This is a genomic window from Corallincola luteus (assembly GCF_004336975.1).
GTDB classification, from domain to species: domain Bacteria; phylum Pseudomonadota; class Gammaproteobacteria; order Enterobacterales; family Neiellaceae; genus Corallincola; species Corallincola holothuriorum.
Map to the genome: position 1 here is coordinate 230,078 of NZ_SJXE01000001.1, position 922,746 is coordinate 1,152,823.

General features: G+C 49.4%; 811 protein-coding genes, 8 tRNA genes, 2 pseudogenes, 5 riboswitches and 1 other annotated feature (2 of these 827 only partly in view). Of the genes and pseudogenes, 471 read left to right on the top strand and 350 right to left on the bottom strand.

What is annotated here, in order from left to right:
* Positions 1-313, top strand: the final stretch of a protein-coding gene (locus EZV61_RS01000) for a S46 family peptidase (RefSeq protein WP_131414031.1). Its footprint begins 1,862 nt before the window's first position; 313 of the gene's 2,175 nt are visible here — the last part of the coding sequence; its start codon lies beyond the left edge, outside the window; the stop codon is at positions 311-313.
* Positions 314-389: 76 nt separating this feature from the next.
* Positions 390-1,691 carry a DKNYY domain-containing protein gene (locus EZV61_RS01005; protein WP_131414032.1) on the top strand — a complete coding sequence of 434 codons (1,302 nt, stop codon included), beginning with the start codon at positions 390-392 and terminating at the stop codon, positions 1,689-1,691.
* 318 nt (positions 1,692-2,009) lie between these two features.
* Here EZV61_RS01005 and EZV61_RS01010 read toward each other — a convergent pair whose 3' ends face one another.
* A complete protein-coding gene (locus EZV61_RS01010) occupies positions 2,010-3,206 on the bottom strand; it encodes a S8 family peptidase (protein WP_131414033.1) in 1,197 nt (398 codons plus the stop codon).
* A gap of 225 nt (positions 3,207-3,431) precedes the next feature.
* On the opposite strand from EZV61_RS01010, the gene EZV61_RS01015 reads away from it, so the two are divergent.
* Positions 3,432-4,967 carry a glycoside hydrolase family 13 protein gene (locus EZV61_RS01015; protein WP_205695290.1) on the top strand — a complete coding sequence of 512 codons (1,536 nt, stop codon included), beginning with the start codon at positions 3,432-3,434 and terminating at the stop codon, positions 4,965-4,967.
* Here the strand turns inward: EZV61_RS01015 and EZV61_RS01020 are convergent.
* Positions 4,875-5,750, bottom strand: coding sequence for a LysR substrate-binding domain-containing protein (locus EZV61_RS01020; RefSeq protein WP_131414034.1), 876 nt, complete (start codon positions 5,748-5,750; stop codon positions 4,875-4,877). The two genes, EZV61_RS01015 and EZV61_RS01020, sit on opposite strands and share 93 nt — an antisense overlap.
* A gap of 51 nt (positions 5,751-5,801) precedes the next feature.
* Here EZV61_RS01020 and EZV61_RS01025 point away from each other — a divergent pair, with 51 nt between their 5' ends.
* Positions 5,802-6,914, top strand: coding sequence for a TDT family transporter (locus EZV61_RS01025; RefSeq protein WP_205695291.1), 1,113 nt, complete (start codon positions 5,802-5,804; stop codon positions 6,912-6,914).
* A 211-nt stretch (positions 6,915-7,125) separates the two neighbouring features.
* Here EZV61_RS01025 and EZV61_RS01030 read toward each other — a convergent pair whose 3' ends face one another.
* A complete protein-coding gene (locus EZV61_RS01030; RefSeq protein ID WP_131414035.1) occupies positions 7,126-7,698 on the bottom strand; it encodes a DUF922 domain-containing protein in 573 nt (190 codons plus the stop codon).
* A 172-nt stretch (positions 7,699-7,870) separates the two neighbouring features.
* Between EZV61_RS01030 and epmA the strand changes: the two genes are divergently transcribed.
* Together epmA and EZV61_RS01040 are read left to right on the top strand one after the other, a co-directional pair.
* Entirely contained in the window at positions 7,871-8,833 is a 963-nt protein-coding gene (gene epmA, locus EZV61_RS01035; protein WP_131414036.1) for an elongation factor P--(R)-beta-lysine ligase, read from the top strand.
* 94 nt (positions 8,834-8,927) lie between these two features.
* Positions 8,928-9,512, top strand: a complete 585-nt coding sequence (locus EZV61_RS01040; protein WP_131414037.1) for a hypothetical protein — start codon at positions 8,928-8,930, stop codon at positions 9,510-9,512.
* A 52-nt stretch (positions 9,513-9,564) separates the two neighbouring features.
* Here the strand turns inward: EZV61_RS01040 and EZV61_RS01045 are convergent, their stop codons facing one another.
* The 5 genes from EZV61_RS01045 to EZV61_RS01065 all read right to left on the bottom strand — a co-directional run bounded on the left by EZV61_RS01045 (position 9,565) and on the right by EZV61_RS01065 (position 13,829).
* Entirely contained in the window at positions 9,565-10,113 is a 549-nt protein-coding gene (locus EZV61_RS01045; RefSeq protein WP_131414038.1) for a DUF6436 domain-containing protein, read from the bottom strand.
* A gap of 49 nt (positions 10,114-10,162) precedes the next feature.
* Positions 10,163-11,674, bottom strand: a complete 1,512-nt coding sequence (locus EZV61_RS01050) for a methyl-accepting chemotaxis protein (RefSeq protein ID WP_131414039.1) — start codon at positions 11,672-11,674, stop codon at positions 10,163-10,165.
* A gap of 412 nt (positions 11,675-12,086) precedes the next feature.
* Entirely contained in the window at positions 12,087-12,479 is a 393-nt protein-coding gene (locus EZV61_RS01055) for a GlcG/HbpS family heme-binding protein (RefSeq protein ID WP_131414040.1), read from the bottom strand.
* A gap of 17 nt (positions 12,480-12,496) precedes the next feature.
* Positions 12,497-13,468: an aldo/keto reductase gene (locus tag EZV61_RS01060; RefSeq protein ID WP_165569493.1), complete on the bottom strand. Its 972-nt coding sequence runs from the start codon at positions 13,466-13,468 to the stop codon at positions 12,497-12,499.
* A gap of 169 nt (positions 13,469-13,637) precedes the next feature.
* Positions 13,638-13,829, bottom strand: coding sequence for a hypothetical protein (locus tag EZV61_RS01065; protein WP_114336878.1), 192 nt, complete (start codon positions 13,827-13,829; stop codon positions 13,638-13,640).
* A 176-nt stretch (positions 13,830-14,005) separates the two neighbouring features.
* On the opposite strand from EZV61_RS01065, the gene EZV61_RS01070 reads away from it, so the two are divergent.
* Positions 14,006-14,914, top strand: a complete 909-nt coding sequence (locus EZV61_RS01070; RefSeq protein ID WP_131414042.1) for a LysR family transcriptional regulator — start codon at positions 14,006-14,008, stop codon at positions 14,912-14,914.
* Positions 14,915-14,999: 85 nt separating this feature from the next.
* Here EZV61_RS01070 and EZV61_RS01075 read toward each other — a convergent pair whose 3' ends face one another.
* Positions 15,000-16,166 carry a DUF3179 domain-containing (seleno)protein gene (locus EZV61_RS01075; protein WP_131414043.1) on the bottom strand — a complete coding sequence of 389 codons (1,167 nt, stop codon included), beginning with the start codon at positions 16,164-16,166 and terminating at the stop codon, positions 15,000-15,002.
* A 200-nt stretch (positions 16,167-16,366) separates the two neighbouring features.
* Positions 16,367-16,924: a PhnA domain-containing protein gene (locus EZV61_RS01080; RefSeq protein WP_130566202.1), complete on the bottom strand. Its 558-nt coding sequence runs from the start codon at positions 16,922-16,924 to the stop codon at positions 16,367-16,369.
* A 162-nt stretch (positions 16,925-17,086) separates the two neighbouring features.
* Here EZV61_RS01080 and EZV61_RS01085 point away from each other — a divergent pair, with 162 nt between their 5' ends.
* From EZV61_RS01085 to EZV61_RS01095, 3 genes are read left to right on the top strand one after another with little or no spacing between them, the layout of a single operon-like run.
* Complete coding sequence (locus tag EZV61_RS01085) at positions 17,087-17,662, top strand: DUF2878 domain-containing protein (protein WP_131414044.1); 576 nt, start codon at positions 17,087-17,089, stop codon at positions 17,660-17,662.
* Positions 17,659-18,174: a chalcone isomerase family protein gene (locus EZV61_RS01090; protein WP_131414045.1), complete on the top strand. Its 516-nt coding sequence runs from the start codon at positions 17,659-17,661 to the stop codon at positions 18,172-18,174. The genes EZV61_RS01085 and EZV61_RS01090 overlap by 4 nt, the downstream gene beginning before the upstream one ends.
* On the top strand, positions 18,174-18,767 hold the full coding sequence (locus tag EZV61_RS01095) for a DUF3833 domain-containing protein (protein ID WP_131414046.1): 594 nt from the start codon (positions 18,174-18,176) through the stop codon (positions 18,765-18,767). The genes EZV61_RS01090 and EZV61_RS01095 overlap by 1 nt, the downstream gene beginning before the upstream one ends.
* Before the next feature lie 48 nt (positions 18,768-18,815).
* Here EZV61_RS01095 and EZV61_RS01100 read toward each other — a convergent pair whose 3' ends face one another.
* Both EZV61_RS01100 and EZV61_RS01105 read right to left on the bottom strand, forming a co-directional pair.
* A complete protein-coding gene (locus tag EZV61_RS01100; RefSeq protein ID WP_131414047.1) occupies positions 18,816-19,415 on the bottom strand; it encodes a hypothetical protein in 600 nt (199 codons plus the stop codon).
* A gap of 220 nt (positions 19,416-19,635) precedes the next feature.
* Entirely contained in the window at positions 19,636-20,226 is a 591-nt protein-coding gene (locus EZV61_RS01105; RefSeq protein ID WP_131414048.1) for a TetR/AcrR family transcriptional regulator, read from the bottom strand.
* A 148-nt stretch (positions 20,227-20,374) separates the two neighbouring features.
* On the opposite strand from EZV61_RS01105, the gene EZV61_RS01110 reads away from it, so the two are divergent.
* The 3 genes from EZV61_RS01110 (at position 20,375) to EZV61_RS01120 (ending at position 23,763) form a co-directional block, all read left to right on the top strand.
* On the top strand, positions 20,375-22,423 hold the full coding sequence (locus EZV61_RS01110) for a VIT and vWA domain-containing protein (protein ID WP_205695292.1): 2,049 nt from the start codon (positions 20,375-20,377) through the stop codon (positions 22,421-22,423).
* 135 nt (positions 22,424-22,558) lie between these two features.
* A complete protein-coding gene (locus EZV61_RS01115) occupies positions 22,559-23,239 on the top strand; it encodes an esterase/lipase family protein (RefSeq protein ID WP_240695128.1) in 681 nt (226 codons plus the stop codon).
* Between the two features lie 179 nt (positions 23,240-23,418).
* A complete protein-coding gene (locus tag EZV61_RS01120; RefSeq protein WP_131414050.1) occupies positions 23,419-23,763 on the top strand; it encodes a hypothetical protein in 345 nt (114 codons plus the stop codon).
* Positions 23,764-23,849: 86 nt separating this feature from the next.
* Here EZV61_RS01120 and EZV61_RS01125 read toward each other — a convergent pair whose 3' ends face one another.
* Positions 23,850-24,941: a hypothetical protein gene (locus tag EZV61_RS01125; protein ID WP_130566209.1), complete on the bottom strand. Its 1,092-nt coding sequence runs from the start codon at positions 24,939-24,941 to the stop codon at positions 23,850-23,852.
* Positions 24,942-25,417: 476 nt separating this feature from the next.
* On the opposite strand from EZV61_RS01125, the gene EZV61_RS01130 reads away from it, so the two are divergent.
* The 3 genes from EZV61_RS01130 to EZV61_RS01140 all read left to right on the top strand — a co-directional run bounded on the left by EZV61_RS01130 (position 25,418) and on the right by EZV61_RS01140 (position 28,020).
* Positions 25,418-25,969: a GNAT family N-acetyltransferase gene (locus EZV61_RS01130; RefSeq protein WP_131414051.1), complete on the top strand. Its 552-nt coding sequence runs from the start codon at positions 25,418-25,420 to the stop codon at positions 25,967-25,969.
* Complete coding sequence (arfB, locus tag EZV61_RS01135) at positions 25,969-26,382, top strand: alternative ribosome rescue aminoacyl-tRNA hydrolase ArfB (RefSeq protein WP_131414052.1); 414 nt, start codon at positions 25,969-25,971, stop codon at positions 26,380-26,382. Before EZV61_RS01130 ends, arfB begins: the two co-directional genes overlap by 1 nt.
* Before the next feature lie 147 nt (positions 26,383-26,529).
* Positions 26,530-28,020, top strand: coding sequence for an MAC/perforin domain-containing protein (locus EZV61_RS01140; RefSeq protein ID WP_131414053.1), 1,491 nt, complete (start codon positions 26,530-26,532; stop codon positions 28,018-28,020).
* A 66-nt stretch (positions 28,021-28,086) separates the two neighbouring features.
* Here the strand turns inward: EZV61_RS01140 and EZV61_RS01145 are convergent, their stop codons facing one another.
* A complete protein-coding gene (locus EZV61_RS01145) occupies positions 28,087-29,367 on the bottom strand; it encodes a glycosyltransferase (protein WP_240695129.1) in 1,281 nt (426 codons plus the stop codon).
* Positions 29,368-29,573: 206 nt separating this feature from the next.
* Between EZV61_RS01145 and EZV61_RS01150 the strand changes: the two genes are divergently transcribed.
* Entirely contained in the window at positions 29,574-30,134 is a 561-nt protein-coding gene (locus EZV61_RS01150) for an NnrU family protein (protein WP_131414054.1), read from the top strand.
* Positions 30,135-30,200: 66 nt separating this feature from the next.
* Here EZV61_RS01150 and EZV61_RS01155 read toward each other — a convergent pair whose 3' ends face one another.
* The 9 genes from EZV61_RS01155 to frdA form a co-directional block, all read right to left on the bottom strand.
* A complete protein-coding gene (locus EZV61_RS01155; RefSeq protein WP_131414055.1) occupies positions 30,201-31,610 on the bottom strand; it encodes an MATE family efflux transporter in 1,410 nt (469 codons plus the stop codon).
* Positions 31,611-31,624: 14 nt separating this feature from the next.
* On the bottom strand, positions 31,625-33,613 hold the full coding sequence (locus EZV61_RS01160; RefSeq protein WP_165569494.1) for an alpha-amylase family glycosyl hydrolase: 1,989 nt from the start codon (positions 33,611-33,613) through the stop codon (positions 31,625-31,627).
* 17 nt (positions 33,614-33,630) lie between these two features.
* Positions 33,631-34,944: a class-III pyridoxal-phosphate-dependent aminotransferase gene (locus EZV61_RS01165; protein ID WP_165569495.1), complete on the bottom strand. Its 1,314-nt coding sequence runs from the start codon at positions 34,942-34,944 to the stop codon at positions 33,631-33,633.
* Positions 34,937-35,641 carry a phytanoyl-CoA dioxygenase family protein gene (locus EZV61_RS01170; protein WP_165569496.1) on the bottom strand — a complete coding sequence of 235 codons (705 nt, stop codon included), beginning with the start codon at positions 35,639-35,641 and terminating at the stop codon, positions 34,937-34,939. The genes EZV61_RS01165 and EZV61_RS01170 overlap by 8 nt, the downstream gene beginning before the upstream one ends.
* Before the next feature lie 299 nt (positions 35,642-35,940).
* Complete coding sequence (locus EZV61_RS01175; protein WP_131414059.1) at positions 35,941-36,714, bottom strand: hypothetical protein; 774 nt, start codon at positions 36,712-36,714, stop codon at positions 35,941-35,943.
* Between the two features lie 242 nt (positions 36,715-36,956).
* On the bottom strand, positions 36,957-37,310 hold the full coding sequence (frdD, locus tag EZV61_RS01180) for a fumarate reductase subunit FrdD (RefSeq protein ID WP_131414060.1): 354 nt from the start codon (positions 37,308-37,310) through the stop codon (positions 36,957-36,959).
* The gene (locus EZV61_RS01185) at positions 37,307-37,702 is read right to left on the bottom strand and encodes a fumarate reductase subunit C (protein ID WP_130566214.1); all 396 of its coding nucleotides are present in this window, start codon (positions 37,700-37,702) and stop codon (positions 37,307-37,309) included. The genes frdD and EZV61_RS01185 overlap by 4 nt, the downstream gene beginning before the upstream one ends.
* A complete protein-coding gene (locus EZV61_RS01190; RefSeq protein ID WP_130566215.1) occupies positions 37,699-38,538 on the bottom strand; it encodes a succinate dehydrogenase/fumarate reductase iron-sulfur subunit in 840 nt (279 codons plus the stop codon). Before EZV61_RS01190 ends, EZV61_RS01185 begins: the two co-directional genes overlap by 4 nt.
* Positions 38,535-40,313 carry a fumarate reductase (quinol) flavoprotein subunit gene (gene frdA, locus EZV61_RS01195; protein WP_131414061.1) on the bottom strand — a complete coding sequence of 593 codons (1,779 nt, stop codon included), beginning with the start codon at positions 40,311-40,313 and terminating at the stop codon, positions 38,535-38,537. The genes EZV61_RS01190 and frdA overlap by 4 nt, the downstream gene beginning before the upstream one ends.
* A 378-nt stretch (positions 40,314-40,691) precedes the next feature.
* Between frdA and EZV61_RS01200 the strand changes: the two genes are divergently transcribed.
* From EZV61_RS01200 to EZV61_RS01250, 11 genes are all read left to right on the top strand, one after another.
* The gene (locus EZV61_RS01200; protein ID WP_114336898.1) at positions 40,692-40,916 is read left to right on the top strand and encodes a DUF2375 family protein; all 225 of its coding nucleotides are present in this window, start codon (positions 40,692-40,694) and stop codon (positions 40,914-40,916) included.
* A gap of 145 nt (positions 40,917-41,061) precedes the next feature.
* Entirely contained in the window at positions 41,062-41,376 is a 315-nt protein-coding gene (locus EZV61_RS01205; protein WP_131414062.1) for a hypothetical protein, read from the top strand.
* A gap of 58 nt (positions 41,377-41,434) precedes the next feature.
* Complete coding sequence (locus tag EZV61_RS01210; protein ID WP_240695130.1) at positions 41,435-42,667, top strand: hypothetical protein; 1,233 nt, start codon at positions 41,435-41,437, stop codon at positions 42,665-42,667.
* Positions 42,606-43,556 carry a metal ABC transporter solute-binding protein, Zn/Mn family gene (locus EZV61_RS01215; protein ID WP_131414685.1) on the top strand — a complete coding sequence of 317 codons (951 nt, stop codon included), beginning with the start codon at positions 42,606-42,608 and terminating at the stop codon, positions 43,554-43,556. The genes EZV61_RS01210 and EZV61_RS01215 overlap by 62 nt, the downstream gene beginning before the upstream one ends.
* Positions 43,556-44,344, top strand: coding sequence for a metal ABC transporter permease (locus tag EZV61_RS01220; RefSeq protein ID WP_114336900.1), 789 nt, complete (start codon positions 43,556-43,558; stop codon positions 44,342-44,344). The genes EZV61_RS01215 and EZV61_RS01220 overlap by 1 nt, the downstream gene beginning before the upstream one ends.
* A 575-nt stretch (positions 44,345-44,919) precedes the next feature.
* Positions 44,920-48,552 carry an alpha-amylase family glycosyl hydrolase gene (locus tag EZV61_RS01225; RefSeq protein WP_165569497.1) on the top strand — a complete coding sequence of 1,211 codons (3,633 nt, stop codon included), beginning with the start codon at positions 44,920-44,922 and terminating at the stop codon, positions 48,550-48,552.
* Between the two features lie 305 nt (positions 48,553-48,857).
* A complete protein-coding gene (locus tag EZV61_RS01230; protein ID WP_114336902.1) occupies positions 48,858-49,550 on the top strand; it encodes an iron-sulfur cluster assembly scaffold protein in 693 nt (230 codons plus the stop codon).
* A gap of 10 nt (positions 49,551-49,560) precedes the next feature.
* Positions 49,561-50,559 carry a GGGtGRT protein gene (locus EZV61_RS01235; RefSeq protein ID WP_131414064.1) on the top strand — a complete coding sequence of 333 codons (999 nt, stop codon included), beginning with the start codon at positions 49,561-49,563 and terminating at the stop codon, positions 50,557-50,559.
* Positions 50,560-50,807: 248 nt separating this feature from the next.
* Complete coding sequence (locus EZV61_RS01240) at positions 50,808-51,173, top strand: hypothetical protein (protein WP_131414065.1); 366 nt, start codon at positions 50,808-50,810, stop codon at positions 51,171-51,173.
* 207 nt (positions 51,174-51,380) lie between these two features.
* Positions 51,381-51,938, top strand: coding sequence for a sugar O-acetyltransferase (locus EZV61_RS01245; protein WP_114336905.1), 558 nt, complete (start codon positions 51,381-51,383; stop codon positions 51,936-51,938).
* A gap of 165 nt (positions 51,939-52,103) precedes the next feature.
* Positions 52,104-52,982 (top strand): DUF1444 family protein, encoded by an 879-nt coding sequence (locus EZV61_RS01250; protein WP_131414066.1) that lies wholly within the window; start codon positions 52,104-52,106, stop codon positions 52,980-52,982.
* 242 nt (positions 52,983-53,224) lie between these two features.
* Here EZV61_RS01250 and EZV61_RS01255 read toward each other — a convergent pair whose 3' ends face one another.
* The 4 genes from EZV61_RS01255 to EZV61_RS01270 form a co-directional block, all read right to left on the bottom strand.
* A complete protein-coding gene (locus tag EZV61_RS01255) occupies positions 53,225-53,710 on the bottom strand; it encodes a hypothetical protein (RefSeq protein WP_131414067.1) in 486 nt (161 codons plus the stop codon).
* 103 nt (positions 53,711-53,813) lie between these two features.
* Positions 53,814-56,573, bottom strand: coding sequence for a DEAD/DEAH box helicase (locus EZV61_RS01260; protein WP_131414068.1), 2,760 nt, complete (start codon positions 56,571-56,573; stop codon positions 53,814-53,816).
* 35 nt (positions 56,574-56,608) lie between these two features.
* Positions 56,609-58,126: a carboxypeptidase M32 gene (locus tag EZV61_RS01265; RefSeq protein WP_131414069.1), complete on the bottom strand. Its 1,518-nt coding sequence runs from the start codon at positions 58,124-58,126 to the stop codon at positions 56,609-56,611.
* Positions 58,127-58,197: 71 nt separating this feature from the next.
* Positions 58,198-58,941, bottom strand: a complete 744-nt coding sequence (locus EZV61_RS01270; protein ID WP_131414070.1) for a glycerophosphodiester phosphodiesterase — start codon at positions 58,939-58,941, stop codon at positions 58,198-58,200.
* A 287-nt stretch (positions 58,942-59,228) separates the two neighbouring features.
* Between EZV61_RS01270 and EZV61_RS01275 the strand changes: the two genes are divergently transcribed.
* Positions 59,229-59,699 (top strand): thioredoxin family protein, encoded by a 471-nt coding sequence (locus tag EZV61_RS01275; protein ID WP_131414071.1) that lies wholly within the window; start codon positions 59,229-59,231, stop codon positions 59,697-59,699.
* Between the two features lie 104 nt (positions 59,700-59,803).
* Here the strand turns inward: EZV61_RS01275 and EZV61_RS01280 are convergent, their stop codons facing one another.
* The gene (locus EZV61_RS01280) at positions 59,804-60,292 is read right to left on the bottom strand and encodes an SH3 domain-containing protein (protein WP_131414072.1); all 489 of its coding nucleotides are present in this window, start codon (positions 60,290-60,292) and stop codon (positions 59,804-59,806) included.
* 335 nt (positions 60,293-60,627) lie between these two features.
* On the opposite strand from EZV61_RS01280, the gene EZV61_RS01285 reads away from it, so the two are divergent.
* From EZV61_RS01285 to efpL, 4 genes are all read left to right on the top strand, one after another.
* Entirely contained in the window at positions 60,628-62,043 is a 1,416-nt protein-coding gene (locus tag EZV61_RS01285; protein ID WP_114336911.1) for an SLC13 family permease, read from the top strand.
* Between the two features lie 10 nt (positions 62,044-62,053).
* Positions 62,054-63,427: an ATP-binding protein gene (locus tag EZV61_RS01290; protein ID WP_131414073.1), complete on the top strand. Its 1,374-nt coding sequence runs from the start codon at positions 62,054-62,056 to the stop codon at positions 63,425-63,427.
* The gene (locus EZV61_RS01295) at positions 63,414-63,890 is read left to right on the top strand and encodes a response regulator (RefSeq protein ID WP_131414074.1); all 477 of its coding nucleotides are present in this window, start codon (positions 63,414-63,416) and stop codon (positions 63,888-63,890) included. Before EZV61_RS01290 ends, EZV61_RS01295 begins: the two co-directional genes overlap by 14 nt.
* A gap of 208 nt (positions 63,891-64,098) precedes the next feature.
* Positions 64,099-64,665: an elongation factor P-like protein EfpL gene (gene efpL, locus EZV61_RS01300; protein ID WP_114336914.1), complete on the top strand. Its 567-nt coding sequence runs from the start codon at positions 64,099-64,101 to the stop codon at positions 64,663-64,665.
* Between the two features lie 228 nt (positions 64,666-64,893).
* Here efpL and EZV61_RS01305 read toward each other — a convergent pair whose 3' ends face one another.
* The 7 genes from EZV61_RS01305 to rsgA all read right to left on the bottom strand — a co-directional run bounded on the left by EZV61_RS01305 (position 64,894) and on the right by rsgA (position 75,449).
* The gene (locus EZV61_RS01305) at positions 64,894-66,924 is read right to left on the bottom strand and encodes a carbohydrate-binding protein (protein ID WP_131414075.1); all 2,031 of its coding nucleotides are present in this window, start codon (positions 66,922-66,924) and stop codon (positions 64,894-64,896) included.
* Positions 66,921-67,127: a hypothetical protein gene (locus EZV61_RS01310; RefSeq protein ID WP_131414076.1), complete on the bottom strand. Its 207-nt coding sequence runs from the start codon at positions 67,125-67,127 to the stop codon at positions 66,921-66,923. Before EZV61_RS01310 ends, EZV61_RS01305 begins: the two co-directional genes overlap by 4 nt.
* A gap of 516 nt (positions 67,128-67,643) precedes the next feature.
* Positions 67,644-69,044 carry an SLC13 family permease gene (locus EZV61_RS01315; RefSeq protein ID WP_131414077.1) on the bottom strand — a complete coding sequence of 467 codons (1,401 nt, stop codon included), beginning with the start codon at positions 69,042-69,044 and terminating at the stop codon, positions 67,644-67,646.
* Positions 69,045-69,200: 156 nt separating this feature from the next.
* Positions 69,201-72,461: a mechanosensitive ion channel domain-containing protein gene (locus tag EZV61_RS01320; RefSeq protein ID WP_131414078.1), complete on the bottom strand. Its 3,261-nt coding sequence runs from the start codon at positions 72,459-72,461 to the stop codon at positions 69,201-69,203.
* Positions 72,462-72,582: 121 nt separating this feature from the next.
* Positions 72,583-73,440, bottom strand: a complete 858-nt coding sequence (locus EZV61_RS01325) for a DMT family transporter (RefSeq protein ID WP_131414079.1) — start codon at positions 73,438-73,440, stop codon at positions 72,583-72,585.
* The gene (gene asd / locus EZV61_RS01330) at positions 73,437-74,297 is read right to left on the bottom strand and encodes an archaetidylserine decarboxylase (protein WP_131414080.1); all 861 of its coding nucleotides are present in this window, start codon (positions 74,295-74,297) and stop codon (positions 73,437-73,439) included. Before asd ends, EZV61_RS01325 begins: the two co-directional genes overlap by 4 nt.
* Positions 74,298-74,396: 99 nt before the next feature.
* The gene (gene rsgA / locus EZV61_RS01335; RefSeq protein ID WP_131414688.1) at positions 74,397-75,449 is read right to left on the bottom strand and encodes a small ribosomal subunit biogenesis GTPase RsgA; all 1,053 of its coding nucleotides are present in this window, start codon (positions 75,447-75,449) and stop codon (positions 74,397-74,399) included.
* A 111-nt stretch (positions 75,450-75,560) separates the two neighbouring features.
* On the opposite strand from rsgA, the gene orn reads away from it, so the two are divergent.
* From orn to EZV61_RS01370, 7 genes are all read left to right on the top strand, one after another.
* Positions 75,561-76,103 (top strand): oligoribonuclease, encoded by a 543-nt coding sequence (orn, locus tag EZV61_RS01340; RefSeq protein ID WP_114336920.1) that lies wholly within the window; start codon positions 75,561-75,563, stop codon positions 76,101-76,103.
* 88 nt (positions 76,104-76,191) lie between these two features.
* Positions 76,192-76,267 (top strand) — tRNA-Gly (locus tag EZV61_RS01345).
* Between the two features lie 437 nt (positions 76,268-76,704).
* The gene (glgC, locus tag EZV61_RS01350; protein ID WP_325048489.1) at positions 76,705-78,000 is read left to right on the top strand and encodes a glucose-1-phosphate adenylyltransferase; all 1,296 of its coding nucleotides are present in this window, start codon (positions 76,705-76,707) and stop codon (positions 77,998-78,000) included.
* A 129-nt stretch (positions 78,001-78,129) separates the two neighbouring features.
* Positions 78,130-78,606 (top strand): Hsp20/alpha crystallin family protein, encoded by a 477-nt coding sequence (locus EZV61_RS01355; RefSeq protein WP_131414081.1) that lies wholly within the window; start codon positions 78,130-78,132, stop codon positions 78,604-78,606.
* A 77-nt stretch (positions 78,607-78,683) separates the two neighbouring features.
* A complete protein-coding gene (locus EZV61_RS01360; protein WP_114336923.1) occupies positions 78,684-79,139 on the top strand; it encodes a hypothetical protein in 456 nt (151 codons plus the stop codon).
* A 13-nt stretch (positions 79,140-79,152) separates the two neighbouring features.
* Positions 79,153-79,650 carry a GNAT family N-acetyltransferase gene (locus EZV61_RS01365; RefSeq protein ID WP_165569498.1) on the top strand — a complete coding sequence of 166 codons (498 nt, stop codon included), beginning with the start codon at positions 79,153-79,155 and terminating at the stop codon, positions 79,648-79,650.
* A 42-nt stretch (positions 79,651-79,692) separates the two neighbouring features.
* Positions 79,693-80,388, top strand: a complete 696-nt coding sequence (locus EZV61_RS01370) for an aspartate/glutamate racemase family protein (protein ID WP_114336925.1) — start codon at positions 79,693-79,695, stop codon at positions 80,386-80,388.
* Here the strand turns inward: EZV61_RS01370 and amrS are convergent.
* A complete protein-coding gene (gene amrS, locus EZV61_RS01375; RefSeq protein ID WP_131414083.1) occupies positions 80,378-81,466 on the bottom strand; it encodes an AmmeMemoRadiSam system radical SAM enzyme in 1,089 nt (362 codons plus the stop codon). The genes EZV61_RS01370 and amrS overlap by 11 nt on opposite strands.
* A gap of 53 nt (positions 81,467-81,519) precedes the next feature.
* On the opposite strand from amrS, the gene amrB reads away from it, so the two are divergent.
* Both amrB and amrA read left to right on the top strand, forming a co-directional pair.
* The gene (gene amrB, locus EZV61_RS01380; RefSeq protein ID WP_131414084.1) at positions 81,520-82,308 is read left to right on the top strand and encodes an AmmeMemoRadiSam system protein B; all 789 of its coding nucleotides are present in this window, start codon (positions 81,520-81,522) and stop codon (positions 82,306-82,308) included.
* On the top strand, positions 82,280-82,900 hold the full coding sequence (amrA, locus tag EZV61_RS01385) for an AmmeMemoRadiSam system protein A (protein WP_131414085.1): 621 nt from the start codon (positions 82,280-82,282) through the stop codon (positions 82,898-82,900). The genes amrB and amrA overlap by 29 nt, the downstream gene beginning before the upstream one ends.
* On the opposite strand, the gene ppgK is transcribed toward amrA, so the two are convergent.
* Positions 82,897-83,667: a polyphosphate--glucose phosphotransferase gene (ppgK, locus tag EZV61_RS01390; protein WP_130566239.1), complete on the bottom strand. Its 771-nt coding sequence runs from the start codon at positions 83,665-83,667 to the stop codon at positions 82,897-82,899. The genes amrA and ppgK overlap by 4 nt on opposite strands.
* 113 nt (positions 83,668-83,780) lie before the next feature.
* On the opposite strand from ppgK, the gene EZV61_RS01395 reads away from it, so the two are divergent.
* Entirely contained in the window at positions 83,781-84,929 is a 1,149-nt protein-coding gene (locus EZV61_RS01395; RefSeq protein WP_130566240.1) for an HIT family protein, read from the top strand.
* On the opposite strand, the gene EZV61_RS01400 is transcribed toward EZV61_RS01395, so the two are convergent.
* From EZV61_RS01400 to queG, 3 genes are all read right to left on the bottom strand, one after another.
* Entirely contained in the window at positions 84,918-85,385 is a 468-nt protein-coding gene (locus EZV61_RS01400; protein ID WP_114336931.1) for an NfeD family protein, read from the bottom strand. The two genes, EZV61_RS01395 and EZV61_RS01400, sit on opposite strands and share 12 nt — an antisense overlap.
* Positions 85,386-85,387: 2 nt before the next feature.
* A complete protein-coding gene (locus EZV61_RS01405; protein WP_130566241.1) occupies positions 85,388-86,299 on the bottom strand; it encodes an SPFH domain-containing protein in 912 nt (303 codons plus the stop codon).
* A 120-nt stretch (positions 86,300-86,419) separates the two neighbouring features.
* Complete coding sequence (gene queG / locus EZV61_RS01410; protein ID WP_170308589.1) at positions 86,420-87,568, bottom strand: tRNA epoxyqueuosine(34) reductase QueG; 1,149 nt, start codon at positions 87,566-87,568, stop codon at positions 86,420-86,422.
* A 4-nt stretch (positions 87,569-87,572) separates the two neighbouring features.
* On the opposite strand from queG, the gene EZV61_RS01415 reads away from it, so the two are divergent.
* The 11 genes from EZV61_RS01415 to EZV61_RS01465 all read left to right on the top strand — a co-directional run bounded on the left by EZV61_RS01415 (position 87,573) and on the right by EZV61_RS01465 (position 99,124).
* Entirely contained in the window at positions 87,573-89,078 is a 1,506-nt protein-coding gene (locus tag EZV61_RS01415; protein ID WP_158537948.1) for an NAD(P)H-hydrate dehydratase, read from the top strand.
* A 1-nt stretch (position 89,079) separates the two neighbouring features.
* Positions 89,080-89,592: a tRNA (adenosine(37)-N6)-threonylcarbamoyltransferase complex ATPase subunit type 1 TsaE gene (tsaE, locus tag EZV61_RS01420; protein ID WP_131414086.1), complete on the top strand. Its 513-nt coding sequence runs from the start codon at positions 89,080-89,082 to the stop codon at positions 89,590-89,592.
* 1 nt (position 89,593) lies between these two features.
* On the top strand, positions 89,594-90,922 hold the full coding sequence (locus tag EZV61_RS01425; RefSeq protein WP_233496405.1) for an N-acetylmuramoyl-L-alanine amidase: 1,329 nt from the start codon (positions 89,594-89,596) through the stop codon (positions 90,920-90,922).
* Positions 90,923-90,926: 4 nt separating this feature from the next.
* Positions 90,927-92,801 carry a DNA mismatch repair endonuclease MutL gene (gene mutL, locus EZV61_RS01430; protein ID WP_131414087.1) on the top strand — a complete coding sequence of 625 codons (1,875 nt, stop codon included), beginning with the start codon at positions 90,927-90,929 and terminating at the stop codon, positions 92,799-92,801.
* Positions 92,791-93,729, top strand: a complete 939-nt coding sequence (gene miaA, locus EZV61_RS01435; protein WP_131414088.1) for a tRNA (adenosine(37)-N6)-dimethylallyltransferase MiaA — start codon at positions 92,791-92,793, stop codon at positions 93,727-93,729. Before mutL ends, miaA begins: the two co-directional genes overlap by 11 nt.
* 88 nt (positions 93,730-93,817) lie before the next feature.
* Entirely contained in the window at positions 93,818-94,075 is a 258-nt protein-coding gene (hfq, locus tag EZV61_RS01440; RefSeq protein ID WP_114336938.1) for an RNA chaperone Hfq, read from the top strand.
* Between the two features lie 20 nt (positions 94,076-94,095).
* Positions 94,096-95,382 (top strand): ribosome rescue GTPase HflX, encoded by a 1,287-nt coding sequence (gene hflX, locus EZV61_RS01445; protein WP_114336939.1) that lies wholly within the window; start codon positions 94,096-94,098, stop codon positions 95,380-95,382.
* Positions 95,383-95,453: 71 nt separating this feature from the next.
* A complete protein-coding gene (gene hflK / locus EZV61_RS01450) occupies positions 95,454-96,614 on the top strand; it encodes an FtsH protease activity modulator HflK (protein WP_131414089.1) in 1,161 nt (386 codons plus the stop codon).
* A 2-nt stretch (positions 96,615-96,616) separates the two neighbouring features.
* The gene (hflC, locus tag EZV61_RS01455) at positions 96,617-97,495 is read left to right on the top strand and encodes a protease modulator HflC (RefSeq protein WP_114337370.1); all 879 of its coding nucleotides are present in this window, start codon (positions 96,617-96,619) and stop codon (positions 97,493-97,495) included.
* A 62-nt stretch (positions 97,496-97,557) separates the two neighbouring features.
* Positions 97,558-97,758 (top strand): DUF2065 domain-containing protein, encoded by a 201-nt coding sequence (locus tag EZV61_RS01460; RefSeq protein WP_114336941.1) that lies wholly within the window; start codon positions 97,558-97,560, stop codon positions 97,756-97,758.
* Between the two features lie 67 nt (positions 97,759-97,825).
* The gene (locus EZV61_RS01465) at positions 97,826-99,124 is read left to right on the top strand and encodes an adenylosuccinate synthase (RefSeq protein WP_131414090.1); all 1,299 of its coding nucleotides are present in this window, start codon (positions 97,826-97,828) and stop codon (positions 99,122-99,124) included.
* A 74-nt stretch (positions 99,125-99,198) separates the two neighbouring features.
* Here the strand turns inward: EZV61_RS01465 and EZV61_RS01470 are convergent, their stop codons facing one another.
* Positions 99,199-99,702 (bottom strand): hypothetical protein, encoded by a 504-nt coding sequence (locus EZV61_RS01470; protein WP_131414091.1) that lies wholly within the window; start codon positions 99,700-99,702, stop codon positions 99,199-99,201.
* 226 nt (positions 99,703-99,928) lie between these two features.
* Between EZV61_RS01470 and EZV61_RS01475 the strand changes: the two genes are divergently transcribed.
* The 3 genes from EZV61_RS01475 (at position 99,929) to rlmB (ending at position 103,989) form a co-directional block, all read left to right on the top strand.
* A complete protein-coding gene (locus tag EZV61_RS01475; RefSeq protein WP_131414092.1) occupies positions 99,929-100,624 on the top strand; it encodes a tetratricopeptide repeat protein in 696 nt (231 codons plus the stop codon).
* 85 nt (positions 100,625-100,709) lie between these two features.
* A complete protein-coding gene (gene rnr / locus EZV61_RS01480) occupies positions 100,710-103,217 on the top strand; it encodes a ribonuclease R (RefSeq protein ID WP_131414093.1) in 2,508 nt (835 codons plus the stop codon).
* A 31-nt stretch (positions 103,218-103,248) separates the two neighbouring features.
* Positions 103,249-103,989, top strand: coding sequence for a 23S rRNA (guanosine(2251)-2'-O)-methyltransferase RlmB (gene rlmB / locus EZV61_RS01485; RefSeq protein ID WP_114336946.1), 741 nt, complete (start codon positions 103,249-103,251; stop codon positions 103,987-103,989).
* A gap of 8 nt (positions 103,990-103,997) precedes the next feature.
* On the opposite strand, the gene EZV61_RS01490 is transcribed toward rlmB, so the two are convergent.
* Positions 103,998-104,411 (bottom strand): HIT domain-containing protein, encoded by a 414-nt coding sequence (locus EZV61_RS01490; protein WP_131414094.1) that lies wholly within the window; start codon positions 104,409-104,411, stop codon positions 103,998-104,000.
* Between the two features lie 137 nt (positions 104,412-104,548).
* Positions 104,549-105,799 (bottom strand): cation:proton antiporter, encoded by a 1,251-nt coding sequence (locus EZV61_RS01495; RefSeq protein WP_131414095.1) that lies wholly within the window; start codon positions 105,797-105,799, stop codon positions 104,549-104,551.
* A gap of 221 nt (positions 105,800-106,020) precedes the next feature.
* Here EZV61_RS01495 and rpsF point away from each other — a divergent pair, with 221 nt between their 5' ends.
* The 5 genes from rpsF (at position 106,021) to EZV61_RS01520 (ending at position 108,157) form a co-directional block, all read left to right on the top strand.
* Positions 106,021-106,473, top strand: a complete 453-nt coding sequence (rpsF, locus tag EZV61_RS01500; RefSeq protein ID WP_114336948.1) for a 30S ribosomal protein S6 — start codon at positions 106,021-106,023, stop codon at positions 106,471-106,473.
* On the top strand, positions 106,473-106,784 hold the full coding sequence (gene priB, locus EZV61_RS01505) for a primosomal replication protein N (RefSeq protein ID WP_114336949.1): 312 nt from the start codon (positions 106,473-106,475) through the stop codon (positions 106,782-106,784). Before rpsF ends, priB begins: the two co-directional genes overlap by 1 nt.
* 11 nt (positions 106,785-106,795) lie before the next feature.
* Complete coding sequence (gene rpsR / locus EZV61_RS01510) at positions 106,796-107,023, top strand: 30S ribosomal protein S18 (protein ID WP_114336950.1); 228 nt, start codon at positions 106,796-106,798, stop codon at positions 107,021-107,023.
* Positions 107,024-107,061: 38 nt separating this feature from the next.
* The gene (gene rplI, locus EZV61_RS01515) at positions 107,062-107,514 is read left to right on the top strand and encodes a 50S ribosomal protein L9 (protein WP_114336951.1); all 453 of its coding nucleotides are present in this window, start codon (positions 107,062-107,064) and stop codon (positions 107,512-107,514) included.
* A 244-nt stretch (positions 107,515-107,758) separates the two neighbouring features.
* On the top strand, positions 107,759-108,157 hold the full coding sequence (locus EZV61_RS01520) for a rhodanese-like domain-containing protein (protein ID WP_114336952.1): 399 nt from the start codon (positions 107,759-107,761) through the stop codon (positions 108,155-108,157).
* Positions 108,158-108,270: 113 nt separating this feature from the next.
* On the opposite strand, the gene EZV61_RS01525 is transcribed toward EZV61_RS01520, so the two are convergent.
* From EZV61_RS01525 to EZV61_RS01550, 6 genes are all read right to left on the bottom strand, one after another.
* Positions 108,271-109,227, bottom strand: coding sequence for a 2Fe-2S iron-sulfur cluster-binding protein (locus EZV61_RS01525; RefSeq protein WP_114336953.1), 957 nt, complete (start codon positions 109,225-109,227; stop codon positions 108,271-108,273).
* Between the two features lie 118 nt (positions 109,228-109,345).
* A complete protein-coding gene (locus EZV61_RS01530; protein ID WP_233496406.1) occupies positions 109,346-109,768 on the bottom strand; it encodes a group I truncated hemoglobin in 423 nt (140 codons plus the stop codon).
* 10 nt (positions 109,769-109,778) lie between these two features.
* Entirely contained in the window at positions 109,779-110,099 is a 321-nt protein-coding gene (locus tag EZV61_RS01535) for a c-type cytochrome (protein ID WP_131414096.1), read from the bottom strand.
* A gap of 10 nt (positions 110,100-110,109) precedes the next feature.
* The gene (locus tag EZV61_RS01540) at positions 110,110-110,673 is read right to left on the bottom strand and encodes a Tll0287-like domain-containing protein (RefSeq protein WP_114336956.1); all 564 of its coding nucleotides are present in this window, start codon (positions 110,671-110,673) and stop codon (positions 110,110-110,112) included.
* 25 nt (positions 110,674-110,698) lie between these two features.
* Positions 110,699-112,078, bottom strand: a complete 1,380-nt coding sequence (locus tag EZV61_RS01545) for a cytochrome c3 family protein (RefSeq protein ID WP_131414097.1) — start codon at positions 112,076-112,078, stop codon at positions 110,699-110,701.
* A gap of 10 nt (positions 112,079-112,088) precedes the next feature.
* Positions 112,089-114,074: an FAD-dependent oxidoreductase gene (locus tag EZV61_RS01550; RefSeq protein WP_131414098.1), complete on the bottom strand. Its 1,986-nt coding sequence runs from the start codon at positions 114,072-114,074 to the stop codon at positions 112,089-112,091.
* A gap of 456 nt (positions 114,075-114,530) precedes the next feature.
* Between EZV61_RS01550 and EZV61_RS01555 the strand changes: the two genes are divergently transcribed.
* On the top strand, positions 114,531-115,157 hold the full coding sequence (locus EZV61_RS01555; RefSeq protein WP_114336959.1) for a DUF6198 family protein: 627 nt from the start codon (positions 114,531-114,533) through the stop codon (positions 115,155-115,157).
* Entirely contained in the window at positions 115,154-115,816 is a 663-nt protein-coding gene (locus EZV61_RS01560; RefSeq protein ID WP_130566259.1) for a YitT family protein, read from the top strand. Before EZV61_RS01555 ends, EZV61_RS01560 begins: the two co-directional genes overlap by 4 nt.
* A gap of 39 nt (positions 115,817-115,855) precedes the next feature.
* On the opposite strand, the gene EZV61_RS01565 is transcribed toward EZV61_RS01560, so the two are convergent.
* Positions 115,856-116,971, bottom strand: a complete 1,116-nt coding sequence (locus EZV61_RS01565) for an AI-2E family transporter (protein ID WP_131414099.1) — start codon at positions 116,969-116,971, stop codon at positions 115,856-115,858.
* Between the two features lie 181 nt (positions 116,972-117,152).
* Here EZV61_RS01565 and EZV61_RS01570 point away from each other — a divergent pair, with 181 nt between their 5' ends.
* From EZV61_RS01570 to yfaE, 15 genes are all read left to right on the top strand, one after another.
* Positions 117,153-117,506, top strand: a complete 354-nt coding sequence (locus EZV61_RS01570; RefSeq protein ID WP_240695132.1) for an ArsR/SmtB family transcription factor — start codon at positions 117,153-117,155, stop codon at positions 117,504-117,506.
* 58 nt (positions 117,507-117,564) lie between these two features.
* Positions 117,565-119,247, top strand: a complete 1,683-nt coding sequence (locus EZV61_RS01575) for an FAD-dependent oxidoreductase (RefSeq protein ID WP_131414691.1) — start codon at positions 117,565-117,567, stop codon at positions 119,245-119,247.
* 4 nt (positions 119,248-119,251) lie between these two features.
* Complete coding sequence (locus EZV61_RS01580; protein ID WP_131414100.1) at positions 119,252-119,695, top strand: YeeE/YedE family protein; 444 nt, start codon at positions 119,252-119,254, stop codon at positions 119,693-119,695.
* Entirely contained in the window at positions 119,695-120,138 is a 444-nt protein-coding gene (locus tag EZV61_RS01585; protein ID WP_131414101.1) for a YeeE/YedE family protein, read from the top strand. Before EZV61_RS01580 ends, EZV61_RS01585 begins: the two co-directional genes overlap by 1 nt.
* Positions 120,139-120,435: 297 nt before the next feature.
* Positions 120,436-122,052, top strand: coding sequence for a tetrathionate reductase family octaheme c-type cytochrome (locus EZV61_RS01590; protein ID WP_131414102.1), 1,617 nt, complete (start codon positions 120,436-120,438; stop codon positions 122,050-122,052).
* 14 nt (positions 122,053-122,066) lie between these two features.
* Entirely contained in the window at positions 122,067-122,657 is a 591-nt protein-coding gene (locus EZV61_RS01595) for a cytochrome b/b6 domain-containing protein (RefSeq protein WP_131414103.1), read from the top strand.
* A gap of 58 nt (positions 122,658-122,715) precedes the next feature.
* Entirely contained in the window at positions 122,716-123,042 is a 327-nt protein-coding gene (locus EZV61_RS01600; protein ID WP_114336968.1) for a hypothetical protein, read from the top strand.
* Positions 123,043-123,090: 48 nt separating this feature from the next.
* A complete protein-coding gene (locus EZV61_RS01605) occupies positions 123,091-124,494 on the top strand; it encodes a DUF3373 family protein (protein WP_131414104.1) in 1,404 nt (467 codons plus the stop codon).
* Positions 124,495-124,647: 153 nt separating this feature from the next.
* Positions 124,648-124,845, top strand: a complete 198-nt coding sequence (locus EZV61_RS01610) for a (2Fe-2S)-binding protein (RefSeq protein ID WP_114337373.1) — start codon at positions 124,648-124,650, stop codon at positions 124,843-124,845.
* Between the two features lie 214 nt (positions 124,846-125,059).
* Positions 125,060-126,142, top strand: coding sequence for an AI-2E family transporter (locus EZV61_RS01615; protein ID WP_131414105.1), 1,083 nt, complete (start codon positions 125,060-125,062; stop codon positions 126,140-126,142).
* Positions 126,143-126,203: 61 nt separating this feature from the next.
* Positions 126,204-126,458, top strand: coding sequence for a GrxA family glutaredoxin (locus EZV61_RS01620; RefSeq protein ID WP_114336971.1), 255 nt, complete (start codon positions 126,204-126,206; stop codon positions 126,456-126,458).
* Between the two features lie 269 nt (positions 126,459-126,727).
* Entirely contained in the window at positions 126,728-127,612 is an 885-nt protein-coding gene (locus tag EZV61_RS01625; protein ID WP_131414106.1) for a DUF2167 domain-containing protein, read from the top strand.
* Between the two features lie 195 nt (positions 127,613-127,807).
* Positions 127,808-128,034, top strand: a riboswitch (cobalamin riboswitch).
* Positions 128,035-128,170: 136 nt separating this feature from the next.
* Entirely contained in the window at positions 128,171-130,501 is a 2,331-nt protein-coding gene (gene nrdA / locus EZV61_RS01630; protein ID WP_131414107.1) for a class 1a ribonucleoside-diphosphate reductase subunit alpha, read from the top strand.
* A gap of 536 nt (positions 130,502-131,037) precedes the next feature.
* A complete protein-coding gene (gene nrdB / locus EZV61_RS01635) occupies positions 131,038-132,174 on the top strand; it encodes a class Ia ribonucleoside-diphosphate reductase subunit beta (protein WP_131414108.1) in 1,137 nt (378 codons plus the stop codon).
* On the top strand, positions 132,171-132,503 hold the full coding sequence (gene yfaE, locus EZV61_RS01640) for a class I ribonucleotide reductase maintenance protein YfaE (protein WP_240695133.1): 333 nt from the start codon (positions 132,171-132,173) through the stop codon (positions 132,501-132,503). The genes nrdB and yfaE overlap by 4 nt, the downstream gene beginning before the upstream one ends.
* Positions 132,504-132,597: 94 nt before the next feature.
* Here yfaE and malG read toward each other — a convergent pair whose 3' ends face one another.
* The 4 genes from malG to EZV61_RS01660 all read right to left on the bottom strand — a co-directional run bounded on the left by malG (position 132,598) and on the right by EZV61_RS01660 (position 139,843).
* Positions 132,598-133,485 carry a maltose ABC transporter permease MalG gene (gene malG / locus EZV61_RS01645; protein ID WP_131414109.1) on the bottom strand — a complete coding sequence of 296 codons (888 nt, stop codon included), beginning with the start codon at positions 133,483-133,485 and terminating at the stop codon, positions 132,598-132,600.
* A gap of 2 nt (positions 133,486-133,487) precedes the next feature.
* Entirely contained in the window at positions 133,488-135,149 is a 1,662-nt protein-coding gene (malF, locus tag EZV61_RS01650; protein WP_131414110.1) for a maltose ABC transporter permease MalF, read from the bottom strand.
* A 353-nt stretch (positions 135,150-135,502) separates the two neighbouring features.
* On the bottom strand, positions 135,503-138,676 hold the full coding sequence (locus EZV61_RS01655; protein ID WP_131414111.1) for an efflux RND transporter permease subunit: 3,174 nt from the start codon (positions 138,674-138,676) through the stop codon (positions 135,503-135,505).
* Positions 138,677-138,688: 12 nt separating this feature from the next.
* A complete protein-coding gene (locus tag EZV61_RS01660; RefSeq protein WP_131414112.1) occupies positions 138,689-139,843 on the bottom strand; it encodes an efflux RND transporter periplasmic adaptor subunit in 1,155 nt (384 codons plus the stop codon).
* A gap of 254 nt (positions 139,844-140,097) precedes the next feature.
* Here EZV61_RS01660 and EZV61_RS01665 point away from each other — a divergent pair, with 254 nt between their 5' ends.
* From EZV61_RS01665 to EZV61_RS01685, 5 genes are all read left to right on the top strand, one after another.
* Positions 140,098-140,328, top strand: coding sequence for a DUF350 domain-containing protein (locus EZV61_RS01665; protein ID WP_114336981.1), 231 nt, complete (start codon positions 140,098-140,100; stop codon positions 140,326-140,328).
* A 21-nt stretch (positions 140,329-140,349) separates the two neighbouring features.
* Positions 140,350-141,177, top strand: coding sequence for a transglutaminase domain-containing protein (locus EZV61_RS01670; RefSeq protein ID WP_130566274.1), 828 nt, complete (start codon positions 140,350-140,352; stop codon positions 141,175-141,177).
* A 161-nt stretch (positions 141,178-141,338) separates the two neighbouring features.
* A complete protein-coding gene (locus tag EZV61_RS01675) occupies positions 141,339-141,554 on the top strand; it encodes a TIGR02450 family Trp-rich protein (RefSeq protein WP_158537949.1) in 216 nt (71 codons plus the stop codon).
* Positions 141,555-141,683: 129 nt separating this feature from the next.
* Entirely contained in the window at positions 141,684-142,106 is a 423-nt protein-coding gene (locus tag EZV61_RS01680; RefSeq protein WP_131414113.1) for a DUF3010 family protein, read from the top strand.
* Positions 142,107-142,303: 197 nt separating this feature from the next.
* Positions 142,304-142,480, top strand: coding sequence for a DUF6435 family protein (locus EZV61_RS01685; protein WP_114336985.1), 177 nt, complete (start codon positions 142,304-142,306; stop codon positions 142,478-142,480).
* 103 nt (positions 142,481-142,583) lie between these two features.
* On the opposite strand, the gene EZV61_RS01690 is transcribed toward EZV61_RS01685, so the two are convergent.
* Positions 142,584-145,070 carry a S9 family peptidase gene (locus tag EZV61_RS01690; RefSeq protein WP_131414114.1) on the bottom strand — a complete coding sequence of 829 codons (2,487 nt, stop codon included), beginning with the start codon at positions 145,068-145,070 and terminating at the stop codon, positions 142,584-142,586.
* Positions 145,071-145,288: 218 nt separating this feature from the next.
* Between EZV61_RS01690 and dnaB the strand changes: the two genes are divergently transcribed.
* The 7 genes from dnaB to EZV61_RS01725 all read left to right on the top strand — a co-directional run bounded on the left by dnaB (position 145,289) and on the right by EZV61_RS01725 (position 151,320).
* A complete protein-coding gene (gene dnaB / locus EZV61_RS01695; RefSeq protein ID WP_114337375.1) occupies positions 145,289-146,689 on the top strand; it encodes a replicative DNA helicase in 1,401 nt (466 codons plus the stop codon).
* Positions 146,690-146,692: 3 nt separating this feature from the next.
* Complete coding sequence (gene alr, locus EZV61_RS01700) at positions 146,693-147,781, top strand: alanine racemase (protein ID WP_131414115.1); 1,089 nt, start codon at positions 146,693-146,695, stop codon at positions 147,779-147,781.
* A 326-nt stretch (positions 147,782-148,107) separates the two neighbouring features.
* Positions 148,108-148,809, top strand: a complete 702-nt coding sequence (locus EZV61_RS01705) for a TIGR02117 family protein (RefSeq protein ID WP_165569499.1) — start codon at positions 148,108-148,110, stop codon at positions 148,807-148,809.
* Between the two features lie 299 nt (positions 148,810-149,108).
* Complete coding sequence (locus tag EZV61_RS01710) at positions 149,109-149,654, top strand: VF530 family protein (protein WP_131414117.1); 546 nt, start codon at positions 149,109-149,111, stop codon at positions 149,652-149,654.
* A 77-nt stretch (positions 149,655-149,731) separates the two neighbouring features.
* Complete coding sequence (locus EZV61_RS01715; protein WP_165569500.1) at positions 149,732-150,271, top strand: DUF4377 domain-containing protein; 540 nt, start codon at positions 149,732-149,734, stop codon at positions 150,269-150,271.
* Positions 150,272-150,310: 39 nt separating this feature from the next.
* A complete protein-coding gene (locus EZV61_RS01720) occupies positions 150,311-150,691 on the top strand; it encodes a VOC family protein (RefSeq protein ID WP_131414119.1) in 381 nt (126 codons plus the stop codon).
* A 50-nt stretch (positions 150,692-150,741) separates the two neighbouring features.
* Positions 150,742-151,320: a cysteine hydrolase family protein gene (locus EZV61_RS01725; protein ID WP_131414120.1), complete on the top strand. Its 579-nt coding sequence runs from the start codon at positions 150,742-150,744 to the stop codon at positions 151,318-151,320.
* Between the two features lie 48 nt (positions 151,321-151,368).
* On the opposite strand, the gene EZV61_RS01730 is transcribed toward EZV61_RS01725, so the two are convergent.
* Positions 151,369-152,466 (bottom strand): alkene reductase, encoded by a 1,098-nt coding sequence (locus EZV61_RS01730; protein ID WP_131414121.1) that lies wholly within the window; start codon positions 152,464-152,466, stop codon positions 151,369-151,371.
* 198 nt (positions 152,467-152,664) lie between these two features.
* On the opposite strand from EZV61_RS01730, the gene EZV61_RS01735 reads away from it, so the two are divergent.
* The gene (locus EZV61_RS01735; RefSeq protein ID WP_131414122.1) at positions 152,665-153,726 is read left to right on the top strand and encodes an MntP/YtaF family protein; all 1,062 of its coding nucleotides are present in this window, start codon (positions 152,665-152,667) and stop codon (positions 153,724-153,726) included.
* A gap of 83 nt (positions 153,727-153,809) precedes the next feature.
* Here EZV61_RS01735 and EZV61_RS01740 read toward each other — a convergent pair whose 3' ends face one another.
* Both EZV61_RS01740 and EZV61_RS01745 read right to left on the bottom strand, forming a co-directional pair.
* Complete coding sequence (locus tag EZV61_RS01740) at positions 153,810-154,403, bottom strand: hypothetical protein (RefSeq protein WP_131414123.1); 594 nt, start codon at positions 154,401-154,403, stop codon at positions 153,810-153,812.
* Between the two features lie 300 nt (positions 154,404-154,703).
* Positions 154,704-155,585, bottom strand: a complete 882-nt coding sequence (locus tag EZV61_RS01745; protein ID WP_131414124.1) for a LysR family transcriptional regulator — start codon at positions 155,583-155,585, stop codon at positions 154,704-154,706.
* 191 nt (positions 155,586-155,776) lie between these two features.
* Here EZV61_RS01745 and EZV61_RS01750 point away from each other — a divergent pair, with 191 nt between their 5' ends.
* Both EZV61_RS01750 and EZV61_RS01755 read left to right on the top strand, forming a co-directional pair.
* The gene (locus tag EZV61_RS01750; RefSeq protein WP_131414125.1) at positions 155,777-156,133 is read left to right on the top strand and encodes a DsrE/DsrF/TusD sulfur relay family protein; all 357 of its coding nucleotides are present in this window, start codon (positions 155,777-155,779) and stop codon (positions 156,131-156,133) included.
* An 81-nt stretch (positions 156,134-156,214) separates the two neighbouring features.
* Positions 156,215-156,901 carry a penicillin-insensitive murein endopeptidase gene (locus EZV61_RS01755; RefSeq protein ID WP_240695134.1) on the top strand — a complete coding sequence of 229 codons (687 nt, stop codon included), beginning with the start codon at positions 156,215-156,217 and terminating at the stop codon, positions 156,899-156,901.
* Positions 156,902-156,970: 69 nt separating this feature from the next.
* Here the strand turns inward: EZV61_RS01755 and EZV61_RS01760 are convergent, their stop codons facing one another.
* The gene (locus tag EZV61_RS01760) at positions 156,971-157,531 is read right to left on the bottom strand and encodes a porin family protein (RefSeq protein WP_131414127.1); all 561 of its coding nucleotides are present in this window, start codon (positions 157,529-157,531) and stop codon (positions 156,971-156,973) included.
* Between the two features lie 115 nt (positions 157,532-157,646).
* Entirely contained in the window at positions 157,647-158,216 is a 570-nt protein-coding gene (locus EZV61_RS01765) for a DUF1287 domain-containing protein (RefSeq protein ID WP_114336998.1), read from the bottom strand.
* A 113-nt stretch (positions 158,217-158,329) separates the two neighbouring features.
* On the opposite strand from EZV61_RS01765, the gene EZV61_RS01770 reads away from it, so the two are divergent.
* From EZV61_RS01770 to sstT, 3 genes are all read left to right on the top strand, one after another.
* The gene (locus EZV61_RS01770; protein ID WP_114336999.1) at positions 158,330-159,883 is read left to right on the top strand and encodes a helix-turn-helix transcriptional regulator; all 1,554 of its coding nucleotides are present in this window, start codon (positions 158,330-158,332) and stop codon (positions 159,881-159,883) included.
* A 172-nt stretch (positions 159,884-160,055) separates the two neighbouring features.
* Positions 160,056-163,319: an alpha-amylase family glycosyl hydrolase gene (locus tag EZV61_RS01775; protein WP_165569501.1), complete on the top strand. Its 3,264-nt coding sequence runs from the start codon at positions 160,056-160,058 to the stop codon at positions 163,317-163,319.
* A gap of 631 nt (positions 163,320-163,950) precedes the next feature.
* Positions 163,951-165,171, top strand: a complete 1,221-nt coding sequence (gene sstT / locus EZV61_RS01780; RefSeq protein WP_131414129.1) for a serine/threonine transporter SstT — start codon at positions 163,951-163,953, stop codon at positions 165,169-165,171.
* Between the two features lie 168 nt (positions 165,172-165,339).
* Here sstT and EZV61_RS01785 read toward each other — a convergent pair whose 3' ends face one another.
* Together EZV61_RS01785 and EZV61_RS01790 are read right to left on the bottom strand one after the other, a co-directional pair.
* Positions 165,340-165,576, bottom strand: a complete 237-nt coding sequence (locus tag EZV61_RS01785) for a DUF2164 domain-containing protein (RefSeq protein ID WP_130566291.1) — start codon at positions 165,574-165,576, stop codon at positions 165,340-165,342.
* Entirely contained in the window at positions 165,576-166,106 is a 531-nt protein-coding gene (locus EZV61_RS01790) for a GNAT family N-acetyltransferase (RefSeq protein WP_131414130.1), read from the bottom strand. The genes EZV61_RS01785 and EZV61_RS01790 overlap by 1 nt, the downstream gene beginning before the upstream one ends.
* 178 nt (positions 166,107-166,284) lie before the next feature.
* On the opposite strand from EZV61_RS01790, the gene EZV61_RS01795 reads away from it, so the two are divergent.
* Positions 166,285-166,635, top strand: coding sequence for a putative quinol monooxygenase (locus EZV61_RS01795; RefSeq protein ID WP_114337004.1), 351 nt, complete (start codon positions 166,285-166,287; stop codon positions 166,633-166,635).
* Between the two features lie 53 nt (positions 166,636-166,688).
* On the opposite strand, the gene EZV61_RS01800 is transcribed toward EZV61_RS01795, so the two are convergent.
* The 6 genes from EZV61_RS01800 to EZV61_RS01825 all read right to left on the bottom strand — a co-directional run bounded on the left by EZV61_RS01800 (position 166,689) and on the right by EZV61_RS01825 (position 171,147).
* On the bottom strand, positions 166,689-167,723 hold the full coding sequence (locus EZV61_RS01800; RefSeq protein WP_114337005.1) for an acyltransferase family protein: 1,035 nt from the start codon (positions 167,721-167,723) through the stop codon (positions 166,689-166,691).
* Positions 167,724-167,824: 101 nt separating this feature from the next.
* Positions 167,825-168,802: a M61 family metallopeptidase gene (locus EZV61_RS01805; RefSeq protein WP_131414131.1), complete on the bottom strand. Its 978-nt coding sequence runs from the start codon at positions 168,800-168,802 to the stop codon at positions 167,825-167,827.
* Complete coding sequence (locus EZV61_RS01810; protein WP_131414132.1) at positions 168,802-169,569, bottom strand: type 1 glutamine amidotransferase; 768 nt, start codon at positions 169,567-169,569, stop codon at positions 168,802-168,804. Before EZV61_RS01810 ends, EZV61_RS01805 begins: the two co-directional genes overlap by 1 nt.
* 69 nt (positions 169,570-169,638) lie before the next feature.
* On the bottom strand, positions 169,639-170,061 hold the full coding sequence (locus EZV61_RS01815) for a secondary thiamine-phosphate synthase enzyme YjbQ (protein WP_131414133.1): 423 nt from the start codon (positions 170,059-170,061) through the stop codon (positions 169,639-169,641).
* Between the two features lie 2 nt (positions 170,062-170,063).
* Entirely contained in the window at positions 170,064-170,528 is a 465-nt protein-coding gene (locus EZV61_RS01820; protein ID WP_114337009.1) for a chemotaxis protein CheX, read from the bottom strand.
* A gap of 235 nt (positions 170,529-170,763) precedes the next feature.
* The gene (locus EZV61_RS01825; protein ID WP_131414134.1) at positions 170,764-171,147 is read right to left on the bottom strand and encodes a DUF3718 domain-containing protein; all 384 of its coding nucleotides are present in this window, start codon (positions 171,145-171,147) and stop codon (positions 170,764-170,766) included.
* 285 nt (positions 171,148-171,432) lie between these two features.
* On the opposite strand from EZV61_RS01825, the gene dusA reads away from it, so the two are divergent.
* The 4 genes from dusA (at position 171,433) to EZV61_RS01845 (ending at position 174,152) form a co-directional block, all read left to right on the top strand.
* Positions 171,433-172,419, top strand: a complete 987-nt coding sequence (gene dusA, locus EZV61_RS01830) for a tRNA dihydrouridine(20/20a) synthase DusA (protein WP_267896990.1) — start codon at positions 171,433-171,435, stop codon at positions 172,417-172,419.
* Positions 172,420-172,647: 228 nt separating this feature from the next.
* Complete coding sequence (locus EZV61_RS01835; RefSeq protein ID WP_130566297.1) at positions 172,648-172,938, top strand: hypothetical protein; 291 nt, start codon at positions 172,648-172,650, stop codon at positions 172,936-172,938.
* A gap of 628 nt (positions 172,939-173,566) precedes the next feature.
* Entirely contained in the window at positions 173,567-173,818 is a 252-nt protein-coding gene (locus tag EZV61_RS01840; protein ID WP_114337013.1) for a hypothetical protein, read from the top strand.
* A 127-nt stretch (positions 173,819-173,945) separates the two neighbouring features.
* Entirely contained in the window at positions 173,946-174,152 is a 207-nt protein-coding gene (locus EZV61_RS01845) for a PspC domain-containing protein (protein ID WP_131414135.1), read from the top strand.
* On the opposite strand, the gene EZV61_RS01850 is transcribed toward EZV61_RS01845, so the two are convergent.
* Complete coding sequence (locus EZV61_RS01850) at positions 174,118-174,873, bottom strand: enoyl-CoA hydratase-related protein (protein WP_131414136.1); 756 nt, start codon at positions 174,871-174,873, stop codon at positions 174,118-174,120. The genes EZV61_RS01845 and EZV61_RS01850 overlap by 35 nt on opposite strands.
* 83 nt (positions 174,874-174,956) lie before the next feature.
* Here EZV61_RS01850 and EZV61_RS01855 point away from each other — a divergent pair, with 83 nt between their 5' ends.
* The 7 genes from EZV61_RS01855 to cobA all read left to right on the top strand — a co-directional run bounded on the left by EZV61_RS01855 (position 174,957) and on the right by cobA (position 182,563).
* On the top strand, positions 174,957-175,415 hold the full coding sequence (locus tag EZV61_RS01855; protein WP_130566301.1) for a copper chaperone PCu(A)C: 459 nt from the start codon (positions 174,957-174,959) through the stop codon (positions 175,413-175,415).
* A 14-nt stretch (positions 175,416-175,429) separates the two neighbouring features.
* Positions 175,430-176,416: a DUF2333 family protein gene (locus tag EZV61_RS01860; RefSeq protein ID WP_131414137.1), complete on the top strand. Its 987-nt coding sequence runs from the start codon at positions 175,430-175,432 to the stop codon at positions 176,414-176,416.
* Positions 176,417-176,425: 9 nt separating this feature from the next.
* Positions 176,426-177,205: a TIGR04219 family outer membrane beta-barrel protein gene (locus EZV61_RS01865; RefSeq protein WP_114337018.1), complete on the top strand. Its 780-nt coding sequence runs from the start codon at positions 176,426-176,428 to the stop codon at positions 177,203-177,205.
* Positions 177,206-177,422: 217 nt separating this feature from the next.
* Complete coding sequence (locus EZV61_RS01870) at positions 177,423-179,237, top strand: assimilatory sulfite reductase (NADPH) flavoprotein subunit (protein WP_130566303.1); 1,815 nt, start codon at positions 177,423-177,425, stop codon at positions 179,235-179,237.
* Positions 179,237-180,949: an assimilatory sulfite reductase (NADPH) hemoprotein subunit gene (gene cysI / locus EZV61_RS01875; protein ID WP_130566304.1), complete on the top strand. Its 1,713-nt coding sequence runs from the start codon at positions 179,237-179,239 to the stop codon at positions 180,947-180,949. The genes EZV61_RS01870 and cysI overlap by 1 nt, the downstream gene beginning before the upstream one ends.
* Entirely contained in the window at positions 180,936-181,685 is a 750-nt protein-coding gene (locus tag EZV61_RS01880) for a phosphoadenylyl-sulfate reductase (RefSeq protein WP_130566305.1), read from the top strand. Before cysI ends, EZV61_RS01880 begins: the two co-directional genes overlap by 14 nt.
* Positions 181,686-181,750: 65 nt before the next feature.
* Entirely contained in the window at positions 181,751-182,563 is an 813-nt protein-coding gene (gene cobA / locus EZV61_RS01885) for a uroporphyrinogen-III C-methyltransferase (protein ID WP_131414138.1), read from the top strand.
* A 9-nt stretch (positions 182,564-182,572) separates the two neighbouring features.
* Here cobA and EZV61_RS01890 read toward each other — a convergent pair whose 3' ends face one another.
* From EZV61_RS01890 to EZV61_RS01900, 3 genes are read right to left on the bottom strand one after another with little or no spacing between them, the layout of a single operon-like run.
* Positions 182,573-183,385 carry a TIGR03899 family protein gene (locus tag EZV61_RS01890; protein ID WP_131414139.1) on the bottom strand — a complete coding sequence of 271 codons (813 nt, stop codon included), beginning with the start codon at positions 183,383-183,385 and terminating at the stop codon, positions 182,573-182,575.
* Positions 183,375-185,588 carry a GGDEF domain-containing protein gene (locus EZV61_RS01895; protein WP_131414140.1) on the bottom strand — a complete coding sequence of 738 codons (2,214 nt, stop codon included), beginning with the start codon at positions 185,586-185,588 and terminating at the stop codon, positions 183,375-183,377. Before EZV61_RS01895 ends, EZV61_RS01890 begins: the two co-directional genes overlap by 11 nt.
* 7 nt (positions 185,589-185,595) lie before the next feature.
* The gene (locus EZV61_RS01900) at positions 185,596-186,771 is read right to left on the bottom strand and encodes a sugar ABC transporter substrate-binding protein (protein ID WP_114337025.1); all 1,176 of its coding nucleotides are present in this window, start codon (positions 186,769-186,771) and stop codon (positions 185,596-185,598) included.
* Positions 186,772-186,935: 164 nt separating this feature from the next.
* Here EZV61_RS01900 and EZV61_RS01905 point away from each other — a divergent pair, with 164 nt between their 5' ends.
* The 4 genes from EZV61_RS01905 to EZV61_RS01920 all read left to right on the top strand — a co-directional run bounded on the left by EZV61_RS01905 (position 186,936) and on the right by EZV61_RS01920 (position 189,954).
* A complete protein-coding gene (locus EZV61_RS01905) occupies positions 186,936-187,346 on the top strand; it encodes a hypothetical protein (RefSeq protein ID WP_131414141.1) in 411 nt (136 codons plus the stop codon).
* Between the two features lie 178 nt (positions 187,347-187,524).
* Positions 187,525-187,845 (top strand): hypothetical protein, encoded by a 321-nt coding sequence (locus EZV61_RS01910; protein WP_131414142.1) that lies wholly within the window; start codon positions 187,525-187,527, stop codon positions 187,843-187,845.
* A 91-nt stretch (positions 187,846-187,936) separates the two neighbouring features.
* On the top strand, positions 187,937-189,301 hold the full coding sequence (gene mpl, locus EZV61_RS01915; protein WP_131414143.1) for a UDP-N-acetylmuramate:L-alanyl-gamma-D-glutamyl-meso-diaminopimelate ligase: 1,365 nt from the start codon (positions 187,937-187,939) through the stop codon (positions 189,299-189,301).
* Positions 189,298-189,954 carry a flavin prenyltransferase UbiX gene (locus EZV61_RS01920; protein WP_131414144.1) on the top strand — a complete coding sequence of 219 codons (657 nt, stop codon included), beginning with the start codon at positions 189,298-189,300 and terminating at the stop codon, positions 189,952-189,954. The genes mpl and EZV61_RS01920 overlap by 4 nt, the downstream gene beginning before the upstream one ends.
* Before the next feature lie 26 nt (positions 189,955-189,980).
* On the opposite strand, the gene can is transcribed toward EZV61_RS01920, so the two are convergent.
* Entirely contained in the window at positions 189,981-190,631 is a 651-nt protein-coding gene (gene can / locus EZV61_RS01925; protein ID WP_114337376.1) for a carbonate dehydratase, read from the bottom strand.
* A 116-nt stretch (positions 190,632-190,747) separates the two neighbouring features.
* Between can and EZV61_RS01930 the strand changes: the two genes are divergently transcribed.
* The 3 genes from EZV61_RS01930 to trmB are packed head-to-tail and all read left to right on the top strand — an operon-like array spanning position 190,748 to position 193,128.
* Entirely contained in the window at positions 190,748-191,671 is a 924-nt protein-coding gene (locus tag EZV61_RS01930) for an ABC transporter ATP-binding protein (RefSeq protein WP_114337030.1), read from the top strand.
* Positions 191,671-192,444: an ABC transporter permease gene (locus tag EZV61_RS01935; RefSeq protein WP_114337377.1), complete on the top strand. Its 774-nt coding sequence runs from the start codon at positions 191,671-191,673 to the stop codon at positions 192,442-192,444. The genes EZV61_RS01930 and EZV61_RS01935 overlap by 1 nt, the downstream gene beginning before the upstream one ends.
* Positions 192,445-193,128: a tRNA (guanine(46)-N(7))-methyltransferase TrmB gene (gene trmB / locus EZV61_RS01940; protein WP_131414145.1), complete on the top strand. Its 684-nt coding sequence runs from the start codon at positions 192,445-192,447 to the stop codon at positions 193,126-193,128.
* A gap of 99 nt (positions 193,129-193,227) precedes the next feature.
* Here trmB and EZV61_RS01945 read toward each other — a convergent pair whose 3' ends face one another.
* The 11 genes from EZV61_RS01945 to sfsA all read right to left on the bottom strand — a co-directional run bounded on the left by EZV61_RS01945 (position 193,228) and on the right by sfsA (position 202,111).
* Entirely contained in the window at positions 193,228-193,776 is a 549-nt protein-coding gene (locus EZV61_RS01945; protein ID WP_131414146.1) for a BRCT domain-containing protein, read from the bottom strand.
* Positions 193,776-194,549 carry a hypothetical protein gene (locus EZV61_RS01950; RefSeq protein WP_131414147.1) on the bottom strand — a complete coding sequence of 258 codons (774 nt, stop codon included), beginning with the start codon at positions 194,547-194,549 and terminating at the stop codon, positions 193,776-193,778. Before EZV61_RS01950 ends, EZV61_RS01945 begins: the two co-directional genes overlap by 1 nt.
* 107 nt (positions 194,550-194,656) lie before the next feature.
* Positions 194,657-195,430 carry a hypothetical protein gene (locus EZV61_RS01955; protein ID WP_131414148.1) on the bottom strand — a complete coding sequence of 258 codons (774 nt, stop codon included), beginning with the start codon at positions 195,428-195,430 and terminating at the stop codon, positions 194,657-194,659.
* 249 nt (positions 195,431-195,679) lie between these two features.
* Complete coding sequence (panD, locus tag EZV61_RS01960; RefSeq protein ID WP_114337032.1) at positions 195,680-196,060, bottom strand: aspartate 1-decarboxylase; 381 nt, start codon at positions 196,058-196,060, stop codon at positions 195,680-195,682.
* An 81-nt stretch (positions 196,061-196,141) separates the two neighbouring features.
* Positions 196,142-197,005, bottom strand: a complete 864-nt coding sequence (gene panC, locus EZV61_RS01965; protein ID WP_131414693.1) for a pantoate--beta-alanine ligase — start codon at positions 197,003-197,005, stop codon at positions 196,142-196,144.
* Complete coding sequence (gene panB / locus EZV61_RS01970; RefSeq protein ID WP_130566312.1) at positions 197,005-197,802, bottom strand: 3-methyl-2-oxobutanoate hydroxymethyltransferase; 798 nt, start codon at positions 197,800-197,802, stop codon at positions 197,005-197,007. Before panB ends, panC begins: the two co-directional genes overlap by 1 nt.
* Positions 197,803-197,892: 90 nt before the next feature.
* The gene (folK, locus tag EZV61_RS01975; protein WP_131414149.1) at positions 197,893-198,411 is read right to left on the bottom strand and encodes a 2-amino-4-hydroxy-6-hydroxymethyldihydropteridine diphosphokinase; all 519 of its coding nucleotides are present in this window, start codon (positions 198,409-198,411) and stop codon (positions 197,893-197,895) included.
* On the bottom strand, positions 198,411-199,706 hold the full coding sequence (gene pcnB, locus EZV61_RS01980) for a polynucleotide adenylyltransferase PcnB (RefSeq protein ID WP_233496409.1): 1,296 nt from the start codon (positions 199,704-199,706) through the stop codon (positions 198,411-198,413). Before pcnB ends, folK (EZV61_RS01975) begins: the two co-directional genes overlap by 1 nt.
* A 160-nt stretch (positions 199,707-199,866) precedes the next feature.
* The gene (gene gluQRS, locus EZV61_RS01985) at positions 199,867-200,778 is read right to left on the bottom strand and encodes a tRNA glutamyl-Q(34) synthetase GluQRS (RefSeq protein ID WP_131414150.1); all 912 of its coding nucleotides are present in this window, start codon (positions 200,776-200,778) and stop codon (positions 199,867-199,869) included.
* Between the two features lie 31 nt (positions 200,779-200,809).
* Positions 200,810-201,259 (bottom strand): RNA polymerase-binding protein DksA, encoded by a 450-nt coding sequence (dksA, locus tag EZV61_RS01990; protein WP_114337037.1) that lies wholly within the window; start codon positions 201,257-201,259, stop codon positions 200,810-200,812.
* Between the two features lie 147 nt (positions 201,260-201,406).
* On the bottom strand, positions 201,407-202,111 hold the full coding sequence (gene sfsA, locus EZV61_RS01995; protein WP_131414151.1) for a DNA/RNA nuclease SfsA: 705 nt from the start codon (positions 202,109-202,111) through the stop codon (positions 201,407-201,409).
* 134 nt (positions 202,112-202,245) lie between these two features.
* On the opposite strand from sfsA, the gene pepB reads away from it, so the two are divergent.
* Together pepB and EZV61_RS02005 are read left to right on the top strand one after the other, a co-directional pair.
* The gene (gene pepB, locus EZV61_RS02000; protein WP_131414152.1) at positions 202,246-203,571 is read left to right on the top strand and encodes an aminopeptidase PepB; all 1,326 of its coding nucleotides are present in this window, start codon (positions 202,246-202,248) and stop codon (positions 203,569-203,571) included.
* A gap of 274 nt (positions 203,572-203,845) precedes the next feature.
* Positions 203,846-205,795 carry an alpha/beta hydrolase family protein gene (locus tag EZV61_RS02005; RefSeq protein ID WP_165569503.1) on the top strand — a complete coding sequence of 650 codons (1,950 nt, stop codon included), beginning with the start codon at positions 203,846-203,848 and terminating at the stop codon, positions 205,793-205,795.
* A 33-nt stretch (positions 205,796-205,828) separates the two neighbouring features.
* On the opposite strand, the gene thpR is transcribed toward EZV61_RS02005, so the two are convergent.
* Positions 205,829-206,359 carry an RNA 2',3'-cyclic phosphodiesterase gene (gene thpR / locus EZV61_RS02010; RefSeq protein ID WP_240695158.1) on the bottom strand — a complete coding sequence of 177 codons (531 nt, stop codon included), beginning with the start codon at positions 206,357-206,359 and terminating at the stop codon, positions 205,829-205,831.
* A gap of 75 nt (positions 206,360-206,434) precedes the next feature.
* Between thpR and hrpB the strand changes: the two genes are divergently transcribed.
* From hrpB to EZV61_RS02025, 3 genes are all read left to right on the top strand, one after another.
* Positions 206,435-208,951: an ATP-dependent helicase HrpB gene (hrpB, locus tag EZV61_RS02015; protein WP_131414155.1), complete on the top strand. Its 2,517-nt coding sequence runs from the start codon at positions 206,435-206,437 to the stop codon at positions 208,949-208,951.
* A gap of 11 nt (positions 208,952-208,962) precedes the next feature.
* Positions 208,963-211,329, top strand: a complete 2,367-nt coding sequence (gene mrcB, locus EZV61_RS02020) for a penicillin-binding protein 1B (protein ID WP_131414156.1) — start codon at positions 208,963-208,965, stop codon at positions 211,327-211,329.
* Positions 211,330-211,405: 76 nt separating this feature from the next.
* Positions 211,406-212,272, top strand: coding sequence for an OmpA family protein (locus EZV61_RS02025; RefSeq protein WP_205695294.1), 867 nt, complete (start codon positions 211,406-211,408; stop codon positions 212,270-212,272).
* 78 nt (positions 212,273-212,350) lie between these two features.
* Here the strand turns inward: EZV61_RS02025 and hemL are convergent, their stop codons facing one another.
* Both hemL and EZV61_RS02035 read right to left on the bottom strand, forming a co-directional pair.
* A complete protein-coding gene (gene hemL, locus EZV61_RS02030; protein WP_131414157.1) occupies positions 212,351-213,631 on the bottom strand; it encodes a glutamate-1-semialdehyde 2,1-aminomutase in 1,281 nt (426 codons plus the stop codon).
* Positions 213,632-213,723: 92 nt separating this feature from the next.
* Entirely contained in the window at positions 213,724-215,403 is a 1,680-nt protein-coding gene (locus EZV61_RS02035) for a chloride channel protein (RefSeq protein ID WP_131414158.1), read from the bottom strand.
* Positions 215,404-215,498: 95 nt separating this feature from the next.
* Between EZV61_RS02035 and EZV61_RS02040 the strand changes: the two genes are divergently transcribed.
* From EZV61_RS02040 to gltS (EZV61_RS02060), 5 genes are all read left to right on the top strand, one after another.
* Positions 215,499-216,233, top strand: coding sequence for a DUF6776 family protein (locus EZV61_RS02040; RefSeq protein WP_131414159.1), 735 nt, complete (start codon positions 215,499-215,501; stop codon positions 216,231-216,233).
* A gap of 56 nt (positions 216,234-216,289) precedes the next feature.
* Complete coding sequence (gene erpA / locus EZV61_RS02045; protein WP_114337047.1) at positions 216,290-216,637, top strand: iron-sulfur cluster insertion protein ErpA; 348 nt, start codon at positions 216,290-216,292, stop codon at positions 216,635-216,637.
* Between the two features lie 136 nt (positions 216,638-216,773).
* Positions 216,774-217,508 carry an RluA family pseudouridine synthase gene (locus EZV61_RS02050; RefSeq protein ID WP_240695135.1) on the top strand — a complete coding sequence of 245 codons (735 nt, stop codon included), beginning with the start codon at positions 216,774-216,776 and terminating at the stop codon, positions 217,506-217,508.
* Between the two features lie 39 nt (positions 217,509-217,547).
* A complete protein-coding gene (locus EZV61_RS02055; protein WP_131414161.1) occupies positions 217,548-217,889 on the top strand; it encodes a PBPRA1643 family SWIM/SEC-C metal-binding motif protein in 342 nt (113 codons plus the stop codon).
* Positions 217,890-218,130: 241 nt separating this feature from the next.
* Complete coding sequence (gltS, locus tag EZV61_RS02060; protein WP_131414162.1) at positions 218,131-219,354, top strand: sodium/glutamate symporter; 1,224 nt, start codon at positions 218,131-218,133, stop codon at positions 219,352-219,354.
* Positions 219,355-219,534: 180 nt separating this feature from the next.
* Here the strand turns inward: gltS (EZV61_RS02060) and EZV61_RS02065 are convergent, their stop codons facing one another.
* The 8 genes from EZV61_RS02065 to EZV61_RS02100 form a co-directional block, all read right to left on the bottom strand.
* Positions 219,535-220,131, bottom strand: coding sequence for a TrmH family RNA methyltransferase (locus EZV61_RS02065; RefSeq protein WP_114337051.1), 597 nt, complete (start codon positions 220,129-220,131; stop codon positions 219,535-219,537).
* Between the two features lie 97 nt (positions 220,132-220,228).
* A complete protein-coding gene (locus tag EZV61_RS02070; protein ID WP_131414163.1) occupies positions 220,229-220,651 on the bottom strand; it encodes a hypothetical protein in 423 nt (140 codons plus the stop codon).
* 46 nt (positions 220,652-220,697) lie between these two features.
* Positions 220,698-221,351, bottom strand: a complete 654-nt coding sequence (locus tag EZV61_RS02075; protein ID WP_131414164.1) for a hypothetical protein — start codon at positions 221,349-221,351, stop codon at positions 220,698-220,700.
* 114 nt (positions 221,352-221,465) lie between these two features.
* Entirely contained in the window at positions 221,466-221,972 is a 507-nt protein-coding gene (locus EZV61_RS02080) for a hypothetical protein (RefSeq protein WP_131414165.1), read from the bottom strand.
* A 109-nt stretch (positions 221,973-222,081) separates the two neighbouring features.
* Positions 222,082-222,432, bottom strand: coding sequence for a hypothetical protein (locus EZV61_RS02085; RefSeq protein WP_131414166.1), 351 nt, complete (start codon positions 222,430-222,432; stop codon positions 222,082-222,084).
* A gap of 179 nt (positions 222,433-222,611) precedes the next feature.
* Positions 222,612-223,172: a cytochrome b gene (locus tag EZV61_RS02090; RefSeq protein ID WP_131414167.1), complete on the bottom strand. Its 561-nt coding sequence runs from the start codon at positions 223,170-223,172 to the stop codon at positions 222,612-222,614.
* A 117-nt stretch (positions 223,173-223,289) separates the two neighbouring features.
* Positions 223,290-224,411 carry an anhydro-N-acetylmuramic acid kinase gene (locus EZV61_RS02095; RefSeq protein ID WP_131414168.1) on the bottom strand — a complete coding sequence of 374 codons (1,122 nt, stop codon included), beginning with the start codon at positions 224,409-224,411 and terminating at the stop codon, positions 223,290-223,292.
* The gene (locus EZV61_RS02100; protein ID WP_114337379.1) at positions 224,411-225,721 is read right to left on the bottom strand and encodes a peptidoglycan DD-metalloendopeptidase family protein; all 1,311 of its coding nucleotides are present in this window, start codon (positions 225,719-225,721) and stop codon (positions 224,411-224,413) included. Before EZV61_RS02100 ends, EZV61_RS02095 begins: the two co-directional genes overlap by 1 nt.
* A 160-nt stretch (positions 225,722-225,881) precedes the next feature.
* Between EZV61_RS02100 and tyrS the strand changes: the two genes are divergently transcribed.
* The 4 genes from tyrS to EZV61_RS02120 all read left to right on the top strand — a co-directional run bounded on the left by tyrS (position 225,882) and on the right by EZV61_RS02120 (position 229,698).
* Positions 225,882-227,069, top strand: coding sequence for a tyrosine--tRNA ligase (gene tyrS, locus EZV61_RS02105; RefSeq protein ID WP_130566332.1), 1,188 nt, complete (start codon positions 225,882-225,884; stop codon positions 227,067-227,069).
* Between the two features lie 196 nt (positions 227,070-227,265).
* Positions 227,266-227,658: a fluoride efflux transporter CrcB gene (gene crcB / locus EZV61_RS02110; protein WP_131414169.1), complete on the top strand. Its 393-nt coding sequence runs from the start codon at positions 227,266-227,268 to the stop codon at positions 227,656-227,658.
* Between the two features lie 15 nt (positions 227,659-227,673).
* Positions 227,674-228,102: a universal stress protein gene (locus tag EZV61_RS02115; RefSeq protein ID WP_158537954.1), complete on the top strand. Its 429-nt coding sequence runs from the start codon at positions 227,674-227,676 to the stop codon at positions 228,100-228,102.
* 219 nt (positions 228,103-228,321) lie between these two features.
* Positions 228,322-229,698, top strand: coding sequence for an L-serine ammonia-lyase (locus EZV61_RS02120; RefSeq protein ID WP_131414171.1), 1,377 nt, complete (start codon positions 228,322-228,324; stop codon positions 229,696-229,698).
* Between the two features lie 7 nt (positions 229,699-229,705).
* On the opposite strand, the gene EZV61_RS02125 is transcribed toward EZV61_RS02120, so the two are convergent.
* From EZV61_RS02125 to mtnN, 4 genes are all read right to left on the bottom strand, one after another.
* Positions 229,706-230,047 carry a hypothetical protein gene (locus EZV61_RS02125; protein WP_130566335.1) on the bottom strand — a complete coding sequence of 114 codons (342 nt, stop codon included), beginning with the start codon at positions 230,045-230,047 and terminating at the stop codon, positions 229,706-229,708.
* A 156-nt stretch (positions 230,048-230,203) separates the two neighbouring features.
* Positions 230,204-230,824 (bottom strand): trimeric intracellular cation channel family protein, encoded by a 621-nt coding sequence (locus EZV61_RS02130; protein ID WP_114337062.1) that lies wholly within the window; start codon positions 230,822-230,824, stop codon positions 230,204-230,206.
* Positions 230,825-230,977: 153 nt separating this feature from the next.
* The gene (locus tag EZV61_RS02135) at positions 230,978-231,967 is read right to left on the bottom strand and encodes a cobalamin biosynthesis protein CobD/CbiB (protein WP_131414172.1); all 990 of its coding nucleotides are present in this window, start codon (positions 231,965-231,967) and stop codon (positions 230,978-230,980) included.
* Between the two features lie 40 nt (positions 231,968-232,007).
* The gene (mtnN, locus tag EZV61_RS02140; RefSeq protein WP_114337064.1) at positions 232,008-232,706 is read right to left on the bottom strand and encodes a 5'-methylthioadenosine/S-adenosylhomocysteine nucleosidase; all 699 of its coding nucleotides are present in this window, start codon (positions 232,704-232,706) and stop codon (positions 232,008-232,010) included.
* A gap of 461 nt (positions 232,707-233,167) precedes the next feature.
* On the opposite strand from mtnN, the gene EZV61_RS02145 reads away from it, so the two are divergent.
* Positions 233,168-235,618 carry a carbohydrate-binding module family 20 domain-containing protein gene (locus tag EZV61_RS02145; protein ID WP_130566337.1) on the top strand — a complete coding sequence of 817 codons (2,451 nt, stop codon included), beginning with the start codon at positions 233,168-233,170 and terminating at the stop codon, positions 235,616-235,618.
* Positions 235,619-235,752: 134 nt separating this feature from the next.
* Here EZV61_RS02145 and EZV61_RS02150 read toward each other — a convergent pair whose 3' ends face one another.
* From EZV61_RS02150 to folE2, 3 genes are all read right to left on the bottom strand, one after another.
* Positions 235,753-237,168, bottom strand: a complete 1,416-nt coding sequence (locus EZV61_RS02150; RefSeq protein ID WP_131414173.1) for an FAD-dependent oxidoreductase — start codon at positions 237,166-237,168, stop codon at positions 235,753-235,755.
* Between the two features lie 13 nt (positions 237,169-237,181).
* A complete protein-coding gene (gene gltB / locus EZV61_RS02155; RefSeq protein WP_131414174.1) occupies positions 237,182-241,645 on the bottom strand; it encodes a glutamate synthase large subunit in 4,464 nt (1,487 codons plus the stop codon).
* A 419-nt stretch (positions 241,646-242,064) separates the two neighbouring features.
* Positions 242,065-242,991 carry a GTP cyclohydrolase FolE2 gene (folE2, locus tag EZV61_RS02160; RefSeq protein WP_131414175.1) on the bottom strand — a complete coding sequence of 309 codons (927 nt, stop codon included), beginning with the start codon at positions 242,989-242,991 and terminating at the stop codon, positions 242,065-242,067.
* Positions 242,992-243,215: 224 nt separating this feature from the next.
* Here folE2 and arcB point away from each other — a divergent pair, with 224 nt between their 5' ends.
* The gene (arcB, locus tag EZV61_RS02165) at positions 243,216-245,531 is read left to right on the top strand and encodes an aerobic respiration two-component sensor histidine kinase ArcB (RefSeq protein ID WP_131414176.1); all 2,316 of its coding nucleotides are present in this window, start codon (positions 243,216-243,218) and stop codon (positions 245,529-245,531) included.
* 74 nt (positions 245,532-245,605) lie between these two features.
* Here arcB and arcA read toward each other — a convergent pair whose 3' ends face one another.
* Complete coding sequence (gene arcA, locus EZV61_RS02170; RefSeq protein ID WP_130566340.1) at positions 245,606-246,313, bottom strand: two-component system response regulator ArcA; 708 nt, start codon at positions 246,311-246,313, stop codon at positions 245,606-245,608.
* Between the two features lie 167 nt (positions 246,314-246,480).
* Positions 246,481-248,148, bottom strand: coding sequence for a HAMP domain-containing sensor histidine kinase (locus EZV61_RS02175; protein ID WP_131414177.1), 1,668 nt, complete (start codon positions 248,146-248,148; stop codon positions 246,481-246,483).
* Between the two features lie 146 nt (positions 248,149-248,294).
* Here EZV61_RS02175 and EZV61_RS02180 point away from each other — a divergent pair, with 146 nt between their 5' ends.
* Complete coding sequence (locus EZV61_RS02180) at positions 248,295-248,693, top strand: DUF3293 domain-containing protein (protein ID WP_131414178.1); 399 nt, start codon at positions 248,295-248,297, stop codon at positions 248,691-248,693.
* Positions 248,694-248,697: 4 nt separating this feature from the next.
* On the opposite strand, the gene glgA is transcribed toward EZV61_RS02180, so the two are convergent.
* The 3 genes from glgA to EZV61_RS02195 all read right to left on the bottom strand — a co-directional run bounded on the left by glgA (position 248,698) and on the right by EZV61_RS02195 (position 252,487).
* Complete coding sequence (glgA, locus tag EZV61_RS02185) at positions 248,698-250,176, bottom strand: glycogen synthase GlgA (RefSeq protein WP_131414179.1); 1,479 nt, start codon at positions 250,174-250,176, stop codon at positions 248,698-248,700.
* A complete protein-coding gene (glgC, locus tag EZV61_RS02190) occupies positions 250,166-251,392 on the bottom strand; it encodes a glucose-1-phosphate adenylyltransferase (RefSeq protein ID WP_114337074.1) in 1,227 nt (408 codons plus the stop codon). Before glgC (EZV61_RS02190) ends, glgA begins: the two co-directional genes overlap by 11 nt.
* A gap of 63 nt (positions 251,393-251,455) precedes the next feature.
* Entirely contained in the window at positions 251,456-252,487 is a 1,032-nt protein-coding gene (locus EZV61_RS02195; protein ID WP_131414180.1) for a methyltransferase, read from the bottom strand.
* A 176-nt stretch (positions 252,488-252,663) separates the two neighbouring features.
* Between EZV61_RS02195 and EZV61_RS02200 the strand changes: the two genes are divergently transcribed.
* From EZV61_RS02200 to EZV61_RS02210, 3 genes are read left to right on the top strand one after another with little or no spacing between them, the layout of a single operon-like run.
* Positions 252,664-253,089 carry a substrate-binding domain-containing protein gene (locus tag EZV61_RS02200; protein WP_114337076.1) on the top strand — a complete coding sequence of 142 codons (426 nt, stop codon included), beginning with the start codon at positions 252,664-252,666 and terminating at the stop codon, positions 253,087-253,089.
* A complete protein-coding gene (locus EZV61_RS02205; protein ID WP_114337077.1) occupies positions 253,058-254,245 on the top strand; it encodes a porin family protein in 1,188 nt (395 codons plus the stop codon). The genes EZV61_RS02200 and EZV61_RS02205 overlap by 32 nt, the downstream gene beginning before the upstream one ends.
* Before the next feature lie 20 nt (positions 254,246-254,265).
* Entirely contained in the window at positions 254,266-256,728 is a 2,463-nt protein-coding gene (locus EZV61_RS02210) for a putative bifunctional diguanylate cyclase/phosphodiesterase (RefSeq protein WP_131414181.1), read from the top strand.
* Between the two features lie 18 nt (positions 256,729-256,746).
* Here EZV61_RS02210 and EZV61_RS02215 read toward each other — a convergent pair whose 3' ends face one another.
* Positions 256,747-257,550 (bottom strand): hypothetical protein, encoded by an 804-nt coding sequence (locus tag EZV61_RS02215; protein WP_131414182.1) that lies wholly within the window; start codon positions 257,548-257,550, stop codon positions 256,747-256,749.
* A 61-nt stretch (positions 257,551-257,611) separates the two neighbouring features.
* Entirely contained in the window at positions 257,612-258,208 is a 597-nt protein-coding gene (locus EZV61_RS02220) for a superinfection exclusion B family protein (RefSeq protein WP_114337080.1), read from the bottom strand.
* Positions 258,209-258,406: 198 nt separating this feature from the next.
* Between EZV61_RS02220 and EZV61_RS02225 the strand changes: the two genes are divergently transcribed.
* The 4 genes from EZV61_RS02225 to EZV61_RS02240 are packed head-to-tail and all read left to right on the top strand — an operon-like array spanning position 258,407 to position 262,914.
* Positions 258,407-259,042, top strand: a complete 636-nt coding sequence (locus EZV61_RS02225; protein WP_131414183.1) for a paraquat-inducible protein A — start codon at positions 258,407-258,409, stop codon at positions 259,040-259,042.
* Positions 259,026-259,688 (top strand): paraquat-inducible protein A, encoded by a 663-nt coding sequence (locus tag EZV61_RS02230; protein WP_114337082.1) that lies wholly within the window; start codon positions 259,026-259,028, stop codon positions 259,686-259,688. Before EZV61_RS02225 ends, EZV61_RS02230 begins: the two co-directional genes overlap by 17 nt.
* A complete protein-coding gene (locus EZV61_RS02235) occupies positions 259,681-262,413 on the top strand; it encodes an MlaD family protein (RefSeq protein ID WP_131414184.1) in 2,733 nt (910 codons plus the stop codon). The genes EZV61_RS02230 and EZV61_RS02235 overlap by 8 nt, the downstream gene beginning before the upstream one ends.
* 3 nt (positions 262,414-262,416) lie before the next feature.
* Positions 262,417-262,914 carry a 2-amino-4-hydroxy-6-hydroxymethyldihydropteridine diphosphokinase gene (locus tag EZV61_RS02240; RefSeq protein WP_131414185.1) on the top strand — a complete coding sequence of 166 codons (498 nt, stop codon included), beginning with the start codon at positions 262,417-262,419 and terminating at the stop codon, positions 262,912-262,914.
* Here the strand turns inward: EZV61_RS02240 and EZV61_RS02245 are convergent.
* The 4 genes from EZV61_RS02245 to rapA all read right to left on the bottom strand — a co-directional run bounded on the left by EZV61_RS02245 (position 262,843) and on the right by rapA (position 270,234).
* Entirely contained in the window at positions 262,843-263,589 is a 747-nt protein-coding gene (locus tag EZV61_RS02245; protein WP_131414186.1) for an SDR family oxidoreductase, read from the bottom strand. The two genes, EZV61_RS02240 and EZV61_RS02245, sit on opposite strands and share 72 nt — an antisense overlap.
* Positions 263,582-266,449: a response regulator gene (locus EZV61_RS02250; protein WP_131414187.1), complete on the bottom strand. Its 2,868-nt coding sequence runs from the start codon at positions 266,447-266,449 to the stop codon at positions 263,582-263,584. The genes EZV61_RS02245 and EZV61_RS02250 overlap by 8 nt, the downstream gene beginning before the upstream one ends.
* 13 nt (positions 266,450-266,462) lie before the next feature.
* A complete protein-coding gene (locus EZV61_RS02255) occupies positions 266,463-267,257 on the bottom strand; it encodes a type 2 periplasmic-binding domain-containing protein (protein ID WP_131414188.1) in 795 nt (264 codons plus the stop codon).
* A gap of 73 nt (positions 267,258-267,330) precedes the next feature.
* Positions 267,331-270,234 (bottom strand): RNA polymerase-associated protein RapA, encoded by a 2,904-nt coding sequence (gene rapA, locus EZV61_RS02260; RefSeq protein WP_131414189.1) that lies wholly within the window; start codon positions 270,232-270,234, stop codon positions 267,331-267,333.
* Positions 270,235-270,413: 179 nt separating this feature from the next.
* Here rapA and EZV61_RS02265 point away from each other — a divergent pair, with 179 nt between their 5' ends.
* The 5 genes from EZV61_RS02265 to EZV61_RS02285 all read left to right on the top strand — a co-directional run bounded on the left by EZV61_RS02265 (position 270,414) and on the right by EZV61_RS02285 (position 282,528).
* On the top strand, positions 270,414-271,802 hold the full coding sequence (locus EZV61_RS02265) for a PhoH family protein (RefSeq protein ID WP_114337089.1): 1,389 nt from the start codon (positions 270,414-270,416) through the stop codon (positions 271,800-271,802).
* A gap of 142 nt (positions 271,803-271,944) precedes the next feature.
* Positions 271,945-275,619 (top strand): response regulator, encoded by a 3,675-nt coding sequence (locus EZV61_RS02270; protein ID WP_131414190.1) that lies wholly within the window; start codon positions 271,945-271,947, stop codon positions 275,617-275,619.
* 11 nt (positions 275,620-275,630) lie between these two features.
* Positions 275,631-277,334 (top strand): putative bifunctional diguanylate cyclase/phosphodiesterase, encoded by a 1,704-nt coding sequence (locus EZV61_RS02275; protein ID WP_165569504.1) that lies wholly within the window; start codon positions 275,631-275,633, stop codon positions 277,332-277,334.
* Positions 277,331-281,614 carry an ATP-binding protein gene (locus tag EZV61_RS02280; RefSeq protein ID WP_131414192.1) on the top strand — a complete coding sequence of 1,428 codons (4,284 nt, stop codon included), beginning with the start codon at positions 277,331-277,333 and terminating at the stop codon, positions 281,612-281,614. Before EZV61_RS02275 ends, EZV61_RS02280 begins: the two co-directional genes overlap by 4 nt.
* Positions 281,611-282,528 (top strand): diguanylate cyclase domain-containing protein, encoded by a 918-nt coding sequence (locus EZV61_RS02285; RefSeq protein ID WP_114337093.1) that lies wholly within the window; start codon positions 281,611-281,613, stop codon positions 282,526-282,528. Before EZV61_RS02280 ends, EZV61_RS02285 begins: the two co-directional genes overlap by 4 nt.
* A 49-nt stretch (positions 282,529-282,577) precedes the next feature.
* Here the strand turns inward: EZV61_RS02285 and EZV61_RS02290 are convergent, their stop codons facing one another.
* Complete coding sequence (locus tag EZV61_RS02290; protein WP_131414193.1) at positions 282,578-283,522, bottom strand: hypothetical protein; 945 nt, start codon at positions 283,520-283,522, stop codon at positions 282,578-282,580.
* Positions 283,523-283,690: 168 nt separating this feature from the next.
* Here EZV61_RS02290 and EZV61_RS02295 point away from each other — a divergent pair, with 168 nt between their 5' ends.
* The 7 genes from EZV61_RS02295 to EZV61_RS02325 all read left to right on the top strand — a co-directional run bounded on the left by EZV61_RS02295 (position 283,691) and on the right by EZV61_RS02325 (position 291,001).
* Positions 283,691-284,932 (top strand): DUF945 family protein, encoded by a 1,242-nt coding sequence (locus EZV61_RS02295; protein WP_165569505.1) that lies wholly within the window; start codon positions 283,691-283,693, stop codon positions 284,930-284,932.
* A gap of 395 nt (positions 284,933-285,327) precedes the next feature.
* Positions 285,328-286,689, top strand: a complete 1,362-nt coding sequence (locus EZV61_RS02300; RefSeq protein WP_114337096.1) for a CmpA/NrtA family ABC transporter substrate-binding protein — start codon at positions 285,328-285,330, stop codon at positions 286,687-286,689.
* An 82-nt stretch (positions 286,690-286,771) separates the two neighbouring features.
* Positions 286,772-287,788 (top strand): ABC transporter permease, encoded by a 1,017-nt coding sequence (locus EZV61_RS02305; protein ID WP_131414695.1) that lies wholly within the window; start codon positions 286,772-286,774, stop codon positions 287,786-287,788.
* A gap of 98 nt (positions 287,789-287,886) precedes the next feature.
* Positions 287,887-288,795: an ABC transporter ATP-binding protein gene (locus tag EZV61_RS02310; RefSeq protein WP_131414696.1), complete on the top strand. Its 909-nt coding sequence runs from the start codon at positions 287,887-287,889 to the stop codon at positions 288,793-288,795.
* Between the two features lie 229 nt (positions 288,796-289,024).
* Positions 289,025-289,537: an RNA polymerase sigma factor gene (locus EZV61_RS02315; RefSeq protein ID WP_131414195.1), complete on the top strand. Its 513-nt coding sequence runs from the start codon at positions 289,025-289,027 to the stop codon at positions 289,535-289,537.
* A complete protein-coding gene (locus EZV61_RS02320) occupies positions 289,530-290,015 on the top strand; it encodes a hypothetical protein (protein WP_131414196.1) in 486 nt (161 codons plus the stop codon). Before EZV61_RS02315 ends, EZV61_RS02320 begins: the two co-directional genes overlap by 8 nt.
* 38 nt (positions 290,016-290,053) lie before the next feature.
* Positions 290,054-291,001 (top strand): DUF4097 family beta strand repeat-containing protein, encoded by a 948-nt coding sequence (locus tag EZV61_RS02325; protein WP_131414197.1) that lies wholly within the window; start codon positions 290,054-290,056, stop codon positions 290,999-291,001.
* 196 nt (positions 291,002-291,197) lie between these two features.
* Here EZV61_RS02325 and EZV61_RS02330 read toward each other — a convergent pair whose 3' ends face one another.
* The 3 genes and pseudogenes from EZV61_RS02330 to leuD (EZV61_RS02340) form a co-directional block, all read right to left on the bottom strand.
* Positions 291,198-293,807: a M64 family metallopeptidase gene (locus tag EZV61_RS02330; protein WP_131414198.1), complete on the bottom strand. Its 2,610-nt coding sequence runs from the start codon at positions 293,805-293,807 to the stop codon at positions 291,198-291,200.
* A 310-nt stretch (positions 293,808-294,117) separates the two neighbouring features.
* Entirely contained in the window at positions 294,118-301,137 is a 7,020-nt protein-coding gene (gene pulA, locus EZV61_RS02335; protein ID WP_131414199.1) for a pullulanase-type alpha-1,6-glucosidase, read from the bottom strand.
* 384 nt (positions 301,138-301,521) lie between these two features.
* Positions 301,522-301,908 (bottom strand): annotated as a pseudogene (leuD, locus tag EZV61_RS02340) (3-isopropylmalate dehydratase small subunit); the annotation flags it as partial.
* 488 nt (positions 301,909-302,396) lie between these two features.
* On the opposite strand from leuD (EZV61_RS02340), the pseudogene EZV61_RS02345 reads away from it, so the two are divergent.
* A pseudogene (locus EZV61_RS02345) lies at positions 302,397-303,035 on the top strand (transposase); the annotation flags it as partial.
* Positions 303,036-303,419: 384 nt separating this feature from the next.
* Here EZV61_RS02345 and EZV61_RS02350 read toward each other — a convergent pair.
* The 6 genes from EZV61_RS02350 to leuA form a co-directional block, all read right to left on the bottom strand.
* Positions 303,420-303,926 (bottom strand): hypothetical protein, encoded by a 507-nt coding sequence (locus EZV61_RS02350; RefSeq protein WP_131414201.1) that lies wholly within the window; start codon positions 303,924-303,926, stop codon positions 303,420-303,422.
* Between the two features lie 10 nt (positions 303,927-303,936).
* The gene (locus EZV61_RS02355) at positions 303,937-312,447 is read right to left on the bottom strand and encodes a polymorphic toxin type 43 domain-containing protein (RefSeq protein WP_131414202.1); all 8,511 of its coding nucleotides are present in this window, start codon (positions 312,445-312,447) and stop codon (positions 303,937-303,939) included.
* Positions 312,448-312,908: 461 nt separating this feature from the next.
* Positions 312,909-313,514 (bottom strand): 3-isopropylmalate dehydratase small subunit, encoded by a 606-nt coding sequence (leuD, locus tag EZV61_RS02360; RefSeq protein WP_131414203.1) that lies wholly within the window; start codon positions 313,512-313,514, stop codon positions 312,909-312,911.
* Between the two features lie 9 nt (positions 313,515-313,523).
* Positions 313,524-314,924, bottom strand: a complete 1,401-nt coding sequence (leuC, locus tag EZV61_RS02365) for a 3-isopropylmalate dehydratase large subunit (RefSeq protein ID WP_131414204.1) — start codon at positions 314,922-314,924, stop codon at positions 313,524-313,526.
* Between the two features lie 2 nt (positions 314,925-314,926).
* Positions 314,927-316,027, bottom strand: coding sequence for a 3-isopropylmalate dehydrogenase (gene leuB, locus EZV61_RS02370; RefSeq protein WP_131414205.1), 1,101 nt, complete (start codon positions 316,025-316,027; stop codon positions 314,927-314,929).
* A complete protein-coding gene (gene leuA, locus EZV61_RS02375) occupies positions 316,024-317,592 on the bottom strand; it encodes a 2-isopropylmalate synthase (protein WP_131414206.1) in 1,569 nt (522 codons plus the stop codon). The genes leuB and leuA overlap by 4 nt, the downstream gene beginning before the upstream one ends.
* Before the next feature lie 413 nt (positions 317,593-318,005).
* Here leuA and EZV61_RS02380 point away from each other — a divergent pair, with 413 nt between their 5' ends.
* Positions 318,006-322,208 carry a PAS domain-containing protein gene (locus tag EZV61_RS02380; RefSeq protein WP_131414207.1) on the top strand — a complete coding sequence of 1,401 codons (4,203 nt, stop codon included), beginning with the start codon at positions 318,006-318,008 and terminating at the stop codon, positions 322,206-322,208.
* A 59-nt stretch (positions 322,209-322,267) separates the two neighbouring features.
* Here the strand turns inward: EZV61_RS02380 and narL are convergent, their stop codons facing one another.
* Positions 322,268-322,903 (bottom strand): two-component system response regulator NarL, encoded by a 636-nt coding sequence (gene narL / locus EZV61_RS02385; protein WP_114337111.1) that lies wholly within the window; start codon positions 322,901-322,903, stop codon positions 322,268-322,270.
* A gap of 14 nt (positions 322,904-322,917) precedes the next feature.
* Entirely contained in the window at positions 322,918-324,678 is a 1,761-nt protein-coding gene (narQ, locus tag EZV61_RS02390; RefSeq protein ID WP_131414208.1) for a nitrate/nitrite two-component system sensor histidine kinase NarQ, read from the bottom strand.
* A gap of 104 nt (positions 324,679-324,782) precedes the next feature.
* Positions 324,783-324,930, top strand: a riboswitch (molybdenum cofactor riboswitch).
* Here narQ and moaA point away from each other — a divergent pair.
* The 16 genes from moaA to modC all read left to right on the top strand — a co-directional run bounded on the left by moaA (position 324,918) and on the right by modC (position 337,173).
* Positions 324,918-325,898 (top strand): GTP 3',8-cyclase MoaA, encoded by a 981-nt coding sequence (gene moaA, locus EZV61_RS02395; RefSeq protein WP_114337113.1) that lies wholly within the window; start codon positions 324,918-324,920, stop codon positions 325,896-325,898. Its footprint overlaps the riboswitch before it by 13 nt.
* 358 nt (positions 325,899-326,256) lie before the next feature.
* Positions 326,257-327,093: a choice-of-anchor L family PEP-CTERM protein gene (locus EZV61_RS02400; RefSeq protein WP_205695297.1), complete on the top strand. Its 837-nt coding sequence runs from the start codon at positions 326,257-326,259 to the stop codon at positions 327,091-327,093.
* 370 nt (positions 327,094-327,463) lie between these two features.
* Positions 327,464-327,643: a periplasmic nitrate reductase, NapE protein gene (locus EZV61_RS02405; RefSeq protein WP_420810803.1), complete on the top strand. Its 180-nt coding sequence runs from the start codon at positions 327,464-327,466 to the stop codon at positions 327,641-327,643.
* A gap of 4 nt (positions 327,644-327,647) precedes the next feature.
* Positions 327,648-328,154, top strand: coding sequence for a ferredoxin-type protein NapF (gene napF / locus EZV61_RS02410; RefSeq protein ID WP_131414209.1), 507 nt, complete (start codon positions 327,648-327,650; stop codon positions 328,152-328,154).
* Entirely contained in the window at positions 328,147-328,452 is a 306-nt protein-coding gene (locus EZV61_RS02415; protein WP_114337115.1) for a chaperone NapD, read from the top strand. The genes napF and EZV61_RS02415 overlap by 8 nt, the downstream gene beginning before the upstream one ends.
* Positions 328,449-330,944 (top strand): nitrate reductase catalytic subunit NapA, encoded by a 2,496-nt coding sequence (gene napA, locus EZV61_RS02420; protein ID WP_170308590.1) that lies wholly within the window; start codon positions 328,449-328,451, stop codon positions 330,942-330,944. Before EZV61_RS02415 ends, napA begins: the two co-directional genes overlap by 4 nt.
* Before the next feature lie 11 nt (positions 330,945-330,955).
* Positions 330,956-331,420: a nitrate reductase cytochrome c-type subunit gene (locus EZV61_RS02425; RefSeq protein ID WP_114337116.1), complete on the top strand. Its 465-nt coding sequence runs from the start codon at positions 330,956-330,958 to the stop codon at positions 331,418-331,420.
* Positions 331,421-331,427: 7 nt separating this feature from the next.
* Positions 331,428-332,015 carry a cytochrome c3 family protein gene (locus EZV61_RS02430; RefSeq protein WP_114337117.1) on the top strand — a complete coding sequence of 196 codons (588 nt, stop codon included), beginning with the start codon at positions 331,428-331,430 and terminating at the stop codon, positions 332,013-332,015.
* A gap of 156 nt (positions 332,016-332,171) precedes the next feature.
* Positions 332,172-332,777: a molybdenum cofactor guanylyltransferase gene (gene mobA / locus EZV61_RS02435; protein ID WP_165569506.1), complete on the top strand. Its 606-nt coding sequence runs from the start codon at positions 332,172-332,174 to the stop codon at positions 332,775-332,777.
* A gap of 16 nt (positions 332,778-332,793) precedes the next feature.
* Complete coding sequence (gene moaB / locus EZV61_RS02440; protein ID WP_131414211.1) at positions 332,794-333,342, top strand: molybdenum cofactor biosynthesis protein B; 549 nt, start codon at positions 332,794-332,796, stop codon at positions 333,340-333,342.
* On the top strand, positions 333,324-333,812 hold the full coding sequence (moaC, locus tag EZV61_RS02445; protein ID WP_131414212.1) for a cyclic pyranopterin monophosphate synthase MoaC: 489 nt from the start codon (positions 333,324-333,326) through the stop codon (positions 333,810-333,812). The genes moaB and moaC overlap by 19 nt, the downstream gene beginning before the upstream one ends.
* The gene (gene moaD / locus EZV61_RS02450; protein ID WP_240695136.1) at positions 333,809-334,054 is read left to right on the top strand and encodes a molybdopterin converting factor subunit 1; all 246 of its coding nucleotides are present in this window, start codon (positions 333,809-333,811) and stop codon (positions 334,052-334,054) included. The genes moaC and moaD overlap by 4 nt, the downstream gene beginning before the upstream one ends.
* A gap of 2 nt (positions 334,055-334,056) precedes the next feature.
* The gene (gene moaE / locus EZV61_RS02455) at positions 334,057-334,548 is read left to right on the top strand and encodes a molybdopterin synthase catalytic subunit MoaE (RefSeq protein WP_131414213.1); all 492 of its coding nucleotides are present in this window, start codon (positions 334,057-334,059) and stop codon (positions 334,546-334,548) included.
* A complete protein-coding gene (gene modA / locus EZV61_RS02460) occupies positions 334,539-335,399 on the top strand; it encodes a molybdate ABC transporter substrate-binding protein (protein ID WP_131414214.1) in 861 nt (286 codons plus the stop codon). Before moaE ends, modA begins: the two co-directional genes overlap by 10 nt.
* Positions 335,399-336,088 carry a molybdate ABC transporter permease subunit gene (gene modB, locus EZV61_RS02465; RefSeq protein ID WP_114337123.1) on the top strand — a complete coding sequence of 230 codons (690 nt, stop codon included), beginning with the start codon at positions 335,399-335,401 and terminating at the stop codon, positions 336,086-336,088. Before modA ends, modB begins: the two co-directional genes overlap by 1 nt.
* Complete coding sequence (modC, locus tag EZV61_RS02470; protein WP_131414215.1) at positions 336,085-337,173, top strand: molybdenum ABC transporter ATP-binding protein; 1,089 nt, start codon at positions 336,085-336,087, stop codon at positions 337,171-337,173. Before modB ends, modC begins: the two co-directional genes overlap by 4 nt.
* On the opposite strand, the gene EZV61_RS02475 is transcribed toward modC, so the two are convergent.
* On the bottom strand, positions 337,127-338,602 hold the full coding sequence (locus EZV61_RS02475) for a DUF2867 domain-containing protein (protein ID WP_131414216.1): 1,476 nt from the start codon (positions 338,600-338,602) through the stop codon (positions 337,127-337,129). The genes modC and EZV61_RS02475 overlap by 47 nt on opposite strands.
* A 154-nt stretch (positions 338,603-338,756) precedes the next feature.
* Between EZV61_RS02475 and EZV61_RS02480 the strand changes: the two genes are divergently transcribed.
* The 3 genes from EZV61_RS02480 to EZV61_RS02490 all read left to right on the top strand — a co-directional run bounded on the left by EZV61_RS02480 (position 338,757) and on the right by EZV61_RS02490 (position 340,025).
* Positions 338,757-339,437 carry a Rossmann-fold NAD(P)-binding domain-containing protein gene (locus tag EZV61_RS02480; RefSeq protein WP_131414217.1) on the top strand — a complete coding sequence of 227 codons (681 nt, stop codon included), beginning with the start codon at positions 338,757-338,759 and terminating at the stop codon, positions 339,435-339,437.
* Positions 339,438-339,506: 69 nt separating this feature from the next.
* On the top strand, positions 339,507-339,755 hold the full coding sequence (locus EZV61_RS02485; protein ID WP_131414218.1) for a hypothetical protein: 249 nt from the start codon (positions 339,507-339,509) through the stop codon (positions 339,753-339,755).
* 27 nt (positions 339,756-339,782) lie between these two features.
* Positions 339,783-340,025 carry a hypothetical protein gene (locus EZV61_RS02490; protein ID WP_131414219.1) on the top strand — a complete coding sequence of 81 codons (243 nt, stop codon included), beginning with the start codon at positions 339,783-339,785 and terminating at the stop codon, positions 340,023-340,025.
* Between the two features lie 32 nt (positions 340,026-340,057).
* Here the strand turns inward: EZV61_RS02490 and EZV61_RS02495 are convergent, their stop codons facing one another.
* Entirely contained in the window at positions 340,058-341,029 is a 972-nt protein-coding gene (locus tag EZV61_RS02495) for a hypothetical protein (RefSeq protein WP_205695299.1), read from the bottom strand.
* Positions 341,030-341,741: 712 nt separating this feature from the next.
* Here EZV61_RS02495 and EZV61_RS02500 point away from each other — a divergent pair.
* Entirely contained in the window at positions 341,742-341,915 is a 174-nt protein-coding gene (locus tag EZV61_RS02500) for a hypothetical protein (protein ID WP_205695301.1), read from the top strand.
* Between the two features lie 183 nt (positions 341,916-342,098).
* On the opposite strand, the gene EZV61_RS02505 is transcribed toward EZV61_RS02500, so the two are convergent.
* From EZV61_RS02505 to EZV61_RS02535, 7 genes are all read right to left on the bottom strand, one after another.
* Complete coding sequence (locus EZV61_RS02505) at positions 342,099-342,410, bottom strand: hypothetical protein (protein ID WP_130566378.1); 312 nt, start codon at positions 342,408-342,410, stop codon at positions 342,099-342,101.
* A gap of 57 nt (positions 342,411-342,467) precedes the next feature.
* Complete coding sequence (gene moeA, locus EZV61_RS02510; RefSeq protein ID WP_131414221.1) at positions 342,468-343,712, bottom strand: molybdopterin molybdotransferase MoeA; 1,245 nt, start codon at positions 343,710-343,712, stop codon at positions 342,468-342,470.
* Between the two features lie 76 nt (positions 343,713-343,788).
* The gene (locus EZV61_RS02515; RefSeq protein ID WP_131414222.1) at positions 343,789-345,102 is read right to left on the bottom strand and encodes an amidohydrolase family protein; all 1,314 of its coding nucleotides are present in this window, start codon (positions 345,100-345,102) and stop codon (positions 343,789-343,791) included.
* Between the two features lie 2 nt (positions 345,103-345,104).
* The gene (locus tag EZV61_RS02520) at positions 345,105-348,194 is read right to left on the bottom strand and encodes an amidohydrolase family protein (protein ID WP_131414223.1); all 3,090 of its coding nucleotides are present in this window, start codon (positions 348,192-348,194) and stop codon (positions 345,105-345,107) included.
* 256 nt (positions 348,195-348,450) lie between these two features.
* A complete protein-coding gene (locus EZV61_RS02525) occupies positions 348,451-348,765 on the bottom strand; it encodes a hypothetical protein (RefSeq protein ID WP_114337134.1) in 315 nt (104 codons plus the stop codon).
* A gap of 45 nt (positions 348,766-348,810) precedes the next feature.
* Positions 348,811-351,900 carry an efflux RND transporter permease subunit gene (locus tag EZV61_RS02530; RefSeq protein WP_131414224.1) on the bottom strand — a complete coding sequence of 1,030 codons (3,090 nt, stop codon included), beginning with the start codon at positions 351,898-351,900 and terminating at the stop codon, positions 348,811-348,813.
* Positions 351,897-353,006 carry an efflux RND transporter periplasmic adaptor subunit gene (locus EZV61_RS02535; RefSeq protein WP_131414225.1) on the bottom strand — a complete coding sequence of 370 codons (1,110 nt, stop codon included), beginning with the start codon at positions 353,004-353,006 and terminating at the stop codon, positions 351,897-351,899. Before EZV61_RS02535 ends, EZV61_RS02530 begins: the two co-directional genes overlap by 4 nt.
* A gap of 135 nt (positions 353,007-353,141) precedes the next feature.
* Between EZV61_RS02535 and EZV61_RS02540 the strand changes: the two genes are divergently transcribed.
* Positions 353,142-353,762: a TetR/AcrR family transcriptional regulator gene (locus tag EZV61_RS02540; RefSeq protein ID WP_165419302.1), complete on the top strand. Its 621-nt coding sequence runs from the start codon at positions 353,142-353,144 to the stop codon at positions 353,760-353,762.
* A gap of 30 nt (positions 353,763-353,792) precedes the next feature.
* Here the strand turns inward: EZV61_RS02540 and EZV61_RS02545 are convergent, their stop codons facing one another.
* Positions 353,793-354,830 (bottom strand): NADP(H)-dependent aldo-keto reductase, encoded by a 1,038-nt coding sequence (locus tag EZV61_RS02545; protein WP_131414226.1) that lies wholly within the window; start codon positions 354,828-354,830, stop codon positions 353,793-353,795.
* Between the two features lie 288 nt (positions 354,831-355,118).
* Between EZV61_RS02545 and EZV61_RS02550 the strand changes: the two genes are divergently transcribed.
* The 3 genes from EZV61_RS02550 to EZV61_RS02560 are packed head-to-tail and all read left to right on the top strand — an operon-like array spanning position 355,119 to position 358,787.
* On the top strand, positions 355,119-356,180 hold the full coding sequence (locus EZV61_RS02550) for an OmpA family protein (protein ID WP_165569507.1): 1,062 nt from the start codon (positions 355,119-355,121) through the stop codon (positions 356,178-356,180).
* Positions 356,181-356,231: 51 nt separating this feature from the next.
* Positions 356,232-356,879 carry a transglutaminase-like cysteine peptidase gene (locus EZV61_RS02555; RefSeq protein WP_131414228.1) on the top strand — a complete coding sequence of 216 codons (648 nt, stop codon included), beginning with the start codon at positions 356,232-356,234 and terminating at the stop codon, positions 356,877-356,879.
* Positions 356,880-356,891: 12 nt separating this feature from the next.
* Positions 356,892-358,787, top strand: a complete 1,896-nt coding sequence (locus EZV61_RS02560) for an EAL domain-containing protein (RefSeq protein ID WP_131414229.1) — start codon at positions 356,892-356,894, stop codon at positions 358,785-358,787.
* 113 nt (positions 358,788-358,900) lie between these two features.
* Here EZV61_RS02560 and EZV61_RS02565 read toward each other — a convergent pair whose 3' ends face one another.
* Positions 358,901-359,743 (bottom strand): 23S rRNA (adenine(2030)-N(6))-methyltransferase RlmJ, encoded by an 843-nt coding sequence (locus EZV61_RS02565; RefSeq protein WP_131414230.1) that lies wholly within the window; start codon positions 359,741-359,743, stop codon positions 358,901-358,903.
* 197 nt (positions 359,744-359,940) lie between these two features.
* On the opposite strand from EZV61_RS02565, the gene EZV61_RS02570 reads away from it, so the two are divergent.
* A complete protein-coding gene (locus EZV61_RS02570; protein WP_131414231.1) occupies positions 359,941-360,147 on the top strand; it encodes a hypothetical protein in 207 nt (68 codons plus the stop codon).
* 19 nt (positions 360,148-360,166) lie between these two features.
* Here the strand turns inward: EZV61_RS02570 and EZV61_RS02575 are convergent, their stop codons facing one another.
* From EZV61_RS02575 to rpsU, 8 genes are all read right to left on the bottom strand, one after another.
* Positions 360,167-360,388 (bottom strand): hypothetical protein, encoded by a 222-nt coding sequence (locus tag EZV61_RS02575; RefSeq protein WP_114337145.1) that lies wholly within the window; start codon positions 360,386-360,388, stop codon positions 360,167-360,169.
* Positions 360,389-360,583: 195 nt separating this feature from the next.
* Positions 360,584-361,159 carry an SLATT domain-containing protein gene (locus EZV61_RS02580; RefSeq protein WP_131414232.1) on the bottom strand — a complete coding sequence of 192 codons (576 nt, stop codon included), beginning with the start codon at positions 361,157-361,159 and terminating at the stop codon, positions 360,584-360,586.
* A 191-nt stretch (positions 361,160-361,350) separates the two neighbouring features.
* Positions 361,351-361,698: a hypothetical protein gene (locus tag EZV61_RS02585; RefSeq protein WP_114337147.1), complete on the bottom strand. Its 348-nt coding sequence runs from the start codon at positions 361,696-361,698 to the stop codon at positions 361,351-361,353.
* Between the two features lie 222 nt (positions 361,699-361,920).
* Positions 361,921-361,997, bottom strand: a tRNA-Ile gene (locus EZV61_RS02590).
* A 242-nt stretch (positions 361,998-362,239) separates the two neighbouring features.
* Positions 362,240-364,081, bottom strand: a complete 1,842-nt coding sequence (gene rpoD, locus EZV61_RS02595) for an RNA polymerase sigma factor RpoD (protein ID WP_131414233.1) — start codon at positions 364,079-364,081, stop codon at positions 362,240-362,242.
* A gap of 87 nt (positions 364,082-364,168) precedes the next feature.
* A complete protein-coding gene (gene dnaG, locus EZV61_RS02600) occupies positions 364,169-365,950 on the bottom strand; it encodes a DNA primase (RefSeq protein WP_131414234.1) in 1,782 nt (593 codons plus the stop codon).
* A 97-nt stretch (positions 365,951-366,047) separates the two neighbouring features.
* Complete coding sequence (locus EZV61_RS02605; RefSeq protein ID WP_131414235.1) at positions 366,048-366,497, bottom strand: GatB/YqeY domain-containing protein; 450 nt, start codon at positions 366,495-366,497, stop codon at positions 366,048-366,050.
* Between the two features lie 26 nt (positions 366,498-366,523).
* On the bottom strand, positions 366,524-366,739 hold the full coding sequence (gene rpsU, locus EZV61_RS02610) for a 30S ribosomal protein S21 (protein ID WP_114337151.1): 216 nt from the start codon (positions 366,737-366,739) through the stop codon (positions 366,524-366,526).
* A gap of 198 nt (positions 366,740-366,937) precedes the next feature.
* Between rpsU and tsaD the strand changes: the two genes are divergently transcribed.
* Complete coding sequence (gene tsaD, locus EZV61_RS02615; RefSeq protein WP_131414236.1) at positions 366,938-367,951, top strand: tRNA (adenosine(37)-N6)-threonylcarbamoyltransferase complex transferase subunit TsaD; 1,014 nt, start codon at positions 366,938-366,940, stop codon at positions 367,949-367,951.
* Between the two features lie 10 nt (positions 367,952-367,961).
* Here tsaD and plsY read toward each other — a convergent pair whose 3' ends face one another.
* Positions 367,962-368,564, bottom strand: a complete 603-nt coding sequence (gene plsY / locus EZV61_RS02620) for a glycerol-3-phosphate 1-O-acyltransferase PlsY (protein ID WP_233496429.1) — start codon at positions 368,562-368,564, stop codon at positions 367,962-367,964.
* A gap of 134 nt (positions 368,565-368,698) precedes the next feature.
* Between plsY and folB the strand changes: the two genes are divergently transcribed.
* The 3 genes from folB (at position 368,699) to EZV61_RS02635 (ending at position 370,414) form a co-directional block, all read left to right on the top strand.
* A complete protein-coding gene (gene folB, locus EZV61_RS02625; RefSeq protein WP_131414237.1) occupies positions 368,699-369,058 on the top strand; it encodes a dihydroneopterin aldolase in 360 nt (119 codons plus the stop codon).
* Positions 369,058-369,546 (top strand): 2-amino-4-hydroxy-6-hydroxymethyldihydropteridine diphosphokinase, encoded by a 489-nt coding sequence (gene folK, locus EZV61_RS02630; RefSeq protein ID WP_131414238.1) that lies wholly within the window; start codon positions 369,058-369,060, stop codon positions 369,544-369,546. The genes folB and folK (EZV61_RS02630) overlap by 1 nt, the downstream gene beginning before the upstream one ends.
* A 67-nt stretch (positions 369,547-369,613) precedes the next feature.
* The gene (locus EZV61_RS02635) at positions 369,614-370,414 is read left to right on the top strand and encodes an undecaprenyl-diphosphate phosphatase (RefSeq protein ID WP_114337156.1); all 801 of its coding nucleotides are present in this window, start codon (positions 369,614-369,616) and stop codon (positions 370,412-370,414) included.
* An 86-nt stretch (positions 370,415-370,500) separates the two neighbouring features.
* Here EZV61_RS02635 and EZV61_RS02640 read toward each other — a convergent pair whose 3' ends face one another.
* Positions 370,501-370,749, bottom strand: a complete 249-nt coding sequence (locus EZV61_RS02640) for a hypothetical protein (protein WP_114337157.1) — start codon at positions 370,747-370,749, stop codon at positions 370,501-370,503.
* A 102-nt stretch (positions 370,750-370,851) separates the two neighbouring features.
* Positions 370,852-372,081: a multifunctional CCA addition/repair protein gene (locus EZV61_RS02645; protein WP_131414239.1), complete on the bottom strand. Its 1,230-nt coding sequence runs from the start codon at positions 372,079-372,081 to the stop codon at positions 370,852-370,854.
* 137 nt (positions 372,082-372,218) lie between these two features.
* Between EZV61_RS02645 and EZV61_RS02650 the strand changes: the two genes are divergently transcribed.
* Positions 372,219-373,865 carry an ExeA family protein gene (locus tag EZV61_RS02650; RefSeq protein ID WP_131414240.1) on the top strand — a complete coding sequence of 549 codons (1,647 nt, stop codon included), beginning with the start codon at positions 372,219-372,221 and terminating at the stop codon, positions 373,863-373,865.
* The gene (locus EZV61_RS02655; protein ID WP_131414241.1) at positions 373,865-374,734 is read left to right on the top strand and encodes a general secretion pathway protein GspB; all 870 of its coding nucleotides are present in this window, start codon (positions 373,865-373,867) and stop codon (positions 374,732-374,734) included. Before EZV61_RS02650 ends, EZV61_RS02655 begins: the two co-directional genes overlap by 1 nt.
* Positions 374,735-374,802: 68 nt before the next feature.
* Here the strand turns inward: EZV61_RS02655 and putA are convergent, their stop codons facing one another.
* The 4 genes from putA to EZV61_RS02675 all read right to left on the bottom strand — a co-directional run bounded on the left by putA (position 374,803) and on the right by EZV61_RS02675 (position 380,808).
* Positions 374,803-377,964, bottom strand: coding sequence for a bifunctional proline dehydrogenase/L-glutamate gamma-semialdehyde dehydrogenase PutA (putA, locus tag EZV61_RS02660; protein WP_131414242.1), 3,162 nt, complete (start codon positions 377,962-377,964; stop codon positions 374,803-374,805).
* A gap of 203 nt (positions 377,965-378,167) precedes the next feature.
* The gene (locus EZV61_RS02665) at positions 378,168-378,749 is read right to left on the bottom strand and encodes a TIGR04211 family SH3 domain-containing protein (protein ID WP_131414243.1); all 582 of its coding nucleotides are present in this window, start codon (positions 378,747-378,749) and stop codon (positions 378,168-378,170) included.
* 100 nt (positions 378,750-378,849) lie between these two features.
* Positions 378,850-380,115, bottom strand: coding sequence for an inorganic phosphate transporter (locus EZV61_RS02670; protein ID WP_131414244.1), 1,266 nt, complete (start codon positions 380,113-380,115; stop codon positions 378,850-378,852).
* 12 nt (positions 380,116-380,127) lie between these two features.
* Positions 380,128-380,808, bottom strand: a complete 681-nt coding sequence (locus EZV61_RS02675) for a TIGR00153 family protein (protein WP_114337163.1) — start codon at positions 380,806-380,808, stop codon at positions 380,128-380,130.
* A gap of 146 nt (positions 380,809-380,954) precedes the next feature.
* Here EZV61_RS02675 and EZV61_RS02680 point away from each other — a divergent pair, with 146 nt between their 5' ends.
* Positions 380,955-382,460, top strand: coding sequence for a CYTH and CHAD domain-containing protein (locus tag EZV61_RS02680; RefSeq protein WP_114337164.1), 1,506 nt, complete (start codon positions 380,955-380,957; stop codon positions 382,458-382,460).
* A 73-nt stretch (positions 382,461-382,533) separates the two neighbouring features.
* Entirely contained in the window at positions 382,534-385,440 is a 2,907-nt protein-coding gene (glnE, locus tag EZV61_RS02685) for a bifunctional [glutamate--ammonia ligase]-adenylyl-L-tyrosine phosphorylase/[glutamate--ammonia-ligase] adenylyltransferase (protein ID WP_131414245.1), read from the top strand.
* 62 nt (positions 385,441-385,502) lie between these two features.
* On the opposite strand, the gene EZV61_RS02690 is transcribed toward glnE, so the two are convergent.
* A complete protein-coding gene (locus EZV61_RS02690; RefSeq protein ID WP_131414246.1) occupies positions 385,503-388,067 on the bottom strand; it encodes an EAL domain-containing protein in 2,565 nt (854 codons plus the stop codon).
* A gap of 127 nt (positions 388,068-388,194) precedes the next feature.
* Positions 388,195-389,121, bottom strand: a complete 927-nt coding sequence (lpxL, locus tag EZV61_RS02695; protein WP_205695304.1) for an LpxL/LpxP family Kdo(2)-lipid IV(A) lauroyl/palmitoleoyl acyltransferase — start codon at positions 389,119-389,121, stop codon at positions 388,195-388,197.
* A gap of 172 nt (positions 389,122-389,293) precedes the next feature.
* On the opposite strand from lpxL, the gene hldE reads away from it, so the two are divergent.
* The 5 genes from hldE to EZV61_RS02720 all read left to right on the top strand — a co-directional run bounded on the left by hldE (position 389,294) and on the right by EZV61_RS02720 (position 394,037).
* Entirely contained in the window at positions 389,294-390,730 is a 1,437-nt protein-coding gene (hldE, locus tag EZV61_RS02700) for a bifunctional D-glycero-beta-D-manno-heptose-7-phosphate kinase/D-glycero-beta-D-manno-heptose 1-phosphate adenylyltransferase HldE (RefSeq protein WP_130566401.1), read from the top strand.
* Complete coding sequence (gene waaA / locus EZV61_RS02705; RefSeq protein WP_131414247.1) at positions 390,730-392,025, top strand: lipid IV(A) 3-deoxy-D-manno-octulosonic acid transferase; 1,296 nt, start codon at positions 390,730-390,732, stop codon at positions 392,023-392,025. Before hldE ends, waaA begins: the two co-directional genes overlap by 1 nt.
* Before the next feature lie 306 nt (positions 392,026-392,331).
* Entirely contained in the window at positions 392,332-392,709 is a 378-nt protein-coding gene (locus EZV61_RS02710) for a type II secretion system protein GspG (protein ID WP_131414248.1), read from the top strand.
* 124 nt (positions 392,710-392,833) lie between these two features.
* The gene (locus EZV61_RS02715) at positions 392,834-393,196 is read left to right on the top strand and encodes a hypothetical protein (RefSeq protein WP_240695137.1); all 363 of its coding nucleotides are present in this window, start codon (positions 392,834-392,836) and stop codon (positions 393,194-393,196) included.
* Positions 393,197-393,650: 454 nt separating this feature from the next.
* A complete protein-coding gene (locus EZV61_RS02720) occupies positions 393,651-394,037 on the top strand; it encodes a hypothetical protein (protein WP_131414249.1) in 387 nt (128 codons plus the stop codon).
* Positions 394,038-394,958: 921 nt separating this feature from the next.
* Here the strand turns inward: EZV61_RS02720 and EZV61_RS19370 are convergent.
* A complete protein-coding gene (locus EZV61_RS19370) occupies positions 394,959-395,102 on the bottom strand; it encodes a hypothetical protein (RefSeq protein WP_165569508.1) in 144 nt (47 codons plus the stop codon).
* 162 nt (positions 395,103-395,264) lie between these two features.
* Between EZV61_RS19370 and EZV61_RS02725 the strand changes: the two genes are divergently transcribed.
* Positions 395,265-395,540 carry a hypothetical protein gene (locus tag EZV61_RS02725; protein ID WP_205695306.1) on the top strand — a complete coding sequence of 92 codons (276 nt, stop codon included), beginning with the start codon at positions 395,265-395,267 and terminating at the stop codon, positions 395,538-395,540.
* 451 nt (positions 395,541-395,991) lie between these two features.
* Positions 395,992-396,309, top strand: a complete 318-nt coding sequence (locus EZV61_RS02730; protein WP_131414250.1) for a hypothetical protein — start codon at positions 395,992-395,994, stop codon at positions 396,307-396,309.
* Between the two features lie 90 nt (positions 396,310-396,399).
* On the opposite strand, the gene EZV61_RS02735 is transcribed toward EZV61_RS02730, so the two are convergent.
* From EZV61_RS02735 to tolC, 4 genes are all read right to left on the bottom strand, one after another.
* The gene (locus EZV61_RS02735; protein ID WP_131414251.1) at positions 396,400-398,547 is read right to left on the bottom strand and encodes a hypothetical protein; all 2,148 of its coding nucleotides are present in this window, start codon (positions 398,545-398,547) and stop codon (positions 396,400-396,402) included.
* 236 nt (positions 398,548-398,783) lie between these two features.
* Complete coding sequence (locus EZV61_RS02740) at positions 398,784-400,676, bottom strand: tetratricopeptide repeat-containing diguanylate cyclase (RefSeq protein ID WP_131414252.1); 1,893 nt, start codon at positions 400,674-400,676, stop codon at positions 398,784-398,786.
* A gap of 101 nt (positions 400,677-400,777) precedes the next feature.
* Positions 400,778-401,152: a hypothetical protein gene (locus tag EZV61_RS02745; RefSeq protein WP_131414253.1), complete on the bottom strand. Its 375-nt coding sequence runs from the start codon at positions 401,150-401,152 to the stop codon at positions 400,778-400,780.
* A 274-nt stretch (positions 401,153-401,426) separates the two neighbouring features.
* On the bottom strand, positions 401,427-402,740 hold the full coding sequence (tolC, locus tag EZV61_RS02750; RefSeq protein ID WP_114337180.1) for an outer membrane channel protein TolC: 1,314 nt from the start codon (positions 402,738-402,740) through the stop codon (positions 401,427-401,429).
* Positions 402,741-402,960: 220 nt separating this feature from the next.
* Here tolC and nudF point away from each other — a divergent pair, with 220 nt between their 5' ends.
* From nudF to parC, 9 genes are all read left to right on the top strand, one after another.
* Positions 402,961-403,596 (top strand): ADP-ribose diphosphatase, encoded by a 636-nt coding sequence (nudF, locus tag EZV61_RS02755; RefSeq protein WP_240695138.1) that lies wholly within the window; start codon positions 402,961-402,963, stop codon positions 403,594-403,596.
* Positions 403,597-403,599: 3 nt separating this feature from the next.
* Positions 403,600-404,058, top strand: a complete 459-nt coding sequence (locus EZV61_RS02760; RefSeq protein WP_131414254.1) for a DUF1249 domain-containing protein — start codon at positions 403,600-403,602, stop codon at positions 404,056-404,058.
* Positions 404,059-404,070: 12 nt separating this feature from the next.
* Complete coding sequence (cpdA, locus tag EZV61_RS02765; RefSeq protein WP_233496418.1) at positions 404,071-404,901, top strand: 3',5'-cyclic-AMP phosphodiesterase; 831 nt, start codon at positions 404,071-404,073, stop codon at positions 404,899-404,901.
* Positions 404,901-405,479 (top strand): YqiA/YcfP family alpha/beta fold hydrolase, encoded by a 579-nt coding sequence (locus EZV61_RS02770; RefSeq protein WP_199405162.1) that lies wholly within the window; start codon positions 404,901-404,903, stop codon positions 405,477-405,479. Before cpdA ends, EZV61_RS02770 begins: the two co-directional genes overlap by 1 nt.
* Before the next feature lie 113 nt (positions 405,480-405,592).
* Positions 405,593-407,482 (top strand): DNA topoisomerase IV subunit B, encoded by a 1,890-nt coding sequence (parE, locus tag EZV61_RS02775; protein WP_114337184.1) that lies wholly within the window; start codon positions 405,593-405,595, stop codon positions 407,480-407,482.
* A gap of 121 nt (positions 407,483-407,603) precedes the next feature.
* Positions 407,604-409,964, top strand: coding sequence for a bifunctional diguanylate cyclase/phosphodiesterase (locus EZV61_RS02780; RefSeq protein ID WP_158537960.1), 2,361 nt, complete (start codon positions 407,604-407,606; stop codon positions 409,962-409,964).
* 93 nt (positions 409,965-410,057) lie between these two features.
* On the top strand, positions 410,058-411,947 hold the full coding sequence (locus EZV61_RS02785; RefSeq protein WP_165569509.1) for a tetratricopeptide repeat-containing diguanylate cyclase: 1,890 nt from the start codon (positions 410,058-410,060) through the stop codon (positions 411,945-411,947).
* A 169-nt stretch (positions 411,948-412,116) separates the two neighbouring features.
* Positions 412,117-414,537 (top strand): putative bifunctional diguanylate cyclase/phosphodiesterase, encoded by a 2,421-nt coding sequence (locus EZV61_RS02790; RefSeq protein ID WP_114337187.1) that lies wholly within the window; start codon positions 412,117-412,119, stop codon positions 414,535-414,537.
* A gap of 143 nt (positions 414,538-414,680) precedes the next feature.
* Positions 414,681-417,026 carry a DNA topoisomerase IV subunit A gene (gene parC, locus EZV61_RS02795; RefSeq protein WP_131414256.1) on the top strand — a complete coding sequence of 782 codons (2,346 nt, stop codon included), beginning with the start codon at positions 414,681-414,683 and terminating at the stop codon, positions 417,024-417,026.
* Positions 417,027-417,192: 166 nt separating this feature from the next.
* Here parC and EZV61_RS02800 read toward each other — a convergent pair whose 3' ends face one another.
* Positions 417,193-417,924, bottom strand: coding sequence for a 3-deoxy-D-manno-octulosonic acid kinase (locus EZV61_RS02800; RefSeq protein ID WP_131414257.1), 732 nt, complete (start codon positions 417,922-417,924; stop codon positions 417,193-417,195).
* Between the two features lie 215 nt (positions 417,925-418,139).
* Between EZV61_RS02800 and EZV61_RS02805 the strand changes: the two genes are divergently transcribed.
* From EZV61_RS02805 to EZV61_RS02825, 5 genes are all read left to right on the top strand, one after another.
* Positions 418,140-418,859, top strand: a complete 720-nt coding sequence (locus tag EZV61_RS02805) for a 1-acylglycerol-3-phosphate O-acyltransferase (protein WP_158537962.1) — start codon at positions 418,140-418,142, stop codon at positions 418,857-418,859.
* Positions 418,860-418,870: 11 nt separating this feature from the next.
* Positions 418,871-419,227 carry a ribonuclease E inhibitor RraB gene (gene rraB / locus EZV61_RS02810; protein WP_114337191.1) on the top strand — a complete coding sequence of 119 codons (357 nt, stop codon included), beginning with the start codon at positions 418,871-418,873 and terminating at the stop codon, positions 419,225-419,227.
* 146 nt (positions 419,228-419,373) lie between these two features.
* On the top strand, positions 419,374-421,008 hold the full coding sequence (locus tag EZV61_RS02815) for a methyl-accepting chemotaxis protein (protein WP_165569510.1): 1,635 nt from the start codon (positions 419,374-419,376) through the stop codon (positions 421,006-421,008).
* A 230-nt stretch (positions 421,009-421,238) separates the two neighbouring features.
* Positions 421,239-421,730 carry a hypothetical protein gene (locus tag EZV61_RS02820; protein ID WP_131414259.1) on the top strand — a complete coding sequence of 164 codons (492 nt, stop codon included), beginning with the start codon at positions 421,239-421,241 and terminating at the stop codon, positions 421,728-421,730.
* Positions 421,731-421,818: 88 nt separating this feature from the next.
* The gene (locus EZV61_RS02825) at positions 421,819-422,349 is read left to right on the top strand and encodes a hypothetical protein (protein WP_131414260.1); all 531 of its coding nucleotides are present in this window, start codon (positions 421,819-421,821) and stop codon (positions 422,347-422,349) included.
* Between the two features lie 184 nt (positions 422,350-422,533).
* Here EZV61_RS02825 and EZV61_RS02830 read toward each other — a convergent pair whose 3' ends face one another.
* From EZV61_RS02830 to pepA, 3 genes are read right to left on the bottom strand one after another with little or no spacing between them, the layout of a single operon-like run.
* Positions 422,534-425,383 carry a valine--tRNA ligase gene (locus EZV61_RS02830; protein WP_131414261.1) on the bottom strand — a complete coding sequence of 950 codons (2,850 nt, stop codon included), beginning with the start codon at positions 425,381-425,383 and terminating at the stop codon, positions 422,534-422,536.
* A 10-nt stretch (positions 425,384-425,393) separates the two neighbouring features.
* Complete coding sequence (locus EZV61_RS02835) at positions 425,394-425,852, bottom strand: DNA polymerase III subunit chi (protein WP_131414262.1); 459 nt, start codon at positions 425,850-425,852, stop codon at positions 425,394-425,396.
* 1 nt (position 425,853) lies between these two features.
* Positions 425,854-427,362 carry a leucyl aminopeptidase gene (gene pepA / locus EZV61_RS02840; RefSeq protein ID WP_114337196.1) on the bottom strand — a complete coding sequence of 503 codons (1,509 nt, stop codon included), beginning with the start codon at positions 427,360-427,362 and terminating at the stop codon, positions 425,854-425,856.
* A 230-nt stretch (positions 427,363-427,592) separates the two neighbouring features.
* On the opposite strand from pepA, the gene lptF reads away from it, so the two are divergent.
* Both lptF and lptG read left to right on the top strand, forming a co-directional pair.
* Positions 427,593-428,702 carry an LPS export ABC transporter permease LptF gene (gene lptF, locus EZV61_RS02845; RefSeq protein ID WP_114337197.1) on the top strand — a complete coding sequence of 370 codons (1,110 nt, stop codon included), beginning with the start codon at positions 427,593-427,595 and terminating at the stop codon, positions 428,700-428,702.
* On the top strand, positions 428,702-429,766 hold the full coding sequence (gene lptG, locus EZV61_RS02850) for an LPS export ABC transporter permease LptG (RefSeq protein WP_114337387.1): 1,065 nt from the start codon (positions 428,702-428,704) through the stop codon (positions 429,764-429,766). The genes lptF and lptG overlap by 1 nt, the downstream gene beginning before the upstream one ends.
* A gap of 37 nt (positions 429,767-429,803) precedes the next feature.
* Here lptG and EZV61_RS02855 read toward each other — a convergent pair whose 3' ends face one another.
* Positions 429,804-430,304 carry an RDD family protein gene (locus tag EZV61_RS02855; RefSeq protein ID WP_114337198.1) on the bottom strand — a complete coding sequence of 167 codons (501 nt, stop codon included), beginning with the start codon at positions 430,302-430,304 and terminating at the stop codon, positions 429,804-429,806.
* A gap of 377 nt (positions 430,305-430,681) precedes the next feature.
* Between EZV61_RS02855 and EZV61_RS02860 the strand changes: the two genes are divergently transcribed.
* The 4 genes from EZV61_RS02860 to EZV61_RS02875 all read left to right on the top strand — a co-directional run bounded on the left by EZV61_RS02860 (position 430,682) and on the right by EZV61_RS02875 (position 436,322).
* Positions 430,682-430,768 (top strand) — tRNA-Leu (locus EZV61_RS02860).
* Positions 430,769-431,256: 488 nt separating this feature from the next.
* Positions 431,257-434,694: a tetratricopeptide repeat protein gene (locus tag EZV61_RS02865; protein WP_131414263.1), complete on the top strand. Its 3,438-nt coding sequence runs from the start codon at positions 431,257-431,259 to the stop codon at positions 434,692-434,694.
* Positions 434,678-435,145 carry a response regulator gene (locus EZV61_RS02870; protein ID WP_131414264.1) on the top strand — a complete coding sequence of 156 codons (468 nt, stop codon included), beginning with the start codon at positions 434,678-434,680 and terminating at the stop codon, positions 435,143-435,145. The genes EZV61_RS02865 and EZV61_RS02870 overlap by 17 nt, the downstream gene beginning before the upstream one ends.
* Entirely contained in the window at positions 435,138-436,322 is a 1,185-nt protein-coding gene (locus tag EZV61_RS02875; protein WP_131414265.1) for a response regulator, read from the top strand. The genes EZV61_RS02870 and EZV61_RS02875 overlap by 8 nt, the downstream gene beginning before the upstream one ends.
* A 74-nt stretch (positions 436,323-436,396) precedes the next feature.
* On the opposite strand, the gene EZV61_RS19375 is transcribed toward EZV61_RS02875, so the two are convergent.
* From EZV61_RS19375 to EZV61_RS19565, 3 genes are all read right to left on the bottom strand, one after another.
* A complete protein-coding gene (locus EZV61_RS19375) occupies positions 436,397-436,549 on the bottom strand; it encodes a hypothetical protein (RefSeq protein WP_165569511.1) in 153 nt (50 codons plus the stop codon).
* 439 nt (positions 436,550-436,988) lie between these two features.
* Entirely contained in the window at positions 436,989-437,459 is a 471-nt protein-coding gene (locus EZV61_RS02880; protein ID WP_131414266.1) for an SMI1/KNR4 family protein, read from the bottom strand.
* Between the two features lie 6 nt (positions 437,460-437,465).
* The gene (locus EZV61_RS19565) at positions 437,466-438,908 is read right to left on the bottom strand and encodes an HNH endonuclease signature motif containing protein (RefSeq protein ID WP_240695139.1); all 1,443 of its coding nucleotides are present in this window, start codon (positions 438,906-438,908) and stop codon (positions 437,466-437,468) included.
* Positions 438,909-439,455: 547 nt separating this feature from the next.
* Between EZV61_RS19565 and EZV61_RS02890 the strand changes: the two genes are divergently transcribed.
* Complete coding sequence (locus tag EZV61_RS02890; RefSeq protein ID WP_131414267.1) at positions 439,456-441,291, top strand: hypothetical protein; 1,836 nt, start codon at positions 439,456-439,458, stop codon at positions 441,289-441,291.
* A 224-nt stretch (positions 441,292-441,515) separates the two neighbouring features.
* Here EZV61_RS02890 and EZV61_RS02895 read toward each other — a convergent pair whose 3' ends face one another.
* The 4 genes from EZV61_RS02895 to EZV61_RS02910 all read right to left on the bottom strand — a co-directional run bounded on the left by EZV61_RS02895 (position 441,516) and on the right by EZV61_RS02910 (position 446,086).
* Positions 441,516-442,616 (bottom strand): type 1 glutamine amidotransferase domain-containing protein, encoded by a 1,101-nt coding sequence (locus tag EZV61_RS02895; protein WP_131414268.1) that lies wholly within the window; start codon positions 442,614-442,616, stop codon positions 441,516-441,518.
* Positions 442,617-442,689: 73 nt separating this feature from the next.
* Positions 442,690-443,994, bottom strand: coding sequence for a sensor histidine kinase (locus EZV61_RS02900; RefSeq protein WP_131414269.1), 1,305 nt, complete (start codon positions 443,992-443,994; stop codon positions 442,690-442,692).
* Positions 443,995-444,000: 6 nt separating this feature from the next.
* A complete protein-coding gene (locus EZV61_RS02905; RefSeq protein ID WP_131414270.1) occupies positions 444,001-444,690 on the bottom strand; it encodes a response regulator transcription factor in 690 nt (229 codons plus the stop codon).
* Complete coding sequence (locus EZV61_RS02910) at positions 444,680-446,086, bottom strand: S41 family peptidase (RefSeq protein ID WP_165569513.1); 1,407 nt, start codon at positions 446,084-446,086, stop codon at positions 444,680-444,682. The genes EZV61_RS02905 and EZV61_RS02910 overlap by 11 nt, the downstream gene beginning before the upstream one ends.
* A 62-nt stretch (positions 446,087-446,148) precedes the next feature.
* On the opposite strand from EZV61_RS02910, the gene EZV61_RS02915 reads away from it, so the two are divergent.
* Positions 446,149-446,478, top strand: a complete 330-nt coding sequence (locus EZV61_RS02915; protein WP_131414272.1) for a hypothetical protein — start codon at positions 446,149-446,151, stop codon at positions 446,476-446,478.
* A 23-nt stretch (positions 446,479-446,501) separates the two neighbouring features.
* A complete protein-coding gene (locus tag EZV61_RS02920; RefSeq protein ID WP_131414273.1) occupies positions 446,502-446,885 on the top strand; it encodes a hypothetical protein in 384 nt (127 codons plus the stop codon).
* 61 nt (positions 446,886-446,946) lie between these two features.
* Here the strand turns inward: EZV61_RS02920 and EZV61_RS02925 are convergent, their stop codons facing one another.
* Positions 446,947-447,843, bottom strand: coding sequence for a MipA/OmpV family protein (locus EZV61_RS02925; protein ID WP_131414274.1), 897 nt, complete (start codon positions 447,841-447,843; stop codon positions 446,947-446,949).
* Between the two features lie 209 nt (positions 447,844-448,052).
* Positions 448,053-448,649, bottom strand: a complete 597-nt coding sequence (locus EZV61_RS02930) for a GTP cyclohydrolase II (RefSeq protein WP_131414275.1) — start codon at positions 448,647-448,649, stop codon at positions 448,053-448,055.
* Between the two features lie 643 nt (positions 448,650-449,292).
* On the opposite strand from EZV61_RS02930, the gene EZV61_RS02935 reads away from it, so the two are divergent.
* The 4 genes from EZV61_RS02935 to EZV61_RS02950 all read left to right on the top strand — a co-directional run bounded on the left by EZV61_RS02935 (position 449,293) and on the right by EZV61_RS02950 (position 453,470).
* Positions 449,293-450,690: an alpha-amylase family protein gene (locus tag EZV61_RS02935; RefSeq protein ID WP_240695140.1), complete on the top strand. Its 1,398-nt coding sequence runs from the start codon at positions 449,293-449,295 to the stop codon at positions 450,688-450,690.
* A gap of 203 nt (positions 450,691-450,893) precedes the next feature.
* Entirely contained in the window at positions 450,894-451,901 is a 1,008-nt protein-coding gene (locus EZV61_RS02940; protein ID WP_131414276.1) for an MBL fold metallo-hydrolase, read from the top strand.
* A gap of 89 nt (positions 451,902-451,990) precedes the next feature.
* Positions 451,991-452,596: a lipid-binding SYLF domain-containing protein gene (locus EZV61_RS02945; protein ID WP_420810807.1), complete on the top strand. Its 606-nt coding sequence runs from the start codon at positions 451,991-451,993 to the stop codon at positions 452,594-452,596.
* A gap of 196 nt (positions 452,597-452,792) precedes the next feature.
* A complete protein-coding gene (locus EZV61_RS02950) occupies positions 452,793-453,470 on the top strand; it encodes an OmpW family outer membrane protein (protein ID WP_131414277.1) in 678 nt (225 codons plus the stop codon).
* Positions 453,471-453,534: 64 nt separating this feature from the next.
* On the opposite strand, the gene EZV61_RS02955 is transcribed toward EZV61_RS02950, so the two are convergent.
* From EZV61_RS02955 to EZV61_RS02995, 9 genes are all read right to left on the bottom strand, one after another.
* Positions 453,535-455,463 carry a sensor histidine kinase gene (locus tag EZV61_RS02955; RefSeq protein WP_131414278.1) on the bottom strand — a complete coding sequence of 643 codons (1,929 nt, stop codon included), beginning with the start codon at positions 455,461-455,463 and terminating at the stop codon, positions 453,535-453,537.
* A gap of 4 nt (positions 455,464-455,467) precedes the next feature.
* Positions 455,468-456,424 (bottom strand): substrate-binding domain-containing protein, encoded by a 957-nt coding sequence (locus EZV61_RS02960; protein WP_158537965.1) that lies wholly within the window; start codon positions 456,422-456,424, stop codon positions 455,468-455,470.
* Between the two features lie 244 nt (positions 456,425-456,668).
* A complete protein-coding gene (locus EZV61_RS02965) occupies positions 456,669-458,531 on the bottom strand; it encodes a TonB-dependent receptor domain-containing protein (protein WP_165569514.1) in 1,863 nt (620 codons plus the stop codon).
* A 55-nt stretch (positions 458,532-458,586) separates the two neighbouring features.
* Positions 458,587-458,727, bottom strand: a riboswitch (cobalamin riboswitch).
* A gap of 28 nt (positions 458,728-458,755) precedes the next feature.
* Entirely contained in the window at positions 458,756-459,610 is an 855-nt protein-coding gene (locus EZV61_RS02970; protein WP_131414280.1) for a cobalamin-binding protein, read from the bottom strand.
* The gene (locus EZV61_RS02975; protein ID WP_131414704.1) at positions 459,607-461,076 is read right to left on the bottom strand and encodes a cobyric acid synthase; all 1,470 of its coding nucleotides are present in this window, start codon (positions 461,074-461,076) and stop codon (positions 459,607-459,609) included. Before EZV61_RS02975 ends, EZV61_RS02970 begins: the two co-directional genes overlap by 4 nt.
* A 45-nt stretch (positions 461,077-461,121) precedes the next feature.
* A complete protein-coding gene (locus EZV61_RS02980; protein ID WP_114337219.1) occupies positions 461,122-462,159 on the bottom strand; it encodes a FecCD family ABC transporter permease in 1,038 nt (345 codons plus the stop codon).
* On the bottom strand, positions 462,152-462,976 hold the full coding sequence (locus EZV61_RS02985; RefSeq protein WP_114337220.1) for an ABC transporter ATP-binding protein: 825 nt from the start codon (positions 462,974-462,976) through the stop codon (positions 462,152-462,154). Before EZV61_RS02985 ends, EZV61_RS02980 begins: the two co-directional genes overlap by 8 nt.
* A gap of 186 nt (positions 462,977-463,162) precedes the next feature.
* Positions 463,163-463,338: riboswitch (cobalamin riboswitch) on the bottom strand.
* A 97-nt stretch (positions 463,339-463,435) separates the two neighbouring features.
* Complete coding sequence (locus tag EZV61_RS02990) at positions 463,436-464,002, bottom strand: histidine phosphatase family protein (protein WP_131414281.1); 567 nt, start codon at positions 464,000-464,002, stop codon at positions 463,436-463,438.
* A 20-nt stretch (positions 464,003-464,022) separates the two neighbouring features.
* Complete coding sequence (locus EZV61_RS02995) at positions 464,023-464,958, bottom strand: AEC family transporter (protein ID WP_131414282.1); 936 nt, start codon at positions 464,956-464,958, stop codon at positions 464,023-464,025.
* A 250-nt stretch (positions 464,959-465,208) separates the two neighbouring features.
* Between EZV61_RS02995 and acs the strand changes: the two genes are divergently transcribed.
* From acs to EZV61_RS03020, 5 genes are all read left to right on the top strand, one after another.
* On the top strand, positions 465,209-467,098 hold the full coding sequence (gene acs / locus EZV61_RS03000; RefSeq protein ID WP_114337223.1) for an acetate--CoA ligase: 1,890 nt from the start codon (positions 465,209-465,211) through the stop codon (positions 467,096-467,098).
* Between the two features lie 99 nt (positions 467,099-467,197).
* Complete coding sequence (locus EZV61_RS03005) at positions 467,198-468,184, top strand: NAD-dependent epimerase/dehydratase family protein (protein WP_165569515.1); 987 nt, start codon at positions 467,198-467,200, stop codon at positions 468,182-468,184.
* A gap of 217 nt (positions 468,185-468,401) precedes the next feature.
* Positions 468,402-470,018, top strand: coding sequence for a methyl-accepting chemotaxis protein (locus tag EZV61_RS03010; protein ID WP_131414284.1), 1,617 nt, complete (start codon positions 468,402-468,404; stop codon positions 470,016-470,018).
* A gap of 53 nt (positions 470,019-470,071) precedes the next feature.
* Entirely contained in the window at positions 470,072-471,268 is a 1,197-nt protein-coding gene (locus tag EZV61_RS03015; protein ID WP_131414285.1) for a porin, read from the top strand.
* Between the two features lie 12 nt (positions 471,269-471,280).
* A complete protein-coding gene (locus EZV61_RS03020) occupies positions 471,281-471,688 on the top strand; it encodes a type 2 periplasmic-binding domain-containing protein (protein WP_114337227.1) in 408 nt (135 codons plus the stop codon).
* A 73-nt stretch (positions 471,689-471,761) separates the two neighbouring features.
* Here the strand turns inward: EZV61_RS03020 and EZV61_RS03025 are convergent, their stop codons facing one another.
* From EZV61_RS03025 to EZV61_RS03035, 3 genes are all read right to left on the bottom strand, one after another.
* On the bottom strand, positions 471,762-472,058 hold the full coding sequence (locus EZV61_RS03025) for an SEL1-like repeat protein (RefSeq protein WP_131414286.1): 297 nt from the start codon (positions 472,056-472,058) through the stop codon (positions 471,762-471,764).
* Positions 472,059-472,205: 147 nt separating this feature from the next.
* Entirely contained in the window at positions 472,206-473,072 is an 867-nt protein-coding gene (gene tesB / locus EZV61_RS03030) for an acyl-CoA thioesterase II (protein ID WP_131414287.1), read from the bottom strand.
* 49 nt (positions 473,073-473,121) lie between these two features.
* Positions 473,122-473,529 (bottom strand): sirohydrochlorin chelatase, encoded by a 408-nt coding sequence (locus EZV61_RS03035; protein WP_131414288.1) that lies wholly within the window; start codon positions 473,527-473,529, stop codon positions 473,122-473,124.
* A gap of 168 nt (positions 473,530-473,697) precedes the next feature.
* Here EZV61_RS03035 and EZV61_RS03040 point away from each other — a divergent pair, with 168 nt between their 5' ends.
* Positions 473,698-475,710, top strand: coding sequence for a HAMP domain-containing methyl-accepting chemotaxis protein (locus EZV61_RS03040; RefSeq protein ID WP_131414289.1), 2,013 nt, complete (start codon positions 473,698-473,700; stop codon positions 475,708-475,710).
* Positions 475,711-475,786: 76 nt separating this feature from the next.
* Here EZV61_RS03040 and EZV61_RS03045 read toward each other — a convergent pair whose 3' ends face one another.
* Complete coding sequence (locus tag EZV61_RS03045; RefSeq protein WP_131414290.1) at positions 475,787-478,042, bottom strand: hypothetical protein; 2,256 nt, start codon at positions 478,040-478,042, stop codon at positions 475,787-475,789.
* A gap of 112 nt (positions 478,043-478,154) precedes the next feature.
* Positions 478,155-479,873, bottom strand: a complete 1,719-nt coding sequence (aceK, locus tag EZV61_RS03050) for a bifunctional isocitrate dehydrogenase kinase/phosphatase (RefSeq protein ID WP_131414291.1) — start codon at positions 479,871-479,873, stop codon at positions 478,155-478,157.
* A gap of 120 nt (positions 479,874-479,993) precedes the next feature.
* On the opposite strand from aceK, the gene EZV61_RS03055 reads away from it, so the two are divergent.
* The 6 genes from EZV61_RS03055 (at position 479,994) to thrC (ending at position 487,358) form a co-directional block, all read left to right on the top strand.
* A complete protein-coding gene (locus EZV61_RS03055; RefSeq protein WP_131414292.1) occupies positions 479,994-480,689 on the top strand; it encodes a tRNA/rRNA methyltransferase in 696 nt (231 codons plus the stop codon).
* Positions 480,690-481,616: a glycosyltransferase family 2 protein gene (locus EZV61_RS03060; RefSeq protein WP_131414293.1), complete on the top strand. Its 927-nt coding sequence runs from the start codon at positions 480,690-480,692 to the stop codon at positions 481,614-481,616.
* Positions 481,609-482,364, top strand: coding sequence for an MBL fold metallo-hydrolase (locus tag EZV61_RS03065; protein WP_165569516.1), 756 nt, complete (start codon positions 481,609-481,611; stop codon positions 482,362-482,364). Before EZV61_RS03060 ends, EZV61_RS03065 begins: the two co-directional genes overlap by 8 nt.
* 288 nt (positions 482,365-482,652) lie before the next feature.
* Positions 482,653-485,118: a bifunctional aspartate kinase/homoserine dehydrogenase I gene (gene thrA / locus EZV61_RS03070; protein WP_130566448.1), complete on the top strand. Its 2,466-nt coding sequence runs from the start codon at positions 482,653-482,655 to the stop codon at positions 485,116-485,118.
* Positions 485,119-485,121: 3 nt separating this feature from the next.
* Positions 485,122-486,084 carry a homoserine kinase gene (thrB, locus tag EZV61_RS03075; RefSeq protein WP_130566449.1) on the top strand — a complete coding sequence of 321 codons (963 nt, stop codon included), beginning with the start codon at positions 485,122-485,124 and terminating at the stop codon, positions 486,082-486,084.
* On the top strand, positions 486,081-487,358 hold the full coding sequence (gene thrC, locus EZV61_RS03080; protein WP_114337238.1) for a threonine synthase: 1,278 nt from the start codon (positions 486,081-486,083) through the stop codon (positions 487,356-487,358). Before thrB ends, thrC begins: the two co-directional genes overlap by 4 nt.
* Positions 487,359-487,555: 197 nt before the next feature.
* Here thrC and grcA read toward each other — a convergent pair whose 3' ends face one another.
* Positions 487,556-487,939: an autonomous glycyl radical cofactor GrcA gene (grcA, locus tag EZV61_RS03085; protein WP_114337239.1), complete on the bottom strand. Its 384-nt coding sequence runs from the start codon at positions 487,937-487,939 to the stop codon at positions 487,556-487,558.
* Between the two features lie 112 nt (positions 487,940-488,051).
* The gene (gene nfo / locus EZV61_RS03090) at positions 488,052-488,903 is read right to left on the bottom strand and encodes a deoxyribonuclease IV (RefSeq protein WP_131414295.1); all 852 of its coding nucleotides are present in this window, start codon (positions 488,901-488,903) and stop codon (positions 488,052-488,054) included.
* Positions 488,904-489,065: 162 nt separating this feature from the next.
* Here nfo and ung point away from each other — a divergent pair, with 162 nt between their 5' ends.
* Positions 489,066-489,731, top strand: a complete 666-nt coding sequence (ung, locus tag EZV61_RS03095; RefSeq protein WP_131414296.1) for a uracil-DNA glycosylase — start codon at positions 489,066-489,068, stop codon at positions 489,729-489,731.
* 264 nt (positions 489,732-489,995) lie between these two features.
* Complete coding sequence (locus EZV61_RS03100; RefSeq protein ID WP_114337242.1) at positions 489,996-490,589, top strand: hemerythrin domain-containing protein; 594 nt, start codon at positions 489,996-489,998, stop codon at positions 490,587-490,589.
* A gap of 66 nt (positions 490,590-490,655) precedes the next feature.
* Here the strand turns inward: EZV61_RS03100 and EZV61_RS03105 are convergent, their stop codons facing one another.
* A complete protein-coding gene (locus EZV61_RS03105; RefSeq protein WP_114337243.1) occupies positions 490,656-490,829 on the bottom strand; it encodes a DUF3545 family protein in 174 nt (57 codons plus the stop codon).
* Between the two features lie 418 nt (positions 490,830-491,247).
* On the opposite strand from EZV61_RS03105, the gene pgi reads away from it, so the two are divergent.
* Positions 491,248-492,897 carry a glucose-6-phosphate isomerase gene (gene pgi, locus EZV61_RS03110; protein ID WP_131414297.1) on the top strand — a complete coding sequence of 550 codons (1,650 nt, stop codon included), beginning with the start codon at positions 491,248-491,250 and terminating at the stop codon, positions 492,895-492,897.
* A gap of 80 nt (positions 492,898-492,977) precedes the next feature.
* Here the strand turns inward: pgi and tal are convergent, their stop codons facing one another.
* The gene (tal, locus tag EZV61_RS03115) at positions 492,978-493,931 is read right to left on the bottom strand and encodes a transaldolase (protein WP_131414298.1); all 954 of its coding nucleotides are present in this window, start codon (positions 493,929-493,931) and stop codon (positions 492,978-492,980) included.
* 234 nt (positions 493,932-494,165) lie between these two features.
* Between tal and EZV61_RS03120 the strand changes: the two genes are divergently transcribed.
* The 7 genes from EZV61_RS03120 to EZV61_RS03150 all read left to right on the top strand — a co-directional run bounded on the left by EZV61_RS03120 (position 494,166) and on the right by EZV61_RS03150 (position 500,459).
* Complete coding sequence (locus EZV61_RS03120; RefSeq protein WP_131414299.1) at positions 494,166-495,800, top strand: response regulator; 1,635 nt, start codon at positions 494,166-494,168, stop codon at positions 495,798-495,800.
* Between the two features lie 42 nt (positions 495,801-495,842).
* Positions 495,843-496,364 (top strand): O-acetyl-ADP-ribose deacetylase, encoded by a 522-nt coding sequence (locus EZV61_RS03125; protein ID WP_131414300.1) that lies wholly within the window; start codon positions 495,843-495,845, stop codon positions 496,362-496,364.
* Between the two features lie 41 nt (positions 496,365-496,405).
* Entirely contained in the window at positions 496,406-497,827 is a 1,422-nt protein-coding gene (locus EZV61_RS03130; protein WP_131414301.1) for an alanine/glycine:cation symporter family protein, read from the top strand.
* 177 nt (positions 497,828-498,004) lie between these two features.
* Complete coding sequence (locus EZV61_RS03135) at positions 498,005-498,430, top strand: tetratricopeptide repeat protein (protein WP_131414302.1); 426 nt, start codon at positions 498,005-498,007, stop codon at positions 498,428-498,430.
* Between the two features lie 73 nt (positions 498,431-498,503).
* Complete coding sequence (gene yaaA / locus EZV61_RS03140) at positions 498,504-499,277, top strand: peroxide stress protein YaaA (protein ID WP_131414303.1); 774 nt, start codon at positions 498,504-498,506, stop codon at positions 499,275-499,277.
* A 177-nt stretch (positions 499,278-499,454) separates the two neighbouring features.
* The gene (locus tag EZV61_RS03145; RefSeq protein WP_114337251.1) at positions 499,455-499,724 is read left to right on the top strand and encodes a hypothetical protein; all 270 of its coding nucleotides are present in this window, start codon (positions 499,455-499,457) and stop codon (positions 499,722-499,724) included.
* 141 nt (positions 499,725-499,865) lie between these two features.
* Positions 499,866-500,459, top strand: coding sequence for a class I SAM-dependent methyltransferase (locus tag EZV61_RS03150; protein WP_240695142.1), 594 nt, complete (start codon positions 499,866-499,868; stop codon positions 500,457-500,459).
* Positions 500,460-500,504: 45 nt separating this feature from the next.
* On the opposite strand, the gene EZV61_RS03155 is transcribed toward EZV61_RS03150, so the two are convergent.
* The 4 genes from EZV61_RS03155 to srmB are packed head-to-tail and all read right to left on the bottom strand — an operon-like array spanning position 500,505 to position 504,247.
* Positions 500,505-501,368, bottom strand: a complete 864-nt coding sequence (locus EZV61_RS03155; protein ID WP_131414304.1) for an MOSC domain-containing protein — start codon at positions 501,366-501,368, stop codon at positions 500,505-500,507.
* A gap of 39 nt (positions 501,369-501,407) precedes the next feature.
* On the bottom strand, positions 501,408-501,851 hold the full coding sequence (locus EZV61_RS03160) for a hypothetical protein (RefSeq protein WP_131414305.1): 444 nt from the start codon (positions 501,849-501,851) through the stop codon (positions 501,408-501,410).
* Positions 501,852-501,881: 30 nt separating this feature from the next.
* A complete protein-coding gene (gene dmeF / locus EZV61_RS03165; RefSeq protein ID WP_131414306.1) occupies positions 501,882-502,925 on the bottom strand; it encodes a CDF family Co(II)/Ni(II) efflux transporter DmeF in 1,044 nt (347 codons plus the stop codon).
* A 23-nt stretch (positions 502,926-502,948) separates the two neighbouring features.
* Complete coding sequence (srmB, locus tag EZV61_RS03170; protein ID WP_114337256.1) at positions 502,949-504,247, bottom strand: ATP-dependent RNA helicase SrmB; 1,299 nt, start codon at positions 504,245-504,247, stop codon at positions 502,949-502,951.
* A 256-nt stretch (positions 504,248-504,503) separates the two neighbouring features.
* Here srmB and brnQ (EZV61_RS03175) point away from each other — a divergent pair, with 256 nt between their 5' ends.
* Both brnQ (EZV61_RS03175) and brnQ (EZV61_RS03180) read left to right on the top strand, forming a co-directional pair.
* Positions 504,504-505,853 carry a branched-chain amino acid transport system II carrier protein gene (gene brnQ, locus EZV61_RS03175; protein ID WP_114337257.1) on the top strand — a complete coding sequence of 450 codons (1,350 nt, stop codon included), beginning with the start codon at positions 504,504-504,506 and terminating at the stop codon, positions 505,851-505,853.
* Positions 505,854-505,891: 38 nt separating this feature from the next.
* Positions 505,892-507,217 (top strand): branched-chain amino acid transport system II carrier protein, encoded by a 1,326-nt coding sequence (gene brnQ / locus EZV61_RS03180; protein ID WP_130566465.1) that lies wholly within the window; start codon positions 505,892-505,894, stop codon positions 507,215-507,217.
* A gap of 85 nt (positions 507,218-507,302) precedes the next feature.
* Here brnQ (EZV61_RS03180) and fldB read toward each other — a convergent pair whose 3' ends face one another.
* Complete coding sequence (gene fldB, locus EZV61_RS03185; RefSeq protein WP_131414307.1) at positions 507,303-507,830, bottom strand: flavodoxin FldB; 528 nt, start codon at positions 507,828-507,830, stop codon at positions 507,303-507,305.
* An 83-nt stretch (positions 507,831-507,913) separates the two neighbouring features.
* On the opposite strand from fldB, the gene EZV61_RS03190 reads away from it, so the two are divergent.
* The 4 genes from EZV61_RS03190 (at position 507,914) to recJ (ending at position 511,954) form a co-directional block, all read left to right on the top strand.
* A complete protein-coding gene (locus EZV61_RS03190) occupies positions 507,914-508,393 on the top strand; it encodes a methylated-DNA--[protein]-cysteine S-methyltransferase (RefSeq protein WP_131414308.1) in 480 nt (159 codons plus the stop codon).
* Entirely contained in the window at positions 508,386-509,291 is a 906-nt protein-coding gene (gene xerD, locus EZV61_RS03195; RefSeq protein ID WP_425455758.1) for a site-specific tyrosine recombinase XerD, read from the top strand. Before EZV61_RS03190 ends, xerD begins: the two co-directional genes overlap by 8 nt.
* A 167-nt stretch (positions 509,292-509,458) precedes the next feature.
* A complete protein-coding gene (gene dsbC / locus EZV61_RS03200) occupies positions 509,459-510,211 on the top strand; it encodes a bifunctional protein-disulfide isomerase/oxidoreductase DsbC (protein WP_130566468.1) in 753 nt (250 codons plus the stop codon).
* Positions 510,212-510,220: 9 nt separating this feature from the next.
* Positions 510,221-511,954, top strand: coding sequence for a single-stranded-DNA-specific exonuclease RecJ (gene recJ / locus EZV61_RS03205; RefSeq protein ID WP_131414309.1), 1,734 nt, complete (start codon positions 510,221-510,223; stop codon positions 511,952-511,954).
* 43 nt (positions 511,955-511,997) lie between these two features.
* Here recJ and EZV61_RS03210 read toward each other — a convergent pair whose 3' ends face one another.
* A complete protein-coding gene (locus EZV61_RS03210) occupies positions 511,998-512,438 on the bottom strand; it encodes a PACE efflux transporter (RefSeq protein ID WP_130566470.1) in 441 nt (146 codons plus the stop codon).
* A 95-nt stretch (positions 512,439-512,533) separates the two neighbouring features.
* Between EZV61_RS03210 and EZV61_RS03215 the strand changes: the two genes are divergently transcribed.
* Positions 512,534-513,427: a LysR family transcriptional regulator gene (locus EZV61_RS03215; RefSeq protein WP_114337265.1), complete on the top strand. Its 894-nt coding sequence runs from the start codon at positions 512,534-512,536 to the stop codon at positions 513,425-513,427.
* A gap of 85 nt (positions 513,428-513,512) precedes the next feature.
* Here EZV61_RS03215 and cspE read toward each other — a convergent pair whose 3' ends face one another.
* Entirely contained in the window at positions 513,513-513,719 is a 207-nt protein-coding gene (gene cspE, locus EZV61_RS03220) for a transcription antiterminator/RNA stability regulator CspE (protein WP_114337266.1), read from the bottom strand.
* 287 nt (positions 513,720-514,006) lie between these two features.
* Between cspE and EZV61_RS03225 the strand changes: the two genes are divergently transcribed.
* Positions 514,007-514,915, top strand: a complete 909-nt coding sequence (locus EZV61_RS03225; protein WP_205695308.1) for an ROK family protein — start codon at positions 514,007-514,009, stop codon at positions 514,913-514,915.
* 75 nt (positions 514,916-514,990) lie between these two features.
* Here EZV61_RS03225 and gltS (EZV61_RS03230) read toward each other — a convergent pair whose 3' ends face one another.
* The 3 genes from gltS (EZV61_RS03230) to EZV61_RS03240 form a co-directional block, all read right to left on the bottom strand.
* On the bottom strand, positions 514,991-516,190 hold the full coding sequence (gene gltS / locus EZV61_RS03230) for a sodium/glutamate symporter (RefSeq protein ID WP_131414310.1): 1,200 nt from the start codon (positions 516,188-516,190) through the stop codon (positions 514,991-514,993).
* A gap of 70 nt (positions 516,191-516,260) precedes the next feature.
* A complete protein-coding gene (locus tag EZV61_RS03235) occupies positions 516,261-517,325 on the bottom strand; it encodes a patatin-like phospholipase family protein (protein ID WP_205695310.1) in 1,065 nt (354 codons plus the stop codon).
* A gap of 96 nt (positions 517,326-517,421) precedes the next feature.
* Positions 517,422-518,723 (bottom strand): O-antigen ligase family protein, encoded by a 1,302-nt coding sequence (locus EZV61_RS03240; protein WP_131414312.1) that lies wholly within the window; start codon positions 518,721-518,723, stop codon positions 517,422-517,424.
* Positions 518,724-518,957: 234 nt separating this feature from the next.
* On the opposite strand from EZV61_RS03240, the gene EZV61_RS03245 reads away from it, so the two are divergent.
* Positions 518,958-519,719: an outer membrane protein OmpK gene (locus EZV61_RS03245; protein ID WP_114337271.1), complete on the top strand. Its 762-nt coding sequence runs from the start codon at positions 518,958-518,960 to the stop codon at positions 519,717-519,719.
* Between the two features lie 121 nt (positions 519,720-519,840).
* Here EZV61_RS03245 and EZV61_RS03250 read toward each other — a convergent pair whose 3' ends face one another.
* Positions 519,841-520,902: a PLP-dependent cysteine synthase family protein gene (locus EZV61_RS03250; RefSeq protein ID WP_131414313.1), complete on the bottom strand. Its 1,062-nt coding sequence runs from the start codon at positions 520,900-520,902 to the stop codon at positions 519,841-519,843.
* A gap of 228 nt (positions 520,903-521,130) precedes the next feature.
* Between EZV61_RS03250 and prfB the strand changes: the two genes are divergently transcribed.
* The 5 genes from prfB to EZV61_RS03275 all read left to right on the top strand — a co-directional run bounded on the left by prfB (position 521,131) and on the right by EZV61_RS03275 (position 526,811).
* Positions 521,131-522,228: a peptide chain release factor 2 gene (gene prfB / locus EZV61_RS03255; RefSeq protein WP_131414314.1), complete on the top strand. Its 1,098-nt coding sequence runs from the start codon at positions 521,131-521,133 to the stop codon at positions 522,226-522,228.
* A 35-nt stretch (positions 522,229-522,263) separates the two neighbouring features.
* Entirely contained in the window at positions 522,264-523,745 is a 1,482-nt protein-coding gene (lysS, locus tag EZV61_RS03260) for a lysine--tRNA ligase (protein ID WP_131414315.1), read from the top strand.
* Between the two features lie 303 nt (positions 523,746-524,048).
* Positions 524,049-525,767 carry an acetolactate synthase 3 large subunit gene (locus EZV61_RS03265; protein ID WP_131414316.1) on the top strand — a complete coding sequence of 573 codons (1,719 nt, stop codon included), beginning with the start codon at positions 524,049-524,051 and terminating at the stop codon, positions 525,765-525,767.
* Positions 525,767-526,261 (top strand): acetolactate synthase small subunit, encoded by a 495-nt coding sequence (gene ilvN / locus EZV61_RS03270; RefSeq protein ID WP_114337276.1) that lies wholly within the window; start codon positions 525,767-525,769, stop codon positions 526,259-526,261. Before EZV61_RS03265 ends, ilvN begins: the two co-directional genes overlap by 1 nt.
* A gap of 310 nt (positions 526,262-526,571) precedes the next feature.
* Complete coding sequence (locus EZV61_RS03275; protein WP_130566478.1) at positions 526,572-526,811, top strand: hypothetical protein; 240 nt, start codon at positions 526,572-526,574, stop codon at positions 526,809-526,811.
* 23 nt (positions 526,812-526,834) lie between these two features.
* Here the strand turns inward: EZV61_RS03275 and ygfZ are convergent, their stop codons facing one another.
* A complete protein-coding gene (gene ygfZ, locus EZV61_RS03280; RefSeq protein WP_131414317.1) occupies positions 526,835-527,818 on the bottom strand; it encodes a tRNA-modifying protein YgfZ in 984 nt (327 codons plus the stop codon).
* A 128-nt stretch (positions 527,819-527,946) separates the two neighbouring features.
* Between ygfZ and EZV61_RS03285 the strand changes: the two genes are divergently transcribed.
* Together EZV61_RS03285 and EZV61_RS03290 are read left to right on the top strand one after the other, a co-directional pair.
* A complete protein-coding gene (locus tag EZV61_RS03285; RefSeq protein WP_114337279.1) occupies positions 527,947-528,198 on the top strand; it encodes an FAD assembly factor SdhE in 252 nt (83 codons plus the stop codon).
* The gene (locus tag EZV61_RS03290; protein ID WP_338068537.1) at positions 528,185-528,652 is read left to right on the top strand and encodes a protein YgfX; all 468 of its coding nucleotides are present in this window, start codon (positions 528,185-528,187) and stop codon (positions 528,650-528,652) included. Before EZV61_RS03285 ends, EZV61_RS03290 begins: the two co-directional genes overlap by 14 nt.
* Here the strand turns inward: EZV61_RS03290 and nadB are convergent.
* Positions 528,649-530,259: an L-aspartate oxidase gene (gene nadB / locus EZV61_RS03295; protein ID WP_114337281.1), complete on the bottom strand. Its 1,611-nt coding sequence runs from the start codon at positions 530,257-530,259 to the stop codon at positions 528,649-528,651. The genes EZV61_RS03290 and nadB overlap by 4 nt on opposite strands.
* Before the next feature lie 187 nt (positions 530,260-530,446).
* Here nadB and rpoE point away from each other — a divergent pair, with 187 nt between their 5' ends.
* The 11 genes from rpoE to acpS all read left to right on the top strand — a co-directional run bounded on the left by rpoE (position 530,447) and on the right by acpS (position 539,375).
* Positions 530,447-531,025 carry an RNA polymerase sigma factor RpoE gene (gene rpoE / locus EZV61_RS03300; RefSeq protein ID WP_114337282.1) on the top strand — a complete coding sequence of 193 codons (579 nt, stop codon included), beginning with the start codon at positions 530,447-530,449 and terminating at the stop codon, positions 531,023-531,025.
* 18 nt (positions 531,026-531,043) lie between these two features.
* Positions 531,044-531,670 carry a sigma-E factor negative regulatory protein gene (locus tag EZV61_RS03305; protein ID WP_131414319.1) on the top strand — a complete coding sequence of 209 codons (627 nt, stop codon included), beginning with the start codon at positions 531,044-531,046 and terminating at the stop codon, positions 531,668-531,670.
* A complete protein-coding gene (locus EZV61_RS03310) occupies positions 531,671-532,657 on the top strand; it encodes a MucB/RseB C-terminal domain-containing protein (RefSeq protein ID WP_131414320.1) in 987 nt (328 codons plus the stop codon). It begins immediately after the preceding gene.
* Positions 532,657-533,142, top strand: a complete 486-nt coding sequence (locus EZV61_RS03315; RefSeq protein WP_131414321.1) for a SoxR reducing system RseC family protein — start codon at positions 532,657-532,659, stop codon at positions 533,140-533,142. The genes EZV61_RS03310 and EZV61_RS03315 overlap by 1 nt, the downstream gene beginning before the upstream one ends.
* A 63-nt stretch (positions 533,143-533,205) precedes the next feature.
* Positions 533,206-535,002: a translation elongation factor 4 gene (gene lepA / locus EZV61_RS03320; RefSeq protein ID WP_114337286.1), complete on the top strand. Its 1,797-nt coding sequence runs from the start codon at positions 533,206-533,208 to the stop codon at positions 535,000-535,002.
* 9 nt (positions 535,003-535,011) lie between these two features.
* Complete coding sequence (gene lepB, locus EZV61_RS03325; protein WP_131414322.1) at positions 535,012-535,929, top strand: signal peptidase I; 918 nt, start codon at positions 535,012-535,014, stop codon at positions 535,927-535,929.
* A gap of 27 nt (positions 535,930-535,956) precedes the next feature.
* Positions 535,957-536,634, top strand: a complete 678-nt coding sequence (rnc, locus tag EZV61_RS03330) for a ribonuclease III (protein ID WP_114337288.1) — start codon at positions 535,957-535,959, stop codon at positions 536,632-536,634.
* Positions 536,624-537,526 (top strand): GTPase Era, encoded by a 903-nt coding sequence (era, locus tag EZV61_RS03335; protein WP_130566484.1) that lies wholly within the window; start codon positions 536,624-536,626, stop codon positions 537,524-537,526. The genes rnc and era overlap by 11 nt, the downstream gene beginning before the upstream one ends.
* The gene (recO, locus tag EZV61_RS03340; RefSeq protein ID WP_131414323.1) at positions 537,527-538,258 is read left to right on the top strand and encodes a DNA repair protein RecO; all 732 of its coding nucleotides are present in this window, start codon (positions 537,527-537,529) and stop codon (positions 538,256-538,258) included. It abuts the gene before it with no gap.
* The gene (gene pdxJ / locus EZV61_RS03345) at positions 538,255-538,992 is read left to right on the top strand and encodes a pyridoxine 5'-phosphate synthase (RefSeq protein WP_114337291.1); all 738 of its coding nucleotides are present in this window, start codon (positions 538,255-538,257) and stop codon (positions 538,990-538,992) included. Before recO ends, pdxJ begins: the two co-directional genes overlap by 4 nt.
* A 2-nt stretch (positions 538,993-538,994) precedes the next feature.
* Positions 538,995-539,375 (top strand): holo-ACP synthase, encoded by a 381-nt coding sequence (acpS, locus tag EZV61_RS03350; RefSeq protein WP_131414324.1) that lies wholly within the window; start codon positions 538,995-538,997, stop codon positions 539,373-539,375.
* Between the two features lie 36 nt (positions 539,376-539,411).
* Here the strand turns inward: acpS and barA are convergent, their stop codons facing one another.
* Positions 539,412-542,147 carry a two-component sensor histidine kinase BarA gene (gene barA, locus EZV61_RS03355; protein WP_114337293.1) on the bottom strand — a complete coding sequence of 912 codons (2,736 nt, stop codon included), beginning with the start codon at positions 542,145-542,147 and terminating at the stop codon, positions 539,412-539,414.
* A gap of 103 nt (positions 542,148-542,250) precedes the next feature.
* Between barA and rlmD the strand changes: the two genes are divergently transcribed.
* The 14 genes from rlmD to rpoS all read left to right on the top strand — a co-directional run bounded on the left by rlmD (position 542,251) and on the right by rpoS (position 556,356).
* On the top strand, positions 542,251-543,624 hold the full coding sequence (gene rlmD, locus EZV61_RS03360; RefSeq protein ID WP_131414325.1) for a 23S rRNA (uracil(1939)-C(5))-methyltransferase RlmD: 1,374 nt from the start codon (positions 542,251-542,253) through the stop codon (positions 543,622-543,624).
* 5 nt (positions 543,625-543,629) lie between these two features.
* Positions 543,630-545,825, top strand: a complete 2,196-nt coding sequence (gene relA, locus EZV61_RS03365) for a GTP diphosphokinase (RefSeq protein ID WP_131414326.1) — start codon at positions 543,630-543,632, stop codon at positions 545,823-545,825.
* Between the two features lie 40 nt (positions 545,826-545,865).
* A complete protein-coding gene (gene mazG / locus EZV61_RS03370) occupies positions 545,866-546,666 on the top strand; it encodes a nucleoside triphosphate pyrophosphohydrolase (protein ID WP_131414327.1) in 801 nt (266 codons plus the stop codon).
* Positions 546,667-546,806: 140 nt separating this feature from the next.
* Entirely contained in the window at positions 546,807-548,444 is a 1,638-nt protein-coding gene (locus EZV61_RS03375; protein ID WP_114337297.1) for a CTP synthase, read from the top strand.
* Between the two features lie 85 nt (positions 548,445-548,529).
* Positions 548,530-549,831 (top strand): phosphopyruvate hydratase, encoded by a 1,302-nt coding sequence (gene eno, locus EZV61_RS03380; protein WP_131414328.1) that lies wholly within the window; start codon positions 548,530-548,532, stop codon positions 549,829-549,831.
* A gap of 118 nt (positions 549,832-549,949) precedes the next feature.
* On the top strand, positions 549,950-550,243 hold the full coding sequence (gene ftsB / locus EZV61_RS03385) for a cell division protein FtsB (protein ID WP_114337299.1): 294 nt from the start codon (positions 549,950-549,952) through the stop codon (positions 550,241-550,243).
* Positions 550,236-550,949 (top strand): 2-C-methyl-D-erythritol 4-phosphate cytidylyltransferase, encoded by a 714-nt coding sequence (gene ispD, locus EZV61_RS03390; protein WP_131414329.1) that lies wholly within the window; start codon positions 550,236-550,238, stop codon positions 550,947-550,949. The genes ftsB and ispD overlap by 8 nt, the downstream gene beginning before the upstream one ends.
* A complete protein-coding gene (gene ispF / locus EZV61_RS03395; protein ID WP_131414330.1) occupies positions 550,940-551,416 on the top strand; it encodes a 2-C-methyl-D-erythritol 2,4-cyclodiphosphate synthase in 477 nt (158 codons plus the stop codon). Before ispD ends, ispF begins: the two co-directional genes overlap by 10 nt.
* Entirely contained in the window at positions 551,413-552,447 is a 1,035-nt protein-coding gene (gene truD, locus EZV61_RS03400; protein WP_131414331.1) for a tRNA pseudouridine(13) synthase TruD, read from the top strand. The genes ispF and truD overlap by 4 nt, the downstream gene beginning before the upstream one ends.
* Positions 552,448-552,452: 5 nt before the next feature.
* Positions 552,453-553,208: a 5'/3'-nucleotidase SurE gene (gene surE / locus EZV61_RS03405; protein WP_165419325.1), complete on the top strand. Its 756-nt coding sequence runs from the start codon at positions 552,453-552,455 to the stop codon at positions 553,206-553,208.
* Positions 553,205-553,846 (top strand): protein-L-isoaspartate(D-aspartate) O-methyltransferase, encoded by a 642-nt coding sequence (locus EZV61_RS03410; protein ID WP_130566495.1) that lies wholly within the window; start codon positions 553,205-553,207, stop codon positions 553,844-553,846. The genes surE and EZV61_RS03410 overlap by 4 nt, the downstream gene beginning before the upstream one ends.
* Positions 553,846-554,424 carry a YqaA family protein gene (locus tag EZV61_RS03415; protein ID WP_114337305.1) on the top strand — a complete coding sequence of 193 codons (579 nt, stop codon included), beginning with the start codon at positions 553,846-553,848 and terminating at the stop codon, positions 554,422-554,424. Before EZV61_RS03410 ends, EZV61_RS03415 begins: the two co-directional genes overlap by 1 nt.
* Before the next feature lie 12 nt (positions 554,425-554,436).
* A complete protein-coding gene (locus tag EZV61_RS03420; RefSeq protein ID WP_114337306.1) occupies positions 554,437-555,300 on the top strand; it encodes a peptidoglycan DD-metalloendopeptidase family protein in 864 nt (287 codons plus the stop codon).
* Positions 555,301-555,363: 63 nt separating this feature from the next.
* On the top strand, positions 555,364-556,356 hold the full coding sequence (rpoS, locus tag EZV61_RS03425; protein ID WP_170308591.1) for an RNA polymerase sigma factor RpoS: 993 nt from the start codon (positions 555,364-555,366) through the stop codon (positions 556,354-556,356).
* 101 nt (positions 556,357-556,457) lie between these two features.
* Here rpoS and mutS read toward each other — a convergent pair whose 3' ends face one another.
* On the bottom strand, positions 556,458-559,052 hold the full coding sequence (gene mutS, locus EZV61_RS03430; RefSeq protein WP_420810804.1) for a DNA mismatch repair protein MutS: 2,595 nt from the start codon (positions 559,050-559,052) through the stop codon (positions 556,458-556,460).
* Positions 559,053-559,239: 187 nt separating this feature from the next.
* On the opposite strand from mutS, the gene EZV61_RS03435 reads away from it, so the two are divergent.
* From EZV61_RS03435 to EZV61_RS19520, 4 genes are all read left to right on the top strand, one after another.
* Entirely contained in the window at positions 559,240-560,496 is a 1,257-nt protein-coding gene (locus EZV61_RS03435) for a tyrosine-type recombinase/integrase (protein WP_131414333.1), read from the top strand.
* A gap of 56 nt (positions 560,497-560,552) precedes the next feature.
* Complete coding sequence (locus EZV61_RS03440) at positions 560,553-561,017, top strand: hypothetical protein (protein ID WP_131414334.1); 465 nt, start codon at positions 560,553-560,555, stop codon at positions 561,015-561,017.
* A 126-nt stretch (positions 561,018-561,143) separates the two neighbouring features.
* Positions 561,144-561,392 carry a helix-turn-helix domain-containing protein gene (locus tag EZV61_RS03445; protein ID WP_131414335.1) on the top strand — a complete coding sequence of 83 codons (249 nt, stop codon included), beginning with the start codon at positions 561,144-561,146 and terminating at the stop codon, positions 561,390-561,392.
* Between the two features lie 308 nt (positions 561,393-561,700).
* Positions 561,701-564,010, top strand: a complete 2,310-nt coding sequence (locus tag EZV61_RS19520) for a VapE domain-containing protein (RefSeq protein ID WP_205695312.1) — start codon at positions 561,701-561,703, stop codon at positions 564,008-564,010.
* Positions 564,011-564,455: 445 nt separating this feature from the next.
* On the opposite strand, the gene EZV61_RS03455 is transcribed toward EZV61_RS19520, so the two are convergent.
* The 7 genes from EZV61_RS03455 to EZV61_RS03480 form a co-directional block, all read right to left on the bottom strand.
* Entirely contained in the window at positions 564,456-564,665 is a 210-nt protein-coding gene (locus EZV61_RS03455) for a hypothetical protein (protein ID WP_131414336.1), read from the bottom strand.
* Entirely contained in the window at positions 564,662-565,252 is a 591-nt protein-coding gene (locus EZV61_RS03460) for a hypothetical protein (protein ID WP_131414337.1), read from the bottom strand. The genes EZV61_RS03455 and EZV61_RS03460 overlap by 4 nt, the downstream gene beginning before the upstream one ends.
* A complete protein-coding gene (locus tag EZV61_RS19380; protein WP_165569517.1) occupies positions 565,242-565,394 on the bottom strand; it encodes a hypothetical protein in 153 nt (50 codons plus the stop codon). The genes EZV61_RS03460 and EZV61_RS19380 overlap by 11 nt, the downstream gene beginning before the upstream one ends.
* A gap of 11 nt (positions 565,395-565,405) precedes the next feature.
* The gene (locus tag EZV61_RS03465) at positions 565,406-565,912 is read right to left on the bottom strand and encodes a hypothetical protein (protein ID WP_131414338.1); all 507 of its coding nucleotides are present in this window, start codon (positions 565,910-565,912) and stop codon (positions 565,406-565,408) included.
* Positions 565,913-566,091: 179 nt separating this feature from the next.
* On the bottom strand, positions 566,092-566,292 hold the full coding sequence (locus EZV61_RS03470; protein ID WP_131414339.1) for a hypothetical protein: 201 nt from the start codon (positions 566,290-566,292) through the stop codon (positions 566,092-566,094).
* Entirely contained in the window at positions 566,279-566,545 is a 267-nt protein-coding gene (locus EZV61_RS03475) for a hypothetical protein (RefSeq protein ID WP_131414340.1), read from the bottom strand. Before EZV61_RS03475 ends, EZV61_RS03470 begins: the two co-directional genes overlap by 14 nt.
* Complete coding sequence (locus EZV61_RS03480; RefSeq protein ID WP_131414341.1) at positions 566,546-566,956, bottom strand: hypothetical protein; 411 nt, start codon at positions 566,954-566,956, stop codon at positions 566,546-566,548.
* A gap of 198 nt (positions 566,957-567,154) precedes the next feature.
* Between EZV61_RS03480 and EZV61_RS03485 the strand changes: the two genes are divergently transcribed.
* Positions 567,155-567,433: a hypothetical protein gene (locus tag EZV61_RS03485; RefSeq protein ID WP_131414342.1), complete on the top strand. Its 279-nt coding sequence runs from the start codon at positions 567,155-567,157 to the stop codon at positions 567,431-567,433.
* A gap of 39 nt (positions 567,434-567,472) precedes the next feature.
* Here the strand turns inward: EZV61_RS03485 and EZV61_RS03490 are convergent, their stop codons facing one another.
* A complete protein-coding gene (locus EZV61_RS03490) occupies positions 567,473-567,910 on the bottom strand; it encodes a thermonuclease family protein (protein WP_131414343.1) in 438 nt (145 codons plus the stop codon).
* Positions 567,911-568,020: 110 nt separating this feature from the next.
* Between EZV61_RS03490 and EZV61_RS03495 the strand changes: the two genes are divergently transcribed.
* The 13 genes from EZV61_RS03495 (at position 568,021) to EZV61_RS03555 (ending at position 579,203) form a co-directional block, all read left to right on the top strand.
* Positions 568,021-568,206, top strand: coding sequence for a hypothetical protein (locus EZV61_RS03495; RefSeq protein WP_131414344.1), 186 nt, complete (start codon positions 568,021-568,023; stop codon positions 568,204-568,206).
* 203 nt (positions 568,207-568,409) lie between these two features.
* A complete protein-coding gene (gene recA / locus EZV61_RS03500) occupies positions 568,410-569,450 on the top strand; it encodes a recombinase RecA (RefSeq protein WP_114337308.1) in 1,041 nt (346 codons plus the stop codon).
* Positions 569,451-569,479: 29 nt separating this feature from the next.
* Complete coding sequence (locus tag EZV61_RS03505; protein WP_131414345.1) at positions 569,480-569,884, top strand: regulatory protein RecX; 405 nt, start codon at positions 569,480-569,482, stop codon at positions 569,882-569,884.
* Positions 569,885-569,961: 77 nt separating this feature from the next.
* Entirely contained in the window at positions 569,962-570,714 is a 753-nt protein-coding gene (locus tag EZV61_RS03510) for a hypothetical protein (protein ID WP_114337310.1), read from the top strand.
* 186 nt (positions 570,715-570,900) lie between these two features.
* Positions 570,901-573,528, top strand: a complete 2,628-nt coding sequence (gene alaS / locus EZV61_RS03515) for an alanine--tRNA ligase (RefSeq protein WP_131414346.1) — start codon at positions 570,901-570,903, stop codon at positions 573,526-573,528.
* Positions 573,529-573,545: 17 nt separating this feature from the next.
* Positions 573,546-574,772 (top strand): aspartate kinase, encoded by a 1,227-nt coding sequence (locus EZV61_RS03520; protein WP_131414347.1) that lies wholly within the window; start codon positions 573,546-573,548, stop codon positions 574,770-574,772.
* Between the two features lie 131 nt (positions 574,773-574,903).
* Positions 574,904-575,098 carry a carbon storage regulator CsrA gene (gene csrA, locus EZV61_RS03525; protein WP_114337313.1) on the top strand — a complete coding sequence of 65 codons (195 nt, stop codon included), beginning with the start codon at positions 574,904-574,906 and terminating at the stop codon, positions 575,096-575,098.
* Positions 575,099-575,266: 168 nt separating this feature from the next.
* Positions 575,267-575,359 (top strand) — tRNA-Ser (locus tag EZV61_RS03530).
* Between the two features lie 15 nt (positions 575,360-575,374).
* Positions 575,375-575,451 (top strand) — tRNA-Arg (locus EZV61_RS03535).
* A gap of 55 nt (positions 575,452-575,506) precedes the next feature.
* Positions 575,507-575,583: transfer RNA gene (locus EZV61_RS03540), tRNA-Arg, on the top strand.
* A 445-nt stretch (positions 575,584-576,028) separates the two neighbouring features.
* On the top strand, positions 576,029-576,271 hold the full coding sequence (locus EZV61_RS03545; protein WP_114337314.1) for an oxaloacetate decarboxylase subunit gamma: 243 nt from the start codon (positions 576,029-576,031) through the stop codon (positions 576,269-576,271).
* A gap of 16 nt (positions 576,272-576,287) precedes the next feature.
* The gene (oadA, locus tag EZV61_RS03550; RefSeq protein ID WP_131414348.1) at positions 576,288-578,060 is read left to right on the top strand and encodes a sodium-extruding oxaloacetate decarboxylase subunit alpha; all 1,773 of its coding nucleotides are present in this window, start codon (positions 576,288-576,290) and stop codon (positions 578,058-578,060) included.
* Positions 578,061-578,072: 12 nt separating this feature from the next.
* On the top strand, positions 578,073-579,203 hold the full coding sequence (locus tag EZV61_RS03555; RefSeq protein ID WP_114337316.1) for a sodium ion-translocating decarboxylase subunit beta: 1,131 nt from the start codon (positions 578,073-578,075) through the stop codon (positions 579,201-579,203).
* Between the two features lie 63 nt (positions 579,204-579,266).
* Here EZV61_RS03555 and EZV61_RS19385 read toward each other — a convergent pair whose 3' ends face one another.
* Together EZV61_RS19385 and EZV61_RS03560 are read right to left on the bottom strand one after the other, a co-directional pair.
* Positions 579,267-579,437 carry a hypothetical protein gene (locus EZV61_RS19385; RefSeq protein ID WP_165569518.1) on the bottom strand — a complete coding sequence of 57 codons (171 nt, stop codon included), beginning with the start codon at positions 579,435-579,437 and terminating at the stop codon, positions 579,267-579,269.
* An 18-nt stretch (positions 579,438-579,455) separates the two neighbouring features.
* Positions 579,456-580,724 (bottom strand): dicarboxylate/amino acid:cation symporter, encoded by a 1,269-nt coding sequence (locus tag EZV61_RS03560; protein ID WP_114337317.1) that lies wholly within the window; start codon positions 580,722-580,724, stop codon positions 579,456-579,458.
* 107 nt (positions 580,725-580,831) lie between these two features.
* Here EZV61_RS03560 and EZV61_RS03565 point away from each other — a divergent pair, with 107 nt between their 5' ends.
* From EZV61_RS03565 to gshA, 4 genes are all read left to right on the top strand, one after another.
* A complete protein-coding gene (locus EZV61_RS03565) occupies positions 580,832-581,791 on the top strand; it encodes an NADP-dependent oxidoreductase (RefSeq protein ID WP_131414349.1) in 960 nt (319 codons plus the stop codon).
* Complete coding sequence (locus tag EZV61_RS03570) at positions 581,788-582,207, top strand: YqaA family protein (protein WP_131414350.1); 420 nt, start codon at positions 581,788-581,790, stop codon at positions 582,205-582,207. The genes EZV61_RS03565 and EZV61_RS03570 overlap by 4 nt, the downstream gene beginning before the upstream one ends.
* 137 nt (positions 582,208-582,344) lie before the next feature.
* Positions 582,345-585,218: a M16 family metallopeptidase gene (locus tag EZV61_RS03575; protein ID WP_131414351.1), complete on the top strand. Its 2,874-nt coding sequence runs from the start codon at positions 582,345-582,347 to the stop codon at positions 585,216-585,218.
* Positions 585,219-585,319: 101 nt separating this feature from the next.
* The gene (gshA, locus tag EZV61_RS03580; RefSeq protein WP_205695313.1) at positions 585,320-586,885 is read left to right on the top strand and encodes a glutamate--cysteine ligase; all 1,566 of its coding nucleotides are present in this window, start codon (positions 585,320-585,322) and stop codon (positions 586,883-586,885) included.
* A gap of 24 nt (positions 586,886-586,909) precedes the next feature.
* Here gshA and EZV61_RS03585 read toward each other — a convergent pair whose 3' ends face one another.
* A complete protein-coding gene (locus tag EZV61_RS03585) occupies positions 586,910-587,554 on the bottom strand; it encodes a LysE family translocator (protein WP_131414352.1) in 645 nt (214 codons plus the stop codon).
* Positions 587,555-587,768: 214 nt separating this feature from the next.
* On the opposite strand from EZV61_RS03585, the gene EZV61_RS03590 reads away from it, so the two are divergent.
* Both EZV61_RS03590 and EZV61_RS03595 read left to right on the top strand, forming a co-directional pair.
* The gene (locus EZV61_RS03590) at positions 587,769-588,386 is read left to right on the top strand and encodes a transglycosylase SLT domain-containing protein (RefSeq protein ID WP_114337322.1); all 618 of its coding nucleotides are present in this window, start codon (positions 587,769-587,771) and stop codon (positions 588,384-588,386) included.
* Between the two features lie 10 nt (positions 588,387-588,396).
* Complete coding sequence (locus EZV61_RS03595) at positions 588,397-588,939, top strand: lipocalin family protein (protein ID WP_131414353.1); 543 nt, start codon at positions 588,397-588,399, stop codon at positions 588,937-588,939.
* 72 nt (positions 588,940-589,011) lie between these two features.
* On the opposite strand, the gene EZV61_RS03600 is transcribed toward EZV61_RS03595, so the two are convergent.
* Together EZV61_RS03600 and EZV61_RS03605 are read right to left on the bottom strand one after the other, a co-directional pair.
* Complete coding sequence (locus EZV61_RS03600) at positions 589,012-590,289, bottom strand: HlyC/CorC family transporter (RefSeq protein WP_130566506.1); 1,278 nt, start codon at positions 590,287-590,289, stop codon at positions 589,012-589,014.
* 67 nt (positions 590,290-590,356) lie between these two features.
* Positions 590,357-591,163, bottom strand: a complete 807-nt coding sequence (locus tag EZV61_RS03605; RefSeq protein WP_131414354.1) for a cytochrome C assembly family protein — start codon at positions 591,161-591,163, stop codon at positions 590,357-590,359.
* Between the two features lie 209 nt (positions 591,164-591,372).
* Between EZV61_RS03605 and ffh the strand changes: the two genes are divergently transcribed.
* The 8 genes from ffh (at position 591,373) to EZV61_RS03645 (ending at position 597,787) form a co-directional block, all read left to right on the top strand.
* The gene (ffh, locus tag EZV61_RS03610; protein WP_114337394.1) at positions 591,373-592,740 is read left to right on the top strand and encodes a signal recognition particle protein; all 1,368 of its coding nucleotides are present in this window, start codon (positions 591,373-591,375) and stop codon (positions 592,738-592,740) included.
* Positions 592,741-593,008: 268 nt separating this feature from the next.
* Positions 593,009-593,260, top strand: coding sequence for a 30S ribosomal protein S16 (gene rpsP, locus EZV61_RS03615; protein ID WP_114337326.1), 252 nt, complete (start codon positions 593,009-593,011; stop codon positions 593,258-593,260).
* Positions 593,261-593,284: 24 nt separating this feature from the next.
* Positions 593,285-593,815 carry a ribosome maturation factor RimM gene (gene rimM, locus EZV61_RS03620; protein WP_130566507.1) on the top strand — a complete coding sequence of 177 codons (531 nt, stop codon included), beginning with the start codon at positions 593,285-593,287 and terminating at the stop codon, positions 593,813-593,815.
* A gap of 19 nt (positions 593,816-593,834) precedes the next feature.
* Positions 593,835-594,581 carry a tRNA (guanosine(37)-N1)-methyltransferase TrmD gene (trmD, locus tag EZV61_RS03625; protein ID WP_114337328.1) on the top strand — a complete coding sequence of 249 codons (747 nt, stop codon included), beginning with the start codon at positions 593,835-593,837 and terminating at the stop codon, positions 594,579-594,581.
* A gap of 30 nt (positions 594,582-594,611) precedes the next feature.
* Positions 594,612-594,959 (top strand): 50S ribosomal protein L19, encoded by a 348-nt coding sequence (gene rplS / locus EZV61_RS03630; RefSeq protein ID WP_114337329.1) that lies wholly within the window; start codon positions 594,612-594,614, stop codon positions 594,957-594,959.
* Positions 594,960-595,264: 305 nt separating this feature from the next.
* Positions 595,265-596,338 (top strand): 3-deoxy-7-phosphoheptulonate synthase, encoded by a 1,074-nt coding sequence (locus tag EZV61_RS03635; RefSeq protein ID WP_114337330.1) that lies wholly within the window; start codon positions 595,265-595,267, stop codon positions 596,336-596,338.
* Between the two features lie 16 nt (positions 596,339-596,354).
* Positions 596,355-597,491 carry a bifunctional chorismate mutase/prephenate dehydrogenase gene (gene tyrA / locus EZV61_RS03640; protein ID WP_205695314.1) on the top strand — a complete coding sequence of 379 codons (1,137 nt, stop codon included), beginning with the start codon at positions 596,355-596,357 and terminating at the stop codon, positions 597,489-597,491.
* A gap of 5 nt (positions 597,492-597,496) precedes the next feature.
* A complete protein-coding gene (locus EZV61_RS03645; protein WP_131414355.1) occupies positions 597,497-597,787 on the top strand; it encodes an Rdx family protein in 291 nt (96 codons plus the stop codon).
* A gap of 35 nt (positions 597,788-597,822) precedes the next feature.
* Here the strand turns inward: EZV61_RS03645 and EZV61_RS03650 are convergent, their stop codons facing one another.
* The 4 genes from EZV61_RS03650 to EZV61_RS03665 form a co-directional block, all read right to left on the bottom strand.
* Positions 597,823-598,086, bottom strand: a complete 264-nt coding sequence (locus EZV61_RS03650) for a VF530 family protein (RefSeq protein WP_114337332.1) — start codon at positions 598,084-598,086, stop codon at positions 597,823-597,825.
* Positions 598,079-598,465 carry an RNA recognition motif domain-containing protein gene (locus EZV61_RS03655; protein ID WP_338068531.1) on the bottom strand — a complete coding sequence of 129 codons (387 nt, stop codon included), beginning with the start codon at positions 598,463-598,465 and terminating at the stop codon, positions 598,079-598,081. The genes EZV61_RS03650 and EZV61_RS03655 overlap by 8 nt, the downstream gene beginning before the upstream one ends.
* Positions 598,466-598,494: 29 nt before the next feature.
* Positions 598,495-598,716, bottom strand: a complete 222-nt coding sequence (locus tag EZV61_RS03660) for a hypothetical protein (RefSeq protein ID WP_131414356.1) — start codon at positions 598,714-598,716, stop codon at positions 598,495-598,497.
* Between the two features lie 178 nt (positions 598,717-598,894).
* A complete protein-coding gene (locus tag EZV61_RS03665; protein WP_131414357.1) occupies positions 598,895-602,263 on the bottom strand; it encodes an esterase in 3,369 nt (1,122 codons plus the stop codon).
* 375 nt (positions 602,264-602,638) lie between these two features.
* On the opposite strand from EZV61_RS03665, the gene ylqF reads away from it, so the two are divergent.
* The 3 genes from ylqF to EZV61_RS03680 are packed head-to-tail and all read left to right on the top strand — an operon-like array spanning position 602,639 to position 604,168.
* Positions 602,639-603,559 carry a ribosome biogenesis GTPase YlqF gene (gene ylqF / locus EZV61_RS03670; protein WP_131414358.1) on the top strand — a complete coding sequence of 307 codons (921 nt, stop codon included), beginning with the start codon at positions 602,639-602,641 and terminating at the stop codon, positions 603,557-603,559.
* Between the two features lie 41 nt (positions 603,560-603,600).
* Positions 603,601-603,888 (top strand): DUF1244 domain-containing protein, encoded by a 288-nt coding sequence (locus tag EZV61_RS03675; RefSeq protein WP_131414359.1) that lies wholly within the window; start codon positions 603,601-603,603, stop codon positions 603,886-603,888.
* Positions 603,869-604,168, top strand: coding sequence for a TfoX/Sxy family DNA transformation protein (locus EZV61_RS03680; protein ID WP_131414360.1), 300 nt, complete (start codon positions 603,869-603,871; stop codon positions 604,166-604,168). The genes EZV61_RS03675 and EZV61_RS03680 overlap by 20 nt, the downstream gene beginning before the upstream one ends.
* Positions 604,169-604,180: 12 nt before the next feature.
* Here the strand turns inward: EZV61_RS03680 and EZV61_RS03685 are convergent, their stop codons facing one another.
* Positions 604,181-605,353 (bottom strand): cation:proton antiporter, encoded by a 1,173-nt coding sequence (locus tag EZV61_RS03685; RefSeq protein WP_114337338.1) that lies wholly within the window; start codon positions 605,351-605,353, stop codon positions 604,181-604,183.
* Positions 605,354-605,658: 305 nt separating this feature from the next.
* On the opposite strand from EZV61_RS03685, the gene EZV61_RS03690 reads away from it, so the two are divergent.
* From EZV61_RS03690 to EZV61_RS03705, 4 genes are all read left to right on the top strand, one after another.
* Entirely contained in the window at positions 605,659-606,981 is a 1,323-nt protein-coding gene (locus EZV61_RS03690; protein ID WP_165569519.1) for a DUF5610 domain-containing protein, read from the top strand.
* A 172-nt stretch (positions 606,982-607,153) separates the two neighbouring features.
* Positions 607,154-608,068, top strand: a complete 915-nt coding sequence (locus EZV61_RS03695; RefSeq protein WP_165569520.1) for a cation diffusion facilitator family transporter — start codon at positions 607,154-607,156, stop codon at positions 608,066-608,068.
* 251 nt (positions 608,069-608,319) lie between these two features.
* Positions 608,320-610,164, top strand: a complete 1,845-nt coding sequence (locus EZV61_RS03700; RefSeq protein WP_205695315.1) for an alpha-amylase — start codon at positions 608,320-608,322, stop codon at positions 610,162-610,164.
* Between the two features lie 220 nt (positions 610,165-610,384).
* A complete protein-coding gene (locus EZV61_RS03705) occupies positions 610,385-610,609 on the top strand; it encodes a DUF2375 family protein (RefSeq protein WP_158537969.1) in 225 nt (74 codons plus the stop codon).
* Positions 610,610-610,657: 48 nt separating this feature from the next.
* Here EZV61_RS03705 and EZV61_RS03710 read toward each other — a convergent pair whose 3' ends face one another.
* The 9 genes from EZV61_RS03710 to EZV61_RS03750 form a co-directional block, all read right to left on the bottom strand.
* Positions 610,658-611,104 carry a phosphate-starvation-inducible PsiE family protein gene (locus EZV61_RS03710; protein WP_114337343.1) on the bottom strand — a complete coding sequence of 149 codons (447 nt, stop codon included), beginning with the start codon at positions 611,102-611,104 and terminating at the stop codon, positions 610,658-610,660.
* Between the two features lie 42 nt (positions 611,105-611,146).
* On the bottom strand, positions 611,147-611,533 hold the full coding sequence (locus EZV61_RS03715; RefSeq protein ID WP_114337344.1) for a Na+/H+ antiporter subunit G: 387 nt from the start codon (positions 611,531-611,533) through the stop codon (positions 611,147-611,149).
* Between the two features lie 9 nt (positions 611,534-611,542).
* Positions 611,543-611,812 (bottom strand): K+/H+ antiporter subunit F, encoded by a 270-nt coding sequence (locus EZV61_RS03720; RefSeq protein ID WP_114337345.1) that lies wholly within the window; start codon positions 611,810-611,812, stop codon positions 611,543-611,545.
* Positions 611,806-612,306, bottom strand: coding sequence for a Na+/H+ antiporter subunit E (locus tag EZV61_RS03725; protein WP_131414365.1), 501 nt, complete (start codon positions 612,304-612,306; stop codon positions 611,806-611,808). The genes EZV61_RS03720 and EZV61_RS03725 overlap by 7 nt, the downstream gene beginning before the upstream one ends.
* A complete protein-coding gene (locus tag EZV61_RS03730; RefSeq protein WP_131414366.1) occupies positions 612,306-613,808 on the bottom strand; it encodes a monovalent cation/H+ antiporter subunit D in 1,503 nt (500 codons plus the stop codon). Before EZV61_RS03730 ends, EZV61_RS03725 begins: the two co-directional genes overlap by 1 nt.
* On the bottom strand, positions 613,805-614,173 hold the full coding sequence (locus EZV61_RS03735) for a Na+/H+ antiporter subunit C (protein WP_114337348.1): 369 nt from the start codon (positions 614,171-614,173) through the stop codon (positions 613,805-613,807). The genes EZV61_RS03730 and EZV61_RS03735 overlap by 4 nt, the downstream gene beginning before the upstream one ends.
* Positions 614,173-616,962, bottom strand: a complete 2,790-nt coding sequence (locus tag EZV61_RS03740) for a monovalent cation/H+ antiporter subunit A (protein WP_131414367.1) — start codon at positions 616,960-616,962, stop codon at positions 614,173-614,175. The genes EZV61_RS03735 and EZV61_RS03740 overlap by 1 nt, the downstream gene beginning before the upstream one ends.
* 251 nt (positions 616,963-617,213) lie before the next feature.
* Positions 617,214-617,960: an RES family NAD+ phosphorylase gene (locus EZV61_RS03745; protein WP_131414368.1), complete on the bottom strand. Its 747-nt coding sequence runs from the start codon at positions 617,958-617,960 to the stop codon at positions 617,214-617,216.
* The gene (locus EZV61_RS03750; RefSeq protein ID WP_114337351.1) at positions 617,957-618,310 is read right to left on the bottom strand and encodes an MbcA/ParS/Xre antitoxin family protein; all 354 of its coding nucleotides are present in this window, start codon (positions 618,308-618,310) and stop codon (positions 617,957-617,959) included. The genes EZV61_RS03745 and EZV61_RS03750 overlap by 4 nt, the downstream gene beginning before the upstream one ends.
* Before the next feature lie 221 nt (positions 618,311-618,531).
* Between EZV61_RS03750 and EZV61_RS03755 the strand changes: the two genes are divergently transcribed.
* The 3 genes from EZV61_RS03755 to feoB all read left to right on the top strand — a co-directional run bounded on the left by EZV61_RS03755 (position 618,532) and on the right by feoB (position 621,787).
* Positions 618,532-619,050, top strand: coding sequence for a GNAT family N-acetyltransferase (locus EZV61_RS03755; RefSeq protein WP_114337352.1), 519 nt, complete (start codon positions 618,532-618,534; stop codon positions 619,048-619,050).
* A 254-nt stretch (positions 619,051-619,304) separates the two neighbouring features.
* The gene (locus tag EZV61_RS03760) at positions 619,305-619,541 is read left to right on the top strand and encodes a FeoA family protein (RefSeq protein WP_114337353.1); all 237 of its coding nucleotides are present in this window, start codon (positions 619,305-619,307) and stop codon (positions 619,539-619,541) included.
* Entirely contained in the window at positions 619,538-621,787 is a 2,250-nt protein-coding gene (gene feoB / locus EZV61_RS03765; protein ID WP_114337354.1) for a ferrous iron transport protein B, read from the top strand. The genes EZV61_RS03760 and feoB overlap by 4 nt, the downstream gene beginning before the upstream one ends.
* A gap of 81 nt (positions 621,788-621,868) precedes the next feature.
* On the opposite strand, the gene EZV61_RS03770 is transcribed toward feoB, so the two are convergent.
* Positions 621,869-622,078, bottom strand: coding sequence for a hypothetical protein (locus EZV61_RS03770; protein WP_131414369.1), 210 nt, complete (start codon positions 622,076-622,078; stop codon positions 621,869-621,871).
* Positions 622,079-622,221: 143 nt separating this feature from the next.
* Positions 622,222-624,825: a LuxR C-terminal-related transcriptional regulator gene (locus EZV61_RS03775; RefSeq protein ID WP_131414370.1), complete on the bottom strand. Its 2,604-nt coding sequence runs from the start codon at positions 624,823-624,825 to the stop codon at positions 622,222-622,224.
* A gap of 148 nt (positions 624,826-624,973) precedes the next feature.
* On the opposite strand from EZV61_RS03775, the gene EZV61_RS03780 reads away from it, so the two are divergent.
* The 3 genes from EZV61_RS03780 (at position 624,974) to EZV61_RS03790 (ending at position 627,721) form a co-directional block, all read left to right on the top strand.
* Positions 624,974-626,071 carry a protein kinase family protein gene (locus EZV61_RS03780; protein WP_205695316.1) on the top strand — a complete coding sequence of 366 codons (1,098 nt, stop codon included), beginning with the start codon at positions 624,974-624,976 and terminating at the stop codon, positions 626,069-626,071.
* A 186-nt stretch (positions 626,072-626,257) separates the two neighbouring features.
* Positions 626,258-627,325 (top strand): CobW family GTP-binding protein, encoded by a 1,068-nt coding sequence (locus tag EZV61_RS19525; protein ID WP_131414372.1) that lies wholly within the window; start codon positions 626,258-626,260, stop codon positions 627,323-627,325.
* A gap of 75 nt (positions 627,326-627,400) precedes the next feature.
* On the top strand, positions 627,401-627,721 hold the full coding sequence (locus EZV61_RS03790) for a ssr3402 family protein (protein WP_131414373.1): 321 nt from the start codon (positions 627,401-627,403) through the stop codon (positions 627,719-627,721).
* Between the two features lie 19 nt (positions 627,722-627,740).
* Here the strand turns inward: EZV61_RS03790 and EZV61_RS03795 are convergent, their stop codons facing one another.
* The 3 genes from EZV61_RS03795 to nrdD are packed head-to-tail and all read right to left on the bottom strand — an operon-like array spanning position 627,741 to position 631,085.
* On the bottom strand, positions 627,741-628,433 hold the full coding sequence (locus tag EZV61_RS03795) for a hypothetical protein (RefSeq protein ID WP_131414374.1): 693 nt from the start codon (positions 628,431-628,433) through the stop codon (positions 627,741-627,743).
* 43 nt (positions 628,434-628,476) lie between these two features.
* Positions 628,477-628,950: an anaerobic ribonucleoside-triphosphate reductase-activating protein gene (gene nrdG, locus EZV61_RS03800; protein ID WP_131414375.1), complete on the bottom strand. Its 474-nt coding sequence runs from the start codon at positions 628,948-628,950 to the stop codon at positions 628,477-628,479.
* Entirely contained in the window at positions 628,950-631,085 is a 2,136-nt protein-coding gene (nrdD, locus tag EZV61_RS03805; RefSeq protein ID WP_131414376.1) for an anaerobic ribonucleoside-triphosphate reductase, read from the bottom strand. The genes nrdG and nrdD overlap by 1 nt, the downstream gene beginning before the upstream one ends.
* A 156-nt stretch (positions 631,086-631,241) precedes the next feature.
* Positions 631,242-631,455: riboswitch (cobalamin riboswitch) on the bottom strand.
* A 1,386-nt stretch (positions 631,456-632,841) separates the two neighbouring features.
* Here nrdD and EZV61_RS19395 point away from each other — a divergent pair.
* The 5 genes from EZV61_RS19395 (at position 632,842) to EZV61_RS03835 (ending at position 639,766) form a co-directional block, all read left to right on the top strand.
* Positions 632,842-633,729, top strand: coding sequence for an RHS repeat protein (locus EZV61_RS19395; RefSeq protein WP_165569521.1), 888 nt, complete (start codon positions 632,842-632,844; stop codon positions 633,727-633,729).
* Between the two features lie 385 nt (positions 633,730-634,114).
* Positions 634,115-635,554, top strand: coding sequence for an RHS repeat protein (locus tag EZV61_RS03820; protein ID WP_165569522.1), 1,440 nt, complete (start codon positions 634,115-634,117; stop codon positions 635,552-635,554).
* Between the two features lie 15 nt (positions 635,555-635,569).
* Positions 635,570-638,449, top strand: coding sequence for an RHS repeat-associated core domain-containing protein (locus EZV61_RS03825; protein WP_131414380.1), 2,880 nt, complete (start codon positions 635,570-635,572; stop codon positions 638,447-638,449).
* On the top strand, positions 638,449-638,901 hold the full coding sequence (locus tag EZV61_RS03830) for a hypothetical protein (protein WP_131414381.1): 453 nt from the start codon (positions 638,449-638,451) through the stop codon (positions 638,899-638,901). The genes EZV61_RS03825 and EZV61_RS03830 overlap by 1 nt, the downstream gene beginning before the upstream one ends.
* Positions 638,902-639,049: 148 nt before the next feature.
* On the top strand, positions 639,050-639,766 hold the full coding sequence (locus tag EZV61_RS03835) for a transposase (protein ID WP_131414382.1): 717 nt from the start codon (positions 639,050-639,052) through the stop codon (positions 639,764-639,766).
* A gap of 19 nt (positions 639,767-639,785) precedes the next feature.
* Here the strand turns inward: EZV61_RS03835 and EZV61_RS03840 are convergent, their stop codons facing one another.
* Positions 639,786-640,691: a LysR family transcriptional regulator gene (locus EZV61_RS03840; protein ID WP_131414383.1), complete on the bottom strand. Its 906-nt coding sequence runs from the start codon at positions 640,689-640,691 to the stop codon at positions 639,786-639,788.
* 123 nt (positions 640,692-640,814) lie between these two features.
* Here EZV61_RS03840 and EZV61_RS03845 point away from each other — a divergent pair, with 123 nt between their 5' ends.
* The 3 genes from EZV61_RS03845 to EZV61_RS03855 all read left to right on the top strand — a co-directional run bounded on the left by EZV61_RS03845 (position 640,815) and on the right by EZV61_RS03855 (position 645,029).
* Positions 640,815-641,738, top strand: a complete 924-nt coding sequence (locus tag EZV61_RS03845; RefSeq protein ID WP_165569523.1) for an MBL fold metallo-hydrolase — start codon at positions 640,815-640,817, stop codon at positions 641,736-641,738.
* Positions 641,739-641,901: 163 nt separating this feature from the next.
* On the top strand, positions 641,902-644,469 hold the full coding sequence (locus EZV61_RS03850; protein WP_131414385.1) for a hypothetical protein: 2,568 nt from the start codon (positions 641,902-641,904) through the stop codon (positions 644,467-644,469).
* A 128-nt stretch (positions 644,470-644,597) separates the two neighbouring features.
* A complete protein-coding gene (locus EZV61_RS03855; protein ID WP_131414386.1) occupies positions 644,598-645,029 on the top strand; it encodes an META domain-containing protein in 432 nt (143 codons plus the stop codon).
* Between the two features lie 143 nt (positions 645,030-645,172).
* Here the strand turns inward: EZV61_RS03855 and EZV61_RS03860 are convergent, their stop codons facing one another.
* Together EZV61_RS03860 and EZV61_RS03865 are read right to left on the bottom strand one after the other, a co-directional pair.
* Positions 645,173-645,871 (bottom strand): hypothetical protein, encoded by a 699-nt coding sequence (locus EZV61_RS03860; RefSeq protein WP_131414387.1) that lies wholly within the window; start codon positions 645,869-645,871, stop codon positions 645,173-645,175.
* Positions 645,864-646,364, bottom strand: a complete 501-nt coding sequence (locus EZV61_RS03865) for a hypothetical protein (RefSeq protein WP_131414388.1) — start codon at positions 646,362-646,364, stop codon at positions 645,864-645,866. Before EZV61_RS03865 ends, EZV61_RS03860 begins: the two co-directional genes overlap by 8 nt.
* Before the next feature lie 147 nt (positions 646,365-646,511).
* Between EZV61_RS03865 and EZV61_RS03870 the strand changes: the two genes are divergently transcribed.
* From EZV61_RS03870 to EZV61_RS03885, 4 genes are all read left to right on the top strand, one after another.
* Positions 646,512-647,189 carry a hypothetical protein gene (locus EZV61_RS03870; protein ID WP_131414389.1) on the top strand — a complete coding sequence of 226 codons (678 nt, stop codon included), beginning with the start codon at positions 646,512-646,514 and terminating at the stop codon, positions 647,187-647,189.
* A gap of 515 nt (positions 647,190-647,704) precedes the next feature.
* Complete coding sequence (locus EZV61_RS03875; RefSeq protein WP_131414390.1) at positions 647,705-649,180, top strand: carbohydrate-binding module family 20 domain-containing protein; 1,476 nt, start codon at positions 647,705-647,707, stop codon at positions 649,178-649,180.
* A 181-nt stretch (positions 649,181-649,361) separates the two neighbouring features.
* Positions 649,362-649,730 carry a 2Fe-2S iron-sulfur cluster-binding protein gene (locus EZV61_RS03880; protein ID WP_114338819.1) on the top strand — a complete coding sequence of 123 codons (369 nt, stop codon included), beginning with the start codon at positions 649,362-649,364 and terminating at the stop codon, positions 649,728-649,730.
* A 289-nt stretch (positions 649,731-650,019) separates the two neighbouring features.
* On the top strand, positions 650,020-652,377 hold the full coding sequence (locus EZV61_RS03885; protein WP_131414391.1) for a CotH kinase family protein: 2,358 nt from the start codon (positions 650,020-650,022) through the stop codon (positions 652,375-652,377).
* Positions 652,378-652,471: 94 nt separating this feature from the next.
* Here EZV61_RS03885 and EZV61_RS03890 read toward each other — a convergent pair whose 3' ends face one another.
* Positions 652,472-653,890: a hypothetical protein gene (locus EZV61_RS03890; RefSeq protein WP_131414392.1), complete on the bottom strand. Its 1,419-nt coding sequence runs from the start codon at positions 653,888-653,890 to the stop codon at positions 652,472-652,474.
* A gap of 85 nt (positions 653,891-653,975) precedes the next feature.
* Positions 653,976-654,881, bottom strand: a complete 906-nt coding sequence (locus EZV61_RS03895) for a LysR family transcriptional regulator (RefSeq protein WP_131414393.1) — start codon at positions 654,879-654,881, stop codon at positions 653,976-653,978.
* Positions 654,882-654,984: 103 nt separating this feature from the next.
* Between EZV61_RS03895 and EZV61_RS03900 the strand changes: the two genes are divergently transcribed.
* The 3 genes from EZV61_RS03900 (at position 654,985) to EZV61_RS03910 (ending at position 659,018) form a co-directional block, all read left to right on the top strand.
* Positions 654,985-655,737 (top strand): hypothetical protein, encoded by a 753-nt coding sequence (locus EZV61_RS03900; RefSeq protein ID WP_131414394.1) that lies wholly within the window; start codon positions 654,985-654,987, stop codon positions 655,735-655,737.
* A gap of 240 nt (positions 655,738-655,977) precedes the next feature.
* On the top strand, positions 655,978-658,143 hold the full coding sequence (locus EZV61_RS03905) for a M3 family metallopeptidase (protein WP_240695143.1): 2,166 nt from the start codon (positions 655,978-655,980) through the stop codon (positions 658,141-658,143).
* Between the two features lie 197 nt (positions 658,144-658,340).
* A complete protein-coding gene (locus tag EZV61_RS03910; RefSeq protein WP_131414395.1) occupies positions 658,341-659,018 on the top strand; it encodes a hypothetical protein in 678 nt (225 codons plus the stop codon).
* Between the two features lie 97 nt (positions 659,019-659,115).
* Here the strand turns inward: EZV61_RS03910 and EZV61_RS03915 are convergent, their stop codons facing one another.
* Positions 659,116-659,463: a hypothetical protein gene (locus EZV61_RS03915; RefSeq protein ID WP_114338815.1), complete on the bottom strand. Its 348-nt coding sequence runs from the start codon at positions 659,461-659,463 to the stop codon at positions 659,116-659,118.
* A 145-nt stretch (positions 659,464-659,608) separates the two neighbouring features.
* Positions 659,609-660,496 (bottom strand): LysR family transcriptional regulator, encoded by an 888-nt coding sequence (locus tag EZV61_RS03920; RefSeq protein ID WP_130566546.1) that lies wholly within the window; start codon positions 660,494-660,496, stop codon positions 659,609-659,611.
* Positions 660,497-660,611: 115 nt separating this feature from the next.
* On the opposite strand from EZV61_RS03920, the gene metE reads away from it, so the two are divergent.
* From metE to EZV61_RS03935, 3 genes are all read left to right on the top strand, one after another.
* The gene (gene metE / locus EZV61_RS03925; RefSeq protein WP_131414396.1) at positions 660,612-662,900 is read left to right on the top strand and encodes a 5-methyltetrahydropteroyltriglutamate--homocysteine S-methyltransferase; all 2,289 of its coding nucleotides are present in this window, start codon (positions 660,612-660,614) and stop codon (positions 662,898-662,900) included.
* Positions 662,901-663,272: 372 nt separating this feature from the next.
* Positions 663,273-666,329: a reprolysin-like metallopeptidase gene (locus EZV61_RS03930; RefSeq protein ID WP_131414397.1), complete on the top strand. Its 3,057-nt coding sequence runs from the start codon at positions 663,273-663,275 to the stop codon at positions 666,327-666,329.
* Between the two features lie 127 nt (positions 666,330-666,456).
* Positions 666,457-666,813, top strand: coding sequence for a hypothetical protein (locus EZV61_RS03935; RefSeq protein ID WP_131414398.1), 357 nt, complete (start codon positions 666,457-666,459; stop codon positions 666,811-666,813).
* A 98-nt stretch (positions 666,814-666,911) separates the two neighbouring features.
* Here the strand turns inward: EZV61_RS03935 and EZV61_RS03940 are convergent, their stop codons facing one another.
* The 7 genes from EZV61_RS03940 to EZV61_RS03970 form a co-directional block, all read right to left on the bottom strand.
* Complete coding sequence (locus EZV61_RS03940; RefSeq protein WP_131414399.1) at positions 666,912-667,952, bottom strand: isoaspartyl peptidase/L-asparaginase family protein; 1,041 nt, start codon at positions 667,950-667,952, stop codon at positions 666,912-666,914.
* A gap of 112 nt (positions 667,953-668,064) precedes the next feature.
* Entirely contained in the window at positions 668,065-668,460 is a 396-nt protein-coding gene (locus EZV61_RS03945; RefSeq protein ID WP_114338809.1) for an MAPEG family protein, read from the bottom strand.
* A 25-nt stretch (positions 668,461-668,485) separates the two neighbouring features.
* Positions 668,486-668,857, bottom strand: a complete 372-nt coding sequence (locus EZV61_RS03950; RefSeq protein ID WP_165419313.1) for a hypothetical protein — start codon at positions 668,855-668,857, stop codon at positions 668,486-668,488.
* 95 nt (positions 668,858-668,952) lie between these two features.
* A complete protein-coding gene (locus EZV61_RS03955) occupies positions 668,953-669,534 on the bottom strand; it encodes a hypothetical protein (RefSeq protein ID WP_131414400.1) in 582 nt (193 codons plus the stop codon).
* A 201-nt stretch (positions 669,535-669,735) separates the two neighbouring features.
* Positions 669,736-672,831: a choice-of-anchor Q domain-containing protein gene (locus EZV61_RS03960; protein WP_131414401.1), complete on the bottom strand. Its 3,096-nt coding sequence runs from the start codon at positions 672,829-672,831 to the stop codon at positions 669,736-669,738.
* Between the two features lie 215 nt (positions 672,832-673,046).
* A complete protein-coding gene (locus EZV61_RS03965) occupies positions 673,047-673,481 on the bottom strand; it encodes a hypothetical protein (protein ID WP_131414402.1) in 435 nt (144 codons plus the stop codon).
* 158 nt (positions 673,482-673,639) lie between these two features.
* Positions 673,640-674,269, bottom strand: coding sequence for a peroxiredoxin-like family protein (locus tag EZV61_RS03970; protein ID WP_131414403.1), 630 nt, complete (start codon positions 674,267-674,269; stop codon positions 673,640-673,642).
* A gap of 251 nt (positions 674,270-674,520) precedes the next feature.
* Here EZV61_RS03970 and EZV61_RS03975 point away from each other — a divergent pair, with 251 nt between their 5' ends.
* The 3 genes from EZV61_RS03975 to EZV61_RS03985 are packed head-to-tail and all read left to right on the top strand — an operon-like array spanning position 674,521 to position 677,653.
* A complete protein-coding gene (locus EZV61_RS03975; protein WP_131414404.1) occupies positions 674,521-675,135 on the top strand; it encodes an NAD(P)H-dependent oxidoreductase in 615 nt (204 codons plus the stop codon).
* Complete coding sequence (locus tag EZV61_RS03980) at positions 675,132-677,108, top strand: cation:proton antiporter domain-containing protein (protein ID WP_131414405.1); 1,977 nt, start codon at positions 675,132-675,134, stop codon at positions 677,106-677,108. The genes EZV61_RS03975 and EZV61_RS03980 overlap by 4 nt, the downstream gene beginning before the upstream one ends.
* Complete coding sequence (locus tag EZV61_RS03985; RefSeq protein ID WP_131414406.1) at positions 677,105-677,653, top strand: HD domain-containing protein; 549 nt, start codon at positions 677,105-677,107, stop codon at positions 677,651-677,653. Before EZV61_RS03980 ends, EZV61_RS03985 begins: the two co-directional genes overlap by 4 nt.
* A 247-nt stretch (positions 677,654-677,900) precedes the next feature.
* Here EZV61_RS03985 and EZV61_RS03990 read toward each other — a convergent pair whose 3' ends face one another.
* Positions 677,901-678,092: a hypothetical protein gene (locus EZV61_RS03990; RefSeq protein WP_114338802.1), complete on the bottom strand. Its 192-nt coding sequence runs from the start codon at positions 678,090-678,092 to the stop codon at positions 677,901-677,903.
* 643 nt (positions 678,093-678,735) lie between these two features.
* Between EZV61_RS03990 and EZV61_RS03995 the strand changes: the two genes are divergently transcribed.
* On the top strand, positions 678,736-679,776 hold the full coding sequence (locus EZV61_RS03995) for a carbohydrate-binding protein (RefSeq protein WP_131414407.1): 1,041 nt from the start codon (positions 678,736-678,738) through the stop codon (positions 679,774-679,776).
* 38 nt (positions 679,777-679,814) lie between these two features.
* Here EZV61_RS03995 and EZV61_RS04000 read toward each other — a convergent pair whose 3' ends face one another.
* Together EZV61_RS04000 and EZV61_RS04005 are read right to left on the bottom strand one after the other, a co-directional pair.
* Complete coding sequence (locus EZV61_RS04000; protein WP_131414408.1) at positions 679,815-680,207, bottom strand: hypothetical protein; 393 nt, start codon at positions 680,205-680,207, stop codon at positions 679,815-679,817.
* 18 nt (positions 680,208-680,225) lie between these two features.
* Positions 680,226-680,417 carry a hypothetical protein gene (locus tag EZV61_RS04005; RefSeq protein ID WP_130566558.1) on the bottom strand — a complete coding sequence of 64 codons (192 nt, stop codon included), beginning with the start codon at positions 680,415-680,417 and terminating at the stop codon, positions 680,226-680,228.
* Between the two features lie 332 nt (positions 680,418-680,749).
* Between EZV61_RS04005 and EZV61_RS04010 the strand changes: the two genes are divergently transcribed.
* The 4 genes from EZV61_RS04010 to EZV61_RS04025 all read left to right on the top strand — a co-directional run bounded on the left by EZV61_RS04010 (position 680,750) and on the right by EZV61_RS04025 (position 685,684).
* Positions 680,750-681,427 (top strand): DUF4124 domain-containing protein, encoded by a 678-nt coding sequence (locus EZV61_RS04010; RefSeq protein WP_165569524.1) that lies wholly within the window; start codon positions 680,750-680,752, stop codon positions 681,425-681,427.
* 102 nt (positions 681,428-681,529) lie between these two features.
* Positions 681,530-682,180, top strand: coding sequence for a CAP domain-containing protein (locus EZV61_RS04015; RefSeq protein WP_131414410.1), 651 nt, complete (start codon positions 681,530-681,532; stop codon positions 682,178-682,180).
* Positions 682,181-682,353: 173 nt separating this feature from the next.
* Positions 682,354-684,546, top strand: coding sequence for a prolyl oligopeptidase family serine peptidase (locus EZV61_RS04020; protein ID WP_131414411.1), 2,193 nt, complete (start codon positions 682,354-682,356; stop codon positions 684,544-684,546).
* 232 nt (positions 684,547-684,778) lie between these two features.
* Positions 684,779-685,684, top strand: a complete 906-nt coding sequence (locus EZV61_RS04025; protein ID WP_131414412.1) for a DMT family transporter — start codon at positions 684,779-684,781, stop codon at positions 685,682-685,684.
* A gap of 60 nt (positions 685,685-685,744) precedes the next feature.
* Here EZV61_RS04025 and EZV61_RS04030 read toward each other — a convergent pair whose 3' ends face one another.
* The 5 genes from EZV61_RS04030 to EZV61_RS04050 form a co-directional block, all read right to left on the bottom strand.
* A complete protein-coding gene (locus EZV61_RS04030) occupies positions 685,745-688,984 on the bottom strand; it encodes a S41 family peptidase (RefSeq protein ID WP_240695144.1) in 3,240 nt (1,079 codons plus the stop codon).
* A 203-nt stretch (positions 688,985-689,187) separates the two neighbouring features.
* Entirely contained in the window at positions 689,188-689,784 is a 597-nt protein-coding gene (locus EZV61_RS04035; RefSeq protein ID WP_131414413.1) for a glutathione S-transferase N-terminal domain-containing protein, read from the bottom strand.
* A gap of 239 nt (positions 689,785-690,023) precedes the next feature.
* Complete coding sequence (locus EZV61_RS04040) at positions 690,024-690,704, bottom strand: hypothetical protein (protein WP_131414414.1); 681 nt, start codon at positions 690,702-690,704, stop codon at positions 690,024-690,026.
* A 102-nt stretch (positions 690,705-690,806) separates the two neighbouring features.
* On the bottom strand, positions 690,807-691,481 hold the full coding sequence (locus EZV61_RS04045) for a hypothetical protein (RefSeq protein ID WP_131414415.1): 675 nt from the start codon (positions 691,479-691,481) through the stop codon (positions 690,807-690,809).
* Positions 691,482-691,631: 150 nt separating this feature from the next.
* A complete protein-coding gene (locus tag EZV61_RS04050) occupies positions 691,632-692,537 on the bottom strand; it encodes a histone deacetylase family protein (protein ID WP_131414416.1) in 906 nt (301 codons plus the stop codon).
* Positions 692,538-692,686: 149 nt separating this feature from the next.
* Here EZV61_RS04050 and EZV61_RS04055 point away from each other — a divergent pair, with 149 nt between their 5' ends.
* The 5 genes from EZV61_RS04055 to EZV61_RS04075 all read left to right on the top strand — a co-directional run bounded on the left by EZV61_RS04055 (position 692,687) and on the right by EZV61_RS04075 (position 700,619).
* Positions 692,687-694,474, top strand: coding sequence for an ABCB family ABC transporter ATP-binding protein/permease (locus tag EZV61_RS04055; protein ID WP_131414417.1), 1,788 nt, complete (start codon positions 692,687-692,689; stop codon positions 694,472-694,474).
* A gap of 184 nt (positions 694,475-694,658) precedes the next feature.
* Positions 694,659-695,009, top strand: coding sequence for a hypothetical protein (locus EZV61_RS04060; RefSeq protein ID WP_131414418.1), 351 nt, complete (start codon positions 694,659-694,661; stop codon positions 695,007-695,009).
* A gap of 97 nt (positions 695,010-695,106) precedes the next feature.
* A complete protein-coding gene (locus tag EZV61_RS04065) occupies positions 695,107-695,625 on the top strand; it encodes a hypothetical protein (RefSeq protein ID WP_131414419.1) in 519 nt (172 codons plus the stop codon).
* 191 nt (positions 695,626-695,816) lie between these two features.
* Positions 695,817-697,541 (top strand): SulP family inorganic anion transporter, encoded by a 1,725-nt coding sequence (locus EZV61_RS04070; RefSeq protein ID WP_131414420.1) that lies wholly within the window; start codon positions 695,817-695,819, stop codon positions 697,539-697,541.
* Between the two features lie 195 nt (positions 697,542-697,736).
* Positions 697,737-700,619 (top strand): EAL domain-containing protein, encoded by a 2,883-nt coding sequence (locus EZV61_RS04075; RefSeq protein WP_131414421.1) that lies wholly within the window; start codon positions 697,737-697,739, stop codon positions 700,617-700,619.
* Between the two features lie 15 nt (positions 700,620-700,634).
* Here the strand turns inward: EZV61_RS04075 and EZV61_RS04080 are convergent, their stop codons facing one another.
* Positions 700,635-701,201: a sugar O-acetyltransferase gene (locus EZV61_RS04080; RefSeq protein ID WP_131414422.1), complete on the bottom strand. Its 567-nt coding sequence runs from the start codon at positions 701,199-701,201 to the stop codon at positions 700,635-700,637.
* Positions 701,202-701,232: 31 nt separating this feature from the next.
* On the bottom strand, positions 701,233-702,153 hold the full coding sequence (locus EZV61_RS04085; protein WP_131414423.1) for a LysR family transcriptional regulator: 921 nt from the start codon (positions 702,151-702,153) through the stop codon (positions 701,233-701,235).
* Positions 702,154-702,278: 125 nt separating this feature from the next.
* On the opposite strand from EZV61_RS04085, the gene EZV61_RS04090 reads away from it, so the two are divergent.
* On the top strand, positions 702,279-703,001 hold the full coding sequence (locus EZV61_RS04090; RefSeq protein ID WP_131414424.1) for an SDR family oxidoreductase: 723 nt from the start codon (positions 702,279-702,281) through the stop codon (positions 702,999-703,001).
* A gap of 62 nt (positions 703,002-703,063) precedes the next feature.
* Here the strand turns inward: EZV61_RS04090 and EZV61_RS04095 are convergent, their stop codons facing one another.
* The 5 genes from EZV61_RS04095 to EZV61_RS04115 form a co-directional block, all read right to left on the bottom strand.
* Entirely contained in the window at positions 703,064-703,777 is a 714-nt protein-coding gene (locus tag EZV61_RS04095; protein ID WP_131414425.1) for a Crp/Fnr family transcriptional regulator, read from the bottom strand.
* A gap of 152 nt (positions 703,778-703,929) precedes the next feature.
* Positions 703,930-704,622 carry a DUF3313 domain-containing protein gene (locus EZV61_RS04100; protein ID WP_131414426.1) on the bottom strand — a complete coding sequence of 231 codons (693 nt, stop codon included), beginning with the start codon at positions 704,620-704,622 and terminating at the stop codon, positions 703,930-703,932.
* A 222-nt stretch (positions 704,623-704,844) separates the two neighbouring features.
* Entirely contained in the window at positions 704,845-707,571 is a 2,727-nt protein-coding gene (locus EZV61_RS04105) for a hsp70 family protein (protein WP_131414427.1), read from the bottom strand.
* A 40-nt stretch (positions 707,572-707,611) separates the two neighbouring features.
* A complete protein-coding gene (locus EZV61_RS04110; protein ID WP_131414428.1) occupies positions 707,612-709,444 on the bottom strand; it encodes an Hsp70 family protein in 1,833 nt (610 codons plus the stop codon).
* Positions 709,441-709,962, bottom strand: coding sequence for a DUF2760 domain-containing protein (locus EZV61_RS04115; protein ID WP_130566574.1), 522 nt, complete (start codon positions 709,960-709,962; stop codon positions 709,441-709,443). Before EZV61_RS04115 ends, EZV61_RS04110 begins: the two co-directional genes overlap by 4 nt.
* Before the next feature lie 342 nt (positions 709,963-710,304).
* On the opposite strand from EZV61_RS04115, the gene EZV61_RS04120 reads away from it, so the two are divergent.
* Positions 710,305-711,747, top strand: a complete 1,443-nt coding sequence (locus EZV61_RS04120) for an HDOD domain-containing protein (RefSeq protein WP_114338783.1) — start codon at positions 710,305-710,307, stop codon at positions 711,745-711,747.
* Positions 711,748-711,854: 107 nt separating this feature from the next.
* On the opposite strand, the gene EZV61_RS04125 is transcribed toward EZV61_RS04120, so the two are convergent.
* The 4 genes from EZV61_RS04125 to hpf all read right to left on the bottom strand — a co-directional run bounded on the left by EZV61_RS04125 (position 711,855) and on the right by hpf (position 715,877).
* Positions 711,855-712,400 carry a GGDEF domain-containing protein gene (locus tag EZV61_RS04125; RefSeq protein WP_165419314.1) on the bottom strand — a complete coding sequence of 182 codons (546 nt, stop codon included), beginning with the start codon at positions 712,398-712,400 and terminating at the stop codon, positions 711,855-711,857.
* 198 nt (positions 712,401-712,598) lie between these two features.
* Positions 712,599-713,129, bottom strand: coding sequence for a M23 family metallopeptidase (locus tag EZV61_RS04130; protein ID WP_131414429.1), 531 nt, complete (start codon positions 713,127-713,129; stop codon positions 712,599-712,601).
* Between the two features lie 79 nt (positions 713,130-713,208).
* Entirely contained in the window at positions 713,209-715,221 is a 2,013-nt protein-coding gene (gene aroF, locus EZV61_RS04135; RefSeq protein WP_131414430.1) for a 3-deoxy-7-phosphoheptulonate synthase, read from the bottom strand.
* Positions 715,222-715,244: 23 nt separating this feature from the next.
* Positions 715,245-715,371 (bottom strand) — a sequence feature (Phe leader region).
* Between the two features lie 92 nt (positions 715,372-715,463).
* Positions 715,464-715,877 carry a ribosome hibernation-promoting factor, HPF/YfiA family gene (gene hpf, locus EZV61_RS04140; RefSeq protein ID WP_114338779.1) on the bottom strand — a complete coding sequence of 138 codons (414 nt, stop codon included), beginning with the start codon at positions 715,875-715,877 and terminating at the stop codon, positions 715,464-715,466.
* Between the two features lie 185 nt (positions 715,878-716,062).
* Here hpf and EZV61_RS04145 point away from each other — a divergent pair, with 185 nt between their 5' ends.
* Both EZV61_RS04145 and EZV61_RS04150 read left to right on the top strand, forming a co-directional pair.
* Positions 716,063-716,728: a cytochrome b/b6 domain-containing protein gene (locus tag EZV61_RS04145; RefSeq protein WP_131414431.1), complete on the top strand. Its 666-nt coding sequence runs from the start codon at positions 716,063-716,065 to the stop codon at positions 716,726-716,728.
* Positions 716,729-716,785: 57 nt separating this feature from the next.
* Entirely contained in the window at positions 716,786-717,418 is a 633-nt protein-coding gene (locus EZV61_RS04150) for an SGNH/GDSL hydrolase family protein (RefSeq protein WP_131414432.1), read from the top strand.
* Between the two features lie 79 nt (positions 717,419-717,497).
* Here the strand turns inward: EZV61_RS04150 and EZV61_RS04155 are convergent, their stop codons facing one another.
* The 7 genes from EZV61_RS04155 to EZV61_RS04185 form a co-directional block, all read right to left on the bottom strand.
* Entirely contained in the window at positions 717,498-717,965 is a 468-nt protein-coding gene (locus tag EZV61_RS04155; RefSeq protein WP_131414433.1) for a c-type cytochrome, read from the bottom strand.
* A 58-nt stretch (positions 717,966-718,023) separates the two neighbouring features.
* Positions 718,024-718,719: a DUF2982 domain-containing protein gene (locus tag EZV61_RS04160; protein ID WP_131414434.1), complete on the bottom strand. Its 696-nt coding sequence runs from the start codon at positions 718,717-718,719 to the stop codon at positions 718,024-718,026.
* A gap of 78 nt (positions 718,720-718,797) precedes the next feature.
* The gene (gene glgX / locus EZV61_RS04165) at positions 718,798-720,858 is read right to left on the bottom strand and encodes a glycogen debranching protein GlgX (RefSeq protein WP_131414435.1); all 2,061 of its coding nucleotides are present in this window, start codon (positions 720,856-720,858) and stop codon (positions 718,798-718,800) included.
* 127 nt (positions 720,859-720,985) lie between these two features.
* Complete coding sequence (locus EZV61_RS04170) at positions 720,986-721,366, bottom strand: hypothetical protein (RefSeq protein WP_131414436.1); 381 nt, start codon at positions 721,364-721,366, stop codon at positions 720,986-720,988.
* A 104-nt stretch (positions 721,367-721,470) separates the two neighbouring features.
* A complete protein-coding gene (locus EZV61_RS04175) occupies positions 721,471-722,091 on the bottom strand; it encodes a helix-turn-helix transcriptional regulator (protein ID WP_131414437.1) in 621 nt (206 codons plus the stop codon).
* 247 nt (positions 722,092-722,338) lie between these two features.
* Positions 722,339-724,189: an SGNH/GDSL hydrolase family protein gene (locus tag EZV61_RS04180; protein ID WP_131414438.1), complete on the bottom strand. Its 1,851-nt coding sequence runs from the start codon at positions 724,187-724,189 to the stop codon at positions 722,339-722,341.
* A 41-nt stretch (positions 724,190-724,230) separates the two neighbouring features.
* Positions 724,231-726,063, bottom strand: a complete 1,833-nt coding sequence (locus EZV61_RS04185) for an SGNH/GDSL hydrolase family protein (protein ID WP_131414439.1) — start codon at positions 726,061-726,063, stop codon at positions 724,231-724,233.
* 116 nt (positions 726,064-726,179) lie between these two features.
* Here EZV61_RS04185 and EZV61_RS04190 point away from each other — a divergent pair, with 116 nt between their 5' ends.
* The 3 genes from EZV61_RS04190 to EZV61_RS19400 are packed head-to-tail and all read left to right on the top strand — an operon-like array spanning position 726,180 to position 728,580.
* On the top strand, positions 726,180-728,018 hold the full coding sequence (locus EZV61_RS04190) for a carbamoyltransferase family protein (RefSeq protein ID WP_131414440.1): 1,839 nt from the start codon (positions 726,180-726,182) through the stop codon (positions 728,016-728,018).
* Between the two features lie 11 nt (positions 728,019-728,029).
* Complete coding sequence (locus EZV61_RS04195) at positions 728,030-728,428, top strand: SxtJ family membrane protein (protein ID WP_131414441.1); 399 nt, start codon at positions 728,030-728,032, stop codon at positions 728,426-728,428.
* A complete protein-coding gene (locus EZV61_RS19400; RefSeq protein ID WP_165419315.1) occupies positions 728,428-728,580 on the top strand; it encodes a DUF5989 family protein in 153 nt (50 codons plus the stop codon). The genes EZV61_RS04195 and EZV61_RS19400 overlap by 1 nt, the downstream gene beginning before the upstream one ends.
* Positions 728,581-728,590: 10 nt before the next feature.
* On the opposite strand, the gene EZV61_RS04200 is transcribed toward EZV61_RS19400, so the two are convergent.
* Positions 728,591-728,773: a hypothetical protein gene (locus EZV61_RS04200; RefSeq protein WP_131414442.1), complete on the bottom strand. Its 183-nt coding sequence runs from the start codon at positions 728,771-728,773 to the stop codon at positions 728,591-728,593.
* Between the two features lie 181 nt (positions 728,774-728,954).
* Here EZV61_RS04200 and EZV61_RS04205 point away from each other — a divergent pair, with 181 nt between their 5' ends.
* Positions 728,955-729,944, top strand: coding sequence for a Fic family protein (locus tag EZV61_RS04205; protein WP_131414443.1), 990 nt, complete (start codon positions 728,955-728,957; stop codon positions 729,942-729,944).
* Positions 729,945-730,643: 699 nt separating this feature from the next.
* Positions 730,644-731,117: a phytanoyl-CoA dioxygenase family protein gene (locus EZV61_RS04210; RefSeq protein WP_131414444.1), complete on the top strand. Its 474-nt coding sequence runs from the start codon at positions 730,644-730,646 to the stop codon at positions 731,115-731,117.
* A 113-nt stretch (positions 731,118-731,230) separates the two neighbouring features.
* On the opposite strand, the gene EZV61_RS04215 is transcribed toward EZV61_RS04210, so the two are convergent.
* A complete protein-coding gene (locus EZV61_RS04215) occupies positions 731,231-734,065 on the bottom strand; it encodes a glycine betaine ABC transporter substrate-binding protein (protein WP_131414445.1) in 2,835 nt (944 codons plus the stop codon).
* Between the two features lie 178 nt (positions 734,066-734,243).
* Complete coding sequence (locus EZV61_RS04220; protein ID WP_130566586.1) at positions 734,244-735,227, bottom strand: nucleotidyltransferase family protein; 984 nt, start codon at positions 735,225-735,227, stop codon at positions 734,244-734,246.
* Between the two features lie 168 nt (positions 735,228-735,395).
* Here EZV61_RS04220 and pdxH point away from each other — a divergent pair, with 168 nt between their 5' ends.
* Positions 735,396-736,043: a pyridoxamine 5'-phosphate oxidase gene (gene pdxH, locus EZV61_RS04225; protein ID WP_114338764.1), complete on the top strand. Its 648-nt coding sequence runs from the start codon at positions 735,396-735,398 to the stop codon at positions 736,041-736,043.
* A gap of 17 nt (positions 736,044-736,060) precedes the next feature.
* Here pdxH and EZV61_RS04230 read toward each other — a convergent pair whose 3' ends face one another.
* The 7 genes from EZV61_RS04230 to EZV61_RS19405 form a co-directional block, all read right to left on the bottom strand.
* Positions 736,061-736,771, bottom strand: coding sequence for an START domain-containing protein (locus EZV61_RS04230; protein WP_131414446.1), 711 nt, complete (start codon positions 736,769-736,771; stop codon positions 736,061-736,063).
* 13 nt (positions 736,772-736,784) lie between these two features.
* Complete coding sequence (locus EZV61_RS04235) at positions 736,785-737,045, bottom strand: hypothetical protein (protein ID WP_205695317.1); 261 nt, start codon at positions 737,043-737,045, stop codon at positions 736,785-736,787.
* Between the two features lie 30 nt (positions 737,046-737,075).
* Entirely contained in the window at positions 737,076-737,900 is an 825-nt protein-coding gene (locus tag EZV61_RS04240) for an SDR family NAD(P)-dependent oxidoreductase (protein ID WP_131414447.1), read from the bottom strand.
* A gap of 95 nt (positions 737,901-737,995) precedes the next feature.
* Positions 737,996-738,823, bottom strand: coding sequence for an HDOD domain-containing protein (locus EZV61_RS04245; protein WP_114338761.1), 828 nt, complete (start codon positions 738,821-738,823; stop codon positions 737,996-737,998).
* 177 nt (positions 738,824-739,000) lie between these two features.
* The gene (locus EZV61_RS04250) at positions 739,001-739,591 is read right to left on the bottom strand and encodes a hypothetical protein (RefSeq protein ID WP_114338760.1); all 591 of its coding nucleotides are present in this window, start codon (positions 739,589-739,591) and stop codon (positions 739,001-739,003) included.
* Positions 739,592-739,771: 180 nt separating this feature from the next.
* Entirely contained in the window at positions 739,772-740,506 is a 735-nt protein-coding gene (locus tag EZV61_RS04255; protein WP_131414448.1) for an SDR family oxidoreductase, read from the bottom strand.
* On the bottom strand, positions 740,503-740,655 hold the full coding sequence (locus tag EZV61_RS19405; RefSeq protein ID WP_165569525.1) for a hypothetical protein: 153 nt from the start codon (positions 740,653-740,655) through the stop codon (positions 740,503-740,505). Before EZV61_RS19405 ends, EZV61_RS04255 begins: the two co-directional genes overlap by 4 nt.
* Before the next feature lie 489 nt (positions 740,656-741,144).
* Between EZV61_RS19405 and gntR the strand changes: the two genes are divergently transcribed.
* A complete protein-coding gene (gene gntR, locus EZV61_RS04260; protein ID WP_114338758.1) occupies positions 741,145-742,164 on the top strand; it encodes an HTH-type transcriptional regulator GntR in 1,020 nt (339 codons plus the stop codon).
* Between the two features lie 40 nt (positions 742,165-742,204).
* Here gntR and EZV61_RS04265 read toward each other — a convergent pair whose 3' ends face one another.
* From EZV61_RS04265 to EZV61_RS04295, 7 genes are all read right to left on the bottom strand, one after another.
* Entirely contained in the window at positions 742,205-742,726 is a 522-nt protein-coding gene (locus EZV61_RS04265) for a gluconokinase (protein ID WP_205695318.1), read from the bottom strand.
* A 142-nt stretch (positions 742,727-742,868) separates the two neighbouring features.
* Positions 742,869-744,242, bottom strand: coding sequence for an alkaline phosphatase family protein (locus EZV61_RS04270; RefSeq protein ID WP_131414449.1), 1,374 nt, complete (start codon positions 744,240-744,242; stop codon positions 742,869-742,871).
* Between the two features lie 32 nt (positions 744,243-744,274).
* Positions 744,275-745,480, bottom strand: a complete 1,206-nt coding sequence (gene eboE / locus EZV61_RS04275; protein ID WP_131414450.1) for a metabolite traffic protein EboE — start codon at positions 745,478-745,480, stop codon at positions 744,275-744,277.
* Complete coding sequence (locus tag EZV61_RS04280; RefSeq protein ID WP_205695319.1) at positions 745,480-746,385, bottom strand: TatD family hydrolase; 906 nt, start codon at positions 746,383-746,385, stop codon at positions 745,480-745,482. Before EZV61_RS04280 ends, eboE begins: the two co-directional genes overlap by 1 nt.
* Positions 746,386-746,461: 76 nt before the next feature.
* The gene (locus EZV61_RS04285) at positions 746,462-747,316 is read right to left on the bottom strand and encodes an EboA domain-containing protein (RefSeq protein ID WP_131414451.1); all 855 of its coding nucleotides are present in this window, start codon (positions 747,314-747,316) and stop codon (positions 746,462-746,464) included.
* Between the two features lie 7 nt (positions 747,317-747,323).
* Positions 747,324-748,202: a UbiA family prenyltransferase gene (locus tag EZV61_RS04290; protein WP_165569526.1), complete on the bottom strand. Its 879-nt coding sequence runs from the start codon at positions 748,200-748,202 to the stop codon at positions 747,324-747,326.
* The gene (locus EZV61_RS04295; protein ID WP_131414453.1) at positions 748,192-749,424 is read right to left on the bottom strand and encodes a 3-dehydroquinate synthase; all 1,233 of its coding nucleotides are present in this window, start codon (positions 749,422-749,424) and stop codon (positions 748,192-748,194) included. The genes EZV61_RS04290 and EZV61_RS04295 overlap by 11 nt, the downstream gene beginning before the upstream one ends.
* 497 nt (positions 749,425-749,921) lie before the next feature.
* On the opposite strand from EZV61_RS04295, the gene EZV61_RS04300 reads away from it, so the two are divergent.
* The 7 genes from EZV61_RS04300 (at position 749,922) to EZV61_RS04330 (ending at position 764,304) form a co-directional block, all read left to right on the top strand.
* Positions 749,922-758,402 carry a starch-binding protein gene (locus EZV61_RS04300; RefSeq protein ID WP_131414454.1) on the top strand — a complete coding sequence of 2,827 codons (8,481 nt, stop codon included), beginning with the start codon at positions 749,922-749,924 and terminating at the stop codon, positions 758,400-758,402.
* Positions 758,403-758,416: 14 nt separating this feature from the next.
* The gene (locus EZV61_RS04305) at positions 758,417-759,739 is read left to right on the top strand and encodes a DUF1552 domain-containing protein (RefSeq protein WP_131414455.1); all 1,323 of its coding nucleotides are present in this window, start codon (positions 758,417-758,419) and stop codon (positions 759,737-759,739) included.
* Positions 759,740-759,850: 111 nt separating this feature from the next.
* Positions 759,851-760,243, top strand: coding sequence for a transmembrane 220 family protein (locus EZV61_RS04310; protein ID WP_130566599.1), 393 nt, complete (start codon positions 759,851-759,853; stop codon positions 760,241-760,243).
* Between the two features lie 186 nt (positions 760,244-760,429).
* The gene (locus tag EZV61_RS04315; RefSeq protein ID WP_165419319.1) at positions 760,430-761,008 is read left to right on the top strand and encodes a DUF805 domain-containing protein; all 579 of its coding nucleotides are present in this window, start codon (positions 760,430-760,432) and stop codon (positions 761,006-761,008) included.
* Between the two features lie 139 nt (positions 761,009-761,147).
* Complete coding sequence (locus EZV61_RS04320; protein WP_130566601.1) at positions 761,148-762,344, top strand: cyclic di-GMP phosphodiesterase; 1,197 nt, start codon at positions 761,148-761,150, stop codon at positions 762,342-762,344.
* Between the two features lie 32 nt (positions 762,345-762,376).
* A complete protein-coding gene (locus EZV61_RS04325; protein ID WP_165569527.1) occupies positions 762,377-763,084 on the top strand; it encodes a glycerophosphodiester phosphodiesterase family protein in 708 nt (235 codons plus the stop codon).
* Between the two features lie 8 nt (positions 763,085-763,092).
* Positions 763,093-764,304, top strand: a complete 1,212-nt coding sequence (locus EZV61_RS04330) for a glycerol-3-phosphate dehydrogenase/oxidase (protein ID WP_131414457.1) — start codon at positions 763,093-763,095, stop codon at positions 764,302-764,304.
* Here the strand turns inward: EZV61_RS04330 and EZV61_RS04335 are convergent.
* Positions 764,195-765,697: an FGGY family carbohydrate kinase gene (locus tag EZV61_RS04335; RefSeq protein WP_131414458.1), complete on the bottom strand. Its 1,503-nt coding sequence runs from the start codon at positions 765,695-765,697 to the stop codon at positions 764,195-764,197. The genes EZV61_RS04330 and EZV61_RS04335 overlap by 110 nt on opposite strands.
* A gap of 184 nt (positions 765,698-765,881) precedes the next feature.
* Between EZV61_RS04335 and yciA the strand changes: the two genes are divergently transcribed.
* From yciA to EZV61_RS04350, 3 genes are all read left to right on the top strand, one after another.
* Positions 765,882-766,304 (top strand): acyl-CoA thioester hydrolase YciA, encoded by a 423-nt coding sequence (gene yciA / locus EZV61_RS04340; RefSeq protein WP_114338842.1) that lies wholly within the window; start codon positions 765,882-765,884, stop codon positions 766,302-766,304.
* A gap of 230 nt (positions 766,305-766,534) precedes the next feature.
* On the top strand, positions 766,535-767,815 hold the full coding sequence (locus tag EZV61_RS04345; RefSeq protein WP_131414459.1) for an N-acetylmuramidase domain-containing protein: 1,281 nt from the start codon (positions 766,535-766,537) through the stop codon (positions 767,813-767,815).
* A 37-nt stretch (positions 767,816-767,852) separates the two neighbouring features.
* Positions 767,853-768,275: a 3TM-type holin gene (locus tag EZV61_RS04350; RefSeq protein ID WP_114338742.1), complete on the top strand. Its 423-nt coding sequence runs from the start codon at positions 767,853-767,855 to the stop codon at positions 768,273-768,275.
* Between the two features lie 20 nt (positions 768,276-768,295).
* On the opposite strand, the gene EZV61_RS04355 is transcribed toward EZV61_RS04350, so the two are convergent.
* A complete protein-coding gene (locus tag EZV61_RS04355) occupies positions 768,296-769,057 on the bottom strand; it encodes a BUD32 family EKC/KEOPS complex subunit (RefSeq protein ID WP_131414460.1) in 762 nt (253 codons plus the stop codon).
* 203 nt (positions 769,058-769,260) lie between these two features.
* Between EZV61_RS04355 and EZV61_RS04360 the strand changes: the two genes are divergently transcribed.
* From EZV61_RS04360 to EZV61_RS04405, 10 genes are all read left to right on the top strand, one after another.
* On the top strand, positions 769,261-770,292 hold the full coding sequence (locus EZV61_RS04360) for a DUF2157 domain-containing protein (protein WP_130566607.1): 1,032 nt from the start codon (positions 769,261-769,263) through the stop codon (positions 770,290-770,292).
* 112 nt (positions 770,293-770,404) lie between these two features.
* Positions 770,405-770,758, top strand: coding sequence for a DUF2956 domain-containing protein (locus EZV61_RS04365; protein ID WP_131414461.1), 354 nt, complete (start codon positions 770,405-770,407; stop codon positions 770,756-770,758).
* Positions 770,755-771,120 (top strand): hypothetical protein, encoded by a 366-nt coding sequence (locus EZV61_RS04370; protein ID WP_114338738.1) that lies wholly within the window; start codon positions 770,755-770,757, stop codon positions 771,118-771,120. Before EZV61_RS04365 ends, EZV61_RS04370 begins: the two co-directional genes overlap by 4 nt.
* The gene (locus EZV61_RS04375) at positions 771,117-771,686 is read left to right on the top strand and encodes a DUF1415 domain-containing protein (protein WP_131414462.1); all 570 of its coding nucleotides are present in this window, start codon (positions 771,117-771,119) and stop codon (positions 771,684-771,686) included. Before EZV61_RS04370 ends, EZV61_RS04375 begins: the two co-directional genes overlap by 4 nt.
* 167 nt (positions 771,687-771,853) lie before the next feature.
* Positions 771,854-772,114, top strand: coding sequence for a DUF5062 family protein (locus tag EZV61_RS04380; protein WP_114338736.1), 261 nt, complete (start codon positions 771,854-771,856; stop codon positions 772,112-772,114).
* Between the two features lie 46 nt (positions 772,115-772,160).
* Positions 772,161-772,967 (top strand): nucleotidyltransferase domain-containing protein, encoded by an 807-nt coding sequence (locus tag EZV61_RS04385; RefSeq protein WP_114338735.1) that lies wholly within the window; start codon positions 772,161-772,163, stop codon positions 772,965-772,967.
* Between the two features lie 279 nt (positions 772,968-773,246).
* Positions 773,247-773,678, top strand: coding sequence for a GFA family protein (locus EZV61_RS04390; RefSeq protein ID WP_114338734.1), 432 nt, complete (start codon positions 773,247-773,249; stop codon positions 773,676-773,678).
* Between the two features lie 81 nt (positions 773,679-773,759).
* Positions 773,760-774,077 carry a CPCC family cysteine-rich protein gene (locus tag EZV61_RS04395; protein ID WP_131414463.1) on the top strand — a complete coding sequence of 106 codons (318 nt, stop codon included), beginning with the start codon at positions 773,760-773,762 and terminating at the stop codon, positions 774,075-774,077.
* A gap of 25 nt (positions 774,078-774,102) precedes the next feature.
* Positions 774,103-774,462, top strand: a complete 360-nt coding sequence (locus EZV61_RS04400) for an MmcQ/YjbR family DNA-binding protein (RefSeq protein ID WP_130566710.1) — start codon at positions 774,103-774,105, stop codon at positions 774,460-774,462.
* A gap of 230 nt (positions 774,463-774,692) precedes the next feature.
* A complete protein-coding gene (locus EZV61_RS04405; RefSeq protein WP_114338720.1) occupies positions 774,693-775,085 on the top strand; it encodes a DUF3192 domain-containing protein in 393 nt (130 codons plus the stop codon).
* An 83-nt stretch (positions 775,086-775,168) separates the two neighbouring features.
* Here EZV61_RS04405 and EZV61_RS04410 read toward each other — a convergent pair whose 3' ends face one another.
* From EZV61_RS04410 to EZV61_RS04425, 4 genes are all read right to left on the bottom strand, one after another.
* Positions 775,169-775,675 carry a hypothetical protein gene (locus EZV61_RS04410; RefSeq protein ID WP_131414464.1) on the bottom strand — a complete coding sequence of 169 codons (507 nt, stop codon included), beginning with the start codon at positions 775,673-775,675 and terminating at the stop codon, positions 775,169-775,171.
* Positions 775,676-775,681: 6 nt separating this feature from the next.
* The gene (locus EZV61_RS04415; RefSeq protein ID WP_131414465.1) at positions 775,682-776,923 is read right to left on the bottom strand and encodes an MFS transporter; all 1,242 of its coding nucleotides are present in this window, start codon (positions 776,921-776,923) and stop codon (positions 775,682-775,684) included.
* Between the two features lie 87 nt (positions 776,924-777,010).
* Positions 777,011-777,559, bottom strand: coding sequence for a zf-TFIIB domain-containing protein (locus EZV61_RS04420; protein WP_131414466.1), 549 nt, complete (start codon positions 777,557-777,559; stop codon positions 777,011-777,013).
* A gap of 104 nt (positions 777,560-777,663) precedes the next feature.
* The gene (locus tag EZV61_RS04425) at positions 777,664-778,173 is read right to left on the bottom strand and encodes a GNAT family N-acetyltransferase (RefSeq protein ID WP_131414467.1); all 510 of its coding nucleotides are present in this window, start codon (positions 778,171-778,173) and stop codon (positions 777,664-777,666) included.
* A gap of 256 nt (positions 778,174-778,429) precedes the next feature.
* On the opposite strand from EZV61_RS04425, the gene EZV61_RS04430 reads away from it, so the two are divergent.
* On the top strand, positions 778,430-778,783 hold the full coding sequence (locus tag EZV61_RS04430; protein WP_114338716.1) for a DUF805 domain-containing protein: 354 nt from the start codon (positions 778,430-778,432) through the stop codon (positions 778,781-778,783).
* Positions 778,784-778,973: 190 nt separating this feature from the next.
* Positions 778,974-780,290, top strand: coding sequence for a glycerophosphodiester phosphodiesterase family protein (locus tag EZV61_RS04435; protein ID WP_131414468.1), 1,317 nt, complete (start codon positions 778,974-778,976; stop codon positions 780,288-780,290).
* 336 nt (positions 780,291-780,626) lie between these two features.
* Here the strand turns inward: EZV61_RS04435 and EZV61_RS04440 are convergent, their stop codons facing one another.
* The 3 genes from EZV61_RS04440 to EZV61_RS04450 all read right to left on the bottom strand — a co-directional run bounded on the left by EZV61_RS04440 (position 780,627) and on the right by EZV61_RS04450 (position 781,870).
* Positions 780,627-780,821, bottom strand: coding sequence for a DUF4250 domain-containing protein (locus EZV61_RS04440; protein WP_130566616.1), 195 nt, complete (start codon positions 780,819-780,821; stop codon positions 780,627-780,629).
* The gene (locus tag EZV61_RS04445; protein WP_131414469.1) at positions 780,821-781,030 is read right to left on the bottom strand and encodes a DUF2061 domain-containing protein; all 210 of its coding nucleotides are present in this window, start codon (positions 781,028-781,030) and stop codon (positions 780,821-780,823) included. Before EZV61_RS04445 ends, EZV61_RS04440 begins: the two co-directional genes overlap by 1 nt.
* Before the next feature lie 147 nt (positions 781,031-781,177).
* Positions 781,178-781,870: a hypothetical protein gene (locus EZV61_RS04450; protein ID WP_131414470.1), complete on the bottom strand. Its 693-nt coding sequence runs from the start codon at positions 781,868-781,870 to the stop codon at positions 781,178-781,180.
* Positions 781,871-782,396: 526 nt separating this feature from the next.
* Here EZV61_RS04450 and EZV61_RS04455 point away from each other — a divergent pair.
* The 4 genes from EZV61_RS04455 to EZV61_RS04470 all read left to right on the top strand — a co-directional run bounded on the left by EZV61_RS04455 (position 782,397) and on the right by EZV61_RS04470 (position 784,966).
* Positions 782,397-783,647 (top strand): DUF819 family protein, encoded by a 1,251-nt coding sequence (locus tag EZV61_RS04455; RefSeq protein WP_131414471.1) that lies wholly within the window; start codon positions 782,397-782,399, stop codon positions 783,645-783,647.
* 122 nt (positions 783,648-783,769) lie between these two features.
* Positions 783,770-784,156 (top strand): hypothetical protein, encoded by a 387-nt coding sequence (locus EZV61_RS04460; protein ID WP_131414472.1) that lies wholly within the window; start codon positions 783,770-783,772, stop codon positions 784,154-784,156.
* Positions 784,157-784,236: 80 nt separating this feature from the next.
* Positions 784,237-784,632, top strand: a complete 396-nt coding sequence (locus EZV61_RS04465) for a hypothetical protein (protein WP_131414473.1) — start codon at positions 784,237-784,239, stop codon at positions 784,630-784,632.
* Positions 784,619-784,966, top strand: coding sequence for a hypothetical protein (locus EZV61_RS04470; protein WP_131414474.1), 348 nt, complete (start codon positions 784,619-784,621; stop codon positions 784,964-784,966). The genes EZV61_RS04465 and EZV61_RS04470 overlap by 14 nt, the downstream gene beginning before the upstream one ends.
* A 17-nt stretch (positions 784,967-784,983) precedes the next feature.
* Here the strand turns inward: EZV61_RS04470 and EZV61_RS04475 are convergent, their stop codons facing one another.
* From EZV61_RS04475 to EZV61_RS04535, 13 genes are all read right to left on the bottom strand, one after another.
* Positions 784,984-785,559 carry a DJ-1 family glyoxalase III gene (locus EZV61_RS04475; RefSeq protein ID WP_205695320.1) on the bottom strand — a complete coding sequence of 192 codons (576 nt, stop codon included), beginning with the start codon at positions 785,557-785,559 and terminating at the stop codon, positions 784,984-784,986.
* 89 nt (positions 785,560-785,648) lie between these two features.
* The gene (locus tag EZV61_RS04480) at positions 785,649-786,560 is read right to left on the bottom strand and encodes a ketopantoate reductase family protein (RefSeq protein ID WP_131414475.1); all 912 of its coding nucleotides are present in this window, start codon (positions 786,558-786,560) and stop codon (positions 785,649-785,651) included.
* Entirely contained in the window at positions 786,550-786,939 is a 390-nt protein-coding gene (locus EZV61_RS04485; protein ID WP_240695145.1) for a VanZ family protein, read from the bottom strand. The genes EZV61_RS04480 and EZV61_RS04485 overlap by 11 nt, the downstream gene beginning before the upstream one ends.
* 162 nt (positions 786,940-787,101) lie before the next feature.
* A complete protein-coding gene (locus tag EZV61_RS04490; protein ID WP_130566713.1) occupies positions 787,102-788,247 on the bottom strand; it encodes a trypsin-like serine protease in 1,146 nt (381 codons plus the stop codon).
* A gap of 266 nt (positions 788,248-788,513) precedes the next feature.
* Positions 788,514-789,020, bottom strand: coding sequence for a 3'-5' exonuclease (locus EZV61_RS04495; RefSeq protein WP_114338705.1), 507 nt, complete (start codon positions 789,018-789,020; stop codon positions 788,514-788,516).
* Between the two features lie 107 nt (positions 789,021-789,127).
* Entirely contained in the window at positions 789,128-790,630 is a 1,503-nt protein-coding gene (locus EZV61_RS04500; protein WP_165569528.1) for an AmpG family muropeptide MFS transporter, read from the bottom strand.
* A 1-nt stretch (position 790,631) separates the two neighbouring features.
* Positions 790,632-791,219 carry a peptidylprolyl isomerase gene (locus EZV61_RS04505; protein WP_130566626.1) on the bottom strand — a complete coding sequence of 196 codons (588 nt, stop codon included), beginning with the start codon at positions 791,217-791,219 and terminating at the stop codon, positions 790,632-790,634.
* 12 nt (positions 791,220-791,231) lie between these two features.
* On the bottom strand, positions 791,232-791,834 hold the full coding sequence (locus EZV61_RS04510; protein WP_131414477.1) for a YajG family lipoprotein: 603 nt from the start codon (positions 791,832-791,834) through the stop codon (positions 791,232-791,234).
* Entirely contained in the window at positions 791,834-792,991 is a 1,158-nt protein-coding gene (locus EZV61_RS04515; RefSeq protein ID WP_131414478.1) for a methyltransferase, read from the bottom strand. The genes EZV61_RS04510 and EZV61_RS04515 overlap by 1 nt, the downstream gene beginning before the upstream one ends.
* A 113-nt stretch (positions 792,992-793,104) precedes the next feature.
* A complete protein-coding gene (locus EZV61_RS04520) occupies positions 793,105-794,262 on the bottom strand; it encodes an ABC transporter ATP-binding protein (RefSeq protein WP_131414479.1) in 1,158 nt (385 codons plus the stop codon).
* Positions 794,263-794,295: 33 nt separating this feature from the next.
* Positions 794,296-795,183: a carbohydrate ABC transporter permease gene (locus EZV61_RS04525; RefSeq protein WP_199405234.1), complete on the bottom strand. Its 888-nt coding sequence runs from the start codon at positions 795,181-795,183 to the stop codon at positions 794,296-794,298.
* Positions 795,176-796,108: a carbohydrate ABC transporter permease gene (locus tag EZV61_RS04530; protein ID WP_114338700.1), complete on the bottom strand. Its 933-nt coding sequence runs from the start codon at positions 796,106-796,108 to the stop codon at positions 795,176-795,178. The genes EZV61_RS04525 and EZV61_RS04530 overlap by 8 nt, the downstream gene beginning before the upstream one ends.
* Positions 796,109-796,176: 68 nt before the next feature.
* Positions 796,177-797,442, bottom strand: a complete 1,266-nt coding sequence (locus EZV61_RS04535) for an ABC transporter substrate-binding protein (RefSeq protein WP_114338699.1) — start codon at positions 797,440-797,442, stop codon at positions 796,177-796,179.
* 362 nt (positions 797,443-797,804) lie between these two features.
* Between EZV61_RS04535 and EZV61_RS04540 the strand changes: the two genes are divergently transcribed.
* Positions 797,805-798,059, top strand: coding sequence for a hypothetical protein (locus EZV61_RS04540; RefSeq protein WP_131414480.1), 255 nt, complete (start codon positions 797,805-797,807; stop codon positions 798,057-798,059).
* Positions 798,060-798,082: 23 nt separating this feature from the next.
* Here EZV61_RS04540 and EZV61_RS04545 read toward each other — a convergent pair whose 3' ends face one another.
* Complete coding sequence (locus EZV61_RS04545; protein ID WP_130566631.1) at positions 798,083-799,534, bottom strand: ATP-binding protein; 1,452 nt, start codon at positions 799,532-799,534, stop codon at positions 798,083-798,085.
* Positions 799,524-800,348: a response regulator gene (locus tag EZV61_RS04550; RefSeq protein WP_425455763.1), complete on the bottom strand. Its 825-nt coding sequence runs from the start codon at positions 800,346-800,348 to the stop codon at positions 799,524-799,526. The genes EZV61_RS04545 and EZV61_RS04550 overlap by 11 nt, the downstream gene beginning before the upstream one ends.
* Between EZV61_RS04550 and EZV61_RS04555 the strand changes: the two genes are divergently transcribed.
* From EZV61_RS04555 to dinB, 14 genes are all read left to right on the top strand, one after another.
* Positions 800,326-800,952, top strand: coding sequence for an alpha-ketoglutarate-dependent dioxygenase AlkB family protein (locus EZV61_RS04555; RefSeq protein ID WP_240695146.1), 627 nt, complete (start codon positions 800,326-800,328; stop codon positions 800,950-800,952). The genes EZV61_RS04550 and EZV61_RS04555 overlap by 23 nt on opposite strands.
* Positions 800,953-801,021: 69 nt before the next feature.
* Positions 801,022-801,339: a BolA family protein gene (locus EZV61_RS04560; RefSeq protein ID WP_131414481.1), complete on the top strand. Its 318-nt coding sequence runs from the start codon at positions 801,022-801,024 to the stop codon at positions 801,337-801,339.
* Positions 801,340-801,455: 116 nt separating this feature from the next.
* Positions 801,456-802,016, top strand: a complete 561-nt coding sequence (locus EZV61_RS04565; RefSeq protein WP_240695147.1) for a TRAP transporter small permease subunit — start codon at positions 801,456-801,458, stop codon at positions 802,014-802,016.
* Positions 802,016-803,407 carry a TRAP transporter large permease gene (locus EZV61_RS04570; protein ID WP_205695331.1) on the top strand — a complete coding sequence of 464 codons (1,392 nt, stop codon included), beginning with the start codon at positions 802,016-802,018 and terminating at the stop codon, positions 803,405-803,407. The genes EZV61_RS04565 and EZV61_RS04570 overlap by 1 nt, the downstream gene beginning before the upstream one ends.
* Before the next feature lie 13 nt (positions 803,408-803,420).
* Positions 803,421-804,533, top strand: a complete 1,113-nt coding sequence (locus EZV61_RS04575; protein WP_130566634.1) for a TRAP transporter substrate-binding protein — start codon at positions 803,421-803,423, stop codon at positions 804,531-804,533.
* Positions 804,534-804,831: 298 nt separating this feature from the next.
* Positions 804,832-806,175, top strand: a complete 1,344-nt coding sequence (locus EZV61_RS04580; RefSeq protein WP_131414483.1) for a Na(+)-translocating NADH-quinone reductase subunit A — start codon at positions 804,832-804,834, stop codon at positions 806,173-806,175.
* Positions 806,176-806,179: 4 nt separating this feature from the next.
* Positions 806,180-807,400 carry an NADH:ubiquinone reductase (Na(+)-transporting) subunit B gene (locus EZV61_RS04585; protein WP_131414484.1) on the top strand — a complete coding sequence of 407 codons (1,221 nt, stop codon included), beginning with the start codon at positions 806,180-806,182 and terminating at the stop codon, positions 807,398-807,400.
* On the top strand, positions 807,393-808,175 hold the full coding sequence (locus tag EZV61_RS04590; RefSeq protein ID WP_131414485.1) for a Na(+)-translocating NADH-quinone reductase subunit C: 783 nt from the start codon (positions 807,393-807,395) through the stop codon (positions 808,173-808,175). The genes EZV61_RS04585 and EZV61_RS04590 overlap by 8 nt, the downstream gene beginning before the upstream one ends.
* Complete coding sequence (locus EZV61_RS04595; protein WP_131414486.1) at positions 808,168-808,800, top strand: NADH:ubiquinone reductase (Na(+)-transporting) subunit D; 633 nt, start codon at positions 808,168-808,170, stop codon at positions 808,798-808,800. The genes EZV61_RS04590 and EZV61_RS04595 overlap by 8 nt, the downstream gene beginning before the upstream one ends.
* A 10-nt stretch (positions 808,801-808,810) precedes the next feature.
* Entirely contained in the window at positions 808,811-809,419 is a 609-nt protein-coding gene (nqrE, locus tag EZV61_RS04600; RefSeq protein ID WP_114338688.1) for an NADH:ubiquinone reductase (Na(+)-transporting) subunit E, read from the top strand.
* Between the two features lie 41 nt (positions 809,420-809,460).
* A complete protein-coding gene (gene nqrF, locus EZV61_RS04605; RefSeq protein ID WP_114338687.1) occupies positions 809,461-810,684 on the top strand; it encodes an NADH:ubiquinone reductase (Na(+)-transporting) subunit F in 1,224 nt (407 codons plus the stop codon).
* Between the two features lie 6 nt (positions 810,685-810,690).
* Positions 810,691-811,731: an FAD:protein FMN transferase gene (locus EZV61_RS04610; RefSeq protein WP_131414487.1), complete on the top strand. Its 1,041-nt coding sequence runs from the start codon at positions 810,691-810,693 to the stop codon at positions 811,729-811,731.
* A 4-nt stretch (positions 811,732-811,735) separates the two neighbouring features.
* Positions 811,736-811,960: a (Na+)-NQR maturation NqrM gene (gene nqrM, locus EZV61_RS04615; RefSeq protein WP_114338685.1), complete on the top strand. Its 225-nt coding sequence runs from the start codon at positions 811,736-811,738 to the stop codon at positions 811,958-811,960.
* Positions 811,961-812,095: 135 nt separating this feature from the next.
* Entirely contained in the window at positions 812,096-813,169 is a 1,074-nt protein-coding gene (gene dinB, locus EZV61_RS04620) for a DNA polymerase IV (RefSeq protein ID WP_130566638.1), read from the top strand.
* Positions 813,170-813,250: 81 nt separating this feature from the next.
* On the opposite strand, the gene EZV61_RS04625 is transcribed toward dinB, so the two are convergent.
* The gene (locus EZV61_RS04625; protein ID WP_131414488.1) at positions 813,251-814,708 is read right to left on the bottom strand and encodes an aminoacyl-histidine dipeptidase; all 1,458 of its coding nucleotides are present in this window, start codon (positions 814,706-814,708) and stop codon (positions 813,251-813,253) included.
* A 447-nt stretch (positions 814,709-815,155) separates the two neighbouring features.
* On the opposite strand from EZV61_RS04625, the gene EZV61_RS04630 reads away from it, so the two are divergent.
* From EZV61_RS04630 to EZV61_RS04640, 3 genes are read left to right on the top strand one after another with little or no spacing between them, the layout of a single operon-like run.
* On the top strand, positions 815,156-816,454 hold the full coding sequence (locus EZV61_RS04630) for an NCS2 family permease (RefSeq protein WP_130566640.1): 1,299 nt from the start codon (positions 815,156-815,158) through the stop codon (positions 816,452-816,454).
* 26 nt (positions 816,455-816,480) lie between these two features.
* On the top strand, positions 816,481-816,960 hold the full coding sequence (gene gpt / locus EZV61_RS04635; RefSeq protein ID WP_114338681.1) for a xanthine phosphoribosyltransferase: 480 nt from the start codon (positions 816,481-816,483) through the stop codon (positions 816,958-816,960).
* Between the two features lie 20 nt (positions 816,961-816,980).
* On the top strand, positions 816,981-818,222 hold the full coding sequence (locus tag EZV61_RS04640) for an alpha/beta fold hydrolase (RefSeq protein ID WP_114338680.1): 1,242 nt from the start codon (positions 816,981-816,983) through the stop codon (positions 818,220-818,222).
* Here EZV61_RS04640 and EZV61_RS04645 read toward each other — a convergent pair.
* Entirely contained in the window at positions 818,203-819,705 is a 1,503-nt protein-coding gene (locus tag EZV61_RS04645; protein ID WP_114338679.1) for a GGDEF domain-containing protein, read from the bottom strand. The two genes, EZV61_RS04640 and EZV61_RS04645, sit on opposite strands and share 20 nt — an antisense overlap.
* Positions 819,706-820,068: 363 nt before the next feature.
* On the opposite strand from EZV61_RS04645, the gene proB reads away from it, so the two are divergent.
* Positions 820,069-821,187, top strand: coding sequence for a glutamate 5-kinase (gene proB / locus EZV61_RS04650; RefSeq protein ID WP_114338678.1), 1,119 nt, complete (start codon positions 820,069-820,071; stop codon positions 821,185-821,187).
* Positions 821,188-821,196: 9 nt separating this feature from the next.
* A complete protein-coding gene (locus EZV61_RS04655; protein WP_420810805.1) occupies positions 821,197-822,462 on the top strand; it encodes a glutamate-5-semialdehyde dehydrogenase in 1,266 nt (421 codons plus the stop codon).
* 55 nt (positions 822,463-822,517) lie between these two features.
* On the opposite strand, the gene EZV61_RS04660 is transcribed toward EZV61_RS04655, so the two are convergent.
* Positions 822,518-823,396: a U32 family peptidase gene (locus EZV61_RS04660; RefSeq protein ID WP_131414490.1), complete on the bottom strand. Its 879-nt coding sequence runs from the start codon at positions 823,394-823,396 to the stop codon at positions 822,518-822,520.
* A gap of 13 nt (positions 823,397-823,409) precedes the next feature.
* Positions 823,410-824,405 (bottom strand): ubiquinone anaerobic biosynthesis protein UbiU, encoded by a 996-nt coding sequence (gene ubiU, locus EZV61_RS04665; protein WP_130566645.1) that lies wholly within the window; start codon positions 824,403-824,405, stop codon positions 823,410-823,412.
* Between the two features lie 134 nt (positions 824,406-824,539).
* Between ubiU and ubiT the strand changes: the two genes are divergently transcribed.
* Positions 824,540-825,055 carry a ubiquinone anaerobic biosynthesis accessory factor UbiT gene (gene ubiT, locus EZV61_RS04670; RefSeq protein ID WP_131414491.1) on the top strand — a complete coding sequence of 172 codons (516 nt, stop codon included), beginning with the start codon at positions 824,540-824,542 and terminating at the stop codon, positions 825,053-825,055.
* A 194-nt stretch (positions 825,056-825,249) separates the two neighbouring features.
* Positions 825,250-827,376 carry an alpha-amylase family glycosyl hydrolase gene (locus tag EZV61_RS04675; protein ID WP_131414492.1) on the top strand — a complete coding sequence of 709 codons (2,127 nt, stop codon included), beginning with the start codon at positions 825,250-825,252 and terminating at the stop codon, positions 827,374-827,376.
* 93 nt (positions 827,377-827,469) lie between these two features.
* On the opposite strand, the gene EZV61_RS04680 is transcribed toward EZV61_RS04675, so the two are convergent.
* From EZV61_RS04680 to trhP, 5 genes are all read right to left on the bottom strand, one after another.
* Positions 827,470-827,730 (bottom strand): YfhL family 4Fe-4S dicluster ferredoxin, encoded by a 261-nt coding sequence (locus tag EZV61_RS04680; RefSeq protein WP_114338673.1) that lies wholly within the window; start codon positions 827,728-827,730, stop codon positions 827,470-827,472.
* A 218-nt stretch (positions 827,731-827,948) separates the two neighbouring features.
* A complete protein-coding gene (locus EZV61_RS04685; protein WP_131414493.1) occupies positions 827,949-829,409 on the bottom strand; it encodes an efflux transporter outer membrane subunit in 1,461 nt (486 codons plus the stop codon).
* Position 829,410: 1 nt separating this feature from the next.
* A complete protein-coding gene (locus tag EZV61_RS04690; protein WP_131414494.1) occupies positions 829,411-832,584 on the bottom strand; it encodes an efflux RND transporter permease subunit in 3,174 nt (1,057 codons plus the stop codon).
* Positions 832,585-832,593: 9 nt separating this feature from the next.
* Positions 832,594-833,820, bottom strand: coding sequence for an efflux RND transporter periplasmic adaptor subunit (locus tag EZV61_RS04695; protein ID WP_165569529.1), 1,227 nt, complete (start codon positions 833,818-833,820; stop codon positions 832,594-832,596).
* 307 nt (positions 833,821-834,127) lie between these two features.
* Complete coding sequence (gene trhP / locus EZV61_RS04700) at positions 834,128-835,540, bottom strand: prephenate-dependent tRNA uridine(34) hydroxylase TrhP (protein WP_131414496.1); 1,413 nt, start codon at positions 835,538-835,540, stop codon at positions 834,128-834,130.
* Between the two features lie 199 nt (positions 835,541-835,739).
* Here trhP and EZV61_RS04705 point away from each other — a divergent pair, with 199 nt between their 5' ends.
* Positions 835,740-836,585 (top strand): HDOD domain-containing protein, encoded by an 846-nt coding sequence (locus EZV61_RS04705; RefSeq protein WP_114338668.1) that lies wholly within the window; start codon positions 835,740-835,742, stop codon positions 836,583-836,585.
* A gap of 54 nt (positions 836,586-836,639) precedes the next feature.
* Positions 836,640-837,485, top strand: a complete 846-nt coding sequence (locus EZV61_RS04710) for an HDOD domain-containing protein (protein ID WP_131414497.1) — start codon at positions 836,640-836,642, stop codon at positions 837,483-837,485.
* Positions 837,486-837,557: 72 nt separating this feature from the next.
* On the opposite strand, the gene rdgC is transcribed toward EZV61_RS04710, so the two are convergent.
* The 4 genes from rdgC to EZV61_RS04730 all read right to left on the bottom strand — a co-directional run bounded on the left by rdgC (position 837,558) and on the right by EZV61_RS04730 (position 842,003).
* Complete coding sequence (gene rdgC / locus EZV61_RS04715) at positions 837,558-838,475, bottom strand: recombination-associated protein RdgC (RefSeq protein ID WP_131414498.1); 918 nt, start codon at positions 838,473-838,475, stop codon at positions 837,558-837,560.
* A gap of 75 nt (positions 838,476-838,550) precedes the next feature.
* Positions 838,551-839,189: an MBL fold metallo-hydrolase gene (locus EZV61_RS04720; protein WP_114338665.1), complete on the bottom strand. Its 639-nt coding sequence runs from the start codon at positions 839,187-839,189 to the stop codon at positions 838,551-838,553.
* A 50-nt stretch (positions 839,190-839,239) separates the two neighbouring features.
* A complete protein-coding gene (locus tag EZV61_RS04725) occupies positions 839,240-839,878 on the bottom strand; it encodes an outer membrane lipoprotein (protein ID WP_199405233.1) in 639 nt (212 codons plus the stop codon).
* Between the two features lie 430 nt (positions 839,879-840,308).
* Positions 840,309-842,003, bottom strand: coding sequence for a sensor histidine kinase (locus EZV61_RS04730; RefSeq protein ID WP_131414499.1), 1,695 nt, complete (start codon positions 842,001-842,003; stop codon positions 840,309-840,311).
* Between the two features lie 471 nt (positions 842,004-842,474).
* Here EZV61_RS04730 and EZV61_RS04735 point away from each other — a divergent pair, with 471 nt between their 5' ends.
* The 7 genes from EZV61_RS04735 (at position 842,475) to mgtE (ending at position 849,831) form a co-directional block, all read left to right on the top strand.
* Complete coding sequence (locus tag EZV61_RS04735; RefSeq protein ID WP_114338663.1) at positions 842,475-843,509, top strand: porin; 1,035 nt, start codon at positions 842,475-842,477, stop codon at positions 843,507-843,509.
* A 165-nt stretch (positions 843,510-843,674) separates the two neighbouring features.
* Complete coding sequence (locus EZV61_RS04740) at positions 843,675-844,679, top strand: porin (protein ID WP_114338662.1); 1,005 nt, start codon at positions 843,675-843,677, stop codon at positions 844,677-844,679.
* A 3-nt stretch (positions 844,680-844,682) separates the two neighbouring features.
* Complete coding sequence (locus EZV61_RS04745) at positions 844,683-844,907, top strand: hypothetical protein (protein WP_114338661.1); 225 nt, start codon at positions 844,683-844,685, stop codon at positions 844,905-844,907.
* A gap of 185 nt (positions 844,908-845,092) precedes the next feature.
* Positions 845,093-845,782, top strand: coding sequence for a phosphate regulon transcriptional regulator PhoB (gene phoB, locus EZV61_RS04750; protein WP_114338660.1), 690 nt, complete (start codon positions 845,093-845,095; stop codon positions 845,780-845,782).
* A 13-nt stretch (positions 845,783-845,795) separates the two neighbouring features.
* On the top strand, positions 845,796-847,124 hold the full coding sequence (phoR, locus tag EZV61_RS04755; RefSeq protein WP_130566659.1) for a phosphate regulon sensor histidine kinase PhoR: 1,329 nt from the start codon (positions 845,796-845,798) through the stop codon (positions 847,122-847,124).
* Positions 847,125-847,227: 103 nt separating this feature from the next.
* Entirely contained in the window at positions 847,228-848,199 is a 972-nt protein-coding gene (locus EZV61_RS04760; RefSeq protein ID WP_114338658.1) for a PstS family phosphate ABC transporter substrate-binding protein, read from the top strand.
* A gap of 264 nt (positions 848,200-848,463) precedes the next feature.
* Positions 848,464-849,831, top strand: a complete 1,368-nt coding sequence (gene mgtE / locus EZV61_RS04765; RefSeq protein WP_114338657.1) for a magnesium transporter — start codon at positions 848,464-848,466, stop codon at positions 849,829-849,831.
* Positions 849,832-849,834: 3 nt separating this feature from the next.
* Here the strand turns inward: mgtE and EZV61_RS04770 are convergent, their stop codons facing one another.
* From EZV61_RS04770 to EZV61_RS04780, 3 genes are all read right to left on the bottom strand, one after another.
* On the bottom strand, positions 849,835-850,296 hold the full coding sequence (locus EZV61_RS04770; RefSeq protein WP_130566660.1) for an NUDIX hydrolase: 462 nt from the start codon (positions 850,294-850,296) through the stop codon (positions 849,835-849,837).
* A gap of 76 nt (positions 850,297-850,372) precedes the next feature.
* Complete coding sequence (ppk1, locus tag EZV61_RS04775) at positions 850,373-852,445, bottom strand: polyphosphate kinase 1 (protein ID WP_131414500.1); 2,073 nt, start codon at positions 852,443-852,445, stop codon at positions 850,373-850,375.
* Between the two features lie 113 nt (positions 852,446-852,558).
* Entirely contained in the window at positions 852,559-853,059 is a 501-nt protein-coding gene (locus EZV61_RS04780) for a glycine cleavage system transcriptional repressor (protein ID WP_114338654.1), read from the bottom strand.
* Positions 853,060-853,293: 234 nt separating this feature from the next.
* On the opposite strand from EZV61_RS04780, the gene EZV61_RS04785 reads away from it, so the two are divergent.
* The 5 genes from EZV61_RS04785 (at position 853,294) to EZV61_RS04805 (ending at position 860,059) form a co-directional block, all read left to right on the top strand.
* Positions 853,294-855,534: an ABC transporter permease subunit gene (locus EZV61_RS04785; protein ID WP_114338653.1), complete on the top strand. Its 2,241-nt coding sequence runs from the start codon at positions 853,294-853,296 to the stop codon at positions 855,532-855,534.
* A gap of 14 nt (positions 855,535-855,548) precedes the next feature.
* On the top strand, positions 855,549-857,201 hold the full coding sequence (pstA, locus tag EZV61_RS04790) for a phosphate ABC transporter permease PstA (RefSeq protein WP_114338652.1): 1,653 nt from the start codon (positions 855,549-855,551) through the stop codon (positions 857,199-857,201).
* Positions 857,202-857,235: 34 nt separating this feature from the next.
* On the top strand, positions 857,236-858,060 hold the full coding sequence (gene pstB, locus EZV61_RS04795; protein WP_114338651.1) for a phosphate ABC transporter ATP-binding protein PstB: 825 nt from the start codon (positions 857,236-857,238) through the stop codon (positions 858,058-858,060).
* Positions 858,061-858,096: 36 nt separating this feature from the next.
* Entirely contained in the window at positions 858,097-858,807 is a 711-nt protein-coding gene (gene phoU, locus EZV61_RS04800; RefSeq protein WP_114338650.1) for a phosphate signaling complex protein PhoU, read from the top strand.
* A gap of 187 nt (positions 858,808-858,994) precedes the next feature.
* The gene (locus tag EZV61_RS04805; RefSeq protein ID WP_131414501.1) at positions 858,995-860,059 is read left to right on the top strand and encodes a glycosyltransferase family protein; all 1,065 of its coding nucleotides are present in this window, start codon (positions 858,995-858,997) and stop codon (positions 860,057-860,059) included.
* A gap of 213 nt (positions 860,060-860,272) precedes the next feature.
* Here the strand turns inward: EZV61_RS04805 and EZV61_RS04810 are convergent, their stop codons facing one another.
* The 6 genes from EZV61_RS04810 to ppk2 form a co-directional block, all read right to left on the bottom strand.
* The gene (locus EZV61_RS04810; RefSeq protein WP_114338641.1) at positions 860,273-860,578 is read right to left on the bottom strand and encodes a hypothetical protein; all 306 of its coding nucleotides are present in this window, start codon (positions 860,576-860,578) and stop codon (positions 860,273-860,275) included.
* Between the two features lie 127 nt (positions 860,579-860,705).
* Complete coding sequence (locus EZV61_RS04815; protein ID WP_131414502.1) at positions 860,706-861,176, bottom strand: hypothetical protein; 471 nt, start codon at positions 861,174-861,176, stop codon at positions 860,706-860,708.
* An 81-nt stretch (positions 861,177-861,257) separates the two neighbouring features.
* The gene (locus tag EZV61_RS04820; protein WP_131414503.1) at positions 861,258-861,908 is read right to left on the bottom strand and encodes a carboxylesterase family protein; all 651 of its coding nucleotides are present in this window, start codon (positions 861,906-861,908) and stop codon (positions 861,258-861,260) included.
* 137 nt (positions 861,909-862,045) lie between these two features.
* On the bottom strand, positions 862,046-862,504 hold the full coding sequence (locus EZV61_RS04825; protein WP_131414504.1) for a hypothetical protein: 459 nt from the start codon (positions 862,502-862,504) through the stop codon (positions 862,046-862,048).
* Between the two features lie 343 nt (positions 862,505-862,847).
* Positions 862,848-864,053 (bottom strand): NnrS family protein, encoded by a 1,206-nt coding sequence (locus EZV61_RS04830; protein ID WP_131414505.1) that lies wholly within the window; start codon positions 864,051-864,053, stop codon positions 862,848-862,850.
* 112 nt (positions 864,054-864,165) lie between these two features.
* Positions 864,166-864,999: a polyphosphate kinase 2 gene (gene ppk2 / locus EZV61_RS04835; protein WP_114340049.1), complete on the bottom strand. Its 834-nt coding sequence runs from the start codon at positions 864,997-864,999 to the stop codon at positions 864,166-864,168.
* A gap of 120 nt (positions 865,000-865,119) precedes the next feature.
* On the opposite strand from ppk2, the gene EZV61_RS04840 reads away from it, so the two are divergent.
* The 5 genes from EZV61_RS04840 to EZV61_RS04860 all read left to right on the top strand — a co-directional run bounded on the left by EZV61_RS04840 (position 865,120) and on the right by EZV61_RS04860 (position 872,078).
* A complete protein-coding gene (locus tag EZV61_RS04840) occupies positions 865,120-868,044 on the top strand; it encodes a choice-of-anchor I family protein (protein WP_131414506.1) in 2,925 nt (974 codons plus the stop codon).
* A gap of 316 nt (positions 868,045-868,360) precedes the next feature.
* Entirely contained in the window at positions 868,361-869,878 is a 1,518-nt protein-coding gene (locus EZV61_RS04845; RefSeq protein WP_131414507.1) for a DUF6892 domain-containing protein, read from the top strand.
* Positions 869,879-870,042: 164 nt separating this feature from the next.
* On the top strand, positions 870,043-870,573 hold the full coding sequence (locus EZV61_RS04850) for a hypothetical protein (protein WP_131414508.1): 531 nt from the start codon (positions 870,043-870,045) through the stop codon (positions 870,571-870,573).
* 105 nt (positions 870,574-870,678) lie between these two features.
* Positions 870,679-871,278 (top strand): SMI1/KNR4 family protein, encoded by a 600-nt coding sequence (locus EZV61_RS04855; RefSeq protein ID WP_165569531.1) that lies wholly within the window; start codon positions 870,679-870,681, stop codon positions 871,276-871,278.
* Between the two features lie 44 nt (positions 871,279-871,322).
* Entirely contained in the window at positions 871,323-872,078 is a 756-nt protein-coding gene (locus EZV61_RS04860; protein ID WP_131414510.1) for a hypothetical protein, read from the top strand.
* 16 nt (positions 872,079-872,094) lie between these two features.
* Here the strand turns inward: EZV61_RS04860 and EZV61_RS04865 are convergent, their stop codons facing one another.
* Positions 872,095-872,496 carry a hypothetical protein gene (locus EZV61_RS04865; RefSeq protein ID WP_131414511.1) on the bottom strand — a complete coding sequence of 134 codons (402 nt, stop codon included), beginning with the start codon at positions 872,494-872,496 and terminating at the stop codon, positions 872,095-872,097.
* A gap of 123 nt (positions 872,497-872,619) precedes the next feature.
* On the opposite strand from EZV61_RS04865, the gene EZV61_RS04870 reads away from it, so the two are divergent.
* The 6 genes from EZV61_RS04870 (at position 872,620) to fghA (ending at position 881,304) form a co-directional block, all read left to right on the top strand.
* Positions 872,620-874,485: a TIGR00341 family protein gene (locus EZV61_RS04870; RefSeq protein WP_131414512.1), complete on the top strand. Its 1,866-nt coding sequence runs from the start codon at positions 872,620-872,622 to the stop codon at positions 874,483-874,485.
* 669 nt (positions 874,486-875,154) lie between these two features.
* Positions 875,155-876,756, top strand: coding sequence for a malate synthase A (aceB, locus tag EZV61_RS04875; protein WP_131414715.1), 1,602 nt, complete (start codon positions 875,155-875,157; stop codon positions 876,754-876,756).
* A 61-nt stretch (positions 876,757-876,817) separates the two neighbouring features.
* Entirely contained in the window at positions 876,818-878,125 is a 1,308-nt protein-coding gene (gene aceA / locus EZV61_RS04880) for an isocitrate lyase (protein WP_114340053.1), read from the top strand.
* A 616-nt stretch (positions 878,126-878,741) separates the two neighbouring features.
* A complete protein-coding gene (locus EZV61_RS04885) occupies positions 878,742-879,473 on the top strand; it encodes a carbonic anhydrase (RefSeq protein ID WP_131414513.1) in 732 nt (243 codons plus the stop codon).
* A gap of 221 nt (positions 879,474-879,694) precedes the next feature.
* Positions 879,695-880,378 carry a DUF4386 domain-containing protein gene (locus EZV61_RS04890; protein WP_131414514.1) on the top strand — a complete coding sequence of 228 codons (684 nt, stop codon included), beginning with the start codon at positions 879,695-879,697 and terminating at the stop codon, positions 880,376-880,378.
* Between the two features lie 65 nt (positions 880,379-880,443).
* Complete coding sequence (gene fghA, locus EZV61_RS04895; protein WP_131414515.1) at positions 880,444-881,304, top strand: S-formylglutathione hydrolase; 861 nt, start codon at positions 880,444-880,446, stop codon at positions 881,302-881,304.
* A 21-nt stretch (positions 881,305-881,325) separates the two neighbouring features.
* Here the strand turns inward: fghA and EZV61_RS04900 are convergent, their stop codons facing one another.
* The 4 genes from EZV61_RS04900 to EZV61_RS04915 form a co-directional block, all read right to left on the bottom strand.
* Positions 881,326-882,342: a glutathione S-transferase family protein gene (locus tag EZV61_RS04900; protein WP_131414516.1), complete on the bottom strand. Its 1,017-nt coding sequence runs from the start codon at positions 882,340-882,342 to the stop codon at positions 881,326-881,328.
* Between the two features lie 113 nt (positions 882,343-882,455).
* Positions 882,456-882,902, bottom strand: a complete 447-nt coding sequence (locus EZV61_RS04905; protein WP_130567929.1) for a DoxX family protein — start codon at positions 882,900-882,902, stop codon at positions 882,456-882,458.
* A gap of 132 nt (positions 882,903-883,034) precedes the next feature.
* On the bottom strand, positions 883,035-883,631 hold the full coding sequence (locus EZV61_RS04910) for an acyl carrier protein phosphodiesterase (protein ID WP_131414517.1): 597 nt from the start codon (positions 883,629-883,631) through the stop codon (positions 883,035-883,037).
* 95 nt (positions 883,632-883,726) lie between these two features.
* Positions 883,727-885,076: a Na+/H+ antiporter NhaC family protein gene (locus EZV61_RS04915; RefSeq protein ID WP_131414716.1), complete on the bottom strand. Its 1,350-nt coding sequence runs from the start codon at positions 885,074-885,076 to the stop codon at positions 883,727-883,729.
* Between the two features lie 71 nt (positions 885,077-885,147).
* Between EZV61_RS04915 and EZV61_RS04920 the strand changes: the two genes are divergently transcribed.
* The 7 genes from EZV61_RS04920 (at position 885,148) to greA (ending at position 897,655) form a co-directional block, all read left to right on the top strand.
* Positions 885,148-885,771, top strand: coding sequence for a BamJ family beta-barrel-assembly machinery protein (locus EZV61_RS04920; RefSeq protein WP_130567927.1), 624 nt, complete (start codon positions 885,148-885,150; stop codon positions 885,769-885,771).
* 252 nt (positions 885,772-886,023) lie between these two features.
* Positions 886,024-890,460, top strand: a complete 4,437-nt coding sequence (pulA, locus tag EZV61_RS04925) for a pullulanase-type alpha-1,6-glucosidase (RefSeq protein WP_131414518.1) — start codon at positions 886,024-886,026, stop codon at positions 890,458-890,460.
* A gap of 290 nt (positions 890,461-890,750) precedes the next feature.
* A complete protein-coding gene (locus EZV61_RS04930) occupies positions 890,751-891,593 on the top strand; it encodes a hypothetical protein (protein ID WP_131414519.1) in 843 nt (280 codons plus the stop codon).
* Positions 891,594-891,759: 166 nt separating this feature from the next.
* On the top strand, positions 891,760-892,575 hold the full coding sequence (dapB, locus tag EZV61_RS04935) for a 4-hydroxy-tetrahydrodipicolinate reductase (protein WP_131414520.1): 816 nt from the start codon (positions 891,760-891,762) through the stop codon (positions 892,573-892,575).
* 216 nt (positions 892,576-892,791) lie between these two features.
* Positions 892,792-893,931, top strand: a complete 1,140-nt coding sequence (gene carA / locus EZV61_RS04940) for a glutamine-hydrolyzing carbamoyl-phosphate synthase small subunit (RefSeq protein ID WP_130567921.1) — start codon at positions 892,792-892,794, stop codon at positions 893,929-893,931.
* Between the two features lie 23 nt (positions 893,932-893,954).
* Positions 893,955-897,179 (top strand): carbamoyl-phosphate synthase large subunit, encoded by a 3,225-nt coding sequence (gene carB, locus EZV61_RS04945; RefSeq protein ID WP_131414521.1) that lies wholly within the window; start codon positions 893,955-893,957, stop codon positions 897,177-897,179.
* On the top strand, positions 897,179-897,655 hold the full coding sequence (greA, locus tag EZV61_RS04950; RefSeq protein ID WP_131414522.1) for a transcription elongation factor GreA: 477 nt from the start codon (positions 897,179-897,181) through the stop codon (positions 897,653-897,655). The genes carB and greA overlap by 1 nt, the downstream gene beginning before the upstream one ends.
* 54 nt (positions 897,656-897,709) lie before the next feature.
* On the opposite strand, the gene yhbY is transcribed toward greA, so the two are convergent.
* Positions 897,710-898,006, bottom strand: coding sequence for a ribosome assembly RNA-binding protein YhbY (yhbY, locus tag EZV61_RS04955; RefSeq protein WP_114339823.1), 297 nt, complete (start codon positions 898,004-898,006; stop codon positions 897,710-897,712).
* 85 nt (positions 898,007-898,091) lie between these two features.
* Between yhbY and rlmE the strand changes: the two genes are divergently transcribed.
* The 17 genes from rlmE to fbp all read left to right on the top strand — a co-directional run bounded on the left by rlmE (position 898,092) and on the right by fbp (position 915,677).
* A complete protein-coding gene (gene rlmE / locus EZV61_RS04960) occupies positions 898,092-898,721 on the top strand; it encodes a 23S rRNA (uridine(2552)-2'-O)-methyltransferase RlmE (RefSeq protein ID WP_114339822.1) in 630 nt (209 codons plus the stop codon).
* A 45-nt stretch (positions 898,722-898,766) separates the two neighbouring features.
* Positions 898,767-900,695, top strand: a complete 1,929-nt coding sequence (gene ftsH / locus EZV61_RS04965; RefSeq protein WP_114339821.1) for an ATP-dependent zinc metalloprotease FtsH — start codon at positions 898,767-898,769, stop codon at positions 900,693-900,695.
* 75 nt (positions 900,696-900,770) lie between these two features.
* Positions 900,771-901,607 carry a dihydropteroate synthase gene (folP, locus tag EZV61_RS04970; RefSeq protein WP_420810806.1) on the top strand — a complete coding sequence of 279 codons (837 nt, stop codon included), beginning with the start codon at positions 900,771-900,773 and terminating at the stop codon, positions 901,605-901,607.
* On the top strand, positions 901,608-902,951 hold the full coding sequence (glmM, locus tag EZV61_RS04975) for a phosphoglucosamine mutase (RefSeq protein WP_114339820.1): 1,344 nt from the start codon (positions 901,608-901,610) through the stop codon (positions 902,949-902,951).
* 125 nt (positions 902,952-903,076) lie between these two features.
* Positions 903,077-903,427, top strand: a complete 351-nt coding sequence (secG, locus tag EZV61_RS04980; protein WP_114339819.1) for a preprotein translocase subunit SecG — start codon at positions 903,077-903,079, stop codon at positions 903,425-903,427.
* 7 nt (positions 903,428-903,434) lie between these two features.
* Positions 903,435-903,520: transfer RNA gene (locus EZV61_RS04985), tRNA-Leu, on the top strand.
* A gap of 88 nt (positions 903,521-903,608) precedes the next feature.
* A tRNA-Met gene (locus EZV61_RS04990) sits at positions 903,609-903,685 on the top strand.
* A gap of 160 nt (positions 903,686-903,845) precedes the next feature.
* Complete coding sequence (rimP, locus tag EZV61_RS04995) at positions 903,846-904,304, top strand: ribosome maturation factor RimP (RefSeq protein WP_114339842.1); 459 nt, start codon at positions 903,846-903,848, stop codon at positions 904,302-904,304.
* A gap of 28 nt (positions 904,305-904,332) precedes the next feature.
* Positions 904,333-905,838: a transcription termination factor NusA gene (gene nusA, locus EZV61_RS05000; protein WP_114339818.1), complete on the top strand. Its 1,506-nt coding sequence runs from the start codon at positions 904,333-904,335 to the stop codon at positions 905,836-905,838.
* 26 nt (positions 905,839-905,864) lie between these two features.
* Entirely contained in the window at positions 905,865-908,528 is a 2,664-nt protein-coding gene (gene infB / locus EZV61_RS05005) for a translation initiation factor IF-2 (RefSeq protein ID WP_131414523.1), read from the top strand.
* Between the two features lie 95 nt (positions 908,529-908,623).
* Positions 908,624-909,019: a 30S ribosome-binding factor RbfA gene (rbfA, locus tag EZV61_RS05010; protein ID WP_130567917.1), complete on the top strand. Its 396-nt coding sequence runs from the start codon at positions 908,624-908,626 to the stop codon at positions 909,017-909,019.
* Entirely contained in the window at positions 909,019-909,960 is a 942-nt protein-coding gene (truB, locus tag EZV61_RS05015; protein ID WP_130567916.1) for a tRNA pseudouridine(55) synthase TruB, read from the top strand. The genes rbfA and truB overlap by 1 nt, the downstream gene beginning before the upstream one ends.
* Positions 909,961-910,057: 97 nt before the next feature.
* Positions 910,058-910,327 carry a 30S ribosomal protein S15 gene (gene rpsO, locus EZV61_RS05020; RefSeq protein WP_114339814.1) on the top strand — a complete coding sequence of 90 codons (270 nt, stop codon included), beginning with the start codon at positions 910,058-910,060 and terminating at the stop codon, positions 910,325-910,327.
* Positions 910,328-910,505: 178 nt separating this feature from the next.
* The gene (gene pnp, locus EZV61_RS05025; protein WP_131414524.1) at positions 910,506-912,635 is read left to right on the top strand and encodes a polyribonucleotide nucleotidyltransferase; all 2,130 of its coding nucleotides are present in this window, start codon (positions 910,506-910,508) and stop codon (positions 912,633-912,635) included.
* Positions 912,636-912,747: 112 nt separating this feature from the next.
* On the top strand, positions 912,748-913,644 hold the full coding sequence (nlpI, locus tag EZV61_RS05030; protein ID WP_165569532.1) for a lipoprotein NlpI: 897 nt from the start codon (positions 912,748-912,750) through the stop codon (positions 913,642-913,644).
* A complete protein-coding gene (locus EZV61_RS05035) occupies positions 913,644-914,510 on the top strand; it encodes a 1,4-dihydroxy-2-naphthoate polyprenyltransferase (RefSeq protein WP_131414526.1) in 867 nt (288 codons plus the stop codon). Before nlpI ends, EZV61_RS05035 begins: the two co-directional genes overlap by 1 nt.
* A 168-nt stretch (positions 914,511-914,678) precedes the next feature.
* Positions 914,679-915,677, top strand: coding sequence for a class 1 fructose-bisphosphatase (fbp, locus tag EZV61_RS05040; protein ID WP_205695334.1), 999 nt, complete (start codon positions 914,679-914,681; stop codon positions 915,675-915,677).
* 52 nt (positions 915,678-915,729) lie between these two features.
* Here fbp and EZV61_RS05045 read toward each other — a convergent pair whose 3' ends face one another.
* Together EZV61_RS05045 and xseA are read right to left on the bottom strand one after the other, a co-directional pair.
* Positions 915,730-916,344 (bottom strand): flavin reductase family protein, encoded by a 615-nt coding sequence (locus EZV61_RS05045; protein WP_114339809.1) that lies wholly within the window; start codon positions 916,342-916,344, stop codon positions 915,730-915,732.
* A 26-nt stretch (positions 916,345-916,370) separates the two neighbouring features.
* Complete coding sequence (gene xseA, locus EZV61_RS05050; protein ID WP_131414528.1) at positions 916,371-917,717, bottom strand: exodeoxyribonuclease VII large subunit; 1,347 nt, start codon at positions 917,715-917,717, stop codon at positions 916,371-916,373.
* Between the two features lie 188 nt (positions 917,718-917,905).
* On the opposite strand from xseA, the gene guaB reads away from it, so the two are divergent.
* The 3 genes from guaB to tadA all read left to right on the top strand — a co-directional run bounded on the left by guaB (position 917,906) and on the right by tadA (position 921,678).
* The gene (gene guaB, locus EZV61_RS05055) at positions 917,906-919,375 is read left to right on the top strand and encodes an IMP dehydrogenase (protein WP_130567910.1); all 1,470 of its coding nucleotides are present in this window, start codon (positions 917,906-917,908) and stop codon (positions 919,373-919,375) included.
* 76 nt (positions 919,376-919,451) lie between these two features.
* Positions 919,452-921,029 carry a glutamine-hydrolyzing GMP synthase gene (guaA, locus tag EZV61_RS05060; protein WP_131414529.1) on the top strand — a complete coding sequence of 526 codons (1,578 nt, stop codon included), beginning with the start codon at positions 919,452-919,454 and terminating at the stop codon, positions 921,027-921,029.
* Between the two features lie 133 nt (positions 921,030-921,162).
* Positions 921,163-921,678, top strand: coding sequence for a tRNA adenosine(34) deaminase TadA (tadA, locus tag EZV61_RS05065; RefSeq protein ID WP_114339805.1), 516 nt, complete (start codon positions 921,163-921,165; stop codon positions 921,676-921,678).
* Here the strand turns inward: tadA and EZV61_RS19410 are convergent, their stop codons facing one another.
* Positions 921,679-921,822, bottom strand: coding sequence for a hypothetical protein (locus tag EZV61_RS19410; RefSeq protein ID WP_158538133.1), 144 nt, complete (start codon positions 921,820-921,822; stop codon positions 921,679-921,681).
* A 75-nt stretch (positions 921,823-921,897) separates the two neighbouring features.
* A protein-coding gene (mltF, locus tag EZV61_RS05070; protein ID WP_131414530.1) for a membrane-bound lytic murein transglycosylase MltF crosses the window boundary here: on the bottom strand, positions 921,898-922,746 show its 3' portion. The gene runs 708 nt beyond the window's last position; the window shows 849 of its 1,557 coding nt (coding positions 709-1,557); the start codon falls outside the window, past its right edge; its stop codon occupies positions 921,898-921,900.

The window sequence follows — 922,746 nt, forward strand, 5'->3', positions numbered from 1 at the left end:
TGCAAAACAGCTGCAGCTGATCACCAGCAAAAAGTACGGTGATTATCTGTTGCCATCATTAGGGTCGGTGCCAGTGAACTTCCTGTCTACCGTAGACACCACGGGGGGGAACTCTGGCTCGCCAACGCTCAATGGCCGTGCTGAACTGGTCGGTTTACTGTTTGATGGGGTGTATGAAAGCATTATCGGTGATTGGGACTTCAACGATGACCTCAATCGCTCCATCCACGTCGATACGCGCTATATGTTGTGGGTGATGAAATATGTGGATGGTGCCGACAATCTGATCGAAGAGATGGATATCGTCGAGTAGAGGTGACAAAATCTCAGCTAAAAGAGCCTCTCCTGAGGCTCTTTTAATTTTATGTATTTTCAAGGATGAACACGATATGAAATGGTTCCTGACTTTGGGTGCGGCAGTCGTCGCTTTTCCTGTCATTGTCTTTGCTTTCTTTTACCTCGTGCCTCGGATTGGTTATTCCGCCATAGATAAAGGAGTCAGTGAACAATATTACGCCAAAAAGGGAGAGGTGTTTTTTGTCCGGATGGGTAATTTCTTTCAATTGGGCGCCAATAAGATAGAAGGTGCTGATTTGGAAAGCTTCACGGTACTTAGTGAAGACTATGCAAAAGATAGTCGCCGAGCGTATTGGAAAGGCGAGCCGATCGATGACGCTAATCCTGATTCATTTTCAGTTATTTCGATGGCGGATATCAGTCATCAGGAGACTTACTTCGCAAAGGACAATGAGCACGTCTATTCCTATGGCCAACTTTTAGTTGGCGCTAATCCTGCCAGCTTCTCTCTGATTAATACGATATATGCTCACGATGAGCGAAATGTCTTCTATTTTGACCAGATGATCGCGTTATTTTCAGCCGACTATAGAACGTTTACGGGTGAAGAATCTGATAGATACCTAGCTATCCGTGATGAGGTGTTTTGTGATGGCGAAGTACTAAAAGGGGCGAGTCCTAATGAGTTTGAACTCTTAGTTGATGGTTACTCTAAAGATCATCGGTATGTTTTTTACAGAGGCGACGCGCTCAACAATGCCCATGCTCCGTCATTTCAGATCTTGAATCACGCGGTTCAGTTCGATCAAAATGGCGTCTTGTATAACGATGAATACTTGCCGTTTGGCGATGTCGCGTCTGTAAAAGACGTGGATGGTTATTTTTGGAAAGATAAAGACGGCGTCTACTATTTGGGGAGCAGGTTAGTCGGGCTTGCACCAGAGAAAATGACGCGCCACCTAGCCAAAGAGTTGCAGAGTTATCAGTATATTGAGTTGAGCTTAGATGCTTTTAATTCTCGATATGTTAAGCGCAGTGATGTGACGCCTTTAAATGACAGTTATTTTATTTTTGAAGGGCGTATCTACTTCGGCTTGCGGTCGATAGAGGGAAGTGACGCCAATGACTATCAACTGCTCGGCCATAATAGCTATGGTCAACATTTGCTTTCAAATAACACCATCTTCTTTGGTGAAAAGCCAATCATCGGTGCCGATATCCCCACGTTTAAGGTGATAGAGAAAGGCTATTCGCTTGATGCCAACCACGTGTATTGGCAAACACATAAGATCTATGGCGTTCATCCTGATCAGTTTGTCTACTCTGAATTCCTCGAGCTGGAAGAGGATGATCAAGGCCGATATCACTACCCTCAAAATGACTCTCGTTTCTAAAGTTACTTACGCTTCCAGCTGAAAGCCTGTGCCGGGGATTAGAGATATTGGTTGATTGAGAAAAGCGCGATTGACGTTTGCCCACGTCAAGTGCCGAGCTTTAACACTTCGATCTATCGATGAGCCGTTACAGGTGATGTTTCGGAAGAAACCGATTCATATACTGGCTGATATAGATGTAATTGCATTAATAGTTCAAAGGAGTGGCGGTAGTTATCGCCAAGAAGCCGCGGTCAGAGACGGCACTGCAAGATTGCAGTGCCGTCCCCAGCCGTTTGGTATGTTATACACGGTATAAGGGAGGCTTGGAACTAGGCTCTAGTCATTGCCATAGTAAAGATCCAGCCACTCAATAAAGGCGTAAGCGTCCAAGATACCTGCACCAAATCCACCTGCCGGTAATTCTACCGGGAACGGTTTCGCGCTCTGAGTTAATCCTAGCTCTGCCACTTCATGAGTTAGTTGTGGGTATTTCTGTTTTCCAAAAGCTACTGCGGATGCTACCGATGGGGCGGAATAACTTGTTCCGTGGGCGTACTTGTAGCTCTGATTTTCGTCTGCCAATAGTTGGTTGCCGCCAAAGCCTGAGATATCTACGCTGTTACCATAACTACTAAAATCGGAAGGTCTACCATCTATCTCCACTGAGGCAACTAAGATAATGTTTTGACAGCCTTGAAAGGTGGCGGAGGCATCATTTCCTGTGCTAACGGTGATAATACCGCCAGCGTTGACGTAGGTGTCTATTTCGTCTTGTAGCCAGAGCCGGTCATTGCGACTGCATTGCACGCCACCGTAACTGATATTAAGCACCATGGCATTCTCATCGATCAGATATTGCGCCCAGCCGGGCTGAGTATAATCTATTCGATACAGTTGCGCGTTGCTCACCAACCCCGCAACCCCTTCGCCGTTATTTTGTAGCGCGACCATCAACGAGCCGACTAGATTGCCATGATAATGTTCGACGTCTTGAGCTGGATACGTACCTGCTAGCTCAGGAAGGTCAGGATGTGGAAAGTAGCCTATTTCGCTCATGGCAATATTAATCGGAGTCTCTTCAGCAATAAGCCCGTCAATATAGGCAGAGTTAACACGGGGAGCTGCGTAGTTTCTGTCATCCCAGAAATCCTGGTTGGGAACATCGGGATCGGTAAAGTAAAAAACATAGTCCGTGTCTATGACAGAAAGGTGGAAGGTTTGGCTGTAGCTGTCGGTGCCGTTGTTGGCGGTGACAGTAATGGTTTCAAATGTATCGTTGTCTACTTCATAAGCTGACCAAATGATCTGCTTGTTGACTGTATCAATAGTGCCTTTATCTGCGGTTATCGTTACGTTGGCATCAACTAATTGGTCAAATTGGTAGTTAATGATGAAGGTTTCTCTTTCGCCGACACTGTTAGCCTCGGCATTTAGGCTAAAAGCAACCGGGGAGCTATCTGAACTACCTCCTCCGCATGCTGTGACGAGAAAAAGAGAGCAAATTGTTAATGGGGCAAGTGAAAGATACTTCATGCCAGTTTCCTTGGCTTGTTCTTGAAAGAGGACTCTAAACTATTGAATAGAACCTGCTGTTACAATGACAGCCTTCAAGGCCTTACAATTAATAACATTTAGTTCCTACTTTCTTACGGTTAGCTGCTCAATTCGTGAATCAGGTTTGAGATATGAATAGCTATCTCTGGCTTTATGGGAGTAATGTAAATCATTAGAGAGCACTGAGCTTATAGAGGGCTAAGAATGCAGATGAAAACTCCTGATTGGGTAAAGCACGCGGTGTTCTATCAGATCTACCCTGATCGCTTTGCTCGTGGTGCGGGTATGGTTCATGAACGCGGTTTGCGTTTTCAGCCATGGGGAGCGGATCCGGCGGAGCAGGGCTACCAGGGCGGTGATCTCTACGGTGTGATAGATAAGCTGGATTACCTGAAGACCCTCGGCGTTAATGCCCTCTACCTTAACCCTATTTTTAGCTCAGCCTCGAACCATAGATACCATACCTTTGATTACCTGCAGGTCGATCCCTTATTAGGGGGCAACGATGCATTACGGGCACTGTTGGAGCAAGCGCATCATCGCGGTATTAAGGTGATACTGGATGGGGTGTTTAATCACGCCAGCCGTGGATTTTGGGCGTTTCACCATATTTTGGAAAACGGTGGGGATTCGCCATATGTCGATTGGTTTATGATAAATGATTGGCCACTTCGCCCCTATCATAGTGACGAAACCCAACCGCCAAACTATGAAGCTTGGTGGAACCTCCCCGCACTACCCAAGTTTAATATTAAGAATCCCGGGGTTCGGGATTATCTGTTGAAGGTCGCACGTTTTTGGCTCGAATTTGGTATCGATGGTTGGCGTTTAGATGTGCCAGAAGAGATTGATGATGTGCCGTTCTGGCAGGCGTTTCGGCGTGTAGTCAAAGAGGTGAATCCGCAAGCCTATATTTGTGGCGAGATATGGGGACACGCAGGTGATTGGCTACAGGGAGATCGTTTTGACGCCACCATGAACTATACCTTTGCCTGGTCGGCAATGAGCTTTATCGGTGCGGCCAGCTTGCGCCGTGACTATATCAAAGAGCATATGCCCCTGACCCCGCTTAGTGTAAGTGAATACCGCCAGGTAGTTGAACGGATGCTGAGTTGGTACTCCGATGAGGTGAATCAGGCGCAATTAAATCTGTTAGACAGTCATGATACCGCCCGCGCCCTTTGGATTATGGGGGAAGATAAACCCTCGCTGGCGTTGTGTGTGCTGCTGCAGATGACGATGCCGGGCGCACCCTGTATCTATTATGGCGATGAGGTGGGAGTTTCCGGCGCCGATGATCCCTATTGCCGCGAAGCGTATCCTTGGCATGAACCGGCGTTGCAGGATCATGCATTGCTGACCACTTATCAGTCGTTAACCCGGCTGCGTCACGCGCATCCCGTATTGCGCCTTGGTAGCGTCAGCTTCATCGAAGCCGATAATCCTGAGTTATTGATTTTTAAACGTGAGTTGGGCGCCGACAAGGCCTTGGTGGTGGTTAATCGTACGCGAGAGTTACAGACCGTGAATCTGCCCGCGGCCGAATACCAGAACTATATGCAGGAGTGGCCTGCAACCCATAGCTCTGGCGCTATCGGCAATCAACGGCGGCTGACCCTCGCACCGCAACAGGGTGTCGTTTTGGTGTTAGCTCCCCATCTGTTCGATGAAACACTTTACCCTGGGCTGACAAAGGTTGCTGCTGAGGGCAATAAAATTAAAGGGGCGGGAGAGCATTAACTCAGGTAAAGAGAGTTCAACCAATTGCTTGGCTGCCAAAGATTCCTGTACCAGCGTTCGGGATACGCAGCTGAGATAGTCGCCACTCTCTAGCAAAGCGAGTAGGGACTTTGGGTGATTGATGCTCATGGCGACGGTTGGGGTTAAGCCATGCCGGGCCATCTGCTGCTCAAAAATGGCGCGGGTGCCGGAGCCGCTTTCTCTTAGCAGCCACTGCTGTTGATTGAGTTGTGCCATGGTCAGAGTTTGGTTTGCCAGCGGGTGCTGGCTTGCTGCCACAATGACCAGCTCATCGGTTTGCCATTGTCTTGGGTTTAACTCAGGATCCCGACATTCAGCTTCAATCAGACCGATGCTTAACTTGCCCTCTTTGACATGCTGCATCACCTCACGGCTGTTGCTGACCTCCAGCTTCAATGACACCTGAGGGTACCTGCTGTGATAACGCTGCAGTAACTGCGGCAGTCGATGTTCGGCAATGGTTTGGCTGGCACCGATGGCCAATACTCCAGCCATTTCGTCGAGCTGCGCTAACCCTTCCGATAATGCTTCGGCCTCTTGAATAAGGTGATGGGCACGGGGGATCAGCCACTGACCTCGAGCATTGAGTTGTAAGCGTTTACCTATACGGCTAAACAGCGGTCCCTCTAAGTGTATTTCCAGCTCGCGCAAGGCGGCACTGGCTGCCGCTTGGGTGATAAAGCATTGCTCTGCTGCAGCGCGTACGGTGCCTATCTCAGCGATTGCAGTAAATACTTGCAGCTGTCTAAGGGTGTATTTCATACAAGTAAAACCTATCAACTTATAATTATTAATAGATTTTAATGTATTTTGATGCCGCCTACACTGTCAACGTTACTTTCTGTCGGAGTGTCGGTCATGGTATCGATGACTAAATCAGCACATGGGGCTCAACCGGTTAGCTTAGCGGTGCCAATACTGGAGCAGCACTCATCCCTTGAAACTCGTTCCGGGGGCTTTGTTTACCAGCTGGCTCGCATCCCAGCACCTACGGGAGGCGTCTCTCTGGCTAGTTTCAGCTTAGCGTCGGCATTGGCCTTGGCAGAAAGTCAGCAGCTACTTCTCCCCGGCTTGGCTGGGTTCTTCGTACCGCTATTGTTAGCGTTGGGTGGCTTCTGGTTACTGCCGCTGCTAAGCAAATATCTGTTACAACCCCGCTTATTGCTCAATGAACTGGCGCATCCCGTATTAGGCAGTGTATTACCCACCGCGGCGATGGCGATGATGGTGGCGGCCAGTTGGTTAGTGCAGCTGGACACTGCTGCCGCCCAGCAGGCCGGCGTCGTGCTTTGGTCTGGCGCCGTGGCGCTGCACGCCGTTTTGTTGATCGGTTTCTGTGGTCGTCAGTGGCGCCTGTTTAGTTTGGACCGCATGGTACCCAGCTGGTTTGTGCCGCCGATTGGCATTGTGGTGGCCTGTGTCACCGCACCAGCGATGGGGTTGGAACTGGTGGCACAACCACTGTTCTGGTTTGGTTTAGTGGCTTATGGAATTAAGTTGCCAGTGATGCTCTATCGCTTACTGTTTGTAGAGCGAATTCCAGAAAGTGCGTTATGTACATTTGCCATCATGGGGGCGCCTGCGAGTTTATTGCTGGCTGGTTATTTGAGCTGTTTTGATACGCCGAATCATCTGTTAGTGCTGCTGTTGGCACCTATTGCCTTATCTATGACGGCTTTGGTCTATTTGGCGTTGATTAAGCTGCTACAACTGCCTTTTAGCCCAGGTTATGCCGCCTTTACTTTTCCTTTAGTGATTGGTGCCACGGCACAGCTACTGTTAAGCCAGTGGGCACAGCAAAATGGTATGGCCGAGTTAGCAGAGCTCACCGCGATAGCAGGTTTAGGAGAGTTGGTTGTGGCCGCAGTGATGGTGTTGTATGTGAGTGGTCACTATATTTCTGCGCTTTTTAAATCAGCCTTTTAAAGGCCGTTTTGAGTGATTCTATCGAGCGCTTGGAACCGAATGATCGGGCTCAGGACTTGGTCTGGCCATCGCCCGAGAAGTGATATCCACTATCGGAGGCACCATTGACGCTAAGTGCTCTGTTGGGGAGCTTATCTGTGATCTGTCGGTTTAGCCCCTGTAGTTAAGTGGGCAGAAGCTATCAATTAGCCAATCGCCTGTGGCGACGCCATTAGTGCAAGCTTGCACCTTGTGATTTCCCATGATCGGTAGCTATGTCATATTGCCGACTCTTTTCATTGTGTAGGTCAAGGATCGCTTGTGCTTTGCTATTCAGTTTACTATTTATTCCTTCACATTTTCCCGGGAGGGAGATTCGGTTAAGCGTAGTTTCAATCTCTTGTGCTGCGGCAATAGCATAGTCACCATGACCATATTCGTGCTCTAGCAGCGCATCGTAGTAGGCTAAATATTTTTCTCTCAGCGATTTGTTTAGAGGGAGTGTCACCGCCTCTGGCATGGTGTAAGTTAGCTCTACGGTCGTATTGACCTTGGTTACTTTGCAGCTCCCATTTTTTTGTTTCCAGCGATATTTCCACTTCACATTCCAGTGGGCGTGGCCTCGATACTTTTTGCCGTTTGTAATAATTGGCGACGCTTTTGAAAGAATGGAACCGATCTCTTGCAGATCCGAAACTTGCTCCAGAAACACAGGGTAATAATCGAATGTTCGACTAACTTGTGGACTTGCGTGAGATGTCAAAGTGGTAAAGGCGAGTATAAGAATCGATAGTTTAAAAGGCATCCATGTCACCTGCTATTGAACGGTCATCATTGGGTAAAATACCGATATCATTTACTTTTATGAAGGTCTCCATGGTACCCGCTAGTAAATGACTCGAATAGAATTTGGCTGGCAGCCATCATAAGGCTTTGCTATAAACCTCGCATCAATTTCTTACTTTAGAAATCTTTATATGTGGCAGCCAACAGCAAGCATTGATGCACTCCGAACCCGCGCTACGCTTCTTTCTAAGATCAGAGTTTTTTTTGCTGAGCGTGGTGTGTGGGAGGTCGATACCCCCGCGCTGTCCCATGCTGCTACCACGGATCTGCATCTGCACAGTTTTGCAACGGAGTTTGTTGGGCCTGGTGCGGCTCAAGGTGTACCACTTTACTTGATGACCTCACCTGAGTTTCATATGAAGCGGTTGCTCAGTGCCGGTAGCGGTGCGATTTACCAAATCTGTAAAGCGTTTCGTAATGAAGAAGCGGGACGCTTTCACAATCCAGAGTTTTCGATTCTGGAGTGGTATCGCCCTAATTTTGATCATCATGCATTGATGGACGAGATGGACCAGCTACTGCAACAGGTATTGGGGTGTCAGATGGCCGAGCGGCTGACGTACGCTGAAGCGTTCTTCCTGGTGTTTGCGTGTGACCCGCTAACCGCGTCGATGGATGAACTGCGGCGTTTGGCTCCTGAGTCTTTACGGGACATAGCTGAACAGGAGCAGGACAAGGATACCTTGCTGCAACTGTTGTTTGCGGAGTGCGTGGAACCGGTGATTGGGCAGAATGATTCGCCCTGTTTTATCTACCATTTTCCTGCCAGCCAAGCTGCACTCGCACGGATCTCAGTGGAAGATCCTCGCGTTGCCGAACGTTTTGAGGTCTATTTTAAAGGGATCGAACTGGCCAATGGCTTCCATGAACTGGCTGATGCCAATGAACAGCGACGCCGTTTTCAAGCCGATAACCAGAAACGCTTACGTCATGGCTTACCACAACGCCCGATCGACAATCGTCTGATAGATGGGTTGGCCGCGGGTTTCCCCGATTGCGCAGGTGTGGCGTTGGGTATCGACCGCTTGGTGATGTTGGCAATCGAGGCTAAAAGTATTGAAAATATCATCGCATTTCCTGTCCATCATGCGTAAATGCTGTCTAGGTTTGGTTCTTAGTTTTTGAAATGTAATAAGATATTGTTAATAGATAATTATTAGAAAGAACACACGAGCATAAGGAATTGCAATGAAATTTTTCGTTATTGGCTTTGTTCTACTTCTAACCGCATGTGCTACAACACCAGAGTTTCCGTCCGCTGGAAGTGGATGGGTGTATGAGATCCTTGGTGCGAGAGTAAAATCCCCAATTCAAGAGGGATGGATGCTTACTTCAGAAAATAAGACTCAAGTTGTGTTTGCTCGTTTGGGCAATGCAAATTTGGCGGCAACGGCGATAATCTCAACATCGGTTTTCCAGCCAGGTGAATTTGAGTCTAGCCATGCCTTTTTGGAGTATTTACGTATAGAAAAGGCAAAGAACGATAATGAGAAACGTTTTACCACGCTCTATGTGAATACAAGCTTTCGTGAGTATAAAGGGGCTGAATGCATGAGTTATGACGGAATGTCAGAAGATCATGCCAGCGAAAGCCCATCTAAACAGCCATTTCAGTTTTTCAGTGTTGTTGGATTGGTGTGTCAGCATCCTTTGTATCCAACCATAGCGATTCAGTTTGAATCGTCTTATCGCTCTGATTCTAAGGAGAAGCCAGAGTGGTTGATGATGACATGGGAGAAGTTTCTTAGTGGTGCTGAGTTTGCTGACTCATAGCTATAAATCTTTATCATTTAAGAAATGACCCTTCGACATTCATTAGTCAGACTTATATCTGACTAGGACAATAACAACCTAACACTTCCATCGGCATCACCGCCGGATGGGGCGTGGCGATCTGTTTGAGGATACTTTCCACCAGGCTGTTGCGGCTGCTGCACAGTAGGCCAGCAGAGTAAGGGCCAAAGTAGCGTAATTGTCCCGTACTATCGAGCAGCAGGGTTGCTGGTGTCGCCGGTATCCAACGGGCTAGCACAGGGTGCTGCTCTAATGACAGCGTGATATTCCTTACGTTGAGCTCGGTGGCTTGTTTTTGTAGCTGTTTGATATGGCGACTGGCGCGGGGCCGGCAGTCGCAACCCTGTTGGGTGAAATGCACCATCACGGCTCCGTCCTGTTCACTTGCTATGGGGAGATGCTGTCTTAGGGTTGCAGTGAATGTTGCCGGTGATTCAGTGAGCGGACGCACGCGGTCGTGCTGATCAAAAAGAATCAGCGGGGCAAATTGGGTGTACCAAAATGCCCAAGCGGTAAACCCTATCCAGACCACGAATAGGGTAAAGCTTGCTAGATGTTTTCTACTGACGATCTGTTTCAACGGGCCAATATTTCGAATAAGGGGCTATTTGAACTAGCCCCATATTGAGTTAATTGCGCTGTTCGAGATGGAAGCTGACCAGCGCATCTTTCAAACTGTTAGATAGTTTCTCTAACTCCTTAGCGCGGTTAGCAGCCCCTTCGCTGATGGTCGCTTCCTCTTCTGTTACGTCCCTCACTTCTGAGGCCGCAGCGGCGATCTCTGCGCTGGCACCTTGCTGTTCATCAATCGCCGAGGTCATCAAGCGGGTCAGTTCCAGTGCTTCTGTCAATTGGATACGGGTTTGTTCAAATGCCGATTCAGACTGGTTGGCCGCTTCAACACTCCCACCCGCTTTGCTTAAACAAGCTGTCATCGCGTCGACAGAGGCGCTGCTGCCTTGTTGTAGGGAATCGATGATCCCTTTAATCTCTTCTGTCGACTCCTGTGTCCGTGAGGCTAGTGAACGCACTTCATCGGCAACGACGGCGAAACCGCGTCCCTGCTCACCAGCGCGAGCTGCTTCAATCGCTGCATTGAGGGCGAGTAAATTGGTTTGCTCGGCGATAGCTTGAATAACATTGAGGGCGGCACTGATGCTTTCGCAGGAAGCGGCTAATTCGGTCACCGTGCTGCTCGTGTTTTGCAGCAACTGCTCCAGGTCAGTAACCATAACTCGAGTTTCATTAATCGTGCTTTGGCCATCGTTGATCTGGCCGTTGGCATTGTCCATGGCGCCCATCACTTGCTGTGCCATCTCTGCCTCTTGTACGACGGAGTGAGACATCTGCTCGGTTGCTGCGGCTATCTGCTCCACGCGGCCGCGCTTGGTATTGACGATGCGGTTTAGATCTTCACTGGCGCGATTCATGCCGCTGGAGGCACCTTGCAGTGTGGTGTTTGAGTGGTCTATCTGTAATAGCAGTTGAGACATCCTTGCCAGCATCTCATTGAACTGTTTCAGCAGAGGGATATCTTCATTCTGGCAGCGCGCCATCAGATCCAGTGAATTAGGATCTCGGGTGATCTGTTTGGTTATTTCAGCTAATTCAGTGCCCATTACCCCTTCAGCGAAAGAACGTTTGGCAATGATGATGAGTAGGGCTGCTTCGACGACGACAAAGGCGGCGTGGATCAACATGTAACCGAAGGTATTATGCCCCTCTTCAAATGCCCAAACTCCGGCACCACTGTTTTGCAGCATTAGAAAGCTGATGTGATGCAATGCAATAACTACGGCCGCAGCCAGAATACATTTCCAGTCGCGGTACATGATCAGTAGAGCTAACAACACAAAAATAGAGAAATGCATCTCTATCAGCCCTTCTACCTGATGGATGTGCAATGCTGCAAATACCATGAGGGCGACCCCCACAGCGATCCGCGCCAGGGCAGAATCTTGAGCAGACTTCATCAATAGGATAGGGATGATCATCGCCGGTGTACCGATCAGGATCGCAGCGAGCCAGCTACCACCTGAGATCGCCAGGATCAGTGCCAGGGCAAATAGTGCCACTAGAATGATCTGCATCAGTTGATCGGCTTGGCGGCGGAATGGAAGCGTGGGTTCTGACATAGACATAGGTTTCCAATTGGCTAAATGGCTTTTCGCGGCTGCTTTAGTTATCGGCCAAGCCAGAGAATGGTTTAGTGGCTTTGCCCCGGCATCGTGCCTTGTTCAGCGTAGCGTTAATTCAGATGCAGCGGCATCCCGGCTAGGAGCATCTAAATCCTTGATGTAAGGCTAAACAACTTTTTGTTAAATAATAGGAAACATGCCACATTTTGGATCATCGTTCCGGCCGATGGTGAGTGGTTTTGTGGTGTAAATCACCAATGGGTTGCCCGTGTGCTTGAGGGATCAAATACGAGGAAGTTGTGGTGCTAGTGAGTGGGCGTGGTTAGCGCTGAAGCTGCGCAGGAAAAGTGGGCGCAAAAAGAGGCGACACTTGGCCGCCTCTGCGCGTGAATAGGGAAAAGTCTGAACAAACTATTTAAAGGGCGTCGATAGCTGCTTGACCTAAAGCGGCATCATCCTGTTCACTCATACCGCTGATGCCGATGGCACCCACCACCTGTCCGTCCACATAGATGGGAACACCACCACCGATACCGGTGAAACGAGCGTCACTCCAATAGCCCATATCTTTGCCTGTTTCTTGCGCCCATTGCGCCAAATTCGCGCTAGGTTGACGATCCCTCGCTGAGGTATAGGCTTTGTTTTGTGCCAGAACCGCGGCATGAAACGCCACCCCGTCCATACGGGCGAAACTGACCAGTTCACCATGGGCATCGACGATGGCCGCAGCAATAACCACGCCTTTGGCTGTGGCTAATTCGAGCGCTTTATTGAGTAATGTTTGAGCGTGAGAAAAACTGATATCCATGTTCATTCCTGTGTTGCTTAAGGTAGCTCTTGGCCACGGGTGGTAACGAAAAGCTTGTACCAGTCTTCGCGACTGAGTTGCACCTGGGTTGCCATCGCACAGGCGCGAAGACGGCCTTCGTGGGTGGTACCCAATACCGGTTGGATAGTCGCGGGATGCTGCATCAACCAAGCCAGAACAATAGCTTCTGCGCTGGTTTGATAGCCGTGAGCCATCTCTCTGACCAATCTTGCGGTGGCGTGTACATGGGGTGGTTGGCCACCAAGGTTGCGGCCACTGAATAACCCTTGTGCTAAACAACCCCACGATTGCAATTGAATGTCGTTCTGCTTGCAGTAATCCGTCAGGCCAGCGGTATAACCCACATTAGCGCTATCGCCAGTGCCTACTAGCACACCATCTTCAACAAAATCCGCTTGGCTCAAACTGAGGGGTAATTGGTTGATCACCAATGGCTGCTTAATCTGAGACTGTAGCAGCGAGATCTGGTGTTGGTTCATATTGGATACACCAAAGTGGCGCACTTTACCCGCGCTTTGCAAGCGGTCAAATGCCTCCGCAATCAGTTCGGGTTGCATCAGTGGATCCGGGCGATGCAACAGCAATGTATCCAGATAATCGGTGCCTAACCGGCTGAGAATATTGTTTACACTCTCTTCAATCCACTCAGGGGATAGGTCATAACGTTTCGGACCATGGGCATCTTCAAAGCGGATCCCACATTTGGATTGCAAGATGATCTGTTCACGCAGCTCTGGACGGGCTTTAAGCACTTCGCCAAATACCTGTTCAGCTTTACCCATGGTGTAGATATCAGCGTGATCAAAATAGTTTATCCCGCACTCCAGTGCGGTATTGACGGCTTGATGGGCCAGATCGATATCTTGTTGACTATAGGGGGCGTTATCCCAGCTACCGCCCAGTCCCATACAGCCATATATCAGTCGGCTGGCTTTAGGTAGGTGGTTTTGTATAGGTGTCTTATTCATGGTCACTCCTGTTCGGACTGGGCTAATCCTAAATCGGTCAGCAAAGCGTGCCAAGTACTAAAGAACGAAAAGCTCGAACTATAGTTCGAGCTTTTCGTTTAGCTTTCATCGATAGAATGTTTGCCTACAGTGGCAGGGGGCTACCGTTGTCGGCATCCATCGATCCGCGTCAGTAGTAGATGTCATCGCTGTTATGTACCTGCGGGTCATTAATGACTTCGTCGAAGCGTACGACAAACTCATGATCATCTACATAGTCAGCCATCAACAACAGATGATGCTCCTTATCGATGCTGCGTATCCGGCCATCGCCTTTTTTTGTTGCGCAGAAATTGCCCAACTTGGCTTTTGAAACATCCATAAGAGTGCTCCAATATGAGGTCGGCCATCCGGTTAAGTATAGTTGAAGATGCGCGCTATGAAGGAACGGCCTGTTGCAGGGGGGATAGGTCGGAGGGGTGAAACTGTAAACTGTTTTCATCCGTCGATAACTCTCTGTTAGGCTTAGTGTTCGAGCATTTACATCGTGAATGAGCTATGGATCTGTCTAAGTTCGACCTGAATTTATTAAAATGCCTAATGGTGTTGCTGCAAGAGAAGAACACCAGTAAAGCGGCAGAAAGATTAGGCGTTAGCCAGCCCGCAGTGAGCCGTTCATTGGCGAAAATACGGACACATTTTGATGACCCTCTGTTCGTGAAGCAGGCGCGAGGACTGGGGTTAACTGACAGAGCGGTAGAGTTGGCAGAACAACTGCCTGACGTATTGGCTAAGCTTGAAAGCTGCTTGGCAGGTCAGGAATTTGAGCCATCCCAACTGACCGGAAAACTGCGTCTGGCGATCAATAACTATCTCTCCGAAAGTCATGGTTTTGCTATTTGCCAAGCATTGTTGTCTGCAGCCCCCAATATAGAATTAGAGCTACATAACTACAGTCCATCCACGCAGATCCAATTGGTTCGCCAAACCATCGATGCGGCCATCAGCTTTTATCCGTTAGAAGTGTCGAAAGAGATACGTCAGACTAAGATAACAAGCACCCCGGTAGGGGCCTTCTGTCAATTGAACCATCCTATACAAGGACAGGTATTTACCGCAGATGATCTGCTGCGCTATCCCATAGCGGGGTTAATTCTGTCTGAGTTCAATGAGCAAGGCATGCAGATAGAAAAGCTCCTTAAACCTGGTCAGCATCTGAAGCCCAAATTCAGAAGCCAGCAACTAAGTACCATACTCGATTATACGGCTTCATCTGACGCCTTGTGTATTGCGCCCCGAAGTAGTTACACCACGCAGATGCAGACACGTTTTCGTTTTGTTGAGCTCAGTCATCAAGAAAAAGGCATCGATATGCCGGTGGTTTTGCTCTATCACAACAGTCAGCACCGGACTAAGAAGTATCAATGGTTAACACAAGTGATCAGTTCGCTATTTCAGGATGTGTGAGCTTTACCAACTTAGTCTATTTGTGCCGAGAACCAAAAATGGCGCCTTTCGGCGCCAAGCTAGAGCATGTTGGGTGTCTCAGTCGTTAGTTCATCACTTCTGTGTTGGGGAACCAGTGCGACCAGACCATCCAAAATATACCGTTGAGCATAGGGATTTGTTCTAGTCGACCAAGTGCCGTGTTGCCGTGAATATCGATGGTGCCAAGACTGTCGACAGAGACTGTTTGACTGTCGATTGTTCGGCTGAATAAATTGGTGATACTGCGCTGCTCGTCGTACACCAGTACCATGGGTTGTCCCTCAAACTCGAACTCATAGGTAGGCTGACTCTTGACGAAATCCAAGGTGAAAGCGATCTCTTTTTTGTCGCCACGGTAGCCCCACACCTGCTCTTTAAAGCCAACACGTTCATCTTTCATATCCAGCGTGGGGAAAATCGGGCCATGCTCTTCACTGAATTGGTTTTTCATGGGTTGTTCAAAGAGTGTGAGCAAGAAGTCGTCGAGCGCGCGGTCAAAGCCATAAATAAATACCGTACCATGCGGGTAGAATTCTTTAAAATCGGCCCAGGTCATCATGGTGTTGGGATGCTCTACGGGACTTGTTTTACCAAACTCTGAAGTCATGGTGACTTGCTGAATGAGGTCGCCACTCTGACGGTCCACCATAACTAGGTTGTTATTGGTTTGGATTAAAATACCTATGTCGGACTCACCTTGACCGAGATCTTGCTCAATAACCACGGGTAGATTGCTTAGCGCACAGAACGTCATGGTGACCTCTTTACCGCCGATGTTGTCACCGGCAATGTGAGGTATTTCAAGATGCTTGCGCGGGAAGCCGCGTACGTCACCGTTGATCTCTACTGCGTAGACAATGTCTTCGTCATTTATTATCACATCAGCCTCAATAACGCTTACGTAGTTAGCCGTATGCTGATAGGAAGGGAAGAAAGCGGCGAGTAGGAAATTAGCCGCGATGATACAGACTAATACGCCACTGGTGGCCATCGTCATCCAGAACTTGGTCCACATTTTGTAGCGACAATGTAGGCGCCATAGGTATCCCATCATGGCCAGATTTAAGCCGATGAACCACCAACGGTATTGATAGTAGGTGACAATCCATTCTCGTGGCAGATTTAAACTTTGTCCTGGCTCAGTCATTAAGACCGCGCTAAATATTGAAAATGCCGCGGTGACGAAGGCGACGATGCGAAACCAAATGCGTTGTGTTTTGGCTGTGTTCATAGGTCGTATCCCCCTTGAAATTGATATCGCAAGATATTAGGGGGAGAGGGGGGCTTGAGACAGCCACTGCAGCGACTATCTGGTATACCAAATATGGTATGTCTTGTGGTGAAAAAGCTGCTTAGTTAGCTAGACGACCTACTTCCATGCTTAAAAAAGCACCTGAATGGTGCTTTTTTATCAACAACTATGCTGTTGGGTTATTTCTTCCGGCAGTAAGCGGCAATCAGGTACATCGATTGACCATTGGCCTTGCCAGAGATAAGCGTTGGATCATCTGCCAAGCTGATACCGCGCACCATGGTGCCTTGTTTAATCACCTGTGAAGAGCCTTTTACCGGAAGGTCTTTAATCACTGTCACGTTGTCACCTTTTTTCAGTTCGGTGCCATTCACGTCGAGTGTTTTTTCTACCTCTATTAGGCCGGCATCAGCCCACTTTTTTGTATCTTCTTCTAGATACATCATCTCTAGCAGGTCTTGCGCCCAACCTTCACCAGCGAGGCGATGTAACATGCGGTAGGCCATCACTTGTACTGCCGGTACTTGGCTCCACATGCTGTCATTAAGGCAGCGCCAGTGATTCATATCTAACGTGTCACCGTTGATTTCATCGCGGCATTTGATACAAGCGGCTACTGTGCTGGCATCACCGATCTGATCGCTACCACTGACCTCCTGTGCCGCCAGATCATTTTCTGCACCACACAGTTCACATTTGTCGCCGCTACGTTGGCTCAGGGTCTTGCTCAAAGACATCGGATTAACCTTCTTTCAAATTTGCTGCGGCAAGTATACCTATTCAGCATCATCTTCGCCTGCAGCATTGCAGGCATAGATCTGAGCCAACGCAAAGCAAAGGGATCTTTTTGTTACCACGGTTCGTATGTATGAGTAAGGCAAACTTTAAGACGGATAATCATGGGTACGTTAGCGTCATTGACTCAAACAAGTGGCTTCAGAGTATCTGGATTGGGCGACAGACTGCTGGTTAATGTGCTGTGGTTCGATCTATTTTGGCTTACGTGTGTTGTTGGTCAATCCGCTTGGTTTCCCGCTTCCGTTGCACTACTTGCGTTACACCTTCTGTTGATCAGTGAAAAACTGGTGGAACTCAGGATATGGGCCGTATTGGGGCTGTTTGGCATTGCTGTCGACAGTGGGCTGAGTGTCGCTGGGGTATTTAAATTCGATCATGATGTCGTTATCCCTGTCTGGTTAATTTGTCTGTGGTTGGGTTTTGTTTCAACGCTGGGGCGCAGTTTAAGACCGCTGATCGCCCGCCCTTGGTTGGCGATGATGACGGGGGCGTTTTTTGGCCCACTCAGCTATTGGGGGGGTGAGAAACTGGGCGCTGTTGAATTTGGCTTTCCACTATCCACCACGCTGGTATTGCTAGGTTTTTTATGGGCAATACTGTTGCCGTTATTACTTCTATTACATGAGTTTTTATCCCGCCCGATTAAATCAACTATGCGCACTGGAGGTTCACCATGAAAGGCTTAATGCGTGTGACCAGGATCTTAGCGCTTGCGATGGTAGCCGTCGCATTGATGCTTGCTCTTCAAGCCAACGCACAGATGATGAATGTGGTTGGCGAAGCAAAATTGAAGGTGATGTTTTGGGATGTATATTACTCACGTCTATACAGCCCCAGTGGACAATACGTCGACGGTCAGCGGCCTATCAAGCTTGAGATAGAGTACTTGATGGACATAGATGCCGAAGATCTGATCAGCAGGACGAAAGAGGAGTGGAAGCACCTCGGAGTGAATCACCCCAACCAAGTGCTTTGGCTGCAAACCTTGGAAATGATGTGGCCAGATATTACAGAGAATGACCGGCTTGCGATCGTTATTGATGATGCTGGCCATAGCTTATTTTTGCTCAACAACACACCCATCGGCAGGGTCGAGGATCCTGACTTTGGTCAGCACTTTGTTGATATTTGGCTCTCCCCGAATACCAGCAGACCACAACTTCGTTTAGCCCTGTTAGGAGCCGAGTAATGGCTAATAGATTGCCAATTTTGTTGTTTACTGTGTTGTTGCTGTCAGCCTGCTCCACCGATGTTGAAGAGTATCGCGGCAGTACGCCAGCATTTCAGTTAGAAAGCTATTTTGATGGTGATCTTATTGCTTATGGCATGGTGCAAGATTACAGCAACAAATTGACCCGACGCTTCTGTGTTGAAATAAATGGTGTTTGGCAGCGCCAGGATGGCGTACTGCGCGGAACCATTGATGAGGATTTTTTCTTTGATGATGGTGAGCAGAGCAAACGGATCTGGCATCTGGTACGCCATACTGATGATCAGGGATCCCACCACTACACAGGCAATGCCGCTGATGTGGTGGGGGAGGCATCTGGAAGAGCGGAGGGCTCGGTTTTTCATTGGCAGTATGAATTGCTGGTGCCGATCAAAGATGACGATGGCAGTGTTACCGAGTACCAGATAAAGGTAGATGATTGGATGTATCTGATGGATGAGAGGCGCCTGTTTAACCGTAGCGAACTGATTAAATTTGGTCTCACTGTGGGCCAGGTAACGCTGTTTTTTGAAAAGCGACGGGGCGTTAACCGCTGTGCTATGGCGGCATAAAAAACCGCCCATGGAAAGAGCGGTTTTCTGATTGTTTAGTTACAAGTGTTATTTGCGACTGCGTGCAGTCCTTACACCGGCCAAGCCAATCAACATCAAGCCTATTGTCAACGGGGCGGGTACATCAGCCTGCGAGAGGGTGGAGAAGGTATATGTTTCACCATCATATAACGCGTTGAAACCCAAGCTTAGAGACGTAGGCGTGTAGTCGAGCGTTGCTAGATGGCTATTGTTGCCGCCCCAATCGCATGAACTTCCAGTGGAAGAGCATGTGTAACTTGTCAGGATAACCTCATCAACAGCGACTAAATCCCATAGTGAAATCATCAGCAAATCATTGCCAGAGGAAACATTCCCGTCACCGTTGCGGGTACTTTCTGTGATTGATACCGAGAAAGAGGTGTCGGCGATGTCGACACTGACACTCCAAACTTGATTGAATACGTCGGTCATGACCCCTTCAAACTCGACGCCTGCATCGACAATGGCGGGAGAGGAGAATTGGGTTGTGATTGTTTGGTTTCCTGTGCTTAAAGCACCTTCGACGCTGTCACCCATCAGTCCGGCATTTGCGCCGAACGACAGTGATGTTGCAGAGATAATAGCCGTTGTTTTTAACCAGCTTTGCAGTGTTTTAATTGAGAACATAGTACTTCCTTAGCTTCGGACTATAGGTTTTTTATTGTTGTTGTCGCTACGAAGCAGGAACTATTCCACTAAATTAACTATTAACTCATCTGTTTGAATTTATATGTTTTTTTATGAATAAAGCCTTTTTGTTTGTGTGGTTTTTTTGGTTCCCGTGTAAATAAACCCGACTCCTATTTTTGCATAACGAATCGATTGCATCCTGCTACCTAGGGCGCGGCTATGCTGGCAAATACCGTGTCAGCAGATCATCGATCAGTGCTTTACCGCTGATGGCTGGTGTCGCAAACAGCTTATCCTCCAAGGTGAGATGCACGATGCCGTGAACACAGGCCCACACCGTGCGTATTTTTAGCTGTATCTCTGTGGTTGAGGCGTCTGGATAAAGCGGCAGCATGCACTCTTCAACCAAGGCAAGCAGGCGGTCAATACGTTGTTGCTGCCAATCAGGCAAGGTTTCTCCTTCGGCTAATCGATGCTCAAACACTAAACGCCACCGATGAGGGTGCAGCTGCGCAAACGCCAGATACTGTTCTGCCATCGCCCGCAGTTTATCTTTTGCCGTCGAGGCTTGGTCCATTGCGGCGGACAAGTCACCGCTCATCTCATCCATGGTATGGCCGTTCAATGCCAACAGTAGATATGAATAACTGCCAAACAGGTTGATCAGCGTGCCGGCAGAATAGCCCACCAGTTTCGCGGCCTGACGCAAACTTAAGTCGGCAGCGGGTTGTTGTTCAAGGAAGGCTGTCACTGTGGTGAGTGTCAGTGCGCGGAGTTGCTCGGGACTGTGATCGTTTCGTCTGGCCATAATTGAACAGTGTTAAAAATAATTGACTTTGCTATCGGATTCGCTCTATCTTAATTGAACGCTGTTCAATATCAATCATTAGATGGTGTTGTAACCGCGTTTTTTAACGGACTTATTTTGAACGTTGTTCAATTAGATCGAGGATCCGATGATGAAACAATCTTTGAAGCAACTAAAACGAATAATCAGCGCGGCGGTGTTACTGCTGACAGGTATTGCCGGTGCGACACAAGCCGCAGGGTTGATGACACCGATAAACAGTGGTCAGAGCGAATTGACGCTGCAGGATCACAAAGTGAAAGTCACCATTGCTGATGGCTTTGCTACCACCACAGTGGAGCAGGTTTTTGCCAATCCCCATGCCCAGGATTTGGAAGCGATATATAGCTTTCCTGTGCCCAGTCGCGCATCCGTTGGAGAGTTCACTTACTGGATCGATGGCGCGCCAGTACACGGTGAAGTGGTTGAAAAGCAAAAGGCCCGAGATATCTATGAGCAGGAAAAGCAGCAGGGCAACCACGTTGCCTTAACTGAGCAGGAAAGCTATCAGCGTTTCGAGATCCGAGTATTTCCGGTTAAGGCGCAAAATAGCGTAAAAATACGATTGGTTTATCTGCAGCCAATAGAGGTTGACCACGGTGTTGGTCGATTTCTCTACCCACTCGAGAGCGGCGGTGTCGATGAAGCACAGAAGGCGTTTTGGAGTACTGATCCGGTAGTCAAAGGGCAGTTCTCTTTTGAGTTGGAGTTGAAAAGTGGCTTCCCGGTTGAGGCGTTGCGCTTCCCTAAGCATTCGCAGTTCCAGCTTGAACAACTTGGCCCGCAACACTGGCGTGCCCACTATGACAGTCGTGCAGAAATAGCGGAAGACGGCAGTGCCAGTCATTTCTCTCTAGATGAAGATATTTTACTGTACTGGCGTTTACAGCAAGGGTTGCCAGGTGCTGTCGAGCTGGTCAGCTACAAGCCAGATGCGAAAAGCCAGGGTACCTTTATGCTGACACTGACCCCATCAGATGACTTGCAGCCACTGAACAGCGGACGTGACTGGGTATTGATCCTCGACATGTCTGGCTCAATGAGCGGCAAATACCAAACACTGATTGAAGGCGTACGCCGTGGTTTTGAAAAATTTGGCCCTGAAGATCGGGTTCGTATTGTGCTGTTTAATAACAGCTCGGAAGATTTCAGTGGCGGCTACGTCAACGCGACACTAGCTAACTTAGATGACTTGGCGAACCGTTTAGCGGCGCGCAGTCCCGGTGGCGGCACTAACCTCATGGCCGGTCTGAAAATGGGTATCAAATCTTTGGATGCCGACCGCACTACCGGGATCTGGTTAGTCACTGATGGTGTTGCCAATGTTGGTGAAACCCAGCAGAAAAAGTTCCTTGAAGTTATCAAAGATAAAGATCTGCGTTTGTTTACCATGATTCTGGGCAATGAAGCGAATCGCCCACTGCTTGATGCGCTAGCTAAACGCAGTAACGGCTTTGCGCTGGAGGTCTCTAACGCTGACGACATCATGGGGCAATTGACCCTGGCCGCCAGTAAGGTAAATCACCAAGCATTGCATGATATCGAAGTGGAAGTGGACGGCGTAAAGGTTGGCGACTTACAGCCAGCCACCATTGGCAGTTTGTATCGCGGTCAGCAGTTGCAACTGTTTGGTCACTACTGGAAAGGCGGTGACGTGAAAGTGACGGTGAAAGCCAAACGTGGTGGTCAACCAATCTCTTACCGTACCCAATTCAAGCTGCCTGAGCAGTCAACCGAACTCCCTGAAATCGAACGTTTGTGGGCGTTTGCGCAAATTGATGAGCTGATGGCAGAACAACGTGATTTCGGTGAAGACGCCGACCGGAAAGATGCTGTGGTAGATCTGGCGAAACAGTACGGCTTAGTGACTGAATACACCTCGATGCTGGTATTAGAGGCGGATCGCTTTGCCGAACACGGGATTGAGCAAAAAAATGCTCAGCGCATTGAGACCGAGCAAAAAGCCCGTGAAACAAGAAAGTCGCAGCCGGTGGTTGATCGCCAGGTGGATAAGCAAAACCCGCAATACAACAAGCCCCGTTCAGGCTTTAGCGGTGGTGGTGGCAGCATGGGCTGGAGTGGGTTGACGTTGTTACTGCTTGTTGTCGTTGGACGTCAGTTTGCTGGTATGCGTCGCCGTATGGCTCAGGGGAGCTAATCGACAATGGTTTCATGCTGTAGATTTTTAGTGAGCACGATATTGGTGGCCCTGTTAGGAGGCGGGGCCACTGCCCTTTTCGCTGCCCAAGAACGAGCCACTCAAGTGACCAAATTTTGGCGAGAGGGAGGGGGCGTGACAGTACCTACTTCATTAAAAAAACCGGCAGATTGCGTGGTGCTACTGCATGGCCTGGGTAAATCATCATGGTCGATGTGGTGGCTACAACAGCAATTAAGCGCAGATTATCGAGTGATTAATCAGAGCTATCCATCCTTGAGTCAACCGATTGAGCAGCTATCTGAAGCAACTGTCAGCGCCGCGATCAGCCAATGCCAAGGGGATCAATATCGTCAGATCCACTTCGTCACTCATTCGATGGGAGGAATTCTGTTACGGCATTACCTGTCAGAGCATAAGATTGAAAATTTGGGACGTGTGGTGATGTTAGGGCCACCCAATCAGGGCAGTGAAGTGATCGACCATCTAGCTGATGTTCCGCGCGTCCTGGCGTTGTTAGGGCCGGCTGCAAGGCAGTTAACTACTCAAGGGGCAGGCATCACACACTCGTTAGGTGCTGTCAATTATGAGGTGGGAGTTATTGCCGGCGATCGCAGTATCAATCCATTGCTATCGCGCTGGTTGCCCGGTAGTGACGACGGTAAGGTTTCTATTGAACGAACGAAAGTGGCAGGCATGCAAGATTTCATCGTTGTCCCTGTTTCGCATCCTATGTTGATGTGGCGGCCAATGGTGGTTGAGCAAGTAAAGCATTTTCTTGCACGTGGTCAGTTCAGCGCTTTGCTAGAGGGGTAGTTCACAAACTGCTTATGTAAGTTGCTGTTTATCTATTTCTCTGATTTTTCGATGACACTAATCAATCTATCGATGGGATGGCACGTTTAACAATGCGCCTGAAGTGACATGCCACGGCAGTGCATGTCGATATCCAGAATGGAATCATCGTTAGCGATTAAGTTGTATTGGAGAGATTGATGAGTAGTTTACTAAAGCGTTGTTTTGTTAGTGGTTTCGCTCTTATGATGGTGGGTTGTAGTCAACATGCACCAGATTGTGATGATTCAGATGCGATGGATTTGGTTTTGGAGATCGTGCAGGAAGAGTTAGTCAAAGAGATTGGGAGCGAGATGGCGGCGAGTGTTGATCTTGAATTAGATGCCATTCGCACTACGGATATTAATGAGAAAACAGGTGCGCGCGAGTGTGCTTCTGAATTGCTGATAGAAGGCCCTAGTGGTGAGACAAGTGTTGATATCACATATACCAGTGAACTGACGGATGAGTCGGGTGAGTTTTATATCACGGTATATGGGTTGTAAGCTTCTTCATCTACTTCTAATGAGGTCAACGGGAAGCAACGCTCTGCTTCCCGTTGTAATTATCTAACGATCATTTCAGCAGAGAGTTACTCCGTACATGCATCTGCGACGGTTTCTGCTAGTTTCCAGGATTGTCGTACCGTCGGATCCCAAAGGCGAACTATTATCCGGGGTATCACCTTCACCAGGCAGATGAAGCCGATAAGGGCTGTCAGCCAGAAGATGCTGGCAAAATAGGCGATGGCGGTAAAAATGGCTAATAGGATCAATGCGGGAGTGGCCGCCCCAAGACGACTTTTCTCCAACTTGTGGTATTGCAACTCATTGCTTAGCAGTGGCTGAATACGTTCTAGAGCATGCGCCTTCACCGTTTGATTTAAGAACTCGACTGATTCGCTCTCTTCACCCCATTCAATGGTGAGTACATCCGAATTATGGTCACTGACCAACTCTTTAATCTCTGAAAGTGGGATACGTTTGAACTTGTCTGACTTGCTGATAGCCATCAGTTCTTCTATTGAAGCGCCGTTTTGATAGCTTGATTGTACTTTTGAGGCTTGCTTACCGTCGATGTCGAACATCACTAAATCATTGCCGTCTAAAGCGACCAGGTAGTTGTCATCGATATCTAACCAAGATGTTTCAGTGTAAAAGCCTTTGGGGAGCGCTTTCTTTGATTCTTTGACAAAGATAAAAGTCATCACCCAGTAGATGAACAGGCTGGCTGGGCCGGTATAGGGGAGAACATCAATGGTGTTGCCGATGTCATCGTTACTGGATAAATCGCTGTTCACGTTGTCAGCAGTGTCGTTGATATTTGGCGATGTAGTGGCGTACCAGACGTCAACCTGTGTATTAAGCGTCAATTGTTCGAATTCGTATGCGCTGATCTCTACCATGTTTTCGTAGCTTATTTCATCAACGTTAAACTCGTAAGTTAGGTAGTAGACAGTGCGGTGCCGTAACCGTCCTTTTAAATTTCGATACTCTTCATCTTCGGCGTCAAGTCCGGTCACGGTCGCAGCTACAACCTGATGATCGTCTGTCCAGGCCAGTTGCTGGTTATGGAACTTTTGCATAAACAGGGAGCCTGCGTAGCTGGCTGCAATGAAGATCATTAACGCAATGATCTGTACCCAACGTTTACGCTTTTGACCCGGTGATTTGTATTGAGGCATTAACTTCTCCTTTTGCCCGTAAGCTTGATTGATGCATGAATTCCGTTGCTCTATAACTGGGGCCATCTATTGTTTACGATGACAATCGTATTGCGTTGCCTAGATTGCTTCGATTGTTCTCATGCCGAAGCACGGCTGTCCCTAGCTCAAGAGTGGCTATTGCAGTGCATGCTAACGGTCGTAAGTGTTGTTATATTCCGATCAGATCAATGTTTTACTGGTTATTTACTCAGCGTTCGGGGCGCTTGTTAATTTGGTGATCATCATCTGATTTCTGAATGCATAGTCTAATTCGGTCGCGCCCGCGCTTGGCTTCGTTGCGATATGCCGGGTGAACTGCCAGTTTGGCTATACGCAATAGATTATTTCGGTCTGTAGTTATAAGAATGGTCTTAGCTCGACTCCCAATCGATAAAACGCAACAATAGCGATGTATTGCACTTTGTATGGGTTTAACGACCCCGAGATATCAATTTATGGACGTGCTCCCAAGTGAACGCCTGACATTTTCTATGATGGATGCATCCGATGCGCCACTGATGTTTGAGCTGGACCAAGATCCAGAAGTGATGCACTTCATCTCGGGCGGGAAGACAACCTCTTATGACGATGTATTGCAGGTGTTTTTGCCGCGCCTGGCCCAGTATCGTAATCCAACAAAGGGCTGGGGGCTGTGGAAAGTTGTTGAATCTGCAAGCGATGAGTTTATTGGTTGGGTACTGGTGCGGCCGATGGCGTTCTTTTCTGCCGACCGTGATGACAGCGACTTAGAGTTGGGTTGGCGCTTTAAGCGCGCTGCCTGGGGTAAGGGGTATGCCACTGAAGCGGCGAGACAGATCATGATGACAATCTCGCAGGCGACAGCTGTGACTAAGTTCAGTGCCTTAGCGGTAGAAGATAATCATGCTTCCATCAATATCATGACCAAGCTCGGCATGCGGTTCGAGAAGAAAGCTCTGCATAAAGATCCATTAGGGGATATGGACGTGGTCTATTACCGGCTGAACATGAATAAGAGCACAGATTAATGCTAGAAATTTCCAATAGTGTCACTCTCGCCGAGTGGGAGATTGAGCTGACCGCGATCCGTGCCCAAGGCGCGGGTGGCCAGAACGTCAATAAAGTCTCCAGTGCCATTCATCTGCGTTTTGATATTAAGCGTTCCACCCTGCCAGCCTTTTACAAGGAGCGCCTGCTCAACCTAAAAGACCATAGGATCACCAAAGAGGGGGTGATCGTGATTAAGGCGCAACAGTATCGAACGCAGGAGATGAATCGTGATGATGCGCTGCAGCGACTTAAAGCGTTGATCTTATCTGCGACGGTACAGCAGAAGACCCGACGTCCTACGAAGCCCACTCGTGGATCCCAACGCCGCCGTATGGATAAGAAGACGCTCCACGGTAAAACCAAGCAGCTGAGGGGTAAGGTGGATCATTGAGTATCGCTTTGTACGCCTGATTTTGGTTATAAGTTAGTCTCATTCAGTGTAACCCGTCCCCCTCTGTTAATGTCTACCACCCTATCCTTAGAGTTCAATCAATCCATTATGTACGGATGAAAATTTCTATAAAAAAGGATTTTCATAATGAATACTTTCAACAGATCAAGAGGTGTTATTCCATTTTTTTATGTTGTTTGCGCGGCCATCTCCATATGTTTTTTGAATGGTTGTCAGGATGCGTCGAAAACGCCGGCGGGATCCGTCGCCAGTAGTGATACTTCCCCTATTATTGCAACGTCTTTGGGTGCCAGTCGTACCGTCGTTGGCGCGGCTGTTTATGTGCCTGCAACACTACTGACTGAGCCTTTAGGTGAAGGTACCGCCAAGCAACTGTTTGCGTCGTTGGAAAGTGACGGTTGTGTGGTGTTCGATGAGCTGGCCAAGTCGTCAGACAGTGTTGTTCATACGTGGACTAAGTCGACCGCTTTTTACGAATATCTGAGCAGTGACACATCACTTGACGCCAGTCTGGAAGGGCCGGTGACGTTGGGCACCACAGTGAAAGTGGTTACCAAATCCAGCAATGAAAAGAATACCTCATTGCTTGGTGCGGTATTTGAATTCAATGCGTACAAACAACGTTTCGACTTGGCTGATGATTGCATTACAGGTAGGCATGGCAAAGGGAGTTTGGCAGCCGACTTTCTGGCGGACTATAAGGCCTTACCCTATCCGGTCAATAAGCCAGAAATGGGGTCTTCTTGGGAGAGTTATGACCGTTTCCTAAAAAAGTATGGATCTCACTTTGTCTCGAAATTGTTTGCTGGAGCCCGTTATCGTAGTTTTGTCACATTAAAAAGCAGTAGTGCAATAAAGGAGCGTGAGCTAGCGGTGGCCGCCTGCTTGTCTGCGGAAGGGCCTACCCAAGAGGGGCAAGCGTCAGTGAAGGGTTGCGAAGGAGTGACCCGTCAGCAGAAGCAAGCGATTAGCCTATCTGATTATCAGGTCAACTCAAAAGCGTTTGGCGGCAGTGAGGAGCTTAGACAGTTGCTTGGAGCTGGCAAAGCAGCCACACCAGAGTTGTTGGCCGAATTCGCAAAAACCGGAGAAACTCTGCAAGACGGTGTGAAATATGAATTGATGCCAATTTGGCAGCTGTTAGAAAGCCGTTTCGAACCCGGAACGAAAGAGCAGAAAATAGCGAAGTCGATGCAGGCTTATTTTGAAGGCTTTCTCTCTTTTAATTGCTCACAGTTACATGGCTGCGGTTGTGCCAAAGTGATGGATAAAAAAGATAAGGTGATGCTGCGTAAGTTCGCGTTGCTTGATAAAGCAACGGCATTATATGGTTGTCAGCGTCCGGCGATGGGCTGTCGGAATGACGATGATTGTCACTTCTACCATCCTACGACGCTTCTCACTGGGGGATATTGTCAGTGTTACGGTGATCATTGTGTGAATCGTGCATCTGACAAGATCAGTGCCGTGGTTAACTACAAGACTGCAATCAATGGGAAGGATACCGGGCCGAATAAAAGCTGCCACTTTGTCAAAAGCAAGCTTCAATGCCAGTGTCAGCGGCCAGATAGCAAGCATATGTGGGACACCCTTTGGCGAAGCGATAAGGCAAGTTAAACCCCAAGCGTTCGGCGCACCGAGTTGGTATCACTTAGCTAACTCGGTGCGGCAAATACCTGTATTTCAGTCTGAGCCGTTTTCATCGGTCAAGGCCAGCACCTTGTTCTTTGCTTCTATCCACTGTGCCATATATTGGGTGCTTTTATGGTGATGGTGTTGCAGCATGGCACCGGTGAAGTTACGCAGGCGGTGCTGGGATAAATTTGCTTGCAACTCTGTCACTGCCGCAATAACTCGCTGGCCTATCTGTTCACCATCAAAGCGCTGTTTTAATACCGACACAGCTTGTTGTTGGCACTGCTGCCAGCGTTGCTGATCGTTGTATAGCGCTACGGCTGCGTCAGCAAATGCTTCTGCTGAATGGGCGACAACGCCAGGCCATTGATCTGCTTCTGCCATCCCTTCGGCACCGATCTCTGTGGTCACACTGGGGGTGCCCCACAGCATGGCGTCGGTGAGCTTACCTTTAATGCCCGCGCCGAATCTTAGAGGCGCTAATAATATCCGACTCTGTTTTACCGCTTGCTCAGCACTCGGTGCCCAGCCTCTAACTAAGAAACCTAGCTTGGGGTTATGTAATGCGGTGGCTTTTGGTGGCGGATAAGCGCCATAGATGTGCAATTGTGCCTGTGGTAGCTGCTTACGGATCAGAGGCCAAATAGTCTCACGAAGCCAGAGCACTGCGTCCCAATTGGGCGCATGACGGAAGTTACCGATACTGATGAAATCCGTTCGTTGATCAAAGCTTGGTACTTGATTATCTAGGTTTGCCAGATCGAGCATAAAGGGGCAGTAACAAAGCTGTTGCGCTGGCACGTTGAAGTGTTGTTGTAGAAGCGCTAGCTCGAAATCCGAGATAATAAAGCTAAGGTCACAACGGTAGATACTGGCGACTTCTCGCAGGGCATAGTCGCTGGCCAGATCTTCATTTGTCATTGACCGCTCTGCTTTGTGAGCAATATGGCGAGCATGACGCAGGCTGTGCAGATCTTCGGTATCCAATAGCTTGATCGCATTCGGGCAGTGTTGGCTGATCCGCCAGCCGAACTGCTCCTCCATCATAAAGCGGTCGAACAGCACGATGTCGGGGTTAAGCTCAGCAGCAAAGCTGTCAAACGCAGAATCATTGAGTGGGATCGCCTGTACCTTAACGCCCATCGTCTGCAAATCCACCATGTGCTCGGTTAGCTGCGCAGGGCTGGCAAAACAGACCTGCCAGCCTTGGGCGAGAAACAGCTTGATGAATGAGATCATATGGCTGCCTGCCGCAGAGGAGTTTGGCTCCGGCCAGACGTAGCCGATGATCAGTACCTGAGTTGTTGCATTAGGCGGCGTTGATTTCAATGGTGTGACTTCGCTTCGGTGGAGGATAAGTTAAACCTAGAGTGTGCCTGAAACTGAACTCTGATCCAATGGAGCCGATATGAGACAGTTTTTTCGTTGATTTATATGCTGTCAGCAGGGAATGCTTGGGACTAATCATCTCGATATGCCATGCTTAAAAGACGACAATTAACTTCCGTTCCTGTCATGGGTCTAATGGAGTAACTATGACTATTCTGGCTTTTGGATTATTGCTGTTTTTTGCCGTGCATCTGGTGCCTTATCGCCCTGCTATTCGTGGTATGTTGGTGCGTCGCCTTGGCGATTCAGGCTATAAGATTGGGTTTTCTTTGCTCTCGATGAGTGGGCTGGCGCTGATTATTTATGGCAAGGCGATCGCCAATTATATCTATCTCTGGTCGCCTGTTTGGCCCGGTATTTTGCGCCATTTAACCTATGCGTTTTCCCTACTGTTTTTCATTCTGCTGATGGCAATGTTGATCCCTTGTAATCTAAGACGCCGTTTGCACCATCCTTTTCTACTCGGTATCGCCTTTTGGAGTTGGGGGCACCTGATCGTCAATGGTGATTTGGCTTCGATGCTGCTGTTTGGCAGCTTTGGTCTGTTTGCTATCTTTGCTGTGGTATCGGCACTGAAACAAGAGAAGTTATGCACTTTGCCACCGCAAGCGAACTGGCGTGACGCGCTGGTCGTTGCCTTGGGTGCACTGCTTTATGCCATCTGCGTGCGCTTCCACGGAGAGCTGTTTGGTGCTTACCTGGTATAGAACAATCGTTGCAGATAAAGACAAAGCGCCTGTAGGCGCTTTGTCTTTATCTTGATATCTGTTTGTTTAAGCCGGTTCGACGGTGGGTTTTTTCTGGTCTTTGACCAGGTTTTTCAGCCACACCAGCGTCTTAATTCGCAATGAATAGATCGGTGCTTTAATTAACGCCTCTGCGCCTAATGCGATAGCAAAGACCCACTGCACAGGGATGTGATAAATCAAACCTGCGACAGCCGTTAATGGCAGCACAATCAACCAAATCACTACCATATCGACATACAAGGTGAACTTCACGTCACCGCCGCTGCGTAGAATAGACACACAGGTCACTACGTTGAAAAGTCTGAGCCACAGCGTGGCCGCAATCACAATAAAGACGTCAGCAGCGATGGCCAATACGTTCTCGTTGACGTCACTGTATATCGATAGAATAAGATCGCTAAAGCCAACCAGTAGTAACCCATAAGCGATACAACCCAGTGTGATCAGCGTGGTCAGTACCCAGGCTTCGCGTTTGGCATCGTGGAATTCATCCGCGCCGAGGCGATTGGCGATGATGATAGAGGCGGCACTGGTAAAGCCGATAAACAGTTCAATACTGATCGCTTCGATGGGCGAGAGTAGTGTGATAGCGGCAATCGCTTCGGTGCCCATGTGGGCATAAATAATGGTGAATGAAAATACACCTAACGCCCAGATGAACTCGTTGAAAACCAGTGGTAGGCTTTGCTTCATAAAGCGGCGGATCTCATCCATTTTAAAGCTGGAAAAGAAGGTCGCCAAATTTACTCGAATGGCAGAGCCACCGATATAGACAGTGCCTAGCATGACCACACATTCAACGCATTTAGAAATGGTCGTCGCGATAGCTGCACCCTCAACCCCCAAAGCTGGCATAGAAAAGTGACCGAAGATCAATAGATAGTTGAGTGCGGTGTTGGTGACGACGGCAATAAATCCGACCACCATTGGCAGCATGCTTTGGCTATTGGCTCTGAGTACTGCAGCGAAGATAGAGACCGTGGCCATCAACATATGGAAAGGCGCGGTAATGTTGAGGAACTGGGCACCGATCGCGATAACTTCCGGGTCGTTGCTGAAGAGTCCCATGATGACGTCAGGAATAAACACTGCCGCCAAAGAGATCGGTAAAGTCACCAGTAAAGAGACCGACAAACCGAGCGACAAAACCCGCCGTACGCCTGCCATATCGCCTTTACCGACATATTGGGCAGCTAAAATACTTGCCCCCGTAGCAACGCCTGAAATCATCAAAATGACGACAAAGAAGAAACGGTTGGCTAAGCCCACTGCCGCCACTTCAGCACTGCCCAGCGAACTCACCATCAGTACATCGATAAGTGACAATGAGGATGCCAAAATCAGTTGCATTGAAATAGGCATCGCCAGAGCAAACAGCTTCTTATAGAAGCTGTTTGGCGTATTCGATAACGCGTGTTTGATGTTTGGGTACATTATTAACTTCCTGTTTAGACTGCTTTGGAATTATTGTTTTTTAGCCACAGAGATTGATAGGGGGCCAAGGTGATCCCTGTTTTACTATCAATTGCTTGCTCGTTGAGCTGGTCGACGAACTGTCCAGAGATGTCGTTAATTGCAAGATAGTGAGGGTTTATGTCCACACTGAACTCACTGAAATTTGCCATCACGGTGACAGCGGCTTTGCCTTCACCTCGGCGGTAACAAAGTACTGCACGTTGTCCCACGTTGAGCACCTTAATTGCTGCATTGGTCAGGCTTGGTTCGTTCTTTCGCACAGCAATCATTCGGCGAATGGCGTGATAGACTTGAAAGGTGGGACTGGACGGCGATTGCAATGCCTCGTCATCTTGTTGCCACAGTTTCATGGGGCGGTTGACCCAGCGACTGTCGTCTTGCTTGGCGGGAATGTGATTAAAGCTATAGTCGTTTAAGGCTGCCACTTCGTCGCCTAAGTAAATAAGCGGCAGACCGCCGACCGACATAAACACGCTATGCAACAATGCGATACGTTGGATCGCCATCGAGGTGGCACTTGGATCAGCACTTGCCAGTGCCGACTCCAAACCCGCTAAAGATGCAGTGGTGCCCGATATTCTGGCTAAATGGGTGTCTTTGTCGCGCATAAAAGGTAGGCCTTTGGCAAAGCTGTCCTCATGTTGACCGCTATAGAAAGTATCAAGAAACAGTTTGGTTGCAGCGGCATCAGCGCCAGTAAATTGGATATCAAGATCAGAGAAGACCCAAGGCACATCATCGTGACTACGTATGTAATTAATCCATGTGCAATGTTTTGGTAACGCGCTCCAGCGTTCCAGGCTTGTTCCAATAAGATCGGCGCTACCGGTGGCAAGGGCATGCCATAGCGTCGACGATAACAGTGGTCGATAAGCAAGGGTGGCAGAGTCATGATCGACGTATTCGGCGACTTCTTGGGGTTTTACAATGGCTTCTGATTTGAATTGCATGCTCGGTGCTGCTAACTTTGCTAACCCTGTAAACAAACGCACTAGCGTTTGGATCTGCGGCAAGCTTTTACAACTAGTGCCTTTTTCCTTCCATACCAAAGAGACTGCATCCAGGCGCAATACATCCACACCTACGTTGGCGAGGAACAATACATTGTCTAACATGCCTGCCAGCACGTTTGGATTGTGGTAGTTGAGGTCCCACTGGTTGAGCATGAAGGTGGTCCAAACCCAGCGATTTACCTTCGGGTTAAAGACAATGTTTTCGCCTTTGTCTGGGAAGGTCGCTTCGACATGTTGAATGATCTCATTCACTTCATTCTCATCATCAAAGAACATGTAAAAGTCTTCGAACTCTGGGAGACCTTGTTGTGCCTTCAAGGCCCACTCATGATCGTCAGCCGTGTGATTGAGAACGAAGTCCAAGACCACATCTATGCCGTTTTCATGGCATTTCTCGATGAAGACTGTCATTTCGTCCATCGTGCCGAGATCGGGACGAATGGTCTTGTAATCTGATACAGCAAAGCCGCCGTCATTAGCACCTGTCGGCACTTTAAAAGGGGGCAAAATATAGAGATAGGTGATACCGAGTGATTTGAAATAATCGATTTTTCCGATCATTCCTTGAATATCACCAGCAAAAAGGTCGATGTAACAACTCGCACCAATCATCTTATGGTCGTTGTAAAAATCTGGATCCTTAACGCGTTCGCTGTCACGCTGCGCTAGGCGAGTGGGTCGCTTATACCAGCGATCGAAAACGCTCTTTAATGTTGATATGAATACGTCTTGTGCATCTGCGCGTGGCGCATATAGCTCCGTGTAGTCTTGGGCTATTTGTTCAATCTCATTGGCGATAGCTTGCCTAAAGGTCGATACGTCACGGCCACCACAAGCGGAGTTATTGGCAAGAAAGTCATCCATGTGCGACAGCGCATTATTTGCTAATGACGTGGCAGATAAACCGATCGTCTTAGTGTCTGCCAACTTTGTTGTTACTGTATCCATGTTTATATTTCCGTTGATTACACTGAGGGGCATAGGTTTTCGCTGTCGGTGCGAACCGCGCCCTGCTGGGTCGTAAGCTCGAAAGCCGCAAACATGCGATTGAGGCCTTCATCTAGGTCGGTGGTTGATATGTTGAGTGGTGGTGCAATGCGAAAAAGATGGTCAAAGGTCATCACCTTGACGCCTTGTGCCAAACAATGGCGATGCAGCGTCAGCGCAAATCGTTTCGTTTCTTCTTCGGTGCCATGTTTAAGATTTAGCGTGGCCATTAACCCAGTCACGCGGAAATCAAAAATGTCGGGGAAAGCGCTTGCCAGTTTTTCTACATGGTCTTTCAGTTGAGTTTCCAAGTCTTTGGCATTCGCGGCCAATTGCTCCTGCTGATATATCTGGATGGTGATATACATGGCTGCTAGCGACAGTGGGTTGCCACCAAAGGTGGTGGAAGCACCGCCTTTTTCCCCAAACGGCTTGGCGTTGATGATCTCCTTGCGCCCACCAATACACATGGTGGGAAATCCGCCGCCAATCCCCTTTGCGAATGCGACCAAGTCCGGCTCTATATCATATTGTTGAAATGAGAAATCGTGCCCGAGTCGGCCAAAGCCAACGCAAATTTCATCGACGAACTGTAATACACCAAATTGCTTGCATAGCTGATTGAATTGTTTCCAAAACAGTGGCGAAGCGTTGAGATTCCCCCCAGCGCCCAGCACAGGCTCATAGATGACTGCGCCGATGTGGAGATCATTTGCAAAGTAGCTTTCGATCAGTTCAAGGCAGTGCTGCTCATATGCGTTTTTTTGCTCTGCTGGCAGGCCAAACTTGTCGGGGAAAGGCAGTCGGGTGATATCGCAATCTGACTCCCCAGGAAATTGCCAGCCAAACAGCTGTCGTGAACCGAGTGTTTTGCCATGATATGCCCCTGCAAAAGAGACGATCTTAGCGCGTTCAGGTGGAAGATATGAATGAAGCGCACGCAGTCCTGCCTCAATGGTCTCGCTACCACCGGTATAGAACTGAAAGGTGTCTATATGTTCCGGTGTCATTTCATTAAGCAACCGCAGTAGCTTGATGCGAAGCGGAGTGGAGTAATCGTGGATATTCCACAACTCAGCGATTCGCTCTTGCATGAATTTGACAGCTATCGGGTGGGCATGGCCGATTGAATTTGTGAATGTACCCGCACAAAAATCGATGTAGTCGTTGTTGTCTGCATCAAAAAGACGAGCGCCTTTGCCATGGGTGAACTGATAAGGAGCCGCTGCAAATCCCGGTGTGACACCACTTGCTAATAGTTCAAATTCCTCTACGGATGCTTGATTACGCAAAATCTAAATCCTTTTTTTCAGCGTAGTCATAACTACCTGTTCTATATCTTCCTATATCAAGTGCTTTAGTGCCGATAAGCTCTTTAGATATATATCGAGTACAAAAAGAGACGCGATCTTGTTCTGACAAATTTGGGCTAACCGCATGAAAGGTTAAGCCGTCAACAATAATTAGATCGCCGGCCTTGGGAAAGATAGTAATCTCGCCTTCTAGGTAATCATGGCTTCCTCCCTGAGAAAGAGGACCTGCGGTATGACTTTTAGGTACAACCCGGAGCCCACCAATAGATTCATTACTGTCATGGGGGTAGAAAAGAAAATTATAGAAGTTTCCAGGCTCAGCTGATGAATCGATATCTTGATGCCATGGGATACTATGATTCAGTCCAGATTTATTATGTTGAATGAGTGTCATATGAAAATCAGAGGGACCAATAATTTGGTTTGATACTTTGGAAAGGCTTTCAGAAAACTTTCTTAAGATCTCATTATTTAGGTGAGGATTATCGAAAGTGAAATTGATCGCCTGATGGAGCTTGTAGAATTCTGGCGTATTGTAAGCACGCAGAGATTCTTGAAAAACAACCTCCCTAATGGCCTCATATATCTCTAGAGTAGTATCACTATCCATATATCTGGGTATATGTAGGTATCCCTGTTCACGGATGAAGTTGTATGCTTCATTTCCCAATGGCATTTTCATTCCCTTGATGAGTTGAGATTAAATTAGGAGGTGGATATTCAGCCTGAATTTGATCTAAGTCAATATATTTAAGCTCCGACCACTTCATTAGGGATTGCTTTAAAGGCGTTGATTTAAAGGGTTATTGTGGCTTGAAGGGTATTAGCTTTTGCTAATAATGAGTTGGAGGAAAGATTCATATGTCTTCTTTATTTATTACATATGTGTAACGGGTAAAACCACATTGCTAAATGTGGTTTTACTTCAAATTTGTGAGTCGATGTCAATCTTTAAATCGACTGTTCTATAATAGATTAAAGATGACAAAGTCGATATATTTCTTCTTTCATGGCACTATTTACATCGAAGTGTTTTTCTAGAAAATTCAATTGCGTTAAAACAGATTTAGCGATCCCAGAGTAGCCCTGCAACATGTCCGGTAATTCTCTTGATATTTCTGGGTGGCGTTGCTCGAAACGTCTATCAATAACAAACGGGTCTTTGGGTGATGGTTGTTCTTCTTCTACTCTTGTTGCTAAGTCTAATATTCTGTCGAGCGCATATTGTTCAACAAACCTGAGCGCAGATAATTTTTCACCTCGTTGATATCGACAAATACCTACATATAGATTGGTGATCGCTTCACCGACAAGCCATTCTTCATCAGAAGAGGCTGGCGGACCTTTGTCTAATCTTGGGGTACATACTTGGCTATCAAAATCATGCTGCTGCCAAACAATACGCCCAGGTGAAAATGGAATATTATTTAGTTCATAGGGTTCAAATACAGCAAACTCGCAAAAGATGCCATCTTCAAACAATAACTTGTAGCCATCATAAGTGTTTCGAAAGCAATAGCTGATGGGTTTTATATTGCTAAGCCAATCTAAGTGATCGATAAACCGTAATTTTTGACCCGGCTGAACAATGGCAAAAAAATCTAAGTCTGAAAAATCGTCAAGTCGACTTAGTTCCTTGCCTACAGAACCTAAGCCTAGAAGGGCGAGTGCCTGATGGGTATTTCTCAGAGACTGACCTATCTCTTCTAGCCTTTCGAGAAGTAAAACGGAGTGGGATTTTTTCTGCATCCTTTCAGCCTTTGCAACCTTGTTTGTTAGAATGTTTTAGCGGGGCAGCATCATAAGCATTAGAGTTAATGCTAAGCAATGCTCTAGTTATGTTAGGGATAACATTTTAGAGGTTGAACATGTAATTTATCTATTTCGGAGTAGTTTTTACGGGTGATTGCGTGGTTCAGTCGACGAAAAGCTGGATGAATTATAATCAAGGCGCCGAATGGCGCCTTGTTATCGGTTGGGGACTTCGCGAATTAGATCGCCAGTAACAGCGTCCCTGTGGCGATGGTCACCACTAAAGCGAAGCCATAACAAAGCACAAAGAATAGACCGCGCGCGCCCACTTTCAGGTCATGCAAGCCATGATAGATACGGTGCATGGCATGCCACATCGGCAAGCTGATCACGGTGAGCCAGCAAAGTTTACCCAACCAGTGCTGGCTGAAGGCCAGCACGCGAGCATAGGACAGCGCGTCGCCATCTAATAACCCTGCAGGTGCCATGATCCCGGTAACCAGTATCAGTGCGGGTAGCAGGAATGCGGCAACCACACCGCCGCCGCCAAACAGCGACCAGACGATGGGTTCGTGAGAACGTTGAAAACTCATAACCAACCTCCAATCGCAACGATGACGACAATGGACGCCACTACAAATCCAGCATAGTGACCGCCGACAATCAGGTTCTCAGGCAAGGGTTTCCCTTTGATCCAGATATCCATAGTTTTCGGTGTCAGGGAGAACCAAGTCACCGCATGGAGCATCGCCATAGCGAGGCAAACCAGATGGAAAACAATAGCAGCCGGCGAGCTCATGGCAGCGACATAGGCATCCCAGGCGGCTTCCCCTTTCACCAGAGCAAACAGTGCACAAACCAGCGCGAGCGTATACAGGGTGACAAACACGCTGGTGCCTTCCCGCAGCATATAGAAGCGATAGTAGGGATGGCTTGCCCACCAAGTTGGCCCCATGGGGCGAGTATAAGGTTTACGCTTACTCATGACTTACCTCCGCAGCCACAGTCGCCTTTACCGCAGTCGGCTTGTTTTTCCTGCTTGGCGCTTTTGTACTGTTTAGCCTTGCTCATGCCGGCGAGATTCAACACATAGTCGGTACTACTTTCGACCTTACCTTGGTTAATCGCTGCCGCAGGATCGACGCCTTTTGGGCAAACCTGCGAGCAGTAGCCGACAAAGGTACAGCCCCAAACACCCTCTTCTGAGTTCAGAATTGGCAGGCGTTCACCTTTGCCCTGATCTCGGGAATCGCGGTTATAACGCTGTAACAAGGCCAGCGCTGCTGGGCCCATGAATTCATTATTCAAGCCATATTGAGGGCAGGCGGCATAGCAAAGCCCACAGTTGATGCACATCGAAAACTGCTTATAACGAGCCATCTCTTCTGGTGTTTGCTGATAAGCCCCATCGGCCAGTTTTTCCTCGGTTTCCCGAATGATGTAGGGCTTGATGGTTTCCAACTTTTCGACAAAGTCATCGATTTTGGCGACTAAGTCCCGCTCTATCGGGAAATTTGCCAGTGCTTCGACGCGGATCTTGCCTGAGCCGCCATTCGATTTAACGTAGTCCCGTAAGAAGGTTTTACAGCCTAATTTGGGCACTTTGTTAACCATGTAGCCACAGCTACCGCAGATCGCCATACGGCACGACCAACGATAGGAGAGTGAGCTGTCACAGTTATCTTTGATGTAATGCAGCGCATCAAGGATCGACATCTCATAGCTGTAAGGGATGTCAAAGCTTTGCAGCCAGGGCTTATCGTCTTGCTCTGGCCGGTAGCGCAGTACTTCTACTGTGATATTTTCTTGGGCTGAACTCATTTCGCAGCCTCCTGTTGCTCCAGCTCGGCACCATAGACACGCTTAGCGGGCTGACTCTTGGTGATCTTAACGTCGCTATAGCTGAGTTCTGGGGCGCCTTCCGCATTGAAATGGGCCAATGTGTGCTTGAGGAAGTTCTCATCATCACGGGCTTCATAGCCGTCGATGCGTTGATGTGAGCCTCGGCTCTCTTTGCGCTGCAGCGCCGAGTGACACATGGTTTCCGCTACGTCGAGCAGGAAGCCAAGTTCAATCGCGTACAGCCACTCGGTATTAAATACCGTGCTTTTATCTTCGATCTTGATGTTTTTGAAGCGTGCTTTCAGCGCCGCTACCGCATCGCAGGACTTCTGCATGCTCTCCTCGGTGCGGTAGATGCCAACACCCTCTTCCATGGTCAGTCCCAGCTCATTACGGATCGCTGGCATCGACTCATCGCCGTCGCTGTTAAGCAGTGCCATCGCTGAATCGAGACCCGCTTGGGCTTGCGCCTGCAGTTTGGCACTGTCGCTATTGCTATTGTTCAAAGCAAACTGTGCGGCCTGCTCACCCGCAACTTTGCCAAACACAACGATCTCGGCCAGCGAGTTTGAGCCTAAACGGTTGGCACCATGGAGCCCGACACTGGCACACTCGCCGACCGCATAGAGGCCGGGCAGGGAGGTGGCACATTGGCCGTTGGTTTCAATACCGCCCATGGTGTAGTGCACCGTAGGTCGCACTGGAATAGGTGCGTGTACCGGGTCTACACCCACATAAGCTTTGGATAGCTCACGGATAAAAGGCAGGCGCTCGTCAATTTTGGCTTCGCCGAGGTGGCGCAGATCCAAATGAACCACATCACCCCAAGTCTCATCCTTGATGGTGCGGCCTTTTTTCTGTTCCTGATAGAAGCATTGGCTGAGCTTATCTCGCGGCCCTAACTCCATATGCTTATTTTTGGTTGTGCCGAGCGGCACTTCTGGTCCTAAGCCGTAATCTTGTAGATAACGGTAGCCATCTTTGTTCATCATAATGCCGCCTTCACCGCGGCAGCCTTCGGTCATCAGTACGCCAGTGCCGGGAAGGCCCGTTGGGTGATACTGAACAAACTCCATATCCCGCAATGGTACGCCGTGGCGGAACGCCAGCGCCATGCCATCACCGGTGACAATGCCACCGTTGGTATTGTAGCGATAAACACGACCTGCACCGCCGGTGGCGATAATCACTGACTTGGCTTGAATAAAGCTTGTTTCACCCTCTGCCATGTCTTGGATGAGCACACCCTGACAGCGGCCATCTTCGACCACCAGATCAAGACAGAAATGCTCATCGTAGCGCTTGATCTGGGGATACTTGGTTGAGGTTTGGAATAGCGTATGCAGCATATGGAAGCCGGTTTTGTCAGCGGCAAACCATGTGCGCTCAATCTTCATGCCACCAAATGCACGTACGTTGATGCTGCCATCTGGCTTACGAGACCAGGGGCAACCCCAGTGTTCCAGCTGGATCATCTCTTCGGTGCAGTTTTCGACAAAGTAATCCACCACATCCTGCTCACACAGCCAGTCGCCACCGGACACGGTGTCATTGAAGTGATAGTCGAGTTGGTCATGATCTTGGATCACACCGGCGGCGCCACCTTCGGCTGCAACGGTATGACTTCGCATTGGGTAGACCTTGGAGATTAGCGCAACCTCCAGTTCCGGATTGGCTTCAGCAGCGGCGATGGCCGCCCGTAAGCCTGCTCCTCCGGCTCCCACAATAGCTATATCTGTGGTAATCGTTTGCACGGGTATCCTCCTGACGAGGCAAGATGGTTATAGGAGTGTTTCTAGTTATAAGTCTGATCCCATAGTAGCGATCAGCGGCACACAGGTTTTGAGTTAAATCTAATTTCGTTGCAAGTCGTAGTGTTCCTTGCCGATCTGCCTGTTTTATCAGCAAATATGTGAAATGGATCCGTATAAGTACTTATATTATTTAGCAGTCGCTAAACTAGTTTTTGTTTAAGTTGATCGCTTTGCTAGTTCAAATCGTTATTAACTCTGATTAGAGTTACTTCACATGCGGGTCTACACTCTACTTAACGCAGCGATTAAGAAGTGCGCAGCAATGGAGTAGTGCTATGCGTCGGGAGAGCGCATTGACGGCGACCTGGAGGGCTGGCGATGCAACACGATACGATTACAGTTTTATATTACGACATACAGGATCTGCAGCAGATTAGACGTCGCTGCTTTTACAACATGAAGGATACCAAAGGCGGACGGGTTATTCTGCCTGAGCACTTTCGGCAGACATCTTTGATTGTCGCCGTGCTGGAGGGAGACTGTGAAGTGTTGAATACGCTTGGAGAGCGATACGCACAACTCCCGCCTGCTGCGAACTTTTAGCGACTGAGTATTTGGAAATAGGGCCTGAATGGCCCTTTTTTATTGTGTTCTGCTCGTGATCTTTTTGTGACCAAGTGTAACGCCAGGGTTGCCACTATCAAATTCAACGATACAATCCCCCTGTTATTACTATTGGGTGAGACGAGTGGGCGCAATTAACGGCCAATCAAAAAAAGCAGTGTTGCAGCGCTTGTCGCTGGGACGGCTTTTATTCGTCTTCATGTTGCTTTGGCAAGGCATGCAATGCATCCACAATGCCGAGCACCCGATCCATCTACAGGACAGCGATGCGGTTTGTGCCGTCCATTTTCAGCAGGCGCAACCTGGTTTTGCTGTTGCCGGCATTGTTGTTCCTGAGCTGGTCGCTGATTTTGGTGGCTATCAGGGGCTGGTTGTTGTTCAGATCGAACAGGCCTCTCGTCGTACTACCATCCGTGGTCCTCCTTCCTACTCTGCTTAATCAAAACAAATAATTCGATTTTAACTTTCGACCTTTTTTTGGTTTTTTGGAGTTTATTGTGAAACTGCATGCAATTTCCCGTGCCTTGACCTGCACGTTTATCGGCGCAATGGCGCCTACCGTTTTATTCGCCGAAACCGGCATGAACCCGAACATCTCTGCTGTGATTAACGTCGGCTATACCGATCGTAGTGACTTTCATGGCATAGGTAACTTGCCCATCGATGGCGATCATTCTGCAGGCCCTGACGATGGCTTTTGGTTAGATCACACCGAGTTGGCGCTGTCCGCTGCGTTTGATGAGATGTTTTACGGCAAGGTCACCACCGTGTTGGAAGAGCATGATGGCAGTACGGAAGTAGAGCTGGAAGAAGCATTCGTCCAAACCATGGCGATGCCTTATGGCTTGTCGGTGCGTGGTGGTCGATTTATGTCGAACCTGGGGTATCTCAACAGTAAGCACACCCACACGGATAATTATGTTGATCGTCCGCTGGTGTACCGTGCTTTTGTTGGCAGTCATTACTATGATGACGGTGTGCGACTGAATTGGATCGCCCCAACCGAGACTTATATTGAACTGGGCGCAGAGGCATTTAAAGGCGGTCAGTTCCCCGCGGCGGCCAGTAGCAACATCGGCGCGACCAATGTTTACGCAAAATTCGGTGATGACTTTGATGAGTCGAATAGCTGGCAGGCGGGTATTAGCTGGCTCCGCACAGACAATGATTTTGGTGAGTGTTCCACCCATGATCATGGCGATGACCACGATGATCATGACGACCACGATGATCATGACGATCATGATGACCACGACGATCATGGCTTTGAGTTTGGCGCGTGTGATTTTGACGGTAACAAAGATTTCTACGTTGCTGATTTTGTCTGGAAGTGGGCGCCGAATGGCAACTATAAATACCAGAGCCTGACTTGGCAGAGTGAATATTTCTACGTTAAGGAAGATGGCTGGTACGGTGAAGAGCATGAGGGTGCATTTGAGCGCGAACTGCGCCAAGACGACCACAATACAGGCTGGTATAGCAGCGTGGTCTATCGTTGGTCACCTAACTGGTCGGCTGGCATCCGTTACAGTGAACTGAAGCCGTCTGATACCTACAGTGACGGATTTAAACCTAAAGCCACCGATCTGATGGTGGATTGGAACTACTCTCATTTTGCGACTGTGCGTTTACAGTACACCCGCGATGAGAGCATGGAAGATATGGATGATGACATCTTCTCCATTCAGTTCGTTGGATCTATGGGGGCTCACGGTGCGCACCTTTTCTAAACGCTTAACCCTGCTTGCTGCGTTACTATTGTTGGCGCCGCAGGTGCAGGCGCTGAACATTTTTGCCTGTGAACCTGAATGGGCTGCGCTGGCCAAGGAGCTGGTGCCGGATGCTGATATCTACAGCGCTACCACCGCCTATCAGGATCCACACATGGTGCAAGCACGGCCGAGTTTGATCGCCAAACTGCGGCGTGCAGATATGTTTATTTGCAGTGGTGCCGAGCTGGAGACCGGCTGGTTACCAGCGCTGCAGATGAAGGCCAATAATAGTGATGTCCGTGATAGCCAGCCGGGGGCATTTTACGCCGCCGAGCAGGTTGAACGGCTCGATGTGCTGGAGAATGTATCGCGCTTGATGGGCGACGTACATGCTTCAGGGAATCCCCATGTGCATCTTGATCCCCATCGCATACAGACGATTGCCATTGCACTGGCTAAACGCTTGCAGCAGATTGATCCTGAAAATGCCGATAACTATCAACAACGGCTGACAGCATTTACCACACGCTGGCAAGCGGCACTGGCTGAATGGGAACAACAAACCAAACCGTTGCAGGGACAGAAGGTGGTGGCTTACCACAGCTCTTTCCGTTATCTGTTTGACTGGTTGGGCATTACCCAGATCGCTGATCTGGAGCCTAAGCCGGGGTTGCCACCCACCAGTGGCCACCTAACCAGCGTGTTGAAACAGCTTCAGGAGCAACCGTTGTTAGGTATCATCTACGCCAACTATCAAGATCCGAAAGCAGCGCAATGGCTGGGTGGAAAAGCTGACGAGCCGGTGATCCCACTGGCGTACAGTGTGGGGGCGGATGACACTGCTGATCTGTTTATGCTCTATCAACGCATAATTCAACAATTGTTGGCAGCGGTGGAGAGAGCCTGATGGAGTTTGCGGATCTAACATTGATCCTGTTACCGGCGCTTTGCGCCGGTGTCTTAGTGTTAGCAACCCATGTGCCTTTGGGCTACCAAGTACTTAAACGTGGCATCATCTTTATCGACCTGGCGATTGCCCAAGTGGCCGCGTTAGGTGTGGTTTTTGCGCAGTTAATGCACTTCGAGCATTATGGTGCCTGGGCCACTTACCTCGCTTCTGCCGGTTTTGCATTGGTGGGGGCGGGCTTGTTGGCGTGGCTCGAAACGCGTTTAAAGCAAGAACTGGAAGCAGTAATCGGTTGTGTTTATGTGGTGTCTGCGGCGTTGGCGTTACTGCTGCTCTCTCATGACCCACACGGTGCTGAACTGATAAAACAGACGCTTTCAGGCTCTATTCTTTGGGTCAGCTGGCAAGATCTGTGGGTACATGGATTGATTTACCTGAGCATACTGCTGTTGACTTACTTGCGGCCTAAATTGATCGAGAGTGGCTGGTTCTATCCACTTTTCGCTATCGCCATAACGAGCTCTGTCAGCTTAGTGGGTGTCTATTTGGTGTTCGCATCATTAGTTATGCCGACGTTGGCTACTTGGCTGTTAGCCCCAGGGCCTATGCGTCTGCTGTGTGGTTACGGCGTTGGCGTAGTCGCCTATGTTATCGGTTTGGGGCTTTCCGCAATGCTGGATTGGCCAAGTGGAGCAACCGTGGTCTGTTCACTGGCTTGTACTGGGCTTATTTTTCGCATGATAAGTAACATTCTGCACCAGAAAAAGACAGCTGTTGTAGTGGATTAACATTGAAGCCACAAACATCACTGCTTCACCGTGATGTTTGTGGCGTCGCCATCGCATTCTCTTTACCACGGTACTTGTCTTCTCGCTTATTGTCACACAACCTTCATCTTTCCTTCTGTTAATAAAGAAATATTTCCATTTTATGAAATCGTCATTTGGCTCTGTTTGCCGCGTGATACAGATCTCAGTTCCAGCGCATTCATTTATTCGAATATGACAAAGGTCAATAAGTAAACAGATCGCCTTCGTGTTAGCGATATCTATTGCTAGCATGATACCGCTAACTTTTGGTGGCGGTTTGTGCAAGTAGTTTTCTTCATGATTTAGATAGGGTAGCGAGCAATAGGAGTGCTCGCCTAGCGGCACATCAATAGCGTTCTTCGCGTGTGCTTTTTCATGAGGTTTTGGGCGCAAGTATTAGAAGTGATAGCGGATCATCGTGGTTGCGATGGTCAACCCGAGTGGCGCCAGTGAGGCGCTATTTTTGTCGGTGATTTCTCGGCGTTTACGCCGCCACCGACAGGATCACTATCTAAGGCTTTCGATAGGCGAAGCCTTAAACAAGGGAATTGATGATGAAGAAGCTATTGCTCGTTGGTATGTTCGCTGCTTCCTTTACTGCGCAAGCAGAGTGGGAGTTCCGCGGCACACCAAACGACTGGAAAACAACACCGTTAACGCATGTACAAGGCACTGAATATCAGACTTGTCAGACTTTCGGCAGTGATAACCCCCGATTCAAAATTGACCGTTGGGGAAATTGGCAAGAAAGCTACCCGCAAGATGATATATCCGTTGTTGCCAATACTAGCTACCAGATTACGTTCTACAGCGACAGCAAGCACATTGAGCGTGTGGAAGTGGCCGATTGTGAGGGTGAGCCAGGCGGATGGCCATCCCTTTACTTCCGTGGCACGCCAAATGATTGGGATATCACGCCTTTTGTCGAGCAGACAGAGGGTGTGTGGCAGGTGGAGGTCGACTTTGATGGTCGTAAGGACCAGCGCTTTAAGCTAGATGTGTATGGTGATTGGAGCCTGAACTACGGCAGCAGTGACAGTAGCGACCCGATGATGCTGGTGCAAAGCGGCGGCGATATTTATACCCAGGTCATTGGGCGTTACACCATCGAGGTGAATGAAAACGCCAATACGTTGAGCATGTCTATGGGCGAGCCAAATATTGCGCCCCATGCCGTGATCACGCCTGAGGGGCCGCTTGAGGTCGAGCTAGGTGATTCTATCATCTTTGACGGCAGTGACTCTTGGGATGAAGATGGGCAGATCGCCAGTTATGCATGGAGTAATCGCGAAACCACAGAAATCGCACAATTCACCTTCAATGAACTCGGTGAACAAAGCATCTCTCTGACTGTGGTTGACGATGGTGGAGCCAAGGGCACAGCTTCAGTCACTGTGAATGTGACGGGTGATCCAGAGTCCGACTGGTGCTTCCGCGGAACGCCGAACGGCTGGACAAAGACAGTGATGCCATACAACCCAGATACCGGGTTATTTGAATTGCTGCAGCCGTTTAATGGTGAAGAAGATCCGGCGCGCTTTAAAGTGGCACGCTGTTCCACTGATTGGCAGGAATCCTATCCCACGCAAGATTTTCCTGTCACGGATGGTGAAAAATTTCTAATCAGCTTTGATGAAACCGCTAAGCAGGTTGATGCAGAGTTAGTTGTGGGTCCGTCTGCTCCAGAGTTGACGGTAAGCCCCCAGAGCAAAACGTTTACCAGCGATAACTTGTCGGTCACCCTGAGTTATAAAGGTGAAGCGACAGACGCGACTTACCTGTTAAGCGACAGCACGGGTGATGCGGTTGCATTTGAAAATGGCGATGTCATTGTCGTAGGCGCTGATTTAGAGATCGGTCAGTCGGTTGATCTCTATGTCGAGGTTGCCAATGACGTGGGTAGCGACTCTGCTACGTACACCTATACCAAAGGCGATCCGGAAGAAGTTGGTTTTACCGTGTGGTTGAAAGCGCCCAGTGGCTGGGATGCCAAGATCCACCACTGGGACGCCATACCAGAAGGCTCATGGCCGGACACCGATTGGAGCGGTGATGACATGAAAGAGCTGGGCGAAGACTGGTTCCGCTATAAATTCCCCAATAGCAGCTCTAGCAAAATGATCTTTAACAACAATGGCGCCAGCCAAACAGACACGTTGACCCGTTCATCGGATGGTTGTTACTACTATGCTGACAACCGCTGGACAGACAGTTGTGATGTGCCCCCAGTACCTGCAGAAGTGGGCATTAGTGGTGCCAAATTGAAGTTCTGGCAAGCGTCGATTGTTGTGACCTTGGAAGCTGACGGTGACAACGTCACTGGTGGTCGATATACCTTGGACGGTTCAGACCCTATGGCGGGCACGCCATACAACACAGGCGACCAGATCACGCTGGGCGAAGGGCTGGAAATTGGCGATACAGTCGAACTGCGTCTTTGGGCGAGTAATGACGTATCTACTGCTAGCGAACGTTACACTTTTGAAAAAATTGAAAAACCGTCTGCATCCAGTTTCAGCTGGGACAACGCCACTGTTTACTTCGTATTGACCGATCGTTTCCTAAACGCAGATACCAGCAATGACCACAGCTATGGTCGTGAGAAGGACCGTAATGGCTCGCCATATGCCGGTTATGAAAACCGTGTAGGTGCGTTCCAAGGCGGTGATCTAAAAGGGCTGACGCAAAAACTGAAAGAGGACTACTTCAACGACTTAGGCATCACAGCGATTTGGCTGACATCACCCATTGAGCAGATCCACGGTTTTGTTGGTGGTGCAAACTTCAAGTACTACGGTAACCACGGTTACTGGATGCTCGACCCCACTGCTGTTGACGCCAATATGGGCACAGAGGCTGACTTGCTTGAATTCGTTGATACCGCACATGAGAAGGGGATCCGTGTGGTGCTTGACGTAGTGATTAATCACGTCGGCTACGACAACCTGATCGATGCCTCTCAGCAGCCTTATGGTGCGCTTAATGCTGGCTGGGAAGATTACTACTACACCAGTGATCCAAGTACCATCCACTATGAAACCTACGGTAACTATTTTAACTACAGCGATGGCGCATGGAGCCAGTTCTGGGGTCGAGATTGGATCCGTCATACCAAAGCAACTGGCTACGACATTTGTGCTGAAGCCTATGGTGCTTTTGATTGTGGTGGTGGCTTACCTGATGTGAAGTTAGAAAGTAACGCCACCGTTTCTTTACCCCCTTTACTGCAAAACAAATGGGCGAAAGAGGGTCGCTTGAGCCAAGAACAGGCTGAGTTGGATGCCTTCTTCAACAACACCGGTTATCCACGCACGGTAGGTAATCACTTTATCAAATGGATCACCGATTGGGTGCGTGAATACGGCTTTGACGGTATCCGTATGGACACCGTTAAAAATATGGAAGGCCAGGGTGAAGAGGTGCTCAAGCGTCTGAAAGATCAATCGGTTATCGCACTGAATGAATGGCGTGCTGCCAATCCTAACAAATTGCCAGATGAGCAAGAACTGGACTTCTGGATGACGGGCGAGTACTTCGACCATGGGGTAGGGCGCAGCCATTGGTTCGACTATGGTTTTGATTCGATGATCAACTTTAATTTTGCCGGTGTGTCACTGGGCAGTATTGAAGGTGTTTACAGCAGTTATGCAGCGTCCATCAACACGGATCCAACGTTTAACGTACTGAGTTACATTTCAAGCCATGATAAGAGCATGTATAGCCGCAGTAACTTGATTGATGGCGGTTCAGCGCTGTTGATGGCTCCGGGTGCCGTGCAGATCTATTACGGTGATGAAACCGCACGTCCATTGGTTGATGCGCCGTTTGGCGACCTAACGCTACGCTCATTTATGAACTGGAGCAGTATCGATCAGAACGTGCATAGCCACTGGCAGCGTTTAGGGCAGTTTCGTGCGCGTCACGTTGCAGTGGGTGCCGGTAGCCATACCCTACTCAGCGCATCACCTTACACCTTTAAGCGTGAGAAAGATGGTGACGCGGTGATCGTTGTATTTGGTGCCAGCGGCAATGTTACGGTGGATGTGTCATCTGTGTTCGGCGACTGCTGGGAAGTGACAGAGTTCTACAATAACAACAAAGCGACCGTGGCTAGCGGCAAGGTGACTTTCCCTGCCAGCAACAATGGCGTGTTGTTACTGGAAGGCGTCGAGAAAACATGTAGTTAAACAGTGTTGAAAGACATATGTTAGCTCTTGTCCTTTGTGGCAAGAGCGCGTCTACCCTTGATCAAGGCGTGCTGGTGAGGATCCATCCAGCATGCCTTTTCTTTTGCTCCCGTTTCACTTCCACCCTCTCTGTTCAGAGAAAAATCGCATGGCCGCCGTACCCGCAGTTTTCGCTTATGACTGTCGCTCACACGCTTCAATTAGAATCGTCATATTTTATTGGCTATTAATTGTTCATCGTTTTGGCGCATGCTGCGTCAATCAGCCTAAACTCATTGAAGACGTTTCAGCTTATGGGGATAGTTATGAACTACACCACCACTATTGAAAACATGTGCCCGTTGACCCGCGGCCCAGATCACGCGAATGCGCCCATTCCGGTTGAAGGTGAATGGGTTAATGCCATTGGCATTAAAGACATTTCAGGATTTTCTAACGGCGTCGGTACCTGCGCGCCCCACCAAGGGGCAACCAAAGTGTCATTGAATGTTAAAAACGGCGTGATAGAGGAGTGTCTGATTGAAACCGTCGGCTGTTCCGGTATGACCCATTCGGCCGCCATGGCATCAGAGATCCTCACCGGGCGCACCATACTTGAAGCACTCAATACCGATTTGGTGTGCGATGCCATCAACGTTGCAATGCGGGAGATATTTAAGAATTTGGCCTATGGCCGCAGCCAAACGGCGTTCTCTGAAGGGGGATTACCTGTGGGCGCTGGGCTTGAAGATCTTGGCAAGGGGCTGCGTTCACAAGTGGGTACCGCGTATGGCACCAAGGCCAAAGGGGCGCGTTATTTAGAGATCGCGGAAGGTTATGTGACTCAACTGGCCTTGGATGAGGATCGGGAAATCATCGGCTACGAGATCGTCAATATGGGCCAGATGATGGCCAAGATCGCCGATGGTATGGATGCCAACGATGCACTGGCACAAACCAAGAGCCGTTATGGCCGTTTCGATGATGCCGTAGAAACCATCGATCCACGCAAATCTTAAGGGGCGAAAAATGAATCTATTTGAAGGTTTTGAGCGCCGCCAGCAAAGCATTGAAGCAGCATTAAAGAAGTATCAACTGGCAGACTTACAAGCCGCACGGGAGCTGTGTAGCGAACGGGGCTTTGACCCGTATCAGATCGTGTTTGAAACTCAGCCCATCGCGTTTGAAGATGCCGCTTGGGCGTATGTATTGGGCGCAGCCATTGCACTGCGCTCTAACGCCCACAAGGCAAAAGAGGCAGCGACCGCGCTAGGTGAAGGATTACAGGCTTTTTGTGTGTCAGGCTCTGTCGCGCAGCAGCGACAGGTGGGATTAGGCCATGGCAATTTGGCCGCAAGGTTGCTGGATGAAGAGACCGAATGTTTTTGTTTCCTGGCGGGCCATGAGTCATTCGCGGCGGCAGAAGGCGCGATTAAGATCGCGCAATATGCGAACCAAGCCAGAGCAAAGCCGATCCGGGTGATTTTGAACGGCTTAGGTAAAGACGCCGCTTATCTGATCGCGCGGATGAACGGCTTTACCTATGTGCAAACCCAACTTGATTATGCCACTGGCAAGCTTGCCATCGTGCGGGAAAAGACGTTTGGCCACAGCGAACGTGCCGGTATCCGCTGCTACGGTACCGACGACGTGGTGGAGGGGGTTGCGGTGATGCATCATGAAGCGGTGGATGTGTCTATCACCGGCAACAGCACCAATGCCGCTCGTTTTCAGCACCCGGTTGCTGGCACCTATAAAAAAGAGCGATTGTTGCTAGGGCAGGAATACTTTTCCGTGGCATCTGGTGGCGGCACCGGACGCACCATGCACCCCGATAACGTCGGTGCGGGACCCGCCAGCTATGGCATGACCGACACCATGGGACGGATGCACTGCGACGCCCAGTTTGCAGGCTCATCCTCGGTGCCCGCCCACGTTGAAATGATGGGGTTTGTCGGCATGGGGAATAACCCCATGGTGGGGGCGAGTGTGGCAGTGGCCGTGGCGATTGAGCAGAGCTGTCACTAGGCGGCCAGAGCCAACCATCAAATAAGATTGGGGATGACAGGCCTAATTCCCCAATCCTCTTTTGTCCGCACATAAGTAAAATTTGAGAGCCAACAGCTTGCGAAACAAAGCAAAACTGTTGAGATTAGGCAACATGTTACCGAGTATGCGAAAGCAAAAAGCTTGTTTTGTGCTCGTTTAGCGCAAATTATAGCCAAGCATTTTGTGCCGCTTATGCAAGTGTCACATCCCTGATAAGGAGCTCTTAAATGCTTGAAGTTCTCAATTCTGCTTCCACAAAAGCAGGATGGCTAAAACCGGTTGTTACGATTGCCTCTGTCGTGTCTTTGTCAGCTTTTCTCTATGTTGTCTTGACCGCTGAGGGAGCCAGTAAAGATGTTTATCTCATCCCCAGCGTAGTGGTTTTTTTATGGACGTTGCTATTCAGCTTCCTTCTGGCAGTTTTTCCTAACATCCCCGCTGTTCCGGACAAATCATGCAATTTTCTCTTTCGCGCCAAGGTAAGGGTTGTCAGATGGTTCTACTACATCGTAGCTGCGTTTTTTCTGGTGGCTACATTAGCTGTAGTTCTTCTCTCAATGAGAATTCTTAATGTTTGGCGTATCGACTTTTAGGTATAACAATCCCTGTCACTAGCTCGTCACTGGACAAGGCCACTTCGCGACCAGAGACGTCAGATCAATTGGTTTGTCGAGATTTGCGGTAAGGAACGCCGCACCGGCAAGACATTCGGTGGCACGCGGCATTAGTCCTTTTCATCCGGTGACCAGCTAAACTCTGTAGTAAGTCATTTCAACCACTTAAAATACTGGATGACTAGGTTGAGCGAATTAGAAAAAATGCTGTCTGGTGATATCTATGATCCCAGCGATGAAGTATTAACAATGTTGCGAGCAGAGGCGCGTGAAATCACTGCTCGCTACAATGTGACTCCACGTCGAGATCTGGCAGCACGCACAAAATTACTTGCGCAGTTATTGGGTGGCATTGGTGGCGAGATTAAAATCGAACCTCATTTCAACTGTGATTATGGTCAGCACATCTTTGTTGGTAACAACTTCTATATGAATTTCGGCTGTGTCATTTTGGATTGTGCTGAAGTTCGCATTGGCGATAACTGTTTCATCGGCCCTCAAGTGGGTATCTATACGGCTTGTCACCCTCTAGACCCCATCGAGCGCAATAAAGGTATTGAGTTCGCAAAGCCTATCACGATTGGCGATAGCTGCTGGATTGGCGGTCATGCGACCATTAATCCAGGGGTTCGTCTGGGTGACAATGTCGTTGTCGGGTCAGGGGCGGTGGTGACTAAAAACTTTCCGGATAACGTGGTGGTTGCAGGCAACCCAGCTCGCGTTATAAAAGCGCTGACAACGTAGCTTATCAACTCCTCTTCGCTCTTTGGATATCAGGCAGCAAGCGGCTGCGGCGTTAATATCTACTCTGATGAGTGCCCACCCTCCCGAATCTCAGCGCATACAAGCCTAATTCCTCTCGTTATACTGCCCCCACTTTAGAGACAAGGAAGCCTTTTTGGGGGAGTTATGACAACACGTGTATGTAGCCATTGCGGAGAATCACTTGATTTAAGAAAGGTGGTGGCCGCATCTAGCCCGGCCAATATCAACTGTGCAAGCTGTGGTTCAGATATCGGCGTAGACAAAACTCATGCTTGGGGGTTTGCTGCGGTAGGCTTGGTTATCGCTATCGCCCTATGGTTGTTGATTGAGAAATACTTAGGCTACACCTTTTCAGTGGTGATGGTTGCGGTTGTTGCTTGGTGGCTGATTGCAGAGTTTGCTTACTACGTTGGACTTAAGTCTGGTGTAGTAAAAAGCACACTTCTACCTCAAGATCAGCTTACTCAGGAAACGGAAGAGGAGGCCTCCACTCCCTTCGTTGTGCCACGACTGAAGAACCATGCTTTTGTTAAAGCGATGGATGACATACCGCAGATGACCGATGAAATGCGACCCATGTCTGAGTTCTTGTTCTCGGATTTGTGGCTGACCTACGCCATTGATGATGGGGATAACTTTATTGCGCTTAGCCCAGCTCTGGCTAAACAACACGGAATTGACCTTGATACGATCAAAGCGACAGCAACACAAAACGTATTGCTGTATCTGAAAGATATCCGCAAAAACGAACATGACGGCTTTTTCTCCTTGAGCTGTGAAAACAACATGATTGCCAATGCCGTCCTGTTCTCACCGCTTTGGGAGCAAATAGAGGACGAGATTAACGATGCTGTTGTGATAGCTATTCCGCATCGTGACTATGTGCTGTATGCGCCTCGAAACAACCCCGATGCCATCGCTAAGCTAAAAGAGACAATGCAATCGTTTGATTACAGCGAGACTCATGCTTTATCCGAACATCTGTATATCAGAGATGGAGAGTCGTGGGCGGTGATGGAGTAAACCTCCCGAGGCAATATTGAGAGCAGTGACATGCTGCGATAGGGCTTAACACTGCCCGCGACCGGATTTCAGAATCACCCGTTTGGAAGATAAGGGCTAGTTGTCCTAGCCCGACTTGCGTGCTGACTACGCCATACTGCAACTAAATAAAACAAGCCCAGATTGTCCAATTAACAACTCTAAGCCTGTAAAGCTCATTAGTTGGATGTAAGCCTCTCCGCGCTGTTCGGTATGGGTGACGTCTAGCTGCTTGAAGTCATCAAAATAGGGCGTGACCTCTTGCAGTTGCCCTTGCAGTTTTTGTACTTGGCTGTGGCACTGGGCGTGGTGGCAATCAATTCAGTGAGAAAACTGTCGAACAGGGTGAGATTTTGCGTGAGATCTTTATTGATAGCGCTTTTTTGCTCTGGCGTGAATTTGATCGCTTTGCCGAGAGCTTCTAAACCATCGTCGCCGTTCATTGCCGCAGCAATGAGTGAATCAATCGTGTCTGCAGATTCATTCTGATCGATGACCTGTGAAATCATATCCGCCAGGCGGGCGCTGTGTTCGAGAATGGGGGTTAATTTGCCCTCCATCTGTTCCATGAATTTATTTGCGTCCTCAAATTTTTTCGCCATATCTTCCAGCTCTTGGTCGCTGGGTACTGAATTAGCCAAGGCTGGCAGGCCAAACAGTGAGAGGCTTAAGATGGCGATGAGCAGGGCTTTAGTGGCAGAACAAATCATTTCGGTGATCCATGTTTTGGTGGTGACAATAATCAGTGTCTATTTGTCTATTTGTCTATTTGTCTATTTGTCTATTTGTCTATTTGTCTATTTGTCTATTTGTCTATTTGTCTATCTTGCAATTGGTTAGGGCTTCACTGGCAACCGTTGTTGAGGCGTTTTTAAGTCGGTTGAGCACCTCTTCAACACAAAGGGCAGAGTCTACACGCCACAGGCCATAACTGATTGGAACCACATCAAGTGCTGCGCGTTTGAGTATTTTGTACGTCGTCAGGTCGAAGAAGTCTACCCAAGGCCCCGGAAAACCGATTAAATCAATCGCCAAATAGTGGTCGTCGTATTTGCACAGAATGTCGATATCTGTGCCCGCAATGTGTACTCCACTCCAACAGCGAATATTGTGCTGTGCCAGTGCGTGGATCACCTCCTGTTGGAACTGGTCGCAAACAGCACTTTCGAGCTGTTTTGCTTCGTAGTTGCGCAGGTTTGCCCGGTATTCGGTGAGTAAGTTGGAGGGTAGCTCTGATTCGGTGACGGAAACGAAAAGCTCATGGGCACCACGAGCACGGGTCACGGCTACATTAAACATGTCAGGTTTGTTGAGATAGACCGCAGCTCGTTTAGATAAAGGGTCTACGACCCATGAACTGAGCATGATGTCGCGTTCTTCGCCTTGAAAGCCATATGGGGTGGCGACGGTGATGTTAAAACGTTCTATTTGATCGAGCGAAATGCGGGACTGGATCGCCGCGGTGAGCTTTTCTACTTGGGCGCGAAACGGAGAGAGTACACCGATACTTCTTGGCTGCTGTTGCGCGTCAGCATCGCGGATCAGGACTTCCAGCCGGTTAAGTAGCGCTTCGGCTTCGATGTCGTTGGTGCCCTGGCTATCTCTGTTTCCTGCAACATGGTGGATAATCATCTCGCCTTTCTCATGATCTGGGCGTTGCTGCATGATTTTAAGTTGGTTGCGGTAGAACTTCTGATTACTGAAATCGATCAGTTTTGCGCTGCTACGGAAATGTTCATTAAGAAACGCAACATGGTCTTGGTTGTTGATGGCCTGTTGGGCTAGATCCAGAATGCTGCAGTCTCGATAACTCAAAACCCCTTTCTGTGTGGAAGGCAGCGCGTACTTTGCGGCCACGGCTTGCTGTTTGGCGTAAGACAGAAATGACACATGGCGCAGTTGTTTGTCATCACCCACGATCAGTGCGCGCTTGGCGCGATAAAGAGCGGGCAGGCAGCTTGCGATATCGGTTTGTGTGGCTTCGTCGATGATCACTAGATCAAATAGCGCGGCTTGATTAGGTATCGCACGATGCAAGCTATTCAGTTGTGCCAGCCAGATCGGAAAGGTTTTTAACAGTAGCCGGTAGTCAATCTGCTCGAACAGCTCCGCTTGGGTTGCTGACGCTCTGGATCTGATCGCCTTGTTAAAGGTTTGCAGTGTTGAGCGGGATTGTCCAAGTAGGTTTGCGATATTCCACTGGGTTTGCTGCTGTAACAACTGAGCGGCGAGGGATTCACGTTGCTGCTGCTGTTGATGGATCTGTTGCAGTAAGGGCCATAGCTGGCTCATCTTACGTATGCGTTGGCGAGCCAGTTTTAAGTACCAACGGCCCAGGCGCGGATAGCGTTGCTCTAGGCTACTGAGCCGTTGTCCGCGTTTGACGCCCGCGCGATTTTTCTTTGTTAACCGAGTTTCAGCACGACTTAATTGTTCATTTAGGCTGACCACCTGCTGCGTGAGTGCGGCGAGGGCCTGTTCTGTGATGTTGGGTTGGTAGCCGCTGAGAAGGTCGTTTAGATAGCTTTTTAGTTGACGTAGATAGTTTGGGCTGCCCACTCTGACGTGCACATCTTTCAGGCCATACTGGCTTGTTATCTTGTCGGCGATGACGTTGAGCGGATTTTCTGATGAGGTGGCGATCAGTACCGATTCTCCCCGCGCCATATGCTCAGCGGCGACGGCGGCGATGGTGTAACTTTTTCCTGTGCCTGGTGGGCCAGAGACAAATCCAAGCGGCGCCGAGGCGGCGATCTGGGTTACCTGCGTTTGTACGTTGGAAAGTAGCCCTGGCAGCAGGTCTGCTTGACTGGTAACTGCGCTGGTGGATGGCGGAACGGTTTCAAATAGCTGCCGTATCGGGGGAGAAAGAACGCTGCAGGCAGAGATTTTATCCAGCTCATGGATAACGCCCCGTGTGCCTTTGGGTTTTTCTATCAGCGCCACCATCGCCGATGGAACGAGGGCTAATCCGTGCTGCTTCGATAGTTTACTGAGGGCATTTTTTGCCGCGAGTGCGGGATATTTTAGCGCCGGCAGCAGGTCGATAGCGTGAGAAGAGGCGCGCAGCATATCTGCCAATGTCACCGCTTTAAACTCTCCTGGGATTAGCGAGAGTGAAGATGCCTTGCCCTTGGTGTGCGTACCGCCGGTGGATGAAGCATCTTGAGGTATCAGCTCGGCTAACAGCGCCTCATTCAATACAAATTCGCTGTTGTCGGCCGTCACGTAGTAGCCTTTTTCGTCTTGGTGCAGTGTGACGTTGACATACACCAAAGGGCTGGCCAGTTGGCGTTTTTCCCCTTTGATCTCTGTTGTTCCGGCAATAAACATGCAGGCGTAAATCAGCTGACGTTCACGTTGGTAAAGCTGCACCCGCTTATATAGCGGCTCGGCGATCTCATCTGCGATCGGCGCACCTGGCATTTGATCGCTCAGCAGCAGTTCATTGCCGGTCAAGGTGACACGATCTGCGGCCTTAATCTTATGCAGGTTCCAAAGATTGAGGCTGGCGTTATCTAGCGCATAACACGCTTGGTAGTAGCGGATCAGGTCGCTGACTTTATTACTCATTACATCATGCTCGGGCTCGTGCACTGCTTAGGCCGTTATTCATCTAGGTATCGACGTTTTAGGTGGTTAACGAAAAAGTCGGGGTTTAACGGCTCCCCCGTCGCCATGGTGATGATCTGCTCAGTAGTGTAACGGCCACCGTGCTGCCAGACGTGTTGTGATAGCCAATGTTTGATCGAGCCAAAATCACCTTGGGCAATGGCTGCGCCAAAGTCAGGTTGTGTCTTACGCAGTGATGCGGTCAACTGCGCAGCATATAGAGCGCCTAGTGTATACGTGGGGAAGTAGCCAAATTCCCCTGCTGCCCAATGCACATCCTGCATACAACCATCTTTATCATTCCCTAACGTAGCAACGCCCAAATATTGCTGCATTTTTTCATCCCATAACGCTGGAATGTCGGCCACTTCTATCTGTTCCTGCATCAATGCTTGTTCGATTTCGTAGCGCAGGATGATATGCATTGGGTAGGTCAGTTCATCGGCTGCGACGCGGATATGGCCTGCAGAAACGCGAGTGATATGGCGATACAGATTGTCCGAGGCAAACGCCGAGTGGGAACCAAAAATTTGTTCTACTTGGGGCTGAAGGAAGCTGACAAACTCAGGCGTTCTGGCCAGCTGCATCTCAAACAGCAGGCTTTGTGATTCATGTAATCCGGTGCTTTGTGCTTCGCCGACAGGTTGTCCGCGCAGCGATTTGGGCAGTCCCGCTTCATACAGGGAGTGGCCGGTTTCATGGATGGTACTCATCAAGCCATCAAACAGGTCGTTAGGATCAAACCGACTGGTGATGCGAATGTCGTCAGGCACACCACCACAAAAAGGATGGTGACTCAGGTCCATACGTCCCCGTTCAAAATCAAAGCCTAACTTCTGGCTGACGCCACGGGCTAATTGAAACTGCTTCTCGGCATGCAAGGGGGTTGGTAGTGGCATCAGGGGCTGGCTTGCCTGCCTTTCGCTGACTTGATTGATAAGTGCTGGCAGGGTTTGTTTTAACCGGGCAAAAATAGGGGCAATAAAAGCACTGCTGCAACCCGGTTCATAGAGATCAATCAGTTGGTCATAGCGCGCGGCTTTACCTGCTGTGATGTTAGCGTTTTGCTTACTTGCGTACTCCACCCGCGCGTCAGCTTCTTCCCGCACCAGATCGACCATGTTTTTCAGTATGGGCGCATATTCTGTCCAGTTATTGGCTGGCCTTAGCTGCCGCCATGCATTTTCTGCTGCCATTGCGGCTTGGGTTTTTGCTCTGACCAATTTTCCTGGTACAGCGACGCTGAGGTCGTACTGTCGTTGCATGGCGCGCAGATTGGCTTGCTGTATGGCGGTTAACGCCTCGCCGGATGCCATTGCCAGTTGTTCCGCAACCTCTGTCGCGGTGAGCAGTTCATGGCGGATTAAAGATAGCTCTGCCATCGCTTCTCCGCGTGCAGCGGCACCACCACTAGGCATCTGAGTCGCTTGATCCCAGTTGGCTAAATGGTTGAAGTGCGCGAGCTGAGAAAGGCGGTTAAAGCGGGCTTCCAACCATTGATAAGGCTTGTTCATTGACGAGGCTTAAACTGAGTAACGTAATGACCAAGGCTAACATAGATAAACTGGAAATAGATCGTATGCGTTCAGCGGGTTAGCTGGATGAGCCCTTGGCGTTGATGAGGATATTCAGCATCAAGACGCTTCACTGCCCGTAGCGCTTTGTCTGGATAATTACTAAAAATGCCATCGACACCTAGCTCCTCTAAATAGCGGATATCTGATTCTTCATCGACCGTATAAACAAACACTTTTAGGCCTCTTGCCTTGGCGTCATCCACAAAAGCTTGATTGATAAAGTCGATATCCAGGTGAATGGCGTAACAGCCTAGCTGCTGGGCAAACGCGGCGTAATCAATGGGACAGCTGGCGATTAATGCCCCTGTGGCGAATTTTGGCTGCAGCGATACCGATTCGTTGAGTAGATGGTGGTTGAACGAGCTGATGAGAAACTGATTGGGCGTAAAGTTGAGGGCGTTAACCGCTTGATCCAGATTTTTTAATGTGGGGATGAGGGTGTGTTCGCATTTCAGTTCCAGATTAAGGTCACAGCGACCATCCACCAGTTGCAATACCTCCCAAAGAGTTGGGATCGGTTTGCCGTCGCCTGCATCAATTTCTCGCAGTTGTGCCAGCGTGTAATCTTTGAGTTGTCCGCGGGCTTGTGTGGTGCGGTGCAACCAGCGGTCATGAATGACTAACAGCTCCCCTTCGACACAGTGCAGGTCGATTTCAATTGCGTCGACATTCATCTCTAGTGCACGGCAAATGGCGGAATGACTGTTTTCCGGGGCGTAGCCACTGGCACCGCGGTGGGCGATCACAAGCATGAGCAAACTTCCGAATTAAAATTTACACCTACCTTTGACACAGTTGTATGGCAGAACGGTGAATTTTGCCAATTTTCACACTCAGTTGTGGCAGTGTTGTTCCGATTTGCTCAGGTTACAGATAAAAAATTCGTTATTTGTTGTAATGCATTGAGGTCGGATAGAGGCGTATTGACTGCTCTCTTCTGTTTTCAATTGGTGAATCGTGATAGCTTGTTTTTAGCTGTTAGCTGAGTTTTTCACCATATATTTCACATATGGTGGTTTGACACAAGGAGTGTGATTTCATGAATTCACTTAGTCGTTACTTTCGATTACCAAGTAAAAAATTGCGGTACATCCTTTGTTTCCTGTTCGGTCTTATTTCCAGCTCAACGTCGGCTTCGACGGTGTTTTGGTATGAAGATGCGAGAGGATTTGAGGCCGCTCTGTCACAAGCGCAACGCAAAGACAAACCCTTGGTTGTTTATTTCAAAACGGATTGGTGTAAGTACTGTAAGAAGTTTGAAAGTGAATACCTGACAGAATTTGAGATTGATCTGGTATTGAGTCGCCAATATCGGGTTAAGTTAAATCCAGAACATGGTGCCGAAGAGCAGAAGATTGCCGACCATTTTGCAATCACCGGTTACCCCTACTTTATAGTTATCCACCCTGATCGGGAGCAAGCTACTAAGATTAGCCCTTTGCGCAAAGGGAAAGATTGGAGTGTGGATAAATTTAAGCAGGCGTTACTGGCTGCATTTGAAGGCAACTAACTTAAGCGAGTAAAGCACAAAAGGACGACTTGAATATGCCGTCCTTGGTGGACTTAGGCTATGCGGAGATGTGCTGGGCTATTTATATTTGATGTTTGACGACCTCATCCTTGAAGTTCTTCTATTTTATCTTCAAGCTGTTTTATCTCATCTTTTTTGCCTTGAATTTCGTCCATGTATTTTGCTTTTATTACATTGATTTTACTGTCATAAAGAGCTTGTGCGTGCTCATTTGTGGCGTTTCTGAGCTCATTTCTATTATCGATAAGAATTTGGTCTGCTTCATTTCTTGCTTGTTCGGACAGGGTTGTTATCTGCTGTTTCAGAGCTTTTATTCTGTACTGATGATCTCTAATTGTTCTTTCGTTACTGAGCTCATCTAAGCTATTGACAAATAAATTATTTTCGTTGGCATCAATACTTTGTTGGGGCTTGGATACTGCTACTTTTATTTCCTTGCCACCATCGATTCCGCATGGGGTTTGTGAGAATGTTTGAACACCGTTAACTTCACAGCGGTATACTGCAGCAAGGGATGTAAAGGATATAAAGAGTGAACTGAAAAAAGTAAAAATCATGAGTAACTTTGGCATGGCTTAAATTCCTTTTTTTGCACCAAGCCAATAAGTTAACTTATTGTTTTGTTTACTGCCAGTAAATCCATTCTGTCAATGTACCTATTCAGGTAGAGCTACCATTGTTTCTATGTTTGTCTGTACGTTAAGCCAACTTTGTTATTTGCTACCGTTTCGAACTTGGTACTGCGTGTTTCATAGTGTGATCATCCGCACATCTCCGGCATCGATATGAGCCGAATGAGCGGTTTTTGACCCGCTTCAAGGCAAGAAAAATCAATGACTTTCACACTAAGCGCTATTGTGTACCTGTAATCAGGTTTTGTGCCGGCAAAAGGTCGAGTTGTTTCAAAATGAACATATTTATTAAGTTGGGTATCTGTTTAGGATTACCTCTCGTGGTGTTATTGCTGCCAGTCACAGCCTTCCCGATTGAGGGGCTGTCGCTGATTGAGCAGCGGGTGATCGCGATCTTTTTGCTTGCGGCGCTGTGTTGGGTATTGGAGCCCTTTCCAATCTATGCGACTTCAGTGTTGGTGATCGTTATCGAGCTGCTGCTGGTGTCTGATAAAGGACTGATTTTTTTGCGCAGTGGCGCGGAAAGTGAAGGCTTTGGCACCTTGATCAGCCATAAAGCGATTATGGCCACCATGGCATCGCCGATCATTATGCTGTTTCTCGGTGGTTTTTTTCTGGCGATGGCAGCGACTAAATACCGCTTGGATGTGAACCTAGCGCGGGTGTTATTGAAGCCCTTTGGCCAGAACCCTGCCATGGTGATGTTGGGGTTGATGGGGATCACGGCGATCTTTTCCATGTTTATGTCTAACACGGCCACCACGGCCATGATGCTCTCTATTCTGGCGCCGGTATTAGGGCTGTTTAAAGCGGAAGATCGTGGGCGTATCGCCTTTGCTTTGTCGATACCTGTGGCAGCCAATATCGGTGGTATTGGCACCCCGATTGGCACGCCGCCAAACGCTATTGCGTTGAAATACCTCGTGGGTGAAGACGCTATCAGTTTTGGTAGTTGGATGGCTTTCGCTGTGCCTTTCGTGATCATCATGCTGGCATTTGCCTGGGTCTTGCTGGTGAAGATGTTCCCCGCTGCCCAGGAAAAAATTGAGCTTAATATTCGTGGCAAGTTTCAGCGCTCGCCAAAAGCTATTTTGGTATATGTCACTTTCACGGCGACGATTTTGCTGTGGCTATTTGGCAGTGCTCACGGCATGAACTCCTATGTGGTGGCGATGATCCCTGTGGCGGTATTCAGTGTTACCAAGGTGATCACCAAAGAAGATCTGAAGAAAATCAGCTGGGATGTACTCTGGTTGGTGGCGGGTGGTTTTGCGCTGGGGCTGGCGATGGATAAGAGCGGCTTGGCACGAAACATGGTGGCCGCTATTCCGTTCGATCAGTTCTCGCCTTACTTGGTGATAGCCTCCGCCAGTGCTCTTTGCTTGTTAATGGCAAACTTTATGTCCCATACCGCTACCGCTAACTTACTGATGCCAATTGTGGTGGCGTTAGCCGTGTCGATGGATTCACTGATCCCGCTGGGCGGGACCCAAGCGTTGATTCTCTGTGTCACCTTTGCTGCATCGTTAGGTATGTCGCTGCCCATCAGTACGCCACCGAACGCCTTGGCCCATGCCACGGGTTATATGCAGACCGGTGACATGGCTAAAGTCGGTGTGATCATTGGCATTGTCGGCCTACTGATGACTTACGCCATGGTGTTTATTCTGCGTCAGATAGGCTTCGTTTAGGGGAATTTAGATGACCAGTGATATCCACGCCAAGATGGAGCGGCTGAAGAGAGCATATTTCGATGATGATGATCGACGCTTGCGTTTGGCTGAGGGTGAGATGCTGGTTGATCAGGGGGAGCGCAATGAACGCCTTTATCTATTGTTAGAAGGGCGGGTGATTGGCTATCGCGAACATGAACAGGATGGTCAAAAAGATCTGATCGAGGTGTTTCGTTCCGGCCCTGGTGCGTTTGTGGGGATGCACAGTTTCTTTTCCGGTGATTACATCAGCTCGACCCGTATTGTGGTTGAGAATGACGCCGAGCTGGCTTATATCGACCGCGGCGTGACTGCGGTTGAACCAGAAAAATATGGATCATTCGTTGAACAGTTTATGCCTTTGATGGTCAGCGAGTTGGCTGCGCGCACACTGCGTGCAACACGACGTGCAGCGGAGAAAGAGGAAGCACAGGCAAATCTATACCGTGCCGAAAAGATGTCAACGTTAGGTCAGTTGGCGGCAGGCTTAGCCCATGAGATGAATAATGCCATCGGCGTGATCTCCCGTAAAACTGAATATATGTCGAACTTCCTTGATGAACTACTGCAGACACACTTGCCTGTGGAAGCTCGCTTTTATCGGAAAGGTCGGCAAAGTGGAGAGCATGGCGTTAGTGCTGAGATGCGCAAGCGAGTGCGTGACTATCAGCGCGCTTTTGATATATCTCGGCTTGCCGCGAAGCAGTTGGCGCGTATAGCCCCGACCATTGATGACGCCAAAAGTCTTGGCCCCGGTGTGCTATCTCAGCTCGATAATATGGCGCGTTACTGGGAATTGGGACGGGATATCCATGATATGGAGTTTGCTGCCTATCACGCTGCCAATATCGTTAAATCGGTGAAAGTACTGGGGCGTGGTGATTTTGAGCGGGGCCCTGAGACTGATATTGAGGAGTCGATCGTTGAAGCGATCGCTTTGGTGAAGTCAGATCTGCGGGCGGTCAATGTCGAGTTAGATCTGCAACCTCTGCCCACTGTGTTTGGCAATATCACTGAGCTGGTTCAGGTCTGGGTGAATCTATTGAAAAATGCCGTTGATGCCATGGTGATCGCCAAGACCAATAACCCGACCGTGACGGTGAAGTCCAAGGTGTTTAAGTATCACCTGGAAGTCAGCGTGACGGATAACGGACCGGGTGTACCGGAAGAATTAAAAGAAAAAATATTCCAACCTGATTTCACCACTAAGAAGAGCGGTTTGTCGTTCGGCTTGGGATTAGGGTTGGCTATTGTGCAACGCTTGGTTGAGAGCTATCAGGGCGAAGTGGTTCTGCGTAGCCGACCGGGTAAAACCACATTTAAAGTCAAGTTACCGATAGGGGGCACGCATGGAAACTATTAATATCGTCTGCGTTGATGACCAGCCGGAAGTGCTGGATGCAGTGATAAAAGATCTGTCGACGCTGGCGGTGCATTTTAATATTGAAGAAGCGGAATCTGCTGACGAATGTTTGGATCTGCTGGATGAGTTGGAAGCCCGTGGCGAGCTTGTTGGTTTGGTCATTTCTGATCATGTGATGCCGGGAACCAGCGGTGTCGATCTGTTGGGACAGATCTCGGAAGATGGTCGTTTTGCTCATACCAAAAAGATATTGCTAACCGGGCAGGCTACGCACAAAGATACTATTAATGCCATCAATGCTGCCCGTATCGATCACTACTTTGAGAAGCCGTGGCAAGTGGATGAGTTGACGGACACCTGTCGTCGTTTATTGACCGAGTTTATTCTGGATCAGGGCTTGGATTACGAAGAGATTTTACCCGCGTTAGATCAGCCAACCTTGTATAAAAAATTAAAAGGCTGAACTCTATTCTTTTGCGAAGGGGGTGGCCGTTGCGTGTTGTTGCTGCCGGCTTGTGCGCTGAAGTTGACTTGGTTACAGGGATTCTGGCTATAACGCACTGATGTATAAAGCATAATATTTCGCTTTATAAGTTGTACGCCTGCTCATCTATTGCGTAAATAGACGAATATGGTAGTTTGATAGCGTTTTTATCTTAGGACTAAAGAAGATGCCAAAGGCAAGTGAAATAAAGAAAAATACGGCGATTGAATTTAATGGCAGAGTCTTAGTGGTAAGAGACATCGAGCGCTCTGTTCCGCAAGGGCGTGCCGGTGGCAGCTTATACCGTATGCGCATGTATGACGTGGTGAATGGCGGCAAGGTCGACGAAACCTTTAAAGATTCAGACATGCTTAATCTTGCAGATTTAACGCGTCGCCCCGTCATGTTTTCCTATATCGATGGTGACGAGTATGTGTTCATGGACAATGAAGACTACACGCCTTATCACATCAACAAAGAATCGATCGCCGATGAGATCCTGTTTATCAATGAAGACACCAGTGGCGTATTGGTCGTTATCGTTGATGAGTCGCCAGTGGGCATCGACTTGCCGACCTCGGTAGAATTGGAAATTGTTGAAACTGATCCTTCAATTAAAGGCGGTTCGGCGACAGCGCGAACAAAGCCCGCCACACTATCGACCGGATTAGTTGTGCAGGTGCCAGAGCATATCTCCAGTGGCGACAAAATTAAGATCAATGTCGAAGAGCGTAAGTTCACTGGCAGAGCTTGATTAAGCGATGAGATCGATGGCGTAAGCATATTGCTTAATGTCATGTGATAGTGGCAAGAGGTGTAGGATAGCGTTCCTACACCTTTTTTGTTGTCTGTTAGAGCAGTTTACTTCGCGACAATCAGCAAGATGAATACACCTAAGCTGCGGACGAAAATGCCAATCTTTTCAACATTTGGCCGAGCCCCTCCCGCAGAGGCGGGCGGGAGAAGCGTCAGTCAGCTATTTCTATTTACACTGCGATGTACCGCACATGCAAATACTCTCATCTGAACGACTGTTTAGACAGTCAGTTGCACCACTCCCAAAGATGTTTCTACATTGGGCTGTCGTATTGCACTGATCCTCACCAAACTCATTCGCCGGCCTAAACTCTATCCAGTTGATATTAAATAGGCTTGAGTCCACATATAGACGAAGCTGTTGATTGCTTTGGTCATCAATATATACATTTTCCAAGACTGCTGTTTGCCAGTTTTGCCAACCGCCGGTGCCATTGAAGTTAATGCTACCTAACGGCTTATTGTTCAACTCTAAGCTGAGACTTTTGCCGCTTGAGCCGTCAGCAGCCACGCGCATATGAATGTCATAGTAGCCACTGGCAATGTTACCAATGGTGTATTGCAGCCATTCGTTTTCCGCGATCCAGCCAACCATGTAACCGCCACCGATATCTGAGGCAATGCCAATATCGACGTCATCTTTACGATAATTACCGCCATGGTTGCCTGTTGAGTTATCACGGTAGCCGATGCCTTCCCCTCCGTTGTCGTAATCTTCGGCTTGAATAATGCCTGGGATAGCGTGGGTTTTGAATGCACTGCCATCACTGTTGTCAATGAGTTCTGCTTCAAACCAATTAAGGTTTAGTAAGTAGCCTTTGCCACCTGAGAATGTGATATTTATGTCTTGCAGACCCGCAGCCAATACGGCTTCTGCGGTTACTGTTTTCCAGCTTTGCCAACCACCTGTATTTGCAACATTGATGGACGTTAAACGACTATTGTTGCTATTTAAAACTATATTTCCGCCGGCAGTTTTACTGGCAACACGGAATTTAAACTGGAAAGTGCCAGATGTTTCAACATTCACTTTATATATTGCTGAATCACCATCTTCTATATAACCAATATTTTTTCCTTTGCCATGGTCGGTTGTTGCTTCAGTCTTAATGCCGCTTTGATTATAAAAAGACTCAGCCTCTATTTTTCCGGGGATTTGACCTTGTTGTGGTACCTCGTTATTACCTTCCACAAGCTTCCAAGTACGCACCCAGTCGACCAACATAGCGTTTCTGGAGTTATCTTTTAACGATTCGATGGTGGGCAACCCTACCCACTGCGATGCTAACGTTTCTGTATCGAATATCATATGTAGATTTTCGGTAAATGCGGTGTTCGGTTTTATTTCAAATACCTTTTTACCGTTGTGATAGAACCATAAGTTATTAGCATCTTTCCACCATAAGCCATAACGGTGGAACTCATCTCTACCCCGGGTTGCCATCTTATAAGAGTTTGCTTTTGACGCGCCAGACTGAGTGCCATAAATATGTGTGTTGGCTTCATATAGATATGATTTAGTTTTATCGACATCGCCTTTAGTTGCGTGTCCAATATGCTCGATTACATCAATCTCGGAGAACTTGCCCATACGAAACCAGAATGAAGAACTCATGGCGGTATCTGAGGCGCGCATCGACGTCTCGTAATACCATCCTGGTTGTGCCATTTTGGTCTTGGAAGAAACGGCAGCCGCATCGACCCACACATCCTCATATGGTTTTGATACTTCCGACATACTGTCTATGCGACTGGTGCTGCGAAGATACAAAAAGCCATCCTTTACAAATGAGTTGCCCTTTTTAAACTGTGACGGCAGACGCCCTGACCAACCAGGATGGTAGTCATACCATTTAGTGCTATCGAGCGTGTTGCCATTAAAGTTGTCAGAAAGTGCATCGACTCGTTGCCATTTGTAGCCTGCGGGCGCCGCAAATGGAGGGTTGGTGGGGGCAGGTTGAGAGACAATGTCTGAGTCACTGCTATAAACACTTAAATCCCATTTAGGACCTATAAGTGAGCACCCACTTTCGCCTTTGTCGACACGTCCTGGGCAGACTTTCTCGTCTTTGACCTTTTTGCCGTCGATAGTGATGGCGTCGTCATGGCCTGGTTCATGGCCGCACTGAACCGTGTTGTAGACTGGGTTACTGCCTTTGCCTGGCCCCGGGCCGATTTTCGCGCATACTTCTCTCACACTTTTCTGGCCTGGGGGGTTGCTACTTTGTAATCGCCAATGCCGTGATCAAATGTACTGGCGCAATAACATTTTCCATTACTAGAGTAGCTGTCTGCCCAATTCTTTTTTGGGGTGATGGCTAAACTGTTACTGCTATATAAAGAAAAAAATGCCGTAAACATACAGGCAGTTGCGTATGCTAGAAATTTTACTTTCTTCATCCTTGCTCTCCGTAGGTAGGGGAATATTTTTATACAACCAACGAAGGCTGCATTTTATGCGGCAAACTGATTGATATTTCTTATTCAGAAAATGAAGTGGGTAAACTAAAGCTTCAACCTCATTAATCTAATGTATTAATCAGTTAACTATCTATTTATATGACCCTTATGGTTCCCCAAGATAAAGAGTCTTAATAGTAAGTGCAACTTAATGAATTTAATCATTAAATAGTGTTTAAGCGGTTGTTATATTAGTTAATAAGAGATTTTTGTTGTGCGCGTATTAATAATAATGTTTTTAGCGTCTAAAGTATTATTAGTGAGTGGTGCACAGGGAGTAATTAGTATTTACTAACGGTTGGGGGCGTTGTGAATATTGATAGGCTTGATGGTGCTTTCTTACGCACGATCTTTGCACTTGTTCAGTCTCAAGGAGAGTGAACAAGTGCTTGTCATTGGTGATATTACCCCTCGTTTGGGGCATACCTATATTTTTTTATGTATTCGAGCTGCTGGTTAGAGCATTAGTTTCGCGACCACCAGTAAAATCAAGATACCCAAACTACTGACGATGACACCTACTTTGGCCATGTCGCCATTGCTGATTTTGCCAGACGCATAGGCCAGTGCATTGGGTGGGGTGCTTACCGGTAATACCATGCCCATCGAAGCGGACATCGCCACGATAATCAGCAGCAGTCGCACATCTTCGAGCTGGCCACTGGCGCTGAGGGTGGTGGCCATTGCGGCGGCGATGGGCATCAGTAAGTTAGCCGTGGCGGTATTGGACATAAAGTTCGCCATCATCCAGCACAATATTGCCAGTGATACGATGATCCAGAAGACGGTCATCACCGAGTAGTCAACACTGTGGGCCAGTGACGAGGCGAGCCCGGTATTTTCTAGTGCTGCACCAATGGCGATACCACCAGCGACGAGCCAAATCACATCCCAGTTGAATTTTTTCAGATCTTCTTTGGTGATAATCCGGGTCATGGTGAATACCGTGAGCGGCAGTATTGCCACCACGTAGGCATTCATGCCGTGCAGTTTGGTGGTCAACCACAACAGGATAGTGGTGGCGAATGTGATGTAGACGATCCATGCTTGAGGGCTGCGGCGGAACTTACTGTCGATGTTAACTTTGACTTCCGCTGACTGGGTTGGAAATAGTTTCTGTAGCAGTACCCAGGCGAATGCCAGCATGACGATAACAAATGGGATAGCGAAGGCCATCCAAGTACCAAAACTGACGCTGTGTTCACCCACTAAGTATTGCAGTGCAATGGCGTTAGGTGGCGTGCCAATTGGGGTACCAATACCACCAACGTTGGCGGCGACCGGCACGGCCAGTACCAAGCCGCGTACGCCAGGGTCTTCGTCAGATAAGCCGCTAAGGACCGGTGCCAAGATCGCGAGCATCATCACTGTGGTTGCGGTGTTGGACATAAACATGGAGAAGACAGCGGTGATCAGCATCAGCCCCAACATCACAAACTTGGGTTGGGTGCCAAACGGTTTCAGTAGCACGCGGGCGAGGTTGATATCTAACTCATATTTTGTGGCGGCGACGGCTAAAGCAAAGCCACCTAAAAACAGAATAATAATAGGTGAACTAAACGCGGCAAAAATGGATTTATAGTGCAGTAACAGTGCTGGATCTTGCTGCTGTATGGCTGAGATGGCGGGTGCCAGCCCTTGATTGGAAATCAATGTCAGCAGCAGGCTGATGATGAGCAATGATGTGGCAAATACCGGGATCGGTTCTAACACCCAAAGTAAGGCTGCCAGTACAAAAATTGCCAGCAGACGTTGCTGAACGATGTTAATGCCCGCCAGGGGGATCCACTCTATTGGCATCAGCATGACGACCACAAAGCAAATCACACAGAACAGCATTTTTTTCCATTCAACCATGACACGTATCCGTTCCTGAACTGAATCAATGGCGCTCAGCTTATCGTTAAGTTGCTCTTATAACTGTTGAAATGATCGGCATTCTTGTTGCCAATTGAGCTGGCAGGCAGTTATCTGCCTGCCCTTTGATCACTATCAATCACTGACTTTCTAAGACTATTTACCTCGAAACATATGCACATCGAGTTGCGGGAAGGCGATAGTCACGCCATGGTCATTAAACTTGGCGTTAATCAGCTGGTGCATACGATGAGTGACCGGTAGGCGTTGACCCAATTCAGAGGTAAATACACGCACTTCAAAGTCCAAGGTACTGTTACCGAAGCCAAGGAAAAACACGCTGGGCTCAGGTGTGTCTAATACATTGGCACACTCTTGCGTCGTTTCACGCAGCAGTCTTTCCACTAAATCAACATCTGAACCATAGGCGACCCCGACTTTAAGCACCACGCGGGTGATGCCATCGCTGAGCGACCAGTTGATAAATTGTTGAGTAATAAAGGTCTTATTAGGGATAACGATCTCTTTTCTATCCCAGTCAACAATAGTTGTGGCACGGATATGAATTTTACTCACCGTACCACTGAGGTTATCAATAGTGACGGTATCCCCTGGTCGAATAGGACGTTCAAACAGGATGATCAGACCTGAGACCATATTGGCGAATATCTCTTGCAGGCCGAAGCCCAAGCCAACACCCAGTGCGGCAACTAGCCACTGCAATTTAGACCATTCAAAGCCAATAATACTAAAGCCCCAGAGCAAACCAATGAGCGTTGCGCCATAACGGGTGAGGGTGGAGATGGCAAAGCCGACGCCGGGCTCCAATGTTAAACGTTGTAAGATGGCCAGCTCTATTAAACTAGGCAGGTTGCGGGCAATAATAAAGGTCATGATCAGGGTGATCGCCCCGGTCAGCATCTTTTTCAAGGTGATATCCACGGTGATATCGCCGCTTTGCGTTTGCCAAGCCACAATGTCGTCCAGCCAGGTTAGGGCAGACAGCACATCACTCCATACGGCCATCAGCACGAATGCGAGGCCCAGCAGTAAACTGGTGCGAATTAAGCGCAGCGCTTGCGCTTTGAGTTGATCAACGTCTACTTCGTACTCTTCCAGTTCAATCGTTTTATCAACACTGGTGTCTTCCTGATTTTGCTCTTTCTCGCGTTGCGCAATCAGTTCTGCACGTTTCGCCTTGGCTCGTTCATAGGCCACTCGGCGTTCCTGGATGGCCATAAAGCGGTAGGCAACTAAATAGATTAGCCAAAATCCACTACTGATAATTAGCGAGTCGGCCACCAAGCTTAGCAATACGCGACCGGAATAGTAGTAACCACTAAACGAGGCGATGAATGCGGCGAATGGAACACAAATTAGCGTCCAGCGGAACAGTGTGAACCATTTCTTTTGTTGCGAAGAGAAGTTGACGTGTTGCAGATAAACGTAGGTAACGCGTTGCAGCATAACGATAAGCAACAAACACATCACCATAAACAGCATTCTACCCAGCCCGGCATTGATCAACGGATCGCTAAAGTGGTTACTGAATGAGGAGATTGCAGCGATGGGGATATAGACCATACCAAACTGGTAAATAACCTTGGCAAAAGCGCTGGTGACCTTAACATTGCGGCCAAAATGACAACAAAGTACGCCGTCTGGGCGGCATAGATGATGAATAAGTAGCACGACCATTAGAGTGTAGGAGGTACTTTGGGCTGAACTGCCTACCGCAGATGCATGGGGGTGTTCCCATGGAGGTATGTGGAACAGCCAAGCGAGTCCGAGCAGGGGCAGTAGGTAGATGGCGGCGGCGAAGAAGCTCCATGCCAGCGCTTTCAGCGTGTAGCTGATGTCATCTTGGGTAACACGCCCAACCGGTTTCGCTAGCCCGGAGATCTCTTGTTGCAGATAACGTCGTTTGGTGTTGTGCAGCAAGAAGGTCAGCAAACAGATGGCAATAAACAGACTCAGTTTCAACGGTGAGCTTTGGGCGGCGAGCTTTATATCGATCCAAATACCCTGATCGGCAAAGCGTGGGACACTTTTAATGGCACTGATAAGCCATCCAAAGCTGATCGGTTTGGCATTGGCCACCCATAATAGGTGCTGGCTGATCAGTTCTCGCAAAGCCTCGGCATTTGCCAGGCGTTGTTTCTCTTCGCCCTGATACTTTGCCAGCTCGAGAATATATTTTTCTTGCAGGTTTGTGAGTTGGTTGACGAGTTGCTCACGGGTATCCAGTAGCTTGTTTAACCGCTCGCGCTTCGCAGGGGTGAGTAAGGTTTTTTGCTCGGCCAATAGCGATTGTATCAGACCGCTTCTGTCTTTCAGTAGGTCGGCTTGTTCTCGATAACGGAAACGCCATACGCGTGCCTTAGCGATACGCTCTTCAAGTGTGGTATCGGGTTTAACCTGATTGAGGGATTCATATTGACCCAGTAATCGTTCACCTAATGCGGCACCCATGTCACTTAAGCCGAGCTGTTCCTGTAGTAACGAGCGCTCTTGCATCAACTCGTTAGATGCTGCGGCGGTCTGAGTGCGTAAGCTGGAGGTGTGCTCGATTAGCTCGGTTAGGTTGGTGAGGTGAGTTGCCCACTCTTCGTTTTTCGCTGCTTGCTCGGTGAGTAGTGGGTCTTGCTCCTGTAACTGAGATTCTGCTCCCTGCTTTGCAGCTTCAACCAGTTCGGCTGTGTCTGCGCGTCGCTGTTTACTTAATCGCTCTCGCCACTCGTTGAGCTGTTGATTGAGCTGGTCTTGCTTCAGTGACACCCATTCACGCTCTAGACGGTAGAGTTCAAGACGGTTGTTGCTACTAAGCTGCTCAATCTCTAACGCCTGTACCGCGGCGGCAACACGATTGATTTTAGCGATGACGAGCCACTGTTGGGCTTCCCCCTCTTTCGCTGTACTGGCGGCAGGGGCTTTACTGAGTTGTTGCCTTAATGCGCGTTGTTCGGTTTTCAGCTTGTCGATATCTTGCGGGATCAAGGGGATGCGTTGATTTATGCGTGTAATACGTTGGTCTAAGGCGCTCAGCCGACTCTGCTCTTGGACTAACTCGGCATCTTTTTGCGAAATCAGTAGCTCTAATTTACTGTCATCCTTGGGCGCGGCGGCCTGCTTCTGCTTTTGTAATTGAGTGAATTCGGCTGCTCGTTGATTGCTTAGGTCGGCATAGTTATCGATAATTTTCTGATAACGCGATCGCGTCTCTTCAGCATCATGGGTCAATCTGAGTTCCGATAAAATACTCTCATAGAGACGCGCCAGCTCCGGGGAACTTTCGGTATTCAGTGCCGCTAATTTGGCTTCCAGTTCGGTAGCGTCAGGGATGTCGGTTTTATCCCCCGCGGCGAAAGACAGATGACTGCAAAGCAATAGGCTCAGAGTGAGAACTAGAAAGCGCATAAATAAGAGATCCTTATTGTTATCTCTTTATCCTAGGTGCAGCGCCGCATAACAGGCAAGTCTTTGTTTGCTGATGAATATTATTCCGAGGATACGGTGCTGGTGGTGACGGGGGGCTGTTTTAACGGCGCTGGGCGCGCCAGGTTTCCCAAATCGCAGCACTGATCACAATGCTGCCACCTATGACCGTGGTGAGCGATGGATACTCATTCAATATCCAGATGGCTGCAAGGGTGCCATAAAGTGGTTGCAGACAGGAGACTAAGCCGACGGTTTTTGCAGGTAACTTACGCAGGCTTTCTGCCACCATCGCATGGGGCATAGCGGTAAATACGATGCCCAAGAGTGCTAATAACATCCAACTATGGGGGCTCACATCCGTGGGCGGGATCTCAAGCAGTACCGACAAGATGATGGCGGCAACAGCAGTTTGGTAGCTCATTGCCTGAGGGCCGCTATAGCGACTAAACAGACGTTTATGAAAAATATTGCGTAACGTGTATAGCAGTGCTGAAAACAGTCCCGTGGCAATCCCCAGCGTCACTTCATTACCGAATGATGGAGCGGGAACCATTAAAACAATGCCAGCGAGAACAGCGACGGCGGCAAACAGATCGGCCTTGTGCGGTAACTGTTTGTTAAACAGTGGTTCCAATACCACGGTCATCACCGGGAAGCTAAATAGTGCGATCATGCCGATGGCAATGCCGGCCAGTTGCATGGCGGCAAAATAGGTTACCCAATGGAAACCCACCAACACCCCAAGGAACACCGCGATCAGATAGTCTTTACCGCAGGCCAAGCGCAGTTTTTTACCTGAAACGAGCAGAAAACTGGCAAGAAAAAGGGCGGCGACTACACAGCGAAAAACCGTTATTTCAAGCGCGGGTAGTGGTATTAACTTGGCGAACAGGGCGGTACCGCCAAACAGCAGTACCGATCCATGCAGGTAGCATAAGCTGCGACCACTGTCGGTCATTTGCGGCTGGCCATCGCCTCGCCCATACGTGTCACCACACCATTTTCAAGCTCTGGGTTGAAGTTAATGGCGTCTTTGCCGAATAGCATCACCACGGTAGAACCAAGCTTGAAGCGGCCCATCTCTTCGCCGCGTTTAAGCTTCACTGCTTCGTTGCCCTCTGCGGGATAGGTCCAACGGAATACTTGCTTGCCTGCTGGAGGCGTGACGGTGCCAGCCCAAACGGTTTCGATGCTGGCAACGATGGTGGCGCCGACCAATACCATCGCCATCGGGCCAATTTCGGTATCAAAAATCGCAACAACACGCTCATTACGCGCAAACAATTCAGGGACATTTTCTGCGGTCAGTGGGTTTACCGAGAACAGTTTACCCGGCACGTAGATCATCTCTTTGAGTGTGCCGTCGAGCGGCATGTGCATACGATGATAGTCACGCGGAGCAAGATAGATGGTAGCGAAGTCACCCTGATTAAATGGTTCGGCGGTGGTGGGATCGCCGCCAAGCAGTGCAGTACTCGTATAGTGGAACCCTTTGGCCTGGAAAATTCGCCCCTCTTCAATTGGGCCCAACTGGCTGACGGTACCATCGACAGGGTGTACCAATGAGTGGCTGTTTTCATCGAGAGGACGGACACCCTCTTTTAAAGGGCGAGTGAAGAACTGATTAAAGCTACTGTAGGCTTCGGGTGCCGATTCCAGCGCTTCCGACATGTTGACCTGATACTTGCCGATAAACCAACGGATAAACGCTGTGGTGACCTTGCCCGCTTCTGCGGCGGCTATCCAACCGACTAAGCGGGATAAACCATGTTGTGGGAAACAGTACTGTAAGGCGACTTTTAGTTTATCTAACACGTTGTTCTCACTTAAAAATAAATAAATTTCTTGGTGCAGTGCTGCGGCATTTTAGACCATCAGCCGTTGACTGTCATCGCAGCTCGGTTATGGCTGCGCCTATAAAGGACGCTGTCGCTTCGGTTTGTCACTGTCCATGGTGGTTAAGATATGATGATAGTTGTCATATCTTAGTTGGCTAATCTCGCCGAGTTCCACTTTCTCGCGAATAATACAGCCAGGATCGTCACCGTGTTTACAGTCTCTGAAGCGGCAACCGCCAATCAGCTCTCTAAGTTCTCTAAAGCACCAGGTCACCCGCTCAGGATCTAGATGCCATAAGGCAAACTCACGCACCCCAGGTGAGTCAATTAAATCGCCTCCGCCCGGTAGGTGTAATAATTTGGCCGCAGTGGTGGTGTGTTGGCCTAAGCCTGAATTACTGGATACATCACCGATCACCTCTTCCGCTTCTGGCAGCAGTGAATTGATCAGCGATGATTTCCCGACACCGGACTGACCAACAAACACACTGATACGGTCGATGAGGGCGGTTCTGATCGGCTCTAAGCCTTCAAAGGTGAGGCTGCTGGCTTCTAAAACTCGGTAACCCAGTTTGCGATAATTCTCCAATACTGGCGCTATCTCTTGCCGCGTTGCATCATCCAATAGATCGGTTTTATTCAGCACAATGACCGGCTCGATCTCGATATTTTCTGAAGCCACCAGATAACGATCAATGATCTGACTGGAAAATGCCGGCAACACGGAGGTGACAATTAGGATCTGATCGATATTGGCTGCGACGGGCTTTAGGCCATCGTAGAAATCGGGACGGCACAGTTCGCTGGTTCGGGGTTGTACCACTTCGACAACGCCACCTAAACCACTGGATTCATCTGCTTGCTTATAGGCGCGCCAGATCACCTTGTCACCGGTGACCAGGCTTTCTATGGTGCGGCGACTGTTGCAGCGTCGGATCTTGCCGTCTTCACTTTCAACGTCACAGTGCTGACCAAAGCGGCTGACGATCACGCCGGTTTGTGGCGTATCGAGTTGGTCATCTTCTGGCAGTGCTGAATCTAAGGAGCCCTCAGCTTTGTCGAGACGGCGCTTTTGATTTGCGCGAACTCTGCGGATCTGCCCTTTGGTCAGTTTCTTCTTTTTAGCCACAAACTCTATCCAGTGTCCGGGTTGGGGGTTTTGCAAATTACCAGTATGATACTGCATTTAGGGCTGCGATGACCGCATCATTCGTTGTGGGGCAGCTAGCAGGGGATAGAGATGGTAGTCAGCGAAGATAATCTGGTGTGGGTTGACCTGGAAATGACAGGCTTAGATCCGCGTAATGACGTGATAATCGAGATGGCGACCATTGTCACTGACAAGGAGTTGAACATCTTGGCAGAAGGTCCTGTGCTGGCGATCCACCAACCGGAGGAAGCGCTGGCGGCAATGGATGAGTGGTGCACGACAACCCACACCAATAGTGGCCTAGTGGAGCGTGTTCGAGCCAGTAAGGTCACTGAGCAAGACGCCATCGAGCAAACGCTGGCATTTCTCAAGCAATGGGTGCCCGCTGGCAAGTCACCGATGTGCGGTAACAGCATTGGCCAGGATCGCCGCTTTTTAGACGCCTATATGCCTGAATTAGAAACGTTCTTCCATTATCGCAATATCGATGTCAGTACTATTAAAGAGCTTTGTCGGCGCTGGACGCCGGAGTTATTGACTGGTTTTACCAAGCAAGGTACGCATCTGGCGCTTGATGATATTCGCGAGTCAATTGCAGAGTTGAAGTACTATCGAGCGCACTTCTTTAAGTGAAAATTGGCATCTGGGCTTGCATTGCCCTCTTAATTTTGTAAAATGCGGCTCGCCTTGTGGGAATGACCTCCGCAAAGCACGTTGATAAGCGGCACTAGCTCAGCTGGTAGAGCGCGACCTTGCCAAGGTCGAGGTCACGAGTTCGAACCTCGTGTGCCGCTCCAATTTTCCTCTATTTTTTCATTATTCTCATTTTTCGTTTCTTGCTATTCGATATTCGCTATCTTCTGAAGCTGCGTCCGATCGCTTTTCGCGAGCATCGATTTATTGTTCACCATTGGTATTTTCAGCAAGCGTTGAGCTGACAAGCAAGCGCTTGAATCAAGCTCGTTGTCTTGATTGACTGCACCCGCAGTATATTTTTGATGGTCGACTAGACCATTGCTGTGTTCATTAAGACCATCAGAAGCGGCTCTAGCTGGTTAATCTGCGCCAATTGTTCTGTGGCTGTCGCGGTTGGCGATTAATATTCCGGCAACTGCGGGCTTATTTCGTTATAAACATCGATTTTTCAATATTTTTTTACCATTGGCTATCGCTTGCTTTGCACTAAGCAACTAGATTGTGAAGTGTCGTTAAGCTGTCGAAGCGGAAAGGAACGGTGAAAAACGGAATGCCCTCTTCTCGGATCCCGGGAAATTATGTCAATGAGTTAACTCGCTCAACACTGGCGATGATTTTAGCTGGTGGTCGTGGCGAGCGCTTAATGCACTTGACCCGTGCCCGTGCCAAGCCCGCTACACCTTTTGGCGGTAAATATCGCATCATCGACTTTACCCTATCTAACTGCGTGAATTCCGGTATCAGGCGTATCGGTGTGCTGACGCAATACAAGGCTTCAGAACTGATTATCCATTTGCAGCGCGCTTGGGGTCACTTTCGCGGTGAGTTTGGCGAGTTTGTTAATATCATTCCGGCGCAGCAGCAGATCGGTACCAGTTGGTATCGCGGGACGGCAGATGCGATCTATCAAAATCTGAGTTTTCTGCGCGACCAACGACCTGAACGCGTGCTTATTCTCGGTGGCGATCATGTATATAAGATGGATTACACCTTGCTGCTCTCCCAGCATGTGGAAACCGGTGCAGATATCACCATCGGCTGTATTCCTGTGCCAAAAGAGCGGGGCGCTGAGTTTGGTGTGATGTCGATTGATGACAATCATCGTATTACCGAATTTGTTGAAAAGCCGGAACAGCCAACACCTATGCCTGGACGGGAAGATATGACGTTAGCCAGCATGGGTATCTATGTAATTGAGATGGCGTTTCTAGAAAAAATGCTGATGGCCGATGGCAGTAATCCTCATTCAAGCCACGACTTTGGTATGGATATTATCCCTAAGTGTGTGGCTCATCATAATACCTACGCTTATTGCTACGAGGATGATAGCGCATCGGTACAGCCGTATTGGAAAGATGTAGGGAACATTGATGAATATTACCAGGCCAGTATGGACCTGGTGAACATTGACCCTGAACTTAATTTGTATGATGAGCGTTGGCCTATCTGGACCTATCAAGAGCAGCTTCCTGCCGCCAAGTTTGTGTTTGAGGATGAAAAGTATTGTGGCATGGCGCTAAACAGCATGGTTTCAGCTGGCTGTATTATCTCTGGGGGCGTGGTTAAGCGTTCCTTACTCTCATACAAAGTGACGGTTGAGCAGGGCTCCAGTGTTGAGGACGCCGTGTTAATGCCGTCGGTACAAGTTGGACGGCATTGCCGTATTCGCAGAGCCGTGATCGCCGAGCGCTGCGAGATCCCTGATGGCATGGTGATTGGAGAAGACTTGGTTCTAGATGCAAAGCGGTTTTATGTCAGCCGCAATGGCGTCGTTGTGGTGGTGCCAGAAATGATCGATGCGTGGCAGCGTGAACAAGCAAAAACTGATTCTTGATCCCGATCATTGCCAAGTCTAATTGCACTATCGCGGTGCAGCTGCCGCGCTATATTAAGAGTGAGGCCAAGTAGTCTGTGGCCTCTGATGTGTAGGTGTTTACTCACTGAATGGTGAGGAGGAGGCGTTATGAAACCGCTTTTTCCATCTCTGTTTGGCGATAAGTCGATGCCAGTGGACACATTGCAGCAACGTATAAATAGTCTGTTTGATGAGTTTTCAGGGACTGGCCTAACATGGGCTCAACATGGAATGGCAGATTGGAACGCACCTGCCGTCGATGTCGTTGAGAAAGATGACCAGATTGTGGTCACGGCCGAGTTACCCGATATCAAAGAACAGGATATTCAGCTGCAGTTTGATGGTGATCAGCTGATCCTTAAGGGAGAAAAGCAGTTGGCGCGGGATGAAGAAGAGGATCCCCGAGGTTACCATCTACAGGAGCGCTTCTACGGGCATTTTGAGCGCCGGATACCGCTTCATGCAGCCATTAACAGAGAAGGGATCTGTGCTGAATATCGTAAAGGGGTGCTAAAAGTAGTGCTCCCCAAGAGTGCGGAAGCCAGAGACCAACATCAGGATATTGGCATTAAGTTTGCCGATTAACCCAGTGAAAGGGCTCGCGATGCGGGCCCTTTTTGTACCTGCCTCAGGCAATAACAGGGCAGGGCTGAGGAGGCTATATGCGTTTTAAGCAAGCTCGAGAACTCTTGGCGTTTGTCGCTGAAGCACGCTTGGCATTGGCGAACAGATATCAATCCTGGCTGCCTGACTTAAAGAACCCCCGCAGCCAGCTGTTATTGCAGTTTCTTGCCAGTAAAGAGCGTGAGCAGCAGCAAGCACTGGTTGAATATATGGAGTTAGCGCCTGCGGCAGCTTTGGATACTTGGTTCGAAAACACCGGGGAAACCGATTTATTGGAGCGGCTACAGGCCTACCAACTGGCAGAAGATATTGATGAGCATCAGTTACTGAAGCTGGTGCTTAAATTCGACAACGAGCTGATGGCTTTGCTATCACAGCAGGTGCCAAACGCTGTGTCTACAGAGACTGAGGAGCTACTGCTCAATTTGATCGGCCATGAGCAGGAGCGTCAACGACGTATGGTGCATGGCGTCGCAAGAATGGATGATATGTAGTGATGGCTAGATTGTGATTATTCGTGAGATTGAAGCTAGGGATAATGTTGCCTTAGCAGCCGTTATTCGTCGTGTATTAACTGAATTTGGTGCCAATCAGCCGGGCTTTGCATGGCAAGATCCGTCACTGGATCAGATGTATCAGACTTATCAAGATGAAAAATGTCACTATCTGGTGATTGAGCAGGATGGTGTGCTGCTGGGGGGCGGAGGCATCGGCCCGCTGGCAGGGAACGATGATGGCGTTTGTGAGCTGCAAAAAATGTATTTAGCTGCTGCAGGCCGAGGATTCGGCTGGGGGCGGCAATTGTTAGTGCGTTTAGAGGAGTGGGCTGCGCAACATTACTGCTATTGTTATTTGGAGACTTTGGCCAGTATGGCGGCAGCAAATGTGTTGTATTTGCACCAAGGTTATCGTCGTTTGCAACAACCTAAGGGGTGCACTGGCCACGGTGGCTGTGACACTTGGTATGGAAAATCGCTGGCAGCTATTCCGGTTGATCGGGTTTAACGCTGAGAATAGGACGTCGCTGGACGTAAGGATAGGTTTGAGTTGAAAACAATTGGTTTGGTAGGAGGAATGAGCTGGGAATCGACAGCCATCTACTATAAGTCCTTGAATGAAGAGATCTATGAGCGTTTAGGTGGTCTTAATTCCGCCAGCACTTTGATATACAGCTTCAATTTTCGTGAAATAGCCACGTTGCAAGAGCAAGGAGACTGGACTGCGGTGGGTCAGAAGATCCTGCATGCGTCGCAAAAGTTGGAGCGAGCGGGAGCCGAAGGTTTATTGTTGTGTAGCAATTCGATCCACAAGGTGGCGCCACAGCTGGAAAATCAGTTGTCGATCCCGGTACTAAACATCATTGATATCACTGCCGTTAAAGCCAAGCAGATGGGGATTAAGAAGATTGGTTTGCTGGGCACCCGCTTCACTATGGAAGAACCTTTCTACCGTGAACGCTTGGAGTTGGTACATGGTATCGACGTCATCACGCCAGATCAGCGGACTCAAAGGCTGATCCACGATATTATTTTCAAAGAGCTTTGCCATGGTGAGATCCGCGATGCATCCGAGGCCGAGCTATTGCTGACCATTGATGCATTGGAGCAACAGGGTGCACAGGCGATTCTGTTAGGTTGCACCGAGCTAGCGATGCTAATGCGCGAACAGACTCACCATATCCCATTACTTGACTCTACCCTCCTGCATGTGGAGTACGCTATGCAATGGATGCTTAACCCTTGATGCTGACGGGGATCCGCTTGGCACCAAAACGTTCTGCGTGATGGTGAAAGCGGCCCGCCAGTGGGCTTTGGCATTTGGGGCAGCAGCCATCGGCTGTTAGCTTATATTCACCCAACTGATACCAGTCCCGTTCGATCAGGCGCTCGCCGCAGTTAGCGCAGTAGCTGCTGTCTGAGGGCGAGTGATGAATATTACCCAAGTAGACATGGTGCAGCCCTATCTGTTTGGCGATGTCACGTGCACCAAGCAGTGCCTCCTTCGGTGTGCTTGGGGTGTCGCGCATTTTGAAGTCTGGATGGAAAGCGCTGAAGTGTAGCGGCACGTCTGCGCCTAGATGGGTGATTAGCCACTCACACATCGCAGTGATTTCCGCTGCAGAATCATTTTCTCCGGGGATGATTAGGTTTGTTATCTCCAGCCACACCTGAGTTTCATGCTTGAGATACAGCAGCGTGTCGAGCACTGGCGCCAAGTGGCCAGCGCATAGCTTGCGATAAAAGCGCTCAGTAAAGGCTTTGAGGTCGATATTCACCGCGCTCATAGCTTGGTAGAAATCCGCACGGGGTAGGGGGTTGATATAGCCTGCGGAGACGGCCACAGCCTCAATTTGTTGTTCGCGACAAGCTTGCGCGACATCGGTGGCGTACTCAAGAAAAATCACCGGGTCGTTATAGGTGAAAGCCACACTTCGGCACTGGTAACGCGTCGCTGCTGCAACAATCTGTTGTGGATTGGCTGTTGCGGCGAGTGTATCCATCTCTCTGGATTTGCTGATATCCCAGTTCTGACAAAACTTACAGCCTAAATTGCAGCCAGCGGTACCGAATGAAAGCACTGAGCTGCCAGGGTAGAAATGGTTGAGCGGTTTCTTTTCGATAGGGTCGATGCAGAATCCGCTAGAGCGACCATAGCTGGTGAGCACAATTTTCCCTGCATGTGCCATGCGCACGTAGCAGGCACCGCGCTTGCCCTCGCGTAAAGTGCAGAGCTTGGGGCAAAGAGTACATTGCACCCTTTTGTCTGGCATGAGCTGCCAATATTGGGTCGGATGATAGTCACTTGAGGGGGGCGCCGTCATATTTATCCCAGTAACAGATATACTCATAGAAGAGTTTAGTTGCTGGCGGAGGAATGATGACGGTTCGTGAAGCAGCCCATGCGGGCAGCTTTTACCCGGACGACGGTGATCTCTTGGCTGCTGAGATCGCTTGCTGGTTAATGAATACGCCGCAACTTGAACGTATGCCTAAAGCGCTTATTGTTCCCCATGCCGGCTATCAGTATTCAGGTGAAGTCGCTGCGGCAGGCTACGCACAGTTAAAAGGGCGGGCGCAACAGATCCGTACTGTCTTGTTGTTGGGGCCTAACCACAGGGTGCCGTTGCACGGCTTAGCTTTGCCAACTTGTGAATTGTTTTCGACGCCACTAGGGCAGCTGCTGTTGGACCGTGCAGCATTGGCGTTGCTGGCAACCTCAGAGTGGGCAGAATGGCATGATGAAGCCCACCGTTTGGAACATGGATTAGAGGTACAGCTGCCGTTTTTGCAGCTCAGTTTGCAGAAGTTTGAGATTGTGCCTGTGGTGGTCGGCGAGATCCCCGCTGCAACGCTGGCGGCGTTACTGGAGCCTTTTTGGCATGATCCAAGCTGCTTGATCGTAGTTAGCAGTGATCTCAGCCATTTCGAGAGTTACCCAATCGCGCAGCGGCATGATCAACAAACCGTTGCTCAGATCTTAAGTAAGTCAATGCAGCTGCAGGGAGCTGACGCCTGTGGTTGTCGTGCCATCAATGGGCTCATGGCGTTGCTGCAAGGCCAGAAAGCAGAGATAAGCCTGTTAGCACAGTGTAATTCAGGCGATAGCACAGGCGATAAAAACAGGGTGGTCGGTTATGCCAGCTTTGCCGTTTACGCTCCGTGAGAATCAGCAAAGGCAACTGTTATGGCTGGCCGCAAAAGCGATCGAGTCAGCGGTCGACAGCGCGCAGCGCTGGCGCCCTCTGGAGCTCCCTTCAGCAGCTTGGCTGCAAGAGTATGCTTGCTGTTTTGTCACTTTGCACAAAGCTGAGCAGCTGCGCGGATGCATTGGTGGTTTGTCGGCGATCCAACCGCTTTGGCAAGATCTGATTGAGCATGCATATGATGCGGCTTTTCGTGATCCACGATTTGCCCCTGTTGGGCGTGATGAGTTGTCTGAGTTAACGCTGGAGGTCTCTGTGTTGTCGCCCTTAGTGGCCTGTTTGGCGGAGGATTATCAGGCGTTATGCCATCAACTAAGACCCAACATTGATGGTGTGCTGTTACAGCAGGGAGCGCGCAGAGCCGTGTTTTTGCCTCAGGTATGGCATCAGCTACCCTCTACCGATCAGTTTTTGCGGGCGTTATTGCAAAAAGGTGGTTGGCCAGCTGATGGCTGGCCAGAACAGATGAAAGTGAGCACCTTTGAAGTTGCTAGCTGTCAATCTGCACTGATGCAGGCACTCACAGCTAGCGATATTGATGTGCCCGGCTAGGCGGGTAGTTGTGTCAGATCTGCGCCGGTGTGCTGTTCAGCAGCATACAGTGCGGCACCGATGATCCCAGCCTGATTCAGTGATGCTGCCGGTGTCACCAAGGCATCGACCTCAATTTTATCGCTGAATTTCTCAAATTTCTTACTGGCACCGCCACCGAGAAGAATAATATCGGGCCAAAACAGAGCTTCCATTTGTTGCAGGTAAGTATTAAAACGCTTACCCCACTTGCCCCAGCCTAACTCTTCGCGTTCGCGCACAGCCGATGATGCATACTGCTCACCTTCAAGGCCATTTTCCAGCAGAATGTGCCCTAGTTCAGTGTTGGGTAATAGTTTACCGTCGCTGAACAGTGCTGTGCCTAATCCGGTGCCTATGGTGACCATCAGTACAACACCTTTGATCCCTCGGCCGGCACCAAAGTGCATCTCGGTCACGCCAGCGGCATCGGCATCGTTGAGTACGTAGCAGGGGCATTTTGTTATGTTACTGAACAGCTTGGCAACATCGGTGCCGATAAAGCTTTTGTCGATATTTGCTGCGGTACGCGCAATACCGTGCTGGATCGCGGCGGGAAAACCACAACCGACGGGGCCTTTCCAGGCGAAGTGCTCAACCAGCTCAGCCACTGTGTTGGCGACTTGTTCTGGCGTGGCAGGTTGCGGAGTGGGGATCCGGTGGCGTTCGGTGACCAGCTCTCCTGTGGTCAAGTCGACTACCGCGCCTTTAATGCCTGAACCACCGATATCTATGCCTAAAACCTGCATCCCAGCCCTCTCCAGATTAAGTTTGGCTTGTTTATTATTTAAAATAAGCCCCTATTTCTGCAAAGTGTACTAAAAATTTAAGGAGTTGAATTGTAATTAAGTCCCAAAAACATATGCCTAAACAGTTGGATTTCGAGACGATCAGTCATTTATTGCCGCCAAAGCCGTTAGCGGAAGCGGATACTGAGTTATTACGCAGTTGGTTGGCTGATGATCCAAAAATAGAAGGGCATGTGCCGCAGCAGCTATGTCAGCTGGATCCACGCGACGGCAATATGGTGATTTATAATGCCTCACGAGCATTGCGTCATCATGATTTGGAAGAGGTCGCGCTGACGGAGCACGATGAGCATGAAGGTTGTCCCATCTGCGAGGGTATTGAAACTCGCTTTGTCGACTACACGCCACTGTCACAAGGCTTCACTTTTATTTCGCAAAACCTATATCCGATCCTGTTTCCCTGCGAACGGATGAACGAATCGTTATTAGATAAACCCCTTTATCCAGATCCAGAGCGTAATGGGCGGGCAACTTACGGCATGCATCTGCTGCAATGGACCAGCTCTATTCATGAACTGGATTGGCATAATATGCCGCTGGCGGATCTGGAGATTACCGTGCAACGGCTCGCTGAACTAGAGCAGCGCTTGTTGACGACATCTGAAGGCTATATGCCGCCGAGTGATGCTTTGGCTGATAAGTTTGGTCATCTGTCGGTCATCAAAAATTTTGGCGCTCCCGCAGGGGCTTCACTAAGCCATGGTCATCAGCAGATAAGCTTTTGCAATATCATGCCGCAGCGCAGCTTTCATGATTGGAGTTTTCAACGTCGCCATCAGCGCAGCTTTAGCAACTTTTTGTTGTCAGAAAATCCGGCTAATTTAACTATTGCCGATCTCGGTGAAGCGGTGCTGTTAATCCCCTATTTTATGCGCCGCCCGCTGCATATGATGTTGCACTTAAAAACGACCGGCACAGGCTATTTGCATGAGTTAAGTGCTGCTCAGCTCAGCGCGATGACCAGAGGTGTCCAGCTTGGGGTCAAGCTATTGCGTGCTGCGATGCCTGCCCTGAACTGTGAGCCCGCGTTTAACTATGCTTGGCATATTGGCCCGGGGAATGATCTTTATGTTGAATTTTTTCCTATCACCCAAGCGATGGGAGGGTTTGAGCGGATGGGGATGTGGATTTGTCAGCAGCACCCCGAAGATTCGGCGCAACTGCTGACGAAGGTGATGCAGCGGGAAGGGCTAGGGCTCTAACTCCTTCACTTTCAATACGGTGTCACGTTGAGCAACCACCTGTACTGGTGTGCCTGCGGTGAGATTTTTCTCCCCCTCAATTTCTGCTAACCAAAGAGAATCACCGATCTTGACGCGACCACGACCATTGTTGCTATCTTCTGCCAGCGTATAGATGTGACCAATGTAGCGACTACTGACAATATTCAGTTCAGGCTGATCGCTAATAATATGCTGCGGATTGTAAAATCGTCTCCCTACTAAGGTGATGACAACTGACAATACGGCAAACACGATGAATTGGTCTTGCCAAGCAAGTGGGTACAACAACATGCCGACTGACACCGTCAGTGCAGATAAACCGGGCCAAAGCAGAAAGCTGCTGGGCGCGAACACCTCAATAATAATTAAAGTGATGCCAAGAATTGCCCATGCTTCCGGTCCCATGGTTTGCATAAATTCCATTATGGGCATCATCCTTAGCCTCCTTTGGTACTGCCGAGTAGCTCTTTGATGCCATCCAGTGCGCCAAGCATTCCCGTGGTTTCGGTCGGCAGTATCAGCACTTTTTGGTTGTCTGCAGACGCGAGTTTTTCGATCGCACCGACATAACTTTGTGCGACAAAGTAATTAAGAGCGTTGTTATCACCTGCTGCGATCGCCTCTGACACATCTTTGGTGGCTTTTGCTTCGGCCTGGGCTTCACGTTCCCGCGCTTCCGCATCACGGAATGCCGCTTCACGGCGACCTTCAGCTTCTAATATTTGTGACTGCTTTTCACCTTCAGCTTTCAAAATAGCAGCTTGGCGAAAGCCTTCTGCTTCCAAGATGTTGGCACGCTTTTCACGCTCGGCCTTCATCTGATTCGCCATCGCTTCCACCAGATCCTGTGGCGGATTGATATCTTTAATTTCGATACGGTTTACTTTGAGTCCCCATGGCGCGGCAGCGGCATCGACCACGCTTAATAGGCGAGAGTTGATTTCGTCCCGTTCTGACAGCATGCGATCCAGTTCCATGGAGCCAAGCACGGTACGAATGTTTGTCATGGTGAGCTGACGCAGTGCATGTTCCAGATCATTCACTTCGTAACTGGCTTTGGCGGCATTCACAGGCATGAAAAAGCACAGTGCATCGATACGTACCATGGCGTTATCAGCACTGATAACTTCTTGGCTAGGAATATCCAGCACTTGTTCCATCATATTGATGCGCTTACCTATCTTGTCGATAAACGGAATGACGAAGTGAAAGCCCGGCGCTAAGGTTCGTGTATATTTACCAAAGCGCTCGATGGTGTAGTTGAAGCCCTGTCTGACGGTGACTACGCCGGAGTAAACCACCACGCCAGCCAAGGCGACGATGATATAGGGTAAAAGATTTGCATCCATAACTGACTGATTCCTTTTCTATTTAACCCAAAGTTCAGGCGTTAGTATATCTATGCTTTGGTGACATTAGGTTGAACCAAAGCAGAGTTTTGGTTAGCAATTGTTAATTGGGTGTCGCCATTACGCATCTCTGGGTAGCGCGCGTTCGACACTGTTGATTAGACGCTGGGTTTGCCGTCGAAGTTCATAATCAGCGGACTTACTTCTCTGTTGTTGAATCGCCCACCCAACATGTTCACCAACCATCTCCGATGGCTCAGCTTGTATTACGTTAGTTAACGCAGTAACGATCGCCTCGTTATACGGCGCATTGCCCAAGGCGATGGCGATGTTACGTAGCCAGCGTTGATGGCCGATCCGCCGGATCGGGCTGCCTTCGGTATTTTTCAAAAAGGTGGCTTCATCCCAAGCAAACAGATCTAATAGTTTTTGTGGATGCAGTTGTTGTCGTGGTGAAAAGTCCCCCTCCTGAGTCAGTTGCGCGTAGCGATTCCATGGGCAGATCAGCTGGCAGTCATCGCAGCCATAAATGCGATTTCCCATGAGTGGACGTAGCGCTTCATCAATGATCCCTGGGTGTTCAATGGTCAGGTAGCTGATACAGCGGCGGGCATCAACAACATAGGGTTCAACAATGGCCTGCGTCGGACAGATGGTGATGCAAGCTTTGCAGTTGCCACAACCGGGGGCAGTGTCACTCGCCGTATCGACCGGTAGCGGTAGATTGATGAGTAACTCACCCAGGAAAAACCAGCTTCCAGCCTGCTCGTCTAATAACAGGCTGTGTTTTCCGATCCACCCCAGCCCCGCTTTGGCAGCCAATGGTCGCTCCAGTATGGGCGCTGAATCGACAAAGGGGCGGGCATTCACACCATCGATCTGTTCGGCAATGCGTTGGGCTAATTTCTTTAGCCGATTCCGGATCAATTTGTGATAATCGCGCCCTAAGGCGTAGCGACTGATGTAGGCCTGAGTGGGATCGCTTAAGTTGGCAGCAAACTGCGCGTTTTCCGGTAGGTAGTCCATACGCACAGTGATCGCTCTCAGTGCGCCAGGATGCAACTGCTCTGGGTGATAGCGCATATCCCCATGGGCCGTCATGTACTGCATCTCACCGTGATAGCCATTGGCTAACCACAGCTCCATTCCCTGTTTTTGATCGCGCAGATCAAGATCGCTGATACCAACTTGCTGAAAGCCTAGCTCTTGGCCCCAGCGCTTGATATCTTCAGTTAACTGAATTAAATCCGGTGAAGTTTTAATCGACATGAATATGGATCGTTCGACTCTTAAGGGCTCCAGTCTAACATACCCACTCTATTCCGCGTCTGAAGTGCAAAAGCATGAAGGCGAAGCTGCTATCTCGGTCGGCTTGTCACTATGGGATTTGATGCAACGGGCGGGCAATGCCGCTTACCTTGCGCTTCGGAGTCGCTGGCCGTTAGCCACCAATATATTGGTATTATGCGGACGGGGAAATAATGGTGGTGACGGCTTTGTCTTAGGCCGTTTGGCGCTTTCGGAAGAGTTGCAGGTCACTCTGTGTCAAGTGGGACATTCGGAACAATCCGCTGGTGATGCCGCCAAGGCAAAAGCGGCATTTATGGCCGCAGGGGGTGAGGTTACCGGTTGGCAGCCGGAGCTATTAGCCAAAGCGGATGTGATTGTTGACGCCATGTTAGGTACTGGGGCAAAAGGTCCACTGCGATCGCCCTTTGATGAGGTGATAGCCTGCATCAATAATGCCGGTGTACCTGTGCTTGCTATTGATATTCCGTCGGGGATGAATGCCGATACAGGGTGGGTTGAATCCTACGCAGTGCACGCCACGGCAACCATCTGTTTTGTTGGTCGTAAGTTGGGGCTATTTACCGGTAGCGCCGCAGATCATGTGGGTGAGCTGCAGTTTAATGATTTGGGTATCGGCGCGGCATTTGATGGACTCGTTGAATCTTGTGTTGGTTTAGTTCGGCGTCAGACCTTTAATCCGTTAATCGCGCCCCGTTCAAAGGTTTCCCACAAAGGAGATTATGGCCGAGTCAGTTTGGTTGGTGGAGACCAGAGTTATGCTGGCGCATTAGTATTGGCGGCGCGAGCTGCGTTAAGGGCTGGGGCGGGTTTGATTGCCACCATTACGCATCCTGGTCATCAGGCGGTGATGTTGGCACAGCAGCCTGAGTTGATGTGCCTTGAGTCCGCCGAGAGTGATGAGCTGGTTGAAAACCGACTTAATTGGGCTGATGTGGTGGTCGTCGGTCCAGGTCTGGGGCGGCGCTCTTGGGGGTTACAACATCTCCAGGCCACCTTGCAACAACCTCAGCCGTTGGTCGTTGATGCCGATGCCTTGAATCTGCTGGCCGCGATGCCGGATATTCCATATCGCAATAATTGGGTATTAACTCCTCATCCTGGCGAAGCGGCGCGTCTGCTTGGCTGTGATATTGAAGAGGTCGAGCAAGATCGGTATGCGGCCGTGCGGGCATTGCAGAAAAAACTGGGGGGGGTCGTGGTTCTGAAAGGCCCCGGCACACTCATTTATGACGGCCAACAGCTCGCTGTCGCGACGGTGGGAAATCCCGGAATGGCCAGTGGCGGGATGGGAGACATACTTTGCGGTATAATCGCCGCATTGATTGCCCAAGGTTTGACGATCAGTGATGCCGCCGCGTTGGCTGTCTGTATTCATGGAGATGCTGCAGATATGGCAACCATCATGGGAGAGCGTGGTACCTGTGCCACTGATTTATTGCCACATATTCGAACGTTAGTGAATCCGTAAGATGACAGAAACAGAAGACACCAAACAGTTGAACTTCCTACTGCCTGACAGTGATGCCACTGTCGCCTTTGGCAAATGCTTGGCGCCGGCGCTGAAGCAGGGGGCAGTGATCTACCTGTATGGTGATTTAGGTGCAGGCAAAACCACCTTTAGTCGCGGTGTAGTGCAAGGACTAGGGCATAATGGCAATGTGAAAAGTCCGACCTACACCTTGGTGGAGAGTTACCAGTTTAGTGAGCAAAGTGTGTTCCACTTCGACCTTTATCGCCTTGCAGACCCCGAGGAACTTGAATTTATGGGGGTTCGTGATTACTTTGCAGACAATAACGTTTCTCTAATAGAATGGCCGCAACGTGGGGAGGGGTTTCTCCCTGAGGCGGATCTCACTGTCTCCTTGGCTTATGAGGGCGAGGCGAGGCAGCTGACAATGACAGCAAAAAATGTGCGCGGTATTGCTATCTTGGCAGCATTAAAGAGCAGTACTGCGTTTAGCAGCGTAACAGAAAATGAGTGACATGAGTGGTATGAAGATGTTGGGTAAACTGATCCGAATAGGCGCAACCGTCTGGGTAGCGATGGCGGTCAGTCTGAGTGCCATGGCTGCGGAGTTGCATGGCGTGAGGGTGTGGCCATCACCGGACAATACCCGTGTGGTGTTTGATCTGTCAGCACCGGCAGAGTACAGCTATTTTGCGTTGAAAAATCCTGATCGTCTGGTATTTGACTTTAAATCTTCAAATACATCATTAGATTTGCGAAATGTTGCTAAAGGCAGCGATCTGGTTAAAAAGGTACGTACCAGCAAACCACCTAAGAAAGGCACCCTGCGCGTGGTGTTAGATCTGAAACAGGCATTGAAGCCAAAGGTGTTTGCCTTGAAGCCTACCGAGCCGTATGGCGATCGGGTGGTTATCGATCTGTTTGATGAAAAGAAAAAAAAGGCGGTGATCACCAATAACCGCAGTGAGCAAAAACGTGAGATTGTGATCGCCATTGATGCTGGTCATGGTGGCGAAGATCCTGGCTCTATCGGTGGCCGTGGTATCTACGAGAAAAAAGTGACGTTAGAAATTGCCCGCCGTTTGGGTAAGCTTATTGACGCGGAAAAGGGCATGAAGGCGGTGCTGTTGCGCACCGGTGATTATTATGTCGGCCTCAACCGTCGCTCTGAACTGGCCCGTCAACACGGTGCTGATCTGTTACTATCGATCCATGCTGATGCCTTTACCTCGCCACAGCCGCGGGGTGCCTCGGTGTGGTATTTGTCGAACCGTCGAGCCAAAACAGAGATCGGCCGTTGGCTGGAGAAGACCGAGAAACATTCAGAATTGCTCGGTGGCGCTGGCGAGGTGTTGTCCGATGCTCAGAGTGAAAAGTACTTAACGCAAACCTTGCTTGATATGTCGATGGATAACAGCCGAGCGACAGGCTATGAGGCGAGTAAAGACATTCTTTACTATATGGGTAAAGTGACCAAGTTACATAAAAAAGAGCCGGTATCAGCCAGTTTAGCCGTGCTGAAATCACCAGATATCCCTTCTATTTTGATTGAAACTGGCTTTATCTCTAATCCAGAAGAAGAGAAGCTACTTAATAGTAAATCCCATCAAGTAGGATTGGCGAAAGCGATCTTTAAGGGCGTTAGTCGGTATTTTCGCAGAGCGCCACCTGAAGGTAGCCTTTACGCCAGCTTACATCCGCGCACGCATACGGTTCGAAGCGGTGAATCTTTATCTGTGCTAGCTCAGCGCTACAATACGTCGGTCACGCAACTGAAGAAGACCAATCAGTTAAAAAGCGATATGCTCAGAATAGGTCAAGTGCTGACAATACCGAGTTCCTGAGTCGATGCCCATTCAAATCCTACCCCCGCGTTTGGCTAATCAGATCGCGGCGGGTGAAGTTGTCGAACGCCCCGCATCTGTGGTTAAAGAGTTGTTGGAGAACAGCTTGGACGCGGGGGCGTCGCGGATCCAGATCGATATCCTTCGCGGCGGTCATCAACTGATCCGCATTCGTGATAATGGCTGTGGTGTTGAAAAAGAGGAATTGACACTGGCATTGAGCCGCCACGCGACATCTAAGGTCAGCACGTTGGATGATCTCGAAGCGATCACCAGCATGGGGTTTCGTGGCGAAGCACTCGCCAGTATCAGTTCCGTGTCCCGCCTTATTTTCACCTCCCGCAGTGCTGAACAGAGCGAAGCGTGGGCGGCAAAAGCGGAGGGGCGTGATATGGCGGTTGAATTACTCCCTGCCAGCCACCCTCAAGGCACTACCGTAGAGGTGGCCGATCTATTCTTCAATACGCCAGCCCGTCGCCGTTTTTTGCGTACCGAAAAAACCGAATTCAATCACATTGATGAAGTGGTTAAGCGGATTGGATTAGCGCGACAAGATGTGTCCATTACCCTGACCCACAACGGCAAACCGGTGCGCCAGTTTCGTAGTGGTGATTCTGACGTTGCCTTAGGCAAACGTCTGCAGGTGGTATTTGGGCAAAAATTTCTGGCGCAAGCTATCCAAGTTAAAGCGCAACACCACGATATGCAGATACGGGGTTGGTTGGCGCATCCGCAAGCCTGCAAACCGAGCCATGATTATCAGTACTGTTACGTCAACGGCCGTGTGATGCGCGATAAACTGATTAATCATGCGGTACGTCAGGCCTATGATGAGCTGCTGCCAGCTGAGCTGCAGCCGGTATTTCTGCTCTATTTTGACATCGACCCACGGCAGGTGGATGTGAATGTTCATCCCGCCAAGCATGAGGTGCGTTTTCATCAGTCCCGATTGGTGCATGACTATATCTATCAGGTTTTGCATCAGGCATTGAATGAAGGGCTTAATTGGGGAGAAATTGCCGCACCGGAAATTCTGCCGCAGAGTGTTGTTGCAGACAGCTCAGGGATTTCGCCGTGCTTTGTTGCTGAGGCGAAAACTGAGATCAGCAACGATGCGGGCTACCAGCCGCCAGCATTAAGGATTGCTGAACCACAATCTGCCAGCTACGACGGTCGTGCTCGCCATGCGCCATCCACTTATCGCGGTCAGGGTGCTGTTGAGCCAGCCGCCGCGGCAGCCTATAGCCAGTTGATGACGGTGCCGGCCGATGACTCAGCCGCTACACCTGTGTTATCAGGTGACCAAAGCACGGATCTTCAATGGTTGGCCATTCATCAACAGCATTACCTGCTGTTTCGTGATGATGGACAGTTGTATTTAGCGGCATTAATTCCGGCTTATCAACAGCGAATTCAATGTGCTCTGATAGCGGATGTCGCTGATGGTATCGTTGCGCAACCTCTGTTACTGCCGGTGAGCTTCTCTTTATCTGACGAACTTGTTCATGCCGCGCAACATCATGAGGCGTTGCTTGCGCAGCTAGGACTGCAGATGGCGCAACCGAAGAGGGGCAAGCTAATTCTGAAAACGATCCCGGCAAGATTGCGGCAAGTAAGCTGGTCGACAATCATACCGCCGTTGTTAGAGTTCTTATCGCAAAATGCCGAAGTGACACTGTCACAGCTAGTGAAGTGGTTGGCCATGCCGCTCGCGACAGCTCAGCAGACGCAATCGCTTGCCCAGTTGCAACATTGGTTGCAAGAGGTGTTGCCGTCCAATGAGATAGATTCTCTACTAAGAAATAACAGTATTGAGATCGGCTTAAACAGTGCAATGGCCGAACTTAGCAATCGTTATCCGGAGCACCATGAACACTGATGCCAACGTAAGCAAACCTAAAGCGATATTTCTGATGGGGCCTACCGCTTCTGGTAAAACGGATCTGGCGATGGCGTTGAATGAGGTGTATCCCTGTGAGGTGATCAGTGTCGATTCTGCATTGGTTTATCGAGGGATGGATATCGGTACGGCGAAGCCCTCTTCAGCAGAGTTGGCGCAATGTCCGCATCAGCTCATTGATGTGATTGATCCGGCGGAGGCCTATTCTGCAGCACGATTTCGCCAAGACGCTTTGCAACTTATGCACAATGCCGTGGCGGCGGGTAAATTACCTGTGCTGGTTGGCGGCACTATGCTGTATTTTAAAACCTTGCTGGAAGGGCTATCTGAGCTGCCGGAGGCTGATCCCGGTCTGCGCAAACAGATTGAACTGGAAGCTGACAGCAAAGGCTGGCAAGCTTTGCATGACGAACTCGCCTCGTTCGATCCAGACTCAGCAGCCCGTATCCACCCCAATGATCCGCAACGGCTGTCCCGTGCTATAGAGGTTTATCGGAGTAGTGGTAAAAGCTTATCAGAGTGGATCGCGCAACAATCTGCGGAGCCTTTGCCTTTTGATGTCGTGCAATTTGCGATTGCGCCGAATGACCGTCAGGTACTTCATCAGCGCATCGAATTGCGTTTTAAACAGATGGTCGAGCAGGGCTTGGTGGAAGAGGTGAGGCGCTTGTATGAGCGTGGCGATCTACACATAGATCTGCCGTCAATTCGCTGTGTTGGCTACCGCCAGGTTTGGGAATATCTCGAAGGCCGTTATGATGAAAAAGAGATGATCTTTCGTGGTGTTGTGGCGACAAGACAATTGGCCAAAAGGCAATTAACCTGGTTACGAAGTTGGCCAAATGTTACCTGGTTGCAAAGTGATGATAAAAATAACCTGAAAATCTTGCTTGCAGCCATTCGCTAGACAGGTCTGTGTTGTTTATACTACTGTCTTGTTTAGGGAAATCTCTTCACATAATAATTAGCAATAATAAAATAATAAGGATAAGGCGATGTCTAAGGGGCAATCTTTGCAGGATCCATTTTTAAACGCTTTGCGTAAGGAACGTGTGCCAGTTTCTATTTATCTGGTAAACGGGATTAAATTACAGGGACAGGTAGAGTCATTTGACCAGTTTGTGATCCTTTTGAAAAACACTGTGAGCCAGATGGTTTACAAGCATGCTATTTCAACCGTGGTTCCAGCACGTCCCATCTCACATGCAAGTCATACCGCAGGTAAGCCTGAAAATGGCGATCAAAGTGGTTAATGGACTGGAGGCGATAACGCTTGTTTGACCGTTATGACGTTGGTGAACAGGCGATCCTAGTTCATGTTGATTTCACAGACGAGGGTGAACGGGAAGATTTAACAGAGTTAAAGATGCTTGTTCATTCGGCGGGAGTTGATGCTGTTGATGTGGTCACTACCCGCCGTCCTTCTCCTAGTGCAAAATATTTTATTGGCGCAGGTAAGGCTGATGAAGTGGCTGCCTTGGTTCAGGCAACCTCGGCAGACCTTATTATCTTTAATCATGCGCTATCTCCCTCCCAAGAGCGCAATCTGGAACAGATATGTAAGTGTCGAGTGATCGACCGTACCGGCCTGATCCTGGATATCTTTGCGCAGCGGGCGCGTACTCACGAAGGTAAGCTGCAGGTTGAACTTGCCCAATTGCGCCATCTTTCTACGCGCTTGATCCGTGGCTGGACTCACTTGGAGCGGCAAAAAGGTGGTATTGGCTTGCGGGGACCGGGTGAAACCCAGCTGGAAACTGATCGTCGATTGTTGCGCGGGCGTATCAACCACATTCTCAAGCGATTGGCTAAGGTCTCAAAGCAGCGAGAGCAGGGCCGCCGAGCCAGGCGCCGGGTGGAAATTCCAACGGTGTCATTAGTGGGTTATACCAACGCAGGTAAGTCGACGCTGTTTAACCGTATTACTGATGCTGGGGTGTATGCCGCAGATCAGCTATTTGCGACCCTAGATCCAACATTGAGAAAATTGGATATAGATGATGTTGGACCGACTATTTTAGCGGATACGGTTGGTTTTATTCGTCATCTCCCCCATGATCTGGTGGCGGCATTTAAAGCGACCCTGCAGGAAACGCAGGAAGCGCAATTGCTGTTGCATGTGGTTGATGTTGCAGACGAACGTCTGCAAGACAATACCTATCAGGTCAATTTGGTGCTGGATGAGATCGATGCGGGTGAAGTGCCCGTGCTCATGGTGTATAACAAGATTGATTTGGTCGAGGATATGTCGCCCCGTATTGAACGGGATGATGATGGCTTACCGGTCAGTGTCTGGTTGTCGGCGCAGCAGGATCTCGGTATTGAGTTGCTGTTTGAAGCGTTAAGTGAGCGTTTATCTGGCACGGTGGTTGAGCACTGTTTAAACCTTCCCCCGCAACTTGGTAGGGTGCGAGGGGTGCTGTATGGCTTGAATTGTGTGCAGCAAGATGAGTATACGGAACAAGGTGGCTGGTTAATGACGGTGCGTATGCCAAGTGCTGATTGGCAGAGATTAATTAAGCATTCACCGGAACCAATTGAGTCATATATCTGTCATTAATTGGATGGCGGAAGAATAGATTAACGTAATTCTTTGATTAATAGAGCATCCATAAAACTGGAGTAGCATCGATGGCGTGGAATGAGCCGGGGAAAGGGGGTCAAGATAAAGACCCTTGGGGAAATAAAGGTGGCCGCGATCAGGGACCACCTGATTTAGATGAAGCGATTCGAAATGTTTCACGCCGTTTAGGCGGGATCTTTGGTGGCAGCGGCGGTTCGGGTGCGAGCAGCGGCGGTTTTTCTGCCGGCATTATCGGCTTGGTACTGGTGGTTGCCGTCATTGTTTGGGCATTAAGTGGTTTTTATACCATTCGGGAAGCTGAGCGCGGTGTGGTTTTGCGTTTTGGTGCTTATCACGAAGAGGTACAGCCTGGTCTTCATTGGCGTCCAGTGTTTATTGACGATTATATCGCTGTCGATGTCAGCACCACGCAATCTATGCCGTCCCGTGGCAACATGTTAACCCGTGATGAAAATGTGGTGCGGGTGGAGATGGAAGTACAGTTCCGCGTCGTTGACCCGCGTGCCTTCCTATTTAGCGTGCCGGATCCTTATGACACCCTGAAGCAGGCAACGGATAGCGCATTGCGTTATGTCGTCGGTCATGCCCGCATGGATGACGTGCTTAGTGAAGGCCGCGAGCAGGTGCGTCAAGATACGTGGAAAGAGTTAGAAAAGATTATCGAGAACTACGGCATCGGTATCACCATTCGTGATGTTAACTTCCAGAATGCGCGTCCGCCTCAGCAAGTACGTGATGCATTTGATGATGCGGTTGCGGCACGAGAAGATGAAGAGCGGATCATCAACAAGGCACGCGCTTACGCTCGCGAGAAAGAGCCTCAGGCTCGAGGTCATGTAGAGCGTATGTTGGAAGAGGCTGAAGGTTATAAGCAGAAGGTAACGTTGGAAGCACAGGGTGAAGTGGCCCAGTTCGAACAACTGTTGCCTCAATACCAAGCGGCACCTGAAGTGACTCGTAGTCGTCTGTATATCGAAATGATGCAGTCTGTATTGAGCAATACCAGCAAGGTATTGGTCGATGTCGAAGGTGGTAACAACATCATGTACCTGCCGTTGGAAAAGATGATGCAGCAACGTGATAATGCGCGTAGCCCGAGTTCAGGTACGCCACCTATGGTGATCGACTCATCTGTTAGTGATAATGCTTATCCTGAGGTCAATGGACGTACTGTTCGTGACCAAGGTTTCCGTCAGGGGAGAAATTAATGATGCAACGTATTGGAGTCGTTTTAGTTGCCCTGATTGCGGTGCTGTTCTATTCCTCTGTCTTTGTCGTCAAAGAGGGCGAGCGCGGTATTGTTGAGCGGTTTAAAAAGGTCATCCGTGGAGCAGACGGGTTGGCAGTGGTTTATGAGCCAGGTATACAGTTTAAGATCCCTCTGATCGATGGTGTAAAGATTTTGGATGCGCGTCTGCAAACATTGAGCGCTCAGGAAAATCGTTTTATCACCAAAGAGAAGAAAGATTTGCTGGTTGATTCGTACGCTAAATGGCGGATCAAAGATTTTGCCAAGTATTATCTGGCTACCGGTGGTGATCGCTATCGTGCAGAAGGCTTGCTGGAACTGAAAATTACGAACGGTCTGCGTACAGAATTTGGTACCCGTACTATTCAGGAAATCGTTTCTGGTGAACGTGATGATTTGATGGCTGAAGCCTTAAGCGAAGGTGCGGAAAGCGCTAAAGACCTGGGCATCGAAGTGGTCGATGTGCGGGTGAAAACCATCAACCTGCCGGAAGAGATCCGTGATGCGATCTTTAACCGGATGCGTACTGAACGTGAAGTTGTTGCCCGTGAGCACCGTTCGAAAGGGCGAGAGCAAGCGGAGATCATCATGGCGGAAGTGGATCGCCGAGTGACAGTCATGTTGGCGGATGCTGAACGTCAGTCGCGTACGTTACGAGGCGAAGGTGACGCGTCTGCGGCACAAGTCTTTGCTGATGCTTACAACAAAGATCCTGAGTTCTTTGCTTTCTTGCGCTCTTTGCGGGCTTACCGCGAGAGTTTCGCTAACAAGGGGGATATTTTGGTTATCCGTCCTGACAGTGAATTCTTTCAGTACATGAAACAAGCTGAACTAAAATAGACGACAGGGGCCTTTCAGGCCCCTTTTTATTGCGTGTATTCTGAGTAGGGAATTTAGACAGCATGCTAACAACTGGTTTATTGATTGGATTTGCACTACTACTTGTTGTTGAGGGCGTTGGCCCACTCATGTTTCCTAACCGCTGGAGCCGTCTACTTCGGCGCATGTCAGCACAGTCCCCAGAGTTGCTTCGCCAAATTGGATTGGTAATGGTTTCAGCAGGTTTGCTGTTGTTATGGCTGATCCTTAGGCAAAAAGGGTGATCTCTCCACCAGATCTGCTAGAATCCCGCTTTTCCTCGCAACCGTTAGAACAGTGGCGACCTGAGAAATGGGCAAAAACGTTGTAGTGCTAGGCACCCAATGGGGTGACGAAGGTAAAGGCAAGGTCGTAGACCTGCTAACAGATCAAGCCAGCTATGTTGTGCGCTATCAAGGCGGACACAATGCGGGTCACACCTTGGTGATAGACGGTGAAAAAACCGTTCTGCACCTTATCCCATCAGGAATTTTACGTGACAACGTAAAATGCCTTATCGGTAATGGCGTGGTTTTGGCTCCGGATGCTTTGTTTAAAGAGCTTAAGATGCTTGAGGAGCGTGGTGTACCTGCGCGCGAGCGCTTGTTCATTTCAGAAGCATGTCCGCTTATCCTGCCGTATCACGTGGCATTAGATGTTGCCCGTGAAAAAGCGCGCGGTAAGAAAGCTATCGGTACCACCGGTCGTGGTATCGGTCCCGCTTATGAAGATAAGGTATCCCGCCGCGGTTTACGTGTCGGTGACCTGTTCAACGCTGAAGACTTTGCTGTGAAGCTGAAAGAGGTGATGGCATATCACAACTTTATGCTGACCGATTACTACAAAGTTGATGCAGTGGATTACGACACGGTATTGGCCGATTGCCTTGCAATCGCCGATACATTGAAAGCGATGACCGTTGATGTCACGGACGTATTGGATAAGGCTCGTAAGAACGGCGAATCCATTATGTTTGAAGGTGCTCAAGGTACCTTGCTGGATATCGACCACGGTACATACCCTTATGTGACCTCTTCCAATACCACGGTCGGTGGTGTCGCCACTGGTGCTGGTTTTGGTCCTTGTCATCTCGATTATGTGCTGGGTATCGTTAAGGCGTACACCACTCGTGTGGGTGCGGGTCCGTTCCCTACTGAACTTGGTTGTGAAGTGGGTAACCACCTGGGAACCAAAGGCCACGAGTTTGGCGCAACCACTGGGCGTCAGCGTCGTTGTGGCTGGTTTGATGCTGTAGTGATGCGTCGAGCTGTGCAGATCAACTCCATCACAGGTTTGTGTCTGACTAAGTTGGATGTACTTGATGGCTTGGACGAACTGAAAATCTGTACGGGCTATAAGCTTAAAGATGGCTCTGTCGTTGACGTTCCGCCGATGGCTGCTGATGGCTACGAAGAGGTTGAAACCTTGTACGAGTCAATGCCTGGTTGGCAGAGTTCGACTTATGGAGTGACAGAGGTTGAGAAACTCCCAGTCGAAGCTCGTAACTACATCAAGCGCATTGAAGAGTTGCTGGAAGTGCCGGTCGATATTATCTCTACGGGTCCAGACCGAAATGAAACCATGATCCTGCGTCACCCTTTCGCCGAATAGCTTAAGTGTGTTACGGGAGCAAAAAAGCCGCATTGATGCGGCTTTTTTATTGTTTGGCGTTTAGTCGCGTTATTTTATCGTTGGTTTTCTTCTGGCTCTTCCTGCACTCTCAACCACTGGCCGTGTAACCATGGCTTGCGATGACCTGCTTCCACTTTTTCGATAACATATTCGAAACTGTTTGGGTTACCAAAGGTCCATGTTTCAACGCTGTCTAGCCATTGCCCTTGTTCACTGAGGGTACGGTTATGAAATACCAGTTTGCCTCCCTCCATTGCGCCTTTTACATAGAACAAGGAAATTCCCATGTTGATGCCAACGAAGGTGCCACGAACACTGCTGGTGACGGGATCCCAGTGGTATGAGCCTTCAGAGACCCGCTGCCAACCGTCACCTAATGGTATCTCCATATAACCGTGGATAATCCGCTCACCCACACCCCAGTAGAAATGTTGTCTGGCATTGCCCTCTTTAGTTGCCCAATGACCAATAACAGGGGAAAGCACCTTTAGTTGGTTATTGGCATTGGCGGGAAACAGAATAAATAACGAACAACATAACAACATCAGTCTCAACATTTAGGCTCTCCCTGCATAGGCTCTTGTTGATCTATTTTGAGTATAACGACTTCTCAGCAGCAGGTGGCTTCAGTGACACCTCAATGGATCAAGATCATACTGGCGAACATCTATTTGTTCAAAATTTGAGCACTGCGTAGGCTCAACTAAGATGTAGTGGTTGGGTTACACTAAAGCTTGAGCCATCGATGCCGATAACGGGTTATCGCACCAAAGGTAGTAAAAGATGATTATTCGATTTAGTGCCCTATGCATTTTACTGGGGCTATCAGTCACGACGTTCGCCAACGAACCTGCCCCAGCGCCTAGTGCTGACACTGCTCCAGTGTTGGCGGGTGAACCAGAGATAGAAACCGCGCCGCCTTTGCGTGCCATTCAGATCTACTCTCAGGATCAGTTAGGACAGTTGATTGTTGCAAATAAGCATCTGCAACAGGTAAAGGATGACGATTGTCAGCTGGTCGCTGATATCGAAGCGCGCGCTAAAAAGATGGAAGTTCCCGTTTATCAATTCCTCTATGGCGATATGCTGGCTTGGGGAGTTTGTTATGACCGGGATGCGCCGTTAGGCATTCATTATATCGAGCGTGCCGCGAGTCAAGGCTTACCTGCAGCATTGGAACAACTTGGCCGCTACTATCATCGAGGCATCTTGGTGCAGAAGAATTTCGATCGAGCCATTGTTTACCTGCGGGAAGCGGCTTCATTAGGCAACCTTCGTGCACAACTGGAGCTGGTAGAGATTTTTGCTGCCGGGCAGGGGAGTCCCTATGACTACGCGGATGCTTATCGTTGGCTAAGTGAAGCAGTGATCGCCGACAAGGCAACCCACCAACGTGCTGCCAAATTACTTGCCCAATTGGCCACTCATATGCCACCAGAAGTGGTGGCCGAACTGAAGCAAGCGTCGATAAAGGGTTAATTTATAATACATAGTGGAACTGTGATTCGGCGCTTGTTCACAGATCCGGTATACTGTGGGTAACTCCACACAGTAGGCAGTTTAAGTGAATAAACCGCATCAAGATCCGGAATTGGCCTCGGAACAGGCTAAATACGAGAATCCTATCCCTAGTCGCACCTATCTTCTTTCTCTGTTTGAAGCCAGCTCGGCTCCCCTCTCTTATGATGAAGTGAAGGCACAGTTGGATTTGCAGGGCGAGGATCAGAGTATCGCTTTGAAACGCCGTCTTCGAGCAATGGAACGAGATGGTCAGCTGGTGTTTAATCGCAGCAAAAAATATGCGCTGCCAGAACGACTGAACTTGATTAAAGGCACAGTGATCGCTCACCGCGAGGGGTTTGGTTTTGTCCGGCCAGAAACGGCCAGTGGCAAAGGAGAAGACCTGTTCCTGCATGACCGCCAGATGGCCACAGTGCTGCACGGCGATAAGGTGCTGGTACAAGAGGTCGGCACTGATCGAAAGGGGCGCAAAGAAGCCCGTGTGGTTCGTGTGGTGGAGGAGCGCAATCCGGAGATTGTCGGGCGTTACTTTGTGGAAAATGGCATGGGCTTTGTGGTGGCCGATGATACCCGTATTAATCAAGATATTCTGATCCCACCGGAAGATAAATTAGGCGCTCGGCATGGTCAGATCGTCGTTTGTCAGATCACAACTCGACCGACGCAACGTTTCAATGCCATGGGTAAGGTGATCGAGGTGCTGGGCGAGCATATGGCGCCGGGCATGGAGATCGAGATCGCCCTGCGCAACTATGATATCCCCCATGAGTGGCCGAAAGATGTTAAGCGGCAGATAAAAAAAGTCGGTGAAGAGGTACCGGAAGAGGCCAAGGCCGACCGAGTAGATCTGCGTGACTTACCGCTTGTTACCATTGATGGTGAAGATGCCCGCGACTTTGACGACGCCGTCTATTGTGAGAAAAAACGCTCCGGCGGTTGGCGCCTGTGGGTAGCCATTGCCGATGTTAGCTATTACGTGCGACCCGATACCGCATTGGATAACGAAGCGCAGAATCGTGGCAACTCAGTCTACTTTCCTAATCAGGTGATCCCCATGTTGCCTGAGAAGCTCTCTAATGGGCTTTGCTCTTTGAATCCGCAAGTCGATCGCCTCTGTATGGTGTGCGAGATGACGGTGAGTGCGAAGGGGCAGTTATCCGGATATAAGTTTTATGAAGCGGTCATGAAAAGCCATGCGCGTTTCACTTACAACAAGGTTGCTGCCATTCTTGATGGCGATGACAAACTGAATGAGCAGTACGCGACTCAGGTTCCTCACCTGCAAGAGTTGCATCGTCTGTATTGTGCTTTAAAAGGTGCGCGCCAGCAGCGTGGTGCCATCGAATTTGAAACAGTAGAAAGCCGTTTCATTTTTAATGCGCAGCGGAAAATTGAAGAGATAGTACCGGTGGAGCGCAATGACGCCCACAAGATGATCGAAGAGTGCATGATCTTGGCAAATGTTGCCTCTGCCCGCTTTGTCGGTAAGCACAAAGAGCCAGCACTGTATCGCGTGCATCAATCTCCAGGGCAAGAACGGCTGCAGAACTTCCGGCGCTTTATTGGTGAGTTAGGTCTTAACTTGAGCGGTGATGATAAGCCTACACCGTCTGATTTCGGTGCCCTGGTCAGTCAGATTGAGGGGCGACCAGATCAGGAGTTGATCCAAACCATGTTGCTGCGCTCGATGCAGCAGGCTATCTATGATGCTGATAATGAAGGTCATTTTGGCCTAGCATTGGCTGCATACAGTCACTTTACCTCGCCGATCCGCCGCTATCCGGATCTTCTACTCCATCGGGCGTTGAAGTATCTGGTGGCGAAAGAAACTCATGGCGATCAAAAACAACGCTGGACACCCACCGGCGGCTATCACTATCAGACCGAAGAGATGGATCTGTTTGGCCCTCAGTGCTCGATGACCGAGCGCCGTGCCGATGATGCGACCCGTGATGTTGATGCGTTTCTGAAATGTGAGTATATGCAGGATCACGTTGGTGACGAGCTGTTCGGTGTGATCTCGTCAGTGAACAGTTTTGGCTTCTTTGTGCGTTTGAATGATCTGTTGATCGATGGTTTGGTTCATGTCTCTACGTTGAAGAATGACTACTATCAGTTTGATCAGGTGCACCATCAGCTGATTGGTGAAAACAGCCATACACGTTATCGCCTCGGAGATACTGTTTGCGTCAAAGTGGTGGGGGTCAACCTTGAAGATCGTAAGATCGACTTTGAACTGGCGGGTGAAAACGCCACGGCGAATAAAGGACGTAGCGGCAGCGGTCGTAACTCCAGTGGTAAAGGGCGTGGCAAGAGTGGTGGCGCTGGACGGAATAAAGCGGGTGCCTCTCGTGGCAAAAGCGGCGGAAAAGCGGTCAGTGAGCGAGACAAAATGAAAGCCGGTATTGTTGCGCCATCGAAGAAAGGCAAAGCCGGAGGCCGCGGTAAGAAGGGTAAGAACTCTGGTATGTCTGCGGCGCAGCGCTCAGCCGCTGCTGCGCTTGGTGGCGGTAAAGCGAAGAAAAAACCAGCCAAGAAAAAGCGTAAATAGCTAACAACCAAATAATTAGAAGGTAATTTGGGTGAATCAGTCTGATCTTATATTTGGCATTCATGCCGTTGCGGCGGCGTTGAAGAAATCGCCAGAACAGTTTATTGAGCTTTACCTGTTAAAAGGTCGGCTAGATGAAAAACTGACTGAGATAGTTAATCTCGGTCAGCGCAACGGTATCTCGGTGCAACAGATGTCCCGTAAAGCGTTGGATGATAAAACGGCTGGTGCTACTCACCAAGGGGTCGTGGCACGTATTAAGCCCGCGCCTGCGCTCAATGAGCATGATCTGGATAAGATCCTTGAACGCACTGAACAGCCGTTTTTGTTGATCCTGGATGGCGTGACCGATCCGCACAATCTTGGCGCGTGTTTACGATGTGCAGATGCCGCCGGTGTGGATGCCGTGGTGGTGCCTCGGGATAAATCCGCCTCACTTAACGCCACCGTGCGTAAAGTCGCCTGTGGCGCTGCTGAGTCAGTACCGTTGGTGGCTGTCACCAACCTGGCTCGTACCATGCGACATCTGCAAGATGCGGGCGTGTGGATCGTAGGGACCGCTGGAGAAACAGACACCAACCTTTATCAAACCAAGTTGGTTGGGCCAATGGCGATTGCCATGGGCGCTGAAGGCAAAGGCTTGCGCCGTTTGACCAGGGAGCATTGCGATGAGCTGGTTAAGTTGCCGATGGCGGGGACAGTCAGCAGCCTAAATGTATCAGTGGCTGCGGGTATCTGTTTGTATGAGGTGGTGCGTCAGCGTCAATCTTAAGCTGTGCCTTAGGGCGCGGATAAGTTTAATTGATGTAAGAGCGCGCCGATAAACTCGTCGCGCTCTTTTTCGTTCCAGGGCTGTGCTTCGCCAGCGCCCCACACCGGTCCAGGCCAGGCTGCATCGGATTCAAAACGCGCCACCACATGCCAATGCAGTTGGGCCACGACGTTACCTAAACTGGCCACATTTATCTTTTTGCAACCGGTGAGTTTCTTCAGCGCGTTAGAGACCCGACAGCTCTCTTGTATGAGCTGTTGTTGTTGCGCTGCTGACAACTCGGTGACTTCGACGAGGCCTTGTTGACGGGGGATCAGTAGCAGCCAGGGAAAGCGTTGATCATTTTCCATGCGTAGCTGACAAAGCGGCAGGTCGATAATGAAAACAGAATCTTGCTCTAAGCATGGATCTAACTCAAACATGGTGGCTCTCTCATGATCAACTAACGGCACAATTGATTATGGGTCATCGCTCCTCCTTGTTACAGCCGCTTTGTCTGAAAGCGCCATTTCATGCTCAAACATACCGTGAACTAACGTTTTTTCTGGCTGAGGGATGTTCACTTTTTCCGGTTTAAACCACTTTTACGCAGTAACCATGGCATGCTGGGGGCTTGAACCAGCAAGGTAAAGATCACCACACCGTAAGCAATTGATTGGATGGTCCACCAGCCTTCAATCGAGGTGGGTAGTGAGAGAGCCAGTACCAACGTTATGGCGCCGCGGAGGCCCCCCCAGTGCATAATGCGTTGCTCTTGTAGTGTTATTTTTGGGCCGCGTATCAGTCTGGCAATCGCCAGGCTGAATGGAATGCTCAATCCGCGAGCCAGCAAAATAGCGAAGATGCCAATCATCATCGCCAGGTAGCGTTCAGTGAACATATTTAGGGTGATAGTAATACCCATCAACAAAAACAGCAGGCCGTTGGCCAAGTAGCCAAGTAGCCCCCACAATTGGTGCAAGCGTTCATGGAGTGATGGCTGCTGCGTGCGGAAAGAGGCACCCTCGGTTTGTCGTTGGCTTAGATTCCCCACCAGCAGGCCACAGATCAGTACCGCCATCACGCCGGACACGTGCCACCACATCTCAGCTGCACTAAAGCTGCCGTATGCCAGTAGCAGGGTTAGCTGTGCCCGTTGCGGAAAACTGACTAGCTTGTGCATAATCCACACGCCAACAAGACCAATGACAGCGCCGGTGGCTGCCCCACCGAGAAACACGCGGAGAAACTCAAGCAAGGCATCGCTTGCATTCATCTGGCTACCGCCACTGGCGATCAGCAATAGTACGGAGAACAAGACGATGGCGGTGGCATCATTAAATAGGCTTTCACCCTCAAGCATGATCGCTAAGCGCTCGGGCGCGCCCAATGACTTTAGTTGTGTGACGACTGCGACAGGATCTGTAGCGGCGAGTAGTACCCCTGCCAACAGTGCCGAGCTCCAGGGAAAGCCTTGCGGATGACCGATGGCGTAATACAGTGCAGCACCGATGACTGCGGTGGTCAGCAGCACCCCAATGATTGCCAGACTCATGATGGGTAGGAGTAGCCTTATCAGTGCCTGAGCATTGATGGCAAATGCCGCTTCAAAAATTAAAATCGGTAGAAAGACAAACACCACTAGGTGTTGAAAAGTGTCGGCACGAAGGCCCGTATCATAGCCAGCAAGCAATACTAACTCTGAGCCAATGAACCCAATAAATACTAACAGCAGAGTATGGGGCAGGCGTAACCATTGAGCGACAGGTTCTGAAAATAGGCTAGCAGCTAACAACATGATTAAGGCGATGATCATTTGCTCAATTGCCATAGCTGTTCCTTATTTCCTTCGGTTGTCTGCAAGTGACATAGAAGTAGACCTGTTAAGGCGGGATTTTTATTCGTTCTGCTACTAAAGATAGTCCTTGAGCGTGGCGATGAATTTCTGTACTATTCGCGTCCCTGAAATCAGCCATTTCATAAGTTCCTTGCCTCTATATCGGTGTGGCTGAGCCGAGGCCCAGAGGCTGTTAACCCGTAAGGAGCGTTTAAATGCGTCATTACGAAATCGTTTTTATGGTTCATCCGGACCAAAGCGAGCAAGTACCAGGCATGATCGAGCGTTATACTGGCGTGATCACTGCTGCAGGCGGTCAAGTACACCGTCTTGAAGATTGGGGTCGTCGTCAACTGGCTTACCCAATCGACAAGTTGCACAAAGCACACTACGTCCTGATGAACGTAGAAGCGACTGCTGAAAGCGTAGACGAGCTGGAAACAGCTTTCCGCTTCAACGACGCTGTGCTGCGCAACATGGTTATGAAAACCAAAAGCGCTGTTACTGAGCAGTCACCAATGGCTAAAGCACGTGACGAGCGTCCAGCCCGTCGTGACGACCGTGACGAACGTCCGGCTCGCCGCGAAGAAGCTGCGCCAGCTCCAGCTGCTGCACCAGCTCCGGCTGCTGAAGCCCCTGCGGCTGAAGAAGCGCCAAAAGCTGAGTAATGGACGCTGATAATCGTTTGGTGTTGACCGGAACGGTCGTAACGACACCGGCGATGAGCAGAAGTCCGGCTGGCGTTCCCCACTGCGAATTCGCACTGGAACATCAGTCTCAGCAGATGGAAGCGGATTTTCCACGTCGTGCTTGGTGTTACGTAACCGTTATCGCCAGCGGGCATGGAATTCAGCCCCAGACTGTAAATTTAACTAAGGGTAGTGTGGCTAATGTGACTGGCTTTATCAGCCATCATCGAACACCAAATGGTGTAGGAAAATTAGTATTACATGCCCAACAGATTGAAATGATTGCTTAGGAGATCGTGCCATGGCTCGTTTTTTCCGCCGCCGTAAATTCTGCCGCTTTAGCGCAGATGGCGTCACAGAAATTGATTACAAAGATATCCAGACACTCAAAGGTTACATCACTGAGAGTGGCAAAATCGTGCCTAGCCGTATTACCGGCACTAGCGCAAAGTACCAGCGTCAGCTGGCACGCGCTATTAAACGTGCACGTTACCTGGCTCTGCTGCCTTACAGCGATACGCATAAGTAAGGCCGGGCCTAACTCGGACCAATTGAAGAGGAAAGGTAATGCAAATTATTCTTCTTGATAAAATTGCTAACCTGGGTGGCTTGGGCGACCAAGTAACCGTTAAGGCTGGCTACGCACGTAACTACCTGATCCCTACCGGTAAGGCAGTTCCTGCAACTAAAGCTAACGTGGCTGTATTCGAAGAGCGTCGTAGTGAGTTGGAAGCTAAATTGGCTTCACAACAAGCGACTGCGCAGGCTCGTGCAGACAAGCTGAGCGCCTTGGAAGATGTGGTTATCGCATCTAAAGCTGGTGACGAAGGCAAACTGTTCGGTTCTATCGGTACTCGCGACATCGCTGACGCCATCTCCGCCGCTGGCGTTGATGTTGTTAAGAGCGAAGTTCGTCTGCCGCTGGGCACTATTCGCAACACTGGCGAATACGACATCGACGTTCAGGTTCACAGTGAAATCACTGCGACCGTTAAACTGAGTGTTGTTGCTGAAGCCTAAGTGCTGACTAGCAAGTTGTAGAAAGCACCGCCTCCGGGCGGTGTTTTTTTATCTCCGCCATCCTCATCGATCTTCCTTCGCTCTAGTTTCTTGCTTTGATATTCATTTTTTCCCCTCTGTAATTTGAAACCGCTCCTCAGACAGTGTTGAATAGAGCTCATTCAGTTAGCAGGAAATCACTTTCGCTGAGACACGCGAAACAGCGCGTTTCCTGCATGGCTTTTAATTGTTGGGAGTATTAATCATGAAACGGATCCTTGTCGCTATATGTGCCTTATGGAGCAGTTGGGTAGCCGCTGGTGAAATTCAGCTTATTTCGCAACAGGAATGGTTAGCGTTAGCTGAGAATAATCCTCAGCAGATCCTGTTGGATGTACGTAGCGCGGAAGAGTATGCCGCCGGTCATATTCCTGGGGCGATAAATATCTCTTATGATGAGTTAGATAAGCGCTGGCAGGAGCTCGACGGTGAGCAACAAGAGTTGATTGTGGTTTACTGCCGCAGTGGCCGCCGGGCAGGGATCGCTGAAGCCTTATTGCAAGCCAAGGGGTTTACTCAACTGCGTCATCTAGAGGGCGACTTAATTGGCTGGAAAGCCGCTAATTTGCCTTTGGCCACGACAGAGCTGGCACAGGCCGAGTAGTGCTGTTTGGTGTTAGATGAACGGTTTCAGCTTGCCTATTCGCTATGTTTAATTGGTGGTTCGTGAGCTGAACAGCCAGAGTATTGGCCATTTAGCACGCTTGTTTTATTTCGTTAAGCGGCGGGCTGAAACAGATCGCACTGGATCGCTTGCATGCTCGCCCCTTTCAAAAAGCAGAGCTTCCGCAGCTTGTTGACGCGCTGCGGCGAGCCACAGAGAAAAACACGATAACCATTTAACGCATCATGCTGGCTGGCAATTAGCTGGTCGATAGTCTTCGCGTCGCTGGGAGTGTCTGTTTCAAGCAGGCTGACCTGGTAATGCAGGTTGTCATGGGCAGCCGCTAACGCTGCTATCTCCTCATGCAGGTAGAGATTGTCGGCATTGCGGGCACCGGTATAGAGATGGATCGGGCCGCTATGCCCCTGTTTTAAAGCATCACGAGCAATTCCCCATAATGGCGCTAAGCCCGTGCCAATGCCTGCCAACAGCATAGGTTGAGCGGGGTCGCCAGCAGTGTAAAAACAAAGGCCATTAGGGCCTTGTAGTTGTAGCTCATCGCCAACCTGAAGAGATTCCTGCATCCAGCCGCTAAAACGCCCTTCAGGTTGCACTCTAATATGAAATTCCAGGTGTTCTTCGAGAGCGGGAACACTGGCTAAGGAGTAACTCCTGATCGTTGATTCATCGCGCCAAAGGTTAACGTATTGCCCCGGTTTATAGTCGAGTTTGGCATGGAGCCGAAGGCGGATGACTTGGCCGGGAAGTTGGGTTTTTTCTACTACGGTGGCGGCAATCTTGCGGTCACCACTGTCCGGGAGCTGCACCGTCATATCGGTACTGGGATAGCACTGACAGGCAAGCAGATGTTTGGTTTCAATTTCAGCTGTCGATAGACCTTTCTGAGCAGGGTGGGGAATGTGGCCGTCAGTGCACTGGACTAAGCAGCTTTGGCACAGGCCGGAGCGGCAGCTGTTGGGGATGTTTTTGTCAGCGGACAGCAGGGCTTCGAGTAGCGATTGGTCTGGGTTTATCTCTATTGTGGCGTCTTGAAATTGCACTTTAGCCATGGTGTCACCTGGGGTTATTCGTTGTATCAAAGGGTATAATGTCGCTGACTCGGGAAGCCCTTCTCAATATATCGAGAAGGGGCTGCCCCGTGGTCACATGGTATAGCAACTAAGGTGCTTAACGATTAAGGACGTCATCGCGCACACTTTCAGCAATCGCCGCAACTTCTGCAATATCGCTGTCAGGTACGCCGAGCTCTTTTAGTGTTGCCCCCAGGTTTTCAACCACGGCATCGACATGGATGTCGCTGAGACCTTTCATACCAGCGTGAGCTGTACGTAGATCTTTGCCGTTGTAGTTCGCTGGCCCACCAAAAACCATGGTTAAAAATGCTTTTTGCTTTTTCGCCTGAGCATCCATATCGATACCGTCAAAATACTCACTGATGCGGTCATCCATCAGCACTTTGCGGTAAAAAATATCAACGGCAGCGTCAACGGCAGCTTCGCCACCTAAACGCTCATATAAACTTAGTTTTACTTCGGTTTCAGCTTCCATTTTTGGCTCCTTCTTGCCAAACAGGCTAGAAAATATTCCCATGATCTATCCCTTATTGAGATTGACTAATCATATAGTTAACGGCCTCTGCCACCTGAGTGTCGGTCAGGGACGTATTGCCACCGCGGGCAGGCATGGTGCCTTCCTCTCCTTCAAAGCCGTTTTGGGCGTGGCCGACCAAGGTATCTATCCCTTTAGCGATCCGCGGTGCCCACGCAGCTTGATTACCTATGGGGGGCGCTCCTGCTATGCCATTTAGGTGACATACGGCGCAGGTTTGCTCCCATACCTGCTGGCCCGGCTCCGGACCCGATGGCTGACAGCCCATAACCAGCAGGGCTGGCAGCCAGATCAAATATCTGGCTGTTTGCATGGCGAACTCCTTAAATAGGTACGCGGATCACAACACCACCCATGACGTCACCCACCTTAAAGTCAGTGCGAGGGCTATCTTTGTGTTCGTTGTGGCAACTGGCGCATACCGGCGCCACTGCTACATCTGGATATACCGCAGTGAAATAGGTCACCCCACCCAGTGTCTCTTCGCCATAGTAGTTCTGTCCGGGATTATCGATGATGAACTGCAGTCCCGCTTTTTCGGCTTCTGTGACAGGCGAATTCTGGCTGTTGATGGGCCAAAGTGATTGCAATGAATAGCTAAACTTGTCGGTTTTTCCAGCCACGGTTTCTGCGCCAAATCGGAACATCTGAGCGGGCAGCGGTAGTGCTTTGTCATCCATAAAGTGTTCAGAGGCTTTAATCACCTGCTCTTGCTTGGCGAGGCGGCCCACTACTTTTTTAGTGTATACGGCACGATCTGAATCCATCACCAGATGCAGAGCATCGGTAAACTGCTGGGGTGAAATGCCGGCGCTTTTCTCTTCACCACAACCAGACAGCATGAGTGCTGCGGCAGTTGCTGATATTGCGAGTAGTTTGGTAGTCATTGTGCTTCTCTCCCGATGGTAGGTCTTATTTTTCAAGCCTGCCGACAGCCATATCGACGCTTTCGATATGAACTGCTGGTTGGCCGTTGAAATTGTTTTTAATCAGTTGCGGGTCGGCCAAGGCATCGAGCGAGAAGCTCAAACTATGGCAGCTCATGCAAACTGAACGGAGCATCTTTTCATTGGGTCTCAAATTATCGTTTTGGTTATGGTTGGCGATGACTTCATCGCCGATGGTAATTCTGGGTAAATGGCAGCTGGCGCAGCTCACGCCCGTTCCCTCGGCTGCGGTTCCGGCTTGTTCTGCTAACCAGGATTGAGCATGGGGAGATCCTTCATAGCTCTGGCTATGCTCGTCTGCGTGGCATCCTAAGCAGGACTCAACAGCGGCCTGCTGGATATTGAACTGATGGGGGGAGTGGCAGCTGTTACAGGTCAGCGTCAGGTGTGCTGCATCCTCTTGCATCGGCTGACGGGCCATGTTGGGCTGCATTGGTGTCAGCGAGGCGTTTAACCGTGGATCCATGCGCATGCCATGTTTTCCCTGAGTAAAAGCGGTTGTTTGCGCCTCATGGCAGCTCGCGCATTGCGCCATGCCGGGTTGCTCAATCCAGTTTTCCTGGCTGTCCTGATGGCAGCCCGCGCAATTTACCTGGCCGTTGCCATGGGCGCTGCCGTGCCAGTCGGCGATCAACTGCCCCTCTACCTGCCATTCTTGAGGGAAGTCCGGCGTCGGTGGTGTTACAGCTAAGCTTTGGTGTGACTCTGGCGTAGCGTCGTCATCTGTTGCTTGTTGCATATCTAGAGCGGCGAGGGCTGCGATTTTCGCGTCGCCGCTGAGTAGAGGCAGTGAAGCACCTTGCTCTAGCCAAGGTGCTGCTGCATGTTTGACTAAGAAATCTTCGTACAGAGCTTTGTTGTCGTGATAGTTGTGGCAGCCAGCACTGGCACAGGTATCAAATCCCATCCCTTGGTGAGTTGGTCGCTCTTCGGCAATATCCTGATGGCACTCGTAGCAGAAGTCGCCGGGGAGCGTGACGCCCATCTCGCCGGTTCTTTCTTGTTGATGCTCGACATGGCAGGTGACACAGAAACGGGCATCGAGTTTCTCCAGCCGATCAGCGTTGCGTGGATCGGTAAATTTGCTGACCGGATGGCTGTCATTGGCGACTTCTAGCTCTTCGCCATGGCAGCTAATGCAGGCGTTCTGCAGATCTTTTTCGCTGCTGAAGCCATCGCCATGGCAGCTGCTACAGGCCAATTCGATTTGGTAGTGACCTTGGCTGGCTTCGCCTATCAGCAACAGCTCTTTGTCGGCACTGGCGAACATCACGTAGCCCAGATAGGCTGCGGCCGCAATGCTCATTGCTATCCAACTACTCCAAGCGAGCTTCTTTACTGCCATCACTGCGCCCCTAGAAGTAATAAACCGATAACACGTGGAAGGTCAGCAGCACTGGCAAAGGCCAGAACGCAAGAATGTGTCCCCATAGCCAAATCTTCTGCCAGCGGCGACTGCCGCTGAGCGAGAGCTTGTGGCTGATTGCGCTATGGATCGCTGCACCGCAACCAATGGTTAGTAGTGCTAAAAAGCTGATCATTAGCCATCGATTCAGGTTGCTACCCAAACTTAATCCGGTGTGAATAAGCAACGTACTGACTATTAATGCCCCTACCACTGTATGTACTAGGCGCCAGTGTTCGAAATTCATCAGGGTGAATTTTTTAATTCGTTTTCGCAGGCTTAATAGGGCGGCAGCGACTGATAACCCTAAAATGGTGAAGCCACTGACTTGTTTCCAGGTGCCATCGCGCCACAGTTGCTCCAACCACCACCCCTGTTGCACCGATTCGCTAATTGGTGATGGGAACAGGGTAAACAGGCTAGCGCCAATGATGCACAACAAGCTAAGCAGTGCCAGTGACCTTGACCAGCGCACAGGCTCTAAAGGTTGTTGACTGCCACAGACTTCTTGTAACAGCGGTTTACAGCTGCCACACACAGTACCTGCACCGGTCTTATTCGACAGCGCTTGTAAGTTTTGGCAGCCGGTATTCACACAATCAACCAGCTGGCCTTTGCTGATATTCATGCAGTTGCAAACGATCGCTTCCGCTGGCCAAGCTTGAATGCTGAGATCGTCGTTGTCTGGCCAGATGTTGCCGTAACGTTTGAAACGCCATTGTTGCCAGATGGAGAGCGGCCGCTTCTGTCTGACATGCTCCTGTATCCGCCTAACTTCAGACCAGGGGCCGACACTGATGGCGCCGACTAAGCGACCTTTGTGTACCACTATCTTGCGATAATGCTCATTGTCCTGAAATACCAGTTCCTGTTGCGCAATACGTTTCGGTAGTTGGGTGACCTCACCCATGCTGAAAACCTCTTCGCCAACCACTTTAAGGGCGGTGACATTGAGGGAGCCGACGTACTGCCCACGCTGATGTGCGATATGTTCCGCCGCGACAGCAGCTTGTTCGTAGCCAGGTGCGACTAAGCCATAGGTGACACCGCCATGCTCCGCACACTCACCGACGGCGTAGATGTTGGGATCCTCTGTCTGCAGTTGATCGTTGACGCGGATACCGTGACCGACCGGCAGATGTGCGGCAAGCGCGAGCTCCCTGTTCGGCGTGATCCCTGCGGCCACAATCACTGTGTCAGCTGTTAACTCTGTGCCATCGCGCAGTACTATCTGTTCAACTCGTTCTACGCCGCGGATCTCGCGCACGCCATTTCCGGTAAGTACGTCGATCCCGACTTGTTCTATCGACTGCTGCAGGTAGCTTCCACCCAGCTTATCCAGTTGCCGGTTCATCAAGGTTTCACCCTGTTGAACAACGGTGACGCGGGTATTGCCCCATAGCATCGCTTTGGCAGCCTCTAAGCCGAGCAAACCGCCGCCTATGACGACGACATGACGAGCACGGGCTGTGCGTGCCATCAATGCTTGGGCATCATTGAGATTCCGAAAGGTATAGACACCTTTCAGTTCGGTGCCAGCAATTTTCGGTATATGGGGGTGAGAGCCCACCGCAAGTATGAGCTTGCTGTAATGATGCCATTGTCCGTGAACGTCTTTGACCTGTTGGTTAGTTCGGTCTATTTCGAGGATCGGACAATTGAGGTGTTGGGTCTGATGATGATCATTGCCCTGGCGACGAAATCGCTCCAAAGAGATTTCGTCGAGGTCTAGCTCACCAGCGAGTAAAGAGGAGAGCTTAATTCGGTCGTATGGTTGCCATGGTTCACCACCAAACAGTGTCAGCGGTTGTGTCGGCATGCGTTGGCGAAGCTCTTGGGCAGCACGAATTCCCACCGGGCCGGTTCCCACGACGATAATGGGGTGGCTGTTGGGAATCGCTTCTTTTGCTGTCTGTACGCACATCGCAGATGTCATTTGTTTACTCTGAACCGATAGTTTTCAGGTCTACCTGCGCGTTCCAATATCTATGCCAGCTTGATTTTTTCTTTTTAACTGTATGATATATATTGATTTGTTCTTATAAGGTGTATCTATGTTGCATCTTCTGTTTTGCTGGCAATTTCACCAAAAAGATTCTCTTTTGCATGGCGAGTGTTCAAAACTGTGCAAATCAAGAGTACCCCTTAGGGGGTATTTTTGTTTGTTGGCTGATGTTTTATCTGTAAATAATAAGTGACACTTGCCTTCACAGTTTGCCGCTGTAGTCGTTGTTTTGAATTCTTTACTGTTGGCATCTATCTGCTACTGGCTCCGATATAATGCCGCTCGCATTTCGGGCTCTACCTACAACCATCATAAAAGCGCCCCTGTTTCTGTATTACCTGTTATTTGTGCCCAATCAGGGCCGATGCATCTTTATATGGAGTCGTGATGAAGTTTCACGCGTTACGCTGGTATGCCTTGCTCGAAGGCTGCTTCCTTGTCGCTATCGGTGTCATCATTCTGGGCAATGCCGATCTCATCGTCGGTGGTAGCCCTGGTTTGGCGTTGATTGCTCACCATTATTTGCCGCTGACCATGGGAAGCTGGTTGCTATTGGCTAACCTGCCGTTTTTTGTGTTGGCTTTTCTGCGTTTGCGCCGCGAGTTTGCGCTGATCAGTTTAGCTTGTAGCTTTATTGTTTCTTTATTGGTCGACCTGCTGGGGCCACTGCTGGCGGAAGTGCATATGCCACAGCCATTGGCAGCGTTACTGGCGGGTTTGTTGATCGGTTTTGGTTTGGTGGTGCTGTTTCGTCAGCGCGGCTCTATCGGTGGGGTGAATATTTTAGCGCTCTATCTGGAACAGAGATGGGGTTGGCACTCGGCAAAAGTGATATTGGCTTGGGATATCTCCATCGGTTTGCTGTCGCTATTAATTTTTGATTGGCAAACAGTCGTTAGCTCATTGATTGCATTTGCCGTATTGGCATCTGTGATTGGTCGTTATCATCCACGACAGGTGAAGCAGCCAATCCAGCCGCTCCCATCAGCGATGACGGCTAAGGGTTCGTTATGAATACATTACAACAGGCCGGATTCTGGCAAAGGTTTTCTAATATGGCGGCGTTGAAAAAGTTTGGGCATGAATGGTTTGCGCGCTTGGAAGGCTGCTTTCTGGTTTCTCTCGGAATATGCTTTCTTTCCGCTGCCGGGTTGCTGGTGAGCGGTACTGCCGGGCTATCGATCGTCACGAATGAGCTGCTCCCAGTAACCTTTGGCTTCTGGTTCTTTGTTATCAATTTGCCGTTCTTTGCATTGGCAATTAAGCAACTGGGTATGGCGTTTGCCTGGCGCAGCTTGATCTGTATTGTTTGTGTCTCTGCAACCAGTGATTTGATGATCTACTTGATCCGCTTTGAAGAGATCCCACCGTTAATGAGTGCCTTGATTGGTGGCGGCTTGATCGGTATCGGATTGATCTTATTGTTCCGTCACGGAACTTCGTTGGGGGGTGTGAATATTCTTGCGCTGTATATGGAAAAACGTACCGGTATTCACGCAGGCAAAGTGATCTTGATGATGGATCTGATTGTTGTTGCCGCCGGATTAATGTTGTTTCCGTTGGTGCAGGTGGCTTATTCAGCCTTTAGCTTTGTGGTGCTGAGCTCGGTGTTGGGGCGTTACCACAAGAAGGCTCCACTAACCCAGCAAGCAGAAGAACAGGCCGCCCAATAATTAATTGGGCGACCATTGCTATGGATTACAGACTAACGGTTACTCTTTTTCTGCTGGTTGCTCGATAGCAGTGGCTTGCGAGCTGCTTTCTTGATTATCACTCAGCCAGGCGCTAAACAACTCATATCCCAACACCATAATCACCGCACCGACAAATAGCCCGACGAACCCCATGGTGATAAAGCCTCCAACGGCACCAAGAAATATCACCATCATAGGTACCTGTGAGCCTTTACCCATGATCAACGGTTTCAATACGTTGTCCATCAGCCCGACAGCGATGCTCCATATCATATAGATAACCGCAACCACGGGTGAGGCGAAGGAGAATACATAAATGGCTAAAGGCACCATCAGTAGCAGCGGATTAATTTGGATAATGCTCATGACCAGCACCAATAGTGCCAGTAGCGGCGCTGCAGGCAGGTCGATCAGATAGAAGCCTAGGCCTGCTAATAGGGCTTGCAGGATGGCAACGCCGAGAATGCCGCGGGTCACGTTTCTCACCGTCACACTGGCTAAGTTACCAAATTTCGCGCCTTGCTCGCCCGCAAGGCGTTTAGAAAATTGGATAACGAAGCGTTCTGAACCGTCAGCACTGGCGAGAAATACCCCAGCAATGATGATGGAGAAGATCATTATCAACACGGACACTGTGATGCCCGCCGCTTTTTGGAACACCACTTTGCCCGCTTCTTTGACCTCTTTATCATGCTTTTTCAGAAAGTCTTCCAGATTATTCGCGGCTTCATTCCATGCGTAATAAACCCTTTCTCCCACTAGCGGCCAATCTTTTACACTCTCTTTGGGATTGGGGAGATCAAATTCGCCTTTCTCTACCTTCACAGAGACATGCTGGACGTTTTCAGTGACTTTGTCTGCCAGTATTGAGGCCGGTGTAATCAACGCGGTCAACAGTCCGACTGTGACTAAGGTCGCAGTGAGTTTGCGACTCAACCCCGTTTTTACTTCGATCCAGTCACTCACTGGTTTGATCGCAACAGCGATGATCGCCGCCCATATAATAGGGGCAATAAAGGGCTTGACGATGTCGTAGCAATAAACAGCGATGATAAACACGGCAGCGATACGTATTGCCGCTTCCACTGCGCGTTTTACAAAGATGCGATCAGCTTGCAGATCCGTTTGTGACATAACAGGTTACCTTATTGTTTTTCCGATCAAATAAGCAGTTTTGGTGTGACAATTAAGAGTTTAATCAGTTTCCACAGCTTAGGGGGATTTTTATTAACCCAGATGACAGATTTATCAGTCATTTAATCGATACCTTATCTTGAGTACTATGATGGGATAGGACTAATTGATCATTAATTAGTTGCGTAATTACTTAACTATCTACTCCGAATATGGTTTACTGACGCCCATGAATGATATCGAACAGATGAAAGCAAATGCCCAGCAAGCGGCCGACTTTCTCAAACAGCTTGCTCACCCTCAGCGTTTGCTGATCTTGTGCCGGTTGATTGAAAAGGAACACTCCGTGGCTGAGTTGCAGGAAGGCAGTGGTATGTCTGCGCCCGCTTTTTCCCAGCACTTGGCGCAATTGCGCCATGCTGGATTGGTCTCTTCCCGTAAAGAGGGGCAGTCAGTTTACTATCGTATTGCCCAGCCTTCCGTGGCTACGGTGATCAATGCGCTGCACGATGTCTTCTGCCCAAGCGCCGATTAATCGGCAGTAAATAATCGATGCGATCATGGTGAACAAGATCGCAATCAGTGAGGTTGAGATGAAACGTATTGTGATAGTGGGTGGTGTGGCTGGTGGTGCATCTGCGGCGGCAAGGGCGCGTAGAATGTCGGAAGATGCTGAGATCATCATGCTGGATCGTGGTGCTTATATCTCCTTTGCTAATTGTGGTCTGCCATATCATATCGGTGGTGATATTCAGTCGCGTGATGCTCTGCTGTTGCAAACCCCTGAAAGCTTTAAGCGCCGTTTTAATGTAGAGGTGCGGCTGCACTCAGATGTGATTGCCATTGATCGCGAACAAAAGCAGATCACGGTGCGGGATGCGCAGCAGAACACCAGCTATCTTGTTGACTATGACACTCTGATTTTGAGTCCTGGTGCCGCTCCATTTATCCCTGACGTTGAAGGGATCAGTGATGGCCGTATTCAGACCATGCGCAATATTCCGGATATGGACCGCATTATGCGGATATTGGAGCAACAACGGCCAACCCATGCCACCGTGGTTGGCGGCGGTTTTATTGGACTAGAGGCTGCTGAAGCGCTACGGCAGCGTGGTTTAGAGACCACTTTGGTCGAACTCTCCGGTCAGGTAATGGCGCCAGTTGATATCGAAATGGCGACACCACTGCACAGTGAGCTGGAGGCACATGGTGTCGATCTGCGTTTACAGGCTGGATTAACCAAGGTGACGGCGACGGATACCGGCTTAACTTTATCACTCTCTGACGGCAGTGATTTGGATACCGGAATCGTGATCCTCGCGATCGGCGTGCGCCCGGAAACCGCATTGGCGAAAGCGGCAGGGCTTGCGTTGGGTGAGCGTGGCGGCATTCGGGTCGATGAGCAAATGCGTACCTCTGATCCCAATATTCTGGCGGTGGGGGATGCGGTAGAGATCACCGAGTGGGTCAGTGGCAAGCCTGCGCTTATTCCTTTGGCAGGGCCAGCTAACAGGCAAGGGCGGATCGCTGCTGACAATGCGTTGGGTGCCAAGCGTGCATTTACCAAGACCCAGGGCACGGCGGTATGTCGGGTATTTGACCTGACGGTTGCTGCCACGGGCATGAACGAAAAATCTCTGCGCCGCGCAGGGATCGACTATCGCAAGGTCTATGTGCACCCGATGGATCATGCTTCCTATTTCCCGGGGGCTGAGCAGATCAGTCTCAAACTGCTATTTACCCCTGATGAAGGCAAAATTCTTGGCGCCCAAGCGTTAGGTAAAAAAGGCGTTGATAAGCGCATCGACGTACTAGCGGTGGCGCAGCGTGCTGGCATGACGGTGTTTGATCTCGAAGAACTTGAGCTGTGCTATGCGCCGCCCTACGGTTCGGCCAAAGATCCTGTCAATCTGGCCGGATTTGTCGCGGCGAACTGGCTGCGGGGTGACACAGAGCTTTGTTTTGCCGAAGAACTCGCTGCAATAACTGCAGAGCAGAAATTGCTGGATGTGCGCACACCTGCTGAATTAGAGCGCGTGGGGGCATTCGACGGCGCGATTAATATTCCGGTGGACGAACTGCGTGATCGTCTGACTGAACTGGACCCGACGGTCGAATATCTGGTGGCGTGTCAGGTCGGCTTGCGCGGCCATGTGGCTTATCGCATGTTGGTAAACCGTGGCTTTAAAGCGAAGAATCTGACCGGTGGCTTTAAAACCTGGCAGATGTTTAAAGGCTGTCGTCAGGCGACCCCGCTGGTGGTGGAAGGGGAGTAGCCTGATGATCGATATGGCAAACTTTACTCCGGTGAGTGCCCTCTTGGGTGGCATGCTAATTGGGACGGCAGCGCTTTGGTTGCTACTCGCCAATGGGCGAATAGCCGGTATCAGTGGCATCTTCAGTGGCTTGTTTTCACTGTCGATGGCTGACAAACGCTGGCGTCTGATGTTTTTGGCTGGCTTGTTACTTGGTCCGCAGCTGTGGCAATTGGCTGGCGGTGAATTGCCGATTTTTCCAAAGCATAGCGTCTTTTGGCTCATGGCTGCCGGTTTGCTGGTGGGTTTGGGCACGGGCGTGGGTTCTGGTTGCACATCGGGTCATGGCATCTGTGGGATTGGCCGCTTATCACCGCGTTCGCTGGTGGCCACGGTCACCTTCATGGTCAGCGCCATCGTCACGGTTGTGATTATCAACCAGTTCAATGTGATTGCTGGAGGCCTCTGATGAAGTCATGTTTATCGGCGCTGTTGGCGGGGTTGCTATTTGGTGTCGGTCTCGCATTTTCGCAGATGTTGGATCCAACGAAAGTGCTTGGTTTTCTCGATCTGTTTGGCTACTGGGATCCCTCACTGATGTTGGTGATGGGCGGTGCACTGTTAGTGTATCTGCCGGGGTATTTTCTGCTGGTTAAACCGAGAGTGGAGCGTTCTGCGGATGATTCGTCTGGCACCGCTAAGCCACTGTTCAGTGATAGCTTTAAGCTGCCCACGTTCAAACAGTTTGATCGTCGCCTTGTGTCTGGTGCTGCCCTGTTTGGTGTCGGTTGGGGTATGGTCGGGCTTTGTCCTGGCCCGGCATTAGCCTCCCTCAGTTTTGCCGGAACTCAGCTACTGCTGTTTGTCGTAGCGATGACAATCGGACTGTGGTTGGCGAAACGCTTCACTTAGACCTATTCGGGGATGAGTTCGCAGGCAGATGCCTGCTGACTCATCTGTTTTTCCCGAAATGACACCTCCCTAAATGTTATTAACGACAACCCCGTTCTTTGCCTATCGAATAAACGGCTGTTAACCAAGTCACATTCGAAATAAATTAATTAAGAAAATACGCAATTCACTATTTATATTGATCTCAACCCGCCTTTCCTTTGTAACCCCCATGTTAATTTTCCGATCGTTATCTGCTGAGTAGCGATCCTAGCCACCGCAGAAACAGCATATCGACATCGTGAGTGGTGAGGTGGGATGAAAATTAAAGGGTTGTTGCTGTTTGCCAGCGTATTGCTTTTGGTTTTAACCAATGTATTGGCCAATGAACAAGCTGATGGTACGCCAAAACCTCGTGCGGCAATGACTGCCGATCACAGCAAATTTGAACAACTGGATCAGGCGTTTGATTACGCTCCGGACGTCACCGAAGCCTGCTTGGAATGCCATACCGAAGCCGCTGAACAGGTACATGACTCATTTCATTGGCGCTGGGCTGCGAAAGTAGACGGCAAAATGGTAGGCAAAGGCGAGAACGGTTTTAACAATTATTGTGTCGCTGCCCGCGGTAATGAGAGCTGTACTCAGTGTCACGCTGGCTATGGTTGGCGTAATGATAAATTCGACTTTGAAGCGGAAGAGAATGTCGATTGCCTGGTGTGCCATGACACCACGGGCACCTATAAAAAATCCGCGGCCATGTCTGGCCACCCTTACTACGAAGATACCTTGATTGGTGGTCAGCTGATCCCCGCCGTGGATCTGCGCCGTGTGGCACAGAATGTCGGCCAACCACAGCGAGAAAATTGCCTCTCTTGCCATGCCAACGGGGGCGGAGGTAACGGTGTGAAACATGGCGACACCGACATGTCATTGGTTGACCCAGTGCATGAACTTGATGTGCACATGAGCAGTGACAAGCTCAATTTCAGTTGCCAAACCTGTCATAAAACCAGTGGCCATGAGATCGCCGGACGTTACAACGGCAAGGTGGCATTTGTTGATCACCAATTAGATATGGGACGCGCCGAGCGTGATGGCAAAAACCTCTCCTGCGAGTCCTGTCACGGCAACAAGCCCCACGATCAAAGGCAGCTCGACAACCACACCGCCAAGGTAGCGTGTGCCTCCTGCCATATTCCGGAGATGGCCCGAGGCCCTCACCTGACCAAATTGAGTTGGGATTGGTCCACCGCGGGTCAGCTGAAAGATGGCAAGCCATTCTCTGAAGATGCGCTTTTCGACGGTGTGGAAGCCCATCGCTATATGTCGAAGAAAGGCACCTTTACTTGGGGTAAAAATGTGGTGCCAGAGTATCGCTGGTACAAAGGTGAACTGCAGCAGAAAACTCTACAGGACGTCATCGATCCGATGGCTGCCCCTATTGATATTAACCCGCCGACCGGTGACTACCGTGATCAGGATGCCCGCATCTGGCCATTTAAGATCCATCGCGGCAAACAACCCTATGACACTGAATTTAATCGCATCCTGCCGATCAAGCTCTATGGCAAAAAAGGCTCCGGTGCATTTTGGACTGAATTTGATTGGCAAAGAGCGTTGCAGGTAGGGGCTGACAATAACCATGTTGAATTCAGTGGCAGTTACGGGTTTATCGAGACCAATGGCTACTGGCCTATCAAACATATGGTGGCGCCCGGTGAGCAAGCGGTGGACTGCATTGAATGTCACCAGCAACAGGGGCGCTTGGCGGGGTTGAACGATTTCTACCTGCTGGGACGAGATTCCCATTCGCTGGTCGACGCCTTCGGTGCCCTGGCTATTTTTGGCGGCCTTTTCGGTGTGGCTGGCCATAGTGGCTATCGCTATCTGTCGGCGCGGCGTCGTGCCGTTAATAATGCCAAAACTTCTTGAGTCAGGAAAACAACATGAGTGCTGTGGTTGTCATTTTTAAGCGATTTGAACGTTTCTGGCATTGGGCGCAGGCGGCGATGGTGTTGCTGCTGATCGTGACCGGATTTGAGCTGCACGGTTTTTTCCGCTTGTTTGGTTTTGCTGATGCCGTGTCATTGCATGATTGGGCTGGCTTCTCGTGGGCGGTGTTACTTGTGTTGGCATTCACCTGGATTTTCACTTCCGGGGAGTGGCGTCAGTATCTGCCGCGACTGGAGGGACTTGGCGCCACCGTGCGTTTCTATCTGCTTGGCGTATTCAAGGGTGAGTCACATCCCCATCACATGACACCGGCACAGAAGTTTAATCCGCTGCAGGGAGCTGGTTATCTGGGGATCGTGTTCGGGTTGTTGCCGTTACAAGTTGCCACCGGCTGCCTTTATTTCTTCTTCCCTGAATTACGCGCGGCCGGTTGGTTGCAGAGCATTGATTGGGTGGCATGGCTACACACCTTTAATGCCTATTCCTTGCTCAGTTTTCTGGTGATCCACCTGTACATGATCACCTTCGGTAAAAGGCTCTCCTCCCATCTGCGGGCGATGATCACCGGTAAGGAAGAGATTTAGCAGTGTTTGAGAACCGGAAATAGAACATACATTTGTGATTGGTTAAGAGGTTAAAGAGATGAAAAAAATAGTCTTAGTAATGATTGCCGTGATGCTGTCGTTCAGTGCCCACGCTGATGCTGATAAAGGTAAAAAGTATTACCTCAAGTATTTGCGTCCCTATTTTGAAATCAATGGTCAGGAGTTTGCGTCAGAACATCTGAAAGTCGAGTGGAAGCGCTTCTTTAAAAATGACGGTAAGAAGTTCATCAAGAAATTCTCCAAGCAGTACCCGCAAGCACAAGAGTTTTTGGAAAGTGACACCTTTCAAAAGATCGCCCCGGATGTCGCTGATTTTGCCATCAAGTATGCGGCTGACAGTGGTGAATTAGCTGACTGCAACTAGCCCTGGTTCGTCGTGACCGGACTATAAAAACAATAAGAGAGTTTTCCAATGAAGAGATTAACTGGTGTGGCTGCCGCCGTGCTGTTAGGGCTTTCTATGCCCGCGATGGCGGATCTGAACGATGATGTTGAAGCACTCAAGCAACAGGTGCGCGAGTTACAGAAAAAAACTGGCGGAAATCATCTTAACTTCAGTGTCGATTATCGTGTGTCGATGGACAACATTGAGTATGAGTTGGCGGATGGTTCGACCGCCTCAAACGATGACTTACTGGCTAATCGTTTGTGGTTGAATATGGGCTATCAGTATAACGAAAAGCTGCTGTTTCGTGGACAGTTGGCTTACAATAAAGCCTTTGGCGATACCGCCATGCATAACCAACGTAACGAATCAGGCTATGCGGATTTTGATTGGGTGGTGAGTGAAAACTTAGACGACAACACCATTAAGCTGAAACAAGCCTATTTCCTCTATTTGGGGGATGCCTTCTTCGGTAATGAGCAGCTGCCATGGACATTCAGTTTGGGTCGGCGTCCTTCGACCACTGGCTTTCTCGCTAATCACCGCGAAGGGTTCGACAAAGCCAACTCACCGCTGGGTCACTCAATCAACGTCGAGTTTGATGGCCTGAGCTTGAATCTGCGGTTGGAAGAGCTGACTGGACTCACAGGTAATGCTCTGAAATTTTGTGCGGGACGGGGATTGAGCAATGCTACTTCCCGTTTCAGTCCAGCGGGAACCGATTACGCCAAAGATCCAGACAAAACCGACGACATTGATATGGTGGGCATTATCTTTACCCCCTATAACGACGGTCAATACGATGTGAAACTGCAGGCATATCATGCCAACAACATGATTGGTCTCGATATGAATGACATCATGATGACAGGTGAGCAGACCTTCTATGATTTCGGTGATCTGAATAACGTTACCTTGTCAGCCGAGATGAACGGGGTGGGGGAGTTTATTAATGATTTCCTCGACGGCACCCGTCTGTTTGCCTCTGTTTCTATGTCGCAGACCGATCCCAACAGTGATATGGCGATGTTGGGATCAACAGAAGATGAGCGTGGCTATTCCTATTGGTTAGGGGTCAATGTACCGGGCTTCTTCGACGATGACTCGTTTGGTTTTGAGTTCAATCACGGTTCCAAATACTGGCGCTCGTTCACCTATGGTGAAGACACCATGATAGGCTCCAAGATCGCCGCACGTGGCGATGCCTACGAGGCCTACTACAATCTACCGCTGGTGGATAAGGCGCTGACACTGCAACTGCGTTATACCTACATCGATTACGACTATACCGGCAGTAACGGTTTCTTTGGCAATGCCACCGGCACGCCAATGCGTATTGACGATGCTTGGCAGATGGCCCAGATGATGGGGATGCCGCCACCGGTAAAAAATGCGCAAGATATTCGCGCAGTGATCCGTTATCAGTTCTAGTTGAACGGCTGCAAGCAAAAAAGGCAGGGAGCTCTTCCCTGCCTTTTTTGCTTGCAGGACTTATAACCAATGACTGATCTAAATCAACAAAATGGCATTGATAACGATTCGCATTTAGATTACATTTGCCTTCATCGAAGTTTGGAGGCGTTTATGTTTGTTTGCATCTGTCATGGCATTACTGATACTCAGCTGAAAGAAGCCGTGGCAAACGGTGCTCAACGTTTGGCTGATGTGAAACGTTCGATGGGCGTTGCCAGTCAATGTGGCAACTGTGCTTGTAAAGCCAAGCAGGTGATCCAAGTGGCTTTGGCTGAAATCGATGACTCCTTGTTTGTCAGTGCGGCTTAATATCGTTTTATCACTCCACGCTCCTGCGCTCCGCTGAACGCTTTATCTTTTCCTCCGCCATACTGAAAGCCCTCTTTTGTTCTCCGTGCAGTTGCACCTCGAGCTTGCTCAAGGGGTGAGACTTTCGCCCCATCTTGTTGGCTAACTCATTGTGACGACTTGGGTCGCTCGCTATAGTGGTTTTACTTATCTGATTCCTCACAGGGATGTTGCTGTGACAAACCCATTTGAAGGCCGCTCTAATCGTTTGGTACTGTTGATATTTTTAGCGGTTGCCTTGTATGCGAGTTACGCGCTGATCCAACCCTATATACAGCCCATTATTTTGGCTTTATTGATCGGCATGCTAACCGTTCCGGCCCATGATTGGCTGGTCGTAAAGCTCAATGGCCGTAAGAACAGTGCAGCCATTGTCAGTTGTCTGTTGCTCTCTTTAGTGCTGCTTATTCCGTCGATTTTGGTGATGATAGCGATCCTTAAACAGGGCGTCAGTTATTCCAGTACCGTGCGAGAGTGGGCTGACGGTGGCAATGTCCATCAGCTATTGGGTCATCCTTGGGTGATCAAGATAAAGCAACTACTTGGCCAACTGCTACCTGAAGACGCCCTGCATCCCGAAACCATCAAGGCTAAAGTATTAGATGTTGGCAGTGGTATGGGTAAACAGTTTGTCGGCATCTCTACCGCCATGCTGGGCAGTATCACCACGTTTTTTCTGAACTTTACCCTGATGCTGTTCGTACTGTTTTTTGTACTGCGGGATCATGAAAAGTTGATCCGATTTTTTCGCCACGCCTTACCTTTGTCGCGTAGTCAGGAAGATGCGTTGTTGGCCGATATTAAAAAGGTCAGTAAGTCAGCTTTGTTGGGCTCATTACTCACTGCCATCACTCAAGGCTTTGTTGGTGGCATTGGTCTATGGATGGCAGGTTTTCCAGCGCTGTTCTGGGGGACGATGATGGCATTTGCGTCGTTGATCCCCTTTGTCGGTACCGCCTTAATTTGGGTACCCGCCGCGATTTACCTGTTTGTCACCGGGGAGACTGGCTGGGGCATCTTTATGGTGGTGTGGGGCGTTGTCGTTGTTGGTTCTATTGATAACTTCCTGCGGCCTTTGTTTATGCAAGGGGCATCGATGAGTACCGTGGTGGTATTCTTTTCGTTGCTTGGTGGTTTACAGGTATTTGGTTTGATTGGGCTATTATATGGGCCACTGATCTTTTCTATTACCCTGGTGCTGTTTCATCTATACGAAAAAGAGTTCTCTAATTTTCTCGATGATCAGGACGGCCGTTAATATTTTGCCGACAGGGTGCTGCGGTCATTGGATATATATTGGTTAATTGCGAGGAACGATTATGTTTGTGGTGATTTTTGGACGTTCAGGCTGTCCTTTCTGTGTGCGGGCAAAAGAGTTAGCGGAGAAGTTAACTGAGGATCGTGACGATTTTAAGTTCCGTTACATCGATATTCATGAAGAGGGGATCAGTAAGGCCGATCTAGAAAAAACGGTCGGTAAGCCGGTAGAAACAGTGCCGCAGATCTTTATCGATCAGGAACATGTCGGTGGCTTTACCGAGTTTGATGCCTATGCCAAAGAGCATTTGCAGTAGGCTTTCCCGCCATATCTATCTTGCAGAGGGAGGTTTCTCCCTCTATTTATCGCACTTGCCAGTTCTCTTGCTAGAAAAGCAGGCTAAAAACACCCACTTCTTATCTTTAATCAGATTAATTAGCATGTTCTTGCGGTAAATTTGACCTGTTTTGCGCTGCATAAACGACTGCTGGTGGTTAATTGTCATCGCTTTTTGTTTAGTCAGAACATCCACTTAAGGGTTTAGACACCCTATTTCTGTCTCGCTGTTTTAAAAAGGAATTGAAAATGAGATTGATACCCGCCCTCTGTTTTATTGCATCTGTTTTACCCTGCACTTTGCTTGCTCAAGATGAGATGTTGAGTGCTGAAGATCAGGCTTATCTGGCATGGTCTTCGGAGTTCTTATCATCGCTGGATCCGCAAACCGGCGAGATCCTGTTGCCGGGCAGCATGGCTCGACTTCATGTGTCGGATGATTTCTATTATCTCGATCCGCAAGATGCCGAGCGTGTGCTCAGCGAGGCTTGGGGAAACCCGCCAGGCACTGGCGCTTTGGGGATGTTGTTGCCTGCTGGGCAGACTCCGCTGGACGAGGATTCCTGGGCGGTTGTCATCTCATTTGAAGAAGATGGTTACGTTTCTGATGAAGATGCCTACAACATTGATTATGACGAACTGTTAGAAGAGATGCAGGCGGATACCCGGTCAGAGAGCGGAGAGCGCGAAGCAGCAGGTTATGGCTCAATTGATTTAGTTGGTTGGGCAGCTCGACCTTACTACGACAAAAGTCGTCATCAGCTCTATTGGGCGAAAGAGCTGGAGTTTGACCACGATCCCAATCATACCCTGAACTACAGCATCCGCAGCTTAGGTCGCAAAGGCGTGCTGGAGATGAATTTTGTTGCTGGTATGAACCAACTTGATCAGATCAATGGCAGTTTAGATAGCGTACTGGCGATGGTGAACTTCGTTGATGGTCATCGTTACGAAGATTTTGACCCCTCCTATGATGAGGTAGCAGCTTATGGCTTAGGTGCGCTTGTTGCCGGCAAACTGGCGGCGAAAACGGGTGCTATTGCCGGTTTTTTGCTGCTGTTGAAAAAGTTTTGGTGGCTGGCTTTAGTTGCCATTGGTGGCATATTCCGCGCTATCACGGGTAAGAAAAACTAGTTTTTGAAGGTTACCCTGTAAACCTTGCGTCGCCGACGGGGATATTGGGGTCAACACCTAGCCTGAGTTGATGCTCTCCGAATGGAGAGCATTGAGCAAATCTAATTTTTGCATTTGTAATGCTCACTTTTTATTTAACTTTTGTATATCAAATCACCTTTTAAACACTATATATTGACGTTAATCAATTCTTGAACCACTATATGTGCCGAACGGTTCCCAAGGGCTTCTTCAATAGAATGCCCACGGATTAATAGGGAATGCGGTGAATTAGTGGTGTTTTTTCCGCTAATAATTCCGCAGCTGCCCCCGCAACTGTAAGTGCAGAGCCACGCTCAATAGCCACTGGAATGAGATTCCGGGAAGGCGAGTCAAGGCGAAGACGCACAAGCCAGGAGACCTGCCGTCGCGGTGTGTTTTTCGCACCAACTAACTGATTCGTCAAACATCGGGCGGGGTGATCCGGTGTGTGGCTCGACCATGCCCGGCTGTTCGCCTGAACGCTAGCATGGCTGGCGTCATACCTTCCCCTGCCTTGTCGCTACGGAGTTCGACAAGGTGAATAACAAAAATATCTCAATTGCCAAACGTGATGGCCGCCATGAACCGCTGGATCTGGATAAGATCCATAAGGTACTCACCTGGGCGGCAGAAGGGCTTGATACTGTCTCTGTATCTCAAGTCGAGCTTAGAGCACATCTGCAATTTCACGACGGAATTACCACGTCAGACATTCATGAAACATTGATTAAGTCTGCGGCGGATCTGATCTCGGAAGAGACCCCTGATTATCAGTATCTGGCTGCCCGGCTGAACATCTTTCATCTGCGTAAAAAAGCCTATGGTCAATACACGCCGCCTTCGCTATACCAGCACGTGGGTCGGCTGGTGGATCTGCAACGTTACGATGCCCAGCTACTAACGGATTACAGCATGGAAGAGTTCGCCCTGATGGATGGTTTTATCGACCACCAACGGGACTTGGACTTTGCTTACGCTGCCGTGAAGCAGCTGGAAGGTAAATACCTGGTTCAGGACAGGGTGAAAGGAAAGTTCTACGAAAGCCCGCAGTTTCTCTACCTGCTGATCGGTGCGTGTTTGTTTGCTAACTACGACAGATCCATTCGCTTGGATTATGTCCGTCGCTTTTATGATGCGGTCTCTACGTTCAAAATCTCTTTGCCAACACCGATTATGGCGGGCGTGCGTACGCCAACCCGCCAGTTCAGTTCTTGCGTGTTGATTGAATGCGGTGATTCGCTTGATTCCATTAACGCAACCACCTCTGCGATTGTGCGCTATGTCAGTCAGCGTGCGGGTATTGGTATTAATGCTGGACGTATTCGCGCGCTTGGTTCATCGATCCGAGGTGGGGAGGCTAATCATACCGGTTGTATTCCATTCTTTAAGCACTTCCAAACGGCGGTGAAATGCTGCTCTCAGGGCGGTGTTCGTGGCGGTGCTGCGACGCTGTTTTACCCGCTTTGGCATTTAGAAGCAGAAGAGTTGCTGGTACTTAAAAACAACCGCGGTGTGGAAGAGAATCGGGTTCGGCATCTGGATTATGGGGTGCAGCTTAATCGGCTGATGTACCAACGTCTGCTACAAAATGCAGACATCTCACTGTTCAGTCCGTCAGATGTGCCGGGATTATACGAAGCGTTTTTTGCTGATCAGGATGAGTTCGAAAAGCTCTATCAGCAATACGAACAAGACACCAACGTTCGCAAGAAAACCATTAAAGCCGTTGAGCTGTTTTCGCGCTTATTACAAGAGCGAGCGTCAACGGGCCGTATCTACATTCAGAATGTTGACCACTGTAATACCCATAGTCCGTTTGACCCGGCTAAAGCGCCGATACGTCAATCTAACCTTTGTCTTGAGATCGCGCTACCTACAACGCCATTGCAGGATATTAATGACAAAGAGGGTGAGATCGCGCTTTGTACGTTGGCGGCATTTAATCTCGGTGCGCTTAAGTCGTTAGATGAATTGGCCCCACTTGCTGATCTATTAGTGCGCGCATTAGACAGCTTATTGACCTATCAGAACTATCCCGTGCCTGCGGCGCAGCAAGGCTCGCTGAAGCGGCGTACTCTGGGGGTAGGCGTGATCAACTATGCCTACTATTTGGCCAAAAACGGCGTGAAGTATTCTGATGGTTCAGCACTGGGTTTGACCCACCGTACCTTTGAAGCGATCCAGTATCATCTGCTGCAAGCCTCTAACCAATTAGCGTGTGAACAGGGCGCTTGTGATGCCTTTGCTGATACCACCTATGCCCGGGGCGAATTGCCGATAGATCACTACAAAAAAGATGTGGATGGTTACTGCGATGAACCGCTGCATTGTGATTGGGAAGGGCTACGCGCTGACATTCTGCGTGATGGGCTACGCAACTCCACCCTCACTGCATTGATGCCCTCTGAAACCTCTTCTCAGATCAGTAATGCCACTAACGGTATTGAACCACCACGAGGCTTTGTCAGTGTTAAAGCATCGAAAGACGGGATCTTGAAACAGGTGGTTCCGGAGTTAGAAACACTCCGTGATAGCTACGAACTGCTATGGAATATCCCGAGTAACACGGGCTATTTGCAGTTGGTCGGAGTGATGCAAAAGTTCGTCGACCAAGCTATTTCTGCCAACACCAACTATGACCCCGCGCGATTTGGCGAAGGCAAAGTGCCGATGCAATTGCTGATGCAAGACCTACTTAGTGCTTATAAGTGCGGCCTGAAAACGCTTTATTACCACAACACTCGCGACGGTGCGACGGACAAGCATTTATCCAACGAGTCGCCAGTAATGGGAGAGGCGCGCCCAGCTGAAACGACCGTTGTAGAAAACGATGACGACGGCTGTGAAGGCGGCGCTTGTAAGATTTAGCCTGAGCGGATTTTTTAAAGGATAAAAAGCCCCCTCATCCCGCCCTTCTCCCCAAGGGAGAAGGAGACAAGAAAAGCGGACGGCAACGAGCTTGCACTTTTGCCCCCTCTCCAAGGGGTGAGGGGTTTTTAAGAAACTAGACCTCCACTTCGCCCTTCTCCCCAAGGGAGAAGGAGACAGAAAAAGTTGGCAGTAGTGCGCTGGTGCCGTTGCTTCCTCTCAAAGGGAGAGGGCAGGGGTGAGGGGTATTTAAGAAAATAGACCTCCACTTCGCCTTTCTCCCCAAGGGAGAAGGAGACAAGAAAAGCGGACGGCAACGAGTTTGCACTTTTTGCCCCCTCTCCGAGGGGAGAGGGCTGGGGTGAGGGGTATTTAAGAAAATAAACCTCCACTTCGCCTTTCTTCCCAAGGGAGAAGGAGACAGAAAAAGCGGACGGCAACGAGCTTGCACTTTTGCTCCCTCTCCAAGGGGAGAGGGCTGGGGTGAGGGGTATTTAAATGAATCGCAAACAGAACAATAAAAGCGGAACAAACTAATGGCTTATAAAAGCTTTAATCAAAACAAATTTGAGACGTTCAAGCAGGATATGTTCTTTGGTGAGAACGTGAATGTCTCCCGTTATGACCGGCAAAAATACCCGGTATTTGAGCAGCTCATTGAAAAGCAGCTTTCATTTTTCTGGCGTCCGGAAGAGGTAGATCTTTCTACTGATCGTAAAGATTTTGCCGAGTTACCCGCCCATGAACAGCATATTTTTCTTAGTAATCTGAAGTACCAAACTTTGCTTGATAGTGTGCAGGGGCGTTCACCTAATATGGCTCTGTTGCCACTGGTGTCACTGCCAGAAATCGAAACCTGGATCGAAACCTGGGCATTCAGCGAAACGATTCATTCACGTTCGTATACCCATATTATCCGCAATATCTTGGCAGAGCCGGGAGATGTGTTTGATGACATCATCAACAATGAACAGATCATTGCTCGCGCAGAAGCGGTTTCTCATTATTACGATGATTTGATCTTACATGCGCAGCTGTATGCTACCGGCGGCGAAGGTGAATATCGGATCAGTGGTAGTGATACCCCCGTACAGGTTAGCTTGCCAGCCCTGAAACGCAAACTGTATTTGACCTTAGTGTCGGTGAACGTGCTGGAAGCGATCCGCTTTTATGTCAGCTTTGCCTGCAGTTTTGCTTTTGCTGAACGCGCCACCATGGAAGGCAACGCCAAAATTATCAAGCTGATCGCCCGTGATGAAGCACTGCACCTGACAGGCACTCAACATATGTTGAATATTCTGGCCAGTGGACAGGATGATCCAGAGATGGCCGAGATTGCTGCAGAGCTTAAACCGGAAGTGATCCAAATATTTAAGGACGCCGCACAGCAGGAAAAAGAGTGGGCGGAATACTTGTTTAAAGATGGGTCGATGATCGGCTTGAACACCGACATTCTCAGTCAGTATGTTGACTACATTACCAATCAAAGACTGCAGGCGATTGGTTTAGAGCCTTGCTTTGTGCAACGGCCTAATCCGCTACCGTGGATGGATAGCTGGTTAGTGAGTGATAACGTACAGGTCGCGCCACAAGAAGCTGAAATTAGTTCTTACCTAGTCGGTGCCATCGACAGTGACGTGGATACCAATGCGTTAGCGGGTTTTGAGCTATGAGCGAACTCACTGGTAATAAGCTTGTAGATAAAGGGCTGGTATCCTGCATGCCCAGTAACGCCCAGCGTGATAACGCTGTTCAGCTTGAAAGCCCTGACACCTCCGTTACCCAAGCTGCTGAGGGTTATACCCTGTTAGAGCAGCTGGAAGCGGAGGGCGTCGAGGTACCGTACCAATGTCGCGAAGGTTACTGTGGACGTTGCCGTACTAAAAAAGTCTCGGGTGAAGTGGCGTATACCTCGGCGCCACTGGCCTGGGTCAATCCAGGTGAAGTGTTGCCCTGCTGCTGCGTGGCGGTGTCAGAAGTGGTATTGGCGTTAGATACCTGATTTATCTTGGTATTTTCTCTCCCTTTTAGGGGGGAGAAAGGGGAGCGTTGAATTAACCGCTCCCCAATTTCTCGCACATCTTTGATGTAAGTACTTAACCCTTAACACTCCCCGAGGTTAGCCCACCGATCAGCCATTTTTGGCCAATTAAAAAGACCAGCGTGATAGGCAGTGCGGCAAAGATAGCTGTCGCAGCAAAATCTCCCCACAGGGGGGCATAGGTTTGATTGAGGAAGCTCTGCATCCCTAGTGCTAGGGTAAATTTGTCAGGATCAGAAAGCATCATATTGGCAAAAGCATATTCACCAAACGCTGCGATAAAGCTGAGAATAAAAGTGACCACCAGAATAGGCAAGCACAGCGGTAATACGATATAGCGCAAGGTTTGCCAGCGGCTAGCGCCATCCATAGTGGCCGCTTCTTCCAGCGCCGGATCCAGTGATTGGATGTAACCCTTGATTAGCCAAATTTCGCCGAGTACGGCGCTCAGGTACAGCAACATCAAGCCACCATGGGTATCAAAGCCGAGAGCTGGAATAAAGTAGCCTATCTTTTCTAGCATGATACGGATTGCCACCATGCCTGTTAGCGCTGGAAATAGCCCGATAATTAGCAGTGATGTCAGTAACCACTTACTGCCTATAAATTTCATTCGAGCAAAGGCATACGCCGCCATGGATGAAAATACAATACTGATGGCAGAGGTGATAAAAGCGATCTTAATTGAGTTCCACGTCCAAAGCAGTACGGGAAAATTCTTATACCATTTTTGTTCTTCCTCCGAACCGATGCCGAAGACCAGCCGCCAATGTTCCAGGCTGGGATTGTCCGGGATCAGCGAGCCATTCAGCAGGTTCCCTGTTCTAAAGGAGATGGAAATCATCGCCAGTAGCGGGTACATCATGCCGGCAATAAAGAGCGCCAGGAACAGATAGGTAAGCCAGACGCGGTAACGTGTATTTTTTGCTTCAACTATCGCCATGATTAATGCTCCTGTAGCTCTGAACGGGGGGACTTTTCGCGGGTGAGCCAGAATTGCCACAGACTGATGCTGGCAATGACAAGAAATAGGAACCCTGAGAGTGCGCTGGCGAGACCATAGGCCTGATAACCCAGCACCGAACCATTGGCGAGATCATAGATATAGTTGATCAGTAACTGGGTTTCACCGATGAGCACCGTGGCATCATCCATTCGCGGGCCACCTCTGGTGAGCAAAGCGATGACAAGAAAGTTATTGAAATTAAAAGTGAAAGACATGATCAGCAGTGGCGTTAAGGGTTTAATGATCATTGGCAGGGTGATAAAGCGGAATTTATACCAGGTGCCGGCGCCATCCATATTGGCGGCTTCATAAAGATCGCTCGGGATAGATTTCAGCATCCCCATTGCCAGCAGCATAAAGTAGGGGAATCCCAACCAGAGGTTCACTAGCAGTACCTGTAGTTTGGCTAACCAAGGATTGAAATACCACTCAAAGCGCATGCCGAACAGGAACTCTAGCAATGCATTTACATCGCCAAATTCACTATTGAACATGGCGCGAAAAATCATGATGGAGATAAATGCAGGCACGGCGAACGGAATTAACAACAAGGTGCGAAAGATACGTTGGCCTTTAACGCGATGCCAATTTAGCAGTGAGGCCAAAAGCATACCTAGGCTGAACTGCATCAATACGGTCAATAGGGCAAAACTGACGGTCCACAATGCCACTTTGGCAAGGTTTTTTCTGTCCTCATCCATGGCAAAGATTGTGTGATAATTTTTCCAACCGACATGGGTAACAAAGCCAGGGCTCAAGGTCTTTTCTGTCATTTCACCCGCGTCATTCAGGTAGGTATAGAAGCCATTATTGAAGTCTGCTTGCAGATAGCGCTTGTCCTGATTGTCATACAAAAATTCGTTGGGACGTTCAGCCATGGGTAAGTTGTCGGGCTGCTTGATTTCATAGCGTCGTAGCAGCGGCAGAAACTCGCGGAAACCATACATCATCAGATCGGGTTCATTGTCACGGGTGAGAGTTAACATTTTTAGCTGGGCTTTGAGCTTGATGACGTCACGCATAGCCAAAGGCTCGCCTGATGGCGCGGCGGATATAACGGCCAGCGGAATGGCTCGTTTAGGCCCTGCTTCTGTGGCTTTATCAAGGGGCTGATTAAGGGTTAGAAGTGGCGTTTGCAACCAAAGTCCGCTGCCATCATTGAGTGTGATTTGGTACTGGTTATCAGCTTGATAGAGCTGGAATTTGAATCGTTGCTTCTTCTCTGCGTAGGTTTGTTCTAAGTGGTAATTCACAACCCTTTCGTAAGTCAGTAGGTTTTTGCTGCTGTAGTTAGTAAAACCGATGGCCACGGAATAAACGATGGGGAATAGCATCATCAGAAAGATGAGCAGCAGTGCAGGGTATAGAAAGCGCCACGCCACCAGGCGTTTATTCAGGGTTACATAGCTGGCTGATAGGCCAATAATGAGACAAACGATTGCAACGGCGTATTCACCTAACGCATACAGCCGTACTAAGCCCATGCTGAATAGCGCAAATAAGATAACGAATAGAATGATAAAGGTGACACGAGTAAGCAGACTGGAAAGAGGCTTTTTAGGGGAGCGATAGCGACCGAGGGTCGATGCCATTGATGTCATAAATATCCTTATTTCTTTTATTTGTCAGCAGTTTAATTTGCTGATCTTTATTAGTTTTCAGTAGGGTCAAGCTAAAGGACTAATAAGTGAAATTGCCTCCATTGGGTAAAAAGTGTGATCTAACATACGGTTAACATTTAGCCCTGTCTATAGCTAATTTAGCAGTAAAAATGTGAGACTGATCGAGATCATAGGGAGGCCGTGAATCTAGGTAGTCGGTTTAGCTGTTATTACTAATCGAGGCATACAAGTCGTTGGGTTCTTGCGTGTTGTTTATCTATTTTTTCACTGCAAAAAAAGCCCTGCACAGCTAAGTGCAGGGCCTTTGAATGACTATCTTTGGTGAGCTGTTTCTACTTTTGCTCTAACAGTTCCTCGACTGGCTCTAACATCTCCTCGATTTGCGCACCGCGTCGTTTCCAGCCTAGCTTCCTAAATATGCCGCGGAATATAGCCGCCAAATCATCCAGCATCAGGTACATGCAAGGTACCAGTATCAGGGTGATGATGGTGGCGAACATCACGGCGAAGCCCAGCGCTACCGCCATCGGAATAACGAAACGGGCTTGCAGGCTGGTTTCGAACATAATCGGTAATACACCGGCAAAAGTGGTGATAGAGGTCAGTGTGATGGCGCGGAAGCGCGCACACCCAGCTTCAATAACCGCTTCTCTGATTTTTGCGCCAGCTCGACGACGTTGATTGACGTAATCTGTCATCACCAGGCTGTCGTTGATCACGACACCTGCGGCAGCGATCAGGCCGAAGGTTGACATCATGCTCAGATCAATACCAAACCAAAAATGCCCCCAGATCGCCCCTGTTAAACTGAACGGGATCACCGACATAATGATCAGTGGCTGGGCATAGCTTTTCAGTGGCACAGCAAGTAGCACATACACCAGTAACATACCAGCGATAAAAAACAGGATCTGTTCACTTTGTTGCGCCTGCTGCTCTTCTACCGAGCCACCGAGTTCGGTTTTGATACTAGGGAAGGCGGCTTGCAGTTCCGGCATCAGGTTGTCGTCGATGGTGGCTACCACCTCGTTGGGTTCAACCACCTCTTCATCGATGTTGCCCCAGATATAAACACTGCGGAAACCCCCTTCTCGACGGATGTAGCTGATACCAGGTTTTTCCGTCAGTTCGACGACGTCACCTAGCATCACCTCTTCACCCGACGGCGTGGTGATCACTGCGTATTTCAGCTCGGCAAACTTTTCGCGGGTCAGTTTCGGATAGCGCACCATCACTTTGACCTCTTCACCGTGACGCAGTACGCGCTGAGCTTCACCACCATAGAATCCGGCACCCACCTGACTGGCGATAGAGACTAGATCTAATCCTAAGTCGTAAGCGACCGGGCGCATACTGAGCTGCACCTCTTTACTTGCCGGATCGATGGTGGAGCTGATATCAAATAAGCCTTCTTGCAACTGCAACATGGCGATAAATTCACGGCCAGCTGCATTGAGTGTGGCGATATCGGAACCGTAGAGTAGGTAACCAAATTCGCCATCATCATTGCCGCCGTTAACGTCATCCTGCACGACGAAGGATTTCATTCCGGGTATCGACGGGATCGCATCGCGCCACTGTCGGGCCAGCTCAAAGGTGTCATAAGGGCGCAGCTCCTCATCCACCAGAGGTACCACTATTCGTGCTTCTGAACGGCTTTCATTAAAGGCCAAAATATCGCGGATCATGCCTTGGCCGTAATCGGCTTCGGTTTGCGCTTCGATTGCCAGAATCGCAGATTCTATGGTGCGCAGGGCGTCAATTGTCTGTTGATCTGAGACGTTCTCATTCATCTCAATGGAGATGCTGGGAAAATCGTGAGGTACTTTCGGACTGGGCACAAAGCGCACGTGATTGGCTTGCACTAAGCCAAAGCTGATGACTAGCAGGGCGATAAAGCCGCAAAACACCGCCCAGCGCCACTCGGTACATTGCACTACAAAGCGGCGATAGGGGCCATTTACAAAACCAAAAAAGCGACGATTAAAGCGCGCACGCCAACTGTTCTCATCCACTGGCGCAAAATGGGTGTGGGCAATGTGTGCCGGTAGGATCAGCTTGGACTCGATTAAGCTAAATATCAGGCACAAGATCACCACGACGGCGATGTTGTAAAAGAATGCCCCTTCTGGACCACTCGCCATCACGAACGGCGCAAACACCGCGATGGTTGTCAGTACGCCAAAGGTGGCCGGAGTTGCTACCTTGCGTGCTCCGCGCACGACGTTCTCGACGCCGCCGCCATGTTTTTCTACTTCGGAGTAGGCGCTTTCTCCTATCACAATGGCATCGTCGACGACGATCCCTAACACCATGATAAAGGCGAACAGCGAAAGAATATTAATGCTGACGCCAAACACTGGCATCAGCATCATCGCGCCGAGAAAGCAGAGCGGTAAACCAACCATGACCCAGAACGCCAAACGAAAGCGCAGGAAGATGGTTAACATCAGCGCGACCAGCAGCGAACCTTGCAACAGGTTCTTCAACATCATATCGAGGCGGGCATTCAAGTAGTAAGTCATGTCGACGAGTATCTTGATCTCCATACCTGGTGGCAGGGTTTTGTTGCGCGCTTCAATAAAGCTTTTGACTGACTCGGCGACCGGCACCATGTTCTGATCTTTGGTGGCGTTGACCGACATAAATATCGCGTTTTCACCTGAGTACTTGAAGTAGCGCTCTCCTTCGGTGAACTGATCTTTAATGGTGGCGATATCCTTGAGTAACACTTTGGCACCGTTGGCGCCGATCTTAATTGGGATATTGCGGAACTCTTCACCACTGTAAAACTGGTTTTCGATACGTACCGATACAATGCCTGAATCTGTACGCAGTTGACCTGCGGAGAAGTTTGCCGAGTAACGGCTAATGGCATCACTGACCTGACGCAGGGTCAGATCGTATTTACGCAGTACTTCTGGTTGGATCTCGATGGCGATCTCATCTTCCGGTGCACTGAAATCAACCAGCGACACGTTACTTAGCTGCAGCAGTTCATTTTTAATTTCTCGGGCCACCGGTTTCAACTCGGTGAGCGGGTAATCCCCTACCAGTGACATTTCTATAATATCTTGGCGGAATTCGATCTGCGAAATGGTGACGGGCTCCATCTCGGCAGGAAAGGTGGCAATACTGTCGACCCGCAGTTTTACCTTATCCAGCACATCGGTGAGCTCTTCGTCCGGATAGATCTCCAGCGTGACGGTGCCTTCATTCCGATGAGCCCGAGAGATGCTGCGTTTGATCTCGGTGACATCTTTCAGCGACTCTTCAATCTTGATCAGGATGTTCTCTTCGATCTCCTGCGGTGACGCACCCAAATAATCCGCAGTGACACGGATGTAGTTAATCTCGATGTTGGGAAACATCTGCCGTTGAATCGTGAAATAGCTGATTACCCCCATGATGAGGATAAAAAACATCATCAGGTTGGCGGCGACAGAATTGTTGGCAAAATAGGCGATTAAGCCGGTTTGGTTGGGCTCTTGTTGTGTTGCAGACATCGCTTCGCCCCTTTATTCCGCCTTGGCAACCGCAGCTACTGCGGTCTCGCTGAGTTTCACTTCCATCCCTTTTTGGGGATATTCGGGTAGTGTCAGTACCAGTTTGTCGCCATCGTTGAGTCCGGCACTGATAAGGAAGGTTTCGCCTTCCTCTCTGAGTACATCGACCTGCACCGGCTGCAACTTATTCTCTGCGTCGAGCAGCCAAGCGGTACGGTTACTGATCAGATCTTGTGATACCTGATAAACCCCTGATAGCACGATGCCATCGAAGCCTACTTCAACATAGCTGCCAAACTTCAGCTTTGGAGCGTCACTGTTGAGGCTGTATGGATCATCGATACGGGCGACAAGGTGGCCCATGCGGGTCGCGTTATCAACAATGCCGAGGTCACGGTCAATGGTGGCTTGGCGTACAACGGGTAAACGTCCTTTGGTCATCACGGTGGCGGTGCGGCCTGTAAGTTCCGTAGGAAGAAAGGCACTGTCAAAGCCGGGAATAGGAAATACCACTTCGGCGGTTTCAATGCTGCTCAGTTCGCCGACCTTGTCGCCGACATTGACGAATTGACCGGCACCCAGATCTCGTTCGATCACCAAGGCATCATAAGGCGCTCGAACTTCGCAGTTCTCCAGATCGCGGCGGGCTAGCTTTAGCGCAGCTTCGGCGGATTGTACATCGGCTTTGGCACTCATCACTTGCGGTTTACGCAGGTAAAGGTCGGAGACCTTACGGTCTTTCATCCGGCTCGCTTCGGTTTGTGCCACTTGAGACTTGGCTTGCTCTTCGATCAGTGCGGCGCGGGCACGGCTCAAATTAGCCTCGGCTTGCAGCACGGCTACCTCGTAGTTATCTTTCTCAATACTGAATAGGATGTCGTTGCGTTTTACCAAGCCGCCAGCAGTGAAATTTGGATTCCAATTGACTACTTCGCCAGAAACCTGTGCAGCAAGCATGGTGCTTTCTAACGGCTTCACTTCACCGTAACTGGCTATTGTTACTTGGAAGTCGATAGCTTCTAGGCTTTGAATACTGACCGTGGGGCGGGTGTCTACGGCGGCCGTTTCTTCCGATTTCTGCGCTGTTGCACCGATCGCCATCATACCTGCTGCACCTGCACCAAGTACTGCCAGCGGAACTATCCATTTCAACCATTTCTTGTTCATAAGCCAGTATCGTCCAAATTAAGTCCCTTACATAATAACGCGACAAAACCGATAACAAGTTAACAAATTGTAAATGGTTGTTATTTTGTACTATCAGCGTGTTTTCTATTTCGCACTGAATGAAGTGTGAGCTTAACGCTTGGCGTATGGCGGTCGGTAAGGTTTAATGAACGGCTTCGAAATAACCCAATGATAATTACAATGGATATTCAATGCGTTAGCTGGGAAGTCCAGGTGTAAACGAAGGAGTGGTAATGGGTGGTGAATTTCTGGCTGCGACATTTTTTAATCTGGCGATTAATCTGATCTACACCTTGGTCTCTTTGCTGGTGGGGGTGATGGCGCTGCGTTTTATCGACAGTAAGTTGCTCAAAAACATCGATATTGAGCAGGAGTTGAAGGAGGGTAATGTCGCGGTAGCTATTTTTGCTTCGACTATTCTGCTGTTTGTTGCTTTGATCATCTCATTTGGATTGAAATCGTAGGCTAATGACACAGTTCGTTCGATGAAAGATTATTGGCCATTGCTAGCGCTGCTGTTGATCTGTTGCGGCATTGTCTGGTGGCAGCCAAACGGCGCTACTAGTCTGGATAGCCATTTCGTCCGTCAGTTGGGACAACAGATGGAGCTGGCTGTCAGCACTATCCCACCAGATCTGCTCGATAGCCGTCGTCAGCGCGGAGAGGTGCAGGTGTTAAGCAATGGTCGGCGGATCTACGAGGATGATATCAGCGCACAAATGCGGCAAGCGGGAAATAGCGCAGAGGCCACTTATCTCTGGCGTTTTGAAGCTGACGGCTACAGCACCGCCACGGCGCAGGGATTAGATAATCGGCATCATTTTGTGAACAGCTATCTGGTGGGGTATGCGCCGTTTGTGACGGATAAGTTATGGGTGCCGTTGTATACCGTGGCCAGTCGTAAAACTTATCAGTTAGATAGCCAACAGTATCGTAAACAAGATCTATGGCAGAATTCGGCACAGGCCTATCTATATACTCGTGGTGATTGCGAAGATCATGCGTTGCTGTTGGCCGATTGGTTGATTGAAAGTGGTATCGATGCCCGCGTCGTGATGGGTAAATACCGCAATGAGGGACATGCTTGGGTGGTTGCTTTTAACGAGGGTGAGGCCTTTTTATTGGAAGCGACCGACAAACGTAAGCATGCAGCATGGCGCCACTACCCGAAAGCGATTCTAGCCAACCATTACGCACCTGATCTGATGTTTAATCGCCATACCTTGTGGATCAACCAAGGGGCGACCACCACCCGGGATTATGATGGCACCCACTGGCAGAAGCGTTCGCTGTTTAAGCGGCATTCTGGCTGAGCGGCTGACTCACTGCGCTGATTTTTGTTTCCCCTTCCGATTCCCGCCAAACGAGTTTGGTTAAATTGATCCAGATGATCTCACTGTACGTTTAATTAGCAGGTATGACAGCCATCGAGTTATGTCAGCTTGAGCTAATATATGTAGGGGAGGATCTTTTGATGAACAGCTTTGACCCTGAAAAGTTACGTATGACCAAATGGACCGCGGTTGGCTCCGGACGGCGCCGAAATCATTACGTGGTGACAGATGTGGTGATGGATGAAGCGGGAGCCATTGAATTTTGCACCATGGAAGAGGTTGGCTCTCACCATGAGGTCAGCGTTGACTGGCAGGAGCTTTACGATAATCGCCGGTGGCAAAACGGCTGGAAGTAAGCGCGACCTGAAATATCTTTGCGACTATCGCTAAAATTCTGCGTAACGCCTCAAATTCACATACACTATGCGGCATTAAAGGCGTGTATTTACACTCCTTTGCTCGTCGAAGTTGAATTGAGGTGTCAGATGAAAGTATGCGGTGTTGAGTTGAAGGGCAGCGAAGCCATTTTGTGTTTGATGTCTTTGGAGCAAGGGTTATTTGAGATCCCTGATTGCCGCACTACCCGTTTAGCTATCTCCAAATCCACCACCACCGAAGAGGTGCGAAAGTTTCAGTTTGCTTTTGCCAAGCTGATGGAAGACTACAAAGTTAGCCAAGTGGTGATTAAGGAGCGTATCACTAAAGGTAAGTTCGCCGGTGGCGCCGTTAGTTTTAAATTGGAAGCGACTATCCAGTTAATTGAAAGCCTCGGCGTTGATCTGATCTCAGCAACCGAGATTAAAGAAACCATTAAGCGTCATCCGATGCCTGTCGATTTTAAAGCGACCGGATTGAAGCAGTTCCAAGAGCATGCCTTTGCTGCGGCTTACGCTTACCTGGTCCGCTAGTTAGCCGCTTTTGTCTCGCGTTGGAGTGGATTCTTGGTTATGAATTCGCTCCCGCGCTGTGACTTACTCTCCCCCCTGAACATATCTGCAGCGTAACAAAAACGTCATCCTTCTGTATTAGGCTCATGTTTTGACCGCAATGAACCAGAACGGGTTTGCTTGCGTATATCAAGTCTTGACCAAGCGAGGAGCCCGTTATGCTTAATTTTTTACGACCAGACCCCGTTAAACGAATGAAAAAGCGCTACAACAGCATGTTGGAGTCAGCAATGTTGGCACAGCGTCGCGGCGACATCATGAGCTATTCGATGATCAGTGCTGAGGCCGAGACACTGTGGGGCGAAATAGAGGCGTTGCAACAGTCGCGAAAATAGGTGCGATAGAGCGCCTGTTCGCCTTGGTCAGTCTCAATCACTGATGTATGGCATACGACGAAAAAGCCACCGAAGACGGTGGCTTTTGCTAATGCGATAATGACTACTTAGTGGCTAAGCATTCGCCAAACAGGTGATAGATCCGGCGATACTCATTCAGCCAGCTGGAAGGTTGACGGAAACCGTGTGGCTCTACCGGGTAGATGGCGGTTTCAAAATCCTCTTTCTCAAGCTCAATGAGTCGTTGCACTAACCTAACCACATCCTGAAAGAATACGTTGTCATCCACCATGGGTGCGTTAATCAATAAGGGTTTAGTCAGGCCTTCGGCGTAGTATATTGGGCTGCTGCGCTCGTATGCTAATGGATCAATCTGCGGCGTATTCAGGATGTTTGAGGTATAGCCGTAGTTGTAGTGAGCCCAGTCGCTGACGGGACGCAACGCTGAACCACACTGGAACAGATCCGGTTGAGTGAACAGCGCCATAAAGGTCATAAAGCCGCCGTAGCTGCCGCCATAAGTACCTACACGTTGCTTGTCGACATTGGCATGGGTTGTCATCCACGCCACCCCATCGGCCAGATCTTCAGTTTCTGGACGCCCCATATCGCGATAGATCGCCGTACGCCAGTCGCGGCCATAACCGGCAGAAGCGCGATAATCCATATCCATCACCACGTAGCCCTGTTGCGCTAACATGCTGTGAAACATGAACTCTCGGAAGTAGCCGGAGAAGCCGAGATCACTGTTTTGCAGGTAACCAGCGCCATGATTAAAGATCACCGCAGGGTACTTGTTCGCTTTACTGGCATCGTAGCCCTTGGGGTAATACACCTTGGCATAAATCGGCTGCTCAGTATGGTTGGAAGGCACGGCCACCACATCGGGGATGGTCCATGGGTAGTCACTGAATGCTTTGCTGACCGTATGGGTGAGTCGTCTCGCTTTGGCACCCGCTTTTGCGGCTTGCAGATAAAGCTCATTAGGTTGCGACAACTTTGAATGAGTCAGTAATAACTGTGACTCGTCCGGGCTTAGCAAGTAGTGAGTATTGCCTGCCAAATTGGTCAGCGCCTCCACCTTGCCATTAGTCAGAGCGACGCGGTATATCTCGTAAATTCCTGGATGCTTAACGTTGGCTTGAAAGTAGATGTAGCCATCGTCTTTAGTGAGGGTGATTTCATCAACCTCAAATTCACCTTTGGTTAGTGCTTTTGCCCGCTTACCTGGGGTAACAAGATAGAGTTGTGAATAGCCACTCTGTTCCGACAAAAAGTAAAGATCGTCGCGGGTGTTGAGCCAGCCAAAGCTATTGAACTTATAATTAATCCAGGCTTCATCGCGGAGGTGATGGACACTGTCTAAGCGCTTGTTTTGCCAATCCAGACGGGTTAACCAACGGTCTTTGTTATCCCATGTGGTGAGCATCAGTGCCACTTCAGAACCTGAGTTATTCCACTGAATGGCAGACTGCGACCAGTACCAGTCGTCGATCAATGACAAGTTGCGTCCCTTATCTTCCTCTGGTGGCTGATAATCATCGCCATAGCGTTGCTGGTTTTCTTTGCGTACGGCAGCGAGTACGTCATCTCCCAATCCAGGTAGCAGGCTGGTATCCAGTTTTTCGATTTCGTTGTTGCTGAGGTCAAGCAATACAAACTGGTTTTGGGGAGCCACTTCGTCATGTACGCGGGCGCGCACCTTGACGCTCTCAATGCGACCATCGTCTGTGATGTAGTTAGGCATGATATTGCCTTCCATCGGTGACTGTACGGCTTGCAGCACCAGAATGATTTTGTCACCGTTAGGAGAGAGGCTGCTGGCAACGATACGTTGATCTTTACCCAGATAAACGGGTGACACGCTGCTGGTTGGATCGGCTGCCTGTTGAGCTTTTTGGTGAGCTTCTTTTTCCGCGGCGCGCTGCTGCTTCAAAGCCACATAAGCGATCAGCTTGTGCTGTTCACGCGCAATATGATCGGCTGGCTCAGGCACCGCTTCGGGTTGTTCCTCTAAACGCAGATCCGTTAATTGACGAATATGGCCAGTGTGAATATCTACAAAAAAGTAGTTACTACCACGTTGGAATGCTAACAAGCCACTGTTTAACCACTGTGGTGCTGCATCTTGTTCACTGCTCTGGGTTAGCACGGTTATCTTGCCATCGCTCAGAGTTTCCAGCAGCAGATTACCTTGCCAGATATAGGCGCGGTGGCTGTTATCTGCATTGGTTACCCCGGTGCTATGACCCACCTTGTATTGTTCGCCTAGCGGAATAATCTGGCCATTGCCAGTCTCGGTCAGCGAGTGCTGCAACAATTGGTACTGTTCGCTACCGGCGATCTTCTGTTGGTAATAGATCTGCTTGCTGTTGCTGTCCCAGTGTGGTGATACCGGGCTGTTTCCCATCCAGTCTGGATGCGCCATGATCTGCTCTAATGTCAATGGTGCGCCGGAGGACAGTGTTGGCGGTGCCGCTTGGGTCACCTTGCTCGGTGGAGCGAGCGTATTGCTGCTATCTGACTCGGGGGTGGTAGATGCACAGGCTGACAGCACTATGCTCAAACCGATAATCACGCCCTTATTCATCTTGGATCCTATCTTTTTTTTAGTTTTCTCTCTGGAGTGGCTAAGTCACAGCCTGACGGGAAGTATACCGCAGTTGATAAGGTGAATAATCGGCTTTTAAAACCTCGCGTGATCCAGATTAGATATACCTGCTTTATCTCGCCCCCCACTATGGGTGATAATAGCCGACCCCATAAAAGCAGGTTGTAAAGCACATGGCGATGAAACCGACGTCGGCGATGAAAGGCGACTTTCGTAAAGACTTCAAACGTGACCGGCAAGTAGAGGCACTGAAAGTGCCGCCGCACTCGCTGGAAGCAGAGCAGTCTGTCCTCGGCGGCCTGATGCTGGACAATGAAGCGTGGGATCGTGTTTCCGAGCGCGTTGGCTCTGCTGACTTTTATCAGCGTTCGCACCGTCTTATCTTTGAAGCGATGGCGCGTCTGGTGGAAACCGGCCAGCCCATTGACCTGTTGACCATCTCCGAAACGCTGGAAAACGAAACCCTGCTGGAAGAAGCGGGTGGTTTTGCCTATCTGGGAGAGATGGCCAAGAACACTCCCAGTGCCGCCAATATTAACGCCTACGCCGAGATTGTTCGTGAGCGTGCAGTGGTCCGCGAAATGATCAGCGTGGCGAATGAGATCGCCGAAGCGGGTTTTGACACCGAAGGTCGCGATAGCGCCGAACTGTTGAACTTGGCAGAGTCGAAGGTGTTTGCCATTGCTGAACGTCGTGCCAATAAGGGTGACGAGGGGCCGCAGGATCTGAACTCAATTTTGGGCAAAACTGTCTCCAAAATCGAAGAGCTGTTTAATAACCCCCACGACGGTATTACCGGCGTGTCATCGGGCTTCTCTGATCTGGATAAAATGACCAGTGGCTTCCAAGGCTCGGATCTGATTATTGTTGCTGCCCGTCCTTCCATGGGTAAAACCACGTTTGCGATGAACCTGTGTGAAAACGCCTCATTGATGAATGATAAGCCGGTGCTGATCTTCTCGTTAGAGATGCCCTCAGATCAGATCATGATGCGTATGTTAGCCTCCCTTAGTCGCGTCGATCAGACCCGAGTGCGTACGGGGCAGTTGGAAGATGAAGATTGGGCGCGCATCTCCTCGACCATGGGGATGATGATGGAACAGGGGAAGATGTATATCGATGATTCTTCCGGTTTATCGCCCACCGAAGTGCGCTCCCGAGCGCGGCGTATCGCCCGCGAGCACGGTGGTTTAAGTATGATCATGATCGATTACCTGCAGCTTATGCAGGTGCCGGGCATGAGTGAAAACCGAACCTTGGAGATCGCGGAGATCTCGCGCTCTTTGAAGGCGCTGGCGAAAGAGTTGAACGTGCCAGTGATCGCGCTGTCTCAGTTAAACCGTTCATTGGAGCAACGGGCCGACAAACGGCCGGTGAACTCCGACTTGCGTGAATCGGGTGCGATTGAGCAGGATGCCGATCTGATTATGTTTATCTATCGTGATGAAGTGTACAACGATGACAGTCCTGATAAAGGGACCGCAGAGATCATCATTGGTAAGCAGCGTAATGGCCCTATTGGTCGTGTGCGGCTTACTTTCCAAGGCCACTTTTCGCGCTTCGATAATTACGCAGGCCCTCAGCCAGAGGAGCTGTAACACTTGCTCACCGCCCACGCTGTTATTGATCTCGATGCCTTGCGCCACAATATGGCGCAGGTGCGTAGGTATGCTCCCCATAGTCAGGTATTGGCGGTCATCAAGGCCAATGGTTACGGCCACGGCGCATTGGCTGTGGCGGAAGCCTTGGCGGAGCAGGCCGACGCCTTTGCTGTGGCACGATTAGAAGAAGCGTTGAAACTGCGCAAGGGTGGTATTGAACTGCCTATCGTGTTGCTTGAAGGGGTGTTTGATCCCGGTGAATTGGGGGTGGCTGCTGCCCACGGCTGTCAGCTCGGTGTCCATAGTTTGTCACAACTTGAAGCCTTGGAACGGGCGCATCTGCATCAGCCGGTTACTGTTTGGCTGAAAGTTGATACCGGGATGCACCGCTTAGGTGTGGAGCCGGAGCAGTTTCAGCATTTTTATCAGCGTCTGCTGCAAACGCCATCGGTCAACGAGATCGTTTTGATGAGCCATTTCGCCAGTGCCGATGAGCCTGAAACCGGTCAAACCCAAGCACAGCTAGCTGAGTTTCAACGGTGTTGCCAAGGTCTATCCAAACAACCTTTATGCTCTCTGGCTAATTCCGCTGCCATTATCAATGAACCGCTAGCGCAACGTGACTGGGTACGCCCCGGCATCATGTTGTATGGTGCCAGCCCCTTTGCAGGGCGCAGTGCTGCCTCGTTAGGTCTAAAACCGGCAATGACTCTTAAATCACGGGTGATCGCTGTGCGAGATTTAAAAGCCGGTGGTGCGGTCGGCTATGGTGCCAGCTGGACAGCAGAGCAAGACACGCGCTTGGCCGTTGTCGCCATGGGTTATGGTGATGGTTATCCCCGCCATGTCCCTAACCAAACTCCGGTATTAATTAACGGCGTGCGTTACCCGATCGTGGGTCGAGTCTCTATGGATATGATCACCGTTGATATCGGTGATGCAGAGATTAGCGAAGGTGATGAAGTGGTATTGTGGGGCAGCGAACTGTCAGTAGATGAGATCGCCGCGTTGTCTGGCACCCTAGGCTATGAGCTGCTGTGCAATGTTACCTCGCGGGTGGTGTATCACTATCAGAACGGCACTGCATAGAACGGGCTGAGCGACTTGCTGGGGGGTTATCGCCGGTTCGCTTTAGCGGGTGATGAGTATGGCACCCCAAGCCAATGACTCCTGTGTTGCGCTCTCTTGTTCATGCCGAGTAAACGTCGTGTAATTGCCGTTGCGCCCCAGCTATCGGCTAACTCTTTTGCGCTTACCATCCTCCTTTGGGCGGCTCAATTTCGTAAGATTGTGTTCAATAGCGTACTTTAGTAAAGGTGACTCATTAGCCCCATCTAGCGGTTTGCTGCGTTACTACTGAGTATCGCCGGGCTGTCGAGCCTGAAATTTTTAACTGCGTGCAAGGAGAGCGGCCGTTGTTGTCTTATCTTGGTGAAGGTATACGCCTGCAACTCGTTTTGTTACTCACACTGTTTATTGGTGGTTGTACCGCTAACTCGTGGCGCTATCTGCCGGAACATGATGAGATCCCCACATCGATTTATGTGGTTGGCCATGGTTGGCATACCGGGATTGTTGTGCCTAGCCATCTGCTTGGTGCTAAATTCGACTTTCTGCAACAACAATTGCCCAATGCGAATTATTTTGAATTTGGCTGGGGTGATAAAGGTTTCTATCAGGCGGAGGAGATCACTTCCGGCCTTACTGTGCAGGCCATTTTCTGGCCTACCGAGAGCGTGATGCATGTGGTGTCGTTGCCAACCGAGCCAGCGAGTTATTTTTCCCAGAGTGAAGTGATTGAACTGAAACTCTCGCACCAGGCTATTGAGCATCTGCTGGATGGTATCGCTGCCAGCTTTGCTAAAAATAAGCATGGAGCTCCAACTAAAACCCGCCCTGGCCTCTATGGCCGCAGTTGGTTTTATATCGGCGAAGGCAGTTACTACATGACTAACACCTGCAATAGCTGGGTGGCGAGAATGCTTGATCAGGCGGGGGTGCCGATCCGGACGACGCTGACATTGACCGCAAGTAGCGTGTTATCGCAAACGCAAGACGCATTGGATGAATATCTTTGTTGCTTGTCGCAAAGTACAACAGTAAAGAGCGCCATTTGAGCCGAAGTCACAATCGCTGATGGTTGGCGTTTTGGCTGGGGTAAGATGGATAATCTTCAGATTGGCTTTGCCTGTTTTACCATCTACAGCGCAAGAGTGACGCGCGTGAAGGCAGAGATAAGTCAGCTGGCCAAGGATCATAGAATGAAGCGTTGGTCGTGAAGTTGTTCTTTGGGGGGCGAATTACTGAGCGAATAAGCGAGAGGCGTAAAAAAAACGTATCAGATAAGCAGAAGACGCGACCTATTCGGCGGGTGAATGTATTATGTCGAGATTAGCGACTTTTTCCGAGAGCCAACATGAGCGATAACGTCAACTACACCAATAACCCTCTCCATGGCGTCGGTTTAAAAACCCTGTTGACGGAGATCGTTGACCAGTATGGCTTTCAGCTCATCAATGCCTACCTAAACATCAACTGTTTTAAGACTAATCCCAGCATTGAATCCTGCGAAAAATTTCTCAAGAAGACAGAGTGGGCGCGGCACAAAGTTGAAGCCTTTTATCTGTATGAATTTAAGAATCTACCTCGGGCATCGGATGAGCAGTTTGCCTTGCCGCCGCGCGAGCGGATCGTGCCAGAAGGACAAACACCAAGAGAGCCGAAAGCTCTTAGCTTTGAGGACGCCCAGCGTATGCATGAACGGCGAGCAAAAAGGGCCGAAGAGCGGCGCATGGAGCGAGGCAGCCGAGCCGGTGGTGGCAGAGGCCGTGCCCAAGGGCGTGGCGGGAATGCCCGACACTCCCGAGGTCGTGATACTGAGGGCAGATCATCTGCGAACGAAAGCACAACCGCCGACGGTAAATACGATCCTTGGGCGAATTGGAAAAATAAGCAAAAATAGTTAATTCAGTACCTTTAGCCGGGCGAACGAACGCTTGGCTCTCACTTAAACTTATGGTTAAACCAAGGGATTTTTTTATGTCGATACGGATGTTATTCATCGTATTTCTCAGTTTTTTAGTCGTTGCTTGTGGCGGCAGTGGCAGTTCGCTCGACTCAACCAGAGAAGAGATCACTATCGCTTCCTACCAATCCCCCTGTTATGGCGAGTCGCAGCGACTCTGTCTGGTGCGGTTGGAGTTTGGTGATGAAGAGTTGTTTTACGAAGAGATTGAAGACTTTAATCATGTGTGGGGCCATACCTATGAGCTATCTGTTTTGGTAACAAAGCTAGATGAGCCCGCCGAGGATGGTTCTGATGTCAGTTACTCGCTGGATGAGGTGTTGAGTCGTGTTGAAGATGAAATAGCCACTGAATATGCATATGAAGAGGTGGAGTTGTTAGAGTCCACCTTTACTGTCGACAATGATATTTATTACTTTCTTGGTCAGCCATTTGAGTGCGCTACCGATGTGGATTGCGATGGACTGGTCGATATGAACAATAGTGGTGGCTTGGTGAATGTTACTTTCGAATACCTCGGCGCTGGTGAGATCGCATTGATTGCTTGGGATTAAGGTTGTCGTCATAGGCAGGTCAGCAGCGAAGGTGTAGCCATGAATTTAAATCAGGTGACCTTGCCTGTGTCTGATATGGATAAGGCGACACAGTTTTACCGTACTTTGAGTTTTACTCAGATTGTCGACACGCCGCACTACGCTCGATTTGAGTGCCCACAGGGCGGCGCAACTTTTTCATTGGCTTTGGAGTCAGCAGAGTTTAACAGTGGCGCTGTTATCTACTTTGAGCATGAAGCGTTAGATGAGTGGGTGACAAGGTTGCAGGCCAAAGGGATTGAGTTTGAACAGCTGCCCACCGACCAGCGTTATCTCTGGCGTGAGGCGATCCTGCATGATCCCTCCGGCAACAAAATCAAACTGTATTGGGCCGGTGAAAATCGCCTAAATCCGCCTTGGCGGGTGGAAAGACGAGATTAACTGCGGCTAGTAGATGCTCGTGATCACTGAGTAGCAAGGAGGGCGTTAAGTTGGACGCGATATTGGTTGTGGATATGCAGAACGCTTGTTTCGATGGCGTAGAGCGTTATCAAGTGCAAAATGTGATCTTTCATATCAATCAACTTACCCAACACTTTCGCGATTGTGGTTTGCCGGTGGTTCACATTCAGCATGAAGACGCATCAGCCGATTTTAAGCGCCACAGCCGAGGTTGGCAGTTTATTAGCGAGGTAGCGCGCGAAGAGTCGGATTTGGTCGTGGCGAAAACCTGCTGTGATGCTTTTATTGCAACTGAACTGGCGTCGGTACTTAACAACTATGGAATAACACGCCTGTTTATCACTGGTTGTGCGACAGACTTCTGTGTCGATTCCACGATCAAAGGGGCTATTGCTCAACGGCTTGATGTTGTTGTTCCTGCGGACGCGCATACCACAGCCGATCGACCATCGGTGACCGCTGAGATCTTGATCAGCCACTTTAACTGGAATTGGGCTCATTTGATTACCGCTGGCTCTGCCATTGATGTGTTACCAACCTTAGATGCCATAGCGTTAGTCAAGCCCGCCTCCTCTGTCTCATGTTCATCGAATCGGATAGGCGATTGAACGTAAGGCGCTACAGATAGGAGCGTAGCGCCTTACGTTCAGTCCAACTTAGTTGCTAAATCTGGGATAGTCCGTGAGCCCTTTGGCACCGCCACCAAACAGGGTGTCGGGGTTGTGGTTATTCCATGGTTGACCAAGCCTAATGCGGTTTGGCAGGTCAGGGTTGGCGACAAACGGTCGACCAAAAGCAATCATATCGGCAAGGCCATTCTCTATCGCATCCTCTGCCCGCTCCGGTGAGTATTTGCCGGCATAGATAAGTACGCCGCTAAAGGCATCGCGTAGTGCTTGTTTGAAGCCGGATGACATCTCTGGTGCATCCTCCCAATCGGCTTCTGCAATGTGCAGATAGACGATGCCATGTTCGTTCAATAGCTTGGCTGCCGCCGTGTAAGTCTGTTCTGGATCAGCGTCAACGGTGCCATTGAGTGTCGTCAACGGTGCCAGTCGCACACCGACCTTGTCGGCGCCAATGGCATCCACCATCGCCGCGACCACTTCGTCGAGGAAGCGTAGGCGATTCTCCAAACTGCCACCATATTGGTCGCTGCGTTGGTTAGATTCAGAATCGATAAATTGATTGATCAAATAACCATTGGCTGCATGCAACTCAATGCCATCGAAGCCCGCAGCTATTGCGTTCAGTGCTGCTTGTTTGAACTGAGCGATAACCTGTTGGATCTCATCGATACTCATTGCTCGGGGTTCAACGACATCAACAAAGCCTGGTTCATCGGTACCATTGTCGATAAACACTTTCACGTTTTCCGCTTTCATTGCCGATGATGAGATCGGCTGTTGTCCGCCGATATTATCTGGATGGGTGACACGGCCTACATGCCACAATTGGGCAAAGATAACCCCGTTGACCTGATGCACGGCATCGGTGACCTTGTGCCAACCGGCGATCTGTTCCTGGCTATAAATACCGGGAGTCCAGGCATAGCCTTTGCCCATTTCCGATACCTGGGTACCCTCACTTATAATCAGTCCAGCCGTGGCGCGCTGGCCGTAGTACTGCGCCATTAAATCATTGGCGACGTCACCGGGTTGGGATGCGCGAGAGCGAGTCATTGGCGGCATCACTATGCGATTGCTGAGGTTGTGTTTTCCCAGCGAAATAGCGTTAAAAAGGGCGGTGGTCATCGGCGTCACTCCAGCGGAATAGGAAGCTGACAGTGTAGAGACTAATTTCTGTTGATTAAGGGCGATAGTCACAACTAATTTTTGCCATTACAGCAATAAACTTTCTGGCTAACGTGTGGCAAAAGTTGAACAAGTGAAAAACTCCGCTAACTTCAAATAAATAGTGATATCGATCTGATTTGGCAAAGGAGCTGCACGATGGCAGAAATACTCGCCTCTCTCTCTTCAACACCGCTCCCCACCATCCTCGTGGTGGCGGGGATCATCTTTCTGTTTATTAGTGTTGGTGGCCAACTCGGCGCGCACCTGTCGGCGATAAAGGTGAAACGTGCGGTGGCAGGTGGATTGGGCGGCGTATTACTAATCTGTGGTATTGGGCTTTATTTTGCCGATAGACCTGAGCCGTTAACGGCAGCTGCGGACAAAACTGAGCACGGTGAGCCATCGTCAGTACGCCCGACGACGGCGGGAGAAAAGTACCGCCTACGTGCCGATCGTGTTGAAGAGGGGCTGCTGATCCCAACAGAGACCCGTGTGCACCTTGCCGATGGCCAGCTGAAGTTGCATGTGGATGGCCAATATCTGAATGGTTTGGCAACGATAAAATCGGTTGAGATCGCACAGTTGGAGGTATTGGCCGAAGAGAAAGGGCGGCCTACGGTGCTAAAGCTCAGCGTCGAAAAAGATATGGTGGAAACAGAGATCTCTTTGGGCGAAGAGCAGGAAATAACAACAGAGTACGGCGTGTTTCATGGTCACAGCCTATTAATCCAATATAAACAGGGGCGATGGCATAAGCAGCTGCTGGGTGCGGAGCCGAATGAAGCGCAAAGTAAAGAGTTAGCGCTGCCCTATACCGATGGATTTGGCAGTTATCCTGAGGGGTTGCTATCTATTGGTGACAGTTGGCAATTTGCGGGCGGAGAACTGGCAGAGTTAATGGGATTCGGTAGCTATCTCTCTGCTAACGGCAGTGCCACGATGAAGTTTTTGGATGTGGTGGATTATCAAAATGAACAAGCTGCTCTGATTGCGCTGCAGCGACTGGAGATGACGGGCACGACGCTCGATGCCGACGGCAATGAGGTGCAGTTAAGTTTTGGCGGAGAGGGGCGGGTATTTCGTTCTCTGTCTCGCTATGTTGATCTGATGGTTGAATTTTCCGGCACCATGAAGCTGGAAACCTCTGCTGTGATGGAGGGGCAGAAGGTCGACTTAAGTATTATTGGTCCTGTGACTATTAAGATTGAGCTGAAGTAGCTTGAGTCTTATAGGATGACTGCTGATGGCTAATTAAAAAAGGCACCTTAACGGTGCCTTTTTTGCTGTTGGCGCTGGTTAGCCTAGCGGCGACGAGCTGACAGCAATCCGATACCTGCTAGCATGGCCAGAAAAATGGCTGCTGGCGCTGGTACATCTTTAGAAACGAACTCATTTACCTTGATGTTGTCCAGTGCCCAATGCTGGCCACTGCCAGATGCTTCTGCAGTATGTACATAACCATTAGGGTCGATGTTGATTCGGAACTGATCGATACCGCTCCAGTTAAAGATCGCTTCAAACGCTTCAATGGTAACATCCAAAAGCTCAGAATAGAGTAGCGCTCCATCATTGAAACCTTCGATGGTCAGAGTTTGGTTGCCCCAAGCGCCAGCAATGACAAACGAACCTAAATCAAAGCTGCCATCTACATCGGACCAGATAAAATCAGACGGCGAGGCTTCGTAGCCATTGTAAACATGGGCTTTACTCTCGGTGAAATCGATCACTGAGTTATAGCCGGTATCATCTTCGCCAGCGTAACCATAGTAGTCAGATGAGTAGGTTACATCTGAGTAGGTAAACAATGGTGATAAACCATCTTCAAAGCCGATAAGCTCCGCTTGGCAGCTAAGTGATGCCAACAAAAGGGCTGGTGCTACAAAGTACTTCTTCATCTTTATCAAATCCTTATGTTCTATTTTGGAGTTTTAATGCTTTGCATTTTGTTATGCAAAAAGTTGGTTGCTAATAGTGCAAAAAACAAGCCGATTTATTTTTTTCTATTCTTTACAAAGGGATATAAAAGCAGAGGTGGGAGTGTTTTGATTTTTTGTAAATATAACTGACATTTGTGATTTGGTAATTTATTGATAAAAAACAAGTTTGACTAAAAATTGCTCACTTTCTTTGGGAGAGGGCTGGTTCTTGGTTTTATGCCCTGTTTTATACAAAATTCATAGCTCTGAGTGATTGAGTTATAAAGTCAATCTAGGCTGAATATAATCGAGAAATACTGAGATCCGTCTCGACACGGCTGACGTCTTGTAAAACACGGCGTTAATAGGCTCACGGTTGTGATCCTTGATCCGTTCATTCTCCAGCAGAGACACTAGTCGCCCCGCGGCAATATCTTCCCCCACCATAAATCGTGACAGGCAGGCTATACCGTTGCTGGCTAACACCAGTTGCCGGACGATCTCGCCATTGCTTGCAGTAATGCTTGGCGAGATATCGACGCCAACTCCTAGTGGCCAGTGGTTCAGCACTTTAGGTGCAACAAAGCCGAGAGTTTGGTGTTCGCTCAGCTCGGCAATGGTTTTGGGTGTGCCATGGCTGGCAAGGTAGTCTGGTGAAGCAACGATAAACAGAGGGCTGTCACCTAAGTGTCGGGCATGGAGGCTTGAATCTTTCAATTTACCTACGCGGATCGCTAAGTCAGTGCGATTTTCTAACAGATCGATGTAGCCCTCATGGCAGGTCAGTTCCAGTTCAATCTCCGGATAGGCGAGGCTAAAGGCGCTAACTAAAGGCACCAGTTGATGAAGGGTAAACGGACTGGCAGCGTCTACCCGCAGTTTACCTTTCGGGGTTTGTTCGCCGGTGACCAACTCCTCTTCAGCCATCTGCAGTTGCTCCAACCCTTTGCGCACAATCGCGATATAGCGTCGCCCCTCCTCCGTGAGTTCGACACGACGGGTGGTGCGATTGAGTAACGTCACGTTTAGCTGCTTTTCCAGCCGGCTGATCGCTCGGGAGACTTTGGCAACCTGCAGATCCAGAGCTTCTGCAGCAGCAGAGAAACCACCGCAATCAACCACACTAAGCAGCAGTTGTAGATCATCGGAGCGCGCTTTCATTGCAATACCTGCAAAAATAAATTTGGAAAAGGAGTATTTGGTGAAATAGTGTAATCGCGATGCGAAGCAGGTCAATGTTGCTGCCATAACAATATTCTGCGAACAGTTGATCTGAGATCTCTACTCTCATTGACCGGAGCGGTAGCGCTGACGTTTAATTCTGACTAGCAAATCGAATTACAGGGACGAGTATGCAAAATCTACTGTTTATCCTTAATGATGCACCTTACGGATCGGAAAAGTGTTTTAACGCGTTGCGTTTGGCATTGAATCTAAAAGAGCAGTTCGATGAAGATGTGATGGTTCGTCTGTTCATGATGTCTGATGCGGTGACCGCGGCTTTGCCCAAACAGCAACCGGCAGAAGGTTATGATATACAACAGATGTTGGAGATCCTGGTGCAGCAAGATGTAGAGGTGAAACTGTGCAAAACCTGCACCGATGCCCGTGGTATTAGCGAGTTGCCATTGATCGAAGGGGTCGCTATCGGCACCTTGATTGAGCTATCTCAATGGACAATGCAAGCCGATAAAGTACTGACCTTCTAAATGACTGTTGCCTTGCTCGCTGACACTGTTAATTTGGGGGAAGATTAGACGATTCAGTCTTGCTTATTTATGGAGCATGGAATGCTTAGATTGTTACTCTTGGTTAGTTGCCTGAGCGCTTCTGCTGCGCAGGGAGCTGAGAGCGTTTGCTTCGGTACCACTGCAAATGGCTATCTAGAAAACGGTGTGGAACTTCCGGCTGAAGGAAGTAACTATGTTACTTATAGCAACATTGCGAGGCTGGCAGGGCGGAGCTACGTTCATTCTGCGGTTCGGGATATTGTCGTTGCTGCTTATCGTATGTTGGAGACAGAGCAACCAAGTAAGGTTTACAAATATGCTGAGACAGGTTTTGCATCGGGGGGACGCTTTCGACCACATAAGACCCATATGAACGGCCTCTCGGTAGACTTTATGACACCGGTGCGAGATAGCGAAGGACGTTCGGTGCATCTACCAACCAATCTATTTAATAAATTTGGCTACAATATCGAGTTCGACCAGCTGGGAGTCTATGACGGTATGGTTATCGATTATGAGGCTCTGGCGGCACATATCGTGGCTTTAGATAAAGCAGCAAACGCACTTGGATATGGGTTGTGGCGCGTCATTTTTGCTCCCGAACTGCAACCTCATCTATTCCAGACTTCCTACGGCGCCTATTTATCAAACCATATTGAATTTTCCAAGAAACGTTCATGGGTCAGGCATGATGAGCACTACCATGTTGATTTTGATATTCCTTGCGAGCCTTTGAAGCTTGATTAAGCGATGCGGATTTGATTGTTTAGTTTTGGCTAATAATTCTAAGCATCGTAGCTGTTCGATTTTCTGCGGTTACCAATGATAACTGACGCCGGCACCGAACCAGTTGGTCTCAATATCGGCAATGCCCCACCCCGAGTAGCCTGCTTCAGCAAAGATCCCCAGATGTTGGTTAATTTGATATTCAGTGCCCAGCGATAAGTAAAATCCCCATCTATCATCGCCATCGTACCAATCATCGATATTCGATGAGCTGTCGGCATCAAAATAGGTATAGCCAAGTCCCAACTGAACATCCCATGACTCTGTCACTTCAACTTGTGGTGCCCAGGCCAGATAGTATGACTTAACGTCGAGCGTGGCTTTTTCATCATCACTGCTTTCTGCAACAAAGCTGCCGTGATCCATGTAGCCAGCTTTCACCCCCAGCCAAGGACTCCAACTCGCGCGCAGGTTCAAGCCGAAGCCATTGTCTGTATCATCTTCAAATTCGGCTTTTGTGCCACTTATGTCGAAAAGGCCGTTATCATCAATTTCACTGTGAATATATTGCACGCCGACGGACAGATCGACTTCTGCAACGGCGGTGAATGGCAGTAACAGGGCTATTGCGATAAACAGGATGGTTTTCATTTCTCACTCCTTGAGTAAACGTGATCTATTTTGATGCCGACTATTGAAGTTAAATTAGCTTTCATTGAAAAGCTATAACGCAATGATAATAAATAATATTGTCTTGTACCGCAGTTTAATAGCGATAATGGCCACTGATAGGGTAGTCAAACAACATATCTTCAACTTCGGGGCCGCGGCCGATGTTGTGGATGATGAGAGGGTGGCCGTTGGCGCTGCGCTGATCACTGACGATACCAATATGGGGCAGGTTGCCGGGCAGCATCCAGGTGACCAGATCGCCGGTGTTATAATCGCCAGCATCGGCTGTGACGCTCAGAACTTCGCCGTGACGGCTGAAAAAGGTTTGTAGATTGGGCACCCGTCGATGGTCGATATTACTGTCCGGTTTGTTCAGCCCCCAGATCCGTTTCGATGGATACGCAGAGAACTCTGCCTGCATATCTTCATGAACCCGCTGTTGTAGGTCGATATCCAGCGCCCGATAGGCGCGTATCACCACATCCGTACACACGCCAATGTTGTCTGGTACATCGCCGTTGGGGTAGTCGATGGCGATATAGCTGCCATCGTAGCGTACTTGATGTTGCGTGCGTTCCAGCGCCGCATACACCAAAGCGAGTTGTGGTGTCGCCGCATGTTGTGGCGAAATCAGACTGGCCAGCAGTAGCGAGGTCACAATCATGAGTTAAGTTCCTGTCCGTGGGATCGCTTTTCCACTATAAAGCCTCTGTTAGCAACTGCAAAGGAACTGCCTTAACAATCAATAAGTTTTAGTTAACAGGCCGGGAGAAAACGGTGGGCGGGGAACAGCAAAACGACAGATTAGAGCGTGAGGTTGAGCAGCAGTTAGGGTTGGCTTTTCAACATCTGCCGATGCGCTCGATGGAGCTGACTCATGGGCGCTACACGCTGGATAACTTGCTGCAACATGCTGACTACCAGCTGCTGGCCTGGAAAGATCTTGAGCATGGACTGCACTCTTGGGCTCGTCTGTTTACCCTGCTAGCCAGTGGCATCATTATCTCTATTCGCCCCCATGGTAGCGGTATGGTGATGCGGCTGGAAAGTGATAGTCCTTTACCGCTGTGGTTACTGCATATGTTGCGGGCAGTCGATCTGCGACTGCAGCGCTTCGCTGCCACCCTTCCATCGTCTGAGCAACATCCTTGGCACTGGGATTGGGTCTTGAGAAACTGTTGGCAGGAGGCGCAAGGTTTGGGGATCACTCGCTGTGAACGGGGCGTTCACAATCAGTTGGTTATCTGCCATCAATTAAAACTGCAAGCGTACCCCGATGTGCTGCCTCGCGTACCTAACCTACTGGATTACTACCGTCGCCAATTACTGAAAGATCCGGGCCCTTCGCTCAACTTGGTTGAGCGCTGTAAGCGCCTGATGTCTCGAGCATTACCTAGCGTATTGCAGGTGGATAGTTTGGCTAGCGAGTTGGGGATCTCCGGGCGTAGTTTACAGCGCCAGCTTAAGCTGGCGGGGGTCTCTTATAGCAGCTTGTTGACTGAGGTACGGCAAAGCCAAGCGCGAGCCAAGCTAGCCGATACCAACATCTCGGTACGGCGGCTGGCACTGGAGTTAGGTTTCTCCGAGCCGAGTAACTTTATTCGTGCGTTTCGCCAGTTTGAAGGCTGTTCGCCCAGTGATTATCGCCAACAGGTCAAGCAGCATCAGGTGGCGCCAGATCATCTGCCGATCCGTTTTCTCTATGCGGAAAACCTGTTGCAGACCGACTGGCGTAATAGTCGTCGGGGGGCGCGGGTGTGGATGGAGGTACGTAATATCACCTTCACTAAAGATGTCTCGGTGATGTGTGAAGATCTTGATGGCATCTGGCGTGGTTATCCAGCCAGTTTTGAGCGTTGGCTAGGACCAGGGCGAGAGCTTTGGAGCAGTGTGAATATTTCGGTATTTGACCCGCTGCGGTTTCGCTTGCAGTTTCGCTCTGGTAACCGGCTTTATATCGATGATAACGATGGCAGTGGTTACACCGTGAGCGCCACTCAGCGGTACCTGCTGGGTGACCATGAACTGGCAGTATTGTCGTTGGAGCTGTTTACTTTGGCCGATGGTCAGCAGCTATTAACCGGACGGGCATTAACGCCACGCTATGGTGACGATGAATTGCATCTTGTGGTCAGTAGTCATGATTGGATCAGCGGTCATACCCAGCGTGCAGATACCTTTCCCCTTGAGGCATCGGATGCGATTGGCTGGCAATTTACCCTATCACTGCCAACGGGGGCGGCACCTTGGGTGCGCTTTGAACACCATAGCCAGTTGGGGGTTGAGGTGGATGACAATGCTGGCGAGGGCTACCGTCCACGAAATTGTTAACTTCATCACGCACGATTTCATGTTGCGCAAAAAGACAGCAGCTTTGTCGCAATATGACAACGTTTTGACCCATATTTGCTTTACTCTCCATCCTGCTAATAAATACTTCCTTGTGCGCTAGTCGGCCGGTACGGACAAGGAGTCTATCAATAACTTTGCTAGGATGAGCATAATGATTATCAATAGACGCTGGTTGAAGCCCAGTTTGATTGCACTTTCCGTGTCGGCAGTTCTGCTGTCTGGTTGTTCCGACGACGATGATGATACGCCGCTGGTATGTGATTGGCCTATGGTGGCTAACGCTGACGAAAGTGAATGTGTAGAAGGGCGTAATCTGCATGTGGCTTCACCTGACTGGCGTGATCAGATTATCTATTTTTTGATGATTGACCGCTTCAATGACGGTGATAGTACAAATAACGATCAGGCTGGCTATTATAATCCGGCGCTGGAAAGTCACTATAGTGGGGGCGATCTGGAGGGGATCCAGGCGCAACTGGATTATGTTCAAGCCCTAGGCATGACCTCTATCTGGATCACTCCGCCAGTTGCCAACCAGTGGTGGGACCCGTTCAATCAGTTCTCCGGTTATCACGGCTATTGGGCGCGGGACTTTATGGCTGTCGATGAGCATTACGGTGATCTCGAACACTATAAAAACCTCTCCCATGCGCTGCATGAAAATGGCATGTATTTGATCCAGGATATCGTGGCGAACCATACCGGTAACTTCTTCCGTTATGACGGTGCTTACAATCCTGACGATACGGCGGAGAACTTTCTTATTATTCCGGACAATGTGCCGGTGACTGCGCCGATTCAAGCCCCTTTTGACCAGAATGATCGTAACAATGCCGATCATGTGGCTGCGGACATTTACCACTGGACACCGGATATTAATGACTATCAGGATCCCGCTCAGGAGTTGGGTTACCAACTGTCCGGTCTGGATGACTTAAACACCGAAAATCCTGTCGTCCTGGCTGCGCTCAAACAGAGTTACAACTACTGGATCTCTGAAGTGGGCGTTGATGCATTCCGCGTCGATACTGCCAAGTTTGTTGATCATGATTTCTGGAACAAGTTCTTTCATGATGCCGACGGCATTGAAGCGGCTGCAATGGCGACCGGGCGTAGTGATTTTCTCTACTTCGGTGAAGTGTTTGAAGCCTCTGATCCATTGATGAACAATGGCGAGCAGAAGCTTGCAAGTTATGAAGGCACGCCTGATAAGCCAGAGTTCAAATCACTCATTGGTTTCCCGCTTTACTCTGAACTTAGTCGAGTTTTTGCTGAAGGTCAGCCTAGCCAATATCTAAGCTATCGCTTGCAGCAACATATGAGTCAGTACCAGAACCCGTGGATCGTGCCGAACTTCGTTGACAACCATGATGTGGCGCGTTTTCTCTCGAAAGGATCGTTACCTGGCTTGAAGCAGGCGTTAACGACGATCCTGACTATCCCCGGTATACCGGTGATTTGGCAAGGTACAGAGCAGGCTTTGACTGAGCCGCGCCAGGCGATGTTTGCTGGTGGTTATCTCAGTGAAGAAGATCAGTTCAATACCGAATCGGAGATGTTTACCTTTATCGCCGAACTGTCGCAGATCCGTACCAGCAATCCAATTTTTACCCGTGGTGATATGACCCTGTTGGCAGACAACATTGCCGCTCCTGGCGTTTTGGCGTTCCAGCGGAGCTACGAAGGCAACAATGCATTTGTCATCTTTAACTCCGCAGACAATGAGACCCTGCTTAATGGTTTAGACACCGGCTTGCCTAACGGTACTGTGCTGACCCTGCTGATGGGCGAAGAATACAGTGAAGATGTCACCGTCGGCTTTGAGGGCAAGCTGACCATGCCGTTGGCCCCCCGAGCAACATTAGTCCTGATGCAATCGCCAGAAACCGGTGATATTGATGCCGGTGATGAACAGATCCTGATTAATGAGGATATTCAGGGGCAAACGCTGAGTGAAAACATCCTGTTGACGGGCTCAGTAACGGAAGCTTTTGCGCCGTTGCAGCTGGTGATAGATGGCAACCTCACCGCCGCTATCAGCTTTACTGCGGACAGCGAGGGTGGTTGGCAAACGGTATTGCCAGTGGAGAGCTTTGCCGCCGGAGAGAGTCAGCACAGCGTTGAAGTGTTTGCGGTTGCTCTTAATGTGGCCAGCAGTCAGTTGAGCTTCACTGCTGATGTCGCTCCGACCGGTGTTGAAATCACCCAAGATGATGTGCTGGATGATGATAATGGACCGAGTGGTAACTATGGCTATCCACAGGATGCCAGTTTTAGCCGCCAACAAGACATTGAGAGCGTCAAGTTGCTCGCTTCCGGCAGCAATCTGGCGGTAACTCTGACCATGCGCGAAATTACCCAAACTTGGAATCCGACCAACGGATTTGATCATGCGTCCTTGCATCTGTTCTTCGATCTGCCGGGCGAAGAGGGCTTGACCGTATTGCCGGAGCTGAATTCGGCGACACCGACAGACTTCGATTGGAACCTTGCTCATCGCGTCTTTGGTTGGAACAACCTGATGTACTCCACCACGGGTGCCGATGCCGATACCCGCGGTGAGAATTTAGGTTTTGCGCCAACCGTGGAAGTGGATGCCGATGCCCGGACTATCACCTTTAATTATGATGGCCAGGCACTGGGGGTCTCTGATTGGACTGACACTAAAGTCTATGCGTCGACCTGGGATATCGATGGTTTATCAGATGCGCCGCGGGCCCTGAGCGCTGACGGTGGTCAGTGGGAATATAGTGGTGGTGACACGACAGAGGCGAAAATCATGGATGACATTACTCCTATCACAGTGCCGTTTGCTGGTGTGCGTGTTGATGACGCCGCCAATGACGAGGCCTACGCTTATCCGCTGGATGAAAGTTTTGGCTCGCAACAAGATATCTTGCAAGCCAGTGCCACTGCCAATGGTAGCAATATCAGCCTAACTTTGAAGATGGCTGAAGTGACTGACACCTGGAATCCAAGCAACGGCTTTGATCATGTGGGTTTCACTATCTTTATCGATTTAGGTGAAGGTGAGGGCGCCACTGTGATGCCGAAGATGAATGGCAGCGTGCCGGCAGATATGCAATGGCAAGTGATGACCCGTACTTATGGCTGGAACAATGCGGCGTACAGTGCCAATGGTGCTAGCGCTGATGAGTGGGGCGATCCGGTGACGCCTGCGCCAGCGGTTGTTACCGACCTAGATGCGGGCACTGTTACCTTCCAGTTCAGCAGTCAGTTGCTTGGCAACCCGCTGAGCCTTGCAGGGGTGAAGATTTATGTCACCACTTGGGATATCGATGGCTTATCCGATGGCTATCGCGCTATCTCCGTTGACGGCAGTCAATGGGAATATGGCGGGGGAGAGCCGAGTGATCCCAAAGTACAGGATGAGGTGCTGATCACCTTACCCTAAGGATCCGTTTTTAAGTGGCTAGACGCCGACAGTCGTCGGCAACCTTCAAGGTCTGCATTCTTTCATAGCAAGAATGCAGACCTTTATTATACCCAAAACGCTGCGCGGGGCACGCTGTGTACAGGATGTACGGTCGAAAATTGCTTCCTGCATTTTCGACATTCCCGCCATCCCTGACGGTCGTACACCCACTACGCTACGCGGAGTGAGCTTTGCCGCGGGTGCATGGCACCCAATACACTTCGTGGGGTGTGCTAATGCACAAGAGCGGCGATACCCAAAACGCTGCGCGGGGCACGCTGTGTGCAGGGCGTAGGGTCGAGAATTGCGCCACCCGTTTCCGACATTTCCCGCCATCCCTGGTGGTCATTAGGTTCAAGCTCTAACGCTTTTAAAAAGCCCTCTCCAAGGGGAGAGGGTTGGGTGAGGGGTATCTTGAACCATTCCTATGCCAGGTTTATTTCGTGTGCAGCTTTTGTAATGCGCTTGTTACGCCTAGCCCCGCTTTACACTCTTGGTTGAATGGAGATCAAGTTAGTACTCCTTAACACTGGACACAGTTAGTTAAGAGTTGCTAAAACCTGCACCTTGAAAATTTACGTTGCCACATGTTGGCCGCAGCAAGGTGTTTATGACAACTCAGCCCTCACTTATTAAGCGACTGACTAGTGGCAGTCTGGTTTTGCAGATCCTGATCGGGATTATCGCTGGGGTCGTGTTGGCCAGCGTGTCACCGTCAACGGCAAAAAGCATTGCTTTTTTGGGCTCGCTATTTGTTTCGGCGTTAAAAGCGGTGGCTCCTGTGCTGGTATTTATTTTGGTGGCGTCCTCTATCGCCAATCAGAAGAAAGGTGAACATACCCATGTGCGTCCGATTCTCCTGCTCTATGTGATCGGTACTTTGGCGTCGGCGCTGGTGGCTGTCAGCATGAGCTTTTTATTCCCCACGACGCTGGTATTAACAGCACCAGAAGCGGCAATGGCACCGCCGGGCGGTATTGGCGAGGTACTCAATACCTTGCTGTTTAAGGTGGTGGACAATCCGGTTAATGCGCTGATGACGGGTAACTTTATCGGCATTCTGGCTTGGGGTGTGGCGTTAGGTTTAGCGCTGCATAAGGCCTCTAAATCGACCAAGCAGATGTTCCATGATGTATCAGAGAGCGTCACTTTGATCGTAAGAATGGTGATCCGCTTTGCTCCGATCGGTATTTTTGGCTTGGTGGCGCAAACCGTCGCTGAAACCGGCTTTGTTGCGTTGGCGGGCTACGGCAAGCTACTCGCCGTGCTGTTGGGCTCAATGTTGTTTATCGCTTTAGTGGTTAATCCATTGATTGTGTTTGTCAGAACTCGCAAGAACCCTTATCCGCTGGTGTTGCTCTGTTTACGGGAAAGTGGCGTCACCGCCTTCTTCACCCGCAGTTCGGCGGCCAACGTGCCGGTGAATCTGGCATTGTGTGAGCGTCTTAAACTCCATGAAGATACCTATTCAGTTGCTATTCCCTTGGGAGCGACCATCAATATGGCGGGTGCGGCGATCACCATCACCGTGTTGACGCTGGCTGCAGTACACACTGTTGGTGTTGAAGTGGATATCGCAACAGCGCTGTTGCTGAGTGTTGTCGCTGCCGTTTCGGCTTGTGGTGCATCGGGAGTGGCAGGAGGGTCGCTGCTGCTGATCCCATTGGCCTGTAGCTTATTCGGTATCTCTAACGATGTGGCCATGCAAGTGGTTGCGGTGGGCTTTATTATTGGTGTGGTACAGGATTCAGCTGAGACCGCCCTTAATAGCTCAACTGATGTGGTGTTTAGTGCTGCCGCTTGTGGACAAACCGAGTTGCCGAAACAGTAAAAGCTGCTTGCATCGCTAGTCAGAAGCCGCTTATTTGAGCGGCTTTTTTCTGCGACGAGATTGTCAGTCGTTAGTGATCAGCGATTAAGTTGTCGTTTGTTTGTATGATGGCGATAAATGCCTATGTATGCTCTCTTTTGCGCTTGGCAATCCGATTGCTGCAGACCGTTACTGCTCTAATTCATCAATCGCTTCGGTTACTAATTCCAATCTATCAGCAACCACCGCCTGCGCATCCCGTAGCCCCTGATTATAGAAATGAGGCCCCAGGTTATCGACGATAAAGTCCAGCATGAATTCGGCTTCAAATTGGCCTAACTCGTAATCCAGTTCCTCAGCGATATAGCGCTGCAGCTTGTCCAGCAGTGGAGTGCGCTGGTCATTAGGCAACTTGATCTTTGCCATTAGGCCTCCTTAGAAGCGGTCGATAAGTGTTTATAGAAGTACACGGTTGCATCATAAGTCCCTTCGCCATTAAGGGCGAAACCGGGGATCTGTCCCGCTTCTTGGTAGCCGACTCGGCGGTACAGCGCTGAAGCGACATCGCCGAGACGGGTATCGAGTACCATTAGATGGCGGCCATGTTTAACCGCCAGAGGTTCTGCTGCCAAGATCAAAGCCTTGCCTATGCCTTGCCCTCTGGCACGGGTATGCACCATTAGCTTTTCCACTTCTGCACGATGGTGGCCATTGGGCTTGGCAGTCATCGACAGCTGTATTGTGCCGAGTAGCTGCTGTTGGTCGTCTAAGGCGATTAGCATCGCGCGTTCAGGCGTTGCCAAAGATTGCTCAACAGCTTGCCAATACTGCAACGCCTCATCGCGGGCAAGGGGAGGGATAAAGCCAATGGATGCACCGTCATCCACACAGTCAATTAACAGTGCGACTAAGTCCTGCAGGTACGGAGTGAGTTCGTTGACTTGCAGCTGTTGCATTACGCATTCCTTTGAAAAATCATCCGAGATCATAGCGGCAGTAGGCCGTTTATTGGTACATACTAGCGTTTTGCTTATTCCCTGGTAACTGTTTGTTGCATACGTTGGCGAAGCCACTATCAGGGCTGTTTGAGCTTATCTCATTGGTTTTAATTATTGATGATGGAGAGTCGTCGCTATGTCGAGCAAGATCTACTGTATCGCGCTGTTTAAACCTAAACCTGGCAAGTTGAATGAACTATTCAAGGTACTACAGGCGTTAGAGCCCAACACCCAGCGAGAAGATGGTTGTATTCAGTATTTGGTGACTCGCCATATTGAAAACCCATTTGCCACGGGAAGCAGTTTTCCTATTGCGTTTCAAGAAATATGGCGGGACCGCGCCAGTTTTGAAGCGCACTGTCAGCGTAAAGAGATCAGTGAATTTTTTGAGGCGCAGTGTGTTGCCGAAACCGGGTTAGTGGAAGATTACAACGTCTGTGTTTACAGCGATGAGCCCGAGGGGTATGACGCGCCAGTATTTGCTTAGTTTATTAGCAGCGGCCTTGCTGTTTTAGCAAAGCCGCTGAAATCATTCTCTTATTACCAGCCAATTAGATAGCGACTGCGTTTATCCAGTAGCTTTTTAATTCCCATCGCGATCAGCATGCTAATCAAGGTGATGGCTAGGGTCATGATAATCGCGGTAAACCAATTACCGTATTCCTGCATACCGAACAGATCCGGCTCGCCAAAAATCATCCACCAAGGGGTGGTGATCCATGGATGGATAAAATAGATGGCAAAGCTGGTATCCGCCAATTGTGGCATCAACGGTATTTGGCGATCGCCTAGTTTGTTGAACAACGCCATAAACATCAGTGCCAGCGCTAATTTTTGCAATAACATCAAGTCAGGTGCGCCTGGTTCAAAGGGGGCTTTGTTCATTGGACCCGCTTCAAAGAAGTAGGTTTGGAGCATCGCCAATGACACGGCGATAACCAGTAGTAACCACCAATATTTGTCCATCCACGGGAAAGCGATATCACGGTGGGCAGAGACCCAGATACCGATCAGGTAGATAGGGATAAAATAGACCAGTGATTGCAGTGCATTTAGGTTGCCAATAGGGCGATGGACATAAACGGCAATCAGCAGCAGTGGGATCGCCATGTACATGACCCAGCCTTTATTGGTCAGCCACTTAAATACCGGACACAAAGCAAACAGCATCATACCCATGGGGATATACCAGTATGCGGTGAGCGTACGCCCAGTGATCACATACCAGCTAGCTGCCAGCGCTGGGTTATCGATACCCGCTTCAAGGTGGAACTGTGGGCTGGCTGCGCTGGTTAGATGCCATGTGATCCACGGCAGAGATAGCAGCAGGTAAGGCAGCAGAACAAACTTACACTTGTTGCCAAAATACTTAGCGAAGCCGCGGCGATGATGGAAAACATGATGGAACAGAAAGCCGGAGATAAACACGAAAAACACGGTGCCGTTCATCATTAGGTTAAACAGGGTGCCATTGACAAACCCGTCTGTCTGCCACCCCGCCATGCGATAGACATGGGCAAATACGATAAACAGGATAGCCATGCCGCGAAATTGGTTAATGCTATTGAGGAACATCTAAATACTTCTCTCATTGGAACTGTTTGGCTTGAATGAATAGGCCTACCGAATAGATTAAAGCACAGCTGATAATTGCCACACCATCAATCTATTGGATTTCACTGGTTTCTGTGGGGATAGATCAGTTTTAATCGCCGCTGTTTGAACTCAGTCGCGGAGTCTGGCTCCAAGCGACCCCCCATCAAGTCTAAGCCTAACCAGGTATATGCCTCCGTGAGATCGGGAAACACTGCTTGGTCGATGATCTCGCCATACAGGGTACTGAACACATCGCTTTCGCTGAGTTGGTCAAAGCGCAGGATCATCTCGGGGCCGTTCCACTCTCGTGGCAGCATTCGACAGCAAGCTTGAAAGCCGGCCATTACCGATGCCATAGAGTGCGGGCTGCCCAGCTTTTGCAGCCTGACATCTGCCAGAAGAAAGTAGGCGGCGCCAGACCAATACACCCGTTTGTAACTGCCGGTAGACCACATGCTGCCACTGAGTTCTCTTAATGGTCTATCTTTCTGTATCGCATCTTTTTGACCCCGTAAGAATCCAGCGTGCATCTCTTGCCAAACTTGCTCTTCGGTCAGTATGCCTTGAGTGCCTCTAAGTATGTTCTGGTAGTAACTGGCAAGCCCTTCAGATAACCAGATATCTGCGCTACCAGGGAAGGGGATCAGTAGGTGGCTGAATTCGTGAACCCCTGTCCAGTCTTGTTGGAATTGCCGTAGGGACTGTTCGGGATTGACATAAAAGGTGATGCCATTCGGTGTGCCACGGGTTATCTGCCCCCACGGTACGGGGCCTTGACCATAGCTGGCTACTTTAACTTCAATATGAGCGATGGGAATAGGAAATTGGCCGGAGATCTTACTGACGACAAGCGCTGTCTCTTGTAGCCAGCGTCGCACCTTTTCTTGTTGGCTAGGGCTCAATGCCGGATCTAACGCCAGTGAAAGCGTTCCTCCGGGGATCGTGATCGGCTGACTGTTTGCTGCAGCGAAAAAACTAAAAGATAAACCAACTATAGCCACTGCCAGTAATCGGCCGATGCGACTGCCGATGACGCTCGCTCTGCCGGTGTCGTTCATTACGCGTTAGCCGGCGCAGCCAAAACCACGCGATCGATAAACTTGCGGAGTAGTGCGTTCGATTCAGGGGTTTCTACCGCTGACGACAACACCGCGTGCAGTTGAGCCGAGTTTTGCGTGTATTTATGGGCATAGAGACTGAGTCGGTCGATAAGCACCTGACGATCCACCTCTGGGTGAAATTGTGTGGTCCAGAACGGCGCGTTGTTAACCTTGAAACTATGACTGCAAGGGGCGGTTTCTGCGAGCAGAGTGCAGTTCTCTGGTATTTCCGGCGCTCTTTCTCTATGCACTGACACGGCATAAAACGGGTTCGTTGTGTCGTGAAAGAGTGGATCGGTTTGCGCGGCGGCGGTGAGGCTAATGGGTATCGTGCCCATTTCGTAATCTGTTTCATCTCTGATCACTTCACCACCGAGTGCGACTACGGCCAACTGATGACCGAAACAACTGCAAAAAGTGGGCATCTTGATATCGATACAGTAACGTAGCAGTGCCGCTGCATCAGGTACAAATGGGTAATCGATAGGCTCTAAAACAGAGGCGTCGGATGAGCCGCCAACTAATACTGCGTCAAATTTGTCGATAACTTCAGGTTCGAAATGTGGCTGATCAAAGACGTTAAGTACTGAAAATTGTTCCTCGTTCAGGCCACAAAACGTGGCGAAACTGGTGAGTTCCTCTAATCGCGTGACGCTGTCGTTGCGGATCTGCAATAGTAAAACTCTGAGGGCTTCACGAGGTTTATTGGATACACGGTGGGGCATTTTCTCTCCAACGTTTAAAGGTGATTAGAGGCTCTGACCTCTAGATACGCTATTTGCTCCCCAGAGCGATCATTTTGAACCCTGTAACGTGACCAGTATTTTGCGACTACCACCTTGATCCCTATGTTCACCTAAATAGATTCCCTGCCAGGTGCCCATTGCTAAATGCCCCTGACGAATGGGCAGCATAACACTACTACCCAGCAGGCTCGCCTTGATGTGGGCTGGCATATCATCATCTCCTTCATAGGTATGCTTATAGTAACTGGCTCGCTCTGGTACGAAATGATTGAAGTGGGATTCCATATCGGAGCGTACCGTGGGATCGGCATTTTCATTGATGGTAAGAGAGGCGGAGGTGTGTTGAATAAACAGATGAGCTAAGCCGATCTGATATTGTTGCAGTTGTGGTAGTTGGCTAATCACTTCATCGCTGATTAGATGAAAGCCGCGACAACGCGGCTTCAATCTAATTAATATTTGCTGCCACATGGTTACTTGTCGAAGCAGATTTCGATATTGGCATTGCCATATTCTGAGCCGAATGGTATCAGGATCTTCGGTCCATCGGATTTATGACTGATGGTGTGACCCATGCCTGAAACCACGACAGGGGTCGCCATATCGAAGTCGTAGCCTTTGTCACCCAAAATGTTCTTGGCGCCGCCGGTGACCATATTGGTAATTTCACCCACCATGTCGGTCACTTCTTCGTTAATTTCGGTGGGACGTTCACCCAACATCCGCTGCATGATTTCCAAGGCAAGGGTGCCCTCAAAGGTAATGGAGAGAGAGCCTTTGGTTTGTGGGCCTACCATACCGATTAATCCGCTGACATCGCCCTGCGCCTTTTCATCTTTTTTAAGTCTTGGCTTCCCAGCTTTAAGTTCAAGAGATGCCATGGTGCCGAGCACGTTATTTAGCGACTCGAGGAAAGGATTAATAAATTCTACATTCATAAGTGAGGCCTTGTTGCTCCTTAGCGTTCACTGAAGCTACTAAATAGCTGGCGATAGTTACTTTTATTCTATCTGCTAAATGCGTTGGCGCAACTTGGCAATAGCGGGAAAAGAGCTTATCGGGGAAGAATGTGCACTGGGTTGGCTTTGTTTCAGATATTTCTAAGCAAAATAATGGTGAGAGGACACTTTGTAGCCGATTTGCCACAAAGCGCCCCTGCCAGTTGTGCTGGTTTTAGATGCGTTGGCGGATCGCTTTAAGGATCGGTGAGGCTTCATAGCCGTTATGCTCACCCCAACTCAGCACCATGTAACCATCTGGCCCAGCATCATTGAGCATCTCATCCGGAAGTTGCTCCACCAAGTATTGGCCAGCCTTATTTGCACTGCGTTCTAAGGCAAACTTTAGCAAGCTCCTGCCATTGCACATCACATCTTGGTAGATGCGTTTGAGCTTCACCCTTTGCTTTCTCAGCGTTTTTTTCACCTTTACTGCGTCATCTTTGGCAATGGCATGACACAAGCTCTCGGCTGCCTTGATATCGAGAGCGATCGCCTTACTGGAGAGCAATAGACAAGTGATGGCTAATAAAATGGCTGAAATACGACCCTGAATCATCTGTTCTTCCTAATAACACCTATTCATTAGAGTGTTTACACTAACAAATAGGTGACATAGATCAATTTGATGACGCTGATATGAACTTTTTATAACCGCTTTTTGCGACTTCTGACCGTCAACTAATGATTCCACATCCTGTGCTGGTGTGTCAGAAGCGCTTGGTCGTAGCGCTTGGTCGTAGCGCTTGGTCGTAGCGCTTGGTCGTAGCGCTTATTCGCTCTGATTACGTCTTGAGTTAGGAGGGTGATACAATGGCGGTTTATTCCAAACTGTGATCTTTTAGTGCCCGTGACTCTTAGTAAGCCATTCTCTCGTAAGTTCTCCGTTGCCCCGATGCTGGATTGGACCGATCGCCATTGTCGCCACTTTATGCGCTTGATCAGCAATAACACGCTGCTTTACACCGAGATGGTAACCACGGGGGCCATCCTGCATGGACGCGGTGATTTTCTGGCATTTAATGAGTCTGAGCATCCCATAGCGTTGCAGCTGGGAGGGAGTGATCCGGAAGCGCTCGCTAAGTGCGCTAAACTGGCGGCGGAGCGGGGCTATGATGAGGTGAACCTGAATGTTGGCTGCCCCTCGGATCGCGTGCAAAATGGTCGCTTTGGTGCCTGCTTGATGGCGGAGCCAGCGTTGGTCGCCCAATGTGTGGAACAGATGCGTGCAGCGTCTGATTTGCCGATCACGGTAAAAACGCGCATCGGTATTGATGAGCAGGACAGCTATGAATTTCTGACCCAGTTGATTGATACCGTGAAAAGTGCCGGTTGTGACAGCTTTACCATTCATGCGCGCAAAGCATGGTTACAAGGGTTGAGTCCCAAAGAGAATCGCGAGATCCCGCCACTGGATTATCCACGGGTCTACCAGCTAAAGCGTGACTATCCTGAGTTAGAGATCGTCATCAATGGCGGTATCAAGACTCTCGATGAGTGTCAGCAGCATCTGCAGCATGTGGATGGCGTAATGGTGGGGCGAGAGGCGTATCAGAATCCATATATGATGGCAGAGGTCGACCGCCTATTGTTCGGTGATAGCGCACCAGCAAGAACCAGGCGAGAGGTGGTGGAAGCCATGTACCCCTATATTCAGGCTCATCTGGATGGGGGCGGCTATCTCAACCATATCAGTCGACATATGCTGGGGATATTTCAGGGAATGCCGGGTGCCCGTCGTTGGCGGCGCTATTTGAGCGAAAATGCTCATAAACCAGGCTCTGGTGTTGAAGTGGTTGAGGCGGCGTTACAACAGGTCAATTGTGATTAGCCTTTAACTAGCAGAGCACTCAGTTGATCACCTACTCATATTTACCAACTACATGGTGAGATTAACTATATCGCTGGTTAATTTCACCATTTCACTTTTTTCTCTTGTTATTTTTTCTTTCATGGTCCACTTTAAGGTGCTGATATTTAAAGAGATAATTTTATTTCTTTGATCTGGCACGGCAATTGAAACAGTTAGTTCGTCACTTAATCAATTTTCAGGAAGACGATGATGAACATACTTAACACTGCCGCCGCTATCACTCTGGTATTTACTGGTTTCTCCGCTCAGGCTGATACCAGCAACGATGTGACCGACTACCTTGCTGTACAAGTTGCCGAACAAACCCAGCGTGTGGTTGTTGAGTTGGGTGATGAGTTACAACAGTCAGCGGCTGCACTTGTCGCTGCATCTATGGCTGAGTTGGCACCTGCTGACATTGCGATTGCGAACCAAGCTGATTTGGCGGAGCGAGAAGCGCAAAACCCAGATGAGTCTGTGCTAATCGCGGGTCGCTAGGTTTCTCTATGTGGCTATTTATAGATGTTGATGTAAGCCAGATGGATACCAGACCATGACGTATCTCAGTATCAGTGCCGCAAGGCTACGTAAGTTTAAAGGGATTGAATGTGAATGATGACTGTTCCGCGACGGAATAGAGCGATTCACGCAGTATCATTCCCTTATTGATTATTCTCCCTCTTTTATCACCCACCTATCATGAGTGTGTTTCAGTTGCTTAGCTAAACCTACCGTATTCTTTTTGCATTCTGGCTTGGCGAGGACTGCTGCTTCGCTGTGTGTGCTTCGGTTTGCTTGCGCTCACTCTTTGTTTAACGCTCGTAGCCTTGTTGGCCACCTCTGCCTCGGTTGCGTCGAACTATCTTCAACTTAGCGTTCTATTTGCCATCTTCGCTTTAAAGCGAGCGTGAATAATTTTGTCAAAATAGAGTTGGCTAAATTAACCAATAATTAGTTTTTTTCCAATGTTGTCGGCCGGTCGCAGGAGCGTTGTAAATATCCATGTTTTAATTTAAGTCATTGATTTTAATGGTTTAAAAAATAATTTTTGAAGTTGGCACGTAGGTTGAATAGTCATTAAGTATCAAAGCGAATTTTACTGATACTAAACACCAAAGGAACTGACATGACTATTTCAAACATCACTAAAACACTTTTCGTAGGTTCGGCGTTACTGGTTAGCAGCATGAGCGTCAGCGCTAATGAGATCGACACTGATGCGCTGCAACCTGTGGTTGAGCAATCGCTGGAAGCACAAGTGGTCGCTCAAACCGAGCAGGTCGTGGCAGAGCTGCAGGTGCAGATAGCGGAATCGTTAGCGGCGTCACTGGCTTCATTGTTGCCAGAAGATCTCGCTAGTTTAGCGCGCGGAGAATAAGCCATGTTTCTGCCTCTGTTTTTAATGATGATGCTGCCGCTGCTGGGACTTGTCCTGACACTTGTAGTGTTTCAGTTGGCAGGCTGGTGAATCTAGATAGCGGATATCTTTGCATTGGGAGTCGTCGATGAACATGGTTAAGCAAAATGATGGTTGGGTGTTTGGTCTGTTTTCTGCGTTGGCTGATAAATATCAGCGTCCGGTGTGGGTGATGCGAGGACTGGCGGTACTACTGTTTGCCGCCAATCCATTTTTGGCAGGGAGCGTTTATATTGCGGCGTACGCTGCGATGCGTTGGGCTAATCCCCACTCACACGCTTCAAAGCGGCTTTAATCGCTCGTTTACTCTCTTTACTGCTTAACGCGTTAAAGAAGCAGGTGAGTTCAGCTTCCAGTGTACGGCGCAGCGCTTTACGACGGGGCTGGCGGAGCAGCTTACGGCTGGCGTCAATGGCTTCAGTAGGAAGAGCGGCAATTCGCTGTGCTTGTTGCTTGGCAAAAGGGAGCAGCTCTTTGTTCGTCAGAACCTGATTGATCATACCCATCTGTTTGGCGGTTTTGGCATCGAACGCGTCGCCTAACAGGAGCAGCTCTGCAGCACGAGGGTAGCCAACTAATTGTGGTAACAGCAAACTGGAACCTGCTTCGGGTACCAAGCCAAGATGGGTAAAGGGTAATTGAAAGCGCGTATCTTCCGCAGCATAAACCAGATCGCAATGCAGCAGTAACGTGGTACCAATGCCTACCGCTGCGCCAGCGGCTGCCGCAATCAATGGCTTGTCAAAATCTAATAGGCAACGCAGAAACTGTACCACGGGCAGCTTTTCTGGTGGTTGATCGATCGACTGGAAATCCTTTAAGTCATTACCGGCAGTGAAACAGCTGCTGCTTCCCTGGATAAGTACGGCTCTGACATCATCGTGTTTGCTGGCTTGTTCCAAGCCATCGGTTAACGCCTGATACATATCCTGAGTCAGCGCGTTACGTTTTTCAGGCCTATTTATTGTCAGGATGAGAACACCCTTAGTGACTTGTTGTGTAATATGTTTAGACATGATCACGTTTATCTATAATGGGTTACAGTGGTCTAACCAGATTAGGCTAAAATGAGACAACCTCAACTGCAGGGAGCTGAATTGTGATACGACCCTTTGTTTCAGTGATTATCGTGCTAAGCAGCATGATTTTTAATCTCGCCGTGGCAGCACAGCCAAATATTGTTAAGCCGTACATCAGGGCGCTACCGCCCGGGGTTCCGAACAGCGCCGCATTCCTGGTGATCGAGAATCCGATGTCCGAATCAGTCGTTTTGCTGGGGGCGGAAACAGAGATCGCAGCGCGTGCAGAGTTGCACAATCATTTGAGTGAAGATGGGGTGATGAAGATGCGCCAGGTTGACTCGATTGAAGTGCCGGCGAAATCGAAAGTAACTTTGCAACCGGGGGGGTTACATATCATGTTGTTTGATATTAAAAACTCACCGCAAGTGGGCCAGCAGATCCCGATAACACTTATATTTGCTGATGATACAAAAATAACAGTGATGGCCGAGGTGAGAGATCTCCGCGAACAACATCACCACCATGAGCATCATTGAGGGGAGTTTCACCAATGACGAGTTTTAAGCGTTGGATCTGGCCTGTAGTTTTTATTTTTCTCATCGTTAATTACGCCATTGCGGTGTATTGGAGCGTTGAGCCGGGGAGTATTGATCTCTCCGAGCGGGTGACCATCGATGCCGAGGCCGCTGCAGAAAAGCCTGTGGTTGGCTATACCACAACGACAGCACTGATTGCTGTCAGTGAAACCATGCTCGACAAGAGTGGTGGCTATCTGGCCAATGATGTGATGCCTCCCTCTGTGTTGATGGATAATATGCCTGCTTGGGAGTTCGGTGTATTGGAGCAGATCCGAGACTTAGCATTGGTGATGCGTCGTGACTTCAGTCGCTCACAGACTCAGTCTCAGGAAGATCAGGACCTGACCGTGGCTCAGCCGCAGTTTAATACTGACCATACCCGTTGGGCCTTCCCCAGCGCCGAGGGTGAATATCGTAAAGGGATAGAAGCACTTTATCGCTACCGTAGCCGCTTGGCCGATCCAGCCGACTACAGTGCCCAGTTCTATACCCGGGCAGATAATCTGCAGGCGTGGTTACAGGAGGTGCAGAAACGTCTAGGTAGCATGTCACAACAGCTTTCAGCATCTGTTGGACGGGAACGGTTAAATATTGATCTTGCTGGCCAACCTGATGCCAAGAGTGCGACAGCGATCCCTGACTACCAACAGATCAAGACCAGCTGGTGGAAAATTGATGACGTGTTCTATGAGTCTCGAGGGGCTTGTTGGGCATTGCTGCAGTTTTTATATGCCGCAGAAGTTGATTTCGCCGACGTTTTGGCGAAAAAGAACGCAACCGTGAGCCTAAAACAGATAATTCGTGAACTAGAGGGTACCCAAGATACCGTCTGGAGCCCTATTATCCTCAATGGCGGCGGATTTGGCGTGGTAGCTAACCATTCTTTAGTGATGGCGAACTATATTTCCCGCGCAAATGCCGCCGTGATTGACTTAAACAGACTGCTTTCGCAGGGGTAGGCACAACCAATGCACAGATATAATAAAATTTTCGCAACACTTTTGACTGGCGGCGCACTGATTGCTGCGCCGGCAGCGATGGCAGACACCATTGCCGGGCTCTATGTCGGTGCGCAGTATTGGCATATGAGTGCGGATGGTTCCGTTGGTTCAGATACAACGATGGAAGATTTCAATCTCTCCGATGACGACAAGGGCGCAGTTTGGCTGGCGCTGGAGCACCCGGTACCTTTGTTGCCAAATCTGAAACTTCGGTACAATCAGCTAGACACTGATGGTGAAGCCGATGTGACTGATTTTGAGTTTGGCGGTGAAACCTACAATGGTTTAGCGACCACCGATCTGGATCTGGATCATCTCGATATCATCATGTACTACGAGATCCTCGATAACGATACTGTATGGCTGGATCTGGGGTTAAACCTCAAATACGGTGATTACAAGGTTGCAGTGACTGGCGAGATTGATGATGGTGCTGGCGGGACGGTATCCACTTCAACCAGTGAAAAATACAACGGCGTGATCCCGATGTTGTATGGCGCTGGCGGTGTCGGATTCCCCTTTACTGGGCTGGGGCTGTTTGGTGAAGCCAACTGGATCGGCTACGACTCTAACTACCTGTATGACGTGCAAGGCGGAGTGAGCTGGAAGTTTCTCGATAATCCGGCGATAGATGCTGAAATCCAACTGGGTTACCGCAAACTGCACTTTAACGTCGACGACCTTAGCGACATTTATGCTGATGTCGATTTTGATGGCGGCTTTATTGGTGTGCAAGCGCACTTCTAAAGTGAGTTGATATTGCGAACGGCACCTTTGTTGGTGCCGTTTTTGTTTGTTGCCCTTCCTTCCTACAGATAAGCCGCCTGAGCTGCTTAGAACCCCAATGTGTTAAAAATCGATTTGTTATTACATTTGGTTATAAAAAATCTGTTTTTATTATTTCGAGTTATCGTTGTGACTGCTTAAGCTATGCCCAATTGTTATTTTGGGAAAAATACCAGCGATGGCTTCTAAGGATAATTTGCTTTCTGCACTGCTCAGTACTGAGCAACAGCAACGCCTGCAACAAGCGGTAGGCGACTTCAATCCGGCACAACTGACCTGGGTCAGTGGCTACTTGGCTGGCTTAGCTAATGCGGGCGGCGTGCAAGCAACCGCAGGCACTGCGGTCACTGCTGATGCGCCTGCTGCCGGCGGCGCTCTCACCATTCTTTATGGCACCCAAAGTGGTAACGGCAAAGCTGTGGCGAGTCAGCTGCAGGCGCAAGCCGAAGCCAAGGGGTTACCTACAAAATTGGTCTCCATGGCTGACTTCCCAGTGAAACAGCTGAAGAAAGAGACCCACCTGGCCATCGTGGTGAGTACCCATGGCGAAGGCGATCCACCGGATGAAGCGGAAGAGCTGCACGCGTTGTTAGGCTCTAAACGTGCTCCGAAACTGGATGGCTTGAAGTTTTCTGTTTTGGCGCTGGGCGACTCCAGCTATGAGTTCTATTGCCAGACAGGTAAAGATTTCGACGAGCGCATCGCCAAGCAAGGCGGCTCTCGCTTACTTGACCGCGTAGACTGCGATGTTGATTTTGAGGCTGCAGCTGAGACTTGGCGGAATGAGCTGGTTGACGTGCTGGCGAAAGAGTTGAGTGCAGTGCATGCACCGGTTCAGGCGGGCGTGTCGGCGAATACCGCAGTGTCTGCCACCGCAAGTCAATATGACAAAAAGCATCCATTTACGGCCAACTTGTTGGCGAACCAGAAGATCACAGGTCGTGATTCTATTAAAGATATCCGTCACGTCGAGATCGATCTGGAAGGCTCCGGCTTGGCCTATCGTCCTGGTGATTCGCTGGGGATCTGGTTTGAGAATGACGTTGCGTTAGTCGATGAGCTACTTACTTTGCTTGGCCTTGATGGTACGACCGAAGTGAAGTTGGACGACGAAACTTTCAGTTTGAAAGATGCGTTGATCAGTAAGTATGAACTTACGCAGTTGGTGCCTAGTTTTGTGAAAAGCTACGCCGAATCGGCTGACAACGCGACACTGAAAGGGTTGGCTGATGATGCTACTGCGTTGCGCGAATTTATCGGTGACCGACAGGTGATTGATGTCGTGCGTGAGCATCCGGCTAAGCTGACAGCTGAACAGTTGCAAAGCAGTCTCCGTCGCATTACACCGCGTTTGTATTCTATTGCATCCAGCCAGTCAGAGGTGGAAGAGGAAGTGCATCTGACGGTTGGCGTGGTGCGCTACGACGCATTTGGTTCTGAGCATTTGGGTGGCGCCTCTGGGTTCTTAGCAGAACGCCTGGAAGAGGGTGGCGACGTAAAAGTGTTTATTGAAAACAATGACCACTTCCGTCTACCTGAAAACGGTGATACGCCAGTGATTATGGTTGGCCCAGGAACCGGCATCGCGCCGTTCCGTGCGTTTCTTCAGGAACGGGAAGCAACTGATGCCGAAGGCGATAACTGGTTACTGTTCGGTAATCCGACCTTTACTCAAGATTTCCTCTATCAAACCGAGATCCAGCGCTACGTAAAGAGTGGTGTGTTGTCGAAAGTGGATCTGGCCTGGTCTCGGGATCAAGCGCACAAGATCTATGTGCAGGATAAGATCCGTGAACAGGGTGCAGAGCTGTATCAGTGGTTGGAAAGCGGCGCACATTTCTATGTGTGTGGCGATGCCAGTCGTATGGCTAAAGATGTGCATGAAGCATTAATCAGTGTAGTGGCAGAGCATGGTGGAAAGAGCCAGGAAGATGCTGAAGCCTATGTTACCGAGCTACGTCGCGCGAAGCGTTATCAACGGGATGTTTACTAATGAGCGATCTGAATGAATTGAAAGTGTCTGGCAAATTGGCAGACAACGAGCGAATCAAAGGTGAGAGTAACTTCCTGCGCGGCACCATTGCTGAAGATCTTAACGATGGTTTGACCGGTGGGTTTACCTCTGACAATTTCCAGTTGATCCGTTTTCACGGAATGTATCAGCAGGATGATCGCGATATCCGTGCTGAGCGTGCCAAGCAGAAGCTGGAACCGCTGCAGACCATGATGCTGCGCGCCCGTATGCCCGGCGGTGTGATCACGCCGCAGCAGTGGCTGGGGATCGATAAGTTCGCCGAAGAAAATACTATGTTCGGCAGTATTCGCCTGACCACGCGGCAGACGTTTCAGTTTCACGGTGTACTCAAACGCAACCTGAAGCTGATGCATCAAACGCTGGATGCCATGGGCATCGATTCGATAGCGACGGCGGGTGACGTTAACCGTAACGTACTGTGTACCTCAAATCCGGTTGAGTCTGAGCTACACGCAGAAGCGTATGCATGGGCGACTAAGATCTCAGAACATCTGTTACCGCGAACCAAGGCGTACGCAGAGATCTGGTTGAACGGTGAAAAGCATTTATCGACCGAAGAACCGATCCTAGGGTCAACCTATCTGCCGCGTAAGTTTAAAACAACCGTGGTGATCCCGCCGCACAACGACATCGATGTGCATGCCAATGATCTGAACTTTGTTGCTATCGCTGATAATGGCAAGTTGGTCGGTTTTAACGTGTTGGTTGGTGGTGGCTTAGCCATGACCCACGGTGATACGGCGACTTATCCACGCAAAGCGGATGATTTCGGCTTTATTCCGGTGGAGCACACGCTGGCGTTTGCTGAAGCCGTGGTCACGACGCAACGTGATTTGGGTAACCGGGTTAACCGTAAGAATGCGAAAACTAAGTACACCCTTGAGCGCGTTGGTGTTGACGTATTTAAAGCGGAAGTCGAAAAACGTGCTGGTGTGAAATTTGAGCCAAGCCGCCCGTATGAGTTCACTGAGCGTGGCGATCGCTTTGGCTGGGTCAAAGGAATCGATGGCAAGTGGCATTTGACGCTGTTTATTGAAAACGGCCGAATCCTCGACTTCCCTAACAAGCCGTTGAAAACAGGCATGGCAAAGATCGCTGCGATCCATCAGGGCGATTTCCGTATGACGGCGAACCAAAATCTAGTGGTCGCCGGTGTACCTGAAGCGCAAAAAGCTGAGATCGAGCAGCTCGCAGTTAGCCACGGCCTGATGGACAGTTCCGTCTCCGAGCAACGTCAGAGCTCAATGGCTTGTGTGGCTTTACCGACTTGCCCATTGGCGATGGCGGAAGCCGAGCGCATGTTGCCGGAGTTTGTGACCGATATTGAGGGGATGCTGGCTAAGCACGGTATTGCCGAAGAATCGATTATTACTCGCGTCACCGGTTGCCCGAATGGTTGTGGTCGCGCCATGTTGGCGGAAGTTGGCTTAGTGGGTAAAGGTCCAAATAAGTACAACTTCTACCTGGGTGGTAACCATAACGGTACCCGTATTCCGCGGATGTACCGCGAAAACATCAGCGATACCGAAATTAAAGCCGAACTGGATAGTTTAATTGGCCGCTGGTCAAAAGAGCGCGATGGTAGCGAGCGTTTTGGTGACTTCGTTATCCGTGCTGGTGTGGTGCGTCCGGTTATCGACTCAGCGAGGGATTTCCATGATAACTCCTGATAGCTTGTTAACGCTGCCGACCGCGCAGCGGCGCATTGCATTGACCGAGGTGAATCAGAGTCTGGAGCAGAAAACTGCGGAACAGCGAGTTGCCTGGGCGCTGGAAAACCTGCCTGGGGAGATTGTGCTCTCCTCCAGCTTTGGTATTCAAGCCGCGGTGATGCTGCACATGGTGACACGTCAGCGGCCTGATATTCCCGTGATCTTGGTGGATACCGGTTATCTGTTCAAAGAGACTTATCAGTTTATTGATGGCCTCACAGAGCAGCTAGACCTCAATCTGCAAGTGTACCGCAGTCCTGAAAGTGCGGCCTGGCAGGAGGCGCGTCATGGTCGATTATGGGAACAAGGCGTTGAGGGTATTGACCGTTACAACAAGATGAACAAAGTTGAGCCGATGCAGCGTGCTATGCGTGATTTAGGTGTTGGCACCTGGTTCTCTGGTTTACGGCGCAGTCAGTCATCTACTCGTGCAGAACTGCCAGTGGTTGATTTGATCGATACACGCTTTAAGGTGTTGCCGATCATCGACTGGAGCAATAAAGACGTTCACTATTACTTACAAGAGAATGGCCTGGATTATCACCCATTGTGGGATCAGGGCTATGTCTCAGTGGGAGATCACCACACCAGCCGGCCACTCGAAGCGGGCATGACGGAAGAGGAAACTCGCTTCTTTGGTCTGAAACGAGAGTGTGGTCTGCACGATACCAATGTGATGGGTGACGGTATTTAATTTGTTCTTATGCTGAACGAATAAAAGGGCCGATAGGCCCTTTGCTATTTCTGGAGTATGAAGTAATGACTGAACGTATGGCCCCACTGCGTCAATTAGCGCCCAACCTTGCTGAAAACATGGCGCAGGCTTGGCCGCCTGTGCCTGTATCGCTGATTGGTGCCGGGCCCGGCGATCCAGGATTGTTAACCATCAAAGCACTCATTCGCCTGCAACAAGCAGATGTTGTGATGTATGACTATCTGGTCTCAGAAGAGATCATGTCACTGGTGCCCGCCCATGTTGAGAAGGTGTGTGTGGGCAAGCGCGCGGGAAATCACAGCGTGCCGCAGGGCGAGATTAACCTGCTAATGGCTGAGCGGGCTGTAAATGGCGACAAGGTGGTACGACTGAAAGGTGGCGATCCGTTTATCTATGGTCGGGGTGGCGAGGAGCTGGAGCTGTTGGTCGAAAAAGGGGTGCCGTTTGAAGTGGTGCCTGGGATCACAGCCGCTTCCGGTTGTGCAGCCTATGCCGGTATCCCGTTAACCCACAGAGACTATGCGCAGACTGCGATGTTTATTACGGGTCATCGGCAGCAGGGCGGTGCGGAGTTGGATTGGCAGATCCTGGCCAAGTCGTCTCACACTTTGGTTATCTATATGGGGGTACTGCGCTCGCAGGATATCCAACAGGCGTTGATCGCTCATGGCCGTGATGAGACGACCCCATTCGTGATTGTTGAGCGAGGAACAACCCCACGTCAGCGGGTGGTGAAAGGTCAGCTATACCAGTTGGCTGAGATTGTCGCAGATGCAGAAGTGGGCTCGCCGGCACTGATTATTATTGGCGAAGTAGTGGCATTGGCTGATAAGTTGGCTTGGTTTTCTGAGAAGTAACTTTCTGAATTACTTAATTTCGAACGCTTCAGAAAGTAATTTATGCAGCGCATCAAGATAGCTTTGGCGTCCGTTCTCTGGCAGCAGCTGGCTTAGTTCGTCGCCAACCGGAGAAAAGCGAAGATAGACCAGCTTCAGTCCACTGCGCTTGGGCGTGACAATAAAACGCTGGCCGTTGATATTGAGTGCCAATGGCTCAGCGCTTAGCTCTCCAGATTCCAGCTCGGTTGGATAAAGCAGGCCGATATCGGCTAACGCCAGCTGCGCTGAGTAGCTGATACCATGGGCACCTAAAGAGACTGTTTTCGCCACTTCCCCTTTGATCACTTGCCACCAATGTTGGTGGTCGATCCATCCCAGCAATATCCTTCGACCGCCGCTTCCCCAGCTGGCACGCAGTGCACACAAGCGTTGAAAGTAGTGGGCTTCTTTTATCGTCATACTGCGCAATGTGTCTAAGGCTTTCAGCGAAAAACTGCCGGGGCTACGCCCCTCTTCAGCCAAAATTTTTCCCCATAACTGCTGCATTTGCGGGTTGAGTGTCGCTTCGGCGAGTTCGACAAAATGTTGCAGCCAATCTGGATCCAGTACTGTGCCAGCGTCCGAGTCGGAACTGTGTTGCAGCGCAATCGCCACGACCTGTTCAATATTTTTTTGCTTTTGTTGTTGTAGCAGTTGCTCTCGGTAGCGGGTGCGCTCGCCAAGAGTTCGCTGTTCAAGTGTGTCGCCAGTCATGACGCCCAATTTGGCTAACGACTTTTGTGTCAGTGCGCGAACACTGGGCGGCTCGGTGGTGCGCTGATGACCTGACTTATCGCTCATTCTTCGGATCGATTTCGCTGTCTGATGCGGCGTTGGAGGTTTTACCTAACCGTTGCATTTTGTAATGGGTCTGTTTCTGGTCATACATCCGCTCATCGGCCAGTTTAAACAGACGATTGGGTGGGTACTCTTCTGTTGAGGCGAAACCTGTACTGAATGAGATGAGGTACTCGATCTTATCGCCATCCAGTGTGAGTGTGACAGAGTGTCGTCCTTGCTCTTGCACCAAGCGATCCGTAAGCAACTGGCACCCTTCTAGGGTGCCTTTCTGTACCAACAGTGCGAACTCATCGCCACCAAGTCGATAGACACTGTCGCTTTTACGGCAAATCTTAGACAGCAAGGCGGCTAAGGCTTTGAGTAAGGAATCACCTGCCTGGTGACCATACTTATCATTGGCAAGTTTGAGCCCGTTGGCATCAACCACAAACAGGCCGAAGTGGCGGTCTGAGTACCGCTCAAAAATACTGGCGTAGTTATCAAATGCCTCTTCAAAGGCTTTCCTGTTGGGTAGCCCTGTCAGCTCATCTGTTCTGGCGATGACGCCCAGCTCTTCGGTCAATAGGCGCGTTTCGACAATGGCACTGATCTGTTTAACAAACAGACGGAAGTTGTTTTGTTGCTCGTTCTCCAGCGTGTCGCTTTGCACTACCAGAGCCCCTAAAAACTGATTGCTCACCGAACCGAGATGGAACAGGTAACAATGAGCGTCATGTAAGTTGATGGTTTTTGGCAACTGGGCGAGTCTACTATCACTATATGTCTCCAGCTCATCGCGAAGCTGCGTCTGCACCGTCAGTGTCATTCCCTCGCTGCTGAAATGGGCTGGTTGATAGCGACTGGGGGCAAAGTAGAGCGCCAGTTTTACGTTGGGGAACAGGTCTGACATCAACTGCAAGCTCAATTCAATCACCGCGACATTGTTTTCACACTGTTGCAGCTCAATCGACAGCTTAAGCAGGCTTTGCATAAACTGCCGGCTAAGTTCTTCACGACTCAGCGAGTTACGCAGCTCGGCAGTCTTTTCGTCTACCCGTTGTTCCAATTGCTCATTGAGTGCTGTCAGTTTGCTTAGATAATCATCTTTCAATTCACTGAGATGCTGCAGTTCTCTGTTCTTATCCTTCAGGCTTGTCAGTTGGCGGGTAATCGTATCCCCCATCCCTGCAATCAGCTGTCTTACCTGTTCAAATTCCAAAAATTTGAACCTTAGTGTAGGGGCAATGTAGTTACCTGCTTTGTATTGTTCCAGCACCGATGAAAGGATTTTGAAAGGTTGTCCGATTAAACGGGCGAGAAGGAAAGCGATCACCATGGCGAGAATAATGGCGATGATGATGCTACTGCTCAGTGTTTGTTGTGCTTGCGCCATCTCTGCCATACGGGCGGACTTACGTACGTGCAGGAATATGGCGTATTCCAGAGTGTTCTCCGTTACGTTGGCACCTATTTTCAGGCTTTTAATCGCCATTTGGTGATCCAGCTCCTGCCGGAGCTTTTTCGCTTTGGGATGAGCGGCAATGGGAACCTGTCCCTGCACTATTTCGACCGCTTCCCCCTCCTGCAAGTGGGCACTGATGACTTTGTAAATAGCATCAAATGGCAGAACAGCCAGAATATAACCTTCTGCCTCCCTGCTGACACCCTCCTGCAGCACATGCAGGTAGAGTGGCATCAGCACGGCAACGCCGTAATCGCTTAGCTTTTGCTCACCTTCTGCACCGCTGGTCATTCTCTGATCTTTGAATTGGAACAGCAGTTGCCGTCCATCTTTGACATCATCTTCGTCGATGGCGGCTTGCATCCGCGTCAGCAGTTCACTCTCTTCCAGACCGATAATTGATCCCTGATACTCTTCAACTATCTGCAGGTCAGTATCAAGCAAGTAGATAGAGCTGACCAAGGTGGTTTGTTCGACAAAATCTTTCATCGACGTGAATGCGTGACTGCTGAAGAGAAAGCTATCTAATGCTTGGATCAGGTAGCGCTCGCGGGAAAATAACTTGAAGTTAGTGGAAAAGATGGAAAATTTGAAATCCAGATCCTGGATGGTGTTGTCTAGAGCACGATTAAGGCTACGCTGCATCGAGGCATCGTTCGCTTTGTACTGCTCATCGAGTAGCAACAAGGAGATAGTGATTGATGGCACTATGGCCACCAATACAATCACCAACGCCAGTAAACTACGAACTTTAAACGCCACGGTTTACCTACTTACCTTGATACTTTTTAAGTTCGCGATCAGCTAAGGATTGCATATAAGCGGCGGCTTTCTCTGCCGAATAGCCGTGATCCATAAAGCGTTTGTAGCCTTTGGCTAAGGCCTCCCAAGTAATCGCCATTGCGGGTTCACTGGGCATCGCTTTGGTTAGCGCGAGCTGTTCAAGGATCACTTTCTCATCACCTTTAGCATTGTCTCTAATTTGTGAAAACACCGTGTCGTTGACTGGTAGTAAGCGATACTGCTCGTAGATATAGCGTTGGTTTTCAGCTTGTTGAAAGAAGCGAGCGAGAGTTTTTAACTTCTCAGCTGTCTCACTTTTCTCCTGCATGCGAGGAAACGCTAACACAAAACTAGAGGACATCGGCTTCAAGGGCTTGCCATCAATTGTCGGTAACAGAGCAACGCCTAAACTGTCTCCAAGCTCCTTTTTAAAATCACTGTAGGCCCAGTCACCGTTAATAGAGTAGGCGTACTCGCCCGAAAGGAACTGCCCCTGTGCGCAATCGTAATTGCAGCCTTTCGGCACTAAGCCTTGGTCGCTCAGGCTACGGTAAAAATTGAGCGCCTTAATCATGGCGGGTGTATTCAGTGTGACCTTGTCACTGTCCATTGGCCAGCCATCGAAAGCACCGAGAAAGGGAACGAACCAATACATTTCGCCATAATTCCAGCCGATCGCTTTGACTGCACGCTGCTTTAACTCTTTCTGCTGTGCTGCCAGTTGCTTCCAGCTTGCCGCGGGTTGTGGAATATATTTCTTGTTGTAGAACATCATCAGGTGATTACCCTGAATAATCGGCACGCCGTATTGTCTGCCTGCGATCACCGTGGTCTGGCGGGCTGATTCGTCGAGAGCGGGATCGTTCCACTCACTGTTTAGCGCCGTCAGCTTTAGCTCGTTATGTAGGCCGAGAAAGTCGGAGGGCACCAACACAACGTCGGGGGTAAGGCCACTGGCCGCACCAAGCAGTAATTCCCCTTTCACCTTGGCTGGCGCAAATGGTGTGATATTGACGGTTACGCCAGTTTCCTTGGTGAAGTTTTCAACAACTTGCTCGATAAATGCACGAGCCTGATGTGCATGCCATAATTCTAGTTCTGCCGCGTGCAAGGAGCCTGACATAAAGCTCAAGAGAACCAGTAGGCGTGTGAACAGTCGCATGGGGTCACTCCAAAGTCGGGGGATTGCGTTAAGTCTAGTTCAATCAGATAGTTTCAAGCTTACAGTGAACCAGAAAATGAGACTGTGGTCTGATTCATAATTAGCCAATCATAATGTATACAAAGCGATAAATTTTGCTTGGCTAAACAAGGGAGGTGCTAACCATGATTAAACCGATGAAAAGCTTACTGAGCTTGGCTGTGGCGTTTTTTCTACTGCCGGTATTCATAGCCGAAGCTGTCTCGTTAGAAGATAAAGTGGTGGTGAGAAAGAGCTCGGAGCCCCGAGAAACCAGCATATGGGAGTTGCGGGAGCAGCTGAAACAGGAGAAAGAGTTTGAGCAATGGCTGCGCCATCAGCAGGATTGGTATTGGATCTCGCAACTGCCGGCAGGTTGTATTATTCGCAAGGATCTAGGTGGTAACTATGATTGTGGCGGTCGTTTTTACTGGCCATATCGCGGCCGGGATCGTAGCTATTTTCTCGAAATGACCGAGCAACAACTGCGAGATATGCCGGCGTCGAAAGAGATGCCTGATGTTAAGCGGCCGATGGCGCCCTCTCCGCCCCCATAGGGCTTGTTGTCACTTAGAGATCTGTTACTGCATGCTTGTTTGCACAGGAGTTCGGTCACTTCAGCTGAATGATATTTTGATATGAACCATCGGGGGAAGAACCGCGTATAAAAGGTTTGAAACCATCACGAGATAGATTTCGGCACGAGATATATTTCGTGAGATGAATGAGGAATTAATGATGAAACGTATAATCGCAATTGGCCTCAGCATACTTTTTCTGCAAGCTTGTGAATCAACCACGCAAGTTGGTGATTACTACGCTTATGACAATCCCGATGCTTGGATAACTGATAGTAAAGGCTGCAAGATCAATCGCTTCTATGTGATGAAAGCGGTAGATGCCGAGTGGAGTGGCGAATGTGTAGATGGTTATGCTATTGGTCTAGGCGCTATCACCTGGGTAGAACATGATGGGGTAACTGGTTTTTATCAGTCATGTCTGCAACCTGACCATCCAGAGGCCTATTGTTCCATGGGCGGTGGCATTGGCCAGTGACCCTCCACTTATCAAAATATGATATTGGCTGTCGTGCGGGTTAGTGAAACCCAGTAAACTGATCGTTCTTTGTTGTTTTGGGTTTCTCTTCATGCATATTCATATTCTCGGTATCTGTGGCACCTTTATGGGCGGCGTTGCTGCTTTGGCAAAGTCATTGGGACATAAGGTCACCGGCTCTGACGCCAATGTCTATCCGCCAATGAGTACGCAGCTAGAAGCCCTCGGCATTGAGTTGGTGCAAGGCTATGATCCTAGCCAACTGGAGCCTGCGCCAGATCTGGTGGTGATCGGCAATGCCATGTCTAGGGGTAACCCCGCCGTAGAATATACGCTGGAGCACGGACTGCCCTACATGTCTGGCCCGCAGTGGTTGGGCGATTACTTACTTCGCGATCGCTGGGTGTTGGCGGTAGCTGGCACCCACGGCAAAACCACCACAGCCAGTATGCTGGCTTGGATATTGGAAGACGCAGGCATTGCCCCCGGCTTTTTGATCGGTGGTGTGCCCGGGAATTTTGATGTCTCTGCGCGACTCGGAGATAGCCCCTTCTTTGTAGTAGAAGCGGATGAGTACGATAGCGCATTCTTTGATAAGCGCTCCAAATTCGTTCATTACCATCCCCGTACCTTGGTGATGAACAATCTTGAATTCGACCATGCTGATATTTTCGATGATTTGAAAGCGATTAAGCGTCAGTTTCACCACTTGGTTCGCACTGTTCCGGGCTCTGGTCAAATCTTGTGGGCGGAAAAAGAAACCGCTCTCGCTGACGTGATCAATATGGGCTGCTGGAGTGAACAGCAGGTAATCGGTAGTGGCCGCGATTGGGATGTGGCCAATGTCAGTGCTGATGGCAGTCAGTTTGATGTGTTATTGGCGGGTGAGTTGGTAGGACAGGTGAACTGGCCATTAATCGGACGACACAATGTTGATAATGGCCTAATGGCGATCGCCGCAGCGCGTCATGTTGGAGTGACGCCGGATGTTGCGGTGGATGCGCTGAGTCGGTTTGTCAGCCCGAAACGCCGTATGGAGTTGAAAGCGGAGATTGCTGGTGTTGCTGTGTATGACGACTTTGCTCATCACCCCACGGCCATCACTACCACGCTAAATGGTTTACGGGCAAAAGTGGGCAAACAACGAATATTGGCGATCCTCGAGCCACGCTCTAACACCATGAAACTGGGGATCCACAAGCAAGAACTTGCGCAAGCGTTGCAGCAGGCTGACCAAGTGTTTCTGTTTCAACCGCCCGGTATTGAATGGTCATTGGAGGCGGTGGCGGAGCAGTTAACCGCTCCGGTGCAGGTACATCAGGATGTTGATGCTCTGGCTGCTTCGGTGTTGGCAGAAGCCGCTGCGGGAGATCAGCTCTTGGTGATGAGTAATGGTGGCTTTGGCGGTATGCACAACAAACTGATTGCAGGGCTGGAAGCGGGAGTGATCGCGTGACAGAGAATTGTTCACAAGAGCTAACCGGCGTCGCGCAATTTGAGGCGGAGGTGACGCTGGCAATTACCGGCGCTTCCGGCGCTCCCTATGCGTTGCGTTTGTTGCAGGTGCTTTGCCAGGCGAACTGGCGGGTGCATCTGTTGGTCTCTTCGGCGGCCCGCGTTGTACTTGCGACTGAGCATGAGTTAAAAGTGCCATCCGCCCCTGATGCCATGGGGAAAGTATTTTCCGACGCTGTAGGGGCTAAGCCTGAGTTGATTAAGGCGTATGGTCGTGACGACTGGTTTTCTCCGGTAGCGTCAGGCTCTGCTGCGCCGAAAAAAATGGTGGTGTGCCCTTGCAGCACAGGGAGTTTGGCTGCAATTGCTCTCGGTTGCAGCGATAACCTGATAGAGCGTGCTGCCGACGTGGTGATTAAAGAGCGTGGGCAATTGATCGTGGTACCGAGGGAGGCTCCCTTATCTGCTATCCATCTAGAACATATGTTAAAACTGGCGAACTTGGGAGTGACTATCATGCCTGCGTCGCCAGGTTTTTATCATCAACCTGCTTCGGTCGAAGATCTGGTCGACTTTATGGTGGCTAGGATATTGGATCACCTTGGAGTTGAGCATGACTTGGTAAAGCGCTGGGGATATGGCGGCGCTCGTTAGTCACTCGCGCCGCAGATCTTGAGTTGTTAGTCGGCAAAGACCGAGTCTAAGGCGAGCCGATATTTGGCTTCGCAGTCGTCTGGACTATCGATGGTGAGACCGACATTTTTTAAATGCCCATCTTCAACAGCATAGATCCAACCATGTACCCTCACTTTCTGACCTCGAGCCCATGCATCTTGAATAACGGTTGAGTTGCATGTGTTAAACACCTGGTCAATGACGTTGAGATCCGAAAGGCGGTTGGTTCGCTCGGTGTCATCCTCAATCATATCAAGACGGTTGCGGTTCTTTAGGTAGATATCGCGTATGTGCAGCAGCCAGTTATTGACCAACCCCACTTTGGCATTTTGCATTGCGGCAGTGACGCCACCACAAGCGTAATGGCCGCAAATAATCACTTCTTCCACCTTCAGTACATCGATCGCATACTGCAATACGCTCAGGCAGTTTAGATCGGTATGAATGACCTGGTTAGCGACGTTGCGATGGACAAACAGCTCACCTGGTTTTAATCCGGTTAACCGTTCTGCGGCAACGCGGCTGTCAGAGCAGCCAACCCAGAGGTATTTCGGGCTCTGACCTTTTGCCAGCTCCTGAAAATAATCGGGATCTTCTTTGACACGACGCTCTGCCCAGAGTCGATTATTTTCGAATAGCTGCTTGATATTTGCCAAGATACACTCCATATCTGGTGGGTTATCAGCAGGCTAGCGTGTTTTATCCTAAGGTCAAACTCTTTGTTGCTGGACGGATCAGCCACAGCACCCATTCCCAAAGGTAGTTATCAATTATGAATGCTTTGCGTATCAATGCGTTAGCGAAAACGTACGCAGGTGGTGTTGAAGCATTGAAGGGGATAAACCTCAATGTTCAGCAAGGTGATTTTTTCGCATTACTAGGCCCCAATGGGGCAGGTAAGAGCACAACTATCGGCATCATCTGTGCGCTCGTCAATAAAACCGAGGGCGATGTTGAGGTATTTGGCCATAGCATTGAACATGCACCAGAGCTCGCCAAACTCGAGATCGGCTTAGTACCGCAGGAGTTCAACTTCAATCAGTTTGAAACGGTATTGCAGATCGTCATGCATCAAGCGGGCTATTACGGTGTCACCCGTGCAGAGGCCAAGCCGCGGGCAGAGAAATACCTGACGCAGTTGGGGTTATGGGAGAAGCGCAACGAGCGCGCCCGCGAACTTTCTGGCGGCATGAAGCGTAGATTGATGATCGCCCGCGCCTTGATGCATGAGCCTAAGCTATTGATCCTCGATGAACCCACCGCGGGGGTGGACATCGAACTACGCCGTTCGATGTGGGAATTCCTCAAGCAGATTAATGAACAGCAGGGGATCACCATCATCCTGACAACGCACTATCTGGAAGAGGCAGAGATGCTGTGTCGCAATATCGCGATTATTGATCATGGCCGTATTGTCGAAAATACCTCGATGAAATCGCTGCTCTCTAAGCTAAATGTGGAAACCTTCTTGTTAGATCTGGCTCCTAACAGTCCTGAAATAACGTTAAATAACTTTGTCTGTCGCCGCTTAGACGCGACATGCCTTGAGGTTGATGTGGAGAAAGAGCAGGGATTGAATGACGTTTTTGCACAACTGGCCGCCCAGGGTGTAGAAGTGTTGTCGATGCGGAATAAGGCCAACCGCTTGGAAGAACTGTTTGTGCGTTTAGTTGAGGCGGGGAGGGAGGCCAAATGATGATCCATCGTCGTCATGTGATCGCGCTACAGAGTATCTGGCGCAAAGAGGTTATTCGCTTTATGCGGATCTGGGTGCAAACCCTCGTGCCTCCGGTGATCACCATGAGTCTTTATTTTGTCATTTTCGGTAACCTGATCGGCAGCCGTATTGGCGAGATGGGCGGTTTTGATTACATGTCCTATATCGTGCCAGGTCTGATCATGATGTCAGTGATCACCAACTCCTACGCAAACGTGGCATCGTCATTCTATAGCGCTAAATTTCAGCGTAACGTGGAAGAGTTGATGGTTGCCCCTGTACCCAATTGGGTGATTGTTGCTGGTTTTGTTGGTGGCGGTGTGGCGCGAGGTTTGTTAGTTGGCTTTATTGTCACGCTGGTGTCGATGTTTTTTACCTCATTGCCGTTGCACAACATCGGCATTCTTTTTATCACCGGTGTGCTGACCTCGGTCTTATTTGCGCTAGGTGGTCTAGCAAATGCGATCTTTGCCCGCAGCTTCGACGATATCAGCATTATCCCAACGTTTATACTGACGCCGCTCACCTATTTGGGTGGTGTATTTTACTCGATCAAGCTGCTGCCGGAGTTTTGGCAAGGCGTATCCCAGATCAACCCAATCCTCTACATGGTTAATGCGTTTCGTTATGGTTTTCTCGGTGTGTCAGATATCTCTGTGAGCGTCGCGCTGGCCGTTTTGTCAGCAATGATTTTGTTACTGTTTGCTTGGGTGATGCACCTACTTCGCAAAGGCACAGGGTTACGTAGTTAGATGAGCGATGGCAGCGAAACTTCAGGTAACTCCCGTGCAGTACAGAGTAATCAGACCGGTTTGCATGAACGCCTCGATGAAGTGGTGTTGAAACACCTTGCGGAACCGTTCTTAAAGCCACAAGCCGAGCGTTCATTGGCACTGTTTGCGCAACTTTCCGAGCAGGTGAAGCAGCACGGTGGCCCTGTGGTGCTGGACTCCTGTTGTGGCGTGGGTGAAAGTACCCGCCGCTTGGCTTTGCGCCATCCGCAGGCACTAGTGATCGGCATGGACAAATCAGCTGACCGTATTGAACGGCAATCTGATCTGGCCATCAGCGCCGATAACTACCTGTTGGCAAGGGCTGATCTTAATGATCTGTGGCGCCTAATTGCTGCCGCCGACTGGCCCATCACCCATCACTACTTGCTGTATCCCAACCCTTGGCCGAAATCGAAGCATCTGCAACGGCGCTGGCATGGTGCTGGTGTATTTCCTGATCTGATTAAGATCGGTGGTCAACTGGAGTTACGCAGTAACTGGCCTATCTATCTGCAAGAGTTTGCACGGGCATTAGCCCTCGCAGGCCAAGGGCAACATCCGGTGGTGCCATTAACTGACGCCACAGAGGCGCTGACGCCGTTTGAGCGTAAATATCGAGACAGTGGTCAGACGTTATGGCAACTGGTGTGTGAACTGCCTTAGATAGGCGCTAGGTGTAAATCTAAGGCAAAGCGTAATTTAGCGCTTTGCCTTGTTAGGCTTTAAGGTCGGCGCGATTTTGCAACAAATGGGTCAGCTGCGTTAGCACGCCTGCATACAATCCCAGAATTCCTCTTCAGTGATTATCGTAAGCTTCCGTTTCTTAATCTCTCCAAGTATCGAGGGATCCGCAGACTCCCCCACAATGACTAAGCTAGTATCCGCCGCCAACTGTTGCTGAAAAACGGCATCTTCTATCAGCTCCTCAATCTCTTCCGGATCATCTAACTCCCCCAGCAACAAGATATGCTGACCTTCAAACTCAATCTCATCGGGGTCGATAGACAACTCCCAAACGTGATAACTGCCGGTCGCTGAATCGAAAAGTTTGACTGTTCTGAACTCTGCACCTGCACTAACGAGCGCCAGATAAAGCTGGTCAAAAAATTCAAAGGCGACAGAGGTAGGTGTTTCCAGCTGCAGATCTGATGGTCGGTCTATATCCCACGCAATAGAGACAGACAAAGGAAATTCAAAACCATCTGTAAAGCAGGCCGCATCCGATTGGCGTAAAGCGATGGCCGATAGACAATGGGCAACCGCAGCCAGTTCAGGGTTTTGGATCTCAGCGCTGAACAATAGGCTAGACATTATACTTTTCTCTCTCCGTTAGGGTGCATATAGCGGCTGGCAATGTCGATGACACATGGATCAACGTTGGATGAAAATAGGAAGGCGACAACTTCGCGAACAAGATCTAACTTTTCTTCCGGCGCATGGGGGTGATCTTCTTTATAAAAACTCAAAATATCGCAGAACATACTAAAGTCGAATTCTAGTTTTCTCATATGTTCAGCTCTAATTTCAACAAAGATCGATTTAAAGTGTTTGACGATTAACTCAATAGGCCAACATTCAGAACCTGGTGCTCTTTTCCAGTCAAAAATAGACGTAGTAATATCCTCCGCCGCCTTCTCAACATTATTTTCTGGATCAAAGCCTAAAATTTCCGCGCTTTCACGATAGTTATTGCCTTGTAAAATCAGATAGAGCTGACGTAAGTGGTCGGCGGAGAAAAAGCCCGCTTCAACCAATGGATAGCGACTATATACCGTACCCAAGAAGTTACAGTATCCCTTGAAATCCCTTTGTAGCTGTTGAATCAGAGGACTTAACGATGTAGCTGTCGGCTCGGGATGTAAAAGACAAAGATACTGCCAAGCTTTGTGATCTTTATGCACGTGGCCATTTAAATAGTAATCCTTCCATGCGTCTTTTTGCGGTTGTTCATCCCACTCTTTACTCCAACCATTTCTAGATGCCATGTACGCTAAGTACAGAGACCACTTACGCTCACGATCCGCTAACCATTGCGGGTCATCGGTATGCCAATAGCTTCTGTCAAATTCAATCGGTTTAATCATTATCTTTTACACTCCTTGTGAACGACCAGGTCCTCTTTTCTAATGTAGGGAGGCTGCGTCTAACGTGCTGCCGTCGTGGATCTCAGCGCTGAACAATAGGCTAGACATTATACTTTTCTCTCTCCGTTAGGGTGCATATAGCGGCTGGCAATGTCGGTGACACATGGATCAACGTCGGATGAAAATAGGAAGGCGATCACTTCGCGAACAAGGTCTAACTTTTCTTCCGGAGCATGGGGGTGATCTTCTTTATAAAAACTCAAAATATCGCAGAACATACTAAAGTCGTTTTCTAGTTTTTTCATATGTCTGGCTCTAATTTCAACAAAGATCGATTTAAAGTGATTGACGATTAACTCGATAGGCCAACATTCTGAGCCAGGCTCCCTTCTCCAGTCAAAGATAGACGTGGCAATGTCAGATGCCGCCTTTTCCACGTTATTTTCTGGATCAAAGCCTAAAATATTTGCGCTTTCGCGATAATTCTTGCCTTGTAAAATCAGATAGAGCTGGCGTAAGTGGTCGGCGGAGACAAAGCCCACATCAACCAATGGATAGCGACTATATACCGTACCCAAGAAGTTAAAATAACCAGGGTAATCCTTTTGTAACTGTTGCATCAAAGGGCATAACGACTCAGCTGTTGGGTCTGGGTGTAAGATACACAGATCCTGCCAAGCGTTGTGATCTTTATGCACGTTGCCATTTAAATAGTAATCCTTCCATGCGTCTTTTTGCGGTTGTTCATCCCACTCTTTACTCCAACCATTTCTAGATGCCATGTACGCTAAGTACAGTGACCACTTACGCTCACGCTCCGCTAACCATTGCGGGTCATCGGTACGCCAATAGCTTCTGTCAAATTCAATCGGTTTAATCATTATCTTTTACACTCCTTGTGAGCGACCATGTCCTCTTTTCTAAGTAGGGAGGCTGCGTTTAGCTTGTTGGATAATAAGCTTTGTTGGCTATCGGCAGTGGGGGATCCTATCAATAAATTAACGCGGCAGGTGTGATTGGCTTCTAGTTGTATATGCAGGGAGAAACGGAGAGAGTGGATCGAAAAAGGCGAGTGCTTTTGCAGCATCTCGCCTTCGTTTGCTCTGAGCCAGCAGTAGGAGGAGCCTAGGTTAGGCGACCTGTACTGGTAAATCCTTACTGGTACGAACGATATTATTGCCTTGATCCAGATAGACCAAGCTTGGCTTGTGGGTCATCGCTTCGGCGTTGCTCATGGCAACATAAGCACAGATGATCACACGGTTGCCAACTTCAGCCTGATGGGCGGCAGCGCCATTCACTGAAATGATTTTAGAGCCTCGCTCACCGGCTATCGCATAGGTAGTGAAGCGCTTACCATTATCAATGTTGTAGATCTGGATCTGTTCGAATTCAAGGATACCAGAGGCATCCAGCATATCCTGGTCGATCGCGCACGAACCTTCATATTCAAGTTCTGCGTGGGTTACACGTGCCTGGTGTAACTTACCTTTTAACATTGTGGTTTGCATTCAGTTTCCCCTTATTGCTATCCCCGTGTGCATAATCGGCGTCAAAAAACCGAGAAATTCGACGAGGCGCGCAAATATAGATCAATCTGCGGCTGTCTGCAATTCTACCACCTGATTATCTATCAGGCGGGCTGCACCTAAAAAGGCCGCGATCAGTACAACAGCACGCTGACTGTCCGGTGTTAACGGCTGTAAATTCTCCGCATCCACCACATCAATACTGTCGGTGTGAAAGCCATGAGTATCTAGCTGTTCACGGGTTTGTTCGAGTAATTGCTCTAAGGGTATTTTACCCGCTGAAATCGATTCACTCAAATATTGCAGATGTTGATACAACAAGGGTGCCAGATCGCGCTGGTCGGAGGTCAGGTAGCCATTGCGTGAGCTCATGGCGAGGCCATCGCTATCGCGAACCGTTGGTACGCCAATGACTTCAATGTCTAACGCCAGATCGATCACCATCTGCTTAAGCAAAGCTAGCTGCTGATAATCTTTTTGACCGAAGCAAGCGACATCGGGTTGCACCAAATTGAACAGTTTAGTCACCACCGTGGATACGCCGCGGAAATGACCGGGGCGACTGGCGCCTTCCAATAAGCTGGATAGGCCGGGTACGTCGACATAGGTTTGCTGATCTAGGCCTTTGGGATACATGATCTCCGGGGTGGGTGTAAACAGCAGGTCTACGCCGGTGGCGATCAATTTTTGTTGGTCGGCTTCCAGTGTTCTGGGGTAGCGATCCAGATCGTCGGGGCGATCAAATTGCATCGGATTAACGAAAACGCTAACCACCACTTTATCGGCACGTTGTTTCGCCTCCTCGACTAAGGTCAAATGCCCCTGATGCAGATTACCCATGGTGGGGACAAAACCGATAGTGGATCCAGCCTGGCGCCAAGCTTTGATCTGCGCGCGGAGCGCGGTGATATCTTTGACTGTTTGCATCATGACGAGAAGCTATGTTCCGGACCGGGGAAGCTGCCGTCAGTGACAGCGTCGATATAGGCTGCTACCGCGCCACGTACATCGCGGCCGTCGGTAAGGAAGTTTTTACTGAACTTGGGCGGTTTACCCGGCGTTAGGCCAATCAGATCATGCATTACCAGGATCTGACCATCGGTGACCGGACCCGCGCCGATACCAATCACAGGAATGGAGAGTGCTTGCGTGATGGTGGCGGCCAATTCGGTAGGAATGCACTCCAATACCAATAACTGTGCGCCAGCGGCTTCTAGGGCTTTGGCATCGCTAAGCAGCTTGTCCGCCTGACTCTGCTGCCGACCTTGTACTTTAAAACCGCCAAACAGATGCACTGACTGAGGTGTCAGGCCAAGGTGACCACACACGGGTACGCCGCGCTCAGTCAGTCCTTTGATGCTCTCATATAGCCATTCACCGCCTTCTAACTTGACCATGTTGGCACCTGCTTGCATCAGCTTGGTGGCGGTTTCATAGGTCTGGATTGGCGTGGTGTAACTCATGAATGGCATGTCGGCGATCACCAAGGCATCGACAGCGCCGCGGCTGACACTGGCAACGTGGTAAGCCATATCGTCAACGCTGACTGGGACGGTGTCAGCGTGGCCTTGCAACACCATGCCTAATGAATCACCGACGAGCAGGACACCTACGCCAGCTTCAGAGAAGAGCTTGGCGAATGATGCATCGTAGGCGGTCAGGGTGGCAAATTTTTTGCCATCTTGCTTGTATTGTTGCAATGTCGAAACTGTTGTTTTGCTCATGCCGTTCAACCGAATTAATTAACTTCAAATCAGCCCGTTATCAGGGCGGCAAACTATATCAGTGGTTTATGGATGATTAAAGCCAGCGGACTATTTGCCCAGCTGACAATGCTGCGGAGTATAGTACGCAAATCTTTGCAGCCCATTATCGGGCAACTGTTTTTGTAGTGCTTTGATCGGCGTACGGTCATCGGGCATCTCTAGCTCTGCAGCGATCTCCGCCAGTGGCGTAATGACAAACTCCCGTTGACGCATATGATAGTGGGGTACCGTCAAACGCTCGCATTGGATCAACTGATCTCCAAACAGCAGGATATCCAGATCCAGGCTTCTTGGGCCCCAGCGTTCCGCTTTGCGAGTGCGCCCCTGCGTTTGCTCAATATGCTGTAATGCATCAAGTAGGGCGAGAGGTGCGAGTTGTGTCTGCAGTGCAGCGACCGCATTGACGTAGTCCGGTTGATCTTGCGGCCCTAGCGGGCGACTGCGATATAGGCCGGAAACGGTAATCAGCTCAGTGTGTGGGATCTGTGCAAGCGCATCGATAGCGGTTTTGGCTTGAGCGACGGGATCAGACAGATTACTGCCGATCCCGATATAACAGTGTGTCATTACTGTTTTGGCTCAGCGGGTTTGCGGCGACGGCGGGTATTGCGCCGACGCGGACCACGGGACTTCAACTCTTTTACTAGCTTCTGTTGCTGACCTTCATCGCTGCTTTGGTAGTCGGTCCACCACTGACCCAGCTGTGCTACTTCACCGCCAGCGATCTGACCACGCAGTAACAAGAAGTCGTAGGCGGCACGGAAGCGTGGATGACCAGCCAGTTTCGCCGCTCGGCTACCCATACGTTTCGGTAGCCTTAACTGCAGCTGCCAGATCTCGCGGGCTGGTACAGAAAAGCGTTTTGGCAGGGCGATACGTTTCTGTGAGCTGTCCAACACGTCGCTGCTGGCAAGGCCAAGGGCATCGACGTAGGGCAGATCGCTCTCTAGCATCAACTCATCACAACGGCGTTGTACCGGTCCCCAGTAAAGGGCGGCAAACAGGAAAGCTGGGGTGACACGTTTGCCTTCGGCAATTCGGCGATCTGTGTTTGCCAGTGCGGCTTCCAGGAAAAGCTCGGCGTCACTGTCACCCTCTTTGGTGAAACAGCTTTTAAGCGCAGGAAACAGCTGCTGCATCAGCTTGTATTCCCGTAGCATTTTGTACGTAGCTAACGCTTTGCCTGACAGGAACAGTTTTTGGATCTCTTCAAACAGACGAGCGGCGGGGATCTGCGCCAGCATGTTGGCAAGCTCTTTGATTGGCGCTGCGCTGCGTGGCGTGATGCTCATATCGAGTTTGACGGCGAAGCGGACGGCGCGCAGCATGCGCACTGGGTCTTCACGGTAACGCGTTTCTGGATCGCCAATCAGTTCTATTTGACGCTTCTTGATCGCTTTAATGCCATCAGCAAAGTCATGCACGCTAAAGTCTGAGATATCGTAATACAGCGCGTTGATACTGAAGTCGCGGCGTTCGGCATCCTCTTCGATGGTGCCATAGACGTTGTCTCGCAGGATCATGCCTGTTTCGGCGTGGGCAGTGCCAACTGTGTCGTCTTCGGCATTGCTGTGGTGACCGCGCATGGTCGCCACTTCAATGATGTCACGACCAAACAGAATATGCGCCAGACGAAAGCGACGACCGACAAGACGGCAGTTACGAAACAGTTTTTTTACCTGCTCTGGGCTGGCATCGGTGACAATATCGAAATCTTTCGGTTTGAGCCCCAGCAGGAGGTCGCGGACACCACCGCCGACTAAATAGGCTTGGTAGCCATTTTTATTCAGACGATAGAGTACCTTCAGTGCATTATCACTGATATCCGTTCGCGAGATAGAATGTGCGGAGCGCGGGATCACCGTGGCCGAAAGTTTTTCGCCAGATTTATCGCCGGCTTGACTGCCAACAGCTTGCTTGCACAGTTTTATGATGCGGGAAAGGATAGCTAACCTCTAAATTACGCTGAAAATTTGGGCGCTAATGATATACCAGAGTGTAGCTGGGTAAAACTGGCAAGGATCAGTCGATGGCAATTTTCTCACATTTTGCGACCCGATCGAGCTGCCAATGCGCTACTCCCCACTGTAAAACCTCATCGACACTGCCATCCTGACACTCGTTGGGCACTTTTTGCCCCAAAAACTTCAACGCATCTATTAGCTCTAATACTCGTTGATCTTCTCTTAGGGCTGGGGCATGGGTTTGCTTAGAGAGTTTATGCCCGTCGGCGTGAGTGGCGAGCGGTAGATGCAAATAGTCAGGTGCAGTGCTTCCCAACGCATTAAAAAATGCTATTTGGCGCCCGGTTGGCGTGATCAAGTCAGCCCCACGCACGACTTCGGTAATGCCGGTGTCAATATCATCCACCACCACGGCGAGTTGATAGGCATAAAGGCCGTCGCGGCGGCGAATAATGAAATCTTCGTTGGCGAAGTCGCTGGGCAGGATGATTTTGCCCTGTAACTGGTCGTCAAATTCCGCCACCGGATGGTGATTTACAAAACGTAAGGCGGTGTTGTCTGGGCCAAGGTCGCGTTTACGGCAGTGGCCGGAGTAGTAACCACCGCGTGCCATGATGCTTTTGCGGGTGCAGTTGCAGTGATAGCTGAGGCCTGCGTCGGCCAGTCGTTGCAGAGTTTCGTCGTACGCTTGGCTCCGGTCACTCTGATAGAGCAGTGACTCGTCCCAGTGCAGGCCAAACAGTTCCAGTTGACGCAGGATAATATCAGTGGCGCCGGGCATCTCCCGTGGCGGATCGATATTTTCGATACGGACGAGCCATTGCCCACGGTTAGCACGCGCTTGCATGTAGCTGCCGACAGCGGCAACTAAAGAGCCAAAATGGAGGGGGCCAGAAGGTGAGGGAGCGAAACGGCCGCGATAGGGCGCGGCCGTTTTAATTAGCGGCTGTGATTCAGCGTTATCTGACATCAGCAGAGCGGTGGCAGAGCCACCAGCATCATTATCCAGCTAACTGCTTTTCTTTGATCTCAGCGAGCGTTTTGCAATCGATGCACAAATCAGCCGTCGGACGAGCTTCCAAGCGACGAATACCGATTTCAACACCGCATTGATCACAGAAACCGAAGTCATCTTCTTCGATGGCTTGCAGAGTTTTCTCAATCTTTTTGATCAGCTTACGCTCGCGATCACGGGTTCTCAGTTCCAGACTGAACTCTTCTTCCTGAGCTGCTCTGTCCACTGGGTCAGGGAAGTTTGCTGCTTCATCCTTCATGTGGGTTACAGTGCGATCCACTTCTTCGCGAAGTTGATTGCGCCAGGCTTCGAGGATCTTTCTGAAGTGCTCAAGCTGAGGCAAGCCCATGTATTCTTCACCAGGCTTGGTTTGATAAGGCTCAACCCCTGCGAGCGAAAGAATGCCCAGACTGCTAGCTGCTTTGCCTTGAGGCATGCCCATTCTCCTTCGTTAAAACAACAGTACCTAAGTAAATTAGGGCGCTATCTATACCAGAAAGTGTAGTTTCCCGCAATTTCGATTGCATGCTTTTGTTAGTGGCTCTACAGCTTGGCGATCAAGTTTGCTTTAGTTGGTGATTGATCAACCAAATGTTAATGAACGGTCGAGCACTATTTGCTGGCGCGAAATATCGCAGCCGTAACAGATAACTTCAACCCCTGCAGCCACTGCTTCATCCAATGTTTTTGCATAAACGGGATCGATGTGAGCTGCCGCTTTGACCGAATGGATCCCCGTATGAGTGACACAGAAAAGCAGTACTGCACGGTAGCCCGCCTTGACCTGCTCAATCAGTTCTCGCAGATGCTTTTGACCGCGCGTGGTCACAGCATCTGGAAAATAACCTTGGCCCTCTTGTAATAGGGTCGCCATCTTTACTTCGAGATAGCAGTCGGCAGAGTCGCTATGGTCACTGAGGAGGAAATCGACCCGGCTGTTCTCACTGCCATACTTAACCTCGCGGCGCACCGTGGCATAGCCGCGCAGTTCGCTAATGCGCTGGTCAGCGAGAACTTCTGCCACCAGCTTGTTCGCCAAAGCGGTATTGACGCAGATGAGATCGCCAGCCGGATTTTGAGTCAACTGAAGTGAGCCGGGCAGCTTGCGCTTGGGATCATCGCTTAGGCTGAAAAATACTGGCCAGTGCTCACCGATGCAGCCAGTCATTGCACCGGTATTTGCGCAGTGCAGCGTCATCAATTCGCCGTTCTCAAGCTCAACATCAGCAAGAAAGCGTTTATATCGCTGTAATAGCCGTGCTTTTTCCAGTGGGGGGGTAAACTTCATTCGCTGTCGCTACACTTAAGTCATCTCGGGCAGATAAGCATTACAGACAAGCGTGCGTGCTGTCGATAGCGAATTGCCAGTAGCGTTGATGGCGCTTGAATACTAGCTAACCAGAAAAATCAAAGGAACGAACCATGACAGAGCAGATCGTCGTTGAGTTAACCGAGCTTCCCGCTGCTGAGCGCTGGGGTAATCATGGCCTTAGTTTTGAAAGTGAGCTGGTTAAGCTGCATCTGAAAAACGACGATGAGTGTCCGTTACGCCAGATCCAGAAAGCCGCGCGACAGCTTTCTGCGCTGGGGATCCGTCAAGTACAGCTGCATGGTCACCATTGGCAGCTTGCTGAGCAATGGGCATTTGCCCAAGGGTTTGCCACGACGCAGGGGGATTATCAGATCCAATGGGCGCCGATGGAGGCTTCTGGGCATGAAGAGCTACTTGCCAGAGATAGCGCTTTTCGCTGGCTGAAAGAGGTTACTCACCTCGGGCCTGAACAATGTACACCGACGATGCTTGCCGAACGCGCGCTGACCTATCTGCAGCAGGTGGCGGGCGACGCCATCGCTTATGAATGGCTGCAGGGCGAAGAGCTGTTGGAGCAAGGCTGGATTGGTCTGCATGGCGTCGGGCGTGCGAGTCAGCATCCGCCGGTGATGTTGGTGGTGGATTTCAACCCCAGTGGCGAATCGGATGAACCATACGAAGTGGCATTGGTAGGCAAGGGGATCACCTTTGATAGCGGTGGTTACAGCCTGAAAAGTAGCGAAGGGATGCTGACCATGAAAGCCGATATGGGGGGCGCCGCTACTGTCACCGCAGCGTTGGCTTTGGCAATCCAGCGGGGCTTGGATAAACGTGTGCAATTGATACTTTGCTGCGCCGAAAATTTAGTCAGTGGAGAGGCCTATAAATTGGGTGATGTGCTGACTTATCGCAACGGTGTCACTGTCGAAGTGGTAAATACCGATGCGGAAGGGCGCATTGTGTTGGCGGATGGTCTTCTAAAGGCGGCAGAGATAAATCCACCACTGCTGATTGATGCGGCTACGCTGACCGGCGCTGCAGTTGCTGCTTTGGGGCGTGAGTTCAACGCCCTGTTCGCCCTTGACGACGAGGCTGCGCAGAAAGCGTTAGCGGCTTCAGTCGCAGAGCAAGATCCGCTATGGCGTCTGCCCTTAGCGCTCTGGCATCAGCATAGCTGCCCTTCGGCTTATGCCGATACCGCCAATAGCCGTGCGGTGAAAGGTGGTGGCGCAGGCGGCGCCTCAAATGCGGCGGGTTTCCTGTCACGGTTTGTGCCGAACCAAGGCAAAGGCTGGTTACACTTTGATTTGGCCGCCTCTTTTAATAGCAGTGGCAATGCGTTGTGGGATACTGGCGCTACCGCGCAGGGCGTACAGACCATTGCTCATCTGTTGTGTGAATATACCGCCGACGAAGATGCGAAGCGAGATGCTTAGCGCTCAATGAATCTTCGCTGTTTTCTGAGCTATGGTTCGCGCTTTCTTGCTTTGCTCCAGCGAGCGCAGCCCTGCTGCTCGCTGGCAGGCCGATTTCTGATTAGCCGTCATTAACTCCCCCTTCACCGCATCATCATTTCTCTACCGCTACTAAGCGCGAATCTTCATCGATGCATGAGGCGATAGAAGGCATCGTCAAATATATTTGATTAGAAAAACATCAGGTTGCAAAATGGTAGCAGCATTAAGAAGAAGTAATTTAAAAGGAATTAATATGCGGTTGTTTCTGTTGTTTTTGCTCACCCTCTGCGCTTGTTTTACGTATGCCACGCCTAAAGTCGATGATTTTGTTCGCTTTAACGCTTTTCAAGATGTGAAAATTTCTCCGCAAGGAGACTATTTAGCCGTCTCTATGTCTGATGCCGAAGGCAAATTGGTTGTATCGGTGCTGGACCGAAAGTCACTCAAGATTACTGGTGTAGCAGGATTTTCCGGCCACTGGCAAGCGGGTGATTTCTTTTGGGTAAATGATGATCGCATTGTCGTGCAGTTGGTTAAGAAATATGGTTTACGCGAACAGCCATATATCACCGGCAATCTATTCGCAATGAATGCCGATGGTTCTCGTCAGGGGTTAATTTTCGGCCCTGATGCCGGAGAGTCGACTACCGGAACCAATCGTAAAATGCGCCAAGCCACCTTTGCCGTGGCTTCGATGCTCGATCGTATGCCAGAAGAGAACAAATACATTCTGATATCTGCGTATCCGTTTTCACGCTCAAAGGAGACCTATCCAACCGCTTATCGGCTTGATGTTTATAGTGGCAAGTTGCGCAAAATTGTTCGCTCGCCGATTGAGAATGGCTATCTGCTCTCGGATCACGAACAGCAGGTGCGCTTTGCTGTGGGTGGGGAGAGTCAGGAGAACAATAAATTTAAGTTGTTTACGCGTCAGGACAACCGTGCTGATTGGCAGCTTATGCCTTCGACGATAGGTCATTTAGGCAAGATTAAACCTCTGGTTTTCACGCCGAACAATCAAAAAGTTTACTTTTACGCATCTGCAGGAGTGACAGGCACTAAAGGCTTGTTCTTGATGGATTTGGCGACGCAAGAGATCGAGGAGGTCTACCAACATGACACCGTAGACGCTTTCGATCTGCTAACCAATGTAGAAAAACAACCCTTGGCTGTCGCGGTTGTCGATGGTCGGCCTAAATTGGAATTTATTCAATCGGACAGTAAGGCGGCGAAACTATACAAAGGGCTAGCGCTGGCATTTCCCGAACACTACATCGGCATTACCAGTATCACTGACGACGGCAGTTTGGTGGTACTCGATATTCAGAATGATAAAAATGCGGGTGATTTCTATCTCTTTAATACTAAAACTAAGAAAGTCGACTACCTATTGAGTCGTGCAGATTGGCAGGATCCGGCGCAGATGGCCTCGGTTGAGCCTATCGTCGTCACCAGCAGGGATAACATGCCCTTGCATGGCTATCTGACGCGCCCTACAGCAGGCGAAGCCCCTTATCCCTTAGTGGTGATGCCCCATGGCGGCCCGATTGGCGTGCGGGATTTCTGGCAATTTGATGCTGATGCTCAATTTCTCGCCAGTCGCGGTTATGCCGTATTACAGGTTAATTTTCGTGGCTCCGGTGGTTATGGGGAGCAGTTTCAAAGGGCGGGTTATCAGCAGTGGGGCCGGGCCATGCAAACCGACCTGACCGATGCTACGCAGTGGGCGATTGATGCTGGGATCACCAAGCCTGACACTATCTGTATGGTTGGCGCATCCTACGGGGCTTATGCCAGCCTGATGGCTGCCATACAGGAGCCGAAGCTGTATCAGTGTGTCGCTGGGTTATATGGTGTTTACGATCTCACTAGGCTCACAAACGACGTGAATTATGATTCAAGTGAAGCTTTTTTGCGCCAGACCTTGGGTAGCGATAACGAAACCTTAAAACGATATTCGCCAGTGAATTATGTCGATCAAATTGAAGCCCAAGTGATGCTTGTTCATGGTGGCAAGGATGAAGTGGCACCTATCGCGCATTATGAATTACTGGCGGAGCGACTGAACAAGGCCAATAAGCCGTTTGTCAGTTTGGTGAAAAAGAATGAAAGCCATGGCTTCTATCAGCCGGAGAATAGAAAGGAGCTTTACCTGAAACTGGCTGAATTTTTAGACCAGAATATCGGTCATCAGCGGTTGTAGATGAACTGATTGCATGGCTACTGCGCTGTTAACCTAGTTGCTAAGCAGTGGCCACCTTTCTAGCTCAATATACCTGACGCCAGTTGCGTCACTGCGCGATTGAAATAACGCAAAGTGGTCGGCGTGAAATGAGATATCGACGGCGAGGTCGGCCAGCTCTGGTGGCTGCCGCACTTTTCGGCACAAAGTAATGTGGGGCTGGTAGGGGCGTTGTTCTCGCTCTATGCCTAGTGCATCGGTGATCTGATGCAAGCTTGTCACCAGCGAGAGTAATTGCGGTGGCGGAAGGTCGGGCGCGAGATAGATGATCTGCGGCTTGCGCCAGTAACCGAAATGATCGCAGATTTGCTTAAATCCGGCTGCCGATATTTGTCGGCACCACAGGCGCAGCTGCTGTTCTTGCTCTTCCCCTAATTGACCAAGAAACGCCAGCGTTTGGTGCAGGTTGGTTGTGCTTACTAAACTGCCCCAAGTGGCAAATTGGTTTTGATATTGGCTGATCTGTCGCTGGGTTTTTCGGTTAAAGCCCAAAGCTAAAAACAGGCGTTTGCCCTGATTTGTCATCACAAGCACTCAGTTGTCGCTGACGGTTAGGTTAGAATAGGCCAAGCCTGATAGAAATTGGAATGACTAAACTCCGTGCCACTTCCTCCGATCGCCAGCCAAACCAACGAGATCTGCCGCGCGCTGAACAACCACAGCATGGTTATTCTCGAAGCGCCGCCAGGTGCCGGTAAGTCGACCTATCTGCCGTTACAGCTGTTGCAAGATCCAGCGTTTGCTGACGGTAAGATCCTGCTACTGGAACCCAGACGTTTGGCGGCGCGCAATGTGGCTAGCTTTCTGGCCAAACAGTTGGGTGAAACGGTGGGTAGAACCATTGGTTTGCGGATGCGGCAAGAGACCAAGGTCAGTGCCGGTACACGCTTGGAGGTGGTGACCGAGGGAGTATTAACGCGTTTATTGCAGCGTGATCCAGAGCTTAGCGGTGTCAATCTGGTTATCTTTGATGAATACCATGAGCGCAGCTTGCATGCGGATCTGGGGTTGGCGCTGGCTTACGATGTGCAACAGGGACTGCGTGATGATCTGATCCTGTTAGTGATGTCTGCCACGTTGGAAGGGATGCCGCTGACCGAGCGTTTTCCTGATGCTGCATTAGTGCAATGTCAGGGGCGCAGCTTCCCGGTTTCATTGCATTACCAAAGTCGTGAGCGGCGCGCACCGTTGGCACCTCAACTGGCGCAGTTAACTGAACAAGCATTGCTAGCGCACGAGGGCTCGGCCCTGGTGTTCTTGCCCGGTGTGTATGAGATCCAGCAAACACAGCGAGCGCTCGCTGACCGTCTGAGCAAACAAGCACAACTTGCGCATCAGCAGATAGATATTGTTCCCCTCTACGGCGGTTTGACCGCTGCCGAGCAGGTTGCTGCGATAGCGCCTGCTGCGCCAGGTCGGCGCAAAGTGGTGTTGGCGACCAATGTTGCTGAAACCAGTTTAACCATCGACGGTATCTCTTTGGTGATCGACAGTGGTTTGCATCGTCAAGCCAGTTATCACCATAAAATTGGCCATACCCGCTTAGATACGGTGGAGATCTCACAAGCATCAGCTACACAGCGGGCAGGTCGGGCTGGGCGTTTGATGCCGGGGCACGCTTATCGTTTATGGTCGGAAGAGCTGCAGAGTCGTAAGGCGAAACAAACGCCAGCGGATGTGATGACGGTAGATCTTACTGCCATGGTGCTTGAGCTTGCCCAGTGGGGCGTACACGAGCCTGAGCAGTTGCATTGGCTGCAGCTACCATCGGCCAGTTTGTGGCGCAGTGCGGTTACACGACTGCAAGGCTTCGGCGCCCTTGATGCTGTCGGCAAACTCACTGCCCATGGCCGGGCATTGTCGCAATTAGGCACGACCCCTGAGTTTGCGCAGCTGCTGTTATGGGCAATTAAAAACAGCGCATTATCTGGCGTTCAGGCAACTGCCGTGGCGCTAGTGGCTTTGCTGGAAGAGCGGTTACCGAAACAACCTTTCGCTGATGATCTGCCCCGTTGGCTTGATTGGATAAAAGCCAAAGGAGCGCCGCATCAGGAGTTGCGTTCGCGGATCTTAACGCGCAGCTCTCAACTTTGGCAGCAGTTGCTGCCGAATGCTGGCCGGTGGCAGGCGCAACAGATTGATAGTGCCTGGAGCGGTGTACTCGTTGCGGTGGCATATCCCGGTTGGATCCTTGGTCAACGGGGCGCCAGCTATTTAGCTGCCCATGGCTTCGGTGCGCAGTTAGGTCGAGACTCGCATTGGCAGCAGGCCAGCTTGTTGGCGGTGGCTGACATGCGTGATGGCTTTGCTGGCGATCCTATTATTGCCCTGGCGGCGCCGCTGACGCAGGCCGATCTCGTTCACTACTGCTCCGAGCTCATTTCGGAGCAGGTCAACGTCGGATGGGATCAACGTTTGGGGCGGGTTGTTGCGACCGAAGGGCGTTACCTTCAGGCGTTGCCCCTAGAAACCCAACCGCTGGCTATCGGTGCTGATGACCCGCGTTGGCAACAGGGTGTGCTCGATGGTTTGCGTCAGCGTGGCGTAGAACGGCTGCCCTGGACACCGGCGCTGCGCCAGTGGCAGCAGCGTGTGATGATGGCTGCACAATGGCTACCGAATGATCCTTGGCCGAAACTTGATGATCAAACGCTGGCAGAGAATTGGGATTGGCTGGCGCCGTTTCTGACGGCGGTTCGTCATCCTGATAAATTGACCTCGTCGCAGTTAGCGCAAGCGTTGAAAAGCTGCTTAGATTGGAATTTGGGGCAACGTCTGGAACAGATGTTACCTACCCACTGGACAGCGCCCACAGGCACGCGGATCGCATTGCAGTATGATGATGGCCGTCCGCCACGTATTGCTGTGAGAATGCAGGAGATGTATGGTCAGCAAAGCTCGCCAACAGTGGCTGGAGATGTGCCCGTGGTGGTGGAGCTACTCTCCCCGGCAGGCCGACCGTTACAGGTAACCCAAGATCTGGCGGCATTTTGGCTGGGTAGTTACCGAGAGATACAAAAAGAGATGAAAGGGCGTTATCCCAAGCACTACTGGCCGGATGATCCCGGCAACGCTCAAGCGACCCGTAAAACCAAGCGGGCAATGAACAATCAGTGATCCGGAACACTATGACTAAGAAAGCCGAAAAAGGCAGCCAACCGAAAAAGCGCAGCGCTAAAACCTCGCGTAAACGCAGCCCCAGTAAACGAGGGAAGTCATCTGCTGCAGTGAAGAAAGCACGGCCGATTAAGCGCTATCTCCTTTCTACCCTGTTTAAGCTGTCATTGGTGATGGTGGTCGCCATCGCGGGTTATGGGGTTTATCTCGATAGTCAGATAAAGACCAAATTTGAAGGTGAACGTTGGGAACTGCCTGCGCAGATCTACGCCCGCCCTTTACGATTGGCCGCGGGCGCGCCGGTCTCCCATGGCGAGCTGCTGCAGGAGTTAGAGCTGCTCGGTTATCGACGGGTCGCCAAGGTGGTAACGCCTGGGGAATATGCTGCTTCTGAATATGCGGTACAGATCTATGCGCGTCCGATGCGCGACGGTCACCGAACCGATCCTGCGCGGCGTCTGATGGTGCGCTATACCGGCAAGCGTATTTCTGTGTTGGAGCAGAATGGTCAGGCCGTGAATCAAGCTTATCTAGAGCCGTACTTGATAGACAGGATGCAGAGCGGTTTAGGTGAAGATCGCGTATTGGTGGATCTGGAGCGAGTGCCACAGATGCTGATTGAAGCCTTGCTGCTGGTGGAAGATCGTGATTTCTACCATCACTATGGCGTATCGCCGGTGTCTATTGCGCGAGCGCTGGTTGCCAACATTAAAGCGGGACGCACAGTGCAGGGTGGCAGCACATTGACACAACAGCTGGTGAAGAACTTCTTCCTCACCCGTGAACGCAGCATCATACGCAAGCTGCGCGAAGCTTATATGGCGCTGATTATTGATGCCCGTTACGGTAAAGATGAGATCCTTGAAGCTTACCTCAATGAGATCTACCTAGGGCAGAACTACGCCACAGCGGTGCATGGTTTTGGTCTAGCCAGTCAGTTCTATTTTGGCCGTCCTTTGGCGGAGTTGAATGTGGCGCAGCTGGCCTCGTTGGTGGCGATGATCAAAGGACCTTCCTATTACGATCCATGGCGTCACCCTGAGCGTTTGTTAGAACGTCGAGATCTGGTTTTGCGGCTGCTACTTGAGCATGATTTTCTTGAAACGGAGGAGTACAAGCTGGCGGTAAATCAGCCAACTAAAGTGCTGCCGCGCTCTGAAGCCGCAATGGCGAAAAAGCCCGCTTTAACAACGTTATTGCGCCGTGAACTGAGTCAATTAGCACCGCAGCTGGTGGCTAAAAATGGTCTGAAGATCTATACCACGCTGGATCCTTTAGCCCAAAAAGCAGCAGAGAAAGCCGCTGTGGCCACCCTGCCTACCCTCGAAAAACGACACAACATCAGTAAGTTACAGACCGCTATTGTGGTGACCGACGCCGCCACCGGCGGTGTTCGCGCCTTGGTGGGTGATCGCAGACCGGGCTATGCGGGTTTTAACCGTGCGATGGATGCGCGCCGGCCGATCGGCTCATTGATTAAGCCGGTGGTCTATCTGGCCGCGTTAACCGACTCGAAGAAATATTCGCTGGCGACCGTGCTGGCTGATCGCCCAGTATCTATGGTGAATCAGCAAGGTAAGCGTTGGCAGCCTCAAAACTACGATCATAAATTCCGTGGCAATGTCAGTCTGATGGATGCCTTGGTGATGTCGCTGAACGTACCGACAGTCAACTTGGGTATGAGCTTAGGGCTAGATAAAGTTTCGCTGCAGATGGAAAACTTAGGGGTAGAGAGCCCGCAGCGTTTCTATCCTTCATCACTGCTTGGCTCTGTCAGCATGACCCCACTGGAGGTGGCACAGCTCTATAGCTCGTTGTCGGCAGAGGGCAGTTATCAACCATTGCATCTTATCCGTTCAGTGTTATCTAGCGATGATGAAGTGCTGGCTGAGCTTTCACCTGGCCGTATACAACGTGCGGATCGTAAGGCCACTTACCTACTGAATTATGCACTGCATGACGTGACCGTGCGTGGCACGGCTAAGTCTTTGGGCAAGCGTTTCCCTAGCTATGCGTTGGCGGGCAAGACGGGTACCAGTAACGATAATCGTGACAGTTGGTATGCAGGGTTTGATGCCCGTGATGTGGTGACCGTGTGGATTGGACGTGATGATAACGCCGTTATTGGTCTTACCGGTTCCAGCGGTGCGTTGAATCTGTATGCCGATTACCTGAAACGGCGCAGCGCGGTGTCTTTAGAGATGACACCGCCTGCGGGGGTGCAATTGACCTATTTTGATACCGCCAGCGGTACCGCCGTAGGTGAACATTGTGAGGATGTTACCCAGGTGCCAGCGATAACTTCGGCCTTGCCATCCAACCGTGGCTGCCAACCAAACAAAGAGAAGAGTTGGTGGACGCGAATGTTTGGTCGTTAACGGGCAAAATTTCTCCCGTGTGCAATACTAAAAAATGTGATTTCAATCACTTGAGTTAGGGCACGGAGGAAGACACGTGAAAATATTAAAATGGTTTGTACTCCTGTCGGTTGTCTGGGTAACGGGTTGTACCAGTACTGGACAGGTTTCAACAAAAGGGTGGTGTGCCATGGCTGGCGGTGTCGGCGGTGGTTTATTAGGCGCGATTGATAGTGCCGGTGCTGCGGGTGCGGGTGCTGCAGCGGGTGCTTTATTAGGCTACTTTGTTTGTAATAATGACGAAGATGGCGATGGCGTTTACGATCAGGATGATGAGTGTCCCATGACCCCCGAAGGGGTAAAGGTTGATGCAAAAGGTTGCCCTATCGACAGTGATGGTGATGGCGTGCCGGATTATCAGGACAAGTGCCCTGGTACACCGACAGGCGTTAAAGTCGACAGCATGGGGTGCCCACTGGACAGTGATGGCGATGGTGTCCCTGACTATAAAGATCAATGTCCGAATACACCGCCTAATACTGCGGTAGATGAGTTTGGCTGTCCCCCAGCCCAAGCTGGCCCTGCGGCTTATGTGGCAGCGTGCGGTGATATGATCATGATGGATGGTCCGCGTATTGTTGGCTTCAAACATATCTTGTTCGATTTTGATTCCGCCAAGATCAAGGCGCAAGGTCAACAAGTGTTGAGCTGTGTTGCCGCGGTCTATGAAGAGACCAACATCCCGTTGGAGCTGGATGGTTACACCTGCTTTGTCGGTGATAAAGAGTACAACAAACGATTGTCTCAGCGACGAGCGAATTCCGCTCGAGACTACCTGATTAGCCAAGGCGTTAAAGAGAGCATGATCCGCGTTGAGTGGTATGGTGACTCCAACCCTGTGGCTGACAATAACGATTTAGGTGCCCGTTACCTTAATCGTCGGGTAGAAGTCAGTCCGGAATAGGCAATCTGTCTAACCGCTTAATAAAAAAGGGAAGCTAATGGCTTCCCTTTTTTATTCTCAGCGGCTTCTAGCCAAGTATCACAGCTTGGCGAAACAACGGCCTGCAGCGGCAATGGTGGCCTGAATATCAGCTTCTGAGTGAGCGGTAGAGATAAACCCTGCTTCATAGGCAGAAGGAGCCAGATAGACCCCCTCAGCCAACATCAGGTGGTAGAACTGTTGGAAACGTTGCAAATCACACTGGGTGACCTGGGCAAAGCTGCTCACTTCGGCGGCCTCGGTAAAGAAGAAGCCAAACATCCCCCCCACCTGATTAATAGCCAGTGGGATCCCCGACTTGTCTGCTTCGGCTTTAAACCCGTCTGCCAACATCTTCGCCTTGGCGCTTAACGCAAGGTGCAGATCGGGTTGTTGTAGCTCGGTCAGCGAGGCTAAGCCAGCAGCCATTGCTACCGGGTTTCCCGATAGCGTGCCGGCCTGATAAACCGCACCTTGTGGAGCGATATGGGCCATGATTTCCGCTTTCCCGCCAAACGCACCAACCGGCATACCGCCGCCGATTACCTTACCTAAGGTGGTTAGATCTGGGGTGACGCCGTAATGAGCTTGGGCACAGCCGAGGGCGACGCGGAAGCCGGTCATTACCTCATCAAATATCAGTACGCTACCATGCTTATCGCACAGCGCCCGCAACCCTTCGAGAAAGCCTGGCAGGGGTGGAATACAGTTCATATTGCCAGCGACTGGCTCGACAATGACACAGGCGATCTCATCGCCATATTCGGCAAAGAACTGCTTCACATTGTCGATATCGTTGAAAGTTGCGGTCAGGGTGTGTTTTGCCACATCTTCCGGCACGCCCGGTGAAGTCGGCTCGCCCAGCGTCAGCGCTCCAGATCCCGCCTTCACTAGCAGCGAGTCAGCATGACCGTGATAACAGCCTTCAAATTTAAGTAACTTGTCACGGCCGGTATAGCCTCGTGCCAAGCGGATCGCGCTCATGGTCGCTTCTGTGCCTGAGCTGACCATGCGTACTTTCTCGATCGAAGGAACCAGCTCAACCACTTTGGCGGCCATGGTTACTTCGATTTCGGTGGGGGCGCCGAAGCTCAAACCATTTTCAGCGGCATCGAGCACCGCTTGTTTGATGGCAGGGTGGTTATGACCCAGGATCATCGGTCCCCAAGAGCCTACATAATCTATATAGGCGTTGTCATCGACATCATATAAGCGTGCGCCATCCGCCCGTTGGAAAAAGAGAGGTGTGCCGCCGACACCGTTGAAAGCGCGTACCGGTGAATTCACGCCTCCAGGGATATATTGCTTAGCTTGGGAAAAGAGTTCGGCAGAACGAGTCATGGATACCTCAACAGGATGAGCCAGATATTAACTGGGGGAATTAAACAACAAGCAGGGACTATAGCAAACTAAATCGACAGCGAGAATTGACCCTAGCCGAGATCTGTATGCAGACGTTGGGTCAGGTGCTGCCAATTCACCACACCAATCGGCGTGTTAGTGTCACCGGCATGGATGATTACTGCGCCTCGGCGATTCTTTGATAGCCGTTCATATACGTCGCCGAGCGTGCGACGAACACTTAATTCTGGCATCGGCTCTAACAGGTAACCGCACTCTTGGGTGCTGTCAGCCGTCGCCAGTCGCCACGGCTGGTCTCCTTGATTGATCAGGAGAACAGGGCGATCGCCAGAGCGCTCCAGCGCATGCTGGATCACGCTGTCATCGGGGCGCTCCAGCAGAACAAAGTCTTTGCGCATGACAGCCTGCACACCAATCTTTTGCAGGTTAAGTACCACAGGTGAGATCTGATACGGCAGACGTTGCAGCTCCATCTGGGTTAAAAAGGCGGAGCGGGATCGAAACACCTGACTGGCGACCAACTGTGCCGAAATTAATACCAGCATCGCCGGTACGATAACTGCCGGTGTGTTGGTCAGCTCTAGGATCGCGACCAAGGCTGCCATCGGTGCATTCAGTGACGCACCCATCATCGAAGCCATGCCTATCACCACATAAATTCCCTGATGAGAAGCGAGATCAGGAGCGATAGGCAGCATGATCTGCAGCGCAATCATTCCGGCCAGCCCCCCAAGTGCGAATAGTGGGCCAATGATCCCGCCAGGAATACCCAAGCCAATGGCTAGCACCGTTGCCACCATCTTGCCGACAAACACGCCAATAAGCAGCGTCATCGCCGGTGATTCGCTTAAAGCCAAACCCAGTGATGCGTCCTCTGTGCCCATGATCTCTGGGAACATTGTCGCCAACACCCCAGTCGCGATGGCCGCCGTCAAGATCCGCGCTGAAAAGGGCAGCTTTTGACCACTGCGCATGCATATCAGTAATAACTGATTAAACAGTGCCGCCATGCAGCCAATGATGACACCGGAAAGGAGTAAAAACGGCACGTGATGCAACTGATCGAGGATGACAAAATCCAGCCCCTCAAAAGTGTGTGACTCGCCGAAGGCCAGGCGGCTCATGATCGAACCACAGGCCGATGCCAGCATAATCGGCAAGAACATGTGTACTTTGTATTCGCGAAGTACCACTTCCATAACGAAAATGACCGCGGCCAGTGGGGTATTAAATGATGCGGAGATACCCGCGGCGATGCCGCTGGCTGCCATTATCCGGGTGGCATTGTAAGGCAGGCGGAGGTAGTGGCCGATCATTGCACTGCCCGCCGCCCCCATATGTACCGCAGGGCCTTCTCGCCCGACGGAGAAGCCACAAATCAGAGACAGTGCGGCGCCAAGAAACTGATTAATGGTATTACGTAGGGGAATTAATCCATGATGAAACTTAACGCGATAGATGACAAAGGGGATACCGAGTCGATAATATTTTACCCCCATGGTCAGGGCGAGGATCAAGATCAGTACAGCGCCACTGAGGGGTAAGATAAAGTTCGCCCAGCCGGGTAGCGTGGTAAAGTCTTTATTGGCGCCAAGAATGGCGTGCTGGCAAAATTCTACCAGAAAGCGAAATATCAGGATAAGTGTGGCAGCAGAAATTCCGCCAACCAATCCCATGAAACAGTGATAAACCGTTACACTAGGGAAAGAGAGCGAATATCTCAGATGCTTGATTAGTGGTAGCTTATCCATGCCTTTGTCAGTATCTGCTTGACTGTGTTGTATGCCTAATTAGGTGCATAGTCTGGCAATAATGAGTCAACATTAACAATAGATTACATGAATCAGTGAATGATAACGATAATTTAAACCGTTTTCGTAACGGGACGATCAGTTTTCTCCAGTGGGTGCGAGATCATCGCAAACCCTTGCTGGGGGTGTGGTGTGCGCTAATGGTGGGGCTGATGATCGGTGAGTTTGGTAAAACCTCACTGTTTAATCAATTGAACGGCTGGCAGACGCAAGCCGACCAAGGTGCCACCGCGCAGGTCAGGTTAGAAAGCCAAATAGAAGGATTGACTGCTGAGTTGCAAGTGGAGCAAGCGGCCAATGCCGCGATGCAGCAGGAGATGGTTGCTCACCTTAACGAGATCTATGAGCAGCGTCGCGAGCTGACCTTCTACCGCAAGATCATGGCACCGGAAAAAGAAGCCAGTGGCGTGGTGATCGATGAGTTTGGCATTAGTGCCACTGCCAGCGCTGGCTTTTTCCGCTTTCGACTGGTATTGATGCAGTTAAAACGCTCGAAGCAGTTTGCCAAAGGCGCGATAGAGTTACGCATTGAGGGCAGCCAAACGGGCGAGCCTGCGACGCTTAATCTCGCTGAACTGGCCGGATTAACCGATAAGCAGCAAAAATTCAGCTTCCGTTATTTCCAGGAAATTGAAGGTGCTTTTACCCTGCCGGAGGGCTTTGTGCCTGAGCGGGTAGAGATCCGGGCGAGCCTGCCAAAGCGTGGCTCGCGCAAAGCCAGTAGTACCGCCAAGATGTATACCTGGCAACAATTGTTGGACAATACTTGAACGTAACACTCAGGTATTAGATAATTTCGCCGTTGTTTGATGAAAAGGGTTTAAAAATGTCGTTAGCCGCCGAGGCCACACCGATCGGATTCTCTGAATCAGCTGCGCATAAAGTGAAGCGCCTGATCGAAGAGGAAGAAAACCCAGCACTGAAGCTGCGGGTCTATGTTACTGGTGGTGGTTGTTCTGGATTCCAGTACGGCTTCACCTTTGACGAGAAAGTGAACGAAGGTGATACCACCATCGACAAAGAGGGCGTCACCTTGGTGATCGACCCGATGAGCCTGCAATATCTTGTAGGTGGGGAAGTGGATTACACCGAAGGCCTGGAAGGCTCTCGATTCTTTGTTAATAACCCCAACGCTACCACGACCTGTGGTTGTGGCTCTTCGTTCTCTGTCTAAATTCCCTAGGCTGCCATTGCTTTGGCGGCCTTTTGTTTTTCTCCTTTAGCAAGCCACTGGTTTGTTTTCTTCACCGAGAGAGGCAAGTCCGTGCGATAATGCGCGCCCTTTCTGCTGCCTATAGGCGCTTGTGATTGTGACTGTTTCGCCATCAGCTACTGTCGATGACTTTATTGCGCCACCATGTCATGGCGAAATCCGTATTCTTTATCAGGATGATGACATTCTGTTGCTCGACAAGCCTACAGGCTTACTCAGCTTGTCAGGTAAGCACCCGCTGAATAAAGATTCCGTGCACTATCGCCTAGTGACGGGCCAACTAAAGGGGCTATTCGCAAGGCCTGCCAATACTGAGGAGCTGCAAGCGTTTCCCACAGCAGCACTGGTTCATCGCTTAGATTTTGGCACGTCGGGGATCATGGTGGCAGCGTTGCACAAGCGGGCCACAGCTGAGCTCAGCAAGCAGTTTCAGGCCCGTAGTGTCAGCAAAAGCTATATCGCTATCTTAGAGGGGCAATTGGAGAATGAGCAGGGCGTTATCGACCTTCCTATTGCCAAAGACAAGCCTAACTTCCCGCTGCTCAAGGTCTGCTCAGAGAGCGGCAAGCCCGCGCGAAGTGAATATCAAGTGCTAGAACGCCTGCAGCAGCCAGATCGTTGCCGTGTGCGCTTTTCCCCAAAAACTGGCCGAACTCATCAATTGCGGATCCACAGCCAAGCCATAGGGCACCCTATACTGGGTTGCGATCTGTATAAAAATTCACGCAGTGAACCTATGGCTGAACGGCTATTGCTGCATGCGACAGAGTTACAGTTTGCGCATCCCACCAGTGGTTTGCCGATCCATGGCCGTAGCGTTTGTCCGTTTTAACTGTTTAAACCACCCATTTTCAGCGATCAGGAACAGAACATGTCAGATAAATTTTTCTTCAAAGGGCGTCAGGATGCGCGGGTTAACCACGTTCAGTCAGGTTACCAGACCAAAGCCAACCAAAAGGCTGGCAGCAAGAAATTTCCTCTTAGCTTGGTGGTCACCAGTGAGGAGCGCAAACAAGAGATCGAAGCGCAACTGGCGGAGGCAAAGCTGTATGGTCAAGTCTCTGTCGACACGCGTGATGGTGCTGAAGAATCGATTGCCGCACTGACTGTGTTATTGGCTAAAAGTGACACGGTTAAAGTTGAGAAAGTACCAGCCCGCAACGAGCCCTGTGTCTGTGGCAGCGGCAAGAAATATAAAAAGTGCTGTGGCTAGCGGTTATTGGCTTAGGTGGGGACACCGAGCCTTAGGCTTGGTGTGCTGCACTCATCAATTTGCCTGCCAACGGTTTGCCTGCAACGGTCTGCGATAGAGTCGCGCTAGCTCAACAATTCCTATATTAACCGGAGACTTAACTTAATCACTTTTAGTTTTGGGCTACGCTTAAATCACCACTGCACTATTTAGTTTGTTGGTGCTCTCGTCACGCTTAGCTCATTGTCTTTGAGAGATATCGATGGAAACCACTTATCAGATCGGCGCGTTGCACTCTTTTATTCTTGTCATCCTCGTTTTATTTATCGGTCGAGCCCTTTGCTCTTCGATGGCAGCACTGAAGAAGTTTAATATCCCCGAGCCGATTGTCGGTGGTTTGGTGGTCGCGGTTCTGGTTACGGTGCTGAAGTATCAGGGGATCCAGGTCGAATTCAGTGTGCCGATGAAAGATATTTTAATGCTGTTCTTTTTCAGCGCGGTAGGGCTCTCTGCCAGTTATAAAATGCTGCTAAAAGGGGGCCGTCAGGTCTTTGTCTTACTTCTGCTGGCGATGCTATTCCTGATCCTGCAAAACGCCGTCGGCGTGGGGTTAGCTGCAACCCTTGGGTTAGATCCCTTAATGGGACTTGTGGCGGGCTCTATCTCCCTCTCTGGTGGCCACGGAACAGGTGCGGCTTGGTCGCAGACGTTTGCTGAAAACTATGGCCTGAATACGATGGAGTTCGCCATGGCGGCCGCAACGTTTGGCTTGATCATTGGTGGTGTGGTGGGTGGCCCTGTAGGTCAGGGTTTGATCAACAAATATAAACTCAGGGAAGGCTATAACCACAAAGAGAATCACCACCTGAAAGATAAAAAGGTGATGACCTACGACCGCCGCGAAGAAGACCGTGTGTCGGCCACCAATTTGGCTGAAATACTGTTTTTGTTGCTGCTTTGTGCTGTGGGTGCAATGGAGTTGCAAACCTGGGTGGTGTCACTCGATATTCCTTGGCTAAATATGCCGCAATTTGTTTACGCTTTGTTTATTGGTGTGGTGCTCTCCAATCTGCTCGACGTTAGCAAGCTCTACACTATTAACAACGAAGTACTGGATGTGGTGAGTACCCTATGCCTGACGCTATTTTTGGCGATGGCGCTAATGAGTTTGAAACTGTGGGAACTGTTTAACCTCGCATTGCCCTTGTTGGTTATTCTTGTCGCACAAACCCTGCTGGTTATCACTTTCGTGGTTATCGTGACCTTTCGAGCCATGGGTAAAAGTTACGATGCCGCTATTATCTCTGCCGGACAATGTGGTTTTGGTATGGGCGCCACCCCGACGGCGGTGATGAATATGAGTGCGCTCACCGCGCGCAATGGGCCCTCACCGCAGGCATTTATCGTTGTCCCTGTGGTGGGCGCTTTCTTTATCGATATCGTAAATTTGATTGTGTTGCAGGGCTACATTGGGTTTCTTGATTGAGCGGTTGCACTGAGTTGATGTGATTGCTAAATGACGCTGATGTTTTGTTGAATATCGAAGTTTCTGAGCTGGGAAGAACTCGTCTGCGCTTTTAATCATTGTAGCGTTTCTAATGCCTAAAACAGGGAACAAGTTAGCGACAAAGCCGCACTGTAAAAGTTATCACAATGGTTTTTCTTGTTAGGCCTTAGGCCCTCGATTAGCACGCTTATATTTTGCTTGGTATGCTCGTCGCTGTTTAGTGATCTCATAGAGAACTATACCTGTTGTAGTAGCCAGGTTGAGGCTTTCAATCATTCCGAACATGGGAATAGAAACACAGAAATCACTACTCTCTACTGCAAGATCGCTGATCCCTCTCGATTCATTTCCGAACCAAACGGCTAGCTTAGGGTGAGTGTAATTAGTTTCGTGCAAGATGAAGTTATCTTTGCCCTTGACGTGGGGAGAAGTGACGATTGAAGTAAACCGTTTCTTTTTGAGGTGCTCCAAGCACTGCTCAGTGCTGTCAAACCTCTTTACAAACGTCCACTTTGAAGCGGATACCGAGACTTTATAGATAGTTTTTCGTTCTCTAATTTTTTCCCATTCATCTGGGAGAGTTTTACCACTATCGACGATATAAATTTTCTCAGCCCCAAGAGCATTAACATTTCTTATCACTGACCCAATATTTTTAGGATCCATTGGATTCTCTAAAACAACTATTAGGTTTTTACACTGATATGGTTTGATCTCATCAGCCTGCTGTCTGATAGCACTTTTTTTAGATTCCATTACTCTTTTACTTTCACGAATTGAGGTTTAATGCCCAAATAACGGGCAAGTTAGCGGCAAAGCCGCGCTGTATAATTTGTCTCAATGAATTTTCTTGTTAGGCATGATTTGCACCGTTGCTGATTGCAGTTACTACACGTTGGGGAAGATTGATTAACACGCCAGTGTTTCCAACTGCAAACTCACTGTATGAGAAAGCTAAACTCCGTTTCTTCACCCCTGTTGCCACTAAACTTCCAACTGGAATGGAAGCTTGGGGAAAACACCTTCGCAAAAAAACAACGGGCATGAATATGCTCAAATGCCCTTCTGACACCACTATGCCCCACAGGGAAAACCAAATCCAGCGACGGTGGGATAACCGCCGAAATCCAACGGATGCATAAGGCCATGATGTTTTCTCTGAACCTTTAGCGGGGAAAGCTCTCGCTATCCGATCCATGCCAACAACCCATGCGGCAAGCCTAAATAAGCATAAGAACAGCGCCAGCAACAGTATGAAAATATAAAGCTGATTCAAAGTGAATCCCTAACGCCCCAACCATGGGCGGATTGAGCTGGCTAAACTAAGGAGTGAAGCGACGAAAGCCAGCGAAAAGCCGTCCGCGTGGGTTAGTTTTGTTAGGTTTCTTGAGAACCTTTTCGACGAATGTAGCCAATGCTGTGCCAAAAATGATAAAGAACCACGCTTTAAAACCAGAGTTGAAAACTCCAAGGCCAAACCCATATGTAAATTTGAGTTCTTTATTGTCATCCAGAACTTCTAACGAATAGCTAGGAACTTCTGCATCGTTGAGCAGAACACCATCCGTGTTAAATGAATAAAGCCTAACATTGCCGCCTCTATCAAGGACAACATTAAAGTTCTCTGAAGATGCATCGCTATCAATTTGAAAATACTTGGATGCAGTATTTACTTGCCAGCCACGGACAAAATCGAGATTTTTGTTATATACATGAATTCGACTGAAAAATGTATTCGGTACAACGAAATATTGATTATCTATTAATCTATAGTTTCTAGTTTTTCCTACTGGAAGTTCGATAAAGCTAGGTAGCCAGTTAAGGCCACGGTCTGCTGCAATAAAGGATCCAAAGAAGCCTATGGATCCTAACGAAATGGATAGACCTGAAACTAGTAGGAGAATTGAAGCAAGCGAAACGCCTTCTGTGAAGATGATAGATACCAATTTATATCCGCCAGCCAAAACGGACAACATAATTACAACTGTGATCAGAGTAACGATAAAGCCCTCCCTAGAAACCTAACTTCTTGCGAAGCCAGTCCCGCGGAGGCGCGCTTTTCCGCGGCCGGAGTGAATTTGCGCAACTTGTTATGTGATGAACTCACCGACAGCTTCATGGTATTTGAACTTACTCGTTTTATATATTTTATTCGTATGATCTTGTACTAAAACGCGAAGCTGATACAACTTATTAAAACTTTCATCATCATATTTCTTTGGGGATTCAATCACTAGCGCCTTGCATACTGAATCCAGGTAAATTCCAATTTCTCGACTTGAGGTCGGGGGCATCAATTCTTCGAAGTCATCCATACCCCAGAAGTCTTCTCTATCTAATTTGTAGACATTATTATTACACTCGATAACAAGAGTATTAGGCTTCAGGATTACTGGTTGTGGACCAATATTTGTAAACCTTACTTTGATAAGACCTTCGTCTCTGACGTTATCCTCTTCCGTAAAATCTAGAACGCACGATTGAAACAGTTCTATTTCAATCCTCTTTCTGCGTTCGAAACGAGTTACAATAAACGTACAAACGCTGATTAAAAAACCTAACACGCCTGCAGTTTTAGCAATCACATCGATATTCATAGTTCCACACAACGCCGCAAGCACGGGCAACGAACAGCGGCTCGCCGCGTGGTTTTCGTTGTCTCCGAGGAGCAAAGCGACGAGTTAGTGACTTGCATTGTTAAGTGTTTTACCACTGCGAAACGTCCATATTCTCAGAAACTTGCAGCCCCATGTTGCTAAATTGGACGACTATATTTTTATATAGTGACTGCGTCTCAGTAGCTTGAAAAGAACCAAACATATTTAAACCTGCCAATTCATACACAAGATCAATTGCTTGATATGAGGCACTACTTTCATCCTCAGCATCGCCGATTGAGGCCCTATAAGCTGACTCCCACTCAGCAAGATTACCTTTCTCTAGATAGAAGGGCATATTTTTCATAACCGCGATCATATTGCGGTGATTTTCATGCATACCTTCCAACTGGAGTTCGAGCTGGCTTGCTAATGTTGCGATTGTTCTACAAAGTGCCATTGCTGATTACACTTAACGCTAGATAGCTATACATCGTAGGTCTAATCAGATAGTGGGGCTATGTCTATCTATCCCACCGATGCTATCTATCACGTCTCATTAGGTTTTATAATCGCATCATAACCTGCTGTTTTAGTGTGTGTATTGGCTGATGTCACATTCAGAGGCTAAATCAAGGGCTAGATTTTTGCGCCAAATATACGCTTCAGGGTGCCGTCTTTATCGATGATGTGGTGCTTAAGTGCGCCGACGATATGCAGCACAACGGCGGCGATAACCAGATAGCCGAGCCAGCTGTGGCAGGCATGAGCAAAAGAAGCGATAGCCGCATTGTGGGGGATCACTTTGCTCGGATCCGCAGGATCGGGATTCATTGCTACGATTTCCATGCCGAATACCATTAAGCCATGGCCACCCATTGTCGACATGATAGCGCCGGAGATGGGCATAAACACAGTGCCGAGGATCAGCGCCCAGTGAACGACTTTCGCCAGCAGGTGTTCTATCTGGCTATATTTCCCGGCGGGGGTTGGCCAGCCATTGGTGACTCGCCAGAACACGCGAATAAGGACAATGAAGAAGATGATAAAGCCAAATGATTTGTGCCATGGATAGAGGGCATAGGCTTTTGTTTCGACCATGAAAACGCCGATGGCTAAGAGTGCGATCATCATCAGTCCAACGATCCAGTGCAGGGCGAGTGTCGTGGGACTAAATTTATTCGGTGTGTCTCGTTGCATAGCAACCACCTTGTTTGGGCGATGTGTGGTGTTGTATCAGAAGCCTAGAAGGTAGAAGTTACTTTGTCAGTTTGGAGGGAATGTCAGTTTGCAGGAAATGTCAGTTTGCGGGAAATGTCAGCCCGCGGGGAATAGTGCGCCTAAGATGGCTGGGCGACTCGCGCCAGTGACCGCCGGCAGGTTACCGGGCAGGCGATGAATATGGCGGTAGGCCAGCCAAGCAAACGCCAGGGCCTCGAGATCGTCGGCAGAAACACCTAGGGCGTCCAGTGGCGCGACACTCAGCTGCGGCAGGGCTTGCTGCAACCCTGATACCAGTTGTGCATTTCGGGCACCGCCGCCGCAGATCCAGAGTTCCGCGGGTTGCTTGTTATCCGCAAGCGGCAGTTGTGCTATCTGTTCGGCGATACTGTGTACGGTTAAAGCACACAATGTAGCTTGTACATCTTGCGGTGGTAAGGCACTGAAGGTGTCTAATCGGTGCTGCAACCAGGACAGGTTGAACAGTTCACGGCCAGTGCTTTTGGGTGCTGGCAGCTCGAAGTAATCTTCACTTAATAGCTGTTTCAGCAGCGGCTTGCTCACCGTACCTGTGGCGCCCCATTCACCATTATTATCGTAGGGCTTGCCTTGATGTTTTAAGCACCACTGATCCATCAGGGTGTTTCCGGGGCCGGTATCAAACCCTAATACGGTGTGGTCAGTGGCGGGTAACCAGGTGATATTGGCGACGCCACCTATGTTCAGAATAACGCGGTCGCACTCAGGGCTAGCCAATAGCGCATGGTGAAAAGCGGGCACCAGCGGTGCGCCCTGGCCACCCAGCGCAATATCTTTGCGGCGGAAATCGGCCACCACATCGATACCGGTTTCTACGGCAATAGTGTTGGCATCGCCCAGTTGCAGGGTGAAGCCCTTACAGCTGTGGGGGTGGTGACGTACGGTTTGGCCATGACTGCCGATGGCGGTGATTTCGCTGGCTGGAATATCGGTTTTTGCCAGAAGGGCATTAACCGCTTCAGCGAACAACTGCCCTAGCTCTCGATCCATAGCGCCGAGGCGATTGATCTCATTGGCTGCGGGTTGGCATAACTGGTGTAAACCAGACACCAGCTGTTCCGGTAGCGGATGCTGGTGACTAGCGAGAATAGCGGGTTGGGGTTGTGAAAAGTCCACCAGCACGGCATCAATACCATCCATGCTGGTTCCGGACATTAGGCCAATATAGTAACCGGCCATTACCCCTGCTGCATTGCCAGTAGTAGGCGACGGTTAGCATTGAGTTGCGAGATCATGGTCTCGGCATGGGCGATAAATGACTTTTTATCGCTGGCTTTGATCGGTTTAGCATCGGGCAACTTCACGGTGCGAGGATTTCTGTGCACGCCGTTTACCAGGAATTCATAATGCAGGTGCGCGCCAGTCACACGGCCTGTTGCACCGACAGTACCAATCTTCTGTCCCTGTTTGACTCTGGCGTTGGTTTTTACATGACGTTTATGCAGGTGCAGATACTTAGTGATCACGCCTTCACCGTGTTTGATGAAAACATAATTACCATTGAGCTTGTTGTAACCTGATTTGGTTACCCGGCCATCACCCGCAGCCATGACGGGCGTACCGGTTTTAGCTGCGTAATCGATGCCATTGTGAGCACGCACTTTGCCGGTGACCGGATGCAAGCGGCGCGGATTAAAACTGGAACTGATGTATTTGAAGTTAACCGGCGCTCGTAGGAAAGCTTTCTTCATCGCTTTACCGTCGGGAGAGTAATAAACGCCGTCGGTATGGCGTACCGCCTGAAAGCTGTCGCCTTGGTTGATAAACTCTGCGGCAACAATGGCGCCTTCGCCAACCATCTCACCATCAGCAAAGCGCTCTTCGTACATCACGCTAAAACTATCGCCTTTACGCAGGTCCAAAGCAAAATCCACATCCCAGCCAAAGATGGTTGCCAGGCTCATGATCTGATTTGGGCTAAGGCCTGCATCCACTCCGGCATTATAGAAATTGCTGGTGATGGTTGCGGCGGCAAAATTGGTACGGGTTTCGACCTGTTTGGCGTGTTGCTCTGCAACGTATGTGTCGTCGTAACGGGTCACCGTCAAGGTGTTGATCTTGTCCTGCGGATAAACCAACTGGATCAATTGGCCATCACGATCGGCGCCAAATTTAAGCTGGTCGCCGGGATGGATTTTTTTCAGTGCCTTGGTGCTGTCACCTAAGTTGGCAATGTTGTGCAGGGTGCGAGGGCTGAAACCGGCACGCTGGAAGATCTTTGCCAGTGAATCACCGCTTTTCACGGTAAAGGTTTGCCAGCTGAGTTCTGGCAGTGGTGCAGGCTGGTTCGCTTGTTGTTGCACGGCATCGTCAACGGGGGCGATTTCCAGCGGCAGGGGATAACGCTTGCCAAGCTCTAGTGACGCCTCAGTGTTACGGGAAGCGCTGGCGTCTTCTGCCGGCATAAAAAGCAGCAGTAGGGTAATGACACTGATAATGGCTACCAGTACTTTGTGCTGTTTAGGCAGCTGTTCAATATAAGCATTCATATCAGGATCTTGCTTGTACATCGCTATAAAACCGGTACATTGACTAGTATAACGCCAATGCAACTATCGCGCCCAGCATACACTGTTTCCCTTTGCGGCGCCATTTCGTACAATCCCCCCCTGAATTTTGAATTGATAGTTTTCACGGAGAAATATCCTAATGAGTGACTGGCAAGCGGCATTGGCCGAAATCAAGCGAGGCGCCGAAGAGATCCTGGTAGAAGAGGAGTTGGTGGCCAAGCTCAAAGAAGGTCGCCCACTCATTATTAAGCTGGGTGCCGATCCGACTGCGCCGGATATTCATCTGGGTCACACGGTGATCATGAATAAGCTACGTCAGTTTCAGCAGCTGGGGCATGAGGTGGTTTTCCTGATCGGTGATTTTACTGCCATGGTGGGTGATCCTTCAGGCAAAAACAGCACGCGCCCCCCTTTGACTCGTGAAGACGTACTGCGGAACGCGGAAACATATAAAGAGCAGATCTTTAAGATCCTGGATGCGGATAAAACCCGCATCGAATTTAACTCAAGCTGGTTGAACGAGCTGGGTGCTGAGGGGATGATCCGCTTGGCTTCCAAGCAAACCGTGGCGCGCATGTTAGAGCGTGATGACTTTAAAAAGCGTTATGCCGATAGCCAACCGATTGCCATCCATGAGTTTATGTACCCGTTATTGCAGGGCTATGACTCAGTAGCGTTGAAAGCGGATGTTGAACTGGGTGGTACCGATCAGAAGTTCAACCTGCTGATGGGGCGTGAACTGCAGAAAGATGCGGGTCAGAAAGCCCAGTGTGTGGTGATGATGCCGCTGTTAGTTGGCTTGGACGGCGTCAAGAAGATGTCCAAATCGGCGAATAACTACATCGGCATCAGTGACGCGCCGAACGATATGTTCGGTAAGATCATGTCTATCTCTGATGATTTGATGTGGGATTACTTTGATCTGTTGAGCTTCCGTCCATTGGGCGAGTTGGCGGAGTTCCGTGAGGCGATCGCCAATGGTGCTAACCCGCGTGATTATAAGATCTTGTTAGCGAAAGAGATCATTGCTCGTTTCCACGACGAAGCCGCCGCAGAGGGTGCGCATCAGGACTTTATTCAGCGTTTTCAGAAGAACGCGATACCTGATGAGATGCCTGAGTTCAGTTTTGACATCGGCTTACCGCTGGCGAACCTGCTGAAAGAAGCGGGTTTGGTAGGGGGTACATCGGAAGCGTTGCGCATGGTCAAACAGGGCGCAGTGAAGATTGATGGCGACAAAGTGGCTGACGCGAAAGTGGAATTGACTGCCGGTACGGCGGTTTATCAGGTTGGTAAGCGTAAGTTTGCCCGCATTACACTCGCTTAATCAGGCACGTTGACTGGATAAACGGGCTACGGCCCGTTTTTTGTTTCTCGATCTTGGCGTTGTCACTGCATCGCTTTGCTGGGATGCTATGATCCAGTGATTGCAACTCGTTGTAAATTGGTCATTATCATTGGCCAAGCGGGTTGTTAAGCGATTCATCTCGTACATTATCTTTGCAATTCAGGAGCCAGCCTTTATGTCGCAGTGGACCACCTTAGCTTTTGTTGCACTGGGCGGCGCATTCGGTGCCTGTAGCCGTTTTCTTGTCTCACAATGGTGTGTGGCACTGTTTGGTAAAGGGTTTCCCTATGGCACGTTGACGGTGAATATTGCCGGTAGCCTGATGATGGGAGGCCTGTTTGCCCTGCTGGAAAACGGTACCTTGGTGGCTGCGCCGTGGCGTCCTGTGGTTGGACTGGGGTTTCTAGGCGCTTTGACCACTTTCTCTACCTTCTCTATGGACAATGTGGTGTTGATGCAGCAGGGGGAGTGGCTGAAGTTCGCGATGAATATTGGCTTGAATGTTGTGGGCTGTGTGTTTGCCGCTTGGGCTGGTTATCAGTTGTTTGCCAAATCGGCGGGCGTCTAAACAGGGGAGCTGTCGGTGATATACAAACATATTTTAGTCGCCATCGATTTAGGTGTGGATTCGGCAAAAGTGGCTTTACGTGGGGCGGCGCTGGCGCGCGCCTACGGCGCTAAACTCTCCTTTGTGATGGTGGAACCCGGGATCGGCGATTCCTCTTTGGAAGAGATTGAGTTAGGGCTCGACCTGTCGGCGCGTATTCAACCTAAACGCCAACAGATGATGGCCGAGTTTATTAGCGACAATGTCGATTATCCGGTGACTGGGCAATGGCTCATGAGTGGTGAGATGAATCGTCAGGTGAACAAAGTGATCACCGCCACTGAGGCCGATCTGCTGGTTGCGGGTAAGCATATGGATCATCGTTGGTTTACTCAGCATACCGGACAATCACTGGCTGGCCATGTGATCAGCGACCTGCTGTTGGTAACACTGGAAACCAGTTGAACTGGCTGTTGTCTGCCGTGGCTGATCTCCCCCAGTAGAGCCGTTGCTGGCTGATTTGTAACGGCAACTTGCCGTCAGAGCCTGCTATTGCAACGGGCAATGTTTACCTCTTCCCCTGCCTTTTCCGTCAGAGCTATATAGAGTCATCACAGAAAGATAAGCTGATTCTGCTGTCTAAACTTAAACACGTTGCTTTTGTGTGTTGATGAGGTTGGTCTGATGGAACCGTTCAGTGTGTTGCCTATGTTCAAGGTGGGTATTGGCCCGTCAAGCTCTCATACCTTGGGGCCAATGCTCGCAGCCGCCGCTTTCTCCGAACGCCTGATGGCGGATCACGGGGAGCAGGTCTACTCGGTCTCTTGTGAACTGTTTGGTTCGCTGGCATTAACCGGAGAGGGGCATGCCACTGACAAGGCGTTGATCTTGGGATTGCTGGGGATGCAACCGGAAACCCTTGAACCTGATGTTGCTGAAGCAGCCTATGCTGCGGTGAAAGTCGGGCATCAGTTACGGTTGGCTGATCGCCTGCCGATCCATTTCAATCCACAGCGTCATATTCTTTACCATTGTGATGTTTTTCTTCCTGCCCACCCCAATGGCATGCGCCTTTCCGCGGACGATAAAGCCGGTAATCGCTTGTTGACGGAAACCTGGTTTTCGGTGGGAGGGGGCTACATCGTTTCTGCCGATGATATTGCTAATCTTGATCAAGCTGAGCAGTTTGATCATCGAGCTTTCCCGTTTGATAACGCTGCCCAACTACTGACAATCTGCCAAAACGAAGGGGTGAGATTAGCAACGATTGCTCGGCGCAACGAACGGGCATTAGGTTGTGATGATGCGGTTATTGATCAACATCTGGATCTGATCAAACGGGTGATGCTCAGTGCTATCGAGCGTGGCTGTGAACAGGAGGGGATCTTACCTGGAGGTTTGCAGGTGGTGCGTCGGGCACCGCAACTACATCAACGCTTAAAAGTACGTAGCTTGCAGCAAGATCCATTGGCATTGATGGACTGGGTTAGCATGTTTGCGTTGGCGGTCAATGAAGAGAATGCCAATGGTGGGCAAGTGGTTACGGCGCCGACTAACGGGGCGGCGGGGGTGATCCCAGCGGTATTAGCCTACTATCTGCGTTTTGTTGCAGGGGCGACAGATGCCGGAGCACGGGAGTTTCTGCTGACGGCGGCGGTGATTGGTTGGCTTTACAAGCGTAACGCCTCGATCTCAGCAGCAGAGGTGGGGTGTCAGGGTGAGATTGGTGTCGCCAGTTCGATGGCCGCAGGCGCCTTGTGTGCGGTGTTAGGCGGTAGTGTGGCGCAAGCTGAAAATGCAGCGGAAATGGCGATGGAACACCATTTGGGCATGACCTGCGATCCCGCCAAAGGATTGGTACAGGTGCCTTGCATTGAACGGAATGCGATGGGGGCGATCAAAGCGATCAATGCTGCTCGCTTGGCATTGTTGGGTGATGGTCAACATCGGGTGTCGTTGGATGCGGTGATAGAAACTATGCGACAGACAGGCGCTGATATGCAGTCAAAATACAAAGAGACCGCTTTAGGGGGATTAGCGGTCAATATCGTACTTTGCTAACTGTGACTTAGTAGTTCGCCTGACAGCGGCGGGTATCAAAATTGCTGCTATTTTTGCAACGCCAAGCCATGCGGGCATTCTGTAACTGCCAGGTGCCTTGTGCGGTTTTCTTTAACTGCAGCAGGTACAGGGCGGATTCAACCCCGGCTCGATCCAGTGGTTGGCGTACCGTGAGTTCAAGCTGTTTGCCGTCGCCCTGTTGCTGCAGGATCTCCAGTTCATCTGGATTCCCAAGGTAGTGCAATGCTACCTGTTCGCTGTCTTTGACCCAATTCTCTTGCTTAGCTTCAGATTCAGAGATCAGACGGTTGAAACCGCGAGTGGGTTGCTCGGCATAAGATAGCGGCATCCAAGAGTCCGCGGCTGCAAACCAGGATAACAATAAAGTACAACTGATAATCATTGTGCGCATACAACCATGGGCTGGTTTCCACCAGCAAAAATTAAGTCTGGTTGGTAGACCACAGCAGTGCGCGAGAGTTGCAGGAAATCCTAAGCAATTTGATCATGATCGTCTTCTCAACTGATAGGCTGGCAGTTGCAGATGCCACTGGATCGCGGCCAATCTTAAGATAAAACCAGCGCCAATCCCCACTAACGACGCGGTAAGATCGTCGACATCGATTAGAAGCAAGCCGGTGTAGGTAACACAGCTGAGTAAGCAGGCCGTGGCGTATATATCTTTGCGCAATACCATAGGGATCTGTCGACAAACGACGTCCCGTAAGATACCGCCTGCAGCGCCAGTAATAACCCCCATAACCACGGCTATCTCTCCTGGCGCACCATACAACAGCGCTTTTTGCGCACCGAGTACGGAAAAAAGTGCTAAACCGGCAGCATCAGCGATCAGTAGCAGTTTCTCGGGAATACGGTGCAGATAATTAACAAACACCATGGTGACTAAGGCGGTAATGATGATGGTGTTTAAATAGCTAGGGTCTTCGATCCAGAAAACCTGTGGCACGTCCAAAATGATATCTCGAATGGTACCGCCACCGATTGAAGTGAGCGCCGCCAGAACCACCACACCAAAGGGATCCATTTTTAATCGTGCCGCCATCAGTGCACCTGAAATGGCAAATACCGCAAGACCAATTACGTTGAGCCAATAAAGAATTGTCATTGCTATACCTGATCGTCTACTGCAAAACTATCGCTGCGTTTGCTTGTCGCGATGTGCGCTATACCAAACTTATATGTGACCAGCGCAGTTGCAAAAACTGAACTGCCTGCGATGAGTTTAGTGCCTGAGCCGTTGAAAAGTGAATCATTTTTGTCAACTGGGTAGAGATGGTAACAATTGGCTAAGCAGACCAATGGTCAGAGCGATAACCAGAGTGATCGCCAGCCAAAAGCTGATGGCGTTATTAATTAGGCGCAGGGTGCGCAAAATGTCGAGGGCTTGTGGCTCGGCACCCGTGTCCAGTCGCGGCCGCTGCTGTTTCAGTTGTTGGTAGTACAGCGGTCCACCTAAGCCTAGCTTTAGGGCGCTGCCACCGCAGCTGAGCAGTAATCCTGCGTGATTGTTAGGAAACGTTTTTTGCCAGTGGTAGCTGAGTTTAAACCAAGGCTTGAGTGATCCGGATAGCGCGTAGCTAAAGGCCAACAGTCGCGTAGGGATGGCATCCATCAGAATCGTCAGTGCGGCAGGCAACGAGGCGAACTGTTTAAAGAAAGGATCTTTGCCATTCCATACCATCGCCAGTTGGCGCAGAGCGCGGTAAGTCACGGCCATCAAACCACCGCCGATAGCAAACCAAAACAGTACGGCAAACAGCTGCAGGTTTGCACGCTGTAATAGAGTTTCTATACAGGCTTTTGCGATCCCCATGGAGGATAGCCGTCCCGATTGTCGTAGCACCAAGCTGTTGAGGCTCTCTCTGGCCTGCAGCTTGTAGCCTTTCTCCAATTGCGCGGCTATTCGTATGGCGGTGCGCCGGGTTTGCTCCCAATCCAAAGCCAGATACAGCAACAGTGCATTCCACAGCACAGGGAACTCAGACACCATGCCGATGATTGCCAATATGATTAATGATGGCGCAATCAGCATCAATGTGCCGAGCGCGCCGGCGATCTGTTGCTGCAGTACGGGGCGCTCAGCATTGGGATAGACTTTTTTCTGTAAATTGCTGGCGAGGCCACTTAGCAGGGTCAGTGGGTGGTAGTGGGGGGGAATGGGCGCGACACGGCTTAAGGCCAGTACAGCCAATATTGTTAGTGGTGTGGTTAGATAACCTAACCAGCCGATGAACAATGCTTGATCCACGCCCTATTTACCACCTGTTCAGCGTTGCTTTACCGATCTTCTATGCCAATCGCTTGAGCATATCAGCGACCACCAATGAGGAGTGATGAGCAGCTTTGTCGAGGAACTGCTCAAACGAGAGGTGACTGGACTTGCCCGCGATGTCTGAAAGTGCCCGAATAATCACGAAGGGCACAGAAAATTGATGGCAGACATGCGCTACTGCAGCGGCTTCCATTTCACAAGCGGCCATGGTTGGAAATAACGCGCGAGCCTGTTCTACCCGTGCCGGATCGGCCATAAAGATATCACCGCTACAGATCAGTCCTTTGACCGCCTTGGCTTCACCAACGGCGTTGAGGCTTTGTTCGGCAAGCGCCACAAGATCTGCCGCAGGGGTAAAGGCTGCAGGCTGCCCTGGCAGTTGTCCCGGCTCATAGTTAAAGGCGGTGACATCAACGTCGTGGTAACGCACTTCGCTGGAGATCACCACATCGCCGACTTGAAGGGCTGGGTCAAAACCACCGGCAGAGCCGATATTGATGACAATATCGGGAGCAAAGCGCTCCAGTAACAGGGTGGTGGAGATGGCCGCAGCTACCTTGCCAATACCCGATTTAAGCAAGATCACTTCATGCCCGTGCAGCTCGCCAGGATAAAACTCAATGCCTGCGTCTTTGATTACGTTATCGCTTGGCGTTAATTGCGAACGCAGCTGAGTCACTTCCTGATCCATGGCGCCGATAATGCCGATTTTCATAGGGCTAAGTCTCTTAGATAAGTATCTGACTATTTTAGCTATTAGAAGGGGTTGTGAACATAGATGGTTGAATTTCTTCTATGAAATGCTGCTTGAAAGCGAAATGACACTGCTCTGACATAAAAAAATCATACACTTATTTAGCTTGCTATCTCCATGGTAGCGATCCCATTAACAGCCTGATAACAAATGGTTTATCGAGCATTTTTTCAGTTAACTTATTATTTATTAGTTAATTATCAACAACTGGTAGGAGTTGATATCGCTCACATTTTTTGGAACTGTGACAAGCCTCAAAGATTGAACGTGTCAAAGAACGCGTGCTTGAGCGACCTACAACGAGAGCGTGGCGACGAAAGCCCCAGATAAGGGGAACGCTGCCACGGCTGTATTTTGTTGGGGCGTGAACAGAAACCTCTGTAGTGGAAATACATGTCGCGGTTTTAAGCAAGGAGCTTTCTATGAAATGTTTGATGTTACCTTCAATCATATTGTCACTTTTGATCTTCGCCGGTTCCGTTTGGGCGAATGATCCCCCAGATAACAGTAACGAAATTTTAGGCTACGGTGCTGATGTCCCGTTGCAACGCCTGGTGTTCAAGCTAGCTCATTCGGCTGGCGGTATCGGTGGGCCCAGTAATGAGGATCTGGTGGCTAATATGGGCGCGCTGTTTGCGTCTGCGGAGCTTGAAGCAAAGCCGCTGTTTACCGCTACCGAACTGTCGGGGCTGCAACAAAATATCAGTGCGCCGATACTCGACCCCATGACTCGTCTGGGAGGCTATTACGAGTTACCGCTGAGTCCTCAAACTGACCGGCAGAAACTGGCTGAACTCTATCAGCAGTTACAACTGCTGCCTGAAGTTGAACTGGCCTATGTGCAACCTGTACCTGAGCTGGCTACAACAGACTCTGACAGTGTCGTCACACCGCTGATCTTTACCCCAGATTTTGAATCTCGTCAGGGTTATCTGAATAGCGGCAGCAACGGCATTAATGCGCGTTATGCATGGGATTTCCCTGGTGGCCGCGGTGAGCAGATCAAAGTGGTCGATATCGAAGGGGGTTGGAATGTTACCCACGAAGATATGCCTGCGCTGTTCTTAACCATGGGCACACAGATTAGTAATTCGAGTTGGCGCAACCATGGCACCGCAGTGTTAGGTGTTATCGGTGGCATGGATAACAACTACGGTGTTACGGGGATCGCGAATCAGGCTGAAATGGGTTACGTCAGCATTGGTAGCTACTCTACCTCCAACGCTATTTTGCAGGCGGCAGGCCATCTGTCACCAGGTGATGTGATCTTGATTGAGCTGCATAGCCGTGGCCCTGATGATGGCACCGCCTGTACCTGTAACCAGGGGCAATGTCACTATGTTCCGATGGAGTATTACCAAGCGGTGTTCGATGCCATCCGTATGGTCACGGATATGGGGATCACTGTGGTGGAAGCTGCCGGTAACGGTGATGTGAATCTGGATGCGCCGGTTTTCAACGGTATCTTTGATAAGCAGGTGCGTGATTCTGGCGCGATTATGGTCGGTGCCAGTGATTACGACCAACGCTCACCCTCCTGTTTCTCTAACCATGGTGAGCGTATTGATGCCCACGGCTGGGGTCAGTTTGTGACAACCATGGGCTATGGTGACCTGCAGAGCATAGATGAACAGTTCTGGTATACCGCATACTTTAGTGGCACCTCAAGTGCCTCTCCTATCGTGACTGGCTCTGTTGCCGTACTGCAAGGGATCGCCAAGTCGCAGCTAGGTGCCCCTTTGTCGCCCGAGCAAGTACGCGCTTTGGTTAGCGAAACAGGGACGCCTCAAACCGGCGATCTAGCACGTCGTATCGGACCTCTACCTAACCTGCAGACAGCGATTGATTCGCTCTTAGAGCCGCAGCAGGGCTTTGACTCTGTGCTTGGTGATGCACCATCACTCACATTGGCCGGTGCTGATTTTGGTGAGTGGACATTGTATGTGCCGCAGAATCAGCTGACTTTGGTTGATGACCATACCTGGGAACTGACCTTGACGGTGCCTGAGCGTTTGACGGACAGTGAGTATAAGTTGGTATTAGATGCGAACTGGGCAACGAACTGGGGTGGCAGTGGCGACGGTGTGAGCGTTGCGCTGGCAAGAGATGGTGGCAATGCCAAAGTCTCTTTGGTTGCAGGTGAGTACCGGCTGACGGTGACGGAAGGTGATAATGCCAATGCGCCACTGCAGGTTGATTGGCAGGTGATCTCCGCTGATCAGAGTGACAGTGTGTTTGGTGCCTCAGCTAATCTGAAAATCAGTGGTGCTGATTTCGATGATTGGATGATGGATAACGAAGCTTGGGCATTGACCTATATCGGAAACGGTCAGTGGCGCAAGTTGGTGGTTGCCACTGGTGGCCTGAATGCGTCACCTTACAAGTTAGTGCTGAATAATGACTGGGCTACCAACTGGGGTGGCGGTGCTATCGGTGCATCAGCGACCCTGACTAGCGGTGGTGACAATGCCAGCATCACTTTGCCGGCGGGGAGTTACTACCTTGTTGTTACAGAAGGAAGCAGTGTATCAGCGCCTCTGACAGTGACGTGGCGCGATGTGAATGCGGCGCCGACCAGTGAGGTGACTTTCCGCTGTTTCAACGGTGAAACGTATCCAGGGCAGAGCGTCTATGTCGTGGGTAATCAGCCCGAGCTTGGAAACTGGGATCCTGCTGCTGCTCTACTTTTGAGCTCTGACGCTTATCCGACATGGCAGGGGGCACTATCGCTGCCGACCAACACTGCGTTGGCGTGGAAGTGTGTTAAGCGTGAGGAAAACAACCCGACTGCTGGCGTGGAGTGGCAATCTGGTGACAATAATCAGCTGACAATTGGCACTGACAGCCATTATCAGACTGAGGGTCAGTTTTAGAACCTAAGTTCGTGACGTTGTTGGTTCATTTTTGGTCTGGGTGAACCGCTGCTTCGTTAACTAAAAAGCCCGCCAGTGTTTTGGCGGGCTTTTTTATTTATGGCCATACTAACAATGGTCAGCGCCAGGTCGTGTTAGACGTTTAGGTAATCCATGATCCCTTCGGCGGCGTTACGGCCTTCAGCGATTGCTGTGACGACTAGATCTGAGCCCCGCACCATATCGCCACCCGCAAATACTTTCGGATTTGATGTCTGGAATTGGTATTCACCATTTTCCGGTGCTTTCACACGATCCCAATCGTCCAGCTCAATGCCAAAATCAGCAAACCAAGGCGAGGGGCTGGGTTGGAAACCAAATGCTTGAATCACGGCATCAGCTTCCAGAATATGCTCTGATCCTGGGATCGGCTCTGGTCGACGACGACCGCGTTCATCTGGTGCTCCCAATTGGGTCTTCACCATCTTCACTCCGGTTGCTTTGCCTGCGCTATCTACCACAATCTCGGTGGGCTGCAGGTTATACATAAACTCCACGCCCTCTTCGCGGGCATTGACGACTTCTCGCCGTGACCCCGGCATATTGGCCGCATCACGACGATAGGCGCAGATCACACGCTCCGCTTGTTGGCGTACCGAGGTGCGCACGCAATCCATGGCGGTATCACCACCACCAAGCACCACGACCTTTTTGCCTGCCATGTCGATAAAGTCAGCAGGATCCTTTTCGAAACCCATTTGGCGATTGGTATTGGCAACCAGGAAAGGCAGCGCGTCATAAACGCCAGTAGCTTCTTCGCCAGGAAAACCGCCGGTCATGTACTTGTATGTGCCCATGCCCAAAAAGACTGCATCGTAATCGTCCAACAGTTGTTGGAACGGGATATCTTTGCCGATGTCGGTTTCCAGTTGGAACTCGATGCCCATCTCGCTAAAGATTTTACGGCGCAGGGTCATCACCTCTTTTTCTAGCTTAAACGCTGGAATACCAAAGGTTAGCAGGCCACCGATCTCTGGGTACTTATCAAATACCACGGGTTTTACACCGTTGCGGATAAGAATATCGGCACAGGCCAAACCTGCTGGGCCAGCACCAATGACAGCGACTTTCTTATCTGTCCACACTACCTTCGACATATCAGGGCGCCAGCCCATGGCAAACGCTTTGTCGGTGATATATTTTTCCACCGAGCCGATGGTGACTGCGCCAAACTGGTCATTGAGCGTACAAGCGCCTTCACACAGGCGATCTTGCGGGCAGACTCGACCACAGACTTCGGGCAAGCTGTTGGTTTGATGACACAGCTCTGCTGCTTCCTCTATTCGCCCTTCGTTGGCCAGCTTCAACCAGTTGGGGATGTAGTTGTGCACCGGGCACTTCCACTCACAATAGGGGTTACCGCACTCAAGGCAGCGATCAGACTGATTACGGGCCTGATCATCTTTGAACGGTTCGTAGATCTCGACAAACTCTACTCGTCGCGTTTCTATCGCCTTTTTTGGCGGGTCTACACGATCGACGTCGACAAACTGATAAACATTCTTAGCCATCTGTATTCCTACCTTACTGCGCTTCGACGATGAGTTCTGCTTCACTGCGGCTACGATGGCCGAGCAGGGCTTTGATATCTGCCGCTTTTGGCTTCACCAGCTTAAACAGTGGCAGGTAGGCTTCGAAGTTATCCAGGATCTCCTGGGCTCGCGAGCTGCCTGTCTCATCTAAATGCTGATTGATCATGCCACGCAGGTGTTCGTGGTGGATGGTAATCTTACTCATGTCGACGATCTCGACCAGTTCTGGATTCATCCGCACTTTGAAGTTATCGCGCTCATCAAAGATATAGGCGAAACCACCGGTCATCCCTGCGCCGAAGTTAACACCCGTTTTACCCAGTACAGTGACAATACCGCCGGTCATATACTCGCAGCCGTTATCACCGATCCCTTCAACCACAGCAATGGCGCCTGAGTTACGTACGGCGAATCGTTCGCCGCCTTTACCCGCAGCATAGAGGCGGCCGCCGGTAGCACCGTAGAGACAAGTGTTGCCGCAAATCGTGGCTTGATGGGAGAGGAACTCCGAACCTTTTTGTGGCCGAATAACCAGTTTACCGCCCGCCATTCCTTTGCCGACGTAATCGTTGGCATCACCGGTCAGTACCATCTCTAGGCCGCCCGCGTTCCACACGCCGAAGCTTTGACCTGCTGTACCGGTAAATGACAACTGGATCGGTGTACCTGCCATGCCTTGGTTGCCATGCTTGCTGGCGATATAGCCAGAGAGCAGGGCACCCACCGAACGATCGGTATTGCGGATTGGATAATTGCCAAAACCGCCCAATTTGCCGTCGATACTGTCCTGCATATCGGCCAGTAGCTGTTTGTTGAGATCACCGTTATCGTGCGGTGGGTTTAGCTCCTGATGATAGGGTGCAGCACCGTTCTTTGGTTCAAAGGTTTCCAGTAACGGCTCCAATGCCAGGCGGCTCTGCTTGGCGGTAAAGCCATCAACAACCTCCAACAGATCGGTACGACCGATCAGATCGGTGAGTTTTGCGACCCCGAGGCTGGCCATGATCTCCCGCACTTCCTGCGTGACGAACTTGAAGTAGTTCATCGCCATCTCAGGTAGGCCAATAAAGTGGTCGCGGCGTAACTTTTCATCTTGTGTTGCTACGCCGGTGGCACAGTTGTTGAGATGACAGATACGCAAGTACTTACAACCCAAAGCGACCATAGGTGCGGTGCCAAAGCCGAAACTTTCGGCACCGAGAATGGCGGCTTTGATGATATCCAGGCCGGTCTTCATGCCGCCATCGATCTGCAGTCGTACTTTATGTCGCAATCCGTTGGCAACTAGCGCCTGTTGCGTTTCAACCAAGCCAAGCTCCCATGGGCTGCCAGCATATTTCACTGAGGTCAGTGGGCTTGCCCCCGTGCCGCCATCGTAGCCTGAGACCGTGATCAGATCGGCGTAGGCTTTTGCGACGCCGGTGGCGATCGTGCCTACTCCCGGTTCCGAGACCAATTTGACCGAAATGGTGGCGGTGGGATTGACCTGTTTAAGGTCAAAGATCAGCTGCGCCAAATCCTCGATGGAGTAGATGTCGTGATGCGGCGGTGGTGAAATCAGCGTGACGCCAGGTACTGAGAAACGCAGTTTGGCAATATATGGATTAACCTTCTCACCAGGTAGCTGACCACCTTCACCGGGCTTCGCCCCCTGGGCAACCTTAATCTGGATCACTTCGGCATTGACCAGGTAGTGCGGGGTGACACCGAAACGGCCAGAAGCGACCTGCTTGATTTTGGAGACCCGCTCATTGCCATAGCGCTTGGGATCTTCACCACCCTCACCTGAGTTGGATTTGCCGCCTAGACGGTTCATGGCGATAGCGAGTGCTTCATGGGCTTCCGGGGATAGGGCACCTATCGACATGGCGGCACTATCAAAGCGCTTGTAGAGCTCTTCCGCCGGTTCTACGGCGTCGATCTCGATCGGCTGACAGTCATCCTTAAGCTCCAGCAAGTCACGTAGAGTGGCTACCGGACGCTCATTCACCAGTCGTGAATACTCCTGATAGTCACTGTAGCTACCTGTCTTTACGGCTTGTTGCAGGGTCGCGACCACATCAGGGTTGTACGCGTGGTATTCGCCATCATGGACATATTTAAGTAATCCGCCCTGTTCGATCGGCTTACGTTTCAGCCAGGCAACACGGGCGAGATTGGTCAGATCTTGTTGGAAATCGTCAAAATTGGCGCCCTGAATTCGGCTGACGACACCTTTAAAGCAGAGGTTGATGACATCCTGATGCAGGCCAACCGCTTCAAATAGCTGCGAACAGCGGTACGAAGCGATGGTTGAGATCCCCATCTTCGACATGATCTTAAACAGCCCTTTATTGATCCCCTTACGGTAGTTGACCAACGCTTGCTGTTTCGAGATATCCAGCGTGCCTCTGTCGACCAGTTCGGCCAGCGTTTCATACGCCAAATAGGGGTAGATAGCTGTCGCGCCGAAGCCGAGTAGAACGGCAAAATGATGTGGGTCACGGGCTGAGGCGGTCTCTACTACGATATTGGAGTCGCAGCGCAGATTGTCATCGACCAAACGCCGTTGTACGGCACCCACCGCCATCGCTGCAGGAATAGGCAGAGTATCCTTGTTGAGCTGACGATCGGAAAGGATCAATAGCACCGAGCCATTACTTGCTTTGGCTGCGGCTTCGTCGGTTAACGCCTGTATCGCCTGTTGCAGATCCTGCTTGCCTGGGTCGTAGTTAAGATCCAGAGTGCAGGGCTTGTAATGGGTGTCATCTAAGTCCTGCAACTGCTGGAAATCAGAATAGAGCAGCACAGGGGAGTCAAACAGTACGCGCTTGGCGTGACCACTGGTTTCGTTAAACACGTTTTGCTCTCGACCAATACAGGTAGCCAGTGACATCACGTGGTTTTCCCGCAGCGGATCGATCGGCGGGTTGGTTACCTGAGCAAATTTCTGCCGGAAGTAATCATAAATGCTCCGTGAGCGGCTGGAAAGAACCGCCATTGGTGTGTCATCGCCCATGGAGCCTGTGGCTTCCTGACCTGCCTCGCCGAGTACGCGGATCACCTGATCTACCTCTTCGAAGCTGAAGCCAAACTGCTTGTGATAGGTTTTCAGCTGGTCGTCGTCGAGTTGTCGCTTAACCGCTTGTTTAGCGTAGAGCTCCTCAAATGGGATCAGGCGCTTGCAGCTCTTATCGAGCCACTGGGCATAAGGGTGGCGAGTTTTTAGATCGTCATCGATCTCGCGGGAGCGCCATAGTTTTCCGGTTTTGGTGTCGATTACCAGCAATTCACCGGGGCCGACGCGCCCTTTATCCACCACTTCGTCCGGGGTGTAATCCCAGATCCCCACCTCTGAGGCCAGAGTAATAAAGCCATCTTTGGTGATCACGTAACGGGCGGGGCGCAGACCATTTCTGTCTAAGTTACAGGCGGCATGGCGGCCGTTGGTCATAACAATACCTGCCGGGCCATCCCAGGGTTCCATATGCATAGAGTTGAAGTCGTAAAATGCCTTCAGCTCTTTATCCATCTTCGGATGAGACTGCCATGCTGGTGGGATCAACAAACGCATGGCACGGAACAGATCCATCCCGCCAGCCAGAAACAGCTCTAGCATGTTGTCGAGGGACGATGAGTCAGAGCCGGACTCGTTGACAAACGGGGCGGCATCTTGCAAATCTGGGAGCAGCGGTGACTTAAACTTATAGCTCCGCGCCTTTGCCCATTGGCGGTTGCCTTCAATGGTATTTATTTCACCATTGTGGGCGAGAAAACGGAACGGCTGTGCCAGCGGCCAACGGGGGGCTGTGTTGGTTGAGAAGCGCTGGTGGAATAGGCAGATTGAAGATTGCAGGCGTATATCCGCCAGATCAGTATAAAAGTTGGGGATGTCTGCAGGCATCATCAAGCCTTTATAAACAATCACCAAGTTGGAGAGCGAGGCCACATAAAAATCACTGTCATCAGCCAAACGCTTCTCCGCGCGGCGGCGCGCTAGATAGAGCCGACGTTCAATATCGTGAATGCTCCAGCCTGGGTTGGCATTGACAAACACCTGTTCGATACAGGGTACTGTTTGCTGGGCGATCTCACCGAGACAGCTATTATCTGTCGGTACCGGACGCCAGGCGACGACTTCCAGCGTTTCCTGTTGCAGCTCTTCGCTGAAAACATCCCGCGCAGCTTGGGCTTTGTTGTCGTCATGGCTGAGGAAAATCATACCGACGGCATAGTGGTTGCCTAAATGCCAATCGTTTTCTTCAGCAATCGCGCGAAAAAACGCATCTGGCTTTTGCATCAACAGGCCACAACCATCGCCAGTTTTACCGTCAGCGGCGATGCCGCCTCGGTGGGTCATTCGATCCAGAGCGGAGATAGCGGTACGTACCAAACGATGACTGGGTTCGCCGTCCATATGGGCGATTAACCCAAATCCACAGTTGTCTTTGACTAAAGACGGGTCGTACAAGCTCATAAAACCTCCCATGCAGGCAGAATGCAGCCCGATGATTTATTCCGGCTGACTATCTATTTTTAGACCAGTTTTGCGGTAGAAATTCGAGCTGATGAAAAGAAAGATCCGCAAAGGGCATTACATTAGTACAACTAATGTAATGTTAAAACAATGTGAAGTCCATCACTTAAAATGGCTGTTTTGTTTGGGGCAGATCAAAGATAACCTGCATTAAAACAGGTTGTTAGCCTATTTGTTTTGCTGCTTTGTTGTTATCTGTCGGGTAGTAGCGTAGCGGGGCAAAGATGAAAAATAACAACTTTTATCGTGTTGAAAGGGCAAATGGTTGCAGTTTGTTGTTGCTGGGGCAAAAGGGAAATTGTTGGTGATATGGTCAGGAGAGTTCCTGACCATGCAAAAAAATTATAACGGCGGTTTACTTAGGCGTGATATCCGCCTTTAACACCTTTGGCGGTGATGCTGACCGCATCATGGGCATGTAAGCTTTCGTAGTGATTCACGCGCAGCAGAAAGTCTTTGTATTCGGCATGTTGGTTTAACAGATGCTTGAGGCGACGGGCGGCATCTTCACAGAACATCAGGTTCTGGCCGTTTAGGCGAGCAAACTCCTGTTCGTCTACCCGTTTCACCGCGGCTTGTACGGGTGTTTGTAAGGCATCTTCGATCTGGTCAATTAGCTGGCGTAACGGGAAACCTAAGTTGGCGTTATCTAGCTTAACCTTGACGTCAGCAATGCTGCGTTGACTATGTGGCGTTGCAACAACACCTTCTGTCGTGCCTAACCAAGCATGCATCTCTGCCCGATTAATGCTGCCTTGGCCGCTAAATTTTGCTTCAAAGGCGTCCTGAATGAGCTGTCGCGCCAAGGCGGCGGAGCAAGGGCATGTCGATGAATAGGGGACTTGTACACCCATCTCAATACTGAGTTCACCCTGCTTAAGCTCACCTGTTAGTGTGACCGGGTAGGCTTTCCAGCCCTGCTTACCGCTGATCAGTGACTTCCGGCGCATATGGTAGTCGAAGGTAAAAGAGACTTTGGCGTGATCGCTAAGCTCATCATGGCTCGTGATGAAGTTGTCCAGCAGGGTCATCAGTGCCTGGCTATTCAGTGTGCCTTCGGTAGATAGGGTATCCAGCAGCAGGTAGAGACGGGACATGTGGATCCCTTTTGCTTTCGGACGGGTCAAGTTTACGAAAGCACCGACATGAGCGCTGACTTGCCGTGGCGCTTCCCCACGCACTTCTACCATCAGTGGTAGCTCGATATTGTCCATTCCAACCCAGTCTAATGTTCCCTCTGTTTGGGCACTGGCGTGGTTGGCGATATCTGGCATGATGGATGGCATCGGGGTACTCCACTGGGCGCTAACTGGCGAAAATTTCTGCTAAATTGCCATGGCGGTTAAAAAAAGAGCGTCTTTATATCACAAAAATGAGACGCTGTTGAATCTCTCCCCGTTTCGGGGCAGCTATTATAAAGGGCTTTGACCAACATAAACACCGCTGAATCTTGTGGCTTTTAGGGCGACAAGATCGACTTTCCAATTAACGACGTTTCAAGGATGGTGCCATGAAATTGTGGGCACAACGCTTTATCAATTTGATGACGGAAATTGGCGTATTGCGCCTGACGCTGGTTGTTGCTGGCTCCATTATTGTTTTGGGGATTGCGATCAACGTTTCTTTGCGCCTAGCGATTAGCGGTGATGTGGATACTCTGGATATCGCCAGAGCTCTCCTACTGGGCTTTATTCTGACTCCGCCCACGGTTTTTCTTTTTGTACTTGTGGTGCGCGAACTTGATCTGTCCCGTCGACGTACTGATCGCCTGCGGGCAAAAGATCGTGAGAAGGCGGAGAAGCTGGAACATCAACTTATCTTGCTGGAAGCGGAAAATGCCGAACGGGTGAAGGCCGAGCAGGCGTTAGCGGAGGTGGTTGCTGAGATGGAAGCTGAAGTGATGCAGCGCCGTCAGGCAGAGATAAAGGCGGCAGAACAGAGTGCAAAACTGGGATCTTTGATTGATAGCTCACCCGATGTGATCTTCTATCGTGATGACAATGGCTATTTTTCTAGCTGCAATCGGGCTGCTGAATTGCTCTTGGGGCGAACTCGTGAGGAACTTGTGGGTCTTACTCCTGCTGATGTGTATCCCGAACGGCTAGCTGAACAAGTGGTTCAAACTGACGCGGCGGTCATGGCGAGTAATCGGCCGCTGAAGTTTGAGCAGTGGATGCGTTACCCCGACGGTCGTAAGACCTTGTTTGAATTTAGTAAAGTGCCTTTTTTTGGCGCTAAAGGTGAGCGCCTTGGGTTGGTGGCATTCGGTCGTGATATTACCGAAAGAAAACAGGCCGCGGATTTACTGACTAAAGCAAGTAATGAGAAAGCTGAATTTATTGCCACCATTAGCCATGAACTGCGTACACCATTAAATGGCATTGTCGGTTTAAGTCGTATTTTGCGTGATACCGAGTTGTCAGCCGAGCAGTTGCGATATGTCGACACGATTTATCTCAGTGCAGAAACCCTTGGGGTCATCTTTAATGACATTGTTGATCTTGACCGTTTAGACCGACAACAACTTAAGCTTAATCCGACGCGGGTAGCATTTAAGGCGTTATTGGCTGAAGTTGAAAACATGGGAGTGCTACTGGCACAACAATATGGCGTCAGCTTCCGCTGTCGCTGGGATCCTGAGCTGCCAGAGTATGTGGAAGCGGATGGTGCGAGATTGCGCCAAGTGTTATGGAATTTGCTCGGTAATGCGGTGAAATTTACGCCGCAGGGGTTTGTTGCGCTGAGTGCAACCTTAACCCGAGAGGACGATACCAACGTCTATTTGCAGTTTGAGATCGAGGATACTGGTCTGGGAATACCGGACGAAGAGCAGAAAAAGATCTTCGCAATGTATTACCAGGGCAGCCGCCAAGGACATCACACCGGCACTGGAAGTGGTATAGGCTTAGCTATATCACAGCAATTAGTTCGAGCCATGGGCTCGGAGATTAAGCTTCGCAGTGAAGTGGATGTGGGAAGCTGTTTTTCTATTCAGTTGACGCTACCAAAACTGGAAGCACCGGAGAGTCATGTGTTAACAGATGAAGCGAAAAAGGTACCAGCATTGAATATCCTGTTGGTCGAAGATATTGAACTCAATGTGCTGGTTGCCAAAACTCTACTGGAGAAAATGGGTCACACAATCAGTGTCGCGATGGATGGCCAGAGTGCGTTGACGGCGGCGTCGGAGATACCTGATCTGGTATTGCTGGATATTCAATTGCCAGATATGAGTGGTTTTGATGTGGCAGAGAAACTTAAGGCTGATCCACTGACGGCTGATATTCCCCTTGTTGCTTTGACCGCCAATACGGTTAAGGACAAAACTCGCTACGAGGAGTGCGGTATTGTTGATATCGTAACTAAGCCAATTCAGATGAACGTGCTGCACAGTGCATTAGCTAAGCTATTCGCTCCCGCAGGTACTGCGGTGCCAACAGCTTCGCAAGCAGATGATGCGCTGGATGACATTTTAGATATTGAAATGTTGCAGCAGTACAGTGAGGTAATTGGTGCGGGTGCTCTTTTGAACAGTGTTGAGTTACTGGAAACCTTGATGCCAGAGTACCTGGAAATTTTGGAATCCAATTTAACCGCTGAAGATAAGAGCGCAGTGGCATCAGAAGCCCATAAAATTAAGGGTGCAGCGGGCTCTGTGGGATTGAAGCGGGTACAACAGATCGCAGCTAAAGCTCAGCAGAAAGATGAACCGGCTTGGTGGGAAAATGTCCCCGATTGGGTGGATGCAATGAAGCATCACTACCCACAAGATTTAGTGGTACTAAAGCGTTGGCTGACAGAGGCTGAAGCCGCTGAAAGTGAATGATGTTCTCTTGTGGATAGCGAGCAATAAAAAAGGGCCTGCTCAGGCCCTTTTTTGATGCCATCAATTTTCGATAACTAACCTAGTGAACCGCTAAAACGATAGCCTTCACCGTGAATAGTAGCGATCACTTCAGGGGTGCCTGGGACGCTTTCAAAGTGCTTACGAATGCGCCGGATGGTGACATCGACAGTACGGTCGTTTGGACGTAACTCGCGGCCAGTCATCTCTTTTAAGAGCTGGGCTCTAGTTAGGATCTTGCCAGGGTTCTTCAGGAACAGTTGTAACGCTCTAAACTCACTACGTGGCAGTTTGAACGCATTGCCGTCAGAGCCGGTCAGCATGCGACTATTTACATCGAGCAGCCAGCCTTCAAATTTATATTGGTCTGGCTCGTCACCGTCGATTTCAGACTGGTGCAAGGTGCGTTGTAATAGGTTCCGAGCCCGAATAGTCAGCTCGCGCGGATTAAATGGCTTGGTGATGTAATCATCTGCGCCAATTTCCAGGCCAAGGATCTTATCAACTTCATTATCCCGGCCTGTCAGGAAAATGAGTGCCATATCGGTTTTTTCGCGGAGTTCACGAGCAAGCAATAGGCCATTTTTCCCTGGCAGGTTGATATCCATGATCACCAGATCTACCACGCCTTTCTCTAGGCTTTGGTACATCTCTTCGCCATCACTGGCTTCAATGACCTGATAACCTTCGGCTTCAAACAGTGTGCGTAACGTGTTTCTGGTGACCAGTTCGTCTTCGACGATCAATATTTTTGGGATTTCCATGCGTCTTTTTCCGCGTGTCAATTTCTGTTAATTCGACCGGCCGGTCGGGTACTACATTAACGTAATGCCCAACGTTAGAGTGCCTAATTCTTTAATTGTTCCATAACCAACTGTTAGCAAACGTAAACATGGTCAAACAATAGTCATTCAATCTTAGCTTGGTTACATTAACTTAACAAATGTGTTTGATTTGTATCCGCCACAGAGGGCTGCTTTGTTTCTGTATCGGTCAAAGGTATCATCATCTTGAGTCGAATACCTTGCTCCGGCTCAGTCTCTAGCTCTAACTTTCCACCGAGTACTTGTTGCACCAAACTTTGTACTATGTACATGCCCAGACCGCTACCGCCGCTCTCTTTCGCTGTGGTGAAATAGGGCGAAAAGACTTGTGCTTTGACTTCTTGGCTCATGCCGCGGCCGTTATCTTCGTAGATTACCGTTAAATAATCTTTATCCATGGTTACTTGAATAACTATGGTGCCTTGGCTGATATCTTTAAACCCATGCTTGAGTGAATTTAAAACCAAATTGATTAAAATTTGACTAATGGCACCCGGTTTACTGGTGATGGTCAGCTCTTGGTCGCATATCACCTCAATAATATGCCTGCTTTTTTTTAATTTGGGTTTGAGCGTTAACAAAACTTCGTCAATAAAGTGATGAACTTCAAAGGTTCGATCCTGCTCTGAGCATTGGTCCACTGCGACATGTTTAAAGCTTTCGATTAATTGGCAGGCTCGCTGCAAGTTTCTGGTGAGAATATTAAAGGCTTCGTCCGACAGTGATAGAAACTGGTTCAGTCGTCGTTGCGATAACTCTCCGTGCTCCAGTGAGTGCTTTAGTTCGCTAAGCGCCTGCTGCATCGAAGTTGATGTTGTGATGCCAAGACCAAGCGGTGTATCTAATTCATGAGCAATGCCTGCGACCATCTGCCCTAATTTGTGCAACTTCTCTTTTTCCAGCATCTGTCCCTGATACAGGTGCAGCTTTTCTAAGGTTTGTAGCAGTTCGCTGTTCGCTTGTTTCAGCGCGAAGGTGCGCTCGGTGACTTTATCTTCCAGGCTTTGGTTTAACTGGCGTATCTCTTGTTCCGCTTGCTGTTGTTTCTCCAAACGCCGGGATACCCGAGACAACATGCGATTAAAGGCATTGCCAAGAAAGTCCAGCTCTTGCACCTCAAGGGTCGGTGCCCTGAGCGCATAATCTTTGTTTAAGTCGACCTGTTGCACGAGGCTGATCAACGTGTCGATAGGCTGACTAAAACGCCGCTGTAGTTGTAGCGTAATGAGTAAGGCGAATATTGAAGCCACGAGAATAATGGTGAGTGCCTGATAAAGGTTATTCCAAAGCCGTTGATTGAGAGTATCGAGGGAAATACGCAGATAGCTGAAGCCAAGTAGTTCACCTTCAAACGATATCTCTGATGTTATTTCTATGGTGTCTGCGGTGATCCTAGGCTGTTTTAATGCGCGTAGCTGACTGTCAGTAAACGTATTGGGAAGCACTCCGCTGCGGGTGTAGCCAGCGAAAAAATTGAGTTGCTGCGTGTACCGGTCTAACTGATAGGTTTGTGCAGATTGCAGAAACTTATAAACTGAAAGCGCTCTAAGCTGCCGTGTTTCTAAAGCCGGCTTATTATCAACGATAGTATCTTGGGCGTGGTCAGCCGTTAACTTGGCAAGGGTCTGGAGTTGTTCAAGAAGGTCTTGTCGCTGGGTTTGGTAATCGAAGTATTGGTTGATACCCAACGCGATCGCTAACGAGCTCGTCGTGATCAGCATAACGACCATGATCAACGAGCCGCGGATAGAACGGCTGGGAGCGCCTGTGCCCATAGCTTTCCTATAAAAGACGGGATTAATCTCAGTCTAGCGAATAAGTCTTTGTTGAAGCAAAGCATTTGCCTCTGAAACGTCACATTAATCACTATAATGGTAAGCGCATGGTTAGCGCGATAGAGATACATAAGGAGAACAGAGTGATGAGTGATTGGGATCTGTATAAACAGACCTGTTTTTTGATGGCGCAGCCGTTGGCTCCAGAACTGAGCTTTGCTGTGATCACTGCGCATAACCCACAAGGCGACAAAGTCAGCGAGACCTATAATCGTTTGCTCGACTATCGACTGCAGCAAGATATCGTGCGACTCAATGTGCCCTACCGTGAGTTATGGGGTAGCGCGCCAGACCTCTCTCATCGGGAAAAAAGCTGGGCTGTACTGGCGGAGAAATCGATAATGCTCACTCTTGCTCGGGCATATCAGCAAAATGCTATCTATTGGGTAGATGCCAATCAGCTCTATCTAACGCCATGTTTATTGAAAGATCAGAGTGAAGAGCATATCGGTACGTTTAGCCAGCGGGTGATCGTGTCGACGTAGTAGGTTAAGCGGCGGGTAAGAGCATCTCATGGTAGAGCGAAACGTAATTTTTGGCGGTTTCTTCCCAGCAAAAACGATACGCCATGCCGTTTTGTTGCAGTTGCTTGAACGCTTCAGGTGCGTCATTAAACAGGGTTAGAGCCTGCATCAGCAGATCGAGTAACGCATCAGGTTCAGGGTGGCTGAAGACAAACCCGGTGGCGTCATCAATGCTGCCATTGGACTTGACCGGTTTTACCGTGTCTTTTAAGCCGCCGACTCCGCGAACAATGGGCGGCGTGCCGTAGGCCAGACTATACATTTGGGTTAAGCCGCAAGGCTCAAACAGGGATGGCATGAGGAAGTAGTCTGCGCCCGCCTGCACCCAATGTGCGATCTTGCTTGTGTAACCTTCTCGAAATATCAATTTGTCAGGGTATTGGGCTTCCAGCGCTCGCAAATTATCTGCCAGCTCTTGTTCGCCTGAGCCGATGATCACAACTTGGACATTTTGCTCTAAAAAACGCTGCAGAGCAGGTAGCAGGAGATGAAACCCTTTTTGCCCGGTAAGCCGGCTGACCATGCCGAACAGTGGGGTATCTGCTTGCTCAGGTAAGCCAACATACTGTTGTAAATGTGCCTTACACTCAGCCTTCCCGGCTAAATTATGTTGATCATAGGCTTTGGGAAGCAGTGAGTCTGTGGCCGGGTTCCAGTCGTCGTAATTACAGCCGTTTAAGATGCCACTGAAGTCGCGGTGGCGATGTTGGAACAGCGACAATATATGGTGGGAACCTAACGGCGTGAGTAACTCTGCTGCATAAGAGGGACTGACGGCATTAATCTTATCCGCCGTAAGCAAGCCGCATTTTAGGAAGTTTATTTTATTCCCTTGCTCCATATGATCACTACTTAAAGCAGAGATAAAGCGTTGATGGAACGGGATGCTGTCAAGGTCGAAAACCCCCTGATAGGCGGCGTTATGCAGCGTAAGCAGGGTACGCGTGCGATAGAAAAATTGATTATCTGCTAACTCATTACGTAAGAAAAACGGCGCCATCGCCGTATGCCAATCATTGCAGTGAATAATATCTGGGGCAAAGTCCAGACTTTGGGTGATTTGTAATGCAGCCATCGAAAAGAAAGCAAAACGTTCGCCATTATCCTGATACGCGTGATAACCGTTGTCATAAAGCCCCTGGCGGGAGAAATAGGGCGGATAGTCGACGCTATAAACAGGCACATCACCTAAGTGCAATTGGTGGATATTGTAGAGGTACTGCAAATTGCCTAATTGGAGAGACAGCTCACTGTGCAGGTGGTTATCTTCTTTAAGACGCTCTTGTACCTGGGGATAAAAGGGGCAGACAATACGCACGTCATGACCCAGGCGAGTCAACGCTTGCGGCAATGCCTTTGCCACATCAGCTAAGCCACCTGTTTTTGCTAGATCCTCAACTTCAGTAGCGAGAAAAAGGATCTTGAGCTTTCTGTCAGAAACCAATACGACTGCCTTTAGGAATTACTACAATACCGCTCGGCGACACTTTATAGCGTTCCTTATCGGCGTCAAGGTCTTCGCCTATTATCACGCCATCGGCAATCTCGACATCTTTATCGATAAGCGCTCGGCTGATACGGCAATTCTGGCCGATGGCGCTGTCCCCCAGAAATACCACATCGGTAAGTTCTGTTCCTGGTTGTACATCGACATTAAACCCAAGTACGCAACGCCTTACTTTGGCACCACGTATGACGCAGCCGGATGCCACCATCGATTTACTGACTTCGCTGCGTTGGCCATCGGTGCTGTCGAGATATTTGGCCGGCGGCACGGGTGGGTGATATGAGCGCAGCGGCCATTTGGGGTTAAACAGATCTAACGGAGGATCGTCTGCCAGCAGATCCATATTGGATTGCCAGAAGCTATCTATGGTACCGACATCGCGCCAGTAGGCTGTGCTATTGGGTTCATTGGGAATAACGTTGGATGCGAAGTCGTAGACGTAAACGGGGTGGGTTTGGTAAAGCTTGGTTAAAATATCCAGGCCAAAATCGTGGGTAGAACCAGGCTCTTTCGCATCGGCTTTTAATGCTGCAAACAGGGTCTGGGTATCGAACACATAGTTACCCATAGACGCCAGTACATGCTCTGGATCGCCGGGTATGGTTGGTGGATTATTTTGTGGCTTCTCGACGAAGCCAGTCATCCGCCCCTGTTCATCTACCTGAACGACGCCGTATAGATGAGCTTCAGCAACGGGCACTTTAATGGCTGCCACGGTGAGCTGAGCACTGCGCCGTTTATGAAAGTCGATCATCTGCCGTATATCCATCTTATAGATGTGATCGCTGCCGAAAATACAGACCTGGTCGGGATCGTGGATCTCGATTAAACGCATATTTTGGTATATTGCGTCCGCAGTCCCTTCATACCACCGTTTACCCATGCGCATCTGCGCCGGAATAGGGTCAATAAAGTGATCGGTCAGGCTGGACAGGTACCAAGCTTGGCGCAGATGAACGTTGAGAGACTGAGATTTAAATTGCGTCAGTACATAGATCTTTAATAGATCGGAATTGACGAAATTGTTGAGAGCAAAATCGATGAGGCGATACCCGCCGCCAAATGGAACCGCGGGTTTGGTCCGGGTTTCCGTCAGTGGATAGAGACGAGTCCCTGCCCCACCGGCTAATATAACGGACAAAATACCAGCCATGAAAAACACTCCGTATTGTTCTATTTGCCACAAATAGGCGGGGATCCTGCCAGATCTGACTGCCTAAGATTTGGTCGCTGAGTACACTTTAAACTGTCGATTTTCAGATAACACCCTGCAGTTCCCAAAAATGCGAACTATCTGCTCGGCGTAGGGCAAAAACCCATTGGCGACGATACGCAATTCGCCTGCGGCGTTTAACCTAGCATATGCCTGCTTAAACAGGTTGGCGCTGATATCGTAATCGGTAGCTAGCCCTTGGTGGAAAGGGGGATTGGAAATGACCAGGTCAAATTGATCTTCGGTATTGGTCAGTAGATCCGAGGCGACGACGGTCGTTTGATAGCCATTGTGAATGGCCGTTTGCTTTGTTGCTGCCAAGGCCATTGCGTTGACGTCACAGCTGGTTAGCTCAAGTTTGGGCGAGTGGTAATGCAGCGCCGTTGTGATCACGCCTGCACCACAGCCTATATCGACAGCGCGCCCTTGATATGGTGGGGATTGCTCTAGCGTCTGCAGCAATAGCAAGGTGCCAGCGTCTAATTTTCCATGATTAAACACCCCAGGTAAGCTGGCGCAATCGAACGATTGTTGCTGAAAAGGCACGGAAAAATATTGGAATTGATAAGAGCTGCTTTTTGCGGCAGAGGTGATGTTGCTGAAAAATAGAGAGCAGCGTCTTGCGCTGTCGCTCTTGTGGCACCTATAGCCGAGGCTTTTTAACACTTTTGCGGCACTATTAATGCCACCTCTATTTTCACCAACGAGCCAAAGCTCTGCGCCATCAGCTAGCAAAGGGAGTGTTTGGGTAAGCAGTAATTCAGCATGCGCTTTGGCTTTTGGCCAGCATAGGATGGCCTGTGACCAAGGATGGCAGCCATTGGCTGGCGTATCGCCGAAGCTAACGTCCGCGCCATTGGTTTCGAGCCGCTTCGCGGTGATCAAGTCAGTGGTGAAAAAATGGGCAGCAATATCAGCTTGTTTAAGTTCAAACGATAAATTGTCCGCAGGGGGGTTGATGAGTAATAAGGGCGCTTTAGTTAGCTGCGCCAGATTACGCATTACTATCTCACTGATTGGTGACAACGACGACATGTTGGGCTCCTGCTTAAGCGCTAGGGATTGTCGCTAATGTCTGCTAGATCTGCAAATTGTGATCTATATTAAGTCAATAATTGGCGATTAAGCTGTTGATAACTAATATAGAGATATTCTCCCAACAAGTTTGCTCCCCTTTGTCTTGATTGTGGCTGCCATAGCCAAGGACGGTGATGAAAGGATTGATGCTTCCATTTATCTTGTTGCTATCGCTCTGTGTTCCCACCACAGCGTGGGCGGCAGATATTGCTGTCGTGGCTCATCCATCCGTGCAAACCGACGCACTGACCGTTAAAGAACTTAAATCCATTTTTTCCATGCGACTGACTGCCTGGTCCGAAGGGCAGATGATCGCAGTCTACGTGCTGCCAAAACAAAATCGTCTCCATGAAACATTCTGTCGCAGTTATCTGGAGCTCTTTAGCTATCAATTGGAGCGATCTTGGAATCGACTTGTTTATTCAGGCTTTGGTCAGGCGCCCAAGCAGATGGCGACGTCAGAAGAGCTGCGCGACGCAGTCGCAACGACCCCTGGTGCTATTGGCTATATCAAGAAGGAGGACGTGGATGACAGTGTCAAAATTATCCTTATTGATTAGCCTGACTGCGTTGTACTCATCGTTCGCATCGGCGGAAAATGATTGGTTAGACAGAGTGCAGACCCATGGCTTTTTCTCGCAAGGGGCGGTGTATACCGACGACAACGGTTTTGTCGAAGATGACAACGGTTGGTCAGAACGCCAAACCGAGATTGGCGTTAATGCGTCCTGGCAAATTGATAACAATTGGCGTGTGGCCGGTCAGGTGGTTTATCTCAATGGCGGCAACCGCTATCCGGAAGGGGTGCGTTTAGACTATTTTCTGTTGGATCGATTAGCTTATCGCGGAGAGGACGATGAGGTTCATCTGCAATTAGGCCGGTATAAAAACCAACATGGCCTCTATCGGGACAGTCGTGACGTGCCTGCGGCACAACCGAGCATATTTTTACCTCAGTCTATCTACTGGGATATGTACCGCGATCAAACTTTAAATACCGATGGCTTGTCCCTGCTTGGTTTTCATCAACTCGAAGCGGGAAGTTTCGAATGGCAGTTCAGTGGTGGTGCGACTGATATTCACGATGATATGGAAAAGTGGGTACTTGGTTCTGAGTCAAGCGGTAAATATCAGGAGGACTGGGTGGTGCAGGGCTCCGGCTATTTCACTACCGCTGACGGAGCTTGGACGGCTGGGCTGAGTGTCCTCCGCTCCAATCTTGATTTTCATGCGGACGATGGTTCGCAAGCATTTTCCGGACAAACCTACGTTTGGGAGTCAATCGCGTCGCTACGTTATAGTGCAGCGACTTGGGAAGCGACCTTTGAGTATATTGACGATCAATTCAAGCTTTATGGTCTCTACTATCCTGGGTTTCGCGACCGTTCTCACAGTGATGGCTACTATCTGCAGCTGCGCTACTTCCTCACCCCTGAGTTGACCTTGTTGGGGCGTTACGATGCGAAATACTTAAACAAAGATGATCGTGATGGCAGCGATTTTGAGCAAGCCACTGGTGCGCCGAGTTATTTTATGTACAGCAAGGATTGGACTGTCGGGCTAACCTATGAGGTAGCTGAAGATTGGTTGGTGCGCGGTGAGTACCACTATGTAGATGGCTCTGCCTGGCTACCGCCTCATCTCTACCCTGATGTGGTTACCCATGATCAGAAATATTGGAATCTGTTTGCTATACAGGTTTCCTATAGCTTTTAACTGTGTCGACTAGGAAGAGTATGCAACGTCGATTCATCAGTATTCGCTGGCAGTTCTCTGTCGGTCTCGTTTTTCTACTTACGGTGTTGGTGGTTAGCCTGCACCTGTTATCTATTTCTCGGATGGAAGATCAGCTGGAAACTCAGTTGGTCAATTCAAATATCGCGCAGCAAAAGACTTTTCTGACATTGTCCGAGATGATGGGTGATCGGCTGATCGAATTTAGCGACATTGTGCTTGGAGAACCTGATCTGGATATGTTGAGTACAGATCAGGGCAAACAGCTGCTACTGCAGGCCGTTGATGACTATTGGGCAGCCAATCAGTTGATTTGGCGTCTAGAGTCCGCTTGGTTGTTTAGCGCTAACCGTGAGCAATGGGGAAGCTGGGGCGATGTCTCGCAGCCCCCTCCTTGGATCTGGCTAGAAGAGATTATGGTGAAAGTTGACTATGTCTCTCGCATCGGTTGTGCTCAGCGCTGCGTCTATTACATCGGCGTACCAGTGAATTTAGGCAAGCAAGGCATTGGTGCGCTGGTGGTGTCTTTGTCGCTGATGGATCTGGTGATCGCCCTGCGTCACTCCCACAAAATTGACCTTGCCATTGTCACTCAGCGACAAGCAACTGCGCAGGATCAGCTCCCCTATTTGAATGGCTGGAATGTCGGTATCTCTTCACTTTCTTCGAAGGATCGCTTTCTGCCCATACTGGAAGAGACTGCGGCAAAGGTACCATTAGATCGGTTGTTTGAGGGCGGTATTACTGCCGTCGCAGAAGATAACATTCGGCTGTCTGCGGTCAAAATCAGTGACAAAGTGGCGCATCTAAATGATGGTTATCTTATCCTGATTGACGATATTTCTGTGCAGAAAGCGGAGATTGAACGTTTTCGCGATAACAGCGTACTGCTTTCTGCCATGGTGATGTTGGGTGGTTTACTGTTGGGCTTGATCCCTATTTCACATGTCGTGGCCAGAACCAATGTGCTGGCAAAGATGATGCCGATGGTTGCCGAGCAGAAGTTTGAACAGGTCAGGGCGCTATTGACTCGCCGGCGTCGGCTTTATCGTGATGAATTTACTGTATTGGAAAGCGCCGCTGAAACTCTTAACGAACAACTTGAAAGTCTTGGGCACAAAGTAGAAAAACGAACTCATCAGCTTGAACGGATGGCGATGTACGATGAACTCACCGGGTTACCTAATCGACACTTACTGTTGCAAACGCTGCGAGACGACGTACTCAATATCGGCACTGATTATCAACAGTTAGCTGTGGTGCTTATCGATCTCGATGAGTTCAAACGGATCAATGACACTTTGGGGCATGATGCAGGGGATGAGCTGTTGAAGGATATCGCTCAACGCCTGCAGCGCTTTGAGCACCTCGCTCGTGAGACGGTGTTTTTGGGGCGTTTTGGTGATGATGAGTTCACCCTGCTGCTTAAACTGCAAGACGATGAGCAGCTGACTCGCCAGTTACAACAGATCCGAGAGGTAATAAGAGAGCCGGTTAATTTACGGAATGAGACCTTGGTGATTAATGGCAGCTTTGGCATTGCATTGGCTGATTCCGGGCAGCTAACGGCTGAGGAGTTAATGCGCCAGGCTGATACCGCACTTTATCAAGCCAAGTCGAATGGTAAGAATCAATATCGCTTTTTTGATCCGGCAATGGCTGCTGATGCTTATAAGCGTTTGGCGATGGAATCGGAGCTGCGACGTGCTGTACAAGAAAAAGAATTTTGCCTGTTTTTGCAGCCACAAATTGCCTTGACCGGTCGGAAGTTGGTGGGTTTTGAAGCCTTGATCCGTTGGCGTCATCCAGAAAAAGGTCTGGTTTTTCCCGATGAGTTTATTCCGCAACTGGAGAACAGTGAGCATATTGTCGCTGTGGGTTATTGGACCATCGAGCACAGTATGGCGATCCTGCAACAGCTAAAACTGCAGGGACTTCCCGATATTAAGATCGCTATCAATTTAACCTCGCATCAGTTTGATGATGAAAAGTTGGGGGCCTTTATTTCAGATAACCTGGCCAGATATGGTTTGAAAGAGGCGCAGATTGAACTGGAACTGACTGAAAATACCTTGATTGGGGATATCGATAAAGTGCTGACCCAGATGCAGGAGCTGAGAAAGCGTGGCGTTTCCCTGGCGATTGATGACTTCGGTACGGGCTACTCTTCACTAGAGTATTTGCGTCGCTTACCTGTAAACATTCTGAAGATTGACCGCTCTTTTGTGATGGATCTGGACAACGATGAAACGGATCGGCAATTAGTACAAACTATTTTGGCGATGGCGAAAAATATGCATATGGATGTCGTGGCTGAGGGGATTGAGAAACATAGTCATATCGACTTTTTGGCGGAAAGAGGCTGCGGCTATGGGCAGGGCTACTTTATATGTCGGCCAATCGATGAGTTGCAGCTGATGATCGCAATTGATAAGCATCTGATCGACGGCCGTTGGCTTGGCTGATTGCGCGTCGTTATGGTTTTAGGAGATGTCATTGTCGTTAGCGGGGTTCTCTGTTTCTTCTGTTGTTTCTGTGCTAACTGGCGCTTCTGATCCATCTGCTTGCTCTATTTGAGCTTGTTGCTGTTCACGTACTTTTCTTTTTTCCGCTTGCCGCAATAGGTACAAGGTGTCACTTCCTAGCCGTTTACTGACGTGGGGCGGCAAATCATCCAAAAGATAATCCCCTTTCTGCTCGACCACTAGCTTGAGGTATTTGGGGATTGATAGCCCTCCAACCTTGGTGATCCTTACCTGTTCTGATAAGTGGCGCATTACCCTGTTTACCGCCGCGTTGGTAAATGCAAGCAAGGCTTTATCGTTGCGGTCGCCTGTTCTGTGGGCATACTCAATAAACTCTTTAAGATGGCGAACATGGATCAAGCGACGCATGTTGGCTGGATCCCACAAGCTAAACTCCATCTTGGGATTTAGGCGCTGATATTCGTCTATTTCGTTGTCGCCAAGGTAGGGAAAACAGTGAACTTCAAACCCCCAATCAGTAAACAGTTGATAGACCGCCAAGCGGGGCTTGTGTAGTTGTCGGGTGGCAGGATCTGTGAGTAGCTCTGAATTCCAATGTCGACGATTTAAAATATGCTTAAGGGCATGATCAAAGCCCTGTTTGAACATGCCGTCTAGATCTGCCGCTGCCGAGGCAATCTTTTGGAAAAGGGGAGGTACATCTCCCCAGGTCGCTTTGTATTTTTGTTGCGTGATCTGCTTTAGTGTCAGACCCTGAGGAGTCGATTTAGCCGTTGGCGACAATGGTTTGTTTCTCATCATGAACCTAGTCTGCCAAATATAGCGCTGTCATCTGCACTTGGCTATTGTCTGGGCCACTCAATCAGGCCGCAATTCTCCGACGTCGCATGCGCATATCTTTAATCACAAATGCTGGACGAGTTTGTTTCAGGTAACGAATTTGCTCTTCGGTCATATCGCCGACAGGTAGCTGCAATACGCGGCTGGTCAGCTTCGGACGTGCCCATTGATGAAGTGCGAAACCTTTATAGGCATCGGTTTCTTTCTCATCCGGTGCTGGATTCCGCAGCAGTACATGCGCTTCGAGTAGAGCTCTTACCGCCGGCTCATGATCTGGTAGCGTAATGGTGCTGCGACGTTGAATAAAAAACTCTCGCAGGATAGCTCGCTCTTGGTGATCTAACATTGTCACTTTTTCGTCGATCGCTTGCTTCATCTCTTGGCGACGTCGGCGGTTGAGCACCCAAGAAAAACTTTCCGAGGCGGTCTCGCAGATGAAAATTGCTGACACCAGAAAGAAAGCGATCCCCAACATGGGAGAGATCTCTTGGATAATTTCGGTCAACCCAAAACGCTCGATGATACGTGCTGGGCTAAACAACATTAAGGCGCATAGTGCCCAGATCCAAACCAATAGCTTTCTTGGTTGTAGTATTTGATTCCAGCTTAGTTGTGACATGATATTCAATTCCGTCAAAGTGATGACACTCTTCTGGATAAGCAAGCTTCGTGCCCAAAAAATTAGTTAATTAACTGCTAAGTAAGATCATGCTCCCGAATTGACAGATAGTGCTTGAGCTAGATAAAGATTATTATCTATAGTCTGTTTAAGATTAATAGCTTGCGTATGGCAGGCAGCAATTGAGGCGGGCCGTCGGTGTCGCAGAGTACAAAATCCTTGCCCGAATATGGCCATCTCACTGCGTGTCACGAATGTGACCTATTAGTCAATCTTCCCCATGAACGGGTTGGCTATCGTCTTAAATGTCCCTGCTGTGGTTATGTGATAGTTGACACTCGCTATGATGCCTTAGGCAAAACCCTTGCCGCTTCCCTCGCTGCGCTTTTGTTATTTATTCCTGCCAATCTGCTGCCCATTATGGCGATCAATATTGGCGACATGGGGCAGAGTACAACCGTATTGCAAGGCGCCAAATTGATGTGGCAAGCGGAGTATTTCTGGGTTGCCTTTATGGTGGTGCTCACCGCTTTTATTGTGCCGCTGCTGGAGTTGAGTTTGTTGTTAAGCATTACCGTGCTGGCGAAACTGCGACGAGGTATGGGATTTGTGGTCAGCGCAGTTAAGGTTTATCAGAAGATCCGCAGTTGGGGCATGTTGGAAGTGTATATGTTCGGCATTTTGGTTTCGATTGTGAAACTGGTCGATCTAGCGGACTTAGTGGTCAACGGTGGGCTTTACTGCTTCGGTGGCTTGCTGTTTTGTTCAACCTACGCTGCCGCGAGTTTTGATCCACATGAAGTATGGGAGATCGTTGATGAAACCAAACACTGATCCAGAAACGCCAGCGGCCAGTGGAAGGGCTATTCATCGTGGATTGGTGTTGTGTCACGATTGTCATAAGTTGAATCGCTGGGACATCAAACAAGCTCACGCAATTCAGCGTTGTGGTCGCTGCGGTGCCAAGATGCATCCTCGCAAACCTAATTCTTTAGCGCGTACCTGGGCTTTGTCTATCACCGCAGCGCTGTGTCTGATACCTGCCAACATTCTGCCTATTATGACCATTATCAGTTTCGGCAAGGGGCAGTCAGACACCATCATGTCCGGTGTTATCGCTTTGATCCATTATGAGATGTACCCGATCGCGTTAGTGGTGTTTATCGCTTCGGTGGCGGTGCCCGTGATGAAGCTATTGGGGATCTGGATACTTTGCTTGTCGGTGCAGTTTGGCTGGAATAGCAGCCCTCGGCAGCGAACCGTGTTGTATCGGATGGTTGAATTTATTGGCAAATGGTCGATGTTAGATGTGTTTGTTATCGCCATTCTAGTTGCATTAGTTAATTTAGGGGCGCTGGCGACGATTGAAGCTGGCCATGGCGCTACCGCATTTTGTTTGGCGGTGGTGATTACAATTTTTGCGGCTGAAAGTTTTGACAGCCGATTGATTTGGGATCAGGAAGAGAATCGCAATGAGTGACGTTGAAAGTAATAACGACCAAAGCAATTCCGACGATATCGCCGAAGCGTTAGTTGAGAAGCGGAAAGGTATCCCTATGGTCTGGCTGTTGCCACTATTGGCGTTGGCCATTGGCGGTTGGTTGGTCTACAAAAGTATTACCGAAGCTAAGCTGCCAGTTAATATTGCTTTTGATACGGGTGAAGGGATTGTCAAAGGTAAAACCGAAGTCCGCTACAAAGGCTTTACCATCGGAGTGGTCGATGACCTGATTATGAACAAGACGCTTGACGGTGTGACCGCTGTGGTTCTGTTTGAGCGCGATGCCGAGCGCGCCCTTCGCGAGGGCACCCAGTTTTGGTTGGTTAAGCCTGAGGTGACTTTGGCCGGCGTGTCTGGTCTCGATACCCTGTTGTCTGGCAACTACATTGCCGTCGATTTGGGTGATAGTAATGGTAAGCCAGCAAAAGATTTCGTAGCCTTGCCGAAAGCGCCGCCTATGGACGATAACACGCCGGGCCTGCATATCACTCTCTATTCGGAAACACTCGATTCTCTTGCTATAGGTTCACCGCTGTTATATCGCCAGTTGCAAGTCGGTTCAGTTACCGATTACAAGTTGGAAGAAGACGGTTCTAAGGTTAGTGTCAAAGTCCATGTTGAACCGGAATACGAAAAGCTGGTGACGAAGAAAACCCGCTTCTGGAATATCTCCGGCGTCGATATTCAGGGAGGGCTAGACGGCTTTTCTGTGGATGTCGGTTCTCTAGCAACCATCGTTGCTGGTGGTATCGCGTTTGGTGATGCTTCCGGCAGTGGCGATGCCAGTGCCGCTGAAGATGGTGATATTTTCAGCCTTTTCAAAAATTTCTCTGAAGCTGAAACGGGGATCTCCGTTAAGGTCCATTTTGAAGATGCCAGCGGTATTATCGAAGATAAAACCAAGGTTAAGTTCAAAGGACATAATATTGGTATCGTGGAGGATCTTCAGTTTAACGAGGATCTACGTGGTGCCACAGCAGTCTTGAACCTAGACCCCATGGCCGAGCGCGCCTTGATGTCCGACACACGGTTTTGGGTGGTTCGCCCGACGTTAACCGCCGGCGCTGTAGAAGGGATGGATGCGTTACTCTCGGGGCCATATATTTCTGTCGCTCCAGCCTTAACTGGTGAAGCGACCCGTGAATTTGTTGGCTTGGACGATGCGCCACCGATCAGTTGGGATGTGCCGGGGCTGCACCTAATTCTGAACTCACCCTCAGCCGCTTCTTTAGAACGTGGCAATCCTATCTTTTATAAGCGTGTCGAAGTGGGAACAGTGCAGAGTGTCGACCTGCAGGACGATGGTAAACAGGTCAATGTAACTATCTATATACACGAAAATTATCAACATCTGGTGAATGATAAGACCCGCTTTTGGCATGCCGGCGGGGTGGATATTGAAGGCAAGCTAAGTGGCATTAAGATCCGCACCTATTCTCTTGTTTCGATGCTTTCTGGTGGTCTTGCTTTTGATACGCCGCCAACGAAAGAAGCCCCTAAGGCGGTGCGTAATGGTCACGAATTTAGTTTATTTGAGAGCTATGGTGACGCTCATGCTGATCGTATTGATAGTCAGATAGACACCTCGGCGCCGGGTCGATATCTGGTGGTGGAAACGCCAGAGCCTGGTGGATTGCAAATTGGTGCGCCCGTTGATTACTTGAACTTGACCGTGGGTGAGGTGATCGGGCTGGAATTAAATGACGCTAACGACGGTGTACGTGTACATCTGCGGATTGAGCCGCGCTTTGCACATCTGGTTCGTGAGGGCAGTCATTTTTGGCGTAGTGGCGGTATTGATGTCTCTGGCGATTTAAACGGCATTACGCTTCGTACGCCTTCATTGGCTGCGCTGGTTCTGGGGGGGGTTAGTTTTGATACACCGAAAGAGCATCTACAGTCGGCATTGGCGAAAAATGGAGCCACCTACCTGCTGGCTGATAGCTACAAAGCTGCTCATGAAAAAGGACTAGAGATCAGTATTAAGTTTGCCGACGGTGTCGGTCTTAAAGCCGGATCAGAGCTCAAGCTTGAGGGGATGGTGATTGGTCGGGTTAAAAAGGTCACACTGGATGATTCCCTATCAGGTATTAACGCTGTGGTGTTGGTAGAAAAATACGCCGAGCAGATTGCCCGTCATGGCAGCCAGTTTTGGATCGTGCAACCGCACCTCGGGCTGGTTGAAACCTCCAATTTAGATACGCTGATTAGCGGTGTATATGTGCAGACGATACCGGGTGACGGTGAGCAACGATTGAGCTTTGAAGGGTTGCAAAGGGCGCCGCAGCGAACACTTACTGCTGAAGGTCTGAATGTTGTGATCAAAACGCCGCGCCTGAACTCGATGAAACGCGGTGATCCTGTGCTCTATCGTCAAGTGGAAGTTGGTGAAGTCATGGGATACGAGTTGGCAGATACCGCTGATCATGTGCGGGTGTTTGTAAATATTCGTCCCCGTTACCAAGCTTTGGTGCGTGATAACTCGGTGTTTTGGAGCGCATCAGGTATTAATGTCGATGCCGGTATTTTTAGTGGCGTTAAGATCCAGACAGAATCGTTGGAAAGCATTCTGGCTGGGGGTATCGCGTTTGCGACACCTGAGCAGCCTGGTAAGCAAGCCGCGGATGGCGATAGCTTTATGTTGCGTGCCGAAGCCGATGAAGCTTGGCTGAAGTGGGCGCCAACGATTGCTTTGGACAGATAATCGGTGTCGAGTTATTACCTATGTAGCATCGGTAGCAACATTGATCCTGAGTTACATGTCGAGCAGGTAATCACTGAATTGGTGACACGCTTTGGGCGTGTCACCCTTAGCCCGTTTATCTATACCGACCCGGTAGGGATCGCAAGTCAGAGCCGCTTCCTGAATGCGTTGTTTTGGTTTAATACCGCACAGCCTGAGGGGCAGGTCAAAGCCCAGTTTAATGCATTGGAAAAGAGTCACGGTCGTGACCGCTCTGATTCAGAGCGCAGTGTGAAAGACCGCACCTTAGACTTAGATATTATCGCGGTGTCTGCAACGCCTCAGTTTGAGGCACCATCAGAAAGCTACTTGCAACCCATTGTGCAGAGCCTATTTGCAGACCAAGCGCTGCCAGCAGGGGTGGAGTTTGCCGAGTTGAACGTTGCCGGTTTAAAGCTCGGCAACCGAGCGACCGCCGTCGACCTGGATCCGACTACCCGTCATATATCGATTAGCGATTAACATTGCCAGTGTTTGCCAGATAGGCTCAAATCCGCCCTCTTGCGCCAGTGGTGTTTTGGCTAATATACGCTGTTTATACTCATCATCATGGCTATCGAGAAACATGATAGGCCCAGGCTCTATGGTATTGACCCTGATCTGGGGAGCCAAACTGCGGGCGTAAGATTGGCAGAGGTTATCTAGCCCGGCTTTGGTTGCGCAGTAGGTGGCAAGCGCAGGGTTGGGATGATGAATATAGATATCAGTGATGGCGACGATAGACGGATTATCCGCTTTAACTAACAGTGCCTTGAGCTGCTCTGTGAGTAGTGCTGGCGCAAGCATATGCACGTGATAGAACTCGGTAAACTGTGTGGCCATCTCTTTTGCGGTGCTGGCAGTTTCAGCAAACGCAGATGCGTTGTGTAATAGCAAACTGAGCATTGAGCAACGTGCGTTGACCCACTCTGACAAAGCGTTGATTTGAGCCGGTTGTGTAAAGTCTGCTTGAAAAAGCTCTGCGCCGTCGCGCTCTAGTTGTTCAAGTTCTGCTGAACGACTGCGGTAGTGCCCTAATACCCGATAGCCCTGCTGTAATAGCTGCTTCGCGATAAACAGCCCTAATCTTCTGCCGCAACCGGTGACTAACGCGATCGGAGGGTTACTTTGCTTGCTGTTGATTGATGGGTTAATCATCAGTTTGTACCGACTCCGACGCTAAATATTGCGAGATGGCATTGAGCTGATCGGGCATTAACTGTTCGAGTCGTTCCCGTTGCAAAGCTATTTTTTGCTCCTCGCCGATTTGTTTTAAGTCTTGTTCAAAGTCTCGACACAGCTCATAAAGCGCAGTTAATCCAAGATTGCCGGCGACACCTTTAATTGCATGCATCTGCTTTCTTGCGCCATCGTTATCACCACAGCGCAAGAGTTCGTTAACCTGTTCTGCAAGCGAGCTGTAATGATCGAGAAACATCTGTAACGCTTGCAGGTACACCGTTTTATTGCCTAACAGCGTGGCCAAACCATCTTGGCTGTTGAGCAGAGCTTCATCGAGGGCAGGCTCATTGGCCGTGGTTGATGATGGCGGCGCTTGTGTTGTCGATTGATCGTCGCTGGTACTGGTTATGTTCGACTTTGCTGGAAGCCAGCGGCTGAGGGTGGTGAATAGCTGGCGCTGGCAGATCGGCTTAGCGATGTGGTCATCCATGCCTGCGGCTAAACATTTTTCTCGATCACCTTTCATCGCATTCGCTGTCATCGCCAAGATGGGGAGTTTGCGGTGTTGGCTATCACTGCGAATGGCGCGAGTTGCCTCGTAACCATCCATCTCTGGCATCTGAATATCCATTAGCACGGCATCGAAGTGATGGTTTTGTACCATACAGACGGCTTCTGTACCGTTATTGGCAACCGCAACATCGGCGCCACAGCAAGCCAGAAGCTCCCGCGCCACTTGCTGATTAATCGGGTTGTCTTCCGCCAATAGTAGGTTGTAACCGCGCAGATCTGGCTGCTCGATCTGGTTACCATTGCTGTTCGCGATGGCGTTTGGGGCGACTTTTTTAGCCCCTTTCAGCTCCATCAATGTGTCAAATAAGGAGGATGTGTTGAGTGGCTTAACCAAGGTAGCAGCTGCGCCTGCCTGTATCGCTTTTTCCTGTAAACCTTCTCGGCCATAGGCGGTCACTAAAACCACCGTCGGCGTTAGCTTATGAGTTGCCATCTGCTGGATCTCGGCACAGGCTTGAATGCCATCCATGCCGGGCATTTTATAATCCATCAAGATCAGATCGTACTGCTGGTCACTGAGTTGTAAGTGAGACAGGGCGGCCTCGGCACTATCCAAGGCATACGCTCTCATCTTTAAGCTTGCTAACATCTCAGTCAGTGTGATCCGAGCAGCATCGTTGTCATCGACCACCAATACATTCAGCGCGTTCAGTACTTTTGGTGGCTCGAGTTGATGTTGCCCCTGCATGGGTAACGGGAAAGTGGCGGTAAAGTGGAAGCAACTACCTTGGCCAAATTCACTTTCTACCCAGATTTCTCCACCCATCATTTCAACCAAGCGGCGGCTGATCGCTAATCCTAGCCCCGTTCCGCCAAACTTTCGGGTGGTAGAGTTGTCTGCTTGGGAAAAGGTATCGAACAGCTTTTTCTGTTGTTGTTGGGTGAGGCCGATACCGGTATCGCGTACAGAGAAATGAAGTTGCGCGACCTCTTGGTCACAGTTGTCACATTGGATGACAACCTCGATCTCGCCCTCTGAAGTGAACTTCACAGCGTTATTACACAGGTTGATTAGTATTTGCCCTAGTCGTAATGGATCGCCAACAAGTGCCTGTGGCACATTGGGGTGGCAACGAAATATCAGTTCGAGCCCTTTCTGTTCTGCGATCAGGGAAACCATGTTGGAAAGGTTGTCCAATATGTCGATCACTTCAAAGGGGATGGTCTCCATGTCCAGTTTACCCGCCTCGATTTTAGAGAAATCGAGAATATCGTTCAGGATGCCGAGTAACGTCGAGGCGGAAACCTTCACTTTTTTAAGGTAGTCGAACTGTTTTTCATCCAACTCGGTGCGTAGTGCCAGATCCGTTAATCCAATAATTGCGTTCATCGGTGTTCGGATCTCATGGCTCATGTTAGCCAGGAACTCCCCCTTGGCTAAACTCGCTTGTTCTGCTTCATCTTTGGCGCTGTGAAGCAGCTGATTGGTTTGTTCTAACTCAACAGTGCGCTGGGTTACTCTGGCTTCCAGCTCCTCGTTAAGGTCGCGTAGGGCATCTTCGGCGCTTTGTCTGGCTGTGACTTCGGCTCGTGCCGTGTCTCTCGCTTCTTCCAGTTGGCTTACTTGGATATCGATACGATGAATCAGGCGATTAAACGCTTGTGCAAGCTGGCTAAGCTCAAGGTTGCCTTGCAATTGTTGCAGTTGATTGGGCTGATCTTGATGATCTTGGCGCTGGCTTAAGCGGGCGACATGCTCGGTAAAAGCTTTCAGTGGCTTATGTAAGCGTGTTTTGATGACTAGTAGTGCCACGGTGAGGATCAGCAGCAGGCTGATGATCGAGTTAGTGATCACATAGCTGGCACGTTCGAGGATTAACTCCGATACCCACTCATCATCAGCATAAATCACCAGGTGACCCAGCGGCGTGTCTTGTCGCTGCTGATTAAAATAGAGAGGTAGCGTCCGCGGCGTCAATGTTGCTAGTTGTTGTGACGTGGAGTAGGAGGTTTCACCTACCTCGGCGATACGGTGGCCGTCAAAATCGATCACTTCTACCCCTTCAACATAGGGCAGATTATAGAGCCCGACGAGCTGGGCGTTCATCAAGGCTTCATCGTAGGTCCAGAGGGACTTAGCAATACCTGGACCGAAGCTCTCGAGAATACCGCTGACCAGCTCTTCGAGGCGGTCGGTGGTGCTGGCATGGGAAACCGTCAACTGGATAGAGATGGTTATGGCGGCTACTGCTAGATAAGCGCCAAAAATCATCTTGATGACTTGGGTTGCCATCGACTGCTTGGGATGCGAACGATCTACCATAGGGGATCAAACCTTATTTAAGATAACGTGAGACTAACTCTCGATAGCGACCAGAGCTATGAAGTATGGCTAGTCCAGCATTAAAATCGTTACGTAGCTGTTCATCCTTGAAGCTCACTTGGAATTGAGCGGCGGCAGGAAAAATCGGGTGTACAACCAAAGCATCGCTCGTATTGAAATTGTTATCTAACTCACTTGTAAGCGCTTTAAACACGTTAAGTTCAATGATGATCACATCGGCCCTGTCTTGCCAAAACATTTTTACGGCTTGGATCGGATTGGGCAGCTCTAAATAGCGGGCCGGTATCGGGTCGTTCTGGCGCCTTGCAGGTGCGTAAAGTGAGGCGAAATCAACCCCTAACTGTTGATAGGTATTTTGACTGGTGACCACGCTGATGGCGAGCAGCTCGTCCATTTTGTTGATGGTTAGTTGCTGTTTTTGTTTGGATAGCGCGACATAGCGATAAGCGATAAAGGGTAATGAGTAGTAAGCGCCATTAGGACTTTCCTGTACGCCTGCCGCAGCGTCAGTACCGTCACCAATTAGCACCTGATTAAGGCGTCGACTAGAGACCTGAAATGATTCAAAGGTATGGCCTTTGTAAGCAAAGGCTTCTTTGAGAACTGCTAGCTCAAGTCCGCGCTTGCCGCCAGCCATGATGTAAGGAGGGCGGTCTTCGCCAACCGCGAGCATAAGATGCGAAGCGCTGGCGATCTGAGAGAGCACCAGCAGTGCGGGTAATAACAACCAGGCCAACCTGGGCGCAAGGTCGGAGCTGGAAGTGATGGCAAAAAGGCGTCTGAGCAAGTTAACCCTCAAAATTGAGCTGTCAGCCGACGGCGAACGTGGCTGACAGCATACAATAGGCTCAGGCTGACTGCTATCCGTTGTGACTGACTACAATCAAGCGGATGGCATCTAGTTTTACCTGTGCTTTGTCTACCGCATTAAGCAAAGATTGCTTTTGTTCCTGCACAAAGGCGATCTCATCGTCACGAATGGCCGGATTAACCGCTTTGAGCGCCAGGAGACGATCCTGTTCCAAATCTAATACATCGTTGATCTGTTGTCTCGCTGCGTTAGTTATCTGAACCATCTCCTGTTGTGCTGTCGTTTCTGCTCCCGCGAGCAGTGGATGCACCACGCTTTGTGCGGTCATCGCCAGCTTAGAACCGGTATGACGATTGACGCGGCTAAGCTGCTTCTGTAAGCCGTCGAACGGCACATTGGCCGCCAGATCCTTACCGTTTTTATCTAACAGTAAGCGGATTGGTGTCGGTGGTAGAAAGCGTCCCATCTGAAAATGCTTGGGCGCAATGGCTTCAGCCACATAGATCAGCTCAACTAACACGGTCCCTGCGGGTAGCGCCTTGTTGGCGAGGATCGAGACGGTGACGCTGCCGGTGTCGCCAGTCAGGATCTGTTCCAGAATACCGCTGACCATGGGGTGATCCCAGGTCATCAGTTGCACATCCTCCCGCGATAGTGCGGTTTGGCGATCGAAGGTGATCTGCACGCCGTCGTCGGGCAAACCCGGAACATGGGGCAGCAGCATATGTTCGCTGGGACGCAGGATCATCACATTTTGGCTGCCATCTTCCTGGTGGATCCCCAAGGTATCAAACAGGGAAAACATGAAGCTGGGCAAGTCGGTTTTCATATCTTCGACTTTAACCGCATCAGCCAGCTGTTCTGCTAAACCGTGGCCGGATGAGTGCAGTTCCAACAAACGATCCCGTCCCTGTTCCAGTTGTCCCTTAAGGATTTGGCAGCGTTGCGTTGTCTCTTTCAGTAACGTTGTCCACGCCGCTTCATCACTTTGTGAGGCCGCAGGCCAGAGACGCTCTTCAAACTCACGATATAGGGCGTCACCACAAGGGTTGATCTGTTCGAAGGCCTGCAAGCCTTGATCATACCAATCAAGCAGGCGAGCCTGACTGCTGTCAGCAAAATAGGGGGCATGAACATTGATAGTGCGGGTTTGGCCAATTCGATCCAAGCGACCAATACGCTGCTCTAACAGATCGGGATGTGCAGGCAGATCAAATAGCACCAGGTGTGCAGCAAACTGGAAGTTACGACCTTCGCTACCAATTTCGGAACAGACCAGCACCTGTGCACCTTCCTCCATATCGGCGAAATAGGCGGCTGCACGATCGCGTTCGAGAATACTCATATCTTCGTGGAAGACGCCGGTCCGTATCCCCTCTTTTTGTCGCAGGGCGGTTTCCAACTGCTCAGCTGTTTGCTTGCGACTGCAGATAATCAGTACTTTTTCCTGCTTCAGTTCGCCTTTGAGCTGTTCCAGTAGCCAGCTAACGCGGGGATCAAACTGCCACCAGCTGGCATCGTCCCCCTCAAACTGCTGGAATACCCGCTCTGGATAGAGACTATCGGGCACCTCACTGGCTGCTTTTTTACTGAGTGCGCTGATCACCTTGATCGCGGTTTGGTACTGTTCCGGCATCGTTAAGGTGTGACGACATAACTGACGTCCGGGAAATCCGCTGATGGCCGAGCGGCTGTTGCGGAACATCACGCGACTGGTGCCGTGGCGATCTAACAGTGCCGATAGCAGTTCATTGCGGGCACTGGCCTGTTCACCTGCACTAACGTCAGCGTTTAGGCATTTTAGTTGTGGCTCAATATCTTGCTCGGTAAGTAACTCTGCCAGTTGTGCCTGCTGCGCTTTGCTCATGCCATCTTCGTTAAGCAGGGCATCTGCCGCGTCAGCGACCTCACGATAGCCTTGCTCTTGTGACACAAAGGCGTCATAGCTGTAGAAGCGGTCGGGATCGAGTAACCGTAAACGGGCGAAATGACTCTCGTGTCCCAGTTGGTCGGGGGTGGCAGTCAACAGCAAAACGCTAGGGGTCACTTGGGCCAGGGTTTCGACCACTTGATAGTCGCGACTGGGGTTATCTTCCGCCCATGCCAGGTGGTGGGCTTCATCAACCACTAAGGTATCCCAGCCCGCCTCAACCGCTTGCTCTAACCACTGTTTTTTGCGCAGTAGTTTGGGCGTACAGAGAATCAATTGTTCGGTTTCGAATGGGTTAATGGCTTCGTCATAGGCTTGTTCGCAACGCTCAGCGTCGAAGATAGAGAAGCGTAGATTGAATCGCCGCAGCATCTCGACTAGCCACTGGTAGAGCAGGGCCTCAGGTACAACAGCGATAATCCGCTGAGCACGGCCGGTGAGCAGCTGCTGATGGATGATTAGACCAGCTTCAATGGTTTTACCCAGTCCCACTTCATCGGCTAGTAGCAGCCTTGGGGCATGGCGTTTTCCTGCCTCATGGGCAATATGCAGTTGGTGCGGTACCAAACCGATACGAGCGCCGACCAAGCCGCGTAATGGCGAGCGTTGCCACTTTAGTTGCGTTTGCCAACATTGATAACGGGTGGCGAAACGATCGCTCTTATCAATTTGGCCTGCAAACAGTTTGTCTTGTGGTTTGTTGAAGCGCAGCTCGTGGCTCAGCAGGGTTTCTCTTAATTCTGTGCTTTCGCCCGTGTCAACGCGACTGCCTAGATAGGTTATCAGGCCGGCAGTCTCTTCGATGCTGGCAACCGTTAGTTGCCAGCCTTCACCACTTTCTATGGTGTCGCCTGGATTAAAGCGTACGCGGGTAACCGGCGCATCTTGCTTGGCGTAGTGGCGCTGTTCACCGCTGGCGGTGAACACTAATGTTATCTGGCGAGCATCTATTGCTACCAGTGTCCCTAATCCAAGTTCGCTTTCACTATCACTGATCCAGCGTTGACCAAGTGCAAATGGCATGTCGTCTTTTCCAAGCGGGGGGCAAAAGGGGCGCTATGTTAATCGAAGTGTAGTCGTCACGCAGCCCAAGAATTGTGCGATCAGTCGGTTTTATTTTTTCTCGGAGCTTAGTAGGCTAGGAAATGACAGCAATCAACCGCTGAATTGCTGCTTGCTAAAGCCACCAAGGAGAGCCGCCTATGGGACAGGAAGAAAAGATTCTATATATCCTCGACACCAATGTGCTGCTTCATGAGCCGCTAGCTATCTACAACTTCCAGGAGCATGACGTCATGGTTCCCATGACGGTTTTGGAAGAACTCGACAATATTAAAGATCGCAAAAAAGATGTCAGCCGGGATGCGCGGATTGCGATCCGCGCGATCGATGATGCATTGCGTGATGCTTCACCCGAAGAGATCACTGAAGGCGTACCGCTACCTACCGCAAACGTCGAAGCAGGCAGTGCCAGTGGGCACCTGTCGATTTATGCTGATCACGCTTTGCCGAAAGTGCAGGAGCATTTGCCTACCAGTGCCAATGACAACCTGATTATTAATACCGCGCTTTATCTGCAGGAGGAGCGCAAACCACAAAAAGTGGTGCTGGTTACCAAAGATATCAATATGCGCCTTAAGGCCAAAGGCGCCGGTTTAACCCATGTAGAGGATTACCGGACTGACCAGCTGATCAGTGATGTCAGCATGTTAGCCAAAGGTTTCCAAGAGTTAGGCGGCAATTTTTGGGAGCAGGTCAGTGACTGCGAAACCCGCTCCGATGGCCGTGATACGGTGCAGGAAGTGACCGCACCGGAAATTGCTAACACCTACCCAAACCAGTATTTACTGGATGAAAGTGATCAATTCTGTGGTCGTGTCATCGGTTCGGATGGTGAACGCTTGCAGTTTCACGATTTGGGGCGCGAGCGTTTGATGAGCCGAACCGCCTGGGGGGTTTCGCCAAAAAATATCTATCAAGGCATGGCCTTGAATGCGTTATTGGATCCGGCGATTGATCTGGTGATCCTGACCGGGCCGGCCGGTTGCGGCAAAACACTACTAGCGCTGGCCTGTGCGCTGGAACAGGTGGTAGAAACAGGGGTGTATGACAAGGTCATCGTAACCCGGAACACTCCGGAAATTGCCGAATCTATCGGCTTTCTGCCCGGTACAGAAGAGGAAAAAATGGCGCCATGGTTGGCAGCAATCACCGACACCTTGGAAGTGCTGCACAAGAGCGATGAAAACTTTGAAGGCAGCATGCATTACATCATGGAGAAGGCCAATATTCAGTTTAAGTCGATAAACTTTATGCGTGGCCGCAGCATTCAAAACTCATTCGTTATTCTTGATGAGTGCCAGAACTTAACTGCATCGCAGATCAAGACCATTATCACCCGTTGTGGTGAGGGCACTAAATTGGTTTGTTCCGGCAATTTGTCGCAAATTGATAGTAACTATCTGACTGCGGTTACATCCGGTTTAACTTACATTGTGGAGCGATTTAAAGATTTTGAAGGTAGCGCCAATGTGTATTTAAATGGCGTGGTGAGAAGCCGCTTAGCCTCTTTCGCGGAAGAGCATTTATAGGTTACTTTTCACGTTTTAAACAAATAAGGTCGCGAAGCGGCCTTTTTGTTGTCTAAATGTCGCCCGAATGGCTTATAAATCATTGAATACTAGACTAAGGTTAGAGCTAGTTTAGGTCTTTGGATTGATCACCGTTGTCAGTATGAGTAGCCTTTTTCGCACCGCTCGCAGTGTTTACTTAGTCACCGCATTTTTTATCTTGTTGGTGTCTGTGACCGTTTGGCGACTGACGGAACATAATATTCAGATCTCGAAGCAACAGCAGGTTGCGTCGCTACAGACCGTTTTACGTATTACCCATCAAGCGTTGCTGTCTTGGTATGAGCAGCAGGTCAATACCCTGACTGCGATGATAAATAACCCCATTTATCGGCCGTTGGCTAATCAGCTGGATCTGCTACCGGCAGAGCCCGAATTGCTCCGAGCGTCGCCAGCGCATCTGACGTTGAATATGCAGATAATGCCGATGCTGACGCGGATGCGCTATGCAGGCTACCAGCTGATAGATCGCGATGGTCTGGTGCTATCTAGCAACGAGCTCGATGCGATAGGTCAAGCCACCCCTATGCTTGCGCAATCTGAACTGGTTTCTCGTCTTTGGCGTGGTGAAGCCTTGATTAGCCTGCCGCTGAAAACACCCGGGGATAATCTTTCGTACCATCAGTATGTGGCGACACCCTTGTTTGACGGCGCCGATCAACCTTTTGCGGCGTTATTGATCCAGCAAGATGCAGAGCAGGGATTAGGTCAAATATTACAGCGGGCGCGCCAAGGTAAGAGCGGTGAAGCATTTGCTTTCACCAGCGACGGGCTAATGCTGTCCAATAGTCGATTTGAAAAACAGCTCCGCGCGCTGGGGTTGCTGGATGCTGATCAGCGCAGCGCCTTAAACCTTAAGCTGGCAGATCCTGGCAGAGCATTAACTGTAAAGCAAAAAGCCGCCGTCGGGGCTAATCAGCCTCTGACATTTTTGGTGCAGCAGGCGCTTAAACAGGAGCAAGGCATCGATGTCGATGGCTACCGTGATTACCGTGGCGTGGAAGTGGTTGGCGCATGGCAGTGGGATGATAAGTTAGGCTTTGGTATTGCCGTAGAGATGGACGCCACCGAAGCATTTACCTTGTCCCGTCAGGGGATTTTTTCTGCGATTGGTTGGACTGTCGTGTTAGCTACCGGCACCTTGGCTTTTGCCATCATCATGATCCGCCATCGACGCCGCTTTCAAAAGCAGGATCGATTGCTCACCGAGCTGATTAATCGCGCCCCCATACAGTTGTCTATTAAAGATCTGGAAGGGCGTTATCTGTTGGTCAATGATGCGTTAGCGAGTCGCTATGGGCGGGACAAAAAGAACATTGTGGGTGGCACGGTTGAGCAGTTTCTGTCGCTCCCTGAAGCGCGCTTAGTGAGAAAACATGATCAAGAGGTGTTAGATACAACGCAGGTGCAGCTGTTTGAGGAAACATTTCACCTCGCTGATGAGCAAGAAGTATTGCGCACCATACGCTTTCCTTTGCTCGATCTGGAAGGTCGTATTGAAGCGTTGTGCGCTATTGCCATTGATGTCACCGAAGAGGCATCGTTGCGCGAAGCGCTACGCCAGTTGAATGATGAGTTGGAGCAGCGGGTCGCGCAACGAACACTAGAAGCGATCCAGGCGAATAAAGCGAAAAGTGAGTTTTTAGCCAACATGAGCCATGAGATCCGCACGCCGATGAATGCGGTGTTGGGGATGGTGCAGTTGCTGCTGAATACCCCACTGACTGCGCAACAGAAAGATTACGTCGACAAGGCACAGCTTTCAGCCAAATCTCTATTGCAGATCATCAATGACATACTCGATTTTTCTAAAATCGAGGCGGGCAAACTGGCACTAGAGAAGATTGAATTTTCCTTGGATAAGGTGCTGGATCAAGCGGTTAGTTTAACTTCCCATAAATTGGTAGGTAAGAATGTCGAGCTGTTGTTAGCGCTAGATCCTGATGTACCGACTCAGTTGCTTGGTGATCCACTGCGTTTAACACAGGTGCTGACAAATCTATTAAGTAACGCCAGCAAGTTTACTCCCCACGGAGAGATCACCCTGCAAGTGCGTTGTATTGAAGAGCAGCGGGGCAACGCAAACCTGGAATTTAAAGTCATAGATTCCGGTATTGGTATTGAAGCTGAACGTTTAGAGTCGCTGTTTTCACCCTTTGAGCAGGCCGATGGCTCGACCACTCGGCAGTTTGGTGGCACCGGCTTGGGACTGTCAATCTGCAAGCGCTTAGTTGAGCTGATGGGGGGTGACATCTCGGTCAACAGCGATGTTGGGAAAGGCACCAGTTTCAGCTTCTGTTTGAATTTCGTGACCCTGGAGAAAGATGCACCAATTTCGCTAAGTCGTGCGTTGCAAGGCAAGTTGGCTTTGGTGGTGGATGATAGCGCCGGTGCTCGAAACATCTACGCCAATATGCTGCAAAGCTTTGGTGTGGAGGTGGTTGAGGCGCAGGACGGAGAGGTGGCGTTAGCTGAGATTATGAAGCGGGCAAGGGCAAATACGCCGTTTCAATTGCTGTTGGTGGATTGGAAAATGCCGAAGATGGATGGTCTGCAGTTACTCGACCACCTGCTTGAGATGCAACATGAAAACCCGGTATTTGCCATGCCGCGGGTGCTCATGATGACGGCGTTTGGTTATGAAGATGATTTTGCCCGTCAGCACCATATGCTATCCAGTCGCACGCTTTATAAGCCGTTTACTCCCTCGGCACTATTCGATCAGCTCTGTGAGTTGTTCCAGGTTCAACCCTTGGTCGATGAGCATCAGGGTGAGCGCTATATCGATTTGACTGGCTGTCGATTGTTACTGGTGGAAGATAATCCGATCAACCAGCAGGTGGCCGCCGAGCTGTTGCTCAGTCGTGGTGCTGATGTGTCGATAGCGAGCAGCGGCGTGCAAGCGTTGTCAATGCAGGCTAAAGAGCAGTTTGATCTGATCTTGATGGATATTCAGATGCCTGAGATGGACGGTCTCGAAGCGGCGCGGCAGCTGCGTGACCGTGGCGTCGACACGCCAATTATCGCGATGACTGCACATGCGATGAATGAAGATAAAGAGAAAAGCTTGGCTGCGGGGATGAATGACCACGTCACTAAACCAATTGACGCCGACCATCTATTCTCTGTCATTGCGCACTGGCTGGGGCTGTCTCAGTCACAAGAAAAGCAGCAACAGGAATCACAAATTTTCAATGGCGATTTTGCCCTCCGTCAGTGTTCAGACAATAAAGTGTTGCTGGGCAATAGCTTGCGTAGTTTTGTTGGCGAAGCGGCAAAATCAATGGAGGCGATAGCCGAGTTCCACCGTAACCGCCAGGGCGAGGAACTTGTCGCTTTGTTGCATCGCCTCAAAGGTAGCGCGGGTAACCTAGGGATGCAGCCGTTGTCAGCGAGTTTGGCTCAGGGGCAACAGCTGTGCGAACAGAGTAACTATGATGATGAATATGAGGGATGGGTCACCGACTTCCGTGCTCTGTTTCAACAGACTATCCAATCAGTAAAAAGTTATTTAGATGACAACGCCGATCCTGTGTCACGTATCGTGCCAGTGCCAAGGGATGCGTTATTGGGGCGCTTGGAAGCGCTTCGCGTCCGGATTCAGGACGGAGAGTATATTGATGATCAGGAGATCGCTAGATTAAAGGCCAGCTTTAGGGCTGGTGAAGATAGTGCGTTATTTGAGCAGTTGAGCCTTAGTTTGATCTCCTTAGATCAGGAAGCCGCATTGAACTATTTGTCTCAACTGCTGGAATTATTGCGCGCCCGCTACAGATAATGAAGGCCGTCATGAGTATTCTGCCAGAAGTTGTAACCCTATGTTCGCAATCATCTAATGGCTGGGATCAGCAATTAAATGAGATCGATTGCCAGTGGAATCCACTGAATTCTGTTGCGCAAGTTGACGCAGCGACACCGCGATCAGTCAGTTTATTGTTGGTTGATAGCGCTATGGCTGACACGGCTGCGATTGGTCACTGGAAACGCCTTGGCTTTGGCGTGGTCGTGGTGACTGAACATAGTGATCCCGATGAGCAAACCGAGTTATTAAAAGCCGGTGCGGTCGATGTATTAACGCTGCCTCTTTCCAATGAGTTACTCCAGCAGCGATTGTCAGGGCTTTGGCAATTGATCGTGGCTCAAGGCACGGTTGATCCATTGACGCAGTTACCTAATCGCCGAAGTTTAACGGCTCAGCTACAGCAGCAGTTGCAGAGTGCCCAGCAGCAAGGGTTGCCGTTTGCTTTGATGTTTGTCGATTTGGAGTTTTTCAAAGCCGTTAACGATCTGCACGGACACAGTTTTGGTGACCTATTGCTGCGTGAAGTGGCAAAACAGATGGCGCAGGAGATCCCTGAAGATCATCTATTGTGTCGCTATGGAGGAGACGAGTTTGTGGTCTTGTTGCCGGCTGATGCCTCATCTGAGACTTTGGCGCGGCAGTTAGCGATACGGCTGATTAGTGTGTTAGAGCAACCTTTCGAAGTGCAGGGGCGACGCATTACCTTAGGTGCCAGCGTGGGGATCAGTATCTACCCTGAGCATGGTGACAGCGCCGAGTTACTATTGAAGCATGCCGATATTGCGATGTTTCATGCGAAGAGCCGTGGCGTTGGTGATGTCATGCTCTATTCTCGCTTTATGGCGGAAGATTCTGATTATCGCCAAACCCTGGAACAACGGTTACCTACCGCACTCGCTGAGCAGCAGCTGGTTATGTATTACCAGCCTGTTGTTGATCTTTTGGCATCCAAAGTTGTCAGTGCAGAAGCATTGCTGCGCTGGGAAGAGCCTGAGTTGGGGCTGATCTCTCCTGGCGACTTTTTACCCGTGATTGATGCTGCAGGTCTTGGTGAGCAGCTGGGTGAATACATTCTTAACCAGGTATGTCAGACCTTAGTGTGCTGGCAGCAGGCGGGGATCCAATTATCGATTGCTATCAACTTATCAAACTTCCAGCTCGACACTGTCGACTTCCTCAATCGGGTTCACTCAGTTGTTGAAGCGCACGAACTGGATATGCATCAACTGCAGTTTGAGATCACTGAGTCGATGCTGTTTACCTCAACGGAGCGCAAGCTAGAGCAATTGTCATCGCTGCGCCGTGCCGGTGCGGAGATCATCCTGGATGATTTTGGTTTTGGTCGCTCGGATCTCAGCACCTTGATCCGAATGCCCTTGTCCGCCATTAAGATTGATAGACGTTTTGTTGCCCAAGCCTGTGACAACAGTGACATGCGCCTGTTGGTAAAAAGCTTGATCCAGTTTGCTCAGTCACTTGATAAGCGGGTGGTTGCTGAAGGGATAGAATCCCAGCAACAACGTGATTTGCTGCTGTTTTTGGGCTGTGAGATGGGGCAAGGCTTTGAGTTTGCCCACCCAATGCCGGGAGAACTCTTTATTGACTGGTACCATCAAGACCATGAGTTACGGGTTATTACGCAACCAGCACAGCAGTCCCCACCGCTGACAGAGGAGCGTGAAGGCTTTTGAAGCAGGGGATACTAAAGCGCTATACGCGCACCATTCGACTCGCCTATCTTGGCGTTCTCTTGGTGGCGTTAATAGCGTCTTTGGTACTCTATCGTCTGCATAGCGACGAAGCTTTTGCTCGCCATAATGCGGGCATTGAAGATTACGCTGAATATGTCGACAAGCTGTTGGGTAATAGTGCCCGCGCCATGGGGGGGTTAGCACAGTTTGCTGCTGACCACCTTAGCCAGCCATTACTGATCAATCGTCCCTACCTGTTAAGTCACTTTGAAACCAATGAGTTGGAGCTGCATTACCAGGAGATCACTGAATCCAGTTATCGGCGGGTTTCCGGGGTGCATTTTGGCCGCATTCTTGGCCGTGGTTCCATGTTGGGACGGGACGAGTGGTTTTATCGTGAGCTGATGATGGTCACCGATCTTGATACTGGCCTACTGATGTTAGAGATGGCGGTACCACAAGTCGGGGCTATGTATTACTGCTCAGATAGCGGCTTCGTTAACATGTTCCCCTGGTCACCTAAATATGAAACGGTTGCGGCGACTCTGCTCAACAATGTGCGTAGTTGTGCGCAGCAAAACGCGAGCTGGTCAGAGCCCCATGTGTCACAGGTACTGCGTCAGTTGGTAGTGACCTTGTCTGAGGTGATTCAGATCACCGATGATCGACGTGGGCGGGTGGCGATGGAGCTGCCGCTGGCTCTGTTAACCGATTACCTGAATCAGCAGAAGGCGTTGCCGGGCAGTGCGATGTTGGTGGATGCCAAGGGTAACGTGTTGGCGCATGAAAAATTAGTTAAGCAAAATGAGCTGACGATTTATAACTGGCGTACCGGCCTACCGGAAGCGTTACAACAGTATAGTCTGGAGGAGTTAAAGTCATTCATCTCCGGTGAGGTTGTCGCTGGGTATCATCTGAAAGTAATGGGGTTACCGAATGCTCCTTGGCATCTGGTTTATGTGACACCAGAAGAGCAGTTACTCGCGCCAATGCAGACCGAATTTGCACTTAATCTGTTTCTGCTGTTTGCCGGTTTATCCGTGCTGGTGTCGGTGACCAACCATTTATCCAAGTTAACCTTCGTACAGCCGGCAACGGAACTGTTGCATCACATCGAAAATTGTTCCGAAGGAAATATTCAACGTGATTATCCATCGCCGACGGGGTGGAATGCGTGGTTTGATGTTGTTAGTGAAACCTTTGCGCAAAAACGAGCGCTGCTTCGGGCGCTAGAAGAGCAGAATGTTCATCTGGATAAGCAGGTTGCGGAGCGGACAAAGGAGCTGCGGTTGCGCAGCGAGCAGCGCGAGAAAGAGTACAGCTTGCTGCGTTCGTTGATTGACTCTATTCCTGACCTTATCTACTTCAAGGATGAACAGGGGCGTTATCTCGGAGCTAACCGCGCTTATGAACAGGCCCTCGGGGTCGCGGAAGTTGATTTGGTGGGGGCTCTTGAGCCGCAGTTAAATCCTGTTAACGGTGATGACACCGCCGAAGATGCCCGAGTCTATCGGCGTCGCGAGCAGGTCAGTAAACGCGATTGGTATCAGTTGTCCGATGGCTCTGAAATGCTGTTGGATACGTTACGGATCCCGTTTTTCGACAGTAACGGCGATTTCCTCGGGTTGATCTGTATCGCCAGGGATATGAGCGCACAGTATGAAGCGGAGCAGAAACTCCATGCCAGCGAACGGCGCTTCCGTACGGCATTGGAAGCGGTGGCCGATGGTTTGTGGGACTTTCAGGTTGATGGTACCGCGCTGTTTGCCAGTGACCGCTTTTGGACCATGTTGGGATACGAACCGGGGGATCTGCCATTCACGCGTAATGCTTGGCTGGGGCTGGTAAGCGAGCGTCATCGTATCGAGTTCAGTGATAGGTTGAAAGAGTATCTGTTGGGATCGATGCAGGGGTCTAGCCAACGCTTTGACTTTGAGTATGAGTTGATTGGTAAAGAGGGACAGCCAGTTTGGGTGCGTGTGCGTGGTAGCGTAGTTGAGTGGGACGAAAATGGTGCGCCGGTGCGTATGTTGGGAACCCACAGTGACATTTCACAACGTAAACAGTTTGAGCAGCAGTTAGTAAAAGCCAAGCAAGACGCTGAGATGGCGAGTCGCTATAAAAGTGAATTCCTGGCCAATATGAGCCATGAAATCCGTACGCCAATGAACGCGATTATCGGTATGTTGCGGCTTAGTTTGAAAAACCACCCAGAACCGCCATTGTCGACCTACTTGGAGAAAGCGCGCGGTGCTGCCGATGGTTTACTCGGGATTATTAATGACATTTTAGACTTCTCCAAAATTGAAGCTGGGCGTATGGATCTGGAACAGATCCAATTTCAGTTAGAAGAGGTGATTGAACTGGCGCTTAGTCATGTGGTGGTGCGAGCGGAGCAGAAACAGGTCAAGCTACTTGTCGATTTGGCACCGTCGCTACCAGGCATATTGATAGGCGACCCGCTGCGTTTTGGTCAGGTACTCAACAACTTGTTAAGTAATGCACTCAAGTTTACCGAGCAGGGGGAGATTCGATTAACCCTTAGCGGCGAGCAGATCGGCGGAAACAAGGTGAGGCTGAATGTCTGCCTGGCGGATACCGGGATCGGTATCGATCCAGCGGTACAGGAGCACCTGTTCGATGCATTTCGTCAAGCGGATGGTTCAATGACCCGTCGCTTCGGCGGTACCGGTTTAGGCTTATCTATCTGTCGTCAGTTAGTGGAACTAATGGCTGGCACAATTCAGGTTGAAAGTACCCCAGGTCATGGCAGCACGTTTAGTTTTGATGCGATCTTTGTTGCGCCAGAGAAAGTGGAAGTAACGCGTCCAGCCTTACCCTATTCTACCGCCTTGATGTGGCTTGAAGACCATGAAGAGCAAGCGCGTTTACGGAAGATGCTGGGGCTGCTGGGTATCGATGCCAAGACGGTGTTAGGTCACTTGGGGCTGGCGGATGCGTTGCGACAATCCTCAGAGCCTATGTTGCTGTTTGTGGAACAGTCCCACCTTGATGACGCTGGCCTGATTAAGCTGTTGGAGCAGGAAAAAAACTGGCTACTTTTGGTCTTGGGTAGTTACTCCCATTTGTTGCTACCTGATGTGTTAAAAGGCAAAGCGGAGCTATTGCTCCGGCCTCTGTTACCCAATCGATTACATCGCCAGTTATCTCGTTTATCCCGTGGAGAGATTGAAAGCAGTGAGTCTGATGCGACAACGCTGCGTAATCTGCAAGGAAAGCGTGTGCTGCTGGTGGAAGATAACCCGCTAAATCAGGATGTCGCGCTGAGCCTGTTGGGGGATTATCAATTAGAGATCGATGTAGTCAATGATGGCGCGAAAGCAGTGACCATGGTGCAACAAAAATCATTTGACCTAGTATTGATGGATATCCAAATGCCAGTTATGGACGGTTTGACGGCGACTGAGACCATACGTGCCTTACCCAAAATGGGTGATTTGCCGATTGTAGCGATGACGGCTCATGCCATGGCAGGAGACAGAGAGAAGAGCATCAACGCTGGGATGAATGATCATATCACCAAGCCGATTAGCCCAGAGGCGATTGATCAGGTGTTAAAGCGTTGGTTACTTAACGAAGAGCTTGCCTCCGATGGCGAGCCCATAGAGCCTGCCGTTATTAAACCTAAAGTGGTGCTGGATAGAGTGTTTGCGCTGCGCCAGTTCAGCGGCAACGAGACTGCGCTATTGAGCGCGCTAACGCAGTTCTGCGATCGCTACCGAGCGCTTGCCGCGCAGATGGTGTCGGCAGAGATGTTGGAAAGCGACCAGCTCAAGCGCGATGTGCATACACTAAAAGGTGTGGCAGGTAATCTGGGAGCAACTATATTGGCAGAGCAATGTGTTAGCTGGGAACAGGCCGCCGATGAGCAGCAGGTTCCATTGTCTGCGTTGGGGCAAGCGCTAGCAGATGCCATTGCCGCGATGGAAAAACTTATTGCCACAGACGACAGTGTTGCCGCTACGGGGTTGTCGCCCTCAGTTTCTCCGCAGGAAGCATCCGTGGTAGATGAGGCGTTTGGTTCGCAAGCGATCCTGATGGTAGAACAGATGATTAGTGCGTTGGAGTCTAGCGAGTATGTTGATGAGCAAGCATTGCAGCCACTAAAAGAGGAACTTACTGGGGATGGTTTGGCGTTCGTCAACGCCCTTTCGCAAGCACTTAATGCGTTTGATAATGATGAGGCCATTGCTAAGGCATTGTTACTTTTAGAATATTTAAAACAACAGCCACGAGAAGCTGAAGGTGTCAGTGAATGAGTAGTTTAATCACTAAAACAACGGTACTGATCGTTGATGATGAGCCGATTAATATTAAGTTGTTGGCGCAGGCGCTATCTCCACGGTATCGGGTTAAAACCTCCACCAGTGGTGAAAAAGCGCTACAGATCGCTATTTCTGACGATCCGCCCGATCTGATCCTGCTGGATGTGTTGATGCCAGAGATGGATGGCTATGAGGTATGCCGACAGTTAAAGCAGGATGCGCGCTCCAAAAATACGCCGGTGGTGTTTATCACAGGTAAAAATAGCAGTGAAGACGAAGCCAGAGGGCTAGAGTTGGGCGCGGTTGACTATATTACCAAGCCATTCAATCTGCCTATCGTGATGGCGCGGGTGAAGAACCATATTGCGCTGAAAAAGAAGAATGACCTGCTTGAGCAGTTGGTGTTTATTGATGGCCTGACAGAGATCCCTAACCGTCGTCGCTTTGATGAGCTGTTAGAGGCTGAGTGGCTTAGAGCCCGTCGTAACAGCACACCTATCGCCGTGCTGTTGATGGATATAGACAGTTTTAAGCTGTTTAATGATAACTATGGTCATACCGAAGGCGATGACTGCTTACGAGCGACGGCAGCAGCGTTAGCTAATGCGTTGCGACGTCCGGCGGATTTTGTTGCCCGTTATGGTGGTGAGGAGTTCGTGGCGATTGTGCCAGAGGCAACCGAAGACGCAGCGGTGGCTTTGGCGGAAAAGATGCGTGCCGCAGTCGAAGCGCTACAGGTGCCCCACGAGTATTCAGAGGTCGCTTCCGTGGTGACGCTGAGCGTCGGTGTCGCTGCGACGGTACCTTCTCTGGAACGCACGCCTGAGCAGCTTATTCAGACGGCCGATGAGGCATTGTATAAGGCAAAGCAAGCGGGACGTAATCGGGTGGTTTCTACCCAGTGTTAGTGGCTGATGATAGCCTTTGGCCAGAGGCTTAGAGGCTTAGAGGCAGACGTTAGGGCAGTTCGAGCACACTAAAGTGATTATTTGCTATCGCGTTTTTACTCGAATCGCTCGCCTCTGCCAGGGGAAATAATCCAGGGCCAGCCACTTCCGCCACCAAGTAGTTGATGCCATCGGCGGTGATCTTTATATCTGATTCCAAATAGGGCATACGTAAGCCCAGCATGGCGTGGTTAGGCATATAGATCATTACGGCATTTAGCTGCGGATAGACAGCCTTTAAGATCGCCGCCATCAATACCGCTTTGCTATCACAATCCCCTCTATTTTCAGCTAACACCCTGAGTGGGGGTAAGTAACCTAACCCTGCCGATGTGATCCGAGAATCCTGGGTGACATAGGGGATCGACTGGACAAAGGGCAAAATGAAATCAGCCATCTGTCTGGCGGATATCGTTGGAAATTTCTCCTTGAGTAAACGCCCTAAGGGTTTCATCGCGTCCATACTCAGCTCCATGTAATAAGCGTGATCCGGGATCACACCTTCTTCCCCCCAAGGGCTGGTATATAGCTTGTAATGGTTGCTTTTATAGTAGGCTTGTTGCGCTTCTTTTGCGGCTTGCGCCAGCTCCGCTTTCACCTTGCTGCGTAGTTCGGGATCGTCGGCTTTTACCCGCCAGCTTAATTGGTGAGGCTGTTGGGTAATATTAATTTGTACCTGCTTATAGTCGTAGCTTGCGGCCGCTTTTTGCAGGGCAATGAAGGTGTTTCTATCGGCAATCTGTGGACGATAGGCGCGTACTTTCTCTTGTTGATCCTGTAATGCTTTATTACTGATGGCGAACGCAAGCGACTGGGTGTTCTTCTGCCGGTCAAGCCAACTGAAACTCAGGTTAAGTGCCGTGTCTGTGTATTGCTGTTGGGCGGATATCTGCTTGCCGTGGATCTCGGCAGAAACAAGGCAGAGCAAAGCCAACCATAATAATGGCTTATTCATATATTATGTTTACTCCTTATGATCCAAATCGGCAAGAGATCGCCTTTCTGTAGTTTTTTTCAGCAGCGGTATTCAAAACTGTGTGTTTGATGCTTGTTTCCAGTATGTCGAACGCATAACGTGACGGGTTGTAGCTAACAGGATGTGATGACTATTTCGGGAGTCGGTATGTTGAAAAAAGCGCTATTTAGTCTGTTTGCGCTGTTGGTCACCGGTGGTGCCTTGTTGCTAGGTGCTACTTTCATCCATGGACAGTATTACCTCAATCTTCAACATCAGCAGTTGGTTCGGATGACGGACAACGTCAATGCCGAACTGCGCTTGGTTTCGAAGCAGTTTTCACTGTTTGGTAGTGAACATCGCTATCACCTGCAGATGCCTGAAGAGGAACAAGCTACGCCAGTAGCCTCATCACCACTAGAATTTGTAAACAGTGCCGTCTATTGGCCACACAAGGTCGAGATCACCACAGAGCTAGTCGCCCCTGCGGCCTGGCAAAGCCAGCTCGATAACGAGCGCTTGCCAATCCAAGCCATTACCGAAGTTAATTTCCTGGGCGAGATTAACGGCGAAGTGATGATGGACAACTGGTTGATCGAAGACCCAATGCTGGGCGTAGTACAGTTTCAGCCAGCGTTGATGAGCTATCAGGGGGGAGCAGAGGCGCTGTTGTTGGATCTGAACTGGGATGGATTCAGCATCAATGGCTTAGCGGGTGAAGCGCGTTTGGCCGGGCTGAGACTCGAAGTAGACGCTGTGCCTTTGGGAGGCGGTTTTTATACCGGCTCAAGTAATCTGTTTATCACCAGCTTGGATGCCTCAGACGATACGATGCAGTTGTCGCTGAAGGATTTCGCCGTTGAAAACGGATTAACCGAGCAGGCCGATCGACTTGAACAACGTATTAATCTGGGGTGGCAGGCGATCTCCATTAATCCGGGGATGGGGCTTTATCATTCGGCGCAGAGCCACCTGAAGATGAGTGTTAGCGGCCTCGACAAAGGCGCTTGGATGAATGCCAAAAACGCATCGCAGCAAGCCGAGCTCAGTGCCGAAGATGCGCAACAGTTGTTATTAGCACTGTTGCAAAAAGGACTGGCAATTGACATCAATGCGTTGAAGCTTAATTTGCAGGATGCGAACCTAACCGCGCAACTGCATCTCAAGCTCCCGCCCAACGAGTTAACGGAGTTTTCGCAACTTCCACTGTTGAAAGAAGAGCTGACAGGTGATGGCAAGCTCGTTGTTGATCACCGTTTATTGCAATTGCTACCAATACCCCCCGATTTCATTCAGCAGATGGTTGCATTGGGCTATATCGGTTTTGATGAAACCACGGAGCAATACCGTACTGAAGCGGAGCTGCAACAAGGTCAGCTGCACTTGAATGGTCAGGCGTTACCATTATAGCTGCGATATAGTTTTAAGGGTTCTGAATGACAAAGCCGCGCTTAATAGCGCGGTTTTTGCTTTTTTTAGGTTCTATTATTGCTGCAATTAATGTACGACTTTTCGTCAAATTTCTTTTTTTTATTGATCCCTAGGTGGGGCATTTTTTCTTTCATTTAATCTATGTGTCGCACCATTCAAGTCCAGCTTCTATCCCTATTTGAGCATTCGTGGTTCGCCTCGCTCTCTATTTCATACCCCTTTAGGGGTGCCTTTGTTACCCCCTGAAACTTGTGTTTATTCCTTTGTTAACAATGAGTTAATTGTTTTTCTAAAAAGTTGGTACGCATTGTGTACTACCTCTACCCAGAAACAGTTCGCACTTTTACGCATCACAACAGCTTTGGGAGAGATTCATGTCAAAACAAAAGTGGTTTGCAAAACTTAGCGTGGCGACCCTAGTGTCCAGCGCATTAGCCACCAGCGCGTTCGCGGCTGAGCCAGAGAAAGAAGATCTTAAGTTCGGCTTTATTAAATTGACCGACATGGCGCCATTGGCTGTCGCAAAAGAAAAGGGCTTCTTTGAAGATGAGGGCTTGTTTGTAGAGCTGGAAGCACAGGCAAACTGGAAGGTGTTACTGGATCGTACCATTACCGGTGAACTGGATGGCTCGCACATGTTGGCGGGTCAGCCGTTGGGTGCAACCATTGGCTACGGTACCAAGGCGCATATCGTCACTGCATTTTCCATGGACCTGAACGGTAACGGTATTACCGTTTCCAACGATGTCTGGAAGGAGATGAAAAAACATATTCCTATGCAGGCTGATGGCAAGCCAGTGCATCCGATTAAGGCTGATGCGCTGAAACCTGTTGTCGAAAAATATGCCGATGAAGGTAAGCCATTCAACATGGGCATGGTCTTTCCGGTATCAACGCATAACTACGAGTTACGTTATTGGCTAGCGGCTGGCGGTATTCACCCTGGTTACTATGCACCACATAAAGGTGACACCTCAGGCCAGATTGATGCTGAAGCCCTGTTGTCAGTGACACCACCACCGCAGATGCCTTCAACGCTAGAAGCGGGCACTATTTACGGTTACTGCGTTGGTGAACCTTGGAACCAACAGGCAGTGTTTAAAGGCATCGGTGTACCGGTTATCACTGACTACGAGATCTGGAAAAACAACCCAGAAAAAGTGTTCGGTGTGTCCAAAGCCTGGGCTGAAAAATACCCTGAAACCCATAAGCGTGTCGTAAAAGCGATGATCCGCGCAGCGATGTGGTTGGATGAAAATGATAACGCCAACCGTCCAGAAGCGGTGAAGATCTTATCTCAGTCTCACTATGTTGGTGCTGACTATGACGTGATCGCTAACTCCATGACCGGCACCTTTGAGTATGAAAAAGGCGATAAGCGTGATGTGCCTGATTTCAACGTGTTCTTCCGTTACAACGCCACTTACCCGTTCTACTCCGATGCTATCTGGTACCTGACACAGATGCGTCGTTGGGGTCAGATCTCGGAAGAGAAACCTGACAGCTGGTACATGGATGTCGCGAAAGAGGTGTATCGCCCTGATATCTACATGGCTGCTGCGCAAGAGCTGATTAAAGAGGGTAAAGCGAAAGCGTCTGACTTCCCTGCACTGGATGAAGATGGCTTCAAGCCACCACAGAAAGGTTTTATCGACAATATCGTTTATGACGGTACTCAGCCTAACGCTTACTTGAACAAGTTCGCAATTGGTCTGAAGGGTAAGACGCAGCTGTAACACGGCGCGTTATCTAAGCCAGTGGGTGTGCCTTGAGGTTTCAGACGCGAGGCCACCCACAAGGAATTGCAAGGGGGCAATGATGGCAACAGCAGTATTAGATAAACTCGAATCTATTGGCGGGATCACGCCATTGGTAAAGCTGTGCCGAGGCGACCAGCCGTTGGCACAAATTAACACTATCTTCCGCAATATTGGGGTTCCGATCCTCGCCTTTTTGGTTTTCTTGTTGTTGTGGTCGTGGGCGGCGGGTAAGGTACAAACCAGCCTGGGGCAACTGCCTGGTCCTTCGCAAGTGATAGAGCAGGCGAGTGGCTTATGGCAGGAGCATAAAACGGAACGTGAAAAAGCGGTCGCATTTTACGAACGTCAGGAAAAACGCAACGCCGCTAAGTTAGCCAAAGATCCTGATGCCAAGGTTAAGTGGCGCACCTATAATGGTCGCCCTACCTATATTGATCAGATCTGGACCAGTTTAGTGACCGTGTTCACTGGTTTCCTGATTGCATCGATCATCGCTATTCCGATTGGTATTCTTTGTGGCCTGAATCAAACACTCTATATCGCGCTCAATCCGCTTATTCAGATCTTTAAACCGGTGTCACCTTTAGCCTGGTTGCCTATTGTCACCATGGTGGTGTCTGCGGTGTATGTTTCCAGCGACCCCATGTTTGCCAAATCCTTTGTTACCTCAGCCATTACAGTGACTCTGTGTTGCTTATGGCCAACCCTGCTGAACACGACTGTTGGCGTATCGGGTATCGACAAAGACCTGATTAACGTCTCTAAAGTGCTACGCCTGAGCTGGTTTACTCAGATCCGTAAGATCGTTTTACCCAGTGCTATCCCAATGATCTTCACCGGTTTACGGTTATCCCTTGGTGTGGGCTGGATGGTACTGATCGCCGCAGAGATGCTGGCGCAGAACCCTGGCTTAGGCAAGTTTGTTTGGGACGAATTCCAGAATGGCAGTTCCAACTCATTGGGTCGGATCATGGTCGCGGTATTTACCATCGGCTTTATCGGTTTCATTTTGGACCGCGGCATGCTGGCGCTGCAACGCTGGATCTCCTGGGACAAGTCCGCGGTCCTTCGTTAAGCCCTGCTGTGGTTTGTAAAACAGCAGAATAAGATGCCAAGCCCCCTCAGGGACGATGGCGGCACACGGAAGTGCCACTTTTATTGAGGAACAGAATGATGAGCAGCTCATACTTAAGCATTGAAGGGGTATCGATTGAGTTCCCCACGCCCAACGGCCCATTTAAGGCGTTGGACTCGGTTGATTTGAAAATTAACAAAGGCGAGTTTATCTCCCTGATTGGTCACTCCGGTTGCGGTAAATCGACCGTATTGAATATTGTCGCGGGCCTTTATCAGGCCACCGATGGCGGCGTTATTTTGGACGGCAAAGAGGTTGATGAACCCGGCCCCGAGCGTGCAGTCGTGTTCCAGAACCACTCACTATTACCTTGGCTCACCGCTTACCAAAATGTTGAACTGGCGGTTAAGACCGTGTTTAACAAAACCATGAGCAAAGCGGAGATGCGTGACTGGATCGAGCATCATTTGAAACTGGTGCACATGGACCACGCCATGCACAAGCGTCCAGATGAGATCTCCGGCGGTATGAAGCAACGTGTCGGTATTGCCCGCGCGCTGGCAATGCAGCCAAAAGTGTTGCTGATGGATGAGCCGTTTGGTGCACTGGACGCGCTAACTCGTGCCCATTTGCAAGACTCGCTGATGGAGATCCAGAACGAACTCAACAACACCGTCATTATGATCACCCACGACGTGGATGAGGCGGTATTGCTGTCAGACCGTATTGTGATGATGACCAATGGTCCTGAAGCGACGGTAGGTCAGATCCTCGATATCGATCTGCCACGCCCTCGTGAGCGTTTGGCGCTGGCCGATGATCCGACTTACAACCACTATCGCGCGGAAGTGCTGCGCTTCCTCCATGAGCGACATGCCAAGCCTGATGTGCCACTGGGTACACCTAGCGCCGATGAGGCCGAACAGGCAAAGTCAGAACAAGCGGCTAAGCCAGAGCTTAAACTAGCGACCGCAACCAAAGATGAGCCCCAAGTTGTGAACGGCTAAACAGAGTTCATCACTTCTGTCTGTGAAAAGCTTCCTCTGGGAAGCTTTTTTGTTTTTGAAGGATCGTATTACCGTCATGCTTATTTTGTGACGAAGAGAGATCTACCCGCCTATCTTCTCTTCTTATATAAGAAAATTTTTGAGAAAAAACAGAAAACGATTTAAACCTTTTCATCATCTGTAACGACTAACCCAGCAGAAACATAATCTACGCAACGAAGGGACAGCTTTGAGAGAGCCATTGGTTCAGCAAGCTCAACATGGCGATAAGGCAGCATTTAAAGCGCTATATGACGACAATGTCGGGCGTGTATATGCGCTGGCGTTGCGTATGCTGGGTAATCGTTCACAAGCGGAAGACGTAACGCAAGAGGTGTTTATCAGCGCTTGGAAACAGCTGGTCCACTTTCGTGGCGAAAGCAAATTCAGCACCTGGCTCTACCGAATCGCGACGGCTCGGATCAGCGATCATTGCCGCAAGCACAAAAACTGGCACTTAGTCGGTGAATTGCACGAAGGCGAACTCAACCGTGGCAATGACCCACAAAACCACCTGACGTTGGCATTAGAGCAAGCGATCCAACGACTGCCTGCGCAAGCACGTTCGGTATTCGTTTTGCACGCCATTGAAGGATTTGGCCATCGACAGGTCGCAGAGATGCTTGAGATCGCAGAAGGTAGCAGCAAAGCCCAGTTCCATCGAGCAAGACAGTTGCTCAAGGAGTGGTTAAAAGATGAATGATAAACAACTTGATGCACTGCTGGCGCAGTTGCCAACAGAACAGCAACCAAAACGGGATCTATGGCCTGATATCGAAGAGCAGTTGGTTGACCCAACGGTGGAAGTGACCCCTGCGGAAAAGCGTCGCTGGCTGGCTGTGGCGGCCTTGGCTTTGTTGACCTTTAGTAGCTGGAATTTTATGTTTAAGCCCAGCGATGATCCCGATATTGAAATCGTTATCAATATCGAGCGCACGGCGGCAGAGCAAATTGTGGCTAACTTCAGTCTGCAAAAGAACGCGTTGCTGAAAACCATTGCAGCCGTGGGTTTGGATATTTCCCCTTGGCAAACGGAGTTGATACTGATGGACAGCGCAGAGCAGGAAATCCAGAAAGCCCTGACGCTGCAGCCCGACAACCAGAAGCTTTTGAGCATGTTGCGAGACTTGAATAACAAGCAGATCCAGTTACTAAACACATTGATTCGATTTACTGCTTAAACGACAGGGCAGATCGACGGAATAGAGGGAGAACAACAATGAAACTGACTCACCAATGGCTAGCTATCGCAGTCACCAGCCTGTTTGCTTGGTCGGTCTGCGCCGAGCCAATCAGTGTCGAGCGGGAGGTCACTGGCAATGAAAAAATTGAAATAGTGGTGCCTGCTGGCAAGGCAGAGATACGCGCCAGCGACGATAACAAAGTGGTTATTTCGGGCACGATCGATCCGAAGGCTGATGGCTATGATTTTGCATCAGAAAATGGCGTGACCACGTTTGTCATCAAGCAATCGAAGTCTGGCGAGTACAGCGTTAACGACCCCGGCTCGGTACTTACAATCTCGCTTCCCAAAGGCAGTGTGTTGTCTATTGCCGGTACTTCATTTGATGTCGATATTAGTGGCTTTACTAACCGCAGCCGGATCAACACCGTCAGCGGGGATGTGGTTGCCACTCAAGTGATGGGTGAACTGAAGGTTGAATCCGTGAGTGGAGATCTCACCTGCATGCGTTGCGACGGTGACATCAGTCTAACCACCGTAAGCGGTGATATTGAAGATAAGCAGTCTGCTGGCAAACTTGCGCTGCAAGTGGTTAGCGGTGATATTGAATCAGATACCCAGGCCACAAGCGTCAAGTTTGAAGCGGTCAGCGGCGATATCACTGCGGATATTCAGCAGGCGCAACAAATTTTCATGAATGTCGTCAATGGTGATGTCGAAGCCAAAATTCGCAACGGTGAAGCGCCTGAAGTGACCATAGCTACAGTCAATGGGGATGCTGAGCTGTATTTACCCGCCAATACCAGCGCCCGAGTGCGTGCCAGTGCCGTGGCGGGAGGGGATATAGACAACCAAATAAGCGATGACCGTGCGATTGAAGAAGAGTATGGCTCAGGTAGCAGCCTCACAACCAAGCTGGGTGCTGGCGCAGGTAAGATCGAGTTTACTTCTGTTAACGGTGACTTGACGCTGAAAAAGCTATGAGCCAGTCAAACTAGCACGACTAATCATGGTGCAAGGTAGACCGCTCGTCCTCGCCAGATTAAAGCCAGATCCATGAAGGGCCTATCTAGGCCCTTTTTAATGTTTTGCTAGTATTTGGTTCCTATAAAAAAGGCCGATATACCTTGGTATATCAGCCTTTTTTCAATGCCTTAGGGAAGGCTGAGTGCGGTATAGATTAGCGGGCTTTTACCCAGTTACTGTATCCACTCTTTCCGCAACTGTTGGTGGCTCGAACGATCAAGTAAGTGGGGGTTGAAGCGGTGACCTGCAGCGATGTTGCGGCTGTTTCCATGTAATCAACCCAGGCACTGCCTGTCCATCGTTTTAATTCATAGCTGGTGGCGTCAGAGATCTTTGTCCAAGAGACTGTAGCTCCCTGCACTGCCATGCTGGGAGCCGCTGGCGCAGAAGTACACTGAGACGTTAGTTTGACTTCTGTCCATGGTGAATACTCACCAGGCTCACCGCAGGCATTGACCCCTCTGATTAAGAAGTAGCTGGTACCTGATTGTCCGGTGACCTGCACCTGATTGTCTGTGGTGGTGGTGTAAGCGTGCCAACGGCGGTTGGCTTCATCCCATAGTTGCAGTTCGTAGGACGCAGCGCCAGCCAGCGCGTTCCATTGACCAGTAAATCCTGTGGCTGTGATATCGGTTGCCCAAGGCTTTTCTGGGGCGGCTAGCGCCTCACAGGGTTGAGTATCGGTTAACAGCTCGATGGTTACCCAAGCAGACGGACTCGCTTGATCGCCACAGGCATTGAGCGCAATGACTTGAACATACTGGGTGGTGCCTGAAGGCAGATTGGTGATTGTCAGCTCGGTGGCTTGGGTGGTGCCGTGATCAACCCACTTCTTCGCGCCTTCATCCCATAACTGAATCAGGTATGAACTGCTGCTCTGCGTTGCGTCCCAGCTGACATTGAAAGAGGTTTCAGTGACGGCTCTGATCGCCAATTGGCCAACCACTTGGGGAACGTCGCAACCTTGACTGTCGTCCAGTTTAACCGCGACAGCGGCACTGAAACCTGTGCTACTGCAGTCGTTGCTGGCTTTGATACGCACCTGAGCGTCGCTGCCTTCAGTGAGGCCGGTGAATTGATAGCTGGTTGCTGCGGTACTGAAACTTTCCCATACATCGTTGCTGAACAGGTCAATTTGATATTGCTTGGCATCTGCCAATGGCTCCCATGATGCAGTGAAAGCGTTTGTCGTTATTTGCGTTGCGGTTAAACCGCTAGGGGCATCGCTGAGCTCTGGGCACTGTGTGTCGTCACCACTGAGTGTGACCGTCCAGCTGATCGAGTCACTCAACAGGTTACTTGGGTCGCGGCGTACGCGGTTGGTGCTGTCTTGCACAACCGCTTTGACTAGATAGCTGCCATCGCTATAGTTATTTTTTGATAACGTAAACTGGCTACCGTTTGCCACCTCACTGCCATCCACGTACCAGGTTATCTGTTGTGTACTCAGCGCGGGGTCAATGGTTTCAAGCTCGAACTGTTGACTGCCATGCGCAGACAAAGAGGTTTTTGTGGGGCTGAAGCTATCAATGGCATCGGCGTATTGATAAGTCTTTAGAACCAAAACTTCGTTGTTAATCTCTTCAAATGGCTGACCAAGCGAGCGCATCATCGAGTTGTTGGTGGGGCGATATTTCCCGGTGGCACAGTAGCTTGAGCCTTCAAACCAATCGACTCTGCTGATATCGCTCCAATAATCCCATTTCTGACCACGACGGGAAGTTGAGTTTGGCTCGCTAGGCTCGCCGCCGTAACAAGTGCCGTAGTCGTATTCGTCAGCCAGACCACCGTATGAGTGACCAATTTCGTGCAAGGCCAGATCAATCGCGGCACTGGCCAGAGACATGGTGGCCACGGTGCCGCCAGCACCGCCATACTTGGTGGTATTGACGACCACCAAAATCTGGTCACGTGCATTGGTATCCATACGCGCGCGCACGTAGCTCTGAACCTTAGATTCATCGACACACAGCAGTCGATCAATACCGTAGCAGCCAAAATGGCCACCAAAAGCGTTATTGATCTGCTGGCCATTGACGCCTGCACCGGACACGGCGCTCACCGCTTTTACGCCCCAGACGTTGTAAAATTTCTTGTATTCGTTATAGGGCACTTCTTTAAAGTAGCCTTCAACAACCCGCTGAACGTCCTGTTCAAATTTACCTTGCTCACTGGCGGTATAGCCGTCGGCCACAATGACAAGATCAGAACGGTTGTCTGAATCGCCGTTATACAGCACAGGAAAGACATCATCGCTCATCGCTGCCACTCGGCTCTGTGCCTTAATGGTGGACTTTCCCACGGTGATCCGGTCGATCTCAACCAGCTTACCTTCGCTTTGTTGATAGATGATCAACTGCTCGATATCTGCAGATTCAGGCAAGGTGATATCAACAACGCCTTTGGGGAGCTCAACGACTTGGGCGTGTTCTATTTCCCCCGTGTCTGGATTGAATGATTCCACGTTTTTGCGCAATGGATTTTGAATGACGGTTTCAGACAGTGTGTCGCCACTTTTATTTACCGCGACAACGAGCAACTGAGACTCCTCATTGGTCAATTGACTGCTGGTTCGTGGCGTCGCATCACTCACCTTATTGTCAATGGTTCGGCTGCTGATTGGCGCATTGGTTCGTTGCTGTACACCTGCCTGCTTATTAAAAAGCTCAAGGGTGATGTGGCGGCTTTGAGCAGAAGCGGAGAGAGAGGTAGTGAGACTCATAAAACAAAGAGTAAGAGATAACAGTATTCTTTTTATCGACATGATGGATCTTGGTTTTGGTGTTGTAATCGCGATGTTAATGTATTCTTGCGTCGAGGTTAAGTTATTGTTTTGTATAAAGCTTTGTCTAAATTTGCTTTGTTTTTATTAATAAATTAGCGAGTGTTTGTGCGTGGTCTTTTCTAACGATGCAGAGAGTGGAAAGAGCTCTTATAACACTGATTGCCGATACTTAGGGTTTCTGATGTGCTCTTGTCATCCCCCTTAATCTAAGCGCTTGCGTTGTGAGATTAGGTTGTATGCGAAAAAGGCCGCAAATGCGGCCTTTTTTAACTGAATAATTGCCTGTTGGTTAAGGCAAATCGCAGCTATCGCTCCAGCCACTCACTGTGCTGTAACAGCCATTGGCGGTGCGGAACAGGTCACTGGTCTGGTTGCCCGAACCGTTAGCATCATTAAAGATCAGGTTGGTTGAGCGGGCGCCTTCTGGCAGTTGGAAGAAGAACCAACCGTTATCCAGATTGGTCATCTGAATGCCTGGCCAGCCCGGACCATCGACCGAGGCGCCCCAGAAGTAGAGGTACACTTCATCCGTCCAGTCTGCTGGCTTCTCGAACCAGAAGCTGAGACCGGGCAGGGTGCAGCTGTCGCTCCAGGTGTCAGCTCCGTAGCAGCCTTCTCCTTCGCGGTAGAGATCACCCGTCTGGTTACCCGCGCCGTCATTAAAGATCATGTTGGCGCTTTCGACACCGGCAGGCATCTCGAAGCTAAACCAGTCATCACCCAGTGGCAGCATCGCCGCGCCAGGCCAGTCGACACTGTATGACTCAGGTGCTGTATCCCAGTAATAAATGTTGGGATCCGCCCAGGTCGCAGGCTTTTTAAAGTAAACCGTGAAGCCTGGCTCGGTGACTGCGCCATAGCTGGGGTTACAAGGGAATTCGCCTTGCGCCGCGCCTTGCTCTTGAACAAAAACGGCGGCAGTTAACGCCGGTAGGCTGTATGTCGCGCCGTCTACTGAGGCTGTTTTTACTACCGCGTCTGCGCCATTTTGCTGGATGCTATGCAGGGTCAGTCCTGGCAGATCATTCAGTGTGATGTCGCGGTTCACGCGGTCGGCATTAAACAGCACCAGAATGCCGTCATAGCTTGGGTCGAGGTCGCTACCTGAACAGACACCGTCGCTGACGCTCATGGCTATGATACCTGCGGCCTGATCTGGACCGGTGTTCCAGTAAGCAAGGCGCTGTTCGACCTGTTCTGCTGTGTCTAAGCGGAACAGTTTACTGTCGTAGCGCAGTTGCAGCTGTTGTTGGAACAGACTGGTGGCCATGTCGATGTGAGAAGCCTGAGCGACGGTGTTGCTGTTGCTCATGATCTCAGCCATACGCGTCCAACGTGCTTCGTTGGCTTCTGCTGGTGGCAGACCGACAGCCCAGTTATTGCTTTGTTTGGTGAAGTCGATTTTGTTGAACCAGTCGCCGGAATCAAACGAGTTACGATCCATCGATTTAGAGCGCGCTAAGTCGGACGCCATTTGATGGAAAGGAATACCTTGGCCCAGATTGACAAATGACTGGCTCAGCGCCTGAACGCGGACACGTTCAGCGATGCTGATATCGTCTGGCAGTTTCGCCTGGGTGTTATCCCAAAGGGTCTCGTTGTCATGTTTGTCGACGTAGTTGACCGCTTCCTGTGGATCCAGGTTGTAGCCGACACCGCTGTAGCTCAGGCCATCGGTGGTGGTGCCTGTGTTGTCAACAAACGGGTAGGTTTGCAGGTTACCAGCCATGCCGATACGGATGCGGTCAGCTTGGTCAACTAGGCTGGAAGCGCCGGGGGCACGGCCATTCCAGAACAGCTCATTGCCGTTGGCAAACCCTTGTGCTGCGCCGCGGTCAGTGAAGTTGCCACCACGTACCGCATCACGCAAACGGTCGTTGAAAGTACCAATGCCCGTGCCTGCCATGTTGAACTGGGTGGCTTGTTCAAAGCGTTGGTCGCCAGAGACTTCGCCGAAGTCCCAGCCTTCGCCATACAGGTAGATATTGGCACCATCGACACCGTCAGTGGCTAGGGTGAGGGTTTGCAGTGTGGCTTGTGCTTCGACCATCACCGCTTTAGGGATGTGGCCCATCAGATCGAAGCGGAACGCATCAATCTTGTAGTGCTTAGCCCAGTGAACCAAGGTGTCGGTGAGCAATTTACCCATCATTTCATGCTCGGTGGCGGTGTTGTCGCAGCAGGTGCTCATTTCGACATCGCCACTGAATGGGTTACGACGGTGGTAATAGCCCGGAACCACTTTATCCAGAACTGACTGGTTAGACAGACCCGAAGCGAAGGTGTGGTTGTAGACCACATCAACGACCACATTCAGGTCGACTTCGTCCAGAGCCTTCACTAGCTCGCGGAACTCGACAATACGTGCCGTGCCTTGCGGATCGGTGGCGTAACTGCCTTCCAGCGCGTTGAAGTGATAGGGATCGTAACCCCAGTTGAAGCCATCTACTGATACCGCTGCATCGCTACGAGGCTCGTACAAGATCGCCTGGATCTCAGCATTGAGTGGATCTGCGTCTTTTAACTGCGTTAGTGCTTCGCCAAGTGTCAGTCCGTCGAAATCGCCACAGCGTGCTTGTACCGCAGGTGTGGTTACTAGCGCACATAGCTTGCTGTAGGGGTCATCGAGATCGGCACGCATGGTGCCGTCTTCTCTGATCGAGCCTAGATCATTCACCGGCAACAGATGGAAGTGGCTCAGGCCTGCAGCTTGTAGCGCTTGCAGATGGGCCATACCCGCTGACAGTGGTGCGCTGTCAACGCCATTGTAGGTGAACGCCAAGTATTTACCGCGATGTGCTGCGGGTACTGCCGTGTCAAACGCACTGAAATCGCGAACATGGCCTTCATACACAGTGATATCACTGTGGGGTGGCAGCGCTTTTTGAATACCATCCCAGCCGGTAGGCTTGAGGCTGGCATCATTGAGGTTGACCACCTGGCTGTAACGGCTGTCTGTGCTCAGGCTGACGGAGTAAGGGTCGGTGACGCGGAAGGTCTCCAGTTGATCACTCAGGTGATGGAACACACTGACTTCAAACTGGTAGTACATCAGATCCCAACTGGCGTCGCCTACAAAGTGCCAGACCCCGTTAGCGACTGATGATGCAGTAATCGCCGTGCCATCAGAAACAGCATCGCTAGAGGGGATCAGCTGAATATTTTGCGCCGTCGGCGCCCATACTGAAATATGGGGTTGTCCTTGCTCAAAGTAGAGACCTAATTGGCCGTCGTATGCGTAGAGCTGATCCAATACCCAAGGTGTTTGTACGCGGGTGACTTCCAGTAGGAAGTCATTGCTGTCATACGCCGCCAACAGCAGGTGACCTTTAAGCAACTGGTCTGCGATTGTCGCATCGATAGCGTCGATTGACCAAGCATCTAGTCCGGTCAGGTGCGGTGCTTTTTCTGCAATATCTGCAGGAATGGATGCGCCTGCACTCAGAGTGACAGAGGTCTCTACGTTTTGCAGTTGGTTATCAACCACAACAATGGATTGAGATTGCGCGGAAACCAGCTCGACTCGAGCCCAGCGGCTGTCCGATGGAGTCCAGAGAAGACTGTTCAGCGCCACCCAGTGGGCCGAAGCATTCTGGATCTCAACGTCTGTACTTGAGTCTGGCGTGATACAGCTGTTGCGCCAATCTTCGCTGAACTCACCAAAACAGCCATCACCGTCGCGGAACAGATCGGTTGTTTGATTACCTGCGCCATCATTGAAAATCAGATTAGCGCTGTCCACACCTTGTGGGAACTCAAACAGGTACCAGTCATCACCCAGGCTGGTCATGGCCGCTCCTGGCCAGTCAACTGCAGGAGCGGGATCCGCTTCCCAGTAGTAGAGGTTGACGTCGCCACCCCAATCAGCGGGCTTTTTGAAGTAGAGCTTTAGCCCTGGCTTTGGATAGTCACAGCTATCAGTCCAATCGCCATCTGCAACGCTGTAGCAGCCGTCTCCTTCGCGGAATAGATCCGATGTTTGTTGACCTGTGCCATCATTGAAGATCAGGTTGGCGTATTGCACGCCCGCAGGAAACTGGTAACTAAACCAGTTGCTGCCTAGATCGGTCATGGCGTCACCTGGCCAGCCAACATTCGGTGCATTTGTTGGCCCAGGACTCCAGAAATAGAGGTTGGGTGCTGCCCAGGCATCTGGCTTCTCTAGGTAGGCAGTAAAACCTGGAATAGCACAGCTGTCGCTCCACTCGTTGGTTTCGATGTCGTAGCAGCCGTCAGCATCACGATAGAGGTCGGTGGTTTGATTGCCGGTGAGGTCATTGAAGATCACATTGGCAGCTGACACACCGTCGGCAAACTGGTAGCTATACCAATCATCACCAATGGCTGTCATCTCGGCGCCGGGCCATGCGGGATCGTTGGCTGTGCCCCAGAAATAGATATTGGGTACGTTCCAGCTTAATGGGCGGCGAACATAGACAGTGAAGCCAGGCTCTGAACCTGTAATATCGCAGCTGTCTATCCACTCACTGTTTTCGTAGCAGCCGTCAGCATCTCGGTATAGATCGCTGGTTTGATTGCCGTCGCCATCGTTAAAGATCATGTTGGCCATGGTGACGTTTAGCGGCATCTGGTAGCTGTACCAGTCGTTGCCCTCATCAGTCATCGCAACGCCAGGCCAGTCAACCGCTGGCGCAGGGGCTGCATCCCAGTAGTAGAGATTAATGCCATCGGTCCAGTCGATAGGCTTTTTAAAGTAGAGTTTTATGCCTGCTTGAGGTGGCTCGCAGTCGACGATCCAGGCGTCATTTTCGTAACAGCCGTCTCCTTCGTGATAGAGATCGCCGGTCTGATTACCACTGCCATCGTTAAAGATCATGTTGGCCATGGCGACATCGGTAGGCAGTTGGTATTTGTACCAACCTTCGCCGATGAGCTCCATGGCAACGCCAGGCCAGCTGGCGTCATCCGCAGGGGCAGCGTTCCAATAATAGAGGTTTATGGTATCGGCCCAGCCATCAGGCTGCTTGAAGTAAAGGGTGATCCCCGGCTCAGGTAGATCGCAGCTGTCTTGCCAGCCGGCATCAATGGTGTAACAGCCATCGCCTTCACGGTAGAGATCTGTGGTTTGCTGACCTGCACCATCGTTGAAAATCATATTGGCGCTGGTGACGCCATCGTCGAACTTGAACTGGTACCAGTTTTCAATGACATGTTCCATGGTGACGCCTGGCCAGCTGGTGTCGGCTTGGGGCGCAGCAGCCCACCAGTAGAGGTTGGGTGCTTCCCACTCCTCTGGCTTTTCAAACAGGATGGTCATCCCTTCGACCGCACCAATTTCGGTGGTTACTTCAATCACGCTTTCATCGGGAACATTGGTTGCAGTGGCACGGAAGCTGACCGGCGTGCCATCGGCGAGTTCGGTGGCGTCAAAGTAGACGCGATAAGGAGGCGCAGCATCGTGGCCGATAAAGATCCAGTCACCGCCATCAACACTGGCTTCAAAATCAACACCATATAAGCCTGGATAGGCGGCTGGCACTTCATGAGCCATGGTGACCGCGACTTCCACGCGGTCCATTACCATCGCCCCGTCAGTGAGTGTGCTGAATAAGAGGGCAGGGGTGTCGTCAGGCTTGGCTATCTTGTCCATGGATAGGTAAACCACAGCAGACAGAGCTGGCACCGTGAGCGTTAGTTGGCCGTCAGCATCCGGTGTTAGCTTTTCACCTGGTTTGGGCCAAATACGGGCATAGCGGCTGCCGTCGACATCAGTGGAGAAGCTCTGCTCTTCGGTAGAGGTATTAAATGCAACCAGGTATTCGCGGCGCTCATCGCTGTCCATTCTTGAGAATGCGAAAATGCCAGGGGTTGCACTGCTGTAACGTGCGTATTGGTCACCGCGACGTAAACCATTGTACTTGTCGAGCAACTTGGAAAGCGCCTTAACATTTTTATACAGCGGATGGCGTTTATTAAAGTTGTCGTCGGCGGTTGTGTCATCCGTGCCGATCAGATCATTGTCGTTAAACTCTTCAACCAAGCTGGGCATCATATCTTCACGGGCGTCAGCATCGTTGCCATCACCGGTAAAACCCTGCTCGTCACCGTAGTAAACCACGGGAACACCACGAGCCAGGAATAGAATGCTGTTGGCGAGTTCGGCGCGCGCCAGACGCTCCTCTTCAGAGGCTTCTGGATTAAAGATGTCGATCTGCTGGCCAATACGGCCAACGTCGTGGTTGCCGGAGAAGGTCAGTAGTTGCGACGCATTACTGTCAGCATCGGTGTAGTAGTCATCGCGATCAAAGATCCACTGCAGGCGATCTGTGCCTTGGGAATCGGCGACTACGTCACGAATGGCGTAATAGAGACCGAAGTCGAGGACTGAAGGGAGCTGTCCCTTGGTGGAGTAGACGCTCAAATCTTTAGGGTGACCTTCAAATACTTCGCCAAATACGAAGAAGTCGTCCAGCCCTTCATCTTCAGCGTGAGCCATAATGGCCGGGGTCCACTGTTGCCAGAACTCAATATTTACATGCTTTACGGTATCGACACGAAAGCCGTCCATGCGGTATTCGCTGATCCAATATTTAAACAGATCAACCATGCCGTTAACGACATCTGGATGTTCTGTTTTCAGATCATCCAGACCGAAGAAGTCACCATTGAATGAGTTCTCACCACTGAAAGTGCTATCACCCTGATTGTGGTAGTACTCAAAATCATTTAACCAAGCAGGAACCTTCACCTCTTCCATGCCGGGCAGGGCAAACGGGGTGTAAGGATTGGTCGCTATTTCATCCAGAGAGCGATAAGGACAGCCGGTATCCGGATCGATCAGTGAGCCGTCGGCGTTATGGCACTCCTGAAAACGGATCACATCAGCGGTATGGTTGATGACAATATCGAAAAACACCTTGATATCACGCTTATGCGCTTTGTCTATCAAGGTTTGTAGTTCGTCGTTACTGCCCCAATGCGGATCGATTTGGGTGTAATCGATGGTCCAGTAGCCATGGTAGCCCGCAGAGTTATCTACGGTGGGCATATTTTTGAATACTGGCGTCATCCAGATCGCAGTGATGCCCATCTGATCCAGATAGGGTAACTTTTTAATCAAGCCTTTAAGGTCACCACCGTGGTAGTAACGTTTATCAGCCGGATCATAGCCATGATCTTGCTTTTCGCCTTCGATACCGCCGGTATCATTGCTGGTATCGCCGTTGTGAAAGCGATCAGGTAGCACAAAGTAGAACACTTCATCTTCTATCTTGCGATCGTTACAGGCGCTTAATCCCGCTGCAATGAGCAGCATGAGTAGCGCTTTGCCGAATTTAGACCAAATCATCCTTATGGTTCCTCGGTAAGTCACAGAAAGTTAGCGTTTACGGTTTTACAAAATTTAAACAATTTAGCGATGGTACCGACTAAAAAGTGAACTGTCCGTCAACATTCCGACGTTTTGCTAACGGCATCACACAGCATTAGAATTCTGTAAAAAAGCCTGACGTAAACCTAGAGCGTCATAAAACAGGCGTTTGAAATTGTCATTGATGGCGCAATAGACATTGGTGGTGGAGGATCTGACTGTTTGAATGTTGGGTCGGCGATTAGCAAATGAATTTGCGCCTGAGTGAGATGACGCTATCTGTCTAAGTTACCCGTGGTGATACTGCAAATAATAAAAAAGGCTTCCCGAGGGAAGCCTTTTTTGTTGACCTGCTGTTAAGAATTAACGACGCCAGGCAGGGATGTTATCTTCGTAGCTTTGGATCTGCTCTGCAAACTGCAATGTCCAACCGATGCTGTCCAACCCTTTCATGATGCATTCGCGATGGAAAGGATCAATATCAAAACCGAAGCTGGCACCACTTGGTGCGATTACCTTTTGGTTTTCCAGATCAACAGTGATCTTACTGCCTTCCTCTGCGACGACCTCTTCGAACAGCTGCTGCACCTGCGCTTCTGTTAAGCGAATCGGCAGCATGCCGTTATTGATGGCATTGCCATAAAAGATGTCGGCAAAAGTCGGGGCTATCACGACTTGGAAGCCCATCTCTTTCAGTGCCCAGGGCGCGTGCTCACGGGAAGAGCCACAACCGAAATTCTCTCTGGCTAAAGGGTTAACAGGGGGGTTAACAGGGGACAGCCACTCGACGTTGACAGTTCTAGGTTCGTTTTCTACGCTTTTTGAGTGATTAATTGTCAAGCAAGGAAGCCGTGATGACTCGCCCTCGCTCAGAGCTGGTATAGCCAGCCGATACGCCTTACTACCACTGTGTTTGCCGCTGCGTTCGCCGTGCTTTCTTGTGTGGCGAAGATAGATTTACCAACACGGACTACAGCCACCGTAAGGCTTGGGTGTTAGAGCGCTTAGCCCTGCTAGATGAAGTCTTCACCATTGAACTTTGCGCTTACGCCGTCATGTCTAATCACTATCATTTGGTAGTACATCTCAACCCTAAAAAGGCCGAACAGCTTACTGACAGAGAAGTCTCTGAGCGCTGGGCCAAGCTGTTTACTTGGCCAATCATGGTAGGGCGTTACTTGGCAGGAAAGCTCACTACGGATGCTGAAAAGCAGGTTGCCATAGACATCATCCAACAATGGCGTGAACGCTTGTCAGATATATCGTGGTACATGCGTTGTTTGAATGAACACATTGCCCGTAAAGCCAATGAAGAAGACAAATGCAAAGGACGCTTCTGGGAGGGTCGATTCAAGTCCCAAGCCATCCTTGATGAAGCAGGGCTGTTGGCCTGTATGACCTATGTTGATTTGAATCCACTCAGGGCAGGTATCGTTGATACCCCAGAGCAGTCTGCTGATGTCTCAATTCATCAACGCTTAAAGCAATATCAACAAAGTACTGAGAAGCCGACTCCGCTAGATCCGACCGATAAGAACAGCAGCGAAACAGCCAAAACGCCATTACTGCAATCCTTTACAGGTAACCACCACCACGACAGGTCTGAAGGCATTCCATTTTCTTTTGCAGACTACCTTGAGCTGGTGGATTGGACGGGCAGGGCACAACGAAAAGACAAACGCGGTAGTATTCCCAAAGATACGCCGCCTATTCTGGAGCGCTTAGGTTTAGATGCGGAAACCTTTATTGCAGCCATTCAAAAGCAAAACCTGTCACGCGGTACCGTGATTGGTAACCCCGCCAGCAGAAAGCGCTATGCGCAATCCAATGCGAGAAGTCGGGTGTATGGCCCTGCGTTAACGCCACCGACTGGCTAAACCGAAACGTACCACTTTCATCAATGCATCACTCTTCATTCCCTCAGGGGAAGAGGCTGGTGTGCCTTGCTTCCTGTGGCTCAGCTTAAAATCGTAAAACATCCCTTAAAAAATAGTCAGTTAACAAGCCTGAAATCATATTTTTAGCTCTAGGGCTATTGAATCTATTTTGTCTAAAGGTGATGATTTAGATTCATCTAAAGATGGCTGTCCTAGAAGATGTCGCCGGATATATGTCCGCAAACCGATCTTCCTGAAAGCGACTTGCAATATCCGGGGCGTCCATATATGTCCTTTTATCTGTATTTTTGCGTATTTAAGTTTCCCCAAAAGCCCCATTGAAGAGGCTTTCGGGCATGAGTAGATTTATTTCGTGGGGATCCGTCAGACTCTGACCCCTTTGATTTGACTCCTTGATCGTAATTTTTTAGCTTGGTGCCGCAATTTTTGCGTTGGGCCATTTTTTGAGCATAAATCAAGAGCTTTGGAGATAACGACATCACATGGCAGTTGTTCAACATACTTTAAAGATAAGTTGCACCAATATTCCGAGCCTGAATTTATACCCGAAAGCACCACGTCCTGAAACGGGAAGCTTTCTAATAAATCGGCTGGTAATTGCTGAGACTCAAGCCCTCTTTTAATAGCAAACTTTACATCCTTTAAGACTACTTCAAGTATGGGGTACAAAGGCATAAATGATTTCTTAGAATCAAATTCATATACAGATTCTGAGCCAACTCTGAGCCAACGACCATTAGACGATATTCCCAACAGTAAGCCAAGAGTATCCAAAGTAACCACTTTTACCCACTTCAGCGATTTACTTTCATCACCATCAACAGGACTTTCATTCCACGAGGTTACTTGCGATAACAGATCTTGATGCATAATAAGTTCTCTATTTCCGATAAGTTGCTGAATGGCTGACGTCAACACCATTTTGACTCATAAATGTCACAAACTGTTCCCGGACCTTTGCGGTCCAATTTGTTCCATAATGCCCACTTGATTGGTCTGTCCTTAACTTACCGTTTTGCCGCCAAATAGAACCGCCTACAATTTCTTTGTGACCAATGCCGCCTGCCATTCTGATACCATCATGGCCAAGAGGATTATTTCCCATAATAAAACGTTGGCTTTTGGGATCAAAAATAAAATCAATAGGTTTGGAATTTGAGAGCTTTTGAACAGCTTTTGATGAAACGTGGTTCGCGCTAACCTCTATAAAGCCTTTTCCCGGCCCACTTCCAGCGACCTTTGCAACATTAGCCCCCCGCATCATGACAAGGTTTTCAGGATCACCTCCAGAAGATGCTACATTGAATAGAACAATAGCGTCAGCGGAGATGTAACGGACTATCAGTGATTCAACCGCCATCCCCGAGAATATTAGTGCGCCATAAACAGCGGCCTCGACAGCAGCGTTACCGGAAATGTTCAGTTGTTGCTCTGGGGTCAAGCCCCCAACTCTTGGGGAACCTGCAATTCCTCCATCATTTCCATGAAAGTATCTGCATTCAGAGCAACTTGAAGCCAAATATTCACTATCATCAGCATAAGCTCCCCCCTCATTCCCCTGCGGCTTGTCCTTTGTACTCTCAATGTCTGCTGCAGGCGTTGCTGTTTTAGCACCGGGATCGGTATTTGAGCCCTTGCTCTTACCCCCATTCGATCCACTGACACTCTTCATTCCAACAGAGATAGCGCCAGACATCTGGCTTTGAGCGCCTGCGGCATCCGCATTGGCGAGTTGCTTACTATGTATACGTCCTTCAACCCGTACAACACTGTAATATCCACTCGGATCCGTCCCCGCCAACGGGTTATTCATGATGTAGCTATAGGGGTTCAGGCTCTGGCTGTTTTCAGGTGCCTGGATCACCGGGTCTACGCTGAGGAAACGACCCAGGTTGTAATCGTAGGCACGCCCGTTCATATGGATCAGCGCCACATCATCCAGATGTTCGTGCTGGGTAAAGCCGCGATCGGTGATCTCACTGCTGAGTTTGCCACCCAGCGAGTTATCGCTGTAGGTGTCCCGTGCCTTACCGAATGGGTCAAATTCACGGCGCTGGCGTACATTACCGCTGCCGTCGGTAATGGTGTCGACCGAGCCTAAGCGATCACCATGCAGGTAACGGACACAACCCTGATATTGGCAGTTGTCGCCATTGCGCAGCAACATCGCATAGTCACCCAGATAGCTACGCTCGGTGACTAAGCCATCGTCTGCGACGATCTTTTGATACTTATCGCCGACATAGTAGATGGTTTCATTGCCTGCCGCAGACTGCTTGTGTTGCAGGTAACGGCTATGTTCCGGATCGTAAGCAAAGGTGAGCGTGGTGCCATTGGCAATGATCTCGCTGGGCTTATTGAAGCCGGTATAGTCGATGCTGCGGCCATCACCATCGTCGGTCAGATTACCGTTGTTGTCATAACTGAGGTTTACCACCCGATTACTGCCGACCTTGGTGATTTGGCGAACGGCGTGGGCACCCGCTTTGCCCCCTGCCGATTTGCTGGCGTTACCGTAACGGTAATCAGTGGCATAGTCGGATTTCAGCTGCAGGTTGCCCATGTCGTCGTAGTCATAATCGATGGTGCTATGGGGCGTTTGCGGCAGGTACCAGCCATGCCAACCGCGTGTCGAGCTTTTCAACCTATGGAGGCTGTCGTAGGTGAACTCCTCGGTGATGGTTAGATCGTCAAACGCGCGTTGCTGTGCTTTCAGGTTGCCGTAACTGTCATACTGGGTGTAACTGATATGTTGCACTGAGCTGTTGAAGTTACAGTCTGTAGAGCGGGACACACAGATATTGGTGGCCAGGCCGGAGCGCGGATCGCGCAGTACATCCTGATAAAGGCCGTTACCAAATGCTTGTTGATTGATCTGGCCGTTCACATCCATTTTTGTGATCTGGCGGTAGGTTTGATTACCGGTTGGCTCATATTCCCGGGTCATGAAGCCACGGCTGTTATAGCCGTAGGCCAATAAGTCGCCCCCAGGATACTGCACCCCTTTGACGCGACCGTAGTAGTTGTCGTAACGGATATGCTGGACAAAGCTTTCGCTGCCGATCTGGGTGGTTTCAGTCATCGGACGCTGTAAACCGTCGTAACTGATATCCCGGCGGAAGTTATCTTTGCTACTGTAATCGAGTACGCCCAGTGCTGCAGTGTCATAGAACCATTGGCTTAACGGCTCGCTGGTGACGCTGCGACTGCGGATACGGCCGAGGGCGTCGTAACTCAACTGGGTGACGGTGCCATTGGCATCGGTCTGGTGGCGCAGCTCACCCAGGGCGTTATAGCTATATTGCCAAATGCCCATATTGGGATCGTTGATCTGGTTTTTATGGCCAAAACCGTTGTAGCTGGCGGTGGTCAGGTTGCCATAACCGTCCCGGATAAGCACCGGTTGGCCTGCCGCGTTATAGCGGAAGTCTGTGGTGCGCTGGGTGTTGTCGGTAGAGTCTGACAGGCGGCCAAGGCTGTCATGGGTATAGGCCATGGCCAATATATCACCGTCGGCAGGGTTGACTGTGACATGAGTGGTCAGGCCGTCATAGGAGTAGTCAACACTGTAATCGATGATGCCCTGATCGACAGTTTTATAGCCGGGGCGACCTAATACGTCATGACTTGAGTACTTGGTGATCGATGCGACATCATTTTCATAATGCGGGGCGGCTTCCTGTGTTATCTGACCCAATGCATTGTAGGTCTTGTAGCTAACAATCAATGAATCATCAATAAAGCCCTCACTGGTGTGCATCACCGGACGGCCCAGTTTGTCTGCGTATTCGACTTGTTCCGGACTACCCGCCTGACGGGTAACTTTGCGCATGGCGGCATTGTGTTCGCAGCCGCTACACCACTGCATACCGATATAAACGGTTGGTACGCCCGGGGCATTCACTTCAATCACGCGGCCAAGGCTGTCCATGGTGAAGTCGGTGGTATTGCCGTTACTGTCGGTCGTAGCCACAGGCTGGCCGGTGGCTGGATCTGTGTCTACCCGGTTTTTATCCTGTGATTGTAACCATAAGCTGTTGTATTGCGATTGGGCAAAGTAGCCATCACTGCTATAGGTTGTGGTGATTGTGCGATCTCCCTGCACTGAGGCTGCAGGATCGGGCATGCTACCGCTCTTTTGTTCAGATCTGGGGTTACCGTAGCCGTCGTAGAGGTAGCTGGTGGTTAGATCTGCGCCTTCATTGTGCTCATCCGTCACTGTTATGGTGTTGGGTTGGCGTTGATCAAACCAGGTGATCGCGGTGCGTAACGAAATATCGTTAGCGGCATCGTCAGCTTGCGGATCGTTAACGTAGCTTGTTGAGCTGGTTTCTGTCTTGTTGTCCAGTTTGTCCAGCCAGTTGGCAATCAGATCGTGTTCGTCATAGAAAAATTCACTGCGTTTCCTATGTTCATTCAACATATCATCGCTGAGCACCTGTTCCTGCCATTGCACCACGCCATACTCATCCTGAGCTTGGGTGGTTGTGGTTTGACTAATTTGGTGCCCATCTAATAGGTCAAAACGTAGGGCTTCCACCTTGTCTGCGTAAGGCATCCAGTGACCACGCCCTGATGGGTTAAGGCTGTATCGATAGCGCTGCTGCTCAAGGGTATTATTGCCATCTATTACATACTTTTCGCTGAGTTCCGGGCGTCCAGCCAATGGGAATGACTGATGGTAAGTGGTTTGTACCGCGAGCCCTTCGGTATTCAGATTGTTGGTGATACGCCAGAAGCCCTGAAAGCCGCGGCCTTGGTGGTTATAAACTGCGCCCTCATAGTAGTAACTGGTATGCCGCATTTCGCCGAGACCATCACTTTGGTACATATCGCTGACGACATGCATGGAGGATGTAAACGGGAACGCATCGTCCTGTTCCAACACCTGATCACGAGCATCGTCATAAAGGTCACCGCCAATCGACAGCGGTTGATATGCCCATTCGGCACGTTTTTCTAATGCGGTGCTGTCGCCTTCAACCACTGCGGTTAACATATCGGGAACACCGGAGACGTTACGACGTATGTAGTAGTCGCGTTTGAGTGAGACAATGCCCCATGCTTTTGGATCATCATCGTAGACGATGTCATATGGATCATTATCAAGGAAATGGGTCAGGCCATCTCCAAGTAAACCTTGGGCTTTCAGGGTTTCAACTTTAGCCACTAACGGTGTCGTTTCTTCCTCTATCTGCCAGCCGCCGTCGACTTCTACGAAGCGAAGTAATTTCCAGTTAAATGTTTGCCAATCGAATACGGTCCCCCCTGCGGTGCAATATCTTCTCGGCTCTGGCCAACCCCTGGATTCGCAATGCTCCCCTACTTCTCCAGCAGGCATCAACAACTCAACTCGACCATCTGCATCGTAGTCTAATGGCTGTGCATATTGTGGCTCTGCGCGATCTGCCGCAGGCGTTAGTCCATCGCTAAGTGTTGGGAAATGGTACTTGGTGAACCCGGTGAAATGAGGCGTTGAGAAACGCAAGTTACCTGCCGCATTTAGGCCCTGGTTAATAAAAATGGCCCACTCGATATCTTCGTGTGGAGTGACAAAATCGTCTAGGCCATCGCCGTTGACATCAAGAAAGTGGTCGTGTCTTGCGATGATGAAATCGGCTTCAAAATTTGGCAAGCCAAGGTGTTCTGTCTGTTTAAATTGCCAACTGACCTCACCGTCCGGATCTGTGCTTATCAAATAAACGCCATCTAAATAACGATCTAGTTGGCCGCCACCATGGGCTAAGTAGCGGTATAAAAAGAAGTCACCGATGCCGTTCCCATCGAGATCTCCCGCACTCATAAAGCGCGACTTGTAAGTTAAATAAGGCGCGCCACCGATCGGTAAATTGTCATCCAATTCGGTAGCTATACATTGCCAATTGTTTCCACATTGGTGGTAAAGCGTCACAGTCGCGTTACCGTTTTCTGAATGAGGTTGTACGACGATGGCATCAACGGTGCCATCACCATCATAATCTGCTTTTGGCACTACCAGACCTTGAGTGTTGTTGCTCGGGATCGGTATGTTAGTATTGACCAATTGTGGTTGGTCCATTTCATCTAAGTACACAAATGCCAGATCACCATTTGCTTGCCTTGCGACAAAGTCCGTTTTGCCATCTCTATTGAAATCTATATCGGCGTAATTTCTGGCATCATTGCTGGTTTGAAGATCTACAACGCCTTGTAGCGTCAAAATCTCTAGTTCGCAGTTGGGCCTGATTAACCCAATCTCCCACTCTCGATCGGCATTTTGATAGAGTAAATCTTTGACGCCATCGCCATTGAAATCGCCTCTTGTTCTCGGTGCCACCTCAGCATCATGGAAAGTATTGCTGGGTATGGCGATATCGCAGGTCTCAAATTCAGGCGCAGCTTCTTGCCACTCAAATGTGGTTTCAGGTAAGCAGATATCTTCGCCGTTGAGGTGACCACACATTTTGATGCCGCGGAGCAGGCTGCGGCCGGTGGCTTGGCTGGTGTCGTTTGTTTCACCATAGTTCAGTTGATAACTAAACGCTTTGCCGTCAGGAGTGTAGGTTTCAATCGCCTCGAGCCGCTTCTTCAATACACTGTAGCCGCCTTGACGGTAGCCACTGGCCCAATCAGGACGCGGTTGGTAAATAAAGTGCACTTCACGGCTACCTTGATTTGTACCTTGCCCAGTGTAGTAAGCATGGGTAAGAAGGGCTTGACCATAGTCACCGGTGTCATATTGATAAATGATGTTGTTTTGATAGGTATCTAGTTCTCGCTGCAGTACCCACGATAATGCCGGAGTTTGCCCTTCAACCTTGATCCGACCGTTGCTATTTTCCCCATAAAACAGTTGGTGGCCATTACGTTTGGTGACGATAAAATTGGCGTAGTTTGAATCAATGCTGCCGCCAAGTTGCTCAACTAACGTATCAGGGGCCAGCTCAGGTCGATAGGTAGCGCCACTGCTGCCATAGTTTCCTGATTCCAGTACCAAGCGCATGCCATCAAGACAGAGTTTGTCATCAGCACTAAAGTCAAAGGGGCGTGCGCGCCCTTCATGGGCGATGGTTTGGTCACAGCGTTGGATTTGTGATGTACCGGAGATCGACCAGCCTACGCCAAGAATACCGTTGCCTGCACGGGACGAATAGTTTAGCGCCAGTTTGGGCTGCATACCGTGGCGGCCTGGTGGCAATGAGATAGGTACCTGATAGGTTGCGGCCCCGCCGGACATGCCAGCTTCTCCGGGCACTAGGCCAACGTTTTCGTTGGTAGGTGCAACCGAGTTAACTACTGGAGCATCAGGAAACTGTACGGGCAGACATTGCTCGTCATCGAGCTGGTAACCACTAGGGCAATGATATGACACCTCTGGTGTGGCTGGCACGGTGGCAATATCGGTACATGATTGGTCATTGAGTGTATGAGACTCATCACTACAGGTATACGCTATCGAGGAGATGGATGCTTCGGTTCGTTCCCGTTGACATTGTTGCCCGATTAGTTGCCAGAGCGCTCCGCTACCTTCATTTAGATCTTGGCAATGATAATTATTTTGCGTGAACGCGCTTTGGGTGTTGACCTTCTGACAAAGGCCTTGCTGACCGTTCGGTATCCATTGCCAACCTGCTTCGCACTGATTGTTAATGGTGGTATAGGAATGCGTGAGGCTGCGGGAGCACTGCTGGCCATTTAAGCTCCACCCACTGTCGCAGCGGTATTTGGTTTGAGCTAGCTTATTGCTGTAGGTTTGTTTACGGCAGTGATAGCTGTTTGGTCCGTTAGCGACTTTTTGATAGCCGCTGGCACAATAATGCTCAGTCACTTGCGTAGGAGTTTGGGTGAGCGTGCGATGACACGCCATACCCAGTTGTTGATAGCCAGTGGGGCATTGATAGAGCCGTTGGTAGTTAGCGGTCTCGGTCAAGGTACGCTTACATAGGTAACTGCTAGGTCCTGACTGAAATTTAGTCCAGCCAGCATCGCAGGCCTGATATGGGCGCGTGCTTAGGGCTCTACTTAAGGTGCGGTTGCAGGTAGTGCTATTTTTGCTCCAACCGCTGTCACAGTGGTAGGTTCGGCTGTGATTGGCGGCTAGTGTGAGCGTACGGGCACAGTGATAACCGGTTGGGCCGTAATGATCGTAACCGCTGGGAGTTTTACTCCAGCCAGAGGGGCAGTACGTGGTGGTATTGGCATTGGCATTTTGGCGGTATGTTTTACTGCACGTTGTGCCATTTAAGCTCCAACCGCTGTCACAGGAGTAATAAGGGGTGCCGTACACCAGTGACGTAGTTACGGTACACAGCCAACTGGAACGCCCTGTTTGCTGACAGCTAAGTCCTGCTGGCGGACGAGAGCTATATGCTGTGTATTTGTTACAGACGCTGCCTACGCGGCTGTAGCCTGATGGACAATAGGAGGACTGGTTGCGTGTCGCCGTTTTGGTGGTGATTTTCGTACAGGTCGTGCCTGAACGACTGTAGCCCGATGGACAACTGTAAGTGGTGTTGCTCAAAAGGTTTTGAGTTTCATACTTGCTACATGTAGTCCCGGAGCGGCTGTAACCGATGGGGCAGCTGTAATTATCGATGGGCGTGGCTGCTTTTGATTCATTGCGCACGCAGCTGTTGCCGGAGCGAGTGTAACCGCTGACGCAGTAGTACTCCGTAAAGCTGGATAAGCCTTTTGTCTCTGTTTTACTACACGTGGTTCCGGAGCGGCTGTACCCCGCTGGACACGAATAGTGATCTACTGGGGTGACTGCGATCTGCTCGTGGCGCTCACAACGGTTGCCATTCAGGACATAACCGCTAACGCACTGCTGGTGTGTTTTGCTGAGCAGGTTTTGATAATCAGTTGTCAGACATTGGTTATCAAAGACTGTGGTCCCTGCAGGGCAGTAATAGTCAGTATAAGGTTGGGCGCTTTTTTGTTCGGGTTTTACGCATGTGTCGCCTTGTCGTTGATATCCAGCTAAGCACCCATAAGTGTTAAATGGTAAGGATTTGGTCTGGGTCTGTTCACACTTTAGCGAGTTCTCGTTATAGCTAAAATCGGAGTCACAATGGTAGGTAATAAGGACCTGCGCTGGGAGGCTATCTGTTTTACTGCAGGATTGATTGTCTGCACTTAAGATAAAGCCGCTGTCACACTCATTATTCAGCGTTTGCGTTGCCGGATAGACGGTTGTTTTTTCGCAGGCTTGCCCCTGCGCGTTAGTGATCAGTGTGAAGTCGGTTTCACAATAATAATTTTCGTGTTCAGTGGGTTGTGGATATTCATCTGCATTGACCGATGCTTGGACATTCATCCCCAGTAACAGCGAAAACAAAAAAAGCCATCGGAGTGTGTTATGAGAGAAAAATGAGGTGATGTAACGAGAGATACATTCCTTGTACGCTGGCATGGTGAATATCCTTATACTGCAAGTTACGCCGTATGCTACAAAAAACAATAAAAATTGCAAGGAACAAAAGAAACACAATATATATTAACTTTCTAGAATTGTTTAAATGCAAAATGGAATAGGTCTGATGAGACCGTTTAAAAGACTAGCGCTCAATGTTGTATTAATAGCGATAAAGCAAGTGGCGTTGGTAAGGTGATTCCACGTTATGAAGAAAGTCTCTGCTTCCCATCAATATCCAACTCAAATAGGGTATTCAATTTGTATCACTAATAATTTTTCCGCCATTTAAACAATAATGGAGGAGCAATATCGCATTATCCTATTCATCATCATGACAGAATGATCTGAGTAGCACTTAGGGAAAACATTCAAAAAAAATCCCCCGCCCGAAGGCGAGGGATTTGTGTATAAGAGACCGGCATGCGCGGCCTTTTTTTATGTTTCATTGTGATATCAAATTAACGACGCCAAGCTGGAATGCTCTGCTCGTAGGTTTTGATTTGATCGGCGAACTGCAATGTCCAACCGATGCTGTCCAACCCTTTCATGATGCATTCGCGATGGAAAGGATCAATATCAAAACCAAAGCTGGCACCACTTGGTGCGATCACTTTTTGGTTTTCCAGATCGACAGTGATCTTACTGCCTTCCTCTGCGACGACCTCTTCGAACAGCTGTTGCACCTGCGCTTCTGTTAAGCGAATCGGCAGCATGCCGTTATTGATGGCATTGCCATAAAAGATGTCGGCAAAAGTCGGGGCTATCACGACTTGGAAGCCCATCTCTTTCAGTGCCCAGGGCGCGTGCTCACGGGAAGAGCCACAACCGAAATTCTCTCTCGCTAACAGAACTTCACCACCCTTGTAACGTGGCGCGTTCAAAATAAAATCTGGATTTTCCTGCTCGCCCGCTTCATCCAAATAGCGCCAGTCATGAAAACAGTGCTGGCCAAAGCCAACGCGCTCGACTTTAGTCAGAAACTGCTTTGGAATGATCTGATCGGTATCGACATGGGAGTGATCCAATGGCGCTGCCAAGCCGGTGAATGTAGTTATACCTGACATGATCTGCTCCTATTTCAACTTGCGGATGTCAACGAAGTGACCTGCGACGGCTGCTGCCGCTGCCATTGCTGGGCTGACCAAGTGGGTGCGTCCGCCACGGCCCTGACGACCTTCAAAATTACGGTTCGAGGTGGAAGCGCAACGCTCTCCTGAACCCAGACGATCATCATTCATTGCCAAACACATAGAGCAACCTGGCAAGCGCCATTCAAAACCGGCTTCGGTGAAGATCTTATCTAAGCCTTCCGCTTCCGCCTGCTTCTTCACCTGGCCTGAGCCTGGTACGACGATGGCTTCGATACCGGCAACAACTTTCTTGCCTTTGGCCACGTCAGCGGCCGCACGCAAATCTTCAATACGGCTGTTGGTACATGAACCGATAAACACCTTGTCGACGGTCAGATCCGTTAGTTTTTGCCCCTCTTCTATGCCCATATAGGCCAGTGCCTTGCGGCAAGAGTCTGCTTCCACAGGATCTGCGAAGTCGTTTGGTTGTGGGATCGGAGAGTTGATACCGGTGACTTGGCCAGGATTAGTGCCCCAAGTGACCTGAGGTTCAATCTCGGCGGCGTCTAGTTCAACGACCGTATCAAACTTGGCATCAACGTCAGATTTCAGCGTTTGCCAGTAAGCCACGGCCTCTTCCCAATCTTTGCCTTTCGGCGCAAATGGACGACCCTGGAGGTAATCGGCGGTAGTTTGATCGGGTGCCACCAGACCGGCTTTGCCGCCAAACTCGATGCTCATATTACACAAGGTCATACGGCCTTCCATTGACAAGGCTTCAATGGCTTCGCCGCAATATTCAATGACATGGCCATTACCGCCTGCTGTGCCCACCTTGCCAATCACGGCCAGGATAATGTCCTTCGCGGTAATACCCGGCCCAGCTTTACCTGTGACCTTAATCTGCATGGTTTTATAACGCGGCTGCTTCAACGTTTGCGTTGCCATCACATGTTCAACTTCAGAAGTGCCGATGCCGAATGCGATAGCGCCGAAAGCGCCGTGTGTGGCGGTGTGTGAATCGCCACACACAATGGTGGTGCCTGGCAGGGTGAGGCCTTGCTCTGGGCCCATGACATGAACGATGCCCTGATTGATATGACCAATCTCATATAGGGTCACATCAAACTTTTCACAGTTATTGGCCAAGGTGCGCATCTGAGTTTCAGACTGCGGGCCACAGGCGTCTATCGCCAAGGAGCGTGTTGACACGTTGTGATCCATGGTGGCAAAGGTTTTGCCCGGTTGACGAAGAGGACGATCCATCAACTCTAAACCGGCAAATGCCTGCGGTGAGGTCACTTCGTGTACCAAGTGGCGGTCGATATAGATCACGGGCGTCTCGCCAGCTTCCTCACGTACCACATGATCATTGTAGATTTTCTCGTATAAGGTCTGTGGCATGATTAACTCTCCAACACGGCTTGGGCGATAAAGTCACCCATCTGACTGGTTGATTTGGCTTGGTCACGCTTTTCAGCGGGTAACAGTTCACCGGTTAAATAGCCTTCGCTCAATGCCTTAGACACGGCAGTATCAATGGCGTTGGCGGCGGCTTCCTGCTTCAGACTGAAACGCAGCAACATGGCGGCGGATAAGATCTGTGCCACCGGGTTGGCGATACCTTGGCCGGCGATATCCGGGGCGCTGCCGCCTGCTGGCTCATACAAACCGAAGTCATCGGCGTTTAAGCTGGCGGAAGGCAATAAGCCCATAGAGCCGGTGATCATGGCGGCTTCATCAGACAAAATATCGCCAAACAGGTTGCCGCACAGCAGTACGTCAAATTGTGCTGGATAGCGCAACATCTGCATGGTCGCATTGTCGATGTATAGATGATTCAGGGTGACGTCTGGGTAGTCTTTAGCGACTTCTTCAACCACTTCACGCCATAAAATAGATGTCGCTAATACATTGGCTTTGTCGACAGAGGTGACCACGCCGCCACGACCGCGAGCGGCCTGAAACGCAATGTGTGCGATGCGACGTACCTCTTTGCGAGAGTACTTCATGGTGTCGAAGCCGGTTTCATCTTCGCCTTCACCTTCGCGGCCTTTGGGCTTACCGAAGTAGATACCACCAGTGAGTTCGCGTACGCACAACACGTCAAAACCTGCGGCGGCGATATCGGCACGTAACGGCGCCAATGACTCTAAACCAGGGTGGATCTTGGCAGGGCGAAGGTTGCAAAATAGATCAAAGTGGCCACGAAGGGGCAGCAATGCACCACGTTCGGGCTGCTTTTCTGGTGGCAGGCCTTCCCACTTGGGACCACCCACGGAGCCAAACAGAATGGCATCTGCGGCTTCGCAGCCTGCTAATGTGGCTGGAGGTAAAGGTTCACCGTGGTTGTCGATGGCGATGCCGCCGACATCATATTGTTGATAATCGAGGGTGAATCTAAACTTCTGTTGTACGGCGTCCAGCACCTTGATCGCTTCCGCCATTACCTCTGGGCCGATACCATCCCCTGGCAATACCGCAATGCGGTAGTTTTGCTTACTCATTTTTCACCCGCTACTTTAATGTCTTGAATCTCTTGTTTTTTGGCTTCAACGGCCTTTGCTCGGTGAATGTGATTTAACACATGCACCATGGCTTGAGCTGAAGCTTCGATAACGTCTGTTGCAAGGCCCATGCCGTGAAAACGGCGGCCGTTATGCAGGGCGACTATGTCGACCTGACCTAATGCATCTTCACCAGCGCCTTTGGCTCCGATGTGATAATCCTTCATTTCAAATTCGATATTAGTGGCACGGCTAATCGCTTGGTATACGGCATCAACCGGGCCGTTACCTGTCGCAGCTTCACATATAGTTTTGTCACCCGCGCGCAGCTTCACGCTGGAAGTGCTCATGATCCCGGTACCAGATTGTGCAGACAGATAGTCGAGATGATAGTAATCATCTGCGTCATGCATATTGGTGAAGAATACTAAGGCTTCCAGATCGTAATCAAACACCTGACCCTTCTTATCGGCCAGCTTCAAAAAGGCTGCGTATAACTCATCCATGTTGTAGTCATCAACGCCATAACCCATTTCCGCCATGCGATGCTTGATGACATGACGGCCAGAGCGGCTTGTCAGGTTCAGGACATTTTGGCTTAAACCGATGCTTTCTGGCGTAATGATCTCATAGGTATTTTTTGCTTTGAGTACGCCATCTTGGTGGATACCGGAAGAGTGGCTAAACGCATTGGCACCCACAATGGCCTTATTAGATTGAACCGGCATATTGCAAAGCTGACTGACCATCTGGCTGGTGCGATAAATCTCTTTGGTATTGATGTCCGTGGTGACGTTCGGGAACATGTCCTTACGGGTGTTGATGATCATCGCCACCTCTTCCATCGAGCAGTTACCGGCGCGTTCGCCGATACCATTGACGGTACATTCGATTTGGCGAGCCCCTTGTTGCACTGCACTGATAGAGTTGGCCACGGCCAGACCTAAGTCGTTATGGCAATGCACCGAGATAATCGCTTTGTCGATGTTGGGTACGCGGTTAAACAGGGTTTGAATAATGCCGCCAAACTCTGATGGGATGGTGTAGCCCACGGTGTCTGGAATGTTGACTGTGGTTGCACCGGCTGTAATGGCGGCTTCGACCATGCGACACAAGTTGTCGATAGGTGTTCTACCTGCGTCTTCGCAAGAAAATTCGACATCATCGGTATAGCGTCGTGCGTGTTTTACCGCGTTGATCCCCATCGCAAGGACATCGTCAAAGTTACGCTTTAATTTACTTTCAACATGGATCGTTGAAGTGGAGATAAAGGTATGAATACGCCCTTGCGCAGCGTTACGTAAGGCTTCGCCTGCCGCATCGATATCTTTTTCAACAGCGCGTGACAAGGCACAAACACGACTGTTTTTGATGGTGTTGGCGATGGTTTGAACAGATTCAAAATCACCAGGTGAAGACACCGGGAAGCCAACTTCCATCACATCAACACCAAGGCGCTCAAGGGCGAGGGCGATCTGTAGCTTCTCTCTCACCGTCAAGCTCGCTGACAGCGCTTGTTCGCCGTCTCTTAAGGTGGTGTCGAAGATGATCACTTGGTCGCTCATGGTGCCCCCTGATGGCGTCTAGTTGCTTTCGCTTAAACAATAAAAAAACCCGCGCTTGCTGCACGGGTTTTTTGTTCTGTCCGGTCGTATTATACGGTCGGCATGACAAACCCGCGCAGGCGAACTGCGAGCAGTAGTAGGTTTAGTCGTAGGATATGCCGAATTGAATTCACGTTACCGTCAGTTTTGTAATGTCAATATCACTAATGCTGCTATGTGTACTTTGTGATAGGGGTTACTGTCAAGAGATATTTCCATCTGAGTTTATTTAAGGATGAGATTAAGAGCGTGCGCTAGCCCCCAGTTGTACTACGCAACGGGTTGTTGTTGCTCGCCTTTTGCTATTGATTTGCTAGCATGATAGATGCCGTGCGCTATTGCACAGGGAGTTTTATGTCTGGGATAACGGCAAGATGAAACTAAGGAATCTATTCCTGTTCGGGGTTGGCAGTATCGTGCTGCTGTCACTGGTGTCTGTGGGGTTGTTAACTGCGGCAGCCTACCGTGAAGCGCTACTCGAACAAACCGAACTGCGGTTAAGTACGCTCGCCGATTCTCAAGCGAAGCGCATTGAAGCGTATCTGCGTCAAAGCCGGGAGCGGGTTGCATTGATCGCCAGCCGCACCCAGTTGCGTCGCTCTTTGCTGACCTATAACAACACGGGGGATACGCAAGAGCTGATCCGCATCCGTCGTATCCTCAAAGATGCCCAATTCACTTTGCCTGATCTGTTTGCTGTTTCTGTTCTCGACCTTAAGGGCCGGCTGGTAGCCAGCTCAAATGAGGGGCTGATCGGACGGAATATGGCTGAGCATCGGGCGTTTATCATCGGCTCCTCTCGCGTGCAAACCGGTATCTATGAGCGGGAAGGTGGCTTAATCCTAAATTTACTTAGTGCGCCATTGGTGCTGGAAAGTGATTTTTTAGGGGTGATCTTGGTACATAGCCGCGTCAGTGGCGTTTTTGATGTCAGCTCTGACTACAGTCATTTAGGTGAAAGCGGTGAGACTTTAGTCATTAGTTACAACAAAGCAGGCAAGCCTGTTTATCTCACTCCCCGACGTTTTGTTCCCAGCAAAGTGCTGGTTGAGATCGCCAGCGATGATGAAAGTTCGCCTGAAATGTTGGCGTTAGCCGGGCAAGAACAGTTTATTGAACAAGCGACGGGCTACCACGGCTTGCCAGTAGTTGCTGCCGTTCGTTATCTGGCGGAAGCGGATTGGGGGTTGGTTGTTACCCTTAATCACGAGGAAGCATTTGCATCACACGCCGCGATGACAAATCGGCTATTGATTATCGCGGGCACGGTTTTGCCATTGGCACTGTTGCTGATCATTATCGTTGTGCGCCGGGTAACGAAGCCGTTGCTGGGGCTGACCAAGGTCGCTGCGGGTATCAAACTAGGGAATTACGACCAGCGAGTGACAGCCACAGGAGCATTGGAAGTGCGACTGCTGGCAGATACGTTCAACCAGATGGCTGACTCCATGACCAAGCTCAATCGGGAGTTGAACGACAGTAATTTGCAACTTGAAGATGTGTTGGGGCAACGCACCGCTGAACTTGAGTTAATGACGCGTGCCGAACAGCAAGGACGTGCGTTGTTGGAGGCGTCCCCAGATGCCATTTTGGTGGTTAATCATGAGGGGGTGATCACCGTAGCCAATGAGCGTGCGATCCAACGTTTCGGTTATCGTCATGACGAGTTGGTGAGCGGCTCAGTGGAAATGTTGATCCCGTTTAATAGGCGGGTTCAGCATAGCTCGTGGATGGCCCAGTATTTTGCCGATCCCAGAATGAGAACCATGGGCGCAGGACTGGATATCTTAGCCATGTGTAAAAACGGCGCCATGTTTCCTGCCGAAATCAGCTTGAGCCCCATAGAGTTGGAACAGGCTAAATTGGTGTTGGTGACCATACGGGATATCACTGAACAGAAGCTTTCTCAGGAAGCGTTGCTGGAAAGTGAGCATCGACTTAATTTAGCGATGACAGCATCTAATGACGGTATCTGGGACTGGCAAATACAAACTGGGGAGGTTTATTTTAGTCCTCGCTGGTATGGCATGTTGGGTTACCAGCCTGGCGAACTGCCTAATGTCCTGGAAACCTTCTCCCACCTAATGCATGACGATGATCGTGACGCGACATTCGAAGCTGTACAGGCGGTGATTGATAACCCCGAACTGCGTAACTATCAGCGTGAATTTCGCATGCGTACCAAGCAGGGGGGATATCGCTGGATCCTCGCTCGAGGCTCTGTCACCGAGCGCAATGAGCAGGGCGAAGCTCTGCGTATGGTGGGCACCCACATCGACATCACTAGCCGCAAAGCGGTTGAGGAAGCGATGCGGGAAAGTGAGCGCAAAGTTTCACTGTTGATGAGTAACTTGCCGGGTATTGCCTACCGTTGTGCCAATGACACCCATTGGACGATGGAATACCTGAGTCCTGCATTTCATAAAGTGACCGGCTACGCCACTGAACGTTTTGTGATGGGTGGCGACAGCCAGTTCAGTGAGATTATTCATCAGCAGGATCGCGATCGTGTTTGGGCGGAAGTGCAGGGCGCGGTAGCGAAGCGCGAACAGTACACCGTTGAGTATCGTATTCTCCATGCTGACGGCAGCTACCGTTGGTTATGGGAGCAGGGTGCCGGTGTATTTGATGAGAATGGCAAACTGCAGGCGTTAGAGGGCTTTATGATGGATGACACGCAACGTCGTCATGCCCAGGATCAGTTGTATCGCTTGAATGAAGAGCTTGAAGATCGCGTCAGGCTGCGCACATCCGAGTTAAAGCACACCAATGAAGCCCTACTAGGAGCGAAACAGGAAGCTGAAAAAGCCAATCGCGCTAAGAGTGAATTTCTGGCCAATATGAGCCACGAAATTCGTACACCAATGAATGCGATCCTTGGTTTATCGCAATTGGCGCTAAGTACGCCGTTGGATGAGCGGCAACAAGATTATGTCAGTAAAATTTGGGGGGCTTCCAATAGCCTGCTCGATATCATTAATGACATTCTTGATTTCTCCAAAATTGAAGCTGGCAAGATGGATCTGGAAGATGCGCCATTCTATGTCGAAGATGTGATTGAAAATGCTTCCAGTGTCGTGCAGTTAAAAATCCAGGAGAAAGGCCTGAAACTGAATGTCGATATTGGCCAAGATGTGCCGGATCGAATGATGGGAGACTCTCTTCGTATTGGCCAGGTTTTGATTAACTTGATTAACAATGCGGTGAAATTTACCTCCGAAGGTAGTATCTCAATCAAGGTGACGAACCTACGTGGCAGTGAGGCGGAAACGTATTTGCAGTTTGCTGTGACCGACACGGGGATCGGCATTTCAGCAGCACAGTGTGAGCAGCTCTTCAAAGCGTTTACGCAGGCGGATTCGTCCACCACGCGTAAATACGGTGGTACCGGTTTGGGATTAACGATTTCTCGCCGCCTCGTCGAGATGATGGGGGGGGAGATCTGGGTGCAAAGTGAGCCAGATAAAGGCTCGACTTTTTTCTTTACTATCCGTGGCAGCAACGAAATTTTGGTAGAAGAGAGTGCGCTGGAAAGTTACGCCGACGACCGTATATTAAGAGATATTTTGCATAATAAGCAGGTCTTGTTGGTTGAAGATAATCAAATTAACCAACAGGTAGCGCAGGAGATGCTGAGATTGGTCGGGATCGATGTCAGCATAGCGAATCATGGTCAGGAAGCGCTGACACTGTTAGATAAGCACCAATTTGATGCCGTGCTGATGGATGTACAGATGCCGGTATTAGATGGTTATGAGGCGACGAGGGCGCTGCGGAAAATACCCCGGTTTGCCGAACTTCCCGTCATCGCGATGACGGCCAATGCCATGGCCGGTGATCGTGAAAAGTGTCTTGCTTCTGGGATGAACGATCATATTTCGAAACCGGTACTGCAAGAAGATCTATACCGCACATTAGCGTTGTGGATAGATCCGGATCGCGCATTGGCCTCTTCTCTTGAAGCGGGCGCTGGTGATCGCCCCTCTAGGGAGGCTGCGGAGGTTGTGCTCGATGCTGATTTTGGTTTACGCCAGATGTCCGGCAATAAGAAGGCATGGCACTCAACTCTGGATATATTCGCCCGTGATTATCAAGAGGTTGTGGGTCGGCTCCGCGCTTTTGAACAGCAGCAGAATTGGCAAGAAGCTGAACGGGTTGCGCATACGCTAAAAGGGGTCGCGGCAAACTTAGGAATGACCAAGTTGGCGGCGATATCCGCTGTATTTGAAGCCAATTATGGACAACAGAATGCTGCCACAGAGCAAGCGTTCGATGATCTGACGAAAGCGGTTGCGGATGTGATGGCTGAAATTGAGCGGTTGCAGCTGGAGCAATCTGTACCTGCATCGCACCCTGATGAGCAGACCAACGAGGTGGATGTTGCGCTACTGTGGCAAACGCTACGGCAGAAGTTGCAAGACAATGACTTTATCGCTGATGACGAGCTGGATCAGCTAGCGACAGCGTTGCCTGAGCAACAACAGGATTTTGAGTTACTGCGACAACATATTGATAGTTTTGATTATGAACAAGCGCTGCTGGTGGCTGATAAGTTATTGGCGGGCTTATCTAGTTGAGCTTTTGTAAGCCGATTTACCAGACCCTGATGGTCAGAGTCTGGTGGGCTTAATTGCAATCAACTTAAAAACCATACCGCAGCTTCAACTCGGCTCTTCATGCCCAGTTTTTTCAGTAGGCTTTTAACGTGAACTTTCACTGTTCCCTCTGAGATATGCAGCGTCTCGCCAATCTCGCGGTTACTGTTACCTTTGGCGATAAGCGCCAGGATCTCGCTTTCCCGACGGGTGATAGCACTAAGCTTCTCATCTTTCGGAGTCTGTTCCGCTTGTGGCCGTTTTAGCAGGTAGCCCGCGATCTCTTTACTCAGCACTTGCTCACCATTGGCAGCCAAACGCAAAGAGCTCAGCATATGCTCTGGCTCCATATCTTTTAGCAGATAACCATTAGCGCCTTGGCTGAGCATGGAGATGACATCTTCGTAGGCATCAGAGACGGTTAAAGCGATGACATGACAGTCGACGCCCTCTGCACGTAACTCCTTGAGGGTGTCTAAGCCGCTCATGCCTTTCATATTCAGATCGAGCAAGATAAGGTCTGGGCGTCGGTGCAGTGCTAATGCAACCGCTTCTTCACCGTTGCTAGCCTCGCCAACTAACTGAAATGCTTCATCTAATGCCAGCAATTGGATAACGCCTTTGCGCATCAATGGATGATCATCTACGACTAATACGCGATGCATCTGACTACTCATCACTTCTCCCTTATTTACGTGACGCTGTTACCAACCGCTGGAAAACAGAGCGACACTAAAGTACCACCGTCAGGCTTATTTGCAATTTCCAACTCACCATCGAGGGATTCCGCGCGCTCTTTCATGATCGCCACGCCGTAGTGGTGAAGCTTGTTCGGTACTTCACCGCCGATCCCTTTGCCATCATCTTCTACCTGAATGTCGATCTTACCTTCGCCGTCATAAACACAGCGCACAAAAATCTGTTTAGCATCAGCATGTTTGATGGCGTTTATCACGGCTTCGCGAACAATCTGTAGCACGTGGATGTACTGATGGGGAGGTAGTGGATATTCAGATACGCGATAATCCAGTTGCAGTTGCGCCTCGGTTTGAGGTTGTAACTGTTTGAGCACGGTACTGATGGCTGTTTTTAGGTTGTCATCTTTCACCGATAGGCGGAACGTACTGAGCAGTTCGCGCAGTTGCCGATAAGCAGAGTTTAGGCCGGTATTCAGATCCGCCATAATTGCACTGCTTGGGCCTTCGACGTCCTGGGTCGCGCGTCGCAGTAGTGTCAATTGGATCTTCAGATAAGAGAGAGATTGTGCCAGCGAATCATGCAGCTCGCGGGCGATAATCGAACGCTCTTCCATCAGCAAAAGCTGCTGCTCTTGCTGCAGCAATAACTCTACGTGCAACACTTTTGAGATCAGCCGGCTGAAGGTAGACATCAGTCGTAGTTCATTTTCATCTAACTCTTCAGCTGAGATTAATTCCAGATGCCCCAGCGATATATCGTTTATGTAAAGGGCAAAACAGACCCTTGGCCCGCCCACTGTCATATCGCCTACGCTGCTTCTGTCTCGCAGCGCGTGGGCCAGCTGTGGATTAATGGTGGCTTGCATCGCGTTGATACGGGTGTTGTCGATGATTTTGTTCATTAGCTCAGTGATCTGGGCATCATCAACATGGCTGACATGCACAGCTTCCGAGCACTGAAACAGTACTGATAAGGTGTTGTTGGCCAAGTGTAGCTTTTCAGTTTTCTCTGCCACTTTCTGGTTTAGGTCTTCGTACAGCTTGGCCAGGTCTGCGGCCATGTCGTTAAAGGCATCAGACAGCAAACCGAGCTCGTCGGCTTTGCCTGTTTTCACTTTCACAGAGAAATCGCCACGCTTCACTTGATAGGCGGCATGAAGCAGTAACTTAAGCGGCTGTACCACCTGATTGCTGACGAAGCGTATGGCAAAGACGGCCGTGGCAAGCAGTACCAGCAAGCAGATCGCTTCAAATAGCACCAACATAGCCACTTTGTCTTCTAGGTGGCTTTGCAGTAGAAACACCAGTTTGTCGATACGGTCGACAAAGCTTTTTACTTCTGCCAGATAAAGCGGCCGCTTTGCCGGGTCAGTGAGATGTGCTTTAAGCACTTGCCACTCATCAAGGATCGCTTGGTATTTACGTTTTAGTGGCGGTGGTGTATTGCGGTCTAATAGTTTGGCTAAGGCGGGTTCATGCAGAGAGTGTTCAAATGCCACTATTTTGGCTTGGATCTCTGCTTCTGGCGCTTTGGTTTCGATACTGTAGGCCATGCGGTAGTTTTGCATCCGCAATGAACCAGAGACATTAATCGCACGGGCGTCAGAGTGGCTTTGTAACAGGGTAAGTATCGACACCGAGATAGCGAGTGCGGCCATTACTACCATCAGTGTCATGGTGCGGCTGATCACCCGAGTCAGTGAATGTTTCGGAACAGATGGTTGTGTTTCAATGTCTTGCAGTGTTTTGGTCATCCAATTACCTGATACAAATCAACATAGGTTTCGAATTTAGTTCAAATTACCACTTAGGGGTGATTGTTCCTAATCGGTGTTTATGAGGTAGACTTGAATATGCACAACTGTGCAGACACCGAGCCCTCTCGCCCTAAGTTTTCTGCTGTGGCTGAGTAATAAGGAGTGGGGGCCGTGGCAATTTCGCCACCAGGGTTGCCGTAGAAATGCGTCAGCCTCCCATGCTTGGAAAGGTGCCCATGACTCAACTTGAAGATGGTTTCGGCCGTCAATTTTACTATTTGCGCCTATCGATAACAGATGTGTGTAACTTTCGTTGCACCTACTGTTTGCCTGATGGCTATCGCCCTAACGGGCGGAACTACTTTATTACTCAAGCAGAAGTGGCGCGTATTACCCGCGCATTCGCCGCGTTGGGAACGCAAAAGGTGCGTATTACTGGTGGCGAGCCGACCATGCGTAAAGATTTTACTGAGTTGTTGCGCACGGTGGCAGATACGCCAGGGATAACCAAAGTGGCACTGACGACAAACGGATATCGTTTAGCAAAGCATGCGCAAGAGTGGCGTGATGCCGGCCTGACCCATCTGAATGTCAGCGTCGATAGTCTTGATCCGAAGATGTTTCATCAAATCACCGGAGAGAACCTGTTTCATGAGGTGATGGCCGGGGTTGATGCGGCGCTTGATGCCGGGTTTGAGCAGGTCAAACTGAACAGCGTGTTGCTTAAGGGCTTAAACGGCAAAGAGCTGGATCAGTTTCTAGACTGGATAAAGACCCGCCCAGTGGAGATGCGGTTTATTGAATTGATGCAAACGGGTGAAATGGATCAGTTTTTTGAACGGCACCACATGAGCGGAGAGCAGATCAAGCAGCGGATGTTGCAGCAAGGCTGGCAATCGGTTTTGCGAGAAAAAGACGCCGGACCCGCCGAACGTTTTTGGCACCCTGATTATGCGGGCAAATTGGGTTTGATCATGCCTTACAGTAAAGACTTCTGTGCAGGCTGCAATCGATTGCGGGTGTCTGCGCAAGGCAAGCTTCATTTGTGTCTGTTCGGAGAAGGCGGCGTAGAGTTGCGTGACCTCTTAGCCGCAGATGAGCAACAGGGCGAGTTAATCGCTAGATTACAATCTGCCTTACAGACCAAGCGTGAAACTCACTATTTGCATCAAGGAGATGCAGGCAGTACCCCTCATTTGGCTTCAATAGGCGGTTGAAGCTTGACTCCTACCATTATTCTATTTTTGGTCTAATTCATTGAATATTGGTGCTTTCAAATAGCATGGCAGAGTAATAAACCCTGCTGTTAAAGTGTCTGCAAATTTTACGTTAAAATATATTTTAGTTATAAATAATACTTAAAAGTTATTTAAATACATGTGATTGTGATTTTGGCTTGTTTATTGCTTCAGGATGGTGTCATTCCAACTGCTGGGTAAGTGGGGTTGGATTAATGCGCTCTTTTTGAGCATAAGAAATTGTTTATTATCTAATTTTAGTTATGTCATCAGTATCAAATGGAATGATTTTTCAGCCGCTGTCAGTGGCTATTTTTAGTTTTTATAGGGAAATATGATGAAGAAAATGAATACCTTTACGCAATCTCTGATTGGTGCATCGTTACTGTCGATATTCGCGGGTTCGGCTTCTGCCATGGTTATCACTGATTTTGATAGTGCTGATAACATGGCTCAGTCTTTGGCTGGTGATGGCGTTGTTATTTCTAACGCTTCCTATACGGGGGCCAATAGTGCTTCAGGTTACTTCACCGATGGTTTAGCGTCAGGCTTGGGCTTTGATTCTGGTATCGTATTGACGACAGGTGCTGCGAATTCTGTTAACGGAACGACCAACACCTCTGATGCAACCAGTGTGTCAAACGGTACTGCTGGCGATGCTTTTTTGTCAACTCTAAGTGGTCAGCAGACCTATGATGCGGCCCTGCTGTCGTTTGATTTTACCAGCGATAAAGATTCTGCATTTTTTAACTATGCCTTCGGTTCTGAAGAGTACAGCGAATTTGTTGATTCATATAACGATGTTTTTGCATTTATTTTTGAATCAGAAAACATTGCTGTTATTCCTAACACTGATATTCCGGTGAGTATCAATACCATCAATGATGAAGACAATTCTAATTACTACAACAGTAATGAAGCTGGTGAATTTGCATTTGAATACGATGGCTTTACTAACATGCTGACCGCTAGCATTAGTGGTTTGGTGATCGGTGAAACCTATCGCATCACATTGGCTATTGCTGATGCGGGTGATTCAGCGCTGGATTCGGGTGTATTCATCCAGGCTGCTAGCTTTTCTGATCAGCCTGTTGACGTGCCAGAGCCTGCGCCACTGTTCTTACTGGGATCAGGGTTGCTGATGATGCTTAGTCGCAGACTACGTAAGTCATAAGCTTAATCTACTCGCAAAAGTTAACAGCTTGATATGCGAACAGAGCGCTTTCGTTTTGTTGAAAAACTAAGGTAAGCGCTCTACTTCTTCTAATTCGTTCCCTGTTTTGCATTTTTACTCTGAGACATCCTTGGCGCTATGGCAATCTGTGACAAGTCGCTATCCCTCCTGTTTGGTCTAAGCTTTCTTTAGAAAACTGTTATCTATCGCCCATTTTTTCAACAATGATGGATGCTAGGTGGCTGATTTTGATGAGGATCATAGAATGCTGATGTGGTGCTTCTTTGTCCAATCATTTATCTCTTTAGGGATAGCGGCAAATAATCTGATAGCGGTTACTCTTAATAGAGATTAACAAGCGGGAGCATTTGTGACTGAGTCTCAGAATATGACAGAGCAACCATCGCCAGAGCAGCAAAAACGCTGGGAGTGGCGCATGTTCCTTTTCCTTACTGTGGTGTTGGCGCCAGCCATTACTGTGGGTTTGGTTACCGCCTATGGCTTCGCTATCTGGTTTTCACAACTGTTGATGGGCCCTCCTGGATCGTAAGTAGATGACCACGGTTAACTTGGCCCGGCGTGCATTGTTCCGTCAGCCGGAACGCCTTTCTCAACCTTTGCGTCCACCATGGGGACAGGCGGAGCATCTATTCACAGATCTGTGTACCCGTTGTAGTGACTGTTTAGATGCGTGTCCCACAGGTCTGATTAAAATCGGTAGCGGTGGTTTTCCTGAAGTCGATTTTTCTGCTGCTGAATGTACGTTTTGTGGTGATTGCGTTGATGCATGTCAGACCGACGCACTGAGCAGACAAGAGGATCAACAGGCGTGGGATTATCGGGCAGAAGTGCAAGAAGATAGCTGCTTATCTTTACAAGGTATTTTTTGTCGAAGCTGCAGCGATCCATGCGACTCGCGAGCGATTACGTTTCGTTTGCACGTTGGTGGCAAGGCGCAGCCAGAGATTGATTTGCAGGCGTGTACTGGGTGTGGTGCTTGTGTTGCCCCCTGTCCTGCGTCGGCGATAGTGATTAAACCAGAGGATGCTCTAAATGAGTGAGCCAGATATTGTGCATATCTCCAGTTTGGTGGTGCATTTTAAGCCTGAATTCTTAACCCCGATTTCGGCGGCGTTAACCAATATTCATGGCTTAGAGATCCAAGGCCACAACGATACCGGAAAAATGGTGGTGACCCTCGAAACAGCAACAGAGCATCCGGTACTAGATGCCATACGAGACATCAATGAACTGCCAGGCGTGTTAAATACCAGCTTGGTGTTTCACCAGATAGATGATGCCAGTGCGCAGGAAGAGAGCTTACCTGTCACGGTTAATGTGGGAGAAGAAGCGCTATGAAAGTGACACGTCGATCGTTTATTAAGGCCAATGCTGCAGCTACTGCGGCGGCTGTGGCAGGCATTACCTTACCTGTGAGTGCGAGTAATCTGATCACTGCCTCAGACCAAACTAAATTGAAATGGTCAAAAGCGGCTTGCCGTTTTTGCGGTACTGGTTGCAGTGTCAATGTTGCCACTAAGGGCGGTAAGGTCGTGGCCACCCATGGTGATATTAAATCACCTGTAAACAAGGGGTTGAACTGCGTTAAGGGTTACTTCCTGTCAAAAATCCTCTATGGCAAGGATCGGTTAACGCAGCCGTTGTTGCGAAAGAAAAATGGCAAATATGATAAGCAGGGTGAGTTTACACCGGTGAGCTGGGACGAAGCGTTTGACGTCATGGCTGACAAGTTTAAGCAAACTTTGAAAGAGAAAGGCCCTGAAGGCGTGGGTATGTTTGGCTCAGGTCAATGGACAGTGATGGAAGGCTATGCCGCCGTCAAACTGATGAAGGCGGGTTTCCGCTCTAATAACATTGAACCCAACGCGCGCCATTGTATGGCGTCGGCAGTCGCAGGTTTTATGCGTACGTTCGGTATCGATGAGCCAATGGGCTGCTATGACGATATCGAAGCTGCCGATGCATTTGTGCTGTGGGGTTCAAACATGGCTGAGATGCACCCGATTTTGTGGACACGTCTCACCGATCGCCGACTCAGCGCACCTCATGTCAAAGTGGCAGTGCTGTCCACCTTCGAACACCGCAGTTTTGAACTGGCCGATATACCGGTGGTATTCACGCCACAAACTGATTTGGCGATGCTAAATTATATCGCTAACTACATCATTCAGAACGACAAAGTGAACTGGGACTTTGTTGATAAGCATACCAATTTTCATATGGGGAACGATGATATTGGTTATGGCTTGCGAGACGAACACCCACTGCAGAAAAAGGCTAAAAACGCCGGAAAAGCGGGTGGTTCAAGCAAGATATCTTTTGAAGAGTACGCCAAGTTTGTCAGTACATACGACGCGGCCTACGTGTCTAAACTTTCTGGTGTACCAGAAGCCAGTTTAGAGAAGCTGGCGAAACTGTATGCTGATCCCAAAACAAAAGTAACATCGTTTTGGACCATGGGTTTCAACCAACATACTCGTGGGGTTTGGTGTAACAACCTGATTTATAACATTCACCTGCTAACTGGAAAGATATCGACACCGGGGAATAGTCCATTTTCACTGACCGGTCAGCCGTCGGCTTGTGGTACTGCACGTGAAGTGGGTACGTTTAGCCATCGCTTACCTGCCGATATGCTCGTGGCCAATCCTAAGCATCGCGCGACCGCGGAGAATATTTGGAAGTTGCCAAGTGGCTTGATCCCTGCCAAGCCGGGATTACACGCGGTAGCTCAAAGCCGAGCGCTGAAAGACAGCAAGATTAATGCTTACTGGATCCAAGTGAACAATAACTTGCAAGCCGCCGCCAATATGAACGAAGAAACCTATCCGGCTTATCGTAATCCGGATAATTTCATCGTTGTGTCTGACGCTTATCCAACGGTGACAGCCGAAGCCGCAGACCTGATATTACCGAGTGCGATGTGGGTTGAGAAAGAGGGTGCCTATGGTAACGCGGAACGTAGAACTCAGACTTGGTATCAGTTGACCGATGCGCCCGGCGAGGCGCGCTCTGATACATGGCAGTTGATGGAGTTTTCCAAGCGTTTCACCACCGATGAGGTTTGGCCTGCAGATCTGCTTGCCGCTAATCCAGAGTTTAAAGGCAAAACCCTTTATGAGGTGCTGTACCGAAACGGCAATGTAGATAAATTCCCGCTGGAACAGATCAGCGATGAGTATCAAAACCAAGAATCCAAACATTTTGGTTTTTATGTGCAAAAAGGCTTGTTCGAAGAATACGCGACGTTTGGTCGCGGTCATGCGCACGATTTGGCCGACTACGAGGTTTACCATCAAGAGCGAGGCCTGCGTTGGCCAGTGGTTGATGGCAAAGAGACGCTCTGGCGTTTTCGGGAAGGCTCTGATCCTTACGTGAAGCCGGGTAAAGGTTTTGAGTTTTACGGTAAGCCGGATGGCCGCGCGATCATTTTTGCGCTGCCATACGAGCCAGCGGCTGAATCTCCCGATAAAGAATACCCATTATGGCTATCGACCGGACGCGTGCTAGAGCATTGGCATTCCGGGTCTATGACGCAGCGGGTGCCCGAACTGCATAAAGCGGTCCCTAATGCGCTTTGTTACATGCATCCAGACGATGCTCTGGCGCTTGGGGTGCGTCGCGGTGAGGAAGTGAAGGTGACTTCTCGTCGTGGCGAGATCAGAACTCGGGTAGAGACGAGAGGCCGAAATAAGCCACCTAAAGGGCTGGTATATGTACCTTGGTTTGATGCCACGCAGCTGATTAACAAAGTGACATTGGATGCCACTGACCCCATCTCGAAACAGACTGACTTTAAAAAGTGCGCTGTTCGTGTAGAAAAAGCATAGGAGAGAGGATCATGAGAGTTTTAATCGCAACTTTTGGCCTGCTCTCCATGCTGATTGCAGGTGCCGTGGTCGCCAAAGTGGAAGTGGCTACCCTCAGGGGAAGCACTGAACTCACTGAACAGGGTAAGCCACCCATGATGGCGCCAGTGGTCAACGAAGATGTGAAGTTACAGCGGGCGTATCCAATGCAGCCGCCTATCATTCCACATAAGATTGATGGCTATCAGGTTGATTTGAATAGTAATAAATGTCTTAGCTGTCATTCGAGAAAGAGAACCGCTGAAAGTCAGGCGCCGATGGTGAGTGTGACCCACTTTATGGATCGGGACGGGAACTTTCTTGCGGATGTTTCTCCGCGCCGTTATTTCTGTCAGCAGTGCCACGTCACTCAGGATAAGGTTAAGCCTTTGATTGAAAATGAGTTCAAGGATGTGGATTTGGTGCTGAAAGAGAAAAGCGCCGAACAGGTGAAATGAGGCCACTATGAAGAAGTTTATTATTAAATGCTGGCGGGTCGTGGCCCGCCCCAGTGTTCATTACAGTCTTGGCTTTCTCACTGTTGGTGGCTTCATTGCTGGGATCATCTTCTGGGGTGGTTTCAACACGGCGCTGGAACTGTCTAATACCGAAGCTTTCTGTATTAGCTGCCATGAAATGGAAGACAACGTTTATCAGGAGATGCGCAGTACCATTCACTTTACCAACCGCTCTGGGGTGCGTGCGACCTGTCCCGACTGCCATGTACCGCATAACTGGACAGATAAGATCGCCCGAAAAATGCAGGCCAGCAAAGAGGTATGGGCGACTTTGTTTGGCACGATTAATACGCGGGAGAAATTCCTCGAACATCGCTTAGAGCTGGCACAACATGAATGGGCGCGCCTGAAAGCGAATGATTCGTTGGAGTGTCGTAACTGCCATAACTTTGATTACATGGACTTCACTAAACAGAGCCAACGCGCGTCAGCCCAGCACAGCACCTCGCTGGCATCGGGTGAGAAAACCTGCATCGATTGTCACAAAGGCATTGCCCATCAGTTGCCGGATATGTCGGGTGTCGAGGGCTGGTAGTGGCTTGATGGTCTAAGTGTTGGGATAAACGGTGAGGCCAAGCCTCGCCGTTTTCATTTGAAAGCGGCCCATTCTTGGGTAGGATGATGTTTTGGGCATAGATGTTTGGGCATAAGTTTTTGGGAATAGATGTGCCCCTCTTCGATAGAGCTAATAATGGCCGAGGTTAATGCAGAAAGCTGTTGCGGCGTGGTGCTGGCCGGGGGTCAGTCGCGGCGCATGGGTGAAGATAAGGCTTTGCTGCAATTTCATGGCGAGCCTTTAGTCGCACGCATGCTCGGGCGCGTGCGGCAAGCAGGTTTAGCGCAGGTATTCGTGAGTGGAGATTATCCCGATTATCCGCACCTTATCGACTTTCCGGACGCCGCTGGTCAAGTTATCTCTCAAGGGCCGTTAGCCGGCTTACTGAGTGTGGCCGAGCAACTTCGTGGTCAATATGGCTTTATGGTCGTCGTGCCCGTGGATATGCCCCTGTTGCCGCCAAGTACAATCCACCAGTTACTGGAGCAGCCGGCAGAGATCCCTGCTGTCGCTTACCAAGACGCATATTTTCCATTACGTTTGATACTTGATGATCACCTGATTGAACATCTGCGTTGCCTGCTAGATCAACACGAGCATAAATTACGTTCGCTGCGGGCACTGTTAGAGCGGTTACCAAAACGTTGGTTGCCGTTACCTGATCCACCAGAGCTACTAAGTAACGTCAATACGCCAGAGCAATGGCAGTGGGCGCTGCAACAAGCGCTAAGTGAAGAATAGGAGTTTACAAACCGTTATGAGCCATGCCGCCCGCACTTTTAAGGCGCTGAATATCGCCGTATTAACCGTGTCAGATACCCGCTGTTTTGAAAATGATACTTCAGGGCAATTTCTGGCTGATTCATTAACTGAGGCAGGACACCAGTTAGCGGATCGTCAGATCGCTAAAGACGATGTCTACCAATTAAGAGCGATTGTCTCCAGCTGGATTGCATCAGACCATATACAAGCGGTGTTGGTGACAGGTGGCACCGGTTTTACCGCAAGAGATACCACGCCAGAAGCGCTGTCGATACTGTTTGATAAGCCGGTGGAAGGGTTTGGCGAACTGTTCCGAGCTATCTCCTACGATGAGATCGGTACATCAACCATTCAGTCTCGGGCGCTGGCAGGTTTCGCCAATGGCACCGTGGTGTTCTGTATGCCGGGTTCGACCAATGCCTGCCGTACCGGTTGGAACAAGATCATAGCCGAGCAGTTAGATGCGCGTCATGGCCCATGTAACTTTGTGATGCACCTGAAAACCACTGGCGAGAAGGTAGAACCATGTCCGAGCAGGGGTTAACCCATATTAATCAAAGCGGTCAGGCGCACATGGTCGATGTGGGTGAGAAACAGATCACCACACGCATTGCCCGTGCCCAGGCCGTTGTAAGGATGGCACCAGAGACCTTAGCCATGATTGTGTCTGGTCAACATCACAAAGGGGATGTGTTTGCTACCGCGCGGATCGCCGGTATCCAAGCCGCCAAGCGCACTTGGGAGTTGATCCCTCTGTGTCATCCGCTGATGCTGACCAAGGTAGAAGTGGACCTCATTGCAGACGAACAGCAAAGCTGCGTGCGTATTCAGACGTTATGCAAACTCAGTGGTAAAACCGGTGTCGAAATGGAAGCGCTGACAGCGGCATCTGTAGCGGCGCTAACCCTGTATGACATGTGCAAAGCGGTACAGAAAGATATCGTGATAGAAGATCTGAAATTGTTAGAAAAGCAGGGCGGAAAGTCTGGCCACTTTGTGGCGGAGGCATCATGAAAGTGCTTTTTTTCGCCTCGCTGCGAGATGCTTTAGGCACCGCTGAGGTCGATGTTTCTCTGGCACAGGGCACAACGGCGGAAGCGTTGCGCGCACAGTTGATAGCTGACCATCCTCAATGGCAAACAGCATTAAGCCAACCGGCATTATTGTTAGCTGTGAACCAGCAGATGGCGGACTGGCAAACACCGCTCAATGAGAGTGATGAAATTGCGCTATTTCCTCCGGTGACCGGGGGGTGAACATGACTGAGCCGGCACCAATCAATGCAGAGACCTATATCTCTGTTCAGCATGATGACTTTGACATGGCTGCTGAGTATCAGCGGTTAGCGGCAAGTGCCAGTTGCGGTGCCGTGGTGACTTTTTCTGGCTTAGTGCGTGAGTTTGCCAAGTTAAGTGAGCAGGATGCGCCGAAAGTGACCGAGCTGTTCTTGGAGCACTATCCAGGCATGACCGAAAAAGCGTTGGCTGATATCGTCGAACGCGCCCGTTCGCGCTGGCCGCTGGGGCCTGTGACGGTGATCCATCGCATTGGTGCACTGCCATTGAACGCACAGATCGTGTTTGTGGGGGTCGCCAGTGCCCATCGTGATGCTGCGTTCTCGGCAGCTCAGTTCATCATGGACTTTCTGAAAACCGAAGCGCCGTTCTGGAAGAGAGAGACTGCTGACGGTAAAACTAGCTGGGTAGATGCGCGGCAAAGTGATCAGGAGGCGAGTAAACGATGGAGTTAAGCGTTTCTCGACTATTTCCCGTGAGTGTTTTCTGCCGCATTTTGGCGCTGTTTCTGCTTTCAAGCCTGTTTACTTCAGTACATGCCGATCCTACGCCCCAAGGCGGAGCGGCTAATTCTACTGGCGCTTCTCGTACCCTGATCATTGCTGTCGCGAACAGCTTTCGTCCCGTCGCAGAGTTAATCGCGGCAGAGTTTTCACAACGACACAATGTTCAGATCCAGTTAGCTTCTGCTTCCAGTGGTGTGTTGGCAAACCAGATCCTGCACGGTGCGCCGTTTGACCTATTTTTGTCTGCCGATAGTGCTCGGCCAGCGCTGCTGGTGGATAGGGGGCTGGCTTATGCAGACAGTCGTTTGACCTATGCGCGCGGCATTCTGGTGTTTTGGTGGCCGCCCGGTGGTAGCCACAAAGGGGGAGAGCCCCGCTTAAAGCAACTTAACGACGTGTCCCGCTTATCAATCGCTAATCCGCGCACGGCGCCTTACGGTGAAGCGGCAAAAGCGTTGCTACAGGGGCAAGGTCTGTGGACTAGCATGCAGAAAAGGCTGGTGCGTGGCGCCGGGGCATCGCAGGCCTATCAGTTTGTCGCTAGCGGCAATATCGCTGCGGGCTTATTGCCGCAGTCCCTGTTACTGCAGGGCGGTGTTGAGCATGACTACTTGGTTATTCCTCAAGAGCTGTATCCCCCCTTGGCGCATCAGGCGGTCGTGATTAAAAACGGCAAAGCCCAATTAGCGCGACAGTTTTTGCAGCACTTGTTGGGGGCAGGGCAAAACGTACTTGCTGAACATGGCTTTTATCCTGCCGCGAGTTTTGCCTCTACTGCTTTGCATCGCGGGGCGGATTAATGGATTTCGGCTTCTCAGCACAAGACATCGCGGCCCTTTGGTTGACCGTTAAGCTGTCAGCTGTCACCACGCTGTTGCTACTTGTTCTGTGTCCGCCGTTGGCATGGTGGTTAGCTCATACACGGCGCTGGCATCGACCATTGATAGAAGCGATTGTGGCTTTACCACTGATCTTGCCTCCCACCGTTTTAGGTTTTTATCTGTTGGTCGCTTTTGCCCCGCAAGGGCCTGTTGGCAGCTACTGGCAGGCGTTGTTTGGTACGCCATTGGCGTTCAGTTTTTCTGCCTTGGTGATCGGCTCCATGCTGTATAGCCTGCCGTTTATTGTGCAGCCACTGCAAGCGGCTTATCAGGCGATTGATCAACGTCAGTTAGAGGTGGCGCGCACCTTGGGTATGTCGCCGTTGCGACGGTTCTTTAAAATCATCTTGCCGCAAACCAAACGTGCCACCGGTGCTGCGGGTGTGCTGGGGTTCTCTCATACGGTGGGCGAGTTCGGCGTGGTACTGATGATTGGCGGTAATATTCCCGGTGCCACGCAGGTACTTTCTATTGTCTTGTTTGACCATGTTGAAGCGCTCGATTATGCAGCCGCTCATCGTTTGGCTGGTGGCCTTCTGCTGTTTTCTTTGCTGGCCCTGAGTCTCACTTATAGCTGGCTTCGTGCTGGTAATAAGGCGCCAAGATGATTAGTTTTAGTTATATAAATCAAACGACTGAAGCTTCGGGCCTGAAAGAAGTCCAGCTGGCCGAAAGCGGCTTGTGTGGTGTGTTTGGTCGTTCAGGTGCGGGTAAGACAACGCTGCTGCGGTGGCTGGCCGGACTGATTGAAAAAGAGGGCACTATTGAAGCCTTTGGCGCGGTTTGGCAAGGGCTGAGCGGCTCGCTGCGGGTGGAAGCGCGGCAGGTCGGTTATGTACCACAGGAAAGTGCGTTGTTCTCTCATTTGACTGTGGCGGGCAATTTGGCGCTGGCTAAACCGTTCGCCAATCGTGCGGTGGTGGAAAAAGCAGAGTTGCTTGACGTGTTGATGCTGGAACCACTGCTAGATAAACCGGTGACTGAGCTTTCCGGTGGCGAGCGTCAACGGGTGGCGTTAGCGCGGGCACTGTTGGTGAATCCCCGCTGGCTATTACTCGATGAGCCACTGTCGGCGGTTGACCAAGTCCACCGGCGCGTGATCGGTCACTACCTGAAACAGTTATCAGCGCGGCTGCCGATTTTATTAGTCAGTCATTCAGAGCAGGAGCTGGGTGCGCTGTGTGATAATATCTTGTTGATGGATGAGGGTTGCTTACGGGCACAAGGCTCACCATCGGAGCTATTTTCTCGTCCGGATCTACAGATCTCCCACCGTGATAGTGCGGCGTCACTGCTGCTGGCGCAGATGATGGAGTACGATCCTGTGCATCATACTCAGCATCTGATGGTCGATGGCCAACCATTAGAGATCCCCGCAGACAAAGCGGTGGTCACTGCTGCGGGTGAAACTCTGCCGTTACGCCTGATGTGCCGGGATATTATTCTTTCCCGCGATACATTGCAGGGCACTAGCCTACGCAATGGGTTCTCGGTCACCGTGATAGGCATACATAGTACGGCAGAAAGTCAGGTGTTGGTGCGGCTGCAATTGGCCGAACAGAAATTGCTGGCTAGGATCACCGAACGATCCGCCGAGGAGTTAAAGATCAAACTTGGCGATCCGATCTACGCTTATGTGAAAGCGGTCAGTCTGGTGACGAGCGCAGATGTTGCTTCACTGCCAGCGCGCTGATCCGACGCAACATGCCCCAGAACAGGAATGTGTGTGGGCGCATCATTGAGTACCAATAGAGTTGCCCCCAGAACCCCGCCGGGTGCCAATACGCGAGCATCGTGATGCGGGTGCCACCGTCAGGCAGTGGCTCTAAGCGAAACTCCAGATTGCCTGAGCCGGGGCCCTTCATGCCAAAGCCCAGCAGCACAGATTTTTCCTCGTTTACCCGCAGAATATTCCAGGAGTCTACCCGTTCGCCGACGACAAATTTGTTTGCGGTATCTCGCCCCAGATCCCGACCGGGGCCGCCAACACAAAAATCGATCCATTCACGGATCGCCCATACCCAGTTCATAAAGAAGAAGCGTTGCTTGCCGCCTATTTTGCTCAGTACCTGCCAGATCGGTTTAGCGGGCATAGCGGATTCATGGCTGAGTACCAAACAGTCGCCATAAAAGGCGGCATTGCGCCAGCCTTCCCGAAACGCCATATTGCCCTGAAACCAAGTCAGTGGTGCCGGCCAGCTTTGTTCATCTGCAAGCGCCTTTTCAACGGCTTGCTCATAGCTGAGCAGCGGCTGGGGTAGCAGCGTCCGGATCGCCTTATCGTCCGCGAGTATGTCGTGCTTAAGGCCACCTAACAGCGCTTTTATCACCCCTTTAGGCGCGGAGCTAAACAGCGGCATGCCAAAGCGCACCATGGCAATAGAGATCAGAAAAAAGGGCAGCGGTTTAAAGCGTTGTTCGGTAACGGCCGCGTACTTCTCTATCTGCTGCAGGTAGCTGATGGTATCTGGCCCGGCAACGTCGTAGATCTGTTGATAGGCTTCACGGCAGGCCATCACACCAACCAGATAAAAAAGTAAATTATCCAATGCGATAGGGGCGCTTTTGTTTTTTACGGCCGTCGGTAACAGCATGCCTGGTAGGTGGTTCACCATGTCGCGGATCGCTTCAAACGGCACCGACCCCGCACCAACAATAATAGGGGCGCGTAGCTCGGTGACGGGCACGCCACCTTCCCGCAGCGCTTCGCCGGTTTCGGCACGGGAGCGCAGGTGTAGCGAATGCGTATCTTCAGGGGCGAGGGCGCCAAGGTAGACGATCTGTTTAATACCCGCGCGGGAGGCCTCGCGACCAAAGACATGGGCGGCACGACGGTCGCGTTCGGCAAAGTCATCGCCCGCCTGCATCGAATGCACCAGATAGAAAGCGATATCTATATCCCGACACGCTTCGGTTACCGTGGTGGGTTGTAACAGATCCATGGGACAGATATCGACAGGCTGTTGATCAAACAGTGCCACCAGCTCGGTGACGCGGCGAGCGCTTACGCGTACCTTATGGCCTTGTTGCAGTAGCTTGGGTACCAGATGACGGCCAACATAACCACTGGCGCCGACCACCAGAATATTCATCGCTTGCAGTGTAGAAGAGTTGTTTTCCATTACTTACCCTGATCTGGCTGGTTAACCGGCTATCGTCCTATGGCATGCTGACTCATGTCGCGGCTGGTGGCTCACCTCTACAGAGACTAGCATAGAGGTTACGGGTGCCAACAACTTGATTGGTCGGAAAAAGCTTATCTTAAGGGAGAGTCTAGTGCGTATTTTGCTATTTGGAGCCAGCGGCTTTATTGGTGGCCAGCTGGCGGCTAACCTGCTGGCTGATAGCCGTATAGCAGCACTTATTTGCCCGCAAAGACAAAAGCTTAGTCACAATCTAAGTTTGGCTGAGAATGATCGTTTGCAGCGGCCAGTGATCGATTTCAACCAGATCCCGGCCAACTTATTTAACGCGGATAAAAAGCTGTCGAGTATCGACTGGTTGCTACTCTGTTTGGGGACTCATAGTGGCCATGCTGGCAGCTATCAGCAGGTGGATCTGGGTTACACCGTAAAAATAGCGACACTCGCTCGTGAAGCCGGCATAGAAAACTGCCTGCTGGTGTCGTCGACGCTGGCCTCAGCGACATCGCTCTCTCCCTATCTACGTTGCAAAGGGCAAGCAGAACAAGCGCTTGTCGCACTAAATTTCGATCGTTTAGGGATCTTTCAACCTGGCCCGCTAACCGGCCGACCCGCCCTGCGCTGGTCAGAGAAGCTCGGTACGCCTCTATTGTCGCTGGCGGCAAAACTCAGCGGCGGTATTCGCTCACCGTTTGCGCCCGTAGCCGGTAAGCAAGTCGCCGCCAGCATAACGCAGCAAGTACTGCAGCCAGATTTTAGCGGTGTAAAGCGGTTTCGCACGGCGGATATGCTAGCTGGTTGTTGGGATAACTGAATGGCTGGTAGAGTAGTTTACAGACTTAACGTCAAGTGACGTTAATCCATAAGGTTGGAATCCATTAACGTGAAAATAGAAAATATCGAGACCGAACGGGGCAACGAAATTCTCGCCGGACTGCGTAAAGCGGGTTGGAAAATCGCTAAGCAGTACAATCGGTTAGCTTTTGATAAAGGTATCGATTTCGATAGCTATACCTTAAAAAAAGGTAAGCAAACGCTGCATTTTGAATGGAGCAACTGGTTTGAGTGGGAGATCGAAGGTGACGATGAGCTGATAGAGTCACTAATCGCCAATCATCAGCTTCGGAGCTAATACACTTAACCGAACTAGAGGAATTTATTGGTTCCTGCCATTAACTCAGTGTTTCCATCGGTTACTCACTCGCTGGCCGAAGTCTCCTTGGGCTGGTTAGACAAGCCTGGTACGCCTTTGTTGTTGCTGGTGGAAAAAGCTCTGTGGCGGAATTCGCCCCCTGATAATACGTCAGTGGAGATCCTCCTGACATTGACCGTTCTGGATTCGTTTCATCTAGAGCTGGATCATGGCAAGGTAGCTAATTTTCCCGGCACGAGGGAGCATTAGTTACCTTGATTTTGAAAGGTCTGGCGATCCGATTAGCTTGATTTTAATTTGCTCTTGACCTTGTTTTTTACTTTTTTTAATGACTTTCTGCGTCTGCTCTCTTGAGGGAGTAGTTTTTCTATTAGTGGCTTTCGCTTTATCACTTTGGGGATCTGTTTTACCCAGTCGTCATCAATTCCATGCTCTTTTGCATACTGACGTGTTTGACGCCATTCGGCTCTAATAACGTTATTTTTTAGTTCGATTTTCTTCATTGCAGCAATGATATCTATCGGCTCGAAGCTGGTGGGGATAGGGGCATTCACTGCAAGAAAATTAAGCTGAGTGCGAAGGCATTTTTCACACTTACCACAGTTTCTATCTCTTATATCGCCTTCCCAACAGACCCTTAGATTGCTGAGTCCAAGTGGCCATGATGAGATCTCTTTAACTTTTTCGGTTCGACTGTGGCTAGCACCGTCATGCATGACGATAAAGTCGCCAGAGCCGAGTAAATGATCTGTAATTGGAGAGGAGCCCCAAGGTATCACTAAGGAGTCGTAGGGCTCGCTGCTACCAACGATGCATGTGCCAGCGAGACTTTTATAGTTGCTGAGAGTCGCGACAAGCGCAGATGAGAAGGCGTGCTCCCACGATACCTTGGTTATTTCTCGGTAATTGGTTCTGATCGGTTTTATTTCAAGCCCGAGATCGGCCAGCGTTTCTTCAGATCGCTTAACGGTGTTATTGAAGGCTACCTTATCTTTTAGAGGGATATCAAAACCGTGAACGATTGAGCACAGCTTAATATTTTGTGAACGGTAGCCAAATTTTGATTGCTTGTGCATCCAGACTGAAAAGGTGGCATCAACACCACCAGAAAACGCACAAATGGCACCATTCTTTGGGTGTTCTTCTTCTCTAATCGTATCGACATGGATGTTCACTTGACTGTATACGTTTGGCAGCCATTTACACCAAACAGCTTGGAATTCTGTCAGATTACTCAACAGTTGCTTTGACACACTGCCTTGCACTTCCAGATCTCGGCCCTCTTGCATCGCGTCCATGATGGTTGCTAACAAGTAGGCGTCACAGTCTTCAACTTTTGGTGCCTCTACTGATTTGTCTAAACTAAACCATAACTCTTTTTCGCTATCGACATGGCTGTTAGTGACCCTCTGCAAATTGCATGATCTGATTGTCTGAGTTTCGTTGGTTTTGTTTGGAGAGGGAATTATCCGGATTGTCATCTTGGGTTAGTCCTTTAACTATAAGTGCTGCGTTTTATTCAACTAGTCAGTGTGTCGGCAAATATTTGTATCTGCGACTCAAGAGTCGTCATTGGTTTTACTTTATATTTCTTTGCACTGATTTAGTGCGGCCGCGTAGGTTACAAGCTTTTAGCTGAGAACAAAAGATTTTTGTCACATTTATATAACAAGAATGTTGACTTGGTTTTGTCATGCGATACGCGAGTAGGTGCTGGACGGAGATATAGAATTGTTTTTTATTCGGATTTTCCGACCGCGGATAAGTGGAGGGATAAAACCAGGAGTGCTAAAAAGGGAGTTCAGAGCACGATCAATGCGTTGTTCGTTGTTTTTTCTATCACGGAAATCTTAAAGGGCTGAAACAATTAACGTGTAAATAAAAAACATTGCCACCGATCCGGGTAACGATATTCTGGCCGCCCTGCGTAAAGTGGGTTGGAAAATAGCCAAGCAGTACAATTGGTTGGCTTTTGATAAAGGTATCGATTTTGATAGCTATACCTTAAAAAAAGGTAAGCAAACGCTGCATTTTGAATGGAGCAACTGGTTTGAGTGGGAGATTGAAGGGGATGACGACGTGATCCAATCTCTGATAGTTTCTTTTCAGCTGAGCGAGAAAACTGCGAGCAAGTGTTGAGCTGGCCCGTATCGGTTATGTTTATCTGTTACTTGAAGCTATTGCCGTATCTATATCAATGACTACCCCCATGCTGTCATTGACCTGCTAGCCCCTCTGTTTTTCAACGTGTGGGGCGTTCATCTCGCCCATGTTCATGGCTTCTTCATGACCAACGCATTTTCCTGGATATGATGCGGTGAGTTATTGGTGCGGGACTTTAATTGTTTCAATGAGGGTTTCGGTCACTATCTGTTGGAGTTTATCCGTTGTGCTGGGCTGAGGCGCTGCTGTGTATAACCACCAACCGGCAGCAATAAGCAGTGCGGTTAGCAGCAACACACCACTAAACAGATGCAAGTAAAGCCGGATACGAGAACGACCTGCCCATTTGTTTTTCATTTGCTGTCGGTAATGACCAGATATCAGGAATTGAAATGGCCGCCTGACGGCCATGATGCTGAAGATACACAGCTCAAGCATAAATGCGCCGATGGCGACGACTAACTCTTCCATAAGTTTTGCCCGATAGATTGTGGATGAATAGTGTTCTTGGCAGGAGAGCGTTCTTTCCTAGCGCAACCACTCCGCGAATGGTTCAAACCACACTTCATCCCCTTCAGCCTGATTGCCGCTCGCAGCAGGCAAAGGGACATAGCCGTTGGCCGAGACCATGGAGCTAAAGATCGCTGAACCTTGGGCGCCAGTGGTAACTACTTGCCATTGGCCGGTATCGCTATCAAGGGCTGCTTCACCGCGCTGATAATCCTTGCGACCGGGGCGCTTGCGCAGGCCAGAGGTCAGTTTTGCGGGGTATTTGATGGCGGGCTCTGCCTGCCAGCCCATCATTTTCTGTAGCGTGGGCATGACCAGTTGATCACAGGTGACCACGGCAGAGACGGGATTTCCTGGTAAACCGAAAAACCGACTATTTGGCAGGGTACCAAAGGCAAAAGGTTTGCCTGGTTTGATGGCCAGTTTCCAAAAGCCAACCTGACCCAGCTGTTCTAGTAACAGTTTGGTGTAGTCGGCGTCACCAACTGAGACGCCACCGCTGGAAATGACCACGTCAGCTTCGCTATCTGCTTGTTGAAATACACTGCGTAGTTTGGCTTCGTCATCGGGTACCACGCCTAAATCGAGTATGTCGACAGGCAGGCGCTGCAGCATGGCTTTGACGGCGATGCGGTTCGAATCGTAAATCTCACCTTTGCCGAGGGTTTCGCCAGGCTGTTTTAGCTCATCGCCGGTCGAGAAGATGGCCACTTTGAGTTTGCGGTAGACCTTTACTTGCGCAATGCCGAGGCAGGCGAGTTGGCCAATGTGCCTGGGTGACAGGCGACAGCCCGGCGTTATGACGGTATCGCCGGTGCTGACATCTTCACCGCGGTAACGGACATTGCTATTGGCTTTGACCTTGGCAAAGCGGGCGTACTTACTATCGTCTGTTTCGGTGAGTTCGGCGTTCTCCTGCATCACCACAGTGTCGAGCCCGGCGGGCAGCAGTGCACCCGTCATGATCCGCACACAGCCGCCAGCGGGAATGTCGCCGGCAAACGGTTGGCCAGCAAGAGCGGTACCCACGACTGGCATGGGGGTATCCGCTGACCAGTCGGCAAAACGAAAGGCGTAACCGTCCATGGCTGAGTTGTCGAATGGTGGAATATCCAGAGGGGAGGCGACGGCTTCGGCAAGTATGCGATCAAAGGCTTGCTCCAGTTCGCAGAACTCGGTTTCACTGACATTGGTAACATTCGCAGCCATCTCTGTCAGTGCTTGTTCCACGGGCATTAAGCCCGGCGCATCACAACATCCCATGACTTGTTCCTTTCTGGCTAACTGGCGTAACGCGGGCTGCTAAGCCCGCTTAAACGGTTGGAGCACCCGGCGCAGATTAATGCGTCGCCGGGCGCTGCTTGTATTTGTTGTACAGCTGGGTCTGTCGGTTATTCAGATCCACTTCACGGCCATCAATCAACATGGTGGTAATGGGGTGGCCGCTGTAATCAAGAATATCGCCGGGGGCGATAATCAGGCTGGCCTGCTTACCGGGACGCAGCGAACCAAGTTTATCGTCGACGCCGAGTATCTCTGCTGCGGACAGGGTCACCGCTTGCAGTGCTTGCTCTGGGGTTAAGCCATAAGCCACCGCCTGACCCGCAGCAAAAGGCAGGTTACGTACGTCCCAGTTGCCTTCGTTGTGGTAAGCAATGGCGTACTTGATGCCAAGAGATTGTAGCCGTGCCGGGCCGCCATACGCGCTGTCGTAGCTGGCGTCTTCTTTAAATGGCTGACCAACGCTGTGGGTGTAGATCACCGGAATATTAAAGCGCAGCAGTTGTACGGCAACTTGATCCGCTTCTGCGCCACCGACGAGCACCATGCGTACCTTTTCACGCTGGGCGAAAGCGATTGCCTGTGCGATGTCTCGTGCGTCATCGGCATGGATAAACAGTGGCTGCGCCCCGTTGAGGATTTGGGTCATCGCTTGCCAGCGCTGGTCAACGGCTTGCACTTGATCAACGCGGAAGCTCTTAAAGTAGCGGCGCGCTTGATCAAAGGCCGTTTGTAGCTGCGCTAATTTTTCCTGATATTTTTCCCGCTGCTCTTCTGGCGATTGTGACGAACGGGCTTGGTCACGGATCTTAATGGTGGGCCAGCGTAAGTGGATACCGACTCGGTCTATGACTAATGCGTCTAAATTATCCCAGCCATCGAGCTGCATTAAGCTGGAGCCGCCACTGAGCAAACCACGCTGAGGTACGACCTGGGCATAGCCTATGCCGTTACTGCGGGTGGTGGTATTTAGCTCGGAATCAGCATTAAACGCCACATAGCCGGTGACATTGGGGTTGATACTTCCCACCTCGGCGATATCGTCGCTAGCGCGTACTGCGTCGATCTCAAGTAGGCCGAGGGTGGTATCCAGGGCGATCAATGTGGGGTAGATAGATTGGCCGTTGGCGTTAATCACTTTAGCACCTTTGGGTGCTGGGATCTGTGGCTCCAGCGCTGTGATCATGCCGCCTTCAATCAGCAGGTCGTAGGCTTTGAGTACTTCGCCATCCCCTGTATGGATATTGCCATCTTGGATCAACAGTGATTGTTGCTGCTGAACTCCCGGTAACTGGGTATGACTGGATGCAGACCAGGGCAGGAGGCTGCATAACAGGGCTATCAGGGTAACGGCTTTCGTTGTCATCTTCATGATTAGTGCCCTCCTACGTGATGCTGATGGGTCTGTTTCCAGATGTCATGCTGGGTGTCACAGTGCCAGCTTGGCTGATCGATTTTGTAGCTGGCACCCGCGGTGTCGCTGTCATCTTCAGCATGGCCATTGTCGCCTGCCAATATTTTTTGAATCAGCAATTGCTTCTCTTTGGCTTGTTGTTGGCGCATGACTTTATCCCGTTGGCGATCAAAGTAGCGCTGACCGGCTACCCAGGTCACTTCGGCACGGGCATAGCTGGACATTGGGTTGTGGTTCCAAAGGACGATATCTGCCTGTTTACCTTCTTCTAAGCTGCCGACTTGATCATCGATTTTCAGCTGTATGGCTGGATTAAGAGTGACTAACTGCCAAGCCTGTTCTGGCTTCATATCGCAATACATCATCGATTTCGCCGCTTCTTGATTCAGGCGACGGATCAGGTCTTCACTGTCGGAATTAATGCTGACATTGACGCCGCGTTGCTGCATCAAGCAGGCGTTTTGCGGGATCGCATCGTAAACCTCAAATTTGTAGGCCCACCAATCGGCAAACGTGGAGGCCGTGGCGCCATGTTTGGCTAGACTGTCAGCCACTTTGTAGCCCTCTAAGGCGTGGGTAAAGGTTTGTACGGTAAAGCCAAAATCATCGGCGACCTGCAGTAGTGCAAGCATCTCGGAGGCGACATACGAGTGAGGATGAATAAAGCGTTCACTATTGAGGATCTCTACCAGTGCTTCCATTCGGTAGTCGGTACGCGGAGGCAGGGTATCGCGCTTCGCTCGACGTCCTAAATCGTTATACGCTTTATGTTTGGCTTCATACTCTTTTGCGGTCTGGAAGTAGTCACGAATAATCGCTTCTACCCCTAATCGGGTTTGTGGATAGCGAATATCAAAGCGATCCCCCCAACCTGATTGCTTGACGTTTTCGCCTAGAGCAAATTTGATGCTGGCGGGTGCTCCTTTGAATTTTAGGGCCTCGGCCGTTGCTCCCCAACGTAGCTGGATCACTTGTGCTTGACCGCCGATGGGGTTAGCAGAGCCGTGCAACAGGTGAGCAGAGGTGACGCCGCCAGCCAATGCACGATAGATGTTGGGATCTTCTGGATCGAGCACATCACCGATCCGCACTTCGGAGGTGACGGCATCAGAAGCTTCGTTGACGCCGTGGCTGATCGCTAAGTGACTGTGTGCATCAATAATGCCTGCGGTTAGGTGTTTACCTTGGGCATCAATAACCAGGTAGCCGCTGGGTGTATCGAGATCTTGGCCGATCTCTTCAATTTCACCGTTGGCGAATAGCAGATCGCTGTTCTGAAGATTGCCCTTATCAGTCGAGGTCCAGATCGTGGCATTTTTGATGTGTACCTTTTCTACGCTCGGTACCTGTGTCAGACCAAAAGCACGGTTAGGGTAGGTGAGTTGCCCGATATAGTTGGCTTCGTTAACCGTTGGTTTGACGGCTGTCTTCTGTTTGCCGCCGCTGGCGATCGCTAGCAGGGCATGGGGCTTGCCGCTCCCGTCAATCATCTGGCCGAGCAATTTTTCTTTATGGCGCTCTAGGGCAAAACGACTAACACCAGGAAAGCCAATCTGTTCTAGTTCGGCACTAAAGCGTAAGCGATCGCTGAACAGGTTCAGTGAACTGATTGCCAATGTCGTTTGTTCATGCAGCAGTTCGCCGTGCAGGTTGCCATCGCTATACTCAAAACTCAGGGTGAGCGGTTTACCATCAATCTCAAGGCGGTACTGACCGGCGAGTAGTTGTGGTGTAGTCGGATCCAAGAGTTGCTGTTGCCCTTGCAACCAAACTTGGCGAATTTCGCCGCCAGCAAATAGATCCCCCGATGTGATGACTAAATCTGCTCGGTAACCGGGCGCGATACGACCCAACTGATCGCTGACGCCTGCCAGCTGTGCTGGCACCAGCGTCAGTGCGGCAAGCGCGTCATCGGCTTTCAGGCCGTGAGCCATCGCCTGTTTTAAGTTCTGCCAAAAGCTGCCATTGCTACCTTCACGGGTGAGTGCAAATGGGATCTTGGCGTTGGCTAGCGCGGCGGGGTTACCAGGAGCGCGCTCCCAATGGCGTAACTTCGCCAATGTCACATCGGCGGCATCATCCAGGCTATCTACTGTCGGAGCATCAGGAAAGTTAAGAGGGAGCACTATATTGACGCCGCTGGCTTTAATCTCTCTTAGGCGGCCGTACTCGTAATGACTGCCTAAAGCGGTGAGCGGCACGTCGAACTCATTAAACAGGCCGGCGGCGCGCAATAACATCAGGTCATCGGTGGTTTTAAACACTATGCCACGCTCTGCGATCTCGCTCAGTCCTGCCAGCGCTGCGTTGTACTCTATCGCTAGGTTGGTTGCGCCTTGTTGTTTATGCGCCGCGGTATACCACTGCGCATCGGTCAGGGTTTGGCGGATCAGTGAGATGCTGCCCATCAAGGAGGTGGGGTAAGCCTGCTCCGATGTTCCTTTATCAAAACTGCCAAAGTACTGAGCTTGGGCCCGATAAACAAGGTCATTGGGTAAACCATCAGCCAAACTGATCAACATGCCTCGACCTTGCAGAATGCCGTCAAAACGGGCGCTCTGAACGGCAGTAAAGCCATCTTGGATCCAACTTTGCGCGTTGTCTGGATTGGGTTCGAACCTGTCTATCCAGCTAATCTGGCTATGGATGGCATCGTTGCTGGCATTACCTCCTTTACGATGGGCATCGTAGATAGGCTCTTCATCGTGATGGCCATTACCTGAATAGGGTTCAACGCCATATTGGGTATAGAGGTCAATAAATCCCGGATAGATAAAATGGCCTTTAAGATCGATGATGGTTGCGCCCGGTGGCACATCACCATCTTCGATCACCCGTTGAATACGCCCATCTTCTAGTATCAGGGTGGCATTCGGGATCCGTTTGCCAGGCTCTGTCACCACCGTGGCGTTGACCAAAGCAAACAGGGTCGGCGTGTTCTCATGCAACCCCTGATTCGGAGTTGTTTGGTCGGCGAATACTGCTGGTACAGACAGTACCCCGCATAACAGCCACGCGATACAACGAGTGTGGTGCAAAACTGGGAACATTCAGCTTTCTCTCTGGCTAATTTTTGTGGTTAGCTCTGTTGCCGAGCTATCTCTGGAATTTCGTTGTTACTGCACGAAATGGAGCTTATGACTGACAGGCTGAATGCTTTGTCAGTCAATCGCCGGAAACGGCCTGTTGAGACAGGGATTTGGCGACATTGTGCGCAACTAGTGACCTGCATGTTAATCATTCAGGCCCGTGGTCGGCAAGTCTGTGGAGAAATTTGTCTAGCGATAATCTCCGCCGATCGTGAAACTATTTAAAAAAGATAGGCAGGATAAGGGTTTGCACTAAGGTAAGGCCAACGACCATGACCCAGCCTCGGGCAAACATTTTTGGCCACTTTGACACATGCTCGGCGGCGCGCCACAAGCCAGTGAGCGACCAGACAAAGAACGCCAGCCAGATCGGTATCAATAGGAAGGATGCCCAGACATAGCCCGCCACGGGCATAGTGCGAGATAACAGATGCCCCAAGGCGAACAGGGTTGCCCAGCCGCCGAGGTGAAAACCGAAAAAAGTCACTGCCAGTGGCAGCTCACCGCGCCACATTCGGCCTACATAGCTCATCACTTATACCCATCTCATGATTATTGCTCGGCAGGATAACAAAAATTAGGCGTTGGCCGTAGCTGCCTCGCTGTTTTTACAAAAGGGTTTGATACGGCGCAACAGTACAAACGCCGAAGGTACGAAGTAGAAGCTAAGTAGTGCCGTTAATGCAGTGCCACCGGCTATTGCCACTGCAAATGGTGGCCAGAAGCCGCCACCAGCTAACAGTAGTGGCATAAAGCCGCCTACGGTGGTGATGGTGGTGGAGCTGATGTGTCGGCTGCAGCTTTGGACCGCATGACGGATAGCATCCAGATCCCCTGCTAGGGCTTGGGGGTCCGCTTTGAACTCCGCCAAAATGACAATGGCGGCGTTGATCGCTAAGCCCATTAAGCCGAGCAGTGCGATGATCACAGTAAAACCAAACGGGTAACCACCCAAGAAGACACTCAGTAGTCCGAGTCCTGCGGCTTGGATGGCACTGAACAGGATCACTGTGGTCATGCGGAACGAGTTGAACGACACGACGATCACGGTGACCAGTAATATGCCAAGAAAACCAACATTAGCGAGCAGGTTGCCGACGGCTTTATTGCGCTTGGCGGACTCGCCACCATATTCGAATCGATAGCCTGTAGGTAGCTCTAGTTCGGCCTCTGCCAGACGCTGCTTAAATGCATTCAGTACTTCCGACGGCAGAATGTCTGCACGGAGATAGCCTTCGATAATATTAACCCGCTCGCCGTTACGATGGGGGATGGCACCACGGCTGGGTTTCAACGAAGCGGTGGCGATGGAAGTCAAAGCTATGGGGTGGGGGTGCTCTGGTGAGCTAAGGCGCAGCTCGGTCAGACGATGCAGATTACTACGCTGCTCACCACTGACACGTACTCGTACGGGGACAGATTCTGTGGTCTCTAATATTGAGCCGCGTACCGCCCCAGTCAGGCCGTTTTGTAGCTGGTTGGCGATCTGCGTTAAGGTTAGGCCGCTTAAGCGACTGCTATCTTCATCCACATTTAACCAAACTTTCGGCGTGCCAGGCTGCAGGGTGGCACGGGCATGGATCACTTGCGGAGTTTCCAGCATGATGCGTCGCGCCTGATCACCCAGAGTTTTCAGCGTATCGAGGTTGGGTCCATAGATCCTGAGCTCTACCGGAGCGTTAAATGGCGGCCCCTGCTCCAGCTTGCGCACCAGGATCTGCGCCTGTGGGAATAGATCATCAAGTTTGCGCTGTAATGCCGGGATTAATCGGTTAGCGGCATCCATATTCGTGGTGGTAACCATGGCCTGAGCATAGTTTTGCGCACCTTGTTGTCGCGGCACCATGTTGTAGTAAAAGCTGGGGGCATTCTCACCGATGAACCAGTGTAAATTCTTGATATCCTGCTCATCTGCGATGGCTGCTGAAACGGATTCTGCCACGCGAGTGGTAGCGTCAATACTCGCTTGGGCTGGCAGATAAAGTTCGACCTGAAACATATCGCGGTCGGACGGCGGGAAAAACTGCTCGGTCAGTTTCGAGGCTGCGTAGAAGCCACTGAACGGCAGTATGGTCATCACCAGCAGGGTTAATACTGGCCGCTGCAGAGTCCAGCGCAATGATCGGTTAAACCACTGGCTGGTGCGGTGAAAAGCCAAGCCGTGTTGCCACCAATGGTGAGTCTCTTCGCCAGCCCGGATAAAGCGTCCGGCTAATCCTGCCACCAAGGTGTGGGAGATAATGTAGGAGCCAATTAGCGACAAGATCACGCTGTAGGCGATACCTCCAACGAATTCGCCAGCGGGACCGGGCATCATCACGATGGGACTAAATGCCAAAACGGTGGTGAGCGTGGAACCGAGTAGGGGGAGCCAGAAATGTTGTACCGATGCCTTGACCGCCGCGAGTGCGCTCATCCCCTTTTGCCGTCGCTGTTGGATAGCATCGACCATGACGATGGCGTTGTCGACCATGATCCCCAATGCTACGACCAGGCCTGTCACTGACATTTGATGGATCGGCAGGCCGATGTAGTTCATGCAGGTGAGGGTGAACATGACCGTCAGCGGCAATGCTGTTGCCACGATCATGGCTGCGCGGAAACCGAGGGTTAAAAACAGTACCAGAGAGATAATGACAAACCCTTCCAGTACATTGAGCAGTAACTCCCCTAAACGCCAGTCGGTATATTCCTGCTGCTCGAACAGCATGGTGAGTTCGATATTGCCGGGTAACTGCTGTTTAAATTGAGCCAACTTGTCCCGTAGATCTTGGCTCCACAGGTCTACCCGCTCATTTGGCAACATGCGTGCCGCGACAACAATGCCACGTTCACCAGCCAGCAGTACCCGCTGGGCATCGGGTGATTGCAGTTGACGGCTGATATCGGCCAGATCGCCGAGATGGTAAATAAATCCGCGCTGATCGCTGCGTAGCGGGATCTGCCGGATCCGTTCGAGGGAATCAAGGGCGCCGGTGAGTTCAACTTGGAGCTTGTTATGTCTATTGACTAGCTCGCCGGCGGATATTTTTGCATCAGCTGCACCAATTAATTGAGCAACCTCGGCGGCGGAGTATTGCATTGCTGCTGCAGCATGGGGGTCTATTTCGACCAGGATCTCTTCCTGAGGTTGGCCGTAAAGCTCAACATAATCGGTACCGTGGAGGTTGCGCAGCTGATCTTGCAGTTCACGGGCGTAGCGTTGAACGATGGCGAGGTTAGTTTCTCCCTCACCTTTCCAGGTCAGCCCGATCAGTGTCGTGAACGCATAGCCTTTGTCATCATCCAGTCGTGGCGCGAGGGCGCCTTGTGGCAGTGAAAAAGCAACTTCAGCGATCTCGTCCCGTACCTGACTCCAGATAGGAGTGGAGTGGTAGATATCATCCCTGAGCTTTAGTTTGACGATGGAGATGCCGGGACGTGAGACACTGGTGATCTCATCCATTTCTGGCAGGGTGCGTAGTTTACTTTCCATCGGCTCGCTGATGAGCGCTTCAACCCGTTCCGCACTGGCCCCTGGGTAGTGGGTAATGACACTGGCGTGACGATTAGTGATGCGCGGATCTTCGGTGCGTGGCAGTTGATTCAATGCCCCGAGTCCCGCAACGATTAAAAGCACGATCGCCAATGCCGTTAAGCGACCATTTTCGACCAATGTGCGGATCATGGTGCGGTCTCCGTGACCTGTGCAGCCAGTTCCACGCTTTGACCCGGTGCCAGACGATGCAAGCCTGCGGCGACGATAAGATCCTGATCAGTGATTGCGCCACTGACAAAAGCGTGAGTTTCATTGGCATAGAGCACGGCTACATCGCGTTTTTCTAAGCGGTAAACCTGATGGTCATCAGTGACCAGTAGATAAACATTCCACATGCCGCGGATGCCATCAGTAAGCGCAGTGAGTGGGATCCAGCACCCCTGCTTCTCGATGGTTTCTTTTAACTGTAAGTAAGCCAGTTGACCATTAACCACGCTGGCGTCGGCGGGCAGTGCGTATCTTAGTTGCACTGTGCGACTCACAGGATCAACTTGGCCCCCCTGAGTCAGTAGTGCGGCAGTAAACGTTTGTTCGCCTACGCGCAGCGTCGGTTGTTTTTGTGCCAGCAGTTCCAGCAATCTGACCGGTACGCCAACTTTTACTTCCAGTGTGCCCTGTTGTAACAGCTCGAACGTGGCGAGCCCGGCGGCAACGACCTCTCCTTCAGATATCATGCGCTTATTGACGATGGCATCGAATGGGGCCAGCAGTTGCGCTTTGTCTAAGCGGCTTTGATTCGCTGATAAGCTGGCCTGTAGACGGGTGCGCCTTGCTGCGAGCGCATTGCGTTGTGTATGTAACTCTTCCAAGCTTTGGGTTGAAGCATAGCCTTTGGGTACCAAGGCTTCGACGCGTTTCAGGTTGCTGTCGATCAGCAGCATCTCGGCATCGATCTCGTTTAGTTGGGCTTGCAGTTCTTGGCGATTAATCTTCAACAGTTGGGTATCAAGCTGGGCGAGTAGATCGCCCGCTTTCACTCGATCACCTTCATTCATTTCAATAGAGGCAATCTTGCCTGCCAGTTCAAAGCCAACTCGGGCTTCCTGATTGTTGCTGACGAGGCCGACAAACTGGCGTGGCACCTGATAGTGCGGCGCAAGCTTGATGGGATAAGCTTGCACTTTATGTCGATAGGATGTCGCAGTTTCATCGGCAACAGAGGGGAGGCAGCCATTTAAGGTCGGCACGCTAATAGCGAGCAATAAAGCAAGGATGAGCGGTGGCGTCGAACCCATGACTAACGTTCCTGCAGTAAGTAGTATAAACTGGACTATGTAGTCCAGTTTAAGTTAACTAAACTAGACTGTATAGTTTGATTTGTTATTTAGTGGTTAGAAATTTGTTCTATAGCGATAGGTAGAGGTAAGCAGGTGGCAGTAAAAGGGCGAAGTAAAAGTGAGCAGAAACGCTTACAAATATTAGATGCAGCCATCTCGCTGTTTACTGACTTGGGTTATGCCAATACCAGCATGGATAAGATAGCCGTGTTGGCCGGGGTCTCGAAACAAACGGTTTATAGCCACTTTGAGAATAAGGAGCAGCTGTTTGTCGCTGCGGTTGGTCAGAAATGCATTGCCCATGAACTTACCGATGTAGCATTTAATGTTGAACGGGATTTGCGGGAAACCCTGTTGCTGGTGGCGATCCGCTTCAACGAATTGATTCTGTCTGATGCTGCAGTAAAAACTTATCGCACCTGTGTGGCGCAGGCGGAGACTCATCCGCAATTAGGAGAACTGTTTTTTCAGGCAGGACCGAAGCGGGTAATTGCTGAAGTGACCAATTACCTCGAAAAAATGTGCCAGCGGGGGGCTCTGAAGATTGCTCATGTGCCGAATGCTGCGGTGCAACTGCTGTTGATGGCGCAAAGCCGTGATCGTATATGTGTGGAGCTAGGCTTAGCTCCAGTACAAACCGATGCTGAGCGACTGCAATACCTTACCTCTTGCGTCGACCTGTTTATACAGGGATATTCCGTTAACGAGGCTTAATGCAATATCCCTGAGTGCTGGGCGGGTCGGTTAGGGGCAGGGATTTGGATTTTGACTATGGATCTGCTCAATACCCGTGAGCACTTCTTCCGACAACACCAACTCTATGCTGCTGATGTTATCTTGCAGCTGCGCCAGGTCAGTGGCACCAATAATATTACTGGCGACAAAGGGGCGACTGTTGATGTAGGCCAAGGCCATCTGTGCGGGATCCAGTCCGTGCGTTTTAGCTAGATCAACATAGGCCTGAGTTGCTTCAATCCCTTTCGCGGTAAAATAACGGGCAAAACGTTTGTACAGCGTCATTCTCGCGCCCGTTGGCCAGTGATCGTCCAGATATTTCCCTGACAATGCCCCAAATGCCAGCGGCGAGTAGGCCAGTAGTTCTACCCCCTCGCGGTGAGCAAATTCACCTAATCCTACTTCGAAACTGCGGTTGAGGAGGTTGTAAGGGTTCTGGATCGTGACTGTTCTGGGTAGATTGTGTTGTTCTGCCAGCTTCAGATACTGTGCCACACCCCATGGCGTTTCGTTGGATATGCCGATATGACGTACCTTGCCTTCGGCAACCAGTTCGCCAAGGGCCTGCAGTGTTTCCAGGATCGGTGTGGCATCTTCGTCAGCTTGTGGCACATAGCCAAGTTGACCAAAAAAGTTGGTTTGACGCTCTGGCCAGTGCACCTGGTAAAGATCGACATAATCGGTTTGTAAGCGTTGCAAGCTATCGGCTATCGCTTGCCGGATGTTGGCGCGGTCCAGTTTTAGATTGGCACGGATGTAATCACCAGGTCCGCCGGGACCTGCCACCTTGGTTGCCAAGACCACCTGCTGACGGTTGCCGCGTGCTTTTAACCAACTGCCAATATGTGATTCGGTGCGCCCCTGTGTTTCTGGTTTGGGCGGTACGGGATACATCTCTGCGGTATCGATGAAGTTGACCCCCATCGCCAATGCTTTATCCAACTGCTGGTGAGCTTGTTGCTCACTATTTTGTTCGCCAAAAGTCATGGTGCCCAAGCAGATCTTAGAGACTTTGAGATCGGTGTGAGCCAAGGTGTGATATCGCATTGATACTCCTTCGTCACCTGCTGCTTATGCAGTTTAGTGACCATTCGCTGATCGGATCAGTGTGTGATTGCTTAAAGTTACCAGATGAGCGCGTGGTGTCATGGGCATTTTCAAAAAAAAATACGAAGTCGCGTGTTGACCGCTATACGATGCTGAAAAACATTAAATTTGTTTGGATTGTGTTGTAACAACGATGCAAAATGTTATCACGCTCGCCAATAGAGCGAGGTGGTTACTGGAGCTTTGAGCTGTACTCCAACAACATGTGAAATTTAATGAGAGATGACTATGCGTTTACATAAGGGAATAACCGTTGTTGCTGGATGTCTGCTGGCTACCAGCGTCGTTGCGGAAGAACTGAACAATATGCCAATGAATGTTGGTGTTGCTATGCGTTATGCTGAGATGGACAGCGATCGTGAGTATCAAGGTAGTGGCTACGATAATGGCCTGCTGGGAGGCTTGTCTTTCGGTATCGAGCCTTGGGAAAGCATCGGTTTACGTGCTCGCGCCGAATATGCAGAGATGGATATAGATTCGGGTGAAGATGATGATGGCATGTGGTACGCCGCCGACGCACTGTTTTACTTCAATGAGAAGAAGCATTACATCATTACCGGTCTTGACTATATCGACCTTGATGACAGCAATACAGCGGTGCATTTAGGTATTGGTGGACGCCAATTTTTCAATGATGCCGTGGCGATGTCGGCAGAACTGATTGCTCACCAGGGCATTGATGAGAGCTTCACTGACTTTACCGTCGGTGTTGGCTTGGCTTACTACTTCGGGACACAGGCAGCGATCGAGCCTACTGCGGCCCCAGAAGTTGCACCTGAGCCAGAGCCGGAACCAGAGCCAGTAGTCGTGGTTGCACCTAAAGACAGCGATGGTGATGGCGTTTATGATGCCGATGATCAGTGTGCTGATACGCCAGCGAGTTACGCCGTTGATGAAAGAGGGTGCACCCTCTATAAAGATGAAGTGGTCAGCAAAACATTGCTGGTGAACTTCGACAACAACAAAGCCGATGTGAAGGATGAATATCTGCCAGAGATAGAAGAGTTGGCTGAATTCATGAATCAGTATCCGCAGTTGACCGTGACGATTGAAGGTCACACATCCAGTGCCGGTGCCGCGGATTATAATCAGCAGTTATCAGAAAAACGTGCCAAAGCGGTTGCCGCTGAGTTGGTTGAGCGCTATTCCGTGCCTGCATCGCGCGTGAGCACCGTCGGTTACGGTGAGACTAAACCACTGAGTACAGAAAATAGTAGAGAAGCTGCGGCGGCGAATCGTCGTATTGTGGCTACGCTTACAGTGGTTGAGAAGAAAGAGATCGAGCGATAATCATAGCTCGTTGATAGCGGCCTTCGGGCCGCTTTGATTACGGGAGAGTCCTTGCGCCGTTATCTATTTATTTTGTTGGTTGCTGGCGGGATTTCATTACTGTGGGCAGCAGCGCCACTGGACTTTTCCTCCTTATTGGCACACTTGCGGCAAGTCTATGGTGAGGAAGCTGAAGCCAGAGGCAAAGCTTGGCAGAGTGTCATCGAGCGCAGTCGTTCTCAGCCTCCTCTGATCCAATTAAAAGCGATCAATAATTTTTTTAACCAGATGAAATTTTCTTCCGACGAGTCCGTCTGGGGCGTCGAGGATTATTGGGCGACTCCGATTGAGTTTATTGGTCGGGGAGAGGGTGACTGTGAGGACTATACGATAGCTAAGTACTACAGCTTGATTGAGGCAGGCTTCCCTGCTGACAAGCTACGGCTTATGTATGTGAAAGCGGTGGAATACAATCAACATCATATGGTGTTGACCTATTATGAGCAGCGTGGTGCCGAGCCTTTGGTACTTGATAATATTGATCCGGTGATCCGTCCAGCCAGCGAACGTGACGATCTGATCCCTATTTATAGCTTTAATGCAGATTTTCTTTGGTTGGCCAAAGCGCGTAGCAGTGGCCAGCATGTGGGTAAGTCTGACCGAATTTCACTATGGCGTGATCTTCAGGAACGTCATGCGCAGCAAGCCGAGAAGAATTAAGAGGAAGTAACGATGACCCTGTATCGTCAGGTATTTTTATTGCTGATCGTGACTATGCTGCTATCGCTCATTGCGGTGATGACTTTGAATCTTCGCTCTAATGCGAGCTATCTTGAGCAGCAGTTGTATGCCAATACCGATAGTACTGTGACCAGTTTGGGAATGCGTTTGGCGCCGCTTTTGCAACCTTTAGATAGGGTGTCGGCTGAAAGTACGGTGAATGTGGCATTTGACGGTACTTTTCTGAAACGAATTGACGTCGAAATTTTTGCCGATGAGTCGCATATTACGCGCGTGAGAGACGATATTGATGAGGGGGTGCCTGAGTGGTTTATCTCGCTTTTCAGTATCCCGCCGGTGGTAACACAGGCACCGTTAACATTAGGTTGGAACGAGGTCGCTTTGCTCACCGTTGAAGGCCATCCTGGCACCGTTTATAAACAGCTTTGGACACTGATGCGTGAACTGTTGATGGTCTATGGTTTGTTGTTTACCTTATTAGCCTTGTTTACTGCAGTGGCGCTCCGCTGGTTGATCCGACCGCTGCGACAGATCGAACATCAAGCACATGCCATCGAGCAGAAAGATTTTGAATATCGTATCCCATTACCCTCAACCCGCGAATTTCGCCGGGTGGTTATCGTACTCAATCAATTAACGGCACTGTTGAAAAGTCGCTTTTTAGAAAGTGCCCGACAATTGCAGGAAGTTCGCGGCAAGCTGTTAACCGATGCCGACTCCGGACTGATGACGCGACAAGCGTTACTAGATGCGGTGACGTTGCGGCAGGAGCAGAGTGAGCAAGGCGTGTTGGTGCTGATCCGAGTGGGCAATTTGGATAGTATTCGTAAGCAGGAAGGGTTTCCAAAGTGGCGCGCGTTGTTAACCAGTATCCATGAGCTGCTTATCTCCCATTTTTCTAACACCGCAGGAGAAAGCTCTCTGCTGGTCGGGCGACTCTCTTCCGAAGAGTTTGGACTGCTGTTAGATAGCGATGCTCTCTCTTATCCGCAGGAACAGCTCCAAGGGGTGTGTGATGACCTGAACTCACTTGCTGTTGTTGGTTGTCACGTCAAGCTCGATTGCCAAGCTGCCGGTCTACTTTTCAACGAACAGTCATTACCACAGTTATTGACTCGTCTTGATGAGCAACTTCGAGGCACTGCAGGGTTGGTTCAGCGCGCCTCTTGGATTGAATCTGATGCGCCGCTACAGACTTTGCGCACAGCAGAGCAGTGGCTGGCATTACTCCGTTCTCAACTCTCGCAACAGGCGCTGGCACTGCGTTGGCAGCCTGTGGTTGGACGCTCAGGAGAGACGTTGCAGAAGGAAGTATTTACCAGCGTTAAAGATGAGCAGGGTCAATCACTGCATGCAGGGCTTTTCGTGCCGGTGATAGAGCAGTTTGAGCTTGGTGGGGAGTTGGATCTGGCGGTCGTGCAGTCGGTGTTAGGGTCACCAGAGAAGAGTGTGCCCACCGCGATTAACTTATCCCTTTCAGCCATGAGGGATACCCGATTTATCGGTGCTTTGTCTAAGTTCGGTGCAGACGTGAAGGAAACGGTACTATTTGAGTTATCAGAGTTGAACCTGCTCAGAGAGCAGGAGACGGTTGTTAGTTTTGCGGCAGTATTACGACAGTTGGGGTATCGTTTTGGGGTGGATCAATTAGGCGCCAGTGGCCTCAACTTGGACTATCTACAGGGGTTGAGACCTGATTATGTCAAACTCGCGCCTGCCTTGTGTCGTGATGACGATGAGTATGGAGAGCTGCTAACGGCCGTCGTCAATACGGTTAGCAGTCTCGGTATTCCTATCTATGCAACCGCCGTGGAAACTCTGGAGCAAGCAGAGCGTCTTTGGGGAAGGAATATTGCCGGTGTTCAAGGCTATCTCACTGATAAATAGCTGATAGCTTATCGTCAAAACTGAAAAAGCCGACAAGTGTCGGCTCTTTACTTTTGGAAGCATTACGAATTCAGGATTGGGCGTTGTTTATCACTGGATCCTCTGTGCCTTAGTTATTCTTCGACTAAGGTTTCGCAGCGAAAATGCCCACTCCTCTCTTTCCCCAACAGCTCTGCTAACAGAGGTAAGCATTGCTGCATCTCCTGCATTAGTGTCCAAGGGGGGTTGATTACTATCATGCCTGCCGCGCTCATGCCAAAAGTCTCAGTGTCTTTACTCTGTCCAAGTTCGAATAGTTGGATATTACGGATACCGCTGGCGACTAACTCAGCTTCCATCTTGTTAATACGTTCTCGCGCAACGACGGGGTACCAAAGAGCATAACATCCTGTCGCAAAGCGGCGATGTGCTTTGATCAGGGTGGTGATGCAACGCTGATAATCCTCTTTCAGTTCATAAGGGGGATCCATTAAAACCACGGCGCGTCGCTCCAGCGGCGGCACTTTGGCGATAAGCCCCTGAAAACCATCCGACTGCTCGCAGCGTATGCGCCTATCTTCCTGACAGTGGTCGCTTAAGATCTTATAGTCTGTAGGGTGCAACTCGTATAGCCAGAGCTTGTCCTGACGACGCAAGATCTGTTGCGCGATAGTTGGCGAACCAGGGTAGCGAATGAGTTCTTTGCTGCCGTTAAAGGCGCGTATCTCTTCTAAATAGCTCTGCAGGGATTCGGGCAATCCCTCAACCTGCCATAGGCGTTGGATACCATCTTGGTACTCTTGAGTTTGCTGTGCGTGATCACTACTTAATTCATAGCCTCCGGCACCTGCGTGGGAGTCTATGTAGCAAAAGGGTTTATCTTTTTGACAGAAGTAGTTGAGGATCCGTACTTGCACCAGATGCTTCAAGACATCGGCGTAATTACCGGCATGAAAAGAGTGGCGATAGCTGAGCACCGTGGGCTCCTGCGAGACAAAACATTTGAACGCGAGAATATCGTAAAAACGGTGTAATAGATAACTTATTGGTCTAACCCTTGTCCGGTTTATGTTGTCAAAAAGCTATGCTGATTTGATTGGTCTGTCGGAATTTGGAGTGAGGTCTTGATTCCCTACAGGAGCGCAACTGATACAGTGCGAATGGGTGATTCGAAATGGTGAATAAACAACATAAGACCAACAGGAAATTAGCGCAGAGCCATTCTCCAGCGGTAATACGGCCGAAAAGATCCGCGATCAGTATGCATGAGGGGGTGGCGGATTGGTGCGACTGTTGTGTCTGTGAAGCGGAGCCCTATTGGGCGGAAGTGGCAGACGAATTAGGAATAAGCCTTAGTGACTATGAAGATGACGGTGTCTAAACCGTCATCTTCATCTGGTCTACTTCGGCTCGGCTGACCAGCTATAAGCTTGATGCTCTCTGGTGCCCTCTGGCGTGCAAGACCAGCAAAGGTTGGTTTTACAGTTTGCGCAACGAGGATTAACCCATAGCTTCTGGGTGGCTTTTTTCGTTTTTTGAAAAGCCAATACCAGTACAGCGGCAACAACACAGACCACAAACGGGGTCAGTACAACGGTTAAAAGCTGGGTAGGCGCATCCATGATAATTCCTTTCTTCAGTTTATAAACTGAGCACTAGATGTTCGTAATTTGTATACATATTAACTGGCCTGACCAGGTGAGCATTGACCTGGGTCAATGTATGGCTGGCTGGTACGATGAGCTAATCAGTTGATTAGTATTTGTGTTGTAAAAAAACAACATTACGCCGCTGTCATTGTGTTGTGGCTGGTTGGGCTACTTTCTTGTTGGTGAAGCCATGCCACTTTTTTCCCATTGGCTAAGGTGCTGTTGAAACTCTTTTGCCCATTGCTGGGTTTCTTCATGAACCAGTGATTGGGTATCTGTGAGAAATTGGTGTACTTCTTCGAGCGGCTTGTCTGTCGTGTTGAGAACCTTTATTCGCTGCCAGTCAAAGCAGAACTGTTGTTGCCTCTGCCTTAGCTTTTGTTCAGTTAGCGTGTAACGGATCCACCCGCTGGTGTAGCCGGCAAATTTATCTAGTGCAACTAGGAGCGCAGCGACCGCTAATGCGACACTGGACCAGGCGGCATGTAACCACTCTGATTGCGCAAACATTGGCAGTGTTGAAAGCATCGGGATGATCCCTGCCATTGTTGTACTCATGATGGCTCCCAGCCTGGTACTTAAGGCCGCACGCTTTTTGACTGCGATACGTTTGAGGTACCATTCGCGAAAGCCATCACAGCGTCGATTGGCATAGTGAAAGAGTTGCGATAGTGCTTGTGCCGACTGCTCTTCTGTTGTCCATTGCAGATCTTCGGGAAAGCCCATGCTATTGATAGTTTTCAAGAATTATTTCCTTGCGTAGCCCGTTGCTAATGGCCGAGCATTATTTTCCTTGGCCATTGGCAGCATAAATAATTTGTTTGAAGAGTTATAGGTGTTTGGTTAAAAAGAGTTTTAATTACAGAGGTAGGAAGGAATATGCCCTATGGCCATCTTATTTCTACAAGTGATTAGCATATGAGCCCGCTGTTCGATTATTTATCAGGCGTGTCTGCTTGTTGCCGCAGCAGGGTAGGGATATCGAAGAGTTCAAACTTGTTTTGCGCTAATGCTTCTCGATATTGCACGCTTTGGTCATTTTCTGTTTGAGATATCTGTGTCCCTAAAATTCTCACGTGGGACTCATTCATCAGTTGTTGCAGCTTGCTGCGCTCAAAAATGCCAAGGACTTCACCTGCCAGCGCAAAGGTTTCTGCCCGTGCTTTTTCCACCGACGCATCTTGCTGTAACCGTTTGAGTTCGAAGGTGGCATCGAAAAGACCTTCTAAGATCTCAACATAACGTGCTCGTTGAGATGCGGTAACCTGCTCTTGTCGACCCATGCTGACTCCTCTGAACTGATTAAAATATGATGGCGGGAACCTTGTGCAGGTAACCGTGAGGAAAGTCGCATTCTGGAAGATCCATCAATTACAAGCGGTTGGAGGAGAGCAAATATTGCTTAGCGCATCGATAGAGCACTGATAAGTATGAAGACCGCAGTCATCTAAGGGCAAAAGCAACAAAGCCTGAGCAGTCAGAAACTGTTCAGGCTTTGTAATATATGGTGGCCCCTCCCAGACTTGAACTGGGGACCTAACGATTATGAGTCGTGTGCTCTAACCAACTGAGCTAAGGGGCCTAATTTTTATCTATCTCTGATGTCGTCCATCCATGGAGTGCCTTCCTGTCGGCATCCATGCCTCCACCTCAGTTGACTGCGTTATGTCACTGACATAACGATTCTACTTCGCCCAACTGAGCTAAGGGGCCAAATGTTTTATACATCCAGAAGATGTAAAAGCGGCAGCAATTTTATGACTTGCTGCCGCTCCTGTCTAGCTTTGTGACACTAACAATAACTAACTATTATTCAGTTGGTTATTATTCGTCCAAGAAGCTGCGAAGAACTTCTGAACGGGAAGGGTGGCGCAGCTTACGCAGTGCCTTGGCTTCGATTTGACGAATACGCTCACGAGTAACATCAAACTGTTTGCCAACCTCCTCAAGGGTATGGTCGGTATTCATATCGATACCGAAGCGCATACGCAGTACTTTTGCTTCGCGGGCAGTCAGACCAGCCAGCACTTCATGGGTTGCGCCTTTCAGGCTTGCCATGGTGGCTGAATCAGACGGCAACTCTGTCGTGCCATCTTCGATAAAATCACCCAGATGCGAATCTTCATCGTCACCAATAGGCGTTTCCATCGAGATCGGCTCTTTTGCGATCTTCAGTACTTTGCGGATCTTATCTTCCGGCATCAACATGCGTTCGGCTAGCTCTTCCGGGCTAGGCTCACGACCCATCTCCTGGAGCATCTGGCGAGAGATACGGTTCAGTTTGTTGATGGTCTCGATCATATGCACCGGGATACGGATAGTCCGTGCCTGGTCAGCAATTGAACGAGTGATTGCCTGGCGGATCCACCACGTTGCATAAGTTGAAAACTTATAGCCACGACGGTATTCAAACTTATCCACGGCCTTCATCAAACCGATATTACCTTCTTGGATTAAATCCAAGAACTGCAAGCCACGGTTGGTGTATTTCTTCGCAATTGAAATAACCAAACGCAAGTTAGCTTCAACCATCTCTTTCTTCGCACGACGGGCTTTGGCTTCACCAATGCTCATACGGCGGTTGATATCTTTAATGATGGTGATGTTCAGGCCTGTTTCTTCTTCAACCTGTTTCAGCTTCGTTATGCTGCGAAGGATGTCGTCACGTTCCTCTTCGAGGACTGGACTCCAGGCTTTACCGACAGCAATTTGCGCATCTAACCATTCAACAGATGATTCGTTACCACTAAAGGTCTGGACGAATATCTTCTTCGGCATAGAGGCTTTAGCAATACACAGCTTCATTAGGAGGCGTTCTTGAGTACGAACGCGATCCATCATGTTACGCATGCTGGCAACGATCTTGTCGAACTGCTTAGGCACCAAGCGGAACTGTTTGAAGAACTCGGATAACTCAGCGAGGGCAGCTTTGGCCGCTTTTGTATCGCGGGCTTCAGAACTTAAGACGTCCCGAGTTTTATCGTGCATCTCACGCAGCTGGGAAAACATCTCACGCGCTTCTTCAGGATCCGGGCCGGTTGGACCTTCCTCTTCATCGTCGTCATCGTCGTCTTTATCGTCTTCATCCTCGTCATCAAGGTCATCTTGAGACAGGTCTGAACCGACGTGAGTGGCCGCTGGAGCCACATCTTCTGCATTGGGATCGATAAAACCGGAGATGATCTCAGCCAGGCGCATTTCACCGGCTTCAAACTGGTCAAATTGATCTAACAGATAAGTGATGGCTGCTGGATATTCAGCGACCGAGCTTTGTACGGTGTAGATACCTTCTTCGATCCGTTTGGCGATCTTAATTTCGCCTTCGCGGGTGAGCAGCTCCACGGTACCCATTTCACGCATATACATGCGGACAGGGTCTGTGGTGCGTCCCAGCTCAGAATCGACCGTGGCGAGTGCTTGTGCAGCAGCCTCCGCGGTATCTTCGTCCGTTGAACTGTTTTCGTTGAGTATCAGTGTGTCAGCGTCTGGGGCGGTTTCATAAACCTGAATTCCCATGTCGTTGATCATACTGATGATATCTTCGATTTGATCTGAATCGACGATATCTGCCGGCAGGTGGTCATTGACCTCAGCATAGGTCAGATAGCCTTGCTCTTTGCCTTTGGCAACGAGGAGTTTTAGTTGAGACTGCGGGGTCTGCTCCATATACTCTCTTGGACCTTCTTGATGTGATACCGCGCTTAACTGATGGGCACGAAAGCCCTACAGTATAACCTGTTGCTTATTCGCCCGCTAGGGCGTTGTTTCTATCTGCTGACGTTCTCGCAGCAATTGTTGAAGCTCTTGCTTCTCTTCGGCGGAAAGCCGATTTTCTCTGGCTCTAGCCAATAATAGCTCTGTACGCTGCTCAACGAACATATTTAGCAGCTTTTCTAACGTGTCGAAAAAGTGTGGCTCGCACGACTCTTCGTCCACATGGAGTTCCCAGCTGGCTAACTTAGCCAGGCTGCTGTACTCCGGAGTCTCTCGCCAGCGCTCCAATAAACGGGCGGTAGTAAGAGGCTCAGCAATGGTCTGCTCAATTAGCCTTTTTAATAACGGCACGCCGGGCATGGTGATATCAGCAAAGGCGTCGATCCCATGTAATGCTTTGACCTGTTCTGTTTGTCCGAGTTCAGGGTGTTGTAGCAGTGTGGCGATAGCGGTACGGACCGGGGTCCTTTTTTGCTGTGCAGTAGGCTGTTTTTTTATGTCTTCTTGAGCCGGGGTTAGCAATTTCTCCAGAGTTTCTCTGGGCATAGCTAAACGTTGGCATAACTTATCGGTCATCATCTCGCGCATGACACCATCAGGCATTTTACTGATTAACGGTGATGCCAGCTGGGCAAATTTGGCGCGACCCTCTTGCTGGTTCATATCAACTTGCGCCGTTAACTGTTGGAATAAGAAATCAGCCATGGGTTGCGCATCATCGATAATCTGTTCGAAGGCAGCTTTGCCTTGCGCTTGCACCAGTGAATCAGGATCTTCACCATCGGGTAAAAAAACAAAACGGAGCTGAATGCCATCTTTGAGCAGTGGCAGTGCATTTTCGAGAGCCCGCCAAGCGGCTTCTCGGCCTGCGCGATCGCCGTCGTAACAGCAGACGACTTTGTCCGTCAGTCTGAATAGGGTTTGCAGCTGTTCGCGGCTGGTGGCTGTGCCAAGTGAGGCCACTGCATAATTAATCTCATATTGTGACAGCGCCACCACATCCATATAGCCCTCAACAATCACCACCTGTTTTGGCTTTCGCTCGGCTTCTTTGACTTGAAACAGGCCATATAGCTCAAGACCTTTATGGAACAGAGGGGTTTCCGGGCTGTTGAGGTATTTCGGTGTGCCATCGTCGATAATACGGCCACCAAAGCCGATCACTCGGCCACGCTTGTCGCGGATTGGGAACATAACGCGATCACGAAAGCGGTCGTAACGGCGTTTATTATCATTCTCAATCAGCATACCCAGCGACAGCAGTTGTTCCTGTTGCTGTGCTGTATGACCAAAAGCTTTAAACACGCCATCCCAATCCGCAGGAGCGTAGCCGATCTCCCAATCACGGGCAGTTTCGCCGCTGAGGCCGCGTTGCTTAAGATACTCGACGACTTTTTTGCTATTTGGGTTTTGTCTGAGTTGAGCCTGGTAAAAACGCGCCAGTTGCTCCATTAACTCGTAGCCGTCGCGCTTCTGCTCGGCACTGGCTTGCTTTGCCTGCGGGCCTTTGCCGCTGCGCTGTTCGCGTGGCACCTCTAACCCCATTTGCCCGGCGAGTTCGTCAATCGCATCAACGAACTCGAGGCGTTCATACTCCATGATGAAGTCGATGGCGTTGCCATGGGCACCGCAACCGAAGCAGTGATAAAACTGTTTGTCTTGGCTGACGGTGAAAGAGGGGGTTTTTTCGTTATGAAATGGACAGCAGGCACCATAATTCTTACCGGCTTTTTTTAGACGTACACGGCTATCTACCACTTCGACTATGTCGGTGCGGGCAAGCAGATCGTCTATAAACTCGCGGGGAATGTGTCCAGCCATCAATTTCCGACTATTGCTTTTGTTTCAGACAAGTAGAAACGCAACAAGCCGTGCCCTGGGGCACGGCTTGTTAACAGATTTTTGGGTAACTCAAAGATCAGGCTGTTAGCTGTGCTTTAACCTGCGCACTAACGGGGCCCATTTCGGCACGCCCCTGAATCTTAGGCTTGAGTACTCCCATTACCTTACCCATGTCTTGCATCCCACTGGCGCCTGTCGCATCAATTGCTTGAGCTATCAGTGCTTGGATCTCGTCCGCGGAAAGCTGTTGCGGCAGGAAAGCTTCGATCACACTGATCTCTGAACGTTCAACTGCTGCTAAATCTTCACGACCAGCGGATTCAAATTGACTGACGGAATCTCTGCGCTGCTTAACCATTTTGGTTAAGACCGCGATAACTTCGTCATCGGACAGCGTAGTCTGACCATCAATTTCCCGTTGTTTCACCTCAGAGAGGATCATCCGGATAGTGCCTAAACGAACCTTATCTTTGGCGCGCATGGCATCTTTTTGATGTTCTTTTAGCTGTACTACCAATTCACTCATGGGGGTATAAACCTTTTAACCGCTGCTTAGTACAGACGGGTGCGACGTGCATTCTCACGGAACAACTTTTTAGCGTGACGCTTAACAGCCGCAGCTTTTTTGCGCTTACGCTCAGAAGTTGGCTTCTCGTAGAACTCGCGACGACGAACTTCAGACAATACGCCTGCTTTTTCACAAGAGCGCTTGAAACGACGCAGCGCTACGTCAAAAGGTTCGTTCTCGCGTACTTTAATTACTGGCATGTAACTCTCACCTCAGAAACTGGATCATCAGAATAATCTGAAACGCGGTACGAAATTTGACCGCCGTTTAAAAATGGTGCGGAATTCTAATCTGATCGACACCACAAAGTAAAGTGACATCTAGACTGTTTTTGTTGGTAGGGGGCAGGTAAAATTCCTGTTCGTTATATTTGTCCCTATTTATAAGGCCTTAATTGCATGCGTGTGCTGGGTATTGAAACCTCTTGTGATGAAACTGGTATAGCGATCGTTGACGATCATGCTGGCTTGATCGCTAACCAATTGTACAGTCAGGTCAAACTGCATGCAGATTATGGTGGAGTCGTGCCTGAGTTGGCATCCCGCGATCATGTGCGCAAGATCGTTCCCTTGATCCGTGCCGCGATGGCAGAAGCTAACTGTAGCGCAGATGATATTGATGGCGTGGCATTTACCCGAGGTCCAGGCTTGGTTGGTGCGTTATTGGTGGGGGCTACGGTGGGTAGGTCTTTGGCCTACAGCTGGAATGTGCCTGCGGTTGGTGTGCATCATTTAGAAGGTCATCTTTTGGCGCCGATGCTGGAAGAGAATGTGCCTGAGTTCCCGTTCGTGGCGTTGCTTGTGTCTGGCGGGCATACCCAGCTGATTCGTGTTGATGGTATTGGTGAGTATGAGTTGTTAGGCGAATCGATAGATGATGCTGCGGGCGAGGCATTTGATAAGACGGCGAAGTTAATAGGTTTGGATTACCCCGGCGGACCGTTACTGGCGAAGATGGCCGAGGCTGGTACTCCCGGTGTGTTCAAGTTTCCCCGCCCGATGACCGACAGGCCAGGGTTGGATTTTAGTTTTAGTGGCCTGAAGACTGCTGCCGCTACGGCGATCCGTGCTGCTGATGCCAGTGATCAGACAAAGGCTGACATTGCTCATGCCTTTCAGCAAGCGGTGATAGATACCGTGGCAATTAAGTGCCGTAGAGCGTTAGAGCAAACACAGCTTAAACGTCTGGTCGTGGCGGGAGGCGTGAGTGCTAATCTGGAGCTACGTCGGCAGTTGGCTGAGTTGATGGCAGAGCGCCAGGGCGAAGTGTTTTATCCCGCGCCACAGTTTTGTACCGATAATGGTGCGATGATTGCCTATGCCGGATTACAGCGATTGAAAGCAGGGGAAACTCAGCCTTTGTCGGTAACGACTCGTCCGCGTTGGCCACTGGAAGAGCTCACTTCCATTTAATTCGGGTAGTTTAGGACTGTTCGCTGGTTGAGCCTTTTTCCCAGATCTTTTTTTCTGTACCAGCCAGTAGGCGGCTGATGTTTTGGTGATGCCGCCACAACATCAGCAGGGCCAGCATGGCAACTGGGAGCGTGTAAAGTGGTTTAATCCAATACACAAACAGCGGAGATAAACTGATGGTGACAATAGATGCGAGTGACGAATAACCGCTGGTGCGGATCACTAGGCCCCAGGTAATCACCAGCAGTGCTCCCAAATCCAAGCCTATGGGCAACAGCGCACCGAATGCCGTTGCCACACCTTTGCCGCCACTAAATTCAAAGAAGCAAGGGTACATATGGCCGATACAAGCGGCAACAGCGATTACGCCAAGCCAAATCGCAGGTAGTTGCAGGAAATAGGAGCCCCATACGGGGATGGTACCCTTGAGCATATCAGCAAGCAGGGTGAGCACCGCGGGAACGGCACCTCCGAGACGATAAACGTTGGTAGTACCGGGGTTTTTGGAGCCTTCAGTACGAGGATCGGGTAAACCAAATAATCTGCACACCAATACGGCACTACTGACGGAACCCATCAGGTAGGCGCTAATCACCATGATGATGCAGAGTATTTCAGTCAATGTTCCCTTCCTGTTTTGAATGCGAAACTAGCTCAGAGCTTCGCGACCCAGAGCGAGAATGCTAGCATACGCGAGGGTCGTCCATAGGGTGATTCGACCACCAGTTGGCAAATGGATCAAGAAATATGACAGATTTAGTATTAATTCAGGGATTGCGCATAGACACGGTGATCGGTGTTTATCAGTGGGAAAAAGAGATTTGGCAGACCTTAGTACTGGATCTTGAACTCGCTTGTGATGTGGCCCCTGCCGCTGCCGCCGACGATATTCAGCAGGCGCTCGATTACGCCGCGATTAGCGACAGATTAACTGCGTACGTGTCAGCAATGCGAGTGGAGCTGATTGAGACGGTGGCAGAGCGTTGTGCAAAGTTGTTGCTGGAAGAGTTTGCCGTGGTCGGCGTTAGACTCACGGTTAATAAACCGGGGGCGGTACCACAGGCAGAGTCTGTTGGTGTGCGAATTGTTCGTGGTCAGGGGTTCTAATGGCTCGGATCTTTGTTGGTATCGGCAGTAACGTCGATCCGGCTAATAACATAGTGAAAGCAGTTGCTGCGTTGCAACAACAGTTCCCAGATCTTCGTTGCTCTCGGGTATTTGAAAGCGAAGCGGTTGGTTTTGTCGGGGATAACTTTTATAACTTGGTAGCCGAGTTTTCATCGCCGCTTACTGTCGTAGCCATCAGTGAACGTCTTAAACAAATAGAGCTGTCACTGGGGCGCACCATTGATGGCAAGAAGTTCAGCCCGCGAACCGTGGATATTGACCTGTTACTGTTTGACCATCTGGTGACCGATACTCCTGTGGTGCTGCCTCGAGCTGAAATTCTATTCAATGCGTTCGTGCTTTGGCCGCTATCGGAACTGGCACCATTATTGACCCATCCGGTTGATGGCCGCAGCTACGCCGAGCTGTGGCAAAGTTATGATGGCAGCCAGCAGTTGTGGCCAATTGATTTGGTATTGCAAAAATAGTGTTAGATGCGTCACGTTTTCCTGATAGGATCGGCCAAAGCTAAGATCTATAGAGGCGGTTGTTGTTGTGAGTACATTGGAAGTTATCATTCTGGCTTTGATTCAGGGATTGACCGAGTTTCTCCCTATTTCATCTTCTGCACACCTTATTCTCCCATCAGCCATTTTAGGATGGAATGATCAGGGGTTAGCATTTGATGTGGCAGTGCATGTCGGTACTTTATTGGCGGTTGTTATCTATTTCCGCGACGAAGTTTGGCGGATGACGCAAGACTGGTGTGGATCGGTCATTGGGCGCGGTCTTACCACTGAAGCGCAGCTAGCTTGGTCTGTGGTACTGGCTACCATACCTGCTGGCCTGTTTGGTTTAATGGCTGGCGACTTGATTGAAGTGTTGGCTCGCAGCGCGGCTGTGATTGCGGCAACGACCATTGTATTTGGTTTGTTGCTTTGGTGGGCAGACATTAAGGCGAAACTGGTTTTAGATGAGTATGCCGTTGGCTGGAAGAAAGCGCTGATAATTGGCTGTGCGCAGGCATTAGCTTTAATTCCAGGTACTTCTCGTTCAGGCATTACCATTACCGCCGGCCTGATGTTGGGGTTAACTCGCGAAGCGGCGGCTCGTTTCTCTTTTCTAATGTCTATCCCGGTGATCTTTTTGGCGGGTGGCTTGCAGACCAAAAAATTGGTTGAAGCAGTTGAGCCGGTGCAGTGGGATCAGATCGCGTTGGGTACAGTGATTTCATTTTTTGCTGCCTACGCTTGTATCCATGTATTTTTAAAGCTGGTTAGCCGTATGGGTATGTTGCCCTTTGTGATCTATCGACTGGCTCTTGGTCTGTTGTTAGTTGGTTACCTGATTTGGTAGGGATGTCGTGTTGACAGGCTTGCTAACCCAGGCAGCGGATAGATCAAGTTAGAATGAAAGCCGTTAGCGTCAGTTAGCGGCTTTTTTTAATCACGATGGTTAACCATGGCTTGAAAAAGAGCGGCTTCACCACGAAGTTCCGCGAGTACCTGTTTGGCTTTGGCGGAGCCTCGCTGTTGGCGGAGAAAGCCCTCTGGATCTGGGTGACCGGTGGCCTCCTCCAGCTTCGCGAGGCATGCCTCATACTCCCGCTGAGATCGATAGCGCTTATGTAATAGCTTTTTCATAGCCTGACGCGTGGAATATTTACCTACATCAGTTTCGAACCACCACATGTCTGTTTAAACTCCCGCCCAATGTATTGCTTTTACTGGTTATAGCAGCTGAGCTGGCGTTCGGAATGGAAGTTCGATGAAGGTTTTTTTACAACTACTCCTTTAGAGAGGGGGATTGACCACCTGCTGTGCAATAGCTTGCTGCCGCTCACGTTTTACTGCTTCCCGGATCTCCGCACCTTTGTATCCCTGACGGGCTATTTCACCGGGATTAACGCTCAGAGCGGCTTGATGCGCCTGACGGAAAAGATCGGCCTGAGGGTATGGCCGGTGTTCAAACCCTGTGCGTCCTTTAAAGTCGGCTTCACAGGCTTGTAAAAAACACTCAAAACGTTCCGGCTTGCGCCAAACATCCATGGCATCAAGGACTTTTAGCAGGGTCTTTGGCCGTAGGGTATCGGCTTTATGGCAATGGGTGTGGTATTCACAAACCAATAAGGCTAATTCGCGGCAGGCGGTGGGGACTTTCAATGCTTGGCTGAGCTCGGTAACCAGCGCTAAACCAGTTTTTTCATGGCCTCGGTGGCTTGGCCACTGATCCGGAGGCGTTAACCCTTTGCCCAGATCATGACAGAGCGCGGCGTAGCGAACCTCCAAGCTTCTGTTAGCCAAGGCGGCTTGCTCCAATACCATCATGGTATGGATGCCTGTATCGATCTCAGGATGCCATTTCGGCGGATTAGGTACCCCCCAAAGCGCCGCTACAGCGGGCATTAAACACTGCAGGGCACCCGCTTCTCTTAGTATTTCAAAGTAACAGGCCGGGTTGGGGCCCATCAGCGCGCGCTCGGTCTCTTTCCATATCCGCTCGGCAACTAAATGCGCCAATTCGCCGTTGGCGGCCATTTTTTGCATTAAGATCATGGTTTCATCTGCGACAGTGAAACCCAATGCAGCGTAGCGTGCCGCAAAGCGTGCGACCCGCAATACGCGTAAAGGATCTTCGGCAAAAGCCGGAGATACGTGCCGTAGTAGCCTGTTCTGCAGATCTTCCTGGCCGCCATAAGGATCAATTAGACTACCGTCTTCTGCTTCAGCGATCGCATTGATGGTGAGATCTCGGCGCAGCAGGTCCTCTTCCAGGGTCACTTCTGGACTGGCATGACAGATGAAACCGGTATAACCATGGCCTGACTTGCGTTCTGTTCGGGCGAGGGCATATTCCTGTTTTGTTGTCGGGTGTAAAAAGACCGGAAAATCGGCGCCCACAGCCTGATAGCCCGCGGCCAGCATCTCTGTTGAGGAGCTGCCGACAACCACAAAATCTTTGTCTTGTACCGGGATCTGTAACAAGCGGTCTCTTACCGCTCCACCCACTAAATAAATCTGCACCTGTGACCGCTTTCAAAGTTCCATCATAGGATCATTATATCGAGGCCTCTCAATGGGCGCATCGTTTTGACATCATTCGGTGAAAGTCTTAACTTGGGCGCTACTGGCAAATTGCCCTTGGATACCCGACAACTCTCATGTACACAGGATTTTTTGCGCTCAGGGAAAACCCCTTTTCAATCGCGCCCAACCCACAATACCTCTATATGAGCGATCGCCATCGTGAAGCGCTTGCTCATTTAATGTTTGGTTTGGGGGAAACTGGCGGTTTCGTATTACTGACAGGCGAGGTGGGCACAGGTAAAACCACCGTCTCCCGCTGCTTGATGGAGCAGCTGCCTGCGCAGACGGAAACAGCGTTTGTTCTCAACCCCACATTGACCGAGCATGAACTGCTGGCAACTATTTGTGATGAATTTCATGTTCAATACCCATCGCAGCCAACACTCAAGCAGCTAACAGATACCATTCATCAACACCTGCTTCGCAATCACGAGGCGGAAAAAACCACTGTATTGATTATTGATGAGGCGCAACACCTTCGTCCGGAAGTGCTGGAGCAATTGCGATTACTCACCAATTTAGAAACTCATACCAAAAAGCTTTTACAGGTGATTTTAATTGGTCAGCCGGAACTTCAAGAGCTGTTGCAACGCAAGGAGCTGCGCCAGTTAGCACAGCGGATCACCGCGCGTTATCATCTGTTGCCGTTGACCGAACATGATGTGGCCAACTATGTGGCACATCGTCTGCAGGTTGCTGGTAGTAGCCACCCCTTATTCACTAAACGTGCCGTTAAAAGATTGCATCAATTGAGTGGTGGCATTCCTCGAGTGATCAACTTGCTTTGCGATCGCGCTCTGCTTGGTGCTTATAGTAAAGGGCAGCAGCGTGTTGACCACCACCTGATCAGTAAGGCTGCCTCTGAAGCTTTGGGTTTACCGGGACATGCCGAGTCTGGTGGCATCGCCCGTTGGCCTGGCTATCTGGCGATTGGTGGCACCTTGGCGGCCCTCGTTGTGGCATTGACCTGGTTGGCCCTGCAATTTGGGGATACCGACAGTGATGCTGTGCCGAGGCCCGTGCAGCCTGCATTGGCGGCTGAGAGTGATGAGCGGCTGGATGATTTGGAAGGTGCCGAACCTGCTACTGAGATGCAGCTAGATATGCCTTCGAAACGCTTATTGGCTTCTATGTTTGAACAAAGCCGGGAGATAGAAGACGCCTTCGCTGTGGTGTTTAATGAGTGGGACAAATCTCTGATGACAGGGATTGATGCCTGTGAACAGGCAAAACAGAATGATTTAGCCTGTTACTGGAAGCAGGGTAGTTTACATGGCTTGTTACACCTAAACCGACCTGCGGTGGTGCGTCTCATCGATGATACCGGTGAGGTTGCTTATGGGGCGATGCTAGGGTTTAAAAATGGTTTGCTGAAGTTAGTTATCGCTGGCAACGAGATGGAAGTCAGCGAACGTTGGTTTGAAAGGTATTGGAAAGGCTCTTATGCCGTCCTCTGGCAGCCACCGGTCGGATATGTTGGCCCCATAGGCTGGAGTGCCAAAGGCGCGTCAGTGCAATGGCTGGAAACCTCATTGGGGTTGCTACAGGGCGAACGTCCGCGCAGGTTAGATGGTTTTGATTCAATGTTAGGTGAACGGATCCGCCGTTTTCAACGTGAGCAGCGTCTGGAAGCCGATGGTATTGCGGGAGTGCAAACTCTAATCCGTCTGAATCAGATGCTGCAACTTGAAGCGCCAACATTAATGAAAGAGGCCGGCTGATGTCTTATATATTGCAGGCGTTAAAGCGCTCCGAAAATGAACAGAAGACGCCAGAGTTGCCCGGTATCAGTACCGAGCAAAGCAGTGACATGATGTTTATTGAAGAGACGCAAACCACGCCTGTGTGGTTGCCAGTGCTGGTGGGGGCAGCGATTGTCAGTATTGCAGTACTTGGTGGCATGTGGGTGATGTTAAAGATAGCGCAGCCTTTGCCATCGCTACCTGAAACTGAGGTGACTGCTGTTGTGGCGCCTGCAGAAGTGTCTATCGTGGAAGAAACTCTGCCAGCGATAGCCGATGAAGCGACCGATATGCGGATCCTCGGTAAGCGAGAAGTGGCTAAAGTTAAGCCGTCAGGCAGTTGGCCACCGCAAGAGATGCAGCCGCGCCCGGTGGTGACTGCACCGGCTAAACCTGCGTCTGCTCCTACCGCTTTGCCACCCGAGCCGGCACCAGCCATTAGCTTAGATCTGGAAACGCCTGTGGCGGCTGTTGTTGAGCAGCCACCTGGTGATAACGCTGAACCATTAGCTCAGCTAGAAGAAGAGGTGTTGATGGCGCGTTTTCAGGCCGCCATTGCTGCGACTCAGGATATGAATGATTCGGGGCTGGACCCCATGATGGCACAGCCGGTGCCCATGTTGACGGAGAAATCGCAAGCGTTACAGGATGCCGTCCCCAGCTTGAGCTTTAGTCAGCATATCTACTCTTCAGACGCTTCTAAGCGTTGGGTGAAAGTTAACGGCCAAACCGTCCATGAAGGGGAGACGGTGAGTGAGGATCTGGTGCTTGAGCGCATCGACCCGCAATCTGTCGTGATGTCTTTACACGGCTATCTGTTTAGCTTGCCAGCACTGACCGATTGGTAATATCCCTGTGTTGGGGTGAAAAGGCCGCTGATGCGGCCTTTTTTGTGCGTAACAGAAAGGCTTTGTTGTTAAGCATCGCCAAGAGACAGCAGTGATGCATTGCCGCCAACTGCCGTAATATTATTGCTGCGGGTTTTCTCGGTAATAAATCGCGGCAGATAGCGGGGTCCACCGGCTTTCGGGCCTGTGCCTGATAACCCCTGACCGCCAAAGGGTTGAGTGCCAACCATGGCACCGATCTGATTACGGTTGATATAGACATTTCCGACATTGACCCGATCGGCAATGGTTAGGGCGAGCTGGGTATTGCGGCTATGGATCCCTAAGGTTAAACCGAAACCGGTCGCGTTAATCTGAGCGATAACGTCATTGAGGTCGGACTTTTTATACCTGATCACATGCAGCACCGGTCCAAATTGCTCTTTACTGAGCCAGTTAATACTCTCTATTTCCACTGCTGTTGCCGGCACATAGCTACCTGTGTTGGTTTCTTCCGGCATCGGGGATTGGGCGATCAGACGTCCTCTACTTTGCATGTCTGCAATGTGTTGTAGCAGTTGTTGCTGCGCCGCCGTGTCAATGACCGGGCCTATGTCAGTTTGGTGATACCAGGTATCGCCGACATTCAGTTCTTGCATTGCGCCAGCGAGTAGCGCGATAACCTTATCCGCGATTTCTGCTTGCAGATATAGTACGCGCAAAGCTGAGCAGCGCTGCCCGGCACTGGCAAACGCTGACTGGACTACATCTTTAACGACCTGTTCAGGCAGTGAGGTGCTGTCAACCAGCATACAATTTTGACCACCCGTTTCGGCGATAAGCGTCGCAATGGCTCCGTCCCTTGCCGCCAAACTGCGGTTGATTAGCTGTGCCGTTTGGGTTGAACCGGTAAAACAGACGCCGGTCACGCGGTTATCTTGCGTCAGTGCCGTTCCCAGCGTTTTGCCACTGCCGGGTAATAGCTGGATCACATCCGCTGGAAAACCAACTTCCAGCATCAATTCCACGGTACGGTGAGCGATCAGACTGGTTTGTTCTGCGGGTTTGGCGATCACTGTGTTGCCAGTGACCAACGCCGCCGATATTTGACCGAGGAAGATGGCCAACGGAAAGTTCCAGGGGCTGATGCAAACAAACACCCCACGGCCCTGGACAAATAGTTCGTTCAGTTCTCCGGTTGGGCCAGGAAGAGGTGCGCCGGGACGGAATAACTTGCGTGCTTCAACGGCGTAATAACGACAAAAATCGATCGCTTCTCTTACCTCGTCAATACCGTCATGAAGCTGTTTACCTGCTTCGCGGGTGCACAATGCGATCAGCTCTACTTGATGGGCTTGCAGCTGGTCAGCTAGCGTTTCAAGTAGCTTGGCCCTCAGCTCTACCGACGTGTTACGCCAGTTTGGAAAAGCCTGATGGGCGACCATTAAAGCGTGTTCGCAATCAGCGGTGGTTGCCCACTGTACCTGGCCGACGATCTCATCTCTGTTACGAGGTGAGCAGACGGTTTGTGTCGCGCCTGAGACCGACTCTCCGTCGATGATAGGGTGAGCTTGCCACTGACAGTGCTGATATTCCTGCAGTTGTGCAAAGAAAGGCTCTGCCTGGGCGCTTATATCGAGGTTTGGTCCTGCGGAATTGCTCCGGTCGGGATAGATTGTAGCCGGTAACGGAATACGAGTATTGATTAAGCTGTGAGCTTTTTGCAGGTTGTGTAGCGGGTGTTCAGCCAAGCTTGCGGTTGGTGTATTGGGATCTACCAATTTATGGACAAAAGAGGTATTTGCACCGTTTTCAAGTAGGCGTCTGACTAAATAGGGCAGCAGATCTTTGTGTTCGCCAACCGGGGCATAGATACGAACAGCCTGAGTCGCATGGGTCATCAGCAAGGTGCCATAGAGCTCGTCACCCATGCCCCACAGTCGCTGAAACTCAAAAGGACGGTTGCCGGCTAATCTTTGGATCGCCACCACGGTCTGCGCGTTGTGGGTGGCAAATTGTGGCAGGATCAGTTGTTCTGTCCGCGCGCTCAGCAGGTACTTGGCGCACGCCAGGTAGCTGCAATCGGTTGCTGATTTGCGGGTGTACACTGGATAGCAAGTTAAGCCCCGTTGCTGGCTCAATTTTATCTCACTGTCCCAGTATGCGCCCTTCACCAAACGTATCGGGATGGTATCGCCTTGACTGCGGGCGACCTCGGTTAACCATACCAATGAAGGTAGCGCCCATTTCGCGTAAGCTTGTACGACGAGGCCGAAATTGCCCCAGCCTTTGGCAGCATCGCTCCGATAGACATGTTCAAATATCTGCAACATCATCTCATGGCGATCTGCTTCTTCTGCATCAACCTGAATACCAATATTGAGACTGCGTGCCTGGCTAACCAGTGTGGCCAAACGTTGGCTCATTTCCGGGATCGCTTGTTGCTTATGACTGGCTTCATAGCGTGGATAAAGTGCTGATAATTTCACTGAAATGGTAGGGCGTGGCGCTAGTTCTTCGTCAAATTCTGCAGCCCCTAATGCAGCAATTGCCGCTTGGTAACTGGCCAGGTAACGGTCAGCATCCGCCATGGTCAGAGCTGATTCTCCGAGCATGTCGTAAGAGTGTGTATACCCGGCTTTGCGGCTGCTTTTACTGCTTTTGAGTGCTTCTTTGACGTTGCGGCCGAGGACAAACTGTTTGCCCATGATCTTCATCGCGGCGTACATTGCTTTACGTACCACCGGCTCGCCTAAACGGGTGACCATACGGTTAAGCAGGTTGGCTGGTTCGCCATCAATGCCCTTATCGAGGGTGATCACCTTGCCGGTCAGCATCAATCCCCAAGTGGACGCATTCACCAGCATAGACTCAGAGCTTTTCAGATGTTTTGCCCAGTCCGCACCACTGAGTTTATCTTTGATCAGGGCGTCGGCAGTGGCACCGTCAGGGATACGCAGCAGCGCTTCAGCCAAGCACATCAGGATGATACCTTCCTGTGTGTCTAAGCTGTACTGCTGCAGGAATGCATCCAGCCCTTCACCCGCGTGATGTTCTTGGCGTACTTGTGTCACTAGCTGTTCAGCGTGTCGGGTAACTTGTTGCAGTTCGTCGCTTGGTTGCTCAACCAAGGCCAACAACTCAGCCAGATATGTTGCTTCATCAGCCTGATAGGTCTCGCTGATCTGAGCCCATAACTGGGACAGCGTTGGTCGGTATTCTGCTGATAGCAATTGTGAAGGTCTGAACATGGCGTGCCCTCTGGTATTAACAGCGTTGCCATGGAGGGTGTGCTGGTACTCGGCTGCATTGCATCGGCGCTGCAGTACCATGGCAATCAGAATATGCCTTGATTTTAGACTGCAAAAGCTTCTGACTGCGATAGTGGCTAGACAAAAAAAACGGCCCAAATAAGGGCCGTTCCTGTAAACATTCGTGTGCTACAGCGGCGAACTTACATCCACTGGTCTTGCTGTTTCTTCCTGCGAGGTAGGAAAGGAATGATTATTCCCAACAAAATGCCGGCACCTAACACGATACCACCGCGCCAGAACCATTCCATCTGCGTCGATTCATCCAGTGTGTCTAACTCAGTGGTCAAGCGTTGATTGGCGGAGAGGGTTTCATCGCGCTCTTCAATTAAAATTTCAGATTGCTCTTGTAGCCCGCGCAGATTTTGTTTTAACGCTGCCAGCTCTTCATTGCGGGCTTGGAGTTCCATCTGCAATGTTGCTAGCTGCTCTTCCAATTGCGGCATTCGATATTGCAGGCTGGCTTGTGTCATCAGTAGCTTTTTGTCGACCCAGCCGGTCTTCCCCTTAGGATCGGTGACTTTAATGTAGTCTGTATCACTCTGAGCTTGTTCCACCTTAACCCGGCTGCCCGCAGTAATCGTGCCGATGATACGGTATTGGGTACTAGGCCCGGTATGCATAAAAATGGTCAGTTCATCGCTGACGTAACGGAAGCCACCATCTGCGGCTTGAGCGATAAAAGTAGGGAGAAGAAGAGCAAGAGATACCAGAAGTTTTTTCACAGCGGTGCCTTGTTATTGATTAAGGGGTAGCGAGTCTCAACAGCCATGCTATTGCCTACCCCGAAAATTGGCAAGAGCCCCGGTCAAGGGGCCCGCTAAATCAAGAGAAAATGGCCTTTAATATGTAGAAGAATATGATGGACATCACGGCGCCTGCTGGCAGCGTCACCACCCATGAAACTACAATATTGCGGATCACACTGAGGTTTAGTGCTGCAATCCCGCGAGCCATACCTACCCCAAGAACCGCACCAACCAGTGTTTGCGTGGTTGAGATAGGTAAGCCAGTACCCGAAGCGATAACCACGGTTGATGCTGCAGCAAGCTCAGCGGCAAAACCACGGCTTGGGGTTAAGTGAGTGATCCCTTGACCTATGGTCGCCATCACGCGGTGACCAAAAATCGCTAAACCAGCAACAATACCAACAGCACCTAACGGTAGGATCCACCATGCCAGCGCCGCTTTCTTGGCTATTTCACCTTCGTTGTTGACTACCGACACAACGGCTGCCAATGGCCCAATGGCGTTAGCTACATCGTTCGAACCGTGGGCAAAAGCCATACAACAAGCGGTCACCACCATTAAAATGGCAAAAACTTTCTCGACATTGGCGTAGTGCATACGGCGGTCAGCTTTAGGATCAATCTTCAGGCGACTGATGGCTAAAGAGCCCAATATACCAACTAGGACAGCGATACCGATGGCCCACGCATAACCTTCCACAGGGCTAAGGTGTAAGCCAACATGTTTAAGGCCTTTCTTGATGGTCACCAGTGACAGCACGAATCCGGCAAAGCCCATATAGACAGGAACATAACGTTTCGCATTTTTTAGCGGATCGTCGGTATTAAAGATCAGCTTTTGTGCACTCATAAAGATGAGGTAGGCAATAAAGCCTGATATTGCAGGGGTGACAATCCAGCTGCCGACAATCCCAGCCACTTTACCCCAAGCGACAGCGTCAACACTGACACCCACGGCAGCAAAGCCGACAATCGCGCCAACGATAGAGTGAGTGGTGGAAACGGGCCAACCCAGGTAGGAGGCGATCAATAGCCAGAAACCGGCGGCTAATAGTGATGCTGTCATACCAAACACCAGGAGTTCTGGTGCATCGACGAAGTAACCACTATCAATGATCCCTTTCCGGATGGTTGATGTCACTTCGCCACCGGCTAGGTAGGCACCGGCGAACTCAAAGATCATAGCAATAATAATCGCTTGCTTGATGGTCAGCGCTTTCGAGCCTACAGAGGTACCCATGGCGTTGGCCACGTCATTAGCACCAATACCCCACGCCATAAAAAAGCCGAAAAGCGCAGCAATCAGGATCAGCTCAAAGCTGTAATTGACTAAGATTTCCATTTATTCAGTACCTTATGAACGAGCCAGCATCAATTCCAGGCGAGCACCTACGCGCTCTGCTTGGTCAGCGACTGCGCCGACCCATTCAATGATGTTGTATAGGAACATCACATCGACAGGATTGAGTTCAGATTCAAGGGAGCGTAACTGCTTGCGTAACCGGATCTGCATTGTGTCGGTATCATCTTCAATCAGATCCAGTTCGTGGATCATCTTTTCAACCAGATCAACTTCACGGCCGCGGAAGCCGGTTTCTAGTAGCTCATCCAGTTCATTGATTGCTTTTTTAGCTAGCGCAGTTGCATCGATACAGCGAGCAACATACTTTTCGAAGTCATCAGCGATCGATTCTGGGATCACCATCTCTCGACCCAGCACGCGTCCGGCAATATCCTTAACGATATTCGCGATCTTGTCCTGCTGAGTGAGCAGTTCCAGCATGTCTGTGCGCTCTACTGGCATAAACAGACCGCTAGGCAGCTTGAGGCGGATCTCTCGCTTCAATGCATCGGCTTCTTTTTCCAAAGTCGATATTTTGAGACGGATTTCAGCCGCGGCTTTCCAATCCTGCTGCAGAACGACTTTAAAGAACTTAGTTAGTTCTTCGCTGCAGGCATGAACTTTATTAATATGTTCTTCGAGCGGTTTAATGGGAGATTTAGCAAAAACTCCCATGATGTTATTTAATGGCATGAACGCAATTCCTGACGCTGTTTGTCATGAAACGTTAAAATTTGGCGCTGAATACTAGCCGATGTTAGTGAAGCATGAAACCTATTCAGTCGCATGTCTTGAAATTAGTGGGTGATTTCTCCGCCCGCTACAACAGAATGTAGTCGATGGAAACAGAAATAGAGATCAAACTTGTGATCCCCGGTGAGTCAGAGGCATTAGTTCAAGCAATTGAAACTGCAGCTGATATCTACTATTCCGCGGACAAGCAGCTGGCTAATATCTACTTTGATACGCCAGATCGTCAGTTACGCGCCATCGACACAGGGTTGCGTGTCCGAACTGCTGATAATGTATCGGTACAGACCATAAAAACCGCAGGACGGGTGGTGGGAGGGTTACACCAGCGCCCTGAATACAACGAACCTATTGAAGGAAGTCGTCCTGATTTAGCGCTATTTCCTGCGGATATTTGGCCTGAGACGATAGTGCCAGCACGGCTGGAAAAACAGTTAGTGCCGATTTTTAGTACTAATTTCCGTCGCCGCAGCTGGTGTCTGCGCTTTGATGATGGCTCCGAAGTTGAAGTGGCATTGGATATCGGTAATGTTGAGGCGAATCATCAGCAAGAGCCGATCGCGGAAGTCGAGTTTGAGTTACTGAAAGGCGATCCTGATCATCTATTTGGCTTGGCTCGCACTATCTCTGGTGCTGTTCCCGCAAGGTTAGGCCATTTAAGTAAAGCTGCACGGGGGTATCGTCTTGCCAAAGGTGAAACCCACTATGAACGGTGCCCATTGGTGCCGGTGCAGCTTAGTTTGGATATGTCGGTTGAAGTGGCATTCGAAGCGACGCTTAAGCATATCTTGGATACCATCCAGCACAATGAACAGAGCTTTATTAGTTGCCCTTCATTTGCTGCTGTTGAAGCACTTTATGATGGCTACCAATGGCTCAATAGCGCGTTGCAAGCCTACCAGGATGCGATCCCACTGGAAGCCAGTGAAACGCTGCGTGATGAACTGCAGTGGTTGCTTAAGACCTTGGCCTGGGTACCTGAAGCGTCATTTCGTCAGCACGCATTGGCCGATAAAGGCCATCAGTTGCGCAAGCTAGATGACCGTAAGTTGCTGAAATCACGTTTGGCTGAGATCTCGGATTCTTCTCCGGATGAAACCGAGGTGGTTACGCTACTACTCTCCTCTCGTTATTGTCAGTTGGTGCTCTCTTTCACTGAGTGGCTGTTCGAACAGGGCTGGCGTCGTTATCTGTTAGGAGCGACATCACGATTAAACGAGCCGGTCATCTCTTTGGGGCGCGATACGCTAATTGAGCAGTGGCAACAGCTGCATCTTTTGTATGCTGGTCATGAGTTCACAGGTGATGATTATTTGAAGAAGTTTCCGCTGCTTAGACAAGCGTTGCAGTTGCGGCTCTGTTTTGCGGCTCTGTTTAGTAATGAGCAGGGCACAGAGTGCAGTGAAGCCTGGTTGGATCTCTCTCGCGGTACTGCTGAATGGTCGCAGTTAGACTATCTTAATGCTGTGGCTGATTCTTTAGCTTTGACCGACAAGAAGCCGTATCGGCGCTGGTTGGAGCGAAAACGAAATGCGCTGTTACACGCACTTGAGCAATCCCGGCAATCAGCCCTTGATGACCCCCTTTTTGAATGAGCATCGTGTTTTTAGCGCAGCGCTGCTTTAGGGCGCTGTGAATCGCTTTTCATCGCTTAACAGGAACATCTTCATGTCCCAGAGTGACTCCACCTTTCCGATCTTACCGCAGATTCTAGCTGATGGTGCTGAGCGTTATTGGCAGCGTTTTCAAACGGCTTGTGAGCAGCAAGCTGTGTCTGAACCAGCTATTTCCGAGGCGATGAAAAGTAGCCTGTTGCGAGCGTTTGCGCTGAGTGACTTTGTGGCTGAAAATTTGATTAAAGACCCTGCGTGGGCATTGCAAGTGATCGATGGCGAACTGCAGCAGGCTGGACCCGCCTGTTATCAGCAATGGTTGGCGCCGCAAATATCTCAGTGTGGTGGCGATGAGCGCCAAGTTCAGCAGGTGCTGCGGGTTGCTAGGCGGCAACAAATGACTTTGATTGCTTGGCGTGATCTATTGCATATCGCACCGATTGAACAAACGCTGGCGCGGCTTTCTCAGTTTGCCGATGCCTTGGTGAGTCAGGCATTGGCGTGGGCCTATCAGCAGTTAACAACGCAGTTTGGCACGCCTATGGGGCGTCAAAGTGGCCAACCGCAACCGATGCTCGTACTGGGAATGGGGAAGTTGGGCGGTGGTGAACTTAACTTCTCTTCCGACATTGATTTGATCTTTGCGTTTCCGGAAAACGGTGAAACCCAAGGGGCTCGCCGTAGCCTTGATAATCAGCAGTTTTTTACCAAGCTAGGCCAAAAGCTGATTAATTTGTTAGCTCAAAGCACCGCCGATGGTTTTGTTTATCGGGTGGATATGCGCTTGCGGCCATTCGGTGACAGCGGGCCCTTGGTGATGAGCTTTGCCGCGCTGGAAGATTACTATCAAGAACAGGGACGAGAGTGGGAACGCTATGCCATGGTCAAGGCACGCATTCTCGGTCCGCGCGGTCGCTATCACCAAGAGCTCGAAGGCTTATTACGTCCGTTTATTTATCGTCGCTATATCGATTTTTCCGCGATCGATTCACTACGCCAGATGAAAGCCATGATTAGCCGTGAGGTTCGCCGCCGATCGCAGTTGAGCAACATTAAACTGGGGGCTGGCGGTATTCGGGAGATCGAGTTTATTGTTCAGGTTTGGCAGCTGATCCGTGGCGGTCGCATGCCGGAGCTGCAGAGTCACGGGCTATTGGAGACGCTGGCCTTGCTGGGTGAGCATGGCTTATTGAACGCTGCGGATTCGGAAACGTTACGGCGCGCCTATCTGTTTCTTCGTCGCAGTGAACAGATGATCCAAGCGATTGGTGATCAACAAACACAGATGCTGCCAGATGGTGATGTTGACCAGCTGCGCCTAGCGCATGTGTTGGGGTATGCCAGCTACGCGCAGTATTTTGACGCGCTCATCCTCCACACTGATGCGGTACATGAGGTCTTTGCTTCTGTGATTGGTGAAGAGGAGGAGCGTAAGGAAGAGGTCGATGACTGCTACATCGAACTTTGGCAGCATGACTTTGAATTGGATGAGCTGGAAGGGATTTTAACGGAGTGCGGTGTCGCCGAAAGCAAGAGTCAACGGTTAGCCAAACTGTTGCGTGATTTTCGTCTTCAATGCCAGCAGCGCTCAATGGGTAATCGGGGTCGAGAAACCCTGTCGAAATTGATGCCTGGCTTACTCCAGCGCGTGGTGCAAGGTGACAGTCCAGAGCTCCTGTTTGAGCGCGTTACCCAGGTGCTCACCAAGATCTTAACCCGAACTGCTTACTTAGAACTGTTGCTTGAGAACCCAGGTACGCTGGATCAACTTTGCCGACTATGTGCCGCCAGCCCGTGGATCGCCGAGCAGCTGTCGCGTTTTCCTATCTTACTCGACGAACTGATCGATCCTGCCCACCTTTATCAGCCGCCAAGTCCGACGCAGTATCGTGAAGAGTTACGGGAATTTGTTCTGCGTATTCCTGAAGATGATTTGGAACAGCAGATGGAAGCGTTGCGGCAATTCAAGCAGATCCAGCAACTGCGTATTGCTGCATCAGATATCGCCGGCGCACTGCCTCTAATGAAAGTGAGTGACCACTTAACCGCATTGGCTGAAGCGCTAATGGAACAAGTGGTTGGCATGGCATGGCAGCAGATGACCCTGCGCTACGGGCTTCCATCAGGGTTAGCAGATAATAGCTACGCTTTTGCCGTGGTTGGTTACGGCAAGATGGGCGGGATCGAGTTGGGTTATGGCTCCGATCTGGATCTGGTATTTCTGCATCAGGCACCGGCAGGTCATACCCAAGGTGAAAAGTCACTGACCAATCAGCAGTTTTACCTGAAACTAGGCCAGCGGATTATTCATTTGTGCGCCACCCGTACGCCTTCTGGTGTGCTGTATGAAATTGATATGCGCCTTCGACCATCGGGTGCTTCTGGCTTGATGGTGAGTCATATTGACGCCTTTGCTGATTATCAAGCAAAGGAAGCATGGACCTGGGAACATCAGGCATTAGTGCGGAGTCGAGTGGTCTATGGTGACAGTCAGCTGGCGGATGATTTTGCTCAAGTGCGCGCTAACGTGTTGCAACGCTCCCGTGAGCAAGGAACGTTGGCCGAGGATGTCGCGAAGATGCGCGCTAAAATGTACGGTCACCTGAATAAGGGTAACGCAGAGCTTTACGATCTGAAGCAGGACACGGGAGGGATCGTTGATATCGAATTCCTGGCGCAGTATTTGGTATTAGCCTATAGCCAGCAATATCCTGCGCTGAGTGTCTGGTCTGACAATGTGCGTATTTTCGAGACCTTAGCCGAGGAAGGTATTGTCTCTGCCGAGTTATCTAAACAGCTTATTGCCGCGTACTGTCGACTGCGGGATAAAAATCACCGTTTGGCTCTGCAGCAGTTACCGGGGCTGCTACCTGTTGATGGTTGGCAAGCGCTGCGGCAGCAGGTAAGAGAGGCTTGGCTAAGTTATCTGCCAGAGTACCTGACGCTCAGCGAAAGTAGCTGATACTGCTGGAAAATAGTGTCTTGCTATTCTTCTCGCCGCCGCTAGCGAGGGGCTGTCGTTTATTAAAGATCAGCTTGATGATTTTTGAGATAGTCAGCGCAAGCTTCCGTCGGCAGCGGTTTAGCAAACAGGTAGCCCTGTGCTTCGTCACACTTTAGTCGCGCCAGGAAGCGCTGCTGTTCGCCTGTTTCAACCCCTTCAGCGACGACCTTCATCCCCATGTTATGAGCCATGGCGATAATGGTGGAGACAATGACACTGTCATTCCCATTATCAGGCAGATGTTGAATAAACCGACGGTCAATCTTCAATCGATGGATAGGGAATTTCTGTAGATAAGCAAGGGAAGAGTAGCCGGTGCCAAAGTCGTCGACCGCTAGGGAGATACCGAACTTGGCCAATTGATTGAGCAGGCGTGCAGTCTCTTCTGCGTCCGCCATCAGCATGCTTTCGGTCATCTCAAATTCTATGTCGCTGGCGGTAAGCTGGTGTGCTTGGAGTAACTCTTTTAATTGCGCCAACAGATCATGTTGATGAAACTGACGTGCCGACAGGTTGATAGAGATGCGTGGTGTCTTGAGTGCTTTTTTACGCCATTTGGCTATCTGTTTGCAGGTATGACGCATTACCCACAATCCTAGATCGTTTATTAGGCCAGTCTCTTCGGCGACAGGGATAAATTCCCCTGGGTAGATAATGCCTCGCTTGGGGTGATGCCAGCGTACCAGCACCTCCATGCCACAGAGCGTATTATCCGCCAATGAAAGCTGCGGTTGATAAACTAATGAGAGCTCATTGTTGATGATCGCCTTACGCAGTTCACTCTCCATCTTTAATTGCTGTGTCGTGCGTTGATCCATCTCGCCGGTGAAAAAGCGGAAGTGGCGACCGCCCGACTCTTTTGCTTTATACATGGCAATATCAGCATGCTTTAACAGGCTCTCTGCACTGCTGGCATCATCGGGGAATACGCTAATACCGATACTGAGGGAGGGTGACAACTCATGACCCGCCACGTTACAAGGCTCGCCTAGGGTTTCAATTAGCTTACTCGCTACCTGACTGACATCAGACAGCGCACCGAACTGTTCCAGTAACACAACAAATTCGTCGCCGCCCAACCGGGCGGCTGTGTCCATGGTTCTGACCGCTTCGGACAGTCGGTTGGCGATGGTTTTCAGCAGACGATCACCGGTGTCATGTCCGAGGGTATCGTTGATATATTTGAATCGATCCAGGTCAAAGAGTAACAGTGCCACCCGGGTGTCTGAGCGCCTGGCGAGTGCCAACGAGTGCTCGAGACGATCAGCCAAGAGCAGGCGATTCGGGAGGCCGGTCAGTGCATCGTGATGGGCGAGATACTCTAGATGAGCTTCATGCTCTTTCAGTTTGCGTTCCGACGCTTTGTGGCTGGAAATATCGATAAATGATTCACGGATCAGGCGCCGACCACTCATTGGGAATTGCACCATACGCACTTCGCAGGGCACGGCTTCACTGCCATGACGCAGGCAGAGCCATTCAAAATGCGGCACTTCACCATTCAGCGTGCGTTGGATCATCTGCGCTCTTACGGTGGTTGAGCTGCCTTTATCTGACTGCAACGAGGGGCTCAGGGTGGCAGGATCTGCTGTCATCAGATTGCGCTTATTGAGACCAAACAGCTTCTCCGCATTGCGATTGGCATCGATATAACAAGCTTTATCAACATCAAAAATCAGGATCGCTTCTGGCGCATAGCGCAGCAGTGTTTTGAGCCGTTGCTCACTTTCCCGCAGGTGAAGTTCAGTCGCTTTGCGTTCAGTGATGTCGGTCGAGATCGCACAGATGCCAAATATCTCCCCGGTACTGTCTTTAAGCGGAAACTTATTAGAAAGGTAGGTATGTAATTTGCCGCCTTTGTGATGGCAGGTTTCTTCTACTTCGAGCCCACCTTGGTTGATCGCTTTTAGATCGTTGCTCCATAGTTCTGAGGCGATCTTCTTTGGAAACAGTTCAAATACGTTCTTACCGACATACTCCTCAGGGGAGGGGCCGTCGAGCAAGGCAAAGTGACGATTAACGAATAGTATATTGCCGTTAAGATCTTTAGCCGATATCAGTGCTGGGCAGTGTTCAATGATGGGCAATAGGTCTACTTCACCACTGCTTAAGGGAGATTCCGACATACGATATTGTTGCCGTTGCAGTACATGGAAATCCCATTGGATCTCAGCTAAAGCGGCAAGTGATTCACTTTGATCGGCAACCTGCTGCAGTGCAGAGGTATCTGCCGCGTCTGACGTTTCCAAATAGATGACGGCGCTTAATGGTGCAGTACAGTTTAGTTTGAGCAGCCAGCTGTGATGCGACGCTGATTCATTTTCTAACTGCACAAAACTTTGGCTACTGGGCTCGACCCGGCCCAAGGCTGACCAGGGCAGTGGTGGCTCTAGCTCTTCGACATGATTGCTGTGAAAGCTATAACTGGCTTGTTCTCTATGGTCGAGCACAAGCGCCACCATATCATCATCCCAAAAAATGATGCTGAGACGGTGATGGGCGCAGTATTGTTTAAACCAATCTGAAAAGCTGTCTAGCCATAGCGTCAGGGTTCTGGCTCTAAGAAGCGGCGTAAACTGATCCATGCTGCAGCAGATACTCCGTAACAGGCCGCTGATGCGGCACCTCTTTGGAGTATAGCAAGGTCATCTCATCCTGCTGTTTTTACGCAGGTATTCAACTTAATGTAGGGTAGCACCGAGCCATCAAAGCTTAGTAGTACGAGGGCTGCTCTGGATCGGGGCGAGTTTTAAAGCGCCGATGCATCCACATATACTCCTCCGGCTGTTTTAAGATCTCGGCTTCAATCAGCTGGTTTATTCTTGTGGTATCGGCAACAAGATCATCGGAAGGGAAATTGTCTAATGCAGGGCTCAGTGTTAGCTGGTACCCCTTGTTATTGGGTAGCCGGGATTGCACGAAGATCATTACTTTGGCTTTGCCCAATTTGGCTAGGTTACTGGTGGCCGGAATAGTTGGAGCGTCTTGCACGGCGAAAAAAGGCACAAAGATACTACTGCGACGACCATAATCTTGATCCGGTGCGTACCAAAGCCGGTGGCCTTTCCGTAGCTGCTTAACAGCCAACTTGATGTCGCGCTTATCAATCAGGTAGGTCTTACCGCGGGAGCGGCCACGGTATTGGAAAAACTCAATGATCGGATTCTTATTCGGGCGGTAGAAACCGATGCCTGCGTAGGTATTACTGTACAACCGAGCGCCCATCTCTAAGGTTTGAAAGTGCATGCTTAGAAAGACAATGCCTTGGTCGCCCCCTTGTTCCTTGGGTAGGTTCTCCATCCCTTCATAGTGGCAAAGCTTCTGGATACGCCAGTCAGGCCACCACCAGGCAATGCCTGTTTCTATCACCGCCATGCCTGCAGATTCGAAATTTCTATCGACCAGTTGCTGTCGCTCGCTGTCACTCATCTGCGGAAAACAGAGCTGCAGGTTGCGGTCTGCAATGTCTGCGCGCTTTTTCAGTAGTTTCTGCATCAGACGGCCAAGTGCCCTGCCGAGCTTCATTAGTAAGGGGTAGGGAAGCAGCTGCACAATAAGCCAGAACACCCCATAGCCGAACCAAGTCAGCCAGTGGCGGGGGTGAAACATGCTTAATGTCAGTGATGGCGCTTCTTTCACTCGTCTATCCTCGGGCTTAGTGGCAGCCTGAAATCGTTCAGGGCAGGTATTGTAGATATCTGTTGCTAGCCTGTCGAACCACAACCGCTATGATTATATCTGTGAGTAAACTGGCATGTCGCGTGTCAGCTCATTAGAATATCGACAATTTATATCATCAGGACAAACAGTTATGCGAGTAAGCCTGCCAGATTTTGATACGGCCCAAGTGTTGGTAGTGGGTGATGTGATGCTGGACCGCTATTGGCATGGACCGACATCGCGGATCTCTCCCGAAGCTCCCGTACCTGTGGTCAAGGTTGAGCAGATCGAAGAGCGAGCTGGTGGTGCTGCAAACGTGGCGCTTAATGTGGCGGCCTTGGGTGGCAAAGCGGTACTTATTGGTATGACAGGGCAGGATGAAGCCGCAGACGCACTTGCAGGCAAGTTGCAGGGGGTGAATGTTGAGTGTGATTTCTACCGCCTTCCCAACTATCCCACCATTACTAAATTACGCATTCTTAGCCGCCATCAGCAGCTGATCCGACTCGATTTCGAAGAGGGGTTTGACGAGGTCGATCCCGCACCTATGTTGGCGCAAATGAAAGCGCAGTTGGCGACGGCCAAAGTGGTGGTGTTGTCTGATTACGCCAAAGGCGCGCTGTCTGCCGTGCAGCAGATGGTACAGCTGGCGAAAGAGGCCAATGTGCCGGTGTTGGTGGACCCTAAAGGTTCCGATTTTGAAAAGTACCGTGGTGCGACCTTAATGACACCAAACCTCGGAGAGTTTGAGGCCATTGTTGGTAAGTGTAAGGATGAAGCTGAGCTAGTGGAACGCGGTCACGCGCTACGGGAAAAGCTAGAGCTGCAAGCCTTACTGGTGACCCGCGGTGAGCATGGTATGACCTTGCTGCAGGCCGATGAACCAGAGCTGCACTTGCCAGCATTAGCGCAGGAGGTGTTCGATGTCACAGGTGCCGGTGATACGGTGATCTCGGTATTGGCGGCCTCTTTATCAGCGAATAAATCATTTGGTGAAGCTTGTGCCTTGGCGAACGCTGCAGCTGGCGTGGTGGTGGGTAAACTCGGTACTTCAACTGTGTCGACTATCGAGTTGGCTAACGCTATCGGAGAACGGCAAGAGGGCGGTTTCGGTGCGGTCAGTGAAGATCAACTGCTTTACGCGGTTGAAGCGGCTAAAGCTCGCGGCGAAAAGGTGGTGATGACCAACGGCTGCTTCGATATTTTGCATGCGGGTCATGTGGCATATCTCAATCAGGCTGCAAAATTGGGGGATCGCCTCATCGTGGCGGTTAATACCGATGCATCTGTCGCCCGTTTGAAAGGCCCTGGTCGTCCGGTTAATCCAACCGATCGTCGCGCTTCGGTATTGGCGGGGCTCGGCGCTGTCGATTGGGTGGTACCATTCAGTGAAGATACCCCTGCACGTTTAATTGCTGCTGTATTGCCAGATCTATTGGTTAAAGGGGGCGACTACCAGCCAGATGAAATCGCTGGTGGTGATGCCGTACGCGCCAATGGCGGTGAAGTTCGGGTGTTAAATTTTGAAGACGGTTGCTCTACTACTGAGATCATCAATGCGATCCGCGGTGATAGAGCCGCTAAGTAATGGTAATTCGGGCGCTTTATTCACTCCTGCTTTACTTGGCTTTACCTGTTGGGCTTCTGCTACTGCATTGGCCCAAAGGCAGTAAGCCGAAGATAGGTAAGCGTTGGCCAGAGCATTTAGGATTTGTGCCTCCAGTTGATGGCCATCCATTATGGTTGCATGCGGTATCTGTCGGCGAAGTGATCGCCGTAACGCCGCTGGTTGAGCGCTTGCTTGCCGAATACCCCAAACTGCCTATTTTAGTGACCACCACCACCCGCACCGGTGCCGATCGGGTACAAGCCGCTTTTGGGGAGCGGGTGATCCACCGTTATGCACCGTTGGACCTACCTGATGCCACCTCTCGTTTTCTGCGCAGAACTCAACCGCGTTTGGCGGTGATGATGGAGATGGAGTTGTGGCCAAACACGTTGGCAGCCTGTTGTCGTCAAAAAGTGCCGTCGCTACTGATTAATGCGCGGATGTCGGATAACTCCTACCGTGGATATCGCCGATTTCGGTGGTTAATCTCACCTGCCTTGCAGGGGTTTCATAGCGTGTTGGCCCAAGGGGGGCAAGACGCGGCACACCTTATCGAATTGGGGGCCGACGCCAGTCGAGTGACTGTTTCAGGTAGCTTGAAATTCGATATAAAGATCAGCGAACAAACGACAACGGATGGTCACTCATTTCGACAAAACATCGCTGCACATCGTCCGGTCTGGATCGCTGCCAGTACCCATCAGGGGGAAGATGAGATCTTGTTGGATGCTCATCAGCGAGTTCGGCAACAGCATAACGACGCATTGCTGATCATTGTCCCGCGGCATCCGCAACGCTTTGATGCAGTTGCGTCGCTATGTCAGCGGCGTGCTGAGGCAGAGGGAATGATTTTTAATCGTCGTAGTTTAAATCAGTTAGATCCTACCTGTGGCATCTACCTAGCTGACACTATGGGTGAGATGATGTTGCTGTTAGCGGCATCCGATATCTGCTTTATGGGCGGTAGCTTAGTTCCTAATGGTGGCCATAATTTGCTGGAGCCAGCGGCCGTGGGCATGCCTACGCTAAATGGTCCGTTTGATTTTAACTTTACAGAGATTTCGCGCACGCTGGTTGCCGCAGGTAATTGCCAGCAGGTAGCCGATAGTGACAGCTTGGCGGCGGCTGTGAGCCAGCTAATCGCCAACCCCGATGAAGCCGAACAAGCTGCCAAAGCCGGAAAGGATGTGGTCGCTAAGAGTCAGGGTGCGCTGCTGTCTACACTGCTAGCGATCCGGCACCATTTAAATAGTGAAAATGCTCGATTAGTTTAAATGTTAAGCATTTGATCTACATCGACCCTTAAAAATTGTAAATTTTTTAAACAGTTGACACATTTTTTAACAATAAATTAGCACTCACTCTAATCTTATTTAATGATATCGAGACGACGGCGCATTTTTCAGAATATTCTTAGATTCAGATTCTCACCACAATAGTATTTATAAGCGTGAAACCGATATGCTCTTGTATTCCTATAAACCAGAAGAATTTTATAACTTTTTAGAGAAATATTTAGATTCGAGTAATTTGAAAGTTCGTCAAAATTAAAGCGGGCGATTTGAATGAGGTTTTAAAAAATGATGAAAGCATCTATCAGCTTTCTTATATGGTCACTTTTTACTTTATTTCCTCTTGAATGCAAAAGTGAAAGTACGGATATGACTAAGCAATTATTTAGATTGTGTGCTCTATATTCTTCGATTAACTTTTATCGAAATGAAGTAGGCGATTATCCCGATAAATTAGAAAAGATATATCATGAAAACAGGGATGCTAAATGGATAGGGCCATATGTTAGGTGGAAATACTATTACCTTGATATTTGGGGGAAGGAGATTTTTTACAAGTATATAGATAGAAATACTATGCCAATATTTTACTCGTTTGGGCCTAATGGCGTTGATGATAATGGCGATAGTGACGATATTAATTTTTCTGATTGTACTAAAAAATAATAAAGTAATGAAGGCAGGATGAGATTGTCGTGTTTATGACGCGCGCCTCGGCCGCTTTTTAAGTGCCGATCCGCACATTCAGGCGGCTAATAGTAGCCAAAACCTGAACCGCTATAGCTACGTGATGAATAACCCGTTGAATGCGACCGATCCGAGTGGGTATATCTTCCAAATGTTAGCCGTTTGGGCCATTCAATATGCTGTCGCCAACACCGCTATTGCGAGTTTTGTCAGTGCAGTTTCGACTGTCTATAGCATGTTCTCGTTGGCGCAAGGTATCGGTCAAGTCGTTGCTGGGATTTCGCAAGCCTATAGTGCATGGACAGATGGTGCTGGGGGGGCGGTACTGGGTAAGGCGATAACCGGCGCCGCTAAGTTCGCTGCGATGACGTTGGTCAACATGTATATAGTTGCGCCTATGAAGGAGCGGCATTTAAGCAGTTGGGATTTGGGAAGACTGATTTACTTGCGAACAAGGATTCGGTAACGTCTGAAGCGATACCTAATAATGAGTCACCGGAAGAAAGAATTGCACGTTTACAACAAAAAGTATTTGAGGCCATACCAGAGTTTGAGAAGTATGGATATGTGCAGTTAAAGAGTGGGCTAAATAGTGAATCTGCCGACTTTTGGGGTAGAACTAGACTAGGTTACTGGGAAGAAGAGGACCTGATTTTAATTAGAACCGCTGGAGTAGATGACGAAGTTGTGGAGGCTACAATTGCTCATGTGGATCAAGCGTTTCACCTAGGGTTATCAAGGGAATAATATGCGGTTCACGAATTTTTCACTCAGCTAGGCCACGATAGTGAAATCACTCAATTCGGAAGAGATTATCAAATCTATGCACTTAGGAGGGAGCTTCAGACGGAAAGCCAGAAGGTCGATTTAAACTATCAGATTGAATTGAATAAAACTCTCCCTGAAGTGGATTATTTAAGTTGGAGACAACAGAAGATAGAAATGGAATGATGAATTTATTGAGGTTTAACTATAAATATCTATTTCTTTCTGTCGTTATCTTCATCCTTTCTTCTTGCAAGGATGAATCGATAGAAAGGTTAGCAATATGCCACTATCAGGCATTTGTTGTCGTGGTCGAAAACCATAATTATAACGAACAAGACGTTTCTATTGAAAAAGCATTCTCTATTTATGATGGAAAAATTAATTGCGGCTTGAATGCGGAAGTTGTAGATGGAAGGATATTTATCGAAAATGGATATTTTATAGAATATTATGATGACGAGAATAAATATATAATTACTCTATATGATGAATTTGGAAGCGAGGTGGAGGCATCCACTAAAGCGAAAATAGACAAATAGACAAATAGACAAATAGACAAATAGAAAAGACACTCAGTGCGCCGAGATAAATCGGCAAGAGATTGAAGGTGAAAGTCCTTTATTCGGTAAGGCTTAGCAAGCCGCCGAAGCTCCGAATTATGGGCCGCTGTCAGTAATGGCAGAGGTTAAGCGTTGACAGGGGGAGCTGCAGGCTCAGTATTGAGATCCGGAAAAAAAGTAAGGGGACAGCCACTTTTTTTAGTATAGGAATCCAAGATCGAAAATAAACTTCCAAAGTTTAGAGATAAACCATTATCTAGCTATGAAGAGAGTGATATAGAAAACTCTAATGTTAATTTATTATTGGATCTTTTACTTAGTCACACTAATATAGAAACTTGTCTGATTAATTAGGTGGGTAATTTGCTTCTAAGTCGAACTTCAAAAAAGATAGCATCATATCTCGTCGCTTTTGTTTTTTCAGTCATAGTGGTTGATATCCTAAATGTGGCTTTTTATTACTTTGGTTTGAGTAGTTTCATTTCGTTCATTATTATTTCTATGTTGTTGACATTTTTTTGTTTGAAAAATAAGAGTATTAGATTGTTTTTTTTAGTGCTTCTTGCCTTGAATTTTTTCAATCAAATTTGGAGCAGTGTGTTTTACCATAAAGATCTAGTCGTTTTAAATGAAACGTTATCGGTCTTAAATCGTAGTTATAAAGAGCAGGGAGAAAGTGTTTTTTGTGGAGGGAGTGGTTGCGATGTTGATCCTTTCGATAGCTCAGGTGAGCGACTAAAAACATATAAAATAATGAACGGGGTGATAATTTATAGTGTTGGTCCTGATGGGATAGATGATGGTGGGGTCAGTAGGTTTGATTTCACCTCAGGTTTTTTTACATCATTAGCCCCGAGGTTACTGTCTTATAAGATATTTACTCCGGTGTATAATAAATACTTATTTAGTGGTGACATAGTAGTGAATATACCTACCACGAAATAGCGGGGAGATAAGGTGGGCGTCCATACATGTCTGGTAAGCACTTGGGGCAGCGATTAGTAGCACGGCAAAGCGTTCTGCATGGCATTGGTTAATCGTCATGTTGTGCTGCCAATTAATAGAGAAGTAGGGGGCAGCCACTTTTTTTGACGAGTTTTTAATCAGCTTCTAGGCTTTTGGTTACGATATCTGAGAGCAAGAAAGCTGAAATGACGCGCCCCTGCTCATAACTTATTTCACCTGCCGATACGTCTTACTGCCACTGTGTGTCGTTGTGTTCGACGCGCGTTTCTGTGTGGCGAAGATAGACTCACTCACACCGATTACAGCCATCGTAAACAATGGGTATTAGAGCGTTTAGCGCTGTTAGATTCAGTCTTCACCATTGAGCTTTGCGCTTATGCCGTGATCTCTAATCACTATCATCTAGTGATTCACCTTAATCCCAAGAATGCTGAACAACTTTCTGATAGAGACGTCGCTGAACGCTTGTCTGATATCTTCCGGTATATGCGCTGTTTACAAAGTAAAGCAAAGTAAAGGCACACCCACCGGAATTTCCCCCTAGATTTGAATGTGCTCTGTCTGCCCGCATCTGGGCTTAGACGTTAGTGGTGTACCAGCTATCCAATGTTTGGTTAGTGCAACACTTCCCCTTCACAGTCATTAGAAGATACTGATTTACATAGAAAAGAGCCGTGTACCTATGCTTAAAGCTATCACTTTTTCGAATCTATGAGCGATCTATCAGTTCCGTTGGCTGACAGCTTATAAAGTGTTGAGGTATGGCTGCGGTTGAATTGTAAACAATTCGGTTCAAAGCGTGAGGTAGACCAAAAATTTGAATATGCCAACCCAAGTTGTAAGACCAGTAGCCTACCCTTAAAGTGAGTTATCTATGTTGGCTTTTTTTACACTTGGCGCTTGCATGCAAAGGGTTTCCCCATAATAAGAAAGGTGCAGGTAGCCATGAGTGAGATGTGGAGGTTCTATGAAGAAGATTGTTCTGGCTATTGTTGTTTCCATTATGAGTTTTTCTGCACTGGCTGCTGAAACGCCACGGCTAGTGCCTTGGTATGGTGCCAGAGTCCATGAGTGTCAAATCGTTTTGGGAATGAAGAATCTGCAAGAAGTTGCTTTTGCGTCGGTGGGACGCACCTACGACAACCTATTTACCAGGCTTCGGGAAGAAGCGAAGACATTGGCGAAAAAGAACGGCCTTAAATTTGATACCGTAGCCTATCAGGAGCCTATCGCTGAAGGTCGCTATATTATTGTCGAAGAGTACAATTTGCTTAAATGTGATTAGCCGCAGTGCTAAGGGAAATAAAAAAGCCGCATATGCGGCTTTTTTATTGCTTCTGTGCCAGCCGCATAGCAGCTAGCACTGGTAAGTGGATCACTCACTCAGGGATAAGATCTTGGTCCGACTGATACGGTGACGATAGATCTCGCGTAGATAGCGAATGGTCTTTTTGATATTTTCCGACGAGAGACGAATATCGTTAATCGACTGGAATTTACTGTCGTCGCGGATCAGTTCTCGATACTTTTTCTCATACATAGGCTTGATTGCAAACCAGTTGGTGTCGAGGATCTTCGCCGGGCTTTCATAAACATTGACCAGTTGATCAATCTTGGATTCATCAAACTCTTCGGCCTTAATCATGTCGATGAGGGTCTTGTCCAATGTCTCTTCATAACGATATTTGTCTTTGGCAAAGCAGCGTTTGATGTAAGAGACAATCAGCGTGATGAAATCATCACTGAGGCATGGGCTTTTGGCGACCAAAGTGGTCAGTGACAGGTTGGCCGAGGTACCAATCACCAAAGCATAGCGTTTTAGTGTGGTGTTCGGGAACAGCGCATTCAGATGGCTCTTCAGTCGATTTAAATCGACATAGGAGAGCTTGAAATCTTTTGGTAACGAAACAATTGAGACGATGGACGAGCAGTTCTTGAAAAAGTGCAGATCATTGAGGGCTGATGCATCGTAGCTGTTGCTCTTATACTTTTCTAACGCCGCTCGATAGCGTTGTGACTCAATTGGCAACAAGCTGATGCCTTCAATTGCCTGTGTGTCCTTGTTGAAATGGGGCAGCTCAATGGAGCGGTAAAACAGGTCATCGACGTCGATGTTGTGGTGCTTATCGCCAAACGTTGCTTCCTGGTGGGGCACAACGCTTTCCGCATAAGCCACCGCCACGGGGCCAGCCAGGCTCATAAACAGGTCGTTGGCGTCCAGGCGGATGGTCTCTCCAATATCGATACCGGCACGGCGGAAGTAGTTTTCGTCGTAGTCTGTGGTGACGGCTTGTGCGGTCAAGATATTAAATATCTGCTGCGAGATATATTGATTAGCGTACTTCTCCATCGAGTTAACATCGATGTCTTCAATCTTTCCGTCGTCGGTTTCCTCGGCGTAGCGCATGATATCGTTGGATATCAACATCATCGCATTCCATGGGCGAATACGTTGCATGACGCTGGCTTCGCTCTCTGCCTCATCTTCGTAGTTATAAGAAAAGTCCCACTCTTCAGAAAGGTACTTACATAGCAGACGGCCGGCATTGATATGCAGGGCTTCAGACACGGATGCCTGTTGGTTGGAGATATTCGGCAGAATACAGATACCGCTGGTAAAGATAGGTTCGAAGACAAACGAACGATGGCGGTCGTCATCCAGCGTGTCATTGGGGCGGATCTCAAAGGTCTTGCGCATGTAGGCATATTGCTGTGCCAGACCAAATTCAGAGGCCATGCCTGAGCCGGTACCGCCGCCGGCACTGAAAATATAGAAGTACAGTCGGCTCTGGTTGGCCTTGATGCCGCAGGAGTCGATTAGATAGGAGTGGATAAACTTCCAGTCCTGATTACTGAATTTCTCAGTGTCTTTGTTCAAGATGATCTTAGCGAGATATTGACCCAATATCGGTGCGTTACCAGCCCCCCCCGCATGAACCTCTGATAGATCCATGATTTTCATTTTGGTGTAGTTCTCTAGGAACTTGCCATCTTCGGTTCTTGAGGAGTAGCGGATCCGCCCAGCAATATCTTTATCCAGGTCACCGAGCATCACGATCGGCTCGATAAGGAAGATAGGTTTGAGTGTATTCTCGGCGTTTAGATGTAGCCGCCGACGGATCCAGCGCAGCGGCCGACCATCTTTTTCTATTCTTTGCGTTTCTTGGGTTTTAAATTCATTGAGGTAATAGGAGCGGGCGCGATAAACCAGAGTGGCAACTTCTAGCGCAATATTTGAACCGCAACGTCCTAGGCCAATAAGGCAGACCGATGGAAAGCTGTGGTTGGCAGCTGAGTGTTCTGGCTCGGCGCCAGTGCTGGGGTAAACATCGTCACGTAAGGTATCGAGGTTCGCGAGGATCTTTTCCAGTTCCCGCTCGGTGAAGAAGTTATATTCAGAGGGCTCTGGGACTGGCACCATTTCATTCGCGGTGATGACGACGCGTTCAGCGGTCTCTGTTGTTTGCTGCGTTTCGGTAGCTGTTTGCGAATCGTCCTTGTTAACGACTTTGTTAGATCCCATTCCCCACCTCTTCAATAATGACTGACGGCATGCTGCTCCGACTTTAGCTTATTGAAGTGTAAAATTTTTTGACATCGGATTGAATTTTCAATGTTTTGTCGATATCAGTAAAAATTTGTTCGCTGCTAAAGTGGTCGCTTTAAATATAGCAGGCTGACTATTTGATGAAGGATTATCACAAGGCTTTGCTTACACAAGGTGTTTTCTCGTCGCTATTGTGCTGCTACAGAGGCGCCTCAGTTACTGCTGGGGCTGACCTTTACTTGGTTTCTGCCTGCATTTTTGGCGAAGTAGAGCGCTTCGTCTGCGGCATTGATGATGCTCTGTAGTGCGCAACGTTGTTTGTCTAACGTGCACACCCCTAAACTGACGGTAACCCGTACCGACTGATTTTCGATCTCTAGCTTAGTGCTAGCGATCATTGCGCGTAGTCGTTCGGCCACTTCCTGTGCCTGAAGCTCTTGCGTATTCGGCAGTACAACGAGGAACTCTTCGCCACCGATACGGCCAACAATATCCCCTGGGCGCAGGGAATTCGCCGTAAGGCGAGCAATTTGCTGAATGGCTAAGTCACCGACGTTGTGTCCATAGTTGTCATTGATCTGCTTAAAGTGATCGATATCGAAGATAATGATCGACAGTGGATCTTTGTTGTGGGCCGCGCGCTCAATCAGTCGTTGTGCATGCTCAAATATACGTCGACGATTGGCGATACCGGTGAGAAAGTCTGTCTCTGCACGGTGTTGTAATACTTTCCGCGAGCGCGCCAGAAAGATGATTATTGCGGCTGAAGCCACCATAAAGAGCACGAAGATGGCGATAGTCAGATAAGCAATTTTTCGTTGGTCTTTTTCATTGAGTAGCGCCAATTCATTAATTTCCACCTGCTTTAAAAGCAGCTGGTTTTCAAATTGGGTTAGCTTTTCATTATGGGTGAGGGCGGCTTTCAAAATGGCATTGTTGACGAAGTCTCGCTTCGCTTTGGTCTGTTTATCTACAAGTTGCAGCATTGCCTGTAAGGTTATTTGTGGCACGTTCTGTTGCGCCGCGATAATTGCTTGGCAAAGTAAGCGTGAATCATTGAGTTCGTTGGCTGAAGATTGTAACAAGGTTAAACATTGTTCGGCGTAGCGATAGGCTTGTTGCCAGGCTTGATTGCGGAGATGAGCTTCGGCGAGCAAGGCATATGTGTGCTTTACAAAGAATTTTTCTGCGGTGTTGGCTTGCCTGTCTAGCGCTTTTGCCAAGTAGCCGGTAGCCAGTTCAAGTTCGTGTTTGGCCAAAGCGTTGCGGCCGGCATTGTAATAGGCGAAAAACTCGAAATCGGGGTGTTCAGGCGCGGAGTTGGCGAGCTCAAACATCTCACCGACATGTTGCTTCGCCTGTTGCCATTTAGCTTGCTCAATGGCTGCACCGACCATACCGTGGAGCATGCTCACCATGTCCACTTTGTCATCCACTGACTGCCACTGCTGGTAGGCTTTGCTGAAATGTTCGTAAGCCTGAGAATTGAGCCCATTATTTTTATAAATCAGTGCGGTGGCGTTATAGATCATTGCAACGCGCTCAGAGGATAAGTTGGAGCGCTGTGCGATCGACAGTGCCTCCTGTAATAGCTTCAATCCTTTGTCGAATTGCTGATCATCGTTGTTGCAGAAAGCAAGTTGAGTCAGTGCTTTCACCAGCAGTTCATCGTTATCTAACGCTCTGGCGAACTGTTCTGCGATCACTCTATCGGGGCAATATTTTTCGCGATCGTTAGTCTGTACGTAGCGGATATAGGAACGCTCCAACAAGCTATGTACGAGGTCGATTGATGCGCCTAGCGGCATCAGAATACCGATACTACGATCATAGTTTTGTTTAGCTATATCTAGTTGGCCGGTCTCAATTTGGTGATCCGCGTTTAACCGATAGAAGCGCGCTTGCTCCGTCACAGACCAGAGCGTTAAATCAGAGCGGTAGCGTGCGAGGACCTTTAAGGCTTGCTGGTGGTCGTCATTGTCTATTTCGGACAGTTGTTTTTCTAAAACCGGAAAAGAAGTCTGCGCAAACGCCAAGGACGGTAGTAAGAAGTAGACCGTAATAAGAAGGCGGGCGATTAAGTTATATCGGCTCGGATTCGGCAACGTACTACCTTACTGCTAATGACTTAGAGGGGATCTTTCGGCTGCAGCTTAACAACTATTCAACCCCATCGCAGCGACTATCTTTATAAAAAACGATGATCTTAGGATGCCGGTGTTGCTCTTCTGTCTCGAGTTTTCCGCCGTTCACCTGTGGTCAACGCATCGAACAGTGCTTGCTTAACACCGTATATATCGCGTCTGTCATTGTGTCTATTACGTCGGTCTGAATGGTGCTTATAACGGCATTGGCAAGTTGGCTGATCGCAGCCAGGTAGAGGAATGTGTGGTGCTTCGTGCGACAAATAGCGTTGATGTTGAAGTTTTTCTACGTGGCGGCAGCAAATGAGTCCCTGCTCTATGGATACGGCATGGTAGCGCTGATCGATAAGCTGACCGTTACTATTTTGACCTTGACGATACCGCCAAAGCAAATAGGCAATACCTGCCAAGACTAGAAGCAAAAATCCCGTTGCCATCGTTTTATTATCCCTTTGCTCGCTTTGCGAGATCCCTTTTTAAGCCACATGAATAAACTAGCGGCATTTTAATCAAAGAGATAGCATCTGAAGGTGATCTTTGTCACATCTCGCTGGCTGGTCTGACAAGTTAGTTTTTGCTGTATAACGATTTCATGTTTCAGGAAATAGTGAGCATGTGTGTCATAGTCGCAATGGCTCGGCCAGTCTCGGTAGCTCTGTATCTGACACAAAAAAAGCCGCTATTGCGGCTTTTTTTTACCAGGAAAAACTATTACGCCGGTCGTTTCAGACCCTTATTAACATCTTTCAGATCTTGTTCTGTTAAGTTACCAGCGGCAAATTTCAGGCTCAGTACGCTGAGGACATAGGCGTAACGGGCACTGGAAAGCTGCGCTTTGGCATCATAAAGGTTTCTAGTGGCATCAAGTACATCGACAATGGTACGTGTGCCAACTTCAAAGCCTGCTTCCGTTGCTTGCAGGGCACTAACCCGCGAGACGACGGTTTGTTCGAATGCGCGGATCGCACTGATGGAAGCGATAACGTCGTTATAGCTGCTGATGGTGACGCGATTGACTTCACGATAGGTTTCATTCATCTGCTCGCTAGTGGCAACATACGCATACTGCGCTTGCTGTTCGCGAGAGGTGATGGCACCGCCGGTATAGATAGGCACTGATACCTGCAGCCCTATGGTTTGGTCATCATAGCTGTCAGGGCCGTTGTTTAAGTTGCTATCAATATTCGAGGTGTCATATTGAGCAAACAGCGACAGCGTGGGCATATGACCTGCCGCGGCCAAGTCGATGTTTTGCTTAGCGATATCGGTAGCTACACGAGCAGAGGCCAGTGACAAGCTTTTATCTTTCGCGATTGTTTGCCAGTTCTGCGCTGATTCAGGCTGCGGTTTCGCAGGTGAAAACAGGTCGGTATTGAGGATGTCGAGGTCTCGATGGCTGAGGCCAGTCAATACTCGAAGCCCTTCGTAACTGTTTTCCAACACGTTGACTTGGACAATTTCATCGGCAGCAGAACGGTCATATTCTGCTTGTGCTTCATGCACGTCGGTAATGGCAGTCAAACCTACTGCAAAGCGCTGTTTGGTTTGCTCTAATTGACGCTCAATGGCACGTTTTTCTGCTCTGATGAATTCAACATCGTCCATTGCCTGTAGTACTTCAAAATAGGCATCTGCCACGCGGAGTATTTGGCGCTGTAGTTCGAGGTTGTAATTAACATCGGCTTGGTGGGCTGACTTCTCTGCTAAATCCAGGCTGATCCAACTTTCCTGACGATAGATCTCTTGGGTCAGTCCGACGCTCGCGCTGGTGCCGTCACCTTCACGAAAGTTACGGTTACTGCTGGTATCGGTGTACTGACCGGTCACTGATATTTGCGGTAATAAGGTCGCTCGCGCTTCCTTTATCGCTTCAAATGCTTGCTGTCGCTGGGCGGCGGCTCGGAGAATGACAGGATCGGCTTCTAATGATTTTTCATAGATTTGCCAGATGTCATCGGCGAAAGCAGAACTGGTTAAAGAACCTAGCACCAGTGTGACTGCAAGGGAAAGGGGCTTCTTGACCATTGTTATCTATCTTCCTTTAAGTCTCTTTAACTTGACTTTATGACTTGGCTTTTGAGCAACATCGGCTGCTTTTTTTCAGCAGTATACCCTTGAGAACTCACCAATTCTTTGCCTGAAGTGTAACAGAAATTTTTTTTGGTGTGCTTGTTTGCTTGTAGTCATGTTAGGCGGCGCAGATAATGAGTTTAGTCAGAATAATCTTTGCTTTGAGGAATATCCGTTGAGTTCATCACAAAGCCTACCCGATCGTTTTACTGATAAAGATGTCGAACTGCTTGCGAAACAGACGCTTTATGCTGGCTTTTTTTCTATGGTGAAGTATCGCTTGCGCCATAAATTGTTCGCGGGTGGCTGGAGCGAGGAGATGGATCGCGAAGTGTTTGAACGTGGTCATGCCGTCGTGGTGCTGCCCTATGATCCAGTGAGCGATAGTGTGGTGATCCAGGAGCAATTTCGGGTGGGCGCCTGCGCGACAACCAGTCACCCGTGGCTATACGAGCTGGTGGCAGGCATTATTGAGCCGGGCGAATCTGCAGAGGAGGTTGCCCATCGCGAGGCCGCTGAAGAAGCGGGATTAACGCTGGGACGGGTGGAGCACCTGTTTAGTTATCTGGTTAGCCCAGGAGGCACAACCGAGCGGATTGAACTGTACGTCGGCGAGGTTGATAGTCGCGGTATCGGCGGTCTGCATGGTTTAGCAAATGAGCACGAAGATATCCGGGTGCAGGTGTTACCTCGATCGCAGGTGCTAGCGATGTTGGCTGATGGGCAGGTAGAAAATGCCGCGACGATTATCGCTTTACAGTGGCTGCAGTTACATGGTGATGCGCTTAAGTCGCGTTGGGAAGTGGATTAGCTGATGTCTCGCAGCGGCCGCTATCAACCTGATGTGTCAGCGTTTTTACGTTGCTGTGAGCATAACTATGCCAGTTTACGCTTTTTGCTGGTGAGGCTGGATAGCGCCGGTGATACCCTATTTTGGGCGTTGGACACGCACACACAAGTGTCGATGCAGCTGGTTGAAGAAACTAAGTACACCAGCACCATCTTACTGGAACAACATCGCGCAGGTGCAGCTGCTTTTTTGTTGCCGCAAATGACAGTGAGGCTGTACCACGATGCCCGCGTGGCAGAAGTGTTAACTAGTCAGCAGATTTCCAGGCTCAAGCCAAGGTATGATTATCCTAATAAAAAGATGCATCATAAAGATGAAAAAATTCAGGTTAATCAGTTTCTTGCTGAGTGGCTGCAGCACAGCAAAAAGTTTGGCTATGGCACCGCTCCGCTGATACAGGTAGACCCCGTTTCCGGAAAATAGTGGCTAATTTAAGTGGAAATCCTCAAAGTCGAAGCAGTGCTACCTGAAGGAAGGGTATGCCCACAACTGCTTCAAATTACAGATACCCACCTCTTCGGTAGTCCTGAAAAGTCGCTACTAGGGGTCAATACACGGGATAGCTTTCATGCTGTGCTGGATCTGATCGAACAGCAACCGGCTGAGATCGACGCATTTCTGGCGACTGGCGACATCTCCCAGGATGATTCTATTAGCTCTTATTCCGCCTTCGCCCATGGTATTGCCCGATTTGCCGCGCCTTGCTACTGGATCCCCGGGAATCATGATGATCCGCGGATCATGGCGACAGAGCTAGATAATCCAACACTGCACGCCGCAAAGCAGATTGTTTACCCTAAATGGCAGGTTTTGTTACTGGATAGCCAGGTGAAAAAGCATACCTATGGCTTTTTATCTGAATCGCAATTGCTGTTTGTTGAAAAAGCGGTTGCTGAGTATCCGGATCGCCACTGTTTAGTGTTGCTGCATCATAATCCTATCCCAGTTGGATGCCGCTGGTTGGATCAGCATCAACTGAAGAACGGTAGTCAATTCCTCGATTTATTGAGCCGGTTACCTCAGGTTAAAGGGGTTGTCTGGGGGCACGTGCACCAGACCCTTGATCGGATGCACAATGGGATCCGTCTGTTATCAACGCCATCCACTTGTATCCAGTTTAAGCCGAATTGTGACCAGTTTACTTTGGACACGGTCGCTCCCGGTTATCGTCGTTTGACGCTGCTGGATGATGGTGAGATTGATACGGAAGTGTTGCGCCTGAAGGACAACCCGTTTGCGCCTAACTTGGCAAGTAAAGGCTACTGATGCAGCGATTGATTTATCTGCATGGTTTTAACAGCTCATCTCAGTCAGCAAAAGCCAAAATACTCGCCGATTACATTCTGCAATCGGCGTTAAACATTGAACTGCTTACGCCGCAATTGGCTAATACGCCTCAGGCCGCGTGGGGACAAATTCAACAACTTGTCCTCAGTACACCCAACCTTATCGGTTGTGTGGGTAGCTCATTAGGTGGCTTTTTTGCCACCTGTGTAACAGAGCAATTTAATCTGCCCAGCGTACTCGTTAATCCGGCAGTAGCCCCTGCCAAATTGCTGCGTCAGGCGTTGGGGCCGCAGCATAATCCTTATACTGGCGAGTCTTACCAGCTAACCTTGGCGCATATGGATGAATTATTGAATATGACGCCCACGATCAGTGCGCCTGCTCGCTATAAAGTACTCTTAACCACGGGAGATGAGGTGTTAGATTATCGTGATGCTTTAGCCTTGTATCATGGTGCTGAGTTTTCAATTGAGGATGGTGGCGATCATCTTTTCACCATGTTTGCAGACTATCTTCCCGAAGTTTTTCGTTTTTTCCAGCAATCCCAAACGGTGTGAGTGGTGAGGATTGACAAGATATGGCACCCTCGCCACCATGTTTTCGTGATGCGCATGGTGATAGTCGCCAATGCGCTTAGCCAGTAAGTAATAGCAACCATAGAGCCCTATTGATGAGTGACCAGCAATATACAGCCGATGCGATTGAAGTTCTGAGTGGCTTAGAGCCAGTTCAGCGGCGTCCTGGTATGTATACCGACACTACGCGCCCTAACCACCTTGGACAAGAGGTGATCGACAACAGTGTCGATGAAGCGCTGGCAGGCTTTGCGAGCAATGTGCAAGTGATCTTGCATGCCGATCAGTCGCTAGAGGTGATTGATGATGGTCGCGGAATGCCCGTCGATATTCACCCGGAAGAGGGGGTCAGCGGGGTTGAACTGATCCTCTGCCGGTTACATGCTGGGGGTAAGTTTTCCAACGATAGCTATCAGTTTAGTGGCGGTTTGCACGGGGTTGGTATCTCTGTGGTCAACGCGCTGTCTACCCGTGTAGAGGTGGCTATTCGTCGCGATGGCGAAGTACATGAAATAGCCTTTGAGAACGGCGATAAGGTATCGGAATTAGCCGTTACTGGAACCGTTGGTAAACGCAATACAGGTACCCGTGTCCATTTCTGGCCTGATCCTAAGTATTTCGACAGTTTCAAATTCTCGCTCACCAAGCTGAAACATATTCTCAAGGCGAAAGCGGTACTTTGCCCTGGATTACGCATCAAGCTGAACGACAAAGTGAATGGCGAGAATCACGAGTGGTTCTATGAAGATGGGTTGCGTGACTATTTACGTGAACACGTCAAAGCGTTTCCATCCTTGCCTGAAGACCCGTTTACAGGCGTGTTTCGCTCTGAGCACGAAGAGGTTGATTGGGCCGTCACTTGGTTACCTGATGGTGGCGAGCAGATCGGCGAAAGCTATGTCAATTTGATCCCAACAGCGCAGGGCGGTACCCATGTAAACGGCTTGCGGAATGGCTTACTGGAATCAATGCGTGAGTTTTGCGAATTTCGCAATTTGTTGCCACGCGGGGTTAAGCTGACGCCTGATGATATCTGGGATCGCTGTAGTTATATTCTGTCGGTTAAGATGCAGGATCCACAGTTCGCCGGGCAAACCAAAGAGCGCCTATCGTCGCGCCAGTGTGCGGCTTTTGTCTCCGGTGTTGTCAAAGATTCATTTAGCCTCTGGTTAAACGAACATACCGACATTGCTGAGCTGTTAGCGGATGTTTGTATTAGCAGCGCTCAGCGTCGTATGCGCGCGGCCAAGAAAGTGGTGCGGAAAAAAGTCACCAGTGGCCCACAATTGCCAGGCAAGTTGACCGATTGTGCCTCGGATGATCCCGCGCTGAGCGAGATCTTTTTGGTGGAAGGGGACTCGGCGGGTGGATCGGCGAAGCAGGCTCGGGATCGCGAGATCCAGGCGGTGATGCCGTTGCGCGGTAAAATTCTCAATACTTGGGAGGTCGACAGCGGGCAGATCCTAGCGTCACAGGAAGTGCATGATATCTCTGTGGCGATCGGTATGGATCCAGACTCTGAAGACACATCAGGATTGCGTTATGGCAAGATCTGCATTCTGGCGGATGCGGATTCTGATGGGTTGCACATTGCGACTTTATTGTGTGCGCTGTTTTTACGCCATTACAGTCATTTGGTGCAGGAGGGACATATCTATGTGGCGATGCCTCCGCTGTATCGTGTGGATGTCGGCAAAGAGGTGTTTTATGCCCTCGATGAGCCAGAGAAACAGGGGATCTTGGATCGCATAGAAGCGGAGAAAAAGCGCGGCAAAGTTCAGGTGACGCGCTTTAAAGGTTTGGGTGAGATGAATCCGTTGCAGTTGCGTGAAACGACCATGGACCCCAATACTCGCCGTTTAGTGCAATTGACCATTGATGACGCTGAGCAGACCATGTTGATTATGGATATGTTGTTGGCAAAGAAGCGCTCCGCCGACCGCAAAGTGTGGCTTGAACAAAAAGGCGATCGCGTCGAGTTATAGGGCGCCTCTTTATTGATTGGAATACGGTGGAAAAGGAATTTTCACTGTTTGCGGCTATTAATTGTACAGGTTTGACTATACTGAGATTATTGGCCGTTCGCTGGGATCAAGGAGTGTCCCTTTGCAACAGAAAAAAATTGATAGAGAGTCGTTGGGTTCTCGATTGGGTTGTGATTGTGAGCTAAGGGCGCTACTGAATAGTTTGCCCGGTGCCATATGCTGCCGCCGAATGGATCCCAGCATGTCTTTGTCGTTTGCTTCTTCCGCGATGCATCAACTTACTGGCTATCGTGCTGACGAAGTTGTGAACGGTGCCGTGCGCAGTTTCGAATCCTTGTTGCACCCGCAAGAAAACTTATCCCGATTGCGCGCTTTGGCGTTGCAGCAGCTTCATCAAACAGAATCCTTTACCTTGCAGTACAGACTTGTTCATCGTGATGGCAGTGTGCTGTGGATCTGGGAGTCAGGTCGTATTGCCGGCCATGTTGATGGCCAGTATTGTCTCACCGAATCTATCTTGGTCGATATGACCGATTTGCATCAACAGCAAAAAACCTTGGAAGACACGCTGACGCGGCAAACCCGGGATCTGGCAGCCGTGAAGCAGTTGCTGGTAGAAGCGGAAGATCGTGCGCGTCACGATGAAGTCAAATTAGCGCAGTCACAGAAAAGACTGTATCGCCAAGGGTTGGTGATCAATCAGTTAACTGCCGGGGTGATGTCATTGTCAGCCGTCGAGCTGGTGGTGAGCCACGTTTGTGAACAAATAAATGGTGTTTTGGGGGCATCCCATTGCGGTGTCTGGTCATTTGAGCAGGGGCACCAATTGTTGAAGTTAATTGTGCACCCAGACGAGAACACCAGCGTCGCTAAACATAAGCTGATCTCCCATCAACTGCATCGCCGTCAGTTCAATCATCTATTTACTGCGATTGAAGCGGGTGTTGCGTTTGCTGCCCATGATGCTGAGAAAGATTCTCGCACCAACGAATTCAGCAAACTATTTTCATCGTTACAACTTCGTTCGATGATCGTGGTGCCGTTACATCTGCACCAGAAAAGCTATGGCATGTTGGTGGTTGAGCAGTGTGATATCAGTCGCCATTGGTATCCTGACGAACTTAACTTTGTGCTCGCAGCCAGCTTAGTGATGCTTACCCGTATCATCGAGCTTGAGGCGGACTCTATTCGCACTCGTCTGCACGGTTTGGCCTATTTTGATGCGTTGACTCAGTTAGAAAATCGACAGCTATTCAATGAGCAACTTAAAGATGCACTGGCGAAATATCATCGTGATGGCCAAGGTTCCGGCTTGCTGTTTCTTGACCTGAATGAGTTTAAGCAGGTCAATGATCGCTTAGGTCATAGTGCCGGTGACCAACTACTGCAGCAGGTTGCGAGCCGACTGAAGCGCTGTTTGCGGAAGACCGACCATATTGCCCGGATCGGTGGTGATGAATTTATTGTGTTGTTGCATAACGTTAAGATGCCGAACTTGGTTGCTCAGGTGGCTGAAAAGCTGTTGCATCAAGTGATCCAGCCCTATGTGATTGACGGCGAGCGTGTCGAGATTGGTGTCAGTATTGGTATCGCTTTAGCGCCAGCTGATTCGGTGGAGGCTGAAGAGCTGATGAAGTTGGCCGATCAGGCGATGTATCGGGTGAAAGCATCAGGTGTGAGTAGTTATCAGTTTGCTAATACCCAGGTTGCGGTGGATGCTCGCAGCGAATATGCGTTGATCTCCGAGTTGCGCAGTGCGGTAGAGCAGGAGCAAATGGAGCTGGTATATATGCCGCAGATCGCACTGGAGGATGGTGCCATATCTGGTGCTGAGGCTTTATTGCGTTGGCGTCATCCGCGCTTAGGTTTATTAGCTCCCGCGATGTTTATTGAACTGGCAGAGCGTAATCAGCTGCTAAAACCGATAGGTGAATGGGTGTGTCAGCAGGTCGTTAAGGATGCGCATGCACTGAATGCACAAGGCAAAGATACCGTACTCTCCTTTAATTTATCGGCCTCACAGATGGACGACGCCGGTTTGGTTGATCGCTTACGTTTGTTGATTGAAGAGAGTGAACTTCCTGCCGGTAGCCTGCGGATTGAACTGAAAGAGGATACGCTGCTACATCATGTGGCGGAGATTGAGAATTTACTTCATCGTCTTCATCAGCTGGGGGTCGGGCTCACCATCGACAATTTTGGTGCTGGCGCATGTGCTGTTGAGACCCTCACCCGGTTGCCTATCGATCTATTGAAGATAGATCAGCGCTTGTTACGCGACACCGAGAATGACCCTGCGAAACGTAGTTTGGCTTCCACCATGATTGCTGTTGCCCAGATCATGGGGAAAGAGGTGGTGGCAGAGGGCATTGAAACCCAGGGACAAGCGGACTTCTTAACAGGTCGTCACTGCCACCATGCGCAAGGTTTCTATTACTATCGTCCGATGGTTTTTGAAACGTTTACTAGGATCTTGCATTAACTCATCGCGAATTATTTGATGTTTAGAGCTGAACTCATTTCATATCTCACGTAAATTAACCTCACTATGTTTAAGACATTGATGGATCACTGTTTGACTATATTCACTTTCATTGGACGATTGTCCTGCCTTCTGCTTTTGTGTTCATCGTTTGCCCAAGCGATGTCCAGTGAGGAATGGCAGCGTTATGAAGATCTGGTTTATCAGTCCCCCCCCGACGCGGTGAGGGAGCTGGCGACTGCATTAAATGAGCGTCAACATGACGCCGAGTCGTTTGCTTTTCTCAGTGCGTTATTGACCGATGCATATAGTGGCATTCGAAACTGGGATGAAGCAGAACGCGTGGCGCGCTTGGCGCTGACGCGATTGCCGGACACACCGTCGGAAGCGCGGGCTCATCTGTTAACCGGATTGGCATACACGCTGTTATCTCGTAGTCAGTACGCCGAAGCGAGAGAGCTTTACGGCAGTGCGATAACCTATGCCGAGATGGCAAGCAACGCCGATATTGGTGCCGAAGCGCATATGGGAATGGCAAACTTGCTTTCTACCCTGGAGCAAAACGAAGGTGCGTTAGAACATATTCGAATTGCCCACGATTTTGCGCGAGAAAGTGGTGATAGCCGGCTATTAGCAGCTGTCACAAACGAGATGGCCACCATTTACAGTTATATGGCGCGTCACCAGACCGCGATTAAGTACTATCTACAGGCTTATGAACTGTCGGCAACCCATGGCGATCCGGTAGAGATGGCTGTCAGCTTGTATAACCTGGCGAGTGCTTATCAGGCCGACGAACAATACCAAAACGCGATCGCCAATTTTGAGCTCTCTTTCGAAGCGGCGCAAACGGTAGGGCTGAAAGAGGATATGGCTTACGCCCAGATGGGGCTGGCAAATGGTTGGTTGGCGTTAAAGCGATATAGCAAAGCGGAGCGCGCTTTTCTCAAAGCGGAGCGAATGTTAAGTGATACCGGTGATCCTGCGTTCGAAGTTCAACTCTATATGACAGGTACAGAGATAAGCTTGGGTCTGGCTAAAGTGGAACAGGCTGACGTGCGGATCCAGCACGTGTTGACGGTGCTGAACAAGCATAATGATCTGGAACAGACTTGGATGAGCCAGCAATCCCAGCGGTTGAATGCCAATGTGTTAGCGGCTCGCGGTTCATATACAGAAGCCTATTTAAAGCTCAATCAATATGTTGAACAGTTACGGGAGTTCTACCATACAGAGCAGCGGCGCAGAGAAGCGCTGCTAAGAGTGGCATTCGATGTTGATCGGCAAGCGTTAGAAAATGTATTGCTGGAACAGGAGACAGAGCTACGTCAATTGGCACTGGAGCAGAGTCAGGCATCAGAGCGGCGTTGGTTTATCTGGAGTGCAGTATTTCTTGTAATGAGCCTGGCGCTGGCGGTTTCCCTGTATTGGCAATGGCTTGCTCACACCAAATTGAAACGGATCACCAATACGGATCCGCTCACACAGCTTTTTAATCGTCGTTATATGCTCAATACCCTTGGTAAATGGCTAAAGCCAAAGGGGATGCGCTTACCGAGTGTGTTTAGTTTGGTAGAGTTTGAATTACAAGGATTTGGGGTGCTAACTGATCGCTATGGGCATCAGTTGGCCGATGACCTGTTAGTTCAGATTGCTGCGGCAGAGAAGCAGGTGTTGCGGGGCAACGACCTGTTTGGTCGAATTGGTGGCGAACGCTTTTTAATTTTGCTGCCCGATACCGATGACGTCAGAGCCTGGCGCGCATGTGAACGTATGCGTGAAGCGATTGTTCATGTGTTTTCCAGTCGTATCGAAGATCTGGATTTTCTCTCATGCCGTTTTGGTGTTGCGACCTTCACCGGCGATGATAGTTCGGTTGAGCAGCTATTGCTTCGGGCTCATGAATCTATGCTTCGTGACCTGCCTAAGAAATCTGATCCTGCACTGGATGAGGCCGGTGAATTGGCCGCGGATCTGCCCTGAGGTGCCCCTCTCTGTGTGAGCCAAATCGCTTAAACATCGTTTAAAACGCGCGCCAGCGCGATCCAAATCAATCTCTGCTAAGTTAGCTTTTACACAGCTAATTTAGCGGAGGATAATCCGTTTTTTAGCGGCGCTATAGCGCATCAGTAGTATCAGGGCGCGGTCTGTTGTGAAGTGGGCGTTAAGTTTTAGATTTGGTTTAGGATGGAAGATTGGCGGGTTACTGGGGTGTTTGATCCTGGTGCTTTTTGCTACCTACGCCTATCTGAACCACCGTAGTCTGAACAACTACTTTACCGTTGAACGTCAAAGCCAAAGTCAGTTACGCAGTGCACAGCTCGAAGGCATGCTTGCAAATATGCTTGAGCAACTGCAGGTGCTTAGTCAAAACCGTCTCAGTCAAGTTGGCCTCAATGAACTTGAAAACGACCGCCTCACTGAAACCAGCTACCAAAACATGTCCACTTTTTGGAGCGACTTGCGCAACAATTTAGGCTATTCCGTTGATAGTCTTATGTTATTTGATAGTCGAGCTAGATACCTAGATAGCTGGGGCTATCAAACCCTGCCGCTGGACAAACTCTCCAGCGAGATGCTCTATTCCCCTGTTGCTCGCAATTATATTCACTGCAGTGACCGCTGCTATTTAGTGGCTGTGGTGCCTTATCGCTTCTCTTCTGGGCTGGCTGTTGTTCAGCGCTACAGTCTGGTGTACGTCATTAAGCTCAACCAGTTGATGCCGGTGATGGAGAAGAAGTTAGGTTCGACGCTGTTTACCGTGCGCGCCAATGGCGAAAAACTTGAGCTGCTGGAATCAACATTCCGTGAGCGGCAACCGTTGAAGCAGCTATTGTCGGACTGGCAAGTGAGCGAACTGGAGAACAAACCAGTGATAGTGGAGATGGATAAACGTGCCCTTGAGATGCGTTTATCTGCCTTGCCATTGGCGGTTGTGGACAATGATGCGCTGTTTATTGGTTCTCTTGTCGACATCGATGGGGTGGTGAAAGCGGTAGGTAAAGCGCAAGCCATCAACTTGGTATTTGGTTTTGTCGCACTGTTTGTTCTGCTTATTTCACTGCTGCTGGTTTTACGCGGCCCACTGCTGCGTGTGCGTAAAGTGATCGCTATTTTGCCGCAGCTTGCGCAATCGCGTTACCGCGATGTGCATAATGAAATATCCTCTTTGCCGAAGACTCACTTCGCTGATGAAACCGATGATCTGGCGAATGCTGCATCTCAGTTAACCGATCAGCTCGAAAGCATGGAGAAAGAGCTGACCCATCGAGCGGAAGAGTTGGAGTGGTTGGCGAGTCATGACTCACTGACGCGATTGATTAATCGTCGCCAATTTGAAATTCTGCTGGGGCAACGCTTATTACGAGATGAACGTGGCTGCCTGTTCTTTATCGACTTAGATAACTTCAAATATATTAATGATTACAGTGGTCACAATGTGGGTGACCGCATGCTCCGGGCTGTTTCCGGGGCTCTGGAACAGGTGCTGTCACCAAATGTTCTATGTGCTCGCTTTGGTGGTGATGAGTTTGCTTTCTATCTGCCGGGTGTTTGTAGCGAGTTGGCCGAGATGGTCGCCGCGAGAGTCGTGCGTGTTGTTTCACAGCTGCGTATCGGTGGTAAAGAACAGCTGCATTCCGCTTCTGCCAGTCTGGGTATTGTGGCTTATCCAGAGCAGGGGCGTTCGCTGGATGAACTGTTAGCCCATGCCGATTTGGCCATGTACCAAGCCAAGCAGCAGGGCAAGAACTGCTACTCCTTGTATCAGCGGGAAACGATTAAAGAGGATAGCCGCCAACGTGGTTATTGGCTGGAGCAAGCGCGACGGGCTATTGACCAAGAAAGGCTGACCTTGGTGTTCCAGCCTATTCAGGGGTTTGCCAACGGCCAAAATAGCCATTATGAAGTGTTGTTACGCTTTAAAGACGACAGCAATCGACTGGTCTCCGCTTATCCGCTGATCGTGGCCGCCGAAGACGGGGGCTATATCTCCCGCATCGACCTGTTTGTTATCGAAAATGCGGTACAGACCCTACTGGGGTTACCATCATCACAGAAAGAGATCAGCCTATCGATCAACCTGTCTGGGCGTTCGTTTGCCGATCCACGGGTGATGCGTCAGATCGAAAAGATCTTAGAGGAATCAAGGGTTGATTGTCGCCGTTTGATCTTCGAGATCACTGAAACAGCCGCATTGAACAATTTGCCTCTGGCTTGCGAGGCGATAGATCGCTTGAAGTCGCTGGGTTGTCGTTTTGCGCTGGATGATTTCGGTGTCGGCTTCTCCTCTTTCCACACCCTAAAAGAGCTGCCGGTGGACTACATCAAAATTGATGGTTCATTTGTGCGAGAGCTGCTAAATAAGCCCTCTGATCGGGTATTTATTAAAGCCTTGGTTGAGATCGCTGGCCACTTTGGCTACCAAACCATCGCCGAATATGTCGAAAATGCCGCGCTGTATGAAGTACTTAAGGAGTTGGGTATCGATTACGCACAGGGCTATTATGTCGGTAAACCTGCGCCGATGTTGCATACGGTGCAACCTATTTTGGTTGAGACGAGTAGCGCCTGATAGCTATCCACATTTCCTACCACCGATAATTGTTCATTGTGATGTGATAAAGCCCCTGTGTTGGCCTCTTTGCTATTCAAGCGCGCGCTAATTTCTGGCATGGTATAGCAGCCCAATTAACCCTAGAAAAAGTGCCTTGTCAGATGAGCGATCCCGTCGCATTCAGCCTTGATGGTGTAGAGCAGGTGCCTCTACGTCAGTTTACCGAAGAAGCCTATCTTAACTACTCCATGTACGTGATCATGGACCGAGCCCTGCCGCATATCGGCGATGGCCTAAAGCCGGTACAGCGCCGTATTATCTATGCCATGAGCGAGCTAGGGCTATCCGCCGCGTCTAAGCATAAGAAGTCTGCGCGTACCGTTGGTGATGTGTTAGGTAAATATCACCCTCACGGAGACAGCGCTTGCTACGAAGCCATGGTGCTGATGGCTCAACCCTTTAGCTATCGTTATCCATTGGTTGATGGTCAGGGTAACTGGGGTGCGCCCGATGATCCGAAGTCGTTTGCGGCGATGCGTTATACCGAGGCGCGGTTAGCCAAATTCTCTGAAATCCTGCTGTCAGAACTGGGGCAGGGAACCTCTGATTGGACGCCGAATTTCGACGGCACCATGAAAGAGCCGAAAGTGTTGCCGGCACAACTGCCCCATGTATTGCTCAATGGCGTGACCGGCATTGCCGTGGGGATGGCGACCGATATTCCGCCACATAATGTCCGCGAAGTGGTCGATGCATGTGTCCATTTGCTGGATAACAGTAAGGCTGATCTGGATGCCTTGATGGCGTTTGTGAAAGGCCCTGATTTCCCCACAGAAGCGGAAATTATTACGCCGCAGAGTGAGCTGAAGAAGATCTATCAAACGGGGCGCGGTAGTTTGAAAATGCGCGCCGTGTATCAGATGGAATCTGGTGATGTGGTGATCCATGCATTGCCCCATCAGGTGTCTGGCGGCAAGATCCTTGAACAGATCGCGGCACAGATGCAGGCCAAGAAGCTGCCGATGGTCAGTGATCTGCGCGATGAATCAGACCATGAAAATCCGACCCGTTTAGTGATCTCGCCACGTTCAAATCGTGTCGATGTTGAACAGTTGATGCAGCACCTGTTTGCCACCACCGATCTGGAACGAAACTACCGCGTTAACCTGAATATGCTTGGCCTGGATGGCAGACCACAGGTGAAGTCGCTCGATGTCATCTTGAACGAATGGCTGGTCTACCGCCGAGAAACCGTGCGTCGTCGTCTGCAGTTCCGTTTGGATAAGGTGTTAGCGCGCCTGCACATCCTCGAAGGTTTACTCACCGCTTTCCTCAACATTGATGAAGTGATTGAGATTATTCGCACCGAAGAGCAGCCGAAAGTGGAGTTGATGGCACGGTTTGGCTTGAGTGATATACAAGCCGAAGCGGTACTCAACCTGAAGTTGCGTGATTTAGCCAAGCTCGAAGAGATGAAGATCACTGGCGAGCAAGCTGAGTTGGAAAAAGAGCGACAGCAACTAGAGCTTACCCTTGGTTCAGATCGCCGGATGAAGACGCTGATTAAAAAAGAGCTACTGGAAGTTGCCGAAAAGCATGGCGATGACCGCCGTAGTCCGCTGGTTGAGCGTCATGAAGCCAAGGCGTTATCGGAAAAAGACTTGGTGCCAAGCGAAGCTGTCACCGTGGTCGTTTCCGAGAAGGGCTGGGCACGCTGTGCCAAAGGGCATGATATTGATGCCGAGAACTTAAGCTACAAATCGGGTGACGGCTTTAAAGCGGCAGCGATCGGTCGTAGCAATCAACCCGTGGTGTTCCTGGACAGTTCAGGTAAAGCCTTTGCTACCGATGCTCACACCTTGCCATCGGCCCGAAGTCAGGGCGAGCCATTGTCTGGTCGCTTTAGTATTGTTGCCGGTGAAACCATTGAGCATGTGTTGATGTCCAGTGGGGGGCAGCGCTATCTGATGGCTTCCGATGCGGGCTACGGCTTTATTGGTAGTTTCGACAGCATGGTGGCGCGCAATAAAAATGGTAAAGCCCTGCTGAATTTGCCTACCGGCTCTAAGGTGTTGGCGCCAAAAGCGATCACCGATATTGCTGCACAACTCTGTTTGGCCATCTCCAATGAAGGCCGCATGCTGGTGTTCCCGTTGTCGCAACTGCCAGAATTGAACAAAGGTAAGGGCAACAAAGTGATTAGCATTCCATCTGCGCGTGCTGCAAGCCGGGAAGAGGTGGTGACGATACTTGAGGTGGTGCCAGAAAATGCCGATGTGACCTTGTGGGCAGGTAAGCGCAAGCTGACGTTGAAACCGGCCGATATCGAGCATTACCGTGGTGAGCGAGGTCGCCGTGGCAACAAGTTACCACGAGGCCTGCAACGGGTGGAAAGAGTAGAGTGGCAGGCGGCGGATGCGACCGGCTTGAGTGACACTGAAAATGGCGCAGAGGATCCGGTTAACCCGCCAACTGGTATTGCTGGCGAAAGTGATAACCTGTTTTAGTGCCTAGGGTCTGTTGGCCTTTCGTGTATGAATTTTGTTCGAATGAAACACGTTCTGAGCGACGGTCACCCCTGATTGATAACCAGATATAAAGCGGCTACGGCCGCTTTTTTGTTTTCGTCGCCTCTATTTTCCCCTACTCGTCTCTATTCGCCTCTATTTGTTGTTATTCGTTGGCGAAGTCAGGGTTGCTTTGGCGATAGCCCTGCATCAACAACTGCCAGTCATCTTCCTGCCAATGCCACTTTTGTACGCGGTTCGCCTCTTTACGACAGGAACGTAACAATCGCATCAGATTGTCATTTTGCCACTGGTGTGCAGGGGAGCGTTGCTCACCACGGTCAAAGTCGATAAGGAAGAAACGCCCCTGGTTGTCCTGCAAAATGTTATGGATGTTTAGGTCTGCATGATAAATGCCGGCGGCATGAAACTGACCAATTATTTCGCCTACTTGTTGCCACTGCTTGGCGGACAGGGCCTGCTGTTGCAGTTGCTGAAACAGATCTGAGGCATTGGCGATCCGTTCAATAATGAGATCGGCGCGATAAAACAGGCCGCGACGGCAGATGTGGCCAGCGATCGGCAGTGGAACCGGCAGGCCAAGTTGGTGCATCTGCTGGAGCAGTTGAAACTCTCGCCAAACGCGAGTGTTTTTCAAGCCGCTATAGAAGTATTGGTCATCACTGATATGGGCGATCATGCCACCGCGATGGTAGTGTCTGAGCACCCAGCAGTGGCTTTGAAAGTTGATAAAATAGGTCACGCCGCGGCCATGACTTTCACCGCTGATGGCATCGAGTGAGCGCCAATGATTAGCTGAAAACCACTCCCGTGAAGGTGGTGGGTTTAATGGAGAGTGCCAAAATACCAGATGGTGGCCATCTTGCTGGTGCTGCATCTAATTCGCCTTCAGCGCGGGGTAAGATCAAATTAAAGTCTATTTTATGTGGCTGCGCAGTTAGTTACCATGATTGGATAGGCTTTATCATCGGCCAAATATGCGCTTGATGAAGAAAAGCTCGATAGATTAGTCGTTTTTCGATGAGATCAGAGCTGTCGAGCGTGCCCGGTACACGTATACTGGCCCTCTTAAGGGAAGAAAAGCGAGGAATCATGCTGGCTGTTATTCGGGTAGTGCTACTGCTCATCTATTTATTGATTTTTACAGTGCCTTGCGTGCTGTTTTGCCTGTTACGACCATTTCATCCAAATCTCATGCATTTGGTCGGTCGGCCTTTTAGCTGGATGCTTTTTATTCTCGGATTGCGATTAGAAGCGAATGTACCTGACTCGGTTAAATCGACCGGCAGCGCGGTCTACGTGGCGAACCATCAAACGGCCATCGATATTTTGGCGATCGCCGGTGTGTTACGCCCCCGTACCGTGTCCGTTGGCAAGCAAAGCTTGGCTTATATTCCTGTATTCGGCCTGCTATTTTGGATCACCGGCAACATCTTGATTAATCGTAGTGACGGCAAAAGTGCTGCCGGCACGATCCGCCAGGTGGTTAAGCGCATCACTGAGAAACAGATGAGCGTGTGGATGTTCCCTGAAGGCACTCGCAGCAAAGGCAGAGGACTGCTGCCGTTTAAAAGTGGCGCATTTCGGGTGGCGATGAAAGCTAAGGTGCCAGTGGTTCCCGTGGCGGTCTCGTCGATGGATGGTATTGGTTTAAATAAGTGGTCTAATGGCGTTATTCGCGTTGAATTTCTTGAGCCTATTGATACCACAGACAAAGATATACGCAGCTTGATGGCTGACACCCACAGCTTGATGTCGGCAGAGCTGGACAAACTCAATGGCGCAACCGAACAGTCTGACGCATTAGCATGAAGGAACCTGACATGACAGAGTTAGAGCAAGAGATCGCTGAACAGCTAGAGATAAACCGAGAAACAGTAGAAGCGCTGCTTGAAGATGGCAGCCAGCCAGATGCGGAATACACTTTCGAGCATCACTTCGCCAGTGATGATTTCGACCAGTTGGAAAAACTGGTTTTGGATGCTTTCAAGCAGGGCTTTGAAGTGACCGATGCGGAAGAGTTGGAGATGGAAGACGGTGAGCTTCTACTTTGTTGTGACGTGATCGCCAAAGGTCCATTGAATATCGAGAAAATCGACAAACAAACCAATGAGATGTTCGCGTTCGCCGAAAAGCATGACGTGCATTATGACGGCTGGGGTACCTACTTCATCGAATAGATCGGTTACCTTCCCTCCTTCCAAATAGAAATTCTTTGTGAACTAAGCAACGAAGTTAGCAGCCCTTTTGGCTGTTAACCTTTTGCTTGTGCTAACTTTTCAGCTAATGACTTAATTATCGATCCCTGATGATCGAGGACTTAGCTATGAGCTGGATTAACAACCTTAATTTTCGTGGAAAGCAGCTGTTTCTATCGTCGCTGTTTGTACTTGTCTTAGTGATTGTCTTTTCCGTGGCGTACAGCGCGATAACTGCGCTGGCGGCAGATTCCGATGAGATAAGTAAGCGCTTGATGCCCCGTCTTGAGCTGTTGCTACAGGCCGACCGGGATCTGCACCAAGCACAGCTGGCTGAGCGCTCGTTAGTGTTTGTTCCGGTGGATGATCCAAGTTACGCCGAGTTCAAAAAACAGCATCAAGAAAACATCAAGCAGAGTGGCGATCGAATGGCGAAGTTTAATGAACTCAGCCTAGATACCGAATCAAAGCAGCTATTTGATAACTACCTTCGCCTACGCCAGGTATGGCTCAAAAGTACGCAGCAAGTTTTAGCTGTGGCTGATGACGACTGGGAACAGGCAAAAACGCTCAGTTTGGGGGAGGCAGAGCTGCAGTTCCAAGCCATGCGCAATGTTGTTGACGCCTTGACTGAGCTAGTCGAAAAGCACGCCAATGAGAAAGTAATCAGTTCCGATGAGAATGCCGAATCCGCCATTAGCCAGCTATTGTTTTGGGGCATCGCCGGGGCGATTGTTTGTATCATCTTGGCACTTTGGGTGGGGTCTGTCGCTGGTAAGTCTCTTATTCATATTCGTGATCGGATGGCTGAGATTGCAGATGGTGAAGGGGATTTGAGCCAACGCCTCAATGTATCCGGTAAAGATGAAGTGGCTGAGCTTGCCAGTACCTTTAATCGCTTTGTTGGCAACCAATCAGATTTAATTAAGCAGATCCAGAGCCTGGTTGCAGGATTGAATGATGAACTGGAACAGGTGGGCAGCTTAGCTGGCCGTGCTCGTCAGGCTGCCAATGAGCAGCAAGGCGAGAATGATCAGGTTGCTACCGCCGTCACCGAAATGGCAGCCTCGGTGCAAGAAGTTGCACGCAATGCCAATGATGCGGCCGAGGCGACCCATCAGGCAGACTCTGATGTTGTGAATGGTCGCGCCGTGGTCGATCAAACCATTGGCGGTATTGAAGAGTTAGCCAACAATATTGAGCAATCAGCAGAAGTGATCCAACGGGTTGAAAACGGCAGCCGCGATATCGGCACCGTGATGGATGTGATCAGTGGTATCGCCGAGCAGACCAACTTGTTGGCGCTTAACGCGGCAATTGAAGCGGCGCGAGCAGGTGAGCAGGGTCGTGGCTTTGCCGTGGTGGCCGACGAGGTAAGAACGCTGGCCCAGCGCACGCAGGATTCGACTAACGAGATCCGCGAGATCATCGAACGCTTGCAGTCACTCTCCCACGAAGCCGTTCAGGCGATGGGTGAGAGCCAAGGGCGTGCTACGGATCTGGTGCAACACGCTGGACAAACCGGCCAAGTACTGGAACAGATCACTGCTGCAGTACAAGAGATTGCGGGCATGAACACCCAAATAGCCACCGCTGCGGAGCAACAGTCCAGCACTGCGGACCAGATCAGCGAAAACGTTGTGCGGATCAAGCACATGGCCGAAGAGACCGATGCTATCGCTCAGGACGTATCTAACTCCAGCGAACGGGTTCAGGCGCAGAGTGGTGACATCGCTGGTTTGGTGAATCGGTTTAAAGTGTAAGCCGAATACCGTGCCTATTCTCACGACTAATAGCCCGCTCGATGAGCGGGATTTTTTGTGATAAGCAGGCTAAAACGGGTTCAATCCGTCAGTTACAATGAAAGTACTCATTCATTAGTAAGTCGGGCAGGGCATCTAGTGGATTGGGGGGTAGGTATAGCAAGCTCCCTTATCCAGATAGAACGTCTGTGTATATCTATCTAGCGTTATGCAAAAATACTACTAATCATATGAATAAAGCCAAGATCGCAGCCGTAATAAAATCTAGATTTGATCTGGGATATATCTTGGAGCTAGAGGATGGCAAAGAAGCGCAGCTTAGAGTTCTTGAGCAAAGAGGCCGAGAACTCGATCTTCATGTAAAAGGTGAAGAAGAAAAAATCTACGGAGAAACAATCTCCGTTTATGTGGTGTATCGCGATGAACGAATTTGTTCTGTTAGCCAGTTCTCGCCGGAGGAGCGAGAATTCCGAGAAGCTGAAAAGGAAAAACGAGCTAAAGCAAGAGAAAGGTGCCAAGTTGGCGACGAAGCTCTTATGGAGGTAGAAAAAGACTATGAGTGGAGTTATTTACTAAAACAGGTAAATGGTTACTTAAGTGGTGCTATACAAAAGCCTTGCGACCATTTAGTTATCGGCCAACAAATTAATGCTGTAGTTACTTCAAAATCAAATAGTGGTGCGCCTTATATGCAAATAAAGTCTGGTGAAGTAAATGCATAACAAAGCAAGCCAAAATCGTGGCACGTTGTGCCACTGGACTCGCGCAAACACTCGCCTTTGCTTGCGGCGTTAAGCCACAGGAATCATCGTGCTAGGAAAAGCAATATCAAAGAGGGATGCGGTAACAATTGTTACGATGCTTGAGACAGGACTGATTTGCTATAAGCATTACATGTGCTGGGCGGACGAGCGAATCATGGTCGAAGATGATCCAGATTTGTGGCTCATAGAATTAGCAGCAACCAAGCACACCCAAACAGCTATAAACCATCTGAATTCGTATGCTTATTCTGAGCCATTCGAACAGTTTAATTCAAAGTCGTGTAGCGACGATTTTGTAGCCAGTCAATGGGTTAGATATAAGAGAAAAGAAATAACCTGGGCTACATTTCTTCGCGAATGCGGAGACTATACGGATGGAAATTACGCTCGAGAAGACTGTGAATATTTTTACCTCATGCTAAATGAAATTGAAGATACAGATTTCTCTGAAAAAGTAGAAAATAAGCAGTCTAGAATGGTTTGCACAAGGTTCGATGACGTAATTCAAATCATAACTCAAAAGTACAATGAGTTTTTGCCTTACCTTAACAAATACCGGTCGTCATATGGGGCTTAACAAACAGCTCAAGCCGACCTTGTAGTTGACCCGTTCTAGTCTGCACTCAAGTCAAACGCGGTGAGTTAAGCTTTTACTGCTTTGCTCTCTTATACATCACCCACGCGATCAATGAGTTATTCCCCGCAAATAAAAAAGCCCGCTGAATCAGCAGGCTTTGGTATTTTTTGTAACTAACCTGAGTTTACAAAGCGGCGATTGTCGCTTGCTGCTCTTGCAGTTTGGCTAACTGGTTTTCCGCGTCAGCCAGTTTTTCGCGCTCTTTGACGATAACCGCTTCGGGCGCATTGCTAACAAACTTGTCGTTGCTCAACTTGCCTTTAAGGCGACCTAGCTCTTTGGTGAGCTTTTCGACCTGTTTGCCCAAACGTGCAAGCTCGGCATCTTTGTCGATAAGCCCTGCCATTGGGATCATCACTTCCATCTCACCGACCAGTGCAGTGGCTGATGCTGGCGCTTCCTGGCCTGCTTCAAGCACTTCGATGGTTGTCAGTTTGGCCAGCGTGCAAAGGAACGACTCATTCTGTGCTACGCGACGTTGATCGTCAGCGCTGGCATTGCGCAGCATGACATTCAGCTCTTTGTTCGGGCTGATGTCCATTTCGCCGCGAATATTACGGATACCAACAACAAACTGCTTCACCCACTCCAGATCGGTTTCAGCGGCATTATCGATCAATGCATCTTGCTTGGCCGGGAATGGCTGCAGCATTAAGCTATCACCTTCGACGCCCGCTAGCGGCGCGACGCGCTTCCAGATGGTTTCGGTAATGAATGGCATTAATGGATGCATCAGACGTTGCAGCTGTTCGAGCACAGTGACCAAGGTTTGGCGGGTACCGCGCTGCTGCGCCTCAGTGCCTGACATCAGTACCGGTTTGGTTAACTCCAGATACCAGTCGCAGAACTGGTTCCAGGTGAACTCATACGCGGTACCGGCGGCTAAATCGAAGCGATAGGTATCGATATGCTGGCTGAACTCTTCTGTGGCACTTTGTAGTGCAGATAAGATCCAGCGATCTGGCAGCGACAGCTCAATCTCGCCGCCGTTGCGGCCACAATCTTGATCTTCGGTATTCATCAGCACGTAGCGGCTGGCGTTCCACAGCTTATTACAGAAGTTGCGGTAGCCTTCCAGTCGCTTCATATCCCAGTTGATATCGCGGCCGGTTGACGCCAATGCCGCCAAGGTAAAGCGCAGCGCATCGGTACCGTGGGATTCAATCCCGTCGGGGAACTGCTTCTTGGTGCGCTTGCCAATTTTTTCGGCGAGCTTCGGCTGCATCATATTGCCGGTGCGTTTTTCCAGCAGGCTGTCGAGATCGATACCGTCGATCATATCCAGTGGGTCAATCACGTTGCCCTTGGATTTCGACATCTTATTGCCTTCGTCATCACGGATCAGGCCGGTGACATAGACCGTCTTAAACGGTACTTGCGGGTGACCCTGCTCATCTTTGATGAAGTGCATGGTCATCATGATCATGCGCGCCACCCAGAAGAAGATGATGTCGAAACCTGTCACCAATACATCGGTCGGGTGGAAGGTTTTCAGGTCCGGAGTCTCTTCTGGCCAGCCCAGGGTTGAGAATGTCCACAATGCTGAACTAAACCAAGTGTCGAGTACATCGTCATCCTGACGCAGTTTTACGTCGTCAGACAAACCGTGTTTGCTGCGTACTTCCGCTTCATCACGGCCAACGTAGACTTTACCTGACTCGTCATACCAAGCGGGAATACGGTGTCCCCACCAGAGCTGGCGTGAGATACACCAGTCCTGAATGTCGCGCATCCAGGCAAAGTACATGTTCTCGTACTGTTTTGGCACAAACTCGATACGGCCATCTTCAACCGCTTCGATTGCGGTTTTTGCCATCGGCGCCACACGCACGTACCACTGGTCGGTCAGCATAGGCTCAATCACCACACCACCACGGTCGCCATAAGGCACGGTCAGGTCATGGTCTTTGACTTCATCTAGCAGGCCTGCGTCATCCATTGCAGCAACAACGGCTTTACGTGCGGCAAAGCGCTCAAGGCCGCGGAACTGTTCCGGCAAGTGGGTGCTGTATGCGGCGGAGGCTTCGCCATTGGTGTCGAATACTTCAGCTTCGTCACGGATCATCGCGTCGAAGGTCAACACGTTGATCATCGGCAGTTGGTTGCGCTTGCCGACTTCATAGTCATTAAAGTCGTGAGCCGGAGTGATCTTTACACAGCCGGTGCCTTTCTCCATGTCGGCGTGCTCGTCACCAACGATAGGGATCTGACGATCGACAAACGGCAACACCACATGCTGACCAATCAGGTCTTTGTAGCGTGGATCTTCCGGGTTCACTGCCACCGCGGTATCGCCCAACATGGTTTCTGGGCGGGTGGTGGCTACCACCAGGTAATTTTTACCTTCCGCTGTTTTGGCGCCATCCGCCAACGGATAGCGGAAGTGCCACATGTGGCCTTTTTTGTCTTTGTTTTCCACTTCCAGATCTGAAATAGCGGTATGTAGCTTAGGATCCCAGTTAACCAAGCGTTTGCCGCGGTAGATCAAGTCATCCTGATACAGGCGTACAAACACTTCCTGTACAGCATTGGAAAGACCAGCATCCATGGTGAAGCGCTCGCGCTGCCAATCCACAGAGGTGCCCAAGCGGCGCATCTGGCGGGTAATGGTGCCGCCGGATTCTTTCTTCCAGTCCCAGATCTTATCGATGAATGCATCGCGACCAAGCTCTTGGCGTGTAGGGCCATTTTCAGCAGCGAGCTTACGTTCAACGACCATCTGGGTGGCGATACCGGCGTGGTCTGTACCCACTTGCCACAGGGTATTTTTGCCTTTCATTCGCTGGTAGCGAGTTAAAGCGTCCATGATGGTTTGTTGAAAAGCATGACCCATATGCAGGCTACCAGTGACGTTTGGTGGCGGGATCATGATGCAATATGGGTCGCCTTTACCGGCGGGTGCGAAGTAGCCTTTTGCTTCCCACTCTTGATACAGGTCTTGCTCGATATTTTGCGGCGTGTAGGTCTTATCCATAAATCTTATGTCAGCTTGAAGCGGAGTTTGGAGCGGCCAGATCGTATGTGTCGATGGCCAATCCCGCAGTCCGGTATTGTTTGTATCGCTCACGGGCCAACTGTTTGTTGGTCGCGTCAGCGGGGACGAAATCGATAATGAGGCGCGATTTTACCGCAAATGAGGGCATTTGTGGGCAGAGATTAATCAGAACAGTGCGTTGTCCTTTCGGGGCATCACAACCTATCTCTACGGGGGCACCGCCAGCAGGCCCTTCGCCCGCTAAATTGTGGGGCACAAAGCTATCGGGATCGAAGCCAAAAAGCAGTTCATCAACCGCTTCTGCCTGCGCTCTATCTGCGGCCAGGATATAGACTTTTTCTTTGTCTAAATAACAGCGCTCAGCCAAACGGCAGGCAGATAAAAGCAACGCAGGCGCACTGGGCGCCTGCGGATCTTCCGGTAGCAGGTAAAAAACTACCTGCGTCATATTAGTCTCCCGGTGTTTCTTCTGCCCGGTTGAGCAGGAACTGGGTCAACATAGGAACAGGGCGGCCAGTTGAGCCTTTATCTTTACCACTTCGCCAAGCGGTACCTGCCACATCGAGGTGTGCCCAATGGTACTTTTTGGTGAAACGAGACAGGAAGCAGCCTGCGGTGATTGCGCCCGCTGGGCGGCCACCGATGTTGGCCATATCAGCGAATGGGCTTTCCAGCTGTTCTTGATACTCGTCCCATAGTGGCAAACGCCATGCACGGTCGCCACTCTGCTCTGATGCGTTGAGTAACTCATGGGCAAGTGGGTTGTGGGTGCTCATCAAACCGCTGGCATGTTTACCTAACGCAATCACGCAGGCGCCAGTCAGTGTGGCTACATCTACCACTAGCTCAGGCTCAAAGCGTTCAACATAGGTAAGGGCATCACACAGTACCAAACGACCTTCTGCGTCAGTATTGAGGACTTCGACGGTTTGGCCATTCATGGTGGTGACGATATCGCCCGGGCGGTAGGCGTTGGCATCCGGCATATTTTCACAGCCAGCTAATACGCCAATGACGTTTAGCGGTAGTTGCAACTCTGCCAGTGCTTTCATGGTACCCAGTACGCCTGCGGCACCTCCCATGTCGTATTTCATCTCATCCATGCCATCGCCTGGCTTTAATGAGATACCGCCGGAATCAAAGGTCAGGCCTTTGCCGACCAAAACGATAGGCTGGCTATTCGTGGCTTTATCCCCTTTGTAATGGATAAGGCTCATCTTGGCTTCATTAATAGAGCCGCGGCTGACTGCCAAGTAGGAGTTCATACCTAGCTCGGCCATCTCTGCTTCGCCGATAACATCAACATCAATTTGTGGATATTCTGCGGCCAGTTTTTCAGCCTGTTCGGCCAGATAAACTGGATTACAGATATTTGGCGGCATGTTGGCTACGTCTTTACAGGTTTCGATACCTGCTGCGACACTTAAACCGTGATTGATTGCCTGTTCACCAATGGACAGTTCGCGTCTGGTGGGGACGTTGAAAACTAATTTGCGTAGTGGGCGACGCGTCTCATCTTTCTTGCTTTTCAGCATGTCGAAGCTGTACAGATTATCGCGGGTGGTTTCCACCGCCTGACGCACTTTCCAATAGGTATCACGCGCTTTGACATGGAGTTCGGTAAGGAAACACACCGCTTCCATGGAGCCTGTTTCATTGAGTGTGCTGATAGTTTTGGCGATGATTTGGCGATACTGCTTTTCATCCAATTCGCGCTCTTTACCGCAACCAACCAGCAATACACGTTCGGACAGGACGTTAGGCACATGGTGTAATAGCAACATCTGCCCTGGCTTACCTTCTAGATCGCCACGGCGTAACAGGTTACTGATATAACCATCGCTTATCTTATCGAGCTGTTCAGCGATCGGTGATAAGCGGCGTGGTTCAAAAACGCCAACGACAACACAAGCGCTACGTTGTTTTTCCGGACTTCCGCTTTTGACACTGAACTCCATGGGGACTCCTCAAACCTTACAGACAAATCAAGGTGTTTGTTAGATAATGCAGCTAACGCACTATCGGTGCTAAGAATTAAAGCCCGCTTTGGCCGCGAACTTTTGGTTATGTACTATAGTCGAAGTGGTGGCAAAAGCACTGATTTCAAGCTTAAAAATATAAAAACGGTGCGTTAGATTAAATTTACGCATAACGTATCCAAAATGAGCAGTTTGTAGGCAGATATTACGTGATTCTTTTTCGTTACTTGGCAAGAGAGCTATTCAAAGCACAACTCACTGTGCTAGCTGTATTAATGCTCATTTTCCTCAGCCGTGAATTCGTTTCGGTGTTAACTAAAGCGGCCGAAGGAAAGTTTCCCGCAGATTTAGTGACCAGTCTGGTTTTATTAAACTTACCTGGCCTGATCTTGATGATTCTGCCACTCAGTATGTTTCTGGGGATCTTAATTGCGCTTGGGCGTATGTACGCCGAAAGTGAGATGGTGGTGTTGCGTGCCTGCGGTGTTAGTGAGTGGTACGTTGCACGGGTGACGTTGGCGGCCGCGGTATTCCTCGGGCTGATTGGTGGAGCAACCAGCCTCTATTTGAAACCTTGGGCAGAAGAGCAGCAGCTTCAGCTGCTAGAAGATGCTGACGCCAGTGCTGGCTTGAGTACGTTAGTGGCCGGGCAGTTTAAGCAAACTTTCGATGGTAAGTCTGTGGTTTTTGTCGAGAAGATGAGCCGCGATGGGCGGACGTTATTTAAAGTGTTCCTAGCGCAAACACCCTCCATAAATGAGCGGCACAAGAATTTTTCTATTGTGGTCTCTGATATGGGCTCCGTGCAGGAGGCCAAGAACCAGCCCAGCATGTTGGTGCTGAATGAGGGCACGCGCTGGGAGGGGCATCCCAGACGTTTGGATTATCATATTGTTGATTTCGAAGAGTATCAGGTGTTACTCAAAGAGTTTGATGTTGATGAGCGCGGACGAAAGATAGATGCCTGGCCATTGGCAAAATTGTTTGAAGATGGGTCGACAGAGGCGAAGGCTGAGATCCAATGGCGCTTAGCTGTGCCACTTTCCATTCCTATTCTGGCATTGATTGCCGTGCCGTTAGCCGCGGTTAACCCACGACAGGGGAAATTTGCCAAAATGCTCCCCGCCATTCTTTTGTATCTGGGGTATTACGTCTTGTTAATGTCGGGTCATAAAGCGCTGGAGGATGGTGCCTTACCTGCGTCACTGGGTTTATGGTGGATCCATGCTTTGGCCGCGTCATTTGGCGCGGTATTGATTATGCGTGGTAGGCCGATTGGTGTGCGCTTGGTAGCGAGATTAAAGGGGATGAAGGGATGATTAAGATCCTTGACCTGTATATTGGTCGCACTATCGTCACTACCTCCTCATTATGCCTAGTGGTACTGGTTGGCTTATCTGGCATCCTCAAGTTTGTTGGCCAGTTGCGACGAGTGGGTAAAGGCACCTATGAGATGAGTGATGCCTTGCTTTTTACTGTGCTCAGCGTGCCACGGGATATCGAGATGTTTTTCCCCATGGCAGTGTTGTTGGGGGCGCTGATTGGTCTGGGTATGCTGGCTTCAAACAGCGAGCTCATTGTCATGCAGGCTGGGGGCTGGTCGCGTTTACAGATCACCGGATCGGTGATGAAAACAGCGATCCCACTGATGTTACTGGTCATGGCCTTAGGAGAGTACGGCGCGCCGGTGGCTGAACGTATGGCGAAAGAGCTGCGGGCACAGGAACTATCTGGCGGGAGTTTAATTACCTCTCAGCGAGGAATATGGGCCAAAGATGGCGACAGCTTTATCAATATCGGTGAAGTGGTTGATGAGAACACGCTCGGACAGGTGACTATCTATGAGTTTGATCGCAAGCTGGATCTGCACCGTATCGTAGCCGCGCGCGCCGCCGAGTTTAAAGGCAGTGTGTGGCAGTTAGAGGATGTGACATTTACTCAGTTTGAAGAAGATAAGGTGACCAATCGGCATCAGCCCACAGACTTTTGGACCTCCTACCTCACCCCGGAAAAGCTCAGTGTGGTGACGGTTAAACCGGAAGCCCTCTCTTTAGCGGGCTTGTCTGACTATATAGCCTATCTGGAAAACAGTAATCAAGAGTCAGCCCGTTACGAATTGGCTTTTTGGCGTAAGTTACTGCAACCCGCTACCGTAGCGGTCATGATGTTGCTGGCACTCTCTTTTGTTTTTGGTCCGTTGCGCTCAGTCACTATGGGCGCAAGGATCCTGATGGGGATAGTGGCCGGTTTTACCTTCTATATCTGTGAGCAGGTATTTGGCCCCATTACGCTGGTGTATCAGATACCACCGGTGATCGGCGCTATCCTGCCTGCAACTCTGTTTACCGGCATAGCGGTATTTTTGCTGCGGCGAAAACACTAGCAACTGTCAAAAACAGAAACGATTGGCAGCCCCTGATTTATGGGGTTTGCCAATTTCTAAATTGATTTGCTTCTTTACTTAGAACAATCACTTCGCAATCCGCCATATGATCCTGTAGCGCCAATTTTTGCTTCCGGTCCATGATGACCAGCAGGTTGCCTATGCCCATGGCGGCAGAGAACAAGCGGATGATCGCCTGCATTAACGTGATTGCCGTGCCATCATCATTCTGTACCCGTAAGCGCCATGCCCGCATACCGATGGTTTGGCCGCCATGGCTCCAAAACCAGACGTAAAAACTACAAATACAGACCACCAAAAAGAAGGTGAACCAAGGCTGAGCGCCCAAATAGTCTGCTGTGTCCTGATAACCTTCTAAAGAGATAGCACCAAATTTTTCCAACACAACCACGAATAGCATGGCCAGCGCACCTGCAACCATATAGATCGCCATGACGATTAAAAAGTCATAGATCATAGCGCCTAAGCGTCGAAAAAAGCCTGCACGGGGAAACTCTTTAAACGGATTTTCAGCCATGATTTACCTGTATATTGAGTGAACTAGCCAAGATTCTTGATTCAGTGTATCAGATGATTTTTCGCAACTCTGTACGAATCTTGAGCGGTTAGAAAAACGGGGCTTGTCTAGCGGCGACGAATACGTATAATAGCCGCACTTCGTTACCGAGATGATTGCAAAATCTGCTCAGTAACACAGGCGGAAGCCTTAAAATTCATTGCCAGTGTGATGGAATTGGTAGACATGACGGATTCAAAATGCGTAGTGTCTATTAAGAAGAATCATCTAAGGCATTGAATTAACTCTATTAAAGAGTAAGATTTTAAAGTCAGAGACTTTGCAAAGATTTGCAAAGTTTTTGAGTCTGACACGAGATGTCAGAGCCACAGAGTTTTGCCAGTGTGATGGAATTGGTAGACATGACGGATTCAAAATCCGTTGCCTTTGCGGGCGTGGCGGTTCAAGTCCGCCCACTGGTACCAAATACGAAGACCCAGCCTTATGGCTGGGTTTTTTCGTTACATAGACTCAATTCGAAGCTGCCGTCTAGAAGAGTGTATCGGAAAATTGACTCTCCCGTTTGCGTGTTTAATGCCTATGGCAGTCCAAACAGCCCCTTGTAATTGATTTTAAGCCTTTTTACTCCCCTAAGGACAATTTCGCGTTAACCCTGTTAATGGGATAGTAGTTGCTTTTTGCACTACTTTAACTAGGGTCGAGATAGATACCACTGACACCAATAGCGACGTTGACCCAGTTGACGCTGGTAGCGGGCTTCTACAGTGCGGAAGTGCAAACAACCTAACGGTGATATTGATAACGAAACCTATTGCCTCCAAACCTCCCTTCATATCGATGTTTAGCGCCGAATCAAGACCGAGTTATAAAATAGTTGAAGTATGACGCTCCTAAAGATCGATTACCTAATGTAATATCAGTTAGTTATAAAAGACGATTAGGGATGTCTGTCATGTCAAAACCGAAGACAAAGAAGAGGCAGCGTAAAAAAGGCTTAAGCTTACAATCGAAGATCGCAAAGCAAGTTACAGCAGTAAAAAAAGAACCGCCAGGTAAAGTGTTTTCAAGACCCGGTGGTAGAGCGGTTAGAACTAAAATCATTCCTGCAGCAATCTTATCTCAAAGCCGGAGCCTTCCAAAAAAGCAAGCTCTACATGAGCTTCAAAACCTTTTAGTAGATAAAACTTCGAGGGATAAAGCTATTGAGTGTAGATTTCCGCAAAATTTCCAGATTAAAAGCAATCTTAGGTACAGAGAATCTGAACATGGTGTCGGCTTCGATCTTGCGTTTGAGGCCAGAATACTACAAGAATTTTCTAATGAAATCTCAGAATTCTTGAGGCTTAAAGATGATTTCGATAGTTGCATATTACTCTCCAAACTTGATGAAGCTGAAGAAACTTTACTTAAAATTAAAGATGCTTATGGATATAGCAACTGGTATTTTTCATCTAGGCTCAATTTATTTTATGAAAGGAATGAGCATAAGAAAGTAACGGACTATAGAAACGAAGTTTTTGAAAGGTTCAAGAAAGAGGATTTTAATAGCTTATCTGAAGTCTATGTAAACTACCCTTTCATTCGATGTGATAAAGGAGTTTCTTTTGACAGATATGCTTTCTCAATAGAACACCAATCCGAAGAGCTTTCGCTTGAAAATGATCTCTCCAGCGTAGAGGTTGTTCACTTTTCGCACTTCTATTCTCCTTCCCATGTATACAAAAAATACTCTACATTAATAAGTGAAAACTCTTCAAATAATATTATTGATAGATATCTAGGATTTAAGAGGATTCTTTATTCGTGCGTCTTACATGGAGAAGAAGTCTCTGAGTGTATACTTTACATAGACTCACTAGCAAATGAGATTAAAGATAAATCTTTTTTTAATATATATTCTTTTATGAGTGATTGTCGTATTGAGCATGATCTTCTTGACTCAATGCTTATCGATATATGTGATTTGTATGTTGAGGGAAAATATAAAGAGGTAGTAGAAAAATCTGAGATCTTACTTAACTTAAAACCTACTTTTACCTCAGTCAATGAAATTTATATTAAATCACTAATTAGGTGCGGGCAAAGATCTAAGATTGGGTCGTTGTTAGGAACTATTTGTAACAGTATCATAGATTTATATACTAGTAGTGATAAAAGAAAGATTATAACAGATCTTAAAAAATATTATTTGAGGTTCTACCATTGTGACTGGTCTTATTTTATTAAGTTACAGTTTAATAAATTTTCCACTCATAAGAATGAAAATAATATTGAGTTTTTATACAAGTTTCTAGATATAAATTGTTCATTGGCGAACCCATTTTCAACAATTAGAGCGAAAGACAGTAACGAGCTTGAAAATAGATCCGTTTCGATGAATCTACTAAGCTCATCTCCAGAAGTGGTAAAAAGTCTTACTTCGGTAGATAAAAATAGAAAGTTAAAGATATTGGGAGACTACTATTTCACTAAAGAAGATTATAGAAAAAGCGAGGAAAACTACCTAACTCTATCGAAATGTAATGATTTTCTATTCTCTGAACATGCCAAATCACAATTAGTTTCTTGTTATTTTAAAACAAAAGACTTTGGTAAAGCTATCCATGAGCTTGCGATATTGATTATCGAAGGTAAAGGTCAAAACTTATTACCTTTGAACGAAATATATAGCTATATATATAAAGAAAACAAAAAAGAATTAAGAGTTAAAGAGTTATACGAGCGAGCAATAATAGCACACCAGTACTTCACCGTATATAATAGCGAAGATGGTGAAATTGTAAGCTTGCTCTGTGAAGATATATTAGAAAAAGAGCAAATATATACCCAGGTAGATTTAAATATACTAAATGATAAGTTATACATATATTTCTTTAGAAATGTCCTTACACCAGAATTTCTTGAAAAAATTGATATTTTCAGCTCTGTAGAAGATGTGTATATATTTAGGTTCTTCGTCCTAAAGAATCTTATCTCTATCACGCAAGACACAACTCTTAATAGTGAAATGTTCAATAATATTGAGCAATTTGTTAAGGAAACTTGTGTTTGTGAGGTAGGCCTTGGAAGAATTGAGGTTGATGTTCTCTCTATTAGAAATGAATTATCTGAATCACTTCTTGAAGCTTTTGAAGAAATAAAAAATTCGGATAAAAATCCTTTTCTAGAATCAGATTATATGGAAGTTACTGGCGAGAAAGGTACGTATACAGTTAGCAGTAATAAATTCTTTGTCGATGTTTTAGATCTTTATTACCAGATACGAGACGTTTTTACTCTAAGCCCTTCGCATGGGCTTGATTATTTTCTAAATATGAATATTAGGCATGGTGGTATTGTAAACTTATTATGGGGACCAGCTAAAAGTCATAAAATATGCTATCAAAAAAATGATAAGGGATACTTTGAAAAAGAACGATATTGGTTTGATCAGAATCCTTATATTACAGCAGAGGCAAGAGAGTTTCTTGACTCCTCTCTTAGAAAATTCTCTAAACAGCTTGATTTTGAAATACAAAAGATTAAATCATACATTCATATAAACACCGGCGAGTTTCAAGATGAAGGAAAAGCGTTCAATTATTTCACTGATCAGGACTTTGTTGAAGGGATTGCGAGAAGTATTAATAGTGAAAGTACTATAGATGAATTTTTGGATGTAGTGCTTAAGGATCTTATATCCGTAACAGAGCATTCTTTGTGTGAATTAATTACACATATAGATGTTGAGCTTAGAGGGAATATAAATAGTGTTTTCGACTCTCTTAAAGATCAGTTTGAAAGTATTGGTTATAAATTCGATGAGCTGATGAGAAAGATTAAACTTGCTCAAAGAGAAGTGAACGAGAAAATTGATGAGTTAATAACTTGGATGAGCTGGAAAAATGAAACTAAACAAAGTTTTATGTTTGGCTCAGCTATAGCATCAGCGAAAGAAATGCTTTCTAGTTTACACCCAAATAGGAAGATAGATATAGAGTATTTAGACGAATATCAAAGGCTTATTAAGGGTGAATTCTTTAGAAAATTTACTATGGTATTCTTGATACTATTCGAAAACGTCGTTGTACATTCAAGTGAAGAAAATGACATTGCTATTACTATTGAAATAAAGAGAGTCGACGGCCAGATATTAATCTTAGTGTCGAATTTTTTCGAAGAAAAAGTTTCATTGGAGCTGAAGAATAAGATAGATTCGCTGAATGGAAAGATTAATGATAGCTTTATTTCTGAAGCAAACAGAGAGTCAGGTAGTGGGCTTTTTAAAATAAAAAAGGTGATTACCAAAGACATGAAAATTGCTAACTTTCTTAGCTTGTCCTTAGATAGCAATATATTTAGTGTTCATCTTTATTTAGACGAAGGAGATGTAAATGAAACGCATACTTAACTTCCTCATAGCAGATGATAACTACGAAAAAAGACAAGATCTTTCAGACTTAGTAAGTGAAAACTTTGTTGAGTGTAATATAGACTTTTCTGAATCGTTTAACAGCACATCTAAAATGCTCCGAGAACAAACTTATGACCTTGTCCTACTTGACATGTCAATGCCAAGTTTCGATCCCAGAGATGGTAAGTCAAAATCTCCCGTAAAAGCTCTAGCCGGGAAAGATTTGATGTTAAAAATGAGATATAGGGGAATTAGTTTCCCAGTAATAGTTGTTACTCAATTTGATATTTTCGGACGGCATAGTGATGCAGTTGGTATAGATAAATTGGTTGACGACTTGAGAGATGACTTTCCTGATAACTTCATAGGGTGCGTCTTCTATAACACTCAGAGTAAAAGCTGGAAACAAGAGCTATTAGATATGATAAGTGGAGTTGTAAATGGGTAGATACTTGATAGTAGAAGACGACGATGCAAAGTATGAATCCATAAATCGTGCTTTGGTAGAAATAGGCATAAGGAAGGAAGACGTAGAGCATGCGCCAACAGTAAATGCCGCCACCATATTATTGAGATCAAATCTTTATGAATTACTGATTTTAGACTTGAATTTACCTATGGTTAGTGGAGGTAAACCAGTCGAAAATGGGGGGGTCACCTTACTTAATAAATTAAAAAATAGCTCATATAAATATAACTTACCTTCAAAAATAATAGGATTAACTTCATATCCTGGGTTAAAAAATAATTATGAAGATCAGTTTGCTAGTTTGTGCTTCGCTATTTACGACTACGAAAGGATTGAATGGAAGGATGCTTTAAGTAACGCGGTAAATTGGAGCATACAATCTAATGCTTCTAGCCGGAGAGTTTCAGGAAAGAAAATTTTGTTATCTGTGCATGGCATACGTACCTTAGGAAAATGGCAAGATGAATTAGAAAATATGGTAATTGCGGCTGAATTAGATTACGAAGTTAAGAAGTATAGATATAACTATTTTTCTGCTTTTCAACTTGCTATACCATATTTTAGAACGAAGGTTATTCAGCGATTGTCAAAGGAGCTTGAACATATAAGTGATCATAACCCAGATAGTACGATTGTAGTTTTATCTCATAGTTTTGGTACCTATGCTGTGACTAAGGCGTTAGAAATTTTGCCAAAAAGCTGTGATCTAAAAATTGATAAGTTGTGCTTTGTAAGTTCTGTTTTGAAATCTAGCTATAACTTTGAAGATATAAAGAGAAGATTTAAAATATCTAGTGTAATTAATGAGTGTGGAATTGATGATAACGTGTTGATCTTAAGCCACTACCTGTGTTGGGATATGGGTATGGCAGGTCGAACAGGCTTTGTTGGTACTGAAGTAGTTAATAGATATTACAAGGGTGGGCATGATTTTTTTAACCGTGAAAGTGATTTTATTGACTTATTCTGGATACCAATTTTTAGAGATGAGCTTGACGAGCATAATGAACGGGATTTTGGATATTTTAGAGAAAACATTGAGATAATACTTACAACCAAATTTGTTCCTGTAATTCTTTTTATGGTTATTTTTGTTTATATTCTTAAAGAAGATCTATTTTCTTTTATATCGATGTTTTTTGATTTAACATATTAAACATTAAGGTGGTGATACTAGCCTCTATATAAATAAAACCTTCTGAAAATATGGTTTTATACTTTTACATAAAATTATTCATATTGGCTAATATTATATGGAGAATATTTATATTTTTTTAGTGACCAGATCAAATTTACGGTGTAAAAACGCTGTTCAAATCCCTTCTTTTCCCACTTAGCGAAGTCTACTTCGACAACCTCATTGGGTATTACTTCTACTGCCATGTCCCCACTCATTTCTTCCAAATAACACTTCTCAAAGCAATGGATTAAGTCTGTAACCGCGCTGGTACGCTCTGTTCGATTCAAAACTAGAGTACTCCTTCGTCATCAAACTGCGCCGTTGCCAATGCTACGGGTCCACTCTCGGTAAACTCTATGAGACTTAGCTCATCGATTCGAAAAGAGGACAGCCAATTTTAGTTGACGATTTTCTTCATCTCCTACGTTTTTTGAGTGTTATCAATAGTAAGGAAGCTGACATGAGTCATCCCCGCTTAGAGCTAATATAGTAGGAAGAAACGCCTTATTACCATTGTCTTTGTCGCTGTGTTCGCCGTGCTTTATTGTCCGAAAAAGATAGGTTGCCGATACGGATTACAGCCATCGTAGGCAGTTTCTATAGTTTTTAAGCTCGATAGTTAGAATCGAATGGGTAGTAGCATTACAACATACTTAAAAAAGCACCCATAGAGTCCGCTACGCTGTATGTTACTGGTTCTAATTCGTCAGACTCATTGTGATCCCATAAGACTATCGATGGGTCATCTTTTTGTTGTCGAAAGTCCATACATAGAAAGTCCCCCCCGAAGATAGCTGCAAATGGTATGAGTGTTGTTCCTATCTGTTCTTCATCATCAGTTAATCGATCTTCTATCTGGGCGATAACTACGCTGATCTCGTATTGACCATGCACCGCTTCATTTCTTGGATCGTCAAGTAGACATAAAAATTGCTCGATCAATCTATCTTCACTGTCAGCTTCTATCACTAGTTTGTTTGGTCTGCCTCCATTCGAACTATTAATGAAATCAATAAACTCCATAGGAAGTTTAACTCTATGAAAAGATTCGAATTCTTTGACCCGTTTGGCACTTGGTGGAGGTAAAATAGTTTCTCTTTTTATGTTCATCATCTGTTCCTATCGTTTAGCATCAGCCCAGTTTCCTTTGGATCTTCCACCTGAGTGATTGATGGAATTGTGAGGGCCAAACGGAACCAACTCCATACGCCCAGGAATCTCAGAATGATGCCAAGTGAATCCTTCTGGTTTACCACCAGGTATTCGAGAGTCTAACCACTTAAACTGTTTGTAATCACTTTGTTTCCATAGTTCAGGTGGAAGTTCGTCTAATTTTTCAATTAACCCTGCAGCTTCGAAATCAGGGTACTTGGTTCCGACCTTATATGGTATGTCTGGTATCAAACCTCGCGCTATGGCATCTGCTTTTATTGCGCGTTTTTCTTTGATAGTTAAAGATGCGCCGTCGGTAAAGCTTTCCCAAGACCAAGGTTTGTTCGAATTTATGAGTGCCGCATATTCATCAGATTGCTTAGCTAGTTTTGAACTTTGCTTACTTACTGTTGTAGTGGACTTTGTTACTGGTACATCCGGCGTTGTCTTGTTTACTTTTGTACCTAATTTCGCTGCGCCTTTGCCCCCCATAGCTATATCTGCGGCGATAACAAGTACGTCAGATGCTATCTCGTGTGGGGGTTGGTTTACAAAGTCTTGAGCAATTTGGGCGCGTAATTCAGGGTCTTGGTAAAGCTTTACTACGCCATCTTTTAAGCTGTTACGCGTGTCGGGGTTGATAATCAAGTCGCCTAATCCTGCCACGCCGCTCACAAGCCCCGTTCCTATTCTTGCTGGGAGCTTCAATGCCGCAGCGGCGAACCGGATAGGCTCAGGGGTCGAAGGATCTGCACCTATTTGATCAAACGTTTCACTGGTATCAGATTCCCATGCAGCAACATCTTGAAGTAATTCGCTGACCTCTGAGAATCCCCATCCCACACTGACAAGTAGCTTCTCTGCGACAGACGTATCGCTCCAGATCTGATTTTCCCAAGGTACATCGGATGCTACCAGTGGGGCTGCTTTACCGCCCTGAGAGGTTGGTTGTGTAACACCTGGTCCGGGGTTGTTACTGCTAGGTGATGACGCTTTCGCACGCTTAACTGCTTTTTGGCTAGACCCAGCCATAGGTTGAAGCTGAAAACTACTTGGATCTTGCTTATCGACTAAATAGTTGGCTTCCTGGAATACCAAGACATCGCCGTTGGCTATTAGGCCGGTTAACTCTTGTAGTAACGTCTCGTCTGATTTCAGATGAAGTAACGGAGGGGTGTCTTTTAGTTGGCAATAGAGCGCGCGAAGGTTAAAAGGCACCCCCCAACTCTCAGAATGGCTTTGCAGTAGCAAACGAGCATAGTAGTCGTCCCGGACATGCCATATCGCATCCATCTCGTTTCGACCATCCAGTTGATGGCGTGCCAGAAAGAGATAGCTAGCAGATAAGCTATCGATCAATAAAGTTTGATTGACTCGGGCGCGTTCACCAGCAGGGGTTTTAGTAAACATAGACGCCCCTCGTGGTGAGGTGCGTGTGCTTTTCCATAAGCTTCACGTCCACATTCCTTGTGAAATTAACTGTCAACTATCATCAGAAGAGCGTTTAGCATATCAGGCCACATGTGAGTTTCAACTTTTCCAGAAAATTAAGCGCCTGCTAATCCTTTGTTGATGTTTAACCCCTGTGCAGTAATGAATGTGGTGTTTTCAATCTTTAGATTCCCTGATTATCATTGAGGTTTGGTTAGTTTAAGTGGCTGTTATTGCCAAAGAAAAGAGCAAGTTAACCATCAATAAGGGATATGTATCCTGCTCAGCGAGGTATTCGCCATTAATTCGTGCTGCTTAGCATGAACAGTCTACTACGCTAGTATTGCGATTATGCTGCATTTCTCTTGAGGGCGGAAACTGCTAGCCAATCACTTTTATCTCGTCGGCAATCCCCAACAAGGCAATGGCTGTTGCCTGAAAATTGATACCAAGCAATAAATGTTCGATTGGGTAAGGTACACACCATCGTTGGCGCCGTTGGCGGCTAGGCTTAAACGGCAAGCTTGTGTCGACAAAGGATGTTGCCGTGGCCTCTTTTTATCAACGTCTACCCTTTCTCTTGTTTGTGGTTGTTCTGAGCCTTTCGTCCGGTCTTGGTATTTGTACTGAGCTCGCAGGAGATCCTTTGAGCAATTTGGTGACGCAGTTTCAAGCGATACAAGGCAAAGATTTTCCATGTCAGTGGCGTTCAAAAGGCCCCTATAACGGGCCTTATGTCATGGTCGAGTGTCAGCCAATCAAGGTGGATATTGAGTGGGAAGTAGCTGAAAAACACGAAGGCCCAGATTTCACCGATAAGATGTTTTGGCACATAAAAGAGCGCGGTATAGGTGAATTACATATTTTTCAGGCCAAGCCAGATTGCAAAATCACATCAAAAAGTTGCGTTGAAATTTTTCGTGCTGTCGTACCTGGGTTTTCAGCGATCAGGCCTGAAAGTCGCCAGACTAAAATCGTCAGAAACTACGCTCAATTCTGGCGCAGACAGGATGATGGAGATGAGTTTTATCCCTATTTCGACTCGTGGCGGCATGCGAATTTCAAGGCGAAAACCTATTGGCAAAGCGCGTGGTTCTTCTTGGAGGCAAAAAGAGGCAGTACGGTTCATAGTGATAGTCATATCAATTCCCCGCAGCTCCAGTGGTTTCAACATGGCGACTTTTCTGGCGCCAATAATATTGGCCAGCTTGATCTGGTGAATGGCGCACGTGCTAATGAAGAACTGTCAGATGGACTCTCTATGGTTGATTTGGCGCCCACCTATGAAGAGTTCTTTAGCTTGCTGCAGGGTAAGAAAATTGAGAAAAATTTTAGAATAGATTTCTCATCAGATTGGGCTTACGGCGAAGCGCATAAGCGCCACGTTCAGGGGGATTTGAGTTACACGCTGTCGGCCACTCGACCCGGTATGCTGGTTGTTTCGCCTACCGGCTCATTTGAGGCTTTTCGAAATACCTCTAAGAAGTCGTTTGCCCCTCGGCAAAAGTCCTATCAAATAAAGAATGAAGGCGAGCAGGAGCTTAGTTTTAGTATCGCTGCTGACCAACCGTGGGTAGGCGTTCAGCCAAACAAAGGCAAACTAGCCCCCGATGAAACACTCGATATTCAGCTTTCTCTCAGGCCTGAGGCGGACAAGTTGCCAGCGGGCAAACATCAAGCGCAAGTGATGTTTGAAAACTCCTTATCTCACCTTGGCGATGGTTTTAGGCTGGTTGTATTGAAAGAGCGGCAGCGTTGGCGCTTGGTGATTGAGCAAAAAAATGATCTGGTGTTTGGCGACAGTTACCTGTTCGGTGGCATTGCGACAAAAGTAAACACGGAGATCGATTTTGAAATTGAAGATGGGAAGTTTAAAAATGGTAGTGGTAGAGCCTTTTTCGTGTCCCATCAATCCATCGCTCACCCTAAGGGCGGGTTTAATTGCAGCGTTAAAAAGGACCAAATTTATACCCCCCGTTTTGATGTTTCCGGCAGCGTTTCGGGCGGGTTCGTGAGTTTATCTCTGCCGTCAAAAAATATGGGCTATGAAGTGCAGTTCACTTGCGATGCCAACCCTAAGCCGTTGAAAGCATATTTCTACAGTTTTTACCAAAAAGCGAATCCAAAGGCGCTTAAAAAAGGGCAAAAGATCGCGGATTGGCCGAAGAAAATTCGCGAATATGTCGAGTCTGAGGCGGCTACCATCAGGACGAATGCTCACTTAACTTTTAACCAAGCGCTGTATCAGTTCCAAAAATCCTCTTGGAATACCATGCCATTGAAGCACCTGTATAGCCATCAAGAGGGAACCCCGGCTAGCGTCGACTACGACAAGTTGGTGTTGTATGAGCAGGATAGGTGACGACTGTTCGTGGCGCTTTCGGGTTATCTTATTTCCGTATTGGGAAATGGCTGTCCGCATTGATTTTGTTATGCGGCAAAGGCGTAAGCCGATAAGGTAAAATGAATAGGAAAGGCGTCGCCCTTCCTATTCATCACTGGCCGACTAAGACGCGTCGTTCATATCCTTATCATGCTTTCTCCGTCCGTCTTATCATGGAGTTCAAACGTGTTGTGAGGCGTGAGCTAATTCAGCTGTTTCACGGTTTCGGGCAACTCGGTCTTGGGGAACTGACTCATCAGCAGCTTTTTCTCTGATTTTGCCTGCTCAACATAACCCTGCTCGAGATAAGCGTTGATTAGCGCGAGAGAGTACTTGGGGTGGGAAAACTGTTTGCCGATCCGAGCCATGATCTCAAGCTCGACAAGCTTTTGCTCTGGCGTGTCTGCAAGCTGGTAAGCATAAAAGCCATACAACGCCATATAGTTCAGGTTGTAGCTTTCCTTTGCGCTGGCCAAAGCAATGTCGATGATAAAGGCGCCTTCGGTTCTTGCCCGCGAGATCAATTGAAACGTGGCTTCATCTCGATATAGGGTTCTGGTTTTTGGTGTCAGACCCAGTTTTACCACCAAGGCGTCAGCCGCTTTGGCCACAGACATGGGATTTTGTGCTGTGATCAGCTGACCATCTTCGGCCACAAAAGGCAGCATCGGCGCATTGGACTGGAAGATCGCGCCGCGTGTTTCCAGTTCGGTTTGTAGCATAAATGGAAACTTACCCAGCAACTCGGCGCTGAAGGCGTGTTCCTCTTTCAGGGTGAAACTGTTTACCCGTTTGCCCTTAACAAAGTAGTCACCATTCTCTTGTTTGATGTTTAACAACGCCGCCGGGCCATGGCATACCGCGGCGATCGGCTTGTTTTGATGGGCAAATTGCGTCACCAATGTCTGGGTATCTTTGTCAAAAGGCAGGTCGAACATGGCGCCATCTCCACCGATAACCATCAGCCCCTGATACTCTTGGGTCAGCGCCTGTTTGGCCGACAAGGTATTAGCCAGCTGGCTCAGTGCCGGCGTTTGTTGTTTAAACCGCTGAATGTACTCAAGGTCGTCTTTCTTGTTGTGAACAGGAACCGCGCCGCCTTTAGGGCTGACGATATCCAGCGTGATCCCATTGTTTGCCAGTACCAGATAGGTTTGGGCCAGTTCCTCAAGATCGTAACTGATGTTGCCATCGCTTTCGTTGCCGTATCCAGATATCAGCAATGCAACGCGGGTGTCAGAATATGCCGCAAACGAAACCGTAAATAAAATCAGTGCTAACAGGGAATAGAAACTTTTTTTCATGATGTGCTCCTCCGATATTAGGAGCACTTTAGCGATGCCTTTGTCGTGATTTTGTGAAGAAATCAGCCATAAATTAGGTCGGGTTGTAATGAATGGTCAGTGTGAACGCTGATGTTGTCTCTTTTGATGAAGAGTGTTCAGAGTTTAAGGAGACTGCGGGGGAGGAGTGCGTTTCCATCTGCCAATGGTTGACGGCACAGATACGCTCAATCAGGTTAAGACCCTGACCGATGCCAGTGCTTAGTTGAGCTTTAACTCCTGCTGCTTCAGGTTGCACCGGGACCGGTGTTGTCGTGTGGTTAATAAAGGAAAGCGAGGTTGGCGTAAGCCTGATTTCGACGTCGCTTCCAGTGGCGTATTGCACGATATTGGAGATGATATTATTGAGCAGGATCTGTGTCAGATTCAGGTTCGCGTGCAGGTAAATTCCTTCTTGCAGCGACAATTGCAGCGAGAGCTTTTGTCCTTTCTCAGAGTTGTTTAACTCAAAGTGTTCAAGCAGTGTGTTTTCCACTAACTGCGTCATATCTAATTCAGATTTCTGCTTCGATTCGTTTCGCGCCAGCGCTAATAGTGTGTGAGTTACCTTTTCCAGTTCAAAGATCGCGCGTTGCGCTTGCTGATAGTCGCTTTGTGTTAGCTGCTGTGAGTGACTTCGGCTGTCGAGAAGATTCTTGAGGATGCTGATCGGAGTTCGTATCTCATGGCTGACATCGCGGGTGAAATTTATCTCCCGCTGCAGCGCGTCCTGCAGGTTGAAAAAACTGGTTTCGACCGCGTTGGCAAGCACCCGTATTTCATTGTCTGGATAGTTGTTGGCGAACGTCGCGCCATTGCTTTCGGTGGGTAAACAGCTTACTTGGTCGGCCAGCTTTTTAATCGGTCGGGTTAGTCGTCGAGCAATCATAAAAGCGATGATGGAGACCAATGCCGCGCCAGCTAGCGCCTGCAGGGCAAGCCAGCCAAGCAGGTTTGGAAGATAATCTTTGCTGACCTCAAAGTCGTCAACCTTGGCCATTAACACATAATCGATCCCTTCCAGTTGTAACACATGAATATGCACCGTGGAGCCATCATTTAAGTCAAATTCAATGCGATCCTGCTTGCGTTTGCGGGCGTCTATTAGCTCTTGCGGCATACCCTGCCAATTGTGATGCAGGCTAACAAAGCCTGACCGGGGCTGGGGCAGGGTGCCGCTCTGTTGATAGGACTGCTCAATAAAATCCGCTTCGGCGGCGACCAGTCGGTTAAAAATATTGTCTTCAACCATCCAAGAATAGAGCAGGATCAGCAGGCTATAAATCAGCGTAATACTAATGGCGACACCTAACACAAGGCAGGTGATGGCGGAGGGTAAGCTTTTTTTCATTCGAGCCATCTGTTACTACTCGCTTGGTAGTGCCAATCTGAAGCCAATGCCATGGAGCGTTTTCAGCATTGGGTAAGTAAAAGGTTTATCCAGCACATTCCGCAGGGTGTAAATATGGCTGCGTAGAACATCCGTTTGTGGCGCTTCATCTCCCCAGATCTGCTCGGTCAGTTGTCGTTTGCTGACCGCGTTTGGGTAAGCGTCTGCTAACAGCTTCAGAATGGTAAAGTCAGTGCTTGAGAGCGATAGCGGCTGACCCGCTCGCGTCGCTGAGTGCTTATGAAAATTGACCTCAAGCTCACCGATGGTCAGCGTGCTTTGCTGATGTAGTTGATGACGTTTTCCCAACGCCAGACAACGAACATACACCTCTTGCAGTGCAAACGGTTTGGTCAGGTAATCGTCAGCTCCGACACCAAACCCTTGCACTTTTTCATCCAAACTGTCCCTTGCGGTCAGCATCAGCACCGGAATATTGGTACTCAGGTTTTGTTTGATATGGTTACAAATGCTGAGGCCATCCATATCGGGCAGCATCAGATCGAGTACCACAATATCGTAACGCTGTGCTGCCAGCAGTTGCAGTGCGGTTTTGCCATCAGCCGCATAGTCGACCACTAACCCCTTGTCGGCGAGGTAGTCGACAAGCTGTATTGCGATATCCTGATTATCTTCGACTACCAGAACGGCATACTTAGGCGTCATTGGCTTGTTTTTCCTCTATCAGAGTTAGCGCGCGTGCAATGCCTGCATCTCTTTGCTTCTTTATATCATCTACTGAGCGGTTAACCACATGATGGGGTTCGACACTGCGTCGTTCGATGTCGCCATTTGGCCGTATCAGCGTTCGGGTGGTGACATAGGCTCGCAACTTAGAATGGGGCAGGTTAAACAAATTACCCTGTGCGGTTTGATTGGCAAATCCCCCGGTTTTCTCACCAACCAGAGTAGCAAACTGATTGTCTTTCAGTGTGGTTGCCAACACGATAGCGGCGGAGTAGGTTATCGGCCCCACCAGCAGATAGACCTCGCCGTTAAATCGCTGCTCTGTTTCGATAGGCGTTTCCCACTCTTGCCATTGGGTGGTAATGAGTTCACCCACTTCACCTTTGTAGTTAAACCAGCCCCGGTTATCCCGGTTTAACTTCTCTCGTACTGAAGAAACCAGCCTGAACGGTTTATCCGCCAGATAGCGGCTCAGGTAGGTGACGGTGTCGGTATTGCCGCCCGGGTTATCACGAATGTCGATGATCAATGAGTGAATTTCATCCCGCTTTATTTCAGCAAATGCACCGTCAATAAAGTCTTCAAATTCATTTGGTTCTATATCGAAGTGGGCGAGATTGAGTAAACCTACCCCCGCTTGCAGCTGCTTATAGTAGTGTTCGCCCTGTTGCTCGTTGCTGTCTGCAGAAACTCGCTGCCAGGACTGATCTTTGGTGATGGCAAGCGAGGCTGATCTGCCATCGAGCTCAAATTCGAAGCTGTCAATGAAGCCGAAAACTGCCCAGAGTGACAGAGCGAACCGCTTGGCAACGACCTGCTCTCGCAACCGGCGAGATTCGCCACCGCTGTATTGCTGCAGCGTATTGACAATGGAGGAGGCTGTTACGCCGTTGATGGTAAGTACCTGGCTGCCAGCCGCTAGCTTCTGCTTCCCGCTTTGATAATCATATTTTAGGTAGATCACCCCTTGTTGTGAGATCACCACATCAAAAGGAAACGGCTTGTGGCCGTCCTCTTTGAGTTGTTTGTACTCCTGATATGGCCAAATCAGGAATGAATGGCCGTCATTTAAATGGTGGTTAAGCCTGCCAGCGATGCGATAAAAATCGGTCCTAAGCAGGGGCTGCGTGATCTCAGCTTTGACCTCTTTGACTGCAGCCTTAAGTGAACCCATATCCGCATAACCATCGAGTTCTGGGTGGCGTTCCAAAACGCCTGTAACAAACGCATCTATGTCCTGATGCATCTGCTCGACGGTCAGCTCTTTCTCCATCAGGGATGGATCTTCCAATGGCGGCAACAGGTCTAAATGATCTGGATGACAGCCAAACAGCCATAGTGCTGAGAGGAGGGTGAAAAATAGAGGTTTGTTCATCATCGTGGCCGTATTAGCTAAATATGCCCATAGGCTAACGATATATTTGTGAAGGTTTTGTCGTGGTCAGTTGCAGTAAGGGCACCACATTGTGCCTGAGCATTTTCACACTCAACACCTTGATGATAGGGTATTGGTTCAAACAATATGGCCAAAAGCAGATGATGAATGTCGATAAAAAAAGCCGATTGATAGGACGGATATTCAGTGTCGCTTTTGGTATTGCGTTAGCAAAGACCTTGTACGATGGTGGTTTCCACTATCACGCCATTGGGCACGAACATACTGTGACCGCAGCTAGTGCCCCCATTAAATATTACTTTTCCTTGCTGTGGTACGGTCTGGTTTTTGCGGTGGCTACCTACGTCGGTTTTATCGCCAAATCGAAATGACTACATCGCGTTGAGGATTCTGTGTGGCTTATTACTGCATCATTGTCGGTGGTTTATTGATTGCCTGGGCTGTTGCTTTGTTTACTTGGCGCGTTCTGTTTTATGTTAGAGGGCAGCGGCTGAAAGGGCTTGTGATTGATAAAGTACTGCGAAATTTTAGCCCTGAAACCCGTGGCGGAAAATCACGGCACCTGAAGATTGAATACGTGGATCCGCAGCAGGGGAAGAAACTTTATGTATGCGATAACTCGCTGCTCACCGGGCTATACCGAACGGGTGACGGAGTGATGCTGGTTGTTGCAGGTCATAGAGTGATGCTGGCAAGTTGGCTAAGTGTTGCAACGCCACCGATGGCGCTGCTCTTATTGGGTAGCGTGACGTTTTACATTGGCTGGTCAGGTTATTGATAGAGCATTGAAAACCCCTTTTTTCGTTAAACAGCCCTAAACGACTTAGCAACAGCTTATATCAGCCCCCAGATGCTTTTTTGTCACTCGCAAATAAGCGGTAGGCGAAGCCCATGCCGACGGCATAGGTTGTCTCGTCAATAAACAGTGGGCTGTCTTCGTTTTCTGCGCCTTGATGAAAGCTGACGCGCCCCCCCAGGAACAGACGCGCACGTTTTTCCATCAGGGTGAATACCAGTCCGAAGCCAACATCTGTGCCCATGTAACCGCCATTTGCATCATAGGCTTCACGGCCTGGGCGTACATATTTGTCATCGACCTGGTAGAAGTAGTCGGTTAGCTTCTCTGTGCCCCATACCGGGCCGACGGTGCCAACAAATCGTATCTCTCTGCCAAACAGGTTGTCATACTCGTAACGTAGTTGCGGCTCAAAGGCATAGCCACGCTGATTCAGATTGGAGAAATCGGTGGAGAACACTGCGCGTGCTTGCAGCTTAAGATCGAGCTTGCTCTGTTCATCATCGGCTCGGTAAATTTTGTACTTTAGCTCTGGTCCGATCCCGAATAGGTAATCCAGATCCTGCATGCCCTCGCGAGCATCGTTGTCATCGGAGTCCGCATTAAATGACCCATCAAGTGACAGATCTAGTTCCCAGCGCTCATCTTCAAATGCCTGTGCCTTGATCAATCCATCTTCACCAGCGCGGATCACATCGCCACGATAGATCAGGTAGGGCAATACTATCTGGTTAGTATGGCTTTGACCCGCCGCGGGATAGTCTGGTCCATAAATGATTGCGCCTGCCAGGCCTATCTCCCAAAGTGGCTGCTGCGTGCTTTCTGTTTGGCATGGACGGCTTGTCACACACTCTACTTCGAGGGACTCAGCGCTAGCTGGCGTACTAAATATCAACATCAATCCACTGGTCGCTAGCAATCTCTTTTTGCGTGTTAACATCTGGCTCTCTCACCTGTTTATCCTTGATTGTATGGCGCTATCCCAATGTTAGATCAGTGGGCGCTTTAATCTAGACCGGTAGATTGCACGAGTTATTACAATTGATTTTCTATGGACAGCAGTGTGCAGATACAAAAGAAAAACCCAGCCTGGTGGCTGGGTTGCATGACATAGATCTATTCAGTAACCGAAAGAATACGCTTTAGCCGTTACGAAAATCTGAGTTGGTGATTGCCGTGGTTCTTTTTTGCTTTCAGGTAATCTGAGTTACCGGGTTTGAGATGCACCGAGGTGTTGACCATCGTTTCGATCGAGATCCCGGCCGCTTTCAACTGCTCAGTTTTACGCGGATTATTTGAGAGCAGGCGAATATGGTCGATGCCGAGCGCTTTGAGCATTTCAGCCGCTTCGTTGAATTCGCGCTGATCTTCGCCGAAACCTAGTTTAACGTTGGCTTCGTAGGTGTTCAGGCCGGTGTCTTGCAGCTCGTAGGCATCGAGCTTGTTATACAAACCGATACCGCGACCTTCCTGTCTCAGGTAGAGCAGTATGCCGCCTTCGACATGGATGAGTGAAATTGCTTCGTTCAGCTGTTCGCCGCAGTCACAGCGGGATGAATGAAAGACATCACCAGTCAGGCACTCAGAGTGCATTCTCACTAAGGGAATATTGCTATTGGGCTGGGTGCCCTTGAACCGCATAGCGATATGCTCGCATCCTGACTCTAGCCCATTGAAAGAGATTATCTCTGCTTCTACCTGCGCGGCACCAACTTTCAGTGGCACCGCTTTTCTTACTTTTACCATTTTTAACTCTCTAAACTTGCATCACCGTGAATGCGAATTCGGTGCCTGCAAAAGTCATTGAACTGCGACCAGACCCAAGCATATCAAGGATTGCTTGGGTTGAGGGGGAAATTGAACGAAATCTTAGCTAACGGCAGAAGGTTCATCTGACCGTTGGCTGCCGATGGCGTTAGTTTATTCGTCATTCAATGGGCGAGGGGCTTCCTCACACATACCGTGCTCTGGTCAGGGGGATGGATTATTTTTATTACTTTGACCTGTTGTTGATGGGGATACCCACTAAAGATTTATCCGTAATTTCGGTGACTAAATGCATTCTGATCTAGTCGTCCTGTCGATCATCCCTGATTTATCTATCTGTTGTTGTTAGACATTCTTCCTGGTCGTTGAGCGTTGTTTTTTTATGCCACAGCCCGATGGTTCTGGCCTTGGCTTAGGTGGCTAATTAAACACTGTTAAAAATCTATCTTGATTAGTAAACACTTCAATTTTTAACTGTGATTGAGTTCAAAAAAAGTTGGTTAAAAATTGCGCATTATCGCCGCTGCATATTTCACCTGCTTCGCTACGTTAGTGAGCTGAGTGCCATGTGCGAATGACAAACTAATAACAATTCATACTGACTTAATCAAAGGAAAGTGTTTTGAAAACTATAAAAAAAATGGCCTTGTCAGCCTTGGTTGGTCTGGGCTTTTTTAGTGCCTCAGCCTCTGCCGAAGTTATCCTACATGCGTTTAACTGGAAGTACTCCGATGTTGCCGCTAGAGCACAAGAGATTGCCAACCTAGGTTATAAAAAAGTGTTGGTTTCACCCGCTTATAAGTCCTCCGGTGGCGAGTGGTGGTCTCGCTATCAGCCGCAGGATTATCGAGTGATTGATAACCCGCTGGGCGATACTCAGGCTTTTAAGGCGATGGTTAATGCCCTCAGTGCCAAGGGCGTTGCTGTGTATGCGGATATTATTTTCAATCACATGGCTAACGAAACCTGGAAACGTGAAGACCTCAACTACCCAGGCACTGAAGTATTGAATAGCTATGCAGCCAACAGCAGCTATTACAATTCGCAGATCCTGTATGGTGATCTGGAGGATAATTTCTTTGGTGCGAATGACTTCCATCCTGAGGGGTGTATCTCCAACTATAACGATCCGGGCAATGTTCAATACTGGCGTTTGTGCGGGGGGGAGGGCGACCGTGGCCTGCCAGATCTGGATCCCAACAACTGGGTAGTTGCTCAGCAAAAAGCGTATTTGAATGCGCTGAAGTCATTGGGTGTTAAAGGCTTCCGTATTGATGCGGCAAAGCACATGACCAATTACCATCTGAATGCGGTATTCACACCAGAAATCAAGTCAGGTATGCATGTCTTTGGTGAGATCATCACCACTGGCGGCGCCGGTAACGGCGACTATGACAACTTCCTTGGGCCGTATTTATACGACACTGACCATGCCGCGTACGATTTCCCACTGTTCGCGACACTTCGCGGCGCGTTGAATTTCGGTGGCAGCATGAGTGCGTTGGTTGATCCCGGTGCTTATGGCCAGGCGTTAGACGGCGGTCGTGCCATTACCTTCGCGATTACTCATGATATCCCGTTGAATGAAGGGTTTCGTTATCAGCTAATGGATGGCACCAATGAACACCTTGCGCATGCGTTTGTATTGGGACGTGACGGTGGTACGCCGCTGATCTACTCAGACAATAACGAGAGCGGCGACAATCGTTGGGTGAATTTCTATAAGCGTGGTGACATTCAGGGTATGTTGCGCTTCCACAATGGCGTGCAAGGCACAGGCATGCAGATCCTTAGCCACAATGAGTGTCATATCTTGTTCTCGCGTGGTAGCAAGGGTGTTGTTGGCATCAACAAGTGCAGTGGTGGACAAGATGCCTGGGCCGATGCTGGCAGCGCGGGTCTATGGTGGAATACTAACTACCGCGATACCTTGGATGGATCTAGTGTTGAGCGCATCAGCAGTAATTGGCACAAGTTCTACCTGCCGCCGCGCAGCGCTAGAATGTGGTTGAGAGACTAATAAATAGAAGACTTGTCGTAGGCGGACGGATGTCCGCCTTTTTTGTGTCTGCTGTTCTTATTATCTTGCTGGTGCCCCGTCGTCCGCCTGGATTAAGTGGCAAGCGGCACGGCCGTAGTTTCTTGTTACCTTTCTGAATCGCTTTACAGACTCTCGTTGGCTTATGCTGATATCGGAATGAGTTACCCCATATAAGGATTGCAATGAGATCAACTCACCTCACGTTTTTCGCTATAGCTTTGGGCTTGATCGTTGCGGGCTGCAGTTCGCCGCCGAAGCTGGATGCGCGCATAGAGCTCACGGCAGACCAAGGTAACAGCGCACAAGTTCTCTTGCCTGACTCGATAGTGCCGTTGCTGGAAAAAGATTGGGCCCATGGTGAACAAAGCTGCAGTGTGACGCCTGATAACGCTGTAGATGTTTATCAGCACAGTGCCACCAGCTATATCCTTCGGGTTAGCAAGTGCATCAGCTTTGAAGCACCGTTTATCTATCTGTTGATTGGTGATGACAAAGTGCTGTTGGTGGATACCGGGCCAACCGATGATGCAGCCGTTCTGCCCCTGTATCAAATCGTGAATGAACTGGTGTTAGCACAGACGGGGGGCGAATCTCGGCAATGGTTAGTTGTGCACTCCCATAGCCATAGCGATCACTACAACGGAGACGCTCTGCTTCAAGGCCAACCTAACATCACCTTGGTATCGCCGAAGGCCGACCTAATGAATGAGTACTTTGGTTTTGACCGCGGGGCGCAGGGGCAAGCCAATATTGAACTGGGCAATCGCTCGTTAAGCGTGTTGCCAATACCGGGACATCAGGAAGAATCCATTGCACTCTATGATCCTGAAACCCAGTGGTTAATCACCGGAGACACCCTTTATCCGGGGCTTATCTACGTAAAGCACTGGCAGGATTATCGCGACAGTGTGCATCGGCTGTATCAGTTCACTCAAACCCATCCAGTCAGCGCTGTATTGGGCGCACATATAGAAATGACCACCACGCCTGGGCTGTACTACCCAATCGGCACCTTGTATCAGCCCAATGAACTACCGCTACCATTAAGTGTTCAAGCCCTAGCACTATTAGATAAACAGCTGCAAAGCACAGCGCAGCCGAGTGAGATCACTTTTGACCGCTTTGTTGTCATGCCTATGACTGCGTTGCAGATACAGCTAAGCAATAGCGCACGGCTGCTGAGTCAGTGACCTTGTGAGATTGTGTTCGATAAAAAATTAGCAAGTCGTTGCTACTGAATTTCTTTGAGTAGAGTTAAGGAGATACTCAATTTTTGACTATGCTTTTTGCAAGAGTCTGTCTCTTAACTTCAATCCCGATAAAAGGTGAAGCAATGAATAAAGTACTTTCTATATTGATAGCTCTGGTTCTGGTGGGGTGTTCTGCAAAAGGTTCAAACCCCTCAGAGCAGCGAGCAGAGATTCAAAAAATGAATCAGGAAGTTATCAGCGCCGTATACAAACAGGAACCTGCGGCGAAGAAACTTATGGGTTCTGCTGCGGGTTACGCTACTTTTTCAAATGCTCAAGTCAACGTGATTTTTGTCGCTGGTGGTGGTGGCTACGGCATGGCTAAAAACAATTCGACTGGGAAAGTCACCTATATGGAGATGGGCGAGGGCGGTATTGGCCTTGGCCTAGGCGCTAAGGATTACCGGGTGTTGTTTGTTTTCCATACTCAGAAAGCCTTGAACTCATTTATTGATGATGGCTGGGTTTTTGGTGGTGAAGCTGATGCCGCAGCAAAGACTAAAGATAAGGGGGGCGAAGCCAGCGGTGGCGCAAAATTTGGTGATGTTACCGTGTACCAGCTGACAGAGGCGGGATTAGCAATTCAGGCTACGGCAAAAGGCGCAAAATACTGGAAAAGTGATGAGTTAAATTAGGGGCACTATTTGTCCTGTTTTTATGCGACGACTTAGCCTCGCTTAATCGGTTGAGGTTAAGTCGTTGAATATAGATGTCAGAGTTATGTTTTGTGATTGCGCTCGTTAATTGATCTACATCAATTGATTTAGATCAAGAGTTCCACCTGTTAGCCGCTAGATAATTTCATCGAAATAACAACAAGTGGTTAACACGATGAAAACAAAAATAGCGTCTTCTGTTCTCTGCGGTTTAGTTCTCATGTCCCCTCTTGCGGCACAAGCTCACCAGGCGGGAGACTGGTTAGTACGCGGCGGTATCATCAATGTCTCACCTGATGATAGTTCCGGTAATGTCTATGTCGATGGCTTGGGGTCAACCGATATGGGGGTCGGGGTAGATGATGATACCCAGATCGGTCTTAACTTCGCCTATATGTTTACCGACAATATTGCCGTTGAACTGCTGGCGGCAACGCCATTTACCCATGATGTTGATTTGGAAAATTCGCAGTTAGGGTTGGGCGATGGCAAGCTGGCTGAAGTCAGTCATCTACCACCGACGCTTTCTGTGCAGTATTTCTTTGGTACTAGCGAGTCGGTGTTCCGCCCTTATGTGGGGGTCGGCCTCAACTACACCGTATTCTTCGATGAAGAGTTTAGTGGCAGTCGTAAAGAGCAGGGGTTCAGCGACTTGGATCTGGATAGCTCTTTCGGTTGGTCGGCACAGCTGGGCGCTGATTATTCGATCAATAAAGATTGGTTCGTCAATGCGCAGGTGCGCTATATCGATATCAGCACGGATGCCGACTTTAAAGTGGGCGGCGCTAAAAGCAGTGTGAGTGTCGACATTGACCCTTGGGTTTATATGGCCAGTGTCGGTTATCGCTTCTAATGGGCGAATACAGAGTAAAAGAGCGGGCTGGTTAGCCCGTTTTTATTGTGACCACCCATTGAAGCTAAGGCGCTATATAGGGCAGGTGGATGGTAAAGATCACGCCGCTACCGAGTTTGCTGTCGCAACGAATCGTGCCGCCAAGGTTTTGCGTTACCAGGTTATACACGATATTCAGGCCTAAGCCGGTGCCGCCTTGGTTGCGTTGGGTGGTAAAAAAGGGATCAAAAATATGCGGTAGATCCTGTGGTGAAATACCTTGGCCGCTGTCTTGATAGGTGACAATCACCCAGCTTTCAGCCGCTTCGACCTCTACCCTGATCTCGCCCTTGTCCTTAGGGTTAAACCCGTGTTTATAGGAGTTGGTCATTAGGTTCGAGATCACTTGCCATACGATCCCCGGATAGCTGGTGATCTTCAGACTCTTATCGCAGTTAAGGTGGGTGGTGACATCAAAGCGCTTAAACTGTGGTCCTAAACTGACAAAGACGTCTGAGATCGCTTTTTGTAGTAGAAGTTCCTGTTTATGTTCCTGGTGTTGATCTGCGGCCACCTGTTTAAAGGTCTGTACCAATTGTGCTGCCCTATGCAGGTTATTTAGGGTGAGGTTAAGCGCATGGTGGCCATCATTCAGGTAGTGCTCGAGGTCGCTGCGTTTTAACTCGTCATTGGTTAGTTTACGCTGCTGCAACTCAGTTTTTTCCAGCACCATGGAGGATGCTGTGATCGCAACGCCAAGTGGCGTATTAATCTCATGGGCAACACCTGCTACTAAGTTACCCAGCGCTGCCATCTTTTCACTTTCAATCAGCTGTTTTTGTGTTTGCTGCAGGGTGTCATAGGCCTGTTTTAATTCTCGCTGTTGAGTGCGCTCATTACTGACGATACTGGTGTAGTCATTGAACCATTGCACCAGTTGGTTGATCTCCTGAATGGAGTATTGGGTGGTAATGGGATGCATTGATTCGCTATTGGGTTTGGCTTCGGTGACGGTGCGTATTGGTAGAATGATCCGGCGCGCAATATAGAGCATCGCCAGTATCATCAGCAGTAGAGAAAAAGCGATACAACCTATGGTGAGCTGGCTGATAAGGCGCGCGTTGGCCTGCAGGCGAGACTGCGGTATGACACCTATCGTACGCCAGCCCATATTGGTGATCTCTGTTTCTAAGTGGCGCTCTAGTGGCTCGGATGCGTTGAAGAGCGTGGCTTGAAAGCGGGCTGTATCATCGCTTGCTGCTGTGTTCAGAGCTAATGTTTGGCCAATTTTGGATTGTGATGGGTGATAGATGATCCGGTTCTTCTGATCGACAATAATGTGGTACATCCAGTCTTGGTTTTGCGAGTGGGTGTAATCATAAAGTGCGCTGATCGAAAACTTCAGTATCAGAAAACCAACGGTTTGGTAGGCCACCAACTGTTCATCAAACTCTTTTAGCGAATAGAGTGCGGGTAAGACTAAGCCGTAGGGAGACTGGATATGTGTGTTGTGCTCAATTCCCGGCCAGCACAGTACCTGCTCGCGCTGCTGACATTGCTGCAGCCAATTCGTAAACAGCGCGGTGTCGTAGGTGCCGTCAGCGGAAACGTCACCTACGCCGAATATCGAATCATCGGTGATGATTTCAACCGCAAGCAGATCATTGGCGCGGATCATTGAGCTGAGCTCCGCTTCGATTCTTGACTGCAGTTTGAGTTTTTCGATACGGCTTAACTCTGTTTGTTGTTGTGTTTGCAACAATAGCTCTGCGACCGCGTCATTTTGGGCGATGCGGTTAGCGAGCCTTTCGGTATTGGTTGCCATTAATGCAACAGAAGCGGCACGTTCTTCAATCAGTTCTTGAGTCAGTGTTTCTGCTTGTTGGGTTAGCCCATTGACGGAGAGCTGGTAAGTGACAACGCCTAGTACAATTAAAGGCAGCAAGGTTGCGACCGCCATATAGGTAAGTAACCTGTTTTGCAGTCGGTTGAACCAGGCTGGCCCTGAGATCATCGTGTTACAGTTCCGTTGTGGTGATCAGTTTGACGTCAACTAACACGCTATCTTTTACCTTTTGCTTATTCAATAAGCTTACAACGGTTTGCACGCCCACATACCCCTGCTGGAAAGCCTGTTGATCAATGGTGGCAACCATTAACCCTTGTTCTATGGCCGAGCGGGCGTCGGGCACATTGTCATACCCAGCAATCTTTATCTGTTGCAGATTGTTTTCCTGCAGGTAAAGAGCCGCGCCCAGAGCCATCATGTCATTGGCACAGAACACCAGAGACAGATCCGGGTGCAGCGCATGCACCCTTTTTATCACTGCGTAGGCCTGGTCAAGGTGCCAGTTTGCCTGTTCCGAGGCGACGACGGTGATCTGCTCTGCTTCGTCGAATGCTTGGCGGGCGCCGTCTCTCCGCTGACGGGCGTTTTCGGCGGCGCGGGGGCCTTCAATAATCAGTGCCGAGGCTGCTTGCTCGACGCCACGACTAAGGTACTCGGCCGCCAAGTACCCCCCTTGATGGTTATCCACGGAGACGAATGGGATCGGTTCAAGACCGCTACGCGCCAGCGCATCCTGGTCGATACGGTTATCAATGTTAACCACGCTAATGCCGCTTTGTATCGCCTGCTTGAGTACCGGAATAATGCGAACAGAGTCAGCAGGCGCAATAACAATGGCATCGACACCTAATTTCAGTTGTTGTTCGATAATATCAATTTGTTGTGGCACCAATGTCTCATTGGTGCCTGATTTGACGATCAGTTCAATACCGCTCTCTGCCGCGGCTAACTCTGCGCCACGTTGTAGCTCAATATAAAACGGATTCACCAACGACTTCATTACCAGTAGCACCCGAAAGGGTTTGGCTTTCTCGGTTGTGGGTGAAGGAGGCGTTGGCGCTTCATTACATCCAGCTATCACCAAGGCGCAGAAGATGATTGAGACACTAATCATTTGTTTTAACATTGAATACCACCCACAGATTGACTGTCGTAATTCAGCTGTAAGCATAGTTAATCGGCTGTCATAAGGGGAACTAAGTTGATTATCCCTGGCGAGAAGAGGGGGAAGTGAGAGCCAGCAGTATTTGGTGAGGCTATAAGAGGGGGAGTCACCGGGTTAGCGGAGCTTATGGTCAGGTATATTGGCGAAAAAAAACGGGCCACTATCTGGCCCGTTCATTCTGTAGCTATATAGCGAACACTGCTAATTACAGTGAAAAGCCGCGATACGAGACGCCGACAAAATACTCACTGCCAGGGGTGTTGTAGCCCAGCACATTTTGGTAGGTTTCATCGAACAGGTTGTTGGCTTTTGCCCGTATGGTCCAGCTTGGCGTGACATAATATGCTAAAGCGATATTGACTAGCTGATAGTCATCTAAACGCTGCCCGGCATCGCTACGCTCACCGTGATACTCATACTGGCCTAACAGCTCAAAATCTTGCCAATCATAACTCACCTGATAACTGGCTGTTTTCCGAGCGCGACGAATTAATTGTGAGCCAGTGCTTTGATCTTCTGCATCAACGTAGCTCAAGGTGGCTCGGTGATCGAGTCCGGCTGTACTGAAGTTAATAGTGGATTCTCCGCCGGTGATCTTCACTTCGTTGATGTTCTCTGGACTGCAGTTCCAGAATTCGTCACAGACCCATTCGATGAGGTCGTCTATCTCTGTGTAGTAGAGACTGGCGGTCACTTTGATGCCGGCATAGCTTGAACGCAGCAAGAGTTCATAACTGTCGGCAGTTTCAGAGGTTAGACCTGGATTGCCTTTCGAACCAAATGACTCCGGATAATAAAGATCATTAAAAGTCGGTGCTTTGAAGCTGTGCCCCGCATTGAGCGCCACCAGCAGTTTGTCGGTCACGTTATAGCCGATGCTGGCATTGTAAGTGGTTTCTGAGTCGATATTTTCGACATCATCGTAGCGAATGGCTGCTTCTGCGATCCACTTTTGATCTTGAAACAGGGCGTTGCCAAAGATCGCCGATACGTCGCGGGAATCTTCCTCATAGTCGGTGTTGGCGTTGATATCTTCGCGATAAAAATCAACACCGGCAGAAACCGTGAACGGGTTGTATAGCTGATAGTGGTTAACCCAGCTAACTTGCTTACGACGCGTTTCAAAGAAGTCGCCGTCGCCTTTGGCAATACCGTTGCCATAGTTCTTGTTGTAATCCCGACTTTGGGAGAAGGCGAAGGTACTTAGCCATTGTTCTGTTTGGTAATTACCTCGCAGTTGCCAAAGGTAATTATCGTAATCATTCTTGTTGGCACCGTAGCTGTTGTCATAGTCGTTGCTGCCATCATCAACCTGGCCTATCCAGTCAACGACGATCTGCTCGTTGATGCGATAATCACCGCGGATCGCGGCAGATAAGCGATCGTAACCGTCGTCGTCATACTCGGTATCTTCACGGGCATCAAAGCCACGGCTATCTTCGGCGCTCAGGCTGATGGTGGTGGTACCAGCATCGTAGCCAACACCTATCTGACCATCACCGCTGACGTATGAGTCGCTGCCGGTTTCGGCACCTAACTGATATTCACCTGCACTCATGCGACGGGTAAAAATATTGATCACGCCGCCTATCGCATCGGATCCCCACATCGAGGCTCTTGGCCCTTTAACCACTTCGACACGTTCGATCTGTGCCATGGGCAAGTTCTCGATCGCTTTGTTGCCAAGGGTAGCGGAACCACTGCGAACGCCATCGATCAGGATCAGGGTTTGGTCAGAGCCGGTACCGCGGGTAAACAGCGAGGTTTGTTGACCTGCGCCCCCTTGCCTGGCAACGTCCAAACCGGCGACAGTGGCTAATAGATCGGCCAGTGATTTTGGTTGCAGCTTGTCTATCTCATCACGGGTGATCACTTCGACCGAGGCCATGACCTGGTCCACATTCTGTGGTGTTCGGCTAGCTGTGACGATGATGTGTTCAACCGCCGGATCATCGGTGGGGAGAACTTCATCTGCCACCGCATGATTGCTGATAACACCGCCCAGTGTTAGCAGACAAACCTGGTACCAAGGGGTTTTGTTTGTTGTGGTTCGAAACGTGTTGTGCATTGTTTTCCTCATAAATGACGCCCTCCGCGTCAGGTTCAATGTGTAACGGCTTACCTGCCGCAAAATAGCTTGGGTCGGTTCCGGACTCTGTGATCATCGATCTCAGTTACCGTTGCGGGGGCAGTGCCGGATTTTCACCGGCTTCCCGAATGGCATCAGTGGCTTGCACTGTGCCGCCCAAACCTGTTGTTTAACCGGTTACTTAACCGATCGAATGGTTCTTTCTATCTGTTGTTGCCCTGTTCCGCGTAAAGGCTACGTGCGGTCATCAGTGATTCACATAGTCGGTGCATGCCATCGAGTGCGCGGGGTGAAAAACGGTGCAGTAGATCGCCATCAATACCATAGATCTGTTGATGTTTTACGGCTGGCAGTTCCTGCCAAGCTTGCCAATCGAAATCGGTCGCGCTGTTACTGCCATGATCATCTGGGTGCACGATCACCTGGGCTTCGCTCAGTAGGACTTGCTCTAAGCTGACTTGCGGGTAGGCTGTTTTCGCCTCGGCCATTACATTGACGCCGCCACAATGGTCGATCATTTGATGGATCCAGCTCTGTTTCGACACGCTCATTAGCGGGGTGCCCCATAGCTGATAGAACACCTTGATTGGCGGTTGGTTTTTGTAGGCTCGTCTTAGTCCCAGCATGCGCTGGCGGTAGGCGGTTGCCGCTGCATGCGCCTGCTCTTGATAGCCAAGCATCTCGCCAAGCTGTTCCATTTCGTTGGCAACCTCTTCCAGCTTGCTCGGTTCGCTGTGGTAAATGGGATAACCCATACGCTTGAGCTGTTCGATATCACCGGGCTGATTTCCACCTTGCCATACCACGATGAGATCGGGCTTTAGTTCTATCACGCGATCGAGCTGTATGCCGTGATAGCCACCAATACGAGGGATCGATAATGCATCTTCCGGGTAATCTGCATACTCTGTTGTGGCGATGATCTTATCGCCGGCACCGATGGCATAGAGCATCTCAACTGCGTGGGGAGACAGGGCGATAATGCGCTGTGGCGTCGCGGCATAGGCGGTGAGTGAAAATGTGGAGATGGCCAATAGAGCCAGTGTTGTTTTTATCATCTGTTCGTTCCCTGAAGGCTTGGCGTGTCAATGGAAAGGAAGCTGTTGAACCGGGTTAAATCTAAATGTGTTTCGAAAGCGTCGGCAAGTTTATTAAGTTCCTGGTCGCGCAGTGTATCAACATCTACCGTGGCCAGCGTGTGACCACAAACCCAGGAGAGTACGGCGGCACAGGCGGCTGGGTGATCGAGTAATCCGTGCAGGTAGCTGCCGATGATCTGATTATCCTCATCGATCGCCCCTTCCGGCTGACCATTGAGTGTCATCAGTGGTCTTGAAAGCGCTTCCCCTTGGCTATCGCCTGCGTGTATTTCATACCCCTTTACTGCTGCCTGATGTTCGTCGAGTTGCAGCTGCCCTGAGCGGTTTTCCAGGGTTTTAGCTGTCGTCAGGATTGTCTCCATTTTCAGGTAACCCAAGCCAGCACTCGTTCCTGGGGAACTTTCTATGCCGTTGGGATCTGCAATTTGTTGTCCCAACATCTGGAAGCCACCACAGATCCCTAGCACTTTACCGCCGTAGCGCAGGTGTTTATCGATCGCCTTATCCCACCCTTGCTGACGTAAAAAAGCCAGATCGTCACGCACGCATTTGCTGCCGGGTAGGATCACCAGATCGGCCGCAGGCATTGCATCCCCCATTTTTATCCAGATAAGGTCGACGGCGGGGTTTAAGCGCAGGGGGTCCAGATCGGTATGGTTACTTATTCTGGGCAACACGGGAACGACAATTCGCAGCTGGGCTTGCTCTTTCAGCTGCGCGGCGTTAATGGCGTCTTCTGCATCCAGTTGCAGATCATGCAGATAGGGGATGACACCGAGTACCGGCTTGCCTGTTTCCTGTTCCAGCCAATCCAGACCCGATTGCAGCAAACTGATATCGCCGCGAAAGCGATTGATAACAAAACCAACGACGCGGGCCTGTTCACTAGGAGATAGCAGGGCCAGCGTTCCGTGGAGGTGGGCGAATACGCCACCACGGTCAATATCGGCAACAATAATCACCGGGCAATCCACTGCTTCGGCAAACCCCATATTGGCGATGTCTCTATCCCGTAGATTGATTTCGGCAGGGCTGCCAGCCCCTTCAACCAGGATCAACTCATACTGCTCAGCCAATCGCTGATATGAACTCAGCACCGCAGACATAGCCACGGTTTTATACTGGTGGTAATCAGTGGCATCCATATCTGCAACCGGATGGCCGTGAATGATCACCTGGGCGCCGATATCCGTATTGGGCTTTAGCAACACCGGGTTAAAGTCGGTATGAGGAGTAAGCTTACAGGCTTCTGCTTGCAACGCTTGCGCGCGACCTATTTCACCACCATCGGCGGTGACAGCACTGTTGAGCGCCATATTTTGTGGTTTAAATGGCGCGACCTTGACGCCTGCCCGCTGAAACAGGCGACAAAGCCCTGCGACAGTGATGCTTTTGCCTGCGTCCGATGTCGTCCCTTGCACCATCAGTGTTGGGGCTTGGGCAGAGAAGGATTGTCTGGTGGTCAAAGCCTAACTCCCCATGCCTGCGCTGCGGCGACGTAAAATAATCAGGAAAAACAGGCTACCGAGTGCCGAGGTGATAACGCCGACAGGCAGTTCTTGCCCCGGTAGCAGTTTACGCGCCAGCACATCGATCCAAACCATAAATAGTCCCCCGGCCAAGCAAGTGGCTAGCAGGCTGCGCAGTACATTAACGCCTAGTAACATGCGTACCAGGTGAGGGATCATCAGGCCGACAAAGGCGATGCCACCGCAATAGGCCACCAGTGTGGCAGTGATTAAGGAGCTGAGCAGCAACATTACCACGCGCAGGCGGGCGACATTGACACCTAAGGTTCGTGCGCTCTCTTCGCCCGCTAAAATGGCGTTTAACTGCCGGCTGAAGCCGATAAAAAGCAGTAAGCAGCTGCTGGTGACAACGACCGGCAGCCATATATTATCCCAGCTGGCGCGGGTAAAACTGCCTAAGGTCCAAAACAGCACCGATGCGGTGGCCTGAGGATCGCTGGTGTAGAGTGCCAAGCTGGTCATGGCACTGAGCATAAATGAGGTGGCCACGCCCGCCAGTAGCATGCGCTCCACTTGTCCCGGACCGGAGCGACTGCTCATCGCCATCACTAAGATAACGGCCAGAGCACTGCCACAAAAGGCCCCCAAGGGGAGACCGATGCCATGGCCTATACCTAGAACAGCAATGACGATCACTGCCCCCAGCGAAGCCCCAGAAGAGATGCCGAATAGGTAGGGGTCAGCTAACGGGTTACGAGTGACGGTTTGTAATACCGCTCCAGACAGTGCTAGCCCCGCGCCGGCAACAAAGGCCAAAATGACCCGAGGTAAGCGAATATCGATAACGATACGCTGTTTGATCGCGCTGACATCACAACTGCCCCCCAAATGATGGCACAGAGCATGCCACACATCTGCTGCATCGATCTGGGCAGCGCCGAAGCTGGCTGCGAACAGCGGTGTTGCTAATGCAAATAGCAGTAGCGCCATTATTACCAACCAGCGAAAGGCGGGCCGTTGCCATAACTGCTCAGGCATGGTCACCTCCCGGTGGTTTATTGTTTGCGGTTAAGTAGCCATAGTGGTAGGTAATGCGCGGGTGACCATGGTCCGGGTGTTGATCGATACTGCTGCAGACTCCAAATACCTCACCGAGCATGCGTTCGGTTAATATTTCGTCAGGGGTTCCTTGGCCAATCAGTTTGCCCTGATCGATCAACAACAGCTGATCACAAAAGGCGCTGGCCAAATTCAGATCGTGGATCGATGCGATCACAGTGATGCCCAAGTGTTTGGCTAGCTCCAATACCTGAATTTGATAACGCACATCGAGATGATTGGTTGGTTCGTCCATCAGCAACAGCTTAGGACGCTGCACGATAGCGCGGGCGATCAGCGCGCGCTGTTTCTCGCCCCCAGACAGATGTTCAAAGGGCTGCTGTGCTAATGCCGTTAAACCCACCTGCTCAATGGCATCATCGACCAGTTGCAGATCATGGTGGCTATCCAATGCAAATGCGGCTTTATGGGGAGTTAACCCCATCCGTACTACATCACGCAATCGCAAGCCGAAGTTACCGGTGGTTTCTTGCAGTACCACAGCCACTTGCTGCGCAACGGTGCGCGCCGAGTGCTGCCATAAATTCTGACCGTTAAGGCGTACTTGACCGCTGGAAGGCTTATTTACTCTATATAGACATCGTAGCAAGCTGGATTTGCCTGCGCCATTTGGCCCGATCAAGCCAACAAATGTGCCACGGCTAATCTGGAAATCTATCTGTTGCAGAATATGGCGACCATCAGCTTGCCAGCCAAGGGCGTCCACCTGCACCAGCGGTTGCTCTTGATTGGGCATCAGTGGTATCGCCTGTCATGCTGAGGTCGATACAGATGTTTAGCTTGGATATGCGCCACATTGCTTCCATTATTGAGCGCGGATTTTTAGGCGGGTTGACCGGAATTGAAAGCTATAGATCTGGTTCCGGTAAACACTGCCCTGAGTAACCCGCTCAGGTGTTATCACGCTATTGCGTGATACAAGGTTCAGTTTTAACGGATGGCAGGTCTCCTGGCTCACAGCTTCTGACTGCACGCCTTCCCAACCCGTGGAGGTCAGTGGCGAGTGTGCAGCGTTCTGTTTACAGTTGCGGGTACAGCCGCGGTTTTGCACCGCGTTCCCTTTTAAGCCTGTATGGCACCATCGTTACCGCTGTGGTTATCGATCGCTTACTTAGCCACAACGAATTGGTGGCGAGATTATCCGGCATATTGCTGGAGACAACAAGTTATTAACAGGTATGAACCGTGTGCTGACTCAGTGTTGCCACTGTAAGCCAACGACAGCGCCATTCTCATAATATCCGGTGCGCACCGGATGCAATGGTTTAGCGGCCAGGCCTTGTAACAAAATAGCCAAAACCGAACCATGGGTGACGACAACTATGGCTTGATTCACATGAGGCTTGACGATTTCAGCGAGAGTATTTTGGCTACGTTGCCAGACCTCTCTGACACTTTCACCGCCGAGCGGAGCTGCATCGGGAGAGCCATCCACATGCAGATTACATAGTGCTAACTGATGATGATCCATATCGGTCAGCTGCATCCCCTGTAGTGGGCCAAAATGGCGCTCTCTGAGTCCGCTGAGCGTGGTCAAGGGCAGTTTATGTTGCGCAGCTATGCATTGAGCGGTATGACTGCAGCGGGCTAAGTCACTGCTATACACTGCAGCTAAACAGGTGGTTTGCAGCAGCTCAGCAGCTTGTTTTGCTTGCTGTTTGCCGCGCTGAGTCAAGGGGCTGTCTAAGTGACCTTGCAGTCGCTGTGTTTGGTTCCATGTTGTCTCACCATGCCGCACCAAGTAGATATCTGTCGTTGCCATGAGTAAGCACTGACCCCCTGTCAGGTATTTGGTAACAGCATCCACGCCAGCCAAGCACTCATACTGATGCTTGCTACTATCGTAGACAAAAGCACAGCGGCTGCCACTTCAGCTTCGCTTTGCTGATGCTGGTGGGCGAAGGCGTAAGCATTGACCCCGACCGGCGTTGCTGCCAGTAGCACGGCAACAGCACCGTCTAAAAAATCGAGCTGCCATAGGAAAGTTACCGACCACCATACCAGTACCGGCATTAAGCCGACTTTGAGCAAGCTCATAATTAGCACCCGTGGTCCGAGTCCTGTTAGGGAGTATTTGCTGATAGCGATCCCTAATACCAACAAGGAGCAGGGGATCGCGGCGTCCCCAAGCCAGCTAAGAAGTTGCTGAATTGGTCTTGGTAGCATCAGTCCCATGCCGTTGGCAACAAACCCCAACAGCAAAGAAGCGACTAAGGGGGTGGTGAGGGTTTTCCTCAATGCACGAAAAAACAGTCGCCAATGAGCCGTGTTGCTTCGTCCTAGCTCCAGAGCGATACCGCTGATGGTAAATAGCAACGCACTGTGCAAGGCGATGATCATAAATGCCGGCGCCATACCGGGTTCACCAAATACAGCTAATACTGCAGGGATCCCTATCAGTACGTTGTTGGAGTAGGTTGACCCCAGCGCCACACAGGCGCGTTGTGGATGACTTAGGCGATAACCACAGGCAAACCAGGCGATGGTGAAGATGATGAATTGGGGCAGGTAATAGCTGGCAAACAGCCCCCATGGAATGGACGAAGGCCACTGGGTATGCAAGCTGCCGTTAAATAGTAAGGCGGGCACCAGCAGATTAAAGGTGAGCGCAGCGATCCCTTTGTAATGGTGCTCGGCAAAACCTGCAAAACGTCCTAGGCAGCCGCCAATCAATATCATCAGAAAGACGGGCAGTAATATGGTGAAAACGGGTGCCATGATGCCAGTGGGTTACGAAGTGATGACATTACTTTAGGGCGGATCTCATTTAAGAACAATGAATTAGGCTTCTCTTAGGTTGTCTTTCGCTATTTATTGGCTGTGGCTAAAAAAAGAGCGAAATAGATCACACCTTGAACCAATAATCATACTGGTAGTGCCATGGCCTCACTTTTTTCTCATAAGGTAGGCAGACAAAAATTTATAACGAAAAGAATCGCACTAGCGAACAAACACTGGGAGAAGCGCAATGAGTGACAAAAAGGAGCTATTTCATCCGTCTGCTGAAGTGATAGCGAATGCCACAATCAAAGATTACGACAGCCTGTATCAACGTTCGATTGAAGATCGAGAAGGTTTTTGGGCTGAACAAGCCAATGAGCTTGAATGGTATGAGCCCTGGGATAAGGTGTTGGATGACAGCAATAAGCCATTTTTTAAATGGTTTAGTGGTGCTAAAACCAACATTGTTCACAACGCCATTGATCGCCATCTGCATAATGCCACCCGCAATAAACTAGCCATCATATGGGAAAGTGAAGCCGGTGAGATGTGCAGTTATTCCTACTATGCATTGAACCGTGAAGTGAGCCAGATGGCCAACACGCTGAAAAGCATGGGGGTGAAGAAAGGCGACATCGTTACTATCTATATGCCGCAGATCCCTGAGCTGGTGTTTGCTATGTTGGCCTGTGCCAAGATCGGTGCCGCTCACTCGGTCGTTTATGGTGGTTTTAGTTATGAGGCCCTTGCTGCGCGGATTGCCGATGCCAACAGTCATGTATTGATCACCGCGGATGGTGGCTGGCGCCGGGGTAAACCGACCAATTTGAAAGCGATCGCCAATGAAGCGATGAAGCGCTCGCCGACGATTGAAGTGTGCATCACGGTTAAATACAACCAACTGGACGTGGAAATGGAGTCAGAGCGTGACTTCTGGTATCACGATTTGAAAGCCTTACCGATCGCATCACCTAAGTGTGAAACGGAAGTGCTTGATTCCGAAGATATGCTGTTTGTGCTCTACACCTCGGGCACCACGGGTAAGCCGAAAGGCATGGTACATACCCACGGCGGCTACAGTGTTTATACCGCGACCACTCACCGTATGGCATTCGACATTAAACCTGACGATCGTTGGTGGTGTGCAGCCGATCCCGGCTGGATCACTGGCCACAGCTATATCGTCTATGCGCCGTTGATCAACGGCTCGACCATCATGATGTATGAAGGTGCGCCAAACTACCCGTACCCCAATCGCTGGTGGCAGATGGTGGAGAAATATGGCATCAACGTGATGTATACCTCACCGACCGCGATCCGTGGCCTGATGCGCTTTGGCGATCAGTGGCCGAAGCGTCATGACCTTTCTAGCCTGCGTCTGTTGGGGAGTGTTGGCGAGCCGATTAATCCAGAAGCATGGCGTTGGTTTTACGACGTGATTGGTGGCAGTCGTTGTCCGATTATTGATACCTGGTGGCAAACTGAAACCGGTGGTTTCATGATCTGTCCGTTACCTATTACCCCGTTAAAACCGGGCTCGGCAACCAAGCCGTTTTTCGGTAATGAGATTGGTGTGGTGGATGACAATGGTGATGAAGTGCCGGCAGGGGAAGAGGGTAAGCTGGTGATTAAGAACCCTTGGCCTGGTATGGCACGGACGATCATGGGGGATGACCAACGCTATGCAGATCTTTACTGGGGTGATTATGGCGACAAGGAGTATTACAAAGCCGGTGATTCGGCGAAAGTCGATGATGATGGCTACATTTGGGTCATTGGTCGCATGGATGAGGTACTCAAAGTTTCCGGTTATCGTTTAGGTACCGCAGAAATTGAGAGTGCGTTAGTGAGTCACCCATTGGTATCTGAAGCGGCTGCTATCGGTTTACCCCACGAACTGAAAGGTAATGCTATCCATACTTACGCCATTCTGAAAGAGGGCGTTGCCGGTACCAATGAACTGGCGCAGGAGTTAAAAGCGCATGTGGCGGCAGAGCTTGGTCGTATTGCTCAGCCGGAAGATGTCACTTTTGTTGATGCATTACCGAAGACACGTTCAGGCAAGATCATGCGGCGAGTATTGCGCGCCCGAGCCTTGGGGCAGGATGAGGGCGATCTCAGCACGTTGGAGGAGTAGTCCACGTTTGTAGCAGTAAATGAAGGCCGGTTTTGACTGGCCTTTTTTCTGAATGTTTTATTGACTGTGCTGATGTTTAAGGCTGCGAGAGGAATTGAGATGACAGAGAGCAAGATCGCCTTTGTGACTGGTGCAACCGGATTTCTCGGCGGTCACTTGGTGCGTCAGTTAACCGATGCGGGTTGGACTGTCTACGCATTAAAACGTGCCAGCAGTGATACCAGTGCGCTTGCTGATCTTGCTGTTTTTTGGATTGAAGCCGACTTGCTGGATATCGACAGCATTGAGGAGGCATTGCCAGCTCATTGTGATGCCCTGTTCCATGTCGCCTCAGATACCAGTGTGTGGCGGCGCCATGATGACAGGCAAACCCGCATTAACATTGATGGCACGCGGGCGTTACTGAAAATGGCTGAACGGCAACGTATTGGCCGCTTTATCTATACTTCGAGTATTTCAGCTTATGGTTTTCATCAAGGCGTCATTAATGAGCAAAGCCAGAAGCTAGGTAAAAACAGCGGTGTTAACTATTTACATACCAAATGCTGCGCAGATCAAATGGTGATTGAAGCCGCTGGGCGTTTGGACACGGTGGTGCTCAACCCTTGCCATATTATGGGGCCGGGTGATCGACACAATTGGATGCAACTGTTTCGCTTGATCAAAACCAACAGGCTGCCAGGGATCCCTCCCGGCGGCGGCCCTTTCTGCCACGTGGCAGAAGTGGCACGTGCCCATATTTCGGCTTATGAGCAGGGGCGACGAGGTGAAAACTATATTCTTGGTGGGCAATACCATCAGATGAAAGAGGTCTGTGAGCAGATCGCAAAGCTTCAGCCGGTGCCACTGTCAGCCAAGGTCATCCCTGCATCATTCTTACTGCTGATTGGTTACTGCAAGCAGGCATTGGCAGCACTGACCAACAGGGAGCCAGATATTACGCCAGAAAAAGCTGCCATGGTGTCAAAAAAAGTGATGGCGGATAGCCATAAAGCAAGGGAGCAATTTGGTTATAACGATCAGGTGCCACTCACACAGATTTTGAGCGAAACTAACGACTGGCTCGTTGCAAAAAAACTTATATAGTCTTGCATTGTTAATAAGTGTGTCAGAAAATTTAACACTGTTTTGTACGGCTCGTCTTGGTTCACACTATTCCCCGTAACTTATTGCTTTTCCATCGATTTTTATCATATTTTCGAAATATTGCCTAATATTCTTAGGGTGGTTTGCCGATAGAGCTTTGAAGTTCTGAATAACAAATCTGTTACTGCTGTTAACGCAACGAGGTTGGGTTGTCTTTATGAATCTGCTTAAAACACTTTCTATTGGTAAAAAAATTGCCATCATTACCGGCGTATCGGTAGCAAGCTTTGTGGTGTTGCTATCGGTTATCAGTACCAATGTGAGTGATAACTCAGAACGATTGTCTGAATTGAAAGAACGTTTGTATCCGATCCTGCAGGAGGCTCAGTCGAGCGTTGTTGCCGTTAATCTAGTGGCCGAAGGGCTGAGAACGGCTGTGATGATTGGCGAAGAAGATATGTTGGAGGGCGCGGATGAACAGATGGCTGCGCTGAAAGCAAGTTTAGAGGTGTTGAACGGCTACGGCGCTGACAGTAAGGCATTAGCTGATATATCCAGAAATTTGAATAGCTATTTTAATAGCGCCAGAGCATTAGCCTTTGGCATGATTGAAGGCACAGTGTCGATGGAGCAGATGGCCTCCCAAGCCGCAGCCAGCAACGCTGTCCTGGAAAAACTTCAGAATCAACTTATCGAGTTTCGCAGCCAGGCGCAAATGGCTGTAGACGAGCGTGTTGAACAAGCGAATCAAGCCAGCCAATGGACCTTGGGCTTTTCTATCAGCCTGGGGGTGGCGACGGTCATTTTGATTCTACTGATTGGCTGGTCTGTGTCTGCCAACATTACTAAAGGGATCCGTCAGGTTAGTCGTTCACTAGAGGAAATTGCCAGCGGTGATGGTGACTTAACTGTCCGGGTTAACTATGACGGCAAAGATGAGTTGGCTGATCTGGTGAGCTACTTCAATCAGTTTGTCGACAAATTGCAGGGGTTGATCCGACAAACGGTGGATAGCGCGTCATCATTAGGTGATATGGCTGAGCAGTTATCTCGGGTCAGTGCACAGGCGAATGCCAATATCGCTTCTCAGACCAATGCGATAGATCAGACAACCGGCGCATTAAACGAAATGTTTGTCAGTGTTGGTCATATTGCAGAGCATGCGGCAGAGGCCTCTAATTCCGCATCGCAAGCCAGCGGTGACTCCAGTCAAGGACTGACATTGATGGAGGCAAGTGTTGGCTCTATTAACGAGTTGGCTGTTGAAGTCGAAAAGACAGCTGGCGAAATCTCTCGGCTGGAAAGCTACACCAGTAACGTTGGCAGCATTCTCGATACCATCCGCGGTATCGCTGAGCAAACCAACCTGCTGGCATTGAATGCTGCGATTGAGGCGGCGCGTGCCGGTGAACAGGGCCGAGGTTTTGCCGTTGTTGCTGATGAGGTGCGTTCGTTGGCGAGTCGCACTCAGGATTCAACGCAGGAGATCCAGCAGGTACTGGAAGAGCTGCAAAACGCGTCAAAGTCTGCGGTTGAATCGATGAGCCGGGGTACAGATATGGCAAGCCACAGCGTTGAGCAGGCAGAGCACACCGGAACATCACTCAACAGTATTACTAACCAAGTAGAAGCGATCTCTGGTCTTAATGACCAGATTGCGGCAGCAACAGAAGAGCAAAATCAGACGTCAGAACTGATACGCACTTATGTTGAGGAGATCCAACTGATGGCGCAGGACGCGATGAGTAGCACCTCTGAGCTGGAGGGCGTTAGCCAATCACTTGTGGATGTGAATGAACAGCTGTCGCAAGTGGTTAATCAGTTCAAGGTGTAGATAAACCATAGGTGCCGTTAGAGCGCCCATCCTATTTCCGTTTGGAGAATGAAATGAAACTAAAAGCACTTACCGTGTTGATAGCTGCGGTGTTGGCCGCGCCATCAGCATTTGCAGAAGATGATCAAGCGCGTATTGATAAGCTTGAACAGAAGGTCGCCGAGTTGGAATCTCAGGGGCAAGTTCATAGCTGGCTCAATCGTTTTAACGTCAATGGTTTTGCTACCGTTGGTATGGGGCGTGCAAGTAATGATGCTGGCTATGCCGACTATGACAACGACGGTTTTGACTTTGAAAATGACAGCATATTAGCGGTACAAACCACTTATGATGTTAATGATGAAATTTCTGCCACTTTGCAACTTGTGACAAGAGGCCGCCAAGATTGGGATCTAAAAGCCGAGTGGGCTTTTCTCTCCTATCAATTTAATGATGCTACCACTATACGTGGGGGCAAATTAAGACTGCCTTTGTATATGCTTTCCGATTATCTGGAAGTAGGTTATGCCTATCCTTGGGCAAGACCGTCGGAAGAGGTGTATGGCGTGATTCCGGTTTCTACTTTCACCGGTTTTGATGTTATTCACGTCATTGACTTCGATGAATCTGCTCTCACATTTCAGCCTATTTTTGGTGAGTCTACTGTTGATGCCGATGATAGTCGCTTAGGGTTGGAAACCAACTTCAAAAAGGTTTACGGCTTAGCAACGACTTATGATTGGGATGAGTTGACGTTACGTGCCAGCTATTTTCACTCAGAAACAGATATTGATCCGGTACCTTGGTTAGATGATAAGACCGGTGAGTTTTATGGCCTTGGTGCCAGATGGGATAATGGCGACTGGATGGTGATGGGGGAGTTTACCCGTATTGAAGTCGATGGCCAGTATCCAGATACCGACTCTGCATATATCGGTGCCACTTATCGTTACAATCAGTTTTCACCCTATGTAATGATTTCATGGGTTGAGAGCAAAGATAATGGTGAGCGTACCATCCCTATTCCTGGTGTGGTTTCTGCATTAGACGTTGAACGCGGAACAACCAGTGCAGGCGTGAGGTGGGACTTTATGCCGAACGTGGCGGTAAAGTTTGACCTGACTTATACCGATGATTTTGATGACACCAGTGGTGCTTTATCGGGGAACATCGGGACAATTGATATTCCAAGTGTTGGTCCTGTGCCGGTAAACACTGGCGAGTATGATGAAAGCTTCATCTACTCCGTGCTGATAGATGTGGTCTTTTAAGGAGAGTTGATAATGAAAAAATTATGGGTAGTTTCTCTCCTTTGCTTGGCTAGCTTTTCCGCACAATCTGCGGTCGTGCTTATCGGCAATCCTGCCGCTGACGAACTGTCTAAATCTGACGCCAAAAAGTTGTTTTTAGGTAAGATGAAAAGTGTTCCTGGGGGCGGCAAGGCGGTGTTGGTTGAACTGCAAGATGGTAACCCATTGCGTATCGAGTTTCATGACAAGGTGACGGGTAAAAGCGAGTCGCAGTTGCAGTCCTATTGGTCGCGTTTGATTTTTACCGGCAAAGCCAGTGCGCCAGCGCAGATGACCTCAATTGATCAGGTGAAACAAAAGGTAGCTGCGAATACGGGCGCCGTTGGTTACATTGATGAAGCGGATGTCGACGGAACAGTAAAGGTCTTATATAAACCGTGATGCCGTTTCGCTCTTAAAACAAAAACGCCCGCTTATCAGCGGGCGTTTTTTTCGAATCATTTTGAACAATGTATTACTTGTTCAAACGATCCAGCATTTTTTGTGCGCGCAGTGAACCTGCCGCTGCAGCTTTTTCGAACCAAACTTTTGCTTCGTCGTTGCTCTTTTCAACACACTGACCAACTAAGTACATGCCGCCCAGTTGATTCATTGCTGCAGCATCTTTGCTTCCAGCCAATTCATTTAATGTGCTAACCGCCGCGTCACAGTTACCTGCGCTAATCGCTTGCTTTGCGGTGGCAAGGGTATCCGCGTGAGCTGCGGTGGTGATAGATGCTGCGAAAACCAATGTCATGACTGCGCGCTTCATTACTACTCCAAAAAACGGTTAAGGGCTTAAAACGAGCGACATCATGTTAAAAATTGTGACGCTTGTCAAATAATTGTTTATTTGGTGAGCATGATCTCAATTAAATTTTAAGCATATATTGCCGAGATCGCGTTTGCGATCGTTGCTTTAGGTCGACTTGCGTTGGCGAAATACCCCTTCTTGCATCGTAGAGGCGACCAGTCGTCCTTGTGTATCAAAAAACTGTCCTCGTACGACTGCGCGTCCACCGCCGCTGGATGGGCTGTCAACGTGATAAAGCAGCCAGTCATCCATTCTGAAGTCGCGGTGAAACCACATTGAGTGATCTATGGTTGCCATCTGAATCGAGGGTTGCATAAAGCTCACGCCATGAGGTTGTGCCGCTGTTGGTAAAAAATTGAAATCAGATGCGTAGGCCAGCAAGTACATGTGCATGCGAGGATCATCTGGAAGAGTGCCGTTGGCTCGGAACCATACATCCCTCACTGCTGGCATTTTTTCTGGTTGCAGTGGGTTGAATGGCGTAGCGCTGCGCATCTCTATAGGCATTTCACAGGCATATTGATCGCGGATCTTTTCCGGCAATAGATGCAGATGTCGCTTTGCAAAGGCTTGTTGGGATTCCAGTTGCTCGGGCGCAGCTACGTTAGGCATTGTTGTTTGATGGTCAAAGCCAGCTTCTTCTTGATGAAAACTGGCCGTCATATAAAAAATGGGTTTGCCGTATTGAATAGCTTTGATACGGCGCGTGCTATAGCTGCGTCCATCACGGATCACCTCTACGTCGTAAACGATGGGGCGACTCGCATCGCCTGGTAATAAGAAGTAACTATGAAAAGAGTGAACTTTACGGCTGATATCGACCGTTTGCTTAGCGGCTGCGAGAGCTTGGCCTATCACTTGCCCACCAAAAACTTGAGGAAAGCCAAGGTCTTGGCTTTGTCCTCGATAAAGCCCCGCTTCTATCTCTTCTAATGTCAGTAAGGAGGTGAGTTGATCAAGTACTTGGGTCATGTCGCTGATAGCCTTTTCTGGTCATACCTCTGTATTTAGCGTTGTTTTATCACTGTCGGTCAAGGGGTTTCGCTGTTGCCATCAGTTCTATGACTAGCTCCGCCATTTGCCCTTGAACGGCTGCCAAGTGTGGAGCAAGCTTGATTGGCACTGAAGGATGGGCTCGCTGGCAGGCTTCTAGCTCTTCAGGGATATCTTCAACAACGTGTCGTCCTGCGGCCAGAAAATAGGGCATCACATCGATCTCTGTTGCTCCCAGAGCAATTAAGCGCTCAAAGCCCTCTTTTATTGATGGGGAGGCTAACTCCAAAAAGGCCGCTTCGCACAATGCGTAACTTTGATGCGCTGCGATGACATGACCCAGAGCGATCACTTCTTGGTTAGATTCTTGGCGGCGGCTGCCATGAGCTACGAGGAGCAGTGCTCTTTTCTGGATATTTTGGGATTGGGTTTGCATATCTGTCTCATTTATTTTATTTCAGTGCGCGATCTTCTTTCGAAACGTCTAAACTCTTATCCATAACTGTCGATAATAGTTAAGAAAATAGCGAATGATATAAGGAAGTAGTAAGTCGCAATACAGTCATCTAGCCCCTTTGGCCCTGTTTTATTGCTGAGTGAAAACATGAATAAACTATCAATAGTCCACCGCATCTATCTAGCTTTTGCTGTGTTGGTTCTGCTGTTTGCCATTGCCGGCGGCATCTCGTTTCTTCAACTGAATAGTGTGAAGTCGAGTTTTTCGTCTGTGACCAATGATGCCAATCTACTTACTGCAGATGCCAACCTCGCTAAGATCCATGTGCTTGACTTGAATCGGCTAGCGAACAATGTGGCTTTGAGCGACAGCACTGATAGTTTGAGCGCTACTATACAAGCTATTGAAGCTGAATCATCACGTTATCTTGCTAGCTTAGATCGCTTGGCGTCTCACGCCGATGTTTACGCTCATTCTCAAGTTTCAGATCAACTGGGTATCTTGAAAGGTCGCTTAGATGAGTATTCCCAGAGTGTAGAAATGATCCGTGAAAACCGTAGCAAGGTGTTGATAGAGAGCGATCAGATTGCAGAGGAGCGTAGCACTTTCCTTTATAAGACCTCTATCGCGAAGAAGGCTGTTAATTCGGGCAGTGCAAGTATGGCTGCGTATGATGGCTATATTCAAGGCCTATTGGATACCTTCAATTCGACTTTAGAGTTGATGGAGTTTATTACAACAAATCTGTTGGTGTCTGACGACATCGACAAGATGAATGAGATGTTGGATCGGATTAAGGTTAATGCGGTAACGCTTGATGATTACTATCTTTCGATTTTGGATGAAGTCGAGGGTTTGGATGGTAATGCCGATGTTAAAGATGGGATGGAACAACTGTTTTTCGCGGTTAATGATCCCAACGGAATTATTGCTCGACATATTGCTAATGTTAACCGTTCGAAGCAGGTAGCTGCCGCCCTCGATACCATGGCGGATGAGTTAGTTGGCGATCTTTTTCTCTATGATGACATGGTTGATTACAGTCAAGAGATCACCGCTAGAGCAGAGGCAAAAGCGACCAGCGCGGTGTCCACTACCATCACATTAACCTTGGTGACATTAGTCGGTGCAGTGGCGGTTGCCTTGGTGGTAGCTTGGTTAATGGGACAAGCGATCCGCGTGCCGCTCAACAAAGTGATGCGCGTGTTGGATCTGATGGCTTCGGGAGATTTCCGTCAACGTATTCAACATAGTGGCGGCGATGAGTTTTCTCAGGTGGCAGATTGGGTGAACAAGCTGACTGATAATATGAACGAAGTTATCGCTCGCTTGCGCGAGTCCTCGGCGCGTTTAACGCAAGTGGCGGCTGACAATAGCGATACCACTTTGCGTACCCGTGCGGCATTAGAGCGTCAGAATGCCGAAGTTCAAGGGGTTGCTGCTGCGATCACCGAGATGGAAAGTGCGGTGGCTGAGATCGCCAGAAATACCGATGCTAGCCGTGAGCGGACGCTGGAAGTAGAAACTGAAGCAGATGGTGGTCGCACTGTGATGGCAGAGAGCATCACTATCTTAGGTACACTGTCGCAACGTTTAGATGAGTCTAATTCGGTTATTCAACAAGTGGATAACCTAAGTGGTGAGATCAACAAGATCGTCGAAGTGATCACTGGAGTGGCTGATAAAACCAACCTGTTGGCACTCAATGCGGCGATCGAGGCGGCCCGAGCCGGTGAGCAGGGACGAGGCTTTGCCGTTGTTGCGGATGAAGTACGACAGTTGGCTAGTCAAACGGCCAGTTCAACCGAAGAGATCCAAAACATCATCGGTCAGTTGCAACGTCAAAGTAAGGAAGCAGTGTCTACCATGGCATCCAGTGTCGGTGAGATGAATAACACCCGTGACCATATTGAACATGCTAACCAATCAATGGAGCAGATCCAGGGCAGCATGTCTTCTGTACGTGATATGGCTAACTTAATCAGCGAAGCGGCGAGTCAACAGCAGTTGGCGGCTGAAGAGATCACTCGTAATGTGAATGTGGTCTCAGAGGTTTCCCATGAGAATTTTGAGGAGATTGAGAAGATCGCAGCCACCACGGAAGAGTTGAATACCATGGCGGCAGAGCAGGACTCCCTACTTAGTCGATTCTCGGTTTAGCACGCTTGTCATTAAAAAAGGCAGCTAGTCGATAGCTGCCTTTTTTGTTTTTCAGATGGCTTAGTGGTTAATAACGTTAATGGATTTCTTCGGTTTTGGCTTTGAAATTAATAATGTTATCCACGCTCGGCATGATAATCGGACGTAAGTTAGGCTGGCTGATAGCCAGTTTTTCCTGGCTCTGCAAACGCTGCCATCGCTGTTCATCAATTTGAGCTTCAAAGTAAACAGACCAACGATTAAGCCCCTCGCCACTGCCTTGGGTGCAAAGCCCCTGATCATTCGTGCCATGACTCTCTCTGACCGCTTGCAGCTCCGGTGGCATCAGGCAGGCATCAGCCATCAACGCTAAGGGTTGCCAGCGGATCTCTTGATTATGCACAAACGGATTAAACTTGTTGTCGCAGGCAGTTAGCGAGCTTTCAAAGGTATCTGCCAGTAGCATAAATTGCCCGGTTTGCTGATGCAGGTGTTGTCGCCGTTCATTACATTCTCGACTTTCTTCGGCAACATGTTCACGCAGTTGGCTGGCAAGAAAATCTAAACGCTGAAATAGCCCATCCGTAGTAAGGTTTGGGTGGGTTTCCGCTTCGAGCTGGTTGGATAAGGCAGCAACGGCATCTCGTAACTTGGCTTCGTATGTTGCCTTACGTTCACTATGGCGTCGCCACTGGATAGCAAACAAAGCACTCAGGATGAAACAAATAACGAAGGGTACACTGGCCAGTTGCGTGCTGAGCGCGGGAAACCAAAACAGAGTGACAGAGATGACGGCGAGAACGACTGAGCTAATCGTCGCCAAGCGTGTCGAGCTCAGTGATTGCTTACAATCCTTCATCTCAGCCAACCCTTGATCAATCTTATCAGGGAGTAATGCGGCTTGTTGTGATTCCAGCTTTAAACGCTGTTCGTCGTTTTTGAGCTGTTGCCATTTTGATTGCTGGTGTCTGGCTATCTGCTGCAGCAGCGTTAACTGATTTAACGCACTGTCTTTACTCAACTCATATTGTTGCCAGCTGGGCAACGGTTTGGCTTCTCTCGCTGCTAATAGTGGCTTTGATAGTTCATCGGTGCAAAATAGGGTGACTTGGTTTTCACTGCGAAATAGCGGTGATACCTCTTTCTGAATGCGAATATCGAGTTGACGAGTGAGTTGACTTACAAGCTCAGGACTAAAACTTTCACTGAGTGCCCTCACAGTACGATAGTAGTAGCTGTGATCCTGAACATAGAGGATCTTTAGGGCATCAACAGCCAGTTCGACATGATCATCATTGTGGCTAAGGCGGATGTCGCCGTCGCGAATAATTTTTTGTAGCGTACGACGAACCGTCTCGGCTAATACATCACGATTGGGATCCAGTTTCATTGCCATGCGCAGTTGGCGTTGACACTCATCGTGTTGATGAAGGTGGAAACTGGCGCGAGACTGGTGCAGAAGGCCTAGGCTGCGAAGCAGGTGATAGTCGTTGTGATATTGCTCGAGTTGCGATAGCAGCAGCTTTGAACGTGTATTGGCTTCGTCCAATATTCCCTGATCGCGATTACTTTCACTCAGTAAGCGTGATAACCAAAAGTTAGCCGTTAGGTGGCCATCATCTAGACTGACGATCCGGCGCAAATTGGCGATAGCACCTTTGCGATGACCAAATCCCAGGTTACGCATTGCCCAGCGAAGGTTTAATTTAAGGTTGGCACCGTCACTGGAAGCCAGCAGCTGTTCATCATCAGCCGGATCCGGGGCGTTGCCGAAAATAACTGCCAGCTGCCGTGCAAGTAATGGATTACCTGTGGCGTCGGTGTCGGGGGTTAAGCCCGCAACGTTCAGTAGGCTATTGCGGTTTTGCAATACCTGTTCATGGCTGTCGAGGTGCTTGCCGAGGATCCGTTCTATATCCTGGATGATTTCATCCGCAGAATGAGCCGAGCGAACCAGTGGACGGAGGTGATAATGAGCGCTGGTAGAGATACTGGGATCCGCGAGGGTGTCGTGCTCAGCGTTTTTGGCTCGCAATTTAACGTCGAGTACCGGTACGACTAAACGTTGTGCACCGACACTTAGATGTTGGTAGAGCGCAGATTCAGTTAGCGAACGCTTGCGTGGGGCAGCTTCCTGCTCCGGTTGACGATCAATGCTTAGCAACATAAACATGCCAGCATCCTTGATGTCGGCTAAGCTGGCTTTGCCTTGGCCACGGTTGTCCAGACGAGAGATCCTATATCCGCTATCGAATAGCGGACTGTCGCTGAAGTGGCGCTCTATGTCATCGACAATCACTGCGAGCGCATCATGATCGTAAAAGAGAATAATATTCGGCGCGATGGGGCTCATCACTCTAGTCCCTTAGTTAAGCTAATGGTCAATTAGAACGGCAATAAATAACGTGAAAAAAACCGTTTGCACATAATCTACCTGCTCACTGGGGATTGCAATAGAGGGGGCCTTATTCGCTGCTCAGTTCGCTCTTTTTATGGTTTTTAAAGCAGCAACTCTCCGGGTAAGGATAAAACTCTTCAAAGTGGCCGCGTAGTGATTTGGATTGCACCTGTTTCCACCAGTCGGCCTCGAATAAGTTGGGATGATATTGTTGAAGTACCTGCCGATGCTTAAGGTGGGTTGTTACAAAGGTCGCAAACTCTTCAGGAAATATGTCATTCTCGGCAACCGAGTACCAGGGCTCAGCTTGCATCTCTTGTTCTGGATACAGCGGTTCTGGAATGCGTCGGAAGTTACAATCAATGAGATAGCAAACTTCGTCGTAATCGTAAAAAATCACTCTGCCATGGCGAGTGACACCAAAGTTTTTCAGCAGCAGATCGCCAGGAAAGATATTGGCGGCAGCCATCTCTTTTATCGCCCAACCATAATCAATTAGCGCGGCATTCGCTTGTGATTCACTGGCTTGATCCAGATAGAGGTTGAGTGGCACCATTCGACGTTCGATATACAGATGTTTAATGATCACCAGATCATGGGTTTCAGTGATGCTACTGGGGGCTGTTTGCCTTAGTTCTGCCAATAAAGCATCACTTAAGCGGCGTTTAGGGAAGCGGAAATTAGCGAAGTCCTGCGTGTCGGCCATCCTGCCGACCCTATCATGCTGCTTTACCAGCCGGTATTTTGCTTTTACCTGTTGTCTACTCATCCCTTTGCTGGGGCCAAACTTGTCTCGTATTACCTTGAATACCACATCGAACGAGGGCAGGGTAAATACGCTCATTACCAGCCCTGGGATCCCGGGGGCAATATCAAACTGATCGCTACTGTGTTCCAGGTGGTGCAGGTAGTGGCGATAGAATTGGGTTTTGCTGTGTTTTAAGCAGCCGATGGCGCTGTACAGCTCCGCGTCACTTTTATGTGGCAGCAGATGGCGAAGAAAGGCCACTACTGATGAGGGGGCTGGTATATCGACCATAAAATAGCTGCGGGCGAAGCCAAACAGAATGCTCACCTGGTCACGCTCAGTTAACACGGCATCTACCATGACCCCTTCGCCTTCGCGATTGATTAAGCAGATGATAAAGGGGTGGCTGATATGTTCGCTAAACAAACGCCCCACCATGTATGCGCCTTTATTGCGGTAAAAAATCGGTTTGAGTATCTCAAGTGTTGGGATCCCAGGGAATCGTTCCAGCTGTTTTCGTAAGAGAACGGTGAGTTGTTCGATATCTGCAGCTTTATCGTGCCAGTTATCAATAAAACCACTGGAGCTTAGGATCTGCTCGGCGATGGTGCCGAGAGGCACCCCGACGAGTCGATAGTGGTGTAGTGGCGCATCTTTTTCTGGTGGTGGGCCGCCGGCCCAGACAAAGGCATGGGGGGGAGTTAAGAATTGATGATGGAACATCTTGCCGTAGGTGGAGTTGTAGAAACTCTCGGCTAACTCGCGACAAGGACTGTTGACGGTTTGCTGTTGGTAGCTTTGTTTAATGGCACGCCATAGTTCTACCTCTAAGCAGTCTTTTTGCTTACGCAGTTTGTTGGAAATCTGTGCAACACGGCCATCATAGATCTGCAGCCGCTCTCGTGACGCGACCTGCACACCTAGCCAATCGGCGTTGACAAAGCGTTGGCCAGATTCCCTGGTGATACTCAAAAAACGGTCGTAGCAAAGGTTAAAGCTTTCCAGGATCTGAGCGGCTAATTCGTCGGGCAGTGCCATCAATAACACCTTGTGGTAAGACCAGTTTTGTAGTTTTCAGTGTAGTCGGTGCAGGCGAGCTGGCGCAAGCTGGTCTATCTAGGCAGAATAGGGCATGAATTTGGTCACTGTTGTTGAACCATGGAATTGATTTTTGTGCTGGTTTCACCAGCGAGGCCCGCCAATGTAGGGGCCGTGGCTAGAGCGATGAAAACCCAAGGTTTTGCCCAGCTGCGTATTGTTGACAGTGTGGCACATCAAGATCCCGAAGCTGGATGGGTGGCCCATGGTGCTGAAGAGCTGTTAGCCGAGGCAAGTTGTTTTGCATCGGCCGATCTGGCGTTGAGTGATTGTGACTTTGTCATCGCAACCACCGCTCGACGACGGGGATGTGCCAGAGACTATTGGTCGCCGCAGCAAACGCTACAGCAGCTCGAGTCCAAAGCGACTGCGATCCAACGTGTAGCGCTGTTGTTTGGCTGTGAAGAATCGGGATTACCCAATACCCTGATTGATCGTGCCGACCTGCTAAGCTGCATTCCCCTTGCGCAACCTTATCCATCGCTGAATTTGGGGCAGGCTGCCATGGTTTATGCGTACGCATTATCACCCCTAAAAACGCTATTGTCGGGTGCAGGGGAAGGGCGGGACGATCTGACTGACTCGGGCGAATGGCAAGCGCTTAAGCAACGTGTCGCGACGTTACAGGAAAGCCTACTCAACAGCGAAGATCAAAAACTGTCAGAGTGGCTACATGACCGTTTGGGATTGGTAGAGGGAAGAGATATTCGTATGCTGCATACGTTATTAAACGATATTGAAAAAGCGCTGCCATAGATGGTTGATCCTCAGAACGACGTTACGCCATCTCGATCAGAGCCTCCCTTGGTTTCAGTTATAACGCCGGTTTTTCGCGGCGAGAACACACTGTTACGCGCAGTTGAGAGTTTGTTGGCTCAAGACTACAGCCATTGGGAGCAGTGGATTGTGGTTGATGACGGTGTGGATTATCAACAATTGCTTGCCAGCCATGGTATCTGCGATCCCAGGATCCACTTTATTAGCTCTGGAGAGATTGGCTCAGGCCCTAATCACACACGCAATTTGGCATTAGCGAAAGCGCGAGGGGCGTTGATCGCGCCCTTGGATGCTGATGACCTCTACTATCCTACTCGGTTATCGACGTTGGTGCCTCTGGCAATGGAGTATGGTGTAGCTGGCGATAACGTTGATGTTGTCGATGAACAGAATGGTCAACTGATGGCCACTCTGTTGCCGCAATATCAGGGATATCGTTTATGGTCGGCCGCTGGCTATAGTCAGACCAAGACACCACTAATATTTTTATTCCGTCGTGACTGTGTTGGTTTGGGATGGCACCGTGATGTTCAGTTAGGCGAGGATACACTGTTTAACCTTCGTGCCATGGAGCGCGCTAAGGGCTGTGTTATGTGGGGCGAGCCGCTGCATCAATACCGTGTCAACAGTGAGTCGATTTGCCACAGCGATAATGCGGCAGAGCGCGCAGATATGGCTTATCAGCACTGTTTGGATCGCCTACTTTCCGACGCGATGGGCTTTGGCAGTGAGCCGTTTAAACGCATAGTCGAAACGATGTTACGAGACAAAAAGCGGGTTAATCTGGCTTATGATGCAGCACTTAAAAACGGCTTTGCAGGTAGTTATCAACATTTTTCGTTAAAACATTATCCATTGGATAAACAATATGTACCGCAAGGTACAGAGGAGTTATGCATTGAGTGATTTGGCGATGGTTGTATTAGGCGCCGGCAGTGCAGGGGCCACTGAGCTGCTGCCGTCCAGCTTTGTGCTGGAGCAGGAGGCGCGTCCCATTTTGCTGATTGATTGTGGTGCGGGTGTGCTTGATGCGTATCGGCGCCAGTATCAGCAACTACCGGAAGCGGTGTATATCAGCCACCCGCATATGGATCATGTGGCGGATCTGGAAAAGTTGTTTATCGCCGCTTGCTTTAACGATAAGCCCGCCCCGCGGATCTATGTGCCGGCGGCGATTGTGCCGCGTTTGACCCGCATGTTTGATAATCACCCAGGGCAACTGGCTGAAGGGGGGGCGAACTTCTGGCAAGTGTTACAGTTAGTCGCGGTGGATAGCGGATTTTGGCTGGCGCAGCATAACTTCAGGGTGACTCCTGCGCGTCATCATCAATTGGATTTTAGTTTTAGCTTGTCGTTGCCTGGGCGCTTTTTCTTCACTGCCGATACGCGACCTATTCCTGAAGTGTTGCATCACCTTGCTGCTGGCGGAGAGCCGATCCTGCACGATGTCAGTTTAGTTGCTAACCCTTCCCACACAGGAATAGAAGATATAAAACGCGACTATGATGCGCGGCTCTGGCCACGGCTTTATCTCTATCATTATTACGCTGAGAAAGATGCTGCGTTAATGGAGGCTGAAGGATTTAATGTGTTGCGACCGCGACAACGATTGATACTTCCTGCAGAGCGTACGTCTGATGTGGTGACAGCATAAAAACAGTGCTCGAGTGTCATTTTTTCTAGACACTGGTCAGTTCAGGTGATTTTTATCACATGCTTGACTTTTATGTGAGGTCGTTTTCTGGTAAAACACTCACTCACCTTTTGTAAGGCTATAAAAGCAGAACATGAGCAGCACAGTGCGCAACACCATTATTATCACCATTACCCGCACCCATGGGGAGACGGGCTGAGTTTTTGCGCACTAAGAACAGAATCACAGCCCGGGACCCAAAAGGTCGCGGGCTTTTTATTTTTCAGGAATGTAAGGGCGAGGTAGGAAATGCGAGTACTTAAGTTTGGTGGCACGTCACTGGCAACAGCCAGTCGCTTCCAGCAAGTGGCTGCGATAGTCGCCGACAAGTTCAAGTCAGAGCAGGTCGCATTGGTGTTGTCGGCGCCATCAGGAGTTACTAACGCACTGGTGGCTGCAGTACAAACGACATCTCAGGGCGTTGATGCCCAACAGCACATCGAATGTATTGAGTCGACCTTTACCAACCTGATTAACACCCTGAATGAGGAGTTCCCCGGGTTCGCTGCCGATCAGCTACTGCAAAAGCTGCATCAGGAGATGGGGCAGATGAAGGAGCTGTTGCGTGGCGTTAGTTTATTGAAGCAGTGCCCGGATAACATTCAAGCGCAGATCTTGGTGAAAGGCGAACGTATGAGTGTCGCCACCATGATTGAGCTGATTAAAGCGAAGGGTTTGAACGCTGAAGGCATTGACCCTGTGCAGAAGTTTGTTGGCGTGGGCGACTACCTCTCTTCGATGGTTGATATTGAACAGTCTTCCGCACGTTTTGACAAAGTGTCTTTACCGACTGATGCCGTATTGGTGATGCCGGGCTTTACCGCGGGTAATGATGCCGGCGAAATTGTTACGCTGGGGCGTAATGGTTCGGATTATTCTGCTGCGGTACTGGCTGCTTGTCTGAAAGCATCATGCTGTGAAATTTGGACAGATGTGGATGGCGTTTACAGTTGTGATCCGCGCCTGGTGCCCGATGCCAAGCTGTTAAAAAGCCTCAGCTACCAAGAAGCGATGGAGCTGTCCTATTTTGGTGCCAAGGTACTACACCCGAAAACGATCGCACCCATCGCTCAATTCCATATCCCTTGTTTAATCAAAAATACCCATAACCCTGCTGCTGAAGGCACCTTGATCAGTGCGCAAAGTGACAGCGAAGGCTTGCAAGTTAAGGCGATTTCGAACCTGAGTGGCATGACCATGGTGAGTGTCTCTGGTCCTGGTATGAAAGGCATGGTGGGTATGGCCGCCCGTGTATTTGCCACCATTAGTCAGGCCGGTGTGTCTATTACCTTAATCACCCAGTCTTCCTCTGAGTACAGCATCAGCTTCTGTATCCATAGCAGTGAAGCGGAACTGGCACGGCAGGTCTTGCAAGATGAGTTCTATCTGGAACTTGAAAACAAACTGCTGGATCCTATTGAGATGCTGGATGGCTTGGCCATCGTCTCACTGGTTGGTGACGAGATGAAGAAGTACAGTGGTGTTGCCGCTAAATTCTTCCGCGCGTTAGCACAAGCCAATGTGAATGTTGCAGCCATTGCTCAAGGCTCGTCAGAGCGTTCTGTGTCTGCAGTGATTAATGATGAACGCTGTAATCATGCGATCCGCGCCTGTCACGAGAACTTTTTCGACACACTGCATTATATTGACGCCTTCTTGGTGGGGTGCGGCACGGTGGGCGGTGAACTGCTCAACCAGGTGCAGCGTCAGCAGGAACGTTTGCGTCAGCAAAACATCGGTTTACGTATCTGTGGTATCGCCAATAGCAAAGGCTTGACCTTATCCCCTGAAGGATTGGCGTTAGATAGCTGGAAGCAGGCGGTTGCCGAACAAGAGAAAACGCCATTTACACTGGATGAATTGCAGCGTTTCATCAAAGAAAATAACCTGATTAATCCAGTATTGATCGATTGCACCAGCAGTCAGTCTTTGTCCGACGACTATCTGGCTTACTTGCAAGCTGGATTCCACGTGGTGACAGCGAATAAGAAAGCCAATACGGGAGGGATGAACTACTACCGCGCATTGCGTCAGGCTGCATTGCAAAGCAAACGTCAGTTCCTCTATGACACTAACGTTGGTGCAGGTTTACCTGTGATTGATAACCTCAAAGGCTTGCTTAATGCAGGTGACCAGTTGTTAAGCTTTGGCGGTATCTTATCGGGTTCACTGTCTTACATCTTCGGCAAACTGGACGATGGCATGGCGTTTTCAGAAGCCACCGCTATCGCCCGTGAGAATGGCTTTACCGAGCCGGATGCCCGCGATGACCTTTCCGGTACTGATGTTGCGCGTAAGCTGCTTATTTTGGCGCGTGAAGTTGGTCTGGAACTCGATCTGGAAGATATTGATGTGCAGCCTGCGTTACCGCCTGGTTTTGACCAAAGCGGTGATGTCGAAAGCTTTATGGCACGTACTAAAGATGCCGATGCGTTCTTTAGCGATTGGTTAGCCAAGCTGAAAGATGAAGGCAAAGTGTTGCGTTATGCCGGTACCATTGATGAAGAGGGCAATTGCCGTTGTGGTATTGAAGCGGTTGGGCCTGAACATCCACTATTCAGCATTAAAGACGGCGAAAACGCCCTAGCGTTTTACAGTGAGTATTATCAGCCTCTGCCATTTGTCCTTCGCGGCTATGGCGCAGGCGCCGCAGTAACCGCAGCCGGAGTGTTCTCTGACGTGCTGCGAACGCTGCCATGGAAACAGGAGCATTAAGCCATGGGCTTGAATGTATATGCACCGGCCTCTATCGGTAATCTAAGCGTTGGTTTTGACATTTTAGGGGCGGCCTTATCGCCAATAGATGGCTCCCTGCTGGGGGACAGCGTCAGCATTGAGAGCAGCACCACGGGAGATTTTTCTCTGCAGTGCGTGGGGCGCTTCGTTGACAAACTACCGGCGGATCCCAAGCAAAACATTATCTACGATTGCTACTTGGCCTTTCGTAAAGCGATGGCCGATATGGGGCGTACCGATGAAGTTGCTGTGAGTATGGTGCTGGAAAAGCACCTGCCCATCGGCAGTGGTTTAGGCTCCAGTGCCAGCTCTATTGTCGCAGCGTTTTATGCGCTGAATGAGCATTACGGTAAGCCATTTTCTGAAGCGCAGCTGCTGGCGATGATGGGTGAGCTGGAAGGCCAGATTAGCGGATCTATCCACTATGATAATGTCGCGCCATGCTACTTAGGTGGCATCCAGCTGATGCTGGAACGAGACGGCAGGATCAGTGAAAGCTTACCTGTGATTGAAGATTGGTATTTTGTCTCTGCTTATCCTGGTATTTCTATTTCGACTGCTGAAGCTCGTTCTATTTTGCCAAATCATTATAGCCGTGCCGATATCATCGACCATGGACGTTACTTAGGTACTTTTATCCACGCGTTATATCGTGGTGATGGCCAGCTGGCTGCCGAATCGATTCGTGATGTGGTGGCAGAGCCTTATCGCAAACAGCTTATTCCTGGCTTTGACGCTATGCGGGAACAGATGATGGCAGATGGCGCTTTGGCGGTGGGTATCTCAGGATCAGGCCCTAGCGTGTTTGTTATTACCGATTCAAAAGAAAAAGCCGAACAGATGCATCAGTGGATGCAAGCTAACTTTATTCAAAACGATCGTGGCTTCAGTCATGTCTGCCAGATCGATACCCTGGGTACCCGGGTTCTGGAGGAAACAGCATGAACTTGTACAACATCAAAGACCATTCTGAGCAGGTCAGTTTTCAACAAGCAGTAAGACAAGGCTTGGGCCGTAACCAAGGTCTGTTCTTTCCAGCTGACTTACCTTTCTTCGACAATATCGATGAACTGTTGGCGATGGACCTAGTGAGCCGTAGTAAGGTGATCCTTGGCGCATTGATTGGCGAAGAACTGTCAGATGAAGCATTAGAAGGCATGCTTGGCCGGGCGTTCCATTTTCCCGCGCCAGTTAAAAAAGTGACTGATAAAATCTCAGCGTTGGAGTTGTTCCATGGCCCAACGTTAGCATTTAAAGATTTTGGTGGCCGCTTTATGGCTCAGTGCCTGCGTGAGTTCGGTGGCGGCCAGAAGATCACCATCTTAACTGCTACCTCAGGCGACACTGGTGCTGCTGTGGCGCATGCTTTCCATGGCATCGATAATATCGATGTGTTGGTGATGTATCCGAAAGGTAAGATCAGTAAGCTGCAAGAAGCGCTGTTCTGTACCCTAGGTGACAACATCCATACCTTGGCCGTTGAAGGGACTTTCGATGATTGCCAAACGATGGTGAAGCAAGCCTTTGATGATGTTGAATTGCGTGAAGCTGTTGGCCTGAACTCTGCCAACTCTATCAATATCAGCCGTTTGATGGCGCAGATCTGTTACTACTTTGAAGCCGTGGCGCAGATGCCAAAAGAGGCAAGAGATAATCTGGTGATCTCGGTGCCTAGCGGCAATTTCGGTAATTTGACTGCTGGCCTGTTAGGCAAAGCGATGGGATTACCGGTGAAGCGCTTTATTGCCGCGACCAACGTTAACGATACGGTACCTCGCTATCTGCAAACGGGTGAGTGGGCGCCAAAAGAAACTATCCCGACTCTGGCCAACGCCATGGATGTGAGTGCGCCAAATAACTGGCCACGCATTGAAGAGCTGTGCAAGGTGAAAGGTTGGGGCTTGGACCAATTAGGTTATGGTGCTATTGATGATGCCACGACGGTCAGCACCCTGCAGGCGATGAACGCCGAAGGATATCTGTGCGAGCCCCATGGCGCGATTGCTTATCATGTGCTGAATGAGCAACTGCAGGAAGGAGAATATGGCCTGTTCCTGTGTACTGCGCATCCAGCTAAGTTCAAAGAGAGTGTCGATGAAGCACTGTCTATGGATCTGCCACTACCTAAGCCACTGGCTGACGCCGCAGAGAAACCATTGTTATCAGAGACTATTGCTGCTGATTTCAGCTTGGTTCGCGCAAAGCTGATGAGTTTGTAGTGCTAACTTCGCTTTAGTGATAGTTCAGCAAAAGGCAGCCAATCAAGGCTGCCTTTTTTAATGGGGATAACTGACGCCTACAATCCATTCTGATCAGTGACTTCACTGGGGCTAAGGTAGTTTCAAGCTACAAAAAAACCGCCTGCTGGCGGTTTTTTTACACAGGTAACAAAGGTCGGTGGACGTCGACCTGAGTATTACAGGCTTTCTGTAAATGTACGAGTGATCACGTCACGCTGCTGTTCAGGAGTCAGTGAGTTAAAGCGCACTGCATAGCCTGATACGCGGATAGTCAGCTGTGGGTAGTTCTCTGGGTGTGCAATCGCATCTTCCAGTGTTTCACGGCTCAGTACGTTCACGTTCAAGTGCTGGCCACCTTCAACTTTAGGTGCTGCCATTTCCATTGCCACTTCTTTGTACTCGATGTTGCCTAGCTTAGATAGGGCTACAACTTCGTCTTCGGCGTACAGGTCATCTTTGACACACAGGCAGCGTGCTTCGCTTGCTGCTTCATCCAACAACCAGAAAGAGTTGATCAAGGCGTCGTTGTCGGCTTTAGTGATTTGGATACCGATAGTCATAATATTACCCTCAAAAGAGTTAAAAAAAGGATTTCAAATTCTGAATTGATTTGTATCACGAAAGAGGTATCTGAAAATTGATCCAGCGCAATGAAAGTGCTGGATCAGGGTGTTATGCAGCTTTTTTTATCAGGCTGCGTAGATACTGGATCTCTGCCGGCCACAGCGTTTCATCAATGGTTTCCAAGACTAACGGAATATTATCAAAGCGAGTATCTGGCATGATGTACTCCCATACAGCGTTACCTATGGTGCCCATGCCCAGACTATGGTGGCGGTCAACACGGCTGCCTAGCGGGTTCTTAGAGTCATTGAGGTGCATAGCGCGCAAGTACTGAAAGCCAACGACCTGTTCAAACTGTTGAAATGTTTTTTCACAAGCTTCATGACTGGTTAAGTCATAGCCCGCAGCAAAGCTGTGGCAGGTATCGAGACAGATACCGACGCGAGATTTATCTTCTACCTGCGCGATAATTTCGGCCAACTGCTCAAAGCTATGGCCAAGATTGCTGCCTTGGCCGGCGGTATTTTCGATCACGGCGCAGACGCCTTGCGTCTTATCTAGAGCGATATTGATCGATTCAGCAATGCGGCTCAGACATTCAGAGACGGTGATCTTCTTCAAGTGGCTGCCGGGATGAAAGTTCAGTAGTGACAGCCCAAGCTGTTCACAGCGCTGCATCTCGTCAATAAAAGCAGCGCGGCTACGTTCAAGGCCTGCTGCTTCTGGGTGTCCCAGATTAATCAGATAGCTATCATGGGGCAGGATCTGATCACTTTTGATGTTGGCTTTGTCGCAGTTAATTTTAAACTGCTCAATGTTTTTTTGTTCCAGCGGTTTGGCGTCCCAGCGGCGCTGATTTTTGGTAAATAGGGCGAATGCGTTCGCACCAATTTTTTCGGCGTTGAGGGGGGCGTTTTGTACGCCACCCGAGGCACTAACATGGGCACCAATAAACTTCATGGCGAGCTTCTCTAGGTTCTGATAATGATTGAGCGACAGTGTAACCTCCTTGCTTAGACAAACAAGCGGCTGTCAGCGGGATTGTTTGGCCCTGATTAGTGTTGTTGCATCGCTTTGGCTTAGTTACTCTGGCACACAAATTTATATACTAGGGTGACTAACGTGGGTTTCGCGAGCTGGCAGGAGTTAATCGAACAAGAGCAACAGCAGGCCTATTTCCAGCAGACCTTGCAGGCGGTGGAGCACGCAAGGCGATCTGGTGTCACTGTCTATCCACCCCATGAGCAAGTTTTCGAAGCCTTTCAAGCGACTGGACTAGAGCAATTAAAGGTGGTGATCTTGGGGCAGGACCCATACCACGGCCCAGCTCAAGCTCATGGCCTCTGTTTTTCTGTGCAACATGGGGTTACTCCGCCCCCTTCTTTAAAGAATATCTATAAAGAGTTAGCCAATGATGTTTCGGGTTTTCAGATCCCCACACATGGCAATCTTCGCCCGTGGGCTGAGCAAGGGGTGTTGTTGCTTAATACTGTGCTGACGGTGGAAGCTGGCAAAGCCCACTCCCATGCCAAGTTCGGCTGGGAGACATTTACCGACGCAGTGATCGCTAAAATTAATCAGCATCAGCAAGACATCGTTTTCATGTTGTGGGGGGCGCATGCCCAGAAGAAAGGCCGGATGATTGATCGCCAACGTCATACCGTACTTGAGGCGCCGCATCCATCACCACTGTCTGCTCACCGGGGTTTTTTTGGCTGTGGCCATTTTTCTCAGGCCAATGACCGCCTTGTCGCTCTCGGTAAAAATCCCATTCAGTGGCAGGTGTAGTGGGTCAAAAATAGGGGATTCATGACTGAAATGAATATTTTGTGAAGCAGATCGCTAGAACGTCTGCCTATTCAATGAGTTCTATTAGTTTTGGTCAAAAATGTGTCACTTTCCTCGGGCTATGATGGGAACATATGACTCAGATGTCGGTCACAATTTTATAACAGGTACTCACCTCGTGGGGATGAGCTGCTTATACTGGTTGTTCAGCTTTTAACTCATGGCTTATATAAATCAACCATTTAGACCATCGGGAGAGGTCCTATGCTCGAACTAATACACAATGACCATAAGAACTTGGCAATACTAATCCAGTTGCTGAGAGAGCGTCATGCCGCATTGGTAGAGAAGGGGGAAGTCAATTACAGCCTGATCCGGGATGTGGTGGATTACATGCAGGAGTACGCTGACAAGTATCATCATAAAGTGGAAGACGTGGTCTATGACTACTACCTCACCCATAAATGCCAACAGAGCAGTGAAGGGAATAAGTTGTCGGTTGAGCATAAAAAGCTGGAATTGAATACCGATGAACTGCGCACCATGCTTGATATGATCCTCAATGATTGCGTGATCCCTCTGGATCAATTCGCCGATAAGCTCGGTGAGTTTATCGCGATGCAACAAGCGCATATGGATTATGAAGAGCAACATATTCTGCCAGAACTAGCAGCGGTGATGACTAAAGATGATTGGCAGGCGGTAGCAGACAAATTCCCGGTATGCCCCGGAGCTACTCTTGAAGAGGCGAAAGCGACGGCACAGCGCCTTGATCCTTTGTTTGGACAACAAGTAGCAGAGCAATACAAAGATCTAGCCAAGCGTCTACAGACCCGAAATGAGTGTGTTAGCGTTTAGGCTTATCGCCTGATATTAAGCGATTTGGATGAAATAAAAAGCCCCGGACAGAATCCGGGGCTTTTTTTATATTTCTAAGTCATCTAACTCTAAATCATGTGCCCAATCAATATCTTGCAACTCTTTCTTTAACCTGAAACGCTCTTGAATAGATTCGATTTCACGCCATTTACGTTTTTTTTGTCTGCTCCCCTTAGGCCCGCGCTCTTGTCCGGCAACTTCTAATGCTAAACGCTCCATGCTTACCTCCGGTTTTATATTGTTGGCAATTACGGTGATATCATAACCAGGTTAAAAATAAAACGATGATGTTGCGCTTTTGTTATTGCGTCACACTTTCTTTGGTTATTTTCACTTGTCAGATCCCGTTGTTTATCCCTGAATGCCTAACGTCTCTGCGCTTTGTGCGCCACTTTGTTGTTTAACAACGATCAATTCCGTTCTTCGCTAGTTGTGTTATCTTTCACCGTCTCCTTAGAACAAGGTTTTTGGGGAGCTAAGGGCACCATTGGGTTCGCTAGCACAAACTCAGTGACAAGCTATATTGATAGCGACTTGCCCTCGCGCAACACTTGTTAGCCCGAATGAATTGAATGCGCTCGCCTATGGCGTGCGTGACCGGAACTGATCTCAAGACTTTCACTGGAAAGGAGCACCTATGCTTCAGGCAATAAACCCGACTCAAACCGCAGCATGGAAGGCGCTTAGCGACCACGCTGAGCAGATGAAGAAAACTGACATTGCAGCCTTATTTGCAAATGATGCGGCTCGTTTTGACAAATTTTCACTACAATTCCACGACATTCTTTTCGACTATTCGAAGAATTTGCTTACCGAAGAGACGCTGGCCAAGTTGTTGGCGTTAGCTGAGCAAACAGAGCTGAAAGATGCGATCGACAAGATGTTTGCCGGCGATGAGATCAATGCCACGGAAGGGCGTGCAGTACTGCACGTCGCCCTGCGTAACCGCAGTAATACACCAGTATTAGTTGATGGCGAAGATGTCATGCCAGCCGTGAATAAAGAGCTGGCGAAGATGAAAGCTTTCTGCGAGAAAGTGCATTCAGGTGAGTGGAAAGGTTACACCGGCAAAGCGATCACTGACGTTGTGAATATCGGCATCGGCGGTTCAGATCTTGGCCCGGTGATGGTGACTGAAGCGCTTAAGCCATATTGGAAAGGGATCACGCCACACTTTGTTTCCAACGTCGACGGCACTCATATTGTTGAAACATTAAAGAAAGTGGATCCAGAAACGACCCTTTTCTTGATTGCATCGAAGACATTTACTACTCAAGAAACCATGACCAACGCCCACAGTGCGCGCGATTGGTTCTTGAAGGCAGCCGGTGATGAAGCGCATGTCGCTAAGCACTTCGCCGCTTTGTCTACCAACCAGAAGTCAGTAGAAGCGTTCGGTATCGATAGCGCCAATATGTTTGAGTTTTGGGACTGGGTTGGTGGTCGTTACTCCTTGTGGTCAGCGATTGGCCTATCCATTGCGTTGACCGTTGGTTACGACAACTTCGAACAGTTGCTTCAAGGCGCTCACGATGTTGACCAACATTTTGCTACCGCAGAGATGGACAAAAATGTGCCTGTACTGATGGCGCTAGTTGGTCTTTGGTATGGCAACTTCTTTGGTGCCGATAGTGAAGCTATTTTGCCTTATGACCAGTACATGCATCGTTTTTCTGCGTACTTCCAGCAGGGCAACATGGAAAGTAACGGCAAGTATGTTACCCGTGATGGTGAAGCGGTAGATTATCAAACTGGCCCAATTATTTGGGGTGAGCCGGGTACCAATGGTCAGCATGCGTTTTACCAGCTTATCCACCAGGGCACCAAACTGATCCCTTGTGATTTTCTGGCACCAGCCGTGAGCCACAATCCGATTGGTGATCATCATCCGAAGCTGTTGGCTAACTTCTTTGCGCAAACTGAAGCGTTGGCGTTTGGTAAAGACCGTGCCACCGTGGAAGCTGAGTTGAAAGCGGCAGGCAAATCCGACGCTGAGATCGCTGAATTGGCACCGCATAAAGTGTTCTTGGGTAACCGTCCAACTAACAGCATGCTGTTTAAACAGTTAGACGCACGTACCCTGGGTCAATTACTTGCGTTCTACGAGCACAAGATTTTTGCCCAAGGCGTTATCTGGAATATCTTCAGCTTTGACCAGTGGGGCGTAGAGCTTGGTAAGCAGCTAGCTAACCAGATCCTGCCTGAACTGACTAACGATGATGCAGTAAGCAGCCATGACAGCTCGACTAACGGTTTGATCAACGCTTATAAAGCGATGGCGAAATAGTTAGCGCGATGATTGCTAGAAAAAAGGCCGCATTTGCGGCCTTTTTTGTGTTTGCAGTAAAGGAAAGCGAGCTAAGGTGGCTATAGCTGTTTGTTCAAAATGGCTTCTAGCTTCAGTTGGTCTGCGGCAAAGTTACGGATCCCTTCGGCCAGCTTCTCAGTAGCCATGGCATCTTGGTTGAGCTGCCAGCGAAACTCCGCTTCAGTCAGCGGCTCAGGTTTTGGCTTAAGTTGGGTTGGGGAGTTTAGCTTCCGCACGATGCTTGTGTTGGCTTGGCTTAACTCTTCTAGTAGTCCTGGACTGATCGTCAGTCGATCGCATCCGGCCAGTTCAATGATCTCGCCACTGTTGCGAAAGCTGGCTCCCATCACCACGGTTTGATAACCATGCTGTTTGTAATAGTCATAAATGGCGGTGACAGACTGCACGCCAGGATCTTCAGCAGCGCTGTACTCTTTCTTGTCCGTATTCGCTTTATACCAGTCGAGGATACGGCCAACAAAAGGCGAGATAAGAAAGGCACTTGCTTCAGCACATGCTCGGGCTTGAGCAAAGCTAAATAGTAGTGTCAGGTTACAATTAATCCCTTCCTGCTCCAATTGCTTGGCGGCACAGATCCCCTCCCAGGTAGCGGCGATCTTAATCAGAATACGGTCATTGCTAATTCCGGCTGCGTTGTACAGCTTGATCAACTTGCGCGCTTTCTCCAGCGTTGCCTCAGTATCAAAAGAGAGGCGGGCATCCACTTCTGTTGAAATACGGCCGGGTACCAGTTTTAGGATCTCCAGGCCAACATTGACGGAGAGCTTGTCACTGGCATCAATCAGTTGCTGAGTGGGATCGGTGCTTTGGGCTTTGGCCCAGGCAATAGCATCATCGATATAGGGCTGGTAATCAGGGCTCTGTACGGCTTTCAGCAGTAATGATGGATTTGTGGTGGCGTCTTGCGGCTGGCTGCGGGCGATCGCGTCTATATCACCGGTATCCGCGACCACTGTGGTCATGGTTTTGAGTTGTTGCAGTGTATTCGCCATGGTATTCCCTGAATGTTGTTCGTTAGCTTCTCATATTGTTATTCTGCCGGTTGCTCCTGCTTCCGGGGGCTTACTATAGCCGATGCTTATCCTTTGACAAAGGTGTGATGATATCGGTGTCGTTAATCTGATTAACTGGATAGACTTGTCGGCGGATGATTAGAATCAGGTGATGCTAAATTACCTGGGCGTTTACGCTTTAAATGGCTTGAGTTGTGCCATTGATGGGGATGCATGAGTGCAGTAGCAAACCAGTTTTATAAACGCCAGCGTTTGTTGGTGGTAGATGACTGCGCACCAATCCGTACAGCCATCAAAGGGATGCTACAAACCTTGGGCTGTGAAGATATTCAAACCGCCGCTAATGGTGAGCGTGCCCTGGCACTGTGTGAAACCCGTCCGTTTGATATTGTCTTGTGCGATTACAATCTCGGTGATGGCAAAGACGGTTATCAGTTGTTTGAAGAGCTGAAGCAACGGGCGCTGATCCAGCCGGAAAGTCTGTTTATTTTGATCAGTGCTGAAAATCGCCGCCAGGTGGTACATGGGGTGATCGAACTACAACCTGATGACTACCTGATTAAACCGTTTAGCTACGTCAGTTTAGGGCGCCGCCTTGCCCGTGCATTTATCAAAAAGCATTCATTAGCTTCAGTTTACCAAGCGCTGCGTGATGAGAACCTCGAAGATGCAGCAGAGCAGTGCTACCTTGCTGTGAAAAATGTGCCAGAGCATAAGCTCTTTGCCATGCGCATGCGCGGTGAGCTGTTGGTTAAATTAGGCCACTATCAGCGGGCGTTTGACCTGTATGCGGAAGTGCTGAGTGAACGTGACCACCCTTGGGCGATGCTCGGCTTAGCGATCACGCGCTTTCATTTAGGCCAGATCCGCGAAGCTAAATTGATGTTTGAGGCTTTATTAGAGCGAGCCGAAGTGCGGGTAGAATCGTTTGATTGGCTTGGACGGGTAGCTATCAGGGCGAAGCAGCTGGAAGCAGCACAGGAGTTTTTTGTCGAAGCCAGTAAACTCTCGCCGAGAAACATTGAACGTCAACGTGCTATTGCCCATTTAGCGATGGCGAATGATCAGCTAGAGATGGCGGTTAAAGCGCATAAGAAAATTGTTGAAGGGATCCGGCATTCGGTGCACGAAACACCACTTCATCACCTTAATTACGCCCGCTGCCTGGTCGATCTGGCGATCGAGAGTAATGATTTAGTGGCTGTGCGTTGCGTGAATCGCGCACAGGACGTGCTACGTGATACCTGCCGCCGCTTCAACAGTGAGTTGCTTGATTCGCAAAATCAGATTTTGAATTCCCGTATCAGTGTGTTGAAAGGCGATATCGAAACCGCTCGTGTGTTGCTGGATCCGCAGCTTATTGCAGAGCCTTTACACAATATTGAAGATCAGTTAGATAAGGCCAAAGCCTTGTTTGGGGCTGGAGAACCGGAGCAAGCGGAAGAGGTGATGTCGCAGATAGCGCAGATGAAGTCCGATGATGAACTCTCTGCGGCTACGCTCGGGGTGATTGTTGAGCGAGAGTCACAGCGGCAGCGGGTATTCAATGACAAGATCCGTCAGCTCAATAGTGATGGCATGGAGCTCTATCAGATTGGTGCGTATGGCGAAGCATTGGATTGCTTCATCGAGGCATTTGATATGATGCCTCACAGCGCCAGCTTGGCGCTGAACTTAGCACAAGCCTTAAGCAAAGCCTGGTCGTCAAAGCTCTCTCGGCTACAAGTTTTGGCGCTAGGGAAGCGCTGTAAATCTGTGATTGAACAATCGCCTTTGACTGAGCATAACGCCAAGCGCTATGACGCCATCAAGAAGGAGTTAGAGAGCGTCCTCAGTTCTCCGCGCTAACCTGCTACGCTTTGCTATATTTCTTCCGTAAACAAAACCACCATGCTTCCAATACAGATAGTCTCTGGAGATATCACCAAGCTTACCGTTGATGCCATAGTCAATGCCGCTAATCCCAGTTTGTTGGGGGGCGGTGGCGTTGATGGCGCTATTCATCGTGCCGCAGGGCCTGAATTGCTGGCCGTATGTCGCCGGTTGGGAGGTTGCGCTGCTGGTGACGCAAAGATCACCCCTGGTTTTAACTTGCCTGCTAGCTATATCATTCATTGCGTTGGCCCGGTTTGGCATGGCGGCACGCGAGGTGAAGCTGAACTGTTAGCCTGCACCTATCGGCAAGCGATGGCATTGGCGGCCGAACACCGACTGCAGAGCGTTGGTTTCCCTGCCATTAGTTGTGGCATCTATGGTTATCCGTTGGCGCAAGCAACTCAGGTGGCGCTCCAAACCATTGAGCAGTGCCGCCGACAAGGTGCTGGCTTGCCAGAAAAAGTGTTTCTGGTTGCCTTTGCTGACAACGATCAGCAAGTGATGAGCCGGGTTCTGGCAGACTGCGGCGCAGAATAAGTTAGATCATTTATTATCAGTCAGTGGCTGATGGAGGAAAAATGCTGGATTTTATTAACCTTATTAACGGCGTGTTGTGGGGAAACCTGTTGATCTATCTGTTACTCGGAACAGGTATTTTCTTTACCGTGCGTTTAGGGTTTATTCAGTTTCGCCACTTTGGTCATACTTTTACCGTTTTACGCCATTCACGCAAGAGCAGCAGCCACGGTATCTCATCATTTCAGGCGTTATGTACGAGTCTGGCAGCCCGTGTCGGTACGGGTAACTTAGCCGGCGTCGCGACGGCGATCATTGCTGGTGGCCCGGGTGCTGTTTTTTGGATGTGGTTGATTGCATTGATTGGGATGGCCACCAGTTTTGCGGAATCGACGTTAGCTCAGGTCTATAAGGTGGAAGATGATCAGGGGCTCTATCGTGGTGGTCCTGCCTACTATATGGAAGCCGGCTTGGGTAAGCGGTGGATGGGAATACTGTTCGCCATCGCGTTGATCCTCTGCTTTGGTTTGGTATTTAACGCCGTGCAAGCCCACGAGATCAGCAAGGCGATGGAGCAAGCATTTGAGGTGCCGCGAATCGTCAGTGCGGGGGTGATGGTTGTTTTGGCGGGTTTCATTGTCTTTGGCGGCATGCGCACTATCGCTCGGTTTGCCGAGTTGGTCGTTCCGGTGATGGCGTTGGCTTATATCATTATCGCCTTTGGTGTTGTGCTGTTTAATATTGATCAAATGCCACGGGTGCTTAGCAACATCATAGGTAGTGCATTTGGCTGGCATGAAGCGGGTGCCGGGGCATTGGGGTATACCGTGATGGCAGCGATGATGAACGGTATCAAGCGCGGCTTGTTCTCCAATGAGGCCGGTATGGGTAGCGCACCTAATGCGGCTGCCAGTGCAGAGCCTTATCCTCCGCATCCGGCATCTCAGGGTTATGTGCAGATGTTAGGGGTGTTTATCGATACGTTGGTGATATGCACGGCGACCGCAGCGGTAATTTTGATTGCCGATACCACAGGTGCTGATGGTGTGAGTGGTGTGCAGTTGACCCAGCTGGCACTCTCTTCGTTGGTTGGTAACTGGGGGGCGGGTTTTGTTGCCGTGGCTTTGCTGTTTTTTGCCTTTACCTCGATCGTGGCAAACTATGCCTATGCTGAAAGTAATTTGGTGTTTCTTGAACATAAACATCTTGCCGGTTTGAACTTGTTCCGCTTATTTGTGTTGGGAATGGTGGTATTTGGTGCCTTGGCGCAAAGCGATCTGGTGTGGAGTTTGGCTGACACCAGTATGGGCTTGATGGCGATTATTAACTTGGTCGCGATCTTGCTGTTATCGAAAGTCGTGGTCGCTTTGGCGCGTGATTACCATCAACAACAGCGCGAAGGCAAAGTGCCAACGTTTGATCGCAAGCAATTTCCTGAGCTGGATAAGCAGATCGCTCCTGGTGTGTGGGAAAATAAAAACTAATTAGATTATCGCTGCGGTATCGAGCAATGATCGATGTGATAAGAAAGGAGACGACCAGTCTCCTTTTTAATGCCCAAGCTTTTAATTCAGAGGGGCTCAGAAATAGAGCCAAAACTAACGCTTTTTTCCTGATCGTCTATATTAAAATTATCTTGTGAACGGATACGCGAGCTTAATATGACAAGGACAGTGCTTTCCCTTCTCCTTTTTTTGCCTTTAATCAGCGCCGAAGCGGTTTCTGCTAACGACTTTGAAGTGCCATGTGCGGCTTTGAATCAGAGTTGCTTGGCACAAAACCGATCTCGCCTAGAGAGTGGTGATGCCGCAGCACAATACTGGATGGGGCGTTATCAGTTTTATCATTGGTCTGACTTTGACACCGCCTATGGTTGGTATCAGCGCGCAGCGCTGCAGGGTTATGCGCCTGCTAAGCGCACGTTGGCGCTATATCATCTGCATGGTGCAGGCGGTTTGGAGACGAATATCTCGCTGGCTTTCACATTGCTTATTCAGGCATCGGAGCAGGGGGACGCTAAAGCGTATTTTTTACTTGATAAACTGGATAAGAAATCCGCGCTGGTGGCGCTAAATAGTCGCTCGTAGAGAGCACAAAGGACTTGGCGCGGCAGGCCGCTATGATATAGTCAGGGCTTGATTTTCTGCTCTGGAATGCCTGATGCTCGCTGTTATTTCGCCAGCTAAAACGCTGGACTATGAAACCCCGCCAATCACCGACTACTACTCACAACCAGAGCTGCTGGAACACTCACAAGAGTTGATCCAACGTTGTCGTCAGCTGACGCCAGATCAGATCGCTTCGTTAATGAAAATTAGCGATAAGCTGGCAGGATTGAATGCCGCCCGCTTTCAGGAGTGGCAGCCGGATTTCACTCCGGAGAATGCCAAGCAAGCCCTGCTAGCATTTAAAGGGGATGTGTATGACGGGATGGATGCCACCAGTTTTAGTGATGATGACATTGCTTGGGCACAGGACCACCTGCGCATTCTGTCTGGGTTGTATGGTTTACTAAAACCGCTCGATTTGATGCAGCCTTATCGCTTAGAGATGGGAACCAAATTAGATACCGCCAGAGGCAATAATCTGTATCAGTTTTGGGGCAACATCATTACCGAACAACTCAGCAAAGCCTTGTCAGCACAAAACGACAGGGTGTTGATTAACCTAGCCTCTAACGAATATTTTAAATCGGTAAAACTTAAGCCGCTGAAAGCCTACGTGGTCACACCTGTGTTTAAAGATCTGAAAAATGGGCAATACAAGGTGATTAGCTTTTACGCGAAAAAAGCCCGCGGCATGATGGCGCGCTATATTTTGCAAAACAGGATCCAGGACCCTGAGCAGTTGAAGCTGTTTGGCGAAGGTGGGTATTACTTCTCGGGCCCAGACTCCACTGAATATCAGTGGGTATTTAAACGCGATCACACTTAGGCAAGCCGTTCATCTTGATGGCAAACCACAGGTCTTGGATATTGTGTTTTGCCATCATAACTATGTGACCGCGACATGGGTATTCGCCGCACTCAGAGCCGAATTTGCTTCTACCATTAGAGTTATCCGTTCACTGACTTCATTCATCTGGACATTTAGTCTCAGGAGACTCTCATTATGCCAAATATTCAGCTTCACAATATGCAAAAATCGGTAACTTCATCTGCTGTTTTTATCATTCTCTTTATCGTGGCTTTTTTTGCTAACGCTTCAGAAGTGGCGAGTGGGGACTTGCGTGCGGCGATCCGCAGCGCGGGTTTTTCTTGTCACCAAGTCATTAACGTAAAAAGTGCCGGTGATAATGACTGGGTTGTAAAATGTAATGCTGGAAAATATCGTGTTAAGCGAGATCCAAATGGCCAATTTACCGTGAGTCAGGTTGAGTGAATAGAGGTAGTCTAGGAGCGCAACCGCAGAAAGTGTCGATGTATGTTGTTCAAATGGAAGATTATTCTCCCGCCCTGTCGATGTCTGGGCTAAACGAGGGGATGACATCAGTTTGCCGCTAGAAAATCGAAGAAGAGAGTGATGATGTGGGATCAAGAGTATGCCACTGAGCAGTATGTGTATGGCAAATTGCCCAATGATTTTTTAAAGGAGCGCTATCAAGCCATTCCAATGGGCAGGGTGCTTTTACTGGCCGAAGGAGAAGGGCGAAACGCCGTTTTTCTGGCGAAGCAAGGGTATGCGGCAACGGCCGTCGATATCTCTTCGGTCGGCCTGGAGAAAGCTAAAAAATTGGCTGAACAAAGCGCTGTGGATATCGAACTTATTTGTGAAGATTTGGCCACATTTGAGCTCGGAGAAAGTCAATGGGATGGCATAGTGTCTATCTATTGCCATTTGCCACCAGCGCTGAGGCAAGATCTGTACAAACGTATTGAACGTGCACTTAAGCCTAACGGTGTTTTTTTACTTGAAGGCTATCGGCCAGCGCAATTGGCATATAAAACAGGCGGACCACCTGTTGCAGAGATGATGATAGCAAAGGAAACGTTAGTTAAAGAGTTGCCTAATCTGACATTCAGTCACCTTGAAGAGCTGGAGCGCGAAGTGGTGGAAGGTATTAATCATCATGGTGTAGGCGCCGTAGTGCAGGCGATCGGCACGCTTAGGCAATAGCTCTGAACCTCCGACCTAACTCATTATGAACCCCATTGTCAGGCGTCACTTTGCCTGATATTGCCATTGGTCTCCGACCTTGATTGTTTTTGATACACCATCAACCAATATCGCATTTTGGCCGAAAAATGCGCCTGCTTTTACGTCGCCTAGGGTGGCCATCTCGGTCAATGCGCGTAGCGGCTGTCCCGTTGGTTCTTGGCGCTTACCTGACTGTTGAACAACCGTGATCATTGGGCAGCGCTCGCACGGTTTGCGCAGTGCCAAGCTGTAGTCATCATGGCTCACCTCTGAGACATGATTTTCCTGAAAGGCTGACCAACCGGTGACAATGATATTGGGACGAAAACGACTCATCGGTATTGTTGGTAACCCTTGTGCTGCCAGCACATTGTTGAACACCTCCAGTGACGCTTGATTAGCTAGTAGGTATGGATAACCATCGGCGAAATGGGTATTGGCACTTTCCCCTTGGCGAAGGTGGCTCTGACTGACCGGTCGCTGGGCTTGCTCAGCGAAACGAACCAAGCGTAACGGGCGGGGCCATTGTGTACCAAGTACCTTGGCTAACCATTGCGAAACTGAGTCACCTTCATCCGTTGCTTCCACCTGATCTTTCCAGACAGTGACATCCATCAGCGGCAACGGCACGTGTGTCGTGCGCTTAAGGGGGATGCTGAATGGTTCATGGCCTTCGGCACTTAGGAGCAGTTGTTCTGGTTCTATGGCTGTTTTGATCGCTGCCAGGGCGGGACATTGACGCTGGGTGACGAAACGCCCTTTGCTATCGACCAGCATCCACTGCCGATCATATTGCAAACCTTCGACGCTTAACTGCGCTTCAGTTAAAGAGATGCCAGCCAGTGATTTCACCGGATAGATATACAGATGGGTGACCACACATGACATGACAAGACTCCGTTGATAAAGGCGATGCAGGGGCATAGGTTAGTCTAAATTAGGTAACCCAGGGTAGAGGGCGGCCATCACCTGGCTCGGTTCTAGTGGGTAACCGAGCGTCGCTAACTGCGCTATGGCTTGCTTTGGTGATTGCAGCACATGTCTTTGTGAATGTCGACTGACACCCGCCATCATCTTATCGAGCAGGTGTACCTGCAGGTTTTTTAGCGACACGATGTTGATGCTGTGTGCCATCTCATGGGTTTCACACCACTGCATCAGCTCGTTTAACGCCGGCATAATCTCTGGGCCACCAAGTTGCCAGTGCCGGATATCCGTGACGCGAACCCAAGGCTTGCCAGCAAGGGGTAATGCTGCCGCGATCACTCTGTCTCGATAACTCTCCGAGAATAGCTGATTGACACTACCTTCGACGGTGATCCAGAGAACCTGACCAAATGCGTGACATTGTGCTTGCCCATGTTCTTGCATTGCCAGTACTCCCCTATGTGCTGGTTATCGTTAGTGGTTATGTGAAGCACAATGTGAGTGGTTATTTTCACCACCATGGTCACCTGGGGCCACGATAGCATCGAGTTCTATGGTGAGGTGTTTGATCTCAGTAAAAGGTTTGAGCCGAGCGCGGAAATCGTCAATTGAGTTTGCCGCATGGCTTCTTAGACTGATGACGGCGGCATATTGATTGGGCGCTGTTTGCCACAGATGCAGATCGGTAACGCGGGTTTGTTCTACTGCGTGCAGTGCTTCTACGATCGCCTCACATCGAGCCTTTTTGGGGGCATGGTCGAGCAACACTTCGCTGGTTTGTTTCAGTAGCCCTAATGCCCAACGGCTGATGACAACTGCACCAACAATCCCCATTAAGGGGTCCATCCAGTACCAACCCATCCATTTGCCTGTCAGCAGCGCTAATATCGCTGTTATTGAGGTCAGCGCATCTGCCAGCACATGCATGTAAGCGGCACGTAAGTTGTGGTCATGATGATGCTCTTTATGGGAGGCGTGGCCATGAGGAGCATGCTCGTTGTGAGCATGATGTTCAGTATGATGATGGTTATGCCCGTGGTGATCATGGCCATGGTGGTGGCCGCCTGCCCCCATCAATAGCCAGGCGCTTAACAGGTTGACCGACAGACCGATAATGGCCACAACAATGGCTTCATTGAAACGGATCTCGGAAGGAGATATGAGCCTTTCTACCGATTCCATCGCCATAAATAGTGCGACCACCGCGAGGGCGACCGCACTGGCAAAGCCACCGAGTGAGCTGACCTTGCCTGTACCAAAGGTGAAAGTGGCGTTTTGCGCATGGCGGGTGGCATAGCGATAGGTAAATAGCGTGATAGCAAAGGCGGCAACGTGGGTCGCCATGTGCCAGCCATCGGCCAATAGTGCCATCGAGCCATATACGGTGCCTGCGATGATCTCGATGACCATAGTGACAGCCGTCAGCCAAAGCACATACCAGGTACGTTTTTCTCCCTGAGTATGGTCTGGCTGATATCTATGTTTGGGGCAGCTTGGTACCACGTTTTTCTGGTTCATAACTCACTGTGAATGCAGACGCTTTAAGAGTCTGTTGTTTTAGCTGCACTGCTCTTCGCTGCCGACTTTTTTACTGCGCGTTTTAGTTGCTTCTTGGCTTTGCGCTTAGCTTGTACGGCGGTGAGCTTCTTCTTACCGGCTTTGCCTTTCCCTTTACCGGGCAGTCGGGCTTCCCGGTTTTGTGGCGCCAAGCCTTTTATGGTTCGACGTTTTAACTGCTGCTCGGTATAACGCTCGATACGTGACAAGTTGGCCATGTCGTGGGCTTCAATCAGACTGACAGCGATCCCTTTGCGTCCGGCCCGTGCGGTACGACCAATCCTGTGGACATAGATATCGGCGGTGCGTGGCAAGTCATAGTTGATGACATGAGAGATCTCTGGGATATCCAGCCCGCGAGCGGCCACATCGGTGGCTAGCAATATATGAGTATCGCCGTCGCGGAATTTCTGCAGTGCCTCGTTCCGTCGATCTTGTGCCATTTCACCACGGATCCAACTATGCACAATATTGGCATTGTCGAGGGCTGCAGACAGCTCCATCAGGCGGTCACGTGTCTTAACGAAGACAATGGCACGTTGCGTTTCTTCATTTGTTAGGATGGATGCGAGTAACGCTTGTTTATGTTTAAGGTTGTCTGCTAGGTGCACCCACTGCACAATTTTATTGGCTTCGCGGCGTGGAGGCTCGGAATGAACCAAGGCTGGCTCTTTGAGCACATCGCGGGCAAATTTCTCTAAACCTTTGCCTTCCAAGGTGGCTGACAGTAGCAACGTTTGCTTGCGCCAACGGGTCTCGTCGGCGATGCGATCCATTTCAGCGATGAAGCCCATATCTAGCATGCGGTCGGCCTCGTCCAGGATCAGGCATTCAACCGCACGACAATCAAACACTTCGCTGTTGATATACTCCATTAATCGCCCAGGTGTCGCGACCACCAGATCACAACTGCCGTGCAAGGTACCGACATGTTTTTCATATTCGACCCCGCCGGTGATTGAAGCGCATTTCAGCTCAGTAAACTGGGTCAGGGTAATGGCGTAATCCAGCACTTGCTGGGCTAATTCTCGGGTTGGCACTAAGACAAGAATTCGGGGCGGCCCGGGTTTTCTGCGGGGAAAATCGATCAAATGCTGCAGTGCCGGTAACAAGAACGCCGCTGTTTTCCCCGTGCCTGTTGGGGCGGACGCCATCACGTCACGATCATCTAAGGCGAACGGGATCATCTCCTGCTGCACTGTGGTTGGGCGAGAGTGGCCTAACTCCGCTAAGGCACGGATCAGTTCGGGAGCGATATCTAAGGATTCAAAATCTGGCGTCATGGCTGGTCATATTTTACGGCACAATAGCTCTATTCTAACTCAGGCTGCGGCAACCGGCAGCAGCTATCTGGCTGTGAAGTAAATAAAAACAGCATGATTTGAAAAAAATGGCCTAACTTATGGCAGCCTTGGTTTGCGCAAGCTTGTCAGCGTGTTAATGTTTTTCGTTAATTAGTTACTAAAGCTTGGTGGTTTTTGCTTGCCCGTGTAGGCAATACGGCGACCATGTTTTGAATTATCTAAATGAGGTAATCGCTTGTCCCGTCCACTGAATACCGCTGATACGCTCGGTTTAGGTTTTATGTTATTGGCCTTTTTCTTAGGGGCAGGAAACTGGATCTTTCCGCCGATGGCGGGACAGCAAGCGGGGCACGAAGTGTTGCCTGCTACCTTGGGCTTTTTGATCACGGCCGTTGGCTTACCGCTACTGGGAGTGATCTCGCTGGCTGCTGCTAGAGGTGGTTTAGCCCAGTTGGGCCGTTACTTGCCTGCGGGCGCAAGTTTACTGTTGGCGTTAGCGATTTACATCGTGATGGTGCCAGGATTTGGTATTCCCCGCACGGCCTTGGTTGCTTTTGAGATGGGGTTTAAGCCTTTTTTCACTGAAGTGAACCAAGATTTTTTATTGGCCGGTTTCTCTCTTGGCTATTTCTCTTTGACCTTCTGGTTGGCGTTAAATCCGAGCAAGTTACTCAATCGCATTGGTAAATTTATTGCGCCGTTGATGTTGGTATTGATTGCAGTACTTGGCTATGTGGTGTTTACCGCACCACTGGCACCGATTGGTGAGGGGCAGGGTGAGTTTGTTGCGACGCCGTTTACCAAAGGGTTTCTTGAAGGTTATATGACCATGGATCTGCTGGCAGCCATGCTGTTTGGCGTATTGATTATTAATACTTTGAAAGACAAAGGTGTTGAAGCACAACGTCATCAATACAGCAGTTTGATTTTAGGCGGCTCTATTGCCGCTATTGGTTTAGCCTGTGTTTACATCATCTTGTTCTACATGGGGGCAACGAGCCATAGTGTGGCGCCAGGCGCTGCCAATGGCGGTGAAGTGTTTACCCTTTATATGTCAGCATCGATGGGCTTGGGTGGGCAACTGGTACTGGCGTTTGTCGTGGGGCTTGCCTGTCTGACAACGGCTGTTGGCGGCACCAGTGCCTGTGCTGAGTATTTTGTTGAGCGCTGGCCAAAGCTTTCCTACCGTCCGACGCTGTTTGTTTTAGTCGCCATCTGTACCTTGGTCGCCAATATCGGGTTATCGGCACTTATTGGTGCTTTTATCCCAGTGCTGTTTGCTGTGTATCCATTGGCGATTGTCTTGGTATTACTCAATTTGTCAGCCAAATGGCTACCGGCTCCGACGCGTACGTTTTGTTGGGCTGCGGTATTTGCTTTGCTCTTTGGTTTGTGTGACGCGGCAAGATTTCTTGGCATACTCGATAAGATCCCAGGGATTGAGTTGTTGGATAGTGTGCCGCTGTTCGATTTAGGTTTAGGTTGGGTTGTTCCGGTGTTGTTGGTGGTGGTGTTAACTGTGATTGGGCCGCGAGAAGAAGCCCCTACAGAAACCTCGGCAGTGCAGGATAATGGCGATTCGTAACTTATAATTTTATTAATTTATCAAAAAGTTAAACTAAAATGTCAGAGACTAAACAGCTATCTACCACTGATATATTTGCTTTAGGTTTTATGACCTTTGCTTTCTTCTTGGGGGCGGGAAATATTATTTTTCCACCGTTAGCAGGGCAGCAAGCGGGTACGGAGTTTGTGCCAGCGATGGCGGGCTTTCTGTTTACCGCAGTGGGGTTACCGTTGCTGACTTTGTTGGCCTGTGCAAAAGCCGGTGGTGGGTTGCCCCGCATGACCCGCCTGTTACCTAAGGGGGTGGGGATTGCCATCACCTTGGCTATTTTCATTGTTATTGGCCCCGCCTTCGCTACGCCCCGCACCAGCCTTGTGGCTTTTGAAATGGGTTTTAAGCCATTCTTATCTTCAGCAGAGCCACAAGCTTGGGTGTTGCTGACCTATTCTATTGGTTTTTTCATTGTGGCTGCTTCTTTGGCTCTGCATAGGGGGAATCTGATCGACTATATCGGTAAGATCCTCACGCCTGTTTTGATCCTTTTGCTATTGGTGTTATCGGTCACTGTATTGATGAACCCATTGGGAGATGCCGTCGCACCAGTAGGTGATTACGTCAGCCAACCGTTCACTAAAGGCTTTCTTGAAGGTTATAACACCATGGACACCTTTGGTGCCTTGATGTTTGGCATGCTGATCGTTGACGTACTGCGCAAGAAAGAGATCAGCGATGTGAAGTTGCAAACTCGCTACCTGATATTTGCTAGCATTATTGCTGCTAGCGGCTTAGCTTTTGTTTATATGTCATTGTTCTATTTGGGTGTAACCAGCAATGATGTCGCGCCCAATGCAGCCAATGGTGGCGAGGTGTTTGCACGTTATGTGCAGGCGATGTTCGGGGGGCCTGGTAAGCTGATTTTGGCCGCCGTTGTGACGCTGGCTTGCTTAACCACTGCCGTTGGGCTGATCAGTGCATGCGCTGATTACTTCAATCGTCTTTGGCAAAAAGTCAGTTATCAAGGCTGGGTTATTATCATCGCCGTGTTGTGTGCCATCGTGGCAAATGTGGGTCTGACTCAGTTGATTGCCGTTTCTGTACCTGTGCTGTTTGCGCTTTACCCTGTGGCGATTGCCTTGGTTATCCTCAATCTACTGGTCGATAAGTTGCCCAATCCGAAGTTGGCATTCTATGCCGTGCTGTCTATTGCGCTATTGATGGCTCTGCTGGATGCGATAAAGGTGACTGGATTGGTTGAAGATGAAGGGCTGGCATTTGCTCAAGCCCTGCCTCTGTTTAGTTATGGCCTTGCTTGGTTGTTGCCGGTGACCGTGGTGTTGGTTGGCTCGTTTATGATGCCTAAAGCTGCGGTGACTAATTCTTGATGAGATGAAGTTGTTTTGCATTAAAAAAGCCGCTTGCCATTGGAAGCGGCTTTTTTATTGACGGCCTAAATGAGCCAATGAGATCTCACTCTGCGCTGAGAGCATTCAGTTCGTTGAGCAACTGATCGCACCAGGTCGCTATACGGTTGTCACTGAGCTCATATTGGGTTTCATCGTCGAGTGCTAAGCCGACAAAAAATTTGCCATCTTGGGTTAACGCTTTCGAGCCAGTAAACTGATAACTATCATCATTTGGCCAGTAACCTAGTATCTCTGGAGCTTGCGGTGCAATGGCGTCGTGCAACATGCCCATCGCATCTAAGAACCATTCACCATAGCCCTCCTGATCTCCCATGCCAAAGATAGCCACTATCTTTCCGTTCAATGAGAGGTCATCAATGTCTGACCAGTGCGACTCCCAATCCTCTTGCAGTTCACCATAGTCCCAGGTGCTGATGCCGAAGATTAACATCTCATAGTCGGCAGTCTTAGCTAAAGACACCTCTTTGATATTGTGGAGATCGACGAGATCATGACCCAGTTGATCGCGGATCTTTTCTGCCGCCATTTCGGTGTAGCAAGTGCTGGAGCCAAAAAACAAACCTATTTTCATCACATCACTTCTTTAAACTAACGCTTTACCCAGACTATCACTCAATGGTATCAAATCCCTTTCCCCTGCACATAGCGGTATCCATGTTAGAGCCTCTGCCTTCCGGTTATTTTGATGCCCCCTTTGGTCGCGTCGCCATCTTTGATAACGGTGGTGAGTTAGAGAAACTGATCTACCTGCCTGAAAGCTCAGCGCTAGGTGCTCCAAGTGCATTGACCCGTGAGGTTAAGCGTCAGTTAGCGGCGTACCTCAAGGAGCCTGCTTTTCGCTTTGATTTGCCGTTACTGCCGCAAGGCACCGAGTTTCAATCCAGGGTATGGCAGCAGCTGTTAGCCATTCCGGTTGGAGAAGTGCAAACCTATGGTGAGATGGCGGCGGCACTGGGCAGTGCCGCGCGCGCAGTGGGGGGCGCGTGTCGGCGTAATCCGTTACCGTGGGTTGTGCCTTGTCATCGCGTCGTTGCCAGCGGCAGCTTGGGCGGCTTTTCTGGCGCAAGACAAGGACCTATGCTGGAGATTAAACGTTGGCTGTTGTGCCATGAGGGAGCGGTTAGCAGTGAATGATAACCTAGAGTGCGATAAATATATTCGGCGGTTCCGGGAATATTTGTTGTTAGAAAAGGGATTGAGTAAGCACACCATTGCGGCCTATCAAACCGACCTGAATCACTTTTTCAGTTGGCTGCAAGGGCAGGAGCTCACGCCATTTGTGTTAGATCATCTGCATCTGCAGCAGTACCTGGGTAGTCGATTGGAAAAAGGGCTGAGCGCTCGCAGTAATGCCCGGCTGCTCAGTACGTTGCGTCACTTCTATAAATTTGCTCGTCGCCATGAATGGACCGATCTGGATCCGACCGCGCTATTAGAGGGGCCGCGTTTGCCTGCTGGTTTGCCGAAAACGCTCAGTGAAACGGATGTCGATAACTTGTTGCAAGCGCCGTTGTTATCTGAGGCGATTGGTTGGCGTGATAGAGCGATGTTAGAGGTGCTCTATGCTTCTGGTTTACGCGTGTCTGAGTTGGTTAACTTGCGCCTATCGGAAGTTTCACTGCGGCAGGGATTGGTGCGGGTCAGTGGTAAAGGCAATAAAGAGCGCTTGGTGCCGCTAGGTGAAGTTGCGTTGGATTGGCTCCAAAAGTACCTCGCAAATGGGCGACGAGAGCTGTTGGGGCCACATCAAGAGAGCGATGTGATTTTCCCCGGACGCTATGGCCAACCGATGACCCGGCAAACCTTTTGGCACCGGATTAAGAAATATGCGCAGATGGCTGGGATAAACACCGACTTATCACCTCATACGCTGCGTCACGCTTTTGCTACGCACCTGTTAAATCATGGTGCCGATCTGCGTGTAGTGCAGATGTTGTTGGGTCACAGTGATTTATCAACAACACAGATCTATACCCAGGTTGCACGAGAGCGCTTAAAGTCGTTGCATAGTGAGCACCACCCCAGAGCGTAAAATCGCTGCTGGTCAGTGGCTAGCAGCGGAGGTAAACTGCGGGCTAGCTATTTTCTGAGAAGTGGCTTTTGGCAATTACCCAAGTGGTTTGTAAATACCCACTTCGATATGTAATTTTTCTCGGTGAACGGGGTCTAATAGGTATCCCATTGAAGCAGGTTTTTTTGATGACTGGTAAGAAGATATTTAAGTGGTTGCTGTTGGTGAGCGCAGCGTTATTGACGTCGGCGTATTTCGTGGTATCAACTGCGTCGGAATCGACAGCAAAGTTTGATCCTGAGCAGCAGGTGCTTGCGGATAAGTTGAATGCGTTACTGAATACGGAAGTGATTACGTTAACGCCATCGCCGATCCAAGGCTTTTATCAGGCGCTGACCGATGCTGGCGTGTTCTATATCAGTTCTGATGGCGCTTTGCTGATCCAAGGGAAAGTGTACAACATTGATGGGCAGCCAAAAGATTTGACTGAGTCGGCGATGGCCGGAGAACGGTTGAAGCGCTTAGCTGCTGTAGAAGATAGTATGATCAGTTACCCGGCAAAGAATGAAAAATATGTGGTGACTATCTTTACTGATATTGATTGTGGTTATTGTCGCAAGCTGCATAGCCAGATGGAAGAGTACAATGATCTGGGTATTACCGTACGTTACTTGGCTTACCCTCGTTCGGGTCCGAACTCTCCAAGTGGTGATACGATTGCCTCTGTATGGTGTGCTGACAATCCAGCGCAGGCGATGACCAATGCCAAATCAGGTAAGGCTCTGAAGAAAGCTAAATGTGATAACCCAGTTGCGCAACATTATAAACTGGGTGGCGTGTTCGGCGTGCGCGGAACGCCAGCGATTATTCGTCCGAACGGTGAGATGTTGGGCGGTTATCTGCCGCCACGTCAGCTGCTTGCTACGCTTGAACAGCAATAATATTTTTAGATGTCTATGACCATAGAGCGTCGGCCGCTGCCAGCGGCTGATGCTGTTATTGCTGGATTACCGCCTCTTCTGCAACGTATCTACGCTAGCCGTGGTATTACTGCCGCGCCGCAGCTCGAACGACAAACCTCCCACCTGGCTCGACCAACCGAGCTGAAAGGCATGCAACCGGCAGTGGTGTTGCTTGCCGATGCACTGAATGCGCAGAAGCGGCTGTTAATTGTTGGAGATTTTGATGCTGACGGTGCGACGTCGAGCGCTCTTTGTGTCTTGGCGCTGCGTGCTATGGGCGCAAAGTTTGTCGACTTCCTGGTGCCCAATCGTTTTGATTATGGTTATGGGTTGAGTCCTGAGATCGCTGATGTTGCCCATCAACAAGGGGCAGAGTTACTGATCACTGTTGATAATGGTATCTCGAGCATTCAAGGGGTGGCGAAAGCTAAGCAGTTAGGTATGCAGGTACTGATTACCGACCACCATTTGCCTGGTGAACAACTGCCTGCTGCGGATGCCATTGTGAATCCCAATCAGCCTGGCTGTGAGTTTCCGAGTAAATCGTTAGCGGGCGTCGGTGTGGCGTTTTATCTGCTGTCAGCCTTACGCACAGAGTTGCGCCAGCGAGGATGGTTTGCCCAGCAGCAGTTAGCTGAGCCCAATCTGGCTGATTGGTTGGATATTGTTGCTTTAGGTACCGTCGCTGATGTGGTGCCGCTGGATCAGAACAACCGTATTTTGGTGCATCAAGGCTTGCAGCGGATCCGCAGCGGTCGATGTCGTCCAGGGATCCAGGCGTTGATTGATCTCTCTCAGCGTAAACAGCGGGAGATGACGGCATCTGATCTGGGTTTTGCTTTAGGGCCGCGCCTCAATGCAGCCGGACGGCTGGATGATATCTCTCTTGGTATTAACTGTTTGCTTTGTGATGATTTCCAGCAGGCTAAACAGATGGCCGAGGAGTTGGATACGCTTAACCGTTCTCGTCGAGAGATCGAGCAGGGAATGGAGCAGGAAGCGCTGGCGGCTCTGTCGGCATTGGATGTCGATGAAGCGGATCTGCCGTTAGGCTTATGTCTGTTTCAACCAGACTGGCACCAAGGCGTGATAGGGATTCTCGCTTCCCGTATTAAGGAGCGTTTCTATCGTCCGGTACTGGCATTTGCCGATGCTGGAAATGGTGAGTTAAAGGGGTCTGCGCGTTCTATCTCTGGTTTGCATATGCGCGATCTGTTGGAGCAGATCGACAGTCAGCATCCAGCGTTGATTATTAAGTTCGGTGGTCACGCCATGGCGGCAGGCTTGAGTATCCACGCTGATAACTATGCCCGCTTTCAGCAGGTTTTTGAGCAAACAGTTGCAGCAACGCTCACACCGAGTGACTTAAGTAACGTGGTACTCAGTGATGGTGAACTTTCGCTATCAGAGCTGACCTTGGATACCGCGTATCAACTGCGGGATGCGGGTCCTTGGGGACAAGCATTTCCTGCACCGGTATTTGATGGGGAGTTTTGGTTGTTGCAGCAGCGCATTGTTGGTCAGCGCCACCTGAAAATGGTGTTGTCGCCTGACAATGGTGTTACTGCCATCGATGCTATCGCTTTTAATGTTGATACTGAAACTTGGCCCGATCCCTCGATCCGCAAAGTACATGTTGCCTATCAGTTGGATGCTAATGAGTTTCGTGGCAATGTGACACTGCAGTTTGTTGTGCAGTATTTGCAAGGGATCGCTGGCTGATCCCTCGCGCAACGCTACTTTCTACCGCGTATTTTCCCTGATCCTATTTCACTTCATAAGGGATAGCGAGATGGCCGTGTACTGGAAACAGCAGATCGTATAGCCAATTATAAGCAAGCGTGTACACCAGATAGAGTACTACGAGTCCGATATCCATCATCAGCGCATCCAGCAGAGATAGCTTTAGCCACCAGGCGATGAGTGGCGTTGTCAGCCAAAGAATACCCATCTCGATACCACAGGCGTGAAGGCAACGTTCGATGAAACGTTTATCTGTGCGGCCATAACGTCGGTAGATAACACGATCAAACCAGCCGCTAAAAAGATAGTTCCAACAGGCACACAAAGATGCAAAGCAGAGTGCCAAAACTCCTAGTTTGAGCATCGGGTGGCCTGTTAGCCAACTGATTAGTGGCATCAATACACCTAGTGATCCCAATTGGTAACCGATGCTATGACGGATCCTATCGTTGCGTGCTCTCATTTTCATCTCTGGATGTCGATAATGGGTAGATAGTATTCGATAGCCAGCTGTATCAAAGTTACAATGTATCTATAAATTAGATACATTGAGCGGGGATGATGAGTAAACTGGCAGGTCACTACACCCTGGAGCAGCTGCGGGTGTTGATCGCAGCGGTAGACAGCGGCTCCTTCTCTGCGGCGGCGAGAAAGCTAGGTCGAGCGCAGTCCGCGATCAGTCATCAGATACAAAATCTGGAACTGGATCTCAATGTGGTGTTGTTTGAGCGCAGCGGCCGTTATCCGCAGTTAACGGCTGCTGGACGGGCGATCCTTGATGAAGCGCGTTTTCTATTGTTACGAGCGGATCACCTTTCCGGGATAGCGGCATCGTTGCAAGCGAAACAACGGACACGATTGGTGATCGCTGCTGACGAGATGGCGTTGGACGGAAGTTTTGACAAAACCATGCTGCATTTGTCGCAGCGTTTTCCTACGCTTTCGGTGGATTTGGTTCATCCGGTGCTGGAAGAGGTGGCGGCCATGGTGAGAAACGGTGAGGCGCAGGTTGGACTGACAGTGCAGATGTCCCAGGTTTATGATGATCTCGCTTTTGCGCGCCACGGTATGACGCAGATGGTTTGTGTCGCAGATCCTGAGCATCCGTTAGTCGGGCTATCAGCAATTGAAGTATCCACGTTAAGTCGCTATCGGCAGGTGCTGGTGAGTGTCAGGCGGCAGCAAGCAAGTCATTGGCAGTTATCACCCTCCTGCTGGCATGCGGGTAACATTTGGAGTGCCGTGGAACTGGCCAAAATGGGCGTGGGATGGACGAGCGTACCGGAATATGCTGCGCGGGCAGCCTTGGCTCAGGGAAAGCTAAAAATATTGCATACCACAATGGAGGCCCCTGTGTGGGAGCAAGCGACGGATCTTATTTGGCGTTTTGATCTGCAGCGTGACGAGGTGCTGAAGTGGTTGATGGGAAAATTAGCGGGGGTGATTCATTGAGTAGGGTAAATGACAGGCAAATAAAAAGCCGGTAGCAAATTGCTCACCGGCTTAATTTCTCTAATACTCAGCGGTTAGGCTGAAATTAGACAACAGTTACGTTTTCGGCCTGTGGACCCTTCTGACCTTGAGTTACAGTGAACTCAACTTTCTGGCCTTCTTCAAGAGTCTTGAAGCCAGCGCCAGTGATAGCACGGAAGTGAACAAACACGTCAGGGCCATTTTCCTGCTGGATGAAACCGAAACCCTTGTCAGAGTTGAACCATTTTACAGTGCCAGTAACAGTAGACATAAATCTTTCCTAGAACATTAATTAACAGTGCCAAATTTGGCTTACCGCTTGTTTGCGAAGTTCACTAATTTGAACACAAGACGACTGGGTCAGGACAGAGTCTACAGACATAGCATCGTAACGTAACAAATAATGTAACCGCGCATCCGAGCGCAAAGTCGATACTAAAGCAATCCCTGACCTTGTCAACAAATGGATGGGTAAAAAATGTGCAAATTGAGCTTGATGGATGTTCTTGCGCTAAATTAAGCTCTTTCAATCAGTTCTCTGTGGTCATTAAGGCATCAATGAATGGGTCAGCATTGCGTTTAGGTATCGATCTAGGTGGTACTAAAACTGAAATTATCGCTTTGGATAGTAATGGCGTTGAGTTGTATCGTCAGCGGATGATGACCGTTAAAGGCGACTATTACGCCACGTTGTCAGGGATCAAGCAGCTAGTACTGGAGGCTGAATCTGTATTGGGCCAGCAGGGAACCGTTGGTGTTGGTATCCCTGGTACGATTTCAGAGGTCACTGGCAGGGTAAAAAATGCCAATTCAACTTGTTTGATAGGTCAGCCCCTCAGGGAAGACCTAGCACAGCAACTCAGCCGTGAGATCCGTGTGGCCAACGACGCAGATTGCTTTGTTAGCTCTGAAGCTGGCGACGGTGCGGGCGCCGATTATGACAGTGTGTTTGGCGTGATTTTGGGGACTGGGGTCGGTGCTGGTGTGTCTGTGCACGGGCGTCTACTGCCATCACCTAACGGTGTGGCAGGTGAATGGGGGCACAATCCTATGCCTTGGATAGATGATGCCCAACGGACTGCAGTGGGTCGTTGTTATTGTGGTCAGCAGGGTTGTATCGAACAGTTCTTAAGTGGCCCAGCGTTGGCTGCTCGCTGTTTTCGTGAAACAGGCCGTCAGCTTTCTGCTAAAGAACTGGCGATGGCTTTGAACAGTGACCCAGCTGCGGACTCAGTATTTAAGCGTTACGTTTTGGATCTCTGTAAAGGGCTGGCTCATGTTATCAACCTGCTTGACCCACAGGTGATAGTTTTGGGTGGCGGAGTGTCGAATATTGATCGTTTATATGACCTGATACCTGACAGCCTAGGGGACTATGTTTTTGGTGGCGAGTGTTCAACGCCGATAGTTAAAAACCGGCATGGTGATTCCAGTGGCGTGCGCGGAGCTGCTTGGCTTTGGCCTTAAGCTGCAAGGTTGCTTTGAAAGGAACAAAGCGAAGCCCGATGTTGCCATCGGGCTTCTTTATTGGTGGTGTCGAGGTTAGAACCCGACAAAAAAGTTAATAATGATGGCGTTAATAATGTCGATAAAGAAACCACACACCAGCGGAACCACAATAAACGCGCGGTGAGCAGCACCATGTTGTTGGCTGACGGCGGTCATGTTGACGATTGCCGTGGCGGTTGAACCTAGCGTGATGCCGCCGAAGCCTGAACAGATCACACTGGCTTCGTAATCTTTGCCCATTAGCCTGAACACTACCCAAACGGTGAAGAGCACTGACATCAGGATCTGTGCAGTCATGACGGTAGAAAGGAACAGCAGTGCGCCTTTCAGTTCCCATAGTTGCAGTGACATCAGAGCCATCGTCAGGAACATGCCCAGACAAATATCAGAGATCAGTGACAAACCTTGCTCCTGCCCTGGCCAGCGCAATTTAGGGAACATAGGGGAAAAGACGTTTCTGATGACGATACCGGCCACTAGGCAGCTCACGAACTTAGGCAGGCTGATGCCTATTTCGGTTAATCCCATATCGAGGAAATGGCCAATAATCAGGGCGATGTTGAGCCATAGCCAGGCCCATAAAATGCCGTAGTAATCGACACTGGTATGGCTAGCATCGTGGGTCACACCAATATCTAGCGTGCCGTGATCACCGGTTTTTAGTTGGTTTCTTTTAATTAAATAGCCAGCGATTGGCCCACCAATACAGCAGGCGCTAATAAGGCCAATAGTATTCGCAGCGATACCAATTTCAGATGCGTTGGTGATACCCAGTTCTTCAACAAAGGTGGGAGTCCAAGCGATGGCGGTACCGACCCCTCCGATTAATGAGATAGAGCCGGCCATCAGACCCGATTTAGGATCCATGCCGAAAAGGTCAGCGATACTGACCCCGACAATGTTTTGCAAAAAGATAAAAGTGGTCGCCAATACGGTGAGAATGACCAAAGGTTTGCCACCGGATATCAATGTTTTGATATCTGATTTTAAGCCGATACCGGCAAAGAAATAGAGTAACAGCCAGTCACGTACATCAAGCTTAAAGCTAATTTGCCAGTCGAAGATAAAGTAGAGTAATCCCACCCCCATAGCACAGAGGAAACCACCAATGACGGGCTCTGGAATACTAAACTTTCGTAAGGTGGGTGATTTCATCAATGCCACTTTACCGATGAACAGTAAAATGATGGCAAGGGTAAAGGAGACAAAACCGTGGACGGTAATTTCAGTCATCTAAAGCGTTCCTTGAGCCTGTAATACGGTATTTCGATAGTAACTAATTAAAAACGTTCCCTAAATCAATTTAGTTCAGCGGCTCTAATGCCGCCAATAAGGCTGCAGGATTGGCGATGAGGTTGCCAAACTCGTCGCTGAGCCGTTCACTTTCTGCAATCGCCATTCGCCAAGCTTTCAGCCGCGTATGATCATCCATAGTCGAGAAGTCTTTTCTATCTGGAATTTTTCTGTTGGGTAACTTGGCAATAAATTGTTCACTGGGTACCAACATAATGACATTGTCATAGTGCGCTGGATTAGGCTTTCGCCAACGTAACCCTTTGTCGAACCAACCTGGAATGGTTTTACTAGAAAAGTGTGGATACAGGACGATACCGTCGTGACAAAACGGCAGGTCAAAGTGGTAATCGGTGATACCACCGTCGCGATAGTTGCCAGGCCGTGCACCGGCAATGTTTTTTATTCCTTCCATTATCATGGGTATTGAGCCGCTGGCCATGACAGCATCAATCAAGTTGCTTTGATTGAGTGCGACGGTTTGTGTCGGCAGATCCCTGACAGAGAGAAAGTCTGCCTTATCCTTGGGGTGGTGAAATATGGTGCGTTCAAAAAAGCCACCTAGTAAGCGACGGTGAACGGCATTCGCACTGGCTGTCAGGCCCAGACCTATCATCTGCAATGCCTTTCGTTCGCTGCTATTAATATGTTTGGCTCGAGCAGCGATGACATTAAGACGCATGGTGGGGTGGTTCAGTATCTGTTCGATGCTGTTTTCAGTGAAAACGTGGGCTAACAGTTGTTGGCTGATTTCTGTGATCTGGTTGGTGGTGGCATTTTTGGGGTAGGTGAGTTGGGTATACCCCTCAAGAAAACGCCGTGTCACCGCTGGGGCATCATTTTGTGCCAAACAGCTGAAGCGAAAAGCGCCAGCGCTGGAGCCTAATAGATGCAGGGGCGTTTTTCTGTCGCGAAAATACTCCCCGCCTAAGTAGCAATCTAGCGGCGCAAGCACGAACCACTTAGGGCCGCCGCTGGCTCCTACTAGCACCGTTATATCATCGGGAGACAAGCCATTTTGCGTAATATGTTGGCGGGCTTTTTTGCCAGCCAAAACCCTTAGCGCAGTTGCCAATATGTGGTTTCCTTTTGCTTCCTTACACCTTGATGAACGTTCTAATAGGTATTAAGAATGTTCACAATAATACTGCGAATATTACTTTAAGCGCTGTTAGGTAGATGTTTGCAATTGCTCGTTAAATGTTCGTGTGTTTTGTTGCGTTTTGGTCTCTCGTGACTTTCCCTCTTGTGGCTGCAGCCTAAGGCTTTGACTCATTAGTGCCAACCAAGCAATCATTCCGAAGAAAAACATGGCAGTGATTAAATTGCCAGTCATAATATCTGTTAAACCAAACACTAAAAATCCTGCAAACAAGCAATAGTTAGCTAATTGAAGCGGCTTGTGTCTGGGCTCGCTGTTTAGGCTGCGAGAGATAGCCCAATAGCAACCAACGTAGACGGCTAGTAAACCGAACAGTCCCACCAAACCTTGTTCCACTAACACATAGAGCCATTCATTGTGTGGGTGACTTATCCAGACAAAAGTCGGATCAATGGAGCCTTTCTCTGCCAGCGCGTTAAGCGCAGGTTTGAACTGGTGAATACCGACACCGAGCCAAGGGTTAGTAGGAAACATTTCAAACAGAGATATTCGCCATATTTCAAGTCTGGCGCCAACGGAAGAATGGATATGGCCTTCGATGATGTATCTAGAGATCTCACCGATCGCTAAGTCGACCCGCGCACGTACCATGGGGAATATGAAACTGACGGGGACGCTTAAGGCTAATAGACCTAAGCTACGCCAATACAACCTTGGCCGTTTTGCCATATAACCGTGAATTAGGATCCACCCCAGTATGGGGATTGCTAGCCAACTGCCGCGGGAGCCTGACATGATCACCGCTGCCAACCCAAGAATCGATGCCCCCCAAGTCAGGGCTCTGCGTTGTTTCGATGTCACTGGCCACAGTGGTGCTGTTGCAATGGTCATTGCCACCAGGATGACACAGATATCTGAGAACAATATGGCATTGGTAAACCCTTCAGCTCGGTGCAAATCAAAAATCAGCCGCTGAATAAGTGCCATCAGGCCGGAGATTATTGCGGCAGCAGGAAATGCCAAGCTGGCGGCTCCCCATGAGAGTTTTATATTGGCCAATGCCAATACGGTGGCGACTGCTGCCACTGGGGCTAAATAGGTGCCCGCACGCAGCGATTGATGTAGGGTTTGAATTGGGGCTGCATCAGCCACCATCAGTATATTAATGCCTAATAATATGGCATAAGCGAGAAAGATGGATGAGACCACCCGCAATGGCCCTGTTGGGAGACTTGGTGCTTTTTGTTGTGCCCATGCTAGGAAGCCTGCAGCGATGAGTAGTAGCGTTAGGCTGGTTCCGTTTCGGTCTGGCATCAACGCGATAAAAGGTAATAACAGCAGTGTGCAATAACTGTATCGAGATAAAATCAAAATGAATTTCCTACTGTTGTGACGAGTTCATAGTATCGGTACATCATTAAAAATTCGATGGGTAATGTAACAGTAAGTGGTCACTATTGTTATAATCGCTGGTTGTTATTTAACCTTGTGGTTTAATTTAGATCAGTCTATTGACGAGTTTCACTGGCTGACTAGGGGCTCTGTCTGTAGAATCCGCGCCCGCATAGCTTAGCTATAAACCAACATCTTTTTTAAGGGCCCCCTATGAACTACAAAGCCGCTTTGTGTGGTGCAGCTTTGGTGTTTGCCGCACCAGCCAGCGCTGAAGATTTTTTCTTCTGGTCTGATACCAGTTTGACACTGCTTCACGGAACGAACTTCGAAGTTGATTCTGAAGATCAGACAACCGTGACATTTGAGCATGTGAATGGCCACAAGTATGGTGATTTTTTCATGTTCTTTGACTACATCACCTATCACGACAGCCCGCTAAATGACGGCCAGTATGGTGAAATCTCCCCACGTTTCAGTGCCGGCAAGATTTTTGATAAAGATCTTTCGTTTGGCATTGTTCAAGATGTGCTCGCTACATTTACTTACGAATTTGGTAAGGGCAATGTAGAAAGTGTGCTTTATGGTCCTGCGGTTGATCTGGCGCTGCCAGGTTTCGATTTTTTCCAATTGAACCTCTACAAGCGTGACCCTAACAACAATGACAGCGAAGGCTGGCAGTTAACGCCAGTATGGAAGGCGACATTCGAAGTAGGTCAATCAGAGTTAGTTGTTGATGGCTATATCGATTGGGTATTCAAATCAGATAACAGCAACTACGAAGAAAACCTGCATATCAACCCGCAGATCAAGTATGACTTAGGCATGAGTCTTTGGGGTGCGGAAAGCAAAGGTCAGCTTTATGTCGGTATTGAATACGACTACTGGAGCAACAAATACGGCATCAGCGATGATGTACCATTTGATGTCGACCAGGAAGATGCTGTCTCGGCTATCGTGAAATATCACTTTTAAGTAAGCTGATTATTTCAAGCATAAAAGGCGCCTTTTGGCGCCTTTTATGTACAGGATGTACGAGCTATCTCCCTCACTAATAAACCTCTGCTCTTGTTCTGCATAACGTCGCAACAACCCATTACTTACCAAACCATAGCTGCGTTAATTCATTTTTGTAGCCGGAGATATCTAGTTGCTGTTGCTGACACCAAATATCGTCGTAATAGGTATTGAGGTAGCGTTCACCACTGTCACAAATCAATGTCACAATAGAGCCGGTTTCATTCCGTGCTTTCATCTCGGATGCGAGTCGTAAGCTGCCGTATAGATTGGTTCCGGTAGAACCGCCGCATTTTCGGCCAAGCTCCTGCTCTAACAGTCTTATCGCAGCGATGCTGGCGGCATCTGGTACCTGGATCATACGGTCGATGACATCAGGCATAAAAGAGGGCTCTACGGTTGGGCGACCAATCCCCTCTATACGTGAGCCTTTACCTGTATTAATGCCGCAATCACCACTGTTAAAAAAGGGATAAAAGGCTGAAAAGTCAGGATCAACGACACAAAGCTGCGTGTCGGTTTTATGGTATCGCGCATGACGTCCCAATGTGGCTGAGGTACCGCCGGTTCCGGCACTCATCACTAACCAGCGCGGTATCGGGTGAGGTTCGTCGGCCATCTGGGCAAAGATGCTTTCGGCGATATTGTTATTCCCCCGCCAGTCGGTTGCACGTTCGGCATAGGTAAATTGGTCGATGAAATGGCCATCGGTTTCCTGCGCCAAACGTCTCGCTTCCGCTGATATATCCCCGGCGTTTTCTACTAAGTGACAGCGACCTCCATAGAAGCTAATTTTGTCGATCTTTTCTTGTGAGGTGCATGCTGGCATGACAGCGATGAAGGGTAAATTAAGCATGCGGGCAAAATAGGCTTCTGAGACGGCGGTGCTGCCACTGGACGCTTCAATTACCGGGCGTTCGGCTTTGATCCAGCCGTTGCAAATGCCATAGAGGAACAGTGACCTGGCTAGCCGATGTTTCAGACTACCAGTTGGATGGGTCGATTCATCCTTCAAGTAGAGGTCTATCTCTGGGCAGCTAGGAATATTGAGTTTGATTAAATGGGTATCGGCACTGCGATTGAAATCCGCTTCAATCAGGGCGATCGCTTGCTTTTCCCAGAGGCGGTTTGAGTTGCGCATATGGACTTCATCGGTCTGTTATCTGAACACTGAGTTAGCCTAAAAGCTTGTGGCTATGGATACCATGATCTCTATTTATCTTTGTTGTCAGTATGTGTAACAAGTTGTGAAGTGCTGTAGCGGTGGTTTTTGCTTGTCAAATAACCGCATGTCGCTGGTAAATATCTGTATCTTCGGTTGCGGTTCCGGTAGAATCCGGCGGTTAAATTTCCATGGTATACCAGTTATATGTTCGAGATTAATCCGGTACAGAACAAAATCAATGATTTCCGCGAGCGCAATGAGTCGCTGGTGGGTTATCTGGATTACGACGTGAAGAAAGAGCGTCTGGAAGAAGTGTCCAGAGAGCTCGAACAACCGGATGTCTGGAATGAGCCGGATCGGGCGCAGGCATTGGGTAAGGAACGTGCAGATCTTGAAGCCGTTGTTGATACCATTGTCCAGATGCGGCAAGGATTGGAAGATGTTGAAGGCTTATTAGAGCTTGCCGTTGAAGCGGAAGATGAAGATACCTTCAATGAGGCGGTGGCTGAGCTCGATGATCTGGAAGCCAAGCTGAACAAGCTGGAGTTTCGCCGTATGTTCTCCGGAGAGCAGGACGGTATGGACGCGTATATCGATCTGCAGGCGGGCTCTGGCGGCACAGAGGCGCAAGATTGGTGCAACATGCTGTTGCGAATGTATCTGCGCTGGGCGGAAGATAAAGGTTTTAAAACTGAGATAATTGAACTGTCAGAAGGTGAAATCGCTGGGCTGAAAAGTGCCACCGTGCGAGTTCAAGGTGAGTATGCTTATGGTTGGCTCCGCACGGAAACTGGCGTACACCGGTTAGTGCGCAAAAGCCCTTTTGATTCCGGCGGCCGTCGACATACCTCGTTTGCCTCGGCGTTTATCTATCCTGAGATTGATGACTCGATTGAGATTGAGATTAATCCGTCCGACCTTCGAGTCGATACCTATCGTGCTTCTGGAGCGGGTGGTCAGCACGTTAACCGGACCGATTCCGCGGTACGCCTAACGCACTTACCAACTAATACTGTTGTGCAATGTCAGAACGATCGCTCGCAGCACAAAAATAAAGCGCAGGCGATGAAGCAGTTGAAAGCAAAACTGTTTGAGTTAGAGATGCAGAAGCAGAATGCCGAAAAGCAGGCGCAAGAAGAGACGAAAAGCGATATCGGCTGGGGTAGTCAAATCCGTTCTTATGTGTTGGATGACTCCCGGATTAAAGATCTACGTACCGGGGTGGAGAACCGAAATACCCAAGCGGTACTGGATGGCAATTTAGACCGATTTATTGAAGCAAGTTTAAAATCTGGCCTGTAATGGCTGGCATCAAAATTTATCCTAAAGGTTGAGAAATGACTGAGCAGGTACAGGACGAAAACAAACTGATCGCCGAACGGCGTGGCAAACTCGATCAGATCCGTCAGGATTGTAAAGCCAATGGTCACCCTAATGATTGGCGTCGAGATTGTTTGGCCAACAACCTGCAGGCTGAGCACGGCGATAAGAGCAAAGAAGAGTTGGAAGCTTTAGGTTTGCAGGTAGCGATTGCTGGTCGGGTGATGGCAAAGCGTGGTCCTTTTCTTGCCGTACAGGATATGAGTGGCCGTATTCAAGCTTATGCCGCTAAAGACGTACAGAAAGAGTTGAAAGAGATCGGCGGTCTGGATATCGGCGACATTATTGGCGTAAAAGGCGCACTGCATAAATCCGGCAAGGGTGATCTTTACGTCAATATGGAAGGGTACAAGTTGCTCACTAAGGCACTGCGCCCGCTACCAGAAAAATTTCATGGTTTGACCGATCAGGAACAGCGCTATCGCCAGCGTTATGTTGATTTGATTATGAACGAGCAGTCTCGCCAAACCTTTATGGTGCGTTCAAAAATCATTGAAGCGATCCGCCAGTTCATGAATCAGCGCGATTTTATGGAAGTAGAAACGCCGATGATGCAGGTGATCCCTGGTGGTGCATCTGCCCGTCCATTCATCACTCACCACAATGCGCTCGATATCGACATGTACCTGCGTATTGCGCCTGAGCTTTATCTGAAGCGTTTGGTCGTTGGTGGGTTTGAGCGGGTGTTCGAAATCAACCGTAACTTCCGCAACGAAGGCCTATCGCCACGTCATAATCCTGAATTCACCATGATGGAATTCTATATGGCGTATGCGGATTACAATGATCTGATGGATCTGACTGAAGAGATGCTGCGTAGCGTGACTCAGCAAGTCTTGGGTAGCAGTGTGGTTAAGTACGGTGAAGAAGAGTTTGATTTTGGTGCGCCGTTTATTCGTTTGCCGATGAAAGAATCGATTTTGCAATACAACCCTGAAGTGACCATGGAGCAATTAGCCTCTTTGGAAACGGCGACGGAAGTGGCTAAAGATCTGAAGATCGAAGTGCAGAAGTCGTGGGGCTTGGGCAAGGTTATCTGTGAGATCTTCGAAGAGACGGTTGAGCATCGCTTAATTCAACCTACCTTTATTACCGAGTATCCGGCGGAAGTGTCGCCGCTGGCTCGTCGTAATGACAACGACTCGTTTATCACTGACCGTTTTGAGTTCTTTGTTGGTGGTCGTGAGATCGCTAATGGTTTCTCGGAGCTCAACGATGCACAAGATCAGGCGGATCGGTTCCGTCATCAAGTGGAGCAGAAAGACGCCGGTGATGATGAAGCGATGTTCTTCGATGAAGACTATATTACGGCGTTAGAGCACGGCTTACCGCCAACAGCTGGGCAGGGCATTGGTATCGATCGTTTGGTGATGTTGTTTACTGACAGTCATACTATTCGTGATGTGGTGTTGTTCCCAGCATTGCGTCCACAGAACTAATTTGACGCCACTTTTTCAGCGCGAGTTTGTTTCAAACAGCGCGCTATAAGTGCTAAATGATTGACGTTAAATGGGAGGCCTTAGGCCTCCCATTTGTTTTCCATCGATTTATCAATGCCTATGCCTGTTTAAACTGGTTTTTGATAGGGTGTTTTACGGCGAGATCCGGTTGACTTTCAACCTCATATAGCCGAGTCTGTCACTCTGCGTACAGCCAGGTTTACTGAGCTTAACTTGGTAAATTTGATAAATAATATTGACAATGGCTGTATTGATAATTTCAAAGAATAAGAGGAAGAGACGGTGAAGATGCTCTCTGGCGCCGAAATGGTGGTCCAAAGCCTGAAGGACCTCGGCGTAAAGTCTATATTTGGCTACCCTGGTGGCTCAGTTCTGGATATTTATGATGCGTTGTTTCAGCAGCCAGATATGGAACATATTCTGGTGCGTCATGAACAGGCTGCAGTGCATGCCGCGGACGGTTTTTCTCGAGCCACCGGTAAGGTGGGTGTGGCGCTCGTAACCTCTGGCCCTGGCGCGACAAATACGCTGACGGGTATTGCGACCGCGTATATGGATTCCATTCCGCTGGTTGTTTTGTCGGGACAGGTGCCTACGTCTCTGATCGGAATGGACGCTTTTCAGGAAACCGACATGTTCGGTTGTTCTCGTCCTATCGTTAAGCACAGTTTTTTGGTGAAGAAAGCAGAAGAGATCCCAGACGCGATTGCAAAAGCATTTTATATCGCGTCGACTGGGCGCCCTGGCCCAGTGGTGGTGGATCTGCCTAAGGATTGCCAGAATCCGCTGCATAAATTTGAATACAATCTGCCGACCGATATTAAGATGCGCTCCTACAACCCGACTACCAAAGGGCATGGAAGGCAGATTAAGAAAGCGTTGGATATTCTGCTGCAGGCTAAGCGACCTGTGCTATACGCAGGTGGTGGAGCGGTCATCGGCGAAGCTTCAGAAGCATTAACTGCGCTGGCTGAACGACTCAATTTACCGGTCACTAATACCTTGATGGGATTGGGGGCGTTTCCAGGTACCCATGATCAGTTTCTTGGTATGTTAGGGATGCATGGTACCTTGCAGGCGAATAAGGCGATGCATCACAGCGACTGCATTCTAGCAGTCGGCGCACGCTTTGATGACCGAGTGACGAACAACGTTGCCAAATTCTGTCCTGATGCGACGGTATTGCATATTGATATCGATCCTGCATCGATTTCCAAAACTATCATGGCTCATGTGCCTATTGTGGGTGCTGCCGATACCGTGCTGAAGCAGATGCTAACGCAGTTAGATGGTTCTGGTGCTTCGTTGGATGAAGAGAGTCTGGAAAGCTGGTGGCAAACTATCGACGGTTGGCGCAAAGCCCGCTGTTTGGATTACGTCAAAAGCGATGAGAAAATAAAGCCACAGCAGGTGATTGAAGCCCTGTACCAGGCAACTGATGGTGATGCGTATGTCACCTCTGATGTCGGACAGCATCAGATGTTTGCAGCGCTTTACTACCCGTTTGATAAACCACGCCGCTGGATCAACTCTGGTGGTCTAGGCACCATGGGCTTCGGCTTCCCAGCCGCTATGGGTGTAAAACGTGCGTTTCCTGATGCTCAGGTCGCTTGTGTTACGGGCGATGGCAGTATTCAGATGAATATTCAGGAGCTATCCACCTGCTTGCAGTACGACATCCCAGTGAAGATTGTGTCATTGAACAATGCGCAACTTGGCATGGTGAAGCAGTGGCAGGATATGTTCTATAGCAATCGCCACAGCCATTCCTACATGGAGTCGATGCCAGATTGGGTGAAGTTGGTAGAAGCTTACGGCCATGTTGGTATCAAGGTGACTAAGCCTGAAGAGCTGCAGCCGGCGATGGAAAAAGCGTTCGCAATGAAAGACAAGCTGGTGTTCCTAGATATTCATGTGGATCAAGCGGAGCATGTCTACCCGATGCAGATCAAGTTCGGGGCGATGGATGAAATGTTTTTATCGAAGACGGAGCGAACCTAATGCGGCGTATTCTTTCTATATTGTTGGAGAATGAACCTGGCGCGTTAAGCCGCATTATCGGCTTGTTCTCCCAGCGTGGTTACAATATTGAGTCATTGACGGTAGCACCGACCGATGATCGTAGCTTGTCACGGATCACTGTGACTACCTTTGGTGATGACCATGTGATTGAACAGATCACCAAGCAGGTGAATAAGTTAATCGACGTGTTAAAGATCACCGACCTGTCTGAAGCGGCTCATATTGAGCGTGAACTGATGTTGGTGAAGATGCGTGCTAGCGGTGATACTCGCGAAGAGATCAAGCGTACCAGTGATATCTTCCGTGGTCAGATCGTTGATGTAACACCGACTCTCTACACAGTGCAACTTGCCGGGCCGTCAGATAAATTGGACGCTTTCATTGATGCTGTGAAAGAAACGACAGAGATAGTTGAAGTCGTCCGTAGCGGTGTTTCAGGCATCTCTCGTGGTGAGCGGGCATTAAGACCCTAATATCTATCGCTCATCGACGTTAATAAAAACCACCTGCGGGTGGTTTTTTTATGCGTGTGAGCCAGCTTGTTGGCTGCGTTACGTGAGTTAACGCCATGTGTATATTTTCCTGTGGCAGAGAGCGCTGAAAGGGCGTGGAAGGAGCGTGTCAAATGGCCATTTTTGTTCGCGAAAATTGACTCGTCAGCTACGCAGCAGTACTGCGATCGTGCTAGCCATATTATTTTGTTTTTAAGCAATTTCTGGAGCAAGTTTAGTTTTAGGTCTACGCTCAATTGTGTGGCTTGCGCTGTGTCATGGAGGATTGAACATGCGCTCACCTTTACTACTTTCTATCTGTTGTTTGCTGTTATCACCCGTGGTTGGATTCTGGGTGTATCAAGCAAGTCAGGAAACCAGCTTCGCGTTTCTAAGCGCGTCTGCGCTGCTGTTCTCTTCCTGTATGCTGGGGTTGGAATATTTGATGAAGCGGCAAAATATACCGCTAATATCGAGTTCCGAAGTGAAGCGACGGCATAGTGATGGCAAGCGGGATCCTGTTCGCCATTGACCAACTTGCTTACGCTTGCTTAACTAGCTCTCTTGCTCTGCTAATGGGTAGGGCAGAGGGGCTATGGTTACACGACTGTCTGCTTCCGTTTTAATCCGATACTCACTGTCTGCTGAGCTATCAGATGGCATCACTGCCAGCAGTTTACCTGAGCCATTGATACTGACAGCCGATAGCACAAGCCCGGCTGGTCGCCAGCTATCGTTTGTTGCCTGTTCTAACTCACTTCCGGCCTGTACTTCCGCGCCAAAGTTGCCTTGAAGAATAAACATGGTTCGCTTGTTTTTTCCTAGGTATTTCATTCTGGCGACGGTTTCCTGGCCGATATAGCAGCCTTTTTTGAAGCTAATACCGCCGAGTGCCTGCAGGTTTAGCATTTGCGGGACGTATTTTTGTATTAAGGGGGGCTCTAAGTTGGGGTAGCCCGCTTCAATGTCCAGCAATTGCCACAATTGCTCACTCTCTTGTGGTGCAGCATTGAGTGGCGCAGGAAGAACCGCGCCCGTTGGTAATAACAGTAAATATCTAGGTTTGGGGGATGGAATATAGAAAATTAGGCCGTCAGAGCAGGCTACGACGGTTTCGCTACTGTCTGGTAGTTTGCCATAGCAGGTTTTAAGCAGTGTGTTGGCTTTGTCCCCCATAATGCCGAAACGCTGCCACTGCTCTGTCTGGTCGTTGATCTCTGCTTTGGCAAATGCAGCAAACTTCTTCAATTCAGCTAATGCGGGGGATTGGCTTTCTTGCCCATGCAGCATGAGCAGTGTCTCGGCATTTTCCGAAAGCAAGAATGTTGTCCACACTTTGCCCTTAAAGTCGCACTGCGCGCCCCATTGATAGTGCCCAGGTAGCAGCTGGTTGACATCACAAGTCACTTGTCCCTGCAGGTAGCTGCGCCTATCCTCACCGGAAATCTCAGTGATCGCCAACGAATTGAGTGGAGCGACAACAATATCAGCTAACAGCTTGTTGTTAGACTGTTCTAAAGAGGTGGCGGCTAGACTCATGACTTTGATCCTTAACGATTTGAAGCTACTAATTGGGGGCTCACAGTTTCGCTTTCAAGGGATACGTCTGCGATTGGGCCTATGTTAGCATGAGCCCTGTTGATCAAATAACGATGTGATGACTCCATATGGAACTTAGAGAAAAGCTGGCGCGACTTAAATGGGCTTGCCGTAGAGGCATGTTAGAGCTGGATGTGATTCTAGAGCCCTTTGTTCCTGAATATCCTAACCTTTCTGCACAGGACCAGCAGACTTTCGAACGTTTGTTGACTAGAGATGACCCTGAGCTTTTTGCTTGGTTTATGGGGCATGAACATTGTGATGATGAGGCGTTGGCGGCCATGATTAAACGGGTTCGTGACCACAGTGGAGCGATTTGAACTCGTTATTCAACCTAGCACCATAGCATTGAGGTTGTTTTGGTTTTTGCTCTGTTTTGTCGTTGTAGTGCTTTGCGCATCTGCATCGAATTTGCTGAGCGCTCTAATTGTCGCTGTTATCTGCGCACTGTTAGTTGTGTGGGGGATAGGTTTCCAACGCCAGATCCTAAGCACTAGTGGACGCATCGTTGTCGGCTACGATAACCGCGTTACATTGCTTCTGCCGGGTGATACGCCGTTATCCGTCAGCTTAACAGATCGCTGCTTGGTGAATGATTGGTGCTGCCGTGTGGCGCTTTGCAGTGCTGAAGATAAACGTGATTTACCAAAAAATTGGCGACAACCTTGGATCTGGCGCGATAGCCTGTCAGATACAGACTACCGCCGACTGTGCCGTGTATTATTGTATCAGCGGCATACCAACACCACTCACGGAAAGTCGTCTCAGACCTAAGGTGCTTTCCTGGGATCCAAAATCGTCGGTTTACTGGCAGGCAATGTTTTTGGATAATCCAAGGTGTAGTGCAGGCCACGACTCTCTTTACGCTCCATAGCCGAGCGGACGATCAGTTCCGCTACCTCGACTAAGTTTCTTAGTTCCAATAGGTTGTTACTTACCCTGAAGTAGCTGTAGTACTCAAAGATCTCCTGCTTGAGCAATTGTATGCGGCGTAGCGCACGCTCTAAACGCTTAGTTGTTCGCACAATACCAACATAGTCCCACATAAATAGCCGAAGTTCGTGCCAGTTGTGCTGTAACACTACCTCCTCGTCTGAACAGGTGACCTGACTTTCATCCCAGGCGGGTAATGTGGGGGCACTTGGCTGCGAATCTAACCTTTGCAAAATATCTTTGGCGGCGGCATGGGCAAAAACAACACACTCTAATAACGAGTTGCTGGCCATACGATTGGCGCCATGGAGGCCGGTGTAGGTGACCTCACCGATCGCGTAGAGGTTGTTGAGATCGCTACGTCCATGCAGATCGACCATTACACCACCACAGGTGTAATGTGCGGCTGGCACTACCGGAATTGGCTCACTGGTAATATCGATGCCTAGCTCTAGGCATTTAGCATAAATGGTTGGGAAGTGGTCTTTGACAAATTCATCGGGCTTGTGGGAGATATCGAGATAGACGCAATCAGCGCCTAATCTCTTCATCTCATGATCTATCGCTCTGGCCACAATATCCCGGGGTGCTAACTCTTCCCGCGGATCGTAGTCAGGCATGAAACGGGTGCCGTCAGGACGTTTCAGCTTCGCGCCTTCGCCTCGTAAGGCTTCGGTGAGTAGGAAGTTACGGGCTTCGGGATGAAACAGACAGGTTGGATGGAATTGATTGAACTCCATATTTGCCACCCGACAGCCAGCACGCCAAGCCATGGCGATACCATCGCCACTGGAGACATCCGGATTACTTGTGTATTGGTACACCTTACTGGCACCACCCGTCGCAAGGACGACGAAACGGGCGCGGATCACTTCGACGACCTCTTTGTTACGGTTCCAAACATAGGCGCCGTGGCAGAGATCGTTGTCGGTGCCCAGTTTCTGGCCGGTGATCAGGTCCACAGCATTGTAGCGCTCGAGCAGGGTCACGTTATCGCAAGCTTTTACCCGATCAACCAAAGTGGTTTGTACTGCTTTGCCGGTGGCATCGGCGGCATGAAGAATGCGGCGATGGCTGTGGCCGCCTTCACGAGTGAGATGGTAAGTGGGTTCATCGCCGGGTGAATCGACCTGGTCAAAGGGCACGCCCAGATCGATTAGCCACTGGATGCTTTCTCTAGCGCTGCTGGCGGTATATCGCACCGCCGCTTCATCGCAAAGGTCGGCACCCGCCGTCAGTGTGTCTTGAACATGAAAATCAACGCTATCGCTGGCATCGAAGACCGCGGCGATGCCGCCCTGAGCGTAGAAGGTTGCACCTTCACGCACAGGCCCTTTACTAAGGACTGCAACGGTTGCGTGTTGACCCAATTGTAGCGCTAGGGAGAGCCCCGCGGCACCACTACCGATAATCAACACATCATAGCTGTGTTCAATTTGCTCCGTCATACGTTATCATGGTCAATTAATTCAGATGCCTATGTTAGCTGAACTGTGACCTGAGATACACTTTCTGTCATCAAGTAAAATTATTTAACATTCTTTCGAACTAATTAATTTAACGGCAGTCTATGAATGTGTGCATGCTTAGAGCCTCCAGTTCGGAAGCGGTAATTCAAGTGGAGTGGAAGCTCGAATGAGCGAGCAGCAAATCGACCAGAAGCTGGTCGAACGTGTCCAGCAAGGGGACAAGAGAGCCTTTAATGTGTTGGTACAGAAATACCAGCACAAGGTAATTAACCTGATTTCTCGTTACGTTAAAAATCAAGGCGATGTGCCTGATGTAGCGCAGGAAGCTTTTATAAAAGCATATCGGGCATTACCTGGTTTTAGAGGCGAAAGTGCGTTTTATACGTGGTTGTATCGTATTGCTGTGAATAGCGCCAAGAACTACTTGGTATCACAGGGGCGGCGACCACCCGCGAATGATATTGAGCCTGAAGAGGCTGAGTATTATGAAGGGGCTAGCGCACTACGCGATGTATCAACGCCAGAGAGCTTGGTGTTAACAGATGAGATCAGACAAATGGTCTTCGATACTGTTGATACTTTGCCCGAGGATTTGAAAACCGCGATCACCCTGCGTGAGCTGGAAGGATTGAGTTACGAAGAGATCGCTGAAGTGATGGAGTGTCCGGTTGGTACGGTGAGATCACGTATATTCCGGGCTCGCGAAGCGATAGACAAACAAGTTAAGCCGTTAATAGAACGTTAACGTCAGAGGTAGATAAAAATGGCTGCAGATAAACAGCAACGTCTTTCATCTTGGATAGATAATCAGGTTGATGACGCTATCAGTGATGACATGATCGATGCGTTGCTCGAAGATCAAGAGTTGCAGGATACCTATTCGCGCTATCAATTGATTGGCGATGCTATCCGCGGTGAGATGCCGCCAGCAATCGATATTGATTTGACTAGCCGAGTTGCGGCAGCTTTGGAAGATGAACCGACTATCCTTGCGCCTAAAAGCGAGCCGTCGGCGGCTGTGCAATCGGGCAAGGTGGTGCCGCTATTCAAGCAGCTGGGGCAATATGCGATTGCCGCGACTGTCGCTGCGGTAGCCGTGCTTGGTGTGCAACAGTATAACCAGCCTGGTAATAGTGAAATTCCAACACCTGTACTTAATACCACGCCATTAACTGGTTTAGCTGCACCGGTCAGTTTATCTGCTGCACCAGTAGAAGCGGAGCCGAGTGACGAAGCGAAAGCGCAACAGATGCGAATTATTGAGCAGCGCCGCCGTATCAACGCTTACTTGCAAGATCATGAACAGCAGCGCCGTTTACAGCCGATGGAACAGCTTGATCCTGCTGATGTGTTAGCCACAGATACTGATAAAGGATCTGAAGAACGCTAGATGAAGTTACCTCTAATCAGGTCGTTGTTCACCGGCCTGTTACTCTCCTGCACTGTTTTTTCTGCATCGGGCGCTGAAGCGCCCGAACTTCTTTTAAGTCGTATGGTGGATGCTTTCCGCCAGCAAACCTATGTAATCTCTATGGTACAGAATTTCGGTGGCCGAATTGAGCCGTTGAGATTCGAACATGGTTTTGTTGATGGCGTCGAGATTAGTCATTTGAGCTACCTCAACGGGCCTATGCGGGATATCGTGCGTAAAGGGGAAACTGTTTCTTACTTGGAGTCCGAACGCACTGCTTATTCATTGAAAGCTGGGCAGATGGATGGTCCCATACCTCGGGCTTTTTTACGTGGTTTTAAGTCTATTGCTGAGAACTATCAGTTTGTTTTGGGCGGACGTAGTCGCACCGCTGGTCGTATTGCCCAGTTGATCCGCATTACACCTAATGAAGCGGATCGGTTTGGTCTTTTAGTGTGGGCAGATATTGAAACTGGTTTCATGCTGCGTGCAGATGTGATTAGCAGTGAAGGGGATCTGGTCGAGCAACTGCAAGTGGTATCTTTGCAACTGTTAGATGAACCGTCGGCTCATCTCAAAGCTATTGCTACCTCAGAGTTCCCACAAACGGTTGTTACGCCAGCCAAGTCAACAGAACGAGAGTTGGTTGAGTGGCGGGTGGGCTGGACACCCTCAGGGTTTGAACTTGTTGGTAAAGACCAGCATCGTCTGGCGCTGATTAATGACGTCGTCGATTATATGATGTTCAGCGATGGGCTAATAAAGTTCTCTGTCTATATCAACAAGGTAGATGACACAGAAGAACGTGGCAGTTTGGTCACTCGAGGCGCTCTTTCTCTATTTAGTTTGATTAATTCCGGTATTGAGATCACCGTTGTTGGCAGGTTGCCGCCGGAAACAGCCCAACGTATCGCTGAAACCATTTATCCTGTGGTGAACAAACCTAAGCCTAAGGAACGGCCTTAATGTTTGTTGAAGAAGCACGGGTAGTGCGATGTCATGACGGCTGGGTTGAGCTGGAAAGCCTGCAAAAAAGCGCCTGTGATGCCTGTAGTGATAAAGGTTGTGGCAATGGCGTGGTAGCAAAAGCGTTTGGCCACCGTTTGCACCGAATGCTACTGCCAGATCCCGGCCATTTGCAACAGGGACAAACTGTTCGCGTTGCATTACCTGAAAGAACCTTGATTACCGGCGCTGTTTTAGTCTATCTATCGCCCATTGCTGGCGCATTGTTTGGTGCCATCATTATCTCTATGGTTCAGCAGCTTAGCGGTAGCCATAACGAACCAATGCAGATTATTGCTGCTGTGTTAGGCGGTGTTGCTGGCTGGCTATTTGCTCGTCACCGGGCACGCCAATATGAACGGGATCCTGCCTGTCAGATTAAGATTTTACAGGGTGATGAACTGCCATTGACGCTTTCTTCGACACAGCAAGATAGCGACGTTTGATTAAACAGGGTAGAATTGGCCGCTTGTTAACGCACTCCTTCGGTTTAACTGGTTTCTGCCTACATGAAGCATATCCGTAATTTTTCAATTATCGCCCACATTGACCATGGTAAGTCGACCTTATCTGATCGCCTTATTCATACCTGTGGTGGCTTAAGTGACCGCGAAATGGAAGCTCAGGTTCTGGATTCTATGGATCTGGAACGGGAACGTGGTATCACAATTAAAGCGCAAAGCGTTACGCTTAACTACAAAGCGCAGGATGGTGAAACCTACCAGCTGAATTTCATTGATACACCGGGACACGTCGACTTCTCCTATGAGGTTTCGCGTTCCCTGGCAGCCTGTGAAGGTGCCTTGTTGGTGGTAGATGCAGGTCAGGGGGTAGAAGCGCAAACCGTTGCGAACTGTTACACCGCCATTGAGATGGATCTGGAAGTTGTTCCTGTCCTGAACAAAATCGACTTGCCACAGGCAGATCCTGAGCGGGTGGCGGAAGAGATTGAAGACATTGTTGGTATTGAAGCCACTGATGCTGTGACCTGTTCAGCGAAAACCGGCTTGGGCGTAGACAAAGTGCTTGAAACCATTGTTCGCGACATTCCAGCCCCTGAAGGTGATCCAGAAGCGCCAACTCAGGCTTTGATTATTGATTCTTGGTTTGACTCTTACCTTGGCGTCGTATCTTTGGTGCGGATTAAGCATGGCTCGTTGAAGAAGCACGACAAGATCAAGGTGATGAGTACCGGCCAGGTCTGGGGCATCGATCGCATCGGTATTTTTACGCCGAAGCGAGAAGATACTGACGGTTTGAATTGCGGTGAAGTGGGTTGGGTGGTTTGTGGCATCAAAGAGATCCACGGCGCGCCAGTGGGCGATACGCTGACCTTGGCACGCAACGGTGCAGAGTTACCGTTGCCAGGATTCAAAAAGGTAAAGCCTCAGGTTTATGCTGGCTTGTTCCCAATAAGCTCGGATGACTATGAAGCGTTTCGTGATGCCTTGGCTAAACTGAGCCTGAATGACGCATCACTGTTCTATGAACCTGAAAACTCTAACGCTCTTGGCTTTGGTTTCCGGATTGGATTCTTGGGCATGTTGCACATGGAGATCATTCAGGAACGCTTAGAGCGTGAGTACGACCTTGAATTGATCACCACCGCACCGACGGTGGGCTATCAGGTAGAAACTACCGATGGCGAGCTACTTAGCGTCGACAATCCGTCTGATCTGCCGCCAGTGAATAATATTCACGAGATCCGTGAGCCGATCGTTGAAGCACATATCTTAGTGCCACAAGAGTACTTGGGTAATGTCATCACGCTTTGTATCGAAAAGCGTGGTGTGCAAAAAGAGATGAATTATCACGGTAAGCAGGTGGCGCTGACCTATGAGATCCCAATGGCCGAAGTGGTGATGGATTTCTTTGACCGCTTGAAGTCTACTAGTCGCGGTTACGCATCGTTGGATTACAATTTTGTCCGCTTTGAACCGGCGGATATGGTACGAGTTGATGTGTTGATTAACGGTGATCGTGTTGATGCGCTTGCTATGATCACCCATAAAGATAATTCGCTGGGTCGTGGTCGCGATCTGGTCGATAAGATGAAAGAGCTGATCCCGCGGCAGATGTTCGATATCGCTATTCAGGCAGCTATCGGTAACCATGTTATTGCTCGTAGTACGGTGAAGCAGTTGCGGAAGAACGTAATCGCCAAATGTTACGGCGGTGATGTTAGTCGTAAGAAGAAGCTGCTGCAGAAGCAGAAAGAGGGTAAGAAACGGATGAAGCAGGTGGGTAATGTGGAAGTACCACAAGAAGCCTTCCTCGCCGTTCTTCAGGTAGGAAAGAAGTCTTAAGGAAGTAAGATGGCGGGAATATTTTCATCTATTTTGGTATTTGCCACGCTGATCACCGGTATTCTGTGGTTGATCGACGCGTTGATGTTCGCGCCAAAACGTAAGTTGGCTGTTGCCGCCGCCGAAACTGCGGCAGGCACAGAGCTTGATGAAGAAGCTAGAGAACGCGTGGCACCTCGGCCAGGAGTGTTTGAGTTCGCGGAATCACTTTTTCCTGTCATAGCGATCGTGCTGGTACTGCGCTCATTTATCTATGAACCGTTCCAGATCCCGTCAGGCTCAATGATGCCTACTCTGTTGGTGGGCGACTTTATCTTGGTCGAGAAGTTTAGTTATGGCCTGCGTGAACCCCTGAACCGGACTAAGTTTCTGGAAACAGGTGAGCCTAAAAGGGGCGATATTGTGGTGTTTAAGCACCCGCCTCAGCCGCAGATCGATTACATCAAGCGTGTCGTTGGTTTACCGGGCGATCGCGTCATCTACAAAGACAAGAAGCTTTATATCCAGCCCGCTTGTGTTGATCAGGTGCCTTGCCCAGAGCTGAAGCTGGTTGCTTCCGATGTGGTCGGTCGCAATGAGTTTAAAGATCCAGCCGGTGGTGTTGTCGATCGTCTTGAAGAAAAGTTAGGTGAGGTCAGCCATCAGATCCTTATCTACCGTGACCGTGGTGAACCTTGGGTCAATTATTTCCGTCAGCGAGGCTCACGTCCCGGTGAGTGGTTAGTACCTAAAGAGCATTATTTTGTCATGGGTGATAACCGCGACAATAGCCTTGATAGCCGCTTCTGGGGGTTTGTTCCTGAAACTCATTTGGTTGGTCAGGCTGTCGCTATCTGGATGAGCTTTGAATTTGACCGTGATCCCAACAGCTTTTTCAGCTGGGTACCTACTGGTGTTCGCTTTAGTCGTATTGGCGGTATTGAGTAGTGCAACTGTATAGTAGCGTGGTTAACTATGGATAATCTTGCTCGTTTAAGCCGTGCATTGGGATATGAATTCAAGGACATTGCGTTGCTTGAACAGGCACTATCTCACCGCAGTGCCGGTAGTCGTCATAATGAACGGTTAGAGTTCCTTGGCGACTCTATTCTTAGTCTTGTGATCTCAGAGAAACTCTATGCGCAGTTTCCGAAAGCGAGCGAAGGTGATCTGAGCCGATTAAGGGCAACGCTGGTTAAAGGCACCACGCTGGCTGAACTGGCGTTAGATTTTAAGCTCGGAGACTATTTACGTTTGGGCTCTGGTGAGCTGAAAAGCGGTGGTTTTCGTCGCGCTTCCATTTTAGCGGACGCGGTTGAAGCTATTATTGGTGCCGTTTACCTTGATGGCGGTATGCAGGTGTGTGAGCCCTTAGTACTGAGCTGGTACGATAGTCGGTTGCAGGCGATCAAGCCTGGTGAACACCAGAAAGATGCCAAAACGCAACTGCAGGAACTCCTGCAGAGTCGCAAATTACCTCTACCGGACTATGCTGTGCTCAACATTGAAGGTGAAGCACATAATCAAACATTTACTGTGTCCTGTCAGGTCAGCCCGTTGAATGAGGCGGTCACCGCTTCTGGTCCGAGCCGACGTAAAGCAGAGCAAGATGCCGCTGCCCAGGTCCTGGAGAAGCTTTCCCATGAGCGATAATACTCGCGCTGGCCTCGTTGCCATTGTTGGCCGCCCTAATGTTGGTAAATCAACATTGCTTAATGCGCTGCTGGAGCAGAAGGTTTCAATTACTTCAAAGAAACCGCAAACCACACGTCATCGTATTCTTGGTATTTTGACTGAAGGCCCGGTGCAGGCTGTGTTTGTTGACACCCCAGGGCTGCATATTGAAGAGCAGCGGGCGATCAACCGTTTTATGAACCGTGCGGCGTCTAGTGCGTTGGCTGATGTTGAAATGGTTATCTTCGTGGTTGAGGGCACCCATTGGACAGAAGATGACGAGATGGTGCTAACTAAGATCCGCCAAGCGCAAAAAGTGCCGGTGGTTTTGGCCATCAATAAAGTGGATCAGGTGAAGGACAAAGCTGAGTTATTGCCCCACATTCAAAAACTGGCTGCCGATTTTTCATTTGAACGAGTGATGCCGATCTCAGCCAGTAAAGGCGAACATGTTGATGAGTTGCGTCAGTTCGTTATTGATTCTCTCCCTGAGTGTGAGCATTTCTATCCGGAAGACTATATTACCGACCGCTCGCAGCGTTTTATGGCGGCGGAGATCATTCGGGAAAAACTGATGCGTTTTACTGGGCAGGAGCTGCCTTATTCAGTCACGGTAGAGATCGAACAGTTTAAGATGCAGCCCAACGGGGTTGCTCAGATCAACGGCTTGATCTTGGTTGAGCGGGATGGCCAGAAGCGCATGGTGATAGGTAAGGGCGGAGAGAAGCTGAAAACCATTGGCCGTGAAGCACGTCTGGATATGGAGCCGCTATTTGATTGTCGCGTCAATTTGAACCTATGGGTAAAGGTGAAGAGTGGCTGGGCAGATGATGAGCGGGCATTACGTAGCTTGGGGTATGGCGAGGACTAAGTGACGGCCGAGTCGGCATCCGCTTTTTTACTGCACCGTCGTCCATATCGGGAGACCAGCTTGCTGGTTGACCTGTTCCATCTGGATCTGGGCTATGTCAGAGCGGTATGCCGCGGCGCGCGTTCTAAGTCGAAAGGAACCGCTGCGTTAATGCAGCCCTTTACACCACTACTCGTCGAGCTTTCTGGACGTGGTGAACTGCTCTCCTTGAGGCATGCTGAAGCCGATGGACCCGCCTATCAATTCACCGGCAGTGCGCTTTATACCGCTCTTTATCTGAACGAATTATTGGTGCGCTTGTTACCACAGAGTGAGCCGGTTTCTGAACTATTCTCCTCTTATAGCGATGCGTTGGCGGCGTTAGCGCAAATGGCAGCAGAGATGGTGCCAGATCAGATCCTACGACCATTTGAACTCCTACTATTAGACACCCTAGGCTTTGGCATTGACTTTCAGAGTGATACTGAAGGGCATTGTCTATCTGAGCAGTTGAGTTACCGCTGGCTCCCTGAGCAGGGATGGCTAGCACAAGTAAGCCATGGTGACGTTGCCGTAACGGGGGTCTACCCAGGAGCACATCTGCTGGCAATTGCGCGAGGAGCGTTTGATAATGAAGCTGTTCAGCGCAGCGCCAAGCTGATTTGTCGCCAGGCACTATCATCACAGCTAGGCTCGCGCCCATTAAAGAGCCGTGAACTATTTGCACATTTTTTAAAAGGAAAACGACCTTGAAAGAGATTTTGCTGGGCGTCAACATTGACCATATCGCCACGCTCCGTCAGGCCCGAGGCACAAATTACCCCGATCCTGTTCACGCGGCTGCAGTGTCTGAAAATGCCGGTGCCGATGGCATTACTGTGCATCTGCGGGAAGATCGCCGACACATTCAGGATCGTGATGTGGCGTTGTTGAAGCATACGCTGAAAACCCGCATGAATCTGGAAATGGCTGCGACCGATGAGATGGTGAAGATCGCCATTGAAACTCAGCCAACGTTTGTCTGCCTAGTGCCTGAGAAGCGCGAAGAGCTGACCACTGAAGGCGGCTTGGATGTGGCAGGACAGTTGCCACGGATGACACAGGTAGTGAGTGAACTAGCCGCGGCGGGTATTAAGGTGTCGCTGTTTATCGATGCCGACAAAGCCCAAATTGATGCAGCGAAGGCCTCTGGTGCGCCCTATATTGAATTGCACACTGGCCATTATGCTGATGCAACCGATGAGCAAGTCCAGCAAGCAGAGCTTGTGCGTATTGCTGAAGCGGCGACCTATGCCGATGGTCTCGGCCTGACAGTTAATGCAGGCCATGGCTTGCATTACCACAACGTCAAACCAATCGCGGCGATCCCTGAGCTGGAAGAGCTTAACATTGGCCACTCGATCATCGCCCGTGCTGCTTTTGATGGACTGGCAACAGCCGTTGCTGATATGCGCCGGTTGATGAAAGAAGCAAGACTGGGTATTTAGAGATGCCAGTTGTTGGGCTGGGAACGGATATCGTTGAAGTCGAGCGTATTGAGAGTGCGCTTGCTCGTAGCGGCCAGCGTTTTGCCGAACGTATTTTGACCGCCGTTGAAATGGAGCGCTTTCTGCAAGCATCGCAGCAGGCGCGCTTTTTAGCGAAACGGTTTGCTGCAAAAGAAGCGGCGGCAAAGGCGTTAGGTACAGGTATTGCTGCTGGTGTCAGTTTTCAGAATATGCATATCGGCAATAATGCAGCGGGTAAACCTGAACTGACTCTGACGGGCGCGGCTTTGGTACAAGCTGAGCGCTTGGGGGGGACTCATTGGCTGTTGAGTATCAGTGATGAGCGCCACTTTGCGGTTGCAACCGTGTTGATTGAGGCCTGAGTGGCTCAGGCCTTTCCTTCTATATCCTAGTCGCCATTAAGCCTGTGTGGCTTTCGCCGCTTCCAATAGCAGTGAAATTTCATCATGCATCTCCAGCAGCTCAGGCTCTAGGTCCGGTAGTTCAATTCCCTGCTTGAGTAGTGTTTCCAGTTGATTTGCTAGTTTGTTGAGCTGCGGTACGCCAGTGTAACAGCAAGCGCCATTGAGCTTATGAACATGGTGCAGTAGCTGCTCTCGGTCTTGTTCCTGATAGGCGTTATCTAAGGATGTTTTGACCTCAGGCAGGCTATCCAGCAGCATCTGTAGCATCTCTTGGGCGAGAGCTTCTCTGCCGCCAGCACGTTTGAGGGCGAGGCTCCAGTCGATCCCATCTATTGTCGCCAAGCTGGTACCTTGACTGTTGAGCTTCGGGATCCACCGTAGTAGCAGGCGTTGCAGCGCCTCCTCATCGATTGGTTTGGTGAGATAGTCATCCATTCCTTTAGATAGCAGTCGTTCCTGTTCGCCACTCATGGCATGGGCGGTAACTGCGATGATCGGGGTTGAACGATTTAACTCTGTTTTGCGGATCTCCTGGGTCGCTGTCACGCCATCCATACGTGGCATCTGAATATCCATCAAGATCAGGTCATAACTCTGCTTTTGCGCTTTCTCGACAGCGAATTCACCATCTTCACAGATCTCAACTTCGTTGACGATATCATCCAGCAGAGCGGCAATCAGTTTCAGATTCGCCGGGTTGTCATCGACGGCCATCACTCGGGCATCATGGCGGGTGATTTTACTCTCGACCTTCACTGGCTGTACTTTTTCTGCTGGCTTAAAGTTGCCTACTAAGCGGCAAACTTTAGAAGGGGATACCGGTTTGGCCAAGCTATAATCGGCTCCCTGTTCACGTAATCGGTCGTGGATATTCGGATCGCTGTGATTGGTGATCACGATGACTTGGTTGCTGCATACTTTAGCCTGTCGGATCAGTTGCCCCATCTGTGACATATCTTTTTCGCATGAGGCGCAGCTGATCAATGTGGCCAGGAAACGCTGACCGGAATTGAGCTGATACTGCCATTCGAACGGTTCGCTGACACTGACGACATTGATATTCCAATTCAGCAGTGGTTCAGACAGGGCACGACGGCTGGCAGCTTGGGGCTCGTAAATTAACACGGACTGTTCGAATACTGCATCTAGTGGTAGCGGCTCTCCTAGTGGCAGCGGACTGCGGGTACAACATAAGGTAAACCAGAAGGTAGTGGATTCTCCGGGCGTGCTGTCAAAGCCCATCTCTCCGCCCATTTGGTGAACCAAGCGTTGTGAGATCACTAAGCCTAAACCGGTGCCGCCGAAGCGACGAGTGATGCTGGTATCCCCCTGGCCAAAGGCCTGGAACAGAGATTTCTGTTGCTCTTCACTTACCCCGATCCCTGTGTCTGTCACCATGATCTTGAGGGTGACTTTATCCTCATGCTCTTTCAGCAACTTACTACTGATCTCAACCGAGCCTTGATCAGTGAACTTCACCGCATTACCTACTAAGTTGGTGAGTACCTGCTTAATACGGAAGGCATCACCAATCAGGTTGTCCGGTACTTTATCCATCACCCGCACAACCATTTCTAAGCCTTTTTCATGGCTGTTGGGTGCCAATAACGTGGCCACTTCATAAATTGTATCGCGCAACATAAACGGCATCTGCTCAAGCTGCAGCTTGCCCGCTTCGAGCTTAGAGAAGTCGAGAATATCGTTGATAATGGTTAGCAGGTTGTTGGCGGACTTTTCAATGGTCACCAGATAATCTTTTTGCTGTGGTGTCATTGGCGTTTTCAGCAGCTGACGGGTAAAGCCGATCACCCCGTTGAGCGGCGTACGCAACTCGTGACTCATATTGGCAAGGAATTCGGATTTCACCCGGTTTGCTTCCTGTGCCCGTTTTTTCGCCATATCCAGTTCAATATTCTGGATCTCGATCTGTTCTAGCGTTTCCCGCAGATCAGAGGTGGCCTGATCGATGTTCTGCTGCATCTCGAGGTGGGATTCATCGAGAGATTTGGCCATGGCATTGATGCCCTGACGCAGTTCATCGAGTTCGCCGATCAATGGACCGGCGACACGGGTGTCGAGTCGACCACGGCGGATCATATCTACCGCATCTACCATCTCCGAAATAGGTTCGGTGACCTGTTTTACTAAACGGAAGGTGAACAGTAAGTTGAGGATCACGCCGACCATTACAATGATACCTGCGGCCAGTGCGGATCTATGTTGCGCCAGTACAGCGCCATCGGAATTCAACTGTGCAACGACATAGCCGATGATCGGCGTGGGTTCATCTGGCTTCAGGCCATACAAGTTAGACTCTTGATGGATCGGTGTGCGCAGGATCAGATCGCCGTTGCTGGTGTACTCCAGCATGGTATTCGGTGGTACGGTGGAGCCTGGCGGCAAACGTAATGTATTGAAGTTGCGTATGTAGTTGCTGGTAACAAAGACCTTATGGCGAGTATCGAAGATGGCGATGGCGCGCACAGTTTCAGAGTGACGACGGTGAGACACACCGACCAAGCGTTTAAGCATCTCGCGGCTGTTGTGCAGCATGCCATACTCACTGGCGATAGCCAGTGGTTCGACAATATTACTGCCTCGCTCAATTAACTCTTCGTCAAGCTGTTGAAAGCTATGAAAGGTGAAATAACTGCCGAGTAAGACTCCGATCAATACCGTCGGTGCCAGCGTTAATATGAGCACCCAAGAGCGTAAGCCCAGTGTCGCCATGGTGTTTCCTTCACCCCTGCCGTTACAATGCGGGTAATAATGTCATATTCGATAGAAAATGAGTACCGCCTGAACAACGAAGGCGTGACGAGGTAAACGTTTCATGGTGCAGATATTTAAGCCGAGCAAGCGGTCGAAAGCTGCTAGCAGTAAACAGCCACTACTGTTGCAAGTGGATGATCTTAATCATCAGGGGGAAGGCGTTGCCAGAGATAACGGTCGCGTCGTGTTCGTCGATGGTGCCCTGCCAAACGAGCGTGTTGAGGCTCGGGTTACGGACAGCCGTAAGCGCTTTCAAACCGCCAAGCTGATTAAAGTAGTCGAGGCCTCTGCGCAACGGGTCACTCCATTTTGCAGCCACTTTGGTGATTGCGGTGGCTGTGCATTGCAGCACCTGTCTGCCGAAGGACAGCGCGTTGTGAAGCAAAAACGGCTCGCCAGAGTGTTGGCTGATCACCATGTCGCTGAACCTGAAGACTGGCACGCACCTATCTCTGGAGAGACGCAGGGCTACCGTCGTCGCGCCCGAATTAGTATTTGGTTTGGTAAAGGCAAGAACGAATTCAAAGTGGGTTTTCGTCAGCGAAGTAGTAAGGCATTGGTGGAGATCGACAGCTGCCCGGTATTGGCTGAATCTTTGCAATCTAGCTTTAAGTTATTGCGCCAACTGTTAGTGCGTTTAAAGCGTCCGAAAGTATTCTCGCATCTGGAGGTTTGTCAGTCGCAAGAGGGGACGGTATGGATCCTGCGCCAACTTGATCAACTGCGGAATGATGACTTGACCCTGGTACAGCAGTTTGCTGAGCAACATTCACTGCAGCTGTTAACTGAGAGTAATAGTGGTGCACTGCAGACGCTAACGGGAGAGGCCGCGCCAATCTACCATTATCAGCTAACGGTGGCGGAGCAAGCTCTGGATGTCGGTTTTGCGCCTAATCACTTTATTCAGGTCAATGAGCAGGTCAACCGTGCCATGGTGACACAGGCGGTTGACTGGTTGGCGCCAAGAGCGGGTGAAACCATTGCCGATCTGTTCTCCGGTGTGGGCAATTTTAGTTTCGCCATCGCCTCTGTTGGTGCCAAGGTGATTGGCGTGGAGGGGATTGAAGCGATGAATCAACGGGCGGCGGCTAATGCCGAGCGCTTGGCGCTGACCGACCGCTGTCAATTTGAAACGATTGACTTGAATGGCGACTTAACCGAGTTTGCACAGAACCATGGCCCTTTTGATGGTGTACTGTTAGATCCTGCTCGCGCAGGCGCACAAGCGGTTGCTGAGCAGATACATTTGCTCGCTCCCCATCGGCTAGTTTATGTTTCTTGTGATCCCGCTACCTTGGCAAGAGATACTGAAATACTCTGCTCTCAGGGGTATCGAATTGAGAAAGCGGGGATCATAGATATGTTTCCACACACAACACATCTTGAATCTATGCTCCTGTTTCGCAAAGATGGAAAGGCTAAGGTAAGGAAATAGTCATTATGGTTTCAGTTCGCGACACGCAAACAGGCAAACTCAATCAGAGTATTGATGATTGGTTGATTGGCTTGGGTCTAACCAAAGATACCCGTGAGGGCGTGAAGCAGGCTTACGCCTTATGCCAGCGATTGGTTGCTGAGCACGAACAGGGTGAATCGTTACTGCTCAGTAGCCGGGAGATGATCGCGATCCTAGCGACCATGGGAATGGATCTGACCGCTTACCGCGTGGCGATGTTATATCCGCTGGTGCAGGAAGGTATTGTAAGTCGTGAGCAGGCCGATGAGTTTTATGGCAAAAAGGTCAGTCAACTTTTGGATAATGTAGAGCGTATGGAAGCGATACGCTCTCTGCAGATAGTCTCTTCGAGTCAGCCGACTTTGCAGCAGGTGGACAATCTCCGTCACATGCTACTCGCCATGGTCGAGGATGTACGTGCGGTGGTGATTAAGTTAGCCGAGCGGATCTGCTATCTGCATTCGGTAAAAAATGCCGATGAAGAGACGCGGGTGATGGCCGCCCGTGAAACCTCCGATATCTATGCCCCGTTAGCGAATCGTTTAGGCATAGGACAATTGAAATGGGAGCTGGAAGATTTCGCCTTTCGTTATCAGCACCCACAGACCTATAAACAGATCGCTAAAATGCTCGATGAGCGGCGTCTGGATCGTGAAGAGTATATTGCCAACTTTCTGCAAAGCCTGGAGAAAGCCCTCAAGCAGGAAGGGATCAACGCTGAGGTGCAAGGGCGTCCAAAGCATATTTACAGTATTTGGAAGAAGATGCAGCGCAAAGAGTTGGCGTTTGACGAGCTGTTCGATGTACGCGCAGTGCGGGTTGTTGTGGATCGTCTGCAAGACTGTTATGCCGCTTTAGGTGTCGTACACACACTGTTCCATCATTTGCCCAGCGAATTTGATGACTATGTCGCGAATCCAAAATCTAACGGCTATCAATCGATCCATACGGTGGTGCTTGGGCCGCAAGGTAAGACGGTCGAGATACAGATCCGCACGGAACAGATGCACCAGGATTCCGAGTTGGGCGTTGCCGCCCATTGGAAATATAAAGAGGGCGGTGGCGCTGCAAAGAGTGGTTACGAGGAGCGCATCGCCTGGCTGCGTAAGATCCTTGCTTGGCAAGATGATGTTGCCGAGAGCGGTAACTTGGTTGAAGAGCTGCGTAATCAGGTGTTCGAAGATCGAGTGTATGTATTTACCCCCAAGGGTGACGTTGTCGATCTGCCGACGGGCTCAACACCGCTCGATTTTGCTTACTATATCCATAGTTTGGTGGGGCATCGCTGCATCGGCGCTAAGATTGGCGGCAAGATAGTGCCATTCACCTACATGCTGCAAACGGGTGATCAGGTGGAAGTGATTACTGCCAAAGAGCCCAACCCCAGTCGTGACTGGCTCAATCCCAATCTGGGCTACCTGAAATCATCCCGCGCTCGCGCCAAAGTACAACACTGGTTTAAGCAACAAGACAGAGACAAGAATATTGCTGCTGGCAGAGAGATGCTTGATACCGAATTGAGCCGTGTCGGTCTCAAGTTAGCGGATCTGTCAGAAGCGGTGGATCGTTTTAATGTCACCAATGTTGATGATCTACTGGCGGCCGTTGGTGGGGGAGACGTCAAACTCAACCAAGTAGTCAATCACCTGCAAAGTAAGTTGCAGAAACCTTCAGACGAAGAAGCGGATGAACTGGTATTAAAGAAAACCGCTAATGTGACACGTAAGCCACCGAAAGATGTGTTGCTTGTTGAAGGGGTCGGCAATCTGATGACCCACATGGCGCGTTGCTGCCAGCCTGTGCCTGGTGATCCTATCATGGGGTATATCACGCAAGGGCGGGGGATCTCTATCCACCGTCAAGACTGCGATCAGCTGGCGGATCTATTGGAAGCGCAACCTGAACGCGGTATGGAAACTGCGTGGGGTGAAAATTACGCCGCCGGATATTCGTTGACTATTCGCCTGTTAGCTACCGACCGAAGCGGCTTATTGCGAGATATCACCACTATTTTGGCTAATGACAAGATCAATGTGTTGGGGGTGAAAAGTCGCTCAGACGTGAACCAGCAGACGGCGATCATCGATATGGAACTGGAGATCTATAACAAGGATTCTTTGTCGAGGGTATTAACGCGGTTGGGTCAGCTTCCCGATGTGATGGAAGCGAAGCGCCTTTGAGCGATTTTTTGTCTAAATGAACCGATGAAAGGATCTGCTCGTGAGTAATAAGCCATCTATCGATAAGCTCGTCGACATCATGGCGCAGTTAAGAGATCCCCAGGGTGGTTGTCCTTGGGATCTTAAGCAAAGCTTCACCTCAATCGTGCCTTATACGCTGGAAGAAGCGTATGAGGTGGCCCATGCCATTGAAACCGAGGATTGGCCTGAGGTGCAGAATGAACTCGGGGACTTGCTGTTTCAGGTGGTGTTTTATGCCCAATTAGGCAAAGAGCAGGGGCTGTTTGATTTTGATGCCATTGTTGATGGCGTCAGTGAGAAATTAGTTCGCCGCCATCCCCATGTCTTTGCGCAACTGGATGTCGCAGATGAAGCTGAAATAAAGAAAAATTGGGAGAATTTTAAAGCCGCAGAAAGGGCTGAGAAAAGCCAAGATGTTGCGCCAAGTGCGTTGGATGATGTTCCTGCTGCGTTACCGGCTTTAAGCCGAGCAGCTAAGTTGCAGAAGCGGGCGGCACATCAAGGGTTCGATTGGCCTGATATCAGCGGTGTAGTCGATAAGCTGGCGGAGGAACAGTTGGAACTGGTTGAAGCGCTGGCCAGTGATGATATGGAGCATATCGCTGAAGAGTTGGGGGATCTGCTATTTACCGCGGTAAATTTAGCACGTCATCTGAAAAAAGATCCGGAACAACTGCTGCGTCAGGCTAATAATAAATTTGAAAATCGTTTCCGTTATGTAGAGAAAATCTTACGTGTCGAGGGTAAAGAGCTAAGTGATTACTCACTAGAACAACTTGAAAACGCATGGTGCGAAGCCAAAACCGAACTCAACCCGTGACAGCGATCACATTGATGTGGCGCAATGCTGACAATTTATTTCACCGTTAGAATCGCGTTTCGTTGAGTGGGAGCCGTGGCTTTGTTATACTATTGCCCCGTCTTGAGTGTCCCTTCAACTTTCAATTTCTCAGGTTCAGAATGACGACGAACTATATATTTGTGACAGGCGGGGTTGTGTCCTCCCTCGGTAAGGGTATCGCTGCTGCATCATTGGCTGCCATCCTGGAAGCACGTGGCCTTAAGGTCACCATGATGAAGCTAGATCCCTACATCAATGTTGATCCAGGGACCATGAGTCCGTTTCAGCATGGCGAAGTGTTCGTCACCGAAGATGGCGCAGAAACTGACCTAGATTTAGGCCATTACGAGCGTTTCATTCGTACCAAGATGAGTCGCCGTAATAATTTCACTACGGGTCGTGTCTACGAAGATGTCCTTCGTCGTGAACGCCGTGGTGACTATCTAGGTGCAACTATTCAGGTGATCCCACATATCACCAATGAAATTAAAGCCCGTGTGCTCAAAGGTGCCGAAGGCCATGATGTCGCTATTGTCGAGATCGGTGGCACTGTGGGTGATATTGAATCGCAGCCGTTTTTAGAAGCTATCCGTCAGCTGGGTACTGAACTGGGGCGTGATCACGCCATGTTTATGCACCTGACATTGGTGCCTTATTTGGCTGCCGCTGGCGAAGTGAAAACCAAGCCGACTCAGCACTCAGTGAAAGAGCTGCGCTCTATCGGTATTCAGCCTGATATTCTTGTTTGTCGGAGTGACCGCAATATTCCTGCAAATGAGCGCGCTAAGATCGCCTTGTTTACTAACGTCGAAGAGCGTGCGGTTATCTCTTTGAAGGATGTTGATAGCATCTACCGTATTCCAGCTCTGTTGAGTGGCCAGGGGCTTGATGCCTTGGTGGTGAAACGCTTTGGCCTCGAGTGTGCGGAACCCGATCTGTCTGAGTGGGAACAGGTGCTCTACGAAGAGAGCAATCAGACCAACGATGTCACCATCGCTATGGTAGGCAAATATGTTGAGTTGCCTGATGCCTATAAATCTTTGAATGAAGCGTTGAAGCATGGTGGCTTGAAAAGTCGTCAAAACGTCAATATTAAGTATGTTGACTCGCAAGATGTCGAAACCAAAGGTGTCGAAGTGCTCGAAGGTGTCGACGCAATTTTGGTACCCGGTGGTTTTGGTGAGCGTGGCGTTGAAGGGAAAATCCTCGCTGCTCAGTATGCCCGTGAAAACGGCGTGCCCTATTTAGGCATCTGTCTTGGTATGCAGGTAGCGTTGATTGAGTACGCTCGTCATGTTGCAGGCATGGAAGGCGCCCACAGTACCGAATTCGATATTGAGAGTGCTTATCCTGTGGTGGGGTTGATCACCGAGTGGTTGGATGCGGAAGGTAATGTTGAACAACGTACCGAGCAATCTGATCTTGGTGGCACCATGCGTCTTGGGACTCAGCTTTGTCATTTATTGGATGGTAGCCGTGCTCGGGAACTTTATGGCAACGCTACCGTCGAAGAGAGACACCGTCACCGCTATGAGGTGAACAACAATTTCCGTAAGCAGTTGGAAAAAGCGGGTCTGAAGATAACAGGCCTAAGCGCAGATAAGAAACTGGTTGAGATCATTGAGATCCCTGAACATCCTTGGTTTGTAGCGTGTCAGTTCCATCCGGAATTCACCTCTACACCGCGCGATGGACACCCATTGTTTACCGGTTTTGTGGCGGCGGCTGGAGATTATCAGAAGCGCCACCTAAACTAATTTGACTAAGAATTTGTGGACTCTCACCCCTGTGTGAGTCCGTGCTGTTTTTTAATTAGTAATTCGTAAATTAACGAGGAAGACCATGTCTAAGATCGTCAAAATTATTGGCCGTGAAATCATCGATTCACGCGGTAACCCTACTGTTGAAGCTGAAGTTCACCTGGAAGGTGGTTTCATCGGTTTGGCTGCTGCCCCTTCTGGCGCATCAACCGGTTCTCGCGAAGCGCTGGAATTGCGTGATGGCGATAAGTCACGTTTCCTGGGTAAAGGTGTACTGAAAGCGGTTGCTGCAGTTAACGGTCCAATTGCTGAAGCGGTTGTAGGTAAAGACGCTGCAGACCAAGCTGCTATCGACCAAATCATGATCGATCTCGACGGCACTGAAAACAAAGCTAACTTCGGCGCAAACGCTATCTTGGCTGTTTCTTTGGCTAACGCTAAAGCAGCTGCAGCAGCTAAAGGTATGCCTTTGTACGAGCACATCGCAGAACTGAACGGTACTGCAGGTCAGTTCTCTATGCCTCTGCCAATGATGAACATCATCAACGGTGGTGAGCACGCTGATAACAACGTAGATATCCAAGAATTCATGATCCAGCCAGTTGGCGCTAAGACTTTGAAAGAAGGTTTGCGTATCGGTGCTGAAGTATTCCACAACCTAGCAAAAGTACTTAAGTCTAAGGGCATGAGTACTGCTGTAGGTGACGAAGGTGGTTTCGCACCTAACCTGGAATCAAACGCTGCGGCATTGGCTGCGATTAAAGAAGCGGTTGAAGCTGCAGGTTACGAGCTGGGCAAAGACGTTACTTTGGCCATGGACTGTGCTGCTTCTGAGTTCTATGACAAAGAAGCTGGTAACTACAACATGAAGGGTGAAGGCAAGATCTTCACTGCTGAAGAGTTTAACCATTACCTTGCTGGTTTGGTTGAGCAGTACCCAATCGTTTCTATCGAAGACGGTTTGGACGAGTCTGACTGGGATGGTTTCGCACATCAGACTAAGCTGCTTGGCGACAAGATCCAGTTGGTTGGTGACGATCTGTTCGTTACTAATACTAAGATCCTGAAGCGTGGTATCGATAACGGTATTGCTAACTCTATCCTGATTAAGTTCAACCAGATCGGTTCACTGACTGAAACTCTGGCTGCTATCAAGATGGCTAAAGATGCAGGCTTCACCGCTGTGATCTCTCACCGTTCAGGTGAGACTGAAGATGCAACTATCGCTGACTTGGCTGTTGGTACTTGTGCTGGCCAAATCAAGACCGGTTCTATGAGCCGCTCTGACCGTGTTGCTAAATACAACCAGCTGATCCGTATCGAGGAAGCTTTGGGTTCAAAAGCACCTTACAACGGTTTGAAAGAAGTTAAAGGCCAAGCGTAAGCTTAAGCTGATCAAACTCTGAAAAAGCCGCCCTGATGGGCGGCTTTTTGCTATCAGCTCTTTTCCCACACCATCCCCTCCCGCATAATAGCGACAGAATTTTATCTATAGGCTTGCTATGCGGTTGCTCTGGATCATATTGCTGATTATTTTTGCCTTGTTACAGCAGCGTCTGTGGTTTGGTAAAAATAGCATTCGTGATGCCGTGTCTGTGCATGATAGGGTCGCCGTTCAGGCTGAAGCGAATAATCGGTTACAACAACGTAATGAGCTGATGTATGCGGAGATCAATGATCTGCGTAATGGCAATGAAGCGATCGAAGAGCGTGCTCGCAACGAGCTCGGTATGATCAAGCAGGGTGAGACCTTCTACCGCATTATCGAAAGCCCTAAGCAAGTAAACAATGAATAAAATATATCCCTCATTGGTGGCCATTGTGCCTGCCGCAGGCGTTGGCAGCCGCATGGAGGCGGATCGTCCCAAGCAATATTTGACCTTGGATGGACGTTTTATTTTAGATATCACCATTGAAAAGCTGTTGTCGTGCGCGCTGGTGAGCCAAGTAATTGTTGCGGTGTCTGCAGACGACCCCTATTTCTCACAACTGAGCATGGCCAATCATCCAAAGGTACTTAGGGTGGATGGTGGTGTTGAACGTGCGGATTCAGTGCTTAATGGCCTGAACAAAGCGTTGGCGCTGGGAGCGCAGTGGGCTTTAGTCCATGACGCCGCGCGCCCATGCCTATTGGTTGATGATATTGAGCGTTTACTCGAGCAGGTGGCTGCGGATGACGATGGCGGCTTATTAGCTGCGCCAGTCCGAGATACAATGAAGCGAGCATCTCCTGATGGCTTCGTTGATCATACTGTGAACCGAGAGGGGCTTTGGCATGCCCTGACGCCGCAACTGTTTCCTACAAAGAGTTTGCAACGTAACGTTGCTGCGGCGTTAGCGGCAAGTATTCCTGTGACAGATGAAGCGTCGGCAATGGAGTGGGCGGGGCATCATCCTAAGCTTGTCATAGGAAACGACACTAATATCAAAGTGACTCGACCGGCTGATCTTAAGTTAGCCGGCTTTTATTTACAGCATGAGGACAATCTTGGATGCGCATAGGCCACGGCTTCGATGTTCATAAATTTGGTAGTGATAAGCCTTTAGTGCTGGCGGGTGTGACCGTGCCTTATTCGCAAGGATTGATCGCTCATTCCGATGGCGATGTGGTGTTACATGCGATTTGTGATGCACTGTTAGGTGCAGTTGCTTTAGGAGATATTGGCAAACTCTTTCCTGACACTGATCCTGCTTATGAAGGTGCGGATAGTCGCGTGTTATTGCGAGAGTGCTTCGCCCAAGTGCAGGCGCTCGGTTTTGAGATTGGCAACTTAGATGTCACCGTAGCGGCGCAGTCGCCTAAGCTACGTCCTCATATAGACAGTATGCGCACACTGATTGCGGATGACCTTGATTCGACTGTGTCGCAAATTAATGTCAAGGCCACCACCACCGAAGAGCTGGGTTATGTCGGCCGGAAAGAGGGTATTGCTTGCCATGCGGTCGTACTTTTGGTGGCTAAATCATGAATCATTTAGATCTTGAATTGGCATGGCATTCGTTGGCCTATCGATTAGGTCAGGAGCCTTCCGCTGAGGCCAATTTCAAAGTGAAGCCGGAAGATTTCTTCGTTGATGAAGTGATGGGATTCGAACCGGATGGCGAGGGAGAACACCTCTGGCTGCAGATCCGAAAGAAGGATGCCAATACAGCGGATGTGATCACACGCTTATCTGGCTTACTGAAAGCATCACCTAAGGTTATTGGACACTCTGGCTTGAAAGATCGCTGGGCAGTCACTCAACAGTGGATATCTGTGCAACTGCCTGGGCAGGACGCCCCGGATCTGCGTGGCGAGATTGCGCCCGGTGTCGAGGTGATCGCACAACAGCGCCATAGCAAGAAGTTGCGCCCTGGCACCCATAAAGCGAATCGATTTGAGATCCGCCTAGGTCAAGTGTCAGATATGGCAGCAGCCGAAGAGGCTTTACGCACAGTCGCGCAGCGAGGTGCACCAAATTATTTCGGCAGCCAACGATTTGGTCATGGCGGTAAGAATCTACTGCAAGCCCAGGCATTGTTTGCCGGCAAACGGATTAAGTCCCGTAATCAAAAGAGTATGGCGCTCTCTGCCGCGCGTAGCCTGTTATTCAATCGCGTGGCTTCTAAGCGTATTGAGAGTGGCGTACAACCGTTAGCGGGTGAGTGTTTTATGTTGTCAGGCACACGGAGCTATTTCACCGCTGAGCAGATTGACGACACCATCGTCGATAGATTGACCTCTGGTGACATTCAATATTCTGTACCCCTATGGGGTAAAGGGGAGCTGTCATCGAGCTCTGATGCACAACTCATTGAGCAAGAGGTCGTTGCTGAGTTTGCTGAGTTTGCTGATGGGTTGGTGGCTCAAGGTTTAAAGCAGGAACGCCGTCCATTAATGATCCACCCGCAACAATTTAGCTGGCAACAGCAAGGTGATGATCTGTTACTCTCATTCCAGCTTCCCACTGGCTGCTATGCCACAGCGGTGCTGCGGGAAGTGGTTCGATTTCAGGAGTAGATGTAATCATGCGGATCCTATTAAGCAATGATGATGGCGTCTATGCGCCGGGATTAAAGGCACTTTATCTTGCTTTGTCGCAGATCGCCGATGTCGTCACCATGGCGCCCGACAGAAATCGTAGTGGTGCCAGTAGCTCGCTGACGTTAGAAGAGCCGTTGCGAGTACAAGCATTGGAAAATGGTTTTCTTTCTGTAAGAGGCACGCCGACTGACTGTGTTCACCTCGCGGTCAATGGCCTGTTAGAGGATGAACCTGATATGGTGGTTGCCGGTATTAATGCTGGTGCCAACCTGGGTGATGACACCATCTACTCGGGAACCGTTGCTGCGGCGATTGAAGGACGTTTTCTTGGACGCCCGGCTATCGCCATCTCTTCGGTATCTAGAGCACCAAAATACTATGATACTGCGGCAAAGGTTGCGGTTAGCCTCGTTGAACAACTGTTGGCGAACCCACTGCCATCGGATCAACTGTTAAACGTTAATGTGCCAGATATGCCATATGAGCAGCTACGAGGCGTAAAAGTGACTCGGTTAGGGCAGCGCCATCGTTCTGAGCCTGTCGTGCGCGCGTTAGATCCTGGCGCTAGAGAGGTGTTTTGGATTGGGCCTGCGGGTAAAGGGCAAGATGCCGGTGAAGGCACTGATTTTCATGCGGTAGAGCAGGGCTATGTTTCTGTGACACCGCTGCAGATAGATTTAACTGCGCATCATCAGCGCGAAGCATTACAACATTGGGTGTCAGCAATTCGTTTATGAGTGATCAAGTAACATCGCCGGGCTTGCAGCGGCTATTGCAAATTCTGCAACAGGAAGGGATCTCTGATCCCCGAGTGTTAGCCGCTATCGCAGCTGTGCCTCGGCAAAGTTTTATGGATGCGTCGTTAGCGCATAAAGCTTACGATAATACGGCGTTGCCTATCGGTGTGGGGCAGACCATCTCCCAACCCTATATAGTGGCGAAGATGACCGAACTGCTGTTGCAGGGCGGACCGATGAACAGAGTGTTAGAGGTCGGCACTGGATCTGGCTATCAGACGGCCGTGCTGGCGCAAGTGGTGCCTCAGGTTTGTTCGATAGAACGTATCCAAACGCTGCAATACCAGGCAAAACGCCGATTGCGGCAGTTGGACCTGCATAATGTATCGATGAAATTTGGTGATGGCTGGCAGGGGTGGGAAACAAAAGCCCCCTTTGATGGCATTCTTGTAACAGCTGCACCGGATGATGTACCTACCGCGCTTCTGGAGCAACTGGCTGACGGCGGTCGGATGATTATTCCTGTAGGCGGTAACGAACAAGTATTGCAACGGATCACCCGCCAAGGTGATAAATTTTATAGCGAACAGATCGAATCCGTTCGTTTTGTACCACTGGTTAAAGGAATACCAGGTTAATGAAACTTTTTTCTCCTATGTACAACTGGGTGATGGTGAAAGTCCGCCATCGTCATGCGCCTGCCTATCTGTATGGTATGAGCTTTGCCGAATCGGTGTTTTTTCCTATCCCTGTAGATGTCATGCTCGCACCGATGACATTGGCAAAACCTGAGAAAGCCTGGCATTACGCAGCTTGGTCTACGGTATTCTCCGTGCTTGGCGGTATTGTCGGTTATTGGTTGGGTTATTTTCTGTTCGATGTGTTGGTTGAGCCTGCGATTAATGCCGCTGGTTACCAAGATAAATTTGCCCATGCCATCAGTTGGTTTGAACGCTGGGGAGTCTGGGTCGTGTTCCTCGCTGGTTTTTCTCCCATTCCGTACAAGGTTTTTACTGTTTCTGCGGGCATGTTACAGATGGTGTTTTTCCCATTTGTACTGGCGTCAATTTGTGGCCGTGGGATGCGTTTCTTTTTGGTTAGCGCTTTGATGCGTTGGGGCGGAGCCAAAATGGAAGCCAAGCTAAGAGACAATATTGATTTGATGGGTTGGTTGACGGTGGTTGCTGCCGTTGGGGCTTATTTGATTCTTCGCTGATATTGGGAATGTGTGAGTAGTTTAAGGAGCGTCAGATCACAGAGAGGTGTACTTGGGCTACTGCTGTTAACAGCCGTCGGCCTGCTCTCCTGCTCCAATAAAACTCATAAGCCCGCCCCTGTCAGCGAGTTAAGTACTCCTGCAGCCTATACCGAAGATAAACGTGGGGTGTTAAAAAGCGCCACCCATACGGTAAAAAAAGGGCAGACACTTTACGCCATCGCTTTTGCTGCTGGCAGCGATGTGCGTGAGTTGGCTCGCATCAATAATATTCCTTCGCCCTACGTGATCCATCCTGGTCAAGTACTGAAATTACGTGCCTCAACAGCGAAAGCTGCACCGAAAGTGTCAAGAAAGCCGACAAAACCTAAGGTTAGCGGCAAAACTGTGACTCAGCCATCACCCACCAAGGTTGATCCCAAAAAAGGCAAGGATTACTCTGGCAATGGTGGTGAAAAAAACACCAAGCCAAAACCCGCTTCTAAAGAGGTTTATCCCTCTAAGGTAAGTGGTTGGCGCTGGCCCTCCAGAGGTAAAGTCATCACTTGGTTCAGTAGCAAGGAGCAGGGAGCCAAGGGAATTGATTTTGCAGGTAAGAAGGGTGACCCGGTTTACGCTGCCGCAGATGGCAAAGTAGTTTACTCGGGCAGTGCATTAAGAGGTTTTGGTCAACTAATAATAATAAAGCACAGCGAAGACTACCTAAGTGCCTATGCCCACAACAGTAGGCTGCGGGTGAAAGAGCAGCAGTGGGTGAGGGCGGGGCAGCATATCGCCGACATGGGAAGTAGTGGTGCTGAGCGAGTGAAGCTGCACTTCGAAATCCGATATCGGGGAACGTCGGTTAATCCGACGCGATATCTGCCAAAACGCTGATGTTATCAGCGTTACTTATTCGTAGTTTTGTCTTGAAAGTAGGACAGGATTGGGAGACTGCGTATGGGCCAGGTAAATATCTCTGAAGATGAGATGGTTATTGATTCGGTTGAAGATGAGCAATCAAGCTCAAAAAGTGCTGATGCTGGGGCGAAAAAATCAACTAAGACGAAAAAGGCATCGCTGCTAAGCGATGATGCGACGCAGGAAGATCTACAAAAGAACTTAGATGCGACGCAACTCTATTTAAGTGAAATCGGCTTTTCTCCGCTATTAACAGCTGAAGAGGAGGTCTATTTCTCCCGCCGTTCGCTGCGTGGATGTGCAGCTTCTCGAAAACGAATGATTGAAAGTAATCTGCGATTAGTGGTTAAGATCGCACGCCGCTACAACAATCGCGGTCTTGCATTATTAGACCTTATTGAAGAAGGCAATCTGGGGTTAATCCGCGCGGTAGAAAAATTTGATCCTGAGCGAGGCTTTCGCTTTTCGACTTATGCGACCTGGTGGATCCGCCAAACCATTGAGCGGGCGATCATGAATCAGACTCGCACCATCCGGTTACCTATTCATGTGGTCAAGGAACTGAATGTGTACCTGCGAACCGCTCGTGAATTGGCGCACAAACTCGATCATGAGCCTACGCCCGACGAGATCGCAGATGAGTTGGAAAAACCGGTGGATGATGTTCGCCGTATGCTGCGACTGAATGAGCGAATCAGTTCTGTGGATACACCTATTGGTGGTGAGACAGATAAAGCACTGCTCGATATCATTGCCGATGAAAATGATGGAGGCCCAGAAGTAAACCTGCAGGATAAAGATATCCAAGACAGTATCGTGCACTGGCTGGGTGAATTGAATTCAAAACAACGTGAAGTGTTAGCGCGCCGCTTCGGCCTGCTGGGGTATGAGCCATCTACACTGGAAGATGTGGGCCATGAGATCGGTCTTACTCGTGAGCGGGTGCGACAGATACAAGTGGAAGCGCTGCGTCGCTTACGCGATATTCTGATGAGTCAGGGGTTGTCAGTCGATAGTTTGTTTCGCATCTGATAACTGATTGAATGATGCCGTCAGATAATAGATAGACGGTTTTTGATTAAGCCAGCGCCGATGAGCGCTGGCTTTTTTAGTTAGTGCTTAGGGTTTTGATACTACAGCAACGCTTTTAGTTGATAGAGAGCGTTGAGGGCGTCTCTTGGTGTCATCTGGTCTGGGTCTATTGTCTCTAGTAGCGTGATCGCCTCATGGGGATCGTCAAGCATGTCTAGCTGTTGTTGCTGAGGATGGCTGCTGGCCGCGGGGGTAGCTGTCGGGTTGGCTTCAAGCTCGGCCAGTTTCGCTTGCGCTCTTTTGACCACACGTTTGGGTACGCCGGCAAGCTGGGCCACCTGTAAGCCGTAGCTGCGGCTTGCTGGTCCCTCCTGAACAGCATGCATAAAAGCGATAGTGTCGCCATGTTCGACGGCATCCAAGTGCACATTGGCCAGTGATGGCAGCCGCTCAGGAAGTGCCGTGAGTTCGAAGTAATGGGTTGCAAACAGCGTCATGGCGTTGATGTTTAAAGCTAACTGCTCTGCGCAAGCCCAAGCTAACGACAAACCATCATACGTACTGGTTCCGCGACCAATTTCGTCCATCAGCACTAAGCTGTTTGCTGTGGCGTTATTTAAGATATTGGCTGTTTCAGTCATTTCTACCATAAAGGTAGAACGACCGCTGGCAAGATCATCAGAGGCACCTATTCGGGTGAAGATGCGATCAACGGGGCCTATCGTGGCTTGCTCTGCAGGTACGTAGCTACCAATATAAGCGAGCAATGTAATGAGTGCCGTTTGTCGCATGTAGGTTGACTTACCTCCCATGTTTGGGCCTGTAACGATCAGCATTCGACGTTGGCTGGTGAGCTCTACAGGGTTGGCGATAAAAGGCTGCTTCATCACTTGTTCGACGACCGGATGACGCCCACCGTCAATATGGATCCCTGGTGTGTCACTCAAGCTAGGACGACAATACATGTGAGTGTCGGCCTTAGCGGCCAAGTTGTTCAACACATCAATTTCTGCCAAAGCGTGTGCCATCTGCTGCAGCGACTTTAGTTGCGGCATGATCTGATCAAATAACGCTTCGTATAACTGCTTCTCCAGTGCTAAAGCCTTGCCTTGCGCGGTGAGCACTTTATCTTCATACGCTTTTAACTCTGGAATGATGTAGCGCTCATTGTTTTTCAGGGTTTGGCGGCGCACATATTCAGCAGGGACACAGTCAGCATAACTGCGGCTGATCTCTATGTAGTAGCCATGTACTCGATTAAAGCCAACTTTCAGAGTTGGGATCCCGGTGCGCTCTTTCTCTCTTGCTTCGAGTTCTTCCAGATAATGACCAGCATTCTTGGCTAATGTTCGCCATTCGTCGAGTTCTGCATTGTAACCAGTGGCTATGACGCCGCCGTCTCTGATGAGTACAGGCGGTTGCTCGACGATCGCCTGTACCAACAGGTTATGTAACTCAGGTTGCGGTTGGCACTTTGCCAGCAATGCGGCCAATTTTACACAGCCTAATGGTGCCAGTAATTCATGCAGCTCGGGTAACAGGGCCAGGGTTGCTCGCAGCCGGGTGAAATCTCTTGGACGAGCAGTATGCAGTGCTACTCGTGCCAGCGCCCGTTCGATATCACTGACCCCTTTCAATAGCGACTGTAATTCGTCAATCACCATGCTTTCCAGCAGAGTTGCGATCGCTTCTTGCCGACCATTAATCAGTGCGCGGTCTCGCAGTGGGCGATGTAGCCAGCGCTTTAACATACGGCTCCCCATCGCTGTTGCCGTACCATCAAGAATTGTGGCGAGCGTGTTTTCGATCCCACCAGCGAGATTCTGTGTTAATTCCAAATTTCGCCGTGTGGCGGCGTCCAAAATGACTGCGTCATCATGTTGTTCAACTTGTATCGCATCGATATGAGGCAAAGCTGTACGTTGTGTATCTTTGACGTACTGCAGCAGGCCGCCAGCAGCACAAAGCGCTTGTGGCATAGATTCTACGCCAAACCCTTGTAAATCTTGGGTGCCGAACTGCTGGCACAACTGACTATGTGCTGTGGCAAGTTCAAACTCCCATTCTGGACGCCGGCGCTGGCCTTTGACACTATCAAGCCAGTGGGGATTAAACTGTTCGGGGTGTAATAGTTCAGCTGGCTGTGTTCTCTGTATCTCTGCCTGTAATGCTTCTCCAGTGGTCAGTTCGCATACTAGAAATCGGCCACTGCTGAGATCTAAAGTGGCGTATCCGAACGTTTCTGCGTGTTTACTTGTGCCGTAGCAGACGGCAGCTAGAAGATTATCTTGGCGCTCCTCCAATAAAGCTTCATCGGTGACCGTGCCTGGTGTAACAATGCGTACTACTTTGCGTTCAACAGGCCCTTTACTGGTTGCCGGGTCACCAATCTGCTCGCAAATAGCTACAGACTCGCCGAGCTGTACCATACGAGCAAGATACCCTTCTACTGCATGGTAAGGCACGCCAGCCATAGGTATAGGATCTCCGGCTGAACGGCCGCGATGAGTCAATGAGATATCTAGCAGCTCACTGGCACGTTTGGCATCGTCGAAAAACAGTTCATAAAAATCCCCCATACGGTAAAAAAGCAGGATATCGGGTTGTTCAGCTTTTAAACGCAGGTATTGCTGCATCATTGGTGTGTGTTGAGCTAGTTGTGCGTCACTAAATTGCATTGAGTCAGCCCTTAACATCCCGTTCCACGCTGTATATACAGTGCGTCTGGAGTTTTCATGGTGTGTTTTTGTTTGATCATCTTTATCGAATTTTCTTCTTTATTACTTTTGTATTAGGGTAGTTTTTAAGGTACTTTTGTTCGAGATGGTCAGTGACTCTCACCTCACTGACCCCCTCTAACCAACCAATAGAAGCAGCTATCGAATGGCTAAAGACAATCTTACCAAAAAACCGCTGACTGTCGCAGACTGTCACGCTCTCAATGAAAACACTCCTAATCACACTATTGCAGACCAGCGACCCCATTTAGGTCTGAGGCTCAAGTTTTACCCTAAGACAAAGACTAAAACGTGGTTTTATCGCTACAGCTTAATCTCAGGTAGTAAGAGGCAAATTAAGATTGGTCACTTTCCTGATTGGTCATTGAGTGAAGCGCGTCAGGCTCACGCTATGTTGAGGAAGATGCGCGATTCTGGCGTAGATCCAAAAGAGCATCGAATCGCACTCAAGGAGGAAAAAAAACGCGAGGAAGAGGAGCAACGCGTTCAAAGCTATACAGTGGAAGAACTGGTGGGGGATTTCTTTGAAGAGAAGATAGTTAAGAGACGGGCGGCTAAAGGTCAGTACGAGTTTAAGCGATTTTTTGATAAGGACGTTCTCCCATTTATTGGTAAGAAAGCAGCCAAAGACTTATCGACGGCCGACGTCACTGGTGTACTTGATCGTATCGTTAAGCGCGGATGCACCCGTCATGCTCAAGTTGTATTGAGAGAGTTTCAGTCCACATACGAGTATGCGATAAAGAGGGGGCGTATACCGGAAAGACGTAACCCATGCGCAGGCTTGGCGGAAGACTACGAACATAAAACCAAGGCCGTGCGTCCTTTAAAGGCGCATGAAGTACCAGAGGTTATCGACTGGATGCCGCGTTCTGGTATCGCTGCGGGTAGCTGGAAAGCATTGATGATTTACCTCTACACAGGTTGTAGAGGTAGTGAGATTGTCGCGGCAGAGTGGAAAGATATCGATTTAAAGCGCGGCTTTTTCTATTTGGATAAGACAAAGACGGAAGTCCCACGAGTTGTTCAGTTAAGTCGCCAGGCGGTCAGTTTACTTACCGAAATGAAAGCTGAGAGAACGTCTGATAAATGGGTTTTCCCAAAGCGCTACTCTAAATCGTTACATATTACCCAAAAGCGAGTCGGTGACGCGTTGAGGGAGAAGCAAGATAGTTGTCCAGTGCAAGATTGGACGCCACATTCCCTGCGTAAAACGGTCAGAACACAACTTGCTTCCATGGGCTGTAGTGAGGCTGTTGCTGAGGCTGCTATAGGTCATGGAAAGAAAGGCATAGTCGCTGTTTACAACCTCCATAGCTATGAACTTGAGTGTAGGGATTGGCTCCAAAAATGGGCTGATCGTATGGATGAACTACTCGCAGAATATAAGGGGAAATCATGAGGCCTCTTATCGTTTACACCATTGGCACCCCCGAAGCTATTGAACATGAATCCATCATGGAAGAGTTACGCTATCAAGCGCTAGAACTCATTGATGACGCCACTTTTGTTTCTGATATCGCGGTGGTTATTCGTGAGCTTAGGGCGTTTGAAGAAATGGATAGAATTAGTTCTGGCCGGATGAGTAAGGACATCAACAGGCTGTTTGAGGCGTTCGACAACATGCTCCCCGCCAGTATCAATAATTGTATTGAGTTATCCCCCGATTTTGGTGATGCGTTTGCAAAACTGCGCGAATGTGCGGCCGAAGATATTAGCTTTGGCCAAAGGGAATTTAACAGAGGTATTAAACGGCGCTATATCGACAAGGCACGGTTGCTATGCAGACGTTACGGCATCAAAACTAAAAAAACAGAGGGGTCTACTTACCATTTGGTTTTAGCAATGCTGCTTACATATTCCGGCTCTGACCTTTCTATTGAACAAGCCAATCGCAGGGCGTGGACTTGGCTCAGGGATTAAACGAATAGGCATATAACGGTGAAACTATCTACTGCAAAAAGTTACTGGTAAATCGGGTAACAACTAGGAGTTTTTTTATGGCGGATCAGCTGCAATGCTTAGTAAACATCGTAAAGGAGTGAACACATGAGCGAACAAACGAGCGTTAAACCAGATATGAGCGTAATCCAAGTCGCAGAGCGTATGCAGGTCGCTCGTGCTGTGGTTTACGACTTAATCCATGCAGGACGGCTAAAAGCGTACAGAACTAATGGGAAGCGGGGTTACTTGCGCATTGAAGAGTCGGCACTAAATGAATTTCGTAAACAGAACATAGTGACGCCAAAAGGGAAGCGTTCGAAAAAGGACATGCTAGATGAAGTGTTTGCTCAGTAAGTAAAAAGCCGATTTGAAGCACCAACTTCAAATCGGCTGCGCTTACCTCTTTCCAATGCATACCCCCTCAAAAAGGATGCCTTGGATAAAACTTAACTATCGACGAACCATACAAGGTAATTTTATGGCTGCGTACCGCTTAATCATATCCAAATTGGGCGCTTTTCTCCAATGCACCGAAAAGCTCACGGCTGAAAACTCCAACCTAGCCCCTGTGCGGGGTCATATAGATCATGATCTTTGCGACTTCCGAAGGGGGCATGAACTAAATACTACAATGGTACACCCCTCTTTTCTGGGAGGTGAACATGCCAGCTAATTATGACTTCAAAGTGATACGGCAGAAGCTATCAGGCATAGAGCTAGATATTCTCCCGAATGTGATTGGTGACTTACCCAGTAAAAAGGGTGACGTATGTCCGTCTTGTGGTGGAAAGGATCGATTTTCTTGGGCGAATAAAAAGAGTGGATGGGTTTATAACTGCCGTAGGTGTGGTGGTGGTGACGCCTTCGACCTAGTGACCAAATACCATAAGAATGACCCAAAGGCAGCGGCTATGGCGCTCGCACCGTTATTAGGTATGGACGATAACCCTGATGAAACTAAGTTAAAGGAGTTTCGCGCATTTCATCGCAAAAAGATGGACAACAACGCGCCGGAACCAACAGAAACTGAGCGCAACAAAAGGGCGGCAGAGATCGCCAGTTTATTAATCGATGAAGCACAGCCAACAACAGGCCACCCGTACTTAGAGAAAAAGGGATTAAGCCATGTTCTTGTCTATGTTACGCAACGTGCAGTTAGCCCCCCGGATATTCATCAAATTATGCCACCAGGCAGCATTGTTCTCCCTATTCAACTTGGTTCAAGTGGCGAGATAGTTAATGTTCAATTAATTGATCATGACGGGAACAAGGGCTTTCTCACTGGCGGCAAAACTTCCCATGGTTATTACAAGGTTAGAGACTGCGCTGATCCTGCGTATGTATTTATCAACGGGGGATTCGCTACGGCAATAACGCTGCGTAAAGCACTGGACGATAAGGGGCTTGCAATAAAAATAGTCTGGGCACTTTATGATGGAAACCTAAAGCATGTGGCAGACGCAATGCGCAAACTTCACCCCAACGCTGAAATCATTGTTCCCGCCGATGACGATGATTGCGGCGATGGTAAGAATCCAGGCTTAGAAGCTGCTCAAAAAGCGATTGCAGACGGGGGAAGGATCGTAAGTCCTCCCTTTTCAGCCAGCGAACGAGCGGAGCTAAAAGACAATGGTAAGCGCAAATATTCTGACTGGGATGATTATCGCCAGCTCGGTCACGATGTCGCCAGCGAGTTTAATTTTATGACCAGTACAACAGCGTTAATACACTTCGTTAAACCCACATTCCCAGATGAAAAAGACAACGGAGAAGGTCGCCCCCCGCGTGTATTGAATACCCGTGAAAACCTCCAAGCCATGTTAAAGGCCAATGGCCTAACTCTGGTCACTAATGCAATGAACCTGGAGCTTGAGATTTACAAAGGTCGTACACGGTTGTCGTTTTCAGATGATGAAGTTCGAAGCGAGCTGGTTAGTATGGCGTCCCGCTCTGGTTTACCAGTAGCAGCGATAGATAACCATTTATCAGCGGCAGGGAAGAAAAAGTTTGTTCACCCCGTCCGGCGATGGTTAGAAGCTGGCGAGTGGGATGGTGTTGAGCGTGTTAATGATGTGATTGATTGCCTAAACGCCACGGATAAAGAGACAGCTTTAATTGTGATGCGTAAGTGGCTGGTTGGTGCCGTAGCTTCGCTATATGAAACGGTATTTTCAAGTAAGTGCGTCCCTGTATTACAGGGGGATCAGAGCTATATGAAAACGGCTTACATCGCTCGCTTAGGTGCGGTTGTTGATGGTGCGTTTTTAGAAGGCGCAGAACTTAACCCAGATAATAAAGACTCGGTGTTAAGTGTTATCCGGTCATGGATAGTTGAGCTGGGCGAACTTGAACGAACCAGTAAAAACTGCCAAGGCAGCTTAAAGGCGTTCATCACTAAAAGTATTGATACGGTGCGCCCACCTTATGCCCGTTTTGATATCAAGAAGCCGCGCCAGACAAATATGATCGCCACGGTTAACGGCTGTGAGTTTCTACGCGATGAAACAGGAAGTACCCGCTATGCCGTGATCGAGTTGGACAACGAAGTTGATATTGAGCGGCTAAACACGCTGCTTGGCTGGCAGTACAAGAAGGGCAGCCTTGTATTAATTGAGCCTGAGAACTTGCGTCAATTCTGGTTAGAAGTGAAATCCATGTATACAGACGGGGAAGGGTGGAATCTTGAACTCGACCAAGTTAAACGGATCACGCAGGTAAACGAAAAGTTCAGAACCAAGCCAGCCTATGAGGAAGTCATTATGGATACCAACGCCGATGCAGACGAATCGACCCATAAACAGGCATGGATGACCGCTACACAGGTTTGTTACTGGTTGGGTTTTACGGTGAATCATAGAGCTCATGTTGGTCGAACATTAAACAACCTATCCGAAAAAGGACACATACAGGCGGGGAAAAAAAATGGATGTAGCCGCTATAAAATGTGGGTTCCTCATGGATATAGAGTATAGGGATATTTCAAAGTTTAAGAAGTTACTCCTACCCCTACCTAATGTGCCTCTAGCCCTTGCTGTGTCTGGGCTTGATGCTGGTAGGGGTAAAAAATATTACTCCTTTACCCCTACCTACTACCCCTACTAAAAAAAACTAGGTAGGGGTAAAAGGGGGAGTAAAAATGATAGTCCTACCCCCGTTCAGCCCAGTGCTGGCAAGGGTTGTAGGGATTGGTAGGGGTGGTAGGGGTAAGGTTCCCATACTTTAGGTTTTGCCCCATAGCTAGAAGGTGAATTGATGGATAATTGGTCACTGGCTGTTGCATAACTTCCCAATGCAGCGACAAGATACATGCGGAAAATATAACAAACACCAATAACTAAGCAGTGTCTTTGCCCCGTATTTACTGGGCTGGCTAGGGGTTGGCTCTAAAAGATACCCTCAGAGTAACCCCTGTTTGGATTATTCGGCAGGGTTTAAGCGTTGAAGCAACATATCATTATCAAGGCGGAACAGGCTGTATTCGTCTTCATCGATGGATAGGAAAATGTCTCGCGCCTTATACCGTGGCTCAACCAACTTAATTCCCTCCCGCATGTGACTATCATCCACGACTAGAAAGAGCTGACCAGCCTTGGAACCACCGATCCGGTAAACAGATGAACCACTCATGCAACGTCCTCCGTTAAGTCGGTCAATGTGGCGCGTTCAAGCAGCCCCTTGTATAGCTCTGATAGTGTCTTACCGCGCTTATTCACCATTAACACTTCTAGGTCTTGTGGTGCAGCGACAAAGCGCTGTAATGGGTCGAGTAGGGTGCGGGTCACGGCTGCGCGGAACAGCCTTGGTTCATGCCTTGCTGGAAGACTAATTTTGCCAATGGCAATGGCATCTGATTCTATCAATTCCAGCTTTTCATAAAGCTTGTCCATTGCTGCTTCGAACTGGGCTACATGGTCAACGAGCGATCTGTTTAACGTGAGAATGCGATCATTTGAGTTCCTAATATTCTCGGCCGATTCTAGATCCAGGACTGCGCGTAACTTAGTGGTTAAACCGTCTGCTTTCATCGTCAAATCGCGCAGCTCATTTTGATGATCGGCTAACTCAATCTTTAGCGCATTGCTTCGTTCGTCGTTGTCCTCTGCCATCGCTAAGCCAAGGTGCTTTTGTGTCGCGCCTATCTTCTGTCTGACTTCATCCATTGCGCGGCGGCAAGCTGATATCTTGCCGCGTACCGTCTGACTCTCATTGTTCATCTAGTTGCCCCTTTGCCTGATGTAGTTTTTGTTCTAGTTCGCGGATCTGATGGCGTAGCAAACCACATGGATCAGGGCGCGAATGAAGCTCTTTCAGTTGTGCCGCACAGCTCTTGGCTAACTGCTCCCATTTCTCTTCCATTGAATGACCCATTAGCTGATGATCTCCGGCATCGATGGCTTACTCATATCATTGGCGTTCGCGGGTACAGCTTCGTTCGGAACGTGACTGATATGTGCTGGCGTCTTCTGAGGGAATGCTTCTGCATGTATGCGTGTTTGCTCCGTTAGCGCCGCTTGCAGTGCGATCCGATCTTCACCCGTGGCCGCTGCTGTTGCCTCTCTCAAATTTTTAAGCTCAAGCAGAGAACCCGCTTCAAGTAGTTGGTCTGAAAATCCTGAATTGTTCATTTGGGCATCCTCTTCGCTTCCCTCCACAGGCGGGGGATAACTTGATTCAAACGCCTGCTTTTCGGCGTTGTATTGATTAAGTAGTCCGCTGTCTTTTGGGTAAGCAAGCACCTGTTCATAAACGCGGTTGATATCCCGTAGCCACGTTTCGCGGCTGGCATGGTCAACCATGATTGTTTTATTGCTGACCTTTAGCGGCTGGCGTCTGGGGGATTCCAACAGAACCCCATCACTGTTGATGTTCGGCATGTTCGTTTTCCTCATGTGCGCGGGAGTTTTCGGGCGCTGAAATTTCAGAGTTAGCCCCTACGCTATGTCTATGATCATCATGATCCGCCGTCTTCGGAGGGGGCTCCCCCATTTTTGGATCAGACCCTCCCCCCAAAAAACTGAGGTAAGCATTCACCTGTTCGGCTGATATGTATGGCTTACCGTGGCGCATTGCTTTGGCCTACTAGTGAGTTCATGTAGTCGGCTATTATGTTGCGCTCCGCCGCCTGCAATCGCCCCGCTGGTGATAAGGCTTTCTTCATCTGTGCATTACTGATCAGCTCCTGCATTCCAGGCTGATTTATCCCCGCTGGTTGGGCTGCTGTATCAAGAACGGTTCCAGCTCTATTGAGTGCCATCGTCGTATGTCTCCAGGTTGAGATCGTCTTCATCTAAGTGCTGACGTAAGTCGTCTATGTGGCTCTCACCATGTTGCCAAACCACATTCCAATCCGACTGTTTACGGCTGGATAAGGGGCGTTGGCAGACTGTTGTAATCATCGGAGAACCCCCAGCACCAAAGGGATGAACAGCAATGATCATCTGTGAGATCTCTTCGCCGCCATCGAGTAGCTTTGCCTTGGTTTTGACCCGTATCGGTACGCCTGCCATCTATGCCACCTCTAAGCCACGTTGAGACAATGCCTTATCAATCAGGGCTTCCAGGTCTGCCATGTCAACGGCCAGCAGCGCATCTCTAATGACTGATAACGCGCTCTGCGCTACATCTGGTGGAATACGCCCCCGCACCATTGCTAGGGCAATCGCTTTTGCATGGTCTTTGATATCAAGGGAGTCACAATCAACATTAATGTTTGGCATGGTTGAACGTGGTTGAGCGCCCCAGCCTTTGCAGATCTGCGCCCAATTCAGTTGATGCTCATTGCCTGGATCACGGGCATTCGCCAGCGCCATTTTGCGGAACTGCAAAAGGTCTCCCGCGATGGCTTCATTCATCGCAGAGGTGAATTTGCTTTTAGAGCCAACAGGCCGACCCCGTGGCCGTTTCGGTGTATCACTCATAGGTAAAAGCTATTTAATTGTAATTAATTAATAGTTAATACCAATTAACGTGATTGGTCAAAAAATGTACAGTCTGAGCAAGTTTTACTGATAACTCTTAAAGCACTTCACACTTTGTTACATGCAACTTGTAACGCTGTCCGGTGGCTGTCTATATTGTGAGCGTTACACACGTTATGTAACGCAAGGAGAATTCAAATGGGTACATCAGCAGAAAGAGTGCGCAAACATAGAAGACAGAAATTTATCAATGACTTTTGTGAAGACTACCTATCAGGAAACGCGGTCTGCACACCCGACGAGTTTGTGGAAGCAAAAGAGTTTCAGTTTTGTGAAAAGCACGGTGTTGGTAATGTCAGTTTTAATCAGAGCGAAGTGAATGACTTTTATAGCCAGTGCCGTGATCTGCCTGAGATGGATGAAGACGCTTATAAAGTTGAGGACTTGTTGGATCTATGGGCAGACCTAACGAACTAACAGAGCGTGACAATCGTCAATAGCTACGGTTTAGGATGGTTAATTACCTGCTTCACCGCTTGTGTTACACCATCCTAATCGCGTTCCACCATCATACGGCCTTGCATATCCGTTGCTAATTAGCTGCTGCGCTAGATCTTCTCCATCTATCGTGACTCTAGCCAGTAGTCGAAAGTATTTACCGCGCTCTATATCGTGCAGCTCTATTACGCTGCCAGCTTCAAGCATCTGTTTGGTGAATGCCTTAGCAGCCTGTGCCGCATCTTTTTCTATCTGGCACTTTCCCCGAATCTCAGGAGCATCAACGCCCAGAACCCTGATTGGCATACTCTCGCCAACAATTGCAGGCCAACCATGGATGCTGACTCGGAATGTATCGGCATCGTAAACGCTGACAACCTCAGAGACCCGCACAGGAGGTTCATGGGCGAGGACTGACAAAGGTATAAGCAGTGCAATACACGTTAAGAGGCGCATGGTTTGGCCTAATAGTGAGAAGTATATAAAAGGTAGCAAACAGAACTGTTAAGGGGTAACGGACAATTAAGGGTTGTTTTAAGGGTGACTTATTTTTAAGGCTGCTCTACATGCCGCATTTTTACTGGATACAAGCACTGCTGCATCATGGGAGTGTGCTGGGAAAGTACGGCGTCAGAAAGCTGCTTGCTGGTCATGAACTGTCGATGTCTCTGTTGGGTTATGCGAGTGGCGACGCAGGGGTCATTTTCATGGGCAATAGAATACGTGATCCTGATTACAACCGAAACCGTTAACCACAGTTATAGGCCCGTATAACTGTGTATGATTCTATTCAAATAACTCACTGTATAGGTCTGAGACTATCTTTGATTAGATTGCTAACAATTTGAAAATAAAGCACTAAAAAAATTATTTTGTACAGGACTTGATACTGTATGCTCATACAGTATACTTGCCAGTAATTGTCAGGGGCCGGCTGGCTCAATTGGAGAAAATAATGGATAACAACAAGTCTAAAGCGCTATCCGCAGCACTGTCACAAATTGAACGTCAATTTGGTAAAGGTTCAATTATGCGACTGGGTGACTCCCAGGCATTGGATATTGAATCAGTCTCTACTGGTTCGCTTAGTTTGGATATCGCTTTGGGCATTGGTGGCTTGCCAATGGGCCGTATTGTTGAGATCTATGGTCCGGAGTCTAGTGGTAAAACGACACTGACTTTGGAAGTGATTGCGCAAGCACAAAAGGCTGGCAAGACCTGCGCTTTTGTCGACGCAGAACATGCTCTTGATCCTGTTTATGCCGGCAAGCTCGGTGTGAATGTTGATGAGTTGCTTGTGTCACAGCCTGACACTGGCGAGCAAGCTCTGGAGATCTGTGACATGTTAGTGCGCTCTGGCGCTGTTGATGTGGTGATTGTTGACTCAGTGGCAGCATTAACGCCGAAAGCGGAGATTGAAGGAGATATGGGTGACACCCATGTTGGCTTGCAAGCACGTTTGATGTCTCAGGCTCTGCGTAAACTGACAGGTAACATTAAGCGCTCTAACACTCTATGTATTTTCATCAACCAGATCAGAATGAAGATCGGTGTTATGTTCGGTAACCCTGAGACGACGACGGGTGGTAATGCACTGAAGTTTTACTCTTCGGTTCGCTTGGACATTCGTCGCACGGGTGCAGTGAAAGATGGCGACGAAGTTGTCGGTAATGAAACTCGCGTAAAGGTCGTGAAGAATAAGGTGGCTCCTCCGTTTAAGCAGGCAGAATTTCAAATCATGTACGGGGAAGGCGTATCTAAAGTGGGTGAGCTGATTGATCTGGGTGTACAACACAAACTGATCGAAAAAGCGGGTGCCTGGTATAGTTATAACGGCGACAAAGTGGGTCAGGGTAAAGCGAATGCGCTGCGTTATTTCAAGGAAAATACCGAGGTAGCGCAGACGATAGAGGCGAAACTTCGCGATATGCTGTTGCTTAAGCCGAAAGCTGCTCAAGAAGAGGAGCAATTAGCTGAGATTGGAGAGGAACTCTGAGTTCAGAGAATGACACTTTAAACGCCGCCATGCGCTTGCTTGCGCGGCGTGATCACTCCCACCAAGAGTTGGCGAATAAGCTTCGCCAACGGCGCTTTTCTTCTTCTGACATCGCCACCGTCCTAGACAAGTGTGCAGAGCACGGTTGGCTCGATGAACCTCGCTTTTGCGATAGTTACATTCGTCGCCGAAGTCAGCAAGGGTATGGGCCGCAGCGGATCAGAGCAGAGTTAATTCAACGGGGTATTGATAAGACGTTGATTTCTGATGCACTAAAGCAGTGTTCTGTTGATTGGCAACTCGTCCTTAGTGATTGTATTCAGCGTTGCTTTGACAGCCTATCAGCGCAAAGAGAAGAGCGTGCGAAACAGCTCCGTTTTTTGCTTTACCGTGGATTTAATCATGACTTGATCCAACAATTGGGTGATAACTGAACTAATTCTCGATTTATTGGTCATAATGTCGACTAAAATTGGTAAATATTCATAGTGTTAAAGGCACGGGAGTGAGCATGCGACGTTTGGTGACTTTAAGTTTTTTGATGAGCTTATTGGTGGGAACTGCGGTTGCAGATACATTGCGATTGAAAGATGGACGAGTCATTGAAGGCACAATGGTCGCGCGGGATCAGAATATGGTGACTTTCAATGTCAACGGCCAAGACCAATGGTTCCCAACTGAACAGGTTGCAGGCATCGACTTCGGTGACGCTGCGCCAACTGCGCAAGCTCCTGCTGCACAGGCCCCCGCTGCACCAGCCCCGGCGCCACAAGCCTCCGCACCCGCAGAAGTGGCCGCGGGCACTCAGCTAACGGTGCGCTTGAGTGATACCTTAGATACGCGAAAAACAGGCAAAGGTCAGCGCTTTACTGCGGTATTGGAAGCCGATTTAGTGGCTTCAAACGGTAGCGTGATTGCTCCCCGAGGTAGTCAGGTTTACGGTCGTGTGATTGAAGCAGACTCTTCTGGCCGATTGGCTGGTAAGCCTTCCATCGTACTTGAGCTGACCGAAGTGATGGTGAACAATCAAATGAAACCTATTGTTACCGGCCAGCTGCAAGCCTCCGGCGACAGCGCTGGGCGCAACACTGTTGGGCGGACTGCTCGCGGAGCCGTCATTGGCGGGTTAATTGATGGCGGAGATGGTGCCAAGACGGGGGCTAAAGTTGGATTGGGTGCATCAGTGTTGTTTGGTAAGAATCATATAGAAATTCCCAGCGGAACCTTGTTAGATTTTAGACTTCGAACACCGTTTTTTGGCTAGTTTCCATAAAAAACATATAAAAGGGGCCTAAATGGCCCCTTTTTTGATCTAATTTTGCTCTGAAAATCGTTAAGTGGTTGTTCCGTGCTTGTTAGGGCATATAATTGGCGGTTTAAATTTATGCCGTGCCGCCAACGTGCTTGTTTTTGTTTGCGGTGATAAATACCTGTTTGCCGGGATCCTTGTATGTATATGACCAGTGCCGCTCTTCGAGAAGCGTTTCTCGAATTCTTCAGAACGAAAGGGCATCAGCTTGTTGCCAGTAGCTCACTTGTGCCGCACGACGATCCAACGCTGCTGTTTACCAACGCAGGTATGAACCAATTTAAGGATGCATTTCTTGGCAAAGAGCAGCGCAGTTACACCCGTGCCGCCTCATCACAGCGTTGTGTTCGCGCCGGCGGTAAGCACAATGATTTGGAAAATGTAGGTTACACCGCTCGCCACCATACTTTCTTCGAAATGTTGGGTAACTTTAGTTTTGGTGATTATTTCAAGCGCGACGCGATTTGTTTTGCTTGGGAGTTTCTTACCGATACGTTGAAACTGCCTAAAGAACGTTTGTTAGTTACCATTTACGAAACTGACGACGAGGCATTTGAACTCTGGGCTAATGAGATTGGCGTTCCTGCGGACCGCATTGTGCGTATAGGAGATAAGTCCGCTGATAAGAAGTTTGAATCAGACAACTTCTGGCAAATGGGTGATACCGGCCCATGTGGTCCTTGCACCGAGATCTTTTACGATCACGGTGAACATATCTGGGGAGGACCTCCCGGTTCACCAGAAGAAGATGGCGATCGCTTCATCGAGATCTGGAATGTTGTTTTCATGCAGTTTAATCGCCAATCAGACGGCACGATGGAACCGTTACCTAATCCATCGGTGGATACCGGCATGGGGTTGGAGCGGATTGCCGCGATACTGCAGGGAGTGCATTCAAACTACGAGATCGATATTTTTCAAACCCTGATCAAGCATGCTGCTCAGATTATCGGTACGACAGATTTAGAAGATAAATCGTTGCGGGTGATTGCCGACCATATCCGTTCATGTTCTTTCTTGATCGCCGATGGCGTGATGCCCTCCAATGAAGGTCGGGGTTATGTTTTACGTCGTATTATCCGCCGAGCGGTGCGCCATGGACATAAACTGGGGGCGACGGGTGTGTTCTTCCACCGTTTAGTCCCGGTACTCGCAAACGAGATGGGCGCGGCGTTTGATGAACTGAATAGTCAGTTGCCTATTATCGAAAAAGTGTTGAAGGTAGAGGAAGAGCAATTTGCTCGCACTCTGGACCGTGGATTACAGATCTTGGATGATGAGCTAGCAGCGCTGCAGGGTGATGTGGTGCCTGGCGAGTTGGTTTTCAAACTATACGATACCTACGGTTTCCCTGCTGATTTAACGGCAGATATTGCCCGTGAACGCTCGTTGACCATAGACCAAGCTGGGTTTGATGTTGAGATGGCGGCACAGCGTAAACGTGCACAATCCGCGAGTAACTTTGATAAAGATTATAACGCCGACCTTAATATCAGTCATTGCACGGAATTTGTCGGCTACGACAATCTGACTATGAACTCAAAAGTGATAGAGATACTGACGAAAGCTGGTGAGTCAGTCAAAAAATTGAAGGCGGGAGAAGAGGGTATTGTCATTTTGGATAACACCCCTTTCTACGGTGAAAGTGGTGGTCAAAAGGGCGATATCGGTTCGCTGCGGATGAACGATGGCGCATTTGCTGTGACTGATACGCAGAAGTCGAGTAAAGCTATTGTTCATAATGGTTATGTTGAATTTGGTGAGATATACGTTGGCGAAGAGTTAACCGCTGACGTCGATGAGCGTCATCGAAAAACAACCGCACTTAACCACTCTGCTACTCACCTATTGCATGCTGCTTTACGCCAAGTGTTAGGTGAGCATGTTCAGCAGAAAGGCTCACTGGTTGGGCCGGAACGCCTGCGTTTTGATTTTAGCCATTTTGAAAGTCTGAGTATTGGGACTCTTCGCCAAATAGAACACCTCGTTAATCAACAAATAAGACGGAATAACCCGGTGACGACGCAGTTGATGAACCTCGACGAAGCGAAGAGCGCTGGCGCAATGGCACTGTTCGGCGAGAAGTACGACGACGATGTACGTGTCGTTGGTATGGGTGAGTTTTCCACCGAACTCTGTGGTGGTACACACGTTGAACGAACCGGCGATATCGGCTTTTTCAAAATCACTACAGAGGCTGGGATCGCAGCTGGGGTGCGGCGAATCGAGGCGGTTACCGGACAGGCCGCGATTGACATGATGCATGCCATCGGCAAGCAGATGGAAGAGATGAGTACATTGGTTAAGGGTGATAACCATTCTATCGCTGATCGTGTTCGTCAGACCGTCGATCGTATGCGCTCACTGGAAAAAGAGGTTGAGCAACTCAAAGCTGAGCTTGCCAAACATAAAGGCGCAAGCTTGACCGATGAGACGATTGATATCAATGGTGTCAAAGTGCTTATCAGCCAGTTAGATGGCGCAGACCCTAAGAGCTTACGCGGTATGGTGGATGACCTTAAAAACCGTCTTGGTTCTGGAGTTGTTGTTTTAGGTGTCCCGGGCGATGGTAAGGTGAGCTTGATTGTTGGGGTTACAAAAGATCTGACTGGTAAAGTCAAAGCTGGTGAACTGGTGAATATGGTCGCACAGCAGGTCGGCGGTAAAGGTGGTGGACGTCCAGATATGGCGCAGGCTGGTGGTAGCGATGCGGCAGCTTTACCTGCTGCCTTAGCGTCCGTGAGCCCTTGGCTGACTGAACGACTCTAGAGCAAGGAGCAATAAGCGTGGCACTGATAGTTCAGAAATTTGGTGGTACTTCGGTTGGTACTGTTGAACGCATCGAAGCTGTTGCGGAGCGCGTTGTGCGTCACCGTGCCGCTGGCGACGATGTCGTGGTGGTGGTCTCAGCTATGTCAGGTGAAACTAATCGCCTGTTAGGCTTAGCCAATGCGATTGATCCCGATGGCTCAGCTCGTGAGCTCGATGTTCTGGTTTCCACTGGCGAGCAGGTAACGATTGCCTTACTGGCAATGGCATTGAATAAGCGTGGCTGTGCTGCGCAGTCTTTTACCGGCGATCAGGTTAAGATCTTAACTGACGACTCCCATAGCAAAGCACGCATTTTAGATGTTGAACATAGCTTACTTAATCAATGTCTTGGCGAAGGCGTTGTGCCTATCGTCGCAGGGTTCCAGGGCGTAGATGAGAATAACAACATCACCACCCTTGGCCGTGGCGGTTCAGATACCACTGCGGTGGCGATAGCCGCTGCAATAAAAGCTGATGAGTGCCAGATCTATACTGACGTGGATGGTGTATATACCACTGATCCGCGGGTTGAGCCTTCGGCACGTAAGATGAATACCATTACCTTCGAAGAGATGCTGGAGATGGCAAGCCTGGGCGCCAAAGTGCTGCAGATCCGTTCAGTTGAATTCGCCGGTAAATACAATGTACCACTGCGCGTGCTGTCTAGCTTCGAAGAGGGGCAAGGCACGCTGATCACCTATGAGGGATTGAATATGGAGAAGCCGCTGGTATCGGGCATTGCGTTTAATCGTGATGAAGCACGGTTAACTATACTGGGGGTTCCTGATCAGCCAAATGTTGCTGCTTCAGTGCTCGCACCTATAGGCAAAGCGAATATCGATATTGATATGATCATTCAGAATGCGGTAGGTGATAACACAGCTGACTTTACTTTTACTGTACACCGGAACGATTTTGCACGCGCAAAGGCTATTTTAGACGAAACTTGTGCAAAGTTGGGAGCTAAAGGGGTGCAGGGCGACGATCATATCGCTAAAATCTCCGTGGTGGGTGTGGGTATGAAGAGCCATGCTGGTGTTGCTGTGACCATGTTTGAGTCGCTTGGCGATGAAGGAATCAATATTCAACAGATTTCGACATCAGAGATTAAGATCTCGGTGTTGGTTGAAGAAAAATATTTAGAACTGGCTGTGCGAACCTTACATGCAGCCTTCAATCTGGATAAAGAGCCGGTGCAGTAGTCCGTTGCTGTTAAGAAAGTTTAAACTTTTACTAGCTAATCGTTGTCTATAAGCTAAGTTAATAATAATCCTGAGTTTTAAAGGCGCCCCAGAGTGGCCACTCAGAGTTTAAGGAATGAAGGAGCAAGCGAATGCTAATTTTAACTCGTCGAGTTGGTGAGACCCTGATGATTGGTGATGAAGTCACCGTGACGGTATTGGGTGTTAAAGGTAATCAGGTTCGTATCGGTGTGAATGCGCCGAAAGAGGTCTCTGTGCATCGCGAAGAGATTTATATGCGTATTCAGGCTGAGAAGGGTGATGATGAGGGTAATCAGAACTACTAGCCTGTGAATAGATTAGACAAAGCCGACTTCATGTCGGCTTTGTTCGTTTTATGGCAACAAAATGTTCGATTTTTGCACGTATAAGTGAAAACTCGATTGAAGTACCAAAAAGCTCCCAAAAAGTGTTTGACATAAGCGCCAGTTTCATTAGAATTCAGCGCCACTAAAGGTGAGGTGGCCGAGTGGCCGAAGGCGCTCCCCTGCTAAGGGAGTATGGGGTTTGTAGCCCCATCGAGGGTTCGAATCCCTCCCTCACCGCCATTAGTTTGATGTAACGCGCTCGTAGCTCAACTGGATAGAGTACCTGGCTACGAACCAGGCGGTTGGAGGTTCGAGTCCTCCCGAGCGCGCCATTAACTAAACAGTTTCAAAATTGATGTACTAGACTATGTCAATTGCACCGATTACGCGCTCGTAGCTCAACTGGATAGAGTACCTGGCTACGAACCAGGCGGTTGGAGGTTCGAGTCCTCCCGAGCGCGCCATTATTCAGAGATGCCCAACAGAGATGTTGGGCATTTTTGTATCTGGCTTATACCTTTCTTACAATGCCTTACCTATGAGTTTGTGGGCTAGAGTTATTATTTCGCTGATGAGCGTTATCTGTAGCGGTAGATGTTCTATCACCCTGAACAAATGTGCGTTTGCCCGCGGTTTTATCACTTGCTTGAAAGTTAACCATTTGCTTTTGATCCGCGTCATTCGTTTGAATGGCGAATGAGGCTAGCGTGGGTGCGAGAAATAGTGTCAAATGTGTCAGATAGCTTTTGCATAGAAAATTACAGTTTTGTGTGACTATTGCCCTGAAAACGGTATTTATGCGTGTAAAAGTGACTATCTATGCACATCTTGTTTGATTTTTACAATATGTCATGGTACTTCTAGGCAATATCGTCAGGAAACTGAAAATTAATTACAGGATGAGTTCTGATGACTAGTATCAGCGAACTGTTACTGGAAGCAGCAGGTATCATGGCTGTTGGCATGATATTCGTATTTTTGTTCTTAAGCTTACTCGTGGTTGGCGTGAAGTTACTTGCGCGATTTGCCGGTGGGCCTGAACCTTTGACTGCGAATGCGACGCCGCCCCCCCAAACTACTGGGGTAAGCCCCGACGTTGTCGCGGCGATCTCTGCTGCCGTGCACAAATACCGGAATACGACCAAGGACTAACAAGGAGCGATCCTGTATGAAAAAGCCACTAGCCATCACTGATGTGGTGCTTCGTGACGCCCACCAATCATTGCTTGCAACCCGTTTGCGTATTGAAGATATGCTGCCTATTGCTGAGAAGCTGGATAAGGTTGGGTATTGGTCAATAGAATCATGGGGCGGGGCTACTTTTGATGCCTGTATTCGTTTCCTTGGTGAAGATCCTTGGGAGCGCCTTCGTCTGTTGAAAAAGGCGATGCCAAACACTCGCCAGCAGATGCTATTACGCGGGCAAAACCTATTGGGTTATCGTCATTACGCCGATGACGTGGTAGAGAAGTTTGTTGAGCGAGCTCATGCCAATGGTATGGATGTATTCCGTATCTTTGATGCGATGAACGATGTTCGTAACTTCCAAACGGCGGTAAAAGCGGCGGTGAAGGTCGGCGCACATGCTCAAGGTACCATCTCTTACACGACTAGCCCTGTGCATACGTTAGATACTTGGCTTGATATGGGTAAGCGCCTTCAGGACCTAGGGTGTCATTCAATCTGTATTAAGGATATGGCGGGGTTATTGAAGCCTTACGAGGCTGAAGAACTGATTGGCCGCTTGAAAGAAGAATTAGAACTGCCACTGGCGTTGCATTGCCATGCGACTACAGGACTGAGTGTCGCCACCCATATGAAGGCGATTGATGCTGGTATCGATATTCTCGATACGGCGATCTCTTCTATGAGCATGACTTATGGCCACAGCCCCACGGAAACCATTGTCTCCATTGTCGAAGGCACAGAGCGTGATACCGGCATCGATATTACAGGACTGGAAGATATCGCCAGCTACTTCCGTGATGTAAGGAAGAAGTATGCCAAATTCGAAGGCAGCCTGAAGGGGATTGATGCACGTATTCTGACAGCGCAAGTGCCTGGTGGCATGCTGACGAATATGGAAGGCCAGCTGAAAGAGCAGGGTGCCGCAGACAAGTTGGATGAAGTATTGAAAGAGATCCCACGTGTACGTGAAGATCTTGGCTTTATTCCATTGGTCACTCCAACTTCTCAGATTGTTGGCACGCAAGCAGTACTAAATGTACTGACGGGTGAGCGCTACAAGTCGATCGCTAAAGAAACCGCAGGTGTGCTTAAGGGAGAATATGGTGCGTCCCCAGCAGCGGTTAATGCAGATCTGCAAGCTCGCGTACTTGAAGGTGGCGAAGCCATTACTTGTCGTCCAGCAGATTTGATCGATGCTGAGATGGATAAGCTATGCGTTGAACTTGATGATGTTGCTCAGAAAGAAGCGATCTCTTTGGCAACAGACAAGATTGATGATGTGCTGACCTATGCACTGTTTCCTCAGATCGGTCTTAAGTTCCTTAAAAATCGTGGTAACCCAGATGCATTTGAACCGGCACCAGGTACCGAGCCAGAGCCTGCGCCTGTTGTTGCAGCCGCTAGTGGCCAGGCAGAAGCATACAGTGTTCGTGTTGATGGCAGGGTTTATCAGGTAGAAGTTGCGCCTGACGGTGCATTGACCAGTGTTGCGCCAGCAGCAGGTGGCGCACCTGCTGCTGCCCCTGCGCCAGCAAGCAGTGCTTTTTCTTTGCCCGCGCCATTGGCAGGTAACATTTTCAAAGTGAATGTTAGTGTTGGGCAGCAGGTCAACGAAGGCGATGTCGTGATTATTTTGGAAGCGATGAAGATGGAAACAGAAGTCAGAGCTTCACAAAGCGGCACTGTGACCGTGCTGAACGTTAAAGAGGGCGACTCTGTTGCCGTTGGTGATGCGCTACTTGGTCTGGGTTAATAGGGACACTGAATGGAAGGTTTAACTATCCTATGGCGAGACACCGGTCTCGCCAATTTTACGCCGGGCCAAATAGTGATGCTGTTGGTTGGCTGTCTGTTGTTGTATCTGGCGATCGTTCGTAAGTTTGAGCCCTTGCTGCTCGTGCCTATTGGCTTCGGTTGTGTGCTAGCCAATATTCCGATGGCTGGCTTTACTGAGCCCGGTGGACTGCTTTATTACATCTTTGAAGTGGGTGTGAAAACGGGCATCTTTCCACTGCTTATTTTTATGGGCGTAGGTGCGTTAACCGATTTCGGCTCTTTGATTGCTAACCCTAAGACCTTGTTCCTAGGGGCTGCTGCGCAGTTTGGTATTTTTGCCACCTTGTTTGGGGCGATTGCTCTCAATATGGTGCCAGGATTTGAATTTTCGCTTGCGGATGCTGCAGCTATTTCGATTATTGGTGGAGCGGATGGTCCAACGGCTATTTTTGTTGCCAGCCGGTTAGCGCCTGATCTACTTGGCGCCATTGCTGTTGCTGCATACTCCTATATGGCGTTGGTACCCATTATTCAGCCGCCAATTATGAAAGCCCTGACGACGGAAGATGAACGTAATGTGGCGATGGAGCAGTTGCGTCCGGTTAGCCGCAAAGAGAAAATCTTCTTCCCACTGATCGTGTTGTTGATGGCCATCCTATTTTTGCCAGCGGCGACTCCACTTGTGGGTATGTTCTGTCTCGGTAATCTGATGCGCGAGTCTGGTGTGGTAGAGCGTCTATCTAAGGCCGCACAGAATGAGATCATTAATATCGTTACGATCTTGCTGGGGTTAGCCGTGGGCTCGAAATTGTCGGCGGATAAGTTCCTGACTGTGGAAACTCTGGGTATTTTGGCGCTGGGTGCGGTGGCGTTTTCTATTGGTACGGCTTCAGGCGTGTTGATGGGTAAATTGATGCACCGTTTATCCGGGGGCAAGGTCAACCCATTGATCGGCGCTGCTGGTGTATCTGCAGTCCCTATGGCCGCTCGTGTGGTGAATAAAGTTGGTTTACAAGCTAATCCCCATAACTTCTTGCTGATGCATGCCATGGGGCCAAATGTGGCTGGTGTACTTGGTTCAGCTGTTGCGGCTGGTGTTCTACTTGCGCTAGTTCAATAAGCGCTAGCTTCACCAGGTGGCTATGAGCCGCAGTTAAAAAAGCGAGCCTTCAGGCTCGCTTTTTTATGGTTTGGTCAGCCAAAGCATCAGGGTGAGGAACAGAAAGAGAATTGTCGAGCCTGTAGCAATATAGATAAACCCTTTCTTGCCCGCCTTAAGGGGAAGGTCATTGGCGCGTAAAAAAACAATCCATAGCAGGCATAGTATTATCGGGATTAAGAATAAACGAGCCATCCATTTTCCTCCTGTCGCTTAATTAGCTTCATTAGTTGCCGATTGTTCGTTAATCGTCGTAGTGGGCTCATTGGTAACCAGCAAACCTTCACGATAACCAATCACTCTAGCCACCATCATATCGCCAGTGACATTGGTTGCCGTACGCATCATATCAATGATGCGGTCAATTGCGGCGACAAAGGCGATCCCTTCTAATGGCAGACCGACGGCATTTAGGGTGACGGTAAGCATCACCATCGCGGTGCCGGGAACGCCGGCGGTGCCGATAGAAGCGAGTGTGGCTGTTGCCATGATGATGCCGTAGTCGATCCAGCCTAATGGTATACCGTAAATTTGAGCGATAAATATCGCTGCAATAGCAGGGTAAATACCACCACAGCCATCCATGTTGATAGTGGCTCCCATGGGCAGCACAAAGCTGGCATATTGGCGGGACACACCTAATCCTTCAGTCACACAGCGAGTACTGACAGGGAGTGTGCCGTAACTGCTGGCGCTGGCGTAGGCAACCAGTTGGGCAGGAAAGACCGCCTTGAAGAATTGGCGGATCGAAATCCCGCCAAACAGTTGTACTGCAGTGCCGTAAACCAGCACGATATGAATCAAGCAGGCGATATAGATGGCAACAACGAATTTCGCCAGCGGTAATAGTGAGTCTAGGCCGAAGCTGCCAAGCATCCAGGCGATAAGGCCAAATACGCCATAGGGGGTTAAGGCCAACACCATTCGGGTGATCTGGTACATCACTTCTGCACCACTATGTAAAAAGCGCTTCACGGGCTCAGCTTTGTCACCTACCTGATTGATGGCCACTCCAACCAATACTGCAAAGAGCAGTACTTGCAGGATATTGCCTTCGGCCATGGCCGCGATAGGGTTCCGTGGCACAACATCCACTAGTACCTGCGCAAATGGAGGAATATCCCGTTCTCGCACACTGCTCGCTGTTAGCGATAGCTCGGCACTGAAGTTCATCATACTGCCAATGAGTAGGCCAAGTGCGCTGGCGATCACTGCAGTTAACAAGAATAAGCCAACGGTTTTAATGCCTATTCGTCCGAGGCGGTTATCGTCACCTAGGGAGGTAACCGCCATGACCAGAGAGCAAAAGACTAACGGTACAACTAGCATGCGAATGGCATTGATAAATAGATCGCCGAGGGGTTTAAGCTGTACTGCAAACTCTGGTAGCAGTAAGCCAACGGTTGCACCCAGCACAAACCCTGCGAGTACCTTTTGCCAAAAGGGAATAGAACGGTAGACAGCGAGCGCAGGACTGGACATAGTGATCTCAAGTGAATTCAGTAGATAACTGGTTTATTCTAACCTGTTATTGAAATTGAACCTAAGCCCTAAGGCACTGCTCTTCCCTGAAGAGAAAAAGGAAGCTAATGGAAGTCGATACCCATCAAGTTCAAATCAGTAATTTTGGTGAACCGGAATGCTTAACGCTTACCGAGATCTCACTGCAGACTCAAGCACCCGTTGTCAGGGTGGCGTTTGCTGGTGTTAATCCCATTGATACCAAAACACGTGCAGGTATAGGCTGGGCGGCGAAGGAAAACGCCGACAAGTTGCCTTGGTGCCCTGGTTATGATGTGGCCGGTGAGTTACTGACAGCTGATGGCAAAGGCTCTGGTCAGCATGTTTGTGGACTGATCGGCTTTCCTTTTATGGGCGGGGCCTATGCTGAACATGTTTCAGCACCTCAAGATGAGTGGGTTGCTCTGCCCGACAATGTCGATTTGCGTCAGGCAGCCGCCTTGCCATTAGCAGGGCTAACTGCGAGTCAGGCACTGTCTCGATTTGGTGATCTTCGTGAAGCAGAAGAGGTCGTTGTGCTAGGCGCTGCTGGTGGTGTCGGGCATTTAGTAGTGCAGTTAGCCAAACAGCAGGGCGCCAAGGTGACCGCTATCTCTCGTGTGCAAAACCATGAGTGGTTACTTGCGCTAGGGGCCGACTGTTGTGTCGATTATGGCCAGCCTGGCTGGCAAGCGCTAGTAGCAGAACATGCCTCTCTTGTTATCGACTGTGTGGGTGGTGAGGTTGGTTTATCACTTGTTAAGCAGCTGCTTTGCGGTACAGATGTCGTGACGCTACCTACGGTCACTGCAGATGCAATTATTGAGGCAGGTGATGCGGCAGGTTGTCACGTCACAGGTATGTTGATCCAGCCGGATCCAGCCCGTTTGAAGCAACTGGTTACCTTGTTGGCTGATGGTGTCATTAAGGTGGCCGTTGCCGCGACTTTCCCTTTGGCCGACGCCAACCTTGCCCACCGCCAGGTTGAAACAGGCCATACAAGAGGGAAAGTGATACTGGACTGCCGAGCCCCTGCAACACCAGAATGATTGAGCTCTGGGGGCTGTTTATCGCCAGCTTTGCTGCGGCTACTCTGCTTCCCGGCGGCTCAGAGGTGATTTTGGTCGGACTCTACTTAAAGGGGAATCAGCCTACCGTCAGTCTGTGGCTGGTGGCTACGTTGGGCAATACTTTAGGGGCGGTGGTCACGGTGTGGATGGGGCGAGTGGTAGCAAGGTCGCGACCGCCGAAGCCCAAACACGCATGGCAGTTAAGATGGCACCTCAGGCTACAAAAGCATGGCAGCCCTATATTGCTGATGAGTTGGTTACCTCTGGTGGGGGATGGTTTGTGTTTGTTGGCGGGCTGGCTCAGACTTAATTGGCGTGGCGTCTTGTTGTTTATCACGCTAGGTAAAGCGCTACGTTATTCGCTGGTTTTGCTCTTGGCGACACCATGGGGGTGAACTCTCAGCGTACTTTTTTAGCGTTTGCTGCTCTGCACCCTGACTGGTGCGTATAAATTGTTAATAGTTTTGTCAGCCCTTGCGGTCACGCGCTCGTTACGGATAATGACAGCAACTTGTTTTGTCAGGACCTTTCCATGTTTCGACCTAGTCGCGTGACTCTGTTTACATCCCTGTTTCTCTCGTTGTTGGTTTTGGCCGCTTGCAGCCAGCAGCCAAAAGATCGCGTGGCATTGCCAGAAGGTATTCATTTTGTCGAAGCGGTGAGTGCTACCGTCGATAACAATGGCGATCCTGTATTACCTTACCAGAAGTACCAGTTGGAGAACGGGTTAACGCTGTTGTTGCATCAGGACCACTCGGATCCAATTACTCATGTTGATGTCACCTACCATGTCGGTTCGGCACGTGAGCAGCTAGGTAAGTCAGGCTTTGCTCATTTCTTTGAGCATATGATGTTCCAAGGTTCCAAGCATGTTGCTGACGAACAGCATTTTCGGATTATTTCGGAAGCGGGGGGAACCCTGAATGGCACGACCAACAGTGATCGCACTAACTACTACCAAACTGTGCCAGCCAATCAATTGGAGAAGGTGCTTTGGTTAGAATCCGATCGTATGGGTTTTTTGTTAGAGGCCGTGACCCAGGAGAAATTTGAAGTACAACGAGCGACGGTGAAAAACGAGCGCGCTCAGCGTTACGACAATGCGCCTTATGGCTTGCTATACGAACGCGTGAGCCAGGCACTATATCCGGAAAATCACCCTTACTCTTGGCCAACCATTGGCTATGTGGAAGATCTGGATCGGGTTAATGTTAACGACTTAAAGGCATTTTTCCTGCGCTGGTATGGTCCCAACAATGCCACCTTAACGATTGGCGGTGATATAGATGTGGAGCAGACGCTGGCGTGGGTGGCTAAGTATTTTGGTCCTATTGCCGCTGGCCCCGATGTCGATGGTGATGCTAAGACGCTTGTGACGTTACCTGATACTCGCTATATCAGTATGGAAGATAGGGTACATCTACCGCTGCTATATATCTCCTTCCCTACCGTTTATGGGCGTCATGAAGATGAAGCCGCGCTGGATCTGCTTGCTGATGTGTTGGGTGGTGGCAAACAGTCACTGTTTTATCAGCACTTAGTGAAAGCCGGTTATGCCGTGCAGGCCGGTGTGAGTCACCCTTGTCAGGAGCTGGCGTGTAGTTTCAATCTCTACGCCTTGGCTAATCCAGAAAAAATGCCCTCTTTAGCGGATATGGAGAAGGCGTTGCGAGCTGCGATTGATGACTTTGAGCAGCGTGGCGTCACGCAAGATGATTTGGATAAGGTACAAGCACAGTTTGAAGCCTCGACGATTTTTGGTTTGCAAAGTGTGTCTGGTAAGGTGTCGACTTTAGCGTTTAACGAGACCTTTGCTGACAGTCCTGATCAGATCGCTGATGATTTAGCCCGTTATCGAGCAGTGACAAAAGCGGATGTGGAGCGGGTCTATCGCACCTACATCAAAGATAAGCCCGCTGTTGTAATGAGTATCGTGCCCCAAGGGCAACTGGCGCTGATAGCGGCGCCAGATAACTTTAAGCCTGCAGCACGCCAAATCCCGCAAGCCGAGGAGATGACAGCGGCGCAGTTAGCTCTGCGTCCGGTGACTGAAACTTTCGATCGTAATAAGGTGCCTGAAGCTGGCCCTTCACCCGTCGTTCATGTACCTGACGCATGGCGAGCCACCTTGGATAACGGTATTCCTGTGATCGGCAGTGAAATAGACGAAACGCCAACGGTGACCTTGTTGCTGAGCATTGAAGGTGGACCGTTACTCGATCCTGAAGGCAAAGCTGGAACTGCAAGTTTAACCGCGGCGATGCTTAACGAAGCGACACAGCAGCGCAGTGGCGAAGCGATGGCGCTGGCATTAGATAAGTTAGGTAGCCGCATTTCAGCGCGCGCCAGTGGCCGTTACACCGAGATCGCGGTGTCTAGTTTGGCGCGTCACTTAGACGAGACTTTACTGCTGCTACAAGAGATCCTATTACAACCAAAGTTTGATTCTGCTGACTTTGAGCGTTTGAAAGCACAGACCTTGCAATCGCTTGTGCAGTCGGCGAAAGATCCTGGGGCTTTAGCTGCTCGGGCACAGTTGCAAGTGCTATATGGCGAGCAGCGGATCGGCTTACCCGATGGCGGCATATTCAGCTCGGTGCAAGGGATCAGTCTGCAAGATGTGCAGCAGTTTTATCAACAGAACTACAGCGCTAAAGCGGCGCAGCTTGTGGTGGTGGGGAGCTTAAGTAAAGCACAGTGGCTACCGAAACTTGATTGGTTAGGACAATGGGCAGGAGAATCCCTCAGCTTTGCCGATTACCAGGATTTTCCGCAGTACGATAAGTCGACTATCTATGTCGTGGATCTGCCTGAAGCGGCGCAATCGGCGATCCGGGTTGTTCGTAGAGCAATGCCTTACGATGCCACGGGGGATTATTTTAAGGCGGGGCTGATGAACTTTCCGTTGGGTGGGGCTTTTAACTCTCGCATCAATATGAACCTGCGGGAAGAGAAGGGCTATACCTATGGTGCCCGTTCCGGATTTAGCGGTGGCAAGACGCTCGGTCGTTTTTCAGTATCTACCTCTGTGCGTGAGGATGTGACAGGGTTGGCGTTAACTGAAATCCTTAACGAACTCGCGATATATAGTGAGCAAGGTATCGACGCGGGGGAGCTGGCGTTTTTACGTCAAGCGGTGTCACAGAGCGAAGCGTTGAGCTATGAAACGCCATCGCAGAAGGCGGGCTTCCTGCGTCAGATGTTAAACTATCAGTTGGATCCTAGCTTTGCCCAGACTCAGGGAGAGATTGTGGCTACTATTGATAAGCCTGCGCTGAATGCGTTGGCGGCTAAGTGGCTGCAACCTGATACGATGCAGATCGTTATCGTTGGTGACGCGGCGAAGGTTTTACCTCAGTTGCTATCGTTAGGCTTGCCCATTGAAACCGTCACTATGCAGCCTTAAATATGGTTTATCAGTACATTAGCGCAAAGGGTGAGCATAGACGCTTGCCCTTTATCGGTTTATGCTTCGGCGATAACGCCTGATCTGGCAAGGACTTCAAATTGACTGCTCAACTGACTCGCTATATCTCCCTGCTCTCTGCTCAGCCTGAGTTACTCAAGGGTATTCAGCACGGTATTGAAAAAGAGAGCCTGCGAATTTCGCCTGATGGCAAGTTGTCCCAAGAGAGCCATCCGAGTGGACTTGGTTCAGCGCTGACCAACTCTCTGGTGACCACTGACTTTGCCGAGTCTTTAGTCGAGTTTATTACCCCTGTGAGTGACAACATTGACGAGACGCTGGGGCAATTGGCAGATCTCCATCGCTTTGCCTATCAGCAGATGGGAAGTGAGCTGCTATGGCCGCTGAGCATGCCATGCTTCGTTGGCGGCGAAGCTGATATTCGCATTGCCGAATATGGTGACTCCAATATCGGCAAGATGAAGACTCTTTATCGTAAAGGGCTACACCATCGTTATGGCAGTGTGATGCAGGTGATTGCCGGTGTGCATTTCAATTTTTCTTTGCCTGCACACTTTTGGCAGCAATGGCATCAATGGCAAGCCGGAGCCGAGTCGTTACAACAAAGTCAGTCTGCTGGCTATTTGGCGATGCTCCGCAACTATCGCCGTCTTGGTTGGCTTGTACCTTACCTGTTTGGTGCTTCTCCGGCACTTTGCGGCTCTTTTTTGCAGCAGAAAAACTCCGCATTACCCTTTGAGAAGATGGGGCAGGGAACGTATTACCTGCCTTATGCTACCTCACTGAGAATGAGCGATCTGGGTTATACCAACCGCGCACAAGCGCGCTTGCAGGTGGATTACAACTCATTGACCGGCTATCTGGCGAGTGTCGACCGGGCGTTACATACGCCAGAACCCCGCTTTGCAAAAATTGGTGTCAAAGTTGATGGTGAGTACCGCCAGCTCAACAGTAATTTATTGCAGATAGAGAACGAGCTGTATGCGCCAATTCGACCGAAGCGTGTCGCAGAGAGCGGTGAGAAGCCGAGTGAAGCCTTGGCGCGTGGAGGCATTGAATATATTGAAGTGCGGGCATTGGATGTCAGTCCTTTCCACCAGACAGGGGTCAGTGCAGATGAGATCCGCTTTCTTGATGTGATGCTGGTCTATTGTTTGTTGCAGGAAAGCCCTGTGCTGGATTGCGATGGCTTGAGCGAAGCCGCCCGCAATATTACGACCACTGTGCTATATGGTCGGGATCCTAATGCACAAGTTGAGGTTTCTGGTCAGCTCGTTGGACTTAAGGTCAGAGCAATGCAGTTGTTGTCAGAAATGCGTGCGGTTGCTGAAGTGATGGATAAGGCTGCCGGTGGTTATGACTATCAGGCAGCATTGGCAAAGCAGTTGGCCAAAGTTGAAGACCCAGATCTCACTCCTTCCGCACGTCTGCTCAATGAGATGCAGCAGCGGTCCATGGATAATGGCTGCTTAGGTATGCACTACGCAGAGAGTCATAAGGCAGAATTATTGGCACAGCAGGGAAGTAACTTCTACAGCGACGATGCGCTGCACAAGGTGGCGCAGCTGAGTGTCGAGGCACAAAAAGAGATCGAATCTGAGTCTAGTGTCGATTTTGAACAGTTCTTGGCAGACTATTTTGCCTGAGTCTAAATAGCTAACCAGCTGCTATCACTCCACTATGATGGGGGCGAAAAGCTCCCAAAACATCATGATGCTCAACAGCAGTAACACCATTGGGGTGATCCTTTGCCCCACTAGCTTTCCTCCATTCAACACCCCCATGCTACGATTTAGCCAAACGGTGGCAGCCGCATAAAGCAGCATCACGATGATCTCTATACTGCTGAAAATCAGCATCAGCGTTAGAGTTTGTGACCAGAGCGCATGTTCGGAGTCGATGAATTGTGGAAACAGTGCGGCGAAGAACAGGATCCCCTTTGGATTAGCTAAGGCTGAGAACAGCCCCCGCATGTAGAGCTGCCGTTTGGTCGCGTGGTTGATAGCCGTTGCTGTCGGGTTTTGCTTTTCATCAGTAGTGCGAGAGAGCTGCCAAGCTAACCAGAGCAGGTAAAGTGCTCCTGCTCCCTGTAGTCCGCTCAATAGTACGGGATTTAGCTGCAGTAACGCTGCTATGCCTGCCATAGCCAGCACCGCTTTGATTGCCCCAGACGTTACACTACCTAAGGTTAACCAGATGGCACCGTTGAATCTAAACTGCAGTGCAGTTGATATGGTGAGCAAGATCAGTGGGCCGGGAACGATAATTAATCCCAGCGATACAGCACTGAATAACAGAAGCGAGTGCGTTGTCATTGGCGGAATGCTAGACGTATCTGAGGCAAAAAAAAAGAGCTATCTAATGTGATAGCTCCAAACCCAGGGATAGTTCTTGAACAAGCAATCGCCGTTCATAGATTGAGAGTGGATAAATACGCGCAAGTTCCTTAAATTTGGTAAAAATTTTGCGGTTGCTCTGTCGAATGACAACACCGTCTTGGTTACACTGGTGGTAACCATCCCTGCAGAAATGGATCCGATGCGAATTTTCTTAGCCTTACTTACGCTGTTGTTGGTGTCTGGCTGTGCGACTTCACCGCCATCCAACCCTGAAAACCTGTGTGAAATATTTCGTGAAAAACGTGATTGGTACGACGCCGCTACGGATATGAATGATAAGTGGGGCGTGCCGATCCAAGTACCTATGGCGATGATGTATCAGGAAAGCTCATTTCGTCATGATGCAGCCCCACCGCGGAAATATCTGCTTGGTTTCATTCCATGGGGACGGGTGAGCAGTGCCTACGGCTACTCGCAAGCGAAAACGCCGACTTGGAGTGATTACATCAGAGAAACGGGTAGTTCTGGTGCTGATCGTGAGGACTTTTATGATGCCATCGATTTTATGGGCTGGTTTATTACCAAAACTCATAAGATCAACGGCATATCAAAATGGGATGCTTATGGGCAGTACCTCAATTACCACGAGGGTTGGGGGGGCTATAAACGCGGTACTTACAAAAGCAAGAAGTGGTTGATGACCACGTCACGAAAAGTGGCCAACAGGGCTTCTAAATACTCTTCGCAATATAAGAGTTGTAAGGATGAGCTTGATAGTAGCTGGTTGTACCGATTGTTCTTTGGCTAGGAGTAGATCCATGAAAGTACTCAGGTTCACCTGTTTTTTGGGCGCTGTGCTGTTGCTATCGGGCTGTTTGGGGATCCCTGAGGGGGTTGTGCCCGTGCAAGGGGTGGATACCGATCGTTACCTTGGCAAATGGTATGAGATAGCCCGTTTAGATCACTCTTTTGAGCGCGGTATGAGTCAGGTGTCTGCAGAGTACTCGTTGCGCGATGACGGTGGCATTCGTGTTATTAACCGCGGTTTTAAAGCCGCTGATGATGAATGGCGTGAAGCCGAGGGCAGAGCGTATTTTGTTGCTCAGCCCGATGAGGGCTATCTAAAAGTCAGTTTCTTTGGCCCTTTTTACGGTTCCTATGTCATTTTTGAGCTCGACAAAGCTGATTATCAATATGCTTTTGTTGCTGGCAATAGTCGGGAATATCTTTGGTTGTTGGCTCGCACCCCAGAGATCAGTGATGAGCTGAAAGCGGAATTTGTTCATCAGGCCACGGAGTTAGGTTTTGCTATCGATGAATTGATATGGGTGACTCAATCAGCTTCAGACCGTGCAGAATGAGTGACCGTTAGCTTGAAGTAAAAAGCCTGATGTGATGCATCAGGCTTTTTTATTGGCGTCGATTTGCTGGGTTTATTGTACTGGCGGTGAATAAAGGCTTGGCATCACGCGAGCGGACTTCACCATATTGTCTTTAACCTCGAGGATCTCGATGGGGTAGCCCGCCAATCTTAGGCTGATACCCTCGTTCGGGATCTCTTCCATATATTCCAGGATCAAGCCGTTAAGGGTTTTAGGGCCGTCCGTTGGAAAGTGCCAACCCATCTCTTTATTTACTTCCCTGATATTGGCGCCACCTTCAACCACATAAGAACCATCTTGTTGTGGGTGAACCTCTTCGCTTGGTGAGGGGGCGTCGGTGGTGGTGAAATCACCAACGATCTCTTCCAGAATATCTTCTAACGTGACCAGCCCTTGAATATCGCCATATTCATCGACAACCAGGCCAATACGTTCGCGATTGCGTTGGAACTTCAGTAGCTGAACATTGAGCGGTGTGGCTTCAGGAATGAAGTACAGTTCTCTTGCTGCTCGTGCCAGCGTTGACTTGTTGAACTGATTTCTCGATAGCAGGCGCAGTGCGTCTCGAGCGTGTACGAAGCCAACGGCATCATCAATGCTGTCGCGGTAAAGCAGCAACATGGTGTGCTGGCCTTGGGTCAGCTGTTTGACGATTTTTTTCCAATCATCATTGATGTCGATGCCAATGATTTCGCTCCGTGGCACCATGATGTCTTCAACCGTGACTTTCTCCAGATCCAAAATAGATAGCAACATATTTTGGTGGCGCCGAGGGATCATCGTGCCTGCTTCATGGACCACGGTCCTTAATTCGTCTGAGCTAAGGTGGGCACTGGCGCGCTTAGTTGGGTTTATTCGGAACACCGCGAGCATGGCGTTACTGACAACATTCACCAGCCAGACTGCCGGATACATTAGCTTGAGCAGGACTTTAAGTAGCAGAGAAGCGGGGAAAGCAATTTTCTCTGGATACATGGCGGCTAAGGTTTTTGGCGTGACCTCCGCAAAAAGCAGTATGATCAGCGTCAATACACCGGTGGCAATCGCAATACCAGCATCGCCGTATAAACGCATACCTATGATGGTGGCGATCGCCGACGCCATGATATTAACCAGGTTGTTACCGATCAGAATAACGCCGATCAGTCGGTCGGGTCGGTCGAGCAGCTTATGCACTCGTCTCGCCGCGCTATGATTCTTTTTGACTAGATGCCTCAACCTATAGGGGTTAATCGACATCATTCCGGTTTCGCTACTGGAGAAAAACGCGGAGATAAGTATGAGTATGCCCAGTGTTATAAACAGGGCACTCGTCGAAATCTCGTCCAACGAGGGATTCCTTTATTACCAATTAAGTCGCTATCTTATCCGAAAAAACAAAGAATAGTGGTAAATTTTACGTCAATACCACTTCTCGCATCAGGCGACTGCCAAAATACCCCAGTGTGAGCAAGGTTGCGCCAGTGACTGTGGCGATGATAAGCCACCTTCCACGCACGCCCTGGTGGTAATGCTGCCACAACACTGAGACGTAAATCGCTAGCGCAATTGCACTCAGTATCGCTTTGTGCGCTTTGCCACTACCGAGAAAATTGTCGAGGAAAAACAAACCGGTTGCCAGTGCGGCAGAAAGCAAAATGGTGCCGGCAAGGATCAGGTTAAAGATTTGTGTTTCAACGACCATCAAGGGTGGCATCACAGGATTTAAGGCGAATCGTTTTTTCTCCTTCAGCTGACGGTTGATGACCGACAACAAGATAGCCAGCAGTGCCGCAATAGTGAGTATTGAATAAGCGAGCAAGGAGAGCGATATGTGTATCAGCACGCTGGGATGGGTTTCGATATGAGCCAGGTAGGTATGCGTACTGAATATATCCGCCAAATTGATCAGTGCTGCGAATGCGTAAGTGAAAGGCAGCAGTATCTGTACCGGTTTCTTTATATAGAGCAGGGTGATGAGTAGCGTGATGACCCAAGAAGCAAGGGATGCAATGTTCATTATGCTTAGGTTTTGTCCACTATCCTGGGAATGGATACTCAGAAATAGTGTGACCAGATGCAGCATCAGTGTAATCGCTGCAATGAGCAGCAATCCGCTCCGGTGAGGAAGTCGTCCTTGCATCAGGCGCACGCCTAACCAGCCCGCTAGTGTCAGGTAGAGGATGATGGCGGCAACGGCAAAAAAGCTGGATGAGAACAGCATAGTTGGTTTCGAAGTCCTTAAATAAGGCGAAGTCTAATTAAAAAGCTGTCGTACTAATTGTATTTAAAGTAGCGTCATCTTATTGATCTTGCGCTTCTTAAACGCTGAGTATACCGCGAGAATTCACCCTGCCAACACTTAGACATCTACCCAGCAGCGCTGGTTTAGTTATAATGCGCAACTCGTCACCAAAACCGGGCTCGAAAAAGATGTTTGAAAACCTTAGCGATCGTTTGTCCAAGACACTGAAAAATATCAGCGGTCGTGGTCGTCTTACCGAAGACAATATCAAAGATACGCTACGTGAAGTACGTATGGCATTGCTGGAGGCCGATGTTGCCTTACCTGTGGTACGTGACTTTATCGGCAAGGTTAAATCTCGTGCGGTCGGCACTGAGGTGACTAAAAGCCTGAGTCCTGGTCAGGTATTTATTAAAATCGTCCGCAGTGAGTTAGAAGCGGCGATGGGTGAGCGCAATGAAGCGCTAGCGCTCAATGCACAACCACCCGCAGTTGTGATGATGGCTGGCCTGCAAGGTGCGGGTAAAACCACCAGTGTCGGTAAACTGGCCAAGTTCTTAAAAGAGAAAGAGAAAAAGAAAGTGATGGTGGTAAGCGCGGATGTTTACCGCCCTGCTGCGATCAAACAGCTTGAAACCCTTGCCAATGATATTGGTGTCGAATTCTTTCCCAGTAGTGCAGATGAAAAGCCGGTAGCGATTGTCTCTGGTGCGATAGAACAAGCACGTAAGCAGTTCTTCGATGTGTTGCTGGTGGATACGGCCGGTCGCCTTCATGTTGATGATGAGATGATGGTGGAGATCAAGGCGCTTCATGCTGCAGTGGATCCAGTCGAAACCCTGTTTGTGGTTGATGCAATGACAGGGCAAGACGCAGCCAACACCGCTAAAGCGTTTGACCAGGCGCTACCGTTAACCGGTGTGATCCTGACCAAGACCGATGGTGATGCCCGCGGTGGTGCGGCACTCTCTATTCGTCATATCACAGGTAAACCGATTAAATTCCTTGGTGTTGGTGAAAAAACTGACGCTTTAGAGCCTTTCCACCCAGATCGTTTGGCTGGGCGGATCCTTGGTATGGGTGACGTATTGTCACTGATCGAGGATATTGAACAGAATGTTGATCGGGAAAAAGCAGCCAAGCTGGCGAAGAAAGTGCAGAAGGGACAAGGATTCAACCTTGAAGACTTCCGCGAGCAACTGCAACAGATGAAGAATATGGGTGGCATGATGGGCATGCTGGATAAGCTGCCTGGTATGAGTAATCTGCCTGATGCTGTTAAAGGGCAGATGGACGATAAGATGACCGTCCGTATGGAAGCGATTATTAATTCGATGACGCCGGGTGAGCGTGAACGTCCTGAGATCATCAAGGGCTCTCGTAAACGTCGTATTGCGGCAGGCTCTGGTACGCAGATCCAAGACGTAAACCGTCTGTTGAAGCAGTTTACCCAGATGCAAAAGATGATGAAGAAGATGAAGGGCGGCGGCATGGCTAAAATGATGCGCGGTATGGGCGGCATGATGCCACCGGGCATGAAGATGCCACGACGCTAAGCACCATCACTTCAAATGCTTAACAAGGGAGCCCACGAGGCTCCCTTTTGCTTTCTTTCATTAACCCTCATTTGATCATCCTCCCTACTCAACTACGCCAAGCTTTCTGGCTATCTTCGCTGCTACTTATATAGCGCCGCAGTTGAACGTTTTTTATCCGTCGTTTTGGTTGCAATTCTATGGATTGTGCGTAGAATTAGCGCGCTTCTAGCCCGCCCCATGCTTTTTTGGGGTGCCTGGAACCGCCAAATTGGGTAAAGAGGAACGTATGGTAACCATTCGTTTACAACGTGGTGGCGCTAAAAAGCGTCCATTTTATCAGGTTGTCGTAGCCGACAGCCGTTGCGCACGTGACGGCCGTTTCATCGAGAAAGTTGGTTTCTTCAATCCTGTTGCACGCGGCCAAGCCGAGCGTCTTCGCTTGGACCTGGAGCGTGTTAAACACTGGCAAGATAAGGGTGCGTCCCTGTCTGACCGTGTAGCACAGTTGGTTAAAGACGCTGCGAAAGCGGCTGCTTAATTAACCATTAAGAAGGAGTGGGCAGTGTCAGAGCCACTTGAAAATGTGATTCTGGGCCGCCTCGGTGCACCTTATGGTGTCAAAGGCTGGTTGAAGATTCACTCCTTTACAGACAACGCTGAAGATATCTTTGCGTTATCCCCTTGGATTTTGGGAGACCAAAAATCAGGGAAACAACTGACAGTCAGCAAGTGGCGTAGCCACAATAATGGTTTGATTGTTAAGTTCGAAGAGATTGAAGACCGAACACAGGCTGAGGCTTTGGTGGGCTTGGAAATTTCCGTGCTGCCAGAGCAACTGCCTGATCTGCCAGAAGATGAGTTCTACTGGCGGGATTTGATCGGAATGCAGGTAGTGACAGACAAAGGGTATGACCTGGGTGTTGTTACTGGACTGATGGAAACCGGTTCAAATGACGTGCTTCAAGTGAAAGCGAACAGCAAAGATGCCTTCGGTAAAAGAGAGCGGTTAATCCCGTTTCTCGATGGCCAAGTGATTAAAAACGTAGATCTCGTGCAGAAACGGATCGAAGTGGACTGGGAACCCGGTTTTTAACCGGCAAGGAGAAACCCCCATGTGGTTTGGTGTGGTGACTCTGTTTCCCGATATGTTTACCGCGATTAGTGAGCATGGGGTAACGGGCAAGGCCATCAAAAACAGCTTAATAGAGCTGCAAACGTGGAATCCAAGAGATTTCACCCATGATAAGCATCGCACTGTTGATGACCGCCCTTACGGTGGTGGACCAGGCATGCTGATGATGGTGCAGCCATTACGCGACGCTATTCAAGCAGCTAAGCAGGCTGCCGGTGATGGGGTTAAGGTGATTTACCTTTCTCCCCAAGGACGCAAGCTGGATCAGCAGGGTGTTCAGGAACTGGCAGGATGCGAAAAATTGGTGTTAGTCGCTGGGCGATATGAAGGGATTGATGAGCGCGTTATTCAGTCAGAGGTAGATCAGGAATGGTCTATCGGTGATTACGTACTCAGCGGTGGTGAACTCCCCGCAATGACCTTGATAGATGCTGTGGCAAGACTGATACCGGGGGTGCTGGGGAAAAGTGAATCAGCAGAGCAAGATTCTTTCGTTGATGGAATTTTGGATTGCCCTCACTACACCCGCCCTGAGGTACTTGATGGCGAAACGGTGCCCTCAGTATTATTGAGTGGCAATCACGAATCGATCCGCCGTTGGCGGCTCAAGCAGGCTTTAGGCCGAACTTGGCTGCGACGTCCGGAACTTTTGGACAACCTAGCTCTGACTGACGAGCAAGCTTTGTTGCTTGCCGAGTTTGTTAATGAAAACAACAACAAACAGTAGAGTGATTCAGTTTAACCTAGGATGCGAGATATGAATAAAATTATCCAGCAACTTGAAGAAGAACAGATGAAGCAGGACCTTCCTACTTTTGCCCCTGGCGACACAGTCGTTGTGCAGGTGAAAGTGCGTGAAGGTGACCGCGAGCGTCTGCAGGCTTTCGAAGGCATAGTTATTGCCAAGCGTAACCGTGGCCTGCACAGCGCATTTACCGTACGTAAAATCTCTAACGGTGAGGGTGTTGAGCGCGTATTCCAGACCCACAGTAAGCAAGTAGACAGCATTGCTGTCAAACGCCGTGGTGACGTACGTCAAGCTAAACTGTACTACCAGCGTGGTCGTACCGGTAAGGCTGCACGTATTAAAGAAAAGCTTAGCTAATTCGTTTAACACCTGGTTCCCAATGGCTAGAAGCAGCAGCCCGCACTTGTGCGGGCTGTTTTGTTTTCGGTAAACTGATCGCGTCTTATCTGTTTGTTGTGAACATGCACGACATCACTGCATAAAAATTCAATTATTAATCAATAAAAATGCAATTTTATGCATTTTATGCCTATACATTCCTCGCAATCCGTTTAATAATCGGGACTCATTTATGGGCCTGATATTAGATATGTGCCCTGATTTTTAGCTGTGCTGCGATAACTTTATCGAACAGACAGGGTGCATGTAGGAGTTTTTGTAAAATGCATAACGATACGGTTAACGACGTACACGTCAGCGCCCAAGAGGTACTGATCACCCCGAAACAACTGAAGCAGGCGATCCCAGCCAGTGATGAAGTTCTGCAGTCTGTAGCTGATGCTCGTAACGTCATCTCGAACATTATTCATCGTAAAGATCCACGCTTGTTGGTTGTGACCGGCCCTTGCTCTATCCATGATGTGGAAGCGGCAAAAGAGTACGCACTTAAGTTAAAGAAATTGCATGACGAGTTGAAAGACGAACTGTTCCTGGTTATGCGCGTCTACTTTGAAAAGCCCCGTACCACTGTCGGTTGGAAAGGATTGATTAACGATCCGAATATGGATGGCACTTTTGCTTTAGAAGAAGGATTGCATAAAGCGCGTGAGCTGCTGTTGTGGATCGCTGAACTTGGTCTGCCAATGGCAACCGAGGCGCTGGATCCGATCAGTCCACAGTACCTGTCCGAGTTGTTCAGCTGGGCAGCCATTGGTGCGCGTACCACCGAAAGCCAGACCCACCGTGAAATGGCCAGTGGTTTGTCTATGCCAGTTGGTTTCAAGAATGGTACTGACGGTAACTTGGGCCACAGCGTCAACGCAATGAAGGCGGCGGCATCAGGTCACCGTTTCATGGGTATTAACGGTGACGGTCAGGTCTCTGTGATTCAAACTGAAGGCAATCCAGACGGCCATGTAATTTTACGTGGTGGTAAGCAACCTAACTATGATTCGGTGAATGTAGCGCAGTGTGAGCAGGCAATGACTGACGCTGGATTAAGCCCGAGTTTGGTGGTTGATTGTAGTCATGGCAATTCAAACAAAGATTACAGTGTTCAGCCATTGGTGGCCGAAAACATTATGCATCAAATTTTGGATGGCAACCGTTCAATCATTGGTATCATGTTGGAGAGCCATCTTAATGAGGGTGCTCAGAGTGCCGACCTTCCCCGTGATCAATTGAAGTACGGTGTATCGGTCACTGATGCCTGCATTAACTGGGAAACCACTGAAACCTCTCTGCGCGGCATGGCTGAGCAGCTTTCAAAGCCTTTGAAAGCTCGCGTGCAGGGCTAAGACGGAATAACTGTTAGTGAATGATTCTCCAGAGGCGTTATTGCGCCTGCGTGACAAGATCGATGATGTCGACCAGCAGCTGTTACAGCTGCTGGCTCAGCGCCTAAAACTCGTGGCCGAGGTGGGGGAGGTTAAAAGTGAGCATGGCTTACCTATTTACGTCCCTTCCCGGGAAGCTGCGATGTTGGCTCGCCGTCGCCAGGAAGCAGAGTCATTAGGGGTACCCCCTGATTTGATTGAAGATATCCTGCGTCGTGCGATGAGAGAATCTTATAGCAGTGAAAAAGATACCGGTTTTAAAACCGTCAACCCTGCGGCGGGTCCTATCGTCGTGGTTGGTGGTAAAGGACAACTGGGGCGTTTGTTTGTACAGATGTTCGAGTTGTCTGGTTATGAAGTTCGAGTGTTGGGAAGTCAGGATTGGGCGCAAGCTGATGATATTCTAGCTGGCGCCAGTGTGGTGATGGTGACCGTGCCTATTACCCGCACGGTCGAGATCATTGAGAAGTTCTCAACACTGCCTGCTGATTGTATCTTATGTGATCTCACCAGTACCAAGAGTGACCCATTAAACGCAATGCTTCGTGTACATCAGGGACCCGTGGTTGGGTTGCATCCGATGTTTGGACCCGATATCAGTAGTTTTGCAAAGCAGGTGATTGTGGTTTGTGATGGCCGCGAAAGCGAACGTTACCAATGGCTACTGGATCAGTTTGCTTTATGGGGTGCCAAACTCAAATCTGCTACAGCAAAAGATCATGATGAAGCGATGGGACTAGTACAGGCGATGCGCCACTTTTCCAGCTTTGTATATGGGATGCATTTGAAGTCAGAAAATGCTGATATCGAACAGCTACTGGCGTTCAGCTCACCGATATATCGCCTTGAATTGGCGATGGTGGGGCGTTTGTTTGCTCAGGATCCAGCACTTTACGCGGATATCATCCTTTCTTCACCTGATGCACTTGGTATGTTCCGCCGTTATATCGAGCGCTTCAGTGATGCTATCAGTTGCCTAGAAAATAATGATCGCGATGGTTTTATCCATCAGTTCAGTGAAGTGGCTGATTGGTTTGGCCAATATGCCGAGCAATTTATGGGGGAAAGTCGGCAAATGTTGTTGGTCGCCCATGATCGCCGCCATATTGACTAAGTACCATGTCTGAGCTGATTAGGTTGAACAAGATTGAGATCCGCTATTGTCCTCGCTGCCGCTGGATGATGCGTGCAGCGTGGGTCTCACAAGAGTTGCTAACCACATTTTCGGAAGAACTTGATAGTGTGGCAATTGGCCCCGGCGATACTGGCCAGTTTGATATCTGGTTGGACGGGACGCTTATTTGGTGCCGTAAAGAGATGGGTGGTTTTCCCGAGCTGAAGCCACTAAAGCAAAAGATCAGGGACTTGGTTGCTCCAGAACGAGATCTTGGCCATAGCGATCGTAAATAGTCAATAACCGCCAATTTGCCTGAATAGCCTTTGACCTAAGTATTACTCCCCCAAATGCTCTTCGCTTGTTGCTGTGCTTTGATATAAAGCGCCTCTACTTTTGTTCTCGCCCATGGCGTTTTTCGCAGGAATTTCAGCGATGAATTAAGGCTGGGATCTTTGAGAAAACAGTTAATTGGTATTTTTTGCCCCAGCTCTTCCCAGCCGTAATGTTCGATCAGCCAGCTGAGTAATGCTTTCAACGTCACGCCATGAAGCGGATCTTTCTGACTGGCAGCAGAGTCGTTTTGTTCAGTCACGGCGCTGTTTTCCCGTTGTGCTAGTCACTGCTTCAGCCTCAGTCGCTACGTCTGTCTGGGCGTACTTCACTCGGATGCGACTACCATCAACTTCTTGGTTGTTAAGACTTTTCATCGCTATTTTTGCGGGACCGAACTTGGGCATCTCAACAAAACCAAACCCTTTTGATTCTCCAGTTTCTTTGTCCATTACTAACGTACATGACTGGATCTCTCCGAAGGGCTGAAATAACGCCCGCAGTTGAGACTCTGTCGTGCTGCGAGAAAGGTTGCGGATCAATAGTTTCATGGGGGTACCGAACAATTGTTTGAGGTTGGCACTATACAGCTTACGCCCTTGGGAGAACAGGGAACCGTCATGGTAGAGCGCGTTATGCATCCTCCTGCTGCTGCCATCGAGACAAGCAATTATTGCGTTGATTTTTCTTTAATCAAGATCTCGCGCTCTCGTTGATAATCTTCATAAGATTGATTGGCCTCATCCATACAGTCACGGTATCTGTCTGGATCCTCAATGCGTTGGCATTCATTTTTTTGATTTGCCCTGACGCCATGATAGGCCTGCTTTTGGCTACACCCCGCGCTGACGATGCTCACTATGAGTATCGATATGCCCACTAACCAGTTCATTATCATCATCCTTGCTAAGTCAAAAAAGGGATGCCTTTATTGTTGCGTAGATTTTAGTCTTGCTGACTTAGTACGTTAATAGTTTTGTGTTTCAAAATGTACTTATCCAGGGACTAATGACGAGAAAAAGCCGACCCCTTGGTCGGCTTTAGCGCTTCGTTAACTGCGTATGCGTGGATCAGTCGATAGCAGGTTGTAGCCGTATTGCAGCTATGTCGAAACGGTTCACAGGGCCATTGTCGCCGCCGTTCCCCGTAAATGTTTCATTGCTACTCAGGTAGCTCATATTGTAGAAGTCCATTAACTCCAATGAATAGCTACCTGCCGTTAACGTGGCCGTCAGCGGGGTGGAATAAACCAAAGGTTTAGTGCCAGCAGAAGTTAGTGCATGGGGCATTTGAATCACGCCTTCAGCGACGACGGCACCATCACTGTCTTTCACCTGTAACCATTTAACACCGTTAGTGATACCCAGGTTAATAGCGTTGTAATTGTTGTGATATTTGAGCTGGATGTCGTAGTCGCCATCATTGGCGATAGCAACATTGCTGACAACCAGGGTGTCAGTCATCGCTCCCCAGTCACCTAGGTAGCTCTCATCGATAATATCATCCGCCGGACTAACGGTTAGATTTGACGTGACATTAGCATTGGCTACAGAGATCTCCTGTGCGGCGTCATAACAAGCAGGCTGGTTATGGTGAGAGCGATTACCCGAATCGGTGTAAACGGCCTCAATGGTATAGCAATAACCTTGGCCTGCTGTCACACCGATGTTGTCAGTGACAATACCGACAGCCACATTTTCTTGGATCAGCATGCCGTTCCGGTACAAATGGTAGGCCAAGTTGCCTTGGTTACTGTCATCGTTAAACTCAACGGCGAGCAGATTGTCGGTGTTGACAAACACACGGCTGATAGTTGGCTCTAGTGGAGCAAATACGGCGGGATCATTTGTACTTAACGGCTCTGCAGTGACAGCGGTTAGGCTACTTTCTGTGTTGGTCAGCGTGCCAAACGTAACCACAATGTCATTGCTTTCACTGAGCTCTGCCCAGCTTAGCTGTTGCGTTGCTGCGTCACCGTTTAAGGTTATCGTGGCAACACTGTAAGAGCCCTCGGTATCGGTTAACGCTGGCAAATTCAGCGTGACATTGATGGTTTTGCCTTGCAGCACCAAGCCTTGTAACGCAAGAGATGTGCTATCGGCGAACATGGTTGCGTGCAAGTTGTTGGTTACAAATGGGTTGATTTCGATGCCAGTGTCTGTGGTGCTAACACCAAACACACCTTCGATGACCATACCGACATAGGCGCCGACAGACCAAAGCTGGCGCGTCGAGTTAATCACCGGTCCTGATAAGCCAGGGTTATCAAAATCAAGCAGGTTAGGTTGTAGCGATAGCCACTCCAAATTCTCCATATTTGAGATGTTGAGTGAGGCCGCACGTATCAGCGTGGTATAAGCGGCATCCGCCACTTTTGTATTGCCTGTTTGAATCGCAGCCCTTAAGCCGTAGGCGGTTACAAATGGCCAAATAGCACGGTTGTGATACACCGCGATATCAGGTTGTTGTGGGAAGATGACGGGCGCGCCCATGTCGCCGTGAGGGTAGTTAGCGACGACCATTTCTGCCGTCGCCGCATCGGCGATGCCGCTGGTAACTGCCAGCGCCTGGCCTAACCAGTCAAATTTGTGTAATGGTGCAGTGCTCTGATGACCAGCCGTCAGGCTGCTATACAGCCCTGCGTCTGCGAGCCAAAAACCATCATTGATGGCGATCTTGAGGGCATCAGCCCAGCCTTGATATTTCGCCGACGCCGTTGCATCACCTTGTTCTTGAGCCAGTTTTGCGGTTAATTGCAGCGCTTTGTAATGAGCGACGTTGGTAGACAGGGCCTTTGCACTACCCAAGCTGGCAATGTCGTTCACGATCCAGCTGGCGTAGGTTTGTTCACGCCAATCTAAGAAGGATTGCTCACCATGATAAAGTCCGTCATCGCTATCAAATGCAGCGATGCGATCATTTTCAACGGTATTGACCAGCGCTTGATAAGCTTGCGTTGCAAATGCGGCTCGCTCCGTGGCTGGTAAACCATTAAGTGCTTTCTCTGCACCTAACGCCCAGGTCACCCGATCGGTACTGATCGGCCAACTACCACCTGAACCTGTGTCTTGAACTATCTGTATGCCGCTCGCGTCTCCGGCGGCTGCGGTTGGTTTGGCCGTGCCGGCGCGATAGCCGGATAATTTAAATTGCAGGGAGTTTCTGACACGCTCAGGATCTAACAGTGCTAAACCCAGGTTGGCTGCATAAGAAAGGTCACGGGTCCATACGTAGTGCCACTTTGCGCCGGTCTCAAAGCAATCGCAGGGGATAGGGTCGCCACCGTTATAGCTATCGTCTCGGATCTCGCTCACGCTATTTTCTGCTGTTTCGTGCACAGACAGTGCAAACAATGCGTCAAATGCTAAGTTCCCGGTACGGCTTTTGGGTTTGCCTGCGACCTCTTCATAGAGCACGTAGGGGTCGCCTGGATCGCGTAGGTCTTGGGTAGTTGATTGGGCATAACTACGGAACTCGGCGTCGGCAACTTCCGCGGAAAATGTCACGGTTTCTTGCTGACCGTCGAACGTGGTGAAGCTGAGTTCTTGGCGGACTTCGTGGCCTTCGTGAGGATTGATGATTACGCCATCATCACCATCAGTTTCTGTGATGTGCAGTACCAATGCGGTGGGCTCAGAGGCATCGACATTGAAGCGATAGTAACCGGTTTCTGTGACAAAAAAGCTACTGTTTGGGCCGCCAGGATACATGACATAATCTGTGTCTAATTCCGCGACAACCGATACGTCTGGATCCAACACCCATTCACTAGACCAATCTGCGGAAGCAACCTTGAACTCATGGTTGCCAGGGGTGATCTGCATGGTCATCTGATAATTGTTGTCACCGACATATCGTAACTGGTTGTCTGTGGTCCAACCGTTAAAGCCACCACGTAGATAGATGTCATAATCCAAGGGCGCTACGTCCTGAGAAAAACTGAATGTGGGGTGAAGTAAATCATCACCGACTTCAAGTTTATAATCGTAGATCCCTGATTGTTCCAATACCATGGCCATATTGGCCGCGCCGTCCCCAGTTTGTAGAACATAACTTTCGCCAGGTACCACTTCCGTTAAATTATCGACATCGGCAGTGAATGTTGTTTCCAGCGTCCAGTTAGCATCGGCTACTTTGAACTGAGGAACGCCTGCAACCATCTCTACGTTGTGGAGATAGTAAGCATCCTGTTCAAATGTGAGCATATATTCTTCTTCAGCCCCCCAGCCACTGAATTCCCCTTTGAGGAAAAGATCAACGGCATAAGGGGGAGTAGGCTCAGGATCGATACACGCATCACCTGTGTCATTAATGATTTGCGGAGGCTCACAGGTGAGAGTGTCGTCATCGTCGTCAGAGCAGCCTCCTAGGCTAAATCCGCTGGCTAATATGAGCACTGCGGTGGCGAGACGGTGCTTGGATAACACTGTTGGATTCATAGATTCCTTCCTTTTAGTTTGTAGTCGACATCACGTTGAAAGATATAGGGTAGACCAAGGCTTAATGTAAGAACTTGTTGATATACAAAGGCTTTGGAGGAGAAAATGTTAAAAGTATGGGCAGCTAAAAAAGGTGATCACGCTCCGCTGGCAGATTACCAAGCGTAAGTTTTTGTAACTGGTTGGTTACAAGCAGAGGATTTACATATTGAGATATGCTGCTCCCCATCAGTGCGTTTATTGCTGGGGAGTCATTGGCGAAGTGTACAGAGCGTTTGAAGTAAGCTTTAGATAAGTTCTGATTTTGAACAGCAACAGGTTAAACTAGCGCGCAACGGGAAATCCAAGTTACAGCAAACGGCAAGGGGCAGTTAGATGGCGATTCAATGGTATCCGGGACACATGCACAAGGCGCAGAAAGAGATCGCTGAAGTGATGCCACAGATGGATCTGATTATCGAAGTGTTGGACGCCCGTATTCCCTACAGTAGTAGTAATCCAATGATCACTAAGTTACGTGGCGATAAGCCGGTAATTAAGGTTCTAAATAAGCGCGATCTTGCCGACCCGCTCCTAACAGCCCGTTGGGTGGACTATTTGGAGCAGGAAACCGGGGTTAGAGCTTTGCCACTGACAACGCAGCAGCCGTCTGAAATCAAAACCATCATCGAACTGTGCCGTAAATTGGTACCTCATCGGGACCAAGCTGGCAAAAATATTCGCGCCATGATCATGGGGATCCCCAATGTGGGTAAGTCGACCACGATTAATATTCTTGCTGATCGTATTATTGCCAAAACTGGTAACGAGCCGGCAGTAACTAAGGCGCAGCAGCGCATTAATCTGCAGAATGGTGTGGTGCTAACAGACACCCCGGGCATGCTATGGCCTAAGGTGGAAAACGAAAATAGTGGTTATCGCTTAGCTGTGACGGGGGCTGTTAAAGACACCGCAATGGAGTCTGATGACGTTGGTATGTATGCAGCGGACTATTTGTTGCTGGCTTACCCTGAGCAACTGAAACAGCGCTATCAGTTGCCAGAGTTACCGGAGACTGGCTGGGATCTGTTGGAAATGATAGGGCGTAAGCGCGGCTGTTTACGTTCCGGTGGCAAGGTCGAAATGAATAAAGCGGCGGATCTTCTGTTACATGAAGTACGCGCAGGTACGCTAGGAAAAATCACCATGGAGACTCCGGATATGGTGATTGAAGAAGAAGCGTTGATAGCAAAACGTCTAGCGGAAAAAGCGGCGAAAGATGCACAACGCAAAGCTAAATTTAAAGGCCGTCGTTAAACGGGCTTTGGGCCGAGAAGAATTGAGGAGGGATGGTCACGATGGAAAAGCAGACAGAAATTGAAGCGGCGGTGTTACGTCGTTTATTAGCTCATTTAGACAGCCGTAAAGATGTTCAAAATATTGAGCTGATGAACCTATCGGGTTTTTGCCGTAACTGCCTATCAAAATGGATGGTGGCGGAGGCTGCTCAGCTGGATGTGGCGGTTGACACTGACGAGGCCAGAGAACACATTTACGGTATGCCTTACAGTGAATGGAAGGCGAAGTATCAAAAAGAAGCCACTCCGGAACAGTTGGCCGCTTTTAATGCCAGCCAGAAAAAATAGTCAGGCGTGGGATGAGATCGCTGCGTTGCCAAACTTGGGAGTTGTATCGGCGAAAATGTTACTTGCAGCCGGTATCGCTTCTTTGACTGAATTACAGGCATTAGGGGCTGTTCGCTGTTTTCTGCGGGTCGAACAGCAGTTGTTAAAGCCACCCAGCTTGAATCTGCTTTATGCGCTTGAAGGCGCGCTAGTTAACACCCATTGGTGCACTGTTAAACGGGAGATGGGAGGGCAGCTTATTCTGGAATTAGATGCTGCCCGGCAAGCGCTTAAGGCTTAAAGATACGTGAGCTTAGTCTCTGCGTAGTTTAGGTTTGGTGGAGATCGGTGTGGGGTAACGCTTAACCACCCAATAGGTAGAAAAGATAAAGGTGGCTATGGTTGCAGATTGTATTAAGGTTGCTCCTTCGCTGCTTAATACGCCGCTGCTTAGCGCGGAAAAGGCCACCAACATAGAGAATTCACTGGCTTGCCCCAAGCGAACCCCAAGCTGTTGAGATATCGCTCTATCTTCACCCGTCCAGATAAATGCTTTTTTAAAGCTAAGCACCTTCAGCCCTACTAATACTACGCCGAAACAGAAGCCGGACAACATTAAAAATGGTGCCATACCAGCGTCAAATTGTGCGCCGATGGCAAAGAAAAATAGGATCAGGAAAAACTCCCTTAATGGTTTCAGGTGCTCAGCGATGGCCATCGCCACTTGACTGACTGCAATCGATAGGCCAGCTAAAAAGGCGCCAATCTCGTATGAGAGACCAAGTTGATGGGCGGCTTCCGCCCAAAACAGACACCACGCCAGAGTAGCGACAAATGTGTACTCCTGGATCACATCAAAGCGGCGGAACAGTGGCAACACGATGAAGCGCACCCCGGCAAAGGCCAGTATGGCGATGCCAACTAATTTCACTAGCAGCATCGCGAATGTGGTGAGCATCGCTTCACCTGCATCAATATTCAAAAACAGGATCACCATGATAGCCAGAATATCTTGCAGCAGCAGTACACTGGTCATCACCTCACCAATGTGTTTGTGATGCAAGGCCGTTGTGGGGATCAGCTTCAGGCCAATGACGGTGCTTGAAAACATGAGTGCCGCACCTATCACCAGCGCTTCTTTTAGCGGCATCCCCATACTGAGGGCAAAGACAAAGCTGGCGCTAAAAAATAGCAGGGAGGTGCCGAGGGTAATCAGTGCTGTTTTCTGAAATAGTAATAACAGCTTTCTGGGTTGCAGATGTAAGCCAAGTAAAAACAGCAACAGGATCACCCCCACATGGGCGATCTGTTCAATGTTGTTGGCATTAGGGATCAAGTCAAAGCCGGATGGGCCGATGAGGATCCCGGCAACAATGTAAGCAAGAATGATTGGCTGGCGAGCGTACAGGAATGCAGTGCCAATAATGGCAGCACTGACCACTATCATGGAAAGCTGTATGACTATGGTGTCAAAGCTGATCTGCATTATTTATCTTTATCCTGCGGGTACTGCTTTCATCCGTATCTGCAGAATAACCGGAAATGGGTATCAATTGGCAATATTCTTCTCAGCAAAGGCACGGTGATAGTCTTTCAAAAATGTGATCCACGTTGGAAAAAATGTGCTGTTTCAGTGAGTTATACTATCATTCAAAAATGATTAAAGTCTGTACAATTTGGGCCGATAACCTAAGCGTATAATTTTAACTTTTTTATGCCGATGGCTGATCATAGAGCCGCTCATTGATGGCAATGGGCTGGCTAGTCAGTACATAGGGCTAAGGTATGATGATGAATAAGATCCCAGACCTGATGAATCTGTTGCGTCCACAGCCGGGAACTGCCGGCCGCTTGGGTCAGCCACAGAATGATGCTGCGGGTGGCCTGAAGTCGGCCCCGGGTTTGGTTTCGCAACCCGGCGAAGATGTTTCTTTGCGCTCGCCATTTCAAGTTGCGATGCGCTCTTTGGCCGATTCAGTCTATAAAAATTTGCCATTTTCGCCGCAACAAACGGCATCGTCAGAGGCTCCGGTTGAAGAAAATACCGGTGGTTTTGATTACGAGCTTGTGGCTACCAATGTGACTTCCTATATCGAAAAGGCGGTTAACCAAGCGCGGGAGCGCGGTGAAAGCGATGAGTATCTCGAAGATATGATGGCGCAGGCTCGCATCGGTGTAGATCAAGGCTTCGGTGAAGCGCGCGACGAACTTGAAGATATGGGCATGATGAGCGAAGAGCTGGGGAATGGCATAGATAAGAGCTATGACTTGATCCAGCAACGTTTAGGCGAGTTCGAGAAAGAGCTGTTTGCTGGTGATGAAGTGGCGTTATCTTCACCGCAAGTAGAGGTTACCCGCAGTAGTTCCACAGAAAGTTATAGCAGCGGTGGCGACTTCAGTGGCGCGCAGTTAGTGGGGCAGGCTGCCTCCTATCGGGTTGAAAACAGTGCTTCTTTGGAGCTGTTCACCAAAGAGGGGGATAAGATCGCTATCAGTTTCAATGCGTTACAAGCCAGCTCTATGGGGATGGGATATGCTTCGAATGATAACGGCGAAGCACTTATTTCTAGCTACAGCAATGAGTCCTCGTTTGGCTTCTCTTTTTCCGTCGAAGGCGATCTGAGTGAAGAGGAGATGGCAGCGATCACTGATTTTATTAATCAGGTGGCTGGCGTTGCCGATTCATTCTTTGCAGGGGACTTTGATGCAGCGTTTGATAAAGCTAATGAACTGGGCTTTGATGATTCACAAATTGCATCATTCTCAATGAGTTTGGAACAAACCCAAACGATAGCGGCTGCGAAGGTGTACCAGCAGGTACAAGATCAGCCAGCAACCACACAGCCTGGGGCGGGAGCGAGTTCCTTGTATGACATCATGGAGCCACTTAGTGAATACATTAAACAGTTTAAAGAACTGATAGAGCAAAGCGAGTCTATTTTTGCAGAATCCACTGAGAAATCGACTGCGGCTATTGACCAGGTAGCTGAAAAAATTCTGCCATTTCTACAGCCAGAACAGCAGGACGCGGCCAATCGTTTTCAGGAGTTTAACCAACGGTTGCTGCAAGCTCTTGAGCAGTTAGAAGCACCGGTTCAAGCGCCGCTTGAATAGTTGCTAGCAATCCCTGTTGGGTAGCAAGAAGGGCCAGCATTGCTGGCCCTTTTTTATATCTGGCGCAGAGGTTTCTAAGGGGGGACCCCTCCGACTAGGCTAGATTTTGACGGGCTTGCTTGCTTACTAACCGCTATACTTTTCTCCACGTAGACTTGTTATGGGAGGATTTATGGCTTTTCGCCATGGCATTAGTAGGGAGCAATTTGCCCTAAAAATATCTTTGATTGCGACTTTGATAATGGTCGCTCTTGGCATCAGCTTTGGCTTGCTCTCCGGCTCTTCCGCTATTTTGCTCGACGGTTTTTTCTCTCTCTTTAGCACTGCAATGACAGGCCTTGGCCTTATCACCAGTTACCTGGTAACGCGCAACGAAGATCGGCGCTTTCAGTTCGGTTATGCCTACATTGAACCCTTGGTGACAGCACTAAATGGCATCGCTATTTTGCTCATGTGTGGTTTTGCTATTTTTTATGGTGTCGAAGCCATTTGGTCTGGTGGGCATCATGTTGTGTTGGCACTCGCGTTACCTTATGCCTTGTTAAGTAGCCTGTTGTGTTGGTGTTGTTACGCTTTTATGCGGCGTGAGAGCCGTCGCACTGGATCCTCGTTGCTAGAGATCGATAGTCATGAGTGGCTAGTGGATGGTTTGTTAAGTAGCGTCGTACTCGTCGGCTTTGTTGTGGCGCAGGGGCTAACTTGGTTTGGCTTCGAAAGCTGGGTTAGGTTTGTTGACCCGATATTGATGCTGTTATTAAGCAGTGTCGCTTTAATTCTACCTCTCAGGGTGCTATTCCGGAGCTTAAAAGATCTACTCGCGATAGCACCAGACGACGACTTTGCCCAGCAGTTGCCATGTAAGTTGGCGGTTGTTAAAACGCAGCATGAACTGCGAGGCTACCGTCATTACCTTTCTCGCTCCGGTCGGCGCTACGATCTGGAGGTTAACTTCTTAGTCGCTCAGGATTGCGAATTGTCGATGGCGGAACAAGATTTCATTCGGCGCCGCTTATGGCAAGATTTGCAACAGCAGCAATCCGATTTGTGGTTAACGGTGAGTTTCACCGCTAATCGTCGCTGGTTGTAATCGTTGCGTTGTCGTGGGGCGGTTTCTGAATAGGAGCGGATGGTAAGCCGTTTTCGGCGCCTGCCTTTGTATTAATCTATCGGTTTTAGTTTACCAGGGAGATATTTTTTGACGCATTGAATGCAAATTTTTTGACTCTAATGCTATTCGGTATCACTAACATCGTGCTATTTTTGAGCAACTAACATGACTTTATGGGTAAAGAAGTTATTTCTCTACTCTTTCTCAATTTATCTTATCGGGATATGGATATGAAACACCCGTTCCATTACGCGGCCATGGCCTCCGCTCTTACCTTAATGCTTGGCGCGTGTGCGACAGGCGATGTCGATACAGCAACTACTGGTCCGATTGTAGCCAGTTCAGGCTCAGTCACCCAAGCTCAGTGCTCACGTTGGAACGGAGGTGAAGTCAGTGTCAATGTTTCTAAAGCGTTCAGTGATGGCGAACTGATTCGAGATTTCTATTCTGGCCAGGAAACTACGGTACGCAATGGCAAGGTGGCATTGACGCCTGCCGCAGACAGCGAAGGTTTACTGCTACTGGAGCGGGTGGATAGTAAGGAGAGCGGCTTTAGCTGGGATAACGCCAATGTCTATTTTGTTATCACTGACCGATTTGAAAATGGTGATCCCTCAAATGACAACAGCTACGGGCGTAAGCCTGATGGTGTTAATGAGATCGGTACGTTCCATGGTGGTGATCTGAAGGGCCTCACTAATAAGCTGGATCATATTGCTTCACTAGGTACTAATGCTATCTGGGTGACCGCACCTTATGAGCAGGTGCATGGTTGGACTGGTGGTGGTATTCGCGGTGATTTTAAGCATTACGCGTATCACGGCTACTACGCCATGGATTACACCACGATGGATGCCAACATGGGTACCGAAGAAGATTTTCGCACCTTTGTAGACGCGGCCCATGAGCGTGGTATCCGCGTGGTGATGGATATCGTTATGAACCACCCTGGCTACGCGACTCTGCAAGATATGCAGGAGTTCAAGTTCGGTAAGATGCGTGCAACGGTTAAATCTACGGAAGAAGTGCTCGGCGTAGAAGAGCATTGGACTGATTGGGAGCCGCCAAAGGGTAAGAATTACCATTACTTCAACCGTTATATCAACTACGAAAGCAGTGAGTGGGGTAACTGGTGGGGGCCTGCGTGGGTCCGTGCCGGGATCGCTGGTTACGATTCGCCAGGAGAGAGCGAACAGAAAATGTCGCTGGCTTACCTGCCAGACTTTAAGACTGAGTCATCTTATGAGTCCGGTCTGCCTAATTTCTACAAAAACAAACCAGATACCAAAGCGGTTGAAATTCCAGGTTATACGGTGCGCCAGTATTTAGTTAAATGGTTGTCTGACTGGGTGCGTGAATACGGTGTTGATGGCTTTCGTATCGATACCGCTAAGCATGTAGAGATGGATGCATGGGCTGATCTTAAGAGCGCTGGTGTCGAAGCGTTGGCCGAATGGAAGGCAAATAACCCAGACAAGAAGCTAGATGATTTACCGTTCTGGACGACAGGTGAAGTTTGGGGACATGGTGTCAACAAATCTGGCTACTTCAGTCGAGGCGGGTTTGACTCCATTATTAACTTTACTTATCAAACTGAAGATGCGGATAAGGCGATGCGTTGTTTTAGCAATGCCGAATCAACGTTCCAGCGTTATGCTAACAAGATAAATGGTGATACTCAGTTTAATGTCTTGAGCTACTTGTCATCTCACGATACCCGCCTGTTCTTTCACAAAGACGCAAAGAATGATGTAACTACCTATAAGCGAATTGCCGCGCCGTTCTTGCTCTTACCTGGTGCTGTTCAGGTGTACTACGGTGATGAAACGGCACGCCCGTTTGGAGTCACCGGCTCTGATAAGCATCAAGGGACTCGGTCTGATATGAATTGGGATCAGATTGTTGATGAACGTGCAGAGCTATTGGCTCATTGGCAGAAAGTTGGCCAGTTCCGCAAGCGGCACTATGCTATCGGTGCCGGTAGCCATGAGCAGATCAGTGACGCGCCTTATGCGTTTGCTCGCTATGCCGGTGATGATGCCGTGGTCGTGGTGTTTGCTGGCCAACCAGAGTAACGTTGTTTAGCTTTTATTAAGCCGCCGTTTGGCGGCTTTTTTTATCTTTCAAGCCGCTTCACTAGAAGTGGCTGTTATCTTGGTGTTGTGCCGCAGTAACCTGCCTGTTATTTAGCGGTTAATTGCTAACCAAAATTGATTATGCTCAAAAAACAACCTGTGAAATCCTTCAAACTCCGCACACTTAATTATTTCCGTGATTAATTTTGGGGTGAGTCAAGTGAACAGCAAAACAGTGACTGTTATCTACTTTCTGCAGGATGGCTTGGGGCGTATGTGTCAACAGGTCTTTAATAACCTGCAGCTTGATCCTATGGGGCGGGTTAAGTTGCCGTCCGGCTTTAACGAAGGAAAATTGTTAGTGGCGGTACTTGATGGTCAAGTTGATGACATCACCGTGAACGCCGAGTTTTATGACGGGGTGAGTGAAGTGGAGTATGTATAGGCAGAGATTTTGCCTGCCTATACGCTAGATCGTTGAACCGAGTCAGGGCTATTGATCGTCGAGTTGCTCTTTTCTTGGTATCTTGTTTGTTACCCAATAAGCAATCGCTGCAGCTAAGAATACAATACCAATAGCCACGGTATATTCAGGGCTGAGTTTCTCAGGATCTAAAATTATTACCTTTCGGGCTATCGCCATCAATGCGGTAGCCATGACGATCTTTACGTGGATGACGTCATCACGCAGGTACACCGTGATATTGATAAAGATCTCGATAGCGATCAGTACCGCCATAAAGGCACCAAAAGTCGCCAGCATATCCGAGATGGTCAAGATAAAGGTTGGTGGCGTGGTCAGTTTTTCGTATAGCGTCCAACCTACGTCAATTACCCCCATGACGATAACAAATACCATCAATATGGCGAGCACTTTGACTGACCAGTGAATAACAACATGGAGTCGATTGATTAGTTTGTCATCCCTATTTAACTTCATCTATCGACTCCTAGCCTCTGTTTTTCAGTAGGTTGCTACTAGTTAGTCAACTTTCGTGTCCAAAGGTTCGTCTACCGGTGGTGCTTGCTTTCTCGCTTGGACTATTCGTTGCTGAGTCTTTTCATCACCTAAAACGGTAACTCGGTGATGTAGTGCCGCTTTGGCGAGTAAGTGGGCTGCCACTGGCGCAGTGATAAACAGGAACATGGTAATAAGTAATTCTTTTATACCGAATTCACCCGTCTGGTAGGTAAACATCAATAAAGAGGCTAACAAGGTGGCACCTATGCCTAATGTTGTCGCTTTTGTTGGCGCATGCAGACGGGTAAAAAAGTCCGGTAGCCTGACCAAGCCGATTGAGCCAAGCAACATAAAGAATGCGCCCAGTAGCAGTAAAGCCGAGGCAATGACCTCTATCCAAAATGGCATAACGATTCCTTATTCTACGATGTCGCCGCGCAGCAGGTATTTGCAGAATGCTGAGGTACTGATAAAGCCCAGCAGCGCGATTAACAGAGCACCTTCAAAATAGAGTGGTGATCCACGATACATACCTAGTAGTAAAATCAACGCGATGCTATTGATATACATAGTGTCCACCGCGATGATCCGGTCTGGTGTATTGGGCCCAACAACCAGCCGCCAGGAGTTCAGAATTAGCGCTATTAACACCATTCCGCAGGCAATCATAATACTGATGGTTAACATCCAAATACCTCCTTTAGTGGCTGCTCATAGCGTTGCTTAATATGTGCCACCATCGCTTGTTCGTCATCGATATGCAGAGCATGAACGTAGAGCCACTTCTTATCTTCAGAAAATTCGACGCTGACAGTCCCCGGTGTTAATGAAATAGTGCTGGTGAAAATGGTTAGAGGCAGTTCGCCACTGAGATCTAATGGCACCACAATAAAACCTGGTCTCAGGCGTTTAATCGGTCCCAGCACCCGTTTCATCATCTCTATGTTCGATACGACGATATCCCACAGCACCATAAAGAAATAGCGCAATGCGACCAGCGGCTTCTTCGCCACAGGTTCATCGGCACTCAAGGGCGATACCAACAATGGAATACCTATGGCTAAAAATGCGCCAAGCACCATGTGGCCAGCAGAAAAATCATTTAGCGCCAGCCATACCAGCCATAACAACAAACTATGAAATGGGGTTGGCAGCAGGGCAAAACTGCGGTGTATCTTCATTACATGGCTCCTGCTGTTAATGTGATGCCTTGGTATAGTTGTGCCGCGGCTTGTTGAGTCAGCTCAGTTACAGGCCCACCAAAGGCGACCAGTAACGGGAAGCAAGCCAGTAGTATAACCACGCCAACTATCTGCAAAGCAGGTGTTGATTCGCTGGTGACTTGGTTGCCTTGGGAGCGCCAGAACAGGGTAGTACCAGCCCGAGCCAAGGTGACTAAGGAGATAAGTCCGGCAATCAATATCGCTCCCCAAAACCAAGCCATTTGCGGCTGGTCGATGGTAGATTTCAGTAATAGTGCTTTACCGACAAAGCCGGAAAATGGCGGCATGCCGATAACCGTCAATGCCGCAATAAAAAAGCAGGTGCCAATAAAAGCTGGTTTGGCGATCTTTCTGGCGGTGACAAAGCGATCTTCCGCTTTACCGCGCAGTTGTTGCACGATACCAGCGATTAGAAACAGCGCTGCGGCGACGAGCGTGCTGTGGATTAGATAATAAAGCGCAGCCGCCGTTGTTTGTTCGGTGTTGATCGCGACAGCCATCAGCAAAGTACCGACAGAGATAATGACCAAATTAGCCACCAGTAAACGCAGGCTTTGGCTGGCTAAGACACCAATACAGCCCATGGCCAGCGTTAAGAATGCCAACGGCCATAGCCAGGCTTGTGCCATATTGGCCAGCTCACCGGCTTGTTCACCAAAAATCACGCCATGAATACGCCAAATACTGTAGATACCCACTTTGGTCATGATCGCAAACAGTGCCGCAACCGCCGGTGTTGCGGCGCTGTAGGTACGGGGCAACCAGAACTGTAATGGTAATAGCGCGGCTTTAAGGCCAAATATCGCAAGTAGTAACAGGCCTCCAGCTTTCGCCAGAGGTAACTGTTCGGTTGGCAAATAGGCCACTCTATCCGCCATGTCGGCAAAGTTAAGCGTTCCTAGGGTGCCGTAAAGCGTGCCTAAGGCAAATAGAAATAGCGTGGAACCGATGAGGTTTAAAAATACATAGTGAATATTCGCTTGGGTACGCTGTTTGCCGCCGCCATGGATCATGAGTGCATAGGAGGCGATCAACAGGATCTCGAAGAACACGAACATATTGAAAGCATCGCCAGTTAGAAATGCACCGTTGATACCCATTAACTGAAACATGAACAGCGGATGGAAAAAGCTGCCGCGAGCATCGTCACCGGCACAGGCATACAGATGAGCAGAGAGTCCCAGCACACTGGTAAGCAATAGCATCAAAGCTGCCATCGTATCGGCAACCAGTGAAATGCCAAATGGTGCCTGCCAGTTGCCCAGCGCATACACTTGAATTCCCTGATTATTGATCGTTACCAATAGCCAAACAGAGATAATTAATAGCAGCAGGTTAGCTGCGATAGCAAAGCTACGTTGCCACTGTATGCGCCCTTGCAAAGGAGGCAGGATCAGTAAGATCGCTGCGAGGAATGGCAGCAGTACAGGGAGAACGGCGATATTATCGACTAACTTCATTTCGTCTCCTGAGTTGGGACTGAAGGTTTGGCTAATGGATCCATTGGCTCTTCGCCATCAACGTGGTCGTTGCCTAAATCAGCGCGACCACGCATCGCCAAAATGACCGCAAAGGCTGTCATCGCGAAGCCGATCACGATGGCGGTTAAGACCAAGGCTTGAGGCAGTGGATCTGCATGCTGTTTTGCTTGTCCCAAAATGGCAGGTGCATCCAGAGTTAAGCCCCCGCTGCCAAACAGAAACAGGTTCACTGCGTATGAGCACATCAGTAGACCCATCACTAGGGTAAATGTGTGACCCCGTAGCATCATAAAGATGCCGCAGGTGGTCATCAGACCGACGCAGGCTGCGTATAAGGCTTCCATTAATACTTCTCCTCCAGTCGTTCGGTGGTGGTCAATTTACCCAGATGGGCGAGGATCAGCAGTGTCGCGCCAATCACCGTCAGATATACCCCTAAGTCAAAGACCATGGCACTGGCGAGCTCAAATTTACCCACCACTGGTAGTGAGAAATAATCAAACCAACTGGTCAGGAATGGGCGATCAAACAGCCAACTTCCTAAGCCACTGAGCAATGCGATTAATAGGCCGACACCAATCATGCTGTGGTAACTGATTTTAACCCGCTTACTCATCCATTCGACGCCGTGTGCGAGGTATTGCTGGATCAATGCAACTGCCGTCACCAGACCAGCGATAAAGCCGCCACCCGGTAAGTTATGTCCACGAAGGAAGATATAAGCGGAGATCAGCAGTGACAGAGGGAGCAAACTCTGAGAAACCACAGATAAGATCATCGGATGCTTTTCTTTTGCCCAAGGGCGGTTAGCCATATCTTTTGATGGCATATATAAGGTCATGCCTGCGAGCAATTTGTAGATCCCCAGTGCGGCGATCCCAAGAACGGCAATTTCACCCATGGTGTCAAAGCCGCGGAAGTCGACCAGAATCACGTTGACTACGTTGGTACCGCCACCACCACTCTTACTATTCTCCAGGAAGAAGGTAGAGATGCTGTCTAGTGGTTGGGTTAGCAGCGCATAGCTGATGGTACCCACCACACTGCCTATCAACGTCGCCAAACTGAGGTCACGGACGATATGGCTCGGTTTGGTGCGATCCATCAATGATTCTTGTGGCAGGAAGAACAGCGCCAGTAGTAACAAGATAATTGTCACGACCTCGACCGAAAGTTGGGTTAAGGCTAAATCGGGCGCAGACAGGTAGGCAAAGGCGACAGACACGATCACCCCCACCAGAGATAACATCAGCAAAGCGACAATGCGTTTGTGGCTCCATAAGACAGTCATGATAGAGCCAAGCATGAGCAGAACCGTTCCGGTGATAAAAATACCATCGGGTGGTGTGGTCTCCGCGTATGAGCTCAGATCCAAAGACAGTAACGGCGCGCCAGCCAGCAGTAGGGCAAACAGTAAGAGTAAAAACGCGTAACGCTGTAGCGAGCCATTCTCTAGTTTTGCATTGAGCTTTCTTGCCGACAGCATGATGCCGTTGACCACATTATGGAACACAACTTTGGCATCCACTTCAGGAAATTGAGCCTGAAAACGGAATAGATTTCTACGATGATAGTAGAGCGTACTACCTGCAACAACGGCCACCAGGCTCATCATCAAAGGCAGGTTGATACCATGCCACAGTGCGAGGTCAAATTTAGGTAATGGCGCGTTAAGTACAGCCATGGATGCGGCATCCAACAAGGGACCAACGGTCCATTGCGGAAAGATGCCTACGAGCAAACAGATAGCGACCAGGATCTCCACCGGTACCCGCATATATCGTGGCGGCTCGTGGGGCTTCTTCGGAATCTCTTTTGGCTCACCATTAAAGAACACATCGTGGATGAAACGCAGTGAGTAGGCCACCGCCAGTGCGCCCCCCACCGTGGCCAATACCGGTATCAACCAGGATAAAGCGCCCAGGGTACTTTGATGGAGTGTTTCGGCGAAGAACATCTCTTTCGACAAAAAGCCGTTCAGTAGTGGAATACCCGCCATTGATGCTGCTGCCACCATTGCCAGCGTGGCAGTGATTGGCATGTACTTCCACAAGCCATTAATTACCCGCATATCTCGGGTGCCACATTCGTGGTCGATAATCCCAGCAGCCATAAACAGCGAGGCTTTAAAGACCGCGTGGTTAATGATGTGGAACACGGCCGCAATGGCAGCCAGTTCAGTATTGAGACCAAACAACAGGGTAATTAGGCCCAAATGACTAATGGTGGAGTAGGCCAGCAGACCTTTTAAATCGTGTTTAAACAGGGCGATATATGCACCCATTAACAGAGTGGATAATCCCGTTAATGTGACAATGAGAAACCACAGTTCTGTGTCTGCTAACACCGGATAAAAGCGCGCTAGTAAGAACACGCCAGCTTTCACCATGGTCGCCGAATGCAGATAGGCACTGACCGGTGTCGGTGCCGCCATTGCATGGGGTAACCAGAAGTGGAATGGAAACTGAGCGGATTTGGTGAATGCTCCGCCTAGAACCAGTAACAAGATAACTGGGTAGAGCGAGCTGTTACGAATGATGTCGCCACTATCGAGTACTGCGCGCAGATCATAGCTACCGACGAGATTACCTATCAGTAATAACCCCGCTAGCAGTGCTAAACCACCAGCACCTGTGATCGCCAATGCCATCCGAGCACCTTTACGAGCATCGGTTTTGTGACCCCAGAAGCTGATAAGCAGGAAGGAGCTCACACTGGTTAGTTCCCAGAAGAACCAAAGCTGGATCAGGTTGCTGGACAATACGACGCCAAGCATGGCAGTCATAAACATAATGAGATAACTGTAGAAACGTCCAACAGCCTCTTTTTCCGAGAGGTAATAACGCGCGTACAGGATCACCAACAGGCCAATACCCAAGATCAGTAAGCTGAATAGAAAACCCAAACCATCCAGATGGAATGAAAGATCTAAATTTAAAGCCGGGATCCAGCCCAGTTGTTGCTGGATCACCACACCGTCAAATACGTTAGGCGCTGCCATTAACACCAATGCTAGCGAACAGGCGGGCAGCACTGCCGTTGCAGTAGCGCAGGCATTGCGGCCCAAACGCTCAGTGAAAAGAGGAACCAAAATGCCTATTAAGGGCAACAGGGGGATTAGGAACAAACTCATCTGTAGTGGGTGCTCCAGTATAGTGAGGAAATAAAATATTTAGCCATAATAGTTAGTTACACCAGCCATCGCTACTTAAACTCATTCTGCAATACCATGATGACAAAATGATAGTGCGATAGTTGAACGCGCATGATGATCATCTGTCTGTTCTAAAATAAGCGTCTACTCTCCGATAACCAATTAGTAAAAAAGTTCTCTAAATAGTGATTATCCACGGCTTTCGTTGATTAAAAGCAACATCTAGGCCTTTATGCTGGATGAGGAAGCACGCCATTAATTTGAAATTGTGGCAGGGTAAATGCGCAGATCTCTGGCATGCCAAACTGCTTGGCTGTGCTATGAAACTGTACTCGCTCACCATCCACAAAAGAAAGCATAGGCCATTGCGCCAGTGGTGTCGGACAGGCGAAAGCATCTGCGGTAAACAGGGCGATATTTAGACCATGCTGTGGATCCCTCGCCGACGGATAGATGATCACTTCGGCCTCTTGTTCTCGAAGCAGGGCACCGACGGCCTGCGAAGCGGTGTAATCAATAGGATCAGCGGTATCAATATTGCCCTCTGTGAATGTTACCTGACGCAGATCTACCGCCGCATGGGAGGCATAGCTGGCAGTAAATACCGTGTGTTGAGCTTTAACCGGGTTTGGCGGCGCGCTGGCCATGCTGTGCCAGAATACCAGACGGTAATAGGCGGTTTCTGCCATCGCCGTGGTGGCCGATAGGCCGCCATAGAACAAGCTAGGCTCGTGCACCGTACCAAAACGGGAGCCCCATTTTAATGGCGGATAACGAAATGAGGTAGCAAGCAGAAAGTGCAGGTGTGCGGCGTGAGCCGGCAGAGGTGGCTTAGATTGTTCCAGTAGTTGCTCGAGCAGATACTGTTCGGCCAGATCATCCACCAGTTGCATGGTGGCGATTTGTTGCTGACTTTCGACGATCCGTATCAATTCCCCTTCTACCGATGAGAAGGTGAAGTCCATAGTGAGCTTCATCCACGCCCTCGCATTGCATCAAGGAATTCAGTGACCCTGACCAGCCCCTGGACATCGCGGATCTGCTGGGCAGGAATACCGTGGGTAAGTTTGTTCTCGGTTTGCATAAAGTGGCGCATATTCGCAGTGTCGCCCCCCATCAGTGCATACAAGCTGCGATAGCAGCGGATAAGCAGGGCAGCCAATTGCCCTGGCTTGCTTTCGATATGGATGCCATTGCGGCTGATAGCACTGCGATCTTTACCTATCACTTCTGATAATTCAGACTGAGATAAACCTAACTGCTTAGCGGCATTTTTCACTGCCTTGGCAAGCACATGTTCAGGTGATGCATGGGGGATAGCGGACATAGCGACACTCCAATATGTTGCATATGCACAATATAGTTCATAATGTTGCGTTTGCATAGCTCTGTTCTTGTTTGTCTTAGATTCAGTGCGTTGGGCTCAGCATACTCATTTGATGATGAGATAGGATTTGCTGGCACTGGATAGCCTTTACCTGCACGGTTTAAATTGGTTATTTATCCGGGAAATCTCGTTCTTTGAAGAACTCCTCTAATGGTGAAAATATGATCATCCGTCGATCCAGCACAACAGATTTAGATGCTATCCAACAACTCCATCAGTCAGCCTTTGGTGAAGCAGAGGGTGAGGCCGTCGCTCAGTTGGCATTGGCATTAGTTGCTGACCCTTCTAAGGTCCTGTCGTTGGTCGCGGTAGCAGAGAACAAAGTGATTGGTCATGTGTTATTTTCGCCCATTCAGATCGTCAACTATGACAGTGTATCTGGCTATATTCTTGCGCCGTTGGCGGTTGCACCAACGGCACAAAGACAGGGGGTGGGTATGAAGCTGATCCGGTTTGGCTTGGAGTTATTAGCGAATCAGAGTGTGGATATCGTCATGGTACTTGGTGATCCTAATTACTATGGCCGTTGTGGCTTTCATACTGAGCATAAACTGGCACCTCCTTATTCGTTGCCTTATCCAGAAGCGTGGCAGGCTATTGCTTTGCAAGAGCATGCTCTGCAGGAAGTGAGTGGCCTAGTTAAGTGTGTTCCGGTCCTGATGGCACCGGAATATTGGTAATGTCATCGATTGATAAACAATCTATTGCTGTATGACGCCATGTTGCATGAACGTTAACAACCACTTGATGCAAATCAATACGTCACTTTATTTTGGTAATTAGAATTATTCTCATTATCAATCACCTTTTGTGACTGGTATAATGTCGATACAGCGGAAGAATTCAGGCTGATTAGCTGAAGTTTGATTCGCCGCAAAGCCAACTATTACGGCTGGCTGTTGACTCTTTGATCAGGGAACTATAGGAGCTCAGAATGGTACTTTCTGACGTCAGAATTGGGCAGCGTGCGACAGTCACTGAGCTTTGCTTACAGAGCATTACGGCCAGTCAGCGCCAGCGCTTACTGGCTTCCGGGCTCACCCCTGGTTGCGCCGTTGAATTGGTGCGGAAAGCTCCTTTAGGTGGTGCAGTGCAACTGCAAGTACGGGGCGCTCGCCTCTGTATAGGTTCGCTTTTAGCGCAAGCGATTACGGTGGAGGTTAAGCCATGAGTAAAGCATTTCGCTGTGTGATCGCAGGTAACGCCAACAGCGGCAAATCAACCTTGTTCAATGGCTTAAGTGGCAGCAATGTTTCTGTGGGAAACTGGTCAGGTGTTACGGTTGATAAGAAGATTGGCCATTTCGCTTGCGAGCAGCAGAACTTTGATCTGGTTGATCTACCAGGTTTATTAGATCTCAATGCCATCAATCACGATGGCTTACTTGATGAGTCGATCAGTCAGCAGTGCATTCGCCAGGGCGAGTTTGATCTATTGATTAATCTGGTGGATGCCACGCAATTAGAGCGTAGCCTCTATCTGACGCTGCAGCTTCGTGAGCTTGGCGTGCCGATGTTGGTTCTGTTGAACAAAGCAGAGGTAGTGCAGGCTCGAGATCATAAAATCGACGTTGACCAATTAGCTCAGCAGTTAGATTGTCCGGTGATGTCGATCAGCGCTAAATCTCCCTGCGATATAAAGGCTTTAGTCAGCCGTATTAATACGCTATGCCAGCAGCCACTAGTGTTAAAGCCCTTTACCGTGCCTTTGGGCGACAATGTTGAAATGGCAATAACCAAGCTGGGTGGCGTTCGTGCTGATGCCATTGCACGCCTATTGATGCTGAACGATGAGCAGGCGCAGCAGGCGCACGCGCAGCTAACGGCCGACAGCATCCGTCTTTCTGATCATCTGGCCACCCAGCGCTATGCCTTGGTCGATAAGATCTACCAGCAAGCGGTAACGGTAGCTGATGCCAGCCTATCGTTAACTGAGCGTTGGGATCGATATGCGCTGAATGTGTGGACTGGGGTGCCGATTTTCCTCGGTATGATGTATCTGACTTTTATGTTTGCCATCAATTTTGGTGCAGCATTTATCGACTTCTTCGATATTGTTGCTGGCGCGCTATTTGTCGATGGTTTCGGGCAACTGCTGACCAGCGTCGGCTCGCCTGATTGGTTGACGGCAATTCTAGCCAGTGGCGTGGGCGCCGGTGTACAAACGGTAGCGACCTTTATTCCTGTGGTGGCGTTTCTGTATGTGGCATTAAGCATATTGGAGATCTCCGGCTATCTGGCACGGGCAGGGTTTGTTATTGAAGGACTGATGCAAAAGATTGGTCTGCCGGGTAAGGCTTTTGTGCCGTTGATCGTCGGTTTTGGTTGTAATGTCCCCTCAATTACCGCGACCCGTACGCTCGACAGCCGCCGTGAACGTCTAGTGACCGCCATGATGGCGCCCTTTATGTCTTGTGGTGCACGCCTGCCTGTGTACGCACTGTTTGCCGCTGCTTTTTTTCCTGATAATGGTCAAAACCTGGTATTTGCTCTTTATCTCATCGGGATTGTCGCTGCTATTTTGACTGGGGTGTTGCTGCGTTACACCCTGCTGCCTGGTTTGGCGAGTCAGGGGATGATGGCGTTACCGGATTATGAGATGCCAACGCCGGGAGCCATCGTGCGCCGTACGTGGCACCGTACCAAGCAGTTCGTTCTTGGAGCGGGTAAAATGATTGTGCTGGTGGTGACGGTATTAAGCTTCGTCAATAGCATAGGTACTGATGGTAGCTTTGGTAATGAGGACAGCGAGACGTCGCTGTTATCAAAAACGTCGCAATGGGTGACACCGGTGTTCCACCCTATGGGGATTGCCGATGATAACTGGCCTGCGACCGTCGGCATCGTCACCGGTATTTTTGCTAAAGAAGCGGTGGTTGGTACTCTCAATAGCCTCTATTCTCACGCCGGTGAAGAGGAAGAGGGCGGTGTAGATCTGTTAGCTGCGTTGAATGAAGGGTTATCTACCATTCCTGAAAACTTGCTCGGTATCGCCTGGGAAGATCCGTTAGGGCTTGATATTGGCGACGTCAGTAACAGCGAAGAGACAGCGGAAGCTTTTGGTTTCGAAACCGGTACCTTAACCAATTTGGAAGCGGGTTTTAAAACCCGGGCGGCGGCGTTTGCCTACCTGCTGTTTATTTTGCTCTATACCCCATGCGCAGCTGTATTGGGGGCTATGTCAGGTGAATTCGGTAACCGCTGGACCGCATTCTCTGCAGTGTACACCTTTGCCTTAGCTTACGCCGTGGCGACGCTGTTTTATCAACTAAGTCAGTTTGCGCTGCAACCTTTGACTTCCACATTGTGGATCAGCCTGATCTTTGTGGTGTCGGCTCTCGTTGTCTGGTTGCTCAGAAGAATGAAACAGCCAGCAAAGATGGGCGTTGGCGATATTCCAGTCATGATCAGAGAATAAGCCTGCTCCATGGGGTTATCTTTGAATGAAAGCGGTGAGCATGCTCACCGCTTTTTTTTTGCTGCAGATTTATTTCACCGTTTACCTGTTGCCTGCAAATAGCACCATGACTTTGTCATCTTCCGTTTGACGACTAAAGCTGTAAGGCGCGGCCTCTAATTGTCTATGTTGTCCACTACCGAACGCAGGATGTCGCTGGCGAAATTGGCCTAAGATCTGCCAATGCTTGAGCAGTGCTGCTCGTGCTCCCGTGATCTCATTCCAGTTCATGTCAGAGCGGGATTTCAGCATCCACCTCTGGGGTGGATTTTTCCGGGTAGGAGTTCCGATGATGGGATAAGGTCGCTTCAACGACCGGTTCCTGTTAGCGTGATGACAGCTGAATTTTATTAGTACTGGAACAGTGACTGAGTACCGTCCTTATTCCTTACTTCTTAATCCTTGCGGCTTAATTTGGCCGCGATGACTTTGGCCGCCTTGCGGTCGTTGATATCTAATTTACTGTAGATATGGTTCACATGGCTTTTGATAGTGGAGAGAGCCACATGCATCTGTGCGGCGATCTGCTCGTTGGAGTAACCACGACCAATGCCTTGCAATACCTGCCACTCTTTTTTGGTCAGGCGTTCGTCAGGGGGTAAGACTGGGTGACTTGTTTGTTTGGCAGTTTGCATCGTCAACTGCTGCCAGCATGCGAGGCTATCCAGCGCCTTGGCGTTGTCTTTAAAGTCATTGTTTAATTTTCGCCAAAGGCTCAGGCCCTGTTCACCCAACAGCAAGAACTCGGCGATATACCTCTGTTCCAGCCAGGCTTGAATCGTCTTTGTTACGCTTTTGAGTGATGCCGAGTTACCTTTGTTCCATTCGGTCATGGCCTCTATCCAGCGCAGTTGCGCAGCCACCTGACAGGCGCCAATTTCGTCCCAGTAGGGCGCTTGCAGCGAAAAGTCATGGGGTAACACTTGTCCTGCCAGCAGGCGGTTTCTGCCGAACAGCAGGTTATCCTGCAGATCGGGGATGGTTTTGGGTGACTTGTGCCAACTCAGTTGTTGTTCAAGCTGCCGCAGTTTTTCTTTTTCACCACGCCACTGAAAGCACATCTGCAATACCGTGCGTGCGCGATGGCGCCATTGGCGACACATAAAATCATTGGCTAAACGGGCCTCCAGATCGGAGATTAAGGATGAGGTGGGTTTGCCCTGCAGTAGCGCAATGGCCAAACGCCATGTGACGTAGGGAAACAGCCAATAATCGCCTCTGGGATGGGTTAACTCTTCCCCGCGTTCCAGTGCTTTCTGTGCGCTGCTGAGGTCTCCTTGTTGCAGGTAGATCTCAACTAAGGTGCGTTGGATAGCATCGTACAGGTGGTCGCTGAGCAGTTGTCGTTGCTGCGCGAGCTCATGGGCCTGCTCGGCTAATGCCTGTGCTTGCTGGATATCCCCGCGGATCTGCGCCACATTGGCTAACCGTAAGGTTGCCGCCAGTGCGATATGGTGCTGATGTTCGGTGTTGGCCAGGGGCTGCAGGTGTTGCAGTTGCTTTGCTGCGTCATCGACCTGACCTAGCCATAGTAACGCCATGGCACGGGTAAACATGGCAGACAATCTGTCGTGGGGAAGTGTCAACAGAGGCAGTGCCTGCTCGGCATAGCGTAATGCTTCTGCTAACAGGTCAAACTGATAGTGAGTCTCAGCCTGTAGCACTTTAAATCGTGCGACCTGCGGTTCATCCCATTCTGCCAAGGGCAATTGCTGCACCCATTGGTTACTCAGACCACTGTCTTTTTGTGCTTCGAGCAACCACCAACCATAAAGCAAGGCTATCTCTGGGTGATGCTGTTTTTGCTCAGTGCTTAATAGCGAAAAAACGTCGTCGAGCAGCCTGTAATGTGCAAGATGGAAACAGTGCCAGCCGACACTCTCTAACCAATCGATTGCCAGCATGGGGCTGTGTTGTTGTTTGACCAGCTCGGCAGCGGCATGCCATTGCTGTCGCTTAAGCAGTGCGCGGCAAGCATTGTGATTGGCGATCTCCAACCGTTCGGGATCATTGATCACCAGGTAGTGGTTTAACGCCTGCCGAAAGAAGGGCACCATTTGATATTGGCCGGTGTCAGTGCGGCTGATAAAAAGCTGCTCCAGGATCAACTTACTCAGCCACGCTTTGTGTGGTTGCTGTGGATCAAGTGCGGTGAGTAACGCGTCATCAAACTGTGCAAACGGAACTAATGACAGCAGCAAATGTTGCTGGGTGAGGGGTAAGGGTTGAATCGTTTGCTGGACCAGGTAATCGGACAAGTTGGCGCCGATCTCATCAAGGTCGACCTGATCCGAGGGAACGCCGCGGCCACATAGTCGCAACACCATTCGCCAGGGGGCGGGCCAGCCCTGTAAAGCCTGTTGTGTTTGCTGTTGCCACTCGGTGGATAAGCTTGTGTCTACCGACTGGGTGAGTGCGTTCACCTGTGCCATGCTCAGTTGCAGGTCGTGACGGTCCACCACGGAAAGCTCACCCTGCAAATCATAATGGCTGAGCCAGTCTGCATGGGCATGGCGCGAGCAGAGGATCAGTTTGAACAAGCCTAAATCGAACAGAAAGAGCAGCAGTTGCTGAATGCTTGGCTCAGTGATCAGGTGCAAGTTATCGCACACCAGTAGTGCGGGTTGACTGGGTTGCCATTGCTGTAGTTGAGCTTTTAATGCGCTCAAAATGGCGTTGTCAGAGGCCTGGCTTAGCTCTTGCTCTGCGGCGATGGTGGGCAAATTCAGCACCTGGGTGAGATGGATGACAAAGGCGCTGAGCAGATTATCGCTCGGGTCGAGTTTGATGCCGAAACAACAACCTTGCCACTGGCTTAACCAATGCATTGCCAAACTGCTTTTGCCGTAGCCTGTTGGGGCGTGAAGTAGCGTTATTCGTGTGTTCGGTGGATTTGCCAGTGCTGGATTGAGTTGCCACAGGGGGTCTAACGGGCTCAGCTCGTTTGTGCAGGGGGCAGCATCCAAAGAACTAACTGCCAAGGCTTCTGTGGCGATCATTGTTTTGTGCGGCGCTCCGTGTCGTAGTCAACGTGTTGCGATAAGCTGGTATGAAAATAAAAGATTCCACCCTAAGGGTGGATGATCTCTGTTAAAGGAGATGGGGATAATCCTGCCATGCTTTTAAGTCATCTGTATAGGAATGGATATGAACCGTGAACAACAGCGCCAGCAGTCACAGTTAGATTTTGTTGCTTCGGGGCAGGAGATTGTCGTGGGGAGTGAGGCGCTATTGCCTTTGCCCTTGGCGCAACTGCGGCAAACCACCGCTGATTCAGCTTATGTCGTGGAGACCTTTGCCGGCGGTCTAACCGCCCATGTTTACCATATCCGTGTTGATGGTAAAGATTGGAACTTAAAACTGAAACGGCCTGAGAGTTTGGTTAAGAATGTCGATGGGCAAACTTCATTTCTCAACGAAGTGCAGCGACGGCGGGATTTTCAGCAGCTAAAAAACCAAGCTGCAACCAGCAAAGCGTTTGCCCATGTTGTGCCGACTGTGTATGCGTCGTTCCAACATGGGGTGATGTTATCCCCATGGATTGAGGGAAACTTGTTAACCGAATTCAATGAAGTGGTGCTGACCCAGTTATTTGATACTGTTGTTAACTTCGAACTTCAAGGGATCATCGAGTGGGATCTGTGCCCCGGTAATATTCTGTTTGATGGCCATGATATCTCGCTGTTCGATTTTGGTTACTGCTACACCTTTGATCCGCTCAGTGAGTTTAATAGTTGTGGGCTGGATGCGCCGCTATTCCACAGTGTGGAGCGGCTGGAAACGCGCAATTTCTTTGGCTATTTGCTGAAAAAAGAGAGTACTTGGTCCCAGCGGGAGATCATGTCGCTGTTCGAATTAGAGAAGCGACTGGCGTTGCAGGCCTATCAGCGTAAGTACGCAGCTCTTAAAAAAGCAGGAGCACAGCAACAGGTACTTGATTGGGTGCAAGGCTTTGTTCAGCGCTGGCAACAAGCTTTATCCACGCCTTCAGCACTCGATGATCTGTTTCTGGTAGAGAGTTTTCGTTCCCATCTATTGGACGTCAATGATGATCTGCATGGCCAATCCTGTACGCCAATGACCTTGCAGCGTTTAGATCGGGTAGAGCAAGTGCTCACAGATCATTTTGATGCTCTGAAAAAGCTGGATGGTTTGTTCTTTGGTGATGAACTGTTAACTCAGCAAGCATTGTTGAGTCGCACAACAGAGCAGCGGCGTCAGGCGAAGGCGTTCCAATTACAGTAACAGTGAACAGTTCTGACAACGGAGTTGATTAGAATAAGCTTTCACTTGGCTGCCGGTACGCTAGTTTTATGCCGTGAAACTGCGCCGCGTTGTCTGATTATAATTAGGTTGTTGCAGGCTGGCTCTGAATTGGCATCAAGCCATGATAAGCTGGTCTCCCCCGAGATTCTTAGTTGATTTCTGCTCGTGAAAATTATTACTCAGGCGATCCCCACCAATATCATCACCGGCTTTCTTGGTGTCGGTAAAACGACGGCGATCATGAAGCTGTTGCAAGATAAACCGGCCGATGAGCGCTGGGCCGTTTTAGTGAATGAATTTGGCGAAGTGGGGATCGATGCGGCCTTAATCAGTGGGGATCCGCAGGCAGCGCAGGGTGATAACGGCACATTGTTCATTCGGGAAGTGCCCGGCGGTTGTATGTGCTGCACCGCAGGCGTACCGATGCAGGTGGCGCTGAATCAATTAATCAAACAGGCTCGTCCCGACCGTTTACTCATTGAACCCACAGGCTTGGGTCATCCGAAGGAGATTATTGCTGCGCTGTCAGCTGTTCACTATCAGGATGTGATTGAGTTGCAAGCCACCATTACTTTGGTGGATGCGCGTCACTTAAGTGATTCAAAATATCGACGCCATGACACCTTTATCCAACAGCATCAGGTGGCAGATCTTATTGTTGCCAACAAGTCTGATCTCTATCTAGGGGGAGAGCTTGAGGCGTTAGAGCAATTCCTTACCGATTTGAACTTACAACATCTACCGGTTAAGCAGACCCGTCAGGGCAAGTTAGCGCTGGGGTGGCTTGCCGCACCAGCTAAAGGCAAAGATCCTGATACTGGTACGACTGGCGTCGGTGTTTCCGCAGCCGTCGGTGTGGCGACCAATGAGAGCGCTTTGAGTGATGAGCGCATCGAGCTGACTGACAAAGATCTTACTGGCTTGGTAAGGATCGATAGCAATGAAGATATGGGGATGCTCAGCACAAGTTGGATCGCATCAGGGTCGCTAACCTTTGACTATCTGCCGCTCTATGCATTGCTAACCGAATTGCCATTTGAGCGCGTAAAGGGGGTATTTCGTACCTCACAAGGCAACGTCGCATTTAATGTCGTTAATGGTGTGCTCTCTAGCTGCCCGTTAAAGCAGTGTGACGATAGCCGCGTTGTCGTGATAGGTGGAAATCGGGCCGATCATGATCGTTTTGAAAAGGGACTAAGGGGCTGTTTATCGCAGAACGGAGTATTAGACTGAGCGATGAGAATTGCTCTGTCTCGACACGCCATGGCAGGCTATCTAAACTTGGAATTCTTACGGAGGTGTTATTAGATGCGTCAGCTTGGTTTCGGATTGCTATGTTTGGTTTATTCTTCAGTGTCGTTTGCCATGATGGCTCCTAAATACCAGGTGGCGGAAGATTTGCGAGTGATGACCGATTTTATCGCTGCGCATCCAAAGGTCGCAGAAACGCTTGAATCAATCGATTATAAAGCGCGGACGATATATTTTAGCGATGGCTGCAAAGCTGTATTTGAAGTGCCTGAAAGCAGCGTGGTAGAGCTGTTGTTATCTGAGCCACCTCCGCAGTTAACCTTCAAAAGCAGTAACTGCGAACTGGAGTACGCCAATAAGCCTGATCAACCGCGGTGAATCTGTGTTGTTGGTGAGATTATTTGGGAAAAAGCCGCAGATACTGTTCCCGTAGACTGAGTTTGAATAGCTTTAAAAAGAGCAGATAAGCAGCGACGCCTGCTAGAGTGGCGGTTGCAAACGCAAGTTCTGGCAACGCTTCCACTGAACGAAATTGCAACCAAAAAAGAAGCATCGGTGGTACCGATGTGGCCATCACAAATCCCATCACTTTGGTCTCTTTCCACTGCCTTTGTAGCAGTCCGAAGCAACCGCCAGCAATCATTGCCAGTGGTAGTGTTATTAGAGCCAATAAGAATACGCTTAAGGCGATATCTGCATGAGGGGCGATTGCAGCGCTGTATATCAAAAGAAAGAGCGTGCCGAACAGCAAACTACAGAGAGTAGCTGAGCACCCCGCGAGCAGGGCTGGGCGTAACAGATGATGAGTCGCGGTTAGTCGATGGATCGTGACCTTAAACACGCGTCTCTCTTGTTGCATCTCACCAAATTTAAAATAGCTGGCGAGCAGCGTGTATTCTTGCTGGCTGATGGCTTGTTGCTCATCAATCATCGTCAGTATTTGTTCAGAGAAATCCAGCGCTCGCCATCCCTCGAACATCTCTATCATTACTGTCCAGTCGCTTGCCGATTGGGGTGTGAAACGTTTGAACAACGCGCCACGCTCTGTTCGGATCTCTACTCGGAAGTCTTGGAACATACGCGTGATCATCTTGCTGCTTTCCGTCTGTTATCTTAAGCGCACAATAAAGATATCATTTGGTGCAGTTGAGTGTAATGACTTGTTGGTTACTGCTGCCGCGCCAAGGCAGTTCTGGCGATGCTAATGCTTGCTCAAATTTGCCGTCGATCAGCACATCTATCAGGTTGGTGACCTGCTGCTGTTCGGTGGTGAGTTGCCCAAAACGATAACCGGTCCAGCACCAAACGTCTTTGCCCTGGCACTCGTTGCGAACTCGGTTTAGTAGATGCAATACAGCGTCCAGATTGGCCGGATGTAAGGGGTCGCCGCCTGACAGTGATAGCCCCTGGCGGCGGATCCGCGTGCAGTTGAGGTCAGCAATGATCTGATCCTCAATCTCTGAGGTGAATAAGATCCCGCTGTCAGCACGCCAAGTCGACTGGTTATAGCAGCCCTTGCATTGGTGTTCGCACCCTGACACAAACAGGGTGCAACGGGTACCGGGGCCATTGACCACATCCACAGGGTAATAGGCGTTTAGGTGCATTACAGGTGCTTCACTCGGCGTTTTACCTCTTCCTGCTTGCCAGCATTAAATGGCCGCGCATCTGGGCTACCTAAATAGCCGCAAACCCGACGCGTCACCGATACCTTGGCTGGATCATGGTTGCCGCAGCTAGGGCAGGTAAAGCCTTTGCTGGTGCAATCAAATTCGCCTGTGAAATCACACTGGTAGCATTCATCTATCGGCGTGTTAGTGCCGTAGTAGGGCACGCGATCGTAACTGTAATCCCACACATCTTCTAACGCCTGCAGATTATGCTGCAAATTGGGGTATTCGCCGTAGCAGATAAAGCCGCCATTACTGATCGCAGGGTAGGCCATCTCAAAATCGAGCTTGTCATAGGGGTTGGTATTTTTCTCAACATCGAGATGAAAGCTATTTGTGTAATAGCCTTTATCCGTTACCCCTTTAATAATGCCGAACTCTATGGTGTCTAAGCGGCAGAAACGGCTGCAGAGGTTCTCACTGGGCGTGGCATACAAGCTAAAACCAAAGCCCGTTTCCCGTTTCCAGCGTTCAGTCGTCAGACGCAGATGCGCAACAATCGCTTGCGCTTTTTGCTGCAACATTTGGTCATCGAATGGGTGCGCATCGGTAGCCGTTTGTTGCTGGTTGTAGAGTGCGTTGATGGTTTCATGCAGGCCGATATAGCCGAGGGAAATAGAGGCGCGGCCATTCCTGAACAGTTGCAGTACATCATCATCGGCTTTTAAGCGCACGCCACAAGCGCCTTCCATATAAAGGATCGGTGCGACGCGTGCCTTGACACCCTCCAAGCGGGCGATGCGCGAATCGAGCGCTTTTTTGGCTAACAGTAAGCGGTCATCAAGCAAACGATAAAAGTTCTTTTCGTTACCGTCAGCTTCCATCGCCAGCCTTGGCAGGTTAAGGCTAACCACGCCCAGATTGTTGCGGCCATCATGGATCTCCACGCCGTCCTCTTCATACTGACCTAAGAAACTACGGCAGCCCATCGGTGTCTTAAAGGAACCCGTGACTTGCACCACTTGCTCGTAGTTCAAAATATCTGGATACATGCGCTTCGAGGCACACTCTAAGGCCAACTGTTTGATCCCGTAGTTGGGATCTTGCGGGCTGCGGTTAAGGCCCTCTTTAATGACAAACACCAGTTTCGGAAAGACGGCGGTTTTGCGATTACGGCCTAATCCGGCAATACGGTTCTGCAGAATTGAACGTTGGATCAGTTTGGCTTGCCAGCTTTCACCCAAACCAAAACCGAAGGTCACAAACGGCGTTTGGCCATTGGCGGTGTGCAGGGTATTCACCTCATACTCCAATGACTGAAAGGCGTCATGACACTCTTTTTCAGTTTGCGCTTGGGCGAACGATTCGGCATCCGATACCTGCCACTCGGCAGCTGTCGCCAAGTGCTTCTCGTAGCTGGCGGTGACATAAGGTGCCAGTACTTCATCGATACGATTGACCGTGGTGCCGCCATAGATATGGCTTGCTACTTGAGCGATGATCTGTGCGGTAACCGCCGTGGCAGTGGCAATCGATTTTGGCGTATCGATCTCCGCGTTACCCATCTTAAAGCCTTGCTCTAACATCCCTTTTAGATCAATCAGCATGCAGTTAAACATCGGAAAAAACGGCGCGTAATCCAGGTCATGGTAGTGCAACTCTCCCCGGTCGTGGGCGCTCACCACATCCTTTGGCAGAATATGACGACGGGAGTAATGCTTGGCGACGATACCCGCCAACAGATCGCGCTGGGTGGGGATCACCTTGCTGTCTTTATTGGCGTTTTCATTCAGCAGATTCAGATCGCTCTGCTCCATTAAACCGCGTATTTCCTGATTCAGGTGACTGGCTTTTTCCCGGGCCAGATCGCGGTCGTGACGGTACTCAATGTAAGCGCGGGCCACCGCTTTTTGCTCGCTGGCCATCAAGCTGTCTTCCACAGCCTGTTGGATCTCGTCGATATGCAACTCGGAAAGCGGTGCTAATTGACTCGCTACCTGCTCGGTGATCTGCTCAGCTATTTTCGCCGAACGAATGCCGACCACTTCGCAAGCGCTCTGTATCGCCAACTGGATCCGTTTAGGGTTGAAAGGGGCGCGACTGCCATCCCGTTTAATCACGACCTGCTGCATGTTCATCTCCTGAACTTATTATTCTGTACTGCTTAGATTGATGTAGGGCGATGGTAAGCGAGGGCAAATAGTCACAGCATGATAAGTAGGCGAACATCAGCTAGCGCTGACCATATCGCCCAATAATTCATGTTGCACTGGTGCACCCCGCCCAGCATGGCATTGGTGATTGCGGCAGGTCTCCTGGCTTCTGGTATTGAGTTAACTGCCGCCTTCCCAGCGCTAAGCCAGTGGCTTTGCCCATTAGATATGGACAGAAGATGCAGCGTACCAACCAGATACAGTTACGGGGGTAGCTCCGGTTTCTCACCGGATTCCCTATTGTCCCCATGCTTGCGCATGTGTGCGGACCACAATCTGCATATATAGTGGCAGTAAAAAGGCTAAGGCACTAGATGTGGTGTTTGGTGAACTAAGGTTTCATTGATCGAAGGCAAGCTTTTGGATGGGTGAAACCAAGGAATCATTTAAAATGTGATGCTGCCAATGTTGTGGTTATATCGGTGGAAGTCTATCAACTCACTACGTCATTCATCATTTGGAACGGGCTCTGCACTCAAGTCAATAAAAGCGGTAGTGTGTAGGGGGATATATTGACCTAATTGTAGATAAAATGTTAAAAAGCGGGCTCTAAAGGAGCTAGCTATGGGTGCTGTCTTGGTGCCTAAGAAAAGGAAGTTATGCAATTGCCATCATCCAGAAGTCATCAGAATAGCCTCCTTTTTACTGCTTGTGGCCAACGCGTATCACCACCGCCACCAGCATCACTGAATATGACTACAACGACCAAGGTCAGCGCATCGCTACGCGTGTGTCTCAGCGATAAGGAAATTAGTATTTAATTATGTCTTTACAAAATTATTCTTACTACAAAAAAATGTATCTTTGCACTACTTATGGTTGCTTGGCTTTAGTGGTGACGCTGTGCTTAAGCACCGCCTGTTATGCTGATGATGCCAAATCTAAATACTGTTCTCAGGGGGGGGAGTATTTTTGCCTGGTTTCTAATTCCGCGGGCGGGCCTAAAGATCCTGCTAATAGGCCAGAAAAGTGTTTTCGCACTGAAAAGGAAGCGCTTGCTGCTTCGCCTGTTACACCAGAGAACAACGGTTTTCCTGGTTGGGACTATGGTATTTGGTATAAAGCATATTGCCCGGCTCTTTCGGATAAGCAAAGAGGATCAAGGGCATCAGAAAGATGCGTTTACTATCGAACCGCTTATAACGAAGGATGGTATCCCGACACTCATCATATACATCAGTCACTGCTTAAGTTTGACTGTAACCTATGCGAGCGCCCTTTTAGTTGGAACTATGAGTTTGAAGGCTGTGCGGTAGAGTGCCCCAAAGATAAATCTAGCTTGGATTTACAACAAGGTTGTTATGGTTCGCCCGTTAAAGATTTTTGTAAGGCTGGGGATGGAAACCCTATCTTAATTGCTGACGGACGGAAATGGCAGTTGGAACCTGCGGATTTGCAGTTGAGCAGATTATTCTCACTTCAACGACACTATTCAACACAGTCTGTGCATGACAATAGCTACTATGAAGGCCCTTATCCTGAAGGCGTTTTGCCTGATGGAGCTGTGAGGCATTTTCAACCTGAAGGGTATAAGGCTAAAAGTCTTCTTTCTGGGCACAACCTATATTCGGAAGGAGCTTGGCAGCAAGGAACGTGGCGTCTGCTAAAGATTCCTAGCCTTTCTTTTTCATCCAATAGGTACAAACTCTTCCGTTTGGACGGCACACACAAAGAAATGTTCATCAAACAGGATGAACTTACCTATACCAGTGGACAATTTACCGGCAAAGTTATCGAGGCTATTGAGCCGCAAGGTTGGCTTCATAAGCCCACTCTTGGCGTGCAAGAATTTTACAATACTGACGGCAAACTCACGGCGCGTGAAACAAACGGCCGGCGAGTGTCATTTAACTATGACGACGGGCGTTTACTTGAAGTTGTCGACGGTAACAACCACATGCTTCTGACTTATGACGAAGCCGGCCGTCTGGAAGGTGCCAGCACTCAGAATGATTTTGTTACCTATGGTTACGATGAACAAAGCCGCTTAATCAGCGTCACTCACAAAGATGGCCGTAGCCGTCAGTATCATTACGAAGACCCACGCTTTGGTCAGGCTCTGACCGGTATCACCGATGAACGGGGGGTACGCTACGTGACCTGGGCTTACGATGATGAAGGCCGCGCCATTGAAAGCCGCCATGGCGATGATGACCATTTCAAATTTGTGTTTGGCGACAACCAGACCACGGTGACTAACCCGCTGGGAAAAGACACCATTTACCACTACCTGGAACAAAATGGCGTGAAACGTCTGGAACGGGTTGAAGGTGTGCCATCCAACAACTGTGCCGGGGCGAACCGGGAATATACCTACTACCCCAACGGGGCTATTCACACCCAAACCGATTGGCAGGGCAACATTACTCGCTTTGCCTATAACGCCCGTGGCTTAGTGACGCAGCAGACTGAAGCGGAAGGCACGCCAGCGCAACGTATCACCACCACCGAGTGGCACCCGCAATATCCGTGGCCAACGCGTATCACCACCGCCACCAGCATTACTGAATATGACTATAACGACCAAGGCCAGCGTATCGCTACGCGTGTGTCGCAGCGATAAAAGATATAGGTAATTCAAAAGAATGAAATTAAGAAACGAATCTATTGTATTAAATATACCCTTCGTAAGGTTAAGGCTGCTGCTAGTACTAATGACTCTTAGCTTCTCTGGCCATTCGGTTGAGCTTGATCTTGAGGATCTTAAGTCAGTCAGCGAAATTGGTGTTTCCCGTGCCAATGTTGGGCGTGGTTTTAATGAGTATTTCTATGATAAATACTTGATGGCTGGAGAGGCTTGCAAAGTTTATGGGAGGAGCTACTCATATGTGTCTCATGCTCTAAGAGGGGACTCAGGGTCACGATTGAGTCTAGATTGTAACAAGCTACGGTGCGGTGCAGATGGGTGTTACCCTCATTACAGGTACTTAACCATTTTATACAACACTGTGAAATGCCCTCCGGCAGATTTCCCTGAACATATATACCTATATAAAGACGCAGAGGGAGTTGAATGGTGTGCTAAAGAGAAAGCATGTTATTCGCCTTTTTCTAAAGAAGGGGTTAGCTGCACAGCCTACTGCCCCTCGGATAAGCCTTATTTAGATCTTGCTGCGGGATGTTATGGCGATGACGCGGTAAAGCCGGACCAATGCGGTGCGGCTAATCCTATCTTGATAGCCGATGGTCGCAAGGTACAGTGGGAGCCAACCGATTTGCAATTGGGGGCCGATTTTGCGTTAACGCGTCGCTATGGCACCCGTCACCCAGACCAGAATCTAGCGGTGGTTTTACCACAAAGCGATACAACCAAAGAAGCTGGCGCGATCCGACACGTCCAACCGGATGGTTATCGAGGTACATCTCAGCAAGCCATCCAGACTTCTTTAATGCCTGCTGCATCAGAGGTATTGCGTGGCGAGTGGACCTTCCTCGATTTACCTTCGCTCACCTTTAGCGGTAATAAACTGTTTAGGCGGGTAGGGTTAGATACTGACATTTTCACGCAAGAGCCGAGCGGCAGTTACCTCAGCGCACAATATGATGGTCGCCGTGTTGAACCGTTCCAGCCAGTAGGCTGGCTTTACAAACCCAGCCCTGGCATACAGGAACTTTACGATGCCAGCGGCAAACTCACCGCTCGGGAAAGCCAGGGCCGGCGGATTGAGTTCGCTTACGACGATGAAAGCCGCCTGTATCAAGTCACTACTGGCAATCAGTGGATGCACCTCTTTTACGACGAAGCGGGTCGTTTAGAACGTGCTGAGACCAGCAATGACTTTGTTACCTATGGTTACGATGAACAAAGCCGCTTAATCAGCGCCACTCACAAAGATGGCCGTAGCCGTCAGTATCATTACGAAGATCCACGCTTTAGCCAAGCGCTGACCGGTATCACCGATGAACGGGGCTTACGTTACGTGACCTGGGCGTATGATGACGAAGGCCGCGCCATTGAAAGCCGCCATGGCGATGATGACCATTTCAAATTTGTGTTTGGCGACAACCAGACCACGGTGACTAACCCGCTGGGAAAAGACACCATTTACCACTACCTGGAACAAAATGGCGTGAAACGTCTGGAACGGGTTGAAGGTGTGCCATCCAACAACTGTGCCGGGGCGAACCGGGAATATACCTACTACCCCAACGGGGCTATTCACACCCAAACCGATTGGCAGGGCAACATTACTCGCTTTGCCTATAACGCCCGTGGCTTAGTGACGCAGCAGACTGAAGCGGAAGGCACGCCAGCGCAACGTATCACCACCACCGAGTGGCACCCGCAATATCCGTGGCCAACGCGTATCACCACCGCCACCAGCATTACTGAATATGACTATAACGACCAAGGGCAGCGCATCGCTACGCGTGTGTCTCAGCGATAAGGGCAAGGAAGCAGAATGATGAACAAACGAAACAAAACCAAACTGATGATGACACGTGTGGCTTCACTGCTAGCGCTATCGGGCAGTTTAGCTATTTCATCCATGGCAAACGCCGCGTTACAAAGCAATGTTGGTTACACCTACTACCCAAATGGGCAATTGGAAACGGTTGATGGCCCCCGCACCGACGTCAATGATGTTACCCGGTATGACTATGATGGGGATGGTAACCTTATCGGCATCACCAATGCTGCAGGTCATCGCACTGAATTTGTCGACTTTAACGAACGTGGTCAACCGCGTTCATTAAGGGATGAAAATGGTCATGCAACTGAACTGACATATACGCCGCAAGGTTGGTTAGAGAGTGTTACCCGTTTTGGTCACTCCACCCGTTATACTTATGACCAGATAGGCCAATTGGAAAAGGTGGAGTTACCAACGGGTGTTTGGATTGACTATCACTATGACTTGGCTAAACGCCTGAAAGAGGTGATCCACAGCACTCAGGGGTCGATTGTCTATACCCACGATGTAATGGGCAATGTTTTGTCACAAAGTATTCGCTCGCCCCAGGGTCAACTACATCAACAGCGTGCCTATGCTTATGATGAGCTGGGGCGCCAGATAGCGCTGATTAATGCTGCATCCAGCCACCACGCCGCGTACGATCCAAATGGCAACGTGACGATCGCAACTGACGGTAATACCAACAACACCCGTAATCACCACGACGCGCTAAACAGGCTTGTTGAGCTCACTGATGCGGAAGGTGGAATAACCGAACTGGCTTATGATGCCCACAATAACCTGACCAAAGTCGTTGCCCCGAATGGTGCGACCACCACCTACTTTTACAATGGGTTGAATCAGCTAATTGAAAGGAATAGCGCAGATACTGGGGTTACGCTGTATGAATCAGATGAAGCTGGTAACGTTGTTTTTCAACAAGATGGCCGCGGTGTTCAAGCGGTTTATACCTATGATGAACTGAATCGATTAACCGCCGTCCAATATCCGGCAAACCCGCAGGAAAACATTGGTTATCGATATGATGACCAACCCGATGCGACGGGCAAATTAACCCGTACTAGTAATCAAAGTGCGGTGATTGATTATCACTATCATGCAAATGGCATGATCAGTGAACAGAAAAGCACGCTCAACTTGCCAGGTGTTACGCTTGAATCAACTGTTCAGTACGACGTTGACGACTTGGGGCAAACCGTTGGGATCACCTATCCAAATGGCATGGTTGTTAACGCGAGGTTTGATGAAAGCAGTCGTATTTCCGGTATTGACCTTGACTTAACAGCGTTGAATGGCGAATTTCAAGCACTGCTATCTGATGTGAAATATCACCCATTTGGTGGTGTCTCTGGATATCAAACCGCGACGGGCCTGACTTACGAACAAGTATTGGATTTAGACGGAAATATTACTCGACTTTCGACTTCAGGGATTTTCGATTACGGCTATACCTATGATGGCAATGGAAACTTGCTCACTATTGATGTTGGAGCGGATGTCAAAGGATTTGATTACGACAAGTTGGATCGTCTGACGCGTGAAGATAGGGATGCCATCCTAAGTGTTCGTGAGTATGAATATGACGCAAACGGCAACCGCACCAAATGGCGGCGAGAGTGGAATAGTGGCGGCTGGCCTAAGGTAGAGACGAAAACTAGCCAGTACGCAGATTCGACCAACCAGTTGTTGTCTTTTCATGGCAGTACAGAGTTGCTGGATGAGATTGGCAATCACTTAGCTCACAAAAACGATGAGCAAACTCACGCATATGACCTGCAAGGACGAAGAATAAAAACCACTAAAGAGGGAATATTTGAAGGCCACTATTTTTATAATGCGTTAGGTCAGCGTGTATATAAACGAATTGACCATAGCACATATACCACTGAGGTAGCGTTTACGTACGATCTAAATGGTCAGTTGATAAGTGAGCGCATGTATTACGATCACACCGACCGTTTAAAAAGAGAGCGCGCTTATGTTTGGTTATATAACAAGCCTGTAGCGGTCGTTGTCACCGGATATAACTGGTATGGCGAGCAACAGTACGTAAAAATTTATGATGTCCATAGTGACCACCTGAATACGCCACGTTTCCTGAGTGATGAAAATCAAGCCATTGTTTGGAAGTGGGAAAGTGATGCCTTTGGTCTTGGCAGCCCTGATACGGATCCTGATGGCGATGGTAATCGGGTCTATTTCTACCTGCGTTTCCCGGGCCAGTATTATGACTATGAAAGTGGGCTGCACTATAACTACTTCCGGGATTACGACCCTGAAACCGGGCGCTACATTCAGTCTGATCCCATTGGCCTGAATGGTGGGTTGAATACTTATGGGTATGTTGGGGGCAATCCGACAGGGTTTGTTGATCCGTTGGGGTTGCTTGTATGGGGCCAAAGTTATGGTGGTAGCATAGTGAAAAATGGTACCACCTTGTCTGGCAGCATAACTTTAGCTATTGATCATACTGGAAAATTTATGGTCTTGACTACGCCAGAATATGGATTTTCTACGCCTGGACATGGAGCGTTTGCCCGAATAGTCCACGGTATGCCATTTACAACCGTAGACGATCTACTCGACAAAGGTACCTCTTTGTCATTGTCAAAAGGAGTATTCAATCTGTCTATTACGTCGCCTGGCATAGACTCCTGCTTAACTATGGGCGAATATGGTTATGATTTTGGTACTGAAACAGATGTTTCCAAAATGTTCTATGAGATTGGTATTGGCGTTGATATAGGGAAGGGGTCAAAATATCAAGGCTCTATAACTCACGGATACGGGCTTCCTATTTATGAAAACACTGTAATACCAGATGCGATTAATGATATTTCGAATTGGTTTAGTGAATTATTCTAATGGCACAATTGATGGTTTTTTTTCCTATAGCAATAGTACTTATTGTCAGTGTTCTATTCTGGCGACGGGGCCATGTTGGCTTGTGGTCTAAGATATGTTCAGAAAGAAAAACTAATATGGTTCCTACTGGTAAGCTATCTGAGGCTGATTTTTTTTCATCTTGGCTTGGAGTGGAAAAGCCTTTGTTTAAGAAAGTTGATAATTTTTTCTCCTTCGACTTGTTTTATGTGAATGGCCTTGAGTCTGGGGTTCTTCTTTCTCCTCCGATATTTTGGCGGTTTTTCATTCCTCAAGTACTATTGCCTTGGAGTGACTTACAGGTGAACAAAGGAAATGGAGGATTCCTAATTTATGATGAAAAAATTAATGTAACATTTTCAATAAATAATAATTTTTGTGATGATATTTTAGAAAAAAGGCTGGAGCAATTACAATCAAAGCGGTCAGAGTGATTGATCTTGGTTTTATCTTATTTTGATTGATTGTTATTAGAAGTCGCCATTTTGGCGGCTTTTTTATTGTGTATTTTTCGCTATCAGCGAAGTTGATTTTTTGCCGGACAGGGCTAGCTTTAAGGTTTTATGTCAAAGGACTGACGTGATGGCTAGGCTCCCTCGTTTAAATCTTCCCGGTATTCCTCAACACGTTATTCAACGTGGTAATAATCGACAGGCCTGCTTCTTTGCGGAGCAAGATTACGCCGTGTATTTGGATAGGCTCAGGCAGTACGCCAAGCAGTACGCTGTCAGTGTGCATGCGTATGTGTTGATGACGAACCATGTGCATTTGCTGATGACACCTGCAACAGAAAAGGGGGTGAGTCAGTTAATGCAATCTTTGGGGCGGTTCTATGTTCGTTACATTAATCAAACCTACCAAAGGAGTGGCACGTTATGGGAAGGTCGATATAAATCGGCGCTGGTGGATTGTGAACGTTATTTTCTGTTGGTCAGTCGTTATATAGAACTTAATCCGGTAAGGGCTGACATGGTTGCGCATCCGGCGGAATATCCGTGGTCGAGTTATCAGGGGAATGCGTTGGACAAAGCGATCGCTTTATTGACTCCACACCCTTGCTATATTGCGCTCGGCGCGACGCCTTTATTGCGTAAAGCGGCTTATCAAGCCCTGTTTAGGCATCATATTCCTGACTATACGTTGAAAGAGATCCGCGATGCGACCAATAAGGCTTGGGTGTTGGGAGAAGGGCGCTTCAAAGAACAGATCGCCAAGCAGACGGGGCGCAGGACAAGTCCGCTTGGCCGAGGTGGAGATCGAAAGTCTGTCGGCTTTAAAGGGCTTTCCGGAAATCAATGACTCTGACCCTATCGATCTCCTATCGATCTCTCACGACCCAGGGGCTCTGCTGGCTCCACTCAAGCAATAGGGTTTTGAAGCACCTTATCTTCAAAGGAAGGACACGGTGCATCTGGTGCATGATAAGCAAGTTGTGCGCAAATGCGTCGTAACCTGGCAGTACCTCGACAAGGTCGCCGTTCGCTAACTTGTCAGTGGCGTGATATGCAGGGATGTTAGCGATCCCCTGGTGCTGCTCAGCGATTAACATCGCTGTCGTATAGGCGCTAAATGAATGATTGCCAGTGGCGTTGACACTGTATTCGGTGCCTTCTTTAAATAGCCGCCATGTATTCCAGTCGCGCTGATGACTGTTGAGAATGCATTGGTGTTCTATCAAATCTTGGTGTGAGTGAGGCACCCCATTTTTTGCCAAGTATTGCGGGCTGGCAACTAAGATGTTTTTAAGCGTGCCGACGTGGCGTGCCACTAGATCATCAGGGCTACGTGTAACGGCTCTGAGGGCAATGTCATTATGCCCCTCTTTGAAGTCAGTGATCTGATTAGAGAAATTTAGCTCGAGCTCCACATCGGGGCAGGTTTGACGAAAAGCAGGAAGGATCTGCTCGATGATCACATCGCCAAGTGTTAATGGTGCAGTAAAGCGTAGTGTGCCTTTATCACTGTTAACGACTTCCTGTACCTCTCTTTCCGCATTTTCAGAGAGGATTAATATCTGCTCCGCTTTCGTAAATAGCTGCTTACCTGCCTCGGTAGGACAAATACTGCGGGTGGTTGTGTGTAACAGGCTTGTTTTCAGTTCCGATTCTAATGCTTTCACATGCCGACTAAGTAACCCCTTTGAAACATCCATCACTGCGGCGGCAGCAGAGAAGCCGCCATGACGGACAACGCGGTAGTAGCTCATTAGGTAGGTAAGATTCATGGGGATAATCCAAGCTCTAATTGGCTCTATTTTCAGTACAATAAGTTTCTTTTACGTTGTTTTTTATCACAAACATTGAAATTAAGCTTAATCGTGAACTTAATGATGATAAGGACAACGGAGATGACCTACCGATTTTTGCTCGTTGCTTCACTACTATTCGCCCCCTTTGTCTGTGCGACCCCTACAGAAACCATTAAACAAAATGGCTTGGAGCTGAATCTGTTTTACGGCAAGCGATCCACCGTGAATGCATACCTGTTTTCTGATGGAAAGGAACTGATACTACTCGACGCACTCGATTCGGTGGACGATGCACTACAGCTGAAAACACTGATTGATCAGCAGCAACTGCCGCTCAAACAGATTTTTATTAGCCATGGGCACCCTGATCATTTTACCGGCCTAGCAGTGCTTAACCGAGCGTTTCCTAACGCTGACATTGTTGTGGCCTCAGAGGGCATTAAACAGGAGCTGATTGGCTGGGCTAATTGGATGACTGAGCGAGGATGGATGCATATAAGCATGATCCCCAAAAGTGAAAAGGCGCCCAGAGGGTTTGATTATGAGAGGCTAATTAAAGTGACTAGCGAAAGTCAGCTCGCATTTGATTCGGGAAAGACGCTGCGTATTGATCGCGGCAACCTGCCTACGGAAACCGTGCACTACGCCATGCTTTATAGCGAAGATTTGTACGGTTTGTTTATGGGCGATTTGGCTTCTAACAAAGTCCATTTGTGGCTGGGTGAGGGGGTTGACGCGCAAAGTCTCGAAAACTGGCAGACCCTCCTTGCGGTTATCACCAAGCGTTATCAAAGCACTGGCGTCATTATCTACCCTGGCCATGGTAAGCCTGCACCGCTTTCTCTTTTACGCGAGGTTAGCCAATACATAGATGTGTTTAAGTTTGCGATCAGAACCGGCGGTAACCAAGGTGCCGTACAGACCAAAATGATGACGCTATTTCCTGATTATTCAGAGTCAGGCTATTTGCCGTTCGGTATCGAGCAGCACCTTGTTATACAGACTGCAAAAACTGATGATTAACGGAATCACCCTCGATTAGTTCTTCCATTCCTTGTCGATCCAAATCAATTAACTTCTTGTTTTAATGTACTTTCATTGAGAGTTAATTTAGCGTTGTATGTTCTATAGACGTCACCCAAACGTCATAAGTAAGCCGAAAGCAGCGCGGTCGTAAGGAGTTTTCATGCAGGTTGCTGGCATCAACGGAATGCACCTTGGGCGTATGTTCCGGTTCGCGTATATAGCTTTAAGTGCTGTGGCATCGGTATGGGTAGCGTCGGGGGCTTTGCATCAAGGCTTGTGGTGGGTAACGGCGGTGATTGTCGGCTTTGCTTTGCTGACGCTCTGGGTGTTTGGGCTAGATAAAAACAGGTCTTGGCGGCTGCTTTATCCTGCGCTGGCGGTGGGAATATGGTGTGTGCTGCTGCCCCTTGGACATACGATCGCAACGTCGTTTAGTAACTCTTCTGGTGCCCACCTTTTGACCTACGAAAAGGCCAAAAGTTACCTTTTAGCCCAGACCTTCATTGTTTCGCCAAATGACAGCTATACCTCTGCTTTGTATCCGGATGGTGAGGCTTTCCGGTTAGTATTAACCTCCTCTACAACGCCTGTTCGGCACTATCAAAGTCAGCCTCTGATCATCCAGACCCGCCAATCCATCCGAGCAAATAAGTTAGCTAATGATGCGTTTGATTACATCGATGAACCGCAGCGCCTAACGCTTATTGATGAGCTACCTGTCGCTGATAAAGCGAGCATTCGGGAGATTGTTTACCGGCGCGTCCATCTACAAAAAATCACATTTATCCGTTCAGATGATCCGCAGCAGCGGGTTTTGGTCATGCAGGGGTTGCGTAAGTTTTCCTATCAATTACCGAAGTATGTTGAGCTCAATGAGCCGCCAGAATTTTCCCGCTCACAGAGCTTGCCAGATCGTAAGATTTTCTTGGATCAAGAAACGAAAAAGTATCTTGCGGGTGATTGGCAAACTGGCGAGTTTCGTTATCTGGATGGTGAAGGCGCTTTTGTTGCCAATGATGATGGCGATGCGGTTGCCCCTGGGTTCGTTGTTAATGTAGGAATGGACAACTATTGGCGATTGCTCAGCGACAAGGGGATACCGTTGGGGCAAGTCGCGTTGTGGAATGTCGCCTTTGTGTTGATTGTTGTTGCTGGCGCATTGTTATTGGCCGGGAGTTTGGCGATTAAGTTGAGCAACCAGCGGCTCAAAGGACGGCGGTGGTTGTTTGTGCTGTTAATGATGCCTGCATTGTGGTCTTTTCCACAGGCGGCGTTGATCAGTAAAGGATTGTTTAATCAAAATTTTGGTGAGTTGAATCTGTTACTCGACGCATTTTTTGGGGGTAGGCCGGAATGGTTTACCACGCCTATTTTGGCGAAAATAATGTTGTGCATTGTCGGTGTTGTTGCTGTGTATCCGTGGTGGCTCATCGTTGTTCGTTGGCTGATTCAGGTTGCGCCACTGTCTTTGCAACAGGATATCGCTGTTGGTCGCATCAGTAGCGGTTTGCTGAATTATCTTAAGCCGCGATTGATGCTGCTGACGGTTGGAGCAGCGCTCATATTTTGCTGTAGCCAGTCATTAGTTCAGCTATTGACCTATGGAGGCCCTGATATCATCGGTAGCTCGGTGCCTGCGGGTACAACAGATACATTGAGCTCCATGGCCTACCGACTTAAGTTTGAAGGTTATTCCGATGGCGGTCTATCGGCAGCACTGAGTTGTGGTTTGCTTTTGCTGTTGGCCTGGCCGCTATATTGGTTTTGCCAACGTTTGGCTATATGGATTGAACAGCAAAAGCAGCGTGATGGTGTTGGCGCGACTGAGCATCAACCGGAGCGCTCCGCTGACGTCACTACATCACACTTACTTTCCTCATCAACTTGGCGCGCCAGCGGCAATATGTTGTGGATGCTTCCTCTGGCCGCGCTGGTGCTTTCTCCGCTGTTGCTGGTTTGGTATCTATCATTCAGGGAGGCCAACTTCGCCGTCAATGCTGTTTGGGATGAGGTGTATTCACTTCAACACTGGTGGCTAGCTTTTGGCGTGGGCTTTCTTGAGGCTGATGGACGTGTTACACCGCCGCCGTTTCCGCTGATGCAGTGGCTGTGGAATGGCTTTAAGGTCGGTGGTTTGTCGGCATTGCTGATCACCCCTATTGCCGTGGTTGGTGCATATGGCTTGTCCCGTCTTACAGATCGCACTCGTCAACGGGCATTAGCTGGGATCTTGTTCGCTTTTTTAATCCCTACCTCGGCGTTGATGATTGGCAGTTATAGATTTCTCGAATGGATAAGCGACGCTGTGAGTTGGTTGGGTGTTAATACTCACTTCGGCTTGGTGCTTGCTTATCTGCCGCACGCATTGCTATTTGTGGCTGTCGCGTATTGGTGTGGTATTGGCCGTTTGCCTGGTAATGAAACCGACGGTGAAGATGATATAGCTGTTCATTCTGCATGGCTTCGTCATCGTAGCTCTGTTGCGCTGATCTTTTTTGCTAGCTTTCTCATTTGTGGTTTTGAGGCTCCATTAGCTAGCGTTATTTTACAAGACGTGGATTTAATGACACAGGCGGTTGGTCTACAGCAGTATCTTTATCCCTGTAATTATTTGTGGGGGGATTTTGCTGCTGCGGCGTTGATCACCACGTTACCCTATGTAACCTGCTTATTGATTGTATTACTGCTGGCGAACAAGCAGGTGATGAAACGTCGGCCTATTCAATAATGGCCGTAGATATTAGAGGGCAGTACGAAGCCACTCTTGGGTAAAATAAGATGGCGGTAGGGGCGGCGAATTTAAGCAGATCGGTTACTATTCAGTGAGCCTTATCAAGCGATTTTTGGGAGTCGATAATGTTGGTTAATAGAAAGCGCGCGGTCGCCTGTTTGTTGGTTGCAGCCCTTGTTTGGTTGTTAGCGGGGTGTGCGCCACCAGACCAGCTAACCCCTCGTTACTCTTTGGTCGGTGAATGGATTGTCACTTCGATGGAAGGGACGGATTTGGTGACTAATACTCCCATCACATTTCGCTTTGCTCCCGATGAAACGATTGCTGGTACCGGTGGCTGTAACCAATTTTCTGGTGCCTACTTTGTGGAAAATGATGCGCTGCGCTTTGGCCAGTTCATGGTGACAGCGATGAGATGTAAGAAGGCGCAAAATGCCCAAGAGAAGCATTTCTTCGCCAATATGGGGTTGGTCAATCAATTCGAGTTGGCCGGGGATACTCTGTTACTGATATCCGGTGACAGCGACATCGTTATTACCGCTAAGGCGATGAATTAATACAGACGTCTGATTGTTCGTTGTTCCGGTGTTGTGGGGGCAAAGACGTTGGTACCGACTTATATCGCCCCCATGAAGTATGTGAGGAAGCAGTTGGTTACTACTGCTTCCGTATCCTTTTCCAACTTACACTGTGCGAATGGCTATTCAGGCCGTGGGCATCCATCGCCGTGGGCAATCCTTTCTACTTCACAATGAAAGGTGATCGGACTGTCTTCGCAGGCACAGATGCGTCGGGCGCATGCTTCGGCTGTCTCGTCATCTGGAGCCCAGAATGGCGGTGCGGTAGTGCAGCAAAAGTCATTTTCTTCGTTATATACGCGCATGGAGTAATGTTCTTCCGCACGGCCTCCTGCGCACGGTGCACACTCTGTGCAAGGTGCAATCGCTGGATCATCGGAGCCCCCGCCACCGGGGCAGTCGCATTCGCCACTGCCATGTGAAGCTGGACCTGGATCCCAAGTGCAGCCAGGCTCGCAGGGCGACGAGGAGCAAAGCCCAGTCCTGTTGTTCCAATATAATCCTTCACAGCAGCGGTCTTGGCTTGAAGCTGTCATACCGTCAGTGGCACAGCAATAGGGGCCATAAGGGCCGGTACGTATTTGACCACTGCAGCAATCGGATGCTGGCGCATCGCTGTCGAGGGCTGCGTTGTTTCCTCGGCAACATCTATCGTTTTCACAATTACCTGCTTGGCAGCAGTTTGTTTCTGCGGTGCAGGATTCTCCTATATCAGTGCAGTCTTCGCTTTTACTTGCCAGGATCGCTGCAATGCCAAAGATCGCGATGAAGGCGAGTATCAGTGGGCGAATAATTGTCCATTTCGGCGTTTGGTTATCCATGAGTGGTTTTCCTCGAGGTTGTAGCCAATGCAATTAAAAACGCCGTCCCAGCACCCGCTAGGATGGCGACAACATCACGGAGGTCAAAGGTGCCGCTGTACAAAATGCAACTTAACATCGTTGCGTGATCCTCTATCTCGATGGCTTGTTCCATGCGCTGTTGAATGTAACTCGCGAAGATGGGTAGCTGTGCCAATTCGAACAGTAGGTTAGCTCCGCCCCAGAATGAGCAAACAATCAGTAAGTTTTTCCGGCTGGGGTTGACCACGCTAAGGCTAAGTAATGAAAACCCCAACGGATGAACGAATGCGGGCAGTACCAAACTAAATTTGACGAAAGGTTGTACTAGAGGTTGCAGTTCGGGGAAGTAGTCGGGCAGGTAGGGCAAACCAATGGCTGGACGTACGAACATATATACAGCGCTACCTAGCACCAGTATGGCAATGCTTAAACCAAGCTGTACGACATTAAACAGCTGACGAGGGGGAGCCATCGCCTGCCTTCCTTTAACGAGTATTGAAGATTACAGCACCGTCTTAAGCATAGATCCGGCACGCAAAATAACCACTCTAAATGTGTGGGTTATTCCCTTCCCTGAACTAATCTTAAATTGCCGAAAGGGATAACCAAGGAGGAGGTAATGAAACATCTATTGATTGCTCTAATGGCGGCTTGTGCATGGTTGCCTTCCACTTGTGCCGTTGCTGCTTATGTCGAGTTTGATTTCAGTGGTAGTGAGGCTTACGACGGTGGCAGTGGTGCCTATGATCGTGCTGTTGTCGGCAACTTATATTGGGATATAGATCAAGCGGTGATTGTCGCTGGAAGAGCGGCGGTGGCTGATACGCTATTTGTCTTTGACGCCGCATCCGGAATGGGAACGACCCACCTTCACGATGCTCGTTTCTTTGATTTCGGCATGTTCATTGAATTTGATGTCTTGATGGTGAACTACTGGAATGCGAGTGATCAGTTACAGCTTGAATACATTCGTTACGAGGTGCCCATCGGTGATCCCTATCGACCATGTGTGGAGGGGCCGTTTACCGAGTGCTTTACGAATGGAGTGGATGACCAAGATGTGTGGCAAAACGCCTATGATCAAGATGGCATACTTGAAAGTAACTATGTGACGGCAATAAGCGATTATGCTGATGGTGCCCATGGTTGGTTGTCGTTGGCTTCTCCTTGGCGGGATGGCTGGCGGATAATTGATGAGTTGCCCGATCTGGTTGCTAAGCGGGTGCCTGTGGGGTCTGTGCTACCACTTTTTGCTCTGCTAGCGCTGGGATATATTTCCTTGCGAAAGTCTGTGTAATAAATAGCTTTTGATTCATTGGTGATTTATGAGCGCGTCAGTCTGGCGCGCTTTTTTGTCTCTAATTGCATAAAGTCCCCATTTGTTTTCCCCATAAAATAGATTTTCCTTTCACTCTGGGGCTGCACGTAGGCAGTGTCTGACTGATCCACATCGATCCTAGCCATGCTTCTTGGCTGATAAATGAACGATGCTATATTGCCGGTGAATTTACTTCGCCGTCCTATTGGGGCGGCTTGTTGTCGCGATTTAGATTAATTATGTCGCTAACTTCGCTCCAGCCTATCGTTAGTTCATTTATTAGCTATTCATTATGTTGATGTTGTTAGATTTTTTTTGTGAACATTGTTTTGTGATCGAAATCATTAAATGTTATTAAATTGTGACGCGAATCACCTTGGCTTTATTGGAGTTGGGCATTGCAGGCTAAGGCATGCCTCTGTTCTTTATCGCTGTGTTTCAGGTGTATTCGGCGTTCGGTGTTTTTTGTTTTTCATTTTTTGTTAGGAATCGGAATGAATTTGTTAAGCGGTTATTCATTTGGTGTCGGTGCCTTGGTGTCGAAATCTTTGCTGGCGTTCATCACGTCAGTACTCTTTTTATCTCCCATTGTCAGTGCGACTACTTACGAACAAGGGTATGGCTATACCCAACAGCACGGGTTGCAAGAATTTAGTGTCAAGGTTGAGCACACCGAGAGCGGCGATGTTCGTTATCTGTTGCAAGGGGTGACTAAAGATGGTTATCTTTTTGAATCACGCTTTGGTGGTGGTCGAGGCTCTTACGGCACCATAGGTAATGGCTCGGTTGTTTATGATGGTAACCAAACGAATGTTTGGAATGACAATATCTATGTTGATTACAGTGAACAGCGTGTTGATACCACTTATCCCGCCGTATTGTTGGACTTGCACTGGAGTCTGGAAAAAACCTTAGACTTCTATAAGTTGATGGGTAGGGATGGTGTGATTGAAGCCGATCCTAATTTCGTCATCCGCGGTAATATCTCTTCAAGTTGTAACCAATACGGTGAAGCATCCACCCGTTCTAACAATATTTGCTTTGGTAAGCCATCTAACAGCAACGGTGACCAGCCTCACCGTGTCACGTTGGACATCGTCGCGCACGAAGTGACTCATATCGTGGATTCTTCAATCTATCTGGCTGCGGGCAGAGAGGTGGGTTTCTACGAAGGTTTTACCGACCTTTTTGGTACGGCTGTAAAGCGCCACTATCTTGAAGATGCCAGCTATCGTGTAGGTGAAAACAACTTTGCTGGTGGAGTGCCGTATACCTGCGGTACAGAAGGTTCACGACTGCGTGATTTGAGTGCGCCTGTGGTAACGACTTATCGCGGCCAATCTTGGCTAGATAACCAAAACTGCGTCTATGCCGTCGGCTCTCTGATCGGTCATTGGTACTATCTGCTTTCTGAAGGCGGCTCGGGTACCAATGAGCTAGGTAACACATATCAGGTGGACGGCTTTGGCGATAATCTGACGGGCGCCCATATCGCTTATCAGTCATGGGTTAACTTCGACTCAAATACCTTTATGGATATGCCCGCTTATGCAGCGTTTAGCGTACAGCAAGCCGAACTCTTGTATGGTGAGAAAGGCGTGAACACGACCTGTGCAGCTTGGTATGCGGTCGGTGTGGACGTGGAAGCCTGTGACAACGATGTTGACCCAACGCCAGAGCCTGTGACGGTTGAATTTAGTTGCGCGAACGGCCATACCCAGATGGGCCAAAATGTGTATGCCGTAGGTAATGTGGCTGAACTTGGTAACTGGGATCCGAGTCAGGCATTCAAGCTGGAGCCAACAGACTATCCAACGTGGCGTGCTTCATTAGCCGGTTTCGAGTCCAATCAAGCCATCGAATGGAAGTGTATTAAGCGTGACCTTGGCGCTGTTGAATGGCAGGGGGGTAGCAATAACACATTGACTACGCCAGCTAGTGGTTCAGTTGCCACCCAAGGCAGCTTCTAGTTTACTTTAGCCCTCGGAGCGTGACCTCCGAGGGCTTTGTTATTATTGTCCCAAATCGAACAAAATTTCTCCATTCGTCTCTTCGCATACAATACGTTTTCTTTTTATTCAGTAACTTACCTGCGGAACACGCCTTGCAACTGTTCAGTGTTTAATGAACCACTGAAGAAGGAAGTGCACTATGGCGACAGTCTATTTTTCGTCTCCGACCATGCGTAAGAACAAAAAGGTGACTGCGGTTGCTGGTAAACGTAATGCCCTACTAGGTTTGGCAGAAGAGAACGGTATTAAGATCCCCTGTGAATGCCGTGATGGCGAGTGTGGATCGTGTTTGGTGAAGGTGACGCATCTTGATGGTGATCGCGTGAAGGCGGTGATGCTGACGGACAAAGAGCGTTCCGTGCTTAAATCTGTGGGTAAATTGCCACCCCATGAAGCTGAGCGCGCGTCAGTCCATGATGTCCCCCCAACCTACCGTCTTGCCTGTCAGACTATCGTCACCGATGAAGATTTGTTGGTTGAATTTACCGGTGAGCCTGGTGGAGCGTAATTAGATAGACAATACGCAGGTTGTTTAATCCAGAAGTCGCTGATAGGCGACTTCTTCTTCCTTGGCGATCACAGTGTGAGCAAGCGCAAATATTCATTCATATGACACTAAAACTACACTCTTGAGATCAAGCATTCGACGGTTCCTTCCTCCCATATTTTCCACCTTCGAGTAGAGTGCTGTAAGCGGCGCAAGCATCGGTATATTTGATGGTCATCATCTCGCGATGAGATCAACAAACTAACATGGTGAACGGTTTGCGTTTGGTGGCTATTTTCAGGAGTGTCTGATGTTCAACAGGAATAGATTCAAAATGGGGAGCGCGGGTTTGTTGCTTACCCCACTGGCATTGCTTATGTCTGGTTGCGGCGGCAGTAGCGGTGGTGGTGACGATCCCGAACCACCCGTTCCAGACTCATTTACTGTTTCAGGCACGGCCACCGGGTTGCCGGATTTTGGGCTGCTTACTGTTTCATTGAATGGCGGTTTGTCAGAGCCGGTACTCGTCGGTAATGCCAATGACCTGTCGGGTACTTTTCGCTTCCCAGATCGCTTTCAAGTCGGTGATAACTATGCGATCAGTTTGAGTGAACTGCCATCTCGTACGGCTTGTATTGTTGAGAACGGCAGCGGTGTTATTGCGGAAGCTAACATCGAAAATATTGTTGTTAGCTGCGAAGCGGTCCCCCTAGCGCCGAATGAAAGAACCTTAACGGGAACGATTTCTGGTTTAGATGACAACACTAGCGTACAGCTATCGTTGAATGGCGAAGAGTTTTTAGACGTCAACCACAATGGCCGCTTTATGTTCCAGAGCGCTATGGTTGATTTCCAGAACTATGAGATTGATGTTGAGCGAGATCCTGCCCGACAAGAGTGTGAGATTGAAAATGGCGAGGGAGTGATTGACGGTGACAATATCGTTGATATTGCTGTCCGTTGTGAGCAGGATGATTCTGCCTCTGTTTTTGCAACAGACCGCCTGCATCGCTTCCGCATTACGATGACAGCCCAAGAGTGGCTGGCATTCGTACTGGACACCGAGCGAGCACGTTATACCAATCGCGATGCCCATGGCTGGAGTTTGTGGAATTTGTGGACCCACAGCGAAGTCTATCGTGAAGTCAGCCTGGAGTATCTTGATGATAACGGCGATGTGATCGAACAGTTAGATCACGTGGCATTCAAGATGCGCGGAAACACCAGTCGCCAGTGGCCTGAAGAGTGGTATCAGCAGGACGATGACAGCTGGACGGCGAAGCCTCGCCGGTTCCATTTTTCATTGAAGTTTGACGAAGAGTTTGATGACGACGAAAGCGTGTATGCCTGTATTGACGATGACGGTCAACCTGCCGCTGTGAACAATGGGCATTGTAATAATCGTGTTGGTCGCGATGTGCCTGAAGTAACCGCGAATGACGGCCGAGAATTCAACGGCGTCGAGAAACTCTATTTTAAATTTAATAAAGACGATCCAGGCTATCAGCGCGAAATGTTAGCGCATGACGTGCTTAATAGCGCAGGTGTACCGACCGGACGTATGGCCCATGCCAGTGTTGAGTTAGTGATCACGGGTGAGCAGGGTGAAACCCTGTATGACCGGCCATTACCTCAGGTATATAACATGGGCGTGTTTATGATGGATGAGCCTATCGACAAGCCCTATCTAAAACGCTACTTCGGCGAGAATGGTTACCTGTTCAAAGTGGGCGGTGGTGATCTCAGCACCGCGGATGCGGCGAACCCGAACTGTGTACCTTATGAGGATGGTTCCGGCTACATCAATAGTAATTTCTGTTTAATTGGTGTGGAGAAGTCAGACCCTGATGACAGAGAAGATTGGTTAGGCACGGCCAATTACCTAAATCCTGACTACGTGAATAGCGATATTAACGATCAAGGTGGCATGGCGTCGCAGTTCGCCCCTTATCGCCCCACTTATGATATGAAGAGCAAGAAGAAGTCGATTGCTGATGCCAGAGTCGATTTGCAGAACTTCATGACTTTTGTACAGGGACGCCCCAGTGTTTCTCGTTTAGCTGAAGAGTTTGATATTGATGGTTTTGTGCGTGCGCAGGCGGCTGATATCGTTATCGGTGCGGTGGATCATTATGTCCGCGTTGCCAATAACTACTATCTCTACCTCAACCCTCTGACCGAAAAGTGGACGTACTTGACCTACGACTATGATTTCAACTTCCGTGACAATCATCCTGTGGCGTGGGGAAGTAATGTCGAAGCGTTTCAGAATGTGGCAGGTAGTTATGCGCTCCCTGGCACAGGTGAAAGAGATTGGCACAGCGAGCGGATGTCAGGTGTGACACCTATTTTGTGGGATATTGTGTTTGCTGAAGCGGTCTATCAGCGTCGGCTTCTGCAGGAGATCAAGCGCATTCTTGATGCCCAGATGGATTGGGATAGCCAGTTGGCGCCTAAGCTCAAACAGCGTCGTGAAATGATCGAAGCGGTAGTATTGGCCACCGACGCTGCTCACCCGCAAGGCTGCGAACAGATCTACGACCGTCGTGCGATTGATGCGGATGCAGGGACTGAACTGTGTGATGCGGGCGACGTATCGATGAAAGTGTTTATGCAGCAAAAAGTCGCCGCACTGCGTGAGGAGTTAGCTAAGCATGGCATTGAATAGTGCTGCGTAACTAACTACTGTTGTTTACTAAAAACACCGTCTTGTTGGTACTATCAAGACGGTGTTTTTTTATGTTAAAGGTAATTAAATAATATTAGCGTATCTCGTTTAATTCTATCAGTGATTTACTCTGTTTTATCTTTATCGAATCAGAGATTAATAAAGGTGAGTTGGCGGAAAATTTTACTTGGCCTGAGAGAGTGCCGAAGCCAAGCATCTCTTCGCTATTGAGGAAGTCCAAAACTAAAATACTGGTTCTTAGTGGGTTGCCAGTATTCTCCAGAACACTTTTCCCGTACATTTTTTCCATTAATATGACTTCTGACACCAGGGTGCTGAAATTATCATATCCAACGTAATCGTCTAGATAGAGACTAGCATTGAAACTGTCAATACTTTCAGTGAGTTGCTCTATCTCTGGTGTTAGAGAGTACAACGGGATAACGGTATTGTCTGCGGGGCCAATCATCATCCACTGAATACTATTTACCCGAGGATGATCTAAAAAGTATTCGAAAAATGCATGCTCAATATCAGGAGTGATACTTATTTCTCTTGCGTAATAAATACCGTCATCATCTGCCCCTGTGAGGGTGACCTCTTCATTTTGATACTGGTTTGCAGAGCAAAGTTCTTCAGTTAGAGGTTCAGAGAATGAGGTGTTTTGCGCGATTAGCCATGAAATATCGTTATTTGTAGAGTAGCTATTTAGCTGACAGTAGTGATAGTAAATCTGATCGCTGCTTAAGGTATTGGGCAAATAGGTTGCACTGCCGTCAAAGTCTGAATCATGGTAAATAAAATCTTTATCATCAAACAGATTTACTCTTTGACTGGCGTCACCTAAATATCTTGTTGTACTTGCTCTTTGAGTGAGATGAACAGATGCATCACCATCAGCATCTGAGACTATAGAGAACTTACCGTAGAGATGCCCTGTTCCATCAGCCAAAGGCGCTTGAACTGTGATGGTAGTGGGTTCGCTGTAGCTTTCTAAGCACAGCATTTGGTTAGTTTGCCAGCTGTAATCATCTAAACGAGTGGGGTTAATCGGATTGCTGTTAAAGCGTCCGTCAGCGAGTATTGGTTCATCGGCGCTTACTGTAATGGTAACGCCTAGATTTTGGCACTCGCACCCGCCAGCGGCTTCTCGGTAGGTTGTCACTTTTTGGTCTTGCACCGGTATCCGCTCAAACGTATCTATATAGATGACATCTCCGGACAAGGCGGCTATTTTTTCTTTGATAATAGAATAGGTCACTTGGCTGGCATTGGTTTCAATTATCATTAGGCCATTTGCGTCAGCATCAACGATTTGATTTACGCCGCCATTTTTATCGTGCAGTACTAATTGGCTATTGGGGTTTGGGACTTCGTCACCACATGCATTCAAATATGTACTGGTGACAGTTAAGCTGGTGGCCTGACCTCCGCCTGAAGAACTACCTCCGCTTCCACCACATGCGGCAATTAAAAATGAAACTGATAAGGGGAGTATACGCAAGATTTTCATACATCAACGTCCTTGAATTAGTAAAATAGATATCTCCTGTTGACGGAATATACAGGAGTTAAATGTGAATTATCTAATTTTCTTATTATGCGAGTGAGCTAATTAGCTGATGCAACCAGTCAGATGCACGTTGATGATAAAGCAGGTAGATCTCCTCTTTGGCGGGAGCGGGGGAGGTTGTCATCTCAACCTGTTGCAGTTGCCACTCTCGAAGCAAAAAATCGGGCAGATAAGCAATCGCCTGTCCACTTCTCACCAGTTGTCCCAGTACAGCGTAGTCATTGACTACCCAGCCAATTTTTCGCGGTAGCAATGGGTCGTTCCAGCCATCACAACCTTGCCCACGCTCTTCGCCACAAAAAGGCGATATATGTGGTGTCGCGAAGGGATATTTTAAAACCTCTTCCGCATTGGCTGCCTGTGATATCCCTTTGTTCGACCGGCGATCCTGCAGCGCTTGCGCCAGAGGATGGTTGCGGCTGATCGCTGTTTGCATGGTTAACGAGCCGAGAGGCTGGCTCATTATATGGTCCGGCAGTGATTTGAGCTGGGTTCCTGTAACCAAAGCAAGGTGCACGTCACCCTGTTTTAGGCGTTGTAACGCCTGTTGTTCAAACAGTGTGTCGACCTCCAGCGTGCTGGCCGCAAGTTGCTGACGCAGACACCGACTGATTGGGCTAAGCCAACGATATTGAAGGATGGCTGGAGCCGCAATTCTGCATATTAGCGCCGTCGACGAGTGGTTTAGTACTCGTTTGGTTTGGTGTGCCAGTTCAACTAACTCTCGGGCTTTGGGTTGAAGTTGTTCACCATGTTGATTTAACCGCAGGCTTTTTCCTACGCGGTCAAATAGTGATACCTGTAGTGATGCTTCCAAGCGCTTTAATGCTTTAGATAGAGCACTCGGGGTGACATCAAGCGTAATTGCGGCCTTCTGCAGACTGTTCGTTTGGGCGATGAGTAAAAACTTCTCTAAATCTGCTATTTCCATATCGTTGTTAAAAACTCTTTATTGGAAACGATTTGGACTCGATTTTAGCTTAATCTCGCCATGGTTATTAGTGTGGGTGTTTGAATTGGTGAGGGGATATCTGATGGGAAAGCGTAAATTGTGCCGCGCGGCAGTGGCGGGGAGCTGTGTTGCTTTTATCTGCTGGTTGTTGGCGGGTGGCTCTGCGATGGCGGGTAGCGTAAATCATGCATCTGTGACTGCTGGCCATGATCATTCGGTAGGCATTCACGGCATGGTGTTGGTTAAAGTGGCAGATGTTTTTTATGCTTCTCATCTGCCGCTGCATGGTAGCAAACACGCACATCAGATCATTATGGCAGTGGATATCGAGAGTTTGCCGCCCGATTTTATTAATGCACTGAATAGTCAGCAACTGGTCACTCTCGCTCCAGAGGCGTTCTCGCTAAACCAACTACAGGCAGGAGAGCTGTTGCAATTTCAAGCCACGCTATATCTTGGGCATTTTGAGCGCGGCGGCCAGCCGTTTAAAAAACAGGTCACAGTTAAGGTCGCAAGTCGGTTGCTGATGACAGCGTTACAGGATGGAGAAAATGGGTCCTTTTACCAAGTAGAGTTAAATAGAGATCATGCCCTGTTGGTACACCGTATCGGACAACGACCAAGCTTTGATCAAATTATCTGGGTCAGTCGTCGCGCCCCTCTTTTGCGGCCTGAGCCGCCTATGGAAGTGCAACGTGAAGACGATGAGGCCGCTAGTGCGCCGTTATATCGTTTATCTAAAGGCGGTAAATTGACTCGCAGCGATGCCGAGAACGGATTGCCGGGGTGGCGTTGGCAAGCAGAACTGTATCTGGAAACAAGGGATTTTCAATAAGCGTAGCGTTGTCTATAGTAGGCCGCTTAATGTTATTAGCCTTCCATTTGATCTGAGTTCAGGTTTGAAACTAAGGCGCGGGGATATGCTCAACAAGTTAAGCCGCACCTTCACTCCTGTATTTTTCAGTCATGAATGGCGGTACCAAGTTGTATTCGCTGTGCTTAAGGTCCAGCAGAGACACAGGCATAGCTAGCCAATAGAGGTGGATACAACACCCTTTAAGAGGACTATATTCCAGTGAGAACCAAACTATTAACCCTTGCTGCAGCCGTTGCTGTGGCAGCAGGATGCTCAGACGTGTCAGAACCGAAACAGCCGCAAAGTGTAGATATGCCGGTCGAAGTAGCCGAACAGGTTGCCGGAGTGGTGGAATCTAACCCGCTGATGTCGATCAGCCCACTGCAGTACCAAGCGCCACAATTTGATCAGATAAAAAACGAGCATTTTAAGCCAGCGTTAGTGGCAGGTATGGCAGAGCAATTGCAAGAAGTTGATGCCATAGCCAATAACCCTGAGCCTGCCACATTTGATAATACCTTGGTGGCACTAGAAAAAACCGGTGCGTTGCTCAATCGCGCTTCTCTAGTGTTTTATAACTTGGCAGGCTCCAGCAGCAACGAAACCATTCGTGCCATACAAGGTGAGTTAGCGCCTAAGATGGCTGCCCATCGCGATGATATCTATCTCAATAAGGCGCTGTTTAAGCGCGTCGACGCACTGTATCAACAGCGAGAAAGCCTCGGTTTAGATGCAGAATCGTTACGTCTGTTAGAAGTTTATCACCGTGATTTCGTGATGGCTGGGGCGCAGCTTAACGATGCGCAACAGCAGCAGATCCGTGATCTGAACGAACAGGAAGCGACCCTGACTAACAACTTCCGCCAAATGCTGATGGCACAGCGTGATGAAACCGCTGTGGTTGTTGATAGTGTGGACGAGCTGGCGGGGTTGAGCGAAGGCCAAATCGCCATGCTCAAAGCGGCGGCTGATGAGAAAGGTTTAGACGGCAAGTACCTGATTTACATTACCAATACGACACGCCAGCCGATCCTGACCAATATGGATAATCGTGCGTTGCGTGACCGAGTATGGCAGGCGTCTGTTAATCGCGGTATCGCGGGTGAGAATGCCACTTATCCATTGGTACAGCAGTTAACCGCATTACGTGCTGAAAAGGCTAAATTGCTCGGTTTTGACACCTGGGCGGATTACCGTTTAGCGCCTGCCATGGCTAAAACGCCACAGGCGGTACGTGACATGTTCAGCTCGATGGTGCCAAAAGTTGCTGCCAATGTTGAGCGTGAAGCTGAAGCGATCCAACAAATGATCGTTGCTAAAGGCGAAACATTTAAGCTGCAGCCGTGGGATTGGGCGTATTACGCCAATCAGGTGCGTGCCGAGCGTTTTGCGCTGGATGAATCAGAGGTGAAAGCTTACTTCGAATTTAAGAGCGTACTGGAACAGGGCGTGTTCTTCACCATGAACAAGCTGTTTGGGGTGACGTTTAAGCCACGTCCAGATCTGCCTGTTTACCATGAAGATGTGCTGGCCTATGAAGTCTTTGATGCCGACGGTAGCAGCCTAGCTATCTTCTACGGTGACTATTTTGCCCGTGAAGGTAAGCGTGGCGGTGCCTGGATGAGCGCCTTTGTGAAACAAAGCGGTTTGCTCGAAGCAAAGCCGGTCATTGTTAACGTGATGAACATTGATAAAGCGGCCGCGGGGCAGCCGACGTTGGTGAGTTATGATCATGCCACCACCATGTTCCATGAACTGGGCCATGGCTTGCACGGTATGTTCTCTGATGTGAAATACCCAAGCTTGTCTGGCACCTCAGTGAGCCGTGACTTTGTTGAGTTCCCATCCACCTATCAGGAAGATTGGGCAGCAAATCCAGAGGTACTGGCGAACTATGCCCGTCACTATAAAACTGGTGAGCCGATGCCAAAAGCCTTGTTGGATAAAGTGCTAGCGTCACGCAGCTTTAATCAGGGTTACGACACCATGGAGTACATGGCCGCGGCCTTGCTGGATATGGAGTGGCATTCATTAGCCGTTGACAGCAAGGTGGAAGATGTCGCCGCGTTTGAAGCGGACGCGTTGGCAAAGAATGGCGTTAAGCTGGATTATGTATTGCCACGCTATCGTTCAGGTTACTTCTCCCATGCGTTCCCTGGCGGCTATTCCGCTAGCTATTACGCCTATATGTGGAGTGAGATCCTGGCAGCTGACGCGTTTGCGTATACCCAGCGCAGCGGTGGTTTAAACCGCGCCAGTGGTGATAAATTCCGCAAACATGTGTTGTCGGTCGGTAATAGCATCGATCCTATGGAAACTTACAAAGCGTTCCGCGGTGAAGCCCCTAAAACAGCAGCGCTGTTAGAGCGTCGCGGTTTGCTGTAACGCCTAAGCGTTATTGAACAAAGCCAATCTAGAAGCCGGTCATTGACCGGCTTTTTTGTGTCTATTTCATAAAGTCGTTATTTTGAATTACCGGTGAGCTTAACTGTTCTAATTTTAGGCGATAAAGCAGAGTTCTTGGGGCAGAGGTGTCAACTAACCTTACTTATGTTGTGGTTAATTTGTCTCAAGGAGGATGTATGAAAAAGGGCTATTTGTTTATTTTAGTGTTGTTTAGCAGCCTGCTCTTCTCCAGTGCAAGCTTGGCGAGATTGATCGAGTTCGACATTCGGGGTACTGAATATCGAGTGGACGAGTTTCACGATCCGCTGCCTAACCGATCCATTACCGGTAGTATTTATTACGATATAGAGATGACCCAGATGGTAGCCGGCGTGTTACAGATGGGAAGTGATATTTTTGTTTATGATCGTAGCCGTGGTGTTGGTGGCTCGAGTTTGGTTGGAGGCGCGTATTATGCGTGGATGTTCATAGATTTTGATATCAGCTTTGTGTCCCTTTCTAACCCAGAAAATCGCGTTCATTGGAGTCGGAATCAATATGAAATATGGGGTGTTTATGATGCTATACCTTGTTTTGAGGACGATTCATTACCTTGTTATTGGGGGGTTGGGATTGGTGATGAGGAAGTATGGGCGGCCGCCATTGCCAATGGTAGTAGACTGGATGCTTTTCCCGTCTATCAAGACTCCTATTATAGTAACGGAGTAACAGGGGATATGTGGGTAGCCCCACCAGAAGAGGGTGGTTTTCGCTTTGTTGATGAGGTTCCGTCTGTTGTTGTGCCTGCGACCCCGTCTTTGCTACTGGCGATGTTCACCATGGTTGGTTTGATCGGTACACGTAAATATCATTAATCCGTCATTTACATCCAGATTAAGCCGATCCGTGATCGGCTTTTTTTGTATCTAGTCGCTGTGTTTTCTACAGTACAATTCGAAACTGGGCGCAGAACTAACACTGCCGATGCAAATAACGACCTTTCGCCATCAGGTTCATCATCAGTTCATTGACGTAGCTTTTTTGGATCTCGCTGTTGGCTTGTTCACGCAGTGCGAGCAGTGGCTTGAATGCGTAGTGTAGGCAGATAGCTCTGCGCTCGTGCTCTAGTTGCTCATCAGTAAGCACGTGCATCAGTTGACTGATTCGCTCCAGATGAATAAACCACATAAGTTCAGAGGTCTCACCCGGATGGAGCGGTTGCGTTGCAAGCCAGTTTTCTAATGCAGCTTGTGCATCTTTATCTTCACCTTGAAGCACTGCCGCTGGAAGAGAGGGTTGAGCAGGTTGAGAGAGATACATAATGAGCCCCTATGTGTCGGATTTACGCGAACGAACGATCTAAAAAACAGCAAGATACGAATGATAATGATTATCATTGCCTTGTTTTGGGTGTCCGTCAAGGTAACTCATCGGTTAGTTTGATCTGTCGCAATAGGCTGATGCTTTATCGTTTGGTTTGACGGGCCAGTTCAACGAAGCTCTTCAGGTGGGTGAGATCGGCATCGCTTTGTCTTATGCCCACGGCTATTTGTTTATGGATCCCTTGTTGACCAATGCTGATTGCTTCGATAGGCAGGCCTTGTGCGGTTTCTTCAAATAACCACGCGGGCAGGGCAGACACTGCTCGCCCCGCAGCCACCATCTGCAACATGATGTCGGCGGTTTCGACGGTCTTATGTTGCTTCGGCATCACTTGCGCGGGTTGGAGAAACTGGCTGAAGATATCTAAACGCTCTTTTGCTACCGGGTAAGTAATTAGCGTCTGGTCGCTTAGCATCTCTGGCGTAAGCTGCGTAACACTACTTAATGGATTGTCCTTATGCACCACTAAGACCTGCTCATATTCAAATACAGGGCTAAATAAGACGCCCTCTCGCTGGATCGGATCGGGGGTAATAAGCAGATCGATATCATGAGAGAAAAGTGCGCTGATACCGCCGAACTGAAATTCCTGGCGTACATCCAGATCGACATCAGGCCAACGCTGCATGTAAGGCGACACGACTTTAAGTAGCCAGCGATAGCAGGGGTGGCACTCCATCCCGATGCGCAGGCTGCCACGTTGACCGTCGGCAAACTGCTGCAGTGTGCGTTCAGCGTGCTCGAACTGCGGTAGCAAGCGATTGGCGAGTGACAACAGATAACTTCCCGCTTCGGTTAACTGTAAGCGTCGCCCGTGCTTTTGCCACAGCGTGACACCGGTTTTTTGTTCCAGTTTTTTGATCGCGTGAGTCAGGGCTGATTGTGTCAGGCATAGCTGTATGGCTGCCTCTGTGAGGGTGCCATGCTGATCGATCGCGCGGAGGATGTTCAGGTGATGCCGGTCAAGCATGGTTGCGATCCTTTTTATGAATTAAATTCATCTATTGATAATAAATTATCAATATTCCTCACCATTGCAAGGCTCTAGCATACGTCTATCAAATGAATATTGCTGGAGACAACTAATGATCACCACTCATAACCTCGGCTTTCCTCGTATCGGCAGCCATCGCGAGCTCAAATTCGCACTTGAATCTTTTTGGCGCGGTGAGAGTTCTGCGAAGGATTTAACGGATACTGGCCGCCAACTGCGGATCCGACACTGGCAGCATCAGAGTAAGTTGAGCTTTGTGCCTGTGGGGGATTTCTCGTTCTATGATCAGGTATTGGACATGAGTGTGATGCTTGGTCATCTGCCTGCGCGGGTGCAGCAAAGCCAAGGCTCTGTGCTGGATAAGTATTTTCGTATTGCACGCGGCAGAACGGCAGGTGACAGCGATTGTAGCTGCGTTCGAGCAGGCGAGATGACCAAATGGTTTGATACCAATTATCACTATATTGTGCCCGAAATTGATGGTGATACTGCGTTTTCGTTGGATCCTGAACGCTTGTTGCAACAGGTTAAGGAAGCGCAGGCCGCTGGTTATCGTGCCAAGCCGGTAATTATCGGCCCAGTTACCTATCTTTGGCTGAGTAAAGTTAAAGACGATACCGATAAGTTGTCATTGCTGAGTAAATTGCTGCCGCAATATCTGGCCCTGCTGAATTTGTTGTTTGAAGCAGGGGTGAGTTGGGTTCAGATAGATGAACCGATCCTGGTGACCGAGCTTGATCTCGATTGGCAGCAGGCGTTGCAGCAAAGTTATGCTGCTTTGGCGGCTTCTCCAGCGAACGTGTTGCTGGCTACTTACTTTGGTGCACTTAAAGACAATTTGGCACTGGCGGTATCGCTGCCCGTTGCAGGGCTGCATGTCGATGGCTTGGCTTGTGGTGATGAAGTCGATGGGTTGGTGCAACGCCTAACCAACGATCAAGTTTTATCGGTGGGGGTGATTAACGGCCGCAATGTCTGGAAGACCGATTTGAAGCAGACGTTGAACTGGCTACAACCTATTTATCAGCAATTAAAAGGGCGTTTGTGGTTAGCACCCTCCTGTTCGCTATTGCATGTTCCGGTTGATCTGAGTACCGAAGCGGCGATGGATCCTACTTTGCGCTCGTGGTTGGCATTTGCGCAACAAAAGCTGGAGGAGTTGAATTTACTTGCTGTTGCGTTAAGTGACGGCGAAGACAAAGTGGCACGTCAGTTGAAGGAAAATCAGCTGGCTATCGACAGTCGCCGCCAGTCTGATTTAGTTCACTGTGACGCGGTGCAGCGACGCCTGCAGGGGGTTAATGAGTCTGATGCGGAGCGCTATTCTGGCTACACTGCCCGTGCGGCACAGCAGAAAAAAGCGTTGGATCTACCGTTATTCCCTACGACCACCATCGGCTCTTTTCCGCAAACCGCGGAGATCCGCGCTATTCGCCGCCAGTTCAAAGCGGGTGATCTGACAGAGCAAGACTACAAAACCAAGGTACAACAAGAGATAGCCGCTTGTGTGGCTGAACAAGAAGCGTTGGGGTTGGATGTGTTTGTGCACGGAGAGCCTGAACGAAATGACATGGTGGAGTACTTCGGTGAGCAGCTTTCTGGCTATGGCTTTTCGAAATATGGCTGGGTTCAGTCTTACGGTTCCCGTTGTGTAAAACCGCCCATTATTTACGGTGACATTGCCCGTACTCAAGCACTGACTGTTGATTGGACAAGCTACGCCCGTTCACTAACGAACAAGCCAATGAAAGGCATGCTTACAGGTCCCGTCACTATGCTTAACTGGTCATTCGTTAGGGATGATCAATCTCGTGAACAAACCTGTCGTCAGCTGGCATTGGCTATTCGTGATGAGGTGCAAGCGCTGGAAGCTGCCGGTGTGAACATTATTCAGATCGATGAAGCGGCATTGCGAGAGGGCTTACCGCTGCGGCGCAGTGAGTGGCAGCACTATTTAGATTGGGCTGTCGGTAGCTTCCGTTTGGCTGCGAACGGCGTGGCCGACAGTACGCAGATCCATACCCATATGTGCTACTCGGACTTCAATGACATCATGCCGTCGATCGCGGCGATGGACGCCGATGTCATCACCATTGAAACATCGCGTTCCGATATGGTGTTACTGGATGCCTTTGATCAGTTCAGTTATCCCAACCAGATCGGTCCCGGTGTCTACGACATTCATTCGCCAAATGTACCGAGTGCCGAACAGATGGTTGAGTTGATGCAGCTAGCGGCAGAGCGGATCCCAGCTGAACGGTTGTGGGTAAATCCTGATTGTGGTCTTAAAACTCGGCGCTGGGAAGAGGTGAAGCCAGCACTTAAAAATATGGTGCAGGCAGCAGAGCAACTGCGAGAGTCTTATGCTGAAGCAGTATAACGCCAACTTGACTCTAGATTAGTAGATACAGAGATTATGTTTATTATAAATAACGCCAAATACTTTTGGCGTTATTTCTTTTGGAAAAGTTTAGAGTTAAGCATTTATATTTAATTTTACTTGTTTAGGTTTTTATTTCTCACTCTCACCCTAAATCTTATTCTTGTTATTTAATTTATCCTATTTAAAGCACTCCCTGTATTAGGGTAACTTGTTGTTTTTGTTCTGTTAGCTTTATGTTGACCGAATGTTTTTAATAAGAAAGAATTATGTTTCTCTGGATTCGTTTAAATATATTAATACTTATTCTAAATTAGTTTTCTTATTTATATTGCCAGATAAATAATTTCTAATTAAATGTAGGGTCTATTTATGAAAAAACTTTATGCGGGGATGCTGTTGGCGTTTGGCCTATCCTCCTCACTCGCACACGCAAGTCAGTTTAGTGATTGGCAACCTATCACTAAGGCAAAGCGAGTAAAAGTTGAAATGACTGAGTTGGCTAGCCGCTCAAGTGACGGTAGTCGTTATGCTGTCGATATTGATGCATTGAGTGATTTACTGTTAAACGTTGATGGCGACACTGTCATTACATTGCCTTTACCAGATGGCACCTTCTCAGACTTTATTTTGACTCCTTCAGATGTTTTACCTGAGTCACTCCGCAAAAAGTTTCCTAATATGCGGACTTTTACCGGCGTTGAGTCTGGTGAACCTGATAATTGGGCGCGTTTTGAAATCACACCTTCCGGTTTTCACGGCATGCTAGTACGTGACGGTGATGTGTTATTTATTGATCCTGAATATCGTAGTAATAAACGTGAATATATTTCTTATCGACGCACGGATGCGTTACCTCTGTCTGAGCAGGTGAAACAAGATCGTCATGCACCACGTTTGATCCCTCTTGCTGAACGTGCAGAGCAAATCGTGGTAGCTGCCGCGGCGGGAGATGCAGTATTAAAACGAACATATCGTATTGCTGTATCGGCTAACGGCGAGTACACGCAGTTTCATGGGGGTACTGTTGAAAGCGGCTTAGCTGCTGTCGTCACCATGATCAACCGGGTGGATGGTATCTATATGTCTGAACTCGGTATTCACTTGACACTGGTCCCTGAGAATGACCAGCTTATTTTCACAAACCCCAGCACCGATCCATTTAGTAATGATGGCGGCGATATTGATCGTAACGCCAGTGCTATCAATAGTCGTATTGGATCTAACGCCTATGATATCGGCCACGTTGTGACAACGGGTAGTGGTGGGTTAGCCTATTTGGGAGCGGTGTGTTCTAGTTATAAAGCGGGCGGAACCACAGGCAGTGGGTATCCGGTTAATGACTCTTTTCACGTAGATTACGTTGCTCACGAAATTGGTCACCAGTTTGGTGGCGACCATACGTTTAATGGTTACAGGGGGTCATGTAACGGTAACCGTGCGAGTGGCAGCGCTTATGAGCCGGGCAGTGGTAGTACGATCATGGGCTATGCCGGTATCTGTAGCGGCATTAATACACAAAACAATTCAGATCCGTTTTTCCATTCTCGTTCACTGGATCAAATCCGTAGCTACATTGCCAGTGGCGGCAATTGCTCACAGAACTCATCGACAGGTAATTCTGTGCCTTTAGTCAACGCAGGCACCAACTACACTATTCCTGCGAATACACCGTTTACCTTGACTGGCTCGGCGTCTGATGGCGAGAGTGACACGCTCACTTATGAGTGGCAACAATTTGATCTGGGGCCGCGTGAAGATGATGCCAGTGATATTCGTGATGATGGTCAGCGGACGATCTTCCGGGCCTGGAAACCAACGAATGAACCATCAAGAACCTTCCCGAGAATGCAGGATGTGTTGGACGGTTCAACGGTACTTGGGGAGTCTTACCCTACAACCAATCGCGATATGACATTCCGTTTGATCGTGCGAGATGGCAAAGGGGGCACACATTATGACACAACGAAGGTGACGGTTAAAAATACCGGTGCAGCCTTTGCCATGACCTATCCCAACGGCGGAGAGAGCGTGGCTGCGGGTACTCGTGATATTACCTGGAATACGGCGGGTACGTCGGGCGCACCTATCAGTTGTGCAAGTGTTGATATCGCCTTGTCTACCAATGGTGGTGCAACGTTCAGTCAAACGTTGGCTTCGGGCGTTGCGAATAGTGGCAGCGCATCAGTGGTATTTCCCAACCAGAAAGTGTCAGCTGCTCGTGTCAAAGTAAGCTGTAGTGATAACGTGTTTTTTGCGGTCAGCGCGAATGACTTTGCTATTGATTCCGATGGTGGAAGTCAGTGCCAAATACCTGCCACGCCGAATCAGCCAACTGCTGATGTCATCGATACGAATACATACACAATCAGTTGGAGCGCCGCTGCTAACGCCGAAACCTATCAAGTTCAAACCTGGAAGGAAGGCGATGAGTGGCAAGACTACTCAGTAACCGAACTAATGACAGCGACTATTTCTGATGAGCAGGCGATGTCATATGCACGTGTTATTGGTGTGAATAGCTGTGCTGAACGAGGGACAGCTTCAGCCTATGTTGAAGTCGATTTGAGCGGTGAACCATGTACCGCACCAGTGAAGCCATCAACACCGGTTGCAAGTAATGTGGGCGCAAACTCCTATACCATTTCTTGGAACGCCGTTAATGGCGCAGCGTTGTATCAAGTGCAGCGTTGGAACGATACAGCCAAGCAGTGGCAAGATTTTAGGAGCGTCACAGAGACTCAATTGACGGTAAACGATGAGACGGATGCCGTCGTTTATCTCCGTGTTATTGCGGCAAGCAATTGTGGCTCGCTTAGTGATGCATCTGGTTATGTGACGATCAATCTTGTTGCTGAACCCTGTGATGAACTGCCTGCCACAAATCGACCCACTGTCACCGATGTTGGTGGTGCGGCATATACCCTTTCATGGGGCTCAGTGAATGGTGCAGCTTCTTACCAGGTGCAAACCTGGAGTGGAAGTGAATGGCTGAACTACCAAACCACCACTGAAACCACTTTCACCGTTACAGGCGTCAGTGAGCGAACAGCCTACGCGCGTATTATTGCTATCAATGAATGCGGAGATAGAGGTAAAGCGTCTGCCTACGCCACGATTCAGTTAACGGGAGGAGGTGATGTTTATCAGGGGGTTATCTCTAGTTCTGGCGGCAGTGTTGTTGAGCCAAACGGGAACTACTTCCAATACAACGGTGGTACGTTAACGGCGACACTGGAAGGGCCTGAAAACGCTAACTTTGATTTATACCTGTATAAGTGGAATGGTCGTAACTGGGTTCGGATCCGTGTTTCTAATAGCGGAGATTCTAGCGAATCCATCAGTTATCAAGCCGGTTCAGGTTATTACTACTATCGCGTTTATAGCACGCAAGGTGGTGGTAGTTACACTTTGAGTATCGTTAAGTAAGTTCGTTCAGAAGCGCAGCTTTATCAAGGTCGTCCCTCAATGAAGCTGCGCTTATTTTACTGTTCAGACGTCTTAATCTAAAACTCATGGTTCAAAATCAACCTATTCATTAACTAGGTAGTTATTAATGGCAAATATAAAATGGGTGATTGGTGGAAGCATTATCACGTTAATCGTGATCGGTGTAGTCAGCCAATTGACTCTTAATGTAGGCAAGCCTGCCGACAAAAAAGTGTTAAAGCATGCTGACAACTTATCTCGTCCTGAAGTTACTCCTGAAGAAGCAATTTTAGACCCTATGCCGCCAGGACTTGAAGATGCTGAAGCGGCTATGCCAGTGCCACCAGAGGTGCCCGTCGATGAAATTAATCCATCATCACCGCCCCCTGAGGAGGTATCCCCAGCGCTGTTTGCAGATGATGCGCAATCGGGGCCAAACGGCGGTGTTGGTGGTCCACCACCGGAAAGTGGACCGGGTCAGTAATTCTGCTTTAGTGGAAGCCTTTTTTAAAGCAGGCCTCCAGTTTCCCCATGCGCATTGTTACCACGAATAAGCTATAAAAATCGAGGTGTTAGAGATAGTTACTCGTCTTTAAAAATAGCTACATAGGTGTTTTCCGAGCTGTTTTTATAAGCACGGTACATACCCGCGGTGTTGAATGGCATGCTGATGTTGCCTTGGCTATCCAGGATGATGACACCACCCGTCCCACCCGCTTCGGGAAGCACTTGGTGGATCACCTCATAGCCTGCTTGTTCAATGGTTTTATCTTGGTAGGCCACGCGGGCGCAGATATCAGAAGCCACGGCATAACGGATGAAGTATTCGCCATGACCGGTGGCAGAAACCGCACAGGAGGCGTTGTCAGCAAAGGTGCCTGCGCCAATGATCGGCGAGTCACCGACGCGGCCAAACTGTTTGTTAGTCATGCCGCCCGTGGAAGTACCTGCTGCCAGATTGCCCAAGCTATCTAAGGCGACGGCGCCGACCGTACCCATTTTGAATTTAGGGTCGAGTAAGTCGTGTGCGGCTTGATAGTCGGGTGTTTTCTCCATTGCATCACGTAGCTTCTTTTTGGTTTTCAGGAGTGCTTCATATCTATGCTCGGTGTTGAACATGGCGTTGTCGACCATAGTTACGCCGCAGGCTTTAGCAAACGCTTCAGCTCCTTCACCACTGAGCATGACATGGGGTGAGCGTTCCATAACCAGTTTGGCCAGATCGATCGGGTGTTCGACATGTTTGACGCCAGCAACGGCACCGGCTTGACGGTTGCTGCCATCCATAATTGAAGCATCCAGCTCATGGGTTTCTTCGGCGGTATAAACCGCACCGACACCGGCGTTAAAATAGGGAGAGCTTTCAAGTACGTTAATAGCCGTGGTGACGGCATCGAGACTCTTTCCGCCTCTCTTCAGTACGGCATAGCCGGCCTCTACCGCTTGTTTCAGTGTGGCACGATAAGCTTGCTCTTGCTGCGGCGTGAATTTGGCCTTCTCTATGGTACCGGCGCCACCATGAATGACGATGGTGATGGGCACGGCCGTTTCGTCCTGAGCATGGCATGTTGGTATTAATAAGTTGATTGCTAATACTGCGAGGATCGTTAAACAAGCTCTCATTACATTCGCCCGTATCTACTGAAAAGATAATGTGTTGCGTAGCACCATTTAACCATACTTCTTTATTTGAAAAGGCTAAATTTCGTAAAGAGATGCGCCACTCTTTTGGCTGCTATTTAATAATCAAAATCAGCCATAGCCCCATGATGCATAACAAACTAAGAACAAAAGCCAGCATGCGGTGCAGGGGGTGATTGTAAGTGAGGTGGATCGCGGCGTGGACGAGGCGGCACCCCACATAAGCCCAGCCTAAGGCGATGGTGAGTGTGCCAGAAAGATTCATGACAATGGTTAAAATGCCTGCCGCATAAAATAACACGGGTGTTTCGAACAGGTTAGCGACATGGCGTCCAGCCTGAGCCACATGGCGGGGCAGTCCGTCACCCTCCATCAGGCGGAAATATTTGGCATCGACTTGCTTATTGGCTACCGAGCGTACGCGGATCACTGCCATGTAGACAAGCACCAGCATGGTTAACATCACCATGGCAAACATTGGGTAGAGCATTTCGTTATCCTCCAGATATGGGAAGTTAGCCGTGTCCTTGGGTGATCGCTATTAATTTTTCTACGCAGCACTTTGCCGCGTTTTCATCTTTAAAGGTGAACGCAATACCATAATGGATAGGGTTGGCGGATTTGTGAACTCGGGTTGGAAATCGCGTCATTTCAGAGTAATGACAATAGCCCGCTTTGGACTTAACGCCATCAATGCTGTTCAAGTCACTTAGGAATAGCTCGTAGGCTGGACGAATAATCAGTTGTGCAGCGTCATTTTCGACAAACATATAAAACGCTTCTTTTGAATCTGGCAGCATATATTCAGTGATTTTTTTGATACTAAAATTGGTACGGCAGCCGAGCTCTGTTAATACCGTATGCATCTGGTTCTGACTAATCGGCAAAGTAGTGTTCCTTATATATGTTTGTTCTGTCTTCGGCGTTTTGGTTAAGCTAGATAGCCCGTGTGACATCTATATTAATGAGTGTTTTTATTTGCTTACGATGCAAGCAGCACTTTCACCGGGATCTTCCAGGTTCGGGTGATATTTTCCATTCGATAGACATACTGAAAGCCAATTTCCCAATGAAAGCTATTGTTGCTCAGAGGATTGTTGGTTCTGATGATTTCATCTTTAGGTACATCAAAACGAAAATGAAGCAGAGATTTTCCTGCCTGTAACTCAATCTCAACGGTTGTGGTGGTAGACCAAAGCTCTGCAGCACTATTGCCCGAGGTTTGACTGTGGGATGTGCATATAGAGGATAATTTTAATGTGGTTATTCGCTGAAAGTCGGGTTGGTTGATTGATATTGTTCCGCTTAAAAGAGTCGACTCTGAACTGCGCTCGACGTGAAGCGTGAGTGGCGTGATGCCGAGCATCATAAATTTTCGGTTTTGGAACTTTCCGATTAAGAAAAACAGGCCGGTCATCGCCAAAAATGGTGTGATAAAAAACAGCGGTTTGAGTGATATTTCGTTTCGTATGATTGAAATAGCTGATAACAGGCACACTGTGAACATGAGTCCGGCAAGAATATAAAAGACCTTTCCGACAGACTTTTCTTGGCTGTTAATCACGGCTGCGTTACTGATAAGACTCACCCAAATTCTGTGCTGTCCAATTCCAGCACGTTAGCGTTGCAACCATCCTAACCTAGATTCGTTGTATTGGCTTGTATCCGGTTTTGGCAGAGTAAACAAAGAGAGGACACCTCGATTTGGTGCCCCCATGGGTAGTTGATGGCTTTTTTTTAGCAGGAAGATGTCGACGGTCATTATCTATTGCTGATACTCGTAAGCTCCAATGTCGAAAAATTCTCCACTAGGTCTTGGATTTCCCTCTACATCAGTATGCAACCACTCTGTTAAGTCAATGCCTAGATCAACGGTGGCTGAATCAGGTGACGGCACTATTAGGTCAGGAAAAGGGATCTCAGGCGGCACAACATAGTTTGCTTCTGCTTGGAACGGGGCTGAGAACATCAACATATTCCCGCGTAGGTCAATGAATGCCGCGGGAGAGCCGATAACTTGATTGACATTTAACTCTATCAATTCTGCAGCATCTTGTAAGTGATTGAGTAGTTGCAAATTATTGGCGACTAAGGAGGAGGTGTTATCAGGGTTATCTAGCTTTAACAAACTTGGTAAATCAATCAGCGTATTGTTAGCTATCACGTTATTATAACTGTCATTGCGCATCTCTGAACCATGTACGCTCTGGTCAAAAAACAGGGTGTGCCCCATCCCTTTCCCTCTAACGACGTTATTCTTAAATTCTCTCGTGCAATGACTATTTTGAGCCGATGAAGCCACCCTTATTAGCGCCGTATCATCGGTGCTTTCGTCGTACATGATGTGGCTTTGTTCAACCGTGATGTGATTTGAGCTTATGACTAGCGAACCATCGCAAAGACCATCAGCGAGAAAAGCCTCTTTGGACACTTTTCCCAGTACAGTAATGTCACTGTTGTCGACTATGCCGCTGTTTAGGGTGAGTGGCATGTCTCTGAGATAGAGCTCGATATTGGCTAAGCGAAGAGATTGTGGGTTTTCAATGGTATATGAGCTGTGTTTTCCCTGATAATTGGTTTTAGTCAACCAAACTGCCGTGTTATCTCCTCGGAGGTTGATCTCCTCAGCAATATTCAGAGCGCCAATATAAATACCTTCGGGCAACACAAGTTCAGTTGCTGAAGCCGAAATAGCATCATTAATCAGCGATTGTAAAGTGTCAGTACTTTGGCCAAATGCCAGGGTTCGCTCTACTTTACTCTCAATGCTGGTGCCAGAAGAAAACAGTGACGTTATCTCCATTTGTACTTTCACGCTGCCTTGAGTCTCCGGCACCTTGTACTTGATAGCGACGTCATTTATGTCGGTGAGGCTACCCTGACATGTTAGTTTTAGCGGCCCCTCGATGCTGCATTTAGCCCCATTTAACCCTGCGCGAAAGCTGAGTGGGGCAACGGCTACTTTGTTTTCATCCATCTCGATCGTCACTGTGTAGCTATCGGCCTCAGCGTAAGTGACGGGCTCAAGTTGAATGGGATAGAACAAGTTTTCCACCCAGAGATCATCAAGAATATAAGCTTGGCTGCTGGAAGCGACGTTTGGTGGTAATGGTTTACCAAGAGCAACGTAGCAAAAGTCATTCGCATCCCAAGGCGGATCGAGGGGACGTGTTGATTGCGTCTTAAGTACTGCACAGCTGCTATGTGCAACCTCGCCCCCCGTTATGGTCAGTTTATTTTTTGGAGCGCGGGCGAATGCGGAAAATTTTGTTGGTAGTAGTGGGCATTCTATACGGTTGCCTAGCTCGTCACTGACCACGGCACAGTCGAGTTCCGTGTCTAACTCATAGCTATCACGACCTTCTGGAAATTGAACCGTCATGTCAATGTTGGGCACTAACTGAGCGAATGTGGTGGTGAACTCGGCGGACATCTCGAAAACAAACGGTTGCGAGTAACCATAGGGTATAAAGTACTCGCGACTGTCACCAAAAAACTCACGTTGGGTCGGTGTCGGTCCAATATATTCGATGCTAAAACCTTTAAGTTTTGCGCTGCCCGTTCCCGTGGAGGGATCTTGTGGGTTAGTGAAGAACTGAAACTCCTCAAGATTTGTGAGCCCTTCACCATCCGTGTCGATGGATGCGTCATCTATTTCCGGATCTAAGCCATAGATAGATTCCCAGCTATTCCACATGCCGTCGTTGTCTGTGTCGTTCAAATCTAAAGGATCAGCATAATAAACAAACCAGGATGGTACCTCTGCAATGAGTTGAGGCTCTTCTTGAACAGGCGTGAGGAAGATGTCTATGGGGGTTGTAGATCTGCGATATTCAGGCTCTTTATCAGGTTCTATTCGATTGGTTAGGGTGACTGCCGTCGTTGGTGTGGAGAGTGAGATCGTTCCATCCGACTGATAATCAATAACCCCCGGAATATCACTAAAAAAGACATAACTGTTGAGGCCCGCATTATCCGACACACTTCTATAACCGCCGGGGGCTGTGTTGGAGTTGCCATATTCTATGTTGAATATGGCATCATCGGACGAGATCGTTACCTTACCTAATTTATGGTGATAGATATTGCCGGTGATCTTTGTGTGTTTGAGGTGCTTCGAAGAGATATTGTCTGCCGGTTTGCAATCGGTGTCGACGACCAGCTCTTCGAGCAGAACGCCTTCATCCTCCATGTTTGTAGTGACGCTAATATTGAAAACCTGAACTTGGTCACAGCGATGTTCACTCTTACGTATCAATTGCACCACGCCGTCATACTGGATAAAGCTGCCATCAGCATAGGTCACTCGCCAGCGGTCAAAATGATAGCGTAAGCTTTTGGGACCCATTTCTGGATCTGTTTCTTCGATCTCTATTGACGATTGGCCATTAAAAGTCACATTGATGAAGTGGTCCCCATCAAAAGTTGGTTGGCCAATGTTGCAGCCCTTGGCAACGGTTTTATAGGTGCCAAGCGTGATCATGGGGCCGAGCTGGCTGGGGACGGCTTCAATACCGAGATCGTTGGTTGCATAACCAGAACCGCTGCGGCATCGCATCGCCTTTAGGCTTTCAAAAGTGTCCCCAGATAGGTGAGGACGTAGTCCATAGGCGGATACAAAATGGGAGAAATTATCTTGCGTAAGCTGTGCGTCGGTGCGCAGGCCTGTGTATCTGAGTTGGGTGGGGACGGGATCCACGGCTTCGCGCCCAAGCTGCTCCTTTTCGTAGTCGTCAATCTCTAGTTGCGCATCGGGCTCATCATCAATGACACTTGATACGACGACTTTTGCAGTGTCTGAGTTACATCCGCTAAGCAGTGTGAGTAACAAACATATGATTAGTATACTTCCATGTTTCATTGGCAACATCCTGAAAAGTTTCAACCAATCGGCATCTATCCAGTGTAGAGGGGTTTATGGCCAGTAGCTAATTTCTAGCTATTGCTTAAAGAAATGAGGGAAAGAGTATTATTACCGACTGATTTTGAAAAAGTTTGGGTAACTAAATCTATAGACATAAATGCCTGCGCAAGCAGAGGCTGGGTCACAAGTTGTATAGCTAAAATTGATTGGCTTTAGTAACTGCTTATATCATTTCGCTGGGATTGCGAAATCATATGGTGCAGCCACTGCTTGGCTTCATCAATATTTGTAAAGAAGGCGTAGGGTAGCTCGGTATTTTCATAGATAGATGTCCAAAAGCTCTCTACTGTCGTGGCATAGTGCGGATCTGCAATAACCACCGCCGTTGCTACTAGGTTGAGTGTTGTGGCATGTCGAATGGTGGTAATCATTGCGTTTTTGGCTTCGATAGGCAGTAGCGGGATCCCTTTCAGCAACACCAAACTGCCCCAGGGATTATCTCGCAGTAGTTCTCGGTAGCTCTGCACCCGCGCTTGGTACTCCATGATCATTTCCATATTGGCCGGGCCTTCACCTTCAATGATCAACAAACCTTCTGATATCGATAACTGAAGCTTGCCATGGCTGGGGAATTGATGGGGTGTCATAGCGCGTCCTTGGCTGGAGAGTGAGCGTGATGACTATAAGAGTAGCAGGTGTGTAATGTTGGAGGAGGAAATTGGAGGGGTGATAAACCTAAGATTAATCGTCGATTCACGGATACCCTAGCGCTGCGGCCAAGGGCATCTCTATGTCAAATCGGGCACTATTTCTGTAACGCCAGTTCGGCAGCTTTTAACAGTAGCTCGGGCTGAATGCGGACTTTGTAGTTCGGATGGACATAATTAAACTGAACTAAGCCCTGTTGATCGACCACATAAACTGCGGGTACCGGCAGTACGATACGATCATCACCCTGCTCAGACGCAAAAACAGCCCCCATTTTACCGCGGTAACGTTCTGCCGTTTTATCATCTAAATAGAACGCCAGACCAAACCCTTGACTCGCTGCCAACGAACGATCCGACAACAGTTGGTAGCCCAGCTCTCGGTCTTTACTGGTTTCGGCTAACTGCACTGGGGTGTCTGGCGATATAGCCAGCAATTGATAACCCATTTTTGCTAACTTGGATTCTATCTCCTGCAGGCCACTCAGCTGCGCATTACAAAACGGACACCAGCCACCACGGTAGAAAATAATCACAGTAGGTTTCTGCTTGCTTAGTTCAAGTAGAGAAATTGCAGTACCTTGCAGATCTTTCACCTGAACATCTGGCACGGTTTGACCATTCATTAATGGGCTGACCGATTCTGCGTCATCGGCGATTTTTGCCATTACGGCGGTGGGAATGAGAATAAGTGCAGCGAGCAGTCCGCCGACAAATTGTTTCAACATGGATAAATTGTCCTTGTAAAAAAGATAGATGTAGCTCGGGCAACGAGACCGATTGTTGCTTGGTTTTCTTTCAGCGCTAGTCAAAAAAGAACAGGTGGTTAGTGGCAAAGCCTAGCAAAGTGTTGTTGTGAGCTGATGTAACGTTGTTGAAGCCGCTTTGGTGCGTTGAGCCAAACAAAACTAACTGCTTGTTTAATAGTCATCTTTTGCCATGATTAATTGCAGTGTGAAAAATCTAGAGTCAGGCTGTTATGAAACGAAAGATATTGCTGCTTTTTGCTCACCCTTCACAGCATCGCTCAGAGGTAAACCTGCCGCTTTATAAGGCCGCTAAGAAAATCGATGGTGTGACCTGTGTGGATCTATACCGAGAGTACCCTGATTACTACATCAACATCGATCGAGAGCAGAAGCGACTGCTAAGCCATGACATCGTTATCTTTATGTTTCCCTTGTATTGGTACTCCACGCCCGCGCTCTTAAAAGAATGGCAAGATTTGGTATTGGAATACGGATTCGCTTATGGGCAGGGCGGCGATGCGTTGCAGGGCAAGTGGTTTTTGAATGTGTTGACGGCGGGCGGCTCAGAGCAGGCATACAAAGCAGAAGGGTATAACCATTTCCGTTTGGATGAGCTACTGCAGCCACTGCAACAGATGGCGGATGTATGTGGTATGCGGTATTTACCACCTTTTGCCCTTTTCGGTTCACGCACAGCTGCTGCAGAACAGCGTCTAAAACAACATGTCGACGCATGGCAGAGGTTACTTCTGGCAATGACCGAAGGGCGTTTTGACATCGAAAAAGGCTGCAAGATGAGCAGTCTGACTGAACAGTTAGACGAACTTATATCGGAGGCGATATGACGGCGTATTTAGGGCAAGCATTCGTCTATCTGGTGGCTGCCGTCATTATGGTGCCGCTGGCCAAACGCTTTGGTTTAGGTTCGGTGTTGGGCTATTTGGTGGCCGGTGTCGTTATCGGTCCTTTGACTGGTTTGGTTGGGGCTGAAACTGAAACGCTACAGCACGTTGCTGAATTTGGTGTGGTTATCATGCTGTTTTTGGTGGGGCTAGAGCTGCAGCCGCAAATGCTGTGGCAAATGCGTAGTAAGCTCATCGGGCTGGGTGGTATGCAGGTGGCTGGCTCCGCATTGCTGATTTCAGGCACGGCTTTGTTGTTCTCTGTTGATTGGCGCATGGCCGTCGCTATTGGTTTGATATTTGCGCTGTCGTCGACAGCGATTGTACTGCAAAGCCATGGTGAGAAAGGCTGGTCCCATACCGAAGGTGGGCGTAGTTCCTTTTCTGTGTTGTTGTTTCAAGATATTGCCGTTATCCCCATTTTGGCATTTTTACCCTTCTTGGCGATGCCCGAGCCTGACGTTGTTGCTGATCTTGTCCATGGCGGTGCTGAGATGGCTGGCGCTGCAGGTGAGCACCATGCTGATGATTCATTGGCAGATTTACCCCCCATGATTTATGGCTTAGCAGTGATAGGTGCGATCAGCATTGTGATTATTGTGGGCCAATTCTTAAGTACGCCTTTGTTTCGCTTTGTCGCTAAGTCAGGTTTGCGAGAGGTGTTTACCGCCACGGCGCTTGCGCTGGTGGTGGGGATCTCGGCATTAATGAGTATGGTGGGATTGTCACCAGCGCTCGGTACCTTTCTTGCCGGCGTGGTGTTGGCAAACAGTGAGTTTAGGCATGAGCTGGAATCCAATATCGAGCCGTTTAAAGGTCTGCTGCTGGGGCTATTCTTCATTACTGTTGGGGCAGGGATCAGTTTCACTGTCTTAGTGGATAACCTCGGATTTCTTATCGGTGTGACGGTGGCGGTGATTTTTGCCAAAGCGCTGGTGCTTTATCTGTTGAGTATTGTTTTTAAAGTGCGCGGCAGTGATCGTTGGATCTTAACGCTTAGTTTGGCTCAAGCGGGTGAATTTGGTTTTGTGTTGCTGGCGTTTTCGTTGCAGGTCAATGTACTGACGCCGGAAATGGTCGAGCTATTGGCCATGGTGGTCGCGTTGTCCATGTTTCTAACGCCGTTGCTGTTTATTTTGCTGGAAAAGGTGCTGATGCCGCGACTTGAAAAGGCGAATAATGAGCAGCAAGAAGAGGATGTGATTGACGAAAAGGGACAGGTGATTATCGCGGGCGTTGGACGTTTCGGTCAGATAGTTAATCGCCTGCTACTAGCCAATGGTGTCTCTACCACAGTATTGGATCATGAGGCGCAGCGTGTTGATTTGCTAAGACAAATCTGTATTAAGAGTTACTTTGGTGATGCGACACGGTTGGAGCTGTTACATACCGCGGGCATCGATGAGGCCAGCTTACTGGTGGTGGCAATTGACGACAGAGAACGCGCGATCCATCTAGTGCAAGAAGTGAAGCGACATTACCCGAATCTAACGGTGCTGGCCCGTGCATTTGACCGTGGTGATGAGTATCAACTTGAGCATGCCGGCGCGGATATTGTTGTGAAAGAGACCTATCATTCGGCACTTTATATGGGGGGAGAAGCGTTGAAGGCGCTCGGGTATCACCCATTTCAGGCTGAAAATCTTAAGCAGGCCTTCAACCAGGTAGAGTTGGAAAGCCATCCTGAGTTACGTGCGGACTGGATAAGTACCAAGCATGAGAAGGGGATCAGTGCCAGTTACAAAGAACTCTTTATTAAGTTAGATGGTGCCCTGGTACAGGCGATGAAGAAAGATCGCAGTGATACACATTCCCATGAAGAAAGGGGATGGACGCCACCCCCAGCTGGATATGATGATTTGTTAGAGGCGCAACAAGCGGGTCATACTGATGGTAAGGCGCGGAGCGGACAATGAAACAGCCAGAAATAGAAACTGAGATCCCGCTGATTGAAGAGATACTTGGTTCTTGGCAAACAGCCTTGATGGCTGATTATCAAGGCTACAAGAATCATGTGTACCGCATGCTGCACTTCTGTTTTGCGTTGCATGAGTGCCGTGGTGATGATCGAGAGAAATTGATTATTGCCGCCTGCTTTCATGATTTAGGTATATGGCCGGAAGGTTCCGTCGACTATTTGCCGCCTTCAATGGCTTTAGCCAAGAATTACCTGGAAAAACGAGGGCGTGTCGACTGGGAGCAGGAAATACTATTGATGATCGATATGCATCATAAACTGCGCCCGTACACGGACCCGCGTTTTCCGCTGGTTGAAATCTTCAGACAAGCCGACTTGGTGGATGTGTCGTTTGGTAAGATCGGCAAAGGCATTCCTAAACCCTTTATTGAACAGGTTAAGGCGGTATTTCCTAATGCCGGCTTTCATCAACGCTTGCGCCAACTGGCTTGGCAGCACTTTAAGAAAAATCCATTTAACCCCATACCGATGATGAAGTGGTGAGTCTGCATAGAGTGACGAGGTGGCTTAATACCGCAAGATAGTCAGGCTGAGGGAGGGCGTTTTTCTATGTGCGAATGGCCACCGTTGGTCGTGGCGCTGTATTGTTCATATTCCTGATGACAAGCAATCGTCAAGCGTGGAATGAACGAGCGAGTAGTTAAGCTAGCAGGAAACTGATAGATGTTTCTTTGCGTAACCCTCTTCATCCCGTAGCTTGACGATGAAGAAGGCTTTATATCCCGATTGGTTAGGCTGGAGGGGTGATACTTTGCAGCATTTCGACCAACTCTTGTTCCGTTCTCGGTTCTTTTGCCAACGTGACTTCCGGTGTCGCGCCGCCTCTTAAAACATAAGCGCGGGTGCTGCAGTGATCGTAGTGGTACCACAGTCCATTCACACAGACGTTGCTATAGCAACGCGGGTCTTGTTTCAGTGTCATCGTTAGCCACCTATTTAACCTTATTTATCCTGAGGCTAATAAAACCTAACCCTAATTTGTATAAAAAAAGGTCAATATGTTGATGGTGGTAACAGTTCGTTAGTTGAGATTGTTGCCTGCTCGATCTTTTTGGATAAAGGTCGATGAGTGTCACGTGGGCAGGTTAAGTACTATTTCGTAGCTTTATCCCGTGCCACTGCAATCATCTCCGAGAACCATCCTGGTGATGCAGTGCGATGCCACTTTGTCGCAACGAAAATGAACCGTTTAGCTATCTGCCCAACCAAGTCGGCAGGTTGAATGTTGGCTGTCTTTAATAGCGCATTTTTTTGGTATCGATAACATTTTAATTTGCCTTTTCTTCCTGTTTTTTACTGCTGGCTTTTAGTCGCCTTTTTTACTTTATCGTTATGATTTTTAGCTATTTTGTTTGTCTCTTATATTTCATTAGATTGCTGTCTAGTGTCCTGAGTTACAGCCGATCGGCTTTATTGTAGGGTTGTGGTATCAGTACCATAGTGCGAGCTAATTTCGTTCTTAGACCGAATTCTCGCCATTCTTACTTCCGCACATTGCTATATTTTGCGATGCACGCTGCGCCATAAGTAGCGGCATAAATACAAAATATTCCAAGGAAAGCGATATGTTGGGAAAAGCTATGTCACTAAAAATCGTTGTCGGCTGCCTGCTGATGTCTCTGTCTGCTTTTGCTGCAGAGGCTGCTGAAGAGGTTCGCCTGAAACATGCTCAATTTACACCTTACTATGAAAACGGATTTGACTATTCTGAGCTGGAAGGCGCCGTTGAAGTTAAGAATATCGGTCCATCTAAACAGGTTTGGTTGCACTATCAGGCAGAAGATGGCCAGTGGCTTGATCATCCTGCATTTTATGTTGCGGCAACCAGTCATGGGTACGAAGCATTTAGCTTTCGTTTGCCTCTCTCCGGCTCGGTCTCTGGTGTCCAGTTTGCTATTAAATATCAGGTTAATGGTCAAACTTATTGGGATAATAATGGCCTGCAGAACTATCAATTTGATGGCACCACTCAGACTGATTTTAAGCATCAAGCGGTAGCGTTAGATGATGCTTATCGTGATTCTTCGTTGATTTCGGTAAAAGCGCGGGCACGTCATCAAGGCAGTGCGGATAAGGTCACCATGGTTTATACCGGTGATGACTGGGAGCATAGCTATCGTAGAGAGTTAACTTTAAGTCATACCGTTGCTGACGCGAACGGTGTCAGTGGTGTTTGGACGGGCGAACAATATATTGAGTACTACCGCCATTTCGAGTTCTATTTGGAATATAGCTCGGGCCAACAGACCCAGATTGATAACTACTACGGAAAAAATTATCGTTTATTCAGCACGGGCGATGCGATCGGGCAACGGCCATTGTTGCAGCGTTACCCTCAGGTCTATTTCCGTGGACAACCAACGGGGTGGAACTCTATCCCAATGACCTTGATCGATGACTATACCTGGTCGATTGTTGTTTATTTTGATGGTTATACTGACTTTAAACTTGATGTTTATGACGATTGGTCACGCAATTTCGGTGATGACAATGGTGATGGTATTGCTGACCTTGATGGAGCGAACATGAAAGTTGGTACGGCGGGCTCTATTCGTATCATTTTTAATAGCCTAACGGGTGCTTACCAAGCCACACCTGCGAGCTAGCGAGTTGACCGTGAGTGCTTTGTTTCGACGCAGACTGGTTACTGGTCTTCGAACAAAGCACTCAATGTCATAACCACTAAGAATGCGGCGATGTGACCCGTGATGAATGCGAGTGGCATCCAAATGAGACCGTCACCAATATGAGAGGCATCGATGCCAATATCTGTGCGGTGGCTGACAAAAAATAGCAAACCGGCGGCGACTAGCGTGACGGGAACCGCGGTGGCATCAGAAGATAGCCCGCAATGGCCGCGATACTTCATCTCGTAGCAATGCATGGCGACATAAATCACACCTAGGCTGCTGCCTAAGTACCAAAATTGCGGGCCGGCCGTTATGACGGGAAAGATCAGCCAAATAATAAAGTAGGCTGGTAATGCACTCCACAATATCCAATCTGTATTGCGCTTGTTCGACCCACTCTGGCTCATCTAATTTACTGCAGTGATTTAAAACGGAGGTGTAGTATGCCTCAGCATCTCTACTAGTTCATCTTCCGTACGCGGCTCTTTCTCTAGCGTGACCTCTGGCGAGGTGCCGCCTCTTAGCACATAGGCTTTGTCACTGCAGTGATCATAGTGATACCAAAGACCATTTACACAGACGTTGGTATAGCAGCGTGGATCTTGTTTAAGAGTCATCGTCTTCTACCCGAATTAACCTCAGTTATATTGAGGTTAAGTAAGCCGTCGGGATATGAGTATTACCATAAAGGGGTATATTTTTTGACCATTGAGGTTGAGCTGATCTAAATCAATTTTGGCTGGCGAGCATAAAACTGAGAAATACCTCTCTATCACACTGATGGTGACTGGCTTTGAGCTAGTGTGTGGCGCGTTTTCTGCAAAGATTATTACGCGTGGTGTTTTTTTGACGGCGCGTGAAATTATTGACGGTTTATGGAATAATGCGCCGCTTAAACAGTCTTGACTACTCGTTGTAGTTTTGTTGTTCCAAGGGATGGATGGTTAAGGTGAAGTGTTGTTATCGTTGGCTTATTCTCATAAGTCTAGTTTTGGGGAGCGCAGCTCAAGCGGAAAGTATTTATTCTTGGGTTGATGAAAATGGTGTCACCCATTTTTCTACGCAGGTGATTAAATCCAATGCCTCGTTCACCTCATATTCGGTCGCTGATAGGCTTGATGATCTGCAGCGTAAAATTGCTGGATTTACGCCCGAAGGTGTGGCCGTAGTATCGATTGAAAAGAAAGGCCCTCGTGTTTTACTTACAGGAAAGAGCTCTTCAGCGAAGTCGCGACAAAAATTCAGTGAATTGTTGGTTGCAAATGGCTTTGGTGGTGTTCTTCCTCGGCATACTGGAGCGGCGCGCGCATCCAAGGAACTGTTTCATTTCTACATTTTGGAGCCGCAAACTAAGACTCAAAGTCTGGGTTTTATTAAACCGGCTAAAGATAGAAAAAAGCAGGTACTAAGTGACGCAGACTGGATTAACCAAGTGGGCGCAGAGGTGCCAGGTGAGATCCTTATCAGCAAGTTTAAGGTGATTGACGGGGTGTTGATGGTGAAAGGCAGCACGCCAAGTCAGAATTACTTAGCTGAGCTGATGCAATCGATCAGCAAATACAAGTTGGGCGAACCCACACTGACAAAATACAAAGGCAAGCAGTTCGTCATCATGGTGACGCCCTGATTGAGCGTTTCAGCTCCGGCTGATTATCTTTCTTTACCTTGAGTAGATATGCTGAGCTTTAATTGCGCGAGCTAGCTTGGCTTTTTTGGGACAGTAATAAGTATGACTAAGTTCTTTTTTGTGTTGGTGACCTCCTTTTTTCTGATCGCCTGTGGCGGAGGTTCCTCTTCTGGTGAAGTATCGCCAACCACAGACACGCCTGAAGCCGAAACGCCTAGTGAAGGTGATGAAAGCGGCGGCGATGAGCAAGCTAGTGAGGGTGATGGCGAAGCGGGTGAGCAGGACAACGAACAACCCTCTCCCGAGAATATCGACTACGCACAAGTGCTTTGTGATGACGATTTGTCAGAGGTCATCCACTTGATCAATCAGCTCCGCGCACAATCGCAAATGTGTGGAGAAGAGGCCTTTCCAGCGGTGGATGCTTTATCCATGAATGCCCTGTTAGACCGAGCCGCTGAAGGACATTCAGCCAACATGGCAAACTACGACTTCTTTGATCACACTGGGTTGGATGGCAGTTCGCCGGGGGATCGCATATCGGAGCAAGGCTACGATTGGCGTTCTTATGGTGAAAACATCGCAGCGGGTCAGTTTAATGCGCAGCAGGCGGTTAATGGATGGATGAACAGCCCCGGTCACTGCCGTAATATTATGAATCCTAACGTGACCGAGATGGGGTTGGCCTGTGTTGAAAACAGCAGCGCCAGTTATGGTCGCTATTGGACCCAGGTGTTTGCCAGTCCGCAGTAGTGTGACTACTTTGGCTAATCTAAGTAATTACCGCGTAATTAATTATTCGTTTTGCTGCTGAACACTTCGATTTACACCGCTGTTACAAAGGTCACGGGTCTGATGCTGGACAAACCCCTTCGCAAAGCATAATTTCATCTAGATATGTGTACTTGGTTTCATCAAGGAATGTTATGAAATATAAGATCTTGTCGTTGGCACTAGTAGCGTCACTTACTGGCTGCAGTGATAACAAGCCCACCCCCTCGGAGGTCAACATCGATACACCAACTGCCACAGAAGTTGATGCGGCCGCGGCAGGCTTTCAGCTGGTTTATCCGGAAACGCGTAAAGACGGCACGGTCGATACCTATTTTGAAACCCTAGTGGGTGACCCTTACCGTTGGCTAGAAGATGACCGGAGCGATGAAACGGCGGCTTGGGTTGCTGCGCAAAATGCTGTGACCTTTGGTTACCTTGAGCAGATCCCTTACCGGGAACAGATTGAACAGGTGCTTGAAAAGCAGATCGATTATGAAAAAGTGAGTGCCCCGTTTATTGAGGGGGATTTCAGCTATTTCTATAAGAATGATGGTCTGCAAAATCAGGATGTTTTGTATCGTCAGCCGCTGGTCAATGGCAAACCTGAAGGTGAAGCGAGTGTCTTTTTAGACCCGAATAAGTTCAGTGAGGATGGCACCACGTCATTGGCGGGGATCAGCTTTTCGAAGAACGGCAAGTTAGCGGCCTATCAAATTTCAGAAGGCGGCAGTGACTGGCGCAAGATCATCGTCATTGATGTTGAAACCTTAGCCGAAAAAGGCGAGCCACTGGTTGATGTCAAGTTCAGTGGCATTAGCTGGCAGGGGAATGAGGGCTTTTATTACTCCAGTTATGACAAGCCGAAAGGCAGTGAACTGTCTGCTAAAACGGATCAGCATAAAGCTTATTATCACGCTCTCGGTACACCCCAGTCAGCGGATACGCTGATCTTTGGTGGTACGCCAGAAGAAAAACATCGTTATGTCTTTGCCGCCGTCAGTGAAGATGGTCGTTACTTAACGGTGGGCGCATCTGTTTCAACCTCAGGGAACAAGCTGTTTATTAGAGACCTGTCTAAGCCTGATAGCCCATTGGTGACTATTGTTGGCGACACGGAGTCAGACACCGAGTTACTGAGTTCTGAAGGCGAGCGTCTGCTGCTGGTGACTAACCGAAATGCACCAAACAAGCGCGTGGTTGAGGTCAGCTTTAAGGATCCTGCACCGGCCAATTGGAAAGATGTCATTGCCGAAACCGACAATGTGCTGGATGTTACCACGGCTGGCGGCGACTTATTTGCCAGCTATATGGTGGATGCTATTTCGCGAGTGAAGCAGTTTGATATGCAGGGTAAGTTACTGCGGGAAATCAACTTGCCAGGTCCGGGTACCGCCAGTGGCTTTGGCGGCAAAGCCGAGCAGAAAACGGTTTACTACACCTTCACCAACTACAAAACCCCGGGCACTATCTTTAGCTTGGATGTGGCGACGGGCAGCAGCGAGGTCTATCGTAAATCCAGCTCACCCTTTAATCCTGAGCTATATGAATCGAAGCAGGTATTCTATCCGTCGAAAGATGGTACCAAGATCCCAATGATCATCACCTACAAAAAGGGCTCGCAGCTCAATGGCAAAACGCCGACCATTTTGTATGGTTATGGTGGTTTCAATATTAGTTTGACCCCGTATTTCAGTTCAGTGAATGCAACTTGGTTAGAGCTCGGCGGTATTTATGCCGTGGCTAACCTGCGTGGCGGTGGTGAGTACGGTAAAGCGTGGCATGATGCTGGCACCAAGATGCAGAAGCAGAATGTGTTCGATGACTTTATTGCTGCGGCAGAGTACTTGATTGCTGAAAAATACACGTCCAGAGACTACTTGGCAGTACGAGGTGGTTCGAATGGCGGCTTGCTGGTCGGCGCGGTGATGACGCAACGACCTGAACTGTTTAAAGTCGCGTTACCTGCGGTTGGGGTGCTGGATATGCTGCGCTACCATACCTTTACCTCAGGTGCTGGGTGGGCATACGACTACGGTACGTCTGCAGACAGCAAGGAGATGTTTGAATACTTGCTGGGCTATTCGCCGGTACATAATGTGACTGTGGGTGTTAGTCACCCAGCGACTCTGGTAACCACAGGTGATCATGACGATCGTGTGGTGCCGGCGCATTCATTTAAGTTTGCCGCACAGTTGCAGGAGAAGCAGACGGGATCTAATCCTGTGTTGATCCGCATTGAAACCAAGGCGGGTCATGGTGCGGGTACACCGACCAGCAAGATTATTGAGCAATATGCTGATATTTTCGGTTTCACTCTCTACAACATGGGCGTGAAATCGCTTTAAATTGGCCAGCTTATAGATCGAGGAAGCCCGGCCATTGCCGGGCTTTTTGTTTTTCTGCCTACGTTATCTGCATTCTAATAGGGAGTGGGTTGAGTCAGGGATGTTCTGCTTTTTTCGCTTTTAAGGTGGCTACATTTGTATTGGAATTAGTTGTTCATTTTTCGCTGGTCAGCTGTATCTACAACCTGTAGATTGCGCCGCGTCTCTTCCCCATTTGTGAATGGATTAGTTCATGAGCACCGCTAGCTTTCTTCGTTTGATACTACTTGCCGCACTTTGGGGGGCATCATTCCTGTTCCTTCGAGTCGCAGCACCTGTGATGGGATCAGTGGCTTTGATTACTAGTCGGGTAGCGCTTGCCGCTCTGCTTCTGGCCGCGGTTGCCGTTTGGCTCAAAAAAGCCCCAAAGGTTGGGCTGCATTGGCGTCACTACTTAGTACTTGGCTTGGTTAACTCGGCAATTCCTTGGGTGCTATTGGCCTATGCTGCGCATACGTTGTCGGCCAGTGTCATGTCTATTTTGAATGCGACGGCGCCGATGTGGGGAATGGTGTGTGTTGCCGTCGTTGATCGCCAGGGCGTATCAGCGAAGCGGCTGTTTGGCCTATTTCTCGGAACTATCGGTGTCGCCATGCTTGTGGGACTAGACCCTACTCTATTTGGTCAGGCGTCAGCTGCTGATTCATCGGCGATGTGGTTCGCCGTAGGCGCCATGTTAACCGGCACGCTTTGCTATGGTATCGCATCCACTTATACTCGCAGCGTGAAAGGCGTTGATGCCTTTAATAATGCCCACGGCAGTATGTGGGCGGCCACGCTATTGCTAGCGCCATTGCTGCTGTTTTATCCGGTGCAATCGCAGCCGACAACACTTGTTCTAAGCTCTGTGGTGGTCTTAGGGATCGCTTGTACCGGGATTGCCTTGCTGATCTATTTTAAATTAGTTGCCGACGAAGGGGCTCCTTCGGCGCTGACAGTGACTTATCTTATCCCCATGTTCGGTGTGTTATGGGGCCATCTCTTTCTGGATGAACAGTTAGGCTGGCATACCTTGCTTGGTTCGTGTGTGGTATTGATGGGCACGGCGCTGGTGACTGGCTTTTCGCCAATGAAACTGTTTAATCAGCATTCTCGCTGAGTTCATTCAAAAAAGCCCGGCATTTGCCGGGCTTTTAAACTTAATGAACATACATCAGGATTAAAACTTACTCGGTGCCGGTGGCGCTTGGAGTGCGGCGGCACGCTTTTCCGGTAGTTGTTTTAACAGCTCTTCTACCGCGCGTTCTACTGAGGGATCTTTACCCATAAAGATCAGCTCAGGTCGGTCGATCACTTCGATGTCTGGCGATACACCTTCATTTTCTACCGCCCAATTGCCATCGGTATCCATAAAGCGGAAAGTTGATGCGATCACCATGCCGCCATCCACCAGACTTGGGTTACCCGAAATACCAATCAAGCCACCCCATGTGCGTGTGCCGATCAGTGACCCCAGTTTTAGTTTGCGGAAGTAGTAGGGTAGGGCATCACCACCAGAACTGGAGTAGCCGTTAATTAACATCGCTTTCGGGCCAACATGGCTGTAGTAGGGGGTTGCATTGGGCTCGGCACCACGGCGCTTCCAATAGTTAAGCGGTTCGCGCGCGAGCATGGCGATCATATGCTCAGGGATAAAGCCGCCGCCGTTGTATCGGTCATCAATGATCAGGGCTTCTTTATTCACCTGCGGCAAGAATTGCTTGAACAGCTCGCGGTTGCCGGCAAACAGCGTGTTAGGCAGATGCACATAACCAACACGGCCACCAGACAGCTTATCCACATAAGCGGCGCGGCTTGCTACCCAGTCTAGATAGCGCAGGTTGGTTTCGCTCTTGATTGGTTTAACCAACAGATCACGACTGTCTTTGCCATTGGCTGCGGTTGATACGCTAAGGGTGATCGGTTTATTGGCACTGTTTTGTAGTAGCTCGTAGATATTGCTAACAGAATTACTTGAGATGCCATTTACCGCGGTAATGAAATTACCTTCACTGATGTTTACACCTGGCTCGGTTAACGGCGAACGGAACGCATCGTGCCAGTTTTCACCCTTAAAGATTTTACTGATGATAAAGTTGCCTGACGGGTGGCTCTTTATATCAGCGCCCAATAAGCCACCTTCTACACGGTCGACTTTGGGCTGCTCACCACTTTGTACATAGATATGGCCGGCATTCATTTCGCCAGCAACTTCACTGAGGATGTAGTCAAGATCTGTGCGGTGCCCAGCATGGTCGACCAATGGGCGGTATTTGTCATAGATCGCCTGCCAGTCCTGGCCGTGCATGTTGGGATCATAGAACCAGTCCCGCAGCGTACGCCAACCATCGTTATACATCTGCACCCATTCAATTGCTGGGTCAATACGCATCTGCATGTTGGCCGTGTCTAGTTTGCTTTTAGTGGGTTGCTGCTGCTCTTTGGCATCAATGATGGAGAAATCACCGTTGACCTTAACCAGCAACTTTTTTCCGCCAGCGGCCAATCGATAGGCGCTCACATTATCGGCTACGTTTTTGCTCTTGGCATCAAGCGCGACAGCCATCATCTGCAACGTGTAAGGCGGTTCGATACCCGCAAGCACAAATAGATCGTTCTCGTTGGCCGTCAGATGGGTGTAGTTACCAGCTTTCGCAGCCAATGGCTGAGCCAGCATCTCCATTTTTTCAGCCGTGAGCGTGATCGGTTTATTGGCTGACCCCTTCTCTTTTTCTTGTTCGTCGTCACTCTTAGCGACTGAGACTTCATCGCTGACCAAGGCTCCCGGCATGGTGACATCGTCGTGCAGTGGCGCAGCGTATACGCGGGTGGCTTTGTTATAGAGGTAGTTAAACTCGTGATCGCCAAAGGTCAGGTTGTAATCGCGATTGGAGAGAAAGTAGAGGTAGCGTCCTTGTGGATCGAACGTTGGTTCAAAGTCGGCGGTCCGGCCATTACTTAAGGTTGTACGCTGATTATTTTTACTGTCGTAAAGCCAGATCTGCGGTAAGCCGTTGGCGGCGATTTTGACATATGCCAGATAACGGCCATCGGCAGAAAATTGATAATAGGTAATATCATCAAAGCGCCCTTTGTCGACCTCAACCTTTTTGCCTTTCAAAGAGGTGAGCCATAGGGTTTGATTTTTATCTGCCCAAGCCAGTTTGTCTGAGCTACCCGCCCATACCGGAGCAAATTTCCAGATGCTGCTGTTTTTGGTGAGTTGCTGTGGCGCTTGCTTACCATCTTGCTGCTGGATGTAGAGCTCATATTCTCCGGTGGCATCACTTAGATACGCGACATATCTGCCATCGGGTGACCAACTGGTGCTGTGCTCTCGTGCGGCTGGAGTATTTGACAGGTTGCGTGTCGGGCCGTTTTTCTCCGGCACAGTGAATAGTTCTCCACGTGCCGCAAACAGCGCACGTTTGCCATCATGGGACAGGTCGAACGATTCAACAAATTTGGCGACATTGCGGAACTTTGCTTGTCGATAGGGGCGTTCGCCTGCGACTTTAATATCTAATGGTGTGCTGGTTTTATCACCTGGCTGGTAGCGATAAAGCAAGCCGCCACTTTCATAGACGATCGCTTCTGGACCGGCACTGGGCCACAGCACATCGAAGTCATTGTGGTCGGTGACTTTGATCGGATCCCCCTCAACCTGATACTGGAACAGATTGAGGGTATATTCGCGGTCAGACGCAAAGTAGATGTTGTCGCCAACCCATACCGGCTGATTGTCGGTACCGTCGTAGTGGGTGAGTTGTTGACTCTGGTTGGTGGCTAAATCATAGGTCCAGACATCTTGGGCGCGACCACCTTTATAACGCTTCCAGGTACGCCATTCTCGGTCAATCGGCGTATAAACTAAGGTTTTGCCATCAGGTGAGAGCATACCGCCCCCCCCTTCAGGTACAGCTAGGGGGATCGGCATACCCCCGTTGACGGGTACCAACATCGGGCGCCCCATACGTTTACCCCAGGGCAGTCGGTTGGCGCGGAATAGCACATGCTTACCATCCGGCGTCCAATCCAATACGCGATAGTCAAAACCACCGCGGGGTGCCATCGGCCCGACATCGTTGTAATAAGTGAGTTGTTTTAGATCACTGCCGTCGGTGTTCATCACCCAGACTTGGCGACTACCGCTGTACTCGGCAGAAAAAGCGATCTGCGAGCCATCGGGGCTGAACTTAGGAAACAGCTCCAATCCTTTATCGGAAGTTAGTCTTGTGGCTGTTCCGCCGGCAGTGGCGGCGATATAGATATCCCCCGCATAGACAAAGCTAACTTTGTCTTTATGAATATCGGCAAAACGAAGTAGATGGGTGTTTTCTGGGGCTGAACTGTCGGCGAACGCTGCGCCGGATCCCATGCATGCGGTCAGCAGCAAAGGCGATAACCAATGTTTTTTCATGTACAAGTCCCTGTGGAGATGAAGTTTTTTGATGAAGTTTTTTATTGCAGCTGATTTTTTACCTGTGTATGACCACTGGCATCAGTCTGTAGTGAACGATCATTAACAAACAAAGGGTAGAGTATGGCTGAGATACAATATTTTCCTAGGGAACATCTGTTACCGATTGTTAACTAAGGATATTAACCTTAAATGTTATCTCGCTACGTTTGTTGCCATTGCTCAGCGTGCGCTATTGCATCGTTTAGCAGAGGCCATGCTAACAACGCTTGTTGGTAGCGGCCTGCGTCGCCATCGAAATGGATCCCGTATGCGTTCAGTCGATAAGCCATGACGCTATAGAACGCATCGATTGCGCCAGGGGTGTCAAACATGAAAGGTGTTGCTGCGTTAGTGAAGATGTCATGGAGTCTGGCCAGTTCTGCTGCGATTGCAGCGGTATCTGTGATGGGTGCCACTGGGCGAGTAGAAAAAGGGCAGTTTTGCCGGATATTCAAAAACCCTGAATGAAGTTCTGCGATTAAGCTGCGTGCTTTTGCTCGGTCAGCTTGTACCTCTGGATAGAGCGCGCCATCAGTTAACTCATTTAAGTATTCAGTGATAGCGAGAGAATCATTGATTTCGATATCGCCGTCATAAAGCACGGGCACAAGCATGGTGCTTGATAGCTTAGCGAGCTGTGATTGGTAACCTTGTTGCTGCAATGGCACGACCACCAGGTCAGCTTTGATAGCTGCGATTTGGCAGCATATCCATACACGAAGTGACCAAGTGGAAGCTGTGCCGACGATTAGCTGCATGGTTGAGCTCTCGGAGTTTAAGATAAGTATGTAGAACGATGTTAAAGCATGTGGAATTTGGAACAAGGCTATCGTAGCGGTGGTAACACTAATCGGCCGAAGTTTGAGATCTTACCTGTGATAGTGCTGCACAGCGTATCTTTCTCGTTGATAGAACCTGCTGAGATAGCGATTGTGTCATCTCAGCAGGTATTTCAGTGGTCCTTGATTAGTTGAACGATGTTAATTTTGCTTTCAGCCTATTTGGCTGCGCCATGTGACAGCCTGCGAAGTCTTATCAGGCAACCTCCAACCAATAGCAGTGCATAAGCCGCTGAACTTTCAGGTACTTTTACCGCTTGATATTCTGGAGGTAACTCATCCAGCATTCGATATGCATTGTCGACTATTCCGCCTGAGTGAAAATTACCACTCTTTCCTGCGTCATATTTAGCGAAACCTTCATGGGCATATTCTAAGATTGCGCCATTTGCAATTGCATCTTGCCACGCTGATATGTCGTCATATAGGTTTGATGTGCAGCTATCGAACTCTATGCAGGGATAAGGTAGGTAGATCTCGTAATCTAATCCTTCTAAGTCAAAGTACTCCGTTGGATTGGTTTGTGAGACAAAGCTGGCAGAGAAAGCGATCTCGAACCCTCCCATCCATAGCCCACCATGGAAAAAGTGACTGCTACCAATTCCCTGGTCGGTATTGAGCAAAAATTCATCACTTCCAATTCGCATTGTTCCAGCGACAATGGCGGTGTTGACGATGTCATAGTAGAAATTCCCTACAACAGTTTCTTGCCCAATCACATCCCTATCTATCTCAATGTCGATCTCTTCTTCGAGGGTGAATTCGATAAAATTGGCAGATACAGCACTACCATAGAGAGAGATGAATAGCGTAATCGCAAACTTGGCTAGTGTTTTCATAATAACCTTCCTTTGGTTGCGGGTATTGCGAAGTAACGATAGTTTGGATTTGGCTATTTAAAAGACGATTTTTTGGAACGTTTTAAGTGAGCTTCAGCTAATTTACCGGCGTCGTTTAACGAGCGGTAAAAGTAGCAACAACAGGCCAGCAGCATAGCTGCTGTCAGGTACTTTCATTGACGGCTTAAAGATGTCGGGTAGTTCATCGACCAGCCGAAAAGAATCATGCTCTATGAAAGTATCCCAAAAATCACCGCTTTCCCCAGAATCGTATTGAAGAAAGCCTTCATGAAAGCCCTCGATCAGCGCACCGCTAGCTTCCGCATCTTGCCACACGGGAATTTCATCATACATAGTGGTTGGGCAAGCATCGATTTCAATGCATGGGTACAGATCTAGAGGCACGCCTATCTCATATTCGCCATTTAGACTGAAATGGTTATTGGGGTTGTTTTGTGATTGAAAGCCTATGTCAAAGCCCATATAAAAGCCGTATTGATGAAGTGACATATAGAGGTTGCTATTACCGACCCCTTTGTAGCTATCCATCAAAAATGTTTCGCCCTCGATATCCATTATGCCAGCCACTAAGCTGACATTTTCGATATCGTAGTAGAAACTGCCGTAGACAGATTTATAGTCGATAATCTCATCGTAGTATTCGTCGTATGACACCGTCTCAATGGTGTCTGATATTTGGTATTGAACAAATGCCGCGAAGGCGGGGCTGCTAGCAAATGAGATCATCAGTGAGAGTAATATTGCCACTTGTTTCATAGTAACCATCCTTTGGTTGTGGATATTGAATGGTAACCTTAGTTTGTATCTGGTTATTTAAAAGACGATTTTTTGGAATTTTTTTAATTAGTTAAGTCTAATTTGCCTCACTTGAAGCTGGAGGTGACAGTAAGCGTTACCGGCTCAAAATTAGACAAACAGCTTTGCTGCTTCTTCGATCACAATAGCGTGGCGAGCGGCGAGTGCTATCTGGTCTTCGTCATAGCCACCACCAATCACGGTGGCAATGGGTATCTTCAGTTTCAGGCAGGTATTGATCACTGACTTGTCGCGGGCACGAATACCATCGAGGGTGATATTAAGGAGCCCCAAAGGATCGTTGGCATAAACATCCACCCCGGCGTCGTAGATAACCAGTTCAGGCTGGGCTTGTTCGATGACCTGCAGCAGTGTCTCTTCGACCGTCTTTAGATAGTCACCATCCCCGAGCCCTTTTTCTAATCCGACATCCAGATCACTGATGGCTTTGCGGTGGGGAAAGTTCTTTTCACAGTGGATCGAACAGGTGAATACCTCTGGATCGTCCTCAAGTATTCGTGCCGTACCATCACCTTGATGAACGTCACAATCAAAGATAAGTATCCGTTTAGCCTTGCCGGAATGAATCAGTTGGCGGGCAGCATAGGCGAGGTCGTTAAAGATGCAGAAGCCGGAGCCAAAGTCGTAATGGGCGTGATGGGTGCCGCCAGCGAGATGGCAGGCGACGCCATATTTCAGCGCCAGTTCGGCAGTCAGCAGAGTGCCGTTAGGTGCCAGGAAGGTGCGCTGGTGCAGGCCTTCACTCCAGGGGAGCCCCATGCGGCGTAACTCTTGGTCACTCAACGCATCTATGCTGAAGCGCTGAATATAGTGATAGCAGTGTGCCATGCTCAATTCTGCCGCGGAGCATGGTGTCGGCTGAAATAGATTATGTTGTTCTAGGATCCCTAACTCGCGCATACGTTGCTGCAGCAAGCCAAACTTATCCATGGGAAATCGGTGTCCGGCGGGAAATGGAAAACTGTAATCAGGATGAGCAACAATCGGCAGGTGCATGGTTGGCAGTTTGGCTTGGTTCGTACATTGTATTCGTGGCAGTGATGATACCGGATCACATTGATTGGTACAGACTGTAATCTAAGGTAACCTCGGTAACTCATTTCCGTTTTTTCCCGCTTTTTATTCTTTTCGGAGTCTTTTCCTATATGCGACAGCGCCATGCCCCAACCGATCCTAATGCGAAAATAAACTGGGCTGTGATCAAAATGCTATGGCCCTATATGCTGGAATTCAAGCGTCGGGTGGGCTTGGCCGTGCTGTGCTTGATGCTGGCAAAAGTGGCCAGTGTTGTCTTGCCGTTTGTGCTCAAACATTTGGTCGATGCGATGGATCGTTCGGCTCAGCCTTTAGTCGAGACCCTAGCATTGCCACTGGGCTTAGTATTGGCCTATGGTCTGGTGCGTTTCTCCAATGTGCTGTTTGGAGAATTCCGAGACACCTTGTTTGGGCGTGTCACCGAACGCGTTATTCGCCGTATTGGTTTGCGGGTGTTTGAGCATCTGCATCGCCTGGATTTGGATTTTCACCTCAATCGCCGCACGGGTGGGCTGTCTCGCGACATAGAGCGTGGTACTTCTGGCATCAACTTTTTGCTGCGCTTTATGGTATTCAATATCGTCCCTATAGTGCTGGAACTATTGATGGTCGTGGGGGTGCTGTTTTACAACTATGGCTGGCCTTTTGCCGTGATCACCCTGTTGTCGGTGACCGCCTATGTCGCTTATTCCGTGGTGGCGACAGAGTGGCGTACCCGTTATGTGCGTGAGGCCAATGCTGCTGATTCCACCACAAACACCAGAGCGGTCGATAGCCTGCTGAATTACGAAACGGTGAAGTATTTTGGTAACGAGCAGTTTGAAGCTGATCGTTATGACAGCTCGTTAGCCGCGTGGGAGCAGGCTAAACGCAAAAACCGACTTTCCCTGTTTACCCTTAATGTCGGGCAGGCGCTGATTATCGCCATCGCTATGACCAGCATGATGGGGCTGGCCGCCTGGCAGGTCACGCAACAAGCGATGACTCTAGGTGACTTTGTTCTGATCAATGCGTTTATGATGCAGCTCTTTATGCCGCTCAATTTTTTGGGTTTTGTTTACCGCGAGATGAAAGGTTCGTTGGCTAATATCGATGAGATGTTTGGCTTGCTGACCAAGCAACCCAAAGTGGTTGAAGTAGAACAAGCTGCCACCCTAATTATTACCGATGGCGCGGTGAGCTTCAATGATGTCAGCTTTCACTATCATCCAGATCGTCCCATTCTGAAAGGGATCAGCTTTAGTGTCGCCCCGGGGCAGAAAGTCGCAGTGGTAGGGGAGAGCGGCGCGGGTAAATCGACGCTAATGAAATTGTTGTTTCGCTTTTATGATGCCAATAGCGGCGAGATCTGTATCGATGAACAACCGATTGCTAAGGTGTCGTTAGCGTCATTGCGGGCGGCGATAGGGATCGTGCCGCAAGATACCGTGCTATTTAATGATTCGATTCTGGAAAACATTCGTTATGGTCGCCCTGACGCCAGTGATGAAGAGGTGGCTGAGGCGATCAAACTGGCGCACCTATCCACTTTTATCGCGCAACTGCCGCAAGGCTGGGATACCACCGTCGGTGAGCGAGGCTTAAAACTCAGTGGGGGTGAAAAACAGCGGGTTGCTATTGCCCGTACCATACTAAAACGGCCACCAATACTGGTGTTCGATGAAGCGACGTCGTCCCTTGATAGCCAGTCCGAGCAAGCGATCTTGTCAGCCATGGCGAATGTCACCAAAGGCCATACCAGCTTAGTGATCGCCCATCGCCTATCTACCATTCAGGACGCAGACAAAATCATTGTGCTGCAGCAGGGCGAAGTGGCCGAGCAGGGCACCCATCAACAACTGCTAGCGGCTAACGGTATTTATAGCCGCATGTGGCAGATACAACAGCAGGAAGAGTGAATCACACAGAGAGCACTTGCTGGCCTTGTATCTTGCCGTTGTCAGTGAGTCTTTTCTATTTCACATTTATCTACCAACTGTGTTGAGCGTATGGCGTGAATTCACGACAATAGTTCGATTACAAATGGAATTCATTATTGTGCCCGATCGGTTTTTCTTGCGGGCAGTTTAGGAGCCGGAAAGGATGCGGATCACAGCGTTAGTGAGTTATGTCATGTTTGCTTTGGCCTTTATTGGCGCGGTGAAAGGGCATTTATGGATGTGTGGGGTGTGCCTCCTGCTTGTTTTAGCTGCGCGGTGGGGCGAGTCCGTGTTTTGGGGCTGGCTCGGTAATTGCCTTACGGTGGCTGCCTCAGCTTATCTTTACCATATAGATAATCACCTGCTTGTTATGGGCCTACTGCTTGTTGGCGTTGCATTGTCATCATTACGAGAGGTGCTGTATTCCTCTTCCATTTTTGAAATATTTGGCAGTACCGATTCAAGCAGTGACTCAGGAGGAGGCTCAGGCTCTGACTGCGGAGGTGGAGACTGAGCTCTGCTATTTGTTTTATTTCAAACGTTATGTTCTGCCCCTTTTAAGGGGCAGATTCGTTTTATCTGAATGCATGTGACATTAAAGGAAACGCTTGATGTTTTGGAATAAAAAGAAAAAAGCCGCCTTGCTTGATGAACCTAGAGCCCACCATTACACCCTGGCGCATATTGCCTTTCGTTACTTTTGTGATTCAGATCCTGAGCAGTTCTTTCGCGTGATGGCATCCGACTCGCAAGCTGTTGTCGATATGCTGTGGGAGAAAGTATGCCAGCAGTGTGAAGGGGAGGCTTCGGTAGATCTTGATATCGCAGAGCTGGCTGTTACGCCTCTGAAAATTGGGGACTACCCGGGGCTACTGATTGAGATGCCTGCAGCACGGGCGATCGTTGAAGCCATGATGATTCTGGTGGTATTGACGGAACCGCTTGCGTCGTTAGAGCAGGTGGAAAAACCAAGTTATCGCTATTTTGTCTTGGAGCTAGGTGAGCCTGCTGACGAGAAAGAAATGACAGTATTTTGTGAGTGGGCAGATGACAATCACCTTAACCGCGGAGAGGGATGCGAGCCTACGCCAGATGCCTTTATTCAGCTTGTTGCTAGTGTGGTTGAGTAACGGTTGAGAGGCCACAATCCGTTACCCTAACCTGACTCCCAGCAACCATTGCGATAGCGTTCAGCGAGCTGGTATTGATGTCGCTGACTAAATCGTAAATTTAGGTGTGAGCAGGCGGATCAACTTCACACTGGTTGCCAGCATTCTATTCTAGTATTTAAAGACATTGACCGAGTCATGGAGGCGCATCAATGCATGCTAGATCTAAGGGAGTAACACGCTGGTTGCCAGGACTAGCGAGTTTTAAAGGGTATCAGCGTCAGTGGTTTAGTCGTGATATGACCGCGGGGCTGTCGGTCGCCGCAATTGCTTTGCCGGTCGGTATTGCCTATGCCAGCTTGGCTGGCGTCCCCCCGGTTGTGGGTATCTATTCCGCGATATTTCCTCTGTTAGCCTACGCCCTGTTTGGATCCTCTCGCCAGTTGATGACTGGCCCTGATGCCGCTACCTGCATCATGGTCGCCGCCAGCTTGGCACCACTGGCGAACGGTAACAGCGATCAGTATCTGGCGATGATGGTGGTATTGACCTTAATGACAGGCGCACTGTTCATGCTGGCTGGGATCGGCCGTATGGGCTTCATTGCGAACTTCCTGTCGCAACCCGTACTGACTGGCTATCTCAACGGTATCGCCCTGATAATTATTGTTGGTCAACTGCCTAAATTTTTTGGTTACCAGAGCGCTGGCGGTGGGATTGGGGAGCAGCTCCCTGAGTTTTTTATCCAAGTGACAAATGCCGATCCGGTAACAACCATCTTGGCTGTTAGTTTGTTGATTTTATTACTCATGGTGCGCCGATTTGTACCTTTGGTACCCAGTGCCATGGTGGTGGTGGTTGTCGGAATTGTTGCCGTGATGGGGCTGCAACTGGAGCAGCGGGGCGTTGCTGTGCTTGGAGAGATCCCTGGGGGATTGCCTTCGGCACATTGGGCGATATTTGATATTGAGATCTACAGGGAGCTGTTTCGCGACGCGGCAGGGCTTGTTTTGATCAGTTTTACTAGCGGGGTGTTAACGGCAAAGAGCTTTGCTAGCCGCAATCGTTATCAGATCGCTCCGAATCAAGAGTTAATTGCTTTTGGGGCCTGTAACTTGGCAAGTGGCTTGGCACAGGGCTTCCCCGTGACCGGGGCCGACTCTAGGACTGCAGTGAATAATGCGATGGGCGGGAAGACGCAGCTAGTTGGTATTGTGGCGGCGATCGCCATGCTGTTGATCCTCTTTTTTGCTACTGGCCCGTTAGCGTCTGTACCGATAGCGGGGTTGGCGGCCGTCATCATGGTGTCTGCGGTGGGGTTGTTTGATCTCGACTCGTTGCGGGTGCTGTACCGGATGAGTAGTAAAGAGTTTGCCGTTTCGGTGATTACTACGTTGGGGGTGTTGATACTTGGTGTGCTTGACGGTGTCTTGGTGGCCGTTGTGTTGTCGTTAGTTTGGTTGTTGTCGGTTGGAGCAAAGCCGAAGGATTCGGTGCTGGGACAGAAAGAGGGCGTTAAGGGCTATCACGATATTAATGATTTTCCGGGGGCGGTGACGTGTCCCGGTTTACTGCTTTACCGTTTCGATTCAAATCTACTGTTTTTTAATGCGGACTATTTCTGTGAGCGGGTCCGCTACTTGATAGCGAAAGCCAAACAGCCGGTGCATTGGGTGGTGGTGGATGCCAGTCCGGTGAATATCATTGATGGCACAGCGCTGCTGAAATATCGAGAGTTGCGCGAGCAGCTAGCGAGCGAAGGTATTGTATTGGCTCATGCTCAGGCAAAACGCAACTTGCGCAGACACTTTCACTCTAACTGGTTTGTTGAGGCGAAGGAAAAATACAGTGCTTACGAGTTCGACACTATCCAACAGGCGGTGGCAGCATTTCAGGCACAACAGGAAGCGCATTCAGTCACTGACAACACTGATTGACGATTTGTCGCTGCACTTATGAAGGGTATCCGAGGTGAGAGCCGTCACTCAGCATGTTGTGCCTTGCGCGGTTTGAATTAGCTCCCACTATGATCAGGTGCATTTGCGTAATGCTTGCTGCTATCTCATATTTAATTAGGTTATTAGCAAATAGAACCAGTTTGCTGGTTGATGAATGCGTAGGCCTATTACTTTTTGATCTTATTAAGCTACATCATCACCGCTGGGGCCATGGGTTTTGCGGCGTTAAACGCGCTACTGATGGCTATTTATGGCGAGCGCAGGCAGCTATATCGTGTCTATGCTTTGCTCTGTTTTCTGGCTGCCTGTTTTCAAGTATCTACCTATTTTTATCATTCAGCAGACTCTGTGGCTGATGCTGTTTTAGCACTGAAACTGCAAGTTGCTACCATCACTTTTCTGTATCCCACTTTTTATTTGTTCATCGAGTATTACACCAAGCGCCCTCTCTCTTTGGTTGTGCTGACTGCGATCTCAGTATTTTCTTTGCTGATTTTCACTTTGAATCTGCTCGAGCCTTTTGGTGTGCGCTTTAGTCAGGTTCATGGCCTTATTGAATCGGCTGTTGCAAGTGAGTCATTGGTGCGCCTGCACGCTGAACAATCCCGCTACGGGATTGTGGTTCATGCTTTTGGCGTGTTGTTTTTAGCATGGGCATTGTGGCGGTTTGTTGATCTGTTACGTGCAGCCGCATGGCGAGAAAGCTTGCTATTTGGCATTGGCATACTGCTGCTATTTGTCGGTGCCGTTGTTGGCGCGTTGATAGATAGTGGCATGATAGATTTTGTTTATGTTATTGGCTTTGGCATGCTGATCATCATCGTGATGATCAGCGTTAACTTGGCGCATGAGGCCCGTCAACAGCGCACTACGATGAAACAACAAGCCAATGTATTGCAGCAGACACAAGCGGAGAGCGCACGCCACCAGGCTTCACATCTACAACTGGCGCAAGTGGTTTATCAGTCCCCTGTACCCATTGTCATCACTTCATTGGATGGTGAGGTGATTAAACAGAATGCCACCAGCCAAACATTCTGGCGAGAGGAACTGCTTGGCATCAATATGATTGCGCAGCTAAGCGCGCTCTATCCAGAGACGGATCTATCCAGTGAGAATATATCTGCGCAGGGTGCTATTTGGTTGCCCGATGTGCCCAGCAACCAGTTTGCTGCTGAAATGGCGTTGACGAAGGAGAACGAATGTTGGCTTAAGTTCAGGCTGTTTGTGATTAATTCTCCGGCTGGAAGCCCTCAGAATATTGCCATCATTTGTGAGGATGCGTCTGAACGCCATCTGTATACGGACAGCTTGCGGCAGATAGCTGAAGGGGTGGCCAGCGGCACTGGCAATGATTTTTACGACAAGATGGTGGTGCAGTTAACCAAGTTATTTGATGCCAAATATGCGTTTATTGGGTTACTGGACGAGCAGTATTCGCAAGTGTCGACATTAGCACTGTCGGTTGACGGTAAGATCAGTAACAATTTTTCTTATGAGCTGGTTGGTACTCCCTGTGCGAATGTAGTGGGCAACGATATTTGCTGTTACCCGAAGAATGTTCAGCACCTGTTTCCGGATGATCACCTTTTGATTGAAATGGGGATCGAAAGCTACATTGGTGCGCCAATGTTTGATGAAGAGGATAAACCTTTAGGCTTAGTCGTTATTCTCGATACTAAGCCCCTGCGTCATACCGATACCGTACAGAATATTTTAGAGATTTTTGCTGCGCGTACGGGAGCGGAATTGCAGCGTCGCGCTGCCGAAGTCCAAGTGCGCAGAATGGCCTACGAAGATTACCTCACGTTATTACCGAACCGCGCGCTGACCTATGAGCGGGTGGGTGTATTAATTAAGCGGCTGCGCCGAAGCGGGAAGCTTGCTTCACTCTATCTGCTCGATATGGATCATTTTAAGAACATCAATGATGTATTGGGGCATGACGTCGGTGATGAAGTACTTCGCGCCTTAGCCAAGCAGCTGCGCGTTACTTTTGCTGATAATCTATTTATCTCCCGTGTTGGCGGGGATGAATTTGTACTGGTTGATGAGTACAACAGTGAGCCCGTTTATGTAGAGCAACTGGCCGAGCTAGTGAATCAGCCATTACAAGTCGGCGATCACTTGATCGATATTGGTGCCAGCATTGGTGTGTGTGCCTTTCCTCAGTTAGAGCAGACACCATTGGATGTGCTGCGTCACGCGGAGCTGGCGCTTTACCAAGCAAAGAAAGCGGGGCGCAACAGGCATGTTGTTTATCAAGTTGAGCTGGAAAATGAGGCGAAAAATCGACTGGTGATCCAGAATGCATTGAAGAAAGCACTGCATGCTGATCAATTGAGTTTGTATTACCAGCCACAACTGACCGCCGACGGCCAGATGTTTGGTGCCGAGGCACTGTTGCGTTGGCATGATCCTGAGCTTGGTTTTGTTTCTCCAGCAGAGTTTATTCCTATCGCCGAAGAGTCGGGTTTGATCCACGCGTTAGGTGATTGGGTGTTGCAAGAGGCGTTAGCGCAACTGAAAGGTTGGTTGGCCAAAGGGTTGCCGTTTGCTGGTCACCTTTCTATCAATGTGTCGCCCTGGCAGTTTGCCTTGCCCAATTTTGTTGAACACCTTGAATCAATGATCCGGATCGGTGACGTAGATCCGGCAATAATCACTTTGGAGCTCACCGAAACAGGGATCCTTGTTGATGTTGAGGACACCATAAAAAAATTCAAACGATTGCGCTCATTGGGGATCCAGATAGCCATGGATGACTTTGGCACCGGATACTCCTCATTGGCCTATTTACGTGATCTGCCCATTGATATTTTGAAGATAGATAAAGCGTTTATTGATGAGTTGCAGAACAGCGACAGCTCACCGCTAACGGAATCGATGATCGCTATCGGCCGGAATATGGATTTACATGTGGTGGCCGAAGGCGTGGAGTATGACCGACAGGCGATCCGCTTGAAGAAACTTGGTTGCACTATTTATCAGGGCTATCTGTTTGCCAAACCGATGTCGGTGTATGACTTTGAGCAGTGGCTAGCTGCTCGCCGCTAATGTGTTGCACAGCCACTATTTTTCTTGCGTTTCCTCTAGCAGACTGCGTATCACCCGAGCTGGCGCACCGCCAACCAAGGTGTCGGCAGGAACATCGTGATTGACCACTGAATTAGCGGCAATAATTGAACGTGCGCCTATGGTGACGCCTTGGTTGATCACTACATTGCCGCCGATCCAAACATCGTCTTCCACCGTGATCGGTTTGCAAAAGGTTTCCCAGCGGCGACGGCTCTCATAATCCATAGCGTGTGACGCGGTATAAAACTGCACATTGGGGCCCACCAAGACGTGATTGCCTAACGTGATGGTCGCACCATCAAGCATCAGCACGTTCATATTGAGAAAGGTGCGTTCGCCCAAACGGATCTGCTGGCCAAACTCACAGCGAAACGGGGGAGTGATAATTGAGCCTTGACCTAGCTCGCCCAGCAGCTGCCGAAATAGCTTTTTCGATTTGTTAAATACGCCGTGATGATTGATCTGTTTGAGCAGGGCAAAGGCGTTATCTCGTACCCGCGCCACTTCGGCATCGCCGCCATTAAACAGCTCGCCGTTAAGCATCTTTTCGTATTCGGTCATCGCTTGCTTCCTTCGGGCTGAGATACAGTCATTATTCTGCTAAATAGGCGTCGTAGCTATCTTTAAAGTGACAGACTAAGAAGTCCATTAAGGTTTTCACGCGGTAGAGTTGATGGCGTGTTGGTGGGGACACCAATGACAGCGGGGTATCTGCCGGGTGCCAAGTCTGTAACACCTCCACCAGATCGCCGCGTGTAATGGCCGATTGCACGTAGATATCTGCAAGGCGAGCAATGCCTTGCCCTGCCAATGCCGCTTTCAGCATCACGCGGCCATTGGTTATCTGGAAGCCATGATCTGCCACGATGGTGATGTTGGATTGGCCATCGTTGAAACGCCACTCATTCACACTGCCGTAGATCAGAGAGCAACGCTTGAGATCGTTAGGGTGGTTCAAAGGACCGTTCTGTTCGACAAACGCTTTGCTGGCGACGTAGCGAGTGGATATCGTGTGAAGTCGACGGGCGATCAGTGATGAATCTGCCAGTTCGCCCATACGCATCACTAGATCGTAAGGGCTGGACAGCAGATCAACACGTTGGCTGGAAAAATCGAGTTTTACGTTAATTGCCGGGTATTGTTGCTGGAACTTAATCAATAACGGCGCTATCAGCTCTTCACCGATCACGCCACCGACCGCGTTCATTCTGATTGTTCCTGACAGCTGTTCGGTATTTTGTACCGCCCACTCTGATGCACTGCTGAGTTGGGCAACGCCTTGTTGGCACATCGCAAGATAACGTTCACCGACCTCGGTGAGCCTAAGTTGGCGTGTAGTGCGAAACAACAATTGCACACCCAGAGTTTGCTCAAGGGTGGAGACTTGCTGACTTAGATTTGACTTGGAGGCATGGGTAGCCTCGGCTGCGGCGCTGAAGCTGCCATGCTCGCATACAGCAATAAACGCACGAATGCCGCTCCAGTAGATAGTGTCGCTCTGGTCTTTGTTCATAAATTAAGAACAGTGTTTTAATTTTGTGGCTGTTTATTAAAACAATAGCATCTTTATGATAGCGCCTACACTTTAAACGGCCTTTGACCGTCATCTCGGCAAACATTGATTAAGAGAGCATTGAAATGAACAAATCACTCGTTGTTATTACCGGTGCAAGTTCTGGTATTGGCGCAGCAATGGCGCAGGCATTTAGTTCACAAGGGCACCCACTGCTGCTCTTGGCTAGACGCATCGAAAAATTGCAAGCATTAGCTTTACCAAACACTTTATGTCGACAAGTGGATGTTACTGATCGGCAAGCGATTGCTGCTGCCGTCAACGACGCAGAAGCGCAGTTTGGTGAGGTCGACCTGTTTATCAACAATGCTGGATGTATGTTGTTGGGTGGTTTAGATACACAAGACCCGGCTGAATGGCAGCGGATGTTTGATGTGAACGTGTTGGGATTGTTGAACGGTACTTACTCTGTTTTGCCCGCGATGAAAGCGCGCAAGGGTGGCACCATCATCAACATCAGTTCAATCGCAGGCCGTAAGACATTTCCCGGTCATGCCGCCTATTGCGGAACCAAGTTTGCGGTACATGCGATGAGTGAAAACCTGCGAGAAGAGGTCGCGGATGATAATGTGCGAGTTATCGTGATTGCACCGGGCGCGGTAGAAACAGAGTTGCTTTCTCACACGACATCTGAAGAGATAAAAGCGGGTTACGAAGATTGGAAAGAGAGCATGGGCGGTGTGATTAACCCCGATGACATTGCTCGCACAGCGCTGTTTGCTTACCAGCAGCCACAAAACATGTGTATTCGTGAAATTGTGGTGGCCGCGACCCGCCAGCAGCCTTAATTCGAGTCGTTGTTTATGACAGCGCAGACAACCCGTCTGCGCTAGTTTCTGCAGTGTGTTTTTTAGACTTTTCGCGGGTCATGAAACATGGTGTTCATCTCATGCAGGCGGCTGGCTAATGCGCTCATGTCGAGAATTTGCAGTTGTCCACGTCCTAATTTCACTTCGCCTGCTTTCTCGAAATTCCTCAAAACCTCGTTCAGCCTAGAGCGGCTTAATCCGGTGACGCTCGCGAGTTGGTCTTGGGATACTTTGATCATCGGTACTGTTTTATCGACCGTTGCGGAGGCTTGTCTGCGGGCAAACTCTAGCAGTGCGTAGGCGGTTTTGACCCGTTTATCATGCATGGCGGCCAAGTTAGCTTGCATCCAATTGCTTTGGGCTTTTTGTGCTATGTGAAACAACCACTTGTATACGTCAGAGTCGTTGTTTGCCATTTGCTTCAGCTTGCCGCCAGGGAAATAGAGTAGATGAACGGGGGCCACTTCTTCAGTTAACACAAATAGTTGAAAACTCGCACCTATCGAAAGTGCTCCCACCCAGTCTCCGGGGCCGAGCACTGTTCCGACCATATTCGTGCCTTCGTAAGGTGCGAAGCAGATGGTTTGAACACCACGGATAAAATAGATCACCCCGCTGAATAAGCCCATCTCGCGGTCTTTAATAAGACTGCTTAAGCTCTTCTCAACACGGGCAATGGCTAATAGTTCATGCTTAAGGGATATGGGGATATCACACCCCCAGTCGAGCTGATCAATGGTCGGTTTTTGCGTCAAAGTGTGTCACGGTGTCCAGCGGTCATATGCTGCAACTGTATCACAGTGTTTGATAGGGATTGATCTTTCCCTTTGCATGAATATGACTGTATGACCGCAAGCGAAGATGGAGGACCAGAAAAGGTCCTCCATATTTGTACTGGTTAGGTGTATCAGCTCGCTTGTCGTTCTTGTTCTAGTTTATTGACGGTGTCCCTTAGTACTTGTTCGAACTGTTCAACGGCGGAATCAATTCTTGGAAGAATAGCGGCGGCGCCTTGCTCTTCGAGTTCTTCTGGAGATATTTCATCGAGCTGCACACGGCGCATCGACTGCATAATCACTTCGCCTGTGGTTTTATCGGTCAGTTCAAATTCAAGAAACATCATCGGGATCTTGTCACGTTTACCCGCCGCCTCTTTAATGCCGGTAACGATCAGTGCCACAGGAATGTACTGATAAAAAGCTAAATCTTCAGAGGTATTGGTGATGCCGGTGAACGCACTGCGTAGCAACAAGGGGTTACCATCACCTGATAACAACACTTCGTTGCCAATTTTGTTCTGCATTTGATTTGCAAAGTGCACCGCTAGTTGTTGTTGCTGTTCAACCGTTAAACTTGAATCTGTCGCCATGCTATCGGCGATCATAGTCGTTGTTGGTGCGACCGTAATACTGCTGAAAGTACTTAAGTCTGCATTGTCGTTTCTATATCGGAGTAGGTGATCTTCACCTTCTACTTCGGCAAGCTTGTTATAGTTTGACAGAAAACCGGAGTGGCTCTGATCTAAGTCGGGTGCAGAGGCACATCCGCTAGCAAAAACGATAGCTGATATCATGCAGAACGCTGACTGAAATAATTTCATATATCTACTCTTTGGTGATAGGTCTTATTGCGTAGCTAAGCTCGCAAGGCAGTGTTACTTGGTTCGATTGGGGAGCACTTTAACGACGAATTCTTGGGCTGTATGTTCTTAGCGGCACATAAGCTTAATTTTTTATTTACCAGTGGGTTAGGTTTGCTGATTGGTTAGTTTTCTCACTGAGGCTTCGGTTTGGTGAAGTCACTGGCTATAGGAAGATGCTATTTAGCCATCGGCCAGTGATAGACCACTAGGTAGGCTATCTCCCCAAATCTGCTGTTCATCTTGTTGGCTTACGTCATCGTCTAGCCACCTTAACCAGCGTTCGTTGTGGCGTGTCCGTTTTAGTTTTGCTCTGACTTGATTGCGTAGACTCTCGTCGATAGAGAATGCCGTATCAGATGGCCGTGCCATTGACGCTGCGGGGAAACAGATCTGAGGGTACAACTTCCAATCCATTGAAAGTAGGGCGTTAAGCCAGGATGTGACATCTTCTTTTGATACGCGGAAGCGAGGCGGCGCGTAGGCTAAGCGACGGGAACCAACGCGTGCAAATGCCCAGCAGGTTGCCGCAAGCTCATCTTGCTTACTGATTTTATTGAGCAATAAATTGCCCACTTCTGCTTTAACTTCGACGGGAATACGCTCTAACGCACCAACCAGACGAATGCGCTCTTCAATACCGGCCTGTTGGCGTGGCTTATTGCCAGCACTGCGAGCATAGCCCGGTATCAGTACCATACCAATGTCATCCAGCAGGGTGGCTTGTTGTTCATCATTCAGTCCGGCAGCTATCCGACGCCATAGCACCCACCATTCTTGCCAACCTTGGGTTTCTTGTTGGTATTGCAAGCCGCTATTATAAAGCTGCCAAAGCTGATCAATACGCTGATTATCGCCTGGCATGCCATTACCAGGGCGCAGGCAATAGCCACTAAGATTAAACCAGATCCGTTCATGTTTTAGGCTACGGCGGCGCTTACCGGCAGTTTCCAGTAATTGATCGGCCAAATGCCGAGCGGTATCGGCACTCCAGTTGTCGCGTTTTCCCAGCTGTTTCTCTAACTGATTGCGCAACTCAGAGACATTGAGTACAGCCTTGCTGCTACCGAATACTTGATGAATAAGCTTGAATGCGGCCGTTGGTGTGCTTTGACAAGCTGGGGCTATGTCTGCCTGTTCATGGGCGCGGAGGTTAAAACTGATCGGCCACTGTTGCGTGGGCTCATCAATCGCCTGACAAGCGACAGCCAGCTGTCCCAGCTCGGTCAGCCGGGTGCTAAGCCTGACGTTCACCATGCCGCTACCCGCTAGCTCAGTGGTGAGTTTGGGTAGGTGGTGCAGTTGGTGGCTGTCAGCAATGCGTTGGCCGAGTTGATAGCGTGTGGCACCGTGGTCACTGGCGATCTCAAATTGCACCGGCTCACCGCACATGAGGGTGAAATCCGGTGTGCTAAGAGTCTGGCTATGATCTGTTGCGCTACCTTTGGGCAGAATACAAAAAGCCTGTTTACCACTTTGGCTGTCGACAATAGCGAAGTAACTGCGGGCACTGTCGCTCCGGATCAGTTGCTGTTTTTGTTGTCTTAACCAGCCGTAGTAAGCCGCTCCGCGGGCAACTGCCAGGTCCGGTGCGGGATTCTCCAGCAGAGTAATTGGCCGTTCTGACCACTGTTGTAGCTGTGCGATTAAACGCTGGCGTAGCTGTGGGCTATGAAACGGGCTGCCATTGAGCAACAGGGTGTCGGGCGTGATCCCGGTCTGTTTGATGTGCGGCGCAAGAAAAGCTGCCAGGTGGCGGGTGATCGCTGCGTCAGCAGGATAGGGCAACCCTGTTTGTACTAAAGCACCTTTGCGTTGCTGTGGGTAGGCAGTACTGTCGACTAAGGGAAAGAAGCCATCCAGTGCCAGCTGTTCCACTTCTTTAGCGGTTAATCGGGTTTGCTGGGTGCCGCCAATCAACGCACTGCCGCTGCCTAACAGGTTAATCTTGAATTCGTCTGGCGGATCTGTGGCCAGCAGTGTTTCTTTCGCTTGCCGACTTTGCTGACTCAGCTGCTGTAGCTGCTTAAAATCGGGGCGAGCAGGTTTATCACTCGTGTTAAGCTTGCGCTGCGCCTGTACTGCGAGCGCCAAGTCAATGTTGTCGCCGCCGAGCATCAGGTGTTCGCCAACGGCCACACGCTCCAACTGCGGACGCTTTTGCTCTGCAGATGGCTTGATATTTATTAGCGTAAAGTCACTGGTGCCTCCGCCAATATCACACACTAACATTTGTTCACGATCTGCGAGTGTATCGCTGTCTGCTTCGCGCAATAGCCAATCATAGGTGGCTGCAATCGGCTCTTCTAACAGTACCGGTTGATTTAGACCTGCCAGAGCTGCCGCTTCTTGTGTCAGGGCGCGGGCGTGATCATCGAAAGACGCTGGGACGGTTATCTGTAACTGCTGTTGTGCCATCGGTGCATCGGCAAACTGATGATCCCAGGCGCAACGCAGATAATCGAGGTAACTCGCAGTGGCCTGCAGCGGTGAGACCGTTGCGACATGGGCTTCGGCGCGCCATGGCAATGCTGTCTCGGCTGTCTGCTGGCAAAGCCAGCTTTTCGCGCTTTGTACCAAGCGACCGGGCATCGCACTACCCAACTGTTGTGCCCAGTGCCCAAGTAAGGCATTCGGCAACTGTTGCTGTAGCTGACTGCTGGGCCAGGGTAGCTGTTGCTGTGCAGCGGACACTTCGGCACCAGGATGATATCGCAGCGCTGGCAAGGTAAGGGCTGTGCCCCATTGGCCTTTATCCAGCCATTGCGGGATCGGCCATACCTGAAATGCAGAGGTCGCAGCTGACGGCTTCGCCGAACGGCCGAGCTTGGCATAGGCCAGCACGATGTTGCTGGTACCGAGATCGATACCTATCACATAGCGCGCTGACTCGGTGTTTGATGTCGTCATGAATTAGCTGGTAGAGGGTGGTTACCCTCATAATTTAAGTTCAAGCGGATTCACCACGGGTATCAAATTCAACCTGCCAATGCTCGCTGCCATCGATCGGCATAGCGGCAAGCTCCAGCGTACCAAGGGCATTGATACTGGCTTGTAGTAGCACGGGAACCACATCGCCGGGAGTTCTTCCTTCGGCGGGGAGTAGTGCTTCAATGGCGGGCAGTTCTTCCAGCTCACCCTCATTCCAGAAATCAAGAATATGGCCAGGTTGGTCGTCGCGGCGCACGGTTGAGCTAAAGAAACGGAAGCGTACCGGCTGGCCAACAACCAGACCAAACTCTTGGGTCGGTAAGCTGGCTTCAGTGCCCTCTTCCATGCCAAAAGGTGCGATACAAAAGGCTTCAATCGGCGCTTCCATGCCGGGTACCGCAGGCATGGCACTCTCGATGCCGACATAATAGGCGGAAGCAATACCGCCACGAATGCGCACACCGTTGCCACTGCGAACCGAGCCGTAATAGGCTGCACCGTGGGCTACCGCTTGATCGGGATCGTTACCTGCCAGCACTTTTACTGGTGCCGCGCCATCATCAGTCAGCCATTGATTCAGCACTTCAACAATACGGTTGGTGAGTGGTGAGGCTTTGACGACACCACCATTAAACAGTACCGCAGTGGGGTGAAGAAAACGTGCCCCGGCCGGCAACTGAACATCGCTTAGTTCATCGGTGGCGTGACGTTGTTTACTTAAAAAGGCAGCCAAGTGACGAGTGACTGCAGGATCTTGCGCGTAAGGCAGGTTTAGTTTAGTTAGTGCCCCACGCGCACGATGTACCACAGGGGTTTCTATATCTGTACGTGGGAAGAAGCCTTCGACTAATACGGCATCCACTTCGGCACGACTGAGCTCGGTGCGTAAACTGCCGCCAATCAGGCTGGAGCCGCGGCTGGGAACCACAATTGGCACTTCAGTGAGTTCAGGTTGTGAGAACAGTGTCTCTTTGGCTTGGCGACACCCATGGGAAAGCGCCAGCAGTTGCCAGGGTTGCAGTTGCGTCCCTTGTTGTGCCAGTTTTTGGCGAACGGTATGAGCCAGCGCCAGATCCATGTTGTCACCACCCAATAGCAGGTGGTCACCGACGGCGATGCGATTCAATGCCAGTGCGCCATCCTCTTCAGTGACGGCGATCAGTGACAAATCAGTGGTGCCACCGCCTAAATCGATCACCAGAATGACATCACCGGTAGACACCTGATTGCGCCAGTCACCATGGCTACCTGAGATCCAGCTATACAGCGCGGCTTGTGGCTCTTCCAGCAGTGTGGCTTGATGCAGGCCGACCTCTAGTGCCGCTAAGGCGGTCAGTTCCCGTGCCGAGGGGTCGAAGGAGGCCGGTACTGTGATCGTGAGCTGCTGCTTGGCTAAGGGGGCATCGGGGTGGCGCTGATCCCAGGCGCGGGTCAGGTGCTGCAGATAGTGCTTGCTGACTTCATAGGGCGATAACTTGCTAACATCTTCCGGGGCTTGCAACGGTAGCAACCCTGAGCGGCGGTCCACTTCACCATGACCGAGCCAGCTTTTAGCGCTGCTGACTAAGCGGGTCGGTGTCTTTGCTCCCAGTTCTCTCGCCAGTTGACCGGCAACATAGGGAAACTCTCCCCATGGCAGCTGGCGCTGTGATGGCGGCAGCTCTGACTCGTGGGGCAGGTAGGCGAATGAGGGCAGCGCATTGCGTTCTTCAATTTGGCCTGGACCGACTAATTGGGGAATAGTAAATAACTGCTGTGGCTGTGGTTCGCCATCGTCGCTGATGGTTGCAAAAGCCATCACACAATGGGTCGTGCCCAGGTCGATCCCTACGGTAAATTGCGCTTCACTCATAGCTCCACCTCTGCGGCTGCCAGCACGTTAAAGTCGTAGCCTTCGATGGTTTGCGGCAGATTGATAGCGTTTGCTTTCCAGCCCTTGTGTAACAAGGTGCCATGGAATGGCGCACTGCCACTGACATTACCCGTGAGGCGATAGGCTTGTGGATCAAAGCCCTCTGGCACGGTTATTGGGTTACCTTCAAGGCTGCTGGTGATTGGCGCTAAAGTGACGTGTTCGCTGATCGCTTTCTTTAAACCCTGATGGACGACGCGGGCAGCGGCACCCACCTGCTCATCGCTGAAGCTGGTGACATCTTCCTGAATAAAATCGAGCAGTCGCCCCTCTTTTTGGAGCAGAGCAAGCATCTGTAGGGCACCATCACTGTTGCTACTGGTGAGCGTGACTGCTGGTTCTACTGCCGGTGCCGTTTCGCTCTCGGCAGCCGATGAGGCGACTAAGGTGTTGGTGAAGCGGCGGCTGAAAATGACTTTGAACGCCAGCGCGATACGTGCAAAAAAGTGTGTTTGCATCTGAATTCTCTTTATCTGTGTGGGTATAAGGGCTGGTCTTGGCAAGTGACTTGGTGTGATTTGAGGCTGTTATTCGCCTTCATGGCCACCGCTCGCAGCTCCGTTTACAAGATTGATTGCTGAATAATTTACCAATAAAAGTGTGATCTTGGTAGCGCTTGTCTTATCTGATTTGCGAAAAACGTCATAACTTGGATCACGCGGCGGCGCCTAGGCTTTGCGCACTGCAGATTTGTAGGTCATGCTGCTAGTAGGGTTGCAGTTTTGTTTCTGCTTGTTTAATGAAAAGTAACAAAACGCCTAAGCTTAATAGTAGGCGTAATATAGAAGTGCCAACGTGATATGAGTAAGCATGAATTACAAGGCACGGAAGCTTGGGTTGAAAAAATCAGTGAGCACGAGTTGCCAGCTTTGGCTGCTACCGTGCGAAATCTGGAGAAAATGGCGAGCAATGATACCGCCTCGCTTGCCAGTTTGGGGCAATCGGTACTCCATGACCAAGGCTTAACTTCACGTATCCTGCGGGTGGTGAATAGTGTCAGTTATGGTGTTGGGCGCAACCGTGTCACTACGGTGAGCCGGGCCGCCGTGATCTTGGGGTACAACACCCTTAAACATATCTGTATTACTGCCAAGATGATCGACAGCATGCTGCGCAACCGGGATATCAGTAAGCCGGTGCATAAACGCTTACTGCGTTTGATGGCAAAGTCATTTCACGCAGCGATGCTGGCGCGGGTATTGGTTGGCGAGCATGATGAAGATACTCAGGAAGAGGTCTATATCGCGGCGCTACTGCATGAGTTGGGAGAGATAGCATTTTGGTCAATGGGGGGCGGTGTTACTGAGCGATTAGATGAGGCTTTGACCAATGGCCGAGCACCTCGGGAAAAGATATCGCAGGAGATACTCGGAACCACCTTCGACAAGATCAGTGCTGGCTTAGCCCGTTCCTGGAATATGGGGGATATGTTGGTGCGGTCGATCGAAGATCCTAATCGCCGCACGCCAGAGATGCGTGCCATCGAACTTGCTTCAAATTACAGCCAAGCGCTGACTGACCCCAATGCCAAGATAGATGTGCAGATGTGTTTATCTGAGATGGCTGAATTGGTTGGAGTTCCCATTCCAGGTTTAAAGCGGCGGATTAAGAAATGCACCCAGGATTCGGTTGAGTTGGCGGTGTCCTATGGGGCGGAGTCGTTGACCGAATTTCTCGATCCAGAAGCTGACGTTAATCGTTTTTCGAGTGATGAAGCGCCTCACCATCTGTCTGACGAAGTGATGCAGTTGAAAATGCTGCGGGAACTGACGCAGTTATCGATGGAACGCGCGGATCTCAATTTACTGGTGAACACAGCGATAGAGGGCCTGCATCGCGGCGTTGGCATGGATAGAGTGATCGTGCTGATGGTGAACCAGAAAAAGGATAAGTTGACCCCGCGATTTGTTTCCTGTGCCAATGCCGGGCGCATTGAAACTGGTTTTGTCTTTCCGCTAACGTCGTTGGCGACGGTATTTGACGATGCATACAATCAGCAATTGCCATTTTGGGTGGACAAGCCTGAGAGTGAACAATGGCGGCAGAAGGTTACGCCAGCGCTACGGGGGTTGTGTGAAGACTCAGCATTCTTCGTTGCGCCATTGGCCGTGAATGGTAAGTGTTTGGGGGTGGTGTACAGTGATAGGGCTGAAACAGAGCGGCCACTGAGCAGTGACGACTTTGGCGCATTCAACCATTTTACTGGGCAGCTATCTTTGTGTCTGTCGTTAGCTATCCGTTAGCTTATGTTAAGCGATAGCAGCAATAAAAAAGCGCCGTGGTCGGCGCTTTTTGGTATTTGTTTGTCTGCTCATGGCGGCGTCACCGCACTCCAATTAGCCGGTGAGATTTAGGCCCGTTGCTCCATATGCAGGTGATGGGGATAAATCTGTGCAGTTGCTTCCGTGATCAGATCTTCGATCTCGGTAGAACGGTTTGGAAAGAAACCAGCAATACCGGCGGAAAAACTCAGCCTATTCATATCTGCTTTGTCGGGTATTGCCGCGATATGTTCATGGAACTTTTCCAATACCAACTCTGCATGGGCTAGGGGGGTATTGGTTAGTAGCACAACGAACTGATTGCTGGACATTCGCGCAGTCATGTCGCTGACACGAAACGTTTTTCGCATCTGTTCTGCAAACAGTTTCAAGGTGTGAAGGTTCTGAGGGGCTCCTTCTACGCCATTGAGGTTATTCAGTTCAAAACAAACCAGTGTGGCTGGTGCTCCCTGACGCGCACACAGATTGAGCATGTGCTGAGCCAAGAAGATAAATCCCAAGCGATTACCGGTTCCCGTTAGTTCATCGATCGTTGCCAGCTTTAACGCTGCCAACCGCTTTTTTTCGTCAGCGGGGATGTTTGGTGTATTCAAAACGACTACCTTTCTATCCAAAGCAGCACTCCATTGATTAGCTGTTATCTGTGATAAAAATCTAAAGCAAAACCTAATCAATCAGGCGCTGCTGATTAGCTGCTGACTTTAATATTAGCAGTCGGTAGAGGTGCTGCTGATGAAGCAACCGAATTGCGAGCTGACTCCCAATGAGGAGCTTTGCGTTGGCAAAACGTGGAGTTTGTGCAGGTCGTTGGTTCAGCTATGGGATAAATAGGCGTTAGGATCGAGGTAGAAAAGTTGCTTCCAGCCTTGGGTTTGGGTGCTATAGCGCCACAAGTAGGGCAGTAAAGTCACCAGAGAGTAATGTAGATGAGGAGGCTTGCCTGCTGCATTTCCGGTATCGCCGAGCGTTCCCAGTTGTTCCTGCTTGGATATCCAGCTGGCGCTACTGACGCTGCGCGAAGCTAAGTGAGCGTAATAGTGGATCCGCCATTTGGGGCCGAGTACTACTACCACATGTCCGCCTTTTTGCCATTCGCCGGAATAAAGCACAAGGCCGCTAGTCGCTGCGATAACGGGTGTCCCTTTGCTGGCAAAAATGTCGATACCTTTATGGACGCCTGAGCTGCCCCAGGGTTCATACCAAAATGTATCGGGATGCCAATCATTGCTTGATGCGCCCTTGACCGGGATCGTCATTTGGCTTGGAATTAACAGGCCGATTATGATGATAGCGAGCAGAACAAGCAGAGTTGCTTTGTAGATCCCTTTTTTGGTGTTTTCCATTAACCCTGCTTCCTTGGTTTGGTGATGCTATCTAGAGCGAGCATTCGACATCGACGAAGGCTCGCTCTATCTGGCAACGTTAGCGTTGACGCAGTTCGCTCATGATCTCGGCAAAGCTATCAAAGTCTAAAGTTTCACCGTCAGACAGTGCTGCTGCTGGTTGCGGGTGAATATCGAGAATAATGCCGTTGGCACCCGCCGCTTTTGCCGCATAGACCAGCGGTGCTAGCTGATTTATATGGCTGATAGCATGCGTGGGGTCGACGATCACTGGCAGATGAGTCATGCTTTTCAAGGCGGGGATGGCGCCCAGATCAAGGGTTTGTCGACTAGCGCCTTCAAAGGTGCGGATACCGCGTTCACATAGGATCACTTGCCGGTTTCCTTGCGCCATGATCACTTCTGCGGCTTGTAACAGCTCATCTAAGCTGGCCATCAATCCACGTTTCAGAATGATCGGGCGATGGGTGCGACCCACTTCTTGCAACAACTCAATATTCTGCATGTTACGAGCACCGATCTGCAGCAGATCTGCTTGGCGCGCCGTTTCCGTGACTTGCTCAGGGTGGTGTACTTCAGTGATGAATGGCAGGTCAAAGCGCAGGCCAGCTTCGCGCAGGTACTGCAGGCTCTGCTGTTCGTTAGGAAGATTGCCATCCTGGTTGATTTGTGGCGGATAGAGCGCCCCGCGCAAAATGGCTGCCCCACACTCTTTGGCTTGTTGCGCACAGGCATTTAACTGCTCCTGTGATTCAATGATGCCAGGACCAGCGATAGTGATGAACTGATCACTACCGATGACGGTGTGACGTACCCGTATCTCAGTGTCAGGGTGGCCATTTCTGGCAACCAATGAATGAGCTGAGGCCGCCGCGCTTTCGGTTTTGCTCGCTGATGTGGCGGTATTATTGGGTAATGGCAGCTTATCCAACGGCACATGGGTGGGACTGACCTCTTCCGACGGATAACAGCCTAATACTTTCAGGTAACGGGTGATCCGGGTCAGGGCTTCCAAGGCACTCTGCATATGACTGCTTTGCAGGTTGCCTTCTACATCAATGTAAAATAGCTCTTCCCATGGGTTACCTTGGATAGGGCGTGATTCCAGCTTGCACATATTGAGTCCGTGCTCGCGCATCACTAACAGGGCTTCAACCAAGGAGCCCGGCTTTTGTTCCACCGACATGATCAACGTGGTTTTTGCTGGGATCTGCTCTGCCACCTGTACCGGTTTGCGTGCGATGACGATAAAACGGCTGAAATTTTCTTTTTGGTTGGCCAGTCCGGTTTTGATTGGAGTTAAGCCATACAGCTCACCACCATCGGCACTGCCAATCGCTGCCACATGAGGATCTTTAAGTTCACTGACTTTCAGAAATGCAGCGGAGGATGCATCACAAGACTCAATTTTAATACCGGTTAACGAATCCAGATATTCGCTACACTGTTGTGCCGGTTGAAAATGGGCGTAGATGGTATTGATTTGGCTCTCAGAGGAGGGCACAGCCGTTAACAAGCAATGTTCGACTGGCAATGTCATCTCACCAACGATGGAGCAGGTGGTGTGTTGCAGGACGTCGTAAACTTGAGTGATACCGCCTGAGGAGGTGTTTTCAATGGGCAACATGGCGTAGTCCGCTGTGCCTGATTCCACTTCATTGATGATCTGACTGAAGCTAGTGCAGCCCCGTTCTACCAAATCATCACAGGTGCGGGAGAAGTATTTGCGCATTGCCAAGTAGCTATAGGAGCCTTTGTCACCAAGGAAGGCCACACGGTAAACTGGTTTACGGTTTTCTGGATTGGCCAACTGCTGCAACATTGCCTGCTGCGTTAGCACTGAGTCTTCGATGATGGTGTGATAAATCTGGGTGACATAATGGGCATCCAGATCAAGCTCGCGCCCCTGTTTTATCAGCGTGACTAACAACGCTTCTTCTCGGGTCTGGTCTCGCACCGGGCGGGTCGCTTCAATTTTGCTGCGGGCGACATCCAAGGACAGTTCACGTCGACGCGACAACAGTTTTAAAACTGTCGTGTCCAGCTCTGTGATCTCTTTGCGGATATCATCCAGTGAAAGCGGCTTATCCATCCTAGTGGCTCCTGAAATTTGGTAAAAAAAAACCTCCCACAATGGGGAGGCTTATCAATTCGTCTTTCTTTGTGTCTTTACACGACGAAATCGCCCCCCGGTGAACCGGTGGTAAAGGCAAAAAGAAAGAAAAACAGCGTTTGGATCTTCATGATGCTCAATCTATGGTGGATCGTGGGATGTGTCAAGGCGACGATACAGAAGAGCGGGGATTATCCCCGCTCATTTGCTTGACATCATGCTTATGCAGCGTTTTCGACGTCGTCTACTGATTCTTCAAAATAGGGCTCGTCATAGAGCGCTTCTTCAACAAGTGGCTCTCCGGCGATCAATCCTTGGCGACACTGATCTTTGCCACTGCGGCTGCCACGGTGGGCGGAAGGCTTATGCTGGTAGCGATTCAGTTGGCGCTCCAGGCGCTGTCCCAGCAAATTAATGGCCGCGTACATATCTTCATGCTCTGCCTTGGCAAAGATTTTGTCGTTTGGCACGGTAATGGAGGCTTCAATTTGATGCAGTTTTTTCTCTTGCGAGAGGATGACATGGGGATTAATGAGAGAAATGTCGAGACGTTCTAACTTATCAAACCGAGATTCAATACGCTCGCGAAGAGCTTCGGTGATTTCAATGTGTTTAGCGGTGATTTCGATGCGCATAGGCATTCTCCTCTTGTCACTGTTATCACTTATTGCATAGACAGACTATCGCGGTCAGAGTTCCATTGGAATTGATTTCGGTCACGTTTTTTTCCGCATCGTAAAGTTCCCTGACAGTTTGTGATGGGTCGTCCACTTCTGCTAAATTGCTTATTCCAATAGTTGAAAAATCAGGGTCTGTACCCATGGCTGAGAACCTCGATGTCAAGCAAGCCAGCATACGCGTATGGGATCTTCCTGTGCGTTTGTTTCACTGGTGCCAAGCGGGTCTATTTGTAGCGATGTGGGCGACCGCTGAGTTCGGCGAAATGGATTGGCATCTCTGGTTGGCTTATTGCCTGATCACCCTCTGGACTAGCCGCATTGTTTGGGGGGTCATCGGTAGTGATACTGCACGTTTTAGTCAATTTTTTCGTTCACCGATAGCCGCTTGGGGTTATCTTCGCGGCTCACCGCATACGCAGTTAGGCCATAACCCTGCTGGTGGCTGGATGGTGATGTTACTGCTCCTGCTGATGGGGTTGCAGTTTGGGTCTGGACTATTTACCAGCGACGATATCTTTACCGAGGGACCACTGTACAGTTTAGTCAGCGATGATGTGGCTAGCTTTATGGGTTGGTGGCATGAGGTGAACTTCAACTTGTTATTGGCAGCCGTTGCTCTGCACCTGTTGGCTGTCATTGTTTATGAAGTTAAAGGTCATCGTCTTATTCCCGCCATGTTCAGCGGCGTACGTCTGCGCAACGGTGAGCCTGAAGTCACTTTCCGTGCTAGCTGGTTGTGGTGGTTGGTGCTGTTGATCGGGGGTGGTGTGCTGTATTACTGGTGGCAACCCAGTATACCCTGGTGATCTTGAGTGTGTGCTCTGCCTCTTACCTCATTCCTTGCTAATGGATAGTTATAACTGATGCCCACCATTCTCTGTTACGGTGATTCAAATACATGGGGTGCCGTGCCCGGAAAAGACCGACGCTTTGCTGCCTCTGAACGCTGGCCGGGACGATTGCGTGGTCTGCTACCTGCTGACTTTGAAGTCATTGAAGAGGGGCAACCCGGCAGAACCACGGTGCATGATGATCCGGTGGAGGGCGAAAAAAATGGCCTGCGCTATCTGCGCCCCTGTTTGGAGTCCCACCTGCCGGATTTAGTGGTTTTGCTGCTGGGCACAAATGACCTTAAGCATCGCTTAGGTTTGTCTGCTTTTGATGTGGCCGAAGGGGTAGGCAGGCTTGGCAATGAGATCCTGACATTTCAAAGTTGGGTTAAACCGATATCGCCCAAACTTTTATTAATTGCACCGCCGCCAATCCGTGAAGTTGGATATTTCGCCGATATGTTTCGTGATGGTGAGTTAAAGTCGGCAGAGTTTAGCCAGCGGTTTAAGGCCAAAGCAGCTGAGCTGAATTGCGGTTTTTTTGATGCTGCCAGCGTCATTCATAGCTGCCCAAAAGAGGGAATACATTGGCGTGCGGAGCAACACAAGCTGTTCGCTAGCGCCTTGGTATCACCGATAAAGGCGATAATAGAATCCGCAAATTAGTAGGCAATAACGACTATGCTCGGATTTATATGTAAAAAGCCGCTTTTCAGCGGCTTTTTTAACAATGACTAGAGGAACACTACTTGTTTTTGTAGTCGTCGTGACAACCTTTACAGGTTTTACCTGTGGCAGCGATCGCTGTTTTGAAGGCATCCATGTCGCCACTACCGGCGACTTTCGCTAGTTCGGTGCTCGCACTCTGCAGAGCGGCCATCTTCTCTTCAAAGTCACTCCAGCTGCTCCAAATCGCGGGCTTAGCTTTGGTATCACCCTCGTTGCTGCCTTTGACGGCAAATGCTTCTAATGGCAAATGTGACAAGGCGGCGACGGCATCAGCACGACGCTGTGCGACCGCTGCGTCATACTCTTTTTTACCTTTTAGCATTGCCACGAGATCGCCAAAATTAGCGGCAATTAAAGAGAATGATTTCTGGCGATATTCGATCGCTGGCTCTGGGTCGGCGTAGGGGCTCTCTTTTGCTACGGCAATACCGCCGGTAGCGAGAAGAGCGCCAGCGACACATGATAGTAATGTCTTCTTGTACATTGGGTTTCTCCCTGAGTCTTTGTTTCTTATAGTTTTAAGCTGGTATCTCATCGCCTATTTAAGCATCCAGCTGCTGAACTTGCGAGTGATATTTACGCAGTAAAACAATGAACTCTTCGGCGGGTCTGTCCAGTGAGTTTTCTGGCAAATAAATATCATATCCCAGCATCTCCCTTAAACGTTGCATCCGTTGTCCTAACATGGCGAGTAGGCCGGTGTAGTGAGTGCCTTGATCATCGGTAAACTGATCACCTTCGAACAGCAATTCACTAGGGCAGGTGCCATCGGCACATTCGTTTTTAATCGCTTGCATCAGGACTGGACGTTGTTCCAGCAAGATCCTGCTAGCCAGTCGCAGTGAGATGTTACTCAGTAGGCGATGCTGACTGGTGAGTCTGATACCAACATAGCTCAGGGGTTGATAATTGTCCTCTAAACCAAGGGTTGGGATATCTATTCGCTGAATATCTTGCCACGCTAGTGTCCATTGACCGTGCCGGTGATAAAACTGCAGATAGTTGGGGCACAGGCGCAAACTTACCTTGGGTTCCAACTGTTTTAACAGCCCTAACAGCAGGGTAAAAACTGAGCCTCCCAGCATGACATAGAACGGTAGTTTCGGGATCGAGGTCAGCAGAAATATCACCACTAAACTTAATAATGCGCTGACCCCGCCCAGCAGGGAGAGAGTCAAACCATAGCGGTTGACCACGGGCTTTATCTCAATGGTTTCTAAGGTTTCACTGTTGTCCATGGTTACCACATTATCAAAAAGGCCCGCTAGCGGGCCTTGTCGTTTTAATCATTGAAGCGGCAAGAGGCCCTTTCTAGCCTAATCTTCGTAGGCTGCCAACATAACCACTGAGCGTCCTTTAACGCGATAGATACGGTAAGTTACCGCTTCTGCGCATTCAGGGTCTTCAACGATGTCATAGGGCGACGGTTGACTGGTATCAACAATACGATGCCAGCGTCCATATTCAGGATCCGGCAGTTCAAACTCCAGTTCCTGATGCCAAGCGTTAATCGCCATATACACTAGCTCACCGGTGTTGGGATCACGAATGGTCATGGCTAATGAATTGGAATTCTCCGACCAGTCTGGCGATTGCGGATGAACACCATGCCACTGGATTTTGGTGCTATCTAACACGTCTGCCAGGGTGTAGTGGCGCTGTTGATCCATCGCTGGATCCTGCTGACGCCAGCGCAGCATCTTCTGTGTGAAGCGCAACAGAGAGGCATTTTTTTCCACCAGATCCCAATCAAACCAGCTCAGCTCATTGTCCTGGCAGTAGGCATTGTTGTTACCGTGCTGAGTACGGCCAATTTCATCGCCCATGGTGAGCATCGGTGTACCCAGCGAAGCGAGTAACACGGTCATGAAATTCTTGCGTTGACGTTCACGCAGCGCCAACACCTCTGGATCATCGGTGGGGCCTTCTACACCACAGTTCCAACTGCGGTTGTGATTGTCACCATCACGATTGCCCTCATTGTTGGCTTCGTTATGCTTTTCGTTATAACTGACCATGTCATTGAGAGTGAAACCATCATGGGCGGTGACAAAGTTAATCGAGCGGTGCGGACTGCGGTGCTGATCGTAATAGAGATCAGGACTACCGATTAGGCGGTCGGCAAAGCGGCTGACGTAGCCCTTTTCGCCGCGCAAGAAACTACGCACATGATCCCGATATTTGCCGTTCCACTCTTGCCAGCGGCCACCAATAAAGCTGCCTACCTGATACAGACCTGCAGCGTCCCATGCTTCGGCAATGATCTTGGTACCAGACAACACTGGATCGGTATCGATCGACCAGAGTACAGGGGGATCTTTTAGCACTTGGCCCTGTTCGCCCCGCGACATCACTGATGCCAAGTCAAAGCGGAAGCCGTCGATGTGCATGGTTTGCACCCAGAACTTAAGGCAGTCACGGATCATCCGGCGCACCACGGAATTGTGGGCATTGATCGTATTACCGCAACCTGAGTAGTTATGAAAGTCGCGCTTGTCTTCACCCAGGATGTAATAGGTATTGCTGCCTAACCCTTTATAACTAAGCGTTGGGCCGTTTGTGTCGCCTTCAGCGGTATGGTTAAAGACCACGTCCAGATAAACCTCAATCCCTGCTTTATGCAGCTCTTTGACCATATCGCGGAACTCGCGAAATGCCCCCGTGGGTGATTTGTCAGAGCTGTACTGTGAATGGGGAGAGAAAAAGTTGATTGGCGCATAGCCCCAGTAGTTGGAAACGCCTTCTGGACAATCTTCTGGATCAAATTGCTGAACGGGTAACAGTTCAACAGCGGTGACACCCAGGCTTTTCAGGTAAGGAATTTTTTCAATTACACCGGCGTATGTGCCGCGTTTGTCAGCGCTAACGCCTGAGTTCGGATTAGCGGTGAAGCCTTTGACATGCATCTCGTAGATAACAGTTTCGGCCAATGGCCGATTCAGTGGGCCGGTGTCTTCCCAGTCATATCCGCGGTGCTCTACCACAACCCCTTTCATGCATTGGCCGACGTTGTCACCGGGAACCATGGCCGCCTTACGGCTATAGTTATCGCCCATGGCGACAGCTTGAGCGTATGGGTCTAACAGGACTTTCTGCGGATCAAAACGAAGACCTCTAGCAGGATCATACGGGCCGTAAACGCGATAGCCATAAAGCTGGCCCTCGCCCAACCCTTTGACAAATATGTGCCAGTAGTCACCCGTGCGATTGACACTTGGTTTGAGTGTCATAACTTTTGGCGTGGCGTCTTCAGCTGATTTGAAAAGCAGCAACTCAACGGCTGTGGCGTTTTTGCTGTAGAGGCTGAAATTTACACCGCCATCAATAATTGTGGGTCCTAGAGGAAAGCTACGACCATAATCGTGGATCGGACTCATAAGATACAAACACTCTGCAATGGCTTGAGATTGAGGCCAGTTTAAGCAATTAACGGTATAAGCTCCAACCGTTAATTCACTCTGTTTAAAAAAAGCATGTGACCGATACTCTTGCCTAGCATCTAATTTATAGCGGATGTGGCTTGAGACGAAGCCAACGATTGACCTGTCTTTCAAATCCGCTTGGCGTTAGCCATTCGCATATCATCGGCGCTAAATTAAGAATGAGCTTTTTCGCTGTGTGGGACAGTTGGTCTTGGTAAGGGCCTTCTGGTTTAAACCAGGTTGCTTGCCAGTATCCGCTGTGTTTGGCACTTTTGGTGACCAAAATCAGGTGACCCTGTCGGTCGCGAAAGCTGACACCACCATTTTGTTCTAGTTGGGAAACCACTTGATTGACCCAATTGGCGGCATGCTTTAATGATCGCCGAACTCTGACATCTTGCGGTGTCGTTTGCTGGTTTAGAGGGTATTGCTGTTTTTGTACTACTACTGGGGAGTGTCTCATCCGATCCCCCTTGCACCTTTCGGTGTCAACTAACCGTCTACACTGTTATCGGCATGCAAAAAGCTTTCCTGAATACATATACGACCGTATTGAGAGGGAGGATCTTACATCTTCATGGTTATTTGGTAGGCGCAGCGCCTAGCACCTTCGAGTAAATATTCCGTTCTTTCTACCGTCCCATGCTCGCCAATACAGGTTTGAAACAGGCGCAGCTCTGCACGGCAAAAGCCTTGGCATTGTTGCGCTGCAGCACAGATAGGGCAATGATCTTCAATCAGCAACCAGCCGTTTTCTATCTGTTGAACCGACGCCATATACCCCTCTTTTTCTCTTAGCGCGGCAAGTTTTTGCACTCTTTGCGCCAGCGGTAGGTCACTAAGTGCGGCTAAATAGGCGGCAGTAAGCTCGGTCTCTCGCTTGGCTATTAGTTGGTCTAATCCATCGTCACCAAACACGGCTTTAACCGAATCAATCAGTTGCAGAGTCAGATCGGCATGGCGATCAGGAAAACGGGCATGTCCCTTTTCGCTGAGTTGCCAAAAGCGATTGGGACGGCCTTTTTTACTGGCGATATCTTCATAGCTAACCAGCGCTTGCGCTGCCAGTTGTTGCAGGTGTTTTCTCGCCCCCATGGAGGTCATTTCAAGTATTTCGCCACACTGCTGTGCCGTCAGTGCACCGCGGGTTTTTAGCAGGTACAACAGCTTATCTGCACTTGCTTGCATAGGAACTCCTTGATTCTCAGCCCGATGCCAGCTTTGGCGATGGGAGCGGGTGGTCAATGTAGGGTGTGACCATTTATTAAATAAACATATTAGTTAACATAGATGGTCATTAGAATGAAGTAAACATGTGCGTTTATTTAAACATTGGCGATAGCGGGTTAGGCCTGTCGGTGGGGACGCTGGGCTGACGATGAATGACGGCCGCACCACGTTAAGCTCGTGATGCTACGGCCGTTTATATCGCGCTTTACTGTTTTGCTGCTTGAATGGTTCTTTCCAAGCTTTTAATCACGGGGTCGTTGCCCAGTTGTTGCTGCAATATTTCCAGCTCGGCGTTTGCTTGGTGGCTGGCGCCGGTGTTGGCCAAGGCGTAAATTAAGGCTTTTCTTGCTTCACTATTGCGTGGTTCGAGCGCCAAAGCTTTATGTAGATACTTGATTGCCCGCGGGTACTCTTTTAAACCGAGGAACAGCATCCCCGACGCGAATTGCGGGCCGTGTTGACTAGGGAACGCTTGTGCCAGCATACGTGCCACGATGAGGGCCTGTGGGTGATCTTGCTGCTGCCGGTAATAGCCGAGCAAGCTTTGCATGTTGGCGATCCAATCCTGCTGCCCTGACTGGCGGGCTAGTGCCAGCTGGGTCACTGTGTCGTTGGGCGTCGGGAAACTCACTTTGTATGGTGTGTCGGTAAATGGAAAGTCCGCTTTCAACGTAGCGATTTTATAGTCTGCCAGTATCGCGTCTACCTCTGTTATCGGCACTTCGCGCCACGCTTTTGCACTTGGCTGGGCTTGAGACCAATCTTGCAGAAGAGCGGTTTTCTTCATGGTATTAAAATAACTTTCTGCCAGAAGAAAATAGCCGCGTTTATTGGGGTGTAAGTGTTCCAACATCAAACTATTGTCGATGATGCCGTCTTTTGAGTGCATAACGAAATATTGCTGTACATCGACTAGCGGCGCAGAAAACTGCTCAGCCACATTTTTGATGATGGTATTCATCTCTTCAGGGGCGCGGAAACGCAGTTGATCGCGATCTTTTGCCGCCAATAACGCGTTGCGCGCTGCCTCGTTCTCTCCGCTGGCGAGCAGTGCTTGGCCGACGGCAAACCAGCTGTTTGCGGTATCAAATTGTTGTGCTAATTGGCTAGCGGCAGCTAATGCATTGGGGTACTGACCATCCGCCATTGCTTGTTCATAAACTTGCCATTTCTGTTGCCACGCAGTCGCTGATTCTTTTGTTGGATCACTGACAAACGGCTTTTGGTCACCTTCATTACTGGCCAACGTGCCTAGCATCACCGGGATATTGGCTTGCTGATATTTACTCAGGATTAACTGCAAGTTGCTGGCGAACTGTTGCTGCCCTTGATCGAAGATCTCAGATTGGTAGGGGATTTCGCGATTCGCGGCTGCTTTTGCCATTAATGTGCCGCGGGCGGCGCCGCCTTGAGCGGCGGGTGGTGCAGGGCTGAATAGACCCATAACCCGTTGCATTAATTGATAGATGCGGAGATCTTTTAATTTTAAAAACAGAAGCTTGGCACCATGGCTTTGGGCTGAAGTGAGTGCTGAACCCGCGCCCATGACACCAATGTACTCGTTATGGCCAGCATAGATAAGCACGGCATCCGGTTGGATGGCGATGATCTCATCGACTAGGTCGAGCATGGTGTAGCTATTGACCGCACTCATGGCCGTGGTGATCACTTCTATATCTTTGTCTGGAAAACTGGCTTCCAGCCGGTCATTCAACATGCCGGCTAAACCACCCCAACGGCCATAAGGAAAACCTGCCGCGCTAGAGCCACCTTGAACGACTACGCGGAACGTTGCCGCTGGCTTTTCTTTTTTGAAGTAGATCGTATCAATGCTGACATTCGGTGCTTGTTTGGGGTCGTTGAAATAGCGTTTGATCACCTGATCGCTGGCTTGCAGATAGCCAGGCATTCCTTTGGCGTCAACGAACAGCGGGTAGGTGTGGCCAAAACTAAATATCCGCAGCCCCAACTCCAGTAGCAGAAAGAATAGTATTGGGCTGCTGAGTGTCAGCAGATAGAACAATGGTCGCTTTTTGGCAGAGAGAGACGCTTTCATGATGGTTATAACTTCATTTATGAGGGAAAAAGCCAAGCCGCTTACAAGCGGCTGACCTGCTGTTTCAGTTCGTTAATAGTGTCTGGGTTGCCCCTTAGTCTTTCCAAACGCTCAATTGCTCGCAGTGCCAGTTGTTTTTGACCCAACCCGATACGGGAGTAAGCCAGTCCAGTCCAGGTGTCCGCATTGTTTGGGTTTAGTTCAGCAGAGCGCAGTAGGTAGCGCAGTGAACGCTGATATTCACCTTTGAACATCAATAGCATGCCTGCTGACAAATTGTTTCCTGAATTGGTAGGGCTGGCCTGAGCTAGCATTCTGGCTACAACAGCGCCTTTATCTAGCTGGTCCGTTTGCTGATAAAAGGTCAATAGTTCAGACATTATCTCTACCCAGCTTTTCTCTTTTTCTACTTTTTGTCGGGCCAGTTCGATGACTGGATGCCAGGGCTTAGGAAACTCTACATCGTAAGGGGTATCGGTAAATGGATAATTGGCTTTTAGCTGCTTGATTTTGAAATCCGCCACCACCCGATCCACCTCGGTAATAGGCATTTCACTTGCGGCTTGTTCCCGTGTCAGTTGATTACCCCAGGTGCCAATCAACTGTTGCGATTTGAGGACTTCATAATAAGCATCGGCAAGCAAGAAGTAGCCTTCGGCATTGGGGTGCAAGTGTTCAAGCATCAACTCATCACCAATGATGCCGTCCTTTGATTCCGCCGCCAGATGTTGATTAACGTCGACAAGGGTTGCTTGATGCTTCAGTGCTGCTGTACGGATGATTTTATTGAAACTCTCTGGCGCGCGGAAACGCATCTGATCGAGATCTTTCGCTATCACAAAACGTTCGCGAGCAAGTTTCGCATCGCCTGTGGCTAATGTCGCTTGGGCGTAGGCATACCAGGCTTCAGCGGAGCTGGGGTATTGTTTAGTCAGTTCAGAAAGCTCATCCAGTTGTTGATTGGTGAGGGCGTTTTGTAACTGTTGCTGCAGCATTTTGCCATTGTCAGATAGCCGTTCCGGCTCACTGACGAAAGGTGCCTGATCTTTTTCGTTACTGGCTAATGTGCCGACCATTACCGGTATTCCAGCTTCGGCATACTTGCTTAATATCAGGTCGAGATTGCCAGCTAGTTGTTGTTCACCTAGTGCAAAAGTATCGGAATCTTTGCTGATTAATTGCCCTGCAGCGGCTTTGGCCATGAGTGTTTTACGGGCCTCACCAGTCGCTGCTTGGTCTATTGGCGCGGCCGAGAACAGGTTCATTACGCTTTGTACCAATTGATAAAGCCGTAATTTCCGCAGCTTAAGATAAAGTAGCGTTGTTCCTCTCGCTTCAGCGCTGCTAAGAGAGGTGCCCACCCCCATGATGCCAATAAACTCGTTATGACCCGCGTAAATAAGAACGGCATCCGGTTGGATATCGATGATTTCATCAACAAAATCGAGCATGGTATAGCTGTTGACTGCGCTCATTGCGGTGGTAATAACTTCTATTTCTCGGTCAGGAAAAGTTGCTTCGAGCCGGTCATTGAGCATCCCTGCTAAGCCACCCCAGCGCCCGTATGGGTAACCGGCAGCCGTTGATCCGCCTTGCACGACGATACGAAAACTATCCTTTGGCTTATCAGCTTTAAAATAGACGGGTGAGATCTGAACTTTGGCTGCATTTTCTGGGTTGGAGTAAAAACGTTTTACCACGTTCGGATTCGTTTCTAGCCAACCAGCTTGGTTCGCAACTGGCTGAAAAAGTGGATAATCCTCACCATAGTTGAATAGACGCAACCCCAGTTCCAATAATAGGAAGAAGATGATTGGAAATAGTATGGTGATAACCAGATAAAGACGTTTTTTTGGGGTGTTTTCTGCGTTCATTCTCTGTACAGCGTCTAATTGCTATTTTAAGCGCCTCACACTAGCTAAAACTCCCCATTGCTTCAATCGTTGAGGGGCTCTAGACTGCCCGCACTCCCAGAAGTGTGAAGCAGGACATGACCCGAATTCTTGGTATCTCCGCCCTCTACCATGACAGTGCTGCGGCACTGGTTGAAGATGGGCAGATCATTGCAGCAGCACAGGAAGAGCGATTTAGTCGTAAAAAGCACGATCCCTCGTTTCCTGTGCAGTCGATCCAGTATTGCCTGGATACCGCTGGCTGTCAGTTGACCGATCTTGACCATATCGTTTTTTACGATAAGCCGTTGCTTAAGTTTGAACGCTTACTGGAAACCTATATGGCGTCAGCACCTCGGGGATTTGCCTCGTTCGTGCGGGCGATGCCGATCTGGCTGAAAGAGAAGTTGTATCTTAAGAGCCTATTACGTCGCGAATTGAGCCAGATGTCTGGCGTTAGCAAGGCTGAACTACCCAAACTGCTGTTTGCTGAACACCATCAATCCCATGCCGCTTCCGCGTTTTTTCCTAGCCCGTTTGAAAAAGCCGCTGTGCTTTGTCTTGATGGTGTTGGCGAATGGGCGACCAGTAGCGCCTGGTTGGGCGAGGGTAATGATCTGCAGCCGCTCTGGGAGATCCGTTTTCCCCATTCACTCGGGTTGCTTTACTCCGCATTCACCTATTACTGCGGCTTTAAGGTGAATTCTGGCGAATATAAGTTGATGGGCTTAGCCCCTTATGGTGAACCCAAATACGCAGATCTTATCCGCAAACACCTTATCGACATTAAGGCTGATGGTAGCTTCCGTTTAGATTTGAGTTACTTCAGTTATGTGACGGGTAGCACCATGACATCTTCTAAGTTTCATCAGCTTTTCGGCGGCGAGCCACGCAGCGAAGAGTCTGATGTGACACAGAAAGAGATGGATCTGGCACGCTCGATCCAGGTGGTCACCGAAGAGGTGGTAATTAAACTCGCGCAAAGCCTGAAAGCTGAAACCGGTTGCGAGAATATTTGCCTCGCTGGGGGAGTGGCCCTCAATTGTGTCGCCAACGGCAAACTACTGGAAGCCGGCGTTTTCAACGATATCTGGATCCAGCCTGCCGCAGGGGATGCTGGTGGGGCGTTGGGTGCTGCCATGTCGGGTGTGTATCAGCATTGTGGCCAGCCACGGGAGTTGAACGGCACGGATCTGCAGCAGGGCAGTTACCTGGGGCCAGAATATAGTGATGATGATGTTGACAAGATACTTCAACAACGGGGGCTGCCGGCCGAGTTGTTAGATGATGGTCTCCTGATGCAGAAAGTGGCAGGCGAGTTGGCATCTGACCGCGTGATTGGCTGGTTCCAAGGTCGAATGGAATTTGGTCCTCGCGCTTTAGGCAATCGTTCGATCCTTGGTGATCCACGCAGCCAACAGATGCAGTCGGTGATGAACTTAAAGATCAAATATCGCGAGTCATTCCGACCGTTCGCGCCATCGGTGTTGGCTGAAAATGTCAGTGACTACTTCAATATGGATTGTGCCAGCCCCTACATGCTGCTGGTCGCCGATGTCGCTAAACAGCATCATCTACCTGAAGGCGACGACATGCCCGCATTTGGCATTGAACGGTTGAAATATCAACGCTCAACCCTGCCAGCTATCACCCATGTGGACTATTCGGCAAGGGTGCAGACGGTGCATCAAGAAACTAACCCTAAATACCATCAGTTGATTAGCGCCTTTGCTGAGCAAAGCGGTGTACCTATGGTGATTAATACCTCGTTTAATGTGCGTGGTGAACCCCCGGTATGCAGCCCTGATGACGCTATCGACTGCTTTTTATCGACAGAGATGGATACCTTGGTGCTGGGTCATTGGCGCCTCGACAAAGCCGATATGCCTGCAGAGGCGATTGCTACGGCAAAACAACGGGAGTTTGAACTCGACTAATGAATGCCCCGATGATTGAGGCAGACAATAAAACTGAACTGCGTAAATTTGGTTTAGGTTTTGCTGCGCTGCTCGCCCTGTTTTTCTGGGCCTTGTTGCCCTGGTGGTTTGGTTATGAGCGTTCATTGTGGCCAGTTTATGCTGGCTCATTGATTGCGTTGGTTGCTTTGCTACTGCCAGTGGCTATCTACCCGCTATTTCGGGTATGGATAGTGATCGCGCTGGCGTTAGGTTGGATCAATACGCGGCTGATTTTGGGCGTGGTATTCTTCCTGCTCCTATTGCCCTTGGGTAGCTGGTTGTACTGGCGCGGCAAATTGCACTTTAAGCAGGGTTTTGATCCCAAAAGAGACAGTTACAAAGAGCGCCGCCAAGCGCTGGACAAGAAACAGATGGAGAACCCTTTCTAATGGTAGAGTTTATCGGTGACCTGTGGCGTTTTATGCGGGTAAGAAAAAAGATGTGGTTATTGCCGATTGTGGTGATCCTGGCGTTACTTGGCTCTTTGGTTGTTGTGACACAACAGAGCGCACTGGCAACATTTATCTATACGCTGTTTTAGGCGCGCGCATTTAACTGCAATAAAAATCACGATAGAACTCGTGATAAAAAAGAGGCACTTCGAGTGCCTCTTTTTTTATGTGCATCATGCCCCCTCGCTTATTCATCGGCGATAAAATCAATCGGGCTGGTGGTGCCTGCATGGCGATCACCCACCACATGGGTGTAGATCTGGGTTGTTTATAAGTCCGCATATCCGAACTCCTCAGAACACGCAGAACGACAATCGCTATAGTTATGTGCTGAATACCCCTGTCTCCTATACTGACCTAATTGGCCGATATAAATCCTAAATGGCCGTTAAAAATTGATAGGTGGCCATAAAGATATTAAAGTGGCCGAAAGGTAGGTTTTTGGCCGATATGGAGAGGACGTATGGCCGATAAAGAAGTGCGCAAACAGTTGGTAGTGTATCTAAAGAAAGTGCCTACAGCGCAGTCTGTGGGGGAGATCCGTCAGGGGTTGCCGGTATTAAAGGAAATTCCAGAGCGTACGCTTCGTCGCTGGTTAGATGCAGCTGTTGGCGAGGGAGAAGTGATCAGAACAGGGGAGAAGCGAGGGACCCGTTATATTGGTGTGCCCACGCCAGAAATACCGAACTTCGCCTTTCTTGAATCGTACACGGCTCCTGAGCGTCAGACGATTATGCAGTCTCTGCGGGGCATTTGGACGCATAACTCCACAGCGCTGGAAGGAAACACACTGACCTTGGGTGAAACTGAGTTCATTCTTAGTGAGGGGTTAACGATATCAGGGCACTCGGTTAGGGAGCATCAGGAGGTGGTTGGTCATGCCAGCGCGATTGAGCTTTTGTATCGAGCGCTGGGATCACCAATCGATTTTGACACGCTGCACGCTATGCATAAGGCGGTTCAAACCGAGGTTATCCACGATATCGATAAGCCTTATGGGGCTTGGAAGGTTCAATCTAATGGGACATATGCTTATTCTGAAGGAAGGAGGGTGTATCTAGCTTACGCACAACCTTACGAGGTTCCGCATTTGATGACAGAGTTGGTTTCGTTCGTTAACGAAGCGGCACACTGTCAACTAAGGGCTTCACAGGCGGCGGCGTGTTATGCCCAAGTGCATGTGGGTTTTGTGCACATTCATCCCTATTGGGATGGCAATGGTCGTGTTAGCCGTTTAGTGGCAAACATACCTTTGCTTCGATCTGGATTGCCTCCGGTAGTGATCCCGAAAGAGTGGCGAAAGGAGTATTTGTCGTTACTGTCCGAATACGAACTCACTGTAGGAGAGGTGGATCGTGATACAGGGTTGTGGCCCAAGCCTGAAATGTTGGCGTCGTTCACTGAATTTATAGAGCGGTGTTATACCAAGACACGTGAATTGCTGTCTTTGTAAATGTTAAGCCTGAAGCATCGGTTTTTTTTGGGCTTAGTTTAAGGTGTCTCTTCTGTCAGGTTGGCTAAAGGGCGCTCGGTGTGGCTGTTCAAAGGACTAGAATTACAGAGGAGAAACTGGCGAGGTCTATCGTCAAAGCACGACCCTGAGCTACAAAGTGATTTCAATGCGGCAGATGAGTCTGGTGATAATGATTAAGATGAGTGGGTTCAAGGTGGCAATAATGATGACATTGCCAATTTAATCAAAGACCTATAAGTCTAAATTAGATCCAACCTCGGCAGGGTTTCTTTTAGCTCTTCCTTAGCTAAATATTCTACACCATGTGGTGGCGAAATCAGGCTCTTGCCTTGGTATCAATACGCAAATGGATAAGACCTGTGGATATACAAGGAGAAGTTGAAAAACCAAAATATGCCAGATTTTTTGTTTTATAGGGAAAGGTTGCTCTCTCTTTACTGCAGACGAGGTAGGGTCAACTATATGGTTTATTGTTTCTCATCGGTCGCATGTTAGTTCCCTTGAGAGCCGAGTTCTTAGTTTTATATTTCAGACCTTCAAAACCTGTGTAGAAGACCGTGACCTAACTGCTTGATAGAGTTCAAGTTAGATAGGTATAGTGGAGCCAATTCAAATGGACTGTGGCAGGTGTTGATACTGACCGCGGTCTAAAACACTCTTTTGTTTTAGGAGAATTAAGTGGCAGTTTGGCAAGTTCTAGTTGAGTTCGTCCCTGCCAAGTGGGCTGAAGAAAATAATTATGAAGTTGAACCACTTTACGGAGAAGATGGCTTCGATACTACTTGTGCATGGAGCGAAGATCAGCCCACAAATGACCTTGATGCCATATTTTCACCTATATTGCCCAAAGCGGATTCATGGTCCGAAGACTTGTCGCTCTGGGGGAATGATAAGGTGCACGATATTAGCGTGTGGCATGAAGATGGCGAGATATTCTCAGTTGGTTTTAGGCTCGATCTTCGAGAGAACGTCACAAGTATTATGTCAGCACTTTGTGAGGCTGCTAAGGAACTTAATTGTATGCTGTTTGTTCCTGGGCAAAAAGTATTGTTTAAACCTAATGTTTTCGAGCTAAAGCAGTACGTTCTAAAATCTAATGCAGCTAAGTTTGTAAGAGATCCAGAGGGTTTTCTTAATGGGCTTAGCGAGTAAAAACATAACAAGGGCTGGCATCTGACACCAAACGCTGCGCGGTTTTTGCGTCAGAGCTGCGCTGAAATTTTAACTCAAAAACCGCTTCGCCTTCGGTGCCGCTGAAGCGGGCTTTAATTAACCTGATCTTTTTCAGGTAACCGAAATCCCGTTAGCCATTCCAAAACCGTGTCTTGATGATTGCTGATCCACTGCTGGGCGACCTCTTCAGTTGGTTGTCCAGCTTTGACCTGCGCCATCATGGTGACTAACTCTTCGTTACTGATGGCAAAACTATTTAGTAACGTCACCAATTCGTGGGATTTAGTCGCCAAACTGCTGCGATAAGCCAGTTTGATGTGGGTTTTTGGCCAAGACGTACCTGTACTCGGTGCTTTGCCGTGGCGGGGCTGCACGATAGCTGCCCAGTTTTTTGCATCATGGGTTGATTCATTCAGAAAGTGAACGTGCTGATCAATAAACAGGGCATCTGGGTAGTAGCAGAAGAACAGACTGGCTTTTTGACTCTGATTATTGCGCTCCACCAGCATCTGCAACACATCTGGGTCAAACACATGGTAGTTGTAGTGGCTATCTAAGCCGTAGGCTGAAAGGCGGCGCTGCTCAATGTCGACGGATGCCCAGCCTTTGGCGCCCACCCATATATCACCTTTGCCATCGCCGGACAGATCAAACTGTTTGGCGATAGCGGGACTTGATAGATCTGACATAGAGATGGGATGCGCAGAGGTAAAGTCGGTGTAACACAACCCTTGTGATCCGGTGACCGATTGCTGGCCTAAGGCGACAGAGCCAAAGGCTTTTACGTAGCGGCGTATCATATCTGGGTTGTTCTCAACCCAGAGGTCTGGATGAATGTCGATGATGCCATCCTCATCGTCCATCGCTCGAAATGCTTGCTCGCTGGACACCGAGATCACCGATGCATTTAGCTCTGTGTGATGATTGATGATCCCCGCTAAAATATGGCTTTTTATCTGTGCCGCTGGCCAATCCAACAGCGCGATATTGACTTCCGTTTCCTGGATGCTTCGTGTTGAGGTGAGGGGAGAGGTTTCCAGTGAGCGTTGCTCTTGCAGGGATTCGTAAAGAAAACCGTAGCCAAATCCGAAGAATAGAAACGCAAACACACTGAAGATCCAATAGGCGCGGCCGCGGGTTTCTATATTGCTTGATTTGAGTGTGATCGCCTGGTGGATCTCCTGCTTGACGGTCTGCTCAGTAGTGGCTTCTTCCTTATCGGGAAGTTGCTGTTCTACATAGGTAACAAGATTGGTACACACCATGGCATGGTCGTGTCTGATCTGGGCGTATCTGTCCCGCTCAAAAATGATCAGTAGCAGATAGATCATTGAGGCACCGACTATTAAGGCGAACAGTCCTGCGGATAGGGTGTCAGGACGAAATACCAGAGAAAAGAAAACGTTGGTGGCACCAAGTAGGATTAAAATGACGAACTCTTCTGGCGGGATCCGGTCGCTTTCCATCGTCAGCAGTTTGTCGCCCACCTTAAACAACCCAAGCACGCGTTCGCGTACCTCTTCATCTTGTTTGAGTTGTGGCAGCACACTGTATTTAATACTTTCGGCTGTTTTCTGGTTGCTCGCTAACTGTTGAAAACTCGAAAACGCTCGCAGAAAACTGTGCATATTCCAAAGCACGTACTGTTTGATTTCATTCAGGTACGCAGGGGGGGGGCAGCCTTTGTCTTGGCCTTCATCAGTTGCCGAACGTTGTTCTAATAGACCGATTACTTGTTCGTTGAACTCGCCGAGTAGGCTTTCACGCTCGCGGTTAAGTGAGGTGGTTCTATCCAGTGCAAAAGTTGCCAGTAGGACGAAGAACACTGTTGATACGGCCAATAGATCGTAATAGTGGTTGATGGTGGCGACAGGCGCAAACAGGATCCAGATGCCGATGGTGCAAACGGAGACAAAAAGCACGAGCAATGAAGATCGCAGAGGGTATTTGAGTGCCAGGAAAATGTTTGAGGATACGATCAGGGCGGAGGCGACGGCTTCATATTGATTCAGCATACGCCCCTGCATTACCGCCAGGATAAGCACTGCGCCTACAGGCATTAGGTACCACAATGCGCTAATGGATGCGTTATCTGCATTAAATACGGATAGGTCATAGAGCAAGCTGCCCAAGGCCAGAATGACGATGCCGACGAAGGCGAGCAGTAACAAATTGCTCATGCTGGTACTGGTGATCGTCTCGCCTGAATATAGCAATACCAGGATCAATAGCGGGGCGGCAACCAACCTGACGCCTGCCTCTGTCAGTAAGCCGCGTTTAAAGCTGCTGAGGTTGAGTGAGCGCTGTTCTGATATCGCGCTCCATGCATCCATACACTTCATACGAAAATAGCAGTTGATGGCCATTGCTAAGCCTCCAGCCGCAGCTAATCCCATGGTTTTCAGCATCGGGCTGTCGAGTAGTAGCCAGTCTGCGATATCAACATTGGGTGCAGTGAGTACCAGAAACCCCGCGAACGCTGCGCCAGAAAATACATAGTCGTTAATGGATGTTTTGCGCTTATCGCGCCGCAGGGCGCTATCGATATAGAAAAATAGGATCGGCCAGGTTTCAAAGACCAGAATGGCTATCACATCAAACTCTTCGGAGACACTCAATGCGGCGTATAGCAACAAATGGTTGGCGCAAATCAAGATGCCAGAAAAGAGGGTGGGTGCAGAGACGGTTTTAAATGTTGCTGGTGTGGCGACATTCGCCAACCGGATCTTACCCTTGCCGATAAAAAGTGTCGCGACGCAGGCGAGCGTACAGATAGCAGCAAATGAATGAGCAACGGCAGCGACATAGAAGACACTGGTTTGATCAACCAGATAATTGACGACAGGCGGATAGAGCATCCAAAGCCCGACGGCGGTGATCATCAAGGCGACAGGGTGGCGGAATAATCCACTGAAAATCGAATGCACTGAGTTGCTCTCCAGAACCTATAGTGACAAGCACTTTTTGTCGGTTCAGTTTATCTGAATAAGTTATTCATTATTATGATTTTGTGGCAGCTAATTTAGATGATGAGAGCATGATCTATGTTGCTCAGGGCAGATACCTGAAAGCGCTGCTTTACTGCCCAGTGATCAGAGCGTGTTGTTATGGATCTTTAGATGGGCTTGCTGATACTTCATCCGCCGTCAGCTCAGCGCCTAACTCTTCCACTTCTTCGAGTGTATCAATATCTTTTGCTAGCTCTAGGGCATCCACTACGGGCAGATAAACCAGCGGTCTGCGGTGACGTACGCGACGGCGGGCTTTGATCAGTATTTTTCGCAGGCGTCTCTCCAACGTGTGCTGAGCGATGGAACCCGAAGCCAGTTCTCTGGCACCCGCAATGGCATTGCTCAGCACCGTGGTGGTGAGATGCGGTAGCTTAAACTTGGCTAACTGCTTGAGATCCTCTTTGATGAGAAACCAGAGGGCACCACGGATCATGGTGCTTTTCCGCTGCTCTATTCCACGGTTGCGAGTTTGGTAGGCGAGTCTTGTTAGGGTGAAAATCAGTCTTAGGCGCAGCGCTTTGGGGTTGATGATCAGTAAGTGGCTGGGCAGTACGGTGGTTGGCTCGGTATCGCCTGTGGGGATGACTTGGTACTTGGGTTTCCAGCCGGATGAGCCTAGTTGCTCTGTTTGTTCCGGTACTTTGATCAATGGAAAGAAAATATCACTGTGACCCGATTGACGATATAGCTCGGTGAGCTGCTTGAGTGTCTCGGGATCAGGTAATACGTCGCAGGCAAAGAAAGCAACGGGATCATTTGGATGCAATAGCGATACGCTTTGCAGCGCGGCATCAACATTCTCATCTAGTTTGCCGTCAGTGTCGATGATATGTGCCAGATCCGATACCGGTTGATAGACGTTCATCGGGCCGGCGATGTAGATGGGGCCAAACATGCCACAGGCGTTAATACGCTCAATGATCACTTCGATAATAGGGCGATTGTTGATCCGTATAGCCATGCCTTTATACGCGGACAACGCGTGCTTATCGCTGACATCGTCCGGCAGCTTTGCCGGGCGTTGATCTTTACCCCCCAATATCACCAAGGGGATTGGAAAGTGAGCCGTTTGATTCATCGCTGGACGCTTTTTTATCTTCCTCTTTCCTACGGTTGATCATTTTATAAGGTGGAGCGGTTAAAATTTCAACAGCTCAGAGGGTTTCAGCTTACAGTTTTATTGGTCTAAATAGGTTGCTCTGCCGTAAACTATGGAAAACATTTTCTATTTTTCAAGCGGCTACCTATGAGTGATTTAAGTGACCTTCGGCGCGAATACACCGCAGGCGGGTTGAGTGAGGCGGAACTACCCGACACGCCATGGCCATTGTTTGAGCGTTGGATGCAGCAAACTTGCGATGCTAAATTGACTGATCCAACGGCGATGGTGGTGGCGTCGGTTGATGAGCGTGGCCAACCTTTTCAGCGTATTGTTTTGCTGAAGCGTTTCGATGCTCAGGGATTTATCTTTTATACCAATTTGGGTAGCCGTAAGGCGGCGCACCTGGCTGCTAATCCTCGTATCTCGCTACTTTTTCCTTGGCATGCACTTGATCGCCAAGTGGCTGTTTGTGGGCAGGTAGAGCAGTTAAGCAATACTGAAGTTCTGAAGTACTTTGTGACTCGCCCCCGTGATAGCCAAATAGCTGCTTGGGTGTCAAAGCAGAGCAGTCGTATCAGCGCGCGGCAGGTGCTTGAGTCTAAGTTTATGGAGATAAAACAGAAGTTCTCCAAAGGGGAGGTACCGTTGCCAAGTTTTTGGGGCGGCTATCGAATTGTGCCTGAAACCATCGAGTTTTGGCAGGGTGGCGAACATAGACTGCATGATCGCTTCCTCTACTCTAAAGCGATGGAAGGTGAAGACCTCTGGCAAATTGAGCGATTGGCGCCCTAGGCGTTTGTCGTTTGAATCTATTGATGACGGGCGGTGGCTCTGGTCACTGCTGTTTCTTCAGCTAACAGTGCGTTGCACGGCTTAGATTGGAATTCTCTGCGCTTGGGAACTTCAGGGTTGGCAAACCGATATTCATTCCTTGTTAACTGGCGTTTCAGTTTGGTGAAGGTATTAAATAACGCTTGTATCCCCACTTTGTTAGTTAAGAAATAGGGCATGTTTCCTGAGGGATTGGTAAATCCCTCATATCTGACCTTAATCGTGTTGCCTTCTAGCGGGCTGATCTGCCAACAGGCTTCTGCATCGAGCATTCTTAGGTAGCCTTCTTGCGTAGGATACGCGTTAGGACGCGATTCTGCGGCTAAATATAACACCCCTGAATCGGGCTCTTGCCAATAACGTGATGCGGTGACCAAATCTCGTTTGTTGACCGGCCACGGCGGGTTGAATCGCGTGTGTACCAAGTGTCGATTTGGCGGTTGAAAGATGATCACATCAGCCCCTTCGGCATGCTCAACCCAATCAGGATTCGCCTCAGTGTGCAACAGCAGGGTGAGAAAAGCGCCGCGGGTTGCTTCCACCTGTATTTCCGCTCTGAATTTCTGAAACGGAGGGCTATCCATTGACTGGGTATAGATATCCACGCCTCTTTCTGACAGCTGCAATTGCCAATCTTTCGCTTGCGAAGAGAAGGCGATAAAGATGATTGCAACGACAAAAATGGGCATTATTTATGGATACCTATGGTGGAGAGACTTTTTGTTGTTCGCTGTTCTCATCGGGCTCTTTGTATCCGAGCACTTGCGGATGACTACAGGCATTACAAGCATTGGAAAAAGACTTCCATTCACCTGTTTCAAGGTAACCATCTACCGGGTTGTAATCCATGGTGCATATTTGCGGTCTGGGATCTGTGCATGCTTGTTCAAACGGTTGTTGTGTTGTTTCATCGTTGCATCCGAATAACAACAAGCAAGCAACTAGTGGGGCGACAAACTTCATTTTACTTTCCTCAAATTGAACTGGTACAGATTAACCTAAGCCAAATGCCCTTTTTAATAATTTGTGCCTTAACCGTCTTGGTACCAGGTAAGCCAACAGGGGTAGCAGTCGAGCGCCATGGCCATAACGAATTAGTAGAGGTGGTCCTCCGGGTCTTAACAACTCTCTGACTACATGATCAGCAAATTGTTTTGCGGGAGTCGCATTTTGTTGCGACATGGCTGTCCGTTTTGCGATCCCGGCCGAATAATCAGCATATTCGCTATTGATATCGGGTAGCGCCGACTCTGCGGCGTTAGCAAAATTTGATGCGATAGCACCCGGTTGTACCGTGACTACCTTGATATTGAATGGCGCCAGTTCCATCTGTAGCGCCTCATCGATAGCATGAAGCGCAGCTTTTGAAGCACAATAAACTCCTGCAAACGGCGTGACCGTGATCCCTGATACGCTACCGATATTAACCAGGCAACCATGGCCTTGGCGCTTCATCTGCTTGGCTGCTAACTGGCATAAACGGAGTGGTGCAAACAGGTTAACGTCGAACTGATGACGTAATTGGTTTTCATCAACCGCCAGCATAGGCCCCATCTGTCCATAACCAGCGTTATTTATCAGCATATCTATATGTCCAAAGTCGTCAGACACTTGCTGTAACAGGGTTTCGCACGCGCTTTTGTCTGTGACATCGAGTGGCAGGGCATGTGCGCCTAAAGCGACCAGCGAGGAGAGTGACGCCGGATCTCTCGCTGTGGCAATCAACGAGACACCCTGCGTGAGCAGGGCTTCAGAGAGTGCTTTGCCGATACCACTGCTGGCACCAGTGATGACTATGACAGGTGTTGGAACAGACATTGAAGCCTAATAGCTAACTGACTGATCTTAGAGCGTAACGCGACAAGATCGCGGAAACAACAAGCTTCTACATGGTTATCGAGATAGAGGTGCGTTTATGCGACTTTTATTGGTTGCAACATACGTAGCTCTGTCAGACGTTCACGCCACTCTTCTTGTGTGTCCATATTGAAACCTAACTGGATCGCTATCTCTGGTTGGTTTAGTAGCGCCAGACGAATAAAATCGTTACGGCAAAGGCTTGTTCCTTCGACAGGTAGATCTGCAAGCCCTTTGGCGTAGTCAGATCCCATGCCCCACAGGGTCAGTACTGAGCGAAGCATACCTCGGTTATATAGCAGTGCGGTGCGTTCCAACGGCAGGTCCGTATGCTCTGCCAATAGTTCACTTTCTCTGGCGGCGATAGATAGAATGGCAAGTGCTCCGGAAAAGTAGAGCACACTGGCAGTTAAGACGTCAGCGATTGCAACAGGAAAATGGTGCTCAGGTAAGCGGCCACGCCTTTTCCAGTAGGCTTCGGATGCGTCTTTGACCAACTGCCAGCTCCGTTGCCAATTCGTTTGTAACAGGGGACGCATTTCCCGCGGTACGTGCTGATCTTGATGCAGCTGTCGACTCGCATAGAGTAGCGAAGTCTTGGCTACTCTTTGGAGGCCTAAGCGTTTAATGGAATCCTCAATGCGGGTACATTCGTTCCAGCCAAACCCATACATGGCTGAGTTAGCCATCTGCAACAGGTAGCCGGCAAATGCGGGGTCTTGCACGACGGCGCTGGAGACCTGACCGATGCTGCTATCATCTTCGTTACATAGGCGGCGAACTTCCAATACGTTTTGCGGTAGCGCCAACAAAGAGCCCTGTTCAGGGCCTAATTGGCGCTTCAATGCGGGTAACAATGCTTTGATGAGATTATTTGGAGTCATATGCGGCCTACTGCTCTCTGGCTCGCTCAATAAATGAACGCGTGTAAAAATTCCTGACACTAGTTTAGTGCATTTACTATCCAAGTGTTAAATCTATTTCGTGATCCATAACGACAAACAGTTATGAAGCAGACTAAATTGAGAACATGGTAGCCAGATTAGCTACCATGTTATCGATTACTGTCGGTAACGTTGTCCGAGCAAGCCTAGCAGCATAAGTACTGTTAGCACGACAGCTGATGTTGCTGGAGTGGCAATATTTGGGATGCTATCTACGACTTTGAGTGAGATGTCTCCGAAATATGCCTCGGAGTCATCATCACCGCGAATAAAATTACCGAATGCACCAAATTCAGCAACGTACATGTTTTCAAATTCACTATTTTCTAGTGCTTCGTCTGAACCTTCAAGTTCGATATCCAGATAGATATCGAAGAGATTATCTGGACGAGATGCACCTCTGGTGAACCCTTCAATGACTAAGACAAACGATCCTAAGTCGTCATCATAGACAAACCAAGGTAGATCCCATGCGCCTTCTATCATGGGGTCAGATCTGAGCCAGAAATAGTCAGAATCGCCAGATGATGAAAAAACTGCTTCGATCTGTTCGGCGTCACTATCGACAATGATCCATCCTGAAAACTCAGAGTTGTGATCAGGAATATCATTCGTTAGAACACCTACAAAATCAAATTGAAGCAATGCGGCTTTGGTGGCGCATATAGGCATCAAGCTGAGTAATAAAACGATGATAACGCGGGTCACGACAAGCTCCTTCTCTAGTGGGGATCCTAGTCAGCTAATAGACATTTGTATGATTATCAGCCATATCTCTGACTTTAGCAGGAATATAGTTTGCTGCTATAGCAAAAGTAAAATAAAAAAACCGTACTGTAAAATATAGTTTTATCAATATGTTAGCTAAAGTAGCTTACGCTTACCTACTTACCAAGGAAGCTCGCTACCGTCCCAAGCAAAGAATTTCCCCGTATGAGATTGAGTCAACTGACTTGATAATCGAAGTAGATGACTAGCGGTGTAAGCGGGGCTAAATAGTTTGTCGCTATCGACATTGGCCTGAAATGGGGCGGATAGCGGGGAGTCTGTGGTACCTGGGTGCAGTGCGACGCATATTGTATTCATTCGTTTTCGTTGCCATTCAATGGCAAGATTTTTCACGCCCATGTTGAGCGCTGCTTTCGCCATGCGGTAGCCGTACCAGCCTCCTAAGCGGTTATCACTGATACTTCCAACTCTGGCAGAAAGTGCTGCAAATATGCTTTGACCACGACTTTTTTTGAGTAAGGGTTCTGCATGCTTGGCTACTAGTAGCGGCCCGACGGCGTTAACTAACCAGCTGTGGGTCATATGAGCCGAAGTTAGCTGAGTCAAAGACTTCTCCGGGCGGATCACTCCCTCATGCAACATCCCCGAACAAATATAAATCTTTTCGATGCACGGCCACTGCTGGGCGATGCTGGCAAAACAGCTTTCGATTGACGCTTCAGATTCAAGGTTAAGTTCGAGCTGCGTAATTTTGCCACTGCTTGATTGTTTGCTCGGTGTGCGATGGGTCACGACAATGCCCTCGCAATGCTTATCATTGGCTAGCTGGTCAGCGAGAGCAGTGCCAATGGCTCCGCCACCAATCACAACTGCACGGAAATTGCTGGTTGTCACTTTGCGTTGTCCGTTAGTTGAGAGTCGATGTCGGCACGGGAGTCGTGGTCATCATCCGCCGTTTTTTCTTGCCTAGCGGGTAACTCTTGCTTCATTTCGATCATCTCAAACTCAAATTGCTCTTCTAACGTTTCTTTGGGGACCTTCATCGTCTACTCACTTATCACCGTGTGCTTTTGTAAGCGGGTTAATTGGTTACACCAGATAAAACGCAGTGGATAGAAATATTTACGCCGCTGACGCCTATTTGGATCTGGTTTAATGAGGTTTTTCGGTCGCAATTTGTTTGTAATGGAATTTGTGTGCCAATGTGAGATATTTGGAATGATTATCTAAGTTCAGAGGTGAATTCATTCAATTAAATTAATATATAACAGAAGGTTACATTTTTTTCTCAATAGGGGGATTTTGCTTGTGTCTGCGGAAAAAAAGCTTAGATAGTTCTCGCTTCTCGTCGTGGTGAGAAATTTGCTGACACACTGGCGCGTCATGTGGAGTCGATTTACTGCGATAAAAGTGAGTATAAGTAAATGCTTAGATAAATGAGTTGAGTATGCTAGGCTTGCATATTAGCCATTCTTTATTACTGTTATTGGTCATACTGGAAAGACTATAAGAAAAGAGGAAGAAAGGAATCAATGAGTAGTCAGCGTCGTCGTAAAGGATCAGGGCGCGTAACCCTGGCGGATATTGCCGCAAAAGTCGGGGTCAGCAAAATTACCGTTTCCCGTGCCATTAGAACACCCGACAAAGTATCCGAATCGCTCCGTTTAAAGATCCAACGTTGTATTGATGAACAAGGGTATATCCCCAATCGTGCCGCCGGTGCTTTGGCGTCATCCCATTCCCAAACTATTGCTTTATTAGTTCCTTCATTCAGTAACACGGTGTTCACTGAAGTGGTAAAAGGCGTTGATGAGGTCATGCTGTCTGAGGGCTATCAGGTATTAATCGGACACAGTGGCTACTCAACGTTAGAAGAGGAGCGCTTGATCGAGACATTCTTACAGTATGCAGTCGATGGCGTCATTCTCTCTGGTAGCCAACATACAGAGCGTGCTCGGCGGATGCTCACACAAGCGAATATCCCCGTCGTAGAGATGATGGAGTTAGCGGATAACCCGTTGGGTGTTAGCGTTGGTTTTGATCAAGTTCAAGCTGGCAAAGCGGTCACTGAATACTTGATTGGCAAAGGTCACAAAACAATCGGCTTCGCTGGTGCGCGCATGGATCACCGGGCGCAGCAACGACTTCGTGGTTGGCGAGAAGCGATGTGGCAGGCGGGTTTAAGTGATGACCTGTTGATCACCTCACAAGCGCCTTCCAGTTATGCCATGGGGGCAAACTTGCTGGCTGAGTTCGTTCAGCGTTGGCCTGATTTAGATGCGTTATTCCTGTGTAACGATGATCTTGCCGCCGGTGCGCTGTTTGAATGTCAGCGCCGTAATATTCGTGTTCCCCATGATTTAGCTGTGATCGGCTTTAATGATCTGCCGATAGCCGCATCGACGGCGCCATCGTTGACCACTGTCGCGACGCCTCGTTACGAGGTTGGCGTACGGTCAGCGAAAGAGTTATTGCGCATGCTGAATGAGGAAGAGGTGAGTGAGTCTCGGATCGATTTAGGCTTTGAAGTGAAAGCGCGGGAAAGTGCTTAGCTTTGCGCTATCAATCATCATGACACAAAAGCCAGCTCAACTAGCTGGCTTTCTTAAACTCAAGAACGGCCGATAAACAAGCCTGTGTGACTTGCTCTGCAGGTGGTGAAATATCGATAGAAGTGGCTTCGTTTGCTGATGGCTCTTCTAAAGTATGGAACTGGTTTGTCAGCATGTTCTCATCAGTAAAGAAGTGGCCTTTACGTTGTTTAAAACGCGGTAAGATGGTGTCGTAGTCGCCTTTAAGAAACAGCAACTTTAGATCGGTATTACCCTTTCTGAGTAAGTTGCGATACTGTTTTTTTAACGTCGAACAACTGATGATAGCGTTATCTCCGTTAGCTATCTTATCGTGGATTAGCTGTTGCAGTGTTTCGAGCCAACCTAATCGATCTGTGTCGGTGAGGGGTTCACCACGTTTCATCTTTGCGATGCTAGCGGGAGAGTGAAATACATCACCATCGTAGTAACGCCAACCAAGTTGCTCGCTCAGCATTCGTCCTATGGTGGTTTTTCCGCAACCAGAGACACCCATTAAAAGTACAACTTGTCCTTTTTTCAAACGGCTACCCTCCCTGTCGTCACGCTGATTAATTCAAGGTGCCTGAAAGATATCGCTAACATTGAATATCCGCAAGGCGAACACCGCTGGACTGTTCAATAATGTGACATTCAACGGTGTTCACTAATGTTTACGTTGGCTTCTAATATAGGTACTGCTGAATCAGTTGGCGAATATCTGTCATTCCGTAACTATCAGCGGCCATCTGTTTTGGCGCAATCAGCAGTGCGCCTGACTCTGGGGTTGACGCCAAACGGCCATGGCTGCCTTTGACCAAGCTTGCATCGAGCGGGATCACATCCATTAACATGCGGAAACCGAGCTTTTTTTGCAGTACGCGCCAAGCGATCTTGGCGATTGGCAGGCGCAGTTTGGGATCGACGAACAGCTCTACCGGATCGTAGCCTGGTTTGCGGTGTATATCGACGGTGCGGGCAAAATCGGGGGCAAGCGTATCGTCTAACCAATAGTAGTAGGTAAACCAGGCATCGGGCTCCGCGATAGCGATTAACTCTCCGGAGCGCTCATGATCGATGTGCAATGCTTGTTGCTGCTCCCTATTAAGTACCTGTGCAACGCCGGGGGTGGTCATCAATAACTTCTGTATGTTTGCGACATCTTTTGGTTGACTGACGTAGATGTGCGCTATTTGATGATCCGCGACGGCAAAGGCATCTGACGCGCCAGCATCGAGCAGTTCCCAGCCCATTGAAGGACGGATTTTAAGGTACCCCTGCTGACGCAATATACGATTCAGGTGAACCGGTTTTGATACCTGTTCTATGCCATATTCAGAGACCACCATTACCTCTCCGCCACCGGCTTTAATATGATCGATCAGATCGCCAGCGACTTGATCAATCGCTTCGATATCTCGCCATATTTCCGGGTGTTCCGGCCCCAGCTTTTGCATGTTGTAGTCGAGGTGAGGTAGGTAAACGGTTTGTAGCGTCGGCCGATGCATATCGAACTCAAGCTTGGCTGCATTGGCGATCCATGCACTGGAGCGAATATCGGACTTCGGACCCCAGAAATTAAAGAACGGGAATTTACCCAGCTGTTGTTCCAGTGATTCATGCAGGCCAGGTGGTGATGAATAAAGGTCTGGAATTTTTCTACCATCGGCAGGGTAGTGTGGCCGAGGGGTAATACTGTAGTCGACTTTAGCGTACATGTTGTACCACCAAAACAGCTGGCTGATTTTGGCACCGCTGTTATTGGCTTTCAGCGTATCCCAGACTTTGTCTCCCTGTACCAATTGGTTGCACTGTTTCCAAAACGCGACTTCGGCCAGGTCACGCATATACCAGCCGTTGCCAACAATGCCATGTTGATTGGGTTGCCTCCCGGTTAACATGCTGGCCTGTGCTGTGGTGGTGACCGCAGGGAAGACTTCACCCAGTGGACAGCAAAACCCGTCGGCGATCAGTTTGTTGAGTTGCGGGGTATGTTTTCCCAGCAAAGATTGCGTGAGCCCGACGATATTGATGATAGTCAGTGACTTCTGTTGCGGCATATTCGGTTCCAGAGCTGTATTGGGTTGGGGAGTTAATTGCTAAGCAGCTGCCATTGGCTCAGTTGCTGTTCAAGCCACGACAGTTCGCCGCAGATCCCTGTAATGAGTGCATCGTTTGAATTTGGCCGTTGGTCTTCTGGTAGAAGTTGCCAAGTATAGGTTTCCACTTCGATGTGGGGGTGACAATCCTGGTGTTGCTCTAAAAACTGGCAAACGTGAGAGATCTGATCAGCGGTGGTGGTGAGCCGTTGGCTAATCAGCTCTGTGGCCTGCAGCGGCACGTGGAAGTGGATCCGCCATGGGTTAGATGAGGGCAATGCGACGCTGCCATCTAACAGGGCTGCCAAATCATCGATACGCTTGCAGCCTTGCTCAACTTGGGTAGCGACTTGATGCATATACTTGGGTTCGGCAAATGCCTGGAGATCATTTCTGGTGTCTGCCCGTGCAGGTTGATTGGCGACTAACGCACTCGATACTTGGAGCTTGCCGATAGTGATGCCAATGCGGTGGATCGCATCCAACGACGCATAGATATCTTCATGCATCACTGCTTGGTGGCAGATATCGTAGCAACAGCCGAGATGGCGTTTAACCAATGCGAAAGGGATCTGGTTTTGTGCTGCTGTTTGCCGGAGCGTAGTGTCGTAGAAAGCGATCAGCTGACTGGTGTACTCAAGGGCGCATCCTGGCTCCATCTCTATACAGAAGCGGATCTGTTTGCCGGATTCCTGTTCCAGCGTGGCCAGGGCGGTGGCCAATTGGATTAGCTGTTCTGCTGCTTGCTGCTGTTTCTTCTCTGTCCAGTCTTGGGCATATCCCAAAGGGAGAGTGGATATGGTGCCGTAACTTTCGTTATCGGGGAGGCTGGCCACTAATATCTTTGCCAATTTCAGGCTGTACTCAAGGCGCGCTGGATCGCTCCAATCGGGCAGGTAGGCAAGCTCTTTGACACGAGCCTGGTGAAAATTTCCGGCAGGAAAACCATTTAAGCTGCGCACTTGGATCGCGTGCTTCTCCAGCTGCAGCTGCCACTGCTTGAGATGCGCTGGTGCCGACAGCAACTCGCTGGCGGCACGTTCGCTTAGCCACAAGCCAGCTTCCATCTCTGTCAGCCCCCGTTGCTCTCGTACCGGGGAGATAAAGTCAGTGATGTTGCGGAGTACTTCAGCCAAGCTCTCACCTGGATGGACGTTACTACAATAGCCGATCTGTTGTTTACGCCAACGCTCAGCCATTAATCTTGATCGACCTTTGTCGTATCCGTTTCAACCACCGGCTCCTGACCGCGTAAGGCAGAGTTATCCAACCACAGCTGGGTTTGGTCGATGGCGGGGCGACTAACCTCTTCGACGCTGATACGGCCGCTCTGGGCGAAGAAGTTAATCGGATTTTCAAAGGTAACTAAGCTGATATCCTGCTCACTGAAACCGGCATCCCGCATCGCTTGCGCAGTTTTCGGGACTTTTAGTGGATCACTGACGCCCCAATCTGCAGCACTATTGATCACCATCTTCTCGGTGCCATATTGTTGCAGCAGTTTCACCATGCGGGGTTCAGACATCTTGGTGTTGGGATAGATGGAGTGGCCACGCCAGCACTCTGTTTCCAGCACCAGTGGTAGGGTTTGTTCATTCAAGTGGTCGATTAACACCATATTTTCGTCAATACCGATCTCTTTGATCATGGCGATGGTGCGCTCTGTGCCAGTGAGTTTGTCGCGATGTGGTGTGTGTACCAGAACCGGCAGTGATAGCTGTTTTGCCAGTTGTATCTGTTCTGCCATAAAGCGTTCTTCATTGGGGGTGATATCGTCAAAGCCAATTTCGCCGACACCTACCACGCCCTCTTTTGCCAAGTAGCGGGGCAGTAACTTCATCACCTCTTCAGCGAGTGCAATATCATTACTCTCTTTCGGATTTAGCCCCATAGTGCAGTAATGAAGAATGCCAAATTGACTGGCTCGAAAACGTTCCCAGCCGACCAGCATGTCGTAATAGTCGACGAAACTGCCGACCGAGGTTCGCGGTTGTCCTTGCCAAAAAGCCGGTTCAATTACGCCAATAATTCCAGCGTCGGCCATATTCTGATAATCATCGGTGGTGCGGGAAACCATATGGATATGGGGGTCGAAATAATTCATCAAGCGAACCTTTGCTTGCCTTATGGCGAATAATCTTTGAACGATATAGTTGTTATATCGGATCTAGAGAGTGATATCAGTGAGATGCTTCAAACGTCTCGGCTCTGCACTGCTGTTCACATTGTGACTGTTGCAGTGCTTGTTTTGCTGTCATTAGTGCATGATGAGTGTCATCGCCAATGATGCTATCGAACAGGCGCTGGCAGCGCTCTGTCATATTCAGACAATCTATCGCCAACCAGATGGAATCAGGCACCGGCCTGTTCGCATCTAACCGTTCTTCAACATAACGTAGCGCCATGATCGATAGATTATGATTGCGCCTTGCTTCTAGCCCGTAAATAAATGAGATGTTAAGTCCTTGAAAAAGAGATTTAATCACTAACTGATTAAACGCGTCCTGGCTAAAAAAGATCGCTGGGTAGGGATTAAACAGGGCGATAGCGGTAAATAAGTTTAGGCTATTGATGCGGCATGCTTCGATGGCGAGCGCAGCATTTTTTCCCTTGGGATCTAACAGTTGCAAGCCTTTAATGAGGGCAGCTCGTTCGTTCTCATCTCCCCGTTTATAGCCAGCGAGCAGCGTGTCACCCTGCTTATCTGCTTCACAGCCCGTAGCTTGCTGGGCGGCGTGGCAGAGCAAGATGCGCACGGCATCGGTGCAATGCCAATGCTGTGGGGTCCAGGCTTGTGGTTTTTTCGGCGCTGATAGCACGGTTGTCGTTGGCAAAGCCAACTTTGCGCTAAATGGCGCTTTGCCTATATGGTGGATCGCCGAGGTAGAAGCTTGCTCCCATGTCGTGAGCGGAGAGTCACTCTCGGTCATGGTATCGATAGCCTTTGTGAGCCATTGCCAGCGGGGCGGCGACAGCTGCAGCTCAAGCTGTTGACGGATAACTTCGACTAGTTGGGGGGCAGAGCGACTACTCATTTTGGGCTCACGTCATATAAAGTTGTTTGGCGATCAGCTTTCCCGGCACCATCAGTAACAGGAGTGCCAATGCGGCGAGGGGCAGTCCTGCAGCTAACAAAAGTAGTGCATCGAATGGGATAATCCCCATCAACAGCATGATGACCATGCCTTTTACTGCACCAGGGGTAAAATCAGTATAGAGCTGCTTCAAGCGCAGCATCAGTATGATCCAGCCGGAGAGCGTCATCGCCAGAAATAGGTAACCGTGAGGCGTTTGGCCAAACCATAACGTCACCAGTAGTAGCATCACTACCGTCATCACTGCTGCAACGGTAAGCAGACGTTTAGGGTTAGTGGCGCAGGTTTCTTGCTGGCTCAGTAGGGTCAAGCCAAAGATATAGGCAAATACGGGCAGAGGTAGCAGCGCCCAGAGTGCATTAAGTTCAATGATCGATAGTCCCAGTAACCAGTTCAGGTAACGGCAACTTCCCATCAAGCCCGCGGCAACGAATCCTTGATGACGAATAGCGTCATAGGCGACTACGTTGATCGCCAATGCTAGCGCGATATAAAAGCTCTGCATACCCAAAGATAGGCTCAATGCCAAGCCAGTTAACAACAAACCCGCGCCGCCAACAAACGCCCACTTAACCGAGAGTTGACCAGATGGCAGGGGGCGCTCAGGTCGCTCTCGTCGATCTTCGTTGAGATCAAAGCAGTCGTTGAGCACCATGCCGCCATGGAAGAAACAGAGGCTGATGGTGATTAAGGTGAGTAGTTCGGCAATATCACCATGACCCTGTGTGGCAATAAAAAAAGCCGCCACAATGTTGCCAATGGCGCTGAAACCGTTAGGCAGGCGGATCAGTTGCAGTATTGCCTTAGTGAGCGTTCTATTGGCCATATGTGGCATCCAGTTTGAGCTTTATATGGGGCAAGTGTCCTTGTATTAACCATTGGGCACAGCGTTGCATTAGTTGGGCATCAATATCTGATACTTCACTGGCTGCACCGATCCCGGAAAGTAGGGTAATACATAGGTTGCCTCCGAGGTGCTCTCTGAACTCGTTCAGTGCATCCTGCATATTCATCGCTTCCAGTTCAGCGCAGCTGAGCTGAAATCCGGCACCCTCTAAACAGATAAGGATATCGGCGCATTGCTGTTTTGATAGGCGCCCAGTTTGCCAGGCGTAGAGGGAATCCAGTGCAATACCAATGGCCACCGCTTCACCATGGCGTAGTCGGTGTCCAGACAGTGCCTCCAGCTTGTGAGCCGACCAATGGCCAAAGTCCAGCGGCCGCGCTGAACCCATCTCAAATGGATCACCACTACCGGCAATATGCGCTAGATGTAATGATGCACAACGCTTAATCATGGTAAGTGCAGCTTCATGATGGAAGTCTGTTAAAGATGTTCGATGGGCCAAAAGGTAGTTAAAAAAATCGCTGTCCTTGAGGAGTGCGACCTTAACTGCTTCGGCAATCCCGGCACGCTTGTCCCGTTCTGATTGGGTATCGAGAAAATCGAAGTCATTGATCACCGCAAACGGAGGCGCAAATGTGCCGAGGTAGTTTTTGCGTTGTTGGTGGTTAATTGCATTTTTGACCCCAATGCCAGCATCATTTTGTGCCAAGGTAGTTGTCGGCATGCGGATTAAGCGAATGCCTCGGTGTGCGGTTGCTGCGGCATAACCTACGGCATCAAGTACAGCCCCACCACCAATCACCAGCAGATAACTGTGGCGATCAACCTGCTCGTCGGCGATGCGGCGATAAAGCGCCTCTAACATCGCCTCCGGCTCTTGTTTACAAATTTCACCGCCTCTGACCACTTCATGGGGAAGCAGGTTAAAGCCATGGCGTTCTGCATATGCCTGCAGTTTGTGAGGCAAATCGGCATGATGATGCAGTACTTCACTGTCGATGACAGGCATTATTTTGGGTGAGGAGGGCAGGGTGCGCGGGAAAAGGTTAGCCAGCGTCATATTGCGCAAATTCAGTGCGTCGCGGGTAAAACTGACCGGATAATTAAAGCTTACTTGAATGCGGGTGTGCACAGTTTCAGTCACTGCAGCGAAACTCAATGGAGCGACGTGTTTGTTTTTGGTGCTATGAATTTGGGACATCGGGGCCTCGGCGTTTGTTCTAATCGTTTATTACCGCGTCCTGCAGAAAAATTGTTCATTTATTCAGCAAAGGGAGTGACAGAATGACATAAACAGAGCGTCATTAAATTGACGGTAGTCTGAGTTTGGGTAAAAGCAAACCTGTTTTTTCTAGGTTTTTTCCATTGTCAAAATGTTATCTTTCGCTAACCAGTTGATTTTAAATACAAGCCGAACATCAGCGAATGTTAAAATTACAATGATAACGGTAACAGATTTGTGAAAACGCTCACAAACTATGCAATTGGCCGTTAAAAACCCTACATGATTGCCCCTTTCTTGTGCGGTAATAGAGTGGAAATTGTACTGCTGGTGATCCGTCACAGTGCAATAGCGAAGACAAAACGGCACAAAAAGATATCGATAACATAAGCCGTCGTCTTTACATCCTGTACCTTACAAAGCTCTAGCCAATGGGGACCGCTTCCTGGCTGAGCTACCTTGGCTAGGAGGCAGCCGTGTTACCAAAAACCATAAGGCAAAGCCTGATTGGCGTCGTAGGCGCAAGCGTCTTGAGCATCTCAGCTCAAGCAGCAGCTGAGCCACGAACCGCTTTCGTGCATCTTTTCGAGTGGCAATGGAAGGATATTGCTATTGAATGTGAAGAGGAATTGGGACCGAAAGGATTTTCGGCGGTTCAAGTTTCTCCACCGAATGAGCATGTACAGGGCGATGCCTGGTGGACTCGTTATCAGCCTGTAAGCTACAAGATAGACAACAGTCGTAGTGGTACACGGGCTGAATTTATCGACATGATAAACCGTTGTAGTGCGGTTGGTGTCGAAATATACGTTGATGCGGTGGTTAACCATATGGCCGGCGGCGGTGGTACAGGCACCGCTGGTAGTAGCTTCAGCTCGCCTAATACTTATCCTGATTATGGTGCAGCGCAGATGCACCAAAACAATTGTGATATCACCCCAGAGGATTACGGTACCAACGCATGGCGGGTACGTAATTGCTCTATTCCTGGCCTGCCTGATTTAGCCACTGAACGGGAAGACGTTCGGAATACTATTGCTGGTTACATGAACGAGATGATCAGCTTGGGTGTGACCGGCTTTCGTATTGATGCCGCGAAGCATATGGAGCCCGCCGATGTTGAGGCGATCCAAGCGAAGCTGAGTGCGCCGGTTTATATCTTCCAGGAAGTGATTGATCTCGGCGGTGAGAAAATCAGCCGCGATGAATACACCAGCTTTGCTGATGTCACTGAGTTCCAGTATTCAGCGAAAATCGGCGATACCTTTAAGAATGGCCAACTCAGTTGGTTAGCCAATTTTGGTAGCCCTTGGGGCTTTATGGCCGACGATAAAGCCGTGGTCTTTACCGATAACCACGATAATCAGCGTGGCCATGGGGCGGGCGGTGCCAATGTACTGACTTTTAAAGATGGCGCGCTTTACGATCTCGCTAACGTCTACATGTTGGCCTGGCCTTACGGCTATCCAAAAGTGATGTCCAGTTACCAGTTCGGTGACATTAACGACAAGGTGCAAACCGACATGGGACCGCCGGGCGTTCCGGTACATGACGGCAACAACCTCAACTGTTTTGCGGATCAGTGGAAGTGTGAACACCGCTGGCGTCCGATCGCCAATATGGTGTCGTTCCGTAACTTTACTGCGGGCTCTGCTGTGAGCAACTGGTGGGACAATGGCGGCAATCAGATCGCTTTTGGCCGCAGCGGCAAAGGCTTTGTGGTGATTAACCGTGAAGCAGGCGTTATCAACCAGAGCTTTGCTACTGGCATGGCTGCTGGCACTTATTGTGATGTAGTGAATAGCGATTTCGATAAGGATACAGGGCAGTGTGACGGTACCGAGATCACTGTTGATGCGGCAGGGAATGCGAGTTTCACTGTGGCAGCCTTTACTGCGTCGGCGATCCATGTTGGCGCAAGCTCAACAGGTATTTGTACCGATTGTGGTGGCTTTAACTGGGACAATGCTTACCTTCGTGGCACCAGCAATGGCTGGGCTACAACGGCGCTGGCGCAAAATAGTGAGACCGGACTGTGGGAAGTTAACGCCACTTTTGCTGCCGATAACCCACGTTTTAAGATCACCCGTTTTGCTGATTGGACAGAGGCGTATCCTGCTGAAGACTTCCTGATCACCGAAGGTGCTGGTGATTACTTAGTGACTTTCAATGATGCGACGCAGGCGATCTCTGCAACCAGGCAAACGGTCATTGTCGATCCCGATCCTATCGATATCGCAGCGAATAGCATCTGTTATGACAATGAGGCTGGTTTTAATACGCCAACTGTCCATTACTGGGCGGCAGCTCCTGCGGGTTCTCTTGCCGCGAGTGATTGGCCTGGAAAAACCATGGTGGCGCTGGGTGACTACTACTGTCACGATTTCGCTGTCGAGCTCTCCAGCGTTAATGTGATTTTTAGTGATAGCGGAGCTAATCAAGGAGCAGAACTTAATTCTACCGGCCAGGGCTGCTATCAAAATGGTGCCTGGAGCACATTAGAGGCGTGTAACTTCAAAATTGTTGTGCCGAAAATTGCGCCTATCGCAGACGCCGGCGCGGATATCACTATTTACGCTGGCGATACGGCCAATTTTGATGGTTCAGCGTCTTATGATAGTGATGGCGACATTGTCTCTTGGGCGTGGAGTAACACTTTAACTGGCGAAACAACCAGCCGGATCTACGATACTGCAGGTACCTATGTGGTGACCTTGACGGTGACAGATAATGACGGGCTAACGGCGACCGCACAGGTTACCGTGACCGTGATTACTGTGCCTATGAATGACAACTCAACTCTCTATTTTAAGAACAATTTAGGCTTCAATACGCCAACGGCACATCTGTTCGATGCGGTACCTGTAGCATCGGTCGCTGATACGGCTTGGCCTGGTGTTACCCTGGTCAGTGAAGGTGGCGATTGGTACAGCCATGACTTTGGTACCCATGTCGAGTCTGTCGGTGTGGTGTTTAGTAATAGCGGCGCTAATCAAACATTGGACCAAACCTTCACCCATGAAGCGCCCTGTTATCAAGATGGTGCCTGGGTAACCATGGAGCAGTGTGAATTTGGTCAACCTAAGGATTACAACTATCCCGAAGGGCGTGCCATCTACTTTTATAACGCAGATGGCTGGGCAACTCCGACGGCATATACCTGGAATGAAACACCAGCTGGTTCAGTTGTCAGTGATGGTTGGCCAGGTAAAGCGTTAACCGAGTTTGGCGATAACTTGTATTTCTTGGATATCTCAGCCGCAGCGGTTAGCAGTAACGTCATCTTTAGTGACGCAGGCAACAATCAAACCACCGACCAAGTATTTACTGGCGCCAATAACTGCTACAAGCAGGGTGAGTGGATGACGGAAGAGGCGTGTGGTGTGCCCTCGCCATTGTCAGCAAACGGGGGCGGAGATCGCACTGTCAATATCAATGGCACGGTGACACTTTCCGCTGATGGTTCCGTCGGTGACATTGCCAGCTACGCCTGGACGTCTTCTGCTTGGGGTACTTTGAATGGTGCGCAGGTGACGACCCCAGCTTTGACGAATGAAGGTGATCTCTCAGTCACCCTTACCGTCACAGCGACAGACGGTAAGACAGCGACTGATAGCTTTACTATTTCAGTTGTGGACAGTGGTTATGGTTTGGCTTCCCGTCCTTTGTTAGCGGCGCCGTTGAACTTCCCGACCTCAGGTCAGGTGTCAAACGGAAACTACGGTTTTGAAAATGCTTTTCCTAACCTAGAGGGCTTATTCGGTGCCGCCGTGTTGGTGCTGCATGACGGCTTCAACGATCTGCTTTATGTCGTCGATAAGCCTGGCCGCGTTTATGCCTTCCCTAATAGGGAAGATGTGACACAGCTGGAAGTGAAAACCGTACTCGACATACGTGGTGTTGTGCGTGATAACCATGAGCAGGGTTTGCTTGGTTTAGCATTTGATCCCGACTTTGCTAACAACGGCTATTTCTATGTTTATTACAACTATGGTCTGAATGATGATTCTAGTGATGGTGGTGTTTATGGTGACGCGATTTTAGAGCGTTGGACCATGGACAATCCAGCTAATCCGACGGCGGCTATTGCTGGATCAAAAGCTGAAGTATTGCGTGTGCCGCAGTTCGGCCCTGACCATAAAGGTGGCATGCTGCAGTTCCATCCAACTGAAGGTTACTTATACCTGAGCATTGGTGATGGCGCGTATGGCCACAGTGCCACACAGTCATTCCCAGAAGATCCGCGTACTAATAACAGTCCACAGGAAACGGATAATCTGCGCGGCTCTATCATCCGCATCGAAGTATTGGATACCCCAGAGGCGGGTAAATACTACCGTGTACCTGGAGATAACCCATTTGTGGGTGATCCCAACGTGCTGGATGAGATCTGGAGCTATGGTCACCGTAATCCATGGCGCTGGGCGTTTGATACTGTTGCGCCATATACCCTTTGGGAAACTGAAGTGGGTCAACAGGGTTATGAAGAGGTCAACATTATTCAGCCGGGTCAAAACTATGGCTGGCCGATCTGTGAAGGTGTGATTAACCGCGGTGCGCTTGGTGGCGACGGTACATCTAATCTTGACTGTAATAGTGATTTTGTGCCACCGGTTGGCGGTTTCTATCACACCGGCAGCTCTTCGATTATCGGTGGTTTTGTCTACCGTGGCAGTAACCTCCCAGGACTGAATGGTCGCTTTATCTTTGGTGACTACAACTCGAAGTTGATCTGGTCGATCGCTGAAGGTGAAGAGAAAGTTGTGTTGTCTGATGCCTTCCCTGAGAACATCGCCTCGTTTGGTACTGGCCTTGATGGCTCAGACCTATTCATTACCACTTACGGCGTTGAATTTGGTGATGGTAGCTCGCGCATCTATAAAGCGGTTGATCAAAATATTGAGCAAGCCGTGGTGCCAGCTAAGCTGTCCCAGACAGGTATCTTTAGTGACCTGGCGCAGCGTATCCCTGTCTCTGGCGTCGTCGCTTATGAACTGAACTCAGATGCTTGGTTCGATGGCTCGATTGTTCGTCACTATATGGCGATACCAAACGACCAGGTTATCGGCTTCTCCGATGATGGTAACTGGACATTCCCGGTGGGTACGGTTTTGGTTAAGCAGATTGAAGTGACCATTGATGCTGATGGCAACACTCGCCCATTGAATACCGCGGTGCTGTTTAAGCAAGAAGCCGGCTGGGAAGCGGCGAACTACAAGTGGAATGAATCCTATACTGATGCTGATCTGGTGGCTGAGTTTGAAACTATCAATGTGACAGAGTGGGTAGATGGCGCGTTGGTGAGTCGCGAGCGTGTGATCCGTACGGGTAACGAATGTGCCAGCTGTCATGTGGGTAACGGAAGCAAAGAGCCGTTGGCAATGTTTACCCGCCAGCTAAATGGCGATATGCAGTATCCAAACATGCTCGATAACCAGTTACGTACGCTTAATTTCATCGGTATGTTTGATCAGAATATCTCTGGGCCTGCGTCGTATCCTGCTTATGTCGATCCTGCTGATACCAGTGAAGATGTAAACGAACGCGCTTACACTTACATGGATACAAACTGTGCCCATTGCCACCAAAGCGAAGGCTTTATGGACTTGCGATATGAGACGCCGATCGGTGCCAAAAATATCGTTGGTGTGGCCACCAGTGGTGATCTATTCCGGGTTGATCCATTCCACCCGGAAAACAGTGTGGTGTATGTATTCCAGACTACGGATGGCAACCGTATGCCGAAAGGCTCGAAATATACCAATCCGCTGGCATTGAGCCTGTTTGATCAATGGATATCAGCACAGAATGCGATTGTGACCGGCTTGCAGCTTAATGTCTCTTCATTAACGCCAGAGCTCGGGGCGACGGTCAGTCTGTCGGTATCCGACCTGTTCGACAATGGCTTTACCGCACCGGTAACGGGCTCAGTTATTTGGAACTCCAGTGATCCATCGATTCTTGATGTGAGTGGATTTTCTGCTGCTAGCTTGCAATTGACTACCTTAGCTCAAGGTGAAGTGACCTTGATGGCGACTGTCGGTGGCGCTTCGGACAGCATCACCTTGGTGGTCGGTAACGGCCCAGCTAAACCGACTCACTTCTCTGCACTGGCGCTTTCCACGTCGGCAATCAGCCTGACCTGGAATGATAATGCCGATGATGAAAGCAACTATCTGCTCTATCGTCGTCTGCAGCCAAACGATACATGGGAGCTACTGGTTGAGCTGGAAAGCGATACCATTAGCCATGTTGATTCAGGCTTGATAGCTGACACCGCTTACTATTATCAACTTGTGGCGAATAATGCCGAAGGCAGCTCGCCAGCGGTATTTAGTAGCGTATCAACCAAGTCCGGTAGCAGTGGTATATACGACGCGTTAACCATAGTACCGGGTGCTGTTACGTTGCTCGCCGGTGGTACGCAGCAGCTGGTTGCTGTTGGCGAAACAGCGGATAGCCGTGACGGTATCACCTATGACGTCACCTGGAGCATTGCTGATACTAACATTGCCACTGTGGATGCATCTGGTTTAGTGACTGGCGGCAGTGTTGCCGGTACTACGACCTTGACCATCACCACCCTTGAGGGCGATGAAACGTCGGTTGATGTGGTAAATCAGGGCGAAGGCTTTTATGTCTACTTCCAGCAGCCAGGGGATTGGGCTGAAGCCAGCATGTATACCTGGTACGGCCCGCAAGGTGGCGAAACCAAAGGCTTGGGCGATTGGCCTGGCACCAGTATGGAAGCGGCGCCAGAGTACGGCGGCTTGTGGAAGCGTCAGCTGATTAAAGAGGAGTTCTTCGGCGGCAGCAATAACGTCAACCTGATCTTCAACTGTGGCAGTGCAGAGTGTCAGACTGACAACTTGGTGCTGACCCGCGGTTCAACCAACGTGTGGTTTGCCGACAATGCTTGGTTAGCACAAACACCAGAAGTTGATGGCGCACCTGCCGGTACACAAGTGCAGGTGCAAAATGGCCGTATCAGTCTGCCGGGTAGCACTGTCAATCTGACCAGTAAGCTGTTCGTTCCTGGCACCGTGGCTGATATTGTGGCAATCGACGCAGGCCCAGGGCAGCGTTTCTCTGGCTGGGAAGGTACTGGCATTGCATTGCTGCTCGATCCAAACAGTGCGGCAACCAAGTTAGTCATCGAAGATACGGTCTCTCTTACGTTGTTGGCTGTATTTGAGAGCATCGAAGACACTCACAAAGCAGGTCGGGAGCAATATCAAGCGATGTGCGCAAGTTGCCACGGCTCTGAAGGCGGTGGTTATCCAAATCTAATCAATATCGCTAGCCGTATGACGCTGGAAGACCTGGCTGATTATATCGAAGTGAGCATGCCGAAAGGGAATGTTGGTGCCTGTGTCGGCGACTGTGCAACAGAAGTGGCCGCCATGGTGTTTGAAGAAGCATATAAGGTGCCTGATGAACTTTGTGATGCCGATAGTCTGAATGACATGGTGCCACCTGATCGCGGATTCCGTCTGCTCACCGCTTATGAGTACAACAACTCAATTCGTGACCTGTTAGGTTTGACTAACGACATCAATGTGACGAACTCAGTGCCGCAAGATATTGCCGTCAATGGTTTCAAAACTGACGCCAATGCTGTGTTTACTAACGAGCATGTATCGGGCTACCTAGATGCCGCCGAACTGGCTGCCGATATGGTGACTAGCTTGAATGACTTGGCACCAGAATGTAGTGGTGAAACTGACTGTATTATCAATAGTTTCGGTAAACGCGCTTTCCGTCGACCTTTGTCTGCCACTGAGTTTGCTCAATTGAAATCTCTGCACTCAGCAGAAGGCGATAAAGGACTGTTGACAGGTATCTTCTCGTCACCACTGATGCTGTATCGCTCTGAGGTGGGTGAAGAGATTACTTCGGGTGACCGCGAAGGTTTCTTCGAGTTGACTGATTATGAAGTTGCCGGATTACTGAGTTATACCTTCTGGGCAACGACACCTGACGCAACACTGATGAGTGCTGCCGACGCAGGTCAGCTAAGCAGTTCAAGTCAGATCCAGGTTCAGGTGGAGCGTTTACTGGCAGATGATAAAGCGAAGTTGGCTTTTGATCGCTTTATTGAAGGCTGGTTAGGCACCAACCGTGAGATCGACGGTCAGGTGAGTGAATCTCTGAAGGAGTCGATGCGTGAAGAGACTCATCACTTTGTTCGTGAAATTGTATTTAGCGGCGGCTCTTATAACGAGCTGATGACGGCTGATTACAGTTATATGAACCAAGAACTGGCCGCCCATTATGGCCTCTCTTGGCCAGGCGGCAATGGTTGGCAGAAAGTGACCTATACCGGTGATAACTCAGATAGGGCAGGTATCTTGGGGCATGCCTTTACGCTGGCTGCATCTGCTAACGGTGAGGCGACTCACCCGGTCAAACGTGGTCTGTTTGTTCGTCGCAACTTAATGTGTCAGGACTTCCCGCCACCACCTGTGGGCGCAGAGCTTAAACCTGTAACGGATCCATCGAAGACGGTACGCGAACGCTTCGAGACCCATATTCAGGAGCCTTGTGCAGCGTGTCACCAGTACATAGATGGCATCGGTTTTGGTTTGGAAAGCTATGATAATCGTGGCTTGTTCAGAACGACCGAAACGACAGCCGATGGTACGGTTAAGCCTGTCGATGCGAGTGGCTACATTGGTAGTTTGGCATCCGCCGAAACTTTCCTGACCGCATCAGACCCTATCTACAACTTCAGCAGTATGACTGAGCTATCAGGCCTGATTGCTGATAGTCGACATGGTAAAGCGTGTTTTGCGCGGCAGTGGTATAGAGCAACACGGGGGCAGCGAGAAGAACGAGATGATAGCTGTACCTTGCAGGTGTTTGGCGACCAGTTCAAACAGGCTGACAGTGAGCGCTCTATTCTCGAGTTGATGGTTGATATGACCCAAACTCAAAACTACATACTGCGTAAGTAACGGAGGCGACAAAGATGAACGTATTAAAGAATAAAATGCAGCGTCGTGAGTTCCTTCGTGGCTTAGCTATGGCTGGAATGGCGGTACCCTTTGCCAGTCAGTTCTTGGTGGCAGGCAAAGCACATGCAGCTGGAAACAGTGCCAAGCGCTTAATTGTGGTGTTTTACCCCAACGGCTGTAAGCGAGATAGCTGGCACAGCTATGGTGACCAGTTAAATGAGGCTAGTCTTGCTAATAGTCCATTACTGCCTCTTGCCCCTTATGCTGATCGCATGGTGGCATTTAAGAACTTGTCCTTCATTGGGCATGGCGGTAGCTCGGGCCACCCTGAGGCGTGTCGCGGTGTGTTTTCGGGCGGGCATGAGTATTCGCCGACCATTGATGTGGCCATTGGTGAAGCACTCAATGCCGGTACGCTGAACAATAATCTGCACATGGGCCTGTGGTCATCGCAGAAAACGGACAAGGAATATCATCCGTTTACTGATAAAAATGGAAATAAAATCATTCCAAATGATGATCCTCAGTCTATCTACGACAAGTACTTTGCCTCCCTTGGGGGCGGCAGTGGCGGCGAGACTGATCCCGCCACTGAAAGCCGTAAGCGGGTGTTAGAAACTCTGCATGAGAACTTAGATGTGATGCAGACATACTCGCTGAATGCCAAGCAGACCGCTAAGTTGCAAACTCACGAAGAGTCGCTCGACTACTTACAACGGGTATTGAACAGTAACCTCGACCTGAGTGGCTTAAATCGCCCCTCAGTCGGTATGACAGGTATCAATGATGAGGCGGAGTTGGTCGCCCAGGCACAGATGCGAAATATCGCTTATGCCATGGAGTATGACTTGACGCGCGTTGCTACCTTCCAGTTTATGTCGGCTCAAGATGAGTCTTTGAAGGTTAACTTTGAAAGTATTCACCCTTACATGGGTGACTACGCTTTCCCACCAAAGCTGACCTACAACGAAACGAAGAGCCATGTAAGTTCACATAACGAGAACAATCTGTTTGATGCTCAGACTCGTTGGTACAACATGATGGTTAAGTACCTGTGTGATGAACTGGCTGCACGACAAGATCCTACCGGTGGCGGTACGTTGTTGGATACCACGATGATCCTGATGATGTCAGAGATGGGCGGCGGTAACCACCAGCAGGAAAATCCCGGTGTATATGTTGTGGGTGGTGGTAATGGTGCGATAAACCAAGGTGTGGTTGTCGATGCCGGTAACCGCGGTAGTTCTAACCTGTTCCTCGACTTGGCAAAAGCGATGGGGTTAGGTTGGTCGAATTATGGCAATAGTAATGGCGGTATTCCTGGTTTCCTTGCATAGAGTAAGCGGCATGTGAGGTTTGGGCGGCCTGCTGGTCGCCCGTTTTTAATCGCGAGTGAATACTGACCTGAAGTCGACAAGTAGTCGGAATGCAAAAAGGAGTAATGGAAGATGCGTTGGTTTGCTGCAGGTTGTGCGTTGGTATTCTTGTTATTTGCGGTAGTGCAGCTAAATGATCCAGATGGTGTTATCTGGTTTATTGGTTATGCGGCTATTTCGGCTAACTTTGTTGCTGTGGCGTTGGGCTATGGTAAAGAGCTGCCTCTCTGGCTTGGGGCGATGCTGTCGCTTATCGTCTGTGCCTGGTACTCACCCAGTATCATCGAGTATCTTTTCAACAGTGATGGTATGGGGATGACCAATGGCATGAGCTTTAGCTACCCCTATATTGAAGAAACCAGAGAAGCGTTTGGATTACTGATAGCTGCAATTATGCAGTTGATTGCCGCTTGGAATCTGCCTGTTAACAAGACGCAGGAAGAGTCGCTGCCCCATATCGTTTAGCCGATTTTATAACTCATACTTCTTGAACTGCCATTCTTTGCCGACACCTTTGTGTCGGCTTTTTTGTTTTTAGCTAGGGCCTTTTAGAACTATTACTTTAAAGCGAACGATTACAGATTCGATTTTTTAGCCAAAACGGTTATGGTGTTTCGATTACTTGACGTTGACCATGCCATAGACAGATATATGAAGTGCTCCTCCTGTGCCGGTAATTTCCCCGCCAACAAGTTACGCATCATTGAAACCAGCCGTTACTGTGAGACTTGCGAAGCCAGATTGTTTGCGCCGCCCAAAGCATCTCTGGGGGGAAAGGTGGCTAAAAAAATAAAAACAAGCCGGGAAACTGCGCTGGTGACTCCAAGAGCGGGGCGTATCAGCTATATCTTGAACTCATTTCTTGCCTGGATAGCGGCTCCGATATTGCTGGCGAAGATCCTGCCTAACGCTACTTCTCAATATCCTACATCTTCCGCAACCATGAGTGTTGCTGATCCATCACCGCTACATCTAATCATACTGTTGGTGGCTGTCGTATTGAGCTGGTTCTATACCATGGCTCGGGTGAAAGATCTGGGCTGGCCGATAGTGTTGGCCTTTTTCTACTGCTTACCGGGACCCAACTTTGCGCTATTCATCTGGCCAGGAGAACGGGATAAGAACAGTTATGGTACGCCCCCTGCAAAACCCTCATGGGTAAAGGCGATTATCGCTGTTCTGCTTTGGCCAGCTGGCGTAGTGGTTGCCAGTAAAGTGCTGGGCGTTTAGATTTTTTGCAGAGGTGATTGCTGGTGTTTTGCGTCGGCACTTTTCAGCGCCCGTTTCAGTAATAATTGATCTCCGCCGCAGATACTTCTTAGCGATACCAACTACGCTTACCTAAGGCTGCATCAGTTAAGGATCTAAAATGGGTGATAACTCTTTGAAGCGCATCGATATCGATGAGCTTGAACTAGGCATGTTTGTGGTCAATGTGTTGGCGCAGAAGGGCGGCGTGACGGTCAAGACACAGGGCCTGGTTCGGATCCCTTCTGCTGTCGAGAACCTGAAACGCGCCGGTGTTACCAGCTTAATGGTCGATATGACTCGTAGTGAAATAGCGAGTCAGACCGCCGACGAGCCCGTGGATGATACAGCGCAGGCCGTTGAGTATGACAATGTTTCGTTTGATGAAGAGGCGGGACGGGCGTTAAAGCTATATGAGAAAGCGCGAGATTATCAGAAGCGGCTTTTTACCGAAATCAGTGAAGGTAAACCTGTCGATTTAGATCAGGCATCAGATTTAGCTGATCAGCTCATAGATTCGGTGTTCCGCAACCAAAATGCCTTGTGCTTTATGGTGCAGATGAAAGACAAAGATGAATATCTGTATCAGCATGCGATTAACTGTTCGACTCTGATGACCCTGTTCGCACGCCATATGGATTTTAATCGCGACACCATACAAAACCTGGCGGTGGGGATGCTATTCCACGACGTCGGCAAGATCCATATCCCCAGGGAGTTGATTGATAAGCCCGGCGAACTGACGGGAAAAGAGTTTGAGTTAGTGAAAGATCACGTTGATATCAGTTGGGAGATCGCGTCGTCGATACCGCATATCTCCAGTGAGACGCTCGATGTGATCAAACTCCACCATGAGCGTATGGATGGCTCAGGGTATCCCCATGGCCTGGCCGGTGAGGAGATCAATATCTATGGGCGGATGGCGGCGATCATTGATTGTTACCATGCCTTGACGTCGGATCGCCCCTACAAGGATTCAGTCACCAGTATGACGGCGTTTAGTATCATGAAAAATGGTACGCCGGGAGAGTTTGACCAGGACCTCTTGAATCAGTTTATTCGGTGCGTCGGTATCTATCCGGTGGGCACCTTGGTGAAACTCAAGAGTGGCAAGTTAGCGATCGTGATGCAGGGTAATTTTTCTAATCCGCTACAACCCAAAGTGATGGTGTTTTACAGCACCCGCCAGCATCACCATACCGAACCCAAACTGATTGACCTTGCTGATAAGCATTGCTCGGAGGAGATTGAAACATCGGTGCGGCCTCAGCAGTTTGACCTGAACCTGATGAAGTTCTTTAAACAAGTACTGATTTAAGGCCTAGTGCATTGAGGGAGGCTGCTATCCAAGTGATTGCCCATCGCGGAGATTGTACTGCCGCGCCGGAAAACTCGTTAGCCAGTATTCAAGCAGCGCTTAATTCTGGTTGCCGCTTACTTGAGATCGATGTGCAGCTCTCTAGTGACGGTGTCCCTGTGCTGTTCCATGATCGTGACTGCAAGCGGTTGTTGCGCAACCCCATGCCGGGTGCCATCGCTGATTACCCGATAGCGACACTGCAGCAATGGCAGATAGAAGAGCATGAAAGACTACCCGCTATCCGTGCGCCATTAACCTTGCTGTCCGAGGTGGTGACTCAGCTGGTGAATCACCCCGATGTCACGTTGTTTGTCGAAGTGAAAAGGGCAGCATTGGAGCGCTTCAGTTATGCCCAGCTATTTGACACCTTGATGGAGACATTGCGGCCTATCCTATTACAAAGCGTGCTGATCAGCTTTTCTCTGCCGTTCTTACGCTACGCTCGCGCCCATCATGGCCAGCGTTTGGGGGTGGTGTTAGGGGATTGGGAGTGGTTAAAGGACCGTACCATTGAGCAGATCGCCCCAGAGTATATCTTTTGCAATATTGAACGGGTTCCAGAGGGGGAGTGCTTTACCACGCAGCATCCACAGTGGGTTATCTATGAGGTCGGCAGTGAAGCGTTGCGGGATGATTTGGCGAGGAGAGGGATCACTATGATTGAAAGCTTTTTTCCCGCTAAGTTGATGGCAAAGTAGGCACCGCCATGGCAACCGATTATGACGTTGTGGTTATCGGTGCGGGGATCAATGGTGTCGGTGTGGCGGAGGCGCTTGCTGCCGCTGGCTACAAAACTTTGGTGGTTGAAAAGAGCGGTGTTGGCACCCAAACCTCTTCCCGCTCCAGCAAATTGATCCACGGTGGGCTTAGGTATTTAGAGTCCGGGCAGTTCGGATTAGTGAGGAAAGCACTAAAGGCCAGAGCAACGCTGTTACATCTGGCTCCTGAATTGGTCAAGCCGACGCCTTTTGTTATTCCTGTTTACCCCCATTCTCAACGTCAGGCAGGCACCCTGCGTTTAGGCTTGGGTCTGTATGCGTTGCTATCAGGGTTCGACCCCCTTGGCCGATTTCAACAGCTGGCGATACCGGATCTGGCGAAAGATGGCTTGAACTGCGATGGTGTGAGTCATGCCTTGCAATATTGGGATGCCAGCACTGATGACCAAGTACTAACCGTGGCGGTGATGGAAAGTGCTTTACGTTGTGGTGCGGAGTTGCTGTGCCCTGCGACACTGACGGCGTTGCAGCAGGTTGATGGTGGTTATCGTATTGATTGTGATCTGCTATCTGCAGACAAGGTTGTGCAGCAACAGTCATTGACCTGCGCCGCGGTAGTGAACTGCGCTGGCCCCTGGGTCAATGAAGTGATCTCTTTAGTCACGCCAAACAGCAAACAGGTGTCGGTGGAGTGGGTGCAAGGTGCCCATATTATCCTCGATCATCCCGCGCCATCGCAGGTCTATTATCTGGAGTCACCAACGGATCATCGCGTCGTGTTCGTGATGCCTTGGCAGGGACAAACCATGGTGGGAACCACGGAAACTGTTTTTCAGACGTTACCAGAGGAGATCCGCCCGACAGCTCAGGAGATCTGCTATTTGGAAATGCTTTATCGTCATTATTTTCCGAATAACCAAGCAAAAACAGTAGCAAGTTTTGCCGGGCTTAGAGTGCTACCTAAGCTCGACAGTGACGCCTTTTCTCGTCCACGAGATACCTTGCTGTTCACCGATCCCCAACATCCGGATCTGTTGAGCGTGTATGGCGGTAAACTCACCACCTACCGCGACACGGCATCCCGCGTACTTAACTGGAGCTGCAGGCGTCTAGGGGCGAGAGAGTCTGTGGCTGACTATCCATCATTGCCGCTTTATCCGCCGGTAAACGCTGTCGCATCGCCTGCTGCCAAGCGCTAAACCTTTGCGATAGTGCAGGGGCATGTTGCGGCACAAATTGGCTAGTTACTTCTGCATTGCGCCAGTCTGCGGGAGATCCCGCTAACCACCATGCGCAGCCTAAGGCCGAGCCCTCTACTTCCTGCTCGCGAAACACCTCCATGCCACTGATATTAGCCAGTGTTTGGCAAAGGTAGTCAAGACGGCTCAGACCACCGCATATCTCTATCTTTGTGGGGGTGGGAGGATGCGCTGACAGGCGTTGGATAATGATCTGCAATAGAAAGGCTACGCTTTCGATAACCGCAGTCAGTTTCGCTACTGGCGTTACGCCATCTAGTGACTCCGGGTGTTGAAATTCACTGTTAAAGCCGGGTAGCCAAAAGGGAGCACCAAGACCACCAATACCATTAAGAAACAGAGGAATGTTGTTGAGCTGGCCATTAACCTGGGCGAGGAGATCGGATTGTGATCCTTGTTTGGTCGTCACCTCCGAAATCACTTGTTGGATCGCAGTCGCGGCACCGTTTACTGTGCCCTCCAATACGCGAAACTGCTCTTTGCCATGGTGCACCAAGCTACGTAGCAGTGCAGTGTCATCGCCATCGGTGACCCGAGAGATAAATGCGCCGGTACCGACATTAATGGATAAAGTGGTGGGTGATGGTTTGCCACGACTGAATAACACTGTTGCTTGATCACCATTGACGTAGTGAAGGGGCAGGGAAAGATTACCCAGCTGTATCTCTCCGTAATACTCGTCATTGGCACAGATGGTCGGTAGCCATTGCTGCTTAATGGCGAACTTCTCCAGTAACTCTGCTGACCATTGGCAATTAATATGATCCATCAGTAATGTGCGGGAGGCGTTGACAGCATCTGTCTGGTACTGTTTACCGCCGGTTAGCTGCTGGGTAAGAAAGCTGGCTATCGGGGTGAACATCAACTCATCCGCCTCGGCTGCTTTGTTTACCGCGTGGTTATGTTTCAGGCTCCAACGCATTTTTGCCACGCCGTAATGGGGGCTGAGGCGTAAACCGGTTATTGAGCGCAACTCCGTCGTGGTTATCGCCACTTTTCGCAGGTTGCCGCCGCCTCGGATATCCTGCCAACTCATAACCGGGGTTAACACTTGCTGGCTGTTTGCATTAACAGCTAGCAGGCTGGCGCGTTGAGTCACTAACCCGGCGGATCTTAGTTGTTGTCTTTGAATGATGCTGAGTTTCTGAACTGCACGTAGTGCACACTGCTTAATATCACGGGTAATGGCGTCAGCATCCTGCTCGATATGACCTTTGCTACCATAATGAGTGGCAATGGCATGTTGTGCTCTGGTGACCACGTTTCCCTGATGATCGACAACCAGCGCACGAACACTCTGGCCTCCCTGATCGAGTATTAGAAATAACGGCATGATATCTGCTGATGTAGATGGAGATCTAACAAGCGTAGCCGTTTCTATCCCTTTTGTGGTGGGCTAAAGTGGCCAAAATGAATATGCGCTTTTTAGAGTGTTCTTACTTGGTGCATAGGGCTTGGGTTTGCGCCCTATCGTGACTGTTGATTTTTTTTACAATATTTTTTTGAGCGAGAGTGATATGAGCGAAATTTGTCCGGTGCCTCAGGGTAGCCTTATTTTAAGAACATTGGCGATGCCTGCGGATACCAATGTCAACGGCGATATATTTGGTGGTTGGATCATGTCGCAAATGGACATTGCCGGTGGGATCTTGGCAAAAGAGATCGCTCGCTGTCGTACCGTCACTGTGGCGGTGAATTCTATTAAGTTTATTCAGCCGGTTAAGGTGGGAGATATTGTTGGCTGCTATGGCTCAGTCGTGAAAATTGGCAATACCTCTTTGACGCTCAATCTTGAAGTGTGGATCGAGCCCATTTTACGGGCAACTGATGGTGATTGTGCCCATATCAAGGTGACGGAAGCGGACTTTACCTATGTGGCAATCGACAACGATGGTCAGAAGAAGGTAATTGACAAAGAAAACTATCCCAGTGGGAACTAGTCGCGAAATCATCTGACAATCGATAATTGTCGGTAGGTGGTTGTTTGCCTGCCAAAAATTTAGACTAGACTGATACTTATCACGCCTGTTGTGGATGGCGTAGGAAACACCTTGGAACAGGAAGCATGGCTTCGGCACAGGTGACGCCGTATCCACCTGAGTGTACTGCTCAATGATGAAGAGCAGTATTCGCAGTCGTAAACTGCTTCCTCCCGCAAAGGGAGTTGGTCATGATAGGTATAGTTAACACACAGAGACTCAACGTGCGTGATCGTCCTGCTGCCGATGGTCGCAAGTTGGGCGTGGTTAATCGCAATGCCGTGTTGCCGGTGTTGGCTCAGAGAGATGGTTGGTATGAGATCCGTTATCAGCAGCATAGCGGATTTGTCTCCGCAGAATATCTTCGTATCGCCGATACGTCACCGAGACAGAGTGGCGTTATCAATGCTTCCCGGCTCAATGTTCGTTCCCGCCCTGATCGCCATGCGCCGATCTTAGGTTCGTTGGTAAAAGCGAGTGTGTTGGAGGTTGAAGGCTCCCATGGCGATTGGTTGGAAGTGAGTTTCAATCAGGCAACTGGATACGTGTTGGCAGAGTACGTTGATCTGCATCTTTCCCCTGAGCCTACTCAGGCAAAAGTGATCACGGCGGTGTTGAACGTACGTGGCCAACCTGACGCTGCCAGCACGTTGATTGGCCAAGTCGTTGCGCAGCAGTTGGTGTCGGTGACCGGACAACTTGATGGCTGGAGTGAGATTGTTTTTTCTAAGGGAAGGGGATATGTCGCCAGCCGCTACCTTCAACCTCTCAGCGAACAGCAGCTAGAGATGCAGCAACCCGTCGCTGCGCCAGTGGCATCCCATTCCAAAGAACAGATGGCTGTCGTCAATGCTTGGCAGAAGTTCGGGCCAGCGCTCAAGTTGATGGCCAGCGAACATCAACTGGATGTTGCCACCGTGGTTGCCGTGATCTGTGTAGAAAGCGGCGGCAAAGGCTTCGAGCCAAGCAATCAAGATCGTATGATTATTCGGTTTGAAAACCACAAGTTTTGGAAATATTGGGGACGTTCTAACCCGGATATATTCAACGCCCATTTTGTTTACGCAAAAGACAAAGTGTGGAAAGGCCATCAGTGGCGTGCATCGCGGCAAGATCCTTGGCAGAGCTTTCACGGTAATCAAGAAAAAGAGTGGCAACTGCTTAGTTTTGCTCGCAATTTGGATGATACCGCAGCGTTACTTTCGATCAGTATGGGCGCGCCGCAGATCATGGGGTTTCATTATCAAACCCTTGGCTATGCCACGGTACAGCAGATGTTTGCAGAGTTCTGTATTGATGTTGATCGACAGATCGATGGCATGTTCGCCTTCTTTTCTCCGGCAATGCTCCAAAGCTTGCAACAACTCGATTTTGAACGTTTTGCCGGTTACTACAACGGCAGTGGTCAGAAGGCGTTTTATGGGGCGGCTATCAGTCGCCACTACCAAGCATTTAAGCAGCAGTTCAGTTAATTCAATTCAGTAGTAATAGCGTAGCAAGGAGAGCCCCATGAGCATTTTAAGTTTTATCAGTAGCATCTTCGAACCGGCCACCAAGCTGGTGGATGAGCTACATACCAGTGAAGAAGAAAAGCTGACCATGCGTCGTCAGCTGCGTCAGGTAGAAAATGAATTTCTTGGCAAAGTCTTGGATTATGAGACCAAGCTGTTAGACAACCAGGCGTCGATTGTGCAAGCGGAAGCGACGGGGCAATCGTGGCTGCAGCGGAACTGGCGACCGATCACCATGCTAACGTTTTTGGCACTCGTGGTGCTGGATAGCTTTGATTTGTTGGCGTTTCGTTTAGCTGACGAGGCCTGGCTGCTATTGCAGATCGGTCTTGGAGGGTACGTTGCAGGTCGCTCTGCCGAGAAGATAACCGCACAAGTGGTGAATAAACGTAATGCGGGCAGCTCAGACGCTAAAGGCTAGTCTTTTATCCTGCTCTAATGTCAGAAGCCGAAGGGCAAACCTCTTGCAAAAAAGTGGTTAGGTAAAGGGCTTTTGGTTAATCGTGACAGCGTGGCAAGGGCACGCCATAATCGCTGTTTACGAGGTTTCTGACTCCAACGGGCCGATAGTTTGGCGGGAACACTTAACAACGCCAATAGCCACCACGTTGCAGAGCACATTGCATGCCATGTTGAGCGGTTAGTCTTCATTCGCCACTTAGCTACCCCTGCTTGAATATCGCTTGCAGTAAGGTCAGGGATCCGATGACACTCATTGATGAGTATGATGGCATCCCTAGCCATTAGCTCTGGCGTGGTTTGAGTTGGGCTCTCTTCAAAGTCTAAAAAGGTTACTTTTCTGCTGGCACTGATGGCGATATCTCTTAGGGCCGGGCGGCCATGAACGACACCCGCTTGGTGAAGAGTCCCCAGCGCATCAAATAGTTGGCTGACAATTTCTCGTTTCTCTGCGCTTTGCTCTAGTATGGTTTTCGCATCAACGCCAGCATCTTTAGTGATGAAACTATGGTCGGTGAAACTGGTGATTTGAACCACAGGTAGACCTTGTAAGGATAAGGCAAGTAAGCGCTTTAGTTCGCCGAACAGGCGCGCATTGGGTGGGATATTGGCATGGCTATTTAACCAGCCTTTCAGTTTTCCTCTAGACAATAGTGGAAGCATCCGATGGTACCAACGATGTTTATCTTCGCCTGCACGCTTGAGCCAGAACCGCTGACCGTTGACTTGAAATGAACGGACCAACTCATCACTTTCGCTATTCTGGCTTATTGATTTTAAGTAACTGTTGAAGCAAGGCAATTTTCTTATTTTGTTAGTATGGTATTTCATTGATTGGTACGGCACATGAGTGTTGAGTAGTGTATCGACCCTCTTTTGAACGATGGGTTCCGTGCTTCGTTCATTGCTTTGATGTGAGGCAACATGACGCGCTTTTTGGAACAAATATGAGAATATCTAAACAGAATTTAAAGGATGCGGCGCACGCCGATATTGTTTCGAGCGATCAGGTGGATGCATTGTGGTCCTTTTTGCTGAACAGCCAACGTGACAAAGCAGAATTTAGTTTCACGCACCTTCTTTACTACTTCGGCGGCCTTATCGCTATTGGCGCCATGGTGATTTTTGTCATCTTGGCAGAAGAGACGTTCGGTGGTCTTGGCTTCTCAGTGGTCAGCTTTTGCTACATGGCGGTCGCTTTTTGGTTGTTAAGGCGGTTTGCCGCAGAGCAACAGTCTACTGCCGCTGGTATTTGTGGCGCCTTTATCGTGGTGGTGACGCCGATGGTTTTTTATGGTTTGCAGCAAGCTCTAGGCTTGTGGCCAGACCATACGCTTTATCGTGAACATCAGTGGTCGACAGAGTGGCTTTTTCTTTCTTTGTCACTTTCCGCTTTGGTGATGGGGCTGGTGTTGGTATGGCGCTTTCGTTATCCATTTGTGGTCATGCCCATGACCGTGACGCTATGGTATTCGTTGGTGTATTTGGCGATTGTAAGTTCCGATAACTCAAATGATTGGGACTTCCGAGTACTGGCTTCATTATGGGCTGGTGTGATAATGCTGTTGCTGGCACTCGTCATAGATATCAAGAACCGCTCTCATCAGGATTACTCTTTCTGGTTGTATATGCTGGGCACCATTTCGTTTTGGTTGGGGCTCACCGCGCTCGGAGATGGGGAGCAGTGGGAGACCGTCACCTACCTGCTGATAAACTTAAGTATGATGGTGGTTGGTATAGTGTTGATGAGGCGTATCTTTGTTGTTTGTGGTGCGTTGGGGTGTTGCTTATATCTCGGGCATTTGGCCAGCGATGTATTTCAAGACAGTTGGCTTTTTCCGCTGGCATTAACTGGATTAGGAGGTTGTGTGGTTTACCTGGGGATCCTTTGGCAAAAACATGAAGCGGGAGTTATCGATTATTGTTGGCAGCACTTGCCTAACACGGTGACGAAATATTTAAGCCACTTACGACAGTGATAAAACAACTTTGGTTGGCAGGCCGCAGTTGTGGGAAGCGCAACTTCACAGCGCTACGCTGGTTGGGTAGATTAGACGGATAATGTCAGCCAAGTATTAGTTGAGCGATGTAATGACTAAGTATAAAAAAGGAGGGCCTTCCTCCGAGACTGTTCAAGAATCGGACTCGTTAGCAAAAGCGACCCAAAGGCCCGGACAAACCAAAGAACAGACAAAATTGATTGCTCAAGGGATCCAAAAAGGGATCGAGCTCTATAAGAAGCAACATAAAGCCAAGTTGAGAGAGCAGGACAAACGTAAGAAAAGGGCCAAACGCAGTGACGCCTCGGCCGACCTGGCTGATAGTGCAAGTCCAGATGAGGCTAAGTCAGGGTACCGTCAACACCCGCTACCTTGGATATTACTGTTGCTGTCTTGGTTAAGTATGGGCGCTTATCTGTTTCATTCGTTGGGAGCTAATGGATGAAGCATGCAACACAAGCGTTATTGGTTTCGGGCGTGGTTTTGCCTGGGTTGGCACAAGTGCAGCTCGGTAAGCCGATCCGTGGATACGTAGTAATGACGTTGGTGGTGGTGCTGGTGACAGCCGTGTGTATCAATGCGGTGTCATTGGCATTAGAAGCGCTGGAGCCTTTTACCCGAACAGGCATCATGCCGGATATGCAGCTGATCACCGAGTCGGTGCGGCAGGCGATCTATGCCCCCGAAGAGGCTTGGATGAGCTGGGCATTGTGGCTGCTGCTGGCCTGCTGGATATTTGCTGCAGTTGATGGCTACCTGTTGGGGCGAGCGAAAGATAAACAACTGGCGCAGGGGGAGAAGGGATGACGGACACCGTCGCTGCGCACCCTCAGACCGGAGTTATTACCAAGGCCGTTGAGCATTGGCTGCAGCAGGTGGTTATTGGGCTTAACCTGTGCCCATTTGCTGCCGCGCCAAGTCGTCGTGGAGCTGTGCGGATCCAGGTGACGACAGCCACCTCCCACGCTGGGCTCTCGGACGTCATGCTCGATGAGATGATCTTGCTGGATGAGTCTCCGGTGGAGCAGTTAGAAACGTCGCTTCTGGTTATCCCGGAGATGCTGCAACGCTTTGATGAATACAATCAATATCTGGATATTGCTGAAGGTTTACTTGAACAATATGACCGCGACGGCATTTATCAGATTGCCAGCTTCCATCCTGATTACTGCTTTGCCGGCGCAGCCCCTGATGATGCCGAAAACCTCACCAACCGCGCACCGTATCCGATCTTACATCTGATCCGCGAAGAACAGATGGAAAGGGTGTTGCGTCACTATCCCAACCCTGAGCAGATCCCAGAGCGTAATATCCGTTGTGTCAGTGATCTCACTGAGCAGCAGAAGCGTGAGTTGTTTGCTTATCTCTACTAGCTCATGGTCGTTGTGTTGCTAACTATTTAAGCGTTGGCTAATTCCATCCCTGGTGCACCATTTTTTGACATGGGTACTAACTTGTCATTGGCGAGTTCCGCTATGCTGCGTGCAATCGTGAGCATCTGGCTCATATAGGAACTGCACAACTGCGGATGGAGAGGCCCTTGAAGAAGCTAAAAAATGAACAACAGTTGGTGAAGCTTGCTTTGAAGGTTGGCCAGAATTATGCGGTCAATCGCGGCTTTTCAGATTTTCCAGAAACGGCGCACGCGAAAGAAAAAATCGAGTGTATCTATCGCCTGTTAGTATCCGATGGCTTGGTGACGCCACTTCCTGAAGACCAAGAAGATGCCCAGTCTTTGCGTCATCGATTGGCCGTTTGGGTGATGAAAAAACTACCGCCAGAGCACCCCCTGCTGCAGTAATGCCAATTTTAATTTGATGATCAAGCCAACGACTTTAAGGACGACCATGGCATATTCAGACTGCTTTAATGACTTAATCCGGGAATTCTCCGAATTACCGCAAGTGGATGCTATTTTACTGGCGGGCTCCCGTGGCGCGGAGCGTGCGGATCCCGATTCAGATTATGATGTGTACGTTTACCTCAATCGCGCTCTGCCGGTAGAGCAACGTAAGGCGATTACCGATCGTCATTGTCAGATGATGGAGCTAAACAATCAGTTCTGGGAAACAGAAGATGATGGCGTGCTCAATGACGGCGTCGAGATCGAGCTTATCTATCGCGGCCTGGAGTGGCTGGAAGGCGAGCTAAGTCGCGTGGTTGAACTTCATCAGGTCGGTGTTGGCTACACCACCTGTTTTTGGGCCAATTTACTCGATTCAAAGATCCTGTTTGATCGCACCGGTAAGGCGACTGAGTTGCAGTCGCGTTTTAACGTGCCATACCCGCCACTGTTAAAGCAGGCCATTGTCGATAAGTGCTTTCCATTGATGAAAGCGCAGATCCCTGCTTACTATCATCAGCTGAAAAAAGCGCTGAAACGAGAAGACAGGATCAGTGTCAATCATCGTATCGCCGAGATGTTAGCTGCCTATTTTGACATGTTGTTTGCGGTCAATGAGATCCCCCACCCCGGCGAGAAGCGCATGTTGTCACTGCTGTTAGCCAAGGGGAACAAGTTCCCTGTCGGTCTACAAGATGATTTGCAGCAGTTGTTGGAAGGTGCAGCCACGGGAGGCGAGGAGCTACTCGCTGTGGTTGAGCGAATGACTATCGCGTTGCAAACCTTGTTAGAGCAAGAAGGGTTGAAATAACTCGTAGCGCTGAGACGCCTTACTTTATGCGATAAGTCGCTCTCGCAATCAGCCCGACCATCTAGGCCGGGCTTTTTTGTTGTTGGCGTTCGCTGTGAACGCGAGAACTGCGTGACCAAAGCACAAACTTGTTGCTGCGTTTCAGCCGTCAACCCAAAGCCAATAAAAAAAGCTACCGTCGGCGTTGAGTTTCGTCTAACTTAAATCGTAACGGAATCGACCTAAGACACTTCTTTGGCAATCTTATGAAGATATTGCCAATGGGTTTAGGGAGCTGGCATGTACGGACAATGTTTATGTGGTGCTATTGCGTTTGAGGTGTCGTCGCCCACCAAGTGGAGCGCACATTGCCATTGTAGCCGCTGTCGTCAGGCGCATGGCGCAGCCTTTGTGACCTGGTTTGGCGTATCTGCGCAGCAAGTTAAGTTGATGCATGAAGACAATACGCTGCGTTGGTTTGATTCTTCCGAAAATGCCCAGCGCGGTTTCTGTAGTACCTGCGGTAGTACACTCTTTTTTCGTTCCGAACGTTGGCCCGGTGAGTTACACATCGCTCTGGCGGCAATGCAAGAGCCGATAGACCGCCCGGTCAGCGCCCATGTCTATTTTGATTCTCATGTTCCCTGGCTCACCGATACCGATGCGCTGCCAAAATATGGCGGTGACAGTGGTACTGAGCCCTTATCTCAATCAGAGGAGGAGAGACGCTGATATCACCTGAATAGTTGGTGGTATCAGGCAATTCGCGCTAGTCAGTTTTATAACAATGCGATCTTCAACAGGAGGCTCCAGATGACTCGTAATGCCGACCAAGCAACATGCCCGCAGTTGCTTTTGCAGTGTCCCTGCTGTGATTACTTTACTCTCGACCAACGTGATCGATATGAGATCTGCCCCGTCTGTTATTGGGAAGATGAACCATTACTTGATGAGCGTGAAGCGTCATCAGCTAATCTGGGAATGGCACTGGCTGATGCACGGATTAATTTTCTTGCCATCGGCGCCTGTTACCCGTCAATGAAAAAACATGTACTAGCGGAAAGCAAACGCAGCATGTTCCAGCATATACAGCGCCCAGTGGTGGTACCCAAAGAGCGATTTAGCAGCTAGCAAAAAGGAGCTTTAATTGGCAAACCTGGACCAACCGAAAGCGCTTCGCCAATACCTATTGGCGAAGCCAGATGTAACCGAGTCATTTCCATTTGGCGATGATGTCGCCGTGTTCAAAGTGCGCAACAAGATGTTTGCTCTGTTTGGCATCGAAGAGGGCGTGGTGAGATTAAATTTGAAATGCGATCCCGACGAAGCCTGCGCATTGCGGGATATCTACCCCTCGGTGATCCCGGGATACCATATGAATAAAAAGCATTGGAATACCGTGATATGCGACGGCAGTGTACCGCAAGGTGAGCTGTCTAGAATGATTGATAACTCATTCAGTTTAGTCGTCGCGACCTTGCCTAAGAAGCAGCAAATTGGGTTATTGGCTGACTGAAACCCTGAATCGACCAGCCTTATCTAGGCACTCAATTACATTACAATTGAACGTCCTGATGAGTAATCACTCCTTTTCATATTCATGGCGCGTGCTGTTTTGAAAGGGCTGGGTTGGCGTTTGTTTTAATTTGAAACATTTTAGCCGGGGTTAGCCAGTGCAATCTGGGCGAGACCCTGTAATCTAAAATGGGAGACAGGTAATAGTTGCAGAGCGCAGTAAGGATGGCCATGAACAAAGACAATCGCATACTTGGAAAAATCGTCATTGCTGGCCTACTGGTTTACGGGCTGGGTGTGTATTCCTGGGATAAAGTGATGGGCAGTTATCCTGAAAATATGGATTGGGAAGATCGGCAGGTTTATAACCGTAATTACATAAACAGTCTCAGCCTAGACACACCAATACTACAATCCACAATCATAGAGGAGCTTGGCGCACCGGATATCGCCGAGGCGATCACGTTCGAAGACTATACCTATCAAGTTGTATTCTACCGTACCCAACATGTCAGCTCGGACGCCAAAACGACCAAGGATGAATGCACGCCTTTGTTGTTTAAAAATGGTGAGTTGGTCGCATTCGGTGAGGGGACTTATAAGCGTTATATCGATGCATTGTAGTGAGAAAAGCTCCATCGATGATCACCGCACAATTTCGGCTCTTAAGCTGCTGCTCAGTTAACGGCGGCACAGCGACAGTTTCGTTACTGAGTGGACCTCTTTTGCCAGTAGTTAACAACAACCAATCCAGCAGTCCCCAATAGACCAGCGTAGAGGCATGCCTGGTGTAAGGTTGCCGCCGATATCATGCCCAATATCGGATTTTCGAGAGATATCGGCCACCAAGGTTGCAGATCACCATGCATCAGCGCATCCAACAGTACGTGGCTGTAGCAGCCTATCGCTGCTGATGTCGCAGCAACTGGCCAGCTAATGGGTAAATGGGGTGCAGAGCGCGAGCGCAAAGCGAGCAAACGGAGCCCCCACTCGCCAAGGTATTTACCGCTGACACAAGACAGGGTGGAGAGCAGGCTGGCGCCAATTAATGTATGGCTAAAACCGTGCAGGTGCCCCTCTCCCGTCAGTAAGACAATGAGGGGCTGGATATCCATAACAATCTGACTCCAGCCAAACACCATCAGGCTGAAGCTGCCTTGAAACAGAGCCTTGATAAGCAGCCCCGGCCCCATATGAAATGGTGTGAAAGGCATTACTTTCTACTGCTTAAGTTGTTCTGATTGTGGGCTAGTAATCTTTCGGCTATTAAGCGTTCTCAATACGCCGACGCTGACCAATATGATAGTAGTTGCCGTTAACAAAAAGCTTATTATCGTCGGCAAAGAGGTTAACGTCATCGGCCCTAAAAAATGAGGTAAACTATTTGCAAGCCCCCCCGCAAATATGACAACGGCAAAGCTGGTAGCTATGAAACGCTGACTTCCATATTGGGAGACGAGTGAAATAATTACAGGGGCAATCAAGACTTCGGAAAAACCCAACAGCACTTCAATTACCAAGATTTGCACTAAGAGTTGATCGTTATTGCCATACAGTGCGGATGTTAATACCTGACTTGCACCAACCAAACACAATATGCCGGCAGCGAGTTTTAACCAACTGTTAACTGGGACGAAGATCCAGGCAATGCCCAATGGTAGCCAGAGGAAAGATGTCAAAAATGGGCCAATGGCGTGGGTCAGCCCCCCTAAATCAATGGACTGCTGAAGTGGGTACAATTGATTGGATATCTCGTCGAAGACGTACCAAAATGTGCAGGAGAGTCCACATGCGAATAAAATAATTAAGATTGGGGTCAAGACTGAGCGCAAAGTGCGTGTTGATGGCCTGCCGTGAGTTTCCGTTTGGGTTATATGAGGAAAGAAAAATAGTAAACCGCCAGATAACAACATGAACAGAGCAAGCGGGATAAAGCTTCCAGAATAACCGATAAGTTGAGTGGTCCAGCCAACGAACAAACCGCTGATGAGAGCACCGATGGTGGTGCCCAAATATAGCAAAGTAAATACACCGTCCTGTTTTGCCCCTACTCCGCGACAGATATCGGCAGTTAAGGCCCATATGGCGGGTCGAAAAAAGCTTGTGCCTAGTGCAATGAGTATCAAACTAGGCCAAAGCAATGTTGCGCTACTGAATGATAGATACAGCCCGAAGAGCCCTATTGCGCTCATTACCGCCCCTGACAATATGGTATTGATCCTGCTTAGTAAAAAATCAGCACAGAACCCACCAATCATGACGAGTAGATAGGACAGCATTGTGAAGATGCCAAAGTAAGATATCGCGTCATTTGTAGCGATGCCTAAGCCACCCTCGGCTGTTGCCTGCACCAAAAAAAGTACTAAAATCGCCCTAAAACCGTAATATCCGAGACGCTCAAGTGTTAGTGCGGAAAAAATAAATACGAGTCTGGGAAGTCTTGTGTTGTGTTTTGTATTCATCACATTCCTTGTTTTTATCTTTATCGACACGCGTTAAGAATAAGCGTATTTTTTCGTTTAGGAGCGTTATCTAAACATTAAAGGGGGCTACTTTTCTGCCGTATAGGGATCTTCGGCCAAAAGATAGGTTCGTAGGTCCGCTTTATTCGGCTGGGAATCAAGCCAGGCGCGGAGCTCTTTTGCTTTTTGGTAACCTGCTTCACCAAATTTTTCTCGATAAAGCGCGGCAAAGGTTTGCTGACTGCTTTGTTGCTGAATAGAGCGCTGCCATTGCTGGGTCAGTACGCTATTCAGTGAGCCTGCCAGCCCCTCTTTTTTCAGCAGTTCCCATTCGCCTTTATCTAGCCAAACACCACCAACAGCCGCGCTGTAGTCAATGCGGTGGGCAGTGTCAGCGGATAATTTGAACTTGCGCATGATGGTGCCCGAGACAGGGCAGAAGAGGGCTGTTTTACTGTCTTCCGCTTCTAAAGATGCATTAGATGCAAATGGGTGATCAGGATGTTGCTCTTTCCAGCTGACGTAGTCTTCGATGAGTAGCCAATTACCTTCGCAATGGTTACAGGTATGAGCGCGGAACAGGCCGTCGATAAAACTAGGAACTAGATCACCCTGTTTACAGCTAGTGCATTTCATGAATATTGTCCTTTGTTGTTAAGTGGTAACGCTTTCTTATCAGCTATTTTGCAATAAAAACAGTTAATTAAACCATCGGTTAGCGCAATGGTTAGCTGAGTTTGCTATCCGAAATAGTCATATCGATTAAAAGTGAAGCCTAACTTTTCATACTGCTCAGTATGTTTGAAGCCAAGGCGCATGAGAATCTTACTGGAAGCATGGTTCTCGGTAACGACCTCTCCTACGATGTGGTTGATGCCGAGTTGGTTTTTGGCGTAGGTGAGTGTGGCTGCAACCGCTTCTAAACCTAAGCCTTGCCCCCAATATTCCGGCAGCATGCGATAGCCGATGTCTGGTGCGTTGAACTGTGGCATATATTTGAGGCCACAGAAGCCGATAACTCGATTATCCGCCTTATGTACCAGGGCATAACGGGCGTAGCCATATTGTTGGTACTCTGCGAGCCAGACATCACGGATCACCTGCTCAGCATCCGCCAAGGTTGTCATATCTCCCGCATCGCCGGTATAGCGCGAGACTTCAGCATGAGTGCCAAACTCGAATACCGCCTCGACATCCTCAAGGGTGAACTCTCGCATGATTAACCGTGGTGTTTCGATCCGCGTGGTCATCAAAACGTTGCCTTCCTAGCTGAAAATTAGCTCTGTGGCGCCATGTAATGAGTGGATCACAGGGCGAAGAGCCTGTTTTTAGCATGAAACCGATATTTATAGCTTTTATTGCTGGTAAAAAAGTGCCCAACATTGGCTTTTTGCGAGCTATTTCTAGTCGTGGTTCACACACTTTTGCTCAGGCTATTGCCGCCGAATGCCACTTTCCTCTAAATTACCCTCTACAAAATTTAGTAATACACAATAGGATGTTGTTATGAGTTGGTTTCTTGCCGCACTTAAGAAGTATGCAACTTTTGCAGGACGTGCGCGTCGTTGTGAGTATTGGTACTTTGCCCTGTTTTATCTCCTGACTGTTATCGTGGCTGTTGTTATTGATGCCGTGATCGGGATTCCAATTTTCACTGTTGTGACTATGCTCGGTTTGATCATTCCTAGCATCTCAGTCACTGTCCGTCGTCTGCATGACACTGGCCGCTCCGGCTGGTGGTACTGGATTGTTTTGGTACCTATGGTTGGCGGTATCATCCTGTTAATCTTCATGCTGATTGACAGCGCTGAAGGTGAGAATGATTTCGGTCCAAACCCTAAGGTAGCTACAGCGCCTTAAGTTTAATTAGGCACTGAATAAAAGGACGCATTAGCGTCCTTTTTTTGTTGTAAATTATTGGCTTTTATCGGCCCCTGTCTTATTTCTATCAAACGTATGCCATCACTACGTCATATCGGCAAAGTATGTTTAGCCGCGGTCAGTTTGCCGTCGATCACTTCCATTTAACTAAGCTTATTTAGGAGGCGTTATGCGTTTAGTGACAGTGGCTTCGGCCCTGCTCCTTGGTTTGGGCTCTATAACCGTAACATGTTGGGTCAATGCAGCTGTTAAACCACAGATTGAGCCACCTATCGTCAAAGATCCTGATAACCCCATCGTTGTTAACGTGCCGCCGCAGTTCAGCCGCTTAAACGGCAACGTGCAGTTAGGGCCTCGTCCATTCTTTCTGCTGGATGATATGGCGCAGAGTCCATTGAAAGAGAAATTGAAGCGGTGTAAACGGGGTGTTTTTCACCCTTCTAAGTTTTCTATCGGCCACCGTGGTGCACCGATGCAGTTTCCCGAGCACACCCGAGAGTCTTATGTGGCCGCAGCAAAAATGGGAGCGGGGATCGTTGAGTGTGACGTGACCTTTACTCAAGACCGTGAGCTGGTATGTCGTCATTCTCAGTGTGATCTGCATAGCACCACCAATATTCTAGCGACACCGTTAGCCGATAAGTGTGCCGTACCGCCTCTGTTTGATGTTGATGGTACGCTGGCGAACGCTGCGGATATTCAATGTTGTACCAGTGATATAACGCTTGCCGAGTTTAAATCTCTGCAGGGTAAAATGGATGCTGCCAACCTCGAAGCCACCAGTATTGAAGAGTATATGAATGCCACAGCGGATTGGCGTACTGATATTTATACCGGTCCAGGCACGCTTCTAACCCATGCAGAAAGCATTGTATTGTTAGACTCACTGGATGTTGATTTCACTCCTGAGCTTAAGTCTCCCTCAGTGCCAATGCCATTTGAAGGTGACTATACGCAGCAGCAATATGCTTCACAGATGATCAACGAATATGTGGCTGCAGGGATTCATCCTAAGCGAGTCTGGCCACAGTCGTTTAACTACGCCGATGTGATCTATTGGATTAACCAACATAGTGAGTTTAGTCAGCAAGCAGTGCTGCTAGATGGCGTCTACGATACCCATGTTAGTCAGGCCAAGATGCAGCAATGGGTAGATCAGGGGGTGCGCGTGTTGGCACCGCCAATGTGGATGTTGCTTGATGTGAATGCTGAGGGAGCGATTGTACCGTCACAATACGCATTGAACGCGCAAGCCGTGGGGTTCAAGCTCATAACCTGGACATTGGAGCGTTCGGGGTTGTTGAAAGACAATGGTGGTTGGTATTACCAATCCCTCAATGGTGACACGGGCGGGTTAGATGTGATCCATCGTGATGGCGATAGTTTGGAAGTGTTGCACGTGTTGGCGAATGATGTAGGTGTGATAGGTGTCTTTTCTGACTGGCCAGCCACGACAACTTTCTACGCTAATTGTATGGGGAAATAGTGTTTCTCTCTTTGGGAGAGTAACCGCCGTTTTACCGGTTTTACATGGCCCGCACTAATAGATGCGGGCTTTATTTATATGAGATTGGTGTTATCTAATCAGTGCACCGGACAATTAAGAAAAGGCTGAATAGCCTACTCGATAGCTGTCTCGTCCTTCTTGGTAACGTTATCTACCGTGTTGTTACCATGGAAGGGAATAACCACGGTTATCTGGTTTTATGTTGTCATCAATGCTTAGAGCAGGGGGAAACTGCGAGTCGGCTGATAAGGAAGTGACAGTAGCCTCTTTAAATTAAGGGCAGCATTAGGCTCGGTAGGCAGGGGATATTTGCCATTATGTCGGCCGAAATTGGTTCTGCGCCGACTGATACTGGTAACCGGCAGAAGAGAGCTTTGCTATGAGAGCCGCTTCGTCTATATCCATCGCTTGGCATAACCTGGCTAGCGAAGAATAATCATTCCTTAATTTCATATTGATCAAGCTATACAGCAGATCCGGGTCCATCTGTTGAAAATGGCTTATTTGCATTATATCCCCTCTACCGCTGGCAACATCTTGTTCGCTTGCTGACGCTTGATGCGTACCCAGATCTTTTCATGAAAGTAGTAAGCCACAGTGTTTACCGCTGGTTCCACTAAGGCGACTAAGCCGCCGACAATGATGTCACCTGTTAGTAAATAAGCTACGGCAAAAGCCACGCTAAAGTGCATTACAGCAAAAGTGATTGTTTTAATCATTTTTCATTCCTCTTGTTTATTTATGCAAATGATAATCATTATCATTTGGTGTGTCTAGTGGTTTTTATCTATGTCTGTAAGAGGCTGGAGCTATTAAAAAGGGGAGCTTCGAGCTCCCCTGAAAATGAAGGATGAAACAATCTTTGTTTATTCGGCGACGAAGGTCACTAGCGGGGTTGTCATTACGTATTGCTCGCCATTGGTGAGCGAATACTCAATGGTGAATTGATGGACTGGATCGGTGGTTGGCGCTTCGCTTAATCGTATCTGCAGTAACTGATAAGCGTCGGGTGTTTGCGCGACGTACTCGGCTAGTGTGTATGGTGTTGCTACGTCTGTATCTGCATCGTAGCTATAGCCATCTTTATAGGCCCATTGTACGATAAATAGTTCATTCAGTTCTGATCCTGCGGGGTATTGTTCAGAAAAGTCTTGATCAGAAGTGATGCGAATAGCGTCGATCTCTTCATAATAGATATCCTCAGCGGGAGTACAAGCATAAGCTTTACTGATAAAGAGACCATTCAGGGCATCAAACCAGGAGTGGGTTGTTGATGATACCAATGGCGTATTTTCGATATCGGCAGTGAGCGATAAAAGGTAGTTTTCAGCGTTAGTTTCAGCAGCGTCTTCAAGTGGCGATAATTCAAAAGTGAAATAAGGGGATTCGTAGGGGTAAGGATCATTTTCTGGTTGGTACTCGAAAGGTGTCACCTGCATAGCAATGATATTTGCTTCGTACGCTATAAGTTCATCACAGTTCCAGTTGTCATTAGAATCGTCGCACGCTGTGATGGCTAAAGTTGAGAGTGCAATTACAGGGAGGGCTTTGAACTTCATGGCCTAACATTCCTTGTCTAACTAAATTAAAAAACTATTTTAAATCATCCCCTCAACTCGGTCTGTTAGTTAAATCATGTTTAGTAGAAGTTATCTGCGTGGTTTTCTACTCATTGGAGGAGGCAGTCAATTGTCACTTTACATCCATAATTCTTGGATTTCGGATTGTACTGATAGATCGATAAATTATCCCAGAATTCATATACACCAAACATTCTCGCACCCAGTTCGCTATTGTGATTTATAATCCGACGCTATGATAGGGGGACAGCTCTTTACGTGGGTTAGGTTTTTTAGGCTTTACTATTAAACCTCTATGTTAATCAGTGCATTAGGGGGTTTTTTGCTGTTGTTTGGCTATATCATTGTTCGCTGGTGTGAAGATGGATTTTCTGTCAGATTTCTATGTTGTTAATGATTGTGGCAAGCTTGGGCGAAAATTCCACAGCTCATGCCGGCGTTGGGGAAGTGTTCCTACCGCTTTGGTGTGAAATAAATAGAAAATTCAATAGAAGTAGATCTTTCCATGCACGCAGAAACCGCATTGATCACCAATGACGCAACTATCCTAGGGATCCTGGCCGTTATGCTAGGGGGTATTTTTTACACCGCTTACTCTTCTCACCCGTTTTGGCGCAAGTTTTATAAGTATGTGCCGGCCATTTTACTGTGTTATTTCCTACCCTCCTTTTTAAATACCTTTGGTGTGGTGGATGGTCATGATTCTAATCTCTATTTTGTTGCGTCCCGCTATCTGCTTCCTGCTTGTTTGGTATTGCTAACGCTGAGTGTTGATTTAAAAGCGATTACGAAGCTAGGCAACAAGGCGGTGATTCTGTTTTTGACTGGTACTGTAGGCATCGTCATCGGTGGACCTATTGCCATTCTGCTGGTCTCTGTGTTTGCTCCAGAAGTGCTTGGTGGTAATGGCCCTGACGCCGTATGGCGGGGCATGACAACGGTTGCTGGTAGTTGGATCGGCGGTGGCGCCAATCAGGCAGCAATGAAAGAGGTCTATGATGTCGGCGGCCATATCTTCTCAGTGATGGCTACTGTGGATGTGGTCATGGCCAACATTTGGATGGCCATTCTGCTGCTGATGGCCGGTAATGCAAAGAAAATTGATGCAAGAACCGGTGCTGATACATCGGCTATCGAAGCACTGAAAGAACGGGTAGAAAAGTTCCACGCTGAACATGGACGGATCCCACATATGAAGGACCTAATGGTGATGATCGCTATCGGTTTTGGTGTGACTGGTATTGGTCATGCGTTAGCCGATGTGTTGGCTCCCTGGTTTGCAGACAATGTCAGTTTTGCAGACCGGCTAAGCCTTAATAAGCACTTTTTCTGGCTGATCATTATCGCCACCACACTGGGGTTGATGCTGTCATTCACTAAAGCTAGAAAACTGGAAGCTGTTGGCGCGTCGAAAGTGGGCTCGGTGATGCTGTATATCTTGATCGCAACCATAGGCTTGCACATGGATATCACCGCTATTGTGGAAACGCCGCTTTACTTCCTGATCGGTGCTATCTGGATGGTCATTCATGCCCTGTTGATGCTGTTAGTGGCGAAGCTGATTAAAGCACCACTGTTCTATATGGCGGTGGGGAGCCAGGCTAATGTTGGTGGCGCCGCTTCTGCGCCGGTTGTCGCCTCGGCGTTTCATCCTGCATTAGCGCCGGTTGGTGTGTTGCTGGCTGTGCTTGGATATGTATTAGGGACTTATATGGCGTGGTTCTGTGGTCAGTTACTGCAGTTGGTTGCGGTTTAATCTCATGCGCTGGAGATAGAACAATGGGTTTGATTGGCTGATGTTTTGCGGTGATGTAGCAGCTAGAATGTCATTTATTCACTTTCCGCTAGCAGTTCACTATTTGGCGAAGGAGTGTGCAGGTGGAGCCCCATGGGTATGTTGAGCTAAGCTGGCACGATCAGCTGTTGACGGTTATTGCCAACGAGTCGTTTAATTGTGAGGGCATCGAACAGGGTGTTGCGCAAAGTGTTGCGGCGATAGAACACAGGGCATGCGATGAATTTGTCCGGCTTGAGGTGCTGGGCGAGCAAGTCATGACGACGCGGCAAGGGATTGAACTGATCACAGCACATTACCGCTGGTGCTTGCAGCACGGTGCTAAGGCGATAGCGGTTGTTTCACCCAATGCCAGTATGTTTGGTCACCTTTTCGAGTCACTGAGCGTAGAGCCGCGTTTTGGTATTTTTAAAAACCAACAACAGGCTCTTGTTTGGCTCGAGCAACACTTGTCTACGCCGTCAGCTTGAATTGCTTAGTCCTACTTGTTCTTTTTGCTACTAATTCTGTTAGTCTCAGCAGATGATTGTCAGCAACAGCAAGTGTATTCATGAGTGATAAAAATCAACATCCCTCTTCTCCTTTAACCAAAAAGCATTACCGTCGACTTGGCTTGCTGGCGACGTTAATTATGGCGGGTGTGATTTGGTTGTTGTTGGATCTTCGCCCCCAGATATCAGTGAATAATGGCGGCGCTAAGCCATTATCTGCAGTGCAGTTTGATTTGTCGCATACCCATATCAGCTTCGGTGAAGTCGCGGCTTTCGACAGTCAAACCATTTACCACCTGCCACTATCCGATGCCGCTGTGGTGAGGTTCTCTTTGCAGTTTGCCGATGGTAGTTCGACGTTGGGGCGCTGTGGCAAACTTACGGATTGGGCATTGGCCAGCCGAGTGAGTTTAGATATTGACGAATTAGGAGCTGTTCGTTGTGAAGTGCGTTAGATATTGTGCTGCGCCGCTGCTACTTATGCTAATCATGCATGCCCCTTCCAGCTATGCGGATTCTGGCTGGTTAGCTGCGGCACCATTGCAAGGGTTGTCCGTTTCCAATAAAGGACGTTACACCATTGAAATGGAAGTTGAAAAGAACATCAGCGGTTGCCGTAATCCGCGACTGTTCTATATCGACTTCGAAGCGATTGGGGCAGAACAAGCCTATCAACTGTTGCTTCGGAGTATGCTGGCTGAACGTGCGGTGCAACTCTATGTCACCGGACGCTGCGCGTTAAAAGGCGTTGCAGAGGTCAGTGCGGTACGTTTACCGGCAAAACCCTAAGGCGCATTTTCCGCCGGTTACTCGATGGCTAGGCATAAGGGAGCTGCAGTGAGTTTACGCTTATCTGCACCGGCGAGTATCTCTATCAACGTCAGTGCAAACGTCATTGCTGTACCTGGTCCCTGACTGGTAACCAGCCTGTTGTCGTGGTCAATGACCACGGGCTGATCAGACATTAAATTCGCTGCTGGTAATTGCGCCTGGAAAGCCGGGTGGCAGGTGGCAGACCCCTTGATTAAGCCATGGGAGTGCAGAACCACCGCTGGAGCGGCACAGATAGCGGCGATCCAGCCGTTGCCTTGTTGTTGTTGTTGTTTCAACAGAGTTAAAAGCGGGGCAGTGTCGCGTAATAACTCTGCGCCCGGCATGCCGCCAGGCAGTGCGATCATGGCATACCGTTCATCTGTCAGTGTGGATATATGATGATCGGCGACCAGCTTGACGCCTCTCGATGCGCAGATCTCTAAGCCACCATCAGTTGTGCAGCTGGCGACAGTGACATCGATACCTGCGCGTCTTAACAGATCAATCATGGTGACGGCTTCTAGCTCTTCACTGCCGTCTGCGATCGGGACTAATACCTTGATGGTCATAACACATGGCTCCTATCGACAGAGCTTCAAGCTTTAGCGGTCGCTAGAAGAATGTCAATAACAGGTCGGTGACAGTTGGTGGCTATTCTCTACAGTAAGCTGGTACTGTTTTGTCTGCGTTCAAGCCGGCAAAGAGTCTCAAATAACTTGCTGTGGGTGGGAACAGCGATGCCAAAATGGGCCGCCCGAGAGACCACATAACCGGATATTTGATTGTTTTCCGTGGGGCGTCTCGCCGAGATATCTCTATTCATCGAGGAGTAGTTGGCCGCGGTCTTATCTATCACTTGATAAACCGTTTGCTGAATAAACTCAGGACTCAGATCAAGCCCCTCCGCGAGACTTAAGAGGGAGAACTCCTCACATAATGCTTGGATCTGTTGCGCAAAGCGTTGCGAGTTGAGATCGCCATTACGGCATTGATGCAGTGCGGTTAGCGGGTTGATGACACTGTTGATAGCTAATTTTAGCCATAGCTTGTGGTTAATGTTGTCGCTAAATTGACAGGGCGTTAATGCTTGATTGAGCAGCTCGGCGAACGCTGATTCTTGCTCACTGTTACGATCACCATAGCCAAATCCTAGCCAGGTTTCTCCTGCGCCTGTGTGCTTGAGTATGCCGTGCTCTAGCAGGGCACCGTGGCTACTGGTTCCCAACCAGATGGTGCAGTCTGGAAAACGCTTCTTCAACGGTGCCAGGGTACCCATGCCATTGTGTAACAACACAATCGTGGTACTCGGGCCAATCGCTCTGGCATGGGACTGTACCGCATCAACGGCTTGGTATGCCTTGGTCGTGACAAGCAAAATGTCATATAGCTCAGGCAGCTCTGTCGACAGGGCGACTTTCTGCAACCCTTGTGGCGTCATAAAGCTAACGGACTCCACTGTGCCTGCGCGGCTTAAGCCCGTCACCTGTGCGCCTAGTTTTGCTAAAGAGCCAGCATAAAGCTGACCAAGCGCACCCATGCCGAGTACGGTGATATGTGGGTTAACTGGCATGGTTGGACTCCTGCTGGAAAAAATGTCGATAGATTAAGCTGATGATGGCTGCAATCAGATAATAGGTGAGGGCACCAGCCATATCCGCTGCAAAATCCGCAATACTGGCGGTGCGATAAGGAAGATAGCTCTGCACCCATTCAATGAGCAACCCGTAACTTCCCAACAGCACCAGTTGATAACGGATCTTAAGTAACAGGCCATGGGAGATAAGCAATGCTAGGGCAAAAAAAGCCAGATAATGGCTGATTTTATCGTTGGGCATAGAGGCTTGTTTTGGAGGGTCGTTAAATGCCAGAACTGAGATAACAATAACGCAGATAACCAGCGTTACTATGTAGATCCAGCGGTTTTGTAGCAAAGACTTCAACAGAGCCATGGGTCTGATATCGGAAAAATGGTGAACTCAATCAGCATGTTAACAGAGGTGTATCTTGGGGTCACATAATAGTCCCTCATGGCGAGGGTAAATTCAGTTTTTGCACGCTAAAAATAAAAAAGGCGCCTGTGGTAGGCGCCTAACTGAATCTCACGCAGATAATTACGCTTTTCTACGCTTAAGCATCAAGCCTACCAGGCCCAGCCCAAGTAAGGCTAATGGGGCAGGCGCAGGTACTTTAGTGGTATTCAGGTAGTTGTTTATCCAGTCGCTGTAAGCGCCGTAAACGATGCCACCAAAGATGTCACCACCCGCACCATCATAGATTGGAATGCCGAACGTGTTGTTTGCCGCTAACAGGTACTCGCCGGTTGCTTCATCGTAAATAAATGATGGGCCACCTGAGTCGCCGCCACCAATGTTGGCTTCACCCCAAACCATGTTGTCCCAGTCGTTGGCATTTGGCAGTTGTTCGCTACAGATACCGTAGTAGAAGCAATGCGCATCTTCGTCGCCGGTTACGACGCCATCACTGTCACGATCACCGTCGAAGTCTGCGTACCAAACTTCTGCTAAGCCTTCGCTATTATCAGGGCCGAAAACGAAATCACCTTCGTCATCGGTTTCAAATAGGTCGACGACGTTTGCGCCGACACGCTTAACATCAAAGTCTGGAGACACGTAATAGCCATCGACGGCATCACCAGAGGTACCGTAGCCGACCATGACAAACTGGTCGTTGGCCATCACAGGACGATCAAGAAATTCATAAATTGGAATGTCGTCGCCGACAGGCTTGCTCAATTCAATCAGTGCGATGTCATCATTAACACAACCAAACGAACCATCTGGACAGATCCCAAAGCCTTCATAGTCAGGATGGATGGTGGCATTGCGTGCTGAAATAATGCTACCCGCGCGGTCATCACGATATGAACCATCATTATTTAATTGAATGGACAGGTTGTTATTTGGATTGGTGAGATCGATAGCAACGCCTGTGTCAGTCTCGTCGACACAGTGTGCCGCTGTGGCGACATGCCATTTATCGATCATCGCGCCAGTACAGATATAACCACCATCTTCATATTGAATATAGATGCTTACAACACCAGCAAAAGGCGAGCTTGCTACGTTTGGATCAACGCGGTCACCCGGTGAGTCTGGATTAACCGGGTCGTTTGGATTACCCGCTACAACCATGGGAGCAACGTTACTGGAGTGCAGGTTGCTTAGCGGCCCGGCATAGACATGGCCGGAGATCGCGAGTGTCGACGCCGCTACAGCGAGTGCGATTAGCTTTTTCATCTGGATTCCACCTTTTATTTTTTATGTAGTACTACTTCCGTGAATGTTGTAGCTAAGAAAGCCACGTAAGGTGTTAAGCAATATTTAATCCAAGTTATAGCTTTTTGATATAATTGAGTTTTTGCTCTGTTGAACTTTTGGGTTGTAAATAAATGTGACGCACATCTATAACCGACTGTCTAAATTAGTAAAAATTAATTCAATTTGGTTTCGGGGTGGTTTATGCGGGTATCTACTTACTTCTACTTCGTATGAAAAGTGAGCGTTTATTGGGTTCTGAGAAAGGTTAGTTGTAGCACGTGGGCATCTGCGCTGGCACGGTGACGGATGGTTTGCTGTTCTTGCTCGATCTTCTCTCTGGTTGCGTCCCACAGAGAGAGTTGCTTTTCCGTTAGCAGTTTTCTTAACGTCTCAATTTTAAATTTTGGGTAGATCTCTGCTTCGTCGAACAGTTTGTATACCCAGCTACTATCGTGACTCCAGGCATCTGAATAGACGGTCAATCCGGCTAGAATTTCATTTAGTTGATAAGCAACATCTTGTATCTCTAGGCCATGCTCATGCAGCGCCTGCCGCGATATTTTGTGTATTTTTTCTGCCTCCTCGGACCAATGCTGCCAGTGTTCTGCTGGCCTGATTAGAAAACAGTGACGCTCATTTGCCGGCATGGCTAAGCCTATCTCTATGGGATAACTGCCTGAGCCAAATCCTGAGGCTTCAACATCGATGATGATAGGCGCTTGTTGATTGTCGGCAGGGCGAACTAGGGTCACGGACGACAGCCCCTTTTAGTTAATTAACAGATAGTGATAGATAAATAGTAGCTGAATCAAACGGCTAGCGGTTGTTAATGATTAAAACTGAGATACAAATCAGCAATCTACTCGGACCGTTTACTGTTGTTTTCCGCATTAACGGGGGCAAGCTGCGTTTGTTTTGTTAGCCAGATAAGTAAAAGTACCGGTAAACCGATCAGCGATGCGATGGTAAAGAACCAAACATACCCCATGTCGTCGACGAGTACCCCAGAAAAGCCAGCGAGAAATTTCGGGAACAACACCATTAACGAGCTAAATAGTGCGTATTGCGTTGCTGAATAGGCGACGTTAGTGAGTGAGGAAAGAAAAGCGATGAACGCTGCTGTGGCGATGCCAGCGCTGATGTTATCTGCTGATATGACTGCCATTAGCCAATAGATGGAAGGGGCTTCACACGCGATATTGGCGCATTCAGGCGTAAGCGCTGCAGCTAGCCAAGCCATGATAGCGAATAGCTGATTAGTGGCGACGACGAGAATTGCACCCAAGGTAAGAATTGGGCGACAACCAAACCGCGTAACCAGTAAGCCGCCTATGCCTGTGCCGATGAGGGTCATGATGACCCCAAACACCTTGGCGACCGATGCAACCTGCTCTTTGCTGTAACCTAAATCGACATAAAACGGGTTGGCCATCACCCCCATAAAGATATCAGAGATACGATAAGTGCCGATTAGCAGTAGTAGCCAGAACGCTTGCCAACGATAACGGCGGAAGAAATCAATAAATGGGCAGAGCAGGGCGCCATAGCACCAGGAGAGCATACGCTGTATCGGCAATGGTAGATGGGCTGTGCGTTCTAATGCGAGGGCTGCATCTTCTTCATCTTTTTCTATGCTGGCCAAGGATTGCACCGGCTCTTGGGAGAGCAGGGTATTCAGCAGACATAGCCCCATGATCCCAGCCATAACGATATAAGCGTGTGACCAGCCGACAGGGTCATAACCTTCGCCCGTTGAAAACCAAGCGGCTAAATAGAGCGCGCCGGCACCACTGAGGATCATGGCTAAGCGGTATCCCAGCATATAGGCGGCCGCTAGAGAGCCTTGCTCTTCCTGAGGGGCTATCTCAATTCGGTAGGCATCAATTGCGATGTCTTGTGTCGCTGAAAACCAGGCGACCAGTAGCGTGCAGAGTGCGAAATTTTGCAGTGATAGCGCAGGATCCAGCCAAGCCAACCCAAGTAGCGAAAGTGCGATGGCCGTTTGTGCCAAGCCTATCCATGATCGCCTCCGCCCTAGCAATCGGTGCAGTAGTGGCAGTTTTAGGCGGTCTACTAATGGTGCCCATAACCACTTCATGCCATAAACCACTAGGATCCAACTGAAGTAACCAATCGCTGAGCGACTGACTTCTGCTTCTCTGAGCCAAAAAGAGAGGGTGGCGAAAACCAGCATGTAAGGCAGGCCGCAGCTAAAGCCAAAGATCAGCATATGCAGCATGCTGCGTTGGCCATAGACAGCCACCGCCGCACGCCAACGGGTGAGATTCGCTTTCATTTGCCAGCGCCGTTTTGTAGAAGGAGCAACGGCGGGCGAGGGGCGTGAACTGCTGGTTTGATTCATTCTACTCTTCTGGCAGTAGCGTGGCTTTTTCCAAAATTACCGGCGCAACGGGGACATCGGGCCAGCCAAGCTTATCGCTGTATTCGGTCTGTACACTATTGAATTTCAGTAAAATATCGTGACCTTCAACCACTTCACCAAACACCGTATAGCCCCAGCCGCGTCGGCTAGGATTTAGTGAATCATTCTCTGCCAGATTAAAAAAGAACTGGCGGGTTGCAGAATGCGGAGCGTTTTGGCGCGCCATGGCAATGGTGCCTTCACTATTCTTTAGGCCATTGCCTGATTCATTCGCCAGCCTCTTTTTCTCATTCTTGGGCGAATATCTGGTATCTATTCCTCCGCCTTGGGCAACGAAGCCTGGAATGATGCGATGAAATAATGTTTGGTCATAATCGCCGTCCACCACATAGGCGAGAAAGGCATCCACGGTGAGCGGCGCTCTTGTACGATCAAGCTCAATGACGATAGTGCCTAAGGTGGTTTTCATTGCCACTTTGGGAAACGGATTAGAGGGTTGCAGTTGACCCTTATGTGCCGCTTGTGCTGAACCAACAAACAGGGCCAACAATAGCCAGATAAAACGCATGCAAGCCCCCTGTTAATGAACAATATCAGTCGGTTGACGAGCAATGAACTGATGTATCTCACCGTCGTTCACTAGTTCGTTAAGTACTTTGCCGAGCAGTGCGTTTAGCTCTTCTTCTAGCTTTGCCGTATCGGGTTTGATGGCGATGATGGTTTGCCGTTTGCCACGAAACAACTTGGTAAATTGCCCGGTTGATTTTTTGATGTTGACTTCGATTTTTATGTGCGTGTCGATATCGTAGTCAAAGTGCCCCGGTTTAGTGACGTCCACTAATGCGCTGTGCAGTTCAATATTGAACTCAATCGGTGACAATGGGTTCACATCGATGCCATGCTCATTAAAGGCCGCAGCAACTCGCACATTAACCACTTCACTCAGGCTATTGTTGCCGGGTACCAGGGTGACTTTTTCACCGCTGCCTTGGATTTTTGCCAGGTACTGTGCCGGGCGCATATCTTCAACTTTGAGTGCGATAGGTTGGGCATCAGGCCAGACATCATCGGCAAAAATGACCGGGGGGCTGATAATGATAGGGCTGTACTGACTGCTACAACCAGCGATGAATACACCGCAGAATGCGAACAAAAGTGCTTTCAAAGAGAGAGTCTTCAACATTATTTTACCGCTTCCAAAATAACAAACTTCTTATTGCTGGCTAGGGTCTCACAGTTCCCAAACAAACGCTGCAGCTTGATGTGATAAGCGAGATGTTGGTTACCAACGATCATTAGCTTACCACCTCGTTTCAGGACACGCTTCGCATCTCTAAACATCTGCCAGGCGATATCGTCAGTGATCGCGTTGTTCTGATGAAACGGCGGGTTACACACTACCAGATCAGACCGCGCGCCTTCGAAACCATCTAAGCAGTTGTTTGCTTGGAACTGGCAATGCACCAGCTGTGAAGGCAGGTTCTCTTTGATGGTTTGTTCGGTGGAAGCGAGCGCCATGTAGCTTTCGTCGATGGCGATCAATTTGTCGATTTTGTTTTGTGCTAACAGCATCAGGCTGAGAACACCGTTGCCGCAACCCAGATCGATCACTTCGTGGTATTGCTGCTCTTTCGGTAAGTATTGCAGGAAGAATCGTGCACCGATATCCAAATACTGGCGGGCAAATACGTTAGCGTGATTTACCAGGTTATATTCTGTGTTTTCAAGTGGCCACACATTCAGATCTGGCACTTGCAGGTCGGCTGTTGGCTCTATCTGGCAATCGACCACTCGACATTTTTTCCATGCCAGAGACGGGTTGGCTGCGCCTAGTTGGTTAAACATGTCGATCACGTTACGTGTTAATGCCTTGGCTTTGGCGGCGGCTAGCATTTTGGTGTGTTCAGTGGCAGTGGCTTTGACCTGTGCCAGTTGTTGCTGCAATAGAGTATGGTTTTTCGGCACCTTCAACAGCACAAGATCAGCGGCTTCTGCGACGTCCTGCAAGCTATCAACGTAGACGACTCTGTCATCGGCCAGCCGATTATCCTGCAAATTGTTACGGCATCCCTGGTGACTAAGAAAGCTGTCGCCACGATTGATGATATTGTAATCGCTACAATTTTGCTCCGCGAACCAACTGACTAAGGCGGCCGTTAGCGCGCCGAAGGTGTCGTTGTAAATATGGATAGTCCCTCCCTGTTGCAGCCAACCTCTTTCTCGTAGTTGATTTAAAAGGTATTCGTCGGCTGCATCCCACGCCTGCAGATTTGGATCCTGACTGAACGGGAAGCGTTCGAGGGTCAGTGCTTGGTCGATGAGTTCAACATATCTGTTCATTGGCAGCGGCTGTTTTCGCAGAGGTAGCGGTAAGATGGGGGGATTGTACGTCAGAGATTAAAAAAAGGCACCGCATAAGCGGTGCCAATCGGCCTGTATGGGAAAGGACATACTCAGGCGGCCGATGCCTTTGTCGGTGCTGGCAATGTACTGTTTTGCGGACAGATACGTTGCTCTGTAGATTTGTCGAAGTAGACCGCTTTGTTGCAATCAAACATCAGCTCTATTGGTTGGCCTATCTCTAACGGGTGTTCAGGATCGATACGGCAGCTTATCTCCTGGTCATTGGCCTGTACTTCAACGATAACGTCAGGGCCGGTTGGCTCAGTCACTAACACCTCGAATTGGCCACGGGTCACTTGTTTATCGGTCTGCTTATGGGGCTGTGGGGTGGTGATCTGCTCAGGTCTTAATCCCAATACGACCGACTTGCCGAGGTAGTCGATCATATAGTCTGGCGCAGGTAGCCGTGTGATCTGTTGTTGTGAATTGGCTAACTCAGTGAACAGACCGTTTTCATCCTTCTTGATCAGACAGTCGATAAAGTTCATGGAAGGGGAGCCGATAAAGCCGGCAACAAACATGTTGGCGGGGGTTTCGTATACCTGTTTTGGTGTCCCCAGTTGCAGTAGTTCACCATCTTTCATCACGGCGATCCGGTCTGCTAATGTCATCGCTTCGATCTGATCATGGGTAACGTAAACAATGGTGGTGCCTAGGCGTTGGTGCAGCTTCTTCACTTCGGTACGCATCTCTACCCGCAGTTTGGCATCGAGGTTAGAAAGCGGTTCATCAAACAGATAGATTTTTGGCCGCCGAGAGAGTGCTCGCCCCATGGCCACGCGTTGTTGTTGGCCACCAGAGAGTTGTGACGGCTTGCGGTCAAGTAAATGGTCAATCTGTAACAGATTGGCGACCCGCTCAACTTCCGCTTCGATCTCGGCTGCTGGCATCTTGCGGATCTCCAGACCAAACTGAATGTTTTGACGGACAGTCATGTTGGGATAGAGGGCGTATGACTGGAACACCATGGCGATATCCCGATCTTTAGGCGCCACGTGGGTGACATCCTGATTATCAATCAAGATCTGACCATCACTGACCTCCTCCAATCCAGCGATCATATTCATTAAGGTGGATTTGCCACAGCCTGAAGGGCCGACGAGGATCAGAAATTCACCGTTGTCGATACTGATATCGATCCCTTTAAGGATCTCCTGGGTTGATTTACCGTAGCGTTTACGTATCTGCTTGATATTTAGCGTTGCCATCTTAAATTCCTAATTCAGTAAGCGCGGTGCGCTTTATCCTTTAACCACACCGGCCGTGAGGCCACGCACGAAGTATTTTCCGGCAAAGAAGTAGACCAGCAGCGTAGGTAACGCAGCAAGGATCGCTGCGGCCATATCCACGTTGTACTCTTTGACGCCAGTGGAGGTGTTGACCAGATTGTTGAGGGCTACCGTCATCGGCTGGGTATCGCCAGCGGAGTACACCACACCAAACAGAAAGTCATTCCAGATCGCGGTGAATTGCCAAATCACGCAAACCATAAAGATCGGCTTGGAGATAGGCAGCAGAATGCGAAAGAAGATAGTAAAGAAACCTGCACCATCTAGTTTCGCTGCTTTAACTAGCTCGTCAGGAATGCTGACGTAATAGTTACGGAAAAACATGGTGGTGAATGCAACACCGTAAATCACATGTACAGTGACTAATCCCGCGGTGGTGTTGGCTAAGCCGACGTAGCCGAGACTTTGCGCCATTGGTAACAAGATCACCTGAAACGGGATAAAACAACCGAACAGCATCAGACTGAAAAACAGATCGGACCCTCGGAAACGCCATTTGGCCAGCACGTAGCCGTTAAAAGCGCCCATCATGGTGGAGATAAGTACCGCAGGGATCACCATCTGCATCGAGTTCCAGAAGTAGCCCTTGATGCCATCACAGTTGACACCGGTACAAGCACTTCCCCATGCTTTTATCCAGCCGTCGAAGACCCACTCAGTGGGTAACGACATCAGGTTACCGGAACGGATATCGGCCGAGGTTTTGAAAGAGGTTAGCAGCATCACGATTAAGGGCATTAGATAGATCAGCGCGAACAGAATAAGGATGCCGTAGATCAACCAGCGACCTGGCTGTAGAGGTTTTTTCATCACTTCGGTGTTTACCGTCGTACTAGTCATGGCGTTGCCCCCTTAGCTCTGAATAGAGGTAGGGCACCAAGATGGCGAGCACCCCTGCCAGCATCATCATTGCCGATGCGGCACCTAAGCCCATTTGGCCACGCGTAAAGGCGTGAGAGTACATAAACAGTGCCGGTAGGTCGGAGCTGTATCCGGGGCCGCCAGAAGTCAATGCCGTCACCAGGTCGAAGCTCTTAATCGCAATGTGCGACAACACGATAATGGCGGAGAAAAATACTGGGCGCAGACACGGGAGGACTATTCTGCGATAGATGGTTGGTTTACTTGCGCCATCAATCTGTGCAGCTTTGACAATGGCAGGGTCAATGCCACGCAGCCCAGCTAAAAACAGTGCCATAACGAAACCGGAACTTTGCCACACCGCGGCGATCACCAGCGTGTAGATTGACATCTGAGGGTCGACTAGCCAGTCAAATTGAAAGCTACTCCAGCCCCAATCGTTGAGCATTTTTTCGAGACCCAGGCCTGGGTTAAGGATCCATTTCCAGGCGGTGCCGGTGACGATAAAACTGATTGCCATGGGGTACAGAAAGATGGTTCTAATGGCACCTTCTTGCTGTATCTGTTGGTCTAGGAGGATGGCAAGAAATATCCCCAAGACTAAACAGATAGCGATAAATAGCAGCCCAAAAATGAGTAAGTTCGTGCTGGAAACCAACCAGCGATCGTTATCCAGTAACTTGATGTATTGTTTAAACCCAACCAGCTTATAACTGGGCAGAAAACTCGAATTGGAGAAGGAGATCAGCGTTGTCCAAGCCATGTAACCATAGATACAAACAATGGTGATCAACATGGTCGGTGCCAGCACCAGTTTCGGTAGCCATTTTTGCAGGCCATCCAAGGAAAAGCGCTTGGACTGTGGCCGGATCACTGGCTCTGATAGCACGTGTGAAGTCGACATCGGGGTTGGGCTCTCTTTAGGCATAATTTGGTTCGAAAAGCGGGCGACGAAGCGCCCGCTATATCGAATTACATCGCAGATTTAACGGCGCGAACCAGCTTATCAACCGTCTCGGTTGCACTGACTTTGTCGTCGTTAAAGTAATTGGTGACCACGTCGTAGATCGCGCCCTGGATCTGGCTGGTGGTTGCCAATCCATGAGACCAACTGGGCACTAATTTGCCTGAGGTATTCGCGGCTTTGAATGTCGCCATGGAATCGAGTGCGCATTGATCGAAGGCACTCATGTCTTGATCCAGACGCACCGGGATAGACCCTTTATTGAGGTTAAACACCTCTTGGAATTTGGGACTAAGAATGGTTTTCGCCAGAGCTTGTTGCGCCGCTGCATCATTGGCATCTTTCAGATTAAAGAAAGCGAAGCTATCGATATTGAAAGTAAACATACCTGCGGTACCTGGGGCGGGTGCGCAGATATAATCGACGCCAGGTTTCTTACCTGCAGCGGCGAATTCACCTTTGGCCCAGTCACCCATGATTTGCATACCGGCTTTTCCTTCGATCACCATGTTGGTAGCGATATTCCAGTCTCGGCCAGGGCTATCTTTATCTATGTACTGCTTAAGTGTGCGGAATTTTTCGAACGTTTCGACCATTTTGACAGAGCCTAGCGCGTCAGGATCATGCATCTTGAACGCTTTCATATAAAGCTCTGCGCCCATGGTTTCCAAAGCGATCGCTTCGAACACTGTCGCGTCTTGCCAAGCTTGGCCACCGTGAGCCAGTGGGATCAGACCGGCCGCTTTAATTTTGTCTGCAGCCACTATGAATTCGTCCCATGTGGTTGGGATCTTGGCGCCAGCTTTTTCAAATACGGCAGGGTTGGCCCATAGCCAGTTCACGCGGTGAACATTGACCGGAACAGCGACATATTTATCATCATATTTCATGACGCTACTGACCACTTTGGGCAGCACCTGCTCCCACTTTTCAGCGCTGGCGGTGCCGTCAAGGGTGGTTAGAAACCCCAGGTCAGCCCACTCTTGAATATCGTGTCCTTTGATCTGAGCAGCGGCAGGTGGGTTTCCAGATACAGCGCGGGTTTTTAGTACGGTCATCGCACTTTCACCACCGCCACCGGCGACGGCGAAGTCTTTCCAGCCATAGCCCTGTTTTTCCAGCATCTCTTTGAGTACTGCAGCTGATTTAGCTTCACCACCCGATGTCCACCAATGCAGCACTTCCACTTCGCCTTTATCGGCAGCATGGGCTAAGCCGGCGCTGGTTGCTAGCGCGACTGCAGAGATAACAGAGGTCAGAGTCTTGCGTTTCATTAGCCTTTCCTTAGTTTTTATTAGTATGAGTTGTTGCTGTGCTAATCAAAGCGTACTGCAAGCGCCTTGATTAACCCCTGAAAGTGTATGAAGAGAAGCGTTACTGTGCGGTAACAAATGGACAGGTATTGTAACAAGGCTGTTACAATACCTGTATTTGCTAATGTTGCGATGCTTTTCGGGGTGAAAAATAGACACTGCTTGGTGCCTGTGATTTATAAAAACGTGATCTGCGCATGGGTTGGTATCACGCTGATTTGATTGAGATCATGGTTGTCGGGCTGAAAAACTGAATGATTTTTGCTCGCGCAGCGGCGGCTTTCGTCTAGCCTTTGAATATAGGCAAAGCGAGGGGGTGATAGATGCAACAACCATGGACGTTCTATCTCTACTTGGTATTTAGTGGGTTGCGAGAATGGATCCCGTTACCTTCCCATCGTTATTTGTCGCCTAAGCAGCAGCGTATTTGGTCGCATAAGCGCCGGGTGATTCGGCGAGTCTGGTTGGCGAGTATGGGCGTCGTTCTGTTGCACCCGGCGCTTTACATGTTGCTCGCGGTCAGCTTATTTGCCACCTTTCTGTCGTTTGCGATCATTGATGAATTTCCGGGCTCTTAAGCATCAGGCCAATAATGACGAGATTATTGTCGCGGTAGGGTCAGCTTCACCAGTAGCCCTCCTTGCGGGTGATTCATCAGATCCAGGTTGCCACCGTGCGCCCGCACAATGTTGCGGGCAATGCCCATGCCTAAACCACTGCCACTGGCGTTACGGTTGCGGGTGCTATCCAAGCGAACATAAGGTTCAAAGATCTTCTTCTGATCGTAAAGTGATACCCCAGGACCGTAATCACGAAACAGGATATACAGGCGCTGTTCGTAATCGAGTAGGGTGACTTTCACTTTGTCGCCGTATTTAATCGCGTTGTCGATCAAATTGGTTAGACAGCGTTTTAGCGCCAGTGGTTTACCGCGGAACGGTGCTTTGATTGAGCCACTGATACTCATCGTCTCTGGCTCGGCGAGTTCTTCCTGGATCGATTGCAGCAGCTCCATGATATCCACCGATTCAATATTTTCATGGATATCAGTATCTTTAACGCACTGCAGTGCGCCTTTTACCATCATCTCCAGTTCATCAAGGTTCTTAATAAACTTGTCTGTGTGCTCATCATCATCGAGCAGCTCTGCCCGCAGGCGCAGGCGGGTGATGGGGGTTTTTAGATCATGACTAATGGCAGAAAAAAGCTCCTCCCTGTCATCTAGGTAACGTTTTAGCTGCTCCTGCATGGCGTTCATTGCTTTTGCCGCTTCAGCAATTTCGGCGGGGCCTGTTTCTTCCAATGGTGGGCGGTGAATGTCCTGCCCAAGCTGTTTTGCTGCGGTAGAAAACCGTTTCAGTGGCGCACTCAACCAGCGCACGATGACCGCGATGGTCAGCAATAAGACGGTGGAGACAACGAGGAGAAAGACCAATTGGCTGCGAGGCAGGTATTTGGTTTCCAGCGTCATCAGCGGTTCGGGTAAAAGCGCCGCCATATAGATCCATTCGCCATCCTCTAATGGGAACTGCATGACCAAAATGGGAGGGTTATAGGGCTCGAGTACCAGGGTGTGTTGTGCCCAACTCGGGGGAAGGTCGGCTAACAAAGTGTCGTTATTGAGTACGTGAAGGTTATTCGGTGCGCTGAATTCGACCTTTACGCCAGCGTCTGCGCCAAATTGATGCTGCATTACTCTGGATACCTCGTTTATCACCATATGTTTGCGGCGAGAATCGGGGATTGGGTGAATATCGATAAGCTCGTGATTGAGGGAGACGAAAAACCGTGTGCCGCCCATATTACGTAACTGGTTTAGGACGATGTGGCGATATTCAAAGGGCAGAGAGCGAAAGAAACGTATTGTTGACGCCATCGACAGGGCCAGAGAGTTGGATACATCGGTGAGCGATTCTTCGTCTCTGTGTTCAAACTGAGTACTCCAGATCACTGACACAATCAGTTGTGACATCAGGATCGCGGTCAACAGCATCAGTACCATGCGTGACATCATGGTTCTTGGTGTCAGCCGCTCTGGCCACTTAAGATTCATAGGCTACTTCTGCAGCAAGGACATAGCCTGAACCGCGGATCGTTTTAATCAGTTTCGGTTGTTTACCACTGTCTCTGAGGCGTTGGCGCAAACGGCTGATCTGTACATCGATACTACGATCAAAGGGGGATGCCTCGCGGCCTCGGATCGTATCTGAGATGGTGTCCCGATCGAGCACTTCGTTTGGGTGTTTGAGAAACAGCTGCAGCAGGTTGAAGTCGGCGCCTGATAACTCCAACACTTCGCCATCCAAGTGGGTTACTTGGCGGGTGGTGATATCCAGTTGCCAATTGGCAAAATTGAGCAAACGAGGTTGCTGCCGCTGTGTGTATCGAACGCGGCGTAATAAGGCTTTGATCCGGGCTAGCAGTTCCCTTGGGCTGAACGGCTTGGCGATATAGTCGTCGGCGCCAATCTCTAAACCGATGACTCTGTCGGTTTCATCGGACGAAGCGGTGAGCATAATCACTGGTACATCAGACTGCTTGCGCAGGCGCTGACAAAGGGTAAAACCGTCATCTCCAGGTAGCATAACGTCGAGGATCACCAGATGATGATGTCCCTCTTGATAGGTATTAAACATCTCTATGCCATCGCCTACCGTATCTACGTCATAACCGTTTTTACTGAGATGGGCTGCTAGTAGATCTCGAATTTCAAGATCATCATCAACCACCAGAATTCTGCCTTTATCGGGAGCCGTCATATGTTTGGTAATTTTTATCTGAGTAAAATCCGTTAAAGTGATACCTCTGCCGCCTTTCATTTGCAACTGAGATAAAGGTTTATCTGTGAATTCCTCGGTCGAACGCACGAATTATCCGCAAATTATTCAGTTACCTGATGCAGAAATGCATTTTTATCGCTGTTGGTTGGAAAACCCAGAGGCAAATCGTTTATTGCATCACTTTCAGCAGCGGTTGCTCTGGCAGCAACCGCAGATCCGTATGTTTGGCAAACTTACTAAGATTCCGCGGATGCAGGCTTGGTATGGGGAGGCCGAAGCACGATATCGCTATTCAGGCTTATGGCTGGAACCGATACCTTGGGAGCCTGAGTTGTTAGCACTTCAGCAGCGGCTCAGAGTCGATACCGGCTGCTGTTTTAATGCGGTGTTAGCGAATTGGTACAGGAACGGAAACGACAGTATGGGTTGGCATAGCGATGATGAACCTGAACTTGGCGTGGATCCGGCTATTGCATCGATTAATTTGGGCGCGAGCCGTCGTTTTCAGATGCGCCATCGCAACGGTGCTTATAAGTTTGAATTAGAGCTAAGTCACGGCAGTTTGTTGTTGATGACCGGTTCGACGCAGCACCATTGGCAGCATGCCATTCCGAAACAGAAAAAAGTAACCGATCCTCGTATTAATCTAACTTTTCGTTCTATACGTGGTGATGAAAACCATGGAAAATAGCAGGGGTCATCTCTCTGATGCGCCATAGCCGCATTAAGATAATCGCACTTACTGCACAAGGAATAGATTATGTCGGTGCAAAATACGATAGAAAAAAAATTACTGCAGAGGTTTGCCCCTGTGCACTTGGAGGTGATTAATGAAAGTGGCAATCATAATGTCCCTGCAGGGGCAGAATCGCACTTTAAAGTCGTTATTGTCTCTGCGCAGTTTGAGGGCAGTCGGCTGTTAGCTCGCCACCGCTCAGTCAATGAAACTCTGGCTCAGGAGCTCGACGGGCAGATACATGCATTAGCCATGCACACCTATACGCAAAGTGAGTGGGAATCTAATTTCGGTGATATTCCTAACTCTCCTAAATGCATGGGTGGCAGTAGTACGGCTTAGGTATAAAAGGTGAGTGTTTACTTTTCTCTGCGACCTGGTTAGACCTCTATCTGTTTCAAAATCTTTAAATATTTGTTATCAATGCCTGCACTTATGTAACATGTGTGGGCAACTTCTTGCAGCCATCCTATGCTCCTTCGCCATCAGCACTGTTTAGTGCGCTGAATAATATTCGCCGTATTATCGATCGTGGTATCCGTTACGCTGGCGATTTAGTGGCTTGGTGCGGCGGCATCATGATGTTACTGATTATGCTTATCGTGGTGTTGCGCTACCTGTTTAATCTGGGGTGGATCGCCCTGCAAGAGAGCGTCATGTATCTACATGCTACCGCTATCTGTTTCGGCGCGGCTTATACCTTGCAACAGGATAAGCATGTGCGCGTGGATATCTTTTATCGCCGCTTCAACGCGCGGCAGCGAGCCTGGTTGAGTATTGGCGGCACCCTTTGCTTGCTCATGCCGATGTGCAGCATGATCTTTTCCGTTAGCTGGCCCTATGTGATGGATAGCTGGCTTCACCATGAAAGCTCGCAAGAAACTGGCGGGTTATCGGGGCTTTATCTGTTTAAATCTTTGCTATTAGTGTTGCCAACCTTGTTATACCTGCAAGGCGTTTCCTGGATCATTTCCGCGCTGGAGTGTTTGTTTGGGCCGCCGCAGGGGAGAGAGCAATGATCGCTTACCTTCCCGCCTTACTGTTTGCTTTTCTTTGTTGTGTCTTAATGCTTGGCTATCCCGTCGCTTTTTCTCTCGCGGGATCGGCGTTGATATTTGCTTATATCGGCGCCTGGTTTGGCGTCATTGATGCCAGCTTTTTGTGGCTTCTGCCGAATCGACTGTTTGGCATTTTGAATAATCAGACGTTATTGGCTGTGCCCTTATTTGTATATATGGGGGTGATGTTAGAGAAGTCGCAATTGGCCGAGCAGCTCTTAGCGGCGATGAATCACCTGCTTAAACGTGTCAACGGCGGGTTGGGTATGGCCGTCGTATTGGTTGGTATGTTGCTGGCGGCCAGTACAGGTATTGTTGGTGCTACTGTGGTAACCCTCGCTGTCCTGGCGTTACCTGGGATGCTAAATCGCGGTTATGGCCCCGCGCGTGCTGCCGGTATTGTGGCTGCAACCGGAACCTTGGGTCAGATCTTGCCACCGTCGATAGCCTTAGTGTTACTTGGCGACATGCTGTCATCTGCTTACCAGCAGGCACAATTAAAGCTAGGAGTGTTTAGTCCTAAAACAGTATCCGTTGGTGAGTTGTTTGCTGGCGCGCTGGTACCGGGTTTGATTCTGGTACTGTTGTATTTGGCGTATGTGCTTTTTGTGCCATGTAAGCAGGAGGCTCAAGAGGATCTCGAGCAACAGGAAACTGACAAGGTACTGGATTTAGCGACAGGAGCGGCGCTTGGTTGGCTTCTGTTCCGTGCTTTGGTGCCCACACTGTCACTGATTTTTGTGGTGTTAGGGTCAATACTGTTTGGCTTTGCAACACCGACAGAAGCTGCCGCCGTCGGCGCCTTTGGCGCTACCGTGTTAGCCGCGGTGCAGGGGCGATTAAATCTACATACCCTAAGAGAGGTGGGGCGCAGTAGTCTGCATGTCACCTCCATGGTGTTTATGATATTGATCGGTGCAGCCCTTTTTTCATTGGTGTTTTACGCCTTGGGTGGTGAAACCCTAGTTCATCAATGGTTCCACTCTTTGCCCGGTGGCCCGATAGCCGCCATGGCTGTGGTGATGTTGCTGATCTTCTTACTCGGTTTCATTCTCGATTTCATTGAGATCACATTTGTTGTTGTGCCGATCGTGGGTCCTGTGTTGTTGGCAATGGGGATTGATCCCGTTTGGCTCGGAGTGATGATAGCGGTGAATTTGCAAACATCGTTTCTAACCCCGCCCTTCGGTTTTGCTCTTTTTTACCTCCGTGGCGCGGCCCCTGACAGCATCAAGACAGCTGATATCTATCGCGGGGTGGTGCCATTCATCGGCTTGCAGTTGTTGATGTTACTGCTGTTGGCTTGTTGGCCAGCTTTAGCGACTTGGCTCCCTAGTGTTCTTTACTCTTAATTTGAGGCAATTCATGACATCTCGCTGGTTGATTCCTGTGACAGCTTTTTCTCTGTTGTTAAGTGGCTGTTTTCCGCCCAGTTCACAGCAGCACCTTGTTGATCGCGAGAGTGATGACGGGACTGTGGTTGCGGCAACCCAATATGAATGGAAGTTGGTGACATCCTGGCCAAAGAACTTTCCGGGTTTAGGCATGGCACCGGAAAAATTTGCTGTGCTGGTGAATGAGATGAGCCAAGGGCGTTTGCAAGTGACTGTGTACGGAGCTAATCAGCTAGTGCCGGGCTTTCAAGTGTTTGATGCGGTCTCTTCTGGCAGTGTCGAGATGGGGCACAGCGCCGCTTATTATTGGAAGGGTAAGGTACCCGCAGCGCAGTTTTTTACCAGCATACCATTTGGTCTTACAGCCCAAGAGATGAATGGCTATCTCCATCATGGTGGTGGATTGGCTTTATGGGAGGAGCTATATGCGCCGTTTGATTTACTGCCTATGGCCGGCGGGAATACGGGTGTGCAGATGGGGGGCTGGTTTAACAAAGAGATCAACAGTGTTGATGATCTGAAAGGGTTAAAGATGCGCCTGCCAGGCATTGGCGGTGAGGTATTGCAGCGACTAGGCGGCGTGCCCGTTAGCTTGCCTGGTGGAGAGCTGTTTACTGCTCTGCAGACGGGCGCTATCGATGCTACAGAGTGGGTCGGCCCGTCGAATGATCTCGCATTTGGTTTTAATGAAGCTGCTGAATATTATTACTATCCGGGTTGGCATGAGCCGGGATCGAGCCTGGAGTTTTTGATTAATAAAGCCGCTTTCGATGCCTTGCCTAACGATCTACAGGTGATCGTTCGCGCAGCGGCTCGTGTTGTGAATCACGATATGCTGGATGAATATACCGTCAGAAATATCATTGCGTTGCAAACGTTGCAGGAAAAAGGCGTAAAGATCCGTCGATTTCCTGACGAAGTGCTGAATGCACTACAGCAAGTCACTGATCAGGTGATGGCTGAACAGGCAGCTGCCGACGCTGATATAGCACGTATCTATACTCACTTTCAGCACTACACCCAAGGTGTTCGTGCTTACCATGCAATTACCGAGAAGGCCTATTTAGAGGTCCACTATCCATAGGTTTATATGCGTTAATGATTTGAAAGTGATCAGGCGATGGTTTTTTTATCGCTAAATATCCCAATTTCTTGCTGGATACTTTTTAACCAATTGTTTTCTCGTCTAAACTCTGCAGTTAATCACCAATTCGCCATAGCTTGCGGTGTATGAATGATGTTAAAATCCGCCGGATTTACTGTTTGCCATGTGCAAGCCGACAGGATCTGGGTAGGTTTTCCTACCTTGTCTGTGGTGGGTGCAGGCAGGTAGTTCTATACGCTCAGTTATAAATCCCGTTAAACTTTAGTGTGTTAAGGCTATGATAAAAATTAAAAAAGGACTAAATGTTCCTATAGCCGGCGTTCCTTCGCAGGAAATCCATGACGGTCCTGGTATCACCAGGGTCGCCGTGCTCGGGGAGGAGTACGTCGGTATGCGTCCTACTATGCGTGTTCGCGTTGGCGATCAGGTAAAGAAAGGCGATGCTCTGTTTGAAGATAAAAAGAACCCAGGTGTGATCTTTACCGCCCCGGCAACGGGTGAAGTGGTAGAGGTGAACCGGGGAGCGCAACGTGTGCTGCAATCCGTCGTGATCCGAGTCGAAGGTGACGAAGCGGTGCAGTTTGCCAGTTATCCTGTCAATGATTTGGCCACCCTGGCGCGTGACAAAGTGGTCGAGAACCTGGTTCAGTCAGGTCTTTGGACGGCACTACGTACGCGTCCGTTTAGTAAGGCACCTGCCATAGATAGTGCTCCTCGCTCTATTTTTGTCACCGCCATAGACACTAATCCGCTGGCAGCTGATCCCAGTTTGGTGATCGCTGAAGCCGCTGATGATTTCGCTAACGGGTTAAAAGTGCTCAGCCGCCTTACTGAAGGTAAGCTGTTCCTTTGTAAGAAATCTGATGCATCTATCCCCGCAGTGGATGTTGAGCGTTTAGAACAGCATGATTTTGCTGGACCACATCCTGCGGGACTCGTGGGTACGCATATCCACATGCTAGATCCTGTTGGCCCAACTAAGATGGTTTGGCATATTGGCTATCAAGATGTGATTGCGATTGGTCAGTTATTTACCAGCGGAGAGCTCCCTGTTGACCGAGTGGTCGCTTTGGCTGGTCCGCAGGCGAAACAGCCTCGTTTGGTGCGCACACGTTTGGGTGCCGCGATGGATGAACTCGTTGCTGGCGAAACCAAAGATGGTTACAACCGCGTTATATCTGGCTCTGTACTAAGTGGCACTCATGCCCACGGCCCACAAGGTTACTTGGGACGTTTCCACAACCAAGTCACTATCTTGCTTGAAGGCTACGAAAAAGAGTTTATCGGCTGGTTACTGCCGGGCTCTGACAAGTTCTCGCTCACTCGCGCATTTCTTGGCCATTTAGCGCCGAAGAAGCTGTTTAATTTCACCACCTCTACTGGAGGAAGTGATCGCGCCATGGTGCCAATCGGTAACTATGAGAGAGTGATGCCGCTAGATATCCTTCCAACACTGTTGTTACGAGATCTGATCTCCGGCGATACAGACAGTGCCCAGCAGTTAGGCTGCTTAGAGTTGGATGAAGAAGATCTGGCGCTTTGTACTGTGGTTTGTCCTGGTAAGTATGAGTACGGCTCAATCTTACGTGAGTGTCTGACCACCATTGAGCGGGAGGGCTGATCTGATGGGCCTTAAGAGTTTCTTCGAAAGTATCGAACCGTCGTTTGAGAAAGGCGGCAAGTATGAGAAGTATTACGCCCTGTTTGAAGCGGCGTATACCATCTTTTATACACCAGGTCTGGTGACCAAAAAGAACACCCATGTTCGTGACAATATTGATTTGAAGCGAATGATGATCACGGTTTACTTGGCACTTTGGCCAGCGCTGTTTTACGGCATGTTTAATATTGGCGACCAAGCCTCTGCGGCACTGGCTGCCGGTTACGCGTTGCCTGACTCTTGGCAAGTGGGCATTTTCCACATGTTGGGTGGCGATTTAGGTGCTGCTGCAGGTTGGGGCAGCAAGATGCTGTATGGCGCTTGTTATTTCCTACCTATTTATGCGGTCGCTTTTGGTGTCGGTGGCTTCTGGGAAGTTTTATTTGCCAGTATCCGTAAACACGAAATTAACGAAGGGTTCTTCGTTACTTCTATCTTATTTGCGTTGATCGTTCCGCCTAGCTTGCCACTCTGGCAGGCAGCCTTAGGTATCACCTTTGGTGTGGTGATTGCGAAAGAGGTATTTGGTGGTACCGGCCGCAACTTCCTTAACCCAGCGTTAGCTGGTCGAGCGTTTTTATTCTTTGCTTATCCGGCGCAGATCTCTGGCGATGCGGTTTGGACCGCTGTTGATGGTTTTTCTGGTGCAACCGCCCTTAGCCAGTGGGCTGCTGGTGGTCAGGAAGCGTTGCAACATGTAACCACGGGAGAAGCGTTGACCTGGTTGGATGCTTTCTTCGGTAACCTTCAGGGCTCTATTGGTGAAGTATCAACAGCCATGCTGCTTATTGGTGGCGCCATTATCATCTATGCTCGCATTGCTTCTTGGCGCATTGTCGGCGGTGTCATGGTAGGCATGGTCGCAACGGCTTACCTGTTCAATTTCATCGGCAGTGAAAGCAACCCTTTATTTAACATGCCTTGGTACTGGCACTTGGTTGTTGGCGGATTTGCTATCGGTATGCTGTTTATGGCAACCGATCCAGTATCGGCTTCATTCACTAATCAGGGGCGCTGGGCATACGGCATCTTGATTGGCGTGATGGTGGTGATGATCCGTGTGGTCAACCCTGCTTTCCCTGAAGGTATGATGCTGGCGATTTTGTTCGCTAACCTGTTCGCTCCTTTGTTCGACCACTTTGTGGTGCAGGCAAATATCAAACGGAGGCTTGCGCGTAATGTCTAAAGGTAACGATTCCATTGGCAAAACGTTGTTTGTCGTTATTGCTTTGTGTTTGGTCTGTAGTTTGGTGGTGTCGACTGCTGCGGTAGGTTTAAAGCCTAAGCAGCAAGAGAACCGTGCTTTGGATAAGCAGAGAAACATTTTGCGAGCAGCGGGCCTATTGGCTCCTGGTGCAAATGTGGGTGAAGTTTTTGCGAAGTCAATTGAAGCGCGCGTTATTAGCCTGGATACCGGCGAATATCTGTCTGATATCGATGGTGATAGCTATGACCAGCGTAAAGCGGCCAAAGATCCTTCTATGAGCGCTAAGTTGTCTGCAGCTGATGATATCGCTTCTATTCGCCGTAGAGCAGACAATGCCAGCGTTTACTTAGCGAAAGACGAATCAGGTAATGTCACATCCATTATCTTACCTGTACATGGTTATGGCCTTTGGTCGACGATGTACGCCTTTGTTGCGATAGCCCCTGATGCGAATACGATTGAAGCGCTGGTTTATTATGACCACGCTGAGACACCTGGTTTAGGTGGAGAAATTGAAAATCCGTCTTGGACTAGTCAGTGGCAAGGTAAAAAACTGTTCAATGAGCAGTGGCAACCAGCGATTCAAATCGTTAAAGGTGGCGCAGCACCTGGCAGTGAGTATCAGGTAGATGGCTTATCTGGTGCGACATTAACGGGTAATGGTGTTCAGAATACGTTTAATTTTTGGTTAGGACAAAAAGGCTTTGGTCCTTATCTGGCCAAGCTTCGTCAAGGAGGCCTGAACAATGGCTAACGTTAAAGAGATGAAGCAGGTTCTGTTTGGTCCTGTCTTTGCCAACAACCCGATTGCATTGCAAGTACTGGGTGTTTGTTCTGCATTGGCGGTGACCAGTAAATTGGAAACCGCTTTGATTCTGTCTCTGGCCCTGACGGCTGTGACAGCGTTTTCTAATCTGTTTGTATCGGTGATCCGCAACCACATACCTTCGAGTGTACGGATCATTGTGCAGATGACCATCATTGCTTCTTTGGTGATTTTGGTTGATCAAATCTTAAAAGCGTACGCTTACGATATTGCTAAGCAATTGTCGGTTTTTGTCGGTTTGATTATTACCAACTGTATTGTGATGGGACGTGCTGAAGCCTACGCCATGAAGAGTCCGCCATTGATGAGTTTCCTTGATGGTATCGGTAATGGTTTGGGGTACTCCTTCATTTTGATTGCCGTTGGTGGGATCCGTGAATTGCTGGGCTCCGGTAGCTTGTTGGGCTTTGAGATCATGCCGTTAATCAACAATGGTGGCTGGTATCAGGCGAACGGTTTATTACTGTTGCCACCTTCCGCGTTCTTCATTATCGGTTTGATCATCTGGGCTATCCGGGTATTCAAACCTGAACAGGTCGAAGCGAAGGACTGAGGTAAGCAAAATGGAACATTATATTAGTTTAATGGTTCGTGCCGTTTTCGTTGAAAATATGGCACTCGCATTCTTCTTGGGAATGTGTACTTTCCTCGCCGTCTCGAAAAAGGTGAAAACTTCATTGGGCCTTGGCGTGGCAGTGATTGTGGTGCTGACCATCGCAGTTCCTGTAAATAATCTGATTTATAACTTTGTGTTGGCTGAAGGGGCGCTCGCATGGGCTGGTCTACCTGAAGCAGACTTGAGCTTTTTGGGGTTTATCACCTATATCGGTGTGATTGCAGCCCTTGTTCAGATCTTGGAGATGTTGCTGGATAAATACTTCCCGCCACTCTACAACGCACTAGGGATCTTCCTTCCGTTGATTACTGTGAACTGTGCCATTTTTGGTGGCGTGATGTTCATGGTAGAGCGCGATTACAACTTCACTGAATCTGTGGTTTACGGCTTCGGTAGTGGTGTGGGTTGGGCGCTGGCTATTACTGCGCTTGCTGGCATTCGTGAAAAAATGAAGTATTCGGACGTACCCGATGGGTTACGTGGGTTGGGGATCACCTTTATCACTGTTGGCTTGATGGCGTTGGGCTTTATGTCCTTCTCTGGTGTTCAACTCTAAGTCACATAGCGTGACGGTGATAAGTTACTAAGGAAAAGACGATGGAAATTGTTCTTGGCGTAAGTATGTTCACGCTAATCGTCTTGGCGCTGGTGTTTGTGATCCTGTTTGCCAAGTCGAAACTGGTTAGTTCTGGGGATGTGGTCATCTCCATTAATGACGACCCAGATAAAAGTATTACCGCTGCCGCTGGCGGCAAGTTGCTCAATGTGCTGGCTGATTCCGGCATCTTCATCTCATCTGCTTGTGGTGGTGGTGGCTCATGTGGTCAGTGCCGAGTGGATATTCATGATGGTGGTGGAGATATCCTGCCAACAGAGCTTGACCATATCACTAAGCGGGAAGCCAAACATGGCTGTCGTTTGGCTTGTCAGGTCAATGTGAAGCAGGACATGAAGATTGAGCTGGAAGAGGAAGTTTTCGGTATTAAGAAGTGGGAGTGCGAGGTTATCTCTAATGATAACAAAGCGACTTTCATTAAAGAGCTGAAGCTAAAAATTCCTGACGGTGAAAGCGTACCTTTCCGTGCCGGTGGTTATATTCAGATCGAAGCCCCTGCACACCACGTGAAGTACAAAGACTTCGAAGTGGATGAAGAGTATCGTGGTGACTGGGAGCGTTTTGGCTTCTTCAACCTGGAATCTAAGGTTGATGAAGAGACCATCCGCGCCTATTCAATGGCGAACTATCCGGAAGAGTTTGGCATCATTATGCTAAACGTGCGTATTGCTACGCCACCGCCAAATAACCCAAGTGCGCCGTGCGGTAAGATGTCATCATTCATCTTTAACTTGAAAGCGGGCGATAAGGTCACTATTTCAGGTCCATTTGGTGAGTTCTTCGCTAAAGAGACTGAAAACGAAATGGTATTTGTTGGTGGTGGTGCGGGTATGGCACCTATGCGTAGCCATATCTTCGATCAGCTACGTCGCCTTGATTCAAAGCGTAAGATGAGCTTCTGGTATGGTGCTCGCTCTAAGCGCGAAATGTTCTATGTGGAAGATTTCGATATGCTGCAGAAAGAGCATCCGAACTTCCAGTGGCATGTCGCTCTGTCAGATCCGCAGCCTGAAGATAATTGGGATGGGTATACAGGTTTTATTCATAACGTATTGTTTGAAAATTACCTGCGAGACCATGAAGCCCCTGAAGATTGTGAGTATTACATGTGTGGTCCTCCAGTGATGAATGCTGCTGTGATTAACATGCTCAAAGATCTGGGTGTTGAGGATGAAAATATCCTGCTTGATGATTTTGGTGGTTAAATAGGAATGCCTATTCAATCACTAACAAAATGGCTGGCCCTGTTTGGGCTGGCCTTTTTTATCTCAGCTTGCGGTCCAAGTCATACGCCACCTGAAGCGGTGCGTTTGGCTGGCAGTACCATGGGCACCTTTTACCACATCACTTTGGTCGTGGATAACCCGCTCCAGGATACCGCTGCGTTACAGAAGCAGATCGATCAGCGCCTTGAGTTAGTTAACGATCAGATGTCGACCTATCGGCAAGACTCTGAGCTGAGTCGATTCAATCAGTACCAGGGACTCCAGCCATTCACTGTATCTGCAGCCACAGGCGAGGTGGTGAAGGAAGCATTGCGCCTTGGTGAACAGACCAAGGGAGCGCTAGACGTCACCATTGGTCCGTTGGTCAATCTGTGGGGATTTGGCCCCCAGGCCAGACCGGAAGAGACGCCAACTGCTGCTGAAATCGCAGAGGCGAAAGCGCGAATGGGTTATCAGCAGTTAACCGTGACCGCAGCACACTCACTGCAAAAATCGGCAGTGGATCTCTATGTTGATCTATCTGCTATCGCTAAAGGCTATGGTGTGGATAGCGTTGCTGACCTGCTTGATAGCTTGGGTTATAGAAACTACTTGGTTGAGGTGGGTGGCGAGTTACGTACCCGTGGCCATAATCTGCAAGGTAACAAATGGCGTATTGCCGTTGAAAAGCCTGATACCCAGTCACGTATGGTACAACGCATCATCGAACCGGGTGATAATGCGGTTGCTACGTCTGGTGACTATCGAAACTATTTTGAAGACGGTGGTATCCGTTATTCTCATACCATCGATCCCGAAACTGGCCACCCGATTAATCATCGTTTGGTCTCGGCGACAGTGATCGCTTCAAGTTGTATGACCGCAGATGGGTTGGCTACGGCTTTGATGGTGATGGGGCCAGAAAAAGGTCGTTTGTTTGCCGAGCAGCATCAGTTACCCGTATTGATGATCGTAAAGACGGATGATGGCTTTGTGGAGTACACTAGCCCAAATTTTGAGCAGTACTTGGCGTCCCAAGGATCTTAGTATTATGACTGTGTTTTTACTTACCTTTGGCTTGTTATTAACCGTTGTTGCAGCAATGGCCATTGGTTACCTATTGCAACGTAAGAAGATCGCTGGCAGTTGTGGTGGTATCGCAGCTTTGGGGATGGATAAAGTCTGTGATTGCCCTGAGCCCTGTGAGAAGCGCAGGAAGCGGGAAGCGAAAGAGGAACGACGTCGCGAAATGCTCGAGAAGCACCGGATTATCTAATAACGATTAATAGCTGTTCGATTAAAGCACCTGCGGGTGCTTTTTTATTTTTAATAGTTTTTATATTGCGCACTGGAGTAAACCTAGACTAACTATTATACTGTTTTTATATACAGTGCTTAATATTTAAATGAGATGGCGAAGTCAACACCGCAAAGAAAGATCATTCATATCGATATGGATTGTTTTTATGCCGCCGTTGAGATGCGAGATAATCCGCAATGGCGAGATAAGCCGATAGCGGTTGGTGGTCAATCTGATCGCCGCGGGGTGATCGCCACTTGTAACTATAGCGCCCGTCGCTTTGGTGTGCGCTCTGCGATGGCCACGGCGACGGCATTACGTCAGTGTCCTAATCTGATTCTGGTAAAGCCTCGCTTTGACGCCTATAAGTCGGTTTCCCGGCAGATCCAGAGTATCTTTCAACGTTATACCAACCTTATCGAGCCTCTATCTCTGGATGAGGCTTATTTAGATGTGACTCATTGCCAAGCACACCATGGCAGTGCGACGCTGATTGCTGAAGCTATCCGCACTGAGATCGTCAATGAAACAGGGTTAACAGCCTCGGCCGGAGTTGCTCCTAATAAATTTATTGCCAAAATAGCCAGCGACGAGAACAAGCCCAATGGCATCTGTATTGTTCCACCTGATGGGGTGGAGGCGTTTGTTGCCGCGTTGCCGTTGCGCAAGATCCCGGGAGTCGGGCCGGTAACCGAGCAACGGTTGGCAGATATGGGATTGAGAACCACGGCGGATTGTCGAGAAAAAAGCGTGGATGAAATAGTGCAGCTAGTCGGTCGATTTGGCGAAGCTTTATGGCAAAGAAGCTTTGGTATAGATAACCGCCCGGTGGATGGAACTCATGTGCGTCGCTCAGTTGGTGTCGAAACAACATTGAGTAAAGATATATCTACTTTTCAACAGTGTCAGGAGGTTGCGGCCAATCTGCTACCTGAACTGCTACAACGCTTAGATAAACATGATCCCAAACGCCAGATCCATAAACAGGGCGTGAAGCTAAAGTTTGATGACTTTCAACAAACCACGGTTGAACAAACCACGTCGCAAGTGAGACAGAGCTTGTATCTTGATCTACTGAAGAAGGCTTATGCACGGGCGGAAGGCAGAGGGATCCGTTTAGTCGGGCTCAATATTGGTTTACCGGAAGTGAAAGAAGGTGCCAAACAGTTACAGTTTGAGTGGTGATGCTGGTGACTCTGTATGCCTTAACTATTAATAGGGCTGGGAATAATCCAAGCCCTATTTGTGTGCCTTAGGGAGCAGAGGTTAGGCCGCAGGGATCGCTGCGAGTACACCTTTGAGCAGTGTCCAATAGTCATCAACACTGGCTATTTCTACTTTCTCATCTGGCGAGTGAGGGAAGCGAATAGTTGGTCCAATGGATACCATATCCCAATCAGGGTAAGCCGCTTTAAACAGGCCGCATTCGAGACCTGCGTGGATCACCATAATGTTTGGCAGTTTGCCAAATAGCGCTTGGTAGGTTTCACGTACCGTGGTCATGGCAATAGAGTTGGTATCCGGCTCCCATCCAGGGTAAGCACCATCAAAACTAACGCTGGCACCGCTGAGTTCGGCGATTGCTGCGTGTTGCTCAGCAATTTGCTGGCGGCCAGTATCGTTAAGCGAACGTATTAGGCATTGCACAGAGACCGTATCTGCCTCTGTCCGAACAACGCCTAGGTTGGTTGAGGTTTCTACCACGCCTTCAATGCTATCACTCATACGAACCACGCCATGGGGCAGCGCGCAAAGTAAATTTATCAGTTGTTGGCTACTGGTCTGAGACAGTGGCACAGTGTCGCTGCTCACCCGGCTGACGGCGAGGCTCATGGTCGGCTCTTTTACTGATAACAGCTGTTGATGCTGACTGAAAAAAGCCTCTGCTTTAGCTTGTATCTCATCCTGCTCTGTAGCGAACACCCACAGTTCACAATCTGCTTCACGGGCGATGGCGTTGCGCAGGCTACCACCGCTAAAGTTGCTCACCTGCAGCGTGTGCTGTTGGCCTATATGTCGAAGCAGTTGTGCCATTAGTTGGTTTGCTGTACCGCGACCAAGGTGGATATCACAACCTGAGTGGCCGCCTTTGAGCCCTCGCAGCTCAAACTTCATTGCTGCCATCTGGCCTGATGCAACTTCCCGCTCTATCGGTAAATTGAAGTTGGCATCAACACCGCCAGCGCAGCCCATATAGACTTCACCGTTTTGCTCTGAATCGGTGTTGATAAGGATTTTGCCGTTAAACCAGCCTGGTTGTAGGTTAAAGGCGCCCGTCATGCCGGCTTCTTCATCAATCGTTAGCAGCACTTCGAGTGGGCCATGGGGAACATCATCAGTGTCCAATATGGCCAGGGCAGAAGCCATACCTATGCCATTGTCCGCACCTAACGTGGTGCCATCGGCAGTGACCCATTCGCCATCAATGTAAGGGCGGATCGGATCCGTGACAAAGTCATGGGTACTGTCACTATTTTTTTGTGGCACCATATCCAGGTGAGCCTGCATCACCACGCCTGCTCGATTTTCCATGCCTGCTGTGGCGGGTTTAGATATCTTTAAGTTGCCTGTGGCATCTTCATCTACTGCCAAGCCTTTCTCTCTTGCCCAATGCTGGATCCAGAGTGACAATTGTTGTTCATGTTTTGATGGGTGGGGAATAGCGCAAATCTGTGAGAAAAAACGCCAAACAGGCCCGGCATTGCTGGTTTCTAATTGTTTCACTGGAGGCTCCTAACTGGCTCTCTGTGTGCCATTTAGATCGATTCTACGTAACCCTTGATCATTGAACCAGAGGGATGAGCCATCTCTGTGGTTAAGAGGGTGTTTACTTTGGTGAACACCCATCGCTTGTTGGCTTACTTTGCTAGTGTTTATTTGGGTCGGCGTGGGTGGCTTTTGGTTGGCTATGCTTTGTTTTATCGTTAAGCAAAAGGGAGCATCTTTTGGCCTTTGTTGACACATGTCAAGCGTGCCTATTGAAGCTCACGGCTAGATCGCGATAATGGCGCACCATCAGCGATGTGTTTTATTACGCTCGCGAAACATTCGATCCTCATCTATATCTAAATCTACACGTTTGGATCGCACATATTAAAACGAATAACAAACCTGACAGCCTCCGGTTGCCGGGATTTTTTTATAACTTAAAGACAGAACAGGAAGCAGACGATGCTGGAGAAGTTGTTCCAACTTAAGGCCCACAAGACCAGTGTAAAAACTGAGGTGGTTGCCGGAATTACGACGTTCCTGACAATGGCATACATTGTTTTTGTGAACCCTAATATTTTGGAACTGGCTGGCATGGACAAGGGAGCGGTGTTTGTTGCTACCTGTCTCGCCGCTGCCATTGGTTGTTTCATCATGGGCTTGTTGGCAAATTACCCTATCGCACAGGCGCCTGGTATGGGGTTGAATGCGTTTTTCACGTTTACCGTTGTGATGGGCATGGGTAAAAGCTGGGAAGTCGCATTGGGTGCGGTGTTCTTGTCTGGTGTTCTTTTTGTTCTGCTTAGCCTTTTTAAAGTACGTGAATGGATAATTAACTCCATTCCGCAGGTGTTAAGGGTCGGCATTGGTGCCGGTATTGGTTTGTTTCTGGGTCTTATCGCACTCAAAAACGCAGGGATTATTGTTGATCACGGTGCCACGTTAGTAACCCTTGGTGACGTCAAAACACCTGGAGTGATCCTCGCTACGCTTGGCTTCTTCCTCATTGTTGCCCTGGAGTATCGCAAGGTAAAAGGCGGTGTCATGATCGCGATCCTTGCTATCACTGCGATCTCATTCCTGTTTGATGACAAGCAGGTTTATCACGGTCTTGTTTCTATGCCGCCTTCTATTGCGCCAACGTTTGCTCAGCTCGATATAGCAGGGGCGTTTGATGTTGCTATGATCAGTGTGATTTTCGCCTTTTTGTTTGTTGATCTATTTGACACCGCTGGCACCCTCACAGCCGTTGCTCAGCGCGGTAACTTAACCGATGAGAAAGGCAACCTTCCGCGTTTAAGTAAAGCGCTGCTGGCCGACTCCTCAGCGACAGTTGCCGGTGCTGTTCTGGGTACTTCAAGTACGACAAGCTATATTGAAAGTGGTGCGGGTGTAGAAGAGGGTGGTCGGACAGGACTGACAGCCGTTGTGGTTGGCATCTTGTTTTTGCTGGCGCTGTTTTTCGCACCGTTGGCTGGCATGGTGCCCGCGTACGCGACCGCCGCTGCACTATTTTACGTTTCAGTACTGATGCTTTCTGGCTTAGCTAATGTGAAGTGGGATGACCTGACTGAGTCTGCGCCTGCTGCAGTGGTAGCCGTGTTGATGCCTCTGACTTTTTCTATTGCGAATGGTATTGCCTTGGGCTTTATCAGCTACGCAGTTATTAAGGTACTTAGTGGCCGTCATAAAGAGGTCAATGTTGCTATCTGGGTATTGGCTATTTTGTCAGTGATTAAGCTGGCTTTCGTCCCTCACTAATAGAACACTGCGATCAAGAGGACGCTATGAGTTTTAAAACCAACAAAGAATTTTTTGTCTCATGGGAAGAGTTTCATCGTGCCACCAGAGAATTGGCGTTGCGTCAGCTGCCTGCTGACCAATGGAAAGGCATTATCGCAGTGACGCGTGGTGGCCTGGTTCCTGCGGGGATTTTGGCGCGAGAGTTGAATATTCGCTATATCGACACCGTTTGTATTTCCAGTTATGACCATGACTCGCAGCGTGAACTAAAAGTGCTGAAGGGTGCAGAGACCTCTGACGGTGAAGGTTTCTTAGTGGTTGATGATTTGGTTGATACTGGCGAAACCGCGAAAGCGATCCGTGAAATGTTCCCTAAAGCCAAATTTGTGACTGTATATGCTAAGCCTCAGGGCAGCCCTTTAGTGGATGAGTATGTTGCCGATGTGGAGCAGGATACTTGGATCCAGTTCCCTTGGGATATGCAGCTAAATTACATCGCACCAATTGCGGAATCGGAAGCTTAGCCTATTCAGGAGCAAAAGTTATGACGTCGATGATGGATATGAAGGAAGACAATGTTGCCGCAAGAGTGGGTGTGCAACGGAGTAGGGTAGCTGAAACATCGACGGTCAGCGGTGCGCGTGATAAAAGTTGGATCCCACCAGAGGGGTTACATTGGTACCGTGAGCATAGGTTCCTGCGTTGGATCATGGCTGGGGCAGACCCGATTGTGGTTCAGGAAGTGCTGGCGAAAATTGCGGCGTCGGATAACCCCCGTAGTTTTGATGCTTTGCTCGACACCGTTGAAGGGTTTCGTCCCGGAAACTGGGTGTTTGAATGGAGCCAGGAAGCCGCACGTTGTCAGGCGCTGGCCAAAGAGGTCGTAGCTAGCGATCATTTTGCTGCCCGTGACCACCTGTTGCGCGCTTCGCTCTATTACACCATTGCTAGTTACCCTCATCTGCGAGGTGATCAGCTAGCCCAAGAAGCCCGTGTCCGATCTAACCATGCGTACCGTGAAGCGGGGCGCTGGTTTCCTTGTCCCTTGCGGGTGCTAGAGGTGCCTTACAAGGGCCAGAAGATTATCGCCAGTCTTCACCTTCCGCATGACGACTTTCCACCGCCAGTGGTGATTGTGTGTGGTGGTGGCGATGTGTTGCAGAACGGTTTTTTTCATCTTTTCGACGATGTCTTACGCCCCGCCGGTTTTGCTATGTTGACGGTGGATATGCCTGGAGTTGGTTACAGTGAACGCTGGCCAATTAACGAGGATATCTCGCGTTTACATCAAGCCGTCCTTGAGTTTTTGCCATCATGCCCTTGGGTTGATGATAAGAAAGTCGCGATGATCGGTTTGCGAATGGGCGGGAACATTGCTACACGCCTTGCTTATCTTAAGCCTGATTTACTTAAGGCCGTGGTGAACATTGGCGGCCCGCTGCACGAGTTATTTGTCAATGGGCGGATGACGTCAATGTTGTCGCCGATGCTCAAGGATCAGATAGCCTCCCGCCTCTACACTGATGTAAAAGAGATAAGTAACTTTGCTGTAAAAGCGCAAACATTCTCTTTGGTGCGTCAGGGGCTTCTATCACGAAAGTGCAGAGTGCCGATGTTAGCTGTGGGTATGGAAGCGGACGAGCAGTTTCCTGAGGATGATATCAAACGCATGCTTAACGCAAGCCGCGAAAACAAACGCCTAATGGTCGATAGAGCGGATATTATTCACAGCATGGAGCAAGCGTTTACCCAGAGTGTCGCTTGGCTTAAACCTTATTTGACGTAACGCTGACCTGGTTACCGCCCTTGCTTTTCGCTTGTACCAAAGCGTGATTGGCTTGGGCGAGCAGTAGTTCAATGGTGCAATTCCCTTCCGGCAGCATTGGCAGGCAACCTATACTAATCGATAACATTTTATGCTCGGAATCGGCGTGAGGAATGTTTAACTCACTTATTGCTTGCAGCAATTTATCACCAACTACTTTAGCGCCAGCACCATCAGTGTCCGTGAGGATGATGGCAAATGTGGCGCCGCTGAGTCGAGCAACCAGATCTGTGGCTCGATGAAGATTGCCTTCCAATGTTTTAGCCACCTCTTTAAGAGCGGAGTCCCCGAGAGCAACCCCATATCGTTCGTTGAAACTCTTAAACATATCCAGATCGCATAGGCCGAAGCAGAGGTAATTGGAAAGCTGCTTAGCGCGTGACCACTCTTGTTCGAGAAACTCTTCCAACCTTTGCCTATTGGCCAGCCCGGTTAGTGTGTCAGTTTTGCTCAATAACTCGACTTGGTGTGAAAGCTTCAACAGGCGATTATCTTGCTGTTGGATATGGCGCATTAACAAGTTACATTCGCGGGTCAGACCATCGCCTACGGTGATAGTAATTGGGTGGTGGTAGTCACTTTCGATATTTCTTTGTTGTAGTGCTTTTTTTAGTTGTAGTTGAGGCTGGATGAACTGTTTTAGGATGAGCGTGGCAGAGATCACCAAAGCCACGAGCCAGCCTATCAACAGACAGATTTGTGCTTTGGTTAACCCGCTAAAGGGTAGCGTTGTTGGTGCGCTGACCTCCCACAGCATCAAGGGGGTATCACTGCTGTCGGCGATGACCCAACGTAATTTGTCGGACATTCGTACTGGAGAGCGTTCGCTGTAAGGTATCAATGATGCGGCAGCACGTCGCAGAGAGCCAGGGGTGCTGTTGTCATGCAACCAAATAGCATTCAGCGGTAGAGACCAGTGTGTTTGCCAAGTGTTTATTCTGGCGGCTGTCCAAAGCTGTATCGCGACCACTTGTTGTGATAACTCATTTCTTGCTTTTACAACTAGGGCGGCTCCCGATGGTGTATTCAACCAAACAGGATGTTCTGAGCTGCTATCGAAGGGTTGGTTGAGGATCTGACTGAGCAGGAGAGTAAGCCTTTCTGGGGCTATCTGTTGATTGGAAATAGGCTCTTTACCTGCAGTAAGTAAAAGCTGTTGTGTGCTGTCCAGCAGCCATGCTGCATCGAATGTTTTATCATGCCAGCCTTGGTTTATTTGGCGTTGAAAGAAATTGTTATCAAGCTGAGCGGCGTTTTGCTTAAGCTGAAAGGAAGTGGCTTTAAGCGCTAACTGGTAGCGCTCTATGGTTGCGCGATCTAAGGTATCTTGTGTCGCTATTTCGGTGGGCTGCAACCAGAAGTAGCGGCTCGCCAATAAGGTTATTAAGCCAACGGCAAATGCTAAAACGAAAATTCCCAACAGCCTTGTGGTGAGCCTGCTCATTCATTGGATCCTATAAAACCATCATGCTAAATATAGCCTGATATTGGTTTTCTTAAACTAAAACCTGTTGTTAGATCCGAGCGTTAGCAATATCACTGACTATTTTGGCCATTTATCCATGTTTATCGGGAAAAGCCGTCTGTTTCTGGCTCTTTTTAAATTGGGCTGCAACTCGCCCGATAACTCAGCAATTTTATGTCGTAGTGCGGATTGGCAGTTGTTAGCCTGAAGTGGTTGCTGATGCTCTGAAGAGCAATATTTTTTCTCGCCGGCGTTCGCCTATTGCATGCCCCCCTTTAGTCGCAGTATCCTGCACAACTTCCTTATTGGTAAAGTAACCTTTACAGCGAGTAACAGGATTAGATGGGCGAATTAGCATCAAAATACCCAACCATTGTTGTCAAGCTGGGCACCAGTGTGCTTACCGGCGGCAGTCAGTTGCTCGATAAGGCGCATATGGTTGAGTTAACGCGCCAAATAGCTGCTTTGCATAAAGCGGGTTGTGAAGTGGTGTTGGTATCGTCTGGCGCAATTGCTGCAGGCCGTGAACACCTCAACTTCCCCACCATAGCCGATAATGTGGCGTCGAAGCAGATGCTGGCTGCGGTTGGACAGAGCCAGTTGATACTTACTTGGGAGTCTTTGTTCAACTTATATGGCCTGCACGTGGGGCAAATGTTGCTAACCCGTGCTGATTTAGAAGATCGTGAGCGCTACCTGAATGCACAGGACACGCTGAAAACGTTATTGAAGCATCGCATTGTTCCGGTGATTAACGAAAATGACGCGGTGGCGACAGCAGAGATAAAAGTAGGCGACAATGATAATTTATCGGCGTTGGCTGCGATCTTGGCGGATGCCGATCTGCTGCTGCTGTTAACTGATCAACCCGGGTTGTTTACTGCCGATCCTAGGAGTAACCCTGACGCTAAGTTAATTCGGGAAGTCGAGACTATCGACGAAACGCTACGGAGTATTGCAGGCGACAGTGTGAGTGGCCTGGGTACGGGGGGCATGGCAACCAAGCTACAGGCGGCTGATGTAGCAAGGCGCGCGGGGATTGATGTCATTATTGCTGCTGGACACCACCCTGATGTCATTACCGGAGCCTGTGGTGGTGAGTCGGTGGGAACCCGTTTTGTGGCACATCCAGCCCCGTTGGATGCTCGGAAGCAGTGGCTATTTGCCGGACCAAAGCAGAGCGGCTCTATTCATATCGATGCCGGTGCGGTGAAAGCGATATGTAATCAGGGCTCTAGTCTGCTGCCCGCGGGGATCGTCGCTCTTGAAGGGAGTTTTTCCCGCGGTGCCCTGGTCGCTTTGTGCGATGAAAAGGGGTGCGAAGTGGCACGTGGGATCAGCCGTTACGGCATGGAAGAGTTGAAGCAGATCATGGGATGCCATTCAGAACAGATTAGTGAACGTTTACAAATACATTTTGGCCCGGTTGTTGTTCATCGTGACGACCTGGTTTTGATTTAAGCGCAGAGGATGCAGATGAGCGTATTGCAAACCCTTGGTCAACAGGCCAAGCAAGCCAGTTATGAACTGGCAACCGCCTCAACTCGGGCGAAAAACAAAGCGTTGATGGCGATCGCCGATGGTCTGGTGACACATCAGACCGAGATCTTGACGGCTAATAACAAAGATATTGAAGCGGGACGTGCTAATGGCTTGGCCGAGGCGTTGCTCGACCGTTTGTTGTTAGATGAGTCTCGTCTATCCGCAATCGCTGCCGATGTTCGCAGTGTCGCCGAACTCGCTGACCCCGTGGGTGAAGTGATCGAAGGTCGCTTGCTGGAGAATGGCCTGCGGTTAAGCCGCCGCCGCATCCCTGTCGGTGTCATGGGAGTGATCTACGAAGCGCGCCCTAATGTGACTATTGATGTCGCAGCTTTGGCGTTGAAAACTGGCAACGCAGCGATCTTGCGAGGGGGAAAAGAGACTGTTTACTCAAACATGGTGTTAACTCGTGTTGTGCAACAGGCATTGGCTGCCGCTGAGCTACCTATGCAGGCGGTGCAGTATATTGAAAACCCCGATCGTGCTTTGGTTGCTGAACTGCTGCGCTTGGACAATTATGTAGATATGATCATCCCCCGCGGTGGTGCAGGTCTGCATAAGCTCTGTAAAGAGCAGAGCACTATTCCTGTGATCACCGGTGGTATTGGTATCTGCCACCTATTTGCAGATGCATCGGCCGATTTGGAAAAAGTGGTTGATGTCGTTGAGAACGCCAAGGTTCAGCGACCAAGTGTGTGTAATGCCCTCGATACGTTACTGGTACATGAAGCTGCGGCTGCAGAGTTGCTGCCTGCACTGGCCGAGCGTTTGGCGCAGTCAGGCGTTGAGCTTCGTGCTTGCGAACAGAGTTTGCCTTTGTTGACTGGCAGCAGCGCAAATGTGCATGCTGCAGGAGCTGAAGACTTTGATCAGGAATGGTTGGCGTTAATCCTAGGGATTAAGGTTGTTGCAGATCTAGAAGCGGCGCTGATGCATATTCGTGAGCACAGTAGTGAACATTCTGATGGCATTCTAACCAACGATATGGCGAACGCGACAGCCTTTGTTAATGGCGTGACGTCGTCAGCCGTTTACGTGAATGCTTCAACACGTTTTACTGATGGTAGCCAGTTTGGCTTAGGTGCTGAAGTAGCGGTTAGTACTCAGAAACTGCATGCCAGAGGTCCAATGGGTTTGGTTGAGCTTACCACCTATAAGTGGGTGATCGAGGGCGACTATACCGTTCGCTCGTAACAGGTATCTGTTATCGTGAAAAAGGCAGCGTGAGCTGCCTTTTTTATTGTGCGCTCTATTGGCTTTGCACCATCCCTGCGAGGCGGTGCCAATAGCCATTACATTCATCAGTAGATAAGGGGGAATGAATGGGGGCGGTTAGCTGCTGTTTGAATGCCGAGACCAAAGGCGCAATATCTATCTGTTGCGGACTGATGCGGGCGATGTCAACTTTCCCCACCATGTTTGGTATTTCGTTGAATAGGTTGTAACTGAGCCCTGATTGGGTTTCCAAGCCATTAAGGGTAAACAGACGTTCACCTTCCTGGCTATGGACTGCACGTCCTTGGGGATAGTTCAGGCAGCATTTTTGACATTTATCTTTGGGACGATCTTCAGAGCGTGCAGTAAAGCAGCGTGCAGAATAGGCCAGGGGAAGGTGGCCATGACTCTGGACTTCTACTTCAAACTGCTGCCTGATACCGGCGTCTTCCGCTTGTTCTAGCAAGGTGTATAGCCAGTCTGATGATAGCTCTACTGGCATCACCCAGCGGCTCATGCCCATGGCTAACAATCGCTGCAGGGCACTGAGGTTGTAACAATTGATTTGGCTGCCCACCACGAATGGAAGTTTGCGCTCGCTCATCTGTTGTACTGCGGCAATATCATTGGCCTCTACTAATAGCTCACCGTTATCGCAGTAGCGTTGCAGCTCTTTCAGTTCCGACTCTGCGGATATCAGTGCCAGTGTCGATAGTACTATCTGCTTGTTGCTGTTATTGGCCAACTCTTTTGCGAGTGAGAACCATTGTTCGCTGTTTAACTCACGGCGTTTACTGCATACCACCTCACCGAGGTAGATAATATCTGCCTCGCTTGCTATCGCTTGCTGATAGAAGGCTTCTATTTCTGTTTTCGGCCAATAATAACGGACTGGGCCAAGTGAAATCTGCATTGTTCTGTTCCTGTTACTGCCAGGCTTTGTGATAAGGACCCAGGGTGGTTTGATAGCCTTCGGACAACTGGCTAAGTTCGGCCATGCCCTTAGGATCGGGTTGATAGGCTTTGCCAACACGCTTCGCTTGGTCTATTGCCTCGCGCCATACTTGCGTTACCTTTGCCACATAGGCAGGGCTGCGTTGTCGCCCCTCTATTTTTACCGCGGCAATGCCTGATTGCAGTAAGTCTGGTAATAGCTCTAAGGTATTGAGACTTGTGGGCTCTTCCAAGACATGATAGCGCTGACCATCGACATCAAACCGGCCTTTGCACAGTGTTGGGTAACCGGCATTTTCATCTTGACCAAAACGGTCGATCAGTACTTTATTCAGCCGTACATCTAGTTGATCGTCTCTTGATTCCCAGCGAACGAACTTAGCGGGAGAGCAGGCGCCTGCGGTATTTGGGCTCTCTCCTGTCATATAAGAGCTTAAATAGCAGCGTCCTTCAGACATGATGCAGAGACTACCAAAAGCGAAAACTTCCAGTTCTACATCGGTGGCCTGAGCCAACTGTTTTACCTGTTTAATAGACAGCACTCGGGGTAATACGACCCGTTGCACACCAAATTGCTGTTGATACATGCGTATCGCATCGGCGCTCGTGGCTGATGCTTGCACTGACAGATGAAGCTCTGCATCTGGGTATCGATTAGCGGCATAGTCAAGCACACCGATGTCGGCAAGAATAAGGGCGTCAATACCGCTGGCTACGGCCGCATCTACAGCATACTGCCAGCGTTTTTCAGCGCCTGGGTGGGCGAAGGTGTTGATAGCTATCTGAACTCTCTTGCCCCGTTGATGAGCATAGGCGATACCTTGTTCGAGTCGCTTTTCATTAAAGTTCAGACCCGCAAAATGACGCGCGTTGGTGTCATCTTTTAACCCTAAATAGATGGCGTCAGCACCATGGTCAATGGCGGTCTTCAACGCTGGCAAGGTGCCAGCTGGGCACAATAACTCCATGTTTTTGTCTCTATCGAACACAATTGACTGCATTGTAGGGAGCGGCAGCCGTGTTCGGTTTGACCTGAGGCAGCTTTTGCTTGGCTAAAGCTGCTTATACTGCGCAACAGAAAAATCAAATAAGCAGGTTAACTATGTTGCCCCTTAAGTTACGCGACTGGATTGTCAGCCATGGACCGGGATTGGTTCGTCGGCCACTCAGTGTTACTCCCTTTGCTGTTTATAGGCCGTTGCTGGCAAAGGTATTAGATCAGCTGCTGGCTGAACCGCTGGCTGAAGGGGAGTTAGATTTCCTTGAGGGACGTTGGTTAAAGATCGACATTTCAGACCTTGGCATGGAATTCTGTCTTAGTGTGTCGAATGAACAGATGAAATTGTCGTCAAATATTCCTGATAGCGATGTCATTTTTTCGGCGCAACTAAATGATTTAGTGCTGATTTCTGCCCGAAGAGAAGATCCTGATACCCTGTTCTTTCAGCGAAAGCTGAAAATTGAGGGGGACACAGAACTCGGGTTAGAAGTGAAAAATTTATTGGCTCAGTTAGATATGGAATTGTTGCCTGGCTGGTTGCAAAAATCGTCAGAAACCGCGGCAGACTGGGTTGAATCAGCTAATCGCCGCCAGTTGATAGAGAGTGACCCTGCTTAGTGTATGGCTAAAAAAAGCGCAATTTCATGACCTGCACCTATTGATTTTTGCGTTTTATTCGTTCCAGCATCGATAGTTTTTGCGCCAGCTAGCAATTATTAAATATGAGCTACCTCACATTTACAGTTCATGGTTAAATGGCTGCCAATTTTGTGACAATTGTAATTTTTAGCGGCTAAATTAGAGGACGCAGTATGAAGTTCGAAAAGTCTTTATTAGCATTGGCGCTCGCCGGTGTGTTGACAGCATGTGGTGGTGGTAGCAGTGGCGGTGGTGAAGAGCCGCCGGTTGTAGAGCCGCCTATTGATCCGCCCGTCGGTGACGTGGTTGACATCTCAGTAGAGCTTGCAAAACGTCCTTTAGATGAGCGTCTGTCATGCTATCAAGGAACGGGTGAAGAAACCTGTAACCTGCGCATATATCAAGTGATGGTTGAAGCTTTTATTGATGGCGACACTAACTTTGATTACAACACCGCTTATGGTAACAGCCATCATAAAGGTGATATTCAAGGGATCATCAATTCACTAGACTACATTGAGTCTTTGGGGATGAACGCTATCTGGCTGACCCCAGTGTTTCAATCAAACACCCCCGATGCGCGCTTAAATGGTACCGGTTATTTCGCTGGTGACTACTTCACTGTTGACAACAATTTTGGTACCAAAGAGCAGCTGAAAACATTGGTCGACGAAGCGCATGCTCGCGGCTTGTATGTGTTCTTGGATGGCGTATTTGGCCACCATAGCGGTAATACAGCAGGCTCGCCTGAAGGGCGAAGCCTGAGCACTGACGGTCCTGCGCAGGGCAGTGGTCAGGAAGCTGTTTACCCAGATGATCTGGACTTCTACATCGAAGTTGCTACCTATTGGGTGAACGAAATTAAGATTGATGGCTGGCGTTTAGACCAAGCTTATCAGGTGCCTGTAGAGTATTGGGATAACATTCGTACCGCCGTAGAAACCGCCTCTGCTGGTGTCACCTATACCAATAAAGATGGTGTAGAGGTTAACCCTCTGGGTTACATGGTTGGTGAGATCTGGCGTAGTGCCGGAGAGATTGCTAGCCAAGGTTATGGCACTGAAGCTGCGCCCGCGTTGCTTTCTAATTTCGACTTCCCAGTTCGCTACTCCACCGTGCAAACATTTGCTGTGGATGAAGGTGGTACAGGGGATCGTCCTGCGACTCACCTTGATACAGGTATGATGCAGTTACTGGCATACCCAGATCATGCTCAGCCTAACCTGATGATCGGAAACCACGATATTTTACGTTTTGGCGATCTATTACAGCGTGGTAATTTGGCTGAGCCTGATGAAGCGGAATATTGGGCACGCCACAAAGCAGCATTTGCGTTTATGGCTGCTTACAGTGGTCCTATTACCCTGTATTACAATGATGAAATTGGCTACGAAGTACCGGGTTTTGCAGACCAGGTGAGCAATACGACATGTGCTGACCAAGGGTTATGTGACGATCACGTTGCTCGTACCAGCGGACGCATTGAAGGTGTTCCGACGTTGGTGGGTGAGACACCTGTAGAGTTGACTGCTGAAGAAGCCGATCTTAAGCAATACGTTGCTGACATCATGGCTATAAGAGCCGCTAATCCTGCGTTATATAACGGTTCTCGTACGCATATTCACTCCGATGAATATATCTATATTGATCGTAAAGACGCTGGTGACAATAACGTATTGGTGATGGTTAACACTAAAGGTGTTGAAGCTAACGTTACTATCCTCGGTACTGCGATCGGAAGTGATGGCCAATTGGTCAACTTGATGAGCGATGCTGCAGTTGAGATTGCTGCCGGCGAGTACGCTGTTACTTTACCCGCGTTTGGTACAGCGTTTTTCGATATCACATCACCGACAGCTGAAGGTCCATCGTTAGGTGATGGTGATAACTTGGTTGGTGAAGGTCCGCTGGCTGATTGTTCTGCCGCTGATGCTGGAGAGGTTGGTCCCCTAGGCATGGATATGTTTATCCGTGGTAACTACGAAGGTGGAGATAACTTCGGTGCAACCCCTGATAGCCACAAGTTCGCCTACAAGGGTGATAATATCTATCAAGTTGTTGTTGATGAAGCTCAGCCAGCAGCGTTTGGCTTCAAGTTTGCGGATGCAGGTTGGAGTGCTGAGTTTGCTGTTGAAAATTCTGGTGCAGTAAATATCGGTACCGAACAGACTATGGCTCCAGCTGTGGGTGCAGGTACAGAGTCAACGATCTTCATCCCAGAAGCAGGTGAATACGTTTATAGCTTCCGCATCAATGCAAGCAATGATGGCGGTGAGTTGATGGTTAGCAAGTGTGAGTAATCACTGTCGCTAAACACTAAAAAGGAGGCTTCGGCCTCCTTTTTTAATGCTTGTTTTAGCGTGTCAGATTGATAGCCTAGGCGCGATATTTAGCTAGTTTGGTTCTATGCCGTATAGCTTATCGAATTTTGCCCATAGCTGTTCCTCCGTATCCGGGTGTGCGGGATCAGGAATAATGCAATTTTTAATCGGGCAGACACTGACACAGGTGGGATCATCATAATGCCCCACACATTCGGTACACTTCTCGGGATCTATCTCGTAGATCTCCTCACCCATCGCTATCGCTTCGTTCGGGCACTCCGGCTCACACATGTCGCAATTGGTGCAGGTATCTAGGATCTTTAATGCCATATCAATAAACTATGTTCGTATAAAACGGTTTGGCGATTTATGTGAGGTATTGTCTCAGATCTACTTAGGCTAATCTCACTTTTTTGATTTTAAGCTGCCGATTGCTAAGGCGAAGAAACTTATCAATGAATAAAACTCACCGTGTTTTCGGTCACATAGGGTAACAAAGCAACCCGCGTGGGGAGGGTTGCTTCAGGCCTGCGTAAAGCGAACAGCAACTATAAGATAGGCTGTTGTTCCATCTTTTCTTCTACGTTAACAGTTTCAGTGGCGGTTGCGGCATCATCAACCCAGCCGCCGCCCATTGCTTTGTATATGTTTATCAGCGATGTGTAGTGAGAGACTTGTGCATCCACGGTGATCAACTCAGCATCAAATAGTTCTGTATTGGCGTAGAGTACATCGAGGTAACTCGCAACACCGCTTTCAAACCGCATGGCGGCATACTTTGCATATAGGCGCAGTGCCAACGTTCTTTTCGATTGCGCCTCGTACGTTCGTTCGTTGCTACTGGTCGATACCAACGCATCATTGACATCGCGGAATGCGTTAATAACCGCTAACCGGTAACTGGCTTCTGCTTGATTTCGTCTGGCTTCTGCTGATTGGATTTGGCCTTCTACCCGCCCGAAAGTAAATATTGGACCGGTGATATTAGCGCCAAGGTTCCATGTTTTTGCCGAACCATCAAGCAAGTCATCCAAGTCGGCACTCGCCAATCCGAGGGCGCCGGTTATCGATATATCGGGGTAGTAGAGGGTTTCTGCTACGCCAACTTCTGCATTTGCGGCGACCAGATTCTGCTCGGCTTGCATTAGATCTGGGCGGCGGGTCAGAAGCGTCGACGGTAATGATGAGGGTACTTTGGGTAGCTGCATCTCATCCAGCTCTTTACCCCTGACAATCCCTTCAGGGTTTTTACCTATCAAAGCAGCGAGCAAATTTTCTTGCGCTGCAATTTGAGCTTCAAGTTGCGGTATAGATGCGATGGCTTGTTGATATTGGGAGTCAATTTGCGCCACTTCCATCATCGAAACCGTACCGTACTTATGTCTGAGTTCGAAGATATCTAGGCTTTGCTTGTAGCTCTCTGCTGTTTCATTGGCGATGGTCAATTTGCGATCTAAACCTCGCAGATTGATATAACTGGCAGCTACGCCGGTTATGACAGACATGATCACACCACGTCGACCTTGCTCAGTTTCATACACTCTCGCGATCGCGGCTTCATTTTGGCGTTGCACGCGGCCAAACAGATCTAACTGCCAGGTAGCCCCCAGTGCAGCTTCGTATTGCGAGTAGTAAGGGTCTGAGCCTGGTATGAAACCATAGGCTTCTTTGGATATTCGATTGCGCTCGGCTCCACCGTTATAGCCTATTTCGGGGAAAAACTGCGAACGGGTTGTGCTGAGTAAGCCCAAGTATTCTTCAACTCGGCTGGCAGCGATCTTTATATCTAAGTTTTCCGCTAAAGCGAGATCGATTAACCGATTTAGTTCGGGATCATTAAATTTTAACCACCACTTCTGATTGACTAGCTCAGATGCCGAGCTGTAGTCCATTCGCCACGCGTCGGGTAGTACTAAGTCGGGGCGTTGATAATCTGGCCCGAGGGTACAACCTAACAATAAAAACGTAGCTAGCCCGGCACTCAGGTAAAGCTGTTTGAGAGGTCTCATATTAACTCCCCTCCTGTTGACTGGGGGTCAGCTCTTGTGGCGCATCATGCTCTTCCGAGCTCTTCGAGAACTTATGACTCATGGTTTCGATCAGCACGAAGAACAGAGGCACGAAGAAGGATGAAATCAGTGTAGAAGCGAGCATTCCGCCAATCACCCCGGTACCGATAGCGTGCAGGCTATTAGCCCCTGGGCCAGTCGCAATGGCCATAGGTACGCAGCCAAGAATAAACGCCAATGAAGTCATGATGATTGGTCTGAGTCGTGCGCGTGCGCCCTCAACGGCGGCTTCAACTAGATCCATGCCTGAACGGTAATTGTCTAAAGCAAACTCAGTGATCAAGATGGCGTTTTTCGCTGAGAGCCCGACTAATGTCACTAGCCCGACCTGAAAATAGACGTCATTTTCCAGCCCTCTGCCCCATGTCAACAGCAGTGCTCCACAGATGGCAAAGGGAACCGCCAGCATTACCCCAATGGGCAGGGTCCACATCTCATATTGTGCTGCCAAGATGAGGAACACCATGATGAGGCCAAAGGCAAAAGCAATAATGGCGGTGTTGCCTGCTTGTTTTTCCTGGAACGCTTGTCCTGACCACGCGTAGTCATAGCCCGATGGCAATACTTCGGCGGCAACGCTTTCCATTGCCGCGATTGCTTGACCAGAGCTATAACCCGGGCTTTGCGCGCCGGTAATTTTTGCTGAGGGGAAACCGTTAAACCTGGGCAACATGTTGGGGCCTGAAATAAAGCGATGGGTGGCAACCGCTGATAATGGTATCTGGACACCGGTCGTTGATTGCACATAGATATTGGAGAAGTCGCTGGGATCATCTCTATATTTCCCTTCGGCCTGAATAATGACCTGCCAGATCCGCCCGAATTGGGTGAACTGAGAGACATATTGGGAGCCAAAGTAGGTGTTAAGCGTCTGGTAGATATCTTCTATTGGCAGCTTCATCAGCTCTGCTCTGGCACGATCGACATCAAGGTAAAGTTGACGCTCTGTTGCTGAGAATGAGGTGTTCATACCCGCCAGTTCCGGACGTTTTCGTAATGCAGTTAAATACTCTTGAACAACTTTTTCTAACGCTTTTGGCGTACCGCCACTTTTGTCCTGAATATAGAGCTCAAAACCACCGGTAGTGCCTAGGCCCGGAAGGGAAGGTGGGTTGACCAATACGCCTATACCATCATCAATACCCGCTAAATTTTTGCGACTTCGATTGAGGACATCAAAAGAGCTCATGCCAGGCTCTTTGCGCTCCTCGAAATTTTTTAATTGCAAAAATAGTACGCCACTATTTGTACGGTATTGGGAGTCAATAATGCTGTAGCCATTGAGCTGTGCGATCGCTTTGAGAGCGGGATCCTTCATTGTCCGCTCAACAATGTCGTCATTCACTTTTGTGGTTCGTTCAAGACTTGCTGCATCGGGTTGCATACTGACCCCAAACAGATAGCCCTGATCTTCTTCAGGAACAAAGCTCGTGGGTAATATTCTAAACAATGCCACGACGGCGAAAATAACCCCAAAAAATATAGCGATGCCTATGATCCGATGATTGATCAACCACCTGACGCCAAGGATGTAGATATCAGTGAATTTTCCGAAGTATTTTTCGAAGCCGACAAAAAATGCATTTTTCTTTTTGTCTTTATCCGGTGGTCGGAGGATGATGGCGCTGAGCGCTGGTGATAGGGTTAAGGCGACAATCCCGGATATCACCATGGCAATGGCTATGGTGATGGCAAACTGTTTATACAGGGTACCCGTCATTCCGCCCAAAAATGCAATCGGCAGGAACACAGAGGAGAGTACAAGTACAATAGAGACAAGTGCGCCGGTAAGTTCTTGCATCGCCTCTTTGGCGGCCTCTTTTGGTCCTAAGCCTTTGGTTTCCATCTTATGTTCGACCGCTTCGACCACAATAATAGCGTCATCCACCACTAAGCCGATAGCCAAGATCATGCCAAACAGGGTCAACATATTGGTGGAGAAATCCAACCCGTAAATACCTATATAAGCACCAATAATTGCTACAGGCACAGCGATGACAGGCACAATCGTTGCCCGCAAGCTTTGCAGGAACAGGAACACCACTAGCACAACGAGTACAACCGCTTCGAAAAAGGTATGAACGACTTTTTCAATGGATGATTTAGTAAATTCAGTCGTGTCTAAAACAATCTCGTATTTTACGCCTTTGGGGAAAGTTGGCTCCAGCTGTGCGAGAACCTCTTTTACCCGCGCAGATGTCTCGAGGGCATTGGCGCCGGGTTGCTGATAGACAACAAGAGACGACGACGTGATGCCATTGGTTTTCGTGGTCAGTGAATAGCTTTTTGAGCCCAGTTCGCTTTTACCTACATCGCGAATTCGGACAATTGCGGCATTCTCTTCATCGCCCGAGCGGATATTGATGTTGTCAAATTCGCTGGGTTTTACCAGCATCCCCTGACTGGTGATCGGGAAGTTTTGTATTGTTCCTTCCGGAGCGGGGTTGGCGCCCAATTGGCCTATACCAAAAGTTTGGTTCTGGCCGCTGATAGCGTCAACAACTTCGGGTACCGTAATACCCATCTGTGCCATCCGGTCGGGTTTGAGCCAGATACGCATAGCTACATCTGGCAGGGGAAATACTGTCGATAAGTTAGCCCCTGGCAAGCGCTTGACGGCATCCCAAACGTAGAGATTCACGTAGTTGTCCAAATCTACTTTGGTGATCTCTTCATTCTCACTGGTAAAGCTGATCACCATCATGAAAGATTGCGAGACTTTTTGCGTGGTAACCCCTTGGGCACTGACGGAAGCGGGCAGCTGCGGCAGGGCTTGGCTCACTCGGTTTTGAGTGTTTACCTGGGCAATATCTGGATCCGTGCCAGGCTCAAATGTGACGATTAGCGACATATCACCAGAGGATGAACTACTGGAGACCATATAGATCATGTCATCTACACCGTTGACCTGTTGTTCAATCGGTGCCGCTACCGTATTTGCCACCACTTCCGCGGTCGCCCCTGGGTAGTTTGTTGATATGGTTACTGTTGGCGGCGCAATATCGGGGAACTGTGCGATCGGCGTGGCTGTCATCGCCATCGCCCCCGCAAGCACAATAACAATTGAGATGACCGCTGAAAAAATAGGGCGGTCAATAAAAAAACTTGGTCCCATGGTGACTCCCTATTTACCGGCCGCTGAATCCGCTTTTGGACTACCTGTCTTGCTCTTTGCATCACCCGATTTGGCTTTGGGGATGTAGTGGAGAGCTTTGACTGGCATCCCGGGACGAATAGCTTTAAAACCATCAACGATAAGACTGTCACCTTCGTTGAGGCCGTTCTCTACGATCCAACCATCACCTACCCATTCACCTGTGGTAATAGGTCGCTCCTCGACCAAACTTTGATCATTGACCAATAAAACGGCTTGTCCCTTAGCGCTTTGCTGTACAGCTTGTTGTGGTACGACGATAGCGTTAGGACGTATGGCACCGAGTAGATTTGCCGAAACGAACATTCCGGGACGTAAATGAAAGTCAGGATTGGGAACGACCGCTCTCACTTCAACGGTACCGGTCTTTGAGTCGTAAATTGGCGAGGCAAAATCTAGGTAACCAGTGTGAGGGAAAATTGAACCATCAGCCATGACGATTTCGAAGCTGAATTTCTTACCGGTTGGGGTGGTGATGAGGCCTTCATCTTGTTGTCTTTGGTAGTCTTCCATCTCGTTTTGAGAGATGGCAAAGTTAACCCAGATAGGATCTAGTTGTGCCACGTAGGAGAGGTTTGCTGACTCGCTGACAGAACTTAGATATGCCCCTTCTCTTTGTTCGGCTGCGCCAGTGAGTCCGGTTGCCGGTGCTTTGATGGTGGCATAGCTCAAATCTAAATCTGCGCTAGTGACGTTAGCTTTGGCGGCAAACACGGCAGCTTTTGCGGCTTGCTGTTCGCCAATCGCTGTATCTAGGTCACTCTGGCTCATGGCATCGGCTTCTGCCAGTGGCTGGATCCGTTTCAAATTGGCTTCAGCTGTCCAGAGTCTGGCTTTGGCCGCCTCTAGCTCACCTTTAGCGGCATTCAGCAGGCTAATGAAAGGGCGTTTGTCCATTTCGAACATGACGTCACCCTCTTTTATGAGTGTTCCCTCGTCATAATTTATCTTATCGAGAAAGCCTGATACCCGTGCCACAACAGCGACTTCCCTCGAACTTTCTATCTGTGCTAGGCGGGGGATCTTGAATGGTACGGTCTTGGTGGTGACACTGATAACTTTGACTTCATGGGGAGGTGGGGCTGGTCGTGGAGCGTTATCGCTACAGCCCTGTAGCAAGCTTCCTAAGCCAAATAAAGCAATGAAATAACACCACCGCTGACTGAGACAATTCCTGTTTTTGAGTTTTCTAGCCACGACCTCTTTCCTTGTGCTAATGCCTACACAAATGTTCGTAAATATAAGGTTAGAACAATTTTTCTGTATTTCTCTAAATATTGTTGATTTTTAAAACAAATAAGTAATTTAGAGTCGCTAGGTAAGGGACTTGGCGGAGCAATATAAGGCAAAGAAAAGTGAGTACGGTGTGGAGAGTGCTGAGAAACCGCTGCTGAGAGTATTGGCTGCTAGTTTGATATGAATAAGAATAGGAGTGCGGTTGTTAGCGCGCTAACTATTTAGCGCGCTTGCTGATTTAAGTGCTGCAAGTGTTCTTGTTGCCGTATTAAGTTGCCTGAGCGAAAGGTTGGCGGGTGTTTTCGCTCTCTTGCAAGTTGCGCATCAGGATCCCGAAGCTAACATCTATCTCTTCGGGGATCGGCAGGTAGACGGTATATCCTGAGCCAGGTGCAACGCTCATCGCCTCACCTTTCGCATTTTGCATCTCTTCCAGTGTGAAGGTCAGGTTACCCTCAGGTGTCATCAGCTCTATGCTATGGCCGATCTCAAACTTATTTTTGACTTCGACTTCGACTAAGCCTGTTTCTGCGTCGCGGCCGGTTATCTCACCAACAAACTGTTGAGTTGTACTGACTGAATGACCGTACTCGTAGTTCTGCGTTGCACCGTGGCGATGACGTTGAAGAAAGCCTGGTGTATAGCCGCGGTGAGCCAGATGTTCCAGACTCGTCATCAGATTGGGATCGAACGGCTTGCCAGCAACAGCGTCGTCGATTGCCTTACGATAGAGCTGAGCAGTACGGGCAACATAATAGAAGCTTTTGGTACGTCCTTCGATTTTTAGCGAATGTACACCCATCTTGGTTAGTCGTTCGACATGCTCAATGGCACGAAGATCTTTCGAGTTCATGATGTAGGTGCCATGCTCATCTTCAAACGCTGGCATATATTCGCCTGGACGCATCTCTTCTTGTAGCAGGAATATTTCGCTGCTGGCTGGGCCTTCACCTAATGTTGCGTCAGCTTGCTGTGCGGTGATTTCCTGCACTGCAATAGCCTCTTGCTGACGTTGTGCTTCTTTTGGATCTACGGCGACAACATCACCGGTTTCTGTTTCCTTCGCTTCGTGGGCATCGTATTTCCAGCGACAGGCGTTGGTACAGGTACCTTGATTGGGATCCCGTTTGTTGATGTAACCAGACAACAGACAGCGGCCAGAATAAGCCATACATAGTGCGCCATGAACAAAGACTTCTAACTCCATATCTGGCACATGTTGACGGATCTCTTCGATCTCATCGAGGGAGAGTTCACGGGACAGAATGACGCGCTCAATCCCTTGGCTTTGCCAGAATTTAACGGTGGCATAGTTCACCGCATTGGCTTGCACCGACAAGTGGATCGGCATGTCGGGAAAGTTCTCCCGCACCATCATGATCAAGCCTGGATCTGACATGATCAGTGCATCAGGCTTTAGTGCGACGACTTCGCCGACATCTTTAATGAAGGTCTTCAGCTTACTGTTATGGGGAGAGATGTTGCACACAACATAGAGCTTCTTGCCAAGCGCGTGCGCTTCATCGATCCCTTGCTTCAGAGTTGGAAGATCGAACTCGTTGTTGCGAACTCGCAAGCTATATCTGGGTTGCCCTGCATAAACCGCATCTGCACCATAGGCGAAGGCGTAGCGCATGTTTTTAAGGCTGCCTGCGGGGGAGAGTAATTCTGGAACGAACATGGGCGCAATAACTCGTGTGATGACCGGTTTAGGGCGGCGAATTCTACACCTAAGGCGCATTTTCAGCAACTCGGCTGGTTAAATAATCACCACCTTCATATCCTGTGAATTAGCTCCCGAACCCAGATGTCATCGCTGTGTTAACATGCGCCAAAATCAGCTTTGGCTAACAGTTTCAATAAGAATAGAGAACCTTTGAATGTCCGCAGAAGAAGCCCTGTTTCACATATTGGAAGCCCAGCTGGAAAATGACGAATTGGTGTTACCTTCATTGCCTGAAGTGGCTATTCAGGTGCGTGATGCTGTTGATGACCCTGACAGTACATTGGCTCAGATAGTCGATGTGGTGAGTAAAGATCCTGCGCTAAGTTTACGCCTTATCCGTATTGCTAACACCGCACATTATGCGCGAGCGGCTAATGTGTCGACGTTGAATGCGGCTCTGCATCGCATAGGCATGCGGGCGATTAAGAACATTGCCATTGCCATGGCGCTGGAACAGTTGTTTGTCTGCAAAAATGACATTGTTCGTATTTATATTGAGCGAGCGTGGCATCAAGCTGTCGATGTCGCTGCGGCTTCAACGGCGGTGTTTGCGAACTATCGTGAAGACCATCGTAGTAGCACTGTGTCGGCTGATACTCTGACGCTGATGGGACTCATTCATAATATCGGGGTGTTGCCGATCTTAGCTGAAGCGCAGCGTCATGATGACGTTTTTGCTAATCCTACCTTCTTAGATCGTGCTATTGCTCGATTCGGTGCCAGAATTGGTGGCGCTATCATGAAAAAATGGGGCTTTGGTGAAGAGTTTGCTCAGTTAGTACGTGATTGGCGTGATATGTCTGTTCAGCCAACCGCTATTTCCTATTTGGATTTCGTGCGGGTTGGTGCAATCTATGCCAAGGTTTCGAAGGATGAGAAGTTAGTGGAGAATATTCTGCAACTGACGGCTGAAAAAGGAATTTTCCAAGAGGGTGAGTCGCCGTTTGAACATGAGATGTTCATGACCCGTTTCCGTGAAATAAAAACAGCTTTTGAATAGTACTAAGGTATATCTTCATTCCTTAGCTAAGTTTCTGAATTTCGAGAACTATATATGTCGTCCGAAAATACTTTGTTAGACAACCTGCTTGAGCAGATTAAAACTGACGCACTGGTGCTACCGACTCTACCAGAGATCGCGTTGCGTGTGCGTGATGCGGTTGATAACCCTGAAGCGAGCTTACACAGCATTACAGATGAGATCGCTAAAGATCCTGCGTTAACTGCAAGCATGATCCGTATTGCTAACAGTGCGTTTTATGCACGAGCGGTGAAAGTAACGAATCTAAATGCTGCGGTGAATCGCATTGGTTTGGAGCAGGTGAAGAATACTGCAACATCGATGGCGATGAAGCAGATGTTTATTTGTCAGAACGACGTGGTGTTTGATTACTTTGATCGCGCTTGGTGTGACTCGGTTGATGTCGCCAGTGCCGCCGGTGCTATCTTCGCCGCTTATAAGCTTAAGCACCCGGGCACGGCATTGGAGAGCGATACTCTCTGTCTGATGGGGCTTGTCCACAATATTGGTATTTTGCCTATCTTGGCGGAAGCGGAGAAAAACGCTTCCGATTTAGCGAACCGTGGTTTTCTCGATCAGGCGATCCGTAAGTTAACTAAGCACATCGGTGTCGCCATCATTAAGAAGTGGGACTTTGATAAGTCATTCGCCATCGCTATTGCCAAATGGAATGCGGATGATTACGAGCCGAAGAGCGTTGATTATATAGACTTTATCCGTATAGGCGCAGTTTATGCTGGCTTGTTAGGGCAGGGGAAAGCGCAGGTCGATTTGTTACAGCCCTATTTGGAAAAAGGGGTGATCGAATCGCTAGAACTATTTGATACTGACGAGTTTAAAGAGCGTTTTGCTGAAACACAGGAAGCGTTTAGCGCTTAACTCCTGTTCTTGGTGACAATAAAAAACGCGCTGTTCAGCGCGTTTTTTATTGTCTAACGCAGGGCGTTATGACTATTCGGTGTCGTCGCTTTGTTCGCCACCCAGTGCTTCCAGTAACTCAGGAATAAAGTTCGCCAGTTCCCCACACATTAATAAGAAGTCGGCATCAAATTTAGCTGCAGCATCTACATCGTCGCTGTTGCCGCTCTCTTCTCGCAATAGGTCATTGAACTTGAGTCGTTTTATCACTAACTCTTGCTCTAGCAGGCAAGTCAGGCGTTCGCGCCAATCGACAGCTAACTTAGTGACCATCTTGCCCGCTTCGAGATGAGCGAATATCTCGTCGCTGGTTAGATCTTGTTGCTTACAGCGGATAACCCCGCCATCTTCCTGGGTATCTCTCAGCTCTGCTTCTTCAAGCAGGCTAAAGCCTGTTGGCATCGGGCCATTTTTCACCCAATCTGTCATGCAGGCGGCGGGATTGGTATTGCTGGCTAGAGGGACTACGGGCAATGAGCCGACCGTCTTACGCAGAAGCGATACCAGTTCATCGGCTTTACCGGCACTGGAGGCGTCGACAATCAGTAGATTCTCTTGCGGTGAGACATAGGCAAACGTCTTTTGACTCCGAGTAAAGGCGCGGGGCAGCAGTTGCATCTCAATCTCTTCTTTGAGTGTCTGCTGCTCTTTGCGTGGGACTGGGCGTCCTTGTGCTTCCTCTATTTCGGCGACTTTGCTATCCAGTGCTTCTTTGACGACCGCAGACGGCAGTACGCGTTCTTCCCGGCGCATACATAGCAACAGGTTACCGCTGGCAGCGTGCAGTAGGGTTTGACCGTGACGGCCTAAAGGCGCAACCCAGCCTAACTGTTGCCGGTCCTGGCTGCCACATGGAGTGAAGGCAAATTCGGCCAGGGCTGTTTCCAGTGATTCTTCATTCAGCTCGCAAGGGCGGCTGAATCGATATATACGCAGGTTTTTAAACCACATAGTTATTCCAATTCAGAAAGGCTTGTATTAAAAAACGGGGCTTATTGAGCCACAGCAATGCCAGTTCAGCAAGGCTCAGCCTCGCACAAATTGATTTGTCCGGCGTTCTTCGCCAAAGGTTGATTCAGGCCCATGACCGGGAACAAAACGGATATCATCACCCAAGGGCAACAGCTTTTGTTTAATTGAGGCGAGGAGGGTCGGAAGATCCCCTTTCGGAAAATCAGTTCTGCCAATGCTGCCACGAAATAACACATCACCGACCCAAGCGGTGGCGCTAGGCTCATGGTAAAAAACGATATGTCCCGGTGTATGCCCTGGGCAGTGCAGGACTTTTAAGGTTTCATTGCCGACGGTGACGGTGTCACCATCGTCCAACCATCTATTGGGCTCGAATGTATCAACCTTGGCAAAGCCAAACATCTGACTTTGTTGCGGTAGTGAATCGATCCAGAACTTGTCATCCAGGTGAGGGCCTTCAATGGGAAGACCGCTGGTTTGAGTCAATGTTGCAGTGCCACCAATATGATCGATATGGGCATGCGTCAGCAATACCTTGCTTAGTGTCAGATGTTCGTTTTTAACTGCTTCTAACAGACGATGTACATCGCCACCGGGGTCAATGAGGGCTGCTTGCATGGTATCGGTGCACCAGAGTAGCGTGCAGTTTTGGGCGAATTGGGTGACAGGAATGGTTTTGTATTTTAGAGCCATTATTGGTTTCTCATGCGGCAGTCAATGCTGCCGCATGATAACAAATTTGCTTAACCGTTGTTTGATGCTTTCTCTGTGGTGCTGCTATTAGCATCTTGATTTGAGCCGCCGATATCGCCACCCCCAGCATCGTCACCTGTTGTTGGTGTGCCTCCGCCGGTTGAACCGCCTGCGGTGCCTCCGCCACCCGAACCGTCGGCTTTGAAGTTGCTGTAGTTCTCGAGTTTATTGACGCGGGTAGAGCTGCCTTGTTGCAATATCTTTACCCAGTCGCCGGATGCCACAGCGTCAGGTTTTTCAGGGTCAAATGCCTGTACCACAGAGATAATATCGCCACTCTCTAAACGTATGGTGTATTCATGCCCCTGCTTGGCGGTTAATGATTCCTCCGCCATTGCGCCAACGGTTGCGCCAACGACTGCCCCGACGACAGCGGCGATATCACTGCCTTTGCCACCGCCAACAGATGAACCTGCGATACCACCCACGGCTGCACCGGCTAAGCCACCCGCACCTGATTTAGTGCCTTCAATATTCACCACTTGAACATCGAGGACTTGACCAACGCGAACCTGTTGCACTTTTCGTGCTTCTTCTCGGTTGTAACTGGTACCGGTTTGTGAGCTTGGTGCACACCCCGCTAAGAAAGTGACCAAGGTGGCCATACCAACAATGAGAATTTTACGCATCAGCGTTCTCCTGAATAAATCTATCTAAATCTAGTGTGACCGATTGCAAGCCTCTGTGCTAGCTACAAACTGTTACATTAGTTGTCTATTTTGCTAATTGAACAGTGTCTTTACCTACATCATTTCGGTTGCTTGAACTGTCTACCGCGGCAGTTGGAACTCGTTATGTTTTAAAGCGGTGTTCAAACTGTTCATTCGTTACATCAAGGTGAAACGACTCAGTTTGAGGGGTGGGGCAAAAATAGCTGTTTGTTAGCCCACTTGTTTATTCCGCGTGCGTATCGGCGTACCTCATTGAATTGCGATGCCGCTGGATATAGGTAGCAGATCTACTTCTATGACGCATAATGCAATCGAGCCTCCTTTCCCGTATACCTATCAAAAATCGTTCACCACAGCGGGTAACTTTTCGCTGATTCTCAATAGTTGGCTATTCACTGCTGATAGGGAGGGTGATGGTATAGCTTAGCCCTTCTCCCTGAGGGCTGGTGGCCTGAACGCTTCCCTTTAGCGATTGCGTAATAAGGTTATAAAGAATATGGGTGCCCAAACCACTGCCGCCGTGTCCTCGACGCGTAGTAAAGAAGGGATCGAATAGCTTGCGAAGGCTTTCCTGAGATACGCCAGTACCTGAATCGCGATAGATAATTTGTACCTGCCCATCGACCATGGCGATATCGATAAAAATATCACCGCTGCCAGTGTCATTGAATCCATGGATCAGAGTATTCATGATGAGGTTGGTAAATACCTGTGACAGCGCACCCGCGCGGCAATGAAGCACAAGGGTTTCTGGACAATTGATATGAAAACGGGGCGCTTGCCGTTTCAGTTTGGGCTGCAGTGACTTTATAACCTCGTTGATATAGCTTTTTAGATTGAGATCCCGGATCAGCTCGCTGGTTTGGTCGACAGCTACCTGTTTAAAGCTGGCGATCAGTTCTGCTGCGCGGTTGAGATTGGTTGAGAGCAGCTGCGTGCTTTGTTGAGCGTCGGTCAAAAATTCGGCTAGATTGCTTTGTGTTAAGGTTTTGTCGCTAAAACGCTGTTGTAGCTCTTTAACTCTGTCGTCTAGGTAGGATGCTGCGGTAACTCCCACTCCAATAGGGGTGTTAATTTCGTGTGCGACTCCTGCCACTAACCCACCCAATGATGCCATTTTTTCTGATTCAACCAGCTGGGCCTGGGTTGCTTTTAGCTCTTGTAATGAAACGGCCAGCTCCTCTTGTTGCAGTTTCAGCGCAGCTTGATGCTGTTCCAATTCACTTTTTTGCCGGTCAACTTCAACTAAAGTGCGGCTTAGTGTGGAGGTTTTTTTGGCGACATCTTGTTCCAACCTTAGATTTTGTTCATCTAATTGCCGGTTGGCGTCGATTAGCTCTTTCTGCGTCGAATCCAGCCCTTCTTTGTATTCCGCAAGTTGGTCAATCATCTGATTGAAACTGCCCTCTAACAGGGTCAGTTCATTTTTTTCATCACCACTGAGTTTTACTTTAGCGGCACCAATATCTTCTAAGTCCAAATCGCTGATCTGTTGAGTCAGCTCGGAGAGAGGTTGAGTCAAAAGACGATTAAACACCATCATGACAAGGAATATTAAGAAAAGGGTTTTTATCAGGGCGTTGCCGACCAGAAAGATAAGGCTGACCTTAATTCGATCTATCACCACATCTCGGCTGGAGTATATGGTGACATCTCCGAGCAGGGTGGCACGGCCTGAAAATTCAAAAACAAGGGGGAAAGTAAAGCCAAATAGCCCATGGCTGCCTTGTTGTAATTGTGGTGCAGTCAGTTGTTCGGCGAGCGGTAACGCGTTTGCTGTTAGTTGCCTGCCGATCTCAATCATCGCTTTTCCGCTTTCGTCTCTTATCACGACGCCTTCGATCATTGGCATAGCAACAAGGCCCTCTGCGATAGTGCGAGCTTGCTGTACGTTCAGTTCCCAGATCGCCCGGGTCAAACTGGCGCTAAAGGTTTTTTGGATCGTTTCCAGCTCGCCCGTGATATAGGATTTGGTATTGAAGTATTCAACGGCGACCTGGCCGCAGGTCACCAAGAAAGTTAACACGAAGTAGATCGAAAGCACTTGGTGCAGAAGTTTTCGGGAAAGACTGTTGATCTGCATGGCTACATCCATCGCCCAAAGTAATGAAAACGAGTCCTCGTATCTTATTTAATCAATTGTGGATAATATTCTCTGTTTCGCCAAGGGAAGAATGTTAAAAACAGCTAGTTGATCAAACCCTTGCAGCCTTTTATCCCGAACGAGGACAATACAGCCTAACGGTTCCCCTATCAGCGCTATTGCTCGTGTGACCATTCTCAATTTGCAACAAGCCGTCATTTATTGCTCCGATGGCGACAGAATTATCCTGCCCAATTCAGCATTCAATAAAAGTAATGTTTTGATATTAGTCATAAAAATGAATTTATTTATACCGCGTTAATTTGTCTTGACTAGTTTTAACAAAATGGTGACGACTGACATCAAACTGTCACAATTGCCTGACAAACTCTGTCGCATCCGAAGCCAAGGCTTTGATAAGAGCTTTCGGAATTTGAGAAACCAACAAATTTTTTATAAGGGATAGTTACGATGAAGCACTTCGCGAAAACTGTTGTTGCCGCTTCTTTGACCATGGCGTTTGCCGCTCCGGCATTCGCGGTTGCTCCGGTCACCGTTTATGGTAAAGCTAACGTTTCCATTCAAGCTGCAGACGATAAAGGCACTGACGGTTCTGAAATGGAAGTTAAGAGCAACGCATCACGTTTCGGTATCAAGGGCGGCGTTGAGTTGATGGATGACCTGCAGGCCATCTATAAGTACGAATTCCAGATTAACCTGACAGACGACAACGCAGGTAATAGTAGTGATGACAACCTTAAGTCACGTAACCAGTACGTTGGCTTGAAAGGTTTCTTCGGTGAAGCTGTGATTGGCCGTAACGATACCATGCTCAAGCAGTCGCAGGGCAAAGTGGATGTTTTCGGTGACCTTGAAGGTGATATTAAAACCTTGTTCCAAGGTGAAAACCGTGAAGGCGACACAATCTCCTATAAGACACCTAAGTTTAATGATTTCCAGTTAGGTTTCACCGTTGTTTCTGAAGACAACAGTGCTCAGGAAGATGATAACGGCGACACTAACTTTGGTTTCTCTTCTGCTATCACGTATGGCGATAAGAAGCTGAAAAAATCTGACCTGTATGCTGGTTTGGCAATGGACTCTCAAGTCGATGGCGGCTGGGACATCATCCGTGCAACCGTTGGCTACAAGTGGGAAGACTTGAAGTTAGGCTTTATTGTGCAAAACCAAGAGCAAGATAAAGATTGGGGTGGCAACGGCGAAGACCAGACCGGCTTCATGCTGAGCGCTGCTTACACCATCGATGCTTGGACACTGAAAGCGCAATACCAGACGATGGAAGATGCTGACGGCGCGGGTAAATACTCAGAAGGCAACGACGCTTCTGCTATCAGTGTCGGCGCTGACTATAAGCTGGGCAAACCAACCAAAGTATACGCTTACTACACGATGCGTGATTGGGATGACGCCGAGTATGAAAATGCTGGCGGCGATATGGAAGATGACGAGTCTTACTTCGGCATCGGCCTTGAGCACAAATTCTAAATCCTGCTTTAGACGGATTTAAAGAAAGAAACGGGAGCCATTGGCTCCCGTTTTTGCATTCCAAAAGCTGACTCCCTCTGGAAACTGTTACAGGTCAATTGGCTATGTGACGTTTTTGTTACTATCCCTCGAAATATTGTTATTTGATTTGATGAGGGAGTTCCCATGGCCATACGCCTGTTACCTGCGCTGCTACTTTTGGCTGCGACACCAATCAGCCAAGCGGCACCAACGCTTTACGGTAAGTTAAATTTAGCGGTGCAACAGAGCGATGATGGCACCACCGCCCGTGGTAGTTACTCTGAAGTCGCCAGTTATGCTTCTCGTTTTGGCCTTAAGGGCGACAGTGAACTGGCTGATGGCTGGGGTGTTTTCTATAAGCTTGAATTCCAGGTCAATATTGATGATGACGAGGGTGACGCGTTGGATTCACGGGATCAGTACGTCGGCTTGTCGACGCCGGCGGGTGACGTGATGATTGGGCGTCGCAACACCATTTTCAAAGAAGCCAACAACGGTGCCGATCAGTTCGGCGATGTTGAAGGTGATATCAAGTACCTGTTTGCCGGTGATAACCGGTTAGGTGACAACATCACCTGGAAATCTCCGATTTGGAATCAGCTGCAGCTGGGTGCCACCGTTATTATGGGCGACAACAGCAAGCAGAAAGACAAAGAGGACGGTGATGAAGGTTATAACCTCGCGCTGTTCTATGGCGATAAATCGCTTAAAAAGCAGCCGCTGTGGGGGGCTGTTGCCTATGAGGATGGGGTTGCCGGTTATAGCAATACTGTGCTGGTAGGGCGCGCTGCACTGGGTGATTGGCAATTTGGTGCAATGTGGCAAAACACCGAAGACAGTGAGAGCAATGATGATGAATCAGGTTATATGGTCAATGTTGCTTATTTGATGGAAGCTTGGACGTTTAAGGCTCAGTATATGGCCTCCGATCTTTATAAAATTGGCTACACCAAGCGAAAAGATGAAGACGGTAATAAACTAGGCTTCCAAAGCGGCAGTAGTATAGGCGTTGACTATAGTTTCAATAAGACAACGTCAGCGTATCTTTGGTACACCATTAATGAAAAACCAGAGAGCAGCTACCGTGACACGGCCGTGCAGAATGACGATGCCAGCTACCTTGCTTTGGGAATGATCCATAAATTTTAATCCATGGCTGTTGCCCTTCACGGCATTCTCGATGAGTTGGTAAAGTCTCATCTGGTGCGTTGGCCAACGGTATCGTCTACTGGGCAATCCGGTGCCGATCCTGATTTGGTGGCGAAAAAGAGCGATGAACCTCCCCGCGAAAACAAGGGGAGTAGCTTATCGGCAGGCGCGGCGGCAGGACTTATTACTGCCGCGCTGGCAGCTTTGATTGCCGAATTAGGCAGCTAACAGCAATTTATCTACTGCGTCACCGTTAGTTTTGTGACTTATTAACATTTGTCATAAAAGTGAAATCTATTAGCCTGATAATCTTTCATTAGAGCGACACCTCTACGTTTTGAGTAGGGTGTTAATGAAATAGCTGGCGTGCAGGGATGAACTTGAAACGCTCAGTGGACAAGAGAGGAAGGTTAATGGCAAGGCGCATTCTGGTGGTAGAAGATGAAGCACCTATTCGTGAGATGTTGTCTTTCGTATTGGATCAGCATGGCTACCAGGTGGTGGAAGCAGAAGATTTCGATTCTGCACTTTCACGTTTAACCGAACCCTATCCTGATCTCATCCTCCTTGACTGGATGTTGCCTGGTGGCAGTGGCATTCAGCTTGCCAAGCAGCTTAAACGTGACGATATTACCCGCCAGATCCCGATCATCATGCTTACCGCTCGTGGTGAAGAGGAAGATAAAGTGCGCGGCTTAGAAGTGGGGGCCGATGATTTTGTCACTAAGCCCTTTTCGCCGAAAGAGTTAATGGCGCGCATCAAGGCGGTTATTCGCCGCGTTAACCCCACCAGCTTAGATGATGTGATTGAAGTACATGGATTGCGTTTGGATCCGGTCAGTCATCGTGTCACGGTTGATGATGATAGCTTGGATATGGGACCGACAGAATTTAAGCTGTTGCACTTCTTTATGACCCATCCAGAGCGAGTCTATAGCCGGGAGCAGCTATTAGATAATGTCTGGGGAACGAATATTTATGTTGAAGACCGCACCGTTGATGTTCATATTAGGCGTTTACGAAAAGCGATCGAGTTGTCCGGACATGATAAGCTTATCCAAACTGTTCGTGGAGCTGGCTACCGTTTCTCCACCCGTATTTAGTTGTAATGGCTGAATGGATAATCGCTATAAAGCAGCACGCCTGATAAGCACGCTGTCACTTTTTTACGCTGGGGTTATTTTACTGGGCTTGCTTACCGGCCTACTTATCGAGCTGTTGCTCGTTGCTTCTATTGCGCTACTTGTTTGGCACTACCTTAATCTTAATCGTTTACGCCATTACCTCTGGCAAAGCCGTCGTTTTGCCCCTCCCGAAGGCTCTGGTAGTTGGCGTCCAGTGTTTGATGGTATCTATAAACTGCAGATGCGCAATCAACAGCGCCGCAGCCAATTGGGCGAGTTAGTTCGCCGCTTTCGCGAAGGTGCCGAGGCGTTGCCTGATGCGGTTATGCTGATTGGCCAACATCATGTGATCCTTTGGTCTAATACTCAGGCCCATGAGCTACTTGGCTTGCGTTGGCCGGAAGATCGCGGGCAGCGGATCGATAACCTAGTACGGTCACCAGAGTTTGGTCATTTTATTCGGGCAAGAAATGACAAAGAACCGCTTATTCTCACATCCCCCATTGATACCCAGCGTCAATTAGAGATGCGCTTGATGCCCTACGGTGATCATCAACGGCTGTTAGTGATCCGCGATATTACTTTGTTGGTGCGCTTGGAAAATATGCGGCGGGATTTTGTGGCTAATGTTTCCCACGAACTGCGCACACCGCTGACCGTGGTTAAAGGTTATTTGGAGATGTTGTCAGACCCATCGCAGATGGATCCTGCGATGTGGCAGCAGGTGCATCGTATGTTGGTCTCTCAAACAGACCGGATGGACAGTTTGGTGTCACAATTAACAGAGCTTTCAAGTTTAGAGTCTGCTCGGCAGTCAAAGGGCAGTCAGCGTATCGACGTTAGCCAATTGCTCGCTATTGTTGAGCAGGAGGTCGACGCTGTATATCGCGACAAACAGTTGCAGGTGACTTTTGATGTAACGCCGGGCATTGATATGTTTGGTGAGCCGAGGCAGATGCGCAGTGCCTTTTCCAACTTGATCTTCAATGCCGTTAAATATACCCCGGCTGGTAGGCATATAGAGGTGGTATGGAAAAAGGTGGCAGCCGGCGCACTGTTTTCAGTTAAAGACGACGGCGATGGCATCGAACCTGAGCATTTATTGCGACTCACTGAGCGTTTTTACCGTGTCGATAAAGCCAGATCGCGCGATACTGGTGGCTCAGGCTTAGGACTTTCCATTGTTAAACATGCACTTGGTAACCATCAAAGCGAATTGAAAATCCGTTCAACCGTGGGTAAAGGCAGCTGTTTTAGCTTTGAGATCCCTTCTCACCTGCTCGATAGCCGACGTATTTCCGAACAAGCTAACGAAAGTTAGTGCCTGTCATAAAAGCGTAACCTTGCAGTCATAGAGTTGTCATCAGAGCGCCAGATACTTGAGCGCGATTAGAGCTTGGGACGACCCATAAACGGAGTACACAATGAAACTGAAACATCTGGTTGGCGCTATCGGTTTGACGGTAGCAACCGCATTTTCTGCAAACGTGGCTGCACTAGACGCCGAACTGCCTAAGTATCAGAAGACTTCTGGTATCTCTGGCAACTTGTCAACAGTCGGCTCAGATACGCTGGCCAATATGATGACCTTTTGGGCTGAAGAGTTTAAGCGCGATTATCCAAACGTAAACATTCAGATCCAGGCGGCGGGTTCTTCTACTGCGCCACCAGCACTGACTGAAGGCACTTCAAGCTTCGGCCCAATGAGCCGTAAGATGAAAGACAAAGAGATCGCAGCATTTGAAAAACGTCATGGCTACAAGCCAACGGCTGTTCGTGTTGCTATCGATGCTTTGGCTGTTTTCGTACACAAAGACAACCCTATCAAAGGGCTGACTATCCAACAGGTTGATGCCATCTTCTCTAGCACTCGTAAGTGTGGCGAAGTCACTGACGTTAACTCTTGGGGCGACTTGGGCCTGACTGGTGACTGGAGCAAGAAAGATGTTCAGTTATATGGTCGTAACTCAGTGTCTGGTACATACGGTTACTTCAAGAAAAAAGCCCTGTGTAAAGGTGACTTCCGTAACTCTGTGAATGAGCAGCCTGGTTCAGCGTCTGTTGTTCAGTCTATTTCCGCTTCATTGAACGCGGTAGGTTACTCAGGTATCGGTTACATGACTTCTGGTGTACGTGCAGTGCCACTGTCTAAGGATGGCGTTAACTTCATTCCTGCCGACATCGCTAATGCAGCGAATGGTAAGTACCCACTGTCTCGCTACCTTTATGTGTACGTGAACAAGCACCCGAATCAGCCTTTGCCTCCAATGGAGCGTGAGTTCTTGAAGATGGTTCTGTCACAGACGGGTCAGGAAATCGTAGAGAAAGATGGTTATATCCCACTGCCTAACAAGGTTGTGATGGCCGACCTGAAAGCACTGGGCATCGATCTGTAATCGCTTACCACTGCTTTGCAAACAAACCCTGGCTTCTGCCGGGGTTTTTTATTTGCCCTACCAGCGTCACAAGTTGGTCATTAATTTCACGGTTAGCGTGGCTGTATCTTATTGTTAAAGCACAGGTAACAGTGCCTGAGATATTTTGCTGCGGTTGATGCAACCTCCGCTGCGAATAGTGGTCTTCTATTAACTGAGTTGTGGCCAGTGTGTTTATCCATTGGGTGCGAGTCGACTAGTTAGCGCGGTAAGGGGAGGAGTATTATGAGCGACAAGGTGACCAGAGAAGCCCAAATCGCCCGTGACGTGGGTATTGTCGAAGCGGGGCTTGATAGCGGTTCACTGAGTAACGTGCGCTACCTGCTCAATTTTAGCCTGCCCCCTGCTGATATTGCGGATCTGATCGAAGCCAGTACACCGCAAGAGCGCCAGGTGATCTGGAAGCTGCTTAAAGAAAAGCATCGTGGTGAAGTGTTGTCTGAGCTGGCTGAAGATGTTGCCGGCGACTTTTTGGAAAACATGGCACCGAAGGAGTTGGCAGAAGTAACCGCCGATCTCGATACCGACGATATCGCTGATATCTTGCAACAGCTGCCCGCTACATTAACGGCTCAGGTACTGCACTCCATGCGCGCGCAGGATCGCCAACGCGTTGAGCGAGTCCTCGGATACAGTGATGATGTGGCGGGTGGTTTAATGAACACGGATACCGTGTCAGTTCGCCCCCATGTCACGGTAAAAACCGCATTGCGTTACTTCCGCCAGCTGCCTGCTCTACCACAGATATTCGATAGTCTGTTGGTGGTTAATACAGATGATAGGCTGCTTGGCAGCGTCTCCGTAAACTCCCTATTAACCGCAGATCCCAGTACCGAAATAAAAGCCCTAATGGATGAGGAGCCGGTCTCTATTAATGTCGACATGGCAAGCATGAAAGTGGCATTACTGTTCGAAAAGCGGGATCTGGTATCTGCTCCCGTGGTGGATGGTGACGGCTGCTTGCTTGGTCGGATCACGGTTGATGATATTGTTGATCTGTATCGTGACGAGGCAGAGAACCATATTATGGAACGCGCTGGCATGGACGCGGAGCAGGATACCTTTGCGCCAGTGATGAAGACTCAGCGCCGGCGAGCCGTTTGGCTGTCGATCAATCTGGTGGCGGCATTTATGGCAGCGGCGGTGATCGGTCTATTTGAAGCGACGATAGAACAGTTTGTCGCCCTAGCGGTACTGCAACCCATTGTTGCCAGCATGGGAGGGATAGCAGGTAATCAGTCATTGGCCATAATGATCCGCGCCCAAGTACTGGGGCAGATCAATCGTGGTAATATCGGCTGGCTGTTTTCCCGGGAGGTGAGGGCGGGGCTGCTGAATGGCGTACTGTTCTCTGTCTTGGTCGGAGTCATTGCCTGGTTCTGGTTTGAACATGCCGCGCTGAGCTGGGTGATCGCGATGGCGTTGGTGGTGAACCTGTTTATTGCCGCAGTAGCTGGGGTGCTTACGCCGATGCTGTTGCAGCGCTTCAAAATTGATCCAGCGTTGGCTGGTGGAGTTTTAGTGACCACGTTGACCGATGTGGGTGGATTTTTTACCTTCCTAGGCTTGGCAACCATCATATTGGTTCATTGATAACTAGCTGGCTTGCTCCTGCGTGTGGAGTTGGTTGACCATCCGCAGCAATATTTGTTTGAGGTGGCGACACTGCACAAGTTGCAATGCTTTTGGAATAGAGACAATGCAACGCTGGCGTTGTGCTTGTTCTGGCCAGCTGCGCAGTAACATGGTCACTTCCATGGGATAGAACTGTAACTGTCTTTGCCTGCCACCCGTGAGCCGTGAAAAGCTTTTTGCATGACGCTTAGCCCCGACGATGCCAAGTAGGCCGGCCTCTTCATAGGCTTCGGTACGGGCAACCTCTTTATGACTCAGGTGGGGTTCGTCATGGCCTTTGGGAAAGAGCCACTTCTTTTTGTTGCTGCGGCTGGTAATGAGCACAACTTTCAACTCATTACGATCGAAAACGAAAGGTACGACGCCGAACTGAGCATCAACCAGGGGGGAGCGAGAATCTTTGGGCTGCTTTGTATATTTCATACCGCGTACCGTTAGCTGTCTCGGGCTAGCCTGTTCTTGCTAGCATTATCTACCCCCGGCCATAAGGCAAGTTTATTTAAGCACCTGCTTTATTTTGTTCGACCGCCTTCAAATATTCGTAGGTGGCTATTTGTGAACGGATCTTGCGGCGGTTACCCCGCGGCTTGTATTGGTTCGATTGCTCTTTATCTATGATCCTGGCTTTGGTGGTATCTGACCATTGGATATTTAAAATATCGATGATCTGTTGCTTCAATGCTGGATCATAAATAGGGCAACCGACTTCAACGCGGCGATCAATATTTCGTGTCATCCAGTCAGCAGAAGAGATCCAAACGGCCGGTTCGCCTTCATTTTCAAATACGGCCACCCGAGGATGTTCCAAAAAGCGATCGACTATTGAGATAACCTCGATATTTTCGCTCAGGTTAGGGATCCCTGGGATCAGCGCACACATGCCACGCACAATCATTCTGACTTTGACACCTGCGCTACTGGCTTTATACAGGCGATCAATGATCCCTTTATCATCAACATTATTAATTTTCAGGAAGATGCTCGCTTTTAAGCCTCTGGATGCCGAGGATATTTCGCGGTCTATGGCGCGATAGATACGACTCCGGCTGTCCGTTGGGGAAACCACCAAGTGTTTGAAATTAAATCTCTTATAGCTATGAATGATAAATTCGAAGACGTTCTTTACTTCTTCGGTGATCTCTCTGTTGCGAGTAAATAGACTGAAATCAGTATAAATTTTTGCGGTTTTTTCATGGAAGTTGCCGGTGCCAATATGGGCATAACGGACAAGTTCATCACCCTCTTTGCGCGTCACCAAACATAGTTTGGAGTGACATTTCAGTGATGGCACACCAAAGTCCACTTTAACCCCTGCCTCGGTTAGCGCCTTGGCCCATTCAATATTGGCTTCTTCATCAAATCGCGCTTTGAGCTCAACTATCACCGTGACCTTTTTGCCATTTTCAGCTGCATCAATCAGTGACTTAACGATACGGCTGCGCTTGGCTAAACGATAGACACTTAGCTTGATGTCTCGTACCGCAGGGTCGATTGCTGCCTGGCGCAGAAATTCGGTGACATAACGGAACTTGTGGTACGGATAATAGAGCAGGATATCTTTTGCTTTGATGGCGTCAAAAGCGGTGATATGGCTGTCAAAGTCATGGCTGTTAACGGCCGGGAGTTTCTGGTGTTCCAGATAACTACGGCCAATGTTTGGAAAGCCAATGAAGTCGCGGAAGTTGTGGTAGCGACCTCCGGGGATCACTGAGTCAAAGTTGGAGATACCGAGCTTAAACTTAATCAGTTCAACCATCGATTCCGGCATCTCTCGGTCATGGACAAAGCGCACTGGCTCAGCGGTAAGGCGCTGCTTTAAGCCCTCAGACATCTGCTCCATTAAAGATTGGTCGATATCATCTGACAGACCATACTCGGCATCTCGGGTCATCTTCATCGAGTAGGCGTGGCAGGTCTCGTACTGGAAAAACGGCGCAAATATCTGGTCTAGGCAATAGCGGATGATGTTATCTAACAAAATGACGTTTTTGCGTTTTTTGCCTTTTTCTCGTGGCATCTGCACAAACCGTGGAGCGTCATCGGTAGGGATTTCGATCACAGCGTATTTTACTTGCTCGGGGCTGCGCATCTCGGCGATCAGATAGGTCAAATCATCTTTCAGGATCTTTGCCAAGTCAGTACGACGGTCAACAATAATGGGGGCGATATAACGGAGTAACTTGTCGCGAAAGTACTGTTTCAGCCAAAGACCCTGTTGTTCACTCAGTTGGTCTTCATTGATCAGAAAAATATTATGTCGCGCCAGCCCTTTAATCACATCGGTATAGATGAGATCAAAATCCTCCTGCAATTTGAGCACTTTGGTTTGGATCTTGGTGAGCAGGTGTTGGGTTGGGTTGGCGTCGCCTTTACTGACTTTACTGATCAGCAGGCGGCGTTTTACATCGGCCACCCTGACGCGGAAAAATTCATCCAGATTATTGGAAAAAATGCCGAGAAAGCGCACTCTCTCGACAATCGGCACCGACTTATCCGCCGCTTCCTGCAGAACCCGCTCGTTGAAGCTTAACCAGCTAAGTTCTTTCTCGACGTACAAATGATCGATGCTCATTGTTACTCCTAGTTATTTCCGTACGGATACCGTTGCTACCGCGCAATGATCTTTGAGAGCTATGACATATTTATGACAGCCACCCAGTTACTCTAAATATAGATCCTGTTTGCTTAAGAGCTTTCTATATCAACCATCAGATCATCGGCGATCGCCTCTAATGCATCAGTAAGTTGTTCTTCATCAAGTCCTGCTGGCAAACTGACTAATGTGTCAGCCTTAAACAGTGGTTGCCCCCAGTTTGGCGCGCTCTCGTAACGTGTTTCTAAGACTAAGACGTTGGCTCCCAAGCCGCTGACGGTTTTAGAGATATCCTGCACGATGCCGGGGCGATCGTTGGCGGTCACCATCACCTGAATGCGCTTTTCTTGTTTCTCTGTGGTGATGCCATCTGCGACCTGTACTTGCAATGACGTCAGTTTAGATAATTCGCTTTTCAGCGCATCGACCTGGTCATCGGCGATGGTGACTTCGAGGATCCCAGCAAACAAGCCTGCCAAGTGCCGCATACTACTGGCTTGCCAGTTGCCACCGTGGTGCAAAACCAAGTCTGACACCTTATCCACAATTCCAGGACGGTCGACGCCGAGCAGGGTGATTACCAGTTGTTTCATCTTGTCATCTCTTTTACATATTGAACATTCATTATTGATTTAGACAGGCGAGGTGTCCAGCAAGGCTTTGTCTGTTCCTTTGTTGTAACTCAATAAATTTTAAGAAGAAAGATATATCCCTTTTTAGTCCTTCAGATTTTTCTGATGAATTTGGAGGGGTAAGAGGCGTTAGTAACAAAACTGTAATACAAACGTCATATACTCTGCGCCATCAAACTATGGGTGAGGTTTTCCATGGCTGCCAATTCGGTGCCGATATTTCGGAGCAGTCGACGTCGGCTGTTTAAAGACAATTTAGCGCGCTTTGGCGTGACTGGCGGTGGTTTGATGGTGCTAGTCGCGTTATTGCTTATCTTTTTCTATCTGCTGTATGTGGTACTGCCGATCTTTACGCCAGTCGACATGGAACAGAAGTTTAAGTTCGAGGTGAATACTGAAGCGAACGTCGTTTCTCTTGGCATCGAAGAGCAAGCCGAGATCGGCTATCGCTTTGCTGCCGATGGTCAGGTGGCGTTTTTTGCTGCCCGAGACCTGGGTGAGAGAAAAGCAGGCGACGAGATCTATCATCATCAGGTCGTGTTGACTGGGCCAATGACCGCCTCTGCGGCTGTGCCTACGGGCGATGAGATGGTGGCGTATGCCGATGCAGCAGGGATGGGGGTTATTGTGAAACCACAATTTCGTACCTCTTTTCCGAATGATGTGCGCGTATTAACGCCTGAGATGTTCTATCCGCTTGGCGACTCGCCTTTGCTGTTTGATCCGCAGGGCGCAGCAATTGAAAAGCTGGCGGTGGCACTGGACGATGAGTCTGCCAGTGTGGTCAGTCGCACCTCGGATCATCGTATTGTATTGGCAGCCTTTAGCGCTGAAGAAGACTTCCTCACCGAAGAAGTGGTGTGGACCCCTAGTCACGCCAAGATTGATTCGCAACTGAATACGGTACAGCAAATGCTGTTAACGCCGGATCAGAACCACCTGTTTATCCGTGGTGATAATCGGATCGAGGTGTGGAATTTGCGTAATTTGGCAAAGCCAACGCTGAAGCAGGTGATTGACCTCCGCAGTAAAGCGTCTGATGTCTCTACTATGGGATTGTTGACGGGTGCTTCCTCTTTGTTAATCGGCTACGACAATGGCGATATCAGCCAGTGGTTTGAAGTGAATGGCGAGCAGGGGCGTAAGTTCCAGCGTATTCGCGGCTTTAAGTCCGATGGTGCGGTGACCGAGTTTGTCTCAGAGAAAGGCCGTAAGGGCTTTATGGTGACCACGGACACAGGCAATGTTGCTATTTACCACACCACGGGTCAGAGCCGTCTGTTTGAACAGCACTTTACTGCCAGTTCTGCAGAGGCACTGACGCTTGCGCCTCGCCATAATGCTGCACTGCTGGAATATGATGGAGATATCTACTTCTTCGATGTTGAAAACGAATATCCGGAAGTCACCTTCAGCGCGTTGTGGACCAAAGTCTGGTACGAAGGCTACCCAGATCCGCAATATGTTTGGCAATCAACGTCTGGCAGTGATGAGTTTGAACCCAAACTGTCGTTGATGCCATTAACCTTCGGCACAATTAAAGCGGCGTTGTACGCCATGTTAATTGCAGTGCCTATTGCGTTGGCTGGTGCTATCTATACCGCTTATTTCATGACACCAAGTATGCGTACCTGGGTTAAGCCAACGGTTGAGATCATGGAAGCGTTGCCAACGGTTATTCTCGGCTTCCTGGCTGGGCTTTGGTTAGCTCCCTATATCGAAGATAACTTGCCGGGGATTTTGGCGATTCTCATCTTGGTGCCGTTTGGCATTCTATTGTCGGCATACCTGTTTAACCTGCTGCCTAAAGATATCACTAACCGTTTGCCTGATGGTTGGCAGGCGGCGATGTTGGTGCCTGTGGTTATCTTCTTCGGCTGGGCAGCGTTCGCGCTTAGCCCTGGATTAGAAGATCTGTTATTCGAAGGTAACGCCCGTGTCTTTATCACTAATGAGCTAGGGATATCTTTCGACCAACGTAACGCGTTAGTGGTTGGTTTAGCGATGGGCTTTGCCGTGATCCCTACCATCTTCTCGATTGCCGAAGATGCTGTGTTCAGTGTGCCCGGACACCTGTCCAACGGTTCATTGGCATTGGGTGCCACACGCTGGCAGACATTGACTCGCGTGGTGCTATTAACCGCAAGTCCGGGGATCTTCTCGGCAGTGATGATGGGACTGGGCCGTGCCGTGGGTGAAACCATGATCGTACTGATGGCCACAGGTAATACGCCAATGATGGATTGGAGTATCTTCCAAGGCATGCGAACGCTTTCTGCCAATATTGCGGTAGAAATGCCAGAAGCAGAGGTAGGTAGTTCTCACTACCGGATCCTGTTCCTGTCAGCGTTTGTACTATTCGTGTTGACCTTCATCTTCAACACCATATCTGAATTCGTGCGCCAGCGGCTGCGTGAAAAATACAGCTCGATGTAAGGGAAATGACCAAGATGAAGAATTGGATAAAGTCAGGTTCCCCGTGGATCTGGATGACAGGTGGTGCAGTCAGTATCTCGCTGGTCGCTGTTATCGGTTTATTGTTGTTGATTGCATGGCGCGGTTTAACTTTTTTCTGGCCTGCAACCATCTATGAGTTTGATTTGCGCCAACCGAACGGCGAAATCGCCACTGTGATTGGTGAGATCCATGATCAGGAGCTGGTGCCTGCCTCTCGTCTGCGTCAGGCTGGGGTTAAGCTGGAAGGCTACGATGAAGAGTTTGTGACTCGTTATCTAGTAAAAACAGGTAACCGTGAGTTTGTTGAGTTGGACTTTCGCTGGATATTGGAAACCAACATTGTTGAGCGTCGTGAGCCCAAAGGCATTGCTGTGTTTGAGCGCTCGAAGAACGGCAACTTCTATGGCTTCCCTGAGCAGCTATTGGAAAATGGCGAGCCCGTGGTTGCCAAATCCGTAGCGACAGAGCTGGAAGCTCGTATCGAGCGCTCGGTGATGCTGAATAATCAGGCGTTGGATCTGCAAAACGGCGTGATCGGCAAGATCAACTATGAGCTGGAACGTATCCGTTTGGAAGAGCGTGGTCTGGAGCTGAAAGAGCAGTTAACAGCTGAAGCCAAGGCGGGGTTTGAGGCTCGCCGCACAGAACTGCGTAATGAGTACCAGCAGCATGAAACAGACCTGTTTGCTTATCGTGATCAGATGCGCCGTGACGCCATTGTGGTGCGTGATATGCGCGGTGAGCAGGTCAATATCAACATGCAATATGTATTGGATGTCGCTTATCCTAATGCGATGAATTGGCCGCAAAAAGTATGGCGCTGGATGGTGCAGGTGGCGAAATTCGTCTCCCACGACCCGCGGGAAGCCAACACCGAAGGCGGCGTGTTCCCTGCCATCTTTGGTACCGTATTTATGGTGATGCTGATGGCGGTGATTGTGACCCCATTTGGCGTAATAGCAGCGATTTACCTGCATGAATACGCGGGTAAAAACTCGGTCACCAAACTGATCCGCATCGCGGTTATTAACCTTGCCGGTGTGCCATCCATTGTTTATGGCGTATTTGGTCTTGGCTTCTTTGTTTATATGTTAGGTGGCTCGCTGGATAAGCTGTTCTATCCTGAAGCGCTGCCGTCACCTACCTTTGGTACGCCAGGTGTACTCTGGTCTGCCTTAACCTTGGCCATTTTAACCCTGCCAGTGGTGATTGTATCGACAGAAGAGGGCTTGTCTCGTATTCCTAGTGCGATACGTCAAGGTAGCTTGGCACTGGGCGCGACCAAAGCAGAAACCTTGTGGCGGATTATTCTGCCAATGGCCAGCCCGGCCATTATGACCGGATTGATCTTGGCGGTGGCACGTGCAGCCGGTGAAGTAGCCCCCTTGATGTTGGTGGGTGTGGTGAAAATGGCACCGACACTGCCTGTCGACGGTAACTTCCCGTTTATCCACGTGGATCGTAAATTTATGCACCTGGGTTTCCACATTTATGATGTGGGCTTCCAAAGTCCTAACGTTGAAGCGGCGCGCCCGTTGGTTTACGCCACTTCGTTCCTGTTAGTGACCGTGATTGTTACATTAAACCTGACGGCGATTTCAATTCGAAATCACCTGCGGGAAAAATTCCGCTCGCTTGAACACTAGCCCGGACTGATTAGAAGATTTTTGAGGTATAAAGATGATTGAAGTGAAAACCACCTTAAAAGCAGGTTCAAGCGAAAAGCTGGATCTGATGAATATGAGTCCGGAGCAAAAAGCACTGGAAATTAAAGGCTTGGATCTGTTCTACGGTGACAAGCAGGCGTTGCATCAGGTCAGCATGAGCATCCCTAAAAACCAGGTGACCGCGTTTATTGGTCCTTCTGGTTGTGGTAAGTCGACCCTACTTCGCTGCTTGAACCGAATGAATGATCTGGTGGACAGCTGTCGCATTGAAGGTGAGATCCTACTCCACGGCCATAATATCTATGACCGTAATGTGGATGTGGCAGCCCTGCGCAGCAACGTTGGCATGGTATTCCAGCGGCCTAATCCGTTCCCGAAATCGATTTATGAGAACGTGGTATACGGCTTGCGTCTTAAAGGCGTAAATGATCGTCGTCAGTTAGACGAAGCGGTGGAAACAGCACTACGTGGCGCAGCTCTGTGGGACGAAGTTAAAGATCGTCTGCACGACAACGCTTTTGGTCTGTCCGGTGGTCAGCAGCAGCGTTTGGTGATCGCCCGCGCCATTGCGATTTCACCTGAAGTATTGTTGCTGGATGAACCAACCTCAGCATTGGATCCGATCTCAACGCTGACCATTGAAGAGCTGATTAACGATCTGAAGTCGCAGTTCACCGTGGTGATCGTTACGCATAACATGCAACAGGCGGCGCGGGTCTCAGATCAGACCGCTTTCATGTATATGGGTGAGCTGATTGAGTATGCTGACACCAATACCCTGTTTACTACGCCAGCAAAGAAAAAGACCGAAGATTATATTACCGGTCGTTACGGCTAATTCTGATTAACGTATGGATCTGCTTGGAGCAATCCCATGGAAACTATGAACACGTCAAAACATATTTCAGGCCAGTTCGATACGGAGCTGGAGAACATCCGCAATCAGGTATTAACCATGGGCGGATTGGTTGAGCAACAGCTGCGCGATGCCTTGTTAGCGATCGAAGAGAACGATATCGAATCGGCGAAGCAGGTGCGTAAGAACGACCGACAAGTTAACCAGTTCGATCTGGATATCGATCGTCAATGTATTCAAATCATCGCCAAGCGTCAGCCTGCGGCGAGTGATTTGCGTTTGATGGTCGCCATCAATAAAACCACCGCCGATTTAGAACGTATTGGTGATGTCGCTAAGAAGATCGCCAAAGTAGCGATGGAAGGTGAATACGACAAAAAGCAGCTGCAGCTGATTGCCAGTCTGGATAGTCTGGGCCGTCATGTCTGCGATATGCTGCATGATGTACTTGATGCATTCGCCCGTATGGACGTTGATGCGGCATTAAAAGTACATAAAGAAGACAAGCGCGTTGATCGTGAATACGAAGGTATTTTGCGTGAAATGGTGACCTACATGATGGAAGACAGCCGCTCAATTCCCAAGGTATTGGAAGTGATGTGGGCGGTACGTTCATTGGAGCGTATCGGTGACCGTTGCCAGAATATTTCTGAGTACATCGTCTACTGCGTGAAGGGTAAAGATATCCGTCATGCGCCGAGCTCGGAAATCGATGAACTGCTGAAGTAGAGCTGCTTCTCTCACAGCCAGATATTCAAACTTAAAAAGGCCTTTCTAATCAGAAAGGTCTTTTTGTTTGATAGCGTCCGCATCACATGGGTAACGTGTTGAATTTTTACCTGAGTTTTGACTGTGAAAGCAGTTCCCAGCGTGTCATTCCGATAAAATCTCTCCTTTAAACAGACTTGAAGGCAGTATGGCGAAGATTATCTACGGCGTATCAGGGGAGGGCTCAGGTCACTCCTCTAGAGCGAAACTGATGGCTGCCCACCTTGAGCAGCAAGGGCATGAGTTAAAGCTAGTCTCCTATGATCGCGGTTATCGCAATTTGCACCAGCAGTTTGACGTGTTGCAAATCCAAGGCTTAACCATCGCCAGTGTTGATAACAAGGTATCGAAACTAAAAACGTTGACCGAGAACTTGGCTAACCTGCCCGAAGGTACCCGTGCATTTAACAAGCTTCGCGAGTTATTTAAGTCATTTCAACCGGATTGCGTTATCACCGATTTTGAACCTTGCACTGCGTATCTCGCCAATCACTATGATCTGCCGCTGATCAGTCTGGATAATCAGCACCGCATGCGTTACATGGAATACGCCTGCCCGGCAGATCTAAAAAAGGAAGCACTACTTACCGAAACTATTATTCGCGCCATGGTGCCCAAGCCCTGGTATTCGTTGATCACTTCTTTTCATACCGGCGCGTTGAAAAACGACCATTGCCAACTGTTTCCGCCCCTGATCCGTCCGGCTGCTTATGGCCTTACCGCCAGCACAGGGGAGCATATTTTGGTGTACGCCACCTCAGGGTTTGATTCGTTGTTGGATACGCTTAGCCTGTTTCCTCGCGAGCGCTTTTACGTGTACGGCTACAACAAGGATGAGGTGGTGGGGAATCTGTATTTCAGATCCTTCAGTGAAGAGGGATTTTTGCAGGACCTTAGTTCCAGCAAAGCGGTGATGGCGACGGCGGGCTTCACCTTGATTAGCGAAGCACTGCATCTTAAAAAGCCCTACTTGGCGTTTCCAATGCAAGGGCAATTTGAGCAGCATCTCAACGCCCATATGCTGGATAAACAGGGGCTGGGAAAAGCATGTTTACAGCCAGACCAAGATGCGATTGCTGCGTTCTTGTATCAATTACCAGACTATGAACAGGCATTAAGCCTATATCAGGGCTGCGGTAATCAAGGGATGCAAGACAAGCTCGACCAGTTGCTAGCCAATGATATGGCGTTGCTAAAATCGTTTAAACGCTAAGCCGGCGGTAGCGGGCGTGGCTCACGTTGATTGAAGCGAGAGCGGCTGGAACGAAAAACAAACGAACGCCTTACCGTATTTTTGCTGTGAATAAACAGTATTGCCTCGTAATCGATGGCGATTGTTTAGATCGCCGTCTGAGATCTGTTGATGGCGAGTGATGAAGCAAGGTTAAGGCTGGCTAGCGCAGGGGGTAATGTAGTCAGCCCATCGTTACTTCTTGGTTGTCCAAGGCAGCTTTCCACTCAACGCGAGGGCGACAAGAATAATGAGTTGTCCGTAGGCAATATAGTCATCATAAGTGCGGAAAAAGCGAACTCTCGCTCTATACCCTTCGGCAAAGGCTCTTTCTAGATCTGTGACGCCACTCATGGCTAATTCAAAGCCCGCATAGCCACTCACTATCCCTATCAATAGTGCGTTAGAGGCTAAGAAAATCACACAATACCAGCCTACCAGCATGATCCCGCGAAACACCAGTGTCCGTTCATCAGACCGGGGGTTAAAAAGAATACCCAACTCTTACTCCTTAAGTTTTACGACGTCCTATTATGTTGTCGCTACGTGTTTCTCTTTATTTAAAGTCGATGCCAGCGGTTCTAAAAATCGGCATCAATCCAAGGCTAACTTGAGTGACTTGATACTTCTATGCGCTATCACAAACGCGGTAATCAAATCCCTCTGGTATTTCCTGAGGCATCTGGTTGGCTTGGAGATACCCCCAAACAGATATCGCCATAAAGAACAGCGGCAAGCTTAGCAGCGTGAGTGATTTGGCTCTCGCTTTCCGCCCCCTCAATATCTTGGTTGGCGTGTAAACTTTGTGATTTTTCGGGGGATACTGCCCATCGGCAAAAGATTTAACGCCCAGAGGTACCGCAACTGCACCCACTATAAAAGCGCAAATTAATGGCAGCCCAACGAACAGCGAGAACCATAAAACGGTTAAGCCAGCGTAGCCAAACAGGCTATGGCAAGGTGCTGTCTCTGCATACCATCGTACAAAAGGGAAAACCCACTGCTGATGGGTGATGAACACTATTCCGCCCGCCACTATATAAAGCGATACGCGTTTCAGTTTTTCTGGTTTTGAATATTCGTCTGCAAATTCAGTCACACGGGATCCTTATTGGAGAGCATTTGGCCAACGGCTTGCCGCGTGTCTCGTCGCATCTGTTTGGGCGCCTTGTTGACACGGTTAGCACTTCTCGTGTTCTAGAAACCAACCAAAGAGCTCACCGTTGCTGTATGTCTTAGACCAAGAGTCATGACCGGCCTCAGGGTAAAGCGTGAATTTCGCTTTGCCTCCGCAGCTATTTACTGCATCTATCATTCTTTGCGCACCTTCGGCTGGTACACAGTCATCTTTTGCCCCATGAAACGCCCAAATTGGCAATGAGGTTAATCGAGAGGCGTGCTTAGGATTTGCAAAACTGCAGATCGGAGCAATAGCTGCAAACAACTTGGGATACCTTATCGCAGTTGCCCAACCGCCATAGCCCCCCATACTGAAGCCGGTCAGGTAGATCCTTTTAGTATCGACTTTGTGAGTATTGGAAATATCTTCGATAAGGGCTTTTATCGTTGCGGGATCCCACTGCTCATATTCAGGGCACTGAGGTGAAAGAACGATAAATGGCAATTGGTTGCCAGCTTCGATTAAATATGGGATCCCTTGCCCTTTGACTAACTCAAGGTCGTCTCCACACTCGCCGGCACCATGAAGGTGAACGATTAACGGCCACTGACGAACACTTTCTGTGTATCTTTCTGGTAAGTACAACAAGTACTTAACAGAAACCGCTTTAACGATTTCTTTCGTAAATTCATTTGGACAATGTACAGCCAATGAAAAACTCCATTTAGTTTGACGCAGGGTGACCGCCTGTAATGCTAATGCCGCAAAAATGGGCAAAGGACGGCGGTGAGCCGCGCTGTGGCTTTTTCCTTGAGGAGCGCAGCGACGAGTGCTTGATTATTTGTTTGTTAGGTGTTTCTAGCACGATCAACTCTTTCGATCAGCTTAGCAACAAGGGGATTTTTGGAAAAAGGATTGAATTTCCTTGGAGGATTAAAGGCCAGCTCCTTTCCAATAGGGCCGTCTGAGCGAACCAGTAGTACGACCTTTTCTGGAGAGCTCATTTGGGCATAACTGATATTGATAATATCTTTGAGTTGAACCCTTTGTTCCTTTTTACCTTTTCGAAAGAGTAAGGAATCTCCTTCGTCGAATACTTCATCAGCCAAATCCCAGATAAGCTTTTTGAACAAGAAAAAGCCAAAAACGGCCATAAAAATTGGCATGATTAGAAATATTTTGGATTCTTGTTGGGCTCCAGCTGTAAATGACGTGACTAAGAAGAATGCGAGAAACCCAAACCATATGGATGGGAATAGCTTCTTAAAATAGAATGTCGATCCTGATATTTTCTTCATACTTTCCATGACACCTAACGCTAATTGGGAAGCATCTGCTTCCTATCTCCATTTAGAGAGCATGCTTGCTATCCCTGCAACGAGTATTTTCGTCAGCTGCCGGCACGCTCGGTAACTTATTGTCTAATCTCAACAATTTTTCTCTGTTTGGCAATAGTTGATCTCTCAATATTATGTGCGGTTGAGCTATGTTCCTTGATTAGTGAGGTGTGAACGACTCGCACCATGGTTTAGGGGATTGCAGGTGGGGTGATTGCGGTAGTCTTTAAGATAGTGTGATGGCTTAGGGATTGGCAGTCGCGGGTGTAATGGCGTCAGAGCAAGTGGCCTTGCTCTGACGAAAGAGGGTTAGTTAGCCGGGGCGCCCGTCGGCTCTGGGAGTACTGAGGATCTTGCTGTAATGCACCATAAACAGGCCATAGCCGATGATCCAGCCCAGTGCGCTTAGGCTCCAACCCCATACTAACCATTGTGGCATCAGTGCGGGTAAAACGCTGCGGATCAACGCCGCCAGTAATAGCGCAGCAAAGGCGATCGACATCTGCGGGTGGGCTTTAAGTGGACGCCCTGTGTGGCCTAAGGAAACCCGCGCCAGCATGGCCAGTATCAAGCCGCCCATACCGCCAACCGTGAGGGCATGGATTGCCGGGCTCATGCTATAAACCCAACCAAGGTGAAACCCTAGTGCCAATAATGCGCCGATTGGAATAAACAGGTAGCTCAGGTGCAGTGACCAAAGTAGCGGGTTACTTAAGGTGGCCTGTGGACGCCAGCGCGCCATACGTAGTAATTGGCTGATGGCGATGGTTGCCCAGAGCACGATGCTGATCTCTTTGGGTACCTGCCAGCCAATAGAGACAAGCAAGGTGATGATCACGGCGAGTAAGCTAATTGCTCCGACGGCTTCAAGCCACACAAGCGGTTGCGGCTTATCAAATCCGCAGGCGCGGGAAGTAAAAAACGGAATAACGCGGCCACCCACAACAAAGATAACCAAGCTAATCAGCAGTACCGCGATGGTCGAGCCTAACTGCATCCCTGCCGGAAAAGCGCCAATTACGGCGCTGTGCATTAGCGCGTTGGCAAGGGTTAGCCCGAGCAACAGTGGGGTAAAAACTAAGTTGCGCCACTGTTTGACTCGTACCACATAGTTAGCCATGAGTAGGGCAACACAGGGCAGAAATAGCAGATCAATCACCGCTGCCAGCCATTGCAGTTGGCCAAGGTCGAGCAGTAATGCAATTCGACCTGCCAGCCAGAGCAACACTAGTAGTAGCAGCGGGGTGCCACGTAACCCGCGCAGTCCGGTCCAGGTTTGTACTGCGGTTAATAGGAATCCGGCAATGATGGCGCAGACAAAACCAAATAGCATTTCATGGGTATGCCACCACAAGCTGCTGCCATAGGGGGTGAAGCTAAACCAGCCATTTAAGCTGCCTACCCATAGCGCAATAGCAGCAAGGCTGAAAAGCGATCCAAATAGAAAGAACGGACGAAAAGCGAGGCGCAGCAATGGCGTAAGCTTGCTCTCGGTGCTGGCATCGGTGATCTGCATCATTGGGGCATCCAGTGGTGTTTTAATGTGTATGTATAATACATGTTAAGACGTCGATTGTAATCGACGCCTATTGATACAAATCAGAGATACTTAATTCGTGCCTCACTACTGCTTAGGTTTTCTTCTTCGCCTTGGCTGGTGATTCGGGCAATATTTCAGGTACAAAGGTCTGCTCATTCATCGGTGGACGGACATAACCTTTGGTGTTGATCTTAGGCAGCGTAATGGTGTGATACTTCAGCGATTTATACGGCACTTTGCTGAGCAGATGGCTGATACAGCTAAGCCGTGCTTGTCGTTTATCATCACCGTTAACCACATACCAAGGGGAGCGACGGGTATCGGTATGGCTGAACATGGCATCTTTGGCTTGTGAGTATTCCACCCATTTGCTGCGCGAAAGCAGATCCATATCGCTAAACTTCCAACGCTTTAACGGGTTGGTGACGCGCTCTTTAAAGCGTTTTTCCTGCTCTTCATCGGAAACGGAAAACCAATATTTAATTAAGATAATGCCAGAGCGGATCAGGGCTTCTTCTAAGCTGGGACAGACCCGTAAAAACTCTTCGTACTCTTCATCACTGCAAAAGCCCATTACCTTTTCTACGCCGGCACGGTTGTACCAGGAGCGGTCAAACAGCACCACTTCACCAGCCGCTGGCAGGTGGGCGATATAGCGTTGGAAGTACCACTGGGTGCGCTCTCTGTCACTGGGTTTGGTGAGTGCAACCACGCGCACCACCCTGGGGTTGAGCTTTTCCGTGATCCGCTTCAGTACGCCGCCCTTACCGGCGGCATCGCGTCCTTCAAAAATGACGGCAACCCGCAACCCCTTTTCCTTTACCCACTCTTGCATTTTGACTAACTCAGCCTGCAGCCTTTCTAGCTCCTGCTCATAGAACACTTTATTGAGCCGCTTTGGCGATTTATTTGCGTTGTTTGCCATATCTTTTACCTCTTGAGTTGTCACGTTTTGGTAACTGTTATGTAGCTTTTACGTCACAAATGCTGATTAGGCTTCCTGCGAACCTTTCTAAATATAGTCAACAAGTTAGAGGACGCTAAGATGTACGGGCAGAAAAGGAGAGTCTGGTTACCCTTGGTAATCGGTATCGCTGGCAGTGTGATGATCAGCGGTTGCAGTGACGATGACGACGATGAGGTGGCACTTGCTACCCTGTCGCCAATGGAGTTTAGCCTCTCTATGCCGTTGGGCACTGTTCAGGCCGAAGGTGGCGTACCTTTGGCTCTGGATACGGGGTTTGGTAGCGGTGCATTTCACCATGCAGCAGATCCTGAGCAGCAGTTTTATCTTGTGACTGATCGCGGCCCTAATGTCGCGTGTGATGATGCCGAAGCGATCCTTGGTGTTGCTGCCATTTGTGGTGATGATGAGGATGGCAAGATTTTCCCTATGCCTGAATACACTCCATCTATTTTTGAAGTGTTGCTGACGACTGATGGCCCGCAACTGACCCAGATCCCGCTATTAGACAGCGATGGTAATCCCATCTCGGGTGTCGTTAACCCGCTGGAAAGCACTGAAAATGGCTACGCGCTGGACGGCACTTTGTTGGCGTTTGATCCGAACGGTGTGGATACCGAAGCGTTGGTGAAGCTGGCTGATGGTAGCTTTTGGCTGACCGAAGAGTATGGACCTAGTTTATTGCATGTGGCTACTGACGGTACGGTTTTGGAACGTGTCGTACCTGAAGGCGTTGCAGCCCAATTGACTGGGGCCACCTATCCGGTAACTGATGGCCTGCCGGCGATTTTGGCCAAGCGAAAATTAAACCGTGGTATTGAATCTCTGGCGATCAATCCGGACGAAAGTGCGCTCTATTTCATTATGCAGTCACCGCTGGCCAACCCTGACAACAGTGCCTATAGCGGTTCTAAGAATGTTCGCCTGTTCAAGTTGGCTCTGAATGCTGACGGCACATTGGGTGCCGTTCAAGGGGAGTATCTGTATACCCTGGATTCACCACAATCGTTTGCTGATCGTGCCGGTGGCGAAGGTGATTTGAAAAACAATGATTACCGCAAACAAAGCGACGTTAAAGTCAGCGAAATGATCGCTGTCGGCGATGACCAACTGGTTGTGCTGGAGCGGATCAGCAAAATTACTCACCTCTACCGCGTGGACTTGGCCGGCGCAACCAACCTGTTGGGCAGTGCTTGGGATAGTGAAGCTACATCACCAAGCCTGGAGCAGATCGTTGATCTGCAAGGCGAGGGTATAGTGCCGTTGGCGAAATCATTGGCTTTTACTAATCTGGGCAGTGCGCTGGAGCTAGCCAAAAAAGAGGAAGGCTTGGCGATGCTGGATGGCACCTACGCCATGCTGATCAATGACAATGATTTCGGTATCGCGGGGGATACTACCGACGTCGTTATTACCCCTTTCAATGACCGTTTCACTGGCATGGCGGCCGCGCACCCGGTTTTGGTACACGAGTCTCGCTACGAATCGGGCCTGTTTGACGAAGGCGCCGCAGAAATTGTGCAGTACCACGCCGCCAGTCAGCGTAGCTTTGTTGTCAACGCCGCAGACCGCAGCGTTGATGTGCTCACGGTGGGTGATGATCTGGCACTGAGCAAAGCGTTTGCGCTAACACTGCCTGCACAAACTGCGGATGGCCGAGACTTGGGAGACGCGAACAGCGTTGCCGTTTCTGGTGACTGGTTGGCAGTAGCTATTGAAGCCGATGATGGCTTTGGTAATAGTAAGCAGGGTAAAGGCGTTGTTGTGCTTTACGATATTGCGAGTGGCGAGAATGCGCTAACTGCTGATAGCACCCCTGTTGCCATGTTTGAAGCGGGTTACTTGCCTGACATGGTGACATTTAACAAAGCGGGCAACCTAGTCTTAGTGGCAAATGAAGGGGAGCCTAACAGTGCTTATGACGTTGACCCTGAAGGTTCGGTGACGCTGATCGACCTGAGCCATGGCGTCGATAATGCTGATATCACCCACCTTGGCTTTACTGACTTCAATGTGGGTGGCACTCGCCATTCCGCATTGCCTGCCGATGTACGGGTGTTTGGTCCGAACGCAACTGTGGCGCAAGATCTGGAGCCTGAATATATAGCGGTTGCCGAAGATGACACCATGGCGTTTGTGGCGCTGCAGGAAAACAACGCTGTCGCTAATATCGACCTGATCAACAAACAGGTCACTGCAATCTGGGCGCTGGGATTTAAAGACCATGGCAAGGCCTGGAATGCGATCGACATTAACGACAAAGATGATGTTATTGATATAAGCACTCATGCCAATGTGGTTGGCATGTACCAGCCTGATGCCATTGCCAGCTATAGCCTAGACGGCATGGCTTATTTGATCACGGCCAACGAAGGGGATGCCCGTGATTACGATGGTTTCAGTGAAGAAGCGCGGGGAGAAGATTTACCGCTAACGGACAGCTTTGACTTAGACGAAGTTGGCCGTATCGGCACCACCACAACACTGGGTGACGCTGATAATGACGGTGTGGTTGAAACCCTGCATATCTACGGCGCACGCAGCTTTAGTATCTGGAATAGTGCCGGCGAACGTGTGTTTGATAGCGGCAGCGAGTTCGAGCAGATCACCGCCGCACGCTTCCCTGATAACTTCAATGCCAGTGACAATAAGCACAGCTTTGAGAACCGCAGTGACAATAAAGGGCCAGAGCCGGAAGGTGTGGCGGTCGGTAAGGTCGGTGATCGCTTTTATGCCTTTATTGGTTTGGAGCGTATCGGCGGGGTGATGGTGTATGACGTCACCGTGCCTGCTGCTGCACGCTTGGTTCAGTACATTAACCCGCGAGATTTTGAGCAGGATCCATCACTGGACACTGACGATGGCGAAGTGACCAATCCGCTGGTGGGGGATTTAGCACCAGAAGGGATGGTGTTTGTTGCTGCTGCTGACAGCCCAACAGGTGCAGCCCTGCTGATTGTCGGTAACGAAGTCAGCGGCACCACGTCGTTGTATAGCTTTGATTAACTTGTTTTGATTGTTTTAACTTAGCTGAGAGAAGACAAAGCCCGGCCCCCTGGCCGGGCTTTATGTACAAGGTGTACGGCCGAAAACTGCTCCTGCGTTCTCGGCATTTCCGCCATCCTTGGCGGTCGTACACCCACAGCGCTTCGCGGGGTGAGCCTTGCCGCGAGCGCATGGAAACGCAGTGTTGAAGATTAGCTAGCTATCATGATTAGTACCCAATTATTCTCATAAAACTGAGGCAAATCGTTAAGTTAGCTTCGTTTCTGTGTTGAAATGCATCGGCGTTACGCATCACTTAAGCTATAAAGGAATATTCATGACTTTGACTCAACCCGCACGCAATGCGTTGGAAGCCATCAGTGTTGCAGGTCAAATGAACAAGAAATTGAAGGATCGAATTCATCGCGAATGGCAAGCCTGCATCGCCTGCGACCCCGCTGTACTCTCTGGGTTATTCGCTGCTGCCGTTGCGCGTTTATCAACGGTGGAGAATGAGAAACAAGCCCTTGAAACAGCGCTGTTTTTGAATTTGTTGAACAGCGATAGTTTTTTACCTGCTCGGTTTTCCAAAGAACAAAGGTCCCTCATGCTTAGCACTCACCATCACGGGTTGAGTGAAGCGATTTTCCAGCTTTTGGTCATGCAAGAATCAGAGACGAAAGGGCTTTCAAGTCAGTACTTGCAAGAATTATTAGAGCCAGCTTTGACGCTCTACTTCTACCATGGCTCGTCAAGTCATTCGCCAGAGGTATTGGCATCGGTCGCTGTGCTTTGCGTTAAGTTCTTCACCCTGTTTCCTGAATGCCATAACAACCTACTGCTTAGTCTGTTAGCGCACCATACCCAGCCGCCGCAAGCGTATGCCGATGTCTTGCTCGCGGGTGTGCGACATCATTCTGATTTTGGTGTGGCGCATGCGCTGGCGTTTGATATGTTCTCTAAATATGCAGAAAGAGACGATCCTGAGCATAAGCACGCATTAGCGACGATGAAGCTCTGTGTTCCATATGTAGGCGCTGAAGAGGGGATCGAACATCAGCATTTCTTTTCTGTGGTGTTTTGGTCGCCGCTGGGTATCAGCTTTTTAACTCAGGCGCAGCGCGTAGAAGAGAAACAGAAGCGCTTGGCATTGATTAAGTGCAAAAAGATTAAGGCAGAGTACAAAGCGGAACTGGATGAATTAACCCAGCATTTTGACGTTGTCGTGGCGCGAGAGTGGTTGCATGCGGTGAAGCGGGTTGCGGTGAGCAAGCCGACATTTAACGTGCTCTTGCTACTGGTTAAGAGCTTTCCAAGCGAAACCGATGTATTAAAGAAGTTACGTGATGATGTGGTGGCTTATCGTGACAGGCCGAAACAGTTTGCTTTACCGAAACGGCCTAAAAGTGACATCAAAGATTTTGCCCTGAAGCTCGCGGTGATTGAGCAGCTGATGTATCGGCAAAATGTCCTGTCGCCAAAATTTGATATTCACGCGTTCGCAGCAGAGTACGACAAGCGTCAGATTGATATCACGTCAGATGGCTATGAGATAATACCGGAGGCTCAGAAATACTTTCGTAATCTCACCATTTCACCCGAACAACTGGCACAGGTGACAGAGCTATATTTTGATTGCGGTCTGGGCGGTGGCGCGTCGGTGTATCAGCAAATGTGGCCATTTTGGGATCCTGGGTGCGGTGATGAAGTGATCGCTGTGACGACAAAGGCTGCAGCAGATTTACAGCAACTACCAAATCTCAAAAAAGTGGTGGGTTTGGAACACTTTTCACCTCCGGTCAGTGTATGTCGCGCGTTGGTAAAACATGGCGTTGAGCAGGTCGAAGACAATTGATACCTGCGTTGGCTGATTGAGTTATTTTAAGTCGACAGTGTTTGATCTGTTTGTTAGATTTTAGCGCCTGTTGTACTGTAAAAGCGGTTGGAAGTGCTTAGCTTTTTCTCTCATTATCAGCAAAGCACTGAACAACAAGTGACCTTCAAGGGACAGGAGGTGTGATGAATGCTCATCAATTAATATATAAGGAAGTAGTGCCAGCCACTTTTCCTCTTGAGGTGACCTTAGAGGGGCCTTGCCAAGTCTTTAAGCGGGTCAGGCATGCGATTAAACCGTTCTTCTCTGAGTATCCCATCCGTTATGATAATCGTGATGGACGCGCGGCTGCAGGCATCGATGGTCAGGTATTGGGTGGCGTCAGAGAGTGGATTGAGTTTGAGATCCCTGGAGTGGATTGTCCTCCGGAATGGTACCCCACTGACAACGTCATAGATGCCTTGGACTTACTGCAGGATACAGAACATGCCCCTCGCGCGTATTGGGCTGAAAAGGTCAGTGAGGAGGTTAAAAAGAATAAGCGCCATCTTTTAGTTGGTATACAACGCTCTCCTACATGCACTTCTCCACTCATAAGGCGATTTCAGCGCAGCAGCGCTGCTAGCTGGCCACGTGATATTCAAATATTTGAGTCTGTCGTGACCAATGCGCCAGTATGTCAATTTATACGTTATCGATACAATGTACTTCTGTAATTTACGCACACTGACGCTGTATTATTCATGCCGTTAGCGATGAGTATTTGAGAACAGTTAATCAGGGGTGAACACGGTTATTTTGAAAAATATAAAGGATCTATGATGACAACTTGGAACGACCTCACCAATAAAATCGAATCAAAATTTCCCACCTTTTTAGGCGCGCTTTCAGCGCCTACCGATACGAACGCTTTAAACGAGATCTCGGCGTTGATTGAGACATCATTACCAGAGACATTTTTAAATATTTACCGTCATAGTGACGGGGAAAAGCTGCGCGCAACCGGTTATGTGTTTGGTCTTTCGCTGTTAAGCACAGAGAAAATAGTTCATGAGCTTAAAGGCTGGCGAGACGTCATTGACCAAGGCTTGGATGGCCTCAGTGATAGCTGTACTTCCCATCAGGAAGGAAAGATTAAGTGTGAGTACGCCAATACAAAATGGCTACCTTTGTTGGGTGACTGGTCAGGTAATTTTATTGGTCTTGATTTTGATCCCGGCCCTGAGGGTAAGCAAGGGCAAGTCATCAATTTTGGCCGAGATGAAGAGCATAAATATGTGTTTGCTGATTCTTTGGATGAATTTATGGATCTACTTGATCGCTTGCTGGAAAGTGCTGAGATCACAATAGACGAAGAGGGCGGGTATGCCTATCAGGAGACGCATTTTATTGATGCGCTCAAAGAACTAGCTACGCAATAACCTGCAAGCGCCTTCATCACATTATTCGTAATGGACTTAGTTGAATGCAGAACAATGTTCAAAATTCACCGCTGAAAGCTCAACTCTCAGCGTTACAGCAACAGTTTAGTGAAGCGCTTAGTGCTGAGGTAGCGCCTGCATTTAGGAAGATCATTGCGCACTTTTCCGCGCAAAAAATCTACCATATTGGCCTCGAATTTAATGCTGGCAGTTGGTCTTACTGCCAGCCTTTTGCCTGTTGTGAGCAGGGCCTGCTTCAGGGAGTAAAGCAATGCGTAGCAGAAGAGGGCGTCAGTGATGACGAAATGAAGCGATCTATTCGCTGGGACCCTGGCAGTGTGAGTTGTTTACCCGTTGAAGAGGTTGTGCGCGATATGTTGCCGCAGCTTGAATCTAGCCTCGCTGGCATTAACGTCTTTTTGGAGAATTTAGACCCCATTTATTCGTCGCCTTTACCTGACAGTGATAGCGAGCGAGCCAGATCCCGTGAGCTTCAAGAAAGCTACTATGACGTCATTCGTGAGTTTCACAAGGTTCTGTATCAGACTGGGATAGACGCGTTATGTCATATCGCGGCATTGCCCGATATCGCTTCGTTTTTAAAAACGTCCTCATGTGTCATGAGCCTAAGTAGCTATGAGTTAGATGAGCAGCAATTTGTGGTGGATATACAACGCATTAACGGAAAGCTTGCCGCAGTCAAGGTGGAGGAGGATTTCCAAGTGAAAACGCGCGTCTTTGGTGGTGAGCCATCAGAAGAAGAGATTAAAGCGTTTATCGCGGCGCATCAGCGCACATAGTGCGCTCAATGAAGGACTACTTATTGTATCGAATCAGTTGATAACTTAGGAGTAAAAAGCAGGGAGACGCAGCCATTGCAAAGATGGCTGTGCTCCATGCATGGGGGCCGATGTCGCAGGGGTTATAGCGACAAACTAAGGCAAAGGGTTTCGCAATTGCCAATTGAGCAGACGCTATGATGGTCACGACACAACAAGCAAGTAGCACCATGCCTAAGGTACGGCTTAACCCGACGGATAATGATTGATGCGTCGTATCAGTGGGCCCAAGCTTAAATAAGAAGTAACCAAGAAAAGCCAATAAACCACCCAGTACAAGTATCAGCAGGTCGTACATGCCATTTGCCACGGCCGGATGATATTGACCGACGATGGGAGTTAAAACCAGCCAGCCAATCAGACAAATCAGATATTTCATATGGATGTGTTATTGAGTTTGTATCGCGTCATAAATGTTAAGTTAACATAACTCTGCGAAATCAATACCTTCTGTTACGCTTAGTCAATTAGCCCGATCTAGTCACAGGGAGTGTCTTCGCTCATGATGTGTTTTTTGCTCTTCGATATGGCCCAGCAAGAGGTCGTTAAAAAACAGCTTTTGCCGATGTTGGCTGAGCATGAGCTGACCCCAGTGGCGTTTAACCCCCATGAGCTCCCCAATTGGCCGGAAGACGCGCGGGTGCTTCTATACCTTTCAGACGATCAGATCTCGGAATTACTTCCCTGTGCCACTGATAAGCAGTGGCAGTTTGCCTTTCTTCCTCACCCCAACGCGGTACATGCAATTAAAGGTGGCGGCGTCAGTAGCAAGTTATTACAAGCGGTAGAGGATGGACTGAATAACAAAGCCAGGAGTGTTGATCTGCTGTTGTGCAACGGCCGGCTGGTGCTGAATTCGGTAGTGATTGGCGATGTTTTTGGGTTACGCCCAGGCGGTGCCATTGAAGGACTATGGGCTAAGTTTAAGCACCTGTTGTCGTCGGGGCGTCGATTGGGCGAACTGGTGCCAAAACGCTATGAGTTAATCACCGGCAACGATGAGAAAATAGTGACTGCAGCAATGGGGATCACCGTTGTTGAGCATGGCAAAAACTCAGTGATGGGACGTCGGTTACTGCCTGGTTCCCATATCAATGACGGTATGTTTCACGCCATCTTGCTGGCGCCAAGAAGTTTGATGGAGATGTACCGCTTTTTGTTGTCTTCCGTGTTTCATCGAAACAGTGGCTCTGTGCCGCGCAGTGTCGGCATCATTAAAACCGCCAGTTTAAGCGTGCGCTCGAACGGGGGCATGGAGTACCGGCATGATGGCTGTGAGATCTGTGCCAAGGAGCTTGTCTTCGAAAACCAAGCGAAGCGCTTGTCTCTCGTTTCTGGCCGGTTGCTGGCAATAGAGGAGGGCGCTAGCGACAGCAAGGAACAGCGCAAAATACAGCATCTGCCGTCAGGCGGGGCGATTGAACAGATGACCAAGCGGCCACTTAGCTGGATCGCTCATGCCGCCACCGATGAGTTCAAAGAGCTATACCAAGCGCTGCGAGAAAATGCCACGCCTTCCAATGTCTTTCTGACCTTGATGATCTTGTCGACACTGTTGGCCTCTGTGGGGCTGTTTGCCAATTCACCGCCGGTGATTATTGGGGCGATGATCTTGGCGCCATTGATGGGACCCATTATTTCATTGGCGATGGCAATTGCGCGGCAAGATGAGTCCTTGCTTAAGGGTAGCCTTTATACCCTGTTTACTGGTTTGGCGTTGGCATTAGGCTTTGCGGTGATCGCGACTTGGTTGATCCCGTTGCAACAAGTGACACCTGAAATATCGGCACGGCTCAGGCCGAACTTACTAGACCTGGCTGTCGCCGTGATCTCGGGTATTGCAGGGGCTTACGCCCATGCGCGAGCTGCTTTGGCTAAAAGCCTGGCCGGTGTTGCCATTGCGGTTGCGTTAGTACCGCCTTTAGCGGTTACCGGGATCGGTATCGGTTGGGGAGATACCGGTATTATGTGGGGTGCCTTTTTGCTTTTCCTGACTAACTTGTCGGGGATTGTGTTGGCCGGCGCTGTGACCTTTCTGGTATTGGGGTTTGCCCCATTTAGCCGGGCAAAGCGGGGCTTGATCCTATCGGCGTTGGCGGTTGTTCTGGTGAGTATTCCTCTTGCTCTTAGCTTCGTTCAGGTAGTCCACAAAACGAAGTTGATTAAGCAGTTAGAGGGACGGTTGATTGATGATATTCGTTTGGCAGAGGTTCGGGTAGTTTCATCAAGACCGATCACTGTGTCGGTAAAACTCGTGGCACCGAGGCCGCTGACAGCCTCTGACTATCAAAATACCAAGCGCGCTGTGGAAGCGGTGATGAAGCAGCCCGTTGTGCTCGAAGCCAGCAGCTCTTTGCGTCTGCAATAAGATAGGCAGTGGTACTGCCCTGAATGAACCATTCATCAGTGCGCTGCAAGGTGATTTAAATCACAATTTTGAGATCCAGCTGGCGTTTAAAACGAGCAAAAACGCTGTTAAAAATCGGATCTGGCAATGAGTAAGTTGGCTGGGTGGTGACTAAACAACAATTCGTCATTATTGCGCCAACTTATATCAACTTACAGCTGTAAGCTCAGAGCTACCCTCTCGTTTGAATTCGCATTAATACACCATTCTTTAATATCAGAACATGTTTGAAATTGGACTTGAAAGCTTCTGCTTAGCGGCTCTGAGTTTTTCATCTGTTTAAAAAACAATCGATTAAGGCAATTTGATCTGTTTGTTTTCTTACCTTGATAGTTACCTCGAACAATCACCTTGTGTAATTAATTTACGTAATTGGATTAATTTTCAAACGGGTGTTTGCTTTTTGATTTGGGTCAATCTATAAATAAATGCAAGACTAGAGCAAACACTCTAAACGTTTGTTTGAACTTTAATTAGTAAGGTTTAGCAGATGGTTCTGCTTCCTCGTCTAGGCAGGGGCTTTAACGGCCTTAGACAATAGTCGTATATCACTTCGGAACATTGCTAACGATAATTTCGTGGTGGTTAAGTAACAAATGATTGTTTATTGAGGGTGACCAGATGGAGTCAATGACAGCACCACCAGCCAGCCGTGAGCTACATATTCAGGGTGAAGTGACCAACGCGTATCGTGAGGTGTTAACCGTCGATGCTATGTCGCTGGTGGCCGATCTGGTGAGAAAGTTTGCTCCTGAACGTCGCGATCTACTGGCTAATCGCCAGCGTCGTCAGCAAGCATTTGATGCCGGCGCCTTGCCAGACTTCCTTGAAGAAACCAAAGATATCCGCAATTCAGATTGGCAGATCCGGGGGATCCCGGAAGACTTATTGGACCGCCGTGTGGAGATCACCGGGCCGGTTGAACGCAAGATGGTGATCAATGCGCTGAATGCTGATGTCAAAGTGTTTATGGCTGACTTTGAAGATTCACTGTCACCCACTTGGAATGCGGTTGTGCAGGGGCAAATCAACCTGCGTGATGCGGTCAATCGTAACATTGACTATATCGACCCCAACAGCGGCAAGCACTACCAGTTGAGCGACGATCCGGCGGTATTGATCTGCCGTGTGCGCGGGCTGCATTTAGATGAAAAACACGTCTTATTCCAAGGCGAGGCCATTCCTGGTGCACTATTCGATTTTGCGCTCTATTTCTTGAATAACTATCGTCAGCTTCTAAATAGTGGCAGTGGCCCCTATTTCTATATTCCCAAGCTGCAGAGTCACCATGAAGCGGCTTGGTGGAGTCGTATCTTCAGCTATGTCGAAGATCGTTACTGCCTCGAGCGCGGCACGATCAAGGCAACGCTGTTGATTGAGACCCTGCCTGCCGTGTTTGAGATGAATGAAATTTTGTACGCAATGAAAGACCATATTGTGGCGTTAAACTGTGGCCGCTGGGATTACATCTTCAGTTATATCAAAACGCTAAAAAATCATTCTGATCGCGTACTTCCTGATCGCCAGCAGGTGGGGATGGCACAACCATTCCTAAATGCCTATTCCCGTTTGTTAATCCGTACTTGTCATCGTCGCGGGGCGATGGCCATGGGCGGTATGGCGGCCTTTATTCCCAGCAAAGATGCTGAACAAAATGAAGCGGTACTGGAAAAAGTAAGGCAAGACAAAGAGCGTGAGGCCAATAACGGTCATGACGGTACTTGGATTGCACACCCTGGTTTGGCGGCTACGGCGCAAGGCATATTTAGTCGTGTGCTAGGTCAGCGCAAAAATCAACTGGATATTAGCCGTGAAGAGGACGCCGAAATTACCGCTGATGACTTGCTGCAACCTTGCGAAGGTACCCGCACTGAAGCAGGCATGCGGCTCAATATCCGTATTGCAGTGCAATATATCGAAGCGTGGATCTCCGGCAATGGCTGTGTGCCAATTTATGGTTTGATGGAAGATGCGGCCACCGCAGAGATTTGCCGAACCTCAATATGGCAATGGATCCGTCATGGTAAAGCCTTGGATAGCGGCGAGGTGGTTACCCCAGAACTGTTTACCCGTTTGTTGAGCGAAGAGATGTTGGTGTTAGCCGAAGAGCTGGGCGACATCAAATACCGCCAAGGTCGATTTGAGGAAGCAGCGGCCTTGATGGAAAAGATCACGCTGGACGAACAGCTCGTTGAATTTTTAACCCTGCCGGGTTACCGGCGACTTAATTGAGTACCCGTTAGAGGTGCCCCCTACAAGCGCAACTTATATAGGTCTGCAAGAGGACGTCAAGATGACACAAACAAGGCAAGAACAGATCCAGGCTCTGGAGAAAGATTGGGCAGAAAATCCTCGCTGGAAAGGCGTAACCCGTGGTTATACCGCTGAAGAGGTGGTGAACTTGCGTGGTTCACGCATGGTTGAATGCTCACATTCTCGCGCCGGTGCTGAAAAGCTCTGGTCACTGATCAATGGTGAAGCGCGTAATGGCTATGTGAACACCATGGGGGCACTGACAGGCGGGCAAGCTGTACAGCAAGTGAAAGCAGGTTTACAGGCGATCTACCTGTCTGGGTGGCAGGTAGCGGCAGACAACAACTTGTCTGGCACCATGTATCCGGACCAGTCTCTGTACCCAGCGAATTCCGTACCCGAAGTTGTTAGCCGTATTAATAACGCATTTACCCGTGCCGACCAGATCCAATGGGGTAAAGGTATTAATCCCGGCGACAAAGGTTATATCGACTATTTTGCGCCGATTGTTGCCGATGCCGAAGCTGGTTTTGGTGGCGTACTGAATGCGTTTGAATTGATGAAAGGTATGATCCAGGCGGGTGCTGCGGGTGTGCATTTTGAAGATCAATTAGCTTCAGTGAAAAAGTGCGGCCATATGGGCGGTAAGGTACTGGTACCAACTCAGGAAGCGGTACAAAAGCTGATTGCTGCGCGTCTGGCGACCGATGTGATGGGCGTGCCGACATTGGTGATTGCTCGTACTGATGCCGATGCTGCCGATCTGTTGACCTCGGATTGCGACCCCTATGATCGCGAGTTTGTGGTCGGTGAGCGCACCGCTGAAGGTTTTTATCGTACTCGTGCAGGTATCGATCAGGCGATTGCCCGCGGTCTGGCCTATGCTCCTTATGCTGACATGGTGTGGTGCGAAACCGCGAAGCCAGATCTGGAACAGGCGAAGAAGTTTGCAGAAGCTATCCATGCGAAGTATCCAGATCAGTTATTGGCTTATAACTGTTCACCATCGTTTAACTGGAAGAAGAATCTGGATGATGTGACCATCGCTCGGTTCCAGCGCGAGTTGGGTGCCATGGGTTACAAGTTCCAATTCATCACCTTAGCGGGCGTCCATAACATGTGGTACCACATGTTCGAATTGGCGAGCGGTTATCGTGATCGTGGTATGTCTGCTTACGTTGAACTACAGCAGCAGGAATTTGATGCAGCTGAACGTGGCTACACCTTTGTTTCTCACCAGCAGGAAGTAGGTACTGGCTACTTTGATCAAGTAACGAACACCATCCAGGGTGGCGAATCGTCGGTCACTGCACTGACCGGCTCAACTGAAGAAGCGCAGTTTAAATAGCAGTTATTTAAATCGATGCTTTTTTGGTAACAAGAGAGACCCGCTGGCAACAGCGGTTGTAAACAAGAAGTGTTGCTCCAACCTTTCCTTTGACTTCGCCCGGCTTACAGCCGGGCTTTTTTATGCTCAGGACGAGCAGTATGCCGCGGATACATGGATGTATAAGAGCGGCGATACCCACAACGCTTCGCGGGGTACGCTGTGTACAGGATGTAAGGTATGCCGCGGGCGCATGGCACCCAAAAACTTCGTGGGGTGTGCTAATGCGCAGGAGCGGCGATACCCACAACGCTTCGCGGGATTAGCTGTGCCGTTAGTGCTGTGAAAGCCCTCTCCTAGGGGAGAGGGTTGGGTGAGGGGTTTTTAGAACTTAACATCATCCGTTTCGCCCTAATTTAGCGCCTTTTTTTGTACATTTTTATGCTCCTAAAAGTACTCTTACACCGCTATGTATCTATACTTTATCGGATTTCACTGGCTGAATGATCTGGCGCAGTTTTACGTCTGTGTTTGCGGCATAGGATCCTGCGCTCTGTCGCTGTTTACCTTGGCTATCTGAATATTTACTGGGTACTTTTTTTCAGAGGTGTTTTTTTAATCATTAAGGATGAATTTTATGAATATAAAAATGTTATCAACGGGACTACTGATGCTTTCAACAGCGGCAGTTGCTGGTAGTGGTCACGAGTGGGGATATTCGGGTAGCACAGGACCGGAAAACTGGGCGCAACTTTCTGGCGACTATGCAGCTTGTGGTGGCGTTAATCAGTCACCTGTTAATCTGACTGGCTTTTTAGAAGCTGAGTTAGCGCCAATCAACTTTCAATATCAAAAAGGTGCGTATGAGATCCTGAACAATGGCCATACGGTTCAGGTTAATTATAAGCCGGGCAGCTTTATGGAAATTGAAGGGCAGCGTTTCGAGTTAAAACAGTTCCATTTCCATGCGCCGAGCGAAAACCATATTAATGGCGAATCATACCCACTGGAAGCCCACTTAGTGCACGCAGATAAAGCCGGCCACTTGGCAGTGGTAGCGGTGATGTTTACAGAGGGAAGTGATAATGAGGGGATCGTGAAGGCGTGGCAGCAACTACCGGAAACAAAGGGGCAGAAGAATACGCTGACTCATCCCATCAGTGTGAATGAACTTTTGCCGAAAGAGCGTGCTTATTATCGCTTTAATGGTTCCCTGACGACGCCTCCTTGTTCAGAAGGTGTACGTTGGTATGTCATCAAGCAGTCAATGCAAGCTTCAATGCCGCAAATTAAGGCATTTGCTGATGCTTTGGGTCACCCCAATAACCGACCTGTACAGCCGTTGAATGCTCGTCAGGTACTGCAGTAATCAGAGCTGCTTTGGTAATGAACAAGTGATGCGTCCAATATCTTGGGCGCATTTTTTGTTCCGTCTTTGTTCTCAGGTGTTACATAACAGCTGTTGCGACACATGGCTTAACAATTTCACCACATCCATTCCTTGCCTTATGGTGGCAAAGCGTTTCAATTAGAGCATTAAAATACGCGTCACTGCGCTAAATAGTCACCATCATAGACGGAGCAGAATATATGGATAGTCGACAGGGCAGATATCGTTGGATTGGTGGGTTGATTTTGGCGCAACTTATTTGCGGGATTTTAGTTAACTTCTTTCTTACTGCGCCGCTCTTTGGAACGCCTGGATTTTTAGTCAATGGCGCACAGCATTCTCAGCAAATTGGCTTCGCGGTGTTGGTTGGACTTGTCACCGGTATGTTGACACTGGCGGTGGCTATCACCTTGTATCCTTTGGCTAAACCACAATGGCCAACTCTAACGCGCTGGTTTGTTGTGTTATCTGTGATCAGTTTTACCGTATCGGTGATGGAAAATATCAGTCTGATGTCCCTTGTGTCATACAGTGAAGCCTATACCACCGCTAGCCCTGAGCAGCAGCCATTGTATGAATTGTTTAAAACCGTGGTGGCATCAACCCGTAACTGGACCCATTACATCGGCCTCATGTTGTCCGGCACAATGTTGCTCTTCCTGTATCTGCTGCTTTTTCGTTCGCGGATGATCCCAAGGCTGTTGGCAGTGTTTGGTATGTTGGCGGTGAGCGCTCAACTTGTGGCGGTTGCTATGCCTCTGTTTGGCTTAGCCATTGTTTTTGCATTGATCGCGCCTTTAGCCCTCAGTCAGCTGATGCTGGCTTTATGGATTTTGATGAAAGGGCTCACGCTGAAAGCGGCCAATCAGCCGAGTCTCTGCTAGGCTAGCAGCCAGTGATTTGTCATCAGCTACGATGGGCTGCACGGCTCACAATAAGGAACCGTTGAATGAGTTACGAAGTGATTTCTGATCTGTTGGCGATGGGTGGGCGTTATCTGCGGATACGCCACACATCGTCGACACTTCGCTGTGACATGGTGTTTGGTGTTTTTTTGCCGCCGCAAGCCAGTGATGACCATCCGGTACCTGTGCTTTACTGGTTGTCAGGCCTAACCTGCACTGATGAAAACTTCATGCAAAAAGCCGGTGCAATGCGGATGGCTGCCAAGCTTGGATTAGCCTTGGTTGTGCCTGACACCAGTCCAAGAGGGGAAGACGTTGCTGATGCCCCCGACGGTGCCTATGACCTGGGCCTTGGTGCTGGTTTCTACCTGAACGCCACAGAAGCGTCGTGGCAGAGCCATTATCAGATGTTTGATTACATCACGGAGGAGTTACCTGAGCTGGTCAAAGCGGAGTTGCCTGTGACGGATAGCTGGTCTATTTCGGGGCACTCTATGGGTGGCCATGGAGCGATGATGATCGCCTTGCGTTATCCGCAACGTTTTAAGTCTGTTTCAGCGTTTAGTCCTATCGTTAATCCGATGGCGTGCCCCTGGGGGCGCAAAGCTTTTAGTCATTATCTGGGAGACGATGAATCTACCTGGCAGCGCTATGACAGTTGCTATCTGATGGCACAGATCACTGATCCAAGTGGCTATCCGCCCTTGCTAATTGATCAGGGGGATGCCGATAACTTTCTGCTGCAGCAACTGCTGACCGAAAACCTGGATGCTCCGCTCGACAGCGCGGGTTATTCGGCTGAGGTACGAATGCAGCCAGGCTACGATCATAGTTACTTTTTTATCGCCAGTTTTATCGATGATCATCTGCACTTTCATGCTGAGCATTTGGGGCTGCTGGATTAACCCAAACAGCCCGTTTACTGGTTAATTTGGTGTGGTAGGTCTGCGGTTATGCGGCCGCAGATAATCTAGCGCTGGGCCAGTAGGAACCACCCGCGTTGGGTTGATACTGGCGTGACTGAAATAGTAGTGCTGTTTGATATGCTCGAAGTTGACGGTTTCTTTGATCCCGGGAACTTGATACAAGGCGCGCAGATAGTTAGAGAGGTTAGGGTAGTCTTCGATGCGTCTTAGATTGGTTTTGAAATGCCCCACGTAGACAGCGTCGAAGCGGATCAGTGTGGTGAATAGCCGCCAGTCGGCTTCAGTGATCTGCTCACCTGTCAGGTAGTTTTGTTTTTCTAACCGCAGCTCTACTTTGTCCAGTGCTGAAAACAGCGTATTAAACGCCTCTTCATAGGCTGGTTGGCTAGTGGCAAAACCGGCTTTGTAGACACCGTTGTTGATGGTGTCGTAGATCCAGGCGTTGGTCTGGTCGATAGCTTCCCTTAACTGCTCTGGGTACAGATCTAGCTGATTGCCAGTGATGTTATTGAACGCCGAGTTGAACATACGGATGATCTCGGCGGATTCATTGCTGACGATGGTTTGGCGCTGCTTGTCCCAAAGTACAGGGACAGTGACACGACCGTTGGCTTTTGCATCGGCCAGTTGATAGATCTGATAGAGAAACTGTTTATCGTTGACGGTATCCTGATCTGCCCCTGCAATATGATGGCCGTTAAACAGGGCATTGCCTGGCTGGTAGAACTCCCAACCGTTTTCTAACATGTGTGGCTCAACAACGGTGACTGAAATATGTGGTTCCAACCCTTTCAGCGCCCGAAATATCAATGTGCGGTGTGCCCATGGGCAGGCAAGGGAAACGTAAAGGTGATAGCGGCCGCTTTCAGCTTTAAACCCTGCATCACCCGATGATCCTGCACTGCCATCTTCCGTCACCCAGTGGCGGAACTTTGAGTTATCTCTGACAAATTTACCGTCGCTCTGTTTGGTGTCGTACCACTGGTCAACCCAGCGGCCATCTTGTAGCAATCCCATTTTCTTATCCTCGTTAACGAGTGAGTGCAGGCTGACGGAGTTGATCTAACGGTTGCCCACGTTACTGCACTATCTCGATACTGAATTATCTCTAGTTATCTTGGTTTGTTGTTTTAGCTAAGGCGTTTGCTGATCAGTGCATCAACCGATAGTTTTCCTGCACCACTGAACATCAGTGCGGCAGATAGGGTGAGCAGAGCCAAACCAAACTCGTAGCCGTTATTACTCATAAACAGGCCATGTTGGATGTGCACGGCGAAGATAGCGACAAGCATCGTTATACTTAAAACGGCCGCTGCCGGACGGGTGAGCAAACCTACCAGCAACGCAATGCCACCGAAAAACTCTGCACTACCGGCCAGGAACGCCATGAGGGCACCGGGGCCTAGCCCAATCGACTCCATCCACTGACCTGTGCCGGTGATGCCATAGCCGCCAAATAGGCCGAATAGCTTTTGTCCGCCGTGGGCGATAAAAATGATGCCCGTGGGGACGCGAAGCATCAGCAGGGCGAGGGCGAGTTGTCTTTCGTTAGTCAGTTTAAAAAGTGTACGTATCATGTTTTGCTCCAGTCATCTATTTGGCTTGAACAGATAGTACGTTTAATAAAATGGGTATAAAACCGCAATAAATTGGCCTTATGATCCCAATAAATAGAATGAACGTCTAAGATCCCTGTTCAGGGAGTCGCTCTACGATCTCTGCAGAACATTGCGCTGTAAGGCCGGTAACTGAAGCAGTAGGTCACCGTAAAAACTGTCAAACAGCATTGTTAGTTCAGCGTGTACCTGTTGCCATTCTTGATAACTCGTGGCAAATGGGGCGTCAACGCGCATTCGCAATCCTATCTTGTGTAAGGCGAGTTTGATGGTCCCTGGCGTTTGGTAGCTACAGAGCCAATCGGTTTCAGCCATACGGCGACAGACATCAATCATCTTTTCTGGCCAATGGGGCTCGGTGGCGGTTAGCTGGCGGTATTGTTGTTGGCTGAACTGAGTGAGGGAGGTGGGGTGGAACTTATGCCATTGCTTGGCGAGCAGGTGATCAAACAACATATCGATCAATATGCCGGTATAGCGCTGACGGGTCAGTTTAAATAGTTGCCGCGCCTGGATCACGTCAGGGTGGCTATCGGTAAAGCTATCGACCTGACGATGCAATAGCACGCCTATCCGCTGAGCTTGTGGCAGCGTGCGCCACTGGTCGCCTTTAATGAAGTCGCCCATCATGGCACCCACCGCAGAGGTGTTGGTGACGTCAGCAATATGCAGGTGAGCAAGAAAATTCATGCTGTGTCACCGTTATTCATCGGCTTGATCCATGAGCACACTCGCTCAAGTTTAGCGCTTACATCGCTGATGAGCATTAAGCCAGCTGATAAACACTAGCGTTTGGCATTTTGTCTCAGCTGGTGTTTGATAAATACTGCGGCAATGCCGGTGACAGCCAGTATCATCACGTAGTAACTGTGTGCACTCACTTCTATCGGCGATATCAGGAAGATAGAGCCCAGCAGTAGTGCTTGGGCGCCGTAGGGCAGCAATCCTTGGCAAACACAGGCAAAGATATCTAATAAACTGGCGCTGCGCTTGGGGGTCACTTCGTGCTTCTCTGCTAGCTCTTTGGCCAGGTCGCCGCTAACGATAATCGAAACCGTGTTGTTCGCGGTGCAGGTATTGGTCAGTGTAGCGATGCCAGCAATGCCTAGCTCTGCGGCGCGTTCGTTAGCTTCTTCTGTGTGTGAACGACTAAACAGCGCGATCAGTTTTTCTATCTGCAGTCCCATCCAAGCCAGTCCACCTTGGGCTTTTACCATGGCACCTAAGCCACCGATCATGATGGAGAGAATAAAGATCTCCTGCATACTGCCGAAGCCAGCATAGATATCTTTGGTGTACTGGCTCATGCTGTAATCCGGTACTTGCGCCAAGCCAACGCCACCAGCGAGGATCAGTCCGATTGCGAGTACGAGAAAGACATTCATACCTAAGACTGCTAATACCAAGATAGTGAGATAAGGCAGGACTTTAAACCACTCAATATGTCCGGCGTCTGGCGTTGGAGCGGGCGTTTGTAGGAAGAAAAACAGCACAATAACGATCAGCGCAGCCGGTGCGGCGATAAAGATGTTTTCGCGAAACTTGTCCTTCATTTCACAACCCTGAGTACGCGTGGCTGCGATGGTGGTGTCAGAGATAATCGAAAGGTTGTCACCAAACATGGCTCCACTGAGTACCACGCCTGCCATCAGTGCCTTATCTATGCCTGCTGCTTCGGCAATACCTAACGCGATGGGTGCAACGGCACCAATGGTTCCCATCGAGGTTCCCATGGCTGTGGCGATAAATGCACTGATTAAAAATATTCCTGGCAGAATAAAGCTGCTGGGGATCACTGTGAGGCCCATATTGACAGTGGCATCGACACCACCGGTAGCCTTGGCGACGGTGGCGAATGCCCCCGCTAATAGATAGATGAAACACATCGCCATGATATTGCTGTGGCCGGCGCCACTCAGAAACGTATCGATGGCTCGATTGAGACCCTCTTTGTGCATCACTATCGCCAAAAGTAACGCAGGTAACACGGCTACTGGGCTGGGTAGCTGGTAGAAAGCGTAGTCAACCCCTTGAGTTTGATAGTAAATACCTGTGCCAATAAAAGTGACTAGGAATAGCAGTATGGGCAAAAGGGCGGATGCATTTGGGCGGATCTGATTATCGATTGATGTCATTTCATAGAAGGCTTTGGGCTTAGTATCAGCAGATGTTAGCATTACCGCTTTCAAACGATAAGGAAACTCCGATGTCAGAAGCGACATATTCTACGCCTCAAATCACTGCCAGCTACGGTGTGGGACGCAATTTAGGTGAACAACTGAAGCAAAACCCTTTCGAAGGAATGGATCTGGACGCCGTGGTTGATGGCATCCGTTCGGCCTTTGCTGGTGAAGCCAGCGTTGTGACTGACGAAGAGATGGAAGCGGCTTTTCGCGTGATCCAGGAGCAGATGCAGGCCCAGGCACAAGCGCAACATCAGGGCGCAATCTCTGAAGGTGAAAACTTCCTCACAGAGAATGCCAAGCGTGATGAAGTCACTGTCACTGAATCTGGTCTGCAGTATGAAGTGCTTGAAGCCGGTGATGGCGAGAAGCCAACGGCTAGCAGCACTGTACGTACCCATTATCACGGCACTTTAATCACTGGTGATGTGTTCGATTCATCTTACCAACGTGGCGAACCGGCAGAATTCCCTGTTGGTGGTGTGATCCGAGGTTGGACTGAAGCGTTACAGATGATGCCTGTGGGCAGTAAGTGGCGTTTATATGTGCCTTATGATCTTGCATATGGCGAACGCGGTGCTGGCGGGGCGATTGGGCCTTATCAAACGCTGATTTTTGATGTCGAATTGCTTGATATCTTGGCGTAATAGATCTTTTTTTTAACTTTTGCAGGGGCGATCACAATCGCCTCTGTTCGTCTCTGCTTCCTCCCCCATTTCGCGGAATAGATCACAGTCGCACCCCTTCCTTTGTCTTTAGAATCGCTGCGGATTATCCCCTCATTGTGTCTAACGTTCGACATTTTGAGTTTAAAAAAATGATTTCGTGAACACACGAAACGCCATAAACACAAAAACGCGACATTAAAAACACAAAACTAAAAACACAAAGGAAAGGCTATGGAGCTTAAAAAAAATAAGCTAGCTATTTACATGATGCCGCTGCTTGCGGCGACCATGGTGGCTGGTTGCTCTGATGACGATGACGATGAAGATCTGGTGTGTGAAGCACCTGAATACATCAATGAAGCTGGTGATGAATGCATCATGCCGACGGTTGATTCACCGGCACCTAACCCTAATCTTGATATCGATCCTCCTGGTGAAACGATGGAAGCAGCTGCTAACCAGCTGGTTCTTAACTATGTCGATCCAAATGCAAGCCCAGAAGCCACTGCAATTGACCCTGATAGTCCTTACGCTGCATGGTCATTGCACCTTTGGAACAACGAAACTTGCGATGCGTTGACCGAAGAGCAGGCTATTAATGATTGGGCTAATACAACCGTTGTTCCAGATGGCGACGATGGTTACGGCCCTTATTGGTTGCTAGATTTATCCAAGGAAACGGGTTGCGTTAACCTGATCATTCGTGGAGCTGATGGTAATACTAAGATCATCAACGATGACGTAATGGTTGACTTAGATACCTTCACCGATCGTGCCGTGTCATTGGTTGGCAGTAGTGCTGATGTTTATGACACCCGTGAAGAAGCTTGGAACACTAACCCTCCAGGTATCAACAAAGATAACCGCAACGCCGCATGGGTTGATGCAAACACAATCCTTTGGGGTGAAGAAGGTGCGACATTAGTACTTTATGTGTCTGACTCAGCTAATTTTGGTTTGAATGCTGACGGTACCTTAACCGGTGACTATACCGCTCACCAATTGACTGCTGGCACTTTATCTGAAGAGACAGCCGCTAAATTCCCAGCCATTGCTGGTCGTAACGCGTATATGTTGCCTGAAGGCATTGATGCGAAAGCAGCCCTGAAAGGTCAGCTTTATATTGCGACTTTGTCTGAAGGTCTTTGGATTGAGAAGCTGAGCAAGCTACAAACTCCTGGCGCAATCGACGCTCTCTACACTGCTGGTGAAGATGATGCGAATGAGCAAGAGTTAGGCGCAATGGTTGGTGATGGTGCAACTGAGTTCGCCTTATGGGCGCCTACTGCACAGAATGTCGCTTTACACCTGTTCAATGCAGATAAAACTGCAATGGGTGAAGCGGTCGCCATGACTGAAGATATGAACGGTATCTGGCGTGCTTCTACTGAAGCTCCACACGGTACTTTCTACAAGTATGAAGTCACTGTTTATCATTATCAGTCTGATGCCCTTGAAACATTGATGGTAACCGACCCTTATTCAATGGGTTTGTCTACTGATTCTATTTATTCTCAGGTAATTGATTTTACTGCTGAAGATGTTACGCCTGCAGGTTGGGCTGATCATGTAGTGCCTGAAGCTGCAACCAGCTCAATCACTGTTTATGAGTCACATGTTCGTGATTTCAGTGCACATGATGAAACGACATCAGAAGCCAACCGTGGTAAATACCTCGCGTTCACAGAAACAGACTCAGCACCAATGCAACATATCATTGGTCTGAAAGAAGCGGGTCTGACCCACTTCCAACTGTTGCCAGTATTTGATATTGCCACCGTTAAAGAAGATCCAGCGATGCGTGTTGATATCACTGACACGGTAGGCAAGCTTTGTGGCCTTAATGCTGGTGCAAGCGTATGTGGTCAACCTGAAGCAACTATCATTGCTGACCTGTTAGACGCATGTGACCCTGCCACTCAGTGTGCTGAAACCATCATGGATGACATGCGTGGTTTGGATAGCTTCAACTGGGGTTACGACCCGTTCCATTTCGGTGCTCCAGAAGGCAGCTATGCCTCTGACGCTGATGGCGTTGCGCGTATCAACGAGTTCCGTCAAATGGTTAAAGCGCTCCATGATCAAGGCTTACGCGTTGTTATGGATGTTGTTTACAACCACACTAACGCGTCTGGTTTGACTTCAGAGAAGTCAGTGCTGGATAAAGTGGTTCCTGGTTATTACAACCGTTTCAATCAAGACACTGGTGCAGTTGAAACCAGTACTTGTTGTGACAACACTGCCACTGAAAATGCGATGATGGAAAAACTGATGACCGATACTCTGGTTGTCTGGGCTGATCAATATAAGATCGACTCTTTCCGTTTCGACTTGATGGGTCACCAGCCGTTGGATTCAATGGAGCGTTCATTGGCCGCTGTTCACGCTGTTGATGCTGATAACTACTTCTATGGTGAAGGTTGGAACTTCGGTGAAGTTGAGAACGATACCTTGTTTGTTCAAGCGACTCAGCTGAACTTGGCAGGTACCGGCATCGGTTCATTCTCTGATCGTGGTCGTGACGCTATCCGTGGTGGTTCACCATTTGATTCTGCTGAAGGTATCCGTACCGCTCAAGGTCTTGCTAACGGCTTGTACTCTAACCCGAATGAGTTGAACAGCGGTGCTGAAGGTGAAAAATCTCAGCTGCTGCATGCGACTGATATCGTTCGCGTAGAGTTAGCAGGCCTTTTAGCTGACTATGCTTTAATCAACTCCAACGGCGATACTGTTCGCGGTAGCGGTGTTGATTATAACGGTCAGCCTGCGGGTTACACTGACTCACCTACTGAACTAGTGTCTTATGTGTCAAAGCATGACAACCAAACTCTGTGGGACAACAACCAGTACAAACTTCCTACTGGTATGTCACCTGCTGAGCGTGCTCGCTATCATACTTTTGCATTAGCTTTCCCATCATTTGGTCAAGGTGTGCCATTCATTCATATGGGTTCTGATCTGCTGCGTTCTAAGTCTATGGAACGTGACAGCTATGATTCAGGTGACTGGTATAACTATGTTGACTTCACTAAGCAAGACAACAACTGGAATGTTGGTCTGCCACGTGATGACAAAGATGCCGCTAACTACGATGTAATTAAAGCGATCATCGCTGATGAGACAACTATGCCTGCCGCTGCAGACATAGCCTTTAGTAGCGACGTGTTCCAAGAGTTCTTGCAGATCCGTAAGAGTTCACCGTTGTTCACTTTGGGTACTAAAGAAGCTGTCATGGCTCGCGTTGACTTCCATAACACAGGTGCAGAACAAACGCCTGGTGTGATTGTTATGTCTATCGATGATGGCGCAAGTGCTGGTGCAGACTTGGATGAAAATGCTGACGCGATCGTTGTCGTATTTAACTCGACTCAAGATGACTTCACCTTGAATGTTCCAGGTCTTGTCCTGCATGACATTCAGATGAACTCTGTCGACGCTGTATATAGCGATGTGGTTGTTGGTGCTGAATCTGTAATCGTTCCAGGTGTAACCGCGGCAGTCTTCGTTATGCCTCAAGGCGATGCTCAGGGCGCTGGTATTCCAGTGGCTGAGAAGAGCTTTGCTAATACGCCTCCTTATGGTGATACCAAGCTTTATGTTCGTGGTGACATGAACGGATGGGGCACAGGTAACGAAGCTGAATTCATCTATGATGGTTTATACAGCGAAGTGATCGAACTAGAAGTTGGTGCTTATAGCTTTAAAGTTGCCGACTCAGGTTGGACTGATGGTACTAACTTTGGTTATGCCGATGTGACAGTTGCTGAAGGCTCTATGGCGATTACCGACGTTGACGGTAATATGAATGTTGCTGTAGAAACTGCTGGTTTGTATCGTTTCGACTTCAATGCTCGCGATACCAGTGCACAAACTATCTCTGTGACTAGCTATGCGGACGTAGCGCCTTATGGCGACGCGGTACCATTGCTGCGTGGTGATATGAATGAATGGGGACCAAACGATGCTTTCACTTTCGATACTCAGGGCGTTTACACTCTGCAGTTAGAAGTGGCTGCTGGTACCTATGCGTTTAAAGTTGCTGACGCAGATTGGGGCGACCAGGGTGTTAACCTGGGTGGTGCACTCACTGTTGCATTAGACGAGGAAACGGTAATCGTTCCAGGTTCTAATGACAATCTGTCCATCACTATCGCCGATGCTGGTGAGTATGTGTTCACTCTGGATGCATTCAACATCAATAAGCCAACTCTGTTGGTTGAAGAGTACGTTGAAGCACCTGTTGAGCCAGAGCCTACTGTTTGTGAGCTGTTAGATCCTAGTACTGATACTGCGCCTGTCGCTGTACCACTATATGTACGTGGTAGTCACTCAGGTTGGGCTGCAGACCCTGCTTATGCCTTCACTTATAGAGGTGATAACATTTATCAGGCAAGTTTCACTGTCGCTGATACGATCAACTTTAAGATCGCCGATGATTCTGCTGATTGGGATGTTCAGTTCTATGTACCAACCTCATCTACTAATGATGCCCCACTGAGTGGTCTGTTGCTGGATGAAGTCTACAATACTTGGGCTAAGACGGGTGGTGCGTTCGACAACAACAGCATTGCGCTCCCTGATGCGCCTGTGATCTTTACTTTCACAGTGACTGATGCTGCTGCGATAGACGACTACACAGGTACATTGTCTGTATGTCAGCCAGAGTAATCTCTGACATTACTTCCTAGCTATTGCTAGTAAACCAAACCGGCGCTTAGGCGCCGGTTTTTTTATCTGTATCAAATAATTATGTTTCCATTAATTAATACAGGTACGAACAGCTTCCTCTTTATTAGTTTTGGTGTAAAAATAGCCATCCTAAATGGAAGTGTGACTTGGGATCGGAAGCCTACCCTCCCTAATATGCTCCGCAACGATAGATGCACCGTTATGGTTGCCTGACTATCTTTTACTGCAGTCTCTCTTCCGCCGAATTATGTTGTGGCAAGGAAAGCAAAATGAAGAAGTTACTACTCAATACCGTACTCCTCGCGTCTGTGATCGCCCCTTCGGTTAATGCAGCGCAGCTCTCGTTAGATTTGCAAGGTGGGAGTTATGTCAGTATTTCTCAGTTTGATGGCGTCGATTATAGCTATGATGGTTATGCTAAAGGCTTAGAGGAATTTTCGACCGAGATATCTGTTGGTATCCCGACATGGGACTATTCCAATAAAGAAACGTATTACGCCGGTTGGGCTGACTCAAATCACACCAGTTCATCAAGCTCCTTTGGAGGCGGCGCGCTAGCTGCACAGCCATTTACGCCTCTGTCAGGGACTCTTCTGGAAAATAACCCTTTTGCTGCCCTCATGAGCCATGATTCTGACAGCATTGGTCAATACTCTTATTTTGATGATTATATTAATCCGTCGATTACGGATTCAGGCTATGTGAATTTAAGCTTGTCTTGGGGAATGTCAGCGTTTGGCGACTTGGTAGAGACAGATCTTGGCATGGAACAATCTTATGGCGGCTATCGGTGGGATGCTCATATTACTCTTGACCAGATATTCAGTGCTGATGATGTGCTTGAGTATACCTTTGATGAGGTATTGGCGCTGCTTTGGGGAGCTGATGGCGCGACGGTTTCGGTGTCAGAGTCGTCTTATTACAATGAATCGCTGTGCGTAGCTGTTGATGAGTATAATCTTACATGTAATAACACCTACAGCGAAGATTACTCAACTTGGTACGAGGGAGTTGTGTCGGCGCAGGGCGCAGATGTGGACGCGCCACAAACTATCGCCTTGGCTATGCTGGGGTTGTTAGGTTTTGGGGCTCTGCGCCGTAAAACGAACTAAAGCTGCCATGCTTTGATTTAAAGCCCGCTAACGCGGGCTTTTCTATATCTATCTCTAGACCCAGTGATTTTCTAATTCAGCGTTTTCTAACCACAATCCCTTAGCCAAAAACGTTGCTAAACGGTATAGTACGCACCTAAATTGCATAACCATTCAGAGTAAACCGATGTCAGACACTATCCGAGTCGCCATCGCCGGCTGTGCCGGTCGCATGGGAAAGAACCTGCTAAATGCCGCTTTTGATAGCGAAGCTGTTGAGTTAGTTGCGGGCTTTGAACGTCCAGGTAGCAGCTTGATTGGCGCTGATCTCGGTGAGTTTGCTGGCGTAGGTAAACTGGGTGTTGAGATTTCTGGTGGGCTCGAAGGCCTAGAGCAGAGCGTAGATGTGGTGATTGATTTCACTGCACCTGACGCCACATTGGCCAATATTGAGTGGTGCCAGCAACACGGTAAGCAGATCGTTATAGGTACAACAGGCTTTACCGACGAACAAAAAGCGCAAATAGATGCGGCCAGTCAAAGCTGCGCCATCATGATGGCGTCAAACTACAGCGTTGGCGTGAACTTGTTATTCAAACTGCTAGAGACTGCTGCAAAGGTGATGGGCGACTACACTGACATTGAAATCATTGAGGGTCACCATCGCCATAAAGTTGATGCGCCTTCTGGAACTGCACTGAGTATGGGCGAAGTGATCGCTGATACGTTGGGCCGGGATTTGAATAAGGTGGCTGTTTATGGTCGTGAAGGTATTACCGGCGAGCGTGAGCGTGACACTATCGGTTTCGCTACTATCCGTGCTGGTGACCTAGTAGGCGAGCATACGGCGATGTTTGCGGACATCGGTGAGCGTGTAGAGATCACTCACAAAGCCTCTAGTCGTATGACATTCGCCAATGGTGCAGTGCGTGCAGCTGCCTGGCTCAAAAGTAAACAATCAGGATTTTATGACATGCAAGATGTGCTTGGATTGAAGGATTAAACCCTCAGTTTTGAGCGTTTCGAGCGGAAATGTACTGATAAAGTTAAAAAAATGTAAATGGTGAAATCTGTGATAGACGTCAACCCAGAGTTGTACTAGAATGCGCGGAATTTGCCACCGTTTCGGTAAAGAAGTTTTTGTTCGGTCTATATAGACCAGTTAATGGGAGTAAGACCTTGTGTTTACTCCCATTTTGCTGCCAACGTGGAGGTTATCTTGAATAAACCCGCTCTACTGGTGCTAGCTGATGGCACTGTTTTTCGCGGTCGTTCCATAGGCGCTGACGGTCAGTCGGTCGGTGAAGTTGTTTTTAATACTTCAATGACCGGTTATCAGGAGATACTGACTGATCCATCTTATGCACGTCAAATTGTCACGCTGACTTATCCCCATATCGGTAACACCGGTACCAATAGTGAAGATGAAGAGTCTGCGAATATCTGGGCAACAGGCCTGGTTATCCGAGATCTGCCTCTGTTGGCTAGCAACTTCAGAAATGAAGAGACGCTCTCTGATTATCTCAAGCGCAATAACGTTGTCGGCATCTGCGATATTGATACCCGCAAACTGACACGTATTCTGCGAGAGAAAGGCGCTCAGGCTGGGTGTATTGTTGCTGGTGAAACGGTTGACGAAGCAGCAGCAAAAGCGGCTGCGCTGGCATTCCCAGGATTGAAGGGAATGGATCTGGCGAAAGAGGTCACTACTAAAGAGTCATTCAGTTGGACAGCGGGTAGCTGGCAATTGGGTAGTGGCCACACGTCACCGGAAGCTACTTCATTGCCTTTCCATGTGGTTGCATACGATTTTGGCGCCAAACGCAATATTCTGCGTATGTTGGTTGATCGAGGTTGTCGCTTGACTGTGGTTCCTGCACAAACCCCTGCGGAAGATGTGCTGGCTATGAACCCTGATGGCATCTTCCTATCAAATGGTCCTGGCGATCCAGAGCCTTGCGATTACGCTATCTCTGCTATCAAGAGTTTTCTGCAAACCGACATACCGATCTTTGGTATCTGTCTCGGACATCAGTTACTGGCATTGGCCAGCGGTGCGAAGACAGTGAAGATGAAGTTTGGTCACCACGGGGCCAACCACCCAGTGAAAGATCATGATAACAATGTAGTGATGATCACCAGCCAGAACCACGGTTTTGCTGCTGATGAGACAACACTGCCAGAGACTTTGCGTGCAACGCATACCTCATTGTTTGATGGGTCACTGCAAGGCATTCATCGCACAGATAAGCCAGCGTTTAGTTTTCAGGGACACCCTGAAGCAAGCCCCGGCCCACATGATGCGGCGCCGCTGTTCGATCATTTCATCGAACTTATTGAACAACGCAAAGCCAAGTAACAGATTCGCAGCAAGGGTAGACAATGCCAAAACGTACAGACATACAAAGCATATTGATTCTTGGCGCTGGTCCGATTGTGATCGGGCAGGCCTGTGAATTTGACTATTCAGGCGCGCAGGCGTGTAAGGCGCTTCGGGAAGAGGGCTACCGGGTTGTTCTGGTGAACTCAAACCCGGCGACTATCATGACTGACCCGGAGATGGCCGATGCTACCTACATCGAACCAATTCACTGGGAAGTGGTTGCTAAGATCATCGAGAAAGAGCGTCCAGATGCTGTATTGCCGACGATGGGTGGCCAGACGGCACTGAACTGTGCCTTGGAACTCGAACGTGAAGGCGTGCTGGAGAAATTTGGCGTTGAGATGATTGGCGCAACTGCCGACGCCATCGATAAAGCTGAAGATCGTGACCGCTTTGATAAGGCGATGAAGGCCATTGGTCTGGAAACGCCTCGTGCAGAAACCGCGCATACCATGGACGAAGCCCATGATGTTCTGTCGCGAATTGGCTTCCCTTGTATTATTCGCCCTTCGTTTACCATGGGCGGCTCGGGTGGTGGTATTGCCTATAACATCGAAGAGTTCGATGACATCTGTAGCGGCGGTTTAGAGCTTTCTCCGACCAGTGAATTGTTGATTGATGAATCATTGATCGGCTGGAAAGAGTATGAGATGGAAGTGGTGCGGGATCGAAATGACAACTGCATCATCGTCTGTTCCATCGAAAACTTCGACGCCATGGGTGTGCACACGGGTGATTCAATCACTGTCGCGCCAGCGCAAACACTGACTGACAAAGAGTATCAGTTGATGCGTAATGCATCGATGGCGGTGTTGCGTGAGATCGGTGTAGAAACTGGCGGCTCTAACGTTCAGTTCGGTGTTAATCCGGCTGATGGTCGTATGGTTATTATTGAGATGAACCCGCGAGTGAGCCGTTCGTCTGCGCTGGCTTCAAAAGCTACCGGCTTTCCTATCGCTAAAGTCGCTGCCAAGTTGGCAGTGGGTTATACCCTTGATGAGCTACTTAATGATATCACTGGTGGTAAAACTCCAGCGAGTTTTGAACCTGCGATCGATTATGTTGTTACCAAGGTGCCGCGGTTTAACTTCGAAAAATTTGCAGGTGCGAATGATCGCTTAACGACGCAGATGAAGTCTGTTGGCGAAGTGATGGCTATTGGCCGTAACCAGCAGGAATCTCTGCAGAAAGCGTTGCGTGGGCTTGAAGTGGGTGCCACCGGCTTTGATCCTATCGTCAATCTGGACGATGCCGAAGCGAAATCGAAGATCCGTCATGAATTACAAGAGCCGGGTGCGGATCGTATCTGGTACATAGGCGACGCATTCCGTGCGGGCATGAGCCTTGACGAAGTGTTTAAGTTGACCAACGTCGATCGTTGGTTCTTAGTACAGATCGAAGACCTTATCAGCGAAGAGAAGAACCTGAAAGAGCTGGGTATGGCTGGCTTGACCGCTGACGTGTTGCGCGGTTTGAAGCGTAAAGGTTTTGCCGATGCCCGTTTGGCGACCTTACTAGGTGTCTCTGAAGCTGAACTGCGTAAGCTACGTACACGTCATGAAATCTTCCCTGTATACAAGCGCGTCGATACCTGCGCTGCAGAATTTTCAACTGACACCGCGTATATGTACTCGACCTATGATGAAGAGTGCGAAGCCGATCCGACTGACAATGATAAAATCATGGTTATCGGTGGCGGACCAAACCGCATTGGCCAGGGTATCGAGTTCGATTATTGCTGTGTACATGCGGCATTGGCAATGCGTGAAGATGGTTATGAAACCATCATGGTTAACTGTAACCCTGAAACGGTTTCTACCGATTATGACACCTCTGATCGCCTCTATTTTGAGCCGGTCACACTGGAAGATGTGTTGGAGATTGTCCGTGTCGAGAAGCCTAAAGGGGTGATCGTACAGTACGGTGGTCAAACACCACTTAAGCTGGCGCGAGCACTCGAAGCGGCAGGGGTACCAATTATCGGTACCAGCCCAGATGCAATTGACCGTGCTGAAGATCGTGAACGTTTCCAGCAAGCAGTTGAGCGACTTGGCTTGAAACAGCCAGAGAATGCAACTGTAACGGCGTTGGAAGAAGCGGTCGCGTTGGCTGAAAAGATCACTTATCCATTGGTTGTACGCCCCTCCTATGTACTCGGTGGCCGCGCCATGGAGATTGTTTACGATGAGATTGACTTGCGCCGTTACTTCAACGAAGCGGTGAGCGTGTCAAATGAGTCGCCAGTGCTGTTAGATCGCTTCCTTGATGACGCCATTGAGATCGATATCGATGCTATTTGTGATGGCAAAGATGTGGTGATCGGCGGGATCATGGAGCATATCGAGCAAGCAGGTGTTCACTCAGGTGATTCCGGTTGTTCGTTGCCACCTTACACACTAAGTGCTGATGTCCAAGATCGCATGCGTGAGCAAGTACGGAAATTGGCGCTTGAGCTCGGTGTTGTTGGTTTGATGAATGTGCAGTTTGCAGTCAAAGACGATGAGATCTACCTGATTGAGGTGAATCCTCGTGGTGCTCGTACTGTACCATTTGTTTCGAAAGCGACCGGCGTTGCTTTAGCCAAGGTGGCTGCGCGTGTCATGGTCGGTCAGAGCTTGGCGGATCAAGGTGTGACATCTGAAGTGGTGCCACCGTATTACTCAGTGAAAGAAGTGGTGCTGCCGTTTAACAAGTTCCCTGGTGTTGATCCTATCCTCGGTCCAGAGATGCGTTCTACTGGCGAGGTGATGGGTGTTGGAGAAACGTTCGCTGAAGCTTTTGCCAAGGCGGAGTTAGGTGCCAACAAGAACCCGCCACGTAAAGCTGGTCGAGCTCTGCTGTCTGTTCGCGATAGTGATAAGAAGCGGGTGGTTGATTTAGCGAAGCGCTTGGTTGAGTTGGGCTACGAATTGGATGCGACCCATGGTACTGCCGTGGTGCTTGGTGAAGCCGGTGTTAATCCTCGTTTAGTTAACAAGGTACACGAAGGCCGTCCTCACATCCTTGATCGTCTGAAGAACGGTGAGTACAGCTATATAGTTAACACCACTGAAGGTCGTCAGACAATTGTAGATTCAGTGCCTCTGCGTCGTGCAGCACTGCGTCAGCAAGTGAACTACACTACGACCCTTAATGGCGCGTTCGCGACCTGTATGGCGCACACCGTAGATGACAGAAGCTCTGTGATCTCAGTGCAAGAGTTACATAAGAAAGCAGCTAAGTAATGATCAAAATACCTATGACAACCGCTGGCGCAGATGCGCTGCGGACTGAGCTTAACTACCTTAAGTCTGAGCGTCGTCCGAAAATCATTGCCGCTATTGCGGATGCTCGAGAGCATGGTGATTTGAAAGAAAACGCAGAGTACCACGCTGCTCGCGAGCAGCAGGGCTTCTGTGAAGGGCGCATTCAAGAGATTGAAGCGAAACTATCGAATGCCCAAATCATTGACGTGACTAAGGTGCCTAATAACGGCAAAGTAATCTTTGGCGCGACGGTTAAGGTTCTCAATATCGATTCGGATGTTGAATCGACTTACCGTATTGTTGGCGATGATGAGGCTGATATTAAGCAGAATCTGGTGAGTGTTAATTCACCCATTGCCAGAGCATTTATCGGTAAAGAAGTCGATGATGTGGCTGAGGTTAAGACGCCAAATGGTGTCGTTGAGTACGAGATTGTTGAAATCGAGTATATCTAATCGAACGCTTGATAAAAAAGGCCGCTAATGCGGCCTTTTTTGATCGTTAGGTGCCTACTTTTTAGGTAGTTCGATTTTCTTATCATCGCTTGGACGATACAAAATCACTGTTTTACCGATTAACTGGACTTTGACTGCGTTTGTCTCGCGCACAATGGCATCGATCACAGCATTACGCATTTCGCGATCATCGCCAGGTAGCTTCACTTTGATTAATTCATGGTGGGCGAGTGCTATTTCTATCTCGGCCAATACACCTTCTGTTAATCCGTTAGCCCCAAGGAGCACGACTGGGCGCAATGAATGGGCCATCGATTTTAAAAATTGTTTTTGCTTGTTTGTTAGTTGCATGACCGCTCTTTTTTGTCGCTTTACTTGAATCCGCTATAGTTTACCTCCATTAACTAGATAACTACTAATTGTGATCACAGAATAGATGAGTAAAAAGAAGCGCTCAGCCAGCAGTAGCCGCTGGATCAAGGAGCATTTTGATGACAAATATGTCCAGGAGGCTCAGAAAAGGGGCCTGCGTAGTCGTGCTGTATTTAAGCTCGAAGAGCTGCAGCAGCAAGATAAATTAATCCGTTCAGGGGATACCGTCGTAGATTTAGGAGCAGCACCTGGGGGCTGGTCACAATTGGCCGCCGAACTGGTGGGTGAATCAGGGCGAGTGATCGCCTGCGATATTTTACCCATGGACCCGATTGCTGGCGTGGCCTTTTTACAGGGTGATTTTCGTGAAGAGAACGTATTAACTGCGTTACTCGACTATGTGGGAGATGACAAAGTCGATCTTGTTTTGTCTGATATGGCGCCAAACATGAGTGGTCATGGCACCGTTGATCAGTCTCGGTCAATATATTTGATTGAGCTGGCTTTGGATATGTGTCATCAAGTGTTGGCCGCCAATGGCAGGTTTGTGGTGAAAGTTTTTCAAGGCGATGGCTTTGATAATTTTTTGCAAAATGTGCGGTCTGCATTTACAAGCGTTAAGATTAGAAAACCTGATTCCTCGCGGGCTCGCTCCCGGGAAGTTTACATCGTGGCTAGCGGTTACAAACTGTAGTACCCTAGCGTTTAGTTAAGTTATTGCGGCGAAGAGGCAGCACCCTTGAGCGATATGGCAAAAAATCTCATTCTTTGGCTAGTCATTGCAGTTGTTTTAATGTCTGTAGTGCAAGGTATTTCCACAAAAGATAGTGCTGGAAAGACCATCGATTACACCCAGTTCATTGAGCAGGTTAATAACGGCCAAGTTAGAGAAGTTAGGATCGATGGCAAGACAATTACTGGCCTGACCGGCGGTAACGAGTCGTTTGAGACTGTGCTTCCAATGTACGACGAAGCGCTCATGAATGAGCTGCTGAAAGCAAAGGTGAAAGTGGTTGGTACGCCAGAGGAGCAGCAAAGCTTCTTGGCGCAGATTTTCATCTCTTGGTTCCCCATGCTGCTGTTGATCGGTGTTTGGATCTTCTTCATGCGCCAAATGCAGGGCGGCGGTGGCAAAGGTGCCATGTCGTTTGGTAAGAGCAAAGCGCGGTTGATGAACGAAGACCAAGTCAAAGCGACTTTTTCTGATGTCGCGGGCTGCGACGAAGCGAAAGAAGAGGTCGGTGAATTAGTCGATTATCTTCGCGAGCCTTCCAAGTTTCAGAAGCTCGGCGGCAAGATCCCGACAGGTGTGCTGTTGATTGGCCCTCCTGGTACAGGTAAGACGCTGTTAGCTAAAGCGATTGCAGGGGAAGCTAAAGTTCCTTTCTTCACCATTTCTGGCTCAGATTTCGTTGAGATGTTTGTTGGTGTTGGTGCATCCCGTGTTCGGGATATGTTCGAGCAAGCCAAGAAAGCAGCACCATGCATCATCTTTATCGATGAGATCGATGCGGTAGGTCGTCAGCGCGGCGCGGGTTTAGGTGGTGGTCATGATGAACGTGAGCAGACATTGAACCAGATGTTGGTTGAGATGGATGGCTTTGAAGGGCATGAGGGCATTATTGTTATTGCTGCCACTAACCGTCCTGACGTTTTAGACCCTGCTTTACTGCGTCCTGGCCGTTTTGACCGCCAGGTAACCGTTGGTCTGCCGGACATCCGTGGTCGCGAGCAAATTCTTAAAGTACATATGCGTAAAGTGCCGCTTGCGGATGATGTGAAAGCTTCTGTCATCGCCCGTGGTACACCAGGTTTCTCCGGTGCTGATTTAGCTAACTTGGTCAATGAAGCGGCTTTGTTCGCTGCTCGAGGTGACAAGCGCTTGGTCGCGATGGAAGAGTTCGAAAAGGCCAAGGATAAGATCCTGATGGGCACCGAACGTAAGTCCATGGTGATGAGTGAAGATGAGAAAACGATGACCGCTTATCATGAAGCGGGTCACGCGATTGTCGGTCGCTTAGTACCTGAGCATGATCCGGTTTACAAGGTCAGTATTATCCCTCGTGGTCGCGCGCTGGGTGTGACCATGTACCTGCCAGAGCAAGATCGTGTTAGTTACAGCAAGCAGCACTTAGAAAGTATGATCTCCAGCCTGTTTGGTGGACGTTTGGCGGAAGAGATAATTTTTGGTGCCGAGAAGGTGACAACCGGCGCATCAAATGACATCGAGCGAGCGACTGATTTAGCGCGCAAGATGGTGACCCAATGGGGCTTGTCTGAAAAGATGGGACCTTTGCTCTACGCCGAAGAAGAGGGCGAAGTGTTCTTGGGACGTAGTGTGGCGAAAGCTAAGCATATGTCTGATGAGACGGCACGTGCCATTGATGAAGAGATTAAGCGTGTTATCGATCGCAACTACACGCGTTCCCTGCAGATCCTTAATGATAATCTCGATATTTTGCACGCGATGAAAGATGCGTTGATGAAGTATGAGACTATCGATGCGAAGCAGATCGATGACCTGATGGCGCGCGTTGACGTGCGTGAACCTGCGGATTGGGTTGATAGTGATAGCTCTGATGATTCTGATACAGGCAGTGCGTCAGCCAGTACCGATGAAGCGTCTGTGCCACCGTCTGTAACACCGGATGATGCGCCAGCGAAATAGTTTGTTTTGGTTTTAGAATAAAATCCGCCCTGTTGATACAGGGCGTTTTTACATTTAGCGAATAGAGTTGCAACTGTGTATCGGATTAAATTTTCAGATCGCTGCTTGGTATTAAAAGCGCCTCAGGTCATGGGAATACTTAATGTAACGCCCGACTCTTTTTCTGATGGCGGTAAGTATGGCCAGTTGGATGCGGCACTCAGGCAAGCTGAGGCGATGGTAGCTGCAGGCGCGACATTTATTGATATCGGAGGAGAGTCGACACGTCCGGGCGCCGACGCCGTCTCTGTGGACCAAGAGTTAGCTCGAGTGATCCCAGTGATTGAGGCTGTAAAGGCGAATTTGGATGTCTTGGTCTCGCTCGATACCAGTAAGGCTGAGGTGATAAGTCAAGGCATATCAGCGGGCGCGGATCTGATCAACGATGTTCGCGCATTACAAGCCCCTGGCGCATTGCAGGCGGTTGCTGCAAGTCGCGTTCCTGTGTGTCTTATGCACATGCAAGGGGAGCCCCGTACAATGCAGGATACCCCGCAGTATGGCGACTTAATCTCTGATATCCGCCATTTTTTCGAAGACCGTATTGATGAATGCGTGAATGCAGGTATCGAACGCAGTCGAATTCTTATCGATCCCGGGTTTGGTTTTGGAAAAAGTGGCGATCACAATTACCAGTTACTTAATCAGTTGGATCAGTTTCATGAACTTGATCGTCCACTATTGGTCGGATTATCTCGTAAGAGCATGATCGGCCAGGTGCTCAACAATGATATTTCTGAACGTGTGATTGGCAGTGTTGCTGGTGCTGTTATTGCGGCAATGAAAGGCTGTCACATCGTCAGAGTGCATGATGTCAAAGAAACCGTTGAGGCTATGAATATAGTGCGAGCAACGCTACAGGAGAGTGTTTAGGTGAGCGAACGTAAATATTTTGGTACCGATGGCGTCCGAGGGCGAGTTGGAGAGTTTCCGATTACCCCTGAATTTTTCTTAAAATTGGGCTGGGCTGCAGGCCGTATTTTGGCGAAAGAGGGTAGCCGAACCGTCTTGATAGGTAAGGATACGCGTATCTCCAACTACATGTTGGAATCGGCTCTTGAGGCCGGATTGGCCGCTGCCGGGCTAAAGGCCGCGTTTACAGGTCCTATGCCAACCCCTGCGATTGCTTACCTAGCAAGAACATTCCGAGCCGAAGCGGGGATCGTGATCAGTGCATCCCATAACCCGTTTTATGATAACGGCATAAAGTTTTTCTCAGCAGATGGCACCAAGCTTGATGACGATCTTGAGTTAGCGATTGAAGCCGAACTGGATAAGCCGCTGACCTGCGTTGATTGTGAAAAATTAGGTAAAGCGATCCGTATTGATGATGCGGCAGGGCGCTATATCGAGTTTTGTAAAAGCAACTTCCCCTCAGGTATGTCTTTGGTTGGGATGAAGATTGTTGTCGATTGCGCGAATGGTGCTACTTACCATATTGCACCTGCTGTATTTTCCGAACTGGGCGCGGAAGTGATCCCAATTGGTATCTCTCCTGACGGTGTGAATATCAATGAGAAGTGTGGCGCCACGGCGATGGATGCGATCAGCAAGGCTGTGGTTGAACATCAGGCCGATCTGGGTATTGCATTTGATGGTGACGGTGACCGAGTGATGATGGTTGACCGGGATGGTGTTGTTGTCGACGGTGACGAGCTGGTTTATATCATTGCCAGAGATGAGCTGCGTAATGGTTCGCTGAAAGGTGGTGTGGTTGGCACCTTGATGAGTAACCTGGGGATGGAAGTTGCCTTACGCGAGCTCGGCATTCCTTTCGTACGCGCTAAAGTGGGTGACCGTTATGTGATGGAGGCGCTGCTTGAGAAGGGGTGGTCCATCGGCGGTGAAGGCTCTGGTCATATTATTAACTTAGCCCATACCAGCACGGGCGACGGCATTGTTGCCGCATTGCGTGTGTTAACGGCAATGCAAAACTCGCATCTTGAGCTGAAAGAGCTGCGCAAAGGGATGAAAAAATACCCGCAGTTACTCATCAATGTTCGCTATCCACAAGGTGCGGATCCGCTTGCTGCTGAAAGCGTTCAAAAGTCTGTGCAAGACGCTGAGAAGGCGTTAGCTGATAAAGGGCGTGTGTTACTTCGCAAGTCCGGCACGGAACCCTTGATCCGAGTGATGGTTGAAGGCGAAGATGCCGCGCTGGTTAAGCAATGTGCGCAGCAGATTGCTACTCAAGTAGAAGAGTCGGTTAAAGCCTGACCAGTTAAATGTAATTTTATTGCTACGGCTCTTGTAACAGAGGGCCGCATTAGTTAATATCTGCCCGCCTTGAAATGAGGTGGTTTGTTAGGAACGCAGCTAGGCTGCACTTCGGGAAGATTAGCATGTACGAGGTTTTATTAGTTCTGTATCTGTTGGTAGCACTTTCGCTTATCGGCTTGGTGTTGCTCCAGCGTGGTAAAGGTGCAGACATGGGTGCTTCATTTGGTGCTGGTGCTTCCGGTACTTTGTTTGGTGCATCTGGTTCAGGTAATTTTCTTACTCGTACCACGGCTGTCCTTGCAACCTCATTTTTTATCCTTAGCTTGTTGCTCGGCAACCTAACTGCAAATGCAGTTAAGCAAGAGGAAGATTGGAATAACCTTGGTGGTGAAGCGCCTGTGGTTGCAGAAGAGCTTGTTGCTCCTGCAGCTCCCGCTGCACCTGAAGATGCCAAGGACGATATTCCAAACTAAAGCGTTTGCCGAGGTGGTGGAATTGGTAGACACGCTATCTTGAGGGGGTAGTGTCCTATGGACGTGCGGGTTCAAGTCCCGCTCTCGGCACCAATTTCAATAAAAGGCTGACAATTCGTCGGCCTTTTATTTACTTACTTGCCTATGGATAGGCAGCTGAATATAATTCAGACCTTGTTGGCGCGGGATGGAGCAGTCTGGTAGCTCGTCGGGCTCATAACCCGAAGGTCGTCGGTTCAAATCCGGCTCCCGCAACCACTTTACCTTTAACGAGGTAAGCGCCCACGGCGCACAGAGGGTATCGCTTTAAGCCCCGCAGCTAAGACACGGGGCTTTTTGTTATTTACTGCTCTGTTAGCTACCGCAGGTTGTATCAGCTAGGGGCGTTATGCCCTTTTTTTATTTGTGGAGAACTGATTTGGCGAAGCTCGAATCAAAATTGACCATCATGCTGGAGCCCGCTGTCGAAGCGACAGGGCTGGAGTTGCTGGGTCTGGAGCTTATCCGTGCTGGGCGTAGCTCTGTGCTGCGTCTCTATATCGATCATGAAGACGGCATCACCGTTGAACATTGTGCGGAAGTTAGCCGCCAAGTGAGCGCTGTACTTGATGTCGAAGATCCTATTGCGGGCGAATATAACTTGGAGGTTTCTTCTCCGGGTATGGCTCGTCCTTTGTTCAAACGCGCCCATTATGAAGCAGTGGTTGGACAAAAAGTGAGTTTACAGACCGTGTTGCCTGTTAATGGGCGGCGAAAATTTACCGGCGATTTGCTGGCGGTAGAGGGTGATACCCTGACGTTGAAAGTAGATGGCGAAGAGGCTCTGATTGCGTTGAATAACGTACGAAAGGGCAACATTGTCCCTATCTTTGATTGATGGGACTTGGCGAAGCGAGGCATTCGAGATGAACAAAGAGATCTTGCTGGTCGTTGACGCAGTATCCAACGAAAAAGCAGTACCGCGGGAAAAGATCTTCGAGGCGCTAGAGATAGCACTGGCCACCGCAACAAAAAAGAAATATGAAGGTGATATAGAAGTACGTGTTGAGATCGACCGTAAGACGGGTCAATACGATACTTATCGCCGTTGGCTTGTAGTCGAACTTGAAGACAGCGGATTAGAAAATCCATACGCCGAGATCACGTTAGCTGCTGCGCAGGTGGATGAGCCGGAGATCACTCCTGGCGAATATGTTGAAGAGCAGATTGAGTCGGTTAAGTTTGACCGTATCACGACGCAAACTGCAAAGCAGGTTATCGTTCAGAAGGTACGTGAAGCAGAGCGTGCGCAGGTTGTTGAGCAATTTCAGGATCAGGAAGGTGAGTTAGTCACTGGAGTGGTCAAGAAAGTGAATCGCGATAGCGTGATTATTGATTTGGGTAGCAACGCAGAAGCTGTGTTGTATCGCGAAGAGATGTTGCCACGTGAGACGTTCCGTCCTGGCGATCGGGTAAGAGCCTTATTGTTCTCTGTTCGTCCTGAAGCCCGAGGTGCTCAGTTATTCTTAAGCCGCAGCCGCCCTGAAATGCTGATTGAACTGTTCCGCATTGAAGTGCCAGAGATCGGCGAAGAGATGATTGAAATCATGGCCGCCGCACGCGATCCTGGGTCACGAGCGAAGATATCGGTGAAAACCAATGACCGTCGCATCGATCCTGTGGGAGCGTGTGTTGGTATGCGTGGTAGTCGTGTCCAAGCTGTTTCTGGTGAGCTTGGCGGTGAGCGTGTTGATATTGTGCTGTGGGATGACAATGCCGCGCAGTACGTTATTAATGCCATGGCGCCTGCGGATGTTGCTTCCATCATTGTTGATGAAGACAAGCACACCATGGATGTAGCTGTGGAAGCTGATAATTTAGCCATGGCTATTGGTCGTAACGGTCAAAACATTCGTCTTGCCAGTCAATTGACTGAGTGGGAACTGAATGTGATGACGCAAGAAGATATGAATGCCAAGCATCAAGCGGAAGCTGCATCTGTTATTAAGGTGTTTGTTGATGGTTTGGGTATCGATGAAGAGTTTGCTGCCCTGTTGGCAGATGAAGGTTTCAGTACGCTGGAAGAGATTGCTTATGTTCCGGCCGCAGAGTTACTTGAAATCGAAGGGCTAGATGACGATCTGGTCGAAGAGCTGCGTACCCGTGCGAAAGATGCACTGACCACGCAAGCTCTGGCGGAAGAGGAAAGCCTCGAAGGGGCTGAGCCGGCAGAAGATCTGCTGAACCTCGAAGGTATGGAACAACACATGGCCTATGTACTCGCGAGCAAAGGCGTTTGTACCCTGGAAGATCTGGCTGAACAAGGCACTGATGATCTCCTCGATATAGATGGGTTAAATGCTAAGAGTGCTGGCGAGTTAATTATGGCCGCTAGAAATATCTGTTGGTTTGGTGAAGATGAAGCCAACTAAGCGGTGCAACGGAGGTAGTGAAGGTAATGGCAGAAGTCACAGTCAATAAACTTGCCAGTGAGATCAACACACCTGTTGACCGCTTGCTTCAGCAATTTGCTGATGCGGGCATGGTTAAATCAGAGAGTGATTCGGTAACTGAAGACGAGAAGCAGGCGCTGCTTTCTCATTTGCATAAGCAGCATGGCGGGGACGCTGGTGAGCCAAAGCGTATGACATTACGTCGTACGACTAAGTCAACCTTGAGCGTACCAAGCGGCGGTGCTGGCGGTAAAGCTAAGGCCGTTCAGGTTGAAGTGCGGAAGAAACGCACGTATGTGAAGCGCAGTGCAGTTGAAGAACAAGCACGCCAGGAGGCTGAAGAGAACGCCCGCCTGGAAGCTGAACAAGCGGCAGCGGCTGAAGCACAGCGTAAGGCAGAGGAAGAGGCCAAGCGTAAGGAAGAAGAGGCTGCACGCAAGGCTGAAGATGCTAAGCGCAAGGAAGAAGAAGCCAAGCGTAAGGCTGAAGACGCTAAGCGTCGCGCAGCTGAAGAAGCGAATAAGAGTCCTGAAGAGCGTGCAGCTGAAGAAGCCGCTCGTCAGGAAGAAGCTGCTTTGAAAGCTAAGCAGGACGAAGAGTTACGCCGTAAAGCCGAAGCAGAAGCGGACGCCAAAGCGGAAGAAGCCAAACGTCTTGCTGAAGAAAATTCAGAGCGCTGGAAAAAAGAAGAGGAAGCGCGGAAAGCAAAAGAGAAAGAAGATGTTCATCTTCACTCCAACCGCTATGCGCAGGAAGCCGAAGATAAGCAGGATGAGCAAGCCGAACAGCGCTCGCGTCGTCGGAAAAAGAAAAAGGCGCAGCCGGCTGTTTCTCATAGAGGCCGTCGTGGCGGTCGCAATACACCTGCACCGACAGCCCTGCAACACGGCTTCACCAAGCCAGCGGCTCCGGTAGAACGTGATGTTCGCATCGGTGAAGCGATTACCGTAGCTGAACTAGCCAATAAGATGGCTGTTAAAGGTGCTGAAGTCGTTAAGACTATGATGAAAATGGGCGCTATGGCGACTATTAATCAGGTTATCGACCAGGAAACTGCAGCCCTTGTCTGTGAAGAGATGGGTCACAAAGTTGTTCTAGTAAAAGAGAACGAACTGGAAGAGCAGGTAATGGCTGCAGCGACTTCTGACGCTGGTGAAGCGATTACGCGTGCGCCTGTTGTGACTATCATGGGTCACGTTGACCATGGTAAGACGTCGCTGTTGGATTACATCCGTAATGCCAAGGTTGCAGATGGTGAGGCTGGCGGTATTACCCAGCACATTGGTGCTTATCACGTCGAAACTGATAACGGTATGGTCACCTTCTTGGATACACCGGGCCACGCAGCGTTTACCTCTATGCGTGCTCGTGGTGCCAAGGCGACGGATATCGTTGTACTTGTTGTGGCTGCTGATGATGGCGTTATGCCGCAAACAAAAGAAGCGGTACAACACGCGCGTGCCGCAGATGTACCAATCGTTGTTGCGGTTAACAAGATCGATAAAGAAGAAGCGGATCCTGATCGCGTTAAGAACGAGCTAGCCCAGCTAGACGTTTTGCCTGAAGACTGGGGCGGCGATACACAGTTCGTTCATGTATCGGCGAAGTCTGGTGAAGGTATTGATGAACTGCTAGAAGCTATCTTGCTGGTTTCCGAAGTTCTGGAATTGAAAGCAAATCCGGAAGGTCTGGCAAGTGGTATCGTGATTGAATCACGCCTTGATAAAGGCCGTGGCCCTATCGCATCAGTATTGGTTCAGCAGGGTACGTTACGTCAAGGTGACATTATTCTGTGTGGTCTTGAGTATGGCCGTATCCGTGCGATGAAGGATGAGTTAGGTCGCAGCATTACCGATGCAGGCCCGTCGATCCCTGTTGAGATCCAGGGCTTGAGTGGTGTGCCATCAGCGGGCGATGAAGCCACGGCTGTTAAAGATGAGAAGAAAGCCCGTGAAGTGGCGCTTTATCGTCAAGGCAAGTTCCGCGATGTGAAACTAGCGCGTCAGCAGAAGGCTAAGCTTGAAAACATGTTCGCTAACATGGAAGAGGGTGAAGTTTCTGAACTTAATCTGGTGCTTAAGGCCGACGTTCAAGGTTCATTGGAAGCGATCAGCGAGTCACTAGCTAAGCTATCTACCGACGAAGTTAAAGTGAAGATTATTGGTAATGGCGTAGGTGGTATTACTGAAACTGACGTGACACTGGCTGCGGCTTCCAACGCTATTGTTGTTGGTTTTAACGTTCGTGCCGACGCTTCAGCCCGTAAAGTGGTTGATGCCGAGAACATTGACTTACGTTACTACAGCGTGATTTACGATGTGATTGATGAAGTACGCCAGGCGATGAGCGGTATGCTTAAGCCTGAGTACAAGCAGGAGATCATTGGTCTGGCTGAAGTTCGTGATGTGTTTAAGTCACCGAAGCTGGGTGCGATTGCTGGCTGTATGGTGACCGAAGGTATCATTAAGCGCAGCGCACCAATTCGAGTACTGCGTGAAAACGTGGTTATCTACGAAGGTGAGCTGGAATCACTGCGCCGCTTTAAAGACGATGTGAATGAAGTTCGTAACGGCGTAGAGTGTGGTATCGGCGTTAAAAACTATAATGACGTTAAAGTCGGTGACCAGATCGAAGTATTTGAAACGGTTGAGATTAAGCGTACGTTGTAATACTGCGCAAGGTCGTCACTGTCACTTTTAAAGTGTAATGAAATGGGTTGAGGGCGAAGGCTCTCAACCCATTTGTATTAAGAGGCAATTATAATATGGCAAATTCCAACCGCGTGTTTCGCGTTGGACAGCAGGTACAGCAAGCCATTGCAATGATCCTTCAACGCGAGATCCGCGATGATCGATTGGGTATGGTCACCGTGTCTGATGTCGAAATGTCCCGAGATCTGGCCTATGCCAAGGTGTTTGTCACCTTCCTGTTTGATGAACAGGAGAAGATTGATGGCGCAATGGCAGCGCTGGAAGATCATAAGAAAATGATACGCATGCTGCTAGGCAGTGCGGTGAAACTGCGTGTCACGCCTGAAGTTAAGTTTCAATTTGATAAGTCATTAGTGGAAGGGATGCGTCTCTCTAATTTGGCTTCTCAAGCAGTAAAAAACGATGAACTTCGTCGTGGTGAAGATAAGAAAGACGAGAGCGAAGAGTAATGGCACGTCGTACCCGAGGCCGCGCTGTTGACGGCGTATTATTGCTGGATAAACCGTTAGGCCTCTCTTCCAATCATGCCTTACAGCGTGTTAAACGTATATTTTTTGCTCAGAAAGCGGGGCATACCGGTGCGCTGGATCCGTTAGCTACCGGCATGCTACCTATTTGTCTCGGCGAAGCGACCAAGTTTAGTCAGTTCCTGCTCGATTCCGATAAACGTTACGTAGTGACGGCGAAGCTAGGGATCCGTACGACGACATCCGACGCGGATGGCGAAGTGGTTGCTGAGCGTGCGGTGGACGTATCTGAAGCTGAGCTCGTAAAAGCACTGGAACCCTTTCGTGGTGATATCAATCAGGTACCTTCGATGTACTCGGCGCTCAAGCACGAAGGCAAACCGCTTTATTGGTATGCTCGCCAAGGTATCGAAATTGAACGTCCTGCCCGACCTATTACCATCTTTGAGCTCAAACTTCTTGCTTTTGAAGGTGATGAAGTATCACTGGAAGTGCATTGCTCAAAAGGGACCTACATCCGCAGTTTAGTGGATGACCTTGGTGAACTGCTGGGCTGTGGTGCTCACGTTGCTTCGTTACGCCGCACGGCCGTCAGAGATTACCCCTATGCCAATATGGTGACGCTGGAACAGCTGGAAGCGCTATTGGAACAGGCGCGTGAGCAGGAGATTGAGCCTTCGACCTTGCTTGATCCGCTGTTGATGGCTGCGGATAGCCCTGTCGCTGATCTGCCGGAAGTCACCTTGCTACCCGAAGTTGCAGGCTATTTGCTTAATGGTCAGCCGGTACAAGTACCCAAAGCCCCGGCTCATGGCTTGGTGCGTGTCTTTGTTGGCGAAGAGCGGCGTTTTGTTGGCCTTGGTCAGATCGATGAAGACGGCCGAGTGGCACCTAAGCGATTAATTCAAAATCCTAACTGCTGAGCCCTTGCGTTCAGCCATGGGGGTCGTTAGAATACGCGCCCTCAGTTCCCCGCTGAATTAGTGATTGGGGGGAACGTTATTAAATTGGAGAATAGTGATGTCACTAAGTACTGAAGAAAAAGCAAGACTGGTTGCAGAATTTGGCCGTGGCGAAGGCGATACGGGTTCACCTGAAGTTCAGGTTGCTCTGCTGACTTTCGATATCAACCAGCTGCAGGGTCACTTCAAAGAACACATCCACGATCACCACAGCCGTCAAGGTTTGTTGCGTAAAGTAAGCCAGCGTCGTAAGTTACTGGATTACTTGAAGCGTAAGAGCAACGAACGTTACCTGGCGTTGATCGAAAAACTGGGTCTGCGTCGCTAAGACGTGTTACGACCGAGTTAAAAAAAGAGCCGATAAGGCTCTTTTTTTGTTTTTACGGTTAAATTTTTACTTTCCTGCAGTTATTCGGGTCATTTCACTAGGCAGAACAGCCGGATCCAGTATAATTACGCCCGCTATAAAACGGCATAAAGAAAAAATAGATTAAGGAATTACACAAGTGAATCCCATTATAAAAACATTTCAGTATGGTCAACATACTGTCACCCTGGAAACTGGCGTTATTGCACGTCAAGCATCAGCCGCTGTATTGGCTTCTATGGATGACACCACGGTTCTCGTGAGTGTGGTTGGTGTTAAAGATAGCGGCGAAGGTCGTGACTTCTTCCCGCTGACGGTGAACTATCAGGAGCGTACTTATGCTGCTGGTAAGATCCCTGGTGGTTTCTTCAAGCGCGAAGGTCGTCCTTCTGAAGGTGAAACACTGACAGCTCGCCTGATTGACCGTCCAATTCGTCCGCTTTTCCCTAAAGGCTTCATGAATGAAGTGCAGGTGATAGCGACAGTTATCTCGGTTAACCCAGAAGTTAACCCAGATGTTGTAGCTATGATCGGTACGTCTGCAGCCCTGTCTATCTCTGGTATCCCTTTCAATGGTCCTATCGGTTGTGCCCGCGTTGGTTACATCGATGGTGAGTTCGTATTGAACCCATTGGAGTCAGAGCTGGCTAATAGCAAATTGGACCTGGTTGTTGCCGGTACCGAAAGCGCTGTGCTGATGGTTGAATCAGAAGCTGATGTGCTTTCTGAAGAAGTGATGCTGGAAGCGGTTGTTTATGGCCATGACCAGATGCAGAACGTTGTTTCTGCAATCAATGAATTTAAAGCTGAAGTAGCCACTCCTGCTTGGGATTGGACTGCACCAGAAAAAGACGAAACCCTGTTCGGCAAACTGAAAGCTTTGTCTGAAGCTGGTTTTGGTGATGCATATAAGATCACTGACAAGCTTGAGCGCCAAGTGGCTGCAAAAGCTGTTAAATCCGCAGCGTTAGCGGCCATTGTTGAAGAAGCGGGTGAAGACGCCATCGTTGATGAGCGCGCTGTTTCTGAACTACTGTACAAAATTGAAAAAGCGGTTGTACGTAACCGTATTATTGCTGGTGAGCCACGTATCGATGGCCGTGACCCAGAGATGGTTCGTGCCCTTAATGTAATGACAGGTGTGTTGCCACGTACTCACGGCTCTGCAGTGTTCACCCGTGGTGAGACTCAGGCATTAGTGACGACTACGCTTGGTACCGCTCGTGATGCTCAGAATATCGATTCTTTGCTGGGTGAGCGTACAGACCGTTTCATGCTGCATTACAACTTCCCTCCATACTGTGTGGGCGAAGCTGGCTTTGTTGGCTCTCCTAAGCGTCGTGAAATTGGCCACGGCCGTTTGGCTAAGCGTGGTATCGCTGCGGTTATGCCTAACGAAGAAGAGTTCCCGTACACTGTGCGTGTGGTTTCTGAAATCACCGAGTCTAACGGCTCAAGCTCAATGGCTTCAGTTTGTGGTACTTCGTTGGCGCTGATGGATGCAGGTGTTCCTATCAAAGCCTCTGTTGCGGGTATCGCGATGGGCTTGGTGAAAGAAGGCGACGATTTCGTTGTTCTGTCTGACATCTTGGGTGATGAAGATCACCTTGGCGATATGGACTTCAAAGTGGCGGGTACCAACGGTGGTGTGACAGCTCTGCAGATGGATATCAAGATCGAAGGTATCACTAAAGAGATCATGCAGATTGCTTTGAATCAGGCAAAAGGTGCTCGTTTGCACATCCTGTCTGTGATGGACGAAGCCATTGGCGGTCACCGTGATGATGTATCTGATTTTGCACCGCGCATCCACACTATCAAGATCGACCCGGAGAAGATCCGTGACGTAATTGGTAAGGGTGGTGCAGTTATCCGTGCTCTGACCGAAGAAACGGGTACCAGCATTGATATCACAGACGATGGCACTATCAAGATCGCTGCTACTGATGGTTTAGCGGCGAAAGAAGCTATCCGTCGTATCGAAGAGATCACTGCAGAAGTAGAAGTTAACCGCATCTACGAAGGTACTGTGGTACGTATCGTTGATTTTGGTGCTTTTGTGAGCGTTCTTCCGGGCAAAGAAGGTTTGGTCCATATTTCTCAAATCGCTGCTGAGCGTATTGAGAAAGTGGCTGATTATCTGGAAGTTGGTCAGAAAGTACCGGTTAAAGTGATCGAAATTGATCGCCAAGGCCGCGTACGTTTAAGTATCAAAGAAGCAGCGCCTGCTGCGGAACAGAAGCCAGCAGAAGATAAAACTGACGCCTAAGTCGGTCTAACTGTTGAGAAAAAAGGGAGCGCATTGCGCTCCCTTTTTGTTTGCTTCCTGCTAGGATAGCGCAATGGGCTGCGGCCAAGGTTTGAAGCAAGGACAGATTTTGATGAATTATTCGCGGAAGTTACGCGTTGGCTGGTGTTTACTGATGGCTTTAGGTTTAAGTGCTTGTGCGAGTACACAGGCACCTGAGCCTGAAGGTCCTGCGTTGGTATTGGCTGAGCCAGAACAGCCGAAGGCAAGAGATCAGTTCACGGTAGCGAAGATTTCTCAGCTACTGGCGATGCCTGATCATGAAGATGACCAGCGAGCCTATCTGTTTTACCAACGTGGTGTTCATTACGATCGTTTAGGGATGCGCTGGTTGGCACAATTAGATTTTCAACGAGCACTCGATCTTCGCCCTGATATGGCGGAAGCCTACAACCGTCTGGGGATCTATTTTATCCAGACCCAGCAGTATGAAGATGCGTTCCAAGCATTTGATTCTGCGTTAGAGCTCGATCCAGAGCATGACTATGCCTTCCTTAATCGGGGAATTGCACTCTATTACGCCGGTCGAGATGACCTAGCGGTAGAAGATCTTGAGTCTTTCTTGCTGCGTGATACGTCGGATCCGTATCGTGCTATTTGGCTCTATTTAGCAGAGAGTCGTTTGTCACAGCCAGAAGCGCTGGCACGCCTACAGTTTAATCGTGCCAAGCTCGATGATAATCAGTGGTCGACGCAACTTACTAACTACCTATTGGGTACGATTGACGAAGCTGAGTTGTTGCAGCTTGCGCAACAAGACTGGGATGACAATAGCAGCATGAGCGAGCGGCTGTGCGAAGCATATTTTTATCTGGCGAAGAGTTATTTGGCGCAAGGTAAGGATACCCAAGCTTTGACGTTCTTGAAGCTCACCATTGCCACCAATATATATGAATACGTGGAGCACAGGTTTGCTCTGTTAGAGCTTGATCTACTGCAGCAACGTTGGAGTGAACAGCAGGGCTCTTGATGCGTCAGCTTTTTGTTTGGTTTCAAGCGGCAAGGCCTCGTACCTTGCCGGCTTCACTTGCTCCCTTAATCGTCGGTAATTGGTTGGCGTACCTTGAGGACCAACTGCAGATCGGTTTATTGCTCGCCAGTTTACTTTGCGCCCTAGCCCTGCAAATTTTTGTCAACTACGCCAACGACTATTTTGATGCGCTTACCGGGGTTGATACCGATGCACGGGTGGGGCCTCAGCGTGCGACCCAGTCTGGTTTAGTCACCCATGGTCAGATGCGAGCGGCTATGGTGTTAAGTGCGTTGGCGGCAAGCCTTGCTGGACTCTATATCGTGGTGTTCGGCTCCCTTTGGTTGTTGCCCGTGGGGATCGCCAGCCTTATCGCTGCCTACCTGTACAGTGGTGGTCCGAGACCCTTGGCCAGTTTAGGTCTGGGAGAGGTCACGGTATTTCTGTTTTTCGGTGTGGTTGCTGTGGTCGGTAGTTACTTTATGCACACTCAGCTGATGTCGAAAGCCGCCTGGTTAGCCGCTGTATTAGTGGGGCTTCCTGTCTGTGCCATTATGTTGGTGAACAATATCCGCGATATTTCGACAGATACGGCGGCAGGGAAAAAGACCTTGCCGGTGCGTATTGGTCGGCAAAACAGCGTTGTTTTGTATAGTGCTGCCTTGTTACTGCCATTAGCATTGACCATTAATCAGCTAAACGTCGTTGTTTGGTTGAGCTTGTGGATAGCGACGGTTTTTGTCGCCGTATGGCTGATTAGCCAGCTGCTGAAGCGCCAAGCTCAGGCGCTTAATCCCTTATTAGGCTGGACCTCTTTCTATTCGCTCTGGCTCGCTGTACTCAGCTGTTTTTACTTTACTATTTAGTTTTTTACCCTGCAGCCTCAACATTTCGTCAATGCTGACGGACACCTTTCCAGCCCTTCTAGCTCAAATTATCTGGCCAGACCAGTTGCTAAATCTCCATTTGTTGTACATGGTTAATAAAACAACAAGCCTCACCAAAGGCCCTACGGAGAGAAGAAAATGCAGAAAATGATCACCCTCGGAGAGTTTATCGTTCAGAAGCAGGCCGATTTTCCAGAGGCGACCGGTGATCTCACCGGTCTGCTGAGTGCCATAAGGTTGGCGGCTAAAGTGGTGAATCGTGAGGTCAATAAAGCGGGATTGGCCGATATCACCGGCGCCGTGGGTGAGCAAAATATTCAGGGAGAAGAGCAGCAGAAACTCGATGTCTATGCCAATGAGAAATTCAAAGCGGCGCTAGAAGCGCGTGGCGAAGTGTGTGGTATGGCCTCAGAAGAGGAAGAGGATTATGTTGTTTTTGACTCTGAGGTAAATAACAACGCTAAGTATGTGGTGCTGACCGATCCGCTGGATGGATCTTCAAATATTGATGTTAACGTCTCTATCGGTACTATCTTCTCGATTTATAAAAGGGTGTCGCCGCGGGGCACGCCGGTGACGCTGGAAGATTTTCTCCAGCCAGGTAATCAGCAAGTGGCCGCTGGTTATGTCATCTATGGCTCTTCGACAGTTTTAGTGTACAGCACTGGCCATGGTGTCCATGGCTTTACCTATGATCCCTCACTTGGCGTGTTTGCACTCTCCCATGAAAATATCTGCACACCGGAAGATGGCTTGATCTATTCGATTAACGAAGGCAACTACATCAAATTCCCCGATGGTGTGAAGATGTATATCAAGTATTGCCAAGCAGAAGATGAAGCGACACAGCGTCCCTTTACTGCCCGTTATATCGGCTCTCTGGTGGCGGACTTCCACCGCAACCTGATGAAAGGAGGGATCTACCTATATCCCTCAACAATGAAAAACCCAAACGGTAAGCTGCGCTTATTGTATGAATGTAATCCGATTGCCTATCTCGTCGAGCAAGCTGGAGGCCGCGCTAGCGACGGCTATCAACGTATTCTTGATATTAAGCCGACGGAGCTGCATCAGCGTACGCCATTTTTTGTTGGTTCAACGAATATGGTGAAAACTGTCGAAGATCTGATCAAGGAGTTTGGCTAGTCGCAAAGGTCATCGATGAAGGGGGAGGCGCTTAGCGCTTTTTTCCTTCGCGTTACTTAGGGCGCGTGTGGCTATAGCTATCACCTAAGCTGGCATATTCATTGGCTCCTAGGCGGGCGAGTGGATCTAGCTCCATCGCGTCTACTTTGAGCCGTCCTTTGTTATCTTCTTTGGCCACGGCGTCGTTGATATAGAGCTGTTCAACTTTGCCAAAAACCAGTTGTTGCGGTACATCGCCAATGGCTTGTATTTGGAACAATGAGCAGGCCATCGCCAGCTTGCACTGACTAATTCTTGGCAGGGGAAAATCTGTGAATGGCTCGGTGGCGAGCTGGCTGAGGTTGAGCTCAGATTCTCCGTGGGGCAGGGACTTTGCTGTTTCTGTGACCGTCGCCGCCATCTCGGCACCTGGAATATGCACAACAAACTGCTTGTTGCGTTGAATGTTGTGTAGCGTATCTTTATCGCTGCCATCGGGCTTTTTACCAACAGAAAACATTATTAGTGGTGGCGTGCTGCAGATGGCATTGAAATATGAAAAAGGGGCCAGGTTGTAGTTCTGTTCGCCGCTGTCAGTTAGCACCCAGGCGATAGGTCTGGGTACGATAGTCTGGGTCATAATGTGGTAGATCTCACTGCCACTGAGCTGAGAAAAGTCGATATTCACTGTCTACCATCCCCGTTAAATTTTTATTATTCCGCGTTCGCTTGAATGGCGATAACTTCACTCACAACGCTACCGTCATTGAGCTGTGAGTTTATCTGCTGTCCAACCATCACCTGAGTGGTTGTTTTGATCACTTGCTGGCTTTGCTGGTCCCGGGTTATGGAGTAACCACGATTGAGAGTCGCTAGCGGGCTGACCAGCGACAGTTCTTGACACTGGTGCTGCCATTGGTTGCGTTGCATCTGCAAATGGCGCTGCATGTTGCTGGTGAGCTGCTGCGTTAGCTGTTGTTGTCTGGTTTTCAGGTGTTCGAGCCGATAGGCAGGATCCGAGCGTTGTAAGCGCTGGGAGAGTTGAGCATAGCGTTGCGATGCATGCGCTATGCCTTGGTTTCCCGTGTGCAGTAGGCGTCGGCTTAGTTCATCAAGACGCTGTGTCTGTTGTTGCAGACGACGATCGGGATGGTTGAGTTGCAGGTTACGCTGCAGTTGTTGCAGTTTGTTGCTATCCCGCAGTAGCAGGCGACTAACGGTTTGTTTTAAGCGCAGCGACAGTTGTGACAACTGCTGCCGTTGGTGTTGCTGATCACCACTGACATATTCAGCTGCCGCTGAGGGGGTCGGGGCGCGCATATCTGCGACATAATCGGCAATGGTGGTATCAATCTCATGGCCGACCGCACTGATAATAGGCAGCTGGCTTTGATAAATGGCTCGAGCAACCACCTCTTCATTAAAGGCCCAGAGATCTTCCAGTGAACCGCCGCCCCGGCCGACAATGAGTAGGTCACACTCGTTACGTCGATTAGCGGTGAGAATCGCTTCCGCGATCTGTGCTGCCGCTGTGTCGCCCTGTACCTGAGTCGGGTAAAGTACCACCCGTATAGCAGGGTTACGCCGCTTCAGGACCGAAAGAATGTCATGGATGGCTGCACCGGTGGCAGAAGTAATCACACCAACGCTAATAGGGTGCGCCGGGATCGCTTGTTTGTGTTCGGTTGAGAACAGCCCCTCTGCGGCGAGCGCCAGCTTCAGTTGGTCGAACTTTTGTTTTAGAACTCCTTCGCCAGCGTCCTCCATCTGCTCAATGATTAGCTGATAGTCGCCTCTGGGTTCATACAGGCTGACCTGGGCTCTGACTAACACCTGCAGGCCGCTCTTGGGTTTCAAGCTGACTAAGCGGTTCTTACCGCGAAACATGGCGCCTTTGACCTGAGAGCGCTCATCTTTCAGGCTGAAGTACCAATGACCGGATGCAGCAGCGACAAAGTTTGATAACTCGCCCTGTAACCAGACCGTACCCAACCCTTCTTCCAGCAATTGGCGGGCACAGCGGTTGAGGGTGGAGACAGAGAATACTTTTTGATTGGACATCGGATTCTTATGATTGCGGAAAAGAACAGGTGGCAACAAAAGCTGACACGTAAGCTAGTTTATCAGCAAAACTGACCTATTATCATCTTGCGTTAGATCACAAAATAGTTTTACTCGATAGTTGCCTTAGGGTAGAATCCGGCCGCAACTTAATCAACCTCCTTCAACTGGTTTCAGGTATAGTTGCGATGCTAAGAATTGCCCAAGAAGCGCTCACATTTGACGATGTTTTACTCGTCCCTGCACATTCTACCGTGCTGCCTAATACGGCCACGCTCAATACCCAGCTGACTAGTACTATTAGTCTCAACGTGCCTATGGTCTCGGCGGCTATGGACACCGTGACTGAAGCCAATTTAGCAATTGCTTTGGCTCAGGAAGGGGGTATCGGTTTTATTCACAAAAACATGAGTATCGAAGCCCAGGCGGCGATGGTACGCAAAGTGAAGAAATTCGAAAGTGGTGTGGTTGCTGATCCTGTTACTGTGCACCCTGACTTGACTATCGGTGAGTTGAAAGAGCTTTCTGCTCAGCACGGCTTTAAAGGGTTCCCGGTCACTGACAGTGAAAACAATCTAGTCGGCATTGTTACCAGCCGAGATGTGCGTTTCGAGCCTGACATGGATAAAAAGGTCTCTGACGTGATGACTTCAAAAGAGCGTCTGGTGACCATCCATAAAGATGCGACAGCTGATGAAGTGCACCACATGATGCATGAGCATCGACTAGAAAAAATTCTCGTGGTTGATGATGCCTTCAAACTGAACGGTATGATCACAGTAAAAGACTTCAAAAAAGCGGAACGTAAGCCAAACGCCTGTAAAGATAGCGATGGAAGCTTGCGTGTTGGTGCCGCAGTAGGTGCCGGTGCGGGTAACGAAGAGCGCATTGAAGCCTTGGTTAACGCCGGTGTTGATGTGCTATTGATTGATTCTTCACATGGTCACTCAGAAGGTGTTTTGCAACGTATTCGCGAAACCCGTGCTAAATACCCTGATCTACAGATTGTTGGCGGTAACGTAGCAACAGCTGCAGGTGCTGTTGCACTGGCTGATGCCGGGGTGAGTGCTGTTAAAGTCGGGATCGGTCCCGGTTCTATCTGTACCACTCGGATCGTTACCGGTGTTGGCGTACCTCAGATCACCGCGGTTTCTGATGCCGTAGAAGCATTGAAAGATCGCAATATTCCAGTGATTGCCGACGGTGGTATCCGTTTCTCCGGAGACATTGCTAAGGCCTTAGCTGCTGGCGCGAGTTGTGTGATGGTTGGCTCTATGTTTGCTGGTACAGATGAAGCTCCTGGCGAAATTGAGCTGTACCAAGGGCGAGCGTTTAAGAGCTACCGTGGTATGGGATCACTAGGTGCTATGTCGCAAACCCAAGGTTCATCAGACCGTTATTTCCAAACGGATAATGCGGCGGATAAATTGGTACCGGAAGGTATCGAAGGGCGCATACCTTACAAAGGTGCAGTAGCAAACATTATCCATCAGCAGATGGGTGGCCTGCGCAGCTGCATGGGCTTGACTGGCTGTGGCTCAATTGAGCTGCTGCGTACGAAAGCAGAATTCGTGAAGATCACCAGTGCTGGTATGGGTGAATCTCATGTACATGATGTGACTATTACTAAAGAAGCACCCAACTACCGTATGGGTTAAACTTTAGCATTACTATTTTGTTGCTTGGGCTGACTCTGTGTCAGCCCATTTTCATTTTCCGAATAGCAGGAAAACCATGACTAAGAACATTCATGACCATCGTATATTGATCCTTGATTTTGGCTCACAGTACACCCAACTGATCGCCCGCCGTATCCGTGAGATTGGCGTATTCTGCGAACTTTGGTCTTGTGATGTCACGGAAGAGCAGATCCGCGAGTTCAATCCGCGGGGTATCATTCTGTCCGGTAGCCCAGAGAGTGTCGGCAATGATGTTGGTCTGAAAGCTCCTGATTATGTGTTTACCGCCGGTGTTCCTGTATTGGGGATCTGTTATGGCATGCAGACAATGACGGCGCAGTTAGGTGGCGAGGTGGTTGGCTCTGATCATCGCGAATTCGGTTACGCACAAGTGGAAGTGATTGCTGATAGCCAGTTACTGCACAATATCGAAGATCATGTCGGCGCGAACGGCAATGCCTTGTTAGATGTATGGATGAGCCACGGTGATAAAGTGGGGCAGCCACCTGCTGGTTTTAGCACCATCGCCCGTACGGATTCATGTCCCCATGCAGCAATCGCCAATGAAGAGAAAAAATTCTATGGCGTGCAGTTCCACCCTGAAGTCACCCACACTCGCCAAGGCCAGCGTATGCTGGAACACTTTGTGATCAACACTTGTGGTTGCGAGAAGTTGTGGACGCCGTCATCCATTATTGAAGACGCAGTGGCGCAGATTAAGCTGCAGGTGGGTAGCGATGAGGTGATCCTCGGTTTATCCGGCGGCGTCGATTCGTCAGTGACAGCAATGCTGTTGCACCGAGCTATCGGTAAGCAATTGACCTGTGTATTTGTCGACAATGGTTTGCTGCGCTTACATGAAGGCGAGCAGGTGATGGAGATGTTCGGTGACCATTTTGGTCTCAATATCATCAAGGTTGACGCCGAAGACCGCTTCCTCAATAACCTGGCTGGTATTGACGAGCCTGAGGCAAAACGTAAATCCATTGGCCATACTTTTATCGAAGTGTTTGATGAAGAAGCCAACAAACTGGCGAATGCTAAATGGCTCGCCCAGGGCACTATCTATCCTGATGTGATTGAATCAGCGGCGTCAAAAACGGGTAAGGCTCATGTGATTAAGTCTCACCATAACGTTGGCGGCTTGCCTGACGATATGGAGATGGGCTTAGTTGAACCTTTGCGTGAACTGTTTAAAGATGAAGTGCGCCGTATTGGCCTGGAATTAGGCCTGCCTTATGACATGCTTTATCGTCACCCATTCCCAGGGCCTGGTCTTGGCGTTCGGGTACTTGGTGAAGTGAAAAAAGAGTATTGTGACTTGCTGCGCCGCGCGGACGCTATCTTTATTGAAGAGCTTCACGCTGCTGATCTGTACCACAAAGTCAGTCAGGCATTTACCGTGTTCCTGCCTGTGCGCTCTGTGGGGGTGATGGGGGATGGTCGTAAATATGATTGGGTGGTATCACTGCGTGCGGTGGAAACCATCGACTTTATGACTGCGCATTGGGCACATTTGCCATACGACTTCCTGGGTAAGGTATCTAACCGCATTATTAATGAGATCGATGGTATCTCTCGTGTGGTATACGACATCTCCGGTAAGCCGCCTGCAACCATCGAGTGGGAATAGCTTTCCTGCGATGAGGTTGAATTAGCCGGCGGAAATGCCGGCTTTTTTATGACGATATGTTTGGCGTCTGTGATAGTTCATGCTTTGGAAATTTTTTTAATTATTGGCTTCGCTATTTATGTCAGAGCAACGAATGTCTGAAATCTCGAATGAGATCCACGAAAAATTCATGCGCCGCGCATTGGCACTTGCTGCCCATGCGGAAGCGTTGGGTGAAGTTCCTGTCGGTGCGGTTGTGGTTTATCGTGGGGAGGTGATCGCTGAGGGATGGAATCAACAGATCCTCAATAATGATCCGACAGCCCATGCTGAGGTTATGGCCTTACAAGCGGCGGGAAGGGCGATCGGTAACTATCGTCTGCTGGATACGCAATTGTACGTCACGCTTGAGCCGTGCGTGATGTGTGCTGGCGCGATGGTGCACGGCAGAGTTGGGCAGTTGATCTTTGGTGCGGCAGATCTGAAAACCGGTGCGGCCGGTTCGATTATGGATATTACTCGGCATGGCAACTTGAACCACCAAATTGAGGTGGTGGCAGGCGTTTTGGCTGGGGAATGCAGTGAACAGCTCAGCGGTTTTTTTCGTAAGCGCCGAGCGGCAAAAAGGGCGGAAAAATTGGCTCGCCAGCAACAATCGGCAGCCGACTAATTAGGTGTGAACGACATCCAGAATCTGGACGACCTGCGTTTGTAGATAGAACTTGCGTGATCTTGCCATCACTTTTTTATGGCTGCGCTTAGTGGCCAAATGACGTCGGGTGCTCTGAGAGCTGAGGCGTTTTACTTGTTTCATGGTGGCACTCCTTAATAAGTGCTGAACAAGTGTCTAAACTAACAATCTTGTGTGACACTTTTATTAATCTGCTGTTTAGCGTTCAGGCACTGCTTTTAGCTGCTCTTCTGGTGCGCTCTTTTCTGCCACCTTGTTGTCTGCAGCGTCACCATCATACTCCTTGATACCTGCGGTGAGTTGCTTAAATTTCTCTTTCTGTTGGGCCAGGCGATCTGCCGCTGCTTTTTTATCCTCGATATAAACCAAGGCGTCGTAGTAGCGGCGAATGTTATCTACATAAGCAACGGGCTCTTCTCCGCGGGCGTAGCCATAGCGGGTCTGCTTGTACCATTTTTTCTTCCGCAGTAGCGGTAGTGTGGTTTTAACGTCAGTCCAGCTATAGGGATCTTTGCCACGGGCACGAGTCAATTTAATCGCGTCAATGACATGCCCCATGCCCACATTGTAAGCAGCTAAGGCAAACCAGATGCGCTCGTGGGGGGCGATCTTTTCGGGCACCCGTTGTAATAGTTGTTCGAGATAGATAGCGCCGCCGCGGATACTGGATTCAGGGTCGAGACGATTTTCTATCTTCAATTGTTTGGCAGTGTTAAGGGTCAACATCATTAATCCACGAACACCGGTATGGGAGCGGGCATTGGGATTCCAATGGGATTCTTGATAGCTTTGCGCTGCCAGCAGACGCCAATCAAGTTCTGCCGCATATTGCTCAAACATCGGCTTAATTGACGGTAATTTGCGTTCTACTGCCCGCATAAATGCTCGGGTATCGACATAATCGAATTGTCCCACATGGCCGAAATATTTCTCTTCGAGCTGGGCGATCATGCCACTTGACTGCATCTCGCCGAAAAACTCAATCAACGCGGCTTGCAATGCATCATTATTGCCTTTTTGCATCAACCAGGCCACGGGCTGCTCTTT

Bases quoted from the DNA above. Each gene is read 5' to 3' on its own strand.
- EZV61_RS01005 (WP_131414032.1), top strand. From the start codon at position 390: ATGAAATGGTTCCTGACTTTGGGTGCGGCAGTCGTCGCTTTTCCTGTC.
- EZV61_RS01010 (WP_131414033.1), bottom strand. From the start codon at position 3,206: ATGAAGTATCTTTCACTTGCCCCATTAACAATTTGCTCTCTTTTTCTC.
- EZV61_RS01015 (WP_205695290.1), top strand. From the start codon at position 3,432: ATGCAGATGAAAACTCCTGATTGGGTAAAGCACGCGGTGTTCTATCAG.
- EZV61_RS01020 (WP_131414034.1), bottom strand. From the start codon at position 5,750: ATGAAATACACCCTTAGACAGCTGCAAGTATTTACTGCAATCGCTGAG.
- EZV61_RS01025 (WP_205695291.1), top strand. From the start codon at position 5,802: ATGCCGCCTACACTGTCAACGTTACTTTCTGTCGGAGTGTCGGTCATG.
- EZV61_RS01030 (WP_131414035.1), bottom strand. From the start codon at position 7,698: ATGCCTTTTAAACTATCGATTCTTATACTCGCCTTTACCACTTTGACA.
- epmA (WP_131414036.1), top strand. From the start codon at position 7,871: ATGTGGCAGCCAACAGCAAGCATTGATGCACTCCGAACCCGCGCTACG.
- EZV61_RS01040 (WP_131414037.1), top strand. From the start codon at position 8,928: ATGAAATTTTTCGTTATTGGCTTTGTTCTACTTCTAACCGCATGTGCT.
- EZV61_RS01050 (WP_131414039.1), bottom strand. From the start codon at position 11,674: ATGTCTATGTCAGAACCCACGCTTCCATTCCGCCGCCAAGCCGATCAA.
- EZV61_RS01055 (WP_131414040.1), bottom strand. From the start codon at position 12,479: ATGGATATCAGTTTTTCTCACGCTCAAACATTACTCAATAAAGCGCTC.
- EZV61_RS01060 (WP_165569493.1), bottom strand. From the start codon at position 13,468: ATGAATAAGACACCTATACAAAACCACCTACCTAAAGCCAGCCGACTG.
- EZV61_RS01065 (WP_114336878.1), bottom strand. From the start codon at position 13,829: ATGGATGTTTCAAAAGCCAAGTTGGGCAATTTCTGCGCAACAAAAAAA.
- EZV61_RS01070 (WP_131414042.1), top strand. From the start codon at position 14,006: ATGGATCTGTCTAAGTTCGACCTGAATTTATTAAAATGCCTAATGGTG.
- EZV61_RS01075 (WP_131414043.1), bottom strand. From the start codon at position 16,166: ATGAACACAGCCAAAACACAACGCATTTGGTTTCGCATCGTCGCCTTC.
- EZV61_RS01080 (WP_130566202.1), bottom strand. From the start codon at position 16,924: ATGTCTTTGAGCAAGACCCTGAGCCAACGTAGCGGCGACAAATGTGAA.
- EZV61_RS01085 (WP_131414044.1), top strand. From the start codon at position 17,087: ATGGGTACGTTAGCGTCATTGACTCAAACAAGTGGCTTCAGAGTATCT.
- EZV61_RS01090 (WP_131414045.1), top strand. From the start codon at position 17,659: ATGAAAGGCTTAATGCGTGTGACCAGGATCTTAGCGCTTGCGATGGTA.
- EZV61_RS01095 (WP_131414046.1), top strand. From the start codon at position 18,174: ATGGCTAATAGATTGCCAATTTTGTTGTTTACTGTGTTGTTGCTGTCA.
- EZV61_RS01100 (WP_131414047.1), bottom strand. From the start codon at position 19,415: ATGTTCTCAATTAAAACACTGCAAAGCTGGTTAAAAACAACGGCTATT.
- EZV61_RS01105 (WP_131414048.1), bottom strand. From the start codon at position 20,226: ATGGCCAGACGAAACGATCACAGTCCCGAGCAACTCCGCGCACTGACA.
- EZV61_RS01110 (WP_205695292.1), top strand. From the start codon at position 20,375: ATGATGAAACAATCTTTGAAGCAACTAAAACGAATAATCAGCGCGGCG.
- EZV61_RS01120 (WP_131414050.1), top strand. From the start codon at position 23,419: ATGAGTAGTTTACTAAAGCGTTGTTTTGTTAGTGGTTTCGCTCTTATG.
- EZV61_RS01125 (WP_130566209.1), bottom strand. From the start codon at position 24,941: ATGCCTCAATACAAATCACCGGGTCAAAAGCGTAAACGTTGGGTACAG.
- EZV61_RS01130 (WP_131414051.1), top strand. From the start codon at position 25,418: ATGGACGTGCTCCCAAGTGAACGCCTGACATTTTCTATGATGGATGCA.
- arfB (WP_131414052.1), top strand. From the start codon at position 25,969: ATGCTAGAAATTTCCAATAGTGTCACTCTCGCCGAGTGGGAGATTGAG.
- EZV61_RS01140 (WP_131414053.1), top strand. From the start codon at position 26,530: ATGAATACTTTCAACAGATCAAGAGGTGTTATTCCATTTTTTTATGTT.
- EZV61_RS01150 (WP_131414054.1), top strand. From the start codon at position 29,574: ATGACTATTCTGGCTTTTGGATTATTGCTGTTTTTTGCCGTGCATCTG.
- EZV61_RS01155 (WP_131414055.1), bottom strand. From the start codon at position 31,610: ATGTACCCAAACATCAAACACGCGTTATCGAATACGCCAAACAGCTTC.
- EZV61_RS01160 (WP_165569494.1), bottom strand. From the start codon at position 33,613: ATGGATACAGTAACAACAAAGTTGGCAGACACTAAGACGATCGGTTTA.
- EZV61_RS01170 (WP_165569496.1), bottom strand. From the start codon at position 35,641: ATGCCATTGGGAAATGAAGCATACAACTTCATCCGTGAACAGGGATAC.
- EZV61_RS01175 (WP_131414059.1), bottom strand. From the start codon at position 36,714: ATGCAGAAAAAATCCCACTCCGTTTTACTTCTCGAAAGGCTAGAAGAG.
- frdD (WP_131414060.1), bottom strand. From the start codon at position 37,310: ATGAGTTTTCAACGTTCTCACGAACCCATCGTCTGGTCGCTGTTTGGC.
- EZV61_RS01185 (WP_130566214.1), bottom strand. From the start codon at position 37,702: ATGAGTAAGCGTAAACCTTATACTCGCCCCATGGGGCCAACTTGGTGG.
- EZV61_RS01190 (WP_130566215.1), bottom strand. From the start codon at position 38,538: ATGAGTTCAGCCCAAGAAAATATCACAGTAGAAGTACTGCGCTACCGG.
- EZV61_RS01200 (WP_114336898.1), top strand. From the start codon at position 40,692: ATGCAACACGATACGATTACAGTTTTATATTACGACATACAGGATCTG.
- EZV61_RS01215 (WP_131414685.1), top strand. From the start codon at position 42,606: ATGACATCTTCTCCATTCAGTTCGTTGGATCTATGGGGGCTCACGGTG.
- EZV61_RS01220 (WP_114336900.1), top strand. From the start codon at position 43,556: ATGGAGTTTGCGGATCTAACATTGATCCTGTTACCGGCGCTTTGCGCC.
- EZV61_RS01225 (WP_165569497.1), top strand. From the start codon at position 44,920: ATGAAGAAGCTATTGCTCGTTGGTATGTTCGCTGCTTCCTTTACTGCG.
- EZV61_RS01230 (WP_114336902.1), top strand. From the start codon at position 48,858: ATGAACTACACCACCACTATTGAAAACATGTGCCCGTTGACCCGCGGC.
- EZV61_RS01235 (WP_131414064.1), top strand. From the start codon at position 49,561: ATGAATCTATTTGAAGGTTTTGAGCGCCGCCAGCAAAGCATTGAAGCA.
- EZV61_RS01240 (WP_131414065.1), top strand. From the start codon at position 50,808: ATGCTTGAAGTTCTCAATTCTGCTTCCACAAAAGCAGGATGGCTAAAA.
- EZV61_RS01250 (WP_131414066.1), top strand. From the start codon at position 52,104: ATGACAACACGTGTATGTAGCCATTGCGGAGAATCACTTGATTTAAGA.
- EZV61_RS01255 (WP_131414067.1), bottom strand. From the start codon at position 53,710: ATGATTTGTTCTGCCACTAAAGCCCTGCTCATCGCCATCTTAAGCCTC.
- EZV61_RS01260 (WP_131414068.1), bottom strand. From the start codon at position 56,573: ATGAGTAATAAAGTCAGCGACCTGATCCGCTACTACCAAGCGTGTTAT.
- EZV61_RS01265 (WP_131414069.1), bottom strand. From the start codon at position 58,126: ATGAACAAGCCTTATCAATGGTTGGAAGCCCGCTTTAACCGCCTTTCT.
- EZV61_RS01270 (WP_131414070.1), bottom strand. From the start codon at position 58,941: ATGCTTGTGATCGCCCACCGCGGTGCCAGTGGCTACGCCCCGGAAAAC.
- EZV61_RS01275 (WP_131414071.1), top strand. From the start codon at position 59,229: ATGAATTCACTTAGTCGTTACTTTCGATTACCAAGTAAAAAATTGCGG.
- EZV61_RS01280 (WP_131414072.1), bottom strand. From the start codon at position 60,292: ATGCCAAAGTTACTCATGATTTTTACTTTTTTCAGTTCACTCTTTATA.
- EZV61_RS01285 (WP_114336911.1), top strand. From the start codon at position 60,628: ATGAACATATTTATTAAGTTGGGTATCTGTTTAGGATTACCTCTCGTG.
- EZV61_RS01290 (WP_131414073.1), top strand. From the start codon at position 62,054: ATGACCAGTGATATCCACGCCAAGATGGAGCGGCTGAAGAGAGCATAT.
- EZV61_RS01295 (WP_131414074.1), top strand. From the start codon at position 63,414: ATGGAAACTATTAATATCGTCTGCGTTGATGACCAGCCGGAAGTGCTG.
- efpL (WP_114336914.1), top strand. From the start codon at position 64,099: ATGCCAAAGGCAAGTGAAATAAAGAAAAATACGGCGATTGAATTTAAT.
- EZV61_RS01310 (WP_131414076.1), bottom strand. From the start codon at position 67,127: ATGAAGAAAGTAAAATTTCTAGCATACGCAACTGCCTGTATGTTTACG.
- EZV61_RS01315 (WP_131414077.1), bottom strand. From the start codon at position 69,044: ATGGTTGAATGGAAAAAAATGCTGTTCTGTGTGATTTGCTTTGTGGTC.
- EZV61_RS01320 (WP_131414078.1), bottom strand. From the start codon at position 72,461: ATGCGCTTTCTAGTTCTCACTCTGAGCCTATTGCTTTGCAGTCATCTG.
- EZV61_RS01325 (WP_131414079.1), bottom strand. From the start codon at position 73,440: ATGACCGACAGTGGTCGCAGCTTATGCTACCTGCATGGATCGGTACTG.
- orn (WP_114336920.1), top strand. From the start codon at position 75,561: ATGGTAGTCAGCGAAGATAATCTGGTGTGGGTTGACCTGGAAATGACA.
- EZV61_RS01355 (WP_131414081.1), top strand. From the start codon at position 78,130: ATGAAACCGCTTTTTCCATCTCTGTTTGGCGATAAGTCGATGCCAGTG.
- EZV61_RS01360 (WP_114336923.1), top strand. From the start codon at position 78,684: ATGCGTTTTAAGCAAGCTCGAGAACTCTTGGCGTTTGTCGCTGAAGCA.
- amrS (WP_131414083.1), bottom strand. From the start codon at position 81,466: ATGACGGCGCCCCCCTCAAGTGACTATCATCCGACCCAATATTGGCAG.
- amrB (WP_131414084.1), top strand. From the start codon at position 81,520: ATGATGACGGTTCGTGAAGCAGCCCATGCGGGCAGCTTTTACCCGGAC.
- amrA (WP_131414085.1), top strand. From the start codon at position 82,280: ATGCCAGCTTTGCCGTTTACGCTCCGTGAGAATCAGCAAAGGCAACTG.
- ppgK (WP_130566239.1), bottom strand. From the start codon at position 83,667: ATGCAGGTTTTAGGCATAGATATCGGTGGTTCAGGCATTAAAGGCGCG.
- EZV61_RS01395 (WP_130566240.1), top strand. From the start codon at position 83,781: ATGCCTAAACAGTTGGATTTCGAGACGATCAGTCATTTATTGCCGCCA.
- EZV61_RS01400 (WP_114336931.1), bottom strand. From the start codon at position 85,385: ATGATGCCCATAATGGAATTTATGCAAACCATGGGACCGGAAGCATGG.
- EZV61_RS01405 (WP_130566241.1), bottom strand. From the start codon at position 86,299: ATGGATGCAAATCTTTTACCCTATATCATCGTCGCCTTGGCTGGCGTG.
- queG (WP_170308589.1), bottom strand. From the start codon at position 87,568: ATGTCGATTAAAACTTCACCGGATTTAATTCAGTTAACTGAAGATATC.
- EZV61_RS01415 (WP_158537948.1), top strand. From the start codon at position 87,573: ATGGATCGTTCGACTCTTAAGGGCTCCAGTCTAACATACCCACTCTAT.
- tsaE (WP_131414086.1), top strand. From the start codon at position 89,080: ATGACAGAAACAGAAGACACCAAACAGTTGAACTTCCTACTGCCTGAC.
- EZV61_RS01425 (WP_233496405.1), top strand. From the start codon at position 89,594: ATGAGTGGTATGAAGATGTTGGGTAAACTGATCCGAATAGGCGCAACC.
- mutL (WP_131414087.1), top strand. From the start codon at position 90,927: ATGCCCATTCAAATCCTACCCCCGCGTTTGGCTAATCAGATCGCGGCG.
- miaA (WP_131414088.1), top strand. From the start codon at position 92,791: ATGAACACTGATGCCAACGTAAGCAAACCTAAAGCGATATTTCTGATG.
- hfq (WP_114336938.1), top strand. From the start codon at position 93,818: ATGTCTAAGGGGCAATCTTTGCAGGATCCATTTTTAAACGCTTTGCGT.
- hflK (WP_131414089.1), top strand. From the start codon at position 95,454: ATGGCGTGGAATGAGCCGGGGAAAGGGGGTCAAGATAAAGACCCTTGG.
- hflC (WP_114337370.1), top strand. From the start codon at position 96,617: ATGCAACGTATTGGAGTCGTTTTAGTTGCCCTGATTGCGGTGCTGTTC.
- EZV61_RS01460 (WP_114336941.1), top strand. From the start codon at position 97,558: ATGCTAACAACTGGTTTATTGATTGGATTTGCACTACTACTTGTTGTT.
- EZV61_RS01465 (WP_131414090.1), top strand. From the start codon at position 97,826: ATGGGCAAAAACGTTGTAGTGCTAGGCACCCAATGGGGTGACGAAGGT.
- EZV61_RS01470 (WP_131414091.1), bottom strand. From the start codon at position 99,702: ATGTTGAGACTGATGTTGTTATGTTGTTCGTTATTTATTCTGTTTCCC.
- EZV61_RS01475 (WP_131414092.1), top strand. From the start codon at position 99,929: ATGATTATTCGATTTAGTGCCCTATGCATTTTACTGGGGCTATCAGTC.
- EZV61_RS01490 (WP_131414094.1), bottom strand. From the start codon at position 104,411: ATGTTTGAGTTAGATCCATGCTTAGAGCAAGATTCTGTTTTCATTATC.
- EZV61_RS01495 (WP_131414095.1), bottom strand. From the start codon at position 105,799: ATGGCAATTGAGCAAATGATCATCGCCTTAATCATGTTGTTAGCTGCT.
- rpsF (WP_114336948.1), top strand. From the start codon at position 106,021: ATGCGTCATTACGAAATCGTTTTTATGGTTCATCCGGACCAAAGCGAG.
- priB (WP_114336949.1), top strand. From the start codon at position 106,473: ATGGACGCTGATAATCGTTTGGTGTTGACCGGAACGGTCGTAACGACA.
- rpsR (WP_114336950.1), top strand. From the start codon at position 106,796: ATGGCTCGTTTTTTCCGCCGCCGTAAATTCTGCCGCTTTAGCGCAGAT.
- rplI (WP_114336951.1), top strand. From the start codon at position 107,062: ATGCAAATTATTCTTCTTGATAAAATTGCTAACCTGGGTGGCTTGGGC.
- EZV61_RS01520 (WP_114336952.1), top strand. From the start codon at position 107,759: ATGAAACGGATCCTTGTCGCTATATGTGCCTTATGGAGCAGTTGGGTA.
- EZV61_RS01525 (WP_114336953.1), bottom strand. From the start codon at position 109,227: ATGGCTAAAGTGCAATTTCAAGACGCCACAATAGAGATAAACCCAGAC.
- EZV61_RS01530 (WP_233496406.1), bottom strand. From the start codon at position 109,768: ATGGGAATATTTTCTAGCCTGTTTGGCAAGAAGGAGCCAAAAATGGAA.
- EZV61_RS01535 (WP_131414096.1), bottom strand. From the start codon at position 110,099: ATGCAAACAGCCAGATATTTGATCTGGCTGCCAGCCCTGCTGGTTATG.
- EZV61_RS01540 (WP_114336956.1), bottom strand. From the start codon at position 110,673: ATGACTACCAAACTACTCGCAATATCAGCAACTGCCGCAGCACTCATG.
- EZV61_RS01545 (WP_131414097.1), bottom strand. From the start codon at position 112,078: ATGGCAGTAAAGAAGCTCGCTTGGAGTAGTTGGATAGCAATGAGCATT.
- EZV61_RS01550 (WP_131414098.1), bottom strand. From the start codon at position 114,074: ATGACATCTGCGATGTGCGTACAGACAGCAAAAGAAGCGATTCCCAAC.
- EZV61_RS01555 (WP_114336959.1), top strand. From the start codon at position 114,531: ATGAAGTTTCACGCGTTACGCTGGTATGCCTTGCTCGAAGGCTGCTTC.
- EZV61_RS01560 (WP_130566259.1), top strand. From the start codon at position 115,154: ATGAATACATTACAACAGGCCGGATTCTGGCAAAGGTTTTCTAATATG.
- EZV61_RS01565 (WP_131414099.1), bottom strand. From the start codon at position 116,971: ATGTCACAAACGGATCTGCAAGCTGATCGCATCTTTGTAAAACGCGCA.
- EZV61_RS01575 (WP_131414691.1), top strand. From the start codon at position 117,565: ATGAAACGTATTGTGATAGTGGGTGGTGTGGCTGGTGGTGCATCTGCG.
- EZV61_RS01580 (WP_131414100.1), top strand. From the start codon at position 119,252: ATGATCGATATGGCAAACTTTACTCCGGTGAGTGCCCTCTTGGGTGGC.
- EZV61_RS01585 (WP_131414101.1), top strand. From the start codon at position 119,695: ATGAAGTCATGTTTATCGGCGCTGTTGGCGGGGTTGCTATTTGGTGTC.
- EZV61_RS01590 (WP_131414102.1), top strand. From the start codon at position 120,436: ATGAAAATTAAAGGGTTGTTGCTGTTTGCCAGCGTATTGCTTTTGGTT.
- EZV61_RS01595 (WP_131414103.1), top strand. From the start codon at position 122,067: ATGAGTGCTGTGGTTGTCATTTTTAAGCGATTTGAACGTTTCTGGCAT.
- EZV61_RS01600 (WP_114336968.1), top strand. From the start codon at position 122,716: ATGAAAAAAATAGTCTTAGTAATGATTGCCGTGATGCTGTCGTTCAGT.
- EZV61_RS01605 (WP_131414104.1), top strand. From the start codon at position 123,091: ATGAAGAGATTAACTGGTGTGGCTGCCGCCGTGCTGTTAGGGCTTTCT.
- EZV61_RS01610 (WP_114337373.1), top strand. From the start codon at position 124,648: ATGTTTGTTTGCATCTGTCATGGCATTACTGATACTCAGCTGAAAGAA.
- EZV61_RS01620 (WP_114336971.1), top strand. From the start codon at position 126,204: ATGTTTGTGGTGATTTTTGGACGTTCAGGCTGTCCTTTCTGTGTGCGG.
- EZV61_RS01625 (WP_131414106.1), top strand. From the start codon at position 126,728: ATGAGATTGATACCCGCCCTCTGTTTTATTGCATCTGTTTTACCCTGC.
- nrdB (WP_131414108.1), top strand. From the start codon at position 131,038: ATGGCTTATAAAAGCTTTAATCAAAACAAATTTGAGACGTTCAAGCAG.
- yfaE (WP_240695133.1), top strand. From the start codon at position 132,171: ATGAGCGAACTCACTGGTAATAAGCTTGTAGATAAAGGGCTGGTATCC.
- malG (WP_131414109.1), bottom strand. From the start codon at position 133,485: ATGGCGATAGTTGAAGCAAAAAATACACGTTACCGCGTCTGGCTTACC.
- malF (WP_131414110.1), bottom strand. From the start codon at position 135,149: ATGACATCAATGGCATCGACCCTCGGTCGCTATCGCTCCCCTAAAAAG.
- EZV61_RS01655 (WP_131414111.1), bottom strand. From the start codon at position 138,676: ATGTCTGCAACACAACAAGAGCCCAACCAAACCGGCTTAATCGCCTAT.
- EZV61_RS01660 (WP_131414112.1), bottom strand. From the start codon at position 139,843: ATGAACAAGAAATGGTTGAAATGGATAGTTCCGCTGGCAGTACTTGGT.
- EZV61_RS01665 (WP_114336981.1), top strand. From the start codon at position 140,098: ATGGGTGGTGAATTTCTGGCTGCGACATTTTTTAATCTGGCGATTAAT.
- EZV61_RS01670 (WP_130566274.1), top strand. From the start codon at position 140,350: ATGAAAGATTATTGGCCATTGCTAGCGCTGCTGTTGATCTGTTGCGGC.
- EZV61_RS01675 (WP_158537949.1), top strand. From the start codon at position 141,339: ATGAACAGCTTTGACCCTGAAAAGTTACGTATGACCAAATGGACCGCG.
- EZV61_RS01680 (WP_131414113.1), top strand. From the start codon at position 141,684: ATGAAAGTATGCGGTGTTGAGTTGAAGGGCAGCGAAGCCATTTTGTGT.
- EZV61_RS01685 (WP_114336985.1), top strand. From the start codon at position 142,304: ATGCTTAATTTTTTACGACCAGACCCCGTTAAACGAATGAAAAAGCGC.
- EZV61_RS01690 (WP_131414114.1), bottom strand. From the start codon at position 145,070: ATGAATAAGGGCGTGATTATCGGTTTGAGCATAGTGCTGTCAGCCTGT.
- dnaB (WP_114337375.1), top strand. From the start codon at position 145,289: ATGAAAGGCGACTTTCGTAAAGACTTCAAACGTGACCGGCAAGTAGAG.
- EZV61_RS01710 (WP_131414117.1), top strand. From the start codon at position 149,109: ATGAGCGATAACGTCAACTACACCAATAACCCTCTCCATGGCGTCGGT.
- EZV61_RS01715 (WP_165569500.1), top strand. From the start codon at position 149,732: ATGTCGATACGGATGTTATTCATCGTATTTCTCAGTTTTTTAGTCGTT.
- EZV61_RS01720 (WP_131414119.1), top strand. From the start codon at position 150,311: ATGAATTTAAATCAGGTGACCTTGCCTGTGTCTGATATGGATAAGGCG.
- EZV61_RS01730 (WP_131414121.1), bottom strand. From the start codon at position 152,466: ATGACCACCGCCCTTTTTAACGCTATTTCGCTGGGAAAACACAACCTC.
- EZV61_RS01735 (WP_131414122.1), top strand. From the start codon at position 152,665: ATGGCAGAAATACTCGCCTCTCTCTCTTCAACACCGCTCCCCACCATC.
- EZV61_RS01740 (WP_131414123.1), bottom strand. From the start codon at position 154,403: ATGAAGAAGTACTTTGTAGCACCAGCCCTTTTGTTGGCATCACTTAGC.
- EZV61_RS01745 (WP_131414124.1), bottom strand. From the start codon at position 155,585: ATGAAAGCGCGCTCCGATGATCTACAACTGCTGCTTAGTGTGGTTGAT.
- EZV61_RS01750 (WP_131414125.1), top strand. From the start codon at position 155,777: ATGCAAAATCTACTGTTTATCCTTAATGATGCACCTTACGGATCGGAA.
- EZV61_RS01755 (WP_240695134.1), top strand. From the start codon at position 156,215: ATGCTTAGATTGTTACTCTTGGTTAGTTGCCTGAGCGCTTCTGCTGCG.
- EZV61_RS01760 (WP_131414127.1), bottom strand. From the start codon at position 157,531: ATGAAAACCATCCTGTTTATCGCAATAGCCCTGTTACTGCCATTCACC.
- EZV61_RS01765 (WP_114336998.1), bottom strand. From the start codon at position 158,216: ATGATTGTGACCTCGCTACTGCTGGCCAGTCTGATTTCGCCACAACAT.
- EZV61_RS01775 (WP_165569501.1), top strand. From the start codon at position 160,056: ATGATTATCAATAGACGCTGGTTGAAGCCCAGTTTGATTGCACTTTCC.
- sstT (WP_131414129.1), top strand. From the start codon at position 163,951: ATGACAACTCAGCCCTCACTTATTAAGCGACTGACTAGTGGCAGTCTG.
- EZV61_RS01785 (WP_130566291.1), bottom strand. From the start codon at position 165,576: ATGGCAAAGATCAAGTTGCCTAATGACCAGCGCACTCCACTGCTGGAC.
- EZV61_RS01790 (WP_131414130.1), bottom strand. From the start codon at position 166,106: ATGCAACAGCTGCAAGTCAACGAACTCACTCCGTACCTGCAGGACTTA.
- EZV61_RS01795 (WP_114337004.1), top strand. From the start codon at position 166,285: ATGTCGAGCAAGATCTACTGTATCGCGCTGTTTAAACCTAAACCTGGC.
- EZV61_RS01800 (WP_114337005.1), bottom strand. From the start codon at position 167,723: ATGTTCCTCAATAGCATTAACCAATTTCGCGGCATGGCTATCCTGTTT.
- EZV61_RS01805 (WP_131414131.1), bottom strand. From the start codon at position 168,802: ATGAACGACACCGGCAGAGCGAGCGTCATCGGCAGTCGCATCGGCCGA.
- EZV61_RS01810 (WP_131414132.1), bottom strand. From the start codon at position 169,569: ATGCCCCACCGTGTATCCAATAAACCTCGTGAAGCCCTCAGAGTTTTA.
- EZV61_RS01815 (WP_131414133.1), bottom strand. From the start codon at position 170,061: ATGTGGCAGCAAATATTAATTAGATTGAAGCCGCGTTGTCGCGGCTTT.
- EZV61_RS01820 (WP_114337009.1), bottom strand. From the start codon at position 170,528: ATGAATGTAGAATTTATTAATCCTTTCCTCGAGTCGCTAAATAACGTG.
- EZV61_RS01825 (WP_131414134.1), bottom strand. From the start codon at position 171,147: ATGATTCAGGGTCGTATTTCAGCCATTTTATTAGCCATCACTTGTCTA.
- EZV61_RS01835 (WP_130566297.1), top strand. From the start codon at position 172,648: ATGATGAACATACTTAACACTGCCGCCGCTATCACTCTGGTATTTACT.
- EZV61_RS01840 (WP_114337013.1), top strand. From the start codon at position 173,567: ATGACTATTTCAAACATCACTAAAACACTTTTCGTAGGTTCGGCGTTA.
- EZV61_RS01845 (WP_131414135.1), top strand. From the start codon at position 173,946: ATGAACATGGTTAAGCAAAATGATGGTTGGGTGTTTGGTCTGTTTTCT.
- EZV61_RS01850 (WP_131414136.1), bottom strand. From the start codon at position 174,873: ATGTCTAAACATATTACACAACAAGTCACTAAGGGTGTTCTCATCCTG.
- EZV61_RS01860 (WP_131414137.1), top strand. From the start codon at position 175,430: ATGACGAGTTTTAAGCGTTGGATCTGGCCTGTAGTTTTTATTTTTCTC.
- EZV61_RS01865 (WP_114337018.1), top strand. From the start codon at position 176,426: ATGCACAGATATAATAAAATTTTCGCAACACTTTTGACTGGCGGCGCA.
- EZV61_RS01870 (WP_130566303.1), top strand. From the start codon at position 177,423: ATGGCTTCTAAGGATAATTTGCTTTCTGCACTGCTCAGTACTGAGCAA.
- cysI (WP_130566304.1), top strand. From the start codon at position 179,237: ATGAGCGATCTGAATGAATTGAAAGTGTCTGGCAAATTGGCAGACAAC.
- EZV61_RS01880 (WP_130566305.1), top strand. From the start codon at position 180,936: ATGATAACTCCTGATAGCTTGTTAACGCTGCCGACCGCGCAGCGGCGC.
- cobA (WP_131414138.1), top strand. From the start codon at position 181,751: ATGACTGAACGTATGGCCCCACTGCGTCAATTAGCGCCCAACCTTGCT.
- EZV61_RS01890 (WP_131414139.1), bottom strand. From the start codon at position 183,385: ATGAGCGATAAGTCAGGTCATCAGCGCACCACCGAGCCGCCCAGTGTT.
- EZV61_RS01900 (WP_114337025.1), bottom strand. From the start codon at position 186,771: ATGCGACTGTTCACACGCCTACTGGTTCTCTTGAGCTTTATGTCAGGC.
- EZV61_RS01905 (WP_131414141.1), top strand. From the start codon at position 186,936: ATGATTAAACCGATGAAAAGCTTACTGAGCTTGGCTGTGGCGTTTTTT.
- EZV61_RS01910 (WP_131414142.1), top strand. From the start codon at position 187,525: ATGATGAAACGTATAATCGCAATTGGCCTCAGCATACTTTTTCTGCAA.
- mpl (WP_131414143.1), top strand. From the start codon at position 187,937: ATGCATATTCATATTCTCGGTATCTGTGGCACCTTTATGGGCGGCGTT.
- EZV61_RS01930 (WP_114337030.1), top strand. From the start codon at position 190,748: ATGAATGCTTTGCGTATCAATGCGTTAGCGAAAACGTACGCAGGTGGT.
- EZV61_RS01935 (WP_114337377.1), top strand. From the start codon at position 191,671: ATGATCCATCGTCGTCATGTGATCGCGCTACAGAGTATCTGGCGCAAA.
- trmB (WP_131414145.1), top strand. From the start codon at position 192,445: ATGAGCGATGGCAGCGAAACTTCAGGTAACTCCCGTGCAGTACAGAGT.
- EZV61_RS01945 (WP_131414146.1), bottom strand. From the start codon at position 193,776: ATGTCTAGCCTATTGTTCAGCGCTGAGATCCAAAACCCTGAACTGGCT.
- EZV61_RS01950 (WP_131414147.1), bottom strand. From the start codon at position 194,549: ATGATTAAACCGATTGAATTTGACAGAAGCTATTGGCATACCGATGAC.
- EZV61_RS01955 (WP_131414148.1), bottom strand. From the start codon at position 195,430: ATGATTAAACCGATTGAATTTGACAGAAGCTATTGGCGTACCGATGAC.
- panD (WP_114337032.1), bottom strand. From the start codon at position 196,060: ATGCAAACCACAATGTTAAAAGGTAAGTTACACCAGGCACGTGTAACC.
- panC (WP_131414693.1), bottom strand. From the start codon at position 197,005: ATGCAAACAGTCAAAGATATCACCGCGCTCCGCGCGCAGATCAAAGCT.
- panB (WP_130566312.1), bottom strand. From the start codon at position 197,802: ATGAGCAAAACAACAGTTTCGACATTGCAACAATACAAGCAAGATGGC.
- folK (WP_131414149.1), bottom strand. From the start codon at position 198,411: ATGACACACTGTTATATCGGGATCGGCAGTAATCTGTCTGATCCCGTC.
- gluQRS (WP_131414150.1), bottom strand. From the start codon at position 200,778: ATGTCAGATAACGCTGAATCACAGCCGCTAATTAAAACGGCCGCGCCC.
- dksA (WP_114337037.1), bottom strand. From the start codon at position 201,259: ATGCCTCAAGGCAAAGCAGCTAGCAGTCTGGGCATTCTTTCGCTCGCA.
- sfsA (WP_131414151.1), bottom strand. From the start codon at position 202,111: ATGAAGTTTACCCCCCCACTGGAAAAAGCACGGCTATTACAGCGATAT.
- pepB (WP_131414152.1), top strand. From the start codon at position 202,246: ATGACAGAGCAGATCGTCGTTGAGTTAACCGAGCTTCCCGCTGCTGAG.
- EZV61_RS02005 (WP_165569503.1), top strand. From the start codon at position 203,846: ATGCGGTTGTTTCTGTTGTTTTTGCTCACCCTCTGCGCTTGTTTTACG.
- thpR (WP_240695158.1), bottom strand. From the start codon at position 206,359: ATGACAAATCAGGGCAAACGCCTGTTTTTAGCTTTGGGCTTTAACCGA.
- mrcB (WP_131414156.1), top strand. From the start codon at position 208,963: ATGACTAAGAAAGCCGAAAAAGGCAGCCAACCGAAAAAGCGCAGCGCT.
- hemL (WP_131414157.1), bottom strand. From the start codon at position 213,631: ATGACTCGTTCTGCCGAACTCTTTTCCCAAGCTAAGCAATATATCCCT.
- EZV61_RS02035 (WP_131414158.1), bottom strand. From the start codon at position 215,403: ATGGATAAGCTACCACTAATCAAGCATCTGAGATATTCGCTCTCTTTC.
- erpA (WP_114337047.1), top strand. From the start codon at position 216,290: ATGTCGTTAGCCGCCGAGGCCACACCGATCGGATTCTCTGAATCAGCT.
- EZV61_RS02055 (WP_131414161.1), top strand. From the start codon at position 217,548: ATGTCAGATAAATTTTTCTTCAAAGGGCGTCAGGATGCGCGGGTTAAC.
- gltS (WP_131414162.1), top strand. From the start codon at position 218,131: ATGGAAACCACTTATCAGATCGGCGCGTTGCACTCTTTTATTCTTGTC.
- EZV61_RS02065 (WP_114337051.1), bottom strand. From the start codon at position 220,131: ATGGAATCTAAAAAAAGTGCTATCAGACAGCAGGCTGATGAGATCAAA.
- EZV61_RS02075 (WP_131414164.1), bottom strand. From the start codon at position 221,351: ATGTTGTCCGTTTTGGCTGGCGGATATAAATTGGTATCTATCATCTTC.
- EZV61_RS02080 (WP_131414165.1), bottom strand. From the start codon at position 221,972: ATGAATATCGATGTGATTGCTAAAACTGCAGGCGTGTTAGGTTTTTTA.
- EZV61_RS02085 (WP_131414166.1), bottom strand. From the start codon at position 222,432: ATGGCACTTTGTAGAACAATCGCAACATTAGCAAGCCAGCTCGAACTC.
- EZV61_RS02090 (WP_131414167.1), bottom strand. From the start codon at position 223,172: ATGCAACGAGACACACCGAATAAATTTAGTCCCACGACACTCGCCCTG.
- EZV61_RS02095 (WP_131414168.1), bottom strand. From the start codon at position 224,411: ATGGCCGGTTACTATATTGGCCTAATGTCCGGAACCAGCATGGATGGT.
- EZV61_RS02100 (WP_114337379.1), bottom strand. From the start codon at position 225,721: ATGAATGCTTATATTGAACAGCTGCCTAAACAGCACAAAGTACTGGTA.
- tyrS (WP_130566332.1), top strand. From the start codon at position 225,882: ATGAGTGACTGGCAAGCGGCATTGGCCGAAATCAAGCGAGGCGCCGAA.
- crcB (WP_131414169.1), top strand. From the start codon at position 227,266: ATGTCGCAGTGGACCACCTTAGCTTTTGTTGCACTGGGCGGCGCATTC.
- EZV61_RS02120 (WP_131414171.1), top strand. From the start codon at position 228,322: ATGGAACCGTTCAGTGTGTTGCCTATGTTCAAGGTGGGTATTGGCCCG.
- EZV61_RS02125 (WP_130566335.1), bottom strand. From the start codon at position 230,047: ATGCCGCTATCTTATGCCGAGCAACCCACTCGCGGTTTCAACCGTCTG.
- EZV61_RS02130 (WP_114337062.1), bottom strand. From the start codon at position 230,824: ATGACAATTCTTTATTGGCTCAACGTAATTGGTCTTGCGGTATTTGCC.
- mtnN (WP_114337064.1), bottom strand. From the start codon at position 232,706: ATGAAAATCGGCATTATCGGCGCCATGGATCAGGAAGTGACTCAGCTG.
- EZV61_RS02145 (WP_130566337.1), top strand. From the start codon at position 233,168: ATGAAATGTTTGATGTTACCTTCAATCATATTGTCACTTTTGATCTTC.
- EZV61_RS02150 (WP_131414173.1), bottom strand. From the start codon at position 237,168: ATGGCTAAGAATGTTTATCAGTTTGTCGACGTCGATCGTGTAGACCCG.
- gltB (WP_131414174.1), bottom strand. From the start codon at position 241,645: ATGAGCTTGTACGACCCGTCTTTAGTCAAAGACAACTGTGGATTTGGG.
- folE2 (WP_131414175.1), bottom strand. From the start codon at position 242,991: ATGCCATCCATCATGCCAGATATCGCCAACCACGCCAGTGCCCAAACA.
- arcB (WP_131414176.1), top strand. From the start codon at position 243,216: ATGAAATTGTGGGCACAACGCTTTATCAATTTGATGACGGAAATTGGC.
- arcA (WP_130566340.1), bottom strand. From the start codon at position 246,313: ATGGAAATCCCAAAAATATTGATCGTCGAAGACGAACTGGTCACCAGA.
- EZV61_RS02175 (WP_131414177.1), bottom strand. From the start codon at position 248,148: ATGGGCACAGGCGCTCCCAGCCGTTCTATCCGCGGCTCGTTGATCATG.
- EZV61_RS02180 (WP_131414178.1), top strand. From the start codon at position 248,295: ATGAGTGATTGGGATCTGTATAAACAGACCTGTTTTTTGATGGCGCAG.
- glgC (WP_114337074.1), bottom strand. From the start codon at position 251,392: ATGGCTGGTATTTTGTCCGTTATATTAGCCGGTGGGGCAGGGACTCGT.
- EZV61_RS02195 (WP_131414180.1), bottom strand. From the start codon at position 252,487: ATGTCGTCGTTGTCACCAATCAGTGAGATAGTAATGCGTAATCTGGCG.
- EZV61_RS02200 (WP_114337076.1), top strand. From the start codon at position 252,664: ATGAAAGGATTGATGCTTCCATTTATCTTGTTGCTATCGCTCTGTGTT.
- EZV61_RS02205 (WP_114337077.1), top strand. From the start codon at position 253,058: ATGACAGTGTCAAAATTATCCTTATTGATTAGCCTGACTGCGTTGTAC.
- EZV61_RS02210 (WP_131414181.1), top strand. From the start codon at position 254,266: ATGCAACGTCGATTCATCAGTATTCGCTGGCAGTTCTCTGTCGGTCTC.
- EZV61_RS02215 (WP_131414182.1), bottom strand. From the start codon at position 257,550: ATGATGAGAAACAAACCATTGTCGCCAACGGCTAAATCGACTCCTCAG.
- EZV61_RS02220 (WP_114337080.1), bottom strand. From the start codon at position 258,208: ATGTCACAACTAAGCTGGAATCAAATACTACAACCAAGAAAGCTATTG.
- EZV61_RS02230 (WP_114337082.1), top strand. From the start codon at position 259,026: ATGAAACCAAACACTGATCCAGAAACGCCAGCGGCCAGTGGAAGGGCT.
- EZV61_RS02235 (WP_131414184.1), top strand. From the start codon at position 259,681: ATGAGTGACGTTGAAAGTAATAACGACCAAAGCAATTCCGACGATATC.
- EZV61_RS02245 (WP_131414186.1), bottom strand. From the start codon at position 263,589: ATGATTAACCCATCAATCAACAGCAAGCAAAGTAACCCTCCGATCGCG.
- EZV61_RS02250 (WP_131414187.1), bottom strand. From the start codon at position 266,449: ATGGTAGATCGTTCGCATCCCAAGCAGTCGATGGCAACCCAAGTCATC.
- rapA (WP_131414189.1), bottom strand. From the start codon at position 270,234: ATGCCATTTGCACTTGGTCAACGCTGGATCAGTGATAGTGAAAGCGAA.
- EZV61_RS02265 (WP_114337089.1), top strand. From the start codon at position 270,414: ATGGGACAGGAAGAAAAGATTCTATATATCCTCGACACCAATGTGCTG.
- EZV61_RS02270 (WP_131414190.1), top strand. From the start codon at position 271,945: ATGAGTAGCCTTTTTCGCACCGCTCGCAGTGTTTACTTAGTCACCGCA.
- EZV61_RS02275 (WP_165569504.1), top strand. From the start codon at position 275,631: ATGAGTATTCTGCCAGAAGTTGTAACCCTATGTTCGCAATCATCTAAT.
- EZV61_RS02285 (WP_114337093.1), top strand. From the start codon at position 281,611: ATGAGTAGTTTAATCACTAAAACAACGGTACTGATCGTTGATGATGAG.
- EZV61_RS02290 (WP_131414193.1), bottom strand. From the start codon at position 283,522: ATGAATAAGCCATTATTATGGTTGGCTTTGCTCTGCCTTGTTTCTGCC.
- EZV61_RS02295 (WP_165569505.1), top strand. From the start codon at position 283,691: ATGTTGAAAAAAGCGCTATTTAGTCTGTTTGCGCTGTTGGTCACCGGT.
- EZV61_RS02300 (WP_114337096.1), top strand. From the start codon at position 285,328: ATGTCAAAACAAAAGTGGTTTGCAAAACTTAGCGTGGCGACCCTAGTG.
- EZV61_RS02305 (WP_131414695.1), top strand. From the start codon at position 286,772: ATGGCAACAGCAGTATTAGATAAACTCGAATCTATTGGCGGGATCACG.
- EZV61_RS02310 (WP_131414696.1), top strand. From the start codon at position 287,887: ATGAGCAGCTCATACTTAAGCATTGAAGGGGTATCGATTGAGTTCCCC.
- EZV61_RS02320 (WP_131414196.1), top strand. From the start codon at position 289,530: ATGAATGATAAACAACTTGATGCACTGCTGGCGCAGTTGCCAACAGAA.
- EZV61_RS02325 (WP_131414197.1), top strand. From the start codon at position 290,054: ATGAAACTGACTCACCAATGGCTAGCTATCGCAGTCACCAGCCTGTTT.
- EZV61_RS02330 (WP_131414198.1), bottom strand. From the start codon at position 293,807: ATGTCGATAAAAAGAATACTGTTATCTCTTACTCTTTGTTTTATGAGT.
- pulA (WP_131414199.1), bottom strand. From the start codon at position 301,137: ATGATTTGGTCTAAATTCGGCAAAGCGCTACTCATGCTGCTCATTGCA.
- EZV61_RS02350 (WP_131414201.1), bottom strand. From the start codon at position 303,926: ATGCATCAAGATCTGTTATCGCAAGTAACCTCGTGGAATGAAAGTCCT.
- EZV61_RS02355 (WP_131414202.1), bottom strand. From the start codon at position 312,447: ATGCCAGCGTACAAGGAATGTATCTCTCGTTACATCACCTCATTTTTC.
- leuD (WP_131414203.1), bottom strand. From the start codon at position 313,514: ATGTCAGGTATAACTACATTCACCGGCTTGGCAGCGCCATTGGATCAC.
- leuC (WP_131414204.1), bottom strand. From the start codon at position 314,924: ATGCCACAGACCTTATACGAGAAAATCTACAATGATCATGTGGTACGT.
- leuB (WP_131414205.1), bottom strand. From the start codon at position 316,027: ATGAGTAAGCAAAACTACCGCATTGCGGTATTGCCAGGGGATGGTATC.
- leuA (WP_131414206.1), bottom strand. From the start codon at position 317,592: ATGAGCGACCAAGTGATCATCTTCGACACCACCTTAAGAGACGGCGAA.
- EZV61_RS02380 (WP_131414207.1), top strand. From the start codon at position 318,006: ATGAAACTAAGGAATCTATTCCTGTTCGGGGTTGGCAGTATCGTGCTG.
- narL (WP_114337111.1), bottom strand. From the start codon at position 322,903: ATGAGTAGTCAGATGCATCGCGTATTAGTCGTAGATGATCATCCATTG.
- narQ (WP_131414208.1), bottom strand. From the start codon at position 324,678: ATGACCAAAACACTGCAAGACATTGAAACACAACCATCTGTTCCGAAA.
- moaA (WP_114337113.1), top strand. From the start codon at position 324,918: ATGACTCAACTTGAAGATGGTTTCGGCCGTCAATTTTACTATTTGCGC.
- EZV61_RS02400 (WP_205695297.1), top strand. From the start codon at position 326,257: ATGAAGAAAATGAATACCTTTACGCAATCTCTGATTGGTGCATCGTTA.
- napF (WP_131414209.1), top strand. From the start codon at position 327,648: ATGACCACGGTTAACTTGGCCCGGCGTGCATTGTTCCGTCAGCCGGAA.
- EZV61_RS02415 (WP_114337115.1), top strand. From the start codon at position 328,147: ATGAGTGAGCCAGATATTGTGCATATCTCCAGTTTGGTGGTGCATTTT.
- napA (WP_170308590.1), top strand. From the start codon at position 328,449: ATGAAAGTGACACGTCGATCGTTTATTAAGGCCAATGCTGCAGCTACT.
- EZV61_RS02425 (WP_114337116.1), top strand. From the start codon at position 330,956: ATGAGAGTTTTAATCGCAACTTTTGGCCTGCTCTCCATGCTGATTGCA.
- EZV61_RS02430 (WP_114337117.1), top strand. From the start codon at position 331,428: ATGAAGAAGTTTATTATTAAATGCTGGCGGGTCGTGGCCCGCCCCAGT.
- mobA (WP_165569506.1), top strand. From the start codon at position 332,172: ATGGCCGAGGTTAATGCAGAAAGCTGTTGCGGCGTGGTGCTGGCCGGG.
- moaB (WP_131414211.1), top strand. From the start codon at position 332,794: ATGAGCCATGCCGCCCGCACTTTTAAGGCGCTGAATATCGCCGTATTA.
- moaC (WP_131414212.1), top strand. From the start codon at position 333,324: ATGTCCGAGCAGGGGTTAACCCATATTAATCAAAGCGGTCAGGCGCAC.
- moaD (WP_240695136.1), top strand. From the start codon at position 333,809: ATGAAAGTGCTTTTTTTCGCCTCGCTGCGAGATGCTTTAGGCACCGCT.
- moaE (WP_131414213.1), top strand. From the start codon at position 334,057: ATGACTGAGCCGGCACCAATCAATGCAGAGACCTATATCTCTGTTCAG.
- modA (WP_131414214.1), top strand. From the start codon at position 334,539: ATGGAGTTAAGCGTTTCTCGACTATTTCCCGTGAGTGTTTTCTGCCGC.
- modB (WP_114337123.1), top strand. From the start codon at position 335,399: ATGGATTTCGGCTTCTCAGCACAAGACATCGCGGCCCTTTGGTTGACC.
- modC (WP_131414215.1), top strand. From the start codon at position 336,085: ATGATTAGTTTTAGTTATATAAATCAAACGACTGAAGCTTCGGGCCTG.
- EZV61_RS02475 (WP_131414216.1), bottom strand. From the start codon at position 338,602: ATGGAAAACAACTCTTCTACACTGCAAGCGATGAATATTCTGGTGGTC.
- EZV61_RS02505 (WP_130566378.1), bottom strand. From the start codon at position 342,410: ATGGAAGAGTTAGTCGTCGCCATCGGCGCATTTATGCTTGAGCTGTGT.
- moeA (WP_131414221.1), bottom strand. From the start codon at position 343,712: ATGGGATGTTGTGATGCGCCGGGCTTAATGCCCGTGGAACAAGCACTG.
- EZV61_RS02515 (WP_131414222.1), bottom strand. From the start codon at position 345,102: ATGAAGATGACAACGAAAGCCGTTACCCTGATAGCCCTGTTATGCAGC.
- EZV61_RS02520 (WP_131414223.1), bottom strand. From the start codon at position 348,194: ATGTTCCCAGTTTTGCACCACACTCGTTGTATCGCGTGGCTGTTATGC.
- EZV61_RS02525 (WP_114337134.1), bottom strand. From the start codon at position 348,765: ATGAGCTATGTAGGCCGAATGTGGCGCGGTGAGCTGCCACTGGCAGTG.
- EZV61_RS02530 (WP_131414224.1), bottom strand. From the start codon at position 351,900: ATGATCCGCACATTGGTCGAAAATGGTCGCTTAACGGCATTGGCGATC.
- EZV61_RS02535 (WP_131414225.1), bottom strand. From the start codon at position 353,006: ATGGGTTCGACGCCACCGCTCATCCTTGCTTTATTGCTCGCTATTAGC.
- EZV61_RS02545 (WP_131414226.1), bottom strand. From the start codon at position 354,830: ATGCGATATCACACCTTGGCTCACACCGATCTCAAAGTCTCTAAGATC.
- EZV61_RS02550 (WP_165569507.1), top strand. From the start codon at position 355,119: ATGCGTTTACATAAGGGAATAACCGTTGTTGCTGGATGTCTGCTGGCT.
- EZV61_RS02560 (WP_131414229.1), top strand. From the start codon at position 356,892: ATGACCCTGTATCGTCAGGTATTTTTATTGCTGATCGTGACTATGCTG.
- EZV61_RS02570 (WP_131414231.1), top strand. From the start codon at position 359,941: ATGGTGAATAAACAACATAAGACCAACAGGAAATTAGCGCAGAGCCAT.
- EZV61_RS02575 (WP_114337145.1), bottom strand. From the start codon at position 360,388: ATGGATGCGCCTACCCAGCTTTTAACCGTTGTACTGACCCCGTTTGTG.
- EZV61_RS02585 (WP_114337147.1), bottom strand. From the start codon at position 361,698: ATGGGTCGACAAGAGCAGGTTACCGCATCTCAACGAGCACGTTATGTT.
- rpoD (WP_131414233.1), bottom strand. From the start codon at position 364,081: ATGGAGCAGACCCCGCAGTCTCAACTAAAACTCCTCGTTGCCAAAGGC.
- dnaG (WP_131414234.1), bottom strand. From the start codon at position 365,950: ATGGCTGGACACATTCCCCGCGAGTTTATAGACGATCTGCTTGCCCGC.
- EZV61_RS02605 (WP_131414235.1), bottom strand. From the start codon at position 366,497: ATGAGTGAATTGGTAGTACAGCTAAAAGAACATCAAAAAGATGCCATG.
- rpsU (WP_114337151.1), bottom strand. From the start codon at position 366,739: ATGCCAGTAATTAAAGTACGCGAGAACGAACCTTTTGACGTAGCGCTG.
- tsaD (WP_131414236.1), top strand. From the start codon at position 366,938: ATGCGTGTGCTGGGTATTGAAACCTCTTGTGATGAAACTGGTATAGCG.
- folB (WP_131414237.1), top strand. From the start codon at position 368,699: ATGACAGATTTAGTATTAATTCAGGGATTGCGCATAGACACGGTGATC.
- folK (WP_131414238.1), top strand. From the start codon at position 369,058: ATGGCTCGGATCTTTGTTGGTATCGGCAGTAACGTCGATCCGGCTAAT.
- EZV61_RS02640 (WP_114337157.1), bottom strand. From the start codon at position 370,749: ATGTGGTGGTTCGAAACTGATGTAGGTAAATATTCCACGCGTCAGGCT.
- EZV61_RS02650 (WP_131414240.1), top strand. From the start codon at position 372,219: ATGTACACAGGATTTTTTGCGCTCAGGGAAAACCCCTTTTCAATCGCG.
- EZV61_RS02655 (WP_131414241.1), top strand. From the start codon at position 373,865: ATGTCTTATATATTGCAGGCGTTAAAGCGCTCCGAAAATGAACAGAAG.
- putA (WP_131414242.1), bottom strand. From the start codon at position 377,964: ATGTTCAGACCTTCACAATTGCTATCAGCAGAATACCGACCAACGCTG.
- EZV61_RS02670 (WP_131414244.1), bottom strand. From the start codon at position 380,115: ATGGAAATCTTAGTCAATTACAGCTTTGAGCTGATCCTGATTGCTGCG.
- EZV61_RS02675 (WP_114337163.1), bottom strand. From the start codon at position 380,808: ATGCCATTAAATAACATCATGGGAGTTTTTGCTAAATCTCCCATTAAA.
- EZV61_RS02680 (WP_114337164.1), top strand. From the start codon at position 380,955: ATGGAAACAGAAATAGAGATCAAACTTGTGATCCCCGGTGAGTCAGAG.
- glnE (WP_131414245.1), top strand. From the start codon at position 382,534: ATGTCCCAGAGTGACTCCACCTTTCCGATCTTACCGCAGATTCTAGCT.
- EZV61_RS02690 (WP_131414246.1), bottom strand. From the start codon at position 388,067: ATGGATCAGTTTACGCCGCTTCTTAGAGCCAGAACCCTGACGCTATGG.
- hldE (WP_130566401.1), top strand. From the start codon at position 389,294: ATGCGAGTAAGCCTGCCAGATTTTGATACGGCCCAAGTGTTGGTAGTG.
- waaA (WP_131414247.1), top strand. From the start codon at position 390,730: ATGGTAATTCGGGCGCTTTATTCACTCCTGCTTTACTTGGCTTTACCT.
- EZV61_RS02710 (WP_131414248.1), top strand. From the start codon at position 392,332: ATGATGAAAGCATCTATCAGCTTTCTTATATGGTCACTTTTTACTTTA.
- EZV61_RS02715 (WP_240695137.1), top strand. From the start codon at position 392,834: ATGAATAACCCGTTGAATGCGACCGATCCGAGTGGGTATATCTTCCAA.
- EZV61_RS19370 (WP_165569508.1), bottom strand. From the start codon at position 395,102: ATGACGATTAACCAATGCCATGCAGAACGCTTTGCCGTGCTACTAATC.
- EZV61_RS02730 (WP_131414250.1), top strand. From the start codon at position 395,992: ATGAAGAAGATTGTTCTGGCTATTGTTGTTTCCATTATGAGTTTTTCT.
- EZV61_RS02735 (WP_131414251.1), bottom strand. From the start codon at position 398,547: ATGGGATCTAACAAAGTCGTTAACAAGGACGATTCGCAAACAGCTACC.
- EZV61_RS02745 (WP_131414253.1), bottom strand. From the start codon at position 401,152: ATGGCAACGGGATTTTTGCTTCTAGTCTTGGCAGGTATTGCCTATTTG.
- tolC (WP_114337180.1), bottom strand. From the start codon at position 402,740: ATGGTCAAGAAGCCCCTTTCCCTTGCAGTCACACTGGTGCTAGGTTCT.
- EZV61_RS02760 (WP_131414254.1), top strand. From the start codon at position 403,600: ATGTCTCGCAGCGGCCGCTATCAACCTGATGTGTCAGCGTTTTTACGT.
- EZV61_RS02770 (WP_199405162.1), top strand. From the start codon at position 404,901: ATGCAGCGATTGATTTATCTGCATGGTTTTAACAGCTCATCTCAGTCA.
- parE (WP_114337184.1), top strand. From the start codon at position 405,593: ATGAGTGACCAGCAATATACAGCCGATGCGATTGAAGTTCTGAGTGGC.
- parC (WP_131414256.1), top strand. From the start codon at position 414,681: ATGAGCGATCCCGTCGCATTCAGCCTTGATGGTGTAGAGCAGGTGCCT.
- EZV61_RS02800 (WP_131414257.1), bottom strand. From the start codon at position 417,924: ATGCAGCACCAGCAAGATGGCCACCATCTGGTATTTTGGCACTCTCCA.
- EZV61_RS02805 (WP_158537962.1), top strand. From the start codon at position 418,140: ATGCTGGCTGTTATTCGGGTAGTGCTACTGCTCATCTATTTATTGATT.
- rraB (WP_114337191.1), top strand. From the start codon at position 418,871: ATGACAGAGTTAGAGCAAGAGATCGCTGAACAGCTAGAGATAAACCGA.
- EZV61_RS02815 (WP_165569510.1), top strand. From the start codon at position 419,374: ATGAGCTGGATTAACAACCTTAATTTTCGTGGAAAGCAGCTGTTTCTA.
- EZV61_RS02820 (WP_131414259.1), top strand. From the start codon at position 421,239: ATGAATAAAGCCAAGATCGCAGCCGTAATAAAATCTAGATTTGATCTG.
- EZV61_RS02830 (WP_131414261.1), bottom strand. From the start codon at position 425,383: ATGGATAAGACCTACACGCCGCAAAATATCGAGCAAGACCTGTATCAA.
- EZV61_RS02835 (WP_131414262.1), bottom strand. From the start codon at position 425,852: ATGACGCAGGTAGTTTTTTACCTGCTACCGGAAGATCCGCAGGCGCCC.
- pepA (WP_114337196.1), bottom strand. From the start codon at position 427,362: ATGGAGTTCAGTGTCAAAAGCGGAAGTCCGGAAAAACAACGTAGCGCT.
- EZV61_RS02855 (WP_114337198.1), bottom strand. From the start codon at position 430,304: ATGGCTGAAAATCCGTTTAAAGAGTTTCCCCGTGCAGGCTTTTTTCGA.
- EZV61_RS02865 (WP_131414263.1), top strand. From the start codon at position 431,257: ATGTCAAAACCGAAGACAAAGAAGAGGCAGCGTAAAAAAGGCTTAAGC.
- EZV61_RS02870 (WP_131414264.1), top strand. From the start codon at position 434,678: ATGAAACGCATACTTAACTTCCTCATAGCAGATGATAACTACGAAAAA.
- EZV61_RS02875 (WP_131414265.1), top strand. From the start codon at position 435,138: ATGGGTAGATACTTGATAGTAGAAGACGACGATGCAAAGTATGAATCC.
- EZV61_RS19375 (WP_165569511.1), bottom strand. From the start codon at position 436,549: ATGGCAGTAGAAGTAATACCCAATGAGGTTGTCGAAGTAGACTTCGCT.
- EZV61_RS02880 (WP_131414266.1), bottom strand. From the start codon at position 437,459: ATGATGAACATAAAAAGAGAAACTATTTTACCTCCACCAAGTGCCAAA.
- EZV61_RS19565 (WP_240695139.1), bottom strand. From the start codon at position 438,908: ATGTTTACTAAAACCCCTGCTGGTGAACGCGCCCGAGTCAATCAAACT.
- EZV61_RS02895 (WP_131414268.1), bottom strand. From the start codon at position 442,616: ATGAAAAAAAGTTTCTATTCCCTGTTAGCACTGATTTTATTTACGGTT.
- EZV61_RS02900 (WP_131414269.1), bottom strand. From the start codon at position 443,994: ATGGCTCGAATGAAAAAAAGCTTACCCTCCGCCATCACCTGCCTTGTG.
- EZV61_RS02905 (WP_131414270.1), bottom strand. From the start codon at position 444,690: ATGACGCCTAAGTATGCCGTTCTGGTAGTCGAAGATAATCAGGATATC.
- EZV61_RS02910 (WP_165569513.1), bottom strand. From the start codon at position 446,086: ATGAACAAACCTCTATTTTTCACCCTCCTCTCAGCACTATGGCTGTTT.
- EZV61_RS02925 (WP_131414274.1), bottom strand. From the start codon at position 447,843: ATGTTAACACGCAAAAAGAGATTGCTAGCGACCAGTGGATTGATGTTG.
- EZV61_RS02930 (WP_131414275.1), bottom strand. From the start codon at position 448,649: ATGGTAAAAGTAAGAAAAGCGGTGCCACTGAAAGTTGGTGCCGCGCAG.
- EZV61_RS02940 (WP_131414276.1), top strand. From the start codon at position 450,894: ATGAGATCAACTCACCTCACGTTTTTCGCTATAGCTTTGGGCTTGATC.
- EZV61_RS02945 (WP_420810807.1), top strand. From the start codon at position 451,991: ATGCTTTTTGCAAGAGTCTGTCTCTTAACTTCAATCCCGATAAAAGGT.
- EZV61_RS02950 (WP_131414277.1), top strand. From the start codon at position 452,793: ATGAAAACAAAAATAGCGTCTTCTGTTCTCTGCGGTTTAGTTCTCATG.
- EZV61_RS02955 (WP_131414278.1), bottom strand. From the start codon at position 455,463: ATGATCTCAGGGCCAGCCTGGTTCAACCGACTGCAAAACAGGTTACTT.
- EZV61_RS02960 (WP_158537965.1), bottom strand. From the start codon at position 456,424: ATGTTAAAACAAATGATTAGTGTCTCAATCATCTTCTGCGCCTTGGTG.
- EZV61_RS02965 (WP_165569514.1), bottom strand. From the start codon at position 458,531: ATGCACAACACGTTTCGAACCACAACAAACAAAACCCCTTGGTACCAG.
- EZV61_RS02970 (WP_131414280.1), bottom strand. From the start codon at position 459,610: ATGATAAAAACAACACTGGCTCTATTGGCCATCTCCACATTTTCACTC.
- EZV61_RS02975 (WP_131414704.1), bottom strand. From the start codon at position 461,076: ATGGTGCAAGGGACGACATCGGACGCAGGCAAAAGCATCACTGTCGCA.
- EZV61_RS02980 (WP_114337219.1), bottom strand. From the start codon at position 462,159: ATGCCTGAGCAGTTATGGCAACGGCCCGCCTTTCGCTGGTTGGTAATA.
- EZV61_RS02985 (WP_114337220.1), bottom strand. From the start codon at position 462,976: ATGCCCAATCAAGAGCAACCGCTGGTGCAGGTGGACGCCCTTGGCTGG.
- EZV61_RS02990 (WP_131414281.1), bottom strand. From the start codon at position 464,002: ATGGCAACGACAGATATCTACTTGGTGCGGCATGGTGAGACAACATGG.
- EZV61_RS02995 (WP_131414282.1), bottom strand. From the start codon at position 464,958: ATGGCACCCGTTTTCACCATATTACTGCCCGTCTTTCTGATGATATTG.
- acs (WP_114337223.1), top strand. From the start codon at position 465,209: ATGAGTGACAAAAAGGAGCTATTTCATCCGTCTGCTGAAGTGATAGCG.
- EZV61_RS03005 (WP_165569515.1), top strand. From the start codon at position 467,198: ATGACAGAGAGCAAGATCGCCTTTGTGACTGGTGCAACCGGATTTCTC.
- EZV61_RS03010 (WP_131414284.1), top strand. From the start codon at position 468,402: ATGAATCTGCTTAAAACACTTTCTATTGGTAAAAAAATTGCCATCATT.
- EZV61_RS03015 (WP_131414285.1), top strand. From the start codon at position 470,072: ATGAAACTAAAAGCACTTACCGTGTTGATAGCTGCGGTGTTGGCCGCG.
- EZV61_RS03020 (WP_114337227.1), top strand. From the start codon at position 471,281: ATGAAAAAATTATGGGTAGTTTCTCTCCTTTGCTTGGCTAGCTTTTCC.
- EZV61_RS03025 (WP_131414286.1), bottom strand. From the start codon at position 472,058: ATGAAGCGCGCAGTCATGACATTGGTTTTCGCAGCATCTATCACCACC.
- tesB (WP_131414287.1), bottom strand. From the start codon at position 473,072: ATGACCCAAGTACTTGATCAACTCACCTCCTTACTGACATTAGAAGAG.
- EZV61_RS03035 (WP_131414288.1), bottom strand. From the start codon at position 473,529: ATGCAAACCCAATCCCAAAATATCCAGAAAAGAGCACTGCTCCTCGTA.
- EZV61_RS03040 (WP_131414289.1), top strand. From the start codon at position 473,698: ATGAATAAACTATCAATAGTCCACCGCATCTATCTAGCTTTTGCTGTG.
- EZV61_RS03045 (WP_131414290.1), bottom strand. From the start codon at position 478,042: ATGAGCCCCATCGCGCCGAATATTATTCTCTTTTACGATCATGATGCG.
- aceK (WP_131414291.1), bottom strand. From the start codon at position 479,873: ATGGCACTGCCCGACGAATTAGCCGCTCAGATCCTGGAAAGCTTTAAC.
- EZV61_RS03055 (WP_131414292.1), top strand. From the start codon at position 479,994: ATGGAATTGATTTTTGTGCTGGTTTCACCAGCGAGGCCCGCCAATGTA.
- EZV61_RS03060 (WP_131414293.1), top strand. From the start codon at position 480,690: ATGGTTGATCCTCAGAACGACGTTACGCCATCTCGATCAGAGCCTCCC.
- thrA (WP_130566448.1), top strand. From the start codon at position 482,653: ATGCGAGTACTTAAGTTTGGTGGCACGTCACTGGCAACAGCCAGTCGC.
- thrB (WP_130566449.1), top strand. From the start codon at position 485,122: ATGGGCTTGAATGTATATGCACCGGCCTCTATCGGTAATCTAAGCGTT.
- thrC (WP_114337238.1), top strand. From the start codon at position 486,081: ATGAACTTGTACAACATCAAAGACCATTCTGAGCAGGTCAGTTTTCAA.
- grcA (WP_114337239.1), bottom strand. From the start codon at position 487,939: ATGACTATCGGTATCCAAATCACTAAAGCCGACAACGACGCCTTGATC.
- nfo (WP_131414295.1), bottom strand. From the start codon at position 488,903: ATGAAGTTTATTGGTGCCCATGTTAGTGCCTCGGGTGGCGTACAAAAC.
- EZV61_RS03100 (WP_114337242.1), top strand. From the start codon at position 489,996: ATGCTCGAACTAATACACAATGACCATAAGAACTTGGCAATACTAATC.
- EZV61_RS03105 (WP_114337243.1), bottom strand. From the start codon at position 490,829: ATGGAGCGTTTAGCATTAGAAGTTGCCGGACAAGAGCGCGGGCCTAAG.
- pgi (WP_131414297.1), top strand. From the start codon at position 491,248: ATGCTTCAGGCAATAAACCCGACTCAAACCGCAGCATGGAAGGCGCTT.
- tal (WP_131414298.1), bottom strand. From the start codon at position 493,931: ATGGCGAATACACTGCAACAACTCAAAACCATGACCACAGTGGTCGCG.
- EZV61_RS03120 (WP_131414299.1), top strand. From the start codon at position 494,166: ATGAGTGCAGTAGCAAACCAGTTTTATAAACGCCAGCGTTTGTTGGTG.
- EZV61_RS03125 (WP_131414300.1), top strand. From the start codon at position 495,843: ATGCTTCCAATACAGATAGTCTCTGGAGATATCACCAAGCTTACCGTT.
- EZV61_RS03130 (WP_131414301.1), top strand. From the start codon at position 496,406: ATGCTGGATTTTATTAACCTTATTAACGGCGTGTTGTGGGGAAACCTG.
- EZV61_RS03135 (WP_131414302.1), top strand. From the start codon at position 498,005: ATGACAAGGACAGTGCTTTCCCTTCTCCTTTTTTTGCCTTTAATCAGC.
- yaaA (WP_131414303.1), top strand. From the start codon at position 498,504: ATGCTCGCTGTTATTTCGCCAGCTAAAACGCTGGACTATGAAACCCCG.
- EZV61_RS03145 (WP_114337251.1), top strand. From the start codon at position 499,455: ATGCCAAATATTCAGCTTCACAATATGCAAAAATCGGTAACTTCATCT.
- EZV61_RS03150 (WP_240695142.1), top strand. From the start codon at position 499,866: ATGATGTGGGATCAAGAGTATGCCACTGAGCAGTATGTGTATGGCAAA.
- EZV61_RS03155 (WP_131414304.1), bottom strand. From the start codon at position 501,368: ATGTCATGTGTGGTCACCCATCTGTATATCTATCCGGTGAAATCACTG.
- EZV61_RS03160 (WP_131414305.1), bottom strand. From the start codon at position 501,851: ATGCAAGAACATGGGCAAGCACAATGTCACGCATTTGGTCAGGTTCTC.
- dmeF (WP_131414306.1), bottom strand. From the start codon at position 502,925: ATGAACCAGAAAAACGTGGTACCAAGCTGCCCCAAACATAGATATCAG.
- srmB (WP_114337256.1), bottom strand. From the start codon at position 504,247: ATGACGCCAGATTTTGAATCCTTAGATATCGCTCCCGAACTGATCCGT.
- brnQ (WP_130566465.1), top strand. From the start codon at position 505,892: ATGTCAGAGACTAAACAGCTATCTACCACTGATATATTTGCTTTAGGT.
- fldB (WP_131414307.1), bottom strand. From the start codon at position 507,830: ATGAAAATAGGTTTGTTTTTTGGCTCCAGCACTTGCTACACCGAAATG.
- EZV61_RS03190 (WP_131414308.1), top strand. From the start codon at position 507,914: ATGTTAGAGCCTCTGCCTTCCGGTTATTTTGATGCCCCCTTTGGTCGC.
- dsbC (WP_130566468.1), top strand. From the start codon at position 509,459: ATGACTGGTAAGAAGATATTTAAGTGGTTGCTGTTGGTGAGCGCAGCG.
- recJ (WP_131414309.1), top strand. From the start codon at position 510,221: ATGTCTATGACCATAGAGCGTCGGCCGCTGCCAGCGGCTGATGCTGTT.
- EZV61_RS03210 (WP_130566470.1), bottom strand. From the start codon at position 512,438: ATGAGAGCACGCAACGATAGGATCCGTCATAGCATCGGTTACCAATTG.
- EZV61_RS03215 (WP_114337265.1), top strand. From the start codon at position 512,534: ATGATGAGTAAACTGGCAGGTCACTACACCCTGGAGCAGCTGCGGGTG.
- cspE (WP_114337266.1), bottom strand. From the start codon at position 513,719: ATGTCTACTGTTACTGGCACTGTAAAATGGTTCAACTCTGACAAGGGT.
- EZV61_RS03225 (WP_205695308.1), top strand. From the start codon at position 514,007: ATGAATGGGTCAGCATTGCGTTTAGGTATCGATCTAGGTGGTACTAAA.
- gltS (WP_131414310.1), bottom strand. From the start codon at position 516,190: ATGACTGAAATTACCGTCCACGGTTTTGTCTCCTTTACCCTTGCCATC.
- EZV61_RS03245 (WP_114337271.1), top strand. From the start codon at position 518,958: ATGAACTACAAAGCCGCTTTGTGTGGTGCAGCTTTGGTGTTTGCCGCA.
- EZV61_RS03250 (WP_131414313.1), bottom strand. From the start codon at position 520,902: ATGCGCAACTCAAACCGCCTCTGGGAAAAGCAAGCGATCGCCCTGATT.
- prfB (WP_131414314.1), top strand. From the start codon at position 521,131: ATGTTCGAGATTAATCCGGTACAGAACAAAATCAATGATTTCCGCGAG.
- lysS (WP_131414315.1), top strand. From the start codon at position 522,264: ATGACTGAGCAGGTACAGGACGAAAACAAACTGATCGCCGAACGGCGT.
- ilvN (WP_114337276.1), top strand. From the start codon at position 525,767: ATGCGGCGTATTCTTTCTATATTGTTGGAGAATGAACCTGGCGCGTTA.
- EZV61_RS03275 (WP_130566478.1), top strand. From the start codon at position 526,572: ATGCGCTCACCTTTACTACTTTCTATCTGTTGTTTGCTGTTATCACCC.
- ygfZ (WP_131414317.1), bottom strand. From the start codon at position 527,818: ATGAGTCTAGCCGCCACCTCTTTAGAACAGTCTAACAACAAGCTGTTA.
- EZV61_RS03285 (WP_114337279.1), top strand. From the start codon at position 527,947: ATGGAACTTAGAGAAAAGCTGGCGCGACTTAAATGGGCTTGCCGTAGA.
- nadB (WP_114337281.1), bottom strand. From the start codon at position 530,259: ATGACGGAGCAAATTGAACACAGCTATGATGTGTTGATTATCGGTAGT.
- rpoE (WP_114337282.1), top strand. From the start codon at position 530,447: ATGAGCGAGCAGCAAATCGACCAGAAGCTGGTCGAACGTGTCCAGCAA.
- EZV61_RS03305 (WP_131414319.1), top strand. From the start codon at position 531,044: ATGGCTGCAGATAAACAGCAACGTCTTTCATCTTGGATAGATAATCAG.
- EZV61_RS03310 (WP_131414320.1), top strand. From the start codon at position 531,671: ATGAAGTTACCTCTAATCAGGTCGTTGTTCACCGGCCTGTTACTCTCC.
- EZV61_RS03315 (WP_131414321.1), top strand. From the start codon at position 532,657: ATGTTTGTTGAAGAAGCACGGGTAGTGCGATGTCATGACGGCTGGGTT.
- lepA (WP_114337286.1), top strand. From the start codon at position 533,206: ATGAAGCATATCCGTAATTTTTCAATTATCGCCCACATTGACCATGGT.
- lepB (WP_131414322.1), top strand. From the start codon at position 535,012: ATGGCGGGAATATTTTCATCTATTTTGGTATTTGCCACGCTGATCACC.
- rnc (WP_114337288.1), top strand. From the start codon at position 535,957: ATGGATAATCTTGCTCGTTTAAGCCGTGCATTGGGATATGAATTCAAG.
- era (WP_130566484.1), top strand. From the start codon at position 536,624: ATGAGCGATAATACTCGCGCTGGCCTCGTTGCCATTGTTGGCCGCCCT.
- acpS (WP_131414324.1), top strand. From the start codon at position 538,995: ATGCCAGTTGTTGGGCTGGGAACGGATATCGTTGAAGTCGAGCGTATT.
- barA (WP_114337293.1), bottom strand. From the start codon at position 542,147: ATGGCGACACTGGGCTTACGCTCTTGGGTGCTCATATTAACGCTGGCA.
- rlmD (WP_131414325.1), top strand. From the start codon at position 542,251: ATGGTGCAGATATTTAAGCCGAGCAAGCGGTCGAAAGCTGCTAGCAGT.
- relA (WP_131414326.1), top strand. From the start codon at position 543,630: ATGGTTTCAGTTCGCGACACGCAAACAGGCAAACTCAATCAGAGTATT.
- EZV61_RS03375 (WP_114337297.1), top strand. From the start codon at position 546,807: ATGACGACGAACTATATATTTGTGACAGGCGGGGTTGTGTCCTCCCTC.
- eno (WP_131414328.1), top strand. From the start codon at position 548,530: ATGTCTAAGATCGTCAAAATTATTGGCCGTGAAATCATCGATTCACGC.
- ftsB (WP_114337299.1), top strand. From the start codon at position 549,950: ATGCGGTTGCTCTGGATCATATTGCTGATTATTTTTGCCTTGTTACAG.
- ispD (WP_131414329.1), top strand. From the start codon at position 550,236: ATGAATAAAATATATCCCTCATTGGTGGCCATTGTGCCTGCCGCAGGC.
- ispF (WP_131414330.1), top strand. From the start codon at position 550,940: ATGCGCATAGGCCACGGCTTCGATGTTCATAAATTTGGTAGTGATAAG.
- truD (WP_131414331.1), top strand. From the start codon at position 551,413: ATGAATCATTTAGATCTTGAATTGGCATGGCATTCGTTGGCCTATCGA.
- EZV61_RS03410 (WP_130566495.1), top strand. From the start codon at position 553,205: ATGAGTGATCAAGTAACATCGCCGGGCTTGCAGCGGCTATTGCAAATT.
- EZV61_RS03415 (WP_114337305.1), top strand. From the start codon at position 553,846: ATGAAACTTTTTTCTCCTATGTACAACTGGGTGATGGTGAAAGTCCGC.
- rpoS (WP_170308591.1), top strand. From the start codon at position 555,364: ATGGGCCAGGTAAATATCTCTGAAGATGAGATGGTTATTGATTCGGTT.
- mutS (WP_420810804.1), bottom strand. From the start codon at position 559,052: ATGTTAAGGGCTGACTCAATGCAATTTAGTGACGCACAACTAGCTCAA.
- EZV61_RS03435 (WP_131414333.1), top strand. From the start codon at position 559,240: ATGGCTAAAGACAATCTTACCAAAAAACCGCTGACTGTCGCAGACTGT.
- EZV61_RS03440 (WP_131414334.1), top strand. From the start codon at position 560,553: ATGGAAGAGTTACGCTATCAAGCGCTAGAACTCATTGATGACGCCACT.
- EZV61_RS03445 (WP_131414335.1), top strand. From the start codon at position 561,144: ATGAGCGAACAAACGAGCGTTAAACCAGATATGAGCGTAATCCAAGTC.
- EZV61_RS19520 (WP_205695312.1), top strand. From the start codon at position 561,701: ATGCCAGCTAATTATGACTTCAAAGTGATACGGCAGAAGCTATCAGGC.
- EZV61_RS03455 (WP_131414336.1), bottom strand. From the start codon at position 564,665: ATGAGTGGTTCATCTGTTTACCGGATCGGTGGTTCCAAGGCTGGTCAG.
- EZV61_RS03460 (WP_131414337.1), bottom strand. From the start codon at position 565,252: ATGAACAATGAGAGTCAGACGGTACGCGGCAAGATATCAGCTTGCCGC.
- EZV61_RS19380 (WP_165569517.1), bottom strand. From the start codon at position 565,394: ATGGAAGAGAAATGGGAGCAGTTAGCCAAGAGCTGTGCGGCACAACTG.
- EZV61_RS03465 (WP_131414338.1), bottom strand. From the start codon at position 565,912: ATGCCGAACATCAACAGTGATGGGGTTCTGTTGGAATCCCCCAGACGC.
- EZV61_RS03470 (WP_131414339.1), bottom strand. From the start codon at position 566,292: ATGGCACTCAATAGAGCTGGAACCGTTCTTGATACAGCAGCCCAACCA.
- EZV61_RS03475 (WP_131414340.1), bottom strand. From the start codon at position 566,545: ATGGCAGGCGTACCGATACGGGTCAAAACCAAGGCAAAGCTACTCGAT.
- EZV61_RS03480 (WP_131414341.1), bottom strand. From the start codon at position 566,956: ATGAGTGATACACCGAAACGGCCACGGGGTCGGCCTGTTGGCTCTAAA.
- EZV61_RS03485 (WP_131414342.1), top strand. From the start codon at position 567,155: ATGGGTACATCAGCAGAAAGAGTGCGCAAACATAGAAGACAGAAATTT.
- EZV61_RS03490 (WP_131414343.1), bottom strand. From the start codon at position 567,910: ATGCGCCTCTTAACGTGTATTGCACTGCTTATACCTTTGTCAGTCCTC.
- EZV61_RS03495 (WP_131414344.1), top strand. From the start codon at position 568,021: ATGCCGCATTTTTACTGGATACAAGCACTGCTGCATCATGGGAGTGTG.
- recA (WP_114337308.1), top strand. From the start codon at position 568,410: ATGGATAACAACAAGTCTAAAGCGCTATCCGCAGCACTGTCACAAATT.
- EZV61_RS03505 (WP_131414345.1), top strand. From the start codon at position 569,480: ATGCGCTTGCTTGCGCGGCGTGATCACTCCCACCAAGAGTTGGCGAAT.
- EZV61_RS03510 (WP_114337310.1), top strand. From the start codon at position 569,962: ATGCGACGTTTGGTGACTTTAAGTTTTTTGATGAGCTTATTGGTGGGA.
- alaS (WP_131414346.1), top strand. From the start codon at position 570,901: ATGTATATGACCAGTGCCGCTCTTCGAGAAGCGTTTCTCGAATTCTTC.
- csrA (WP_114337313.1), top strand. From the start codon at position 574,904: ATGCTAATTTTAACTCGTCGAGTTGGTGAGACCCTGATGATTGGTGAT.
- EZV61_RS03545 (WP_114337314.1), top strand. From the start codon at position 576,029: ATGACTAGTATCAGCGAACTGTTACTGGAAGCAGCAGGTATCATGGCT.
- oadA (WP_131414348.1), top strand. From the start codon at position 576,288: ATGAAAAAGCCACTAGCCATCACTGATGTGGTGCTTCGTGACGCCCAC.
- EZV61_RS03555 (WP_114337316.1), top strand. From the start codon at position 578,073: ATGGAAGGTTTAACTATCCTATGGCGAGACACCGGTCTCGCCAATTTT.
- EZV61_RS19385 (WP_165569518.1), bottom strand. From the start codon at position 579,437: ATGGCTCGTTTATTCTTAATCCCGATAATACTATGCCTGCTATGGATT.
- EZV61_RS03560 (WP_114337317.1), bottom strand. From the start codon at position 580,724: ATGTCCAGTCCTGCGCTCGCTGTCTACCGTTCTATTCCCTTTTGGCAA.
- EZV61_RS03565 (WP_131414349.1), top strand. From the start codon at position 580,832: ATGGAAGTCGATACCCATCAAGTTCAAATCAGTAATTTTGGTGAACCG.
- EZV61_RS03570 (WP_131414350.1), top strand. From the start codon at position 581,788: ATGATTGAGCTCTGGGGGCTGTTTATCGCCAGCTTTGCTGCGGCTACT.
- EZV61_RS03575 (WP_131414351.1), top strand. From the start codon at position 582,345: ATGTTTCGACCTAGTCGCGTGACTCTGTTTACATCCCTGTTTCTCTCG.
- EZV61_RS03585 (WP_131414352.1), bottom strand. From the start codon at position 587,554: ATGACAACGCACTCGCTTCTGTTATTCAGTGCTGTATCGCTGGGATTA.
- EZV61_RS03590 (WP_114337322.1), top strand. From the start codon at position 587,769: ATGGATCCGATGCGAATTTTCTTAGCCTTACTTACGCTGTTGTTGGTG.
- EZV61_RS03595 (WP_131414353.1), top strand. From the start codon at position 588,397: ATGAAAGTACTCAGGTTCACCTGTTTTTTGGGCGCTGTGCTGTTGCTA.
- EZV61_RS03605 (WP_131414354.1), bottom strand. From the start codon at position 591,163: ATGCTGTTCTCATCCAGCTTTTTTGCCGTTGCCGCCATCATCCTCTAC.
- ffh (WP_114337394.1), top strand. From the start codon at position 591,373: ATGTTTGAAAACCTTAGCGATCGTTTGTCCAAGACACTGAAAAATATC.
- rpsP (WP_114337326.1), top strand. From the start codon at position 593,009: ATGGTAACCATTCGTTTACAACGTGGTGGCGCTAAAAAGCGTCCATTT.
- trmD (WP_114337328.1), top strand. From the start codon at position 593,835: ATGTGGTTTGGTGTGGTGACTCTGTTTCCCGATATGTTTACCGCGATT.
- rplS (WP_114337329.1), top strand. From the start codon at position 594,612: ATGAATAAAATTATCCAGCAACTTGAAGAAGAACAGATGAAGCAGGAC.
- EZV61_RS03635 (WP_114337330.1), top strand. From the start codon at position 595,265: ATGCATAACGATACGGTTAACGACGTACACGTCAGCGCCCAAGAGGTA.
- EZV61_RS03645 (WP_131414355.1), top strand. From the start codon at position 597,497: ATGTCTGAGCTGATTAGGTTGAACAAGATTGAGATCCGCTATTGTCCT.
- EZV61_RS03655 (WP_338068531.1), bottom strand. From the start codon at position 598,465: ATGCATAACGCGCTCTACCATGACGGTTCCCTGTTCTCCCAAGGGCGT.
- EZV61_RS03660 (WP_131414356.1), bottom strand. From the start codon at position 598,716: ATGAACTGGTTAGTGGGCATATCGATACTCATAGTGAGCATCGTCAGC.
- EZV61_RS03665 (WP_131414357.1), bottom strand. From the start codon at position 602,263: ATGAATCCAACAGTGTTATCCAAGCACCGTCTCGCCACCGCAGTGCTC.
- ylqF (WP_131414358.1), top strand. From the start codon at position 602,639: ATGGCGATTCAATGGTATCCGGGACACATGCACAAGGCGCAGAAAGAG.
- EZV61_RS03675 (WP_131414359.1), top strand. From the start codon at position 603,601: ATGGAAAAGCAGACAGAAATTGAAGCGGCGGTGTTACGTCGTTTATTA.
- EZV61_RS03680 (WP_131414360.1), top strand. From the start codon at position 603,869: ATGCCAGCCAGAAAAAATAGTCAGGCGTGGGATGAGATCGCTGCGTTG.
- EZV61_RS03685 (WP_114337338.1), bottom strand. From the start codon at position 605,353: ATGCAGATCAGCTTTGACACCATAGTCATACAGCTTTCCATGATAGTG.
- EZV61_RS03690 (WP_165569519.1), top strand. From the start codon at position 605,659: ATGAATAAGATCCCAGACCTGATGAATCTGTTGCGTCCACAGCCGGGA.
- EZV61_RS03695 (WP_165569520.1), top strand. From the start codon at position 607,154: ATGGCTTTTCGCCATGGCATTAGTAGGGAGCAATTTGCCCTAAAAATA.
- EZV61_RS03700 (WP_205695315.1), top strand. From the start codon at position 608,320: ATGAAACACCCGTTCCATTACGCGGCCATGGCCTCCGCTCTTACCTTA.
- EZV61_RS03710 (WP_114337343.1), bottom strand. From the start codon at position 611,104: ATGAAGTTAAATAGGGATGACAAACTAATCAATCGACTCCATGTTGTT.
- EZV61_RS03715 (WP_114337344.1), bottom strand. From the start codon at position 611,533: ATGCCATTTTGGATAGAGGTCATTGCCTCGGCTTTACTGCTACTGGGC.
- EZV61_RS03720 (WP_114337345.1), bottom strand. From the start codon at position 611,812: ATGTTAACCATCAGTATTATGATTGCCTGCGGAATGGTGTTAATAGCG.
- EZV61_RS03725 (WP_131414365.1), bottom strand. From the start codon at position 612,306: ATGAAGATACACCGCAGTTTTGCCCTGCTGCCAACCCCATTTCATAGT.
- EZV61_RS03730 (WP_131414366.1), bottom strand. From the start codon at position 613,808: ATGAAGTTAGTCGATAATATCGCCGTTCTCCCTGTACTGCTGCCATTC.
- EZV61_RS03735 (WP_114337348.1), bottom strand. From the start codon at position 614,173: ATGGAAGCCTTATACGCAGCCTGCGTCGGTCTGATGACCACCTGCGGC.
- EZV61_RS03740 (WP_131414367.1), bottom strand. From the start codon at position 616,962: ATGAGTTTGTTCCTAATCCCCCTGTTGCCCTTAATAGGCATTTTGGTT.
- EZV61_RS03745 (WP_131414368.1), bottom strand. From the start codon at position 617,960: ATGAAGCTCACTATGGACTTCACCTTCTCATCGGTAGAAGGGGAATTG.
- EZV61_RS03750 (WP_114337351.1), bottom strand. From the start codon at position 618,310: ATGTCCGCTATCCCCCATGCATCACCTGAACATGTGCTTGCCAAGGCA.
- EZV61_RS03755 (WP_114337352.1), top strand. From the start codon at position 618,532: ATGATCATCCGTCGATCCAGCACAACAGATTTAGATGCTATCCAACAA.
- EZV61_RS03760 (WP_114337353.1), top strand. From the start codon at position 619,305: ATGGTACTTTCTGACGTCAGAATTGGGCAGCGTGCGACAGTCACTGAG.
- feoB (WP_114337354.1), top strand. From the start codon at position 619,538: ATGAGTAAAGCATTTCGCTGTGTGATCGCAGGTAACGCCAACAGCGGC.
- EZV61_RS03770 (WP_131414369.1), bottom strand. From the start codon at position 622,078: ATGCTGAAATCCCGCTCTGACATGAACTGGAATGAGATCACGGGAGCA.
- EZV61_RS03775 (WP_131414370.1), bottom strand. From the start codon at position 624,825: ATGATCGCCACAGAAGCCTTGGCAGTTAGTTCTTTGGATGCTGCCCCC.
- EZV61_RS03780 (WP_205695316.1), top strand. From the start codon at position 624,974: ATGAACCGTGAACAACAGCGCCAGCAGTCACAGTTAGATTTTGTTGCT.
- EZV61_RS03790 (WP_131414373.1), top strand. From the start codon at position 627,401: ATGCGTCAGCTTGGTTTCGGATTGCTATGTTTGGTTTATTCTTCAGTG.
- EZV61_RS03795 (WP_131414374.1), bottom strand. From the start codon at position 628,433: ATGATCACGCGTATGTTCCAAGACTTCCGAGTAGAGATCCGAACAGAG.
- nrdG (WP_131414375.1), bottom strand. From the start codon at position 628,950: ATGCACCTAAACGCCTATTACCCTGTGGATGTGGTCAATGGCCCCGGT.
- nrdD (WP_131414376.1), bottom strand. From the start codon at position 631,085: ATGCAGCAGGTCGTGATTAAACGGGATGGCAGTCGCGCCCCTTTCAAC.
- EZV61_RS19395 (WP_165569521.1), top strand. From the start codon at position 632,842: ATGTTCATCAAACAGGATGAACTTACCTATACCAGTGGACAATTTACC.
- EZV61_RS03825 (WP_131414380.1), top strand. From the start codon at position 635,570: ATGATGAACAAACGAAACAAAACCAAACTGATGATGACACGTGTGGCT.
- EZV61_RS03830 (WP_131414381.1), top strand. From the start codon at position 638,449: ATGGCACAATTGATGGTTTTTTTTCCTATAGCAATAGTACTTATTGTC.
- EZV61_RS03835 (WP_131414382.1), top strand. From the start codon at position 639,050: ATGGCTAGGCTCCCTCGTTTAAATCTTCCCGGTATTCCTCAACACGTT.
- EZV61_RS03840 (WP_131414383.1), bottom strand. From the start codon at position 640,691: ATGAATCTTACCTACCTAATGAGCTACTACCGCGTTGTCCGTCATGGC.
- EZV61_RS03845 (WP_165569523.1), top strand. From the start codon at position 640,815: ATGACCTACCGATTTTTGCTCGTTGCTTCACTACTATTCGCCCCCTTT.
- EZV61_RS03850 (WP_131414385.1), top strand. From the start codon at position 641,902: ATGCAGGTTGCTGGCATCAACGGAATGCACCTTGGGCGTATGTTCCGG.
- EZV61_RS03855 (WP_131414386.1), top strand. From the start codon at position 644,598: ATGTTGGTTAATAGAAAGCGCGCGGTCGCCTGTTTGTTGGTTGCAGCC.
- EZV61_RS03860 (WP_131414387.1), bottom strand. From the start codon at position 645,871: ATGGATAACCAAACGCCGAAATGGACAATTATTCGCCCACTGATACTC.
- EZV61_RS03865 (WP_131414388.1), bottom strand. From the start codon at position 646,364: ATGGCTCCCCCTCGTCAGCTGTTTAATGTCGTACAGCTTGGTTTAAGC.
- EZV61_RS03870 (WP_131414389.1), top strand. From the start codon at position 646,512: ATGAAACATCTATTGATTGCTCTAATGGCGGCTTGTGCATGGTTGCCT.
- EZV61_RS03875 (WP_131414390.1), top strand. From the start codon at position 647,705: ATGAATTTGTTAAGCGGTTATTCATTTGGTGTCGGTGCCTTGGTGTCG.
- EZV61_RS03880 (WP_114338819.1), top strand. From the start codon at position 649,362: ATGGCGACAGTCTATTTTTCGTCTCCGACCATGCGTAAGAACAAAAAG.
- EZV61_RS03885 (WP_131414391.1), top strand. From the start codon at position 650,020: ATGTTCAACAGGAATAGATTCAAAATGGGGAGCGCGGGTTTGTTGCTT.
- EZV61_RS03890 (WP_131414392.1), bottom strand. From the start codon at position 653,890: ATGAAAATCTTGCGTATACTCCCCTTATCAGTTTCATTTTTAATTGCC.
- EZV61_RS03895 (WP_131414393.1), bottom strand. From the start codon at position 654,881: ATGGAAATAGCAGATTTAGAGAAGTTTTTACTCATCGCCCAAACGAAC.
- EZV61_RS03900 (WP_131414394.1), top strand. From the start codon at position 654,985: ATGGGAAAGCGTAAATTGTGCCGCGCGGCAGTGGCGGGGAGCTGTGTT.
- EZV61_RS03910 (WP_131414395.1), top strand. From the start codon at position 658,341: ATGAAAAAGGGCTATTTGTTTATTTTAGTGTTGTTTAGCAGCCTGCTC.
- EZV61_RS03915 (WP_114338815.1), bottom strand. From the start codon at position 659,463: ATGTATCTCTCTCAACCTGCTCAACCCTCTCTTCCAGCGGCAGTGCTT.
- EZV61_RS03920 (WP_130566546.1), bottom strand. From the start codon at position 660,496: ATGCTTGACCGGCATCACCTGAACATCCTCCGCGCGATCGATCAGCAT.
- metE (WP_131414396.1), top strand. From the start codon at position 660,612: ATGATCACCACTCATAACCTCGGCTTTCCTCGTATCGGCAGCCATCGC.
- EZV61_RS03930 (WP_131414397.1), top strand. From the start codon at position 663,273: ATGAAAAAACTTTATGCGGGGATGCTGTTGGCGTTTGGCCTATCCTCC.
- EZV61_RS03935 (WP_131414398.1), top strand. From the start codon at position 666,457: ATGGCAAATATAAAATGGGTGATTGGTGGAAGCATTATCACGTTAATC.
- EZV61_RS03940 (WP_131414399.1), bottom strand. From the start codon at position 667,952: ATGAGAGCTTGTTTAACGATCCTCGCAGTATTAGCAATCAACTTATTA.
- EZV61_RS03945 (WP_114338809.1), bottom strand. From the start codon at position 668,460: ATGCTCTACCCAATGTTTGCCATGGTGATGTTAACCATGCTGGTGCTT.
- EZV61_RS03960 (WP_131414401.1), bottom strand. From the start codon at position 672,831: ATGAAACATGGAAGTATACTAATCATATGTTTGTTACTCACACTGCTT.
- EZV61_RS03965 (WP_131414402.1), bottom strand. From the start codon at position 673,481: ATGACACCCCATCAATTCCCCAGCCATGGCAAGCTTCAGTTATCGATA.
- EZV61_RS03970 (WP_131414403.1), bottom strand. From the start codon at position 674,269: ATGTTGAAACAATTTGTCGGCGGACTGCTCGCTGCACTTATTCTCATT.
- EZV61_RS03975 (WP_131414404.1), top strand. From the start codon at position 674,521: ATGAAACGAAAGATATTGCTGCTTTTTGCTCACCCTTCACAGCATCGC.
- EZV61_RS03980 (WP_131414405.1), top strand. From the start codon at position 675,132: ATGACGGCGTATTTAGGGCAAGCATTCGTCTATCTGGTGGCTGCCGTC.
- EZV61_RS03985 (WP_131414406.1), top strand. From the start codon at position 677,105: ATGAAACAGCCAGAAATAGAAACTGAGATCCCGCTGATTGAAGAGATA.
- EZV61_RS03990 (WP_114338802.1), bottom strand. From the start codon at position 678,092: ATGACACTGAAACAAGACCCGCGTTGCTATAGCAACGTCTGTGTGAAT.
- EZV61_RS03995 (WP_131414407.1), top strand. From the start codon at position 678,736: ATGTTGGGAAAAGCTATGTCACTAAAAATCGTTGTCGGCTGCCTGCTG.
- EZV61_RS04000 (WP_131414408.1), bottom strand. From the start codon at position 680,207: ATGAGCCAGAGTGGGTCGAACAAGCGCAATACAGATTGGATATTGTGG.
- EZV61_RS04005 (WP_130566558.1), bottom strand. From the start codon at position 680,417: ATGACTCTTAAACAAGATCCACGCTGCTATACCAACGTCTGTGTAAAT.
- EZV61_RS04015 (WP_131414410.1), top strand. From the start codon at position 681,530: ATGACTAAGTTCTTTTTTGTGTTGGTGACCTCCTTTTTTCTGATCGCC.
- EZV61_RS04020 (WP_131414411.1), top strand. From the start codon at position 682,354: ATGAAATATAAGATCTTGTCGTTGGCACTAGTAGCGTCACTTACTGGC.
- EZV61_RS04025 (WP_131414412.1), top strand. From the start codon at position 684,779: ATGAGCACCGCTAGCTTTCTTCGTTTGATACTACTTGCCGCACTTTGG.
- EZV61_RS04030 (WP_240695144.1), bottom strand. From the start codon at position 688,984: ATGAAAAAACATTGGTTATCGCCTTTGCTGCTGACCGCATGCATGGGA.
- EZV61_RS04035 (WP_131414413.1), bottom strand. From the start codon at position 689,784: ATGCAGCTAATCGTCGGCACAGCTTCCACTTGGTCACTTCGTGTATGG.
- EZV61_RS04040 (WP_131414414.1), bottom strand. From the start codon at position 690,704: ATGAAAACACTAGCCAAGTTTGCGATTACGCTATTCATCTCTCTCTAT.
- EZV61_RS04045 (WP_131414415.1), bottom strand. From the start codon at position 691,481: ATGAAACAAGTGGCAATATTACTCTCACTGATGATCTCATTTGCTAGC.
- EZV61_RS04050 (WP_131414416.1), bottom strand. From the start codon at position 692,537: ATGCACCTGCCGATTGTTGCTCATCCTGATTACAGTTTTCCATTTCCC.
- EZV61_RS04055 (WP_131414417.1), top strand. From the start codon at position 692,687: ATGCGACAGCGCCATGCCCCAACCGATCCTAATGCGAAAATAAACTGG.
- EZV61_RS04060 (WP_131414418.1), top strand. From the start codon at position 694,659: ATGCGGATCACAGCGTTAGTGAGTTATGTCATGTTTGCTTTGGCCTTT.
- EZV61_RS04065 (WP_131414419.1), top strand. From the start codon at position 695,107: ATGTTTTGGAATAAAAAGAAAAAAGCCGCCTTGCTTGATGAACCTAGA.
- EZV61_RS04070 (WP_131414420.1), top strand. From the start codon at position 695,817: ATGCATGCTAGATCTAAGGGAGTAACACGCTGGTTGCCAGGACTAGCG.
- EZV61_RS04080 (WP_131414422.1), bottom strand. From the start codon at position 701,201: ATGACCGAATACGAAAAGATGCTTAACGGCGAGCTGTTTAATGGCGGC.
- EZV61_RS04085 (WP_131414423.1), bottom strand. From the start codon at position 702,153: ATGAACAAAGACCAGAGCGACACTATCTACTGGAGCGGCATTCGTGCG.
- EZV61_RS04090 (WP_131414424.1), top strand. From the start codon at position 702,279: ATGAACAAATCACTCGTTGTTATTACCGGTGCAAGTTCTGGTATTGGC.
- EZV61_RS04100 (WP_131414426.1), bottom strand. From the start codon at position 704,622: ATGAAATTATTTCAGTCAGCGTTCTGCATGATATCAGCTATCGTTTTT.
- EZV61_RS04105 (WP_131414427.1), bottom strand. From the start codon at position 707,571: ATGACGACATCAAACACCGAGTCAGCGCGCTATGTGATAGGTATCGAT.
- EZV61_RS04110 (WP_131414428.1), bottom strand. From the start codon at position 709,444: ATGAGTGAAGCGCAATTTACCGTAGGGATCGACCTGGGCACGACCCAT.
- EZV61_RS04115 (WP_130566574.1), bottom strand. From the start codon at position 709,962: ATGCAAACACACTTTTTTGCACGTATCGCGCTGGCGTTCAAAGTCATT.
- EZV61_RS04120 (WP_114338783.1), top strand. From the start codon at position 710,305: ATGAGTAAGCATGAATTACAAGGCACGGAAGCTTGGGTTGAAAAAATC.
- EZV61_RS04130 (WP_131414429.1), bottom strand. From the start codon at position 713,129: ATGGAAAACACCAAAAAAGGGATCTACAAAGCAACTCTGCTTGTTCTG.
- aroF (WP_131414430.1), bottom strand. From the start codon at position 715,221: ATGGATAAGCCGCTTTCACTGGATGATATCCGCAAAGAGATCACAGAG.
- hpf (WP_114338779.1), bottom strand. From the start codon at position 715,877: ATGCGCATCGAAATCACCGCTAAACACATTGAAATCACCGAAGCTCTT.
- EZV61_RS04145 (WP_131414431.1), top strand. From the start codon at position 716,063: ATGGCTGAGAACCTCGATGTCAAGCAAGCCAGCATACGCGTATGGGAT.
- EZV61_RS04150 (WP_131414432.1), top strand. From the start codon at position 716,786: ATGCCCACCATTCTCTGTTACGGTGATTCAAATACATGGGGTGCCGTG.
- EZV61_RS04155 (WP_131414433.1), bottom strand. From the start codon at position 717,965: ATGTACAAGAAGACATTACTATCATGTGTCGCTGGCGCTCTTCTCGCT.
- EZV61_RS04160 (WP_131414434.1), bottom strand. From the start codon at position 718,719: ATGGACAACAGTGAAACCTTAGAAACCATTGAGATAAAGCCCGTGGTC.
- glgX (WP_131414435.1), bottom strand. From the start codon at position 720,858: ATGAGTCCGATCCACGATTATGGTCGTAGCTTTCCTCTAGGACCCACA.
- EZV61_RS04170 (WP_131414436.1), bottom strand. From the start codon at position 721,366: ATGAGACACTCCCCAGTAGTAGTACAAAAACAGCAATACCCTCTAAAC.
- EZV61_RS04175 (WP_131414437.1), bottom strand. From the start codon at position 722,091: ATGCAAGCAAGTGCAGATAAGCTGTTGTACCTGCTAAAAACCCGCGGT.
- EZV61_RS04180 (WP_131414438.1), bottom strand. From the start codon at position 724,189: ATGAAAGCGTCTCTCTCTGCCAAAAAGCGACCATTGTTCTATCTGCTG.
- EZV61_RS04185 (WP_131414439.1), bottom strand. From the start codon at position 726,063: ATGAACGCAGAAAACACCCCAAAAAAACGTCTTTATCTGGTTATCACC.
- EZV61_RS04190 (WP_131414440.1), top strand. From the start codon at position 726,180: ATGACCCGAATTCTTGGTATCTCCGCCCTCTACCATGACAGTGCTGCG.
- EZV61_RS04195 (WP_131414441.1), top strand. From the start codon at position 728,030: ATGATTGAGGCAGACAATAAAACTGAACTGCGTAAATTTGGTTTAGGT.
- EZV61_RS19400 (WP_165419315.1), top strand. From the start codon at position 728,428: ATGGTAGAGTTTATCGGTGACCTGTGGCGTTTTATGCGGGTAAGAAAA.
- EZV61_RS04200 (WP_131414442.1), bottom strand. From the start codon at position 728,773: ATGCGGACTTATAAACAACCCAGATCTACACCCATGTGGTGGGTGATC.
- EZV61_RS04205 (WP_131414443.1), top strand. From the start codon at position 728,955: ATGGCCGATAAAGAAGTGCGCAAACAGTTGGTAGTGTATCTAAAGAAA.
- EZV61_RS04220 (WP_130566586.1), bottom strand. From the start codon at position 735,227: ATGAATCAAACGGCTCACTTTCCAATCCCCTTGGTGATATTGGGGGGT.
- pdxH (WP_114338764.1), top strand. From the start codon at position 735,396: ATGAGTGATTTAAGTGACCTTCGGCGCGAATACACCGCAGGCGGGTTG.
- EZV61_RS04230 (WP_131414446.1), bottom strand. From the start codon at position 736,771: ATGCCCATTTTTGTCGTTGCAATCATCTTTATCGCCTTCTCTTCGCAA.
- EZV61_RS04235 (WP_205695317.1), bottom strand. From the start codon at position 737,045: ATGAAGTTTGTCGCCCCACTAGTTGCTTGCTTGTTGTTATTCGGATGC.
- EZV61_RS04240 (WP_131414447.1), bottom strand. From the start codon at position 737,900: ATGTCTGTTCCAACACCTGTCATAGTCATCACTGGTGCCAGCAGTGGT.
- EZV61_RS04245 (WP_114338761.1), bottom strand. From the start codon at position 738,823: ATGACTCCAAATAATCTCATCAAAGCATTGTTACCCGCATTGAAGCGC.
- EZV61_RS19405 (WP_165569525.1), bottom strand. From the start codon at position 740,655: ATGAAGGTCCCCAAAGAAACGTTAGAAGAGCAATTTGAGTTTGAGATG.
- gntR (WP_114338758.1), top strand. From the start codon at position 741,145: ATGAGTAGTCAGCGTCGTCGTAAAGGATCAGGGCGCGTAACCCTGGCG.
- EZV61_RS04270 (WP_131414449.1), bottom strand. From the start codon at position 744,242: ATGCCGCAACAGAAGTCACTGACTATCATCAATATCGTCGGGCTCACG.
- eboE (WP_131414450.1), bottom strand. From the start codon at position 745,480: ATGGCTGAGCGTTGGCGTAAACAACAGATCGGCTATTGTAGTAACGTC.
- EZV61_RS04280 (WP_205695319.1), bottom strand. From the start codon at position 746,385: ATGAATTATTTCGACCCCCATATCCATATGGTTTCCCGCACCACCGAT.
- EZV61_RS04285 (WP_131414451.1), bottom strand. From the start codon at position 747,316: ATGAGTAGTCGCTCTGCCCCCCAACTAGTCGAAGTTATCCGTCAACAG.
- EZV61_RS04290 (WP_165569526.1), bottom strand. From the start codon at position 748,202: ATGGCCAATAGAACGCTCACTAAGGCAATACTGCAACTGATCCGCCTG.
- EZV61_RS04295 (WP_131414453.1), bottom strand. From the start codon at position 749,424: ATGTCCCAAATTCATAGCACCAAAAACAAACACGTCGCTCCATTGAGT.
- EZV61_RS04305 (WP_131414455.1), top strand. From the start codon at position 758,417: ATGAACGTATTAAAGAATAAAATGCAGCGTCGTGAGTTCCTTCGTGGC.
- EZV61_RS04310 (WP_130566599.1), top strand. From the start codon at position 759,851: ATGCGTTGGTTTGCTGCAGGTTGTGCGTTGGTATTCTTGTTATTTGCG.
- EZV61_RS04315 (WP_165419319.1), top strand. From the start codon at position 760,430: ATGAAGTGCTCCTCCTGTGCCGGTAATTTCCCCGCCAACAAGTTACGC.
- EZV61_RS04320 (WP_130566601.1), top strand. From the start codon at position 761,148: ATGGGTGATAACTCTTTGAAGCGCATCGATATCGATGAGCTTGAACTA.
- EZV61_RS04330 (WP_131414457.1), top strand. From the start codon at position 763,093: ATGGCAACCGATTATGACGTTGTGGTTATCGGTGCGGGGATCAATGGT.
- EZV61_RS04335 (WP_131414458.1), bottom strand. From the start codon at position 765,697: ATGCCGTTATTTCTAATACTCGATCAGGGAGGCCAGAGTGTTCGTGCG.
- yciA (WP_114338842.1), top strand. From the start codon at position 765,882: ATGAGCGAAATTTGTCCGGTGCCTCAGGGTAGCCTTATTTTAAGAACA.
- EZV61_RS04345 (WP_131414459.1), top strand. From the start codon at position 766,535: ATGATAGGTATAGTTAACACACAGAGACTCAACGTGCGTGATCGTCCT.
- EZV61_RS04350 (WP_114338742.1), top strand. From the start codon at position 767,853: ATGAGCATTTTAAGTTTTATCAGTAGCATCTTCGAACCGGCCACCAAG.
- EZV61_RS04360 (WP_130566607.1), top strand. From the start codon at position 769,261: ATGAGAATATCTAAACAGAATTTAAAGGATGCGGCGCACGCCGATATT.
- EZV61_RS04365 (WP_131414461.1), top strand. From the start codon at position 770,405: ATGACTAAGTATAAAAAAGGAGGGCCTTCCTCCGAGACTGTTCAAGAA.
- EZV61_RS04370 (WP_114338738.1), top strand. From the start codon at position 770,755: ATGAAGCATGCAACACAAGCGTTATTGGTTTCGGGCGTGGTTTTGCCT.
- EZV61_RS04375 (WP_131414462.1), top strand. From the start codon at position 771,117: ATGACGGACACCGTCGCTGCGCACCCTCAGACCGGAGTTATTACCAAG.
- EZV61_RS04385 (WP_114338735.1), top strand. From the start codon at position 772,161: ATGGCATATTCAGACTGCTTTAATGACTTAATCCGGGAATTCTCCGAA.
- EZV61_RS04390 (WP_114338734.1), top strand. From the start codon at position 773,247: ATGTACGGACAATGTTTATGTGGTGCTATTGCGTTTGAGGTGTCGTCG.
- EZV61_RS04395 (WP_131414463.1), top strand. From the start codon at position 773,760: ATGACTCGTAATGCCGACCAAGCAACATGCCCGCAGTTGCTTTTGCAG.
- EZV61_RS04405 (WP_114338720.1), top strand. From the start codon at position 774,693: ATGAACAAAGACAATCGCATACTTGGAAAAATCGTCATTGCTGGCCTA.
- EZV61_RS04410 (WP_131414464.1), bottom strand. From the start codon at position 775,675: ATGCCTTTCACACCATTTCATATGGGGCCGGGGCTGCTTATCAAGGCT.
- EZV61_RS04415 (WP_131414465.1), bottom strand. From the start codon at position 776,923: ATGAATACAAAACACAACACAAGACTTCCCAGACTCGTATTTATTTTT.
- EZV61_RS04420 (WP_131414466.1), bottom strand. From the start codon at position 777,559: ATGAAATGCACTAGCTGTAAACAGGGTGATCTAGTTCCTAGTTTTATC.
- EZV61_RS04425 (WP_131414467.1), bottom strand. From the start codon at position 778,173: ATGACCACGCGGATCGAAACACCACGGTTAATCATGCGAGAGTTCACC.
- EZV61_RS04430 (WP_114338716.1), top strand. From the start codon at position 778,430: ATGAGTTGGTTTCTTGCCGCACTTAAGAAGTATGCAACTTTTGCAGGA.
- EZV61_RS04435 (WP_131414468.1), top strand. From the start codon at position 778,974: ATGCGTTTAGTGACAGTGGCTTCGGCCCTGCTCCTTGGTTTGGGCTCT.
- EZV61_RS04440 (WP_130566616.1), bottom strand. From the start codon at position 780,821: ATGCAAATAAGCCATTTTCAACAGATGGACCCGGATCTGCTGTATAGC.
- EZV61_RS04445 (WP_131414469.1), bottom strand. From the start codon at position 781,030: ATGATTAAAACAATCACTTTTGCTGTAATGCACTTTAGCGTGGCTTTT.
- EZV61_RS04450 (WP_131414470.1), bottom strand. From the start codon at position 781,870: ATGAAGTTCAAAGCCCTCCCTGTAATTGCACTCTCAACTTTAGCCATC.
- EZV61_RS04455 (WP_131414471.1), top strand. From the start codon at position 782,397: ATGCACGCAGAAACCGCATTGATCACCAATGACGCAACTATCCTAGGG.
- EZV61_RS04465 (WP_131414473.1), top strand. From the start codon at position 784,237: ATGAGTGATAAAAATCAACATCCCTCTTCTCCTTTAACCAAAAAGCAT.
- EZV61_RS04475 (WP_205695320.1), bottom strand. From the start codon at position 785,559: ATGACCATCAAGGTATTAGTCCCGATCGCAGACGGCAGTGAAGAGCTA.
- EZV61_RS04480 (WP_131414475.1), bottom strand. From the start codon at position 786,560: ATGCCAGTTAACCCACATATCACCGTACTCGGCATGGGTGCGCTTGGT.
- EZV61_RS04485 (WP_240695145.1), bottom strand. From the start codon at position 786,939: ATGGCTCTGTTGAAGTCTTTGCTACAAAACCGCTGGATCTACATAGTA.
- EZV61_RS04490 (WP_130566713.1), bottom strand. From the start codon at position 788,247: ATGAAAAAGCTAATCGCACTCGCTGTAGCGGCGTCGACACTCGCGATC.
- EZV61_RS04500 (WP_165569528.1), bottom strand. From the start codon at position 790,630: ATGAATCAAACCAGCAGTTCACGCCCCTCGCCCGCCGTTGCTCCTTCT.
- EZV61_RS04505 (WP_130566626.1), bottom strand. From the start codon at position 791,219: ATGCGTTTTATCTGGCTATTGTTGGCCCTGTTTGTTGGTTCAGCACAA.
- EZV61_RS04510 (WP_131414477.1), bottom strand. From the start codon at position 791,834: ATGTTGAAGACTCTCTCTTTGAAAGCACTTTTGTTCGCATTCTGCGGT.
- EZV61_RS04515 (WP_131414478.1), bottom strand. From the start codon at position 792,991: ATGAACAGATATGTTGAACTCATCGACCAAGCACTGACCCTCGAACGC.
- EZV61_RS04520 (WP_131414479.1), bottom strand. From the start codon at position 794,262: ATGGCAACGCTAAATATCAAGCAGATACGTAAACGCTACGGTAAATCA.
- EZV61_RS04525 (WP_199405234.1), bottom strand. From the start codon at position 795,183: ATGACTAGTACGACGGTAAACACCGAAGTGATGAAAAAACCTCTACAG.
- EZV61_RS04530 (WP_114338700.1), bottom strand. From the start codon at position 796,108: ATGTCGACTTCACACGTGCTATCAGAGCCAGTGATCCGGCCACAGTCC.
- EZV61_RS04535 (WP_114338699.1), bottom strand. From the start codon at position 797,442: ATGAAACGCAAGACTCTGACCTCTGTTATCTCTGCAGTCGCGCTAGCA.
- EZV61_RS04540 (WP_131414480.1), top strand. From the start codon at position 797,805: ATGCAACAACCATGGACGTTCTATCTCTACTTGGTATTTAGTGGGTTG.
- EZV61_RS04545 (WP_130566631.1), bottom strand. From the start codon at position 799,534: ATGAATCTTAAGTGGCCAGAGCGGCTGACACCAAGAACCATGATGTCA.
- EZV61_RS04560 (WP_131414481.1), top strand. From the start codon at position 801,022: ATGTCGGTGCAAAATACGATAGAAAAAAAATTACTGCAGAGGTTTGCC.
- EZV61_RS04575 (WP_130566634.1), top strand. From the start codon at position 803,421: ATGACATCTCGCTGGTTGATTCCTGTGACAGCTTTTTCTCTGTTGTTA.
- EZV61_RS04580 (WP_131414483.1), top strand. From the start codon at position 804,832: ATGATAAAAATTAAAAAAGGACTAAATGTTCCTATAGCCGGCGTTCCT.
- EZV61_RS04585 (WP_131414484.1), top strand. From the start codon at position 806,180: ATGGGCCTTAAGAGTTTCTTCGAAAGTATCGAACCGTCGTTTGAGAAA.
- EZV61_RS04590 (WP_131414485.1), top strand. From the start codon at position 807,393: ATGTCTAAAGGTAACGATTCCATTGGCAAAACGTTGTTTGTCGTTATT.
- EZV61_RS04595 (WP_131414486.1), top strand. From the start codon at position 808,168: ATGGCTAACGTTAAAGAGATGAAGCAGGTTCTGTTTGGTCCTGTCTTT.
- nqrE (WP_114338688.1), top strand. From the start codon at position 808,811: ATGGAACATTATATTAGTTTAATGGTTCGTGCCGTTTTCGTTGAAAAT.
- nqrF (WP_114338687.1), top strand. From the start codon at position 809,461: ATGGAAATTGTTCTTGGCGTAAGTATGTTCACGCTAATCGTCTTGGCG.
- EZV61_RS04610 (WP_131414487.1), top strand. From the start codon at position 810,691: ATGCCTATTCAATCACTAACAAAATGGCTGGCCCTGTTTGGGCTGGCC.
- nqrM (WP_114338685.1), top strand. From the start codon at position 811,736: ATGACTGTGTTTTTACTTACCTTTGGCTTGTTATTAACCGTTGTTGCA.
- dinB (WP_130566638.1), top strand. From the start codon at position 812,096: ATGGCGAAGTCAACACCGCAAAGAAAGATCATTCATATCGATATGGAT.
- EZV61_RS04630 (WP_130566640.1), top strand. From the start codon at position 815,156: ATGCTGGAGAAGTTGTTCCAACTTAAGGCCCACAAGACCAGTGTAAAA.
- gpt (WP_114338681.1), top strand. From the start codon at position 816,481: ATGAGTTTTAAAACCAACAAAGAATTTTTTGTCTCATGGGAAGAGTTT.
- EZV61_RS04640 (WP_114338680.1), top strand. From the start codon at position 816,981: ATGACGTCGATGATGGATATGAAGGAAGACAATGTTGCCGCAAGAGTG.
- EZV61_RS04645 (WP_114338679.1), bottom strand. From the start codon at position 819,705: ATGAGCAGGCTCACCACAAGGCTGTTGGGAATTTTCGTTTTAGCATTT.
- proB (WP_114338678.1), top strand. From the start codon at position 820,069: ATGGGCGAATTAGCATCAAAATACCCAACCATTGTTGTCAAGCTGGGC.
- EZV61_RS04655 (WP_420810805.1), top strand. From the start codon at position 821,197: ATGCAGATGAGCGTATTGCAAACCCTTGGTCAACAGGCCAAGCAAGCC.
- EZV61_RS04660 (WP_131414490.1), bottom strand. From the start codon at position 823,396: ATGCAGATTTCACTTGGCCCAGTCCGTTATTATTGGCCGAAAACAGAA.
- ubiU (WP_130566645.1), bottom strand. From the start codon at position 824,405: ATGGAGTTATTGTGCCCAGCTGGCACCTTGCCAGCGTTGAAGACCGCC.
- ubiT (WP_131414491.1), top strand. From the start codon at position 824,540: ATGTTGCCCCTTAAGTTACGCGACTGGATTGTCAGCCATGGACCGGGA.
- EZV61_RS04675 (WP_131414492.1), top strand. From the start codon at position 825,250: ATGAAGTTCGAAAAGTCTTTATTAGCATTGGCGCTCGCCGGTGTGTTG.
- EZV61_RS04680 (WP_114338673.1), bottom strand. From the start codon at position 827,730: ATGGCATTAAAGATCCTAGATACCTGCACCAATTGCGACATGTGTGAG.
- EZV61_RS04685 (WP_131414493.1), bottom strand. From the start codon at position 829,409: ATGAGACCTCTCAAACAGCTTTACCTGAGTGCCGGGCTAGCTACGTTT.
- EZV61_RS04690 (WP_131414494.1), bottom strand. From the start codon at position 832,584: ATGGGACCAAGTTTTTTTATTGACCGCCCTATTTTTTCAGCGGTCATC.
- trhP (WP_131414496.1), bottom strand. From the start codon at position 835,540: ATGTTCGTTCCAGAATTACTCTCCCCCGCAGGCAGCCTTAAAAACATG.
- EZV61_RS04705 (WP_114338668.1), top strand. From the start codon at position 835,740: ATGTCCGCAGAAGAAGCCCTGTTTCACATATTGGAAGCCCAGCTGGAA.
- EZV61_RS04710 (WP_131414497.1), top strand. From the start codon at position 836,640: ATGTCGTCCGAAAATACTTTGTTAGACAACCTGCTTGAGCAGATTAAA.
- rdgC (WP_131414498.1), bottom strand. From the start codon at position 838,475: ATGTGGTTTAAAAACCTGCGTATATATCGATTCAGCCGCCCTTGCGAG.
- EZV61_RS04720 (WP_114338665.1), bottom strand. From the start codon at position 839,189: ATGGCTCTAAAATACAAAACCATTCCTGTCACCCAATTCGCCCAAAAC.
- EZV61_RS04725 (WP_199405233.1), bottom strand. From the start codon at position 839,878: ATGCGTAAAATTCTCATTGTTGGTATGGCCACCTTGGTCACTTTCTTA.
- EZV61_RS04730 (WP_131414499.1), bottom strand. From the start codon at position 842,003: ATGCAGATCAACAGTCTTTCCCGAAAACTTCTGCACCAAGTGCTTTCG.
- EZV61_RS04735 (WP_114338663.1), top strand. From the start codon at position 842,475: ATGAAGCACTTCGCGAAAACTGTTGTTGCCGCTTCTTTGACCATGGCG.
- EZV61_RS04740 (WP_114338662.1), top strand. From the start codon at position 843,675: ATGGCCATACGCCTGTTACCTGCGCTGCTACTTTTGGCTGCGACACCA.
- EZV61_RS04745 (WP_114338661.1), top strand. From the start codon at position 844,683: ATGGCTGTTGCCCTTCACGGCATTCTCGATGAGTTGGTAAAGTCTCAT.
- phoB (WP_114338660.1), top strand. From the start codon at position 845,093: ATGGCAAGGCGCATTCTGGTGGTAGAAGATGAAGCACCTATTCGTGAG.
- phoR (WP_130566659.1), top strand. From the start codon at position 845,796: ATGGATAATCGCTATAAAGCAGCACGCCTGATAAGCACGCTGTCACTT.
- EZV61_RS04760 (WP_114338658.1), top strand. From the start codon at position 847,228: ATGAAACTGAAACATCTGGTTGGCGCTATCGGTTTGACGGTAGCAACC.
- mgtE (WP_114338657.1), top strand. From the start codon at position 848,464: ATGAGCGACAAGGTGACCAGAGAAGCCCAAATCGCCCGTGACGTGGGT.
- EZV61_RS04770 (WP_130566660.1), bottom strand. From the start codon at position 850,296: ATGAAATATACAAAGCAGCCCAAAGATTCTCGCTCCCCCCTGGTTGAT.
- ppk1 (WP_131414500.1), bottom strand. From the start codon at position 852,445: ATGAGCATCGATCATTTGTACGTCGAGAAAGAACTTAGCTGGTTAAGC.
- EZV61_RS04780 (WP_114338654.1), bottom strand. From the start codon at position 853,059: ATGAAACAACTGGTAATCACCCTGCTCGGCGTCGACCGTCCTGGAATT.
- EZV61_RS04785 (WP_114338653.1), top strand. From the start codon at position 853,294: ATGGCTGCCAATTCGGTGCCGATATTTCGGAGCAGTCGACGTCGGCTG.
- pstA (WP_114338652.1), top strand. From the start codon at position 855,549: ATGAAGAATTGGATAAAGTCAGGTTCCCCGTGGATCTGGATGACAGGT.
- pstB (WP_114338651.1), top strand. From the start codon at position 857,236: ATGATTGAAGTGAAAACCACCTTAAAAGCAGGTTCAAGCGAAAAGCTG.
- phoU (WP_114338650.1), top strand. From the start codon at position 858,097: ATGGAAACTATGAACACGTCAAAACATATTTCAGGCCAGTTCGATACG.
- EZV61_RS04805 (WP_131414501.1), top strand. From the start codon at position 858,995: ATGGCGAAGATTATCTACGGCGTATCAGGGGAGGGCTCAGGTCACTCC.
- EZV61_RS04825 (WP_131414504.1), bottom strand. From the start codon at position 862,504: ATGGAAAGTATGAAGAAAATATCAGGATCGACATTCTATTTTAAGAAG.
- EZV61_RS04830 (WP_131414505.1), bottom strand. From the start codon at position 864,053: ATGATGCAGATCACCGATGCCAGCACCGAGAGCAAGCTTACGCCATTG.
- ppk2 (WP_114340049.1), bottom strand. From the start codon at position 864,999: ATGGCAAACAACGCAAATAAATCGCCAAAGCGGCTCAATAAAGTGTTC.
- EZV61_RS04840 (WP_131414506.1), top strand. From the start codon at position 865,120: ATGTACGGGCAGAAAAGGAGAGTCTGGTTACCCTTGGTAATCGGTATC.
- EZV61_RS04845 (WP_131414507.1), top strand. From the start codon at position 868,361: ATGACTTTGACTCAACCCGCACGCAATGCGTTGGAAGCCATCAGTGTT.
- EZV61_RS04850 (WP_131414508.1), top strand. From the start codon at position 870,043: ATGAATGCTCATCAATTAATATATAAGGAAGTAGTGCCAGCCACTTTT.
- EZV61_RS04855 (WP_165569531.1), top strand. From the start codon at position 870,679: ATGACAACTTGGAACGACCTCACCAATAAAATCGAATCAAAATTTCCC.
- EZV61_RS04860 (WP_131414510.1), top strand. From the start codon at position 871,323: ATGCAGAACAATGTTCAAAATTCACCGCTGAAAGCTCAACTCTCAGCG.
- EZV61_RS04865 (WP_131414511.1), bottom strand. From the start codon at position 872,496: ATGAAATATCTGATTTGTCTGATTGGCTGGCTGGTTTTAACTCCCATC.
- EZV61_RS04870 (WP_131414512.1), top strand. From the start codon at position 872,620: ATGATGTGTTTTTTGCTCTTCGATATGGCCCAGCAAGAGGTCGTTAAA.
- aceB (WP_131414715.1), top strand. From the start codon at position 875,155: ATGACAGCACCACCAGCCAGCCGTGAGCTACATATTCAGGGTGAAGTG.
- aceA (WP_114340053.1), top strand. From the start codon at position 876,818: ATGACACAAACAAGGCAAGAACAGATCCAGGCTCTGGAGAAAGATTGG.
- EZV61_RS04885 (WP_131414513.1), top strand. From the start codon at position 878,742: ATGAATATAAAAATGTTATCAACGGGACTACTGATGCTTTCAACAGCG.
- EZV61_RS04890 (WP_131414514.1), top strand. From the start codon at position 879,695: ATGGATAGTCGACAGGGCAGATATCGTTGGATTGGTGGGTTGATTTTG.
- fghA (WP_131414515.1), top strand. From the start codon at position 880,444: ATGAGTTACGAAGTGATTTCTGATCTGTTGGCGATGGGTGGGCGTTAT.
- EZV61_RS04900 (WP_131414516.1), bottom strand. From the start codon at position 882,342: ATGGGATTGCTACAAGATGGCCGCTGGGTTGACCAGTGGTACGACACC.
- EZV61_RS04905 (WP_130567929.1), bottom strand. From the start codon at position 882,902: ATGATACGTACACTTTTTAAACTGACTAACGAAAGACAACTCGCCCTC.
- EZV61_RS04910 (WP_131414517.1), bottom strand. From the start codon at position 883,631: ATGAATTTTCTTGCTCACCTGCATATTGCTGACGTCACCAACACCTCT.
- EZV61_RS04915 (WP_131414716.1), bottom strand. From the start codon at position 885,076: ATGACATCAATCGATAATCAGATCCGCCCAAATGCATCCGCCCTTTTG.
- EZV61_RS04920 (WP_130567927.1), top strand. From the start codon at position 885,148: ATGTCAGAAGCGACATATTCTACGCCTCAAATCACTGCCAGCTACGGT.
- pulA (WP_131414518.1), top strand. From the start codon at position 886,024: ATGGAGCTTAAAAAAAATAAGCTAGCTATTTACATGATGCCGCTGCTT.
- EZV61_RS04930 (WP_131414519.1), top strand. From the start codon at position 890,751: ATGAAGAAGTTACTACTCAATACCGTACTCCTCGCGTCTGTGATCGCC.
- dapB (WP_131414520.1), top strand. From the start codon at position 891,760: ATGTCAGACACTATCCGAGTCGCCATCGCCGGCTGTGCCGGTCGCATG.
- carB (WP_131414521.1), top strand. From the start codon at position 893,955: ATGCCAAAACGTACAGACATACAAAGCATATTGATTCTTGGCGCTGGT.
- greA (WP_131414522.1), top strand. From the start codon at position 897,179: ATGATCAAAATACCTATGACAACCGCTGGCGCAGATGCGCTGCGGACT.
- yhbY (WP_114339823.1), bottom strand. From the start codon at position 898,006: ATGCAACTAACAAACAAGCAAAAACAATTTTTAAAATCGATGGCCCAT.
- rlmE (WP_114339822.1), top strand. From the start codon at position 898,092: ATGAGTAAAAAGAAGCGCTCAGCCAGCAGTAGCCGCTGGATCAAGGAG.
- secG (WP_114339819.1), top strand. From the start codon at position 903,077: ATGTACGAGGTTTTATTAGTTCTGTATCTGTTGGTAGCACTTTCGCTT.
- nusA (WP_114339818.1), top strand. From the start codon at position 904,333: ATGAACAAAGAGATCTTGCTGGTCGTTGACGCAGTATCCAACGAAAAA.
- infB (WP_131414523.1), top strand. From the start codon at position 905,865: ATGGCAGAAGTCACAGTCAATAAACTTGCCAGTGAGATCAACACACCT.
- rbfA (WP_130567917.1), top strand. From the start codon at position 908,624: ATGGCAAATTCCAACCGCGTGTTTCGCGTTGGACAGCAGGTACAGCAA.
- truB (WP_130567916.1), top strand. From the start codon at position 909,019: ATGGCACGTCGTACCCGAGGCCGCGCTGTTGACGGCGTATTATTGCTG.
- rpsO (WP_114339814.1), top strand. From the start codon at position 910,058: ATGTCACTAAGTACTGAAGAAAAAGCAAGACTGGTTGCAGAATTTGGC.
- nlpI (WP_165569532.1), top strand. From the start codon at position 912,748: ATGAATTATTCGCGGAAGTTACGCGTTGGCTGGTGTTTACTGATGGCT.
- EZV61_RS05035 (WP_131414526.1), top strand. From the start codon at position 913,644: ATGCGTCAGCTTTTTGTTTGGTTTCAAGCGGCAAGGCCTCGTACCTTG.
- fbp (WP_205695334.1), top strand. From the start codon at position 914,679: ATGATCACCCTCGGAGAGTTTATCGTTCAGAAGCAGGCCGATTTTCCA.
- xseA (WP_131414528.1), bottom strand. From the start codon at position 917,717: ATGTCCAATCAAAAAGTATTCTCTGTCTCCACCCTCAACCGCTGTGCC.
- guaB (WP_130567910.1), top strand. From the start codon at position 917,906: ATGCTAAGAATTGCCCAAGAAGCGCTCACATTTGACGATGTTTTACTC.
- guaA (WP_131414529.1), top strand. From the start codon at position 919,452: ATGACTAAGAACATTCATGACCATCGTATATTGATCCTTGATTTTGGC.
- tadA (WP_114339805.1), top strand. From the start codon at position 921,163: ATGTCTGAAATCTCGAATGAGATCCACGAAAAATTCATGCGCCGCGCA.
- EZV61_RS19410 (WP_158538133.1), bottom strand. From the start codon at position 921,822: ATGAAACAAGTAAAACGCCTCAGCTCTCAGAGCACCCGACGTCATTTG.